The 922,746-nt window shown below is 44.2% G+C and carries 931 protein-coding genes, 8 tRNA genes, 1 other RNA gene, 34 pseudogenes and 1 riboswitch (2 of these 975 cut by a window edge); of the genes and pseudogenes, 495 read left to right on the top strand and 479 right to left on the bottom strand.

Annotated features, from left to right (window positions below):
• From pilW to bamB, 8 genes are all read left to right on the top strand, one after another.
• Positions 1 to 49, top strand: partial view of a type IV pilus biogenesis/stability protein PilW gene (gene pilW / locus LP107_RS10235; RefSeq protein WP_115369455.1) — the 3' end only. Its footprint begins 779 nt before the window's first position; 49 of the gene's 828 nt are visible here — the last part of the coding sequence; the start codon falls outside the window, past its left edge; its stop codon occupies positions 47 to 49.
• Complete coding sequence (locus LP107_RS10230; protein ID WP_115369456.1) at positions 46 to 855, top strand: helix-turn-helix domain-containing protein; 810 nt, start codon at positions 46 to 48, stop codon at positions 853 to 855. Before pilW ends, LP107_RS10230 begins: the two co-directional genes overlap by 4 nt.
• A gap of 10 nt (positions 856 to 865) precedes the next feature.
• Entirely contained in the window at positions 866 to 1,984 is a 1,119-nt protein-coding gene (gene ispG, locus LP107_RS10225) for a flavodoxin-dependent (E)-4-hydroxy-3-methylbut-2-enyl-diphosphate synthase (RefSeq protein ID WP_078273324.1), read from the top strand.
• A gap of 135 nt (positions 1,985 to 2,119) precedes the next feature.
• Positions 2,120 to 2,791 (top strand): YceI family protein, encoded by a 672-nt coding sequence (locus tag LP107_RS10220; protein WP_078273323.1) that lies wholly within the window; start codon positions 2,120 to 2,122, stop codon positions 2,789 to 2,791.
• A 182-nt stretch (positions 2,792 to 2,973) separates the two neighbouring features.
• Positions 2,974 to 3,810 (top strand): substrate-binding periplasmic protein, encoded by an 837-nt coding sequence (locus LP107_RS10215; protein ID WP_078273322.1) that lies wholly within the window; start codon positions 2,974 to 2,976, stop codon positions 3,808 to 3,810.
• Positions 3,811 to 4,013: 203 nt separating this feature from the next.
• The gene (gene hisS, locus LP107_RS10210; RefSeq protein WP_078273321.1) at positions 4,014 to 5,291 is read left to right on the top strand and encodes a histidine--tRNA ligase; all 1,278 of its coding nucleotides are present in this window, start codon (positions 4,014 to 4,016) and stop codon (positions 5,289 to 5,291) included.
• An 86-nt stretch (positions 5,292 to 5,377) separates the two neighbouring features.
• The gene (locus tag LP107_RS10205) at positions 5,378 to 6,181 is read left to right on the top strand and encodes a YfgM family protein (protein WP_078273320.1); all 804 of its coding nucleotides are present in this window, start codon (positions 5,378 to 5,380) and stop codon (positions 6,179 to 6,181) included.
• Positions 6,182 to 6,463: 282 nt separating this feature from the next.
• Positions 6,464 to 7,642 carry an outer membrane protein assembly factor BamB gene (gene bamB / locus LP107_RS10200; protein ID WP_112741939.1) on the top strand — a complete coding sequence of 393 codons (1,179 nt, stop codon included), beginning with the start codon at positions 6,464 to 6,466 and terminating at the stop codon, positions 7,640 to 7,642.
• Positions 7,643 to 7,694: 52 nt separating this feature from the next.
• Here bamB and LP107_RS14610 read toward each other — a convergent pair.
• The 8 genes and pseudogenes from LP107_RS14610 to LP107_RS10165 form a co-directional block, all read right to left on the bottom strand.
• Positions 7,695 to 7,937, bottom strand: a pseudogene (locus tag LP107_RS14610) (IS1 family transposase); the annotation flags it as partial.
• Entirely contained in the window at positions 7,918 to 8,256 is a 339-nt protein-coding gene (locus LP107_RS14605; RefSeq protein WP_476737692.1) for an IS1/IS1595 family N-terminal zinc-binding domain-containing protein, read from the bottom strand. The pseudogene LP107_RS14610 and the gene LP107_RS14605, both read right to left, overlap by 20 nt.
• Before the next feature lie 134 nt (positions 8,257 to 8,390).
• Entirely contained in the window at positions 8,391 to 9,023 is a 633-nt protein-coding gene (locus LP107_RS10190) for a 3-oxoacid CoA-transferase subunit B (protein ID WP_112741940.1), read from the bottom strand.
• A gap of 9 nt (positions 9,024 to 9,032) precedes the next feature.
• A complete protein-coding gene (locus LP107_RS10185; RefSeq protein ID WP_112741941.1) occupies positions 9,033 to 9,734 on the bottom strand; it encodes a CoA transferase subunit A in 702 nt (233 codons plus the stop codon).
• 31 nt (positions 9,735 to 9,765) lie between these two features.
• Complete coding sequence (locus LP107_RS10180; protein ID WP_112741942.1) at positions 9,766 to 10,554, bottom strand: 3-hydroxybutyrate dehydrogenase; 789 nt, start codon at positions 10,552 to 10,554, stop codon at positions 9,766 to 9,768.
• 22 nt (positions 10,555 to 10,576) lie between these two features.
• Positions 10,577 to 11,959 carry a GntP family permease gene (locus LP107_RS10175; RefSeq protein WP_112741943.1) on the bottom strand — a complete coding sequence of 461 codons (1,383 nt, stop codon included), beginning with the start codon at positions 11,957 to 11,959 and terminating at the stop codon, positions 10,577 to 10,579.
• A gap of 104 nt (positions 11,960 to 12,063) precedes the next feature.
• Positions 12,064 to 13,238: pseudogene (locus LP107_RS10170) on the bottom strand (thiolase family protein).
• A gap of 28 nt (positions 13,239 to 13,266) precedes the next feature.
• A complete protein-coding gene (locus tag LP107_RS10165; protein ID WP_112741944.1) occupies positions 13,267 to 14,604 on the bottom strand; it encodes a short-chain fatty acid transporter in 1,338 nt (445 codons plus the stop codon).
• Positions 14,605 to 14,892: 288 nt separating this feature from the next.
• Here LP107_RS10165 and LP107_RS10160 point away from each other — a divergent pair, with 288 nt between their 5' ends.
• Complete coding sequence (locus LP107_RS10160) at positions 14,893 to 15,570, top strand: ISAs1 family transposase (protein ID WP_264676328.1); 678 nt, start codon at positions 14,893 to 14,895, stop codon at positions 15,568 to 15,570.
• Between the two features lies 1 nt (position 15,571).
• On the top strand, positions 15,572 to 15,769 hold the full coding sequence (locus LP107_RS10155; RefSeq protein WP_078274757.1) for a hypothetical protein: 198 nt from the start codon (positions 15,572 to 15,574) through the stop codon (positions 15,767 to 15,769).
• Between the two features lie 63 nt (positions 15,770 to 15,832).
• Here the strand turns inward: LP107_RS10155 and maiA are convergent.
• Positions 15,833 to 16,468: pseudogene (gene maiA, locus LP107_RS10150) on the bottom strand (maleylacetoacetate isomerase).
• On the bottom strand, positions 16,468 to 17,889 hold the full coding sequence (locus tag LP107_RS10145) for a Na+/H+ antiporter NhaC family protein (protein ID WP_112741946.1): 1,422 nt from the start codon (positions 17,887 to 17,889) through the stop codon (positions 16,468 to 16,470). Before LP107_RS10145 ends, maiA begins: the two are co-directional and overlap by 1 nt.
• Before the next feature lie 164 nt (positions 17,890 to 18,053).
• Between LP107_RS10145 and der the strand changes: the two genes are divergently transcribed.
• The 16 genes from der (at position 18,054) to LP107_RS14495 (ending at position 29,466) form a co-directional block, all read left to right on the top strand.
• Complete coding sequence (gene der, locus LP107_RS10140) at positions 18,054 to 19,472, top strand: ribosome biogenesis GTPase Der (protein ID WP_112741947.1); 1,419 nt, start codon at positions 18,054 to 18,056, stop codon at positions 19,470 to 19,472.
• Complete coding sequence (locus LP107_RS10135) at positions 19,472 to 19,774, top strand: BrnT family toxin (RefSeq protein WP_112741948.1); 303 nt, start codon at positions 19,472 to 19,474, stop codon at positions 19,772 to 19,774. Before der ends, LP107_RS10135 begins: the two co-directional genes overlap by 1 nt.
• Positions 19,764 to 20,009: a hypothetical protein gene (locus tag LP107_RS10130; protein WP_112741949.1), complete on the top strand. Its 246-nt coding sequence runs from the start codon at positions 19,764 to 19,766 to the stop codon at positions 20,007 to 20,009. The genes LP107_RS10135 and LP107_RS10130 overlap by 11 nt, the downstream gene beginning before the upstream one ends.
• 14 nt (positions 20,010 to 20,023) lie before the next feature.
• The gene (locus LP107_RS10125) at positions 20,024 to 20,785 is read left to right on the top strand and encodes a hypothetical protein (protein ID WP_112741950.1); all 762 of its coding nucleotides are present in this window, start codon (positions 20,024 to 20,026) and stop codon (positions 20,783 to 20,785) included.
• Positions 20,767 to 21,378 (top strand): aminotransferase class IV family protein, encoded by a 612-nt coding sequence (locus LP107_RS10120; protein ID WP_264717726.1) that lies wholly within the window; start codon positions 20,767 to 20,769, stop codon positions 21,376 to 21,378. Before LP107_RS10125 ends, LP107_RS10120 begins: the two co-directional genes overlap by 19 nt.
• A 723-nt stretch (positions 21,379 to 22,101) precedes the next feature.
• Complete coding sequence (locus tag LP107_RS10115; protein WP_078275247.1) at positions 22,102 to 23,316, top strand: RtcB family protein; 1,215 nt, start codon at positions 22,102 to 22,104, stop codon at positions 23,314 to 23,316.
• A 151-nt stretch (positions 23,317 to 23,467) separates the two neighbouring features.
• A complete protein-coding gene (locus LP107_RS10110; protein WP_051225941.1) occupies positions 23,468 to 23,683 on the top strand; it encodes a hypothetical protein in 216 nt (71 codons plus the stop codon).
• An 89-nt stretch (positions 23,684 to 23,772) separates the two neighbouring features.
• Positions 23,773 to 24,135, top strand: coding sequence for an HvfA family oxazolone/thioamide-modified RiPP metallophore (locus tag LP107_RS10105; protein WP_078275246.1), 363 nt, complete (start codon positions 23,773 to 23,775; stop codon positions 24,133 to 24,135).
• A gap of 92 nt (positions 24,136 to 24,227) precedes the next feature.
• A complete protein-coding gene (locus LP107_RS10100) occupies positions 24,228 to 25,544 on the top strand; it encodes an FAD-dependent oxidoreductase (protein WP_228157787.1) in 1,317 nt (438 codons plus the stop codon).
• 43 nt (positions 25,545 to 25,587) lie between these two features.
• Positions 25,588 to 25,977 carry a rhodanese-like domain-containing protein gene (locus LP107_RS10095; RefSeq protein WP_112741952.1) on the top strand — a complete coding sequence of 130 codons (390 nt, stop codon included), beginning with the start codon at positions 25,588 to 25,590 and terminating at the stop codon, positions 25,975 to 25,977.
• Between the two features lie 10 nt (positions 25,978 to 25,987).
• Positions 25,988 to 26,188 carry a YgaP family membrane protein gene (locus LP107_RS10090; protein WP_046700115.1) on the top strand — a complete coding sequence of 67 codons (201 nt, stop codon included), beginning with the start codon at positions 25,988 to 25,990 and terminating at the stop codon, positions 26,186 to 26,188.
• A 16-nt stretch (positions 26,189 to 26,204) separates the two neighbouring features.
• Positions 26,205 to 27,113, top strand: a complete 909-nt coding sequence (locus tag LP107_RS10085) for an HvfB family MNIO-type RiPP peptide maturase (RefSeq protein WP_046701167.1) — start codon at positions 26,205 to 26,207, stop codon at positions 27,111 to 27,113.
• 35 nt (positions 27,114 to 27,148) lie between these two features.
• Positions 27,149 to 27,940: an HvfC family RiPP maturation protein gene (locus LP107_RS10080; protein ID WP_046701166.1), complete on the top strand. Its 792-nt coding sequence runs from the start codon at positions 27,149 to 27,151 to the stop codon at positions 27,938 to 27,940.
• 17 nt (positions 27,941 to 27,957) lie between these two features.
• Positions 27,958 to 28,596, top strand: coding sequence for an HvfX family Cu-binding RiPP maturation protein (locus tag LP107_RS10075; RefSeq protein ID WP_078275244.1), 639 nt, complete (start codon positions 27,958 to 27,960; stop codon positions 28,594 to 28,596).
• An 83-nt stretch (positions 28,597 to 28,679) separates the two neighbouring features.
• A complete protein-coding gene (locus LP107_RS10070; protein ID WP_078275243.1) occupies positions 28,680 to 29,267 on the top strand; it encodes a sigma-70 family RNA polymerase sigma factor in 588 nt (195 codons plus the stop codon).
• A 10-nt stretch (positions 29,268 to 29,277) separates the two neighbouring features.
• The gene (locus LP107_RS14495) at positions 29,278 to 29,466 is read left to right on the top strand and encodes a zf-HC2 domain-containing protein (protein ID WP_078275242.1); all 189 of its coding nucleotides are present in this window, start codon (positions 29,278 to 29,280) and stop codon (positions 29,464 to 29,466) included.
• A 15-nt stretch (positions 29,467 to 29,481) separates the two neighbouring features.
• On the opposite strand, the gene LP107_RS10065 is transcribed toward LP107_RS14495, so the two are convergent.
• From LP107_RS10065 to LP107_RS10045, 5 genes are all read right to left on the bottom strand, one after another.
• On the bottom strand, positions 29,482 to 30,213 hold the full coding sequence (locus tag LP107_RS10065) for a ribonuclease HII (RefSeq protein WP_078275241.1): 732 nt from the start codon (positions 30,211 to 30,213) through the stop codon (positions 29,482 to 29,484).
• Between the two features lie 68 nt (positions 30,214 to 30,281).
• Positions 30,282 to 32,180, bottom strand: a complete 1,899-nt coding sequence (mnmC, locus tag LP107_RS10060) for a bifunctional tRNA (5-methylaminomethyl-2-thiouridine)(34)-methyltransferase MnmC2/FAD-dependent 5-carboxymethylaminomethyl-2-thiouridine(34) oxidoreductase MnmC1 (protein WP_078275240.1) — start codon at positions 32,178 to 32,180, stop codon at positions 30,282 to 30,284.
• A 16-nt stretch (positions 32,181 to 32,196) separates the two neighbouring features.
• Entirely contained in the window at positions 32,197 to 32,619 is a 423-nt protein-coding gene (locus LP107_RS10055) for an SH3 domain-containing protein (protein WP_078275239.1), read from the bottom strand.
• Between the two features lie 8 nt (positions 32,620 to 32,627).
• Positions 32,628 to 32,933 (bottom strand): YciI family protein, encoded by a 306-nt coding sequence (locus LP107_RS10050; protein ID WP_078275238.1) that lies wholly within the window; start codon positions 32,931 to 32,933, stop codon positions 32,628 to 32,630.
• A 159-nt stretch (positions 32,934 to 33,092) separates the two neighbouring features.
• Entirely contained in the window at positions 33,093 to 33,719 is a 627-nt protein-coding gene (locus LP107_RS10045; RefSeq protein WP_078275237.1) for an inner membrane-spanning protein YciB, read from the bottom strand.
• Positions 33,720 to 33,907: 188 nt separating this feature from the next.
• Here LP107_RS10045 and truC point away from each other — a divergent pair, with 188 nt between their 5' ends.
• Complete coding sequence (gene truC, locus LP107_RS10040; protein WP_078275236.1) at positions 33,908 to 34,630, top strand: tRNA pseudouridine(65) synthase TruC; 723 nt, start codon at positions 33,908 to 33,910, stop codon at positions 34,628 to 34,630.
• Between the two features lie 381 nt (positions 34,631 to 35,011).
• On the opposite strand, the gene LP107_RS10035 is transcribed toward truC, so the two are convergent.
• Positions 35,012 to 36,091 carry a 3-deoxy-7-phosphoheptulonate synthase gene (locus LP107_RS10035; protein ID WP_029103111.1) on the bottom strand — a complete coding sequence of 360 codons (1,080 nt, stop codon included), beginning with the start codon at positions 36,089 to 36,091 and terminating at the stop codon, positions 35,012 to 35,014.
• Positions 36,092 to 36,297: 206 nt separating this feature from the next.
• On the opposite strand from LP107_RS10035, the gene LP107_RS10030 reads away from it, so the two are divergent.
• From LP107_RS10030 to LP107_RS10015, 4 genes are all read left to right on the top strand, one after another.
• Positions 36,298 to 36,540 (top strand): type II toxin-antitoxin system RelB/DinJ family antitoxin, encoded by a 243-nt coding sequence (locus LP107_RS10030; RefSeq protein ID WP_078275235.1) that lies wholly within the window; start codon positions 36,298 to 36,300, stop codon positions 36,538 to 36,540.
• Positions 36,540 to 36,875 (top strand): type II toxin-antitoxin system RelE family toxin, encoded by a 336-nt coding sequence (locus tag LP107_RS10025; RefSeq protein WP_078275234.1) that lies wholly within the window; start codon positions 36,540 to 36,542, stop codon positions 36,873 to 36,875. Before LP107_RS10030 ends, LP107_RS10025 begins: the two co-directional genes overlap by 1 nt.
• 61 nt (positions 36,876 to 36,936) lie before the next feature.
• Positions 36,937 to 37,932 (top strand): polyprenyl synthetase family protein, encoded by a 996-nt coding sequence (locus LP107_RS10020; protein ID WP_208624081.1) that lies wholly within the window; start codon positions 36,937 to 36,939, stop codon positions 37,930 to 37,932.
• A 71-nt stretch (positions 37,933 to 38,003) separates the two neighbouring features.
• Positions 38,004 to 38,192 (top strand): hypothetical protein, encoded by a 189-nt coding sequence (locus LP107_RS10015; protein WP_143821748.1) that lies wholly within the window; start codon positions 38,004 to 38,006, stop codon positions 38,190 to 38,192.
• A gap of 89 nt (positions 38,193 to 38,281) precedes the next feature.
• On the opposite strand, the gene LP107_RS10010 is transcribed toward LP107_RS10015, so the two are convergent.
• The 12 genes and pseudogenes from LP107_RS10010 to LP107_RS09960 all read right to left on the bottom strand — a co-directional run bounded on the left by LP107_RS10010 (position 38,282) and on the right by LP107_RS09960 (position 48,529).
• Complete coding sequence (locus LP107_RS10010) at positions 38,282 to 40,426, bottom strand: heavy metal translocating P-type ATPase (protein WP_264676147.1); 2,145 nt, start codon at positions 40,424 to 40,426, stop codon at positions 38,282 to 38,284.
• Positions 40,427 to 40,590: 164 nt separating this feature from the next.
• Positions 40,591 to 41,175, bottom strand: coding sequence for a hypothetical protein (locus tag LP107_RS10005; RefSeq protein WP_112741954.1), 585 nt, complete (start codon positions 41,173 to 41,175; stop codon positions 40,591 to 40,593).
• 159 nt (positions 41,176 to 41,334) lie between these two features.
• The gene (locus LP107_RS10000) at positions 41,335 to 41,535 is read right to left on the bottom strand and encodes a hypothetical protein (RefSeq protein ID WP_112741955.1); all 201 of its coding nucleotides are present in this window, start codon (positions 41,533 to 41,535) and stop codon (positions 41,335 to 41,337) included.
• Positions 41,513 to 41,701, bottom strand: a pseudogene (locus LP107_RS14490) (BrnT family toxin); the annotation flags it as partial. The pseudogene LP107_RS14490 and the gene LP107_RS10000, both read right to left, overlap by 23 nt.
• A gap of 103 nt (positions 41,702 to 41,804) precedes the next feature.
• The gene (gene ilvA, locus LP107_RS09995) at positions 41,805 to 43,349 is read right to left on the bottom strand and encodes a threonine ammonia-lyase, biosynthetic (protein WP_078274194.1); all 1,545 of its coding nucleotides are present in this window, start codon (positions 43,347 to 43,349) and stop codon (positions 41,805 to 41,807) included.
• A gap of 19 nt (positions 43,350 to 43,368) precedes the next feature.
• On the bottom strand, positions 43,369 to 44,619 hold the full coding sequence (locus tag LP107_RS09990; RefSeq protein ID WP_078274193.1) for a type II restriction-modification system endonuclease: 1,251 nt from the start codon (positions 44,617 to 44,619) through the stop codon (positions 43,369 to 43,371).
• 8 nt (positions 44,620 to 44,627) lie between these two features.
• Positions 44,628 to 45,383: a DNA methyltransferase gene (locus LP107_RS09985; protein ID WP_245952267.1), complete on the bottom strand. Its 756-nt coding sequence runs from the start codon at positions 45,381 to 45,383 to the stop codon at positions 44,628 to 44,630.
• Positions 45,384 to 45,414: 31 nt separating this feature from the next.
• The gene (locus LP107_RS09980; RefSeq protein WP_112741958.1) at positions 45,415 to 46,068 is read right to left on the bottom strand and encodes a hypothetical protein; all 654 of its coding nucleotides are present in this window, start codon (positions 46,066 to 46,068) and stop codon (positions 45,415 to 45,417) included.
• 26 nt (positions 46,069 to 46,094) lie between these two features.
• Positions 46,095 to 46,883 (bottom strand): DNA-methyltransferase, encoded by a 789-nt coding sequence (locus LP107_RS09975; RefSeq protein WP_112742798.1) that lies wholly within the window; start codon positions 46,881 to 46,883, stop codon positions 46,095 to 46,097.
• Positions 46,884 to 47,127: 244 nt separating this feature from the next.
• Complete coding sequence (locus LP107_RS09970; protein ID WP_112741959.1) at positions 47,128 to 47,427, bottom strand: hypothetical protein; 300 nt, start codon at positions 47,425 to 47,427, stop codon at positions 47,128 to 47,130.
• Between the two features lie 67 nt (positions 47,428 to 47,494).
• Positions 47,495 to 48,244, bottom strand: coding sequence for a YebC/PmpR family DNA-binding transcriptional regulator (locus LP107_RS09965; protein WP_112741960.1), 750 nt, complete (start codon positions 48,242 to 48,244; stop codon positions 47,495 to 47,497).
• Between the two features lie 72 nt (positions 48,245 to 48,316).
• The gene (locus tag LP107_RS09960; RefSeq protein ID WP_143821686.1) at positions 48,317 to 48,529 is read right to left on the bottom strand and encodes a hypothetical protein; all 213 of its coding nucleotides are present in this window, start codon (positions 48,527 to 48,529) and stop codon (positions 48,317 to 48,319) included.
• A gap of 119 nt (positions 48,530 to 48,648) precedes the next feature.
• Here LP107_RS09960 and LP107_RS09955 point away from each other — a divergent pair, with 119 nt between their 5' ends.
• Positions 48,649 to 49,479, top strand: coding sequence for an ion transporter (locus tag LP107_RS09955; RefSeq protein ID WP_078274189.1), 831 nt, complete (start codon positions 48,649 to 48,651; stop codon positions 49,477 to 49,479).
• A gap of 128 nt (positions 49,480 to 49,607) precedes the next feature.
• Here LP107_RS09955 and LP107_RS09950 read toward each other — a convergent pair whose 3' ends face one another.
• Positions 49,608 to 49,973, bottom strand: coding sequence for an META domain-containing protein (locus LP107_RS09950; RefSeq protein ID WP_264676148.1), 366 nt, complete (start codon positions 49,971 to 49,973; stop codon positions 49,608 to 49,610).
• A 312-nt stretch (positions 49,974 to 50,285) separates the two neighbouring features.
• On the opposite strand from LP107_RS09950, the gene LP107_RS09945 reads away from it, so the two are divergent.
• The 3 genes from LP107_RS09945 to LP107_RS09935 all read left to right on the top strand — a co-directional run bounded on the left by LP107_RS09945 (position 50,286) and on the right by LP107_RS09935 (position 53,997).
• On the top strand, positions 50,286 to 51,179 hold the full coding sequence (locus tag LP107_RS09945; RefSeq protein ID WP_264676149.1) for an EamA/RhaT family transporter: 894 nt from the start codon (positions 50,286 to 50,288) through the stop codon (positions 51,177 to 51,179).
• 189 nt (positions 51,180 to 51,368) lie between these two features.
• Positions 51,369 to 53,402 carry a UvrD-helicase domain-containing protein gene (locus tag LP107_RS09940; protein WP_078274186.1) on the top strand — a complete coding sequence of 678 codons (2,034 nt, stop codon included), beginning with the start codon at positions 51,369 to 51,371 and terminating at the stop codon, positions 53,400 to 53,402.
• Between the two features lie 40 nt (positions 53,403 to 53,442).
• Positions 53,443 to 53,997 (top strand): acyl-CoA thioesterase, encoded by a 555-nt coding sequence (locus LP107_RS09935; RefSeq protein ID WP_078274185.1) that lies wholly within the window; start codon positions 53,443 to 53,445, stop codon positions 53,995 to 53,997.
• Between the two features lie 245 nt (positions 53,998 to 54,242).
• Here LP107_RS09935 and LP107_RS09930 read toward each other — a convergent pair whose 3' ends face one another.
• The 9 genes from LP107_RS09930 to LP107_RS09890 all read right to left on the bottom strand — a co-directional run bounded on the left by LP107_RS09930 (position 54,243) and on the right by LP107_RS09890 (position 69,668).
• On the bottom strand, positions 54,243 to 56,096 hold the full coding sequence (locus LP107_RS09930) for a hypothetical protein (protein WP_264676150.1): 1,854 nt from the start codon (positions 56,094 to 56,096) through the stop codon (positions 54,243 to 54,245).
• 220 nt (positions 56,097 to 56,316) lie between these two features.
• The gene (locus LP107_RS09925) at positions 56,317 to 58,638 is read right to left on the bottom strand and encodes a hypothetical protein (protein WP_264676151.1); all 2,322 of its coding nucleotides are present in this window, start codon (positions 58,636 to 58,638) and stop codon (positions 56,317 to 56,319) included.
• Positions 58,639 to 59,136: 498 nt separating this feature from the next.
• A complete protein-coding gene (locus LP107_RS09920; RefSeq protein WP_112741964.1) occupies positions 59,137 to 66,171 on the bottom strand; it encodes a calcium-binding protein in 7,035 nt (2,344 codons plus the stop codon).
• A gap of 60 nt (positions 66,172 to 66,231) precedes the next feature.
• A complete protein-coding gene (locus LP107_RS09915) occupies positions 66,232 to 66,855 on the bottom strand; it encodes a hypothetical protein (protein WP_112741965.1) in 624 nt (207 codons plus the stop codon).
• Positions 66,845 to 67,396 (bottom strand): hypothetical protein, encoded by a 552-nt coding sequence (locus LP107_RS09910; RefSeq protein ID WP_162860361.1) that lies wholly within the window; start codon positions 67,394 to 67,396, stop codon positions 66,845 to 66,847. The genes LP107_RS09915 and LP107_RS09910 overlap by 11 nt, the downstream gene beginning before the upstream one ends.
• 91 nt (positions 67,397 to 67,487) lie before the next feature.
• Complete coding sequence (locus LP107_RS09905) at positions 67,488 to 68,345, bottom strand: hypothetical protein (protein WP_264676152.1); 858 nt, start codon at positions 68,343 to 68,345, stop codon at positions 67,488 to 67,490.
• A gap of 25 nt (positions 68,346 to 68,370) precedes the next feature.
• Positions 68,371 to 68,922 carry a hypothetical protein gene (locus tag LP107_RS09900; RefSeq protein WP_078274177.1) on the bottom strand — a complete coding sequence of 184 codons (552 nt, stop codon included), beginning with the start codon at positions 68,920 to 68,922 and terminating at the stop codon, positions 68,371 to 68,373.
• A 205-nt stretch (positions 68,923 to 69,127) separates the two neighbouring features.
• On the bottom strand, positions 69,128 to 69,382 hold the full coding sequence (locus tag LP107_RS09895) for a hypothetical protein (RefSeq protein ID WP_078274176.1): 255 nt from the start codon (positions 69,380 to 69,382) through the stop codon (positions 69,128 to 69,130).
• The gene (locus tag LP107_RS09890; protein ID WP_162860362.1) at positions 69,366 to 69,668 is read right to left on the bottom strand and encodes a hypothetical protein; all 303 of its coding nucleotides are present in this window, start codon (positions 69,666 to 69,668) and stop codon (positions 69,366 to 69,368) included. The genes LP107_RS09895 and LP107_RS09890 overlap by 17 nt, the downstream gene beginning before the upstream one ends.
• 157 nt (positions 69,669 to 69,825) lie before the next feature.
• On the opposite strand from LP107_RS09890, the gene LP107_RS09885 reads away from it, so the two are divergent.
• Positions 69,826 to 72,372, top strand: a complete 2,547-nt coding sequence (locus tag LP107_RS09885) for a heavy metal translocating P-type ATPase (RefSeq protein WP_112741968.1) — start codon at positions 69,826 to 69,828, stop codon at positions 72,370 to 72,372.
• An 87-nt stretch (positions 72,373 to 72,459) separates the two neighbouring features.
• Here LP107_RS09885 and LP107_RS09880 read toward each other — a convergent pair whose 3' ends face one another.
• From LP107_RS09880 to tusD, 4 genes are all read right to left on the bottom strand, one after another.
• A complete protein-coding gene (locus LP107_RS09880) occupies positions 72,460 to 72,600 on the bottom strand; it encodes an entericidin A/B family lipoprotein (RefSeq protein WP_112741969.1) in 141 nt (46 codons plus the stop codon).
• A 166-nt stretch (positions 72,601 to 72,766) separates the two neighbouring features.
• Positions 72,767 to 73,114, bottom strand: a complete 348-nt coding sequence (locus LP107_RS09875) for a TusE/DsrC/DsvC family sulfur relay protein (RefSeq protein ID WP_181879621.1) — start codon at positions 73,112 to 73,114, stop codon at positions 72,767 to 72,769.
• Positions 73,115 to 73,148: 34 nt separating this feature from the next.
• Entirely contained in the window at positions 73,149 to 73,469 is a 321-nt protein-coding gene (locus tag LP107_RS09870) for a hypothetical protein (protein WP_112741970.1), read from the bottom strand.
• A 2-nt stretch (positions 73,470 to 73,471) separates the two neighbouring features.
• Positions 73,472 to 73,855 (bottom strand): sulfurtransferase complex subunit TusD, encoded by a 384-nt coding sequence (gene tusD, locus LP107_RS09865; protein ID WP_078274201.1) that lies wholly within the window; start codon positions 73,853 to 73,855, stop codon positions 73,472 to 73,474.
• Between the two features lie 112 nt (positions 73,856 to 73,967).
• Here tusD and glnE point away from each other — a divergent pair, with 112 nt between their 5' ends.
• From glnE to LP107_RS09850, 3 genes are all read left to right on the top strand, one after another.
• Positions 73,968 to 76,961: a bifunctional [glutamate--ammonia ligase]-adenylyl-L-tyrosine phosphorylase/[glutamate--ammonia-ligase] adenylyltransferase gene (gene glnE, locus LP107_RS09860; protein WP_228157788.1), complete on the top strand. Its 2,994-nt coding sequence runs from the start codon at positions 73,968 to 73,970 to the stop codon at positions 76,959 to 76,961.
• Between the two features lie 453 nt (positions 76,962 to 77,414).
• Positions 77,415 to 78,680 (top strand): putative DNA modification/repair radical SAM protein, encoded by a 1,266-nt coding sequence (locus LP107_RS09855; RefSeq protein WP_078274172.1) that lies wholly within the window; start codon positions 77,415 to 77,417, stop codon positions 78,678 to 78,680.
• A 95-nt stretch (positions 78,681 to 78,775) separates the two neighbouring features.
• Positions 78,776 to 79,600 carry a TIGR03915 family putative DNA repair protein gene (locus LP107_RS09850; RefSeq protein WP_078274171.1) on the top strand — a complete coding sequence of 275 codons (825 nt, stop codon included), beginning with the start codon at positions 78,776 to 78,778 and terminating at the stop codon, positions 79,598 to 79,600.
• Positions 79,601 to 80,035: 435 nt separating this feature from the next.
• Here LP107_RS09850 and LP107_RS09845 read toward each other — a convergent pair whose 3' ends face one another.
• The 21 genes from LP107_RS09845 to LP107_RS09750 form a co-directional block, all read right to left on the bottom strand.
• Positions 80,036 to 80,575 (bottom strand): TIGR02594 family protein, encoded by a 540-nt coding sequence (locus LP107_RS09845; RefSeq protein ID WP_112742800.1) that lies wholly within the window; start codon positions 80,573 to 80,575, stop codon positions 80,036 to 80,038.
• A 53-nt stretch (positions 80,576 to 80,628) separates the two neighbouring features.
• Positions 80,629 to 81,012 carry a hypothetical protein gene (locus tag LP107_RS09840; RefSeq protein WP_112741971.1) on the bottom strand — a complete coding sequence of 128 codons (384 nt, stop codon included), beginning with the start codon at positions 81,010 to 81,012 and terminating at the stop codon, positions 80,629 to 80,631.
• Positions 81,013 to 81,037: 25 nt separating this feature from the next.
• Positions 81,038 to 81,832: a hypothetical protein gene (locus LP107_RS09835; RefSeq protein WP_112741972.1), complete on the bottom strand. Its 795-nt coding sequence runs from the start codon at positions 81,830 to 81,832 to the stop codon at positions 81,038 to 81,040.
• Positions 81,816 to 82,103, bottom strand: a complete 288-nt coding sequence (locus LP107_RS09830) for a hypothetical protein (protein ID WP_112741973.1) — start codon at positions 82,101 to 82,103, stop codon at positions 81,816 to 81,818. The genes LP107_RS09835 and LP107_RS09830 overlap by 17 nt, the downstream gene beginning before the upstream one ends.
• Before the next feature lie 43 nt (positions 82,104 to 82,146).
• Entirely contained in the window at positions 82,147 to 84,909 is a 2,763-nt protein-coding gene (locus LP107_RS09825; protein WP_264676153.1) for a tape measure protein, read from the bottom strand.
• Between the two features lie 107 nt (positions 84,910 to 85,016).
• Positions 85,017 to 85,394, bottom strand: a complete 378-nt coding sequence (locus LP107_RS09820; protein ID WP_112741984.1) for a hypothetical protein — start codon at positions 85,392 to 85,394, stop codon at positions 85,017 to 85,019.
• Positions 85,395 to 85,448: 54 nt separating this feature from the next.
• Entirely contained in the window at positions 85,449 to 85,751 is a 303-nt protein-coding gene (locus LP107_RS09815) for a DUF4035 domain-containing protein (RefSeq protein WP_264676154.1), read from the bottom strand.
• Positions 85,752 to 85,771: 20 nt separating this feature from the next.
• The gene (locus LP107_RS09810; protein WP_112741986.1) at positions 85,772 to 86,116 is read right to left on the bottom strand and encodes a phage tail assembly chaperone family protein, TAC; all 345 of its coding nucleotides are present in this window, start codon (positions 86,114 to 86,116) and stop codon (positions 85,772 to 85,774) included.
• 69 nt (positions 86,117 to 86,185) lie between these two features.
• Positions 86,186 to 86,617 (bottom strand): hypothetical protein, encoded by a 432-nt coding sequence (locus tag LP107_RS09805; protein WP_264676155.1) that lies wholly within the window; start codon positions 86,615 to 86,617, stop codon positions 86,186 to 86,188.
• Between the two features lie 29 nt (positions 86,618 to 86,646).
• On the bottom strand, positions 86,647 to 87,003 hold the full coding sequence (locus LP107_RS09800) for a hypothetical protein (RefSeq protein WP_264676156.1): 357 nt from the start codon (positions 87,001 to 87,003) through the stop codon (positions 86,647 to 86,649).
• Positions 87,003 to 87,470 carry an HK97-gp10 family putative phage morphogenesis protein gene (locus tag LP107_RS09795; RefSeq protein WP_264676157.1) on the bottom strand — a complete coding sequence of 156 codons (468 nt, stop codon included), beginning with the start codon at positions 87,468 to 87,470 and terminating at the stop codon, positions 87,003 to 87,005. Before LP107_RS09795 ends, LP107_RS09800 begins: the two co-directional genes overlap by 1 nt.
• The gene (locus LP107_RS09790; protein ID WP_264676158.1) at positions 87,460 to 87,798 is read right to left on the bottom strand and encodes a phage head closure protein; all 339 of its coding nucleotides are present in this window, start codon (positions 87,796 to 87,798) and stop codon (positions 87,460 to 87,462) included. The genes LP107_RS09795 and LP107_RS09790 overlap by 11 nt, the downstream gene beginning before the upstream one ends.
• A gap of 8 nt (positions 87,799 to 87,806) precedes the next feature.
• A complete protein-coding gene (locus LP107_RS09785; protein ID WP_112742174.1) occupies positions 87,807 to 88,094 on the bottom strand; it encodes a head-tail connector protein in 288 nt (95 codons plus the stop codon).
• Complete coding sequence (locus tag LP107_RS09780; RefSeq protein WP_264676159.1) at positions 88,094 to 89,410, bottom strand: phage portal protein; 1,317 nt, start codon at positions 89,408 to 89,410, stop codon at positions 88,094 to 88,096. The genes LP107_RS09785 and LP107_RS09780 overlap by 1 nt, the downstream gene beginning before the upstream one ends.
• Positions 89,410 to 89,799 carry a hypothetical protein gene (locus LP107_RS09775; RefSeq protein WP_264676160.1) on the bottom strand — a complete coding sequence of 130 codons (390 nt, stop codon included), beginning with the start codon at positions 89,797 to 89,799 and terminating at the stop codon, positions 89,410 to 89,412. The genes LP107_RS09780 and LP107_RS09775 overlap by 1 nt, the downstream gene beginning before the upstream one ends.
• A 97-nt stretch (positions 89,800 to 89,896) precedes the next feature.
• Positions 89,897 to 91,243, bottom strand: a complete 1,347-nt coding sequence (locus LP107_RS09770) for a phage major capsid protein (RefSeq protein WP_264676161.1) — start codon at positions 91,241 to 91,243, stop codon at positions 89,897 to 89,899.
• Entirely contained in the window at positions 91,240 to 91,857 is a 618-nt protein-coding gene (locus tag LP107_RS09765) for an HK97 family phage prohead protease (protein ID WP_112741997.1), read from the bottom strand. Before LP107_RS09765 ends, LP107_RS09770 begins: the two co-directional genes overlap by 4 nt.
• A gap of 68 nt (positions 91,858 to 91,925) precedes the next feature.
• A complete protein-coding gene (locus LP107_RS09760; RefSeq protein WP_112741998.1) occupies positions 91,926 to 92,129 on the bottom strand; it encodes a hypothetical protein in 204 nt (67 codons plus the stop codon).
• 102 nt (positions 92,130 to 92,231) lie between these two features.
• Positions 92,232 to 93,065 carry a DNA adenine methylase gene (locus tag LP107_RS09755; protein WP_112742000.1) on the bottom strand — a complete coding sequence of 278 codons (834 nt, stop codon included), beginning with the start codon at positions 93,063 to 93,065 and terminating at the stop codon, positions 92,232 to 92,234.
• Positions 92,968 to 93,225 (bottom strand): Com family DNA-binding transcriptional regulator, encoded by a 258-nt coding sequence (locus LP107_RS14485; RefSeq protein ID WP_112742001.1) that lies wholly within the window; start codon positions 93,223 to 93,225, stop codon positions 92,968 to 92,970. The genes LP107_RS09755 and LP107_RS14485 overlap by 98 nt, the downstream gene beginning before the upstream one ends.
• Before the next feature lie 175 nt (positions 93,226 to 93,400).
• Complete coding sequence (locus LP107_RS09750) at positions 93,401 to 94,054, bottom strand: terminase TerL endonuclease subunit (protein ID WP_228157793.1); 654 nt, start codon at positions 94,052 to 94,054, stop codon at positions 93,401 to 93,403.
• A 284-nt stretch (positions 94,055 to 94,338) separates the two neighbouring features.
• On the opposite strand from LP107_RS09750, the gene LP107_RS09745 reads away from it, so the two are divergent.
• From LP107_RS09745 to LP107_RS09735, 3 genes are all read left to right on the top strand, one after another.
• On the top strand, positions 94,339 to 95,160 hold the full coding sequence (locus LP107_RS09745) for a DUF2303 family protein (RefSeq protein ID WP_112742003.1): 822 nt from the start codon (positions 94,339 to 94,341) through the stop codon (positions 95,158 to 95,160).
• A 71-nt stretch (positions 95,161 to 95,231) separates the two neighbouring features.
• Positions 95,232 to 95,411, top strand: coding sequence for a hypothetical protein (locus LP107_RS09740; protein WP_112742004.1), 180 nt, complete (start codon positions 95,232 to 95,234; stop codon positions 95,409 to 95,411).
• A gap of 15 nt (positions 95,412 to 95,426) precedes the next feature.
• Positions 95,427 to 95,615 (top strand): hypothetical protein, encoded by a 189-nt coding sequence (locus LP107_RS09735; protein WP_112742005.1) that lies wholly within the window; start codon positions 95,427 to 95,429, stop codon positions 95,613 to 95,615.
• Positions 95,616 to 95,648: 33 nt separating this feature from the next.
• Here the strand turns inward: LP107_RS09735 and LP107_RS09730 are convergent, their stop codons facing one another.
• From LP107_RS09730 to LP107_RS09715, 4 genes are all read right to left on the bottom strand, one after another.
• A complete protein-coding gene (locus LP107_RS09730; RefSeq protein ID WP_112742006.1) occupies positions 95,649 to 96,767 on the bottom strand; it encodes a tyrosine-type recombinase/integrase in 1,119 nt (372 codons plus the stop codon).
• 190 nt (positions 96,768 to 96,957) lie between these two features.
• Positions 96,958 to 97,315, bottom strand: a transfer-messenger RNA (tmRNA) gene (gene ssrA, locus LP107_RS09725).
• 65 nt (positions 97,316 to 97,380) lie between these two features.
• A complete protein-coding gene (locus LP107_RS09720; RefSeq protein ID WP_078274127.1) occupies positions 97,381 to 98,199 on the bottom strand; it encodes a substrate-binding periplasmic protein in 819 nt (272 codons plus the stop codon).
• Between the two features lie 457 nt (positions 98,200 to 98,656).
• Positions 98,657 to 100,729 (bottom strand): OmpA family protein, encoded by a 2,073-nt coding sequence (locus LP107_RS09715; protein WP_264676162.1) that lies wholly within the window; start codon positions 100,727 to 100,729, stop codon positions 98,657 to 98,659.
• A 414-nt stretch (positions 100,730 to 101,143) separates the two neighbouring features.
• Between LP107_RS09715 and LP107_RS09710 the strand changes: the two genes are divergently transcribed.
• Entirely contained in the window at positions 101,144 to 101,605 is a 462-nt protein-coding gene (locus LP107_RS09710) for a hypothetical protein (protein WP_264682775.1), read from the top strand.
• A gap of 252 nt (positions 101,606 to 101,857) precedes the next feature.
• The gene (locus LP107_RS09705; protein WP_420029520.1) at positions 101,858 to 102,880 is read left to right on the top strand and encodes a tyrosine recombinase XerC; all 1,023 of its coding nucleotides are present in this window, start codon (positions 101,858 to 101,860) and stop codon (positions 102,878 to 102,880) included.
• Here LP107_RS09705 and LP107_RS09700 read toward each other — a convergent pair whose 3' ends face one another.
• A complete protein-coding gene (locus LP107_RS09700) occupies positions 102,881 to 103,747 on the bottom strand; it encodes a nitrilase-related carbon-nitrogen hydrolase (RefSeq protein ID WP_264676165.1) in 867 nt (288 codons plus the stop codon).
• Between the two features lie 308 nt (positions 103,748 to 104,055).
• On the opposite strand from LP107_RS09700, the gene rpoN reads away from it, so the two are divergent.
• Complete coding sequence (rpoN, locus tag LP107_RS09695; RefSeq protein WP_264682773.1) at positions 104,056 to 105,657, top strand: RNA polymerase factor sigma-54; 1,602 nt, start codon at positions 104,056 to 104,058, stop codon at positions 105,655 to 105,657.
• A 59-nt stretch (positions 105,658 to 105,716) separates the two neighbouring features.
• Here the strand turns inward: rpoN and LP107_RS09690 are convergent, their stop codons facing one another.
• On the bottom strand, positions 105,717 to 106,181 hold the full coding sequence (locus LP107_RS09690; protein WP_112742014.1) for a DUF4124 domain-containing protein: 465 nt from the start codon (positions 106,179 to 106,181) through the stop codon (positions 105,717 to 105,719).
• Between the two features lie 581 nt (positions 106,182 to 106,762).
• Between LP107_RS09690 and LP107_RS09685 the strand changes: the two genes are divergently transcribed.
• The 5 genes from LP107_RS09685 (at position 106,763) to ilvC (ending at position 111,013) form a co-directional block, all read left to right on the top strand.
• A complete protein-coding gene (locus LP107_RS09685) occupies positions 106,763 to 108,481 on the top strand; it encodes an acetolactate synthase 3 large subunit (protein ID WP_228157831.1) in 1,719 nt (572 codons plus the stop codon).
• The gene (ilvN, locus tag LP107_RS09680; RefSeq protein ID WP_078274121.1) at positions 108,481 to 108,993 is read left to right on the top strand and encodes an acetolactate synthase small subunit; all 513 of its coding nucleotides are present in this window, start codon (positions 108,481 to 108,483) and stop codon (positions 108,991 to 108,993) included. The genes LP107_RS09685 and ilvN overlap by 1 nt, the downstream gene beginning before the upstream one ends.
• On the top strand, positions 108,993 to 109,277 hold the full coding sequence (locus LP107_RS09675; RefSeq protein WP_078274120.1) for a putative quinol monooxygenase: 285 nt from the start codon (positions 108,993 to 108,995) through the stop codon (positions 109,275 to 109,277). Before ilvN ends, LP107_RS09675 begins: the two co-directional genes overlap by 1 nt.
• Positions 109,278 to 109,292: 15 nt before the next feature.
• Positions 109,293 to 109,550, top strand: a complete 258-nt coding sequence (locus LP107_RS09670) for a hypothetical protein (RefSeq protein WP_078274119.1) — start codon at positions 109,293 to 109,295, stop codon at positions 109,548 to 109,550.
• A 440-nt stretch (positions 109,551 to 109,990) separates the two neighbouring features.
• Positions 109,991 to 111,013 (top strand): ketol-acid reductoisomerase, encoded by a 1,023-nt coding sequence (gene ilvC / locus LP107_RS09665; RefSeq protein ID WP_112742015.1) that lies wholly within the window; start codon positions 109,991 to 109,993, stop codon positions 111,011 to 111,013.
• A 40-nt stretch (positions 111,014 to 111,053) separates the two neighbouring features.
• Here ilvC and LP107_RS09660 read toward each other — a convergent pair whose 3' ends face one another.
• On the bottom strand, positions 111,054 to 111,623 hold the full coding sequence (locus tag LP107_RS09660; protein ID WP_264676167.1) for a hypothetical protein: 570 nt from the start codon (positions 111,621 to 111,623) through the stop codon (positions 111,054 to 111,056).
• A 7-nt stretch (positions 111,624 to 111,630) separates the two neighbouring features.
• On the opposite strand from LP107_RS09660, the gene LP107_RS09655 reads away from it, so the two are divergent.
• From LP107_RS09655 to LP107_RS09625, 7 genes are all read left to right on the top strand, one after another.
• The gene (locus LP107_RS09655; RefSeq protein ID WP_264676168.1) at positions 111,631 to 111,765 is read left to right on the top strand and encodes a hypothetical protein; all 135 of its coding nucleotides are present in this window, start codon (positions 111,631 to 111,633) and stop codon (positions 111,763 to 111,765) included.
• A gap of 30 nt (positions 111,766 to 111,795) precedes the next feature.
• The gene (locus LP107_RS09650) at positions 111,796 to 112,236 is read left to right on the top strand and encodes a hypothetical protein (RefSeq protein WP_112742019.1); all 441 of its coding nucleotides are present in this window, start codon (positions 111,796 to 111,798) and stop codon (positions 112,234 to 112,236) included.
• 291 nt (positions 112,237 to 112,527) lie between these two features.
• A complete protein-coding gene (locus LP107_RS09645; RefSeq protein ID WP_078274114.1) occupies positions 112,528 to 112,740 on the top strand; it encodes a cold-shock protein in 213 nt (70 codons plus the stop codon).
• Positions 112,741 to 113,040: 300 nt separating this feature from the next.
• Entirely contained in the window at positions 113,041 to 113,790 is a 750-nt protein-coding gene (locus tag LP107_RS09640; RefSeq protein ID WP_112742023.1) for an electron transfer flavoprotein subunit beta/FixA family protein, read from the top strand.
• Between the two features lie 141 nt (positions 113,791 to 113,931).
• Positions 113,932 to 114,864 carry an electron transfer flavoprotein subunit alpha/FixB family protein gene (locus tag LP107_RS09635; protein WP_112742025.1) on the top strand — a complete coding sequence of 311 codons (933 nt, stop codon included), beginning with the start codon at positions 113,932 to 113,934 and terminating at the stop codon, positions 114,862 to 114,864.
• Positions 114,865 to 114,997: 133 nt separating this feature from the next.
• A complete protein-coding gene (locus LP107_RS09630) occupies positions 114,998 to 115,822 on the top strand; it encodes a threonine/serine exporter family protein (RefSeq protein ID WP_078274340.1) in 825 nt (274 codons plus the stop codon).
• Positions 115,822 to 116,283, top strand: a complete 462-nt coding sequence (locus LP107_RS09625; RefSeq protein WP_079324232.1) for a threonine/serine exporter family protein — start codon at positions 115,822 to 115,824, stop codon at positions 116,281 to 116,283. The genes LP107_RS09630 and LP107_RS09625 overlap by 1 nt, the downstream gene beginning before the upstream one ends.
• Here the strand turns inward: LP107_RS09625 and LP107_RS09620 are convergent, their stop codons facing one another.
• The gene (locus tag LP107_RS09620; RefSeq protein WP_112742028.1) at positions 116,284 to 117,036 is read right to left on the bottom strand and encodes a ParA family protein; all 753 of its coding nucleotides are present in this window, start codon (positions 117,034 to 117,036) and stop codon (positions 116,284 to 116,286) included. It lies immediately after the preceding gene.
• Positions 117,037 to 117,104: 68 nt separating this feature from the next.
• Positions 117,105 to 117,767, bottom strand: coding sequence for a 16S rRNA (guanine(527)-N(7))-methyltransferase RsmG (rsmG, locus tag LP107_RS09615; protein WP_410173934.1), 663 nt, complete (start codon positions 117,765 to 117,767; stop codon positions 117,105 to 117,107).
• Between the two features lie 82 nt (positions 117,768 to 117,849).
• Between rsmG and LP107_RS09610 the strand changes: the two genes are divergently transcribed.
• Complete coding sequence (locus LP107_RS09610; protein ID WP_264676169.1) at positions 117,850 to 120,228, top strand: Lon protease family protein; 2,379 nt, start codon at positions 117,850 to 117,852, stop codon at positions 120,226 to 120,228.
• 240 nt (positions 120,229 to 120,468) lie between these two features.
• On the opposite strand, the gene LP107_RS09605 is transcribed toward LP107_RS09610, so the two are convergent.
• The gene (locus tag LP107_RS09605; protein ID WP_112742032.1) at positions 120,469 to 121,062 is read right to left on the bottom strand and encodes a 4'-phosphopantetheinyl transferase family protein; all 594 of its coding nucleotides are present in this window, start codon (positions 121,060 to 121,062) and stop codon (positions 120,469 to 120,471) included.
• Positions 121,063 to 121,228: 166 nt separating this feature from the next.
• Between LP107_RS09605 and nth the strand changes: the two genes are divergently transcribed.
• From nth to LP107_RS09590, 3 genes are all read left to right on the top strand, one after another.
• Complete coding sequence (gene nth, locus LP107_RS09600; protein ID WP_078274346.1) at positions 121,229 to 121,876, top strand: endonuclease III; 648 nt, start codon at positions 121,229 to 121,231, stop codon at positions 121,874 to 121,876.
• The gene (locus LP107_RS09595) at positions 121,858 to 122,361 is read left to right on the top strand and encodes a hypothetical protein (RefSeq protein WP_078274334.1); all 504 of its coding nucleotides are present in this window, start codon (positions 121,858 to 121,860) and stop codon (positions 122,359 to 122,361) included. Before nth ends, LP107_RS09595 begins: the two co-directional genes overlap by 19 nt.
• A gap of 85 nt (positions 122,362 to 122,446) precedes the next feature.
• Positions 122,447 to 123,235, top strand: coding sequence for a Frag1/DRAM/Sfk1 family protein (locus tag LP107_RS09590; RefSeq protein ID WP_264676170.1), 789 nt, complete (start codon positions 122,447 to 122,449; stop codon positions 123,233 to 123,235).
• An 89-nt stretch (positions 123,236 to 123,324) separates the two neighbouring features.
• On the opposite strand, the gene LP107_RS09585 is transcribed toward LP107_RS09590, so the two are convergent.
• From LP107_RS09585 to LP107_RS09570, 4 genes are all read right to left on the bottom strand, one after another.
• Positions 123,325 to 124,992 (bottom strand): formate--tetrahydrofolate ligase, encoded by a 1,668-nt coding sequence (locus LP107_RS09585; protein ID WP_112742036.1) that lies wholly within the window; start codon positions 124,990 to 124,992, stop codon positions 123,325 to 123,327.
• 309 nt (positions 124,993 to 125,301) lie between these two features.
• The gene (locus LP107_RS09580; protein WP_078274328.1) at positions 125,302 to 125,745 is read right to left on the bottom strand and encodes an Mpo1 family 2-hydroxy fatty acid dioxygenase; all 444 of its coding nucleotides are present in this window, start codon (positions 125,743 to 125,745) and stop codon (positions 125,302 to 125,304) included.
• Between the two features lie 148 nt (positions 125,746 to 125,893).
• Entirely contained in the window at positions 125,894 to 126,655 is a 762-nt protein-coding gene (gene pnuC / locus LP107_RS09575) for a nicotinamide riboside transporter PnuC (protein WP_078274327.1), read from the bottom strand.
• Positions 126,656 to 126,841: 186 nt separating this feature from the next.
• Complete coding sequence (locus tag LP107_RS09570; RefSeq protein WP_078274326.1) at positions 126,842 to 128,071, bottom strand: BaiN/RdsA family NAD(P)/FAD-dependent oxidoreductase; 1,230 nt, start codon at positions 128,069 to 128,071, stop codon at positions 126,842 to 126,844.
• A gap of 166 nt (positions 128,072 to 128,237) precedes the next feature.
• On the opposite strand from LP107_RS09570, the gene pgsA reads away from it, so the two are divergent.
• From pgsA to LP107_RS09500, 13 genes are all read left to right on the top strand, one after another.
• Positions 128,238 to 128,885, top strand: a complete 648-nt coding sequence (gene pgsA, locus LP107_RS09565; RefSeq protein WP_078274325.1) for a CDP-diacylglycerol--glycerol-3-phosphate 3-phosphatidyltransferase — start codon at positions 128,238 to 128,240, stop codon at positions 128,883 to 128,885.
• Positions 128,886 to 129,147: 262 nt separating this feature from the next.
• A complete protein-coding gene (locus LP107_RS09560; RefSeq protein WP_078274324.1) occupies positions 129,148 to 131,376 on the top strand; it encodes a cytochrome c biogenesis protein CcdA in 2,229 nt (742 codons plus the stop codon).
• 522 nt (positions 131,377 to 131,898) lie between these two features.
• A complete protein-coding gene (locus LP107_RS09555) occupies positions 131,899 to 132,342 on the top strand; it encodes a DUF3465 domain-containing protein (protein ID WP_078274323.1) in 444 nt (147 codons plus the stop codon).
• A gap of 142 nt (positions 132,343 to 132,484) precedes the next feature.
• On the top strand, positions 132,485 to 133,753 hold the full coding sequence (locus LP107_RS09550; protein ID WP_264676171.1) for a phospholipase A: 1,269 nt from the start codon (positions 132,485 to 132,487) through the stop codon (positions 133,751 to 133,753).
• 3 nt (positions 133,754 to 133,756) lie between these two features.
• Complete coding sequence (locus LP107_RS09545; RefSeq protein WP_143821691.1) at positions 133,757 to 134,530, top strand: ComF family protein; 774 nt, start codon at positions 133,757 to 133,759, stop codon at positions 134,528 to 134,530.
• Between the two features lie 256 nt (positions 134,531 to 134,786).
• Complete coding sequence (locus LP107_RS09540; protein ID WP_078274320.1) at positions 134,787 to 135,254, top strand: pilus assembly FimT family protein; 468 nt, start codon at positions 134,787 to 134,789, stop codon at positions 135,252 to 135,254.
• Entirely contained in the window at positions 135,251 to 135,781 is a 531-nt protein-coding gene (locus LP107_RS09535) for a type IV pilus modification PilV family protein (RefSeq protein ID WP_078274318.1), read from the top strand. Before LP107_RS09540 ends, LP107_RS09535 begins: the two co-directional genes overlap by 4 nt.
• A complete protein-coding gene (locus tag LP107_RS09530) occupies positions 135,781 to 136,653 on the top strand; it encodes a prepilin-type N-terminal cleavage/methylation domain-containing protein (protein ID WP_158079659.1) in 873 nt (290 codons plus the stop codon). The genes LP107_RS09535 and LP107_RS09530 overlap by 1 nt, the downstream gene beginning before the upstream one ends.
• Positions 136,654 to 136,664: 11 nt before the next feature.
• On the top strand, positions 136,665 to 137,420 hold the full coding sequence (locus LP107_RS09525) for a pilus assembly protein PilX (protein WP_143821690.1): 756 nt from the start codon (positions 136,665 to 136,667) through the stop codon (positions 137,418 to 137,420).
• A gap of 31 nt (positions 137,421 to 137,451) precedes the next feature.
• On the top strand, positions 137,452 to 142,122 hold the full coding sequence (locus LP107_RS09520; protein ID WP_264676172.1) for a PilC/PilY family type IV pilus protein: 4,671 nt from the start codon (positions 137,452 to 137,454) through the stop codon (positions 142,120 to 142,122).
• A gap of 25 nt (positions 142,123 to 142,147) precedes the next feature.
• A complete protein-coding gene (locus tag LP107_RS14340) occupies positions 142,148 to 142,663 on the top strand; it encodes a type IV pilin protein (RefSeq protein ID WP_078274345.1) in 516 nt (171 codons plus the stop codon).
• A complete protein-coding gene (locus LP107_RS09505; protein WP_272506368.1) occupies positions 142,657 to 143,067 on the top strand; it encodes a type IV pilin protein in 411 nt (136 codons plus the stop codon). The genes LP107_RS14340 and LP107_RS09505 overlap by 7 nt, the downstream gene beginning before the upstream one ends.
• A gap of 174 nt (positions 143,068 to 143,241) precedes the next feature.
• Complete coding sequence (locus LP107_RS09500; protein WP_228157795.1) at positions 143,242 to 144,024, top strand: hypothetical protein; 783 nt, start codon at positions 143,242 to 143,244, stop codon at positions 144,022 to 144,024.
• Positions 144,025 to 144,137: 113 nt separating this feature from the next.
• On the opposite strand, the gene tfpB is transcribed toward LP107_RS09500, so the two are convergent.
• Both tfpB and LP107_RS09490 read right to left on the bottom strand, forming a co-directional pair.
• Complete coding sequence (tfpB, locus tag LP107_RS09495) at positions 144,138 to 145,904, bottom strand: type IV pilus assembly ATPase TfpB (RefSeq protein WP_078274314.1); 1,767 nt, start codon at positions 145,902 to 145,904, stop codon at positions 144,138 to 144,140.
• Between the two features lie 203 nt (positions 145,905 to 146,107).
• Positions 146,108 to 146,335: a hypothetical protein gene (locus LP107_RS09490; RefSeq protein ID WP_078274313.1), complete on the bottom strand. Its 228-nt coding sequence runs from the start codon at positions 146,333 to 146,335 to the stop codon at positions 146,108 to 146,110.
• Positions 146,336 to 146,613: 278 nt separating this feature from the next.
• Here LP107_RS09490 and alaS point away from each other — a divergent pair, with 278 nt between their 5' ends.
• The 8 genes and pseudogenes from alaS (at position 146,614) to rpmG (ending at position 152,873) form a co-directional block, all read left to right on the top strand.
• On the top strand, positions 146,614 to 149,277 hold the full coding sequence (alaS, locus tag LP107_RS09485) for an alanine--tRNA ligase (protein WP_264676173.1): 2,664 nt from the start codon (positions 146,614 to 146,616) through the stop codon (positions 149,275 to 149,277).
• 162 nt (positions 149,278 to 149,439) lie between these two features.
• On the top strand, positions 149,440 to 149,691 hold the full coding sequence (locus tag LP107_RS09480) for a hypothetical protein (protein ID WP_264676174.1): 252 nt from the start codon (positions 149,440 to 149,442) through the stop codon (positions 149,689 to 149,691).
• 219 nt (positions 149,692 to 149,910) lie between these two features.
• Positions 149,911 to 150,129 carry a hypothetical protein gene (locus LP107_RS09475; protein WP_115369570.1) on the top strand — a complete coding sequence of 73 codons (219 nt, stop codon included), beginning with the start codon at positions 149,911 to 149,913 and terminating at the stop codon, positions 150,127 to 150,129.
• Between the two features lie 35 nt (positions 150,130 to 150,164).
• The gene (locus LP107_RS09470) at positions 150,165 to 151,451 is read left to right on the top strand and encodes an aspartate kinase (RefSeq protein ID WP_115369571.1); all 1,287 of its coding nucleotides are present in this window, start codon (positions 150,165 to 150,167) and stop codon (positions 151,449 to 151,451) included.
• A gap of 155 nt (positions 151,452 to 151,606) precedes the next feature.
• Positions 151,607 to 151,774: pseudogene (gene csrA, locus LP107_RS09465) on the top strand (carbon storage regulator CsrA); the annotation flags it as partial.
• 91 nt (positions 151,775 to 151,865) lie between these two features.
• Positions 151,866 to 152,210 carry a HopJ type III effector protein gene (locus LP107_RS09460; protein WP_264676175.1) on the top strand — a complete coding sequence of 115 codons (345 nt, stop codon included), beginning with the start codon at positions 151,866 to 151,868 and terminating at the stop codon, positions 152,208 to 152,210.
• 250 nt (positions 152,211 to 152,460) lie between these two features.
• On the top strand, positions 152,461 to 152,697 hold the full coding sequence (rpmB, locus tag LP107_RS09455) for a 50S ribosomal protein L28 (RefSeq protein ID WP_029102716.1): 237 nt from the start codon (positions 152,461 to 152,463) through the stop codon (positions 152,695 to 152,697).
• A 20-nt stretch (positions 152,698 to 152,717) separates the two neighbouring features.
• Positions 152,718 to 152,873 carry a 50S ribosomal protein L33 gene (gene rpmG / locus LP107_RS09450; RefSeq protein ID WP_003659281.1) on the top strand — a complete coding sequence of 52 codons (156 nt, stop codon included), beginning with the start codon at positions 152,718 to 152,720 and terminating at the stop codon, positions 152,871 to 152,873.
• A 594-nt stretch (positions 152,874 to 153,467) separates the two neighbouring features.
• Here the strand turns inward: rpmG and LP107_RS09445 are convergent.
• Both LP107_RS09445 and LP107_RS09440 read right to left on the bottom strand, forming a co-directional pair.
• Positions 153,468 to 153,554: transfer RNA gene (locus LP107_RS09445), tRNA-Leu, on the bottom strand.
• A gap of 28 nt (positions 153,555 to 153,582) precedes the next feature.
• Positions 153,583 to 153,656: transfer RNA gene (locus tag LP107_RS09440), tRNA-Cys, on the bottom strand.
• A 408-nt stretch (positions 153,657 to 154,064) separates the two neighbouring features.
• Here LP107_RS09440 and LP107_RS09435 point away from each other — a divergent pair.
• The 3 genes from LP107_RS09435 to LP107_RS09425 all read left to right on the top strand — a co-directional run bounded on the left by LP107_RS09435 (position 154,065) and on the right by LP107_RS09425 (position 160,498).
• Positions 154,065 to 155,531, top strand: a complete 1,467-nt coding sequence (locus tag LP107_RS09435; protein WP_078274307.1) for an efflux RND transporter periplasmic adaptor subunit — start codon at positions 154,065 to 154,067, stop codon at positions 155,529 to 155,531.
• A 9-nt stretch (positions 155,532 to 155,540) separates the two neighbouring features.
• Entirely contained in the window at positions 155,541 to 158,687 is a 3,147-nt protein-coding gene (locus LP107_RS09430; RefSeq protein WP_264676176.1) for an efflux RND transporter permease subunit, read from the top strand.
• A gap of 89 nt (positions 158,688 to 158,776) precedes the next feature.
• Entirely contained in the window at positions 158,777 to 160,498 is a 1,722-nt protein-coding gene (locus LP107_RS09425) for an efflux transporter outer membrane subunit (RefSeq protein ID WP_264676177.1), read from the top strand.
• A gap of 191 nt (positions 160,499 to 160,689) precedes the next feature.
• Here the strand turns inward: LP107_RS09425 and LP107_RS09420 are convergent, their stop codons facing one another.
• Positions 160,690 to 161,658, bottom strand: coding sequence for a hypothetical protein (locus LP107_RS09420; RefSeq protein ID WP_112742052.1), 969 nt, complete (start codon positions 161,656 to 161,658; stop codon positions 160,690 to 160,692).
• Positions 161,659 to 161,830: 172 nt separating this feature from the next.
• Here LP107_RS09420 and LP107_RS09415 point away from each other — a divergent pair, with 172 nt between their 5' ends.
• Both LP107_RS09415 and lolD read left to right on the top strand, forming a co-directional pair.
• Positions 161,831 to 163,069, top strand: coding sequence for a lipoprotein-releasing ABC transporter permease subunit (locus LP107_RS09415; RefSeq protein ID WP_078274303.1), 1,239 nt, complete (start codon positions 161,831 to 161,833; stop codon positions 163,067 to 163,069).
• A 9-nt stretch (positions 163,070 to 163,078) separates the two neighbouring features.
• Positions 163,079 to 163,759, top strand: a complete 681-nt coding sequence (gene lolD, locus LP107_RS09410) for a lipoprotein-releasing ABC transporter ATP-binding protein LolD (protein WP_078274302.1) — start codon at positions 163,079 to 163,081, stop codon at positions 163,757 to 163,759.
• 83 nt (positions 163,760 to 163,842) lie between these two features.
• On the opposite strand, the gene LP107_RS09405 is transcribed toward lolD, so the two are convergent.
• The 3 genes from LP107_RS09405 to LP107_RS09395 all read right to left on the bottom strand — a co-directional run bounded on the left by LP107_RS09405 (position 163,843) and on the right by LP107_RS09395 (position 167,898).
• Positions 163,843 to 165,051 (bottom strand): alpha-hydroxy acid oxidase, encoded by a 1,209-nt coding sequence (locus LP107_RS09405; RefSeq protein ID WP_029102711.1) that lies wholly within the window; start codon positions 165,049 to 165,051, stop codon positions 163,843 to 163,845.
• 103 nt (positions 165,052 to 165,154) lie between these two features.
• Entirely contained in the window at positions 165,155 to 166,915 is a 1,761-nt protein-coding gene (locus LP107_RS09400; protein ID WP_078274301.1) for an L-lactate permease, read from the bottom strand.
• A gap of 572 nt (positions 166,916 to 167,487) precedes the next feature.
• Complete coding sequence (locus tag LP107_RS09395) at positions 167,488 to 167,898, bottom strand: thioredoxin domain-containing protein (RefSeq protein WP_078274300.1); 411 nt, start codon at positions 167,896 to 167,898, stop codon at positions 167,488 to 167,490.
• Between the two features lie 159 nt (positions 167,899 to 168,057).
• Between LP107_RS09395 and mtgA the strand changes: the two genes are divergently transcribed.
• Entirely contained in the window at positions 168,058 to 168,729 is a 672-nt protein-coding gene (mtgA, locus tag LP107_RS09390) for a monofunctional biosynthetic peptidoglycan transglycosylase (protein WP_264676329.1), read from the top strand.
• Between the two features lies 1 nt (position 168,730).
• Here mtgA and trmB read toward each other — a convergent pair whose 3' ends face one another.
• On the bottom strand, positions 168,731 to 169,573 hold the full coding sequence (gene trmB, locus LP107_RS09385; RefSeq protein WP_078274298.1) for a tRNA (guanosine(46)-N7)-methyltransferase TrmB: 843 nt from the start codon (positions 169,571 to 169,573) through the stop codon (positions 168,731 to 168,733).
• Between the two features lie 69 nt (positions 169,574 to 169,642).
• Here trmB and LP107_RS09380 point away from each other — a divergent pair, with 69 nt between their 5' ends.
• Positions 169,643 to 170,575: a DUF2628 domain-containing protein gene (locus LP107_RS09380; protein ID WP_264676178.1), complete on the top strand. Its 933-nt coding sequence runs from the start codon at positions 169,643 to 169,645 to the stop codon at positions 170,573 to 170,575.
• Between the two features lie 2 nt (positions 170,576 to 170,577).
• Here the strand turns inward: LP107_RS09380 and LP107_RS09375 are convergent, their stop codons facing one another.
• The 7 genes from LP107_RS09375 to glmM all read right to left on the bottom strand — a co-directional run bounded on the left by LP107_RS09375 (position 170,578) and on the right by glmM (position 174,629).
• On the bottom strand, positions 170,578 to 171,420 hold the full coding sequence (locus tag LP107_RS09375) for a metallophosphoesterase (protein WP_264676179.1): 843 nt from the start codon (positions 171,418 to 171,420) through the stop codon (positions 170,578 to 170,580).
• Complete coding sequence (gene pdxH, locus LP107_RS09370) at positions 171,417 to 172,070, bottom strand: pyridoxamine 5'-phosphate oxidase (RefSeq protein WP_112742058.1); 654 nt, start codon at positions 172,068 to 172,070, stop codon at positions 171,417 to 171,419. Before pdxH ends, LP107_RS09375 begins: the two co-directional genes overlap by 4 nt.
• Positions 172,071 to 172,089: 19 nt before the next feature.
• On the bottom strand, positions 172,090 to 172,476 hold the full coding sequence (locus tag LP107_RS09365; RefSeq protein WP_112742060.1) for a hypothetical protein: 387 nt from the start codon (positions 172,474 to 172,476) through the stop codon (positions 172,090 to 172,092).
• Between the two features lie 10 nt (positions 172,477 to 172,486).
• A complete protein-coding gene (locus LP107_RS09360) occupies positions 172,487 to 172,657 on the bottom strand; it encodes a hypothetical protein (protein WP_208624082.1) in 171 nt (56 codons plus the stop codon).
• Positions 172,658 to 172,676: 19 nt separating this feature from the next.
• Complete coding sequence (locus LP107_RS09355; RefSeq protein ID WP_208624083.1) at positions 172,677 to 172,859, bottom strand: hypothetical protein; 183 nt, start codon at positions 172,857 to 172,859, stop codon at positions 172,677 to 172,679.
• The gene (locus tag LP107_RS09350) at positions 172,856 to 173,104 is read right to left on the bottom strand and encodes a hypothetical protein (protein ID WP_078274292.1); all 249 of its coding nucleotides are present in this window, start codon (positions 173,102 to 173,104) and stop codon (positions 172,856 to 172,858) included. The genes LP107_RS09355 and LP107_RS09350 overlap by 4 nt, the downstream gene beginning before the upstream one ends.
• A 169-nt stretch (positions 173,105 to 173,273) precedes the next feature.
• Entirely contained in the window at positions 173,274 to 174,629 is a 1,356-nt protein-coding gene (glmM, locus tag LP107_RS09345; RefSeq protein ID WP_112742062.1) for a phosphoglucosamine mutase, read from the bottom strand.
• 197 nt (positions 174,630 to 174,826) lie between these two features.
• Here glmM and LP107_RS09340 point away from each other — a divergent pair, with 197 nt between their 5' ends.
• A complete protein-coding gene (locus tag LP107_RS09340) occupies positions 174,827 to 177,793 on the top strand; it encodes an insulinase family protein (RefSeq protein WP_112742064.1) in 2,967 nt (988 codons plus the stop codon).
• A 63-nt stretch (positions 177,794 to 177,856) separates the two neighbouring features.
• Here LP107_RS09340 and trpC read toward each other — a convergent pair whose 3' ends face one another.
• From trpC to LP107_RS09275, 13 genes are all read right to left on the bottom strand, one after another.
• Positions 177,857 to 178,675 carry an indole-3-glycerol phosphate synthase TrpC gene (gene trpC, locus LP107_RS09335; RefSeq protein WP_078274289.1) on the bottom strand — a complete coding sequence of 273 codons (819 nt, stop codon included), beginning with the start codon at positions 178,673 to 178,675 and terminating at the stop codon, positions 177,857 to 177,859.
• A gap of 75 nt (positions 178,676 to 178,750) precedes the next feature.
• Complete coding sequence (trpD, locus tag LP107_RS09330; protein ID WP_112742066.1) at positions 178,751 to 179,812, bottom strand: anthranilate phosphoribosyltransferase; 1,062 nt, start codon at positions 179,810 to 179,812, stop codon at positions 178,751 to 178,753.
• Between the two features lie 88 nt (positions 179,813 to 179,900).
• Positions 179,901 to 180,524, bottom strand: a complete 624-nt coding sequence (locus LP107_RS09325; RefSeq protein ID WP_078274287.1) for an anthranilate synthase component II — start codon at positions 180,522 to 180,524, stop codon at positions 179,901 to 179,903.
• Positions 180,525 to 180,800: 276 nt separating this feature from the next.
• Complete coding sequence (locus LP107_RS09320; RefSeq protein WP_162860363.1) at positions 180,801 to 180,977, bottom strand: hypothetical protein; 177 nt, start codon at positions 180,975 to 180,977, stop codon at positions 180,801 to 180,803.
• Positions 180,978 to 180,979: 2 nt separating this feature from the next.
• Positions 180,980 to 181,324 (bottom strand): DUF551 domain-containing protein, encoded by a 345-nt coding sequence (locus LP107_RS09315; RefSeq protein WP_112742067.1) that lies wholly within the window; start codon positions 181,322 to 181,324, stop codon positions 180,980 to 180,982.
• Positions 181,325 to 181,330: 6 nt separating this feature from the next.
• Positions 181,331 to 181,843, bottom strand: a complete 513-nt coding sequence (locus LP107_RS09310; RefSeq protein ID WP_264676180.1) for a DUF551 domain-containing protein — start codon at positions 181,841 to 181,843, stop codon at positions 181,331 to 181,333.
• Between the two features lie 160 nt (positions 181,844 to 182,003).
• Complete coding sequence (locus LP107_RS09305) at positions 182,004 to 182,321, bottom strand: hypothetical protein (protein ID WP_112742070.1); 318 nt, start codon at positions 182,319 to 182,321, stop codon at positions 182,004 to 182,006.
• A gap of 108 nt (positions 182,322 to 182,429) precedes the next feature.
• Positions 182,430 to 183,065, bottom strand: a complete 636-nt coding sequence (locus LP107_RS09300; RefSeq protein WP_112742071.1) for a YqaJ viral recombinase family protein — start codon at positions 183,063 to 183,065, stop codon at positions 182,430 to 182,432.
• Complete coding sequence (locus LP107_RS09295) at positions 183,062 to 183,817, bottom strand: ERF family protein (protein WP_264676181.1); 756 nt, start codon at positions 183,815 to 183,817, stop codon at positions 183,062 to 183,064. Before LP107_RS09295 ends, LP107_RS09300 begins: the two co-directional genes overlap by 4 nt.
• Positions 183,814 to 184,008, bottom strand: a complete 195-nt coding sequence (locus tag LP107_RS09290) for a hypothetical protein (protein ID WP_264676182.1) — start codon at positions 184,006 to 184,008, stop codon at positions 183,814 to 183,816. Before LP107_RS09290 ends, LP107_RS09295 begins: the two co-directional genes overlap by 4 nt.
• The gene (locus LP107_RS09285) at positions 184,005 to 184,268 is read right to left on the bottom strand and encodes a hypothetical protein (protein WP_264676183.1); all 264 of its coding nucleotides are present in this window, start codon (positions 184,266 to 184,268) and stop codon (positions 184,005 to 184,007) included. The genes LP107_RS09290 and LP107_RS09285 overlap by 4 nt, the downstream gene beginning before the upstream one ends.
• Before the next feature lie 82 nt (positions 184,269 to 184,350).
• The gene (locus LP107_RS09280) at positions 184,351 to 185,154 is read right to left on the bottom strand and encodes a KilA-N domain-containing protein (RefSeq protein ID WP_264676697.1); all 804 of its coding nucleotides are present in this window, start codon (positions 185,152 to 185,154) and stop codon (positions 184,351 to 184,353) included.
• Positions 185,155 to 185,448: 294 nt separating this feature from the next.
• Entirely contained in the window at positions 185,449 to 185,784 is a 336-nt protein-coding gene (locus LP107_RS09275) for a hypothetical protein (RefSeq protein WP_112742255.1), read from the bottom strand.
• 694 nt (positions 185,785 to 186,478) lie between these two features.
• Here LP107_RS09275 and LP107_RS09270 point away from each other — a divergent pair.
• Positions 186,479 to 186,679, top strand: a complete 201-nt coding sequence (locus tag LP107_RS09270) for a hypothetical protein (RefSeq protein WP_062498426.1) — start codon at positions 186,479 to 186,481, stop codon at positions 186,677 to 186,679.
• Between the two features lie 58 nt (positions 186,680 to 186,737).
• Here the strand turns inward: LP107_RS09270 and LP107_RS09265 are convergent, their stop codons facing one another.
• The 5 genes from LP107_RS09265 to LP107_RS09245 form a co-directional block, all read right to left on the bottom strand.
• On the bottom strand, positions 186,738 to 187,310 hold the full coding sequence (locus tag LP107_RS09265) for a hypothetical protein (protein ID WP_115004628.1): 573 nt from the start codon (positions 187,308 to 187,310) through the stop codon (positions 186,738 to 186,740).
• Positions 187,311 to 187,326: 16 nt separating this feature from the next.
• Entirely contained in the window at positions 187,327 to 188,208 is an 882-nt protein-coding gene (locus LP107_RS09260; RefSeq protein ID WP_264676185.1) for a hypothetical protein, read from the bottom strand.
• A 185-nt stretch (positions 188,209 to 188,393) separates the two neighbouring features.
• On the bottom strand, positions 188,394 to 188,744 hold the full coding sequence (locus tag LP107_RS09255) for a hypothetical protein (protein WP_264676186.1): 351 nt from the start codon (positions 188,742 to 188,744) through the stop codon (positions 188,394 to 188,396).
• Positions 188,741 to 189,001, bottom strand: a complete 261-nt coding sequence (locus LP107_RS09250) for a hypothetical protein (protein ID WP_078275377.1) — start codon at positions 188,999 to 189,001, stop codon at positions 188,741 to 188,743. The genes LP107_RS09255 and LP107_RS09250 overlap by 4 nt, the downstream gene beginning before the upstream one ends.
• 25 nt (positions 189,002 to 189,026) lie before the next feature.
• Complete coding sequence (locus LP107_RS09245; protein WP_264676187.1) at positions 189,027 to 189,758, bottom strand: XRE family transcriptional regulator; 732 nt, start codon at positions 189,756 to 189,758, stop codon at positions 189,027 to 189,029.
• A 150-nt stretch (positions 189,759 to 189,908) separates the two neighbouring features.
• Between LP107_RS09245 and LP107_RS09240 the strand changes: the two genes are divergently transcribed.
• The 32 genes from LP107_RS09240 (at position 189,909) to LP107_RS09085 (ending at position 208,194) form a co-directional block, all read left to right on the top strand.
• The gene (locus LP107_RS09240) at positions 189,909 to 190,139 is read left to right on the top strand and encodes an XRE family transcriptional regulator (protein ID WP_264676188.1); all 231 of its coding nucleotides are present in this window, start codon (positions 189,909 to 189,911) and stop codon (positions 190,137 to 190,139) included.
• 67 nt (positions 190,140 to 190,206) lie between these two features.
• The gene (locus LP107_RS09235) at positions 190,207 to 190,890 is read left to right on the top strand and encodes a Rha family transcriptional regulator (protein WP_264676189.1); all 684 of its coding nucleotides are present in this window, start codon (positions 190,207 to 190,209) and stop codon (positions 190,888 to 190,890) included.
• Complete coding sequence (locus tag LP107_RS09230; protein ID WP_264676778.1) at positions 190,887 to 191,777, top strand: replication protein; 891 nt, start codon at positions 190,887 to 190,889, stop codon at positions 191,775 to 191,777. The genes LP107_RS09235 and LP107_RS09230 overlap by 4 nt, the downstream gene beginning before the upstream one ends.
• Positions 191,770 to 192,378, top strand: coding sequence for a hypothetical protein (locus LP107_RS09225; RefSeq protein ID WP_264676191.1), 609 nt, complete (start codon positions 191,770 to 191,772; stop codon positions 192,376 to 192,378). The genes LP107_RS09230 and LP107_RS09225 overlap by 8 nt, the downstream gene beginning before the upstream one ends.
• Complete coding sequence (locus tag LP107_RS09220; protein ID WP_264682746.1) at positions 192,375 to 192,770, top strand: VRR-NUC domain-containing protein; 396 nt, start codon at positions 192,375 to 192,377, stop codon at positions 192,768 to 192,770. Before LP107_RS09225 ends, LP107_RS09220 begins: the two co-directional genes overlap by 4 nt.
• Positions 192,767 to 193,045, top strand: a complete 279-nt coding sequence (locus tag LP107_RS09215) for a DUF968 domain-containing protein (protein WP_264676282.1) — start codon at positions 192,767 to 192,769, stop codon at positions 193,043 to 193,045. The genes LP107_RS09220 and LP107_RS09215 overlap by 4 nt, the downstream gene beginning before the upstream one ends.
• A 21-nt stretch (positions 193,046 to 193,066) precedes the next feature.
• Positions 193,067 to 193,357 (top strand): hypothetical protein, encoded by a 291-nt coding sequence (locus tag LP107_RS09210; protein WP_112742084.1) that lies wholly within the window; start codon positions 193,067 to 193,069, stop codon positions 193,355 to 193,357.
• Complete coding sequence (locus LP107_RS09205) at positions 193,354 to 193,839, top strand: recombination protein NinB (protein ID WP_078273444.1); 486 nt, start codon at positions 193,354 to 193,356, stop codon at positions 193,837 to 193,839. Before LP107_RS09210 ends, LP107_RS09205 begins: the two co-directional genes overlap by 4 nt.
• Positions 193,840 to 193,975: 136 nt before the next feature.
• Entirely contained in the window at positions 193,976 to 194,131 is a 156-nt protein-coding gene (locus tag LP107_RS09200; RefSeq protein WP_162860366.1) for a hypothetical protein, read from the top strand.
• The gene (locus tag LP107_RS09195) at positions 194,128 to 194,412 is read left to right on the top strand and encodes a dATP/dGTP diphosphohydrolase domain-containing protein (RefSeq protein ID WP_078275323.1); all 285 of its coding nucleotides are present in this window, start codon (positions 194,128 to 194,130) and stop codon (positions 194,410 to 194,412) included. The genes LP107_RS09200 and LP107_RS09195 overlap by 4 nt, the downstream gene beginning before the upstream one ends.
• Positions 194,409 to 195,230, top strand: a complete 822-nt coding sequence (locus tag LP107_RS09190) for a hypothetical protein (RefSeq protein ID WP_264682771.1) — start codon at positions 194,409 to 194,411, stop codon at positions 195,228 to 195,230. Before LP107_RS09195 ends, LP107_RS09190 begins: the two co-directional genes overlap by 4 nt.
• Positions 195,227 to 195,595 (top strand): antiterminator Q family protein, encoded by a 369-nt coding sequence (locus LP107_RS09185; RefSeq protein WP_264676194.1) that lies wholly within the window; start codon positions 195,227 to 195,229, stop codon positions 195,593 to 195,595. Before LP107_RS09190 ends, LP107_RS09185 begins: the two co-directional genes overlap by 4 nt.
• Positions 195,596 to 195,797: 202 nt before the next feature.
• Positions 195,798 to 197,216, top strand: coding sequence for a DUF4055 domain-containing protein (locus LP107_RS09180; RefSeq protein WP_264676198.1), 1,419 nt, complete (start codon positions 195,798 to 195,800; stop codon positions 197,214 to 197,216).
• Positions 197,194 to 198,726, top strand: a complete 1,533-nt coding sequence (locus LP107_RS09175; protein ID WP_264676715.1) for a hypothetical protein — start codon at positions 197,194 to 197,196, stop codon at positions 198,724 to 198,726. The genes LP107_RS09180 and LP107_RS09175 overlap by 23 nt, the downstream gene beginning before the upstream one ends.
• Positions 198,710 to 198,988 (top strand): hypothetical protein, encoded by a 279-nt coding sequence (locus tag LP107_RS09170; protein ID WP_264676714.1) that lies wholly within the window; start codon positions 198,710 to 198,712, stop codon positions 198,986 to 198,988. The genes LP107_RS09175 and LP107_RS09170 overlap by 17 nt, the downstream gene beginning before the upstream one ends.
• Before the next feature lie 83 nt (positions 198,989 to 199,071).
• Positions 199,072 to 199,689, top strand: a complete 618-nt coding sequence (locus tag LP107_RS09165; protein WP_264676200.1) for a hypothetical protein — start codon at positions 199,072 to 199,074, stop codon at positions 199,687 to 199,689.
• Between the two features lie 2 nt (positions 199,690 to 199,691).
• Positions 199,692 to 200,708 (top strand): hypothetical protein, encoded by a 1,017-nt coding sequence (locus LP107_RS09160; protein WP_264676201.1) that lies wholly within the window; start codon positions 199,692 to 199,694, stop codon positions 200,706 to 200,708.
• A 10-nt stretch (positions 200,709 to 200,718) separates the two neighbouring features.
• Positions 200,719 to 200,922, top strand: a complete 204-nt coding sequence (locus tag LP107_RS09155; protein ID WP_264676202.1) for a hypothetical protein — start codon at positions 200,719 to 200,721, stop codon at positions 200,920 to 200,922.
• A gap of 54 nt (positions 200,923 to 200,976) precedes the next feature.
• Entirely contained in the window at positions 200,977 to 201,324 is a 348-nt protein-coding gene (locus tag LP107_RS09150) for a hypothetical protein (RefSeq protein WP_264676203.1), read from the top strand.
• A gap of 1 nt (position 201,325) precedes the next feature.
• Entirely contained in the window at positions 201,326 to 201,691 is a 366-nt protein-coding gene (locus tag LP107_RS09145; RefSeq protein WP_264676204.1) for a glutamate 5-kinase, read from the top strand.
• Positions 201,672 to 202,013: an HK97 gp10 family phage protein gene (locus LP107_RS09140; RefSeq protein ID WP_264676205.1), complete on the top strand. Its 342-nt coding sequence runs from the start codon at positions 201,672 to 201,674 to the stop codon at positions 202,011 to 202,013. The genes LP107_RS09145 and LP107_RS09140 overlap by 20 nt, the downstream gene beginning before the upstream one ends.
• Positions 202,010 to 202,399, top strand: coding sequence for a DUF4128 domain-containing protein (locus LP107_RS09135; protein ID WP_264676206.1), 390 nt, complete (start codon positions 202,010 to 202,012; stop codon positions 202,397 to 202,399). Before LP107_RS09140 ends, LP107_RS09135 begins: the two co-directional genes overlap by 4 nt.
• Positions 202,400 to 202,483: 84 nt before the next feature.
• Positions 202,484 to 203,011, top strand: a complete 528-nt coding sequence (locus LP107_RS09130; protein WP_264676207.1) for a Rha family transcriptional regulator — start codon at positions 202,484 to 202,486, stop codon at positions 203,009 to 203,011.
• A gap of 18 nt (positions 203,012 to 203,029) precedes the next feature.
• Positions 203,030 to 203,938, top strand: a complete 909-nt coding sequence (locus LP107_RS09125; protein WP_264682769.1) for a phage tail tube protein — start codon at positions 203,030 to 203,032, stop codon at positions 203,936 to 203,938.
• A gap of 8 nt (positions 203,939 to 203,946) precedes the next feature.
• Complete coding sequence (locus tag LP107_RS09120; RefSeq protein ID WP_264682767.1) at positions 203,947 to 204,429, top strand: hypothetical protein; 483 nt, start codon at positions 203,947 to 203,949, stop codon at positions 204,427 to 204,429.
• 80 nt (positions 204,430 to 204,509) lie between these two features.
• Positions 204,510 to 204,713, top strand: coding sequence for a hypothetical protein (locus LP107_RS09115; protein ID WP_264682765.1), 204 nt, complete (start codon positions 204,510 to 204,512; stop codon positions 204,711 to 204,713).
• 77 nt (positions 204,714 to 204,790) lie between these two features.
• Positions 204,791 to 205,312 carry a DUF4468 domain-containing protein gene (locus LP107_RS09110; RefSeq protein ID WP_264682763.1) on the top strand — a complete coding sequence of 174 codons (522 nt, stop codon included), beginning with the start codon at positions 204,791 to 204,793 and terminating at the stop codon, positions 205,310 to 205,312.
• 87 nt (positions 205,313 to 205,399) lie between these two features.
• Positions 205,400 to 205,540 carry a hypothetical protein gene (locus tag LP107_RS09105; RefSeq protein WP_264682761.1) on the top strand — a complete coding sequence of 47 codons (141 nt, stop codon included), beginning with the start codon at positions 205,400 to 205,402 and terminating at the stop codon, positions 205,538 to 205,540.
• Between the two features lie 113 nt (positions 205,541 to 205,653).
• Positions 205,654 to 205,785 (top strand): hypothetical protein, encoded by a 132-nt coding sequence (locus LP107_RS09100; protein WP_264682760.1) that lies wholly within the window; start codon positions 205,654 to 205,656, stop codon positions 205,783 to 205,785.
• Positions 205,786 to 206,141: 356 nt separating this feature from the next.
• On the top strand, positions 206,142 to 206,699 hold the full coding sequence (locus LP107_RS09095; protein ID WP_115004704.1) for a Panacea domain-containing protein: 558 nt from the start codon (positions 206,142 to 206,144) through the stop codon (positions 206,697 to 206,699).
• Positions 206,696 to 207,118, top strand: a complete 423-nt coding sequence (locus tag LP107_RS09090) for a hypothetical protein (protein WP_115369776.1) — start codon at positions 206,696 to 206,698, stop codon at positions 207,116 to 207,118. The genes LP107_RS09095 and LP107_RS09090 overlap by 4 nt, the downstream gene beginning before the upstream one ends.
• A gap of 371 nt (positions 207,119 to 207,489) precedes the next feature.
• A complete protein-coding gene (locus tag LP107_RS09085) occupies positions 207,490 to 208,194 on the top strand; it encodes a KilA-N domain-containing protein (RefSeq protein WP_264676211.1) in 705 nt (234 codons plus the stop codon).
• Positions 208,195 to 208,538: 344 nt separating this feature from the next.
• On the opposite strand, the gene LP107_RS09080 is transcribed toward LP107_RS09085, so the two are convergent.
• The gene (locus LP107_RS09080) at positions 208,539 to 208,739 is read right to left on the bottom strand and encodes a hypothetical protein (protein WP_062501372.1); all 201 of its coding nucleotides are present in this window, start codon (positions 208,737 to 208,739) and stop codon (positions 208,539 to 208,541) included.
• 378 nt (positions 208,740 to 209,117) lie between these two features.
• Here LP107_RS09080 and LP107_RS09075 point away from each other — a divergent pair, with 378 nt between their 5' ends.
• From LP107_RS09075 to LP107_RS09060, 4 genes are all read left to right on the top strand, one after another.
• Complete coding sequence (locus LP107_RS09075; RefSeq protein ID WP_264676212.1) at positions 209,118 to 212,864, top strand: tape measure protein; 3,747 nt, start codon at positions 209,118 to 209,120, stop codon at positions 212,862 to 212,864.
• A gap of 102 nt (positions 212,865 to 212,966) precedes the next feature.
• Positions 212,967 to 213,299: a phage tail protein gene (locus LP107_RS09070; protein ID WP_078275314.1), complete on the top strand. Its 333-nt coding sequence runs from the start codon at positions 212,967 to 212,969 to the stop codon at positions 213,297 to 213,299.
• A 35-nt stretch (positions 213,300 to 213,334) separates the two neighbouring features.
• A complete protein-coding gene (locus LP107_RS09065) occupies positions 213,335 to 213,724 on the top strand; it encodes a hypothetical protein (RefSeq protein ID WP_078275313.1) in 390 nt (129 codons plus the stop codon).
• Positions 213,721 to 214,404 (top strand): phage minor tail protein L, encoded by a 684-nt coding sequence (locus LP107_RS09060; protein ID WP_264676213.1) that lies wholly within the window; start codon positions 213,721 to 213,723, stop codon positions 214,402 to 214,404. The genes LP107_RS09065 and LP107_RS09060 overlap by 4 nt, the downstream gene beginning before the upstream one ends.
• A gap of 41 nt (positions 214,405 to 214,445) precedes the next feature.
• Here the strand turns inward: LP107_RS09060 and LP107_RS09055 are convergent, their stop codons facing one another.
• Complete coding sequence (locus tag LP107_RS09055) at positions 214,446 to 214,676, bottom strand: TA system antitoxin ParD family protein (RefSeq protein ID WP_078275311.1); 231 nt, start codon at positions 214,674 to 214,676, stop codon at positions 214,446 to 214,448.
• A 172-nt stretch (positions 214,677 to 214,848) separates the two neighbouring features.
• Between LP107_RS09055 and LP107_RS09050 the strand changes: the two genes are divergently transcribed.
• From LP107_RS09050 to LP107_RS09040, 3 genes are all read left to right on the top strand, one after another.
• Entirely contained in the window at positions 214,849 to 215,445 is a 597-nt protein-coding gene (locus tag LP107_RS09050) for an antA/AntB antirepressor family protein (RefSeq protein WP_264676214.1), read from the top strand.
• Positions 215,442 to 215,630, top strand: a complete 189-nt coding sequence (locus tag LP107_RS09045) for a hypothetical protein (protein ID WP_078275309.1) — start codon at positions 215,442 to 215,444, stop codon at positions 215,628 to 215,630. The genes LP107_RS09050 and LP107_RS09045 overlap by 4 nt, the downstream gene beginning before the upstream one ends.
• A 67-nt stretch (positions 215,631 to 215,697) precedes the next feature.
• Positions 215,698 to 216,474 carry a C40 family peptidase gene (locus LP107_RS09040; protein WP_078275308.1) on the top strand — a complete coding sequence of 259 codons (777 nt, stop codon included), beginning with the start codon at positions 215,698 to 215,700 and terminating at the stop codon, positions 216,472 to 216,474.
• Here the strand turns inward: LP107_RS09040 and LP107_RS09035 are convergent.
• Together LP107_RS09035 and LP107_RS09030 are read right to left on the bottom strand one after the other, a co-directional pair.
• Positions 216,446 to 216,751 (bottom strand): HigA family addiction module antitoxin, encoded by a 306-nt coding sequence (locus LP107_RS09035; RefSeq protein ID WP_078275307.1) that lies wholly within the window; start codon positions 216,749 to 216,751, stop codon positions 216,446 to 216,448. The genes LP107_RS09040 and LP107_RS09035 overlap by 29 nt on opposite strands.
• Before the next feature lie 14 nt (positions 216,752 to 216,765).
• Positions 216,766 to 217,044 carry a type II toxin-antitoxin system RelE/ParE family toxin gene (locus tag LP107_RS09030; RefSeq protein WP_078275306.1) on the bottom strand — a complete coding sequence of 93 codons (279 nt, stop codon included), beginning with the start codon at positions 217,042 to 217,044 and terminating at the stop codon, positions 216,766 to 216,768.
• Positions 217,045 to 217,129: 85 nt separating this feature from the next.
• Between LP107_RS09030 and LP107_RS09025 the strand changes: the two genes are divergently transcribed.
• The 5 genes from LP107_RS09025 to LP107_RS09005 all read left to right on the top strand — a co-directional run bounded on the left by LP107_RS09025 (position 217,130) and on the right by LP107_RS09005 (position 219,743).
• Positions 217,130 to 217,714, top strand: a complete 585-nt coding sequence (locus tag LP107_RS09025) for a tail assembly protein (RefSeq protein ID WP_264676215.1) — start codon at positions 217,130 to 217,132, stop codon at positions 217,712 to 217,714.
• A 24-nt stretch (positions 217,715 to 217,738) separates the two neighbouring features.
• Entirely contained in the window at positions 217,739 to 218,095 is a 357-nt protein-coding gene (locus LP107_RS09020; RefSeq protein WP_264682758.1) for a hypothetical protein, read from the top strand.
• On the top strand, positions 218,092 to 218,751 hold the full coding sequence (locus tag LP107_RS09015) for a hypothetical protein (protein ID WP_264682756.1): 660 nt from the start codon (positions 218,092 to 218,094) through the stop codon (positions 218,749 to 218,751). The genes LP107_RS09020 and LP107_RS09015 overlap by 4 nt, the downstream gene beginning before the upstream one ends.
• A gap of 108 nt (positions 218,752 to 218,859) precedes the next feature.
• Positions 218,860 to 219,177, top strand: a complete 318-nt coding sequence (locus LP107_RS09010; protein ID WP_078275302.1) for a phage holin family protein — start codon at positions 218,860 to 218,862, stop codon at positions 219,175 to 219,177.
• Positions 219,178 to 219,200: 23 nt separating this feature from the next.
• On the top strand, positions 219,201 to 219,743 hold the full coding sequence (locus tag LP107_RS09005) for a D-Ala-D-Ala carboxypeptidase family metallohydrolase (protein WP_244893697.1): 543 nt from the start codon (positions 219,201 to 219,203) through the stop codon (positions 219,741 to 219,743).
• Positions 219,744 to 219,796: 53 nt separating this feature from the next.
• Here LP107_RS09005 and LP107_RS09000 read toward each other — a convergent pair whose 3' ends face one another.
• From LP107_RS09000 to LP107_RS08985, 4 genes are all read right to left on the bottom strand, one after another.
• Positions 219,797 to 221,017 (bottom strand): tyrosine-type recombinase/integrase, encoded by a 1,221-nt coding sequence (locus LP107_RS09000; RefSeq protein ID WP_078275300.1) that lies wholly within the window; start codon positions 221,015 to 221,017, stop codon positions 219,797 to 219,799.
• Between the two features lie 219 nt (positions 221,018 to 221,236).
• Entirely contained in the window at positions 221,237 to 221,926 is a 690-nt protein-coding gene (gene rpiA / locus LP107_RS08995; protein WP_078275398.1) for a ribose-5-phosphate isomerase RpiA, read from the bottom strand.
• A 107-nt stretch (positions 221,927 to 222,033) separates the two neighbouring features.
• A complete protein-coding gene (locus LP107_RS08990; RefSeq protein ID WP_078275399.1) occupies positions 222,034 to 222,342 on the bottom strand; it encodes a type II toxin-antitoxin system RelE family toxin in 309 nt (102 codons plus the stop codon).
• Positions 222,317 to 222,580 carry a type II toxin-antitoxin system Phd/YefM family antitoxin gene (locus LP107_RS08985; protein ID WP_065255890.1) on the bottom strand — a complete coding sequence of 88 codons (264 nt, stop codon included), beginning with the start codon at positions 222,578 to 222,580 and terminating at the stop codon, positions 222,317 to 222,319. Before LP107_RS08985 ends, LP107_RS08990 begins: the two co-directional genes overlap by 26 nt.
• A gap of 578 nt (positions 222,581 to 223,158) precedes the next feature.
• Here LP107_RS08985 and LP107_RS08980 point away from each other — a divergent pair.
• From LP107_RS08980 to LP107_RS08965, 4 genes are all read left to right on the top strand, one after another.
• Positions 223,159 to 224,607 carry a M16 family metallopeptidase gene (locus LP107_RS08980; protein WP_112742108.1) on the top strand — a complete coding sequence of 483 codons (1,449 nt, stop codon included), beginning with the start codon at positions 223,159 to 223,161 and terminating at the stop codon, positions 224,605 to 224,607.
• Positions 224,608 to 224,965: 358 nt separating this feature from the next.
• Positions 224,966 to 226,435, top strand: a complete 1,470-nt coding sequence (locus tag LP107_RS08975) for a M16 family metallopeptidase (protein WP_264676219.1) — start codon at positions 224,966 to 224,968, stop codon at positions 226,433 to 226,435.
• Positions 226,436 to 226,726: 291 nt separating this feature from the next.
• Positions 226,727 to 227,428, top strand: coding sequence for an IS1 family transposase (locus tag LP107_RS08970; RefSeq protein WP_078275358.1), 702 nt, complete (start codon positions 226,727 to 226,729; stop codon positions 227,426 to 227,428).
• Positions 227,429 to 227,482: 54 nt separating this feature from the next.
• Positions 227,483 to 228,202, top strand: coding sequence for a 16S rRNA (uracil(1498)-N(3))-methyltransferase (locus LP107_RS08965; protein ID WP_078273730.1), 720 nt, complete (start codon positions 227,483 to 227,485; stop codon positions 228,200 to 228,202).
• Position 228,203: 1 nt separating this feature from the next.
• Here the strand turns inward: LP107_RS08965 and LP107_RS08960 are convergent, their stop codons facing one another.
• The 8 genes from LP107_RS08960 to LP107_RS08920 form a co-directional block, all read right to left on the bottom strand.
• Complete coding sequence (locus LP107_RS08960; RefSeq protein ID WP_078273731.1) at positions 228,204 to 228,551, bottom strand: RidA family protein; 348 nt, start codon at positions 228,549 to 228,551, stop codon at positions 228,204 to 228,206.
• 115 nt (positions 228,552 to 228,666) lie between these two features.
• On the bottom strand, positions 228,667 to 229,926 hold the full coding sequence (locus tag LP107_RS08955; protein WP_264676220.1) for a D-amino acid dehydrogenase: 1,260 nt from the start codon (positions 229,924 to 229,926) through the stop codon (positions 228,667 to 228,669).
• A 340-nt stretch (positions 229,927 to 230,266) separates the two neighbouring features.
• Positions 230,267 to 231,109 carry a CPBP family intramembrane glutamic endopeptidase gene (locus tag LP107_RS08950; protein ID WP_264676221.1) on the bottom strand — a complete coding sequence of 281 codons (843 nt, stop codon included), beginning with the start codon at positions 231,107 to 231,109 and terminating at the stop codon, positions 230,267 to 230,269.
• On the bottom strand, positions 231,110 to 231,997 hold the full coding sequence (locus tag LP107_RS08945; RefSeq protein WP_264676222.1) for an alpha/beta fold hydrolase: 888 nt from the start codon (positions 231,995 to 231,997) through the stop codon (positions 231,110 to 231,112).
• 112 nt (positions 231,998 to 232,109) lie between these two features.
• A tRNA-Leu gene (locus LP107_RS08940) sits at positions 232,110 to 232,194 on the bottom strand.
• Between the two features lie 63 nt (positions 232,195 to 232,257).
• Positions 232,258 to 234,804 carry a TonB-dependent receptor gene (locus LP107_RS14335; protein WP_078273735.1) on the bottom strand — a complete coding sequence of 849 codons (2,547 nt, stop codon included), beginning with the start codon at positions 234,802 to 234,804 and terminating at the stop codon, positions 232,258 to 232,260.
• A 125-nt stretch (positions 234,805 to 234,929) separates the two neighbouring features.
• Positions 234,930 to 235,442 carry a TonB-dependent receptor gene (locus LP107_RS08925; RefSeq protein WP_264676223.1) on the bottom strand — a complete coding sequence of 171 codons (513 nt, stop codon included), beginning with the start codon at positions 235,440 to 235,442 and terminating at the stop codon, positions 234,930 to 234,932.
• Between the two features lie 28 nt (positions 235,443 to 235,470).
• Entirely contained in the window at positions 235,471 to 236,328 is an 858-nt protein-coding gene (locus tag LP107_RS08920) for a TonB-dependent receptor plug domain-containing protein (protein ID WP_264676224.1), read from the bottom strand.
• Positions 236,329 to 236,653: 325 nt separating this feature from the next.
• Here LP107_RS08920 and LP107_RS08915 point away from each other — a divergent pair, with 325 nt between their 5' ends.
• The 3 genes from LP107_RS08915 to LP107_RS08905 all read left to right on the top strand — a co-directional run bounded on the left by LP107_RS08915 (position 236,654) and on the right by LP107_RS08905 (position 239,195).
• Entirely contained in the window at positions 236,654 to 237,316 is a 663-nt protein-coding gene (locus LP107_RS08915) for a hypothetical protein (RefSeq protein WP_228157798.1), read from the top strand.
• 312 nt (positions 237,317 to 237,628) lie between these two features.
• Positions 237,629 to 238,213: an oligoribonuclease gene (gene orn / locus LP107_RS08910; RefSeq protein ID WP_078273737.1), complete on the top strand. Its 585-nt coding sequence runs from the start codon at positions 237,629 to 237,631 to the stop codon at positions 238,211 to 238,213.
• Between the two features lie 55 nt (positions 238,214 to 238,268).
• Entirely contained in the window at positions 238,269 to 239,195 is a 927-nt protein-coding gene (locus LP107_RS08905; protein WP_078273738.1) for a matrixin family metalloprotease, read from the top strand.
• 467 nt (positions 239,196 to 239,662) lie between these two features.
• Here LP107_RS08905 and LP107_RS08900 read toward each other — a convergent pair whose 3' ends face one another.
• The 4 genes from LP107_RS08900 to hslO form a co-directional block, all read right to left on the bottom strand.
• Positions 239,663 to 239,929 (bottom strand): hypothetical protein, encoded by a 267-nt coding sequence (locus LP107_RS08900; RefSeq protein WP_078273739.1) that lies wholly within the window; start codon positions 239,927 to 239,929, stop codon positions 239,663 to 239,665.
• Between the two features lie 19 nt (positions 239,930 to 239,948).
• On the bottom strand, positions 239,949 to 240,311 hold the full coding sequence (locus LP107_RS08895) for a hypothetical protein (RefSeq protein WP_264676225.1): 363 nt from the start codon (positions 240,309 to 240,311) through the stop codon (positions 239,949 to 239,951).
• Entirely contained in the window at positions 240,308 to 240,544 is a 237-nt protein-coding gene (locus LP107_RS08890; RefSeq protein ID WP_264676226.1) for a hypothetical protein, read from the bottom strand. Before LP107_RS08890 ends, LP107_RS08895 begins: the two co-directional genes overlap by 4 nt.
• Before the next feature lie 97 nt (positions 240,545 to 240,641).
• Positions 240,642 to 241,544 (bottom strand): Hsp33 family molecular chaperone HslO, encoded by a 903-nt coding sequence (gene hslO / locus LP107_RS08885; protein WP_078273741.1) that lies wholly within the window; start codon positions 241,542 to 241,544, stop codon positions 240,642 to 240,644.
• A gap of 354 nt (positions 241,545 to 241,898) precedes the next feature.
• Between hslO and aat the strand changes: the two genes are divergently transcribed.
• Both aat and LP107_RS08875 read left to right on the top strand, forming a co-directional pair.
• Positions 241,899 to 242,636 (top strand): leucyl/phenylalanyl-tRNA--protein transferase, encoded by a 738-nt coding sequence (aat, locus tag LP107_RS08880; RefSeq protein WP_115369650.1) that lies wholly within the window; start codon positions 241,899 to 241,901, stop codon positions 242,634 to 242,636.
• Between the two features lie 146 nt (positions 242,637 to 242,782).
• The gene (locus LP107_RS08875) at positions 242,783 to 243,502 is read left to right on the top strand and encodes a rhomboid family intramembrane serine protease (protein ID WP_264676227.1); all 720 of its coding nucleotides are present in this window, start codon (positions 242,783 to 242,785) and stop codon (positions 243,500 to 243,502) included.
• Between the two features lie 191 nt (positions 243,503 to 243,693).
• Here the strand turns inward: LP107_RS08875 and LP107_RS08870 are convergent, their stop codons facing one another.
• Complete coding sequence (locus LP107_RS08870; protein WP_112742806.1) at positions 243,694 to 244,866, bottom strand: Mrp/NBP35 family ATP-binding protein; 1,173 nt, start codon at positions 244,864 to 244,866, stop codon at positions 243,694 to 243,696.
• Positions 244,867 to 244,922: 56 nt separating this feature from the next.
• Positions 244,923 to 246,170 (bottom strand): NnrS family protein, encoded by a 1,248-nt coding sequence (locus tag LP107_RS08865; RefSeq protein WP_112742118.1) that lies wholly within the window; start codon positions 246,168 to 246,170, stop codon positions 244,923 to 244,925.
• Between the two features lie 177 nt (positions 246,171 to 246,347).
• On the opposite strand from LP107_RS08865, the gene queA reads away from it, so the two are divergent.
• The 3 genes from queA (at position 246,348) to LP107_RS08850 (ending at position 249,129) form a co-directional block, all read left to right on the top strand.
• Positions 246,348 to 247,397, top strand: a complete 1,050-nt coding sequence (gene queA / locus LP107_RS08860; protein WP_264676228.1) for a tRNA preQ1(34) S-adenosylmethionine ribosyltransferase-isomerase QueA — start codon at positions 246,348 to 246,350, stop codon at positions 247,395 to 247,397.
• Positions 247,398 to 247,475: 78 nt separating this feature from the next.
• A complete protein-coding gene (locus LP107_RS08855) occupies positions 247,476 to 248,975 on the top strand; it encodes a DUF389 domain-containing protein (RefSeq protein WP_112742120.1) in 1,500 nt (499 codons plus the stop codon).
• 28 nt (positions 248,976 to 249,003) lie between these two features.
• The gene (locus LP107_RS08850) at positions 249,004 to 249,129 is read left to right on the top strand and encodes a hypothetical protein (RefSeq protein WP_264676709.1); all 126 of its coding nucleotides are present in this window, start codon (positions 249,004 to 249,006) and stop codon (positions 249,127 to 249,129) included.
• Positions 249,130 to 249,172: 43 nt separating this feature from the next.
• Here the strand turns inward: LP107_RS08850 and LP107_RS08845 are convergent, their stop codons facing one another.
• The 8 genes from LP107_RS08845 to LP107_RS08810 all read right to left on the bottom strand — a co-directional run bounded on the left by LP107_RS08845 (position 249,173) and on the right by LP107_RS08810 (position 254,590).
• The gene (locus LP107_RS08845) at positions 249,173 to 250,903 is read right to left on the bottom strand and encodes a flotillin domain-containing protein (RefSeq protein WP_078273474.1); all 1,731 of its coding nucleotides are present in this window, start codon (positions 250,901 to 250,903) and stop codon (positions 249,173 to 249,175) included.
• 9 nt (positions 250,904 to 250,912) lie between these two features.
• Entirely contained in the window at positions 250,913 to 251,200 is a 288-nt protein-coding gene (locus LP107_RS08840) for a BrnA antitoxin family protein (RefSeq protein ID WP_078273473.1), read from the bottom strand.
• Complete coding sequence (locus LP107_RS08835; RefSeq protein WP_029102268.1) at positions 251,187 to 251,465, bottom strand: BrnT family toxin; 279 nt, start codon at positions 251,463 to 251,465, stop codon at positions 251,187 to 251,189. Before LP107_RS08835 ends, LP107_RS08840 begins: the two co-directional genes overlap by 14 nt.
• Positions 251,466 to 251,559: 94 nt before the next feature.
• Positions 251,560 to 252,216, bottom strand: a complete 657-nt coding sequence (locus tag LP107_RS08830; RefSeq protein WP_078273472.1) for a YqiJ family protein — start codon at positions 252,214 to 252,216, stop codon at positions 251,560 to 251,562.
• 199 nt (positions 252,217 to 252,415) lie between these two features.
• On the bottom strand, positions 252,416 to 253,081 hold the full coding sequence (locus tag LP107_RS08825; protein ID WP_078273471.1) for a PspA/IM30 family protein: 666 nt from the start codon (positions 253,079 to 253,081) through the stop codon (positions 252,416 to 252,418).
• Positions 253,082 to 253,293: 212 nt separating this feature from the next.
• Positions 253,294 to 253,584, bottom strand: coding sequence for a hypothetical protein (locus LP107_RS08820; RefSeq protein ID WP_264676229.1), 291 nt, complete (start codon positions 253,582 to 253,584; stop codon positions 253,294 to 253,296).
• On the bottom strand, positions 253,577 to 254,092 hold the full coding sequence (locus tag LP107_RS08815) for a hypothetical protein (RefSeq protein ID WP_115369660.1): 516 nt from the start codon (positions 254,090 to 254,092) through the stop codon (positions 253,577 to 253,579). The genes LP107_RS08820 and LP107_RS08815 overlap by 8 nt, the downstream gene beginning before the upstream one ends.
• 147 nt (positions 254,093 to 254,239) lie before the next feature.
• On the bottom strand, positions 254,240 to 254,590 hold the full coding sequence (locus tag LP107_RS08810; protein ID WP_078273468.1) for a protein tyrosine phosphatase family protein: 351 nt from the start codon (positions 254,588 to 254,590) through the stop codon (positions 254,240 to 254,242).
• A 111-nt stretch (positions 254,591 to 254,701) separates the two neighbouring features.
• Here LP107_RS08810 and LP107_RS08805 point away from each other — a divergent pair, with 111 nt between their 5' ends.
• The 3 genes from LP107_RS08805 (at position 254,702) to tgt (ending at position 257,827) form a co-directional block, all read left to right on the top strand.
• Positions 254,702 to 255,478 carry a nucleotidyltransferase domain-containing protein gene (locus tag LP107_RS08805; protein ID WP_264676230.1) on the top strand — a complete coding sequence of 259 codons (777 nt, stop codon included), beginning with the start codon at positions 254,702 to 254,704 and terminating at the stop codon, positions 255,476 to 255,478.
• 109 nt (positions 255,479 to 255,587) lie between these two features.
• Entirely contained in the window at positions 255,588 to 256,637 is a 1,050-nt protein-coding gene (locus LP107_RS08800) for a DNA polymerase beta superfamily protein (RefSeq protein ID WP_112742121.1), read from the top strand.
• A gap of 56 nt (positions 256,638 to 256,693) precedes the next feature.
• A complete protein-coding gene (gene tgt / locus LP107_RS08795; protein ID WP_112742122.1) occupies positions 256,694 to 257,827 on the top strand; it encodes a tRNA guanosine(34) transglycosylase Tgt in 1,134 nt (377 codons plus the stop codon).
• A 234-nt stretch (positions 257,828 to 258,061) separates the two neighbouring features.
• Here the strand turns inward: tgt and dapF are convergent, their stop codons facing one another.
• Positions 258,062 to 258,961: a diaminopimelate epimerase gene (gene dapF / locus LP107_RS08790; RefSeq protein WP_112742123.1), complete on the bottom strand. Its 900-nt coding sequence runs from the start codon at positions 258,959 to 258,961 to the stop codon at positions 258,062 to 258,064.
• 194 nt (positions 258,962 to 259,155) lie between these two features.
• Between dapF and LP107_RS08785 the strand changes: the two genes are divergently transcribed.
• Positions 259,156 to 260,403: a ribonuclease D gene (locus tag LP107_RS08785; protein WP_112742124.1), complete on the top strand. Its 1,248-nt coding sequence runs from the start codon at positions 259,156 to 259,158 to the stop codon at positions 260,401 to 260,403.
• 32 nt (positions 260,404 to 260,435) lie between these two features.
• On the opposite strand, the gene LP107_RS08780 is transcribed toward LP107_RS08785, so the two are convergent.
• The 3 genes from LP107_RS08780 to nrdB form a co-directional block, all read right to left on the bottom strand.
• The gene (locus tag LP107_RS08780; RefSeq protein ID WP_162860370.1) at positions 260,436 to 261,254 is read right to left on the bottom strand and encodes a hypothetical protein; all 819 of its coding nucleotides are present in this window, start codon (positions 261,252 to 261,254) and stop codon (positions 260,436 to 260,438) included.
• A gap of 239 nt (positions 261,255 to 261,493) precedes the next feature.
• The gene (locus LP107_RS08775) at positions 261,494 to 261,856 is read right to left on the bottom strand and encodes a 2Fe-2S iron-sulfur cluster-binding protein (protein ID WP_112742126.1); all 363 of its coding nucleotides are present in this window, start codon (positions 261,854 to 261,856) and stop codon (positions 261,494 to 261,496) included.
• 17 nt (positions 261,857 to 261,873) lie between these two features.
• A complete protein-coding gene (nrdB, locus tag LP107_RS08770; protein ID WP_112742127.1) occupies positions 261,874 to 262,971 on the bottom strand; it encodes a class Ia ribonucleoside-diphosphate reductase subunit beta in 1,098 nt (365 codons plus the stop codon).
• A 509-nt stretch (positions 262,972 to 263,480) separates the two neighbouring features.
• Here nrdB and LP107_RS08765 point away from each other — a divergent pair.
• The 5 genes from LP107_RS08765 (at position 263,481) to dacB (ending at position 266,653) form a co-directional block, all read left to right on the top strand.
• Positions 263,481 to 263,711, top strand: a complete 231-nt coding sequence (locus LP107_RS08765; RefSeq protein ID WP_112742128.1) for a hypothetical protein — start codon at positions 263,481 to 263,483, stop codon at positions 263,709 to 263,711.
• Positions 263,712 to 263,814: 103 nt separating this feature from the next.
• Positions 263,815 to 264,117 carry a hypothetical protein gene (locus LP107_RS08760; RefSeq protein ID WP_112742129.1) on the top strand — a complete coding sequence of 101 codons (303 nt, stop codon included), beginning with the start codon at positions 263,815 to 263,817 and terminating at the stop codon, positions 264,115 to 264,117.
• 107 nt (positions 264,118 to 264,224) lie between these two features.
• The gene (gene dcd, locus LP107_RS08755) at positions 264,225 to 264,794 is read left to right on the top strand and encodes a dCTP deaminase (protein WP_078273456.1); all 570 of its coding nucleotides are present in this window, start codon (positions 264,225 to 264,227) and stop codon (positions 264,792 to 264,794) included.
• Between the two features lie 46 nt (positions 264,795 to 264,840).
• Complete coding sequence (locus LP107_RS08750; protein WP_029102255.1) at positions 264,841 to 265,128, top strand: polyhydroxyalkanoic acid system family protein; 288 nt, start codon at positions 264,841 to 264,843, stop codon at positions 265,126 to 265,128.
• Positions 265,129 to 265,141: 13 nt separating this feature from the next.
• Positions 265,142 to 266,653, top strand: coding sequence for a D-alanyl-D-alanine carboxypeptidase/D-alanyl-D-alanine endopeptidase (dacB, locus tag LP107_RS08745; protein WP_162860371.1), 1,512 nt, complete (start codon positions 265,142 to 265,144; stop codon positions 266,651 to 266,653).
• Between the two features lie 27 nt (positions 266,654 to 266,680).
• Here the strand turns inward: dacB and LP107_RS08740 are convergent, their stop codons facing one another.
• The 5 genes from LP107_RS08740 to LP107_RS08720 all read right to left on the bottom strand — a co-directional run bounded on the left by LP107_RS08740 (position 266,681) and on the right by LP107_RS08720 (position 269,253).
• Positions 266,681 to 267,136 carry a helix-turn-helix transcriptional regulator gene (locus LP107_RS08740; protein ID WP_078273454.1) on the bottom strand — a complete coding sequence of 152 codons (456 nt, stop codon included), beginning with the start codon at positions 267,134 to 267,136 and terminating at the stop codon, positions 266,681 to 266,683.
• Positions 267,117 to 267,359 carry a hypothetical protein gene (locus LP107_RS08735; protein ID WP_078273453.1) on the bottom strand — a complete coding sequence of 81 codons (243 nt, stop codon included), beginning with the start codon at positions 267,357 to 267,359 and terminating at the stop codon, positions 267,117 to 267,119. Before LP107_RS08735 ends, LP107_RS08740 begins: the two co-directional genes overlap by 20 nt.
• A gap of 114 nt (positions 267,360 to 267,473) precedes the next feature.
• Positions 267,474 to 268,331 carry a M15 family metallopeptidase gene (locus LP107_RS08730; protein WP_158079602.1) on the bottom strand — a complete coding sequence of 286 codons (858 nt, stop codon included), beginning with the start codon at positions 268,329 to 268,331 and terminating at the stop codon, positions 267,474 to 267,476.
• A gap of 149 nt (positions 268,332 to 268,480) precedes the next feature.
• Complete coding sequence (locus LP107_RS08725; RefSeq protein WP_158079601.1) at positions 268,481 to 268,846, bottom strand: SH3 domain-containing protein; 366 nt, start codon at positions 268,844 to 268,846, stop codon at positions 268,481 to 268,483.
• A gap of 134 nt (positions 268,847 to 268,980) precedes the next feature.
• Positions 268,981 to 269,253, bottom strand: a complete 273-nt coding sequence (locus LP107_RS08720) for a hypothetical protein (protein ID WP_062498883.1) — start codon at positions 269,251 to 269,253, stop codon at positions 268,981 to 268,983.
• A 506-nt stretch (positions 269,254 to 269,759) separates the two neighbouring features.
• Between LP107_RS08720 and lolA the strand changes: the two genes are divergently transcribed.
• Positions 269,760 to 270,383, top strand: a complete 624-nt coding sequence (gene lolA / locus LP107_RS08715) for an outer membrane lipoprotein periplasmic chaperone LolA (protein WP_078273450.1) — start codon at positions 269,760 to 269,762, stop codon at positions 270,381 to 270,383.
• A 113-nt stretch (positions 270,384 to 270,496) separates the two neighbouring features.
• Here the strand turns inward: lolA and LP107_RS08710 are convergent, their stop codons facing one another.
• The 7 genes from LP107_RS08710 to LP107_RS08680 form a co-directional block, all read right to left on the bottom strand.
• Complete coding sequence (locus tag LP107_RS08710) at positions 270,497 to 271,948, bottom strand: NAD-dependent succinate-semialdehyde dehydrogenase (RefSeq protein ID WP_078273449.1); 1,452 nt, start codon at positions 271,946 to 271,948, stop codon at positions 270,497 to 270,499.
• Positions 271,949 to 272,002: 54 nt separating this feature from the next.
• Positions 272,003 to 272,566: a uracil-DNA glycosylase family protein gene (locus LP107_RS08705; RefSeq protein WP_112742131.1), complete on the bottom strand. Its 564-nt coding sequence runs from the start codon at positions 272,564 to 272,566 to the stop codon at positions 272,003 to 272,005.
• Between the two features lie 6 nt (positions 272,567 to 272,572).
• Positions 272,573 to 273,004: a PIN domain-containing protein gene (locus tag LP107_RS08700; protein WP_112742132.1), complete on the bottom strand. Its 432-nt coding sequence runs from the start codon at positions 273,002 to 273,004 to the stop codon at positions 272,573 to 272,575.
• Positions 273,001 to 273,246, bottom strand: a complete 246-nt coding sequence (locus LP107_RS08695) for a hypothetical protein (RefSeq protein ID WP_112742133.1) — start codon at positions 273,244 to 273,246, stop codon at positions 273,001 to 273,003. The genes LP107_RS08700 and LP107_RS08695 overlap by 4 nt, the downstream gene beginning before the upstream one ends.
• Before the next feature lie 97 nt (positions 273,247 to 273,343).
• Positions 273,344 to 275,419, bottom strand: coding sequence for an excinuclease ABC subunit UvrB (uvrB, locus tag LP107_RS08690; RefSeq protein ID WP_112742134.1), 2,076 nt, complete (start codon positions 275,417 to 275,419; stop codon positions 273,344 to 273,346).
• Between the two features lie 76 nt (positions 275,420 to 275,495).
• Positions 275,496 to 276,011 (bottom strand): DUF2059 domain-containing protein, encoded by a 516-nt coding sequence (locus LP107_RS08685; protein WP_078273446.1) that lies wholly within the window; start codon positions 276,009 to 276,011, stop codon positions 275,496 to 275,498.
• A gap of 144 nt (positions 276,012 to 276,155) precedes the next feature.
• Positions 276,156 to 277,508: a lytic murein transglycosylase gene (locus LP107_RS08680; RefSeq protein ID WP_078273445.1), complete on the bottom strand. Its 1,353-nt coding sequence runs from the start codon at positions 277,506 to 277,508 to the stop codon at positions 276,156 to 276,158.
• Positions 277,509 to 277,701: 193 nt separating this feature from the next.
• Between LP107_RS08680 and LP107_RS08675 the strand changes: the two genes are divergently transcribed.
• Positions 277,702 to 278,401, top strand: a protein-coding gene (locus LP107_RS08675; RefSeq protein ID WP_228157684.1) for an IS1 family transposase whose coding sequence is annotated in 2 segments (ribosomal slippage) — positions 277,702 to 278,048 and positions 278,047 to 278,401 — 702 coding nt in all. Because the reading frame shifts where the segments join, the coding sequence is not laid out codon by codon here.
• Between the two features lie 84 nt (positions 278,402 to 278,485).
• A complete protein-coding gene (locus tag LP107_RS08670; RefSeq protein WP_208624034.1) occupies positions 278,486 to 279,247 on the top strand; it encodes an integrase core domain-containing protein in 762 nt (253 codons plus the stop codon).
• Positions 279,248 to 279,271: 24 nt separating this feature from the next.
• Here the strand turns inward: LP107_RS08670 and LP107_RS08665 are convergent, their stop codons facing one another.
• Both LP107_RS08665 and LP107_RS08660 read right to left on the bottom strand, forming a co-directional pair.
• Complete coding sequence (locus LP107_RS08665; protein ID WP_078273476.1) at positions 279,272 to 280,711, bottom strand: L-serine ammonia-lyase; 1,440 nt, start codon at positions 280,709 to 280,711, stop codon at positions 279,272 to 279,274.
• 225 nt (positions 280,712 to 280,936) lie between these two features.
• Positions 280,937 to 281,860, bottom strand: coding sequence for a WG repeat-containing protein (locus LP107_RS08660; RefSeq protein ID WP_078273478.1), 924 nt, complete (start codon positions 281,858 to 281,860; stop codon positions 280,937 to 280,939).
• Positions 281,861 to 282,038: 178 nt separating this feature from the next.
• Here LP107_RS08660 and leuC point away from each other — a divergent pair, with 178 nt between their 5' ends.
• From leuC to LP107_RS14480, 9 genes and pseudogenes are all read left to right on the top strand, one after another.
• Entirely contained in the window at positions 282,039 to 283,460 is a 1,422-nt protein-coding gene (gene leuC / locus LP107_RS08655) for a 3-isopropylmalate dehydratase large subunit (RefSeq protein WP_264676231.1), read from the top strand.
• A 65-nt stretch (positions 283,461 to 283,525) separates the two neighbouring features.
• A complete protein-coding gene (locus LP107_RS08650) occupies positions 283,526 to 283,960 on the top strand; it encodes a hypothetical protein (protein WP_264676232.1) in 435 nt (144 codons plus the stop codon).
• Between the two features lie 61 nt (positions 283,961 to 284,021).
• A complete protein-coding gene (locus LP107_RS08645; RefSeq protein ID WP_264676233.1) occupies positions 284,022 to 284,555 on the top strand; it encodes a YbhB/YbcL family Raf kinase inhibitor-like protein in 534 nt (177 codons plus the stop codon).
• Between the two features lie 19 nt (positions 284,556 to 284,574).
• Positions 284,575 to 284,880, top strand: a complete 306-nt coding sequence (locus LP107_RS08640; protein WP_078273483.1) for a hypothetical protein — start codon at positions 284,575 to 284,577, stop codon at positions 284,878 to 284,880.
• Complete coding sequence (locus LP107_RS08635) at positions 284,870 to 285,292, top strand: PIN domain-containing protein (RefSeq protein WP_264676234.1); 423 nt, start codon at positions 284,870 to 284,872, stop codon at positions 285,290 to 285,292. Before LP107_RS08640 ends, LP107_RS08635 begins: the two co-directional genes overlap by 11 nt.
• Before the next feature lie 14 nt (positions 285,293 to 285,306).
• On the top strand, positions 285,307 to 285,957 hold the full coding sequence (gene leuD, locus LP107_RS08630; protein WP_264676235.1) for a 3-isopropylmalate dehydratase small subunit: 651 nt from the start codon (positions 285,307 to 285,309) through the stop codon (positions 285,955 to 285,957).
• Between the two features lie 68 nt (positions 285,958 to 286,025).
• On the top strand, positions 286,026 to 287,096 hold the full coding sequence (gene leuB / locus LP107_RS08625; RefSeq protein ID WP_078273486.1) for a 3-isopropylmalate dehydrogenase: 1,071 nt from the start codon (positions 286,026 to 286,028) through the stop codon (positions 287,094 to 287,096).
• 371 nt (positions 287,097 to 287,467) lie between these two features.
• Positions 287,468 to 288,451 (top strand): RsiV family protein, encoded by a 984-nt coding sequence (locus LP107_RS08620; RefSeq protein WP_158079606.1) that lies wholly within the window; start codon positions 287,468 to 287,470, stop codon positions 288,449 to 288,451.
• 150 nt (positions 288,452 to 288,601) lie between these two features.
• A pseudogene (locus LP107_RS14480) lies at positions 288,602 to 289,173 on the top strand (YceI family protein).
• A 195-nt stretch (positions 289,174 to 289,368) separates the two neighbouring features.
• On the opposite strand, the gene sthA reads toward LP107_RS14480, so the two are convergent.
• Genes sthA through ppsR form a run of 3 tightly spaced genes read right to left on the bottom strand, consistent with a single transcriptional unit; the run spans position 289,369 to position 292,321 of the window.
• On the bottom strand, positions 289,369 to 290,994 hold the full coding sequence (gene sthA, locus LP107_RS08605; RefSeq protein WP_228157799.1) for a Si-specific NAD(P)(+) transhydrogenase: 1,626 nt from the start codon (positions 290,992 to 290,994) through the stop codon (positions 289,369 to 289,371).
• A gap of 25 nt (positions 290,995 to 291,019) precedes the next feature.
• Positions 291,020 to 291,388 (bottom strand): DUF4377 domain-containing protein, encoded by a 369-nt coding sequence (locus LP107_RS08600; RefSeq protein ID WP_112742138.1) that lies wholly within the window; start codon positions 291,386 to 291,388, stop codon positions 291,020 to 291,022.
• Between the two features lie 39 nt (positions 291,389 to 291,427).
• Complete coding sequence (ppsR, locus tag LP107_RS08595; RefSeq protein ID WP_112742139.1) at positions 291,428 to 292,321, bottom strand: posphoenolpyruvate synthetase regulatory kinase/phosphorylase PpsR; 894 nt, start codon at positions 292,319 to 292,321, stop codon at positions 291,428 to 291,430.
• A gap of 368 nt (positions 292,322 to 292,689) precedes the next feature.
• On the opposite strand from ppsR, the gene LP107_RS08590 reads away from it, so the two are divergent.
• The 26 genes and pseudogenes from LP107_RS08590 to glyS all read left to right on the top strand — a co-directional run bounded on the left by LP107_RS08590 (position 292,690) and on the right by glyS (position 313,713).
• Complete coding sequence (locus LP107_RS08590) at positions 292,690 to 294,195, top strand: MBOAT family O-acyltransferase (RefSeq protein WP_264676236.1); 1,506 nt, start codon at positions 292,690 to 292,692, stop codon at positions 294,193 to 294,195.
• Positions 294,196 to 294,218: 23 nt separating this feature from the next.
• Positions 294,219 to 295,421 carry an SGNH/GDSL hydrolase family protein gene (locus LP107_RS08585; protein ID WP_078273491.1) on the top strand — a complete coding sequence of 401 codons (1,203 nt, stop codon included), beginning with the start codon at positions 294,219 to 294,221 and terminating at the stop codon, positions 295,419 to 295,421.
• Positions 295,422 to 295,452: 31 nt separating this feature from the next.
• Positions 295,453 to 296,721 carry a GDSL-type esterase/lipase family protein gene (locus LP107_RS08580; protein WP_078273492.1) on the top strand — a complete coding sequence of 423 codons (1,269 nt, stop codon included), beginning with the start codon at positions 295,453 to 295,455 and terminating at the stop codon, positions 296,719 to 296,721.
• A gap of 129 nt (positions 296,722 to 296,850) precedes the next feature.
• Complete coding sequence (gene ppsA, locus LP107_RS08575) at positions 296,851 to 299,211, top strand: phosphoenolpyruvate synthase (protein WP_115369710.1); 2,361 nt, start codon at positions 296,851 to 296,853, stop codon at positions 299,209 to 299,211.
• 129 nt (positions 299,212 to 299,340) lie between these two features.
• Positions 299,341 to 299,426 (top strand) — tRNA-Leu (locus LP107_RS08570).
• 155 nt (positions 299,427 to 299,581) lie between these two features.
• On the top strand, positions 299,582 to 300,943 hold the full coding sequence (locus tag LP107_RS08565) for a tyrosine-type recombinase/integrase (protein WP_078273494.1): 1,362 nt from the start codon (positions 299,582 to 299,584) through the stop codon (positions 300,941 to 300,943).
• Positions 300,944 to 301,218: 275 nt separating this feature from the next.
• A pseudogene (locus LP107_RS08560) lies at positions 301,219 to 301,434 on the top strand (helix-turn-helix domain-containing protein); the annotation flags it as partial.
• 2 nt (positions 301,435 to 301,436) lie between these two features.
• Positions 301,437 to 301,661 carry a hypothetical protein gene (locus tag LP107_RS08555; RefSeq protein WP_078273496.1) on the top strand — a complete coding sequence of 75 codons (225 nt, stop codon included), beginning with the start codon at positions 301,437 to 301,439 and terminating at the stop codon, positions 301,659 to 301,661.
• Positions 301,654 to 301,911 (top strand): type II toxin-antitoxin system RelE/ParE family toxin, encoded by a 258-nt coding sequence (locus LP107_RS08550; RefSeq protein WP_078273497.1) that lies wholly within the window; start codon positions 301,654 to 301,656, stop codon positions 301,909 to 301,911. Before LP107_RS08555 ends, LP107_RS08550 begins: the two co-directional genes overlap by 8 nt.
• 13 nt (positions 301,912 to 301,924) lie before the next feature.
• The gene (locus LP107_RS08545) at positions 301,925 to 302,185 is read left to right on the top strand and encodes a hypothetical protein (protein WP_078273498.1); all 261 of its coding nucleotides are present in this window, start codon (positions 301,925 to 301,927) and stop codon (positions 302,183 to 302,185) included.
• 97 nt (positions 302,186 to 302,282) lie between these two features.
• The gene (locus tag LP107_RS08540) at positions 302,283 to 302,540 is read left to right on the top strand and encodes a type II toxin -antitoxin system TacA 1-like antitoxin (protein ID WP_078273499.1); all 258 of its coding nucleotides are present in this window, start codon (positions 302,283 to 302,285) and stop codon (positions 302,538 to 302,540) included.
• A complete protein-coding gene (locus LP107_RS08535) occupies positions 302,530 to 302,982 on the top strand; it encodes a hypothetical protein (RefSeq protein WP_078273500.1) in 453 nt (150 codons plus the stop codon). The genes LP107_RS08540 and LP107_RS08535 overlap by 11 nt, the downstream gene beginning before the upstream one ends.
• Positions 302,983 to 303,130: 148 nt before the next feature.
• On the top strand, positions 303,131 to 303,862 hold the full coding sequence (locus tag LP107_RS08530) for a hypothetical protein (protein WP_078273501.1): 732 nt from the start codon (positions 303,131 to 303,133) through the stop codon (positions 303,860 to 303,862).
• Between the two features lie 156 nt (positions 303,863 to 304,018).
• On the top strand, positions 304,019 to 304,222 hold the full coding sequence (locus LP107_RS08525) for a helix-turn-helix transcriptional regulator (RefSeq protein WP_078273503.1): 204 nt from the start codon (positions 304,019 to 304,021) through the stop codon (positions 304,220 to 304,222).
• Positions 304,219 to 304,467, top strand: a complete 249-nt coding sequence (locus LP107_RS08520) for a helix-turn-helix domain-containing protein (protein WP_115369716.1) — start codon at positions 304,219 to 304,221, stop codon at positions 304,465 to 304,467. The genes LP107_RS08525 and LP107_RS08520 overlap by 4 nt, the downstream gene beginning before the upstream one ends.
• A 299-nt stretch (positions 304,468 to 304,766) precedes the next feature.
• Positions 304,767 to 304,973 (top strand): hypothetical protein, encoded by a 207-nt coding sequence (locus LP107_RS08515; RefSeq protein ID WP_078273506.1) that lies wholly within the window; start codon positions 304,767 to 304,769, stop codon positions 304,971 to 304,973.
• Positions 304,970 to 305,194, top strand: coding sequence for a hypothetical protein (locus LP107_RS08510; RefSeq protein WP_078273507.1), 225 nt, complete (start codon positions 304,970 to 304,972; stop codon positions 305,192 to 305,194). Before LP107_RS08515 ends, LP107_RS08510 begins: the two co-directional genes overlap by 4 nt.
• Before the next feature lie 582 nt (positions 305,195 to 305,776).
• On the top strand, positions 305,777 to 305,974 hold the full coding sequence (locus tag LP107_RS08505; RefSeq protein ID WP_078273508.1) for a hypothetical protein: 198 nt from the start codon (positions 305,777 to 305,779) through the stop codon (positions 305,972 to 305,974).
• Positions 305,971 to 306,219, top strand: a complete 249-nt coding sequence (locus tag LP107_RS08500) for a hypothetical protein (RefSeq protein ID WP_264682754.1) — start codon at positions 305,971 to 305,973, stop codon at positions 306,217 to 306,219. Before LP107_RS08505 ends, LP107_RS08500 begins: the two co-directional genes overlap by 4 nt.
• A complete protein-coding gene (locus LP107_RS08495) occupies positions 306,216 to 308,471 on the top strand; it encodes a DUF927 domain-containing protein (RefSeq protein ID WP_264676020.1) in 2,256 nt (751 codons plus the stop codon). The genes LP107_RS08500 and LP107_RS08495 overlap by 4 nt, the downstream gene beginning before the upstream one ends.
• Positions 308,472 to 309,389: 918 nt before the next feature.
• Complete coding sequence (gene glyQ, locus LP107_RS08490; RefSeq protein ID WP_264676237.1) at positions 309,390 to 310,346, top strand: glycine--tRNA ligase subunit alpha; 957 nt, start codon at positions 309,390 to 309,392, stop codon at positions 310,344 to 310,346.
• 37 nt (positions 310,347 to 310,383) lie between these two features.
• Positions 310,384 to 310,836 carry a hypothetical protein gene (locus LP107_RS08485; RefSeq protein ID WP_078273511.1) on the top strand — a complete coding sequence of 151 codons (453 nt, stop codon included), beginning with the start codon at positions 310,384 to 310,386 and terminating at the stop codon, positions 310,834 to 310,836.
• Positions 310,837 to 310,861: 25 nt separating this feature from the next.
• Positions 310,862 to 311,047 (top strand): hypothetical protein, encoded by a 186-nt coding sequence (locus LP107_RS08480; protein ID WP_078273512.1) that lies wholly within the window; start codon positions 310,862 to 310,864, stop codon positions 311,045 to 311,047.
• On the top strand, positions 311,041 to 311,403 hold the full coding sequence (locus tag LP107_RS08475; protein WP_228157800.1) for a hypothetical protein: 363 nt from the start codon (positions 311,041 to 311,043) through the stop codon (positions 311,401 to 311,403). Before LP107_RS08480 ends, LP107_RS08475 begins: the two co-directional genes overlap by 7 nt.
• A complete protein-coding gene (locus tag LP107_RS08470; protein ID WP_228157801.1) occupies positions 311,384 to 311,590 on the top strand; it encodes a hypothetical protein in 207 nt (68 codons plus the stop codon). The genes LP107_RS08475 and LP107_RS08470 overlap by 20 nt, the downstream gene beginning before the upstream one ends.
• A 29-nt stretch (positions 311,591 to 311,619) precedes the next feature.
• Positions 311,620 to 313,713 (top strand): glycine--tRNA ligase subunit beta, encoded by a 2,094-nt coding sequence (gene glyS, locus LP107_RS08465; protein ID WP_264676238.1) that lies wholly within the window; start codon positions 311,620 to 311,622, stop codon positions 313,711 to 313,713.
• 115 nt (positions 313,714 to 313,828) lie between these two features.
• On the opposite strand, the gene glyA is transcribed toward glyS, so the two are convergent.
• Together glyA and LP107_RS08455 are read right to left on the bottom strand one after the other, a co-directional pair.
• The gene (gene glyA / locus LP107_RS08460) at positions 313,829 to 315,211 is read right to left on the bottom strand and encodes a serine hydroxymethyltransferase (RefSeq protein ID WP_078273514.1); all 1,383 of its coding nucleotides are present in this window, start codon (positions 315,209 to 315,211) and stop codon (positions 313,829 to 313,831) included.
• Positions 315,212 to 315,354: 143 nt separating this feature from the next.
• Positions 315,355 to 315,810: a chorismate--pyruvate lyase family protein gene (locus tag LP107_RS08455; RefSeq protein WP_078273515.1), complete on the bottom strand. Its 456-nt coding sequence runs from the start codon at positions 315,808 to 315,810 to the stop codon at positions 315,355 to 315,357.
• A gap of 421 nt (positions 315,811 to 316,231) precedes the next feature.
• Here LP107_RS08455 and LP107_RS08450 point away from each other — a divergent pair, with 421 nt between their 5' ends.
• Both LP107_RS08450 and LP107_RS08445 read left to right on the top strand, forming a co-directional pair.
• Positions 316,232 to 317,830, top strand: a complete 1,599-nt coding sequence (locus LP107_RS08450; RefSeq protein ID WP_078273516.1) for an isocitrate lyase — start codon at positions 316,232 to 316,234, stop codon at positions 317,828 to 317,830.
• Positions 317,831 to 318,026: 196 nt separating this feature from the next.
• The gene (locus LP107_RS08445; RefSeq protein ID WP_078273517.1) at positions 318,027 to 320,192 is read left to right on the top strand and encodes a malate synthase G; all 2,166 of its coding nucleotides are present in this window, start codon (positions 318,027 to 318,029) and stop codon (positions 320,190 to 320,192) included.
• A gap of 45 nt (positions 320,193 to 320,237) precedes the next feature.
• Here LP107_RS08445 and LP107_RS08440 read toward each other — a convergent pair whose 3' ends face one another.
• The 4 genes from LP107_RS08440 to ffh all read right to left on the bottom strand — a co-directional run bounded on the left by LP107_RS08440 (position 320,238) and on the right by ffh (position 323,058).
• Positions 320,238 to 320,609 (bottom strand): hypothetical protein, encoded by a 372-nt coding sequence (locus LP107_RS08440; RefSeq protein ID WP_078273518.1) that lies wholly within the window; start codon positions 320,607 to 320,609, stop codon positions 320,238 to 320,240.
• A gap of 9 nt (positions 320,610 to 320,618) precedes the next feature.
• Complete coding sequence (locus LP107_RS08435; protein ID WP_264676239.1) at positions 320,619 to 320,780, bottom strand: LysE family translocator; 162 nt, start codon at positions 320,778 to 320,780, stop codon at positions 320,619 to 320,621.
• Positions 320,753 to 321,208: a LysE family transporter gene (locus tag LP107_RS08430; protein ID WP_264676240.1), complete on the bottom strand. Its 456-nt coding sequence runs from the start codon at positions 321,206 to 321,208 to the stop codon at positions 320,753 to 320,755. The genes LP107_RS08435 and LP107_RS08430 overlap by 28 nt, the downstream gene beginning before the upstream one ends.
• A 296-nt stretch (positions 321,209 to 321,504) precedes the next feature.
• Positions 321,505 to 323,058, bottom strand: coding sequence for a signal recognition particle protein (gene ffh, locus LP107_RS08425; protein WP_029102218.1), 1,554 nt, complete (start codon positions 323,056 to 323,058; stop codon positions 321,505 to 321,507).
• A 110-nt stretch (positions 323,059 to 323,168) separates the two neighbouring features.
• On the opposite strand from ffh, the gene LP107_RS08420 reads away from it, so the two are divergent.
• From LP107_RS08420 to LP107_RS08405, 4 genes are all read left to right on the top strand, one after another.
• Entirely contained in the window at positions 323,169 to 323,963 is a 795-nt protein-coding gene (locus LP107_RS08420) for a cytochrome C assembly family protein (RefSeq protein ID WP_208624087.1), read from the top strand.
• A 187-nt stretch (positions 323,964 to 324,150) separates the two neighbouring features.
• Complete coding sequence (locus LP107_RS08415; protein ID WP_162860372.1) at positions 324,151 to 324,528, top strand: WG repeat-containing protein; 378 nt, start codon at positions 324,151 to 324,153, stop codon at positions 324,526 to 324,528.
• A gap of 15 nt (positions 324,529 to 324,543) precedes the next feature.
• On the top strand, positions 324,544 to 324,939 hold the full coding sequence (locus LP107_RS08410) for a WG repeat-containing protein (protein ID WP_112742148.1): 396 nt from the start codon (positions 324,544 to 324,546) through the stop codon (positions 324,937 to 324,939).
• Between the two features lie 8 nt (positions 324,940 to 324,947).
• Positions 324,948 to 325,967, top strand: a complete 1,020-nt coding sequence (locus LP107_RS08405; protein WP_078273521.1) for a WG repeat-containing protein — start codon at positions 324,948 to 324,950, stop codon at positions 325,965 to 325,967.
• A 31-nt stretch (positions 325,968 to 325,998) separates the two neighbouring features.
• Here the strand turns inward: LP107_RS08405 and dusA are convergent, their stop codons facing one another.
• On the bottom strand, positions 325,999 to 326,985 hold the full coding sequence (gene dusA, locus LP107_RS08400; protein ID WP_112742149.1) for a tRNA dihydrouridine(20/20a) synthase DusA: 987 nt from the start codon (positions 326,983 to 326,985) through the stop codon (positions 325,999 to 326,001).
• 138 nt (positions 326,986 to 327,123) lie between these two features.
• Between dusA and LP107_RS08395 the strand changes: the two genes are divergently transcribed.
• Positions 327,124 to 328,236: a site-specific integrase gene (locus LP107_RS08395; protein WP_112742150.1), complete on the top strand. Its 1,113-nt coding sequence runs from the start codon at positions 327,124 to 327,126 to the stop codon at positions 328,234 to 328,236.
• Here LP107_RS08395 and LP107_RS08390 read toward each other — a convergent pair.
• From LP107_RS08390 to LP107_RS08340, 11 genes are all read right to left on the bottom strand, one after another.
• Positions 328,205 to 328,483: a pyocin activator PrtN family protein gene (locus LP107_RS08390; RefSeq protein WP_079326145.1), complete on the bottom strand. Its 279-nt coding sequence runs from the start codon at positions 328,481 to 328,483 to the stop codon at positions 328,205 to 328,207. The two genes, LP107_RS08395 and LP107_RS08390, sit on opposite strands and share 32 nt — an antisense overlap.
• Positions 328,484 to 328,487: 4 nt before the next feature.
• The gene (locus tag LP107_RS08385; protein WP_112742151.1) at positions 328,488 to 328,847 is read right to left on the bottom strand and encodes a DUF551 domain-containing protein; all 360 of its coding nucleotides are present in this window, start codon (positions 328,845 to 328,847) and stop codon (positions 328,488 to 328,490) included.
• Between the two features lie 212 nt (positions 328,848 to 329,059).
• Positions 329,060 to 329,422 carry a single-stranded DNA-binding protein gene (locus LP107_RS08380; RefSeq protein ID WP_264676241.1) on the bottom strand — a complete coding sequence of 121 codons (363 nt, stop codon included), beginning with the start codon at positions 329,420 to 329,422 and terminating at the stop codon, positions 329,060 to 329,062.
• 50 nt (positions 329,423 to 329,472) lie between these two features.
• Entirely contained in the window at positions 329,473 to 330,303 is an 831-nt protein-coding gene (locus tag LP107_RS08375; RefSeq protein ID WP_112742153.1) for a DUF2303 family protein, read from the bottom strand.
• Positions 330,304 to 330,312: 9 nt separating this feature from the next.
• Entirely contained in the window at positions 330,313 to 330,645 is a 333-nt protein-coding gene (locus tag LP107_RS08370; RefSeq protein WP_112742154.1) for a hypothetical protein, read from the bottom strand.
• Positions 330,646 to 330,647: 2 nt separating this feature from the next.
• On the bottom strand, positions 330,648 to 330,896 hold the full coding sequence (locus tag LP107_RS08365) for a hypothetical protein (RefSeq protein ID WP_112742155.1): 249 nt from the start codon (positions 330,894 to 330,896) through the stop codon (positions 330,648 to 330,650).
• On the bottom strand, positions 330,896 to 331,192 hold the full coding sequence (locus tag LP107_RS08360; protein ID WP_112742156.1) for a hypothetical protein: 297 nt from the start codon (positions 331,190 to 331,192) through the stop codon (positions 330,896 to 330,898). The genes LP107_RS08365 and LP107_RS08360 overlap by 1 nt, the downstream gene beginning before the upstream one ends.
• Positions 331,183 to 331,536 carry a hypothetical protein gene (locus tag LP107_RS08355; protein WP_112742157.1) on the bottom strand — a complete coding sequence of 118 codons (354 nt, stop codon included), beginning with the start codon at positions 331,534 to 331,536 and terminating at the stop codon, positions 331,183 to 331,185. Before LP107_RS08355 ends, LP107_RS08360 begins: the two co-directional genes overlap by 10 nt.
• Positions 331,533 to 331,706 (bottom strand): hypothetical protein, encoded by a 174-nt coding sequence (locus tag LP107_RS08350; protein WP_162860374.1) that lies wholly within the window; start codon positions 331,704 to 331,706, stop codon positions 331,533 to 331,535. The genes LP107_RS08355 and LP107_RS08350 overlap by 4 nt, the downstream gene beginning before the upstream one ends.
• Positions 331,707 to 331,903: 197 nt before the next feature.
• A complete protein-coding gene (locus LP107_RS08345; RefSeq protein WP_112742158.1) occupies positions 331,904 to 332,746 on the bottom strand; it encodes an exonuclease domain-containing protein in 843 nt (280 codons plus the stop codon).
• Between the two features lie 9 nt (positions 332,747 to 332,755).
• A complete protein-coding gene (locus LP107_RS08340) occupies positions 332,756 to 333,421 on the bottom strand; it encodes a helix-turn-helix domain-containing protein (RefSeq protein ID WP_112742159.1) in 666 nt (221 codons plus the stop codon).
• A gap of 115 nt (positions 333,422 to 333,536) precedes the next feature.
• Between LP107_RS08340 and LP107_RS08335 the strand changes: the two genes are divergently transcribed.
• The 9 genes from LP107_RS08335 (at position 333,537) to LP107_RS08295 (ending at position 339,379) form a co-directional block, all read left to right on the top strand.
• On the top strand, positions 333,537 to 333,758 hold the full coding sequence (locus tag LP107_RS08335; RefSeq protein WP_112742160.1) for a transcriptional regulator: 222 nt from the start codon (positions 333,537 to 333,539) through the stop codon (positions 333,756 to 333,758).
• 68 nt (positions 333,759 to 333,826) lie between these two features.
• A complete protein-coding gene (locus tag LP107_RS08330) occupies positions 333,827 to 334,399 on the top strand; it encodes a primase-helicase zinc-binding domain-containing protein (RefSeq protein WP_264676242.1) in 573 nt (190 codons plus the stop codon).
• Positions 334,396 to 334,701, top strand: coding sequence for an HNH endonuclease (locus LP107_RS08325; RefSeq protein ID WP_112742162.1), 306 nt, complete (start codon positions 334,396 to 334,398; stop codon positions 334,699 to 334,701). The genes LP107_RS08330 and LP107_RS08325 overlap by 4 nt, the downstream gene beginning before the upstream one ends.
• Positions 334,702 to 334,835: 134 nt before the next feature.
• Positions 334,836 to 335,357 carry a hypothetical protein gene (locus LP107_RS08320; protein WP_112742163.1) on the top strand — a complete coding sequence of 174 codons (522 nt, stop codon included), beginning with the start codon at positions 334,836 to 334,838 and terminating at the stop codon, positions 335,355 to 335,357.
• Positions 335,358 to 335,713: 356 nt separating this feature from the next.
• Positions 335,714 to 336,181: a phage antirepressor N-terminal domain-containing protein gene (locus LP107_RS08315; RefSeq protein WP_112742164.1), complete on the top strand. Its 468-nt coding sequence runs from the start codon at positions 335,714 to 335,716 to the stop codon at positions 336,179 to 336,181.
• A 31-nt stretch (positions 336,182 to 336,212) separates the two neighbouring features.
• Entirely contained in the window at positions 336,213 to 337,019 is an 807-nt protein-coding gene (locus LP107_RS08310; RefSeq protein WP_112742165.1) for a phage antirepressor N-terminal domain-containing protein, read from the top strand.
• A 1-nt stretch (position 337,020) separates the two neighbouring features.
• Positions 337,021 to 337,263, top strand: coding sequence for a hypothetical protein (locus tag LP107_RS08305; protein ID WP_112742166.1), 243 nt, complete (start codon positions 337,021 to 337,023; stop codon positions 337,261 to 337,263).
• A gap of 54 nt (positions 337,264 to 337,317) precedes the next feature.
• Positions 337,318 to 337,695 (top strand): DUF3310 domain-containing protein, encoded by a 378-nt coding sequence (locus tag LP107_RS08300; RefSeq protein WP_112742167.1) that lies wholly within the window; start codon positions 337,318 to 337,320, stop codon positions 337,693 to 337,695.
• On the top strand, positions 337,634 to 339,379 hold the full coding sequence (locus LP107_RS08295) for a terminase large subunit (RefSeq protein ID WP_420832144.1): 1,746 nt from the start codon (positions 337,634 to 337,636) through the stop codon (positions 339,377 to 339,379). The genes LP107_RS08300 and LP107_RS08295 overlap by 62 nt, the downstream gene beginning before the upstream one ends.
• On the opposite strand, the gene LP107_RS08290 is transcribed toward LP107_RS08295, so the two are convergent.
• A complete protein-coding gene (locus LP107_RS08290; protein WP_112742169.1) occupies positions 339,376 to 339,576 on the bottom strand; it encodes a hypothetical protein in 201 nt (66 codons plus the stop codon). The two genes, LP107_RS08295 and LP107_RS08290, sit on opposite strands and share 4 nt — an antisense overlap.
• Positions 339,577 to 339,961: 385 nt before the next feature.
• Between LP107_RS08290 and LP107_RS08285 the strand changes: the two genes are divergently transcribed.
• From LP107_RS08285 to LP107_RS08255, 7 genes are all read left to right on the top strand, one after another.
• Positions 339,962 to 342,946 carry a tail length tape measure protein gene (locus tag LP107_RS08285; protein WP_264676243.1) on the top strand — a complete coding sequence of 995 codons (2,985 nt, stop codon included), beginning with the start codon at positions 339,962 to 339,964 and terminating at the stop codon, positions 342,944 to 342,946.
• Between the two features lie 2 nt (positions 342,947 to 342,948).
• Positions 342,949 to 343,284 (top strand): phage tail protein, encoded by a 336-nt coding sequence (locus LP107_RS08280; protein WP_112742180.1) that lies wholly within the window; start codon positions 342,949 to 342,951, stop codon positions 343,282 to 343,284.
• Between the two features lie 77 nt (positions 343,285 to 343,361).
• Positions 343,362 to 343,763 carry a hypothetical protein gene (locus LP107_RS08275; RefSeq protein WP_112742181.1) on the top strand — a complete coding sequence of 134 codons (402 nt, stop codon included), beginning with the start codon at positions 343,362 to 343,364 and terminating at the stop codon, positions 343,761 to 343,763.
• Between the two features lie 20 nt (positions 343,764 to 343,783).
• Positions 343,784 to 344,497, top strand: a complete 714-nt coding sequence (locus LP107_RS08270) for a phage minor tail protein L (protein ID WP_112742182.1) — start codon at positions 343,784 to 343,786, stop codon at positions 344,495 to 344,497.
• A gap of 58 nt (positions 344,498 to 344,555) precedes the next feature.
• Entirely contained in the window at positions 344,556 to 345,329 is a 774-nt protein-coding gene (locus LP107_RS08265; protein ID WP_112742183.1) for a tetratricopeptide repeat protein, read from the top strand.
• On the top strand, positions 345,329 to 345,715 hold the full coding sequence (locus LP107_RS08260) for a hypothetical protein (protein ID WP_112742184.1): 387 nt from the start codon (positions 345,329 to 345,331) through the stop codon (positions 345,713 to 345,715). Before LP107_RS08265 ends, LP107_RS08260 begins: the two co-directional genes overlap by 1 nt.
• Positions 345,716 to 345,770: 55 nt before the next feature.
• Positions 345,771 to 346,562: an NlpC/P60 family protein gene (locus LP107_RS08255; protein ID WP_112742185.1), complete on the top strand. Its 792-nt coding sequence runs from the start codon at positions 345,771 to 345,773 to the stop codon at positions 346,560 to 346,562.
• Here the strand turns inward: LP107_RS08255 and LP107_RS08250 are convergent.
• Positions 346,537 to 346,734: a hypothetical protein gene (locus LP107_RS08250; protein WP_046698401.1), complete on the bottom strand. Its 198-nt coding sequence runs from the start codon at positions 346,732 to 346,734 to the stop codon at positions 346,537 to 346,539. The genes LP107_RS08255 and LP107_RS08250 overlap by 26 nt on opposite strands.
• A 397-nt stretch (positions 346,735 to 347,131) precedes the next feature.
• Here LP107_RS08250 and LP107_RS08245 point away from each other — a divergent pair.
• From LP107_RS08245 to LP107_RS08220, 6 genes and pseudogenes are all read left to right on the top strand, one after another.
• Positions 347,132 to 347,272: pseudogene (locus LP107_RS08245) on the top strand (tail assembly protein); the annotation flags it as partial.
• A 26-nt stretch (positions 347,273 to 347,298) separates the two neighbouring features.
• Positions 347,299 to 348,858 (top strand): phage tail tip fiber protein, encoded by a 1,560-nt coding sequence (locus LP107_RS08240; protein WP_264676244.1) that lies wholly within the window; start codon positions 347,299 to 347,301, stop codon positions 348,856 to 348,858.
• On the top strand, positions 348,855 to 349,214 hold the full coding sequence (locus LP107_RS08235) for a hypothetical protein (RefSeq protein WP_115368637.1): 360 nt from the start codon (positions 348,855 to 348,857) through the stop codon (positions 349,212 to 349,214). The genes LP107_RS08240 and LP107_RS08235 overlap by 4 nt, the downstream gene beginning before the upstream one ends.
• Positions 349,211 to 350,305, top strand: coding sequence for a hypothetical protein (locus tag LP107_RS08230; RefSeq protein ID WP_264676217.1), 1,095 nt, complete (start codon positions 349,211 to 349,213; stop codon positions 350,303 to 350,305). Before LP107_RS08235 ends, LP107_RS08230 begins: the two co-directional genes overlap by 4 nt.
• 213 nt (positions 350,306 to 350,518) lie before the next feature.
• Positions 350,519 to 350,902 (top strand): hypothetical protein, encoded by a 384-nt coding sequence (locus LP107_RS08225; protein ID WP_264676245.1) that lies wholly within the window; start codon positions 350,519 to 350,521, stop codon positions 350,900 to 350,902.
• Between the two features lie 49 nt (positions 350,903 to 350,951).
• Positions 350,952 to 351,647, top strand: a complete 696-nt coding sequence (locus tag LP107_RS08220) for a M15 family metallopeptidase (RefSeq protein ID WP_112742188.1) — start codon at positions 350,952 to 350,954, stop codon at positions 351,645 to 351,647.
• 242 nt (positions 351,648 to 351,889) lie between these two features.
• Here the strand turns inward: LP107_RS08220 and LP107_RS08215 are convergent, their stop codons facing one another.
• Together LP107_RS08215 and LP107_RS08210 are read right to left on the bottom strand one after the other, a co-directional pair.
• On the bottom strand, positions 351,890 to 352,465 hold the full coding sequence (locus LP107_RS08215) for a GNAT family N-acetyltransferase (protein ID WP_078273522.1): 576 nt from the start codon (positions 352,463 to 352,465) through the stop codon (positions 351,890 to 351,892).
• Between the two features lie 61 nt (positions 352,466 to 352,526).
• The gene (locus LP107_RS08210) at positions 352,527 to 353,921 is read right to left on the bottom strand and encodes a DUF3482 domain-containing protein (protein ID WP_078273523.1); all 1,395 of its coding nucleotides are present in this window, start codon (positions 353,919 to 353,921) and stop codon (positions 352,527 to 352,529) included.
• 206 nt (positions 353,922 to 354,127) lie between these two features.
• On the opposite strand from LP107_RS08210, the gene LP107_RS08205 reads away from it, so the two are divergent.
• Complete coding sequence (locus LP107_RS08205; RefSeq protein WP_078273524.1) at positions 354,128 to 355,273, top strand: beta-ketoacyl-ACP synthase III; 1,146 nt, start codon at positions 354,128 to 354,130, stop codon at positions 355,271 to 355,273.
• A gap of 70 nt (positions 355,274 to 355,343) precedes the next feature.
• Here the strand turns inward: LP107_RS08205 and LP107_RS08200 are convergent, their stop codons facing one another.
• A complete protein-coding gene (locus tag LP107_RS08200) occupies positions 355,344 to 355,910 on the bottom strand; it encodes an AAA family ATPase (RefSeq protein WP_078273525.1) in 567 nt (188 codons plus the stop codon).
• 57 nt (positions 355,911 to 355,967) lie between these two features.
• Here LP107_RS08200 and trmA point away from each other — a divergent pair, with 57 nt between their 5' ends.
• Positions 355,968 to 357,101 (top strand): tRNA (uridine(54)-C5)-methyltransferase TrmA, encoded by a 1,134-nt coding sequence (gene trmA / locus LP107_RS08195; protein ID WP_112742810.1) that lies wholly within the window; start codon positions 355,968 to 355,970, stop codon positions 357,099 to 357,101.
• Positions 357,102 to 357,151: 50 nt separating this feature from the next.
• Here trmA and LP107_RS08190 read toward each other — a convergent pair whose 3' ends face one another.
• Complete coding sequence (locus LP107_RS08190) at positions 357,152 to 357,736, bottom strand: type ISP restriction/modification enzyme (protein WP_162860464.1); 585 nt, start codon at positions 357,734 to 357,736, stop codon at positions 357,152 to 357,154.
• A 101-nt stretch (positions 357,737 to 357,837) separates the two neighbouring features.
• Between LP107_RS08190 and LP107_RS08185 the strand changes: the two genes are divergently transcribed.
• The gene (locus LP107_RS08185; RefSeq protein WP_078275357.1) at positions 357,838 to 358,749 is read left to right on the top strand and encodes an IS982 family transposase; all 912 of its coding nucleotides are present in this window, start codon (positions 357,838 to 357,840) and stop codon (positions 358,747 to 358,749) included.
• On the opposite strand, the gene LP107_RS08180 is transcribed toward LP107_RS08185, so the two are convergent.
• Entirely contained in the window at positions 358,697 to 363,211 is a 4,515-nt protein-coding gene (locus LP107_RS08180; protein ID WP_264682752.1) for a type ISP restriction/modification enzyme, read from the bottom strand. The two genes, LP107_RS08185 and LP107_RS08180, sit on opposite strands and share 53 nt — an antisense overlap.
• 175 nt (positions 363,212 to 363,386) lie before the next feature.
• On the opposite strand from LP107_RS08180, the gene prfA reads away from it, so the two are divergent.
• The 11 genes from prfA (at position 363,387) to dnaX (ending at position 376,021) form a co-directional block, all read left to right on the top strand.
• Positions 363,387 to 364,466 (top strand): peptide chain release factor 1, encoded by a 1,080-nt coding sequence (gene prfA, locus LP107_RS08175; RefSeq protein WP_112742189.1) that lies wholly within the window; start codon positions 363,387 to 363,389, stop codon positions 364,464 to 364,466.
• Positions 364,466 to 364,825: a hypothetical protein gene (locus LP107_RS08170; RefSeq protein WP_147287360.1), complete on the top strand. Its 360-nt coding sequence runs from the start codon at positions 364,466 to 364,468 to the stop codon at positions 364,823 to 364,825. The genes prfA and LP107_RS08170 overlap by 1 nt, the downstream gene beginning before the upstream one ends.
• Positions 364,825 to 365,064: a DUF2798 domain-containing protein gene (locus tag LP107_RS08165; RefSeq protein ID WP_078273528.1), complete on the top strand. Its 240-nt coding sequence runs from the start codon at positions 364,825 to 364,827 to the stop codon at positions 365,062 to 365,064. Before LP107_RS08170 ends, LP107_RS08165 begins: the two co-directional genes overlap by 1 nt.
• Positions 365,065 to 365,117: 53 nt before the next feature.
• Positions 365,118 to 365,573: a hypothetical protein gene (locus LP107_RS08160; protein WP_112742191.1), complete on the top strand. Its 456-nt coding sequence runs from the start codon at positions 365,118 to 365,120 to the stop codon at positions 365,571 to 365,573.
• Positions 365,561 to 365,749, top strand: coding sequence for a hypothetical protein (locus tag LP107_RS08155; RefSeq protein ID WP_078273530.1), 189 nt, complete (start codon positions 365,561 to 365,563; stop codon positions 365,747 to 365,749). Before LP107_RS08160 ends, LP107_RS08155 begins: the two co-directional genes overlap by 13 nt.
• 39 nt (positions 365,750 to 365,788) lie before the next feature.
• On the top strand, positions 365,789 to 366,553 hold the full coding sequence (locus LP107_RS08150) for a phospholipase D family protein (RefSeq protein WP_078273531.1): 765 nt from the start codon (positions 365,789 to 365,791) through the stop codon (positions 366,551 to 366,553).
• Positions 366,554 to 366,625: 72 nt separating this feature from the next.
• Positions 366,626 to 368,143 carry a lysine--tRNA ligase gene (lysS, locus tag LP107_RS08145; RefSeq protein WP_078273532.1) on the top strand — a complete coding sequence of 506 codons (1,518 nt, stop codon included), beginning with the start codon at positions 366,626 to 366,628 and terminating at the stop codon, positions 368,141 to 368,143.
• 65 nt (positions 368,144 to 368,208) lie between these two features.
• Positions 368,209 to 368,379 carry a hypothetical protein gene (locus LP107_RS08140; RefSeq protein WP_158079609.1) on the top strand — a complete coding sequence of 57 codons (171 nt, stop codon included), beginning with the start codon at positions 368,209 to 368,211 and terminating at the stop codon, positions 368,377 to 368,379.
• Between the two features lie 19 nt (positions 368,380 to 368,398).
• The gene (locus LP107_RS08135; protein ID WP_264676247.1) at positions 368,399 to 369,886 is read left to right on the top strand and encodes a cation:proton antiporter; all 1,488 of its coding nucleotides are present in this window, start codon (positions 368,399 to 368,401) and stop codon (positions 369,884 to 369,886) included.
• 42 nt (positions 369,887 to 369,928) lie between these two features.
• Positions 369,929 to 373,492, top strand: a complete 3,564-nt coding sequence (gene putA, locus LP107_RS08130) for a bifunctional proline dehydrogenase/L-glutamate gamma-semialdehyde dehydrogenase PutA (RefSeq protein WP_264676248.1) — start codon at positions 369,929 to 369,931, stop codon at positions 373,490 to 373,492.
• 108 nt (positions 373,493 to 373,600) lie between these two features.
• On the top strand, positions 373,601 to 376,021 hold the full coding sequence (gene dnaX, locus LP107_RS08125; RefSeq protein ID WP_264682750.1) for a DNA polymerase III subunit gamma/tau: 2,421 nt from the start codon (positions 373,601 to 373,603) through the stop codon (positions 376,019 to 376,021).
• Between the two features lie 18 nt (positions 376,022 to 376,039).
• Here the strand turns inward: dnaX and can are convergent, their stop codons facing one another.
• Positions 376,040 to 376,663 carry a carbonate dehydratase gene (gene can, locus LP107_RS08120; protein WP_078273174.1) on the bottom strand — a complete coding sequence of 208 codons (624 nt, stop codon included), beginning with the start codon at positions 376,661 to 376,663 and terminating at the stop codon, positions 376,040 to 376,042.
• 196 nt (positions 376,664 to 376,859) lie between these two features.
• On the opposite strand from can, the gene LP107_RS08115 reads away from it, so the two are divergent.
• Positions 376,860 to 377,696, top strand: a complete 837-nt coding sequence (locus LP107_RS08115; RefSeq protein ID WP_115369790.1) for a Crp/Fnr family transcriptional regulator — start codon at positions 376,860 to 376,862, stop codon at positions 377,694 to 377,696.
• A gap of 1 nt (position 377,697) precedes the next feature.
• Here LP107_RS08115 and narL read toward each other — a convergent pair whose 3' ends face one another.
• The 3 genes from narL to LP107_RS08100 form a co-directional block, all read right to left on the bottom strand.
• The gene (gene narL, locus LP107_RS08110; RefSeq protein ID WP_115369791.1) at positions 377,698 to 378,357 is read right to left on the bottom strand and encodes a two-component system response regulator NarL; all 660 of its coding nucleotides are present in this window, start codon (positions 378,355 to 378,357) and stop codon (positions 377,698 to 377,700) included.
• A gap of 94 nt (positions 378,358 to 378,451) precedes the next feature.
• On the bottom strand, positions 378,452 to 379,546 hold the full coding sequence (locus tag LP107_RS08105) for an ATP-binding protein (protein WP_264676251.1): 1,095 nt from the start codon (positions 379,544 to 379,546) through the stop codon (positions 378,452 to 378,454).
• Positions 379,543 to 380,499: a type IV pili methyl-accepting chemotaxis transducer N-terminal domain-containing protein gene (locus tag LP107_RS08100; protein WP_147287361.1), complete on the bottom strand. Its 957-nt coding sequence runs from the start codon at positions 380,497 to 380,499 to the stop codon at positions 379,543 to 379,545. The genes LP107_RS08105 and LP107_RS08100 overlap by 4 nt, the downstream gene beginning before the upstream one ends.
• A gap of 315 nt (positions 380,500 to 380,814) precedes the next feature.
• Between LP107_RS08100 and LP107_RS08095 the strand changes: the two genes are divergently transcribed.
• Positions 380,815 to 382,077, top strand: a complete 1,263-nt coding sequence (locus tag LP107_RS08095; RefSeq protein WP_264676252.1) for an MFS transporter — start codon at positions 380,815 to 380,817, stop codon at positions 382,075 to 382,077.
• 164 nt (positions 382,078 to 382,241) lie between these two features.
• Positions 382,242 to 382,910 (top strand): glutathione S-transferase, encoded by a 669-nt coding sequence (locus LP107_RS08090; protein ID WP_078273169.1) that lies wholly within the window; start codon positions 382,242 to 382,244, stop codon positions 382,908 to 382,910.
• Positions 382,911 to 382,916: 6 nt separating this feature from the next.
• Here the strand turns inward: LP107_RS08090 and LP107_RS08085 are convergent, their stop codons facing one another.
• On the bottom strand, positions 382,917 to 383,897 hold the full coding sequence (locus LP107_RS08085) for an NAD(+) kinase (RefSeq protein WP_078273168.1): 981 nt from the start codon (positions 383,895 to 383,897) through the stop codon (positions 382,917 to 382,919).
• 240 nt (positions 383,898 to 384,137) lie between these two features.
• Between LP107_RS08085 and LP107_RS08080 the strand changes: the two genes are divergently transcribed.
• The 3 genes from LP107_RS08080 (at position 384,138) to LP107_RS08070 (ending at position 388,495) form a co-directional block, all read left to right on the top strand.
• On the top strand, positions 384,138 to 384,860 hold the full coding sequence (locus tag LP107_RS08080) for a Bax inhibitor-1/YccA family protein (protein WP_078273167.1): 723 nt from the start codon (positions 384,138 to 384,140) through the stop codon (positions 384,858 to 384,860).
• 262 nt (positions 384,861 to 385,122) lie between these two features.
• The gene (locus tag LP107_RS08075) at positions 385,123 to 386,868 is read left to right on the top strand and encodes a phospholipase D family protein (RefSeq protein WP_228157805.1); all 1,746 of its coding nucleotides are present in this window, start codon (positions 385,123 to 385,125) and stop codon (positions 386,866 to 386,868) included.
• Positions 386,869 to 387,106: 238 nt separating this feature from the next.
• Positions 387,107 to 388,495, top strand: a complete 1,389-nt coding sequence (locus tag LP107_RS08070) for an MFS transporter (RefSeq protein ID WP_078273165.1) — start codon at positions 387,107 to 387,109, stop codon at positions 388,493 to 388,495.
• A gap of 130 nt (positions 388,496 to 388,625) precedes the next feature.
• Here LP107_RS08070 and LP107_RS08065 read toward each other — a convergent pair.
• Positions 388,626 to 389,187, bottom strand: a pseudogene (locus LP107_RS08065) (IS1 family transposase).
• 83 nt (positions 389,188 to 389,270) lie between these two features.
• On the opposite strand from LP107_RS08065, the gene LP107_RS08060 reads away from it, so the two are divergent.
• From LP107_RS08060 to LP107_RS08050, 3 genes are read left to right on the top strand one after another with little or no spacing between them, the layout of a single operon-like run.
• The gene (locus tag LP107_RS08060; RefSeq protein WP_208624088.1) at positions 389,271 to 389,588 is read left to right on the top strand and encodes an LLM class flavin-dependent oxidoreductase; all 318 of its coding nucleotides are present in this window, start codon (positions 389,271 to 389,273) and stop codon (positions 389,586 to 389,588) included.
• Complete coding sequence (locus LP107_RS08055; protein ID WP_208624089.1) at positions 389,491 to 390,027, top strand: LLM class flavin-dependent oxidoreductase; 537 nt, start codon at positions 389,491 to 389,493, stop codon at positions 390,025 to 390,027. Before LP107_RS08060 ends, LP107_RS08055 begins: the two co-directional genes overlap by 98 nt.
• Positions 390,011 to 390,430 carry a hypothetical protein gene (locus LP107_RS08050; RefSeq protein ID WP_208624090.1) on the top strand — a complete coding sequence of 140 codons (420 nt, stop codon included), beginning with the start codon at positions 390,011 to 390,013 and terminating at the stop codon, positions 390,428 to 390,430. Before LP107_RS08055 ends, LP107_RS08050 begins: the two co-directional genes overlap by 17 nt.
• 18 nt (positions 390,431 to 390,448) lie before the next feature.
• Here the strand turns inward: LP107_RS08050 and LP107_RS08045 are convergent, their stop codons facing one another.
• Positions 390,449 to 391,075 (bottom strand): hypothetical protein, encoded by a 627-nt coding sequence (locus tag LP107_RS08045; RefSeq protein WP_078275434.1) that lies wholly within the window; start codon positions 391,073 to 391,075, stop codon positions 390,449 to 390,451.
• A gap of 214 nt (positions 391,076 to 391,289) precedes the next feature.
• A protein-coding gene (locus tag LP107_RS08040; protein ID WP_228157684.1) for an IS1 family transposase occupies positions 391,290 to 391,989 on the bottom strand; the annotation gives its coding sequence in 2 pieces (ribosomal slippage) (positions 391,290 to 391,644 and positions 391,643 to 391,989; 702 coding nt in all).
• Positions 391,990 to 392,030: 41 nt separating this feature from the next.
• Here LP107_RS08040 and LP107_RS08035 point away from each other — a divergent pair.
• On the top strand, positions 392,031 to 392,600 hold the full coding sequence (locus LP107_RS08035; protein WP_112742194.1) for an oxidoreductase: 570 nt from the start codon (positions 392,031 to 392,033) through the stop codon (positions 392,598 to 392,600).
• 27 nt (positions 392,601 to 392,627) lie between these two features.
• Here the strand turns inward: LP107_RS08035 and LP107_RS08030 are convergent, their stop codons facing one another.
• From LP107_RS08030 to tolQ, 10 genes are all read right to left on the bottom strand, one after another.
• Positions 392,628 to 393,230, bottom strand: a complete 603-nt coding sequence (locus tag LP107_RS08030) for a fumarylacetoacetate hydrolase family protein (protein WP_078273832.1) — start codon at positions 393,228 to 393,230, stop codon at positions 392,628 to 392,630.
• Between the two features lie 59 nt (positions 393,231 to 393,289).
• Positions 393,290 to 394,294: an alpha/beta fold hydrolase gene (locus tag LP107_RS08025; protein WP_078273833.1), complete on the bottom strand. Its 1,005-nt coding sequence runs from the start codon at positions 394,292 to 394,294 to the stop codon at positions 393,290 to 393,292.
• A gap of 6 nt (positions 394,295 to 394,300) precedes the next feature.
• On the bottom strand, positions 394,301 to 394,465 hold the full coding sequence (locus LP107_RS08020; RefSeq protein WP_029102102.1) for a rubredoxin: 165 nt from the start codon (positions 394,463 to 394,465) through the stop codon (positions 394,301 to 394,303).
• 99 nt (positions 394,466 to 394,564) lie between these two features.
• Positions 394,565 to 395,485 carry a transaldolase family protein gene (locus LP107_RS08015; protein ID WP_078273856.1) on the bottom strand — a complete coding sequence of 307 codons (921 nt, stop codon included), beginning with the start codon at positions 395,483 to 395,485 and terminating at the stop codon, positions 394,565 to 394,567.
• A 128-nt stretch (positions 395,486 to 395,613) separates the two neighbouring features.
• Complete coding sequence (locus LP107_RS08010; protein WP_078273834.1) at positions 395,614 to 395,967, bottom strand: hypothetical protein; 354 nt, start codon at positions 395,965 to 395,967, stop codon at positions 395,614 to 395,616.
• Between the two features lie 39 nt (positions 395,968 to 396,006).
• On the bottom strand, positions 396,007 to 396,129 hold the full coding sequence (locus tag LP107_RS08005) for a hypothetical protein (RefSeq protein WP_264676253.1): 123 nt from the start codon (positions 396,127 to 396,129) through the stop codon (positions 396,007 to 396,009).
• Positions 396,130 to 396,164: 35 nt separating this feature from the next.
• A complete protein-coding gene (locus LP107_RS08000) occupies positions 396,165 to 397,472 on the bottom strand; it encodes a PD40 domain-containing protein (protein WP_078273835.1) in 1,308 nt (435 codons plus the stop codon).
• Between the two features lie 254 nt (positions 397,473 to 397,726).
• Positions 397,727 to 398,680: a cell envelope integrity TolA family protein gene (locus tag LP107_RS07995; RefSeq protein ID WP_078273836.1), complete on the bottom strand. Its 954-nt coding sequence runs from the start codon at positions 398,678 to 398,680 to the stop codon at positions 397,727 to 397,729.
• A gap of 16 nt (positions 398,681 to 398,696) precedes the next feature.
• Positions 398,697 to 399,164, bottom strand: a complete 468-nt coding sequence (tolR, locus tag LP107_RS07990) for a protein TolR (protein WP_078273837.1) — start codon at positions 399,162 to 399,164, stop codon at positions 398,697 to 398,699.
• Between the two features lie 8 nt (positions 399,165 to 399,172).
• The gene (gene tolQ / locus LP107_RS07985; RefSeq protein WP_078273838.1) at positions 399,173 to 399,859 is read right to left on the bottom strand and encodes a protein TolQ; all 687 of its coding nucleotides are present in this window, start codon (positions 399,857 to 399,859) and stop codon (positions 399,173 to 399,175) included.
• A 179-nt stretch (positions 399,860 to 400,038) separates the two neighbouring features.
• Here tolQ and hrpA point away from each other — a divergent pair, with 179 nt between their 5' ends.
• Positions 400,039 to 404,247 carry an ATP-dependent RNA helicase HrpA gene (hrpA, locus tag LP107_RS07980; RefSeq protein ID WP_112742813.1) on the top strand — a complete coding sequence of 1,403 codons (4,209 nt, stop codon included), beginning with the start codon at positions 400,039 to 400,041 and terminating at the stop codon, positions 404,245 to 404,247.
• Positions 404,248 to 404,250: 3 nt separating this feature from the next.
• Entirely contained in the window at positions 404,251 to 404,892 is a 642-nt protein-coding gene (locus LP107_RS07975; protein ID WP_078273839.1) for a hypothetical protein, read from the top strand.
• 62 nt (positions 404,893 to 404,954) lie between these two features.
• Here the strand turns inward: LP107_RS07975 and hflX are convergent, their stop codons facing one another.
• The gene (hflX, locus tag LP107_RS07970; RefSeq protein WP_078273840.1) at positions 404,955 to 406,349 is read right to left on the bottom strand and encodes a ribosome rescue GTPase HflX; all 1,395 of its coding nucleotides are present in this window, start codon (positions 406,347 to 406,349) and stop codon (positions 404,955 to 404,957) included.
• 599 nt (positions 406,350 to 406,948) lie between these two features.
• On the opposite strand from hflX, the gene folP reads away from it, so the two are divergent.
• The 6 genes from folP to rpmA all read left to right on the top strand — a co-directional run bounded on the left by folP (position 406,949) and on the right by rpmA (position 411,293).
• Positions 406,949 to 407,866 (top strand): dihydropteroate synthase, encoded by a 918-nt coding sequence (gene folP, locus LP107_RS07965; protein ID WP_264676254.1) that lies wholly within the window; start codon positions 406,949 to 406,951, stop codon positions 407,864 to 407,866.
• A 52-nt stretch (positions 407,867 to 407,918) separates the two neighbouring features.
• Entirely contained in the window at positions 407,919 to 409,031 is a 1,113-nt protein-coding gene (locus LP107_RS07960) for an MlaD family protein (RefSeq protein WP_264676255.1), read from the top strand.
• 3 nt (positions 409,032 to 409,034) lie between these two features.
• On the top strand, positions 409,035 to 409,709 hold the full coding sequence (locus LP107_RS07955) for an OmpA/MotB family protein (RefSeq protein ID WP_264676256.1): 675 nt from the start codon (positions 409,035 to 409,037) through the stop codon (positions 409,707 to 409,709).
• The gene (locus LP107_RS07950) at positions 409,706 to 410,566 is read left to right on the top strand and encodes an HNH endonuclease (protein WP_115369809.1); all 861 of its coding nucleotides are present in this window, start codon (positions 409,706 to 409,708) and stop codon (positions 410,564 to 410,566) included. Before LP107_RS07955 ends, LP107_RS07950 begins: the two co-directional genes overlap by 4 nt.
• A 117-nt stretch (positions 410,567 to 410,683) precedes the next feature.
• Positions 410,684 to 410,995: a 50S ribosomal protein L21 gene (rplU, locus tag LP107_RS07945; protein WP_078273844.1), complete on the top strand. Its 312-nt coding sequence runs from the start codon at positions 410,684 to 410,686 to the stop codon at positions 410,993 to 410,995.
• Positions 410,996 to 411,035: 40 nt separating this feature from the next.
• Positions 411,036 to 411,293: a 50S ribosomal protein L27 gene (rpmA, locus tag LP107_RS07940; RefSeq protein ID WP_029102112.1), complete on the top strand. Its 258-nt coding sequence runs from the start codon at positions 411,036 to 411,038 to the stop codon at positions 411,291 to 411,293.
• 240 nt (positions 411,294 to 411,533) lie between these two features.
• Here the strand turns inward: rpmA and LP107_RS07935 are convergent, their stop codons facing one another.
• From LP107_RS07935 to LP107_RS07925, 3 genes are all read right to left on the bottom strand, one after another.
• The gene (locus LP107_RS07935) at positions 411,534 to 411,977 is read right to left on the bottom strand and encodes a CPBP family intramembrane glutamic endopeptidase (RefSeq protein ID WP_158079634.1); all 444 of its coding nucleotides are present in this window, start codon (positions 411,975 to 411,977) and stop codon (positions 411,534 to 411,536) included.
• A gap of 115 nt (positions 411,978 to 412,092) precedes the next feature.
• Entirely contained in the window at positions 412,093 to 412,290 is a 198-nt protein-coding gene (locus LP107_RS07930) for a hypothetical protein (RefSeq protein WP_078273847.1), read from the bottom strand.
• Positions 412,291 to 412,298: 8 nt separating this feature from the next.
• Positions 412,299 to 412,787, bottom strand: a complete 489-nt coding sequence (locus LP107_RS07925; protein ID WP_078273848.1) for a hypothetical protein — start codon at positions 412,785 to 412,787, stop codon at positions 412,299 to 412,301.
• Positions 412,788 to 412,972: 185 nt separating this feature from the next.
• Here LP107_RS07925 and cgtA point away from each other — a divergent pair, with 185 nt between their 5' ends.
• From cgtA to hemE, 3 genes are all read left to right on the top strand, one after another.
• Positions 412,973 to 414,187, top strand: coding sequence for an Obg family GTPase CgtA (gene cgtA / locus LP107_RS07920; RefSeq protein ID WP_078273849.1), 1,215 nt, complete (start codon positions 412,973 to 412,975; stop codon positions 414,185 to 414,187).
• A gap of 25 nt (positions 414,188 to 414,212) precedes the next feature.
• The gene (proB, locus tag LP107_RS07915) at positions 414,213 to 415,328 is read left to right on the top strand and encodes a glutamate 5-kinase (RefSeq protein WP_078273850.1); all 1,116 of its coding nucleotides are present in this window, start codon (positions 414,213 to 414,215) and stop codon (positions 415,326 to 415,328) included.
• 354 nt (positions 415,329 to 415,682) lie between these two features.
• Positions 415,683 to 416,789 (top strand): uroporphyrinogen decarboxylase, encoded by a 1,107-nt coding sequence (hemE, locus tag LP107_RS07910; RefSeq protein WP_078273851.1) that lies wholly within the window; start codon positions 415,683 to 415,685, stop codon positions 416,787 to 416,789.
• A 95-nt stretch (positions 416,790 to 416,884) separates the two neighbouring features.
• Here the strand turns inward: hemE and LP107_RS07905 are convergent, their stop codons facing one another.
• Positions 416,885 to 417,337, bottom strand: a complete 453-nt coding sequence (locus LP107_RS07905) for a hotdog domain-containing protein (RefSeq protein ID WP_078273852.1) — start codon at positions 417,335 to 417,337, stop codon at positions 416,885 to 416,887.
• Between the two features lie 155 nt (positions 417,338 to 417,492).
• Here LP107_RS07905 and LP107_RS07900 point away from each other — a divergent pair, with 155 nt between their 5' ends.
• From LP107_RS07900 to LP107_RS07890, 3 genes and pseudogenes are all read left to right on the top strand, one after another.
• Positions 417,493 to 417,915 (top strand): HIT family protein, encoded by a 423-nt coding sequence (locus LP107_RS07900; RefSeq protein ID WP_078273853.1) that lies wholly within the window; start codon positions 417,493 to 417,495, stop codon positions 417,913 to 417,915.
• A gap of 6 nt (positions 417,916 to 417,921) precedes the next feature.
• Positions 417,922 to 418,401, top strand: coding sequence for a pyrimidine dimer DNA glycosylase/endonuclease V (locus LP107_RS07895; RefSeq protein WP_112742196.1), 480 nt, complete (start codon positions 417,922 to 417,924; stop codon positions 418,399 to 418,401).
• Positions 418,402 to 418,499: 98 nt separating this feature from the next.
• Positions 418,500 to 418,760 (top strand): annotated as a pseudogene (locus LP107_RS07890) (transposase); the annotation flags it as partial.
• Positions 418,761 to 418,771: 11 nt separating this feature from the next.
• Here LP107_RS07890 and LP107_RS07885 read toward each other — a convergent pair.
• Positions 418,772 to 419,471 (bottom strand): IS1 family transposase gene (locus tag LP107_RS07885; RefSeq protein ID WP_228157684.1). Its coding sequence is split into 2 segments (ribosomal slippage): positions 418,772 to 419,126 and positions 419,125 to 419,471, totalling 702 coding nucleotides; the frame shifts between segments, so codons are not numbered across the junction.
• A 52-nt stretch (positions 419,472 to 419,523) separates the two neighbouring features.
• Between LP107_RS07885 and LP107_RS07880 the strand changes: the two are divergent.
• A pseudogene (locus tag LP107_RS07880) lies at positions 419,524 to 420,258 on the top strand (IS30 family transposase); the annotation flags it as partial.
• A 12-nt stretch (positions 420,259 to 420,270) separates the two neighbouring features.
• On the opposite strand, the gene LP107_RS07875 reads toward LP107_RS07880, so the two are convergent.
• Together LP107_RS07875 and LP107_RS07870 are read right to left on the bottom strand one after the other, a co-directional pair.
• Positions 420,271 to 420,861 (bottom strand): L,D-transpeptidase family protein, encoded by a 591-nt coding sequence (locus LP107_RS07875; protein ID WP_264682748.1) that lies wholly within the window; start codon positions 420,859 to 420,861, stop codon positions 420,271 to 420,273.
• 137 nt (positions 420,862 to 420,998) lie between these two features.
• Entirely contained in the window at positions 420,999 to 421,772 is a 774-nt protein-coding gene (locus LP107_RS07870; protein WP_078275255.1) for a ferredoxin--NADP reductase, read from the bottom strand.
• A 141-nt stretch (positions 421,773 to 421,913) separates the two neighbouring features.
• Here LP107_RS07870 and tsaA point away from each other — a divergent pair, with 141 nt between their 5' ends.
• Both tsaA and LP107_RS07860 read left to right on the top strand, forming a co-directional pair.
• Complete coding sequence (tsaA, locus tag LP107_RS07865; protein ID WP_078275256.1) at positions 421,914 to 422,618, top strand: tRNA (N6-threonylcarbamoyladenosine(37)-N6)-methyltransferase TrmO; 705 nt, start codon at positions 421,914 to 421,916, stop codon at positions 422,616 to 422,618.
• A gap of 58 nt (positions 422,619 to 422,676) precedes the next feature.
• On the top strand, positions 422,677 to 423,228 hold the full coding sequence (locus tag LP107_RS07860; protein ID WP_078275257.1) for a DUF2059 domain-containing protein: 552 nt from the start codon (positions 422,677 to 422,679) through the stop codon (positions 423,226 to 423,228).
• 43 nt (positions 423,229 to 423,271) lie between these two features.
• Here LP107_RS07860 and ruvA read toward each other — a convergent pair whose 3' ends face one another.
• Positions 423,272 to 423,898 (bottom strand): Holliday junction branch migration protein RuvA, encoded by a 627-nt coding sequence (gene ruvA, locus LP107_RS07855; protein WP_078275274.1) that lies wholly within the window; start codon positions 423,896 to 423,898, stop codon positions 423,272 to 423,274.
• A gap of 64 nt (positions 423,899 to 423,962) precedes the next feature.
• Positions 423,963 to 425,000 carry a class II fructose-bisphosphate aldolase gene (fba, locus tag LP107_RS07850; protein WP_078275258.1) on the bottom strand — a complete coding sequence of 346 codons (1,038 nt, stop codon included), beginning with the start codon at positions 424,998 to 425,000 and terminating at the stop codon, positions 423,963 to 423,965.
• 282 nt (positions 425,001 to 425,282) lie between these two features.
• Here fba and LP107_RS07845 point away from each other — a divergent pair, with 282 nt between their 5' ends.
• Entirely contained in the window at positions 425,283 to 426,170 is an 888-nt protein-coding gene (locus LP107_RS07845; RefSeq protein ID WP_078275259.1) for a substrate-binding periplasmic protein, read from the top strand.
• A 40-nt stretch (positions 426,171 to 426,210) separates the two neighbouring features.
• Here the strand turns inward: LP107_RS07845 and LP107_RS07840 are convergent, their stop codons facing one another.
• The 13 genes from LP107_RS07840 to LP107_RS07780 form a co-directional block, all read right to left on the bottom strand.
• Positions 426,211 to 426,402, bottom strand: coding sequence for a hypothetical protein (locus LP107_RS07840; protein WP_078275260.1), 192 nt, complete (start codon positions 426,400 to 426,402; stop codon positions 426,211 to 426,213).
• A gap of 23 nt (positions 426,403 to 426,425) precedes the next feature.
• A complete protein-coding gene (locus tag LP107_RS07835) occupies positions 426,426 to 427,592 on the bottom strand; it encodes a hypothetical protein (RefSeq protein ID WP_078275261.1) in 1,167 nt (388 codons plus the stop codon).
• Between the two features lie 199 nt (positions 427,593 to 427,791).
• Positions 427,792 to 428,133: an ISC system 2Fe-2S type ferredoxin gene (gene fdx / locus LP107_RS07830; protein ID WP_078275263.1), complete on the bottom strand. Its 342-nt coding sequence runs from the start codon at positions 428,131 to 428,133 to the stop codon at positions 427,792 to 427,794.
• Between the two features lie 55 nt (positions 428,134 to 428,188).
• Complete coding sequence (gene hscA, locus LP107_RS07825) at positions 428,189 to 430,060, bottom strand: Fe-S protein assembly chaperone HscA (protein ID WP_078275264.1); 1,872 nt, start codon at positions 430,058 to 430,060, stop codon at positions 428,189 to 428,191.
• Positions 430,061 to 430,196: 136 nt separating this feature from the next.
• Positions 430,197 to 430,739 carry a Fe-S protein assembly co-chaperone HscB gene (hscB, locus tag LP107_RS07820; protein ID WP_078275265.1) on the bottom strand — a complete coding sequence of 181 codons (543 nt, stop codon included), beginning with the start codon at positions 430,737 to 430,739 and terminating at the stop codon, positions 430,197 to 430,199.
• Positions 430,740 to 430,742: 3 nt separating this feature from the next.
• Entirely contained in the window at positions 430,743 to 431,063 is a 321-nt protein-coding gene (gene iscA / locus LP107_RS07815; RefSeq protein WP_078275266.1) for an iron-sulfur cluster assembly protein IscA, read from the bottom strand.
• Between the two features lie 163 nt (positions 431,064 to 431,226).
• Positions 431,227 to 431,613 (bottom strand): Fe-S cluster assembly scaffold IscU, encoded by a 387-nt coding sequence (iscU, locus tag LP107_RS07810; RefSeq protein ID WP_078275267.1) that lies wholly within the window; start codon positions 431,611 to 431,613, stop codon positions 431,227 to 431,229.
• Between the two features lie 45 nt (positions 431,614 to 431,658).
• A complete protein-coding gene (locus LP107_RS07805; protein WP_143821752.1) occupies positions 431,659 to 432,144 on the bottom strand; it encodes a hypothetical protein in 486 nt (161 codons plus the stop codon).
• 196 nt (positions 432,145 to 432,340) lie between these two features.
• Entirely contained in the window at positions 432,341 to 432,595 is a 255-nt protein-coding gene (locus LP107_RS07800) for a hypothetical protein (RefSeq protein WP_112742200.1), read from the bottom strand.
• 66 nt (positions 432,596 to 432,661) lie between these two features.
• Complete coding sequence (locus LP107_RS07795) at positions 432,662 to 433,417, bottom strand: transporter substrate-binding domain-containing protein (RefSeq protein WP_078275270.1); 756 nt, start codon at positions 433,415 to 433,417, stop codon at positions 432,662 to 432,664.
• 12 nt (positions 433,418 to 433,429) lie between these two features.
• Positions 433,430 to 434,653 (bottom strand): IscS subfamily cysteine desulfurase, encoded by a 1,224-nt coding sequence (locus tag LP107_RS07790; protein WP_078275271.1) that lies wholly within the window; start codon positions 434,651 to 434,653, stop codon positions 433,430 to 433,432.
• Positions 434,650 to 435,159: an Rrf2 family transcriptional regulator gene (locus LP107_RS07785; RefSeq protein WP_078275272.1), complete on the bottom strand. Its 510-nt coding sequence runs from the start codon at positions 435,157 to 435,159 to the stop codon at positions 434,650 to 434,652. The genes LP107_RS07790 and LP107_RS07785 overlap by 4 nt, the downstream gene beginning before the upstream one ends.
• Positions 435,160 to 435,625: 466 nt before the next feature.
• Positions 435,626 to 436,327, bottom strand: coding sequence for a hypothetical protein (locus LP107_RS07780; RefSeq protein WP_228157806.1), 702 nt, complete (start codon positions 436,325 to 436,327; stop codon positions 435,626 to 435,628).
• A 347-nt stretch (positions 436,328 to 436,674) separates the two neighbouring features.
• Between LP107_RS07780 and LP107_RS07775 the strand changes: the two genes are divergently transcribed.
• Positions 436,675 to 436,980 carry an HU family DNA-binding protein gene (locus LP107_RS07775; protein ID WP_029102137.1) on the top strand — a complete coding sequence of 102 codons (306 nt, stop codon included), beginning with the start codon at positions 436,675 to 436,677 and terminating at the stop codon, positions 436,978 to 436,980.
• A 289-nt stretch (positions 436,981 to 437,269) separates the two neighbouring features.
• On the opposite strand, the gene LP107_RS14370 is transcribed toward LP107_RS07775, so the two are convergent.
• A complete protein-coding gene (locus tag LP107_RS14370; protein ID WP_078275273.1) occupies positions 437,270 to 437,839 on the bottom strand; it encodes a septal ring lytic transglycosylase RlpA family protein in 570 nt (189 codons plus the stop codon).
• 338 nt (positions 437,840 to 438,177) lie between these two features.
• Between LP107_RS14370 and LP107_RS07765 the strand changes: the two are divergent.
• A pseudogene (locus LP107_RS07765) lies at positions 438,178 to 438,737 on the top strand (IS1 family transposase).
• 355 nt (positions 438,738 to 439,092) lie between these two features.
• Here the strand turns inward: LP107_RS07765 and LP107_RS07760 are convergent.
• From LP107_RS07760 to LP107_RS07715, 10 genes are all read right to left on the bottom strand, one after another.
• A complete protein-coding gene (locus LP107_RS07760; protein ID WP_078274205.1) occupies positions 439,093 to 439,800 on the bottom strand; it encodes a Smr/MutS family protein in 708 nt (235 codons plus the stop codon).
• Positions 439,801 to 439,847: 47 nt separating this feature from the next.
• The gene (locus LP107_RS07755; RefSeq protein ID WP_078274206.1) at positions 439,848 to 440,492 is read right to left on the bottom strand and encodes a DedA family protein; all 645 of its coding nucleotides are present in this window, start codon (positions 440,490 to 440,492) and stop codon (positions 439,848 to 439,850) included.
• Between the two features lie 425 nt (positions 440,493 to 440,917).
• Positions 440,918 to 441,760 (bottom strand): hypothetical protein, encoded by an 843-nt coding sequence (locus tag LP107_RS07750; protein ID WP_078274207.1) that lies wholly within the window; start codon positions 441,758 to 441,760, stop codon positions 440,918 to 440,920.
• Positions 441,761 to 442,046: 286 nt separating this feature from the next.
• Positions 442,047 to 442,793, bottom strand: coding sequence for a DMT family transporter (locus LP107_RS07745; RefSeq protein WP_264676257.1), 747 nt, complete (start codon positions 442,791 to 442,793; stop codon positions 442,047 to 442,049).
• 172 nt (positions 442,794 to 442,965) lie between these two features.
• Complete coding sequence (locus LP107_RS07740; RefSeq protein ID WP_264676258.1) at positions 442,966 to 444,351, bottom strand: TolC family protein; 1,386 nt, start codon at positions 444,349 to 444,351, stop codon at positions 442,966 to 442,968.
• Positions 444,352 to 444,354: 3 nt separating this feature from the next.
• Positions 444,355 to 446,295 (bottom strand): MacB family efflux pump subunit, encoded by a 1,941-nt coding sequence (locus LP107_RS07735; protein WP_078274211.1) that lies wholly within the window; start codon positions 446,293 to 446,295, stop codon positions 444,355 to 444,357.
• A 1-nt stretch (position 446,296) separates the two neighbouring features.
• Positions 446,297 to 447,454 (bottom strand): efflux RND transporter periplasmic adaptor subunit, encoded by a 1,158-nt coding sequence (locus LP107_RS07730; RefSeq protein ID WP_264676259.1) that lies wholly within the window; start codon positions 447,452 to 447,454, stop codon positions 446,297 to 446,299.
• A gap of 292 nt (positions 447,455 to 447,746) precedes the next feature.
• The gene (locus tag LP107_RS07725) at positions 447,747 to 448,262 is read right to left on the bottom strand and encodes an adenine phosphoribosyltransferase (RefSeq protein ID WP_078274212.1); all 516 of its coding nucleotides are present in this window, start codon (positions 448,260 to 448,262) and stop codon (positions 447,747 to 447,749) included.
• 264 nt (positions 448,263 to 448,526) lie between these two features.
• Positions 448,527 to 448,874, bottom strand: coding sequence for a PilZ domain-containing protein (locus LP107_RS07720; RefSeq protein ID WP_112742204.1), 348 nt, complete (start codon positions 448,872 to 448,874; stop codon positions 448,527 to 448,529).
• A 106-nt stretch (positions 448,875 to 448,980) separates the two neighbouring features.
• Positions 448,981 to 450,051 carry an outer membrane protein assembly factor BamD gene (locus LP107_RS07715; RefSeq protein WP_264676260.1) on the bottom strand — a complete coding sequence of 357 codons (1,071 nt, stop codon included), beginning with the start codon at positions 450,049 to 450,051 and terminating at the stop codon, positions 448,981 to 448,983.
• Between the two features lie 138 nt (positions 450,052 to 450,189).
• On the opposite strand from LP107_RS07715, the gene LP107_RS07710 reads away from it, so the two are divergent.
• From LP107_RS07710 to LP107_RS07685, 7 genes and pseudogenes are all read left to right on the top strand, one after another.
• Positions 450,190 to 451,239, top strand: a complete 1,050-nt coding sequence (locus tag LP107_RS07710; RefSeq protein WP_264676261.1) for an RluA family pseudouridine synthase — start codon at positions 450,190 to 450,192, stop codon at positions 451,237 to 451,239.
• Between the two features lie 118 nt (positions 451,240 to 451,357).
• Positions 451,358 to 452,155, top strand: coding sequence for a purine nucleoside phosphorylase YfiH/LACC1 family protein (locus LP107_RS07705; RefSeq protein WP_264676262.1), 798 nt, complete (start codon positions 451,358 to 451,360; stop codon positions 452,153 to 452,155).
• On the top strand, positions 452,152 to 452,364 hold the full coding sequence (locus LP107_RS07700; RefSeq protein ID WP_264676263.1) for a bestrophin family protein: 213 nt from the start codon (positions 452,152 to 452,154) through the stop codon (positions 452,362 to 452,364). The genes LP107_RS07705 and LP107_RS07700 overlap by 4 nt, the downstream gene beginning before the upstream one ends.
• Positions 452,354 to 452,872 carry a bestrophin family protein gene (locus LP107_RS07695; protein ID WP_264676264.1) on the top strand — a complete coding sequence of 173 codons (519 nt, stop codon included), beginning with the start codon at positions 452,354 to 452,356 and terminating at the stop codon, positions 452,870 to 452,872. The genes LP107_RS07700 and LP107_RS07695 overlap by 11 nt, the downstream gene beginning before the upstream one ends.
• A 96-nt stretch (positions 452,873 to 452,968) precedes the next feature.
• A pseudogene (locus LP107_RS14475) lies at positions 452,969 to 453,556 on the top strand (helicase HerA-like domain-containing protein).
• A complete protein-coding gene (locus tag LP107_RS14470) occupies positions 453,543 to 454,334 on the top strand; it encodes a helicase HerA-like domain-containing protein (protein ID WP_410173928.1) in 792 nt (263 codons plus the stop codon). The pseudogene LP107_RS14475 and the gene LP107_RS14470 overlap by 14 nt, the downstream one beginning before the upstream one ends.
• A gap of 177 nt (positions 454,335 to 454,511) precedes the next feature.
• Complete coding sequence (locus tag LP107_RS07685) at positions 454,512 to 454,799, top strand: YeaC family protein (RefSeq protein ID WP_078273310.1); 288 nt, start codon at positions 454,512 to 454,514, stop codon at positions 454,797 to 454,799.
• An 81-nt stretch (positions 454,800 to 454,880) separates the two neighbouring features.
• On the opposite strand, the gene LP107_RS07680 is transcribed toward LP107_RS07685, so the two are convergent.
• On the bottom strand, positions 454,881 to 455,045 hold the full coding sequence (locus LP107_RS07680; RefSeq protein ID WP_162860378.1) for a hypothetical protein: 165 nt from the start codon (positions 455,043 to 455,045) through the stop codon (positions 454,881 to 454,883).
• 44 nt (positions 455,046 to 455,089) lie between these two features.
• On the opposite strand from LP107_RS07680, the gene LP107_RS07675 reads away from it, so the two are divergent.
• The 4 genes from LP107_RS07675 to LP107_RS07660 all read left to right on the top strand — a co-directional run bounded on the left by LP107_RS07675 (position 455,090) and on the right by LP107_RS07660 (position 457,016).
• Entirely contained in the window at positions 455,090 to 455,332 is a 243-nt protein-coding gene (locus LP107_RS07675; RefSeq protein ID WP_228157840.1) for a type II toxin-antitoxin system Phd/YefM family antitoxin, read from the top strand.
• Complete coding sequence (locus tag LP107_RS07670) at positions 455,322 to 455,579, top strand: Txe/YoeB family addiction module toxin (RefSeq protein WP_112742208.1); 258 nt, start codon at positions 455,322 to 455,324, stop codon at positions 455,577 to 455,579. Before LP107_RS07675 ends, LP107_RS07670 begins: the two co-directional genes overlap by 11 nt.
• 58 nt (positions 455,580 to 455,637) lie before the next feature.
• Complete coding sequence (locus LP107_RS07665; protein ID WP_112742209.1) at positions 455,638 to 456,147, top strand: peptidylprolyl isomerase; 510 nt, start codon at positions 455,638 to 455,640, stop codon at positions 456,145 to 456,147.
• A gap of 65 nt (positions 456,148 to 456,212) precedes the next feature.
• Positions 456,213 to 457,016, top strand: a complete 804-nt coding sequence (locus LP107_RS07660) for a UDP-2,3-diacylglucosamine diphosphatase (protein WP_078273307.1) — start codon at positions 456,213 to 456,215, stop codon at positions 457,014 to 457,016.
• Positions 457,017 to 457,111: 95 nt separating this feature from the next.
• Here the strand turns inward: LP107_RS07660 and LP107_RS07655 are convergent, their stop codons facing one another.
• The 8 genes from LP107_RS07655 to radA form a co-directional block, all read right to left on the bottom strand.
• Positions 457,112 to 459,634: a lipase family alpha/beta hydrolase gene (locus LP107_RS07655; protein WP_112742210.1), complete on the bottom strand. Its 2,523-nt coding sequence runs from the start codon at positions 459,632 to 459,634 to the stop codon at positions 457,112 to 457,114.
• Between the two features lie 102 nt (positions 459,635 to 459,736).
• Positions 459,737 to 460,585, bottom strand: a complete 849-nt coding sequence (locus LP107_RS07650; RefSeq protein WP_078273305.1) for a tetratricopeptide repeat protein — start codon at positions 460,583 to 460,585, stop codon at positions 459,737 to 459,739.
• Positions 460,586 to 460,751: 166 nt separating this feature from the next.
• Positions 460,752 to 462,602: an ABC transporter ATP-binding protein gene (locus LP107_RS07645; RefSeq protein ID WP_078273304.1), complete on the bottom strand. Its 1,851-nt coding sequence runs from the start codon at positions 462,600 to 462,602 to the stop codon at positions 460,752 to 460,754.
• Between the two features lie 192 nt (positions 462,603 to 462,794).
• Positions 462,795 to 463,523 (bottom strand): ABC transporter ATP-binding protein, encoded by a 729-nt coding sequence (locus LP107_RS07640; protein WP_078273303.1) that lies wholly within the window; start codon positions 463,521 to 463,523, stop codon positions 462,795 to 462,797.
• Between the two features lie 31 nt (positions 463,524 to 463,554).
• Positions 463,555 to 464,031: a hypothetical protein gene (locus tag LP107_RS07635; protein WP_264676266.1), complete on the bottom strand. Its 477-nt coding sequence runs from the start codon at positions 464,029 to 464,031 to the stop codon at positions 463,555 to 463,557.
• Between the two features lie 89 nt (positions 464,032 to 464,120).
• Positions 464,121 to 465,158 (bottom strand): ABC transporter substrate-binding protein, encoded by a 1,038-nt coding sequence (locus LP107_RS07630; protein WP_078273301.1) that lies wholly within the window; start codon positions 465,156 to 465,158, stop codon positions 464,121 to 464,123.
• A 127-nt stretch (positions 465,159 to 465,285) separates the two neighbouring features.
• Positions 465,286 to 465,385, bottom strand: a riboswitch (TPP riboswitch).
• 196 nt (positions 465,386 to 465,581) lie between these two features.
• Complete coding sequence (locus LP107_RS07625; protein ID WP_078273300.1) at positions 465,582 to 466,349, bottom strand: ABC transporter permease; 768 nt, start codon at positions 466,347 to 466,349, stop codon at positions 465,582 to 465,584.
• Positions 466,350 to 466,384: 35 nt separating this feature from the next.
• Positions 466,385 to 467,791 carry a DNA repair protein RadA gene (gene radA, locus LP107_RS07620; protein ID WP_078273299.1) on the bottom strand — a complete coding sequence of 469 codons (1,407 nt, stop codon included), beginning with the start codon at positions 467,789 to 467,791 and terminating at the stop codon, positions 466,385 to 466,387.
• 637 nt (positions 467,792 to 468,428) lie between these two features.
• Here radA and sodA point away from each other — a divergent pair.
• Entirely contained in the window at positions 468,429 to 469,043 is a 615-nt protein-coding gene (gene sodA, locus LP107_RS07615; protein ID WP_029102762.1) for a superoxide dismutase [Mn], read from the top strand.
• Positions 469,044 to 469,389: 346 nt separating this feature from the next.
• Here sodA and LP107_RS07610 read toward each other — a convergent pair whose 3' ends face one another.
• From LP107_RS07610 to LP107_RS07590, 5 genes and pseudogenes are all read right to left on the bottom strand, one after another.
• A complete protein-coding gene (locus LP107_RS07610; RefSeq protein WP_162860379.1) occupies positions 469,390 to 469,866 on the bottom strand; it encodes a c-type cytochrome in 477 nt (158 codons plus the stop codon).
• Between the two features lie 190 nt (positions 469,867 to 470,056).
• Positions 470,057 to 470,698: pseudogene (gene hemF / locus LP107_RS07605) on the bottom strand (oxygen-dependent coproporphyrinogen oxidase); the annotation flags it as partial.
• A gap of 341 nt (positions 470,699 to 471,039) precedes the next feature.
• Positions 471,040 to 472,350: a S1C family serine protease gene (locus tag LP107_RS07600; RefSeq protein WP_078273296.1), complete on the bottom strand. Its 1,311-nt coding sequence runs from the start codon at positions 472,348 to 472,350 to the stop codon at positions 471,040 to 471,042.
• A 475-nt stretch (positions 472,351 to 472,825) separates the two neighbouring features.
• Complete coding sequence (locus tag LP107_RS07595; protein WP_078273295.1) at positions 472,826 to 473,998, bottom strand: aspartate aminotransferase family protein; 1,173 nt, start codon at positions 473,996 to 473,998, stop codon at positions 472,826 to 472,828.
• 92 nt (positions 473,999 to 474,090) lie between these two features.
• Positions 474,091 to 474,273 (bottom strand): DNA gyrase inhibitor YacG, encoded by a 183-nt coding sequence (locus tag LP107_RS07590; protein WP_078273294.1) that lies wholly within the window; start codon positions 474,271 to 474,273, stop codon positions 474,091 to 474,093.
• A gap of 540 nt (positions 474,274 to 474,813) precedes the next feature.
• Here LP107_RS07590 and LP107_RS07585 point away from each other — a divergent pair.
• Positions 474,814 to 476,316: a DUF3360 family protein gene (locus tag LP107_RS07585; protein WP_228157812.1), complete on the top strand. Its 1,503-nt coding sequence runs from the start codon at positions 474,814 to 474,816 to the stop codon at positions 476,314 to 476,316.
• Between the two features lie 463 nt (positions 476,317 to 476,779).
• On the opposite strand, the gene panF is transcribed toward LP107_RS07585, so the two are convergent.
• From panF to rpsT, 3 genes are all read right to left on the bottom strand, one after another.
• A complete protein-coding gene (gene panF, locus LP107_RS07580; protein ID WP_112742214.1) occupies positions 476,780 to 478,216 on the bottom strand; it encodes a sodium/pantothenate symporter in 1,437 nt (478 codons plus the stop codon).
• Entirely contained in the window at positions 478,213 to 478,545 is a 333-nt protein-coding gene (locus LP107_RS07575; RefSeq protein WP_112742215.1) for a YhdT family protein, read from the bottom strand. The genes panF and LP107_RS07575 overlap by 4 nt, the downstream gene beginning before the upstream one ends.
• A gap of 174 nt (positions 478,546 to 478,719) precedes the next feature.
• Complete coding sequence (rpsT, locus tag LP107_RS07570) at positions 478,720 to 478,986, bottom strand: 30S ribosomal protein S20 (protein WP_078273291.1); 267 nt, start codon at positions 478,984 to 478,986, stop codon at positions 478,720 to 478,722.
• A 324-nt stretch (positions 478,987 to 479,310) separates the two neighbouring features.
• Here rpsT and gyrA point away from each other — a divergent pair, with 324 nt between their 5' ends.
• From gyrA to LP107_RS07530, 8 genes are all read left to right on the top strand, one after another.
• A complete protein-coding gene (gene gyrA / locus LP107_RS07565; RefSeq protein WP_264676267.1) occupies positions 479,311 to 482,004 on the top strand; it encodes a DNA gyrase subunit A in 2,694 nt (897 codons plus the stop codon).
• Positions 482,005 to 482,157: 153 nt separating this feature from the next.
• Positions 482,158 to 482,346: a DUF3800 domain-containing protein gene (locus LP107_RS07560; protein WP_264676268.1), complete on the top strand. Its 189-nt coding sequence runs from the start codon at positions 482,158 to 482,160 to the stop codon at positions 482,344 to 482,346.
• A gap of 13 nt (positions 482,347 to 482,359) precedes the next feature.
• On the top strand, positions 482,360 to 482,812 hold the full coding sequence (locus LP107_RS07555; protein WP_264676269.1) for a DUF3800 domain-containing protein: 453 nt from the start codon (positions 482,360 to 482,362) through the stop codon (positions 482,810 to 482,812).
• 681 nt (positions 482,813 to 483,493) lie between these two features.
• Positions 483,494 to 484,471, top strand: coding sequence for a DUF1852 domain-containing protein (locus tag LP107_RS07550; RefSeq protein ID WP_115369854.1), 978 nt, complete (start codon positions 483,494 to 483,496; stop codon positions 484,469 to 484,471).
• 84 nt (positions 484,472 to 484,555) lie between these two features.
• Positions 484,556 to 485,590 (top strand): methionine synthase, encoded by a 1,035-nt coding sequence (locus LP107_RS07545; protein ID WP_115369855.1) that lies wholly within the window; start codon positions 484,556 to 484,558, stop codon positions 485,588 to 485,590.
• Positions 485,591 to 485,670: 80 nt separating this feature from the next.
• Positions 485,671 to 486,177, top strand: a complete 507-nt coding sequence (locus LP107_RS07540) for a flavin reductase (RefSeq protein ID WP_078273286.1) — start codon at positions 485,671 to 485,673, stop codon at positions 486,175 to 486,177.
• Between the two features lie 467 nt (positions 486,178 to 486,644).
• Positions 486,645 to 487,760: a peptidylprolyl isomerase gene (locus LP107_RS07535; RefSeq protein WP_078273284.1), complete on the top strand. Its 1,116-nt coding sequence runs from the start codon at positions 486,645 to 486,647 to the stop codon at positions 487,758 to 487,760.
• A gap of 9 nt (positions 487,761 to 487,769) precedes the next feature.
• Positions 487,770 to 489,056, top strand: coding sequence for a molybdopterin molybdotransferase MoeA (locus tag LP107_RS07530; protein WP_078273283.1), 1,287 nt, complete (start codon positions 487,770 to 487,772; stop codon positions 489,054 to 489,056).
• Positions 489,057 to 489,107: 51 nt separating this feature from the next.
• Here the strand turns inward: LP107_RS07530 and LP107_RS07525 are convergent, their stop codons facing one another.
• Positions 489,108 to 489,467, bottom strand: coding sequence for a hypothetical protein (locus LP107_RS07525; protein WP_078273282.1), 360 nt, complete (start codon positions 489,465 to 489,467; stop codon positions 489,108 to 489,110).
• Between the two features lie 465 nt (positions 489,468 to 489,932).
• Between LP107_RS07525 and moaA the strand changes: the two genes are divergently transcribed.
• From moaA to folD, 10 genes and pseudogenes are all read left to right on the top strand, one after another.
• The gene (gene moaA, locus LP107_RS07520) at positions 489,933 to 490,937 is read left to right on the top strand and encodes a GTP 3',8-cyclase MoaA (RefSeq protein WP_264676331.1); all 1,005 of its coding nucleotides are present in this window, start codon (positions 489,933 to 489,935) and stop codon (positions 490,935 to 490,937) included.
• Positions 490,938 to 491,255: 318 nt separating this feature from the next.
• Positions 491,256 to 491,378, top strand: a pseudogene (locus tag LP107_RS07515) (molybdenum cofactor biosynthesis protein); the annotation flags it as partial.
• Between the two features lie 15 nt (positions 491,379 to 491,393).
• The gene (mobA, locus tag LP107_RS07510; protein ID WP_078273317.1) at positions 491,394 to 492,074 is read left to right on the top strand and encodes a molybdenum cofactor guanylyltransferase; all 681 of its coding nucleotides are present in this window, start codon (positions 491,394 to 491,396) and stop codon (positions 492,072 to 492,074) included.
• Positions 492,071 to 492,544, top strand: coding sequence for a cyclic pyranopterin monophosphate synthase MoaC (gene moaC / locus LP107_RS07505; RefSeq protein ID WP_078273277.1), 474 nt, complete (start codon positions 492,071 to 492,073; stop codon positions 492,542 to 492,544). Before mobA ends, moaC begins: the two co-directional genes overlap by 4 nt.
• Positions 492,534 to 492,803 carry a MoaD/ThiS family protein gene (locus tag LP107_RS07500; RefSeq protein ID WP_078273276.1) on the top strand — a complete coding sequence of 90 codons (270 nt, stop codon included), beginning with the start codon at positions 492,534 to 492,536 and terminating at the stop codon, positions 492,801 to 492,803. Before moaC ends, LP107_RS07500 begins: the two co-directional genes overlap by 11 nt.
• 1 nt (position 492,804) lies before the next feature.
• Positions 492,805 to 493,293, top strand: coding sequence for a molybdenum cofactor biosynthesis protein MoaE (locus tag LP107_RS07495; protein WP_078273275.1), 489 nt, complete (start codon positions 492,805 to 492,807; stop codon positions 493,291 to 493,293).
• Between the two features lie 115 nt (positions 493,294 to 493,408).
• Positions 493,409 to 494,452: a ribonuclease Z gene (locus tag LP107_RS07490; protein ID WP_078273274.1), complete on the top strand. Its 1,044-nt coding sequence runs from the start codon at positions 493,409 to 493,411 to the stop codon at positions 494,450 to 494,452.
• Complete coding sequence (gene dusB, locus LP107_RS07485; protein ID WP_078273273.1) at positions 494,449 to 495,459, top strand: tRNA dihydrouridine synthase DusB; 1,011 nt, start codon at positions 494,449 to 494,451, stop codon at positions 495,457 to 495,459. Before LP107_RS07490 ends, dusB begins: the two co-directional genes overlap by 4 nt.
• A 93-nt stretch (positions 495,460 to 495,552) precedes the next feature.
• Positions 495,553 to 497,880: an ATP-dependent Clp protease ATP-binding subunit ClpA gene (gene clpA / locus LP107_RS07480; RefSeq protein WP_112742218.1), complete on the top strand. Its 2,328-nt coding sequence runs from the start codon at positions 495,553 to 495,555 to the stop codon at positions 497,878 to 497,880.
• Between the two features lie 53 nt (positions 497,881 to 497,933).
• Positions 497,934 to 498,785: a bifunctional methylenetetrahydrofolate dehydrogenase/methenyltetrahydrofolate cyclohydrolase FolD gene (folD, locus tag LP107_RS07475; RefSeq protein WP_112742219.1), complete on the top strand. Its 852-nt coding sequence runs from the start codon at positions 497,934 to 497,936 to the stop codon at positions 498,783 to 498,785.
• Between the two features lie 559 nt (positions 498,786 to 499,344).
• Here folD and LP107_RS07470 read toward each other — a convergent pair.
• The gene (locus LP107_RS07470) at positions 499,345 to 500,289 is read right to left on the bottom strand and encodes a LysR substrate-binding domain-containing protein (RefSeq protein WP_112742220.1); all 945 of its coding nucleotides are present in this window, start codon (positions 500,287 to 500,289) and stop codon (positions 499,345 to 499,347) included.
• Between the two features lie 136 nt (positions 500,290 to 500,425).
• On the bottom strand, positions 500,426 to 500,824 hold the full coding sequence (locus tag LP107_RS07465; protein ID WP_115369864.1) for a type II toxin-antitoxin system HicB family antitoxin: 399 nt from the start codon (positions 500,822 to 500,824) through the stop codon (positions 500,426 to 500,428).
• 297 nt (positions 500,825 to 501,121) lie between these two features.
• Between LP107_RS07465 and LP107_RS07460 the strand changes: the two genes are divergently transcribed.
• From LP107_RS07460 to LP107_RS07445, 4 genes are read left to right on the top strand one after another with little or no spacing between them, the layout of a single operon-like run.
• Positions 501,122 to 502,642 carry an AmpG family muropeptide MFS transporter gene (locus LP107_RS07460; RefSeq protein ID WP_181879595.1) on the top strand — a complete coding sequence of 507 codons (1,521 nt, stop codon included), beginning with the start codon at positions 501,122 to 501,124 and terminating at the stop codon, positions 502,640 to 502,642.
• 1 nt (position 502,643) lies between these two features.
• Complete coding sequence (prmC, locus tag LP107_RS07455; protein WP_112742222.1) at positions 502,644 to 503,480, top strand: peptide chain release factor N(5)-glutamine methyltransferase; 837 nt, start codon at positions 502,644 to 502,646, stop codon at positions 503,478 to 503,480.
• Positions 503,473 to 504,261: a HesA/MoeB/ThiF family protein gene (locus LP107_RS07450; RefSeq protein ID WP_078273267.1), complete on the top strand. Its 789-nt coding sequence runs from the start codon at positions 503,473 to 503,475 to the stop codon at positions 504,259 to 504,261. The genes prmC and LP107_RS07450 overlap by 8 nt, the downstream gene beginning before the upstream one ends.
• A 26-nt stretch (positions 504,262 to 504,287) precedes the next feature.
• On the top strand, positions 504,288 to 505,601 hold the full coding sequence (locus LP107_RS07445; protein ID WP_078273266.1) for an ABC1 kinase family protein: 1,314 nt from the start codon (positions 504,288 to 504,290) through the stop codon (positions 505,599 to 505,601).
• A 125-nt stretch (positions 505,602 to 505,726) separates the two neighbouring features.
• On the opposite strand, the gene LP107_RS07440 is transcribed toward LP107_RS07445, so the two are convergent.
• Positions 505,727 to 507,292 (bottom strand): carbon starvation CstA family protein, encoded by a 1,566-nt coding sequence (locus LP107_RS07440; RefSeq protein WP_078273265.1) that lies wholly within the window; start codon positions 507,290 to 507,292, stop codon positions 505,727 to 505,729.
• Between the two features lie 317 nt (positions 507,293 to 507,609).
• On the opposite strand from LP107_RS07440, the gene LP107_RS07435 reads away from it, so the two are divergent.
• The 4 genes from LP107_RS07435 to LP107_RS07420 all read left to right on the top strand — a co-directional run bounded on the left by LP107_RS07435 (position 507,610) and on the right by LP107_RS07420 (position 510,660).
• Positions 507,610 to 508,368, top strand: coding sequence for a coiled-coil domain-containing protein (locus LP107_RS07435; protein ID WP_112742224.1), 759 nt, complete (start codon positions 507,610 to 507,612; stop codon positions 508,366 to 508,368).
• Positions 508,369 to 508,389: 21 nt separating this feature from the next.
• Positions 508,390 to 508,704 carry an ATP-dependent Clp protease adaptor ClpS gene (locus LP107_RS07430; protein ID WP_029102797.1) on the top strand — a complete coding sequence of 105 codons (315 nt, stop codon included), beginning with the start codon at positions 508,390 to 508,392 and terminating at the stop codon, positions 508,702 to 508,704.
• A gap of 101 nt (positions 508,705 to 508,805) precedes the next feature.
• Entirely contained in the window at positions 508,806 to 509,471 is a 666-nt protein-coding gene (locus tag LP107_RS07425) for a class I SAM-dependent methyltransferase (RefSeq protein ID WP_112742225.1), read from the top strand.
• Positions 509,461 to 510,660, top strand: coding sequence for a TIGR03862 family flavoprotein (locus LP107_RS07420; protein WP_078273262.1), 1,200 nt, complete (start codon positions 509,461 to 509,463; stop codon positions 510,658 to 510,660). The genes LP107_RS07425 and LP107_RS07420 overlap by 11 nt, the downstream gene beginning before the upstream one ends.
• 26 nt (positions 510,661 to 510,686) lie before the next feature.
• On the opposite strand, the gene LP107_RS07415 is transcribed toward LP107_RS07420, so the two are convergent.
• The 7 genes from LP107_RS07415 to asd form a co-directional block, all read right to left on the bottom strand.
• Positions 510,687 to 511,340 carry a lipase family alpha/beta hydrolase gene (locus tag LP107_RS07415; protein ID WP_078273261.1) on the bottom strand — a complete coding sequence of 218 codons (654 nt, stop codon included), beginning with the start codon at positions 511,338 to 511,340 and terminating at the stop codon, positions 510,687 to 510,689.
• Positions 511,330 to 511,551, bottom strand: coding sequence for a translation initiation factor IF-1 (gene infA, locus LP107_RS07410; RefSeq protein WP_029102801.1), 222 nt, complete (start codon positions 511,549 to 511,551; stop codon positions 511,330 to 511,332). Before infA ends, LP107_RS07415 begins: the two co-directional genes overlap by 11 nt.
• Before the next feature lie 62 nt (positions 511,552 to 511,613).
• A complete protein-coding gene (gene truA / locus LP107_RS07405; RefSeq protein ID WP_410173929.1) occupies positions 511,614 to 512,420 on the bottom strand; it encodes a tRNA pseudouridine(38-40) synthase TruA in 807 nt (268 codons plus the stop codon).
• A gap of 6 nt (positions 512,421 to 512,426) precedes the next feature.
• Positions 512,427 to 513,398: an asparaginase domain-containing protein gene (locus LP107_RS07400; protein WP_264676271.1), complete on the bottom strand. Its 972-nt coding sequence runs from the start codon at positions 513,396 to 513,398 to the stop codon at positions 512,427 to 512,429.
• A 103-nt stretch (positions 513,399 to 513,501) separates the two neighbouring features.
• Positions 513,502 to 515,475: a FimV/HubP family polar landmark protein gene (locus tag LP107_RS07395; RefSeq protein ID WP_112742226.1), complete on the bottom strand. Its 1,974-nt coding sequence runs from the start codon at positions 515,473 to 515,475 to the stop codon at positions 513,502 to 513,504.
• A gap of 58 nt (positions 515,476 to 515,533) precedes the next feature.
• Positions 515,534 to 516,991 carry a type IV pilus assembly protein FimV gene (locus LP107_RS07390; protein ID WP_078273257.1) on the bottom strand — a complete coding sequence of 486 codons (1,458 nt, stop codon included), beginning with the start codon at positions 516,989 to 516,991 and terminating at the stop codon, positions 515,534 to 515,536.
• Positions 516,992 to 517,231: 240 nt separating this feature from the next.
• Positions 517,232 to 518,365, bottom strand: coding sequence for an aspartate-semialdehyde dehydrogenase (gene asd, locus LP107_RS07385; protein ID WP_264676272.1), 1,134 nt, complete (start codon positions 518,363 to 518,365; stop codon positions 517,232 to 517,234).
• A gap of 1,084 nt (positions 518,366 to 519,449) precedes the next feature.
• On the opposite strand from asd, the gene LP107_RS07380 reads away from it, so the two are divergent.
• The 6 genes from LP107_RS07380 to LP107_RS07355 all read left to right on the top strand — a co-directional run bounded on the left by LP107_RS07380 (position 519,450) and on the right by LP107_RS07355 (position 526,641).
• Entirely contained in the window at positions 519,450 to 520,640 is a 1,191-nt protein-coding gene (locus LP107_RS07380) for a mechanosensitive ion channel family protein (protein WP_078273315.1), read from the top strand.
• Positions 520,641 to 520,870: 230 nt separating this feature from the next.
• Positions 520,871 to 523,693 (top strand): bifunctional 23S rRNA (guanine(2069)-N(7))-methyltransferase RlmK/23S rRNA (guanine(2445)-N(2))-methyltransferase RlmL, encoded by a 2,823-nt coding sequence (gene rlmKL, locus LP107_RS07375; RefSeq protein WP_078273254.1) that lies wholly within the window; start codon positions 520,871 to 520,873, stop codon positions 523,691 to 523,693.
• A gap of 159 nt (positions 523,694 to 523,852) precedes the next feature.
• Positions 523,853 to 524,923 carry a tRNA 2-thiocytidine(32) synthetase TtcA gene (gene ttcA, locus LP107_RS07370; RefSeq protein WP_078273253.1) on the top strand — a complete coding sequence of 357 codons (1,071 nt, stop codon included), beginning with the start codon at positions 523,853 to 523,855 and terminating at the stop codon, positions 524,921 to 524,923.
• A gap of 117 nt (positions 524,924 to 525,040) precedes the next feature.
• Positions 525,041 to 525,283: a hypothetical protein gene (locus LP107_RS07365; protein ID WP_162860380.1), complete on the top strand. Its 243-nt coding sequence runs from the start codon at positions 525,041 to 525,043 to the stop codon at positions 525,281 to 525,283.
• 99 nt (positions 525,284 to 525,382) lie between these two features.
• Positions 525,383 to 525,913 (top strand): hypoxanthine phosphoribosyltransferase, encoded by a 531-nt coding sequence (gene hpt / locus LP107_RS07360; RefSeq protein WP_078273314.1) that lies wholly within the window; start codon positions 525,383 to 525,385, stop codon positions 525,911 to 525,913.
• A 92-nt stretch (positions 525,914 to 526,005) separates the two neighbouring features.
• Positions 526,006 to 526,641, top strand: a complete 636-nt coding sequence (locus tag LP107_RS07355; RefSeq protein WP_410173937.1) for a trimeric intracellular cation channel family protein — start codon at positions 526,006 to 526,008, stop codon at positions 526,639 to 526,641.
• A gap of 187 nt (positions 526,642 to 526,828) precedes the next feature.
• On the opposite strand, the gene purH is transcribed toward LP107_RS07355, so the two are convergent.
• From purH to dnaB, 8 genes are all read right to left on the bottom strand, one after another.
• On the bottom strand, positions 526,829 to 528,421 hold the full coding sequence (gene purH / locus LP107_RS07350) for a bifunctional phosphoribosylaminoimidazolecarboxamide formyltransferase/IMP cyclohydrolase (protein ID WP_078273251.1): 1,593 nt from the start codon (positions 528,419 to 528,421) through the stop codon (positions 526,829 to 526,831).
• 104 nt (positions 528,422 to 528,525) lie between these two features.
• Entirely contained in the window at positions 528,526 to 528,783 is a 258-nt protein-coding gene (gene fis / locus LP107_RS07345) for a DNA-binding transcriptional regulator Fis (protein ID WP_036387573.1), read from the bottom strand.
• Positions 528,784 to 529,257: 474 nt separating this feature from the next.
• Positions 529,258 to 530,358, bottom strand: coding sequence for a DUF3426 domain-containing protein (locus LP107_RS07340; RefSeq protein WP_115369873.1), 1,101 nt, complete (start codon positions 530,356 to 530,358; stop codon positions 529,258 to 529,260).
• Between the two features lie 127 nt (positions 530,359 to 530,485).
• Positions 530,486 to 531,412, bottom strand: coding sequence for a 50S ribosomal protein L11 methyltransferase (gene prmA / locus LP107_RS07335; protein ID WP_078273250.1), 927 nt, complete (start codon positions 531,410 to 531,412; stop codon positions 530,486 to 530,488).
• A gap of 72 nt (positions 531,413 to 531,484) precedes the next feature.
• Positions 531,485 to 532,333, bottom strand: coding sequence for a serine O-acetyltransferase (gene cysE / locus LP107_RS07330; RefSeq protein ID WP_078273249.1), 849 nt, complete (start codon positions 532,331 to 532,333; stop codon positions 531,485 to 531,487).
• Between the two features lie 543 nt (positions 532,334 to 532,876).
• On the bottom strand, positions 532,877 to 533,797 hold the full coding sequence (gene argF, locus LP107_RS07325; RefSeq protein WP_078273248.1) for an ornithine carbamoyltransferase: 921 nt from the start codon (positions 533,795 to 533,797) through the stop codon (positions 532,877 to 532,879).
• Positions 533,798 to 533,897: 100 nt separating this feature from the next.
• On the bottom strand, positions 533,898 to 535,001 hold the full coding sequence (gene alr, locus LP107_RS07320) for an alanine racemase (RefSeq protein WP_078273247.1): 1,104 nt from the start codon (positions 534,999 to 535,001) through the stop codon (positions 533,898 to 533,900).
• Positions 535,002 to 535,020: 19 nt separating this feature from the next.
• Complete coding sequence (gene dnaB, locus LP107_RS07315; RefSeq protein ID WP_078273246.1) at positions 535,021 to 536,436, bottom strand: replicative DNA helicase; 1,416 nt, start codon at positions 536,434 to 536,436, stop codon at positions 535,021 to 535,023.
• Positions 536,437 to 536,561: 125 nt separating this feature from the next.
• On the opposite strand from dnaB, the gene pdxA reads away from it, so the two are divergent.
• Positions 536,562 to 537,605: a 4-hydroxythreonine-4-phosphate dehydrogenase PdxA gene (gene pdxA, locus LP107_RS07310; RefSeq protein WP_078273245.1), complete on the top strand. Its 1,044-nt coding sequence runs from the start codon at positions 536,562 to 536,564 to the stop codon at positions 537,603 to 537,605.
• A gap of 46 nt (positions 537,606 to 537,651) precedes the next feature.
• On the opposite strand, the gene LP107_RS07305 is transcribed toward pdxA, so the two are convergent.
• Together LP107_RS07305 and LP107_RS07300 are read right to left on the bottom strand one after the other, a co-directional pair.
• Entirely contained in the window at positions 537,652 to 538,440 is a 789-nt protein-coding gene (locus LP107_RS07305) for a hypothetical protein (RefSeq protein WP_078273244.1), read from the bottom strand.
• Positions 538,364 to 538,531 carry a hypothetical protein gene (locus LP107_RS07300; protein ID WP_158079590.1) on the bottom strand — a complete coding sequence of 56 codons (168 nt, stop codon included), beginning with the start codon at positions 538,529 to 538,531 and terminating at the stop codon, positions 538,364 to 538,366. The genes LP107_RS07305 and LP107_RS07300 overlap by 77 nt, the downstream gene beginning before the upstream one ends.
• A gap of 703 nt (positions 538,532 to 539,234) precedes the next feature.
• Here LP107_RS07300 and LP107_RS07295 point away from each other — a divergent pair.
• Positions 539,235 to 540,518 (top strand): hypothetical protein, encoded by a 1,284-nt coding sequence (locus LP107_RS07295; RefSeq protein WP_162860382.1) that lies wholly within the window; start codon positions 539,235 to 539,237, stop codon positions 540,516 to 540,518.
• Between the two features lie 409 nt (positions 540,519 to 540,927).
• On the opposite strand, the gene LP107_RS07290 is transcribed toward LP107_RS07295, so the two are convergent.
• The 4 genes from LP107_RS07290 to LP107_RS07275 all read right to left on the bottom strand — a co-directional run bounded on the left by LP107_RS07290 (position 540,928) and on the right by LP107_RS07275 (position 543,661).
• Complete coding sequence (locus LP107_RS07290; RefSeq protein ID WP_143821639.1) at positions 540,928 to 541,221, bottom strand: hypothetical protein; 294 nt, start codon at positions 541,219 to 541,221, stop codon at positions 540,928 to 540,930.
• A 69-nt stretch (positions 541,222 to 541,290) separates the two neighbouring features.
• Complete coding sequence (locus LP107_RS07285) at positions 541,291 to 541,428, bottom strand: hypothetical protein (protein ID WP_158079589.1); 138 nt, start codon at positions 541,426 to 541,428, stop codon at positions 541,291 to 541,293.
• A gap of 180 nt (positions 541,429 to 541,608) precedes the next feature.
• Positions 541,609 to 541,977, bottom strand: coding sequence for a hypothetical protein (locus tag LP107_RS07280; RefSeq protein WP_112742231.1), 369 nt, complete (start codon positions 541,975 to 541,977; stop codon positions 541,609 to 541,611).
• A 355-nt stretch (positions 541,978 to 542,332) separates the two neighbouring features.
• A complete protein-coding gene (locus tag LP107_RS07275; RefSeq protein WP_078273240.1) occupies positions 542,333 to 543,661 on the bottom strand; it encodes an MFS transporter in 1,329 nt (442 codons plus the stop codon).
• Positions 543,662 to 543,735: 74 nt separating this feature from the next.
• Between LP107_RS07275 and LP107_RS07270 the strand changes: the two genes are divergently transcribed.
• Positions 543,736 to 546,693, top strand: coding sequence for an autotransporter assembly complex protein TamA (locus LP107_RS07270; RefSeq protein WP_228157816.1), 2,958 nt, complete (start codon positions 543,736 to 543,738; stop codon positions 546,691 to 546,693).
• A gap of 293 nt (positions 546,694 to 546,986) precedes the next feature.
• A complete protein-coding gene (locus tag LP107_RS07265) occupies positions 546,987 to 552,068 on the top strand; it encodes a translocation/assembly module TamB domain-containing protein (protein ID WP_078273239.1) in 5,082 nt (1,693 codons plus the stop codon).
• 142 nt (positions 552,069 to 552,210) lie between these two features.
• Here LP107_RS07265 and hemP read toward each other — a convergent pair whose 3' ends face one another.
• Positions 552,211 to 552,372 carry a hemin uptake protein HemP gene (gene hemP / locus LP107_RS07260; RefSeq protein ID WP_227514671.1) on the bottom strand — a complete coding sequence of 54 codons (162 nt, stop codon included), beginning with the start codon at positions 552,370 to 552,372 and terminating at the stop codon, positions 552,211 to 552,213.
• A 224-nt stretch (positions 552,373 to 552,596) separates the two neighbouring features.
• On the opposite strand from hemP, the gene LP107_RS07255 reads away from it, so the two are divergent.
• From LP107_RS07255 to LP107_RS07235, 5 genes are all read left to right on the top strand, one after another.
• Positions 552,597 to 553,040: an NUDIX domain-containing protein gene (locus LP107_RS07255; RefSeq protein WP_078273237.1), complete on the top strand. Its 444-nt coding sequence runs from the start codon at positions 552,597 to 552,599 to the stop codon at positions 553,038 to 553,040.
• A gap of 109 nt (positions 553,041 to 553,149) precedes the next feature.
• A complete protein-coding gene (locus LP107_RS07250; protein WP_078273236.1) occupies positions 553,150 to 554,484 on the top strand; it encodes a glyceraldehyde-3-phosphate dehydrogenase in 1,335 nt (444 codons plus the stop codon).
• Between the two features lie 133 nt (positions 554,485 to 554,617).
• Complete coding sequence (locus LP107_RS07245) at positions 554,618 to 554,914, top strand: SH3 domain-containing protein (protein WP_078273235.1); 297 nt, start codon at positions 554,618 to 554,620, stop codon at positions 554,912 to 554,914.
• Positions 554,915 to 555,144: 230 nt separating this feature from the next.
• Positions 555,145 to 555,220, top strand: a tRNA-Gly gene (locus LP107_RS07240).
• 139 nt (positions 555,221 to 555,359) lie between these two features.
• Positions 555,360 to 555,527 (top strand): IS630 transposase-related protein, encoded by a 168-nt coding sequence (locus LP107_RS07235; RefSeq protein WP_158079588.1) that lies wholly within the window; start codon positions 555,360 to 555,362, stop codon positions 555,525 to 555,527.
• Positions 555,528 to 555,536: 9 nt separating this feature from the next.
• Here LP107_RS07235 and LP107_RS07230 read toward each other — a convergent pair whose 3' ends face one another.
• A complete protein-coding gene (locus tag LP107_RS07230; protein ID WP_078273232.1) occupies positions 555,537 to 556,322 on the bottom strand; it encodes a Fic family protein in 786 nt (261 codons plus the stop codon).
• A 72-nt stretch (positions 556,323 to 556,394) separates the two neighbouring features.
• Positions 556,395 to 556,700, bottom strand: coding sequence for a hypothetical protein (locus LP107_RS07225; RefSeq protein ID WP_078273231.1), 306 nt, complete (start codon positions 556,698 to 556,700; stop codon positions 556,395 to 556,397).
• A gap of 646 nt (positions 556,701 to 557,346) precedes the next feature.
• Between LP107_RS07225 and LP107_RS14600 the strand changes: the two are divergent.
• Positions 557,347 to 557,693: pseudogene (locus LP107_RS14600) on the top strand (IS1/IS1595 family N-terminal zinc-binding domain-containing protein); the annotation flags it as partial.
• A 127-nt stretch (positions 557,694 to 557,820) separates the two neighbouring features.
• On the opposite strand, the gene aroC (LP107_RS07220) reads toward LP107_RS14600, so the two are convergent.
• The 4 genes from aroC (LP107_RS07220) to LP107_RS07205 are packed head-to-tail and all read right to left on the bottom strand — an operon-like array spanning position 557,821 to position 561,689.
• The gene (gene aroC, locus LP107_RS07220; RefSeq protein ID WP_264676275.1) at positions 557,821 to 558,909 is read right to left on the bottom strand and encodes a chorismate synthase; all 1,089 of its coding nucleotides are present in this window, start codon (positions 558,907 to 558,909) and stop codon (positions 557,821 to 557,823) included.
• A gap of 51 nt (positions 558,910 to 558,960) precedes the next feature.
• On the bottom strand, positions 558,961 to 560,106 hold the full coding sequence (locus LP107_RS07215) for a glycosyltransferase family 4 protein (RefSeq protein WP_112742235.1): 1,146 nt from the start codon (positions 560,104 to 560,106) through the stop codon (positions 558,961 to 558,963).
• Positions 560,107 to 560,114: 8 nt separating this feature from the next.
• Positions 560,115 to 560,903: a glycosyltransferase gene (locus tag LP107_RS07210; RefSeq protein WP_078274772.1), complete on the bottom strand. Its 789-nt coding sequence runs from the start codon at positions 560,901 to 560,903 to the stop codon at positions 560,115 to 560,117.
• 15 nt (positions 560,904 to 560,918) lie between these two features.
• Positions 560,919 to 561,689, bottom strand: coding sequence for a glycosyltransferase family 25 protein (locus LP107_RS07205; RefSeq protein ID WP_112742236.1), 771 nt, complete (start codon positions 561,687 to 561,689; stop codon positions 560,919 to 560,921).
• Between the two features lie 159 nt (positions 561,690 to 561,848).
• On the opposite strand from LP107_RS07205, the gene LP107_RS07200 reads away from it, so the two are divergent.
• Positions 561,849 to 562,835, top strand: a complete 987-nt coding sequence (locus LP107_RS07200; RefSeq protein WP_078274770.1) for a glycosyltransferase family 4 protein — start codon at positions 561,849 to 561,851, stop codon at positions 562,833 to 562,835.
• A gap of 42 nt (positions 562,836 to 562,877) precedes the next feature.
• Here the strand turns inward: LP107_RS07200 and LP107_RS07195 are convergent, their stop codons facing one another.
• The 5 genes from LP107_RS07195 to aspS are packed head-to-tail and all read right to left on the bottom strand — an operon-like array spanning position 562,878 to position 568,720.
• Positions 562,878 to 563,684: a glycosyltransferase family 25 protein gene (locus tag LP107_RS07195; protein WP_078274769.1), complete on the bottom strand. Its 807-nt coding sequence runs from the start codon at positions 563,682 to 563,684 to the stop codon at positions 562,878 to 562,880.
• On the bottom strand, positions 563,624 to 565,246 hold the full coding sequence (locus LP107_RS07190) for a glycosyltransferase family 2 protein (RefSeq protein WP_264676276.1): 1,623 nt from the start codon (positions 565,244 to 565,246) through the stop codon (positions 563,624 to 563,626). The genes LP107_RS07195 and LP107_RS07190 overlap by 61 nt, the downstream gene beginning before the upstream one ends.
• Positions 565,243 to 565,989 carry a glycosyltransferase gene (locus tag LP107_RS07185; RefSeq protein WP_078274768.1) on the bottom strand — a complete coding sequence of 249 codons (747 nt, stop codon included), beginning with the start codon at positions 565,987 to 565,989 and terminating at the stop codon, positions 565,243 to 565,245. The genes LP107_RS07190 and LP107_RS07185 overlap by 4 nt, the downstream gene beginning before the upstream one ends.
• Positions 565,986 to 566,903: a lysophospholipid acyltransferase family protein gene (locus tag LP107_RS07180; protein WP_112742237.1), complete on the bottom strand. Its 918-nt coding sequence runs from the start codon at positions 566,901 to 566,903 to the stop codon at positions 565,986 to 565,988. The genes LP107_RS07185 and LP107_RS07180 overlap by 4 nt, the downstream gene beginning before the upstream one ends.
• 17 nt (positions 566,904 to 566,920) lie before the next feature.
• The gene (gene aspS, locus LP107_RS07175) at positions 566,921 to 568,720 is read right to left on the bottom strand and encodes an aspartate--tRNA ligase (RefSeq protein WP_112742238.1); all 1,800 of its coding nucleotides are present in this window, start codon (positions 568,718 to 568,720) and stop codon (positions 566,921 to 566,923) included.
• A gap of 294 nt (positions 568,721 to 569,014) precedes the next feature.
• Between aspS and LP107_RS07170 the strand changes: the two genes are divergently transcribed.
• The 4 genes from LP107_RS07170 (at position 569,015) to tpx (ending at position 573,516) form a co-directional block, all read left to right on the top strand.
• Positions 569,015 to 570,877 carry a potassium/proton antiporter gene (locus tag LP107_RS07170; RefSeq protein ID WP_078274765.1) on the top strand — a complete coding sequence of 621 codons (1,863 nt, stop codon included), beginning with the start codon at positions 569,015 to 569,017 and terminating at the stop codon, positions 570,875 to 570,877.
• 61 nt (positions 570,878 to 570,938) lie between these two features.
• The gene (gene sohB / locus LP107_RS07165) at positions 570,939 to 571,922 is read left to right on the top strand and encodes a protease SohB (protein ID WP_078274764.1); all 984 of its coding nucleotides are present in this window, start codon (positions 570,939 to 570,941) and stop codon (positions 571,920 to 571,922) included.
• Between the two features lie 143 nt (positions 571,923 to 572,065).
• Complete coding sequence (locus tag LP107_RS07160; protein ID WP_078274763.1) at positions 572,066 to 572,932, top strand: SDR family oxidoreductase; 867 nt, start codon at positions 572,066 to 572,068, stop codon at positions 572,930 to 572,932.
• An 80-nt stretch (positions 572,933 to 573,012) separates the two neighbouring features.
• Positions 573,013 to 573,516, top strand: a complete 504-nt coding sequence (gene tpx / locus LP107_RS07155; RefSeq protein WP_078274762.1) for a thiol peroxidase — start codon at positions 573,013 to 573,015, stop codon at positions 573,514 to 573,516.
• A gap of 63 nt (positions 573,517 to 573,579) precedes the next feature.
• Here the strand turns inward: tpx and LP107_RS14465 are convergent.
• From LP107_RS14465 to LP107_RS07125, 6 genes and pseudogenes are all read right to left on the bottom strand, one after another.
• Positions 573,580 to 574,484 (bottom strand): IS630 family transposase gene (locus LP107_RS14465; protein WP_420832143.1). Its coding sequence is split into 2 segments (ribosomal slippage): positions 573,580 to 574,169 and positions 574,169 to 574,484, totalling 906 coding nucleotides; the frame shifts between segments, so codons are not numbered across the junction.
• A pseudogene (locus LP107_RS07145) lies at positions 574,441 to 575,337 on the bottom strand (type II toxin-antitoxin system HipA family toxin). The gene LP107_RS14465 and the pseudogene LP107_RS07145 overlap by 44 nt, the downstream one beginning before the upstream one ends.
• A 613-nt stretch (positions 575,338 to 575,950) precedes the next feature.
• Positions 575,951 to 576,742, bottom strand: coding sequence for a M23 family metallopeptidase (locus LP107_RS07140; protein ID WP_162860384.1), 792 nt, complete (start codon positions 576,740 to 576,742; stop codon positions 575,951 to 575,953).
• A 25-nt stretch (positions 576,743 to 576,767) separates the two neighbouring features.
• Entirely contained in the window at positions 576,768 to 577,634 is an 867-nt protein-coding gene (locus tag LP107_RS07135) for a symmetrical bis(5'-nucleosyl)-tetraphosphatase (RefSeq protein ID WP_112742243.1), read from the bottom strand.
• A 41-nt stretch (positions 577,635 to 577,675) separates the two neighbouring features.
• Positions 577,676 to 578,527, bottom strand: a complete 852-nt coding sequence (gene rsmA / locus LP107_RS07130) for a 16S rRNA (adenine(1518)-N(6)/adenine(1519)-N(6))-dimethyltransferase RsmA (RefSeq protein ID WP_112742244.1) — start codon at positions 578,525 to 578,527, stop codon at positions 577,676 to 577,678.
• 172 nt (positions 578,528 to 578,699) lie between these two features.
• Positions 578,700 to 579,116, bottom strand: a complete 417-nt coding sequence (locus tag LP107_RS07125; protein ID WP_112742245.1) for a DUF4377 domain-containing protein — start codon at positions 579,114 to 579,116, stop codon at positions 578,700 to 578,702.
• A 445-nt stretch (positions 579,117 to 579,561) separates the two neighbouring features.
• On the opposite strand from LP107_RS07125, the gene LP107_RS07120 reads away from it, so the two are divergent.
• Positions 579,562 to 580,473 (top strand): IS982 family transposase, encoded by a 912-nt coding sequence (locus LP107_RS07120; RefSeq protein ID WP_078275357.1) that lies wholly within the window; start codon positions 579,562 to 579,564, stop codon positions 580,471 to 580,473.
• Positions 580,474 to 580,778: 305 nt separating this feature from the next.
• On the top strand, positions 580,779 to 581,261 hold the full coding sequence (locus tag LP107_RS07115) for a septal ring lytic transglycosylase RlpA family protein (protein ID WP_112742246.1): 483 nt from the start codon (positions 580,779 to 580,781) through the stop codon (positions 581,259 to 581,261).
• A 292-nt stretch (positions 581,262 to 581,553) separates the two neighbouring features.
• Here the strand turns inward: LP107_RS07115 and LP107_RS07110 are convergent, their stop codons facing one another.
• The 11 genes from LP107_RS07110 to LP107_RS07060 form a co-directional block, all read right to left on the bottom strand.
• Positions 581,554 to 581,742, bottom strand: coding sequence for a helix-turn-helix transcriptional regulator (locus LP107_RS07110; protein WP_112742247.1), 189 nt, complete (start codon positions 581,740 to 581,742; stop codon positions 581,554 to 581,556).
• Positions 581,739 to 581,921, bottom strand: coding sequence for a hypothetical protein (locus tag LP107_RS07105; protein WP_112742248.1), 183 nt, complete (start codon positions 581,919 to 581,921; stop codon positions 581,739 to 581,741). Before LP107_RS07105 ends, LP107_RS07110 begins: the two co-directional genes overlap by 4 nt.
• A gap of 2 nt (positions 581,922 to 581,923) precedes the next feature.
• Positions 581,924 to 582,268: a DUF551 domain-containing protein gene (locus LP107_RS07100; protein WP_112742067.1), complete on the bottom strand. Its 345-nt coding sequence runs from the start codon at positions 582,266 to 582,268 to the stop codon at positions 581,924 to 581,926.
• Between the two features lie 6 nt (positions 582,269 to 582,274).
• Positions 582,275 to 582,787: a DUF551 domain-containing protein gene (locus tag LP107_RS07095; RefSeq protein ID WP_264676180.1), complete on the bottom strand. Its 513-nt coding sequence runs from the start codon at positions 582,785 to 582,787 to the stop codon at positions 582,275 to 582,277.
• A gap of 160 nt (positions 582,788 to 582,947) precedes the next feature.
• Complete coding sequence (locus LP107_RS07090) at positions 582,948 to 583,265, bottom strand: hypothetical protein (RefSeq protein WP_112742070.1); 318 nt, start codon at positions 583,263 to 583,265, stop codon at positions 582,948 to 582,950.
• A 108-nt stretch (positions 583,266 to 583,373) separates the two neighbouring features.
• Entirely contained in the window at positions 583,374 to 584,009 is a 636-nt protein-coding gene (locus tag LP107_RS07085) for a YqaJ viral recombinase family protein (protein ID WP_112742071.1), read from the bottom strand.
• Entirely contained in the window at positions 584,006 to 584,761 is a 756-nt protein-coding gene (locus tag LP107_RS07080; protein ID WP_264676181.1) for an ERF family protein, read from the bottom strand. Before LP107_RS07080 ends, LP107_RS07085 begins: the two co-directional genes overlap by 4 nt.
• Positions 584,758 to 584,952, bottom strand: coding sequence for a hypothetical protein (locus LP107_RS07075; RefSeq protein WP_264676182.1), 195 nt, complete (start codon positions 584,950 to 584,952; stop codon positions 584,758 to 584,760). Before LP107_RS07075 ends, LP107_RS07080 begins: the two co-directional genes overlap by 4 nt.
• The gene (locus tag LP107_RS07070; RefSeq protein WP_264676183.1) at positions 584,949 to 585,212 is read right to left on the bottom strand and encodes a hypothetical protein; all 264 of its coding nucleotides are present in this window, start codon (positions 585,210 to 585,212) and stop codon (positions 584,949 to 584,951) included. The genes LP107_RS07075 and LP107_RS07070 overlap by 4 nt, the downstream gene beginning before the upstream one ends.
• Positions 585,213 to 585,294: 82 nt before the next feature.
• Entirely contained in the window at positions 585,295 to 586,098 is an 804-nt protein-coding gene (locus tag LP107_RS07065) for a KilA-N domain-containing protein (protein WP_264676697.1), read from the bottom strand.
• 294 nt (positions 586,099 to 586,392) lie between these two features.
• Positions 586,393 to 586,728, bottom strand: coding sequence for a hypothetical protein (locus tag LP107_RS07060; RefSeq protein WP_112742255.1), 336 nt, complete (start codon positions 586,726 to 586,728; stop codon positions 586,393 to 586,395).
• Between the two features lie 678 nt (positions 586,729 to 587,406).
• Between LP107_RS07060 and LP107_RS07055 the strand changes: the two genes are divergently transcribed.
• Positions 587,407 to 587,607, top strand: a complete 201-nt coding sequence (locus LP107_RS07055; protein WP_062498426.1) for a hypothetical protein — start codon at positions 587,407 to 587,409, stop codon at positions 587,605 to 587,607.
• Between the two features lie 44 nt (positions 587,608 to 587,651).
• On the opposite strand, the gene LP107_RS07050 is transcribed toward LP107_RS07055, so the two are convergent.
• The 5 genes from LP107_RS07050 to LP107_RS07030 all read right to left on the bottom strand — a co-directional run bounded on the left by LP107_RS07050 (position 587,652) and on the right by LP107_RS07030 (position 591,083).
• The gene (locus LP107_RS07050) at positions 587,652 to 588,425 is read right to left on the bottom strand and encodes a DUF1829 domain-containing protein (protein ID WP_112742256.1); all 774 of its coding nucleotides are present in this window, start codon (positions 588,423 to 588,425) and stop codon (positions 587,652 to 587,654) included.
• Between the two features lie 118 nt (positions 588,426 to 588,543).
• Positions 588,544 to 588,771 carry a hypothetical protein gene (locus LP107_RS07045; protein ID WP_112742257.1) on the bottom strand — a complete coding sequence of 76 codons (228 nt, stop codon included), beginning with the start codon at positions 588,769 to 588,771 and terminating at the stop codon, positions 588,544 to 588,546.
• Between the two features lie 18 nt (positions 588,772 to 588,789).
• The gene (locus LP107_RS07040) at positions 588,790 to 589,350 is read right to left on the bottom strand and encodes a hypothetical protein (RefSeq protein ID WP_264676278.1); all 561 of its coding nucleotides are present in this window, start codon (positions 589,348 to 589,350) and stop codon (positions 588,790 to 588,792) included.
• Positions 589,351 to 589,366: 16 nt separating this feature from the next.
• A complete protein-coding gene (locus tag LP107_RS07035) occupies positions 589,367 to 590,242 on the bottom strand; it encodes a hypothetical protein (protein ID WP_264676279.1) in 876 nt (291 codons plus the stop codon).
• Positions 590,243 to 590,414: 172 nt separating this feature from the next.
• Positions 590,415 to 591,083, bottom strand: coding sequence for a helix-turn-helix domain-containing protein (locus tag LP107_RS07030; protein WP_112742260.1), 669 nt, complete (start codon positions 591,081 to 591,083; stop codon positions 590,415 to 590,417).
• A gap of 154 nt (positions 591,084 to 591,237) precedes the next feature.
• On the opposite strand from LP107_RS07030, the gene LP107_RS07025 reads away from it, so the two are divergent.
• The 11 genes from LP107_RS07025 to LP107_RS06975 all read left to right on the top strand — a co-directional run bounded on the left by LP107_RS07025 (position 591,238) and on the right by LP107_RS06975 (position 596,108).
• Positions 591,238 to 591,513 (top strand): YdaS family helix-turn-helix protein, encoded by a 276-nt coding sequence (locus LP107_RS07025; protein ID WP_112742261.1) that lies wholly within the window; start codon positions 591,238 to 591,240, stop codon positions 591,511 to 591,513.
• Between the two features lie 67 nt (positions 591,514 to 591,580).
• Positions 591,581 to 592,264 carry a Rha family transcriptional regulator gene (locus LP107_RS07020; protein WP_264676189.1) on the top strand — a complete coding sequence of 228 codons (684 nt, stop codon included), beginning with the start codon at positions 591,581 to 591,583 and terminating at the stop codon, positions 592,262 to 592,264.
• The gene (locus LP107_RS07015; protein WP_264676778.1) at positions 592,261 to 593,151 is read left to right on the top strand and encodes a replication protein; all 891 of its coding nucleotides are present in this window, start codon (positions 592,261 to 592,263) and stop codon (positions 593,149 to 593,151) included. Before LP107_RS07020 ends, LP107_RS07015 begins: the two co-directional genes overlap by 4 nt.
• On the top strand, positions 593,144 to 593,752 hold the full coding sequence (locus LP107_RS07010) for a hypothetical protein (RefSeq protein WP_264676191.1): 609 nt from the start codon (positions 593,144 to 593,146) through the stop codon (positions 593,750 to 593,752). Before LP107_RS07015 ends, LP107_RS07010 begins: the two co-directional genes overlap by 8 nt.
• Positions 593,749 to 594,144 carry a VRR-NUC domain-containing protein gene (locus tag LP107_RS07005; RefSeq protein ID WP_264682746.1) on the top strand — a complete coding sequence of 132 codons (396 nt, stop codon included), beginning with the start codon at positions 593,749 to 593,751 and terminating at the stop codon, positions 594,142 to 594,144. The genes LP107_RS07010 and LP107_RS07005 overlap by 4 nt, the downstream gene beginning before the upstream one ends.
• A complete protein-coding gene (locus tag LP107_RS07000; RefSeq protein ID WP_264676282.1) occupies positions 594,141 to 594,419 on the top strand; it encodes a DUF968 domain-containing protein in 279 nt (92 codons plus the stop codon). The genes LP107_RS07005 and LP107_RS07000 overlap by 4 nt, the downstream gene beginning before the upstream one ends.
• Before the next feature lie 21 nt (positions 594,420 to 594,440).
• Positions 594,441 to 594,731 (top strand): hypothetical protein, encoded by a 291-nt coding sequence (locus LP107_RS06995; protein WP_112742084.1) that lies wholly within the window; start codon positions 594,441 to 594,443, stop codon positions 594,729 to 594,731.
• Positions 594,728 to 595,213, top strand: coding sequence for a recombination protein NinB (locus tag LP107_RS06990; protein ID WP_078273444.1), 486 nt, complete (start codon positions 594,728 to 594,730; stop codon positions 595,211 to 595,213). The genes LP107_RS06995 and LP107_RS06990 overlap by 4 nt, the downstream gene beginning before the upstream one ends.
• Before the next feature lie 136 nt (positions 595,214 to 595,349).
• Positions 595,350 to 595,505, top strand: a complete 156-nt coding sequence (locus LP107_RS06985; RefSeq protein WP_264676283.1) for a hypothetical protein — start codon at positions 595,350 to 595,352, stop codon at positions 595,503 to 595,505.
• The gene (locus LP107_RS06980; RefSeq protein ID WP_264676284.1) at positions 595,502 to 595,723 is read left to right on the top strand and encodes a DUF3310 domain-containing protein; all 222 of its coding nucleotides are present in this window, start codon (positions 595,502 to 595,504) and stop codon (positions 595,721 to 595,723) included. The genes LP107_RS06985 and LP107_RS06980 overlap by 4 nt, the downstream gene beginning before the upstream one ends.
• Positions 595,707 to 596,108 carry an antiterminator Q family protein gene (locus LP107_RS06975; protein WP_264676285.1) on the top strand — a complete coding sequence of 134 codons (402 nt, stop codon included), beginning with the start codon at positions 595,707 to 595,709 and terminating at the stop codon, positions 596,106 to 596,108. Before LP107_RS06980 ends, LP107_RS06975 begins: the two co-directional genes overlap by 17 nt.
• Positions 596,109 to 596,118: 10 nt before the next feature.
• Here the strand turns inward: LP107_RS06975 and LP107_RS06970 are convergent, their stop codons facing one another.
• Together LP107_RS06970 and LP107_RS06965 are read right to left on the bottom strand one after the other, a co-directional pair.
• A complete protein-coding gene (locus LP107_RS06970; protein WP_264676286.1) occupies positions 596,119 to 596,532 on the bottom strand; it encodes a type II toxin-antitoxin system HicB family antitoxin in 414 nt (137 codons plus the stop codon).
• Between the two features lie 61 nt (positions 596,533 to 596,593).
• Positions 596,594 to 596,776 (bottom strand): type II toxin-antitoxin system HicA family toxin, encoded by a 183-nt coding sequence (locus tag LP107_RS06965; RefSeq protein WP_264676287.1) that lies wholly within the window; start codon positions 596,774 to 596,776, stop codon positions 596,594 to 596,596.
• A 399-nt stretch (positions 596,777 to 597,175) separates the two neighbouring features.
• Here LP107_RS06965 and LP107_RS06960 point away from each other — a divergent pair, with 399 nt between their 5' ends.
• Entirely contained in the window at positions 597,176 to 597,880 is a 705-nt protein-coding gene (locus tag LP107_RS06960) for a BRO family protein (RefSeq protein WP_264676288.1), read from the top strand.
• A gap of 426 nt (positions 597,881 to 598,306) precedes the next feature.
• Here LP107_RS06960 and LP107_RS06955 read toward each other — a convergent pair whose 3' ends face one another.
• Together LP107_RS06955 and LP107_RS06950 are read right to left on the bottom strand one after the other, a co-directional pair.
• Positions 598,307 to 598,507, bottom strand: coding sequence for a helix-turn-helix domain-containing protein (locus LP107_RS06955; RefSeq protein ID WP_264676289.1), 201 nt, complete (start codon positions 598,505 to 598,507; stop codon positions 598,307 to 598,309).
• 36 nt (positions 598,508 to 598,543) lie between these two features.
• Positions 598,544 to 598,753 (bottom strand): hypothetical protein, encoded by a 210-nt coding sequence (locus LP107_RS06950; protein WP_264676290.1) that lies wholly within the window; start codon positions 598,751 to 598,753, stop codon positions 598,544 to 598,546.
• A gap of 113 nt (positions 598,754 to 598,866) precedes the next feature.
• On the opposite strand from LP107_RS06950, the gene LP107_RS06945 reads away from it, so the two are divergent.
• The 21 genes from LP107_RS06945 to LP107_RS06845 are packed head-to-tail and all read left to right on the top strand — an operon-like array spanning position 598,867 to position 613,485.
• Positions 598,867 to 599,406, top strand: coding sequence for a terminase small subunit (locus LP107_RS06945; protein WP_264676291.1), 540 nt, complete (start codon positions 598,867 to 598,869; stop codon positions 599,404 to 599,406).
• Positions 599,406 to 600,803 (top strand): phage terminase large subunit, encoded by a 1,398-nt coding sequence (terL, locus tag LP107_RS06940; protein ID WP_264682745.1) that lies wholly within the window; start codon positions 599,406 to 599,408, stop codon positions 600,801 to 600,803. Before LP107_RS06945 ends, terL begins: the two co-directional genes overlap by 1 nt.
• Positions 600,800 to 602,230, top strand: coding sequence for a phage portal protein family protein (locus tag LP107_RS06935; RefSeq protein WP_115369756.1), 1,431 nt, complete (start codon positions 600,800 to 600,802; stop codon positions 602,228 to 602,230). The genes terL and LP107_RS06935 overlap by 4 nt, the downstream gene beginning before the upstream one ends.
• Positions 602,217 to 602,966: a phage head morphogenesis protein gene (locus LP107_RS06930; RefSeq protein ID WP_264676293.1), complete on the top strand. Its 750-nt coding sequence runs from the start codon at positions 602,217 to 602,219 to the stop codon at positions 602,964 to 602,966. Before LP107_RS06935 ends, LP107_RS06930 begins: the two co-directional genes overlap by 14 nt.
• Positions 602,950 to 604,023, top strand: a complete 1,074-nt coding sequence (locus LP107_RS06925; RefSeq protein WP_264676294.1) for a S49 family peptidase — start codon at positions 602,950 to 602,952, stop codon at positions 604,021 to 604,023. Before LP107_RS06930 ends, LP107_RS06925 begins: the two co-directional genes overlap by 17 nt.
• An 8-nt stretch (positions 604,024 to 604,031) precedes the next feature.
• Complete coding sequence (locus LP107_RS06920) at positions 604,032 to 604,400, top strand: hypothetical protein (protein ID WP_264676295.1); 369 nt, start codon at positions 604,032 to 604,034, stop codon at positions 604,398 to 604,400.
• A gap of 10 nt (positions 604,401 to 604,410) precedes the next feature.
• Positions 604,411 to 605,481, top strand: coding sequence for a major capsid protein (locus LP107_RS06915; protein WP_264676296.1), 1,071 nt, complete (start codon positions 604,411 to 604,413; stop codon positions 605,479 to 605,481).
• On the top strand, positions 605,411 to 605,767 hold the full coding sequence (locus LP107_RS06910; RefSeq protein WP_264676693.1) for a hypothetical protein: 357 nt from the start codon (positions 605,411 to 605,413) through the stop codon (positions 605,765 to 605,767). Before LP107_RS06915 ends, LP107_RS06910 begins: the two co-directional genes overlap by 71 nt.
• A gap of 2 nt (positions 605,768 to 605,769) precedes the next feature.
• Entirely contained in the window at positions 605,770 to 606,204 is a 435-nt protein-coding gene (locus tag LP107_RS06905) for a DUF1320 domain-containing protein (RefSeq protein WP_264676298.1), read from the top strand.
• Positions 606,201 to 606,644 carry a phage virion morphogenesis family protein gene (locus LP107_RS06900; protein ID WP_264676299.1) on the top strand — a complete coding sequence of 148 codons (444 nt, stop codon included), beginning with the start codon at positions 606,201 to 606,203 and terminating at the stop codon, positions 606,642 to 606,644. The genes LP107_RS06905 and LP107_RS06900 overlap by 4 nt, the downstream gene beginning before the upstream one ends.
• Entirely contained in the window at positions 606,637 to 607,074 is a 438-nt protein-coding gene (locus LP107_RS06895; RefSeq protein ID WP_264676300.1) for a phage tail terminator protein, read from the top strand. Before LP107_RS06900 ends, LP107_RS06895 begins: the two co-directional genes overlap by 8 nt.
• A 25-nt stretch (positions 607,075 to 607,099) precedes the next feature.
• Positions 607,100 to 607,825 (top strand): phage tail tube protein, encoded by a 726-nt coding sequence (locus tag LP107_RS06890; protein WP_264676301.1) that lies wholly within the window; start codon positions 607,100 to 607,102, stop codon positions 607,823 to 607,825.
• A 51-nt stretch (positions 607,826 to 607,876) separates the two neighbouring features.
• Complete coding sequence (locus tag LP107_RS06885) at positions 607,877 to 608,242, top strand: hypothetical protein (RefSeq protein ID WP_264676302.1); 366 nt, start codon at positions 607,877 to 607,879, stop codon at positions 608,240 to 608,242.
• A complete protein-coding gene (locus LP107_RS06880; RefSeq protein ID WP_115369767.1) occupies positions 608,239 to 608,427 on the top strand; it encodes a hypothetical protein in 189 nt (62 codons plus the stop codon). The genes LP107_RS06885 and LP107_RS06880 overlap by 4 nt, the downstream gene beginning before the upstream one ends.
• Positions 608,414 to 608,821 carry a hypothetical protein gene (locus LP107_RS06875; protein ID WP_115369768.1) on the top strand — a complete coding sequence of 136 codons (408 nt, stop codon included), beginning with the start codon at positions 608,414 to 608,416 and terminating at the stop codon, positions 608,819 to 608,821. Before LP107_RS06880 ends, LP107_RS06875 begins: the two co-directional genes overlap by 14 nt.
• On the top strand, positions 608,821 to 610,743 hold the full coding sequence (locus LP107_RS06870; RefSeq protein ID WP_264676303.1) for a hypothetical protein: 1,923 nt from the start codon (positions 608,821 to 608,823) through the stop codon (positions 610,741 to 610,743). Before LP107_RS06875 ends, LP107_RS06870 begins: the two co-directional genes overlap by 1 nt.
• Positions 610,743 to 611,867 carry a hypothetical protein gene (locus LP107_RS06865; RefSeq protein WP_264676304.1) on the top strand — a complete coding sequence of 375 codons (1,125 nt, stop codon included), beginning with the start codon at positions 610,743 to 610,745 and terminating at the stop codon, positions 611,865 to 611,867. The genes LP107_RS06870 and LP107_RS06865 overlap by 1 nt, the downstream gene beginning before the upstream one ends.
• A complete protein-coding gene (locus LP107_RS06860) occupies positions 611,848 to 612,237 on the top strand; it encodes a hypothetical protein (RefSeq protein WP_264676305.1) in 390 nt (129 codons plus the stop codon). Before LP107_RS06865 ends, LP107_RS06860 begins: the two co-directional genes overlap by 20 nt.
• A 9-nt stretch (positions 612,238 to 612,246) precedes the next feature.
• On the top strand, positions 612,247 to 612,621 hold the full coding sequence (locus tag LP107_RS06855; protein WP_112742264.1) for a hypothetical protein: 375 nt from the start codon (positions 612,247 to 612,249) through the stop codon (positions 612,619 to 612,621).
• On the top strand, positions 612,614 to 612,919 hold the full coding sequence (locus LP107_RS06850) for a hypothetical protein (RefSeq protein WP_112742265.1): 306 nt from the start codon (positions 612,614 to 612,616) through the stop codon (positions 612,917 to 612,919). Before LP107_RS06855 ends, LP107_RS06850 begins: the two co-directional genes overlap by 8 nt.
• A gap of 23 nt (positions 612,920 to 612,942) precedes the next feature.
• On the top strand, positions 612,943 to 613,485 hold the full coding sequence (locus LP107_RS06845) for a D-Ala-D-Ala carboxypeptidase family metallohydrolase (protein ID WP_264676218.1): 543 nt from the start codon (positions 612,943 to 612,945) through the stop codon (positions 613,483 to 613,485).
• A 53-nt stretch (positions 613,486 to 613,538) separates the two neighbouring features.
• Here LP107_RS06845 and LP107_RS06840 read toward each other — a convergent pair whose 3' ends face one another.
• Complete coding sequence (locus LP107_RS06840; protein ID WP_264676306.1) at positions 613,539 to 614,729, bottom strand: tyrosine-type recombinase/integrase; 1,191 nt, start codon at positions 614,727 to 614,729, stop codon at positions 613,539 to 613,541.
• Between the two features lie 149 nt (positions 614,730 to 614,878).
• Positions 614,879 to 615,316 (bottom strand): HIT domain-containing protein, encoded by a 438-nt coding sequence (locus LP107_RS06835; RefSeq protein WP_264676307.1) that lies wholly within the window; start codon positions 615,314 to 615,316, stop codon positions 614,879 to 614,881.
• 231 nt (positions 615,317 to 615,547) lie between these two features.
• On the opposite strand from LP107_RS06835, the gene LP107_RS06830 reads away from it, so the two are divergent.
• The 7 genes from LP107_RS06830 to LP107_RS06800 all read left to right on the top strand — a co-directional run bounded on the left by LP107_RS06830 (position 615,548) and on the right by LP107_RS06800 (position 626,083).
• Entirely contained in the window at positions 615,548 to 616,837 is a 1,290-nt protein-coding gene (locus LP107_RS06830; RefSeq protein WP_264676308.1) for an adenylosuccinate synthase, read from the top strand.
• Between the two features lie 201 nt (positions 616,838 to 617,038).
• A complete protein-coding gene (locus LP107_RS06825; protein ID WP_264676309.1) occupies positions 617,039 to 618,694 on the top strand; it encodes an ABC transporter substrate-binding protein in 1,656 nt (551 codons plus the stop codon).
• Between the two features lie 62 nt (positions 618,695 to 618,756).
• Positions 618,757 to 620,424 carry an ABC transporter substrate-binding protein gene (locus LP107_RS06820; RefSeq protein WP_264676310.1) on the top strand — a complete coding sequence of 556 codons (1,668 nt, stop codon included), beginning with the start codon at positions 618,757 to 618,759 and terminating at the stop codon, positions 620,422 to 620,424.
• 55 nt (positions 620,425 to 620,479) lie between these two features.
• Complete coding sequence (locus tag LP107_RS06815; protein WP_264676311.1) at positions 620,480 to 622,114, top strand: peptide ABC transporter substrate-binding protein; 1,635 nt, start codon at positions 620,480 to 620,482, stop codon at positions 622,112 to 622,114.
• A 540-nt stretch (positions 622,115 to 622,654) separates the two neighbouring features.
• Positions 622,655 to 623,575 carry an oligopeptide ABC transporter permease OppB gene (oppB, locus tag LP107_RS06810; protein WP_078275003.1) on the top strand — a complete coding sequence of 307 codons (921 nt, stop codon included), beginning with the start codon at positions 622,655 to 622,657 and terminating at the stop codon, positions 623,573 to 623,575.
• An 11-nt stretch (positions 623,576 to 623,586) separates the two neighbouring features.
• Positions 623,587 to 624,483: an oligopeptide ABC transporter permease OppC gene (gene oppC, locus LP107_RS06805; protein ID WP_208624095.1), complete on the top strand. Its 897-nt coding sequence runs from the start codon at positions 623,587 to 623,589 to the stop codon at positions 624,481 to 624,483.
• Between the two features lies 1 nt (position 624,484).
• Positions 624,485 to 626,083 carry an ABC transporter ATP-binding protein gene (locus tag LP107_RS06800; RefSeq protein WP_264676312.1) on the top strand — a complete coding sequence of 533 codons (1,599 nt, stop codon included), beginning with the start codon at positions 624,485 to 624,487 and terminating at the stop codon, positions 626,081 to 626,083.
• Positions 626,084 to 626,152: 69 nt separating this feature from the next.
• Here LP107_RS06800 and LP107_RS06795 read toward each other — a convergent pair whose 3' ends face one another.
• Complete coding sequence (locus LP107_RS06795) at positions 626,153 to 627,379, bottom strand: NRAMP family divalent metal transporter (RefSeq protein ID WP_078275017.1); 1,227 nt, start codon at positions 627,377 to 627,379, stop codon at positions 626,153 to 626,155.
• 210 nt (positions 627,380 to 627,589) lie between these two features.
• Between LP107_RS06795 and xthA the strand changes: the two genes are divergently transcribed.
• From xthA to purF, 10 genes and pseudogenes are all read left to right on the top strand, one after another.
• Positions 627,590 to 628,405 carry an exodeoxyribonuclease III gene (gene xthA, locus LP107_RS06790; protein ID WP_078275000.1) on the top strand — a complete coding sequence of 272 codons (816 nt, stop codon included), beginning with the start codon at positions 627,590 to 627,592 and terminating at the stop codon, positions 628,403 to 628,405.
• Between the two features lie 304 nt (positions 628,406 to 628,709).
• Positions 628,710 to 629,336: an alpha/beta hydrolase gene (locus LP107_RS06785; RefSeq protein ID WP_245952324.1), complete on the top strand. Its 627-nt coding sequence runs from the start codon at positions 628,710 to 628,712 to the stop codon at positions 629,334 to 629,336.
• A gap of 3 nt (positions 629,337 to 629,339) precedes the next feature.
• Positions 629,340 to 629,894: a hypothetical protein gene (locus tag LP107_RS06780; RefSeq protein WP_078274999.1), complete on the top strand. Its 555-nt coding sequence runs from the start codon at positions 629,340 to 629,342 to the stop codon at positions 629,892 to 629,894.
• A complete protein-coding gene (gene zapE, locus LP107_RS06775) occupies positions 629,863 to 630,960 on the top strand; it encodes a cell division protein ZapE (RefSeq protein ID WP_264676313.1) in 1,098 nt (365 codons plus the stop codon). Before LP107_RS06780 ends, zapE begins: the two co-directional genes overlap by 32 nt.
• Positions 630,961 to 631,168: 208 nt before the next feature.
• Positions 631,169 to 631,741, top strand: coding sequence for a nitroreductase family protein (locus LP107_RS06770; RefSeq protein WP_078274997.1), 573 nt, complete (start codon positions 631,169 to 631,171; stop codon positions 631,739 to 631,741).
• 156 nt (positions 631,742 to 631,897) lie between these two features.
• Positions 631,898 to 633,223, top strand: a complete 1,326-nt coding sequence (locus LP107_RS06765; RefSeq protein WP_078274996.1) for an NAD(P)H-dependent glycerol-3-phosphate dehydrogenase — start codon at positions 631,898 to 631,900, stop codon at positions 633,221 to 633,223.
• A 312-nt stretch (positions 633,224 to 633,535) separates the two neighbouring features.
• Complete coding sequence (gene sixA, locus LP107_RS06760) at positions 633,536 to 634,033, top strand: phosphohistidine phosphatase SixA (protein ID WP_078274995.1); 498 nt, start codon at positions 633,536 to 633,538, stop codon at positions 634,031 to 634,033.
• 144 nt (positions 634,034 to 634,177) lie between these two features.
• A pseudogene (locus tag LP107_RS06755) lies at positions 634,178 to 635,191 on the top strand (quinone-dependent dihydroorotate dehydrogenase); the annotation flags it as partial.
• 101 nt (positions 635,192 to 635,292) lie between these two features.
• Complete coding sequence (locus LP107_RS06750; RefSeq protein ID WP_029102893.1) at positions 635,293 to 635,796, top strand: CvpA family protein; 504 nt, start codon at positions 635,293 to 635,295, stop codon at positions 635,794 to 635,796.
• Positions 635,797 to 635,895: 99 nt separating this feature from the next.
• Entirely contained in the window at positions 635,896 to 637,410 is a 1,515-nt protein-coding gene (purF, locus tag LP107_RS06745; protein WP_078274994.1) for an amidophosphoribosyltransferase, read from the top strand.
• 259 nt (positions 637,411 to 637,669) lie between these two features.
• Here purF and LP107_RS06740 read toward each other — a convergent pair whose 3' ends face one another.
• Both LP107_RS06740 and nrdA read right to left on the bottom strand, forming a co-directional pair.
• Complete coding sequence (locus LP107_RS06740; protein WP_078275447.1) at positions 637,670 to 638,272, bottom strand: hypothetical protein; 603 nt, start codon at positions 638,270 to 638,272, stop codon at positions 637,670 to 637,672.
• Positions 638,273 to 638,482: 210 nt separating this feature from the next.
• Complete coding sequence (gene nrdA / locus LP107_RS06735) at positions 638,483 to 640,759, bottom strand: class 1a ribonucleoside-diphosphate reductase subunit alpha (protein ID WP_264676315.1); 2,277 nt, start codon at positions 640,757 to 640,759, stop codon at positions 638,483 to 638,485.
• A 400-nt stretch (positions 640,760 to 641,159) separates the two neighbouring features.
• On the opposite strand from nrdA, the gene LP107_RS06730 reads away from it, so the two are divergent.
• Both LP107_RS06730 and LP107_RS06725 read left to right on the top strand, forming a co-directional pair.
• Complete coding sequence (locus LP107_RS06730) at positions 641,160 to 642,674, top strand: phosphatase PAP2 family protein (protein ID WP_264676316.1); 1,515 nt, start codon at positions 641,160 to 641,162, stop codon at positions 642,672 to 642,674.
• Entirely contained in the window at positions 642,671 to 643,384 is a 714-nt protein-coding gene (locus tag LP107_RS06725) for a phosphatidate cytidylyltransferase (RefSeq protein ID WP_264676317.1), read from the top strand. Before LP107_RS06730 ends, LP107_RS06725 begins: the two co-directional genes overlap by 4 nt.
• Here the strand turns inward: LP107_RS06725 and LP107_RS06720 are convergent.
• The 13 genes and pseudogenes from LP107_RS06720 to msrB all read right to left on the bottom strand — a co-directional run bounded on the left by LP107_RS06720 (position 643,355) and on the right by msrB (position 653,958).
• Positions 643,355 to 644,158 carry an SDR family NAD(P)-dependent oxidoreductase gene (locus LP107_RS06720; protein ID WP_078274778.1) on the bottom strand — a complete coding sequence of 268 codons (804 nt, stop codon included), beginning with the start codon at positions 644,156 to 644,158 and terminating at the stop codon, positions 643,355 to 643,357. The two genes, LP107_RS06725 and LP107_RS06720, sit on opposite strands and share 30 nt — an antisense overlap.
• 80 nt (positions 644,159 to 644,238) lie before the next feature.
• A complete protein-coding gene (locus LP107_RS06715; protein ID WP_078274779.1) occupies positions 644,239 to 645,033 on the bottom strand; it encodes a hypothetical protein in 795 nt (264 codons plus the stop codon).
• 16 nt (positions 645,034 to 645,049) lie between these two features.
• Positions 645,050 to 645,205 carry a hypothetical protein gene (locus LP107_RS06710; protein ID WP_158079686.1) on the bottom strand — a complete coding sequence of 52 codons (156 nt, stop codon included), beginning with the start codon at positions 645,203 to 645,205 and terminating at the stop codon, positions 645,050 to 645,052.
• Positions 645,206 to 645,288: 83 nt separating this feature from the next.
• Entirely contained in the window at positions 645,289 to 647,091 is a 1,803-nt protein-coding gene (locus LP107_RS06705; protein WP_078274780.1) for a bifunctional alpha/beta hydrolase/class I SAM-dependent methyltransferase, read from the bottom strand.
• Between the two features lie 35 nt (positions 647,092 to 647,126).
• A complete protein-coding gene (locus tag LP107_RS06700; RefSeq protein ID WP_264676318.1) occupies positions 647,127 to 647,738 on the bottom strand; it encodes a CDP-alcohol phosphatidyltransferase family protein in 612 nt (203 codons plus the stop codon).
• 252 nt (positions 647,739 to 647,990) lie between these two features.
• Entirely contained in the window at positions 647,991 to 648,620 is a 630-nt protein-coding gene (locus LP107_RS06695; RefSeq protein WP_078274782.1) for a DUF2057 domain-containing protein, read from the bottom strand.
• 69 nt (positions 648,621 to 648,689) lie between these two features.
• Positions 648,690 to 649,457 carry a DnaA ATPase domain-containing protein gene (locus tag LP107_RS06690; protein ID WP_078274783.1) on the bottom strand — a complete coding sequence of 256 codons (768 nt, stop codon included), beginning with the start codon at positions 649,455 to 649,457 and terminating at the stop codon, positions 648,690 to 648,692.
• Positions 649,458 to 649,564: 107 nt separating this feature from the next.
• A pseudogene (locus tag LP107_RS06685) lies at positions 649,565 to 651,059 on the bottom strand (SulP family inorganic anion transporter).
• Between the two features lie 139 nt (positions 651,060 to 651,198).
• The gene (locus LP107_RS06680; protein ID WP_264676319.1) at positions 651,199 to 652,296 is read right to left on the bottom strand and encodes an AI-2E family transporter; all 1,098 of its coding nucleotides are present in this window, start codon (positions 652,294 to 652,296) and stop codon (positions 651,199 to 651,201) included.
• A 209-nt stretch (positions 652,297 to 652,505) separates the two neighbouring features.
• Positions 652,506 to 652,582 (bottom strand) — tRNA-Asp (locus tag LP107_RS06675).
• Between the two features lie 37 nt (positions 652,583 to 652,619).
• Positions 652,620 to 652,695: transfer RNA gene (locus tag LP107_RS06670), tRNA-Val, on the bottom strand.
• A gap of 327 nt (positions 652,696 to 653,022) precedes the next feature.
• Entirely contained in the window at positions 653,023 to 653,502 is a 480-nt protein-coding gene (locus tag LP107_RS06665) for a glutathione peroxidase (RefSeq protein WP_078274784.1), read from the bottom strand.
• A gap of 33 nt (positions 653,503 to 653,535) precedes the next feature.
• A complete protein-coding gene (gene msrB / locus LP107_RS06660) occupies positions 653,536 to 653,958 on the bottom strand; it encodes a peptide-methionine (R)-S-oxide reductase MsrB (RefSeq protein WP_078274785.1) in 423 nt (140 codons plus the stop codon).
• Between the two features lie 138 nt (positions 653,959 to 654,096).
• Here msrB and LP107_RS06655 point away from each other — a divergent pair, with 138 nt between their 5' ends.
• Entirely contained in the window at positions 654,097 to 654,321 is a 225-nt protein-coding gene (locus tag LP107_RS06655; RefSeq protein WP_147287371.1) for a hypothetical protein, read from the top strand.
• 87 nt (positions 654,322 to 654,408) lie between these two features.
• Complete coding sequence (locus LP107_RS06645; protein ID WP_078274787.1) at positions 654,409 to 655,989, top strand: aminotransferase class I/II-fold pyridoxal phosphate-dependent enzyme; 1,581 nt, start codon at positions 654,409 to 654,411, stop codon at positions 655,987 to 655,989.
• 68 nt (positions 655,990 to 656,057) lie between these two features.
• Here the strand turns inward: LP107_RS06645 and LP107_RS06640 are convergent, their stop codons facing one another.
• Positions 656,058 to 657,329, bottom strand: coding sequence for an NRAMP family divalent metal transporter (locus LP107_RS06640; protein WP_245952322.1), 1,272 nt, complete (start codon positions 657,327 to 657,329; stop codon positions 656,058 to 656,060).
• Between the two features lie 348 nt (positions 657,330 to 657,677).
• On the opposite strand from LP107_RS06640, the gene accB reads away from it, so the two are divergent.
• The 7 genes from accB to LP107_RS06605 all read left to right on the top strand — a co-directional run bounded on the left by accB (position 657,678) and on the right by LP107_RS06605 (position 663,700).
• Positions 657,678 to 658,130, top strand: a complete 453-nt coding sequence (gene accB, locus LP107_RS06635; protein ID WP_078274789.1) for an acetyl-CoA carboxylase biotin carboxyl carrier protein — start codon at positions 657,678 to 657,680, stop codon at positions 658,128 to 658,130.
• 16 nt (positions 658,131 to 658,146) lie between these two features.
• Complete coding sequence (gene accC / locus LP107_RS06630) at positions 658,147 to 659,529, top strand: acetyl-CoA carboxylase biotin carboxylase subunit (RefSeq protein WP_264675858.1); 1,383 nt, start codon at positions 658,147 to 658,149, stop codon at positions 659,527 to 659,529.
• A gap of 17 nt (positions 659,530 to 659,546) precedes the next feature.
• Positions 659,547 to 660,239 carry a 5-oxoprolinase subunit PxpB gene (gene pxpB / locus LP107_RS06625; protein ID WP_078274791.1) on the top strand — a complete coding sequence of 231 codons (693 nt, stop codon included), beginning with the start codon at positions 659,547 to 659,549 and terminating at the stop codon, positions 660,237 to 660,239.
• 9 nt (positions 660,240 to 660,248) lie between these two features.
• A complete protein-coding gene (locus tag LP107_RS06620; protein WP_112742275.1) occupies positions 660,249 to 661,175 on the top strand; it encodes a 5-oxoprolinase subunit C family protein in 927 nt (308 codons plus the stop codon).
• 8 nt (positions 661,176 to 661,183) lie between these two features.
• Positions 661,184 to 661,945, top strand: a complete 762-nt coding sequence (gene pxpA / locus LP107_RS06615; RefSeq protein WP_112742276.1) for a 5-oxoprolinase subunit PxpA — start codon at positions 661,184 to 661,186, stop codon at positions 661,943 to 661,945.
• 165 nt (positions 661,946 to 662,110) lie between these two features.
• Positions 662,111 to 663,292 carry an NRAMP family divalent metal transporter gene (locus LP107_RS06610; protein WP_112742277.1) on the top strand — a complete coding sequence of 394 codons (1,182 nt, stop codon included), beginning with the start codon at positions 662,111 to 662,113 and terminating at the stop codon, positions 663,290 to 663,292.
• A 3-nt stretch (positions 663,293 to 663,295) separates the two neighbouring features.
• On the top strand, positions 663,296 to 663,700 hold the full coding sequence (locus LP107_RS06605; protein ID WP_112742278.1) for an acetyl-CoA carboxylase biotin carboxyl carrier protein: 405 nt from the start codon (positions 663,296 to 663,298) through the stop codon (positions 663,698 to 663,700).
• Between the two features lie 122 nt (positions 663,701 to 663,822).
• Here the strand turns inward: LP107_RS06605 and LP107_RS06600 are convergent, their stop codons facing one another.
• The gene (locus LP107_RS06600) at positions 663,823 to 664,203 is read right to left on the bottom strand and encodes a hypothetical protein (protein WP_078274795.1); all 381 of its coding nucleotides are present in this window, start codon (positions 664,201 to 664,203) and stop codon (positions 663,823 to 663,825) included.
• Positions 664,204 to 664,374: 171 nt separating this feature from the next.
• On the opposite strand from LP107_RS06600, the gene LP107_RS06595 reads away from it, so the two are divergent.
• Entirely contained in the window at positions 664,375 to 665,049 is a 675-nt protein-coding gene (locus tag LP107_RS06595) for a LexA family protein (RefSeq protein WP_264675859.1), read from the top strand.
• A 246-nt stretch (positions 665,050 to 665,295) separates the two neighbouring features.
• On the opposite strand, the gene hutI is transcribed toward LP107_RS06595, so the two are convergent.
• The 3 genes from hutI to hutH form a co-directional block, all read right to left on the bottom strand.
• Entirely contained in the window at positions 665,296 to 666,522 is a 1,227-nt protein-coding gene (gene hutI, locus LP107_RS06590; protein ID WP_112742287.1) for an imidazolonepropionase, read from the bottom strand.
• Positions 666,523 to 666,709: 187 nt separating this feature from the next.
• The gene (gene hutG, locus LP107_RS06585) at positions 666,710 to 667,717 is read right to left on the bottom strand and encodes a formimidoylglutamase (protein ID WP_112742288.1); all 1,008 of its coding nucleotides are present in this window, start codon (positions 667,715 to 667,717) and stop codon (positions 666,710 to 666,712) included.
• 357 nt (positions 667,718 to 668,074) lie between these two features.
• On the bottom strand, positions 668,075 to 669,634 hold the full coding sequence (hutH, locus tag LP107_RS06580) for a histidine ammonia-lyase (protein WP_078274876.1): 1,560 nt from the start codon (positions 669,632 to 669,634) through the stop codon (positions 668,075 to 668,077).
• A 183-nt stretch (positions 669,635 to 669,817) separates the two neighbouring features.
• Here hutH and LP107_RS06575 point away from each other — a divergent pair, with 183 nt between their 5' ends.
• From LP107_RS06575 to LP107_RS06550, 6 genes and pseudogenes are all read left to right on the top strand, one after another.
• Positions 669,818 to 670,915 carry an ATP-binding protein gene (locus LP107_RS06575; RefSeq protein WP_078274877.1) on the top strand — a complete coding sequence of 366 codons (1,098 nt, stop codon included), beginning with the start codon at positions 669,818 to 669,820 and terminating at the stop codon, positions 670,913 to 670,915.
• 76 nt (positions 670,916 to 670,991) lie between these two features.
• Entirely contained in the window at positions 670,992 to 672,137 is a 1,146-nt protein-coding gene (locus LP107_RS06570) for a DUF5682 family protein (RefSeq protein WP_112742289.1), read from the top strand.
• On the top strand, positions 672,092 to 673,531 hold the full coding sequence (locus LP107_RS06565; protein WP_338044535.1) for a DUF5682 family protein: 1,440 nt from the start codon (positions 672,092 to 672,094) through the stop codon (positions 673,529 to 673,531). The genes LP107_RS06570 and LP107_RS06565 overlap by 46 nt, the downstream gene beginning before the upstream one ends.
• An 86-nt stretch (positions 673,532 to 673,617) precedes the next feature.
• Positions 673,618 to 674,761, top strand: a pseudogene (locus tag LP107_RS06560) (VWA domain-containing protein).
• Between the two features lie 28 nt (positions 674,762 to 674,789).
• Complete coding sequence (locus tag LP107_RS06555; protein ID WP_078274880.1) at positions 674,790 to 676,895, top strand: SWIM zinc finger family protein; 2,106 nt, start codon at positions 674,790 to 674,792, stop codon at positions 676,893 to 676,895.
• Between the two features lie 147 nt (positions 676,896 to 677,042).
• The gene (locus LP107_RS06550) at positions 677,043 to 680,840 is read left to right on the top strand and encodes a DUF4132 domain-containing protein (RefSeq protein WP_264675860.1); all 3,798 of its coding nucleotides are present in this window, start codon (positions 677,043 to 677,045) and stop codon (positions 680,838 to 680,840) included.
• A 69-nt stretch (positions 680,841 to 680,909) separates the two neighbouring features.
• Here the strand turns inward: LP107_RS06550 and LP107_RS06545 are convergent, their stop codons facing one another.
• Positions 680,910 to 682,217 carry a YjiH family protein gene (locus LP107_RS06545; RefSeq protein ID WP_078274883.1) on the bottom strand — a complete coding sequence of 436 codons (1,308 nt, stop codon included), beginning with the start codon at positions 682,215 to 682,217 and terminating at the stop codon, positions 680,910 to 680,912.
• A 291-nt stretch (positions 682,218 to 682,508) separates the two neighbouring features.
• Positions 682,509 to 684,215: a urocanate hydratase gene (hutU, locus tag LP107_RS06540; RefSeq protein ID WP_112742293.1), complete on the bottom strand. Its 1,707-nt coding sequence runs from the start codon at positions 684,213 to 684,215 to the stop codon at positions 682,509 to 682,511.
• Positions 684,216 to 684,386: 171 nt separating this feature from the next.
• On the opposite strand from hutU, the gene LP107_RS06535 reads away from it, so the two are divergent.
• Complete coding sequence (locus tag LP107_RS06535; protein WP_112742294.1) at positions 684,387 to 685,091, top strand: GntR family transcriptional regulator; 705 nt, start codon at positions 684,387 to 684,389, stop codon at positions 685,089 to 685,091.
• 143 nt (positions 685,092 to 685,234) lie between these two features.
• Here the strand turns inward: LP107_RS06535 and LP107_RS06530 are convergent, their stop codons facing one another.
• The 4 genes from LP107_RS06530 to betB all read right to left on the bottom strand — a co-directional run bounded on the left by LP107_RS06530 (position 685,235) and on the right by betB (position 694,346).
• Positions 685,235 to 690,043 carry an NAD-glutamate dehydrogenase gene (locus tag LP107_RS06530; RefSeq protein ID WP_112742295.1) on the bottom strand — a complete coding sequence of 1,603 codons (4,809 nt, stop codon included), beginning with the start codon at positions 690,041 to 690,043 and terminating at the stop codon, positions 685,235 to 685,237.
• A 213-nt stretch (positions 690,044 to 690,256) separates the two neighbouring features.
• A protein-coding gene (locus tag LP107_RS06525) for an IS1 family transposase (protein WP_228157684.1) occupies positions 690,257 to 690,956 on the bottom strand; the annotation gives its coding sequence in 2 pieces (ribosomal slippage) (positions 690,257 to 690,611 and positions 690,610 to 690,956; 702 coding nt in all).
• A gap of 118 nt (positions 690,957 to 691,074) precedes the next feature.
• Positions 691,075 to 692,787: a choline dehydrogenase gene (gene betA / locus LP107_RS06520; RefSeq protein WP_112742296.1), complete on the bottom strand. Its 1,713-nt coding sequence runs from the start codon at positions 692,785 to 692,787 to the stop codon at positions 691,075 to 691,077.
• A 41-nt stretch (positions 692,788 to 692,828) separates the two neighbouring features.
• On the bottom strand, positions 692,829 to 694,346 hold the full coding sequence (gene betB / locus LP107_RS06515) for a betaine-aldehyde dehydrogenase (RefSeq protein ID WP_112742297.1): 1,518 nt from the start codon (positions 694,344 to 694,346) through the stop codon (positions 692,829 to 692,831).
• A gap of 320 nt (positions 694,347 to 694,666) precedes the next feature.
• Between betB and betT the strand changes: the two genes are divergently transcribed.
• Both betT and LP107_RS06505 read left to right on the top strand, forming a co-directional pair.
• A complete protein-coding gene (betT, locus tag LP107_RS06510; RefSeq protein ID WP_078275386.1) occupies positions 694,667 to 696,694 on the top strand; it encodes a choline BCCT transporter BetT in 2,028 nt (675 codons plus the stop codon).
• Between the two features lie 218 nt (positions 696,695 to 696,912).
• The gene (locus LP107_RS06505; protein WP_078275387.1) at positions 696,913 to 697,668 is read left to right on the top strand and encodes a MipA/OmpV family protein; all 756 of its coding nucleotides are present in this window, start codon (positions 696,913 to 696,915) and stop codon (positions 697,666 to 697,668) included.
• A 139-nt stretch (positions 697,669 to 697,807) separates the two neighbouring features.
• On the opposite strand, the gene bfr (LP107_RS06500) is transcribed toward LP107_RS06505, so the two are convergent.
• From bfr (LP107_RS06500) to LP107_RS06470, 7 genes are all read right to left on the bottom strand, one after another.
• A complete protein-coding gene (bfr, locus tag LP107_RS06500) occupies positions 697,808 to 698,281 on the bottom strand; it encodes a bacterioferritin (RefSeq protein ID WP_078275388.1) in 474 nt (157 codons plus the stop codon).
• An 88-nt stretch (positions 698,282 to 698,369) separates the two neighbouring features.
• Positions 698,370 to 698,864 (bottom strand): bacterioferritin, encoded by a 495-nt coding sequence (gene bfr / locus LP107_RS06495; protein ID WP_078275389.1) that lies wholly within the window; start codon positions 698,862 to 698,864, stop codon positions 698,370 to 698,372.
• Between the two features lie 417 nt (positions 698,865 to 699,281).
• Entirely contained in the window at positions 699,282 to 699,476 is a 195-nt protein-coding gene (locus LP107_RS06490) for a (2Fe-2S)-binding protein (protein ID WP_062501173.1), read from the bottom strand.
• A 311-nt stretch (positions 699,477 to 699,787) separates the two neighbouring features.
• Entirely contained in the window at positions 699,788 to 700,720 is a 933-nt protein-coding gene (locus tag LP107_RS06485; RefSeq protein WP_264675861.1) for a branched-chain amino acid transaminase, read from the bottom strand.
• Between the two features lie 116 nt (positions 700,721 to 700,836).
• Complete coding sequence (locus LP107_RS06480; RefSeq protein ID WP_112742298.1) at positions 700,837 to 702,084, bottom strand: serine hydrolase domain-containing protein; 1,248 nt, start codon at positions 702,082 to 702,084, stop codon at positions 700,837 to 700,839.
• 200 nt (positions 702,085 to 702,284) lie between these two features.
• Positions 702,285 to 703,160, bottom strand: coding sequence for a MaoC/PaaZ C-terminal domain-containing protein (locus LP107_RS06475; protein ID WP_112742299.1), 876 nt, complete (start codon positions 703,158 to 703,160; stop codon positions 702,285 to 702,287).
• A 122-nt stretch (positions 703,161 to 703,282) separates the two neighbouring features.
• Positions 703,283 to 704,641 carry a 3-oxoacyl-ACP reductase gene (locus LP107_RS06470; protein WP_112742300.1) on the bottom strand — a complete coding sequence of 453 codons (1,359 nt, stop codon included), beginning with the start codon at positions 704,639 to 704,641 and terminating at the stop codon, positions 703,283 to 703,285.
• Between the two features lie 335 nt (positions 704,642 to 704,976).
• Here LP107_RS06470 and LP107_RS06465 point away from each other — a divergent pair, with 335 nt between their 5' ends.
• The 4 genes from LP107_RS06465 to LP107_RS06450 all read left to right on the top strand — a co-directional run bounded on the left by LP107_RS06465 (position 704,977) and on the right by LP107_RS06450 (position 708,377).
• On the top strand, positions 704,977 to 706,260 hold the full coding sequence (locus LP107_RS06465) for an acetyl-CoA C-acetyltransferase (RefSeq protein WP_078275394.1): 1,284 nt from the start codon (positions 704,977 to 704,979) through the stop codon (positions 706,258 to 706,260).
• A 313-nt stretch (positions 706,261 to 706,573) separates the two neighbouring features.
• Positions 706,574 to 707,599: an ABC transporter substrate-binding protein gene (locus LP107_RS06460; RefSeq protein ID WP_112742301.1), complete on the top strand. Its 1,026-nt coding sequence runs from the start codon at positions 706,574 to 706,576 to the stop codon at positions 707,597 to 707,599.
• The gene (locus tag LP107_RS06455) at positions 707,580 to 707,903 is read left to right on the top strand and encodes a periplasmic substrate-binding domain-containing protein (RefSeq protein ID WP_112742302.1); all 324 of its coding nucleotides are present in this window, start codon (positions 707,580 to 707,582) and stop codon (positions 707,901 to 707,903) included. The genes LP107_RS06460 and LP107_RS06455 overlap by 20 nt, the downstream gene beginning before the upstream one ends.
• Positions 707,904 to 707,996: 93 nt before the next feature.
• Positions 707,997 to 708,377, top strand: a complete 381-nt coding sequence (locus tag LP107_RS06450) for an ABC transporter permease family protein (RefSeq protein ID WP_208624033.1) — start codon at positions 707,997 to 707,999, stop codon at positions 708,375 to 708,377.
• On the opposite strand, the gene LP107_RS06445 is transcribed toward LP107_RS06450, so the two are convergent.
• From LP107_RS06445 to argJ, 3 genes are all read right to left on the bottom strand, one after another.
• Positions 708,352 to 709,113, bottom strand: a complete 762-nt coding sequence (locus tag LP107_RS06445; protein ID WP_208624034.1) for an integrase core domain-containing protein — start codon at positions 709,111 to 709,113, stop codon at positions 708,352 to 708,354. The two genes, LP107_RS06450 and LP107_RS06445, sit on opposite strands and share 26 nt — an antisense overlap.
• A gap of 84 nt (positions 709,114 to 709,197) precedes the next feature.
• Positions 709,198 to 709,897 (bottom strand): IS1 family transposase gene (locus LP107_RS06440; RefSeq protein ID WP_228157684.1). Its coding sequence is split into 2 segments (ribosomal slippage): positions 709,198 to 709,552 and positions 709,551 to 709,897, totalling 702 coding nucleotides; the frame shifts between segments, so codons are not numbered across the junction.
• 104 nt (positions 709,898 to 710,001) lie between these two features.
• Entirely contained in the window at positions 710,002 to 711,216 is a 1,215-nt protein-coding gene (gene argJ, locus LP107_RS06435; protein ID WP_078274218.1) for a bifunctional glutamate N-acetyltransferase/amino-acid acetyltransferase ArgJ, read from the bottom strand.
• A gap of 408 nt (positions 711,217 to 711,624) precedes the next feature.
• Here argJ and LP107_RS06430 point away from each other — a divergent pair, with 408 nt between their 5' ends.
• Entirely contained in the window at positions 711,625 to 711,990 is a 366-nt protein-coding gene (locus LP107_RS06430; protein ID WP_264675862.1) for a hypothetical protein, read from the top strand.
• A 135-nt stretch (positions 711,991 to 712,125) separates the two neighbouring features.
• Here the strand turns inward: LP107_RS06430 and recD are convergent, their stop codons facing one another.
• The 3 genes from recD to LP107_RS06415 all read right to left on the bottom strand — a co-directional run bounded on the left by recD (position 712,126) and on the right by LP107_RS06415 (position 722,522).
• Positions 712,126 to 714,240, bottom strand: a complete 2,115-nt coding sequence (recD, locus tag LP107_RS06425) for an exodeoxyribonuclease V subunit alpha (RefSeq protein ID WP_112742304.1) — start codon at positions 714,238 to 714,240, stop codon at positions 712,126 to 712,128.
• Positions 714,241 to 714,359: 119 nt separating this feature from the next.
• Positions 714,360 to 718,241, bottom strand: a complete 3,882-nt coding sequence (locus tag LP107_RS06420) for a UvrD-helicase domain-containing protein (protein WP_264675863.1) — start codon at positions 718,239 to 718,241, stop codon at positions 714,360 to 714,362.
• A 12-nt stretch (positions 718,242 to 718,253) separates the two neighbouring features.
• Complete coding sequence (locus LP107_RS06415) at positions 718,254 to 722,522, bottom strand: exodeoxyribonuclease V subunit gamma (RefSeq protein WP_264675864.1); 4,269 nt, start codon at positions 722,520 to 722,522, stop codon at positions 718,254 to 718,256.
• 413 nt (positions 722,523 to 722,935) lie between these two features.
• On the opposite strand from LP107_RS06415, the gene LP107_RS06410 reads away from it, so the two are divergent.
• From LP107_RS06410 to LP107_RS06385, 6 genes are all read left to right on the top strand, one after another.
• Positions 722,936 to 723,100: a hypothetical protein gene (locus LP107_RS06410; RefSeq protein ID WP_158079654.1), complete on the top strand. Its 165-nt coding sequence runs from the start codon at positions 722,936 to 722,938 to the stop codon at positions 723,098 to 723,100.
• Between the two features lie 286 nt (positions 723,101 to 723,386).
• On the top strand, positions 723,387 to 727,181 hold the full coding sequence (dnaE, locus tag LP107_RS06405) for a DNA polymerase III subunit alpha (protein ID WP_078274223.1): 3,795 nt from the start codon (positions 723,387 to 723,389) through the stop codon (positions 727,179 to 727,181).
• Positions 727,182 to 727,203: 22 nt separating this feature from the next.
• Positions 727,204 to 728,004 (top strand): RNA methyltransferase, encoded by an 801-nt coding sequence (locus LP107_RS06400; protein ID WP_078274224.1) that lies wholly within the window; start codon positions 727,204 to 727,206, stop codon positions 728,002 to 728,004.
• A gap of 118 nt (positions 728,005 to 728,122) precedes the next feature.
• Positions 728,123 to 728,872: a molybdate ABC transporter substrate-binding protein gene (modA, locus tag LP107_RS06395; RefSeq protein ID WP_078274225.1), complete on the top strand. Its 750-nt coding sequence runs from the start codon at positions 728,123 to 728,125 to the stop codon at positions 728,870 to 728,872.
• 98 nt (positions 728,873 to 728,970) lie between these two features.
• Positions 728,971 to 729,657 carry a molybdate ABC transporter permease subunit gene (modB, locus tag LP107_RS06390; protein ID WP_078274231.1) on the top strand — a complete coding sequence of 229 codons (687 nt, stop codon included), beginning with the start codon at positions 728,971 to 728,973 and terminating at the stop codon, positions 729,655 to 729,657.
• 2 nt (positions 729,658 to 729,659) lie between these two features.
• Entirely contained in the window at positions 729,660 to 730,307 is a 648-nt protein-coding gene (locus LP107_RS06385) for an ATP-binding cassette domain-containing protein (RefSeq protein ID WP_078274226.1), read from the top strand.
• Between the two features lie 334 nt (positions 730,308 to 730,641).
• Here LP107_RS06385 and LP107_RS06380 read toward each other — a convergent pair whose 3' ends face one another.
• From LP107_RS06380 to xseB, 3 genes are all read right to left on the bottom strand, one after another.
• Entirely contained in the window at positions 730,642 to 731,343 is a 702-nt protein-coding gene (locus tag LP107_RS06380) for an IS1 family transposase (protein ID WP_078275358.1), read from the bottom strand.
• 314 nt (positions 731,344 to 731,657) lie between these two features.
• Positions 731,658 to 732,335 (bottom strand): TerD family protein, encoded by a 678-nt coding sequence (locus LP107_RS06375; protein WP_078274227.1) that lies wholly within the window; start codon positions 732,333 to 732,335, stop codon positions 731,658 to 731,660.
• Between the two features lie 16 nt (positions 732,336 to 732,351).
• Complete coding sequence (gene xseB, locus LP107_RS06370) at positions 732,352 to 732,579, bottom strand: exodeoxyribonuclease VII small subunit (protein ID WP_078274228.1); 228 nt, start codon at positions 732,577 to 732,579, stop codon at positions 732,352 to 732,354.
• Between the two features lie 414 nt (positions 732,580 to 732,993).
• Between xseB and LP107_RS06365 the strand changes: the two genes are divergently transcribed.
• From LP107_RS06365 to LP107_RS06355, 3 genes and pseudogenes are all read left to right on the top strand, one after another.
• Positions 732,994 to 734,448: an SLC13 family permease gene (locus tag LP107_RS06365; protein ID WP_078274229.1), complete on the top strand. Its 1,455-nt coding sequence runs from the start codon at positions 732,994 to 732,996 to the stop codon at positions 734,446 to 734,448.
• Positions 734,449 to 734,627: 179 nt separating this feature from the next.
• A complete protein-coding gene (locus LP107_RS06360) occupies positions 734,628 to 736,466 on the top strand; it encodes a phosphoenolpyruvate carboxykinase (GTP) (RefSeq protein WP_078274230.1) in 1,839 nt (612 codons plus the stop codon).
• A 137-nt stretch (positions 736,467 to 736,603) separates the two neighbouring features.
• Positions 736,604 to 737,431: pseudogene (locus LP107_RS06355) on the top strand (IS630 family transposase); the annotation flags it as partial.
• Between the two features lie 276 nt (positions 737,432 to 737,707).
• Here the strand turns inward: LP107_RS06355 and LP107_RS06350 are convergent.
• From LP107_RS06350 to prmB, 8 genes and pseudogenes are all read right to left on the bottom strand, one after another.
• A pseudogene (locus LP107_RS06350) lies at positions 737,708 to 737,827 on the bottom strand (Cys-tRNA(Pro) deacylase); the annotation flags it as partial.
• Complete coding sequence (locus LP107_RS06345) at positions 737,824 to 737,955, bottom strand: hypothetical protein (RefSeq protein WP_264675865.1); 132 nt, start codon at positions 737,953 to 737,955, stop codon at positions 737,824 to 737,826. The gene LP107_RS06345 and the pseudogene LP107_RS06350, both read right to left, overlap by 4 nt.
• Positions 737,956 to 738,249, bottom strand: coding sequence for a SadB/YajI family lipoprotein (locus LP107_RS06340; protein ID WP_112742313.1), 294 nt, complete (start codon positions 738,247 to 738,249; stop codon positions 737,956 to 737,958).
• A gap of 1 nt (position 738,250) precedes the next feature.
• Positions 738,251 to 738,809: pseudogene (locus LP107_RS06335) on the bottom strand (chorismate synthase); the annotation flags it as partial.
• A 13-nt stretch (positions 738,810 to 738,822) separates the two neighbouring features.
• Positions 738,823 to 739,522 (bottom strand): IS1 family transposase gene (locus LP107_RS06330; protein WP_228157684.1). Its coding sequence is split into 2 segments (ribosomal slippage): positions 738,823 to 739,177 and positions 739,176 to 739,522, totalling 702 coding nucleotides; the frame shifts between segments, so codons are not numbered across the junction.
• Positions 739,523 to 739,590: 68 nt separating this feature from the next.
• Positions 739,591 to 740,103: pseudogene (gene aroC, locus LP107_RS06325) on the bottom strand (chorismate synthase); the annotation flags it as partial.
• A gap of 9 nt (positions 740,104 to 740,112) precedes the next feature.
• On the bottom strand, positions 740,113 to 740,520 hold the full coding sequence (locus LP107_RS06320; RefSeq protein ID WP_112742314.1) for an SRA domain-containing endonuclease: 408 nt from the start codon (positions 740,518 to 740,520) through the stop codon (positions 740,113 to 740,115).
• Positions 740,520 to 741,653 (bottom strand): 50S ribosomal protein L3 N(5)-glutamine methyltransferase, encoded by a 1,134-nt coding sequence (prmB, locus tag LP107_RS06315; RefSeq protein WP_112742315.1) that lies wholly within the window; start codon positions 741,651 to 741,653, stop codon positions 740,520 to 740,522. Before prmB ends, LP107_RS06320 begins: the two co-directional genes overlap by 1 nt.
• Before the next feature lie 255 nt (positions 741,654 to 741,908).
• On the opposite strand from prmB, the gene LP107_RS06310 reads away from it, so the two are divergent.
• Both LP107_RS06310 and LP107_RS06305 read left to right on the top strand, forming a co-directional pair.
• Positions 741,909 to 743,066, top strand: a complete 1,158-nt coding sequence (locus tag LP107_RS06310; RefSeq protein WP_112742316.1) for a cupin domain-containing protein — start codon at positions 741,909 to 741,911, stop codon at positions 743,064 to 743,066.
• A gap of 132 nt (positions 743,067 to 743,198) precedes the next feature.
• Positions 743,199 to 744,569 (top strand): ABC1 kinase family protein, encoded by a 1,371-nt coding sequence (locus LP107_RS06305; RefSeq protein WP_264675866.1) that lies wholly within the window; start codon positions 743,199 to 743,201, stop codon positions 744,567 to 744,569.
• Between the two features lie 15 nt (positions 744,570 to 744,584).
• Here the strand turns inward: LP107_RS06305 and LP107_RS06300 are convergent, their stop codons facing one another.
• The 3 genes from LP107_RS06300 to ypfJ form a co-directional block, all read right to left on the bottom strand.
• Positions 744,585 to 745,472, bottom strand: a complete 888-nt coding sequence (locus LP107_RS06300; protein WP_228157686.1) for a LysR family transcriptional regulator — start codon at positions 745,470 to 745,472, stop codon at positions 744,585 to 744,587.
• A gap of 946 nt (positions 745,473 to 746,418) precedes the next feature.
• Positions 746,419 to 747,330, bottom strand: a complete 912-nt coding sequence (locus tag LP107_RS06295; protein ID WP_078275141.1) for a LysO family transporter — start codon at positions 747,328 to 747,330, stop codon at positions 746,419 to 746,421.
• 190 nt (positions 747,331 to 747,520) lie between these two features.
• Positions 747,521 to 748,423, bottom strand: coding sequence for a KPN_02809 family neutral zinc metallopeptidase (gene ypfJ, locus LP107_RS06290; protein WP_078275115.1), 903 nt, complete (start codon positions 748,421 to 748,423; stop codon positions 747,521 to 747,523).
• Between the two features lie 124 nt (positions 748,424 to 748,547).
• Between ypfJ and LP107_RS06285 the strand changes: the two genes are divergently transcribed.
• On the top strand, positions 748,548 to 749,225 hold the full coding sequence (locus tag LP107_RS06285; protein ID WP_112742317.1) for an alpha/beta hydrolase: 678 nt from the start codon (positions 748,548 to 748,550) through the stop codon (positions 749,223 to 749,225).
• Between the two features lie 45 nt (positions 749,226 to 749,270).
• On the opposite strand, the gene LP107_RS06280 is transcribed toward LP107_RS06285, so the two are convergent.
• The 11 genes and pseudogenes from LP107_RS06280 to aceE all read right to left on the bottom strand — a co-directional run bounded on the left by LP107_RS06280 (position 749,271) and on the right by aceE (position 760,090).
• A complete protein-coding gene (locus tag LP107_RS06280) occupies positions 749,271 to 749,807 on the bottom strand; it encodes a hypothetical protein (RefSeq protein ID WP_112742318.1) in 537 nt (178 codons plus the stop codon).
• Positions 749,808 to 749,928: 121 nt separating this feature from the next.
• Positions 749,929 to 751,338, bottom strand: a complete 1,410-nt coding sequence (glnA, locus tag LP107_RS06275) for a type I glutamate--ammonia ligase (RefSeq protein WP_112742319.1) — start codon at positions 751,336 to 751,338, stop codon at positions 749,929 to 749,931.
• A gap of 163 nt (positions 751,339 to 751,501) precedes the next feature.
• Complete coding sequence (locus LP107_RS06270; protein WP_029102195.1) at positions 751,502 to 751,807, bottom strand: hypothetical protein; 306 nt, start codon at positions 751,805 to 751,807, stop codon at positions 751,502 to 751,504.
• Between the two features lie 11 nt (positions 751,808 to 751,818).
• Positions 751,819 to 752,334 (bottom strand): hypothetical protein, encoded by a 516-nt coding sequence (locus LP107_RS06265; RefSeq protein ID WP_112742320.1) that lies wholly within the window; start codon positions 752,332 to 752,334, stop codon positions 751,819 to 751,821.
• Positions 752,335 to 752,484: 150 nt separating this feature from the next.
• A pseudogene (gene yghU, locus LP107_RS06260) lies at positions 752,485 to 753,285 on the bottom strand (glutathione-dependent disulfide-bond oxidoreductase).
• 14 nt (positions 753,286 to 753,299) lie between these two features.
• Positions 753,300 to 753,821 (bottom strand): hypothetical protein, encoded by a 522-nt coding sequence (locus tag LP107_RS06255; RefSeq protein WP_078275120.1) that lies wholly within the window; start codon positions 753,819 to 753,821, stop codon positions 753,300 to 753,302.
• 42 nt (positions 753,822 to 753,863) lie between these two features.
• On the bottom strand, positions 753,864 to 754,337 hold the full coding sequence (locus LP107_RS06250) for a hypothetical protein (protein WP_078275121.1): 474 nt from the start codon (positions 754,335 to 754,337) through the stop codon (positions 753,864 to 753,866).
• 9 nt (positions 754,338 to 754,346) lie between these two features.
• The gene (locus LP107_RS06245; protein WP_112742321.1) at positions 754,347 to 754,892 is read right to left on the bottom strand and encodes a hypothetical protein; all 546 of its coding nucleotides are present in this window, start codon (positions 754,890 to 754,892) and stop codon (positions 754,347 to 754,349) included.
• Positions 754,885 to 755,514, bottom strand: coding sequence for a GDSL-type esterase/lipase family protein (locus tag LP107_RS06240; protein ID WP_078275123.1), 630 nt, complete (start codon positions 755,512 to 755,514; stop codon positions 754,885 to 754,887). The genes LP107_RS06245 and LP107_RS06240 overlap by 8 nt, the downstream gene beginning before the upstream one ends.
• An 83-nt stretch (positions 755,515 to 755,597) precedes the next feature.
• On the bottom strand, positions 755,598 to 757,247 hold the full coding sequence (locus LP107_RS06235; RefSeq protein ID WP_264675867.1) for a dihydrolipoyllysine-residue acetyltransferase: 1,650 nt from the start codon (positions 757,245 to 757,247) through the stop codon (positions 755,598 to 755,600).
• 11 nt (positions 757,248 to 757,258) lie between these two features.
• Positions 757,259 to 760,090 carry a pyruvate dehydrogenase (acetyl-transferring), homodimeric type gene (gene aceE / locus LP107_RS06230; RefSeq protein ID WP_112742323.1) on the bottom strand — a complete coding sequence of 944 codons (2,832 nt, stop codon included), beginning with the start codon at positions 760,088 to 760,090 and terminating at the stop codon, positions 757,259 to 757,261.
• 342 nt (positions 760,091 to 760,432) lie between these two features.
• Here aceE and LP107_RS06225 point away from each other — a divergent pair, with 342 nt between their 5' ends.
• Positions 760,433 to 761,134 (top strand): IS1 family transposase, encoded by a 702-nt coding sequence (locus LP107_RS06225; protein WP_078275358.1) that lies wholly within the window; start codon positions 760,433 to 760,435, stop codon positions 761,132 to 761,134.
• A gap of 280 nt (positions 761,135 to 761,414) precedes the next feature.
• Here LP107_RS06225 and LP107_RS06220 read toward each other — a convergent pair whose 3' ends face one another.
• The 6 genes from LP107_RS06220 to LP107_RS06195 form a co-directional block, all read right to left on the bottom strand.
• Complete coding sequence (locus LP107_RS06220) at positions 761,415 to 761,945, bottom strand: hypothetical protein (RefSeq protein WP_112742324.1); 531 nt, start codon at positions 761,943 to 761,945, stop codon at positions 761,415 to 761,417.
• A gap of 288 nt (positions 761,946 to 762,233) precedes the next feature.
• Positions 762,234 to 762,764, bottom strand: coding sequence for a tRNA (cytidine(34)-2'-O)-methyltransferase (locus tag LP107_RS06215; protein ID WP_112742325.1), 531 nt, complete (start codon positions 762,762 to 762,764; stop codon positions 762,234 to 762,236).
• Between the two features lie 21 nt (positions 762,765 to 762,785).
• Positions 762,786 to 763,994 carry a radical SAM family heme chaperone HemW gene (gene hemW / locus LP107_RS06210; RefSeq protein WP_264682830.1) on the bottom strand — a complete coding sequence of 403 codons (1,209 nt, stop codon included), beginning with the start codon at positions 763,992 to 763,994 and terminating at the stop codon, positions 762,786 to 762,788.
• A 93-nt stretch (positions 763,995 to 764,087) separates the two neighbouring features.
• Positions 764,088 to 765,263: a DEAD/DEAH box helicase gene (locus tag LP107_RS06205; protein ID WP_112742327.1), complete on the bottom strand. Its 1,176-nt coding sequence runs from the start codon at positions 765,261 to 765,263 to the stop codon at positions 764,088 to 764,090.
• 141 nt (positions 765,264 to 765,404) lie between these two features.
• Positions 765,405 to 765,812 (bottom strand): hypothetical protein, encoded by a 408-nt coding sequence (locus tag LP107_RS06200; RefSeq protein WP_112742328.1) that lies wholly within the window; start codon positions 765,810 to 765,812, stop codon positions 765,405 to 765,407.
• 161 nt (positions 765,813 to 765,973) lie between these two features.
• On the bottom strand, positions 765,974 to 766,186 hold the full coding sequence (locus LP107_RS06195; RefSeq protein WP_029102179.1) for a cold shock domain-containing protein: 213 nt from the start codon (positions 766,184 to 766,186) through the stop codon (positions 765,974 to 765,976).
• Between the two features lie 226 nt (positions 766,187 to 766,412).
• Between LP107_RS06195 and aroQ the strand changes: the two genes are divergently transcribed.
• The 4 genes from aroQ to nudC all read left to right on the top strand — a co-directional run bounded on the left by aroQ (position 766,413) and on the right by nudC (position 771,160).
• Entirely contained in the window at positions 766,413 to 766,907 is a 495-nt protein-coding gene (gene aroQ / locus LP107_RS06190) for a type II 3-dehydroquinate dehydratase (RefSeq protein ID WP_078275131.1), read from the top strand.
• Positions 766,904 to 768,502: a DNA polymerase III subunit epsilon gene (dnaQ, locus tag LP107_RS06185; RefSeq protein ID WP_264682828.1), complete on the top strand. Its 1,599-nt coding sequence runs from the start codon at positions 766,904 to 766,906 to the stop codon at positions 768,500 to 768,502. The genes aroQ and dnaQ overlap by 4 nt, the downstream gene beginning before the upstream one ends.
• 109 nt (positions 768,503 to 768,611) lie before the next feature.
• Entirely contained in the window at positions 768,612 to 770,297 is a 1,686-nt protein-coding gene (locus LP107_RS06180; RefSeq protein WP_112742329.1) for a hypothetical protein, read from the top strand.
• Complete coding sequence (gene nudC / locus LP107_RS06175) at positions 770,294 to 771,160, top strand: NAD(+) diphosphatase (protein ID WP_112742330.1); 867 nt, start codon at positions 770,294 to 770,296, stop codon at positions 771,158 to 771,160. The genes LP107_RS06180 and nudC overlap by 4 nt, the downstream gene beginning before the upstream one ends.
• Positions 771,161 to 771,350: 190 nt before the next feature.
• Here nudC and leuA read toward each other — a convergent pair whose 3' ends face one another.
• Positions 771,351 to 773,081 carry a 2-isopropylmalate synthase gene (gene leuA / locus LP107_RS06170; RefSeq protein WP_112742331.1) on the bottom strand — a complete coding sequence of 577 codons (1,731 nt, stop codon included), beginning with the start codon at positions 773,079 to 773,081 and terminating at the stop codon, positions 771,351 to 771,353.
• Between the two features lie 244 nt (positions 773,082 to 773,325).
• On the opposite strand from leuA, the gene LP107_RS06165 reads away from it, so the two are divergent.
• Positions 773,326 to 773,790: an Lrp/AsnC family transcriptional regulator gene (locus LP107_RS06165; protein ID WP_078275135.1), complete on the top strand. Its 465-nt coding sequence runs from the start codon at positions 773,326 to 773,328 to the stop codon at positions 773,788 to 773,790.
• A 6-nt stretch (positions 773,791 to 773,796) separates the two neighbouring features.
• Here the strand turns inward: LP107_RS06165 and LP107_RS06160 are convergent, their stop codons facing one another.
• Both LP107_RS06160 and LP107_RS06155 read right to left on the bottom strand, forming a co-directional pair.
• Positions 773,797 to 774,183, bottom strand: coding sequence for a helix-turn-helix domain-containing protein (locus tag LP107_RS06160; RefSeq protein ID WP_029102174.1), 387 nt, complete (start codon positions 774,181 to 774,183; stop codon positions 773,797 to 773,799).
• Between the two features lie 447 nt (positions 774,184 to 774,630).
• A complete protein-coding gene (locus LP107_RS06155; RefSeq protein ID WP_264675869.1) occupies positions 774,631 to 775,308 on the bottom strand; it encodes an XRE family transcriptional regulator in 678 nt (225 codons plus the stop codon).
• Between the two features lie 231 nt (positions 775,309 to 775,539).
• On the opposite strand from LP107_RS06155, the gene LP107_RS06150 reads away from it, so the two are divergent.
• The 13 genes from LP107_RS06150 to LP107_RS06090 all read left to right on the top strand — a co-directional run bounded on the left by LP107_RS06150 (position 775,540) and on the right by LP107_RS06090 (position 785,171).
• Complete coding sequence (locus LP107_RS06150; RefSeq protein ID WP_264675870.1) at positions 775,540 to 775,782, top strand: helix-turn-helix domain-containing protein; 243 nt, start codon at positions 775,540 to 775,542, stop codon at positions 775,780 to 775,782.
• Between the two features lie 27 nt (positions 775,783 to 775,809).
• Positions 775,810 to 777,804, top strand: coding sequence for a DNA-binding protein (locus LP107_RS06145; RefSeq protein ID WP_264675871.1), 1,995 nt, complete (start codon positions 775,810 to 775,812; stop codon positions 777,802 to 777,804).
• A 27-nt stretch (positions 777,805 to 777,831) separates the two neighbouring features.
• Positions 777,832 to 778,179, top strand: coding sequence for a hypothetical protein (locus LP107_RS06140; RefSeq protein ID WP_264675872.1), 348 nt, complete (start codon positions 777,832 to 777,834; stop codon positions 778,177 to 778,179).
• On the top strand, positions 778,176 to 779,051 hold the full coding sequence (locus LP107_RS06135; protein WP_264675873.1) for an AAA family ATPase: 876 nt from the start codon (positions 778,176 to 778,178) through the stop codon (positions 779,049 to 779,051). Before LP107_RS06140 ends, LP107_RS06135 begins: the two co-directional genes overlap by 4 nt.
• 11 nt (positions 779,052 to 779,062) lie before the next feature.
• Positions 779,063 to 779,446 (top strand): gp16 family protein, encoded by a 384-nt coding sequence (locus LP107_RS06130; protein WP_264675874.1) that lies wholly within the window; start codon positions 779,063 to 779,065, stop codon positions 779,444 to 779,446.
• Positions 779,447 to 779,493: 47 nt separating this feature from the next.
• Positions 779,494 to 779,616 (top strand): hypothetical protein, encoded by a 123-nt coding sequence (locus tag LP107_RS06125; RefSeq protein ID WP_264675875.1) that lies wholly within the window; start codon positions 779,494 to 779,496, stop codon positions 779,614 to 779,616.
• Between the two features lie 79 nt (positions 779,617 to 779,695).
• The gene (locus LP107_RS06120; protein ID WP_264675876.1) at positions 779,696 to 780,928 is read left to right on the top strand and encodes a hypothetical protein; all 1,233 of its coding nucleotides are present in this window, start codon (positions 779,696 to 779,698) and stop codon (positions 780,926 to 780,928) included.
• A 53-nt stretch (positions 780,929 to 780,981) separates the two neighbouring features.
• Positions 780,982 to 781,788 (top strand): hypothetical protein, encoded by an 807-nt coding sequence (locus LP107_RS06115; protein ID WP_112741850.1) that lies wholly within the window; start codon positions 780,982 to 780,984, stop codon positions 781,786 to 781,788.
• A complete protein-coding gene (locus LP107_RS06110) occupies positions 781,789 to 782,133 on the top strand; it encodes a hypothetical protein (RefSeq protein WP_078274937.1) in 345 nt (114 codons plus the stop codon).
• The gene (locus LP107_RS06105; RefSeq protein WP_078274936.1) at positions 782,121 to 783,950 is read left to right on the top strand and encodes a hypothetical protein; all 1,830 of its coding nucleotides are present in this window, start codon (positions 782,121 to 782,123) and stop codon (positions 783,948 to 783,950) included. The genes LP107_RS06110 and LP107_RS06105 overlap by 13 nt, the downstream gene beginning before the upstream one ends.
• Positions 783,951 to 784,008: 58 nt before the next feature.
• A complete protein-coding gene (locus LP107_RS06100; protein ID WP_078274935.1) occupies positions 784,009 to 784,233 on the top strand; it encodes a DUF2190 family protein in 225 nt (74 codons plus the stop codon).
• A gap of 72 nt (positions 784,234 to 784,305) precedes the next feature.
• Entirely contained in the window at positions 784,306 to 784,527 is a 222-nt protein-coding gene (locus LP107_RS06095; protein ID WP_264682826.1) for a hypothetical protein, read from the top strand.
• Between the two features lie 5 nt (positions 784,528 to 784,532).
• Positions 784,533 to 785,171, top strand: a complete 639-nt coding sequence (locus LP107_RS06090; protein ID WP_078275137.1) for a hypothetical protein — start codon at positions 784,533 to 784,535, stop codon at positions 785,169 to 785,171.
• A gap of 253 nt (positions 785,172 to 785,424) precedes the next feature.
• Here LP107_RS06090 and LP107_RS06085 read toward each other — a convergent pair whose 3' ends face one another.
• Both LP107_RS06085 and LP107_RS06080 read right to left on the bottom strand, forming a co-directional pair.
• Positions 785,425 to 786,036 carry a manganese efflux pump MntP gene (locus tag LP107_RS06085; protein ID WP_078275139.1) on the bottom strand — a complete coding sequence of 204 codons (612 nt, stop codon included), beginning with the start codon at positions 786,034 to 786,036 and terminating at the stop codon, positions 785,425 to 785,427.
• A 33-nt stretch (positions 786,037 to 786,069) separates the two neighbouring features.
• The gene (locus LP107_RS06080; RefSeq protein ID WP_143821739.1) at positions 786,070 to 786,258 is read right to left on the bottom strand and encodes a hypothetical protein; all 189 of its coding nucleotides are present in this window, start codon (positions 786,256 to 786,258) and stop codon (positions 786,070 to 786,072) included.
• Between the two features lie 60 nt (positions 786,259 to 786,318).
• On the opposite strand from LP107_RS06080, the gene LP107_RS14595 reads away from it, so the two are divergent.
• The 3 genes and pseudogenes from LP107_RS14595 to LP107_RS06070 all read left to right on the top strand — a co-directional run bounded on the left by LP107_RS14595 (position 786,319) and on the right by LP107_RS06070 (position 787,423).
• On the top strand, positions 786,319 to 786,657 hold the full coding sequence (locus tag LP107_RS14595) for a transposase-like zinc-binding domain-containing protein (protein WP_476737693.1): 339 nt from the start codon (positions 786,319 to 786,321) through the stop codon (positions 786,655 to 786,657).
• Positions 786,638 to 786,880 (top strand): annotated as a pseudogene (locus LP107_RS14590) (IS1 family transposase); the annotation flags it as partial. The gene LP107_RS14595 and the pseudogene LP107_RS14590, both read left to right, overlap by 20 nt.
• 294 nt (positions 786,881 to 787,174) lie before the next feature.
• Positions 787,175 to 787,423, top strand: a complete 249-nt coding sequence (locus tag LP107_RS06070) for a hypothetical protein (RefSeq protein ID WP_264675878.1) — start codon at positions 787,175 to 787,177, stop codon at positions 787,421 to 787,423.
• A 96-nt stretch (positions 787,424 to 787,519) separates the two neighbouring features.
• On the opposite strand, the gene LP107_RS06065 is transcribed toward LP107_RS06070, so the two are convergent.
• From LP107_RS06065 to LP107_RS06025, 9 genes and pseudogenes are all read right to left on the bottom strand, one after another.
• Positions 787,520 to 787,972 (bottom strand): hypothetical protein, encoded by a 453-nt coding sequence (locus LP107_RS06065; RefSeq protein WP_078273747.1) that lies wholly within the window; start codon positions 787,970 to 787,972, stop codon positions 787,520 to 787,522.
• Between the two features lies 1 nt (position 787,973).
• Positions 787,974 to 791,501 (bottom strand): transcription-repair coupling factor, encoded by a 3,528-nt coding sequence (gene mfd / locus LP107_RS06060; RefSeq protein ID WP_078273748.1) that lies wholly within the window; start codon positions 791,499 to 791,501, stop codon positions 787,974 to 787,976.
• Positions 791,502 to 791,564: 63 nt separating this feature from the next.
• Positions 791,565 to 793,388 (bottom strand): SurA N-terminal domain-containing protein, encoded by a 1,824-nt coding sequence (locus LP107_RS06055; protein WP_228157687.1) that lies wholly within the window; start codon positions 793,386 to 793,388, stop codon positions 791,565 to 791,567.
• A gap of 110 nt (positions 793,389 to 793,498) precedes the next feature.
• Positions 793,499 to 793,846 (bottom strand): annotated as a pseudogene (locus LP107_RS06050) (DUF1345 domain-containing protein).
• Positions 793,734 to 794,225, bottom strand: a complete 492-nt coding sequence (locus tag LP107_RS06045) for a DUF1345 domain-containing protein (protein ID WP_158079625.1) — start codon at positions 794,223 to 794,225, stop codon at positions 793,734 to 793,736. Before LP107_RS06045 ends, LP107_RS06050 begins: the two are co-directional and overlap by 113 nt.
• Positions 794,226 to 794,302: 77 nt before the next feature.
• Entirely contained in the window at positions 794,303 to 794,932 is a 630-nt protein-coding gene (locus LP107_RS06040; protein WP_029102168.1) for a MarC family protein, read from the bottom strand.
• 146 nt (positions 794,933 to 795,078) lie between these two features.
• The gene (locus tag LP107_RS06035) at positions 795,079 to 795,768 is read right to left on the bottom strand and encodes a YidX family protein (protein ID WP_264675879.1); all 690 of its coding nucleotides are present in this window, start codon (positions 795,766 to 795,768) and stop codon (positions 795,079 to 795,081) included.
• Positions 795,769 to 795,919: 151 nt separating this feature from the next.
• Positions 795,920 to 797,128 (bottom strand): glycosyltransferase, encoded by a 1,209-nt coding sequence (locus LP107_RS06030; protein ID WP_112742335.1) that lies wholly within the window; start codon positions 797,126 to 797,128, stop codon positions 795,920 to 795,922.
• Entirely contained in the window at positions 797,125 to 797,622 is a 498-nt protein-coding gene (locus LP107_RS06025) for a peroxiredoxin (RefSeq protein ID WP_410173919.1), read from the bottom strand. The genes LP107_RS06030 and LP107_RS06025 overlap by 4 nt, the downstream gene beginning before the upstream one ends.
• 200 nt (positions 797,623 to 797,822) lie before the next feature.
• On the opposite strand from LP107_RS06025, the gene LP107_RS06020 reads away from it, so the two are divergent.
• Together LP107_RS06020 and LP107_RS06015 are read left to right on the top strand one after the other, a co-directional pair.
• On the top strand, positions 797,823 to 799,136 hold the full coding sequence (locus LP107_RS06020; RefSeq protein ID WP_078273755.1) for an NCS2 family permease: 1,314 nt from the start codon (positions 797,823 to 797,825) through the stop codon (positions 799,134 to 799,136).
• A 152-nt stretch (positions 799,137 to 799,288) separates the two neighbouring features.
• A complete protein-coding gene (locus LP107_RS06015; protein WP_264675880.1) occupies positions 799,289 to 799,846 on the top strand; it encodes a hypothetical protein in 558 nt (185 codons plus the stop codon).
• A 144-nt stretch (positions 799,847 to 799,990) separates the two neighbouring features.
• Here LP107_RS06015 and LP107_RS06010 read toward each other — a convergent pair whose 3' ends face one another.
• The 3 genes from LP107_RS06010 to queC form a co-directional block, all read right to left on the bottom strand.
• Complete coding sequence (locus LP107_RS06010) at positions 799,991 to 800,578, bottom strand: TetR/AcrR family transcriptional regulator (protein WP_078273757.1); 588 nt, start codon at positions 800,576 to 800,578, stop codon at positions 799,991 to 799,993.
• A 40-nt stretch (positions 800,579 to 800,618) separates the two neighbouring features.
• The gene (locus LP107_RS06005) at positions 800,619 to 800,960 is read right to left on the bottom strand and encodes a DMT family transporter (RefSeq protein WP_420832148.1); all 342 of its coding nucleotides are present in this window, start codon (positions 800,958 to 800,960) and stop codon (positions 800,619 to 800,621) included.
• 221 nt (positions 800,961 to 801,181) lie between these two features.
• Entirely contained in the window at positions 801,182 to 801,931 is a 750-nt protein-coding gene (gene queC, locus LP107_RS06000; protein ID WP_078273759.1) for a 7-cyano-7-deazaguanine synthase QueC, read from the bottom strand.
• A gap of 228 nt (positions 801,932 to 802,159) precedes the next feature.
• Here queC and LP107_RS05995 point away from each other — a divergent pair, with 228 nt between their 5' ends.
• Entirely contained in the window at positions 802,160 to 803,467 is a 1,308-nt protein-coding gene (locus tag LP107_RS05995) for an NCS2 family permease (protein ID WP_078273760.1), read from the top strand.
• A gap of 429 nt (positions 803,468 to 803,896) precedes the next feature.
• Here LP107_RS05995 and lptB read toward each other — a convergent pair whose 3' ends face one another.
• From lptB to LP107_RS05915, 16 genes are all read right to left on the bottom strand, one after another.
• On the bottom strand, positions 803,897 to 804,622 hold the full coding sequence (gene lptB / locus LP107_RS05990; RefSeq protein WP_078273761.1) for an LPS export ABC transporter ATP-binding protein: 726 nt from the start codon (positions 804,620 to 804,622) through the stop codon (positions 803,897 to 803,899).
• A complete protein-coding gene (lptA, locus tag LP107_RS05985) occupies positions 804,619 to 805,098 on the bottom strand; it encodes a lipopolysaccharide transport periplasmic protein LptA (RefSeq protein ID WP_410173938.1) in 480 nt (159 codons plus the stop codon). The genes lptB and lptA overlap by 4 nt, the downstream gene beginning before the upstream one ends.
• A 72-nt stretch (positions 805,099 to 805,170) precedes the next feature.
• Positions 805,171 to 805,746 (bottom strand): LPS export ABC transporter periplasmic protein LptC, encoded by a 576-nt coding sequence (lptC, locus tag LP107_RS05980; protein ID WP_078273763.1) that lies wholly within the window; start codon positions 805,744 to 805,746, stop codon positions 805,171 to 805,173.
• A gap of 47 nt (positions 805,747 to 805,793) precedes the next feature.
• The gene (locus LP107_RS05975) at positions 805,794 to 806,315 is read right to left on the bottom strand and encodes a KdsC family phosphatase (RefSeq protein WP_078273764.1); all 522 of its coding nucleotides are present in this window, start codon (positions 806,313 to 806,315) and stop codon (positions 805,794 to 805,796) included.
• Between the two features lie 26 nt (positions 806,316 to 806,341).
• Positions 806,342 to 807,331, bottom strand: coding sequence for a KpsF/GutQ family sugar-phosphate isomerase (locus LP107_RS05970; protein WP_078273765.1), 990 nt, complete (start codon positions 807,329 to 807,331; stop codon positions 806,342 to 806,344).
• Between the two features lie 161 nt (positions 807,332 to 807,492).
• Positions 807,493 to 808,098 (bottom strand): RNA chaperone Hfq, encoded by a 606-nt coding sequence (gene hfq / locus LP107_RS05965; protein ID WP_078273766.1) that lies wholly within the window; start codon positions 808,096 to 808,098, stop codon positions 807,493 to 807,495.
• Positions 808,099 to 808,163: 65 nt separating this feature from the next.
• Positions 808,164 to 809,306 (bottom strand): tRNA (adenosine(37)-N6)-dimethylallyltransferase MiaA, encoded by a 1,143-nt coding sequence (miaA, locus tag LP107_RS05960; protein ID WP_112742337.1) that lies wholly within the window; start codon positions 809,304 to 809,306, stop codon positions 808,164 to 808,166.
• Positions 809,307 to 809,364: 58 nt separating this feature from the next.
• The gene (locus tag LP107_RS05955; protein WP_112742338.1) at positions 809,365 to 810,147 is read right to left on the bottom strand and encodes a hypothetical protein; all 783 of its coding nucleotides are present in this window, start codon (positions 810,145 to 810,147) and stop codon (positions 809,365 to 809,367) included.
• On the bottom strand, positions 810,147 to 810,581 hold the full coding sequence (gene tsaE / locus LP107_RS05950; protein ID WP_112742339.1) for a tRNA (adenosine(37)-N6)-threonylcarbamoyltransferase complex ATPase subunit type 1 TsaE: 435 nt from the start codon (positions 810,579 to 810,581) through the stop codon (positions 810,147 to 810,149). Before tsaE ends, LP107_RS05955 begins: the two co-directional genes overlap by 1 nt.
• Complete coding sequence (locus LP107_RS05945; protein WP_112742340.1) at positions 810,578 to 811,090, bottom strand: GNAT family N-acetyltransferase; 513 nt, start codon at positions 811,088 to 811,090, stop codon at positions 810,578 to 810,580. The genes tsaE and LP107_RS05945 overlap by 4 nt, the downstream gene beginning before the upstream one ends.
• Complete coding sequence (locus tag LP107_RS05940) at positions 811,071 to 811,325, bottom strand: type II toxin-antitoxin system TacA family antitoxin (RefSeq protein WP_029102153.1); 255 nt, start codon at positions 811,323 to 811,325, stop codon at positions 811,071 to 811,073. Before LP107_RS05940 ends, LP107_RS05945 begins: the two co-directional genes overlap by 20 nt.
• Positions 811,326 to 811,334: 9 nt before the next feature.
• Positions 811,335 to 811,931: a 6-pyruvoyl trahydropterin synthase family protein gene (locus tag LP107_RS05935; protein WP_078273770.1), complete on the bottom strand. Its 597-nt coding sequence runs from the start codon at positions 811,929 to 811,931 to the stop codon at positions 811,335 to 811,337.
• A gap of 136 nt (positions 811,932 to 812,067) precedes the next feature.
• Complete coding sequence (locus tag LP107_RS05930) at positions 812,068 to 812,469, bottom strand: ExbD/TolR family protein (protein WP_112742341.1); 402 nt, start codon at positions 812,467 to 812,469, stop codon at positions 812,068 to 812,070.
• Between the two features lie 9 nt (positions 812,470 to 812,478).
• Positions 812,479 to 813,033, bottom strand: a complete 555-nt coding sequence (locus LP107_RS05925; RefSeq protein ID WP_078273772.1) for a MotA/TolQ/ExbB proton channel family protein — start codon at positions 813,031 to 813,033, stop codon at positions 812,479 to 812,481.
• Positions 813,034 to 813,073: 40 nt separating this feature from the next.
• Positions 813,074 to 814,069 carry an energy transducer TonB gene (locus LP107_RS05920; protein WP_264675881.1) on the bottom strand — a complete coding sequence of 332 codons (996 nt, stop codon included), beginning with the start codon at positions 814,067 to 814,069 and terminating at the stop codon, positions 813,074 to 813,076.
• A 177-nt stretch (positions 814,070 to 814,246) separates the two neighbouring features.
• Positions 814,247 to 815,443, bottom strand: a complete 1,197-nt coding sequence (locus tag LP107_RS05915; protein ID WP_143821662.1) for an AI-2E family transporter — start codon at positions 815,441 to 815,443, stop codon at positions 814,247 to 814,249.
• A gap of 186 nt (positions 815,444 to 815,629) precedes the next feature.
• Here LP107_RS05915 and ilvD point away from each other — a divergent pair, with 186 nt between their 5' ends.
• Positions 815,630 to 817,528: a dihydroxy-acid dehydratase gene (gene ilvD, locus LP107_RS05910; protein WP_264675882.1), complete on the top strand. Its 1,899-nt coding sequence runs from the start codon at positions 815,630 to 815,632 to the stop codon at positions 817,526 to 817,528.
• A gap of 32 nt (positions 817,529 to 817,560) precedes the next feature.
• Here ilvD and LP107_RS05905 read toward each other — a convergent pair whose 3' ends face one another.
• Entirely contained in the window at positions 817,561 to 818,004 is a 444-nt protein-coding gene (locus tag LP107_RS05905) for a helix-turn-helix domain-containing protein (RefSeq protein ID WP_112742345.1), read from the bottom strand.
• 159 nt (positions 818,005 to 818,163) lie between these two features.
• On the opposite strand from LP107_RS05905, the gene LP107_RS05900 reads away from it, so the two are divergent.
• The 6 genes from LP107_RS05900 (at position 818,164) to LP107_RS05875 (ending at position 821,172) form a co-directional block, all read left to right on the top strand.
• Complete coding sequence (locus LP107_RS05900; protein WP_112742346.1) at positions 818,164 to 818,877, top strand: hypothetical protein; 714 nt, start codon at positions 818,164 to 818,166, stop codon at positions 818,875 to 818,877.
• Between the two features lie 56 nt (positions 818,878 to 818,933).
• Positions 818,934 to 819,404 (top strand): hypothetical protein, encoded by a 471-nt coding sequence (locus tag LP107_RS05895; protein ID WP_112742347.1) that lies wholly within the window; start codon positions 818,934 to 818,936, stop codon positions 819,402 to 819,404.
• A 1-nt stretch (position 819,405) separates the two neighbouring features.
• A complete protein-coding gene (locus LP107_RS05890) occupies positions 819,406 to 819,942 on the top strand; it encodes a hypothetical protein (protein ID WP_112742348.1) in 537 nt (178 codons plus the stop codon).
• A gap of 87 nt (positions 819,943 to 820,029) precedes the next feature.
• Positions 820,030 to 820,260 (top strand): hypothetical protein, encoded by a 231-nt coding sequence (locus LP107_RS05885; protein WP_112742349.1) that lies wholly within the window; start codon positions 820,030 to 820,032, stop codon positions 820,258 to 820,260.
• A 50-nt stretch (positions 820,261 to 820,310) separates the two neighbouring features.
• On the top strand, positions 820,311 to 820,610 hold the full coding sequence (locus LP107_RS05880) for a Uma2 family endonuclease (protein WP_245952342.1): 300 nt from the start codon (positions 820,311 to 820,313) through the stop codon (positions 820,608 to 820,610).
• Between the two features lie 10 nt (positions 820,611 to 820,620).
• A complete protein-coding gene (locus tag LP107_RS05875) occupies positions 820,621 to 821,172 on the top strand; it encodes a hypothetical protein (RefSeq protein ID WP_112742351.1) in 552 nt (183 codons plus the stop codon).
• A 34-nt stretch (positions 821,173 to 821,206) separates the two neighbouring features.
• Here LP107_RS05875 and gloB read toward each other — a convergent pair whose 3' ends face one another.
• The 5 genes from gloB to LP107_RS05850 all read right to left on the bottom strand — a co-directional run bounded on the left by gloB (position 821,207) and on the right by LP107_RS05850 (position 827,567).
• Complete coding sequence (gene gloB, locus LP107_RS05870) at positions 821,207 to 821,992, bottom strand: hydroxyacylglutathione hydrolase (protein WP_112742352.1); 786 nt, start codon at positions 821,990 to 821,992, stop codon at positions 821,207 to 821,209.
• 216 nt (positions 821,993 to 822,208) lie between these two features.
• On the bottom strand, positions 822,209 to 823,291 hold the full coding sequence (gene serC / locus LP107_RS05865; RefSeq protein WP_112742353.1) for a 3-phosphoserine/phosphohydroxythreonine transaminase: 1,083 nt from the start codon (positions 823,289 to 823,291) through the stop codon (positions 822,209 to 822,211).
• A gap of 123 nt (positions 823,292 to 823,414) precedes the next feature.
• The gene (locus LP107_RS05860; RefSeq protein ID WP_078273780.1) at positions 823,415 to 824,290 is read right to left on the bottom strand and encodes a hypothetical protein; all 876 of its coding nucleotides are present in this window, start codon (positions 824,288 to 824,290) and stop codon (positions 823,415 to 823,417) included.
• Between the two features lie 275 nt (positions 824,291 to 824,565).
• Positions 824,566 to 826,962 (bottom strand): M48 family metalloprotease, encoded by a 2,397-nt coding sequence (locus tag LP107_RS05855; protein WP_078273781.1) that lies wholly within the window; start codon positions 826,960 to 826,962, stop codon positions 824,566 to 824,568.
• 14 nt (positions 826,963 to 826,976) lie between these two features.
• On the bottom strand, positions 826,977 to 827,567 hold the full coding sequence (locus LP107_RS05850) for a LemA family protein (RefSeq protein ID WP_078273782.1): 591 nt from the start codon (positions 827,565 to 827,567) through the stop codon (positions 826,977 to 826,979).
• A gap of 422 nt (positions 827,568 to 827,989) precedes the next feature.
• Between LP107_RS05850 and rodA the strand changes: the two genes are divergently transcribed.
• A complete protein-coding gene (gene rodA / locus LP107_RS05845) occupies positions 827,990 to 829,132 on the top strand; it encodes a rod shape-determining protein RodA (RefSeq protein WP_078273783.1) in 1,143 nt (380 codons plus the stop codon).
• A 173-nt stretch (positions 829,133 to 829,305) separates the two neighbouring features.
• Here rodA and LP107_RS05840 read toward each other — a convergent pair.
• Positions 829,306 to 829,855, bottom strand: a pseudogene (locus LP107_RS05840) (IS1 family transposase).
• 208 nt (positions 829,856 to 830,063) lie between these two features.
• Between LP107_RS05840 and LP107_RS05835 the strand changes: the two are divergent.
• From LP107_RS05835 to LP107_RS05815, 5 genes are all read left to right on the top strand, one after another.
• The gene (locus tag LP107_RS05835) at positions 830,064 to 831,068 is read left to right on the top strand and encodes a hypothetical protein (RefSeq protein ID WP_078273784.1); all 1,005 of its coding nucleotides are present in this window, start codon (positions 830,064 to 830,066) and stop codon (positions 831,066 to 831,068) included.
• A 109-nt stretch (positions 831,069 to 831,177) separates the two neighbouring features.
• Positions 831,178 to 832,308, top strand: a complete 1,131-nt coding sequence (locus LP107_RS05830) for a L,D-transpeptidase family protein (protein ID WP_158079626.1) — start codon at positions 831,178 to 831,180, stop codon at positions 832,306 to 832,308.
• Positions 832,309 to 832,393: 85 nt separating this feature from the next.
• Entirely contained in the window at positions 832,394 to 833,791 is a 1,398-nt protein-coding gene (gene purB, locus LP107_RS05825) for an adenylosuccinate lyase (RefSeq protein ID WP_078273786.1), read from the top strand.
• A 61-nt stretch (positions 833,792 to 833,852) separates the two neighbouring features.
• Positions 833,853 to 834,791, top strand: a complete 939-nt coding sequence (locus LP107_RS05820; RefSeq protein ID WP_112742358.1) for a P-loop NTPase fold protein — start codon at positions 833,853 to 833,855, stop codon at positions 834,789 to 834,791.
• 166 nt (positions 834,792 to 834,957) lie between these two features.
• Positions 834,958 to 835,572, top strand: coding sequence for a hypothetical protein (locus tag LP107_RS05815; protein WP_078273787.1), 615 nt, complete (start codon positions 834,958 to 834,960; stop codon positions 835,570 to 835,572).
• 55 nt (positions 835,573 to 835,627) lie between these two features.
• Here the strand turns inward: LP107_RS05815 and purN are convergent, their stop codons facing one another.
• From purN to purM, 5 genes are all read right to left on the bottom strand, one after another.
• Positions 835,628 to 836,269 (bottom strand): phosphoribosylglycinamide formyltransferase, encoded by a 642-nt coding sequence (gene purN / locus LP107_RS05810; RefSeq protein ID WP_078273788.1) that lies wholly within the window; start codon positions 836,267 to 836,269, stop codon positions 835,628 to 835,630.
• Between the two features lie 95 nt (positions 836,270 to 836,364).
• A complete protein-coding gene (locus tag LP107_RS05805) occupies positions 836,365 to 836,658 on the bottom strand; it encodes a type II toxin-antitoxin system VapC family toxin (protein ID WP_112742359.1) in 294 nt (97 codons plus the stop codon).
• The gene (locus LP107_RS05800; protein ID WP_078273790.1) at positions 836,658 to 836,900 is read right to left on the bottom strand and encodes a hypothetical protein; all 243 of its coding nucleotides are present in this window, start codon (positions 836,898 to 836,900) and stop codon (positions 836,658 to 836,660) included. The genes LP107_RS05805 and LP107_RS05800 overlap by 1 nt, the downstream gene beginning before the upstream one ends.
• Positions 836,901 to 836,935: 35 nt before the next feature.
• Positions 836,936 to 837,133 (bottom strand): hypothetical protein, encoded by a 198-nt coding sequence (locus LP107_RS05795; protein ID WP_078273791.1) that lies wholly within the window; start codon positions 837,131 to 837,133, stop codon positions 836,936 to 836,938.
• Positions 837,134 to 837,209: 76 nt separating this feature from the next.
• Entirely contained in the window at positions 837,210 to 838,253 is a 1,044-nt protein-coding gene (purM, locus tag LP107_RS05790) for a phosphoribosylformylglycinamidine cyclo-ligase (protein ID WP_078273792.1), read from the bottom strand.
• A 151-nt stretch (positions 838,254 to 838,404) separates the two neighbouring features.
• Between purM and LP107_RS05785 the strand changes: the two genes are divergently transcribed.
• Positions 838,405 to 838,481 (top strand) — tRNA-Ile (locus tag LP107_RS05785).
• Positions 838,482 to 838,778: 297 nt separating this feature from the next.
• Here LP107_RS05785 and clpB read toward each other — a convergent pair.
• Positions 838,779 to 841,352, bottom strand: coding sequence for an ATP-dependent chaperone ClpB (clpB, locus tag LP107_RS05780; protein ID WP_264675884.1), 2,574 nt, complete (start codon positions 841,350 to 841,352; stop codon positions 838,779 to 838,781).
• Between the two features lie 270 nt (positions 841,353 to 841,622).
• On the opposite strand from clpB, the gene LP107_RS05775 reads away from it, so the two are divergent.
• From LP107_RS05775 to purU, 13 genes and pseudogenes are all read left to right on the top strand, one after another.
• On the top strand, positions 841,623 to 842,177 hold the full coding sequence (locus LP107_RS05775; protein ID WP_112742361.1) for a carboxymuconolactone decarboxylase family protein: 555 nt from the start codon (positions 841,623 to 841,625) through the stop codon (positions 842,175 to 842,177).
• 411 nt (positions 842,178 to 842,588) lie between these two features.
• Complete coding sequence (locus LP107_RS05770) at positions 842,589 to 842,951, top strand: roadblock/LC7 domain-containing protein (RefSeq protein ID WP_029103970.1); 363 nt, start codon at positions 842,589 to 842,591, stop codon at positions 842,949 to 842,951.
• A 46-nt stretch (positions 842,952 to 842,997) separates the two neighbouring features.
• Positions 842,998 to 843,486 (top strand): PAS domain-containing protein, encoded by a 489-nt coding sequence (locus LP107_RS05765; protein ID WP_228144924.1) that lies wholly within the window; start codon positions 842,998 to 843,000, stop codon positions 843,484 to 843,486.
• Positions 843,486 to 844,232 carry a phosphate/phosphite/phosphonate ABC transporter substrate-binding protein gene (locus LP107_RS05760; protein ID WP_115370064.1) on the top strand — a complete coding sequence of 249 codons (747 nt, stop codon included), beginning with the start codon at positions 843,486 to 843,488 and terminating at the stop codon, positions 844,230 to 844,232. The genes LP107_RS05765 and LP107_RS05760 overlap by 1 nt, the downstream gene beginning before the upstream one ends.
• 66 nt (positions 844,233 to 844,298) lie before the next feature.
• Positions 844,299 to 844,898 carry a hypothetical protein gene (locus LP107_RS05755; RefSeq protein WP_115370065.1) on the top strand — a complete coding sequence of 200 codons (600 nt, stop codon included), beginning with the start codon at positions 844,299 to 844,301 and terminating at the stop codon, positions 844,896 to 844,898.
• A 95-nt stretch (positions 844,899 to 844,993) separates the two neighbouring features.
• A complete protein-coding gene (locus LP107_RS05750; RefSeq protein WP_112742363.1) occupies positions 844,994 to 846,277 on the top strand; it encodes a hypothetical protein in 1,284 nt (427 codons plus the stop codon).
• Between the two features lie 31 nt (positions 846,278 to 846,308).
• Positions 846,309 to 846,857, top strand: a complete 549-nt coding sequence (locus LP107_RS05745) for a GTP-binding protein (RefSeq protein WP_078275352.1) — start codon at positions 846,309 to 846,311, stop codon at positions 846,855 to 846,857.
• 22 nt (positions 846,858 to 846,879) lie between these two features.
• Positions 846,880 to 847,506, top strand: a complete 627-nt coding sequence (locus LP107_RS05740; RefSeq protein WP_112742364.1) for a hypothetical protein — start codon at positions 846,880 to 846,882, stop codon at positions 847,504 to 847,506.
• 187 nt (positions 847,507 to 847,693) lie between these two features.
• Positions 847,694 to 848,663 (top strand): annotated as a pseudogene (locus LP107_RS05735) (ABC transporter substrate-binding protein).
• Positions 848,664 to 848,954: 291 nt separating this feature from the next.
• Positions 848,955 to 849,884 (top strand): ABC transporter permease, encoded by a 930-nt coding sequence (locus LP107_RS05730; RefSeq protein ID WP_078275354.1) that lies wholly within the window; start codon positions 848,955 to 848,957, stop codon positions 849,882 to 849,884.
• Complete coding sequence (locus LP107_RS05725) at positions 849,881 to 850,675, top strand: ABC transporter ATP-binding protein (protein ID WP_115370067.1); 795 nt, start codon at positions 849,881 to 849,883, stop codon at positions 850,673 to 850,675. The genes LP107_RS05730 and LP107_RS05725 overlap by 4 nt, the downstream gene beginning before the upstream one ends.
• 71 nt (positions 850,676 to 850,746) lie before the next feature.
• A pseudogene (locus LP107_RS05720) lies at positions 850,747 to 851,574 on the top strand (IS630 family transposase); the annotation flags it as partial.
• 241 nt (positions 851,575 to 851,815) lie between these two features.
• Complete coding sequence (gene purU, locus LP107_RS05715; protein WP_078274599.1) at positions 851,816 to 852,673, top strand: formyltetrahydrofolate deformylase; 858 nt, start codon at positions 851,816 to 851,818, stop codon at positions 852,671 to 852,673.
• 73 nt (positions 852,674 to 852,746) lie between these two features.
• Here the strand turns inward: purU and ndk are convergent, their stop codons facing one another.
• Complete coding sequence (gene ndk / locus LP107_RS05710; protein ID WP_078274598.1) at positions 852,747 to 853,178, bottom strand: nucleoside-diphosphate kinase; 432 nt, start codon at positions 853,176 to 853,178, stop codon at positions 852,747 to 852,749.
• 181 nt (positions 853,179 to 853,359) lie between these two features.
• Positions 853,360 to 855,552 carry a carboxy terminal-processing peptidase gene (locus LP107_RS05705; RefSeq protein ID WP_078274607.1) on the bottom strand — a complete coding sequence of 731 codons (2,193 nt, stop codon included), beginning with the start codon at positions 855,550 to 855,552 and terminating at the stop codon, positions 853,360 to 853,362.
• Between the two features lie 155 nt (positions 855,553 to 855,707).
• On the opposite strand from LP107_RS05705, the gene nagZ reads away from it, so the two are divergent.
• On the top strand, positions 855,708 to 856,772 hold the full coding sequence (gene nagZ / locus LP107_RS05700) for a beta-N-acetylhexosaminidase (RefSeq protein WP_078274597.1): 1,065 nt from the start codon (positions 855,708 to 855,710) through the stop codon (positions 856,770 to 856,772).
• A gap of 242 nt (positions 856,773 to 857,014) precedes the next feature.
• Here the strand turns inward: nagZ and pyrF are convergent, their stop codons facing one another.
• The 8 genes from pyrF to LP107_RS05660 all read right to left on the bottom strand — a co-directional run bounded on the left by pyrF (position 857,015) and on the right by LP107_RS05660 (position 863,958).
• A complete protein-coding gene (pyrF, locus tag LP107_RS05695; protein ID WP_078274596.1) occupies positions 857,015 to 857,725 on the bottom strand; it encodes an orotidine-5'-phosphate decarboxylase in 711 nt (236 codons plus the stop codon).
• A gap of 24 nt (positions 857,726 to 857,749) precedes the next feature.
• The gene (locus LP107_RS05690) at positions 857,750 to 858,148 is read right to left on the bottom strand and encodes a lipopolysaccharide assembly protein LapA domain-containing protein (RefSeq protein WP_078274595.1); all 399 of its coding nucleotides are present in this window, start codon (positions 858,146 to 858,148) and stop codon (positions 857,750 to 857,752) included.
• An 8-nt stretch (positions 858,149 to 858,156) separates the two neighbouring features.
• Positions 858,157 to 858,495, bottom strand: a complete 339-nt coding sequence (locus LP107_RS05685) for an integration host factor subunit beta (RefSeq protein WP_078274594.1) — start codon at positions 858,493 to 858,495, stop codon at positions 858,157 to 858,159.
• Positions 858,496 to 858,679: 184 nt separating this feature from the next.
• Entirely contained in the window at positions 858,680 to 860,353 is a 1,674-nt protein-coding gene (gene rpsA / locus LP107_RS05680) for a 30S ribosomal protein S1 (RefSeq protein WP_112742371.1), read from the bottom strand.
• Between the two features lie 157 nt (positions 860,354 to 860,510).
• Positions 860,511 to 861,215 (bottom strand): (d)CMP kinase, encoded by a 705-nt coding sequence (gene cmk, locus LP107_RS05675; RefSeq protein WP_078274592.1) that lies wholly within the window; start codon positions 861,213 to 861,215, stop codon positions 860,511 to 860,513.
• A gap of 357 nt (positions 861,216 to 861,572) precedes the next feature.
• Entirely contained in the window at positions 861,573 to 862,160 is a 588-nt protein-coding gene (gene tadA, locus LP107_RS05670) for a tRNA adenosine(34) deaminase TadA (RefSeq protein WP_420832147.1), read from the bottom strand.
• Positions 862,142 to 862,858, bottom strand: coding sequence for a uracil-DNA glycosylase (ung, locus tag LP107_RS05665; RefSeq protein ID WP_078274591.1), 717 nt, complete (start codon positions 862,856 to 862,858; stop codon positions 862,142 to 862,144). Before ung ends, tadA begins: the two co-directional genes overlap by 19 nt.
• 140 nt (positions 862,859 to 862,998) lie before the next feature.
• Entirely contained in the window at positions 862,999 to 863,958 is a 960-nt protein-coding gene (locus LP107_RS05660) for an RDD family protein (RefSeq protein WP_078274590.1), read from the bottom strand.
• A 169-nt stretch (positions 863,959 to 864,127) separates the two neighbouring features.
• On the opposite strand from LP107_RS05660, the gene corA reads away from it, so the two are divergent.
• Positions 864,128 to 865,348 (top strand): magnesium/cobalt transporter CorA, encoded by a 1,221-nt coding sequence (corA, locus tag LP107_RS05655; RefSeq protein WP_078274589.1) that lies wholly within the window; start codon positions 864,128 to 864,130, stop codon positions 865,346 to 865,348.
• A gap of 144 nt (positions 865,349 to 865,492) precedes the next feature.
• Positions 865,493 to 867,667 carry a DNA primase gene (gene dnaG, locus LP107_RS05650; RefSeq protein ID WP_264675885.1) on the top strand — a complete coding sequence of 725 codons (2,175 nt, stop codon included), beginning with the start codon at positions 865,493 to 865,495 and terminating at the stop codon, positions 867,665 to 867,667.
• On the opposite strand, the gene LP107_RS05645 is transcribed toward dnaG, so the two are convergent.
• The 11 genes from LP107_RS05645 to ispF all read right to left on the bottom strand — a co-directional run bounded on the left by LP107_RS05645 (position 867,664) and on the right by ispF (position 875,990).
• The gene (locus LP107_RS05645) at positions 867,664 to 868,617 is read right to left on the bottom strand and encodes an AEC family transporter (protein ID WP_264676335.1); all 954 of its coding nucleotides are present in this window, start codon (positions 868,615 to 868,617) and stop codon (positions 867,664 to 867,666) included. The two genes, dnaG and LP107_RS05645, sit on opposite strands and share 4 nt — an antisense overlap.
• 91 nt (positions 868,618 to 868,708) lie before the next feature.
• Positions 868,709 to 869,212 carry a hypothetical protein gene (locus LP107_RS05640; protein WP_078274587.1) on the bottom strand — a complete coding sequence of 168 codons (504 nt, stop codon included), beginning with the start codon at positions 869,210 to 869,212 and terminating at the stop codon, positions 868,709 to 868,711.
• Between the two features lie 40 nt (positions 869,213 to 869,252).
• The gene (locus LP107_RS05635; RefSeq protein ID WP_158079672.1) at positions 869,253 to 869,777 is read right to left on the bottom strand and encodes a TIGR02452 family protein; all 525 of its coding nucleotides are present in this window, start codon (positions 869,775 to 869,777) and stop codon (positions 869,253 to 869,255) included.
• Positions 869,778 to 870,183: 406 nt separating this feature from the next.
• Positions 870,184 to 870,573, bottom strand: coding sequence for a hypothetical protein (locus LP107_RS05625; RefSeq protein ID WP_143821698.1), 390 nt, complete (start codon positions 870,571 to 870,573; stop codon positions 870,184 to 870,186).
• A gap of 83 nt (positions 870,574 to 870,656) precedes the next feature.
• Positions 870,657 to 872,552, bottom strand: coding sequence for a tRNA uridine-5-carboxymethylaminomethyl(34) synthesis enzyme MnmG (gene mnmG, locus LP107_RS05620; RefSeq protein WP_078274603.1), 1,896 nt, complete (start codon positions 872,550 to 872,552; stop codon positions 870,657 to 870,659).
• A gap of 213 nt (positions 872,553 to 872,765) precedes the next feature.
• Positions 872,766 to 873,698 (bottom strand): WG repeat-containing protein, encoded by a 933-nt coding sequence (locus LP107_RS05615; RefSeq protein WP_264675886.1) that lies wholly within the window; start codon positions 873,696 to 873,698, stop codon positions 872,766 to 872,768.
• Between the two features lie 40 nt (positions 873,699 to 873,738).
• Positions 873,739 to 874,089: a hypothetical protein gene (locus tag LP107_RS05610; protein WP_078274583.1), complete on the bottom strand. Its 351-nt coding sequence runs from the start codon at positions 874,087 to 874,089 to the stop codon at positions 873,739 to 873,741.
• On the bottom strand, positions 874,086 to 874,433 hold the full coding sequence (locus LP107_RS05605; RefSeq protein WP_078274582.1) for a hypothetical protein: 348 nt from the start codon (positions 874,431 to 874,433) through the stop codon (positions 874,086 to 874,088). Before LP107_RS05605 ends, LP107_RS05610 begins: the two co-directional genes overlap by 4 nt.
• Before the next feature lie 74 nt (positions 874,434 to 874,507).
• Positions 874,508 to 874,843, bottom strand: coding sequence for a Grx4 family monothiol glutaredoxin (gene grxD, locus LP107_RS05600; protein WP_036362211.1), 336 nt, complete (start codon positions 874,841 to 874,843; stop codon positions 874,508 to 874,510).
• Positions 874,844 to 874,896: 53 nt separating this feature from the next.
• Positions 874,897 to 875,463 (bottom strand): cysteine hydrolase family protein, encoded by a 567-nt coding sequence (locus LP107_RS05595; protein WP_112742376.1) that lies wholly within the window; start codon positions 875,461 to 875,463, stop codon positions 874,897 to 874,899.
• 47 nt (positions 875,464 to 875,510) lie between these two features.
• Positions 875,511 to 875,990, bottom strand: a complete 480-nt coding sequence (gene ispF, locus LP107_RS05590; RefSeq protein ID WP_112742825.1) for a 2-C-methyl-D-erythritol 2,4-cyclodiphosphate synthase — start codon at positions 875,988 to 875,990, stop codon at positions 875,511 to 875,513.
• A gap of 120 nt (positions 875,991 to 876,110) precedes the next feature.
• On the opposite strand from ispF, the gene mnmA reads away from it, so the two are divergent.
• Together mnmA and LP107_RS05580 are read left to right on the top strand one after the other, a co-directional pair.
• Entirely contained in the window at positions 876,111 to 877,253 is a 1,143-nt protein-coding gene (mnmA, locus tag LP107_RS05585) for a tRNA 2-thiouridine(34) synthase MnmA (RefSeq protein WP_112742377.1), read from the top strand.
• A gap of 11 nt (positions 877,254 to 877,264) precedes the next feature.
• Entirely contained in the window at positions 877,265 to 877,648 is a 384-nt protein-coding gene (locus LP107_RS05580; RefSeq protein WP_115005207.1) for a DUF805 domain-containing protein, read from the top strand.
• A 188-nt stretch (positions 877,649 to 877,836) separates the two neighbouring features.
• On the opposite strand, the gene ubiA is transcribed toward LP107_RS05580, so the two are convergent.
• The gene (gene ubiA / locus LP107_RS05575; protein WP_112742379.1) at positions 877,837 to 878,736 is read right to left on the bottom strand and encodes a 4-hydroxybenzoate octaprenyltransferase; all 900 of its coding nucleotides are present in this window, start codon (positions 878,734 to 878,736) and stop codon (positions 877,837 to 877,839) included.
• Positions 878,737 to 878,922: 186 nt separating this feature from the next.
• On the opposite strand from ubiA, the gene lysA reads away from it, so the two are divergent.
• The 5 genes from lysA to LP107_RS05550 all read left to right on the top strand — a co-directional run bounded on the left by lysA (position 878,923) and on the right by LP107_RS05550 (position 886,034).
• Positions 878,923 to 880,239 carry a diaminopimelate decarboxylase gene (gene lysA, locus LP107_RS05570; RefSeq protein WP_112742826.1) on the top strand — a complete coding sequence of 439 codons (1,317 nt, stop codon included), beginning with the start codon at positions 878,923 to 878,925 and terminating at the stop codon, positions 880,237 to 880,239.
• A 205-nt stretch (positions 880,240 to 880,444) separates the two neighbouring features.
• Entirely contained in the window at positions 880,445 to 881,149 is a 705-nt protein-coding gene (locus LP107_RS05565; protein ID WP_112742380.1) for an FFLEELY motif protein, read from the top strand.
• Positions 881,150 to 881,232: 83 nt separating this feature from the next.
• Positions 881,233 to 882,114, top strand: a complete 882-nt coding sequence (gene ubiE / locus LP107_RS05560; RefSeq protein ID WP_112742381.1) for a bifunctional demethylmenaquinone methyltransferase/2-methoxy-6-polyprenyl-1,4-benzoquinol methylase UbiE — start codon at positions 881,233 to 881,235, stop codon at positions 882,112 to 882,114.
• A 206-nt stretch (positions 882,115 to 882,320) separates the two neighbouring features.
• A complete protein-coding gene (locus tag LP107_RS05555) occupies positions 882,321 to 883,952 on the top strand; it encodes an ABC1 kinase family protein (RefSeq protein WP_112742827.1) in 1,632 nt (543 codons plus the stop codon).
• 327 nt (positions 883,953 to 884,279) lie between these two features.
• A complete protein-coding gene (locus LP107_RS05550) occupies positions 884,280 to 886,034 on the top strand; it encodes a glutamine--tRNA ligase/YqeY domain fusion protein (protein WP_078274573.1) in 1,755 nt (584 codons plus the stop codon).
• Positions 886,035 to 886,113: 79 nt separating this feature from the next.
• Here the strand turns inward: LP107_RS05550 and LP107_RS05545 are convergent, their stop codons facing one another.
• The 14 genes and pseudogenes from LP107_RS05545 to LP107_RS05480 all read right to left on the bottom strand — a co-directional run bounded on the left by LP107_RS05545 (position 886,114) and on the right by LP107_RS05480 (position 902,348).
• Entirely contained in the window at positions 886,114 to 886,497 is a 384-nt protein-coding gene (locus LP107_RS05545) for a hemerythrin domain-containing protein (protein ID WP_208624036.1), read from the bottom strand.
• 138 nt (positions 886,498 to 886,635) lie between these two features.
• Entirely contained in the window at positions 886,636 to 888,972 is a 2,337-nt protein-coding gene (locus LP107_RS05540; protein ID WP_112742382.1) for a TonB-dependent receptor, read from the bottom strand.
• 34 nt (positions 888,973 to 889,006) lie between these two features.
• The gene (locus tag LP107_RS05535; RefSeq protein ID WP_112742383.1) at positions 889,007 to 890,257 is read right to left on the bottom strand and encodes an MFS transporter; all 1,251 of its coding nucleotides are present in this window, start codon (positions 890,255 to 890,257) and stop codon (positions 889,007 to 889,009) included.
• On the bottom strand, positions 890,257 to 890,655 hold the full coding sequence (locus LP107_RS05530; RefSeq protein ID WP_112742384.1) for a hypothetical protein: 399 nt from the start codon (positions 890,653 to 890,655) through the stop codon (positions 890,257 to 890,259). Before LP107_RS05530 ends, LP107_RS05535 begins: the two co-directional genes overlap by 1 nt.
• Positions 890,656 to 890,659: 4 nt before the next feature.
• On the bottom strand, positions 890,660 to 891,262 hold the full coding sequence (locus LP107_RS05525; RefSeq protein ID WP_112742829.1) for a GNAT family N-acetyltransferase: 603 nt from the start codon (positions 891,260 to 891,262) through the stop codon (positions 890,660 to 890,662).
• A gap of 183 nt (positions 891,263 to 891,445) precedes the next feature.
• The gene (locus tag LP107_RS05520; protein WP_078274569.1) at positions 891,446 to 893,242 is read right to left on the bottom strand and encodes an IucA/IucC family protein; all 1,797 of its coding nucleotides are present in this window, start codon (positions 893,240 to 893,242) and stop codon (positions 891,446 to 891,448) included.
• A 13-nt stretch (positions 893,243 to 893,255) separates the two neighbouring features.
• Complete coding sequence (locus tag LP107_RS05515; RefSeq protein WP_078274568.1) at positions 893,256 to 894,536, bottom strand: lysine N(6)-hydroxylase/L-ornithine N(5)-oxygenase family protein; 1,281 nt, start codon at positions 894,534 to 894,536, stop codon at positions 893,256 to 893,258.
• On the bottom strand, positions 894,529 to 896,328 hold the full coding sequence (locus LP107_RS05510; RefSeq protein ID WP_078274567.1) for an IucA/IucC family protein: 1,800 nt from the start codon (positions 896,326 to 896,328) through the stop codon (positions 894,529 to 894,531). Before LP107_RS05510 ends, LP107_RS05515 begins: the two co-directional genes overlap by 8 nt.
• Positions 896,329 to 896,595: 267 nt before the next feature.
• On the bottom strand, positions 896,596 to 897,321 hold the full coding sequence (gene narI / locus LP107_RS05505) for a respiratory nitrate reductase subunit gamma (RefSeq protein WP_078274566.1): 726 nt from the start codon (positions 897,319 to 897,321) through the stop codon (positions 896,596 to 896,598).
• Positions 897,318 to 898,115, bottom strand: coding sequence for a nitrate reductase molybdenum cofactor assembly chaperone (narJ, locus tag LP107_RS05500; protein ID WP_112742385.1), 798 nt, complete (start codon positions 898,113 to 898,115; stop codon positions 897,318 to 897,320). Before narJ ends, narI begins: the two co-directional genes overlap by 4 nt.
• Positions 898,116 to 898,126: 11 nt before the next feature.
• A pseudogene (gene narH / locus LP107_RS05495) lies at positions 898,127 to 899,287 on the bottom strand (nitrate reductase subunit beta); the annotation flags it as partial.
• Positions 899,217 to 900,431, bottom strand: a complete 1,215-nt coding sequence (locus LP107_RS05490) for a NarK family nitrate/nitrite MFS transporter (protein ID WP_112742386.1) — start codon at positions 900,429 to 900,431, stop codon at positions 899,217 to 899,219. The gene LP107_RS05490 and the pseudogene narH, both read right to left, overlap by 71 nt.
• A gap of 356 nt (positions 900,432 to 900,787) precedes the next feature.
• Positions 900,788 to 902,086 (bottom strand): transglycosylase SLT domain-containing protein, encoded by a 1,299-nt coding sequence (locus tag LP107_RS05485; RefSeq protein ID WP_112742387.1) that lies wholly within the window; start codon positions 902,084 to 902,086, stop codon positions 900,788 to 900,790.
• Between the two features lie 40 nt (positions 902,087 to 902,126).
• Entirely contained in the window at positions 902,127 to 902,348 is a 222-nt protein-coding gene (locus LP107_RS05480) for a hypothetical protein (protein ID WP_147287379.1), read from the bottom strand.
• A 606-nt stretch (positions 902,349 to 902,954) separates the two neighbouring features.
• Here LP107_RS05480 and LP107_RS05475 point away from each other — a divergent pair.
• The 5 genes from LP107_RS05475 (at position 902,955) to LP107_RS05455 (ending at position 910,921) form a co-directional block, all read left to right on the top strand.
• Positions 902,955 to 904,727 (top strand): acyl-CoA dehydrogenase C-terminal domain-containing protein, encoded by a 1,773-nt coding sequence (locus LP107_RS05475; protein ID WP_112742389.1) that lies wholly within the window; start codon positions 902,955 to 902,957, stop codon positions 904,725 to 904,727.
• A 214-nt stretch (positions 904,728 to 904,941) separates the two neighbouring features.
• Positions 904,942 to 907,248 (top strand): site-specific recombinase, encoded by a 2,307-nt coding sequence (locus tag LP107_RS05470; protein WP_112742390.1) that lies wholly within the window; start codon positions 904,942 to 904,944, stop codon positions 907,246 to 907,248.
• A 5-nt stretch (positions 907,249 to 907,253) separates the two neighbouring features.
• A complete protein-coding gene (locus LP107_RS05465) occupies positions 907,254 to 909,143 on the top strand; it encodes an AAA family ATPase (protein ID WP_112742391.1) in 1,890 nt (629 codons plus the stop codon).
• On the top strand, positions 909,140 to 910,174 hold the full coding sequence (locus LP107_RS05460; protein WP_112742392.1) for a type I glyceraldehyde-3-phosphate dehydrogenase: 1,035 nt from the start codon (positions 909,140 to 909,142) through the stop codon (positions 910,172 to 910,174). The genes LP107_RS05465 and LP107_RS05460 overlap by 4 nt, the downstream gene beginning before the upstream one ends.
• A gap of 102 nt (positions 910,175 to 910,276) precedes the next feature.
• Positions 910,277 to 910,921: a hypothetical protein gene (locus LP107_RS05455; RefSeq protein ID WP_112742393.1), complete on the top strand. Its 645-nt coding sequence runs from the start codon at positions 910,277 to 910,279 to the stop codon at positions 910,919 to 910,921.
• 322 nt (positions 910,922 to 911,243) lie between these two features.
• Here the strand turns inward: LP107_RS05455 and recR are convergent, their stop codons facing one another.
• Together recR and LP107_RS05445 are read right to left on the bottom strand one after the other, a co-directional pair.
• Positions 911,244 to 911,837, bottom strand: coding sequence for a recombination mediator RecR (recR, locus tag LP107_RS05450; protein WP_078274553.1), 594 nt, complete (start codon positions 911,835 to 911,837; stop codon positions 911,244 to 911,246).
• A complete protein-coding gene (locus LP107_RS05445) occupies positions 911,837 to 912,169 on the bottom strand; it encodes a YbaB/EbfC family nucleoid-associated protein (protein WP_078274552.1) in 333 nt (110 codons plus the stop codon). Before LP107_RS05445 ends, recR begins: the two co-directional genes overlap by 1 nt.
• A gap of 393 nt (positions 912,170 to 912,562) precedes the next feature.
• On the opposite strand from LP107_RS05445, the gene LP107_RS05440 reads away from it, so the two are divergent.
• Both LP107_RS05440 and rpoD read left to right on the top strand, forming a co-directional pair.
• A complete protein-coding gene (locus LP107_RS05440) occupies positions 912,563 to 913,849 on the top strand; it encodes an FAD-dependent monooxygenase (protein WP_078274551.1) in 1,287 nt (428 codons plus the stop codon).
• 179 nt (positions 913,850 to 914,028) lie between these two features.
• Entirely contained in the window at positions 914,029 to 915,888 is a 1,860-nt protein-coding gene (gene rpoD / locus LP107_RS05435) for an RNA polymerase sigma factor RpoD (protein ID WP_112742394.1), read from the top strand.
• A gap of 517 nt (positions 915,889 to 916,405) precedes the next feature.
• On the opposite strand, the pseudogene LP107_RS05430 reads toward rpoD, so the two are convergent.
• A pseudogene (locus tag LP107_RS05430) lies at positions 916,406 to 916,510 on the bottom strand (YnfA family protein); the annotation flags it as partial.
• A 199-nt stretch (positions 916,511 to 916,709) separates the two neighbouring features.
• On the opposite strand from LP107_RS05430, the gene LP107_RS14460 reads away from it, so the two are divergent.
• From LP107_RS14460 to LP107_RS05415, 5 genes and pseudogenes are all read left to right on the top strand, one after another.
• The gene (locus LP107_RS14460) at positions 916,710 to 916,964 is read left to right on the top strand and encodes an IS1/IS1595 family N-terminal zinc-binding domain-containing protein (protein WP_112742396.1); all 255 of its coding nucleotides are present in this window, start codon (positions 916,710 to 916,712) and stop codon (positions 916,962 to 916,964) included.
• Between the two features lie 250 nt (positions 916,965 to 917,214).
• The gene (locus tag LP107_RS14455) at positions 917,215 to 917,409 is read left to right on the top strand and encodes a hypothetical protein (protein WP_078274600.1); all 195 of its coding nucleotides are present in this window, start codon (positions 917,215 to 917,217) and stop codon (positions 917,407 to 917,409) included.
• 68 nt (positions 917,410 to 917,477) lie between these two features.
• Positions 917,478 to 917,693 (top strand): annotated as a pseudogene (locus LP107_RS05425) (transposase); the annotation flags it as partial.
• 144 nt (positions 917,694 to 917,837) lie between these two features.
• A complete protein-coding gene (locus LP107_RS05420; protein ID WP_079324444.1) occupies positions 917,838 to 918,659 on the top strand; it encodes a class I SAM-dependent methyltransferase in 822 nt (273 codons plus the stop codon).
• A 220-nt stretch (positions 918,660 to 918,879) separates the two neighbouring features.
• Positions 918,880 to 919,047, top strand: coding sequence for a hypothetical protein (locus LP107_RS05415; RefSeq protein ID WP_158079668.1), 168 nt, complete (start codon positions 918,880 to 918,882; stop codon positions 919,045 to 919,047).
• Positions 919,048 to 919,254: 207 nt separating this feature from the next.
• Here the strand turns inward: LP107_RS05415 and LP107_RS05410 are convergent.
• Both LP107_RS05410 and LP107_RS05405 read right to left on the bottom strand, forming a co-directional pair.
• A pseudogene (locus tag LP107_RS05410) lies at positions 919,255 to 919,724 on the bottom strand (IS630 family transposase).
• A gap of 80 nt (positions 919,725 to 919,804) precedes the next feature.
• Complete coding sequence (locus tag LP107_RS05405) at positions 919,805 to 920,113, bottom strand: IS630 transposase-related protein (RefSeq protein WP_112742399.1); 309 nt, start codon at positions 920,111 to 920,113, stop codon at positions 919,805 to 919,807.
• 130 nt (positions 920,114 to 920,243) lie between these two features.
• Between LP107_RS05405 and LP107_RS05400 the strand changes: the two genes are divergently transcribed.
• From LP107_RS05400 to LP107_RS05390, 3 genes are all read left to right on the top strand, one after another.
• Positions 920,244 to 920,573 (top strand): YbeD family protein, encoded by a 330-nt coding sequence (locus LP107_RS05400; protein WP_115370104.1) that lies wholly within the window; start codon positions 920,244 to 920,246, stop codon positions 920,571 to 920,573.
• A 116-nt stretch (positions 920,574 to 920,689) separates the two neighbouring features.
• Positions 920,690 to 922,054, top strand: coding sequence for an exonuclease SbcCD subunit D C-terminal domain-containing protein (locus LP107_RS05395; RefSeq protein WP_115370105.1), 1,365 nt, complete (start codon positions 920,690 to 920,692; stop codon positions 922,052 to 922,054).
• A gap of 112 nt (positions 922,055 to 922,166) precedes the next feature.
• Positions 922,167 to 922,746, top strand: the 5' end (the start) of a protein-coding gene (locus LP107_RS05390; protein WP_264682822.1) for an AAA family ATPase. The gene runs 3,521 nt beyond the window's last position; only the first 580 of its 4,101 coding nucleotides appear in the window; its start codon is at positions 922,167 to 922,169; the stop codon falls past the right edge of the window.

The following is a 922,746-nucleotide window of genomic DNA, read 5'->3' as shown; positions in this document are numbered from 1 at the left end:
AAAAAAACTAAAACAATGGCTAAATAACTCAACGGGAGCATTAAAGTGAGTCAAACCAACGACAAACCAACATCAAACACAGGTTTTGGCGGTAAATTAAGAAGTGCCAGAACATCTCGGGGTTACTCACTAGATGTAGTGGCAGGCGAGCTGAACATTCTAAAACGCCATGTGCAGGCGATAGAAGAAGAAAACTTTGATGCCCTGCCCCAATTTGCATTTGCTCGGGGTTTTGTGGTAAACTATGCTAAGTTTTTGGAACTTGATTCCGATGAGTTTGCCCGAGAGTTTGAAAGCATCTATCCTGAGAGCAAACGCACCAAGCGTGTTGAGGACATCAAAGCACCACTGGCACCCATGGGTACCATTGAGCGTGGGCGTGGGGGCATGCGGTTTAACCCATGGCTCATTGCAGGGGTGATTGCTTTGGTGATTTTTGGGTTTGTGCTATTAAAAATCATATCTAGTGCAGTGGGCAAATCAGATGAGACCAGTCCAACGACCCAAACACAAGTGCTAAGCCCGAGCGAACAAGCCCAAGGAGCGGCAGTCGGGGCATCGGGTTCGGCATTAAACCTAGGTACAAATGATGGCGAGCCTACTACCCAAGCTGTGGCAGGACAAGGCGTGATTGATATTTGGTCAAAGGGTGATGTGAATATCAAAATCACCGACAAAAATGATAACGTACTCATGCAGGGCTTGCAGTCTCGTGGCGGTTATCAGTTAAAGGGCGAAACACCCTTTACCGTTGAGATTGACAATCCTGCTCAGGTGGATTTAAACTTCAACCAACGCCCCATTCGCCTGGGCGAGCATACCCAAAACGGCAAAGCCACCCTAACCCTACAATAAGCGGGTCATCATGAGCCATCACAGCCCCATCAAACGCCGTCCCACTCGCCAAATCATGGTTGGCAATGTCGCCATCGGTGGCAACGCTCCCATCAGCGTACAGAGCATGACCAACACCAACACTTGCGATGTTGATGCCACAGTCGTCCAGATACAACGCTGTGTGGACGCAGGGGCGGACTTGATGCGAGTATCCACGCCCACGATGGAGTCCGTGGAGGCATTTGCCCAAATCAAAAAACAGGTAAACATTCCGCTCATCGCTGACATTCATTTTGATTACAAAATCGCCCTAGCGGTGGCGGACGCAGGGGCGGACTGCTTGCGTATCAACCCTGGTAATATCGGCAATGACCAAAAGGTGCGTGAAGTGGTGGCTTGTGCTCGCCACCATAACGTGCCTATTCGCATCGGTGTCAATGCAGGTTCGCTTGAAAAAGATTTACAAAAAAAATATGGCGAACCGACAGGGCAAGCCATGTTAGAGTCGGCATTACGTCATATTGATATTTTAGAAAAACTAAACTTTCAAGACTACAAAATCTCAGTCAAGGCGTCTAACGTTTTTTTAACCCTAGATGCTTATCGGCTTATCTCGGCAGAGGTGGATTGCCCGTTGCATTTGGGCGTTACCGAGGCTGGTGTGTATCGTACAGGCACGGTCAAATCCGCCATTGCACTAGGTGGGCTTTTGCTTGACGGCATTGGCGACACCATGCGAATATCCTTGGCAAGTCCGCCTGAGGAGGAGATTAAAATCGGTTTTGATATTTTAAAATCGCTAAACATTCGCTCCAATGGCGTAAACTTTATCGCTTGTCCGTCCTGTAGCCGTCAAGAATTTGACGTGATTAAGGTCATGAACGAGTTAGAATCTCGCCTAGAAGACATCAGAGAACCGCTTGATTTGTCCGTCATCGGCTGTAAGGTCAATGGACCGGGGGAGGCCAAAGAGGCGACCATTGGCGTGGTGGGGGCAAGCCCCAATTCGCTCGTGTATAAAATGGGACAAAAAAGCCATTTGATTGATACCAAAAATCTGGTGGATGAAATAGAACAAATGGTACGTGAAAAAGCCAAAGAGTTGGCGGACAAGCGAGCCAATGAGATTATTAGAGTGGCTCAATAAAATTGTCATTTGGTATTTTAACGCATGCTTGCATTTTGCATTTGTTAATGATGGGTATTCTCCGATACATAAATGCTCTTGCCGACTTTAATAGATTATTTTTTTTAATTTTATGTTTTTATATGAGGTAATGTGATGAAACATACTTTTGTTTTGGGTCTTCTTATCCTATCATTTGGTATGTATGGTTGTGCCAAAGAAGAAAATTTTGCTGAACAGCCTGCTGTGGAGAGTAACCCCCCGCATGGTGTCCAAATGGCAGAAAAGTCAAATGAACTATCCTCTTGGATTTTAGATGAGGCAGACATTAGGTTTTATAGCACAAAGACTGATAAGAATGACAATGATATTGTTGAGGAGGGTGTTTTTAATACCTATTTTGGCTATTTGGATAAGCAAGGTAACCTAAAAATGGAGATAGAGCTTGACAGTGTTGAAACTGACATCTCTATCAGAAACCAAAGAATTAAAGAATGGCTTTTTGAGACAGAGAGATTTCCAAAAGTGGAGATTCAATCTCAAATAGATTATGACTGGATAAATACTCTTGGTGTTCATAAAGAAGTAAGTAAAGTGCAACCACTGACCATTTCTTTTCATGGTAAGACAATACAAACCGAGGCGTCTCTTAAAATCATAAAGTTGGATAATAATACAATAAATGTGATGACACAGGAGCCTATTCACTTAAATCTGCTAGAACTTGAAATGATGCAAGGCTTAAATAGCTTAACAGAGGTAATGAATTTAAAGAGCATTGGTTATTTGGTGCCAGTCAAATTTCAAGGCATATTTAAGAAACCTTAAATGATATTTATCAAATCATACATAAAATGACTTTGCATTTAATTGGCTATATTGATATAAAATCTTACGCCTTAATAGCACCCAAGATAATAACGCAAATCAATCATAAAGATGATTTGTAAATGCTTATCTCGTATTTGTGTTTGTGTATTTAATGGCTTTTACTTCTTGGAATTTATTTTATGAAAAAAAATATTTTATCATTCATGACAGTTTTATCATGTTCTTTATTAATGTTTGCTTGCTCAAATTCTGACAATTCATTAAAGAATGATGAAAATAAACAATCAGGTATTAATAGTAATGTTAGTACCACTCAAAAATCATCTTTTGATGTTAAAGTTGGTCTTATGTCGTCTTCAACTGGCAATGCGCCAGTTATTTTTATTGACGAAAAGGGAGATATTCAGGGTTTTGAGTACGATATTTTAAAAGAAATAGATAAACGTTCTGATTATAATTTTCAATATGAATATCAGCCAAGAGATGACCTTTTCAATCGCATGAATAATAAAGAGATAGATATTATCGCAGGTATTGAGATTAGTGAGCAACGAATTCAAAAATATAATATGACCAACTCTTATTTGGATGTTTATCCGATAACTTTGCTAAGTAAAAATCCAAAAATAAAGAAATTGGAGGATATTGGGAAAAATTCAACAGCTGTTAAAGAAGATTCAATGCAAACCACATTTGCAATTGTCAAAGATTATGAAAATAATTATGACGATGCTAACATAGACTATACAGTCAGTGATTGGATTTCTGTACAGACTCTTTTAAGAGATGATGCTCAGATTGCAATTGGCAATTCTGTTGTCATACCTTATTTTTATTCAAAATATTCAACAAAAAAAGACCCTTTGTATTTTTCCATTGATTATGACTATCCGCAAGAATCTTATGGATTTTTGATAAACAAAGAAAATGTGGACATGATGAATGACATAAATAAGCACATTTTAGATATGAAAAGTGATGGCACTTATCAAAAGATATTTAAAAAGTGGTTTTAGTTTTTAACTAATAACAAAAATGATGTTAATCTAAATTGAGCTACTCTCTGCAAAATGAAAAAGTGCTACGCTTTCTATTCATGGCGAGCTTGTAAAACCATAGAAGAAACCGAATTTTTGATAAGCTTAGGGTGTATGGTTTGTGTAGTAAAATTTAATTTTGCTAGCTGTATCTTTTTGATAAAACTGACTTAGGAAAAAACATGAGTGAACTTACCGCCATTCGTGGCTTTAATGACATTTTGCCAACCGACACCGCCAAATGGCGAGCGGTGGAGAGTGTTTTGACCCAAGTGCTAGACGGTTATGGGTTTAGCCAAATCCGCCTGCCTATGGTGGAGGAGACCGACCTGTTCGCCCGTGGCGTGGGCGAGGCGACCGATATTGTCGAAAAAGAGATGTTTGGCGTGGTGCATGGCAACCAAAATACAGGCAAAGACGAGAATGAAAAGTCATTTACGCTCCGCCCAGAGGGGACAGCAGGGTGCGTGCGTGCGGTGGTGCAGCATAATCTGACACGTGGCGACACGCCAAAACTGTGGTACATGGGGGCGATGTTCCGCTACGAGCGTCCGCAAAAGGGACGTTATCGCCAGTTTACTCAGCTTGGGGTGGAAAGCATTGGCTCGCCCCTGCCTGACGCTGATGCCGAGCTGATTGCGATGACGGCGATGATGTGGAAACGCCTTGGGATTTTTGACCATGTAACGCTGCAACTCAACACGCTGGGTGAGGCTCATGAGCGTATCGCTTATAAGACGGCATTGGTGGAGTATCTGACCGCTCATTTTGACGGGCTAGATGACGACAGCCAACGCCGTGTCAGCACCAATCCCTTGCGAGTGCTTGACAGTAAGGACGAGCAGACTCAGGCGATTTTGCTTGGGGCTCCGAAGTTGTCCGACTTTTTGGGCGATGAGAGTCGTTTGCATTTTGAGCAGGTGCAAAACTACCTGCACACGCTTGGCATTGATTTTGAGATTAACGAAAAGCTCGTGCGTGGGCTTGACTACTATAACAAAACCGTCTTTGAATGGGTAACGGACAAATTAGGCTCACAGGCGACTGTGTGCGGTGGTGGGCGTTATGACGGGCTTCTTGGCATTGTCAAGGGCAAGCCTGAGCAGAGCGAGCCTGCGGTGGGCTTTGCCATGGGGCTTGAACGCTTGATGTTACTCATGGAAACTGTCAATCCGATTGCCGATACTGCCGACTGTGATGTGTTTGTCGTGGCAAGCGAGAGTGTGTATATGAATGCCGTGCTATACGCCAATGAGCTACGCACATACCGCCCAAATATGCGTGTCAAAATGGCGTCCGCCACCAGCCTAAAATCACAAATGAAAAAGGCGGACAAGTCGGGGGCAAAATTTACCGTGATTATTGGTGATGATGAAGTTGCCAATCAAACCGTGTCTGTCAAAAATATGGCGACAGGGGAGCAGACAAGTCGTGCGATGACGGATTTTGATTTTGAGTAAGATTGTTGGTGTTATAAAAGTTTAACGGTTTTTAAATCATTGATAAAACCAAATTTAACATTAGAAGTATTTTTAAGAGTTAGCAGATGAGCGATGAATTAGTAGTGAATGACAAACAAGCCATGTCTGCCCTAAAACAGCACGGCAATAAAATCGTGTGGGCGGTGATTTTGGTATTGGCAGGGTATTTTGGCTGGGATTTTTATCAAAAAAACTACGCCAAAGTGGATACGGTGGCAGCTGATAGCTATACGCTAATTACCGAGAAAAATGATGCGTTTGTCCATCAAGCCGATAAAGAAGCATTAGGCAGGGATCAACAGGCTTTGTTTGCTGATATTGATAAATTGGTGGCGAACCACGGCAAGACCGCTTATGCATGGCAGGCTCTCATGATAAAAGCACGCCATCAGTCGGATAATGGTCAGCACACTGAGGCGGCGACAACCCTAAAACAGGCAAGTCAGATAAACTTGGATGATGAGGGGCTGAATGCAATCACTCAGCTAAGACTGGGGCAGTCGCTATTGGCGGCGGGTAATGCTGATGAGGCTTTGACGGTGGTCAATGGTGAGTTTCCTAAGGCGTTCGAGAGTTCAAAGCAAGAACTACTGGGCGACATTTATGTCTTAAAAAATGACAATGAGAATGCCAAGCAAGCCTATCAGCTGGCGTGGGATGGACTGACTGAGCGTGGCGAGAGTCGCTCACTGCTTAGCCTAAAAATGCAAGCACTGGGCATGACCCCAACGCCCATCACGCCCAAACATCAAGTAGTGGCAACGCCAGTCCAAGATGATGCGGACGTGACAAGTGCCAATGCCCAAACAGTGGGTGCAAATGATATACTGTCAAATGAGAATGAGACAGTACAGGGTGGCGGCGAGTGATGACACAAAGTGGCAATACAAACACACCATTTATCAACTCATCCTAAACAGAACTTTGCTAAAATTAATACGTTTTAACTGATACACCCAAGAGACTTTAAAATTACTGCAAACACAATGATGTTTGGATGTAGGGGCGTGCTGTGCACGCCTTGTGCGGTAATGTTATCAAAGGGTGTGCTCAGCACACCCCTACAAACCCGTGGTAAATATCAAGTTGTTTGGGTGTATATCAACCACAATCAAATCTAAACCAAATACAGAAATCAAATAAGGATTCGTATGAAACACATCACCAAACCTTTGGCTGTGGCAAGTGTGGCGGTATTGGCACTGATTGCCACAGGTTGCGACCGTTTTGGTCGCAGTAAAACCCCTGAGAGCAAACCTGCCAAACTGGTCAAGATTGATAATGAAGTAGCGGTTTTAAATAAAGTTGCCAGTTTTTCATTGCCCCAAGCAGGCGGGCGTTTTAAAGGTGCCAATGTCAATAAAAAAGACGTGGCAGACTTGCAAGTGGCTTTTGTGGATGGTGCACTCATCGCTGCCAGTCGCACGGGCGTGGTCAGTGCCTTTGCTGGCAATGCTCAGGCATGGTCGGTAAATGTTGGCGATGTCATCAGTAGTGGCGTGGCAACCAATGGTAGGCTTGTGGTAGTTGGCACTCGCTCGGGCAAGGTAGTGGCATTAGATGGAGCGACAGGAAGTGTGGTGTGGGAGCGAGGCTTGCCCAGCTCATCACTTGCTCCTGCTCTCATCGGCAGTGGTCGCGTGATGGTCTCTGCCAACGACGGCATGATTTATGCCTTAAATGCCAGTGATGGCAGTCAAGTGTGGCAGTTTAGCACCCAAAACCCTGCCGTCAGCGTGCGTGGTGCGGCAACACCCATCAGTCTAGATGCTAACACGGCATTATTTGGCACGGCAGATGGACGTATTCATGCCATCAACCCACAGGCAGGCACACCGCTGTGGACACGTCGGGTAGGGCGTGCGGTCGGTGGCAGTCAAGTCTACCGCATGAGCGATGTCGATGGCACGCCATTGGTGGCAGGTCAATATCTGTATGTGCCAAGTTATAGCGGACAGCTGACTGGGTTTGACATGAGTGCAGGACGTACCCTATTTGTTAGCGAGCTTGCCAGTACCAAATCTCCTGCCCTACTGGGTAGTCAGCTCATTGGTACAAGCATCCATGGCGATGTGGTTGCCTTTAATGCGATGACAGGCGATGTTTTGTGGGAGAATAATGAACTCAAATACCGCCGTCTGACCAATCCTGTCGTCATTGGCAGTCATGTGGCGGTGGGCGATTTGGACGGTGTGGTGCATGTTTTTGATAACACAGGCAGAATCATTAGTCGTACAAATACCAAAGGACAGCTAACCAGTTTGCAAGTGATAGAAAACCGCTTATATACCCAAAGCAGTGAAGGCGTGGTTGCGGTGTGGCAGTTTTAATGGTGTAAAAAATAACAAATATAAAAATGCCGGCCCTGGCCCAAAAAGTATGCTACACCCACCCATGGTTGATATAATGAAACACCAAGTCAAATGCTTTAAGATGATTGGTTAGGTTTTTAGAGAAACAACACGTTTTTCTAAATGCTCGCCTAACAAAGGCTCTAAGCCTTGTGTTGTTGCCTTCAATACCAACGGTAAAGCGTTTGCCCACTTGTTTGATAGAGTGCTTAAAAGCAACAAGAAAGCTGTCCCAATCATCACAAGCAATTTTGTTAAAACTCATACCTAAACTCATCTATCTTTAAGGTATTGTAATGCTTTTGTCTTGGTTTGATTTGGTGATTACTGTTTGCAAGCACGCTAAATACTTTACCCTTACTGACTTGTTCAAGTATCACAATGTCAGCAATACGACAACCACAAGCTGACATTAAGCGTATTTTGCCATCTATGTGAGATTGATAACCTTTGTCAGTAAGCTGTAAATGATGAACAAACTGTCTATGACAATCTTTGCAAAAATAGCTCTGTTTGCCATAGCTTTCTATGCCATTTTTCTTTATACTAACCGACAGGCAACTTGTGCAAGTAATGGTAATTTGTGTCTTCATAACCGTAAATTACCAACTTTTGTGCAAGTTGTCTTTTTAGTTTTTGTTATAGCATACTTTTTGGATTGCTACCAAAATGCCAACCAAAAGGGATGAGAATATCACCCCTTTATTTGTTATTTGCCTGTTTGTTGTTAGGCTTGATGTACCGTAACAGGCGTCACCCTTTGCACATCTTCAAATGTCACGCCGTCCGCCAGCTCTGCCAGCACCAGCCCCTTATCGGTAACGTCATACACCCCAAGTTCGGTGATGATACGATTGACCACGCCTTTGCCCGTCAAGGGCAGTTGGCACTCGTATAGAATCTTTGGCTCACCATGTTTATTGACCTGCTCCATAAGCACAATAACACGCTGGACACCTGCGACCAAATCCATCGCTCCGCCCATGCCCTTGACCATTTTGTTTGGTATCATCCAATTTGCCAAATCGCCCTTTTCGGACACTTCCATCGCTCCCAAAATGGCAAGATTGACCTTACCACCCCGTATCATGCCAAAGGATTGCGATGAGCTAAAAAAGCTCGCTCCCTTTTGGGTAGTTACCGTTTGCTTGCCTGCGTTTATCAGGTCAGCATCAATCTGGCTCTCGGTGGGGAACGCCCCAATGCCCAAAAGTCCATTTTCTGATTGAAGCATGACCGTCATGCCATCTGGAATGTAGTTGGCAACCAATGTTGGCAAACCAATGCCCAAATTCACATAATAACCGTCTTGTAATTCCAAACTGGCACGCTGTGCCATTTGCTCTCTTGTCCAAGCCATGAGTTCCCCCTATGATTGTTGTCTAATGGTGCGTTGTTCAATGCGTTTTTCGGGCGTGGCATTGACCACGATACGATGTACATAAATGCCTGACAGATGAATCTCGTCAGGGTCAATCTCGCCTATCTCCACAAGCTCTTCGACTTCCACGACCGTGATTTTACCTGCGGTGGCGACATCGGGATTGAAGTTGCGGGCAGTTTTTCTAAAAATGAGATTGCCCATTTTGTCCGCTTTATATGCTTTGACAAGCGACACATCAGCGACAAGTGAGCGTTCCATGATGTACTCATTGCCATCAAATTCACGAACTTCTTTACCTTCGGCAACCTGTGTCCCCACGCCTGTTTTGGTAAAAAATGCAGGAATGCCCGCACCGCCTGCCCGAAGTTTTTCGGCAAGCGTGCCTTGCGGGGTAAGCTCCACTTCAAGCTCGCCTGATAAAAATTGACGTTCAAATTCCTTGTTTTCGCCCACATAGGACGCTATCATTTTTTTGATTTGGCGACTTTTTAGAAGTAGCCCAAGCCCAAAATCATCCACGCCTGCGTTATTACTGATACAGGTTAGGTTTTTTACGCCTGTGTCTCTCAGGGCAGCGATCAGGGCTTCGGGGATGCCGCACAGCCCAAAGCCACCCACGGCAATGGTTTGACCATCTTTTACAATATCAGCCAGAGCGGCTTGGGCGTTGTCATATACTTTTGTCATGATGACTCCTAAGGTTAAGAGTATAGTTGATTTATTTCATTGACCAGCCATGACTGGCAATAAAGGACTGTCCTGTAAATACATTGGTTGGAAAACTTGCCAAAAATAATGCCAGAGCTGCCACATCATCAGTGGTAGTAAATTCACCATCCACAGTAGAGCCTAACATGATATTTTTTACCACCTCTTCTTCACTAATGCCTTTTTCACGAGCCTGTTCAGGGATTTGTTTTTCTACCAATGGTGTTTTGACAAAACCAGGACAGATAACATGAGAGCGGACATTATGTTTTGCTCCTTCTTTGGCAAGCGTGCGGCATAATCCCAAAAGTCCATGTTTGGCGGTAACGTAAGGGGATTTTAACGCTGATGCTTCGTGAGAATGCACCGAACCCATATAAATGACAGTGCCAGAGTTTTTTGCATACATATGTTTTAGGGCGGCTTTTGTGGTCAAAAAAGCACCATCCAAATGTATGGCAAGCATTTTTTTCCAATCATTATAAGCAAGTTTATCAATGGGATTGATGATTTGAATGCCTGCATTGGATATTAAAGTATCCAAAGCCCCATATTCTGCCACAAAATCATCAATGGTTTGATTTACCTGATTTTCTTGTGTGACATCCAGCAATATGGCTTTTGCTTGACCACCTAAGGTTTTTATTTCATCGCAAACACCATGGGCGTGGTCTAAGTTTATGTCAGCCACACCAATCGTTGCCCCTGCTTTTGCAAATTCAAGTGCAATTTGCCTTCCAATACCACCACCTGCTCCTGTAATAAAAGCGGTTTTGTGTTTTAGGTTATGATTTATCATTCATACTCCTTTGTGTCATGATTTAAAAAGAACCAAAGAATGTGCCCAGCATAATAACACATATGGTTGCTAGAATTGGAATAGCTATGGTAACAACAGCAAGATTTACATAAGATTGCTTGTGTGTTAGGTGACAAATGGCAAACAATGTAATGACCGCACCAGAATGTGGTAGGGTATCTAGACCGCCTGCCGCCATGACAGCAACTCTATGTAGCAACTCTGGATCTATGTTATGCTCAATGGCAAGTCTCAGGTAATCTTCGCCGAGCGTTTGTAGGGCGATGCTTAGCCCACCTGATGATGAGCCTGTAATGCCTGCCAAAACACTCATGGCAACCGCTTCAGAAACCAAAGGGTTGTTTGGTGAAATGTTAAGAATGTTATCCCGAATGATGGCAAATCCCGCCATCGTGGCAATGACTGCTCCATAACCGACTTCTGATGCGGTATTAAAAATAGGTAACATGGAGCCATAGACGCCTTTATTAACTGATTCTTGTAGCTTCTTGAAGTGTCTTAAATTTAATAAAATAAGTACAGAGCATGATGTTAATAGAGCGATGATGATGGACCATAAGCCAAGATTGGCTTTGATTTCAAGTTCGGGGAATTTGGTAGTAATCGCCCCGAAATCCATGTTGGGAAACACGCCATAAGTCAGTAAAGCATTGATGGTAATCACTAAAATGAGTGGAATTGCCGCCAACACAAATGACATGTTGGAACTTAAAAGTTTGGTGTCATCATCTATATGGTTGCCATAGCCTTCTCCTGTTTTTTTGGCTAAGTTGGCACGGCTTTGCAACCACCAAGTTCCCAATACAAACATGATACAAGCACCAATTAATCCCAAAATAGGTGCGGCAAAGGCATTTGTCTGATAATACGGAATAGGGATGGCATTTTGAATAGCAGGCGTGCCAGGTAAAGCGGTCATGGTAAAGGTAAACGAACCAAGAGCAATACTGGCAGGTATTAAGCGTTTAGGTATGTCTGCTTGCCTAAATAGAGCTTTTGAAATGGGATAAATAGAGAAAGCAACCACAAAAAGTGACACACCGCCATAGGTTAAGATGCCACAAACCAAAACTACCACCAAAATTGCCCTGCTAGCACCTAATTTTTCGGTAATAGTATTGGCAATAGTCGTAGCTGCACCAGAATCCGCCATGAGCTGTCCAAATAACGCTCCTAATAGAAATACGGGGAAAAATTTTAATAAATATCCGCCTAGCGCCTTCATGAATGTTTCAGTGTAGGCAGGCAAAAGCAAAGTGCCATCCCCGGATAGAATAACCGCCAATGCTGCCATGATTGGAGCTAATATTAATACAGACCAACCTCGATAAGCAAAGTACATTAAAAGCACAAGAGAGATAATAATAGCCAGAATACTCATGATAAATCATTCCATGAAGGTGATGTTTTTGTGAGTTTCATAAACATCATAAAACATTGATTAAAAACCCACTAAATTAACCCTGTACAGTCCTTGAAAATCAAAAATCAAGGCAACTCAATCGCCATAGCCACCGCCTCACCGCCACCAATACACAAACTGGCAACGCCTTTTTTACCGCCCACTCGTTTTAGGGCGTGAATGAGCGTTACCAAAATCCTTGCCCCCGATGACCCCAAAGGATGTCCTAAGGCACACGCACCACCATGAATATTAACCTTATCAGCATCCAATTCAAAAGCATCAATGGCAGATAAGGTTACCATGGCAAAGGCTTCGTTAATCTCCCATACGTCCACATCTTTTGCCGTCCACCCTGCTTTATCAAGCACTGTTTGCACCGCACCGACAGGAGTAATGGTAAATTCGCTTGGGTGTTGGGCATGGCTTGCGTGGGCGACTATCCGAGCCAGTACAGGCAAATTATTGGCTTTGGCGAACTCATCGCTTGTCACCAGTACGGCAGATGCTCCGTCCGAGATAGAGCTTGCGTTGGCGGGGTGATTGTGCCTTCTTTGGCAAAGGCAGGTTTTAGGGTTGGGATTTTGTCAATGTTGGCATTGGCAGGCTGTTCGTCCGTATCCACCACGACATCGCCCTTGCGAGTGCTGACGGTGATAGGGCAAATTTCGTCTTTAAAATAACCGTTGTCAATGGCGCTCATGGCTTTTTTTAGCGATGAAATGGCAAAATCGTCCATTTGGGTGCGAGTATAGCCCTTTTTGTCCGCCATTTCTTGAGCATATACGCCCATGAGCTTGCCTGATTCGGCATCTTGTAAACCGTCAAAAAACATCAAATCACGAATCTCGCCATGCCCCATGTGAAAGCCCCCACGAGCCTTAGGTAGGACATACGGCGCATTGGTCATGGAATCCATACCTCCTGCGATGACGGCAGATTTGTCGCCTGCCTTGATGGCGTTGCACGCGGTCATGACAGACATGAGTCCCGAGCCACAGACTTTGTTTATCATAGTCGCCCCGACACTGTCAGGCATGTTGGCAAGTCGCATGGCTTGACGAGCAGGGGCTTGACCCACGCCTGCTGACAGTACGCACCCCATGATAACCTCATCTATCTTATCATCGGATACTCCTGCTTTATCCAACACCGAACGAATGGCAACCGCCCCAAGCTGTGGCGATGATAGACTGGCAAATGCCCCTTGGAACGCCCCCATGGGTGTGCGAGAGGCTGAGATGATGACCGGATTTGACATAAAAACTCCTTATTTGTTTGTCAAAAAATTAAACTAGAAAATAAAACCCACCTGCTATAATCAATCCTGATGCGATAAGTACCATAAGACAATAGCCCATAATCGCCCTCGCGTCAAGCCCTGCAATACCCAACAATGGCAACGCCCAAAACGGCTGTATCATGTTCGTCCATGCATCACCCCAAGCAATCGCCATGGCGGTAACCTCAGGCTTAACCCCAAGGGCAAGACCTGCTGGCATCATGATAGGACCTTGTACCGCAAACTGACCACCCCCTGACGGCACAAAAACATTGACAATACCTGCGCTTAAAAATGCCAATATGGGAAAAGTGTCGCTTGACGCATGATTTAAAAAGAAATTGGTAACTTGCGTGCCAATGGATATGCCGTCCGAATTCGCCCCTGTAACCACGCCCATGATTCCCCCATAAAAAGGAAACAACAGCACAATGCCTGTAATACCGCTAATACCGTCATTGACGGCACGATAATAGCGTTCTAGCGTACCATGAGCAAGTAGCCCAATGAATAAAAACAATCCAATGACGATATTTAAGCCAAAATTCATGCTTTTGCTAAATTCTACGGCAAAATACCCCATTGCTAACATCATCAATAGCATCATCATCAGACGGCTATCGTCTAGTTTTTGGGCGGGCGTGTCATTTGGCGGTAAAATTAACGGCTTATCTTTTATCAGTTCTGGATTGACAAGCGTTGGATTTTTTGGGTGCATGAGTGCATTTAATATCGGCACAATGAACAAAATCAGCCCTGCAATGATGAAATTATAAGATGAAAAAATGGTTGCAGAAATCGGCACGACATCACTCAATGTACCACCAGATAATTTGGCAAGTGTCTCGCCCCCTGTGCTTAATGTGAGTGGCACAGAACCTGATAACCCACCATGCCACACCAAAAAGCCCGAATAAGCAGAAGCCACAAGCAGCGGATAATCCACGCCTCGCACTCGTTTGGCAAGGGCTTTGGCAAATACTGCCCCAATCACCAGTCCAAAACCCCAATTTAACAAACAACCAATCATCGCTACAAGCGTCACAACCACAATCGCTGTTATAGGTCGATGAACTTTACTTGCCAGCTTATCCAATAGCTTTTGAAAAATAGGGGCGTTGGCAAAGGCATAGCCCGTTACCAAAATCAGTGCCATTTGCATGGCAAAGCTATGAAGCGACCACAAGCCATTGCCCCAATGATGAGCCAACGCCAAAGGGGATTGACCCGTCAAAACAATCCCTGCAATAAAGGCAATGAATGTCAAGACCACAGAAAAGACAAAGGGGGATGGTAGGTGGCGATTGACCAGTTGTACGCTAAGGTTAGTAAGAGTGGCAAACATAAACATTCCTTGTTAAACGCCTGTTATTTTTTATATCTTAAATCATTTTTTATTGTCATGCAAGTGGTTTTATTTAACAGAGCAATCGCACTACAACCATCGACAAACCCACAATAAATCATTAAAATGTGAGCAAAAAGGACATTCTTTATGCTCACAAACCCCATTGACTATTTATCATAGGTTCATGACCCAAGGCGTCAAAACAAAAACCTGCTACACCCACTTAAAAACATTCTAACCATTGCTTTAACCGCAGTTATCTGTGGTTATCATGACTAGGTAGACATAGAAGACTTTGGCAGTGAAAACAAAACATGGTTTGCCACATTTTTTGACTTAACTCATGGCATACCCTCACATGACACCTTTGGCAATGTCTTTAAACGCCTTAACAAAGATGAACTTAGTCGATACTTTAGTGAGTGGATAAATCAAACCCAAGCCAATCATCCACACATCGCCATTGATGGTAAATTCATCCAAGGTGGCTACAAAAATGACAACGCATTACAGCTTGTTACCGCCTTTGCCAGTCAAACCAAACTCATTCTTGCTCAAGTTGACATTGCTGATAAAAACAACGAAATTAGCACATTACCCCAACTGTTAAAACTCATTGACATCAGCGGTAGTATAGTGACAGCCGATGCCATTTACTGTCAAAAAGACATCAGCAAACAAATCATTAAAGCAAAAGCCAAGTACATCTTTGCCTTAAAGCAAAACCACAAAACTTTGTATGAAGACATCGTACTGTGGTTAAACAGCAAGCTTAATAATAACAACATGACCAGCATACAGACTGTCGAAAAAGACCACGGTCGTATTGAGACAAGATGTTATGCGACATCAACACAACTTGATTGGTTATCAGGTAAAGATGATTGGACTAACCTTCATGCAGTGGTCATGGTAGAATCCATTCGTGATGTTAAAGATAAGGTGACCACTGAACGCCGTTAGGGTGTTAGATGTTATCTTTAGTGAAGATGACCAAAAAAGTCTTGAACGTAATGAAAAAACAAATAAAGCATTACCGACTCGTACCGCATTAAACTTAATTCGAGTCAATGGGGATGCTAAACTCTCTGTGAAACGCAGTAAAATGAGAGCTTCACAGAATAAGTCTTATCTTGAACAGTTGTTGTTTGGTAAGGGGTAGTGCGATTGTTCTGATTTATTTAAGAGTTTTAGTATTGGCAATATGCTAAAAAGTCCGTATTCTCTAAACATCGCAATCCATCTGCTCGCTCGGATGTGCCTTAACAAAGGCAGGCAAAGTATTGCAATACTCATGAATGGCGGTAATGGTTGGATAGGCGGACAAATCCATCCCAAAGCGTTTGGCATTGTACACCTGCGGTATTAGCACACAGTCGGCAAGCGTGGGCGTATCGCCAAAACAGCAGTTGCCTGCCGTCTTTTGGAGCAGTTTTTCAAGCGGAGCAAAGTTTTCATGTATCCAATGGGCATACCACGCCTGCTTGTCATCATCGCCAATATTTAGGCGTTGTTGTAGGTATTTTAGCATCTTTAAATTATTAAGCGGGTGCGTGTCGCACGCTATCATCTGGTACACCGCCCACACACTTGCACGGTCAAGGGGGTCTTGGGGTAGTAGGGGTGTGGCAGGATAGGCATTTTCTAAATAATCCAAAATCGCAAGCGACTGTGTGATGATGCGACCGCCCACGTGAAGAACAGGGATGAGCCCTTGGGGGTTTTTGGCAAGATACTCTGCCATGCCCTACTCCCTTTTGACCAGGTGAATTGGCATACTGTCAAACGCCAAGTCTTTTAGGTGCAAGGCAATCTGCACCCGATAGCTTGCCGATGAGCGAAAATAGGTATAAAGTTTCATCATGTCTCCTGTGTCGGTTCAACCCTTGTAATCGTGATTCCTGTAAACCCAAAAAAGAGCGTCAAAAATAAACAACCATAACAAAACACTGCATACGGCACATAGTCCAGCACAGGCATGCCAAATACCCCTGTCAAAAACACCCCATACACACCCCACGGTACCAGAGGATTGATGACTGTGCCTGAATCTTCTATCGTGCGAGCCAAGTTTTTGGGGTGCAAGCCTAAGCGTTTGAACTCAGGGGCAAAGGTATTGCCCGATAACAATAGGCTCAAATACTGCTCACCCACCAAAAAATTGACCCCAAATGCCGTCAAAGACGCTGTCAATACCGCACGACTGGCACGAGTCAAAAGATGACGAATGGCGGACAACAAAGCAGGCAACACCCCCAAAGCGTGCAAGAGTCCGCCCAAGCTCAATGCCAAAATCACAAGAAGCTGGCTAAAAAACATACTTTCCAAACCGCCCCTTGACACCAATCGCCCTACATCTCCAAGCTCCAAGCCTTCGGCAGATTTATACCCTGTAAAAAACCACCCGCCAAGCTCAGCAAGACTTGGCGAGCTATGGATATAAGTGATGATAAGCGACACGGCAATGGTTGCCGATATGGCATAAATGGCGTTCACTCGCATGACAGCAAGGGCAATCAGCACGACAAAGGGGATAAGGGCATAGCCATGCACCAAACCACTTGCCACAAGACTATCCTGCAACACCGCCACGTCCGCCAAGTCCGCACCGCCATCGCCTGATAACACAAAAAACACCACCGCCGAGATAAGCCACGCAGGAATGGTGGTGTACATCATGTTTTTGATGTGGTCAAATAGGTCAATGCCTACGATACTGGCGGCAATGCTTGTTGTGTCGGACAAAGGCGACATCTTATCGCCAAACAACGCCCCCGAGACCACCGCCCCTGCGACGATGGCAGGATTGGCGTTAAAGGCTTCGGTCATGCCCAAAAACGCCACGCCCACAGTCGCACAAGTGGTAAATCCACTACCTAATGCCACGCCAATCACACTTGCCAAGATAAAGGCGGACAAATAAAACATCTGGGGCGACAAGACATTAAAGCCATAATAAATCAAAGTTGGAATCGCCCCACTCATCATAAGAGCGGACACCAATAGCCCAATGAACGAGAACAGATAAATCGCCCCCATGCCTGTGGATACGCCCTTTATCATACGCTCTTGCATATCATCAAAGGCGATACGCCGACTAAACCCAAACATAAGCAGACCCAATATCACCAAAAGCAAGGACAAATGTGGCACAAAGCCCCATGCTATCATCGTAACGCCCAAAATGATAATGGCACTGATGGCAATCACTATCGCTTGGGCGTGGCTTAGGGTCAAAAGAGTATCGTCATGATGTGAATGATGAATGTGTTTGTCGGTCATTTTTGCTCCTTTAATGTCTCTAAATGGCTTATTATACCTTATTGATCGCCATTCGTATATGTAGTGATGTTCTTTGTTTGGCGTAAGCAAAATCAATAAATACCATACCCTCTCAATTTTATGTTAAAATAGTAAGTTTTATAAAATAACAATCCGAGAACACCATGTCCCTAAAACCTGTAGTCGCCCTGATAGGTCGCCCCAATGTCGGCAAATCCACGCTGTTTAACCAATTCACCAAATCCCGCCAAGCCCTAGTCGCTGACCTAGCAGGGCTGACCCGAGACCGCCAATATGGCGATGTGTTTTTTGAAAATAAATCCTTTATCGTCATTGACACCGGCGGTATTGGCGAGGCTGATGACGGCAAGGGCAACATTGATGACTATATGGCAACACAGTCGTACACCGCCATTCATGAGGCGGACATGGTCGTGTTTGTCGTGGACGCACGGGCAGGACTAACCCCAAGCGATGAGGAGATTGCCAAGTTTTTGCACACGCTGGGTAAGCCTGTCTTTTTGGTAACTAACAAAACAGACGGCGTACACGAAGCGTCCATTGCTGAGTTTTTTGGTTTGGGTTTTGGCGAGCCAATTCCGACAAGTGCCAGCCACGGCAAGGGCGTAACGAGTCTGCTTGAAATCATCACTGCCGATATGCCCGAGATAGTCGCCGAAAATCCCGAGACAGACGGCTTGAAACTGGCGATTATCGGCAGACCCAATGTCGGTAAATCCACGCTGGTCAATCGCTTGCTTGGCGAGGAGCGTGTTGTGGTGTTTGATATGCCAGGTACGACAAGAGACAGCATTTATATTCCCTTTGATCGAGAAGGTCGCCAATACACACTCATTGATACCGCAGGCGTGAGACGGCGTGGGCGGATTGATGAAAAAGTAGAAAAATTTAGTGTTATCAAGACCTTACAAGCTATCAAAGATGCCAATGTGGTTGTGCTGGTGATTGACGCACACGAAGGTATCGTTGATCAAGATTTGCATATGTTAGGCTATGCTCTGGACGCAGGTCGGGCGATTGTGATTGCCATTAACAAATGGGACAATCTCACCCAAGACCAAAAAGACATTGTCAAAATTGAAATGGACAGACGTTTTCACTTTATTCCGTGGGTCAAGATTCATCTGATTTCCGCCTTATATGGCAATGGCGTGGGCAATCTGTATCCGTCTATCCATAAGGCGTACGATGCGTCCATGTTTAAGGTGTCCACGTCTCGTCTTACGCAGATTTTGCAGGATGCGGTGGAGGCTCATCAACCGCCAATGGTGGGCGGTCGCCGTATCAAACTTCGCTATGCTCATTTAGGTGGGCATAATCCGCCTGTCATCGTCATTCACGGCAACCAAACGAGCAGTTTGCCAAAAAGTTATCAGCGTTATCTTGAAAATGTGTATCGGGACGTGTTTAAATTAGAAGGCACGCCCCTGCACGTAGAATTTAAACAAAACGCCAACCCATACGAAGGCAAAAAAAATCCCGTCATCAAAAATAAAGCCAAAGTCATGCGTGAGCGTAAACGTATTGCTGAGTTTAAGAAACGGGATAAGAAGAGAAAGTAATGCCAATATTATTTAAGCATGGGATTTATTTTTATTGGAATGACAATAAATTTAAATTGGTGTATGATAATACAGAAGTGAGTTTTGATGAAGTGGTTTCGGTATTTGATGACCCTTATCAATTAACCAATATTGATAGTCGCTTTGATTATGATGAATTGCGTATGCGTACTGTTGGTATGTCAAATCAAGGCAGACTATTGGTAGTGGCATGGGTACAAACATCTGATGATGAAATTACAATCATCACAGTATTTAAACCTGTCAACACACAACTTAGGGAGTACCAAAATGCAAGATAAACCCATAAAAGAAATTGAAGTGGCGGATTTTGTTGTAACTGCCAAAGATAATGTTATGCCAGCGATATTAGAGCGGTATCATGCCAATAAATCCCAAGAGCAATCAAAAGTATTAAAAGACACTCAAATTAAAGAATTATTTGATGATGATGTCATTGATATATTGGCAAACCTGCCCAAAAATACCAAAGACAGACAAATCATCAATGGGTTAATTCGGGCGGTTTACGCTTAATTTAATAAAATCTTATGTTCAAAAATATCCGCATTCTTATCCTACTGTGCATTTTGCTTATTGTCGCTATCAATAGCTTTCGTGATAAAAATCACGATTGGCAAAAGCCTGTTTATGTCGCCATTTATCCCATTAACGTGGATAATTCGCCAGAAGTTGCCAAATATATCGCAAGTCTATCTGATAGCGATTTTAAAGAAATAGAGACTTATCTCAATGCTGAGAGTAAAAAATACGGTCAAAACGCCAGTTTTTATTATCGGCTAGGGCAAGAAGTCAAAGCCATGCCCCCTGTGGTGCCAAGAAATGGCGGAATTACGGACGCGATTATTTGGAGTTTAAAATTTCGCTATTATGCCTACAAAAACGCCCATGACGTTGGCGTGCCGACCAATTTGCGGTTGTTTTTGCAGTATCATAGCCCTGACAAAAAAATCATCACTGAAACTTCTACCGCCCTACAAAATGGACGTATTGGCGTGGTCAATTTGTTTGGCATGGACAAAAAAACCGCCAATAACAACGTGGTCATCGCCCACGAAAGCCTGCACGCTTTTGGGGCGAGCGACAAATACGACCTATCAAACGGCTCTCCCATATATCCGCACGGCTATGCCAAACCTGCCCAAAACCCACGCTATCCACAGACCCAAGCCGAGCTTATGGCGGTGCATATCCCCACATCGCCGACTAAATTTGACATGGCACGAGACCTAAAACAAACGGTTGTGGGCGAGATGACGGCAGTTGAAATTAAATGGAAAAAACCGGATTAGTCATGCTTTTTGAGACGCTTGCCATAAATAACGGACATATTTTAAATCTGGATTATCATAATAGACGATTTAAACGGGGGCAGTTATTTTTACATTGTCAAAGCATGATTGATGATATTGCCGATATAATTTGTGTGCCTGATGAATTTAACAATAAATTTATCCGTTGTCGTGTTACTTATGATAAATATAGCATAAAAGTAGAATATTTTGATTACACCCCAAAATCCATTCAATCTTTTAAAATAGTAGAATGCGATAGTATAGATTATGCTTATAAATATGATAATAGAAATTTATTAAATCAGTTATTATACCAAAAGGGCGATTGTGATGAAATTATAATTATAAAAAACGGCTTGGTTACGGATTGTTCTATTGGAAATTTATTATTTTTAAAAGACAATCACTGGTACACACCTGATACACCATTATTACAAGGCACTCAGCGAGCGTATTTATTGGAAGCTCAAAAAGTTCATTTGGCAAATATTGATAAAAATGACATTTGGCAATACGAAAAAGTGATGATGATAAATGCCCTAAATGCGTTTGATGAGAATCGGGCGATTTTAACAAGATATATCGTTTAAAAAGTCCCATACGTCATTCAAAAGAAAATTCATTGTCAATAACAAAAAAATTTAAAAATCCCTTGACTTTTTATTTTTATCGCTTATCATATACACATTCACGCACCAAATATGCTTGGTGTATTTCATTCACCCAAACAGCAATAGGAGTAAAACAATGTCTGTATCTTACAATCTTTTTAATTCAAAAAAGACCAGCCGTTTTGACTGTTTGGGCAAATCATTTTTGATATAAGTCTTATATCAAGCCAAACACATAAAGACGGTGGCAAGCCTTAATCTACAAGGCTTTCACCGTTTTTTATTGTCTAAAATTTGTCCAAAAAATCGCTAAGATTTGTCTTAAGTCTTAAAAATTGATAAACTGCTTTATCAGTTTTGACGGTTTTCCTTTCCCAAAATATTGTCTTTTATTTGTCATTTTTATATTTAAAAATGATTGGGGAAGTATTGTCTTTTTAATTTGTGTTTATTTAATTAGCTAAAAATTGAATGATTTTTGGTTGGGCATTTTTATATCAAAAATTTGGTATTTTTAAATACACCTAATGAAATTAATATTTATCACAGGCTTTGTAGGGGCGTGTTGCACACACCCTTGATGATATAACGATTTTATTGGACGTGCTCAGCACGTCCCTACACCTACATATCATAAATTTGTGCTAATGTTAATGCTCCTTTATCTAAATCCCCAAACCAACCCAAAAGAGAAATAATTTTATGAGTATCGGACTTATTTTAAATGAAAATGGCAACAATGGCGTGCCTGTCAAAATCTTTACCAAAGACGTGGAGCAAAAGGCGTTAAATCAGCTCTACGCAATGAGCCAGCTACAATTTATCCATAGCCATATCGCCGTCATGCCTGACGTTCATGCAGGCAAGGGGGCGACTGTGGGGAGCGTGATTCCGACCAAATCGGCAATCATTCCGTCTGCGGTGGGCGTGGATATTGGCTGTGGCATGAACGCCCTACGCCTGTCTATCAAGGCGGAGCAGTTGCCCGACAACCTAAAACCTGCCCGCCTTGCCATTGAAAAACACGTCCCTGTCGGCTTTGAAAAGCACAAGCAAATCATGGCAAAAATGAGTACGCTTGACCCGCTTGCCATTCGTCTCAAAAAAATTACCGATAAGCACAAGGGCTTATTGAAAATGATGAGTAACTTTGACAAAACGTGGGCAAAACAGCTTGGCACGTTGGGCGGTGGCAATCACTTTATTGAGCTGTGCGTGGACGAGAATGATGACGTGTGGATTATGCTTCACTCTGGTTCTCGTGGGATTGGCTCGTGCATTGGCGAGCATTTTATCAGTCTTGCCAAAAAGATGAATGAGACGTGTTTTGGTTATATTCCTGACCGTGAGCTGTCGTATTTGGCACAGGGTACGCCGTTTTTTGACGATTATATTGAGGCGGTGGGCTGGGCTCAGGACTATGCGACCGAAAACCGCAAGGAGATGATGAGACTCATTATCAAAGCCTTACAAAGCAAAGACGCACAATTTCCCCGCTTTACCATAACCAAAGAGGCGATAAACTGTCATCACAACTATGTCAGCCGTGAGACGCATTTTGGCAGTTCGGTCTATGTAACTCGCAAGGGGGCGATTAGTGCCTATGAGGGCGAGCTTGGCATTATCCCCGGCTCTATGGGGGCAAAATCCTATATCGTGCGTGGGCGTGGCAATAGCGAGAGTTTTTGTTCGTGTTCGCACGGGGCAGGGCGAAAAATGAGCAGGGGGCGTGCGGTGCGTGAGTTTGGCTTGGCGGATTTGGTTGCTCAGACGGACGGTATCGAATGTCGTAAAGATAAGGGCGTGCTGGACGAGATTCCACAGGCGTATAAAGATATTGATGAGGTCATGGCAAACCAAACCGATTTGGTGGAGGTGGTGCACACCTTAAAACAGGTGATGTGTATTAAAGGGTGATGAATGATTTTTTATTTGTCATTTTGGAAAATAAGTGCAGGGGCAAATTACATTTGCCCTGTGTTAAATTTGGATTTTGGGGCGAATAAATTACCCTTATACGTCCAAATTCTAAAATATATTTTGATTTAGTCCAACATAGGAAAATAATATGAAAAACCAAAAAGAGCTTATCAAACTTGGCGAAAAATTGGCAAATCACCCAATTTACCCAAGTGCGATTAAAGTACGCAACCAAACCGCCTTAAACCCTTTATTAAAAAAGGGTGGTGTTCATGATAAAGACAACCCCAAAACACGCCATAAAAAAGAGCGTGCCAAAATACGTTTGCACCTAAAACATAAGGGGTATGACAACAATTTTTAAAAATTTTTCAAATTTTTTGTAAGATATTTGCCCCACATCCGTCTAAGGTGTATCATAAAATGGTTTATGATGTTTAATTGGAGTTTATCATGTCAAATCTTAACCGTAAAATCACAGGTCTTGCCGTAGCAACCCTACTTGCCACAGGACTTACTGCTTGTAAAGAAGAAAAGGTAGAAGCACAGCCTATGGAGCAAGGCTACCAAAATGCCGAGCCTGCCCAGCCTGCTACTGCCGAGCCTAACACCGCTACCGCTACCAAAACTGCCGAAGGCAAATGCGGTGAGGGTAAATGTGGCGAAGCAGGGTGCAGTGCCACCATGACCGATAAATCAGCCAATGCAGGTTGTGGGGCGAACACCACTACTGCTACCGCCGACAAATCAGCAACTGCCAGTTGTGGGGCAAGCACCGACAAAAACGCTAATGCCAGTTGTGGCGGTAACAAATAAATAGCGGTTTAGGCTTGCATGACAAGGTTTTGGGAATTTTTCATAACCTTGTCATACCCTAATGATTTTGGTAAATAAATTGGAGAAAAAAGATGATACAAACCAAAAACTTAATCATCGGCTTTGGTAAAGCAGGCAAAACGCTGGCAGGGCTGTTTGACAAACACGGCGAGCGTACCATTTTGGTTGAGCAATCGGACAAAATGTATGGCGGAACGTGTATTAACGTGGGCTGTATTCCGTCAAAAAAACTGATTCATGAAGCCAAAACAGACAGTTTTGCCGTTGCCATGCAGGACAAGGACAAACTCATCTCTGCCTTGCGTGAAGCTAATTTTAACAAAATCAATGATTTACCAAATGTAACCGTCATCACTGCACAAGCGAGCTTTGTTGATGACAACACTGTTGCCCTATCTACAGGCGAGACGGTGCGTGCCGAGCGGATTTTTATCAACACAGGCACGACCCCCATTATGCCACCGATTGCAGGCGTGGACGGCGAGCGTGTTTATGACAGCACGGGGCTTTTAAACTTAGGCGACAGCCAAGCGACCGCCCCCAAGCGACTGGTTATCGTGGGTGCAGGCTTTATCGCCCTTGAATTTGCCTTTATGTATCACGCTTTTGGCAGTCAAGTGAGCATTGTTGAAAAATTTGACAGCTTTTTGCCAAACGTTGATGATGACGTGCGTGCGATTGTGCTTGACCTATTAAATGAGCGTGGCATTACGGTGCATTTAGGGCAAGATGTCCAAGAATTTAAACACCTAACAGAGCATACCCAAGTCATCACCGATAAGATGACCCTTGACGCTGATGCTGTGCTTGTCGCCATTGGCAGACGACCTAACACAGATGGTCTAAACCTACAAAACACAAGCGTACAGCTAAGCGAGCGTGGCTATGTGGTGTGCGATGACAAACTAAAAGCCACCGACCACATTTGGGCGATGGGCGATGTCGCAGGTTCACCGCAGTTTACCTACATCTCGCTTGATGATTATCGCATTGTGGCGGATGATTTGTTTGGGAACGGCACACGCCACAGAGCCGACCGCCACACCTTCCCAACGAGTGTTTTTATCACACCGCCTTTATCACAAATTGGACTGAGCGAAAAACAAGCCAAAGACAGTGGCAAAAATTACCAAGTGGCAACCTTGCCCGCCCAAGCCATTGTCAAAGCCAAAATCACAGGCAATACCAGAGGCTTATTAAAAGCGATTGTGGATAAAGACAATAACGAGATTTTGGGCGTTACGTTGTTTTGTGAAAATAGCCATGAGATTATCAATTTATTTAAATTGGCAATGGATAATGGCGTTAAAGCGGATTATTTTAAAGAGCAAATTTTTACGCACCCAACCATTAGCGAATCATTAAATGATTTATTTGCCGAATTTTAATTGTTTTAAATAAATTTAATTGGTGTAATTTAGAAGGTGTCTTATGAAAAAACTCACTCTTGCCATTGCAATTAGCATTTTGGGATTAACTGCGTGTAACAGTTTTGCCAATACCTCATCAAAACAAAACAATGCCAAATCTCAAACCCAAACTCAATCACAAATCAAACCAAAACCAAAAGGCGTTTGGATTGATGTGCGTAGCCCAGAAGAATATAAAGCGGGGCATTTGTCAAATAGCGTCAATATCCCTGTTGGCGATATTGCATCAAAGATTTCTGCCATTGAGCCCAATAAAAACAATCCTATTAATCTGTATTGCCGAAGTGGTAGACGTGCCGAAGTTGCTCGCACAGAACTCTTAAAATTGGGCTATACCAATGTTACCAATCACGGCGGTTATGAAGACCTAAAACAACAAGGCTATCGTTAAGAGGTGTTTTATGAAAATCAATGTTGGTAAACCTGATAAAATCGTACGAATTGTTTTGGGTGTTGTTATTATTGGCTTGGGTACTTATTTTGGCTCGTGGTGGGGAATTCTTGGGCTTGTACTGTTATTAACAGGTTTTATGAATTTTTGCCCCATTTATCATATTTTGGGCATCAGCACTTGCAAATGCCATGTTGATAACAAACCCTAATAATTAGGAAAATGACATGATAAATAAAAGACCATTACACGGGGCAGGGCTTGGCTTTCGCCGTGAGTTATTGCCACAAATGTCTCTTGATGATGCCAATGCCATTCATCAATTAGGCCAGATTGATTTTTTTGAAGTGTCGCCTGAAAATTGGATAAACTCCCACGGAATTATGGGCGGACGTTTTGAAAATATCTTGCGTGCTTATAGCGAGCGGTTTTCTTTTATTTGTCATGGACTTTCTTTGTCTATTGGCAGTTCAAAAGAATTGGACGTGGCTCATGTCAATAATATTAAGCATTTTATGAAGTCGCATAACATCAATTTATTTACCGAGCATTTGTCTTGGTGTAGTGATGACAAAGGGCATTTGTATGATTTATTGCCTATTCCTTGCACCGAAGAAGCGGTATTTTGGGTTGCCGAGCGTATTGAAAAAGTACAAGATATTTTAGGCTCTCAAATCGGCATTGAAAACGCCTCATATTATTATCTACCGCCCCAAAGTGAAATGTCCGACAGTGAATTTATTTCTGCGGTGGTAAAAGAAGCTGATTGTTTATTTCATTTAGATGTGAATAATATTTTCGTCAATAGCCAAAACTTTGGTTTTGACCCACACCAATATTTGCGTGAATTGCCGCTCGAGCGGACGTGTTATTTGCACGTTGCTGGGCATTATGTGGATGATGACGGCTTGATTGTGGATACGCATGGCGATAGTGTGGTGGAGCGTGTTTGGGCGTTATTAAATGACGCTTATGGTTTGATATTTGCCAAAACAAGTAAAACGGCAGATAATATTCCGACTTGTTTGGAGCGTGATTTTAATTTCCCAGAACTTAGCGAGCTTACCTGTGAAGTTAAATTCATTCGGGAAATTCAAGAACGTCATAAAAATAATTCTACATTTAAATTGGCCTAATTATTTTAATGATAATTTAATAAAATGGCATAACAATGATGATTGATAAAGCACCCAAGTTACGCATCTTTCAGCGTGAATTTGGCGATTATATCCGCAAACAAAAACACGATAACACCGATACCGTGCCTGCTCGTGTGGGGCAATTATATCAAAATCTGATTTATAATAATGTCTCTGGCTTTGTCAATCAATGCTTTCCCATTACTCGCAGTATTATTGAGACGCATTTTGGCATATTGGTTTGGCAAAATCTGATTAAAGATTTTTTAAAACATGGCGATATGGCAAGTCCGTATTTTAGTGAAATTACCGAGCAATTTGTCGGCTATTTGACCGATGATGTTTTGACAAAATTTGATTTACCCATTTATTTGTCAGAGTTTGCTCATTATGAATGGGTGGAATTGTTTGTAGATAATCTACCGAACAATAATCCCAAGCCTATTTTAATGTATCAAAATGAGTCTATTTTTATCAATCATACCGCCCAGATTTTATATTATGAATGGGCGGTGCAGGATATTAGCGTGGCATTTTCCCCCAGTCAAAAAAACCCGACTTTTTTGGTGGTGTATCGTAAAGTGGTGGACGGTACATTCAAAACGGCATTTATGACCATAAGTCAGCTTAGCTTTATCATACTAACCTTTATGCAAGAAAAACAAAATGAAGAGGTATGTTATCAAAATACAAATGAGTTATTGGCAGAGCTACAACACACCTTTGAATTAAATGATGAGATTTTTGATAATATCAAAACTTCGTTTGATGATTTGGTCAATACAATGATTGATAATCAAATTTTTTATAACCAATCTTTTTAATAAAAATAAGGTAAGTTATGATAAAAGAATACAACGCTTATTACAATAAATTTGTTGTAAATTTAAATAAATTGGACTTTTTGCCATTATTCGCCATTCGTCTTTATCTTGCCCCTGTGTTTATTATGGCAGGGCTAACCAAATACCGTTCGTTTGATGATACGGCACAGTGGTTTGGTAATGCCGATTGGGGGCTTGGTTTGCCATTTGCGTCCTTTTGGGTGGCTATGGTGATTGTTGCTGAATTGATTGGTGGTGTGGCGTTATTACTCGGCGTGGCGACTCGTTTTTTTGGCGTGTTATTGGCAATCACAATGGCGGTTGCGATGATTCTTGTGCATTTAAAAAACGGCTGGCACGCCATTACCCCAACCGACCCTGCGACCAATATCGCCCAATTATTTGGTGGATTGGGACAGGTAAGTTTGGATAATTCCATACAAGCGAGCGAGCGATTAAATAAAGCCCGTGAAATCTTACAAACGCATGGCAATTATGATTGGCTGACCGAAACGGGTAATTTTGTGGTTTTAAATAATGGCATAGAATTTGGCATGACTTATTTTATCATGTTGCTTGTGCTAATTATTTATGGGGCAGGGCGTTATATAAGCATGGACTTTTGGATAAACAAAAGTCTGCCAACTTTGAAATAGTACTGTGTCAAACTCGCTCACAGTACTATTTGTACAGCTTCGCTCGTTTTCCTTGTCTTATTTCAAGTTTTTTTGACTTAAAAATGCACCAAATACAATTACGCCAATTTGATAAAAAAAGCATGGACGAGATATATCAGTCCATGTTTGCTTTTGCGTATAACCAATTAAATCACGAACAGCACGCCGAAGATGTGGTGCAAGATGCCCTCTTAAATGCTTTAAAATACGCCGATAGTTTTCAAGGAAAGTCCGCCTTTAAAACATGGGTATTTGCCATTTTAAAAAATAAAATTGCCGACTTTATCCGCCAAAACAAACATTGTGAAGTTATGAGCGACATGAGTGAAAATAGCGATGAAGAATTTTTGGCAATGCTGTTTGATGATATTGGGCATTGGCAAAACGGTTCATCGCCAAATGCCTTTGATAATCGCTGGGCAAGTCCGCATGAAACAGCTGAAAATGATGAATTTTGGCAAGTATTGGAACTGTGTTTGGAGAATCTGCCCAAAGAGCAGGCACAAGTTTTTTTGATGAAAGAATATATAGAATTGGGTAGTGATGAGATTTGTCAAAACTTAAATATCACTCGCCAAAATTTATATGTGTTATTGCACAGAGCCAGATTAAGATTGCAAATGTGTTTGTCGGTAAAATGGTTTGTTTAGGGGGAATACAATGAAACGATTAAAGAATTGCCAAAAAATGACTGAACTTATGAGTCTATCACAAGAAGAACCATTGACTTTATCTCAAAAAATGACGGTAAAGTTTCATCTTTTGATGTGTCCTGCCTGTCGTAGGTTTGATGATAATAATCGGGTGTTAAAAAAGATGATAAAACAGCATAAGAATTTAAAGGGATGATTTGTTTTAAAGCGATTAAAAAAGCTGATTTGCCAATATCGTCCGCATGGGATTAAAACTTTTGCGATGCTCGGGCAATATCCCATGCTCATAAATGGCGGTGGTATGGGCTTTACTGGCATAGCCTTTGTGCTTGTCTAGTCCATAATCAGGATAAATCTTGGCATAGTCGCTTATGACAGTATCACGATGAACCTTGGCAAGGATACTGGCACAAGCGATAGACGTGTGAAGGCTGTCGCCCTTGATGAGCGTGTGAATGCACGGCTGAAAGTCGCTAAAGTCATCGGATAGGGTGGGCGCAGCGTTGCCGTCTATCACGATGATAAGATTGTCATTTTTGCTGATGTTATTTAATGCAATCAAATTTTCAATGGCAAGTCTCATGCCCAAAAGAGTCGCTTGATAAATGTCAATCGTATCAATCACATAAGCAGGAATGTCAATAATGACATAGCTTTGGCAGGCTTGCTTAATTGGGTCAAAGACCAAATTCCGCTTTTTTTCGGACAATTTTTTGCTGTCGTTGATAAGAGCAAGGGGCGTATTTGTCAGGTCAATTTGCCCAAATTCGCCCGTCAAATCATTATCCAAAATCACCGCCCCAACCGTCATTTGCCCAAACAGTGAACCCCGCCCCACTTCATCAATGCCGATGACAAAAGTGCGTGATGTGGGTTCGTGATTTTTGTGGGCGACAACGGTGCAAGCGTGGTCGTGCGTGTTTTGGGTGTGGGCTTTTATCATGGTATTTTTAAAATTATAAAAACCGTTCGTGCTGAGCTTGTCGAAGCATGGCGGTTTTTTGCGTAAATTTATCTATTTTGGTCAATCGGTGTTTGCAGGCGTGGACGGTTTGGGTTTAATTTATCCAATAAAATATGAGAGACGGGCAACGGCTCATCAAAAATCAACCCTGCCAAAATCTCACCACAAATCGGAGCAAAACTAAACCCCTTTGATCCCATGCCATAGACGGTGTATAGTCCATGATTGCCCATTTTACCGCCAACTTGACCGCCTATTTCTCCGACTAGCGGATGATAATCAGGCGTTTGGGCTCGTATGCTTGCCCGTCCGTGTAAGTCCTTGATATTGATGTTTAACTCATCGACAAGGCGTGATAAGCTCTGGCGAAGTTTATCCAAATTAAACTCATGCTCGTCATCACGCACCGATGTATCGGTATCATTACGCACAAAACTTGCTCCCATTAAAAAGGTGGGCGTGCCGTCTTTATCAAAAGTGGCACAATAGCCGTCATATTTTATTGGGGTGGCGATTTTGGCTTTTAACTCATCAGACATATGACGAATATCAAGCCATGAGACTTGCCCACGGATTTTTCTGGGATTGAATAACTCATTGTTTAGTAAATAACTTTCAAACCCTGCACAAATGACCACGATGTCGGCAGATAGTTCTCTATCGTTATTTTTTACCGTCCATGTGTCATTATCTTTTGTGATGTGTTTGGCATGAAACTGTTTAAATTGGATTAAAGGATTGGCTAAAATAAAATCTGCCAATTTGTGCGTATCAATCAGACCTGCTTTTGGCGTGTGGGTATTGATGAGTTGCTTATTAAAATCGGCATTGTCTGAATTAAGATTTTCATTAAAAATGCCAATCAGTTCATCAGGATAGCTGTTTGCCAAATGAGCCAATTTTTCATGTGATTTTTGCGTGGGTAATAAAAAATCTATCGCCCCTGTTTGGGAGAATATCTCATCATTTGATGATTGATTAAACGCTTTGTAAATCCGCTCGGCATATAAAAAGCTGACGGTGGGCAGATGATTGGGAGCGTCTGATAATTGGGTGAGCTTAGGGGCGAATAGGGCTTTGGGGTTGCCTGAAGCTCCTGATAGTGGGGCGGTTTTGTCAATCAAAGTAACTTCTACGCCACGATGTGTCAACGCATGGGCGGTAAAGAGTCCTGATACGCCAGCTCCGATGATGATGGCGGTTTTTGGGGTAGATTTTGGCGTGGGCTTGCCGTCAAAAGTGGCGGTTATCATCTCACGCTTACGTCCAAAGCCCTTGATTTTTTGTACAGTCATGCCGATAGCGGTTAAGGCTCGTCTGACCGCCCCACTACTGGTAAAGGTGGCAAGGGTGGCGTTAGGTCTAGATAGGCGTTTGATTTGGTTAAAAATCTCGTCTGACCACAACTCGCTGTTTTTGGCAGGGGCAAAACCGTCTAAGAACCAAGCATCCGCAAGTCCATCGCTCATTTTGCAGAAACCATCCAACGCATCGCCTAGCCATAAATCTAGTGTGATATTGCCAACATGCAAGCGATGACACCCCGTTAAGGCAAGCGGATAATTATCCAGTAAATCCTTGATAAATGGGGCGGTTTGTTCATCCTGCCATGCCGATAGGGCGGTGGTTAGGTCGGCATGAGAGAGCGGATATTTTTCGGTACTGACAAAATACAGACGGGCGGACGGCGGGGCGGTTTGTTGCCAAAGTAGGCAGGTTGCCAAAAAGTTTAGCCCTGTGCCAAAGCCTGTCTCCATGATGACAAAATGCTCATGTTCGCCCAAATTGGCAAAGCGGTGGGGCAAATCATTGCCTTGCAAAAAGACATAATTGGTCTCATCAAATCCGCCCGCTTTTGAAAAATAAATGTCGTCAAACTGCTCGGATGTGGGCGTGATGTTACCCAAACTGTCGGTTTGCCATGTGATGTCTGCGGTCTGTATCATGGTCTGTCAGGTCGGTTTATTTGCGTTTCATGATGAGTGACGCTAGGATAAAGCCAAGGATGAACGACACCAAGGTGCTGATAACGCCATATAGAAACAACTGTCCACTACGTTCATTAACCAACACATTGACCTGCGTGGTCAGCTCGTCAATCCGCCCTTGTAGTTCGCTGTTTTTGGCGAGTAGCTCGGTATTGGCACGCGACAGCTCATTATCGTCGGGACTGTTTAGCTCGGCAATGGTGGGAGCGTTGGGGTCGTGCGGGCTGGCAGGCGGTGGCGGAACGGGGGTTTGGCTCTCTGCGTTCTCACTCTCGCTGGCATTGCGATTGGTGCTGGCGGTGGGCGTGCCAGATGTCGCATTGGAGGCGGTTTGAGCAAGACTAACCACAGGCAGTAAGGCGGTGGCAAGCAAGGCGGTAATGATGGCAACTCTCATGGTAACTCTCAGGCGTCACTGTCGGCAGGCAAGGCTTGGATAAAGGGGCGAATGTCCACATGGCTATACACACCGCCATGCAAATACGGCTCGTCATTTGCCCATGCTCGGGCTTGCTCGATGTCATCAAAATGGGCGATGATAAGGCTACCGCTCATGGCAGGTTCGCCGTGATTGATGGGTGTGGGACCTGCGATGACAAGGCGGTTTTGGGCGTGTAGGGCGGTCAGTCGCTCGATGTGAGCAGGGCGAATCTCGGCACGTTTGGCGGTGCTGTCAGCAACATCATGACCGATAATGGCAAATAGTGGCATGGGGGTTTTCCTAATTTTGGATTAATGTGTTGTTTGATTTGGTTGTTTGGTACGAATAGGGTTTGCAAGATATTTTTATCAATTTTATTTTGATAAATTAAAATAAAATCTATGGATATCTATGAATCATAGGTAAAGCCATATTTTAGCACTTTTAAATTATTTTTTAACTGCTGTTTCATCTATCTTAATGTGTTTACGCAGGACAATAAACATACCGACCATAAAGCTTATCATGACGATAATATCGCCAAAGGCGGTAAACTCGCCCCAGTACTCGCCCCCCATAAAGACAAAGGCAAAAAAGGCGTGCAGACTTGCCATCAGTACAAAAAATCCTGCCCATGCTAGATTAAGTTTTTTCCATGCTGATGATGATAAGTCAAAAATGGGAGCGAACAGTTTTTGAATGGCGGATTCTTTGTCGCTCAAAAAAAATGGCGATAAAAACAAGGCAAGAGCAAAGCCTAGATTAATCAGCACCGCTTTTAGGCGAATATAAAAATCATCACGCAAGGCAAGGGTCAGCCCACCAAATACCACGGTCATCAGTAGCACAAAAATCTGCTGTTTTTGTAGACGAAATTTTTGACTGACAAACAAAAAACCATATATGACAAGCGTGGCAAGGGTCAGCCCTGCGGTCGCCACGATGATGTGGTTGTTGCTCTCGCCCCCTGTTAGCCCAATGGCGGTCAGTAGGGGGTGGGCAGGATTGTCCTTGTCTGTGGTTTTATACAGATAAAAAAAGACAATGATGGGAATGTAGTCAAGTAGGGCTTTCATGGGCGTGATGTGTCTAAAAGGTGCTATTTTACACGCTTTTGGGGGTAAAAGTAAAATAAATTGGGGTTTGGTGGGTGATTTTGCAAGATGAATAAATTGCAAGATAAACTGGCGTTATTTGTTGTAGCAAGGTAAAATACTGCTCTAGTCGCTCTATCAGGCAAGCTAAATAAATCGGAAACGGCAAAATGTTACAAATTTTATATCAAGATGATGACGTGGTGGCGGTAAACAAACCTGCTGGTATGCTTGTTCATCGCTCATGGCTTGACAAGCATGAGATAGTGTTTGTGATGACGGTTTTGCGTGATATGCTTGGGCAACACGTTTTCCCTGTTCATCGGCTAGACCGCCCGACATCAGGGGTGCTATTATTTGCTAAGTCGTCAGACGTGGCACGGACATTATCTTTACAATTTGAAAAGCACACGGTAGAAAAGTCGTATCTGGCGGTGGTGCGTGGGTATTTGCTCGACAGCGGGCGGATTGATTATCCCTTAAAGGTCAAACTTGACAAAATCGCTGATAAATTTGCCAATGCCGACAAAGAGCCACAGTCCGCCATAACCGATTATGAGAATTTGGCAACGTGCGAAATGCCCTTTGTCTCGGTGTATAGATACGCCACATCTCGGTATAGCCTTATGAAACTTATCCCAGTTACAGGGCGAAAACACCAATTAAGACGGCACATGATGCACCTATTTCACCCCATTGTCGGCGATACCACTCATGGCGACACCGCCCAAAATCGTGCGGTGGCAGAGTTTACGGGCGTATCAAGACTACTTTTGCACGCTCATACGTTGGCATTTGATGACATGAGTGGCAAGCGTATCACGGTGGTCGCCCCGCTTGATGATGGATTTGGCAAGGTAGTGCGTGATTTTGGGTGGGGTAATGTATTTTAATAATGTTGTATTTGACAAAACCACCCAATTGAACCGACCTCCAAATCTTAGACATAAGATAAAAGGCTAGGTTGTTGTAAGTGGTTGTATCAACCCCGATTGGACTAAGATTCTGTAGTTCACAGGACTTAGCCCTTTTGGTTTGCTCTTTATTCTACAGCCAACAAAATTGAATTCTACCACGCAAGCCGTTCACCCTGAGTTACGCCTGCGGGTCGTTTTCCATTATGGTTCGACTTAGCTCACCACGAACGAAAAACCTTAGCACTTTTTCATTTTGCAGAGTCTACTTTTTTAGGCTAATGTCTTTATAGGGTATAGAAACAATAAAGGCGAATCGCTCCGCCTTTATTTATGGATTTAAGGTTTTTACCGCCAGTTTTAACGATTTGGCAAATGCTCTTTGACATCTTTGGCAAATTGACGTAACACATCAACCGTGCTATCCCAATCCAAGCAACCGTCCGTAACTGATTTGCCGTATTCTAATTGGCTTAGGTCGGCAGGGATATTTTGACGACCGCCTTTTAGGTGGCTTTCAATCATGAGACCCATGATAGATTTGTTGCCTTTTTGGATTTGCCCTGCGATGTTTTGGATAACCATGGGCTGTAAGTAGGGGTCTTTGCCAGAGTTGGCATGGCTTGCGTCTACCATGATTTTGCCGTTGGTTTTGCCACGGGCAAGCTCGTTTTCGGCGGCTGCGATGGCGGTTTCGTCATAGTTGGGCTGGTCGTTACCACCACGCAAGACAACGTGGGCGTATTTATTGCCTTTGGATTTGATGATAGACACTTGTCCGTCCGATGATAGACCCAAAAAGCTATGCCCTGAGCTGACCGCTTGCATGGCGTTTACTGCCACAGTCATGGAGCCGTCCGTACCGTTTTTAAAACCGACAGGGCAAGACAAACCGCTTGACATCTCACGGTGGGTTTGTGATTCGGTGGTTCTAGCTCCGATTGCCGACCAGCTAATCAAATCTTGCATGTATTGGGGGGTGTTAGGATCAAGGGCTTCGGTGGCACAGGGTAAGCCTTTTTCGTTAAGCTCCAAAAGTAGCTTACGAGCCATGCCAAGTCCTTTTTCGATGTCAAAACTATCGTCCATGTTCGGGTCATTGATAAGTCCTTTCCAGCCTGTGGTGGTGCGTGGCTTTTCAAAGTATACACGCATGACGATAAATAGCTCGTCTTTTAGCTCGTCCGCCAACACTTTTAATTTGTCCGCATACTCATGGGCGGCATTGACATCATGGATAGAGCAAGGGCCAACCACGACTAGGATACGCTTGTCTATGCCATCCAAAATGTCTTCGATGACCTTGCGACCGTGTAGCACGGTGCTAAATGCTTGGCTAGATAGGGGATAGGTGCGTTTTAGTTCGGCGGGGGTGATTAGGGGTGTGATTTTTTCAATATTCACATCATCGATTTCTGTATGGTGGGTTAAAAAAGACATAATACCTGCCTGTATTTATTGGGTTTGGTCAAAGGGGTATTATGCACAGTTTTGCACCGTTTGACAAGATGAAAAGTGAGAAAAAGGGCAAAAATTTTAAAAATAGTTTATGTATTTTTATAAATTGATAATTTATGGTTATTCTTGAAAGATAAAAAAGTTGTGTTATAATTATATTGACAAATTTATAGACAAATAGGTATATTATGGCAAATATCGTGGCTCGTGTGGACGATGACCTAAAAGCCCAATCATTTTTGGTACTGCAAGAACTTGGCGTGACACCGTCTGAGCTTATCCGCCAAACCTTGCAATATGTGGCTTATCACAAAAAATTACCCTTTAAGACGGTGGTTTTGACCGATGAAGACAGTGAGCTTTTAGCCCTTGCCAAAGAACGCCTTGATAATCCTGCCCCACGCATCAAAGTCAGTTTGGACGAGCTTTAATGTGCGAATTAATGTATGAATTAGAATTTGACGAGCGAGCCTTAAAAGAATGGCAAAAACTGGGCGACACCATAAAAACGCAGTTTAAAAAGAGACTGGCTAAGGTGCTAAAAAATCCGCACATCATCGCCAATCGCCTAAGCGGTGGACAAAATTTATACAAAATCAACTTCCGCTCGGCAGGTTATCGCCTTGTGTATCAAGTTGAAGATGATAAAGTGGTGGTGTTTGTCATCGTGATGGGTAAGCGTGAGAAAAATGCCGTCTATGACACCGCCGAAGAATGGCTTGCTGAACGTCAATCGGACAATCAAGACACACAATCTGTCAAATAACCCTTTTGCCCAACGCCACCAAATGTGCTATCATAGCTCCATTTTAGTTTTGAGAATGACAATGACCACGCCCACTTATTCTGAGATTTTATCCGTTGTTGCCGATGATTTTGCCGTCATGGACAAGCAGGTTTTTGGCTCGCTAAATTCCAAAGTTCAGCTCATCATGAAAGTGTCCGACCATGTCATCAACGCAGGCGGTAAGCGTATGCGACCTTTGATGACCTTGCTTATCTCACGCATGATAAAGGATGAGCAGTACAAGTTAAGCCTAGAACTTGGGGCGATTACTGAGATGCTCCACACCGCCACGCTCGTGCATGATGACGTGATTGATGAGTCTGGTATGAGACGGGGGCGACCGACCGCCAACGCCACTTGGAACAACGCTACGGCTGTGCTGGTGGGCGACTATCTCATCGCACGCTCGTTCAACCTTTTGACAGGGTTTGGCGACATGACCTTATTAAAGCTGTTCTCGGACGGAACGTGCGACATTGCCGAAGGCGAAGTCTTGCAACTGCAACACCAACACAACATCGAGACGACCGAAAGTGACTACCTACAAATCATTGACGGCAAGACTTCACGGCTTTTTATGATGGCGTGCGTGGGGGCGGCTTTGCTTCATGGTAAGCATGATGACAAGGAGTTACTTGCCAATTTGTCCGATTTTGGGCAACATTTTGGCAATGCCTTTCAGATGATTGATGATGTGCTAGACTTTATGGGTGACAGTCAAACGATGGGCAAAAATCTGGGCGACGACCTAGCCGAAGGCAAGCCGACTTTGCCGATTATCAAAACCTTAGAAATCCTAAAACAAGCCAATAGTGATGACTATGACAAGCTAAGAATTGCCGTACAAACAGGCAAAACGGACAATGCCGAGACGCTCATCGGTTTGGTGAAATCATCAGGGGCGTTGGAATACTGTAAAAATCGAGCGTTGGACGAAACCCGCCTTGCTCAAATGGCTCTCATGAAACTGCCTGATAACAAATACCGCCATGCGTTATATCAATTGACCCAATTGGCGAGTGCCAGATTGGTATGATTTTTAAAAACTACCGTTATCTAATGAACCAACTCCCAAAGCTTGCCACTCTAACCTTTGGAGTGCTTTCTATGGCAAAATACACAACCGACTTTAAACTGTCTGTGATTGAGTATTATCTTAATCACCACAGTTACACTCTACAAAATGAAAAAGTACCACGGTTTTTCGTTCGTGGTGAGCTATGCCTGCTCATGACGGAAACCGACCCGCAGGCAAGCTTGTGGCGAACGGAAAACCTAGTTCAGCATACTTTTTAGACCACTACCTAATTTTTTAATCAATTTATTTTAAAAATAAATTTAATCACAATTTGGTGCGTGGTACGCACCTTACCAATATCTTGATTTTAATTGATTTTATCTTTTAAGTCCACCCCCTTTAACCTAAGCGCATTTGCAAGTACCGACAGCGAACTTAACGCCATGGCGATACTGGCTATCATCGGATTTAGCACACCAATCATCGCAAGCGGTATGCCGATGACGTTATAAATAAAGGCAAAAAATAGGTTTTGTTTGATGTTGGTTAGGGTCAATTTGGCGATTTTGTGGGCGTGATAAACACTCATCGCCCCGCCCGTCTCCGACTGTATGAGCCGAACGCTTGCCGAGCCTGTCGCCACGTCTGTGGCACCCCCCACCGCCATGCCGATGTCGGCTGTGGTCATTGCTAGGGCGTCATTGATGCCGTCCCCTATCATGGCGGTTTTGTGGGTTTTTTGTAATTCTTTAATTTTTAAGGATTTATCCTGTGGCGATAGCTCGCCATAGCCGTCTATACCAAGCTCACCTGCTACGCTGTCCACCACGCTTTGACGGTCGCCACTTAGGATAACAGGCGTGATACCGTCCGCTTTTAGCTTGTCTATGAGCGTGTGGGCGTCCGCTTTTAGAGTGTCGGCTAGGGCAAAAATCCCTGCCAGCTTGTCATCAATTGCCACAAACACAAGACTGGCTGTGGGATTGTCTTGGATAAAGGCGTGTTCTTTCTCGCCCAAATCAGCATGAACAAAACCGTTCGTCCCCACCTTTACCACGCCCACGCCAGCGATGTCGCCTTGCATGCCTTGCCCTGCTTGGCTTAGGATATTTTGGGCGGTAAATGTCGGGGCGTGATTGTCATGAGCATAAGCGGTTATCGCACGGGCTAGGGGGTGCGTGCTGTGACTCTCAATGCTTGCACTCACGCCAAGCAATGTGGGCGTATCGGTCAGGCTCAGGCTGTCCACCACCACAAGATGACCGTTTGTCAGCGTTCCTGTCTTGTCAAAGGCTATCGCCCCAATCTGCCCTGCCGTCTCCAACGCCACTGCGTCCAAAAACTGCACGCCATGCCGACTTGCCACCCCCATGCCTGCCATAATCGCTGTGGGCGTGGCAAGCCCCAACGCACACGGGCAAGCAATGACCAGCACGGCAACCGCTCGCATGAGTGCGGTGTCAAACTGCCCGAGTATATACCAATTTACCAAAAACGTCAGCACAGAAAGCCCCACCACCACCGGCACAAACACGCCTGCCACACGGTCGGCAAGCCGTGCAATCGGAGCTTTTGTCCCCTGTGCGTGCGACAGTGCGTCCGTCATCTGCCCAAGGGCGGTCTGTGAGCCTGTCGCGTGGGCTTGATAGGCAAAACTGCCGTCCACCACCACGCTCCCTGCCAGTACGTCATCGCCATAAGTTTTTGATAAATAGGCACTTTCGCCCGTTAGATGAGCTTGGGTAATATCCCCTTGACCGTCCGTGATGACCCCGTCCACGGCGATTTTGTCGCCATGATTGGCTTGCAAAATATCGCCCACCTTGACGTCCGCCAACGCCACGTCCGCCCACGCATTATCACGCTTGACCTTGACCGTCTGCGGTAGTAGCTCCATGAGTTTGGATAAGGCATTAAGACTGCCTGTTTTGGTGCGGTGTTCTAGATATTTACCAAGGCTCACAAAAGTCAAAATCATCACGCTTGCTTCAAAATACACATGACCGCCTGTGAGATAAGCATAAGTAGAATACGCCCAAATCATACTCGTCCCCAACGCCACCAGCACGTCCATGCCAAGAAGTCCGCCCCTTATCCCTGCCCACGCTCCTTTATAAAAAGGTGTGGCAAGGGCAAACTGAGCAATGCTTGCTAGCACAAACTGCACCCAATTTGGGGGCATGAGTGCGTGCGAGCCTGTCATCATGCCTGCCATACCCACCCAAAACGGCAAGGACAGCACGCCAAGGGCAATCAAGCGATATGGCGGTGCGTCACTATGGGGCGTGGTTTGGGATTGGTCTTGGACAAACTCCCCTGTAAAGCCTGTCTTTTTTATCCATGTCAAAATCTCATCACAAGATGCGCTCTCTGTTGTGCTAAGGGTCAGCGTTTCTGTAGCAAAGTTCACATCAGCACGCTCTACGCACTCTTTTTTATTTAAGACTTTTTCTAGGCGAGTGGCACAGGCTTGGCAGGTCATGCCGTGTATTTTGAAGGTGTGGGTGGACATAGTTTGACTCTTTTGATGGATGACAGGGCTTGCCTAATCCCTACTATCTATGGACAAAGGATTGTTTGTCAATAGCTCATAGGCATGACTGCTTAAATGAGAATTGGGTTTGTTGATGGTTTAATAATTAAAATGACCATATTCTTATGATTTAAAAAATATTTTTATAATGGATTCTTGTTGGTATTTTGTACAATTTTTTCCTTTAAAGTATCAACCCAAGCCTGTGTTTCCGAGGTTTTTGCAGGAAATGGATTAAATTCCCTTTGATAATTACTGGCATCTGCCCAGCTGATAAACCTTACTTTATTTCCCAATGTGGTAGGATTTTTAAAGGTTAATTCTACCACATTATTTTTGATAGAAAATAAATAGCGATAAGTAACAGATTGGATATTATCATAATCTATTGTTTCACTTATCTTACCATTTCTAATAAATAACCCATTTTCTACTTCTTTGACTTCATCGGCAAGAATTAAAATATTTGCTTTCATATAATTAAAAGTCATCATATGAAAAGCAGTCATTACAATCACAAAAATGAAAAATATGATTGATGAATTTCTTGTCATTGATAGAGCGGTTAAGGTAAAAATACTAATAAAAACCACCCCAATCACATACATTATTTTATATTGTATTTTATAAAAATAAACCGTATCACTGGCAATGCTTTTTGGAATTAAAGTCATATTTTCCCACAATTCAAAAATTAGGATAATCGTAAGGTGCGTAATATGCACCATTTACGCACCTTTATTTATTCTATATTTTTACTTCAAAAACACCCCATAGCCCACATTTTTGTTTCAATTTTTGCAATTAATCTTGGTAAATTATTTGCTTAAAATTAATAATTAAGCAAACAATCCCCTTGGTACTGCATTCATTCTTGCCATTTCTTTTTAATTATTGGCATTGGCTTTGATAAGTTGCCAAACATCGGGTTCTATCATTGGTGGATTTTCATTGGGGATTTCTTGGGTTTTTGGGCGGTTTTTTAATGCTAATTGAATATGGGGTGGTAATTCATCGGTTCTAACAGCATTTTCAAAACTGACTTTGCCCATTTTTTCATAAAGTTCAGTGGAAGTTTCGTTTTTCATAGCGTTTCCTTTGATGAGGTTCACATAATCTTGATGAAATTAAGCGAAAATTGTCATTTCTAATTGTCCAATTCAAAATTAACAGTCTGGCTTTATTGCTCATACCCATGGTAAAATAACGCTCTTCGTCATAATCACCAAAATCAGGTTCGTGCAAAGCATAAGGGTCGTCTAATACTTAAATTGGCTTCATCAAAATCAATATCGTGTTTTTGGATATTGATTTTTTCTTTATTAGGGTCAAATTCCAAATCCATTCTAACATATCCCTACTTCAAAAACACCCCATAGCCCACATTTTCACTTAAATCTTCACAATCATAACCAATCTCAGTCAATGCGTCCACAATTTGCCGTGATGAATGGGCAGTTGCCTGCAAGCCGACCAATACTCGCCCTTCGGCTGCTCCGTGATTGCGGTAGTGAAACAGGGTAACATTAAAATCTTGCCCCAATTTTTCCAAAAAATTTAATAGGGCGTTGGGGCGTTCTGGGAACATCACACGGAACAATTTTTCATCGTTTAGCCGACCGTGTCCGCCAATCAAATAGCGAATGTGCGTTTTGGCAACTTCATCATCGGTCAAGTCAAAGGCGGTGTAGCCCCCCTTGTCCAGATTGTCCATAATCGTGGTGCGCTCAAACTGACCGTCCTTTAAGCCAATGCCGACAAACACTTGGGCAACGCTTGGGTTTGTGCTGTCTAGGCGGTAGTTAAATTCGGTGATGTTGCGACCTTGCAATCGGCGACAAAAGTCCAAAAACGCTCCCGTTTTTTCGGGCAACTGCACCGCAAAAATCGCTTCTTTGTTTTCGCCAATCTCGGTGCGTTCGGCAATGTACCGTAGGCGGTCAAAGTTCATATTTGCCCCCGAGACAATCGCCACGCAGTTTTTGCCTGTTAGGTTGTGCTGTTTGACATATTTTTTAAGTCCTGCCAGTGCCAACGCCCCAGACGGCTCAACGATGTGGCGGTTTTCTTCAAAAATGTCTTTGACGGACGCACAAATCTCGTCATTATTGCAAGTGATGACTGCGTCAATGACCTTGCCTTGCCCGTTGGATTTGGTGAGATTCGCCACTTCAAAGGGGATTTGACCGATTTGGGCGACCGCCACGCCATCGGCAAACAGGCTAACTTGTGGTAAGCGAGTTCGCTCGCCATCGGCTAGGGCGACTTTTAGGCAAGCAGAGCCTTCGGATTCCACCGCAATGACCTTGATGTGTGGGGCAATCTCGCCCAAAAAGGATGCAATCCCCGCCACCAAACCACCGCCACCGACAGGCACAAACACATATTCCATCTCTCGCCAGTCCTGCGACAGCTCAAGGGCGACCGTGCCTTGCCCTGCAATGACTGCTTTGTCATCATAGGGGGCGATGTAGGTCATACCGTCCGTTGTTGCCTTTTCCATGGCATAGCGGTTGGCTTCGTCAAAACTGTCACCATGCAAATGCACCGTACCACCAAAGGCTTTGACCGCTTGCACTTTGATGTCGGGTGTGGTTTTGGGCATTACAATTAAGTTATTGATTTTTAAGCGATTTGCCGAATACGCTACCCCTTGTGCGTGGTTGCCAGCCGAGGCACAGATGATGCCTTTTGCTTTTTGCTCTGCCGAAAGTTGGCTGATTTTGTTGTACGCCCCACGCACTTTAAAGCTAAATACAGGTTGCAGGTCTTCTCGTTTTAGGCGAATGTCGTTGCCAAAACGGGCAGAGAGTTTGCTTGCCTTATCAAGCGGTGTGCGAATAGCGACATCATAAACGGTTGCGGTAATAATGGCACGGACATAGTCGGGTAGGGTGGTCATTGGGTTTCCTTAAAAATAATTATGATGTTTTGGCGTTGATAAAGTTTTGATTGTATTCATAAATTTTTGGTACTTTATTCTTGTCAAATAAAGCAGTATCGTCATTGTTAATTGACAGTTTATCGCCTTGTGTGTCCAAAAAATAAATCTGATTATAATCATTGTCATCAAATGTAAAGATATAATATTTTGAACCGCTTTGACTTTTAATGGCGTGTGTTTTGCCATCAATGTACAATAAATTAAGCCAGTTATCTAAATAACGATATTCATCCACGCTTTCTGCTTCCAATAAAGGAATGATGTGGTCTAATTCATAGCCTTTTATTTTATTGACTTTGTGGTGTTTAAAATAATCATTTTTGGCTTGTTGTGAGCGTTTCATTTTTGATTTACTGTATTTTGACAAATCTACATCAGAAGTTATTAAAATAAGTTTTCTACTGTCTTTTTCCATAATAAAAAATGGAATATTTTCAAACAAAGTCCATATTTGTTGATTTTCATTTGCCCAATTATGATAATCTCGCTTATCTTTTTTATCGCCGTTAAAATTGTCTGGAATAAGCTCTGATTTTAAAGTGTCAATCACCGCATTTTTTTGTACTCGTGATAATAATCGGTATTCTTTTATCAAACTTTCGCATTGCTCTGTGGAAATGCTAAAATTAAAATTACAATTCATTGCTGAAACAAACAGCATAAACTCATCAAAGCTGATTTCTTTTAAATCACTATTGGTTAGCAAACTTAAAACATCTTCCACAAAGCCTGTTAATAGTTTATTTAACGACTTAGAAAAAATTAAATTTTTACTTAATATATCTAATTTTGGGTCTATTAACTTTACTCCCATATCGGACAAAGCAACATATTTTGTTACGCCCCTTTTGAATGGGTCAGTTAATACTTTTTTGTCGTTATATCGGTTGATTAGTCCCATTCTTGCAAAATCCACAAAAAGATTTTTACGCATTGCATCTTGCGTGCCAATATTGGTTAAACTTTTGGCTTCATTGCAAAATTCGGCATAAGATTGCTCTTCTGGGATATTCTGCGGTCTTTTGCTGATGTCAGTTGTTCTGATTTGCATTAAAGATTGGTTGGGGGCGTGTTTATTTAACAATGTCAAAATATCTATTAATTTTGGCAAATCATAGCGGTTATGCTGACTTAAATGAATGCCACGATAATTTTCAGATTGCAATCTTTCATCAATGAATTTTAATGATGAATTACCAAGATTGATGTTGCTGACATAATTTTTCATAGTTTTCCTTAATTGATTTCAAGTTGATTTAACACAAAATTGGCTTGATTAACATATTCAGCATTCATATCGCACCCAATAAAATTACGACCCAGTTTTTTGGCAACGATTGCTGTTGTGCCACTTCCCATAAAACAATCTAATACCAAATCGTTGGGGTTGGAACTTGCTCTAATAATGCGTTCTATTAAATCGCGTGGTTTTGGAGTAATATGGGTCAATTTGACGGTTTTGCCATTGACTTTTTCTTTGTGGCGTTGGCTAGAAAAATGCCAAACTTCACCACATAACCTGCCATTAGGATTGGGAAACCAGCGTTTACCATTTTTTAAAATGCCTTTTTCACTGGCGTGCTTTATTCTGTCGGTGCTTTCATAAGGCACTCGCACTTCGTCATAATTAAAAGTGTGATTTTTGGATTTTGAAAAAAATAAAATGGTTTCTTGTCCTGTGGAAAAACGCCTTTTGGCACTACCCATTCCATCTCTTTTATCCCAAGTAATCCAATTTTGAAAAATCATACCTTTACTTACCAAGTATTGACAAATAAAAGCACAATTAAATGGTGTATTAAAAATATAAAGCGAGCCGTCTTTATCCAGTTTATCTAAAACTTTATCAATCCAACGATAAGTAAATGCCAAAAATTTATTATGGCTATCAAAACTATCCCAATCCGCCTTACTAAGATTGTAAGGCGGGTCAATGACGGCTAATTGAACGCTTTTATTTTCCACTTGGTCTAAAAAATCAAAGCAGTTCATTTGATGTATTTTATTTATTTCTAGCATATTTTCAACCATTTTGGTAAATAATATCTATTAGTGTACCTATTTGGTTTAAATCTCTTACGGAAATTGCATAACAATTGTTTCTGTTTTCCATATATTCTAATTGATTTTCATCAGTCCAACCAGCCACATAAATACTTAAAGAATTATTGTTATCTATTAAAAATCCTTGTACATATTGTGTGGCAATATTTCTATTGAATTGCCTTGCATCCACGAGTAAATTATAATTTTGTACTTGATTTTGATTTGTAAATAGTCTTGTTCCATACATTTTGACATCAATCAAGTATGGAGTGTTTGCTCTGTCAATAAGATAGTCATAGCCATCATCAACCCTGCCAATTGTCAATCCGTAACTAAAATTCATTTGCCGCATTCTATTGCTTATTTCGGTATCATTATGGTAGCCTTGCTCTCTCAATCTTTGTCTTAGAGTTTCTGACATTGTTTCAAATAGGCATATCTCAAATAAGATACCAGTTAATAGGTTGCTTTGAGATTGAATTTTTATGTCATGCAATTCCGATATTCTTTGATGAATGGGATTGTTTTGGTTATTGTAATTATAACCACCTCTTCTAAACTCATACAATTCACGAATGGTTGCTAGTTTATCAGCAGTAATAATATGTTCTTTTGTTACTGGGATTAACATCAATAAACTCCAATATTGAAAACCAATTAAACACTTTCTAATTTTTTACAAATAACTTCGCTATATTGCTCCATTAACTCATAACCAATATAACGCCTGCCCAATTCTTTGGCGACTTTTAAAGTTGTACCACTGCCTGCAAATGGGTCTAAAACAATGTCATCATAAAAAGAATAAAGTTTAATCAGTCGTCTTGGGATTTCTTCTGGCATAATCGCTGAATGCACGCCAAATGCCAAATCATTTTTACTGGGAATAGGAATATCCCAAATTTGTTTGGTATATTCCACCCATTCTTGCTTACTTAATTTACTTTTTTCTTTAATTTCATCAGATACTTTATCTGGTTTACCGTCTTTTACATATATCGTAATAAATTCTGTGGTATTTTGAGCATAAAAATTTCTTGGATAAGGATAAGAACCAAACATTAATTTTTTTGATGAATTGGTTCTATTCCAAAGATAAGTATCCATTAAAAAAAGTTTGGTGTTTTTTAAAATGGTTTGTTGAATGTCGCTATTTAAATCAAAAATATGTCTGGTATAATGGGTATTCATCTCTTTTTTTAACATTGGCATTAAAGGAGTATTGATAACCAATTTGCCGTTCGGTTTTAAAACTCGTTCACATTCTTGCCAAACTTTTAACATTTCAGACAGATAATATTCATAGCTATCAATATCGCCAATTTGCTGACTGTGTTTATTGCTATGGCTATTTAGCTGATAACCATCTTTGGCATAGTCCTTAATATTAAAATAAGGTGGCGAAGTAATAATAAGATGTACGCTATTATTGGGTACTTCTTGCATATTACGGCTGTCTTTAAAAAATATGGTGTTCATTGCACTATAACTTTAATGGTATATTTATCAAATATTTAAAAATAAGGCTCTGGTTCAAAAAGTATGCTACAAGGAAAACCGTTCGTGGTGAGCTTGGGAAACCTAACGGTTTTCCTACCCGCAGGCAGGCTCAGGGTGAACGGAAAATCTAGTTCAGCATACTTTTTAGACCACTACCAAAAATAAATTGTTTGCAGTTTAAGTTTTAATCCTATTCATCACGCAATTTCTTTTGGATTTCCAAACCACTACGAGTTAATTGGGATTTTGGGACTTGGTTAAGAAGTTCAATTAAGGGCATATCTACTTTATCTTTCGTTAAACCTTTAATATCAAGACGAGCAAATAACAAATTTTCAAATTCTTTATCAGAAATATTAGGGTCAATGGTGTCCATAAATTTTTTATCATCGTCAGATAAAAATAATCTTTCAATGGCATTATTGGCACGAATAAATTGACGGCAAAAATCTTTATCTTCTAATTGGTTTACTTGATTTGTGATTTTCATAAAACCCCTTTAAAAACAAAAATTGGATATGACACTTCTGCCATATCCAAACATCACGATAGGCAAATTAAGCGTCAAGCTGTGCCATCACGTCATCGCTAAAATTCACATTAGTATACACTTCTTGCACATCGTCCAAATCTTCTAGCATGTCAATCATTTTTAGCACACGTTGAGCATCATCAATATTATCAATGTCCGCAGTCGTGGAAGGCGACATTGTAACCTCAGCATTGTCCGCTTTTAGACCTGCACCCGCGAGTGCGTCCACCACCGCCCCAAAGTCGTTGGGTTCGGTAATCACAAGCAAGCTCTCGCCATCATTTTCAATGTCAGTTGCCCCTGCTTCTAGGGCAATCTCCATGACTTTATCTTCAAGAGATACGTCATTAAAAATAATCTCGCCACGCTTAGAGAACAAATACGCCACCGAGCCTGATGTGCCTAGGTTGCCACCGTGCTTGCTAAACGCATGGCGAACCTCGCCCACGGTGCGATTGACATTGTCGGTCATGGTCTCAACGATGACCGCCACACCGCCCACGCCATAGCCTTCATAGGTGATTTCTTGGACGTTGTCGCCTTCTCCACCTCCTTGACCACGCTCAATGGCACGCTTAATCACGTCTTTGGTCATATTGGCGGCGTTGGCTTTTTCTAGCACGGCACGCAGGCGTGGGTTGTTGGCAGGGTCTGGGTCGCCACCTTTACTGGCGGAGACGATTTCACGAATGATTTTGGTAAAGATTTTGCCTTTTGCAGCATCTTGTTTGGCTTTACGATGTTTGATGTTCGCCCATTTACTATGACCTGCCATAGAATGCACCTTTTAAATGAAAATAATAAAATAGGTTATTATACAAGGTTTGGGCGGATTTGCCAATATTTGCTAGGGGCAATGTGTGCGATGATGCGTTTCTTGATATTCAGGCGAACTCATGTCAGGATAGCCTTGTGGTGTGCGTGGGGCTGGGATATGGCGTTGGCAATTTGGGTTGTAAGTCGGGTAGGTTTGGGGTGTTTGACGCTTACTTTCAGAAAAATCTGTCATGTTCATGCAAGCGGTCAGGACAAGGGGTAGTATTAAGATGATGATTCTCATGATAAATCAAATGTAAAAAGCCTAAAACGTATCAATCATAACAAGAATTTTGTAAAAATACTATCCCAAGCCCCAACTTTATTATAAAATACACCCATCTTTCTCTCATTCTATCTTGCATGAAAGCCCCTGTTTACAAAAAAAGCCTGCCCTTAAAAGAGAAAATCCACATTGTCATCGAAGGCACTGACACGCCTGCGGGACGATTTTTTGATGTGGTGCTACTCATCGGTATCGCTCTTAGCGTGGTCGTGGTCATGCTTGACAGTGTGCTGTATTTGCGTTTGCAATACGGACGGTTGTTTTTTTATGCAGAGTGGTTTTTTACCATTTTATTTACCATAGAATATTTGTTACGCCTGTACTCCGCCCCCAATCGCAAGCGTTATGCGTTTAGCTTTTTTGGCGTGATTGACTTGCTTGCGTTATTGCCAAGCTATCTTAGTTATTTTTTTGTGGGAACGCAGTATTTGCTTGTGGTGCGGATTTTGCGGATTTTGCGGATTTTTAGGGTATTTAAGCTCAAATCCTACATGCAACAAGCAGGGTTTTTGGCGGCTGCCTTTCGCACCAGTCAGCACAAAATCATCGTCTTTTTCCTATCATTATTACTGCTTGTGACCATTTTTGGCTCGGTCATGTACGTGGTCGAAGGCCCTGAAAATGGCTACACCAGCATCCCCAAATCCATCTATTGGGCGGTTGTGACTTTGACGACCGTGGGTTATGGCGACATTTCCCCCAAAACTCCGATAGGGCAAGCGATTGCAAGCATGGTGATGATTATGGGTTACTCCATCATTGCCGTACCGACAGGGATTTTTACCGCTGAGCTGTCACGCACCATGCGACCACAGCTACACCCCATTACCTGCCCAAAATGCGGTAAATTCGGGCATGCATCCAATGCTAAGTTTTGCGATAGATGTGGACATGATTTGCATTTGTGATTTATCTGTTTTATGCTCTCTAAATCATCAAAATGCAGAATGCCAAGTCTTATCAAACTTATATTAACTATGACCCAAATATTCGCTTTGCTTTAAATAAATATCACATCTAACGAATTTGAAATTTGTCATAAGCCAGACTTTGTCGCAACTGTGTTGATAAATAGCCAATATTGATGATTGTGGGTTATTTTTAAAATCTTTTGCATGTCTTTTTGATAAATTTCATAATCACCATTTAAAATAACAGTATGGATAATGTTGTCATCTAAATCTTTAGGTAGTGGTGAGCAAGCCATTTTAGTTGTTGGTAGGCTACCTTGAATTTTTATGCCCGTCTTGGTGAGTACAAATTCACCATTCATGCTGTTGCAATTATTGGGCATGTATATCCAATGATTGTCTAATTCTACACTTTTTTCAAAAATCAATATAAAATCATCTTTTTTAACAATCGGCAAATTTATGTTGTTAAAATTGGTATCACTTACCACAATCAATCGCCACTGATTGGATATGTTTTCATAAGTTAACGCTAATTTTTGCCAATCACTAGATTTTAGGGGGCTTAATAATTCATCATTGGTTGGTAATGCTGGCGGTGGTTTGTTGTTATCTTTGTTGCCATTGGTGTTTTTGTTAAGTTTGATGCTTTATTATCACACATCATACTGATGATTTCAAATGGAGAATTGGATGAAAGGGCGGACATCTTGGTTAATTTGGTAAACACCCCTTCATGCCACTTGACAAACGCCCAATCATGGTTATAATATCACACCAATTTGTAACAAAATATTTTATCCATGATTTTTTTACTCTCTGCCATTTGTGCCAGTGTGTTGGTGTCTATTTTTTTAAAAGTGGCACGCCGTCAAGATATTGATATTGCCCAAGCCATTTTGGTGAATTATATCACCGCCATTATTTTATGTATTTTTTTATTAAAGCCTAGTTTAAATGTCAGCGAAATTATGGCAAATGGGGCATTTATCGTCATCGCCTTGGGCGTGCTGTTGCCGAGCGTATTTATCATCATGGCAAAGGCGGTGCAACTCGTTGGCATTGCCAAATCGGACGTGGCACAGCGTTTGGCGTTATTTTTGCCGATATTGGCGTCATTTACCATTTTTGGCGAAAGTTTAACACTTGCCAAAGGTGTGGGCATTATTTTGGCGTTTTCATCACTCATTGCCCTAACTTATAAACCCAATCCAAAAACCAATTTAAAAAACAGCCTAAAAACCAATCATGCCAAAACAGATAATTCATTAAATATCAAAAACACCGCTTTAATATTAGGCGGAGTATGGGCAGGCTATGGCGTGATTGATATTTTATTTAAACAAATGGCAAAATTGGGTAATGCCTTTGCCAATACCTTACTTGTGAGCTTTATATTGGCATTTGTCTTGTTATTTATTTATCTAATAATCAATAAAACCAAATGGCAAGGTAAAAGTTTGATTAGTGGGATTTTGCTGGGGGCATTAAACTTTTTTAATATTTTATTTTATATCAAAGCTCATCAAGCCTACAAAGATGATCCAACCTTGGTATTTGCTGGCATGAATATCGGCGTGATATGTTTGGGGGCGGTTGTGGGGTTATTTATTTTTAAAGAAAAAATATCCAAAATCAACGGCATGGGGATTGTCTTGGGCGTGTGTGCGGTGTGGTGTTTGTTTTATTTGACTTGATTTGAAATAATTTTAAATAATAAAAATCATCAGGTGCGTGTTACGCACCTTTCTATGTAATATGGATAAATTTTAACCAAAAATATGGCATAACAATACTTTATATTGCCGATAAATTTACTACAAACTTTTGCCCAATTTGCCAAAATCCATTATAATAGCCAACCATTTGCCCGAAGAATTTAGATTATGAGCCAATTAAACCCCCGCCAACAAGAAGCCCTAGCCCATGTTTCAGGCCCTTTGCTCGTTCTGGCAGGAGCGGGGTCAGGCAAGACGTCTGTGATTACCCAAAAAATCGCTCATCTTATCCAAAACTGCAACACGCCTGCCGAGCGTATCACGGCAATGACCTTTACCAATAAGGCGGCAAGGGAGATGAAAGAGCGTGTCAAAAAACTCTTGCCAAGCGAGAAAACTCGTGGGCTGACGGTGTCCACGTTTCACCAGTTTGGTTTGCAGTTTTTGCGGTATGAACTCATTAACACGTCCCTAAAAGGCAATTTTAGTATCATGGACGCAGACGACAGCAAACGCCTACTTGCCGAGCTGATGGTGCGTGATAACCTATCAGGGGCGGAGCGTGCGGACATGGTGGGTAAGGCGATTAAGATGATTAGCGACTGGAAAAATGACCTAGTCGCCCCCGAAGATGCCGAGCGGACACTGACCGACCCCGAAGATGTGATTTTTGCTCATCTGTATGGGCTGTATGAGCGGAATTTGCGAGCATATAATGCGGTGGATTTTGATGATTTGATTGTCCTACCTGCTCGCATTTTAAAAGACAATGAGCGAGTGCGTGAAAAATGGCAAAACCGCATTCGCTACCTGCTCGTGGACGAGTACCAAGACACCAATACCGCTCAGTATGAGCTTATCAAGCTACTGGTAGGCATTCGGGCAAGGTTCACGGTGGTGGGCGATGATGACCAATCTATCTATGCGTGGCGTGGGGCAAAGCCTGAGAACATGGCGTTGTTAAAGCAGGATTTCCCCGCTCTGCATGTTGTCAAGCTAGAACAAAACTACCGCTCTACCAATCGCATATTGGCGTCTGCCAATGCCGTGATTACCAATAATGAGCATATTTTTGAAAAATCGCTGTGGTCAGATAAAGGGCATGGCGAGCTGATTCGGGTGCTAAGCTCGCCCGACGATGGGGTAGAAGCGGAGCGTGTGGCAAAAGAGATAGTGACGCACCGCCTAAGACATAACAACTCATGGGAGCAGTATGCCGTGCTATATCGCTCCAACTTTCAGGCTCGGGTGCTAGAAGCTGAACTGCGTTCACTACAAGTGCCGTATAAGCTCTCGGGCGGTACGTCATTTTTTGCTCGCACGGAGATTAAGGACGTCATGAGTTATTTGCGGATTATCCTAAATCCTGATGATGACGCGGCATTTTTGCGGATCATCAACACGCCCAAACGTGGCATGGGTTCGGCAACCTTAGAAAAGCTCGGACTGTTCGCCCAAGAACACAGCCTATCGCTACTGTCTGCCTGTTCTCATGCAGGGCTAAAATCGGCAGTGGGGGCAAAGGCAGGGGCGACGCTTGCCAGTTTTGGAGAGTTTATTGAGCATTATACCCGTGAGCTTTATGATAATCCCGACCCCATGCCACTGGTGCGTCAGATGATTATGGAGACAGGGTATATTGACTACATCAAAGAAGACAGCAAAACGCCCCAACAAGAAAAAAACCGCCTTGACAACATCGAATCTTTGTACTCGTCCATTCATGCACTCATAGACCGTGCCGAAGATGATGATGAAAAAAGCATTGAAGCGGTGATTCGTAAGCTTGTGCTACTAGACATGCTAGAACAACAGCAAGAAGAGGAAAATACCAACAAAGTTAATCTCATGACCCTGCACGCCGCTAAGGGGCTTGAATTTGATTTTGTGTATATCATTGGGGTCGAAGAAGACATCTTGCCACACCGTAACTCTATCGTCTCGGAGACGGTCGAAGAAGAGCGCCGTCTCATGTATGTGGGTATCACACGAGCAAGGCATGAGCTGACCTTGATGTATGCCCAAAAACGCAGGGCGGGCAAAGAGTATCGCCAGACCACGCCGTCACGCTTTTTGGATGAGTTGCCAAGCGACCACATTGATTATCCTGCCAAACGCCAAAAATCTGCCGACCCGAACAAGGTCGCCACAGACTATTTGGCGAACATTCAGGCAATGCTTGCCGCCAAACGTAAAGGCTAATCGTTTATCACTAATCCATTTATAAAAATCTGAGTATATTATGTATCCATTTTTACGCCTAACCCAAAACATCATCAGCAGTGCAACCGCTTATCACAAAAGCAAAAAGTCAGGCACGGTGGCAGGTCTGACTGACACGACCGAGTATCGCTTTACCGCCAATGTGAATGACATTGATAACTTCTTTGAGATGAACAATGGGCGGATTTTGACGTTGTTTGACCTAGGGCGAAACGACTTTGCCATTCGTACAGGTCTGGGCAAAAAACTCGTACAAAAGCGGTGGGGTTTGGTGGTGGCAGGCAGTACCATTCAGTATCGCAAACGTGTGCGACTCTTTGATAAAGTGCTGATGAAAACTCGGGTATGTGCCATTGATGATAAGTGGTTTTATATGGAGCAGACGATGTGGGTGGGTGGCAAATGCACTTGTCATGCACTGCTTCGTACGGCGGTAACCAACTTTATGACGGGCAAACCCATACCGACCGCACAGGTGCTGTCGTCGCTTGGCTATGACGGGGTGAGCCTACCGCCTGATGAATGGGTGCAGGCGTGGATAGAGACGGACAAACAGCGACCGTTTCCGCATTAAATATCAGCAAACCTTTTAAAAGGTTTTATACAACATATACACCCAAGAAACTTTAAAATTACTACAAATACAATGATGTGTGGACGTAGGGGCGTGCTGAGCACGCCTTGTATAGTGATATCATCAAAGGGTGTGCTCAGCACACTCCTACAAACCCGTGGTAAATATCAAGTTGGTTGGGTGTAATACACAAAAGGGGATAGAGTATATCCCCTTTTTTATATAGGTTAAAATCGACAACACACTCATTTATTGCTGGGTTTGCCGTTATTATCCATGTCTTCATCAAGATAATCTTCATCAAAGTAATCTTCATAAAGCTCATCGCTGTAATCGCCATAATCATCGCCATCATAGCTATCATCGCCATAGCCATAATCATTACTGGCACCGCCTAAGGCATAACGAGAATAATGCTCCATAAACGGTGGCTTCTCGCCTGTCTCCTTGAATCTGGCTCGTAGGGCGTCTTGGTAGGTAAAGAGATTGACGCTGTTGTCGGCATTGGGCGTTTGACTGGCAGATGGCAGGCGAGCGAACTCATTTACGTGTTTGGCGTTTTGAAAGATTTGGGTAAAGACATCCACAAACAGCGGTTCACTGTCCGTCACGCCTGCCTTGTCCATGTATCTGGCTCCGACCGTGTCATCGGTAAGATAGTGACGCTGATGTACCCAAGCGATTTTGCCATGTGAGACACCATAATGCGTGGCGGGGGCATATTTAGAAATAGGGCGGTCTTCTTGGGGTGTGCTATCGGCGCTATGTAGCTCGCCATAGTAGCTCTCGATTTGCCGTTGCAGATACAAAAATAGCCCACGCATGAGTAGCTCGCTATTGACCACAAAGTCATCACGGCTGTCATCAGCGGTGTCCGTCCCTGCTTCTATCTCTGTCTGGGCGGTATCGCTGTCGGCATTTATCACATGAATCACGCTCTCACCGTCAATAATCTCACGCTCATAAAAATCGGGCATCTGCTGAGTGAGTGTTGGATATTTGGCGGTCATCTCTTGGTAGAGTGTGTCGGCAAAGACATAGTTGCTGTACGCTTTGGCAGACTCTTTGACGTTATTTTTGATGATGGTGGGCGTGTTTTGGATAAGGGTTAGTTTATCGGCAGGCAGGTTATTGGCGATAAACGGCAACTGGCTAAGCTCATCTGCCCTTGCCATGACAAAGCCGTCTTGGGGCAGTGCCATAAAGCTCTCTTTTTTGGCGTTTAGGTAGGCTTTGATTAAATCACGGGTAAAGCTCTCGGGCAGACTGCCGTCATTGATGGGGATGTACAGCCATTTGCCTTGCCAGCTGTCGCCCAGTTTGGCGTCAAGCAGTTCGCTGTTTAGTAGAGCAAAGTTATCCGCCCACAGATAAATGCCCCCTGCTTTTAGGTCGATGTATAGGGGCTGATTGATGGACATGTGCAGGTTTTTGGCGGTGTAGTCTAGCATGGGCAAGGCGGTAAACTTGCCTTGTAGGGGTTGATAACTGCCGACCACACGCACGCTAGATGGGGTGATGAGATACTCGTGCAGTAGCTCGGCTTTTTTGGCGTCTAGGGGCGTGGCAGGACGGGCGGATGGCTCATTGGTCTGACCATCTAGGTGAGTGCTGATGGCGTGGATGAATGCCTGTTCTTGCTCATCGGGGGTCAGCTGTCCGCTTTGTTCATAAAAATTTTCAAAGTCAAAAGGCTGATAGGCGGACGCTTGTTCTTGTTCATCACGGCATGCCAAAAAGTCGTCTTTGATTTTGGTGCGATGGGCTTGGTATTTGTCATCGCTGATGGGCAGGTTGTCCGTCTTAGCAGTTTGAAGTAGACGGACATAAGCATGGTCATGCACCGCTTCGCAGTCGTCAGCTGGCGTGCTGTCGGTGACGTCTTTTAGGGCGTGACGGCGGATGTCGTTAGAGACATAGGCATTTGTCTCGTAGCTAAATGATGAGCGAAGTTGTGATTTGACTGCTTTGGCTAGGACTTCTTTGGCGTGATGGTCGGTATTAGCGGTGGCGGACTGTGGGGCTTGCGTGGTGGCACAGGCGGTCATCAGACAGCTGACAACAGCCAAACTTAGTGTGCGATAAGGTAGTGTTTTCATGGTTTTCCTTAATGAGTATATTAATCGGGATAAGTCCCAATCTTGGTTGATGATAAGGTATTGATTTGTAAAGTTAAAATGGCAAAGATAAATTTTCAGTATGGCAATACCATTTTCTGGCAATTTTACCGATTTTATCGATTTATTCATTTTACCAATCAAGTTAATTTAATGTAATTTAATCAAATCAAGCCAAGAAAGGGGCAAACCTTGTAAATGGTTATCTTGCTTCTTCTGCCGCCATTGCTGCCGCCGTTGCCACTTCGGTTGCTGCACAGGCTGTATCGCATTCGTAGTCATCTGATGGGCTAAGCTCATAATCATAACCATAGCGTGCCATGAATGCTTCATATTGCTGTTCGTTTTCTTTTTTGGCTTGCTTGATGAGTGCCACGCCGTCCACGGCGGTCGTTTTGGCAAAGGTGTCTTTAAATTGGCGTGCCAAAGCGTGTTTGTCAAACAGCTCCTTGTCATAGCGGACTTGGTTTAGGCTTTGGGTGGTCATGCCACTGATGTGCTCGTCCAGACTGCTTAGGGTTTGGGTGGCGATGATGTTGCCTTGGCGGTCAAGATAGACATGGCTGGTCGTGTTCAAGGCAAAAGGCAGTATGCCTTCAACCGCCCCGAACAGTCCGCCCGCGTCATCCGTGCGATAACTGCTGTTTAGCATGGTAAAGTTGTCAATGATGGATTTGATGGTGTTTGGCGTGCTGATGGGGTTGCCGTCAGCGTCGGTGTGGTCGCTGACTTTATCGGCATAATGCTCGGGGTGCTTGTTCACATAAGCATGCAAATCACGCCCGATGTGTTTGGCGATGATGGCGTAGGCTTTACCCATTTCTTTGGCACCAAACTCAACCTTGATGGCACGACTTGCTCCAACTTCTTTGGCAAAAGCGTCTTGACTGATGTCCATGGGCGTAAACTTCTCGCCATTTAGTCCGTCCATGCCTGCGATGATACCATCAGAGATTGCCGTATAAATTATGTCAGTGGGTATCTGTTTTTGTAATTCATCAGGCAGAGCAAAGGACATCAGACCGTCTGGCACGTCTTTGGGCAGGGGAGCGTGCTTGGGACTGATGAGTGCGACCAGTGGCAAGACGGCTGAGACATCGGCGGTCAGCTCGCCTTTGGCGTGGTCGGCACGCACAGGCAGTTGCATGGAATAAGTGGCGGTGGGACTGTCATAGTCAATCGACCACAAATGCTGACTGCGTTTGGCACTCGGTTCATGGTGGGAGAGACCTTGGATGCTTAGGTGCTGATACTGATATAGGTTTTGGGCGGTGACCTGTTCGGGGGTTCGGTTCATTTTAAATATCCCCCCAAGCAAGGACGACAGCCCATAATCACGGCTTTGTACGTCTGTTTTGCTCTGCTCACGCTCTTGTTCTTTCATCTCACGATAGGCACGAAGTGAGCCGAACACGCCTGAGTAGGGGTCATGGCTTTCATAATAGTCATCATCCATGGCAGACTCTGCTAACGACTCATGGCACGATATATATTCTTCATGAACTGCATTAAACTCATCGGCATGCTTGATGTGGTCTTTGCCTGACTGAACCAAAGCTTGATTTTGAGCGGTGGCATGAGTGGCACACTCTTTTGCACTTGCTTGTTGTTGCAACTCTTGCTGGGTTGTTTGGTTGGAGATGTGATGATAAGGATGAAGTAACTGTGTTCCGCCAGTAACAGCATGAGTGCAAGAATTTACAGAAGTTATTAATGAAAATAACTCATCGCCATGATTTGTAATATCATCGGTTGTCTTGATGTGCTTGGCGGTATTTATGGCACTCTGTTTAAAGGTGGTGGCACAGGCTTGTAGTTGGTGGATGTCTTGTTTTTGGTAGCCTTGGGCGGTGGCAAGCAAGGCATTGGCGTTGGTTTGAAAAGAGCGTTCAAAGTCATTGATGTGCTTTTTAAAGGCTTGTTGGTCAAAACGTCCATTATTTTTGACAAAATCACCCATGTTTATGTAGGCAGACGTAAATACATGGCTTTCTAGCCCATGTGCCAACATGTTAATCTCATCTGACACCGTTTGATACTCTTCGCTCATGCCGACCGCACGAGTTACGGTATCAGGGGTGAGTCCATTTTGTTCATCATCATAGTGTAGATAAGGCAAGTCGCCAAGCTCGCCATCCTCCCCCAAATAGTCGCTGATGGTCATATAAGGCTCGCTTGCGTCATCATCAGTCTTGTGAGTCTTATCCTTATAATCCATGACCTTGATAAAGGTGGTAAAGGCACTGTCCGAGTCTTTGTCAATCTCGCTGACTGCTAGGGGCTGGACGGCATAATGATAAGTGGACACCGCATAACGCTCGGCATTCATGTGCCGGCGTAGTGCTGTGACTAGGTCGTGCTGTGCCAGTTTGGATGGTGACAGGCTTTTGTCGATGTGCGTGATGTTATGGGCAGGCGTGGGTGTGGTGCTGTGTGTAGACTGGCAGGCACAGAGTAGCACACCTGCCATGGCTAGGCTTAGTGCTTTGGGGGATGGCTTAGGCATTTGGGGTATTTTGGGCATGATGTGTCCTTGGGTGGGTTATTGATACTTTTAATCTGGATAGGGCGTGCCTAACCTTTATAACACAATTTAAAATATAGAAATGTTTTAGAAATAAAACAATGTTTTTGCATGAAAAATGGCTATCCGACCACTTAATTTTTAAAATTAAGTTAAAATCTTAAGATTTATCAGATTAAGTGGTCGGATGTTTTTCATAATAAAAGCTTGTTTGATAGAACGACTATCAAACTTCACTTTTTCCTTGAAAAACGTGCGATTTTCCTCATTTTTCATTGCAAATATAAAAGTTCAACACGCCTTAAGCAGATTAGATTATACACAAATTTTATCATTTTTAAATTGGTTTTTGCTTTTTCCATGTTTTTTTTCATAAAAAATTCATGGATTTGGGTTGGGTGCATTAACCAACTGCAAAACACCACCCCAAACAACCCACATAAAACGCCCCCAAACCTAAATTTGAGGGCGTAAGATAAAACACAAGTAAAGTCAAACTTAAATAATTGTCGTGCCACTCTCTGTGGTGAGAGTCTTAAACTCCTCCATTAGTGCCAAAGACACATCAAGTGCTTTGTTAAAGCCGTCAATGTCTGTATGGGTGGCGGTTTTACTTGACTTGAACAGACCAAGTAGCTCTGTGGCACTAATGCTACCGCCGTCAGCAAAGCTGATATTGATGTCAGCATTATCGCCTCCTGCAAAGAAGTCTTTGATGGTCAGCTCATCAGTGCTTCCAGATACTTTTAGAATAAGGTTATTATTCATCTTGGTAAGACCCCTGCCAACTTGGTTAAAGCTTATGCCATCAAAGTAGATGTTGTCATAGCCACCGCCTGTATTAACGATGGTGTCTTTGCCAAAACCTTTGGTAAAGTAGTATAGGTCATTGCCACTGCCACCGATAAGTCTGTCATTGCCACCGATGAGAATGTCATGTCCTGCTTTGCCATCTAAGGTGTCTGCCCCTGCTAAGCCCTGTAATTGGTCATTGCCATCGGCACCAGTTAGTTTGTCAGCTTTATTGGTGCCAATAAAGCTGTTTTGTGGGCTGACCGTTGGCGTGGTGGGTGTTGTGGTGTCGTTTGTTGTTGGGGCAGGTGTATCGGCTGGCACTTCTTTGCCAAAAAGCTCATAGATTCTCTTGTAATCAATCTGACCGCCTGTCTCAAACTTGATGGTCTCGATAATGCTGTTGGCACTGCCAAAGAAGTCTTTTAGCGTTACTTGATTGGTGGTGCTACCATTGACTCGCAGTATCAAATCATTGCCTGACATCAAAAGAGTGGAACCTACCTGATTAAAGGTAATGCCATTGCCAAACACCAACGTGTCATTACCACCTTTATCAATGATGGTGTCAACGCCTTTTGTGTAGACAAACGTATTATCGGCGGTTGTGCCTCTTAAGGTGTCATTGCCTTGGGTGTCTTTGATGGTATCACCGATGGCAACAGGGGCTGATGGAGATGTCTCTGTGGGCTTATCCACTGTGGCACCAGCAATGCTAAGGTTGATATACGCCCCTGCACTGTGATTAAAGCTGTATTCACCCCATAAGATGAATTGAAGGTTGCCTGCTGTCCCTTTGGGTGGTGTGCCTGTCAAGGTGAGCGTGCTGGGGTCAAAGGAGAGCCAATCAGGTAGTGGCTCGTACCGTCCATCAGCTCCCGTGCTGGCAAGTGTGAGACGATAAGACAGTTCGCTGTCATAAGCATCCGCATCTTTAATGGTGTCTTTATCAAAGGTGATGGATAGGGCTTTGCCAATCTCACCTTTGATGGGTCTTGGATGTTTATTTACCCAAGGGGCGTGGTTATTGGTTTGGGCAAATATTTTTGCCTCAAATTCGCTTTGAGATAGCGTGGTGGTATTACCGCCTTTTGTAAAGGTGATTTCATCCATGCGATTGTCAAAGCCGTCTACCTGTTCTGCAAAGTAATCTATGAGCGTGATTTGGTCGTTTGTGCCCTTAAAGCGAATTTGGAGCATGTCATGATTGCTTGCTGTGTTGGTTACACGCACAAACATCGCCTCTGACAAATCATAGCCATGAATCACCAAGGCGTCTTTGCTCTCTAAGCTGTCAGTGCTTAGAATGGTGTCACGCCCACCGCCTTTTTGATAGATGATGGTGTCATTACCTGATAGGGCATTAACAAAGTTGTCTTTGTTGTTTAAGGTGATGATGTTATCTAGGTCATGACCAAAGGCTTTTGTTGCCTCGCCTTTTAAGATGAGATTCTCTACATCATTAAACAGTAGGTTGTAAGAGCCTGTTTTTACAGCATTGCCAAACTCGTCAAAGCCATAGAATGGACGGTCAATATGTTGCTCTACGGTGTCTATACCGCCATCGAACTGCTCTACAACGTTGTCAAACTCATTATCAACGACATAGTAGTCGTCGCCAAGACCGCCATCCATGAGATCGGCACCCATGCCACCGTCAATCACATTATCTGTCTCATTGCCGATGATGTGATTGTCAAGTTCGTTGCCCGTGGCATGAGTGGCATTTGAGCCTGCTTCTAGAATTATACGCTCCACATTTTTGACAAGCGTATAATCAACTTGGCTAATGATGGTGTCATAACCTTCGTCAGGCAGTTCTATGATGACGTCTAGGGCGTTGTCTACATGATAGGTATCATTGCCCAAACCCCCAATCATGGTATCAGCACCCAAACCTCCATCTAGAGTGTCGTCGCCATGGCCGCCATCTAAGCGGTTGAATTTCTCGTTGCCGATGAGAATGTTGTCTAGGTCATTACCGATAGCAACGATGGCATCTCCAACCAAGGTTAGATTTTCAACATGTTCTGATAATGTGTAGTCGCTACTTGCAATGACACTATCGTAACCTTCGCCAGTTTCCTCTATGATAATATCTAGGGTGTTATCTACATAATAAGTGTCATCACCTAGACCGCCAATCATGGTATCTATTCCTTCTCTTCCATCTAGGATGTTGTTAAAGGTGTTTCCAGTTAAGATGTTGTTTAGATTATTTCCTGTTGCAGTGATGGCCTGTTGATTATTGGTTAGAGTGAGATTTTCTACGTTTTGAGTTAAAGTGTAGTCAATTTCACTGATGACAATGTCCTCACCCTCTTTGGCATTCTCAATAACTTCATCTCCTGATTCATTGACATGGTAGGTATCATTGCCAGCACCACCAAGTAGGCGGTCTGCACCCAAGCCCCCATCTAACACATCATTGCCATCCTCACCATAGAGTATGTCGTCACCACCCTCACCATAGAGCGTATCGTTACCATCTCTACCATGCATAATATCAGCACTATCAAAACCGTGACGTACATCATCCGATTGTGTTCCGATGACCGCAAGTTGCTTAAAGATGGAGCTTTCCCATATTGTCCCATCAGCAAATAGAATGCTTGAGATAGGGTTGTGATTGATGTTGTCATCAAACTGATGTAAGATTTGAATGCTGTTTTCTGAGCCTAATTGTTTAATCATTAGGTGTGCGTTATCACGATATAGATAAACATCAGATGGACTCACACCTTCCAAACGGATTTGGTTAGTACCAGCATTGTCAGATATGATGTCTTGACCCCACTGACCTTCAAACACATAGGTGTCATCACCAGCACCACCATTAAGGGTGTCATTACCAGCACCACCAATTAGAGTGTCATTACCAGTGTTGCCAATTAAGGTATCATTACCAATACCACCCAACATGACATCATCATCACTAAAACCATGAATGATGTTATCATCATCTGTACCAATTACAGCTTTTTGTTTGATGGCATTAGCATCCCAAACGACATCTTTATCAAAGATGATGGATTGTATGCTTCTTACGTCAGTGATATTCTCGTTATCAGCAAATTGATGGTTGATGGTAATTTTATTGTCGGTGCCAAGCTGTTTAATAACTAAGGCATTGCCATCTTTAAATAGGTGTAAATTATCAGGACTCACACCTTCCAAACGGATTTGGTTAGTACCAGCATTGTCAGATATGATGTCTTGACCCCACTGACCTTCAAACACATAGGTGTCATCACCAGCACCACCATTAAGGGTGTCATTACCAGCACCACCAATTAGAGTGTCATTACCACCTTTTCCATATAGATTGTCGTTACCATCTTGACCGTAAATGACATCATCTTCATTGTCATAACCCCAAATGTTGTCATTATGAGATGTACCTTGAGCAATAAGACTCTTGATGTCATCTGCTGTCCAAATGGTGCCATCAGTGAATTTTACTTGGTTGATGCGGTTTGTGGTCAAGCCATTGTCACCAAAGAAGCGTTCTACAGTAATTTGGTCTTGTTCTGAATAGCTGATGACAAGGTTGTTGTAGTCTCTTTTAATAAGCACCTTATCAGCATGAATGTCTTGCGTGAACTCAATGATGTCATGCTTGTTTTGATAATGACTATAAATGGTGTCTTTGCCATCTCCGAGGCTAAACACATAGGTGTTATTACCTTCACCACCTTCTAATCGGTCATTACCAGCACCACCAATCAAAGTATCGTTGCCAGCATTGCCAATCAGTCTGTCATTACCATCCAAGCCTGTCAGGATGTCATCACCAGCATAGCCTTGAATGACATCATCGCCTTGTGTGGCTTGTAGCACTTTGTCTTTGATGTCATCAACATGCCAAATAGTACCATCTGCAAACTTGATTTGGTCAATGCGATAGTTGGTTACTCCATTAGAGTCAAAGAAGTTTTGTACAGTAACTTGGTCTTGTTCTGAATAGCTGATGACAAGGTTGTTGCCAATTCGTTTTAGAGTTACTTGTTCGGGATTGATGTTCTCACCAAAGACAATGCTGTCAATCTTATTAGTGTTGTTGTCACGGCTGTTAATAGTATCTTTACCATCACCCAGTTCAAACAAATAGGTGTCATTGCCAGCACCACCCTCCAACTGATCATTACCAGTGCCACCAATCAAGGTGTCATTGCCAGCATTGCCAATCAGTCTGTCAGACCCTTCCTTACCATCCAATCTGGAGCCTTCACTATAAGCATATAGGTTGTCATCATCTGCTGTCCCTTGCATGACAATAGCTTTTATTTGGTCAACTGTAAGATAATTGCCATCCGCTCCAATAATTTGCTGTACGTTAAAGTCACCGAGTGCATCTCTTTCAAAGAAGTTTGTTACTTTAATGCTATTGGTGGTTCCTTTTTGATTGATAATCAAATGGTTGTCTGTACGTTTGATATCCAAATGGCTGAGCAAGATACCATCAGTGAATTTAATCACATCTTTATCCTGACCGTTTGGGTTGAAATTAATGATTTCGTCTTTACCGAAATTTTTACCCAGCACATAAACATCTGAGCCAATGCCACCCTCTAGCTTGTCGTTACCAATGCCTGAATATATGATATCATCTCCATCGCCACCATAAGCATGATTGTTGCCACTTAGTAGATGAATAATGTCATCTCCTGCCCCTGCATTGATGCGGTTATTGCCGTCTCCTGCATAAATAATGTCATTGCCACCACGACCCTCAATGATATCATCTCCTGCTCTTGCATGGATGATATCGTCACTACCAAAACCGATGATGGTATCGTTATTATCTGTACCTTTTAAAAGCTCTTTTTTAATGTCGCTTAGGGTAATGACTCCGTCTTTGAGTATGATTTGGTCAATGTGCTTAGTTAATTCATCCCCAGCAAACATATCACGAACGGTAATTGTGCCTGATTCACCTGCGACTCGGATAACAAGACTCTCACCTTGACGTTCATAGTTGATATCGGCAAGATTTGCAAATGTGATGTTAATAACATCCAGTCTGCCATGACTGGTATCATGATTGTCAATCACTGAATTACCAAAACCTTGTTTGTAAATATAGGTGTCAGAACCTGTTCCACCTATTAGAAGGCTGTCTGCACTTCCTGCTATTAATGTGTCATTACCTTCATGACCCTCTAGTATATCTTTATCCAGCATGCCGACAGCAGTTAACAGGTCATTGCTGTCGCTTCCGTATTGAGTGGCAAGCTTAGCAGTTGTTGCATTATCCAATAAGGCAAGGTAGTCCTCAATAACGCCCTTGTCTTTAGCATCTTGGGCAAACTTAGCCAATATGACACGACCTTCGCCCCATCCAGTGATGCCACCATAGACCAAAAGTTCTGCCAAGTCCACAAAGGCGTTTTTTGGGTCATCTTGGTATTTGGCGTTGATGAATGCTTCTAATTCATTGTAATCAAAAGAAAGACCGTTATCACCAAAGGTAAGAGCAACTTTTTCAAGGTAAGGCGAAAGTCTTGTTTGTGTCAAAAGAGCGTGATAAATACTCTTTTCTAGATTATGGTGGCTGGTATTAATAGATTTTAAGATTTCTTCGGCACGTTTATTGTTGGTGATATAAATTTTTTCAGTTTTTGTTCCTGTAAAACTATCCAAAATATCAATTTTGTGTCGGATTTCATTAAGCTTTTTCTGTGACACTGGGTCAATCACGAAATTGGCAATAGCACTGGCTTGTGATGGTGTCAGACCAACGCCTGAATTTTTAGTGCGTGTTAATGATGATGAAAACATGATGTCACTGATTTCATCTTTGGTGCTCGGGTCAGTCTCTGCCCATGCATTGATGAGAGCAGGTAGTAGAGCAAGCTGTGCAGTCTTGGTGGTTGCTGATTGATATTGGGTTAAGAGATTGGTTAGGTTTTCGGATAGTGCACTGGCTTGTCGTAGGTCTCTTAATCTGCCCATGCCTTTTAGATTTGGGAGTTCTTTTTGAGCATCAGACAGCTCCAAGCTGTCCGTATAACGGCTGTAAATACTGTTATGCTCAAATTGTAAATCCGCCATCATGTGTTTGGCACCATCTTTGGTATAAGTACCTTGCTGGGCGACTGTTACGCCTTTGCCCAGTGCTTTATTAACATCACGATATGTCAAAGACAGATTGTCAATACCCAGCTTGTCAAGCTCTGTCATTTCATCTTGGGTGCTGATGCCATCGCCATTTTTATCCTGCCATACTTTTAGACGGCTAAAAATCTCGTCATCAGCATTAATGACACCATCGCCATTGTCATCAAATTCAGCAAGTGCCTCATAGCCGTGACGGGCGGTCGATCCATTAGATAGCAGTGTACTATCCCCGAAGAGCTCACGACCGCTATTAATCACGCCATCGCCATTTCTATCCAACACCAAAAGACCATCAGCACCCGATACCCAACTTGTTGCGGTGGCAATACCATCGCCATTATGGTCAAATAACGCCCCTTTATAACCATCCGTGCCAATAACATCAATCAGACCATTACCATTTAAGTCCAAGGTTAATGGGTCATAGACGTAGTATTCGCCTGTGCGGGGGATGTCTAGCCAGTCTTTGACGATGTCAGGGAGCCAATCTGTAGGATTTTCAAGCCAGTCGGCTATTTTATCCCATACTTCTTTGGTAAACTCCCATGCTTTTTTAGCAATATCCCCAATTTCATCAGACAGTTTATCACCATCTTTTGAAAGGCTGATACCAAACTCCATGATTGGTGTTAGCAGTTTTTCAAGTAATTTGGTTGGGCTGTGGTTTTCGCTATTGGTGATTTAATCTTTGATTTTATCTACTAATTCTCCTAGTTTTTCTCTGTTTTCTAGCATTTTTTCGACAGCATCTCCGACTTGGTTATCAAAGAAATCTTGAATGGGCTTACCTAAGGCGATGTCGTTTAGTTTATCCTTGATGTCATTATTAAATAAATCTGTTTCTTTATCCACTGCCAAACTTGCTCCTGCAAAAGCTACCGAACCCACTGTAAGTGCAGCAACAGTTGCTCCAGCTGGATTAGCTATCAGGGCAATACCTGCCGCAACCGCCAATGCATTACCTGCAAAGCTAAGGGCATCTTTTAGGTTAATTTCACCGCTTTTGGTATAGCTGTCTTTCATGGTTTGATAGTCTTGATAAGCTAATGCAACACCAGCGATGGCACCTAGCCCCACTATTCCTTTTGCCCACTTACCTTCTGGGCTTTTTTCAATAATAGTATGTGCGGTACCAGCAATACCAGCCGCTATTGCTACCGTAGCAGCACCCACACCAACCCCATCACCGCCTTCCGCTTTATCAAGCAGTGTTTTGATGTTAATGCCATTGCCAGCAACACCGCCAGCACCACCAGCGGTTTTAATGGCTTGCTCGACGGCTTCTGTGATTAGTTTAGTTGTCATATTCTTGCTCCTTCTTTTTTAGCTCTTTTTTAAAATCTCTTATCTCAGACCATATCAACAAAATTGAGATAAACAAAGTAAATATCAAAAAAAACCGATTAGCAGATACTATTTTATCTTTTGTTGAGGCATAACTATCAACAGCCGTCATCTCACCATTAGGTTTGTTGATATGAATGGTTGCCATTTGGGGGATTTCATTGGTAATACCAAGTACTGAGGGTTGGTAATAATAACCAATGGTAAGTGTTTGGCTTAGATGGTCATCTGTTAAGAAACAATTGCTAAACATGTCTTTTTTGGGAATAACTATGTTGCCACAAGCAATCATCAGTTTTTCTTTGGTTTGGGGATTGACAATACTCATGTGTTTAATGTCTCTATTTTTGCCATCTTTAGCAACAGTAACCAGCCTAACCTTACCTGTTACATAATGCAAGTCTTTTTCAGGTGGTAGTCCACGACCATGCCAAACACAGTAGGGTATAACCCATATAGCACAGCATATTAAAGATAAGAATACAAAATCACCAGTTTTCATGTTATCAGCCAAAAGAATTCACGAAATTATACATCCATTCACTAACCAACACAACACTTTTTCTCCATTTGTCATTGTCTTTCTATAGCAATCAAGCCACCCATCTTTTTTCTTCATTGATTGCAGGTATGTTGAGATTGTCATGAATAAATAACGCCCCTTTATAACCATCCGTGCCAATCACGTCAATGATGCCATTACCATTTAAGTCCAAGGTTAATGGGTCATAGACGTAGTATTCGCCTGAGCGGGGGATGTCTAGCCAGTCCTCAAGCAAATCCGTCAAAGTGTCTGATAAGTCATCTCTGATGTCTTTTGCCCAGTGCCAACCTGCTTTTGCCAATTCGCTACCTGCAAATGCTCCAACGGCGGCGGCTGCTCCAATAGCAATAGCAGGTAAAACCGCAACTGAACCAGCAACTGTTGCCAATCCTATTAACAGAATAGTGCCAGCTCCGGCACCAAGCACTGAACCTAGTAAGCCACTAGCCGCCTCACCCACACCTTCCCAATCGCCTGTTTCACTTGCATTATTTACTGCTACAGCCAATTCTGTTACACTAACAGCAGCTCCTGCACCTGCTGCCACTTTTGAATTCATGGCTGCTTGGGTTGCTTTGTGGGCATTTTCTCCAACTTTTTTATACAGCTCTGAACCCATGCCCTCCATTGCACTTCCCAAACGCTTATTAATCGCAGCAATATCTTTAGCTACTCTTTGAGCTTGGGGCGTGTTAGATTTTTCAAGAATACTGCTTGCTGCCTTAAAGTAATCTAGGGAGTTTTTGTATACTTTCTCCCCATATTCCTTGAAAAAATCCCCCCTGCTTGCATAGCGAGTGGCATCTGCATCTTTCCAATCACTAACAAAATTAGTGGTAATCAGTACTACGTTACTAATATCATTTTTTAGCCTATCAACCGAATAATCTTCTTGATTATTTGACATAAAATTTACTCCTATAATTTGCGAATCATTGCTTCTTTGCGTTCAAAAAAGCAACAAATAGTAGATGGAATGTATAAACAATATACATAGGATAAAAACCTGTTACTCCAATAGATAAAAATAAGATTCTTATTTCATGAATTCTAATGGAATGATTGTACACAAAAAAACAGCCGACAACCATGACCGTTGATACAATCCAAGTCATAAAAACAAAAAAACCACTTCTTTTTATGTTATTATTCATTACATCAATAAAATTATCACCATGACGATATTTTATAAAAAATTTATAATACAAAACATAGTAAAATAATATTAAATAATATAAACATAAAAATAAGACATGGTAAAACACCAAAAAACTCATGATTGATGTTTTTGCTCTCAATCTATCAATAGAAATCATCTTAAAAAATGATGGTGTATATCTTTCCAGTAGTTTATAGTTGATTAATTCAATAAAATTAAAAGGATTAACCAACACAACCAAATAAGAAAATACCATCATTGCAGGTACCAACAAAAGAACCAATGTTCTATGATTGGCGATGTAATCAAATATCTTTTCACCCATTTTGTAAAACTCCTAAGTCCGCAGGATGGATGGAGCTATAACAATAGCAACACCCAACATTTTAAGACTTAATACACCATCTTATTATCAAGACCAGCTCAAACTTGCCACCACCCACCCATCATAACCAACCAATTATACACCCATTTACTCATATACACAACATTTGTTTTCTTACTCATAAAACAGATTATTTTTATAATAATCAAGCTACCCATCTTTCTTCTTCATTGATTGCAGGTATGTTGAGATTATCATGAATAAATAATGCCCCTTTATAACCATCCGTGCCAATCACGTCAATGACGCCATTACCATTTAAGTCCAAGGTTAATGGGTCATAGACGTAGTATTCGCCTGTGCGTGGCAAATCTAGCCAATCTTTAACGATGTCGGGGAGCCAATCTGTGGGAATGTTGGGAAAATCAAATTTAGCAAAGAAATCACCAACCTGTTTCACGCCATTTGTCAAAGGTGTCTTGTACTGCTTCTTTAAACTTATCAAAGGCATCAGCAGGCTCATCGGATATTTCTTTGAGTGTGTCTGAGACTTCTTTGGTAAGGTCTTTGGCGATTTGTTGGGCTTTTTGGGCAACTTCTTTAACGGCTTCCTCAGCAGTTTTTACGCCATCTTTAACAGCTTGTTCGGCGTTTTTGTAGGCGTCTGCAATTTTTTGTTCGGCAGTTTTGTAGGTATCAGCCACTTTTTGTATGGCATCGTTTGCTTGCTTTGCACCATTTGCCATTGCCTCATTACAAAATGAAAAAGTGCTACGGTCTTTGTGGTAAAATTCAATTTTGTTAGCTGATGTCAAATTTAAAAAGCAATGAGCTTGCCACACCCCGCCCCACCCATTCTACCCAAGCCATGTTATAATACCACTTTTGCACGCATGACACGCCATGACCGACACCCCCCAAGACCCCATTGACACCAGCCTAGTGTTGCCCCCTGACGGGCATTGTTTTCATTGTGGCGAGAAGTTGCCCAGTGAGCCATTTTTTACCGTGATTTTTGATAAGCCACGCCCCATGTGCTGTTTGGGTTGTCAGCTTGCCTCCGAGAGTATTGTAGAGCTTGGGCTTTCGCAATATTATCTTGACCGCCGTGAGATAAGTCCGACCGCACCACTGCCGCTTGCCAATTTTGATGCTTATAATCATGACGATGTCAAAGCCCAATTCGTCTATCGTGAAGACGGGGGTAGCACAGCAGAGCTGTCGGTGGCGAATTTGCGTTGTACGGCATGTACATGGCTCATTGAGACACGCCTGCGTGGTCTGGACGGGGTTCGAGCGTGTCAGGTCAATCTCACCCAACAGCGTATGCGTGTAAACTGGGATGAGAGCCGTTGCAGTATTGGCGATATTTTGGGGGCGGTGCATTCGGTCGGCTATGACGCTCGTCCGTATCGACAGGACACGCATGAAGCGATGATGAAACGCCAAAACAAGCAAATGCTTATCCGTCTGGGCGTGGCGGCGGTCGGGGCGATGCAGGCGATGATGTTTTCTATCGGGCTGTATTTTGGCGATTATTCGGGCATGGCGGACGAACACCGTCATTTTTTAAGGGCGGTGGCGTTGTTTGTTACCATGCCTGTCATTTTTTATGCAGGCGTGCCGTTTTTTCGCTCCGCTTATAACGCCATAAAGGCTCGGCAGGTCAATATGGACGTGCCTGTCTCTATCGCCCTTATCGTAACCTTTGGGGCAAGCCTATATGCCACGCTGACCCAATCAGGCGAGACGTATTTTGACTCGGTATCCATGTTTATTTTCTTTTTGCTTGCCGGTCGCTACATTGAGCAAAACGCACGGTTAAAAGCGTCCAACATGGCAAGCGATTTGGTCGTGATTGAGCCTGTGCTTATCAAACGACTTGGGCATTCGGACGAACTCATTGCAGAATTTGCCAATGGTTCGTTGGATAACGAACTCATCAAAGACTGGCGAAATGCTCATGCCAGTCATGACGTGGCGGATGATGATAAAGTGCTTGCCCAAGCCCTAACGGTCGGCGATGTCATTTGGGTAGAGGCAGGGCAACAAATCGCCTGTGATGGCGTGCTGTTGTCGGAGTCTGCCACGGTGTCGCAGAGTCTTTTGACAGGCGAGAGTGATTTGATTGTTAAAAAGCAAGGCGACACATTGGCAGGTGGTTCACAAAATGACGCACAGCCTTTTGTCATGCTTGTAACCGCCCAAACGGACGACAGTCAAATGGCACTCATCGACCGCCTGATGAACCGTGCGATGAGCGAAAAACCACAAATCGCCCAAGATACCGACCGCATGGCGCGGTGGTTTGTCGCTCGGGTGCTCGTGCTGTCGGTACTGATTTTTGTGATATGGCTGTTTGTGGATAAAACCCAAGCCCTATGGGCAACAGTGGCGGTACTGGTGGCAACCTGTCCGTGTGCGTTGAGCCTTGCCACGCCCATTGCTCTGACCATGGCGACCAACCGACTGGCAGGTTTGGGCTTTTTGGCGACTCGGGGGCATACCATTCAAAGCCTGTCGGAAGTCAGCCATGTGGCATTTGACAAAACAGGCACGCTCACGGTCGGGCAAGCCAACCTACTGCATGTGGATTATACCACCCATGACAAAACGCATTGGCTAAAAGTCGGGGCAAGCCTAGAAGTCGGCTCAAAGCACCCTGTGGCACGGGCTATCCTGACGTCCGCTCACGGTTTGCATTTGCCAAAAGTACAAAACGCCACGCACCACACGGCAGGGGGCGTGGAAGGCTGTGTGGACGGGGTGTGGTATCGTATCGGGCATGACGGATTTGTGTTAAATGGCGGTGGCGGTCATGTGATAGTCGAACGGCTCGATACCTTTGGGGCTAATATGTCGGTGGCGTTGTCGGTTAAGGCAGGCGAGAGTTGGGGCATGGTGGCACGTTTTTATTTTAATGACGTGGTACGCACGGACGCTAGACAGACGATAGATAACCTTAAAAAACAAGGCATTATCCCGCTTATGCTAACAGGCGACCCAAGCGACAACGCCTTGACAGTAGCCCAAACGCTCGGCATAGAGTATGCTTATCATGGTCTATCGCCAACTGATAAAGTCAATCATATCAAAGAGCTACAAAAAGACGGACATACCGTGCTGATGGTGGGAGACGGCATCAATGACGCCCCTGTACTCGGCGCATCCAACGTATCAGTGGCGATGGCAGGAGCGAGCGATTTGGCTCAGGTGTCGGCAGATGGCGTGCTACTTGGTGGTAAACTATCCGTCATTAATAACGCCATCAATCTGTCGGTCAAAACTCGCCACATCATCCGCCAAAATCTGCGGTGGGCGTTGGTGTATAACACGCTTATCCTAGTGCCAGCAGGTATGGGCTATGTACCGCCTTGGCTTGCCGCCATTGGCATGAGTTTGTCTAGCCTTTTTGTCGTGGCAAATGCCATGCGGATAAAGCGAAGTTGAACCGAAGTTAAATAAGTTAAGCTAAACCAAACCAACAAAAACAAGCCCAACCTTGGTGTAGATTGGGCTTGTTTGATGGGGTGTCAATTAGATTTTGTTTTGAACCTTTTGGGCACCGTCAGTCACGGCTTCACCAGTTCTTGATACGTCTTTACCAAAACCCTTGATGGTGTTACAACCAGTTAGTACAAACATGCCAGCTAGGGCAACAACAAGTAGCTTTTTCATAAGATAACTCCTAGTTAAAAAATGGGTGAGAAAAACTCTCGAAACTTATCTTATCCAAATATTCATCATTTTACTGTAATAAAATGTAATCAAATCTTGTAAAAAGTGGTTTGTTTTTAAATTTTAGATTGTCTAAATAAAGAACATGCACATTTTAATCAATCATCTACAAACAATTCGGCGGTTTGGGCAGTCCTGCCAAGCGATTGACATGGCGTGCGACCAATCCTGTGTTAAAGAGCTGTTGGAGTTTGGCGTTGTCAATCTCATCATCGGGCAGGGCGATGGATAGATGTTTGATGAGTGGGCGAGTGGCAGGGCTGTGATGATATTTGTCAAAAAATGCCCGAACCTGTGCCAGTATGCGATAATGTACGTCCGTTAGCTGTACATTCAAGGTATCGGCAAGGTGTTGGGCGATGACAGGTGTCCAAAGCGTGTGATCGGTCAAATGCCCATCAGCGTCCAAGGTTAGCTCATTAGGCAGGGGAGTTGTGGTGTCGGTCATGGTCATGGGGCGGGTTTGGGGCTGGTAGGATTGGTTAAGATTAAAATTCAAGTACGCTGTCAAATAACGCACGTTTATCATAGAACACGCACCGCTCATCAGCTAGGGCGTGCCGAATGTCATCATCAAATCGTGCCATCTGCTCATCAGTAAAGCCGTGCCATGCCTTTTCTATGTCGTACAAATCAAGCGACTGTATCATGCCATAGATACGACTGTCAGGGTCGCCAAGCAGTAGGTGGGTGGGCGTGTCAAGAAATAGCGTGATATCATGGTCAAAGGTCGCCAGTACAAAGGCAAGGGCGAGTGCTTCATAAGCGATGAGTTCGTTGTCGCTAGCAAGTTTGATTAGGATATTCATGGTTAAAACTGCACCAGTTGGGTGTCATCATCGATGTGTAGTGCCAGCTCGGAGAGTCCGACCAAGCGAAAAGGGGGCAGAATGTTCTCACCGTCCAAGCCATGACGACTGGCGTTATCGGCGTCGCTAATGCCCCGTGCCAAAGCGGTGCTGACACAGACGGGCAAATCAAGATGATACCGCTCGGCAAGGGCGACCCACAGGCGAGCGACATCAGGCACGTCTGCACTTTGCCACGCTAGGCGATTGGCGGTGTATGCTCCGTCACTGTAGAAAAACACTGAGACACGCTCGCCACTGTCTAGTAGCGTGGTGGCGGTCGTTAGGGCTTCTTTGCCTTGGCGGTCGTGGGGGCTTTTGGTGATGAGTAGTAGGGTGTGTGCCATGATGATGATGGGTTGTTTTTTGGATATTATAGCGTAAATTTTTAAATTTGGTGTAAAATAAGCAAAAATCATCAATTAATCAATCCCAAATCAACAAATCGAGCGAGTTGCCATGTCTGATTTTTGCCCCAGTGATAGCGAGCTTGCCACGCTTGCCCTTGCCAGCCCTTTTGCCTTTGGCATTTATCAAAAACAGCCGTCACAGGTCGGTGCGTTTTTGGGTCGATTTGGTTTGACGCATTCCCTTGACCGTGCGGTGTTTGATGGACTAATCAGAGAGTTTGTGATGATTTGTGCAGGCATAAGCGGTGCAGAAGATGACATAAAAGAGAATAATGTAAAAGGAGATGATGCAAAAGATGGTATAAATAAGGATGATAAAAAAGGGAATGATAAAAAAGACGATATGAGATATGCCGATGTGCAATATGATGAGATTGATGAATCGGCAGTCATGCAAGCGATGCGAGAACTTAGAGCCATGCTAATGGTCAAATGGATATGGCAAGATGCGTTAGGGGTCATCAGCTTAGAGAGACTCACCACGGAGCTGTCGGACTTTGCCGATGCGTGCGTGTGCTTTGCCAAGGACTATGCATGGCACAAGACAGCAGAGCGGTACGGTACACCCATGACCAGTAGCGTGCAGTTGGCACAGACAGGCATGGGAGGCGTGGGCAAAAAAAGCCCCAAAATCATGCCTGATGAATTTGCCGTCATCGCCATGGGCAAGCTCGGGGCAAGAGAGCTGAATTTATCAAGCGACATTGACCTGATTTTTGTACATCTAGGGGCGGGCGATACTGACATCAGCGAGCAGGGCAAAAAGAGCGTGGAGAATCAGAAGTTCATGACCACGCTCGGGCGAATGCTCATCCGCTTGCTTAACGACCACAGCGAGCATGGCTTTGTGTTTCGGGTGGACATGCGACTGCGTCCGTGGGGCGATGGCAGTCCGCTCATCATGAGCTTGTCAGCGTTAGAGAAGTATTTTAATCAGCATGGACGGACGTGGGAGCGGTTTGCGTGGTTAAAGGCGAGAGTGGTCAATCCCGTGTCCACGCCCTTTGCTGATGAGCTGTCGGCAGTGATGAAAAATTTCGTGTATCGTTATTATATCGATTATACCGCCTTTTCGGCACTGCGTGAGATGAAAACGCTCATCATGGCACAGCAAGCCCAACGCCAAGACACCGATAATGTCAAACTGGGCGTGGGCGGTATTCGGGATATTGAGTTCATCGCACAGGCATTCTTGCTCATCTATGGCGGTCATCATTTGGCACTGGGCGAGCGGTCGGCTTGTCTGGATGTGCTGTCTATGTTGGGTGAGCTTGATTATCTAGATGATGATGAATGCACCAAGCTTGTGGATGCTTATCGCTTTTTACGGCGATTAGAACATGCCATCCAAGCCCGTCATGATGAGCAGACCCAGAGACTGCCGATGGGCGATGAGCTGGTGGCGATTGCACAGGTGCTAGGCTTTGAGAGTGTGGTGGATTTTCAAGCGGTGCTTGCCCGTCATCGGCAAAATGTCTTTGCCCCCTTTAACCGCATGGTCACCGACCGCCAAAGCCCCACGCATTCACTGGGCGAAACGGCAGAGATGGAGCAGGTGTTGCAGGGACTGCTCAGTGCTGATGGCTTGCATTTGTTAGATGAGTTTTGGCAGTCCAAGCTGGTCACCAGTTTAGAGCCTGATGCCAAGGCACGCCTTGATGGGGCGTATCCGATTTTGCTACATGCACTCTGTCATCATGCCAAGAGTGATGGGGCGGAGCGTGCTGATGATGCGGTGCCACGCCTTATCACGCTGTTGGAGTCCATCTGTCGTCGCTCGATATATCTGGTGATGATAGCAGAGAACCCGAATGCGACCATGGGGCTCATTCCCATGCTCTCAGCAAGTCCGTGGATAGCACGAGAGCTTGCCTTGCACCCCATGCTCCTTGATGACTTTTTGCAACAGCGTTATTTGCATTTGCCCGACAAAGCAGAGCTAACCAACATCCTAAGGCAACAGCTACTTCGGGTACTGCCCTTTGATAATGAGCAGTATCTGACTGCCATTCGCACCTTTAAAAAGTCACAGGTGCTGGCCGTGGCAACCGCTGACATTCTAGGCTTACGCCACATCATGAAAGTCTCGGACAGCCTGACCTTTATCGCCGAAGTTGTGCTGTCATCGGCACTTAGCAGGGCTTATGATGAGCTGGTCGCCAAACACGGTCATCCCGTGCGTGCCAATGCTATGCCCACCGATGAGACGGCATGCGGTTTTGCGGTCATTGGTTATGGCAAATTGGGCGGGATTGAGATGTCTTATGCGTCAGATTTGGACGTGGTGTTTTTGCATGACATTGACGAAAAAGCCGATACCGTGGGCGACAATGTCAAGGTGATTAGTGGCATGAAGTTCGCCTCTCGCCTTGTCCAAAAGGTCATCACTTATCTGACCACGCAGACCCGTGATGGGCGTGTCTATGAGCTGGACATGCGTCTTCGACCATCGGGCAACGCAGGCGTGATGGTCGTGTCGGTGCAGGGCTTTGATGGCTATCAGCGTGATAAGGCGTGGGCGTGGGAACATCAGGCACTGGTACGGGCTAGGGGCATTGCAGGCGACAAGGCGGTGCTGAATGCCTTTGATGCCACTCGCCATCAGGTGCTGACCGCTTACCGAGAGTCCGAGCAGGTATGCCAAGACGTGCTGTCCATGCGTCAAAAGATGAAAGAACATCTTGGCACCAAATCATCAAATCAGCCCAACAACCACGGACTGGTTCAGCCTTTTCACATTAAGCAGGACTTTGGTGGGTTGATTGACATTGAGTTTTTGGCTCAGTTTATGGTGCTTGCCCACGCCCATGCTCACCCGAGCCTTGCCATCTGGTCGGACAACGTGCGTATCTTTGAAGAAGTGGCAAAGACAGGACTGTGGTCTGATGACTGGTGCGACAGGCTCACGCAGGCGTATTTGGCACTGAGAAAAACCACGCACGAGCTGGCACTGTCCGAAAAACAGGTCGTGGTCGATGATGATAACTGGCAAGCGATTCGGGCATTTGTGTGTGGCGTGTGGGGCGAAGTGATTGGCGAATAAAAAACTTGACAAAACAAAACCTTCGCCGATAATCTTTTGAAAATTGAAAATTGAAAATTGAAAATTGAAAATTGAAAATTGAAAATTGAAAATTGAAAATTGAAAATTGAAAATTGAAAATTGAAAATTGAAAATTGAAAATTGAAAATTGAAAATTGAAAATTGAAAATTGAAAATTGAAAATTGAAAATTGAAAATTGAAAATTGAAAATTGAAAATTGAAAATTGAAAATTGAAAATTGAAAATTGAAAATTGAAAATTGAAAATTGAAAATTGAAAATTGAAAATTGAAAATTGAAAATTGAAAATTGAAAATTGAAAATTGAAAATCCCTTGAAATTGATTTATCACACCCCCATTTAATTTAAAATTTTAATAAAATCATAAAGTTATACTCCGATACCAGAACAGTTTATCAAGTTTTATTTTATCAAGGATTATCATCATACGCCATGACCATCAATTTTGATCGTATCCAAGGCAAGCTCAACATCCTAGCTGACGCCGCCAAATATGACGTCTCTTGCTCATCATCAGGCTCAAACCGCAAAAACCAAGGGGGTTCTCTTGGCAATTCGTCCACATCGGGCATTTGCCACAGTTTTACCGAAGATGGGCGGTGCGTGAGCCTACTCAAAATCCTATTTACCAACCACTGCATTTATGATTGTAGTTACTGCACGTCAAGACGTAGCCATGACACGCCCCGAGCCGCCTTTACGGTCGAAGAAGTGGTGGATTTGACCATGCAATTTTATCGGCGAAACTACATCGAAGGGCTGTTTTTGAGCTCAGGCATATTCAAAAGTGCCGACTATACAATGGAGCGACTCGTTGAAGTGGCACGGCGACTGCGTGAAGAAGAACGCTTTGGCGGTTATATCCATCTAAAAACCATACCAGGGGCATCGCCTGAGCTTTTACGCCAAGCAGGTCTGTATGCTGACCGCCTAAGTGCCAATATCGAGATTCCGACCATCTCAGGGCTAAAACTGCTCGCCCCCGAAAAAACCCACGACCAACTAAAAGCCCCCATGCAAACGGTCAAAGATGAGATTGTGGTATTCAAAGACAGCAAAAAGCACCACAAAAAAGTCCCTAAATTTGTCCCCGCAGGACAGACCAGCCAAATGATAGTGGGAGCAACGGGCGAGACGGATTTGCAAGTGGTGAGTCTTGCCAGTCATTTTTATCAAAAATACGACCTAAGGCGGGTGTATTATTCAGGCTATGTGCCTGTTTTGGCGGACAAAAATCTGCCTGCTCTCTCCACGCCTGTGCCGATGGTGCGTGAAAACCGCCTGTATCAAGCCGATTGGCTCATGCGGTTTTATGGTTTTTTAGCTCATGAGATTGTCACCCCTGACGAGCCTTTTTTGGACTTAGAGTGCGACCCCAAATTGGCGTGGGCGATACGCCACCGTGAGTTTTTCCCCGTGCATATCCAAACCGCTCCCTATGAGATGATACTTCGCATACCCGGTATTGGGGTTAAGACCGCCAAAAAAATCATCAAAGCAAGACAGTTTCGCACGCTGACTTTGGAGCATATCCAAAAGATGGGGGCGGCGGTCAATCGTGCCAAGTATTTTATGGCGTTGTCGGGCAAAAATGAACATTTGGCACATTTGACCAAGGATAATTTTAGGCAATATCTTATCGGACAAACCCAAACCAAATTCAAAGACGAGCGAACAGGACAGCTTGCTTTGTTTTAAGGTTTTATTAATACGCCCCAAGATGTTTTTTGTGATATTGGCGTGCATAATGTTACCCACTGTAATATGCTTATTTTGATGAATTGGAAAATAATTTGGATTTATTAACCATTGATGATAACATTACCCTAACCCATGACAGTGGTTTTGATGGCTGGCTGACGGCGGTATTTGTCTGTTATAAGCAAAAGTGCACAGATAGGGCGACATTGGTGTGCCGTCATGAGTACATACCAAAGTTTTTTGACACGGTCGTGGATGTAACAACCAACCCCGCCAAAGCCGAACGGGTGCTGACCAAGCTGACCCAAACGCTTGGTAAAGATGGTATAAGACAGCTCATGTGGGCGTACTTATCCGAGCTTGACTATATCCCAAACGTGCTTTTTGGTGTGGTCAAATACGCCCTAGCCAATCCCACAAAAAATATTCTAAAAGACCACGCCCATCCCGATGTTATGGCTCTAAACCAAACGGTCAAATCAGTGGGGCGAGAGCGACACCGTATGAAAGCCTTTGTCCGCTTTGAGCATACCACAGACGGGGTGTATTTTGCCAAAATCAACCCTGATTTTAATGTTTTGCCACTCATCACCAATCACTTTAAGGCACGCTATCAAGACCAAGATTTTGCCATTTATGACATCAAGCGGGGCTATGGCATTTTGTCAAGGCAGGGCGATACAGATGTGCAGATGATTGTTGGGATTGATGATGATGTATTGACAGACAGTCGCTCGGTATGGAGTGATGATGAGGCTCGTTATCAGCGATTTTGGCAGGGATATTTTGCCAATGTAACCATCAAAGAGCGTATCAATCCCAAGCTACATAAGCAGTATCTGCCCGTTCGTTATTGGCGATATTTGTCTGAAAAGCAGGTGCGTGGCGATGAAGAGTTTTTGAAGAAAAAACGTTGATATTTCCTTCTTTGTCAATGGGCATGATTATTAGAATATGATTTGAAAAGCTGTTACACCCAACCAACTTAATATTTACCACGGGTTTGTAGGGGTGTGCTGAGCACACCCTTTTGATGACATTACTGTGCCTACATCCACAAATCATTGTGTTTGTAGTAATTTTAAAATTTATTGGGTATATATTTTGGATTCTTATCTTATGGAGTGTTTGATTTTCACTCACAAAAAAGGCTTAACTCAAAATATGAGCTAAGCCTTTGATTTTTGTAAATGGTGGAGATGGCGACCACCTATTATTTTACATAAATCATTGATTTTTATAGATATTTTTAAAAATCATCTGATTTTGTGTGGGTTCTGTGTGTGGTTGCCATCAACCACTAAACTATATGTCTGCTATTATAGCAAGTAAAACGGAGATTGACAAATATTTCAAGCCTCATTCTTACTTACTCTACCATCACTGGCAAGCACAGGCAACGCAAAACGACTGGTATTGGGCAGGCTTTGCGTACCGCACCAACGATAGCCCAGTACACGGGTAGTGGAGAACGGCTTGATGTTGATCTCGTCGGACTGGTTTCCGCCCAATACCATCAAGTTGCCCGTCTTGTCTCTACCCACGACAAAGCCCACATGACCGCTCGCTCCTTTCGGGTTGCCACGCCAAAAAACGACGATACAGCCATAGGCGGGATTATTGAGCTTAGTCCCCGCTTTTAGCCAAGATCGAGCCATAGGGAACGACTTCGGGATATGATGGCTTAGCCCCGTTTCAGCAAGCACCCCACCAACAAAACCACCACACCAAGCGGTCTCATCGTTCTTGAAAGCCGATGTTAATGGTTGGCTAGTGGCTTCAAAAGCCGACCGCCATAAGGACAAAATGACGGGGTTGTGTTTAAGCCCCTTGATCTCTTTTGTACCCACGAGTTTACGCCCGTGAGCGATCCATTTTAGTTCGTTTTGCATGGTTTGCTCCAAATAAAAAGCCCCATTCGGGGCGGTAAAAAAAAATAACAAGATTATTTAATCAATGCTTTAACAATGTTTTTAATCTCGGTTACAATCTCCGACAATGTCTTATCAGAAGTGGTTAATTGCCACGAGCGATAAACCGTTCCAAAAACAAGCATACCAAATGCTGAAAAAATCAAATAAAACAACGCTTGTGCATAATAATTGAGATGTTCAAAATCAAAATAATCAATAGTAAACTCCCCTGCAAACAAACCTAAACCGATTGCACAAGTGATTTTGATGATGATTTTTAAGTTTAGGGTCAAATTGGCATTGTCGTCTTTGTCAAGGTTAATATCGCCACTCAACACAAGACTGATTAAACCGCCAACAATCAAGGCAAATAATTTGGTTAAAAAAGGAAGGACTTTTGTTAAAATTTCAGGCATTTTCTTTGCTCCAAGTGAAATAAATCTAATAACTACACAGTAAAAAACGCCCATACATAGCGTCCTCGAAGTAAGAAATAATTCTAGCAATATGAGGATTATCATTTGTGTGGTTAGGATAAACTCTTGTTAGTACAGCCAACATTTCCCCGTGTCCGTGCGTTTTTGTCGCCATCCACAATAGGGGAGAATGGTCTTTTTCCAAAATAAATCTGATGGGCGGATAGTAATAGTCAAACAACGCACGCAAAGGGGTGAAACTTTGGCAAATTACAAAAGACCGATAATCATCGGCACTGGTAAAAATGTTTTGTGGAAAGTTGATGGTTGGTAGGTCTGAGTCATAGATAACTTCCCCTTTGTTATTGAATATCTCCAAACCCACTCCCGATTGTCGAATGGGAGGGTTTATGTCAAAAAACAAAGCCTTAAAGGATTCTTTTTTCATTACTTCAAGCATAAATGATATGTGGTTCATGCTCTTGGCGTAGGTATATTGTGGGTAGTGCTTGATGAATGTTGTTCGATGTACACATAAGAATACTCTAGCAAACCTTTGACCATTTTTTCTATATGAAATCTGTGCATACCCCACACCATATTTGAAACTAATTCCAACCAAAGGATACTTAATATACTCTGGGATGGGAATATCGATGACTACACCCCCATCAGTATCTGATCCTAGATAGAATCCCGTATGGAAAAACGCATCATAATTCGCCTTGTCGGGTGGCGATATGGCGTGCTCGTGTACCAATCCGACATTCACTGCATTTTCATCAATCAACACGCCAAAATCACTAACGATTTGAAACATTAAACTCTCCCACCAAAAAAGATTCAGTGAATTTTTCCAGTTGCATCATCATCGCTTCTGGGTGGTCGGTAATCAGCAATTCATTTGGATATTTGTCCAAATCCACAAAAGCCGATGCAAAAATGAAAAATCTTCTATTCCCATCATTTTCCTGTCTGAATTTCCCCAGTTCTTTCTCGCCATATAAAACTTTTGTGATACGCAGAACTGATTTATCCATACCAAGCAACTTTCGCCCATTGGCATCATAAACTTCTAAACCTACTGGCATAATTTCACTCCAATAAAAAGCCGCCCTTGATGGACGGCAGTTGTTACCCATTGAGCTGGGATTTGAGTGTTTCAAGCCGTTTTTCTTCGTCCGTTTTTAAAGACTGGGCAAGGCTGTGATATTCTTTGGTAACGAGAATTTTCTTTTGTTCTTGTTCTAAGGCATTCGCCGCCATTTCTATCACTTTGTATTGCTCAGTGTGTCCATCTTTTAGCAAATGATTGTACTGCCCCAGCGTTTCAGTACGCTGTTGTTCAATGGCGAAAAGCTCTCGTGCCATACCTTCTTCCACGCCAAGTAAGGCAAGCTCATTTCTGCTGTCTCTGGTTTGCTTTTGTAATTCACGAGCCTTGGTAACAGCTTCTAGGGTGGCGAGCGTGCTTAAAATCTGCTTTTTCTGTTCTTCACCAGCAAGGTGCAGAGCGTTGGCGGTGTCTTGCAAATCGTACGCCATTTCTAGGTATTTACTGCCGTCAGCATTGGACAGGTGCATTTGACGCATGGCATCTGTATATGTGCCGTGTAGCTCGAAGTTGGCTTTGGCGGTGTCCATTTCACGAGCTAATTTGCGTAAGTCGGCTTTCATTGCTTCGCTGGCAATGTGGAATTTGCCACTCGTGGAAGTGATTTCAAATTCAATCTTGCTAAGCTCGGAGACGAAAGGCGTACTCATATCCCATTCGGCACGCTCCCATTCGGCAAGTTGTGATTTGAAATTGTCTTCCAACTCTTTTAGGGCTTTGCTGGCTTCATCGGCGGATTTGCCCACAAGTTTATTCGCATCGGCGGCGTTTTTCGCTCCTTTGCCTGCCTGACTTCCAGCACTGCCGACATCTGCCATCGCACCAGCCAAGCCAAGATTTGCACCGCTCGCACGGTTTGCTGATTGTTGGACTTGCTCGTAGGCATTTACCACTTTGTATTCTAAGTGGTGAGCGTTATTTTGGGCGACGGCTGCTGTAAAACCACCAAAGCCAAAATTAGTCGCTCCATACTCCATACGACCGATGGACACCTGAGCGAGCCGTGCGACTTGCCCACCACCAAACATTCCAGAAATGGCGTTCATGCCATCAATGATGACATTGATTTTGTTGATTTGGTTGTTAATGATGTTTTCAAAGACCATTGCCACAAAGTTGCCAACGCCTTTAAAAACATTAACAATCGCTGTACCTAGCGAGCTGATGTTTTTCCATGCGTACTGTGCAAAAGTAACAATAGTCGCCCCTGCTAAATCAAACACACGGGCGGTAATTTGTAGCACACCGACAAAGCCCTTATGAGTACCTGCAAAAAACCCACCAAAGGCGGTCTGGGCGAAACTAGTGGCATTGGCTGAACCCCCCATTAAGCCGCTAAAATAATTACTGGTGGCTGTCCAAGCTGTTCCCAGTCCATCTACCACACTACCAACGAAATCCACCGCTAGGATACCTGCCACGCTAAACGCCTCGCCTAGTGATTTGACCGCTCCGCTTAGTCCTTCGGTGCGGGCAATGACCGCCCCAATAACGGCAGTCAAGGCAATGATGGGGTGGGCGGTAATCACTCGTCCAAGTGCCATAAATGCACCGCCTAGCCCTGTAACTGCACGAGTGGCGAGAATGCCCACGCCCATTGCGGTGCGTTTGGCAGTAGCAACCCCTGCAATGGCGAGCGTGTGCATTCGTGCTGCTGCGGTAGCGGTATTAAAACTGGTCGCCAAACCCACCAATGAACGAGCGTAATTGGCAGTTGTGGCAATGGCGGTGGTGGTTAGATTGATGTAGTGCGTTTTTGTCATTCGCAGTAACATCATGCGAGTGGATAGCACATTGTAGGCATTGATTTGTCCTTGCACGCTAAATGCGTTGGCAATGCTGGCTCTGGTGCTTGCCAAAGTTGCCGAAGTCAGCCCTGTAAATGAAGCAACCAACGCAGAATTTCTAGCGACATTGGTAAGCCATACCGCCCCAACAATCGCCCCTGCACTGACCAGTGTGCGGAAATTTTCTGCCACCCACAATGCCACATTTGCCAAATTTTGCGATAAAAGGCTGTTTTGGTTCATAATATCGTCCACCAAAAAATCATATTGGCTTTTGATATTTTGTATCCCTTGTGCAAAGGTGGTCGGCATTTTGTTAATGGTCTCTTGTAGCTTATCGTAGCCACCAAGCACCGCATTCATCATCACTCGACTGGTAATTTTACCTTCTGCTGCCATCGAGCGAAGTTCGCCACGAGACACTTTAAGGCTATCGGTCAAAAGGTCAATGATGACAGGGGCTTGGGCGGATACTGAGTTAAACTCTTGCCCACGCAACGCCCCCATACTCATCGCCTGACCAAGCTGAACCAGTGCCGCTTCTTGGGCTTGGGCTGAGCCACCGCCCACGCTCATCGCCATGGTGATGTTGCGAGTAAAATCAAGCACTTGGCGTTGGCTTGCCCCAAGTGAGTCTAACGCACGCTTACTGGACGCATACAGGTCAGTAACGCCGTCAATAGTTGTCCAGTAATCGGTACTAATTTTGCGTAAGTCCTGCAAAACGGCATTATATTCCTCCGTAGTTTGGGTGTTGATTCGTACCTTACTTGCCAAATCCTGCATACGGTCAGCCGTCTGCATGATGTGTGAAATGCTCACCGCACTTCCCAAGCCAGCAAAAGCCATACCAAGATGACCGCCCACGAGCTTGCCATAGTCAGCAACGCTTTTAAGATCCTTTTTGGTTTGGTCGGTTGCTCTCTTCATCTCACGCACATAATTGGCGGTGTTGGCGTGGAGCAAGATGTCTAAGCGTGATAAAACTTTTGCCATAATGATTTCTTATAAAATTTCCAACAAAAAACGCTGAGCGGCAAGCCGTCAGCGTTTAAATAGGATTTTTGATTTTGTAAAATTATGCCTTAGAATGGTCTAATTTGTCAATATTGAATGTGAGTAACTTTATTATTGGTTAAATGCAGCAGTTTATCCCATTTGCCATAAATCCAAATCTCTTGTGTGCCAAACTGGTTGATAATGGTGCTAATTTCGCTGGGTTCGCCCCAGTTGCTGTTATGTCTAACATCAAAAGCAGTCATGCCGATACGCACATTTGGTTTGTCTGATAAATCTTGGTTTGGGTAATATTTTCCAACAGTTTCTTGATAAGTATCAAGATTGGGCTTGGCTAATGAAATGGGCGAATGATTAGCCATCAAACGATTGATGGCATCATCAAGCTCATCATTGGTTGATGGCTGGTTGGCATGAGCGACAGAAAAAGACATCAACGACAATAAAACCAAAACAGGTCGCATAAAAAAGCCTTTGGATATAATACAACTGTATCATACCCAAAAACCTATCTTTTTTCAACCTATGGTAGAAAACATCGCCAGCGTTCGTTCTACTTGGGCTTGTAGCTCCGCCTTTCTCTGCTCTAACTCATAGGCTTCTCGCTCATCGTCCGTCATCGGATTAGGGTCAATGATGATATAATCGGACGGCTTGCCCCCTGCCATCGCACAGGCGATGATGGCAGACTGTATGTCGCCACGATAACCGCCTATCGGGTCTAGGCGGTCATAGGCTTGCCACTCAGCAAACTCACGGGCGGTCATCGTGCGTTCTAGCTCGCCAACCGTCTTACCCAGATGTCCTGCGAGTTTGAACAAAAATCGCCGACGTTTGTCGGCTATGAGTTTTTTTCTTGGGTCTCGCTTTTTTCATCAAGCCCATTTAATTTATTGATTTCTTTGATGACCGAATACACGCCCTTAAAATTAAGCTGGCTGATTTTATCCAAATCATCAATACCAAATAAGCGTTCGCCTTTTTCATCACATACCCCAAACACAAAAGACAACGCCATATTATGACCCTCGTCTTTTTTAATGTGCGTGGCGATTTGTTCTTGGTCTTGGACGGTAAGCTGACGAATATACAAATCTCCATTAAACTCTGGAATGTTAATTTTCTTTGGCTCGTCAATAACCGCCAAACCTGCCAATAATGCACTTGCTAATTTTGCTTTACTCATAAGAATTTACCTTTTTTGATTAAAATAAAAAAGCCATTTATTTAAAATGGCTTTTTGGGTTGAATTAAATTAACCAGAAATTTTGGTTACATCGCCTGTAATGGTAATTGTACCAGTTTTGCGAAGTTTCTTTTTCTGGTCGCTGTTATCGGTGGTTAGTTTTGAGACAATGCCCTTGAATTGACGGGACTCGCCTGTGGCAACCACATATTTAAGCTGAAAAAACAGCTCTTTGCCCCCTTCAAACGAAGTTTGAATAAGCTGGTGTACCGTGTCTTTGGGGTCTAACACATACTCAAATTCCAGCTCGGATTCTTCTTTGAAGTCCACAGGGGCTTTGACGGTACGCTTATCATCGGTGGCGGTTACTTCATCCAATGTCTTTTCTTCGGACGGGTGGTCGCATTTTTGCAAATGCTCTACTTTTTGATAATCTGTACCCGTTGCCGAAATGTGGAGCGTATAAAAACTGTCCACAAGGTTTTCTACTACTTTTGCCATAAAAGTCTCCTAATTGGCGGTTAAAAAAATTAAACTTCTATTGTCTGCCAAAAGCCATATTCAACAATTCCCCTAAATAATCCGCTACTATCATCACGCACATATTGCACTCCGTGATAAATGGACGGTTTAATTTTATTTAATTTATTGATAACTTCATGAGATAGCTTTAAACAATCATCATAATATTTATGGTAAACATCTATTTGCACATTCGACCATTCATGTCCTGTAATGCCGTCCAAATCATTATCAGGTTCGGTGCTGATGATTTGATAAACGATATAAGGTGGATTATTGGGAATATTCTCTGGAATAAATAAGGGATAACACTTATCATCAACCAAATTGGCTAAATGGGTATAAATAATTTGACTGGCATTCATTAAATTTTATCCAATTCATCTTTTAAGGTTTTTGCAAAAATATCCACCGCTTTTTGCACATTTTTATCAAAGGCAGGGCGTAAAAAAGGCACGGCAGGCATTTGACTTGTGCCATATTCCACAAAAGGCCAGTAGTTCGGATATTCCTTTTGTTTTGTGCCTCTGCCCACATAAATACCCATTGCCACGCCGTGTCCGCCAAGTTCACCCATTTCTCGTTTGGGGACTTTGCGTTTTCTTATGGCGGAACGCAAAAGCCCACGCTGAACAATAACCCTGCGTCCGCTTTTGGTTATCATTGTGTGTGGTTCTGGGGCAACGGACGCATAAAATTTAGCGTCTTTTCGCATTGGGTTTAGGGCTTGATTTAGGGCTTTGGATAGGGCTTTGTCTTTCATCTTGTCATCAAGTGTGGTAATAACTTCGTCCAGTCTATCTAAGCCTTGAATTTCAATCTTACCTATCATTACTGACCGCCTTTAACGCTAGTGTCAAGTATTCTTTGCCCGTGCCATTATCCGCCAATGGCTCGCCAACGATTTCATACATTCGCCCTGCGTATTGCACTCGCATTGTGCCGTCAATGTCATCACGATAACGGATTTTTGCCCGTGCTGTGATTTGAGTATCTTGGGCTTGACCTGCAATAATATCTTTGACCGATAGTGGGATAAATTGCCCCCAAAGGGTCAAGGCGTGTTCCCATTGGCTGACCTTTCCTGCCCCTGTCAAAGATGAACGGCTGGCAGTTTGGCGGTAAATTTTTAGGCGGTGGCGAAGTGGTGTGGCGTTCATTATTCCTCCTAGAAAGTCGGTGTGCGATAAGGGCTTAAAATTTGCCGTACAGGGGCGGGTAAAAAGTTGCCAAATTCTGCCCCGTTTTCAGCATTTCTATTGTCATCAAGATAACCAACCATTAACAGGGTAGCAGTTTTTAGGCTGGGTAACATCTTGTCCGTGATTTCGTCTGTGATATAATTTTTGACCGCATCTTCGGCACTTTGTAGATAAATTACCAAAACTGTATCATTACTATCATCGTCATACCGCAAATGATGTTTGACTTCGTCAAGGGTGGCAAAATCTGTCATTATTTACCCCCTTTATCGCCCAAAACTGCCCGAATACGTAAACGGGGCTTGACCGCCTTTGCTGGTGTTGGTTCGGCTTTGGGTTTGGCATTGAATGGGTCTTCGCTGTTATCTCGTTTTGCCAACGCTGATAGGCTGTAATTTTGCTGCTGCATAAGCGGGGATTCGCCCCCAACCACAGGCGGCAAGCCAAGCACCGCACGGGCTTCATTCGGGCTAAAAATACCGCTCATCGTGCCTTCTTTTAAGTACATGATTTGACTGGTGCTATCCATTCGGATAAGTGGGGACAAATCCGCCTCACATTCCACACCCTTTTCCAAGTCCAAATGTTCATCAAGCAGGTTTTCAATCGCCTCGATGTAATGCTGTAAGCAATCTGAGTAGTAGATTTCGTTCAAATCCGAGACTTTTTGACCCGCCTTTGCCTCGCCCATACCGACCTTAAAGGCTGGCACATGAAACACCGAACACACGGTCTCGGCGGTCATTTTAAGCTGTTCAATGGATTGGCTGTCACTGGCACTCATCGCAATCGGTTCATACCTTGCCCCACTTCCCAAAACGGCAATCCCCCCGCGATTAACCCCTGCATAGTTTTGTTGCCATTCAGCTTTGACCTTGTCGGCTTTTTCTTGGCTAATGTCGCTTGGGGTGGACAAAACACCGCTTGGACGAGAATTGTTACTAAACAAAGTTTTGGCATTGTTTTGGATTGAAAGCCCAAGCCCCACACTCATCGCACACGCCGTCAAAGGCGATAAGCCAACAAGGGGGTGATAAAAGCAGTTGTAACGGTCATGGATAATCTCGCTCGCTGGCACGGTAACATCGCTCGGCAAGCCCAAAAGTTTATCCGTGCTGACTTGATAAAACACATCGCCACTGTCCGCCACCAAAACCTTGACACGGTCAGGATTTAGTACATACAATTGCCATACATCGCCAAAAATATCTCGTTGTTTTAAAATGTAGGCATTACCACGCAGTAGCTTGCTACTTACCCAATTTTCTACAAACTGTTGCCAAGTTTGGTGCTTGTTGGGCTTTTTTAATAGGGCTTGGGTGCGTGATTTGGCTGGCAACAGCACGCCATTTTTCACCGATTTGGTTTGTATGCGTAATTTGCCAATGTCGGTGCTAATCAAACTCACGCACGCAAAAACAGCGTGAAAATTGGTTAAATCGGTGCGTTTAAGCTCATCTCCCTTTTGCCACGCCCCTGTGTAGGGTTCATTGATAATGGGTAGCCAGCCGTTACCCCCATTAGAAACGGGGGTCAGCGATTTTTTGCGGAATAAATCAAAAAAGCCCATTAGTTATTTTCCATGTCGGTTTTCTTGGTCTTGGTCTTTTTGGGTTTGGTGGTTTCGGCAAAGTCAGCAGGTTCAGCAGGGGCATTTTCTGCGAGGTCTTGTGCCTGTTCGCTCACTTCGTCAGCTTTGGGCGGTTCTTGGTCGTCTGCCGTAGGTTCGGTGGTTTCGGTTTCGGACGGCTTTTGGTCGGTGGCAGGTGGTTCATTTTCGGTGCTTTGGTTATCATCTAACTGCCCAAATAAGTCGTCAGCATTGCCATTGTCGCTGTCATTTTCGTCATAAACTTCGGCAAAACCAAGTTGGATAAGGATTTTGGCTTGGGCGGTGGCAATGTCTTTAACATCGCCTGTGGTGGCATTCGGGGCAGGTTTTAGGTATTTGATTTTCATTAACTTACTCCTGTTTTTGTGTTTTGATACTTGGCACAATACCAAAACACAAAAACAGCCCTGCGATAGGACTGTTTTTTGCCTGTGTATCACTTGCTTAGTCTTCGTACTTGATGGTGGCGGCTGCCATTGGACGGCGTTTTGCCCAAGTAATAAAGCGTTCGGCACGAATGGCTTCTTTGTTTTCTTGAAACAAGTGTACAAGCGTTTTATTTGGCATTGTGATGGTGGCTTCGGTGCTATACGACACTTCAACCTGTCCTTCGTCTGCTAGATAAAATTCGCTTGGTTTGACAAGCTCCACAATGTTGCTGGCACTTTCCGACTCAATGACAGGCAAGCCGTTTAGCGTTTTTTCGCCTGTCGGTGCTTGCAGTCCCGTAAAGACAGGAGCACCAAGCGGATTTGTCAGCTCCGCCCATTCGGACGCTCGGGTTTCGCTCATAATGTAGTGAGCCCCTGTCAAAGACAAATTCGCCTTGATAAATTCTTGGCGTTGTTTGGCAAGGTCGGCTTTAATCTGTGCTTCTTCGTTGCCTGTTGAATTGATAATGGTCGCTCCGTGCAATGAGCCAGCAGGACGGGTAGCACTTTGGGCTTGGTCGTCAATAAAGGTCAAGTCAAGTAGCAAGCGATTGGACTCAATCAAATCGTCCAAGATACGGCGGTCGCCATTAAATTTATTGAAACGGCTAAGTTCGTCCGTCAAAACGGCAATGCCAGCAACTTTATGGCGTTTTAATTCCACGCTGTTAAAAGTGGCATTGGTAACGGGTTTTGGCTCGCCTTCGCCCACCCACGCCGATGTTGCCCCTGTTGCCATACCTGCAATGGTAGAGTTAAAGTCGCCCGCTCGCATATATTTGGCGAGCTTGTCAATGATGGTTTGAGCTCTCAAAAGCTCAATAAATTCACTTGTTAGTGGACTGGTCGGTACAAGTACGCTTGAATTGCTGGTATCCATGACGGTTACCGATTTTTCCAGCTCGGCAATGACAACAGGGTGCATTCCTGCAGATTTGGCGATTTCCACAGCACTCACAAAGTCGCCTTTGCTCGCCAGTTTGCTAGATAGGGCTTTGGCACGAGCCATTTGTGCAAAGCCAATGCCCTGCGGTAAATTGGATTCTACTTTCACGCTTTTGGTCTGCTCTGGGGTTTGGGGGATTGGCTCGCCTTCGGCACTTGCTTTGGCTTGTTCTGGGTTTTCGCCACCAATTTCGGTAGGATTTGGGGCGGTTTCTACTGATTTAATCAGCTTTTGTAAGCGTTCGGCATTCTTTTCTAAGCGAGCGATTTCGCCTTCTAGTGCCGTGATGGTGGCTTCGTCATCATCGCTTGGCGTGTGTCCATTTGTGATTGATTTTGTCATAATCTCGCCAATTTGGGCGTGTTTTGCCTTAATTGTGGCTAAGATTTGAGCCAGTTGTGCTTTGTAATTCATACAAGTTTCACTCCGTTTATGGGTAAAATTAAAGCAACACCGCCGTTTGGCGAGTTGCTTTTTTGGGTTTGGGTTGGGGTGGGTGGTGGCTGGATTGGGTTGGTCGGTGGGTTTGGCGTGGGTTGCAAGGGTAGACTAAATGCGTCTTTGATTTGCTTAACGCTGGTAATGACACTATCAGCATTGGCAGGAATGGTAACGATTGACAGCTCCCACCACTCCCATTCTTTAATATGCAAGCCCCAAGAATTTTCAATATAGCTGTATTCTTTGATTTTAAAACCAACAGACAAGCCCTTGATTAGTCCAGATTTAATGGATTGCCACGCTTCGTCTATGCGTTCTTTTAGTTTGCCTTCTTCATCAATTTTGGCGATTTTGGCAGTAATTAAAATGCCACCTGCAGTAACTTCCGCTTGGATAACTTCGCCAATGGGCTGACTGTGATTATGGTGCGATAATAGGGGGATTGGTAAAGTAAATTTTGCCCCCAACGGCTCTAAAATGTCATCATCTCTATCGGTGCTTGGCGTGGTGGCAATACCTGTGATAAGGCGTTCATCGTCATTTTCTGAGATGGATTTGATTTGTAGGGTGGAGTAGGCTTTGGTCATGTGATTTTCCAATGATTGATAAGAAAAAACCCCACCGATTGGCAGGGTCTTTTTTTTGTGCTTATGGCTTAATACAAACCTTGATTTAAGAATTTAATTAAATTTGCCAGCTCGTTTTCGACATGGGCGATGACAATCTTGTCTGCAATACTCGGCTCTTGCATATTGATTTTTTCGACAAACTTATCTTTGATAAGGTTGCAATATAATTCAATGTTGGTTTTGTCGCCAAATGCTTTCTCGTTTAGCTGTTGATTGATGGCTGTGGTCATGTTGTAACTCCATGATTTTAAAGGGTTTATTAACTTGATGACCACAGTATCGCTCGTTACGCCGACAATAGCAAGTCTTAATTGCTAAGATTTTTAGTTTTTTTAAAACTTAAAAATCATGTTATCTTCATACTCTGCATTGTAATTAACATGGCTGTTTAGGCTCACTTTTTCAAAGTCGCCAATGCGTTGCCACATTACAGGCTCGCAATCTTTAAGATAATCCATATAATCCAAAAGCTCGCTCCTTGTACTGCTAAAAAATAGATATGGCGGACGCACTAGTTTCATCAACCGCAAAAACTTTGTCATACCAAAATACCCCGTCATCGCATACGCTTTTTGCTCGGTGCAAATGTAAGGTGGGTCAAGTAATAGCAAAGTGTTTGGTGTATTGGCGAATTTTGGTATCAGCGTATCAAAACTTTCGTGCGTAACAATCAATCCGTCCAAGTAGCCGTCCGCATTGTCGTAGTCGCTGGTGCGGACGGTGTTGTACATTTGGTGGGTGGCAAGCTCACTGATGTGATTGATTTGCTTGCCACTAAATAACAACCAAGTGCTGACACTTCTAGCGTCCACATAACCATCAAAGTCGTCAATCGCCTGCAAAATTTGCTCTTTTAGCTCGTCTGATATGCGTTTTTGGCGTGGCACATCTTTTGTCATCTCAAACAAAATGCCACGCAGACGGTTAATGTCATCAATGTGGGTCAGCCGTTCGGTATAGCCGTCAAAATCGTTATAAATGACGGTGGCTTTTGGCTTGTAGGCTTTGGCATTGTTGGCAAGCAGTCCACTACCGCCAAACACATCAATAATCGTCCAATTTTCGCCGTCATTGGGGATTTTGTCCAAAATCTTGCGAAATTCCTTTAAAAACATTCGTTTTTGACCCACGAATGGCAGGGGTGCTTTTTGATGTGCTTTGGTCATCAAGATTACCTGTGTTGGAGTCTCTTGGGACTTCTGATAAGGCGTTCTCGACGCTCAAAACATTAAACGCTTTACAGCGTGGACATTTGATTTCTAAATCATTAAAGTTTCCAATCTTGGCTAGTAACCGCCCGCAGGAGCGACAATTTACTTGTTTCATGGCTCAACCTATCGCAATTTTGTTAAAAATGTGATACCCTTGCCACGCTATGTACATAGTAGCAGGGTTTCGCTTGCGACAAGCTCGGTTTGTCGTGGGGGTGGCGGACTGTTCCAGCAGTCCGTCATCGCCCTGTTTTTCATCTGCCCACTCTATGAGTGGGTTTGTTTTTTTGCTAAAAATAAACCCCAATATCATCGGCTGATTTTGGGGGTTGTGGATTTTGGCTCATCAAGGCAACGGCGTTGAGCATGGCGATCACAGGATCAATCTTGCCGTTACCGCTCTCGGACTTACTCATTGCCACGCCTGAGCCTGACAGTTTAACTCTTGCATTGCCTACGCACCACGCCATGAGCGGCTGATTTGCGTGCGTCAGATCGCCACTGGCGATTTTGCGTTCGCATACTTTTTGGTAGCCGCCCAATTTCCAGCCTTGTGATACGCCTGTGATGTGCGTGTCTTTGGGAATACCAATGGATTCTAGGGCGATGACAATATCGTCCGCCCCAGCAGGGTCAAGCCCAATGCGGTCAAGTTTGCCACTGTCATAGATTTTTTTGGCAATATCGGCAAACTCAGCAACATCATCGCCGACATTCTCCACGATGACAAGGTCGCCATTGGCTTCAAAGTCTCGGTAGCGGGGTTCGTCTTGCTTTCGTCGTTCAAGGGCGATGGGGTGACACCACGCCTTGACCCATACCCACCATTGCTTAACCTCGTGGCGGATATTGTTGTCATCTGTGTAAATGTACTTTGGCGTAGGTAATCGCCCCACCACTGCACAGCCAAGCAAGTCATCAAGACCACCGCCATCGCCGCCCATTGTAATCACTTCCGATTTTTCAATGAGTTCATCAAGCGTAAATGTCCGTCCTGCCTTTTCCCAAAATTCTGCTCCTGCCCAGCGATTCGCACGGAGCGAAATGCCGATGGGGATATTTAGGTGTTTGGCAAGGGCGGTTTGTAGGGTGTTTTTATCGTGGGATTCTTTAGCTTTTCTTAGAATGTCGCTAAGTTCATCAATGCCAACGCTCGCCCCAAGATTGGGGTTGGTAATATACCAATTTTCAGGCTGGATATACTCGCCAGACTCCTAAGGAGTATTTTATGACCAATTTTAGCGATTTTAACTGCGATGCTGCCGTAGCTGCCCACCTTGCCAAGCCAGGCTATGAAATAGTAGAAGGAGCATTATTAACCAATGCCAACACCCGTGTTTTAGACCTTGATAAATTTGAAACAGGACGAAACCGCAGACGGGGCGAATTTAACACAAGTGCTGTGAGCTCTTTTGCTAAATTTATCAATGATAAAGCCGAGCTGAACAATACTGCTGTCTTTTTGGACAAAGACAACATGAAAGCGGTGGCGATTTTAAACTTTGAAGAAGACGACTTTGCACAAGGGCATTTGGACTATCGTGCGATTATGACCGCCAAACCCACTACTGTCTTTGAAAAGCTGACCGCAATGCACAAGCAGGGGCGGATTAACCAAAAAGTCTTTGCGGAATTTTTGGAAGATTGGGCGTTTATCTTTAAGGCAATCAACAGCGATGGTGAAGAGATTGCCATTAGCTCGGCAATTGGGGCAGTGCGCCAAATGCGACTGGACGCAAATGTGGTCAGCGACAGCTCTGTGGGCAATTTTAAAGAGTCTCGCTCACGCTTAGCCAGCATTGAAGCTAAATCAACGCACGGGGCGTTACCTGCATTTTTTGAAGTTACTGACCCTTGTTTTAACGAGCTGACCGCCACGACCATCAAACTTCGGCTTGCCGTCAGTAGCAATGGCGATGACCCTGTCTTTAGCCTGTCTATTATGGGACTTGAAGCCTTAATTGACAATAAATCTGTGGAATTGGCGGATTTGATTGGCAAAGAATTGGGCGATACCGTTGAATTGTATATGGGTCAGTTTGGTGGTTGATTAGATAAAAATCACCGTCTTAATATAATGTTGGGGCGGTGATTTAAATATTTTTTTTTAGAGAATAGTAAATGAGTAAGAAAACTTTACTTGATGATCTTAAAAAAGAACATGATGAAGCGGAAGATTTATTTCAAGAGCTTGTTAAAAATGGCGAGAGAGAAACAGTAAGGCGAATTGCTCTCACTATGGTAAACACATACAAACATTGCATCCGCTTGGTTAATCAACACTTAAATTCTAATGGTTGAAATTGGAGAATAACAATGATGAACTCAATCACATGGCTCACCCAAAAAGATATGGCAAAACGACTGGGCGTGTGCGTCAATACTTTTAAGACCTACTACCGCCCCAAATACCCACCCAGCGCCCAGCGTGGCAATAAGGTATATTGGACACTTGAAAACGCTCAGCGTATCGAGCAAGAAATTAACGGCACGACTGTATCATAACCATCTAATCCAAGGGGTAAAACGCCCCTATTTTTATGCCTGCCAATCCGCTACAATATCCGCCCACCAGCTCATGAGTGCTACACGCTCATCCCAGTATTCAGCACGGTTATAGACATGGCGGACATCTTTTTTGGTGTGAGCAAGCTGACGCTCAATCACATCAGCACGCCACAGACCGCTGTCATTTGCTACCGTAGAAAATAACGAACGAAAGCCATGCGTAGTCATGCGACCACCAAAGCCCGCTCGTTTGATGACTGCCAGTACGCTTTCAATCGGCATGGGTTTGGCGGGGTTGCTGTGGTGCTTAAAAACAAAACCATCATCAATGCGTGAGCCGTGCAACCCCCTTAAAATCTTTAACGGCTGACTGGCAAGTGGGACGGCGTGTTCAAGGCGTGTTTTCATGCGATAAGCAGGGATAATCCATACACCTTTATCTAAGTCAAATTCGTCCCATGTCGCCTTGCATAGCTCGCTGGGTCGCACTGCCAGATAATTTGCCAGCGATAAAGCGACAGGAGCAAGTCCGATGGTGGGTGTTTTCTTGATGGTCTGCCAAAAATGGCTCATTTCATCGGCGGATAATGTCGCCATATTCTGCACGGTGTGGGTGGGTATGATGTTATCCACCAGCGTACAAGGGTTGTTTTGGGCGTATTCGTGGGCGATGGCGTAGTTAAATACTTGCGACAACAGGCGTAATGAGCGTTTGGCGGTCTCGTAAGTGCCTTGTGCGACCATTTGGCTCACTGCCTTGGATACCATCGCACGGCTGACATCTGCCACTGCCATGTCTTTAAAATCGTTGGTGATGTAGGTCAGACGATAAATGACGGTGTATTTGTATTTCTCGCTTGTCCATTGTTTACTGTACAGCTCTATCCATTCATGAATGAGTTCGCTGACCGTGATGGGCGTTAGTCCTGCATTGTTTTTGATTTTATTGGCAAGCTCTCGGGCTTGTTTTAGGCTGACGGCTGGGTATTCACCAAGTTTTTTGCGTTTTCGCTTGCCAAGGGCGGTGTATTCTAGTACCCAAGACTTACGACCTGTCGGCATGACATCAATGGATAAGCCTTCGCCTGCTGAAAGTGAGTAGCGTTTTTCGGTGGGTTTTAGCCCTTTGATTTTGTTATCGGTGAGCATTGGTGTGTGTATCTCGTGTGTGGCTGTGTGTCGCCGTGTGTGTAAAATAGTTTGATGTTCGTTGATTTACTATGATACACGATGACTTTATGAGATACAACAAGACAATAAAAAAGCCTTGATTTACAAGGCTTTTTTGATGGTTTATGACACTTAAAAATACTTGATGATTTTTAGTGATTTTTATAAATGGTGGAGATGGCGGGAGTTGAACCCGCGTCCGCCAGCACTACGCCCATGACTCTACACGCTTAGAGTCTGTCTTTGGCTTTAATCCGCACCGACCCGACAGTCAGGGTGGATTGGACGATTTGCTAAAATTTCGCCCAGCACATCGCAACGCTGTACTAGACCATCCTTTGTACGTTCGCATCGGGGTGAGCAACCAGACCAAAGGCAATCTGTGCCGACCCAAGTAGCCCTTAGGCTGCTAGTGCGTAAGTTTCGTCGTTTGCGACTATTTTAAATGTATGTTGATTTACAAGAGGCATACGCTCTTGACGTGCATCATTAGGTTTCGTTACCAGCGTCGAAGCCAGAACATCCCCAATATTTTAATTTGAACATTATAACAAGAATCAACCAATACATCAAGCACCTGAACACATCTTGATTAATTTGGCTTATTGCCATTGTTTTCAAACCATTTTGTTTCAAGTTGTGCCAGCTCGCCTGATGTTTTCATCTCTGCGACACCTTGGTTGAACATTTCGATGACTTGAGTTTTGCCTTTAGGTGCTATTGCTACAGCGTACGACCCTTTGTTGCTAGCATCACCATATTCTAAGATATTGGTTTTATATTCAGGATAGCTTTTGGCAAGATGTTGAATGATTTGTTTGTCACTAATGATGGCATCCACTTTGCCATTAATCAGGTCCTGAAAGCTCAAAAAAATCTTTTCTTTGGTCATCACTTGTTCAATCCCGTTTTCCTTGGCGATGTCCATAAAAATCGCCCCATCTTGCATGCCCAAACGCATGGGTTTTAGGTCTGATATTGAGTTGATGGTGGTGCCATCCAAAGATAAAATCCCTGCAGGCATGTATACATAAGGATTGCTAAGCAGATATTTACCTTCACGTTCGGTAGAGTAAGAAATGGATGAAATGGCAAGGTCACTCGTCCCTTGCTCGACGGATTTAAACATCTCTTGCCAAGGCAGAACATTAAACTTGACAGCATAACCATTTTTTTGGGCGATATGAGTAATAAGTTCTACATCAAAACCGATGGGATTGCCCTTTTCATCAATATAAGCAAAAGGCGACATGCCACTATTGACTGCCACCTTGATGGTTTTGGTGTTGGTGTTGTCGGTATTGACAATATTTTGTGTGGCAGGCTCTTTGTCGCCACAAGCCGATAAAAGTCCAGTCATGCAAATTGCACCAATCATGACGCCCTGACCTAAAAATGAAGTGTATCTCATAACCGCTCCTAACGCTTTTTATGTTTATTTAAAATTTCTTAATAATATTGGGTAGATTTATTAATAATAATCATACTCAATATTGATAATATTGTATAAAATAACATTGATTTTTGCAATGGTTAATATTGGAAAAATTCATTAATAATATTAGGGATTTTATTTATAAGTATCTGAAATAATTATTTTTTTACATTTTTTAAAAAAACTATTAATCTTAATTTTTATGAAATTTGATAAATAAAAAACCATGTTATCTTCAATGAATTTATATCAAGCATCAGGGCATGCCTTCTTTATGTATTTTTTGTATAAATAACCATTTGGATTCATAAATTTTAAAATGCAGATTGCACCAAAAAGGGCAGACCTGCCCTAACCATGCAGATACCTGTAAAAAACCCGTGATTCACTCACGGGTTTGCTGTTTTAAAAATGGATTAAAATCACGTTTGGCTTAACGTATTTCTCTTTCTACACCTCGCCCTTGCTCAGAGCTAATCGTGGCATTACTAAGCTCAATAAAATCATCAGGTAAGGCAGGTGTACTTGCTGACGGGGCAGGGGGCGGGGTGGTGCCAATATAACCTGATGGGGCAGGGGCAGGATACACTTCGGGCAGGGGTTGTACATTTTGTACAGGTTGGGGTAGGTAGTTGCCATCAGGCATGCCTTGTACGGGCATGTTTTGCATGGGTACATTTTGCACAGGCATGGGCATTTGTTGTACGGGGGCAGGCATGGGCATGCTTTGGGCGGACATGGCGGTGTTTGGTGCTGGCACAAGCTGGGTCATGTCCACGTTGAGTGCGGTCATGGTCGCTTCATCAAACACCAAAAACTCTGTTCGTCGATTTTTAAAGCGACCCAGTTCGGTCACGTTGTCCGATATTGGAAAGCTGTCGCCCACGCCTTTAGGGGTCAGCTGGATGTCACTCACACCCTGCTCTACCAAAAAGGCTTTGACCGCTTCGGCTTGGCTTTGCGATAGGCTAAGATTTGCCATGCGGTCAGTGCTATCTCCGCCACTGGTGTGGGTTGCGATGATGAGCTTGATGCTCGGATTGGCTTTGATTTTCTCTGCCAGTAGCGACAGCACGCCATGGGTGTTGGCAGGCAACTCGCTTGTGCCATTAAAGTCAATCACCGCAAGGCTTGCCGAACGTGACAAGTCATAGCTGTTGGGTGGATTATCCAGAGCATTTAGGGCGGTCGTGGCACGTTCAAGGCTCTGATTGATGACATTGGCTTTATCCAATGCAGGGGCGGGCGAGACGGTAAACTGTGGGGCGAGTAGGGCGATGTCATTGACGATTCTGGGTAGGATGTCCGTCTTTGGCGTATTGACATAGATGTGGTCGCCGATAATCTCAATGCTGGTAAACGGCTCAGACTTGACCATCGCCATGATGCTCTCCAAGCGTTCTAGTCCTGTCAGCGATGTGCCAAAATTATCGTCGATGTCCATGATACAGCCGATTTGCCCGAAGTTCTTTTGTAGCACCCCGAGCAGTTGTTCTTGGAGTTGGCTGTTGCCCACTTCGGCTTGACAGGCGTATAGCGTGCCGTTCTCTCCTGATGTTAGGGACAGACGGGGTGGATTTAGCGATATGACAGTCGGTGTGGCGACATTGGGGTCGTGGACGGGGGCGGTCTCTGATGAGTTCGATTTGTCTTTTAGTAAATACCATGCTCCGCCCCCGACGGCCAAGGCGATAAGCCCTGCCCCAAGTCCCATTAATAAAGGGTTGGGGCGTGCCACCTTAGGTTTTATGGACGGTTTAATGAGTTGATGACCACCGAGATGATTATCGTCATTGATGTCATCTTGGACGGTTGTGTCGGTATTGATATCATCATTTATATTATTATCAATACTGTCATTAATACCGTCATTTATGCCATCTTGATAAATGCCATTGGTATTAATATTTTCCCCTTGTTTTTCATTGTCAAAGGGTGTGTTGGTATTATCATTAATATCGGCAGTTTTGGTGACGCTAATAATTGGTGAGTCATCCGTGGTGATGGGAGTATTATCAATATCATCTGCTTGATTGGGCTGATTATCAGAATTGATAAATACCGAATCAGCAGTTGGCGTTTGTCCATTTAATTGTTCAATCTTTTGAGCCAGCGAGCTTTGGATAAACTGGGGCGACCACGCAGGCAAATGCGTGCGACTTGATTCAAAATTCTGTGCCAAAAAAGCAATCAGCGCCTGACCCCCTGCCAAATTCGCCACTTCCACCATCATCGGCGGAGTAATGGCTTTTAGGAGTGTCATTGTGGACTGCTCATCCATGTGAAAACTGCGTGCCAAACGCCTTGCCAAAGGCTCTGCCTGCATGCCCCACAAGGCGGTTAGGCTGTGATTTTTGGCATTGGTGCTGTCAAAGCCATCATTAAGCTCAATCAAGCGTGCCGTGCTTAGGGCATAATACTGCTTTAACAAATCCGCACTCGTATCTTCGTTTGAGATGCCCATGGAGCTTGATACCAACCCATGCAAATACTGTACGATGTCCATCGCTCACCTTATCAATTGTTTTTATGCTAACCTTTTATTATACCGCAAATTGTTGCAAAAATCTGTGCCATTATCGTCATCGCCTTGCCTTTTGTCTTGTTTTTGTGCTGTTTTATCATCTGATGTGATAAGAGCTTGACATGGTGTTGGGCGGTGCGATAATCAATTGAAAAATTGAAAAATTGAAAAATTGAAAAATTGAAAAATTGAAAAATTGAAAAATTGAAAAATTGAAAAATTGAAAAATTGAAAAATTGAAAAATTGAAAAATTGAAAAATTGAAAAATTGAAAAATTGAAAAATTGAAAAATTGAAAAATTGAAAAATTGAAAAATTGAAAAATTGAAAAATTGAAAAATTGAAAAATTGAAAAATTGAAAAATTGAAAAATTGAAAAATTGAAAAATTGAAAAATTGAAAAATTGGGAAAATTGGGAAAATTGGGAAAATTGGGAAAATTGGGAAAATTGGGAAAATTGGGAAAATTGGGAAAATTGGGAAAATTGGGAAAATTGGGAAAATTGGGAAAATTGGGAAAATTGGGAAAATTGGGAAAATTGGGAAAATTGGGAAAATTGGGAAAATTGGGAAAATTGGGAAAATTGGGAAAATTGGGAAAATTGGGAAAATTGGGAAAATTGGGAAAATTGGGAAAATTGGGAAAATTGGGAAAATTGGGAAAATTGGGAAAATTGGGAAAATTGGGAAAATTGGGAAAATTGGGAAAATTGGGAAAATTGGGAAAATTGGGAAAATTGGGAAAATTGGGAAAATTGGGAAAATTGGGAAAATTGGGAAAATTGGGAAAATTGGGAAAATTGGGAAAATTGGGAAAATTGGGAAAATTGGGAAAATTGGGAAAATTATTTAACATAATCCAAAATAATTTGGTTGTCATGACAAATCGTGATAAGATAGTTGTTCCTAAATTTCCTAGTCTGATTTTACCAATTTACCAAATCCACCCAAATAATTTGCCCGATATTTATCCAATGCTTATCTAGCATTTATCCAATAATAGCCATAGCCATGAGACTGTCCGCCATTTTAAACGAAACCCGCTCCGCCCAATCATCCAGTGGCGTTCATCCGCCAAGCCTAGCTAGGCAAGCAGAGCAGGCTCATGACATGCCCATTAGCCATGATACAGACCCAAGACAAACCACAGCTCAGACTCTGCTATCAGCGATAGAGCGTTGGCTGTCGTCACTGACAGGGCAGAATTATTCGCCCCACACGCTGTCGGCGTATCGGGCGAGCATGCACCGCTTTGGCGAGTTTTTGGGGCGTTATGGCGTGGACTGGCAGGACTGTCGCCCCAAGGATTTGGAGTGGTATGTCGTGACACGGTTGGAGCAGGATAGGGTGCAGACGGCGAGTGTCAAACGGGACATTTCTGCCATCAAGCGGTTTTATCAGTTTGCCATCAACGAGCAGGAGCGGACAACAGACGACAAAGCGAGTATCTGTAACCCGACCATCGGTTATCGCCTAAAATCCGCTCCCAAGCCCTTGCCTGTGGTGTTGGATGTGGATTTGATGACACAGCTTTTGGAGCAAGCCCCACCCGATGACCCCGAGCAGGCGGATTTGTGGGTGCGAGATAAGGCGATGTTTGAGCTGATGTACAGTAGCGGACTGCGTTTGGCGGAGCTGGCATCGCTTGATGTGGCGGATGTGGATTTGACCGCCAAATCGGTTAGGGTGCTGGGCAAAGGCAAAAAAATGCGTGTCGTTCCTGTTGGTACCAAGGCGATACAAGCCATCAATGCCTACCTGCCTTATCGCACATCATGGCAAGCCAAAAAAGTCGCCAAAACTGCCAAGCCTGATGACATCACGCCTGCCAGTACCGTCAAGGCGTTGTTCATCAGTGAGCGACATGGCAAAAGACTAAGCGAGCGTGCGATACAGCTTCGTCTGTCGCTGTGTGCCACTCGGGCAGGTATCGCCCAGAGTTTGCATCCACATTTGCTTCGCCACAGTTTTGCGTCGCACCTGTTGTCATCTAGTGGTGATTTGCGTGCGGTGCAGGAGCTGTTGGGGCATAGCAACCTTAGCACCACGCAGATTTATACCCATGTGGACTTTGGGTCATTGACCAAGGTTTACGACAAAACGCACCCTAGGGCGACCGCCAAAAAGCCTTAATTATAATTCCACCCGAAATTCAAATATCGGCATATTTTTACGAATATCATCTTGCTCATCTTTATCAAAATCAGCATAAATGATTATAAAGTCGCCACCGTCTGTCGTGTCTGTACCACTCACGATTTGCCCATTGGCATTGACTATCATGCCATGCCCCCATGTTTGACGGGTTTGGGGCTTGTCCTTGTGGGTAAAATGGTGCGTGCCACCTTGTGCTGAGCCGATGATGAGGCATTGACTGTCCAAGGCACGAGCGGTCAGTAAGGATTGCCAATGGGTTTTGCCTGTGGTATGGGTAAAGGCAGACGGCACAGTGATGATGTCCGCCCCCATATCTCTAATTTTTTGATAAAGCGTGGGAAATCGCACATCAAAACACACCGTTAGCCCTATGCCCACCGCCACACCGCCTAGTATGCAGTGAGCCACCACGGGCGTATCGCCTGCTTCAAAGGTGCGACCTTCATCATAACTGCCCACGCCGTCCGCCACCGACGCCCGAAACAGATGGATTTTGTCATAGCGGGTGATGAGCGTGCCTGTATTGTCAAACAGTAGGCTAGATTGGCGAAATTTGCCGTCTAATTTACCATCTATGGGCGTGCCATCAGGGTGAGTAGGGTAGGGGAGTGTGCCTGCTAAGATATGAATGTCGGTATCACGGGCAAGACGTGCATAAAAAGCCACCATTTCATCAAAACGGCTGGCAAGCTCTTTTTGCGACCCCATGACGCAGGCATTTTCGGGCAAAACCGCCAAATCCGCCCCGCTGTCTTTGGCGACAGAGACAGCCTGTTTGATAATGGCTAGATTGTTATCAATGTTATCTTGGGAATTTAGCTGAATGTTGGCAATTTTTGGCATGGTTGTCCTTACTGGCAAATAACTTTGAATTTATTATAAAGCCATTTATCAAGCTAGGCAACTTTTGGACAAATTTGGGGTAACTTGATGGTTGGTGTAATGTTTATGATGGATGGGGTTGTGATGGGATTTTAGGCAGGAAAATGAGTTATAAAATAACAATAATGGGCGTTATTGGGGTGTTATGTCGTAAAATTTACGCCTTTTAGCAAAATCTATGCAAAAATTATGCCAAAATGTTGTAAAATTTAAAAGTTGGTAGATATTTTAAATTGGTAGATGTTAATAAGTAGGACAGTAGTACACCCATGGGCCTCTCATTTGGCTTGGGCGTTGGCTTAAACCAATCCCAAAAACTCACCCCACAAATGCAACAGGCGATTCGTCTGCTGGCTTTGTCGCACCTTGAATTAGAGCAAGAAGTGCAGATGAAGCTGGACAGCAACCCTTTGCTTGAACAGGTTGATGAGAGTTTTGAGGTAGAGTTTGACCGTGATGAGCTAAGTTTGGATGACTGGACGGATAATAATTGGCAAAAAAATGACAGTCAAGACTCAGATGGTTTTGATGAGCCCTTTGAAAGTGACAGTTATGACAAACTGACTGAATCGGGGCTGGATGACGGGGCGATGGACAGCGACTGGGATAATGTCTATACCCCTGATTTTGAGTATGATGGCGACTTTGGTGCATCGGGCAGGCATGATGATGAGCATGAGTTTTTAGGGGCGACTCATACTAGCATTCAAGAACACGTACGTTTTCAGATGAATTTTAGTCCCATGAACGCCAAAGAGTCGCTGATTTTGGATTATTTGCTGGATGCCATGGATGAGATGGGTTATATCCGTTTGGGCGTGGATGAGCTGTATCAGAATTTGGCGACCCTTGCCAGCTTTTATCAGTGGGAAGAGGTGGTTAGCCCGCCTGAGATTGTTTCGGTATTACAACGCATTCAGGCGTGTTCGCCAACGGGCGTGGGGGCGAGAAACTTGCCTGAGTGCCTAAGATTGCAACTTGACGAGCTGACCAAAGATGACCCTGATTTGCCTTTTGCCGATGAAGCTTATATGGTGCTTGGGGCAACCACTCATTTGGAGACGAACAACATCAAGGCACTCATGCAGGATACCGACCTAAGTTCTGCCGAGATAAAAGGGGCGATGGCGATTATCCGCAGTCTTAATCCCGAGCCTGCTTCTGAGTTTTATAAAAATGAAAGTAGTATTGACCAAAGTATTGATATTCCTGATATTTTAGTCATCGCCTTAGAAGAGACCAAAGGCAGATATGCCAAAAAATCTTTGGTTAATGTCGCCGATACCGACGCATGGCGAGTGGTACTAAACCAAGACATTATCCCCAATTTACAAATCAATCAAGAATACGCCAGTCTCATCAAAAAAGGTGATGATGGCGATGATAATGTTTATCTTAAAGATAAACTAAATGATGCTCGTCTGTTCATTCGCAGTATCGATGAACGCAACCAAAACTTACTTAAAGTGGCAAGTTGTATCGTTCGCCGTCAGCAGGGGTTTTTGGAGCGGGGCGTGGAAGCGATGATTCCTTTGACCCTAAAAAATGTCGCCGATGAGATTGGACTGCATGAGTCCACCGTCTCACGACTGACCACTAATAAGACCATGTTTACCCCACAGGGTTTATACCCCTTAAAATACTTTTTCTCATCTAGTGTGGATAGTGAAGATGGCGAGATGTCATCAATCGCCATCCCTGCCCAAATTCAAAGCATGATTCAAAATGAAGACCCCAAAAAACCTCTGTCAGATGCTTATATTACTGGCGTGTTAGAAGGGCAGGGCGTGAGTATTTCACGGCGAACCGTGACTAAGTACCGTGAAGCGATGGGGATTTTGCCATCAACATTGCGTAAGCAAAAAATTTAAGTAAAAAATAAACCCTACAACTTGATGGTGGTAGGGTTTGGTATAGGGTGACTGAAAAGTTAGACGCCTTGACAGTATTGGTCAATCATCTGTTGATGGCGTTGACGACGTGAACTAATCTCTTGGTCGTTAAGATAGACTTTTTCGCCATTGGCGTTGGTTTCAAAGATACGCCCACCAATGGTTAGGTTGGCAAAGTTAGTACGCAGTGATTGACAGCGATTGGCAAGCTCTTGGTTTTGTAGAGCTTTATTTTGCTGTTCTAAGTCGGCAATACGCTGAGCTTCTGACGTTGGAGCAGGGGCAGGCGTGGCAGGCTGTTGTGCCAGTTGTCCTGCGTCAGCGGTGCGTCCATCGCTACGCATCTCTAATATTTGAAAGTTTTGGGTGTCTTTGGGTTGCATTTGGCTATAGCGTACTTCGCCATGTTTACCCACGCTTTTGTAAACCGTGGTGGTGTTGGCGTTGGCGGTAATACCAAAAGTGGCAATGCTAAGTAGGGCAGTTAAAGTATGAATTTTCATGAAAAGTCCTTAATGTTGGATGATGTCAAACACATCTCCACAGTCGGCAAAAAATAATGCTAATATTGCAACAAAACCACGATAAAATCAAGACCGATTAGGCAAATAAATGCGGTATTTGTCGCTTTTTGGCAAAATTTGGCGTGATTTGAAAAAATTAACAATAATCTTTAAAAAAGTATTGGCAAAAGCGAAATTTTAGGGTAAGATAGCAAAATCTTAGTTTTAATAACTAAATTTGTCAAAAGTTTTTTTAACTTATAAAAATTAGTTATATAAGTCAGCGTTTTTTATATCAAAAAAGACGTTTGTTAAGCCCAAGCGAATAAATTACCGTTTATTCATACCGACTTAACATTGCCCAAGACTTACCGGTCTGCAAGACGATATTTTCATCTTTTTGTCAGTCCTTGTACCACGTCTTTGGTAAGTTGTTTTGTTTCACCCCATTTGGGAAAAGGATTGATATGACAGAGCAAACCACCCAAGTCCCCAACATGACGGGGCATACTCAGACGGCAGACGTTGCCAAACATTTCCATGAAAATCAAGCCAAACTTGCCCGTGGCGAAACCGTTGCCATGAGCGGGGCAGAACTGCTTGTGCAAGCCTTAGTTGATGAAGGTGTGACCCATATCTTTGGCTATCCTGGCGGGGCGGTGCTACATATCTATGATGCCCTATTTAAGCAAGACAAAATTGAGCATATCCTAGTTCGCCACGAGCAAGCGGCAGGACACATGGCTGACGCTTATAGCCGTGTTACAGGACGTACAGGTGTGGTGCTAGCCACGTCAGGGCCGGGCGTTACCAACACCGTAACCGCCATTGCCACAGCGTTCATGGACTCCATTCCTATGGTGGTATTGGCAGGGCAAGTGCCAAGCACGCTGATTGGCGATGATGCCTTTCAAGAATGCGACATGATTGGCGTGTCTCGCCCTGTGGTCAAGCACAGCTTTGTTGTGCGTAACCCTGCCGAGATTCCCACGATTATCAAAAAAGCCTTTTTTATCGCAAGCTCAGGCAGACCTGGCCCTGTGGTGGTGGACATTCCAAAGGACATGACGAACCCTGCCGATAAATTTGACTATTTTATGCCAAGCGAGATTCACATTCGCTCTTATCAGCCAACATCAAAAGGACATGGCGGTCAAATCAAAAAAGCCCTAGACGTGTTACTGTCTGCCAAACGCCCTGTACTCTACTCTGGCGGTGGCGTGGTGCAAGGTAATGCCAGCGATGAGCTTCGTGAACTTGCCAATTTGTTAAATTTGCCCGTTACCAACACGCTCATGGGACTAGGGGCATATCCTGCCACGAGCGAGCAATTTGTCGGTATGCTTGGCATGCACGGCACTTATGAAGCCAATATGACCATGCACCATGCGGACGTTATTTTGGCGGTGGGAGCAAGGTTTGATGACCGTGTTACCAACAACGTCAAAAAATTCTGCCCAAACGCTACCATTATCCACATTGACATTGACCCAACGTCTATCTCAAAAACCATTAACGCTCATATCCCTATTGTGGGCGATGTCAAGCCTGTCTTGACCGAAATGGTAAGCATTGTCAAATCTAGCGACAAACGCCTAGACGAGCACGCCCTTGCCGACTGGTGGACGCAAATAGGCGAATGGCGTAAGCGTCATGGTCTGCGTTATGGCGATGACACGGACGCCGATGTTCATGCGATCATGCCCCAACGTGTTGTTGAAACGCTGTGTAAATTGACAGACGGTAAAGCAATGATTACCTCCGATGTCGGTCAGCACCAAATGTTCGCAGCCCTTTATTATAAATATGACAAGCCACGCCAATGGCTAAACTCTGGCGGACTTGGCACCATGGGTGTGGGCTTGCCTTATGCCATGGCAGCAAAACTTGCCTATCCCGAAAAAACGGTCGTCTGTATCACAGGCGAAGGCTCCATTCAGATGAATATCCAAGAGCTATCAACGTGCTTGCAGTATAATTTGCCTGTTAAGATTTTAAATTTAAACAACGCCCAACTTGGTATGGTAAAACAATGGCAAGATATGCTGTACGAAGGTCGCCATGCTCAAAGTTATATGAAATCGTTGCCTGATTTTGTCAAACTTGCCGAAAGCTATGGGCATAAAGGCGTAAAAATTACGAGTCCTGCTACTATGGAGGAGGAGCTAAAAGAAGCCCTAGAAATGGACGGTTTGGTATTTATTGATGTGTATGTGGACAGAAGTGAGCACGTCTATCCCATGCAAGTGGCAGGGCAGTCCATGCGTGATATGTGGTTATCAAAAGGGGAGCGTACCTAATGGCACAGTTACAAAAACACTTGATTTCGGTACTTATGGAAAACGAAGCAGGCTCGCTGTCTCGTGTGGTGGGGCTGTTTAGTCAGCGTGGCTACAACATTGATACGCTAAACGTTGCCGCTACCGAAGACCCGACATTATCACGGCTTACCCTGACCACGATTACGACCGCCGATAAGATTGAGCAGATTACCAAACAACTTCATAAACTCATTGAAGTGGTCAAAGTCCAAAATCTGTCCGAAGTCTCTGGCGGTAGTCAGATTGAGCGTGAGCTGATGCTTATCAAGGTGCGAGCGACAGGAGCATACCGTGAAGAAGTGCACCGCACGGCAGACATATTCCGAGCCCAAATCGTGGATGTATCGGCAAACCTTTACACCATTCTTATCACAGGGGACGCAGGCAAGTTAGATGGCTTTATTGAAGTCATCGGACGAGATAAAATCCTAGAAGTGGTACGCTCTGGCGTGATTGGTATTGCAAGGGGCGAGCGGACGCTTTCTTTGTGATGGCAAAAGTTGTCTTAAAAGGTCATATCATCATTCCTAAAACCAATCGGCAAGTTATTTTAGATGAACTTAAAAAGCACATTGACTTAACATGCCAAGAAAGTGGTTGTTTGATATTTCAAATCACACAAGACAACAGCGATGCCGATAAGTTTTGGGTTTATGAAGAATTTGTGAACAAAGAAGCCTTCGACTTTCATCAAGCTCGTGTGCGTTTGTCGGATTGGGGGCGTGTTTCTTGTGGTGTACAGAGATATTATGAGCCTTTGATTGTTGTTGATTGATTTTGCGAGAAAAATATGATCGTAGAATTGGCAAGCCTACCACTTGCGGTGCAGACTTATATTCAAAATGAGCAGAAAGTACAGCTTGTTGTGCAAGGCGAACAGGTGTATTTAACGCTCTTACATCAATTTGCATCAAAGTTAAAAACCTCAGGTTTGCTTGCTCATTTGAACATTCATACCGATGATGATTTTTGGTTTGAGCCAATGAGTGAAGAAGAATTGGCTTGGTGGAATGGCGATAAAACCGATAAATATGGCATTAGTTTATGAGATATTTGTTGGATACGCACACGCGGTTTGGTGGTGGACACAGCAAGATAGTTTGTCAAAAACTGCTTTGCAAACCATTATTAGTCCATACAATCACATTTTTGTTAGTCCTATTAACCTTTGGGAGGTGAGCATTAAATACCATAAAGGTAAATGGGATGAAGCAAAATTGGTAATTCGTGATTTTGAAAAATTGGTGTAGGTAAATAAGTTTGAAGTAATGCCTATTAAATTACAACACGCACGCCTAGCAGGATAATTTCAAGAAAGCCATGCCGACTCTTTTGATAGAATGCTTGTTGCTCAAGCAATGAGTGAAAATTTAACTTTAATTAGCAAAGACAGTAAATTAACTGAGTTTAATGTGAATTTGCTTTGGTAAATAATTCAACCCCCGCCCCCTGATATTTATCTATGGGCATTATTTTAAGGAAACTCGTATGAGCTTAAATGTGTATTATGACAAAGATTGTGATTTGTCTATCATTCAAGGCAAAAAAGTTGCCATCATCGGCTATGGCTCACAAGGTCATGCTCATGCCTTGAACCTAAAAGACTCAGGCGTTGATGTGACTGTAGGCCTGCGTGCTGGCTCTGCTTCTTGGAAAAAAGCCGAGAACGCTGGTCTAAAAGTTGCCGAAACCGCCGATGCGGTCGCTGGTGCGGACGTTGTCATGATTTTGACCCCTGATGAATTTCAGCGTCAGCTTTATAAAGAGACCATTGAGCCAAATATCAAACAAGGTGCAACCCTTGCTTTTGCTCACGGTTTTGCCATTCATTACAACCAAGTTGAGCCCCGTGCCGACCTTGATGTGATTATGGTTGCCCCAAAAGCCCCTGGTCATACCGTACGTTCTGAGTTTGTTAAAGGCGGTGGTATCCCTGACCTTATCGCCATCTGGCGTGATGTGTCAGGTTCTGCTAAGCAACTTGCTTTGTCTTATGCTTGTGGTGTGGGCGGTGGTCGCTCTGGCATCATCGAGACGACCTTTAAAGACGAAACCGAAACCGACCTATTTGGCGAACAAGCCGTTCTTTGCGGTGGTGCGGTTGAGCTTGTCAAAATGGGCTTTGAGACCCTGGTAGAAGCAGGTTACGCCCCTGAAATGGCGTATTTTGAGTGCTTGCACGAATTGAAGTTGATTGTAGATTTGATGTACGAAGGCGGTATTGCCGACATGAACTACTCAATTTCTAACAACGCTGAGTTTGGCGAGTATGTGACAGGCGTAGAAGTCATCAACGAGCAGTCCCGCGCGGCCATGCGTAACGCGCTAAAACGCATCCAATCAGGCGAATACGCTAAGATGTTTATCAGCGAGGGTCAGCTAAACTATCCGTCTATGACTGCCCGTCGCCGTAACACTGCCGAGCATGAAATTGAAAAAACTGGGGCGAAACTTCGTGCGATGATGCCTTGGATTGGCGGTAACAAAATCATTGATAAAGAGAAAAACTGATTTTCTTTTCATGGTCAATCAAAACAGCCGTCCGATTCGCTCAGAGTTGGGCGGTTGTTTTTTGCCCGCCACAATCCAAAGAGTGGTTTTGGCGGGCAAAACAATCATCATGAGTCATTATCATTTCTTTATCATGAATGCGATAGCGAATGGTAATCGTTTGATTATCATGATGAATGAGCGTGGCTTGTTGAATGGATATGGTTCTTTCATCAAATTGCAGTTTGTCTAATCCTGTGGTTTTTTCAATGATATGATAAAAGATTGGGCGGGAGATGATTTTTTCAAAGATGACGTATTGCCTTTGATAAATATAAACTCTGGGCATGGATAAGGGTTGATGCTGGGTCATTTCCAAACGATAATCATCATTGATAGATAGTCTTTGATAATCACCAAATGTCCCAATAAAATTTAAAAAAGCAAAAAATACAATGCCCATGGGCAATAAACTTAATACCACTAAAACACCCAATGCCGATAAATAGATTTTGGTCAATTTATGTTGCCAATGATAAATCAAGATAAATACCGTATGAATGAGCCAAATCCATGCGATGATTTTTTCTGTCCAATAACCTGCGAATTGATAACCATAGCAATTGAGCAAAAAAGAAATGACAAATAATAAACTGATGATAAAATACAATAATAAAGACAGTTTCATCGGAGTTGTGTGTGGTGGTTTGGTCTATCATACCAAAGATTTGATAAAATTCACACCTTGCCACCACGCCCCAATCAAGGTATAATTGCCCATTTATCTGATTTGTAGCCCACGCATGATAACGCATAACTTTCTACATTTTTTAAACAGCCTTTCTGATTTGTCCATTTTATATGTGTTGGCAAGTTTGGTGATTGCGGTGTTGACGTGGGTGGAATCGGCTTGGGTAACAAAAAACAAAGGCAAACTTCCCCAAAGTACCGCCTTTGCTATAATCAGCATTTTGACATCGTCATGGTTCATCATCTCGGGCGTGGCGTTGTATTTTTTGGAATTTCAGGGCTTACTCATTTGTGTGCCTGTGGTTTATGGTGTGTATTCGCTCACGAGCTGGTTTGTTGGTATGCGTCTTATGGGCGATGATTTGCCAGACGACCCCAAAGACATCGTCTTGTCCACCAAATACCTAACTTATACGCAGTCGTTTGCCCTTGTCTTTGCTGTGCTTTGCGTGAGTATGCTTGCCTTGCCCTACACTGATTTGTCTTTTTTGTAAAATTACAAAAATAAATCCCCTTTTTGATAAAAACTTTGTTATACTAGCTGTACGGTATTTATGTACCATAGATTGTGTTTTGTTCGCCTTGTGCGAAAAAACGACTTTGATAACTTGCGGACGAGTGCTGGTATCAGGGCGTATGTTAGATTTATTACTGAACCATTAAGGCAGCTTATCGGTTTGATATAGAGTTTAAGCGTCGTATCTTTAACTTATTTTGCGGTTTTGGCAACATAAATATTTTCACGGCATTTTGCCATTATTTCCCCATTTTCAAGGAAAATTCTCATGTCAAACAAAGTTACTGGTACTGTTAAATGGTTCAATGAAGCCAAAGGTTTTGGTTTTATCGCCCAAGATACAGGTGGTCAAGACGTATTCGCCCATTACAGTGCCATTACTGGTTCTGGTTTTAAAACCTTAGCCGAAGGTCAAAAAGTGGCGTTCATTCTAGGCGAAGGCAAAAAAGGCCCACAAGCCGAAGAGATTGAAAAAATCTAATTGCCAATATCATTGGCTAAGCACTCAAAGTAATTTGGGTGCTTTTTGTTTTTGTTATTTGGCAATGTATTTTGGAAAAGCGTGTAGCAAATTGCAATTTGCCCTTGTGACCCTTGTGGTACATGATTTTAAAAGAATGCCATTTTCTATTATCCAAACACCCCAAAAAGAAAAATGACTGCTCATTCACGTTAAGTATTTGACCAAAATTTGTAAATTTTAGACAATCTAGCATGGCATAAAGCTGATAAATGTGATATATTTTTATTAAATTTTTAAAACTCAAAAAACGGAGTAACCATGAAAGTATTAGTTGCTGTCAAGCGTGTTGTTGACCACAACGTCAAAGTGCGTGTTAAAGCAGATGAGTCTGGCGTAGACTTGACCAACGCCAAGATGAGCGTAAACCCATTTTGTGAAATCGCCATTGAAGAAGCGGTTCGCTTAAAGGAGGCGGGCGTGGCAAGCGAGATTATCGCTGTATCTATCGGCACCAGCCAATCGCAAGAGCAGTTGCGTTCGGCATTAGCATTAGGTGCTGACCGTGGGGTATTGGTTGAGACAGACGCCAAACCATATCCGCTACAAGTCGCCAAAATCCTAAAAGGCGTGGCAGAAGCCGAGGGGGCGGAGCTTATCCTACTCGGCAAGCAAGCCATTGATGACGACAACAACCAAACAGGGCAAATGCTGGCGGCACTTATGGGTGTCGGTCAGGGTACTTTTGCGTCCGAAGTGGTGGTAGAAGGTGGTGCGGTCAAAGTAACTCGTGAGATTGACGGTGGTTTGCAAACCGTGAATTTGCCACTGCCTGCGGTCGTTACCACAGACTTACGTCTTAACGAACCACGTTTTCCAAAACTGCCTAACATCATGGCTGCCAAGAAAAAGCCACTAGATACCAAAACTCCTGCGGATTTTGGCGTGGACATGACATCTAAACTGACCACATTAAAAGTCAAAGCCTCTGCCGAACGCAGTGCAGGTGTGAAAGTAGGTAGCGTTGATGAGCTGATTGATAAGCTTAAAAACGAAGCAAAAGTAATTTAATGCCTTCCCCATAAGTCCTATTACTTCGTCAAACTCGCCGTGTACTATATTGTACAACTTCGCTCGTTTTTTTCGTACTAGAACTTATGGCTTTGGCATTACCTTTATAAAAGTTACACAAAATTATTTAAGGATACAACCATGACCGTATTAGTTTATGCTGAACACGACAACCAAGAATTAAAATCGGCGACCCTTGCCACAATTACCGCCGCCAGTCAAATTGACAGCGACATTCACGTATTAGTTGCAGGTTCAAACGCCCAAGCCGTTGCCGACAGTGTCGCCCAAGTGGCAGGCGTGAATAAAGTGCTACTTGCTGATAATCCTGCTTTTGCCAATGCCCTTGCCGAAAACATCGCTCCACTGGTGGTGGAGCTGGCTGGTGCATATAGCCACATCATCGCTCCTGCGACCACGACAGGCAAGAACTTTTTGCCCCGTGTGGCGGCTCTGCTTGATGTGAGCATGGTATCAGACATCACGGCAGTGATTGATGCCAAGACTTTTGAGCGTCCTATCTATGCAGGTAACGCCACAGCAACCGTACAATCAGCAGAAGATAAAATCGTGCTAAGTGTGCGTGGTACGGCGTTTGATTCGGCACCTGCCACAGGCGGTAGCGCGTCTGTTGAGAGCGTGAGCGTGGGTGGCGATAGTGGCAAATCAAGCTTTGTTGGCGAAGAGCTTGCCAAATCTGACCGCCCAGAGCTAACGTCTGCCAATATCGTGGTATCAGGCGGACGTGCGTTGGCAAGTGGTGGGAACTTCACCAAATACATCGAGCCACTGGCGGACAAACTCGGTGCTGCCATGGGTGCTAGCCGTGCGGCGGTGGATGCAGGCTTTGTACCCAATGATTTGCAAGTGGGTCAAACGGGCAAAATCGTGGCTCCAAACTTGTATATCGCTGTGGGTATCTCGGGGGCGATTCAGCACCTAGCAGGTATGAAAGACTCTAAGACCATTGTGGCGATTAACACCGACCCAGAAGCTCCGATTGCGAGCGTGGCGGATTACTTCTTAGAAGCGGATTATCAAGTGGCAGTGCCTGAGCTGACTTCTAAATTATAATTGGCAGGGCTTGCCAAAAACGCATTTGATGACATCAAGTGCGTTTTTTATTAGGCAAGTCCATACTATATTTTTCGCCCATTTTAGATTACAATAACCGCCTTATTCTTAGCCATTTGCCGTTATCCCTGCCATGTCTGATGTGACACCCAAAAAACTGCCCTATCTGTCGCACGAAGAGCAACAGCGAATCACTCGCCTGTGCGTTCGCTGTGCGTTGTTGCTCATGCAGTATGGGGCGGAGTCGGTGGTTGTGGTGGATTTGACCAAACGCTTGGGCGTGGCGTTGGGGGTTGGGGGCGTGGAATGCGGACTGTCTTTTAATGCCATTACGCTCACTACGTTGTATAACGGTCATTGTATCACAACTGTACGCAATACCGTTCATCAGGGGATTAACGTGAGTATCTTGGTGCAGATTCAGCAAATTGTCCTAGATGTCGAACGCCAAAGACAAGCAGGCGGACGAGACGAGCACGCCGTTACCCACACCGAAAAGCGACTGGATAACATTGACCGCACCACATATCCCAACACGCTCATGGCGTTTTTTGTGGGCATGTCCTGTGCTTGTTTTGCTTATCTTAACGGCGGTGGTTTGGCTATCTCGCTGATAACGCTCGTGGCGGGTTTTTGTGCCATACGCACTCGCATGTATCTGTCCGCTCATCATTTTAACCCTTTTGTGGTGGTCATCATCACTGCTTTTGTGGCGACTTTACTTGGGGCGGTGGCGTACTTTTTAGAGCTTGGGGTCAATGCCGATGTGGCGGTGGCGTCTAGCGTGCTGTTACTGGTGCCGAGCTTTCCTATCATTAACGCCTTATCGGACATTTTAAAGGGGTATATCAATATGGGGGTAGGGCGGTGGATGTTTGCGACCATGCTGACGTTGTCGGCGTGCGTGGGGATTGTCATTGCCTTGATTTTGTTACGCATACCGCATTGGGGGCTGTGATGACTGTGCTAACGCTACTGACAAATGTGGGGCTGTCTTGCGTGATTACGCTGGGGTGGTGCTTGATGTTTACGCTACCTAGACGTTATGTCGGGCTATGTCTTATCATGACGGCATTGGGTTATATCACCAAAACAGGGCTGTTGGCGGTGGGGAGTCATCTGGCGGTGGCGACATTTTTTGGGGCGATGTTGCCGAGCTTTTTGGGGGTGTATTTTGCTCAGCGACATGGACTACCGCCAAAGGCACTCATCGTGCCGAGCGTGATTTTTCTCATGCCGGGTATCGTGGCGTATAAGGCAATGGTGAGTATGGTGCAGATAGGGTATTTTGGGTTTAGTATGGAGCTGTTTGTGCTGATGATGACGTACTTTTTTGAAGCGATTTTTGTTATCTCGGCATTGGTGTTAGGGCTGTCGATTCCAGGGATTTTGTTTTATCGTAGAAAGCCGATTGTGTAGTTAAGGCTGTTCCAACACTTCATTCATGAGCTGATGATAAGCAATAGCCCCCTTGGACGATTTTTCGTACTCAAAAATAGATTTGCCAAAACTTGGGGCTTCTGCCAATCGGATACTTCTTGGAATGACCGTTTTGTACAATTTTTCGCCAAAATAATTTTCAAGCTCCGCCGACACGTCTTGGGCAAGTGTACTTCGCCCGTCATACATCGTCCGCACCACGCCACGAATGTGCAGTTTGGGGTTGATTTGGGTCAGCTTTTCAATCGTATCTATCAAATCAGCAATGCCTTCTAGGGCAAAATACTCGCACTGCATGGGGATAATCACGCCGTCTGTGGCGACAAGGGCGTTCACGGTCAGCATACTCAGGCTTGGAGCGCAGTCCATGATGACATAGTCATAGTCTAGCTTGGTGTTTTTTAGGGCATTTTTTAATAAAAGCGGTGCATCCGCCACGTCCGCAAGCGACACGTCAATCCCTGCCAAATCACGGTTTGCCCCCACCACATCAAGGTGCTGACTTGCCACAATGGTTTTGACCAGTGGCACATCGTCAAGCAACACGTCCGCCACCGTATAATCGAGCTCATTTTTGTCAAGCCCCAGACTGGTTGTGGCATTGCCTTGTGCGTCAAGGTCAATGAGTAGCACACGCTTTTTGCCGATAAGTGCCAACGCACTTGCCAGATTAACCGCCGTTGTGGTTTTGGCGACACCGCCTTTTTGGTTGGCGATTGCGATAATTTCCATAAAATACCTTTACCATCAATTTGTTAAATTAGGGTAAATTACCCATACATTTTAATTTTAAAATAACTTTAACGCTTTAAATACACCACACACCGCTCATCGCTCATTTGTGGTACAAAAATGGATTTGACTTCAATTTGCCAATCTTTCAAATTTACCACATCCTCGCTTGTTGGTGTTTTGCCTTTCATGGCATATAACACGCCGTCCGTCTTTAAATAGGGCTTGGCAAGATTGACAAAATCATCAAGGCTGGCAAATGCCCGAGACGTAATGAGATCAAACGCCCCGTCAAAATCCTCAATGCGACTTGCCACAGGATTGACGTTACCAAGCCCCAACTCGCCCACCATTTGACGGATAAATCGCACCTTTTTGCCATTGCTGTCAAGGGCGGTAACGTGCCAATCGGGACGCATGATAGCGATAATCACAGACGGCAAACCTGCCCCTGTGCCAATATCTAGCACGCTTATGCCTGATTTATCAGCAAGCGGCAAATCCGCCACGATTGCCAAACAGTCCAAAATATGCTTAATAAACGCCTCTTTTGGGGCGGTAATGGCGGTGAGATTATACGCCTTTGTCCAAAGCAAAAGATTATCCAAATAGCCAAGCAGTTGTTTTATTTGCACTTCACTAAATGTTAAATTTAGCTTATCGGAGACACGCTCTAATTCACGAGCAAATTCGTCGGCATGGGCGGATATTTTATGATAAGTCATTGTTATAAAGTCAAGTTAATTTCAAATCCCCTATTTTATCACGTTTTAATCTGTTAAAATATCCCTTTTTCATATTTTAATAACAACAATGACCGACCAATTCACCCCCTACCGCCTGCCCCACACCGCCCTAAAACGCTACACCGACACCCACGCCCTACCGCCCGACAGCACGCACGCAAGCCCTGCACTGCACGACTTTGGGCAACGCCGAGCCGTCAATGCCATACAGACCGCCCTTGACATCAAGGCAAACGGCTACCACGTCTTTGCCGTGGGTGAAAACGGGCTTGGTAAACGCACACTCATCACACGTCTGCTTGCCGAGCGTGCCAAACACGAGCCGACCCCGCCCGACTTGGTCTATGTGCATAATTTTGACGCACCCCGCCACCCCGTTGCACTTACCCTGCCGAGTGGTCAAGGGGCGATTTTTGCCAAGGACATGCACAAACTTTGGCATGACCTGTATAAAAAAATCATCGCCAAATTTAATAGCATCAGCTACCAAAACAGCATTACCACCATTAAGCAATCCGCCCAAAAACAAGAAAGAAATTTGCTTGATGAAATAAACGCCACCGCCAAAAGTCATAATTTGACCTTATTGCACTCTGCCGACCAAAAAGCAGTATTTACCCCCATTGATGATAAAAAACCCATTAACAATACCACCCTTGATAAACTACAAAAAAAACTCACCAAAATAAATATAGAATTGGACAATTTAGATGATGAAGTGAACCAAAAAATAGACGAACTTCACGAAACACTTTTAATCAAAATCATCACGCCATTATTTAATCCCATTTTAAAAAAATATGATAATAAACATGATAAAAAAATCAGCCAATACTTAACCGACTATCAAAAAGATATTATAGAAAATATCCTATTTATCGTAGAGCATGATGAAGACTTTATGGTAAAAACGGCAAATATCCCTAATCGCTATTATGTCAATGTGGCGGTAAGCCACACGCCAAATAGCGGTTCGCCCATTGTCTTTGAAGATATGCCAACCCACCCCAATCTGTTGGGACATATTGAATACATCACTCAGCTTGGCACGATTTTAACGGACGCAAGCATGATACGGGCAGGGGCATTGCACAAAGCCAATGGCGGATATTTATTATTAGAAGCGTCATCGCTATTAGAGCACCCCTATGCGTGGCAAGGGTTAAAGCGAGCCTTACAATCAAAATCGCTAAGCATATCAAGCCTAGAACAAATGCTAACCCTAACAGGCTCAGTATCTTTATCGCCTGACAGCACGCCATTATCGGTAAAAGTGATATTATTGGGCGAGCCTGATTTATATTATGAATTATTAGAATTTGAACCTGAATTTAATAACCTATTTAAAATCCGAGCTGATTTTAATGACGCCTTACCACGCAATCACGACAGCGAATTATTTATCATTGGCAAAATTGCCAACATGATAAAAAAGCAAGCATTGCCCACATTTGACAATACCGCCTTTGGGGCGATATTGGACGAATTGTCCGTCTATGCCGATGATAAAGACAAATTGGATTTGCACAGCGATAGATTATTACAACTTGTGGTAGAATCGGCACGACAGTTTTATTTAAATAATTCTCATGAAAATGATAATAAAAACAATGATAAAAATATTGCCAAAACTGTTAACAAAACCCACGTCCAAAATGCCTTAGATGAGATTAAAGAACGTAAAGGCTATTTAAAAGAATTATATTGGCAAGAGATTCAAAACGGACAACAGCTTATCAATACCACAGGAAAAGTGGTCGGACAAATCAACGCCTTGACCGTGATTGTCTATGCCGACAGCGAATTTGGCTTACCTGCTCGCTTGACCGCACTCATCGCTCCTAAGTTTGGCACGGGCGAAATCCTAGACATAGAGCGAGACGTGGAGCTTGGTGGAAGTCTGCACGCCAAGGGAATGCTCATCATGACGAGCTTTTTACGCTCATTATTTAGCCAATTTGCCGAGCTTAATTTCTCAGCAAGCCTTGCCTTTGAGCAAAGTTACGCCCACATTGACGGCGACAGTGCCACGCTTGCCGAATGTGCCGTGCTGCTATCCGCCCTTGCAAATGTGCCGATAAATCAATCACTTGCAATCACAGGCTCCATGAATCAGCTTGGGGACGCTCAGGCGATTGGCGGTGTGAACGAAAAAATCATTGGCTTTTTTGACGCTTGTGCTGAGCGTGGGCTTAACGGTGAGCAAGGCGTGATTATCCCAAAAACCAACATCGGACAGCTCATGCTCCCTGATAATATCGTGGAGGCGGTAGAGCGTGGCGAGTTTCATATTTATGCGGTGAGTAGCATTTATGAAGCGTTGTTTATTTTGACCGATATGCCGATTCATGATAAAAATAAAAAAGGCGATTATAAAAAGGATACACTATTTGGCAAAATCGTAAGACGGCTTATACAATGGGAAGATGATGAAAAAGAGAAATGAAAAACTGGCATATGATTAAAGGCGTGTGCTAAGTCGTATGGTAGGGTGCGTACCACGCACCTTTTAAATAGAAAATCTTATTGGTAAGTAATACGCATCTTGCTGTAATTATAAAATAAAAATATATTCTAAAATTTGAACGTGTAGGGGTAAATTATATTCGCCCAAAACCCATAATCCACCATAGGGGAAAAATGATTTACCCCACAACACCTATTTTAAAACCCAAAAAACAAAAACCTACACCCCAACAACCCCCACCACCCCAAAATCAAATGGATATGCCACCGTTATCACGCATTCGCCGATGCAGATATTTTTAAAATAAAATTTCCCAATCTTATCATGACACACATATCCGCTATTGTCTGTCATAAATACCGCCTTTAATTCATGAAGTGGCAGCCGAATTCCCGAGCCATATGCTTTTAATACCGACTCTTTAATCGTCCAATAAGCAAACCATAATTTATCATCTTGACTATTTTGCCAAGCGTGACATTCATCATCATGAAAATAACGTTTGGCAAGGGCGTTTTTATTTAACTTGCGATTGGCATTTTCAATATCCACACCGATATTTTGAATGGTTAAACTATATATTAGAGCATAATCAGTTTGGCAATGCGATTGATTAAAATGCAGATTAGGGATATTTGCAATAAATGGTTTGCCATTATCATATTTATCATAAATGGGTATGGGTAAATGATTGTTTTGGCAAAAGTGCATTAAATGAGCATGGCGATGATTGGCGATGATTTGTTTTTTATCAAGCGGTGTTAAATCATTTGATACGATATCTGATAATGGCGTATGGTATAAATAAATCATAAGCAAGATATAAAAATGATATTGAGATTTTTAAAATAACGAGCGGTGCAGTTGTGGTATAATAATCATCAATTCTGATTTTGTCTAGCCCCTTGCCATGACCGCCAAAACCACAAAAACGAAACTCACCACCGTCAAAACTGCCGACACGCCAGCCTCTCGCCCGATGAATGCCGACAAACGTGAACGGTTTTTTGCCAAGCTGTCTGAGCATATCAAAGAGCCTGTAACTGAGCTCAACTACTCGTCCGATTTTGAGCTACTCATCGCCGTCATGCTCTCCGCCCAAGCCACCGACAAAAGCGTGAACATCGCCACCGCTCGCTTATTTGCTGTAGCGAACACGCCAAAGGCGATTTTGGATTTGGGACTGGACGGCTTAAAGAGTTATATCAACTCAATCGGACTGTACAACTCCAAGGCGACCAACGTCATCAAGACTTGCCAAGACCTGCTAGACAAGCACGGCGGACAAGTGCCACGCACCCGAGACGAGCTAGAAGCGTTGGCAGGTGTAGGTAGAAAGACCGCCAATGTCGTGCTAAATACCGCCTTTGGCGAGCCTGTCATGGCGGTAGATACGCACATTTTTCGGGTGGGCAATCGCACGGGACTTGCCACAGGCAAAACGGTGCTGGCGGTAGAGGAGGCTCTTATGACACGCATTCCTGCCAAATATCTGGTGGACGCTCATCATTATCTGATTTTGCATGGGCGTTATACTTGCATGGCTCGCTCGCCAAAATGTGGCTCGTGCGTGGTGTTTGATGAATGTATGTTTAAGGATAAGGACAAATGGGCGGATTTGGCGTAATAATTTCTAAAAAGTCAGTTAGCGTATTGGGAATATTAGCAATATGCCTATTTTCATCAGTATGTTTTGCAGGCGGAGATAATTATTCTGTTAAAATTAATCAAATCCAAACGCTTACCAAGCACAAACACATCATTTATCTTGAAAAATTATCCCCCGAACCAAGCTATCAAAATACATTTAGCGATTGTAAAGATATAAAAATTACGGTTGATTATAAATTTAAAGAAAGTAAAATCCGCCAATTTTTATTATACATTCAAGTATTATTTGGTGCTAGTTCTGAATTTCATCAAGGCGTTGAACAATTAAATGAAAATATCATCAAATTAAATCATCAGCTAACCCAAAACCCAAATGTCATTTATGAAACGGATGATGTAGAAGCCTTTCATCCTGATAAAAATAATAAATGTCATTTTTATAGCAAAACCTTAGAAGTATATGATGATAAAGAAGTGTATATTCAATTTTTTGTAAGATAAAGTGATGATAATTTACCAATCAGTAAAAATGAAAAATTGGTTTAAATAATCATTTATCATTAATTTAAATTTCATATGGATAAAAATGTTTGGATTATGGTTAAGTGTTAATTTTATTTTTCCCTTACTGGCGGTTTATTGGCTGGTCAGTCCGATATTTTTATTGCCCAAAAAACAGCTTAGCCGTATCAATGTCTTATCCATCATTATGATTATGGCTTTGTTGGATTTGGTGTGGCTTGTTATCATAGTAACAACCAAAGACGGGGTGCAAAATGCCGATTTCATCATGTTTGTGATCGGGACTGTTTTATGGATGTGTTTGGGGGCAAGGCTGTTTTATCAACATGGACAGCGTTCGGTAGCGGTCGCAAAAAGCAAACCATCAGAGCAAATAATAACAAAAACGACAGTCAATGATAAAATCACGGCATCCATGCATGATATTGATGAAAGCCAAAACAGTTATGTTGATAAAGACGAAAAATTAATTAACGACAAGCAAATCAATCATACTGATAAAGACGAAAAATTAATTAACGACAAGCAAATCAATCATACTGATAAAAACGAAAAGTTAATTAATAGTAAGCCAATCAATCATGATGATAAGAGCGGTGATGATAACAGTAATAATGATAAGATGAGCGACAATAACCATCAAAATGACATATCGGACAATGCACCATTAATACTCCAAGAATTGACATCGCAAGAATTAATGCCACAAGAAGCGTCCCAACAAAGCCTTGATAATTACAAACAGACCAACCAAAGCGATGATGATTGGCAAGCATATAAACAAAAAATGGAGCAAGCGTGGGCGGACACAAGAGTGAAGCTCACCCAAAAATCAGAACAGCATAAGAAATAAAAAGCTAAAAAACAACTGCCGATTTGGCATATCGGCTATGGCAGGTTTTTCCATAGCCGATATTAATCATCAAATTGATTCTTGGTTGTCTAAAACAACCCCACAATCTCCCCATCAACCACATCAATGTTCATGGACGCAGGGGCTTTGGGTAGTCCGGGCATTTTCATGATGTCGCCGCAGAGTGCGACCAAAAACCCAGCCCCGTGCGAGATGGTGATTTCACGCACGCTGATGGTGAAATCCGTGGGTCTGCCTAGGGCTTTGGGGTCATCAGAGAGTGAGTATTGGGTTTTTGCCATGCAGATAGGCAGGTGTGATAAGCCCATTTTGTCAATGGCTTTGATGTCGGATAGGGCTTTGGCAGTGAGCGACACACCGTCCGCTCCATAGATGGTTGTGGCGATGGCGGTGATTTTATCGCTGACACTGACGTTATCATTGTAGGTTAGGGCGAAGTGGTTGGGAGCGTGCGTGGCGTCGATGACTTTTTGGGCAAGGTCAAGACCGCCTTGTCCGCCTTTTGCCCAGACATCGCACAGCGACACCGCCACGCCCCTGTCATGGCAGGCTTGTTCTATCAGGGCAAGTTCGGCATCGCTATCACTAACAAAGCGGTTGATGGCGACCACGACAGGCAGTCCAAAGGCGGATTTCATGTTGTCGATGTGTTTTAGTAGGTTGGGTAGTCCTTGGGACAGAGCGGTGAGATTTTCGCCAGTCAAGTCATCTTTGGCGATGCCACCATTGTATTTTAAGGCACGCACGGTTGCCACGACCACGACTGCATCGGGGTGAAGCCCTGCCAGTCGGCATTTGATGTTGCAAAACTTCTCCGCTCCCAAATCCGCCCCAAAGCCTGCTTCGGTGACCACATAGTCGCCCAGTGCCAGCCCGAGCCGTGTCGCCACGACCGAGTTACAGCCGTGGGCGATGTTGGCAAAAGGTCCACCATGGATGAGCGTGGGCGTGCCTGCCATGGTTTGAACTAGATTGGGGGCAAAAGCGGTTTTGAGCAAGGCGGTCATCGCTCCTTGGGCCTGCAAATCTTTGGCGAATACAGGCGTACCATCAAAACGGTAAGCGACCATCATGTTGCCCAGTCGCTCTTTTAGGTCGTCCAAATCTCGTGCTAGGCAAAACACCGCCATAATCTCAGACGCCACGGTAATGTCAAAGCTATCAGGGCGAATCACGCCATCACTGGGTTTGCCCATGCCACCCACGATGTGACGAAGAAAGCGGTCGTTCATGTCCAAGGCACGTCGCCACAGCACTTTTTTGGGGTTGATGCCCAGCTCATTGCCGTGATGAATGTGGTTGTCAATCAAGGCGGACAGTAGGTTATTGGCACTGGTGATGGCGTGAAAATCGCCCGTAAAATGCAGGTTGATGTCTTCCATGGGGACGACCTGTGCCTGACCGCCCCCTGTTGCTCCGCCTTTGATGCCGAACACAGGACCAAGCGATGGCTCACGCAGGGCAAGCACGGCACGCTCACCGAGTGCGGTTAATGCGTCGCCCAGACCGATGGCGAGCGTGGTTTTGCCTTCGCCAGCAGGCGTGGGGTTGATGGCGGTCACTAAGATGAGCTTGCCTTGGCGGTCAGTGGTCGGGGTGTGGCGGATTTTGGCTTTGTATTTGCCGTAGTGTTCGATGTCGTCGTCGGACAGTCCGAGTTTGCGTACGATGTCACTGATGGGGGCGATGGTCGCTAGGGCGTTACTGGCGATTTGGGCGTCGGTCGGTTGAGTCATGATAAGTCCTTAACATCATGTCAATGTGATTAAATGGAATGTGATTAAACAGGCTGTAAAAGGCGAGACAGCCGTCATTAATGATAAAATAAAGTGGCTCTGGTTCAAAAAGTATGCTACAAAGAAAACCGTTCGTGGCGAGCTTGGGAAACCTAACGGTTTTCCTGCCCGCAGGCAGGCTCAGAGCGAACGGAAAACTAGTTTGGCATACTTTTTAGACTACTACCAATAAAGTTAATAATGTCATAACAGAGCATGATGATGACATTATAATCATTTTATCAGCAAAAAGCCATGACAAAATTGGGGTTATGATTGTCGGGCAGGGGTTTTGCCAAACAGTGCAAAAGCCACCCACAAAGGTCCAATCAGCAAAAATTGCAAATCTTCAAAAAATGACGGCTTTGCCCCTTCAACCTTATGCCCGACAAATTGCCCAATCCAAGCCACCACAAACACCCCAACCCAAAACCAAATACCAACAGGGGTAAACACAGCAACACTAAGACACAGCTCATAAAAGGCAAGCATGGCAATAAAGGACGACAAAGACAATCGCACATAAAACCACAGCACGCCTATCGTAACGACTGCAAGTAGATATGTTGAGATATGATAAAGTAGGGCGACTATGGTCAAAAAGATAATCGGCACGCAAATGTAATGAATGCGTTTGTTCGTGGGATTTTGATGGCTGACGGCATATTCGGACAGCCAAAGTGATAAGGGTTTTTGCGATTTAAATGGATGCATAAAATGTCCTTATTTTAGGCTTGGTAAAATAACGGGTTAATTTATTGCTAATAATTTAACCCATGATAAAAAAATGTCAATAATTTATCAATATTAAAATGATGAACATTTAAAATTTAAGATTTTTAAATTACTGCTAAATGGTTTGTCAATTATTTATTTTGGCTTTATTTATCTTTTCACTGCGATACCAGCCATATAACCCAACAATGGCATTGACTTGATAAACCATCGTCTGAATGGCAAAAATATAATTAGCCGTCATGATATTAACAATAAGCCAAACCATATTAACAATAATCCACAAATACCAATTAAAAGAATATCGCATTATCATCGTGGCTTGGGCGGTAACGGACAAAATAAATGCCAAAATATTAATGGTATAAAAGCTAATCCCCATAAAGGTAGAACCGTCATCTTGATAAATGGCGTAATTATGAGCAGTAAGCCAATCATTGATAATTGGAAATAAATAAACGCCAATGCCGATAAATAAAACGGTAATTATCCACACATATTTATTTGCCGATTGTGGAAGCATATTGCCGTCTGCGTCCGTGTTCTTTTTCCAATAAATCACGCCCCAAACGTGCGTAAAAAAGTTAAATAGTGGGGCAAGCATGAGCCCAATCGCCCCACGACTGCCCTGCACGACCACTTCCCCTGCCGTGGCAAGCATACCAAAGCCGTTGCCCATCACGTTTTTGCGAAAGGACAAACCCACCACGCACAAAAGCCCGATGTAGGAGACAATAAGATAAAACCAGTCAAGCCCTGTGTGTTCGGTGGTTTGCCAAAAGCCGACAAATAGGGCGATGACCCCAACCACAAACCAAGCGATTATCCATTGTTTTGACCAATCTTTATCGCCAAATCCTGTGATGTTATCCAAAAATTTAAATTGCATGGGTGTCCTTATTACAAGTTATTTCAAAAAATTAGAAGTGATTTTAATATCATCTTAACCTAAAATGATGGTTTATTGATTATTAGGTAATTTTTTGGGTATGGGGTTAAATGGTAATTCGCTCTTAATAAATCGGTTAATAAGGTTAAAAATGGGGCTGATTTAAAAAATTCCAATAAAACATGCTCACACCGCCATCGCACACGCAAAGCCACTTGCCCATGCCCAGTGAAAGTTATAACCGCCAAGCTGACCTGTAACATCCAGTACTTCGCCGATAAAGTATAGACCATCGCACAGCTTACTCTCAAAGGTCTTGCTAGATACATCACGGGTGTCCACCCCGCCAAGGGTTACTTCTGCCACTCGGTAGCCTTCGGTGCCTGATGGCTTGATTTGCCAGTCGTTTAGGGCGTTGCCGAGCGTGATGAGTTCTTTGTCCTTGATGTTGGCAAGCTCGCTGTCTTTGTGCTGTTGCCAAAAGTGACTCTCTAACGCCAATAGCAATTTTTTGGCAAAATAGGGCTGTAAGGCGGTGCGAATGTGCTGTTTGGGGTGCGTGTGTTTGTGCTTGATTAACAGCTCGCCTGCACTCATGTGTGGCAGTAGGTTGATGTGAATGTACTCGCCGATTTGCCAATAGTTGGATAGTTGAAGCATGGCAGGGCCTGACAGTCCCCGATGGGTAAACAGTAGCGGTAGGGCAAATTGGGCTTTGTCATTAAAAGCGATGACGTCCATGCTGATACCGCTTAGCTCTTTTGCCATGGCTCCGATGTGGTCGGTAAAGGTAAACGGCACAAGACCTGCCGATGTTGGCAGTATCTGATGTCCAAACTGCTCGGCAATCTGATAGCCAAAACCGCTCGCCCCGAGTGTGGGAATGGACAGACCGCCTGTGGCGATGATGAGTGAGTGGGCAGATAGAGTGTGCTCACGGTTGTCTTTGTGCGTGGTTAGGGTGAATGTGTCACTCTTGTTGATGGTGCTGATTTTGGTGTTTAGCCAGATGGTTACGCCATGATGGTCGCATTCGGTCAGGATCATATTTAAGATGTCTTTGGATGAGTCATCGCAGAACAGTTGCCCGTGCGACTTTTCATGAAAACCAATGCCATGCTTATAGACATAATTCATGAAATGATGGGGCGTGAACTTTGCCAGTGCCGACCGTACAAAATGCGGATTGTGGCTGATAAAATGCTCAGGACGTACGTCCATATTGACGAAGTTACACCGTCCGCCCCCTGACATGAGAATTTTTTTACCAGCTTTGTTGGCGTGGTCAAGCACTAGCACGCTTTTGCCACGTTCGGCAAGATGAAAGGCACAAAACAGCCCAGAAGCCCCTGCACCGATGATGATGGCGTCAAAGTGGGTTATGGACTTGGGCGATGATGGGGTCGGATGAGTCATGATGGTGTGATGATTTTATGATGAGTGTAGAGAATAAAAGATAAAAATAAAGTGGGCATAAAAATTGCTTTATTTTACCCAAAATCTGTGTAAAAATCTTAAATTTTTACACAAAAACACCCCATTTTAGGGTATCATACGCCCATATTTTTATGTTCAGCCCGCCATGTCTAACGATAAGCCCAATAAGACTAGCATTTTTACCCTGCCCAATAACTTGACAATTGCTCGCATTGTCATGATACCGCTGTTTGTGGCGATTGCGTACATGCCCCCTGCACTTGGCATTGGCGTGCCTGCCATTCCCGATAATGCCATTGCTCGCCTTGGCATGCTAGAATACAGCGATAACATGCTTCGTCATTTTTTGCTGACGTTTGTTTTTATATTGGCGGCACTGACCGATTGGCTTGATGGTTATTTGGCACGCAAACTCAACCAAAGCTCGGCATTTGGGCGTTTTTTAGACCCTGTGGCGGACAAATTGATGGTGGCGGCGGCACTTATTATCTTGGTGCAGTGGCATCCGAACATCGTGATGGCGATTAGTGCCATTGTGATTATCTCTCGTGAGATTGCCGTGTCAGCACTGCGTGAGTGGATGGCAGAGCTTGGCAATCGCACATCGGTGGCGGTCTCATATGTAGGCAAATTAAAAACCACATTTCAGATGGTTGCCATTACCGTACTACTACTCAACTGGCAGATTTTGGAGACGCTGGGCTATACCTTGATGATTATTGCGGTGATATTGACCCTGTGGTCGATGACGATTTATCTAAAAGCGGCGTGGCCTTATTTAAAACAAAATTAATTTAAATCATTTAAAATAAAATTAACAAAAATCCACAATCACGTGTGATTTGTGTATAATCGTTAAAAAACGGCTTATGATATAATAAGCCGTTTTTTTCTGTGGCTTATGCCATTTTATCATAGCTGAACAATATACTTCACTCTCAACTTAAAATGGTAACTTACTGATTATCTGATGGTTATTTTTCGGGTTGTGGGGGGAATTGCAATTTGCCCTTGATAAATCAATCACTGATATAAAGTTGAGAATAGGATACAATATGTCAAAATTCACTCATTCACTAACTTCCTTATCCCGCCTGTCTGCCTTATCGCTTGCTTTGGCGTTGCCCATGTCTGCGATGGCACTGTCTGCCGATACCGCCAAAAGCGATGGCACGCTATCAGGGCTGTTTGCTCATCAGTCCAAATTCAAATTCCTACCCGTTCACCAAGCCTTTAACGTCTCTGCCAGTCAGCAGGGCGACACGCTTGCGGTGACATTTGGGGTAACGCCCGAGCATTATGTTTATAAAGACAAAATCAAACTGACCCTGCCCGATGGCGTGAGCATGGGCGCGTGGTCGTTTAACAAACCACACACGATGATAGATGATCCTGAATTTGGGCGAGTGGCGGTATTTGAAGAAGACGTGGTGGCAACTGTCAAACTGACCGCCACTGCCGATGTGACCGCCCCGATAAGTGTTCGTTGGCAGGGCTGTGCCAAGGCAGGGCTGTGTTATCCGCCTGAGACACTAAAAACGACCATTAGCCTAACAGGCAATGCCAAAAAAAAACCAGACACACCAAGCAGTCAAGCCACGGTCACAAATAAAGCCAATCAATCGGGCAAAGGCACACCCAAAGATGGCGTGGGGCTTGGCTTGGATAATCAGTCAAATAATGGCTTAACTGGCAATTTAAATAATAATGTAACTAACGGCTTAAATAACTCAAATAACAATACAAATAACAATTTAGACAAAACCAGCCCGACCACAGAGCCTACCCAGTTGTCACAGGCAGGCATGAGCCAAGATGGGACAGGTGTGCCCGTCACTCAAAACACCGCTCCCGACCAAACACTGTCAGTCCCAACATCGCCACTGGTCACGCCTGTATTTGGCGATGAGCGGGGGAATACCCCAACTGGCGAATCAAATGATGAGATGGGTGGCGGACTGGGTAATGAGTCATCTGCTGACATGGCAAGCTCCCCAAATGCCCAAACAAGCACGGCGGCCGCAGACACCAGTCATCAGGCAGTAAGCAGCCAAAGCGACCCGTTTGGCATTAACAAAAATCCTGCCCTAGCGGTGCTACTGCTCTTTTTGGCGGGACTGTTGCTGTCCTTTACGCCATGCGTCTATCCGATGATACCGATTGTCGCCAATATCGTTGCTCATAACAAGTCCCATACTGCCTTAAAGGGATTTGCCTTGTCGGGCAGTTATGGACTGGGTGTGGCGACGGCTTATGGCGTGTTGGGCGGTCTGATTGCGTGGTTTGGGCAGGCGGTGGGCGTGCTTGGACTGCTACAAAACCCTTATGTACTGGGGGTATTTGCCATTATTTTTGCCTTGCTTGCCTTGTATATGTTTGACATCATTAAGATCACTTTGCCATCGGGCGTGCGAGACATGTTGCACAGAAAATCCCAATCTGCCGATGATAAGCTGGGCAGTGTGGGTGGTAGTTTTGTTGCTGGGGCGTTATCGGCACTGGTGGTGTCGCCTTGTGTGTCCGCCCCCATGGCAGGGGCTTTGACGGCAGTCTCGGCAAGTGGTAGCGTGCCTTTTGGGTTCATCGCCCTGTTTTCGTTGGGGCTTGGCTTGTCCATACCGCTCATGTTCATCGGTCTGGCACAGGGCAAGTTTATGCCCAAAGCAGGCGAGTGGATGAACCGTGTCAAGGAATTTTGTGGGCTGTTATTGCTCGCGGTGTCGCTATCTCTATTAGAGCGACTACTGTTCTCGCCTGTCATGCTCATCATTTGGGCGGTGTGGTTTGCGATGACGGCAGTGTGGCTGTTTAGAATGAAAAATCTAGCGTCGCACGCATTTGCCTTGGTGGGGGCGTTGTGGGCGGTGTGCCTTGTGGTGGGGGCGAGCATGGGGGCGAATGACCCATGGCGACCGCTCGCCAAACTGGGGGTGACCGCGACTGTTGCCGAGTCCAAGGCAGACATCAAAATCAGCAGTCTAAGCGAGCTTGACTCCATCCTTACCCGTCATGAAAAAGTGCTGGTGGACGTGACTGCCGACTGGTGTGTCGAATGCCGTATCATGGAACGTACGTTGTTTACCAATCGCCCTGTGGCACTGTCAGACTATCAAGTGGTCAAGCTAGACATTACTGAGACCAATGATGACAGCCGAGCGGTACTGGCACGTTATGGGCTGTTTGGGCCTCCGGCACTGCTTATTTATAAACAAGGGCAGCTGCAAACCATGCTACTTGGCGAGACCAAACGGGCGGATTTTGAGATGGCGTTGGTGCAGTTTTGATGATTTTGAAATTTTTTTAAAATTATTTTAGGGCGTGCCTGCCTTTTATATTTGCCATGAAAAACCAGATTTAGTCATTTTCATGCAAAAACGATTAGTTTATTTCTAAAATATTTCTATATTGTAAATATTGTTATAAAAGGTAGGCACGCCCTAAAAATTAGTGCCGTCATTTAAATGCAGGTATAAAATTTACAAAGCCAACAACAAACAACTGACAAAAACTGTAAGTCATTGACAAAAAATGTCAGCTTGGTAAAAATTGGTAATCTTAGGTAAGGTAGAGTTGTGAACCCGAGCGTTTACAACTTTATTTTGCAAGCGTGTTTGGCTTTTGTTAAAATATGCAGTTTTAAGCCATGTTCTGATGACTTGCTTTGGGCAAAATGGGTAAACAGACAGATAAAATGAAACAGGCTAGACAAACCAAGACAGTACTGGGTGCATGTACACACTGGGCAAGACCATTTGTACTGGGGGCGACATTAGGAGTGATGTGTTTGGTATTGACCGCTTGCCTTGATGATAACCCAGGCAAGCAAGCAAGCTCACCAAACATCGCAGGCTCAGACTTTGGTGGATGCCCAAACCGCCCAAAACACACAGCCCAAGCAGTCAAATCCAAGCTGTCAAAATCAGCTCATCGCCACAAGCTTTACCGAGCGACGCTCTGATGTCCAAGTGGCAGGGTGTGGCACGGTCAAGGCAACCCTGCCCGATGACAACAAAGGCTCACGTCACCAAAAATTCATCGTCTCATTAGACGGGGTGGACATGACGGTGCTTATCGCCCATAACATTGACCTAGCCCCGTATGTGACAGGGCTAAAAAAGGGCGACAGTGTGTCATTTTATGGCGAGTATGAATACACCGACAAAGGTGGGGTGGTGCATTGGACGCACCATGACCCTGCGGGCAGACACCAAGGGGGCTGGATTATGTTTGATGGGCAAAAATATGAATAGCGGTCTTTGTATTTGATGTTTTTAAATTCAACCGTTGGTCTTAATTTGATTTATCGTTTAGTATATCTATCATTTAACAAAACATGACAAGCATGAATGCATAATGATTTAAGCTTGTCATTTACCTAGTGTGAGATATTTTATGAAGTTTATCCCAAAGCGATTGAGCCTTGCTGTGACGCTCTCGTCATTGTCGCTAGGCGTGATGAGTGGGCAGGCATGGGCAGAAGAGATTGCCCTGCCCATGCCCGAAGTGAGTGCGGTGCAGACGAATGAGCTTGACATTACCGACCCTGTGCAGGGTGAGCGACTGTTTTTTGACTGTGCATCCGTGGTCAATGATGGTGAGCGTTTGGCGTGTTTTGACAGCATTGCCCTAGGCAAAGTGCCAAGCGTACTCCAAGACAAACGCCCTCTTGATTTGGGACAGACCTTTAAACGCACCATTAAGGGCGACCCACAGGTGGTGCTTGCTGAGACTGCCGGTGATTTGCCGACTGCTGACATCGCCCTAACAGAGAATGGGGCAGATGATGAGATAAACCCCGACATCAGTGCCAGTGGCTTTGGCAAGGTGGATGGTAGTAGATACACGCCACTGAGTTTGGCTTATGACTTGGACAAAAACAGCGGTGGGCTATGGAAAGCTCGTCCCCATAACCCCATGTATGTCCTACCAGTATTTGTCAATACCAAGCCCAACCGTTCGGTCAGTACCCCAACCCAAGAAGCAGTGGATTATACCGGTAATGATATCCGTAGTACCGAGTTAAAATTGCAACTCTCATTCAAATCCAAAGTTGTCGAAGATTTGTTTGGTACGAACGCAGACATGTGGTTTGGCTATACTCAGCAGTCGCATTGGCAGGTCTATAACGAAGATAACTCACGTCCGTTTAGGGCTCATGACTATCAGCCAGAGCTGTTTATCACTCAACCTGTGGTGGCAGACTTGCCCTTTGATGGCAAGCTACGCATGCTTGGGGCGGGTGTGGTACACCACTCAAATGGTGAAGGTGATTCCCTGTCACGCTCATGGAACCGTGCCTATGTCATGGCAGGGGCGGAGTGGGGTAACTTTACGGTCATGCCACGCCTGTGGGCGAGAGTTGCTAAGACCAGTGACAGTAGCCGTCCTGATGATAACCCTGATATTGTAGACTATTATGGTCATGGCGATGTGCGTTTTATTTATCAGTTTGATAAGGGCAATAATATCTCAGGCACACTGCGTTATAACCCTAAGACCAGCAAAGGAGCGGTTCAGCTTGACTATGTTCGCCCCATTGGTCGTGGCGTGAGTGGTTATGTTCAGCTGTTTCATGGCTATGGTCAGTCCATCATTGATTATAATCATGAGTCCACGACCGTGGGCGTGGGCGTGATGTTAAATGACTGGATGGGATTATAACCTTTGCTCGCTCGCCTGCCCCCGTATGCCCTTGCCATGCTCTCATCATACGTGCATGAGTGCTGTCAGTTATGTGGGCAGACGATAGAGGTTAAGCCTAAGTTGGATATAGGGGGTATGGCTGACCATCCCCCTTTTTGTCATATTCCTGTTTACCACGCACCCTTTTACCATGCTCCACTGCTTTGTATGTATTGTCATGCCCAGTGGGCAGGTAGATTGCCGATATTTGCCATGCGTGATGATGGGCGAGAGATTGCTTTGTATGCGAGTGCTTATTATGATGTGCCGTTAAAGCAGGTCATGACCGCTTTCAAGGATAAAGGCGATGTGTCATCACTCATGGTGCTGTATCATCTAATGAGATACGTCAGGCGACCCCAAGGTGTAAATGCTGATAACGCCGTGCTTATTCCAGCTCCGACCACAAGCTCTCGTTTGGTAGAACGAGGCTTTTATCCTGTGCTGATTTTGACCAGATATTTATCCTTTTTGTGGCAGATACCGATGTGGCAAGGTGTCGCTCGCTTGGATAATGTCATTCATCAGCGTGGTCTTAGCCGTAGCGACCGCCTGCATAACGTCAAGCATGATTTTTATCTGACCGACCCTTTGCCTGTCCGTCATGCGATACTGGTAGATGATGTTGTGACCACAGGCTCGACACTGCTTGCCATGGCAAATGCCATTTGGGCAGAACACCCCACTGCCAAAATTCATGGCGTTTGTGCATTGCATGGGCGAGAGGGGATTCATCTGCCGATTTTGGATGGGTAAAGACCCCCAAGCCTATTTAGTTGCTTAATTCATAGATTGACAAGGATAAGCGGTGTTGGTTTTGGTGCTGATTTTTGCTACAATAGATAAATAAATTGTCAATTTTTGTCAATAAAGTGACAATTTTTAACCATATTTTAGGTATATTCCTCCCAAGAAATAACGATGTTTAAGGAATGATTCTTGCGACATTATCATTAATTTTCACTACTATTTAATTGGGATGGTTTGTATCCCAACCTGTCGGGGATGACTCGTGTTTCATTCAAATTTACATTCATATCGCCATCAGTCGGGATTTACCTTGATTGAGGCGTTGGTGGTAATATCTATTATCGCTATCATTTCAATGATGGCATATCCTAGTATCAGTTCACAACTGGCTCGAACGCAAATGACCAGAGCAGCAGGCGATATTGAGTCTGCATTAAAAAATGCCCGAGCCAGTGCACTAATCCAGAAGAGAAATGTCAGTTTCATTATTGATGCCCAGGGGCATAATATCCAAATAACTGGTTCTGAGCCGATGAATATGACATATTCTAATAAGGTAGTAGTTACTCCCTCTTCAAATACTATTGTCTTCACCCCCCAAAAAACAGTACAAGGTGCTGGTACTTTTGGTATTTGTTACCAAGATTTTACAAGCAATCAAATTATAATAACAGTAGATAATCGCTCAAACATTACAGTCAACAGAAATGGCGGAGATTGTTCATCATGACATATAAATCTTTGAAAAATCAACAGGGTATCGGTATTGTCGAGGTAATGGTCGCATTAATGTTGCTTGCCATCGCTGTCTTGGGGTTTAGTGCCATGCAATTGGCAGCGGTAAAATCTACTGATGAGAGTCTGATGCGTACTCGTGCGTTGGCTGTTATGCGTGGTGCAGCAGAAAACATGAGGGGTTATGGAGAGGATGGTATCGGTGCTTTTACAACGGCACTAAATGGTAATGCTAGGAATACTGATGGTTGTATGCAATCTGGAGATAGTTTAAACTACTGTACAGTAGCACAGCTTGCTGCCAAGGATGCTGCAACTTTAAATGTCTTTGCAACCAGTCAAGGTATGACATTAAGATTAGTCAATTGCCCAGGCACGGCAGGTGGTCAGGTGCGTCGATGCATGATTGCTGCTTGGGGTAAGACGAAAGCGACACTTGGTAGTGGAAGGAATGATTGTGCGAATGAGGCAACAGGCATTCAAAACTCGGGTGCATCATGTTTTGTCATGGAGGCTTACTAATGAATTCAAGACAACAAGGTTTTACCCTCATTGAACTGATGATTTCATTGGTGTTGGGTCTCATTATTTCTGCTGCTGTTATGCAGGTTTACATCATGAGCGTAAGAACAAACACCATTCAAGCTAGTAGCAGTAATTTGCAAAATACCAGCGTGTTCGGCTTTCAGAGCTTAGAGCATAACATTCGTCTTGCCAACTTAGGTAATGATACTACCTCTATTAAGTCTGATACAGGTTTCGGCGGAATTGTCTTGACTAGGAATAACCTTCCTATTGAAGGTGATTTTTTAACACGCTCAGGCGGCGGTGTGACTAACACTAATGTTAGAAGTGACCAGCTGACCATTTCTTATCGCAATATCTCTGGTAGAACAATGAGTGATTGTGAGGGTAATGACGTTCCAGACGGCACCTTGGTTGTAGAGCGTTATTTCATGTCAGGGACAGTGCCAAACCTTCATCTGCACTGTGATTCAGGTCATTTTACAGGAAATAATCTAGGTGGTCTAGCTAACGGCACGGCAAGGCTCGGTGCAGGTGATGTAGAATTCATTAGCAATGTAGATCAATTTAGAATATTATTGGGCATGCAAACTGAGGGGAATAACCCACAGATTACCTTTTTGTCTCCACAAGCTTATGTTAATTTGGGTGCTGGCAGCCAAGATCCGATAGTGGCGGTCAGGCTGGGAATTGTTAGTCGCGGCGGCACAGCTATTTTAGGTGAAGAAGGAGCGACTCAATTTCAAATATTTGGTGAGACAAATACCTTGATAGGTAATGCCGCAAATAATGCACAGGTTCGGGGTGTCTACGAGTCAAATGTACTGCTTAGAAATGCTCGTGTCGTACATACCACAGGTAGAGATTAAAGAGAATAATTATGTCTAGCTTTTCCCAAATGAATATCGCCAATCGTCACCAACAAGGCGTTGCTTTGGTGGTTGTTTTGGTTTTTCTAATCATGATTTTAAGTATCGGCGTGATTGCTTTACGAAAAAGTAGTACAGACTTAAAAGTCGCTACCGCCGACCAAATGGACAATGTGCTACTCCAATCGTCTGAAAGTGCTAATCAAAAGCTAGAAGCCATTGTTAATGGTAGCGATCAAGATGTGTTGTATAAAAGAGTGGTGCTAAGCCCCTTAGGGTCTTTGGGTTATTTTATTAATGATTCGAATAATATGGGCGATGAATTTGTTTATTGTTTCAATCCTAGGACCAATGATTATTTGCGTAATACTGCTACTATTTTTCGTGGGACAGGTATGCTAGAAAATAATGGTGGTATTTGCGGTCAGGGTGACACTTTTGAATATACCAGTGCCAGACAGTCGGTGGTTACGCAGGTTAATCTGACCCAGCCTAGAAAATCAGAAGAAAATAACGAGAATGCTTTTGGTTTTGAGCACATCCCTTATGGTCAGAGTGCTACATTGGGAGAGGCAACCGTCTACGACTTTGAGGTGCATACCACTTCTCTAATCCCTGCTTACGGCACACCTGGGAATTGTTTGACTAGACGCACTACCGAGACTAATGACACATTGATGGACTGCATGGCTGACACAGGTACGCCACATAAGACCATTTACCAGCAAGTGACTGTAGCTCAAACCAGTACCCTAGCAAATCGTTAATGCTCATCATAACAGCAAACAGGTGATTATCATGAAAAAATTTAAAAAAAATACACTTAGTACACAGCTTACCCGTGTTAGTATTGCCACAATCATGGCAATGACCACCATGTCAGCTCACGCATCAACCAAGCAGATTGGAGACCTTGAAATCTATCAGCCTGCTAAGTCAGCCAATACAAACCTGATGATGATGCTGGACACCTCAGGCTCGATGGGTATTAGCTCCCTTGTCCTACCAAAGACGAACAAGTATGGTAGCCCTGGTGATGTTGATAAACCTTTGTGCGGTAGAACGACAGGGGCTTTTAAACAGTGGATTTATAACGCTAAAGATATGCGGGCAAGTAGTGAAACTTATAATAGAACTGCTTTTAAAAAGAGCGTAACAGTCGAAGGAGAGACGATTAACTACTATCTGCGAGGCTGTGGTACAGCAACCATTGATGCCTCTGGCAAGCTTATTGAGAGTGAGTCAGGTAAGTTTGACCGACTGTCGCGTCTCAAAGAATCCTTGATTCAGCTCATTGCCAGCGGTACCATTGACGAGACCGTCTCTATTGGTTTGGGTAACTTCTCCTCCAAGACCCCCATTAAGATTGGTGATTCACAAAACACTTTGGTGGACGGTCACTCAGGCACGATCTTGGTTCCTGTTAAACCTTTGACCAAAGAACATCGTTTGGATCTAATTCGTACACTTGCTGCTTTCAAATCGGTTGATGTTGAAACCAACGAAGATGGGACGGCGAACCCAAATCTAGCAGGTAACTCAACCAACTATCCTGATATCTTTAAGGCAGCAAGTGGTACGCCGACCGCTCATGCTTACGCTGAGGCAGGTGCTTATATGCTAGGGACTGGTACTGGCAGGGATAGTAACATCGAAAAGGCAAAAACTTTAAATATCTTGTATGATGGTTCTGTGGTCATGCAGCGTACAGGTGGCACTGAACAGGTCTATTATATTTGCGTCGAGCTGGGTACTGCCGATGCAGCAAGGCAATTCGGTGCGACCGTTAGGCAGTGTGCAAATGGTTGGAACCCTAATGAAATTCGTAAGGATACTGGGCAGCCTTTTGGTTTATGGTATGATGGTTCAACAATAGGACCCAACATTCCTGTTTATAAACCTAACAGCAATGGCGGTTGGACGCCGGTTAGTCGTCAAGAGCTAATTAGAACTGTCGGTCGTATGAGCAATGCATGGGAGACGCATTCAAAACTTCCTGTGGGCTGGCGTTATGCTGGTTGGATGAAAGTAGACAATGAGCCGATGGACATCGAGCCGATTAACACCAAAGGCTGGGACAACCCAGGTGGGGCAACTGCTTATGTATCCTACCGTGCCAGTCCATTTATCGTAACATCTACTACTGAGGGTGCTGAGACTTGTGATGCAGGCTATGCTTATCGTAGTACTGCTTGGGATAATGGTGGTAACTACAAATGTAAGAGTAATGCATTGGGGGAGGGAGTAAAAGGAACAAATAGAAACCTGACCTGTCCAAGTTGGTATATTGATTGCCAGCCAGTGCAATCAAGAACGATACTTGTCCGAAATAATTGGGGTACTTACAGCTATCAGAATGAATATTATCGGATGGGCTATCACTTAAAAGAAGCGAAAAAATCAACAGCCATGAATGAATACCGAAATAATATTGGCGGTATGAGATATGCTGGTATTAAACATGACCTAAATGGTGACGGTGTTAACGAGTTAAATGTTACTGTGCCATTTAAAAATGACGATAATTATCAAGAGCCTGATAATACCGTGGGTGAATGTAGCAGTAACGGTATCTATTTCCTAACTGACGGTGCCCCTAACTCCACAACAGATGATATGGCAGAACAAATCATCAATCGCACCTTGGGCAATAAAACCATCTCTTCAAAACCTGTGGGGCTAACATCTCCGGCGTTAACCTCTGGTCTGTTTCCAGGTGAGACAGGGGGCTGGGAATATATTGGTGAGTATGCAAAACGTCTAAGAGAGCCAACACAAAACCCATCTGGCGTAAAAATCAGAACGGCGGTAGCGGGGTTTGGTGCATCTTTTGCCGGTCTGTCAAGTTCGAAAAATGAAAATGGGCAGACCATCTATAACTGTGACTCAGATACGGCCACCGCAGATGCTAAGAATGCGTGTCGTTGGGGTAATATTGGTAGCGGTTATGGCGAAGGTGGTTTTTTCTATACTCAGTCAGCTGATGATATTGCTAAGAGTATCAAGGTATTTTTAAACACACTAAATACAAGTCTGCCTACCGCACCAGCTGGTACGATTACCATTCCTGATGACCCATATCAAGCATCCAGTCAACAGGCTATTGCTTTCTTGCCTATGTTGCAGCCAGATGTGAGTTCCGCCAGTAGTATTTGGCAGGGTAACTTAAAGAAATATGAAATCGGTACAGTAACCAAAGGGGTGAGTGATGTCGCTAATGAAGGCACATTCTTTGGTAAAAACAAAGCTCATCTTTACCAAGCAGATGGTGTGAGCCTAAGCAAAGTAGCCCAAGATTTTTGGAGTGATAAAGATTATCCAGATGCCAACGATGCGGTAACATCAGGTGGGGTTTATGCAAATCTAAAATTGCCTAATAGGTCAGCACTTGATGGTGTTCGCACCGTTTTTGTGGAAGATGGTGATACTCTTAAAAAATTCGGTGTTAATGCCAGTGGGAAGCTAACCTTAAATGACAATGAGTTGAGTGCAGACAATACTTTTGCGGATACTAAGCTGTATACACCTGCTAATGTTCAGCATTTATTGAGATTCTTAGGATTTGTCAATGTTACTGTACCTGATAATTTAGCAAATACAGTGGTAACAGCTGATAATATAGCTGACTCTAAAATCATGGGCGGTGTTGTGCATTCCTCGCCTAGCTTTGTCTCTTATTCGGCAAAGGTAAATGCAGATGGAGAAGTGACAGATGAGCGTGATGAGTATGTTCTCTTTGGTTCGATGGATGGTGCATTGCACATGGTGGATTCTGATAATTTTTCAGAGTCAGGTTCTGGCGGCAAAGAGCAATTTGCCATCATTACCAAGCAGATGTTGTTAGAACAGCCAGAGGCGCTCTCTGCATCTGTAAGTGGAGAGAGTGAGGGTGTTGGTAAGCCGAAGTTTGGTGTGGATGCTCCGTGGCTAGTAACAGCAACTTATACTTATCAAGACGGTAAGTTGGTGGCTCAAAGCACTGAACCTACCGCCCCTCAAGGCAAGTCATACAATACTCTATCAGGTGTTAATGCTTTTGGTGGCTTCCGCTTGGGAGCAAAAGGTCTGTATGGACTTGATTTAACAGACAAAAATGAACCAATATTAAGATTTGCTTTTCTTCCGACATCGGAGGGTGCAGATAGATTGGGTTATATCTGGAATAAACCAACTTTGGCACGTATTAAGACTGGCGCTAATGATATGGGTACCGACGTACTGGTGTTTGGTGGTGGCTATGACATGTGCTATGAAGATGAGAATTTCCAAGTAGGCGAAGGTACAGGCTCAGATGCTTGTAAGGTAAAACCTTATGCAGATGGTAGTGCAATTTATATTATTAATGCCAAGACAGGTGCTTTGATATGGAAAGCCTCATCAGAGACGATTCGTGATATGAAACACAGTATTGTTGGTGAGATTGCTGTTCTGGACCGTAATAATGACGGCTTTATGGATCACTTATACGCTGCTGACCTAGGCGGTCAAATATTCCGTGCTGATTTTACCAACGCATCATCAACACGTGATTCGTTTGCTGCGCGTGGTGTGGTTCGAGTATTCCATGAACCAGGCGAGGGTGTGTATACCAGACGTTTTTATGAAAAGCCACAGGTTAATATCTATACAGAGACTAAGCGTTTCGCTACGGTATCAGTTATCTCGGGCGATAGAAGTAGTCCTTTATCAAAACTAAGAGGTAATACCACAACGGCTGATAGACTGTATACACTTTTTGATACCGATATTACAAAAACCAATCGAGAATTTAATGCTCTAACTAGTAGCACCTATCAGGTGAAAGATATTACACCTGCCAACCTTGAAGCTTTGGGAGATGTGAATGGTGGTCAAAAAGATACTCACTTACAAAAGATTAAGGCTTTCATAACCAACTCCAATCCAACTGAAGCGGTGAAAAAGGGTTGGTATTATCCATTAAATCGTTTTGATGGTTATACCAATGTTAGATATGGTAAGGGTGTCGGTAAATTAGAAGTAGTTAGTGGCTTGCTGAATAACAAAAGAAGCAGTTTCTTGTACACGACTGTTTATAATCCAGACATGAGTTATACTAAGACCGATAGTTGTTCAGCCCAAATTAAAGGTGGTTCAGAGCGTCAGTTCTACTGCATGCCTTGGGGTATTTGTGAAAACACATCAACTGGACTTGCTGGCTATCAAAGAGCAGGTATAGGTATTCAAGAGCTTGCCAGAGGTCCTGCAAGTAAAGCAAATTCAAGCAAGGTGTTGTTATCGAGCATGTTGGGTGCTTACCATGCCGAAAATAATTACAATAAAGCATCAAGCTCTATTGTTACAGCACAGTCGGGTGTGCCAAATCCTAATGGTGTTACTGGTTGGACGAATCCGATTGCTATACCTGATCTCATTAGTGGCGGACAAAGCGAAAGCACTGCTTATACTTTAACACCCAAGCAATGGTATGACGTGTCTGCCACAAAATAATGTTATTGACTATCGGAGAATATTTATGAATAAACAGCAAGGCTTCACTCTCATAGAGTTAGTCATTACGATAGTTATCTTGGGGATACTGGCAGCGATTGCCATCCCCAGTTATAGGCAATTTTTGATAAAGAATTCAGAGTCGCAAGCCCAAGCTCGTATGGCAACCATTCAGATGGATTTAGACAAATGGCGTGCTAGCACTTTAACCTTTTCAGGTTTTAGAATTAGACAGGTTGCGGATAATGGTGGAGAAACTTTTACGGACGCAACTACCATTAGTGTGCCAACCAATAACCCTAAATACACCATCGAGCTAACTAATGGGCAGGGAGGAGCATTATCTTCTGCGGCTAGAGATATAAATACCGTTAGAGCTGGGACATCTTGGGTGATGGTTGCAAGACCGACCCAAGACAATCAGCAGGCCAAAGTGATTTTGATGAATAGTCAAGGGCAGAGATGTATGAGTGAGGATCGGAACTTTTGCCCAGATAACAGTATTAATGATTGTAGTTGCGAAGGGGAGATTTCGTGGTAATAGAAAATAAGTCAAAGGGTTTTACTCTTGTTGAATTAATGTTAGCGGTGGCGGTGATTGGGATTTTAGCAGCTATTGCCTACCCTAGTTATCAAAACTACATCATTAAGACTAAACGTGCCAATATGATGGCTGATATGCAGAATATGGCAGGTCAAATTGAGTCTAAGAAGATGATGTTGGGTGGTTATGCAAATATACCTACTGCCCCTATTATTAGCTCCGCAAATCCGGAGAGCAGTGAGTTGTATAATGTGGTAATTGCCCCTTTGACGGATCAATGGGTGATTACAGCAACGCCTAATGCTTCTGGACAAATGAAGAACGATGGTAACTTGCAATTGCACGCAGATGGTAGAAAATGCCGTGCGGGAAGATGCGGGACAGGTGATGAATGGCGATAATAAAACATTTGTAAATCAAAATCTTATCATGGCTGTTTGGTTACATATCAAAACATGAAAGTCATCAAAATATCACAAATTTCTTTGATTTGACTATTGATTTTATGGTTTTTTGATATTAAAATTAAACCATATAAATTAATGTTTAGTTTATATATTACTTTTGGAGAAAAGATGATGAAAACTTTAAAGTTAGTAGCCCTAACTAGTGCGGTATTATTTTCTGGTACTGCCATGGCAAATGTCGTAACCAATGCAGGTCATACCATTGTAGATAGTGGTAAGACTGTCTTTACCACATTAGCCAAGCCAGGTGCTATCAATGCTGAGATTGGTACATTAGGTTATGGTGCAAGCATCGCATGGTCTGCCAACGAATCAACCGAAGTGGTTGCTGGTTGGAATGGCGGTAGCTTCGATGTAGATACCGACATCGGTGGTAGTGATTCTATCATCAACTGGAAAAAAGTGCTAGGTAATGAATGGGATGACTATCAAGGCAACCTAAAACTTGATGGCGATTACAGCAACCCTTATGTTGGTGTTAATCTACGTCCTTGGAAAAACCGCTTTACTGTAGGTACTGGCGTTATTTTTCAAGACAATAAGCTTGATGCAACCCTAACTTCCCAAGAAGGGAGAGCAACCATCAAGATTAATGATAAAAAATACAAAGTTGATGGCAATATCAATGTTAAGGCAGAGTCTGGCAATACCTTGGCTCCTTACTTGACTTTGGGTGTTAAGCCAAATATCAACAGTAACAGCCGTGTCGGTTTCTTTGGTGAAGTGGGTGCTGCTTATACTGGCAAATGGAAAACAGAAGTTAATCTAGATAATGCTGTTGTTCCAAGCCAAAATGAAGCAGAATTTCAAGCTGACCTAGAAAAAACCATCAGAGATAATAATCCCACTTGGTATCCTATTGTTAAAGTTGGTGCAACTTATCGTTTCTAATTTAAGCATCTAACTTAATAACCCCAAAGTTTAAAACTTTGGGGTTTGTTTTAGTTTTGGGTCTGAAAGTTTTTTAGACTGGATTATTGGGAGATGTTTTTGGTCGAGCTTTGCTAATTCAACGGAACAACCCGAAGCACTTCTTCAAGCGTGGTAACGCCCTCTGCCACACGTTTTGCTCCTTCTATGCGTAACGGTAACACCCCTTCACTATACGCCTGTTTTTTTAGGTCGTCAAGGCTTGCATCTTTGGCAACCAATTTTTTAAGCTCATTGGACAACGGCAAAATCTCATACAGCCCGATTCTCCCTTTATAGCCTGTGTTTCGGCACTCATCACAGCCCACAGGCATGTAGATTTTGGACGGAACAGGAGCGTTCCACGGAGTGACAAGCCCGCGCCATTCGTCCGCTAGGGGCGAGTTTTCGCTCACGTCTTGGGCGGATTTGCAGTGAGGGCAAAGCGTTCTGACAAGCCTTTGAGCCATAATGCCCAAAATGGTTGCCGATGTCAAAAACGGCTGAACGCCCAAATCATGTAGCCGTGTCAAAGAGCTTGGAGCGTCATTGGTGTGCAAGGTGGATAACACCAAATGCCCCGTCAGACTTGCCTGCACCGCCATGTCTGCCGTCTCGCCGTCTCGGATTTCGCCCACCATGATGATGTCAGGGTCTTGTCGCATGAGCGAGCGAATGCCGTCTGCAAAGTGCAAATCAATCGCTGAGTTAATCTGCATCTGATTAAAAGACGGCTCAATCATCTCAATGGGGTCTTCAATAGTACAGACATTCACTTTTTCGGTGGCAAGTTGTTTGAGTGTGCTATAAAGCGTCGTGGTTTTGCCTGAACCTGTGGGACCTGTTACCAGAATAATGCCGTTGGGGTGGGCGGTGAGAGCGTGCCACGTTTCTAGTTGTTTGCCCGTCAAGCCAAGCTGGGCAAAGGTGCGTACCAGCACTTCGGGGTCAAACACACGCATCACGAGCTTTTCGCCAAATGCGGTGGGCAAGGTGGACAGACGAAGTTCGGTTTCTAGCCCTTTTGGCGTGCGTGTCTTTAAACGTCCATCTTGGGGCTTTCGTTTCTCAGCAACGTTTAATCGTCCCAAAATCTTGATACGAGCGGTAACAGCCGTCAAAATCGCAGCAGGCATCTCATAGACGGTATGCAGTACCCCGTCAATTCTAAATCGCACCTTGCCTGTCTCACGGCGTGGCTCCAAGTGAATGTCGGAAGCTCGCTGTTCAAAGGCGTATTGCAAAAGCCAATCTACGACTTTGACGATGTGTTGGTCATTGGCATCAGGATTGCTGTTATCGCCAAGTTGAAGCAGGGCTTCTACATTGGTAATGTCCGCACTTGCCTTTTTTTGGGCGATGTCCGCCCCTTGTATGGCACGGGTGACCTGATAGAACTCGGCACGGTAGCGATTGAGCTGTTCAGGTGACAGATAAACGACCTTGATGGTTTTGGGGCGGACGATGTGGCTGATGTTGGCATGCCAATCATGATAAAAAGGTTGGTCAGTGCCGATGATGACTTCTGTATCGGTCACGGCAATGGGCAGAATGTACTGATTTTTGGCGTACTCAAAGGACATGATACCCGTCACACCCGGCACATCCACTTTTAGGGGGTCAATTCGCACCACGTCCACGCCAGCTTTGCCCGCCAACCATAGATTGAGCTTATCTACAGTTAGGGGCTGATGGTCTAATAAGCTCGTGAGATTAAAACGGGCGATGTTTTGGACGGGGTGTAGGGCAGGGTCGTTGCGACTGGTGATGACAAGATTGTATGATTTTTGGTCAATGCGACCTTCTTTTAATAACTCATCCAAACACCAACGCAAATCGACGATTAGGGACAACTCAGTCATGACAGCTCTATTTGTGATAAATAAATACTATTGTAACATGAATTGATGGGTGTATTTCAATTTTGTTTGGTCGTACGTTTGGTCGTACGCTGTGTAAAAATGCCATGATGGGGCGTGCTATCATGGCATATCTGTGTTTCGGCTGTGGCTTGGCTCTCTGGCTGGTATTGTGATGTTGGGCTAGATAAGCTGTGCCAAAAGCGTTACTGCGTTTTTTGCTGATTGGGGGTGGGACTGGCAGAGTTTGTCATGGCAGAAATGCGTTTGGTGACGACAAGGGCGATGGGAATGCTTACCACAAGCCCTGCGACCACGACTCCAAGCACCGTTTGCATATTGGTCATGTCATTGACAAACACCATAATCATCAAGACGCCAATGAGTACAGTAGAAGCAATCGAAAAAATGGCACTAAATAGTGGAATGTTCATGGTAAATCCCCTAGCATTTTTGTGGATAAAATCTATATGCTATTTATACACCTTTTTTACATGAATGTTAAGCATTTTTATCAAAAATTCCATAATTTTTATAAGGATTTTATATTAATTCCAAAAAGTTATTAATTTAGTCAGTCTTTCAACTAAATTTTGTGAAAAATTGGTTAAAATCACTGTTAATTATGGCGGTTTGTGATAAAATTAACTGTTTATTTATCAAATTCGCCCCATGATTTTTAAAAATCACAGGCAAGCTACGAGATACGACCATGACAACCGCTCACTTAACCAAAACCATGCAACTGACCGAAGTACGTCAAGCCTTTATTGATTTTTTTAAAAGCAAAAACCACACGCCTGTGGCATCATCAAGTCTCATTCCACACAACGACCCCACGCTATTATTTACCAACGCTGGCATGAACCAATTTAAAGGTACCTTTTTGGGTCTAGAAAAACGGGACTATCAGCGTGCCGTGTCATCACAAAAATGCGTGCGTGCAGGGGGCAAACACAACGACCTTGATAATGTCGGCTACACCGCCCGTCATCACACCTTTTTTGAAATGCTCGGTAATTTTAGCTTTGGCGATTATTTTAAAAAGGACGCCATTGCCTTTGCGTGGGAATTTTTGACTGATGACAACTGGCTTGCCTTACCCAAAGACCGCCTTTATGTAACCGTCTATCACACCGATGATGAAGCCTTTGACATTTGGCATAAGGACATCGGGCTTGCCCCTGAGCGGATTATTCGTATTGGCGATAAAGGTGGGCTTTATCAGTCGGATAACTTTTGGGCGATGGGCGATACAGGACCTTGCGGGCCTTGCTCCGAGATTTTTTATGATTATGGCAAGCATATGGAAGGCGGACTGCCCGGTACGCCTGACGAAGATGGTGACCGCTATGTGGAGATTTGGAACTGCGTATTTATGCAGTTTAACCGCCAAAAAGACGGCACGCTAGAACCCCTACCCAAGCCGTCTGTGGATACAGGCATGGGCTTAGAGCGTATCAGCTCGATCATGCAGGGTAAATGTGGCAACTATGAGACGGATTTGTTTGTTAATCTCATGAATGCGACCGCCCAAGTGATTGGCGTGGAGAGCACCTATGAGTCGTCTTTTAAGGTCATTGCCGACCATATCCGTGCCGTGTCGTTTCTCATCGCTGACGGTGTCCGCCCAAGTAACGAAGGGCGTGGCTATGTCCTACGCCGTATCATTCGCCGTGCGGTACGTCATGGCAATAAACTGGGAGCGGACGGGGCGTTCTTTTATAAACTTGTCCCTGCTCTTATCAAGGAAATGGGCGAAGCCTATCCGCAATTGATTGAAAAACAAGACGAAATCGGAGCGGTGATTTTAAAAGAAGAAGAACAATTTGCCAAAACATTGGCACAGGGCTTACGTCTGTTATCGGGCGAATTAGAAAGTCTAAACACAGGCGATACCTTGACAGGGGAGACGGTGTTTAAGCTATATGATACCTATGGTTTCCCAACCGACCTAACTGCCGACATCGCTCGTGAGCGTGGCGTGGGCATTGACGAAGACGGCTTTAATGTGGCTATGGAAGCCCAACGTACCCGTGCCAGAGAAGCGGGCAAATTTGACGTGGACTACACAAGTGCCATTAAAGTAGAAACTCCAACCGAATTTGTCGGTTATGACCTGCTAGACAACCAAAGCCAAATCATAGGCGTGTACCAAGACGGCAAGGCGGTAGAGTGTTTGGGCGAAGGCGATGAAGGTGTGATTGTGCTGTCTGCCACGCCATTTTATGCCGAAGGTGGCGGTCAAGTGGGCGAGACAGGTGAGATTAGCACGTCCACAGGGGTGTTTTTTGTCGAAGACACCAAAAAATCTGGCACGGCAATTATCCATTATGGCACGGTAAAAATGGGCGAGATCACCCTAAATCAGTCCGCCAACGCCCAAGTGATTGCCGACGTGCGTAAAGCTTCTGCCAAAAACCACTCCGCCACGCACCTGCTCCACGCAAGCCTACGTGCGGTGCTAGGCACAGGCGTTGCCCAAAAAGGCTCGCTGGTATCGGCAGACGTGCTGCGTTTTGACTTCTCTTATGATAAACCAATCAGTCATGATGAGCTTACCACCATTGAGCGCATGGTAAACGAGCAAATCCAAAAAAATACCCCTGTGCAGATTGAGTACCTACCCATTGATGAAGCCATTGGCAAAGGGGCAATGGCTCTGTTTGGCGAAAAATATGGCGAAACCGTGCGTGTTCTTACCATGGGGACAAATGCCGATAACTCTACGTTCTCCATTGAGCTGTGCGGTGGTATCCACGTGGCTCAAACAGGCGATATCGGTCTGTTTAAAATCGTCTCTGAGAGTGGTATCGCCTCGGGCGTTCGTCGTATTGAAGCCTTGACAGGCATGGGAGCGGTGCGTTATGTGCAGACGGGTGAAATGATTTTGGGTAATTTGGCAACGAATTTTAAGGCAAAACGTGGTGAGATTGAAACTCGTGTCGGTAGCCTTGCCGAGCGTAACCGTGAGCTTGAAAAACAGCTAGAACGCACCGAGCAAAAACTGGCAAGCCTACAAGCAGTATCGCTACTACAAAAAGCGGTCAAAGTGGGCGAGACAAATCTACTCATCGCCAAAGTGGTAGGCGTGGACGGCAAAGCCATTCGTGGGCTGATGGATACCCTAAAATCTCGCCTTGACGGGGTGATTGTACTGGTGGGCGAGAGTGATGATTTGGCACTGTCGGCAAGCGTGGCGAAGGGCTTGACTGATAAGGTTAAGGCGGGCGACATTATCCGTCATTTGGCGGGTGAATTGGGTGGTAAAGGTGGCGGTAAACCTGACTATGCCCAAGGTGGAGCAAGTAAGGTTGATGGGCTTGATAAGGTGCTTTCGGAGTTGCAAGGCGAGTTGGCGAGTAAATTGGCGTAAGTAATTTGGGAATGTGTAGGGGTGAATTACAATTCTCCCGTACAATTTTGTACTACAATCCCAATTTGTAAGGTGCGTAATACGCACCGAGTTTATGCTGATTGCACAAATTGGTGCGTGGTACGCACCTTACGCCAAAAACTTTTTAATTAGAAAATTGCAATGGTTATTAAAATCGTACGCTATACCACTTGTTTGATATTTTTTTTGTTAATGCTTGGTAGCATTGATGAAAGTACTGTTTGGACATCAATCAGTTTTTTGACTGGCATAGCAATGACGATTGATGAAAAAACCATTTGCCAAAAATTTAAAGTTAAAAATTATTGGATTTTTTATGCAGTGTGGATTTTTGTGGCGGTGATGACAATGGTAGTGGCGTTTTATTTTGAATTACAGGGGCATAATTTGTAATGGCATATTATCAAGAATATAAATACGATTTTCAAACAAAGAAAATTGGTGCAATTCTTATTATGGTGAGTATTTCTTTATGGATTGGCAATATTAATTTATATGCAAGCTCATCAACTTTTATGAATAATTCTGCAATCTTTTTTGCTATTATACCGGTATTATTTACAATTCTTGGAATATATGCTTTAATTTTTTTTAAAACCAACATCTATCACATTGACAGATGATAAAATTTCCCTTTATGAGAAGCCTTTTTCTAAAACTGAAACAATCATTTATTATCAAGAAATTACCAAATTAAAAGAGAAACAAATTAACAAAAATCAATGTTTGTTGATTTTTGTTAATCACAAAAAATACACGCTCATTCGTGAATTTTTTGAAAGTATTGATGAATTTAATGAAGTGGTAGAATTTATTCGCACAAAAGTTTAATTTTCCAAAGCCATTCTGATTTACAAGGAAAAATTATGGCACTAATCGTCCAAAAATACGGTGGTACTTCCATGGGGAATACCACCCGTATCAAAAATGTCGCCCAGCGTGTCAAACGCTGGCACGACCACGGTCATCAAGTGGTGGTGGTGGTTTCGGCAATGAGCGGCGAGACCAACCGACTCATCGGTTTGGCTCGTGAAATTTCAAACGACCCAGACCCTCGTGAATACGACCAAATGGTCGCCACAGGCGAGCAGGTATCTATTGCCCTACTTGCCATGGCACTAAAAGATTTGGGCGTGGACGCCAAATCCATGACAGGTCGTCAAGTCGCCATTAAGACCGACACCACGCACACCAAAGCACGCATTGAGCATATTGACGCTGACAACCTAAAACAAGAACTCGCTGACGGTAAAGTGTTGATTGTGGCAGGCTTTCAGGGCGTGAACGAACACAACGACTTGACCACGCTTGGACGAGGTGGCTCGGACACCACAGGTGTTGCCATCGCTGCGGCGTTAAAGGCGGACGAATGCCAAATTTACACTGATGTGGACGGCGTGTACACCACCGACCCCCGAGTGACTTCTAAGGCGAAAAAACTTGACAAAATCACTTTTGAAGAAATGCTAGAAATGGCAAGTCTTGGCTCAAAAGTGCTGCAAATCCGCTCGGTAGAATTTGCAGGCAAATATAAAGTACCTGTACGGGTACTGTCTAGCTTTGATGAAGGCGATGACGGGGCTTTTGATGATGAATTTAAACAAACTGTTGGTACACTGATTACCGCTGATGAAGGAGATACTATGGAAAAAGCGTTAATTTCGGGCATTGCCTTTAACCGTGATGAAGCCAAAATCGTTGTGCTGGGTGTGCCAGACCGCCCTGGTATTGCCTCTGCCATTTTAAGTCCGATTGGCAAAGCCAACATCGAAGTGGACATGATTATCCAAAATATGTCCGAAAATGGCGTAACCGATTTTAGCTTTACCGTACCTCGTGGCGACTTTGACAAAGCCATGAAAATCCTGAACGAACAAGTCAAAGACGACATCGGAGCCATCGAAGTAGTAGGAGCGAGCGATGTGGTTAAAGTCTCTATCGTGGGCGTGGGTATGCGTTCGCACGCAGGCGTGGCAAGCAAAATGTTTGAAACATTAGCGTCCCAAAACATCAACCTACAAATGATTTCAACCTCCGAAATCAAAGTCTCTGTACTTATCAAAGAAGAGCATTTGGAAAAAGCGGTCAAATCACTACACACCGCCTTTGGGCTTGACCGTGAAGACGGTGAGAGTAAGGTTGCAGGGCTGTAATTAGCAATTATGTAACAATTTGGTTTATTAATCATAATCATTACGTAAAAATTGCCAAAAAAAAGCTGACAAGTTACCCAAGAAGTTTTATAATAACAACTTGGGTAATTTTTATTTTTTGCTTTTTAGCATTGTTTTTATAGCAAGGAGCTATTATGTTAATCCTAACTCGCCGTGTTGGTGAAACCCTAATGATTGGTGATGAAGTCAGCGTTACTGTGCTGGGTGTCAAAGGCAACCAAGTCCGCCTTGGTGTTAATGCCCCTAAAGACATCGCTGTTCATCGTGAAGAGATTTATCAGCGTATCCAACACGAACGCTCTATGCAAATGCACATGAGCCACCTAGAACAAGGCAACTTTGCCCCACCATCATTTGATGACGACGATTATTTTAATCGCTAATGGATGTATGATGAATCACACTGACATTTCACGGCTATTAAATGGTATTGAGCAGGGCAGTTTGACGTTCAAAGACGTGCTTGCCTTTATTGATGCCAATTATACTTATACGCCTGTCGCCTTTCATAATGGCGAAGCGGTCAATCCTGCTGGCACGAACGAAGGCTCTGCCAAGGTGTTTAGCCTTGCCAAACTGCACGGTCTAAATCAGCTTGACACCCTAAAACTATTTGCCGAGCATTATCAGGCGGTGCTAGACACGCCAGAGGGCACCGACCACGCCAATATTCGTAACTTTTTGCATTATGGCTGGCAAGGGTTTGGTATGCCTGTGAGTGCTTTGACCGCTCGTTAATTTTGTAAATTTGATAAAATAAGCCCGATTTTAAAATTTTACTTGAAATATGAGTGAAATTGGTGTAAAATTTGGGCTTTGATTTTTCTGTCACTTTCTATTTATTGTCGCCTTTAACAATAAAGATGAAATGACATCACTAACAAGTTTGAATAATCCGCTTAGTCCATACCTAATTTGTGGCGATTGTTTAAACGGCACAACCGATACCGCTCAATATCCGTGCCACATCGTAATATAGGAGTTCATCATGTCTCGTGTATGCCAAGTTACTGGAAAACGCCCACTAGTGGGTAATAACGTATCTCACGCTAACAACAAAACCCGTCGTCGTTTTTTGCCAAACCTACACAACCATCGTTTTTGGGTAGAATCTGAAAACCGTTTTGTGCGTCTTCGTGTATCTTCAAAAGGTATGCGTATCATTGACAAGCACGGCATTGACAAAGTGCTTGCCGATTTGCGTGCCCAAGGTCAAAAGATTTAATTTAGCAAAAGGATAATACCATGAGAGATAAAATCAAACTCGTTTCTACGGCTGGCACTGGTTATTTTTATACCACCACCAAAAACAAACGCACCATGCCTGGCAAAATGGAAATCAAAAAATTTGACCCAAAAATTCGCCAGCACGTTCTATTTAAAGAAGCAAAAATCAAATAATTTTGCCCTTTAATTTAGAAAATCGCTTAAAACCAAATTCGGTATTCGGATTTGGTTTTTTGTTTGCTGATAAAATAGCATTATTCCAAGATTTTGCCCCTAGCAAACTTGATATATGCCACGGATTTGTAGGAATGTGCTGAGCACGCCCTTTGATGACATTACTGCACCTACATCCAAATATCATTGTGTTTATAGGGCGTTCCTAACCTTTATAACACAATTTAAAATATAGAAATGTTTTAGAAATAAAACAATGTTTTTCCTTGAAAAACGGGCGATTTTCCTCATTTTTCATTGCAAATATAAAAGGCAGGCACGCCCTAGTAATTTTAAAGTTTATTGGGTGTATATTTTAAAATTAAGCTCTGGTTCAAAAAGTATGCTACAAAGAAAACCGTTCGTGGCGAGCTTGGGAAACCTAACGGTTTTCCTACCCGCAGGCAGGCTTAGGGCGAACGGAAAACCTAGTTCAGCATACTTTTTAGACTACTACCTAAAATTAAAAGAGTATAGATGGAGTGGGGCGGATATCATATGATTTATTTAGACAAATAAAAAATCCTTAGAAAATATTTAAGGATTTTAAATGGATGGTGCCCGGGGCCGGACTTGAACCGGCACGCTCAAAAGAGCGAGGGATTTTAAATCCCTTGTGTCTACCAATTTCACCACCCGGGCTGATTACTAAAATAAAAGTAATCAAAAATGGAGGCTGAGGTCGGAATCGAACCGGCGTACACGGAGTTGCAGTCCGCTGCATGACCACTCTGCCACCCAGCCTTGTCTTGGCCAGTCAATGACCTAAGTGGTCGCTATAATATCATGTTTTGGTAAAATTGCAAGTATTTTTTAAAAAATTTTAAAAATTTTCGTCAAAAGTTCGTAAAAAACGGTCGTATTGTTCACAACTAGCCCGAAAAATCAAGTGCTTTTTTTGGTGTTGATGTCAATAAAACTCATAATTTTTAGGATAAATTAGAGTATAATAGTCAGGTTTAGCTGTTTTTGAAAAAACAGGCATTTTTATCCAAAATGCAATGGCTTTAGCGTTTTACTTTTGTTGGTTAATTTTCATTATAATATCATAAATATGAATTTTGAAAATCTATAAAAGCGTGTAATCAAAAAAGTAAAACCCTAAAACTCTTTTTATGATTACTTTAAAATATTTATAGTAAGCAGGTATTTATGAAATTTAATTTAAAAGTATTAACATTCTCTGTGCTTGTGGCGACCATCGCCCTAGTGGGCTGTGGTAAAAACGACCAAGGGGCAGGCGGTGCAGGAGCGGGGGCAGGTGCTGCTCAGCAAATGCCCCCAGCGACCGTAGAAGTGCAGACGGTGTCGCTACGTTCAATACCCGTGGTTAAATCTTTCTCAGGGCGTGTGACAGCGGTTGAGACATCCGAGGTGCGTCCACAGGTGACGGGTATTATTGAGTCTGTTGCTTTCCATGAGGGTAGTTATGTCAAGGCAGGGCAAGAGCTGTACCGCCTAAACCGTGATAATTATATCAGTGCTGCTAACAGTAGTATCGCTGCCATTCAGACAGCGGAGGCGAGCTTGATTAGTGCCAGAGCCAGTCTTGCCGCCCAAGAGGCGACCCTTGCCCAAGCTCGGGCAGATTTGGCGCGTGTTGAGAGCTTGGTGGGTATCGATGCGGTATCAAAACAGCTGTATGACCAGCATAAGACCGCCGTGAGAACCGCACAGGCAAATGTCGAGGCTGCCAAAGCAACGGTCAATCAAGCCAATGCGTCAATCAACAGCGCCAAGGCAAACCGTGATGCCAGTCAGCTTGACATGAGCCGTACCATCATTCGAGCTCCGATTAGCGGTAAGATTGGTATTTCGGCGGTCACGGCAGGGGCATTGGTCTCCGCCAGTCAAGTCACACCACTGGCGACCATCTCACGCACTGACATGGTGTATGTGGACATCAGTCAGTCATCATCAGAGCTACTAAGACTGCGTCAGCAGATGGCAAGCGGTCAAGCCAGTGAGGGCTCAACAGAGGTACAAATCGTTCTAGAAGATGGCGAGACCTACCCGCTCATTGGACGTTTGGCACTCTCAGATGCCAGCGTGGATGAGGCGACAGGAGCGGTCAAGCTAAGAGCGGTGTTCCCGAACCCTGACGGACTGCTTATCCCAGGGATGTATGTCAATGCCAACCTGGCCCAGTCAGTGGTGCATAACGCCATGCTACTGCCCCAAACTGCCATCATTCGCACACCCAAAGGCGAAACTCAGGTCTATGTGGTCAATCAAAACAAACAAATTGAAGTGCGTAATGTCAAGACCGCAGGCACGTTCCAAGGTCAATGGGTAGTAACCGATGGTCTGACCAATGGTGATAATGTCGTTGTGGTTGGCGGTGCTAAGGTTAAGCCTGAGCAGGCGGTTGAGACACGACCCTACTCACCAAACGGTCAAAATCCCCAAGGAGTAGGTCAAGCCCCCGCCCAAGGACCTGTACAGAACCCTAACCAAGCCCCAAGCCAAGCTCCACAACAAAGCAAAACCAGTCAGCAAGGACGGCAAGAGCAACAGGCACCAACAGCTCCTACTCAAAACCGAGCACCGACAGATGATAGTGCTGAACAAGCAGAAGCCCAAGCGATGGCAGATGCTGCTGATGAAGTGGCACAATAGGGGTAAGTGATGTCAAAGTATTTTATTGAACGACCCATTTTTGCGTGGGTCATTGCTATTTTGATTATGCTTGTGGGTATTATTGCGGTACGCAGTTTGCCCATTGAGCAGTACCCGCAGATTGCCCCGCCAACGGTGTCAGTCAATGCCGTCTATCCAGGTGCTGATGCCGAAACAGTGGAAAACACCGTAACGCAGGTCATTGAACAGCAGATGAAAGGGCTTGATGGACTCATGTATATGTCATCAAGTTCATCAGCCAATGGTTCGGCGTCTATTACGCTTACCTTTGAAAATGGGGTCAATCCAGACACCGCACAGGTGCAGGTGCAAAACAAACTGCAAGCAGCGACCAGCTCTCTGCCTGCTGATGTACAACGTCAAGGCGTGTCGGTAAACAAGTCGAGCAGTAGTTTCTTGATGGTGGCGTCCTTTGTGTCAGAAGATGGCAGTATGACCCAGTCGGACATCGCCGACTACATTAACTCAAATGTGGTAGACAGTCTCAGCCGTGTCAATGGTGTGGGTTCGCTAAACGTGTTTGGCTCGCCTTATGCCATGAGGATTTGGCTAGACCCTACCAAATTATCATCTTATTCACTCATGCCATCTGACATCTCAGCAGCGATACAGTCGCAAAACGTGCAGGTGTCAGCAGGTCAGCTTGCCAATTTGCCAACCGATCTTGATCGCCAAGTGATTAATGCTACTGTAAGTGTGCAGAGCTTTTTACAAACACCTGAAGAATTTGGTAACATTTTGGTCAAAACTGACACGTCAGGGGCGAAAGTTTATCTAAGAGACGTGGCGGATATTGAGCTGGGTTCAGAGAGTTATGCAGTAAAAACCCTCTATAATGGACAAGAAGCTGCGGGTATGGGTATCATGCTCGCTTCTGGTGCCAATGCCTTAGAAGTGCGTGAAGCGGTACAACAAAGGCTTGATGAGTTATCACAAGGCTTTCCTAAGGGTTTAAAAATTGTCGTACCTTATGACATCACACCGTTTGTAAAATTATCCATCAAGCAAGTGGTGATGACGCTATTAGAGGCGATTGTGTTGGTATTCTTAGTCATGTTCTTATTCTTGCAGAACTGGCGTGCGACCATCATCCCTACACTTGCCGTGCCTGTGGTTATCCTAGGAACATTTGCGGTACTGCTGTTTTTTGGTTTTACCATTAATATCTTGACCATGTTTGCGATGGTGCTTGCCATCGGTCTGCTTGTTGATGACGCCATTGTTGTTGTGGAGAACGTCGAGCGTATCTTAGAAGAAGACCCGAATATCTCGGTCAAAGATGCAACCATTCAGTCAATGGGTGAGATTAGTAAGGTGGTTATTGGGATTGCCTTGATTTTGTCAGTGGTATTTGTACCGATGATTTTCTTTGGTGGTTCGTCTGGGGTGATTTATCGTCAGTTTGCTGCAACTCTTATCACCAGCATGTCGCTGTCGGCAGTGATTGCACTGGTGTTCACCCCTGCTTTATGTGTGACCATCCTAAAACGCCAAGCTCATAAAGACATCCATACTCAAAAAGGCTTTTTTGGTTGGTTTAACCGCTTTTTCTTTAAAGCCAGTCGCAGTTATGAGAACTTTGTTGGTAAAACCTTTAATGCCAAATGGCTCTTTGCCATCGCCTATGCAGGTGTGATTGCGGTATTGGCACTGATTTTTGTGCGTTTGCCAAGCTCATTTGTACCAGAAGAAGACCAAGGTATGCTGATGACATTGGTGCAGCTGCCAGCAGGTTCGACGCTTGACCAAACTGCTGCGGTCATGGAAAAGGTGGGTGGCTACTTTCGCGAACAAGAGGCGGATAACGTAGAGTCGGTCTTTACCATCTCAGGGTTTAGCTTTGGGGCAAGTGGTCAAAATGCGGGTTTAGCATTTGTTAAATTAAAAGATTGGAGCGGTCGTACCTCGGATGAGAGTGTAGCACAGGCGATTGCAGGACGTGCCATGGCACTTAATGTCATGATTCCAGAGGCGACACTTGTGTATCCAATTGCCCCGCCTGCGATTCAAGGTTTTGGTAATGCCAGTGGCTTTGATTTACAACTCCAAGACATCGGCGGTGTGGGTCATGCTAAGCTGTTGGAAGCTCGTAATATGCTACTTGGTATGTCTGCTCAAAACCCAACTGTGGCAGGTGTCCGCCCTAATGGTCAAGAAGATGCTCCTAAGCTCAAAGTTAACATCAACCAAGAGCAAGCAGCTGCCTATAACCTAAATATGGCAACCGTCAATGCCACGCTTGCCCAAGCCTTTGGTGGTAGCTATGTTAATGACTTTATTGACCGTGGTCGCATCAAAAAGGTCTACATGCAAGGTAATCCTAACAGCCGTGCCACGCCTGAAGACATCAGCAAATGGCATGTGCGTAATGCCGCGGGGCAGATGATTAGCTTTGGGGCATTCTCAGACAGCGAATGGCAATTTGGTAGCCCTGGCTTAAACCGCTATAATGGTCTGTCATCACTAAATGTCCAAGGTGCCGCCGCCCCTGGTAAGAGTACGGGTGACGCCATGCTTGCCATGGAAGAGATGATTGCACAACTGCCTGAGGGTATTGGTTATGAGTGGACGGGTCTGTCACTAGAAGAGCGTAAATCAGGCGGTCAAGCATTGCCACTTTATATCATCTCTATGCTGGTGGTATTCCTATGTTTGGCGGCGTTGTATGAGAGCTGGTCGATTCCATTCTCGGTCATGTTGGTGATTCCACTGGGAGTTGTCGGTGCGGTCATCTTTACCATGCTGCGTGGCTTTGCCAATGACGTGTACTTACAGGTGGGTCTATTGACGGTCATTGGTCTGTCCGCCAAAAACGCCATTTTGATTATTGAATTTGCCAAAGAAATTCAAGAGTCGGGCAAATCCTTAAAAGAGTCGGTCATGACAGCAGCTCGTATGCGACTGCGTCCGATTATCATGACATCGCTTGCTTTTGGTATTGGTGTGGTACCACTGATGATTGCCACAGGGGCAGGCTCTGGCAGTCAAAACGCTGTTGGTACGAGTGTGGTCGGTGGCGTTATCACGGCGACTTTCTTGGGCGTGTTCTTTATTCCGATGTTCTATGTGTGGGTGCGTTCGATTTTCCCATACAAATACAAAAAGACAGCGAATGCGGACGTTCATAACGCTTAAGCGTGGCAACCAATAGGAAGACATTGCCAAATTAGCCTGCATTGTGTATCATGACATGATTTGGGCTAATTTGGTTAAAGAGAGATATTATGAAAAATAACATAAAAACATCACGTGTGTTCATGCTAAGCACGCTTGCCTTGTTCATGACTGCGTGTAGTACCATTCCCCAAAAATCACAAAGTGTACTGGCTCAGCCAAAAGTGCCTGTAGAGTTGCCTTATAAAGTGCTTGATGTTAACACAACCATCAGCACGCCTGAGGCACCAAGTTTGGCAGGCATGCGTTGGCAAGATTTTTATGCCGACCCCAAATTAAAGGCCTTGATTGAAATGGGTCTGACTCACAATAAAGACTTACAATCAGCCATCTTGGCGGTGCAAAGTGCCAGGGCTCAGTATCAGATCACCAATGCCAATGCCTACCCCAATATTGGCGTATCGGGCGGGGCAATTCGTGGGGCGGATGCTCGTGATAGAAATCCTAGCACCAATTATAATGTTGGACTTGCCCTGTCAAGTTATGAGCTTGATTTGTGGGGTCGGGTTGCTAGTGCCAAAGAAGCAGCACTACATGACTATTTGGCACAAAATTCCGCCAAAGACGCCGCTCAAATTTCTATCATCTCAGCAATCGCCCAAGGCTATGTCAATCTTAGCTATGCCATGGCACAACGTCAGCTTGCCCTAGAAACGTTAAAAACCCGTGAACATTCACTGTTCATTAACAATAAGCGTTTTGAGGCGGGCATTGATGCCAAATCAACCAGTCTACAAGCCGAAGCGTCGCTAGAATCTGCCAAATTGGCAGTCTATCAGGCGGATGCCAATATCTTAAAAACAAAAAATGCCTTGCAGTTATTATTGGGAACCCCGATACCTGTGGAGCTATTGCCTGATTTAGGCGTAAATAACATCACCACGCAAAGTCTATTTAGTGCGGGTCTGCCCAGTGAGCTGTTATACTATCGTCCTGACATCGTCCAAGCTGAACATCGCCTAAAAGCAGCAGGAGCGAACATCAATGTGGCTCGTGCTGCCTATTTTCCCAGCATTAGACTGTCAAGCAACATCGGCTATGGCTCCACTGATTTGGGGGATTTATTCAAATCAGGGGCGTTTAGTTGGTCAGTGGGTCCATCTATTAGCTTGCCAATTTTTGATGCAGGATACAGACGTGCTAATTATGAAGTCGCACAAATCGGTCAAAAGCAAGCCTTGGTGAATTATGAAAAAACCATTCAAACGGCATTTAAAGAAGTCTCTGATGTGCTTGCTACCCGTGCCACCATGGAACATCAGCTAAATTCACAGTATCGCCTACAAAAAAATTATCAAGAAACCTATAACATTGCCCATGCACGTTTTCGCTCGGGGCTTGATAATTATCTTAATGTGCTAGATGCTGAGCGTTCGCTTTTTGCCAATCAGCAAAGCATTTTGAATTTGGAATTACAAAAAATTCTAAGTCAGATTGAGCTTTATCAAGTATTAGGTGGGGGAGCGACACTCTCGGCTGAGCAGATTACAAACTTTAATAAACAGCGTGAAGCTATGCAGACAGCAAGTCTTGCTACCGCTGAGCAGTTGGCAAATGCCCAAATTAAAGGCGCTAATACTGCCACCAGCCCAGAGCTTGTACAGCCTGAGCCTAATAATATCAGTGTGGTGGAACCATCCAATGTGGGTGGGGTGGCGACAGAGCCTACGACCAACGACGCACAGGCGACCAGTATGCCTGCCACCAACCCATCGGGATCAGCCATCATCAAACCTGCTGATGATAGTGAGCCTGTGCAAGTAACCCCTTGATTTTGTCATCAAAAAAGTCCGCAATCTGTGTTGGGTTGCGGACTTTTTTCATAAAGTTAAGTGATGAGCAAAAGGTGTTGTTTAAACATGGCTTTTAAAATTGTGGCTTGACATAGATAGTTATTGACATAATACGTGAAAATTATGGTCAAGATGATGGGTAGGGCTTGGCAAATACGCCATCAATATCGCTAGATGTGAGATTGCCTTTGTTGGTTCTCGGCATAGATTGCCACTTGTAGCCAGATGTTTGCTTGAATGTAGTCTTGCACTTGAATCTGACGGTTTTGCTCATTGCTGACGGCAGCGATACGCACCACAAAGGCCTCGGCATTGGGTTCACGTAAAATTGCCACATCAAAGAGCGTGATGGGTATGCCAAAAAATTCAGTACAGCTTATGCCCAGCACCTGACCTTGGCACCATGCTTCATCTTCTTGCCCGAAGGTGTCGCCAAACAGATAAATACAGCTCTCCCCAAAGTTAATCTCCACCGGAGTAAGAAGTGTGTTTTCATCGCCGTCTTTGGGTGTCCATGTTTTTATTTGCTCATCAATGTCATCAGGCACTATGCCACCATTATCCGCCACGATGTCATTAAAGGCACGATGATAGCGAATGGCTTTGGGGTTTTTGACCAGTAGCGTCTCATCTTTGTTACTTGGTTCAATGTTGTACGCCCATGCACTAAAATTAGCAAAGTAATTTTTTGGGGTTTTGTACTCGTGGCGGTTGATGGCGTAGAGCTGGTCAAAGGCGTAGATGGTCGTGCCATCGGTGGTTCGAAGGCGTAAAATGGCGTCAGCGGTACGCTCACAGCGAACCACTCGCTCAATCTGACAGTTCACGCCATAAGGACTATGCACCGCAGGGTAGGCGTTGATAAAAGCGGTGGGCTTGCCATTATCCATGGTAAGAATTTGCTTGATGTGACAAGGGGTGTCTTGTCCGAGTAAAAGGGTTTTATGATCAGTACGCCCCACGGTCAAACCAGTAGGCAGAGTGGCGGTCTCCAACATGGCTTGGAGCCAATCTGGCACGTCATCGGCAATGTTATTAGTTAAAATCGCCCAATGATCGCCATGTCCTGCATTTTTGTCGCAAGGCAAGTCTATCTTTTGGGGTGGTACTTCATGCTTGTAGTCGTAGCGAATGCTCATGGGAGTTCCGTATGAATAAATACCCCATCTTTATAAGGGAGAATTTTAAAAAATCAAGTCATCTTATCCTACTGATTTGGATAAAATTTATCATCATGAACGACAAAATCCCCAAAAGCATGCCAAAATGGTGTAAACTATGGCGTCAAATTTCAAAAGGCAATCCCCATTTATGTTTCGTCCCCTTGCTTTATTTATCGGGCTAAGATACACCCGAGCTGAACGTAAAAATGGCTTTATCTCCTTCATCTCACTCATCTCAATGATTGGGCTAACCCTTGGTGTGGCGGTGCTTATTACTGTTTTGTCGGTGATGAATGGCTTTGATAGGGAGTTAAAAACCCGCATTTTGGGCATGGTGTCACAGGCAAATGTCAGCTCTTATGAGATTATGCCTGATTGGCAAACACTTGCCAAAAAGATTGAAGAGAATGACAAAAATGTCGTGGCAACTGCTCCATTTATCGGATTGCAAGGCATGCTGACCGCTCACGGACAGGTGGCGGGTATTATGGTAACAGGCATTGAGCCTGAGTATGAAACCAAAGTGTCCATCATTGGCGAACATATGGTGCAAGGCGACATCCATGTATTAAGGGCGGGGGAGTTTGGTATTGTCTTGGGTGAGAGCATGGTGCAATCTATGGGGCTGATGATAGGCGATAAGGTAACCTTGGTAATGCCCGAAGCATCGGTATCGGTGGCGGGCGTTGTTCCTAGATTTAAGCGTTTTACCCTTGTAGGGACATTTAGCATCAGCCCTGAGATTGACAGCACTATGGCGTATGTTGCCATGCGTGATGCAGGCGTGCTACTGCGTCTGCCCGAGGGGGCTCAGGGCATTCGCCTAAAAATGAATGATATTTTTAAAGCCCCCCAAGCGGCACTAAAAGCACAGAACATCGCTCCTGAGCGTTTGATTGCTAATGACTGGACAAGCACGCACGGCAATCTGTTCTCCGCCATTCAAATGGAAAAAGCCATGGTGGGACTACTGCTTTTTTTAATCATTGTGGTGGCGGCTTTTAATATCGTGTCTAGCCTTGTAATGCTTGTGACGGATAAAAAATCTGACATTGCCATTTTAAAGACCTTTGGGGCAAGTCCTAAGCTTATCATGCAAGTCTTTATGGTGCAAGGCATGATTATTGGCGTGATTGGTACGATAGCAGGGACGATATTGGGCATAACTTTTGCTTTGACGGTGAGTGATATTTTAGGTTTTATTAATAATTTTTTTGGACTACATTTGTTTGATGCGTATTTTGTCAATTATTTGCCATCACAAGTAAAGCTAAGCGATGTACTGCTTATCACATCCGCGTCATTTTTATTGTCATTTGTCATGACCATTTATCCTGCTTTGCGTGCGTCAAAAATTCAGCCCGCCCAAACCTTGCGTTATGAATAAGGAAATTAGATGAGTATTATTTTAGAGGCAAAAAATATTAGCAAAATCTATGACGAAGGCAAAATTCAAACATCTGTACTGACAGGGCTTGATTTAACCGTTCATCAAGGCGAACGTGTTGCCATCGTTGGTAGTAGCGGTTCGGGCAAAAGTACGCTGTTGCACTTATTGGGAGGGCTTGATACACCAACTGAGGGCGAAGTATGGCTCAAAGGCGTGTGCCTAAATCATTTAAATGAGACGGCACGTGGACAGATGCGTAATGAGCATTTGGGTTTTATTTATCAATTTCATCATCTACTGGCGGAGTTTAGCGCCACCGAAAATGTTGCCATGCCCCTGCTCATGCGTGTTGATGTCAGTATTAACGAAGCAAAAGATAGGGCAAATGAACTACTAGACCGTGTCGGTCTGTCGCATCGCACCCACCACCGCCCAAGCGAGTTGTCAGGCGGTGAGCGTCAGCGTGTGGCGATTGCCCGTGCGTTGGTAACACGCCCGAGTTTGGTGTTGGCTGATGAGCCAACGGGCAACCTAGATGATGATAATGCTTTGGCGGTGTTTGAGCTACTCTCAGAGCTACAAGACACGCTTGGCATGGCACTACTCATGGTCACGCATGACAGGACATTGGCGGCACGAGCTGATAGGGTACTACACATGAAAAGTGGGACGTGGGCGCAGTTTTGATGGATGATTCAATGAACTGTATGAGCTTGCCATAGGTAAATGCATCAGTAAAAAACCACGCCCTAAGACATGGTTTTGTATTTTTACCAACGAATTGGCGTAACATGGGGGTTACTGGCTTTGAGATTCTCGTAAGTGCCTTTGACAAAGATGTCTTCATTAACGGTGCTGATGTTGGTATGACCGCAGAACGCCATCGTGATGTCGCACTCTTTGTAGATAATCTCTAAGGCACGGCGAACGCCATCTTCGCCATACGCCCCCAGGCCATATAGGAATGAGCGACCTATCATCGTGCCTTTTGCGCCTAGTGCGATGGCTTTTAGCACGTCTTGACCTGAGCGGATACCACTGTCTAGCCAGATTTCGCATTTTGAGTTTTCTGCTTGTACCGCTTGCACACAGTCGGCAAGGCTAGCGATAGAGCTTGGGGCTCCGTCTAGCTGACGACCGCCGTGGTTGGAGATGACCATGGCGTCCGCCCCTGATTTGGCAGCCAAAATGGCGTCTTCGGGCTCCATGATGCCTTTGATAATGAGTGGTCCGCCCCATAACTCTTTGATACGAGCGACATCGTCCCAATTAAGGCTCGGGTCAAACTGCTCTGCCGTCCAAGATGATAGGCTAGACAAATCGCCCACCCCTTCGGCATGACCGACAATGTTGCGAAAGGTATGGCGTTTGGTGCCAAGCATATTAAAGCACCATTCAGGTTTGGTCATCAGATTGATGATGTTGGTTAGGGTAGGCTTAGGGGGTGCAGACAGACCATTTTTGATGTCTTTGTGGCGTTGTCCTAGCACCTGTAAATCAGCTGTTAGGATAAGGGCAGAGCATTTGGCTTCTTTGGCACGGCGAATCAGATTTTCCATGAATTTTTTATCACGCATGACATACAGCTGAAACCAAAATGGCTTGGTGGTGTTCTCTGCGACATCTTCAATAGAACAAATACTCATCGTCGAGAGCGAAAAGGGAATGCCAAATTTCTCAGCAGCACGAGCCGCGTGAATCTCACCGTCTGCCCACATCATGCCTGTAAAGCCTGTCGGGGCGATTGCCACTGGCATATGCACGTCTTGCCCTATCATCTGTGTGGCAAGCGAACGACCTTCCATGTCAACGAGTACACGTTGGCGTAGCTTGATGCGGTCAAAGTCGGTTTCGTTATTGCGATAAGTGGTCTGTGTCCACGAGCCTGAGTCCACATAGTCATAGAACATGCGGGGTACTTTACGCTCGGCAATACGGCGTAGGTCTTCGATTTCGGTGATTTTACTTAAATCTGCCATAAAACAGCCTTAGTTTTTAAAGTTTTGAAAATGGGGTGTATTTTACAATAATTTATAAAAAATGACAAAAGGGATTATAAAACCCCTTTTGTTAAAATCATACTTAAGTTCGCTCACTCTTTTTGCTGATAACAGTCATGATGGCAAAGAAGGCAATCGCCCACAATGCTGCTGCAATCCACCATACAGGGTTAAAGATGAACGCCATGCCCACCAGACCTGCTTGTATTACATAATAACTCATGGCGATGAGTGTCTTACGAATAACCAAGCCTTCACGGTTCACCAGTCCGACCACCGCACAGGCAGCGACAACGTTATGCACGCTAATCATGTTACCAGCGGCACCGCCCACGGCTTGCAGGGCGACGACTTTGGCGGCGTCATTAGCACCTAGGTCAATCTGAGTGGCAGTGCTCCACTGAAAATGGCTAAACATCATGTTAGAGACGGTGTTTGACCCTGCAATGAACGCCCCCAATGCCCCAATCCAAGGCGACACGAGTGGCCACATATTTGCAAATACATCAGCAGCACCTGCCGCCAGTACTTTTGGCATGGCAAGAATCGGCTCGGCAACATCAGCAGGCGTGCCAGAGTTGATGAATACCTGCACCATCGGAATTGAGAACAGTAGGGCAGGGGCGGCGGCTATCATGGTTTTGCCAGAGGCTGACCAACTTTTTTTGACGGTGTCGCCTTTCATGCCAAACAAAAAGATGCAAATGATGGAGACAAGCAGCAGCACGGTCGCAGGCGAGTACAGTAGCTGTGTTTTGTTGGTGATACTGGTGTCTAGGATATTGCTAAATGTGATAACCGCATTACTGCTTAGCCAATCTTTTAATGGCTTGATGGTACGAGTGGCGATTAGAATACCGATGACCAGCAGATAAGGCGAGAATGCTTTAACCACAGAGAATTTGGCTTTTTCATTCACATCAATGTTGGTGGCGGCTAAGGTGCCCCTCCATTCTTCTTCCCATTTATCACGGCTTTCAAAGTCAAAGGTGTTTTTGGGGGTCAAAAAGCCCATTTTGGCAGCTGGCACGACAATAGCAAGACCGACCACGGCTCCGACCAAAGAAGGTAGTTCGGGTCCGACAAATTTGGCGGTCAAATAGTAAGGGATGACAAAGCACAGACCGGCAAAAATGGCAAAAGGAGCGGCTTCAAAACCTTGGCGAAACGAGCGTTTTACCCCAAAGAATTTGGTCAAGAAACAGCACAAAATCAGCGGAATCAAAAAACCCACCACTGAATGCACAAAGGCAACGTTTGCCCCGATTTGGATGATGTAATCATTAAAGGCAATGCCCTGCTGACTAATGGCAGCGGTTACATCTTCTTTATTTTCAAGCCCCGAGTTCACGCCGATAAGAATGGGCGTACCTACTGCTCCATAGGAGACAGGAGCGGACTGAATGATAAGAATTGCCATGACACACGCCATTGCAGGAAAGCCGAGTGCCAGCAGTAGGGGAGCTCCCACTGCTGATGGCGTACCCCAACCTGTGGAGCCTTCAATGAGTGAGCCAAACAGCCATGCCACAATAATCATCTGTACACGACGGTCAGGCGAGATACCCATAAAGCCTTGGCGGATGGCGACAATGGCTCCGCTCTCTTTTAGGGTATTAAGCAGTAGCACCGCAGCAAAGACGATGAATAGGACGTTGGCGGCGGTTAATACGCCATGAATGGTTGCAGCGGCAACTTGATTGCCAGCGGTTTGCCATACAAATAATGACAGCAAAGCTGTTGCAAAATACGCCACAGGCATGGCAATTTTGGCGGGTAGTCGCATGACGACCAATAAGGTAAAAACAATTAAAATTGGTAATAATGCCAAAAAGGTCAGCATATACACTCCTTTGTCCAACAAAGACTGTATGCCCATTTGTGTTATGATTTCAATTTTAAAAATCCATTAAAATTGTTGGGTCATACAAAATAACAATCGTTTGTGATGATTGATACATCACAAAGCCCTATTTTTGGTAAAATTTAGCAAATACCACAATATAAAAATGGTTATTAGCAATAAATCTCATTAGCTAAATAATGAGCCAAAGTGGTATTTTACTCAAAAATTTATTAAAAATAAATAGGGCGTACCTACCCTTGATAACATTTTTATAAAATAAGATGAGAATTTGACAATTTTAACCAATTTTTGCATGAAAAATGGCTAAATCTTGTGGCTCGAAGTCAAAAACTTGTCTGATAGAATACTCACAGCCTCAAGTTTTTCCTTGAAAAACGGGCGATTCCCCTGCTTTTTTAAACAAGCATTTTTCATTGCAAATACCAAAGATGGGTACGCCCTAACAGATTTTAACCAATCATCACATTTTTATTGTTTTTTTTCGATAAATTTTAAAAATTGATAAAAATATTTTATAAAAATCGGTGTGATGTATGATTTTGGCGTGCTTATCCGTGATGATTATTTGATAAAAGATGAACAATATCCATAATCCCAAACGGATAGCATAGTAGGCGGGTGGGGGTGATAAGAATGGGAATGAGCGTGCCCAGATGGTCTATCAGCTCTTCGCTGTCGGCAAGGTCAAGCACATGAATGGCAGGCATGCGTGGATGTATAGCTCGGGCTTGGGTCAGTAGGGCGTGGCTGGTGTGGCACAGATGACAGCCATCCGTGCCTAAAAGATACCAATCTGTGGTAGGATTGGATGTGTGGATGATTTGCTGGCTGTCTAAGCCTGTAAATGTCGCCAATAGTAGGGCATGAAACGTGCGGTATTCGTTATGAGCCAGGCAAGTTAGGGCGAAGCGGTCGTTTGTTAATTTTTGTAAGTATTTGATAAAATTAATATTATTCATAAAAATAAATGCCCCATAGCAAAAAATCGTGTAAAATAGGGCGTTTATTATAGCAAATACACCCCAAGTTTATTTTATTTTATGTTTAAAAAAACCACAAATACGCCGTCTCAGCCCAGTCCCGACTCACAAACACCCCCCAAACCCAAAAGACGGCGACTGGTGGCATGGCTGTGGCGATGGGTGATAGCTCCACTCTTGGTGTTAGTAATCAGCTTTCACCTGCTCATCGCCGCCATGCTTGGCGTGTGGAAAGTCGCCCCTGTCGGTAACTCCATGTTTATGGTTGCTCATCGCCTATCAGGGGGCGAGGTTGTGCAGGTATGGGTAGATTATGATGATATCGCCAAAGCGGTCAAACAGGCGGTGGTGGCGAGCGAAGATGCCAAATTTGCCACGCATAATGGCTTTGACATGGAAGGCATTGAGCGCGCCATTAAAGCAAACGAAGCAGGCGGGGCGGTGTCAATGGGCGGCTCGACCATCAGCCAACAGCTTGCCAAAAATCTGTTTTTGACATCGCACCGCTCCTATATCCGTAAGGGCGAAGAGGCGATTATCACGGTGATGATGGAGCAGAAGTGGGACAAACAGCGGATTTTAGAGGTGTATCTGAACGTGGCGGAATTTGGCGAGGGCATTTATGGCATTGAGGCGGCGGCACGGCATTATTATGGCAAATCTGCCAAAAACCTAAGCCGTGAGCAGTCGGCATTGCTCATCAGCATGCTCCCCAATCCCAAATATTACCAAAAAAATCTCAATAACCGCCGCCTACAAAACAAAAAGCGGATTATCATGAAGCGTATGCCCAGTGCGGTATTGCCTTAAGTTACACCTTTTGATATAGCAAATCCCAAGACGCACGTCCATAATCCGCCCCACGTTTTTCGAATTTGGTGGCAGGGCGAAAATCAGGACGTGGCGAAAAGTTGCCTTTGCCTGCCATATTTTCAAACTCGCTCATGTTATCTAGCACTTCAAGCATCCACAAGGCATAATGCTCCCAATCGGTCGCACTGTGAAAAATCCCGCCCGTTTTTAGTTTGTCTGCCACCAAGGTCATGCGGTCGGTCGTTACAAAACGGCGTTTGTAATGTCGCTTTTTTTGCCACGGGTCGGGAAAATAAAGCTGTACCGTGTCCAAATGCTCACTAGGTAAATTGTTTAATAAGGCAATCGCATCGCCATTTAGCACCTTTAAATTAGTCAGTTCCAATTCATGAGATAGATAAGCAGTACGCCCAATGCCTGGTTCGTGGACTTCTATGCCGACAAAGTTACGAGCTGGCTCGGCTTGTGCCATTTCTACCAAGCTGTCGCCCATGCCAAAGCCGATTTCTAAGGTCAAAGGGGCGTTCTCGCCATTTGGTGTATCCTTAAAAAACACCCGCAAATCGGTGATGTTAGATACATCGCCCAATCTGCCCAAATCCTTACCATGATTGATGATGTACGGAGCAAAGGCAGGGTCGGTCAGGGCGGTCTCAGCATACTGGCTCAGGTGCGTTCGCCGTCTCATAAAGGTGGCGATGGCGTGGCTGTATTCGGTGGGCGTGCGAGCTAGGTTTTGGATTTCTTGGCTGATGGTATCCCGAGAGATGTCAGGGCTTTGGCGGTCGCCCCCAACAGGGGCAAGGGGGGCTTTTGGGGTGGATTGGTCTGGGTTAGTCATGGTATATTACCTAAAAAAGGCGTAAAATAGTGCCTATTATAAAGCATTCATGGGTTAAGTACAAAATTTATGTTTCGTTTGCCATTTTTAGAAGACACGACTCCGCCTCCATTTTATTTGCCCCACTTATCCGACAAAGAGCGGATTCAGCTTGACAAGTGGTTTATTGGCACACGCTCGCAAAGCTATTATTTAAAGCGGTTTGGGCAATTTGATAAGGCAGGCAAACTGCATGCTCGCTGGAACTGGTCGGCGTTTCTCACCACGTTTGGCTGGCTGTTATACCGCAAGCGTTATCTAGACTGCGTGGTGTATTGTGTGGCAGGGTGGTCGTTTATTAAGCTCAACATCGTCATCATTTTGGCGGTGTGTGAATTTTTATTTGTGGGTAAACTGCCTGATAACTATCAGATGTACACACGGCTCATGATAGCTGGGGCGGTGTGGCTGTTTTGGTCGGGCATGGTGGCACGCTGGGCGGACGCGTATTATTATCGCATGGCACGGCGTGAGATTGCCGATGCCGTGGAGCTATACCCTACTGACAAGAACGCTCAAAAGGCATATCTGGCAGAGCATGGCGGGGTCAGTGTGGTGGGGCTTGGCGTGGCGTTTGCCATGTTTGGGACGTTGCTTGCGATTATTGTATTGCAATTTGTGCCGATTATCGCCATGCAAAAAGAGCAGGCAGTGATTTTTGAGAGTTATCGCAGTACCAATGCCATTGCCAAGCGAGTGGAGCTCATCTATGAGCAAACAGGTAACTGCCCTGTGGGTCTGCCCGTTACTACCGACAACCAAAGGGTGAGCGTGGAAGTGGTGGCAAGCCTGCCCTATGCCAAGACCGATTGTGCGGTGGTGGCAACGGTATCAGGGGCAAGTTATCCGGTGCGGTATTTAAACGGTCGGCATTTGGCAATTTATCATCAAATAGATGATAATTCGTGGCGGTGTCAGACATCGCTAAATAAAAAACAAACACCAAAACGTTGTGTGGGGTAGCTTCACTCCAAACTCACAAACACTAATTCAGGACGGTTAAACAGACGTGGCACTCTCGTGCTTTCTCGTGCCAAGCCACGGCTCACGATAAATTTGGTGTTATTGTCATTGGCAAATTCATAAAGTCCGCCTGCATATTTGGGGAATAGCCCTTGATTGGGAGCGTACACGCCATTGATAACGAATGGCACTCGCCATTGTCCGCCATGAGCATGACCTGCCATGATGATATCAAAAGGATAATTAAGATACGTGTCAATATGCTCGGGGCGGTGGGTTAATAAAATATGGACGTGATTTTTAGTATCATTATTTAAATTATCCGTTACTGTTTTTAAATCCTTATCAAACGCTCCGCCGTCTGGGTCAGATATGCCATGAATGACGACATTGGTGTTTGGCACGGATATACTTTTGCCATGAATGATTGATACACCATGAGTGTGAATTTTACCCATAACTTTATTATAATCCGGCTGACTTAGCCAATTTTCATGATTGCCGTCCACATAATAGGTTGGGGCAATATTGGGTAATTGGCTTAATAATTCATCAGCATTATCAAAAGGCATTTTATCATCATAAATATCCCCGCCCAATAATATCACGTCAGGCTGTTTTTGTTTTAAACCATCTATCAGCCATTTTTGATTATCGCCATAATAACAAGCGTGCAAATCGGTAATTAGGGCGATATTTAATGCCTTATCACTTTGATAGCCGATATTATCAAATTTATAATCCACTACTTTTAATAAATTGCTATAAATAATAATGGCAACTATCATCAATAAAGCGATGAGTATTCTTATCATCGCTTTTTTATATTTGTTAAAAAATATCATGGCAATATCCGCTCTCTCTCCCAACCCTTATCGCCTTTGCGATAGACAATGCGGTCGTGCATACGGTTGGCTCGCCCTTGCCAGAATTCTATTTTATCGACCAATAAGCAATATCCGCCCCAAAATTCGGGCTTGGGGATATGCTCGCCAAACTGCTCGGATAATTTGGCAAAATCGCTCTCCATGACTTCACGGCTCTCTACCACGCCACTTTGGGGGCGACTGACCCACGCCGCCAGCTGGCTGTCTTTTGGGCGGGAATGGTAGTAGGCTTCTGATTTTTCAGTGGATAATTTTACCACACGCCCAGACGCTCGCACTTGACGTTCTAGCATATGCCAAAAAAACAAGGCTTCGGCAAACGGGTTGTCTGCCAAATCCTGCCCCTTGTCGCTGTCATAATTGGTATAAAAAATCATTTCCATGTCATCGCCCACAGGCACAATCTCACGCATGAGTAGCGTTCGCACCGATGGACGCCTATCCGCCCCACAAGTGGCAAGCGAAAAGGCATAGGCTTCGCCGATTTGTTCAGCTAGGGCTTCGCTCATCCATTTTTGGAGCAATGGATAAGGGGTGTCGCCAATGTTTTTTTCAATGAGTTCGTCTTTTTCGTAGGACAGACGGCTGGCACTAAAATCAATTCCCATAGAAGTTACCTTTTTTGATTTAATGGTTTGTTTTATAAGTTTTGCAAAATTCTATCGCTTTAGGATATTCGGTAATTTGTGTTGGATTAACTTGATGTAAATGCCAATTGGGGCTATGTTGCTCTATCAAATCGTATTCAGCCCCAGATAAAGTTGCAGGACAAACAGCCTTTGCTTGTTCAGTTGTCTTATTTACTGTTTTTATATTAAATAAGATACTCTCAAGACCTAAGGAATTATCATCATAAAACATGCACATTCTGCCATACAAAATTGCATCAGACATCGCAAAAATCGCTTTCGTGCATTCATTATCAATAAAATGTTCTGTTTTTTGATTGGCACTATCAACATTGGCATTTGCTGATACCGCCAATAAAATTCCTATTATGACAAAAATTTTCATTTAACAACCTTTATTGCAACTGTTTTAATTTATCTTGACTTGGTAATTCAAAAGGCGGATGCGTACTAATATCCACCAGTACAATTTCATCATCAAAGCGTTGATAATGCAGAATACATTCGCTCGTCATATCGCCATCATCGCCCACATATTCAGGAATGCCTATATGATAATGCCACAAACAATGTTTTTGGGCATAATCAAAATTGGCTCGCTCTTTTTTTGGTGTGGGGATTGGTTGGGGCGGAGGATTGATTACGACCTTGCAGACCACGCAAGCCGTGTTGTTGAATTTGTTGGATAAATAGAGCGATTTTTATGCGGTCTGCGTGTGAAAGTAGGGCAAGTTGTTCGTCAAAGGCAAGACTTGTTTTCACTTTCATCTTGCACCGCCCAGCCAATCTGCCAGCTGTTCTACGCTGTCAAAATGGGGTATAGGGGTAGAACCGCTTTTGATTGATTTATCTAATTTCTCAATATCAAAATGATGTTGATAAAACCAATCATAATAAGCGTCTTCATCATCTTTGGTAAAAGTAGATATAAGCAATTCATCAACCGTCATACCTGCTTGCTCGGCTTTGGCAGTAATTAGCTCTATGGTGGTTGGGGGTAGGTCTAATATCATGGGTTTTTCTCTTTTAAATATTAAAATGATATTTTTATTAAGGGTATTTTTAAATATAGATTTTAAAATTGGATATGTAGGGGCAATTTATTCGCCCAAATGTTAAATTTACCATAAGGTAAATTCAATTCACCGCACACACCCATTTTAAATTATCTATGATTTAAAATCACCCCAACACCGCCTTTACCTTATCCGCCAATGACGTTGCCAATGTTTGTGCCGTATCGCCATCTTGGGCTTCAACCATGACCCGAATCACAGGCTCGGTGCCTGATTTACGGATTAGTAGTCGCCCTGTACTGCCAAGCTCGCTCTCGGCTTGGGCGAAGGTGGATTTTAGCTCGTCATTGTCATAAGGGTCGCTCATTTTGGCTAGGCGGACGTTGATGAGCGTTTGGGGATATGGGGTGTAATCCTTTGTTAAATCGGAGAGTTTACCGCCTTTTTTGACCAAAACCGCCAGCACCTGCAAGCCTGCTACAATGGCATCGCCCGTGCGGGACTTGTCAAGACATAAAATGTGTCCAGACGATTCTCCACCAATGGCGTAACCATATTTTTCAAGCTCTTGCATGACGTAGCGGTCGCCCACTTTGGCACGCACAAAGTTAATACCTTGATTTTTAAGTAAGTTTTCAAGTGCCATGTTACTCATCAGCGTACCAACCACGCCAGCAGGCTTTTCGTCTGCCCCATTGGCAAGAATGTACAAAATGCTGTCGCCGTCCAAAATTTGTCCGTTTTCATCCACCATCACAATGCGGTCGCCATCGCCATCTAGGGCAATGCCCAAATCGGCATTGTGTTCTAGCACTAGGCGTTGCAAGGCTTCGGGGTGGGTTGAACCGCAGTTGTCGTTTATGTTGGTGCCGTTTGGCGTGTTGGCGTGGGCGATGACACTTGCCCCAAGTTCACGCAAAACCCGTGGGGCAACGCTGTACCCTGCTCCGTTGGCACAGTCCACCACAATGGTTAGCCCACGCAGGTCGTATTGGTAGGGGAATGAGCCTTTGCAGTACTCAATATAACGCCCCTTAGCGTCATCAATGCGGTAGCTTTTGCCAAGCTCGGTGGGGTAGTGTTCAAGGCGTGAAAGCGTGTCGCCATGTATCATCTCGTCCAATTTGGCGTTGATGGCGGATTGGGTTTCGTCTGAGATTTTTTTGCCTTCGCCTGAAAAAAACTTTACGCCATTGTCGCCATAAGGGTTGTGGCTTGCCGAAATCACCACGCCCATGTCGGCATGAAAACTTCTTGCTAAATGGGCAATGGCTGGGGTTGGCAAAGGCCCGAGTAGGTGTACGTCCACGCCTGCCGAGTTAAATCCTGCTTGCAAGGCGGATTCAATGACATAGCCCGACAGACGGGTGTCTTTACCGATAACCACGCTGGGTCGTCTGCCTGTGATGTTTTGGGCGGTCAAAACCTGCCCTGCGGCATAGCCCAATCTTAATAGAAAATCAGGGGTAATGGGAAATTGTCCAAATGCCCCACGAATGCCGTCTGTGCCAAAGTAGCTCATGATGATTGCCTTTTAAAATTAAAATGATAAGAAAAAATAATCCTAAGTATACCGCCAAATTATTCTCTAATTCAATACTTTTTCAGTAGTATAAAAGTTAATCATAAAAACAAGAATTTTTATCAAAATTTACAAAAGCCTTGTTTAAATTGCAAATTTTTGCCACAATATAGCATTTTTTCATCACGGAACCATTCATGACAAATCTTAACCCACACCCTGCCTTTACCCTAAAATCTAAGCACCACATAGAAGCCCTTGATATCACGGTGCTACTTTGCGAGCATACTGCCACAGGGGCAACTCATTATCATCTGGCATGTGATAATGACGAAAACGCCTTGATGATTGGCTTTGCCACCCAGCCCATGACTTCTCGGGGCGAAGCTCATATTCTAGAACACGTTGTCTTGTGCGGTTCACAAAAATACCCTGTACGAGACCCGTTTTTTAGCATGATTAAGCGGTCATTGCAGACCTTTATGAACGCCATGACGGCAAGTGATTGGACGGTGTACCCCTTTGCCAGTCAAAACAAAAACGATTATTTTAACCTATTATCCGTCTATCTTGATGCGGTGTTTTTCCCCAACATTCACGAGTTAGATTTTGCCCAAGAAGGCATTCGTTTGGAGCTTGACAAGCAGGGGCGACCTGAATATCACGGCATTGTCTTTAATGAGATGAAAGGGGCGATGAGTGGCGAGATTGACCAGCTTTACTATGCTTTGGCACCACACCTGTATCCGACCACGACTTATCATTATAACTCAGGGGGCGACCCAAAAGAGATTGTGAAGCTGACCCATGCTGATTTGGTCAATTTTCACAAGACTCATTATCACCCATCTAACGCCATTATCATGAGTTTTGGCGACATTGACGTGGCGGACATTCAAGCACGCCTGCACGATGATGCCCTAGTGCGTTTTGATGATGCTGAAAAGCCGTCTCGTGGCAAACAGTTCGTCTCCATGACCGAGACTCGCCTAAATGAGCCTGTGCAAGTCTATGACACTTATACCGCTGACGTGAGTGGCGAGAAAATGACCCATAACGTGTTGGCGTGGCTACTACCAAGCATTACCGACCCCAAACAGCGTCTGGCACTTCGCCTCATGGAGGGCGTGCTGATAGAACACGCAGGCTCGCCCCTAAGAGCGTATCTTGACAGCTCGCCACTTGGCACGTCCGCAAGTCCGCTACTGGGCTTGGACGACAGTCATTATGAAATGGCGTTTTATGCAGGCGTGCGTGGTTCGGAGCGTGAGCTTGCCGATGACGTGGAAAACGGCATTTTGGAGCTACTTCGTTCTGTGGCAGAAAACCCCATTGATAATGAGACCATACAGACCATTTTGCATCAGATAGAGCTAGACCAACGCCATATCGGGGGCGACAGTATGCCTTATGGCTTGACACTCATGCTTGAAGGGTTTGGTACGGCACTGCATGGCGGTAATCCTGTGGACATGTGGGAGATTGATGAACATTTGTCGTGGCTATCGGAGCAGGTCAAAGAGCCAAATTGGGTGCAAAATCTCATCAAAACGCACCTGATTGACAATCCGCACCGAGTTCGCCTAACTCTATCGCCTGACAAGGACAAAGCCCAACGCCTGATAGACGATGAAAAGGCAAGTTTGGATAAGCTAAATACCACGTTAAGCGATGAGGATAAAGCACTCATTCGCCAAAAGTCTGCCGAGCTTGCCACACGCCAAGCGATGATAGATGACGTGGATATTTTGCCAAAAGTGGGGCTAGATGACATTCCCAAAGCGATAAAATTCGCCCACGCCAACAAACAGCCGATAACCATTGGGCAAGACGAACGTACACTTTATGAGTATCATGCAGGGACAAATGGACTGTATTATTATCAAGTAGTGCTTGATTTAAATGATAATTTAGGCATTTTAAATAATCCGCTGCTGCCCCTATATCTAGAGCTGTTGTCCGAGCTAGGTACGGATAGGTATGACGCACGCACGTTCCAAGCGGTGCAAGCGTCCGTTTCATCAGGCGTTACTGCTCGCATTTCACAGCGTACCGACCGCCATGATAAGGAGGCGATGACAAGCTATCTAGTAGTGGCGACCCGTGCCTTAGCTCGTAAGCCTGAGGCGGTGGAGCTGGTAAGCGACGTGCTAAACAACACCATTTTCACCGAAACTGACCGCATGAGCGAGCTGTTACAGCAAAAACAAGCGTCTTGGCAATCACGCCTATCAGCAAGCGGACACAGCTACGCCATTCAGACCGCCAGTCGGAGCATGAGCAAATTATCATCGTTAGAATACCGTTATTCGGGCTTACCTGCCCTGTCGGCACTAAAATCATTTTTAAAACAAAGTGAAACCGACCAAGCGGTTTGGCAAACGCTATCAGTACGCCTAGCCCAAATCCATGAGCAAGTACAAAACCTGCCCAAAGACGTGATTTTGGTGTGTGAGTCGGACAAGGCGGACGAGTTAAAGGCGGTGATAAAAGACGTGCTAAACACACCGCATAAGCCTGTCAAATCGTCTGTCGTAGTACATGATACGCTACTAGCGTTTGATGAGCTTTCTAACAGCGATGACAATAAAGACATCGCATGGCTTATCGCCACCAATGTCTATCATAATGCCACAGCCTACCCTGCGACCACATCGGGGCATGAGGACACACCTGCCTTGACAGTGCTGGCTCCGTTTTTAAGAAATGGCTATCTGCATTCGGCAATCCGCGAAAAAGGCGGAGCGTATGGCGGTGGGGCGAGTTTTGATGCCAATTCGGCAAGTTTTCGCTTTTATAGCTACCGAGACCCGCACTGCGTGGCGACTTTTCTTCATTTTGAAAAGAGCATTGACTGGCTACTTGATAACGACCATGACGCTGATAAGTTGGAGGAGGCGATTTTGGGGATTATCGGCGGTATGGACAAACCTGCGTCCCCAGCAGGCGAGGCGGTCAAGGCGTGTTTTAGCGAACTACACGGACGCACCAAAGAAATGCAAGAAGCCATACGAGCCAAGCTGTTGGCGGTTACGATAGACGACCTAAAACGAGTGGCACACACGTATCTAAAAGACAAGCCTCATGTTAAGGCGAGCCTTGCTCCGCTTGAAAAAGAGAGTCAAATGGCAGAACTTGGGTTTGATTGTCATAAGATTGGTTAAGATTGTTTTAAGTCAAGCAAAAACCCCATGCCGTGTGGTGTGGGGTTTTGGTTTGTGTGGTATTTATATGCTTTTTAATAAATTTTGTAACGCAAGCCCTGCATTGTCCGTTTTCATAAATTGCTCACCGATAAGGAAATGATGAATGTCATGCGACTGCATCAGGTGTACATCGTCCGCCCCATGAATGCCACTTTCGCTGACAATAAGTGCGTCATCACCCACATTTTCACGCAAGGTCTTAGCAAGGCGAATGGACGTGTTCAAATCCACATCAAAGGTATTCAGATTGCGGTTATTGATGCCATAAATGTTGTGGGTGGATTTGGGCAATTTCAATGCACGAGCTAGCTCATTTTCATCATGAATCTCAATCAGCACGTCCATGCCAAGCTCTATCGCCACCTTGTGCAAATGTGTCACGGTCTCATCATCAAGGCATGCCATGATAAGCAAAATACAATCCGCCCCAAGCGTTCGGCTTTCATAAATGTGGTACTCGTCCACCATAAAATCTTTACGCAAGGCAGGCAAATTACAAGCGTTTTTGGCTTGGATAAGATAGTCATCATGCCCAAAAAAATACTCACGGTCGGTTAAAACAGACAAACAAGTTGCCCCTGCCGACTCGTAGCCTTGGGCGGTGGCAATGGGGTCAAAATTTTGGCAAATCACGCCTTTGGACGGGCTTGCCTTTTTTATCTCGCTAATCACGCCGATTTTGCCTTGCTCCACCGCTCGCAGGGCATTGGCAAAACCACGCACAGTAGGGGCGGATTTGGCTTTTTGTTTTAATTCATCAAGGCTGATTTGGGTGCGAGCTTGGGCGATTTCTTGGTGTTTGGTGGCAACAATTTTTTGTAAAATGGTGGGGGTTGACATGTTTTTCCTTTTAAAATTTTTTAAATTTGAAAATATAATTTGGGTGAATTGTAATTTGCCCCTACATATCCTATTTTAGGCGTTAAACGTCTGGGTAAATGCCACAAATTCCTGCATTTTTTGCCATGCCTTACCACTTGCTAGGGCCTCTTTGGCAAGGGCGACACCGTCTTTAAAGTTGTCTGACACCCCTGACAGATACAGGCTTGCCCCTGCATTTAGAGCGATAATATCACACGCCTTTTGGGTGCGTGAGTCGGTTCGCCCTTGTAGGGCAGATTTGATAAGGTCAAAACTTTCATCAGACGAGCCAACCGACAAGCCGTCAAGCGACTGCATGGCAATGCCGACATCGGTGGGGGTAATTTTAAAGGTAGTTACCTTACCGTCCTTGTATTCCGATACCGTTGTGGGTGTGGCAAGGCTTATCTCGTCCAAGCCGTCATCAGAATGCACGACCCACACATGGCGACTGCCAAGTTTGCCCATGACGTGAGCGAGCTTTTCGCACAATGCCACATCATACACCCCAAGCAAGGTGTTTGGGGTAGACGCAGGGTTGGTCAAAGGCCCTAGAATATTAAAAATTGTCCGCACCTTCAACGCTCCACGCACCGCCTTGGCATGACGCATGGCGGGGTGATGATTGGGGGCGAACATAAAGCACACCCCTGTATTTTTAGCACAGTCGGCAACTTGGCTTGGGTCAAGGGCGAGATTCACGCCTGCACTTGTGAGCAAATCGGACGCACCCGAACGGCTTGACACGCCTGTGCTACCGTGCTTGGCGACCACACCGCCACAGACCGCCACCACAAAGGCGGATGCTGTGGATACGTTGAACAAATTCGCCCCATCTCCGCCCGTTCCCACGATATCCACCGCATTATCCACGTCCAAAGTAACGGCATTGGCAAACGACCGCATAACACGAGCAGAAATGGCAACCTCGTCCACCGTCTCGCCCTTGATACGCCAAGCCGTGATAATGGCGGACAGTAGCACATCGGGGCATTTGCCTGTCATGATAAGGGTCATGAGCGTGGCGGTGTCGTCATCGCTTAGGTTTTCGCCATTGATTAGGGTGTTTAGGGTGTGTACCAAAAAGGCGTGAATGTCGTGGTCATTTTTTAACATGGATTTCCTTTTAAATTTTTTTAAACGAATAATTTTACCGAATTTGGGCGAATAAATTGCCCTTACAATACTGTTTTTAAATAAAAAATCACGCCACCGTTGGCAAAGTTTCATCATCTAGCACAGCAAGCCCACAGCGTTTTAAAAAGTTGTTAAAAAGCTGATAACCATGCTCGCTTAAAATAGACTCTGGGTGAAACTGCACGCCTTCAATGTCTAGCTCTTTATGACGAACACCCATAATCTCGCCCATAGAGCTGTCTGCATTTTGTGTCCAAGCGGTGATTTCTAGGCACTCAGGCAACGTGGCTTTGTCAATGACCAGCGAATGATACCGTACCACTGACACAGGTTTTGGCAAGCCATGAAATACGCCCATATCCTTATGATACACGTCTGATAATCGTCCGTGCATGACCTCGCCTGCTCGCACGACATTGCCCCCAAAGGCTTGCCCAATGGCTTGATGACCCAAGCACACGCCCAAAATGGGAATTTGCCCACCAAAATGCGTCAAAATCGGCACCGTAACCCCCGCCTCGGTCGGCGTGCAAGGGCCGGGCCCTAGGATAATGGCTTGAGGGGCAAGAGCGGTTATCTCATCAATGGTAATCTCGTTGTTGCGTTTTACCACAATGTCCTGCTTTAACTCGCCAAAATACTGAACAATGTTGTAAGTAAAACTGCAATAGTTATCTATCATTAAGAGCATTTTTAAAATATCCTGTTGATTTTATTAAATATTTTATCTTATTGTAGAAAACTACACTCAATATTACACTCAAAAACAAAAAGCACACCCTGTTTGAGTGTGCTTTTTGTTATTTTTGCTCAATGAATGTTTTGACATTGTTTTCTAACCAGTAAGGGTAAGGGTCATGCCCATCTTCTTTTGGTATTTTACCACTCTTTCGCCATCTGTCAAATGTTGAGCGTGTTTTTCCCAACAATTTGCAAAATTCGGTAATTCTAACTCGTCTTTGTATGGTCATTCAATTCTCCCTAAAAATTTCTTCAAAATCTCATAAAGCCCGTGATACGGCATGAAATTCACCCTATGCCAAAACGCACAAAATACATAATAATGCTTAACACAGGGGCTGATATAGTGGGGCAGGTCGCACACATTAATCGCATAGCCCTTTATTCTTGGATAGACATACATGACTACTCCTTTGGTGGTTCGGGCTTTGGTTGCCAATGGGTTACAGTTTCGGGGTTTGAACCACCGTCAAAATAAATGTAATAGTCATTATCTGAACAATCAAACATGACAGTATCAGTCCAAACTTCTTTGCCGTCTGTGATTAAGATTTCTTGCCCATCATCAAATCCACCGTCTTTAATATCAATCCAACCACCACTACTAATTAAGATATTATTGTCATCAATAATATCTTGAATACAAGCACCATTATCATTTAATAGTGTACCTAATGAGATATTGTTTTTGTTGCAAATAAAAAACAACAATTCATTGGTTGCTTTTAGATTTTGAATTATTTTGTTCATTTTTTATTACTCCTTTGGTGGCTTAGGTAGGGGTTGCCAGTGGGTTACTCGAGTGTCGTGTGGCATAAGCTCGCTAAACTCCCAGCTATCGCCAAGATATTCCGCAGTTAATACATACCGCAGGGGTCTCTGATACACCAATACTACCGTTTCCAACGGGGGTAATCGGTCATCAACACTAATCCAACCGTTATTAGTAACACCATCGTTTTCCCACCCTGCACACACCGCTTTTTGACTGCGAAAAAGCGAGCTTGCTTCGGCAATCACGGCTTTTTGTTCATCATCGGATAGTTTGGACATGTCATAAGTGATTGAGAAATATTTAGGTTGTCCATAATCCACCCCCAAGACTGCCAAAGCTGTTGCAATTACCCCGACGGGAATTTCTTTAATGACAATATTGCCAATCGCTTCACGATATACGGTACACTCTTTTGGGCAATTCTTGATAATCTCTTTGGCTTTTTCAGTTCCACCAAGATTTTCAATTAGTTTTTGTGCGGTTTCAATGTTCATTTTTTACCCCTTTTTGATTTTGTTCGCTTATTATTTCGTGGATTGTGTCGCATTTTGTTGCCGTTTGGGATTTTAAAATTTCTTTTTTCAAAATCATTAACGAAAAACGATAAAAAGACAACTGCCGAGTATGGATTATTTAATTTAGCCATTTTATTTTTTACTCCTTTAAACCGATTGCAAAGTGTTCAAGATAATCAAGCATGGAAACAACATCGCTATTTTGTGTTCTAATTCGACACTCTCTTATCTCAGCCAATAAAACATCAAAATCGCTTATTGAATTGTTGTGTTGTTCAACAATTTGCAAAGCTGTCTTGATAGTATTGACCGAATATTTTTTCGGGCAGGGAATGCTGTTGCGATATTTTCCAAAATCAAAAAAAATAAACGCATTTGATGGCTCATTTTCAGCAATGTTTTTTGCTTCGTTTAGTCCGATTTTATCAATCAACGCTTTGGCGGTATTTAGGTTCATCTTTTACCCTCAAAAACTGGAAAAAACCCTAGTCTTTGACTATTTGCCAAGTAAATATTTTGTTCGCCCCTAAGTTGCCGACAAGGATTACACGATTAACGCTAGCCATTATTTAGCTCCTAACATCTTATTCATTTTTTGCTCTATCATCTGATAGAACTTACCGATTTTTTCATCAAAAAGGGCGTGCATTTGGCGGTCGGGAAAATAGGTTTTGATAAAAAACGGCATACCATCAGCATAACTGATATAATCCCACCATTCACGCCCTGTTACCCACAAATTAAACTGCACCTGTGCCAAATGCTCTTTGCCAATATCATCAGTATCAAGCAGTTTGGCTTGTAGGTGTGGTTCTCGGGTTTTGATTTCTAAACCTGCATTTTCGCCCACCAGTCTGTCAGGACTTGCCCCAACAGGATAGCCGTATTTGTCGGCAAAATTAAGCACTATCCCCACTTCGGAAATCTCGGACGGTGTGGCATAGCCCATTTTGACATAATAGTCGCTGACAATCGGCTCTAAGAAATGACCCCGTTCGGTGTATTCATTGCCGTCAAATTTACCGCTTTGTCGCCCTGTAAACCGCTCGGCAATCAGATGATAGGCGTGGGTAATCAGCCCATCGCCTAAGCCGTCTTTTTTGCCGTTGACAAGCAGTAAGTGGGCGTTGCTGGCGGTCATAATGCCTAGACGAGCGTTTAACCACTCGTCTGTGCCTTGCTGACAATTAATGATTTTCATAAACAACCCCTTGGAACGATTGCTTCTTGCAGCTTTTGCAGTTCAATGAGCGTGTTTTGGTATTGATTGAGTGGGATGTTACCCATCTTAGCACTCCCAAACGCATTGATGAGCTGACCGTCAAAGTAGATTTTGCTGTCATCGCTTAGGCGGTCATAGAGTTTTTGCAAATGCTCTCTTTGGGCTTTGGTAATCTTGTTGTCTTGACTGGTTGCCATGCCATCATCATCATCTTGTGTTGCAATATTAAGCAACGCACAAAGGGCATAACGCTTGCCATAGCTGACAGCTGACCCCATTGCCTGTGCATAATTTGCACTTTTGTTGCCACTAAAATCAAAAGGCACAAGTAGGGAGGTGCGTGTGCTATGCCCCATGCGATGAGTAAGCACCGCCACCACTTCAACAAAACAGTTGTTTTTATTGTCATTTAAAACTGTTTGGGTTTCAAATGACGTGGCAAATCCAAACTCTTGCAAAATTGGGCGAGTGTTGGCGATGATGTCCTCCAAAGTGGCGTATTTGCTGGACTGTCCTTTTTTGTTTTTGGCGATGACGGGTAATTTTGACTGCATGACCGAAAAATCTTGGTTAAATGCAATCACGGATTGATGATTTGCTACACGCTCTTGTAATTCCATGAGTTTTTCAAGTTTTGCGACATCAAAGTCGGGATTACTTGCCATAGCCACAATTTGGCTTGCCATATCCATAGATTGTGTTTCGGTGTTGGTTGTAACGATTTGGTTCATTTCTCATCTCCACTTTTCATCATCTCAATCATGACCTTGTCGGCATGGCTGATATAGGTTTCGGCTTGGGCTTGTGCCACACGGCTGTTATCATCTGCCGTATGCTCTGCCCATCCAAAGATACACTGATAAGTAATAACCACAAGGGCGATATATGCTATCGCCCCGCCCATCAAATCAGATATTTTCATACATACTCCTCTGCCAAAATTTGCTCATATCCTGCCACTTCATGTTCTAGCAGTGGCAAATAACATTTTTTGCTAAACGCTTTTTTAACCAAATCTTGATTTTCTGCCAAACCCAAATCTAGGCTGATTTCACTAAACCGATTAAAACACAGCTTAGCGGTGTGAATAACCGTGTATTCGTCATACTCGGTTACGTCCGCTTCGACGTGCACGGCATTACATTCTTGCCCCTTGGGGGCGAGTTCTGCGATAAGTCTCATGGCTTACTCCTTATGCGTAAATTTTGGGTGCAAAAAGCCCACTCATGCCAAAATAGGCACAAGCAAGCGTTTTGGGTTGGTATTAAGAGATTAGACCGATTTTCTTTTTCATTGCCATTTGACGGTCAATGAATGCTTGGGCTTTATCTAGCACAGGAACTTTGGTAGGTAGGTATTGCTCACCAAAGGCATCATAGAGTAAGCCTGTACCAGTGTTTAGCTGATTGATTTGCACTCGTGCTTGACGGATTAGGCGTTCGGCTTGATTGATGGTGTCGTTAAGCTGTCTGATTTCACCACTGATACGCTCATGTTCAAGCAAGCCTACCATTTGCCAAAAGGCGTTTTGGTCGTTGTTGTGGGTGCTTAGTAGCAAGCTATGCACATAGGCAACCGCCTTTGGCAAATCATCAAGGGCAATCTCGTCAATGCTGTTTACGCCCATATACTGATGAACTAGGCGATAGGCTTCATCGTGCATTAAGCCAAACTTAGCCGTTAGGGCGGTTACGGCTTGGCGTAGGGGTGTGCGGTCGTGGGCGGTGGATTTGGGTAGACACGGTATCGCCCCTGTATTAAGTGCGTCAAAGGCACGAATGACTATTAACGAAAACTTAGGGCTAATCCACATTGCATAGGCATAGACCAACTCACGGCAGACAAATGTGCCTTGTTTTGCACCGTCTGCACGATTGCCTTTGATGGTGTGGTAAGCGACCTTATTTTCAAGTTCAATTTCGCTGATAAGGTCTTGTGTTTGTTGATTACGCAAGAATAAAGCAGGGGTATGACGATTTTCATTACCGCTTGCCTTGTGTAAATCATTGAGAGAGAAAAAGCCGTTTTTGTCTTGGCTGATAGAATGGGTATTGATGATTAAGTTCATTATGAACTCCTAGAAGTTTAGTTAGTGAATGTTACCCAATAGGGTAACGGGTCTCAACTACCGCTTCTAGACGGCTAGGCATATTCACCACAAGGGCTATTGTATTTTGCCTTATCAACCCGTCATAAGACGAATTTTGTTTTGCCTGTGAGTGATATACAGATTTGTATATCACTTTTTGGTAAATTTTAGGTACAAAAAAATCACGATGACGGTGTGAATTTTCCGCTAGAAGTTAAGTAGTAAGCACATCATACCCCATTCCTCCCACCTTGTCAAACATTTTTTAACATTTTACGGACTGTAATAATACCGCTCTGTTTTCTTGCCCCATTTAAAATTGTCATCAAAACATGCTTGATAACCATCGTAAAACTCATCACAATCAAGGCACCCTCTGATAATCTCCGCCATCTCAACTGGCATGGGGTAGTACTCCCCGTCATCGTCTATGCCCTGTATGTCGGTAATGATGGGATGGTACTGGTCCCAAAAAAACTCACGGGTGTAATCATCATCACACATCCGCTCGCATTCATGCTCCAAGCTTAGCTCCGCCCAAATGCACTCATCTAATATATCTAGCACGACAACTGCATGGCTTGGGCTGATTTTGTCAATGTTTAGCATAGTATGCTCCTAAAAGTTAATCCGTGATTGGCAACTGTTCAGTAATGCTTACAAGTTGCCAATGGCTGATTAACTGTTTCCAAAATGGAACAGGTTCACTCCGTTATCTGCCACGGTGGTGTGGGCTTTGTTTGTCCGATTTTAGATTTGGTTCGTCTAAGTTCGACTAAACTCCGTGTGGCTCCCTCACGGTAGGGCTTCTGGGGTGTTAAATAGTTATTCAAGCGGTCGTTCCGTCTTGATGGGTGTATTATATCGTTTTGGTATAATTAAGTAAACTCATTTAGTATAAATTATACCAAAAAATGTATATTTTATGATAAAAGGTATTATTTAAAAGATAGTCGGTAAAAGACGGGCATAAAAAACCGCCCAACAGGCGGAAATTTTTTAAAAATGCTTGATATTATATACTGTATAGGATATAATATAAATATCAAGGCAAGGGAGCAAGCCTTGCCTTGTAGGTTAAATCGCTGACCTGTTAAGCAAAACCAGCGACTACCCTGTAAGGAGAAACGATATGAGAGTTCTGGTAAAACTTTTAATCGTTGCGGTCTTTATCTTGTATAGCTTACCCGCTTACTAAGATAAATGCCTAAGTCATTAGCCAAAAGCCGATGATATGGCAGAGCGGATAGGAAACACCGCTCACCCCTTACATTAACTATCATATTAGCATAAGGAATACCTAATGTCAAACTACCAAAACACCGAATACACCAAACGCGCCAAAGCCAACTATAACGCCAAAGCCCTGCGTTCTACCACAGTACAGTTTATGCCAAAAGACCAAGAAGCCCTAGATGCCCTTGACAAGCTTACCGAGCGATATGGTTCGGTCGCTAAGGCGGTCAAGGCAAGCCTTTTGGCTCATAGCAAGGAATGTGAATAGGGCAATAAAAAAAGCCCCCGATTGGGGGCTTGGGTATGATGAGATATTGTGGGGTAATTTAATTATTCGCCAACGATTTGTAGCCCAAATAACTAATGCCAACCAAGGTAAGCAACAGGATTTGGGTAAGCAAAAAGAAAACCAAAAAGTAACAGATTGCCAATACTATTATCGTTGGCATTGCATTTAAAAAAACAGCAAAATAAAAACGAATGCCAATGAGTGTAAGCGTTAAGAATAAGCTAACAGTAGCAAGATATGCAAACAGCATACTTAAAAATAGTCGCCTTGTCAAGGGTTGTTGGTAAGTTTCTGGTCGGTTTGGTTCACGCTTGATAAGGTAGGGTGGATTGCTATCCTTGTTAATTATCTCATCAATGGCTATCTTGTTGATGGCACTTACTGCCGCCAAAGAAGCAATATAAAATCCTGGCAAAACCGCCAAAAAAGCAAAAATATCACCAAATCTGTCGTGTATAAATAAATTAATGTCCTTGTTGTGTAGGTAAATAGACAATACAATAGATGCTAGTCCGACCAAAATTGGCATGGTATAAAGTACAATTCTTTGACTATTGTTTGGGTATTTGATTTTTAAGAAGTCAAATACTGACAGGGCTTGACTTAGCATCTGACCTCCTTTTTGGTTAAAAATTTTCTATCATTTTAGCATAAAATTGAGCAATTGGGGTAGGAGTTTTGTTGCCGATACCGCTATGGGTGGCTTCATCTCTGTCCTTCCAATTTAAAAAACATTTGTGAGAAAATCCGTCTATGACACCGTTTAGAATTTCGTGCTTCACCTCCGACTGTGTCTGTGGGTCTTTGATAAGTAATGATATGCTTGGGTTGCTCGCATTGCTCTTTTGCTTAGCAACCTTATTTGCCCAACCGATAAGTGTCTTTTTGGTGTTTCTTATAAAGCTTTCGGGGTTGGCTCTAATGGTAATCTCTGTATTTTGTTGGGTGAGATGGTTGTCTTTATCAAATTTGCTGTTGGCGATTGTTCGTTCCGTAATGACTAGCCCGCGCAACCCGCCATTATTCACAATAGATAAGACAGTGTCGTTGGTGGCAAAATTTATCTCAACGCAAGGCTTGCACAATACATCTTTTTCGGTAACAGGGTCGGTAGCTGTCCAAATGTTGTCATTGGCAACCAGTTCCAATAATTTAATGATGAGTTTTTGCAATCTTTCTTTACCAAAACCTGAAATATTTTGAACACATATCTTGCCGTGTTTTGGACTAATCACAATGTGTAGTAATGTGCGTTGCCCGTAGTTTTCATTGGGAATTGGTTGAGCCAACACATTATCTTGATTGTCTGTAAGTAATCTTGGATCTACTTCTTTATCGTTAAAGCTGAATAAGAGTTTGAGCTTGTCTTTGTTCTTATCAAAATCAGCATTTACCCACTTTATCCATTTTTTTCGGTGGCTGTAACTGATAACTTCAATGCCGTGTTCACCAAATGTATCGTTTTTTTGTATATAGTAATTGTGCAACCATGCACAAAAATCAGTCAAGTTAATATCGCCAAAAAATTGCTGACCTTGCTCTGATTTGCGTTTACGCTCTCTTGATATTTTAAGCTTAAAATAATCAAATCTAATATTTATTGCCATAATTACACCTTCTTTATTGATATTTAACCTATTTGCTGTATTGTTGTCCTATTCATCAAAATTACTGACTTGAAATTCTCTTGAATTTATACACTAGGCAACACAAAAGGCGGGTGGGCGGATAGTCCAACCAAGACAATCCTGTCATCAAATCTTTGGTAGTGCAGGACATATTCGCTCGTCATATCGCCATCATCGCCCACATACTCGGGTATGCCAATATGATAATGCCATAGGCAATGTTTTTGGACATAAGCAAAATCCGCTCTTTGCTGTTTGGTGCGTAGACTTTTGGGGATGGACGGCTTGTTACGCCCTATTAGCCCACGCAAGCCATACTGACGAACATAAGACGCAAAGGCTAAAATGATTTGCCTTGTCTCATCGTCAAATGTCGGCATACAAGCCTTGAAATTGTCAGAAAATTCTACAATCATACGCTCGCCAACCATTTATCAAAACTTGACAAATCTTTCAATGCCCAATCGGGTATAGGAGTAGAACCACTTTTGATTGATTTGTCCAATTTTTCAACATCAAAATGATGTTCATAAAACCAGTCATAATAGGCTTGCTCATTAGGGTCAAAACGACTTTGTAGGGTGGCTAAGGCAAGCTCTTCAGCTGTTATGCCCTGTGCTTGGGCGGTGGCAATAATCATCTGTTCAATGTGTGGGGGAATGTCTAATATCATCTTTTGTCTCCATCAAAATTTAGGGTTAATATTTCACCCATTTTCCCACCACTTTGCCCACAAGCTCCCATTCGCTTTTTGGGGTCATGCGTTGCTCGTGCCAGTCAGGGTTTAGGGGTTTTAGGTACATATCTGCCGATGTCTCGCCCATGATAAGCTGTTTAAAGGTGGCTTCATGATTGCCATTTTCACGCACCACCACCAAATCGCCATTTTTCAAATCCCACACGCCAAAGTTCGGCTCAACAAATATCACTTCATCAGGTTTAAATTCGGGCATCATAGACACGCCACGCACTCGCAGACAAAAGCCACCTGCTGACAGATTGGCAGGTCTGGGCAGATACTCGGTATCTTCATCTACCCATTCCACCACATCAGACGAACTCCACGACCCTGCCGCCACCCAGCTGATGATAGGCACAGGATTATCCACGGACAAAAAGTCGCTTGGCTCAACTTCACTTTTACGGTTTTCTATGGCTTTGATTCTTTGGCGAAGTTCATCGATGGTAGGCTTGGCGGTCATCTCGCCTTGCTCCCAATCTTGGTCAAGCCAATTCTCTGATAAGTTAAATGCACTTTCAATTCTACTGGCCACTTTTCTGCCAATGTTCTTTGTTGGATTTTCGCCGATATAGTTAGCCAACTGGCTATATGCCACGCCAGTTTTTTCGGCAAATTCGGTACGACTTAGACCATGTTTCTCTATTAAAACCTTGGTGTTTTCTCTTCGTATTTGGGCAATATCTTTCATGTATAGCCACCTTGTTAGAATATATCTTTTGGATATATTCTAACACAAAAAGGTAAAAGGTAAATATCCAAAAAGGTATAATTTTTAATTTACATTGTTATACTTTTATAGTATAATCCAAACAAATTTGTGTCAAAAAGGTATAATTTCATGGCTTTGTATGAACATTGGCGAGCGATGACGAAGGCAGAGCGAGAAACTTTCGCAGAAAAATGCGGATATTCTTACGATTATTTCAATATCCACCTTATCCACAAGAGAAGGGTGCCAAAACTAGAAAACATCAGAGCGATTGCAGAAGCCAGTAATGGCGAGCTGTCCTTTTCCGAATTATGCGATTTTTTTATTAACCCCAAAACAAAAACCCCTAGCGACAACTAGGGGCGGTGTCCATCGTTCGGATTAACTTCGGACGGTGTTATTTTCTACAAACAACGGAGTCTATTATATGACAAATTTACCCCAAATTCAAGGCAATTTTCAAACGATGTCAAGTCGTGAGATTGCCACATTGTGCGAAAAAGAACATCGCCATGTATTGCGTGATATTGATACTTTAAATGAAACCTACGAAAAAATGGGGTTGCCCAAAGTTGGGCAAGGGTATTACACCACGCCCAACACAGGCAATCAGCAATATCGTGAATACTTATTGACCAAAGAGCAGTGCATTGACCTAATTACAGGCTATCGTGCTGATGTGCGTATTCGTATTAATCGTCGTTGGCAAGAGTTGGAAAAAGCAACAAGCCTTGTTTTGCCCGATTTTTCAAATCCTGCTGAAGCAGCTCGTGCATGGGCTGCTGAATTTGAAAAGCGAGAACAAGCCGAAAAAGCCAAAATCGCCCTAGAACAACAAGCCAAACTAGATGCCCCCAAAGTTGCTCATTATGACCTTGTGGCTGACCGTAAGAACCTAGTCAATGCTTCACAGGTTGGGGCAAAGGTCGGACTGTCGGCGGTCAAAAAGCTGTTAAAAAAACAAGGCGTGATTAGCATTGATGATTATATTGCCTTAAATCCTGCAAATATGAGTTTGCGTGAAGTGATTGATATCTTACGCAAAAATACAAATTGGACTTTTGGCAAGACATTAAAAGCAGGTTTTAAAATCATGGGAGAGAAAAAATGAGCAAATTCATCGCAAACAGTTTTCAGCTGCCAAACGCATTCGTTGATGAGATGCTTTGCAAGCTTAGCGGTAATGCGTGCAAAATATATTTGCTCATCGTCCGCAAAACCCGCGGTTGGCACAAAGAAGCCGACCGCATCAGTTATTCACAAATCCAAAAATATACTGGAATAAATCATCGTGCAACAGTCAGCAAAGCAATCGATGAATTGCTAGAAATTGGGTTAATTTCTGTTCAAAAAGGCAATGAAAAATCAATGAGCGAATACCGCTTAAATGATGATTTTTGTGGTTCAAAAAATGAACAAGAAGCTGGTTCAAAAAATGAACCAGTCAAAAAATGCACTAGTTCAAAAAATGAACCAACTGGTTCAAAAAATGAACAAGAAGCTGGTTCAAAAAATGAACATACAGAAATACATTATATTAAAAACACTAAAGAGAAATACAGAGAGTATGACACGCACACGCACGAAAATCTTGAAAATTCGCAAACAGCAAAACCGAACAAATCGACTGGCAAATCTCCATCAGCCAAAAAATTCATCACGGCAGATGAGCTAGTCAGCCTAGGAGTTGATGAGCAAGTGGCAAACGATTACCTAGCCACCAGAAAAACCAAGCTCACCCAAACAGCCCTTAGCGGAATCGCCAAGCAAGCAACCCTTGCAGGGGTATCACTAGCCAAAGCGATTGAGTTCGCTTGTGAAATGGGTTGGCAGTCATTCAAGGCGGATTGGTATCAGAACGCACAAACCAAGTTTGGCAATCCACAGCCAACAAACCGCATGGACGAATTACGCCATATGGCAAATACCAACCCAACCAATGTTTTTGTCGATGACCTGCCACCAAACTTTGACGCACTAGGAGTAAATTATGAGTAATCTTGTCAAAATCAACAATGTGGAGCATTTAACCGCCATGATTAAAGCGATTGTGCCGCGTTCATTTGAAAAAACCTTTGGCGGTCTTAGCACAAACGAAGTGGTTGCAGGATTTGCGTTTTGTGTGGCAGGATTTAGTCAAACTGAGCTTAACACAGGGCTTGCCAAAATCAATCAAATGGGCTATTGCCCTGACCCTGCCTTGTTCGCCAAATGGTGCAAGGGCATTGATGGCTTTGATAACACCGACGTCATCGCCGACAGTTACGTCGCCAAAAACGGGGCGTTATCAAACATCCTGGCATGGCGTGGCGATAGCACACAGCCGATTAGCACGGCAGAAAAACAAGCTTATGACAAGACCATGCACCTGTTTTCACAGGCGGACTACAACGGCAACATGACCATCACCGCCCACAGTGCCTTCAAAGACCATTACGAGATGATTGTGCATGAACTGGTGGTAAACAAGGTCAAATGCGAGCGGTACATCGCCCCCATTGCCATCACCCACGCCCCAAGCGAGCCGTCCAAGCAATTAGCCAGTGATGAGTTTGTGCACAGCCTGTTTGGATTAAACAAAATGGATGTGTTGGCATGAGCGAAGACAGTGAACAAATCGCCGTCATCAGTTGGGCAAGATGGCAAAAATGGGCAGATGGCAAAATTGCCGATTATCTGCACCACAGCCCCAACGGTGGCAAACGCCACATTACCACCGCCACACGCTTTAAGGCGATGGGAACAAAGGCGGGGTTTCCTGATTTGTTTTTGTTTATCCCGCACGGGGGCTATCACGGCTTATTTATTGAGCTTAAAGCCCCAAAGGGTAAAACCAAAGACGGCAAACATAAGCAGGCGGGCAAGGTATCAAAACACCAACAAACGATGATTGACCGCCTAAATGCACAGGGCTATAAGGCAGTGGTGGCGTATGGGGCAACTGGGGCAATTGATGAGATTAAGGCGTATTTGGGGATTAATGAAGTATGAACCGACTTAACCGCATAAAATCCCTGCCCTGTGTCCAATGCCACGCCCCACCACCAAGCGACCCTTGCCACGCTAATTGGGGCGAGTTTGGCAAGGGAATGGGGACTAAGTCCGATGATGAGTACACTATTCCATTGTGCCGAAAATGCCATCAAGAGTTGGACACTTATCAAGGACGAAACCGTGAACGGGCTAAGGCGTGGTTTTTGAGAAAACTTGAGTTTGTTAATTCTGTGTTAAATGAGCAGGATAACCCAACTGAGAATTTATTTTAATTTATTTTAAAGGTGTTTGTTATGATGATTATTTTTTGGATTATTTGTTATTTAATTAAAACCTACTTGATTTATTTGGTTTATCAAGATATGAGTGGATTATTTTCTTTGCCGATTTTGAATTATATTGAAATATTATTAATCTTAAACTTTGGGTTAATGATTAAATGTATCTTAGGTAATTCTAGCTATGCGGATTTTAGTGTCTATAAAAAATTTACAATAGCAGAAAAAGTAACTTTGGGTTTTTCAAATGTGCTTATTATCTTAATGCTTGCTTCACTTCATATTCTATATCAAATTTTCTTATGAAAAATCAATCCTACCGCCTTATCAATGCCGATGTTGCCGAGAACTGCTTTAAAGCGATTCATCAAGCCGTAGCGGACAACCTAAACACACCGCATAATGTCGTGGTAACGATTGGCATTGATGACGATAAGGCAAGAAGCAACGCCCAGAACCGACTTTATTGGAGCTGGCTTCACGAACTAGAAAGCCAAAATGGGCAAGATGATGAATGGTGGCATATGTTTTTTAAACGCTTGTTTTTGGCTCGTATTTACGCACGAGATGATGGTGAATTTGCCGAGATGGCGGATAGTATCAAGCGGTGTAAGGGCGTAATTAACGACACGCTTTATGAAAATATCGCAATGAGTGTGATTAAAAATATCAGCACAACAAAGGCAAATACCAAACAATTTGCCGAGTATTTAACAAAAATTGAATTATGGGCGGTGGCAAATGGCTTTAAGGTTACGACACCACAGGAATTGGAGTGGGTGAGATGATTTGTTTATTGTTTTTGGTTATTGGTTTCTTTGTTGGCTATCAATATGCCCATTTTTATATTGCCAACGAATGCGAAAAGTTGGGTGGTTTCTTTGTTGGCAATAAAATTTATGAATGCAAAAGGGTAATTAAAAAATGACTTACTACACAAACGACAACGGCGATGTTGCCAAAGTGATTGATTATGACCGAAAATCAGATACGGTAACGGTGGTTATTAATGACAAGGCGGCAGTTATGGCGTGGGACGAGTTTATTAGCGAATTTAAGAGAATTGGAGTTGAGAGATGAGCGGACAAAAACACGACAGCCAAAAGCCAAGATTTAGCCTACTACCGTCCACCCCTTTGTGGCAGGTGGTGGAAGTCTTAGAATTTGGGGCGAACAAGTATGGGATGGATAACTGGAAAACCGTGCCAAACGCCCGTGAGCGGTATTTTAACGCCTGTCATAGGCATTTGAATGCGTGGTGGAGCGGTGAGATGGTAGATGGCGAAAGCGGATTACCACACCTTGCCCATGCTGTTTGTTGTTTAATGTTTTTGATGTGGTTTGATGGGAGTGAGAAATGAATAGCGATGAATACTATAACTGGCTACAAAAATTTGAAAAACGCACGACGAGCGATGACACATTCACACCACCTGCGGTTTATGATGTCGTGTTAGAGTATGTCAACGAACACATTTTACATTTGGACGATTTGACGGTAGAACGCCCTTTTTATCCCGATGGCGATTATCAAGCACATGCCCAAAACTATGATGATAACACGGTGGTGATTGACAATCCGCCTTTTTCTATTTTGGCAAAAATCATTGATTTTTATTTGGCGAATAATGTCAAATTCTTTTTGTTCGCCCCTGCTTTGACGGTGTTTAACTCAATGCGAAACCGTGATTGTACTGCTATTATTGCTCCTGCTGACATTACTTATGATAATGGGGCGGTGGTAGATACTTGTTTTGCTACTAATCTGTGTGGAGATGTGCGAGCAATGACCGCCCCAGTATTATACAACGCCCTAAAAGCATTAGAGCAACAAAAGCCAACATTGCCAAAATACCAATATTCGCCCAATGTGCTGATGGTAAATAATTTAAATAAATTATGTAAGGCAGGGATTGAATTTAGCGTGTCGGCTAATGAGAGTGTATTTATTCGCAAGCTTGATAGCCAAAAAGAGCATAAAAAAGAATTGTTCGGTGGCGGACTACTCATCAGCGATAACAAAGCCAAAGAACTGCAAACAAAAGAACTGCAAGTTAAAGAGCTACAATTTAAAGATAATCAGATTGTTTGGCAATTGTCGGACAGAGAGCTTGCATTGGTTGATGGGTTGGCGATGATGGCTTGTGAGCAGGTGGAAAACAAATGGGGGGATTTATGAATGAATTTCACGAGTGGGGGAAGTGGTCAAGGCACAATCCCGATAGGCAGGGTTATCCTAGACCTTGGCTTGAAATGATTATGCGTGATAACGTGCCTAGCCCGTCCGCTAGGTATAGTATCACAGACGATAGGGCGATGGCGATTGATAAAGCGGTATGTGCTTTGGCAAGGTATAGCGTGTTGCAATATCAAGTGTTTTGTATGCGTTATCTGCTTGATATTCCAGAGTACAAAATTGCTGAAATGGCAGACCCTAGAATTGTGGCAAATCGCAGAAATAGGGTGAAGCAGGAATTGGATAAAGCAGGGGGATTTATTTACGGTTTTTTAGAAAATAATCCTTGCTTTGCTAGCAAGGATTAGGTAGAATATACCCACAATGGAAAAGTGTGTAAAGCTTTTCTATTTAATGATACACCCCTTGCCACTGATTACACGCAAGGGGTTTTGTTTTAGCCCTTGCTTTTGCAGGGGCTTTTTTGTGAGGGGCGGACGCATTTCGTTATTTTGCGGTGTATCAAAGCAAGCCGACATTTGCGACTGATTTTAAAGTGAGTTTGTATTAATGAACCCTGACTATATTTTACCTGAACTTCTGCCGCACTTTACCAAATGGCAATTGGTGGCGGACTGTTATGCAGGCGAGACAGCAGTAAAAGCAAAAGGCGAGCTGTATCTGCCCAATCCTAGCCCTGCAAGTGAACCGCCTGATGTCAAAGCTAAACGCTACAAAGACTACCAGACACGGGCGGTATTTTACAACGCCACACGAAAGACCGCCAAAGCCTTGAGCGGTCTTGCCTTTGCAAAATATCCTTTGCTTGATTTGCCCAAAGATTTAGAAATTTTAAAAAATGATGTGGATGGGGCAGGTACGGATTTAACGCAGCACGCCAGACGAGCTTTGACCATGCTTTTAATCAAAGGGCGTGGTGGGCTTTTGGCGGATTTTCCGATTTCAAACGGTGGCACAAAAGACAAAACCAAGCATTTACGCCCCGTGGTTAAATTATATGAGCCAGAACAGATTATTAATTGGCGTACAGCAACCATTGACGGACAAAAGAGGCTCACGCTTTTGGTCATTAAAGAAAGCTATGTCAAGTCTGATGATGGCTTTCGTGCGGAATATGGCGAGCAATTATTGGTTCTGCGGTTGGCTGATGGTGTGGCTACCAGTCAAATTTTACGCAAAGACGGTGTGGGCTTTGTGCCATTTACCGAGCAGGCACCGATTTATGATTTTACCCAAAAGCCTTTTGATGTTATTCCATTTAGCTTTATCGGTGCGGATGATAATGATGAGAGTATTGACGATGCCCCTTTGTATGATTTGGCGATGCTAAACCTTGCTCATTACCGTGACAGTGCCGACTACCAAGAAAGTAACTTTATTGCAGGTCAGCCCACCTTGTTTATTACAGGGGTTACCAATGAGTGGTATCGTGATGTACTACAGCCCAATGGCGGTGTGCATTTGGGGTCAAGGGTGGGGCAGATTCTAGGCGTAGGGGCAACCGCTCAATTATTACAAGCCGATGCCAACAACGCCAATTTTGAAGCGATGAGGCATAAAGAAGAACAAATGGTGGCAATTGGTGCAAGATTGGTTGGCAACACAAGCAATAAAACCGCAACAGAAGCAGGGGCGGAGATTGCTGAGCAAACATCATTACTGGCAACCATTTGCAATAACTTATCGGATGCTTATAGCCGTTGTTTTGGCTATCTGGGGCGTTTTGTGGGGGCTGATGGGGTGCCTACCGTCAGTTTTAATACCAACTTTGCCACCAATAAGATGACAGCCCAAGAACGAGCCCAGCTGATTGCTGAATGGCAAGGAGGTGCGATAAGCTTTGGTGAAATGCGTGCAAAACTGGTAGAGGATGAAATCGCTACCATTGAAGATGCTGGTGAAGCAAAAGCATTGATTGAAGGTGAATTACAAGGGTACGGCATAAATGAAGAGACTCATCAACCTTGAACGCCTAAAACAATCCTTGGTCAATGATTTTGGCAAAACCTTAAAGTCGGTAGATGAATATCTGCAAAAAGCGGTATTCAACCGTGAGGTAAAAAGCCTAAACGCTCGTGAAATCAAGCAATTAACCACCAATGCCGATAAAGAATTACAAGGCTTGTTTGGTGCTTATAGGGACGGATTAAAGTCAAACTGGCGTACGCTTTTTTCTCATCGCTACAAGGTACATAGTGATGAGGCTTACAAGGCAACCAGACAACGGTTAAACAGCCCAAAAAGCCTAATGGCGTACGCCGATAAAGTTTTTGATAAGCCGCTACATCTAACTACCAATGTAGGCATCAGCCTAGATGATTTAACCAAATCATTTGGCAAAAATGAAAGCGAGCGGATTATCCGTGCCATACGCCTAGCCCACAGCGAGGGTTTAACCAATGATAAGCTTGTACAGCTGATTCGTGGTAGCCGTGCTAATCGTTATCAAGATGGCATTTTGCGTACGACAACAAGAAATGCCCACGCCATCGCACGCACAGGCACGGCGATTGTGGCAAGTGAAGCCAAGCAAGCCTTCATCCGTGACAATCTTGACATCATCAAGGGTATTCGGGTAAATGCGACTTTGGATAGCCGAACCAGTCCCATTTGTCGCCATTTAGACCACACTTTTATGCCGATTGCCAAGGCGAAATATCCGCCTTACCACTTTAACTGTCGGTCAAGTTTTGAAATCATCTATGACGGCTATGAAAGCCCCAAAAATAGAGCGTCTGAGTTTGGCGTAACCGAAAATGTCAGCTATTATGAGTGGTTAAAAAAGCAAACACCTGATTATCAAGATGAAGTGCTTGGCAAAGCAAGGGGCAAGCTGTTTCGTGATGGTGGCATGAGTGCAGAAAAGTTTAAATCCTTGCAACTGGATAAAAACTTTACGCCTTTGACCTTAGAGCAGATGAGGCAGATTGAGCCTTTGGGGTTTAACCAGTCAAAGCCAAGTTATCAGACAATCAATATCGGTCACTTAAAGCCACGAGCTAGCGAAGTTAAACGCCTGCAAATTGAGCCGATCAAGCTTGGGGAGAAACCAAAACAGCCAAGACCAGCCGAGGCTGAATTGGCTGACCTGCTGCAGCAGTATTTTGGCATTTATTTGGTGCGCTATGATGACCGATACCACAAACAAAGCCCAACAGGTAATCCGCCAGACTTTGCTAAAAAAGATGACGAATTGCCAGTCAAAGAGTGGCAGACACTAGATATTATGTATGCTATTGGCGATGATGTAGATATTAAAGCTTACTTACATAGTATTACCAAATCAGATAAAGCGTGGGATAGGCAAAAAGAAAACATCATCAATCATATTGAAAAGTCAGATATTGTGCCATTAGATTTACGCAAATTTGACAAACAAAGGTTGGAAAAAATCATCGGTTTTGTGTTATCATTAGATAAAAAACAACAAAACAAAATCCTTATAATTAAAGGAGATGATGATGATTATGATAAGTAAGGGCAATAGTTTTGGCGGAAAGAGTTTTGCCAATCAAGTTTTAACCGAAATCCGCCCAAATCTTATTAAGCGATTTGGCAAAGATAGTGAAATCATGCAAGACTTTGATAATGAAGAAAAGTTTTTTGGTTTTATTGCTTTGCAAGATTTGTCCAAAGATGATTTTAATTTTGTTGCCGAGCAAATTATCAATGCCAACCTTGACGAAAAACCCAAAATTGCATTGATTGAAAAAATCAAATTCGATCCGCGTTTTTCTTAATTTTTTTTTAAACACGCACAAGCACCCATCGGGTGCTTTTTTATTATCCGCAATTTGTAATTGCAAACAAAAGGTAGTAACCCATGACAGACGAAAACAAACAAGAAACCCAAATCACAGCCGAGCAGTTTCAAGCGGCACAAGCTGAAATTGAACGCCTACGCAAACACAACGAAACATTGCTGGCAGAAAAGAAAAGCGAGACCGAAAAACGCAAAGCCGAGCAAGCCGAAAAAGACAAACAGGCGGAAGAATTGGCACGCAAAAAAGGCGATTTTGAAACCCTAGAAAAAAGCTATCAAGATAAAATTGCAAATCTTGAAAAACAGATGAGTGATATGACAGCCGAGCGTAACAATGATTTGATTAAATCACAATCATTGAAAATTGCCAGTCAGTTATCCACCAATGCCCATAATCAAGAAATCTTGCAAATGCTCATTGAAAAACGCTTAACGGTGGATAGCGGAGCAGTTAAAGTAACAGATGGCAATGGTAACTTGACCATCTCTACATTGGACGATTTAGTAAAAGAGTTCAAAGATGGGGGTAAGTTTGACAGTTTGATTGACGGCACCAAAGCCAGTGGCACAGGGGCAACAGGTCAAAGTCAAAAACAAGCCCAAGATTATAGCGAAGCCGAGCGAGTCGCTTTGGCACAGTCTAACCCAACTTTATTTAATCAATTATTCATGGAGTAACCATGCCCAAATTAAGAGAGATTTTTAATAAAAATGTGGTGTTGTCTTATCAAGTTAAAGACAACCTGCAGCGTTCAAAGTTTTATCAGTCAGGAGCCTTTGTGTCAGACAGTCGCCTAAGACCACTTTTGACAAGCGGTTCAAAAACCTTTGAAGTGCCATTCATCCACCCCATTGATGGCAACCTAGAAGCCAACTATGGCAACACCATCATGACCGACATTGCCATGCCAAGAAGCATTGAAGCAAGTAAGTCAAAAGGTCGTGTGGCGTTCTTGAATGAAGGCTTTATTGAGAGCCGACTGGAGAACTATCTAACAGGCAAATCGCCTTTGAGTGAGATTGCTAAGATGTTAGACGGATTTTGGCTGACCCAAATGGAAAACCGAGCCATTGCTACCGTGTTTGGTTTGATGAACTATGACCATACCAACGGCAAGAAGCTTACCCATGACATTTCAAAGACCACCGCTGATGACACCAGTGGCTTTGATGTGAATGCGTTTATCGACGCTGAAGGCACGTTTGATGAGGCGTATCAAGGACATGGCATCATGATTGTCCACCCGCTCATTGCCACCAAAATGCGTAAGCAACGCCTTGTGGAGAAAGTCACCACTGCTGATGATTTAAAGCCTGTTGAGACTTATAACGGTCGCACCATCGTTCAATCCACCAAAGGTACGGTTATTGGCACAGGCAAAAATGCCAAATATGTGTCGTACTTGCTGGGTCGTGGTGCGTTCGCCGCTGACATGGTGGCAGGTCAAGATGATTTGGAGCTTGAACGCACGGCGAACACAGGTAATGGTGCAGGTCATACCACACTTTGGACACGCCGTCATGCGTTAATCCACCCACAGGGGTTTAGCTTTATTGCCGAAGACAGCGCGCTAACAGGCGGTACAAAGAATGAAGCCTTATCAGCAAGCTGGACAGACCTACAAACAGGCACAAACTGGCGACTGGACGCAACACCAGAGCAAACGCCAATCCGCTTTTTAATCACCAATCTATAAGGAGTGAATGATGGGACTACCTAAAGACAAAGTAAAACCTGCTTTTAACTACACTTACCCGTCTGAAAGAGACTACTTTGACGACTCAAAAAGTACGGTAGGAGCGATGAAAGCGACCGATACCGCTAAGAGCGGGGGCGATTATGGCATTAAAAATCCAGAAAAAACAGAAGCCTTGACTGGCACGACATCAGAAACTGGCAAAGTGGAATAATCGCAAAACCCCCATAAGAACTTTATCTTATGGGGGTTTTATCATGGGGTATTTATGACGCAAGACGAACTAAATTTGCCTGATGCCAATGAAGACACGCTACTTGCGGTCAATGCTTGGCTATCACGCCATCAAATACAAAAACCCTACCATGACAATGTCAAACAAGCAGGGCGACTGATTGCTAAAGCTTACATGGCAGGCGAGCTATACCAAGCACGCACCGAAGGCGTGGTTGTGTCTAAATCATCGAAAGCGGGCGATGTATCGGTGTCTAAGACATACGCAAGCGGTCAAGATGGGCAAGCCATGGGGCAATATGAAATGATGGCTTTGGATTTAATCAAGCCGTTCATCATCACGTTTGGCGGTATGGCAAGCCTGCCTGTGATAAGGGGATAATATGGGGCTAAACAGTGAGATTACCGCCGACATCGCCAATGCTCTTAACACCGATTTGGCGGACGCTGTTACCGATTTTACCGCCACACGCCAAAGCAATGATGATTGGGTCATCAATGACAATGGCACACCAACCGAAGCCTACACAGGGCGTGGGGTGTTTGGCTCATATAGTGCCTATGAGACGGACGGGCAAGTCATTGGTATTCATGATGTTAAGCTAATCTGTCTGCAATCCGAAGTTACAGGCACGCCCATGATTGATGATGTCATCAATGATATGCGTGTGCTTAGTATTGCCAAAGACCCTGCCGATGTTAGCTACACAATCCAATTAAGGGGGCTAAATGTGGGCAACACCGCCTAGTCTATTTGCCGATGAAGTGGGCGATGAGCTAGATAGGACGTATCGCAAATTTGCCATCAATGTATATAACAATTTGCAAGCCCTAAGCCCTATTAAAACAGGGCGTTATAAACGGTCTCATCATATCAGCATTGGCAGTCCTAGCTATGCCGAGACAGGTGGTGGCATTGGCTTGGTGCTTGGATTGCCACGGCATACTTACCCCCTTGTGTATTTTCAAAACAACCTGCCGTATGGCTTACGGCTTGAACAGGGGCATTCACAGCAAGCCCCCACAGGGGTGTACTTGAACGCCTTCAATAGTGCGGTGGCAAGCCTATGAATAGCTTAGAAATTGAACAAATCATCTTAACCCATATCGCAACATGGCAACATTTTGACCCAAAACGCCTAGCACGGGATAACCGTAATATCGCACCACCCAAAGACGGTGTATGGGGGCGTGTGTCAATTTTGGGCGGTATTAATGCCATTACAAGCCTATCTGATGAGCCGTGTATCTTGCAGGTGGGTACACTTGTCGTACAGCTATTTTGTGTGGAAAATCAAGGCACGGTTAAGATTAAGACGTGGGCGGACAGCCTTGCTAAGCATCTAAAAGCCAAACAGCTAGGACGGCTTGAACTATTAGCCCCTAGCATCATCAGTGTGCCGTCAATCGATGGCATTTATCAAATCAATGTGAGTGTGCCGTATCGGTACTACTAAATTTTTTAAAGGCATTCCCCATAGATTATCTTGCCAATCTGTGGGGATTTTTTATGTGGCAAGGAAAAGTTATTCGGAGTGAATATGAGTGACAAGCTTGTAATGGTTGATGATGGTCAGCCAAAAACAACAACCCTGCAAATCGCACAGGGTTTAGGCGTTAAGCATGAAAACGTAATTAAATTGGTGCGTTCCTATATGCCTGATTTTATGGCATTTGGTAACGTCAATTTTAAAGAAACCAATGAAGTGGCGAATTCTGGATTTAAAATCCGAAATTCAAATGCAGGGCGTTATACGGTGTATGCTGAACTAAACGAACAGCAAGCCACGTTTTTAATGACCCTTATGCGAAACAGCCCCAAAGTGATCGCCTTTAAAAAAGCATTGGTTCAAGCATTTTTCTACGCTCGCTCATTGCTACAAAGTGAGACGATGGAGCTAATGCAACAATACACCTTGCTTAGCGACTTAAAAGAGCGTGAACAGGCATTTGCCAGTTTGTGCGGTAAAGGTCTATCCGATTGGAAAAAGAGACGAGACGACCTAAACACCGCCATTTTGTCCGTCCAAGAACAAATGCAACCCCAATTACCTTTTAACAGCCCATAGGGCTTAGGAGTAGAAATTATGTCTCGTGGTTCACGAATTGTGGTGGCGTACGCCCCCCAAAAAACCGAAGAAATTCCAGATACAGGGTGGAAAATCCTACCCTACATATCAAATGGTTTAACCGCCAGCTTTGAGAATACCGAAAGTGAAACCATTACCGATAGCCGTATTGCACAGGCAGGATTGGTAACGGGCGGTCAGTTGCAAGGCGATATTGAAGTGGAATTTGCCAAAGACGCTTATGATGACTGGCTGTCAGCGGTGGCGTTTAGTGAGTGGCAGGGCAATGTTTTGACATTCGCAGGTAGCACCGCCAAAACCTTTGCTGTGGAAGTTGGTTACAAAGACGTGGGAATTTATCACTATTATGGTGGTGTGCGTGTCAATACCCTAAAACTTGCCTTGTCTGACACAGGCTATGCCACTTGTGCCTTTGGTGTGATGGGTACGGATTACAAAAACCAAAACGACACGCCGTATAGTCAATCTCCTACCACGGCTGACAACCTGCAACGGGTTACATCGCTGTCGGTGGAAGACATTAAGATTGACGGCATTACCACAAAAGGCGTGGCGTGCGTTACTGAATTTAGCTTTGAAGTGGATAACAACATCCAAGCCCAAAAATGTTTGGGTAATGGCATTTTTGCAGGGTCATTGCTTGAAATGATGGCGAAGATGTCGGGTGCCATGACGTTAGCTTATGGCAAAAAAGCCCAAGAGATTGTCAATAAGCAAATGACGGGTGCCACTGTTGCCATTGAGCTGACCTTAAAATTCCCCGATGAGTCAAAGTATGTACTTGCGATTCCAAAAGCACAAGTAGCAGGCGATACTCCGAACGGTAGTATGAATGACCTAATCAAGCAAAATGTGAATTATACCGTGGTGGAAGAAGCACCAACCATTACCAAAATCCCAACATAGGAGTGATTATGGCGTATATCATTAAAAAACAAGATTTGGCAGACAATAAAGATTTTACAAGCACGTTTACCCATGATGAGACGGGCATTACGGTAACTTTTTATTCCGCCATTAAACCTGCTTTTTTGCGAACCCATGCCCTTATCATGGCAAAAAGAGAGCAAGAACAGGACACGCCATTGACTGCCGAAGTCATCGCCAACATTAGCAATGATGAGTTAAACATCAATGAAGCCATGGGTTATGCCATTGGCGAACATCTTATTGCCGACTGGGATGTGATGATGGATGATGACGGCAGTCAAGAAAAGCTACCCATTACAGGGGAAAACTTTGTTAAACTGTTATCCAACTTGCCAAACGGCTTTGAGTTTTCTATTTGGTGCTTGGAATGTAGCGAAAAGACAGCCCAAAGTGCCAAACAAAAGGCAACTGATTTGGCAAAAAAGCCGTCCAAAGGTGGCGATGGGAGCAAGACTGCCAAGACCTAAGCGATTTTGATAGGCAGGTTTATGCCTATCTAAACCTGCCAATACCCGATGAACCGTCTACGGATTACATGGTCAATGCCATGATTGAAACATTTTGGCTTGCCAATCGTGGACGGTCTTATTTGTCAAGCATGACAGTTATCCCATTGCCCCTAACGGTAGGGCAGATTAGTGACGTGTTGGCGGTCTATCCATTACCCCTACATCGTGAGTGGATAGATAGGGCGGTATTCGCCATTGATGATGAATATCTGAAAATGGCACAAGATAGCAATAGGCAGTAAATTGTAACCGCCTATTGCTATCTTGTTACTGTTTGGTGTAAGATATATGCTCCCTTTCTTTAAATTGGAGCATTAAGATGCAAAAACTACTTTTGGCAGGTGCTATTGGCTTATCTCTTGTTGGTTGTGCGACCACAGGCACAACGGTGCCGTCTGAACCAATGAAAGATTATCAACGCATTGTAGAAATCCCAAATATTAAGCAAGATGTCATTTATGAAAATTCTCGTCAATGGGTGGCAAAGAGTTTTAAATCAGCAAACTCTGTCATTCAGTATCAGGATAAGACGGCAGGAAGCATTATCGGTAAAGGCAATGTAGACTTTTCGTGTGCCAATTTCTTGAAATGCTACGGGCGTACACAACCAGTGCTTGAATTTACATTTCAAATTGATGCAAAAGATGACAAAGCTAGGGTATCATTTTCTGATATAAACATTCATCATCCTGCTGGCTATGTAAGTGGTACAATGGCACAAGCCATAACCTATCCTGCTACCACTGAACAAGAAAAGACACAGGTAAAAACCATTCTGGATAATGCCATTAATAGCTTATCTACGGACATTAAAAAAACAAGTGTTAATAGCCAATGGTAACAACCTCTTGTAATTGAGATTGTTATAAAAAAGAGACCGTTCTTAAATAAGGGCGGTTTTTTTTATTCATTAAATCTAGGAGTCATCATGGCATATATTGCTTGTGGCGTGTTTTGGTCGGTGCTTGTTATCTGCACCACAATCTTACATTTGCATGATAAAACCACTTGGTTTTTGTGGGTGTTGATTATTTTCTGGGCATGTTTTGGCTTTCCAAAGAATGACTAACCCTAAAAAGCAAAAACCCCCAACTGTGGCGGTTTGGGGTTTTTATTTTCAATCTTGGCAACTGAATGGAGTTATTATAACAAATGCTTAACTTTATTGCAAAGGTTACTGAAATGACAACAAAATCTTTAAAAGAAAACGGCTTAATCGAAACCTGCCTTGCCTTGATGGGCTTGCTTGTGTTCGTGATGGCTGTCGTTTTTATGTGGAAATTGCCAGAGATTATTTTGGCGATTAAGGCTTGATGGCAATAAATGCTGACTTAAAAAACAAAACCCCAAACTTTGCAGAGTTTGGGGTTTTTTTAATTTAACCCCTAGTTGAGGTAGGAGTAAATCATAAGTGAACTTTGATGATTTTATCAAATTTTTGGGCTTTTGTCTAAGGATTTTTAACGATATGAAAACAACAAGATTTTGGGCGTTGTGGGCTATCCCTTTTTTGGTGGCTCTTGGGTATTTTATTTCTGTGATTAAATGGTGGTAGGGCTTGACATGGGGCGTGGGTTACACTTTTTTATCGCTTGGATGATAACAAAGGTTGTCATTTGTTATTAGTGGGGTTATAATAAAATGCCATTTTGCTTGTAGCAGATAGAAGAATGTTAATTATTCACAACAGAGAAAAGCTCATCAATACTATTATCTACTTTGCAACCAATGTAGAAAAGTGCGGTAAAATTAAGTTGTTCAAACTTTTGTACTTTTTGGACTTTGAGCATTGTAAGCATACTGGGCGTTCGGTTACGGGGCTTGATTATTATGCATGGAAAATGGGTCCTGTGCCTACCAAGCTATATGATGAGATACAAAGTCCCGAACCCGATATGGCAACTGCCTTGCGTTTTGGGGAGATGGCGGTGTATGGCGGTCGTAGTACGATGATGACCATACACACCAAACAAGGGTTTGATGATAAGCATTTTTCACGCCGTGAACTTGCTTTAATGAAACAGCTTGCCGAACAATACAAAGACAGTTTGGCAGAGGAGATGATAGAAGCTACGCATTTAGAAAACTCCCCTTGGTATAAGGTGTATGAAATTGATGGTGATAAGCAAGGCAGAATCCCTTATGAACTTGCCCTAAGACAAGGCGAGCTTGATACAATGTTATCGCATATCGCCGAACGTAAAGCCTTGATTGGGGCATTATCGTGAAAATTGGCTCGGTATTTTTTGATAAGCAATTTGCTTTTCACGATGGGCAGACGGGCGAAAAGTTGTTTTTGGTATTGGGTTTTGGCGATGGGGTGTATGTGGTTGCAAAAACCACTTCAAAACAGCACGGACGTGGTACGGTATTTGGTTGTCAAGATGACCGTTTTTATAATTTTTATCTGCCTCAAAATTCGTGTTATTTTAAGGTCTGTACTTGGGTATGTCTTGATGAGCTTTATGAGTTGAAAGCTAGTGAAGTCTTACAAAAACATTTTGCTGGCATTATCAACCCTATCTGCACGCTAGATGATGTGCTGACACGACAAATCCAGAACTGTGCCTTAAATGGTCTTGATATTACCAATTTTCAAGCCGAAGTGATGGAGCGAAGTTTGTTATCTACTCAAAATCCACCCTAACGGTGGATTTTTTATTGACATGGGGCGTGGGTTGGGGTAATATATGCCCTAAGGTTTCAAAGCCTAATACATAGCGTTACCCACAAGCGACATCTGTGGTTTTATTTTGCCTAAAAGTTAATCCGAACGATTTTTAGCAAAATCCTAACATAATTTAAGGTGTGCAAATCCTCACATCAAATTAAGCACCGCAAATCTGCGGAGCATAAAAAATTAAGGCTCTCAGATTTGAGAAGTATATAAAATTATGTTAGGGGGGCGGTGAAATAAGCTGACTTGTCAGACGAATAAACCCAGCCGACTATGTACGGTCTTTGAACCCCCTAGCACCCTATTTGGGTAAATTTCAAAGTTAATACATAGGAGTTCTTATGAACTTAATCATCTCAAACCAAGCCATTAGCCAACACAACGGCTTATTTTCCCTAAATGATTTACACAAAGTCTCTGGCGGTGCTAAAAAGCATGAGCCATATCAATTTATGCGTAATCAAGAAACCAAAGAGCTGATTGCCGAGATTGAAAGCGAAAAACAGATTGCCTATGAGACTGTTATTGGTAAAGGTAAAAATCAAGGTACATTTGTCTGCCGTGAACTGGTCTATCGCTATGCTATGTGGATAAGTGCCAAATTTAGCCTGATGGTCATCCGTGCGTTTGACATGATGACAGGCGGGGCGAACATTAACGCCTTTGCAACCAAAGACGAAAGAAAGCCACTGGTGCAAGCGGTAAATATGCTCGTTGCCGAGACAGGGGCGATTTATAGCAATGTGTGGAAAATGATACACCAACGCTTTGATGTGGGCTGTGTCGATGAGCTGACAGGTGAGCAGGTACATCAAGCGGTGGAGTATGTGCATACACTCATGTTGCAGGCAGGAAACAAGGTGAACGCCCCCTTTGTCCAAAACATCATCGCTGACACCGCTCATCAAAACCGCATGGCACAAGATGAACTGGGACAGATGATGGCACACTTTGGCAAAGCCTTAGACCATATCGCCGAACTCCAAAACCGTCTAAAACGTCAAGAAGTGCTGATAGACGGTGCAAAAAGACAGTTGGTTGCTTGATATTTATTGAAAAAAGCACTCTGCAAGAAATTGTGGGGTGTTTTTTATGATCGTCCGAAAGGGCGGTTTTTTTAGTAAGCAAAAACCCAGTAACGGCAAATTACTGGGTTTTTTATTTTCAATTTTCGACATTGAACAGGATTTATTATATATGTTTAATAACCATAAGTCAAATTCACAATTACAGATAGGTGGCAAAATGACTTCAAAAAGTGCAGACAAAGTAGGCTTGATACAAGCGGTGGCGTTATGCGGATTTTCGTTAGCTAGTATCATACTGGCGGTAAGTGCTTTGATTTTGGCGTTAAAATAGACTGGGATAAACCGCTCTAAGGGGCGGTTTTTTATTGAGACTTATCGGCATACTCACGAATGGCAGTCATGAGCAGCTCGTTTTGGTTCATGCCTAGCCTTTTGGCGGTGGCAACAATAAACTCAATGTCTGATTCGTGTAGTTTAAAGGCTTTGAGCTTAATGCCCCGTTTGGCGTCGCTGTCAGCTTGGATTTGGGTGCGTGATTTGGGGGTGTTGGTAAGTTTTGGCATTTGACAAATCCTTAAAATGTGTTATCATAAAAAGTGTAAGGGGTGGGCAGGTTTCCTTATCTGCCCCGCCATATCATTAACTTTTGGCTAATGACTTAGGCGTTTATCTTAATATGCTGGTAAGCCATATAAGATAAAGACCGCAATGATTACAAGTTGTGTGAGAACTTTCATCATTTACTCCTTACATTCGGTGGGGAACTGCATTTACCAGGTAGCAGATTCACAACCTACAAGGCAAGGCTCCTACCCCTTGCCTTGATATATATATTATAGGTTAAACCTATCAAAAAAGCAAGTATTTTTTAAAATATTTGCTTTTTTATTGCCTGTTTATTTTGTAACCGTCCGAAAGGGCGGTTTTTTATTGGGGGTAATATGGAACAGACATCACGGTTAAGTATTGTTATTGATACGGGCAATGCTCAAAGAGACTTGCAGAATTTACGTCGTGCTTTGGCGGATTTGGAGCGTTCTGGCTCAAGTACAGAGCAAAGCTTGGGTGATGTGGGCAATAGTGCCAATCATTTGACAGGGGCAACAAATGCCACAACAAGCGGACTTAATCGCATGGGTGGGGCAAGTGCCACGGCAAGTCGTGGTCTTGCTAATGTCAGTCGCTCAGCAAGCGGTGCAAGCGGTCAAGTGCAAACCCTTGGTAGTCGTTTAAGGGAGGTACAAAACCGCCTGTCATCTTTACATGGTCTTATTGCAGGGGGCATGTTTGTGGGTGCTAGTCTCTCTATCGCTAAGACTGTCGACCACATGCAGGAGCTAAACAGTCAAGTTAAGCTAGTAACGGCAAGCCATGAAGAGTATGTGGCGGTCAATGAACGCTTGCACCAAATGGCGAACAAGAATCTAACGGACATCTCAGCAACCACAGGGCTTTATACGAACTCCGCTCGGGCTTTAAGCAATCTAGGTAAATCCCAAGAAGAAGTCCTAAAATTCACAAATGCCGTAAGTTTGGCAATGGGTGTAGGTGGTAAGTCAGCGACCGAACAGGCGTCTGCTATTTTGCAGTTGGGTCAAGCCATGCAATCAGGCGTGTTACAGGGCGATGAATTTCGCTCATTGGCGGAAAACGCCCCCATTCTCCTTGATTTGGTGGCGGAAAAATTGGGTAAAACCCGTGCAGAAGTGCGTGAACTTGCATCTGAGGGTGCTATCACATCAGAAGTGATTTATAACGCTTTGGCGGACGCTACACCCAAATTACAAGCCATGTTTGACAAAATGCCTGTAACCATGAGTCAGTCTTTTGGCGTGCTACGCAACAATTACAAAAAGTTTGTGGGCGATTTTGTCAATGACACCACGGGCTTATCTGGCGTGGTGGCAAAGTCATTATTGGGCATAGCTAATAATTTTGAAACGCTTGCCAAAGGCTCAATCGCTGTGACAGGTGTGGCATTGGTATCACTTGCCAGTCGTGTTACTTTAACCACAACAGCGTTTAGTGCGTTGGGTAAGGTCGTTATGGCACATCCTGTGGTTGCGATGACGGCAGGCGTGGTAGCGTTGGCAAGTGCTTTTTATGGTCTTGATGATGTGCTTAATACCACGGGCATTATTTTTAGTGATTTGTTCGGCGTGGTTAACATGGGCTTGCAGGGCTTGTCAGATTTGGCAGAAGCGGTGGCGTTTAACATATCAAACAGTTTTAATGAAAGCACCGAACAGACTAGCCAAGGATTTGCCTTATTTTTCGCCAACACCCAAAGTGGGTTTGCAGGGCTTATCCAAGGGGTTATGCGTATATTAGCGTCCGCCATATCCACGATAGGCGGATTTTTTAAATGGGTAACTAATGGTGTTTATCAGGCAGGTAGAGCCTTTGGCAATCTAGTTATTGCCGTGGGTAATGCCATTAAAGCCACCGCCAATAGTGTATCGCAAGCCGTCATTAGCATGATAAATGGTGCGATTGACCAAGCTAACGGCATGATACAGGGGTTAAATAACGCATTGGCTTTGACTCCTTTTAACATTCGCATGAACATCATCCCCAAAATTGCAGGCATGGGATTTAACTTTAAGCAAAGTGACTATCTGTCACTAAGTGGCGATTCTTTGTCTGCCAATATTGGCAGTGTCATGGATAATATCATGCCCTATGCAGACAGCTATGGGACAAACCTTAGTAATCGTGTCCAAGACAAGAAAGCGACAACTGACCTAACCAAAGCCATGGGAGCTAATACCCAAGCTACCAATGCCAATACCAAGGAGCAGAAAGGCGGTAAAGATGGCAAAGGTGGTGGGAGCAAGGATGATAAGTACACCTACACCGCCAAAGACATTGAAGCCTTAAAACGTGTTCAAGGTTTGATTTATGGTAGCGACCTAAAAAAATACGCTGAACAAAAAGGCGTGCCTGTACATATGCTTGCAGGTCTGATGATGCAGGAGTCTCGTGGTCAGCAATACGCAAAAAGCCCAACAGGGGCGATAGGGTATTTCCAAACCACAAGCGGTTATCGCAAAGATATGGGCATGAGCCGTGAAGACAGCTACGACTTGATTAAATCGGGTACAAAAGCCATTGATTTTCTAGTCCAATCCTATAGAGAATTTGGCGATTGGGAAAGTGCGATACGTTCGTATAATGCAGGTCGTGGTGGTACAAGACAGTTTAATCGCACAGGTCGAGTCACAGGTAGTGAAGCACGAAACAAAGAGGTGCGTGAATATGTGCCAAAAATTAATAAATGGTCAGCATGGTTCAACTCAGGCAATGGGGGCTTGGGGAAAAACCAAGACATCGCCAAACAAAATCAAGCGTTTTTAGAGAACGAACAAAAAAATCTTGAAAAGCTTGCCAAAATGCGAGAGCAGATAGAAGTCCGCTTTATGGACAGATATACCAAGCAACAGTATGAGTTTAAAAAACAGCTTGAGGAGATTGATAAAGCGGAGTTTGATGAGAACACGGCAACAGGGTGGAAGCAACTTATTAAATATAGATTTGATGAGACACAAGCTTACCATAAAAAATCTACCGACTTGGAATTAAATGGCTATCGCCTAAATGCACTTGAAAAGTTAAAGATTGAAAAGGAGCTGGCACAACACAAAACCAACCTAAGCACCGAGCTATCCCGTGAAGAAAAAGCCATACATTATCAAGCAATAGAGGATAAATATGCCTTTGATGTTGAGCAGTATCAACTGGCACAACAAAAAAAGGTGGATGAGTTTGAGAAAGCGTTTAAGCAGACTCGAAACTCGGGCTATATGGCAGAATACAATGATGTCATGTATCAGAAATATTTATCGCCTCATCAATACAATAAATGGCAGTTGGATAGAACCCATGAGTCCAACAAATCTGATGAAGAAGGGCGTTATAATGACGTCTTAAAATCCATTAATGAAAAGGACGAGACGGGTAATTTTGCCATTACCGATTTTAACGAGCGTAGCAGACTATTGCAAGAAGCTAAAATCATACATGAAGAACAGATGTATGCAATTACCGCTTTGTATAGCGAAAAAACCCGACAGCTTGAAGCTGATAATCTTAGCATGACTTTGCAGGGCTATGGCTCAACATTTGGGGCGTTGTCGGGTCTTGTCAAAGACTATGCAGGCGAGCAGTCATCGGCATACCGTGCCATGTTTGCCGTATCAAAGTCTTTTGCTTTGGCACAGGTTGGTGTAAAAATGGGTGAGGCGATTGGGCAAGCGTGGGCAGACCCGTCAGCGGTAACCACATGGCAAAAAGTGGCGAATGTGGCAAAGGTTACCATAGAGCAGGGTCATTTGATTAACATGATAAATGCCATTAACCCCAAAGGCTTTGCCACGGGTGGTTATACGGGCAACATGGGTGTAAACCAAATCGCAGGCGTGGTGCATGGTCAAGAGTACGTTTTAAATGCCAAAGCCACAAGACGGATTGGTGTTAACAATCTTGAACGGCTTAACAATGGTGGTGGCATTGGTGGCAATGTGAATAATATCAACGTCCATGTAACCGTGAACTCTGACGGTAGCAACGTCCAAGCCGATACCCAAATGGGCAAGCAGATGGGTGAAGCCATGGCAAAAATCGCTCGGCAAGTCATGATACAAGAGACCAAACAAAACGGACATCTTGACAGGCTATACCGCAGATAAACAAAAACCCAACTGGTGCAAACAGTTGGGTTTTTTATTACCCCTTTAAACGATACTTAAAAGGATAACTTGTGGTAAATTTTAACATAGAATTGGCAAAAAATGAAAACCTTTACATGGGACATATCCACAGACAGTAGCGAAACTACCGCCTTAAATACCACCATAACCGCTTTTAATGATGGCTATGAGCAGGCGGTAAGTTTTGGTATAAACAATAGCCGTAAATCATGGCAATGTAGCAAAACAGACAAAAAAGCGGTGATTGATGAGATTTACCGCTTTTTGATTGACACAAAAGGCGTGGAAGCCTTTAATTTTACGCCAGTAGCCGATGAACCAAGTATCAAAGTCCGCTTAGATGGGGAAATATCCCGCCAAAAGCAAGGTGGCGATGTTTGGCAAATCAGTTTTGGCTTAAGGCAAGTTTTTTAACCGCCCCACATGGGGCTTTTTTAATGGAGAAAATCATGAGCAACACCCAAAAACTAACCATGCTATCACGCTTGGAAGCTCAAACCTTGCAGTCCTTTATCGCACAAGTGGACGCATGGCAATACACCCACGGCGAAAAAGCAGGCACGGTAGAGATTATCTACTACCCCGAAGATGAAGGCTTTGATGTGTTTAACGCTGAGATAAACCACGGACTTTTAAAACGCAATCGTGCCAGTCTGTTTCGCACTGAGATTTTGGCATGGGGAGCGGGTCAATTAAAACAGCTACAAGGCTGGGACAACTCAAAAACCATCAATGCCTTTGCCGTGTCCTACAAAGACGGTAAATTTGGCGTGGCGGTGGACGTGGCGGATAAGACTGCCGAGCCTGCCAAAACAGACGAATCAAGCGAGACATTATGAGCTTTAACAGTCGTGTAGAGCAGTCAGTCGTACAGGGTTTTATCACCTTGTACGAATTGGACGCTCGTAAATTTGGGGGCGATGTTTACCGCTTTCACGGACACAACCATGACCAAAATGGGGGCGTGATTACATGGCAAGGCAATGAATACCAAGCCATCGCCATAACCGCTGACGGGCTAGAAGTCCGCTCAGACGGCAAGGCAAGCACGCCCACGCTTACCGTTCATAACGACATTGGCGGTGTGCCACAAGCCTTGCGGTATTTATGCCTGCGATATGGCGATTTTGCAGGGGTAAAGCTAAAAGTTATCCACACCCTTGCTGAGTTTTTGGACAGTAGCGATGATGAGCATTACAAAGTACAGCATTGGTACATCGAGCAAAAGACAAGCGAGACGAATGCCACCACTACCTTTGAGCTGTCCAACCCCGTGGACTTTGAGGGCTTAAAAATCCCCGTAAGGCAAATCACGAGCTACTGCCATGAGGCGGTGTGCGGTCGCTATCGGGGCGAGGCGTGCGGATATACAGGCACGGCACGGTTTACCATAGACGGTAAGCCCACCGATGACCCTGAGCAGGACAGGTGCGGTGGACGGCTGTCCGACTGCATGCTCCGCTTTGGCAAAAATGCCGAACTACCCTTTGCAGGCTATCCTGCGTCTAACCTAACCTAGGGGGATATATGTTAATGCTATTGGGATTGGGGATAAACCGCTTAATCAAGCGGTTTTTTTAATGATTGGATTTCTTTCATAATGTCCGTCAATGCGTCTGTAATATCTATGTATTGAGTTGGGGGTTTTTGCTGGCGGTTTTCTAAGCCAACTTGCAACAAATGAACCGCCTGTGCATTCACAGAGCGTCCGTCATCTTTGGCGGATTTTTCTATTTGCTCCTTTAATTCTTGGGGAATGCGTAAGTTAAATTGGGGGTCGGAACGAGCCATACAAGCACCTTTTGAAAAAATTTACAAATATTTTAACAAAAATACTTGACTTAATCAATAGTACAGTGCTATTATTAGCACCGTACTAATACGGTACGCAATAAAAAGCCCCTTGCAGACCGTCAAATCAAACAAGGGGCTAGAATACTAACCACTGATAAGGAAATATCCTATGAGTAATGTAACACAAAAGCCCCTTGAAAATCAAGGGCAGTTTGTAACCGTCTTTAATGGCGAAATCAACCAAACCACAGAAATGCTATGCAATGCCCGTGAATTGCATAAATTTTTGGGCGTGGGTCGTGATTTTAATACTTGGATTAAAGAGCGTATTAAAGAATACGGCTTTGTAAAAAATCAGGACTTTGTTTTGGTTGCTCAAAATAGGGGGGCAAAACACAAAACGACTGCTCCCCAAAATGGGGGAGCAAAAACTGGGCGTGGCGGTCATAACAAGGTTGATTACCACATCACCCTTGATATGGCAAAAGAGCTTGCTATGGTTGAGAAAAATGCCAAAGGGCGTGAAATCCGCCGTTATTTTATCCAAATGGAAAAACAGGCACTACAATCCACCCAATCCTTGACGGCTCAAATTACTGAGACTTGCATTACTTTACAACATTTTGATGAAAATCTATCAAAAGCAGGTTGGTATCTGGCAACACACGGCAAACAGACTAAGCCACAACTCAAAGCAAAACTTACTGAACTTTTGCAAAAAGCCCAGCCCTATCTCCCCTTCGTTGAGTTTGGAGGTGCAAAATGAGCTACGACCACATGAGTAAACACGACATTGCCTCTCTTGCCCGTGAAAATCTGCATTGGGTCAGTACGCTCATCACCCTTGCCAAGAAAAATGGGGCGTATAGCGAGACTTTGCTTGATATTGCCGAGTATTTGTCAGACACGCATTATAGCGACTTTGACGAGATGGCAAACGAGATGAAATAACCCTCAACCACACAAAACCGCTCTCCTATTGTAAATTTGGGGGCGGTTTTTTTATTGGGCAAGCAAAATGCGATTAACCAAAATTTTAAAAGATGACATCCACGCCCACGCCAAATCCGCCTATCCTGCCGAGTGCTGTGGGCTTATCATCGGGGGCGAGTACTACCCCTGCGATAACATCGCCCATGACCCTACCCAAACCTTTGAGATAGACCCTGTGCAGTATGTGGCACTATCGTACAAAGGCGAGATACAGGCGATTGTTCATAGCCACCCCAACGGCAATGCCGAACCGTCCGAAGTGGACAGGGTGCAAATGGGCTTGCACGGGGTGGATTGGGTGATTTGCGGTTATGGCATTCACGCTGACGGGGCGGAATATTGCGACATCAAACGCCACAAACCCACCACCTACACCGCCCCACTGCTCGGGCGTGAATATCATCACGGGGTGCAGGATTGTTATAGCCTCGTGCGTGATTATTATAAGCGTGAGCTGGGCATTGAGCTACCAGACTTCCCACGCATTGATGATTGGTGGGAAGATAAAAGCCATGAACCACTTTATCAAAACAACTTTAAAAAAGCAGGCTTTGACGTGGTGCAAGACTTACAAAAGCATGACGTTATCCTATGCCGTGTGGGTCGCACGCATCACATTAACCACGCTCTAATTTATTTGGGCGATGGCAAGCTAAACAGCGAGACCACACCGCCTGTGGTAGGCAACAGCCTAGTACTGCACCACCCACACGGCAGGTTATCCGTGCGTGAAGTATATGGTGAGAGCTGGGGTAAACGCACGGCGTTGGTGGTTAGGCATGGGCAACTTCATGAGGGCTGATAAAATCCAAACTGTCGCCAAGCGTAGTTTCGGCAAGGCGAAGCTCATAGGTGGTTTGTAAGTTTAGCCAAAATTGTGCCGTACCGCCAAAATAACGAGCCAAACGCAAAGCGGTATCAGCCGTAACGCCACGCCGCTGCCGCACGATGTCGTTAATGCGTGCAGGGGTTACGCCCAATGCATTTGCTAAGGCGGTGGCGGACATACCCATTGGGATTAGATATTCTTCACGCAATACCTCACCTGCGTGAACAGGTCTCATGCCATTTTTGAACATTATTAAGCCCCTATTTAGTGATAATCAACAATCTCAACATCATACACGCCATCATCGCCCCACACAAAGCAAATGCGAAATTGGTCGTTAATGCGAATACTATACTGACCTTCTCTATCGCCTGTCAGCTTTTCAAGGCGGTTGGCAGGTGGAATGCGTAGGTCGGCAAGTGCCACGGCATTATCAAGCATGGTAAGTTTGCGAGTGGCAACGGATAAAAAGTTGGCAAATACACGGCTTGACCCTGTTTCAAACAGGCTTTGGGCATCTTTGCACTTAAAACTTTGAATCATGGTTGGTTGTCCGATTGTTGCAATGATTATATTATATATCGGTATTCGATATAAGGCAAGTATTATTTAAAAAAAGGTAAAAATAATGAAAACCATTGAACTACACGGCATTTTAGCCAAAAAATTTGGCAGATATTTTACGCTTGATGTGCAAAGTGCCAAAGAAGCCTGCCACGCCCTAGCGTGCCAAATCCCTGATTTTAGGGCGTTTATGCAGGATAGCGAAAAGCTTGGACTTAGATTTGCCGTCTTTTTGGGTAAAAAACGCACCCAAAAAACCAACATCGGCGAGCATGAGCTTGGCGATACGACCACCGCCAATCATATCCATATCGTGCCACGGGTCATCGGAGCAGGTGGCAAGGTAATGGGCTGGCTACAGGTCGTGGCAGGGGTCGCCTTGATTGCAACAGGCTTTGGTGCAGGTATTGGTGCAGGGGTAATCAGTTGGAGCATGGTTGGGGCAGGTGCTGGACTGCTCTTAGGTGGTGTAACAAGCCTACTTATGCCCACGCCCAAATTGGGCGAGATGAACGAAGACGGCAATCGCCCCAATAACGGCTTTGGCGGTGCGGTAACAACCGTGGCACAAGGCAATCCTGTGCCGATACTGTATGGCGAGCGAGACGTGGGCGGATTTATCGCCAGTGCGGGTATTTATGCCGAATAATGACAAATAAGTAAGGGTAGAACAATGATACACGGTGCAAAAAAGAAACAACCACAGCCCCACCGCCCCCACATCGCCAAAGATGACCTAGTGTCGGTGGAGCGTTATCAGGGGCTATATGGACTGTGCGAAGGGGAGATTTTTGGGCTTGCCGATGGCGGCAGGTCAATCCGCTTAGACGGCACGCCAATCATCAATGCGAGCGGACAGGCTAATTTTACCGACGTGTCGTGGGAGTTTCGCACGGGTACGAATGACCAAAGCTACATCAAGGGCTTTGCGTCTGTCGAAAACGAGACGGCGGTGGGTGTGAGCTTGCCAAGTTTCAGATTTATATTTTTGATGTGGTGGCGACAGAAAAAGAAACTACCGTGGGCATGAATTTGTATGACCGTGAGGGCAATGTTACTTTTAGCAGTCGAAGCCAGCCGATGAGCGTACATACTAAGTATGTCTATGACAGTATACCTGACTCTTACGCATATGTCACAAAACGCGAAGCGTCATTAACTGAATACGGCTATTTCTCAAGAAGCAAATGGGAGGATTATTATTATCTTTCAAAAGGAAACCATAAGTCTGAGATGTGGAACAGATTGAATTCAGGTACAAGAATTAGAGACCTTGTACCTTCAACGATAAACTCCAAGTCTGCGGGTCTGCCCTCTGCAAAAGTTAGATATCTAAGATATTACCCAGCCACTGCAGCTGAATTAGCAGGCTATATTATTAGCATCAATAACGGAGGTTTGCCAAATCCTGTAGAGGGTGATCTGTTTCCAACTTTGGGTGGTCATTACACGCACATGGCTAATAAGCATGTGCTAACTCACACGCCGATATTGACAGCTATCGGCTGTTCAGACAAGCCAGCTGTGCTATTTAGTGTGCCCTTTGATGACATCAAAAGAGATGGCACGGTCAGACACGGTGGTACTTTGCCTGACTCTAGAAGAGTAATATTTACTGGACGCACATCTTTTGATTTTGTTGATATACAAAATTTGCCTTTTCCATTCACAAGGAGACCATCATGACACAACACCACTCCCATAACCACCACCGCCCATCACTGATGGGCTTTTTTATTGAGTAGAGACAAACCTATTTTATGGGGCTAATGCCCCTTTTTTATTGGAGAGACTATGAACGAAAATCAATGGTTACAATTTTTAGTAACCTTACCCTACGTGTTGTTTTTGGCGTTGGGCGGCGGGCTTGCCAATTTTATCATGAAGCTAAATCAAGCGACCGAGCCACAGCCTGTTAAGACATTATTTATAAGGTTTTTGGGTGAGATGTTTTTGGCGGGGTTTGCAGGATTGACAACATTTCTGCTGTGCCGTGAGTGGGGGCTGTCGCTTAACTACACCGCCGTCATGGTTGCCATGGCAGGAAATTTGGGCGGCAAAGCCATCAGTCAGATGTCCAAACTTTATGATAACTTAACCAAACGCCCCTAAGGGGCTTTTTTATGGAGTGAATTATGACAATCAAAGAAATACAAACCGCCATTGGCACAACACCCGATGGCATTTGGGGCAATCAATCCATCCATGCCCTAAGAGTGGCGTTATCAAAGGGTGTGGTTATCCCCATCACAGCCAACATCACGCTAAACGAGCTGTTGGCAAGTCAAACCGCCACACGATATAACATTGATAACATGCCAAACGCACAGGTTCTGGCAAATTTGATTGAAAGTGCGGTTAATCTATGGCAACCTGCAAGAGACATCTTAGGACACCCCATATTTATCACCAGTGGTTATCGTTGCCCTACCTTAAATCGCAGGATTGGTGGGGCGAAAAACTCGGCGCACCTGCACGGCTATGCCATTGATTTTAGTTGTCCTGCCTTTGGCAATACAAGGGCGGTGGTAAAACATTTGGCAGATGAGTTCAAGAAGCGTGGTATAAAATTTGACCAGTGTATTCTTGAATACCCTCAAAGCCCGAACAGTTGGGTGCATCTGGGCTATAAACGCTCAGATGGCGTACAGCGTGGGCAAGTGTTTAGAATTGGGTAAAGGAGGGGGCATGTCATGCACCTCTCACGAAAATAGCTGTTTCTGACAGCCTTTTATCTAAGATTATCTAAATAATCTGCCCAATCTTGCAGCATTTTGGTTCGTTCGGGCAAATACAGGGCGTGGTTATAAATGCCACTTACTGTATTGTCAACATGAGCCATTTGCAAGTTAATGTGCGTGGTATCATATCCTAACCCATGCAAATATGTTGAGCCTGTGGAGCGTAGGTCATGCCCTGATATGTTTTTTAGTCCCATATAGTCTAAGGCACAATTAACCGTCATCGCCCCAATGGGTTTTGTAAAGTCTTTGGGCGATACAAATACAAACTCACCAAGTCCTGTCATGGGGTGCATATCTTTTAACAATTTTATCATCTGGTTGGATAATGGCACAATATGGGGGCGGTCAGTTTTCATGTTGCGTTCGCCTTTTTTGCGTCTTGAAATCTCAGCAAGTGGCACGCTCCATAGCTTGCGTTCAAAATCTATATGTTCCCAACGCATAAACCTTGCCTCTTTGGTTCGGCACATAGTGTAGAGCATTGTCCATATTACGCCTTTGGTTGATGGCATACCGCCATAATTTTGCAGTTTTTGTAGCAGTAGTTTTAGCTCATCAAGGGTCAAATCACGGGCATGGTCAATGGGCGGACGCTCAATCTCACCTTTTGCCCCAATCGTGGGGTCATGCAAGCCACGCACCGACCGCATGGCATGGCGAAATATCAGCCCTGATTGCTGACGGCAAAGCTCGGCGGTTACTTCGCCCGTGCCATGCTTTTTAATATTAGCCCTGACCAGTTTTAGTACTCTATTCATCATCTGTATGATGTCTATGGTGTCAATGTCTTTAATGGCTTTGTTGCCAATCTCAGGCAGGATATAGGTATCTAGGTTATGGCGGATTTGTCGAACATAGCCACTTGACCGCTTGTCTTTGATTTTATCCAAAAAGGCATTGGCGTGATACGCAAATAAATCGGCTCGCTCATCTTTGGCGATTTGCTTTTCTTGGCGTTCTTTGGCAATTGGGTTAATGCCTTGTTTTAGGGCCGCTCTGGCGTTTAGGTGCTTTTCTCGTGCCTGCGATAGACTTATCATCGGGTATTCGCCAAGCAACATCATGGTTGCCTTGCCGTCAAAACTGAAACGGTAATACCAATATTTTTTGCCATTGGGGCGGACTTCAATGCATAGACCTTGCTTGTCTGTTTTGCGATAAAGTTTGTCGGTAGGTTTTAGATTTTTAACTTGTGTGTCGGTTAGCATAAAAAAATTGAGTGTAATGGGCTTTACACTCAATATTATACTCAATTTTTTATGGGTTGCAATGGGTAAAAATGGGTTAAGATGATAAAAGAATAATAATGAAATGCTTTATTTTATTAAATTATGGCTTTAACCATCTTTCATCATCTTTGCCCATTGTTTATCATATATTAGTTATCCATGATTAAGAGCATGTCAAATCCTTATTTTTTATTTGCCTTATCTTGTCGTCTTGTCAAATTTTACCGTACTTACGCCGTCATCGCCTGCTTTTAGCATGATGTGAGCCGACTGACTGGCAAAGATACCATTACACACCACGCCCACGATGTTGTTTAGGGTACTCTCTAGCTCGGCAGGGTCTGTGATGTCCAAATCATAAGTATCCAAAATCACATTACCATAATCAGTGACAAAGTCTTCCCGATAGACAGGCTCGCCCCCGAGTTTGACCAGTTCACGAGCCACATAGGAACGGGCTTGGGGCAGTACTTCCACCGCCACAGGGAATTTGCCCAGTTTGGTGACTGTTTTGGAGTCGTCCACCATACACACAAAGCGTTTGGATGCTACCGCCACGATTTTCTCACGGGTCAAGGCACCGCCACCGCCTTTTATCATGTTGCCATGAGCGTCTATCTCGTCCGCCCCGTCAATGTACAAATCAAGCTCGCCCACCGCATTTAAATCAAAAATTTCAATGCCTAAGGCTCTTAATTTATCTTCGGTCACTTGTGAGCTTGCCACCGCCCCTTTTAGGCGAACCTGTGGCAACAGCTCAATCAAGCAGTTTACCGTACTGCCTGTCCCCACACCCAAAATCATGCCGTCTTCGATGTAGGCAAGGGCGGATTTGGCAACGGCTTGTTTTTGGGCAAGTTTGGGGTCGGTGTGGGCTGTGTTAGACATGATGATTCTCATAAAAATTTGGGGTTATTTTACGCTAAATTTAGCAAAAAATAAATCATAAAAAATCAGCTCTACCATACTAAATAGAGCCAAAGCCTATAAGTGCGTCAAATATTATCATACACCGTATCACGCCGTCCCACCGTAATCACAAGCACCACCAATTTATCATCCCTAACTTCATAAACCAAACGATAACCCACCTTACGAAGTTTGATTTTGTATAAATTCTTAGCATTCGCCCCGTGTAGTTTATTCTTGGGAATGTGTGGATTTAACAGCACTTCTTCTAGCTTTTTTAAAAATTGCTCGGCAATCGTGGCGTTTAATGTTTCAAATTCTTTTAACGCAGTTTCATTAAATTCTAATTCATAAACACGATTTTCATCATTATTGGAATTTGGCTCGTAAGTCATCAATCGTTACCTTTACCGTTTTTTGGTTTTGCCGTTCGTTTGCCAATTTGATGAGTTCTTGGTCGTCTAATGCGTCCAACATTTTTTCGTATAAAGACGCAGGCACGCAATAAAAAGCAGGGGTATTGCGATTTAAAATCGCCACAGGTTCGCCATTGGCGTGGGCGAGTGTGTCCATGGGGCTTTTCTTTAAATCGCTGATACTGGCAACATAACGGCTATGGATTTGGTTTAGCATATAAACTACCTTTTCGGTAAGAGCGGATTAGTGATAGATTGGAGTATTGAGACGTGGTGTTAAGAATATTAAACCAACATGTGAGCGAATATCTAGAATTTTCTTTAAAATATTTTTAAAGATATTTTGTATGCAGTTTTTATCGGAGATATTTTTAGAATAAAATAAGCAAAAAATACTCAGAAATATTTGAAATAAACTTAGATTTTTTAAATGTTCTATATTGGTACTTATCGTTTGTTCAATGACTGAATTTATTATATATTCTATATATTCTAATTTTATCATCATGTCATGTACGTCATTATGTTCATTCATGGGAAAATCAAATACTTTTAAAAGTGCTTTTTATAATACTTTTAAAAGTGCTTTTTGTCAATCTTTTTCCCAAAATTGCTACCCATCCCAACTTATGCTAAACTATAACCTTTTGCAATTAGGAATTGTCATGAAAAAATTTACGCTCATCATCGCCCTATGCCTGCCCCTAACGCTTGTGGCGTGCAGTGCCAATAACGGTCAGGGTGTACGTCCTACTGCCAGCGTGTTGATTGGAAAATGACATTTTGGAACAAATCATGAAAAAAAATTTTTATCATTTTATTTTATCATTGGGATTGATGACGTTACTGACAGCTTGTCAGAGCAAAGTAACGCTCTACTATTATCCAGTACCGCCAGAACAAACTCAACCTACAAGCGAACTTCGCCTCCTACAAAACATCCACGAATACACTCTAGACAACGGCTTGCAAGTCGTCATCAAAGAAGACAAACGAGCCCCTGTGGTCATGACCCAGATTTGGTATGGCGTGGGGGCGAATGATGAGCCTGTGGGCAAGGGCGGATTGTCGCACTTTTTAGAGCATTTAATGTTCAAGGACACGCCCAAGGTATCCAGCGATGAATTTAGCCGTCTTATCAGTCATTATGGTGGCAGCAATAACGCCTACACCAGTTCGGACGTTACCGTTTATCATGAGATTTTGCCCGCCAATCGCTACGCCCTAGCGTTGGAGCTAGAAGCCAACCGCATGAAAAACGTCCTATTTAAACCCGAACAGATACAGAGCGAACGCCAAGTTGTTCAAGAAGAACGCCGTTCTCGTACGGACGACAACCCCATGGCAAAAGCGTGGGAGAGGTTTTTACCATTCGTCTATGGCGACACGCCACGGGGTCGCCCCATTATCGGGAGCATGGCGGACATTGAGAGCTTGACCATGGATGACCTAAAACACTGGTACGCCACATGGTACGTCCCCAACAACGCCACGCTTGTTATCGTGGGCGACGTGGACAAGGACGATGCCCTAACCCATATCAAAAAATATTTTGGCGACATTCCCAAAGGCGACCCCGTACCCGCCCGAGACCCTGCCCAATTCATCCATGCTGATGACCTAAACGCAGGCAAAGGCGGTGTGAGCGAACGCCATGTCGTCATTAAAGAAGCCGTCCAAGTTCCCACGCTGATTTTGGCATGGCAAGCCCCGACTTTATCTAGCCTAAAACTCACCAACCGCCACACCGCCGACAATGAGCGAGAGCTGTTGGCATTGGGGCTGTTTGATGACGTGCTAAGTGGCGGAGCGTCTGGGCGATTTGCCAAAAATTTGGTCAAAAAAGAACTCGTTACGTCTGTACATAGTAGTTACGACAGTACAGGCTATGGGGACGGCTTTTTTATGGTCATGGCAACGCCAAAAGCAGGGGTGAGCCTTGATGAAACCAAACACCTTGTCTTAGATGAGATAAAACGCACCATGACCGACCCCATTGACCAAAAAGAGCTTGACCGTTCTATGGTTGCCACAAAAACCGCCTTGGTGTTTGCGTCCGAAGGTGTATCAGGGCAGGCAAGTTTATTGGGAATGCTAAAAAATGAAAATATCCCTTTTGGCAAAATCCAAGAAGAATTGGCAATCCTGCCCACCATTAGCACCGATGAAATTAAAAATGCAGGCAAAAAATACCTAAGCGATGAGCGTATGTATAGTGCCTATATTTTGCCAAAAGATGAATAATAGATTATTTTTGGGGTTTGAAAAGTTGATAAAAATTATGGGCAAAATTTAAATAAAAAATTAAATTTTACCAAAATCATTTTATTTAAAAGATAAATTGATACACTCTACAAAATGAAAAAGTACCACGGTTTCCGTTCGTGGTGAGCTAAGTCGAACCATGACGGAAACTGACCTGAAGGCAAGCTTGTGGCGAACGGTTTCCGTAGCAAAATTCAATTTTGTTAGCTGTATTAAATTTGGATATTTAAAAAATGAACAAGACATTTTTCCAAAATTAACCATGACAATCAATTTAAATAAAAATGATTTATATAAAATCAACAATTAAAACCCCAATCCAATATCAGGAAATCTCATGAAAAAACTTACCCCAATTGCCTTAACCTTATTGCTTATCAGCCACACCACATGGGCGGACGGTCATCATCATGCCCCTGTCGCCCCAAGCGATAAGCCCTTGCCCATGCTTGACAGTCTAAAAGATGACAAGCCACTGGACTTAAAAATCCCACACATGGAGCGGTTTGACGTGGACGGCGTGCCTGTGATTTTTACGCCCATTGACGAGCTACCGATTTTGGACATTAGCTTGACCTTTAAGGGCGGTTCTGCCAAGGACGACACCATACGAGCGGACGGCTACGGCATTGCTGGCATGACCGCCACTATGATGACCCAAGGCACAACCCACCTAGACGAGAACACATTTGCCGAAAAAGCCGAACTGCTGGGCGTGGTATTTGGGGCGACTGCCTACCGAGACACGTTTGTTTATGCGTTTAGAAGTTTGTCGGACGACAAAGAGCTGTATCCTGCCCTTGATTTGTTTGCCGACATGATACAAAACCCCCGTTTTGATGAAACTATCCTAAAACGCAACCAAGCCCAAGCGGACATCGGTTTTGAGCGTGCCAAACAAAACCCAAGCCATCTGGCAAGTGTTGAATTTTTAAAAACCCTATACGGCACACACCCCTACGCCATCCCCACAGGCGGAACACAACAGAGCGTGGCGAGCATTAGCCGAGATGACCTAATCGCCTATAAAAACAAATACTTAACCAAAGGCAACGCCCACATCGCCATCACAGGCGACATCAGTACCGATGACGCACGCACCATCGCCAAACGCCTGATAAATGCCTTGCCCCAAGGCGAGAGAGCCACCGACTTGCCCACGCCCATCGCCCCCAAGCCACAGCACGTCCATATCCCCTATGATAGCACCCAAACGCACGTCTATATCGGACACATGGGCGAAAAAAAGACCAAAGATCCTGTGGAGCTACAAAACCGCACCAGTTTTAGCCTTGCCAACAGCGTACTGGCAGGGGGCGATTTTAATGCGTATCTCATGAAAGAAATCCGAGACAAGCACGGCTACACCTATGGTATTACGGGCGGTATGACGACATTTGATGAGCGGGGTTATTATCGTATCAGTTTTTCTACTCAGACCGACAAAGCCAAAGAAGCAATCATCAAAACCTTACAAGTCATTGAAAACACAAGAAAAAATGGCATAAAAGACAGCGAATTTAACCTAGAACGCACCAGTCGCAAATACGCCTATCCCATGAGCCTTGCCACCAACTCAGCCATTCATAGCACGGCAAGCCATTTGGGTTATGATAATTTGCCCGACAGTCATATCACTGATTATCTGGTGCGACTAGACAAGGCGACATTGGATGCGGTCAATCAATCGCTAAATACCTATATCCGCCCTGATGAATTTATCATCGTTACCATTGGTAAAGAAAAACCTGATTTATCAAGTTTGTTTAAACAAGATAATAAAAAAGGGTCGAAAAAGGTTGATTAAAATATTGTTTAAAAAGAAATGATTTATTTTTGGATAAATGCGTAGAGGAAAATTTAAATTTTTCAATGTAATATATCAATTTGGATAAATTAAATTTACCCCCATGTACCTAAATCGTAAATTAACCATACCTATTTTTTTAAATAAAATAAAGATAAAATTGGCAAATAAAAATCAATAGAATGCTAAAATCATTTTATATTTACCAATTTATTTTTGGCAGTGGTTCAAAAAGTATGCTGTAACAAAAACTAAAAAGACAACTTAACCAAACAGTGGTAATTTACGGTTATGAAGACGACAATTACCATTACTTGCCCAAGTTGCCTATGTCATAGTATAAAGAAAAATGGCGTAAAAAGCTATGGCAAACAAAATTATTTTTGTAAAAATTGCCACAGACAGTTTGTCCAACAGTCAGAACTAAGCTACAAGGGCTGTTATTCGCACATAGACAACAAAATACGCTTAATGCTTGCTCGTGGGTGTAGCATTGCAGATATTGTGGTAATTGAACAAGTGAGCAAAGCAAAGGTGCTAAGTGTACTCACAAACAGCAACCACAAAATCAAACCCAAACAACAACATTACGACACCTTAGAAGTGGATGAGTTTTGGACTTATGTTGGTAACAAGAAAAACAAAGTTTGGCTCATCTATGCTTATGACAAAGGCACAGGTGAGATTGTTGCTTTTGTGTGGGGCAAACGAAACCTTGCTACTGCCAAAAAACTCAAAATACAACTTACCCAACTAGGCATTACTTTCAACAAAATTGCTTGTGATGATTGGGATAGCTTTTTAACTGCCTTTAAGCACTCTTTAAAACAAGTTGGTAAACGCTTTACTGTGGGTATTGAAGGCAATAACACCAGACTGAGAACCTTCGTCAGGCGAGCATTTAGGAGAACTTGCTGTTTTTCTAAAAAGCTAGAAAACCATTTCAAAGCATTTGAGTTGGTGTTTCATTATATTAACTATGGTTGGGTTTAGCATACTTTTTAGACCAGAGCCTTATTTTTAATAAATCATTTAAAAGGCGATTTCATGCGTTTTTTTGTAGATATGCCCCTAGCCGTACATGATACGATAACCCTGCCTGATGACGTGTATCATCATTGGACGAAAGTTTTGCGGGCAAATATTGGCGATACTGCCACGCTCTTTAACGGGCAAGGGGGCGAATATACCGTCACGCTCACTCGCATTGACAAAAAGTCTGCCCATGTGCGTATAGATGACTTTAACCCTGCCAATCGCACCCTGCCTTATCGTGTTACCCTAATCCAAGCGATGAGTAAGGGCGAGCGTATGGATTATACCATCCAAAAGGCGTGCGAGTTGGGCGTGTCCGCCATACAGCTCATCACCACCGAACGCTCCGAGCGACTCAGGTATGAACGTGATAACAAAAAACTCATTCATTGGCAAAAAATCGCCGTCTCTGCCTGTGAGCAATGTGGGCTAAATATTATCCCTGCCATTTTACCCCCTGTTACGCTGTCGAGCTATCTAGCAAGTTGTACCGATGAGCTAAAAATTGTCATGAGCCTATCAGACGACACGCACCGCTATATTCCAAAAGCCCCCTTGCCGTCCACGATTGGCATACTGGTCGGTTCAGAAGGCGGGCTGTCTGATGATGAGATAGATGCGTGCCATAAGCATGGCTTTTTGTCGTGGACGATAGGCGAGCGGATACTTCGCACCGAGACGGCAGGGGTGGTAGCGTTGGCAGGCTTGCAGGTGGTGGGGCAAGTGGGCTAAACTAAACCGCTGCCGTTACCACAATCTCAATAAGCCAGTTTGGATTAACCAAATTTGCCTGAACCGTGGCACGAGTGGGCGGAACATTGCCTGCTATCCAAGCGGTGTATTCGGCATTAAATTGTTCAAAGTCGTTTAAATCTTTGATAAAGACTTGGGCGGTCAATAGCTTGGATTTGTCTGTGCCTGCTTTGGCGAGTGCTTTGTCAATATTGGCAAGCACTTCACGAGTTTGCCCGACAATGTCAAGGCTATCATCGTCAGGCACTTGCCCTGCCAGATATACCACGCCGTTATAAATGGCGATTTCGGTAATGGTTTCGTTGCTGTCAATTTTTTGAATGTTCATAATATTTCCTTAAAATAAAAAGATGGATAAAGAAGTTAAATTTGATACACTTTACAAGGGCGAATAAATCAACCTTGCCGCTTAAGGCTATTTGGTGCGGCAAATTTGTTTATTTTTATTTTTGATAACGGCTTATATTTAAGCCCTCCAATGAAATCTCAGTTTGTTTGCCTGTAATAATATCACAAAGCAGTTTGCCAGAACCACACGCCATCGTCCAGCCCAGCGTGCCGTGTCCTGTGTTGATAAATAGATTATCAAACTTGGTTGCTGTTGCTCCGATAATCGGCGTGCCGTCTGGGGTCATTGGACGCAGACCCGTCCAAAACTGTGCTTTTGGCAAATCACCACCATCAAACAGGCTTTTTGTGACCATCTCTAAGGTCTCACGGCGAGCAGGATTTAATGACAAATTAAAGCCCGACAGCTCCGCCATACCGCCCACACGAATGCGATTATCAAAGCGAGTAATGGCGATTTTGTAAGTCTCATCGAGCACGGTAGAAACAGGGGCTTTTGTTTCGTCCACGATTGGCACGGTCAAAGAATAACCTTTGACAGGATAAACAGGCAAATCAAGTCCCAAATCCTTTGCCATCACCCGAGAATAACTGCCGAGTGCCAACACAAAACCGTCTGCCGTCAAGGTTTCGCCCCCTGCAACCACGCCTGTCACTTTTTGATTTTCAGAGATAATTTTGTCAATGATGGTGTTAAATTTAAATTCTACGCCCAAAGTTTTGCAATGTTCGGCAAGGCGTTTGGTAAATAAATGACAGTCGCCCGTTTCATCATTGGGTAATCTTAGACCGCCCAAAAGCGGAGCGGTAGCATAAGCAAGTGCAGGTTCAGCCTTGATAAGCCCATCTGCGTCCAGTATCTCATAAGGCACACCACATTCTTCTAACACTTTGGTATCAAGGTGCATGGCTTGGATTTGGGCGGGTTTACGAAACAGCTGTACCGTGCCACCTGTACGATGTTCATAGCCAATGCCAATCTCATCACGTAAGGCACGGATGCAATCACGGCTGTACTCTGACACTCGCATCATGCGTTCTTTGTTGATTTCATACCGCTCGGCATTGCAGTTGGCAAGCATTTGTTTCATCCATGCCAGTTGAAAGCCTGTGCCATCAGGCGTGATGGCAAGGGGAGCGTGCTTTTGCATGAGCCATCTGACCGCCTTTTGGGGGATTTTGGGGGCAGCCCAAGGGGTTGAGTAACCAGGGGAGATTTGTCCGGCATTGGCAAAACTTGTCTCCATCGCCACATCCGATTGGCGGTCTATGACGGTAACTTTTGCCCCTGCTTTGGCAAGATAATAGGCGGTGGTCGTGCCAATCACGCCCCCACCCAAGATAATGATGTCCATAAAATACCTTGATGATGACTTGTAAGTAAATTAGGGTGTGCCTGCCTTTGGTATTTGCAATGAAAAATGCCTGTTTAAAAAAGCAGGGGAATCGCACGTTTTTCAAGGGAAAAAACTTGAGGCTGTGAGTTTTCTATCAGGCAAATTTTTGACTTCAAGCCACAAGATTTAGCCATTTTTCATGCAAAAATTGATTAAAATTGTCAAATTTTCATCGTATTTTATAAAAATGCTATCAATGGTAGGCATGCCCTAGTATGTTTCCCAGTTAAAGTCTGTAATTAGGGTGTGCTTATAAATAGTATAACAAGCTCTGATGACAAAGAAAAGGGCTTTTAAGTCAGCTTGCCAAATACACCGCCATCGCCATGCCATTATTGACCATGTGCATGAGTATTGCCATGATGAGTCCGTATTTGACACGGATATAGCAAAATAGCAACGCCATGGCAAAGATGACCATCATGCCAAGCAGGTCGTATTGTAGATGAACGAGTGTAAAGAGCAGACTGCTTATGAGACTTGCCATGAGTGTGGACTTAGCGATGGTAAAACCGACCAGACGGATGGGGATTTGCTCGGCACGATGACGATGAAGCAGTCCGCCAAATATCAACCCCCGAAACACCAGCTCTTCGTAGATGGGGGCGACCACCACGATGGCGAATATGAGCAGGGGCAGGGACTCATCTGTGATAAGCCCATCCAAAAAATCCATGGGCGAGCTGTCCAAGGCGGTCAAGATAATCTCACTTACCGCCATAAATGCTATCATGCCTATTAGACTGACGACAAAACCCCGAACGCTTATCGCCTTTATCCCAAAAAACTCCCCCCAGTGATGAGCTGATGGGGGCTGATGGGGTGTGCCGTGGCGTGCCGTTTTGCTTTTAAATAGCACCAAACCTACGGCAAACAGCGTAAAGGCTAGGGCAGTGATGAAAACTGAGATGGCGACCACCACGCCGTTATTGGAGCCGAGCATGATGAGCGTGGCGACATTCAGACTGCCTGCCTGCTCATAATAAGCCAGTGAGCCGATATACACGCCAATGATTTGTAAGGCAAACATGCCAAACAGGCAAAATAAGCACAGCCCCACCACGCCCACTGCCGAAAAAGAAATGGCAGGGCGTGGAGATGGCTTGCTCATCTGTGGGGCGGTTAAGTCATGATGGAGCATTTAGTGAGCCTTGATTTGTTGGGCGATGGTGTCTAGCACGAGATGGGCGGTGCTGTCGGGTGTCTCCAAAGGGAACATGTGCGAGCCGCCCACATAGATGACTGGCACGCCCCAACGGTCGTGGATGGCGTGGTATGAACCCATGTGGGTGAAGTGGCTGTCCTTGCCAGCGATGAGCGTGGTGGGGCGGTAGATGGTCAGTGACTTCGCCCAGTATAGGGATGGAATGGTGCGAAAGATGGCAAGCTCGACCGCCTTGGGGATGGCGAGCGTGAATTTGTCGTCTTTGGCGGTCAGTCCATGCTGGATGTAGCCGTCAAAGGTGCGTGCGTCAAAGGCTCTAAACAGTCCCTTTTGGCGTAGACTGTCATGGGCAATCTGCCTGCTGTCAAAGGTGTCTTTGCGGTATTTGGATTTGCTGGCAGGCGAGATTTTATCGACAAAATAGTGATGAAATCTGGGCAAGGGGCGTAGGGCGTTGTCCATGACTTTAGATAACTGATAAGCTAGGCTCATCTTGCCCATAAGTAGGGATGGGTCAAGGGCGATGACTTGGCTGATGTGCGTGGGGTCTTTATCACACGCCTGCATGGTCGTCACCGCCCCCACAGAATGCCCCACGGCAACCAGCTGTGGCACGCCGTGTTTGTCGCACGCCTCACGGATGCTGTCTAGCACTTGCTCGGTCAGTCCCTGCCAGTGGTTGTCAAGTGGATAATCAGGGTGCGTGCCAAAGAGCTCAATATACTCAATACTAAACACCTGTTCCCAATGCTCAAACAGCGGTGCATAGACCTGACTGGGAAAACCATTGGCATGGACAAAATGCAGTACAGGCTTGCCTGTCAAGGTAGATGTGGGCAGGGTATCAAAAGGCGTGGTCGTCATGGGTTGTCCTATCAAGTGTCATGGGATTGGGTCATTATTGTGTTTATGAGAACAAATGTCAAGAAATTTACACACAAAAAAACCCAACCGCTTTCACGATTGAGTTAAAACATGGTGGGGACGGAGAGACTCGAACTCTCACGGGTCGCCCCGCTGGAACCTAAATCCAGTGCGTCTACCAATTTCGCCACGTCCCCGAATGTGTGGGGTATTATACACGATTTTTGGCAGGGGTCAAGTGGTTTTTGCAAATAAATGCGTCAGAATTTAAAATTTATCCCCAAACTAAAATTCCTGCCCATTTGCGGAATATAAGGCAAATGCGTTTCGTGGGCATAGACTTTTTGGTCTAACAAATTATTAGCATTAAAGAAAATTGAGTAATCCAAACCGCCTTTATAATTTTGATAATTCACGCCCATATTTAATAAATGATGACCTTTGGTTGGGGCTTCAAATTTGGAAACTTTATTTTGGTCAAAAGTGCGAACATATTCCATACTGCCCGACCATTTATCATCAAAATCGGCTTTGACTTTTGCCCCCAGTCGCATTGGCGGTAGGCGTGGCGTGGTGCGGTCTTCTTGGTCGGTGTAGGTTTTGATTGCAGGTTTGCCCCACGATGCTGGTGTATAATCAGAGACAATCGGTGGCATATCGTGCAATTTGCCTTTGACATAATCGCCAAAAACAGACGCATAATAAGTGTCATTCAACTGATAACCAATGCTCGCTTCCGCCCCATAAAATTTGGCAGGGCTTTGGTCATAACGGTTAATGCGTAATTTTTTAAGATGATTAACCCTTGCCGTGCCGAGATATTCGTTAATCGTGGACAAATAAATATAATTGTCAAAATCATACAAATACCCCGTCACTTTATAATCCAATTTATCGCCAACAAACTTTAAACCCAGTTCATAATTATTGGATTTTTCTTTGGTCAAATGCCGATTGCCAATTTCAAAAGAATTGGTGGCAAGGTGCATTCCGTGCGTATAAAGCTCTTGGCTGTTGGGCAAGCGTTCTTGGTGCGATGCGTTAAAGGAAAGCGTATAATTTGGCAAAAACTTCCAATGTACGCCAAGTGCATAAGAATGGGCGGTGTTTTTATGCGGTTTGGTGGCGTTGATGGCATAATCGGTCGCTTCTTTTAATTTGTCCGCATCCAATCTTAGACGGCTACGGTCTTGCATTATTTGTACAATGTGGTCGGTATCATAATCCATTGCCACTTTTTGTTTTTCTAGGCGAGTACCAAGTTCTAACTCCACATTGCCGACATTGTATTGCCCCATTGCAAATAGGGCGGTATTTTTTAGTACATTTTGGGTCAAAAGCTGGCGTTTTCGCCATTCAGTTTGGGGCGACAAGGCACTGTTGTCCTGCTCTGTATATTGTACACCCCACAAGGCTTTGGCATTTTTAAATGGCGTATGGGTCAGCTCCACACGAGCCACTTTGCCCTTGTTCATAAATGAAGTATTAACGACATCACCTTCTTTTTCATCGTGTTTATAATCCACATAACCAACATTGGCACGCACTTTGTCCACAAATGGCACAGGATTGTCCCATTCACTACGCAAATCATAACGGCGAGTGGTCAAATCCACAAAGGGCGTGCCGTGTTTGTCGTGCTTTTTGTGTACGCCGTGCGAGTGGTTAAAATTCTCGTGGGCGTGGTCGGCACAGTCGGGGCGTGGGTTGATATAATTGACATCGGATTCGTCAATCAGCTGGGGATAAGTCGCCAAATACGGTCTGTCCCACAAACTGTCAAAAATAGAAATCACCCCACAGCCTTCATAAATGGCGTTGTGAGCAGGCAAGCCGTATTTGTCTTTTCTTTCGCTGATTGCCACGCCCACATAGCCTTTGTTGCCAATCCACGACAGCCCAGCACTGCCCGATTTTGAGTCCGCCCAGCTTTCGGGCAAATAATCAAAATGATAATGCTGAATGGTGGACAAATCTTGTTCTAATATCGCCTTTTGAGCCAAATAACCTGCTTCATCGCTGATAAAGTAGGTCTTATCTCGCCAAGATAGGGGTGTGCCGTTTTTGATTGCTTGCCATTCTTTTTCTAGGGCGGCTAGGCGTTCTGGGGCTTTGACATAGCGGTCAATTTGATTTTCATTATCAAAAGTGGTGTATTGATAATTGGGCGTGCGATAATTGCCTGCCGATTTGTGCAAGCCCTCCAAATGCACGGCAACATTTTGCCCAAGCCCAAAAGTAATCGCCCCTGTGCCAAGTTTTTCATTATTACCCGTATTAAAGCGAATGCCTGCTTCACCCGTAATCGGCTTGTTGGGCAGTTTGGTGGGGATTTTGTTGTCCACAATATTGACCGCCCCTGCCGAATTGCCTGATTTATATAATAAAGTGCTGACCCCACGCACCACCTCAGCTTGACGTGCAAGCACCGTATCCACCATCACCGCATGGTCTGGCGAAAGATGTGCCATATCAATGACATCGGCATTGTTTTGCAAAATGGTAATGCGTTTACCTTCTTGCCCACGAATAATCGGTGCAGAAGCACCCCCACCAAATTGATTGGAATGAATGCCAAGCTCGCCGTCCAAAGCATCGCCCAAAGTTACTGCACGCTGTTTTAGCACTTCACTTTTTATAACCGTGTCGCCGACTTTGCGCGTACCTCCCAAAGCAAGGCTTTCTAAGGGTTGGTGCTTAATATTAATGATTTCATGCTCAAGTTGAACTGTTGGCACATCATCGGCGAGGGCATGATGGCTTAAAATCAGTAAAATAGCCAACGGCAAACGCTTATAAGCAGTCATAAGAAAATCTCCATCAATCAAAAATAAATATTATAACATAACATTAAGTATAGTTACAATACAACAAAATAATTGACAAATAAACAAAACCCGCCATCAGGGCAGGCTTTGTTACTGGGCATTAACTAGAACTCATAGGTTAGCGATAACGCGTAGTTACGACCGGGGGCAGTATAGCGGTTAAAGCCATGACCTTCACTGTCCACCAAACTATTGACACTGGTTGTGGCAAACTGACGTAAGGTTTCCCATGGAATGTATTTTTCATTGGTGATGTTATAAATGCCTGCATTTAAAATCCAGTTTTTATCCTTGCCAAATTTCTTCGACCCATAAACATCAAACAGTAGAGTGGATTTACTACGATTGACCACGTCATAGATCTTGACCTCTTCTGTGTAGCCGTCCGCCACCCTATCAATTTTATAGTAATCGCCCACAGCGCTGTCATAATCATAAAAACCACCATAACTACAAAAACCTGCATAGAAAGTGCTATTACAATAAACTTTGTCTTCTTTGTATTTAAGTCTGGTGTCTAAATATTTGGCATCGGAGGATTTTTTGGCTTGAGTATAACGTACCTTGCCATGAATCTCCCAGTCATTATTTGGGCTATAATAATTAAGACCAAGCATGAACATACCTGGAACCGCCGCTAGGGTATTAACCTCTTTTACACCACACCCGATGATTATCATTGATATGATAATAAAATTTTGCAAGGACGCTATCTTGCTCATAGGCTAATGCATCAGGATGAACCAGACTGGTTGTGCCGTTAGGCATCTCATCAAGGCTAAACTCGTAAATTGGATTGAGTTTATTTTTATCATGGCGCTTCATGTCATGATTTTTCAGCTCATGACCCTCACGATGAGCATAATTTAACAAAAACTCCGCTTTATCATACACGCCTGCCAAGCCCACCGCGGTCAACAGCTCTTCGTTTTTGGTGGTGTAACCCACTTTGGCATAACCGCCCAAATTGCCATTTTTGACCATACTAACAGGCTCTTTGGTCATATAAGATACCGAACCACCAACTGCACCTGACCCTGAAAGTAGACTATCAGAGCCTGTAGCGATACGCACATTACCCATCATCTCTAAGTCTGGGTTAAATCGTCCTTCGTATTGATAGCCGTAAGGAGAGAATATTTCATTCACCTCCACTTCAGGTAGTGCCACGCCATCAATGTTCATCGCCACACGGTTGCCATCCACACCACGAATGGCAAAGCCTTTATTGCCATAACGACCCACTTCTGCCACATCTACTTCGGTGTTATAACGAACAAGATCTTGGCTGTTTTGTGCCATTTGTTCGTTGAGTTCACGGCGAGTTACAATGGTTTCGCCCACTTCCTCTTGGGGTGTGCGACTAATAGTAATCGTCTCATGTCCAAGATGAACTTTAGGTTCTAGGCTGTCATCAGCATGAGCCTGTATGGTGTGGCACATCATGGTGGTGGTGATGAGTAGGGCGAGCAATGATTTTTTGGGGAGGTTGTATTGATGCATAGAGCCATGCCTATAAAAATAAAACAAATGTACTGTGGTTATTATCAAGCTGTAAGAATACATACAAAATGACAACAAACAAGGTACTTTACCTTAAAAAATTATCTTTGTAAATAATAACAGTTATTATCTTTATATTTATTTGTAAAAATCTAGCAAATGCTTTTATTTGATGTTTGGGTGTTTATCGTTTAAAAAATAAGCGTATGATGATGGATAAAAGGGAAGTACAGCTTGGCAGTTTACTTGAAATTTGCCGACATAATCGCCATAATATAAAGATGGTTTTTAATGATATAAAAGTACGCTAAGAGTAGGCAATCTTATGGCAAAGCAATCCGACAAGCAGGCAGAGCAGGGCGTGATGACAGATGATGTGTCTGTCTCTACCCAAACGCACCCGCAAGACAAACCCAAACGCACCCGCAAGAAAAAAGACCCAGCAGATGTCGCCCTTGATGTACAAGTAGGCGATGTGTCAGCGGTGAGCGACACCGCAGGTCAGCCAAAAAGCACAAAAGCAAGAGCTAAGGCAAACCAAAACAAACCAAAACAAACCAGAACCAGTCAAGCCAAAAACACCGAAGATGCTGACAATCAAGCCAAAAGCCAAACCGACAATCAAACTGCCAAGCCAAAACGCACCCGCAAAAAAGCAGTCAAGGCAGACATCAGCGAAGAAACTCATGCACAGCAGGGCGATGAGTTAGCCACAGATGAGCGGGGCAGACCACGTTTTGGTGCCAAAGAAGCCATTTTGGAATTTGTTGAAGTGGAGAGTGGCTCGCTCGTCCTGCGAGAAGTGGGGACGGATGAAGCGTTGGTGAGTATTGCCTTTGCTGATAAGGTCAAGGACATGGTTGGAGCGGAGCATATCCAAAGTATCGGTCAGCACATGATTTCGGCGGCGATAGCCACGGTCATGGAACGCCAAATGCGACAATACCATGCCCATGTCTATGACGAAGCTCCCAAGCGATTTAGTTGATTGGCTGGTTAGGGCGTGCCTGCCCTTTATAACACTATTTACAACATAGAAATATTTTACAAATAAATCAATCGTTTTTGCATGAAAAATGGCTAAATCTTGTTTTTCATCGTCAAAAACTTGCTTGATAGAATAACTATCAACCTGCGTTTTTTCCTTGAAAAACGTGCGATTTCCCCTATTTTTCATTGCAAATACAAAAGGCAGGCACGCCCTAAAAGTGGGGCGGTTGTCCCATTTTGTTTTTATTCCTTGCTTTTTCTTTATAATATCAGATTGTCCAAGAGATAATTTACCCAAATTAGGAACATCATGTCCAAGATTCATATCACGCACCCCAAACCCACCCAAAAACCCAAAAAAGCACTCATTTGGATTGACTTAGAAATGACAGGGCTTGACACCCAAAAAGATGAGATTATTGAGATTGCGACCATTGTTACCGATGATAATCTTAACATTCTTGCCGAAGGTCCTGTGTTTGCCATCAAAGTCCCCGATACGGTGCTAAACGGCATGGACGAATGGTGTACTCGTCAGCACCGAGAGTCGGGTCTTACCGACCGTGTCCGCCGTAGTGCGGTAACATTGGCAGATGCCGAGCAGGCGACCATTGAATTTTTGTCAAAGTGGGTGGATAAAGGGGTGTCACCCATGTGTGGTAATTCCATTTGTCAAGACAGACGCTTTTTGGCAAGACAAATGCCCACGCTTGAAGCGTTTTTTCATTATCGTAACTTAGATGTGTCTAGTGTCAAAGAGTTGTGCTATCGCTGGCGACCTGATGTCGCTCGTGGCTATCAAAAGGGCGGTACGCATCTGGCGTTAGATGATATTAGAGATTCTATTCGTGAGTTACGCCATTATCGTGAGCATTTTTTTAAATTGCTAGATTGATTTTTAAATTGCTAGATTAATTTGACGTTAGTCATTCTCTGATTTGAATAAATAAATGACGTTATTAAAAATCATTCGGCTGATGATATTGGCAGGCGTGGTGTTGGTGCTTGGGTTTTTCTCCTATCAGACCCACACCGAGCCACAGGTTCGCTACAACAGCTTGATTCATCGGCTGACTTATCCGACCGATTTGCGAGTGCGATATCGTATTGGCGATGTGGATGAGCGTTTTGGGCTAAGCCGTGATGAAGTCAAACGCCTTGCCCATGAAGCGGTGATGATATGGCATGACGGCACAGGTCGGCAGTGGTTCGTCTATGATGACAGTGCAAAAGTAAGTATCAATCTCATCTATGATGAGCGACAAATGGAAACTACAGCACGCCAACAAATCAAGCAAGAGCTTGACACGCTGCAACAAAATCACAAGCGAGATTCGGACAATCTGGCACGCCAAAGACAGGCGTTGCATGATGAGTTTTACCATTTGCAAACCGAGCTGACCGCTTGGCAAGAGCAATATAACCAAATCATTCATCTTATTAATCACACCCGTGACCCAAACGAACGCCAACGCTTGCTAGGCATAGAAAAGCAGTTGCGAGCCAATCAGCAAGCCCTAAATGCCAAAATTGACGCTTATCAGCTCTCCCAAGACGCCTTTAACCAAGCGGTAGATGGCATTAATCATAAGGCGGGGCATATCAATCACGCCATTGACCATGCCAATGCTCGCCTAACGCCTCGAGAGTTTCATAAGGGGCAGTTTGACGGGCATAAGATTGATATTTATGAATTTGAAAATATCGATGATTTGCGGTTGGTGCTGGCTCATGAGCTGGGTCATGCCCTTAGTATCGGGCATAATGATGACCCGACCGCGCTGATGTATCCTTATGCCAATGAGCAGGATTTGCATAATTTTGAGCTAAAACAGGCGGACATTGATTTGTTAAATGAGCGGACGTTGTATCGGTAGTTTATTGTTAATTAAAAAAACTTTTGTTTAATATAATTCACTTTTGGCAAATTCACCTCATGACTGCCATGATACGCTTGCATGGTGTGTATTATGATTTGCTCGCTTGCTACTTATGCCAAATAGATTGCTTACATAACCAATCGTGCTTTTGTGCTTTTTATAATAAAGACCGTCATCACTAAATTCCACATAATACAACACGATTTTGTACCATGTTTGGGTGCGTTGTTTTATCTCGGCATGATAAATTCTATCAAAACCGATGACCGTTTTTTCACGGTCGGTATAATGCTTGATAAAAGCGATATGCTCTTAATCATCGTCTCATGATGTCGCCACATAAGAATATGAGCGTACAACAAAAACAAGGCAAATCTGGCAAATATAGTCTGCCAACTTTGAAATAATACTGTGTCAAACTCGCTCTTAGTAATACTTGTACAACTTCGCTCGTTTTCCTTGTCTTATTTCAAATTTGTTTGACTATAATAAAAAATCACCGTAACGGGCAGGGCGTTTAAAAATGACTGATTGCCCATAAAAATATTGAGCCACACATTGCCAAGGCTGATTGCCAGTACACCAAATATCAACAACGTTGGCAAATGCTGTAATAGCACCATGCTGTCATCAAACTCATGGCAAATCGGGTAATTCCTAGGGTGCTTTGGGTAAAACTCATACATGACCGAAAAGCCGTCTTTGGCGATGTCGGCGGTTTTACCGTCCATGTGGGTGGGGTTGGTATGGTCAGATTAGGCGGTCTATACTAGGTAGTTCAAAAGGTGGGTAAGCGGACATATCCACGATGACAATCTCATCATCAAAACGCTGATAATGCAAAATGTATTCACTGGCCATGTCGCCAAATTCGCCTGCATAATCAGGTATACCGATATGATAATGCCACAGGCGATAGGCTTGGGCATATTTGACTTTTTGTAGCCAATTTGGGTCATCAGTGGGGACATTGTCTGATGATTTGTTGCGTCCTTGCAAGTTGTTAAGTCCAAACTGTTTGACGTGTTCTACGAACAAACCGATTTTAATTTGGTCGGCTTTTGGATAATTTTTTAGCCATAATTTAAATTGTGGGGTAAAAATAACTTTCATGAATTTACCCATGCCAAAAATTCATCCATATCATCAAAATCAGGCACATCAATACGTCCGCTTTTAATAGATTGGTCTATGCGTGCCAAATCAAAATTAAAATCGCCATTGGCATAACTTGGATTGACCGCTTGCTCTAAGGTTTTGACAGCAAAGGCGTGTGATGATATGCCTTGTTGTTTGGCACGGTACTCTACCATCATTTGTAATTCTTGGGGGATTTCTACAATCATGACATCTCCATGATAATAATATATCGCCGATTATACCAATATTTTTCACCAATAAAAACCCACTGTATGACAGTGGGCGTTGGTGGGGTGGGACGTATCACGCAAATAACTGCTTAATATCATCTTTATCAAAACGGTATTCCCTGCCACAAAACCCACAATCGAGCGTGAGTGTACCGCCATGAGCATCCACGACTTCTAAGGCTTCATCATGCCCTAGTTGCAAAATCGCCCCTTCGCTTTTTTCGGGCGAGCAAGTACAAGCAAAGCCAAGCGGGGTGGGTTCGGGCAGTACTACGTCTTCTTCGTGATACAGGCGATATAGGATTTCATCGGCAGGCAATTCGGTCAGCTCGTCCGCCTTGATGGTGCCAGTGAGTACGCTTAGTCTGTCCCATAGGTCAGGGTCGTTCTCTTTGTCAGCGTCTGTTTGGGGCAACAGTTGCACGAGCAGTCCGCCTGCTGTGGTCTCATCGGTGGCAAGTTTGATGATGGTGGGGATTTGGGCGGATTGTTTTTGGTAGTGGGCTAGGCACTCGCCTAAATTGTTGCTCACACGCTCGACAATGCCTTGATAACTCTCGCCAAAGTTAGGGTGAATGCTGATAAATAGCACGCCTGTTTTGATGACGGCAAAAGCGTCATCACTGGTGCAAAGTGATTGCCAAAACGCCTGTTTGTCATCGCTGTTGTCAAAACTTGCCAACGCACGCACCGCCCCCAGCTCTTGTCCTGATGAGTGGTCGCACTCTGCCATGGCAAAACGCAGGGGCGAGCTGTCGTCTGATGATTGCAGTTGAATGGATAATTTGCCGTCAATTTTGAGCGTGCCGATGAGCAGGCTTGCCGACACCAACATCTCACCCAATAAGGCTTTGATGGCAGGGGGATAATCTTTTTGGCTAATCACGGTGGTAAAACTGTCGGACAGTCGCACCACATCGCCACGCACGGGCGAATGCTCAATAAAAAAGCGTTGGCGATAATCTTTATTTAACATAATGTTTTCTGTTTTGTTGAATTAAAAATAACACTTGCCATTAATGGGGGTGTGTTTTAAAATTTAAAGCGGTCTGAATGATGGGTTGCTGGTGGGGGCAGATTTTTGTTTTATAAAATTGATTTAAAATATTATCAATAGTAGGAATGCTCCAAGATGTTTTTTTAAAATGATAAATGAGAAAATAAATTTACCCAAACTCACTGATTAATCATAAAATTGTTCAGTTGAAAGATATATTGTAAAATTTGCCCCTACAAAACCACCCATGGGTATATTGAATTAACAATACCAATCATAATTTATCACACCTTATTTTTTACTTTTTAAATTTTTAAATTAACCTTTTTATTTATGATAAACATTCACCAAATCCACGCCTTAGCCGATGATTGCCCTTATGATCTTAGACAAGGGGTGCAAACCTTATCTGATGACCAAGAATGTTTGGGCGTGGGGGCGGATTTGTCGGTGGCAACGCTGTTGCATGCCTACCGCTCTGGGGTGTTTCCGTGGTTTCATGATAAACCAATAGCGTGGTGGTCGCCCAATCCCAGATGTGTGCTAACGCCCAGCGACTTTATCCCTAAAAAATCGCTCATTCGCAAGGCTCGCCAGTCCACATGGACGCTGACGACCAATCACGCCTTTGCCGATGTGATACAGGCGTGTAGTGAGCCACGAGCCTATGCCGATGAGACGTGGATAGGGCATGAGATGATACAGGCGTACACTGCACTGCACGAGCTTGGTGTGGCGGTGAGCGTGGAGATATGGCAAGGTGAGCCACAAGCTAGTGCGTTGATAGGCGGGCTGTATGGGCTAAATATCGGGGCGATGTTCTGTGGTGAGAGCATGTTTCATCGGGCAACGGACAGCTCAAAGGTGGCATTTTGGGGGCTCATGCAGTTATGCCAACGGCAGGGCGTGGCACTCGTGGATTGCCAACTGGAAAATTCGCACTTGATGAGTTTGGGGGCGAGCCTGATGGGTAGAGATGAGTTTTTGGGTCGGGCGGACACACTCATGCAAAAGGACGTGGCAGGACTGGGCGGACGGCGATTTGTCATGGCGGTGCGTGAGCTGTGTTGATGGGTTGGTGTTTTTGTATTGCTATCTTTGTGTCCTGCTGTTTTATCAATTTTATACCACAAAATTTATTTGATAAATTTATTTTAATATGACAAAAATCATTCCGTCAATTAACTTTCACTTTCACTTTTTAGCATTTTATCACCATGACTTTAATACAACTCTCTAAAATCGCCCCGACAACCTTACTGCTTATCATCAGCTTTGTGGCGGTGATGGGCGTACAAGTCATGAATGGGATAAACATTGACGAGCAGACAGGGCAGGAGCTGATTCGCTATGGAGCGAACTTTTTGCCATTGACACTCATTGGTGAGCCGTGGCGACTGGTGACGGCAGGGTTTTTGCATATTGGGGTGATTCATCTGCTATTTAACAGTTTTGCCATGTATTATTTTGGCATGGTCAGCGAGCAGATATTGGGATGGTGGCGGTTTTTGGTGGTGTTTTTGCTGTCGGTGGTGGCGGGCAATCTGTTAAACCTATACATGACCCTAAGACGGATAGAAGAAGAGGGCGTGCAAGGGGTGGGGTTGTCGGCAGGGGCGTCGGGCGGTATCATGGGGCTGGGCATGTTGCTTTTGACTTTATCAATGTTCGGCTCGGCAAAGAAGTGGCGACTAAATACCAAGAGCTTGGCACTCATCATGGGCATTAACTTTGTCATGACCTTTGCCATACCCGGTATCGATGTGGCAGGGCATCTTGGGGGCATGATGATGGGGGTGGTGTTGGGGCTGTGCCATGCGATGAGTCAAAAGTTAGGTCGCGCCAGTCAGGGCGTGTTTGCCCTGTGTGCGGTGGTCAGTGTCATTGTCATGACGGGGGCGTGGCAGATGATGAATGGTGTGGTAATGGTGTGGTAATGGGGTGGTAAAAATGCCAAAATCATGCACTATTTATAAATAGACTTCCTGCAAAATTAGTTTTCCGTTCGCTCTGAGCCTGCCTGCGGGTGGCGGAAAACCGTAAAATGGGTAGGTATAACTCACCATGAACGGTTTTCTTTAATTTGGGGTTTTTCAGGAAATTTAATGCACTTTACATTTTATACCATTTAAAAAATCCGCCCGCTTGCCCCTTTGTCAAATTTGCCTATTTGCCCATCAATATTTTTGGCGATATTTTCATAATACACCGCAAAATCATCACCTGCCATGACAGACGGCTCGCCCTTATCCATTTGCGTGCGAATATCGGTGGCAAGTGGCAGTTGCCCCAAAAGTGGCACTTGGTATCTCTCTGCCAGCTTTGCCCCACCGTCCGCCCCAAAAATGGCGTCCACATGACCGCAGTTGGTGCAAGTGTGCAGAGCCATATTCTCAACCACGCCAATGACGGGAATATCAGTTTTAAAAAACATTTCCATGCCTTTTTGGGCGTCTAGCAGGGCGATGTGTTGGGGTGTGGTAACGATGACCGCCCCTGTTACGGGGATACGCTGGGCGAGCGTGAGCTGAATGTCGCCTGTGCCGGGGGGCATATCGATGATGAGATAGTCAAGGTGGGGCCAGTTGGTTTGACTGTACAGTTGCATTAACGCTCCTGTCGCCTTGACCCCACGCCACGCCACAGGGGTGTTATCGCTCTCAATCAAATTGCCAATGGAGAGCATGGCAATGCCGTGTGCATCTATCGGCACGAATTGGTCGTTTTCAACGGCAGGCTTGACCCCTGCCACGCCCAGCATATCAGGTACGGACGGGCCATAGATGTCCGCATCTAGGATGCCGACTTTTTTACCGAGTTTTTGTAGGGCAAGGGCGATATTGACCGTGGTGGTGGATTTGCCGACACCGCCTTTACCGCTGGCGACCACGATGATGTGGCGAATGCGGGGGTGGGGGACGATGTCCGCCTGCTTGGGGGCGGATTTGGTGGGGGTGTCGTCTGTGGCGTGGTTTGGGATTTGATTTGACGACTGGGGCGTGTGGGTTTGCACGGCACTGGCGGTTGTGGTGGGGGCGACTTTGTCGGATAAGACGACATTTAAATTCACTTCTGCCACGCCAATGAGATGTAATCTGGCACGCAGGTCGTGATACACACGTTCAAGCTCGGCTTGGTTGGCGTCCTTATGCACTCTTAGGGCGATGTCTAGCGTGTCATCATGCAAGGATTTATCATCAATAAAAGTCGGCAGGGCTTGACCGTACAGGCGAAAATCCTGCAACACCTTGTCAATGTCGCTCATATTAATGTGGATTTTCTTTTTAAAAGGGTTAAACATAATCGTCTCATTGCTCATATTTTCATTATTTTATCATGTTTTAAAATCCTTGCCTATCAGCCAAACAGTCCATCAGTGCGTGGTTTTGCCAAAATTCCCACATACGACACGCAAAACAGCCCAAAGGACAACACCCACGCCACTTGCGAGATGAGTACCCACGTCATATAATCACCGCCAAACATCGGCATGACCACACGGCATAGGGCAGAGGTTGTCATCAGGATAAACATCGCACTCACGGTTTTTGGGGGCTGATGAATGTTTCGCCCCGTATGTCCAAGCGATACCCGAGCCATCATGGCAACGGTCATGAGTCCCACGCCAAACAGGGCAAGCCCATGCAAGCCGAGCGAATGCACGTTCACGCTCGTATCAACAAAAGGCAACACCACAAAGAACAGCAAACTTGCGGTCATGCCCCCAAAGGCGATGATAAGCGACCACAGTAGGGGCTTTTGCCAAATGGCAGGGTGATGCCAGTTTTTAAGACGGCAAATGTTGGCAATCACGCAAACCAGAGCAAAGGCACTGGCGAGCATGGGCGATTTGACAAATAAATCAAACACGATAAAACCAAAAAATCCGACTAGGTTCATTCTGTCTAATAATGCTGAATTTTTTTGTTCTATATTTAAGCCATTGGGTTTGCCGTTGTTATCCACGCTAATGCCCTTGACGATAAAAAACGGCAACACCCGTCTGGCAATGGTAAATACCACGCCGATGACGAGATATAACGCCCCATACAGGGCGATTTGTTGTGTGGTGGTGCTGTCCAAAAACACCCCTGTATAAAAGGCGATGTTGGCAAGCATGAGCAGGGTAAGTTTGGCAACGATACCGATTTGGCGTTTTTGGCGAGCGACCCACACCGCCTTGATGACCGAGTAGGCGGTCATGCCCCAAAAGAGCAAGTCAAACACAAATGCCACACTAAGCATGGCAACGCTTGGCGTGGCGTGTAATCCAAGCCAGAGCAGGCGAGCGACCGCCCACGCCCCAAATATCACCCCCAAATGCCAACCGTAGGGCATGGGTTGGCTTGTCCAAGTCTTGACGGCGGTCAATAAAAATCCAGCGATGACCGCCAACGCATAACCAAAAATCATCTCATGGGCGTGCCAATAAAAGGGGTTAAACGTGCCTTTAAACGGGGCAAAACCCTGCAAAATCGCAAGCCACAGCAACATGGCAAGTATGGCAAAGACCGCCGACCCCACAAAAAATATGCGAAAACCTAAGTTTAAAATGGGGTGGGGCGATGTAGGACGTGGGGCGGTGTTTTGGATATTCATCAGCATGGTAAAACATTCATTAAAAATAATGGTTATATGATACGCCTTTTTTGAGCACTTTGCAATTTAGCCAAAAGGCTTAGTTTAGGAATGAGAAATACCAGTTTGCAAACATGAGAAATACAAGCAAATCGCTGGGCTTTTTGATAAAATAAGTCATTTTTATTGTAACACAGCCACATCATGAACACACCCCTACTCACCGCCGATTTTGACTACCATTTGCCTGATGAACTCATCGCTCGTTATCCGCTTGCCGTACGGTCTGGCTCTCGCTTGCTACACGTGCAAGGCGACACGCTTGCCGACCTAAATTTTAGCGATTTGCCTGATTTGTTAAACAAAGGCGATTTACTTGTTTTGAACGACACCAAAGTCATGAAAGCCCGTCTATTTGGGGTCAAGGACACAGGCGGAGCGGTGGAAGTGTTGATAGAACGCATTACCGACCACGACAATCACATCGCCTATTGTCATGTACGCTCTAGCCGTGCGTTAAAGGTGGGGCAAACGGTGAGTCTGGCAGATGAGAGCATGACGGCAACGATGTGCGGACGGGCGGAAAATTTGTTTGTCTTGCAATTTGATGCACCGATTTTGGCGGATTTGGAGCGTTATGGACAAATGCCGATTCCGCCTTATTTTGAACGCACGGCAGACGATACGGACGACACCCGTTATCAGACGGTGTTTCATGACCCTGCCAAGCAGGCAAGCGTTGCCGCTCCCACCGCCAGTTTGCATTTTGATGATGAAACTTTGCAAAAGCTTGCCAATAGAGGGGTAGAGATTGCCTTTGTAACCTTGCACGTGGGGGCAGGTACGTTCGCCCCTGTCAAGGCGGACGATTTGACTGACCACATCATGCACGCTGAATACGCCCACCTGCCACAGGCGACTGCTGACAAAATCAATGCCACCAAGGCACAAGGCGGACAAGTCATCGCCGTGGGGACGACCGTAACTCGCACGCTTGAAACTGCCCATTTGCACCGTGTGGACGGACAGCTTGCCGAGTTTAGTGGCGATACGCAGATTTTTATTTATCCGCCTTATGAATTTGGCGTGGTGGATAGGCTGATTACCAATTTTCATTTGCCAAAATCCACCCTGCTCATGCTCGTATCTGCCTTTGCAGGGACGGATAATATCAAAAACGCTTATGCTCATGCCATTGATAAGAAATACCGCTTTTTTAGTTATGGCGATGCGATGATTTTGGATAAAGGTTAATTTTGACATTTTAAAAATTTTCCAATGTGGGGGCGAATTGCAATTTGCTCTATTTCTCATTCATAAATAAGGTTTTTTATGAGCGACAATAAAGACACCCAAAGCGATGACGTTGAATTTAGTCAAGACGAACTTGAAGAACTTAAAAAACAAGGCATTGACGACGATGAGCTTGATGAGCTTGTCAAAACAGTCAATGATGAATTGTCCGACAATGCTAATGCCAAAGATTATGACAAAGAAAAAGAAACCGATAAATCAGAAGATAAAAAAATTGATATAAAAAATGATGAAGACAAAATTACAAACGCTGATAAAATCAAAACTAATTTAAAATCAAATGATGAAATTGAAACTGCTGTTTCAAATAATAAAACAAATAAAAAAGAAACTCACAAAACAGATGATTTAAAAAATAGCGAATTAAAAAACAATAGTTCAAAAACCGAAAAAGAATTAGACAAAATCGAACAACAGCAAGCCGATATTGTTCGTACGCTTATCGCCAAAAAGCATGGCGAAAAAACCATCAATCACAAAAACGTGCGAATCAGCATAGAAGCAGGGGCATTACCGACCAAAATGTTCTTTATTATGAATGGCTTATCGGCGGTAATTGCAGGCTATGGACTGCTTGCCAACTCGCCTGCGGTGGTCATCGGGGCGATGCTTGTGGCGATGATGCTCTCGCCCATTACCAGTATGGCGTTGGCGGTGATTGATGCACGGCTATCCTTGCTCAAAACTTCGCTCCAAACCTTAATCGGTGGGATTTTGCTGATTTTTGCCATTGGCATGGTGCTGGGCTTTTTGTACCCTGACCATGTGATGACGGGCGAGATTTTGGCACGCACATCGCCCACGACCATGGATTTGGTGGTGGCATTGGCAGGCGGTACAGCAGGGGCATATGCCATGGTCTCGCCCAACCTATCGGTGGCGGTGGTTGGCGTGGCGGTGGCGACAGCCCTTGTTCCGCCTTTGACGGCAAGCGGGATTTTGCTGTCGGCAGGGCATTTTTCGTTGGCAATGGGGGCGTTGTTGCTTGCCATTACCAACATGCTTGCCATTCAATTTACCAATGCGTTGGTATTGTGGCTGTTTGGTTTTCGCAGAACGCTCAATGATGATGACGTGGGCAAATTGGGGCAACTTGGGCAATTTTTAAAAAGAAATTTTGCCGTGTTAATGGCGTTGGTGGTGATTGGTGGGTATTTGTCATTTAATTTTAGCCATACTTTAAATGAACAAAATTTTGAACGCCAAAGCAATGCTTTAATTGAAAAAAGTATAGAGCACCAAGCCAATTATTTGGTATCATCAAGCATTAACAAAGAACAAAAAGTGCATGTCTTGCGAGCGGTCATTCAAGGTACCGAGCCACCAAGCCAAGCTCAAGTTTATGAATTAGAAAAAGCCATTCAAAAAATCGCTGATGATACCTTTAAAAATCGCACGATTAAATTACAAATTCGCTTTGTTCCTGAAACGGTTATTGAATCCACGCCAAGTAGTGAAAGTGAATTAAAACTAAGCCCCGATGATATTAGAAATTTGCAACGAATGACAAATCAATGATATCCTTATTAACCAAAGGAGAAATATCATGTCAAATAGAGATAATTTTATCAAACGTGAATTAAAACGTATGATTCAGTATTATATCAAGCCACGCATTCGTAGTTATTTATGGAAAATTGCAAGGCGTATTATTGATAAAATTGTGCGTTAAATGAAAAACCCACACTTACCATTGTGGGTTTTGCCATTTTAAGTTAGTCTTTATTCACGCCTTTATCGAGTCCGTTTGTCAGCCCGTTAATATCCGCCCCATTTAGCCCAATCTCTTTTAGTAGATTGTCCACAAGCGGGGCTTGGCTACGATACCGCAGGGCAGAATTGACCATTTGGTCGGCAAGGCTGGCATTTGCTGTGGTATCAACCGTCTCGCCACTTACCCCAAAACCGCCCAAACCACCCACTTGCAAAATCTTAATGTCATCAATGTTCTCCATGGGTTTGACACTTTCACGGATAATCTCGGGCAAGTGTTTGAGCAGGGCAAGGCGAATTTGCATTTCAATCTGCTCACTTGACAGCACGTTAGACGCTTCATTGACCGCTTTTGTTCCGTCAGCATCCACCTGATATTGACGCTCTTTGGCTTCGGCAAGCAGAATTTGAGCCTCCGCCTCCCCTTTGGCTTGCAGGCGTAATTTCTCCGCTTCGGCTTCGGCACTGATACGCACCGCTTCGGCTTGGTCTAGGGACGCTTGTTTTTGAGCTTCGGCGGCAACCGTAATGGCAATCGCATCTTTTTGGGCAAGCTCGGTCGCTGAGATAAGCTCCACCGCCTTGGCTCGCTCGGCTCGCTCGGTCTCACGCACGGTAATCACGCTTTCTTCTTCTTTGACTGCTGCTGCTCGTGCCTTGTCGGCTTGGGCTTTGGCTTCACTCTCGGCACGGGATTTTTCGGCAACGGCAATGGCACGGTCTTGCTCGGCAAGCTCAATCGCCTTTTTACGTTCTACTTCGGCTTGCTCAATGCGTTGCTCTTTTTGGATTTTTTCGTTTTCAATGTCTCGCTCGGCTAGGATTTTTTTCAAATCCACTTCACGCTTGGCGGCAATTTGGGCTTCTTCGGCTTCACGCTGTTTGCTCGCCTCTTGACTGGCAGTCTCAGCCGTTTGCTCGGCACGGCGAACGGCAATCTCACGCTCTTGCTCGGCTTTACGAATCTCAATCTCACGCTCTTGTTCTAGCTTGGCGTATTCTTCTTCACGCAAGATTTGTAGGCGAGTACGTTCAGCTTCTAAGTTTTTGGTTTTAATCGCCAAATCGGTGTCTTGCTCAATGTCGTTTCGCTTTTTACGGCGAATCTCAATGGTCTCGGTCAGGCGTGTCAAACCCTCCGCATCAAAGGCGTTTTGGGGGTTAAAATACTCAAATCCCGTCTGGTCAAGCCCTGTCAAGGACACTGTTTCAAGCTCCAAGCCGTTTTTAAATAAATCTTCTGACACGACCTGCTGAACTTTTTGCACAAAATCCACCCGCTTTTCGTGTAGCTCTTCCATTGCCATTTCAGCGGCAACGGCACGCAGACTATCCACAAATTTACCCTCTACCAAGTCCTTTAAATCCTGTGGCGACATGGTTTTCATACCCAGCGTCTGGGCAGCTGTGGCAATGGATTCGGCGGTTGGTTTGACACGTACATAAAACTCGGCGGTTACGTCCACACGCATGCGGTCTTTGGTGATGAGAGCCTGCTCGGACGCACGGCGTACTTCAAGGCGTAGCGTGTTCATATTGACAGGAATCACCTCGTGCAAGACAGGCAGGACAATCGCACCGCCGTTTACAATCACTTTTTCGCCGCCAAAACCCGTTCGCACAAAGGACACTTCCTTGCTGGCACGGCGATATAGGCGAGTCAAAATCAAGCCAAGCACAAATAGGGCGGTTAAAATAACCCCTGCGGTAATAAGAATTGAGATTAGGTTCATAGGGGTTCCTTATGTGGTTAATTCTTTCAACATTAACTGTCTTAATAATTGATTAGCACGAGTTTGATAACCCTTGCCGTCTTTTTTAAGCCACGCCACAATGTCGCTGTCAAGCCTTAATGTGATTTGTTGCTTAATGGGCTTGTACAAACGCAAATTGGCAATTTGAACGTCAGTTAATGGCGGAATATCATCGTAGTTAATGCTATCATCGCTCATTGATTGCAGTTGTGCCAATTCATCTTTATCAATGGGTGTGTGTTTGATATCGTCTAAGGTTTTTCTAACAATAGCCATAGCGTTCTATTTCTCCTCTGCTAAGTTTGCGTGCTGAGATAATGCGAATGATTTCTGTACCGTCTGTATCAGTATGGGTGTGTACAACGAGTAAAATCACCACGCCATCTACACTACCCACACCAAGCCACCGCACTTCATCAGAACTTGTGTCTTCTGTAACAATCAAAAATGGGTCAAGAAAAATACGGCTTGCACTCTCAAAGCTGACACCGTGCTTTTGCTTGTTTGTCCGATTTTTGTTGTCGTCCCATTCAAAAATCATTGATTTTACTCCTATTTTTGTAATTACAAAATTATAATAATAAAATTATAATGACAAAATTGTAATTACATTCTAACAAGCCACACAACAACTGTCAATCCACCAAAACTCCATTCATATTTTTAATTGCCACAAAATACATTTCTTTTTGTAAGACCAGTAACACCGTTTCGCCCTGTATTAAATCTTCGTCATCGGCATAAGCCATTATATAATGCGTTTGCCCGTGCGTGTCTTTAACTTTGATTTGGGCGGGGGTGTCTTTTGTTGCCTTGCCTATGACAACCGTGCCAATTCGCCCCACAAGCTCGCTTTGATTAATGGCGGTAGTTTCATCTTTGGGTAGTATTTTATATAAGCCTTTGGCAAAAACTCTTAATGTGGGCAATGACAACACCCAAACCACAATAATTGCAATCAGGCTTGGTAAATAAAACCCTGCCAGATTAAACAATATGCCCTGAATAAAAAATCCTAATAACCCAAAAATCGCCAAAAATAACACAAGGAGCATTAACACGGGCACTTTGCCCACATATAGCCAGCTTAAAAACCGCACGGCAATACCAGCGTCCGCCACATCTACACCGACTTCGGCGTGGGCATTTAATTCATCGGGTAATAAGCCATCCACCCAATCATTTGCCCCACCAATCATCAATGCCACAATTTCCAGGATAAATAACAAAAACATCAGCGTAATTGCCACACCGAATATAAAGTTTTGGGGTGCAAAAATTAAATCAAGCATGATTATCCTTATAAAATTTATTGGCAATTTTTAATGGAATGATTAAATAAAAAATAGTTAAATAAAAACAGGTTTGGATTTAAATAAACATTGATTTTAAAATTTAGGTGTAGGAAAGAATTATATTCGCCCAATGATTAAATTTACCATAAGGCAATATAAATTTACCCCAACAAATATTCATTTAAAAAAACAAACCCTATTTCATTTTTAATTGTGCGAGCCGTTCAGCAATGCGGTTATTTCTGGTAAGCTCTTCAAGCTCTTTTAGACTTTGGGCGTTGCCATTGCCATTTGTATTATGTGCCATGCCTGTTTGACGGCTCATGGTGCGGTCAAAAGCATTGGATGCTTTGTCGGCTCGTTGGGCGATTTTATCAAGACTGCTTGCACCAACCGTCTGCCCATTTGCACCGCTTGTCGCTACGGTCTGCTGATATTGCTCAATGGCTAGGCTTATCTCACGGCGTTTGGCTTGCAGGGCAATAATAAATCCTTCCAATTCTTTTTCTTTATCATTGCATTCGGCAATGGTGTTTTCAAGCACAGGAATGCGTGCCTCAATGTCCATTTGCTCGGCAATACCTACCTGTGCTAAATCGTCTCGCCCCACATTGACCGCCGTCATGATACTGTCGTTTAGGCTCTCATGGCGGGTGTTTTCGTCATTTAATTTTTTGCTGGCTAGGTGCTTTTGGGCAACAACTTTGCCAAGCTCGCCACGCACTTCATCAATGGCTTTGTCAAGCTCACGCAAGTTTTCGTTAAAGGCAAGCATGGGGGCTAGGTCTTCGGCTTTGTCTAGCATGGCATGAAATCCGCCACTGACTAGGCGACCGACACGGTAGGATAGGGTTTCGCTCATAACTACTCCTTTTAATTTGAGAATTAAATAAATTTTAAATAATAATCACAATATTACTCCAAATATTTTGGCTTAATCATGTTATCATCTTTATCATAACAAAATTGCCAAATCATGTCGCCAATATCGTCATCATATTCAAATAAATCATAACATATAAATTGACCTTGATTATCATACCAAGTAAATTTGTGTTTTTTATCCGCAATAAGCTACTCTTGTTTTGTGCTTAATAAAAGTTCAAATTTACCATTGATAAGTTTATAATCACGATAACCAAAATAATCTTGCTCGGAATAATATTCACGATACGCCACCAATGTTTGTGAATTATCATAAACACAGTCGCAAATTTTATTGCCCGATGTATCATATTCGCATAATTCATCTTGCAAAACAATGCCATTTAAATCAGTAATCACACTTCTAATAATTTTCTCATTAAAATTTCTATAAATGGTTATAAAATGTGTATCAAGGTCAAATTTTTCAGTTTTAATCATTTTTTGGTTTGTTTTGATAAATCAAATTTGCCAACTGTAACGTATTATCCAGCTCGTCCAGCACGCTGTCATCATAGCCCGCCCCTTTGCCCGTAATGGCAAGCTGTAACACGCTGTCCATCAGGCGAACCACTCGCCACATCGCCTGTTTTTCAAAATTGATAAGGGCGGATTTGTCGCACGTTTTGGGGTAATCCGCCATCATGGTTGCCACCAAATCAGGCAAAATCTCAAAAATTCTCGCCACAATGTGCGAATGTACACCTAGCTCCTTTTCAAGTGCCAAAATCTCATGGCGAGCGGTGCAAAGCTGTTGTTCGGCAAGCGATAGACTGGTTTCATAATCTTGCCCTTGGGTATGCAAGGTGCGTGCTTGGCTTAGTAGTTCACGGATTTTGTCGGATGGTGTATTCGCCCCTTGTATCTGTAAACTGGCAATAAAATCAGCGTCTTCTTGGCTAATGCGGACACTTATCGGCACTCGGCTATTACTTGGCGTATTTGGCATGCAGACACCTGTATTATTTTGTATTCATTTGCATGCGAATATAATCTATCGTGGACGGTTTGTCAAGTGGTTTTGAGAAAAATTGTTATCTGGTAGATTTTTGGCGATAAAAAAGCAACCCAAACAGTTGCTTTTTATAAACATCAATCACTCTTCATCAAGTAAGTCTTTTTCTCGTGCCACCGTCAAAAGGTTATTTGAGCGGTTGCCTGTACGGCAAAAGATATGCAATGGGCGTTCGGTTTCATTAAAAAAATCAGCAAAGGCTTGGACGTGGTTCATGTCCATCATACCACCTGCAAAGGCGATTTGTTTATAGGCGATGCCGTGAGCTTGGCATGCCTGTTCAATCTCGGCAGAGGTTGGCTGTCCTTTTTCCTCAAAGTCTGGGCGGTTGTTTATCACGGTTTTTACGCCCATGCGAGCAAGCTCTGCCACGTCAGCAGGGGTAATTTGACCTGATAAGGTAATGCGAAATTCGGGGGCGATGTCGCTCATAACTTTTCCTATTAATAAAAATAAAAGGCATATTACCTGTTTTTGACATATTTGGCAAATGGATTTTTGGGATAATTTTGTTAATGATACCTATTTTTTTTGGGGTAAAACATGACCTGCACCGACCACCACAACCAAATCACTCACACCCTACACGCCACTTGCCACGTCCACGCCATTAAGCCGTTACACGCCATAGAGAGCGGTAGTCGGGCGTGGGGTTTTGCCAGTTTTGATAGTGATTTTGATGTACGGCTCATTTATCATCATACGCCTGATTGGTATTTGCAGATTTATGATGACAAAGACACTTTTGAATTTATCAATCATGAGTTATTTGATGTGCCATTTGATATTGGCGGTTGGGATATTAAAAAGACTTTGATACATATTCATAAATCCAATGCCGTGATTTTTGAATGGTTAAATTCGCCCATTATTTATCACAGCGATGATGAATTTATCAAAGATATTAAACATATCCAATCAGACTTTTTTAATCCCCAAGCAGTTTATCATCATTATCAAGGCATGGCAAAAAAGGCAAATGGCGAGCTAGACATATCACGCCCCATAAAACTTAAAAAATGGTGCTATCTGATTCGTGCGTTACTTGCAAGCCTATGGATAAAAGAACATCAAACCATGCCCCCTGTATGCATGAATGAAATGTTTGGCTTATTAAATCCTGATGATATTGATGAATTAAATCATATTATCCATTTAAAACAATCGCATGATGAAAAATATTTGTATCAACTGCCCCTATCCATGAAAATATTCACCCAACATCTTTGGCAAATAACCCAGAATTTAAATTTTGATAAAAAACAAAAAGGCGATGCTGGTGTATTAAATGAGTTGTTTAGAAAAATTGTTTTTAAATAAATTTATCAAGTCTACATTTAAAAAATTGACAGATTGAAATACATTTGTAGAGGGAAAATTGCAATTTGCCCTCTATATTAAAAATCACATAAAACCAACGAGAATCCCCATGATAACCATTGATTACCTAAAAGCCAATAATCTGATTTTATTAGAATGTATCTCAGGCAGTCGTGCCTACGGATTAGACACACCGTCATCGGATATTGACATTAAAGGCGTGTTTTATCTGCCCAAGCCTTATTATTATGGTTTGCACGATGATTATGTACCACAGGTGAGCAACCAAACCAATGACGCGGTCTATTATGAGCTAGAACGGTTTGTGGATTTATTATTACAAAATAATCCTAACATCATGGAACTGCTTGCCACGCCAAGCGATAAGATATTATACAAACACCTCATTATGGATAAACTTAATCCTGATTGGTTTATTTCAAAATTATGCCAAAAAACCTTTGCAGGATTTGCCCTTAGCCAAATTAAAAAATCTCGTGGCTTAAATAAAAAAATTGTCAATCCGATGAGTGAAAATAAAAAGAGCCTATTGGAATTTTGTGTGGTATTTGACAATCAAAAAAGCGTGGATTTGATAGATTGGCTAAATAAAAATAATCTTACCCAATCGCAAATCGGCTTATCCAAAATGCTCCACGCCAGCCATATGTATGCGATGTTTGTTGGCGATTATCGGGGGATTATTTATGATGATAGCCAAGATGTATTATTAAGCTCTATCCCCAAAGACATATCGCCGATTGCTTATTTGTCATTTAATCAAATGGGATATAGCAAATATTGCCAAGATTATAAAGAGTATTGGGAATGGGTAGAAAAACGCAATCATGAACGTTATGAATCCACCGCCAATCACGGCAAAGGCTATGACGCCAAAAATATCATGCACACCTTTCGGCTGTTATATACCGCCTTAGATATTGCCAAATTAGGCAAAGTGATTGTCAAGCGTGATAATCGTGATGAGCTTTTGGCAATTAAATCAGGGCAATTTGATTATGATGACTTATTACAAAAGGCAGATGAGTTAATAAAAGACGTGGAATTAGCATTTGACCAAAGCGATTTACCAGAAATTCCTGAGCATTATTTGGCAATAAAAACCTTAATTGAAATACGAGAGCAATTATATGGCTAATTTGCTAAAATTGGCAAATATTGCTATAATACGCCACTTTTTTATTTGATGATGATATGAAATTCACGCTATATAAAACCGACACAAAAACCCGAGCCCGTCGTGGCACGGTACACCTAGCTCATGGCGATGTCGCCACGCCTGCCTTTATGCCTGTGGGGACGTATGGAACGGTCAAGAGCATGCTCCCACGAGACATTCACGCCATTGGGGCGGACATTATTTTGGGTAACACCTTTCATCTGTGGCTACGTCCGACGACAAGCGTGATTGACGAGTTTGGCGGATTGCATGAGTTTATCGGTTGGGATAAGCCGATTTTGACCGATTCGGGCGGTTTTCAGGTGTTTAGTCTTGGGGCAATGCGAAAAATCACCGAAGAAGGCGTGCATTTTCGTTCGCCTGTAGACGGCTCAAAGGTGTTTTTGTCGCCTGAGATTTCCATGCAAATCCAACACTCCCTAAACTCCGACATCGTCATGCAGTTTGACGAATGTACGCCTTATCCTACCACGCACACCGACGCCCAAAAGTCGCTTGAATTATCACTCCGTTGGGGGCAACGTTGTCTTGACGAACATCACAAACTGGGCAACAAAAACGCTCTGTTCGGTATCGTGCAAGGCAGTATGTACGAAGATTTGCGGATGCAGTCCTTGACCGCTTTGACCGACATGCACTTTGACGGCTATGCCATTGGCGGACTGTCGGTGGGTGAGCCAAAGGATGAGATGATAAAAGTATTAAATTATCTGCCAAACCGTATGCCGTCTGATAAGCCACGCTATCTGATGGGCGTGGGGACACCGTCCGACATCGTGGAGGCGGTAAGACGGGGCGTGGATATGTTTGACTGTGTCATGCCGACCCGTAACGCCCGTAATGGACATCTGTTTACCAGAACGGGGGCGGTTAAGATAAAAAATGCCGTTCATCGCCATGACAAAAACCCATTAGATAGCGAGTGCGACTGCTACACCTGCCAGAATTTTAGCCGTGCCTATTTGCACCATTTGCACAAATGTGGCGAAATGCTCTCAGCCCAGCTAAACACCATTCATAATTTACGCTATTATCAAAATCTTATGAAAGGCATTCGTGAAAGCCTAGAAAATGAGACGTTTGATGAATTTGTGGCGACATTTTATGCCAAGCAGGGCTTGGATGTGCCTGAGCTTGGTTTGGTGTAAACCGCCTATAAAATGGGGTTTTGCCTTATTTTTAAACCTATACAAGTAATTGATTTACCAAGCGTAAATTGCTATTTGTCCCCACAACCCAAAAAATAATTATCGAACAATCAATAAATTATCATTTAAGTTGAGATTGGGGTAAGATATGATATACCAATGATGGGTGTGAGCTTAAACCCAGCTTAACAAAGCCCTTGCAATAGCAAGGGCTTAATTTGGCAAATAACTGATTTAAGCGTCATAATCCTCGGTCGGTGTTAGATTAATCCCTGCCTGTGCTGCCAGTCCATCAGGGCTAAACACCCCTTCATAGACAAAGGATGTTAGGCCTGTCATCATTACCGAGTAGCCCTCTTGATAACGCACGGCAAGGCTACCGCCATAGAGCTGAACTCGCACATCAACGCCTTCATCAATCCAACCTTCACGCACGCCCACAGCGACCGCTGCACACGCACCTGTGCCACACGCCTGCGTCTCGCCCACACCACGCTCATAGACACGCAAGCGGACATGACGTTGATTAACAATTTGGACAAAACCGACATTCACCCGCTCGGGGAATGCGTCATGACTCTCAATGAGCTTGCCCAGACGTGTCACATCAGCAGTCAGCACATCATCCACCAAAATGACCGCATGGGGATTGCCCATGCTGGCAAGGTAGAGCTGAACAGGCTCGCCATCGACATTTAGGCGGTAGGAATTACCCACTTTGGTGATGGCTTGGGGAGCAAAAGGAATCTCAGCAGGCTCAAATTTGGGCTTACCCATGTCCACCTGAACCCAACCATAACGGTCGGTGGTCAGCGTGATGACTCCGCTTGCCGTCTCCACACGCAAACGCTGTTTAAAGGAGAGTTTACGAGCCTGTACAAAGGACGCAAAACATCTTGCCCCATTGCCACACTGTGCCACTTCCTGTCCATCGGCATTAAAAATACGATATTTAAAATCCACATCAGGGCGAGACGGTGGCTCAACGATAAGCAGTTGGTCAAAGCCCACGCCTAGATGGCGGTCGGCAAGCAGTCGCACCAGCTCGCTTGTCAGATTCATCCGCTGTGTCACTAGGTCAATCACCATAAAGTCATTGCCCAAACCATGCATTTTGGTAAATTCGATTAACATTGTCGTTTTCCTTTTGTTTTGGCTAAGTTATAAGGTCACACCGTCTATCTTAACATGATACGCCCAAATTGTTAATATTAAAACCAAAAATAAACGCCATAAAATCAGCCAACCCAGCAAACCACCCATCAAATTACACACATTCCCCCAATTTTGGTGTAAAATTAGGGGAATTTTTGACACACAGACTTACAATGACTGATTTAAAAAACCCTGCCAATTTTAGCTTTCCCCACGCTCATCTTAGCGATGATGAACAGCATGCCCTGCTTGATTTGCCAACCCAATGGGTGCGGACAGATGATGAGCTGTATGAGCTCATTGATGAAATTGATAGCATTGATACCGTAGCGTTAGATACTGAGTTTATCAAGCGTGATACTTATTATCCGATATTGGCATTGGTGCAGGTCAATACCGGCAAAGGGATATACCTTGTGGACGCCCCACGGCTTGATTTGACCGAGTTTTGGCAAGCTCTGTGCGAAGTGCCGAGCATGGTATGGTATGCGTGCGGAGAAGATTTGGGGATATTTTATTTGCTTGCCAATAATCCGCCCTTAACCAATGTCTTTGATGTACAAATTGGCGTGGCGTACCTGACTGGCAAATTGCAAGTGGGTTATAGCCAAGCGGTCAGTGAGATTCTGGGCGTGGCACTAGATAAAGGCGAGAGTCAGTCCAACTGGCTTGCCAGACCGCTCACGCCCGAGCAAGAACTGTACGCGGTCAATGACGTGCGTTATCTGCTCGCCCTACATCAGGCGGTTGTGCAGGCACTTAGTGATAAGCAGGTGCTGGACTATGTCAATGAAGACAGCACGCTCTACGCCAAAGAGCCCTACGACACTCAGCACCTAAGCGATGATAAGCTCTATCTTGACCATGTCGCCCCGACCTATACCAGACAGCAACTGGCAGTACTGCGGGGCTTGACCATGTGGCGAGAGTCACTGGCTCGGGCAGTGAATGAGCCACGCAGTTTTATCATTGGTAAACAGTCGCTACGTGAGATTATTGAGAGCCTGCCGACCAACATGAAAGATTTGGCACACACCACCCTAAACCGCTCCGCCCTACGCCGTTATGGTGCTGAGATAATCCGTGTCATCAAAGAAGCCAAAGCCCTGCCCCAAGCCGACATGCCTGTCAAAATCCCCGTTTATACCAGCAAAGCCAAGCCTTTTCGCCATGCCCTAGACGAAGCCACCGACGCCCAAGCTCGCCTGCTAAACATTCCTAGCAATCTGCTACTAAAAGGGCGTTGGATTAATGAGCTTATGTATCACGTCTATCAAGGTCTGCCCATCGATGACACGCACGCCTTATCGGGGGGCTTGCAAGGCTATCGGCAGGCGTGGGTTATTGGCACAGTACTGCCCCTACTTTATGAGCATGAACAGTCCATTCGTGACGGGTTTGATTGTGGTGCTAAGATGTAGTATGGTTAAGGGGGTAAATGAAAACGGCAAAATTACAACCGCTTTTGCACCGCTTTGGCTTGTGTGAGTGTCATGTCCACCACCGTCATAAACTCAGGCAGATTCATGCCACGACTGGTCATGCTAACATAACGGTCGCCCGCCACGAACTCGCCATGATAATAGACATCACTCTTTTTATCGATAAGTTGCTCAAACCTTAGGGGCGTGCCGTTCATGTCTTCACGGTACAGTTTTTTGATGAGTGTTAAGGGCTTGTCGGGATGAATGTGGGTTTCGGTGATTTCAAGGCGTGCTTTGGTGCTAGGGTGTTCAAATAGGCGGTACACCCCATCAAAACCCGTCTCGCCAAGCACCCCTTCATACGCTCGCCCTGTCAGCACAAAGCCTAACGGCAAAGCATCTTTGATTTTTACCATTTCAAAGGCAAGGGGCTGTTTTCGCCCAAAGCAATAAGACATTTTGGCATGTGTGGCGGATTTGAACTTATGGGTTAATACACCACCCGATGTACTGCCTGTGTGTTCTAAGTTCTTGATTTGGCGTGCGATGTCTTGTTTTTGGGCGACATCAAGCGTGGCATCAGCCAAGGCGACATAACTCACCGCTTGCGTTGTCTCTGTATGAGTTTGGCTGTCAGAGCTGTCCACACTTGCCGTGGCAGGGGCGACAACCATGCTTGCCACGTCTGCTGACGATTCGGTATTAACAGAGTCTTTGGCGGACTTTTGGTTTCGAGATAGATTTCCCGACAGACTGCCCCATAAAACAATACCGCCCACCGTCAGACTAAGGGCAATGACACCGATGAGCAAGGTTTTTTTATTGATGGGAAAACGGGTTAGGGTCATAGGGCGTTTTGAACCTTTATAACACAATTTACATTTTAGGGTGTTTATAGAAAGAAAATAATGTTTTTGCATGAAAAATGGCTAAATCTTGTGGCTTGAAGTCAAAAATTTGCCTGATAGAAAACTCACAGCCTGCATTTTTCCTTGAAAAACGAGCGATTCCCCTGCTTTTTTAAACAGGCATTTTTCATTGCAAATACAAAAGGTAGGTACGCCTTAAGCAAAAGCACATAATCACATCACCCGTCTATTTTATAAAAAATCTGACGGCTGATGATAGATGTTTTTTGTAAATGCCAAGCCCCATCTGTACGCTGATGTTGCCATGATTTGTTTGGTTTGTCCGTATCATAGCTGACCACCATCGTCCCTGTCGGCATACAACAGCACGCCAGCACTTCATCATCATTTAGGTGTGCCAGTGGGGTTTGTTTGGCTTTGGGGGCGTCTGTTGCTCCTTTGACACGCATTTTGCACGCCCCACAAAAGCCCTGACGACACATATAACGCACGTCTTTATGTTCGGTGCGTAACATACCATCAAGCAAGCTCTCGCCTTCATGCAGATAAAACCGCATTTCGTCTGTAAAAATCCACGGCATGATTGATACTTTTGTGATTAGAGTTCAAAATCGTCCAAATCCACCCCGTCCAAATCACTGTCAATCTGACCGACCAGATAAGTGGTGATTTCGGTTTCTTGGGGGGCGACTTGCACGTTGTCCGATGATAGCCACGCATTTATCCAAGGAATGGGGTTGGATTTGGTGTCAAAAATGGCAGGCAGACCAATCGCCAACATGCGGGTGTTGGTGATATACTCAACATACTGGCACAGGATATCACGGTTTAGTCCGATGATGGAGCCGTCTTTGAATAGATAGCTTGCCCAGTCTTTTTCTTGTTCGGCGGCGACACGGAAAATCTCAATCGCTTCATCTTGGCATTCTTTGGCAATCTCGACCATCTCGGGGTCATCTTGACCGTGTCGCATGAGATTGATGATATGCTGTGTGCCGTTTAGGTGTAAGGCTTCATCACGGGCAATCATCTTGATGATTTTGGCGTTACCTTCCATAACCTTATTTTCGGCAAAGGCAAATGAGCAAGCAAACGACACATAAAAACGAATGGCTTCTAGGACATTGACCGCTACGATACATAGGTACAGCTTCTTTTTAAGCTCACGCAAATCACCTTTGCCTGTCAGGTTATACAGCTGACTGGCTTTATACAAATCATCATAATACACGGCGATGTCTTTGGCACGGGCAAGGATATGCTCGTTATCCATAATGTCATCAAAAATCACGCTCGGATCATTGACGATGTTGCGAATGATATGCGTATAACTACGGCTATGAATGGTCTCACTAAATGACCACGTCTCAATCCATGTCTCAAGCTCTGGCAAAGACACAATGGGCAATAGCACCGCATTAGGGCTACGTCCTTGAATGCTATCAAGCAAGGTTTGGTATTTTAGGTTAGACAAAAAAATGTGCTGAGCAGGGGCGGATAATTCACCAAAATCAATCCTATCACGGCTGACATCTATCTCTTCGGGTCGCCAAAAAAACGACAACTGTTTTTCAATGAGTTGTTCAAACACAGGATGACGCTGTTGGTCATAGCGAGAGACGTTCACCGCTTGCCCAAAAAACATGGGTTCTTTTAGGGGGTCGTTTTTGGTTTGGGGAAAGATAGAATACTGCATGATACTCTCTGATGATTGATTTTTATAAATAAAGGGAAAGCTGGGTCTTGTTATCTAAATATGGTGTTATTTTAAAATAAAATCACTATATCATGTGTTTGATGGCGTGCCATTTTAGCATAATTTTTGTGTCTTAGCAGGACTTTTTTGGCAAAATGGGGAAAATTTTGGATAAGGAATTGATTTTTGTGAGATTTTAGCCAAAATAATGGTGGGATTGGTAAAGCCTGAAAAACCAATCTATTTTTCATGCAAAAGTGGTTGATTTATTTGTAAAATATTTCTAAATTGCAAATGGTGTTATAAAGGTCGGGAGAATGCCATGGGCAAACAACTGTTTAAAAAATACCCACAATCAAAACTCAAAAATTGTGTTACGATGGCGATACATATAAATCATTCATTTTAAATCAATTTGTGTTTACACGGGGAGATTCCCATGATTTATGCAGTATCGGTGGTGTGGTATGCACTGATTTTTGCCCTTGGCATGGCGTTCATCAAAAAAAATGCCAGACCGTGCCGAGCGGTGGGTGGGCATTTTGGTGTTTATCGGTTTTTGTGCACAGATTTTGATTAATTATGTTGGGCTTGGGCATTTGGGGGTGCTTGAGTCGCTGGCTCATCTTGACCATGACCGCAGTGCCTTTAATTTGATGGTGCTGTGCCTTATCAGTATCTTTTGCTATTCGGCATTGTTTGTGATGCTCATCAAAGCTTATGATTATTATCAAGAATGATGATTTTGTCTTGACATGAGATTGATAATTGTTTTAAAATAAAAACCTTAATGTTTGTAGGGTTTTATTGCACCCATAAAAATGGATTGGTAGGAGTATTTCCATGATTTATTTAGTGTCGTTTATTGTCTATCTTATCATATTTGCCATTGGTGTTTATTTTATTGTCATTCATTCCACAAAGGCAACCGCCATCACGCACGGGGTTTGTGCGGTGGGTTTTGTCATACAGTTACTCATAAACTACCTGTTTTGGGGCAATGTGTCGGCATTTGGTTTTCTGTCAAACATCATCAATAACGAGCGAACTTTGACCAATTTGCTGATATTGTTCGTGACCAGCGTGGTGTGTTATGGTTTGCTTTTTGTGGTGTTTGCTAAGTTAAACGACTATTATCATGAATGATGGGCTAGGGGCGTGATAGAAAAGCCGTCATTTGGCGGTTTTTTCATGTGTTTAAAAAAGCCAAGAATTTTGCTATAATGCTCTATCCTGTATCATAAGAGAATAACATGTCAATTAAGTCAGACCGCTGGATTCGCCAAATGGCGACCGAACATGAGATGATTGCCCCGTTTGAGCCTGGTCAAGTCCGCCATAACAGCGATGGCGAGAAAATCGTAAGCTACGGCACGTCAAGCTATGGCTATGATGTCCGCTGTGCTAATGAGTTTAAGGTATTTACTAACGTGCATTCTGCCATCGTGGACCCTAAGAACTTTGATGAGAAAAGTTTTATTGATATTGTTGGCGATGAGTGTATCATTCCGCCCAACTCATTTGCCCTAGCTCGCACGGTGGAGTATTTTAAAATCCCCCGTGATGTGCTGACCATTTGTCTGGGCAAATCCACCTATGCTCGCTGTGGCATTATCGTCAATGTCACGCCCTTAGAACCTGAGTGGGAAGGGCATGTTACCTTAGAATTTAGTAACACCACCAACCTGCCTGCCCGTATCTATGCTGGCGAAGGCGTGGCTCAAATGCTGTTTTTCCAGTCTGATGAAGTCTGCGAAACTTCCTATAAAGATAGGGGCGGTAAATATCAAGGGCAAACGGGCGTCACCTTGCCAAAAACTTAACTTGTCATTTACCATTTAGTATTTATTATTTAAAAAAGAGAATATCATGTCTGATTTACGTATTGAAAAACGTCATAACTTTGACCTTGCCACTGCTCGCACCAAAGCCAAAGCATGGCTAGAAGAGGCAAAACAAGAGTTTGATTTTGAGGCGACCTACCAAGAAGGAGCGGACAGCGACACCGTAAACATCACTAAGGCAGGCGTGGACGGACGTGCGTTTTTGGACAGTGATAAGGTCATCTTTGAGGCGGATTTGAACTTTTTGGCAAAGCCGTTTAAGGGTGTGATTAGTAGTGGTATCCAAGAGGGGTTGGACAAGTATTTTGCTTAATCCACGCATGACCATGTCTTATTCACTTATCATCAGCACGCTAAGTCTTAGCGTGCTTTGTGCGTTACCTGCATTTGCCAATACACAGCCTGCTACTCCTGCCAACTTACAGACATCAACCAGCCTGCCATCTGCCATCAGTGATAAGCTTAGCAAAAGCGGATTATCAAGCGATGACATCAGTATTTGGGTGATGGCAAACGATGGGTCGGCACCGCTCATCAGTCATCTGGCGGATACAACACGCACCCCAGCGTCCACCCAAAAGCTCATTACGACTGCCATCGCTTTAGATATGATGGGGGCGGATTATCGTTGGCAGACACGGCTATACACCGATGGCGTGGTGGTTGGCGATACTTTATATGGGAATCTTATCATCAAAGGCAGTGGCGACCCATCACTGACTCATGACCGCCTTAGTGCCATGTTTTCACAGCTGACAGCTCGGGGCGTGCGTCACATTAAGGGCGACATCATTGTGGATAATACTGGCTTTGTCAATGTTGCCCAAGATGTTAATGCTTTTGACGGACAGGGACTGCGAGCCTATAACGCTCAGCCCAATGCCTTTTTGATAAATTTTGGTACGCTTGAAGTAAGTATGATACCATCGGGAAATTGGCAATTTGGGCAGTCGCCAGAGACAGTGCAGTTTAGTCCGACAGATGGTGCGGTTGCGGTACAGGTATTGCCAAAATTGGCAGATTTTCACGCACCAACCATGATACAGGGCGATATCCGGTCATGTCGCACCAAGCCAAAATTTGGCTTATCTGCCGATACTTTGACCATTACAGGGCAAGTGGGTGTGGGCTGTGGGCAGGCGAGTGAGTGGCTGACCTTTGCTGACAGCAAAGTGTTTATTACCAAAGCGGTCAAAGGTGCATGGCAAGCCCTTGATAAGGACTTTGTTGGGCAGGTTAGGTTGCGACAGCCTTATGATGGGGTGGGGCGAACGTTATCGCCTTTGCTGTCCTTTGCGTCCAAACCTTTATCTGAGCAGGTATATCAGATTAACCAATACTCCAATAACGTCATGACCGAGCAAGTGGCTCTGTCTTTGCCCCTGATGATGGGTCAAAAAACCAGTGATTTCCCCAAAAGTTTTGCCCTGATAAATACATGGTGGCAACAACATCTTACCACGCCTGCCCCCATCATGAGCCGAGCGTCAGGACTGTGCCGAGATTGTGTGGTTGCCCCTAGGGCGTTGGGCGAGCTTCTGGCATTTAGTCAGACCAAGCCGACATTTGAGACATTTAAAGCGTCTTTGCCGATTGTGGGGCGGACAGGCACGATGACAACCTTTGCCAAACGCCGTCCCCATAGCCCTGCGATAGAACGCGCTTTTATTAAGACTGGCAGACTAAACAACGTGGCAAGCATTGCAGGTTATGTCATGGGGCAATCAGGCAAGATGTATGTGGTGGTCGCCATCATTAATGCCGATGGAGCAGGTAATAACACCCACGCCCATGATGTGCTAGATGAAGTGATAGAGTGGACGGCAGGACAGCCTTGAAGTGCCATGTCTAAGCGTTACAATAGGCTAAAAAGCCCCTGCTACTTTTGCCACATCATAATCAGGTTGGCTAATTTTATTCTGTTGGTATAGCCAGTCTGCCACTTCATGCCAAGCGTATAGCACAGAGCCTGACAATACTCCTGCCACAGGTTTAGGAAAGTTACCCATGCCACGGGTACCATTGGCATAATGACTTAATGTCATGCGTGACACGCCAAGGCGTTTTGCCATTTCACTTAGGCTTGACACCCCTTTTTCTTGTAAAATCAAGTCATGAAACCCTGCTTTATGTAAATCATCAAAGGCACTGGCGATGGCTGTTTTGGCACTGTCGCTGGCTCGGTCAAACTCCAAATAAACAAGTTCATCCAAACGGCAGACTAGGGCGTCATCACAACCTGCTTCAAACAGTCTGTCTTCTAATGCGCTATCTTGGCTGTTTGCGTCCCTAATGATGATATTAAAGTGGTAGGTGTTCATTGTTTTCTCCTTGGCATTCATTGACTTTGCGGATGATTTGTTTGGCATGATTTTGTGGGTTTTTGGGTGTACTCCAAATGCTTATTTGGTGTTCGCCATGCCCGAAGTTGCATCGCAATCGACAATAAGCATGAGATGATTTGCCACTGGCGATGACATGCCAACCGTGTTCTAATGCATATGCAATGGCATCGCTGATTTCTTTATTGGGATGGTGTTTCATGATATTTGTCTTAATTGTATTATAAATAAAGTGTTGTCAAATGTAAACACTTGGGTAAAAATAAAAAATAAAGCAGTCCCAAAACTGCTTTATTTTTATACATTTAACAAACCATTAACAGCGACGATTGATACTATCGGCAAAGACATAAGAGAATTCTTTGTTTTTGCCTTCAAAACGCCAGTGCCACGACTCTTCAGAAACGCCACTGTATCTAGAATAGTCAGGAGTAAAGGTTTGGTAAAAACCGTACTCATGAGCATGCTGTTGTAACCAGCGATATCCTGCTGTTTTGGCAAAGCTGTGGTCAATCGGTGAGAAGTCCACCGCAAGCCCTGTATGATGTTCGGAGTAACCAGGGTGTGAGGATGTATGATAGATTTGCTTGGCACTTTGTCCTTGTTTTTTCTTATTGGCAACGATTTGGGCTTGACGGCTTGACGTGCGTAAGATAGAGCCAGGGGTTAGCGTAACCCCGTCAGCACGAGCCGCCTTAATCATCTCTTGTAAGGCAGGTTTGGCGGCACGATGAATCTTAAATTTCGGGTCACTGCCATAGCCACTAGGCACAAGGTCGCTAGGGTCGGCATCGGCATATCTAAAATGCTTGATACCCACTTTTAGGGCTTCGGGGGCGCATATCGAGCCTATGGCATTGGTATCATATTGGGGTGTTGGCGTGTTAAAATTGCCTTGCTCTACTTGATAGGCAGGACCTTGGTTCATCGCTTGTGGTGACTGGTGCTGATGATGGGTCGGTTGGTTTTGGTTGTACCCTGTATAAGACCGCCCACTTTGGTCGGCAATCGCGGTGGGGTTGGTGGGCTGGCTGATGACGTGGACGGTGTTTTTGCTTGGGCTTGCGATATACCCCGAGCCTGATTGGTTGTTTGTAAACATCGCAATCGCACCAACCGTGCCAACCCCCAAAAGCCCTGCACCAATCAATAAATCTCTTGTGCGTTTTTTCATAAAATTACCTAAATCAGTCATTATTAGATTACCATTACTAAGTGGATTGTTGTGGATTTTTTAAAAATACCTAGGTGAAGAAATTTATTAACTAAATTACAAAACGAGCAATGCAAAAAATGCATCGCTCGTCTTTTAAACATCATGGATTAACTGCAAATATAATCTGAGCGAGCCCAGCCGACACTGCGACCGAATTTAACTTTGTACCACACCCAGCCATTAGAGTTGCGTTCGCCAATAATACTAACATCACTGCCGTTAGGCATGCGGGCTAGAACTTTATAATTCTGACCAGGGCCTGAGCGGAGCAGTACATTACCATTGGTTTGGTGAGTGCAAGCATATCCGTATAAGCCACCGCCGTTATAGGCAGGACCTACTTTGGCAGAAACGTTGGTAGAAAAACCGATGGCACTGGTCGCAATCAAGGCGATAAATAATGATTTTAACTTCATCATCAATACTCCATAAGCAGATAAATATTGGGCGATACAGGTATTTTTAAAATACATTTGTATTCTATGAAATATTACCATGATTTCTTGTTTAAAACAACAAAATTATTGTAACAAATAAGCAACAATTAATCGCCAAAAAACAACCGTTTATTCAACTGCTTATGATGGCTGATTAAAGCTGATTAAAGTTATTGGTCAACTTTTTTGCAGACATTTTCCAAGGCTTTTTCTATTAACTGCTCGCTGACGCCTTGTTCTTTGAGTTCGTTAATAAAGGCAACATCATCACTAAGAGAGTATTCGGAATTATCACGGTCAAGCCCTTGACGGATATAAAAGCGAATGAGTGGTTGAATACACTCAAAGCCATGCTCGCCCTTGACTTTTTCCAAATGTTCCACAATCTCGCCCGTCAAACGCAGATGAATGGGGCGTAAGGTGTGGTTGTGATTAAGATACATAAAACACCGTCTTTTTAAAATGATTAAAATGGGGGCTTATGTTACCAGTATTTGGGTGAAATTTCAATGAATATTCCTGATTGGCATTCATTTAACATTATTTAAAATCATGTAAAAGTGAGTGATTGCCTGCATTTGATTTGACCGATGGTTTTGGTAACATGGCAAAAGTTTTGATAAAAATGATAAAAACAAGCCAATATTGATAAAATTACGGCATGATTATCAATGTTTGACACGCCCTAGCCACATAAATGCAACATTACCCCCAAATTTTTGCAAAACTAGGCTAGATTGCAACATAAAAACATGGCACAATGACTCCACTTTCTAAGAGTGCCTTAAATTGCATTGATGACTTTTTAAGAGCTTTTAATGGCTGTTTAATGACTGATTAATGATTTTTTAGGATAATCAATTTTAATTAGTTTTTGAATCAGTTTTTAAAAAGTCATAAAAAGTGGCACAAGGCATTAAAACCAACCATTTTATGATTTGGAGTTATTATGAATACAAAAATCGCCCTAAGCACATTGGTATTGACGTTACTTCCCATGACGGCGTTGACCGCTCATGCCAATGACACGGCAGTGACCAATTTAAATCACCTGCTTAAAAACACCAAATCAATGACTGCCAATTTCTCACAAACGACCAAAGCGAGTGGTAAAAGCCAAAGTTTTAGCGGTAGCATGGCACTAGAGCGTGGCAACAAATTCCGCTGGGATACCAAATCACCATCAGAACAGCTCATCGTGGCAAATGGCAGTACCATGTGGGTATACGATAAGGACTTGCAACAAGTTACCAAGCAGTCGGTAAATAACCAAGTTGGGGATGCACCTGCCTTGTTATTGTCAGGCGACCCCAATCAAATCACACGCAATTTTACCGTCAGTCAGCCAAGCAAAGGCAAAAACTACTATGTCCTAAAACCCAAATCAAGCTCGGCTAATTTTAGAGATTTGTCCATCAGTTTTAATGGCGGTAAGCCTGTGATGATGGTGCTAAATGACAGTATCGGACAGACCACGTCGATTCGTTTTAGTAACATTAATATTAATAAAAGCATTCCTGCCAGTCAGTTTAGCTTTACCCCGCCTAAGGGGGTGGACGTGATTAACCAGTAAGGTTAAAATACCAAACCGCCATCGTAATGCAATGGCGGTTTTTGTAAAAATATCAGATAAAGCAAAATCCCCAAAAATCAATATTTTTAGGGATTTGGTTGTATGATATTTAATCAGCTCACGTCCATGCACCAGTATTTTGTGGTGAGATATTCATCCAAGCCATATTTTGAGCCTTCACGCCCAAACCCTGACTGCTTAACCCCGCCAAACGGAGCGACTTCGGTAGAGAGCAACCCTGTATTTTGGGCGACCATGCCGTATTCTAAGGCTTCACTTACTCGCCATGCTCGTGCGTGGCTTCGGGTGTAAAAATAGGATGCCAAACCATAGGGGGTGTTATTGGCGTGGCGAATGACTTCGGTTTCATCATCAAACACAAAAACCGGAGCAATCGGAGCAAAAATCTCTTCGTGAGCGATGTCCATATCGTCCGTGATGTCCGTGATGACCGTTGGTAAAAAACAGCGTGCGTGTGTGGGATGGGACTTGCCCCCTGTGATGAGTGTCGCTCCTTTATCTAGGGCATCTTGGAGTAGTTTTTGGGTTTTTTGCACGGCGGTGTCATTGATAAGACAGCCGATGTCCGTGTCATCTGACAGTCCGTCGCCAACATGTAAGTCACCAACTTCTTTGGTAAATTTGGCGATGAACTCATCTTTTATCGTTTGGTGAACATAGATGCGGTTGGCACACACGCACGTTTGCCCTGCGTTGCGATATTTGGACGCTATCGCCCCCTTGACCGCCTTATCGATGTCGGCATCGTCAAACACGATAAAAGGAGCGTTACCGCCAAGCTCCAAGGAGAGCTTTTTGACCGTGCTGGCACATTGCTCCATGAGCAGTTTACCGACCCGAGTAGAGCCTGTAAAGGAGAGTTTTTTGATACGCTCATCGGACGTGAGTACACCCCCGATAACGTCCGCTTGCCCTGTCACGATTTGCAAAACACCCTTAGGAATGCCTGCTTGAATGGCAAGCTCGCCCAAGGCAAGGGCGGAAAAGGGCGTTTGGCTATCTGGCTTGACAATCATCACGCACCCTGAAGCTAGGGCGGGGGCGACTTTACGGGTAATCATTGCTAACGGAAAGTTCCACGGCGTAATACTGGCACACACGCCCACAGGCTGTTTTAGCACCACATAGCGTAGGTTGGCGTTCGGGCTGGGTATCACGTCCCCATATGCTCGTTTGGCTTCATCGGCAAAAAAGCGGATAAAACTGTTGGCATAGCCAATCTCCCCACGAGACTCTTTTAAGGGCTTGCCCTGCTCTGTGGTCATGATGATGGCTAGGTCTTCACGATGTTCATCAATCAAATCCGCCCAACGGTGCAAAATAACCGCTCGTTCATTGGCGGTTAGGCTCGCCCATGATGTTTGGGCGTCATCGGCAAAACCGATGGCTTCTGCCACCTCATCGGCGGACAAATCAGGAATGGTGCCGATTTTTTTATCATTAAAGGGGTTAAACACGTCTATGGTGTTGGCGGATTTGGCGGATTGCCATGTGTTATTGATGAGTGCGTGTTCGTGGAATAGCGTAGGGTTGGATAATTTCATAAAAACTCCTATTGGTTGGTGGTTATGCTGTGTATGGTGGTTATACAATCATATTTATAAATCTAATTTCTCAAACACCGCCCTATAAAACTGTGCCTTTTTATCAAGGGCTAATGGATACGCCCGTGATGATGACGGCAGACGGTGTAGAGTAACAATTTTATTGTTAAATGTTAAATTTACCGATTGCCCAACTTTGGGTATTTTAATATCAAAATCGGACAATAAAATCTCACTCGCCTTTTCGCCTGTGGTGATGATATGATTGCACTCGGGTAAGGTAGCTAACAAGCCTTTGATGTCGGATTTTTGGATAATGGTTAAAAATTTATCGGATGCATTGTTGTTTTCACGAATGACGATTTTGGCGGTGTCATAAATGGCAATGCCTTGTTTGTTTAAAAAGTCTTTTAAAAGCGTCTCTTTAAATCGTTTACCGTCAATAAAATAATCTTCATCATCAAAAAACACCAAGCCCATAATCCGCCACATGTCATTATTTAAATTGGGATAATAAAAATTCATCGCCCAGCGATTAGGCGGTGGCGGAAAACTGCCAAGCATCAGCACTTTGGCATTGGGTGGGGCAAATGGGGCTAGGGGGTGGAATTCTTGCATAATATTCTATAATAAAACAAACCCTTCCGCCCGACTTGCTTTTTTATCAAAAGTATAAACAGGTAAATTATCCAAACTGCGACTTTTGCACGCTATCAACAAATCAGATAAATCAAAAGTATTATTTTGGGCGTATAGTAAGGTTTGTTGTAGATGATTGGCTTGTTCAAAAGTTAAAAAAGGAAAATTTAATAAAGTTAATAGCGAATGGATAATTTCATTTCTAGGAATTTTATAACTAAATGCCAATACCCAATTTACTTCCAAAACTACCAATAAAGAGATAAAATCTTGTTCATTATCCGTATGTAATTTTTGAAATAATGCCACTACTTTTTGATATTGCACGGTATCATCTTTGGTCAAATAACGCACCAAAATATTGGTATCATCTTTGGTCAAATAACGCACCAAAATATTGGTATCAAGGCTAATCATAACTCCGCCTTATTCATTTGTGAAAAATGGTGGTTTATACCGTCATTCATCTCATCAATGGTTAGCGGTTGTTTGACATAAGGGGCAAGCAGTCCGCCTGTATTTTCAATCATGGCAAGAACGTCATCTTCTTTGGTGGTTTTTTGATTGTTTTTAAAACTTACCAAGCGATGAGAATGGGCTAAGTCATCAATCAACCACTTAGGAAACACCACACTACCGTCCGCATTGAGTGGCAACATGTATAGACAAACTGCTGTCGGTGGGGCTATTGATGATGATTTGGGTCATGGCATGCTCCTTAGGTTGTCCGTTAAGTGTACCACAAAAAGGCGTATTTTACAGTTTGTTAAACTCATCTTTTAACGCCAGCATGGTATCACGTACTCTCATCGCTTCTTCAAATTTTAGCTCGCCTGAGAGTTTTTTCATTTGCTTTTCTAGGCGGTTAATCTCTTTTATCATCAGCTCAGGACGGCGTAAGATTTCCACGTCAATATCATTTAGGGCAAATGGTACGTCAATTTTTGGGGCGTCCACGCTCTCAATCTCGCCCGTGTCAATCTTGTCGGTAATGGCACGGCTTGCCGATTTTGGTGTAATGCCATGCTCGGCATTAAAGGCGATTTGTTTGGCTCGTCTGCGTTCGGTCTCATCTATCGCCTTTTGCATGGACGGGGTAATGCTGTCAGCGTATAGGATAGCCTTGCCATTGACATGGCGTGCCGCTCGCCCAATGGTCTGAATGAGCGACCGCTCCGAACGTAAAAAGCCCTCTTTGTCCGCATCAAAAATCGCCACAAGCGACACCTCGGGCATATCCAAGCCCTCACGAAGTAGGTTAATGCCCACCAGTACATCATGCACCCCTGTTCTGAGTTCGTGAATGATTTTCATGCGTTCTACCGTGTCAATGTCGCTGTGCAGATATGCCACACGCACGCCATATTCTTTTAAATAACTGGTCAAATCCTCTGCCATGCGTTTGGTGAGCGTGGTAATCAGCACTCGCTCGTTTAAGGGCTTACGCAGGTTTATCTCGCCCAGCACGTCATCGACTTGGGTGAGTACGGGGCGTATTTCTAGTATGGGGTCGATGAGTCCTGTGGGGCGAACGACTTGCTCGACCACTTGCTCGCTATGCTCCAACTCATAGGGGGCAGGGGTTGCTGATACAAAGATACGAGTTGGCACAACCGCCTCCCACTCCTCAAACATCATGGGGCGGTTATCCATGGCGGACGGTAAGCGAAAGCCATAATTAACCAAGTTTTCTTTGCGACTTCTATCGCCCTTATACATCGCTCCGATTTGGGGGATGGTAACGTGGCTTTCATCCAAAAACACCAACGCATCAGACGGCAGGTAGTCAAACAGCGTGGGTGGTGCCTCGCCTGCCTGTCGTCCTGACAGATGACGAGAGTAGTTCTCAATGCCGTTACAGTAGCCTAACTGCTGTATCATCTCTAAGTCGTACTGGGTGCGTTCTTTGACACGTTGGGCTTCTAGTAGCTTATCATGTGAGCGAAAATAGTCTAACCGCTCGGCAAGCTCTTCTTTAATCGTCCCCATTGCCACTTCTAATTTTTCTCGGGGGGTAACATAGTGCGACTTGGGATAGATGGTAATGCGTGGCACGGATTTGATGTTTTTGCCGGTCAAAGGGTCAAACCATGTGATTTTTTCAACTTCATCATCAAACATGCTAATCCGCACCGCCAACTGTTCACTCTCAGCAGGGTAGATGTCCAAGGTCTCACCATGCAAGCGATAGGTACCACGCCCAAAGTCCAGCTCGTTGCGTTCGTATTGTAACTCAACCAAGCGTTTGATGAGAGCGGTTCTGTCCACGACATCGCCCACGACCACGTGCAGGAGCATTTTTAGGTAGCTCTCAGGGTCGCCCAAGCCATAGATGGCGGACACGCTCGCCACAATGATGGTATCACGGCGTTCAAGCAAGGCACGAGTAGCGGACAGTCGCATTTGGTCGATGTGGTCGTTGATGGCGGAGTCCTTTTCGATAAAAGTATCGCTTGCCACGACATACGCTTCAGGCTGATAATAGTCATAATAACTGACAAAGTACTCCACCGCATTATGGGGGAAAAATTCCTTAAATTCGCCATAAAGCTGTGCTGCCAGTGTCTTGTTATGAGCCATGATGATGGCAGGTCGCCCTAAGCTCTCAATGACCTTTGCCATGGTGTAAGTCTTGCCCGAACCTGTCACACCGAGCAAAAGTTGGTCTTTTTTGCCTGCCTTGACCCCGTCCACTAGGGACTGTATGGCGGTCGGTTGGTCGCCACTGGGGGCAAAGGGCGTAACCATTTTAAAGACTTTATCGTCATCGCCTAGCTGTTTGGTAAGCTGACTTTCGGTGATTTTGGCACGAGTGGTTTTGGGCTTTGGCATGGTGTTGTTTTTATAAAAGAAATCCTTATCATAATGGGGGCTATGATAAGGATTTGCAAGTGATGGCAGACACGCCCTATTTATTCAAAATCTTTTTAACATCATCCTGCATTTTTTTAAGATGTTTGTTTTCGTAAGTTTCTAAGGTTTTTTTGTTGTTCTCGCCTGCACTTTTCATATAGGACTCAAAGACGGCATCTTGTTTTTTTAAGGCGCTTTGCCCGTCTTTACTGCCATAAAAAGCAATCATGGCGTCCACTTCGGCTTGGCTAAACGATTTGGCGGCGTTAAGGTAGGATTTTTTAAGTCCGTCTTTGGTCGCTTTGGTGTCTAGGCTTTTAATAAGCCCTTCGGCATAGTCGTCAAAGGCTTTTAGGGCTTTTTTGCGTTGATCGTCGGTGAGTGTGTTGTCCTGTGCCATGCCCTGAGCGATTGCCATGCGTTCCATTTCAAGGGGGGCAACGACCGCTTGGTAAAATGTGGATTCGTAAGGCATGATTTTGGCAAGTTCTTCTAGTGATTGATTGCTCGGTGTGGCAAAGGCACTGGCACAAAATAGGGTGCTAAGCAGTAGTAGGGATTTGATTTTCATAACAGCTCCAAAGGTTAAAAGTGCTATAATCTAACAGATTTTTATCAAGATGAAAAGTTTTAAATTGTTATCATTTGCAACGATAACTTAACCGCATGATGAATGATTTAAATAAAAGTCGGTACATCACGCACCGACTTTATGTTACCAGACCAAGCCACGCACCGAGTTTTGGGTGATAAAGCCATCAGGAATGCGTCCATTATCCGCTTGCCAACGAGCAAAGGCACGAGAGGTGTTCGCCCCTGCCACGCCGTCTGTTTTGCCGGCAGAGTAGCCTTTGGCGTTTAGGGTTTCTTGTAAGCGAATGACTTCTGAGCGAGACAGGGGCTGTTCGTGGCGTGGCCAGTTGCCACTAATGCCAGCACCGCCAGCGATACGTTTTGCAAGGGTTGCCACGGCTAGGGCGTAGCTAGATGAGTTGTTATAGACTTTGATAACATCAAAGTTGGGCGTGAGTAGTAGGGCGGGGCCATTCACGCCAGCAGGGAGCCACAGCTCGGCTTGGGCATGACCGCCAAAGTACTCGCCATTGGCAGAGACCACGCCTAAGGATTTCCATGATTCTAGGGATTGTTTTTGTCCTAAGAGTTGGTAGTTAAAGCCAGTCGGCAGGCGAACTTCATAAAAAGCGTCCACGCCTGACACCCAACCGCTCGCCCCTAGATAATGGGCGGTGGAGGTGAGAGCGTCCGAGATTGTCCATGGGTTTTTTTGTCCATCGCCGTTACCGTCCACGCCGTATTTTATCCAAGTGGAGGGGATGAATTGGGTATGACCCATGCCCCCCGCCCATGACCCACGCAGTCGTGAGCGACTGACATCGCCATGCTCTATCATCTGTAACATGGCAAGCAGTTCGCCTTCGGCAAACTCACGACGGCGACCATCAAAGGCAAGACTAGATAGGGCATCAACTAAGTCGGTTGAGCCTGTTGCTGCCCCATATGAGGACTCAATACCCCAAATGGCGACCATCACTTCTTTGGGGACACCATACTGGCTTTCGGCTCGTGAGAGTAGGGAGGGGTATTCACGCAGTTTGGCTCTGCCATCAGAGACACGCCCTGAGGTAACGGCGGACTCGACGTATGACCACGGCATTTTGGCAAATTCGGCTTGGCGACCGTCTAGGCTGATGACCTGTGAGTTAAGACTGGCACTGCCTAGCAGTCCATGCACCGCATGAGAGGCATGACCGCTGGCGATGGTGCGAGTGATGAAATCGCTTTTCCAGTCGCCAAAACTGCCATAGTAGCGATTTTCTACCGATGGGGCAGGCGTGGGCGTGGAGGTGGTTACTGGGGCTGTGGGTGTTTGGGGTTTGACAATGACCACCCGAGATGGGGTAGGTGTGGTCGTTGGTGTCTCAACCACGATGGGTCGCTGTGGTGTTTGAGGAGCTGAAGCACAGGATAGCAGAGTGATAATGGCAACAGCCACAGCGGACAGGCGAAAAGCAGGGTGGTCTAGCAGGGCTTTTACAGGATGAGTCATGAGTATTTATTGGTAAAAATTTGTTGTCATTGTACACAGTTATGAGAGTTTTGGCAATGATATTTACATATTTGGCAAAGCAAGATGGATAAAGCAAAAGACGGAATAAAACATCTATATCCGTCTTTTGGTATTGTCAAAAACAAATACATAAGTTAAAATAACTCAATACTTTACCATAGAGTAAAAACCAATGAACGAAACATTTGATAGTTGTCCTAAATGTAAGCACAAACACTTTGTCAAAGCAGGTTTTAACAATGGCAGACAACGCTATAAGTGCAAAGGTTGCAATCATTACTTTTCAGTACATAAACCAACGCATCATAAAAGCGAAGCAACCAAGCAAATGGCAATCAATATGTATCTAGAAGGTTTGGGCTTTCGTTCAATTGGTCGCATATTAGGTATTAGTTATGGCACAGTCTATCAATGGGTTAAAAAACTTGGCGAACAACATCAAATCAAACAAGATAGCAATCAAGCGATAGATATCGTTGAGCTTGATGAGATTCATAGCTACACCAAGCATAAAAAACGCTTGCTGGACCCCGCTTGCCATTGACAGAACAACAAAACAAATCTTAGGTTTTGTTTGTGGCAGACGAGACACCAACACCTTTAAACAGCTTTACAATCAATTGAACATCCATAACATTCAACTGTTTTGTAGTGACTACTGGAAATCTTACCTTGAAGTCATTCCAAAATCAAAACATATGACAAGCAAAGCTCAAACTTTTACCATAGAGGGCTATAATAGTCCCATTAGGCATTTCACAGCAAGATTTAGAAGAAAATCAAAATGTTATTCTAAATCCGAGAAAATGATAGAAAACACTTTGAACTTACTGTTTGCTAAGTGGAATGGAACTTTGAATTATGTATTTTAGTTTAACAATGCCCACAAAAACACAAGACTGCTTCCCCACCATAGGAAAGCCATTTGAACTGCTTACCATAAGAACAAGCAATCAGTGACTTCACTGGCACTCGAGTACAAAGTATCAAGACCTACCATTTACAAGGTCTTAAAACTTGCTCGCATTAAACTCCTTAAGCCTCAAACCAGTACCAATAATCGCTTTAAACAAGCCAAGTATGGCATTAAACGCTTGGCTAAGGTTGAAAAATCCATTCAAGACAAACTCAAAAGGCAAGCCAAGCGATACAACAAGTCCTATTTTGGTGAGATGGTTCATGTAGATGCCAAACGCTTACCTTTACTTAAAGGACAAAGTACAAACAGTCCTAGAGAATATCTGTTTGTTGCCGTAGATGACTATTCTTGTGAACTGTATGCTGCCATACTGCCTGACAAAACAGCCTTTGGTGCAGCACAGTTTCTGGTAGAGCAAGTGATAGAACCTTGTCCTTACCAAATTGATGTTATTTACTCTGACAATGGCACTGAATTTAAAGGCACAACACAGCATGAATTTGTCAAAGTATGTTATGATAACCACATCAACCAAAAATTTACCAAAGTAGGCAGACCACAAACCAATGGCAAAGCTGAACAGGAGATACGAACATTAATAGAGCTTTGGCATCATCAACATGAGTTTGTCAGCAGTGAACATAGAAAGCAAGAATTAACCAGATTTCTTAATTTCTATAACACTGTTAGACCACATTCATCTTTAACCAAAAAAGATGAGATTACAGGAAAAACTTTGACTTTTACGCCTTATGAATGGTTAGAGTTTTATTTTAAACAAAGTGTAAATAACGGGTGAGGTTTTTACAGATTATTGGTGTCATCAACACTGGCTAAATCCCACGCCCACATGACCGACCACTGCCACAGGAATGCGGTTATCGGCATGAATGGCAAGCCCGCCACGAGCGGTTTCTTTGTATTTGTCCATCATGTCAAGTCCGGTCTCTTTCATGGTCAAAATGGCTTTGTCTAGTGAGACGTGGTGCGAGCCATCGCCACGCAGGGCAAGGCGAGCGGCGTTAATCGCCTTGACGGACGCCATCGCATTGCGTTCAATACAAGGCACTTGCACCAGTCCTGCAATGGGGTCACAGGTCAGGCCTAAGTTATGTTCTAGTCCAATCTCAGCAGCGTTTAGACATTGGGCGACCGTACCGCCCATGACGTGAGCCAGTCCTGCTGCTGCCATCGCACAGGCAGAGCCAACTTCGCCTTGACAGCCAACTTCCGCCCCTGAAATGGACGCATTTTGTTTGATTAATGCCCCAATCGCCCCCGCCACGAGCAAAAACTCACGCACGCCTTGATAGCTAAATGACGGAATAAAGCCTTGATAGTAGTGTAGTACCGCAGGGATAATACCCGCCGCTCCGTTAGTGGGAGCGGTAACGACCCGCCCGCCCGAGGCGTTTTGTTCATTGACCGCCAGAGCATACAGGTTCACCCAGTCCATTGCAAGCAGTCCGCCATCGGCTTTGCTGTATTCTTTGCTAAGCTGGTCATATAAGGCTTTGGCACGGCGTTTGACGTTAAGACCGCCGGGCAGGATACCGTCTTTTTGGTAGCCGGCATTGACACACGCCCGCATGGTCGCCCAGATGTCATTAAGATAATCTTTAACTTCTTCTTCGTCTCGGACAGCAGTTTCGTTATGAAGCATAAGCTCGCTGATACTAAACCCATGCGTGTGGCACAGCCGTTCGATGTCTGCTCCTAGCTCAAAGGGATAAGGGTAGGGCGATTTTTTGGGGGTATCTAGTTGCTCTTGTGCGGTTTGGGCTTTAAATTCGTCATTATCCACAACAAATCCGCCCCCGATAGAAAAGTAAGTCTCGCTGATACGAGTGCCATCGCCTAAGGTGGCGATGAGTGTCATGCCGTTGGGGTGTTGGGGCAGGGTAACATCGCTATACCACAAGATGTCGGTCGTTTCATCAAAATCAATAACATGACGACCGCCCAAGTTCATCTTTTGGTGCGTGTGTATGTCTGATAAATACTCGTCCGTGCGTTCGGTGTCTATCGTGCGTGGGGCGTGTCCGAGTAGCCCAAGCAAGGTGGCGGTATCGGTGGCGTGTCCTTTGCCTGTGGCGGACAGTGAACCGTACAGCTCTATGGTAATGCCTGTAATCGGACTAAAATCGCCATGCAATCGCTCATCTAACAGTGCCAAAAACCGCCCACTGGCAACCATCGGGCCGACCGTGTGCGAGCTTGAAGGGCCAACACCGATTTTAAACATATCAAAAATACTAATCATAAAAGTCCTTATAAATTTATTTTACCGTGCATAAAAATGGGTTGTTAAATGGGATAGTCTGACGGGCAGAGTGTGCAAACAATCCTATTTTAAAAAAATGCACAGATAGCCACATCAGATGGGTTGGTATTTTAGCATGATTGATGGGGTTTTGGTACAAAAGTATCTGCCCAAATGTGGGCTTGGTCGGATTTAAAATAATGGCGTATTTTAAAATCAAAAACCCTAACAAGCTACATTGACCCCTTGCGAATTGATACATAGTTTGTCGCCATTATTTAGATTGCCAATCCATGCCTTGCCGTTTTTAAACATCAACGGTTCGGGCAGTTCGGGATTTTTGGGGCTGTCCAAGATAAACCCGTCTTTATGAAAACGAAAATCGATGAGCAGTTGCCCGCTTTTATCAATAAAGCCCCAATTATCGCCCATGCGTACCCCTGCCAGATTCTCACTATAAGCTCGGACATCATCAAAGGCGTAGATAATCATCGGTACGCCCTTATCATCGACAAAGCCCCATTTGCCGTCTTGTTGTCTTGGCGTGAGTGTTAGGTGTGTGCTAGGGTTTGGCAGACTGCTTTGGGCAGGTGTCAGCTCTGGGGTGGGCGATGGGTCGGGGGCTTGCTGTGTGCGATTGCCGTTTTTGTCGATGGTGTAGGTGTTACCGCCAGCGGTAACGGTGGCAAGACCTTGGGAGAAGTCGCTGATGTGGCTGATGGCTCGCTCGGGACGGACGATGACCTTGCCCCGAGTGTCTAGCACGCCAAAGCCACGGTTTTGTTTGACGATGATACGTTCGCCCTGCACGCCCCTTGCCCATTGGTTGCCATTCATGCGGTCGTAGTTAAAGGCGATGATGGTTTTGCCTTTGTCATTGATATAGCCGACTTTACCGTTTTTTAGGGCGGGGAGTAGCCCACTTCTAAACTCCGAGCCCAGCACCGCGTCATAAGCGAATAAATCGGCTGTTGTGTTGCCTTTTTTGTTCAAAAGTGCCACGGGTGAGCCATTGTCTTTGACCGCCAAAAACACGCCCGAACGTGCGGTACAGTTGACGTTTTTATAATGGCTTTTGGGCAGGGCACAGGCATAAGCTGGGGGTGTGAGCGAGCCGAGCAATAAGGCAGTGACTAGGTATTTTTTCATAAAAACAATGCGTTGGAATTTGGGCTATTTTATCATAAGTGGCAAGATTATCATGCCAAAAAAATTTTTCCAAAAAGTTAAATAAACCATAAAAATTATAAATTATTGTTATTTTTAAAGTGTGTTATAATCTTTTAAAATTTACCATACCCAGACCATTTTAATTTGGAGAATAACAATGGCAGGCAAAACCCTTTACGACAAACTTTGGGACGACCATTTGGTCAAACAGCGTGATGATGGCTCGTCTTTGATTTATATTGACCGTCAATTATTGCACGAAGTAACCAGCCCCCAAGCCTTTGAAGGATTGACTTTGGCGGGACGTACCCCTTGGCGACTCTCGGCAAATATTGCCACGCCCGACCACAATGTCCCCACTTCCACCAAAGAACGCTCGCAGGGCATTTCGGGCATTGAAGATGATACTTCTCGCATTCAAGTCAAAACGCTTGATGATAATTGCAATGCCTTTGATATTGTACAATTTGGCATCAATGACGAACGCCAAGGCATCGTTCATGTGGTTGGGCCTGAGCAGGGGCTGACCTTACCTGGTATGACGGTGGTGTGTGGTGATAGTCATACCGCCACGCACGGGGCTTTGGGCTGTTTGGCTCACGGTATTGGTACAAGTGAAGTAGAGCACGTGCTTGCCACACAATGCCTTGTCCAAAAGAAAATGAAAAATATGCTTGTACGGGTGGACGGCAAACTTGGCAAAGGCGTAACGCCCAAAGATGTGATTTTGGCGATTATTGGCAAAATCGGCACGGCAGGCGGGACGGGCTATGCCATTGAGTTTGGTGGACAAGTATTTCGTGATATGTCCATTGAAGGGCGTATGACTGTGTGTAATATGGCGATTGAAGGCGGTGCTCGTGTTGGCTTAGTGGCTGTTGATGAAAAAACGATTGAATACGTTAAAGGTCGCCCTTATGCCCCAACTGGTGAGAATTGGGATAAGGCAGTTGCTTATTGGCAAACTTTAACATCAGATGATGATGCTCATTTTGATGTGGTGGTGGTGTTAAATGGCGATGAGATTGAACCACAAATTTCGTGGGGAACTTCGCCTGAAATGGTCGTTCCTGTGTCCGCCAATGTGCCAACGCTTGATATGGCAAAAGACGATGTGCAAAAAAATGACTGGACGCGTGCCTATCAGTATATGGGCCTCTCGGCAGGGCAGTCTTTGAGCGAGATTACGCTTGACCGTGTGTTCATCGGCTCGTGTACCAATTCTCGCATTGAAGATTTGCGAGAAGTCGCCAAAATCGTAGAAGGCAAAAAAGTGGCGAGCACCATTAAACAAGCAATGGTTGTCGCAGGTTCTGGACAGGTCAAAAAACAAGCGGAAAGCGAAGGTTTGGACAAGATTTTCTTGGACGCAGGTTTTGAATGGCGTGAACCAGGCTGTTCTATGTGCCTTGCGATGAATGCCGATAAACTACAATCAGGTGAGCATTGTGCCAGCACTTCTAACCGTAACTTTGAAGGTCGTCAAGGCAATGGCGGACGGACGCATTTGGTTAGCCCTGCAATGGCGGCGGCGGCAGCGATTCACGGGCATTTTGTGGATGTGCGGTCGGTGGCGTAAGGCGTGAAAAATAAGGCAATCTGTGGTATGATTGTCTTATTTTTAAAATGGAGGGATTTTTTTAAATGACTGAAGGTGAGAGTAAAGACCTTTTTGGGTTATTTGTTTTTGGTTTGGTTGCATTAATGCTGATTGGTTATTTGTACATTAAAGAACAAAATGAACAAGAAGCAAGAGAGATTTATATTTCTGCGAAGCAAACCTATATAAATATTGAGCAAGATGAGTTGTATAAAAAATCCTATTTAGATGTTGAAGATGGTAGCGACTGTTCACAAGATTGTTCTGGGCATGAGGCTGGATTTGAATGGGCTAAAGAAAATCACCCAAAAGATGTTTCGGATTGTCATAGCCATAGCCAATCATTTTTGGAGGGTTGCGAGGCATTTTTGGCTGAACTTGATAGTATTTGGAATAACCCAGAGGATAGGTATGATTTTCAAGATAAAGTAAATTCATATATTGATAATGATTTTAGAAATAGGGGGCGTTACGAGTAAATTTAAATTTAATCATTCTTAGTGAAATTTAGCTTTAAAACCAATCAAAAAGGAAAATTGTATGAATGACCTAGCTCAAAACCCTTATTTAGAAGTCCGCCAACCTGCTCAGCCACAAGGCGAAATGGTGCTAAAATGTGCCGATATTGCAGAGGGTAGCACCTTATCTAATGACTATGTGGCAAATATTTGGGGATTTACAGGCAATAATATCAGCCCAGAATTACAATGGGCGAACGCACCTGCTGACACCAAAAGCTTTGTTTTAACCATGTATGACCCAGACGCACCAACGGGCTGTGGTTTTTGGCATTGGAATGCGTTTAATATTCCTGCTGATTGGAATAAATTACCTAAAAATGGTTCAAATAATTTTGGCAATGGCATTTTGGAATTAAAAAATGATGCAGGATTGGACGGCTTTATTGGGGCATTTCCCCCACAAGGCGATAAACCACACCGTTATATTTTTACCCTTTATGCGTTAAATGAAACGCTTGATTTGCCAAATACCATAAGCCCTGCGGTATTGGGCTTTAATTTAAATGGCAAAGCATTGGCAACGGCAAGTTTGACGGCTTATTATAGTTGGTAAATTAAATAGGAGTTATACAATGCCAATGTCATTATTTGAACAACATTATCAAACATTACAGCATTTGGATAATGGGGTTAAAATCCAAATCATTGAGCAATTGCAAAAAGATGTTTATCAAAAATCTGTTGATGAATTATTATTTTTGCAATCCAATTCTGAATTGGGGCAATTATTAGTTACACAGGATAAAACCGATGAGAACTGGATAGAAAATATTTTTGCCATAGCGGATAAAGCCTTTAAGGAAAGCGAATTAAATGGCGTTGTATTATCCAACTCTGACGACCGTGGTTGGACAAGAGACGAAATTTATGAGCGTTAATGTTTTTATTGATACAAATATTTGGGTTTATACGATTGATAAGCGTTGTATTGATAAAAGCAAGCAGGCTCGCCAATTTGTTTTGGGTTTGCAAAAAGACAGTCAAATCAATATTATGATGTCCACACAGGTTTTGCAAGAGTTCTTTTCGGTAACAACCAAAAAACTTAAACAAGACAAGGTGGCAATGGAAAAAATCGTACACGAAATGGCACAAATGCCACTTATTCATACCGATTTTTCTTTAATTGCAGAGGCAATTAAAATTAGTATTGCACATCATTTAACTTTATGGGACGCTTTAATGGTTTGTGCATCAAAAAGAATGAATTGTTCAATATTATATTCCGAAGATTTGCATAATGGGCATATCATTGATGGCGTAAAAATAATCAACCCCTTTAAACTTTAAAAAGGCAAAAAACTATGAAACAATACACCACCGAAATCGGCATTGTTGCCCCCTTAGACCGTGCCAATGTGGACACCGATTTGATTATCCCCAAGCAGTTTTTAAAGTCCATCAAACGCACAGGTTTTGGCGATAATTTGTTTGATGAACTGCGTTATTTGGACGAAGGCTTTTTAGGGCAAGATATCAATGCACGCCCCAAAAATCCTGATTTTGTGCTAAATCAAGACCGCTACCAAGGGGCAACCATTTTGCTTGCTCGCACCAATTTTGGTTGCGGTTCTAGCCGTGAACACGCACCGTGGGCGTTGAATGAATTTGGCTTTCGCACGATTATCGCCCCAAGTTTTGCTGATATTTTTTATAACAACTGCTTTAAAAACGGTATGCTTCCTGTGATTTTGTCTGAAAGCGAAGTTGATGAACTGTTTAAAGAATGTTTTGATAATATCGGCTATCAATTAACGGTAGATTTGGAAAATCAAAAAGTCATCTCGCCAAGTGGTAAAGAATATCATTTTGAAGTAGACGCATTTCGTAAACATTGTTTATTAAATGGTTTAGATGATATTGGCTTGACTTTGCAAAATGCCAATGACATTCGTGCTTTTGAAGAAAAAGCTAAAAATGAGCGTCCTTGGGTGTTTAAGGAATTGACGGCTTGATTATTTTTTGATTAAGTGTTTAATCGGGTTTTTAATTAACTTTAATAAATTTTTAAAAGGAATGTCAAATGACAAAACACATCGCAATCCTAAACGGCGACGGCATTGGTCCTGAAATTGTATCCCAAGCCGTTAAAGTGTTGGATAAATTGATTAAAAACGGCTTAAACGCCACTTACGAATACGCCAAATTGGGCGGAGAAGCCTATGACGCTTATGGCTCGCCTTATCCGAGCGAGACCCAACAAATCGTGCGTAAAGCCGATGCGGTGCTATTAGGGGCGGTGGGTTCGCCACAATACGACAATTTGGAGAGAGCATTACGCCCAGAGCGAGGGCTTTTGGCAATTCGTAAAGATTTGAATTTATTTGCCAATCTGCGACCTGCTATTCTTTATAACGAACTTGCCAATGCGTCCACCTTAAAGACCGATGTTGTGGCAGGGCTTGATATTTTGATTGTCCGAGAGCTGACAGGCGATATTTATTTTGGCGAGCCACGCGGAATTATTACCAATGACAAAGGCGAGCGTGAAGGTTTTAATACAATGCGATATAGTGAGAGTGAAATTCGCCGTATTGCCAAAGTGTCCTTTGAATCCGCCCAAAAGCGAAATAAAAAACTGTGTAGCGTGGATAAAGCCAATGTATTAGAAACAACCGAATTATGGAAACAAATTTTTAATGAAGTTGCCAAAGAGTATCCAGATGTGGAATTGTCGCATATGTATGTGGATAATGCGGCTATGCAACTGGTCAAAAACCCCAAGCAGTTTGATGTGATTGCCACAGGCAATATTTTTGGCGATATTTTATCCGACCAAGCGTCTATGCTAACAGGCTCTATTGGTATGCTTCCATCGGCAAGCCTTGATGAAAATGGCAAAGGGCTTTATGAGCCAAGCCACGGCTCTGCCCCTGACATTGCAGGGCAAAATAAGGCAAACCCTTTGGCGACCATTTTATCATTGGCAATGCTTTTGCGGTATAGTCTCAATGACGAAACCCGTGCCAAACAGGTAGAACAGGCGGTACAAAAAGTGCTAGAACAAGGTTATCGCACGGCGGACATCTATGAAGACGGCACGACTTTGGTTGGCTGTGCGGACATGGGTGATAAAGTGGTGCAGGCGTTGTAAGGTTGTCAATCTAACAAAAAGCCCGTGATTGTGGGCTTTTTTATTTGCCAAGTGATTGATTTTGCTTTACAATGTTAGGGCGTGTTGAACATTGATAACATTTTATTTAAACTTGGTAGGGGTTTAAGGCCTTGATTGATTTTTGCATGAAAAATGGCTATCCGACCACTTAATTTAAAAAATTAAGTAAAAATCTTAAAAATTTAGCCGTTTAAGTGGTCGGATTGTTTTTCATCGTCAAAAACTTGTCTGATAGAATAACTATCAACCTCAAGTTTTTTCCTTGAAAAACGTGCGATTTTTCCCATTTTTCATTGCAAATACCAATTTTCAACACACTCTATCGGTTTTAATTTAAAAAGGGTGAGATGATGAAAAAAATATTGGTGCTGGCTTTGGCGGTGTTGATGACTGCTTGTGGTCAAGATGAAACAGTCAAAAACAATCAAGTAGAATATCTAGATGCTCAAAAAAACCAAGTCATGCCTGCCAATGAGCCAATGACAGCAACCGAGACACTAAAAGCGATTGATAGTAGTCTTGCCAAAGTAAGCGGTCAAGATGGTAAAAAGGTCAGCTTTGCGATACAAAAATTAGACTATACCCTGCCAAAGGATGTGACAAATAACTGCGTGTCTGAATTGCCTGAGAATTGGGATGAAAACACCATCCAATGCCCGAGCGTTGATATAACGATGGCAAAAATCGAACCACGCTGGATAAATGACATCATGCGTCGTGAGATGACGGGCGATGACAATCCTGAGCTTGTCAAATTCCGTCGTGATTTGGATGATTTTGTCCGTTCACAAATCCAAGATGAGATATCTTTGGGCTATTCGTGGAGCATTACCCCTGAATATCTGGGCATGCACAACCAAGTGGCACAGTTTGCAGTAATGCATGATACTTATTTGGGTGGGGCTCACGGCATGGCGGTGATGAACTATTATTTGTTTGACATGGATTTGCAAAGCCAAATCACCCTAGCTGACATCCAAGTGTTTGACTCAGAGCGTAGGACAGAGCTGTTTGACTTGATGGGCGATGCATACCAAAGCTATCTAAAAGGGCATGAGATGAGCAAAGAAGAGATAGCGGGGCATATGGAGACTTATCCACTTGATGTGAGTGAAGATTTCTATTTTGGTAAAGATGGGTTGGTGTTCTCGTACGCACCTTATCATTTGGGTCCTTATGCCATGGGAACTGTGGAGCTTGTCATTGCTTATGACAAATTGCAAGGCATTATCCGAGAGGAATACCTGCCTAAGCAGACAGCCAAAACAGCGAACCAAGAGACAGTAAGCCAAGAGTCGGCAAGCAAAGAGACAGCAGGTCAAAAGACGGAGTAGGCAAGCCAAACGGATAAACCTTGATGTATCATTAACCAAACATTGACAATGCGTTTCTTAATCGTGCTTGTTTTTCCTAATCAGTCTTGTTAGAATTTATCGCATTGGTGTTGTGCCAATAACATTATTCGTCAAACCCAAGGAGTTGTTATGAAAAAGCTAGCCCTACTGTCTCTTGTCGCCCTAGCAGGCATGGCAAATGCCGCCACTTATGAGATTGACCCATTTCACACCAATGCCCGTTTTGCTATTGATCATTTTAAAACCAGCACCAACGTGGGCGGTGTGTATGGTCTGACAGGTGAGATGGAGTTTGATAAAGCCAAACGCACGGGTAAGATTGACATTGAGTTGCCATTGGCAAATCTACAATCAAGCTCTAAGGAGTTTACCGAACATCTGCTGAGTGCTGATTGTTTGATGCTGAAAAATACTCCACCATGCGTTTTGAATCTACCAAGTTCAACTACACAGGCAAGGGCAAAGCACGCAAACTAAGCTCAGTAGATGGCAAACTTACCCTACTTGGTCAAACGCACCCTGTTCGTCTGCATGCCAATAAGTTTAACTGCTATGACAGTCCGATGGCAAAAACTGAAGTTTGTGGCGGTGATTTTAGCACGACCATTGACCGCACTAAATGGGGCATGGATTATTTAGTGAATGTCGGCATGGCAAAAAATGTCCGCATTGACATTCAAGTGGAAGCCGCTAAAAAATAATTTGTTTTAACTAATTTTTAACCAAAATCAAAAATCACCCCAAATTGTGTTGGGGTGATTTTTTGTGGTTTTATAAAAATAAAAATAAAAAGCGAATAAGATGGGCGGTATTTAAAGTTATCACAATTTAACCATGTGGACGTAGGGAGGACGTGCTGAGCACGTTCTTTGATGTGCCTTATGGGTTGTAATGCTTTAAAAAATACGGTTCATGCCATTTAACGCTGCCACACGATAGGCTTCTGCCATGGTGGGGTAGTTAAAGGTGGTGTTGATGAAGTATTCTAGCGTGTGACCACATTTCATCACCGCTTGTCCGATGTGGATAATCTCGGAGGCGTGGTTGCCGTAGCAGTGAATACCTAGGATTTGCAAAGTTTCACGGTGGAATAAGATTTTTAGTACGCCTGAACGTTCACCGATGATTTGGGAGCGAGCCAGATGTTTGAAAAAGGCTTGTCCGACTTCATAAGGGATTTGGTCACGAGTTAAGTCTTCTTCGGTCGCCCCAATGCTTGAAATCTCAGGAATGGTATAGATGCCAGTAGGCACGCTATTGACAAACTCGGCGTGTTTGTCACCCACCATAAAGCCGGCGGCATTTCGCCCTTGGTCATAGGCAGCGGACGCCAAAGACGGCCAGCCGATGACATCGCCCACGGCATAGATATGCTCAGCTTTGGTGCGGTAGGTTTGGTCAACTTCAAGCTGTCCACGACTGTTGGCAGATAAGCCAACCGCTTCTAGGTTAAGCCCGTCGGTGTTGCCCGAACGTCCGTTGCACCAAAGGATGGCGTCGGATTTGATTTTTTTACCGCTTTTTAGGTGCAAGACCACGCAGTCATCAAAAGTTTCTAGGCGTTCAATCTCTTCGTTGCTACGAATACGCACGCCAAACTGACGAAAGTCGTGCGATAGGGCGTCTGAGATTTCATCATCAAGGTAGCTTAGCAGCTGTTCTTTGTTATTAATCAAATCAACGACATAGCCTAAGCCTGTAAAGATGGACGCATACTCACAGCCAATCACGCCCGCTCCGTAGATGATGATTTTACGAGCGACATAGTCCATTTGCAAAATCTTGTCCGAATCAAAGACACGGGGGTGGTCAAAGTCAAGCAAGTCAGGACGGTAGGGGCGTGAACCCACGGCAATGACTGCCTTTTCAAAGGTAACTGTCTTGGCACCTTCGCCATGAACCTGTTCAACTTCTAGGGTGTTTTTGTCAATAAAACGCCCCCAACCTTGGATAATTTCAACACGGTTACGCTCATAAAATAGCTTGTGGGTATTGACTTGACTGGCAATCACTCGCCGTGCTTTGCTTAGCACCTTATTTAGGGGAACCTGAAAGTTGTCGGTAAATGAGCTAAAAATGGGGTCACGTCTCATGCTGATGATGTTAAACACCGATTGGCGAAGCGCCTTACTGGGAATGGTGCCGACATGAGCACAGTTACCGCCTACTTGGTCACGGGGGTCGATGACTGCCACTTTGAGTCCTGATTTGGCAAGCTTCATCGCTGCTGCTTCACCAGCAGGCCCTGCTCCTAGCACCACAGCGTCATATTCAAAGCCGTGACGGGCTTTGCGTTTTTGGGGAGCGATGGCAATACGCTGACCGTCAAGAGGGCTAATTAGCGGGTGACTGAGGTCATGCTCTTCATGAGCTGGCGTGTTTGTGCTGTCAGGGGTTTTGATTTCTGCTTCGGGTAGGGCGGAATGTTTGGCTTGTTCTTTGATGGCGTGTTCTGCCTTGGTCTCATTTTTGGCAGGGTTTGGGGATTTACCTGCCTTCTCGGTGGGGTTGGTTTTGGTCATGATATTACCTTTTTGTTTATTTTAATTAACGAATATTTTGCGTTAAAATCTCATCTAACTGCCACAGTCCTGTGGGTTTACCAGTATTTTGGTCTATCTCTTGACGCACCTTGATGGTGTAGGCGGTGCCAACAGTTGGCGTAAAGCCAATGATGTCATTATAGCCAATACCGAACAGCTTATCATCATCTGCCCCGACGGGCTTGACCAGTAGGCATTGCATGGGCGTGGCAGAATGGCAAGCACTGCGATAAGGCATGACTTCTAGTGTTTCGCTGGCATTTAGGGCGACATTAGGGATATAACGTGGCTCAGGTACGGGCGGACGACTTTGGCACGCACTCAAAGAGATGATGAGTATTAGGGGTAAGAGCAACAAAGAGTGATGTTTCATATTTTTCTCAGGGTTTATCAGTTTTAAATATTTTAAAAATCAGCCAATCCGCCGTGCCAAACCTGTAATTTGTAAAATCCGTGTGGCAATCTCTTCAACGCTCATTTCTGATACATTAAGGTTGGGGATTTTTTGGGCGGTGTAGATGGCTTGGATGGCACGCTGTTCTTCTTGGCACTGGGCAAGGGAGGCATAGCGAGAGCCTGCTTTTCGCTCTTGACGGATACGCACCAATCGTTCGGTGTCAATGGTCAGACCAAACAGTTTGTGGCGATAGGGCTGTAACACTTTGGGTAGATTGCTACTATCTAGGTCATCTTCAGTCAAAGGATAGTTGGCGGTACGAATGCCAAACTGCAAGGCAAGATATAGGCTTGTGGGGGTCTTGCCTGAGCGTGATAAGCCAACTAGGATGATGTCTGCCCCATCATAGTGATTGGTTCTTGCCCCGTCGTCATTATCCAAGGCAAAATGCACCGCGTCAATCCTTGCCTTATAGTCTTCGCTGTCCACTTGTCCGTGTGCCATGCCTGCATGGGAGTCAGGGGCCTCGCCTATTTCATTGGCAATGCGGGTAATTAACCCTTCATAGATGTCAAGGTTGGTGGCGTCCGCCCCATTGATGATATTGCGAATCTCATCGCTAACGATGGTGTCAAAAACTAAGGGTTTAAGTCCTGATAAACGATGAGCTTCGTTGATGCGTTTGACCGCTTCATGAGCCAACTCGGGAGTGTCCACATAGGGGATGATTTTGACGTCAAATTTGACATTGCCAAACTGGCTAAGCAGTGATCGTCCAAGTGTCTCGGCAGTGATGGCAGTGCCGTCGGAGATAAAAAAAGCACTGCGAAGTATCTCGGGGGCTTTAAACTGCTTGGTTTGATTCGCCTGCTCGTCTTGTTGGCTGGGTGTGGGGGTGTGAACGTACATGGCTATCCTTTATGTCCTGTGCCATACATGGGTAAACTTAAATGAGAGTATAGCACAAAAACAGGGGGTTTTGTAGAGAAAATTATCAACTGCGGTATGATGAGCAAAGAACGTGGCAAGCAAATAACTATTAATAAAACAGCATAAAAGTGCAAGAAATCCCATTGCGAATTTTTGGTAATTTTGTTAAAATAAGTTTATTTTTGTAAATATAAAAAGTGTAGATGTATAAAAGACGGTATCAACCATAATAACAATTACATCTTTTGGTAAGATGTATTCATGATTTCTCAGATGGTTTATGACCAAGGATTGTAATGTTTTCATTTTTATCGGTAGAATTTGCTTTATTGTTCATAGCATTTTTTATGCTTTATTGGGCATTTAAAAAAAGACCAGACATTCAAAATATGCTGTTGCTCATTATCAGCCATGCCATTATTTATTTGATGGCGGGCATGATGGCAGTTGGCATACTGTTTGTTTTTAGCATTGTCATTTATGCCATTGCTCGGCAAATCATCATCAGTCATCACAAAAAAACGTGGATGACGATGGGTATTATCATCACTTTGATAAATTTATCTGTATTTAAATATTATGAATTTTTCCGTGCTAATATTAGTCGTGCTTTAGAGATGTGGCAATTAGATAATACGGGACTTATGGCAAATATTATTTTTCCATTGGGTGTTTCTTATTATTCATTTCAAGCCATTAGTTATTTGGTAACGCTTTACCGACAAAGCGTGGTTTATGAAAAAAATGAACAAGCTAAACAAAGTGAGCAAGAAAAACAAGATGAAAATAATGAAAATCCTATTTCTTATTTATATTTTTGGCAAGCATTAACGCACTTTTCGTTTCTTGCCACAATTTCGGCAGGTCCGATTACCCGTGTTAATGACACTAAAGGTTTGATTGATATTATGGGTAAGCCTTGTGGGATGTATGACCAATTAAATGAGCCAGAGTCACGCCAATTATTATACCCAAAAATCGCCTTTGCCTTGATTGTGCTTGCCCTTGCCAAAAAATGGTGGTTGGCAGGATATTTGGCGGATAATTGGGTTAATCCCGTTTTTGCCAATCCTGCAGGATTCCACAGCTTGGAAGTATTGACTGCCATTTATGGTTATACCTTGCAATTATTTTTGGATTTTTCAGGATATAGTGAGATGATGGTGGCATTTGGGTTGTTGCTTGGTTTTCGCTTACCCATGAATTTTAATGCCCCATTATTGGCTCATAATATTAGAGATTTTTGGGACAGATGGCATATTAGTTTATCAACATGGATACGAGATTATATTTACATTCCCTTAGGCGGAAGTAGAAAAGGTTTTTGGTTTACCCAGCTTAATCTTATTATTGCGATGGTGTTATCAGGAATTTGGCATGGCTCAACCTTTAACTTTTTCTTTTGGGGGTTGTTACACGCCTTAGCCATTGCTTTATTAAATATTGGAGATTTGGCTTGCCAAAAAATAAGCGGTCATGCCAAAGGGCGTAATTTTTTGGCAAATACAGGCATCATTGGTAAAACGCTAGGCGTATTAATTACTGTGCATTTTGTGGTATTTGCTTTTGTGTTTTTTAGAGCGACAACATTAGATGAGGCATTATTGGTTTTTAATGCTTTATTTTTTAATCATATTAATGTAGCATCGACCAATAATCCGCTTTATCTATTGGCGATATTGGCATTTGCATGGCTGGTTTATCCATTATTTCATCGTCATCAAAAAAATTTCGGTCGGCTGATACTTAAAATGCCAAGTGTGATTTTTTATGTGTTGTGCTTTATGATATTTATGGCGGTGGTAATTTTGGCTCCGTCTGGCATTCCCGGTTTTATTTATGCAAATTTCTAAAAGATAAGATAAAAGGTATTATCATGAGCGAACACAAACAAGATGAGATTAGTCATATTGACAAGGCTGATATTGATGGTCAAAATGACATTAATCAAGAAGATAAAAATATTGATACAAAAATCATTGATAAAGAAAATACAGACGAAGAAATCATTTATCAAGAAGATAGTGATGATTGGGATAATGAAGTAATTAAACCAGATGATAATTTCAAACAATCCTTTATTAACACGCTCATGTTTTTGGTATTATCTACCGTCATGGGTATTTGGATAATGCAAAAATCAATCAATGCCTATTATCTACAAACTTATCATCAGCCTAGTCCATTAAATCTAATCAATCACTCTTTATGGCAAAAAGGGGGCAATATTGGCGATAGGTTATATACCTTGCATGATAATATTGCCAATAATATCGACAATATGAATAAAAGTATGATTGATGAGTTTAATGATAATTATGCCTATACCCCTGCTTATAAAGCCCAAATGGCAGAAAAAGCACGCCAAGAGCAATTACGCCAAGAGCAAGAAAGACAATTAAAAGCCCAAGCTCTAAAAGAAAATCAAGCCCAAAATGAATTAGAACAATCCTTAACGTTAAATAAAAGCCAAAAGGTATTTTTTGCTGGTGATTCGATGATGCAGGGCATTGCCCCACATATGCAAAAATATCTACAGGGCTTAGGCGTAGATTCGGTCAATCTTAGCAAACAAAGTACCGGCTTGGCATATCCTAAATTCTTTGATTGGAATAGCACCATTAAAAATACTTTGAGGTCAGATAGCAATATTAAAGTACTCATCATCATGCTTGGGGCAAATGACCCTTGGGATATGCCAGATAAACAGGGAAAATACCTAAAATTTAATAGCGAAGAATGGATAGCAGAATATCAGGCACGCATGAAAGATATATTGGATTTTGCCAAAGAAAGACAGGTGGGTGTGATTTGGGTAACGCCGCCAAATATGAAAAAAAATAAATTAAATGAACAAATGGTTCAGCTCAATGATGTGATGATGAATGAGCTGGCTCGTCATAATGTTAAAGTGATTGATGCACGCCCTATTATGGGTGGGTGCAATAATATTTACAATGATTATCTTGAAAAAGATGGCAAAAATATTAAAATGCGTAGCACTGATGGCGTTCATTTTTCTGGCGATGGTCAGCGGATTCTTGCCAAAGAAGTGCAATCTTATTTAATCATTGAGTGATGTTATCATTTGATAACTAAAAAGAGTATTCATGAATTTAACAAAATTTAGCTTTAAGCCTACCTTATTAATCATGGCGTGCGTGTCGGTATCGGCTCATGCCAATCTAGCCAACTTTGGTGAACCCAACACCAATGCCCTAGCACAGGCAATGGCAAATCACTCGGTGCATATCGTCCAACTGGGCGACAGCCACACCGCCGGCGATACCATGACGGACGCTCTAAGAAATCGCTTGCAGGGCGTGATGGGCGATGGTGGCATGGGCTGGGCGATGCCGATGTATTTTAGCGGTCAGCGTATGACACGGTTTAGCTATGATAATGTCGATTTTTCGCCAATTTCTAGCCGTACCAACCAAAGCGAGTACTATACGCTGGGCGGACTGATTGCCAGGCCCAAGGTCAATGGGGCAAGCCTCACTCTAAAACCCAAAAAAGGGGCAGAACCTGCTCAGCGTATTTGGGTGAGCATTCGTCAGCAACCGACAGACGGTAGATTTACAGGGGTGGACGCTTATGGTAAGCGGTTTGTGTTAGAGACGGCACGTAAGGATGGTACATGGCAGATGGTGAGCGTGGACGTGAATTTGCCGTTTACCATTTATAATGACAATGCCACAGGCTCGGCGATTGGCGGTTGGTGGGCGTTTAATCCTAGTGGGCGTGGGGCGGTGGTGTCGGCATTGGGTATCAATGGCTCTGAGCTGTCGCATTGGAATAGGTGGAATACGCAGGCGTGGCAAAGCGAGCTTGCCACCATTCGCCCCACGCTCATCGTACTCGCCTATGGCACCAATGAAGCCTATAATGGTGTGTCAGGCGAGAGCGTGCGTACGACTTTGACCGAAAAAATCCGCCAAATCCGTGCCGTCAGCCCACGTTCGGCGGTCATGGTGTTAGGCTCGCCAGAAGCTCTAAAAAGCACAGGCGGTAGCTGTGGCACACGCCCTGACACGCTCACAGACGTGCAGACTGCCCAACGGCAAGTCGCCCAAGCCGAACGTACGCTCTACTGGGACTGGCAAGGGGTGATGGGTGGCTCTTGCACCATGAAATCATGGATAAATCGCGGGCTTGCCAGTAAAGATGGCGTGCATTTTAGCCAGTCAGGCTACACTCGTCTAGGCAATGAGTTGGCAAATGAGTTATTGGCATTACAAACGCAAGCCCTCACGCAGTACCCCAATACCACGCATCCTAACACCGCTCCGACATACATCCCCAATGATGTGCCGAGTATCAACTCAGGGCAGGGCGGTCAAGGGCGGGGGTTTATCCGCATTGAACGAGCTAATTAGCCTTATTAAAAGGTTAAAATGAGTGTATTTAGATAATAAATACACTCATTTTTATAAAAAATAAAATTGAGTATTGGCAAATTTATCGTTATAATTTGACAAATTTCATAGATTAAAAAAGGTGTTCGTATGGCACAAGTTATCCCTTTTAACAAACTTGGTAAAGACGATGTTGAGATTGTCGGTGGCAAAAATGCGTCTTTGGGCGAGATGATTAGCAATCTTGCCAATGTTGGTGTGTCTGTGCCAAACGGCTTTGCCACGACCGCAGAGGCGTTTAACCGCTTTTTGAATGAAACGGGCTTACTTGACAAAATCAATGCCGAACTAAAAGGCTTGGACGTTGATGATGTCGAAAAACTTGCCGAAGTAGGGGCAAAAGTGCGTGCCTGGGTCATCGCCCAAGCATTGCCAAAAGACTTAGAAGACGAGATTCGCACGGCATTTGATACGCTTACAGGTGGTCAAGATGTGGCGGTGGCGGTGCGTTCGTCAGCGACTGCCGAGGATTTGCCTGATGCGTCTTTTGCAGGTCAGCAAGAGACATTCCTTAACATTCATGGCATTGACAACGTGCTGATTGCCATCAAAGAAGTGTTTGCAAGCCTTTATAACGACCGTGCGATTGCCTATCGTGTACACAAAGGCTTTGAACACGCAGGCGTGGCGTTGTCGGCAGGCGTTCAGCGTATGGTACGCTCGGAGACGGGTACGTCTGGCGTGATGTTTACGCTTGACACCGAAAGCGGATTTAATGACGTGGTATTTATCACGGCAAGCTATGGCTTGGGCGAAATGGTGGTGCAAGGGGCGGTAAACCCTGATGAGTTTTATTTATCCAAAAAATTATTGGCAGAAAATCGCCCTGCTGTGGTTCGCCGAAATCTTGGCTCAAAACACATCAAAATGGTCTATGGTGACGAAGGCACGACCAAACGCTCAACCAAAATCGTGGATGTAGAAAAAGCCGACCGTCAGCAGTTTGCCCTAAATACCGATGAGCTAACTCGCCTTGCCAAACAAGCCCTTATCATTGAAAAACACTACGGCTGTCCTATGGACATTGAGTGGGCAAAAGACGGCGATACTAATGAGCTTTTCATCGTACAAGCTCGCCCCGAAACCGTCAAATCTCGCCAAGACAAAACCAGCATGGAGCGTTATGTCATCAACTCAAAAGGGGCAAAAGTCCTATGCGAAGGGCGTTCTATCGGTCAGCGTGTCGGTGCAGGCAAAGTGCGTATCGTAACGAATTTGAACGAGATGAGCAAAGTTCAAGACGGCGATGTGCTCGTGTCTGATATGACCGACCCCGATTGGGAACCTGTGATGAAGCGTGCCAGTGCGATTATCACCAACCGTGGCGGACGTACTTGCCATGCGGCGATTATCGCTCGTGAGCTTGGCGTACCTGCCATTGTCGGCTGTGGCAACGCCACCGAGCTTTTGACAGACGGTCAAGCGGTAACGGTATCGTGTGCCGAAGGCGACACGGGCTTTATTTATGACGGCATTTTGGACTTTGAAGTGCAAAAAAATTCTGTCGCCAGTATGCCCAAGCTTGGCTTTAAAGTCATGATGAACGTGGGCAACCCTGACCGTGCCTTTGACTTTGCCCAAATCCCGAACGAAGGCGTAGGTTTGGCTCGCTTAGAATTTATCATCAACCGCATGATTGGTGTACACCCAAAAGCCCTGCTTAATGTGGATACCTTGCCCCAAGAAACCCAAGCCCAAGTGTTTGAGCGTATCGCAGGGTACAACTCGCCTGTGGAGTTTTATATCAATAAACTCATCGAAGGCATTTCAACGCTTGCCGTAGCATTTAAAGACAAGCCTGTCATCGTGCGTATGAGTGATTTTAAATCCAACGAATACGCCAACCTAATCGGCGGTAAGCTGTATGAACCACACGAAGAAAACCCCATGCTCGGTTTCCGTGGGGCGAGCCGTTATATTTCGGACAATTTCCGTGATTGCTTTGAGCTTGAATGCCGTGCGTTGAAGTACGTCCGTGATGACATGGGGCTAACCAACGTAAAAATCATGATTCCGTTTGTGCGTACCACAGGCGAAGCCCGCCAAGTCATTGAATTACTTGAAAAAAATGGGCTAAAACGTGGCGAGAATTCTCTTGAAGTCATCATGATGTGCGAATTGCCAACCAATGCCTTGCTTGCCGATGAATTCTTACAATATTTTGACGGTTTTTCAATCGGTTCAAACGACCTAACTCAGCTTACGCTAGGGCTTGACCGTGATAGTGGCATTGTGTCGCACTTGTTTGATGAGCGAGACCCTGCGGTCAAAAAACTGCTTGGCATGGCGATTGAAGCGTGTCGCAAACAAGGCAAATATGTCGGCATTTGCGGTCAAGGACCGTCCGATCACCCAGACCTTGCCAAATGGCTCATGGAGCAAGGCATCAGCTCAGTATCGCTAAACCCTGATACGGTGCTGGATACTTGGTTGTTTTTGGCGGATAAATAAAACCTATAAGACTGGGCTGTCCAATCAGTCCAGTTTTTAAAATATTTTTAAAATTTTTATAAAAACCCCTTGACGAAATTTTAAAATAAGCTATAATACGCACCCATAGCAAACAAGCTAACCGCTCATGCCAGTGTGGTGAAATTGGTAGACACGACGGATTCAAAATCCGTTGCCTAATAAGCGTGTCGGTTCGAGTCCGACCACTGGTACCATTCATGCTTTTCAAAGCATTTCAAAAAATCCAAAATAGCCCCGAAAGCCCCATAAAATAAAGGTTTTCGGGGTTTTTTGTTTCTTGTTGGTGTTGCAGGGTGTTTCATTTTGGTTCATAATACTTGTACCCTAAATTGTACCCTAAAAATTTACCATGATAGAAGTTAAAACCGACAAGCAAATAATCGCCCTAAAAGCAGACCAAAAAGAATATCATGCCAAAGTACACGGCAAACCACGCCTATCTATCCGAGTACGAGCCACCAAAAAGGGCGAAACCAAAGAATGGGTATATCGTTACACCAAGAACGGACACACCCACAAGGAATTTTTGGGTAATTATCCCACCGTCAGCATGGCAATGGCATTTGACAAATGGCAGGAGCTAAACGAGCTTATCTCAAAAGACATTGACCCCAAAACCCATTACGCCAAACAAGCCAAAGAAAAAGAACGTCAAGAAAAAAATAAATTCCGCCTTGTCTGTATGGCGTGGGCAAAAACACAGCCGTGGGGCAAAAAAGACACGATAAAAACACGCCAATACAACCTAAATCTATTCATCAAACGCTTTGGCGATACGCCCATGAATGAGATAAGCACCGCCGATTTGATAGAGCTATTACAGGACATAGAAACTACCCACCGCCAACGCAATGACCCCACCAAACCAAGTGATAAAGCCGTCAGGTGTAGGGGCATGATTGTGGATTTATTCGCATGGGCAACGGTTCATGAATATTGCACCACCAACCCAGCCGAGCCAATCGCTAACGCCAAAACAAGCCACATTTTAGAGACGGTTAGCTATGGCAACCGTCAAGCATTGGTTAAACCTAATGAGTTTGGCGAACTCATGCACGACATCAAGCACGATAACCGCATGGGGGCAAGTACTTATCATTGCCTTATGCTACTTGCCTACACAGGCGTAAGAATTGGCGATATTAGGGCGATGGCGTGGGCGGATTTGGATTTGGATAATGCCAAATGGGAGCTTACCCCAATCAAAGGCGAAAGCGACAACGGTTTTAAAATGGTTAAACAAATGACCGTGCCATTATCCAGGCAAGTCATCAAGATATTACAAGAACAGCACCGCCACACAGGACACCGCAAGCAGGTATTTTATTCCGACCAAAGCAAGCATGGCATAATATCCGAGAACACCACCAACCAAGCCTTACACAAGCTAGGGTACAAAAACAAGCACACATCACACGGCTTTCGGTCAAGTGCCAAAACCCTACTCATGCAGGAGCTTGATTATAACGACATGATAACCGAGATGGTGTTGGGTCATGTTGTCAAAGGGGGCGATAATCCCTACATGAGAGCCGATTTATACACCAAGCGGTGTGAGCTTATGCAGACGTGGGCGGACTACATAGACGATTTGGCAGACGGCAAGGACACCACGCATTATAAAGGCGTGTATCGCAACAAGCCTAACGAGATTTTGCAAGCCTTGATAAACATGATTGGCAAAGATGAGATTGTCAGGTTGCTACAATGAACCGCCCCAGTTTGGGGCTTTTTCTTGTCAAGATGGCAGGCGTGAAAAAATTGAGTTTTAAGTTTTTAAAAATTATGGTGTACTCGGTGTACCGCCCTTTATTTATAAGGGTTTAGCGTTAAAAATACGGTGTACTTATACTAAAAAATGGTGTACTTTATTAAAAAAACGGTGTACTTTGTGGTGTACCGTACACCATTTTTGGCAAAGTCTTGTAAATCAAGGGTTTTGGCTTTATTACTTATATGTTATAATTAGCCAATTATCGGAGCGACACCATGACAGCATTATCACAGCTTAGACACACCGCCAATTTATCACAAATGCAGTTAGCCCAAAAAATGGGCGTATCACAAGCCAACATCAGCAAGATAGAGAATGGGGGCGATATACAGCTATCCACGCTTGATAGATACATCACAGCTTTAGGCGGTAAATTGTCAATCCATGCCACCTTAGACGGCAAAACAATCACGATATTTAAGGATTAACCATGATTATTGACCTACCACCGACCACCGCCCACATTATTGAACGTATCGCCAATGTACAGGGCATTAGCGTTGAGCAGTTTTGTATCAATAGCGTTTATGAAAAAGCCCTAGAATTTGCCTATATGCCAAACAGCGAAACCAAACAAGCCATAGACGAGCTTATGGCAGGACAGGGCAAGAAATTTGATACACTTGATGAGCTTATGGCGGATTTAAATGCTTAAACTACAACGTTCAAACGCCTTTAAAAGAGACTTTAAAAAGCATGGCGAGCTTGATACCGCTTTGATAGAAGTGCTTTATTTGCTACTCAATAACGAAACCCTGCCACCAAAATACAAAGACCATGATTTAATCGGCAATTACAAGGGTTTTAGAGAATGCCACATCAAGCCTGATTTATTGCTTATTTATCAAAAAGATGATGAATATTTGTCATTGGCAAGGTTAGGCAGTCATAGCGAATTATTTTAAGGACAAAACCAAGATGATAGACATTTCCCCACACGTTGAGCAGATGATTATCACACGAGCCGAACAAAGGGGCGTAAGTGTTGATGAACTGCTATTACAAACCTTTGCCCAAGATGATGAACAAGCCTACTATGATTGGTTTTATGAACATCATTACGACATTGACAAGTTGGATAAGGCAATCAATAGCGGTGTTACCGAGCCGATACCACCCCACGCCTTAGAGAGTGTGGAGAGTTTGGAAAAATGGCTTAGTGGGGCAAAGACGGCATGAACGTGATTTTTTCCGCCAGTTTTCAAGTGCAATTCCCCACGCTAACCAACACCGATAAACAAGCGATTTAAAACCACCAAATAAAAAGGACAGCCTTATGTTAGACATTCCTCCACACATTGAACAAGTCATTATTGCCACCGCCAAAAGGCAAGGCGTAAGCGTTGGCGAATTATTGGCACAAAAATTTCCAAGCGATGATTTGGCAGAAATGCACGGCTTAAACAGCGATACCGCCAATTTCACTTTGAACGAGAAAGACAGTCAAGCCCTACAAGCCATTTTGGATAAACCTACACCGCCCACGCCTGCCCTAAAAGAGATTTTGGCATTGGGGGCAAGTTATGGATTTTGAAGTACTTGCCAAACACCATAACAAAGCGGATTTTGATTGTGGTAATGATGATATTAACCGCTATTTACAAACCATAGCGAGCCAACACACCAAAAAGAATATTAGTGTTACACACATTTTGGCAGATGGCGAAACCATCAAGGCATTTTACACCCTATCCAACAGCCAAATAACCGACCATCAGTTAAAAGGCTATCCCAAAGTTATCCCCGCTATTTTAATCGGTAGAATTGGCATTGATAAACGCTATCAAGGGCAAGGGCTATTCAAAGTAATTTTTGCCCACGCCTTTTTGGGCATTAAAAAGTTTGCTAGATTTAGCGGTATGGCATTTATCATCATTGACCCAAAAACCGACACATTAAACCAATATTATCAAAATATGGGCTTTATGCCATTTGACGGCAACCGCTTAATTTTCCCCATTGAGAAATTGCAATAATTTAACCCTTTTGCAAGGCTAGGAGTAGCTACCGAACGGCGGTTATTTTTCATACCTTAGACCGCCACGCCTGCTATTTTATTTGTTAAGGTATGACATTGAAAAGTTGAAAATTGTGTATTAAGTTGAGTTTTTATTGAGGTGTAAAATGGGATTGTTATCAGATGCCAAACAAAAGCGACAAGAAAAGTTTAATAATGAGTTTATTTCTTTGTTTGATAGTGTGATATATTTAGATGAGCCATTAGATGAAGCATTAGACTATATTATTGAGTGCATGCCTTATCAATCAAAGCTATATTTGACAAATGATGGTTGTCAAAGCGTTTATTGTGATGAGAAAAATAATTACTGTTCAGAATATGCAGAATGGCATTTTGGCATTGCTACCATGACTTATTCAAAAATTATTGATAGCTTGACCGAATGTATCAAGCAAAAACAAATAGAGCCAACCAATCCTATTTATAATCTAGGTTTTGGCAAAAAACGCTTTTTATCATACCTTGTTAGTGATGGCATAGAAGTAAAACAAAAAGACCTAGAAAACGCCCTAAGCCCTACCCCCATTTGTGATGAATACGTGGATATTGATTATTACACCCTACAAAGTATTATTGATGAACGAGACGAATTAAGGGGGCGTGTGGACGAGCTTAAAAAGCAAGGCACACCCAAAGTCATCAAGCCACAAGGCGATGATTTATTGATATTGGGGGCGGTCATAGAAACCTTAGCTAATGTCAAAGTAAATCCCTATACACAAGCAAAACTCATCATTGAGATTATGGCTAGACATAATGCAATTACTGGCTTATCCGAAAGCACACTAACCAAGAAATTTGCAGAAAGCAAAAAATATTTGCAACAAAAACAATGAAATTTATCTTATTATTTTTCATTTAAAATCAATCATCTATTTAAATAATCTTTTCATTGATTTTTCATTTATAAAAAATGAAATTGCTAATGAAAGGATTATTTTTTTGTCATTTTTTATCATGCGTTCCAATCCTTTTAAATCGGAGCGTATGTAATGCAAACCCTACCAAAAGGCGGACTATCTACCGCCAAAGACATCTTGCCCCTACTACCCTTTGGGCGGACAACCCTATGGCGTAAATGCAAACATGGCAAATTTCCCAAACCCCAAAGACTAAATGCCAGCGTTACTGTATGGCGAAACGATGAAGTAAACGAGTGGTTAGCTAATCCGACCACATGGGAGAATTTGGCATGAGCCAACGCCAGGACATCTACAACCACCTAATGACAGGGGCATCAATCACGCCCATCACCGCCCTTAATCTGTTTGGGTGCTTTTCCCTATCACAGCGACTAGGCGAGCTTAGACGGCATTTTGGTGTACCCATTTTGTCAAAGACGGTAGAGAATGCCGATGGCAAACGTTATGCGTGCTATTGGCTAGATAAAACCTATATCGCCAAAGTCAAGGCAGGCGAGATTAAAGGCTATGGCGTGTAAATCTTGCGTACCAGCTTGCGTACCGTGGAAACTTTTTTGGAAACTAATACTTTTCATTTTTGTATTCCATAAATTTATGAAAAACCTTGCTAACCAAGTTGCTAACCAAGCATTTCCTTGTTCACTTTGCTGTTCACCAGTACGCATACAAGTCCATGGAAAACCTTACTAACTTGTTTGCTAACCAAAGGGCTGTATTTTCAGATACGACCCTTTGCCACGTTTTCAAATCCAAGCAAGATTTTTTGGAAACTTGAAAAAACTTGACATTCATTTCCACAAAACAGAGCGTATAAACCATGATAAAAGCGTATTTAACCAAACTGTCCCACGACCTACATACCACAACCGAGCTACTAGGCAAAATCAGTCAAGCAAGCAGTAATCAAAGCGTATCGGACGTGCTAGACAACATCACAGACCGCCTAGACGTTCACGCCAGACAGCTTGATAAAATCATCAATCACATGAATGAGAAACAACCCCATGGGAGTAAATTTTTATGATTGATATTGATTATCTGCAAAAAGTTGTGAATGTCCTAAACGCACACGCCGACAAAAACGACTGCATGGCAACGCTATTTTTGCAAGCCCATGAACTAAAAGGCGATACCATGTACCAAGACCATGCCATAATTTGCCTTGAACACGCCAAACAGCTTAGAGAACATGGCGGGTATATTCAAGAAGTGATTGATGAACCGCATTTGTTGGTTAAGCAATAGACTTTTTCGGGAAATACTGTACAAGCGAAAAAATGGGGTTGCCCAAAGTTGGGCAAGGGTATTACTTTGAATGAGAAACAACCCCATGGCGAGCGATAAACGCCCATTTGAGAAACAAACCCCATGAAAGCCCCTTTTTAGCCGTCCAAGCCCCACCATAGGCAAAGACACCACCCACCGCCCTAAACCGCCACAGAACGCAACACAGGCGAAAACAGGGCAATAAAAAACCCCTTGCCAATCTTTGCAAGGGGAAATCCACCACAAGGATATTTTACTATGAATGAAATTCAATGTAAATCACAAGTTAATGAAATTATTTCACTTGATAAAACTGATAGTGTGGACGATAATAGCCATCGCAGCGTCGAAAACTGCTTTACACTCGCACACCACAAGCGAAATCTGTGGATTTTTTATGCCTATCAGAATTTAACCGCCTTTTTGTCAGCGGTTGCCTTTCTTTTGGGTTGGAAGGTGTGGAAATACCCAATACCACACGCCGTTAGTGTAGCGGTTTTCGAACTTCCAGCCCACCCTATTTTTAGGGTGTTATTCAAACCATCGAAAGGTAACTACACTATGACAAACTCAATCTTATCCCACTCCTTAGCCGTCCTAACAGACGAATACCACCGCTACAATGCCATGCACGAGCAAAACCCATACATGGGTTATGCAGACCGTGCCAATGCCATTAGCAACGCCATACACGCTTTAAAGCAAAGCACCCCAAAGCCAAAAACGGCTTTAAATCGCATTCTAGGGGGTGCAGAATGAACACCACCGACAACATCAAGATTACATCAAGTCAGAACACTGACACCACCCCACAAGGAGCGGTAAAGGTGCTTTATACCGTCCTATGCAAAGAGCCAAACGTTTACCAAGAGTTTAGCGACTTTGACACCGCCCACACGTTCGCCACACAGCTTGCACAGGACTACCCACAAGCCCACATTGAGAAAGCCAAAGTATCGTTATTTTTTGATGATTGTGATAATGACAATGGGGGGCAAGCATGAGCGAGATTAACACCATTGGCGAGCTTATCAAAACTTACACGCCTGCCACCACCGACCAGATTAACGCCATCTATCAGGGCATGGGGGAGCTATCCCCCAAATCCTTTGTGTGGATTGATGATGATATTAATGCCATCAAAACCGCCAATAATCTAGGTATGATTGTCAAAAACCCCAAAGGGCAAGCGGTCAATTTGGCAATTTTAAAGCCGTCCAAGCCCTATTTGCTAAACCACCGTGAAAAGGTAGGGGCAGGCGTGTTTGGCGATTTGGGGGCGGAGTGTGCTTACCTAGTAGATGATTTATTCACCGCCTTAGATTTGTCTTTTGCCCTAAAAGAGATGGGAGAGCGGTTTTGTGTACTGATGGCATTTGGCAATATTGACAAGGTTGCCAAAACCTTTTGCAAAACACACCGCCTAATCTTGCCCATAGGCAAACACCAAGCGGACGAGCTACAAAATAAAATAGGCAATTTGCCAAACGTGGAGATACACGCCTGCCTAGACCCCGTGGAGAACACCATAGAGCGGTTGAAGGGTAATGACACAGACACCCAAATCATCAAAGAGCTTGATTATCCCTATTTGGGCGGTCATTTTGTCATCAAAGATGGTAAGCTGTTTTATACCAAGTTAGATAGCAAAACCGACCACACCACCGAGACATTTTTATCAAATGCCTTGTACATTGACGGACAAACCCGAGACAAGACAAGCGGTAATTGGGGCAAGCTGTTACGCTTTACCGACCCAGACGGCACACAAAAGACATGGGCAATGCCAAATGATTTATTGATGGGTGATGGGCGAGAGTACCTAAGACCGCTTGCCAGCATGGGGCTTGTTATTGGCACAACCGCCAAAGCCAAAGCCCTATTAACCGCTTATATCCAATTTCATCCATGTACCGACAAACTTTTGTGTGTGGATAATGTAGGTTGGCACGGCACGGCATACGCCCTACCACACAAGATTTGGGGCGATGGCGTGGTATTACAAGCCGAGCAGATAGAGCATGGCTATCGTGAGCAGGGTACATTAGCCGAGTGGCAAGAACACATATCCAAGCCATGTATTAACCATAACCGCTTAGCCTTTGCCTTGTGTGTATCACTCACAGGGGCGGTGTTAGAGCCATTGGGGGCGGATAGCCTAGGTTTTCATTTTGTGGGTCCATCTAGCATGGGTAAATCCCTTGCCCTAAACATGGGGGCAAGCGTGTGGGGCGGACGTGAGTTTGTCCGCACATGGAAAGCCACAGGCAACGGCATGGAGAGCGTCGCAAGCATGCACAATGACGGCTTTTTAGCCCTTGATGAATTGGGCGAGTGCGAGCCTAAGCAAGTTGGGAGCGTGGTGTATATGCTAGGCAATGGCACAGGCAAAACACGCATGAACAAAGACACCACCACACGCCCCAGCAAAAAATGGCGGATTGCTTACCTATCCACAGGAGAGACCACCTTAGACGGCATTTTAAAGCAAGCAGGGCAAAGCATAAAGGCAGGTCAAGCGGTACGCCTAGCCCACATCAATGCCGAAGCAAAATACGGCATGTTTGACAGCCTAGCAGGGTTTAAAAGCGGTCATGAGTTAGCCGAGCGTTTGCGAGACAATGCCAAACGCTATCACGGCACGGCAGGGGTTGCATGGCTTGATTATCTTACCACCCACGACTATTTGGCACAGCTTAAAGCCTTTATTCATGATTTTACTAATTTGTATGATGGGCTAAGCAGTCAGGCAATGAGAGTGTGTAAACACTTTGCTATCGTTGCAGGCGTGGGCGAGCTTGCCACAGTCGCAGGGGTTACAGATTGGCAGGCAGGACAAGCCACACAAGCGGTCAAGGCGTGTTTTGATGATTGGTTAGCCATACATGGCAAGCATGGCGATTTGGAATTAACCGCCCTAGTGGAGCGTATCGTCCACACCATAGAGCGACACCAATATTCACGCATGGCAAGCCTAAGACACGAAGCCGAGAACCTAGAAAATAACTGGACGGACGGTAAACCCAATTTTCTAGGCTGTATTGATGAAAAAAACCGCCTTTATTTGTTCACAAGTGCAGGGTTTAGCGAAGTCAGCGAACCGCTACCGATTAGGCAAGCCTACCAAATGCTAAAAGCGGTCAATCTTACCACGGCAAGCCACCGACAACAATACCAAAAGAAAATCAATGGCAAAAAACGTTTATTTTATGCCATCAAAGATGAAATTTTGACGTTTTTAGACAATGAGCCATAGCAACATAATTTAACACAAAAAACCCATAATTAAATCATGGGTTTTTTTAATTTTTTCAAAACGGTGTACCGTACACCGTTTTTTTGATAAAGTACACCATTTTTAAAATCGTCAAAGCCTTGCCACATAAGGCCGGTACACCGAGTACACCAAGTACACCACAAAAAAATGCAGATACAGAAATTTATTTTTTTATGGGCAAAAAAACGGTAATTTTATGTAATTTTAGAAACATTTCATGATGGCAATTTTAGATTTAAAAACCAAAATCCACGCCTGCCGTTGGTGTACTTTTCTGACCAGTAAAGGGGGTATTTGAACATTATAAAAAAAAGACTTTTCGGAGCAGTACGAGAGCAAGAGTAATTCCGCATTTGAAATGCGAAACTGGTTTTTGCGAGCAGTACGATAATAGGTTGTTTTGTTATGTTGATAAAATGCGATTTTTTAAACATGATAAGTAAGATATGTTTACGCCATAAACATGACTATGCTATCATGTTTACGTTTTTGTATTTTTTAAACATGAGATAATCTTATGACATGCAGGTTGCATGAATGGTGAATTTTTACTAAGATATGGGGCAAATTGAGCGGTAAAATAATTTTAGTGAACAAGCGTGGACTTGAAAGCATTGTACCCTATTTTGTACCCTAAACGGCATTTTTGAAAATGACCCCTAATAAAATCAATAACTTAGGTTAGGTTTTCAATTCCGACCACTGGTACCAACTACAAGCCCTTGATTTTTCAAGGGTTCTTTGTTTTTAAAAGCAAAATCATATCCCCAACCCTTTAATCTGCTCTGTCATTCGCCATTTATCTGTAAAAATCTTAGCAACTTAAAATCATAACCATTTTTTATCTTGTCTATTTGTGTTAAAATAAGTCATTTACCAAATCCAAAAGTGATGACCATGGCACAAACATCAAAACAACCACTTACCTTTCAACAAATTATCCTAACCCTACAAAACTACTGGGCAGAGCGTGGCTGTGTGGTTTTGCAACCGTATGATGTGGAAATGGGGGCAGGGACTTTTCACACCGCCACTTTTTTGCGTGCTTTGACCCCTGAAAAATGGAACGCCGCCTATGTACAACCGTCTCGGCGACCCACCGATGGGCGATATGGCGACAACCCCAACCGCTTGCAACATTATTATCAATTTCAAGTCGTGCTAAAACCCAATCCTGCCAATATCCAAGAGCTGTATTTGGGCTCTTTGCAGGCGTTAGGTATTGATACACTAACTCATGACGTGCGTTTTGTGGAAGACAACTGGGAGTCGCCAACGCTTGGGGCGTGGGGCTTGGGCTGGGAGGTGTGGCTAAACGGCATGGAGGTTACCCAGTTTACCTATTTTCAGCAGGTGGGGGGCTTGGCGTGCTTTCCTGTCACAGGCGAGATTACTTATGGCTTGGAGCGTCTGGCGATGTACATTCAAGGCGTGGACAGCGTTTATGACCTTGTATGGACGGATGGCGAATTTGGGCGAGTAACTTATGGCGATGTGTTCCACCAAAACGAAGTTGAGCAGTCCACCTATAACTTTGAATATGCCGATGTGGAAAAGCTCTTTGAACTGTTTGATTTTTATGAGTTCGAGGCCGACCGTTTGGTTGGTGTCAATCTGCCATTGCCTGCCTATGAAATAGTGTTAAAGGCGTCTCACAGTTTTAATTTACTTGATGCGCGTGGGGCAATCAGTGTTACCGAACGCCAACGCTTTATCTTGCGAGTACGCACTTTGGCTCGTAAAGTGGCGGAGAGTTATACCATTGCTCGTGCCAAATTGGGTTTCCCTTTGGCGGATGAAGCTCATAAAAAAGAAGCGTTGGAGAAGTGGTTGCCCAAAGAGAATGATGAGTGATTTTTTTAAAATTTAATAAAAACAGGTTGATAAAATAATGAAAAAATTTGCAGTAAAAGCATTATGCGGTTTGAGTGTTCTGTTTGCTATGAATGCTCATTCGGCTTTGAATTATTGGCATATAAAAGAAAACAATTCTGATGAATATACTTACAATATTGTTACGCCTAGACCTAATTTCTTTGAGATAACCATCAAATGTTATCCAAATGGTTTAGACAAACCTGTTATTAGTTTCGGTTATAGAGATGAAGCTAGCAATACAGTTGTTGAAAAACCTTTGACAAATGATGTGGAATATACTTTTGTTGTTGATAATTTGACGGTTAAGCCACAAGCAAACGATGTATTCAAAATGATGTTTATTAATAAAATTGGTAATGCTCAAATGTTTGCTGTCGTTGATAAAGATGATGAGATTGTAGCATTCTTTACGCCATTTAATAAAGCACCGAATTTGACAAAAAATTGCACTATGATAAAAGAATAGTGCAATTTCTAAGATAGGATTAAAAATGAGTACCGCATCGTTTGACAAACAATTTATTGTGCGTGATGAAAAGGCGATTGAGCAATTTTTATATGATTTAGAAAATGCCAAACCGTCAAAACCAATCAGTCTTGAACCCACGCAAGATGAAATTGAGCAAAAAAATAAAGTATTGGCATTGCTACAAAAGCGAATGAGTAAGTTATGCTAACGATTATCGCATTGCAGGAATTGTATGACATACAAGGTCGCAACAAAGAACAAATACAACTTTTATTAAAGGAATTTGCTTGTCCAAAAAATCCCGATGTAGAGCGATTTTTGCACCAAAAAGCCTTACGATTTGAAGAAAGTCATAATGCCAGAACTTATTTGATTTTGTCAGAAATGGGCGAAATATTGGCGTATTTTTCATTATCGTTTAAGGAAGTGGATTTGCAAGTAGATAAAATAAGCAAATCTGAAATTAAGCAATTGGATGGCATTAATAAAAACGCCAATAAAATCCGAGTGTTTTTGATTGGACAAATTGGTAAAAATAGTTTAATTGCCGACAACCCCCATTAAACTGGCAGATATTTTTAATGAAATTGAGAAAATATTATTAAAAGCCAAACAGTTAATTGGCGGTCGTGCCGTTATTTTGGAATGCCAACCCATTGCCAAACTGCTTGATTTATATAGCCATCACGACTTTAAACAATTGGCGGTTGTGAATGATGATGAAATGCTAACCCTGTATCGGGTTTTATAATGTAAATTTTTAAATAAAAAGGTTAAACAATGAGTATCATCCTATTTGAACTTGGTTGTGAAGAACTGCCACCCAAATCCCTAAAAACCCTAGAAACCGCCCTAAAAACAAGCCTTGAAAAATCGCTTGTGGACGGTCAAATCGCCTTTGACGGCATTAAAAGCTACGCTGCTCCACGCCGTTTGGCGGTGCAGATTTTTAATGTTGCCAGCGTTACGCCCGACAAAGTAGAAACCAAAAAAGGCCCTGCGGTCAAATCCGCTTTTGATGAGACGGGCGAGCTAACCCGTGCAGGTCAAGGCTTTTTGCAAGGACTAAACGCCACAGGTTTAAATTTAACCAAAGCCGATTTAATTACCCTTTCTGACAAAAAAGGCGAATACATTGGCTATGAGCTGACTGTCAAAGGCGAAAGCGTGGACGAGCTACTGCCCCGCCTTATTCAAAAAGCCCTAGATGAGCTACCAATCGCCAAAAAAATGCGGTCAGGTGCTGACAAACACGAATTTGTCCGCCCTGTCAAATGGGTGGTGCTAATGCGTGATGATGCGGTTATTTCTGCGACCATTCAAGGACACCAAGCGGGAAGTCAAACCTGCGGACACCGTTTCCACGCTCCTGATTTTGTGGCAATTTCCAATGCCAACGACTACGAAAGCGTGCTTGAAAACGCCTATGTCATCGCCGATTTTGCCAAACGCCAAGCGAACATTGTCGCCCAAGTCCAAAAACTCTCTGATGAAATCGGTGCGACCGCCATTGTCCCTGATGAGTTGCTGGATGAAGTTACCGCCCTTGTGGATTATCCTGTTGCCCTGCGAGCCAGTTTTGAAGAGCGTTTCTTAGCCGTTCCCCAAGAAGCCCTTATCAGCACCATGCAAGCCGACCAAAAATATTTTTGTCTCACAGACGATAACGGCAAGCTAAAACCCAACTTTATCTTTATCAGTAACATTGACAGTAAAGATAAATCTGCGGTGATTTTGGGCAATGAAAAAGTGGTACGACCCCGTCTGGCGGACGCTGAATTTTTCTTTTTGCAAGACCAAAAACGTCCGCTTGCCGACTTTGCCGAAACCCTAAAAACACGAGTATTCCAAGACAAACTTGGTACGATTTGGGAAAAAGGCGAGCGTATTGCCAAACTGTCTGCCTTTATTAGCGAAAACTTGCGTCCGCACGGTTGGGACGTGCCGACCGATGACGTGGTGCGAGCAGGGATTTTGGCGAAGGCGGATTTGGCGACCACGTTGGTGGGCGAATTCCCCGAATTGCAAGGCATTGCAGGGACGTATTACGCCCACAAATCGGGCGAAAAAGCGGACGTGGCGAACGCCATTGCCGAGCAATACCTGCCCAAATTTAGTGGCGATGAATTGCCCAAAACCGACATTGGTGTGTGCTTGGCACTTGCCGACCGCTTGGATACCATCGTGGGGATTTTTGGCATTAATGAAGCACCGACAGGCTCTAAAGACCCATTTAGTCTAAGACGAGCCAGTATTGGCGTGCTAAGAATTTTGATTGATAAAAAGTTACCCTTAAACCTTGTAGCGCTGGTTGAACAAGCTCTAAAAGGCTATGGCAACCGCCTAGCCAATCTTGCCAAAACCTTTACCGATGTGATGGAGTTTATCAATGCACGCTATCGTGCCATGTACACCGAGCAGGGCGTGAATGTAGACACCATTCAAGCGGTGCAAGCGATAAATCCGCACATGCCCCTTGATTTTGATGAGCGTATCCGTGCGGTACAGGCGTTTCGTGCGTTGCCACAGGCACAGGTGCTGGCAGAGAACAACAAACGTGTTGCCAACATCCTTGCCAAAGCCGACAACGTGGACGAGAATGTAGATGAGAGCCTATTGACCGAGACGGCAGAAAAGGCGTTGTATCAGGCGATTTTGAGTGCCAAAGAGACGGTAAAACCCTTACAGGATAAAGCGGATTATCAAGGGGTATTGACCGCCTTGACCGCTTTGGCAAGCCCATTGACCGACTTTTTTGATAATGTCATGGTAAATTCCGATGACGAAAATCTCAAAAACAACCGCCTAGCCTTGCTTGGGCAGGTGCGTACGCTGTTTTTGAGCGTGGCGGATATTGGGGTATTGCAAGGTTAAACAAGTCTTGCCAAAACCAAAACCCTATCGCAATGATAGGGTTTTTTGATTAACTCTACAGACAACCAAAAAATCCGCCCCATGACATCATCAAGAGGCGGATTTGATGTAGGACTTATTTTTGATTGATTTTTGCCATCGCTTTTTCGTAGAACTCATTAAATTTGTCTTTGGCGGTGTGGACAAATTCGCTGTCGGCCTGCTCATCAATCATATCACTAATTTTGGAGAACAGCTCTTTGGTTTTGGATTTTTGATATACAGGCAGTCTTTGACATACTTCGCTAACTTTGGTACGCACTTCACCAATCACTTTTTCATTGCCTTTGGCATCCAAAATATCGCACACCCAGCCAGCCAGCTCCACGCACTCAGCTTCTTTAAAACCACGAGTGGTAACGGCAGGTGTACCAAGGCGGATACCGCTTGTTACAAAGGGTGATTTGGGGTCGTTTGGCACGGAGTTTTTGTTCACAGTGATGTGAGCGTCCCCAAGCCATTTGTCCGCTTCTTTGCCTGTAATGCCTTGCTTGATAAGGCTGATTAGCATAAGGTGGTTTTCGGTACCGCCAGACACCACGTCATAGCCACGAGCGATAATCGTGTCTGCCATGGCTTTGGCGTTTTTGACAACTTGTTGTTGATATTCTTTGTACTCATCGCTCATTGCTTCTTTAAAGCACACTGCTTTGGCGGCAATGGCGTGCATTAGAGGACCGCCTTGCGTACCAGGGAAGACGGCTGAGTTTAGTTTTTTCTCAATCTCTTCGTTGGCACGGGCAAGGATAAGACCCGAGCGAGGGCCACGCAAGGTTTTGTGAGTGGTGGTGGTCGTTACGTCCGCAATCTGTACGGGGTTCGGGTACACACCTGCCGCCACAAGCCCTGCAACGTGTGCCATATCTACCATAAGATACGCACCGACTTCATCGGCAATCTCACGAAACTTTTGCCAGTCTATGACCTGACTATATGCCGAAAAGCCAGCGATAATCATCTTAGGCTTATGCTCACGAGCCAGACGAGCCACTTCATCATAATCAATCAAGCCGTCATCGGTAATGCCATAATGCACGGCATTATACGTTTTGCCTGAGAACGACACGCTTGCCCCGTGTGTCAGATGTCCACCGTGAGCCAAGCTCATGCCAAGCACGGTGTCGCCTGCTTCTAGTAGGGCAAGATACACGGCAGCGTTGGCGTTAGACCCTGAGTGTGGCTGTACGTTGGCATAGTCCGCCCCAAACAGCTCTTTGGCACGGTCAATGGCAATCTGCTCAATCATGTCCACATGCTCACAACCGCCATAATAGCGTTTGTTAGGGTAGCCTTCGGCATATTTGTTGGTTAGGTTTGAGCCTTGTGCCATCATCACGGCAGGGGAGCAGTAGTTCTCACTGGCGATAAGCTCAATGTGGTCTTCTTGACGCTCGCCCTCGGCATCAATGGCGATGGCAATCTCGGGGTCAATGGCGTGTAGGGAGATGTCTTTGAACATAAAAAATCCTTAGATTGGAAAGATTAGAAATGAAATGGTATAAAAACATGCTAAGTGTATCATATTTTACCTAAAATGGCAGGGGTATTTTGGTATCAGAGATGATAAATAGACCAAAATCATACCAAGATATTAGTCGATTATCAATTTAAAAAATCTGTTAAAAACATCTCCTGCACTAACACTGCTCGCCCTTGCCAATCATAGACCGTATTTCGCCCCCAATGCTTATTATTAAAAAAGTAAGTGCGAGTATGGGGCAAGTTTTTGTTGTGCTTAAACATGACATAGCCAATTGGTGTGCGTTTTAAATGGCGTAGGCGTTTGGCATTACCGACTAGGCTTGTCAAGGGAAATACACTTTTGGCACGCACCCATGCTTTATCATCATTGCCATAAAGCTCCACTTCACGCACCCACGCAAGGGCAGAGCGGTGGATGGGCAGTCCTAAGAGTTTTTTGGTGGTAAAATCAATGACTTGATACGATTCACGCACCACATTGACATGCAAGGCTTGCCCTGCTCGCTGTTCTAATAAGGTGGTGAGCGAGCCGTGAGAATATAGATAAGGGGCTAAGGTGGTGGGTGGTGTGGTCATGATAAAATAGTGTGAAATTTGGCAAATTTTAGCATAAAATGACAATAGTGGGGGCGAGATGGGGTGGTTTTTGAGATGTTTTGTTACAATTTGGCAGATTTTTCAAAAAATTTTTATAAAAAATCAAACATTATCATCAAGATAATTTATACACCACATTTTGAGAAAATCACCTTACTTTTCAGAGGGTTATCACTTTGCTTGTCTTAATTATCATCAATTTTTATAATGAAAAATCCAACATCATTTTTTAAAAAAATAATGACAATTTAAGCAGGCTATTGGATAAATGCCAAACTTTTGGGTATGCTAGGCACATGAAAAACAAACGAGCAATACAGATGGTTTTGCATTGCTTTTTCATAAGTTGGCAGTTTTGTCATTCACGGTCCTAGACCCATGAACTTTAAGGAAAATTCTCATGACTTACCAATCCGCCCTAGAACACGTTCGCAAAGTTAAAGAAAAACTCGGAGGCACTTGGGACGCTATCCGCCCAGAAGATGCCGCTCGCATGATTGTCCAAAACCGCTTTAAAACTGGTCTTGACATTGCCAAATACACCGCTGCCATCATGCGTCGTGACATGGCAGAGTACGATGCTGACAATTCTAAATACACCCAGTCGCTAGGCTGTTGGCATGGATTTATCGCCCAACAAAAAATGATTGCCAACAAAAAATACTTCGGCACTACCAACAAACGCTACATCTACCTATCAGGCTGGATGGTTGCCGCCCTACGCTCTGAGTTTGGTCCACTGCCTGACCAATCCATGCACGAAAAAACTGCCGTGCCAAAGCTCATTGAAGAGATTTACACTTTCTTACGCCAAGCAGACGCCAAAGAGCTAAACGATTTGTTCCGTGCGTTGCAAAAAGCAGAACAAGCAGGCGATACTGCAAAAGTTAAAGAAATCGAAGCTCAAATTGACAATTTTGAAACCCACGTTGTGCCAATCATCGCTGACATTGATGCAGGTTTTGGTAACGAAGAAGCCACCTACCTACTGACCAAACAAATGATTGAAGCAGGGGCGTGCGCCATTCAAATTGAAAACCAAGTATCAGATGCCAAGCAGTGCGGACACCAAGCTGGTAAAGTTACCGTACCACACGAAGACTTTTTGGCGAAAATCAATGCCGTGCGTTATGCCTTCTTAGAGCTTGGCGTGGACGAGGGTGTGATTGTTGCCCGTACCGACTCAGAAGGTGCCGACCTTACCCAAAAAATCCCTGTAAGCCGTGAACCCGGTGATTTGGCGAGCAAATACATCAGCTACCTAGAAACCACCGAGATTGACATCGCGGACGCCAAAGAAGATGAAATCCTTATCAAGCGTAACGGTAAACTACACCGCCCAACTCGCTTGCCATCAGGTCTGTATCAGTTCCGTGAAGGCACACAGCACGACCGTGTTGTCCTTGACTGCGTAACTTCGCTCCAAAACGGTGCGGACATGATTTGGATTGAGACCCCAACCCCAGACGTGGCAGGCATTGCAAGTTTTGTTAATGACATCAAAAAACAAGTGCCAGATGCTAAATTGGTGTACAACAACTCTCCGTCATTTAACTGGACAATCAACTTCCGTCAGCAAGCCTACGACCGTTGGGTTGCCGAAGGTAAAGACGTATCAGGCTACGAGCGTGATAAGCTGATGGATGCTCAATATGACGACAGCGAGCTTGCTCGTGATGCGGACAAAAAAATCCGTACTTTCCAAGCGGACGCTGCCCGTGAAGCAGGTGTTTTCCACCACCTCATCACGCTACCGACTTACCACACCGCCGCTCTATCTACACACGAGTTGGCAAAAGGTTATTTTGGTGATGAAGGTATGCTTGCGTATGTGGCAGGCGTTCAGCGTAAAGAAATCCGTGGCGGTATCGCTTGCGTGAAACACCAAGCCATGGCAGGCTCGGACATTGGCGATGACCACAAAGAGATTTTCTCTGGCGAAAATGCGTTGAAAGCTGGCGATGCGAGCAAAAACACCATGAACCAATTTGGCGGTTAATTCTCGCTAAATCCTAAGCGTGAAAACGGTGTTTTACTGTCAAAGTAGAACACCGTTTTTGTTAAATGGAAGCTAACTGATATTGGTTTTCTGTTCGCCCTGAGCTTGTCGAAGGGTGAAAGAAAACCGTTATGGTTCGACACGCTCACCACGAACGGTTTTTATCAAATTTCATTTTTATTTTAAGGACAAAACAATGGCAACAACTCGCATTCAAAAAGGCTCTTTGGCGATTGACAAAATCTTATTTGATTTTATTGAAAATGAAGCCCTACCTGTGGCAAAGCTAGATAGCGACACTTATTGGAAAAACTTTGAGCAAGTGGTGCTTGACCTCACCCCAAAAAACAAAGCCCTACTTGCCAAACGCGATGAGTTTCAAGCTCAAATTGACGCTTGGCACAAAAACAACACTTATGAGCTGGGTGCGTACAAACAATTTTTAACCGACATTGGTTATCTTGAACCAGAAGTGGCGGACTTTTCTATCGCCACCGAAAATGTCGATGATGAAATCGCCACCATCGCAGGGGCTCAATTGGTTGTGCCTGTACGAAACGCCCGCTATGCCCTAAATGCTGGCAATGCTCGTTGGGGTTCGCTTTATGATGCCTTGTATGGCTTTGATGTCATCAGCGAGGCAGACGGTGCAGAAAAAGGCAAAGGCTATAACCCTGTACGGGGGGCGAAGGTCATTGCATTTGCCAAAAATTTCCTTGATGAAACTTTCCCATTGGTAGAAGGTTCGCACGCTGATGTAACAACTTATGCGATTGACAATGGTAGATTATCCGCCAAAATTGGCGATAAAACCACTACTTTGCAAAACGCTGAAAAACTGGCAGGCTTTAACGGCACAGCAGACAACCCAAGCGAAATTATCTTAAAAAACAATGGCCTACACGCCATCGTTCAGATTGACCGTGAGCATTTGATTGGCAAAGATGACAAAGCAGGCGTCAAAGATGTGATTTTAGAATCGGCGGTTACCACCATTCAAGACTTAGAAGACTCCGTGGCGGCGGTAGATGCCGAAGAAAAGGTAGAAGGCTATCGCAACTGGCTGGGTCTTATGAAAGGCGATTTGTCTGAGCAAGTGGAGAAAAATGGCAAAACCATTACCCGCACCCTAAACCCCGACCGCACCTTTACCGACCTAAATGGCAACAGCCAAACCCTACACGGGCGTTCGGTGCTACTTTTGCGTAATGTTGGACATTTGATGACCAACCCTGCGATTTTGGTGGGTGGCGAAGAGATTTTTGAGGGGATTATGGACGCTCTTATCACGCCAATGCTGACCGCCATTGACATTCGTGGCGAGAACACCTTGCGTAACTCTCGCACAGGCTCCATGTATATCGTTAAGCCAAAAATGCATGGCTCGGATGAAGTGGCGTTTGCCGTGGAGCTGTTCTCTCGTGCCGAAGAAGCTATTGGCTTACCCAGAAATAGCCTAAAAATGGGCATCATGGACGAAGAGCGTAGAACGTCCGCCAACCTTAAAAACTGTATCGCCCAAGTTCGTGAGCGGACGATTTTTATTAACACAGGCTTTATGGACAGAACAGGCGATGAGATTCACACCGCCATGCACGCAGGGGCGTTTGTGCGTAAGGGCGAGATTAAGGGACAGACGTGGTTTGGGGCGTATGAAGAGCGTAACGTCTCAATCGGTCTAAAAGCAGGACTGCGTGGCAAAGCCCAAATCGGTAAAGGCATGTGGCCTAAGCCTGATGAACTTGCCGAGATGTATCGCACCAAGATTGAACACCCCCAAGCAGGGGCAAACTGTGCATGGGTACCGTCTCCAAGCGGTGCAGTGATTCACGCCATTCATTATCACAAATGCAATGTCATGAACCGCCAAGAAGAGCTTGCACGCCTTGACACGCCTAGCCTTGATGACCTTTTGACCATTCCTCTTGCCACCGATACAAATTGGACAGCGGACGAAAAACGCCGTGAACTTGAAAACAACTGCCAAGGCATTTTGGGCTATGTCGTGCGTTGGGTAGATTTGGGCGTGGGCTGTTCCAAAGTGCCTGACATCAACAACGTGGGGCTGATGGAAGACCGTGCCACCTTGCGTATCTCATCTCAGCACGTCGCCAACTGGCTGGCTCACGGTATCGTAACTGCCGATGAAGTCTGGGACACCCTAAAACGCATGGCAAAAGTCGTGGACGAGCAAAACAAAGACGACCCTGCCTATCGTCCGATGTCGGCTGATTTTGACAATAACATTGCCTTTCACGCCGCCGCCGACCTTATCTTTAAGGGAGCGACCGAGCCGAGTGGTTATACCGAGCCGCTACTGCACAAAGCTCGTTTGAAGTTGAAAGGTTATCAGGGCGATTAATCGCTTGTGATAAAAACCCCAAGCTGTCATAGTTTGGGGTTTTTATTACCTAGATTTTTTAAAGATTGCATAAATACCAAATAACACGCAGTTGTAAATAAATGAGAATATTGCTCCTGTAATGGGTGCTAGTGCTCGACCTGTATCGTTAGAAACTCTCTGCATGGCTTGTTGTTGTTCCGGTGTAATTTCATCACCACTAAAAAAACCATCATCATCTAAATCAAAACTATTCAAATAAATGGTTTTTTGATAATGAAAAAATTCTGCCATAAAAACAATCAAAAGCCATACCAATATAATTGATAATATCCATGCTATCCATATAGGTATTTTTCGACGGTTTGCAATTTTAATGACAATAAATGAGGGTGATGTTATTAAAAAAATGGTTAAGAAGATAGAAAATATTATCATCAATATGCCTTACAACTTCGCCAGCCACAAATTCACGCCAAAGCCAATAAACAAACACCCCACCCCCACCATCGCCAAAGTCATGATAATGGGGCGAGAGCCAAAAGTATCCGCCAGTTTTTTGCCACTAAAAATCAGCAAGGTCAAATATAAAAAGCTGACAATTTGCAAAATGACCGCCAAAATAAAAAGGTCAAAAACGGCTTATCATAATCAGGGCGGACAAATTGCACAAAAAACGATAAGAAAAATAAAATCGCCTTGGGGTTGGTAAGACTAAGTGATGACAAGCGGTAAAAGTGATTGTGCCATTGGACTTTGGGCGGATTAAAACTTTTATTGGCAATGGCATGGCGATTTTTAAAGGTGTGATACGCCCCAATGATAAGCCGTACTAGATACGCTAGATAGCACCCACCGATGAGCTTGATGACATCAAACACCGCAGGATAGAGTTTTAATAACGCCCCTGCCCAAAAGACGGTCGCCAAAATCAGCAAACTATCGCCCACCAAAATCCCCGACATCGCCCCCATGCCCGCCCGCCTACCTTGACTTGCCGACATCGATAGGCAGTAAGACTGTTTGAATGATGACAATTACGTCAGCAAGGTAGAAGACTAAGTTCTGTGAAGTTGTGAATTAAAGAACAATTACACAAAACTTAGTCTTTAGTGGATACAGCTGGCTTTACCAACCTAACCTTTGATCTTGTGTCTAAGATTTGGATTGGTTCATTTTTTGGTTTTTTGTGTGTGTATTGGGGCGTGCTGAACATTGATAACATTTTATAAAAATAAGATAAAACTTATTGTTTTGTCAATTTTTGCATGAAAAATGGCTATCCGACCGCTTAATTATGCAAATACCAACATTCAACACGCCCCAGGCAAGACTAAAAACGCTTTTTAAACTTACCGCCCATCGCATTACTGGCATTTTGTAACTCGTTCATTTTTTGGCGAACTTGCTCTTCACTCATGCCCAGATTGATGGTGCTGGGGTCTACACCCATCTCATGAATGTCACTGGTCATTTTGGCAAATTCTTGTTGCTTGTTGCCACCAAACAAAGGACCGCCACCACCGCCAGACATGCCACGAGTCAGCCCTTGCACCGCTTTCATCATTTTCTCGATGCCATCGGGGCGACTAATCATTTTCATCATTTTTGCCATCTGCTTGTGTTGTTTTAGCAGGGCATTAACGTCTTGGATTTGTTTGCCCGAACCTGCGGCGATGCGACGTTTACGGCTAGGGGTGATTTTGTCGGGATTTTGGCGTTCAAAGGGTGTCATGGAGTGAATGAGTGCTTCCATTTCTTTGACTTTCTCTTCGGGTTTGGCTTGGGCGAGTGCGTCTTGGATGTTTGCCCCGCTCATGCCTGGCATTTTGTCCAAAAATCCTGCCATGCCCCCCATGTTTTTCATCTGTTGGAACTGGGTCAATAAGTCTTCTAAGTCAAACTCACCGCCTTTTTGGATTTTTTTCGCCATGCGTTCGGCTTTGTCACGGTCGATTTTGTTTTCAACTTCTTCAACCAATGACAACACGTCCCCCATGCCCAAAATACGCTGGGCGATACGCTCGGGGTGGAACAGCTCCAAGGCTTCTAGTTTTTCGCCACGACCCAAAAATTTAATGGGCTTGCCAGTAATCACACGCACGGACAAAGCGGCGCCGCCACGAGCGTCACCGTCTGTTTTGGTCAAAATCACGCCTGTTAGGGGCAGAGCGTCGTTAAAGGCTTTGGCGGTGTTGGCGGCGTCTTGACCAGTCATTGAGTCCACGACAAACAAGGTCTCGGTAGGATTGACGGCAGCGGTTAGCTCTTTGATTTCGGTCATCATCGCTTCATCAATGGCAAGGCGACCTGCGGTGTCGATGATGAGAATATCAGCAAACTGGATTTTGGCTTGTTCGATGGCACGATGAGCGATGTCAATCGGATTCTCGTTCACGCTCGATGGCACGAACATTGCCCCCACTTGCCCTGCGACAAATTCAAGCTGATTAATCGCGGCAGGGCGATACACGTCTGCTGACACGAGCATGACTTTTTTCTTTTGTTTGTCTTGTAGGAACTTGGCAAGTTTACCTGCGGTGGTGGTCTTACCTGCCCCTTGCAAGCCTGCCAGTAGATAGACCACAGGCGGTTTGCCTGTCATCTCTAAGCCTTGGTTTGCCGAACCCATCATCTCGGTCAGCTCGTCATAGACGATTTTGACAAAGGCTTGACCAGGGGCGAGTTCTTTTAGCACTTCTTGCCCGAGGGCTTGTTCTTTGACTTTGGCGACAAAATCACGAGCCACAGGCAGTGCCACGTCCGCTTCTAGGAGTGCCATACGCACTTCACGCAAGGTGTCTTTGATGTTGTCTTCGGTCAGGGTGCTTTGACCTGCCAGTTTATGAAGTGTGCCAGAGAGTCGTTCGGTTAAGGTGTCAAACATGATGAGTTCCAAAAAATTAATAGAAAAATTTGGGTTATTTTATGCTAAATTTAAAAATTATGCTATTATTATTGCATATTTTGTACCAATTTTATGATAAAGGGGTGGTTGTGTTCGTTTTATACCTGATTGGCGTGATGATTTATGCAGGAGTGGGGCTTCATCTGTATCACGCTTTGGTTAAAAATAAGCCAATTTTTAAGACCGCCACGTTATCCGCCCTAATCATCGCCATCATCTTGCATGGCGTGATACTCGCCCCACAAATCATCACGCTCTATGGGCTTAATTTTAACATTTTTAACGTCCTTAGTCTAACGGGGCTGTTTTGCCTTATCTTTTTTGTGCTGTTTAGTCTGTATCGCCCCATTTTGAGCCTAGGCGTGCTTGCCGTGCCGACCGCCATTATTGGCATGAGTTTTGGTGAGTTTGGACAAGCCCCGTATCAGCCGATTACTGACATGAACATGGGTCTACAAACGCACATCCTGCTGTCGTTTGGGGCGTACTGCGTGCTACTGATGGCGTGCGTGCAAGCGGTGATTTTGCGACTACAAATCCGTGAATTAAAGCACCAGACGATACACCGCTTTTGGGTTGCCAAACTGCCGTCTTTGCAGAGCATGGAGAGCCTGCTGTTTGACATGATACTCATGGGTTTTGTGATTTTAAGTGTCGCCATTGGGCTTGGGCTTGTGACCACTTATGACATCATGGCTCAGCATGTGGCACATAAGCTCGTGTTTAGTGTGCTGTCGTGGCTCGTGTTCGGGGTGTTCATTGCGGGGCATTACCGTTTTGGCTGGCGGGGTAAAAAAGCTTCCAATTTTGCCATTTATGGCTTTATCCTGCTTGCCATTGGGTTTGTGGGGTCAAAGGTGGTGTTGGAGCTGATTTTAAAATAAATTGGGTTATATGGGGGTAATTTATTCATCCAAAAACCAATCTTTTATCACAGGGCAAATTGCAATTTGTCCCTACAAGCCTATCTAAGGCATAATTTATCAACAACGCCAAACATTTAAATAAATATTACACCAAAAAAGGATGAATCATGATAAAAAATCACTCTGTATCATTATTGGTTTATGTATGGCAATGCCTGCCTATTCTCACTGTATTTATGAAAAGCCCTTGGATGAACCCATAACCGATTTTCGCTGTGTTGGCAATCTCATTGAACGCAATCACGATTATGAATATTATAGTGTCATAGATAAACAGGGCAATGTTTTATTTGCTAAGGTGGATTTATTATATGATGAGCATGATAGAGGGATTGACATGGTTATGAATGGTAAAACAGGATTGATTGATAAAGACGGTCGCATAAAACTGCCTTTTAAGTATGAACATATCGGCATCTTTGAAAAAGATGATAATCTTATCTTAGTCAAATCAAATGGTAAATTTGGCTATATCAATCAACAAGGCGAAACGGTCATTGATTTTATCTATGATGATGCTTAGGGGTTTGGAGAAGGTTTGGCTTGGGTTGTACAAAAAAGAGCGGATGATAAAGGTCTTGATGTTTATTTTATCGATGAAAAAGGCAGTAGGGTATTTGATGTGCCAAAAGATGTCTCATCAATGGGGGTGGTTTTTAATGAGGGGCTTTATATGGTTAAAAAGGATGGCAGGTTTGGCTATGTCAATAAAGAAGGAGAGCTTGCCATTGATTATCAGGATTATGATTATGTTGAGGGTTTTGAACATGGGCTAAATGTTGTCACTAAAAATGATAAAGAAGGTGTGATTGACCGCATGGGTAATATTGTCATTCCCATAAAATACGATAATATCGAATATGTGGATGAGCATTATTTTATATTAACCTTGGGTGATGATATTTTTATTGCAATTTTAATGGCGATATTTTAAAAAAGGAGATGAGACTATACCGCTCATCTGACCTTTATGATGATAACAACCACCCCATATACATCGCAACTTTGACAAATGAAGAAGGCTATCCAACGGCATTGGTTAATCACGAATTAAAAGAAATCGTCCCTTTTCATCGCTTTGATGACATATTTGTATTAAACGCTAATTATTTTGAAGTAAAAAATAAGTGTTTAAATCAAGATGAAGCCATGCTAATAGATGATGAGAGATATGGTATCATTGACAATCAAGGCAGGCTGATATTTGAGCCTGATTATCAAATTGATAAAACCTATCATGGTAAGGTTATGTCTGATTATTATATTTTAAAAAATAAACATCATGCAGGCGTGATTGATAAAAACATGAATGTGCTATTGCCTTTTGATTTTGATGATATTTATTCGCCTGACATGCCATTTTTTATTGTCAAAAAGGATGATAAAGTGGCATTGTATCAATATGACAAAGCCATGACGGGTTTTGATTATCAAAAGATTGAATTTATCACGCCAACGCTATGGGCGGTTCAAAAAGATGATAAGTGGGCGTTAATCAATGAACAAAATAAGCCTTTGACCAAATTCATATATGATGACATGGATGAGTTAAAATATGGCATGATACCTGTTTTAAGACAAGGAAAATGGGGCGTGCTTGATGAGCATTACCAAGAAATCATTGCTCCTGTGCATGACGGTTTATGGATTTTGGATAATGGGGCGATTGGCGTGAGCACATTAATCGATGGTTATCATAAGTATGGCTTGGTGGATAAAAAGGGCGTGGCATTGACCCAGATTGAGTTCGATGACTTGTCAAGTTTTGGGGCGACAACAATAAGAGTGGCAAAGCAAATCGGCGATAAGCAGTACTATGGACTGCTTGATACCACGGGTAAGGAGATTTTCCCTGTCAAATACGACTTCATCACGCAGTCAGATGGGGCGACCGAAGAGATGTATCTTAATGATGAGACCATTACCATAAATAAGGCAGGCAAGATATTGACAAATAGGTAATGGCTAGGTAACGGCTAGGCGATGTGTATCATCACAGCCCATTTTGGCTAAGTACGCTCTCGCCTGCTTGCTTGATGTCGTCCACGGTGAGATTTCGCTTACCGCTCAAATCTTGTCGCCATTTTCTTGCTCCCGTCAAGCCCTGAAATAGTCCCAGATAATGCCGTGTCAAGGTCGCCAAATTCGCCCCTTGCTCGGCTCGTTTTTCAAGATAAAGGTAGAGATTTTCTAGGATTTCACGGTGCGTTGGGATAGGCTCGCCCCACAGTTCATTGCACGCCCCCATGAGCATGGGATTATGATAAAACGCCCGTCCTATCATCACGCCGTCCACATGGGTTAGGTGGATTTTGATGTCATCAAAATTGTCCACACCGCCATTGATTTCTATAAACAGATGGGGAAATTCTGTTTTTAGGCGGTAAATATCATCGTAGCGTAGGGGCGGAATTTCTCGGTTTTCTTTGGGGGATAAGCCGTTGAGCCATGCGATACGAGCATGAGCGATAAAGTGCGTACAGCCAGCCTCCGCCACAGTCCCCACAAAATCACGCATAAACTCATAACTGTCAAACGTGTCAATGCCAATACGGTGCTTGATGGTAACGGGCTTATCCGTACTGTCTTTCATCGCACGCACCATGTCCGCCACCAGTTTTGGCTCTGCCATAAGGCATGCCCCGATTTTGTTGTGCTGAACACGGTCGGACGGACAACCCACGTTGATGTTAAATTCATCATAACCCATCTTGTCGGCAATCTGTACGCATTGTGCCATATCGTTGGGATTTGACCCACCAAGCTGTAATGCGACAGGGTGTTCGCTGTCATTATATCGCAAAATATACTCCGTATCTCCCTTTAAAATGGCACTCGTGCTTATCATTTCGGTGTACAAATGTATGTGTCGGTTAAACAGCCGTGCAAAATAGCGAAAATCGGCTGTCGTCCAATCTATCATCGGGGCAACGGATATTCTCTTAATATTTGATTTTAAAGCAGTTTGTAGGGAAAGCATTGAATTGTAAGCCTTTGAGCAGGTTAAGATTATGAATTATTTTTGATTATTTTAGCGTATTTTTGATTATTTTTGTAGTTTTTTGCGTAAAATTTGCGTAAAATATTGCGGAAAAAATCTCACCAAAGGTCATCAAAAATGGGCAGTATTCGCACCAAAAAATCAAAAGACGGCACGCCCCGCTATTATGCCGAAATCCGCATCAATAAGCAAGGTTTTCCGCCCTACCGAGAATCTGCCAATTTTGGCACAAAAAAAATCGCTCAGGCGTGGATAGCCAAGCGAGAACAAGAATTAAAAGACAATCCAAAACTTCTATTTGGGGCAAAAGGCATCAGCGATGATTTGACATTGGCACAGGCGATTGACCGCTATATTAGCGAGCTTGGGGTAGGCTTTGGACGCTCAAAAATGCACGCCCTAAGGCTTTTGCAAAAATTCCCCATTAGCAAGTTGCCTTTGACCGTCATTAGTCCGCTTGACATCACCGACCACGCCAACCTGCGTAAAACTGGCGTGCCAGAACTTGCCCTTGACCCCATCGCCCCTGCCACGCTTGGTTCGGAATTTACTTACCTGTTTGGCGTGCTAGACCACGCAGAAATTATGTGGGGCGTGGAGCTTGATATGAACGCCCTAAAACGAGCCTTAAAACAGCTTAAAAAGACCCGTAATGTCGCCCCGTCCAAAAAGCGAGACCGCCTACCCACGGCGGACGAGCTTATCAAATTAACCGCCCATTTTTACCACAAGTGGCAAGACGGCGGTATGGCAATGCACCTAATTATGTGGTTTGCCTTATTGTCGGGCAGACGACAAGCGGAAATCACACGCCTAGAATTGGCAGACGATTTGGGCGAAGTGTTTATCGTGCGAGATGTCAAAAATCCTAAAGGAAGTGCTGGCAATCATCAAAAATTTGCGGTATTGCCAGAAACACGGCAAATCATTGAGCTTTTAAAACAGCACACGGCGGACGAGACTTATTTGGTGGCAGAAAGCCATAAAATGATAAGCAAGCTGTTTACAGAAGCCTGTCATCTCTTAGCGATAGACGATTTACACTTTCACGATTTACGGCACGAAGCCTGTACAAGATTGGCAGAACAAGGAATGACAATCCCCCAAATCCAGTCAGTCAGCCTGCACAAAAGTTGGGGGAGTTTACAGAGGTATGTGTCAGTGCATAAAAGGGCAAACACGCCCCAGTTTGATGAAGTTATGCGTGAAGTTTTGAATGATCGCTCTTGACCGCATTCTTTGCTTTGTCAAGGGCGGTCGCCAAGTCTGACAAATGAACAAAATAAGGCGATTTTTGACTGTCGGCAAGGCGAAAGCAAGGAAAAGCAAAACCTTGCTCGCTGGCTAGGCGGTTAATTTGGCTTTGTTTAAGGTGCGGATAATAAATTTCGCAGACTTCACGCAATTCCACTACGAGTTTACCAAATTGTAAAAATAGATAGTCTTGGGTGGAGATTTTAGGGATAAGGGGTTTCATTTATTCACTCCTTTGGTGGTTGTGGTAGGGGTTGCCAGTGGGTTATATAATCAACCCTAACAGTCTCCTTTCTTGCAAAGTCAAAATACTCTCCATTCTTTTGCAAAGAAAGAATTTGATATGTATTCATGATTGATAATGTAAGCACAGATTCAAAATCTGGCGGTAATTCATCATCAACGCTTATCCAGCTGTTGTTTTCGCTCAACTTATCAGCCAATGAATGAATCTTGCCCAATTCAGCACGCAAGGATTTATTTTTTCTTGATAAATTATAAAAGGTTAGGGTTTTAATTATGTGTTGTTTGATAATGTCTAGGCTGTTCATATTTACCTCTCCAAAAAAAAGTGGCAAGGCGGTCATAGACCCTGCACAGCTTGGGAATTACACGCACTGCGACACCCGAGCCTCACGCTTGACCTTGCCAAATTGCTTAAAACGGCATATCATCATCTACCACTGCCTTCTGCTCTGGTGCTGTCTGGGCGGCTGTATAGGCGGGCATGGGCTGATGGACTGACCCCTGCATGTTCGCAGGTCTTGGACGGGTGGCAGTTGGCGTATTATCGCTTGATTCACGGTATTCTTGTCTTTGATGTCCCTGCTGACGACTGCCCAGGCATCTGCATGAAGTCCATAGTAACGGTCGTTGATGTCCGCTCTATGCCGTTTTTGTCGGTATAAGTGCTAAACCCCAGCTTGCCCTGCACCAGAACCTGAGAGCCTTTATGTAGGTAGCTCTCGACCGTGCTCGCCAGTCTATTCCATGCTGTTATAGGAACCCATGTGGTTTTTTCATGCTTGATACCACTCTCGTCCGTCCATTTATCCGAGACGGCGATACTAAATTTTGCCTTTTTTCTGCCTGTCGGTGTGACCGTTATCTCAGGGTCTTGCCCCAGTCGTCCGACAAAGGTACATTGATTAATGTCTGACATTGTCATCTCCTAAGATACAGCCACCGTAGTGACTGTATACTTGCCTTTATTTACGCACTAAACGTCCCAAAAAACAGAGAGTAGTCATCCCCCAAAGTCTCTTCCACCACTGCCAAAAAGTCGCCAGCAAGCTCATCTTTGAGTAACTCCAAGCCCACGATAGACAGTACAAACTCAGGCTTGCCATTGGCGGTGTTGATGGACAATCTAAGCCGTACGGTTTTTGGCTCGCTTAAGGTTTCATACAGCGTGTTTTTAATTTCAAAATACGCTGGCAGTAGCCCTGCTTGCGATTTGACTGCCACCGTTTCCAGCCGTGAGCGAGACTCCCTAAAATTACCGACTTGGCTCGTGCTTTCGGCAAGCTCATCAATTTTCATGTCTCGGACAATGCCAATCGCCTTTTTCATAGGGATTTCCACGCCATTTTCGTCAAAGGCGACCATCTCACCACCCCAGTCTTCTAAAAATACCGAAAATTCTTTTTGGCTGACACGCCCATGATGGTGCAAGTCCGTGATTTTTTCATACACTTTGGTGGGCTTGGCGGTCAGTGCCGCACAAAAATCACAATGCCCCATCGGATAATTGTCATCGCCAAAGTTTAGTACCGCCATCGCTTTCATTGCGGTTTTATCAATGAAAATCTCAGTATTTGCCGCCGTGCCATGCACTTCAACAAATTCACCGAATGAATCCAAATCATCGGTGCTAAATGTGCCACGCTTACGAGTCCGAGCGTCAAGAAATCTGTCAATATTACCAAGCTCAATGTTGCCGTTATAAGCAATGCCATTGTCGCCAAATTTTAAGACATCTGGGCGTGCTAGGTCAGCAACGACCGCAAGGTCAGATTCGTGTTTTTCAAAAATGTTTGACATGATAAGCTCCTATGCTTCGTGACCAAAAAGTTGATTTTCATAAAACAGACTCACCCTGCCGTCCGTGTGACAATACATGGACGTTTCACGGGCATAGTCTTCTTTGCGTGTGCCAAAGGTCTCAGGGGCGGTGTAGTCGAGCTTATGCTTGACTTGGATTTGACCCATACCTTTCTCGCCGATGGGACTGACATCAAAGGTCAGTTTGATTTGACCTTTTTTGCCCGTGGCGACCACTTGACTGCACACATCGCTGATGGCAACACCGATTTGTTCGGCAAAGGCACCAGCGGTCAAGTCTGTGATAAACTCACAGGTGTCGGTTGCTTTAAATTCACTCATCTTTATCCTCCGAGTGGTTGGTTACGTTGATTATTTTGATAAAATTTACCGTCTTTTTCCACCGCCACTGCACCTAGTACGGCTTTGGCGGTTTTGACAGACAGTCCGATGACCCGTTGCACGTTCGCTAGGGTCATGCCCTGTGGGTGTTGGCACAGCAGGTGCGATGTCTGATGGCATAATGTCCCAAACATCCAACGCTCGCTACGCTTTTTGTGCAGTATTGCTTCATTGGGGATATAGCTTTTCATCACACGCTCCTTTGGGTGTTGTAGGTTCTAGATACATAGCTCAGTGCATTGGCGATAAATAACCGCTCACTTGGTAACACTTGCTTATCGTTAATCTCACGCACATGGTTAGACAGCCACGATAGATGACAATACACCGCAAATAACGCTGACAAATCAATCTCACCTTGACTTGCCACGCTTTTTTCATACGTCAGCATATGCGTGATGGCATTGGCTTTATAGATTTTGGCATGGGCGGTAGTAAAGCTGATTTTGGCAAGCTCACGGCGGATTTTTGCGGGAGTCAAAACCATTTTTTATCTCCCAAGTGCTTGGCGAGATACGCTCTTGCCTTCGCCCCTTCGGTCTCGTAGATGGTTCGCACCGCCTCGTTCTTACCATCGTACACCAACATAAGTACGCCACCTGCAAAATCCACACTCCAACGCTTGTTGCCATTGTCGTCATAGCCATATTCTGCCGCTTCGATGACAAAACCAAATTCGCCTTCATCATTAACCACGACATCCAGCGGCAATAACGCTCGCTCTGCAATAACACACTCATCATCACTAAACCGATCAAGCTCACTCATACGCGTCAAGAGTGCATCAATGATGAGATTTGCCCCGTTACCGTGTCTCTTATCCTGTGTCATGGTCTGCCCCCACATCTCACGTTATAACCGTCTGCCTGCCATGACAGGCATTTTTGATGGTCGGCTTCGGCTTGCTTGTCCAGATTTGCCACGCATGAATGCAAAGTAAGGGCAAGCAGGATGATAGATAACAGCTGTAAGGCTAGGTCTGATTTATTGATTGAGTTCATAAATTCACTCCTACTCAAATTCGGTGTGAAAATAATACTACTTTAAGTAGCATAAATCAATCCTTTCAAACTACTAAAAGTAGAAATAATTCATAAAATACTGATTTTAATAGTATTATTTTTCCTATTTTTCATCGTAAAAATTTATTAAGGTAATAAAAAACCGCCCACATTGGGGCGGTCTAGGTGTTTAGGGGTTATTTTATCAGGTTAAAAAAATCTTCTTCACTTAAAAAGATGATGTCTTGACCTTTTTGGATAAGTGTTAAAGCCTTACTTTCTTTGGTACTCATGTCTTTGCCATTTAGCTTTTCGGGTTCTGCTAGCCCCTTGACTAGATAATTGGTCTTGCTGTTCACGCTAGGCGATACGTCAAACCCTTTGGCGTTAGCAAGGACAGTCGCTTCACTTCTTGGAATGGATAATACCCCTGTGAATACTAAGGTTTCTCCGTAGTATTCTCCGTCTGGGTTGCCTTTTAGTTTAGTGCGACTATTTTCATAGTTTAAGGTTAGCGTTTGATTAGCACGTTTAATAATGCCGTCCAAGTCAAAACGTGTTTCACGCATGGCACAAGCCAACACTTGCCCTGCTACTTTGGCATCACTTAGGGCATCATGATGATTATTTAGTTCAATGTTTAAATAATCGCTCATGCTCGCCAATCCATAGCCAGCCCATGCAAACTTATCCCATGTACGGCGGACAACCTTGGTAATGTCCAGCCATACACTAGGGATATTACCAATCGCTCTATCAAGAGCAGTGCGGTCAAAAGAGCCGTACGAGCAGACCACGCCTTGTGCGAAGTATTGACGAATGATTGGTTCAATCTCAGAGATGGTTGGTGCGTGCTGTACGTCCGCTTCGTCAATGCCATGTATGCTGACATTCATGATGTCAAAGTAGGTCTGCGGATTGACCAAACTGACATATTCATCAATCAATGTTTCACCGTCAAAGACAGCGATACCAATTTGGCAGATGGAGCTTAGATTGGCATTAGCTGTTTCCACGTCTATAACAACAAAATTTTTCATAGACAATCCTTAAATCAAAACTTCTTTTTTCTCAATGACCACGCCCTGAATGACAAAGTTTTTAAAACGACTATCAACAATGGCATAGTCTTTGTTTAAGGGGATAAGCTGGTAATAATCCCTGCCTGTCGCCTCATCAAAACAGCTACGCAGTTTTTTAAATGTAATAGAGTTGGACTCAAATTCTTCTCGGGCGATGACAAAATCCCCACCTTTGGCTTGGCGATTAGGGTCAATGAGTAGCAAGTCGCCCTGAAAAAATCTCGGTTCCATACTGTCTCCTTTAACCCGAATCCAGTACACATCATCAGGGTAATCATCATCATAAGCGGGCTCGGTACGGTCATATTCCAGCTCGCCTGTTTCATTAAAAATCCCTGCTTGCACCCATGTCAATACAGGTATTTCACGCACTTTTTTCGCCACACCGTCCACAAAACCATTGCTTTGAAAGCCTTCATTGCCAAAGCCCATATAAGCGATTGATACCCCAAAATAGTCCGCCAATTTCTGCATGCCTTTCTCTCTGGGCTTGGCGATACCGTCTTTGTAGCGTCTTACCATCTCATAGCTAATACCTGTGGCGTCTGCCACATCGTTCAAATCAACTTGTTTTTGCTTCATCAACTGCTCAACACGTTCGCCAAAGTCTTGATGTTTAACAGGTTCGCTCATGATTTACTACCCTTAGTAGAAAAATAAAACTATTTTACATGAAATTAACGCTTGATTCATCACTATTTTTAGTAGTATAATTCTGCTACTTTAAGTAGTTTTTAGGTATTTAAATATGGAAAAGACCCCGTTAGAGCGTGCCATCTCTATTTTGGGTAGTACGTCCGCCTTAGCTCGTGCGATTGGCATTACGCCATGGGCGGTCAGTAAATGGGATAAAAATGCCCCACCCAAAGACAGATGTTTGGACATTGAACAAGCCACCCAAGGGCAAATCACTGCCGAGCAGTTACGCCCAGATATTAACTGGGATTACATCAGAAAAAGTGGCAAATAAAAAAGCAAAAGCCCACTGGGTGCGACCAATGGACTTAGAAGTGCTTACAAGCAAGCGAGTTTTATTATATGACAACTGATACAAAAATACAAGGGGAAAACAAACGCCCACCCCTAAATTTCGACTACATCCAAGAGCAGGCGAACGGCTACTATGTCAGCCGTATCTTTCCTGCCGTGGGTATTCAATTACAAGGCAACGGCAAAAAACACCAGCCCTGCCCCCTATGCGGTGGCTCGGATCGTTTTCGCTGTGATGATAAGAACGGCACAGGCTCATGGATATGCAATCAATGCGGTGCTGGCACAGGCTACACACTCGTGCGTGACCACACAGGCAATGATGCCTACGAGACGCACGCACTCATCGCTGATATTCTTGGTATTGATGGTGGCAAGCCCATCACCGAAGCCGACAAAAAAGCGTGGGCAGCCGCCAAAGCCGAGCGAGAATCAGCTGAAAAACAAGCAAAAAAACAAGCTCAACTTGCTACTGCTAAGATAGCCCAAGAGAGATTTAGTAATGCCACCCCTGCGACCAATCACCCATACCTAGCCAAAAAAGGCGTACAGTCGCACGGTCTCCCTCGCCTTATGCCAGTTTGTTTATGGCATAAGGTTTTTTATTCGCACTCATCATGAAGTTATCAACCTTACAACCCCGACTAAAACCCACCACCGCCCAAACGCCAAAGAAGAACTGGGGTCAAGGTCGTGGCGGTCGTGCATGGCGGCGACTTCGTGATGAGATACTGGCACGAGATAGCTACACTTGCCAGTGCTGTGGTCGGGTTGGCGGTCGCCTTGAATTAGACCACATCGTCAATGTGGCACAAGGCGGCACGAATGATAAATCCAACTTACAAATCCTTTGCCACTCCTGCCACAAAACCAAAACCCAAAGCGAAAGTCGGGCGGGGGGAGTGCAACAATTTTTAAGCTGATTTCACGGACACCACGCCCCCACCCGTGTATAAAAAAAATTTGATTTGGGGGAAAATCTCCGTTTCTCCGCCGATAAACACAGAAACAAAAGTTACATAAAATTACATTAGAAAGAATACAGAAAGGTTAAAAAATGGCTATCACCGCAAAGCAGGAACGATACGCTCGTCTTGTGGCGAGTGGTATGGACTTACACACAGCCGCCCTTGAAGCTGGCTGTAAAAATCATGAAGCGGCTCGTAAATTTGTCGCAGATATGGCAAAGCGTGAGAATGTGCAAGCATTCATCCATCAGGTGCGGACGGTTGATGCTGGTCTAACCACGCCCACCGATAACACCACCGCCACGACCGACATCAGTTATCCAAATGCACCAGCCACACCGATTGAGAAGACTCAGGCACGACAAGCACCGACCACCAAACAATCGCCTTTGGAGTTTTTGACTTCGGTGTTTAATAACGCTGAAGGGCTGTACACGCCCAAAGAACGCATTAACGCCGCCATCGCCCTCTTGCCCTATACCGAGCAGAAACTGGCTCAGACAGGCAAAAAAGAAGATGCCATCGACACGGCTCGTGAGAAGTCCGAAAGCGGGCGGTTTTCGACCTTGTCCAATCAGCTAGAAATGCCGATAGGCAGGCTAACCAATTAAGCATAACGACACATACACCGCCAAATAGGCGGTTTTTTTATTGGAAAAATTTAACCAAAGCAAGCAAAAAACGCTTGCTTTTTTTGTAACCTAAGTTAGTATAATCTTACTACTAAAAACTCAAAGCGGTATCAAATCTCGCCCCGAAAGAGCGTTATTTTTATGCCTGTAATTTGTGAACTGTGGTCATATCACCACAGTTGAACAAAAACGCATAACCCCCTTCGTCTTATGACGGGTTGAGAGGCGTAATACAACACCCCTAAGGGAAATATGCCCGCCGTCTTTCTGCGGTAGTTGAGACCCGTTACCCTATCTGGGTAATGTTTACTAACTAATCAGAAAGAGGACATTTTATGTCAAACCAAGTCCAAGCCGTCAAATTCTATGACGACACCCTTATCACCCTAGAAAAAGATGGCGAGCATTATGTCGCTGTCCGTCCCATTGTGGAAAATATGGGATTGGATTGGACAACCCAAAAACAAAAGTTAGACCGCAACCCAAAATTTAACTGTGTTCATATGAACACAGTTGCCCAAGACGGCAAAAATCCACTTGACAAAGTGGGTTTTTTATTTTATAGTATTTATCAAGGTGTCAGAACCTTAATCAATAGCGGACATCCGCACCCGAAAGACTTGCGGTATTTTTACGCCTCTAATATTTGCGACTACAAATTTTCAATTATGTTAGGGGGGCGGAGAAATAAGGCGACTTGTCGCACGAATAATCCCAACCGACTATTGACGGTTTCTGAACCCCCTAGCACCCTATCATTGTCAAGGTATGGACATATGTCTACCCCTTTAATGATTGGGTAAATTTCAGAAAAATATCAATAGGAGACATTTTATGTCGCAAAAAATCGCTACCGTCAAATTCTATGACGATGTCTTGATTACCATTGAGCAAGACAACATACAATATGTTGCCATTCGCCCTATCGTAGAGAATATGGGCTTAGAATGGAGTACCCAAAAACAAAAGTTAGACCGCAACCCAAAATTTAACTGTGTTCATATGAACACAGTTGCCAAAGACGGCAAAATCCGTGAAGTGCTGTGTATGCCAATCAAAAAATTAAACGGCTGGCTATTTAGCATTAACCCCGAAAAAGTGCGTGCCGACATTCGCCATATCGTCGAGCAATATCAAGAAGAGTGCTTTACCGTCCTACACGACTACTGGCATAAAGGCGTGGCGGTGAACCCCCGCAGCAATAAAACCGACCGAACAGATTTACGCAATGCGGTCAGCACTTTGATCGGCAAAACCAATCTTGGCTTTGATGAGGCTTATAAGATGGTGTATCAATACATGGGCGTTGAGAGCATTGATGAGATCACAACGGTGGATTTGCCGCTTGCCACCGCCTATGTACACAGTCTGATCATCCAGTGCAATGAACCACGCTATCATTATGCTGATAACGATCGATTGGTGAGCAAGGTCGATGATGATGGCAGACTATGGACTCGTCCGCTGGCGGATAATGAACACATCGTACGAATGGACGAAATTCCACAGCTTCTGATGACGGCAACCGACATCACGCACGATGAATTGGTGGCGATTAACTATATATCATCGGCACGGCTGGCATCTATGCTAAAAAATCCGCCGTTTCTAACCACGCTTGATGACGCAAAGGAGATGTAAGATGAAAATCACCAAAAGAATCACCGCAGATGATGTTACCGAGATAATGAATAAAGCAGACAAATGCCGTGTACTGGCGGAGCTTTTAGAGATTAAAAATGCCGACAAGGACTGGGGTCTATCCCAAACCTTATCCATGATGAAAGAGCTGCTAGAACCTGTTGTTGCTGACTTAATAGAACTGTCCGAGCAAATGGACAATCAAGCAGTTGAAGCAAAACTTGCCCTACAAAAAGTCGCCTAATATCAACGCAAAGAACACCGTCAATTTGGCGGTGTTTTTTATTGGAAAAAAATTATGACCGATCAGCCAGACATGATTAACCACCCACCGCATTACATCAGTTGCCCGAGCGGGATTGAGTGTATTGAGATTGCCGAGCTGTTGCCGTTCTGTCTTGGTAATGCTTACAAATATTTGCACCGAGCGGGGTTAAAGGGTGATAGCTTAACCGACCTAAAAAAAGCCCTATGGTATGCTCGCCGTGCTTTTTTAAATGATGAAAAATTGACCGAAAAGGCGAAAATTAGAATCTTAGAAGTGGCAAGTCATCAAGATTTGCAGAAAAAAGAGCTTTTAACCCATTTTGTGCAAAAGCCCATTGGGGCTTTTTATGTGTACCTACAATCTCATGTCAGAAAATACACCACCGACTTGGACAACCGCCCTACCTGATTGGGAAAAAAGGATTGTCAAGGGCGAAAGCCTTATCCCTTGCCCACCGCTCTTTAAAGCACCGAGCGACATTGCCTTGCGGGTATTTAAAGAGCTGGCACTGGTTGATGTGCTGGACTGTCCGAAGATTGGCGAGATTACAAGGGATTGGGTGTTTGAGTTTGTCTCGGTCATCTTTGGGGCGTATGACCCAAGTGCTAAAAAGCGACTGATTAAAGAGTTCTTTTTGCTTATCAGTAAGAAAAACGGCAAATCCACGCTGTCGGCTGGCATTATGCTGACCGCTCTTATCCTGAACGAGCGTCAGTCGTGTGAGCTGGTGATTATCGCCCCCACCAAAGAAGTCGCCAATAACAGCTTTGACCCAATGAAAGATATGATCAGGGTGGATAAGGAATTATCCGCCATTTTTAATGTCTCAACGCACACTAAGACCATCACGCACCGCTCTACGCAGGCCACTCTAAAAGTCATCGCAGCAGAGTCCGACTCTTTGGCAGGTGTGAAAGCGACTTATGTGCTGATTGATGAGCTGTGGGTGTTTGGCAAACGCTCTGGGGCGTCGGCCATGCTCCAAGAAGCCAAAGAGGGTCTGGCAAGCCGTCCAGAGGGCTTTGTGATTTACCTGTCCACGATGTCGGACGAACCGCCAGCAGGCGTTTTCAAAGAAAAGTTAGACTACGCAAGAGGAGTGCGAGATGGACAAATCATAGACGCACGATTTTTGCCAGTACTGTACGAATTTCCAAAATCGTACATTGAATCTGGCGACTATATCAAGCCTGACAACTGGTACATCACCAACCCCAATCTTGGGGCATCGGTGGATAATGAATACCTAGCCGATACCCTAAACCGTGCCAAAGAATCGCACGATAAGAACAGCTTACAAACCGCCCTAGCCAAGCATCTAAATGTGGAAATCGGTATCAGTTTGCGAGCGAACCGCTGGGCTGGGGCTGAATTTTGGGAAAAGGCTAGCAAAACTTTCACGCTTGATGAACTCATCGAAAAAAGTGAAGTCATCACCATGGGCGGAGACGGTGGCGGTCTTGATGACTTGCTTGGCTGTGCGGTGGTTGGGCGATTGCCTACACCAAAATACATTTACACCGATGACGGCGGTATTCGCCACGAAGTCAAGCAATGGTGGGTGTGGGTCAAAGCGTGGTGTCATCCGATTGCGTTGGAGCGTAGAAAACAAGACGAGCCAAGATACCGAGACTTTGAAGCTGATGGCGACCTTGTCATCGTGGAAAATGTCGGCGATGATGTTGCTGAGTTTGCTGACATTGCCAAGAAAATCTATGACAGCGGTAAACTTGACAAGATTGGGCTTGACCCAGCAGGAGCGGACGACATTGTCATCGCCCTAGAATCCATCGGCATTCCCAAAGACACGCATATCACAGGCGTGTCGCAAGGCTGGAAACTCGGTGGCTATCAAAAAGTGTGCGAACGCAAAATCGCCAGTGGCGACCTAACGCACGCCAATCAAGCGATGATGGCGTGGTGCGTGGGCAATGCCCGAGTGAAATTGTCAGGATCAGGCGTGATGATGAGTAAGTCTGAGAGCGGTAACGGCAAGATTGACCCTGTCATCGCAATGCTTAACGCCGTCGCCCTTATGGGCCAAAACCCGCAACCGCCAAAGTCAGCTGATGATATTGGGGTGTATTTTTAGCCCAGCTGCTTTTCGTACGCCCGAATAGCATCCATAATCAGCTGATTTTGGGGGATATTTAGACGCTCTGACAGACTTTCTATCAAGGCAATGTCGTCAATGTGCAATTTTAAGCCCTTGGTCTTAAAGCCTCGTTTGGCATCAGAGTCGGCGGTACGCTGGGTTTGGCTTTTTGGGGTGTTTGTGATTTTTGGCATTTGACAATTTCCTGTTTTATGTTAAGATAAAGCTATGGAGATGAGCGGTAGTTTCCCAACCGCCCCACCTTAGTAGTTCCGAGCTACCTTAGGTGCTTGGTATTAGTAGGCTGGTGTGCTTAATAGTACCAAGATAACAACAATGATTAAACGAGCTAACATTGTTTTCTCCAGTTTGGTTAATACCAAGTGGCTTGATTGTTCCAGTAATCTTGCCACCACCTCCAAGACGGTAACGCCTTGTTGATGTATATTGTAAGCTAACCAACAAATAAAGTCAAGTATTTTATGCGGTTTCGTGTAAATATTTGGCTTTTTTTTATTTTCTCATCTATTCATTTTTAACCGCTTATCTGATATGGGCGGTTTTTTATTGGATAAAATTATGACAAAAGCCTATTCCACCCTAACCATCAAATCGGTAACAGACACCGATGATGAACGCCTTATCACAGGCATTGCCACCACGCCCAGTACCGACCGAGATGATGACATTTTAGAGCCAACAGGGGCAAAATTTGCCCTACCCATTCCTCTCCTATGGCAACACAACCATAACCAACCCATTGGCGAAGTGATACAGGCAACCATTACCGACAAAGGCATTGAGATTGTCGCCAAAATTGCCAAAATCGCTGAGGGTACGGCAATGGGGGCGGTGTGGCTTGCTAATATCGCCAAAAATTCTGCGTTGGTTACTTCATTTGTTGGCTTAACTTCGGCAACTTTGGCGAATACCAAAGCAAGTATTTCCAACGCATTTAGCGTGCAGGGTCAAATCAACGCTTACAATGTACTATCCACTCGCTTGATGTTACTAAGGCTTACCAAAGCCCATTATATTGACCTAACCAAGACCGCCATAGCGACCACGACCGCTTATGCTCGCTCATTGGTTGGTCTGGCGACCAGCTTTAACACCGCCACAGCGTCCGCACGGCTACACACACTCGCCCTAGCAGGGGTTACGACTGCCAAACGAGGTGCAATGGGCGTGGGTATTCTCGCCACTCGTGCGGTTACGGGTCTTGGCGGTGCGTTTATGTCGCTTGGGCGAGTGATTATGGCTCACCCCATCATCGCCTTAACCGCCGTCATTGGAACGGTCATTGCACGCACCGAAGGACTGGGCGGTGCGGTCAAGTCATTGGGCGATGCGTTTAGTGTTGCGGGTATCTTGGCAAGCGATTTTATTGGCGGTGTAGTAGATGGTCTGGGTATGGCTTGGACGGCAGCAGACAACTACTTTAACAGCTTTATGGGCGGCTCAGCTAACGCTACCAGTTTCGCCCAAACCGCCTTTGGTGGATTTTTTGCAGGTACGCAAAAGGGCTTTGTGGGCGTGGGTCAAATCATCGCTCGTACTTTTGATTTGGGCGGTGCTACGGTGGTTTGGTTTGTCAATAGTGCCAGTAAAAATATCAGAGCATTAGGCGTATCAGTTGTTAATGTTTTTAAAGGCATTGGTAATTTTGCGATTAGCGTTTTTGAAAAAATCGTACACGGCATTATTGATGAAATTAATTCTTTGTCAAAGGGGGCTAATTTTGTTTTGGGTGCATTTAGCGATAAATCCATTCCGATGATTGGTAAGGAAAGTTTTGCTCGTTACACATACGCCACGCCTGACTTTGGTAGTGCTGGAAATATTGCCAGTTATAATTCACATTATTTGGAAAATAAATGGGTTGACACACATCAACAAATGCAAGATAAAGCCAAACAAGCAAGTAGTGCTAATTTGGCTTTGGGAACTTCTTTAAATAATGTAGCAAGTGCCAGCGAAAAAGCAGGTAAGGGAGCGAAAAAGTTAGCAGATGCCAACAAGCAAGCTACCAAAGCTACCGATGATTTGACAAAAGCACTGCAAAAAGCCTATGAAGACCAAATGAGTGCATGGGGCAAGACTTTGTGGGATTTGAAAACGCCTTTTGTAACCGAACTTAGCCAGTTGGAATATGAGATTAAATATGGGAAGTTCCAAGGTCTTGGCGAAACCCTGCAAGATGAGCTTAGAAAATGGGCAAAAAAAGTGGATGTAGATTTGGCTGATTTTGAGATAAGAAAAATTCTTGAAGCCAATAAACGAGAAGTAGAGTTAATGTATTCACATGGCTCAAAATACTTAGAAATGCTTTATGACTTAAATGATGAATACAATAAGTTGTCACTTGCGAGTGAAACAGCAAAAAGAGAAATGTTGCAATCAGCAATATTCATTGACTTGAAAAACTGGGAGAAAGACACCCAAGACCAAATCAATGACATCGGCAGAGAATTAAAAGCCTTGTCCGTGCCTGACGGCATAGCAAGAGAATTTGTGATTATTGAGCAACAGCAAATCCAAACCCTTGAAAAATATAATTATCTTTTAAAAGATGGCTATACTGATTATTACAATGCAGTCAAAGAAGGCTTGGATATTTTGGCGACTGACCAAAAAAGACTCGTTATTACCAAGCAATACAACGACTTGGTGCAATCCTTAAAAACCGATGAACAAAAACGTCTTGACACGCTCAAAGAACAGCTCAATGTCTTAACCGCCCACAATCAAGTCATGGGGGCAAATCTTGACATTGAACGAGCCAAACAGCTTATCAGTCAAGGTGTGGGACTTGCCACACCTGCCAACCCTTACAAAGAGCTAAATGATAAGACGGCAAGCCAATACGCCAGTTTGGATGCAGGGTTACAGTCGCTATTGGATAACGAGCGTTTGACTGAACAGGAGCGTATCAATATCAAGCAATGGGGAGCGGACGAACGGTTAAAGATTGAGAAAGCCCATAGTCTTGCCATGAATGCGTTGGTGCTTGGCGATGGGGAGACGATGTTTAGCGGTCTTGCTAGCATTACCAAAGATGGATTGGGTGAGCAGTCTCGGCTGTATCGTGCCATGTTTGCCATGCAACAGGGCTTTGCGATTGGCACAGCATTGCTTAATATGCACAAAGCAATTTCTGATGCTTTTGCACAAGGCACTACGCTTGCTGAGAAATTTGCAGGCATTGCTACCGCCACTGCACAAGGGGCTAGAATTGTCAGTGCGATTAAGTCAGTCGTTATGCCTGTCGGTCAAGCCCATGACGGCATCATGAGCGTGCCAAAGTCGGGTACTTGGAATTTGGAAAAAGGCGAACGAGTGTTACCTAAGCACACCGCCCAAAATTTGGATAATACCTTGAACCGATTGCAAGGTCGGGGCGATGTCAAAATCATTGTCAATAATTATTCCAATGAAAAAGCCGAAGTGAGCCAACAATCAAATGGTGATTTTCTAGTAACGATTGGTAAGCAAATGCAACAAATTGCACGCTATGAGATTGCTGAATATGACCGCAAACGTAAACGTCAAGGTTGGAGTTAATTATGCACCTAAAAACCTTTAAATGGAAAATGAACATGGGAGCGTCTGCCGATGTTCGCCATAACGTTACTAAGACCCAATTTGGCGATGGCTATACCCAGCGAGTGAGTCATGGTATTAACAACAAAATCAAAGATTGGAGTGGCGAGAAAACGGGTGATTATGATACCGTCATCAAGCCAATCATGGATTTTTTAGATGAGCATGGGGGTGTTACCCCTTTTCTTTGGACTGACCCCCACGGCGAAACTAACAAATATGTTTGTCAGGATTACAAAGAAAGTCAGCGAAAAGGCAACTTTTGGCAGATTAGTTTGAAGTTTGAGCAAGTTTTTTAATTTTATCTCGACGAAATAAATTTCGTCGAGATAACCCACGCCCTTGATTATCAGGGGCTTTTTTAATGGAGAACGCTATGAGCGAACAAAACCTAACCACCCTAAACCGCACCGAAGTCCAAATCCTACAAGCCTTTATTTGGCAAATGGACGCTTGGCAAAGTCAATATGGCGAAAAAGCCGACACGGTAGAAATCGTGTATTTTCCCGAAGATAAAGGCTTTGATGTGTTTAACAACGAACCCAGTCACGGCATTATCAAACGCACCCGCACCACCGTGTTCCGTGCTGATATTATTGCTTGGGCGAATAATCAGCTCAAACAACTACAAGGCTTTGGCAATGAAAACACCGTAACCGCTTTTGTGGTGTCTTATAAAAATGGCGAATATGGCGTTTTGGTGGAAGTTGTCCCAATGGCAAGTTTGGCAGACGAAACCGAGCCAAAAGACGAATCAGCTAACGAAAACCAAGCGTAATCAAAACTTGTGGGGCAAATATGAGTTTAACCGCCGATTTTCAAAAATTATCCGTAGATGGACTAATTACCTTGTTTGAACTGGATGCAAGCCGTCTTGGAGCGGGCATTTTACGCTTTCACGGACACAATCACGACAAAAATGATGGTGTGATTACCTTCCGTGGCAGAGAGTACACCCCTCAAGCCCTAAATGTCACAGGGCTTGAAATGCGGTCAGACGGTAAGGCAAGCACCCCCACGCTGACCCTTGCCAATAACATCGCAGGGGTGCAAGGTGCGGTGTCGGCGTATTGCTTGCAGTTTAGCGATTTTGCAGGGGCGAAGCTTACCGTCATCACCACCCTTGCCAAATACCTAGATGCGGTTAATTTTGACGGTGGCAATCCAAATGCCAGCGATGAATGCAAAGAGCAAATTTGGTTTGTGGAACAAAAAACATCAGAAAACGCCCAGCAAGTTACCTTTGAATTATCCAACCCCATTGACCTTGAAGGCTTAAAAATCCCCGTCAGAGAGATTACCAATTATTGTCATTGGGCGGTAGTGGGTAAGTATCGCGGCGAAGAATGCGGTTATACAGGTGTAGCCATGTTTGATGAACACGACAACCCTACCGACAACCCCATCATGGACAAATGCGGTGGGCGTATGAAATCGTGCGTGTGCCGATTTGGAAAAAATAAGCCCTTGCCCTTTGGCGGTTGTCCTGCCAGCAGTTTGATTGGAGCATGAATTTGTCAAGTTTTAATAATATGTGTTATAATGAAACGCCCTTAGTGGAGATTTGCTCATGCAACCAAAACCTAAAACCCAAGAAGCCTATGAATTTTTACAAAACTATCAAGGACTAATCAACCCTGATAATTTGCAGTTTCATCGCTGGTTAAGTCAAGATGTTCCAAATCTTTTGAATGTAGACCCTAAAAGTGCTTATGTTTTAAAGTCATTTACTTACATCTTAATGGGTAATCCTACTCAGGGTTTGTACGCCATGCAAAATGCTAAACAACTAGGCGACAGACACGCCACGCAAAATATCATGAATATTTTACACAGCATGGGTAGATTTGATGAGAGCAATCAATTTGCCAAAGAAATATTGCAACAAAACCCCCATGATTTAGAAAGCGTGTCATTATTACTGTCTCACGCCCTACTGCATTTGGATATTAATAAAGTCCATGAAGCCATGCAATATTATCAAGGGGACAACCAACAAATCATGCACAAAAGCCAAATGTATATCCAAGAAATTAATAAAAGAATAGATATGATTAATGAATTAAGCATATCCAAAAAAACGGTTGTTGATATATTAAATCATATTTATGTGTTTTTGTCGGATAAATATGTGGGCGATAATTATTTGTCATTTGATTATGGTTATACAGAAATTGGGGGGTATTTAGAGATTAATGTTTGTTTAAATAATTTATCTGCCGATGATTCTGTGTCTCTACAAGACGGATTTTTAGATGAGCTGATTGACAGCGAGTTAGATTATCGTGATTATAAAGACATCTTAGTTAACTTTTCATCAGAATGTGGTACGGAGCGTGCCTAATGTCAGTAACAACGACCGACTTGCACGAAAGCATCAATCTGCTATTTGGCGATATTGATAGTACATCGTCAGAGGCACTTTGGCGAGCGTATATCAATCGCAGTTATTATGCGGTTTTTCATGAATTAAGATTGGCAATGGAGCAAGCAGACATTAGTACTAACCAGTACAAAACAGGCACACATGATAATTTATACATGATATTGGACGAAATGGCAGTCAGAGACAAGCCTATTAAAAAGCTGGCGTTGCAATTTAAAGATTTTTTAAAAAAGCGACACAAATCAGATTATAAATTGCATGAACACATTACTTGGACGGATGTTGTCATGGCTCAAAAATACGCACGAGAATTGCCAGAGCTTATCGCAAAATATATCAAATAACCAAACATAATACACCAACCGCCTCCAAAAGGCGGTTTTTTATTGGACAACATAAATGAAACTCACCAAACAATTAAAAGCCGACATCATCTCCCACGCCCTTGACTGCTATCCTGCTGAGTGCTGTGGCGTGATTGTGAATGATAATTACCTGCCTTGCACCAACACTGCCACAGGCAATGAGCAATTCATCCTTTGCCCCAAAGATTTTGCAAAAGCGGAAAGCATAGGCGAGATACAAGCCGTCGTCCATAGCCACCCTGACGGCGGTGTGTTGCCGTCTGATTTGGACAAGTTACAAATTGAACTGCATGGTGTGCCGTGGGTCATCGTGGCGGTATCCAAGCAAGATTATGGCGATGAGCCTGCCTTTGGCGTATATGAGCCATGTGGGTACAGACCGCCACTACTGGGGCGAAATTATATCCACGGCGTGCAGGACTGCTATGCCATCGTCCGTGATTTTTATCGCCGTGAATTTGGCGTGGACTTGCCCGACTTTGAGCGAACAGACGCTTGGTGGGAAATTGAGGGCCACGAACCCTTATACGAGAACAATTTTAAAACAGCAGGCTTTGTGGAAGTAGGTAAAGACAACCTGCAATATGGCGATGTGCTGCTTTGCCGTGTCGGACGGACGCACCATGTCAATCATGCCTTGATTTGGCTTGGCGATAAGGGTGTACTTAAAAGTGAGACTACTCCGCCTTGCGTGGGCAATACCCTAATCTTGCACCACCCCTACGGACGGCAAAGCGTGCGTGAGATTTATGGCAAAGGGTGGGCGGATAGGGTTGGGCTTGTCGTGCGTCATCATTCGCTCATAAAGTCTGCCCCCACGCTTTGACAGCTTGCATGATAATGGCAGAGCGTGAAAGTCCTGTTTTTTCAGATAAAACAGTCAGCTCGTCAATAAATTCGGTGGGAAACTTATAGCTTGCCACCTTTACGCCACGTTTGGCATCAGAGTCAGCTTGAATTTGAGCTTTGGTTTTTGGAGTTTTGACAATTTTAGGCATGATGCTTGACCTTTGTTTTAAAATATTTTATGATAATAGGTAAGGAGTGGCTAGGCGTTTCCACCTAACCTGCCTTGGCGACTGGTACTCGCTTTAGGCTTTTACTGTTAGTAAGCTGGATAGCTTAGCAACAGCAGAGCGATGATTACGAGGATTTCAAGGGTCGTTTTCATCGTTTTACTCCTTGTTATAATGGTAACGATGGCTACCATCTTACCAATCAAGCAACCCTTGCTTGATGTGTTATATTATAGTAAATACTACATTAAAAGTCAAGTAATTATTACAATTTTTTTATAAAATTGTTGTAATTATTTGGCTTTTTTGTTGTCCAAAATAACAGATTTTTAACCGCTCATGACTTATCATGGGCGTTTTTCATTGGAAAAACCAAGTCATGAAAACCATCATCTTACACGGCATCTTAGCCAAAAAATTCGGCAAATCTTTTAAATTGGCAGTGGGCAGTACAAAGGAAGCCATGCGTGCCTTGTGCGTGCAGCTCATCGGCTTTGAAGCGTTTATGATGAACGCCCATTTGATGGTAATTTTAGTAATTTGCGTGTGATTTGGTATGATGACGATAAAAACTTTGTTAAGGGGCAAATCATCGCAAGGGGTGGGGATTATGCGACTTTTAACAGCGAAAATGCCAGTTTTGTCAGAATTTCAAGTTACTGGACACGCACCGACAATAATGTGTGGCAGATGCAGGTGGCGGGCTTGGCAAGTGATGTCAATGCCAATCTTGAAACTCTACGCCAAACTTTGACCGATGCCGACATTGCCCTAAGTCAGCAAATCACCGCAATGGACACGGCTTACAAATCGGCTGATACCGACATCACAGCACGCCTTGCCCGAGAAGAAACCGCACGAGCAAATGGCGACAATGCCAATGCTCAAGCCCTGCGTACGCTAGAAAGCACCGTGAACGGCATTGGTGGACGGGTTGGTACAAGTGAGGGCAAAATCGCAAGCCTTGAACGCACCACAAGCGATTTGAATGGAGCGATTGCCACCGCTCAAAACGAGTTGAATGCAAGATTTGACAATTTGACGGTGGGTGGGCGGAATTTATTACTTAATACCCAAGCCCTAAACCCACTTTGGACACGCCCCACCAGTATTGAAAATGGTGTGGCAACCTTTGTAGCTACTGGCAGACTACTGGCAAGCACTCAACAATCTGATAATGTCCAAGCATTAGAAAACGGTAAGGTTACCATTAGCTTTACCGCTAAATCCAATCGAGACGGTAGATTGCATATTAGACTACGCCGTTTTAATACAAACAATCAATTAAGCGATATCGCCCAGTATATTGCCATTGATAGTCGTGAATTTAAGCGTTATAGCTTAACATTGGATTATAGTAAATGGACAAATCAAGAGCGTGTAAACTTTGAGATTGCAACCTATGAACGGGCAGGTTTTGTGTGCGAAGTTAAGTTACCTAAATTAGAAATTGGTACAATACCAACAGACTGGACACCCGCACCAGAAGATTTGCAAGCTGATATTGACGCAAAAGCAAGCTCGGCAAGCCTTGATGAGTTTAAACGCACACAGGCACAAAAAGACACCGCCACTGCCCAAAAACTGTCCACACTGCAAACCACCGTAAACGGTCAAACCACAAGCATCAGAAATGTTGAGCGGTCAGTCGATGGCGTGCGTGCGATTAAGGCGGTAACGGTGGACAATAACGGCGTCATCAGCGGTTATGGTTTGATGAGCGAGCTACAAAACGGTCGTGTGACCAGTCAGTTTGGCGTGAATGCTGATAGCTTTTTCGTCGGCAGTCCAAGAAACGGCAAAAAGCCATTTGCTACTTACACCCAACCTACGGTGATCAATGGCGTGCGTATTCCTGCTGGTACGTACATCAACACTGCTTTTATCGCCAACGCCAGCATCACCATGGCGAAGATTGCCGACAGCATACAATCTGATAACTATGTGGCAGGGCGGCAAGGCTGGCGACTGTTCAAGGACGGTCGTTTTGAGCTGAACAACACTTTTGGCGACGGTTCAAGTCTTGAACTAAACTCTAAAGGCTTAATCGTCTGGTATGACAAGGCAAGGGGTAAAAAAGCGGTAGAATTGGGGATTTTCACATGATAACAGGACTTAAAGTTTGGGACAGACAAGGTCGTGAGATAAGTAGCATTACTGGCAGATATTGTAAGTTTGTCGGTTCTGCTATTATCACCAAACCTGAAATAAAGAGAATCCATTACGATGTTCCTGAGGGTGCCACACGCATTGTGGTACCCGTGTATCTAGGCAGAGTGGATGAGATCAACCAACCCGAGCATGTTTCAGAAGAAAAAGGAGGAGAAGAGGATGCTTATTCTTATACTTATGAGTTGTGGCAAGCCAAGGTACGCATCTACAGAACAGGATTTTCTTACAACACAAGAGGTCAAGAAGGCAAGAAGCAGACGCCCATCAAAATTTACTGGGGGTACATATGAGCTTTCATACTTATAATAGGGCAGGTCAAAAACTGTTAGACAGTGATGAATTAGTTTTTAATTTTGTGATGTCAGGCAGATTGACACGACTGTTAGACAAGCCATTTGAGGCTAATAAAAGAGTATATTCGCACCGAGCCAAAAGGTTGATCATCAATTCAAGAGTAAGGACAACTGTAGCAGACATATACAGTCCTGAATATTGTATGTATTATATCGATGTACCAAGAGCTGTCAGCCCTCTATGTGCGATATATTACGATGACCTGGCAGAGAATTGTAATCCAGTAGTATATCTAAATACAGGCTATGTCGGCAGTACAGCAAGAATGATGTTCTACTCAAATGGCAGACTGTCAGATGCTGAGCTTGCCAAGTTTCAGATTTATATTTTTGATGTGGTGGCGACAGAAAAAGAAACTACCGTGGGCATGAATTTGTATGACCGTGAGGGCAATGTTACTTTTAGCAGTCGAAGCCAGCCGATGAGCGTACATACTAAGTATGTCTATGACAGTATACCTGACTCTTACGCATATGTCACAAAACGCGAAGCGTCATTAACTGAATACGGCTATTTCTCAAGAAGCAAATGGGAGGATTATTATTATCTTTCAAAAGGAAACCATAAGTCTGAGATGTGGAACAGATTGAATTCAGGTACAAGAATTAGAGACCTTGTACCTTCAACGATAAACTCCAAGTCTGCGGGTCTGCCCTCTGCAAAAGTTAGATATCTAAGATATTACCCAGCCACTGCAGCTGAATTAGCAGGCTATATTATTAGCATCAATAACGGAGGTTTGCCAAATCCTGTAGAGGGTGATCTGTTTCCAACTTTGGGTGGTCATTACACGCACATGGCTAATAAGCATGTGCTAACTCACACGCCGATATTGACAGCTATCGGCTGTTCAGACAAGCCAGCTGTGCTATTTAGTGTGCCCTTTGATGACATCAAAAGAGATGGCACGGTCAGACACGGTGGTACTTTGCCTGACTCTAGAAGAGTAATATTTACTGGACGCACATCTTTTGATTTTGTTGATATACAAAATTTGCCTTTTCCATTCACAAGGAGACCATCATGACACAACACCACTCCCATAACCACCACCGCCCATCACTGATGGGCTTTTTTATTGAGTAGAGACAAACCTATTTTATGGGGCTAATGCCCCTTTTTTATTGGAGAGACTATGAACGAAAATCAATGGTTACGATACGATAATACACCCCATATCATAGACGTTTCCCACCATTAGTATGTTAGCTCCGCAGGGAGCTTTTTATTGGAGTAAAAAATGCCCGAAACCTTAACAAAAGCCATACCTTTTTTAACCAAACTATTTGCGTTAATCGTGGGCGGTCTAATCAGTCTTATATTAAGTGGCGATATTAATCTTGATAGAGACGATAACGCCAGTCTAACCCTAAACTTAAAAATCATCATCAAAATCACTTGTGCAATCGGTTTAGGTTTGTTTGCAGGGGAGTTTACTATTGATTATTTTGATTTTGAGCATTTGAACTACTATGCACAAGCATTGTTTTATTTGATTTTTTCGGCATTCGGTATGCTTGTTTTTGGCACGGTCTATCGCTCTTGGCAATTAACCACTTCTGATAAAACATTGTCCCAGATTGTAACCGAAATTAAAAACATTGTTAAAGCATTGATTAAATAATCTTGTTATTTTTAACCGCCCCGAATGGGGCTTTTATTTGGAGTAAATTATGAGTAGTTATGTCAGTCAATTACAGACCCGCTTAAAAGAAGCAGGACTATATACAGGCAAAATTGACGGTATCGCAGGCAAATTAACCGTCAAAGCGGTAGAGCTTGCGATCAAACGGGGTGTTTGCACCAAAGATGAGCAAAAAGATGTATCGGTTATCCATGCCACCGACCCAACGGTGGACGGAAACGAACACTTGTTAAACTTGACGGACAATGCGGTGGATATTGCACCCAAAAACAAGCCAACTTATAGCCTAAGTGAGTTAAGTCTAAGCCGTCTCAAAGGCGTAAATCCCAACCTTGTCAAGGTGGTTAAGCGGGCGATTGAAGTCACAGGCGTAGATTTTAGAGTACAAGAAGGCTTACGCACCAAAGAACGCCAAGCTCTACTTGTCAAGCAAGGCAAAAGCAAAACAATGAACTCACGCCATCTCACAGGGGATGCTGTGGACCTGGTGGCGATTGTGGACGGTCAGGTATCGTGGGATTTTAACCATTATTACACGATTGCCCAAGCGATTGCCCAAGCAAGCACCGAGCTTGGCGTGTCGGTGCGTTGGGGTGGGGCGTGGACGGTCATCACAAACAAAAACGGCACACCGCAGGAGTGGGTCAAGGCGTACAAAGCCGAACGCAAAAAACTTGGCAAAAAAGAGTTTTTGGACGGCGTACATTTTGAAATCCCTGCTTAAATAAACCATAACCCCTGACTAGGTATTTCCCTAGTCAGGGGTTATTTTTTTGCGTAAAATTTGCGGAAATTTTTATTTAAAATAAATTAAGTTATTGATTGATTGGATATTTTATAAATAAAATATCCAATCTATCATCGGGGCAAGGCTAATGCGTTTATTATCTTTAAAATCAATCATTTGGTAAAATCTTGTGGTTGTATTGGGCAGATGGTTCACGGTTGTTTTATGCATTTATGGTTTTAGGGTATGGCTTTGAATAACCAATGTAACGCCAGATCATCTCGTTTGGGTTTGCCATTATTACCGTCATCAGGAAAGGGCATGCTCTCGCCCGTGAGCTGATAACCACGCCGTTCATAGTAGGCGAGCAGTTCGGGGCGGTGCGATAGGATGGACATGGCACAGCCGTCTAAGGCGTGGCGTGTGGCGTGTCGCCCTGCAAAGGTCTCGACCGCTGTCAGTAGGGTGTTGCCCACGCCTTTGCCTTGGAGTTCGGGCGAGACGGCAAAGGTGCCGATGTAGGCGACATTTTTGTCGTGCATGGTGGTAAACTGCATTCCGATACATGCCAAGATTTGCTTGCCACTATCAAGCTCTGGCTCAAACACGAAGACATACGACCCATCGGCGGTGATGGTCTTTTCTATCTCGGCTAAGGTGGTGCGAATACCGCTGATAAGCTGACTTTCGTTTGTCCAGCCTTCATCGTTGCGGTAACAGCGGTTTAGAAGCGTGACCAAAGCTTGAGCGTCGCTGATGTCGGCTTGGCGTAGGCGGATGTCATCGGTGCGGATAGTTGGGGCAGATGCGGTCATGATATGTCCTTGGTGTGTTGGTGTTATGGCAATGAGTGTCGCCGATAGGGCAGGCGTGGCGTTAGCGTGATTTTTCCATGTTGCCCAGATGGGTCAGCAGGATGTCGCTGAGCTTGTCCGATAGCTCGGAGCGGACGGCTTTTTTGTCATCATAACGCCCGTCCAGACTGCTATAATGTGGATAGGCACGAGCTTTTTTAAGCGGCGTGGGGAGCTTGCCTGCTTGCCACACCAGCGTGTCATGATGATGAGTGCTGATGATGTCAAGGCTAGCATGCCCTAGGTGGCGTAAGGTGTAATGCAGGTTTTGGCTTTGGATGGCGAGCAGGGCAAGCGTTTCATTGTTGATGGTCAGGGTCTTAACGCCCATCGCTTTGTCCTTAATGGTACCGCTGTTAGGTAGTAGTCCACCAAGCACGCCCCCGATGGCGGTGCCTAACCCCAGACTTGCCCCAAGGGTCGCCACGTCAATGCCTGCCCCAACTATCATGCCTGCCATGCTACCACTGGCGGTGCGAATGCCATAACGGGCAAGCAGTTCACTGTCAAAAATATCCTGCTCGGCACCCGTGACGGCAAATTCGCCATGCTCGGTCTGTACATGATAAAATTTATACAAATCCAACAGCTTTTGTTGCATGATGTCAAAGGCTTGACGGGTGGCGTGTTGCATGGTGGTGAGAGTGGGTGTGGGGTCGTCATCTCCCCCGATTTTTTTGTGAAAACTTGCCACATTAACGAGAAAATCAGCAATCACCAAACTGCCCATCTCCGCCATGTCTTGCCATAGTTCGGTGCGTTCGTGCTTTAAGATGGCAAAGGCAGGATGATGAGTGAGTGTGCCTAGGTTGTCCCATAACGTCATCTCGTTGGCAAAGTCAAAAGCGATGGTATCAAAGGACTGATAAGCATGCAACGCCCGCCGTGATAGGGTCTCACGCCAGTCATCGAAGTTTGCCCGCTCATCTTTGATGAAGTTAAATACAGGCAACACAGGCACGCCCGAGCTTGCCAAAATCGCCAGCTCGTCCTTGTATTTGGACAGCACAGGCTCACGCACGTCCACGACATAAATGGCGACATCGGCAGAGAGTAGGGCGTTAATGACTTTGGCTTCTTGACTATAATCATAGCTCAGTTTGGGGTCACTGCTTGCAACCGCCCTTAAAAAAGCTTGCAATCGCTCCACGCCATCGGCTCGCCCGTCGGTGTGTTCATGCAAAAAATCCATCACGCCCGAGCCGTCTTCTAAGCCGGGGGTGTCATACAGGACAACCAAGGGCTTGCCATCGTTGGCATAGAGCGTGACGGCTTCGACATGGCGGGTGGTGGCGGATGCATTTTTGACTTCGCCAAATTCACCATCTCGGAGCAAGGTTCGCATGAGTGATGTTTTGCCGACATTGGTGTGTCCGATGACGATGAGCTTGATGGGCGTGGCAGGTTGGTGTGACATAATGAACGGTCGTGATAAATTGGCTTTTATTATAAAATAAATGGCAAAAGAATGATAGTCAGATGATGACTGATGGCAATTTACTTTTAATAAAAGACTACAAATGTATGCTGTTTTTTATGAAAAAATGTGTTAAACTAGGCAAATAAATTTGTAACTAAATTTTTCAAACACAACATAATACATAAGGCAAAAGCGGAGTATCTATGACCATTTGCATCACCGCCACAGGGCTACACATTCCCAAAGACAAAATCACCAACGAAGAGTTGGTAGCGACATTTAACACTTATGTGGATAACTATAATGAAGCCCACGCCCAAGCCATTGAATCTGGCGAAAAGGTCGCTTTACAGCATTCTACCGTAGAATTTATCGAAAAAGCGTCAGGCATTAAGTCTCGCTATGTCATTGATAAAAAAGGTATTTTAGACCCGAACATCATGGCACCAATTTTCCCTGCTCGCAAACTTGGCGAAGAGCTGTCTATCATGGCAGAGATGGGGACGGACGCACTCAATCAAGCCTTAGCTAATGCTGGCTTAGAAGGCAAAGATTTGGACGGGATTATCTGTGCTTGCTCCAACTTTCAGCGTGTCTATCCCGCCATTGCCATTGAGATTCAGCATGCGGTGGGTATGGTGGGCGGATTTGCCTTTGATACCAACGTGGCGTGTAGTGCGGCGACTTTTGGTATCGCCCAAGCGGTCGGTATGATAAAAGGCGGTGTCGCCAAACGCATTGCCGTGGTCAATGTCGAGATTACGTCCGCTCATCTCAACTGGCGTAACCGTGATAGTCATTTCATCTTTGGCGATGTGGCGGCGGCGACCATCATCGAAGAGACCGATACGCCAAAAGGCTATGAAGTGCTAGATAGCAAGCTGTGGACAGAGTTTTCAACTAACATCAAAAACGAATTTGGCTTTATGGATAGAAGTGAATTTTTGCACGCCAAAACATCCATGTATCCTGACCTAGACGAGCCTGTTACCGATAAATTATTCTTACAAGAAGGGCGTAAAGTATTCCGTGAAGTCTGCCCCAAAGTGTCCGAGATTATCAGCACGCATTTGGCAGAAAATAACATCAGCACCGATAAAGTCAAAAAACTGTGGTTACACCAAGCTAACATTAACATGATTGATTTGATTTTGCGTACCGTCATGGGTAAAGATGCTGACAAATCACTTGCTCCGATTGTCATTGATGAGTTTGGCAATACCAGTTCAGCAAGTCCGATGATTGCGTTTCATCGTTGTCAAGATGGCATTGCCAGCGGTGATTTGGCGGTAATTTGCTCGTTTGGGGCAGGGTATTCGATTGGTTCGGTGATTGTTAAGAAGGTGTGATAAAAATCATTGATATAATAAAAAGAGCGGATGATTTTCGCTCTTTTTATTGTTATTAAAATTCATAAAATTAAAGATTTTTTAATAATTCCCCAACTTGTTTTATTCTATTTTCCAAATTTCCCGAAATGGCGTGATAAGTTAATTGGCGGTTTTCTAATTCTTTAATAATCGTTTGTCGCATTTGCTGTCGCCCATTGGGTAAATCTCTCATGCCATCATCTATCCATGTAATGCCAATCTCATCGGTTACTAAAATCAAATCATATTGGTTATTTAAATTATCCAAAATAATATCAGGCGTTTTATTAAAATAATGCTGACTATAAATATGTAGTAGTAATAATGACGTATCGATAAAACAATAGCGATGGGCAGTGGCAACCGCATGCTTCTCGCTGTCCATTTGTCCTTGTGAGATGGGCGTTAAATCATCAAAGGTGCAGACATGACCTGTTGGCTTTTGCTCTAGGTAGGTACGCAGGTATTCAGGCGTGTAAGTGGTGTTGTATTTGTCCGCTAGGGCTTGGGCGAGCGTGGATTTGCCAGTGCATTCGGCACCGATAAGCAGGATTTTTTTGACGGTCATTTTGAGCAGAATGATTTGATGGGTAAATAGGCTATTATAGCGTGCCATTTGCTTTTTGGCGAATATTTTTATAAAATGGCGGTTTTATTTGACATTAGCCATATTATGATACACACCGCCTTTACGCACGATGATTACCACGCCCAATTATCCGCCAAAATTGACCGCATTAGCACCCAATTCGCCCCGTTTAATCCGCCTGCCTTAGAAGTCTATGAATCACCGATAAGTCATTTTCGCCAGCGTGCCGAATTTAGAATTTGGCATACCGAGCGAGACGGGGCGGACGATATGTTTTATGCGATGTTTGAGCGAGACGGCAAATCAAAAAAGGTGATTGAGATTACCGATTTTGCCATTGCCAGTCGTGCTATTAACGAGCTGATGCCTGTTTTATTAAATGAATTAAAACAAAACAGCTTATTAAAAGATAAATTATTTCAAATTGATTTTTTAAATACCTTACATGGGCAAATGCTCGTTACGCTCATTTATCATAAAAAATTAGATGAAAACTGGCAAGCATTGGCAAATTCATTGGCGGATAAACTAAGTATAAAACTCATTGGGCGAAGTCGTGGGCAAAAATTGGTATTAGATGATGATTTTGTCATTGAAAAAATGAGCGTGGATATAAAAGGGCAGTCCCAAGATTTTTATTATCAACAAATAGAAGGTGGATTTAGTCAGCCTAATGCTCATGTGTGCCGTCATATGCTAAACTTTGCCTGTGATGTGGCGGATAATATTAGCCAACATAATAAAAAAGATTTGTTAGAACTATATTGTGGTAATGGTAATTTTACCTTGCCGTTATCTAAATATTTTAATCAAGTTCTGGCAACCGAAATGGCAAAATCATCGGTCAATTCTGCCAAATGGGCGATTGATTATAATAAAATCGCCAATATCGCCATTGCTCGCTTATCCGCCCAAGAATTTAGCCAAGCTCATAATGGCGAGCGTGAATTTAGAAGACTTGCCGAGAGTGATATTGATATTAAATCTTATGACTTTAATACCGTCTTTGTCGACCCGCCACGAGCAGGGATTGATGATGAAACCTTAAAGATTTTGGCAAATTTTGACAATATCATTTATGTTTCATGCAATCCTGATACTTTATTTGAAAACTTGAAATTTTTAAATCATACCCACGAAATAAAACGCTTTGCCTTATTTGACCAATTTCCCTATACGCACCATATAGAAAGTGGGGTGTGGCTTAGTAAAAAATAAAACTCAAAAAGTATAAAAGCGGATAAATATTTTATCCGCTTTTTATTGTATTACTCAATCACAAGACTGGGCAAATTATTCACGATATTCATACTCTCAATACTTACCGTTATGACACGAAGTAATAACTCTAAGGGATAATGAGCATTATTCATCGTCTCTATTGCCCAATCATTGGCATTATTGGTGATACCACTGGCTTTATCGGTTTTAATGGACTGGCGTTCCATTACCCATTCTACCCCTGATTTGCCATTGACGATATAATCATAGGCTTGTAATGGGATATTGCTTACAGTATAATTATCATTATAAATAATTACCGTTTTATCATCTTCATTTTTGCCTGTTTGTGGATTTTTACGCTTGGCAAATTTCATTTTGGTTACATAAAAATCATCGTCATCACCGCCAGTTATTTTGTCATTATCAATACCAATACCGCCTTGTAATTTCACATTATCATACATCATCACGCTTTCATAATTCAAATGCAAATTCGCCAATGCTCGCCCTGCTTTTTCAAATGCCAAAAAGTCATCTAGCGATTTGACTCGTGGAATGCGTGGCAACTGCTTGGATAAATTATCGGCATAGCGTTCACGGTAATCGGTGCTATGGAGTAATCCATAAATACCCCACTCTCAACTAACACACCACAACAAGCAGGGTGCTTGAAATAAAAACAACATAGCCCAATCCAATGTTTCACCACAAAACAGTCGAGGAGTAGGCTATGTCGTATGATGATTTTATCATTGTTGTCTATCTTTTGGTAGAGGCTTTGTATCAAAATATTGTAACCAAACCTCTAAGAAGCAAAGGCTTTTTGCCTGCCTTGTCTGACACAGAAATCATCACCATGGAGCTTGTGGGTGAAAGTTTAGGTTTTGACACTGACAAGGAGATTTGGGCTTACTTTAAAAACTGCTATCAACACTATTTCCCCAAATTAGGCTCATACCCAAACTTTGCCAAACACTGTGCCAACTTGGTTTGGGTTAAAGACAAAATGATGAAGGTACTTGGCTCTTTGTGTATTCTTGACAATCAAGACAGCCGTCCCACTAAGCCTTATTTGATTGACAGCTTTCCTTTGCCTGTCTGTGTCTATCAAAGAGCAAAAAGACACAAATCTTTTAAGGGGGTTGGGAGCTTTGGTTATTGTGCCAGTAAGAGCGAACACTACTTTGGGTTTAAAGCCCATTTACTCACAAACCAAGACGGTCAAGTGATTGCTTACACATTAACACCTGCCAATACAGATGACAGACAGGTAGTGTTTGAGTTGACACAGTCCTTGCAAGGAGGGCAAGCCAGTTTGGTCTTTGGGGATAAGGGTTATTTATCCAAAGCATTACAAGAGGAACTTGCTAAGTTGGGGGTTGATCTACAAACACCTCTTAGGGATAATATGAAAGAGGATAGAGGTCAAGGTTTTGTGTCTTATCTTAAACGAACAAGAAAAACCATTGAAACCGTCATCTCTCAATTATCACAAAGATTTAATGTTCAAACCACCAAGGCAAGAGACTTGTGGCATCTGTCCAACCGTTTTATTAGAAAACTCTTAGCTCACAGTCTTTGTGTACAAATCAACAAACAACTTGGCAATCCACCCTTAAGGTTTGAGATGATTTTAAGTTGAGAGTGGGGTCATAAATATAATAAAAGATGCATTCTTTACTAATTTCTGCACCATTATAAAATTCTTTAAAATGAGCTAAGGCTTCATCACTAATGGCGGATTTTTGGGTATAATCGCCATTGTTGTTGGGTTCGTAAATATGCAATGGGAAGCATTTTGTATCGCCAATTAAGTGATAATCTGGGATTGTATTTGTTATGATAGTAGAAAAATCTTTCTTGTTGGCTAACGATAAACATATTACTAAATTTTCGCACTCCGCTTTTGGATAAATTTTGTTATTTAAGGTTCTTTCAATCCAAAACTTATCAAAATAAACATTTTGGTAAAAAAATGGTCTATACAAGGCTTTTCTTAAAACACTTATATTAAATTTTGAATTTAAATGTCTTTGAATGAATTTTTTGGTGTTATCACTCCAACTAATTCTTTTTTCGTCTAAATTTAAAGTGTAATCACCGTTACTTGATACATGTTTTTCTAATTCTGAATTGTAAAAACTAATACACAACTTCATTTGATTTAATAGGTTTGTTTTTGAGCTATTATAAACCCATTTATCACGACTTGTTGCAATACCATTAGAATAATCTAAAAATATATTCAATTTACCGTTTTCATACATTGAAATATATTTATCAAAATCGGTATTGCGATGATTTATCCAGTCATTAAATTCATCTGGAATAATTGTTTTCCAGTGTTTAATCCCATCAATGGATTTAAATTCATTGATTATTGATAATTTTTCATCACGACTTAAATAATCGCCAATATCATAAAAATAAATATTACCATTTTTTGATGATTTTTTATTTTTTACCAAAACTGATATGGCGACAGGTTCTTTAATTGACCCTTTATCTTTATCATTATTACCAAATACATTATCTTTTTCTTTTCTTCTGAGTTCACCAGAAGTGTTGGCATTACCCCGTAAATGAAAAACATATAGACTGCTAAACTCATCGGATAGGCATTTTCTTAGTCCGCTATGTGCTTTACTATCAATAAATCCAGCACTTGTAACAAATCCAATAACACCATTATTTCCAATTCTATCACTTGCCCAACGAATTGCTCTAACATAACTATTATACAAAGACTTTTTTAGGGTAGTATTTGAATATTTTGCATAGCTATTCTCAATACGACTATCTAATACTGGATATTTCATATTTTCAATACTATCATTGGCACTTTTTTTACCAACAGAATAAGGTGGATTGCCCATAATCACAGTAATGTCCAATTCTTTTTGGCGTTTTTGGCGTTCGCTGTTGTCGCTTAATGTAATTAAGTCATTTTCATACATCGCAAAAGTATCTGCCAAACAAATGCCTGTAAAGGGTTTATAGTCATCAATAATGCCCAATTTATCAACCATTATACTATGATACACGCTTTCAATATTGATAGTAGCGATATAATAAGCCAATAATAGCATTTCATTGGCGTGGATTTGGCTGTATTTTATGGGTAGATTTTTGTTATCAATAATACCGCTTTGTAGCAGTCGTGTAATAAAAGTCCCTGTGCCTGTAAATGGGTCAATGATTTGTACGCCATCATCACTAAGACTTGCCTTAAACTCGGTTTTTAAAATATGTTCAATAGAATGAATAATAAAATCTACCACTTCTATCGGTGTATAGACAATACCCATTTTTTCGGACAATTTTGGAAAGGCTTTATTAAAGAAATTATCATACAATTCTTTGATAATCTTTTGGCGATGAGTAGGTTCTTTAATACCGCTGACACGAATGGCGATGGCGTGATAAAACTCATTTAATTCTTTGGTTTCTTTATCAGAAATGTTGGTTAATGCTAGGGCATTGATGACTTTATCCAATGCCACAGACATTGGATTTTTTTTGGTAAATTCTGGGTCATCAAATAATGCATCAAAAATTGGCTTGGTAATCAAATGTTGTGATAACATTTCAATCGCATCGTTATCGGTGGTTGCTGTATTTAAATCGTTGCGAAGCTGACCTGCAAATTGATTAAATGCTTGGATTTGAGCGGTATTTTCTTTATTTTCTAATATCGCTTTAATACGGTCTGTATGAGTATTTGCAATTTTGGCAATATTCTCTGCCCATTCTTGCCAATTTTTACGATTGCCACATTTTTTGACGATTTTGGCGATTAACGCTCGCTCAATATCGGTGATATTAAAATCCAATTCGCCTTGTACTGCTGGCTTATTCTCTTTTTGACCAATGGTGGATTTGCCACGAGTGGTTTTTTTATTGCTTGTGGATTTTTTGCTAATATTATTGGTAACATCAATAATTTCAATTTTATCTTTACTTGCTCCAAATTCTAATTTATTGAGTATGGCATCAAATCTATCATCGTGTGAACGCAAGGCATTTAGTACCTGCCAAACCACTTTGTAATTTTCGTTGTTGTCAAGGGCTTCGTGCGGTTCTACGCCAGCTGGAATAACGATTGGCAAAATCACATAACCCCGCTTTTTGTTGGGGGCTTTTCGCATTACTCGTCCTACCGATTGCACCACATCAATTTGTGAATTACGAGCGGACAAAAATAAAACAGCGTCCAATGCAGGCACATCAACGCCTTCGGATAGACAACGAACATTAGAAAGTATTCGGCAAGTATTATCTGGGGTATTTTCTTTTAGCCAGTTGATTTTATTTACCTTTTGGCTGGCGTTCATTGAGCCATCTATATGGTTGGCTTCACAGTTTAATTGCAATGATGGGTTTAATGTTATTTCATCTGTTTTATGTTTTTCTTTTAGTAGTTTGATTTCTTGGGCTTGATAAGCACTTACCACTTCATTAAACATACCACTAATGGTTTTTGAACTGACTTTATGTTTGCCTGTATATTTGTCAATCACTTGACAAAAGGCAACCGCTCGTTTCATTGGGTTATAATCATCGGCTAATTCTGTTTCTACACCATATTTTGATAAAGCTTTCCAACAGCCGATGATTTTGGCAACATCATCAACTTTATATTCGTTTTTATCATCATTTAATAATTTTTCTAATCGGCGGTTAATATGACTTTCGGATATGGCTAATACCAAAACTTTATAATCCACCAACAAATCTTGATTGACTGCACTGCTAAAACTGATGGTATGAAAAATTTTGCCATAATATTCTTCATTATCCATAGAATAAACAGCTTCTACGCCTTCAACATTTTTGGCTTTATCGCTATATATTCTTGGGGTGGCGGTCATATACAGGCGTTTTTGTGCTTTAATAAAATCATTATGATGAATTTTAACAAAATGGCTTTCGTCATTATTTTCAAAAGTTGCCCCTGTGGTGCGATGGGCTTCATCACAAATAATCAAATCAAATTCTTTTAAGCCTAATTGTTGGGCTTGATGAATAACTTCAATGGAATGATAGGTACTAAAAATAACCGTCATTACTGTATCATTGTCTTTGCGGTTGTTTAATTTTTCGGCTAATTTTTGGGCGTTGGTGGTGGCAGGGTATTGTAGTTCGTGTAATTGGGTTTGTAACACATCATCGCTTTTTTGTTTGCCAACATCGTTATCTGAACAGACGGCAAAGGCGTGAATGGGAATATTGCTTTGTTGTGTCCATTCGCTCAAAGATTGGGATAATAAGGATAGGCTTGGCACACAAAAAAGCACCAATTTGCCAGCCCCAGCCAGATTTTCGGCGATTTTTAGAGAAGTAAAAGTTTTGCCTGTGCCACACGCCATAATGAGCTTGCCACGATTGGCATTAAGAAAACCTTTGGTAACATCAGCTAGGGCTTGTTGTTGGTGGGGGCGTAGCGATTTTTTGGCGTGGAGAATGGGCGTGCGGTTGGGGGTGTATTTTGCCCAGTCAATGACGCTGTTTTCAAGGTCAGAACGGTTAATGATATTTACGGGAATGCTTTGGTTTTCAAGGGATTTTTCGGCATTGTCTGACCAATGGTCAGTGGTGGTAATAATCAGACGATAAGAAAAATCATTTTTGCCAGAAGCGGTAAAAAAGCTGTCAATGTCGGATTTGGCAATGCGATAATCAGCTGAATAATTTTTGCATTGAATGGCGGTTAATGTGCTGTCCTTGCCAATGGCGACAAGGTCTATGCCTGTATCAGTTTTGGGGAAATCGGGTTTGTGCTGGCTTACCCATTCGGTAAAGGGAAGTACGGTATCATAAAGGATTTTGTAATGATTTTCGGTGCTAAGATAATCAATGCACAAGCGTTCAAAATAAGTGCCTTTTTCACGCTGAGTGTGAGAAAGTGCTTGATATTGCTCTAAAATGTCCGATAATGTTTTGGTTGGTTGGTTGGTTGGTTGGTTGGTTGGTTGGTTGGTTGGTTGGTTGGTTGGTTGGTTGGTTGGTTGGTTGGTTGGTTGGTTGGTTGGTTGGTTGGTTGGTTGGTTGGTTGGTTGGTTGGTTGGTTGGTTGGTTGGTTGGTTGGTTGGTTGGTTGGTCATTTTGCAGTCCTACTGTATATATCAAGAAAATTTCTCCATTTTAACAGATTTTTAGTGATAAAAGAAAGGGGGGTTGCGATTGATAAAATTGCCAATAAATTGGTAAAACTTAATGCAAAAATTTTAAAAATATGGCAAAATAGCCTGTTTTATTTAAAAGAATTAAATCATCATCATGAAAGAATCCCTACGCCACCGCCTAGACCAAATGGCGGACAGATTTGAAGAAGTTACCGCCCTGTTGTCCGACCCTGACACCATTTCTGACAGCAAAAAATTCCGTGCTTTGTCGGTGGAACATAGCGATTTGTCCGAGCTTGTGGATGCTTGGGGGAAGTTTTGCCAAGCCGAAGAAGATTTGGCGACCGCAAACGAAATGCTTGCCGACCCTGACATGAAAGAGCTGGCACAAGATGAGATTGAAACGGCAAAATCCAAAATTGACGAACTGACCGAAACCCTAAATGTCGCAATGCTCCCCAAAGACCCCAACGACAAGGCAACGGCATTTTTGGAAATTCGGGCAGGAACGGGGGGCGATGAAGCGGCGATTTTTTCGGGCGATTTGTTTCGCATGTACCAAAAATACGCCCAGTCGCAGGGCTGGCAGGTGGAAGTATTGTCCGCCAATGAGGGCGAACACGGTGGTTATAAAGAAATCATCAGCCGTGTCTCGGGCGTGGGCGTGTATGGACGACTCAAATTTGAAAGCGGGGCTCATCGGGTGCAACGTGTGCCAGCCACCGAAAGCCAAGGGCGGGTGCATACGTCCGCTTGCACGGTGGCGATTATGCCTGAGATTGAGATTGACGACACGGTTGAGATTAACCCTGCCGACCTGCGGATTGACACTTATCGTTCAAGTGGGGCGGGCGGTCAGCACGTTAATACCACCGATTCTGCGGTGCGAATCACGCATATTCCCACAGGCGTGGTTGCCGAGTGCCAACAAGAACGCTCTCAGCACGCCAACAAAGACAAGGCGATGAAAATGCTGGTTGCCAAAATTCAACAAGCCAAAGTCCAAGCCCAAATTGACCAAACCAGCGATATGAGACGAATCCTTGTCGGCTCTGGCGACCGCTCCGAACGCATTCGTACCTATAATTTTCCACAAGGGCGAATGACCGACCATAGAATTAACTTGACCCTTTATAAATTAGATGCAATTATGGAAGGAGATTTAGGCGAATTATTGGATAGCTTATTAAGAGAGCATCAGGTAGATTTGATGGCGAGTATTGGTGGGGAATGATGAAAAAATGGGAAAGTACTTTTAATAACAATCATTTAAGACTAATGCGAGTACATATTGGTTTAATGATTTTTTATTTTATATTTTTTGGATTGGTTGCTTATTTTTTAAGTGTACTTCCTAATGAAAATTCAGAACCTGTTGGTTTTTTAAAAAATTTGATGTTAATAATGGTTGGATATAGCCCTTTGTTTGTTTTGCATTTATTGCTTGCTATTGGTGCAAAGAAAAAATTGGAACTGTCTCGCAAGATTTCAGAGATTGTTTTTGCGATTATGGTATTGGCATTTTCGATAGGCACAATACTGTCTTTATTATATTTTTTACCAAGAACAATTTGGAAAAGTAAAGAGAGTTAATGAAAATAAAAGGCTTTATTCCTGCCAAATTTACCCCATTTGTCTTTGCTTTTTATATGTCGGGTATTATGGCGTTTTTAATGTCGCTCGTGCTTGTGGCGTTTAATACAGGCTTTGGCGGTAATTATATGGTGCGAGTGTTTGGGGCGTATGTGATTTCTTTTCCCATTGTCTTTTGTTGTGTTACGGTGGTGCGTCCATTGGTGATGAAGCTTGTGGACTTGACAATTAAAAAATAGCATTTTTTTAATTGAAAATTTTTGTTAAATTAAGACAATGTTGGTAATAAAAAATGAGTAAATTTTTAATCACAATCACAAGTATTTTGGCATTAACCGCTTGCACGCCCAATACCATCAATGGGAAAAAAGTGGATAATACGCCAAACATTCAAAAACCCCAAGAAATAAATAAACCAAACCAAACTTTAACTGCCAAAGACAGCAAACACCCACAAGGCAAAACCGCAACCCCTAGCGAGATTGCCGAATGCCAAAGACAAGGTGGAACAATCAGCAAGCAAGGCTTAATGGCACACGATTTTTGTGTGGTGGAATTTGCCGATAAAGGCAAAGTGTGTACGGACGGTAGCGATTGTCAAGCAGGGCGGTGTGTTACTGATGGTAGCTCTTTTGATGATGAAGTTGGCACACCTGTAAAAGGCGTATGCCCTAGTAATAATGTGCCATTTGGTTGTTATGGGACGGTCAATAAGGGTGAATTTGGTGGATTTTTGTGTGTGGATTAAAAAATGAGCCAAACAAACGCAAGGGTGGATTTTTAGTTGGTGCAGATAATACTTCCGCTCCCAATGATTTTGATAGAATGTTTGAAGATGAAATTGCCGAAATGTTCTATGATGAAGATATTGAAACACTCAATAAAATATGGGCAGAATTAGCAAAAAATCAATCAAGCTCGTAAGGTGTGTATTGCTCACCGTTATAAAAAGAGGAATAATTTATGGCAAAATTTTTAAATACCAGTGGTACAACTTACCATTTGGAAGAATTGATTAAAAAGGCAACCGACAGACTTGTTTTAATCAGTCCTTATTTGCAATTTAATGAACGCATTAAGGAATTGCTAGAAGATAAAAACCGCCTTAAAATTGACATTCGCATTGTGTATGGCAAAAGTGAATTATCGCCACAAGAAATCAATTGGCTAAAAGATTTAACTTTTGTGCGTACCAGCTTTTGCAAAAATTTGCACGCCAAATGCTATTTAAATGAACACGAGTGTATTATTACCAGTCTAAATTTATATGAATTTAGCCAAGTCAATAATAATGAAATGGGCGTGCTTATCAATAAAAATGATGACGGTCAGTTATATGCCGATACTTATGATGAAGTACAGCGCATCATTAGAATTAGCGAAGAAGTGAGATTGTCAGCAGATACTGAAAAATCTACCACTTATCAAGAAAAACCAAAAACAGAAAGTCATTCCAAACCAAAAAATTACGATAAAATCACCACCGCCAAACTTGCTGAGAAATTTGGCATTGATAGCAATGAATTTACCAAACTACTTGCTGAAAATGGTTATATTGAATTAAAGGGTAAAAACACCTTTTTAACCGATAAAGGTCGTGAAGTCGGTGGAGAAGTTAAAAAAGGTCAATATGGATATGTTATTGTTTGGTCGGTGGATTTAGAAATTTTTTTTGATGATGAAAAAACAAGTTTTGCTGATAAGCTAAAAAGTTTATTTAAAATTTAATCGTACGGTGCATATTATGCATCATACTTCTTTTTAAACAATTTAATTTGAAAATTTATTAAGGTCTTAATTATGTCAAACCAACCCCAAACCCCAGAAAAAGAAATTTCTGAAAACGATTTAATCGCCCAAAGATTGGCAAAATTGCAAGCCTTGGAAAGTAAAGCCAAACAGAATGGCAAAACTGCTTATCCAAACACCTTTAAGCGTGAAGATTATGCCCAAGATTTGCAAGAAAAATTTGAAGGCGTGGATAAAGAAACCATTGAAAATGGCGAAAAAGTCTATGCATCTGTGGCAGGACGAGTCATGCTAAATCGTGGTTCGTTTATTGTTATTCAAGACATGACAGGGCGGATTCAGCTTTATGTGGATAGAAAAGGTTTACCTGCCGAGACCTTGGAGCTGATTAAATCCTTGGATTTGGGCGATATTGTAGCTGGCACAGGTTTTTTGGGTCGTTCTGGTAAAGGCGATTTATATGTTCATTTAGAGCAATTTGAATTATTGACCAAATCACTGCGTCCACTTCCTGATAAATTTCACGGTTTGACCGATACCGAAGTCAAATACCGCCAAAGATACCTTGATTTAATGGTAAACGAAGACACCCGCAAAACCTTTGAAATCCGTGCCAAAGTGGTCTCAGGTATTCGTACGTTTTTGGTGGGCGAGCGTTTTATGGAAGTAGAAACGCCAATGATGCACATTATCCCAGGGGGTGCGTCAGCAAAACCGTTTGTTACCCATCATAATGCCTTGGATATGGAGCTGTATTTGCGTATTGCCCCTGAGCTTTATTTAAAACGCTTGGTGGTTGGCGGTTTTGAGCGGGTATTTGAAATTAACCGTAATTTTAGAAATGAAGGCGTTTCTACTCGTCATAATCCTGAATTTACGATGATTGAATTTTATCAAGCTTATGCCGATTATAAGGATTTGATGAGCTTAACCGAGCGTATGCTTGAAAAATTAGCAAACGATATTTTGGGTACGACCGATGTGCCGTATGGCGATGAAGTATTTAGCTTTAAAGCCCCCTTTGCCAAAATTCCAATGAGTGAAGCGATTTTAAAATATAATCCAAATCTAACTTTGGAGAATATCAACGACCGTGAATTTTTGGCGGATTTTGTTAAAAATACGTTAAAAATCGAGGTCAAACCGTCTTTTGGTTTGGGTAAATTACAAACGATTGTCTTTGAAGAGACGGTAGAAACCAAACTTCGCCAGCCGACTTTTATTACCGAATATCCAGCCGAAACGTCGCCCCTTGCTCGCCGTAATGATGATAATACCCATATTACCGACCGTTTTGAATTCTTTATTGGTGGACGAGAGTTGGCAAATGGCTTTTCAGAATTAAATGACCCGATTGACCAAGCCGAACGCTTTAAACAGCAGGTTGCCGAAAAAGATGCAGGCGACGATGAAGCAATGCACTATGATGCTGATTTTATTGAAGCATTGGAATATGGTTTGCCGCCAACCGCAGGCGAAGGCATTGGTATTGACCGCCTTGTGATGTTATTTGCTAATGCACCAAGTATTCGTGATGTGATTTTATTCCCGCATATGCGACATAAATAATTTGGATTGTTAAAAATAACCCTATTTTTATAATAAGATAGGGTTATTTAAAAACAGGATAAACGATGGGACTTTTTGAAGGTTTCTGGCAACTGATTAAAGGCATATTTTCTATTTGTTTTGAGATATGGCTTTATGAGGGTAAAAGCAAATTTCATACTTGGTTTTGGCGTATTGTTTGGATTTTATTTTTTGCTTTGGTGATTTATATTATCTATGTTGGTATTTATGGTTGATTTTAAACAGGGTAATGTAATGGGAAGTTTTATTTTTTTAGAAATTTTTACCGTTGTTTGTTTGATTTCTATTATTACGACTTTATTTAATAAACGCATTTTGGGAATGCCCCAAGCCATTGGCGTGCCGATTGTCTCGGCGGTATTGGTCTTTATTTTGCAATGGTCAGCGACATTATTGGCAGGCAATCAATTTATTAATATCAACATTCACGCCATTGAAGAAGCTGTCCGCAAAATCAATTTTTATGATTTTTTAATTAATGGGGTGATTTGTTTTATCTTGACCGCCTCCGCCCTTAAATTTAAAATGGCGGATTTAAGAACTTATTGGAAACCCATTGGGATTTTGGCAAGTTTGGCATTACTGCTTTGTGCTTTTGTTTTTGGCGGTCTATTATTTGGCTATCAATTCATCACAGGTCATCATGTACCCTTAATTGTTTTATTGTTGTTGGGTTCGGCGCTCGGGGCAACCGACCCGATTGGCATTAAAGGTGTATTAAGCTCCATTAAAGCACCCAATCATTTGATGATTAAATTAGAAGGCGAATCCTTATTTAATGACGCCATGTGTATTGCGGTATTTATGACGATTTTAAAAGTCATTCAAGGGGGTGAATTTAATTTATTGCATGTTGCTGAGCATTTGGCCTTTGAAATCATCGTAGCGGTCATTATTGGTTTTGCTTTTGGTAAAATGGCGTTGTATTTATTAAAAGGCAAAAACGAAATGGAGTCTTTGATATTAACCACTGCCGTGTTAGCCTCAGGCTCTTATTTGGTGGCACTCTATGCTCATGCGTCCGCACCGATTGCTTGCGTGATTGGTGGTTTGATGGTGGGCGATAAATGGCAAGAGATTTTGGCTTATAAAGATGTAGAAGAAATTAACCATTTTTGGCACACCATTGAGGGTATTATTAATTCCTTTTTATTTACCTTAATTGGACTTGAGTTATTTATTTTGGATTTGAATGCTCATATCATCATTGGCGGTATTGTTGCTTTTGTGATTTTGCATTTGGCACGCTTTTTGGCAAATTATTTGGCATTTGCCTTTTTTCCCAGTGTGCGTAAAAATGCCTATAAAGGCAGTTTGGAGATTTTGTCATGGGGTGGGGTGCGTGGTGGCATTTCGCTTGCTCTGATTTTGGCGGTTGCCAACGTCCCACAATTAAAAGAATATACTAATGTTTTAATTGGTTATACCTTTATCGTGGTGCTTTTATCAGGCGTGGTGTGTGGTTTGGGATTGCCTGCGGTGATTAATGCCTTTTATTATAATCCCAATGAGCCAAGCGAAGGGTTTGCAGGCTGGTATCAACGCCTCATGCACAAAATAATGAATCGCTCGGACAGATTATATGTGTTAAATGAGGATAAATTTGGCAATCAAACCATTAGCCTATATGAGCCTACGCCAGAGGAATTGGAGGAATTGCCTAAGTTTGATGACACCAAACACGAAACGCAAGCGACACTCAATGACCCTAATCGTTTTTGATGTTAAAATGATGGGTCATTATAAGACAATTAAGGAGATTTTATGTTTCACTTTACCCATGTACAAGCCCCATTAAAAGATACCATTACCGCCGCTTATCGCTTGGATGAGACGGTGGCAGTACGAAATTTGGCAAGCATACTTGACTTTACCCAAACCCAAAGAGACAATATTCAGTCGCTTGCCCGTTCGCTCATCACTCAGGTGCGTGCCGACCGCTCCAAATCATCGGGCGTGGATGCTCTTATGCATGAGTTTTCGTTATCCAGCGAAGAAGGCATTGCTCTTATGTGCCTTGCCGAAGCCCTGCTACGCATTCCTGATAACGCCACCAGAGATAAGCTCATTCGTGATAAGCTCGCCGATGGGGATTGGCGACGTCATGTCGGTAATAGCCCATCCATGTTCGTTAATGCTGCTGCTTGGGGGCTGGTCTTGACGGGCAAGCTGACCACGGATGTGTCGGATGACTCGATGGGTTCATCTTTGACCCGTGTCTTACAAAAAGGTGGCGAGCCCTTTATTCGTGGTGGCGTGAACTATGCCATGAAGCTCCTTGGTAAGCAGTTTGTGACAGGGCAGACGATAGAAGAAGCCCTTACCAATGGTAAAGAGCGTGAACGTCTGGGCTATCGTTTTAGCTTTGACATGCTTGGTGAAGCTGCCATGACACAGGCGGATGCTGACCGTTATTTTAATGACTATGTCAGTGCCATTCATGCCATTGGCAAAGATGCTAAAGGGCGTGGGGTTTATGATGGTAATGGCATCTCAGTCAAGCTGTCTGCCATTCATCCCAGATATTTTCGCTCACAGCATAAGCGTGTGATGAGTGAGCTATTGCCTAGATTGAAGGCATTGTTTTTGCTTGCCAAAGAGTATGACATCGGGCTAAACATCGATGCCGAAGAAGCTCATCGCTTGGAGCTGTCGCTTGAACTCATGGAAGCCTTGGTGTCTGACCCTGATTTGGCAGGTTTTCGTGGCATTGGCTTTGTGGTGCAAGCCTACCAAAAACGCTGTCCTTTTGTCATTGATTATCTCATTGACTTAGCTCGTCGCCATAACCAAAAACTCATGATTCGCCTTGTCAAAGGAGCGTATTGGGACAGTGAGATTAAATGGGCTCAGGTGGATGGCATGGACGGCTATCCTGTCTATACTCGCAAAGTCCACACAGATGTGTCTTATTTGGCATGTGCCAAAAAACTACTGTCCGCCCAAGATGCCATATTCCCCCAATTTGCCACGCATAACGCCCAAACGCTGGCAACCATCTATGAGATGGGTAAGGAGCTTGATTTTGAATTTCAATGCTTACACGGCATGGGCGAGACCTTATATGACCAAGTGGTCGGCGACAAACTTGGCCGCCGTGTGCGAATCTATGCCCCTGTCGGCACACACAAGACCCTGCTCGCCTATCTGGTGCGTCGTCTTTTGGAAAATGGGGCGAACTCATCATTTGTCAATCGTATCGTGGATGAGAAAGTCAGTATTGATGAGTTGGTCATCTCGCCTTTAGATGAGATTGATGTCGGTAACATCACACCAAACCCACTCACACCAAACCCACGCCATATTTATGGCGAACGCAAAAATTCATGGGGCATGGATTTATCTAACGAGCATGTCCTATCCCAGCTCCAAGATGACATGACTATGGCAAGTGGCATTGATTTTAACGTTAGCTCCTTGACCCATCATAATGTCGTCCATATACCTGCCTTTGCCGTGCTAAATCCTGCCAATCACACCGATGTGGTCGGACAAGTAGCATTTATTAACCCAAATCAGGTGTCAGATGTGGTTGGAGTTGCCATCAATGCCCAACACTCATGGCAAAACGTCTCGCCAAAAGAGCGTGCTGACATGATACGAGCCTTTGCCGATTTGATGGAAGAGCCCAAACGCATGGCACTGCTTATGATGGTGGCGGTGCGTGAAGCAGGCAAAACCCTGCTAAATGCCATTGCTGAAGTGCGTGAAGCGGTGGATTTTTGCCGTTATTATGCCGATGAATGCGAACGGCTAAACCTAACCACGCCACTAGGCACGGTGGTGGCGATTAGCCCGTGGAATTTTCCCCTAGCGATTTTTGTTGGCGAAGTGGTCTCTGCCTTGTGTGCAGGCAATACGGTTGTTGCTAAACCTGCCGAACAGACGTCCATCATCGCTTACTTGGCGGTGTCATGGCTACATGAAGCAGGTATCCCAACTGATGTATTACAACTGGTGCTGGGTGCTGGGGATGTGGGTGGTGTTTTGACAGCGGACGAGCGTATTGATGGCGTGATTTTCACAGGTTCAACAGACGTCGCCAAACGCATTAATATGTTGCTTGCCAAACGCTCTGATAACCCCGTACTCATCGCTGAGACAGGGGGCATGAACGCCATGATTGTGGATTCTACCGCTCTGCCTGAGCAGGTGTGTGCCGATGTATTGGCATCTGCCTTTGACTCAGCAGGTCAGCGTTGCTCTGCCTTGCGTATCTTATGTATCCAAGAAGACATCGCCGAGCCTATGATTGAGATGATAAAAGGGGCGATGGATGAGCTTGTCGTGTCAGACCCACGCCTGCTTAGCACAGATGTCGGGCCTGTGATTGACAGCGAAGCCCAAGCGAATCTGCTAGACCATATCAATACCCTAAAACAAACCAGCGACTATCATGAAGTGCGTGTTACAGATGGCGAGCAAGGCACCTTTGTTGCTCCGATTTTATTTGAACTAAAAGACCTATCACAGCTTAAAAAGGAGGTTTTTGGACCTGTGCTACACGTTGTCCGTTATAAAGCCCATGAACTTGATGACGTGATAGACAGCATTAACAAAAAAGGCTATGCCCTAACACACGGCATTCACAGCCGTATCGATGGCACGATAGAGCATATCATAAATCGCATACAAGCAGGTAACGTCTACATCAACCGCAACATCGTCGGGGCGGTGGTGGGCGTCCAACCCTTTGGCGGTCATGGCTTATCGGGTACAGGACCCAAGGCAGGCGGGTGCTTTTATCTGCAACGCCTAAGCCGTCTGGACAGTTGGGACATACCGACCCTTGATAAGCCTGCCACGACTTATGATAACAATGTAGCTCGTGTCATGGACGTTGCTCGGTCGGTAGGTGTCAATCTAGACAGCACCATCAAGCACGCTTATCAAACGGCACTCAATCACGCCCAGACCACCCTACAAGGGCCAACGGGCGAGACCAACACCCTATCATGGCATGCCCCACGTTCGGTGGCTTTGACAAATGGCACGCCAGACAAGGCTCTGGCGGTGCTTGCTGTGCTTGCTCTAAACGGCACCAAGGCGCACGTTACCCCAAGCCATGAGCTTGCCCCTTACGCTGATAAGCTGACAGATGTGCTTGACGTCATGGGGCAACAAGGCGTGGATAAAAACACCATTATCGTGGCGTTGTCCGACCTACCGATTTCTGAAAAAGTGCGACTGTCAGAGCTGGATGGGGCGATTCGTCGTGTGATGGATGCCACAGATGGCTTTGACATGACACGTCTGTATCATGAAGTCAGCCAAAGTTATAACACCACAGCGGCAGGGGGTAACGCCAGTCTGATGGCAAGTGCCTAGTGCATATTTGGCTTGATATCAGTCATAGCCCACGCCAAAATCGGTATTCTAAACCAACAAAATGCGGTATAATGGCACAAATTTATACCGCTCATTTACCAATTTGTCATGTCCGAATACCAAGTCTTAGCACGCAAATACCGACCCAAAAATTTTAGCGAATTATTGGGGCAAACCCATGTCTCCCAAGCCCTATCGCACGCCATTGATACAGGGCGATTGCACCACGCTTATCTGTTTACAGGCACTCGTGGCGTGGGTAAAACGACCATTGCACGGATTTTGGCAAAGTGCCTCAACTGCGAAACAGGCATAACAAGCACGCCCTGCGGTGTGTGCGATACTTGCGTGAGCGTGGATAATGGGCGGTTTATTGACTTAATTGAGATTGATGCGGCAAGTCGCACCAAAGTAGAAGACACTCGGGATTTGCTAGAAAATGTCCCCTACGCTCCCACTCAAGGGCGGTACAAGGTGTATCTCATTGACGAAGTGCATATGCTCTCCACGCACTCGTTTAATGCCCTCTTAAAAACACTAGAAGAGCCGCCCCAGCACGTCAAATTTATCCTAGCGACCACCGACCCCCAAAAGCTCCCCATTACCATTGTCTCTCGCTGTTTGCAATTTGTGCTTCGTCCGATGTCGCAAGAATTGCTCCACGCCCATTTAGCCAAAATCCTGCATGCCGAGAACATCGCACACGATGACACCGCCCTGTGGCAGTTGGCTCAGTCCGCCAAAGGCTCGGTGCGTGATGCCTTATCCTTGACCGACCAAGCCATTGCGTTCGGTGGGGGACAAGTCGGGGCGGATACCGTCATGGAGATGCTTGGGCTTGTGGATAGTCTTGATGTGCTGGATTTGGTGCGTGATATTTATCACGATGACCGCTCGGGCGTGGCTCGTCATATTGCCCGAATGCGTGAACAGATGGTGGACGCTACCGCTTTGCTTGACCGCCTTGTGGACAGCTTTCATGCAATGGCACTGGTGCAGATTTTGCCTGACATGCCCCTTGATATGAACGATGAGCAAAAACAGGCGTTTTATCATCTTGCCCACACCTTGCCTGCCGATGTCATACAGCTTTATTATGAGATTAGTGTTAAGGCACGAGACAGCGTTCGCCTTGCCAGTACGCCCATGCAGGCGTTGGAAATGGGGATTTTGCGACTGCTTGCGTTTCGTCCGCTTGCTGGTGATGAAGTTATTTATCAAGAACCCAAAGCAATTTTAAATCAACAAATAGATAACTGCGTTAATCAAAGTTTAAATGATGAGAGTTTAAATGATGAGAGTTTAAATGATGAGAGTTTAAATGATGAGAGTTTAAATGATGAGAGTTTAAATGATGAGAGTTTAAATGATGAGAGTTTAAATGATGAGAGTTTAAATGATGAGAGTTTAAATGATGAGAGTTTAAATGATGAGAGTTTAAATGATGAGAGTTTAAATGATGAGAGTTTAAATGATGAGAGTTTAAATGATGAGAGTTTAAATGATGAGAGTTTAAATGATGAGAGTTTAAATGATGAGAGTTTGGCGATTTCACAAAATACAGAAATTATAGAAAATCATTATCAAGAAATTGGCAATCAAGAAATTGGCAATCAAGAAATTGGCAATCAAGAAATTGGCAATCAAGAAATTGGCAATCAAGAAATTGGCAATCAAGAAATTGGCAATCAAGAAATTGGCAATCAAGAAATTGGCAATCAAGAAATTGGCAATCAAGAAATTGGCAATCAAGAAATTGGCAATCAAGAAATTGGCAATCAAGAAATTGGCAATCAAGAAATTGGCAATCAAGAAATTGGCAATCAAGAAATTGGCAATCAAGAAATTGGCAATCAAGAAATTGGCAATCAAGAAATTGGCAATCAAGAAATTGGCAATCAAGAAATTGGCAATCAAGAAATTGGCAATCAAGAAATTGGCAATCAAGAAATTGGCAATCAAGAAATTGGCAATCAAGAAATTGGCAATCAAGAAATTGGCAAAGCGGTAAATAATTCTCAATCAATCAATGACATCAAGCCATCAGGACAGATAACCAAAGAGCAGTTAAATAATGAACTCATGCCACAGCAGGTAGCGTTGGCAGGCGAGTGGACACCAGAGAAATGGGATTATTGGGTGGCGGTGGCACGCCGTGAGCATAAGCTCGATGCCGATGAATTGGCGATGGTGAGTCATGCGATGATGGCGGGGCAGATAGATGGCGACTGTCAGCTGTATGTGCCTGAGCATAATAAGCAGATTTTTTCAAGTTTTAAGAGCTTTGCCAAAAAATTTGGTCAAGATTTTGCAAATGGTCGCTTGTGTGATGAGATGCCACTGCTGTCCCAAAGCGAATTTGCTCATCTTGCCACGCCTGTACAAAAACAAAAACAGCGAGATGAGCAGGTATTAGCCATCGCCAGCAATCAGTTGTTAAACAGCCCTGTCTTACAAAGCCTGTATCGAGGCAACTTTATCAATGATGACAATGCCATCACGTCGGTGCGACTGACGTTAAATGAGTAGAAGTGAGCAGGGCGGTTGCTACACTTCATACACAAAAGCGTCTTTTAGCTGACTAAAATCATTCACACTTACCTGTAGGTCATGAATCAAACCGTCTTTTAACCCATAAATCCAGCCGTGTACGGACAGCTTTTGCCCCCTGTGCCATGCGTTTTGGACGATGGTGGTGTGGCAGACGTTGGTTACTTGGCGTTTGACATTAAGCTTGCACAAAAGGTCGGTTTGCTCATCGATGTTTAGGTTGTCAAATTTATCCAAATATTGATAATGAATACCTTTTAATGAGCGTAACCAATTATCAATCAGTCCAAACTCTTGGTGCGACAGTGCCGCACGCACTCCGCCACAGCCATAATGACCGCAGACGATGATATGCTCAACCTTTAACATGTCCACGGCGTATTGTAGGGCGGACAGTAGATTCATGTCGGTGGCAACGACCATGTTTGCCACATTGCGATGGACAAACAGCTCCCCTGGCATGAGCCCGACCACTTCATTGGCAGGGACACGACTGTCAGAACAGCCAATCCAAAAATAATTCGGCGACTGCTGACGGGCAAGACTGGGAAAATAATCAGGGTCACGAGCGGAGAGACTCTCTGCCCAAAAACGGTTGGATTCTAATAAGTCGGATAACATGATGGCTCCAAATGCATTAAACTATACTATTAAAATAGCACATTTATCAAGCGTTACCATACCAATAACCGCCAAAGTCAGTAGGTAAAAACTAGCCAAAAGGGGTAGGTTGCGGTTTTGGTCTGTGCTTTTGGAGAATATGGCAGGCAGGCAGGGCAGGGTATGATAATGCCACTTATTTTGTATAGCTGACATCATGAAATCTGCCGAACACACCAAAAAAGCCTACCTTGATATCCTACAAACGCACCCTTTATTCGCTCTGCTGCCTCAATCTGAGACGGGGCAGGCGGTCAAAGATGAACTGCTTAGCCAAGTGGTGATTCATGAATACGCCAAGGGTGAGCTGATTTTCATTCAACATAGTGTGGTTGAAAATTTGTATTTTTTGCTAGATGGGCAGGTGATGTGTCATCGTGAACTGCCAAGCGGGCAGGCGTGCTTGATTGCCAGCTATCATGAGATGAGGCTGATTAACGAGAGCGTGCTGTGGGGTTTGGAGACAGATGATTATCCCAACTTTGGCACGGGCATTCATCGGGTTGGGCAGGTGGATGATGTGGATGGGAAAATCCCTAGCAAAGCCAATATCGCCACACGTCATTCCAAACTGCTCATCAAAGAGCGGGGTATTCATCAGCTGACCGCCACCGCCAAACAGCCGACCATTGTGGCGACGTTGCCAGTGCAGGCTTATTTTGAGAGCATTGCCAGCTTTGATTTGGGCAATCTCATCATGTGGTTTTGTGATACCATCAGCAAACGCATGTACTATCATCTCATCAGTAGCGACCTGCTTGCCTTTGTTCAAGCCAAATCCAAACTTAGCTACTATTTTCTTACTCATTATCCTGTGGGCGTACCGTTTGAGTTGCCGTTTAGCCAAAAACAGTTGGCAGGGCAGATTGGACTGCGTCCTGAGACACTCTCTCGCACCCTAAAAGAACTCATTAGTGCAGGACTTATCACTAAACGCAAGTCGCAATACTGCCTGATGGACGCCGAAGGGTTATTGGCACTCGTGAGCGAGTAGACTATTTATCCAAATGCCCGACCGCCCATACCGCCGCTTCGACACGAGTACGCAGACCGATTTTGGCTAGGATGTGCTTGACGTGGACTTTGACGGTGGATTCGGCAATGCCCAGTTTGTTGCCTATCATCTTATTACTCATGCCGTCTCGTATCATGTACAGCACTTGGAGTTCACGGTCGGTTAGGTCAAGATTGCTCTCAGGTTGGGCAGGTTTTCGCATGGCGGCTGCCAAAATAGGGGCAAGGGCAGGGCTGATGACAAGCTCGCCACGCAGGATACGGCGGATATTGCCAATAATCTCATCAGGCTCCATGTCTTTTAATAGATAGCCGTCCACGCCCAACGCTAGGGCATCTTGGACGTCTTTGATGTTGTCAGAGACGGTAAATAGTAGCACTTTGCCGTCAATTTGGCGTTCTCGGATGGCTTTTAGGGTTTCAAGTCCGTTCATCACGGGCATGTTGTGGTCTAGCACAATCAAATCCACGCTCTCATCTTGTAAAAAGCTCAACGCTTCAATGCCATGATTGGCTTCCCCTGCCACTTCAATATCCATCTCTAAGGATAATAAGTCCGCCACACCACGCCGTAACATGGGGTGGTCATCAACAATTAATAGGCGGGCAGGGCTGGTGGCGGTATAGATTTTTTGGCTCATGATAATATCTTTGGCTGGTTGGTTGGGTGAAATCGGTTAAGTTAAATAAATAATCGGTTTAATAAATGTGACAGAATACCCTATTATACCCCATTTATGACTCCGATGTTTTACCAAATTCATCATCGAGTTCATGGGTAAGCTCATAAGTGGCAGCACTGATTTGTTCGGCAGTCCATTCTTTGAGCTTAGGTTTGGGGCGTGGACTTTTTAGCTTTTTTAAGAAAAATTGGGGCAAAAAGCGAACGAACACTTCGGTGCCTGTGGGACGAGTTGGCTCGGTGCTAATCGTACCACCTAGACTCAACGCCCGCTCGCCCATGGTGCTAAGCCCGTAGTGTTCAGGTTTTTCTTTGTCACTTTGACGAATGCCAATGCCATCATCACTGATACGCAAGATGACTTCATAACTGATGCTGTCTTGGTAGAGCGTGATGTTAACGTTCTTGGCGTGGGCGTGCTTGTGGACGTTGGACAGGGCTTCTCGGGTGATTTGCAACAAATCCACCTGCTCGGACGCAGATAGGTTTAGGGTTAATACTTGGTTGTCAAAGTTGATGTTAAATCCGCCTTTGGCTTCAAACTCTTTGACCTTTATTTTTAAGGCGTCATTAAAATCGCCTCCATCCACTTTTAGGCGGAAGGTGTTTAATAAGTCCCGTAGCTGGACATAGGCGTGACTGGTGCCGTCATTTAGGTCGGTGCGGACTTTGTCTTGTTTTTGATGGATTTTTAGCAAAGTTTCTTTGTTTTGTAAGTTTGGCTCTTCGGCAAGCAGTTTTTTCTCTTGTTCGCCTAGGGTTTTTAGCATGGCGGACTGGATTTTTAGGTGCGACAACGTCTGGGCGATGGAGTCGTGCAATTCACGGGCAAAGGTGTTACGCTCTTCGGACAGCAGTAGCTCTTCGGCTTGCTTTTGGCGTTGGTTTGACATAAAGGTCAAGGCGATGAGCTGTGCCAGCATGCCAAGCAGGTCTTGCTCGGACAAGCCATTATCGTCACTGATGTTCAGTAGGGCAATGCGGTTTTTTGCCACGGGGCTGACAGGCTCACGCACCAGTAGCTCACCCCAGTTGGTATCAGTGCTTTTGATGGGGATGATACGGGTGTGCGTGTCGGTTTTTAGGTCGCAATACTCGCAATCGTCAGGCGTACAAAAGTCATGATGTTTACGCTCCGATAGGCTCATGATGACATTATTTTCAAAATTTTGCCCATGAATGCACAGCGACAGCTCCGTGTTGGGCAGTAGGCGGGCGAAATTTTGAATGAGTTCATGAAGCTCTTCGGTGTTGAGATGGTGCGTGGTGGCGATTTTCTCAGCAAAATGGTACAGGCTGTATAGAGCCTTGTTGCTTTGGGTGAGATGGTGTGTTTTGCGTTTGACTTCGGCTTCAAGCTCGGCTTGGTGGTTTTTGAAAAAAACGCGTCCGACAGCTCGTTTAGCTCTTGATAGCCTTTGATGTCCATCTTGCCCGCTTGCATGTCAAGCGATTTGCCTTGCCTAAAATGCCGAGCAGTGGCAGTTAGGTTTTTTAGGGGGGCTAAAGCATTGCGGTGTAGCTCCCACATGCCGACCAACATTACAAAGGTGATGAGTAGTAGCGAGATGATTTGGACGTGCTGTTGGTGTTCTTGGCGGTACTCGTTGCGTTTGCCGATAGCGTCCACCAGATGATTGACATCATCCAAAAACACCAAAGAATGCTGATAAAATGCCGTGCTGTCGCTTTGTTCTAAATTTGGTAGTAAGGTGTGTTCCCAATCATGGCGGATTTTGGTGAGAGCCTTATCAATGTCGCCATGTTTATTGCTGTTCTTGGCTTGGTATAGGCTTAGTTTGTCAAGACGGGCGGTCATGTCGTCTGCCAAGATGGGGTTTGGCGTGTGGGGTGAATTTGGGTTTGCCGACAGTGCCAACTCATGATTGATGCGGTAGGTTGCCATACGGATGGAACCTGCGTCATTGATCGCTTGGGCGTCCTTTTCGGCGGTATTGGCAAGATAAAAACTGTATGTGGAAGCGGTCAAAATCGTACAAAAAATAAACGCCACCGCCAAGCCTGCACGCCGTGTCATGGAATGCCCGACTGTGGTCGGACTTATCCAATGGGCAAATTGTTTTAATAAGGCAAGTGGCACGAGCTATACTCCCAAAAAGTTCATGACTAAAAATAATGAATGATTTTTAGTAAAATTGATCAGCTACTTTTTATAAGTAATTGAAAAAAGGTATTTTATAAGCGATAAACCCAGATTAAGCCATACTACCAAAGAAGTAGTTGGCTATCATATAAAAATTTTGCCAATAAAAACTTGATTATAATCAAGGATTTTTTAATAAAATTTCACTATGATAACAACAATATTGAAACATCTCTTTAACAAACTTGGCGATGGTAGGTAGGACAACTTTATCATTAGCCATGCCAATTATACCTTAATTAAGGGGGGATTATGGCAACCGAAAAATCAAAACAACTGCTGGTCTTGATATCATCAACCATCGCATTTACCGTCTGCTTTATGATTTGGATGATGTTTGCGGTGCTTGGCATTCCAATCCAAAACGCACTTGACTTATCCGAAACCCAATTTGGACTACTCGCCGCCACGCCTGTCTTGACAGGCTCGCTTGTTCGCTTACCGCTTGGTATGATGACGGACAAATATGGTGGTCGCATTGTGTTTTTTGCTCTGATGATAGCGTGTGTGGTGCCGATATTTTTGATGAGCTATGCCAATGCTTATTGGCAGTTTTTGGTACTGGGTCTGTTTGCAGGGCTGGCAGGCGGGTCGTTCTCGGTGGGGATTGCCTATGTTGCCAAATGGTTTGAAGCGGAGCGTCAAGGCTTTGCCATGGGTGTGTTTGGGGCAGGTAATGCAGGCTCGGCACTGACCAAGATGGTAGGCCCTGCGATTATTGTTTACGGTGGCTGGCAGTTTTTACCAAAGGTGTATGCAGGCATTATGCTCATTACTGCCATCGGCTTTTGGTTTATGTCGTTTGACAAAAAAGAACACCGCTCGGCAAGTAACGCCAGTTTCGCCAGTCAATTGGCGGTACTAAAAGACCCCAATGTGTGGCGTTATAGTCAGTATTATTCTATTGTCTTTGGCGGTTATGTCGCCCTTGCCTTGTGGATGACCAAATACTATGTCAATGAGTATGGATTTAGCCTACAAACGGCAGCGTTTTTGGCGGCGTGTTTTAGTCTACCAGGGGGCGTTTTGCGTGCGCTCGGTGGGTGGCTGTCGGACAGATACTCAGCCCATACCGTAACTTGGTGGGTGCTTTGGGCGTCATTTTTGTTCTTGTTTGTTTTGTCTTACCCACAAACAAGCCTTGTGGTGCAAACGGTGGACGGTGAGCGGGCATTTCATATCGGACTAAATTCTACTATCTTTACCATCTTGATTTTCTTATTGGGCATTGCCTTTGCCATCGGTAAAGCGTCCGTGTTCAAATACCTGTCGGACGAATACAAAGACAACATGGGGGCAGTCTCTGGCGTGGTTGGTCTGGCAGGGGGCTTGGGCGGATTTATCCTACCCATCATGTTTGGGGCGGCGGTGGATATAACAGGCGTACGCTCATCGGCATTTATGATTATGTTTGGCGTGGTGTGGGTGAGCCTTGTGTGGATTTATATCTCAGAAGTCAAACCAAAAATGGAAGAAGGTCATCAGGCGATGTTAAAGATGAAAAATAAATCATAAAACATCGGCTAATAACCAACCATAAAATCAGGCGGTCTTGTGATGGGTCGCCTGATTTTTGTTTGTGTTTTGGATGGGGGTTTGGTATGATGGCACCAAGTATCAATGAACTTGGCAAGATTGAAATTAAGGCGGTATCAATCATGCCCTAACAGGAAAACCCCATGCTCACTCTTCATCATCTTAACCAATCTCGCTCGTTTCGTATTTTGTGGCTATTGTGCGAACTAAACGCCTTATATGGCACGCCCTTTCGTGTCATCAAACACAACCGCACCAAAAGCCACCTTGCCCCAAAAGAGCTAACAGAAATTCACCCCATGGGTAAAGCCCCGATTTTGGTGGATGAAACCCGTGGGCGGACGCTTGCCGAGTCGGGCTTTATCATTGAATATTTATTGCGATATTATGACACGGACGGCAAATTATCGCCCGCTGATGAGGCGTGGGAGAACTATACGTTTTGGTTGCATTTTGCCGAAAGCTCGCTCATGCCTAACTTGGTCATGCGATTGGTATTTGCTAAAATCGTACAAAAGTCGCCATTTTTTATCCGTCCTATCATCAGGGGTGTACAAAAGGGCGTTGAGAAGTCTTTTATCTCGCCTAATGTAGATAAGGCATTAGCCTTGCTTAACGAGCATTTGGCAAGTCGGCATTATCTGTCAGGGGCAGGGCAGGGGGTGTTTGGTGCTGTGGATGTTCATCTGCATTTTGGCATTGCTCAGATGAAAAAATCGGGTGGGTTGTCTGATAAATGGATGCATGTCCATAACTGGCTAGCATACTGTGAATCTCGCCCCAGTTTTGAGATGGCACAAAGTTATGAGTAGTAAGCCCTACTCATCTTTTAATGAAAATTCTTCGGTATATAAGCTCCAATTAAGCTTGGTGCGACAGGCTTGATAAAAATCCACGTCCAAGGGGTGCAGTAGGATTAGGGATTTGTCGTGCTTGGTAATGAGTAGGGTTTGGTCGTTGTCTAGCGGTACGCTTGCTTCGCCGTCAGAGCTGACCATGGGCTGAGTGCGGTTGTCTTTGTGGATTTTGATGGTGATTTTACTGGTGCCTGCAACCACGATGGGGCGACTAGACAGCGTGTGCGGGTGCATGGGAGCCAGACAAATGGCATCTAGGCTTGGATGAATGATAGGGCCTCCTGCTGAGAGCGAATAGGCGGTAGAACCTGTTGGGGTTGCCACAATCAGCCCATCAGCATGCTGACGATAGACGTCAATGTCATCAATTTGCAGTTTAAAATCAATGGTATGCACCGATTTACCTGCGTGTAGCACCACGTCATTTAGGGCATAGCTTTCATGAAACACTTGCGTGTTGCCGTCATCATCTCGCCCGAGCACCTGCATTTTTAACAAAAAACGCTCATCGGTATGATACTCGCCAGCAAAGACTTCTGATAGCTCGGTCTCCAAACGCTCAGGGTTGATGTCCGCCAAGAACCCCAGTCGCCCACGATTGACCCCGAGTACTGGCACGCCCGTTCCCGCCAAGAGAGAACCTGCCTGCAAGATAGAGCCGTCGCCACCGACCACCATGACCAAATCACAATGCCCGCCCATGCGACCACGTGGCACGATTTTGATGGGGCTGTCATCTCTGTCAAAATCGATGTGTATGCCGTCAATGCTGGCGGTACTGGTGTCAATGGTGATTTCTAGCCCCCACCCTGACAGCAGGTTAATGAGTTCATTTAATGTGGCGGTAATGCTTTTTTTGCCAGCACGCCCCATGAGTCCAATGCGTTTAAAATGGCTCTTTTGGATATTAAAAGATGTCGGTGAAATGGCGGTCTCGGTCATGAAGGCTGATTGTCTTTAAAAAATAAAAAGTATATGATAACCAAACTCCGCCCAGACTACAAGTAAAAACCCATAAAGCTTGTAAATGATGCTACCATCCCCATTAATCAAAAAAATACCCATGTTGAGTTATCAAAACAGTAAAAATACTTGATTTTTAAAAGTAAATATAGTATAAAACACCAAATTGTTTTAATTCTCAATTTATCAATCTATTCTTAATTTTATATAAGGAAAATTATGGCAAACCCTATTGTTAGTCGTACCGAACTACTGGCAGGTGATGTACCGATGACGGTCAATGGTGTGGTCAAAAAGACCGCTCTGCTACTTGGCATTTCTGCTGTTTCGGGCTTTGGAATGTTTTTCTTTGCTTTGATGAGTGGCATGTCATCAGGGGTATTAATGGGCTTGGCAGTGGTTGCCATGCTGGTTACCATGGGTCTAGGTCTCGCCACTGCCTTTAAGCCACATCTGGCCAAAACACTTGCTGTGCCTTATGCTCTGCTAGAAGGCGTGTTTATCGGTGTTGCCTCTGCTTTTGCCTTTTATAAAGCCCCAAGCGTGCCACTGCTTGCCTTATCAGCAACTTTTGTTACTGGGGCGGTCATGCTGACCCTTTATACTACGGGCATCATTAAAGTGACCGAAAAATTCCGCTCATTGGTGGTATCTGCCTCTATCGCCATCATGATTGTTTATGCCATTCAGTGGATTATGTCGCTGGTGTTTGGTAGCTCGATCCCACATCTGTTCGGTGGCGGTATGATTGCCATTGGGTTTAGTGTTTTTACCACGCTCATCGCTTCTTTCTTTTTGTTAATTGATTTTAAAAACATCGAAGATGGTGCCATGTATGGCGTGAACAAAGAGTTTGAATGGGTCTATGGCATTGGCGTGTTAGCAACGCTGGTGTGGATGTACGTTGAATTCTTACGCTTGATTGGTTATTTGCAAGAATAATGCTCTGCCAAAACAACAAAAAACGCTCTGATGTCAGGGCGTTTTCTTATGGGCAGTTTTGATGAGAAATAATTAACACTTCCCCAATTATTTGTTATAATTTACTTCAATCTCAACTTAAAATTACAACTTATTGATTTTTTGATGATTATTTTCGGGTTGTGGGGGCGAATTGCAATTTGTCCTTGATAAATCAATTACTTATACAAAGTTGAGAATGGGGTATAATTTGCCAATTTTAATAAAGCATGGGTTTATAATAATGACTTCTCGTATGTTGATTATGGTGGGGCTAGGCACTGTTTTGCTAGGCTGTCAATCATTGCCATCCACACCGCACCTTCCTAAAAGCACCGAGCTGACCGAGCGGGTGCATTTGGCACATGAAGCGTTACTTGCCAAGCGCTTGAATAATCAAAGCAATCACAGTCAGGCTTATCTCAACCAGCGAGATGATGACCCAGATGCAGGTTTTTTGGGCAAAGAAATCAATCGGCAGACAGATGCTCCGTCTCAAGAAGAGTTGTCTTTGAGTACCATCATTGATGAGCAGACAGAATACCACCCCACGCTATCGGGATATTATCCCATCACCACAGGAGCGAATGCGTTTGCATCGCGCAGTATTTTATCTGACATGGCAACTCACACCATTGATGTACAGTACTATATCTGGCATGATGACGAAGCGGGATTTTTGATGCTAAAGGACTTGTGGCAAGCGGCAGAGCGAGGTGTGCTTGTTCGCTTGCTTTTGGATGATTTTAATGGCAATCCTAGGCTTGATGAACAGCTTGCCTTGTTTGCTAAGCACCCTAACATTGCTGTGCGTGTGGTAAACCCCTTTACCTATCGCTGTTATAAATTCATGAATTATCTGACATCGCCTGTGCGTATTAACGTGCGTATGCACAACAAAAGCATGACTTTTGATAATCACATCAGCATCATCGGTGGGCGTAATATCGGCAATGAGTACCTAAACAACCATCAAAACAACCACTTTGCTGATCTAGATGTTCTGCTTATCGGCGAAGTGGTGGGCGACATTACCAAAAGTTTTGATGAATACTGGCAATCGCCAACGGCTTATGATATTGAGACACTAGTATCAACAGACAAAAAGCGACCCCACCAGTCGGCGATGGCGGTATTTAGTAAGGATAACGACGATGGCTTAAATGCCACTAAAAATGAGCGAGCCTTGCGTACCTACCGCAGTGCCGTGGCGAGCAGTACCATTGGCAAGGATTTGCTCAATAAAAATGTACCATTTCGCTGGGTTGATATGAAATTTTTGGCGGATGATGTGGCAAAGCTCAACACTAAAGTCAAAAATGAAAATCCCAAAGACGGTCACCTGGTCAGTAAACTTCGCCATGAACTCGGTCGCCCCAAAGAACGCCTAAGCATCATCTCATCGTATTTTGTTCCCACCAAGGACGGTGTGCGTACACTGACCACCCTTGCCAAAGATGGTGTAGACGTGAGTATACTGACCAACTCATTTGATGCCACTGACGTGGGCGCGGTGCATTCAGGATATGGGCATTGGCGTCAGGAGTTGTTGTCAGCAGGCGTGAAGATTTATGAGTTAAAATCCACGGCTAAAAACACCAAAGAAGATGAAAATAAACTATGGCGTACCAAACGCATGACCACCACCAGTCTGCACGCCAAAGCCTTTGCTGTGGATAATCATAAAGTGTTTATCGGTTCGTATAATATTGACCCACGTTCGGCAAACATCAACACCGAGCTTGGTGTGATGATTTATGATGAAGAGCTGGCGTATCAGCTTCACAATGCTCTAAATAATGCTGGCGACCAAGAAAATTCGGTCATTTTAAACCAAGTTTATGAAGTGCGTTTGGTGAATGGGGAGCTTCAGTGGCGAACCTTAGAACAGGGGCAAGAAGTGATTTTTGATAAAGAGCCACACATGAACACCCCTGAGCGTATTGGTGTATCATTCATGAGTTGGCTGCCGATAGATTGGCTATTGTGATTGCTTATGTCTAGGGCGTGCCTGCCATTGATAACATGTTTGCAAAATACGATGAAAATTTGACAATTTTAAGCAATTCTTGCAGGAAAAACGTGCGATTTTTATCATTTTATTGCAAATACCAAAAACAGGCACGTCCTAGATGGCTGAATGTTAATTTTAACAAAATACATAAAAATTGTTGCTATTTTAAGCAGTTTTTAGTACATTATACAAAAATAGTACACAAATATTTACAATGCCACAAGCTACCTTATCCTCTCATCATATCCGCCTGATTGCCACGGTCGCTTCGGTGACCATGTTGGCATTTTTTGATTATGCCTTGGTGTTTTATCTCAAAGAGGTGATTGCTGACAATTTCTTTGGCGGGCGTGAAGTGATGTGGTTGTATTCGATGCAGGCGGTGGGACTGTTTTTAGGGGCATATATCGCCCACCCTATTGGCGGGTTTTTATTGGGACAATATGGTGATGCCAACGGCAGGCGAGCGGTCTTATTCTTGAGCTTACTGGGCTTGACTGTGTTTACTTTTATCATTGCAGTACTGCCAACCTATCATCATTTGGGGGTGCTTGCTCCGATTTTATTTATCGTTGCTCGCTTTGGGCAGGGGTTGGCTTACGGGGGTCAGATTCCGTCTGCCTTGGTGCTACTTACTGAACAGTTGCCCATGAGACGAGTGGGGCTTGGGTGCAGTTTTGTTGTGGTGGGTGTTTTGATCGGGGTGCTTTTGGTGAGTCTGCTGTCCAGTTTTTTGGCAAACATTCTAAGTTATGCAGACATGCTCAGCTATGGGTGGCGGATCCCTTTTGTCATTGGTGGTGTGCTGTCAGCATCATTGCTGTTGTCGCTACACACTTTAAAAGAAACCTCCATCGATGTGCAGACCAAAGACCGCCATGCTGAAGCTGGACATACGCTCAGTGCCATGAGTTTTGATGGATTAACTAAGACTCAAATCCAAGACTTAGCAGATGCTAATATTTTTCATGATGACAAACCCCAATCCATCCAAAAATCATCTTTAGTTCAAATCATCACCAAAAATCGCCCATCCAGTCTTATCCCTGCTGTACTAATATCATGGATTATGCTGAGTGTCTTTATTGTCATTGCCATAATAATGCCGATGCTACTTAACATTAGCTTTGCGGTGTCGGAGAGTATTTTGGTATTCGGATCGGGTCTTGCGGTCTTTTTTATGATGATTGGCTGTGCGTTTTATGGCTATTTGATGGATAGGGTGAATGTAGGTAAAGTGATGATTTTCGGCGGTATATTCTTTATCGTTAACACATCACTGTTTTTTGTCCAGTTGGGGTTTGGTAGTGATTTGATGCTACTGTGGTTTGCTCTGCTTGGTTTTTCAGGGGGTATGATTGCCACGCTGCCTGTGGTCTTGGTGCGACTGTTCCCCAGTAAAATCCGCCTAACCAGCATTGCCTTAACTTATAATGTCACTTATGCATTGGTGGCAGGTGGTGTGCCGTCACTGTTGGCATTTGCCACGTTTCATCTACCACTTGCCCCTGCTTTATATCTCTTATGGGTGGGACTTCTGACGATATTTTTAAGTTTTTATATCTATTATCTGCCCAGAAGCGAGCGAGACATCGCCAGATAATCATGTGGCAGTCATGTGACAGTCATGTAGCTTTATCCATCACAAACTCCACAAACACCCGCACAATCGCAGACGGATAACGCTTTGAAGCATAGAGCATAAACAAATCGGCCCTGGCCCAAAAAGTATGCTACACCCACCCATGGTTGATATAATGAAACACCAAGTCAAATGCTTTAAGATGATTGGTTAGGTTTTTAGAGAAACAACACGTTTTTCTAAATGCTCGCCTAACAAAGGCTCTAAGCCTTGTGTTGTTGCCTTCAATACCAACGGTAAAGCGTTTGCCCACTTGTTTGATAGAGTGCTTAAAAGCAACAAGAAAGCTGTCCCAATCATCACAAGCAATTTTGTTAAAACTCATACCTAAACTCATCTATCTTTAAGGTATTGTAATGCTTTTGTCTTGGTTTGATTTGGTGATTACTGTTTGCAAGCACGCTAAATACTTTACCCTTACTGACTTGTTCAAGTATCACAATGTCAGCAATACGACAACCACAAGCTGACATTAAGCGTATTTTGTCATTGATGTAAGATTGACAACCTTTGTCAGTAAGCTGTAAATGATGAACAAACTGTCTATGACAATCTTTGCAAAAATAGCTCTGTTTGCCATAGCTTTCTATGCCATTTTTCTTTATACTAACCGACAGGCAACTTGGGCAAGTAATGGTAATTTGTGTCTTCATAACCGTAAATTACCAACTTTTGTGCAAGTTGTCTTTTTAGTTTTTGTTATAGCATACTTTTTGGATTACTACCTGATTTTTATGTGGAAATAGCAAAAACGGCTGAACAAGCCAAAATTCACACGCTATTTATCGCCGACACGCCTGCAATGGTTGGGGCGGGCGTGATTGGTGATTTTGCCCAAAAATCGCCTATGTTTGTGTTAGAGCCGATGACCATTTTGTCAGCGGTTGCCACGCATACCCAAAAAATTGGCTTGGTGGCGACTTATTCTACGACCTACATACAATTTGCCCTACAATTTGGCTCGCCAATTAAAAACGCTGGACATCATCAGTGGTGGGCGTGTGGGCTGGAATGCCGTTACCACAGGCACAAAAGAAGTGGCTTACAATTTTAGCGACCAGCCCTTGCCTGACACCACCACTCGCTATGAAATGGCTTTTGAGATGATGGAAGCGGTGCAAACTTTGTGGGGGACTTTTGGCGAAAATGCCTACATCACCGACAAAACCTCAGGGCAATTTGCCGATATGAGCCAGATTAAACCAGCGGGTTACCAAGGCAAATATTACCAAGTCAAAGGGGCATTGCCAATCCCTGCCACACCACAAGGACAACCGCCCATTTTTCAGGCAGGACCAAGCGTTGAAGGCATCAAACTGGCAGGGCGTTTTGCCAGTGGCGTGTATGCCAATCCGTTTAGCATTGAAGAAGCGACAGCCTATCGCACTGCATTAAAACAAAGTGCCATCGCACACGGTCGCAATCCTGATGAAATCCATATGTTTACCATTGGCGACACATTTGCAAAATCAGGCGATGTCCCACCCCAATGACCCACGCTCTCCCCGTGCGGTGGAGCTGATTAAGCATGGAATGTCGCCCAAAGAAGTGCTTGCTGGTGGCGTGATTAACTATCACCCTGTGGTGGTGGGGACAGCTGTTGATGTGGCAGATTTTATGGAACAATGGTTTAAAGCTTGTGCGACAGACGGCTTTTCACTTGCCCCTAACAGCCAAATGGGCGTGCGTGAATTTGTGGAAAAAGTCGTGCCGATTTTGCAGGAACGGGGGGTTTATCATCTTGATTATGAAGGCGATACGCTAAGGGAGTATTTGGGGGGTAAGTCATCAGTATGGATTGAAGGGTTAAGGGAAAAAGAGAAAACACCGTTTAATTTAAAAATTAGGCGGTGTTTTTTATTGGAATTTTGGAAAATGGGTTTTCAGGCTGCCTGAAAATGGTATTTTTGAGATTTATCGTTTCTGAATGTATTCAAGTAGTTTTTCACCATCTGCAATTTGGGAAAGGGTTTGAGCAAATGGAAAAGAATAGCCTAATACGGATTTAACCTCTTTGGCTTTAATTGGCTTACCTAAACTCACAAAATCATCTAATTTTTGAAAATAGGTTTTATCATCTATACCATAATGGTGGGTTTTTTCCACATTGCCACAAGCCTGTCCAAAGGCAACAATGCCTTGCCCAGAAGCATATAAAAAAACATAATCTCCTTTTTTGATACGCCCAATTTTTTCTTTATAACCATCTTCAAATGCTGCTGCAACTTGATTATTTATCATAAAATGATGGTCGTCTATATCGTTGGCACTATTGGTGTTTAATAAAAAATATTTGGTTGCTGTGGAATTATCGGTTTTTTCGTGATGATTTTGGTCGTTGGCTCGCTGATTATCCCACGCTTTGATGATATATTCTGAAATTAAATCGTGAATAATATCTTGACGAGTGGTTTCCCAAGCATCTGCTAATTCTTGCAAAATCAAATCTTCTTTAATAGATAAACGCAAACTCAAAGTGGTTTTGTCTTGATTGCGTTGATTATAGGCTTGGGTGCGACTGTTGATAAAATCGTTTGACATTGGAATTGCTCCTGTGTTGATGAATAATATGCGTATTATACAAAAATAGAAAATAAAATAAACACAAAATTTATTCTTTTATAAAATAAAATTTATTCTTTTTTTAAATTATTGATATTTAAAAATTTTATTTTAAATAAGAAGTGAGTATTACAAATCATTTCAACCAGCCTGAAAAATCCATCATTCCAAAAATAAAAACGGCATTGTTAAACTAAAATACATAATTCAAAGTTCCATTCCACTTAGCAAACAGTAAGTTCAAAGTGTTTTCTATCATTTTCTCGGATTTAGAATAACATTTTGATTTTCTTCTAAATCTTGCTGTGAAATGCCTAATGGGACTATTATAGCCCTCTATGGTAAAAGTTTGAGCTTTGCTTGTCATATGTTTTGATTTTGGAATGACTTCAAGGTAAGATTTCCAGTAGTCACTACAAAACAGTTGAATGTTATGGATGTTCAATTGATTGTAAAGCTGTTTAAAGGTGTTGGTGTCTCGTCTGCCACAAACAAAACCTAAGATTTGTTTTGTTGTTCTGTCAATGGCAAGCGGGGTCCAGCAAGCGTTTTTTATGCTTGGTGTAGCTATGAATCTCATCAAGCTCAACGATATCTATCGCTTGATTGCTATCTTGTTTGATTTGATGTTGTTCGCCAAGTTTTTTAACCCATTGATAGACTGTGCCATAACTAATACCTAATATGCGACCAATTGAACGAAAGCCCAAACCTTCTAGATACATATTGATTGCCATTTGCTTGGTTGCTTCGCTTTTATGATGCGTTGGTTTATGTACTGAAAAGTAATGATTGCAACCTTTGCACTTATAGCGTTGTCTGCCATTGTTAAAACCTGCTTTGACAAAGTGTTTGTGCTTACATTTAGGACAACTATCAAATGTTTCGTTCATTGGTTTTTACTCTATGGTAAAGTATTGAGCTATTTTAACTTATGTATTTGTTTTTAACAATACCCGATTTTCAAAAGGGCGGATTTGATGAAAATGACAGCCTTGCTGTGGTCGCCAAATTATCAGAATTGGGCATTGATTTTATTAAAATTTCTGGCGGAAACTACGAAAGCCCTGTAATGCTGGCTGAAAAATCCAGCACACGCCAAAGAGAAGCCTTTTTCCTAGATTATGCCGAAAAGGGACGCAAAATCAGCCAAGTACCGCTCATTATCACAGGCGGGTTTAGAAGCGAGGTGGTGATGAATGACGTATTGTCAAGCGGGCATTTGGACATGGTGGGCGTGGCTCGTCCTTTTGCCCTTGTGCCTGATTTACCCAATCAAATCAAAAATGGCACTTATGAAACGGTGCAGACCAATCGCATAAAAACAGGCATTAAACCGCTTGATGACAAAATCGGCTCGGTGCTAGAAATGGACTGGCATATGAGCCAAATGACACTCATCGGACAAGGCAAATCGCCCAATCCTAAGCTATCGGCGTGGCGTGTGCTTGCCAAGATCATTTGGGAAAATGGCAAGGCGGGGCTTAGTACGGGGAGAAGTTAAGAAATAAGTTGGCTTTGGATTTTGGTGTTATTGGATGTTAAGATGATACCTATCATCATCAATCTTCACCACCAGTTTATCGCCACGTTCTATCTTGCCCACCCCTTTTGGTGAGCCTGTCATGATGATGTCGCCTGCTTGTATGCCGTAGAGATTATCCAAATAATCCACCAAATAGTCAAATGAATACATCATCTTTTCGGTGCTGTCGTCTTGACGAATCTCGCCATTGACGGCTAAGGATAAATGATAATGGCGTTCGCTAAATGGCTTAAATCCCCCAAGCCAACACGCTCCCTTAAAACCTTTGGCTTTAAGCCACGGCAAGCCCTTAGCTTTGCACACGTCTTGCACGTCTCTGGCAGTCAAGTCAAGCCCTACCGTGTAGGCGATGATTTGCTTGTTCTCGCCGATGAGTAGCACAAGCTCGGTCTCGTGATGGATATTCTCCGAAAAGTCGGGCAAGGTGAGCGTATCGCCTGTTGTGATACTGCTGTTGGGTTTTAAAAAAACCAACGGTTCGGCAGGGATTTCGTTGTTAAGCTCGTGGATATGCTCCACATAGCTACGCCCGACGCAGTAGATGGTGTTGATGGGGTGGGCTTGCTTGTTGATAAAGACAGTAGTCATGGCAAAATTCCAAAAATTGGGGCAAAAACTAGTAAAGCGTAGCCAATGGGCTTAGGAACTCAGGCTTGTGATGATAAATGCCCCATTATCAAACTTGCCAAATACGGCTGATAATACACCGGCAGGTCATGTGCCATGCCGTCTACCGCTACGAATCGGCTGTTTGGGATGATTTTGGCAATGTGTTTACCGTGGCTTTGGTGTAGTAACCCGTCTTTGTTGCCGTGAATGACGAGTGTGGGGGCGGTCACTTGACGAGTATACTGGAAAATCGAGCCTGTGGCAAGGATGGCGTTCATCTGCTGTGCCATGCCAAGCGGATGATGACAGCGATGATAGCGGATTGAGGCGATGTGGCGAGTGCCTTTGATGTCTAGATGACCGGGGGAGCCGACCGCTGTCATAAACCATACCGCATGACGGAGCATGTCCCGTTTGCTGTTGCTTTGGGCTTTTTTAAAAAAGGTAGAGAACTCTTTGGGTTTGGGTGGCACCAAAAAGGGGTGGTTGGTGCTACTAAACAGCAGGGCAAGCCTTTCGATATGATGGGGGTATTTGGCACAGACGATTTGGGCGATCATACCGCCCATGCTCGCCCCGACCAGATGTGTTTTGCCCAAATTCATCGCCCCAATCAGCCCTGCGACATCGTCCGCCATGTCGGGCAGGGTGTAGGCGACTTTTTCACGGGCGTTGGATAAGCCAATTTGGTTTTTGGCAATCATTTTTAGGATGTTGGTGTGTGGCAGTTTGGTTAGGTGCTTGATTTTGGTGGAGAGACCCGTATCACGGTTGTCAAATCTGATGACAAAAAACCCTGCGTCCATAAACTTTTTTAAAAAAGTATCCGACCAAAACAGCATTTGCGAGCCAAAGCCTGTGATGAACAGTAAAGGCGGATGGTCAGGGTTGCCCCCTGCTTCGACACACAGTGTAATACCACGTCCAACATCAACCATGCTTTGATAAAAATGGGGCGATAGGTCGGATGCTCGCCAGTCTTGGTTAAATCTATCCCAGCTTGGCGGTGGCGTGTGGGCGATGGGCGGTGGCAAATAGACCATGAATGATTAAATCTCAACCATCTCAAAGTCTTCTTTGCTCACGCCACAGTCGGGGCATGTCCAGTCGTTTGGGATGTCTTCCCAACGTGTGCCAGCAGGCAAACCCTCTTCGGGACAGCCTAAGGCTTCATCATAAATCCAACCGCAGACGATACATTGGTATTTTTTCATGGCAAAACTTCATTGATAAATGGGTATATAGTTTACACTCATACGCCCATTTTGTAAAGTCTTTTTTGATTGAAAAAATCAATCGTATTGTTTTTTCAATCATTTTTCAAGTAACTGCTTTTGTAAATCCGCCCGAGCCTTGACAAAGCCGTCAATGCCTTTTAAAAGCAGTTCATTGACAGGAGTGTGGTCTTGTAAGTTTTTAAAGCCTTGTTCGTCAAGGGGTGTAGGACGTTCTAGCACTGTTTGGCTTGGGTTTAATTGGCGGGCAACGTCCGTCTCCATGCTGGCAAGCTCATCAAGCAAGGCAGGCGAGATGGTGAGTAAGTCGCACCCTGCTAGGGCAAGGAGTTGGGCGGTGGAGCGAAAACTTGCCCCCATGATTTCGGTGGCATAGCCGTGCGATTTATAAAATTCATAAATATTTTTGACTGAGTTTACGCCCAAATCATCATTTATGTCAATGCTTTGGTGGTTTTCATGTGCCTTTTGCCAGTCGGTCAGTCGCCCCACAAACGGCGAGATGAGCTTAACCCCAGCGTCAGCACACGCACGAGCTTGGGTGTCGGTAAAGAGCAGGGTTAGGTTGCAGTGAATGCCTTGTTTTTCTAGGATTTCGGCGGATTTGATGCCTTGCCAAGTGGCGGCGATTTTGATGAGAATGCGACTGGTGTCTACGCCCAGTTTGTCATAGAGTTCGATGAATGCTAGGGCATTTTGCAGGGTCTTGTCGGTGTCAAATGAGTGGCGTGCGTCCACTTCGGTGGAGACCCGTCCGTCGATGTGCGAGAGTATCCGCTTGCCCAGTTCGGCAGTGAGACGGTCGATGGTGTCATCATCAGACAGTCCTAAGCCTTTGATTTGGCGGATAAGCTCGTCATGCTCGCCTGAGAGTAGGGCGGAGGTTACTAGGCTTGGGTTGGTGGTGGCGTCTCGTGGACGCAAGCGAGCGATGGCGGTTAGGTCACCTGTATCAGCAACGATGGTGGTGTGCTTAGCGAGAGCGGTTAGGGCGTTCATGGTCATGGGTATCCTTGATGATAAAAGTGCTTTAACATACCACAAATACGGACGTTTGGCAAAATATTTGTTGGGAAAAGTTGGAGCATGTCTGCTGCGGATAATACTTTGGCGGAATCTGATAAAGATTAAAACCAATCTTCCAACAAAAAGAACGGCTTTTCATAACGCTTGGCTTCTTTGGGGGTGCATGGCTTGGAGGCTAGGCGATTTTTGATGGCAGGATTTTTGGCAAAGCTAATGTCATCGCACATCGCTCTGCCATGATAGGGGTGGATGGGCAGGTGCTTTTGTCGTAGGTTGGGCGTGTATTCGGGGGTGTTGGGGTTAAGGTTTGAGTTTAGGGTGACGGGCAGGGGGCTATTCACCCACTGGATGTGTTGGCAGGCACTGAGCATGCCACAAAGTAGCACTAAGCCAAAACGCACGAGCAGATGAGTCGTGCGTTTTTTTAGGATGATTGATAAGGGCGTGTTGAACATTGATAACATTCTTATAAAATATGGTAAAATTTGACAATTTCAATCAATTTTTGCATGAAAAATGGCTAAATCTTGTTTTTCATCGTCAAAAACTTGTCTGATAGAATAACTATCAGCCTGCATTTTTTCCTTGAAAAACGTGCGATTTTTCTCATTTTTCATTGCAAATACCAATATTCAACACGCCCAAGTCCAAATCAGTTGATACCACCACGTGACCATGTTGGTTCACGCACCGTCCCTTGGGTGTCAATGGTAAAGGCTTGCCCTGTTTTTAGAGAGCGAATGGTCATCTGACCACGTCCGCCTTTGTGAGATGAATAAACGATGCGATTACCATTGGGTGAGAAACTTGCTGATTCATCAATGCCTGTCGTGTCAATCGTGCCAGCCCCTGTTACCACTAGGCTACGCCCTGAGACATAGGCGATTTTGCTACCATCTGGGCTGACTCGGGGGTTTGCCCCTGCACCGCCAATGGCTGATGCTTGCCCCGTGTTCATGTTGTAGCGGTAGAGGCGTGGCGTGCGTGAGCCATTGTCAGCGGTAAAGACAAAAGAGCGACCGTCTGGGGTGTACTGCGGTGAGTTTTCTGCCCCTTTCATGTTGGTTAGGCGTTTTAGATGACCTGAGGCGATGTGTAGCTCATAGATGGACGGGTCATTATTTTCATGACTGCCTGAGAAAAGAATACTGGTGCCGTCAGGCGAGAACGATGCCCCTAGGTTGTTACCCTTAAATGGGGTAATGACTTGACCGCCACCACTGCTACTGGCACTTTGCAGATGAATGACTGGCAAGCCGTTAGGTTTTTGTACAGAGTAGGCGATACGCTGACCGTCAGGCGACCATGTGGGACTAAAAATAGAGCCTTGCGTGCTAAATAGCACACGGACGTTTTGCCCGTCAGCGTCCATCACTTTTAGGGTGGAAGTTTTATTGCGTGGGTCGCCTGTCTCTTCGACATAAGCGATACGCCCTGTAAAGTCGCCTGGTTCGCCTGTGATGATTTCATAAATCTTATCGCTCACAACATGAGCGGTGTGGCGAAGTTTGCTTTGGTTGTTCTCGCTGTATTTGGTTTGTCTGCCTTGCATGACACGTCCTGTGGCGACTTCGATGACTTCAAAGACGATGGCGATTTTGCCCCCTGTGACGTTTTGGGTTTGTCCAACCACGACATAATTAAAACCAGCATTTTGCCAATGTGATAGGTTTTGGCTAATCTCGGCAGAGGAGTGGGCACGTTGGGGTAGGTTTTGACTGGTGGTTTTTAGTTCGGTGTGGCTTAGGTTGTTGATGACGGTGTTGCTGACCACACTGTCGCCAGCAAAGGGAATGAGAGCGACTTGGTAGGGGTTTTGCACACCATCGACGTCAATGTCAAAGTTAAGCTCGCTGTCATTGGTGTTGCCCAGTGAGCCATAACCCACGGCAAAAGCAGGGCTTGCCACGACTAGGGCGACAGCTAGGGTTAGGTGGGATAGGGGGGTTTTGATGTTCATGAGGTATCCTTAAAAATGTTTAAATATGATATTTGGGGATGCAGGGCGTGCTAAACTTTTGTATTTGCAATGAAAATCACGAAAAATCGCACGTTTTTCAAGGAAAAAACTTGAGGCTGTGAGTTTTCTATCAGACAAGTTTTCGCCTTCGAGCCACAAGATTTAGCCATTTTTCATGCAAAAACGATTAGTTTTTTCTAAAATATTTCTATATTGTAAATAGTGTTATAAAAGACAGGCACGCCCTATATATTCTAATTGATTTTAAAATTAAAATTCAAGTCACGATAATTCGTGCCAACAATGGGCGTGAGTGGACTGGCTCGACGCACGGTATCTTCTAGCTGTTCACGCAAATAATCATCACCGCCTGAGACTTGCACGCTCAGCACGTTACCACCGCCATCCACTTTGAGCTTGACTTGTAAAGTTTGGTTTTTGCCAGTGGCTCGCCAATGTGAGCGAATGTGGCGTTGCAAGGCAGAGATGACTTCGTTGCGGTTGCTACTTTGTCCGCTACTGCCACTGCTATTACCGCCACTGACCGCTCCGCCACGTCCTACGGTGGGGGTGGTGGGCGTATCTTTGATGGTGCTTTGTCCATCGTCCAAACTTCGGCTGTCGGTACGATTGGCACGCTCTTTTTCGGCAATGGCGTTATCACGGCGTTCTCGGGCTTCATCAAGCCCTTGGCTGTTCTCACGGGCGATGTCATCATTACTGCGTTCTCGAGCTTCTAGCTCTGCCACGGCACGAGCCCGTTCACGCTCTTCGTCCGCCATGGCTTGCCTTTGCATTTCTATCTCGGAGAGTATCTCTTCGTCTAGGCTTTTGGCGTACTCTGCCATTTGAGATTGGTAGGCACGTTCACGCCTGGCAAGGTCGTCATAATAGGCTTCTAGCTGAGCACTGCGACTGCTGTCAGGGGTGGTGGTGTTTTGGATGCTATCGGCTTGGGCTTGGGACCGGGCTTGATGCTCAGCAAAGGCGTCAGCAATGGCGGCTTCTGCCCCTGCTAGGTCGTCCCCTGTGACTAGGCTCGCTTCTAAGGAGATGGTTTCGGGTAGAGGTTTTTGTTGGGTGTAGGCAAACAGCACTCCTGCCACAATCAGCCCATGCACCACGACACTACCCACGAGCGAGAGCAAGGGTTTAGGCTCTTTGGTGCCGATGTTGTCTAAGTCTAGGCGTGCGGTTTGATGGTTCATGATGAGCTGTTATTTTTTATTTTTTGCTGGATTGCTTTTTAGTGCTACTTTGACCGCTTAACAGTCCGACTTTGGTAACACCTGCCCCTTGCACCAGTGCCATGACGTGCATGACCGCTTCATAGGCGTTATCTTTATCGGCATTAATCAGTACTTGGAGCTGGCTACCGCTCTCGCCCATGTTCGCCTGTGCCATGTCGGTAAGCAAGGCAGACAGCTCGCTCTCGCTGATGGCTTGATCAATGGCCCTCTCATGACTGACAAACAGCTCACCATCTTTGGTAAGAGAGACGATGACAGGGGTCAGCTCACTTTTGGTGATGTTACTGGTTTTCTCACTTGGCAAATTGACTTCTACCCCTGTCGTGAGCATGGGAGCGGTTACCATAAAGATGATGAGTAGCACGAGCATGACGTCAATGTAAGGGACGACATTCATCTCGCTATTTAGGGATTTTTTGGCACGTGTGTAGCTGTTTTTCATGATGTCGCCTAACTCCGACCAGTACGCTGTGCCATGGTGTACTCATGAGCAAATACACCCGTTAGCTCCTCACAAAACAGCGCCCGAGACTCGTACAACGCTCCTGCCTTGGCGCTAAAATGGTTAAAGGCAAGACTGGCAGGAATGGCGGCAAATAACCCCATGGCGGTGGCAATCAAGGCTTCGGCAATACCAGGGGCGACGGTAGCAAGACTCACGCTCTCAGCACTAGATAACCCAATAAAAGCGGTCATAATCCCCCACACTGTGCCAAACAGTCCGATATAAGGCGAGACTGATGCGATACTGGCTAAGGTTGCCAAGCCTTGCTCTAATACGGCTTGTTGTTTGCCAATGGCGACTTTAAATTTACGCTCAACACTGTCTAGCGTGTCGGCTTGCATTGCCCCTGATTTTTGGGCTTTTAAAAACTCGCCATAACCGACAAAAAACACCTGCTCTAAGCCGGTGCGTTCAAGCTCATTGGCAACTGAGCTGTACTGTTTGGCAAGGGTGTTGCCTGACCATAGCCACGCTTCAAAATCATTATCAAAGCGTTTAGCACTGCCAAGTTTGGCGGACAGGTGAAAAATCAACCCCCAACCAATTAATGATAGGAGCAGTAGCAATCCCATGACCAGTTGCACCAGCAAACTGGCTTCTAAAATCAAATCTAAAACGTTAAGTTCGCTCATCGTATAAAATTTTGCCAAAAATGGCTTATTATAGCTGGTTTTTTAAAAAACCACACCAAAAAGTGTGCCTAAGTTTACAAACGGTATGAAAATTATCCTTAATGCCAGTGGCACGGCTTGTAAATCCTTGCATAAGCCCCATTTATCTGATTTTTAGAATGATTAATCATAACACAACAATGCCAAATGCAACCCAAAATCCCAACACTCTTCTACTCGCCAAAGACCGCCACATCGCTCATCGCTTAGAGCGTGAGTTGCGTGGCAATTTTCCTGCCGACATCAAGGCCAAAAAACAAGCCCAGCTTGATAGTATCATTGAGCGTTCTAGTCAGGCGGTACAAGCTCGTATGGACAGCGTGCCGTCTGATTTAAAGGATAAGCTCAATGCCGATTTGCCCGTTACCGCCCGAGCCGATGAGATTATCCGTGCGATACAGAACAATCAAGTCATCATCGTGGCAGGCGAGACAGGCTCGGGTAAAACCACTCAGCTCCCCAAACTTGTCATGCTCGCAGGACGGGGCATCACAGGGCAAATCGGACACACTCAGCCCAGACGGCTTGCCGCTCGCAGTGTTGCCATGCGAATTGCAGACGAGCTTGGCGAGAGTTTGGGGCAGACGGTGAGTTTTAAGGTGCGATTTACCGAGCAGGGCAGTCGTGATAGCCTTATCAAACTCATGACGGACGGTATTTTGCTTGCCGAGCTGGGGTCGGACAAGTTTTTGACACGCTATGACACCATTATCATTGACGAAGCGCACGAGCGTAGCTTAAATATTGACTTTATTTTGGGTTATTTAAAACGCCTACTGCCAAAACGCCCTGATTTAAAGGTCATCATCACGTCAGCCACCCTAGACACCGCCCGTTTTGCCGAGTATTTTAAGGCGTCCGTAAAAGGCGATGTGCCGATTATCAACGTAGAAGGGCGAAGCTATCCTGTGGAGACCCGCTATCGCCCCTTGATAGATGAGATTGTCAAAAGCCATGACGATGACGCTTTTGATGACATGGAAGACAAGCTCCCCAGAGCCTTGACGTCTGCCGTTGCCGAGTGTTTTGATGACGCACGCACCGAAGGACACCCAAGCTCATCGGACATTTTGATTTTTGCCAGTACCGAAGCCGAGATTCGTGAGATACAGGACATTTTAACCGCTCACGCACCGCCCCACACCGAGATTTTGCCCTTGTTTGCCCGCCAAAGTTTTGCCGAACAACAGTGTATTTTTAAGCCCACAGGGGGTAGGCGGATTATCATTTCAACCAACGTTGCCGAGACCGCCTTGACCGTGCCAAACATCCGCTATGTCATTGATTTGGGTTTTGCACGGATTAGCCGTTATAATTACCGCTCACGCATTCAGCGTTTGCCCATTGAAGCCATTAGCCAAGCGGCGGCGAACCAGCGAGCGGGACGTTGTGGACGGATTGGGGACGGTGTGTGCATACGTTTGTACTCTAAAGAAGATTTTGACAGCCGTCCGCCTTTTACCGAGCCTGAGATTTTGCGTACCAATTTGGCAAGCGTGATTTTGCAAATGGAGCATTTGGGGCTGGGCGATGTGGCGGAGTTTGATTTTATCACACCGCCTGATTTACGCCTTGTCAATGACGGACGAAAACTCCTACACGAGCTTGGGGCGCTATCCGACACGCCAACCAAAACCGCCTTTAAAAAAGTCCTAAAAGGAAAAACGAGCAAACAAAAACACTCCGCTTTGACCGACATTGGCAAAAAAATGGCTCGTATGCCGATAGACCCATGCCTTGCCCGTATGCTCATCGCAGGGCATGAATTTGCCTGCCTTGACAAAATGCTCATCATCGTCTCCGCCCTTGCCGTGCAAGACGTGCGTGAACGCCCTGCCGATAAACAGTCGCAAGCTGACCAAAAGCACGCCCTGTTTCGCCGTGAAAATTCGGACTTTTTGTTTTATGTAGAATTGTTTAACGTACTGTTTAGCGCCCATGAAATGCACGGTGGCGATAAGCTGACTGGCAACGGACGCAAGAATTTTGCCAAAAAGCATTATTTGTCATTTCCACGCATCAAAGAATGGCAAAAAACGCATGAACAGCTTAGTCAAATGGTGGCGGATTTGGGTTATCAGATTGCCGATAATGACAATAAAATTGACGATAATAATACCAAAAAAGCTGATGATAAAAAAGATGCCCCAAAAGGTCGCATTGGCTTAAAAGGCGGTAAAAAAGCTAAGGTAGGAAACAGTGCGATTTTAGCCAGTTTAAAAGAACAAGGCAAAACCAAACTGCAATTTAGCGAAGATTATACCAGCATTCATCGGGCGTTATTGACGGCACTGCTATCTTTTGTTGCTCACAAAACCGACACGGTGGGCGAGTATCTCATGACCAAAAACCAAAAGGCACGTATTTTTCCTGCCAGCACCTTGCATAAAAAAGGAGCAGAATGGGTGCTCGCCTTTGAAGTGGTGGAAACTTCACAAGTGTATATGCGTACACTTTCCAAGATTGAACCTGAGTGGATTTTGTCGGCAGGCAAAAATCTTTTAAAATACCATTATTTTGAGCCACATTGGTCAAAAAAAGCCGGAAGAGTGCAAGCCTATGCTCAGATTAGCCTGTTTGGGCTGATTATTGTTCATAAACAATTGGTCAATTATGAAACCATTGACCTGACCGCAAGCCGTGAGATATTTATCCGTGATGCTTTGGTGGGGGACGTACAGGACAGCCAAGCGGACGAGCGATACCCTAAAGCCCTGCCGTTTTTGACCCACAACCGCCAAAAAATCAAAGACGTGGGCGACACCGAAGACAAGCTAAGACGGCGAGATTTACTCGTGGACGAAGAGCGACTTTATGAATTTTATGATGATAAAATTCCGCCCTACATTGCGTCCGCCAAAGCCTTTGAAGATTGGCTTGGCAAGGTAGGCGATGATGAGTTTTTAAAATTTAAAGACGAAGATGTCGTAAACAGTGTCGTCAATGTCGGACAAGAATTTCCCAAATTTTGGCAAGTGGGGGCAGTCAAATTCCCCTTGTCCTATGTCTTTGACCCAAGCTCGGACGATGACGGCGTAAGCGTCAAAGTGGGGGCAGGGGCATTGTCTCAGCTTGATGGTGTGGATTTATTGTGGGGTGTGGCAGGGTGGCGGTTTGAGCTTGTGTCAGGGCTATTAAAAACCTTGCCAAAAGACATTCGCCGAAAAATCGTCCCCATTCCTGACACCGCCCACGCCCTGATGGACAAACTTACGCAGGGCAATGGCGTGGGACTTTTAGACCAACTTTGTCATAATCTGCTTAGAATGGGCGTAAAAGTGGGGGCGGACGATTTTAAGATTCATGAGATTGATAAATATTTACAGCCCTTGATTTGCGTGCTTGATGACAAGGGGCGAGTGATTGAAAAAGGGCGAGATTTGGAAAAATTGCAAGCCAAGTACCGCACGCACGCCCAAGTACAGACCGTGTCCGAAGGCATTCACGACAGCTTCCCTGAGCATTTTGACTTTATCAAAACTCGTCATCATAAGGGCATGGTAACACAAGCCTTTTTTGCCCTAAGTCCTGATGAGACGGGCAAAGTAGCGGTGATGGAATTTGGCGACTTGACAGGGGCATTAGCCATGCATAAAAAAGGCGTGTTGTCGCTTGTCAGGCTGACACTCGGAGCAAAACAAAAACAGCTGACTTCTCAAATTGATAAAGTCTTTAAAATGGCGTTCGCTCCTTTGGGTGATTTGGAAAAATTAAAAAGCGTGCTGGTGGATGCGACTTTGCAAGCGACTTTTGAAAAATACGCCAAGCCCTTTGTTGATACGAGCGTGCGTAAAAAGGTGGCGGGCTTTGTGCGTGATGATAAGATGGGCGATTTGCTTGACAAAGTGCCCCTAAATGCAGGCGAGTTTGGGGCGGTTAGGGAGTTGATAAGCGGTCAGTTTTTGAGCGTGGGACAAGAGATGTTAAAGGTCTTAAAGGACATTTACACCACTTGGCAAACGGTGCGGGGACAGCTTTTGATGCTTGACCGTGATATTTTTGGCGAGAGCATTGATGACATTGAAGACCAGCTTGATGATTTGTGTTTGGGCGATTTTGTTTATCGTGTGCCTTATGAGGCTTGGCGACAGTATCCCCGTTATTTGGGGGCATTAAAGGTGCGTCTTGACCGTTTGCCGAACAATCTGGACAATGATTTGGACGGGGTGTATGCCCTTGATGAGCATATGGAAAGGCTGGCAAACCGCATTCACGACCCAAAAATCAGCGAGTATCGCTGGCTTGTGGAAGAATACCGCATACAACTGTTTTCCCAACCCATGAAAACGGCGGTGCCTGTCTCGGCAAAACGACTCGACAAGGTGTGGGCGAGTGTGATGACTAGGTAGGGTATGAAAAATTTGTTATTATTATCAGGCATGGACGGCACAGGGATTTTATTTCGTCCATTGCTTGATGAATTAAATCAATCAGATGTCAATTATCGCATTGCCATTTATGATTTTAATGCTTGTCATATTAAAGATAATAACAATCAAGCATTAGAATATCAAGCTGATAAAATTGTCAAGTTTATTCATGGTAATTTTGGATATGAGTCTTTTGTGGTGGTGTTTGAATCTTATTCATCGCTGTTTGTGCCTTATTTATTAAAATGCCAATTAGCTATTGAAAAGATTTATATTATCGGTGGGTTTTTGGCATGTCCGTCTGTATTGGCAAAATTTGGACTTTTCATCAATCCTGCATGGGCGAGATTATTGCCAAATCAATTATTGGGATTTCTATTATTTCGTCATTGGGCAAATGAGGAATTGATTGGCTTATTTCGTGAAGTGTTGGCAGTCATTAGTAGTCCTGCCATTTTACCCTTGTTTAAAAAGCGTCTATCCAATATCGCTCATGCCAAAATCCCAAGCCATTTACCAAAATCATCAGTCCCTTGCGTATATGTATCGGCAAGGTGTGATGATTTGGTTGATAAAAAGCAGGATTGGCATTTGGGACGATGTTTGAGAATATTGACTTTTTAGTCATTGATGGCACGCACTTTTTATTACAAACCAATCCCAAATTTTTGGCAGAGAGATTAAACTTAAAAATAAAACGGATTTAATTCGTCATTATTATCATCATTGGGTTTGATATTTACTTTTTCAAACTCCTCCAATACAGGCAAAAGACTGTTTGCCTCATGTGGTGGCAATACATCAAAGGCATTAAGATGATATTTGCCGAGTAGCTCTTTTAATTTGTCTTTGGCAAGGCGAACCGTCAGCATTTCATGTCCAGTTTCATCAAATTCACTATGAGTAATGACCCCAAGCTCATGCAAGGCGTTTTTTAATTGTCCTGCGTGATAGGGTAGGGTTAAGTAAAAATACGACAAGCTCCCCACCAAAAGTTCCTGCACCGCTTGGGTTAGTTCATTGATACCCAAATTTGCATGAGCCGACACATAAACACGGTGGGGTGTGGTAGCATCCTTATAATGAATGGTGGGCTTTTCTTTGGTTTTGTCGATTTTGTTATGGACAAGCAAGACAGGGGCGGTTGCACCAATTTCATGAAGGACGCTATTAACTGCGTCAATCTGCTCGTGCATGTTGGGACTGCTATTGTCAATAATATGCAATAACAAATCCGCCTCCAAAGTCTCTTCTAGCGTGGCGTGAAAGCTCTCCACAAGTTCGTGTGGCAGATTTTGCACAAAGCCGACCGTATCCGCCAGCACCACTTTGCCCACGCCTTGCCAGTCAATTTGACGCAAAGTGGGGTCAAGCGTGGCAAACAACTGGTCAGCACTGTAAATGTTCTCGCCCGTCAAGGCGTTGAACAGCGTGGATTTGCCCGCATTGGTGTAGCCGACCAGCGAGACGGTGGGCGTGGACGATTTGGTGCGTTTGGCTCGTCCGATTTGGCGAGTTTGCTTGACTTTGGCGAGCTTGGCTTTGAGCTGACCTACCCGCACTTGGAGTAGCCGTCTGTCGGTTTCAAGCTGGGTTTCGCCGGGGCCCCGTAGCCCAATACCGCCTTTTTGTTGTCCAAGATGGGCATAGCCACGCACCAGCCTTGACGATAAATGGGTCAGCTGTGCCAATTCCACTTGCAGTTTGCCTTCATAAGTCCTTGCTCGTTTGGCAAAAATGTCTAAAATCAGCCCCATACGGTCAATGACCTTGCATTGCAAGATTTTTTCCAAATTGCGTTCTTGACTGGGTGTAAGTGTATGATTAAAAAGAACTATTTCTGCCCCTGTTTCGGCAACTTTTTGGGCGATTTCGTCCGCCTTGCCCGTCCCTACAAAATATTTGGCAGAAGGTTTGTTCATTGTGCCTGTGATTTCGCCCAAAATTTCGGCATCGGCAGAAATGGCAAGTAGGCGAAATTCGTCCAAATCGTTTTGATTGTCGGCAAAATCCAAACTTTTAAAGGTGCAATGCACCAAAATCGCCTTTTCTGTGTCTTTGTGTTGTTCAAAATAGTGCAAAGTTTTTCCTTAACAAGGATTTTAAAATAAAGTATAATGGCATAATTAAAAATTTTTTTCAAGGTTTATTGTGCAATAAAAATTATTTTTTAAAGTTGATTAGATTGTGGTTTTTTAAATGAAAAAAATAATAAGTTATCAATTTTGCTATTTTTTTTAAAATTAAGTTTGGTAAGGTGCGTATCAAGAACTATTAAAAGTTAATAACTAAAAATGGTAATTTAATTATTTTATTTTTTAATTTGGATTTTAAGGCGTATCACACACGATTAAAAATCATCATTATAAGATTATATCTTAATGGTTTTTATATTAAAAAATAATCGATAAGTTAAATAAGGTGTTGTGTAATACGCACCTTATGATTATCAAAATAAACCAATTTTTAAATCATTGTTATTTTAAAAAAATACAATGATTTTAATAAAATTATCTGTTATAATAATTGCCATATTCAACTATAAGATATGTACCATACACCACTTTGGACTAATTCTTTTTAATGGTGCGTAATACGCACCTTACGCCAAAAATGAAATTTTTGTCATTTGGCATCACTTAAATCAGCAACAAACCGAACTTTATTTGGAAAATTTAAAATGACCGACTGTAACGAAACCCCAAACCCCTTATTCGCCCCTTTGCCCAATTTTGCCTTATCCGCCAATGGCAAAATTTTAAATTTATCCAAACCCAGAATAATGGGCATTTTAAATGTTACGCCCGATTCTTTTTCGGACGGTGGGCAATTTACCGCCACCCACACCGCCCTTGCCCGAGTGGACGAAATGCTACGGCAAGGGGCAGACATTATTGACATTGGAGCGGAATCCACTCGCCCCAATGCCACGCCTGTTACAGACGATTTGGAGCTGGCTCGCCTAACGCCCATTGTCCGTGAAATCAAAAAAACCTACCCCAATCTTTGGCTGTCCATTGACACGAGTAGCCCGGCCGTTATGGCACAAATGGCGGATTTGGGGGCGGACATTTGGAACGATGTGCGGGGCTTACAACGGGCAGGGGCGTGCGATATGGCAAGCCGTTTGGCATTGCCTGTTGTCTTAATGCACAGTCGGGGCGAGCCTCTCACAATGAACAAAATGGCGGTGTATGACGATGTGCTGGCCGAAGTGTTGGCGGAGCTTGGGGGCTTGGTGGATAAGGCGTTGCGAGCGGGCGTTCGGCGAGAAAATATCGTCCTTGATGTGGGTATGGGCTTTGCCAAAGAATATGGACATCATATTGATATTGTTAAGCATTTGGGCGAATTTGGCAAATTGGGTTATCCGATGTTGTTTGGCGTATCTCGTAAACGCTTTGTTGGCGAAATTTTGGCGGAGAGCGGTATTGAAACCCTAGCAAACAACAATCCTGCCGAGCGAGATACCGCCAGCACCGCCCTTGCTCTCTTTGCGTTGGCACAGGGGGCGGGCATTGTGCGGACGCATAATGTGGCGCAGGTGGCACAAAGCTTGGCGGTGTGGTATGCATTCGCGGATAGGGCGGAGGATTAGCAACCGATTTCTTTTAATTTCAATTTTCTTGTAGGAATGATAAGGTTTTTATATGCTTGATTTGTTTATGAATTTGCCTAATGAAACTAAGTTTTTCATTGCTTTTATTTTTGTATTTGCTCTTGTTTTTCATATTGCCTATAATAAAAATATTTCTGAAAAAGCCCCAACTTTTTTAACGACATTGGGAATATTTGCAACCTTTTTTGCGATTGCTAGGGGCTTATTGGAGTTTAATGCATTAAATATTACCAGTAGCGTTCCAGCTCTATTGGAAAGCATGAAAACTGCATTTTGGGCTTCGGTTTTCGGTGTTGGTAGTGCATTAACTTTTAAACTTAGGGATATTTTTTTTCCAAATTATGAAGAGTTTTCCGATAATGAAAAATTTTATCAAATTTTAATTGATGAATTAAGGGGTCTAAGAGAAGAAAACAAAGAACTCTTGGAGCAATCTATAAAATCTCAAAATGAAGCATTAAGCAAAATTGCTAAATCTTCATCAGAAGAACTAGTTAACGCTTTGCAAGATGTCATTAAGGATTTTAATGCAAAAATTAATGAGCAATTTGGCGAAAATTTCAAACAATTGAATCAAGCGGTTGAAAAATTATTGGTTTGGCAAAATCAATATACCGATTATATAGATGCTAGTACAAATTCATTAAATCAACTTATTGAAAATATTGAACAATTAACCAATAAACTAAATTCAGTTATTGAACAATCTAATGTTATTACCAATAATTTTAATAGCACATTAGAAAATTCAAAAAATTTTATAGATGTTTCTAAAAATTTAGAAACAACATTAGGTAATTTAAATGCTCAAAGACAAGCTATTCAAACACAATTAACCACATTATCTACATTGGTTATACAGGCTTCTGATGACCTACCAAAAATTAGTTCTCAAATACTCAGTATTGCAACAACAATGCAAAACTCTAGCGATGAATTTAATAGAAAGGTTGCTAGTTTGGCAGAAAGCACCGAGAAGCAAACAAACGCTCTCAATAAAGGCATAGAAGAAGCCTTAACTCAATCCTTGACGACGCTTGGTGGACAGCTTACTGCGATGACTGAAAAATTTGCTAATGATTATAATGCGTTATCTAATGCATTAGCAAGAATATCACAAATAACAAAACAAAGTGGCAGATAAGATATGGCAAAAAACTCTGAACAACATTGGATACCACTTGCTGACTTAATGACAGGCTTAATGATGGTGTTTATGTTAATTGCTGTCTTGTATATGTTAAAGGTAAGCAATGCGATTTCTGGCTATACAGCTTCAAAAGATGAATTGGGGCGTGATTTGTGTGCTGAATTTTCAAAAGATTTAGCTAAATGGGACGCTGAATGTGATAGCAAAAATTTATCCATTCGCTTTAAGTCGCCAGATGTTTTGTTTGATACAGGGAAAGATGTTTTAAAGCCACAATTTGCTATCATTTTAAACGACTTTTTCCCAAGATATATCAAAATACTTAGTCAAGATAAATATAAAGATAAGATTGAAGAGATTCGTATAGAAGGACATACTTCAAGTAAATGGAGTGTGGGAGTTAGTGGTGATGATGCTTATTTTTTAAATATGCAATTATCGCAAGCTCGCACTTTGAGTGTATTACGCTATGTGCTTGTTAATACCAATATCAATAACAAGGATTGGACAAAAAATATTTTGACTGCTAATGGATTGTCGTCATCTAAACTGATATTGAATAATGACGGCACAGAAAATCAACAAGCTTCACAGCGTGTTGAGTTTAAAGTAAGAACCAATGCTGATGAATATATGCAAGAGGTTTTAAATAATTTGGGGAATATAAAATGATAATTAAGTTACCAAATTTTTTTGAAAATAATAAACTAAATGCCCTAAAAGAAAAAATGGGAATTGACAGATATACCTATGGAAATTATAGGGATTGTCAAAATCAAGGTGTTAGGGAGTTATTGAATGGTAAAGGGCAGGATTTTGATGACATCAATGAAATTACGCCACTAAAAGACCATACTTTAACCTATAATAATGAGAGGGTTATATTGTATATTAGAGATGTTGCAAACTACGGACATTCTGATTTACCAAGATTTCATATTGCAAAATGTTCAACATTGCAGACAATGTTTGAAAATAACAGAAAAAGACGATATGTTCGCACTCAAAACGAAACAGGGATTTTTTACCTAAATATCATTGGTGGGAATAACGTTAGAGAAATTGAAGAAAAGTTAGATGTTTGTCAAAATTGTTTAAATATTTTGGATTGGGATGGGTTTTCTATGGGTTGGGATAGAGCAAAAAGAGATAAATATGTAAGAGATTTCACGATAGCAAGATTTTTTGAAAAATATCCGAAATCGCTTGTGGATAGTAGTGGATATTCAAGTATTAACTCGTCAGTTAATCAATATCCAAAAAATTGGAATGAAATTAGTCGTAATTACCGAGCATTTAAAAATTGGACTTGCGAAAAATGTGGTGTTAATTTGGTAAATTATACTAGTTTATTGGAAACACATCATATTAACGGACAAAAAAATGAGTGTCAATATTCTAATTTGATGGCTTTGTGTGCTGACTGTCATTCAAAAATGCCTATGCATAGTCATATGAGCAACAACCCAAGAGAGCGTGAAAAAATTGAACAGGTTAAAAGAATTAAGAAAGAGAAGGGAATTTTTTAAAACCCCTTGCACTCCCCAAAAAAATAGCGTATAATGAGGCGTTTTATCCTAGTCTCGTCCGTTTTCAAGCATTGGCAGGTCGCCAATCACGGCAGACAGGTTTCTTGGAGAGTACAAATGTACGCAGTTATCAAAAGTGGCGGTAAGCAACACCGTGTCAGCGTTGGCGAGACTTTGAAAGTTGAGCTTCTAAAAGCAGAAGTTGGTGCAACCTTGAATATTGAGGAAGTGCTGATGGTAGTAAATGGTGCTGATGTAAAAATCGGTCAGCCTGTGGTTGCTGGTGCCAGCGTGGTTGCAGAAGTAGTTTCTCACGGTCGTGGCAAAAAGGTGCGTATCGTTAAGCACCGTCGCCGTAAGCACTATCACAAAGAGCAAGGTCATCGTCAATGGTACACCGAGCTTAAAATCAACGCAATCAATGGTTAATTTATATACTTTATAAAAAGTATTCACAGGAGATATTCTCATGGCAACTAAAAAAGCTGGTGGTTCCACCAAAAACGGTCGCGATTCTAACCCAAAAATGCTCGGCGTAAAAGTATTTGGCGGTCAAGATGTCATCGCAGGTAACATTATCGTGCGTCAGCGTGGCACCGAATTTCACGCAGGTGAAGGCGTAGGCATGGGTCGTGACCACACGCTATTTGCCTTGACTGATGGCGTGGTAAAATTTGAAAAGAAAGGCGAGTTTGGTCGCCGTTATGTGTCTGTTGTTGGCGAATAATTGGCCAAAGGCTTGACACAAAATCCCACGAGTATACACTAGTGGGATTTTTGTTTCGGTGATTAAAATTTATTTAACATAATACTTTTTGATGTTTGCGTGGTGTTTTGGATAGGGGGGTATAAAGCCTGCGTAAGGTGCGTATCATGCACCATTAAATAGATTTCATTAAAAACGGTGTGTGGTACGCACCTTACGCCTAAGGTTGATTTTGCGGTACTTTTAAAATTTTTGACCGTATTATTTTGACATGATGACCAACGTTTCCAACACCAAGGCGAAATTGTGTAAAAAATGCAAAAATATGGCAAAGGCAAGTGTTCCCCCTGTGGTTCTGGCAGAAACAAAAATAAAACTGCTGATAAAATAGAACATTACAGCGGTTGGGTCAAAGTTGTAGTGTGCAAAAGCAAAAACAGCACTGCTAAGAATTAAAGCAATGCGTTCGCTTTGAAAGGCATCTAAGGTCGCCCGCCATAAAAATCCACGCATCAGAATTTCTTCATAAATAGGGGCAATAATCACGGTGCTGATTAAGGTTGCCCAAAGTCCATAAGTTAAAATATCTTCGCTTAACCTAATATGAATAGCTCGGGTGTGATTCGCCCATTGAAATGAATGTAAGCTAATAAAAATAATCGTCCATAATAATAAAAAATTCCAATTTGGTTTGTTAAATCCCAAATATGAAGACAAACCTTCATAAGAATAATGATAAAGACGATAATGGACAAGCCAAATCACAACAAAGGTAAGTAAACATAAACCGCTTTTAAATAAAATCAAAAACCATAATTTCTCATTGTAAGCCAAAAGGATAAATGACTTTAATAATTTCTTCATTAAAAAAATGAAAGATAAACGTTGAAAAAATGCCCAATGTGAGAGTTGCAATAGAAAAAATGAGAATTTCTATTTTTGAAAATAAGGGCTCTTCATATTCCCAGTTCTCATCAAAATTACCATCAAAATCATTGTCATGTGGTTCTAGGGGCATGGAGTTTCCTACTGATGAGTATGAGAAATAGGTGTGGTGGGGTATACATAGTAATGATTGCAATATTTCATATAACGCACAGGAATGCAAGCGGTAGTATAAAATTCATATAACGCTTCGTGTGAAGTGCTAAAGGAGTGGTCAAATTTAGCAGAACGTTTGATGAGTTCATTGATGAAAGAATCTGTGATGTTATTTGTGCGATTGTCAATTGCCATAAGGTGATTTTCTTCAATGTGTGTGTTATTAAACTTGATAACTGCTTGAAATTCTTTTGAGATAAGTGAGGGCATGGTGGTTAGCTCCATTTGATAGGGTCGCTCATCTTTATCCCAGAAATATGTGTGTGAAAAACAAACGTGCCTGTAGTGAATACGTTTGTTGCCTGTGTCATTAATGAGTGTTTGAGTCATGCTTTTAAAAAATAAGCTTTGGTGCAGGTCATAATAGCGAAAAATCGGCTGAAAATAAAATCTGGTTGCTAAAATTACTGCCATACAGCCAATACCAAGCCAATATTGTGTAAATTCATAAATATACGCCCAGTGTGATGAATGTATTATAATCGTTCGGATATAATTTTTTAACCAACAGATATTTTTTATAAACCGTGCTTTTATGATAAAGATTTTATAAAAAATGTGATATAATTACCAGTTAGATTAAAATATTTTGAGAAATTATGCGTTTTATTGATGAAGCTGTAATCAGCGTAAAGGCAGGCGATGGCGGTAACGGCATTGTTAGTTTTCGCCGTGAAAAATTTGTCCCCAAAGGCGGGCCTGATGGCGGTGATGGCGGTAAGGGTGGCGATGTTTATGTGATTGCTGATGACAACACCAACACACTCGTGGATTTTCGTTATACTCGTAAATTTGAAGCCAAAAGGGGTGAAAACGGTCGCTCCAAAAACTGCTCGGGCAAAGGGGCGGACGACATCTATCTAAAAGTGCCTGTAGGGACAACGATTATTGATACCGACCTTGATGTGGTGATTGGCGATTTGACCGAAGTGGGGCAAGTCGTGCTTGTTGCTAAAGGCGGAGACGGTGGGTTTGGTAATACCCGTTTTAAAACTTCTACCAACCAAGCCCCCCGTAAAGCAATCCCTGGTTTTGCTGGCGAAGCCAAAAATCTGAAGTTAGAGCTAAAAGTCGTGGCGGACGTGGGGCTAATTGGTTTGCCAAACGCAGGTAAATCCACCTTTATCCGTCAAGTGTCGTCCGCTCGCCCAAAAGTGGCGGATTATCCTTTTACCACCCTTGTGCCGAACCTAGGCGTGGTGGACGTGGGAACGCATCAGTCCTTTGTGATGGCGGATATCCCGGGCTTGATTGAAGGGGCGTCAGATGGGGCAGGGCTTGGCATTCGCTTTTTAAAGCACGTTGCCCGTACCAGACGGCTACTTCATATCGTGGACGTAAAACCCATTGATGAGTCAAATCCTGTGGAGAACGCACGCATTATTCTAAATGAGCTTGAAAAATTCTCTGCTGAATTGTCCAAATTGCCCCAAATTTTGGTATTAAACAAAATTGACCAATTAGAAGATGATGAGATTGATGAAGTTTGTAATAATATCGTCAAAGAGCTAGACTGGCAGGGCGAAGTGTTTCGCACGTCTACCATTAGCGGACAAGGTGTGGACGAGATTAAATATCATCTGATGAGTGAGATTGAGGCGGAGCAAGAGCGAGAGGCGGAGGACGCTGATTTTGCCAAAGAAAGAGCTGAACGATTTGCCAGACTTGAAGAAGAAGTTCGCCACAACACCGAAATCCAAAAAGAAGCCTACCGTGCCCGCCGTAAAGCCGAGCGTGAGGGCGTATCGGACGATGACGATGATGATTGGAATGATGACGACTATGATGTGGCAGTGGAATACGCTCCGTACTGATGATGGGCTGATATAAGGAAATAGCATGGATAATTTGCCAAAGCGTATCGTGGTAAAAATCGGCTCATCGCTACTGACCAACAACGGTCGTGGACTGGACCGTACCGCCATTTATGAATGGGCAAGACAAATCGCCACCTTGCACGCTCGTGGGATTGAAGTTGTGCTGGTGTCTAGTGGGGCGGTTGCCGAAGGCGTGGTTCGCATGAATCTGCCCGAACGCCCCAAAAAATTGACTGCCTTGCAAGCCTGTGCGTCCATTGGACAGATGGGGCTGATTGAGACATGGTGGCAAGCGTTAATCCAAAAAGGCGTGCAGTCATCACAGATTCTCTTGACTCATGACGACTTAGCTCACCGCTCCCGTTATCTTAACATTAGCCAGACCATGAGCCAGCTTTTGGCGTGGCGTGTCGTGCCTGTCATCAATGAAAATGATACGGTCAGCTATGGCGAGATAAAATTTGGCGATAATGACACGCTTGGGGCGATGAGTGCGACCATGATAGGGGCGGATTTGTACATTATCCTAACCGATCAAGACGGTGTATTTACCGACAATCCACGCACCAATCCCAACGCCAAGCTTATCACAAGCGAGCGAGCGATGGCGGATTATCTGTTTGATGTGGCAGGGGACGGTGGTAAATGGGGGTCTGGCGGTATGCTAACCAAAATCCGTGCGGGGCGATTGACCGCCATGGCAAACTGCCCGACCATCATCGCCAATGGTAAGGTGGAAAATGTCATCGTGCGACTGGTGGATGGCGAGGCTATCGGCACACGACTCACGACCGACCATGCCGACCGCCTGATTGCCAAAAAGCAATGGCTTGCCACGCACCTACGTATGGCGGGCACGCTCATCATCGATGATGGGGCAGTCAAGGCGATTACCGAACAGCACAAATCGCTACTGTCTGTGGGCGTGCTAGACGTGCAAGGTGATTTTGACATGGGCGATGTGGTGGAGATTGTTAACACCCAAAAAGTGCGGTTGGCGGTGGGTCAAGTTGGTTTTGATAGCAGTCAAGCCAAACAAATCACCCAAAAACACACCGATGAAGTCCTACAAATCCTAAACCTAAGCGACAACGACAAAGCCATTATGGTGCACCGTGATGACATGGCGGTTTTGTGATAGATATTTAAAATTTTGATATTGTTTAATAAAGATGCATTTTACAATTTGGGTGTGTAGGGGCGAATTGCAATTTGCCCAAAAATGAGCACGTTATTAAAGGGCAAGTGTCATTTGCCCCTACAAATTTACCCAAAGGTATAGTCAATTAACAATGAAAAAATTTTAAAAATTGATTTAACTAAAAGATAGTAGTCCAAAAAGTATGCTGAACTAGGTTTTCTGTTCGCCCTGAGCTATGCCTACGGGTAGGAAAACCGTTATGGTTCGACAAGCTCACCACGAACGGTTTTCTTTGTAGCATACTTTTTGAACCAGAGCCAACTAAAAATTAACTTAACCAGTGGAATGACAATGACCCAACAATTTGCCCCCCTAAAAAATGACCGCCTACTGCGTGCTTTGCGTTTTGAGCCTATTGATGTCACCCCTGTATGGATGATGAGGCAGGCAGGGCGTTATTTACCAGAATACAAAGAAACCCGTGCCAAAGCAGGTGATTTTTTAAGCCTGTGCAAGGACACCGACATGGCGACTGAAGTTACCTTGCAGCCGTTACGCCGTTTTGAGCTGGATGCGGCGATTTTGTTCAGTGATATTTTGACAATCCCTGATGCGTTTGGGCTTGGACTTTATTTTGAAGAAGGCGAAGGCCCTAAACTTAAATACACCGTACGCACACCGACCGACCTTGAACGTTTGCCAAAAATTGATGTAAACAGTCAGCTTGACTATGTGCTAAAAGCGGTAACCAATATCCGAAAAGAGCTAAACGGACAAGTGCCACTGTTTGGATTTAGTGGCAGTCCTTGGACTTTGGCGACCTATATGGTGGAAGGCGGTTCTAGCCGTGAGTTTCGCCATACCAAAGAGATGATGTACGCCCGACCACAGTTTTTGCACGCCTTACTTGCCAAAATCTCGGACGCTGTCGTGGATTATCTGGGCGCTCAGATACATGCAGGGGCTCAGATTGTGCAGATTTTTGACAGTTGGGGTGGGGCGTTGGGTCATCGTCAATTTGTGGAATTTAGCCATAATTATAATCGTGAAATCATCGCCCGCTTAAAAGCCAATCACCCCGATGTGCCTGTGGTCATGTTTACCAAAGGCGGTGGCTTATGGCTTGATGCTCAAGCGGACAGTCAAGCCGACTGCTTGGGGCTGGACTGGACAATGCCCCTAGACAAGGCAAGACATGAACTTAATGATGCTCAAAAGGCTTTGACGGTCAAGCACAAAAAGCTACAACGTCAAAAAGCCATTCAAGGTAACCTTGATCCTGCCACGCTTTACGGCTCGCCTGCCGACATCAAAAAGGCGGTACATGATATGCTATCAGATGCCTATGTGAATGACAAAACGGGCTATGTGGCAAATTTTGGGCATGGCATTACCCAGTGGGTCAAACCCGAACACGCTAAGGTATTTGTGGATAGTGTGCATGAGTTTAAACTGTAAGCTACTGTCAAAAGTAAAAAAAGGGAGAAAATACTTCCTGTTTTTTTGTGGTTAAGCCAAACTGTTTGCCATGATTTCGCCATTTTGACAAATTATCAGCGAAACGCCATAGGTAGACGACAGGGGCGAATGCCGTGTTCGCTGTTCATGACGCAAGCAAGGGTAATCACACCAATGGTGGCGACCTTTCCCTGATTAAAATCATCATCACTGCGGTAGATGCACTGAGTCATGATGAGACTGGCGGGCTTTTTGGCGACATCAGTAATGGCAACGACAAGGTTGTCATCAACCAAAAGTGGTAATTTATAGGTTAAATCAGCACGACTGACCACAAAATGCACCTTGCCTTGCTGTCCGTCTGTGCCATCTGCCGTCCCGTTCGTGTCAAAAAAATAACCATTAAAGCCGAGCGATGTCAGCCAATCCCGACGGCAGTTCTCAAAAAAAGTCAAATGATTGGCATGATAGACGATACCGCCTGCGTCTGTGTGGTTGATATAGACTTTGTGGTGGTTGCTAAAAATGGGTTTTGCTTGAGCAATCATGGGTTATTCCTTAAATTTTTAACCATTGTACATCTAAATGTAAAAAATATCATCTTTATGTGGAAAGTGTTTTTGTTAAAAATTGAAAAATCAGGGTGTTTTTAACATGGTTTGTGTTAGAATGTAAGTATTCATTTTGTAAAAAGGAGTAGCCCATGACTTACGACAACACCAACATTTTTGCCAAAATCCTGCGTGGCGAGATTCCTTGCCATAAGGTTTATGAAGATGACAAAACCCTTGCCTTTATGGACGTCATGCCACAGGCAACAGGTCATGTGCTGGTCATTCCAAAATGTGAAGCGGTGGAGCTGTCTGATTTGCCGTGCGAGTATGCCTGTGCAGTGTTCAAAACCGCCCAAAAAGTCATCACTGCCCAACGCACTGCCCTAGGTGTGGACGGCATTGTGCAGATGCAACTTAACCACGCGGGTGCAGGACAAAGCGTATTTCACTACCACATGCACCTAATCCCAACCCACGTCCACGAGCTGGGCAAGCACGAGAGTGTCATGGCAGACCAAGACGAGCTGGCGGAGCTGGCAAGTAAAATCCGTGAAGTCATTGACGGTAAGTAGGGCGTTTTGAACATTTTCTACCTTGACCCTGACCCGATACGCTGTGCCATTTTTCATGGTAATAAGCATGTGGTCAAGATGATATTAGAATACGCCCAGTTACTGTGTACCGCTCATCATCTAGGTGATAGCGTCCTTTGCGATGATGAGCGGGCGGTTCTGTATAAATGCACGCACCAAAACCACCCATGTGCGGTGTGGGTGCGTGGCTCAAAGTCGCATTATGACTGGCTTTATCAGCTGTTTGTCGCCCTGTGTGATGAATATACGCACCGCTATGGCAAGGTTCATCTGACCGACCAAAAGCTCCGCCACATTCTGATAAACTGCCCCATCTCTGCCGACACGCCATTTGTAGCACCGCCACAGGTCATGCCCGATGAGTATCAAGGCGATGATACAGTCACCGCTTATCGCGCCTATTATCGCTGTGGCAAGGCGGATATTTTGGCGTATACGGGTCGCCCAAGCCCTGATTGGTTATAGTTTTAATTTAACCCTTAAACATACAATCCAACCGCAACAAATGAAAAGATGTTCATCATTACTGATAATATTGTTACCACACAAATAAAAAAGTAATCATGAACACCTACAAACATCTTAGCATAAATGAACGAGAAAAGATAATGTTAATGCTTGCACAAGGCATAAAGCCCAGTAAAATCGCAAGCATGTTAGGACGTTCTTGCTCAACAATTTCAAGAGAAATATCAAGAAATTGTAAGTTAAACCAAGCGTATAGCGCTAACACGGCTCAGATAAACTATGATAAAAAACGTCAAGCATGCAAACTTAAGTTTAAATTAGATGACAAAGAGTTATATCAGTTGGTGCATGATAAGGCATTGTTAAACTAAAATACATAATTCAAAGTTCCATTCCACTTAGCAAACAGTAAGTTCAAAGTGTTTTCTATCATTTTCTCGGATTTAGAATAACATTTTGATTTTCTTCTAAATCTTGCTGTGAAATGCCTAATGGGACTATTATAGCCCTCTATGGTAAAAGTTTGAGCTTTGCTTGTCATATGTTTTGATTTTGGAATGACTTCAAGGTAAGATTTCCAGTAGTCACTACAAAACAGTTGAATGTTATGGATGTTCAATTGATTGTAAAGCTGTTTAAAGGTGTTGGTGTCTCGTCTGCCACAAACAAAACCTAAGATTTGTTTTGTTGTTCTGTCAATGGCAAGCGGGGTCCAGCAAGCGTTTTTTATGCTTGGTGTAGCTATGAATCTCATCAAGCTCAACGATATCTATCGCTTGATTGCTATCTTGTTTGATTTGATGTTGTTCGCCAAGTTTTTTAACCCATTGATAGACTGTGCCATAACTAATACCTAATATGCGACCAATTGAACGAAAGCCCAAACCTTCTAGATACATATTGATTGCCATTTGCTTGGTTGCTTCGCTTTTATGATGCGTTGGTTTATGTACTGAAAAGTAATGATTGCAACCTTTGCACTTATAGCGTTGTCTGCCATTGTTAAAACCTGCTTTGACAAAGTGTTTGTGCTTACATTTAGGACAACTATCAAATGTTTCGTTCATTGGTTTTTACTCTATGGTAAAGTATTGAGTTATTTTAACTTATGTATTTGTTTTTGACAATACCCATGATAAGTTTATGAGTCACAGGTGGTCTCCAGAGCAAATCAGCAATCGTCTTAGGCTTGAGAATACAAAACACCAAATAAGTGCCAATACAATTTATCGAGCCATTTATCATGGATGGTTTGATGAAGGTGGCAGATTGGCACGTCGTAAGCTACGCCATAAAGGTAAGACAAGACATGCTAAGACTCATGATGAAAAGCGTGGTAAAATTAAGATCAGTCATGAATTATCAGAACGTCCAAAGATGGCTGATTTAAGAGAGCGGACAGGTGACATAGAGGTGGATACTGTCTTAGGTATCTCTGGTGGTCATTGTCTACTCACCTTAGTAGATAGAAAAAGCCGTTATCTGTGGTGCAGAAGATTACCTGCCAAGAGGGCAGAACATGTACAAACTGCAATGATTGATTTATTAAAGGATGTAAAAGTCCATACAATTACCCCTGATAGAGGCAAAGAGTTTGCTTATCATGAAAAAATCAGTCAGCAGTTAAATGTAGAGTTTTACTTTCCCCCACCAAGACACCCTTGGGATAGGGGAAGCAATGAAAATACCAATGGACTGCTTAGAGAATATTTCCCTAAGCATCAAGATTTAAGCAAGTGGCATGAAAGCGATATTATCAGTAAAGTAAATGAACCCAATCATAGACCCAAAAAGTGTTTAAACTGGAAAACACCTTATGAGGTTTATTTTGATGAAGTGTTGCAGTTGGTTTGATAATTCAAGGCATTAAGGCAAAATCTCAATCACCGCATTTTCCACAACCGACACAAACAGCTCGTCTATTTCGAGGTCAGTTACGGCGATACAGCCGTGTGTCCAGTCTTTGAGCAGATGATTTGCCCCGATGATGTCGCCAAGCCCGTTTTTTATGCCGTGAATCTTTATCGCCCCGCCTGCCGATTTGCCGTGAGCTTTGGCGTAGGCGATGTCGGCTTCATTGGGATAAAAGATACCCAAATTTTTGTGATAACCGCTATTGGCATTACAGTCGTTTATGATATAGACCCCTTCGGGCGTTTTCATGTCGCCTTCAAATTCTTTGTGCCCTATCGGGTTTTTGCCAAGCGATATCGGATAAGTTTTTACCAAACTGCCTTGATGTAAAGCGTGCATTTCCCGTTTTGATTTGTAGACGATGAGTTTGTCAATCTGTGTGCCTGTCGGTAGCGGTGGTTGATTGACAAGTTCAAGCTGTTTGGGCGATAAGGTGCTGGCGTGTGCCGTGGGATTGGTAGGCAAGTTTTGATAAAAATTAACTCCAAAAGCGGATAAAATGACAATGGCAAATAAGGGTAGGGCAGTGTGTTTTTTCATCATAATTTTCATGTTTAAAATTTTATCATAGCATGGCAGTAGCTGATAAATTATGGAAAAATTGTAAAAAGTGGATTTTGTAAAAATATAAAAACAAAAAACGCACCATAATAATAGTGCGTTTTACTATCAATGGGTCATCAGCCCACAAACGCCCGCTCCACCACATAATCGGCAGGTACGCCCATGCGTGGCGAAACGGTCAAACCAAAACTGTCTAAAATGGCAGACATATCGGCATTCATCGCCATGCTACCGCAAATCATCGCACGGTCATCGTCTTTGTTCATGGGGGGCAGACCGATGTCTTCAAAGAGTTTGCCTGATTTGATAATGTCGGTAACACGCCCTTGGTTTTTAAACTCATCACGGGTTACGGTGGGATAGTAGATGAGTTTTTCACGCACCCATTCACCAAAAACCTCATCGTTTGGCAGTTTATTTTCAAAAAAGTCTTTATACGCCAAATCTTCGGTATGACGCACGCCATGCACCAGAATGATTTTTTCAAAGCGTTCGTACATCTCAGGCTCACGCACGAGAGACAAAAATGGAGCAAGTCCTGTGCCTGTGGCAAGCAGATACAAATGCTTGGCAGGCAGCAGGTCATCGAGTACGAGCGTGCCAGTGGGCTTTTTGGAGACGAGCAGGGTATCGCCCACTTTGATGTGTTGCAGGCGTGAAGTCAAAGGGCCGTCTTGAACTTTGATAGAGAAAAATTCAAGCTCTTCTGCCCAAGCGGGACTGGCGATAGAGTAAGCACGGACAAGGGGTTTGCCGTCCACTTCAATGCCAATCATGGCGAATTCGCCACTTCTAAAACGCAAGCTGTCGCTACGGGTGGTCTTAATGGTAAATAGACGGTCTGTCCAGTGGTGGACGTAGGTAACGGTTTCGTTGATGAATTTTGACATGGCATTATCCAATTATTAAGAATGATTATCAAATCTGATATAATAGCAAATTTTGTGTATAATAGCGATTTTTTATGCCAAATTTTACTTAAAAATTGGCATATCCATTTGTCATTTTAGCATAAACCGCCCAAAAATACCATGAACACACACGTTTTGCCGATTATCGGTCATCATTACTCACCCCTATCCCAAAAGTTTGGCATTCCACGCCAGCCCAACCTTGTCGCTATTAAAAGCCATATCTGCTTTATCGCCCCTTATGGCACGCCCGACGCCTTTGTCGGCATTGAGCAGTATAGCCATTTGTGGGTGTTGTGGCAATTTCATCACAACAAAGAACAAGCCAGTTTTCGTCCGCAGGTGCGTCCACCACGTTTGGGTGGTAATGACAAAATCGGGGTATTTGCCACACGCAGTATGTACCGCCCGTCTGGGGTGGGGTTGTCGGTGGTGGGGTTTGATAAGGTAGAAGTGGTTGATAGTCAAGTGATTTTACATATCATAGGGGCGGACATGGTGGACGGCACGCCGATACTAGACATCAAGCCGTATCTGCCCTATGTGGACGGTGTGAACGGGGCGATGGGATTTGACAAACCGACTGAGCGGAATGTTATCTTTAATGATAAGGCAAATGATGAATTTGAACAATTGATAAAGTTGGGCTTATTAACAGCTGATGACAAAGCACTCATTGGCGAGCTGATTGCCCAAGACCCACGCCCTGCCTATCGCCAATCTGAAATCGGGGTGGCGTGTGCCATGCGGTATGGGGCGGTGGACGTGGATTTTGTCATGAATGAGCAGGGGATTATGGCGGTGTGTGGGGTGCGGGTGGTTTAGGGCTTGAAAAATAAATGAGATTTATTTAAAATAAACTTTTTTAACTAAGGATAATCCCATGAAAACCGTGAAAAAATCACTCACCGCCATGCTACTTGGCATGTCCCTAGCCTTTGCCATGAATGCCACCGCCCAAGTGCCGTCCGATGAATCTTTGATAGAGTTTATGCAATTATCAGAGATGGATAAAGCTTTTGACCTTGGTATGCAAGGCAGTTTGGACGCACAGCGACAGCTTTTTGAAGCTCAAATCGCCCAAAAAGAAGGTGTAACCCCAGAGCAAGCCAAGCAAGTAGGCATGGTATTTGAAAAACATGTGAATCAAGTGATAGGTCAAGTAATAACACCGCAAAGTCGCCAACAAATCAACCAAATCTTTATTGATGTCGCCAAAAAATACTACACCCAAGAAGAGATTGATGCTTATAATGAATTTCTAAGCACGCCTATTGGCAAAAGCGTTGTTCAAAAAACCAACATAATGACACCTGAATATATGGACGAGCTACAAAAGTTGGTTGTGCAAATGCTGATTGACAACCCTAATCTCGATAATGAAAAAATGCAACAAGATATTGAAAAAGAGATAGAGCGGATTTTTGTAGAATGACTGATGAACACCGTTGTGATGACGGTGTTTTTTTGTGGATGACTTAAAACCCCGACAAAATCTTTAAACTTGCCTTTAATAGGTTTGATGTGGTCAGCTCATCATCGGACAGCGATTGTTTGGCGGTCTTAATGGCGGATTGGGCTTCTTTTTCTTTATAGCCTAGGCTCACCAACGCACTTTCGGTTTCAGCGATGACGTGCATGGGGTTGGCAGTGTGTGTTGGCTCATTTTGGGTGGTGGTTGGGGTAAATAAATCGTCCGATGTGCCGTCCAATTTACCTTTTAATTCAATAATAAGCCGTTGGGCGGTTTTTTTGCCAATGCCTGCCACACGAGTTAGAGCGGATTCATCGCCATATTCTACCGCTTGGTGTAACTCGTTTGGCGGTAAGGTTGAGAGTATGGCAAGTGCCATTTTTGCCCCCACGCCATTGATTTTGATGAGTTTTTTAAAAATTTCTCGCTCAGACTTGTCAGTAAAACCAAACAGCAGATGAGCATCTTCACGCACGACCAGTTGCGTATAAAGCGTAACGTTCATGCCGACAGACAATGTACAAAACTCACCAATGGGCATTTCTATCTCATAGCCGACCCCGCCTGATGTCATGACGCAAGCGACGGGAGCGGATAGATGGGCGACTTGCCCTGTAATCATACCAATCATGGTTTTTCCTTTAAAATACAAATAAGGGCGAATCTTGTCGCCCTTATTCACGACTTGCACCAATTTATTTGTAATATTCTACCATTTTTTCCAATGAGATTGGGCGGATTTTGCTGGCATGACCTGCCGAGCCAAAGGCTTCATAGCGTTGTACGCAGATGTCTTTCATGGCGTTCATGCTGGCTTGTAAATATTTTCTTGGGTCAAATTCAGCAGGGTGGTCGTTCATAAACTTACGAACTGCCCCTGTGCTGGCTAGGCGTAAGTCGGTGTCAATGTTGATTTTGCGAACACCGTGCTTGATGGCTTCGACAAGTTGTTCTACTGGCACGCCATAGGTTTCGCCAATGTTACCACCATTTTCGTTGATGATTTTTAGCCATTCTTGGGGAACGCTTGATGAACCATGCATGACAAGGTGAGTATTTGGCAGAGCTTCGTGGATTTCCTTAATGCGGTCAATCGCTAAAATGTCGCCAGTAGGCGGACGGGTGAATTTGTATGCCCCATGAGACGTACCCACTGCAATGGCAAGAGCGTCCACGTTGGTATCGGCGACAAATTGACGGGCTTCTTCGACCGATGTCAAAAGCTGGCTATGATCAAGTACGCCTTCTGCACCCACGCCATCTTCTTCGCCTGCCATGCCGGTCTCTAAGCTACCCAAACAGCCGATTTCGCCTTCGACCGACACACCGCACGCATGAGCCATTTTGACGACTTCACGGGTTACACGCACGTTGTAGTCATAATCGGCAGGGGTTTTGCCGTCTTCTTTTAATGAACCGTCCATCATGACCGAGCTAAATCCAAGCTGAATGGAGCGTTGGCAGACGGCAGGGCTTGTGCCGTGGTCTTGGTGCATGACAACAGGAATGTGCGGCCACTCTTCAATGGCAGACAAAATAAGGTGGCGTAAAAAGGGAGCTCCTGCGTATTTTCTGGCTCCTGCTGATGCTTGCACGATGACAGGCGAGTCGGTCTCGTCCGCTGCCATCATGATGGCACGCATTTGTTCTAGGTTGTTTACATTAAAGGCGGGCAGGCCGTAAGCGTGTTCGCCTGCGTGGTCAAGAAGTTGGCGTAAGGATACAAGTGCCATGATAGCTCCAAAATGATTAAATTTGTCAAATTATATCAAAAAAAAACGCGAAAATCATGGTATTTTGTATTAAATCACACAGTTATTGTGAACTTTCTAGGTATCAAAGACGAATCAAATAAAAAAGTTATCAATAATCATTATTTTTGAAACACAAATAATTTGCAACAAAATGTAATAAGCTTATGAAACCACTGTATTAAGATTAAATAACGTGTTATCATCATAAAAACTTAACAATTTGTTGGGTTAAATCAATCCCTTAGTTAGGAGAAGGAAGCTATGAAAAATTTCAATACCGAGGCAAAGTATGCCATTTTACCATTGATGTTGTCAGCGTTGATGGCATGTAGTGATAAAGCCCCTGAAACTGCCAGTGAGCCTAAGAGCGAGCCGGCACCTACCGCAACAGCACCAGCCACAGGTGAGCAAGTCAGTACCAGTGCCACCGTACCCAACGCCCAAAGCTATGTGGTTGGTATTGACGCCAACTATCCCCCTTATGATTTTAAGGATGAGAATGGTAACGCCCAAGGTTTTGATGTGGATATCATCAAAGCCATCGCTGAAAATCAAGGCTTTGGTGTGGACGTCGTTCCTCAGGATTGGAAAGTGCTTGTCAAAGGCTTGGATAATGCCCAAAGCCATATTGTGATGTCAGGTTTTTCAAGAAACGATGAGCGAGAAGCAAAATATTTACTTTCTAATACCTATGCATGGGGACAAGATGCGCTTGCTGTTTCTGCGGAAAACAACAGTATCAAAAACTTAAAAGATTTAAATGGCAAGAAAGTTGCAACATTGGCTGACAGCCCCTATATTCCGCAATTAGAAGAGGCGCTTGGTCAAGGCAATCCTAGTATTATTGGAAAGCCATCTGCATTCTTAGCTTTTAAAGAATTGGCGACAGGCAATGCTGAGGCGGTATTGGCAGATGAAGGTGTGCTACGTTACTATGCCAAGCAGTTCCCCAAGATTAACTTTAAAATCGTCGGTGAAGGCGAGGCTTTTGAGCACTACGAGATGGTTATCATCACACCAAAGTCTGAAAATGAGCTGATGGAAAAAATCAATACAGGGCTTGCCAACATTGTCGCTGATGGTACTTATGCCAAAATTTATGAAAAATGGTTTGGCGTAGCACCCCAAAAATTACCTACTACAAAATAGGGTAAATGCTTAAAAAGACTTGGTATCGCCAAGTCTTTTTTTATTCATAGGGTTTGTAAAAAAGAAAAAGGATGGGTGTTAATAAAACTACTGCCCAAATCCCAACCCAAGCTCCAACACCCACCACTGAGCCAAATATGCCTGATAGGATAACCAACGCCAAAAGCCATTGGAAATTTGTAAAGATAAAAGTTAGGAATTTGTCTTTAAAATTAGAGAGTTGGATTGCCATAAATTTTCCTTTGTTTTACAAATTTATACCCACATCAGTTTGGCAACTTTGGGGGCATGGGTAATCAGCTCTTCTTGACCGTTAGTGATTTTGATGATTGATTTGCCGTTGGAGATGATAATATCATCATCTGCAAGACAATACGCCATAATGCCTTTTTTAATGATTTGCGTCTCACCTGTGGGCAAGTATTTTATGAGCTCCCAACTTTTTGGAATAAATCCTGCAAACTTCTCGCCGTCCGCTTGATTTTTTAGCAAATTTTTATCCGCTTTGATAAGATTGCCTTCAATAAACAACTCTTCTTCGCTCTTGGGTTTGGTGCGAGCGGGGTTGGCACCTGATGTTTTTAAAGATTCACCTGAATAGCGTTTGGTAAAAAAGTCCAGCCAGCCTACAATGGCTTTGAGGATTTTAAAAGGTGCTGTAAGCAGGTCTTTGGCAGTACCCACAGGGTCTGTGCTATCATGCTCACGATAAGGGCGTCTGATGGCATAAAGGTTGCCTTGTGTGTCCATAATGGGTGCAAAATAGTCAAATTTATCGTCTGCCAGTACCGTCTCAAGCTCACCCGTGGCAAGGTCTAAGCGATTGACTTGGCGTGGGCTAAACACAATGCTATCTTGGGTGTACGCAAGTCCACAAGAATCATAATAAATCACCGTGCTGTTATTGGGGTCTACGCTTGGGTTTTTGTCTTGACATTCGCCTTCGGTAACAAACTGCGTGCGAACACTGTCAAGTGATAGTACACACAAATGTCGCTCGCCATAATGGCTGGCGTAAGGGGTATCGCTTGCTGAGACGATAACTCGCTTATTTTTTGAATCATAGCACAAATCAAACACTTGAAAATCACTCTTGCGTAAAATCAGTCCTTCGCTTGCTGTGTCGCTACTGATTGGTTTGGACTGAATCGCTGTGCCTTCTTGCAATCTGGCACTATAGACATAGGTGTTGTCGTCTATAAAAGCAATGGCAGTGGGGTAAATCCCGTCAAAATTATCCTGCTCTGCTTGTGCTGTACCCATAAACATCGCCCCAGCACCTTCAGTTTTCCATGCTCTTCTGTCTTTGATTTGTTTGATATTTTTGGTGTATTGATTGATGGCTTGGCAAGAAATGGTGGACTCTTTGCCGTTGTCAAATTTGAGTAGATTTTTGGTGCTGATATAATATAAAGTCGCCATAATAATGCCTGCTACATAAAAAAGTTTATTATACCAACTCTTGTATTTTTTGGAAATTTTTTGTGATAAATGCGTGATTTTGGGTGGGGTATGTCAAAATGATAGGTATGGATAAGTAAATTATGTTTAGAATTATACACAAAAGCACATAAAAAACCGCCTTTATCTGTATAAAAGCGGTTGTTATTTGTAAATTTAATCAATGATGCCCTTCCTTTGCATGATTTAAGGTATGTTTAGGGATATAGACGGTTAGGTTTTCGTCAGCGACCACACATTGGCACGATAGGCGAGAGTTGGGTTCTAGCCCCCACGCACGGTCAAGCAAGTCAGCTTCTATGTCGTCCATTTCTTCTAGGCTATCAAAACCTTCACGGACAACCACATGGCACGTGGTACACGCCTTTGAGCAGTCGCAAGCGTGTTCAATGTTAATGCCGTGTTCGTGCAAGCCTTCAAGTAGGTTTTCGCCTTTGTTTAGCTCAACGGTTGCCCCTTCTGGACAGATTTCGTGGTGGGGAAGTACGGTTACAGTTACCATAATAGTTTTACTTAATTATTTAAAATCAATAGGTTGTAATTAGTAGGCTCGGCAATTATTGCCAATCGCTTGCCTTAGTGCCAGCAAGTGCCTGTTTGACATTTTGGTTCATGATGACAGACGCAAAATTATCCGACAAAGGCTTTAATTCGCTCACCGCCTTATCCAGCATTGCTTTATCATCGACAGTTTGGGCGGTGTCAATGGCGGATTTTACGGTGGTCATTTTTTCGTTTAATTTGGTTTTGTCGTCATCGCTTAAAAGCTCGCCAAATTCACCCAATGCCGATTGCAATGCCAAAATCTCACGCTCGGCTTCTACTTTGGCTTCGATAAGCATACGTTTTTCTTTATCGGCTTTGGCATGGATAAAACCTGCTTTTAGAAGCTCTTCTTGTTGCTCTTCGGTCAGCCCATAACTTGGCACGACATCAATTTTACTGGCGACTTTGGTGGTTGTCTCCATTGCCGATACGGTAAGCTGACCGTTGGCATCAATGGCAAAGGTAACTTCCACACGGGCAAGCCCTGCTTTCATCGGTGGAATGCCCGTCAGCGTAAAATTCGCCAAAGTACGACAATCCGCCACGGTCTCACGCTCGCCTTGCACCACATGAATCACCATGCCCGTCTGAGCGTCCGTGTGCGTGGTAAAGGTCTGTCTGCGTGCCACAGGAATAGGGGTGTTGCGTGGAATGATGACTTCGGTCAGTCCGCCCATGGTTTCAAGCCCAAGCGATAGGGGCGTAACATCAAGCAGAAGCAGATTATCATCTTCTTTGTTGATGAGCTGATGAGCAAGCCTTGTCGCCCCAAGTGCCACGACTTCATCGGGATTGATAGAGCATAACGGTTCTTTATCAAAAAACGCCTGCACTGCATTTTGCACGATTGGCATACGAGTAGAACCTCCCACCAGCACCACATCAACCAGCTCATGCTTGTCAAGGCGAGCGTCCGCCAACACCTGCTCACAGAGCTGTAAGCTACGGCGAATCACAGGTTCACAGATTTGGGCGAGTGTGTCTTGGTTTAGTAGGGTGCTAAATGGCACACCGTTAATCTCAATATCTACCGACACCGCTTGACGCTGTGAGAGTTTTTGTTTGTAGCTTTTGGCAAGGTTGGCAAGGGTGCTTTTTTGGGCGTTGTCCACGTCTTTGGGGTCATGTCCTGCCGATTTGATAAAAAAGTTGGCAATCAAGCGGTCAATGTCATCTCCGCCCAAAGCCGAATTTCCGCCTGTGGCCAAGACTTCAAACACTCCGTCTTTTAGGGATAGCACCGACACATCAAACGTCCCCCCGCCTAGGTCATAAATCAGATAAGTGCCTGTTTTGGCGGATTTGTCAAGCCCATAGGCAATGGCAGCGGCGGTTGGCTCATTTAAAAGGCGTAAGACATTGAGTCCAATGCTCACCCCTGCGTCTTTGGTGGCTTGGCGTTGGGCTTCGTCAAAATAGGCAGGCACGGTAATCACCGCCCCTTGTATGCTGTCAGGCGGTAGGCTTGCCTTGGCGTGGTTGTAGAGCTTGGCTAGGATATGGGCAGACGTTTCAACGGGCGATTTGTCGCCTTGTGCAGTAACGAACGCTGGCATGGCGTTGTCGCCCCCAACCAGCTCGTAAGGGTGGCTAAATTTAATATCGGCAAGCGAACGCCCCATAAAGCGTTTGGCAGAAATAATGGTATTTTGGGGGTCATTATAAGTCAAGGCGTGCTTGCCCACAATGGGGGCGTCCGCCTTGTCGCCATAATAGACCACGCTCGGTAATAGGGGGCTGTCGCCAAAGGGCAACACGTCCGCCCGTCCTGAGCGTACCACGCCCACCAAAGAATGAGTCGTCCCTAAGTCTATGCCCAAGGCGTAGCGGTGCTCGTGGGGTTTGGCGGATTGGTTGGGTTCGCTGATTTGAAGTAGGGACATGGTATTATGTATTTTATGGTTTACAGGTTGGCTAAAATTTTAACATGGTTTTACCTATTTGGGATAAATTGGGTGTTAAAATTTTTGGCATTTTATGGGTTGTTTAAGTTTTTTGAATTTTTAAAATAATAAAAAATCACACATATAAATCATCATCTTGCCCGTCATCTTGGCTTGATGATTTGGACAGAGCGTCCGTCATGTCATCGTGCAATTTACCCAAAAAGCGTAATTTTTGGGCGATGATTTGGGCGGTTTGCCAGTCTTTTGCTTGATAAACGCTGTCAAAGTCGTCTGCCGTTTGGCTCATTAAGACATTGATATTGTTGGCAATTTGACTAATTGTATGTTTGTCATTGTCAAAAATGGCATCTTCTAACTCCATGCGATAGCTCATCATCTGCATCAAAAACGGCTCATCGGCAATGGTTTTGTCCGAATTAAGTGCCACGCCTGATAATTCAAGCAAATAGACTGCACGGCTGTCATCACGGTTTAGGGTGTCAAAAGCGTGGTTAATCAAAGTGGTATTTTGCTCGGCTTGGGCGATATTGTCGGCATTGTCGGGGTGGTGCTGTTTTTGCAGGTGTAAAAAGGTCGCTTTTAGGGCGGATTTGTCAATGATAAACGCCACAGGTAGCCCAAACAATTCAAAAAAATGATTGGTTAATAACGCCATAAGTTACACCGTAAAGGATTCGCCACAACCGCATTCGCCTGTTTGGTTGGGGTTGGTAAATTTAAAGCCAGAATTTAGCCCTTCGGTAACGTAATCCATTTGTAAGCCGTCCAGATAGACAAGGCTTTTTGGATCAACGAACACACCCACGCCGTCATTATCAAAACGCTCATCAGTGTCGTTTGGCTCGTCCACAAATTCAAGCACATAGGCAAGACCTGAACACCCCGCCGTTCGTACGCCCACACGAATGCCCACACCGCTTCCACGATTTGCCAAAAAGTCTTTGACGTGCGTTATCGCTCGGTCTGTTAGAGTAATCATAAGTCTTTCCTATTTTTACAATTTTTTACAAATTATTGATTTTTATAGGTAAATTTGCCTTATTTGACTTTAAATTTTATTTTAAAATTCGTAGGGGCGAATTATATCCGCCAGTACAAAATACCAATAAAAAGCCAATTTGGACTATTTAACAGAATTAAGATTAAGCAATTGCCGATTTGGCTTGATAATCTTCAATCGCCGCCTTAATCGCATCTTCTGCCAATACAGAGCAATGCACCTTGACAGGAGGCAATGCCAATTCTTTGGCAATGTCAAGATTTTTGATGGCACGGGCTTCGTCAATGGTTTTGCCTTTGAGCCATTCGGTAACGAGTGAGCTTGAGGCAATTGCTGAGCCACAGCCATAAGTTTTGAATTTGGCGTCTTCGATGATGCCATCATCACCGACTTGAATTTGCAAACGCATCACATCGCCACAGGCGGGGGCTCCCACCATACCTGTGCCAACATTTTTGGCGTTTTTGTCTAGGTTGCCCACATTGCGGGGGTTTTCATAATGGTCAATGACCTTGTCTGAGTATGCCATAATGGTCTCCGTTGCTAGCAATTATTTGCTTGGCTTTTAAAGTGGTTAATCTTGCATTTTCAACCAATCAGCTGTTGGGTTGATTTTACCATGCCAATTGATATAAGTGGGTTTTGTTAAATCATTTTGCTTGCTTTCAAGCACATCAAAGTAAAATTCATCAGATTGACCTGAGCAATAACGGTGCAATCTTTTAAAATTCATATCATCATTCTTAACTGTGTTTAAATCAACATGATAAGAATTTTGAAAAAAATCAACATCATCAGAATAACTGTCTTTTGAACCTACTTTACCATTTTTAATAATAAAGGTAGGCTGATTATCCAAAAAGTATTCATTGATTTCATGTCGTGAAACACCCATAAGCCCATCATTATATAGCAAAGTAATATTGGGATACTTAAAAGCATTTAAATCAAAACGGGCAATGGTCCTTTTGCTGTCTTGGTTTTTGGCAGCAAATAAATATCGGCTATTATTGGGAATGATGATTTCGTCATGGTGTTTATTATAATCAAACAATGCCATTTGGGTGGGTGTTTCTTGATTTGAAAAACCCAAATAGACCTGTTTTCTATAAAAGAATAAATCAGGCAATTTCAACCGTCTTTGGCGATCATTTAGGTCTTGCTGACATTCATCAAAAGATTTATCATTGGTAATATAAAATGGCTTATCATTGTCATGAAGTGTAATATTTATACCAGTTTTGTCCTTGTTAAATTCATTGACCATTTAACAAAATAATACTACCCATTGCACCAAGCGAATAACAATAAGCACCGTCAGAATACAAAAAATTGCTTCTAGAAGAACCTTCCATACCGTTTTCGCCAACAGTCCATAATGATAAATTTGGATTATTGGGTGCATAAATCGGTAAATTTGCTTGTGTTATGCCGATAGGTAGTTCATCTGCCAATGCAATATTGGCAAATAAACCCATAATTAAGACGACAATCGTTTTATGCATCATCATTTATTCATCGTAATTGTGTCGTTTATCAAAACCGCATTGATTAAAATTACACTTTATCCAATGGGGTTATTGCCGCCATTTTTGTTTGATTTTATTAAGTTCGCCTGTTTGTTTAAGTGTGGCAAGTCCGTCATTGATTTGTTGTATCAAGGCAGGATTTTTGGCAATACCAAAAACAAGCCGTGAATTTTTTGGGTCGTCTGAATTAGGTAATTCTTGCACCACAAAACGGTAATTTTGTAGCATAGGTTCGTGCTTGATATAATAACGCAGTGCCGTGCAATCACCCATGGCTAGATTTGCTTGATTATCACCAACCATTTTTAGGGCGGTTTGTTGGGTTGGGGCTTCTACAAATTGGCTAGGTTTGATACCTGCTTCTTGTAGATTATTGGTAATCTCGCCTTCAAACACTACCGCCATAGAACGACCTTGCCAGTTGTTTAGATAGGCTGGGTTGGTCGTTGCCATACAGTCAAGCGATTGCATATAGCTGTCGCTTGGGGTGGCTAGCTTGTCATCAACATCAACGACCGCCATGCCGTTTAGGGCAAGTTTGGCATTGTGCTTGGTCATGTCATCAAAGAGTGTTTCCCATGTGCTAGGCACAAAACGCACATCAAAGCCTTGATTCTTGGCAATGGTGGTCAAAATGTCGACTTCCAAACCGACAATGTTTCCGTTCTCGTCCTTATAAATATAAGGCATATAATCCAAATCAGACACCACATCATAGGTCAAAGTAGGGGCTTGGGTTGGGGCATGCGTGGCACACCCTGCCAAAATACCTGCCAACAATGCGGTCAATGCCAAACGTTTCATATCATCTTTCCATTAATGCTCTTGCCATTCAACCTTACTAAAATCCACCCCTTCTTTAAACATATCCCATAGGGGTGACAGCTCACGAAGTTTGTTTACCGCATCGGTGATTTGGGCAAGCACACGGTCAATGTCTTCATCGGTGGTATAGCGACCGATACTAAAACGAATGGACGAGTGAGCCAGTTCATCAGGGCGTCCGATTGCTCTTAGCACATAGGAGGGTTCTAAGGTTGCTGACGTACACGCCGAACCAGACGACACCGCCAAATCTTTTAGGCTCATCATTAGGCTCTCGCCTTCGATGAAGTTAAAGCTCACGTTTAGGATATTGGGAATGCCATGCTCAAAACTGCCGTTCAAATAAATCTCTTCAATGCCTTGCAAGCCATTCCACAGCTTATCACGCAGGCGAGTGATGTGGGCGTGGTCTTCATCAAAACGAGCAACCGACAAGGCAAACGCCTCGCCCATGCCAACAATCTGATGAGTAGCAAGCGTACCAGAACGCATACCACGTTCATGCCCACCGCCATGCTGTTCGGCTTTGATACGCACACGGGGCTTACGGCGAACATACAACGCACCAATCCCCTTAGGACCGTAGATTTTGTGTCCTGAAAAGCTCATCAAATCAACTTTTAGCTCTTCTAGGTTAATCTTGATTTTGCCAACGGCTTGGGCAGCGTCCACATGGAACAATACACCCTTAGCACGGGTAATCTCGCCAATCTTGGCAATGTCTGTTACCGTGCCAAGCTCGTTGTTTACCGCCATAAGGCTGACCAAAATCGTATCGGGGCGAATGGCTTCTTCTACCTGCTCGGGCGTGATAATCCCTGTGGCTTCTTGGGGGATAAGATAGGTAACTTCAAAGCCTTCTTCTTCTAATTGACGGCAGGTATCTAAGATTGCTTTGTGTTCAATCTTTGATGTGATGATGTGCTTGCCTTTTTGATGATAAAAATGAGCCACACCTTTTAGGGCTAAGTTGTCCGACTCGGTCGCCCCACTGGTAAACACAATCTCACGGGGATCGGCACCGACCGTCTCGGCAATCTGCAAACGGGCATTTTCTACCGCTTCTTCGGCTTGCCAACCAAAGCCGTGCGAGCGACTGGCAGGGTTACCAAAAATCCCGTCAAAGGTCATGTATTTGACCATTTTGTCGGCGACTTCTTGGGTGACTGGCGTGGTGGCGGCATAATCTAAATAAATAAGTGATGACTGGCTCATGCTGGATTGACCCCTAAGTTAATTGTATTGATTGAATTGGTTTTGTCGTTTTTCTCGCCAGAGATTTTTTGTTGTTGGCGGTCGGCGATGTACCCTGTGTGCTTGGATTCTAAAAGTTGGGCTAGGGTAACATTGCTCAGATAGGCTTCGATGTGGTTGGATAAATCATGCCACAGGTCGTGCGTTAGGCACATCTCGCCATCTCGGCAGTCACCCTTGCCACCGCACTGCATGGCGTTAATGGACTCATCGACGGCGGTGATGATGCTCATGATGTCAATCTCGTCTAAGGGTTTGGCAAGATGATAACCGCCAGACGCCCCACGAGTACTGCTGACCAAGCCTTTTTTGCGTAGCTTTGAGAAAAGTTGTTCAAGATAAGAGATGGAGATGGATTGACGCTTTGCAATGTCAGACAAGGACACCGCCCCTTGATGGCGAATTTCTTGTACCGCCAAATCAAGTAGGGCAGTTACTGCATAGCGTCCACGAGTTGTCAATCGCATAATATGGTTTCCAAATTGCCTAGCCTAACGTTGATGGCAACTAAGCTAGGCGTGGGTAGATAATATGTGACTATTATAATAATTCCTAGTAATCCAGTCAAGATTATTTTTTATCAAAGTAATTGATTTTTGCCATTGATAAAATTCATCATAAATTTATCTTTTGAATTACTTGTCAAATATAGGGCGTGCCTGCCTTTGGTATTTACAATGAAAGATCTATTTCAAGCGTTAAGTTTTCACTACATCTTTTTAAAATGTTGTCAATGGTAGGCATGCCCCAACCCCAATCAAGCCAAAACTAAAAAGTGACATTTATCATAGCATGGCAGATGTGGTTTGCAATCCGACTAAAGGAGTAGGAATTGATATTTGGCGTTAGGGCAAAAAATCAAGTCAATAAAATAAATAACCAGTAAAATAAATAAAAAGGCGGAAAGTTCGCCTTTTTATGCGTAAAAAATAATCAAACAAAGTTCATGATGATGGCAACCAATGCGATGATGCCCACGACAACAAGGGCGATAAGGGTGCTTTTTTGTTTGCCTTGTAGTTCGATGAGAGCAGTATTTAGCTTGTGATTATGCATGGTTAGCTCATCAATGCGAGCAGACTGCTCGGCGATTTTGGCTTTGTAGTTTTCTTGTTTTTCGGCTTTTTGTTCGGGGGTGGGGGCAGGTTTGCCCTTGACTTTGCCCAGTAGATTTTGAATGACACCGCCCACGCCCAACTGCACCAAAAACGCCTTAAAATCATGCACATCTTCATGACTGCCACGAATTTGTAGCGACTCAACACTGCCACTGCTATGCGTGGTAATGGCATTGATGAGCTGAAAACTGTAAGCGTTTACCGTCATGTCGGGCGTGGTCTTGTCATTGGGCAGGCGGTCATCAAGTAGCACCCCGCGATAGCCAAATGTAGCATAAAACTGCACGTGAGGCAGGTAGGTACGAATGCAGACCACCGTACCACGCTCGGCAAGTGGGTAGGCAAGCTGTCGCAGTTTGGGGTCAAAGCGGAGAATTAGAGTGATGGCTGATTCTAAAAACACCAATAGAACATTTAACAGTCCACGAGAGACACCGCCATTATCGCCATCATCGGTGCGATAGGTTGGTTGTGGATTACTGGGTTTGGTGTTGTGAGTCGGCTGTGGGTCGGTCATGCGTGATTATCTGATCAAAAAATAATGCTAATGATAAAATGATATCCAAAAAAAGTAAACCACCTTAATGTAACCAATGCGTGATTTTTTGGTAAAAAAGGATGAAAGTAAGCTTTTATCGTAAATATCACGCCTTTGATGGGGTATTTTTGTAAAAAAGATAAAAATATTTTGCCATACCCCTTGTAAAATGGGCAATACCCTTATACAATGCACTCAAAATAAGCCCAAGCATGCAGCATGTGTTGTAGGCTTAGATTTGCTTTTGCTGACTTTATTGCTATTGCAAGACTTAGCAAATGTAAATTCATTTCACATTCTTATCATCAACACCATGAGGACAAATCATGAATAAATCAGAATTAGTAGATGCTGTTGCCAGCGAAGCAGGTCTTACCAAAGAGCAAGCCACCAAAGCCATTAATGCTTTTACTTCTAGCGTACAAGGTGCCTTGGAGCGTGGTGATGACGTGGTATTGGTTGGTTTTGGTACTTTTAGCGTTAAAGAGCGTGCTGCTCGTACAGGTCGCAACCCTAAGACTGGTGAGCCACTACAAATCGCTGCCAGCAAAGTGCCTGGATTTAAAGCAGGTAAAGGTCTAAAAGACGCGGTAAATCCTACCGAAAAATCCGCTAAAAAAGGCAAAAAATAATTTTAACATCGTTAAAATGTTTAAAAAATAAACTAACCCCCAATTCTCATCCCGCAATCTAGCATTAATTGCTGAGTTAAGATGGGGGTTAGTTTATTATTAGACTTTGGTTGGATCTAGTTGGGCTAAGTTTCTGTGCTTAACGGAACTTGGTTCTTTTGGTATAGAGCGTACCTGTCTTTGGTGTTTGCAATGACAAGCAAAATTTAGTCATTTTTCATGCAAAAACACCATTTTATTCCTATGAAATTTCTAAATGTTAAAATGTGTTATAAAGTTTCAACACGCCCTAATCAATACGCTCAATGCTGACATTGCCCACGCCTTTTTGGGTTAGCCCAATGGCTTTGGCGGCACCATAAGACAAATCCAAGATACGGTTGGCTTGGGCAGGGCGGTCATTGACTTTAACGACGACAGATTTGCCGTTGTCCTTATTGGTGACTTTGATGTAGCAGTTCATCGGTAAGGAGCTGTGAGCGGCGGTCATGGCATTCATGTCAAAGGTTTCGCCACTGGCGGTGGGTTTGCCATGGAACTGGCGACCGTACCATGATGCCATGCCTGATTGTTTAAATTTGCTGACGGTATTAGAAGCAACGGCAGAGAGCTGTCCTAGCATGTCTGAGTCTTTTTGAGAGTCACTCTTAGCATCCTTGATTAAAGAGCTTGACAACGTCAATGAAGTGTTGTCACGAGTGGATTTGACAAGGCTTGATGCGTTATTGTGCTGACGGCTAAGCTCGCCCAATACTTTATCAATATTGGCACTTGTATTTGCCGCATTGACCGCTTGAACAGGAGCGACTGTTGCTAGGGTTGTTGCAAGTGCAATCGCACCAGTTTTTAGATATTTCATGTGAGAACCTATAAAGGAATTATTCATACTTACAAAAGCAATGATGGCATTCTGGTGGGTTAATGATTGGTGTTAAGTCAATTTAAGCAAGCCAATCGTTAGTTATCTTAATAACATGGGGGTTTTTCTTTATTTTGCAAGATTGTTTTATAAGTCACTTTACAAATTTGCAAAAGTTAAAATGAAATCCGTCCCATGATAATAAAATTAATTGTTGCAAGTTTTATGCCAAATAACCACAATGATGTTATTGTTTTTAAAAATAGGTAGTAATCCAAAAAGTATGCTATAACAAAAACTAAAAAGACAACTTGCACAAAAGTTGGTAATTTACGGTTATGAAGACACAAATTACCATTACTTGCACAAGTTGCCTGTCGGTTAGTATAAAGAAAAATGGCATAGAAAGCTATGGCAAACAGAGCTATTTTTGCAAAGATTGTCATAGACAGTTTGTTCATCATTTACAGCTTACTGACAAAGGTTGTCAATCTTACATCAATGACAAAATACGCTTAATGTCAGCTTGTGGTTGTCGTATTGCTGACATTGTGATACTTGAACAAGTCAGTAAGGGTAAAGTATTTAGCGTGCTTGCAAACAGTAATCACCAAATCAAACCAAGACAAAAGCATTACAATACCTTAAAGATAGATGAGTTTAGGTATGAGTTTTAACAAAATTGCTTGTGATGATTGGGACAGCTTTCTTGTTGCTTTTAAGCACTCTATCAAACAAGTGGGCAAACGCTTTACCGTTGGTATTGAAGGCAACAACACAAGGCTTAGAGCCTTTGTTAGGCGAGCATTTAGAAAAATGTTGTTTCTCTAAAAACCTAACCAATCATCTTAAAGCATTTGACTTGGTGTTTCATTATATCAACCATGGGTGGGTGTAGCATACTTTTTGGACTAGAGCCGATTTAAAGAGTTACACCCAACCAACTTGATATTTACCACGGGTTTGTAGGGGTATGCTGAGCACACCCTTTGATGATATTACTATACAAGGCGTGCTCAGCACGCCCCTACGTCCACACATCATTGTATTTGTAGTAATTTTAAAGTTTCTTGGGTGTAAGTTAAAATTCTTAAAATTTATACAATTAAGTGGTCGGATTGTTTTTCATAATAAACACTTGCTTGATAGAAAACTCACAACCTTTGTTTTTCCCTTGAAAAACGTGCGATTTCCCTGCTTTTTCTAATAGGCATTTTTCATTGTAAATACCAAAAGCAGGCACGTCCTAAAATTTAACCGAGTTTCTTTTTCTTAATCAGCACCAACACCGCTCCATTACCGCCATCATTGGCAGGGGCAGAGACAAACGCCATGACATCGCTGATTTGGCGTAACCAACCATTGACACAGGTTTTGATGATGGCATCTGTGCCTTTGCCGTGGACGATTTTGACCACGGTTTCGCCATGTTTGACCGCATTGGTGATGATGGTTTGGACGGCATCTCGGGCTTCATCAATGCTTGACCCGTGCAAATCTACCGCATCATACCAACGCAGTTTGCCTTGTCTTAGCTGTTCAAAGACTTTATTTTGCAAAGTGGGGTGTTTGTAGCTTAAAAATGCTTCGCCCGCCACGGGGTTTAGCAGGGCTTGCATGTCGGATAAACTGGCTTGGGTTAGCTCATCAGTCCCTTCGGCATTGGCACGGCGAAATAGGGCGGTGGGGTCTTTGGGGTCGGTTTTTTTGGCGTGATTGACCGACTTTTCATGTTTTAGGGGGCGGACACCGCTCATCGCTTGCATGAATAACACTTTATCATCGTCAATCAGCTCACTGCCAAAGCGTTTGACGTGCTGGGCGACTTCTTTTTTACCCATGACATTGGCGGTGGTGGGCTTGCCGTTGCTGTCGGTCTCGGACTTGGTGGATGATTTACCGCCCATTTCTTTGAGTTGGGTTTGGGCGTCTTTGGAGAGTAAGTCTTTAAATGTAGTCATGATGATACCTGTCGCTAATAGATGAGTGATTAAAAATAAATGAGTGATTAAGCCATGGGTTTGATTTTTTGCTTGATAAAGCTGATGACAATCGGCAACACACTAAATCCGATAATGCCAAAAATCACATAAGTAAAATTATCCTTGATGACAGGCTGGTTGCCAAAAAAATAGCCAAGCAGAACAAAGGATGTAATCCACAAAAATCCACCAATGACGTTATAACTGATAAACCGCTTATAATTCATAGTCCCTGCCCCTGCCACAAAGGGGGCAAAGGTGCGAGCAAAAGGCAAAAAGCGGGCGAAAATCACAGTTTTGCCACCGTGTTTTTCAAAAAATGCTTGGGTTTTAAATAGGTATTCTTTGTTAATAAAACGGTAGTTTTTTTCAAATACCTTTGGACCGATGTATTTGCCAATATGATAATTGAGTGTATCGCCAAGTACTGCTGCCACAAACAATAGGGCGATAAGCAAGGCAGGATTTAGCTCGCCTGTAAATGCCGCCAATGCCCCCACTGCGAACAGCAAACTGTCCCCCGGCAGAAAAGGCATGACCACCAAGCCTGTCTCCACAAAAATAATCAAAAACAAAATGCCATAAATCCACATTCCATAATCCGCCAAAAAGAAGGCTAAGTGTTCGTCAATGTGCAAAATAAAATCAAAAAGTTGTAAAATGATGTCCATGTAGCCAGACCATGAAAAGGGAATAAAAGCGGATAATTATAACATATTTTGGTGTAGCATTGGTATTTTGTGCTGAACAAATGTAAAAAGCTGGATTAAAATCATTATGACAACATAGAGCGTATAACAATTGTTTTGATGAGTTGTGTCAAATTTTAGGGTTGATGGGTGCATTTATACCAAAGGAGCTTTAAAAGTGATTTAAACAAATCATTACACTATATAGATAAAATTGTGATTTGCTCCTACAAAATCGTATTAATTTTTTGTTTAGTTGGTTTATGGAGATATGGCTTTTGAATTTGTGCGGTGTGGCTAAACCAAAATTCCCCAATCTAAACAATGTGTCATATCATTGATGGATGGGGGAATTTTGAGTTTTGTTGGTTTTAATGTCATTGAGATGACAATATCGCAAGTGGCACTTAAAATGAATATTGCAATTTAAAACCAACCTCGTTAGTTTGGTTTTTGGGCTCGCTATAGGTTGCTACACCTGAATCGCCGTTTTCATCAGTTTCAACACGTTCAAAAGTACTAGAAGTGGGGACACGCCAACCACGATAATAAGGAGTATAACTGATTTTGGTTTGATTAGAAAATTGTTTGCTGATGGGTAATTCTATTTCAAAGCCACGAGCATTGTGTTGTTTTAAGGCGACGGTGCCATCACTCAAATAAGAGTATTGGCGACCGTAAATGCCTTGATTGTAAGCGATTTTTGGTGTAAATTCAAATCCATGAGCAAGCCCCACTTTTGCACCCAAGCCTATTTGTGTGTAGGCGGTTTTGTTTTTTCTATTGTAATCCTCTGAATCTATGCGAGCACTTAAATCTTGTAAAACACGGTATCCCAAGCCAGACTCACCAATAATGCTGACATTGGGGCGAATCGATTTTTCATAAACATATAATGAACGAATATCATAAGAGCGACGAGGTGCACCTTTTTGATGAACTGAACCGTAGGGGGTGCCTTCAGGGTTTTCTGAACTGGGATTCTCTCCGCCTGTATAATCAACTTTACCTTTGGCGTATCTACCTTCTATTTTGATGGCATCTTTTTCATTAAAATGGTATTTGATAGAGCCGTTAAATGCGTTTAAGTTTCCTTGTTGTTGCATGAAACGTTCGCCGTTTTCATATTCTCGGTAGGTTTCCTGATAACGCTCAACACCCAAACTGAACTCGACTGGGTTTTTTGCGTGTGTCAAGGATGTGTATAATGCCCCACTTGCAATGAGGGCGATGGTTGTGATTTTTTGCATGGTTTACCTCACAATTGGATGAGTAAAAAAAGTTGTTGGGGCGTGTTTAACGAGGTTATTTGATGAATTTAAGATAAATTATTGATAATAAAATCATTTTTTTATTTTAGATGTCAAAAATAATAATGCATGCCCCGATGTGGTTGTGTTTTTGGAATGAATAAAACATAACCTTATTATTAGTGTGGAATATTATAGCATAATAAATCAATAAGTGTCAACATGTGAACGATTAAAATAAAATGTCAATATGGTAATCGTTTGCCAATGATGTGATTGATGTGTCCTACTTCTTGGCATTAATAATGCCACTTGCCACGATGATGACAATGCCTAGCAATGCCCATGTGTCAAGTCGTTCACCAAGCCACATCACCCCAAACATCATCGCAAACACCACGCCAAGATAGGACAGTGTCGCCACGACAAATTTTTGCCCAACTTGATAGGCATAAGTCATCAAAAGTTGCCCTGCTAGGGCGGTAACGCCAATGCCAACAATATAAGGCAGACTTGCTAGGCTCACAGGCGTAAAGCCAAAATACCACGCCAAAACGCCTGATGTCAGCGTGGATAATAATGAAAAATAAAACACAATCCGCCACGCAGGCTCGCCAAGTAAAGACAGCTCTCGCACTTGCAGATACGCATAACCGCTAATCGCCCCATTACCTAGTCCCACGAGCATGGCAAAGGTGTCGCCCCCACCGCTCGGTCTTAGCAAAATAAGCACGCCAACAAAGCCCAAGGTAAGCGATGGCCAATTTATGAGCGTGGGTTCTTGCTTTAAAATAATACTGGATAACAGCCCCAAAAACAGGGCAGATGTGTTTTGTAGGCTGCTTGCGGTGGCAAGGGGCAGGTGCAAAATGATATAAAAATTCATAAGCAAGGCAACCGAACCTGCCAGCGACCGCCAAAAATGCTCCTTTGGATAAGCCGTGCGAAAATCTCGCCCTTTAACCCATGAAAATCCACCAACCACAATCAGCGAAAACAGCACCCGCCAAAAGGTCAGCTCATAGGTGCGCATGGCAAATTTTTGCCCTGCAAATTTGATAAAAAATCAGCACAATGGCAAATGACAGGCATGAGAGCACCATATAAAATGAGCCAAAAACGAGCCTTGATTGGGATTAGTGGGATTAGACATGGTTTTTAGTTTTAAGTTGTGATTTAAAAGCGTTATAAAGGACAGGCATGTCCTAGCGTGATTCATTTGGCAATCCACCCACCGCTTGATATACCGCTATCCAATTAAGCACTTGATTGATGGTATTATTAGTTAGGGCGGTCTGGCTTTGGCGGTAGGTTTCTTGGTGTTCTACCCACTCTTTGGTGGAAATGAGTCCCAATTCATGGCGTTTTTGTTGATGAGTCAATTGCTCTTTTGCCAATTTTTGAGCGGTTAATAAAACATCGTGATTGTTTTTGCCATTTTGCCAAGCATTTAATTTTTGTTGTACGTCATTTAGGGCTTTATGAGTCGTGTCTTGATAGTTTAAGGTGGCGATATACTCATCAATCTGGACGATGTTGATGTTGTGCTGGTATTCTTTATAATTAAGTTGGGGGATATTTAACGAAACACCCCAATTTAAGACAGGCACTTTTAATAAGTCGAGTAAATTGGGCGATTGGGCGGTCGCCCCTGCACTAAACACAAGGGTGGGATATTGATTTTTTTGTAGTAGATTTGTTTGTTCGAGACTAATTGCCAATCGCCAAAGCAAGGCTTGCAAATCAGGGCGGTTTAATATTGCATTGGCATTGATGTGATAAAAATCATGGGGAATTTTTGGGATTTGGTGCTGATTTTTTAGGGTGGTAGGTAATTTATCCCTATCAACATGAGCCAATAATGAAAGGTTTGCCAAACTGTCATTTTTTTGATGCTCTAAAATTAGGGTGGTTTGTTTTAGATTGTTTAGGGTTTGTTCGATGGCAACCAAATCGGCTCTGGCAATTAGCCCTAAATCAACTTGCTTTTTTAGATATTGGTGTTGTTTTTGTTGAAAGGCTTGGGCTTTTTGTGCGTCCATAAGTTTTTGGTTAACGCCAATCAAGTTGATATATTCTCGCACGGCATTGGCACTTAGGCTCAAAAACAACGCTTGGCGGTCGGCTTGGACGGCATGGGTCTCCCATTCGGTTAGATTTTGTTGTAATTGCAATTTTCCCCACAAATCCACCTCCCAACTGGCACCCAGATTAACGTCAAAGCCTCGTGAATGCGTGGTTTCGCCCATTGATAGCGATTTTTGGGTTTGGCGGTTGGCGCCAGCTTGGCTATTTATCAAAAATCGCTCTTGAGATTTTTGTTGGTTAAGCAAGGATTTTTGTAGGGTTAATGTCGCCACCGACAATTCGTGATTGTGCTTGACGACCTTTTTCATATAATCATTTAACACCTCATCGCCAAACACCGTCCACCAATCGTGATGACAAATGGGGTCATCAATCGTCAAACAATAGGCGGTATTGTCCACCATGATGGGCGTGGGGGCGGTGGGTTTGGGTGGTGAGGTGCTTTGACAAGCGGTTAGGGTAATGATGCCTGTGATGATAATTAGCTGTTTGATATTATTCATTATTTATCCTTTGTTTAATGCTTCGATGGGATTTAGTTTTGCCCCTTTATGAGCAGGCATTAGCCCAAAAACAAGCCCAATCAGGCTAGCACAACCCACCGCAAGGGCGATGGAAGTTGCCGAGAAAATGACTTTAATGTCAAAGAGTTGTAACAATCCACCAAGCCCAAACGCCAAAAGCACCCCAAGCACACCGCCCAACGCACACACCACCATCGCCTCGATGAGAAACTGCCAAACGATGTCGCCATAAGTTGCCCCTACCGCCATACGCACGCCAATCTCGCCTGTGCGTTCGGTAACGGAGACAAGCATGATGTTCATCACGCCAATCCCACCAACCAGTAGCGAGATGACTGCAATCGCCCCGATGAGCAGGGTCAAGGATTGGGCGGTTTTTTCGACCGTTTTGGCAAGGCTGTCGCTGTTAAATAGGGTAAAGTCTTTTTTGCCGTGCCGTTGGGTTAAAAGCTGGCTGATGCTTTCGCTGGCAAGGGCGGACGACTCGTTTGGTTTTAGTAGTACCGTAATGCTGTTTAGGCGTGGCGACTCGCCTGCAAAGCGGGCTTGGTAGGTACGATAGGGAAGCCATACTTTGAGATTGCGGTCAAAATTGCCCTCAATGCCATTGTATTTAAATACGCCCACCACTTTGGTGGGTACACCATTTAAGATGAGAATTTGCCCTAAGGCGTTGTTTTGTTTGAAAAAAGCTTGTTTGGTTTTTTCGCTGATGATGACGTTTTGGCTAAAATTATCCAAATCACTTTGGCGAAACATACCCCCTGCGATAAACTGCACATTTTGCAAACGATGATGGTTTAGCCCCACGCCGTCCACCTGCACGCCTTTGCTGTGATTGCCAACTTGGGCGGTCATACTCATGCTCAAATCTGGCGAGGTACTGGCGACAGAGGGTAATGTTTCGAGTGCATACATGTCATCAAAGGTCAAATCATTGGGCGGTGTGGTGTCGTCCTCGTTGTCACCACCCATAAAGACGCTGATGGTTGATGAGCCCATGCTGTTGATTTGGTTTAAAATTTGCTGTTTTGAGCCGTTGCCAAGTGCCACGATGAGTACCACAGAGGCGATGCCAATGATGATGCCAAGCATGGTCAAAAGCGTTCTCATTTTGCTGGCAAGCATGGTCAAAACCGCCATGTGAAAAGCCTCTTTGATACGACCGATGGCTTGAAAATTTAGCGTACGATGAGTGTTTTGTTGAAAATCTTGGGTGGTGTTTGCAGTATTATTGCTGTTGTTGTCATCGCTGATGATTTGACCGTCTGCGATGGTGATGATACGGCTGGCACTTTGGGCGATTTTGGGGTCGTGGGTTACTAGGATAATCGTGTGTCCCTCACGATTTAACTCGGTCAAAATTGCCATGACATCACGGCTACTTTGGCTGTCCAACGCCCCTGTGGGTTCGTCCGCAAAGATGATTTGCCCGCCATTCATCAAGGCACGAGCGATAGATACTCGCTGTTGTTGTCCGCCTGAGAGCTGATTGGGATAATGGTCGAGGCGTTGTTCTAGCCCCAGTTTGGCAAGTAGGGCTTGGGCTTTTTGCTCACGAGTTTTTTGACTCACCCCTGCATAGATGGCAGGCATGGCGACATTGGCGGTGGCGTTGAGACTGCTAAGTAATTGATAACGCTGAAAAATAAAACCAAACTTATCTCGTCTTAGGCTTGCCAACTGCTCGCCGTTCATCTCTTGGGTGCAAAGACCGTCAATCCGATACTCGCCTGATGTCGGCGTATCTAGACACGCCATGATGTTCATGAGCGTGGATTTGCCAGAGCCTGATTGCCCCACGATGGCGACCATTTCTCCTCTATAAATATCAAGGTCAATACCTTTTAACACTTCTAGGGAGTCATCACCAAAAGCAAAGCTTTTTTTGATGTTTTTTAGTGATAAAATGGGTGTTGCCATGTCATAGCCCCATGCTGACACTTTCGACCGTGCCGTCTGAGGTGGCGACCACCACTTTTTCGCCCTGTGTTAGTCCTGATAGCACTTCGGTAGAGAGCTTGTCGTTGATGCCTGTTTTGATGGTGCGAGTCTCGATGGTGGGGGTGGAGCTGTGTTCATCATCAATGACTTGTACCTCAAAGGTGTCATCAGAGAGCTGTTTGCCAAGTGCGGTCATGGGAATGGTGAGTACTTGCTCTTTTTTGTCAATGGTGACAGTAACGTTTGCGGTCATGCCGATAAAGAGTTCATGGTCGGGGTTTGGGACACTGAGCAGTCCATAATAATACACCGCCCCTGATTGAGCAGTGGTATCAGTGGGGAATAATTCTAAATCTTGGAGCTTGGCCTCAAACTGTCGATTTGGTAAGCCCAAAATAGTAAAGTGGGCATTCATGCCTGTTTTTAGCTTGGGAATGTCCGCTTCGGAGAATTTGGCTTTGATTTGCACCGTATCAATCTGAGCCAGCCTGATGATGGTTGGCGATGACTGCATGGCGTTGATGTTTTGACCCTCTTTGGTAACGACCGCTACCACCACACCATCCATGGGGGCGGTAATGCGAGTATATGCCAGATTGGTTTTGGCGGTGGCGATTTTGAGTTTGGCTTGCTCAAGCTGAGCCATGCTTGCACTTAGCTCTTTTTGGGCGGTGGATAGGGCAGTTTTTGCTTTTGTGTAGTCTATTTTTGCTACCACGCCTGCTTGATAGCCTTGCTTTTGTTGGTTAAATTCATGCTCGATTTGAGCAAGCTGGATTTTTTTGATGTCGTGCTGAGCAAGCAAGGATTTGTAGCTTGCCTCATCATCTTTTAGGGCATTTTTTTGCTGAGTGGCATCGATATCGGCGATGGGTTCACCTTTTTTGACCCGTTGTCCTAGCTTAACGTGCAGTCTGTCCACACGCCCCGTTGCCTGAGCCCCCACGTCAATCAGCTCCTCAGCATAGACTTGACCGCCTGCGATGACAGTACTCTCGATGTTGGCAAACCCAGCGGTGTGCGTGAGGTATTGCTGTTTTGGCGGTTGTTTTTGATAAAAAAAGAAAGTAGCACACGCCACTCCAATCATCAAAATGATGATAAAAATCAAGGGTTTTTTGAATTTTTTGTTTGTCATAATGTATGATGTTAAATGAATAGCATTGCTATTATACAAAAAAATTCACCATAATAAAAGTATGGGATTGTTATGTTTTGACTGTGAGTAATGGCTTAAAGATAGGTTGAGCTGGGTTTGATTTTTCAAGCAAAAACAGGCGGTGTACTTTACAGGTTGGATGGTTGTAAAAGGTCGGGTATTTTTTACTGTATTTGGTCTAATAAAGCCAAAGAATACCCAACACAATCAGGAAGTTAGTGGGATTATCTAGTGTGTGCTCTGATTTGAGTATTTTGGTATTAGATTGCCGTCAGTCCACATCATTCATCACGGCGTAAGTATCCATGCCGATATCGCCGTGCAACTTTGGCAAATCAAGCAGTACCAATGCCCCAAGCACGTTATGCCCCGCTTGCTCGCACAGAAGTTTGCTTGCTTTTAACGTTCCGCCAGTGGCAAGCACGTCATCAACCAGTAGCACTTTGGATTTGGGGGCGTCTGCTTTGATTTCTAGGGTGTCGGTGCCGTATTCTAGGTCATAGCTTTGGCGATGGACAGGGGGTGGCAGTTTGCCAGCTTTGCGAATGAGCAGGAGCGGTTTGCCAGTACGTCCTGATAGCAGACTGCCGATGACAAAGCCCCGTGCTTCGGTGGTGGCAAAGCATTCTACTTCATCAATCATGCCATCGGGCAGGGCGTTTAAAAGCTCGTTAATGAGTTCATCAACATGCCATAATAGGGGCGTGATGTCATAAAAATCAATGTCTGCTTTGGGAAAATTGGGAACGGTGCGAATGATTTGCCAAAAAGGATGTGAGTGTTTCATAAGTTGTCTTTAAAAAGTTGCCTTTAAATTTAAAAATTAATACTTTAATCTCAACTTAAAGTTACAACTTATTGATTTTTCAATGATTGTTTTTCGGGTTGTAGGGGTGAATTGCAATTCGCCCTTGATAAATCAATCACTTATACAAGTTGAGAATAGGGTGATTAATACGTCTTAAAATTGCCATAAAAAAGCACGAATAAAATCCGTGCTTTCCATTATTATAACAAATAACCATGTAATTGGCAAATTTGTCCGCAACACTTACATGGTATAAGTGGGTTTGGTGGATTCTACTTCACCGGCAAGCAGTCGCTCGATTTCGTTTTTGAGTTTTAGGCTGTTAGGGTCGGTACCAAACTGCATGCCAAAACCAGCAGGCTTACTGGGCGTGCCTTTTTCATTAAGCCACACGATTTTGCCGTTAAGCGGATAGCGTTCGGTAGAGCTGGGTAGGGTAAATGCCACGAACACGTCTTCGCCAAGGCTGTGCTTTCTGGCACTCGGCACAAAAATACCACCATGAGTGACAAAAGAGAGATAACTGCTGTATAGGGTTTGGGTGTCAGCGATATTGCAGGTTAGAATACCGCCACGAACAGGCATTGCCATAGCTTTTCCTAAAAATCAAAAAATAAAACCAATTTTATCATCAACACCATGATTTGGCAAAACTGACCGCCAAAAGGTAGATTTTTGGGGGTCAAATGTGATGATGTTAGGGGGTTTGGTTGGTGTTACCTGCCTCGGCTTCATCGGTAGGCAGACCTAGACCGATACGGCGTGTGTTGCGTGTGTCGGCAGGTTTTGGTGTGGCGATGTCGGCACTTTCAGGGCTTGCTTGGGGTAGGGCAAGGGCTTGGGCGGAGGTGATGATTTGTGTGTGTGTCGCACCGTCATACTGACCGCCTTGATAGGTGGGGGTGTCTTTGGCACGTCCAAATCTACCAAAACTTATCGATGACAAGGCTTTTTTGGCAAAAGATTGGCTGTTGCCGATATTGACCTGCCTATTTGCCCCAAGGTATTGGGGGTAGTTGATTTGGAGTAGGGTTTTGTATTGGTTGGCGGTGTCGGTCAGTCCCAACTGCTCATTGCTGTGTGCTAAGATGGCGATGGCTTCTGGCACACCGTCCGATTGGGGGAAGTACTGAAACACCCACTTGGCACGGTTGGCGGCGGCGACATAAGCATCACGCTTGACATACCAACGAGCGGCGACCAGTTCATGCTCGGCAAAGTCGTTATAAATCGCTCTCATACGCTGGGCAGCATCAGGAGCGTAGGCACTGTTTGGGAAGTGCTTGATGAGATTGGAAAAATCCTGGAATGCCAAACGCAGGTAAGATACATCACGTTGGGACTGGTCAAGGTTAAATAAGCGGGAGGCTTTGGGAGCCCCGCCCATGTTGGTTACGCCTTGGACGTATAGAGCATAATCAACATGGCGACTGGTTGGATAGGAGCGGATAAATTCGGCAGTGCTTTTGGTTACCGATTCAAAGTCGTTGGCACGATATTGGGCATAAATCAAATCCAGCAACGCCTGCTCGGCATATTGCCCTGTCGGATAAAACGTGCGTAAGCTATTTAACGCACTCATGGCTTCGTTATAACGGTTTTTTTCAAGGGCGGCTTGGGCGGTTTTATAATAGCCTAGCTCGGACTGTTCGGCACTTTGTACAACTTCACTGTCTTTTTTGCCAATGCCTTTTAGGGTGGAGCAACCAGAAAGTAGCACGGCAGATGTCATGATGGCGGTTAGGGTAAGTTTGGCAGTTTTGTTCATTTTTTGTCCAAATTACAATAAAAATTTGAAATAGTTTACCACAAAATTTTAAGAATGAACAACACCAAAATAAAATCGACGATTTTTAACAAAAAATGCTAAAATGGCTTATTTTTTCCAAGTAATTTAAACATAATCATGAGAGAGCATGCTTTTAATCAGGCCGCCAATGACGATTTATCTGATTTGCCTAATTTATCCAGTTTAAATGATAATGATGATGAATTTGCCGAGACAGACTCGCCAAGTCCACTGATAAAAAGCCACACGGTTGGCGAATCCGACATCGGCACACGCCTAGACAAAATCGCCACCGACGTGTTTGATGGTTTTTCCCGAGTGCAGATACAGGGCTTTATTGATGATGAAAGTCTGCTTGTCAATGACACGCCCCAAAAAAGCAAATACCGTGTCAAGCTAGGCGATATTTTGACCCTATCCGCCACGCTTGACAATCACAGCGAAGATTTGCCCGAAAATATCCCCCTTGACGTGGTCTATGCTGATGATGACGTGATTGTGATAAATAAGCCTGTCGGTTTGGTTGTCCACCCTGGGGCGGGCAATCGCACAGGCACGCTGGTCAATGCCCTATTGTATCATTATCCTGATAACGCCCACCTGCCACGGGCAGGACTGGTTCACCGCATTGATAAGGATACATCAGGGCTACTTATTGTCGCACGCACCAAAACCGCCCAGCTTGATTTGACCGAGCAACTAAAAGACAAATCGGTTTATCGGGAGTATCAATGTATCGCCACAGGTGTGCCAAGCGACATTTTACGCCATGCCACGATAGATGTACCGATAGGGCGACATCGCATTCATCGCACCAAAATGACGGTAACGGACGGCGGTAAACCTGCCACCACGCACATCCTATCCGCCACGCCACTGAGTACGCATTATAGCTTGCTCCATGTTCGCTTGGAGACGGGGCGTACTCACCAAATCCGTGTACATCTGTACCATGTTGGTCATGCCTTGCTTGGCGATAAGGTTTATGGCGGATTGCCAAAATCGGGTCTTGCCCCCACCACTCGCCAAGCGGTGATAGATTTCCCCCGTCAAGCCCTGCACGCCCACAAGCTCGGTTTTATCCACCCGACCACAGGCAAGGCGTTGGTGTTTAGTCGTGATATGCCGTCTGATATGGTTAAGATGATTGGGATTTTGCAAGAATAGTTTTATAAAACAAAACGCCATTTTCAACGTTATATAATTGGTTGATTTATCAAGGGTAAATGGCAATTTGCCCCTACCAATTTATCCAAAATCAAATTTAAAAATTAACAGGATTATCATGTTTGATATATTACACCAAAACGACCATGTACTCATCATTCAAACCCACGCAGGCGAGTTTGACAAATGGGGCGATGATTTATACGGTTCATTTAACGTGGGGCTACACGTTGGTGATGACAGCGAGCAAGTTTTGGCAAACCGCATGACTTTACTGGATAAGTTAAATAAACTGACAAATGATAAAATAAGCCAAATCCACTGGCTAAACCAAATCCACAGCGACATTGTGGCACATGCTAGCTGTGCCATATTCCCCCAAGACGCAGACGCATTTATCACCGACAAGGCAGGCGTGGGACTGTCTATCATGACCGCCGACTGCGTGCCGATTGCTCTTTTTAATGATGATTGTGTGGATAATGAGAATAGCCAAATCGCCTGTATTCATGCAGGTTGGCAAGGGCTAACCAAAGGCATTATTAAAAATACTTATCAAAAGTTTACCAATAAAACCAACATCAAAGCCGTCATCGGGGCGTGTATCAGCCATGATAATTATGAAATTAACAAAACCCTAGCCCATGACATCATCAGCCAAGTGAGTGATAAAACCTTAGTGGCATTGACAGTTGATGAGTTATATCAACAGATTATCACGGATAAAGATGATGATAAATGTTTGGTTGATATTGTAAAATTAACCAAATTACAACTGTCCTATTTAAATATTACGGTCATAAACGATACCGTTCCGTGTAGTTATGCTAACCTCAAATACTATTCATACCGCCAGCAAACCCACGCCAAAAAGTCCGCCACAGGACGTATGGCGACTGTGATTGTTAAGTTATGATAGTCCGTGATAAACACAACAGCCTAAAACTGCTGTTCATGTGGCATGGCACGATACTGCCCAAAGTGCTACCGATGATCATCCTGCTTATGGCGGTGTCTATGATAGCGTGGGGCTTGTCGCATTATCAGCTCTACACCGTCAAAAACGTCCCTGCGGTCGGCTTTACGGTGTTTGGCGTGGTGCTGTCCATTTTTTTTGGGATTTAGGAATAATGCTTGCTATGACAGATGGTGGGAAGGGCGTAAGCTGTGGGGTGCTTTGATTGCCAATACCCGTCATCTGAGTCGGGACAGTCATTTTTTACATGATGATGACAGGCGAGCGATACTCGTGGATATGCTGATTTTTGTCAATTTATTTAGAGACCGCCTACGTCATCAAAAACTGCCCGTGGAGAGATTTGCCGATTATCTGGATATTGATGATAAAGATAAAGATGAGTTAAATATGCTCATTCGTCAGCACATCAACGCCCCACAGGTGGTGTTAGAGCGAATGCAACACCGTCTTATCCATGCTGTCAAATCAGGGCAAATCAGCGACATCATCTATACCAGTATCCAACGCCACATCATCGAAATGGGTAACATCCAAGCAGGGTGCGACCGTATCAGTAGTACGCCCTTGGCACTCATGGGCGTGGCGACGGATGATTTGCCACAGGCGATGGGCGATTTAACTTTTTGTGATACGGTCAGATGGGCATTTACTTAGGATAAAATTTGCTTTATTTTAAAAGATCAGTATAATGGCTGTTTGGATAACTCACTAAAATTCATTCATGCTTTTACACCTACCAAAAGGCACATTATGACCATATTTCCCATTGCTCGCACGATTGACACCGCCAGCCAAATGAATCTCTTAGGCAATATGGCAAACCGCCATGGACTCATCGCAGGAGCGACAGGCACGGGTAAGACCGTCACGCTTAGAACCATGGCAGAGGGTTTTAGCCGTGCAGGTGTGCCAGTTTTTTGGTGGATGTCAAAGGCGACTTATCAGGGCTTGGTCGTGCAGGCGTGGCAAGCGGTAAGATTGGCGAGCGTATGCAAGAATTTGGCATGACCGATGACCATCTAACAGGGTTTCCTGTGCGGTTTTGGGACATGTACGGCAAAGACGGCATTCCCGTGCATGTTACCATTAGTGAGATGGGGTCAATGCTACTGGCTCGCCTGTTAAACCTAAACGACACCCAAGAGGCTACTAAATCTTGTCTTTAAGGTGGCAGATGACAACGGATGGCATTTGATAGATTTAAAAGATCTAAAAGCCATGCTCACTCACGTCGCTGATAACGCCAAAACCTATCGCACGCAGTATGGCAACGTCTCGCCAGCGAGTGTCGGGGCGATACAGCGTCAGCTTTTACAGTTAGAGAGTGAAGGGGGGTAATGACTTTTTTGGCGAGCCTGAGCTGAACCTAGAAGACTGGGTGCAGACCGAGGGCGGTCGGGGCGTGATTAATATCCTAAATGCCCAAAAGCTCATGCTCTCGCCCCGTCTGTACAGTGCGTTTTTGTTGTGGTTTTTGGCAGAGATTTTTGAGAGGTTTCCCGAAGTGGGCGACCTTGATAAGCTCAAATTTGTCTTATTCTTTGATGAGGCTCATCTGATGTTTGACAACGCATCATCGGCTCTGACAGAGCAGGTGGAGCAGGTGGTCAGACTGATTCGCTCTAAGGAGGTGGGGGTGTATTTTGTGACCCAAAACCCGCTTGACCTGCCCGATGCGATATTAGGACAGCTTGGTAATCGTGTTCAGCACGCCCTAAGAGCCTTTACCCCACGAGACCAAAAAGCAGTCAAAGCAGCCACTGATACGTTTCGCACCAACCCAAATTTGCATGTCGCCAGTGCCATTACCGAGCTTGGTGTTGGCGAGGCTCTTGTCTCATTTTTGGATGAAAAGGGCATGCCAAACGTGGTCGAGCGTGCCTATATCCTACCGCCTGCGTCTGCCTTGTCGCCTTTGACAGCCGAAGAGTGCCGAGCCAGCTTTGAGTCCGATGTGCTGTATCGCTATTATAAAGATAGCGTGGACAATCATTCGGCATTTGAGGCTTTGGCACAGCTAGAAGCCCAACAGCTTGCCCAAAAAGCAGAGGCAGAACAAGACAAGGCAAAAAGCCAATCGTCCAATCATCAGACAAAAAAGAGCTGGGGGCGTTAGATGGTTTTATTGGTGGTCTGTCAGGCGGGCGTAAAAGTCGCAATCAAGGCATGGCGTATGATGTGGCGGACGCACTGGGCAGTCAGTTGAATAAGCAAGCGACCCGAGCAATCAGCCGTGGACTGATGGGTGTGATAAAAAACTTACTTAAATAATCCAAAATCAAAAAGGTCAAACATGAACAAACAAGACATCCTAAACAGCCTAACCCCCGAAATCGTCGCCAAATTCCGCACCGCCATTGAGATTGGCAAATGGGATAATGGCGTTCGCCTAACGGACGAACAACGCCAAACCTGTATGCAAGCGGTCATGGTGTGGGAGCATGAGTACCTGCCCGTAAAAGAACGCACAGGCTATATTGAAAAGCCTAAGGATGATAAGGGGGCAACGGTGGGTGAAGAGTGTGATGTCGAGCATGAACATCATTATCCCAATGCCGAGCGACCTGTGAAGTTTAAGTGAGGCGGGTTTAAACGAGTATCATCACGTTCTTTTGTATTTGGTTTAGGAGTGTTTTCATGACTGTTTTGAATCAACAATGTTTCATGGGTCAAATGCTTTTGGCTCATGCAGTATAAAAAATTGGGTAGTAGTCCAAAAAGTATGCTGAACTAGGTTTTCCGTTCGCCACAAGCTTGCCTGTGGGTCGGTTTCCGTCATGGGCGGGCATAGCTCACCACGAACGAAAAACCGTAGTGCTTTTTTCATTTTGTAGAGTGCAATAGTGTAATTAGGAGGCTATCATGTAAGTGATGAATTATAGCGAATTTCGCCAAAACCTAGCGTCCGCCCTTGATTATGTTCAAGACAGCCATGCCCCTGTGATTGTCAAACGTGGCAAACATTCTGCGGTGGTGATTAGTCTTGATGAATATAATGCTTTTAAAGAAACAGATTATCTATTGTCAAACCCTGCTAATGCCGAACACCTTATGCGTGGCGTGCAAGCGGTAAAAAATCGTCAACTTACCCAAAGGGATTTGATTGAGGATTAGATGGTTTGATGAGGTATGGGAGGATTATTTGTATTGGCAAAGCCAAGATAAGAAAACCATAAAACGTATTAATACCTTGATTAAGGATTGCAGACGAGACCCTTTTGACGGTATCGGCAAACCCGAACCATTAAAATATAACCTAACAGGCTACTGGTTAAGACGCATTGATGATGCCAACCGCTTGGTTTATTGTTGCGAAAGTGAAACACTCATCATTTCATGCCGTCATCATTATGAGGCTTAACAATTTATCAAATTTTTGCTATAATACTCGCCAGTTTTCACTTTTATAAGGAATCCTTATGGACATGCCTGTTGTACAGTTTGACACCACACACGGTGCGATTGTTATTGAACTTAACGCCGAAAAAGCCCCTGTTACGGTGGCAAACTTCCTTAATTATGTCGAAAGCGGTCATTATGACGGCACGATTTTTCATCGTGTGATTGACGGCTTTATGATTCAAGGCGGTGGTATGGATAGCGAGATGAACGAAAAACGCACCGGCACCCCTATCAAAAACGAAGCTAACAACGGTCTAACCAATGATGTTGGCACAATCGCCATGGCTCGTACATCAGACCCACATTCAGCAACGGCTCAATTTTTTATCAACGTCAAAAACAACGACTTTTTGAATTATTCAAGCCCAACGCCACAAGGCTGGGGCTATGCGGTGTTTGGTAAAGTAACAGACGGCATGGACGTGGTAAACCAAATCAAAGGCGTACCCACAGGGCGTTATGGCTATCACTCAGACGTACCGACCACACCGATTGTCATTAACTCTGCCAAAGTGATTTCTAAGTAATTAGCCGTTATTTTGGTTGTAAGGGCGAATCATTTTCGCCCTTTTTATTCATTTTAAGCCTTGCCATGCAACAATTTGACCACTTATTAACCACTCGCCCCCATGATATTAGTGCGGTATTTGTCAGTGACTTGCATTTATCAAGCGACACGCCTGCCCTAAATCAAGCGTTTTTGGCACTTATCAAAGATTTGTGCGTTTTGCCAAACTTGCAAAGCCTTTATATTTTGGGCGACTGGCTGGACGGTTGGATTGGCGATGATGATTATTTGACGTTGTCCGATGACAAAAAAGCACGGCATTTTTTAACGCCTATTTTAAATACCCTAAAAACTCTCTCCACAAAAACCACCATTTATGTCATGCACGGCAATAGAGATTTTGCCATTCGCCAAAGTCTGTGTGATACCTTTTATGGCACACTTATCAAAGAACCGCATTTTTTAACACTTTCAAATGGCACAACCATTCGCCTAGAACATGGCGACAGGCTATGTACCGATGATAAGGCGTATCAGCGTTATCGAAAAATTATCCAAAATCCTGTCATCTCTTGGCTTATTTTAAAACAACCGCTCGCCTACCGCCAACGCCTTGCCCAAAAAATCAAAGCCAAATCCCACAGCGACAAACACCAAAAACCTACCACCATCATGGACGTAAACTCCGATATGGTCGCCAAAACCATGAAAACGTGTGATATCCTGCTACACGGACACACGCACCGTCCTGCCGTACATACGTTGGGCGACAAAAAACGCATGGTACTTGGCGATTGGCGGTATATCGATAACAAAGTGCAAGCGGTGATTGGGGCGTTGGATAGTGATGGCGTAGGGCTTTGGGTGTTTGATTGGTTTGTAAAATAAACGCCATTTTTAACGTTATATCAGCAATTCATCAAGGACGAATGTGATTCGCCCCTGCGTCTCAAAAAACTCCCAATCATCAAAAAATTACCATATTAATTGAGATTGGCGTTCATCTCTTCTTTAACGATTTTTTCGTCAATGTCATCTGTTGTGGATTTCCCACTTTCTTTATCTTGCCCATCTTTCCTGTCTTGCCCATCTTTTTCGTCATTTGCCACATCTGTTGTCGTATGGTCGCCATGACGTGCTAAATGCTCGTGTAGGATTTTGCGTAATTGCAAAATGGTTTTGGGGTTTTCGTGAATGTTGTGTCCGCCTGTGACGACTGTTTCGCTGACCGCCCCGTCTAGGTGAGAGCTGTCATAGGGGACGATGCCGTCAGAGAGATTTTGCCCGACCAGATTGCCCTGCAAGCTCTCGGCACTACCAGCACGGTCGCCCATGATGGTGTGGTAGGCGACATTGTCATTAATGGTTAGCTCTTTGGTAAGTTTTATAAAGGCGGATTGGTCGGAGAGCTGGCTTGGTCCATTTTGTAGGTAGAGTGAGCCGATGGCACTGTTTTGGAGCTGGGTGCTGTCCACTTGTCCGCTGTTTATGATGGTGCCAGTCACAGTTTTGGTGATGTCTAGGGGTAGACGGACGACACGGCGGGCAAAGCGGGTAAACCAGCGGTCGGCATAGTCCGTGCCTGCAAAAGGGGCGGAGATAAACACTGCTGTATCAACTTGTGGCAGGGCATGCAGGGCAAAGCGGTTGTTAAAATTTTCTTGGTAAGTGTCTGCAAGTAGCTGTCTGATTAGGGTATTGTCATGGGGGTGGGTTTGGTTGTTGGTGATTTTATTTAGGTCGCCATTATCCATGCCGTCTATATGCGTGGCATCAACCAATTTGTCCAAATCATCCAATTTACCCAAATCATCCAATCGGGGTAACAAATCATCATCGGAGACAAGCATTCTTGCCATGATACCACCCATGCTATGCCCGATAATCACGCTATGCTGGCTGGCAAGGTGAGTGCCGTTGGGGTCGGTGAGTGCGTAGGCGGTGTCGATGACTTCACGGATTTGGTAGCGGTTTTCGAGCATGGGCAGGTTGGTGGCGTAGAACACTTGCCATACTTGGTAGTTATCACGCAGGACGGGGTCGGCAAAGAGATTGTTGGTGAGATTGACCCATGTGGCAGGGCTGGACGCCAAGCCATGTATCATGATGATGACTTTTTGATTGGGGTCGTAGGGCTTTAACATAAACAGTTGGGGCAGGGTGGCGGTGTTTTTGTTTAGCATGTTTAAAATGCCCACGCCTTGTAGTTGGTTCTCGGCAAGCCATAGGGCGTACCCTGCTGAGAAGTTTGCCGATAGGGGGTAATTTTTGCCCAAAATCTCAATGTCTTTGGTTTTATAAGGGTTAAAAAAATGCACGTCTAGCACGTTTGCTGACAGCACGTCAGACAAGTGCGTGCCTTGGGGCTTGACCACGCCTGTCAGGAGCATGTGTCCTGTGGGATGAATGCGACTGACGATGCTGTCAAGGTCTTGGCTAAGCAGAGGGTTATTTGCTTTGATGTTTTTGGTGGGGTTGTCGGTTGGGTTATCGGCAGGGTCAGCGGTAGTGCTGTCGATGGCGTGACTGATGCGTGGTTTGGTGGACTGGTTTTGACCAACCAGCTCTCGTAGGGTAATCATTCGGCGATCAGGCAACACACCCACATAAGGCACACCCAGACCTGCTCGGCTACTGGTGGTATTTAAGTCTGCCAAACGTGAGTCATAAGCTGAGACTAGGTCGGAGAGCAGGTGCTGATTTTGTGAGCTTACATCTAGATTTGCCATGTAGTCAGAGTCATGGGCAAGGTAGAGATTGACGGTGACGTCATCACTGTGGTAGCTGTTGGCAAGGATATGACCGTAGTCACTGGTGGGGGTGAGATGAAAGCCCTGCTGATGAGCGTTGGCAAAAGCCCCGTTTTGGGCTTGGTACAGCTCGCCAATCAAGGCGTTGCTCGCCACATGGTACAAGTCCTGAGCCTTGATGTCGTTCTCGGTGACTAGGGGCGATGTGGTCTTTTGTCCTGTCAAGCTGTCATAAAACAGATAGGCATAGCTGTGGTTAATGCTTGCCTTAATGGCGTCTCGCTTAGCAGATAGGCAGGCGTGACGCTCCTTTTGCTTATCGGCTTGCTCACTGGCGGATAGGGGAGCGTTGGCATAATAGGGGTCTAGCGGTGGACGGGTTGGGCTTTGACAAGCGTCCTGCTCGCCAAGGCTTAGGGCTTTGGTGTAGTATAACTCAGAGAGTAGGGCAAGGGTGGGTCTGGCGATGTGTTGGTGCTGGCGGTCATTGACGGCAACTTGCGGATTGCCAAAGGCAAGTACTTCTTTGACTTTGTCCAAACAGTCATCAAAGGCATTCATGCACTCATCTTGGGTCAGACCTGATGACAGTAAGATACTGCTTGCCGCAGCACTGATTTGTGGGCGAGTGGTGATGTTGGCACGATGTGTGTCGATGATTTTCGATTGGATTTGTTTGGGCTTGTGAAGCGTGCTACACCCTGTGATAACAAGAGTTAGGGTAAGGCTTAGGGTACTTAGCGTAAGTTTGGTCATACGGGGTCTTGTTGTGTATTGATATTTTCCCGATAATTTTACATAAAAAATCCACCAAAAGGAATATTTGATGGATTTATTTTTAAAAGTCTAAGCAAGTATTTATTGATTACTGGCTAATTGCAATGGCTTGACGTTGATGTTGTCGTTTTTGATGTTCCAAATATAATAACCGCCATTTTCAACGATACGAACCTGTTCGGCAATTTGAGCATTGGTCGGGTGCTGACTTTGCAAGGCTTTTAGGCGAGATAATGCCCCTGCGTGGTTGTCCGCCAGTAGCTCGGCTTGGGCGAGACTTTGTTCGGCTTCTAGATAGCCAAGACTGGCGGCTTTTTGTAGGTATTTTTGCCCTTCGATAAAGCCACCACCTTCACTAATCATCATGCCGTATAGGAAGTTGGCTTCGGGGTTATCAGGAGCCAAAGCGATGGCTTTTGCCATGTATTTATTGGCACGTTGGGTGTAGTCAGTGCCGATGTTTAGGTTGCGAGCCATGCCGTTGATTTTGGCGACACGCAAGATGACATCAAGGCTTGCGTCATTGGCATTGGCGTAAGGTTCTAGCCAGTCGGAGAGATATTTGATGTTCTCGCTGGTGATAAATTCAGTGGTGCGATTGGGGAAATTTGGTGGATAGTGGCGAGCGTTAGGGGCGACATCATCAATAAAATCATCAATCAAGCTCACATCAAGGCGAGTGCTACCGCTTTGGTTGGCATTGATGACAACGGTGGCAATGCGATTGACGTTAGAGATATTAGCACTGATGGATGGCACGCCTGCCACAGACTGACTAAGTAGGTTGGTAGCGTTGGCATGGGAGATGGGTGTAGTTAGCTCACCACGCATGGCAGGGGCGATGCCTACTGTGTTTAGCTGAGCCATGGCAGGTAGGGCGGTCAAGGCGATGGTGCTAAGTGCTACTTTGTAAAAGGGTAAGGTTTTCATGGGGTTCTCTTTTAAAAATCTTAAAATAAAGGTAAATTTTAAAAATTATAAGAAATTTACCTTAATCATCTATATGTATTGGACACTGTTTTGGTGGTAAATTGTTACAGGGTTGTCAGTTGTGTTACACTGTGTAGTCAAGTATGTTTGACTGGGGCAAGCACGCCTACATCTCACCCAAAAATCCGCCCGACTGTCTTGCCCATAGGTTAGCATAAATCCCGCCTTGGGCGATGAGTTCGTCATGGCTACCCATCTCAATAATCTCGCCTTTGTCCATCACCACAAGCTTATCAAGACTGGCGATGGTGGATAGGCGGTGAGCGATGGCGATGACTGTTTTGCCTTTCATCATCTCATCTAGGCTTTGGGTGATGGCGTGTTCCACTTCGCTGTCTAGGGCAGATGTCGCTTCATCAAGCAGTAAGATGGGGGCGTTTTTGAGCATGACCCGAGCGATGGCGATACGCTGACGCTGACCGCCTGAGAGTTTCACGCCACGTTCGCCCACTTCGGTGTCAAGCCCTGTATTGCCGTGCTTGTCTTCTAAGGTTTGGATAAAATCCCATGCGTGGGCAAGGCGTGCCGCTGCGATGATTTCGTCATCGGTCGCATCAGGTCTGCCATAGGCGATGTTCTCACGCACGGTGCGGTGCAGTAGAGCGGTGTCTTGGGTGACCATGCCGATATTTTGGCGGAGCGATGTCTGAGTGACGGCACTGATGTCCTGCCCATCAATGCTGATACTGCCCCCGTCCACGTCATAAAAACGCAGTAGTAGATTGACAAGGCTAGACTTGCCCGCCCCCGAGCGACCGACCAGACCGATTTTCTCGCCTGCTTGAATGGCTAGGTTGAACTTATCAAATAGGGCAGTTCTGTCTTCGCTACGCCCGTAGTTAAAGGTCATGTCCTTAAACGCAATCTCTCCCCGTGCCACCACAAGCTCACCAGCATCAGCCCTATCCGTGATGGCGTGGGGCGTGGTTAGTGTTCTCATGCCATCCTGCACCGTGCCGATATGCTCAAACAGGCTTGCCATCTCCCACATAATCCACTGAATCATGCCTTTTAGACGCAGGGCGATACCACTTGCCACCGCAATCGCCCCAACGCTTACTTCGCCCATCATCCACAGATACACACCGATGGCGGTACTGCCGACTATCATGATAAGCGAGAGCGTCTCGGTCGTCGTTCCTAAGATGGACACCCACCGCATTTGGGCATGGACGGTAGTCATGAACTCGCTCATGGCGGATTTGGCATAGGACAGCTCACGGTTGGAGTGGCTAAACAGCTTGACCGCACTGATGTTGGCATAAGCATCGGTCACACGTCCTGTCATCAAGGCACGAGCGTCGGCTTGATTACTGGCGGTCTCACGCAGGCGAGGCAGGAAAAATTTCATCATACACGCCACACAAATCAGCCACGCCACAAACGGCAAAAACAGCCAAATATCTAGCCCTAATAAAATCACACCACTGGTGACCAAATACGCCACGACAAACGACACCATCTCTGCCATTGTCATAATCGTATCACGCACCGATAGGGCGGTTTGCATGACTTTGGCAGAGACACGCCCTGAGAACTCATCATGATAAAACTGCATGGACTGTCCAAGCATGTGCTTATGAAACCACCACCGCAGTCGCATCGGCATGACCCCCTGCAATACTTGAAAGCGGATTAAGTTGTCGATAAATTCGCCAAAAATGGACAGCACACACAGCCCCAAAATCAGTGTAATGGTCGCCCCCTTTTCTTGCCATAGAGTCTCGGGGGTGTAGACGGTCAGCCAGTCCACGACATCGCCCGCCCATGCAAATAACAGCGAGCTAAATATGCCAAGCAATATTGATAAAACAATACGCACCCCAATCCAAAATCTCGCCCCTTCGGTACACGCCCACAAAAACCCAAAAAATCCACGCTGACTGGAGTCGGGAGTGGGCATCGGACTGTCGGGGTAGGGATTTAGGCGGTTTTCAAAGTAGCGAAATAAAGACATGGTTATTATTTATAAATTATGAAAGGAAAAGTAGCAAATTGGGCAAATTGCCAAAGGTGTAATGTGGGGTTTGTGGGGCTATTATTCAATATCAAAATTTTAAAAATACGTTTTTAAAAATGGAAAGTAAGAATAGAATTTAATTTGGTGTGGGCTCGGTGTTTATTGGGGTATTTAAATCCATGCAACCACTTAACCCTGTATCGCCCTAAGCACATCTTGTTTTAGATTTAAGTATTCTACACTTTGCAAAAAATCAGATGATTTATCAATGACAAAATGATGAGCAAGTGTGGCAGGAAACCCCTTTAATACATACAATTTATCTGCCAAATAAATCGCTTCATCAATGTCATGCGTGATAATAAGGCAAGTCAGTTCCTTGTCTTTTTGAAACGCCCCAAACCATTTATACATCTGATTTTTGGTTACAAAATCCAGTGCCGAAAATGGCTCATCTAAGAGCATAAGACTGTCATTACTTAGATAAGTGCGAAGCAGTGCCACTCGCTGACGTTGTCCGCCTGAGAGCTGGGCGGGGTATTTGTGGTATAGCTCATCAAGCCCAAAGGCAGGTAGTAGAGGCATGATTTTGTCATGAATGGCGGATTTTGGCAGGTGTTGTAAGGTCAAAGGCAGGGTAATGTTGTCATAGACACTTTTAAAGGGCAACAGCAAATCCTTTTGGAGCATATAGCCCACAAAGCCTGCCTGCCCCGTCCTATCCACGCCATCAATCCGCACCTGCCCATCGCTTGGGGTAATCAGCCCTGCAACAATATTAAACAAAGTCGTTTTGCCCACGCCACTTGCCCCGACAATCGCCACTACTTCGCCTGTGCCAACAGACAAAGACAAACCATTAAATAAGGGTTTGTTCTCAAAGGAATGGTGGAGATTGTTTAGGATAAGTTTGGACATTTTTTAAATTGAGATAAATTGGAGGCGAAAGTTAATTCTCTGATTGTTTGATATCCAACACATAATCATTAAACAACCAAATTGTATTATCACTTTCTATATAATTAACACACACTTGGGAATTGATAAGAATATTTGTACTAAAAGAGCGAAATTCTAGGGTTTGGGTATCTTTTTCAATCAGGGTATTGGGTGGGTTAAAAATAAGCCTATCAAAAAATTCAAAGTCATTTTTAATCAATATCCCACAAACTTGATGAATGTTATCTTTAAAAATAGGCTCCACCAAAGATTTGCCAAAAATAACCAAAAACAGCAACGCTAGATAAGAGATAATTGTTGTTTTACTTTGATGTTGTGGTGTGCTTTTATCAAAAAAGTATAGGATAAGATAAATCGTCATTAAAGGCAATGAAAAAATCAAATCAAACCCTGTTATTACAATGAGTGCAATCATTGCAACCATAAAAGCAAACAACTGTAACCAGTCTTTTTTGGATAATTTCATTTTAAAAGATTTTCTATTATTTTAAATAAAGGTGCGAATTTCACACCTTTATTTTATCATTGGACAAATTGTAATTATCCCAATTAAAATCAAGGCAACAGCGTTGTATTTAACCCTGCCCCTTTTTCAATGGGCTTATCGGTCAATTTTTTATCATTGATCCATTCAAAAAACTTATCCCAACGCACAGGGTCAATTTTACCCCAGTCGCCCTTGTCGTCCAGATATTGCTTGGACATAAATTCTTGGCTTGCCATCGCCAGCTCCTTATTGGTTTCAGGGGCGTGCTTGATAAGAATTTCGGCAGATTTGGCAGGGTTTTGGGCAGAATAGGTGTAGCCTTCTTTGATGGCGGTTAGGGCTTTTTTATAGCGTTCGGCATTTTCGCCCACCTTGTTACTGTTGGCAATCAGCACAGGCGAATAGTAGTCAAAGGCGGGGTTGTGGTCTTTTAAATAAAAAAAGTTGGTCGGCTCGCCTTTTAGCCCTGCGTGAATGCCGTCCCAACTATAATACGCCAAAATGTAGTCAAATTGGTTCATTTTTAGGGCGGTGGTGGCGTCCGTACTCTCCCCTGGGATTTTGTGCAATGGCTTGCCCACGATTTCGGCAACGGTCGCATCGTCCACAGGGTCTTCCCAAGTGGAATAGAGTTTGCCGTGCAGGTCTTTGGGCGTGCTTGCTCCCAAAGATTTGAGCGACAACAGCCCTGCGTTGTTGTGCTGAACGATGGTTGCCACCGCCACAATCGGCTCGCCTTTGTTTAGGCGTTTGACCATATTGGGCTGAAAATACACGCCCAAATCGGCACGATTGTTCGCCACCAGCGTGGACGCACTGTCTTCGGACGGCTGGACGATTTTGACATCAAAGCCTTGATTTTTAAAATAACCATTTTCAAGCGCCACATACAGCCCCGTGTGGTTGGTGTTTGGCACCCAGTCAAGGGCGATGATAAGCTCTTCTAATTGCTCACTTTTTTCGCCTGTTTGGGCGGTTTCGGTCTTGGTGTCTGTTTTGGTTTGGGCAGGTTTGTTGTCGCCACAGCCTGCAAGCAATAGGGAAACGCCCATTGCCAATCCAAATCCTACATTTTTTAACGCCACGCCATTCAAAGTTAAGTGCATTGTTTGCTCCATTTAGACAATAAAAAACCTTTAAGTGCCAAGCACCCAAAGGTCAAAAAACAACACAGCCAATCTTGGCGTTTAACAGACCAAAACAAGTCTTAACATAAAATGTCAAACAGAGCTTGATAATCATTGTCTAGTTTCCTACGCCAGTATTAACTGTATCAGGTTCACGGGTATCATCTCAGCTTTTATTTAAAAATAAAGCACCCCGACTAATGTTTTAATTATAAAATAAAATACAATGGTTGTCAAGTTTTGGGTTTTTAAGAAAATTTTTAGAATTAAAACGCTTTTTTAAATTAACATTTGCCGTAAGGTGTGTATTACGCACCAACAAAAAAAACCTTAATATAAAAACGGTGCGTGATACGCACCTTACGCTTAAAAATAAATTTAGCTAAAACATCAAAATCCCAATTATTTTTGATATTGATACGCCAAAACTTTTCTTTCCAAAAGTTTAACCAATCCAATCAAAATCAAAGTCAGAACACTAATCAAAAATATCACCGCAAACATATTGTCCAGCTCATACGATTTTCGCACACGGGTCATATAGACCCCAAGCCCATGATAACCGCCAAGCCATTCTGCCACCACTGCCGAGATAAGAGCATACGACAACGCCACTTTTAATCCTGTAAAAAAATACCCCATGGCGGACGGTATTTTTAGATGGCGGTAAGTTTGATAATGACTTGCTTTTAATGAACGAAAGAGATTTAATTGCTCTTTTTGTACCGAATTATAACCGTCCACAAGTGCAATCGTCATCGGAAAAAATACCGACAATACCACCAGCACCACTTTTGGCAATATGCCATAGCCAAGCCAAATCACAAGTAAAGGGGCAATGGCAATGGTAGGAATGGTTTGATTTAATAATAAAATCGGATAGACCATTTGACGAAAGTTTTTGGACAAATCCATTAAAATGGATAACACAAAACTTAATATCAGCCCAATGATTGTGCCTAAAAATGCCGTAATCAGCGTATATTTGGCATGACTCATAAGCAAATAAAAATCATCAATAAATGCCTTAATGATTTGCATGGGCGATGGCAATAAATAATCAGGCAATAACCCAAATCCAATGACCAATTGCCAAATAATTAGCAATAGGATAATTAGGCTGTATCGAATGCCATAGGCGGTAAGATTTTTTAAAAAAGATACTAGCATAGCTTTTATTTGGATTATTTAACTGCAAAAACCAATCACGCAAGCTCAAACGCCCGTATCAACGCATCATCTAGCCTATCCACGGCAATGATATTGATATTGGCAAAATTTTTATCGCCTACTTTGGGGGCGTTGGCTTTGGGGATAATGGCGTAGGTAAAGCCGTGTTTCATCGCTTCTTTTAGGCGTTCTTGACCGTTTGGCACAGGGCGAATCTCCCCCGATAGTCCCACTTCACCAAATACGCACAGCCGTGCAGGTAGCGGTTTTTCCTTAATGCTAGACGCACAGGCAATCAGCACCGCCAAATCCGAGCCTGTCTCCATGACCTTGACCCCGCCCACGACATTGACATACACGTCCTGACCGCTCGTGTAGATACCGCCATGACGGTGCATGACCGCAAGGAGCATGGATAGGCGTTGATAATCAAGCCCCAACGCCATACGTCTGGGCTGACCTTGCGAATCGTCCACCAACGCTTGCACTTCCACAAGCAGAGGACGTGTGCCTTCACGGCTGACCATGACCACCGACCCTGCAATGGGCTTGTCATATCGACTCAAAAAAATGGCGGACGGATTGGCAACTTCCTTTAAACCTGTATCGGTCATGCCAAAAATACCCAGTTCATTGACCGCCCCAAAACGGTTTTTGACCGCGCGAATCATTCTAAATCGGCTATCGGACTCGCCTTCAAAATACAGCACCGTATCCACCATGTGTTCTAGCACACGAGGCCCTGCCAACGCCCCTTCTTTGGTAACGTGTCCCACCAAAAACAGTGCCGTGCCTGTCTGCTTGGCATAGCGTGTCAAGACGGCGGCGGATTCACGGATTTGGGCGACGCCCCCTGGGGCGGACTGTATGGCTTCGGTAAAGAGCGTCTGAATGGAGTCAATGACGGCAATGGCAGGCTGTTCGGCGGTCAGAGCCATGCAAATGGTCTCAACGTTGGTCTCGGCAAGTACCCTTAGGCGGTCGGTCGGTAGCCCTAGTCGCACCGCACGCATGGCAACCTGCGACAGGCTCTCTTCGCCTGTGATATATAGAGCCGAGCCAGCCAGCGAGTCGCTACTTGCCATGTTAATGGCGGTCTGCAAAAGGATTGTGGATTTGCCGATACCCGGGTCGCCCCCAATCAGCACCACCGAGCCTGCCACAAGCCCACCGCCAAGCACACGGTCAAATTCGCCCAAGCCTGTGGGCATACGGGTTTCTAGCGAAAAGCCGACATTGGCAAGGGTCATGACCCCAGAGCTGTCGCCTGCATAGTTGGCGGTTTTCGGGGCGGATTTGGTGGTGGTTTTTTTGTGGTGGGGCATGGCGACGTTGGGGGCTTCGGTGAGGGTGTTCCATTCGCCACAGTCGGCACATTGCCCTGACCATTTGCCGTAATTGGCTCCGCAGGATTGGCAGACGTAAGAGGATTTTTTTGCCATGATGAGAGTGTGTTAGGGTTTGGGGTATTGTAGCATTTTTTATTTGGAGCGTGGCAAAAATTGTGCAAAAAGGCGGTTTTGTTTTTATAGGTTGGCTGGCGTTATAAAAGTGGGTTTAATAAATATTTTTGAATGAATTAAGATGCACTCTACAAAGTGCAAAATTACTACGGTTTTCTGTTCGTGGTGAGCTAAGCCTGCCCATGACGGAAACCGACCCGCAGGCAAGCTTGTGGCAAACGGCTTGTGTAGTAAAATTCAATTTTGTTAGCTGTATCATAAATCAATCATTTGATATAAAGTTGGGAAATAAGGTATGGTCTGATAGGTTTATTTTATCAAATCTCTTTCCAAAATAAGAATAAATCCTTATAAATACTAAGGTTAAATTTTTTAAAAATGCACAAAAATCTGGTTTGGATAGAAGGCTGTTTTTAAAATGCCATTTGCTTTTTTTTTGCTTTGTGGTGGGTAAGATAAGTATTGACTATCTATTAAATAATGATAATCATTTAATAGATTGGTTTTTTGTAAACTCATAAAATAGCACTTGAAATTTGCCAATTTTGCCTTTATATTGATGGGACAAATCAACGATTTGTACAAACATTAACCCTAATTTTATTAAGGAATTATCATGTCTTTTACCCTGCCTGAGCTAGGTTACAGCTATGACGCATTAGAGCCACATTTTGACAAAGAAACCATGGAAATCCACCATTCTCGCCATCATCAAGCGTATGTTAATAACGCCAACGCTGCCCTAGAAGGCACTGAATGGGCGGACAAATCAGCCGAAGAAGTCATTGCCAATCTATCTGCACTGCCTGCCGACAAGCAAACTGCCGTTCGCAACAACGCAGGCGGACACGCTAACCACAGTCTATTTTGGACAATCCTAAAAACTGGCACCACGCTTCAAGGCTCGCTAAAAGATGCCATCGTGCGTGATTTTGGTTCGGTAGAGGCGTTCCAAGAGCAATTTGAAAAAGCCGCCGCCACCCGCTTTGGTTCGGGCTGGGCATGGCTGGTTAAGCAAGGCGACAAACTTGCCGTTGTTTCAACTGCCAACCAAGACAGCCCACTGATGGGTAAAGACGTGGCAGGCTGTGAAGGTACGCCAATCATCGGTCTTGACGTGTGGGAGCATGCTTATTACCTAAAATACCAAAACAAACGCCCAGACTACATCAAGGCATTTTGGAATGTGGTAAACTGGGACAAAGCCCAAGAAAACTTTGATAAGGCATGATTTGCAAAACGATTATTTAAAATAATTATTGCTTTAAAAACAAAAACAAGCTCAAATTGGGCTTGTTTTTGTTTGTATAAAATATAGGTATTAATATTATTGATTAATAATGTCTTTGAGTGAAGTTGTGGGGGTGTGCTGTGCATGCCCTAAATATCAACGTATCACCAAGGGCGTGTGCAACACGCCCCTACAAGTCTCGTGGCAAAATAAACACTTGGGTGAAGCTCGCTCTCTTTTTTATATGTAAATATTAACAAAATTATCTTAATTGAACAATGATAAAGATAAATAAGGGCAAACACAGTTTACCCTTAAAATCATGCAAATGTTCAGTAATCAACAATCACTTTTTATAAACTTTATGGCAACTGCCACAGCCTTCTGCCATGGCTCCAAAAGCAGCATGGACATCATCAGCACTTTGAGCGGTGGTGGCGACTGCCACAAGGTTTTGGGCGGCAGCATTAAACTCGTCTTTTTTGGTTTGAAAGCCTGTCGCATCTGACCATACAGCGTCCTGAGAGTTGCCTTTGGCATTGGCATCATTAAAGTGCGTCCACATTTGGGCGGTACTACCACTGATGAACTCAGCTTGCTCTTTAAAGGTGGCAACGTCAAAATTGGTAGGATTTTCCATCATGCCTTTTAAAATGTCATTGGCACCACGCCAATCTTGCATTAGGTCTTGGCGAGCTTTGACATCGGTTGATGTTGCTGAGCCAGCACCAGCAGGGGCTTTGTCGCCACAAGCAGTCAGGACAAGGGCGGTTAGGGTGATGAGAGTGAAAGATTTTACCGATTGCATTTTTACGAATTTCACGGGGCTTCCTATCAAGGTGGCTTGGGTATTTGACAAAAAAGAATTGGCAAAAACCAATTCTTTTTTATTATTCATGAGTTTATACAAACTTTTGATATAAAATTGACCCAAATATATCACAAGCCTTTGATGATTTCAAACGCCATTGCATAAAAGCACACAAAGTTACATTTGATAACAAAGCGGGCGTTTATGATTTGTCCATCAAACCGAGCCAATCTCTGGGCTTTAAATAAAAGTCGGTCAGTTCAAACTCTGGCGTGCCTGCCACAGGTTCGTAGCGATATGCCTAGCTTGCCAAAGGGGGCATGGACACCAAAACGGACTCGGTGCGACCATTGGATTGCAAGCCAAACAGCGTGCCACGGTCATAGACAAGGTTGTACTCAACATACCGCCGACGGCGATACAGCTGAAAGGCACGTTCATCGGCGGTATAGGGTCTGTGTTTGTTGTTTTCAAAAATGGGAATGATGCCATCAATGTAGCCTTGCCCTACCGCCTGCATAAAGGCAAAGCATTTTTCAAAATCCCAACGCTGTGTGGCAGTATTTAGGTCGTCATAAAACAGTCCGCCCACGCCACGGCATTCGCCACGATGTTTTAGGTAAAAATAGTCATCGCACCACGCCTTAAAGGTTGGATAAATATCATCGCCAAAAGGTTGGCACAGCTTGTGAGCAATGGTGTGCCAATGCACGACATCATTCATCACAGGATAGAAGGGAGTTAAATCAAATCCGCCCCCAAACCACCAAATCGGCTCACCACCATCAGCAGGCGTGGCGACAAACAAGCGAACGTTGGCATGACTGGTCGGGACGCTAGGATTTTATCGTCATCGATGTGTTCGCTCATGATGTCCTCGTGGTTTGTAAATGATTGATAAATAGTAAGGCTTTATTTTGAAAATTCAACAAAAAACTAGGGCGTGCCTACCATTGATAACATTTTTATAAAACAAGATAAAATTTAACACTTTAATTCATTTTTGCATGAAAAATGGCTAAATCTTGTGGCTCGAAGTCAAAAACTTGAGGTTGATAGAATAACTATCAACCTCAACCTCAAGTTTTTCCTTGAAAAACGGGCGATTTTTCTCATTTTTCATGGCAAATACCAAGGGCAGGCACGCCCTAATACAAAGATTGGATTTACTTTGTTATTTTGCCATTAGCGTCCGTGCATGCGGTTTAACTGATTAAACAGCTCATTAAGATAAGCACGCTCTTCGGGGCTTAGAGAGCGACTGTCTTGCTCGTTGTTTTGGCGGTTGTTGCCACGACTGGGGCGTTCGCCGACGGTAATGGTAAGTTCATGCTCATCGTCGCCACGCTTGACCACGGCATCAAGTGTGCTGTCGGGGGCTTTGGCAGAAACGATACCGATGAGTGTGTTGGCGTTGTCAATGGTTTTGCCGTCTAGTGACAGCACCACATCGCCTGCCCGTAGACCTGCCTTGCCTGCTGGACCATCCGCCATGACACTGGCGATGACCACACCTTCGTGAGTGGTGAGATTGCTGGGGTTTTCCCTGACAGGGGCAATCTCCACGCCAAGCCAGCCACGGCTGACCCTGCCAGTGCTAATCAGTCCGTTCATGACCTGCTCAACAATGGTGGTGGGAATGGCAAAGCCAATCCCCATCGAACCGCCAGAGCGAGAGTAGATGACGGTGTTAATACCGACCAATGCCCCATTGGCGTCCACCAAAGCACCGCCTGAGTTACCAGGGTTGATGGCGGCGTCAGTCTGAATGAAGTCTTCAAAGGTGGTCAGACCCAGTCCAGAACGACCTGTGGCAGAGATGATACCTTGGGTGACGGTCTGACCCACGCCAAAGGGATTGCCAATGGCAAGAGCGACATCACCCACACGAATGGGTTCACGGCGAAACGCGAGTGGAACAAGGTTATCCATCTCAACCTTAATCACCGCCAAATCACTCTCCACGTCCGCCCCGACGATGGTCGCCCGTGCCTTACGCCCGTCATTTAAGGCGACGGTAATCTCATCGGCTTTTTCGATGACATGGGCGTTGGTGACGATATAGCCGTCTTTGGAGACAATCACGCCTGAACCTAGACTGCTCGCTCCCCTGTCAATCTCTTGCCCTTGCCCATAGTATTCAAAAAACTGCTCCAACACAGGATCGCCCATATAAGGGTTTTGCACCTTTTGGGTGGTGTAGATATTAACCACAGACAGACTGGCTTGGGTCACTGCGTCGTGATAAGAATCTACTGTGGGAGCGGTGTCGAGGTTGTTGTGGGCTTTGGGCGTGGCAAGGGTGGGTTGCCATGCCTGCTCGCTTGACTGCGTATTTGGGGCAATCTGCTCGGCTTTGGGGGTGCTTTGGGCGGTTATGGGCGTGGTGTTGTGCTTGGCGACCAATAGCACTAAAGCCGTGGCTAAGGCTAGGGCAATGAGCCACGGCAGGATGACCCAAATGCTTGCTCCTGTTTGACGGTGAGTGTTGTTCATGATTTTCCTAAAATTGTTTTGATAAAATAAAGTATGCTTCATTCCCAACTTAAAATAGCAACCCGTTGATTACCCATAGATATTTTTTGGGTTGTAGGACGAGTTGCAATTCGCCCTTGATAAATCAATCGCTTATAAGAAGTTGAGAATGAAATAAAGTATGGTAATTTTACCAAAATAAACTTCAACAAGTTTTGCAAAATCGGATGAATTTTAGGTATTTTTTTAACAATGGTTGCTAGAATATGGCAAATTTTACACCAAGTTTATCTTGGGGCGTACCTATCATTGATAACATTTTACAAAACAAGATGAAAATTTAACGTTTCAATCTATTTTTGCATGAAAAATGGCTAAATCTTGTGGCTCGAAGTCAAAAACTTGGCTTGATAGAATAACCATCAACCTCAAGTTTTTTCCTTGAAAAACGGGCGATTCCCCTGCTTTTTTAAACAGGCATTTTTCATGGCAGATACTAATATTCAACACGCCCCAAAGTCTTTTTTAACAAACTAATCAGCCTATCGGTCAAAATCACCGTATCATCATGACTGATATTTAAGGCAGGGAGCAGACGAATGACATTACCGCCTGTTACATTTAAAATCAGATGAAACTCATCACGAGCCATATCCACAATGTGCGTACAATCCACGTCATCAGGCAAGCCAAAACCTATCATCATGCCACGCCCACGCACGTCTATTTGTGGGAAATGCTCACGCATGCTTTGGCGGATAAAATCACTCTCACGCACCGCATTTGTCATGACTTTATCGGTCAGCTCATCATAGACGGCACAGACCACACGACAGCCAAAGGGCGTGCCACCAAAGGTAGAGCCGTGTGAACCTGCCCCAAATAAGTCTTTGGCTTTGCCTGACACCATACACGCCCCCACAGGAAAGCCGTTGCCCAGTCCTTTAGCGGTGGTTAGCACATCGGGTTTGACATTGCCATACTGATAAGCAAAATATTTGCCCGTGCGACCGTTGCCTGTTTGCACTTCGTCCAGCATAAATAGCCAGTCGTTAGCATCGCAGATGTTTTGTAGTTTTTCTAAATAATCATCGCTTGGGGTATGCAGACCGCCTTCGCCTTGAATCGGTTCTACAAATACCGCACAAATGTCCTTATCATCGGTCAAGGCTTCCACGGCAGAGATGTCATTAAACGGCACACGGATAAAGTCATCATCTAGGGTAAAAAAGCCTGAGCGAGCCTTAGGGTTGGCGGTGGCGGTTACGGTGAGCAAGGTGCGACCGTGAAAAGCGTGCTCCATGACGATGACTTTGGGGCGAGATTTGCCTTGGTTGTGGGCGTATAGGCGAGCCAATTTTAGGGCACATTCATTGGCTTCGGCTCCTGAATTGGCAAAAAACACCTTATCCATGCCTGCCTTTTGGCACAGTATTTCACCTGCTTTTTCTTGCCAGTCAATTTGGTATAAGTTGCTAGTGTGAATGAGTGTGTCGGATTGCTCTTTCATGGCGTGGCTGACAGCAGGGTGGCAATGCCCAAGCCCACACACGGCAATGCCTGTCAGAGCGTCCAGATACGCCGTGCCGTCTGCGGTATACAGATATGAACCTTGCCCACGCGCAAAAGAGATGGGCTGGCGGGCGTAGGTTGGCATAAGATATGACATAACAAATCCTTAAACTTTTCTAAATAATAAAATCAAAAATTGTCAAATTCATAGGGTGTAAAATTTGATAAAACTCTCAAAATTTAGGTAAATCACACTTCTGGCAGCTCATCACTAAATGGCGTATCATCGGTTGCCACACGATACGACTCATCTGCCCACGCCCCTAAATCAATGAGCTTACAGCGTTCACTGCAAAAGGGGCGGTTGGGGTTATCAGACCAACTGGTCGGTTTTTGACATTGGGGGCAGGGGTAAGTGGTGGGTGTGGTCATGTGATGGTTTTTGTGATTGTTTTGTAATGGGGATTTATTTTAACAAATTTTTATCATTTACACAAAATGAGTTTGTGTTGCTGGGGCGTACCTACCTTTGGTATTTGCAATAAAAAACAGGGAAAATCGCCTATTTTTCATGCAAAAATTGATTTAAAATGTAAATTTTTATAAAAATATTATCAATGATAGGCATGCCCTAGGTGTAATGGGTTTTAATGTCATTAAAAATTAGTAACTTAGCAAATATTTCATAATTTTTTACAAATAAAACATGACAGTCACAAAAAAGAAAGTTATAATCAGCACCGCACTCTTGCTAGTGCGATTGATTTATTAAATTATTGTTATAAAATAACCCAAAAAATATTTGTGTTATCTTGTAGAAATAATTAATGAATTGGTGGAATGGCAAGATTGCTGAGTGTTTTAAAAAGTGTTTTTTGGCATTGTTTGAGCGTGCAGATGAATGCAAGACTTGAACAAATGAAAAAACAAGGATTTTAAAACGCATTTTTCTCACAGTGATAGGAGATATTTGTGAGTGATGTTCAATCTGATTTAACCGAAGAGCAAATCCGAGAGTACGCAACCAAAAGCTATGAAGAGCTTCATAAGTCACCATCTGCCTTTGAGTCTCGTGACGCTTATCTAAGACACGAATTGCAAATCATGAAACCCAAAAGATGGGGTGTGAACTTGCCATTTCGTGATTATCGTTTTGAGTTTGAAGATACCATTCCTGCGATGGCGGGGATGATTGGTAAAATCGTCATGGTAGGAGCGATGGCAGCTGCCTTTGCTGCACCACTTGGTTTGGGCGAAGATTTTGTTTTGCAAAACGTCCGCTATGAGATGATTATCGCTTCAATTTTTGTACTTATTTTCTCGGCATTTTTCCTGCCAACATCCAACTTACCCGGCACACACGGACCCCTTATTCCGCTCATTCCTATTGTGGTGGCGGCAGGGGGGCACCCACTTGCTTTTGGTGTACTCATCGGGGTATTTGGACTGATTATGGCGGTCTTAAAAGGCGGTAGCCTTATGTCCAAACTCACCAGTAATGGGGTGGCAGGCGGGCTACTACTCTATCTGGGTTTTGTGGGGCTGATAGCTCAGGTCAAAAACATGATAGCGTGGGCGGATAAAATTGGTCTGCCACACATCGCCTTTATCATCATTTTGTCAACCATTGTCATGTATGCCTTGCTAGAACATTGGCAAAAACGTTGGCTTGCAGTGCCTATCGGCTGTGCGTTGGCAGGATTTTTGGCGTTTATCTTGGGAGCTCCCTTTGAGTTTAAGACCGAGCCGGGACTGCCGCCACTTAGTCCGACCTACTGGTGGGGTGAGGATACAGGTTGGACACTGGGTTTGCCCGACGCCAAAGCCTTTATCGTGGTGTTTCCTTTTGCGGTGTTGGCGGTTGCCATGTGGCCACCAGATTTCTTGGGACACAAAGTATTTCAGCAAATCAGCTATCCTAAGCACTCTGAACGCACGCACATGAATATTGATGACACGACCATTACGTGCTCTATCCGTCAAATGGTGGGCTCAGCACTGGGCGGGGCGAACTTCACATCATCATGGGGTACCTACATCGTGCCTGCGTCCATTGCTAAACGTCCGATTCCTGCTGGTGCTGTCTTGACTGCGGTATTTTGTATCGTCGCAGCCATTTGGGGTTATCCCATGGACTTGGCGGTATGGCAACCTGTGCTCTCCACAGCTCTTATCGTGGCGGTATTTGTACCCCTACTAGAAGCAGGCATGGAGATGACTCGTGCAGGTAAGACAACTCAGTCAGCTGCCATCGTGGTGTTCTCATCAGCACTCGTGAATCCCGTGTTTGGTTGGTCGCTAACCATGATGCTAGACAACTTAGGTCTTATCGGTGATAAAAAACGTAGTGTTGAGCTAGGTTTGATGGGACGTGTGATTATCCCTGTGGCAGGTTTTGTGATTCTGTGTATTGCCATGGGCTTGGTGGGCATGTTCCCCGGTGTGCCTGCATTGCTCCCACAGTTTAGAGTCTAATGGTTTTATAAAACAAAAATCGCTCAATGGATATTGGGTGATTTTTTTTGTTGGGGTGTGTTGGTTTTTGTGTTTTTCACAACAACAGAGTCACTGTGAAATAATGGTTTTGCAGCATTTTTCAATTTTTAAACTCAAAATATCAGGGTCTGAACATAAACATTTTATTTTGCAGTATGTCTAAGGGCATGTTGAACATTGATGATATTTTTATACAATAAGATGCAAATTTATACTTTATCAATTTTTACATGAAAAATGGCTATCCGACCACTTAACTGTGTAGATTTTAAGATTTTTACTTAATTTTCAAAATTAAGTGGGCCGGATTGTGGCTCAAAGCCAAAAACTTGTCTGATAGAAAACTCACAGCCTGCATTTTTTCCTTGAAAAACGTGCGATTCCCTGCTTTTTTAAACAGACATTTTTCATTGCAAATACAAAAGGCAGGTACATCCTAACATCATACCTTTTTTATCTCCCCCACCTTATTCCCCACCAAAAACGCAACAAGCCCAATCACCAACGCAGGCACAACAGCGTGCAAATCCCATAAGGCGATTTTAAAATAGGCAATGATGACATAGCTAGTCAGACCTGCCACCATAGACCATATCGCCCCTGTGGCATTGGCTTTTTTGTAATACAGCCCAAAGACCAGCACCCATAAGAAAGTCGCCTCTAACCCACCAAAGGATAATAAGTTTAGCCAAATGAGCATATCTGGCGGATTTAGCATGGCAACGACCGCCAAAATCACGGTAAAGCCAAGCGTGAGCGTGGTGGAGTAGCGTTTGATTTTGGCTTCGTTGTGGATAGCATTAGGTTTGATAGATAAGTATAAATCCTTAATCAGCGTGCTTGACGACTGTATCAGCATCGAGTCAATGGAAGACATAATTGCCGCCATAGGTGCCGCCAAAAATATCCCTGCCACAAAGGGCGGTAGCACCGTCATCATGAGCGTGGGAATGACCTTGTCAGGCACATCAAGCTCAGGCACGACCGCACGAGCCAAGACCCCTGCTAGGTGCATGCCCAAGACCAGCACCGTCATCACCACCGTTCCCACAAGTATCCCACGGTGTAGCGAGCGACTGTCCTTATACGCCATCGCCCGTACCGCCGTATGGGGCAAGCCAATGAGACCAAAACACACCAGTACCCAAAACGACAGCATAAATGTTGCCGACAGCTTATCATCAACGCCTGTGGGGGTCAGTAGGCGTGGGTCAATGACGTGCAGGGTGGTCACGGCGTTCTCCATACCCCCTGTGGCGACAAGCGTTGCCCCAAGTAGGAGCATGGTGCCGATGAGCATGACAAGCCCCTGCACGGTGTCGGTCAAGACCACCGCACGAAAGCCCCCAATAAAGGTATAAAGCCCAATCACAAGGGCAAACACGCCAATCGACCATTCATAAGGCAGACCCAGTGTTGTTTCAAGCAGACGACCTGCCCCAATAAACTGCACCACCATCATGCCAAAAAATGCCAGTAGGAGCGAGACACACGCAAGCCACACCACGACTTTATTTTGATAACGGGCAAATAGCAGGTCATTGATGGTAATACTACCTGTTTGGCGGGCGAGCATGGCAAACTTCTTACCAAGCGTGCCAAGCGTGAGCCATATCGCAGGGATTTGTATCATGGACAGTAGCACCCAGCCCAAGCCAAATTTGTACGCCGCCCCTGGCCCGCCGATGAACGAGCTTGCTGAGACGTAAGTCGCCACCGTGGTCATCGCAAGCACAAATCCACCCATGGAGCGAGAGCCGACATAGTATTCATTTAAAAATCCGCCTGCTTTGCGTTTTTGATAAGCGTGCCATGCCACCCCAAACACAAAAAACAGATATAAGACAAGGGGGGTTAAAATTTGGATATTTAAATTCATGCATTATCCCCTTGTTTGGTATTGTGATTTAAGTCGTTGCTTAATTCACTGTCCAAATCCACTTCCTGATAAACCGCCTTTAACACCACCATACTGATTAAAATAAAAATCAGGGGCAAAAAAATACAGCTTAACTCAAACCACAACGGCAAGCCCAAAAGTCCCGTCCCTGCTGGCATAAAATAGGCAAAAATCACCCAACCTGCCATATACAGGAGTGTCAGATACAAAGACCATTTGGCTTCACGGTTTAGCTGAAGAGTGAGTGGGGCAGGCTTTGGGAGTTGGCTTGGGGCGGGGTGGTTGGCTTGGGGCGGGGTGTCTGACATGGTGCGTCCTTACAAATTCTTATAAAACCCTTTAAATAAGGGCAGGATAAAAGCAAAATAAAGGCGAAAAAACGCACAAATTTTAACACAAAATCTACCACTTTAAAATAAAAAAGACCTTAATTAATATTAAGGTCTTTTTACGTCTGTTACCAAAACTGGCATGAGTGCCGATTAAGCTTTTAGCGCTTTGATGGCTTTGTTTAGACGGCTCTTATGACGAGCGGCTTTGTTTTTGTGAATGATGCCTTTGTCAGCCATGCGGTCAATCACAGGAACGGCTTTGGCGTAGGCTTCGGTTGCTAGGTCATAAGACTTAGATTCGATGGCAGATACCACACGTTTGATGTAGGTACGAACCATAGAACGTTGAGAGGCGTTTTGGGCACGGCGTTTGATGTTTTGGCGTGCACGTTTACGAGCTTGGGCTGAGTTTGCCATGATGATTTCCTTACAAAAAGTAAAATGGATATAAAGATAACTTAGTGTAGGCGATAATTCAGGCAGCCACCGAATTACCCAATAAAATAAAGGAGACACGTTGCCTAACACAATAAAGTCGATATATTAGCAAATTTTTGCGATTTATTCAAGTGTATTGTTAGGTTTTTAAAAATTCTAAAAAACCACCAAACCATAAAGTTTTAACATATTGATTTTTAATTATTTTTTTAAATAAAAAGCCCAGATTTTATGGCGTAAAATTCGCCATTTTTGCCATTTTGTGCTATAATGTTGCCTTTATGTGTGTTACTTGGAAAAATTATGACCGATAGCGTAACCCCCGTTGGGATTGTTGATGAATTAAAGCAGTCCTACCTTGACTATGCGATGAGCGTCATCGTCTCTCGTGCCTTACCTGATGTGCGAGATGGCTTAAAGCCTGTTCACCGCCGTGTGATGTACGCCATGCACGAGCTGTCCAACGATTATAACAAACCCTACAAAAAATCTGCCCGTGTCGTGGGCGATGTTATCGGTAAATATCACCCCCACGGCGACACTGCCGTGTATGATGCCATTGTGCGTCTTGCCCAGCCGTTTTCTATGCGGTATATGATGGTGGACGGACAGGGTAACTTCGGTTCGGTGGACGGCGACCCGCCTGCCGCCATGCGTTATACCGAAGTGCGTATGCAAAAACTCACGCACCAAATGCTTGCCGACCTTGACAAAGACACGGTGGACTGGGAGGACAACTATGACGGCTCCGAAAAAATGCCGTCTGTGCTACCTGCTCGTGTGCCAAACCTGCTTGTCAATGGAGCAACGGGCATTGCAGTCGGCATGGCGACCAACATGGCACCGCATAACCTAACCGAAGTGGTGAACGCTTGTCTTGCCTATGCCGATAACCCGCAGATTGATGGCGATGAGCTAGCTAGCCACATCAGCGGACCTGATTTCCCCACAGGCGGTATCATCTATGGGCGAAGCGGTATTTTTGACGCTTATCGCACAGGCAAAGGGCGACTGCACATTCGTGGGCGTTATGTCATTGAGAATATGGAAGGGGCAAGCAAAGACCGTGAACGCATTGTCTTTACTGAGATTCCTTATCAAGTCAATAAAGCCAAACTCATTGAGCAAATCGCCCAACTTGTCAATGACAAAAAATTAGACAGCATCACAGGCGTGCGTGATGAGTCCGACAAAGAGGGTATGCGAATTGCCATTGACCTAAGACGTGGCGAAAATGCCGAAGTTGTGGTGAATAATCTATTTTTGCAGACACCCTTAGAGTCCAGTTTTAGCATTAACATGGTTGCCCTTGACAACGGACAGCCACGTCTTATGACCTTGCATGACTTGATTGCCAGCTTTATCCGTCATCGCCAAGAAGTCGTTACACGCCGTACCATTTTTGAGCTGAATAAAGCCAAAGCTCGTGGACATCTACTTGAGGGCTTGACGATTGCCCTTACCAACATTGATGACATCATTGAGACCATCAAAAAGTCCGCCAACCGTGCCGAGGCTCGTGAGAACCTGCTTGAGCGTATCTGGCAGGCGGGCAATGTGGTTGCCATGCTAAAAAATGCAGGGGCAACGTCTATTCGCCCCGACATTATGGAGGGCGAGGATTTAAACACCCCGTTTGGGCTTATCAATGATGACAAAGAATACCGTCTATCGCCCGACCAAGTAAATGCCATTTTGGATATGCAGTTGCATCGCTTGACAGGTTTGGAGCAGGACAAATTGTCCAAAGAATACCAAGAGATTTTGGGCGAGATTGCACGCTTACAGATGATTTTGGCGGATTTTGATAAGCTCATGGGCGTGATTAAGGCGGAGCTTATCCAGATTCGTGATGATTTTGGCGATGAGCGTAAGACCAATATTGTGGACGCACGAGCCGATTTTAGCCGTGAAGATTTAATCCCAGAGCAGACGGTGGTCATGACCGTGTCGCATACAGGCTATGCCAAAACCCAAGCCGTGAGCGACTACCAAGCCCAAAAACGTGGCGGAAAAGGCAAATCAGCGACCGCCATGAAAGAAGATGACGTGATTGAGCATTTATTAGTTACCAGTACGCATGCCCATATTTTATGCTTTACCAACACAGGGCGAGTGTTTGGCTTGCGTGGCTTTGAAGTGCCGATTGCCTCTCGTGGCTCAAAGGGCAGACCGCTTGTCAATCTTATCAACATTGACCCAAGCGAGAGCGTAACCGCCATTTTGCCTGTGGAGAGCCTAGCCGATGAAGGTAAATTTGTGTTTTTTGCCACGGCAAGCGGTACGGTCAAGCGTGTGGCGTTGTCGCAATTTGCCAATTTGCGTGCCAACGGACTAAGAGCCATTGACCTTGTGGATGGCGATACCTTGATTGGCGTGGCGATTACGGACGGTGAGCAGGATATTATGCTGTTCTCCAACGAAGGCAAAGCCATTCGCTTTAAAGAATCCGCCATTCGTGCGATGGGACGTACTGCCAAGGGCGTGCGTGGTATCCGTGTCAATCTGCTCGCCAGTCTCGGCTTGGACGATGATGAGCCGACCGATGACGATACCGATGATAGTGATAATGACAGCGTGGTGTCGGTCAGTCGCGTGGTGTCGCTCGTGGTTGCCCCACAGGCAGGCGAGATTTTGACAGCGTGCGAAAACGGCTACGGCAAACGCACTCCGATTGACGACTATCCGACCAAAGGGCGTGGCGGTCAAGGCGTGATTGCCATTAAGACATCAGAGCGTAACGGCCAGCTTGTCAAAGCGGTGGCGGTAACAGGCGACGAAGACGTGATTTTAATCTCCGATAAAGGCACGCTTGTCCGCACACCTGTCGCCCAAATCGCAACCGCAGGACGTAACGCCCAAGGGGTCAAGCTCATTCGCATTAGCGAGAGCGAAACGCTGGTGGGGCTTGCCTGTGTGGAACATGAAGAGCCAAGCGATGATGACAGCGACAGCGAACATGGCGAGATGATAGAAACGAGCCAAGATGGCGAATGATAAAAAAGGCGGATTGATGTCCGCCTTTTTTGTTTGAGGGCATTAGTTTTTTGACTTAACCCACCATCTTATTTTTTTAGAAAAAAACAAGATGGTATTTTTGATATTTTGTTTTTATAATGACGACAAAATAGCAAACCATTAAGAGATGACATGAATTTTAGTGATTGTATTGTTTATGTGGATGAAAGTGGCGACCATAATTTGGATAACATCAATTCAAAATACCCTATTTTTGTTTTGGTATTTTGTATTTTTAATAAAAGATATTATAACAATCATACTGTTAAAGAGATTCAAAACCTAAAATTTAATTATTTTGGGCATGACATGTTTAAATGATATTAGTGAATTGATGAAAAATAATAAATTTGTTGTCATCGCTTGCGTTATTCGCAAAGATGAACTGCCCAAAGTCGATATTGCGGACAATCCTTATCATTTGGCAATGTCAATGGGGCTTGAACGCTTGAATGATTTTTTGGGTGAAAAAAGACAGCAAGATAACCAAACTTTTGTGGTATTTGAGCAACGTGGATTGAATGAAGATGAATTATTAAAAGCTGAATTTGAGCGTGTTTGCCAAGATAAATGCTATCCATTTCAACTGATTTTGGCATCAAAATATGCCAATTCATCGGGTATGCAACTGGCGGATTTAATCGCACGACCCATTGGTAACCATGTATTAAGACCTGCTCAGATTAACCGAGCCTTTGATATTATTAAACATAAATTTTATTGTAAGCATGGAGCAAGCAATACAGGGCATAATTATGAAGATTTGGGATTAAGAATTTATCCCTAAAACAAAAGCCCCAAATTTCTTTGGAGCTTTTGCCGACTAGGAATTACGCTTACGCTACCCTGTCTATGGTTATATCTTACCCTTATTTGTGCATAAAGTCAATGAAAATTACAAAAAGTGTGCATAAAATTGTAAAAATATTTACATAAAATTAAAACGTGCGTTGAATTAGTTCCATAGGGTGCGTCCCACGCACCTTTTGAATAAAAAAATCTTATTGGTGCGTATTACGCACCCTGCCACCAATAAGAAATTTAATACGGTTTTGTGGGAACAGACACAACACCCAAAAATCATACCTTATTACCAACCAAATTGCAATTTACCCCCACAAATCCACTCAAAAACAAACGCACAAAACCACAAAAATCCCCAACCTGAATTTTTTTCAACTTTTTTTAAAAATATATCAGTTTTTTTCATCAAGAAAATGTGGTTTAATAGGGCGTGTTGAATCTTTGTATTTGCGATGAACAATGAGAAAAATCGCACGTTTTTCAAGGAAGAAGTGAAGTTTGATAGTCACTCTATCAAACGAGCTTTTGACTTCGAGCCACAAGATTTAGCCATTTTTCATGCAAAAACATTGTTCATACCTAAAATTTTTTAAAATGTAAAATGTGTTATAAAGGTTCAGCACGCCCTACACCCATTCCAAAAACAACCCCGCAAGGTGAAAAAATGACCGCACAATTCCAATGCCGAGTGCATACCCAGCGTTTTGATGAAAACTATGAGCCTGCCAGTAGCACTCGTTTGACCACCAACTTTGCTAACCTAGCTCGTGGCGAAAACCGCAAACAAAACCTACAAAACGCCATTGCCATGATTAACAACCGTTTTAACGATTTGGCGACCTGGGACAACCCAACCAACGACCGCTATTCGGTGCTGATTGACATTGTGTCCATTGACATTGACGTGGCAGGTAAGGGCGAATTTTTCTCAGGATTGGAGTGGCTAAAAACGTCTGTCGTTGACCACAAAACAGGCAAAACCATTGATGGCATCATCGGCAACAGCTTTTCATCGTTTGTCCGTGATTATGATTTTAGCGTGCTACTTCGTGAATACAACAAGGACAAGCCTGAATTTAGTGTGCCAGAAGGCTATGGCGATTTGCATGGCAAATTGTTCAAATTCATGGTTGCGTCCGAAGAGTACAAAGCCCAATCCAAAAAACCGCCCGTATTGTGCCTAAGCGTTGCGACCACTCGCACCTACCACAGAACGACCAATACGCACCCGATTTTGGGCGTGGAATATGTGCAAAACGACTATTCATTGACCGATGAATATTTTGCCAAAATGGGCTTAAAAGTGCGTTACTTTATGCCACCAAAATCGGTTGCTCCGTATGCGTTTTATTTTGATGAAAATGCTGATTTGTTGAACGATTACACTAACTTAGAGCTCATCAGCACCATTGCGACCATGGAAGCGTTCCAGCGTATCTATCGCCCAGAGATTTATAGCGCCAACTCGGTTGCAGGACAGGTGTACAAGGGTAGTCTAACTTATGAAGACTATGCCGTGCCGAAAGTGGATTATGACCGTGTGGAGCGTAACGATTTGGCGGTAAAACAAGGCAAACTTGCCGAAGAGCAATTTATTAAGCCGTATAAAGAGATTTTGGACGCTTGGCTTGCCGAAAAATAAAAGATGAATTTCAATCAACCGATTTAATTGTCGGTTGATTTGAATTTTTTTGGTATAATGCAAATTTTAATTTAGGAAAATACAATGAGCAAACTTTTACTTCCCACTTCCACCGCAGGCAGTCTGCCAAAACCATCTTGGCTTGCCGAACCCGAAAAACTGTGGTCAGAATGGAAATTTGAAGGCGATGAGCTACGCCAAGCCAAGCAAGACGCCCTTTTGGTATCGCTTACCGAGCAGACCAGAGCGGGCATTGACATTGTCAGCGACGGTGAGCAGACTCGTCAGCACTTTGTAACCACGTTTATTGAGCATTTGGACGGTGTGGATTTTAACAAGCGTCAAACCGTCCGCATTCGTAACCGCTACGATGCTAGTGTGCCTAGCGTGGTAGGCGATGTGTCTCGCCCAAAATCGGTGTTTGTAGACGATGCCAAATTTTTGCGTCAGCATACCGACAAGCTCATCAAATGGGCTCTGCCGGGCCCGATGACGATGATTGATACCTTGTATGACGCTCATTATAAGAGCCGTGAGAAGCTCGCTTGGGAATTTGCCAAAATCCTAAATGAAGAAGCAAAAGAGCTAGAAGCGGCAGGCGTGGATATTATTCAGTTTGATGAGCCTGCGTTTAATGTGTTTTTTGATGAGCTAAACGATTGGGGCGTGGCAACTTTGGAGCGTGCCACCTCCGGGCTAAAATGCCAAACAGCGGTACATATCTGCTACGGCTATGGCATTAAGGCGAACACCGATTGGAAGCAAACGCTTGGCAACGAATGGCGACAATACGAAGAGAGTTTCCCAAAACTGCAACAATCCAAAATTGACATCATCTCACTAGAATGCCAAAATTCTCGTGTGCCAATGGATTTGATTGAGCTGATTCGTGGCAAAACGGTCATGGTCGGGGCGATTGACGTAGCGACCAATGAGATTGAAACACCTGAGCAAGTGGCGGATACTTTGCGTAAAGCCTTGCAATTTGTGGATGCGGATAAACTCTACCCAAGCACCAACTGCGGTATGGCTCCACTATCTCGTACGGTTGCTCGTGGTAAGTTGCACGCTCTTAGCGAAGGGGCGAAAATTATCCGTAACGAGTTGGCAGGTAAATAATCAGCCAAATCGAATGAATGTTGGGTTTTCTGTATGAAAATCCAACATTTATATTTATAAAATAATTTAAGAAAATAACAATGGTATCAGTAACAGATTTTAAAGACGCAATGGCAAAACTCACCACCGCTGTTCATGTGATAACGACAGACGGTGTGGCAGGGCAACATGGTTTTACGGCATCGGCAGTATGTAGCGTGACCGACACGCCCCCGACTTTGCTTGTGTGTATGAATACAAACATCGGATTTTATGACAATTTTGTCAAAAATGGCGTGCTTATGGTCAATACCTTGACCGCTGAGCAATCGCATCTATCTAATACGTTCGCATCACCGCTAAATTCTGATGAACGTTTTGAACACGGCACTTGGGAGAGACTTGCCACAGGCTCGCCAATGCTGTCTGATGCCTTGATTAGCTTTGATTGCAAGATTAGCGAGATTAAAGAAGTTGGCACGCATGGTGTGTTCATTTGTGAGATTATCGCCATTCGTCAAGGCGACAGTGATGGGGCGTTGACTTATTTTAACCGTAATTATCATAAAACCGATGACGGCACGGCATTATACAGCCAACAAAATTGAATTTTACTACAAAAAACTTTCGCCACAAGCTTGCCTGCGGGTCGTTTTCCGTCATGGGTAGGCATGGCTCACCACGAACGAAAACCGTAGTACTTTTTCATTTTGTATGGTGTAAAAGTTAGGGCATGCCTGCCTTTGGTATCTGTAATGAAAATGCCTTTTTAAAAAAGCAGGGGAATCGCACGTTTTTCAACGGAAAAACGCAGGCTGCAAGTTTTTTATCAAACAAGCTTTGGTCTTCGAGCCATAAGATTTGACTATTTTTCATGCAAAAATTGATTGACATTGTCAAATTTTCATCTTGTTTTATAAAAATGTTGTCAATGGTAGGCATATCCTAGTATTTAAAAGCAACAAGCGGGGTTCTATGGCGTGCCATGCTTGCCAACTACTTAACCGAAAGGAGTATTTTATCCTTGACAAATATCATGAATAATACACCAAAACCAATATCCCAAAGGTGTCTTATGACCGTCCAAGCCTATAACCCCAAAGCCCCGAATAACCCCGCCCCCACTTCAAACCCCCAAACCAGCCCTGAGCTATTGCAAATCAGCGAGCCAAGCCAAGCCCACGCCAAGCAGTCAGATGGTTCGTGCGGTTGTGGTGGCTCTCACAACCACAACCATAGCCATGCCCATCATCATAACCACAAGCCTGAATTTTTTGATGACGGCATTCGGGTCATGCCCACATCAGACGACCTAAAACGCTTATCATCGGACGCCGAACTCATACAGCGAGCCATCAGCGAAGAGAACGCCAATCACAGCAATCTTATCGCTTCATCTCGCCAAAGCGTGCCTACCATTACGGTTAATGGCGTGCTTATCAGCGAGCAAGCCATTGGCGAAGAAGTGCAGTATCACCCTGCCGACAGCCAAGACGAAGCGTTGTTTTTGTCCGCCCAAGCGTTGGTCATTCGTGAGTTATTACGCCAAGCGGTCATGGCGGATGATGAATTAAAAAACGAATGGCAAGTCGATGATGAGAACGCCATCTCAAAACTCATCGCCAAAAACGTCCGCCCTAATACGCCAACCGACAGCCTTTGTGAGCAGTATTACACCGCCAATCAGGGCGAGTTTACCGCACCGCCTGTCATGAAAGTTCGCCATATTCTCTTTGCTTGTCCGCCCGAAGAAAGCGAAGAACGCATTGAGCTAAAAAAACGTGCCTATGAGCTGATTGATACCATCAAAAATAGCCCCAATCCGTCAGGCGAATTTATTACCCAAGCCATGCAGCACTCTGCCTGTCCGTCCAAGACAGATGGGGGCGAGCTTGGTATTTTGCAAAAAGGGGCAACTGTACCTGAGTTTGAAAAGGCGGTCTTTGCCCTGCCCAAAGGACTTGCCCCAAGCCCCATTGAGAGCCGTTATGGGGTGCATATTGTGGATGTGATGGAGCGTATGAACGGTAAGGCGTTGAGCTTTGATGAAGCCCTACCCATGATTAGAAATAGACTGTCTCAGCAGGCATTTCATCATGCCCTGATTGATTATTTGTACATCCTAAAACAAAATGCCGACATCGTGGGCATTGATATTAGTGTCAATCAAGAGAACATTTATCGGGGCTAAGGAGGAATTATGATTAGTGTAGAAGACTTACAACACGCCATCAGCACCACGGCAAGCACGCACGCCAAGGCTCATCAGGATACGCTAGCTTTGCCCTTATTGTCCGCCATCGGTCATGTGCTGGCACAGGACATCACGGCAGGCTTTGACATTCCCCGCCAAAACTTGTCCGCCATGGATGGTTTTGCCTTGGGGGCAGAGTCGGATTTGGCAAGCGGTAGTCAGTTTGTCGTCATTGGCGAGTCGTGTGCAGGCAAGCCCTATCATGGGGCGATAGGTGTGGGGCAAGCGGTGCGAATTTTTACAGGGGCGGTCGTGCCAGATGGGTGCGACAATGTGGTCATGCAAGAAAACACCGATTGGGACGAAATAAAAAATAGCATCGACAAATCAACCACTTACACCATCACCCTTGCCAAAGACTCATACACAGGCAACAACATAAGACACCAAGGCGAAGAAGTCACCACGGGCGAGTGCGTGCTGACCGTGGGCAAACGCCTAAACCCTGCCGACATCAGTCTGCTTGCCAATCTTGGTGTGGCAGATGTGGTGGTGTATCGTCCGCTTGTGGTGGGGATTTTGGCGACAGGGGACGAGCTTGTAGCTGTGGGCGAGAGCCTGCCAAGCTTTGCCAATATCTACAACTCAAACACACCCACCCTAAAAGCACTTCTAAAAGACTTACCCATTATCATCAAAGACTACGGCATTATCCCTGATGACTTTTCCAAGACCTGCCACGCCATAGAGCAAGCGGTGCATGAATGCGATGTGGTGGTGTCAAGTGCAGGGGTGTCGGTGGGTGATTATGATTTTTTGACGCACGCCATTGACAAACTTGGCAAAATCACCCATTACAAAGTCGCCATGAAACCAGGCAAGCCTTTTGTCTTTGGCGAGCTTTATGACAATGCCGACAGCCCCAAAACGGTGCTGTATTTTGGGCTACCGGGTAATCCTTTGTCCTGCGTGGTGGGCTGTTTGCAGTTTATCATTCCTGCCTTGTGGCGACTGTCTGGGGTGCGTGCTGATGACTTGCCCAAGCGATTGACCCTAAGCGCAACTTTGAGCCACGACATCAAAAAAAGGGCAGGGCGTAAAGAGTTCATGCGTGGCATATACCATCAAGATGAGTTTGGCAAATTTGCGGTGCAAGCGGTGGGCGTGCAAGACTCGCACCGTATCAAGCAGTTATCGCTTGCCAATTGTCTTATCGTGGCAAACAAAGACAGTGAAGGCTATTTGGCAGGCGATGAGATAACGATAGAGCCGTTTGGGTGGGGATTTTATTGATAAGGTTTGTTTTTTTAAAAGAGTAAATTGATTTTACCCTTTTTTAAAATACTAGGCTGTCTTGTCAATAAATATACTCAATAAACGTGGATGTGGGGGTGTGCTGAGCACGCTTTGCACAGTAATGTCATCAAAGGGTGTACTCAGCACACCCCTACAAATCCGTGGTAATATCAAGTTGGTTGGGTGCACATAACCCAATAACCATATCATGGTCGCCACGACATAAATAATTGCAGATAACACAAGACCAAGCCATATGCCAGTATCATCATGGGGGCGGACATAACCGCCAATAAATGTACATATCGTACCAAAAATAATCGCCCCAATCAGCCAAAGAATAAAGAATAATATCAATATTATGGGGTTATTTCCTTGATTTAGTTTATCAGGTTTTTTAAATTTCAATAAAATGTTACCAATGGTAGGCACGCCCTAAATATTATTTTTATTATTTTTAAAAAAGATTCGATGAGCGACTCCAAAAACCCTTGAATAAAAGCACACAAAGTCACAGCCAAAATAATCAAAGGTATTGCCAATATAGGAAATAATAAATAAAGTGCAATCAATGCCCCAATGAATAAACTTAAGAGTGACATCATATCATTTAGCCTTTGATTTGGATTTTTAAATCATACAGCGATTTGGTTTGATGTTCAAGTAGTTTTATGAGTAAATGTTGTGGCTATACAAATAAAAACCCCATCACCCCACCCCTACCCCCAAAGTAGTATGCCCTTTGCCTTTTGGGCGATTGGGGCGGACGCACGGTTTTGCTACACTTAGCCCATACCCACAACCGAGGCAACGCCTTACGAAGCCATGAAAACGTCCGTCCCCACCTACCACGCCAAAGCCCCCTTTGCTGACATGGGCGGGCAAGGCTCACACACCCAGCTTACCCCCACCCCACTTGTGGACGGATTTAACAGACAGCTGACCTACCTACGCCTATCCGTTACTGACTTTTGTAACTTTCGCTGTGATTACTGCTTGCCGAACGGCTATCAAGGCAAACGAGCTAATGACGAGCTGACACTTGCCGAGATTGACACGCTTTTTGACAGCTTTGTCAGTCTTGGTACAAAAAAATTACGTCTGACAGGCGGAGAGCCGTCCGTTCGTCGTGATTTGGCGGACATCATCGCCCTTGCCAAACAGCATGGCATTGCCAAAATCGCCATCTCATCAAACGGCTACAAACTTGCCAAACACCTATCATCTTGGCAAAACGCTGGGCTGAATCAATTAAATCTTAGTATTGACAGTTTTGATAAAGACATATTCAAAAAAATCACAGGCTTTGACATATTGCCCACGCTATTAAATGATGTGGATGAATTATTACAAACGACCGACATTAAATTAAAAATGAACGGTATTTTAATGCACGATACCGCTTATGATAATTTATTATCCGCCCTTGATTTTGTCAAAGAGCGTCCTGTTACTTATCGCTTTATTGAATTTATGCAAACCAGTGATAATGCCGATTTGTTTTTTGCTCAAAATCAAACCGCCCAGTTTATCAAAGACTACCTTGTTACACATGGCTGGCAACCCAAGCCTAAAGCCCAAGACGATGGACCTGCCATTGAATATATCCACCCCGATTATGCAGGCAGTATTGGCATTATTGAGCCGTATGCCAAAAACTTTTGTGATAGTTGCAATCGCTTAAGAGTCAGCAGTCTTGGCAAAGTGCATTTGTGCTTATTTGATTCTCAAAATTATGACATTCGCCCTTATCTTGCAACACAAGATAAAAAAGGGCTAATGACAGCACTAGAAGGCTTAATGCCAATCAAACCTGAACACCATTATTTAGACAGTCATAGCGGTATTATGAATAATTTATCGCTGGTGGGCGGTTAGTTATATCTTATGATATGATATGGCTTTTAATGCATAAGGTGTTCAATCATGACCGCAGAGACAATCACACAAGCAGATGATTTGCCCAGACTTATCGGCACATTAACCGATGTACGAGCAGGCAAGGTAGAGCCGTTCGTGCGTGGCGTGAGTGCCATTAACAAAATAGCGATTGACGGTAGCATGACGGTAAATCTGCTGGGTCTGTCCGAGGATGAGCAGGCAGAACATAAATTTCACGGCGGACATCTAAAAGCCCTGCACCAAATGCCCATCACGACCTATGACGCCATCAATCAAGAATTTAATTTGAACGCACCCGGTTCGACAGGGGCGTGCCGTACGGGTTGGGAAGGCATTTTGTTGGAACAGCTTGATAACCGCACACGCCCATGTAACTTTGTGCCACATCTTATGCGTCAAAATCCCACGCACGGCTAAGCGATGGGCAAAGCCATGAGCGTGATTGGTCTATTGATTTTGACAGGGGGTAATTCTCGCCGCATGGGTTCGCCCAAGGCATTATTACCTTTGCCAAATCATCAGACATTGCTTGATTTTCACATCAATAATGCCAATATGTTAAATCTGGCGATATTGCTTGGCGATAATGATAAAGGATTTTTGGATAAGTGTTTTTCAAACAATACCAATTCAATCAATTCATCTGTTATTATCATTGATGACTATATCAAAAATGCAGGGGCGTTATCGTGTCTTTTATCGGCTTTTCATTATTGTCAAACTCATTTTGTTAATCAAGATAAAACAACGGACAATAATTTATCCGATAAATTTTTGATGGTAATTAGCTGTGATAATTTGATTGATGTTGGTGAGATTTTTAATTTATTAAAAAAGGCTAATTTAAAAAATCATCATGGGGTATATTTAAAAGACACTTCGGGCGATAAAGATTATCCGTTATTAGGCTGTTATTCGTTGTCTTTATATGATGAATTAAAAATATATTTGGATAAGGGCGAGCGGTCTGTGATGAAATTTTTAAAGGATAAAGCCATTTACCAAACACGCATGCCAACAGATTGGCGAAATCTTGCCAATTTTAATACGCCCGATGAATTTAAATTGGCATTGTCGTATTTTAAAAACAACTTACAAAAAGAGCAATCATGAATCTTACCCATTTAGACAAAGACGGCAACATCACCATGGTGGACGTGGGCGACAAAATCGCCACCGCACGCACCGCGAGTGCACATGGTAAGGTGGTGTTCGCCCCTGACGTGTACCGCCACATCAAAGACACAGAGGGCATGACCAAAAAGGGCAGTATCATTCAGACCGCCCACATCGCGGGGATTATGGCAGGCAAAAAAACGCATGAGCTGATACCCTTATGCCACGCCTTGCCCCTTGACACCATCAAGATGAGCTTTCGTTATGCTGATGATGAGTGCGCCATCGTGGTGGGGGCGACCGCCAAAGTTACCCACAAGACAGGTGTTGAAATGGAAGCCTTGACTGCCGTGTCGGTGGCGTGTCTTACCATCTATGACATGACCAAGGCAATCAGCCATGACATCATGATAACTGATATTCATCTTATCCAAAAAACAGGGGGAAAATCCGATTATGACAGATAACAATCAAACGCTTGATACGATAAGCCTTACCGTGCTGTACTTTGCCAGCCTTGCCGAGCAGGCAGGTAAGGATAGCGAGACTGTGCAGACTGATAGTGGTGATTTGGCGACGATTTATGCCAAATTGTCCGCCAAATACGGCTTTGATTTGCCCCAAGACAAAGTGGCGGTTGCCATCAATCATGAGTTTGGCAGTTGGGGTGATAAGGTCTCATCAGGCGATACGATTGCCTTTATTCCACCTGTGGCAGGGGGCTGATATGAAAACGGTTCATGATAATGCGTTAATCACAAGCCTGCCCAAGGATGAAGCCTATGAGCTTGCCCGAGTGGACGGTTTTGCTTTGTCGGATTACCCCATTGATGATAGATTGTTAAAATCGTATCTACTAAATGACACCGCAGGGGCGCTCGTCACGTTTGAAGGGTGGGTGCGTAACCATAATAATAAGCGAGCGGTAAGCCGTCTGACTTATTATGGCTATGAACAACTTGCCATCAATCATGGGGCGAAGCTCATCCGTGAAGCCAAAGTGAGCTTTGACATCACGCACGCTGTCGCCATTCATCGCATTGGCGAGCTTGGCATTGGCGATATGGCGGTGTGGATTGGGGTGTGTGCGTCTCATCGTACGCCTGCATTTGATGCCTGCGAGTGGTTACTGAACGCCATCAAAGCCGACATTCCTGTATGGAAGCAGGAATTTTATGATGACGACAGCAGTTTGTGGTTGTCTAATAATGGCTAGGGACGATGGATGGTGACACATCGGGACGGTAAAATCACCCTGATTTATTTTGATAAATCCCAACCCATTTTGATAAATATGGTACAATGTGCCACCATATTTATCAATTAACTCCATGTTCAAACTCACCTTTTTAGGCACATCAAGCGGTGTGCCAACTCGTGAACGCAACGTCTCTGCCCTTGCCCTAGAATGCGTTGCCAACGCCCACGCCAAACGCAATACTTGGCTACTCATCGACTGCGGAGAAGGCACTCAGCATCAGCTCATGAAAAGCCATCTGTCGCCCAATGACTTATCCGCCATACTCATCACGCACACGCACGGCGACCACTGCTATGGGCTGGGCGGACTTTTGGCGAGCCTTGGCATGAACAGACGCACTAAGCCTTTGACGCTCATCGCCCCAAAAGCGATTGTCAAACTGCTTGATACACTGACCATCGTGAGCGAGCTACAGTTTAATTATCCCATTGATTTTATTGCCATTGAGGATAATTTGGAGCGTGAATTGCCCCTTGATTTGGGCGACAATCATCGCATTTTTATACGCCTGCACACGCTATCGCACCGCATTGCATCGTTTGGCTTTGAGATTGTCCAGATCCTTGACAAAGACAAAATTTTGACGGGCAAATTAAAAACCGATAACATCGCTAATAAATATTGGCATGAGATTTTGAAAGCGGATACACCCCTAAGCCTTGATGACAACATCATCAATCCGCATGACTACAAAGTTCATGCCCAAAACACCACCAAAATCGTCATTGCAGGCGACAACGACACGCCAAGCCTACTGACCCAAGCCGTCAAAGACTGCCACGCTCTCGTCCACGAGGCGACTTATACCGATGATGTCATGCAAAAAATAGTCAGTAAACCTGCCGAGCAGGGCGGATTTGACCCTAAGCATTCTAGTGCCAAAATGGTTGCTCAATTCGCCCACGCCTGCCACGTTCCCATGCTGATATTGACCCATTTTAGTGCCAGATACGCCCCTTTTGATGATGAAACCGCCAAACAGCCCAACATGGGGCATATTCGTAAGGAAGTGGAGAGTTATTATGACGGCAAACTGGTGCTGGCAAAGGATTTTTTGCAAGTGGTGGTGGGTTTGGATGCTATAAATGAACCTAATAAAATCAAAAATTTATGAATAAACACATACTCTTAACCCCCCTAGCCATCGGCAATCAAACCATTGCCAATCGCCTGATTGTCGCCCCAATGGCAGGGGTAACCGATAACCCCTTTCGCCGTCTTGCTAAGTCCTTTGGGGCAGGTCATGCCGTCAGTGAGATGATTATTGCCGATACCGCCCTATACGCTCGCCAAAAGTCGCTGTACCGTGCCAACTTCTCGGGTGAGATTGCTCCCATATCCGCCCAAGTGGCGGGAGCAGAGCCTGATAAACTTGCCCAAGCGGTGCGATTTCAGGTGGAAAATGGGGCGTGTATCGTGGATATTAACATGGGCTGTCCTGCCAAAAAGGTGTGTCGTAAGCTGTCGGGGTCGGCACTTTTGCAAGACTTAGATTTGGTAAAAAGACTCCTTGACAGTGCGGTGGCGTCGGTTGCCGATTTGGGCGTGCCGATTACCCTAAAAACACGGCTTGGCTTTGCCAACGGGCAAGAAAATATCCTAACGGTTGCCAAAATTGCCGAAAACGCAGGCATATCCGCCCTTGCCATACACGGACGCACCCGAGAGGATTTTTATACAGGCAATGCCCGTTATGAGCTTATCAAGCAAGTCAAGGCAGACGCCAAAATCCCCATCATCGTAAACGGCGACATTGACAGCCCCCAAAAAGCCAAATGGGTACAAGAGTACACAGGGGCGGATGCGGTCATGATAGGGCGAGCAGGGCAGGGGCGACCATGGATTTTTCGGGACATTGCCCATTATCTTGCCACAGGTGAGCTTTTGCCATCGCCTAGCGTGAGTGAACTGCGTGAGATTGTACTGGCTCATTTGGACGAGCTGTATCAATTTTATGGCGAATACTCAGGCTGTCGCATTGCCCGAAAACACATCGCTTGGTACACAGGCGGACTTGCCAATTCCAACGCCTTTCGTGAGGCGATGTACCGTGAGGAGACAACAAGTGGGCAATATAAAGTTGTTGATGAGTTTTTAAAAGTCACACAGGCGAATAAATAATCCCATAATCCATCATTTTTTTGCAAAACAATCATGGTTTTTTGTGGCATTATCCCCATATTGTTATAAAAGCATTTATCAAGTAGGACTTTTATGTTTAATAAAACCTTTGAAAACACTCGCCAAGCGGTAGAAGATTTCGCCCGCAAAGAACAGCACGAATACATCACGGTTGAGCATTTGCTGCTGGGGCTTATCAGCGACCCCGAAGCACGAGAGATTTTGACGGCGTGTGGGGTGGATTTGGACTTTCTGGCAAATGAGTTAAAGCGGTATTTGCAAGTTTATATCCCACGCATTACAGGCGCGCACGCCACGCCCATGATGACCAAAGCCTATCAGCGAGTGTTACAACGGGCGATTTGGCATGTGCAGACCAGTGGGCAGGGGCGAGCGGTGTCAGGCATCGATGTATTGGTGGCGATATTTAAAGAGCGAGATTCACAGGCGGTGGCACTGCTTAAATCGCAGGGAATATCAGGCTTGTCAGTCATGCGGTATCTGTCGCATGGTATGAATGAGCCTAATGATGAGCAGGGCGAGAGCGAAGAAGATGACAGCCCCAAAGCCCAAAAGTCCGCCCCCAAAAAAGACCCGCTCAAAGAGTTTGCCCAAAATCTTAACGAGCGAGCCAAGCAGGGTTTGACCGACCCGCTCATCGGACGCATGGCAGAGATAGAACGCACCGCCCAAATCCTATGCCGTCGCCGTAAAAATAATCCCCTACTGGTGGGCGACCCTGGGGTGGGCAAGACCGCCATTGCCGAAGGGTTGGCATGGCTCATCACCAGTGGCAAAGCCCCCAAAGCCCTAGCCGATACCATCATTTATAGCCTTGACATCGGTTCATTGGTGGCAGGGACGAAGTTTCGTGGCGATTTTGAAAACCGTATCAAAGACTTATTAAAAGCCATTAAAAAACAGCCCAATGCCGTGCTATTTATCGATGAGATTCACACCATCATCGGGGCAGGTTCATCGATGAATAGCACCATGGACGTATCTAACCTTATCAAGCCTGCCTTAGCCAATGGCGAATTACGCTGTATCGGCTCAACGACCTTTGCCGAATACCGCCAAGTCTTTGAAAAAGACCATGCCCTATCCAGACGTTTTCAAAAAATCGACATCAAAGAACCAAGCATAGAAGACAGTATTGGTATCTTGCAAGGCTTAAAAGCCCAATACGAAGCCTTTCATCGGGTCAGCTATACCGATGACGCCATCAAATCGGCGGTGGAGCTGTCTGCCAAGCACATCCATGACCGCTTTTTGCCCGACAAAGCCATCGATGTCATCGATGAAGCAGGGGCGAGAATGCGACTGCAACATGGCGAGAAGTTGGACAATGTTAATCATGACACACAAACAGCCATCATCGGCACGGTGGACGTGGCACAAGTCGAAGAAATCGTCGCTAAAATCGCTCGCATACCACCCAAATCGGTGAGTCGTGATGACGTGGAAGTGTTGAAAAACTTAGAGCGAGATTTAAAACACGTCGTCTTTGGGCAAGATGAAGCGATTGGTAAATTAGCCGACAGTATCAAGCTGGCTCGGGCAGGACTAAAATCCACCGAAAAACCCATCGGGGCGTTTATGTTTGCAGGACCAACGGGAGTCGGCAAAACCGAAATCACCCGTCAGCTTGCCTTTGCCTTGGGCGTGGAGCTTATCCGTTTTGACATGAGTGAATACATGGAAGCTCATACCGCATCACGACTCATCGGGGCTCCCCCTGGCTATGTCGGCTATGACCAAGGCGGACTTTTGACCGAAAAAGTCCATCAACACCCCCACTGTGTGCTACTGCTTGATGAGATTGAAAAAGCCCATCATGACGTCTTTAACCTACTGCTACAAGTCATGGATCATGGCACGCTGACCGACAATAACGGCAGAAGCGTGTCCTTTAAACAAGTTGTTCTCATCATGACGACTAATATCGGGGCAGAGAGTATTAGCCGTACATCGATGGGCTTTACCGAGCAAGACCACAGCAGTGATAACTCTGAGGCAATGAAACGCACCTTCACCCCAGAGTTTCGCAATCGTTTGGATGCGGTGGTGCAGTTCGCTCCGTTATCTAGTGAGACCATCGGTTCGGTGGTGGATAAATTCATCATCGAGCTACAAAGCACCCTAGATGATAAAAACGTGGTACTAGAAGTCAGTGATGACGTGCGTACATATCTGGGCGAGAAGGGTTATGATAAACTCATGGGGGCAAGACCGATGGCACGACTGGTGACTGATGAGCTTAAAAAACCCCTTGCCGAAATGATACTCTTTGGTGAGCTGGCACAAGGTGGGGTGGTGCAAGTGTCGCTTGATGATGAAAAATTGGCAAATGATGATAAAAAGTCATCAAAATTACGCTTTGATGTGGTAAAATCAGCACAAACAGTAGAGATGGTGTAGGATTATCCTAAGCCATATCATTAGATGATTGCGTTAATATAAAAGGTGGATTTATGGCACAGATTTTAGATGGTAAAGCCCTTGCTGGTCAAATTGAAAAAGAACTTAGTGAGCGAGTGCAAACTCTGAAAGACAAAACAGGACGTACGCCCATTTTGGCGACTATCCTAGTCGGCGATGACCCAGCGTCAGCGACCTATGTCCGCATGAAAGGCAATGCCTGTAAGCGTGTGGGCATGGACTCTATCCGTGTGGAAATGCCAAGCGAGACGACCACTGATGAGCTACTTGCTAAAATCCGTGAATTAAACACCAACCCCGATGTGCATGGCATTTTATTGCAGCACCCTGTGCCTGCTCAGATTGATGAGCGTGCCTGTTTTGATGAGATTGCCCTATCCAAGGATGTGGATGGTGTGACTTGTCTGGGCTTTGGACGTATGGCGATGGGCGAGCGTGCTTATGGTTCTGCCACACCGCAAGGTATCATGCACCTGCTAAATCACCATAACGTACCACTGGCAGGCAAACACGCTGTGGTGGTGGGGCGTAGTGCGATTTTGGGTAAGCCGATGGCGATGATGCTCCTAAATGCCAACTGCACCGTAACCATTTGCCACTCTAAAACCGCCAATCTTGCCGACCATGTCCGCCAAGCGGACATCGTGGTGGGGGCGGTGGGCGTGCCAGAGCTTATCAAAAAAGATTGGATAAAACAAGGGGCGGTGGTCGTGGACGCAGGCTTTCACCCGACTAAGACAGGCGGTGTGGGCGATATTGAGCTTGACGGTATTGAAGAGATTGCCAGTTTCTACACGCCTGTACCAGGGGGTGTGGGACCGATGACCATTAACACCCTAATCCGCCAAAGTGTGGAGGCAGGCGAGTTAGAAGCAGGTTTGTAAATACTGCCCCATTCTCAATTTCGCTTCGGGCAAAAGATAAGATGAATGCGATAACACACCCAGTCAAAATGCACACAAACCCTCCTTGATTGGTAGTGTTCCCTTGTCTGTGTGTCGTCATGGTGGTGCAGGATGACTCAAGAACTTTAAATTTGTGGTAAGTTTGGTTTTTGTGCAAATCAACATGTGTATTAATTTGGCTTTAAAACTTATCTACTGATGGGTATACAAGGTCAAGAGATTGACTCTGTTTTAACACCTGCTAATATTGATGATGGATAAGAGACTTATGACATCTGTCCAACCGACTTACCATAAATCTATTTGCTTATGGTTTTTGCACAGAGATTGGGGATACCTGTCTTTTGTGATACAATTTACATTGTAGGGCGTGCCTGCCTTTTTGTATTTTCAATGAAAATCACGAAAAGTCGCACGTCTTTAAGGAGAAACGTAGGCTGATAGTCATTCTATCAAGCAAGTTTTTTGTTTGAAAAACGTACGATTTCCCTGTTTTTTAAACAGGCTTTGTATGGTGGATATCAAAGTCGGGTACGCCCTAACGTTTATCAAATTGAGCTTGACACAGCTTGATAAACTCACCGCCAAACTTGCGGATGTCGCTGTCATCACGCACCGCAATCCAACTGGTAAACCGCCCAAAGTGGCTCACAGGGATGGCAACAAGGTCAGGATAGTTGGTAGGTTCATACGCCATCTCAGCGATGATGCCTATACCTAGACCTGCCGATACATAGGTGCTAATCACGTCCGAGTCTAGGGCGGCAAGCACGATTTTGGGTTGTAACCCTGCCTGCTCAAACGTCCTATCAATGGCACTTCGCCCTGTAAAACCACCATGATAAGTAATGATGGGAAAACTTGCCAGCTCAGGCAAATCCACGCCATCCATCACGCCTGCTACTCCTGACAGCTCATGGTCTTTGGGGACGATGACCACGTGCGACCAGTCATAATAGCGATGACAGCGTAACACGGCGTTATTGAGTAGGCTCTCGGTGGCAATGCCGATGTCGGCTTGACCACGAATGACCATTTGGGCGATGGTCTCAGGGTCGGCTTGTTGTAGCACCAGATTGACCTTAGGGAATTTTTGCAAAAACTCCTTAACAATGGTGGGTAAGACATAGCGGGCTTGGGTGTGGGTGGTGGCAACGGTCAGCGTGCCTTCTTGGGCGTTATTAAAATCAAGGCTTAGATTTTCGATGGTGCGTATCTCGGCAAAAATCGCTTCGATGTGGGGCAGTAGCGATTTGCCGATGGGGGTAAGCCCTGTTAGGCGTTTGCCTTGACGGGTAAACACGTCCGCTTTGAGTTGATTTTCTAGGGCAGCGATTTGTTTGGATAGGCTGGACTGACTGGTGTGGAGCAGTTCGGCGGCTTGGGATAGGTTATAGCCATTGACGACGGTATGCCAGACGGTTTCTAGCTGTTTGAGCTGGATTTGTAAATGCTTTTGGTTGATGACCACATCTATCGCCATGATACGCCCCTTAATCTGAGTTATAAAGTGCTGTCATTATAAAAGTCACCACCAAAAAAGAAAATACCCAAAAAGAAAAAACAAATGCCGATTAGGAATATCGGCATTTTTACGGTGTTAAGACGATGATTGCTTGTTAAGCATTGGTAAGTTCATGCTCTATGGCTTTTAAAATAAAGGCTTCAATGTCGTGTTCATCATAGCCGATTTGTGCTTGGATTTGGGTGAGTAAGGCACGGGGCAGGTGCAGGTTAAAGGATTTTTGCTTGCTGTTAAAGAGCATGGAATTTAAGCTGATTATTGCCCATGTTTGCCCTGCAAATTTGGGGTTGGTTAGATGATTGGTGATGTTTTCAGGTTGGGGCAGGTCACTGCCATCATCTGCCAGTTTTTGTAAATACCCAATCAAGGTGGAACGTACTTTATCAATCGTATCGGCGATGCTGTCGCCAATTACGTGAATGTCTGGCAAATCAGGTACTTGGGCATAAAAAGTATCATCTTCTTGTCTAATGGCAACGCTAAAAAGTTTCATGATGGATTGATGTGCTAAAAGGGATTTTTATTTTGTCATAATTATAATAAATTGGCAATATGTTAAGACTGGCGGTAACTTTAAAAGGTTAGATGGTTGATTTGTTTACCAAACGTATCTTATGTGGATATTGCAATTTAGGTGGTATAGTTTCTATCGGTGAGCGTATTTGACTTGATGTGTGGGGTGGACATGTGAGCATGGACATGTCTGATTTTAAAAATATCACAATAACTTTTTGTAAAATAACCAAAAATAGTCTAAAATGGCAAATGATTTTTGCACTCATATAATACAATGATACGACAATTTGATTTTTCGGCATTTAAGACGGCTTATTTTAATCGTCAAGCTTTATCCATGCTATTTTTAGGCTTTGCCGCAGGCGTGCCTATTTTGCTGATTTTTTCTAGTTTGGGCTTGTGGCTAAGAGAGGTAGGCATTGACCGCAGTACGGTGACGATGTTTAGCTGGGCGGCGTTGGGCTATTCGTTTAAGTTTATTTGGTCGCCATTGGTGGACGCTTTGCCCTTGCCTGTGCTTGGTAAAATGCTCGGTCATCGCCGGTCATGGCTACTGTTATGTCAGGTGTTTATCATTACTGCCATTATTATGATGGCGATGACTGACCCCGCTCAGGTTGCCCCGTCCGTGATGGCGGTGGGGGCGGTGTTACTCGGCTTTTCGGCGGCGACCCAAGACATCGTGATAGATGCCTATCGTATCGAGTCCGCCCCTAGCGAGATGCAAACGGCACTCTCGGCAAGTTATGTGGCAGGTTATCGCATTGGCATGATTATCTCGGGGGCAGGGGCGTTGTATTTGGCGGAGCTATTTGGCTCCAAAGAAGGCATGTATCAGTATGTGGCATGGCAAAAAACCTATCTCATCATGGCGTGCGTCATGCTCATCGGTGTGGCGACCACGCTACTGATTCGTGAGCCTATCCGTCAGGTCAAACCTGTGGTGACCCAAACTGCAGACTACGCAAGACTGTGCGTGGTGTTCGTACTCTCGGTGGTGGCTTTTATCATAACGTATCGGATGATGGGTGGGGTATTGCCAGAGTCAGAGAGTGTGGGTATTGCCTTTTTGCTGGGCTGTGTGCAGTTCATCAGTAGTGCAGTTGCCATGGGGGTGGTCGGCTATGGCTTGGTGCAGGCAGGCGTGGTCAGACGAGAAGTGGCACAGGCGACATGGATTGCCCCTATTACCGATTTTTTTGCCCGTTATGGCAAAAAGGCGATGTTGCTACTGGCACTCATTGGCTTGTATCGTATCTCGGACATCGTGGCAGGGAACATCTCCAACCTATTTTATCAAGATTTGGGCTTTACCAAAATCCAAATCGCCAATGCGGTCAAAGTGGTGGGCGTGATTGCCAGTATTGGCGGTGGCTTTGTTGGGGGCTGGGTGGCTCAGCAGATGGGGGTCATGCGAGCGATGATGGTGGGGGCGATACTGGCGTGTGCCACGAACCTGTTATTTATCATCCTTGCCAATATACCAACCATTCTGGTCATGTATTTTGCGGTGATTACCGATAACCTAGCGGCAGGCTTGGCAAGTGCGGTATTCATCGCCTTTTTGTCGGCACTGACATCCATTCGCTTCACGGCGGTGCAGTATGCCCTGTTTTCATCACTCATGACCCTATCGCCAAAAATCTTGGGTGGTTATTCGGGGGCGATTGTGGATGCGACCGATTATCCCACGTTTTTTGCCATTACATTTGTGATTGGACTGCCGATTTTATATTTGATTCATTTGGCAGATAAACACATCTCGCTGGACGAGTCTGTACTTGACAAAGAATGACATGCACACCATCAATGCCCTAAAAGCCCAATTTCGTAAGCTATCGCACGCACACCTGCCTTATCATTGGTTTGAGTTGTTGCTGTTATTTGTGCTAAATAAAGATAAAGCCTTTTTAATCACCCACGATGATTATCTGCTGACCGCTGATGAATATGGTAGACTGGAAGGTGGCATGACAAAACTATGCTCGGGCGTGCCACTTGCATATGTCATCGGCAGGCAGGGCTTTTTTGGGCATGAGTTTGCGGTCAATGAACACACGCTTATCCCACGCCCTGATACGGAGATGTTGGTGGAGGCGGTGCTTGATGTGGTGGCGGATAAGGGTTTGGGGCAGGCTCGGATATTAGATTTGGGGACAGGCTCGGGGTGTATTGCCCTAAGCATAGCAAAGGCGTTGCCGTCTAGTACGGTGCTGGCGGTGGATTATTCTCATCATGCCTTAGACGTTGCTCGGCGAAATGCACAAGATTTGCAAGTGGCAAATTGCCAATTTATCCAATCCAATTGGTATGAAAATATCCCCATGCAGAGCTTTGATGTTATCGTTTCCAATCCGCCCTATATCGCACGCACCGATGAGCATTTGGCACAGTTGGGGGCGGAGCCTATCACGGCATTGGTGGCAGACAATCACGGCTTATCCGATATTGAAAAAATCATTAAGGGCAGTGCAGTGTATCTCATGCCTAGTGGCGTATTAGCCTTAGAACATGGCTACGACCAAGGGGCAGGCGTGCGGATGCTTTTTGCCAAGGCAGGCTTTAAAGACGTTCGCACCGTCAAAGACTATGGCGGTAATGATAGAATCACGATGGGGGTTTGTGATGAGTGATAATGATAAAAAAATGACTACCAGTGAGCTTAGCGATAATGAACTCATGCGGTATGCCCGTCAGATTCTGCTAAATGACTGGGACATGGATGCACAGCTGCGCCTAAAAAGTAGCCGTGTGCTGATTGTGGGTGTGGGTGGTCTGGGCTGTCCTGTCTTGCAGATTCTGGCACGGGCAGGCGTGGGGAGTATGCATTTGATTGACTTTGATGTGGTAAGCTGTAGTAATTTGCAACGCCAAACACTGTTTAGAGAGTCGGACGTCGGTCAGCCCAAAGTGGTAGTGGCAAGCCGTGCATTGGCGATGCATAATGAGTTTATTGACATCACTCATCAAGACGTGGAGCTAAATGCAGATAACATCACAGCGATAATTGGGCGTAGTGGTGCTGATTTGGTGATTGATTGCACGGATAATTTTACCAGTCGTTATTTGATTAACCAAACCTGCCGAACGCTCGGTTTGCCCCTGTTGTCCAACTCTGCCATTGGTGAAGTGGGGCAGATTGCGTTGTTTGATAAGCAGACGGGCTGTTATGAATGTTTGTTTGGACAGGACAAAGATGATAACAGCAGTATTACCCAAAACTGTGCCACATCAGGGGTGTTATCTAGCACCGTGAGTATCATCGGCTCGATGTCGGCACAGATTGCCCTAGATTATCTCGGACGGGGGCATAACCCCATCGCTCACGAGCTGTTATTATGGCAGGGCAGAACCATGACTTTACAAAAAATGCGATTTGCCACCAATAAATACTGCCCACTGTGCCACGCTTAGCCGTACCATTCTTAGATGATAAAACCATGAAAACATCACCATTACAATTTGCCAAAAAATCCCTAAATACAGGGGCAAACGTCCTAGGTCGCCTACATAAAAGTGCCAGCGTGGCAGGGCTATCCGCCTTGCGTGTTGCCAAGGGCGAGCAGATGGATGCTTATCTATTAAAAGATGCCTTTATGCAGATGGGCGTGACTTATATCAAACTTGGGCAGTTCATCGCCAGCACACCATCACTGTTTCCCCGTGAGTATGTGCTTGCCTTTGCTGACTGTTTGGATGCCACACCGCCTGTGCCATTTGCCAAAATGCAAGAAGTACTGACTGAGGAGCTGACCGATGATGGGCGTGGGCTTGATGATATTTTTGCGTTCATCGACCCTGTGCCACTGGCGTCAGCGAGTATCGCACAGGTGCATAAGGCAACCCTAAAAGACGGACGGCAGGTCGCCCTAAAAATCCAAAAGCCCGATGTTGGGGCGATTATGCAGACTGACCTAGGTGTACTACATGGAGCGTTTTGGGCGATGGAGCGACTCTTGCCGATGATGAAAACCGCCAATCTTGCCCCCATTATTGATGAGATTCGCACTCGCATGACTGCTGAGACGGATTTTTTGGCGGAGGCTCGCCACATTGATAAATTTCGTGAATTTTTAGACAAAACAGGCAGTCAGCACATCACCGCTCCCAAAGTTCATCATGACCTATCGACCAAGCGTGTGTTGGTCATGGATTTGTTGGTTGGTAAGTCGCTCGTTGATGAGAGTTTGCTTAGCGACATCGCCCAAAGCAATCGCACCACACCCCAAAAAGTGATGGCGGATGTGTTAGATACGTGGTTTTTGTCGCTGATGATGACGGGCGAGTTCCATGCGGATTTGCACGCAGGCAATCTCATGTATCTAACCGATGGGCGGATTGCCTTTTTGGATTTTGGGCTGATGGGGCGGATTAAGCCGAGCAGTTTGCAGGCGTGTTTTTCATTGGTGCAGTCTCTGCAGCTTAACGACTATCACGGCATGGCACAGGCGATGGTCGATATTGGCATGACCTACAGCCATGATAAAATCAAAGTAGGACAACTGGCAGACGATCTAAAAGCGATGATGGATAAGGTGCATGGCTCGCCCCAAGAGACGGATAATCTGAACCTGCTCATGCTAGAACTTGTGGAGATTGGCAAGCGTTATGGCGTGCATTTTCCTAGGGATTTTGCGTTATTAACCAAGCAGTTATTGTACTTTGATAGATTCATGGTGACACTTGCCCCTGAGATGGAGCTGTTTGAAGGCGAGCGGTTAAAGGTGGTGATAGAAGAAAGGGTATCAAATTAAAGCGTACCTATCTTTTGTAACACAAATTGCATTTTAAATTTTTTAAAAAACCACGCTCTAGGACGTGGTTTCTTTTGCATGTTATAATTGCATTTTCACACTTTTATCGCCGTGGAAGTAATTTTTTATTCCACCACCACCGCATCAGGGTCGCCTGCCACGCTTTCACGTTTGACAAACATAAAGAATGCCCCTGTGGTTAGTGCTGTCAGCCCAATGCCAATCCATACCGACAGCGTATAATCAAGCCCAAAGCCGATTTTGTTGTACGCCAAAAACGTATAACATGCCGCACTCATAAAGATGGCAGGCAATGTGCAAACCCAGTGGAGCTTACGATAACGATACAGATAGCCTGCCGCTGTCCACAGCATGACCACCGCCACAGTTTGGTTTGCCCAGCTAAAATATCGCCATAGGATTTGAAAGTCCACTTTTGAGACGATAAAGCCAATGACAAATAGCGGAATGGCAATCCACAAACGCTTGACGAGCGTGCGTTGCTCCATGGTTATAAATTCAGCAATGATAAGCCGTGCCGCCCGAAACGCTGTATCACCCGAGGTGATGGGCAGGATGACCACGCCAAGCACCGCAAAGATACCGCCAATGGTGTCAAGATAGGCAATTGAGCTGTCATAGACCACCTTGGAGGGTGAACCGTCAGCAATGGCACCTTGTAGGCTAGCCAAGTCAGGATAGAACGACATGCCGACCGCACACCAAATCAGTGCAATAATCCCTTCGGTAATCATCGCTCCATAAAAGATAAAGCGACCTTCGGACTCATTCTCGGCACAGCGAGCCATGAGCGGGGTCTGCGTGGCGTGAAAGCCCGACAACGCACCACAGGTAATGGTCAAAAACAAGAGAGGCCAAATGGGCAAGTCGCCTTTGGGTTGTAAATTCATAAAGAAGCTCTCAACCGTCAAACCACCTATACTATTAAAGAAATAATCACCCTGTCCGCCAAATTCATTTTTAAGCAGACCATAAGTCATGCCAAGCGACATGAATAGCAATAATCCGCCAAAAAATGGATAAACCCGACCGATGATTTTGTCAATGGGCAGTAATGTGGCGATGATGTAATAAATAAAAATCAGGGCTGTCCACAACACCACGATGGTGTCTTTATCCATACCAAACACGGTATTTTTGACGCTCTCGGTGGCAATAGTAACGCTCTCGGTAATCGCCCCTGTGGCGTTACTGCCAAAAGTATCCATGGTGATGGAGCTAAGTAGGGCGGCAGGACTTGCGACAAAGACCACGCCAACAAGCACAAGCAGGACAACAGCAAGCAAGTTAATAAAATGCTTAACAGGTTGCCCCAGATATTTGCCCGTCAGATACGGCATGCTTGCCCCGCCATTTCGCACTGAGAGCATGCCACACATGTAGTCGTGTACCGCCCCTGCAAAGATACAACCAAACACAATCCATAGCATTGCCACAGGACCATACAACGCTCCCAAGATGGGGCCAAAAATTGGGCCTGTGCCTGCGATGTTAAGCAGTTGGATGAGCCAAATGCGTTTTTTGGACATGGGGATGTAGTCCACGCCGTCTGTCATGGTGTAGGCAGGGGTGTTTTTGTTGGGATTGATGACAAAGATTTTTTCAATCATCTTGCCATACACAAAATAGCCTGCCACCAACACAGCGACACAAAAGAAAAACCACAACATAAACAATCTCCTAGATTGCTTTATCAGAATAGTTTGTTGCATAATAAATAAAGTTAATAAATAATGGTCTTTTAAAAAACTAACCAAAATTTACCATCGCTTACAATACCGCAAACCGATAAAAACGTCAATGCACATTTGTGGGTAGCTGATAACAATTTATGATTAATTTTATAAATAAATGATTTTTGTATTTTAAAGGGTAAATTGGTAAAGATTAGGGCGTAACGTTTGTTAATTTTTTGGTATAATAATGTATTTTTACGTGTAAATATACATGTCTCTTTATTGTTCACTTTGTGTGGTTTGATTTTGTCATGAATTCTTTAAATCGTAAGTTTCGCCAGCAAGGCATTTCTCATCAGTGTGGTTCGGCACAGCAGATTTTGGTGCTGTTTGTCATTGCTTTGGCGTTGGTGGCGATGGTCATGGCAGTTTTTGGCTATAAAATTGGACACAAGCAAGGACTAAGAAAGGGGGTGAGCTTGCAAACCGTTCAAGCCCAAGACGGCAGTGAAGACCCATTACAAGGCATGACGGTCAATGAAGCCAAGTTAAAACAACAGCTTGACTCAGCGGTTAAAGAGCGTGACATTAGCCTGTCAAACCTAGAAACATTGCGTGAACAAAATGAAGAGCTGACCACAAAAAACCTGCAACTGACTCAGGTCAATGAGCTGTTTAAGAAAAAACTTGCCAAAGATGGCGGTATTCCCCTTGAAATATTGGGCAGTGAGATTCTGGCGTTGCCTGATAACACCTATGAGTATCGTTTTGATGTGGCGATGATAGCGTCATCAGGCTCGACCATGAACATGGCACCCAAGATGACCCTGCTAAATGCCACCAGCATGGTGCAAATCCCCTTAAAACCTGCCATTTATGAGATTAAAGACGTGGAGCGGATTCGTGGGCGGTTTGTCATGCCCAAAGATTTTGTGCCTAAGCAAATCAAGCTAGAAATCAATGCAGGTGGTGAGCGTGTCGAACAGCTCTATAACTGGCAAGTGGGCGAAGTCGTTGCCCAAAGGGAAGATAAGGGCGTGAGTGAGCGTCCTGTCGGTGCAGGCGAATAACAGTAAAAGCAAAGGTGTGATATGAGCCAACATGAATCTGATATCGACAGCCAAAACGATGTGATAACTAAGCCAGAACAGGCAGAAGTACCATTGTTTCATGTGGTCATGCATAATGATAACTTTACCACGATGGACTTTGTGGTGTTTGTGCTCGTTGAAGTGTTTGCTCATGGCATGGATAAAGCTGTATCTTTAATGATGGACATTCATCAAACAGGGCAGGCGATTGTGGCGACCCTACCCAAAGAGATTGGTGAGATGAAAATCGCCATCGTGCAAGAGTATGCCGAAGAAGCTGAGTTTCCGCTGTTGGTTACTTTAAAGAGAGCATAACAGAATAAAATATATTCTTGTGTAAAATCAATATCTTATCTTTAAAACAGTATTGTATATAAAAACTGTCATTTTCCATTATTTTTAGACTCATCATTTTTATGCCATCCAATCCGTTATCTCATTATTTCCCCCGAATATTTCATTTAGCCAGTTTGCGTCCGCCTAGGGATTTTTATCCCATTGCTGATACACCCATTTGCCTTGAAATCGGAGCGGGCAAGGGCAAGCACGCCTTGTTATTTGCCCATCAAAACCCTGATAAACACCTATATGCCATAGAACGCACCGCCATAAAGTTTGGGGCGTTTGACAAACAGGCAGGTATAGCAAATCCGCCCAATCTGACCGCCATTCACGCTGACGCCATTGCGTGGACAGCTTTTGCGGTGTATCCCAAGCAGCTCCAAACCTGCTTTATCTTATACCCCAACCCCGAACCCAAAAACAAAAACCAGCGTTTTTTGAATATGCCATTCTTTGAGCTGTTACTGTCCAAGATGGCAGATGGTGGGCAGATTATTTTGGCAAGTAACATTAGCGACTATATCGACGAAGCTGAGCGACTGCTTACTGAGATGTGGCAACTGCCTTATGTCAAAAGGCAGATAGAGCCGATGTCGGCACGCACGCATTTTGAGATTAAATATTTGGCACGGGGCGAGCGTTGCCAAGAACTTATCATTACCAAGCCTGGCGGTTATCGCACCCGTTTTGATGAGACATTGCCCCTACATTTATCATGGTCGCCAAGCGATGAAGCCTAAGGTTGCCATCATTGGGGCAGGGGCGAGTGGTCTTATGGTCGCAGAGCATTTGTCCGCTTATGATGTGGACATTTGTGTCTATGAGCAAATGCCAAGTGCAGGCCGCAAAATCCTATGGGCAGGCAAGACAGGGCTAAATGTCAGCCATGCCGAGTCGATGACGGCTTTTGTGGGGCGTTACACCCCGTCCGACTGGCTGACACCTTTTTTGCAAGTCTGTGATAATGCGTGGGTCGTAGATTGGCTCGCTGGGCTGGGCATTGAGACCTATGTCGGGTCAAGTGGGCGGATTTTTCCTGTGCAGATGAAAGCATCGGCATTTCTCAGGGCATGGTTACGTCGCTTGATGGCAAGGGGCGTGCAGATTTTTTATCGTCATGAGTGCTTGGGTATGGATGGTAATGCCGTGCGATTTGCCCATAATGGGGCGGAGTTTGAGCAGACGTTTGATGTCATTGTGCTGGCGTGTGGTGGCGGTTCGTATCGGCGATTGGGGGCGACAGGTGCATGGCAGGCATGGCTGTCCGATGATGAGCTAACTCCGTTGTATGCCAGTAATGTCGGGGTGGTGCGGTCGTGGTCGCCTTACATGGATAAGTTTTTTGGTAAACCGTTAAAAAGGGTAGGTCTGTGGACAGATGGTGAGCCTGTCTCCCAAGGCGACATCATCATTACTCATTATGGCATGGAGAGCGGACTGATTTATAAATACAACAAAGCCATGCGTGCGTGTCATGATAGGATAAGGGTGTATTTGGATTTATTGCCTGACAAATCGCCAGATGACATCGCCAAGATATTTGCCAAAAATAAAAAGCAGTCTTTGAATAACATTTTACGAAAAATCGGCTTGGATGACGTGAAAATTGCCCTAATTCGTGAATGTACCCATAGGGCAGACTGGGCAAATCACGAACGCATGACAAGTTTTGTTAAATGCTTGCCGATGATGTTTGATGGTTTTCGCCCGATGGATGAAGCCATTAGTACAGGTGGCGGTGTCAAGCGGTCGGCATTAACTGATGAATTACAACTAAAATCTAATCCTGCTGTCTTTGTCTGTGGTGAGATGTTGGATTTTGATGCCCCGACGGGTGGTTATCTTTTGACGGCATGTTTTGCCACAGGGCAGGCGGTGGGACGTGGCGTGGCTCAGCTTTTAAAATTGCAACCGATAAAGGCAAGCTAAAAAGCCAAAAGCACACCCCAGATAGGCTAAGCCCGTCTAAATTTACCGTATTCCAAAAAATGTACCACTTGGTTGGCAACAGCAGAGCTGGTTAGCATGCCTGTATGAGTGACAGGTAAAATCAGGCTGTCGGTGGCAGATGGTAGTTCGGTCTCATGGACAAATACCGTGCCGTCATGGGCATGTCGGGTGCGGTAGTGGCGGTTGTGATAATTCAAAAACAGCAGACCCAAGCCTTGGGACTTATCCCCTGCAATCACACCAAATTCCACGTCATTAGGAACGCTCGGGCAAGTGCCGTCCAACGCTCCGATATAGGACTGTCCGACTAGGGGTGACAGCGTGCGTTTAACATAAGTGGCACAAACACTGCCTTGATGGGGCGTGCCAAGGGAGACACAGCGATGAACTTGCCATGCGGGATAGTCGTGTAAAAACTGCCGAATCACCAATCCGCCCAAGCTATGAGCCACGAGATTGATGGGTTTGTCGGGACCATGATGAGTGAGCAGGTAGTCATTTAGGCGTTTGGCGTGTGCCGAGACGTCTTGGCGTAGACTGTGATAGGTGGGTGTATGCACGATAAAACCCGCTCGCCGAATGTATCTGGCAAGCGGATAAACAATCAAACTGGTTTGGTGCAAACCATGCAAAACGAGCGTGGTAGGTTTATTTGCCACGATAAGTAATGCGACCTTTAGATAAATCGTAAGGGGTCATCTCAACCTTGACTTTATCGCCTGTCAGAATGCGGATATAGTGTTTACGCATCTTGCCTGAGATATGAGCGATGATTTCGTGTCCGTTGTCAAGGCGGACTTTAAATAGGGTGTTTGGTAGCGTGTCGATGACTTCGCCTTCAAACTCGATGATGTCGTCTTTTTTTGCCATAAGTCAGATAAGTTAAAAATGAAAGCAGTATTATAGTAGAAATTACATAAAATAGCAATGGATTACTCTAATAAACCAAGCCACAACGGGGTCAAAGGCTGTTTTGGCAGTAGTTGTTGGAATTTGTCAGGATAATAAGCATTGATAAAATACAGCCCGTCCGCATCTGCCGTGGGTGGTAGTAGTGAGCGGTCTTTGGCATCGATGAGTGCAGGCAAAGCGTCAATGTGGAGCCTGCCTGTGCCAATGGCAAACAGCATGCCCATGATATTACGCACCATATGGTGCAAAAAGCCGTCTGCTTGAATGTCTAACACAAGATACGCCCCATGTTTAAATAGGCGGATGTGATGAACGTCTCGGACGGGCTTGTTAGATTGGCACATGGATGAGCGAAAACTGCTAAAATCATGCGTGCCAAGCAGAAGTTGGCTGGCTTGCACCATAACATCGACATCAAGGGGTTCATAAAAATGAGTGACTTGATGGCGTAAGATGGCAGGGCGATAGGGTTGGTTTAGGGTGACATAACGATAACGGCGAGCGACGGCACCAAAGCGTGCGTGAAAGTCATCAGGCATGGGCATAACCCACGTTAAGGCGATGTCGTCGGGCAGTAGGGTGTTTACGCCACGAAGCCACTGGTGGGGCGTGCGATGAGCGGTGGTGGCAAAATGAGCCACCATATTACCTGCATGCACCCCTGCATCAGTGCGACCTGCGGCGATGACTTCCACAGGTTCGTTGGCGACTTTGGAGATGGCGTATTCAAGGCGGGCTTGAATGCTGTCCACTTCTTGCTGACGTTGCCAACCTTTATAATGCGTGCCAATGAACTCAATGCCAATGGCGTGGATTGTCATGCTCATCACCAATCACCAGTTATCAGAACATAAAGCGTTATTTATCGCCAGCCATAAAAGTCGCCCGTAGATGGCAGGAATGCTCAATTTACCCCCTGACCACACATGATGAGCATATTGCCAAGACCCTGTGGCATAAGTGGTGCTCACCCCATGAAAGGGACACATGGTGGTGCATACCACAGGGATGTTTTGCTTATGTAGTCGGTCAAGCTCGGCGATAATGGCATCACTTTTGGGTAAGTTGCCTGCCCCATAGGCGATAAGGATGACAGCGGTGGTGTTGTCATTGATGTTGGCTAGCTCTTGGGCGATGTGGTTTGTGTCATTGGGCAGTAAAAAAATGCTTTTGATGTTGGCGGTATTGGCGTGATGTTTGATGATGTCAAAAGACTCGGGGCGGATTGTGGGTAATGTCAGCCTTGGATGACTAACGTGTGTGCCATAAAAGGCATTGGGACTGAGACTGTCTATTTTTTGAGTGTTGTCCGCCCAAAAGGTTTGGTGGCAAAACTGTACAAACACACCTTGACGGGTTTGGCTGACATTGATGGCATCTGATAGATTGTGCCAAGCATCGCTGGTATCATCTATGTGATAAGTAGGATTATCTGCCACAAGTAGTGGATTCATGCTTCCTGTAATAACCAAGGATAAGTCGCGATTGGTAAAGGCGTGAAATAAAAAACTTGCCAAAAAACTTAGGGTGTCCGTACCTGTAATCAGTATAAATCGTCTGGTACCTTGCTGATGGGCGGTACCGATGAGTTCATAAAAATGGGCAAAGTCAGTCGGAGTTAAGGTGCTACTGTCTTTGATGCAGTCATTATCCAAAATGACTTGCCTGCTGCCTAATCGGCTGTTTAATAAATTTTGTAAAACAGGTAAAAACTCATGGGCGGGTAAGGGCGATAAAGGCGTGCCATGACTGCCAAAAGTACCGCCAGCATAAATGAGATGGATGTCGTCTGATTGATAGAGCATGATAAGCTAAGTGTAAAATGATTGGGCGAATCATAACATGGTTTTTACAAAAAAGCAAAAAGGCACATCGTAAGACATGCCTTATATGTTGGTGGCTACGACATTATACTAATTGGGTTAATAACTCACGTGCGTTTTGTTGCTGAGTGGTATTACCTGTTTGTATTACTTCATCAAGCAGACGTTTGGCACTGTCGTACTCGCCAAGGTCAAGATATTGTTTGGCAAGATTTAAAGTGATGCCGGTATTGTCCAGTTCATCAACAAAACCAAGCTCTGATGGAATGCCTGCTGTTTGCGTTGGTACGGCTGTGACGGGTGTAACAGAAGTAACTGGCTCAGAAACAGAAGCAGGAGTTGGCTCTGGCGTGATTGTGGCAGGTGTTTCGGTAAAATCAAAACCGTCAATATCAAGACTGTCATTTGGTATGTCAGTGACAGGCGTGGTGTCAAACGCCAAATCGGTAGTGTCAAATGCCAAGCCATCATCTTGTACAGATTCGCTCACTGCTGGCGTGGACTCTACCCCCAAATCCAAATCGCCAAACCCTAAATCATCATCGGCACTGCTAGTGGGGGTAACAGTTGGTGTAACCACAGGTGCTGATGTAGTCTCATTAAACCCTAAGTCAAAATCAGCAAATTCATCACTGGGGTCAATGGTTGGTGTCGGAGCTGGCTTGGTGGCAGGTTCGGCAGTAAGTTCAGTATCAAAATCACCAAAATCCAAATCAGCAGTTGAGGTAGTGTATACCGAAGGAGCTGATGGGGTTTCGGTGCTAAATGTCAAATCAAAGTCGCCAAACTTACTCAGTTCGGTTTCTGGCTTGATTTCTGCTTGTGGTATATTAACAGGCTTTGGTGTGGCGATTGATACATCAGTATCAAAGTCAAAGCCATCAAGAGCTAAGTCATCACTTGGCGCTGTATCAGGTGTAGCAGGAGTTGGGGTGGGTTCGGGAGTGGCTTCAAAATTAAAGTCTAGGTCACTGCCCAAGTCATTGCCCAGATCTCCTAAGGTATCTTCGATGGCAGGTTCATTAACTTTATTTGATGAAATCGTACCAAAATCTAAGTTATCTAAGTTGGGTTGTTCGCTGACAGCAGGGGTAGGCTCTGGCGTTTCAAATTCAAAATCAAAACCATCTAGTGCATCATTGGCTTGATTGTCTACCGCTGTTGGAGCGGGGGCAGGGTCAAGACTAAATTGTACATCTAAATCACTCTCTAAGCTGCCATCTAGGCTCATCAAATCATCTGATGTGGTGTCAAAGTCAAGCGTAGGCTCATTGCTAAGTGCAGGTGCTACCACCTCTTTTGCTGGTTCATCAAAGGAGAAATCATCAAAATCTAATGTCGGCTCAGCAGTAGGCTGTGGTGGCTGAACAGGAGTGTCAAAGTCTAAATCAAAGTCACTACCACTCAGCGTAGGCTCAGCAGTAGGTGCTGGTGTATTTAAGGTTTCTAAGTCAAAGTCAAGTGATGGGTCAGTGTTGGTAGTGACACTTGGTGTGGGCTTGGATGCTGGTGTTTCAAAGTCAAAATCTAAGCCATTATCAAAAGCATCAGATGTCTGATTTTGCGTAGGAACTGCCACAGCAGCAACCACGGCGGCTGTTTGAGCGGGAGTGGGCTGTGGTGCGGGTGTTTGTCCTGCGCCACTGTTTATCTCATCTTCTAATAGCGATTTGCAAAAATCAGCTTCACGAATGGTCTCGCCATCGGCAATCTCATGGATTTTTTGGTGTAGCTGGTTAAAGGCAGCAAATTGTTTGGTGACACCATAAGTTTGTAGCAGTTTTAGCATCGCACCGTTATGACGGGGATTGGTCATTAGCACCCGTTTTAACTCGGCAATCGCTTCATTGTAGTTCTGATTGCGGATATGAGCCTCAGCGGTGGCAAGATCATTGCCAGTTGCTGTCGGTGTGGGTGCTACTGGGGTTTGCTGAGTAGGGATATGAGCCTGTGGACTGGCAGGCAGTTCTGTTTTTTGAGCTTGTAGTTTTTTTAATACAAAAAACGCCACAATACTAATTACAACAACAGCACCAATGGCGATAATAATGGTTTCCATGATAACTCCGATTTATTAAGCTTGATATACAGGCTTAATGGGCAGTGCCCTTTGTTAATTATTTTTTCTCTTTGAGGCTTTTTAAGCGACTTTCAAGTTCAGCAAGTTTTTGATTTTGTAGTTGAACTTTTCTAGCAGCTGATGAGAGTTCTTCGTTTAGACTGTTAACACGTTTGGCATTACTGGCAGTTTGCTGACGTGTATTTTTCAAAGTACCTGCTAAATTACCGCCACCTGTCGCTGTGTTGGATGAATGTTTGTTGTTGGTGCCTGTAGCACTACCTTGTTGCGTGGGTGTTACCAAGGTCATCTGAGCCTTTGGCAGGGCTTTTTGAGCAGGCTTGGCGGTCACTTGACTGCCACGTCTTGGTGTCTCTTTTCTGGTTTGTCTTGCTGTGTTACTTCTACTTGTTGGTTGTCTTGCAGTAACAGCTCGCTCTTTGCTGGCACGTCTGGCTTCAATAGCTTCGGCAATCGCTTTTTGTGATGGTATGACTTGATAGTTGGGTAAGTTTAAGTTAGCATTTGTTTTGAGCTGGTTGATGTTGCCTTTATTGAAAGCATCGGGGTTGGTTTCATGAATCGCGGCCATTACTTCATTGACATTCATGTTATTTGCCTGTGCAATAACATTAGCAATGTTCCATAAACTATCGCCTTGTTGCACGACATAAATGGCTTGACTTGACTGTGACTCGGTAGGTGTTGTCACATGGTCTTGCTTTGGTTGCGACACCTGCTCTGGTGTGGTGTCTTGGGCAATGAATGGCTCGTCAAATGTTGGGCTGGTAGGTGTGGGCGGTACTTGCCCAGCAGGATATACACGACGAACGATTTCTTCGGTCAGGATGTCAACCTGTCTGTTAGTGCCTTCGGGGGTGATTTGAGATAATACCGTTTCTTCTTTAGAGATGATATTACCTTCGCTGATACCAACAGCGGTAAGAACAGGTTCAAGCACAGGTATGTCTTGGGTAATGACCTGCGTTGCTGGCTCGTCTAATGACATGGTGTCATCAGGTGTTTTGGTGGTGGGGCTAGTCTCGGGTAAGTTGGGTCGAGTCTCAGCGGTAACCACTTGTGTTACTTTGTCTTCGGGTAGGGTGAAAGCATTGGCGGCGGGCAAGGGCATAAGTAGCGTCTGCGGCTCAATGATTTGCTCGCCGTTGTTATTTAGGTTTAATACCACATCAGCAAAAGGCGTGCTAATGGGTTGATTAGAAGTTAGGGTAATTTGACCTGCATTGTTTGACGTGGGTGTAAAACTTGCTGAAATCTGAGCATCAGGACTGAGCCCCATTTGGCGGTATATGTCGTTACTGGCGACAGATGCGTGGAAGTTGGCAGCATCAATATTAGTAACATTTATCGTGGCAGATAAAGGCTCGTGTTGTGCCGATGTGATGTTGGCTTGACCTAGATTCATGGCGGAAGCATTTAGGCTTACCATACCAAACAACGAAGCAAGCACTGCTTGATAAATAAAAGTAGTGCGGTGAGTTTTATGCCAAGACATAGTTATCCTTTCAAAAGGTTGTCAATAATGAATAAAAATAGACTGTTCAATAAACAGTTTTATGGTGTATTTATAACAAAATATGGCAAAAAATGCTAGCTTATTTTGATAATTTGCAAATATATGGTATTAAAACGTGGGCAAGTAGTAAAATCTTTGCAAAAGTTTACAATATTTGCAAAGATTAAAATCACTTGACCGCCAACGAGCTGATTTGGTTTGGTCAAGTAGGCTCGTGTATCAAATTCTACCTTGAATGATGGCAAGCATACGGCGAAGTGGCTCGGCAGCTCCCCACAATAGCTGGTCGCCCACAGTAAAGGCGGTCAGATACTCGCCCCCCATGTTCATCTTACGCAGACGACCGACCGCCACACCCAATGTACCTGTTACCGCCACAGGGGTAAGGCGTGTCATGCTGTCGGGTTTGTTGTTGGGGACGACATCAAGCCACGGATTTTTGCTATCGATTAGGGCTTTTTCGATTTCGTGCAAAGGAATGTCTTTTTTGAGCTTGATGGTCAGGGCTTGGCTGTGGCAACGCATTGCCCCAATACGCACACAAATACCATCAATGCTGATGATGTCTTCTTCTTTGCCTAGGATTTTGTTGGTTTCGGCTTGACCTTTCCACTCTTCACGAGATTGACCGTTGTCAACTTGGCTGTCAATATAGGGAATTAGACTGCCTGCAAGCACCGCCCCAAAATGCTGTTTGGGGAAATCGTCCGAACGCTGAGTGGTGGATATGGTGCGGTCAATCTCCAAAATGGCAGAGGCAGGGTCGGCAAGTTTGTCCGTCACGCTATCACGCAGTACGCCCATGCCTAAGATAAGCTCACGCATGTTGTTCGCCCCTGCTCCTGAGGCGGCTTGATAAGTCATCGCTGACACCCACTCCACCCAATCACGGCGGAACAGTTCGCCAATTGCCATAAGCATAAGCGATACAGTACAGTTGCCCCCAATAAAGTCTTTTCTGCCGTCTTTTAGGGCAACATCAATGACATCACGATTGACAGGGTCTAGGATAATGATGGCATCGTCTTCCATGCGAAGTGAGCTTGCTGCATCAATCCAATAGCCCCTCCAGCCTGATTTTCTAAGGGCGGGGTGCGTGGACTTGGTATAATCGCCCCCTTGACAGGTAATGATGGCATCACATTTGGCAAGCTCATTGATGTTGCTTGCATCTTTTAAGGTGCTGGTCGGGATTTTGTTATCAAAGGTTGGGGCATTGCCACCTGCGTTACTGGTCGAAAAAAACACAGGATTGATGTGGTCAAAGTCGCCTTCTTCAAGCATACGGTTCATGAGTACCGAACCCACCATGCCACGCCAGCCCACCAAGCCAACAGTTAATTTATCTGTCATAATTAACACCTTAGATTTGTTAAAAAGTTGTAACCCATAACTATGCCTTTTTTGGACAAAAAAAGCAAGTGTTTTTGTCAAATTTCATAAATTTTCTAGTAAACATCAGCAAAACTGATAAAAACTGATAATTTTTCACACAAATGTCGGCAATCGCTTACAAAATTTTAAGTATTTTACCAATGGTCAGCGATGGGAAAAATTTTTATAATACACAAAAATTACAAAAATTAAATGGTAAAACCAAGATAAAACTAGGATGACAGGAATTAAATCGCCGTTAGGAATGGCAGGGAAAACTTATTGCAATCTTACCCATACCCAGTTTAGTGATAAGCTGGGTTTATTTTTATATTGTTGGGAGTTTGCTTGTCTTTGGGTGTGGGCAAGTAAGATAAGATTTAATCTTTTTTATGAAAAATACATTAGAGTTCTTGCGAAATTCAAAAACAATGGTCTTTAAAGCCTTATTTTATTGAGCTTGAAATTTTTAAAAACCCAATAAAATCTTAATTTCGCAAGTGGTCTATTAGATTTCTCTTTAGAAAAATTAAAGCCAAGTTCTTATAAATACCGCAATTGCATTTTTAGAAAAATATGTAGAAAGCCACTGCGAAAATGATCTTACAGAATTTTTAAATTTTTAAAGTCTAGAAAATATCAGGGCTTGAATGTATAAAGATTTTATTTTGCAGTATGTTTAAAAGTTAAGGTTTGCATAGAAGTCTATTAAAGTTCATGCAAAATCAAGGCTTGCCTTTCTTTTGCACTTGCAATAAAAAATGAGAAAAGTTGCACGTTTTTTTCAAGGAAAAAACGCAAGTGTGAGTTTTCTATGAAGTAAGTTTTTGACAAACAAAAGCAAACCGGCCACTTAATTTAAAAAATTAAGTTAAAAATCCTAAAAACCTAACCAATTATGCTCATCCAAGGGCTGTGGGGTCAATATTTGGCTAAAACCCTTTTTAACACCATAGGTTTTATGTTATAATTCACAAACCTTATTTATTCTACCACATCTTTGTTGATGTGGTTTATTTATCGGTTGTCATCGCCCATTTTATCATCGACCATTCATCAGCTCATGAATCTATCCCATTTTTTTGAAAAAATCCTAAATGATTTGTACCAAAGCGTGTATGTGTCGCTTGGCGGTTCGCTCGACGATGAGACCCTAAACTGGACAGAGCGGGGCATGGCTGTTGCCAGTATTAGCATTAAGATATTGATTTTATTGGTGATTATTGGCTTTTTTTATTGGCTGTTGGTCTATTTATTAAAGCATTGTCGCCGTCCGCTACACCTATCACAGCGCCATGTTTGGATTGCTCGGGCGGTACTGCGTTATACATGGTTTGTGGCGAGCTTGCTGGCGGTGATGACGCAGATTGGCACGCAGGCAGAGACCATTAAGGCAACGGCAAAAGCGGCGACTTGGGCGGGGTTTTATTATGTGCTGTGGGCGACCAGTGGGCAAATGGTTGCCAGAGTGTTACGTTACTATGAACTCAATGCGTCCATTGAACAACTGCTCAAAAACTTGATTTTGGTGCTAATTATCGTTTTTGCTTTGGCAAGCGTACTCGCCCAGTTTGGTTTTGATATTGTATCCTTGGTGGCAGGTCTGGGTATTGTGGGTTTGGCAGTGGGTTTTGCCGCCCAAAGCACGCTTGCCAACTTCATCGCGGGCATTACCATTTTGATAGAGCAGTCGTTTCAAGTGGGCGACTGGATTCGGCTTGGCGACAAAGAAGGACGAGTGGTTAAAATCTCCCTGCGAGCCACGCAAATCCTTGACCGTGATAACATCATTATCATCATTCCCAATTCGACCATGTCATCATCGGAAGTGATTAACCTAACGTCCAAAAAGATGATAAGATTTGATGTTAAAGCAAGAATTGGCTTGTATGATGATGTCGCCCACGCCAAAGAAATCATCATCAAAACATTAAGCAAAGATGAAGTGATTTTAAAACACCCAGCCCCTATGGCGACCGTCAGTGAAGTGGGCGAATATGCCATTTATTTTATTGTGCGTTTTTGGGTTGCTCCATTATCGGTTGCCCGTATTCCGATTATCAAAGAAAACATCAATGAGCGTATTAAACGAGCCTTAGACGAAGCAGGATTTGAAACCCCTTATCCTTATCAAGAGATATTATTTAACCGCTCAGATGATAAAGAAAAACACTTGGCAATGATTCATCAAGCATTGGATAAAAATATCAATGACAAAGAAGAAGATGTAGAGAGTGCCATAAAAAAGCAGTGACAATTAATTAAATAAACTGGTGTTATTTATACAATTATCTGTCATTTAAATTGATAATAACAAGCAATCATCTTGACAATCGCACTAACATCATTTTGCCTCGCCCATTTACCCTGCTAAATACCGCCCCAAAAACAACAATTGTCACTACCATACCCGTCCCAAATTATGCTATAATAATTAGTTTACCCAAACCCCTTACCAAAATTCTTATCAAATAAGCCCACACCATGCCAAAATTACCCTTCGCCAACTTTACCCCCACCGCCTTTGATGTTGTCATCACCTGTGCGGACGGTCTTGAAAATGCCTTATTGATAGAGCTTGACTTATTTGGGCTGGTCGGACAGATTGTGCGGACAGGGCGTGTGCGTGTGGGCGTGTCGCTTGCCGACTTTTACAAAATTTGCCTGTATAGCCGTGTGGCAAGCCGTGTACTACTCCCCATTGGCGAGTATTATTTTCGCCAAAAAACCCAAACCGTGAGCCAAGTGCGTGAAAGTGGCGGCAAAAAAACCACCCGCACGGTTGAGACCAAAGTCATTGACGAAGACGTTCCCACTACCTTGTATGAATTCGCCAGTCGCTATGATTGGACAAGCGTGTTTGGCGTAGAAAACACCTTTGCCATACGCCTATCCACCGACAAACGCCTGTCGGTAAACCAACAATTTGCCACCTTGCGTATCAAAGACGCCATCGCCGACTGCTTTAACAAAAAATTAGGCGAGCGACCAAACGTGGACAAATCCCCTGATTTTCACATTTACGCCCACGCCACAGGTGAGCTTGCCGAGCTGTATTTGGACTTGTCAGGCACAAGCCTGCACCGCCGTGGCTATCGTGTGGCGAACACGGACGCTCCTTTAAAGGAAAATTTGGCAAGTGCGTTGCTTTATGAATGCAACTGGCACAAGGGCGAGCATACCGCCATTATTGACCCTATGTGTGGCTCTGGCACGCTCATCACTGAAGCCCTACTCATGAAAACCGCCTACCCTGTGGGCATTGACAAAAAAGCAAGCGATTTTGGCTTTTATCATTGGCAATACCACGATGATGAGCTGTGGCAAACCCTTGCTGGTAAAGCCTTAGATGACTTTCATGCCAACCTTGCACACCTAGAACAATCCCTTATCAAAGGCGACTTTACCGCCCTTGCCCTAGACGCTGACGCCCATGCCGTGCGTGCCTGCCACAAGAATCTGATAGCGTCCGCCCTTGCCCCCATTGCCGAGTACGTCCGCCTAGAACAGCGACCGCTTGCCACCGCCAAAGCCGTGCTGAGCGAGCTTACCACCGCCTATCCACTTGTCATCACCAATCCCCCTTATGGCGAGCGACTGGGCGAGAGCGATTTTATCAAGCCCTTGTATCACGGCTTGGGGCTTATCGTGGCGGACGGCTTACGCCATGTGGGGCGTGCAGACATGGCGGTGCTGGCAAGCCACATTGAACACGCCGACACCCTGCCGATTGCCGAGCCAAACACCCTAAAATGCCATAACGGAGCATTGACCGTGTATTTTCGTTATGGGGCGGTAGAATTTGCCAAAACCGACCGTTTGGCATATGAATTGATTATCAATTTTAATAAAAAAGAAATTGATAATCCTGATAGCCAAGAATTTATCAACCGCTTACAAAAAAATATCATCAATCTAAAAAAACACGCCCAAAAAAACAATATCAGCAATATGCGAATTTATGACGCTGATTTGCCCAATTATAATGTAGCGATTGATATTTATGGCGATAAAATTCACGTCCAAGAATACGCCCCACCAAAACAAATTCCCACCGATGTCGCCAAAACCCGTTTTAATTTGGTATTATCCGCCATTCGGGATATTTTTAATGTCCACCGTGAAAGTATTTTTATAAAAACCCGTATGCGACAATCGGGCAATGACCAATATACCAAAAACACCAAAGACGATACTCAAAGATATAAAAAAATGTATGTCGCTCATGAAAATGGGGTATATTTGTATGTGAATTTTACAGATTATTTGGATACGGGGTTATTTATTGACCACCGCAATATTCGTGAAATGATAAAAAATGCCAGTCGTGGCAAAAATTTCTTAAATCTATTTGCCTATACTTGTACCGCCAGCGTGCATTCGGCAATGGGCGGAGCCAAATCGGTAACGAGCGTCGATTTATCCGCCAATTATTTAAATTGGGGCAAACAAAACTTTGCCCTAAATGGGCTTGATTTGACCGCCACGACCTTGGATGATGTGCCAAAATATCAATTCATCGCCACCGATGTCTTTGACTGGCTAAAAAATAACACCGAACAATTTGACGTGATATTTATTGACCCACCCACCTTTTCTAATTCTAAAAAGTTTAAGGGAACGTTTGATGTACAGCGAGACCATGTCGCCCTGATAAGCCGTGCCATGAACCGCCTTGTCCCAAATGGCGTGCTGTATTTTAGCAATAACTTTACCAAATTTGTGCTAGACGATGAAGTCAAGGCTCGTTATGACGTAACACCAATCACCGATAAAACCATTGGCGTAGATTTTAATCTAAAAAAACCCATCCATCAAAGTTTTAAAATCACGCACAAAAATCAAATGATGAAAGTGTATGAATTTGAAAGTGCGTTTGATGCCGTCAATGATGATTGGCAAGATGAAATAACGGTTTGTAATAAAAAATCTGATATAAAACATTCAAAAGACAGAGAAGTTAAAAAATCTTTTGATAAAAAGCCATTTAAAGATAAATCAGATAATCCACGATTTAAAAAAGATGATAGAAAAGATAGCTTTAAAAAAGACACTTTTAAAAATAATGACAAAAAGTCATTTGATAAAGACAAGTCTTTTAATAAAAAATTTGATAAATCTGATAAGTCATTTGATAAAAGACAAACAGGCAAAGACAGATTTTATGATAATGAACCTGTTAAGTCAGACAAGCCAAAAGTACGCTATGAAAAGATTGACGGAAAATTGGTTGCCATACCTATTGACAACACCCAAACCAATGAATCCGACAAACCCAAAAAATATACGGTAAAACCAAAATCGTGAGTTAATTTTATATGGGTTTTCCGTTCGCCCTGAGCTATGCCTGCGGGCAGGAAAACCGTTATGGGCAGGCATAGCTTACCACGAACGGTTTTTTAAATACGATATTTAAACCACAACCCAAAAATTTAAACGCAAAATCAAAAAATTTGAGAAATAGCCATGACCGATAGCCAAAATTTAACCGATGAAATCCTAAACGATGCAGAAAGCCATTCTGAAATCATTCACGCCTTATCTGCCGACAGCGAGCGAGAGACGGACACAGACGGCGATGATGAACATGACTTTGATGACGGCATCAAATCCGCCCGCTTCAAAAAACTACAAAAAAAACTGCGTAAAGAAGTGTCGTGGGCGATTCGTGATTTTAATATGATTGAAGATGGCGATGTTGTCATGGTGTGTATCTCAGGCGGTAAGGACAGCTTTACCTTGCTTGATATTTTACTGTTTTTAAAACGCATTGCCCCGATTAACTTTGATATCGTGGCGGTCAATCTTGACCAAAAACAGCCCAATTTCCCAGAGCACGTCCTGCCCGAATACCTGTCCAAACAAGGCATTCCGCATTATATCCTAGAAAAGGACACATATAGTATCGTAAAATCAGTCGTGCCAGAGGGCAAAACTTACTGCTCGGCTTGCTCACGCCTAAGACGTGGCTCGCTGTACGGCTTTGCCAAGCAGATTGGGGCGACCAAGATTGCTCTGGGGCATCATCGTGATGACATTTTGGCGACTTTCTTTTTGAATTTGTTTCATGGCGGAAGCCTAAAAGCCATGCCCCCTAAGCTGTTATCCGATGACAAGCAAAACGTACTTATCCGTCCGCTTGCCTATGTTGCCGAAAAGGATATTATCAAGTACGCAAATTACAAGCAGTTCCCCATTATCCCGTGTGGACTGTGTGGCTCACAAGAAAACTTACAAAGGGCGATGATAAATGATATGCTTCGTGAGTGGGACAACGCCCACCCAAAACGCCTAGCGAGTATGTTTAAAGCTTTGCAAAATGTCGCCCCAAGCCAGCTTGCCGACCGTGAGTTGTTTGATTTTGAAAGCCTAAAAACCGAGCGAACAGACGATGAGAGGCTGTTTGAAGGCGATAATATCCAAGTGGGCGTAAGCGAAAAACTTGCCGATATTGGTTTGCCGACCGCCCCACAAGTGCAGACCTTTAACCCTAAATTTAGCAACAAAATCCCAACGATAAATCCTGTTATTGATTGATTGTGAGCCGAGCATGATAATAAAAGCAATTTTTATCCTATTACTGCTGATATGTGTAGGTGTTCAAGGCGTGTTTATCTATCTGCTTGGCGGTTATGACCCACACGAGTTAAATAATTGCTTAAAATGTGGGAGAGTTTTGGCGTCGAGATTGTGCCTTATACAGCTTTTATGCTGTCAATCACCCAAGCAAAAGCCATTTGGCTAATCCCAAAGCTTAATTTAATCATTGGCATTATGGCAATCATTAAAAAAGAACGGCATATTGGGCTATTGGTGCTTGTGCTGTCTTTTTTAATCGCCTTAGCCTTTGTTTGGGCGATATATTCGCCAGCGATGATGACTTCCATAAGTGGGTGATATTTTATTTCACTTTTTAATATCAAGAGTGGTAGGGTGCATACGCACCAATATACCATCAAATTTAAATCAATTTTAACAAAACCAAAAGGTAGTTTTATGACCATACCAAATCTAAACGTCATGATTAGTAGCGAAGAAATCGCCCAAAAGGTAAGCGAGCTTGGCAAACAAATCACCGCCCATTATGCTGATAGCGATAAAGAGTTGATTTTAATCGGACTGCTTCGTGGTTCGGTGATTTTTATGGCGGATTTGTGCCGAGCGATTGACAAACCGCATGAGTTTGATTTTATGACCGCATCTAGCTACGCTAAAGGCACGGTATCTAGTGGCGATGTCAAGATTTTAAAAGATTTGGACGGCGACATTCGTGGTAAAGACGTGTTGATTGTTGAAGATATTATTGACTCTGGGCGTACGTTGTCCAAAGTTGTGGAGATTTTAAAAACCCGTGAGCCAAACTCCATTGAGCTTTGTACACTGGTCAGTAAGCCGTCTCGCCGTGAGATAGACATGGACGTAAAATTTTTAGGTTTTGAAGTGGAAGACCGTTTTATTGTGGGTTATGGTTTGGATTATGAACAAAAATACCGCCATTTGCCATTCATCGGCGAAATTGGCTTATAATGATAACTCATTGATTTATATAAACTATTTTAAAATTATAAATAAAAATCGGGTATCACACCCGATTTTTTGATGATAAAATGATTATGATGATAGAGTTAGCCCAACCAATTAATACGGCAAGTTTGATTTATGTGCTTGATTTTATTGGCGTTATTGCCTGTGCGGTGGCAGGCACCATGCTTGCCATTAGTAAGGGTTTTGATTTGTTTGGCTGTATTTTGGCATCTATGGTTAATGCCATTGGCGGTGGGACGATTCGTGATGTCATGCTTGATAGGCACCCGCTCTTTTGGACGATAGATTTGAATTATGTGTTCGCCATTACGATAACATCAATCCTGTGCCAGATGTTTTTTCGTCCAACGGCACGCATGAATGGCGTGTTAAAGCTGTTTGACGCCATTGGGCTGTCAGCATTTAGCGTGATTGGGCTGACGGTGGCGTTATCAATGGGGGCGACACCACTCATCGCTGTGATGATGGCGGTGATGACGAGTATCGCAGGCGGTATCATGCGAGACATGATTTGCCAAGAGTTGCCGATGGTACTGCAAAAGGAAATTTATATTACCGCCAGTATCTTGGGGTCGCTGACCTATCTGGGGCTGGGGCGACTAGGTGTGGTGGCGTGGCTGTGCGAGCTTGCCATGCTGATGGTGGTGTTTGGCGTGCGAATGCTGGCGGTGCGATACGATTGGCATTTGCCGAGCATTCGCATGGTGTAAGATACAACAAATTAACCCCAATTTGCACCAATGTTAAATCTTGGACTACTATCAAATCTTGAAAAATGCCTTTGTAGAGGCGTGCTTTCTACGCCCTTTGGTGGTGTATTTTGAGGTTTGATGATTATACAAGCAAAAAATAAACCCCAAGATAGGGGTTTATTGTTGGTTGGGATATGTCCTAATTTTAGTGTCTAAAATGTCTCATGCCTGTGAACACCATGGCAATGCCATGCTCATCGGCGGCTTTGATGACTTCTTCATCACGCATAGAGCCACCGGGCTGGATAATGCACTTAATGCCAGCGTTGGCGGCGTTATCAATGCCGTCTCTAAATGGGAAAAAGGCGTCCGATGCCATAACCGCCCCTTCAACAGGCAATCCTGCGTGTTCGGCTTTGATGACGGCAATGCGAGCAGAGTTCACACGGCTCATCTGCCCTGCACCGATACCGATGGTTTGGCGGTTTTTGGCATAGACGATGGCGTTGGATTTGACGTATTTGGCAACTTTCCATGCAAAAATCAAATCATCAAGCTCTTGCTCGGTGGGCTGTGCCTTGGTAACGACTTTTAGGTCGAATTTGTCAATCATACCCAAATCCTGCTCTTGAACAAGCAGACCGCCATTCACACGTTTATAATCAAGCTGTGGCGTGCGTTCGTTGATGTTTGGCAATTCGCCACAAGTCAGCACACGCACGTTTTTCTTGGCTGATGTAATGTCAAGTACACCGTCTGCCACACTTGGGGCGATGATGACTTCGACAAATTGACGGTCGATGATGGCTTTGGCGGTATCCACGTCTAGCTCACGGTTAAAGGCGATAATCCCACCAAATGCAGATTCAGGGTCGGTGGCGTAGGCTAAGTTATAAGCGTCTAAAATACCGTCAAGCGATACCGCCACACCGCAAGGGTTGGCGTGTTTGACAATTACGCAGGCAGGCTTGGCAAAGGATTTGACGCATTCTAAGGCCGCATCGGTGTCGGCAATGTTATTGTAGGATAACTCTTTGCCTTGCAACTGCTTGGCGGTGGCGATAGATGCTTCTGTTGTCCCACTTTCTACATAAAAACTGGCGGTTTGGTGGGGGTTTTCGCCATAACGGAGTTCTTGGGCTTTGTTAAGCTGAATGTTAAAGGTGCGTGGGAATTGGGTTTTGGCGGTGGCATCATCGCTTAATGTCTCGCCTTTGTCCAGTAGTCTTGCCCCCAAAAAGCTCGCTATCATGCCGTCATAACTGGCAGTATGTTCAAAGGCTTTGACCGCCAAATCAAAGCGAGCGCTGTCTGATAGCCTGCCATCTGCTTTTAGTTCGTTGATGACTGTGGTGTAGTCGGCAGGGCTTGTGATGATACCCACATATTTGTGGTTTTTGGCAGATGAGCGCACCATGGCAGGGCCGCCAATGTCAATATTTTCAATGGCATCGCTCATGGTAACATCATCTTTGGCAACTGTTTGGGCAAAGGGGTATAGGTTCACCGCCACGATATCAATGGCATCGATGCCATGCTCTGCCATGATGTCGGCATCTATCTCACGGCGACCCAAGATACCGCCATGAATCTTGGGGTGTAAGGTCTTAACTCGTCCGTCCATCATTTCGGCAAAGCCGGTGTGGGCGGAGACTTCTGTGGCATTAACACCGTTTTCGGTCAAAAGTTTAAAGGTACCGCCAGTGGATAGGATACCAAAGCCTAAGGCAGATAATTCTTGGGCGAATTCTACAATGCCTGTCTTGTCAGAGACGGAGAGTAGGGCGAATTTTTTCATAAAAATACCTTTTTGGGTTACAAGGGTGGATAAAACAGGATTAAAAGTGGGATTAAAACAAAACGAAAACCCGCCAAAAAATGACGGGTGCAAAAAATTAGAAATTATAATAAGCCATGCGTTTTTAGCTTAGTGCGGAGCGTGCCACGATTTAGCCCAAGCATTTGAGCGGCTTTGGATTGGTTGTTGCGTGTGTGCTTCATGACCGCCACCAATAAGGGTTTTTCAAATTCATGCAAAAAAATCTCATACATGCTCGTAGTATTCTCACCATTTAGGTGCATCAAGTAACTTTCCACTGCTTTTTTGACTTCGTCGTGTAGAGGGGTGGTTTCTTGAATGGGAGGCGTGGGGGTCATCATAAAAGCTCCTGTGTCTCACTTAACCTTGTTCTTACGAGTGGTAGGCTAGGGCGTGCCTACCCCTTATAACACTATTTACAATATAGAAATATTTTAGAAATAAAGGTACATTTTTGTATGAAAAATGGCTAAATTTGGTTTTTTTATCGTCAAAAACTTGCCTGATAGAATGGCCATCAGTCCGCATTTTTTCCTTGAAAAACGGGCGATTTCCCCTATTTTTCATTGCAAATAAAAAAGTTCAACACGCCCTAGTCAATACCTATCAATCACCTGTTGGTAGAAGGCGTATTTCCTAGAATTATTGTAAAACAATTGCCGTAATTTGGCAAGTCATGAGATGTTTGTAATGTTAAGCTGTATTATCCTGTTGTTAATTTGTGTTAATGAATAATTACAAAGCGGTTATTTATCCGTCAAAATGATGGGATGAATCTTTACCTAACAGAGCAAGTTAGCTTGGTGCTAGGTGACTTAGGGTTGTTGATAAAATGGCGTAACTGTTACCGAGCTTGCTTTGGGAGCAGGGTTCACTGAAAGCATGATCCGCTTGTGCTGATTGGCAAGTAAGGTGGTCTGAGATTCGCCAAGGTAGTCTTTGGTGTCCGCCACAAAGTCCCCCACGACCACACCACTACTGTCTTTAAACTGCACCAGTAAGTAAGGAAACAGTTGTTCGGAATTGGTTTTGTTGGTGATGTTAATGATGACATCTTTTTGATTTTCTAGGGATGATGTGATTTCCAAGCCATGTAAATCTGCCGATGGAATATTGCAGGGAATAACTCCGCAGATGGTATGAGCAAGGCTGGCAGTCTCAGGGTTTTTGGCAAGTTTATCTATATTAAATAGGGCGTATTGTGCCACCAATAGCCCAACGAGCAATAAACACCCAATGAGCCACAAAAACTGTGACCCTAAGGATCTTTTGGTAGCAAGTTGTTGAGCGGTGGGCTTGTTTGATTGGATTTCTTTGATGTTGGTTGGTTTTTTGGGTTTGGGTGTGGCGACAGGGATGATGGCATCCAAATCGACGTTGTTTATGGCAGAGCTGGTATTAGTGGTTTGGGTGATGTTGACAGGCTTGGTGTCTTTGAGTAAATCATCAGCCCAAGATTCTTCCCCTTCGTTATCCGCCATCTCATCCTTGGTGCTTTTGGCGACTGTCGGAGCAAAGCTGATGTTGTCTTTTAAAAAGCTGTCCAACTCATCATCAGAAAAGCTTACGCTCGCGACAGCTTTGGTTTTGTTCTCTTCAATGCCATCCATCTCGTCATGAATCATGCCTTCGGTGGGTGCGGGTTTGACACGCTTGGTACGTTTGGGGGTGGGTGGCTCCTGTGGGGTGGTTGGGGCAGAGCGTGCCACTGTTTGGGCTGTCTGAGCTTGGGGTTGTGGGGCGGGATTTGTCTGTCTTTGAGCTTGGACAGCAGGCGAGCTACCGACCAGATTGGCATTTAGAAAAAACACTTGTTGGCACTTACCGCATTTGGCACGAGCATTGGGGTCACCAAGTTTGGCGGCTGGCATGGGATAAGTCGTTTGGCAATGGGGGCACTTAGTTTGGTTGCTCATGTTTTTGTCAAATCCAGTAAAATAATAGGCAAAGATAGGAAATTGGCAAGTAACAACTTGCAAAAATCGTACAAACTATTTTTCTTTATCCTACTAAATTGTTACGCATTTGACAATTTTAATCCGCTCAGCTGTGCTTAATAGCGGATAAACGATACCAATGATGGTCTTCGCTGTTGTCATAATGATAAGGTGTATCAAGGTCAAAATAGGGCTGGTATGACGTCATGACATCATCGACTTGGTTCTCAATAAGTCCTGCCAAGACGATATTGCCTTTATCCTTTAATAAGGTGGCAAACAATGGGGCAAAGTGAATGAGTGGCTTGGCTAGGATGTTGGCGGTGATGGTGTCAGCAAGCGTGCCGTGCGTTTCTTGATAAGCCTTAAATTCATCGGGCAAAAATACCAACATCTTATCTTCGACGCCATTTAGTTTGGCGTTTTGGCGGGTAGCAAGCACCGCTTGGGGGTCAATATCCACCGCCAATACTTGCTTAGCCCCAAGCAGTAACGCTCCTACGCCCAAAATCCCCGAGCCACAGCCATAATCTATCACGACTTTATCGGTTAAATCCTGCGTGGTCAGCCAGTCAAGGCACAGCCGAGTGGTGGCGTGATAGCCCGTACCAAAGGCAAGACCGGGGTCTAGGATAAGGTTGGTAGCGTCTGGGTCGGGAGCGTCTAGCCATTCGGGGACTATCCACAGATTGCCAGCACATTGGATGGGCTTGTAATAGGTCATCCACTCACGTGTCCAGTCCTTATCATCTAGCACCGACAGCCACACACGGCTTGCCCCAACTTCGGCGGCGATGTCATGGGCAAGGCTCTCAAAGTTGGCGCCGTCAAATCGCCCATCGGTGTTGGTGTCAAAAATGGCGGTCAGCACCACCTCGCCCCATAATGGCTCTTCACCGGGCATGGGCTCAAACAGCGGTTCATCGCCTGCGTCTTCTAATAGAATGGAGACCGCTTCGGCTTCATAAAACAGTGCTTCGGCAAGTTCAACTTGCTCTTTGGTCAGTTGTAGGTGAATTTGTTGCCATGCCATGAGAGTTTCCTGTTTGTTGGTGTGCTAAATTAATTGGCGAATACTGGGTGGGGTAAATATTGGGTTTGATGGTTATTTGCTGTCATCATCGGTCAAGATTGCCAAATCGTCTTTGCAAAGGTTGTCAATATTAGATTTGCAAAAATCAGGGTCAAGACGACAGATGGCATTTTGCAATGCTTCAATGTGCTTATCTTGGGCTTGGATGTGAGCGAGTAGTTTGGCGATACTCGTTGCCACAGGGTCGGCACTGTTTGGGCTTAGCCCATAGGCGTTGAAACTGGCGTCATTGGTAGATTCTAGGCGGATACCCTTATCGGGGGTGCTAGGCTTGGGTGTGTCGCTTTTGATGTCATCGCTTGTTTCGGTGTTTTTGATGTTTTTGTCAACCATGCGGGCTGCCGAACCGACCATGGTCGCCCCTGCAGGGACGGGCTTGACAACCACGGCATTTGAACCGATTTTGGCGTTGTCGCCCACGCTAAAACCACCCAAGATTTTCGCCCCTGCTCCGACCACGACATTATCGCCAAGCGTGGGGTGGCGTTTTGTGCCTTTCTCCCATGACACCCCGCCAAGCGTGACACCATGATATAAAGTTGCGTCATCACCAATCTCTGCCGTCTCACCGATGACGACCCCCATGCCATGGTCAATGAACAGACGTTTGCCAATCTTGGCGGCAGGATGAATCTCAATACCTGTCGCCATGCGTGTCAAGTGTGACAAACCCCTTGCCAAAAATTTGTGGTCAGCCTGCCATAGGGTGTGAGACGCACGGTGCAAGGTGCGAGCATGAATGCCCGGATAAGTCAGGGCAATCTCAATCTTGGTGCGAGCGGCAGGGTCACGTTCTAGCACCGCACTCAAATCATCATCGATGGCACAGGCTAGGCTTTTTAGCTTGGAAAAGATACTCATGGCAGATAACGCATTTTAAAATGGCTTATTCTACCATCAAAAGCTCGCTGAGTATAGAGTTTGTTTGATTTTTAAGATGTTTAAGTTGGGAAATTTTTAAGGGAAATTTTTAAGGGAAATTTTTAAGGGAAATTTTTAAGGGAAATTTTTAAGGGAAATTTTTAAGGGAAATTTTTAAGGGAAATTTTTAAGGGAAATTTTTAAGGGAAATTTTTAAGGGAAATTTTTAAGGGAAATTTTTAAGGGAAATTTTTAAGGGAAATTTTTAAGGGAAATTTTTAAGGGAAATTTTTAAGGGAAATTTTTAAGGGAAATTTTTAAGGGAAATTTTTAAGGGAAATTTTTAAGGGAAATTTTTAAGGGAAATTTTTAAGGGAAATTTTATTTAACATAATCCAAGTTACTTATGTCCGATTTATTCATAATGGGTTTTAAAAAGGGCGTGGGGTAGGGATTATGTTCACAAAACTTTAAAATTACGACAAATTCAATGATGTGTGCAGGGGCGTGCTAGACACACCCCCTTGATGGCATACAATAGCATCAAGCCAATTTAATCTTATCTTTTAACAAAAACTCCATGAGTGCTTTTTGGGCGTGCAAACGATTCTCCGCTTCATCCCACACCACCGAACGGGGGTCATCTAGTAGGTCATGGCTTATCTCTTCGCCACGATGAGCAGGCAGGCAGTGCATAAATAGCACGTCTTTATCGGCGGTGTCTAGTAGCTTAGGCGTGATTTGAAAGCCTACAAAGTCGGCTTCACGTTTTTTCTGCTCAGCTTCTTGTCCCATGCTTGCCCACACGTCTGTAACGACAAGGTGTGAACCTTTAACCGCATCGGCAACGCTGTTTGTCAAGGTCAGGCGGTGGGCGTATCGGGCGACCAGTTCACTGTTTGGCTCGTAGCCCTTTGGCGTGGCGATATTTAGATGAAAATCAAACTGCTCGGACGCTAGGATATATGAGTTGCACATATTGTTGCCATCGCCGACCCACGTTACCGTCTTGCCTTTGATGTCGCCTTTGTGTTCAAAAAAGGTCTGCATGTCGGCAAGCAGTTGGCAAGGGTGATAATCATCGGTCAAGGCGTTGATGACTGGCACGGACGAGTGTTTGGCAAAGGTCTCTACACGCTCATGGGCGAATGTACGAATCATCACGATGTCGGTCATTGAGCTAATCACACGAGCCGAATCTTCTATCGGTTCGCCACGCCCAAGCTGGGTGTCGTTGGGCGACAAAAACAAAGCCTGACCGCCAAACTGTCCCATGCCTGTCTCAAAGGACACACGGGTGCGAGTGCTGGATTTTTCAAAAATCATGGCAAGCGTGCGACCGACAAAAGGGCGATAAATCTCGCCTTTGTGTTGCATTTGGCGAAGTTCACTGGCACGACTGATAACGGTGCGAAGTTCGTCTTTGGATAGGTCAAGTAAGGTTAAAAAATGGCGAACGCTCATGCCAACTCCTTGTTTTAATCATGAAAAAAATAAAGGCATGAGTATAACAAATCTTTTTATAAAAATGCAATGCCTTAACCGATTTTATTGGTAATTAAACTTATGCCACAACACCCCGATGTGGGCGGTTGGTGGTTTTACAAAACAGCTCATAACTAATGGTATTCGCCCAATGTGCCACGTTGTCGGCAGGTAAATCGTCGCCCCATAGCATGACCGTATCGCCCACACCCACAGGCAAGCCTGTGACGTCTATCATCGTCATGTCCATGGCGACACGTCCGACAATGGGGGCAAGATAAGTTTGAGCGTCTTTGGTAATGGATACCTTAGCATCAGTAACCACACGGGGGTAGCCGTCGCCATAGCCGACACTTAGCACGCCAATGCGAGTAGGTTTATCTGCTGTCCACAGTCCGCCATAGCCGACCTGCTCGCCTATAGGCAGCTCATGCGTGGCAAAGATTTGGGCGGTGAAATTCATCACAGGCGACAAACCTAAGTCATCGGCAGAGCTATCCGCCACAGGACTTGCCCCATACAAGGCAATGCCTGCACGCACCCAGTCATGATGAGCGTGGGGGAAGTTGATGATACCTGCCGAGTTACAGAGCGAGCCTTGTACATCGCCGTACAAAGATTTTAGGGTGGTTAGTACGTCATCAAACTGCTTGATTTGTTGGGCATTGGCAGGGTGGTCTTTGTCATCAGCACAGGCAAAATGACTGGCAAGAATCAGCCGATAGCCCTTATCATGTAAAAGTTTGGCACAAGTGAGTACGTCATCATGCCCAAGACCTAAGCGGTTCATGCCCGTGTTGTATTTGAGCCAAATGGTGCGTGTGGGGCTATCTATAGGCGGAACGTGCGATAACGCCCAGTCCAGTTGGGCTTGACAATGCACCACGCATTCAAAACCGTGTGTTTGGGCGACAAGCCACTCATCTTGACTAAACACGCCTTCGATGAGAATAATGCGTTTGGATAACTGCCCACAAATCTCATGCACCGTCAAGGCTTCATCAAAACTTGCCACACCAAAAGCGTCCGCTTGCATAAGAGCAGGCAGGCAGTGGGCGACCCCATGACCGTAAGCATTTGCCTTGACCATTACCATGATGGACGCATGGGGAGCGTGGCGTTTGATGATGTCTAGATTATGGGCTAGGGCGGTTTGGCTTATGGTGATGTGAGTGTGTCGCATGGATTGTCCTGTTTATTTGTCATTCTTCTTCATAATCATCGGGTCTGTCGCCAACGATGAGATTATCAAAGCGGGTGTACTCTCCCACAAACTTAAGGGGCAGTTTACCGATAGGGCCGTTACGCTGTTTGCCAATGATAATCTCGGCAAAGCCTTTGTTGTCCGCCTTGTCCTTATAATACACTTCATCACGATAGATGAACATAATCAAGTCAGCGTCCTGCTCAATCGCCCCTGACTCACGCAAATCCGCCATCATCGGGCGTTTGTCGGTACGTTGTTCTAGGCTACGGTTAAGCTGAGATAGGGCGATGACAGGGCAGTTCATCTCACGGGCTAGGGCTTTTAGGCTTCGGCTAATCTCGCCAATCTCTTGGACACGGTTGTTCTCCATGCCCGGTACTTTCATAAGCTGTAAATAATCCACGACAATCATGCCCAAGCCTTCGGGGTGGTTTTTGGCGATACGTCGGCAGGTAGAGCGGACTTCGGATGGCGGTAGGTTGTTACGGTCGTCGATGTACAGATGAGTGTTTTGAAAAAAGGTCATCGCCTGCGACAGACGCACCCACTCATCTTCGCTCATCTGTGCTGAGCGTAGGTTGCTTTGGTTAATGCTACTAAACCCCGACATCATCCGCATGAGAATGGATTCGGCAGGCATCTCCATGGAGAACATGACCACGGGTAGCTCTTGCACCAGTACTTCTTGGGCGAGATTCATGGCAAAGGTGGTCTTCCCCATGGACGGACGTGCCGCCAAAATAATGAGATCGCCCCGCTGTAAGCCTTGGGTTTTGTTATTTAGCTCTTCAAAGGGCGTACGCAGTCCGATGAGTCCGCCTTGACGGCTTTTAATCTCAACGAGCTGGTCGGTCACGCTTTGCAAGATGTCTTCAACTCGCCGAACCCCCTGTTTGCCCGTGCCACGAGAGTAGTCTTCATTGATACGAAAAATATCCGCTTCGACCACGTCCAAAATCTCGCTCACGGTCTGTTTTTTGGGGTGATACGCCAGATTGAGCATGGTATTGGCGGATTTGATGAGCTGACGATAGACCGAGAACTCACGCACCCGCTCGGCATAGGGGATTAGGTTAAAGAGCGTGGCAGGGCTTTGGTTGATTTGCATGAGATACTCTTCCCCGCCTGCCATGGCAAGTAGGTTTTGCTGACTCAAAAAGTCATGCACCATCAGCGTATCATAAGGCTGATTGACCCGTGATAAATGATTGATGGCATTAAAAATCTGCCGATGACGCTCGCCATAAAAATCTTCTGCCTTGACAATGCCGTCGATTTTCTCAAAAGAATCATCAATACTCATGAGCGACGCCAGTAACGCCCGCTCGATGTCCATGTTATGTGGCGGTTGTAGGGTCAGTAGGTCATCATTGGTGGTGTTGGCATCTTTTAGGGTGCTAGCTTCGGTCATGGCGATGATGTTTATTTTTTTAAAAAGTAGGCGGTAAATTTTACCACAAAGCCCAAAAATGTGCTTTTTAAAATGTTAATTAATCGGTAAAATAGACGACTCATTTATCCACAGATGACATCAATATGCAGACCACACCTCCCAAACCCCTACTCATCACCACAGGCGAACCTGCTGGCATTGGCATGGACATCGTCATTGATACGCTGACCCATCACGCCCACGCCTTGCCCACGCCCCTTATCATCTGTGCGGACAAACACGCCTTTGCCGAGCGAGTGGCACAGTTACAAAAGCAAGGCAAGGCACAGGCGGACATACTGGCGGACATGGCAGTGATAGATGACATCGGTGGGATTGACTCATCTGACCCACGCCCTATCTATCTACTCCATGTGCCTTGTTTTGCCTCTGTGGTCGCAGGTGTGCTAAATGTCGATAATGCCCACATGGTCAAGGCTCAGCTTGACATCGCCCACACACTTGCCACCACTCGCCAAGTCCGTGCCATCATCACCGCTCCCCTACAAAAATCAGTGATGATAGACGGCGGGGTGTGCCTAGACAATGGTGATAAATTTAGCGGTCATACCGAGTATTTTATGCACAAGGCAGGCGTGGACAAGGTTGTGATGATGCTTGCCAATGCCAAGATGAAAGTTGCCCTAGTAACCACGCATATCCCCCTAAAAGACGTACCCAGTGCCATCACACCCCAAGAGATTCGCCAAACGGTGCAAATCACTCACGATGAGATGGTGCATAAATTTGGCATAACCCGCCCCAAAATCCTAGTATGCGGACTAAACCCCCACGCAGGCGAAGACGGACATCTGGGCGATGAAGAGCTGATGGTTATCAACCCTGTTTTGCATGATTTTCGCAAAAACGGCATGGAGATCAGTCTTGCCATGCCTGCCGATACCTTGTTTACCGAGCGACATCTGGCGATGGCGGATGCGGTGATTGCCATGTATCATGACCAAGGGCTTGCCCCCCTAAAATCACACGGCTTTGGCGATACGGTCAATATCACGCTAGGCTTGCCCTATGTGCGAACGTCCGTAGACCACGGCACGGCATTGGATTTGGCAGGGACAGGGCAGGCAAGTAGCAGTAGTCTAAGGCGTGCCATTGACATGGCGGTGATGATGAGTGGGGACGTGTGATAGGGGTTGTTGGGAAACTTTTTACTCTACACTTTCAACATTGACATCACCCTACATCTTTAAACGTGATAATCCGCTTTTTCTTAGACGCAAGCTCATACACATAACTGAGTTTGTCCGCCAGCTTATCGTCATCTAGCAGAGTTTGATAAGCCGACAGGCGAGCGGTTTTTAGGCGTGGGCGTTCTAGACTGATGAGCGGTTCATAACGGTTTCGGTCGTCCTTGCGATACATTAGGCAAAACACTACTTTATCATCATCTTGATGAAAGGACTCTTTGATTTGGCAGGGGGTGTGCGTGATTTTACGCAGTTTGTTGGTGAGTTTGTGGCGAAGTTGGTCGGTGGTGGTCTGCCGTTCGGTGGTCGTTTGGCTTGGGAATTGCTGTTTGTACAGATGTATAAATAGCTCATCACACGCCACACTTATCATCGCAGGCGAGCGTTCTGAGATGACCGCCAGTAGGATACAGTAGAGCTGTTTGGCTTGGTGCTTGGTGATGTTGGGTAGTGATGTATCGCCACTTACAATCGTAAGCCACTCGGTGCGACTGATGAAGTCCAACAAAAACCCGCCATGCTCTACTACCTGTTCATAAAACGCCAAATACGCCCTATGCTCCATATCCATGCCCAGACGTTCACGCAACACACCAAAAAAGCGTTGCAGAAGTATCGCTTCGCCTTGATATGCCATGACTTGATACAAAGGCGGTAGGGTGGTGGTCTCGCCGAATTTATGGCGTTTTGGGCGGGTCTCACTGCCCCATGCCATGATGACGGTATTGACCCGTTCTATCAGTCGTTTTAGTCGGCGTTTGCTGTTGGTTTTCATAGATGTCCTTGATATGATGTGGGCGATGTGATAGGATAATACCATGCGGATGTAGTGTAAAGGTAGCACGCAGGTTTTCAGTGCCTGACATAGGATTTCCCTCCTTGGTGCGGGTTCGATTCCCGTCATCCGCTCCATTTATTGTTACATAGATCTGTTCTAAATTCAATAAAAACAGCCCCATTTTTAACTTTATATCAGTGATTAATTTATTGAAAAAATTTTTAATTTTGATAAAAATCAACACCGTATCACAGGGCGAATGTGACTCGCCCTTACAAATGCACCCAAAGGCATGGCTCATTAATAACACCAAATAATATTTATTCATCAACAAACCCACTTAAAAAATAACACCCCCATTTACAAAAAATCCCCAACACGCCCTTGACAACACACAAAACATTCGCTAATATACAACAAATTTTCACTTTTTATGGGGAAAATTGCATAAACCTGACTCACGCATGATGCCCTTTTGTCCGTTTTGGCAGTTAGTTTGTTACTAATGAGCTAAGACGGGGAGAGCAGACAAGCCGAAGCGGTGGATAGCATATTTCATGGGGTTAAGGGTGTTTGGGCGACTATGACGAAATTCGGACGTGGAACTCCGTCATACAAGCGTAGATTGAACAAACAAGACCGTAACACTTAATCCCATTAGCGCATCATCTTCATCTTGGCGACGATAAAGGCTCTGTCCTAGCAGGTGTCAGGCATAAAGCAATTCTCTTAACACTATGATTTTTAGACATACTGTGCTATCTTGAACCATTCATCGCTTGATGATTGTTGTGCCGTTATCTATGGTGGGGCTATCTGTCCATGCCAGTGAGTCGGTGCGTTATCCATTTAGTAAGCCAAACTCATCTGTGCAGTTTGGAGTGGTCAATCACGGCCGAAAAACAGGCATATCCGCTGACAGAACCACAGACGACACACACGCCATTATCGGTGTGGGCAAATCGCTCGCACACGGCTATGTCTATGGCACAGCGTCCTATGCCAACGAAAATCATCACAATACCGACCTATCCGCCTACGGTGCGTCAGTCGGTGGGGTGTATCTGTCCGAGCGTGCAAACATAGACGCAAACGTCATCGTTCATCGTGGCGATAATAAACACTTAGGCAGTAGCACCATTCATCAGACTCACACGTCAGAGACGACCGCAGGCAACATCAAAACCATCACCACAACGCACACAACCACAACAACCACACGCACCTTTGACGGTGATGTGCGTGGCTATGCGAACGTGGGAGCGACTTTTGATGTGGGGCAACATGGCGAAATTCGCACAGGGCTTCGTCATGAGTTCGGCATGGACAGCGACACACACGCCAACGTCCGCTATCAGCATTACTATGACAGCGACCGCTCTATGGCGTATGTATATGCCGACACTGACTCACGCTATGAGACAGGCATACAGCACAGTATCACAGGCATGCCTATCTCTGTGAATGCTCACCTGTTTCATCATCGTCAAGACGGCAAGAGCGATAACGGCGGTGGCATAGGGCTAACCTATCATTTCGGTGGTGGCTCATCACTGCGTGGCAAGCGTGGCACGGACTCATTGGCACGCATGAACGCCCATGTCCGTCAAGTCATCAGCACCGCCAGCCCCCACAGTGTCAAAGAGGTGGATAGACTCGGAACAGTAGTCGCCAACATAAAAACAGAGACATCTTCAAGCGAACAACAAGAAATCCTTGATACACTCACAGCATTCAAGCAACCAACTATTGTAGTAGAAAATGGAAACACGATTCGTGTAACCGATCACGGTATTATAGATATGGATGGAGTGGAAAATGTAGAATATGTGCTTACAACAGTGGGTGGAACACAAGTCAAGAGTAAAAACGGCGTATTCTCAGGACTGATTGATGGTGAATATACCATCACGACAACTGCCGAGGCAAAAAATGGAAATACAGGAGAATATACACCTGCCATCAATCCAAACGAAGCAAAAGCAACCATTAAAACAGCACCAGTAACGCCAATCATGACACCAGACGAGTTCAATAATATAATATCAAAACTGCCAACAAGCTTGCGAGACTGAAAAACATATAAACAAGTAACCATTGATTTAAAGCCTTATTTGTGAGATAATATAGAAATAACATGATATGAACTGCGACGACGATGATGAGTAGAACTTCCAGATAATCATAAAATCATAAACCTCCACGAAAAAACCTTCACCTTTATTCACCATCCTGCAACCTCCTCAAATAATGAACTAAAATTATTCCTACAAAGTAAAACCAATCCCACACTAAAAACTCAGCGCACCATATTACTACCATCATTAAATCCGTTTTGATTCTAAAAAAATAATATACCGAAAAGGTATATTATTTTTTTAGAAATTTTAAAACTTTAATATCTCATAGATCAATTCAAATATCATTAGTAGAATATTCAAAATTATTTTTTATATATATTTCATTGTCCTCTTCATAAGAATTTCATTTATAATAAATAGTTGGTCTTTTTTGGGCATTGTCACCATCAGAAAGTGAAATATTTGAAACCGCCTCACCATTAATCTCTTTAAAAGTTTTTATAAAATATTCATTAAAATTATTATAAAAATTTTCATTTATTTGAAAATTATATCGAATACTTCTTTGTATTTTTGTTCCGTTGCTTTGTTGAATCTTTCCATTTTTATTAAAGTAATATAAAATTGGATTTTTTCCAGCTTCTTTTATAACCATAGCATACACCTTTTCATCCTGACACATCTGACTTGCATCCATGACATTCGGCCAGAATATAGGATTTTTTGTGTCTGGACAGAATTTTTCATTTTTTTCTATTTTTTGCGGTCAGGCGATATTTCTTTCTTTTTCTATATGATTATTTGTTTTATTCTCGGCGATGAGCGTATTGAGATAGGCAATGTCTTTTTTGGTGTTTTCACGGACAATATCGTCTCTTCCTGCGTATGAGATTTTCGCTCCCATACAACGCTCGCCACCATTGCTGATAGTATTGGCTTTATCAGGATTTTTGATAGAAATCTGTGAACATTCTCACATATTGATGGTATTTCCAGATTTTTGAATTGTTACGGCGCTATCATGATGCTGCGATTGTAAAGCATAGATGCTATCTTCCGTTAAGGCAATGCTCGTTCCACGCACTCAGGCAATAATCTCTCCATGTCGCAATGACGGCCCATCAGGTGAGACAACACGCCCCCAGAGTAGCCCGCGGTCATAACTCGCTTCGGCAAGTGTGCGGATTCCGTCGTGATCTTTGATTCCAGAAAGTGAAATCTTGGTATCCGTTTCTAGACGAATGATAGAATCATCGGCAAATGCGATTTCCAGAGATTTGTCGGTCGTGCTGAGCATGACTTTGTCCGTTACGGTGAAGGTGTCATTTTTTTGAAGATTTTTCTTTTCTTTGGTTTTTATATTTTCAATAATTCCTGTTCCGTCGGTTACACGGACATTCACCAGAATATTAGAAAGTCTTGCACCGCAGATGATTTCTCCATTTTTGTTCACGCCTTTTGCGACTTGATTTTCGCCACAATTTTTCGGAAAATGAATGAAACTATTTTTTGTAAAAATTTTTCAAATTTTATTCGTATTGAGAACGCTATAATCCGTCATTGTTCCTTTATTGATTTTGTCATAACCGTCCGCTCCAAAAAGAGCGATGGGTAGACTTCTTGGAGCATTGCAAGCATGTGTTGATACGTGGTTCTTTTTATGCCAAAATACACTCTACAAAATGAAAAAGTACCACGGTTTTCGTAGCAAAATTCAATTTTGTTAGCTGTATATAAATTTGAGAAAGGATAAGCCGTATAAAAAGCCATGTTAATAAATAACATGGCTTTTTGTGTTTTTAAAATAATTAAATCATGCCGTCATCTTCTGCCATTGCCATGCTGTCTTTATAACAGGTTAATTTGATGTATAAAAATATCCCAAAAACAGCATTAATCACACCTGTGATTAAAAATAATTGAGGGATGGATAATGTTAATACCGTTAAAATGATAATAGAGAAAATGGCAGAGCCAACCATAAATATCGCATTAAAAATATTATTCGCCCCAACAATGCGTGAGCGATGGCTGATGGGAGCATAAGCCTGCATAAAAGCATATAATGGCACGATATAAATACCGCCTGACAACCCCAATAAAAACAAATCGGCAAATACCCGAGTTGTGCCATTCATATTTAACAGCTCGCTGATGGTATAAGTGCCATGGGCAGGGGCATTAATATGAATACTGCTTAGTGATAGATATAAATCCACGGCAAACACGCTAAGACCGATGATGCCGATGGGCAAAAGTTTTAGGCTGATTTGGTTTTTGGTGAGTGTTTTGCATAATAATGAGCCGATGGCAGTACCAACAGAAAATAAGGTTAATAATAAAATCACCACCGATTCATTACCATGCAAAATCACTTTGCTAAATTCAGGGGTTTGGGTTAAAAAAGTCGCCCCATAAAACCAAAACCAGCTATTACCCAAAATGATAAAAAACAATAACGGTAAACCATACAAATATTTGATGATATTAAAACTGGTGCGAAAAATATTATAATCTACGTTTAAATTCGGCTCGTGGGGTGGGACGACAGGGATAAAGCGAGATGCGATAAAACCCAAGATGGCGATGAGTAGGGTCATGCCCGATATCCATACCAGCGAGTTGTTGAGCTGAGTTAAGACCCCCGCCAACATCATGCCTGTCAGGATGGCAAGACTGGTGCCAGTTTGGAACAGCCCATTTGCCCCGACCAGCTCATCTTTGTGCATGACTTCGGGCAGGTAGGCATATTTGACAGGGCCAAAAAAGGTAGAATGCGTGCCCATTAAAAATAACGCCACAAACAGCAGAGGGTATAGCTCAAAGACAAATCCGACCGCCGCCAAAACCATGATGATGATTTCTAATAGTTTAAGTTTTTGGGTGAGTTGTGATTTTTCGTATTTATCGGCGATTTGCCCTGCCAATGCTGAAAACAAAAAGTAAGGCAAGATAAATAGTAAGGCGGCAAGGTTGTTAAGCAAGCTGACCGCAACGCCCATTTTGGCGGCGGCGGTGTAGGTAAGCACCAAGATGAGTGCCTGTTTGAACACGTTGTCATTAAATGCACCCAAAAACTGAGTGGCAAACATCGAGCTAAAACGACGGGTTCTAAATAGGAAGAATTGGGATGCCATGATGTTTTGTGTGTTGATAATGATAATTTAGTTGCTTATAATAGCAGATATTTTTAAAATTTTTAAAATTTATCATGAAAAAAGTTGTATCTGTACACAAAAAAACACGCCTGCTCTTGTGCTTGCATGCCCTGATGGGGGTTGGGGTATTGCCTGCGATAGCGAGCCAACTGTCAGCACCACTGCCCACGGTCAATCCTGATGCGTCCATGTCTGTGGGGGCGGGCGAGACCAATAACAGCGAGCCAAGCAAGACAGATAATGGCGTGATGGATGATGGCAAGCTGAGCGGTACAGAGATGTTGGCAGATGGTCTGCTTGATGATGTGTTTTTTGGGGACATGTCCGCCAGTCAAATGCTGACCACGGCAGAGATTGAGAAAAAATTACAAGATGCCAGTATGGACAACCGCTTTTATGAGACGGCAGATGTCAGTCATGCCGACACCCGCCATGAAGATGGTTTTGCTAAGATTGAAGATGGCGACATTGCCACGCTGGGTACGGATAAAACACCTATCGGGCTGGATGAGAGTGCCATTACCAAACTGCCCACTTATGAGAGTGTGACCGCAGGGCAGGATGAGACGGAGGGCGAGCTTGACCCGACCGCTTATTTGCCCGAGTACGAATATGAGGCGAACACACCGCCCCCACGCCCTGATGCCATCGTCGATGAGATTAAACCGCCAAATCTGGTCAAACGCCTGTACAGCCGCCTGTTCAATGACGGTGTAGAAGCGGTCACTCGCCTAAAAGTCAATGTCTATCACGGGGGCGAGCGTGTGGGCTGGGATACGGCGGTGGAGAGTTTGGATGACTTTGAAGCCCTGCAAGCCAAGATGATGGCAAGACGCATGAACAACGCCAAAGCAACCGATAATGCCGACAAAGTCGCCCGTAAAACTCTAAAATCTGAGCCATTTGCCAACATCGTGACCGCCTTAGAAGAGATTAGTGCTGAGAGTGTGGCGGACTTTGGGGCGTCGGTGGCACGCCTTAGGCAGACGGTTATCACTGCAGGTCAAGCGGTGGGCTATTATGATTTGAATTTTAGCATAGAGCGGGCAGGGGCAGGCGAGATAAATCTGGTCATGCATGATTTGGGCGAGCCTGTCGTCGTGGATAATGCGGTGCTAGACGTGCGTGGTTTGGGGGCGGATGACCCTGCCTATGTCCAAGCCCAAGACAACGCTCCGCTCAAACAGGGCGATGTCTTTCATCATGGCAACTATGAAGCCAATAAGGCGGTTATTGATGAAGTCAGTGGCGAGCATGGTTATTTTGATGGCAGATGGCTTAGTAATTCAGTGGATGTGATACTGCCTGACAATGTGGCGGATGTGAACCTAGTCTATGACACAGGCGAGCAATACCGCTTTGATGATGTGGTGTTCTTTACCGTGGATAAGGATACAGGTCAGCTGACGACCGACCCTGACAAACTGCCTGTCAAGCCCGAAGTGCTACGCAAGCTGGTCACCTTTGAGATGGGCGATGCCTATAATCGCACCGCCACACGCAATCTAAGCAATAACTTACTTGCCACGGGTTATTTTAATGCAGTCAATACCGAGATAGTCCCGCCCAGTCAGACCCCAGAGACGGGGATTAATTTTGAAAATACCACTGCCCGAGCCGAGACGGATGATGGCAGTCAGACGGTGGATTTGGGTGATGGTGTGACGGCGACCATTGACCCGATTGACTTTACCACAAGTGAGATTATCAGCGACAAACTGGCGTTGGTCAAACAAAAAGCCGAACGACTCTATAACGCCCCTGATGACCGTCTGCTTGTCACCGACAGCAGTAAGCAGTCACGCAGTATCCTAGGGCGTATCTCGGATGCAGTCAGTAGCGTGGCTAAGATGATACTGCCCGATGAATCCAGCGATGTTCTGCCAGAGCTACCCGAAGGCGTAGAGTCGCCTGTATTGGCAGGGCGAAAAGGTGGGCAGGATGTCTATGAAGACAAAAAAGTGCCACTATATATCTTTGTGATGTCAGACAAACCCCGAGATGCCCAAATCGGTGTGGGTTGGGGGTCAGATAATGGGGCAAGACTCATTACCAAGATTGAGCACAATCTCTTAAACCGAGATGGCATGCAAGCAGGGGCGGACGTGCGAGTCTCGCAAAACAAAAAGGGCGTGGAGATGTACATCACCCGTCCCATGAGTCATCCTTTAAACGATAAAGTCAAAGCTTCACTGGGTTATGATGAAGAGAAAATCGACCAAGGTGTGGGGCATTTTGACTTATCAAGTAAGACTTTGGAGACGGGGCTAAGCCGTAATATCATCAAGGAAAATGGCTGGAATCGCACCTATTCGCTACGATATCGCCTAGATGAGCTTGAAACCAACGCTCCAAGAGAGACGTGGCAGGATTTGCCGGTGCAGTTTGAAGGTGGCAAGCCCACCCAAGAAGCCCTACTGCTGGGCTATGCCATGAATAAGATGGTGGCGGACAATCTGGCAAATCCCATGCGGGGCTATCGTCAGTACTACTCGTTAGAGCTGGGCAAAGAAGGACTGCTCGCCGATACCGACATGGCGATACTGCGAGCAGGGCTTAGCGGTGTGTATAGCTTTGGTGATAACAGCTACGGCAAAGACCGTCAGCACCAACTCATCGGCAGTCTCAACCTAGGCTATCTGTGGGCGGATGATTTTAATGCCGTGCCGTACAAACTCCGCTTTTTTGCAGGGGGCGACCAAAGCATTCGTGGCTATAACTATGAAAGCCTGTCACCTTTGTCCGATAAAGGCTATCTGACGGGCGGTCAAGCCCTAGCCGTGGCAAGTGGCGAGTATAACTACGAAATCTTAGAAGGCTTGCGACTGGCCGTATTTGCCGATGTGGGTAATGCTTATGATAAGGACTTTAAAAATGACACCAAAGTCGGGGCAGGCGTGGGCGTGCGTTATGCGTCCCCTGTGGGGCAAGTGCGACTGGACGTGGCAACAGGCGTGGGCGAAAAAGACAAATCAGTGAAATTGCACTTTTTTATCGGGGCACCTTTCTAAGAGAATATAAATCATAAGCCCGTTCAAATTTGCATTTTAAATATTCGTGGGCATTGTGAGTGGATGATTTTTTTGGATGGATTTGTAAGGGAAAATTGCAATTTACCCTATATAAAGCTGTAAAGCATTGATTTTTAAGTGAGTAATTTTTTATCTTATGTTCAAATTTGGCATATATTCTTATTTGTCATGATGATTGATTTGCATTGATTTTACATTGAAAAATTGCTCAAATTATGGTTTAATGCACCATTTTTTATGATAATTTTATCGCTTAACGACCACTGTTTGCCATGACTGACCACAAACCCACCGACCCCCAAAATGCCACGCCTGATGATAAGGCAGGGACGGATTTGTCCCATCAGTCAGGCACAAACCCATCACACACACCGCCAAAACCCAAATGGCAGGTGTATCTCATTCGGCTGTTTGTCGCCATTATTATTGTGCTCGTGCTGATTTTTGCATTGCTGTTTTATGCCATTAGTACCGAGACCGGCACCAAATTTGTTTTAGAAAAAATCGCAACCGAGACCGGCACCAAGCTGTCCTACGGCAAAGGCAGTTTGCGTGGGGGCGTGTGGGTGAATGATGTCATCATTGCCCAAGGCGAAGACATGGAGATAAAGGTCAATCAAGCCTATGTCAAATTGGGCTGGCAAGCGGTCTTTGCCCGTCAAGTGCATTTGGCAGAAGCAAGCATTGATAAGCTTGACATCATCAATCACAAACCGCCCACAGGCGAGCCGTTTGATTATGCGACCATTGATTTGCCCGTTAGCCTACGCCTACAAAACACGACCGCAAGCACGGTCAGCTACACCCAAAAAAACAGCAAAGGCGGTTATAAAGACGCCATTTATCTGTATGACATCGCCTTGGTAGATGGCAAATGGGCAGGGACGGATGTGCATATCAAAGGCGGGAGCCTTGATTTTAACCATGACGTGAGCGTGAGTAATGTCAATGGCGAGATTCGTTTGACAGGCGACTATCCGCTCTCTGCCACGGCGGATGTTAAGGTGCCCGCTTTGGATAAAGCGTATTTTGACATACTACACGCCACCGCCAAAGGTACGCTCAAACGCACGCACGGCAAGGTCACCAGTAAATATAATAAACACGACATTCATGGCGAGTTCGTCGCCCAAGGACTAGATGATGGCTCGCCATTTAGTGCCAAACTGTACGTCAATCATGTCGTCCTGCCCTATGCCGAAGAGCAGAACATCACGATAAAAGATGGGATAATTACCGCTGATGGCGTGGTTGAACGCATTGAGTTACGCATGAATGCCGACTTAGCAGGCAGAGACATACCAGCCGGTCGGTATTATGGTCGGGGCGTGGTGCGTGATGGTGGTATGGACATCGAGGCATTAACGGCAGACACCCCAAGCGGACAGCTTCATGCCGATGGCAACATGGCGTGGTCAGATGAGTTCATGATGGATGTGACGGTGCGTGGCGATGGCGTGCGAGTGCGTGAGTTCATGCCTGTTGAATACACCGATTATCAGGCGTATCTGCCGACGGTGCTAGATGGGGCTTTGGATTTTCAATATTTTTATCTGGACAAGGCGACCAATGAGACTCGCTTGGCATTTGACCTAGCCCAAAAAGATGGCGAGCGAGTACAGGCAACGCTTGCCCAAAGCCAAGACAGCCCTAACGCTCCGTGGCGGGTTCATGCCGATTGGCAAAACTTGGTGCGGGCAGGCGTGCCAAACATCGATAACATCAATAGTCCACACGGTACGGCAAGTATTCGCCTAGAAGAGGGGCGAACCTACATCGAGGGCAAGGCGAACATCAAGGCGTTATCGGTTGCCCCTGTGGGGGATTATGACATTCGTGCCAATATCGAAAAGGGCGAGCGGATTCATCTAACCGATTTTCATTATCAAGGCGAGCTTGGGGACTTGACGGGGACGGGGCGGATTGACCTTGCCACGACCAGCACGCCGTTGGCTTGGCAGTTTGATTTGGCGACCGATGGCTTTATGCCGAATGCGTATTTTGACACCCCTGATAAGACCCCGTTTTCACTCATCAAAGGCACTATTCTAGCCACAGGGCGAATGCGTGAAGATAAGCAAAATACCAAGGTAAGGACAAATCGAGCAAGCTCGCCAAAAGAGCCAAATCATACAAGACAGTCGCATGAGATTAACATCATTCGCTCGGACTTGACAGCGACCCTTGCCGATGACAGTACCATGACTCTGTCAGGCGAGGGCAAGGCGTTGGTGCAAATAGTAGGTTCGGACGTTAGTCATTTTACCACTGACTTTAAAGGTAAATTCGGTCAGAGCCTACTGCCTAAGATTGGTACGGGCGATATTTTGCTTGGGGTTCATGGCGACCTAGATAAGATGAACATCAGTACCCTAAATTATCGCACGCCCAAAGGCAGGCTGTCAGGGTCGGGGGTGCTGACACTCGCCCAAGGCATTGGTTGGGACATCAAGGCTCGCCTTGATGAGATAGATACGTCTGCCGTGGTGGATAATACGAGCTTGCTTGCTGTCATCACAGGCGACATGAGTAGCATAGGCAGTTATCAAGATGGCAAACTGGGCAAACTCACTGCCAAATTTGACGGTCAAGTCGCCCATGATGACATCCCAGATGGTCAGCTTGCAGTGGATGTCAGCGGAGAGGATAACCGCTTTGTGGTACATCGCTTAGAGCATACAGGGGAGGCAGGCGAGTTGTCAGCGTCAGGGACGGTGGATGTCGGGCAGATGGCGTGGGACTTGACGGCAAAAATGAATGCCTTGAACATCGGTCGCTTTGTGCGTGACATGGACAGCGAGCTGACAGGGGGCTTTACCACGACAGGGCGATGGGGTAGGGACATTCAGCGTATCGCCATTGATGGCTTGGCTCTGACAGGTGTCATGCGAGGGCAGAATGTGACTGCCACAGGGTCGCTGTCGGGGGAGTTTGATTTGCCTGATGATTTGGGTGGATATATTGGCAGTCTAAAAACCAGTCCTGACAGTTTTGATTTGCAAAGTATTACCGATTTTCAGCGTCAGTTAAAACAAAACACCAAACAAACCCGCCAAATCATCCGTAAGTTAAACGCCGATAAAGTCCAAGTTCGCATGGGCGATAATGTCGCAAGCATGCATGGCAATGAGCAAAATCTCACCACAGCACTTAATCTTACCGACCTAAGTCAGCTCATCCCGAGTGCTCGGGGGGCGATAAAAGGCGGTGTGATTTTGGTGGATAATCGCACCGAGTTACCGACCATTTATGTGGATTTAAATGCCAATGACGTGCGTACGGCGGATGTCATTGTCCAAAAGGCGAGTGTGGTGGGTAAAATTGTCAATCTGGGCAATGCTCCTAGTCAGCTATTGGCTGAGGTCTCAGACATCATCGCCATGGGGCGAGTGGTGAATTCGGCACGATTTGATTTTAAAGGTACGCAGGATAAGCACGAGTTAGCACTGACAACCAAAAATGCTCAGGTGGAGGCACGTGCCAAAGTGGTGGGTGGTTTTAACAGACGAACCAAGACTTATCAAGGCGTACTGGGCGAGGGACGGATGGAGACCCGCTTTGGGCTGTTGTCACAAAGACAGCCGACCGAGTTTAAGATAGGGCTAGATAAGAGCTTACAAATCGCTCCGCACTGTTGGCAGACCAGTAAAACCCATGCAGGCGGTACAGGGTCTTTGTGCCTACAAGACACGCTGGTCTATACCCCCAATGAAATCAAAGCGGATTTGGTCGTCCAAGACCTTGATACGTCCGTACTCTCGCCTGCCATGCCCAGTGATATTTTTTGGCATTCTAAGTTAAATGGCAAAGCCAAAATCAGCCACAAAAAAGGCAATACCAGTCCCCAAATCAATGCCGTGCTATATTCGGATAATGGGCGACTGGGACTGTATGGCGATGATACAGGCTATGTGGAAATGCCCTATGAGCGTATCTCGGTCATCGCCCAAAGCACGCCCACGGGGCTAAAACTACGCGCCGATGTGGCAGGGACGATAGGCGAGGGCTATGCTGATGTGCTGATGAATCCATTCACCGATGATAAGCCCATCTCGGGAGCGGTGGTGATTAATGGCATTGATTTGGCAGTGGTGCGTCCATTTTTGCCGAGCCTAAAAGCCCTATCAGGCAACGTCACGCTCCAAGGTGGTGTGGGTGGTACGCTATCTCGCCCCTTGTTTTATGGTAATGCTGAGCTGACGGATGGGCATTTGGCGGTCATGGATGTGCCATTGGATTTGACAAACATCAACCTATCAGCCCAAGTGTCAGGCACGCAAGCGACATTGGCAGGTGATTTTGTCGGTGGGCAGGGGCAGGGTGTGCTGACGGGGCAGGTGGACTGGCAACAGGAACTCCAAGCCAAAGTAAACATCTCTGCCGATGATTTGACCATCAGCTCGCCCCCTATGGTTGTGGCACAGGTCAGTCCCGACCTTGAAGTGGTGGTTAGACCTTCATCTCGCTATGTGGACATCAAAGGCGTGGTGGTCATACCATCAGCAACCATTCGCCCGCCCGAAGCACAGGGTGATGTCGTGGTTCAGTCGCCTGATGTGTCGGTGCTTGACCGTCGTCTTTCGGGCAAAGTTGAGCAAATTTTGGCAGTGTCTGCCCCATGGAGTATCAATGCCGACATCGGATTGGATTTGGGTGATGATGTGACATTTCGTGGTTTTGGTGCTAGACTGCCACTGGCAGGGGCGTTGCACCTGACCCAAAGCGGACAGGGCAAGACCCAAGCTCGGGGCATGATACAGGTGTCTGAACGCACCAAGATTGACGGCATTGGACAAAATCTAGAGCTTAACTACGCCCAAGTCCGTTTTAATGGCGACATGCTAAATCCACGCTTATCCATTGAAGCTGAAAAAGAAATTGAAGGACAAACAGTAGGCGTGCGTATTAAAGGTACAGCAAATGCCCCAGACATTAGCGTGTTCAATAACGCAGGGCTATCCGAACAGCAAGCGATGAACGCCATCATTACAGGGCGACTGTCGCCATCGGCAGACAGCCAAATCTCTGAACAAGGATTTCGCTCACAGGTCACCAATAACCTAGCAGCGGCAGGGCTAAGTCTTGGCTTATCAGGCACACGTGGACTTACCAACCAAATCGGCAGTGCATTAGGCTTTGAGAGCTTGACGGTGGACGCATCGGGCAATTCAAGCGATACGCATGTTAATGTTACAGGCTACATCACGCCTGATTTATATATCCGCTATGGCGTGGGCGTGTTCAATGCTGAGACCGAGCTGTCCATGCGATATCAGCTGACTCGCCGTGTCTATGTGCAGGCGACATCTGCCACTGAGAACATGGTTGATGTAATTTATCGTTGGAGATTTTAGGTTGGGTGATGGCATTGTTAATTGATTTTAGGTGGTATTGTAGGGGTAAATTGCAATTCGCCCTATCCAAGACAAAAACCAAAAAGCATACCACAGATTAGGGGCGTGCTTTTTGGTTTGGAGTTTATGAAATTTTGATAAATTATTTGGTTAAAATCAAGCGGTTATTGCGTGTCAGACGCAAGCGATATTCTTCGCCCTGATGTTCAATCCGTACCTCCTTGGTGAGAGCGAACAGGTTTTGTGAATGTAGGGTGGGCAAGCGAGTGGATTCACGGTTGCTAAAATAACGAGCGATAGTCATGGTCATGACAAGTTTCCTTATGTTTGGACGGGTTGCGGATATTTTTCCGAGCCGTCTAGCTGATAATAACTATTGGCTTAAAATGATAATTTTATCTAAACACTAAATTTTTACAAACAATAAAAATTATCATTTGTAGATATGATACCAAACTTTCCTAAGATTGCAAATATAAATTGCAAAATTTGGTAAAATTGCTCATTTTTCTGATAAAAGGTATAAATATGACTACCAAATGCGAAACATCCCCAAAAATCACCTCTGTGGCGGTAGCAGTATTACGATACCATGATGAATTTTTATTGGCGACCCGTCATGCTCATCAACATCAAGGCGGTAAATTGGAATTTGTTGGCGGTAAGATTGAATCAAATGAAACACCCCAAACCACCATAATCCGTGAAGTGGGCGAGGAGCTGGGATTAGATATCTCTACCAATAGCATGTGTGAGTTTGGGCAGATTTGCCATGATTATGGCGATAAAATGGTGAGACTATATGTGTATGAAATTGCCCTAACCGATAGCCAGTATCTTGATTTTAAAGACAAAAAATTCGGCTTGGACAATCAGGCTTTATTATGGCTTGATAAAATGACTTTATTACAAAGTGATGAACGGTTTCCGCAAGCGAATCAGCAAATATTGGTATGGTTAGATAATAAATAATAAAATACCCCTATTTTTAAAATAAATAACCCTTGTCAAAACACCCAAATTCCTTTAAAATTTGGGTGTTTTGTTATATTATTCATTCCATTCATAAAAGGATGCCGCCATGAGCATTTATCAAGACCACCTAACCAAACGCCAAACCCAAGAAACCCAAGCAACTGAACTGCTTGTCGCCCTTGCCAAGCTGTCTACCCAAAACGTAAACATTCTGTTTTTTGGTGAGCGTGTGGCTTTGTCGGTATCGGACATTCTAGCCAAGCACGCCAAAGCAGGACTTGACGTGGCGGACACCCTTGCCCTTGCCAAAGAGATTACCGCTACCAACACCACCGCCGATTTGGGACAAGCGGTCAAAGCAGGTAAAAAAGCAAGCGACTTTGCCAATGGCACCGAAATCCCCGCCACGGACGTGGTGCTGTATGGCTTTGGGCGTATCGGACGTATTTTGGCACGTCTACTTATGAGTCGTCCTGCTTCTGACAAAGGCTTGCAATTAAAAGCCATTGTGGTACGCCCCGCAGGAGACGGCGACCTTGATAAGCGTGGTTCGCTATTGGAGCGTGATAGCGTGCATGGTTGGTTTGACGGTTCGGTGGAAATTGACAACGCCAATAGCGGTATCATCGTGAACGGTCGCTTTATCAAATTCATCTACGCCTCTGACCCCAGCGAGATTGACTACACCGCCCACGGCATTGACAACGCCATCGTGATTGACAATACTGGCAAATGGAAAGACGAAGCAGGCCTTGGCAAACATTTGGCAAGCAAAGGCGTCAAAAAAGTGCTACTTACCGCCCCTGCCAAAGGTGACATCAAAAACGTGGTCTATGGCGTAAACCATGACACCATCGGAGGCGACACCATCGTATCGGCAGCGTCTTGCACCACCAACGCCATCACACCAACGCTAAAAGTGCTACACGACACTTATGGCATCGTAAACGGACACATGGAAACCGTCCACGCCTTTACCAATGACCAAAACTTAGTGGACAACCACCACAAATCTGACCGCCGTGGTCGTGCCGCTCCCTTAAACATGGTGATGACGTCCACAGGGGCAGCGTCGGCAGTATCCAAAGCCATTCCAGAACTCAAAGGCAAACTCACAGGCAATGCCATTCGTGTGCCAACGCCCAATGTGTCTTTGGCGATTTTAAACCTAAACTTTGACAAAGCGGTTGGTTCTGCTGATGAGCTAAACGCCTTTATCAAAGCCAAGTCAGAAAGTATTGAGTGGCAAGAGCAAATCGACTACTCAGACAGCCCCGAAGCGGTATCTACTGATTTTGTTGGCTCTGAAAAAGTGGCGATTTTTGATGCCAAAGCGACTATCGCCACCGACAAGCGCGCAACACTGTATGTGTGGTATGACAACGAAATGGGATATAGCACACAGGTGGTTCGTGTGGCGGAAGTCATGGCAAGTAATTAATCGGTTGTTTTATTGTTAAATTGACTATTAATAACAGGGTATTTGTGTTATGCTGACAAATACCTTGTTTTGTTATACACTCGCAAGATTGATAAACGTCTTTTTGAGTATTGTTATTTTTTTGAGTATTGTTATGAAAATCAAATCTTTACTAGCCCCCACCCTAACTGCCATTGGGCTTAGTATGGTACTTTCCATGCCAGCCACTGCATCTGCCCAAACTTGCAAAGTTACCGACCCAACAGGCACCCCACTAAACGCCCGTGCCACGCCCAATGGTAAAGTTATCGGACAAGTCAAAAACGGCACCACCGTCTATGTCTCAGAGTATGATTATGATGACAAAGGACGTCCATGGGCATTGGTGTTTAACGCCAAAACCGACCGATACATCGGCTGGGTGTTTCGTGAGTTTATCAGTTGTTATTAATTGAAGTGCTTTTAAAAATTTGGCTCTGGTTCAAAAAGTATGCTACAAAGAAAACAGTTCATGGCGATCTTGGGAAACCTAACGGTTTTCCTACCCGCAGGCAGGCTCAGGGCGAACGGAAAACCTAGTTCAGCATACTTTTTAGACTACTACCAAAAATTTTTGCAAAAAATACTTGACTTGATGACAAAATCCTATATAATACCCACCCATACAGCAAACGCTGACACGCGGGAATAGCTCAGTTGGTAGAGCACAACCTTGCCAAGGTTGGGGTCGCGAGTTCGAATCTCGTTTCCCGCTCCAAATTTTAAAAAGTCCAAATCAAAAGGTTTGGGCTTTTTTGTTGGTTGAAATCAAGGGTTCGATGTTTTATAACCAACAAACCTTGAAACAACACCAATTATCCCCATATCTCCATCACCATTCACCAATCACTACTTATATGGCTTATTCACTAGAAATCAGACAAAAAGCCTTGGCTTATGATGACAAATGCAAGAACATTGACCTTGTTATAGAAGCTTTTGGTGTATCAAGACACACCGTGTTTCGTTGGAGACGACAACTTAAAGAAACAGGCAATTTGTCTTGTAAAAAACCAAAAACCTGATTGCTCCACTCATCTACAACAATACAATGACAAGTGCTTTGCAGGACTGTCAATGATGGCTTTAGAGATGGGCAAAATCACAGGGTCATCAGTCTGCCTATCTCGCCTTAATACATCATTCATCAAAAAACGATGAATGCGTCCATTGCCGTCTGCCAATGGGTGTATATAGACAAAACCAAAGGCAATGACTGCACTTCTGATTAAGGGAGATTGCCCTTTTGTACTTTCAAAAAATGTATTTAGACCCGCTAATTTTAATGGGACTTCCTCATAATTTGGAGCGATATAATGCACAATCTCTTTGGCGTGGCGATAATTGCTCTCGCCCACAAATACAGGCGACTGTCTTAGCCTAAAATGTTTAATACTAAGGCTTTTGCCAATAATTTCCTGTTGAAGTGCAGCCAGCCTCTCACCTGACAAAACAATTTCGCCTTGTCCGATTTGTTCTGCCATCACTCTGGCAAATCGCTCAATGCGACTTTCTTGACCGCCCTTTCCCTCAATGGTAAAGCTGGCACGACTTTCACGCAACGTAATCCATACCGAAGCACGCACCAACAAATCCTCGCCAAACTCCTGCCTAAGCTGTGCCAAATACTCCTTAATATCAAAGGCAATGGCGGATAATAGCATTGGTGTTTTGACCACCATCGGAGCAAAGTCCTTAGTACCTGCGATATTATTGTTCACTCGCCAGCGACTGTCTTTAATGGGGGTATTTGCCACCACCACTTTATCGCCATCTAAGACATCGACATAGCCACCGCCAATGTCAGACGGCGTATCCAAACGCTCATCTGTCAGCCATTCATATAAAAAAGCTGCTCTTCTGGCGTAGCGACCTGTTGGCTCGGTATTAACCTATTCTTGGATTAGTCTGCCATCTATTTTGTGAAATAATCTTGCCAAAAATTCCAGGCTGGGTATTTCATTTTTTAGATAAAAGGTAAGATGAGCTACCACATCATTGCCCAAGCGAGTGCGAGCAGGATAGATTTCTTGGGTATAATGCCCCTCTGTAAGCGTGCGACGGCTTTTGCCAATTTGACTTATCACATAAGGCTTTATCCATAAGGGTATACCAAAATGATAAGATAGCCACAGCATACCCAGCATATCTTGTGGGTCTGTGGCTTGGGTGATGATTTGTGGGTGTATTGAAGTCATTAATAATTACTCAGCTATCATTTTGACGATTTGTGGCAAATTTTAGCACAAAATGATTTTAAGTGATACAAAACGATAATATCTAGGGGTATTTTGTGCATTTTGATTATGCAAATTGCCCAACAACTTGAATTTTGTTAATACAGACGATATACTGTGTTAATCAAAAGTTAATACATTTAAGATAGGGTCAAAAATGAGCACACCAGACAAAAATAAAAGCTTTACCATCAAAATAAAAGCTTTACCATCAGAGTCAATGAGCATTTATTAAAAGCCTTTCAAGAGGCTGCCGCTGCCAACGACAGAACATCGGCATAGCTGATTCGTGATTTTATGAGAGAGTATGTCAAGAAAAATTGCCACAGTGAATTAAAGTTTTAGTAAAAACACCAAAGAGGTTTCTCTTTGGTGTCTACATTGGCGACATCTAGCAAATTAATATTCCACAAACTCATCAATTACCCAGCTTTTATCCTTGGGGTAGTAAACAATGCAGTTTTCGGTCAATTTATTATTTATCAGAGAAATGGGTTTATAGTCGCCATTGGCATTTTGTTTGGCACTCGTCCAAAAAGTATGCTATAACAAAAACTAAAAAGACAACTTGCACAAAAGTTGGTAATTTACGGTTATGAAGACATAAATTACCATTACTTGCCCAAGTTGCCTGTCGGTTAGTATAAAGAAAATGGCATAGAAAGCTATGGCAAACAGAGCTATTTTTGCAAAGATTGTCATAGACAGTTTGTTCATCATTTACAGCTTACTGACAAAGGTTATCAATCTCACATAGATGGCAAAATACGCTTAATGTCAGCTTGTGGTTGTCGTATTGCTGACATTGTGATACTTGAACAAGTCAGTAAGGGTAAAGTATTTAGCGTGCTTGCAAACAGTAATCACCAAATCAAACCAAGACAAAAGCATTACAATACCTTAAAGATAGATGAGTTTTGGACTTACGTGGGTAACAAGAAAAACAGGCTCTGGTTCAAAAAGTATGCTAATAAGAAAACCGTTCGTGGTGAGCTTGGGAAACCTAACGGTTTTCCTACCCGCAGGCAGTCTCAGGGCGAACGGAAAACCCAGTTCAGCATACTTTTTGGACTACTATCAATTACTCAATCGGCTTTAAAGGTTGTACCACATCGGCATTTTGCCCACGATGACGCAAATAATGGTCAAGTAGGACAATGGCAAGCATCGCCTCGGCAATCGGTGTGGCTCGCACGCCCACACAAGGGTCATGACGACCTTTGGTAATCACGCCTGTCGCCTCGCCGTCTAGGTTTATTGTCTTGCCTGCGGTGGTGATACTGGCGGTCGGTTTTAGGGCAATGGCGACACGAATGGTCTGCCCGCTACTAATCCCACCCAAAATCCCGCCTGCGTGATTGGCGCAAAAGCCCTCAGGGGTCAACTCGTCTCGGCTTTCATGTCCAAACTGCTCGGCAACGCCAAAGCCATCGCCAATCTCCACGCCTTTGACGGCATTGATAGACATCATCGCATGGGCAATATCGGCATCTAGGCGGTCAAAAATCGGCTCGCCTAAGCCCACAGGGACATTTTCAGCAAAAATCTCTAATTTCGCCCCACAGCTTGTGCCTTGTTCGCGCAAAGACGTAACCAATTTTTCAAAGCGTGGTATAGCGTCAATATCTCCGCAAAAAAACGGGTTTTGGTTTACAATATCCCAATCGAGCTTCTCAGCTTTTTCGGTGCCGATTTGGGTAACATGACCACGAATGATAACACCCAAGCGTTCTTTTAAATACTTCTTGGCAATCGATCCTGCTGCCACACGCATGGCAGTCTCACGAGCAGACGAACGCCCGCCACCACGATAATCCCGAAAGCCGTACTTCATCGTGTATGTGTAGTCAGCATGATTAGGGCGAAAAGTCGTGGCGATGTTGCCATAGTCTTTGGATTTTTGGTCGGTGTTGCGAATGAGTAGTCCAATCGGTGTGCCTGTGGTACGCCCCTCAAACACCCCAGAGACAATCTCCACCACGTCATCTTCTTTACGCTGAGTGGCGAATTTGGACGTGCCGGGTTTACGGCGGTCAAGTTCGGCTTGCAGATCCGCCTCGCACAGCGCCAAATTGGGCGGTACACCGTCCACAATCGCCATAAGTCCCGTCCCATGAGACTCGCCACAGGTGGTTACGGTGAAAAGTTGTCCTATTGTGTTGCCTGACATAGCTAATTCCTTAATTTTGTAGCATTGTTAGTTGATTTAAAAGGTCTTGATTTAAGAAATGTCACAATCAGTCTTGCAGACCTGTTGCAAAACATCCCTTAAGTCTTTTTGAAAATCTTCTATATTGTGATTTTCCTGAACATATTTGATTGCTTGTATTGATAGGTGCTGACGGTTTTGTTCGTCTGTCATAAGCTTTCTGATTGCATTAACATACAAATAAACTTTATCAAAACCATCACCTAACACATCACCGACATAAATACCAAATTTAATAGTTAAATCATCAGGATTGCGATTACTTACGATTAGTGTGCCATACGATAAAGCTTCTAAAAATGAAATGGGCAACGCTTCATGAATGGAGGTATTTACCAAAATTTTAGCGTCTTTTAAAAAGTTGGTTTTGTCATCACCTTCGACATGCCCTACAAAATGTAGATTTGAAATTTGTTGATACTTTGCAAAAATTTCTTTATTTTTATCTGATTCACGAAAAGTTTGACCAAGTACATAAAATTGATATTCTGGCAACTGCTTAGCAATTTCACAAAACAGCCAACCACGTTTCACTGATTCTAATCTGCCCAAAAAGATGATTTTGTTTTGTTTTTGGTGGTTTTTAATATCAAATTCTTTATTTATTTCTATGGGATTTGGCAGGTGGGTAATATCAGTATTTCTATCAAGAGAATATAAATCAATGGCTTTTTGATTTAAAAAATGAGCCTGAGATATGAAACGAACACGACCTTGTTTATACCAATTATGCACCAAATCATAGATGGTTTGATTGTAATAACAGGTCTCTGTAAAAAGTTTTACAGTATTTATCTCATCCCATTCATACACGGGGCGTGGGTCTTGAATCCATAACACTAATTTTTTATTTTTATTTGTTTCATTTTTAAGTACATAATCATCGGTAAGTTCTATGCTAAGATAAGCATCATAATTTTTTATGGCAAGCCATCTTTGTGCAAACCAAGCTCTTTTTGGCAATCTATAAACATTGATATTATCAACAATATGATGTTCTGCTTTGAAACGGTGCGAGTTACTTTTTCCCAGTAAAACATCAATTTCACAAAATTTTGAAAGGTGTTTTACAACAAGATGTCTAGCTAAAAAACCATAACCACCAAAGGCGGTGCCTGCCCCACCAAAATATTCATCAACAATTAGACCAATTTTCATGATTAATCCTAAATTTCTTCTCTAAGCATTTTTGATAATACTGATGTTTTTTCAATTTGATTTAAATTTATATTTTTAAGCATTTCATTGTATAAATGAACTGCTAAGGTTCTTTTTGTACAAATATCAGATAATGTTAAATCTTTTTCTAATAATAATCTAATACAGTGATAATGTACAGGATAAAATATATCAATTGGTTGTGCTAAATAACCTAAATTAAATTCTTTTACGTAATAAGTAATCGCTTCCGGACCAATGACACCCCACGGCATATGTGATATATGTTTTGCAATCCCAAACATCTTCTTTATTTTTAATCTTTTTTGTGCTTTGTTGGAATACCAAGGTGGTATAAAATTAGAATCATGGCTGATTTCAATCAGTTTATTAAGTAATAAGCTGTTTTTTGGTAAGGCTAAGACCGCACCATTGATTTTATTATCATCTTCATAACCAAATAAATAGCCATTATCTGGTATTGTAATGGGCTTTGTGCAATAAACATCACAATCTACATAAATACCATCTACTTTATTTAATAATTCATAACGAAATATATCTGAAAATAAGGCATAGCTACCCGTTTTCTTATGTTTTATGATTTTGTTTTTTGGAATAATCAAATTAGCGTCAGCAAGTTGTACGCCTTTTGGCAGGTCATTAATATCATTATAGGTGTGCAAATACACCTGATGCCCCTGTGCAACAAAAGATGATAGACAGCAATGGGATAATTGCCCTAAATTAGAGCCTATCCATAAGGCATGAATGGTTGGTAAAATAGTGTTTAGCATTATAATTGTATTTTCCTATCTAAAATCCACAGTCTCTCTTGCAATCTTAACAGCAATACGCTCAAATCTTTTATTGATTTTTTGAGATAGGGTTAATCTTGGTTTTGGCTTTGGTTGGTCATTCATACGAGAACGTCTCTCTTGTTCTAGTGTGCTTTTAATTTTTCCTGATTGCTGAGGTCGGTCGCTCTGTATTGATAAAGCAGGGGTCATTTGATAAATAGGTAGATTGTATTTAAATATCGCTATTTCAAACATAATATGGTCAATTGGCTCAGCATTGATTTTAAATTGTTCGGTAATAACATGCATGAGTTTGTCAATCATTGATTTGTGAATAATATAGCCAGCTGTCCCCCAATTAAACTCTTTTAAGGGTTTGATATGTCTACCATAAATCTCACTAATACTTTTTCCAAGTATTAGTTTATCCAAATAATGCTCAATTTTTATTAATTCACAATCACTGGGAATCCAATCACTATTCCTTAAAAACAAATGAGCATTTTTGCCCAAATACACATCATCTTCAAAAACTACAAGATAATCCAAATTATCATCTATTGCTTTTTGCCACAAACATAAATGACTAAAACAACAAGCCAATTCACCCTTGGTAAGATTGGCATCTTGGATATTGATGTCAAATTTATTTACTAATTCATCCACATCGTTGGGTGTAACTGCATCAAAAAATTCAAATATAATACCTTGTTTGCCGAATTCTTCTGCGATGTGCTGACGGCGTTCGGTGGCAGTGGTCAGGCTGATAACGTAGTTTTTCATAATGACATTTTATAGAAAATGTGATAATATTATCCAATAAATACTATTCTGTCAAGCTAAAAAGTGGTTTTGGTAGTATTGGGTGTTATTAATTGAATGATTTTTTTTACAAAAATTATGTAATATAATGCTATGATAAGTTTTAAAATTAGGTGATTTATGAAAATTTTACATGTATTATTAACACGTCTTGCCATTCCGCCAAAAGATTATGGTGGTACGGAGCGTGTGATTTGGGCTTTGGCGATGGCACAGCGTGAAATGGGGCATGAAGTGCGTTTTTTGACCAAAGCCAATCCCAACAATAACCCAGATGTACAACTGTATGATAAATCCAAGCCAATTCATGAGCAGATAGATGATTGGCCAGATGTGGTGCATTTTCATTGGCCGTATGATGGCGAGCTTCATAAGCCTTATATTTGTACTGAGCATAGCAATGCTGAGCTTGCCAAAGAGTATCCGATTAACAGTGTATTCTTATCGAGTAAGCATGCTGAAAATCATGGGGCGACTTGTTATGTGCATAATGGACTGTATTGGGCAGATTATAGCGAGCCAAATTTGACTACATCAAAAGACTATGTGCATTTTTTGGCAAAAGCAGCGTGGCGAGTTAAGAATCTACAAGGTACGGCAGAGATTGCCAAACGGGCGGGGAAGAGGCTAGAAGTGATTGGCGGTAAGCGTTACAATTTTTCTCGCAACCCATACTTTTACCTGTCATCACAGATTGGCTTTAATGGCATGGTCGGTGGTCGTGCCAAAGATGAGCTTATCAAAAACTCCAAGGGACTGATTTTCCCTGTACTGTGGCATGAACCATTTGGGCTTGCCATTATTGAGAGTATGTATTTGGGTTGTCCTGTGTTTGCATCGCCCTTTGGTTCACTGCCTGACATCATCAGTCATGATGGCTTGGGCGTTCTGTCGGACAGTTATGGTGAACTTGCTGATGCTCTAAAACAAGTGGATAGCTATGACCGCAGGGTCTGCCACGAACACGCCAAGACATATTTTGGGCATGAAGCCATGGGACGAGCTTATCAGGCGTGTTACGAAAAAGTCATCGCAGGTGAGACACTAAACCCAACACGTCCCAAATCTTTTGGCAATGTCAAGGCGTTATTGACGATGAGAGACTAGCTGTTATGATGATTAAAAGGGCAAAGAGTTTTTGCCCTTTTTTCATTTAAACTCAACCACTTGACCAAAAATCTTGAGTCTTGTTTTGTGAATGAAGCTGTTGAACTCTCGCATGATTTTTTGGGGTAGGGTGCGATGGGGTTTTTTAAAGTAATGGGTTTGTCGGTGCTCGTCAAGAGTACTTTTTAATGATAGGTTGCCTTGTTTATGGATAAACTCTTGAATACACAAGGCGGGTGTTAATTGCAAGACGTCTTTTTTGTTTAGAATTTGAGCAAATAAAATATCATCAATCGCACTGATTTGTGCTTGGTGTTGTGATTGGTATTTGATAAGCTCAAACAGTGCCACAATGCACCGCTTGGAGATGATATAACCGCCCGCTCCATAGTGGGCGGTGTTTAAGGTGTAAAGCTGTCTGTCCTGTACTGTCTTGGGGTCAGATAAATGCACGGAAGTGGCAAAGGTTTCTAATTTAATTACATCAAAGCCATTAGGCAACCAATCATCACAAATTAAAAAAGCTTGTGCATTATTGCCTAAATATATATCATCTTCAAAAATTGCAATCCAATCTAAATCATCATCAATCGCCTTTTGCCATAGACATAAATGGCTTAAAAAACATGCAATCTCGCCTGATGACAAATTCATTTTGCTGATGTCTATACCAAATTGTTTGGCAACGGTGTCAATGCATGGGGGTGTGATTGCATCAAAAAATTCAAATACAATGTTTTGTTTACTAAATTCTTCTGCGATGTGCTGACGGCGTTCGGTGGCAGTGGTCAGGCTGATGACGTGATTTTGCATGGTTGGTGATGATGCTTGTTTTGATTTAATTGCCATAATATCAAATACTTATTAAAGGTATAGCTTGACGAAGCTCCTGCGTGTAGCACGCCGTATGCACCGCCTAACATACCGCCACGAATAACATATTCTCTTGAAAATGAAAATAAAGCGTGCGATATGACACTACCAAACTTTGTTTTTTTGCCACGTGCGGATTTGTCTCTTGCCCAATCATCGCTGTAACGAATATTTTTTTGGACGAAGTGAGCGAAATCATCATTAGTCAGATGTAAAAGATAGCCAGATAAATTTTTAATGGTGGCATTTTTGGTATCTAGCGATTCGTGAACTTCTAAGTCATTGTATTGATAGTGTGAATTAGCATACAGTCGTGCTAAATTGTCAGCATACCAAAAACGTTTTAAAACTTCTACTCCACAGAATAGATTGACCCTAGGTAGAGCAAAAACCATGTGTGTTTGTGGTGGCTCATGCAGGATTTTAGTGATACTGTCTCTTAGGCTGTCATCAAGTCGCTCATCAGCGTCCAGCACTAGCACATAATCGCTCGTGGCATAGGATTGGGCAAGCTGGCGTTGTTTGCCGAAACCTTGCCAGTCGGTATTGACGTGCCATTTTGCCCCATATTGTTCGGCAATCTTGCGAGTATCATCGGTGCTACCGCTATCTAGGACAATAATTTCGTCTACCAAATCATGCACCGTATCAAGACACGCTTTTAGGTGTTTAGATTCGTTTTTGCAAATCATGACAAGCGACAACGTGCTTTTTTTGTTTGTTAAGTCAATAGAGGCTAGGCTTTTGGCAAATTCTACCGATTTTAAAAATGCTTGCTCGGCTTGATTGTGGGTCAAATCATACAAAATGGCGTATTTGTTAAAAGTGTATTGGGCAAATAAACACGAATAAATCAACCCATATTTGCCTTGCAAAAAACGTCCGTCCAAAAAGTATTGGCGGATAAATTGCCAAATGGGGTTACTGATGATTTTAAATAGGCTGGATTTTTTGCCTTTTTGGTGTTTTTCGTTCGCCCAAGTTTTGGCGTAGCTTAAACGTTTTTGTAGTAAAAACTCTAAGTCTGGGGCGGTGTGATGATGTAAAAATCCCGATAACACCTGGGTTTTGGCATTGGTAGTATCAAGCGATTCATGCACCAATAAATCATTAAAGCCAAATTGTTTGGGAAACAGTCGCCAATAAGCCTTCACGCTCCAATAAGGGTTGTCAATTTGCCTGCCCGCAATAAAATCAAGTCGTTTTAGCCCATATACCGTATCATTTGGTGGATTTTTGATGACTGTCAAAATACTCTGTTTTAACTCATCGGTAATCTCTTCGTCAGCATCAAGTGCTAATATCCACTCGCCTGTGGCATAAGATTGGGCGAACTGTCTTTGTTTGCCAAAGCCTTGCCAGTTGGTATTAACAAACCATTTTGCCCCATATTGCTCAGCAATTTGTCTGCTATTATCGGTGCTACCGCTGTCCAAAATGATAATCTCGTTTGCCAAGCCATCTAAGGCAGGTAAAGAGATTGCCAGATTGTGCGCTTCGTTTTTGATAATCATCACCACAGATAATGAATAACTCATCGCCAATACTCCACAATCCAAGGTGTTGGCAATACCTTGCGATACCATTTACAACTTCGCCCGACAATGGCATCAGGGGGATTGACCTCACCGTGAAAAATCACCATTTTGGCATTTTTGGGCAATATCGGAGCTTTAAAAAAGCTCATTGGAAAAGGCTGAACACACTGATATTTAAAGCTCACACACCAACTGGCGTCCCAATATTCCAAATGATGATGTTCACGCAGATAATTGGACAAAAACGCCTGTTCGTGGCGAACCTCCGAGCGGATTTTTTCAAAATTTTGTTCAAAATCGCTAAGCAGGTTCGGATAAGTATTTTGCCCCACTTTAAAGCGATAGACCGAACTATTACCGACCATTCGCCACGGTTTTTTCCAGTCTCTAATAATCATCACGCTATCATCAAACTGTGCCTGATGAGTAAAAAAGCAATCAATATTATCAACAATAACAATATCAATATCCAAAAAAAGTGCCGTACCTTTTAAATCATAAAGCTTTGGTTTAAAGGTGGTGAGTTTTTTCCAGCCTCGCTCTGGAATATTATCAGGTAAATTTAAGGCAGGAATGGGATAGCATTTGACATTGTCATCAATGCCTGTGCTATCGTCCGTCAAGCACACCATTTGAAAATCAAGGGTCAAATGGCGTTTTACCATATTATACAGGCGATTGACGTACTCGGCACCGTATTTGGTTCCCCATTTCATACAAATCACATAGCGGTTGTCGGTCATGGATTTTCCTTGTTTTTGTCTATTTTATAAGATTTTATTTGGGCGTGCAAATCATCAAAAGGCAACAGATAGGGATTTTCCCCAAAAGGCGTGGTCTTAAATCGCCGATAGCCCCACATATAATGAGCAAAATGCTTATTTATCATCATCTCCATACTATTATTTAGGGTGGTGGTGGCGATAATGTCGTTTTTGTCGTACAAATTGGGGTCGGTCAAATCATAACAAAATATCTCAAATCCATCCTTGCCCTTGATACACGCCAAACCAACCAACGCACAGCCTGTTTTTTGGGCAAGCTTGGTGGTGAGTGTGCCTGTCATGGTGGGAATGCCAAAAAACGGGACGATTTCTCCACCATTTTTGTCAGGGACATGGTCGGGCAAAATCACGGTAAATCCGCCTGATTTTAAGGTCTTAAAAATTGCCTTAACGCCTGTGCTATCGGTGGGGACAAGCGTGGCGGAAAGTCGTTCACGACCGCTTAGGATAAATCGGTCAAGGCTGGGATTGCCAGACGGCTTGTACATAATCGTCAAATCGCCAAAACCGCACAGCCATGCGTTCATCATCTCCCAAGTGCCGATGTGTGGCGCCACTAAAATCAGCCCCTTAGGATTGGCAAAACCACGCTCCAAAATCTCACGATTATGCACCGTTTTGATTTGGGCGATAGACCACTTTGGGGGCATTGCCCAGCTTTTGGCACTGTTTAGGGTGCTGGTAAGCTGATTTTGTAGTATGGTAAAAGCAAGCCTGTCTCGCTCGTCCTTATCCATAAAAGGGCGGACTAGCATGAGATTGGTGCAAATACTGCGATAAATACTGGCATTTGACCATTTGGCAAGATAAGACGCAAAACGAGCCAATGCCCCCAATAAGGACATTGGCACGAATTTGATAAGATTAAGCATAAATCACAAGTCTATGATTATTCAGCTTTTTCTTTTTCACGCACACGAATGCCAAGCTCACGCAGTTGCTTGTTATCCACGCCAGCAGGGGCTTCGGTAAGCGGACATTCTGCTGTTTTGGTCTTAGGAAAGGCAATGACATCACGAATGGAGCTTGCCCCTGTCATCAGCATTACCAAACGGTCAAGACCAAATGCTAAGCCACCGTGGGGCGGAGCACCGTATTTTAGGGCGTTGAGCAAGAATGAGAATTTCTCTTCGGCTTCGGCTTCACTAATGCCTAGTGCTTCAAAAACTGCCTTTTGCATGTCTAGGGTGTTGATGCGCAGTGAGCCACCGCCAATCTCTGTACCGTTTAGCACCATGTCATAAGCGATAGATAGGGCGGTCTCTGGGCTGTTTTTCATCTCTTCTACCGTGCCTTTTGGGCGGGTAAATGGGTGGTGAACTGATGTCCATTTGCCGTCATCGGTCTCTTCAAACATCGGAAAGTCCACAACCCACAAGGGAGCCCATTCTGATGTAAGTAGGTTTAAATCATGACCGATTTTAACACGCAAGGCTCCCATCGCATCATTGACGATTTTGGCTTTGTCAGCACCGAAGAAAATGATGTCGCCATTTTCGGCACCTGTACGGCGGATAAGCTCGACAAGCACGTCATCAGTCATATTTTTGATGATGGGCGATTGTAATCCGCTTTCTTTATCCACGCCGTTGTTAATGTTGGATACATCATTTACTTTGATGTACGCCAAACCTTTTGCCCCATAAATGCCGACAAATTTGGTGTAGTCATCAATCTGGCGACGCGTAATCTCACCGCCTTTTGGAATGCGTAGGGCAACCACACGCCCTTTGGGGTCTGTCGCAGGGGCGGAGAATACTTTAAATTCCACGTTTTGCATGATGTCCGCCACGTCCACAAGTTTTAATGGAATACGTAAATCAGGCTTGTCGGAGGCGTAATCACGGATGGCTTCGCTATACGGCATACGCTGGAATTTGTCAAATTTTACGCCCAACAGTTCGTCAAATAGCTTGACGGTCATGCCTTCCATTAAGTCCATGATGTCGTTGTCATCAAGGAACGATGTCTCAATGTCAATTTGGGTGAACTCTGGCTGACGGTCGGCACGCAAATCTTCATCACGAAAGCACTTGGCGATTTGATAATAACGGTCAATACCACCCACCATAAGAAGCTGTTTGAACAGCTGTGGCGACTGTGGCAGGGCATAAAACTCGCCATTAGACACACGGCTTGGCACAAGGTAATCCCTTGCCCCTTCTGGGGTGGCACGAGTTAGGATGGGCGTTTCAACGTCCAAAAAGCCATGCTTGTCTAGGTAGTTGCGGATTAGGCTTGTAACCTTTGAGCGAAAACGCAAGCGGTCAAGCATTTCAGGACGGCGAATGTCAAGAAAGCGGTATTTTAGGCGTAGCTCTTCTGAGACGTTGCTAAAATCATCGTTTAGTGGAAATGGTGGCGTTTCGCTGGTGGCAAGGGTTTCAATTTCTTTGGCAAGAAGTTCAATTTGACCGCTTTTCATGTTGGGGTTTTGGGTGCCTTCGTATCTTTTACGCACACGCCCTGTGATTTTTAGGATAAATTCAGAACGTGCGTTATCAGCGGTGGCAAAGGCTTCTGGCGTGTCGGGGTCGATGACGACTTGCAACAGTCCATCTCGGTCTCTCATGTCCAAGAAAATCACGCCCCCGTGGTCTCTTCGGCGGTGCACCCAGCCGACAACGGTAATGGTTTGGTCAATGTAGCTTTCGGTAACACTACCGCAATATTCTGTGCGAATTGCCATAAATTTGCCTTTTGAAAGTTGCTTTAAATTTTAAAAGTAAAATGGTTCAAACCTGCTATTATGCCTTTAAAATGCAATTTGGGCAAGTTTTTTTGTAAAAATTTGTCAAAGTGGCATAAGCGGGCAAGTAGCTCCTTTGTTTGGTTTTTGCGTTTGGTTTTTTGGAATTATTCTTGGAAAAAAATTGGCACGTTTGGGACGATTTTGTGTTACAATTAATCTTTTTGACTGATTTTTGATGATTGACTGCTGTCAAGTTTTGCCCACAAATTACCCAACCCAAAAAGGAGCGTGATGGACACCCTAAATATTTTGTACCTTGTCTCGGCGGTGCTGATTTTTGTAAGTATTATGACAAGCCAGTTATCGGCTCGTTTGGGCGTGCCTTTGTTGTTATTCTTTTTGGGCGTGGGTGTGTTGGCAGGCGAAGAAGGGATTTTGGGGATTGAGTTTGAGCAGTATGCCCTTGCCAATTTTATCGGACAAGCTGCCCTTGCGTGCATTTTGCTTGATGGGGGGCTTAGAACGTCCCTTAATTCGTTTCGGGTGGGGCTAAAACCCGCCGTTACCCTTGCTACTTGGGGCGTTGTGGCGACTGTTTTGACGCTTGGGGTTTTTATTGCCTATCTTTTGGGGGTGGACTGGCGACTTGGGCTGTTGATTGCCGCCATCGTGGGCAGTACCGATGCGGCAGCCGTTTTTAGCCTGCTTAGAAATGGTGGGGTTAAGCTCAACGACCGTGTGCAAGCAACGCTTGAACTTGAATCGGGGGCGAACGACCCCTTGGCAATTTTGCTTGTTACGGTCATGATTGCCCTAAACCTTGACCCCGAAAGCCAAACAATCTGGACGATTTTGTCGCTACTTGCCACCCAAATTGGCGTGGGGCTGGTCATGGGCGTGGTGTCGGGTTTTGTGCTGTCAAAACTGCTCCCCAAGGTGCATTTGGCGGACGGTATGTATGCCATTTTGATTATGTCAGCAGGCATGGCGGTGTTTGGGGCAACCAACCTGCTAGGCGGTTCGGGATTTTTGGCGGTATATTTGACAGGCGTGGCGATTGGTAATACCAAAGTGCGTGCCACCGAACACGTACTTCGGGTCATGGACAGTTTTGCGTGGCTATCGCAGGCGGTGCTGTTTGTGGTGCTGGGGCTACTGGTTACGCCATCTAGTCTTTTGCAAGTGTGGCATTATTCTTTGATTGTGTTTTTGTTTTTGTTGTTTGTCGCTCGCCCGTTTGCGGTCATGACAAGCCTTTTGCCTTTTGGATTTAATTGGCGTGAAATTGGCTTTATCTCGTGGGTGGGACTGCGTGGGGCAGTGCCGATTACCCTTGCTATTATCCCGATTATGATGGCAGTTCCCCAAGCCAATTTGGCATTTAACATCGCCTTTGGGCTTGTGATTTTGTCGCTACTTGCCCAAGGGGCGACCATTCCCTTTATGTCCCGAGCCTTTGGGGTGTGGGTGCCAACCGATAGCGAGCCAAAGGCGGAGCATGAGATTTGGGTGGGCGACCATGCCAATATTACGCTTTATGAATTTGAAGTGGGTAAGGGGGCGTTTGCCGTGGGGCGACACCCTGTCAATATCTCAAGCCGTTTTAATGCCAAGGATGTCAATTTGTTTGCGGTGGTACGAAATGAGCATTTGCTTGTTGTCAATGACGACACAGCATTGCGGGCGGGCGATGTGGTGTGGTATGCCATGAGTGGGGATAATGCCAACTCTGTGGCAAAGATTTTTAACAATTCTGCCACCCAATACCAAAAAACAAGCGAGTTTTATGGCGATTGGCTGCTGTCTCCCCACATCAAAATTGCCGATTTGCCGTTTTTTAGCGGTGGGCAATCCTTACTCAAAACCGACCGATCCAGCACGTCCAAATCCACCAAAAAAATGCCCTTTGATTTTTTTGAAGTATTTACCCCACCCAAATCAACGCTTGGCGGGATTGATGATGAGTTGATTGAGATATTTGATAAGCACAAAAATGAGACCATCGAAGAGTATATGCTAAGTCATTTCCATGCCGAACCTGTCAGTGGCGATAAGGTGCGACTCAATGACCACTGGAGTCTTATTGTGCGTGATGTGGACAATCGGGGCAGACTGCGTGGCGTGGGGCTAAAAAATACGGTCAAAAAGGAATAAGGGGCTTTTAAAACGCCAAACAAACCCCATTTTTTTAAAATTTATCAATAAAGGTAAAACCATGCTATTTCATTCATCAAAAAAACCCACCGAATTGTCCATTATTCATCTTAATAAGCTCCAAGACAAACGCCAAGGGCAACTAAAAGACGCTCTAAAAAACAGCCAAAAAGACGACAAAAAATGCGGTCTGTTTGGCAAATTGTGCAAAAAAGCCAAAGACAAAGCAAAAGACAAAAAAGACAAGACAGACGACAAAAGTAAGAGTAGTGATAAAAGTGTGTTTGTGCTAGATTTTGACGGCGACATTAAAGCATCTGCGGTGGCTCATCTGCGTGAAGAGATTAGCGTGATTATCAGCTCGGCAAAATCAGGCGATGAAGTGCTGGTACGCTTAGAGAGCGGTGGCGGACAGGTTAATGCTTATGGTTTGGCAAGCTCGCAATTGGCTCGCCTAAAAGAGGCGGGGCTTACGCTAACTGTCTGCGTGGATAAAATCTCGGCAAGTGGTGGCTATATGATGGCGTGCGTGGCGGACAAAATTATCGCCAGCGACTTTGCGGTCATCGGTTCGGTGGGTGTAGTAAGTCAGCTCCCCAATTTTCATGAACTGCTAAAAAAGCACAACATTGGCTATGAGATGTTCACGGCAGGCGAGTACAAGCGTACCGTTACCATGTTTGGTGAAAATGACGATGAAGACCGTGCCAAGCACCAAGCGGACATTGACCGCATTCATGAGTTGTTTAAAACCTTTGTCAAAACGCACCGCCCAAGCCTAGATGTGGAGAAGATTGCCACAGGCGAGATTTGGTTTGGGCAGGACGCTTTGGATTTGGGGCTGATTGATGAGATTGGCACGTCTGATGCCTATGTGCTAGAACTAATGAAAGAGCATGACGTCTTTGTATTGCATACCCGCACCAAGCCGACTTTGGCAGAAAAATTGGGACTGTCTGAGCAGGTGGGCGTAAAGATGGGTGAGATGGTCGGACACATGATGTCATCGGTGGGCGAACAGCTTGCCAAATATCAACGTCCTTAAAGAGTCTTGCAAGTGATTGAATGTACACATCATTTTACTTAAAATTTTGATAAAAATGGTGTAAAATAAGCCATTCAACTTTTTAAAAGCGGACAATGGTTGTTCGCTTTTTTATTGATTTTAACGTGTGATTTGGGTTATTTATGAAAAAACTAGAAGAAGCCTTTGCCAAAGCCGATAAATTCGGACGAGTGGTTGCCAATAAATTTAGTAAAATCAAAGATTTAAATGACATTCGTGGTATCGGTCAAGGCAAAACGGTGCTGATTACAGGGGCAAGCTCGGGGCTTGGGGCGATGATGGCAAAGAAATTTGCCTTTTTGGGGTATGATTTGGCGATTTGTGCCAGACGACTTGACCGCTTGGAGGCTCTAAAAACCGAGCTAGAAAAAGAATTTGGTATTAAAGTCTATGTGCGTACGCTGGATGTTACGGCATATGATGATGTGTTTGCCGTGTTTGAAGAGTTTGCCAAAGACGTGGAAAATGACGGCGGTACGCTTGACAAAATCATCGTGAACGCAGGCGTGGGCGACAGTCGCGTGATTGGGCATGGGCGATTTGCGATAAATCGTGCCACCGCCGAGACCAACTTCATCTCCGCCCTTGCTCAGTGTGAATCTGCCATGCAAATATTCCGCCGTCAAAATAGCGGTCATTTGGTTGTCATATCCAGTATGTCTGCGGTGCGTGGACTGCCAAGACATTTGACGACTTACGCTGCTGCCAAAGCAGGACTTGCGGCTCTTGCTGAGGGGATACGTGCTGATACGATTACTGAAAAATTGCCGATTACGGTGTCCACCATTTACCCTGGTTATGTGCGTACCGACCTAAATATCGGGGCAAAATATCTGCCCTTTGAAGTCGAAGAAGACGAAGGGGCGGACGTGATTGTCAAAGCCATTGAAGCCAAAGTAGATGAAGCCTATGTCCCTGCGTGGCCGTGGCTACCGATTGGGCTGGGCATGAAATATTTGCCATTGCGACTGATTACCAAATTTTTGTAATTAAAAGGTGTGGATGGTTTGCATTTTATCCCAAAGCACAGTAATATAGGTTATCCCTTTATCAATAAATAGGAGTGCGTATGAGCAGTCAAATTACCTTAGGTGGCAATGCCGTTGATGTGGCAGGTGAGTTTGCCAAAGTGGGCGAGACGGTCGCTGATTTTGTCTTAGTGGGCAATGATTTGGCGGACGTCAAATTGTCCGATTTTGCAGGCAAACGCAAGATTTTAAACATTTTTCCAAGCATTGACACAGGCATTTGTGCCACGTCTGTGCGTGTATTCAACCAAAAAGCAAGCGAGCTTGATAACACCGTAGTACTGTGCATTTCGGCAGATTTGCCCTTTGCTCAAGCCCGTTTTTGTGGGGCAGAAGGGCTTGACAATGTTAAAACTTTGTCCGCTTTTAGAAATGATGACATCGCCAAAACTCTTGGCGTTACCATGACATCAGGAGCATTGTCAGGGCTAACTGCTCGTGCGGTCATTGTGTTAGATGCTGATAACAAAGTATTGCATAGCGAGCTTGTGCCAGAGATTAAGAGTGAGCCCGATTATGATAAGGCGTTGGCATCTTTGGCTTGATTTATTTGGTTTGCTCAAAAAATAGTCCAAATATGGGCTATTTTTAATGTTTTAAAATTTTATTTACACCCACCAAACCCCAAAATAACACTTCAAACCTTCTTCGATTGTATCAAACTCTGACAAATGACTTCTAAGCCATCTCTTAATCGTTGCCCAAGTTTGCTCTATTGGATTTAGCTTGGGTGAGTAAGGTGGTAATGGTAAGATGATGTGTTTGTATGGCGTGTTATTGATAAGCGCTTGCAAGTGTTTCATTCTGTGAAATCTTGCATTGTCTAAGATGATGATACAAGGCTTGCCTGTTTGTTTGGTGTGATTGTTAAGACAAGGCAGTAGCATTTGTTCAAACCACGTTTCAAACAAAGCACTTGTCATTGTATTGTTGTAGATGAGTGGAGCAATCAGGTTTTTAGCTTTATCCCCTATTTGTCCTGCCACTAAGGAGACTCGTTGATAGCGTCTGCCACTGACTTTATCATAGGCTCTTTGACCTTTTAGACTTCTTGCATGAGTACGGTGTAGGTAAGTATCAATGCCTGTCTCATCTATATAGACAAGCTCATAACCGTGTTTGGACGTAGCTTGTAGTTGGGTTAATTTGTCTTGGTAGTTTTTGACTTTGTTTGGGTCTTGCTCTTTATAAGTTGTGGTCTTTTTTTAAGAGTAATGTTCATTGCTTTGAGTGCTTTATGGATTGCCATATCACTACACCCAAATACTTCACCAATTTCACGTAGGTATTTGTCAGGATTTGCTTCTACGTAAGCAAGAAGCTCTTTTCTGTCAAACTTTCTGGGTCTGTTGGTGGGTTTTTTACAAGACAAATTGCCTGTTTCTTTAAGTTGTCGTCTCCAACGAAACACGGTGTGTCTTGATACACCAAAAGCTTCTATAACAAGGTCAATGTTCTTGCATTTGTCATCATAAGCCAAGGCTTTTTGTCTGATTTCTAGTGAATAAGCCATTTGAAGTAGTGATTAGTGAATGGTGATGGAGATATGGGGATGATTGGTATTTTTTCAAGGTTTGTTGGTTATACGTCCGCTTTTTTGCCCAATGTTCAAAATGAGTCATATTGACTTGATACCAGTGCTTAGTACCATCAAGATTGAGTGAAAAGCTGGTTTCATTGGGTAAATACATTTTGGTGCTAACCAAATCATAGGCTGGTGATAGCACAGGATTTACGCCATCTTTATAAATCACGCTCCAATTTTTGAGATGAGCATCACCGTTGGCAATTAAGATATTTACCAAGATTCGTCTGGCGAGCTGATTGACATCAGACAAACCATGTTCGCTGAACTAATACAGGATTTTGGCAAGACTGGCATAATTACCACCGTTATATTTTTCATGGGGGTATTTGACAAGAATTTGGGCAGAATCTTCGCTGTGTATGCATCTAACGCTACCATCGGCTAGGGTTTGCCTGTCAAATCGTTGTATGGCATAAGCCAGTGGTGGATTATATATATCTACCATTTCATGATTGAACATGGTAGTATCTGCAATGCCAGTAAGCGATGAGATGGGTGTAAGCTTGATTGGCGGGATTTCTATTTTTGCAAGCTCTGCCAGTCGCATCATGCTGTATTCATTTTCGGGGACAAAAGGGTGTGATTGCGATGGTGTCTTAACAATCCAGTTGCCAAGCGTGGATTTTTGACCAACCAAGGGTAGTGTAAACCGCTCGCCTGTGTGAGTCATCATCTGACGCATGGAGAATTTGGTCTGCACGCCCGCCAAAGAAAAAGGGTGAGATAGACCGCTGTCGTTAATGGGTGTGTCGTCATGACTGCCTGACTGTGGGGTCATGCCCACATCATCTTTGGTCAATCCTAGATGATGAATGATAAAGTTAGGTACTTGTTGCATATTGATTGGAATGGTGGTGATGGCTCCTGGTAGGTCTTGCCCTAAATGCTTTAATAATAAAAATTCATTTTTTGTGTGGCGTCATGGTTGCACTCTGGGTGTGTATTTTCACTGCTTGATTGTAGCTGTAAAATATATTCCCGTTATTTACAGCACCCAAGGTCGAATACTGTAAATGAACATACATAAAAACACAAGACTACCCCCACCACAGGGCAGTCATTTGGACAGCTTATCATAAACACAAGCGATCTGTTACTTTGCTGGCACTTGAGTATAAAGTATCAATAACTGTCATATACAAGTTAAACTACTTAAACCGCAAGCTAGCACCAACAATTGCTTTAAATAAGCAAGATTTGGCATTAAACCTTTACTTCTTATGAGTGGTTGGAGTTTTATTTTAAATAAAGCGCAAATAACTCTTGAGTTTCTTGCAAGTATATTTTGATTGTGAACAGGTTCTTGGGGTTCTAAGTTTAAAGAAAACCGTTATGGACAGACAAATTGCCATGAACGGTTTTCTTTTGGTGGGGTTTTTAGCTGCATCCAATCATTTTAAAACCGTCACAGGGTCAATGTAGACGCCGTTTTTAGCAATACGAAATTCTAGTAAAGTTGCCCTATTTTGTTGCTGTTTCATCTTGGCAATAGGGTCGCCCACACCGATTTTTTGCCCTTTGCGAACGCTGACATCCTTGACATGCAGGTAGCTGCTAACAAAGCCGTCGGGGTGTGAGATAGTAATAATGCCACCTGTACTAGCATTGTCAGCATGTACCACCGTCCCTGAACGGGCGGCACGAATCGGATCATTGTTTTTGCCAATAAACCACATGCCTTCGGCCTTGGTGTTAATGCCGTTGATGTTGCTAATTTCACCAAAGTGACGCACAACTTTACTATCTTTGCTGACAGGGTATTCAAATTGCATGACGCCCACACTGCCGACCATGGGGTTTTTAACGGTAATCACCTTGGTTGTGTTTGTATTGGTATTTGAGTGCATGGGGCTTTGTGTGATACTGGTACTTGTGTCAGCTTGGGCGGGGTTTGATGTCCCCCATAGGGTTAGCCACTGCCCGACACGGATGGTGTGATTACTGTCTAGGCGATTGATGCGACTGACTTCACGCCAGTTAAGACCATAGCGAGCGGCGATTTTTGAGACGGTATCGCCACGTTGGACTTGGTAACGCTGTGGCACACCTTGCTTGGCATGGTTGCCACCAGCAGGCGTGGTGCGAGTGTTATTATTTGGCTGATAGGTGGGTTTGTTGGCACACGCTGACAGGATTAACGCTGTTAAAATGGCTACACCCATTCGAGTATGTGACAGTGTCACCTCTTTTATAGTGAAAAAAGACAGATTAGCCATGGTTGTTACTCCTATCGTCTATGCCATTTACGGTAATAAGGCGTTCATCAATAAGGCGATACGCCACCAGTTTGCCACCCCACACACAGCCCCCATCTAACGCACGAACGTGGTCGGTGGCAATTTTTGCTTCTAGTGCTGCCCAATGCCCGAACAAAATCTTGCGTTTGCGTACCACTTTCCAATCAAACCAAGGACGATAACCCAAAGGCATGGTATCGCCAAGGCTTTCTTTGAATGAAAATTCAAGCGTGCCATGTTTGTCACACAGTCGCATGCGTGTCAGATAGTTGACAATCAGTCGCAGGCGAGCATGACCTGTTAGCTTATCCGACCAAGGTTCGATGGCTTTGCTGTATAAATTAGGCAACAGCTTATCAAGCTCATCTAAATCACCGCCAAAGGCTTGTTCTAATTCTTTGGCATAACCTTTGGCATTTTTGACCTTCCAATGGGGCGGTATGCCTGCATGGGTCAATACCGTTTTGTCGTTGGGATATACCAAAAATGGCTGATGACGTAGCCAGTTTAACAGCTCATCACAGTCGGGAGCGGTAAAAATCGGTGCGGTGTTGTCTTTGGGCTTGATGGGTAAAACGCCCCGCCATGTGGCAATCAGCGTAATGTCATGGTTGCCAAGCACGGTGGTCAATGCCCCAATGTCGGACAAACGCTTGACTTGTCTTAGGGTGTCTAGGGAATTCTCCCCACGAGCCACGATGTCGCCACACAGCCAAATCTTGTCTTGGGTTTCATCAAAATCTAGGGCAACAAGCAGTCGATTAAAGGCATCAAAACAACCTTGTAAATCCCCAATGACGTATTCATGACGATAAACTTTGGGTGCTACTACATTCATTATATCAGTTAAATAATAAAAAGTTTGTTCAATTATAATAATTATTTGGGGTCAATTTTGGCTTTTTCAAAGGCGACATCGGACAGTCGCACAAAATCCGCCACGCTTAGTGTCTCAGGACGGGCTTGGGGATCGATGTCCGCTTTGGCAAAATCCTCATCGTCCAAAGTTGGTAACATACTCACGCTTTTAAAAATCGCTCGCAAGGTTTTGCGTCTGTGATTAAAAGTCTCACGCACGACATCGGCAAAGAGTTTTTCATCTTGAGCTTGCAAGGGTTTGACCTTAAAAGGCGTTAGACGAAACACCGCAGAGGTTACCTTTGGTGGTGGGTTAAACGCTCCATTTGGCACGGTCAAAAGATAATTAGCGGTGCAATGATACTGCATGATGACCGACAGTCGCCCATACGCCTTGGTATTTGGCTCGGCAGTGATACGCTCAACAACTTCTTTTTGAAGCATAAAGTGCATGTCAGTGATGACATCGCTAAATTCTAACAAGCGAAATAAAATGGGCGTGGAGATGTTATAAGGCAAATTTCCCACCACACGAAACGCCCCACGCCCCACCTGCTTGGCAAGCTCATGATAATCAATATGCATGGCGTTGTCATTAATGATGGTAAAATCAGGGTGGCTGTTCGCCCCAATATTGATTTTTAGACCATTTGCCAAATCACGGTCAAGCTCGATGACTGTCATGCCGTCCACCTCCGCCAGTAGTGGCTCGGTCAATGCCCCAAACCCCGGTCCGATTTCTAGTAGGTTATCGGTGCGAGATAAGCGAATACTATCAACGATTTGGCGGATAATGCCTGTATCGTGTAAAAAGTTCTGCCCAAAGCGTTTTCTGGGGGCGTGATTAAATTCTTTTGGCGTGCGAATGGTCATGGTGTGTTTGTCTTAAAATTTAGCCAATTATAACACCCTTTACCAAAAAATAAAAATTGGACGAACCGACCAGTCATTTTCATGATGGTAAGCTCGCCCAATGGGTAGATTATACTAACTTGAAAGGCTTTACAAGAACAAAGAGTCTTAAAATCTTTGCAGTCAGAAATAATTACTGTACAGGATTGATGATTTCAGGATTTACCGAGATGACTTTGTTTAGTTTCCATACAGGAACGACTTTGCCTGAGGCTTCATCGTCAACTGCTGTTTGGCTGATGTTTAGCACATAGCGGTTGCCTTCTTCAAAGCTAAATCCTTCGATGTTGCCACTTAGGACGTTATAGTTACGCTCGTGGGTACGGCGGTATTGTAGGCATTCGCTAGCAACGGCGTTACCTGCGGTGTCGGTGAGCTGGCAAGTGGCTTTGCGTGGGGCGATTTCGATGTCAAAGCTTGGGATGTTAACCACTTTAACGGCTTTCACTTCGCCTTCCACGGTCTTGACACGGGTGTCGTCTAGTTGGGTGCTGGCACAGCCTGTTAAGGTCAAGGCGATGATTGATGATAGGGCGATGATTTTTTTCATGGAGGTATCCTTAATTTAATTTGGTGTTGATGCTACACTTACAGCAGGGCAGTGATTGCCTGCAAATTTATTGTAGTCTTTTTTTATTGCCATATTCTTTGTGGACTGTAATAAAAAGTAATAAAACGTTGGTTTTGGCTTATTTTTAGCCATATTCATTACAAAACATACACGTATTTTACTTGTTTTAAATTATCTAAACATTTTCTCAAATTAAAATTGCCAAAAATAAAAGCGACATGATGGAGCGGTATCAATACACGTTTACAAAAAAATAGCAATCGCTTAACAAGCGATGGATGATGATTTGTTATAATAGGGCGTGTTAAATCTTTATAACACATACCCCACTCTCAACTAACACACCACAACAAGCAGGGTGCTTGAAATAAAAACAACATAGCCCAATCCAATGTTTCACCACAAAACAGTCTAGGAGTAAGCTATGTCGTATGATGATTTTATCATTGTTGTCTATCTTTTGGTAGAGGCTTTGTATCAAAATATTGTAACCAAACCTCTAAGAAGCAAAGGCTTTTTGCCTGCCTTGTCTGACACAGAAATCATCACCATGGAGCTTGTGGGTGAAAGTTTAGGTTTTGACACTGACAAGGAGATTTGGGCTTACTTTAAAAACTGCTATCAACACTATTTCCCCAAATTAGGCTCATACCCAAACTTTGCCAAACACTGTGCCAACTTGGTTTGGGTTAAAGACAAAATGATGAAGGTACTTGGCTCTTTGTGTATTCTTGACAATCAAGACAGCCGTCCCACTAAGCCTTATTTGATTGACAGCTTTCCTTTGCCTGTCTGTGTCTATCAAAGAGCAAAAAGACACAAATCTTTTAAGGGGGTTGGGAGCTTTGGTTATTGTGCCAGTAAGAGCGAACACTACTTTGGGTTTAAAGCCCATTTACTCACAAACCAAGACGGTCAAGTGATTGCTTACACATTAACACCTGCCAATACAGATGACAGACAGGTAGTGTTTGAGTTGACACAGTCCTTGCAAGGAGGGCAAGCCAGTTTGGTCTTTGGGGATAAGGGTTATTTATCCAAAGCATTACAAGAGGAACTTGCTAAGTTGGGGGTTGATCTACAAACACCTCTTAGGGATAATATGAAAGAGGATAGAGGTCAAGGTTTTGTGTCTTATCTTAAACGAACAAGAAAAACCATTGAAACCGTCATCTCTCAATTATCACAAAGATTTAATGTTCAAACCACCAAGGCAAGAGACTTGTGGCATCTGTCCAACCGTTTTATTAGAAAACTCTTAGCTCACAGTCTTTGTGTACAAATCAACAAACAACTTGGCAATCCACCCTTAAGGTTTGAGATGATTTTAAGTTGAGAGTGGGGTAAAATATAGAAATGTTTTAGAAATAAAACAATGTTTTTGCATGAAAAATGGCTAAATCTGGTTTTTCATAATAAAAGCTCGTTTGATAGAATGACCATCAAACTTCACTTTTTCCTTGAAAAACGGGTGATTTTTCTTGATTTTCATTGCAAATACAAAAGGCAAGCATACCCTAGCCATTCTTTTTGTTTGGCAGGTTTTCATATTTTTTAAAACCGTTATTCATTTCTCAACCATAGAGAACTAACATCAAAGATGGTTAAAACATCTTTTGTATTATTTTATAAAGAGACATTATGTGTTTACTTAACATCACCGCCCTAGTTCTAACTGCCTTGATTGGCGTGCAGGCTTCTGCCCATTCGACCACGGCGTCTTATTATGCCGATAAATTTAATGGTCGTAAAACTGCCAATGGCGAAGTATTTAGCAATAACGGCATGACTTGTGCGTCCAACCAATATAAGCTAGGCACTCATGTCAAAGTGGTCAATAGCAAAACAGGCAAATCCATTACTTGTAAAGTCAATGACCGTATTGGTAAGGTGGGGCGTATTGACCTGACTAAAAATGCCTTCAAACAGCTTGCTCCATTGTCAGCGGGTTTGGTAAAAGTGACCGTTACCCCAGTGGATAAAGATGAAAAAGCAACTAAGGCAGATGATACCGTCATCGCCAAAGACAGCCTTGCCAAAGAAAAATTGGCACAAGATGAGCAAAAGTCAAGCGAAAACAATCAAGATGGCACGCTAAATCTGGCATTTGAACAAAACAAGTGATTAAATCATTTGTAAAAACCACAAAATTCGTCATTTGGTGTCATGTGGTGTCATGACGGATTTTTTTATGTGTTGCTTGATGTGAATAAATTATCAATTTTCTTAAAATAAAATCAATGGATTAAACGCTAAACCACCATTTTCCAGTCAAAAGGTGTTTTGTGGCATAAGTCATTGTTTTATAATAACTTTATTTTGTAGAAAACTTGTACATACTACAATACATACTACAAAAGCAAAAACACCACGCCCCCATACTCGCCCACTATCATAAGACAAACTTCATCAGACTTCAAGTAGCACTGTCCGATTCGGTTTGTTTTTCAACCCATTTTTGCACTTCTGACAACCGCCAACGGGCGGAGCGGTCAAGATTGACCTGCTTGGGAAATTTGTTCTTTTTTATGTTGCGATAAATAAAGTCTTTTTTAAAGCCGATGATTTTCTCAACTTCTTTAATTGTGATTAGGCGTTCGTTCACTCAATTACTCCTTTTTCTACAAATTCTTTTAAAGCCCCATAAAGCCCGTGATACGGCATGAAATTCACCCTATGCCAAAACGCACAAAATACATAATAATGCTTAACACAGGGGCTGATATAGTGGGGCAGGTCGCACACATTAATCGCATAGCCCTTTATTCTTGGATAGACATACATGACTACTCCTTTGGTGGTTCGGGCTTTGGTTGCCAATGGGTTACAGTTTCGGGGTTTGAACCACCGTCAAAATAAATGTAATAGTCATTATCTGAACAATCAAACATGACAGTATCAGTCCAAACTTCTTTGCCGTCTGTGATTAAGATTTCTTGCCCATCATCAAATCCACCGTCTTTAATATCAATCCAACCACCACTACTAATTAAGATATTATTGTCATCAATAATATCTTGAATACAAGCACCATTATCATTTAATAGTGTACCTAATGAGATATTGTTTTTGTTGCAAATAAAAAACAACAATTCATTGGTTGCTTTTAGATTTTGAATTATTTTGTTCATTTTTTATTACTCCTTTGGTGGCTTAGGTAGGGGTTGCCAGTGGGTTACTCGAGTGTCGTGTGGCATAAGCTCGCTAAACTCCCAGCTATCGCCAAGATATTCCGCAGTTAATACATACCGCAGGGGTCTCTGATACACCAATACTACCGTTTCCAACGGGGGTAATCGGTCATCAACACTAATCCAACCGTTATTAGTAACACCATCGTTTTCCCACCCTGCACACACCGCTTTTTGACTGCGAAAAAGCGAGCTTGCTTCGGCAATCACGGCTTTTTGTTCATCATCGGATAGTTTGGACATGTCATAAGTGATTGAGAAATATTTAGGTTGTCCATAATCCACCCCCAAGACTGCCAAAGCTGTTGCAATTACCCCGACGGGAATTTCTTTAATGACAATATTGCCAATCGCTTCACGATATACGGTACACTCTTTTGGGCAATTCTTGATAATCTCTTTGGCTTTTTCAGTTCCACCAAGATTTTCAATTAGTTTTTGTGCGGTTTCAATGTTCATTTTTTACCCCTTTTTGATTTTGTTCGCTTATTATTTCGTGGATTGTGTCGCATTTTGTTGCCGTTTGGGATTTTAAAATTTCTTTTTTCAAAATCATTAACGAAAAACGATAAAAAGACAACTGCCGAGTATGGATTATTTAATTTAGCCATTTTATTTTTTACTCCTTTAAACCGATTGCAAAGTGTTCAAGATAATCAAGCATGGAAACAACATCGCTATTTTGTGTTCTAATTCGACACTCTCTTATCTCAGCCAATAAAACATCAAAATCGCTTATTGAATTGTTGTGTTGTTCAACAATTTGCAAAGCTGTCTTGATAGTATTGACCGAATATTTTTTCGGGCAGGGAATGCTGTTGCGATATTTTCCAAAATCAAAAAAAATAAACGCATTTGATGGCTCATTTTCAGCAATGTTTTTTGCTTCGTTTAGTCCGATTTTATCAATCAACGCTTTGGCGGTATTTAGGTTCATCTTTTACCCTCAAAAACTGGAAAAAACCCTAGTCTTTGACTATTTGCCAAGTAAATATTTTGTTCGCCCCTAAGTTGCCGACAAGGATTACACGATTAACGCTAGCCATTATTTAGCTCCTAACATCTTATTCATTTTTTGCTCTATCATCTGATAGAACTTACCGATTTTTTCATCAAAAAGGGCGTGCATTTGGCGGTCGGGAAAATAGGTTTTGATAAAAAACGGCATACCATCAGCATAACTGATATAATCCCACCATTCACGCCCTGTTACCCACAAATTAAACTGCACCTGTGCCAAATGCTCTTTGCCAATATCATCAGTATCAAGCAGTTTGGCTTGTAGGTGTGGTTCTCGGGTTTTGATTTCTAAACCTGCATTTTCGCCCACCAGTCTGTCAGGACTTGCCCCAACAGGATAGCCGTATTTGTCGGCAAAATTAAGCACTATCCCCACTTCGGAAATCTCGGACGGTGTGGCATAGCCCATTTTGACATAATAGTCGCTGACAATCGGCTCTAAGAAATGACCCCGTTCGGTGTATTCATTGCCGTCAAATTTACCGCTTTGTCGCCCTGTAAACCGCTCGGCAATCAGATGATAGGCGTGGGTAATCAGCCCATCGCCTAAGCCGTCTTTTTTGCCGTTGACAAGCAGTAAGTGGGCGTTGCTGGCGGTCATAATGCCTAGACGAGCGTTTAACCACTCGTCTGTGCCTTGCTGACAATTAATGATTTTCATAAACAACCCCTTGGAACGATTGCTTCTTGCAGCTTTTGCAGTTCAATGAGCGTGTTTTGGTATTGATTGAGTGGGATGTTACCCATCTTAGCACTCCCAAACGCATTGATGAGCTGACCGTCAAAGTAGATTTTGCTGTCATCGCTTAGGCGGTCATAGAGTTTTTGCAAATGCTCTCTTTGGGCTTTGGTAATCTTGTTGTCTTGACTGGTTGCCATGCCATCATCATCATCTTGTGTTGCAATATTAAGCAACGCACAAAGGGCATAACGCTTGCCATAGCTGACAGCTGACCCCATTGCCTGTGCATAATTTGCACTTTTGTTGCCACTAAAATCAAAAGGCACAAGTAGGGAGGTGCGTGTGCTATGCCCCATGCGATGAGTAAGCACCGCCACCACTTCAACAAAACAGTTGTTTTTATTGTCATTTAAAACTGTTTGGGTTTCAAATGACGTGGCAAATCCAAACTCTTGCAAAATTGGGCGAGTGTTGGCGATGATGTCCTCCAAAGTGGCGTATTTGCTGGACTGTCCTTTTTTGTTTTTGGCGATGACGGGTAATTTTGACTGCATGACCGAAAAATCTTGGTTAAATGCAATCACGGATTGATGATTTGCTACACGCTCTTGTAATTCCATGAGTTTTTCAAGTTTTGCGACATCAAAGTCGGGATTACTTGCCATAGCCACAATTTGGCTTGCCATATCCATAGATTGTGTTTCGGTGTTGGTTGTAACGATTTGGTTCATTTCTCATCTCCACTTTTCATCATCTCAATCATGACCTTGTCGGCATGGCTGATATAGGTTTCGGCTTGGGCTTGTGCCACACGGCTGTTATCATCTGCCGTATGCTCTGCCCATCCAAAGATACACTGATAAGTAATAACCACAAGGGCGATATATGCTATCGCCCCGCCCATCAAATCAGATATTTTCATACATACTCCTCTGCCAAAATTTGCTCATATCCTGCCACTTCATGTTCTAGCAGTGGCAAATAACATTTTTTGCTAAACGCTTTTTTAACCAAATCTTGATTTTCTGCCAAACCCAAATCTAGGCTGATTTCACTAAACCGATTAAAACACAGCTTAGCGGTGTGAATAACCGTGTATTCGTCATACTCGGTTACGTCCGCTTCGACGTGCACGGCATTACATTCTTGCCCCTTGGGGGCGAGTTCTGCGATAAGTCTCATGGCTTACTCCTTATGCGTAAATTTTGGGTGCAAAAAGCCCACTCATGCCAAAATAGGCACAAGCAAGCGTTTTGGGTTGGTATTAAGAGATTAGACCGATTTTCTTTTTCATTGCCATTTGACGGTCAATGAATGCTTGGGCTTTATCTAGCACAGGAACTTTGGTAGGTAGGTATTGCTCACCAAAGGCATCATAGAGTAAGCCTGTACCAGTGTTTAGCTGATTGATTTGCACTCGTGCTTGACGGATTAGGCGTTCGGCTTGATTGATGGTGTCGTTAAGCTGTCTGATTTCACCACTGATACGCTCATGTTCAAGCAAGCCTACCATTTGCCAAAAGGCGTTTTGGTCGTTGTTGTGGGTGCTTAGTAGCAAGCTATGCACATAGGCAACCGCCTTTGGCAAATCATCAAGGGCAATCTCGTCAATGCTGTTTACGCCCATATACTGATGAACTAGGCGATAGGCTTCATCGTGCATTAAGCCAAACTTAGCCGTTAGGGCGGTTACGGCTTGGCGTAGGGGTGTGCGGTCGTGGGCGGTGGATTTGGGTAGACACGGTATCGCCCCTGTATTAAGTGCGTCAAAGGCACGAATGACTATTAACGAAAACTTAGGGCTAATCCACATTGCATAGGCATAGACCAACTCACGGCAGACAAATGTGCCTTGTTTTGCACCGTCTGCACGATTGCCTTTGATGGTGTGGTAAGCGACCTTATTTTCAAGTTCAATTTCGCTGATAAGGTCTTGTGTTTGTTGATTACGCAAGAATAAAGCAGGGGTATGACGATTTTCATTACCGCTTGCCTTGTGTAAATCATTGAGAGAGAAAAAGCCGTTTTTGTCTTGGCTGATAGAATGGGTATTGATGATTAAGTTCATTATGAACTCCTAGAAGTTTAGTTAGTGAATGTTACCCAATAGGGTAACGGGTCTCAACTACCGCTTCTAGACGGCTAGGCATATTCACCACAAGGGCTATTGTATTTTGCCTTATCAACCCGTCATAAGACGAATTTTGTTTTGCCTGTGAGTGATATACAGATTTGTATATCACTTTTTGGTAAATTTTAGGTACAAAAAAATCACGATGACGGTGTGAATTTTCCGCTAGAAGTTAAGTAGTAAGCACATCATACCCCATTCCTCCCACCTTGTCAAACATTTTTTAACATTTTACGGACTGTAATAATACCGCTCTGTTTTCTTGCCCCATTTAAAATTGTCATCAAAACATGCTTGATAACCATCGTAAAACTCATCACAATCAAGGCACCCTCTGATAATCTCCGCCATCTCAACTGGCATGGGGTAGTACTCCCCGTCATCGTCTATGCCCTGTATGTCGGTAATGATGGGATGGTACTGGTCCCAAAAAAACTCACGGGTGTAATCATCATCACACATCCGCTCGCATTCATGCTCCAAGCTTAGCTCCGCCCAAATGCACTCATCTAATATATCTAGCACGACAACTGCATGGCTTGGGCTGATTTTGTCAATGTTTAGCATAGTATGCTCCTAAAAGTTAATCCGTGATTGGCAACTGTTCAGTAATGCTTACAAGTTGCCAATGGCTGATTAACTGTTTCCAAAATGGAACAGGTTCACTCCGTTATCTGCCACGGTGGTGTGGGCTTTGTTTGTCCGATTTTAGATTTGGTTCGTCTAAGTTCGACTAAACTCCGTGTGGCTCCCTCACGGTAGGGCTTCTGGGGTGTTAAATAGTTATTCAAGCGGTCGTTCCGTCTTGATGGGTGTATTATAGATAAAACTATAAATATAGTCAATAGAATTATCTATTATTTTATCATTATATCTATATTTTAAGACAAAAGGTATTATTTAAAAGATATGCGGTAAAAGATGGGCATAAAAAACCGCCCAACAGGCGGAAATTTTTTAAAAATGCTTGATATTATATACAAGATAGGATATAATAAACACATCAAGCAGGGAGCTTGATAAGGTGCCAGTAACTGGTACTGGCGTTAAAATAAGGAAAAGAACGATGAAGCCGTTAATTAAAGTCATCGTCCTTGTTATCTTACTACTAATCAGCAATGAAGCGTGGTAAATAGCAAGCCAATCAAACTACCGCAAATAGCTTGATTGGGTGTTAGGTAGGGGTCGCACCCTATCTAACACATTCCTTAACTAATATCATACCCCTTTTTTAGGAGAATGTCAATGTCAAACTACCAAAACACCGAATACACCAAACGAGCCAAAGCCAACTATAACGCCAAAGCCCTGCGTTCTACCACAGTACAGTTTATGCCAAAAGACCAAGAAGCCCTAGATGCCCTTGACAAGCTTACCGAGCGATATGGTTCGGTCGCTAAGGCGGTCAAGGCAAGCCTTTTGGCTCATAGCAAGGAATGTGAATAGGGCAATAAAAAAGCCCCCATGTTGGGGGCTTTGGCGTATGTCAATTAGTTAATAAGTTGGCTAATTGCTTTGTCTTTTTTTGACCAAAGTATGGGGTTGATGTTGTAGTTGCGTAAAGACTGCATGGTGCTATCAGAAATCTTGTGGTCTGTATCATTTAGGGCAACATACAATATCGTATCTGCTCCCCGTGCTTCTTTGGTGTCGGACCAACCAAAAAGAATGTGTTCAATGTTACTTTTGACGGGGTTATTAATGGTGTGGAGTAGGCGTTCTGGCGACTGAATGGATTTTGGAATAGCAAAATCAAAATTAAAGGTAAACCCTGATTTACCTGATAAATTGACATTGGGCAAATAGCGTATGTTGTGCTGTGTTAGCCACGCTTCCACATCTTCAAAAAAGAAACTGGCAACGCTAGCATTGGCAAGCGAAAACATATCGTTGATGGCAAGCATCGCTTGGATAAAGCTGTTTTTGCGGACGGCAAAATTATTTTTGTTGGCAAGGGTGGTAAGCTGACCGTCTTTAATTTGTACGCCAAAACCGTTTGCTACTTCGGTTAGTAGTTTTTTGCGTTTCGGGGTGTTGAACTCCACACCACTCATGGCAAGGTCATTTAGGATATAGCCGTCATCAGTAAAAAACAACCCTTGCTCATTGCGTAACACATAAAATTGCAAATAATCATTGTGGCGGTCCAAATAAGGTGCGGTAATCTCTACCGCCCCATTGTCCAGCTCTGAAAATACGGTTTGGTCTTTTAGCCATGCCAAATAGTTGTCAAAATGACTGTGAAGTTCAGTGATGAGTTTCATCGTAGATGCTTAATTGAATGTCCACAAAAGGGTTGCCTTGAATATTACAATATTGACAGAATTTATCTAAAAAATCAATGATATTTTTGCAACCATCAAATTCCTTTGGCAGTGATTTTCATGCAAAACTTTCCTTTAAAAACCGCTCAAAACTTGCCAAATCTTTTAGGGCGGTTTTTGGGACTTCAACGCTTGGCGAGTCAATCGCCTGTGTCATCTGCTCCATGTCAAAATACAGCTCATCGGTGTGGGCAAACTCATATAACAGCTCGTCCACACTCATGCCATAACGCTCGGCTTTGGCGATGATAAGCTCGGTGGTGGTGGGGGAGATGTCTAGTATCATGGGGTTCCTTTGTGACAATTAGTTGTTAGCAAGAGATTTGTAGCCCAAATAGCTAATACCAACCAGACTAAGCAACATGATTTGTGTAATTACAAAAAAGACAATAAAATATATGATGGCTACTACACATGTAGGAAGTAAGAATATACTCAAATAAAAACGGATGCCAACAAGTGAAATCACAAGCAACAATGTGATAGATGCAAGATAAGCAAACAGAAGGCTTAGAAACAACCGCCGTGTTAGGGGTTGGTTGTAAGTTTCTGTGCGGTCTGGCTCGCGTTTAACAAGATAAGGTGAATTTTCTGGGTCAATATAGTTGTCTATGGATTTTTTGGAAATTGTACCAATTGCCGCCAAAGATGCAATATAAAAGCCAGGTAAAATTGCCAGAAAAGTAAAGATATCCCCAAATCTTTCATGGGTAAAAATAATCACGTTTTGATGAGAAAGGTAAAAACCAAAAATAGCAAAAAGCACACCTACAAACATAGGGATAATGCACAAGGCAAATCTAGGATTGTGCTTTGGGTATTTGATTTTTAAGAAGTCAAATACTGACAGGGCTTGACTTAGCATCTGACCTCCTTTTTGGTTAAAAATTTTCTATCATTTTAGCATAAAATTGAGCAATTGGGGTAGGAGTTTTGTTGCCGATACCGCTATGGGTGGCTTCATCTCTGTCCTTCCAATTTAAAAAACATTTGTGAGAAAATCCATCTATCACGTTATTTAAGATTTCATGTTTAACCTCAGATTGTGTTTGCGGGTCTTTGATGAGTAACGATATCTGTGGGTTGTCTGCATTGCTCTTTTCTTTAGTAACCTTGTTTGCCCAATCAATAAGAGTCTTTTTGGTCTTTTTTACAAAGTTTTTGGGCTCGGCTCTAATTGTAATCTCGGTATTTTGCTGAGTAAGGTGATTGGCTTTATCAAATTGACTGTTGGCAGGTTTTCGTTCTGTGATGACCAGTCCACGCAAGCCACCATTCTTGACAATGGATAAGACGGTATCGGTGGTAGCAAAATTTATCTCAACGCAAGGTCTGCACAATACATCTTTTTCGGTAACAGGGTCGGTGGCTGTCCAAATATCGTTGTGAGCAACTAGCTCTAGCAGTTTAATGATAAGTTTTTGTAATTTTTCCTTGCCAAATCCTGTGATGTTTTGAACACATATTTTACCATGCTGGGGGCTAATCACGATGTGTAGCAATGTACGTTGTCCGTAACTCTCATCTGGTATAGGTTGAGCCAATACATTGTCTTGGCTGTCTGCGAGTAATCTGGGGTCTACTTCTTTATCATTGAAGCTAAATAAAAGCTTCATCTTATCTTTGTCTTTATCAAAATCAGCACCCACCCATTTTATCCATTTTTTATGATAATTGTAGCTAAAAATTTCAGTACCATGTTCACCAAGTGGGTTTTGAGTGCAATAATCATGTAGCCATGTGCAAAAATCGGACAAATTTATGTCGCCAAAATATTGTTGACCCTGCTTCGACTTGCGTTTACGCTCTTTTGATAGCTTAATATTGAAGTAATCAAATCTAATATTTATTGCCATATCATCTCTCTTGTTTGGTTGGTACCTAAATTACTGCTCTAAAAATCCTAATTTATTTGGCATTATGAAAAAATCACACCAATCCCCTGTTATGTTCCACAACCACGCCAATCACCTCAAAAGGCTTGGCACGGCTATCAATAATGGGGTAAAAGTCATTTAAAGCGATAAGCTGATAATAAGGCTTGCCGTCATCAAAGCACTCACGATATTTTTTAAAAGTAGCTTTGGCATCACCCTCAATCAAGGCAACGACATAGTTGCCTGTGGTGGCAATACGCTCTTTGTCAACAAGCACCAAATCACCCTGACGAAATTCAGGGGTCATACTATCGCCTTTGATTTTGAGCCAGTAGCTACCTTTGTGGTGGGCAGGTCGATACTCATCATAGCTATCATCACCAATATCAGTGAAATACCCTGCTTGCACCTCATTGATGACAGGCAACATCTTAACAGGATTGGCACGCTCCACGCCATTTACCTTACCCTGTATCTCATCCATTTTTAGCCGTAACTCATCAATGGTAGGCTTGGCGGTCATCTCGCCTTGTCCTGTGGCGAGCCAATGGGGGTTTACGCCTAAAAATTGGGCGATATCAGTCAAAAAACCGCTTCTTTGTACTTTTCCACTTTCAATGGCATTGTAGCTTGGTTGCTTCATACCGACTGCATTTGCAACTTCAGTTTGGCTTTTATCTTTTGCTAGTCTTGCCTGTTTTAGTCGCTCTGCCAGTGTCATAAAGCACCCCCATAAAAATTTGTTATATAAACATATTATATAGTTTTGACTATTAAAAGTCAAAATAATGCCAACTTAATTTTTATAGTTTTTTCTATTGACTTAAGCAAGTTTTATCTATAGAATATGATAATTTTTAAGAGATATTAGGATTATGAATAAAAATATCTATAAAGACTTGGTTGATTTTTTGGGCGGGCAAACAAAAACCGCTAAAACCCTAAAAATTAAGCAACCATCAGTTTTTGCTTGGATAAGTGGCAAAAGCAAAATGTCCGCCCATACCGCTACACTTGCCGAAAAACTCACTCAAGGCAAATTCCGTGCGGTGGATTTATGCCCACGCCTTGCCGAGATTGAAGCGATGGAAGTCCCATCAGAAAATCAACCCCTAAATCCCACCCAAACAAAAACCCCTAGCGACAACTAGGGGCGGTGTCCATCGTTCGGATTAACTTCGGACGGTGTTATTTTCTACAAACAACGGAGTCTATTATATGACAAATTTACCCCAAATTCAAGGCAATTTTCAAACGATGTCAAGTCGTGAGATTGCCACATTGTGCGAAAAAGAACATCGCCATGTATTGCGTGATATTGATACTTTAAATGAAACCTACGAAAAAATGGGGTTGCCCAAAGTTGGGCAAGGGTATTACACCACGCCCAACACAGGCAATCAGCAATATCGTGAATACTTATTGACCAAAGAGCAGTGCATTGACCTAATTACAGGCTATCGTGCTGATGTGCGTATTCGTATTAATCGTCGTTGGCAAGAGTTGGAAAAAGCAACAAGCCTTGTTTTGCCCGATTTTTCAAATCCTGCTGAAGCAGCTCGTGCATGGGCTGCTGAATTTGAAAAGCGAGAACAAGCCGAAAAAGCCAAAATCGCCCTAGAACAACAAGCCAAACTAGATGCCCCCAAAGTTGCTCATTATGACCTTGTGGCTGACCGTAAGAACCTAGTCAATGCTTCACAGGTTGGGGCAAAGGTCGGACTGTCGGCGGTCAAAAAGCTGTTAAAAAAACAAGGCGTGATTAGCATTGATGATTATATTGCCTTAAATCCTGCAAATATGAGTTTGCGTGAAGTGATTGATATCTTACGCAAAAATACAAATTGGACTTTTGGCAAGACATTAAAAGCAGGTTTTAAAATCATGGGAGAGAAAAAATGAGCAAATTCATCGCAAACAGTTTTCAGCTGCCAAACGCATTCGTTGATGAGATGCTTTGCAAGCTTAGCGGTAATGCGTGCAAAATATATTTGCTCATCGTCCGCAAAACCCGCGGTTGGCACAAAGAAGCCGACCGCATCAGTTATTCACAAATCCAAAAATATACTGGAATAAATCATCGTGCAACAGTCAGCAAAGCAATCGATGAATTGCTAGAAATTGGGTTAATTTCTGTTCAAAAAGGCAATGAAAAATCAATGAGCGAATACCGCTTAAATGATGATTTTTGTGGTTCAAAAAATGAACAAGAAGCTGGTTCAAAAAATGAACCAGTCAAAAAATGCACTAGTTCAAAAAATGAACCAACTGGTTCAAAAAATGAACAAGAAGCTGGTTCAAAAAATGAACATACAGAAATACATTATATTAAAAACACTAAAGAGAAATACAGAGAGTATGACACGCACACGCACGAAAATCTTGAAAATTCGCAAACAGCAAAACCGAACAAATCGACTGGCAAATCTCCATCAGCCAAAAAATTCATCACGGCAGATGAGCTAGTCAGCCTAGGAGTTGATGAGCAAGTGGCAAACGATTACCTAGCCACCAGAAAAACCAAGCTCACCCAAACAGCCCTTAGCGGAATCGCCAAGCAAGCAACCCTTGCAGGGGTATCACTAGCCAAAGCGATTGAGTTCGCTTGTGAAATGGGTTGGCAGTCATTCAAGGCGGATTGGTATCAGAACGCACAAACCAAGTTTGGCAATCCACAGCCAACAAACCGCATGGACGAATTACGCCATATGGCAAATACCAACCCAACCAATGTTTTTGTCGATGACCTGCCACCAAACTTTGACGCACTAGGAGTAAATTATGAGTAATCTTGTCAAAATCAACAATGTGGAGCATTTAACCGCCATGATTAAAGCGATTGTGCCGCGTTCATTTGAAAAAACCTTTGGCGGTCTTAGCACAAACGAAGTGGTTGCAGGATTTGCGTTTTGTGTGGCAGGATTTAGTCAAACTGAGCTTAACACAGGGCTTGCCAAAATCAATCAAATGGGCTATTGCCCTGACCCTGCCTTGTTCGCCAAATGGTGCAAGGGCATTGATGGCTTTGATAACACCGACGTCATCGCCGACAGTTACGTCGCCAAAAACGGGGCGTTATCAAACATCCTGGCATGGCGTGGCGATAGCACACAGCCGATTAGCACGGCAGAAAAACAAGCTTATGACAAGACCATGCACCTGTTTTCACAGGCGGACTACAACGGCAACATGACCATCACCGCCCACAGTGCCTTCAAAGACCATTACGAGATGATTGTGCATGAACTGGTGGTAAACAAGGTCAAATGCGAGCGGTACATCGCCCCCATTGCCATCACCCACGCCCCAAGCGAGCCGTCCAAGCAATTAGCCAGTGATGAGTTTGTGCACAGCCTGTTTGGATTAAACAAAATGGATGTGTTGGCATGAGCGAAGACAGTGAACAAATCGCCGTCATCAGTTGGGCAAGATGGCAAAAATGGGCAGATGGCAAAATTGCCGATTATCTGCACCACAGCCCCAACGGTGGCAAACGCCACATTACCACCGCCACACGCTTTAAGGCGATGGGAACAAAGGCGGGGTTTCCTGATTTGTTTTTGTTTATCCCGCACGGGGGCTATCACGGCTTATTTATTGAGCTTAAAGCCCCAAAGGGTAAAACCAAAGACGGCAAACATAAGCAGGCGGGCAAGGTATCAAAACACCAACAAACGATGATTGACCGCCTAAATGCACAGGGCTATAAGGCAGTGGTGGCGTATGGGGCAACTGGGGCAATTGATGAGATTAAGGCGTATTTGGGGATTAATGAAGTATGAACCGACTTAACCGCATAAAATCCCTGCCCTGTGTCCAATGCCACGCCCCACCACCAAGCGACCCTTGCCACGCTAATTGGGGCGAGTTTGGCAAGGGAATGGGGACTAAGTCCGATGATGAGTACACTATTCCATTGTGCCGAAAATGCCATCAAGAGTTGGACACTTATCAAGGACGAAACCGTGAACGGGCTAAGGCGTGGTTTTTGAGAAAACTTGAGTTTGTTAATTCTGTGTTAAATGAGCAGGATAACCCAACTGAGAATTTATTTTAATTTATTTTAAAGGTGTTTGTTATGATGATTATTTTTTGGATTATTTGTTATTTAATTAAAACCTACTTGATTTATTTGGTTTATCAAGATATGAGTGGATTATTTTCTTTGCCGATTTTGAATTATATTGAAATATTATTAATCTTAAACTTTGGGTTAATGATTAAATGTATCTTAGGTAATTCTAGCTATGCGGATTTTAGTGTCTATAAAAAATTTACAATAGCAGAAAAAGTAACTTTGGGTTTTTCAAATGTGCTTATTATCTTAATGCTTGCTTCACTTCATATTCTATATCAAATTTTCTTATGAAAAATCAATCCTACCGCCTTATCAATGCCGATGTTGCCGAGAACTGCTTTAAAGCGATTCATCAAGCCGTAGCGGACAACCTAAACACACCGCATAATGTCGTGGTAACGATTGGCATTGATGACGATAAGGCAAGAAGCAACGCCCAGAACCGACTTTATTGGAGCTGGCTTCACGAACTAGAAAGCCAAAATGGGCAAGATGATGAATGGTGGCATATGTTTTTTAAACGCTTGTTTTTGGCTCGTATTTACGCACGAGATGATGGTGAATTTGCCGAGATGGCGGATAGTATCAAGCGGTGTAAGGGCGTAATTAACGACACGCTTTATGAAAATATCGCAATGAGTGTGATTAAAAATATCAGCACAACAAAGGCAAATACCAAACAATTTGCCGAGTATTTAACAAAAATTGAATTATGGGCGGTGGCAAATGGCTTTAAGGTTACGACACCACAGGAATTGGAGTGGGTGAGATGATTTGTTTATTGTTTTTGGTTATTGGTTTCTTTGTTGGCTATCAATATGCCCATTTTTATATTGCCAACGAATGCGAAAAGTTGGGTGGTTTCTTTGTTGGCAATAAAATTTATGAATGCAAAAGGGTAATTAAAAAATGACTTACTACACAAACGACAACGGCGATGTTGCCAAAGTGATTGATTATGACCGAAAATCAGATACGGTAACGGTGGTTATTAATGACAAGGCGGCAGTTATGGCGTGGGACGATTTTATTAGCGAATTTAAGAGAATGGGGGTTGAAAAATGAATGACCCTGTAAACCACCCCAAACATTACACTTCTGACCCTAGCGGTATTGAGTGCATTGAGATTACCCGCCATCGCAATTTTAACATTGGCAACGCCATCAAATACTTGTGGCGAGCAGGACTTAAAGACGGCAACAGTGATATTCAAGATTTGCAAAAGGCGGTTTGGTATATACAAGATGAGATTGGGAGATTGCAAAATGCGAAATCTGATTAAAGAATGGGGTTTATGGTCAAGACACAATGGCTATGAAAAACACGATACGCCCCTACTTGCTTTTATGCGCGCCAATGGAGCGGTAAGTTTTGGCAGCTACAACGAGCCGAATATTAGCGATGATGAAGCATTGGCAGTGGATAAGGCAGTGTGTGAGCTTAGACGAGAGTTTTTGGTGCTGTATAACGTCTTGTTCATGTACCACGTTTGGGGGTGGTCTTATCGGCAAATATCAAGGCGGTATCTGACGCCCTTAGAATATCCGCACCAAGTGGATATGGCGGATAGTGATAGCCGAAAGCGGTTTGTCAGTACAAGGACGATTGGCAGGTTATTACAAGAAGCCGAAAGGCAGGTTTATCAAAACATAAAAAAACGGTCATAAGACCGCTTTTTTAAATGGCTAGGGATAGGCGTTTGCCTAGCACGCTAAACGCCTTTTCCAAAAATTCTAATTTGGTGGAGTGGCTCACGTCCCAAAGTCTATCAATTTGTTTTTGATTGACAGACAGACGGCGAGCCAGCTCCGCCTTAGTAACGCCTTGGGCTAGCATTTCGTGATATAAGGCAAGTTTGGTCTGTACCGCCACAGGCAAATAAATGGCGTGTTCGCCGTCAGACAGCTCACTGGGGGCGGGGATTGGCTTGCGTTCGTCCATATAGATGCTAAATGCCGTTTCTAAGCCGTCAAGGGCGGATTGGTAGGCGATTTCAAAGGTTTCACCCACGCCCACCGCTTCGGGAATATCACGAAACGCCACCAAAAAAGTATCATTGGTATCAGGGGTAAAAGTAGCAGGATAGTACATAATCATTTCCTTAAAATGGGGCTTTTTACACAGTTTGGGAAGATTGGGGTTGCCCCCAATCCTATAAATCCAAGTCTTTTAAAATTTTCTTTCTTAGTCCTTCCCCAATCTCTTTACTGCCGTGATAAGGGAAAGTGGTGGTTTTGCCATTTAGGGTAACTTTACGGTGCGAGCCTTTACCGCCTTGCTTGTTTACCGTTGCCCCTTGTGCCAATAGCCACCTTTGAAACTCTGAATACTTCATAAAAAGCCCTATGGTTGCTGTGTATGGGATTATTATAAGTCATTTATGTCTTATTGTCAAGACATTTTTGTCTTATTTTATTTAAAAAACCATTTGACAAAGGGTATGGCTTGGGGTATGATATGCCTAAGGTCTCAAAAGCCTTACACAACGGTAATCACCCCGTCAGCGTGATATTTTTATGTCCAAAAGTTAATCCGAAATTTTTTTTGGCATAGATTTGCATACCTTATTTGATAAGTTATGACCGACGGTGCGACGAATACAATACCGCAAGGGAATAAGTCCGCCTAATTGTGTATAGGTTTTGAGCCGTTGGTCTCCTAATTTAAGGGTAAGTCAATTTGACCCACCCTTTTAAATTAGGAAAATTTAACCCTATCAAAAAGGTAATACACAATGCAAACTTTAACTTTCCAAAATACCACCCTTATCCCCGCCAAAGTGGACAACCAAATTTGGCTTACTTCTGGCGAATTGGCAAAAGCTCTTGATTATGCCGATACGCAATCTGTTACCAAAATTTATGAACGCAATGCTGATGAATTTAATTCGTCTATGACCGCCATTGCCACAGTCAAAACAAATGGCGGTATGCAAAAAATGCGTATCTTTTCGCTGCGTGGTTGCCATTTAATCGCTATGTTTGCCCGCACCAAAATTGCCAAAGAGTTTCGCAAATGGGTACTAGACATTTTGGATAAAGAAGTGGGCGAGCCTGTACAAGTTGCCAAAATTACCGACAGTCAAGCCTACCAAATCCAAAAAGCCATTAAACAAAAATGCCTAAATAACAAAGTGCATTATCAGACCATTTACCATGCCTTATATGATGAATTTGGTGTCAAAAGGTATAAGGATATTTTGGCGGTTGAGTTTGACAAAGCATTGGCGTTTATTGAGAGTTTTGTTTTTACCCCCAATCTTGCCCTTGTTCATAATATCCTAGCTGACCAAGCTCATCAAAACAAAAAGGCAAAAGGCGAATTAAACGAGATTATCGGTGTGGTCAGACATCTGCTTGACCATATTGGCGAATTGCAACACCGCCTTGATGTTGGCGAGAGAAATATTAAGGCGTTGCAAACTCGTTTTATTATCTAGTTACAAAAAACTCATAAAAAACCCCTTGATTTTGGAAACAGTAAGGGGTAAAATTATGGCATAATTGAAATAAGCCATAGCCGAAAGGTTGTGGCTTTTTTTGTTGCAAATTTAATGAAATATGTTATAATAGGCTCTACGAGCCTACTTTCTAATTCCTTTGCCCTGCCGACTGGCGGGGCTTTTTTACGCCTGTTGATTGACCGCCAACAGAATGCACCACCGTGAGTAAAAATCCGATTGGGGCTATTGGTACGCCCGCCATTTTGACAAACGAACACCAAACCTAAGCCGTCTTTGTGCATTAAGTGGGTAAAGGGTTGGTAAGTAGCGGTTACCCCATTACCGACAGGGGCTTTTTTGTTGGGCAAGACGGAAAGTCCAAATGACTGCTATTGATTAGCGAGCCGTTACGCCCAACGCTTTTTATAATAATGATTGACACAGGCTGATTTTTTCATTGAGCAGTACTTTTAATTCATCATCTAGCCAATCGGGTATCGGTCTTTCTTCTTTGAGCCATTGGCGAACACGACGGCTATCAACATTTAATGCACGGGCAAGGTCTGATTGCCATTGTGTGCCATATAATGCCGTGCCGATGGCGGTGAGTTGGTCAGGGGTCATGTCAATTCCTTAAAAAGCCCCACTTGGGGGCTTTGGTTATTTGAGTAGGGCTAGAAGTGAAGCAACTAGGGCGATTAAGGCAATCACGATAGAAACGGCTGGATAATACTTGGTTTCTTTTTGGATTTTAAAAGTTTCGGCTCTTAGTTTCTCGGCTTCAACTCTCATTTTTTCAGCTTCTAGCTTAATGCGTTCAAGCTCTGCCATTTTGATTTCTCGGTTAAGGGTTTGGGTGTTTGGTCTCATATCAACTCCAAGTGATAAGCTGGCACGATTGCCTTGCTTGTTGATGTATATTGTACCTAAAATTAGGAACATTGTCAAGTATTATTTTTTATATTTTTAAAAGGAGCGTAAGCATGGCGAAACTTACGCCAAAACAACAACGGTTTGTTGATGAGTACTTAATAGACCTAAACGCCACACAAGCCTGTATTCGTGCAGGGTATAGCGAGAAAACCGCAAGAAGTATGGGGCAAAGAATGTTGACATTTGTTGACATTCAAAACGCAATCCAACAAGCAATGAGTGAACGCCAACAACGCACTAAAATCAATGCTGATTATGTGTTAAATCGTTTGGTGCAGATTGACCAATTGGACATTGCCGACATCTTGGACGAAACAGGCAATTTTAAGCCGATTTCCGAATGGTCAAAAGAATGGCGGTTAAATCTATCATCATTTGAGATTGTAGAAAACGCCACAGGCGGATTTGTTAAAAAAATCAAATTCCCCGACAAAGTCAAAAACCTAGAATTGCTTGGTAAGCATGTTCAAATTGGAGCATGGGCAAACAATCAATCAGTAGATGTAACAGCTGTCCAAATTAACCAAAATGAGACAATGGGTAAAGATGAATTTAGACAAATTGCCAAAGAAGTTTTGGGTAAAATCTGATGTTGTCCGAAAAAGAAAAAGAAGTGGCAAGGTCGTTGGCGTATGAAGACCTGTATTTTTTTAGCCGTTATATGTTTTATGTTCGCTATGGCTATGAGTGGGTGCAGTCTGACCACCACCAAATCATCTGTGATAAATTGACAGATATTTTTTACGGCAGAAGTCAAAATGTGATTATCAATATTCCGCCACGATACAGTAAAACAGAATTGGCGGTGGTAAATTTTATCGCATGGTCAATGGGGAGAATGCCTGATTGTGAATTTATTCATTCAAGCTATTCATCAACACTTGCAAGCAAAAATTCAAGCCAAATCCGTGATTTGATTTGTCATGAAGAATACCAAAAGATTTTTAACCCGCCCCTAAAAGATGACAGCCAAGCCAAAGACCATTGGAAAACACAGGCAGGTGGCACGATGTACGCCACAGGTGCAGGGGGTACAATCACAGGTTTTGGGGCAGGCAAGCTAAGAGACGGCTTTGGCGGGGCAATAATCATTGATGACCCCCATAAGGCAACGGAAGCACGCTCAGAGACCAAGCGTAACAATGTGATTAATTGGTTTACTGAAACCATAAAATCACGCAAAAACACCCAGCGAACCCCGATTATTGTCATCATGCAACGCTTGCATGAAAATGACTTATCGGGGTTTTTGTTGTCTGGTCGAGATGATGACGAGTGGGAACACTTATGTTTGCCCGCTATCAGTGATGACGGCAAGGCGTTGTGGGATTTTAAGCATGACATTGTTAAATTACGCCAAATGGAGCAAGCAAGCCCCTACATGTTCGCAGGGCAATACCAACAAAGACCCGCCCCACTTGAAGGTGGGTTTTTTAAACCGTCCAATATTGAGATTATCGATGCCCTACCGACCGTTAGGCGGTGGGTGCGTGGTTGGGACTTGGGGGCAACGGTGGGCGGAGACCCAACTTGTGGGGCGTTGCTAGGCATCATGGCGGACGGACGGCTTGTCATTGGCGATATGGCACATGGCGATGTGTCGGTTGATGAACGTGATGCCATGATTAAAAATACGGCAAGCCTTGATGGTAGGGGCGTGTTAATCAGTCTGCCACAAGACCCAGGGCAAGCAGGTAAAACCCAAGCGGTGCATTTTGGCAAGATGTTACAAGGCTATAAATTTAAAACTTCAATAGAAAGTGGCGATAAAGTGGTGCGTGCTGAACCGTTCGCCAGTCAAGTAAATACAGGTAATGTGGTTATGGTGCGTGGAGCGTGGAATATGGGATTGGTTGATGAAATGCGACTGTTTCCCAATGCTAGCCATGATGACCGCATTGACGCCCTAAGCCGAGCCTATGGCGAACTGATTTCACAGCCAGCAACGGTTAAATATGCCACCGCAGGAAAACGGACATTTAGATGAAACTTTTAGATTTTTTTAAGCCGAAAAAGCAAACGGCAAAACCAAAGCCCATGTCGCTAGGCAAAGATGAGTTTATCAGTCAAATTGACCGTTTTTTCGATGATGTGTTAATGGCTGATACGGATGAAATTTTGGCAAAAGTTGGCAAGACACGCCAATCATTATCCGCCCTACTCTATGATGACGAGATAGACGAGAAAATCACCAGACGGCTAGAAAACTTAAAGCAATCGCCTTTTACGTTATCGCCGTCTGAAGGCATGACCGCCCAATTTGTCTATGATGAGCTTAATCGCCATTTAGATGATTTGGTTAGTGCAATCATGAACGCAAAACTGTATGGGTATAGCGTAAGCGAGCTTGTATGGCATGATGACGGCAGGGTTAAATCCATAACCCAAAAGCCTATGGAATGGTTTGAGCCAAAAAAAGACGGACGGCTATTTTACCATGCCGATAATATAACGGCAGGCGTGGATATTTCCGCTAATCCGACTTACCGCCAAAAGGTGTTACTTGTTCGCCATGAGCCAACCTACAAAAACCCAAAGGGCAAGGCACTGCTTAGCCGTGTGTATTGGCTACATTACTACAAAGTAAACGGTTTTGCGTTTTGGGCGAAAAACCTTGAACGCTTTGGCTCGCCGTTGATGATTGGTAAGACCGCAGACACGGACGATTTAGCAACAACACGGCTATCGGGTGCCATGCTAGAAGCCCAAGATAATTCGGTGCTGGCAATCGGTATTGACGATGACATACAAGTCATCAATAGCAGTGGCAATAATGTGGCGTTTGAAGTGTTTGATAATGCCATCAATCGCCGTATTGCCAAATATCTCTTAGGGCAGACCCTAACCAGTGGCACTGATGTAGGCGGAACGTACGGACAGGGCAAGGTACACCAAGACCAACAAGAGATTATCTTTAATAGCGACAGAAAATTTGTCAAAAAATATATCCAACAGTTTATTGACGTGATTTGTGAGGTCAATGGGCATACACCGCCAGTATTTAATTGGATTGAACAAAAGTCGCTACAAACCGAGCGGGCAAGCCGTGATTTGACTTTGTCGCAAATTGGCGTGGCATTTACCGATGATTACTTTGCTGATATGTACGATATTGACAAAAAGTACATCAAAAGCACGCCAAACATCATTGCCAATAGCCCACAAGCCAAAGGCGGTGTGGCAAGACAGTTTACTGATGAACAAATGCGATTAGAAACACTGGCGGACGGCTTGACACACCAACCCCTGCCAACCGATGACGTGCTAAACATCATCAAAAATGCCAAAGACAAGGACGAGATGATAACCGCCCTTGCTAAATTGGTGGGCGATGATGACGAGCTTATCATGGCAAGCCTAGCGGTGGCGGACTTGTACGGTGTTATCGATGAGGCGGAAAATGAATCATTTTGATGTGATGTTCAAAGAAGCGTTGGCATTTGCCAAAAGCCGAAAAGTTGTGCCGTCTGATAAATACTACAATCAGATGACACAGCTACAACGGCAAACGTCCATATCAATCAAATCATTAGCCCAATTAGAGCAAATCCGCCATATCATTGACAGCGTGAACAAGGCGATAGAGCATGGCGAGACGTTCGCCGATTTTCGAAAGCGAGTGCAGGCGGGGGACATACATCTACCACGCCACAGGCTAAATAACATCTATCGCACCAACATTCAAGCTGCTTACAATCGTGGCAAATGGTATGAGCAACAACAGAACAAGAAAGACCGCCCTTATCTGATGTACTCTGCCATCAATGACAGCCGAACACGTCCCGAACACAGAGCAAGGCATGGGGTAATACGCCCCATTGATGACCCTTTTTGGCTTGACAACACACCGCCATGCGGTTTTCGTTGTCGTTGCACCACTAGGGCATTGACAGAGCAACAGGCAAAGGAGCGTGGCATAACGCCAGTCGATGAGCTACCGCCAAAGACTGATGATTTTGGCATTAGTCCCGCCCGCTATGGTGAGCAGTTTAATAATTTGGTGTATGACGCCATAGCACGTCTTGCCCTGGAAAATCCCAAAGCTGATTTGGTGGGCGTAGCAGGGCAGATTGAGCAGGTGGCGATGATGAGCTACCCCATAACCACGCTTGATGAACTTTTAGGGCAGATTGATGAAGAAACAGATTGAGCAAGAGCTAAACCGTGAGCCGTGTTCGTATCATGGCGATATTTTGGCATTTATCCAGAATATCAATGTGGGCGAGCAGACAACAGGCGGATTTGATATTAAAGACGGCATCGCCACCATCAAGGTGCGTGGGCTGTTATTGCCACAAACTGATAGAGATTACACCGAATTTGGCGTAACAGGCTATAACATTTTGGGTGATTACTTAAAACAAGCCAATGATAGCCCAAGCGTCCGTCAAATTGTCCTTGATATTGACAGTAATGGGGGATTTGTCAAAGGCTTATCTGATGTGATAGACGCGATACAGCGACTAGATAAGCCCATTACCAGCCACGCCACAGGAGCGATGAACTCGGCAGCATATTGGCTAGGGGTAAGCACCAAAGCAATCCATGCCGATAAGTCCGCCAAGATTGGCAGTATTGGGGCGTATATCACGCATTTGGATTTTAGCGAAAGTTACGCCAAAGAAGGTATTGGCGTACATGTGTTTAGAAGTGGTAAGTGGAAAGGTGCATTTGACAGCCGTCTGCCCTTGCAAGAACACGAAAAAGAGCGACTACAAGCCCAAGCGGACACAGTCGCTGATGAATTTATGAGCCATGTGGCAAAAATGCGTGGCTTATCAGTAGATGACATCAAGTCATGGGAAGGCGATAGTTTTAATGCAACTGTTGCCCTGGATAAACGTTTAATTGACAGCGTAGGAGATACGATGAACCTAGCCGAAGCCTTAGCCGAACTTGACAAAGTCAAGGCAGAAAGCAAAGCCAAAGATGACCTAATTGCCAAAGCACAGCAAACGGCAAAAGATAAAGACGATGAGCTAAAAGCCTATCAAGCCAAAGTGCGTGATGAACAAATCCAAGCACTAGGTAAGAGCTTTGATGACAATGAGCTTGCCGCCATCAAAGCGATGAGTGATGAAGCTTTTGCCTTGTTCGCCAAACATTCAAAAACCACACTGCCAAAAGCCTTAACCGATGAGCAATTCACCGCAGGCGTGGCAAGCTGTGGCGATGAACTAGACCAAGCAATCAACAACCTAAAATAGGGGGGATTATGATTAAGCAAGACATCAGTTACACCAGTGAGCCAAACCTTGTCATTGGGGATGGTGTACAGACCGACAGCGTGGTGCCAACCACAGGCACCAATTACAAACGTGGCGATTTATTGGTGGTGAGTGATAAAAACGTGGCGACGCACTCGGCAGACGGCACAGATTGGCACGTCATTTGTGCCGTGGACGTAACCGCCGAGCAGGTAGAAAAACACTTGACCGCCAAAAAAGAAATCCCTGTGTACACACAAGGGGAAATTAACGTAGAAGCGGTGCGTTTACAAGGTGTGTTACTTACCGAAGAACAACGCACCCAAGCCCGAGCTCGTGCTAACACGGCAACTGCCATTGAACTTCGCCAAATTTAAGGATTTTTTTATGACATTGAAAATTACTGTGAAAGGTCAAGAATTAACCCTACTTGACAACAATCAATTATCTATCGTACAAAACAAAACCAAACCGCTTGATAATTGGATTTTGGACACGTTTTTTCCCAATAAAGTTGGCTTTGACAACCAAAAGGCGGTGCCGATTGATGAGCTAGAAACCAGCCAACCGCTTGCCCCTTTTGTCTCGCCTGTGGTGCAGGGCAAGCCAATCCGTGAACAGGGCAATTTTGAGCGTAAGTATATCCAAGCCCCTTATGTCAAGCCTGCCAAGATGATTACCCCTGCCAACACCTATGATTTGGCGTTGTTCACAAGATTGAAAGATGCAACAATCATTAAAGGCGATATGTCCATGTCGGATAAATGGCGACTGGCACAGATTGGGGCGTTTAATGAGTTGCGTCAGTCCATTGTAAACCGTAAAGTTCTGATGGCGTGTGATATTTTGACTAAGGGTAAGACTATTGCGGTGGGCGATGACCACGCAGCCATGGAGATTGACTTTGGACGTCATAGCGACCTAAGTTTTACGCCTGTCGTCAAATGGCATGAGCCTGATGCGGACGTTGTGGGTGATATTGAGACCATGAATGCCCGCTTGATTGAGCATGGCGGTACAGGGGCAAGCGTGATTTTGACATCAAGCAAGCTGTACATGCACATGGTAAGAAATAAGGGCTTTACAGAGCGTTTTATTGAACCCAAAGGCTCGACCGCCCCAAATCCCTTTAATCTAGGGCTTGCCGTGCCAAATGCCAAATATCGTGGTGAGATTGATGGTATCGCCGTTTATACTTACGACGAAAAGCACAAACTGAACGGTAAGGCGGAGCGTTTCATCAGCGAAAAGGGTTTTTACATGATTGCTGATACCACAGGCTATCAAGCCCAATGCGAAATCCAGCACCTAAGTGCCAATGGACGAGCAGTGGAATTTTTTGATTACTCGGTGGTGCAAGAGGACCCAAGCGGTATCAAGATGATTTGTGAATCCTCGCCGCTTATCGTGCCGTCAAATGTTAATGGCGTGTGCGGTGGCGATGAATTTATTGACTAAGCCCAACCCACCCTTTGTGGGTGGTTTTCTTTTGGAGAAAAAAATCATGAAATATATTGCCAATCAATCTGTTGGGCGTTTCGCCACAGGCGATGAAGTGCTAGGTCTAACAGACGAGCGAGCCAAAGAACTTTTGGCAATCGGTGCGATTAAAGCGGTGCCGTCCGACCAAGAACCACAAAAAGGGAATGTTGAGCCATTGGGCGATGAACCGTCCGAAAATGACGAAAAAACCGTTGCAGAAGATAAACCAAAACGCCAACGCACAACCAAAACACAAGGTTAAAGATGTACGCAACTAAAGATGACATGATAACTCGCTTTGGCATACGCCAAATCAATGAGCTTGAAAGTATGCACCATGACGGCGAACTATCCACCGATAAAGCACTGATAGATGCAACCCATCAAATCAACAGTTATTTGTCGGTGCGTTACATCACGCCTGTGGTGGGTAGTGAGTTTTTGACCGTGATTGCCTGTAACATCGCCCGATATCGTCTGTATATGAACGACAGCGACGGAGAAGTGCAAAAACGCTATGATGAAGCCATAGCGTGGCTTAAAGACGTGGCAAATGGTAAGGCAAATGTTACCTATGCTACCCCACTAACCGCCCAAGAAATCCAAAAAACCACCGTCCGACCCGTTGCCCCTGTGGGAGCTAGTCATAAAGGCGGTGTGTTTGGGGATAATGTGTTTGCTAAGTTGCCAAGACCATGATTGACGAGAACCTAACCGCCTTTTTACAACATTTGCTATTTGATGAGCAAAAAAGCCACACCTTTTGGCGAAAAGTGGGCAGTCAAATGGTGTATCTTACCCAAGAGCGAATAGAGCAAGGCGTGGATTTGTACGGTCATGCCTTCGTGCCGTCCGTGCGAAGCGGTCAAACGCTAAGAGATACAGGGCAGTTGTTTTATAGCCTAAATTATCAGCTTGTGCCAGACGGTGTGGCGTGGGGAACCAAAGTCGCATACGCCCCTTATTTGCATTATGGGGCAACCATTAAGGCGAGAAATAACGGCTTTTTACGTTTTAAGACCGCTTATGGTTGGGTAAGTAAAAAAGAAGTCATCTTACCGCCAAGACCGTTTTTGGGCTTGGGCGAGCAGGAGAAAGAAAGCGTGGCAAAGATATTAACGGAGCTACTTCGTGGATAATTATTTTGGGGTGGGGCTTGCCTTAACCGACCTGTTAAAAACCCTACAACATCAAGGCGAACCGTTGTTTCGGCGTGTGGATTTTTTGCAAAGCTTAAATGACGTATCAGAACAACGGCAAATCACACCTGCCTGTTATGTGGTGTATCGTGGCGATACGGTGGGCGATACAGCAGGGCGTGGCGAGCGTGTCAAAGTCAGCCAGCGTTATAGCGTCATCATTGCCATATCGCACAGTGCCAGTCAAATCAACGCTTATGATAGCGTGCAAGTGGCAGGCGAGATTATCCCCTTTGTGTTAAGACAGTTGCAAGGCGTGAAAGTCGTGCCGTATGCTTCACCGCTTAAACGAGTGGGGAGCGATGTGGCAGGGTTTAGTAATGCGTTTAGTTATTATCCGTTTACTTTTAGTACGGATATTACCATTTAACCGCCCTTAGGGCTTTGGAGAGTATATGAACTATCAAGCAGAATATTATAGTGGTCAGGGCAAAGTGTTTGTTGCCCCTATCGTGGACGGTAAGACAGGGGCATTTCGCTTTGTGGGTAATGTACCTGCCCTGTCACTAGAAACGTCCGTTGAGAAAAACGAACACAAAGAGAGCCACACAGGGACAAGAGCGGTGGATAAAGTCATCATCAGCGAGCAAAACGTTGAAGCAAGCTTTACACTAGAAGATGTCAATATTGACAACCTAGCCCTAGCCTTTCATGGAGAAATTATTGATGTGGCAGGCGAGAGTATCACTGATGCAGTGTTGGGCGAGCTAACCAAAGGCGATAATTGGGTGCTTACCCATCAAAACGTCTCTGATGTGGTCATCAATGATAAAAACAGTCAGCCATTGGTGGTAGATGTGGACTATATCGTGGATAAAACCTTTGGTCGCATTACGTTCATCTCGGACAGCCAAACGCTAAAACAGCCATTCACGGTCAGTTACACCGCAGGCACAGCAAAGCAGGTTAAGTTTTTGAAAAAATCAAATCCTGAATACGCTTTACGCTTTGAAGGGCTTAACACTGCCGAAAACAACAAACCTGTACTGGTACAAATCCACAAAATGGCTATCGAACCTGCCAGCACCTTTGATTTAATTAATGATGAGCTAGGACAATTTGAAATCACAGGTAAAGCCTTGATGACCAATGAAGGCTTAGTAACGATTAGCAAGTTGTAAGCCAATCCCTTGCAGGTATTCGCTTGCAAGGGTGTTTTTTTGGATTAAAAAATGACAAAACTTAAGATCAGCGACAAAGAAATCACAATACGACCCATAAAAGTCAAGGATTTACCTGCCGTGTGTGTGGCGGTTGAGCCGTTTATTGATAGGTTTAATGACATCTCAAAAGGCGGTCAGGTAACCAACAGCGACTTGTTTCGTCTGTGTGCCATGCACAGTCCCGATGTGGTCAATCTGTGTGCGATATTGACAGATGCCGACAGGGAATGGCTAAAAGAGCAGGAACCCAAAGCCTTGTTTGAGCTTACCTGTGAAGTCATCAAGCTATCGCAAGGTTTTTTTTTAAATCAAATTCTAAGCCCGCTAAACAAGATAGGCAAAACACTCACGACATTAGCCCTTACCACGACATGATACAAACACTTGTGTCAAACGGTCATCACTATGGCGATGTCATGGAGATGGGCTATGGCGATTTTGTGGCGTTTTTAAAGGTGGTTGCCCGTCGCCAAAGCGAACATTATAAGATGATGGCGGTGGCGGTGCGTATGGCAGGGGCGGACAAAAAAGCATGGGGAAAATGGTTTGAAACTTACTAATTTAGCAGACAACAGGCATGTAGATTTGTCCGATGATTTGTATAGCGTGGACGAGCTTAACTGGTCAAAAGTGGTATCAACCCACAACCGCATGCTAGACGGCACGTTACTCATCGAGCAAGCCGTACGCAAGCATGGCAAGCCGTATGTGCTAACCGCTCGTGATGACATGGCATGGGTAACAAGGGCAGTTGCTAATCGGTTGCAGGCGTGGGCAAGCTTGCCTAACACCAAATTTAAATTATCCTACCATCAAGACGGTATGGATAAAGAGATGACCGTGATGTTCGACCATACCGATGACCCCATGCGTGCCACGCCAGTGAAAGGGCATAACAGCCCCAATTTGGACGATTATTTTAATATTGAGCTTAGATTTGTACAGGTAGAGTGATGATAACACAAGATAATTTGGTGCTGTTAAAGGCGGAAAATCAATCAGATTTTGATGATGGCGGTGGACTGCCAACCACACACACCGTTCCTAATCACACCAGTAACGCCCTATTTCCTGATGTATCTGATACCGACCGTATGATGGGGCGTGTGCGACTGCGTAAGATATTTTTGGGCGTACGGACGGCAAATGATGAGTTGGTGCAGTCAGCACGGCTTATTTTTACCAAAATCCCCCACAAAATGAGCGTTTTTGCGTTTAAAGCGTCCGCCTTTTCTGACAGACGAACCCACGCCAAAGACCGCATTGAGAGCTATTTGGCAAGGGGCAGTCGGTGGAGCGGTCATTTGTTAGAAAGTCACTTAAAGGGTCAGCGTGTGATACAGTTATCATTAGACCCTACCGACAGCGTACCAAGCGTGGGTAATTCTTTGGTGATTATCCAAAACGAGAACCAAGCTGATGAGCGTTATCAGTTTGTGCGTGTGAGCAAGGTTAGTACGGAAATCAGAAAATTCCCAATCAGTCGTGAAAAAACCGCCACAAGATTGATTGCTAGCTTGGAGATTACCGACAGTCTAAGACATGATTTTGATGGTTTGTCGGTGCTTGAATATCTAGATGGGGTCAGCGAAAAAAGAAAAGCATTGGTGCGTGATACCATCGTGGCGGACGCTGCCCAGTACTACTCGGCAAGTCATCTGGCACAGCCTATCACTGCCATGACCACCCAAACGGTTAATTTGGAGAGTATTTATGTACAGGTGGTGCCAAGTACGCAGGTAGAAACGCCATTGGTGCAGAACAACCCAAGCATGAACAGCGTGTTTTTTGTCAAAGGTAATGATGACACCGTCAGCCAAACCTTTGTGACATCGGCAACCAATCAGCTTGGGGCGGTCTATCCTACTTCCTTGACGGTAAATATGGGTGGGGCGGTCTATCATGATGACAATGGCGAAATTAAAAATGGCAATACCGCCATCGGGGCGATTGCCTATGAGACAGGGGTCATCACGTGGTACGCTGGAAATACAGGGCGTGGAGCGACTGTGAGTTTTATTCCTGCAGGCTATCAAACAGGGGCAAATGCCACCGAAGTGATAGCCGTGCCAAAGATAGGGGCAGGATATAACTATGTCTATACCCTAGCCAATACACCCTTGCCGTTATCGGTTAAAGTTTCTTATCAGTCAAATGGCGAAGTGTACACCTTAACCGACAATGGTGGTAAGCTTATAGGACAAGGGTCTGGTGTCATCAATGACAAAACGCTTGTCTTGACAACGTCCGCCATACCGGACAGCGAAAGCCTTATCATCATCAGCTATGGTACGGATAATGGGGCGATTGCTGTCGGTGGCATACAAAAGCCCCTATACGCTCATGTCAAGACCGACAAAATGCCATCTGCCGTTGAGATAGATGGTGTGAATTCTACCTTTGACATGACTGATGACGGCTTAAAAGTGTATTTTGATAAATTACCTGCCAAAGGCTCACAAATTACCCTAAAAGGGGCAAACAGTCATATCGCCACAGACGGCAATGGGGCAACGGTCAGTAGTAATAGTAGTGGCTTGACCATCAAGCTAAATAATCCGATTGTGCGTGGCACACTAAGCCTTGAAATCATGGGCTGTGTGTTTGGTGATGACGGCAAGGGCAATGTGGTGTTTAGAAGTGGCTATGAAAAGATTTTGGGCACGCAACAAGACAGCTCGGGGAATTTTCTGACAGGAAAAACCACGCAGGAAACGACTATCACTGAACGCACTACCAATACGGCAGGCGAGATAATGGGCGTGGTGGATTATGGCACTCAGACCATTAGCCTGACTAAGCCGTTAAAAGTTCAGATGGTTCAAACACAAAATTATAGCAAACAAGCAAACTATATCATGTTTAGTGGGGTATAATGAAACAAACAACCAATAACATCATCAATAAAGAAGTGCCATTGACCGCCACAGGGCTTATTATTCGTCATGCCAGTAGTGATTTTGGTAGCGATGATACCGCTCTTGTAGGTCAAGTACATGCCGATTTCGGGCTAAATGCACTAGATAACTCGGTGCGTGTCAGAGTGGGCGATAGGGTCATGCTTGGGGCTAATCTTAGCCATAACGGGGCAAATGCTGGCATAATGAAAGGGCAAAAAATTACCCTAGATGACTGGCAAGCAGGAGCAGGTGGTATGGCTGTCTTAGAGTCTGGCGTGGTCTATACCAAAGCCAATGCGGTAGATAGTCTTATCTTCCGTACTGCCGTGCGACCACTCCAAATCGGCTCGGTACAAATCATGGGCAAGTTTACAGATGGCGAGAGTTTTACGCTCTCAACCAACCAAGACGGACAAATCACAGGTAGCGATAAAGCACACGGCACGGTGGACTTTAAGCAGGGCGTAATTAACTTAGTCTTTTATAAAAAGGTGTTGGCAAGCGAGCATGCCGACAAATGGTGGTATGATGCCCAAAATGTCTATGACGGTTATATTAATGAGCCGTTTTATATCGACCCTGACAGCGTTACCATCAATGCGGTGGGATATAGCTATTTACCGCTTGATAGTAATATCATCGGGCTTGACCCTGTGCGACTGCCTACCGATGGGCGAGTGCCATTTATCCGCAAAGGGGACGGCTTGGTGATTACCGAGCTTAAAAGCAAAACCATTACCGAACCTACCGACCGTATCGAGCTTGGCGAAGTACGCTTATCTGATGTGCGTGTGTACAACGCTGATGGTGATGTCAAGGCGGCGGTGGATTTAGATAGGGGTATTATTAGCTTTGACAGTCCGCCCACATTCCCTGTGACGGTAGATTATCGCATTATGGACATGGGGCTGATTGTTGATAGCGACATCACAGGGCGTGTTACCTTGTCTACCAAAATAACCCACGACTATACCACGAATGCGGTGGCAAGCTCTATGCTACTGGCAGGAGATTTGCAAGCACGCACCGAGACGGTATTTAGCCAAAAGACGTGGAGCCAAGTGTTTGCCGATAGCTTAATTGGCAATAGAGCCAATTGAAAACTTTCTAAAACAGGCAGGTGTCGATGAACAAACCGCCATGCAAACCGCCAGACGGCTTATGAACGGTGTCACAAATGGTGATCCATATGAGAACATCCATAAAATGGCAGGTATGATGGGATTCAAAGGGTCTAGATATGCGGGTGCTAGCACTCGTTTGTTGCATATTGCCGAGCAGTTGCGTTATCGCAAAGCTGACACACAAGCAATTCAGGCGGCGGATGTCATCGAACCTCAAAAAACCGTCAATGTCAATATCAAACAAGGGGGGCAGACTATTAACACAAGCATTCCAGCAGGTCAAGAAAATACCATGATGGAATTTTTAAAGCAACTAGAAAACGGCAAAGCACTAAGCGGTCGTTAAGGGGATTATATGACAGAGTTACAGGGGCTATCAGCCCCTTTTTTATTGAGTTGGCTACCGTTTTGGGTGTTTTGTGCCTTTGGCGGTTTGGCGAGTGCATTTATCAAGATTGATAACACCGACCACCGCCTAAGACGCCCATTTATCGCCAAAACCTTGATTGGCACGATGTCAGGCATGGCGATGGTGCTATATCTTAACCAAAATGCCGAGCCACCGCTAAGCACACTACTACTTTGGGGTTTTATCACGTCCTTGCTTAGCACACCAATCATTACAGGGTTTTTGGTGTTTATATCCGACCAAAAACGCCAAAACGAGCTGTACAAATCGGCACAAGATAAGTTTATCCCTTGGTCAAAAAAGGAGCGAGACAATGAGTAATATGCTTATTATCAATGCCCTAATTTGTGTTGTAGGCTTTGGACTTGGTGCTTATACGTTTATCCGTCATTTGCAAGCGTTTAGCCATGCCAAAACACCCACCGTGGATTCGTGGCTTGTGGCGGTGGGTACGCTTGCATGGTCGGTGGCGTTGTATGCCAGTTTTGATGACAATAATATCACACACGCAGAGCTGTTTTGTCGTGTGTTGTTTTTGGTGTATTGGATTGGCGATATCTTAAAAGTGCAAAAGCATTGTATCAAGATACGCAGACGTTTTAGACGTAACCGCCCCTAAGGGGCTTTTTTATGGAGTGAATTATGACAATCAAAGACATACAAACCGCCATTGGCACAACACCCGATGGCATTTGGGGCAATCAATCCATCCATGCCCTAAGAGTGGCGTTATCAAAGGGTGTGGTTATCCCCATCACAGCCAACATCACGCTAAACGAGCTGTTGGCAAGTCAAACCGCCACACGATATAACATTGATAACATGCCAAACGCACAGGTTCTGGCAAATTTGATTGAAAGTGCGGTTAATCTATGGCAACCTGCAAGAGACATCTTAGGACACCCCATATTTATCACCAGTGGTTATCGTTGCCCTACCTTAAATCGCAGGATTGGTGGGGCGAAAAACTCGGCGCACCTGCACGGCTATGCCATTGATTTTAGTTGTCCTGCCTTTGGCAATACAAGGGCGGTGGTAAAACATTTGGCAGATGAGTTCAAGAAGCGTGGTATAAAATTTGACCAGTGTATTCTTGAATACCCTCAAAGCCCGAACAGTTGGGTGCATCTGGGCTATAAACGCTCAGATGGCGTACAGCGTGGGCAAGTGTTTAGAATTGGGTAAAGGAGGGGGCATGTCATGCACCTCTCACGAAAATAGCTGTTTCTGACAGTCTTTTATCTAAGATTATCTAAATAATCTGCCCAATCTTGCATCATCGCCTTTCTTTTTTCTAAAAATTTGGTGCGGTTGTAGGCGTTGCCGTTGGGGTCTTTGGTCTGATGTCCTAATTGCATTTCTATGATGTGGGGCGGATAGCCCAATTCTTCTTCTAGAATCGTGCGGGCGGTGGCACGAAGTCCGTGGTTTGTCTGTTTGCCTGCAAAACCATTATCCCTAAGCCACTCGGCAGGGCGTGGGCGTGTGATGTGGCGGTATTTGCCACGATTTGAATAAAAAACATAGTCGTGTCCGTGCCAGTCAAGCAAAAATTTAATTTTTTCAACTACTTGACTGGCAAGCGGAACTATTACCTGTGTTTCTGTACTGTTTTCTGTTTTTGGCGGAGTGTATCGCCATTCGTTTTTGTCAAAATCAATGTCTTTTTTGTGCATACTAGCAAGCTCAGTAGGGCGGACGAACAAATAGGGGGCAAGTTGCAAAAAGGTCTTGACAACAACACCGCAATTATCGGCATTATCCACCGCATTTAAAAATTCGCCCAAGTCTCTGGGGTCAATAATGGCAGGATTATGCCCTTTTTTATGTTTTTTGTGGGTACTTTTTAAGCCCCTTGCTACGTTGCTTGTAACCATACGCCTTGACAGGGCAAAATCTAGCACCTGGGCAATTTTGGTCTTAACACCACTTGCCATAAGTGAGCCGTGCGTGTCGTGGACGGCTTGGCAAATGTCCAAAATGTCAAAGGCGGTAATGTCGGCAATAGGTTTATCTTTGATGTGCTGGTACGCATATTGCAAATAACGTTTAGCCCCGTCCAAAGTGCTTGGCTTGTAGTTTTGCTGTGCAAGCCAGTCTTGACTGATTTTGTAGAAAGTATTATCGATGTTGGCTTTGCGCTCTGTTAATTGTCGCTTGACGTATTCTTGGGGGTCAATATTTTGGGCAAGTAGTGCCAAATACTCGTCCCTTTTGGCTCTTGCATCGGCAAGACTGACAACAGGATAAGCCCCAAATGATACAACTGTGCGTTTTTTGCTGATGGGTTTTTGATAATTAAAATGCCAAATCTTGGCGGTGGGTTTGATGAGTAGCGACAAGCCCCCACCGTCATATAAGCGGTAAGGTTTATCCGTGGGCTTGGCGTTGTCTATCTGTTTTGCAGTAAGTGGTTTGATGATTTTCATGGTCTTTGTAGTACGTTGGTTGGCGTACTACAAAGCATACTACAAAAAGAGAGCGATTTCAAGCGACAATGAGCGACAATGAGCGACAATAAAAATAAAAAAAGCCTTGTAAATCAAGGCTTCGGCTACAATGAGCGACAATGAGCTACTTATATTTCCATTTTCCAGTCAAAAGGCATTTCATGATGTCCACGCAGTGCCATCATCAGGGTCTGTTTCATGTGTTGCAAGACTTCGGGCGTGTAGGCGATGGCGGGGCAACCCCAAACAGGGTTGGGCCAGCGAGCGTCATTTTGATAGCGGACGACATGATGAAAGTGTAGTTGTGGCACTTGATTACCAAGGGCGGCGACGTTCATTTTGTCTGCCCCAAAGATTTTTGCCATTTGGCTAGATACCCAGCTTGATTCACGTAAAAATTGCACTTGGTCAGCGTCAGATAACTCATAGATTTCTTTGATGTTTGAGACACGTGGCACCAAAATCAGCCAAGGAAATTGACAATCATTCATCAAACGCACGGTACATAGGGGTAAGTCGCCAACCAAAAATGTGTCTTTGGCAAGGGTGGGATGTAATTGGAACATTGAGATAGCCTTTTTTTAATTATGAATTTTAACAGGATATTGTAACATGATTTTGGCAAAAATTTTAAGGGCTTTGGCAAAATTTTGCAAGTTTTTGCTAATTTGAATTGATTTGATAAATTTTAAAAATTTGTTCAATTTAAGCTAGTTTTCCCCCTTGGTTATGTGTTAAACTAGATAGGAAAAACGCCAAAATTTGGCATTGGTTTAACTTTAAAAAAGGTGAAAGACATGGGTAAAAATGTTGTCGTGCTTGGCAGTCAGTGGGGCGATGAAGGTAAAGGCAAAATCGTGGATTTATTGACCGAGAAAGCAACAGCGGTGGCACGCTATCAAGGCGGACACAATGCAGGGCATACGCTGGTGGTCGGTGGTGAAAAGACCGTTTTGCACCTTATCCCATCAGGGATTTTACGTGAAGGTGTAACGTGCTTTATCGGCAATGGCGTGGTGCTTGCCCCTGATGCTCTACTAAAAGAGATGAAAGGCTTGACCGACAAAGGCGTGCCTGTGCGTAAAAGACTGCGTATATCGCCTGCTTGTCCGCTTATCATGCCCTATCACACCGCCCTTGACCAAGCCCGTGAGTTAAAGCGTGGCAACAGTAAAATCGGCACGACAGGGCGTGGCATCGGCCCTGCTTATGAAGACAAAGTGGCTCGCCGTGGCTTGCGTGTGGCTGATTTGTTCCGCAGTGATTTGGCGGATAAATTGGCAACTATCCTAGAATACCACAACTTTGCTTTGACCCAGTACTACAAAGCAGAAGCGATTGATTATGATGCCACCCTTGCTCTATGTCAAGAGTGGGCAAGCGAGCTAAAAGACTTGGTTGTGGACGTCACAGACGAGCTAGAAACACGCCGTCAGGCAGGCGAGAACTTGATGTTTGAAGGGGCCCAAGGCACCTTGCTTGACATTGACCACGGGACTTATCCGTTTGTAACGAGCTCAAATACCACCGCAGGGGGCGTGGCAACAGGCACAGGGCTTGGGCCTTTGTATTTTGATTATGTGCTTGGTATTACTAAGGCTTATACCACCCGTGTAGGGTCAGGGCCTTTCCCAACCGAGCTGTTTGATGATGTGGGTGAGCATTTAGGAACGGTGGGGCATGAGTTTGGAGCGACCACAGGGCGTGCCAGACGTTGTGGCTGGTTTGATGCAGTGGCACTTAGACGAGCGGTTGTACTAAGCTCCATGAGCGGTATTTGCCTAACCAAGCTTGACGTGCTAGACGGCCTTAGCGAGATTAAAATCGCCACTGATTATACCTTGCCAGAAGGCGAGATTCAGGGTGCGTATGATGCTGAGTATTATGCCAAAGTAACGCCTGTGTATGAGACATTGCAAGGCTGGAGTGAGTCTACAATCGGTATCACGAAGTTTGACGATTTGCCAGAGAATGCCAAAGTCTATATCAAGCGTATCGAAGAGCTTGTGGGCTGTCCTGTGGACATCATCTCAACAGGGGCGGACAGAGCCGAGACGATTGTGCTAAGAGACCCGTTTGATGCGTGATGTTTTTTAACATAAAAACCACTTATTTTTACAATAAGTGGTTTTTTGTTGTCATTATTTTGCCATAATCTTTAAAAAATTCTTGACTTTGGGGGTGAAAAATGATTATATTTAGTTGTCATTTGAATAAGTGGTAATTACGCAAGTTCAAATAACGCAATGCTAACGATAAGTTACTGTTTTTCACATAAGGACATACTCATGAATGCAAAATTTGTACCATCAGCACTGCTTGTCTCTCTTAGTCTGGCTTTATTTGGTTGTGGTGGCGATAAAGAGTCAACCCAAACATCAGCAGGCAATACATCTGTTGCTACAGGCGAACTTGCCGATACACAAGAAGTGACCATCAATAACGGTGCAGAGCCTGAGTCGCTAGACCCCCATAAAGTATCAGGCGTACCAGAATCTAACGTCATTCGTCAGCTATTGGTTGGTTTGACGTCAACCGATGCAAATGGTAACACTGTGCCTGGCATGGCAGAATCATGGGAGAGTGCTGATAATAAGGTATGGACATTTAAAATTCGTGATGCCAAGTGGTCAAATGGCGACCCTGTGACGGCTCAGGATTTTGTGTATAGTTTTCAGCGCCTGGTAAATCCCGAGACAGCATCGCCTTATGCCACTTATTTGGCGGCGGTCAAGGTGGTGAATGCCCAAGACATCGTAGACGGTAAGGCAAAACCTGATACACTGGGTGTCAAAGCCATTGATGATAAGACGCTTGAGGTCATCTTATCCGAGCCTGCACCTTATTTGCCTGACACGCTCATTCATACTTCTGTCAAGCCTGTCAACCAAAAAGCAGTAGAGCAACATGGCGACAAATGGACAGCAGTGGGTAACTATGTGGCGAATGGTGCTTACAACCTAAAAGATTGGCAAGTTAATGAACGCATCGTGCTAGAGCGTAATGTCAGTTATTATGACGACGCCAAGACCACCATCAATACAGTCACGCTACTGGCCATCCCGTCGGAGGTTACCGACGTGACTCGCTACAAAGCGGGCGAGGTAGATGTTACGGCAGATGCCCTGCCATCAGAGCAGTTCAAACAGCTCCAATCAGAGTTGGGCGAGCAGGTCAAGGTTCAGCCGAAGCTATGTACTTATTATTATGAGTTCAACCACACCAAAGCTCCATTTGATGACGTGCGTGTGCGTAAAGCGTTATCATTGGCACTAGACCGTGACATCATTACTGACAATATCTTGGCACAAGGTCAGACCGTGGCATATCAATTCACGCCAAATTCTATCGCAGGCATGAAAGATTATGAGCCTGAATGGAAGGCGTGGGACAAAGCCAAGCGTATTGAAGAAGCCAAAAAGTTACTGGGTGAAGCAGGTTATAATGAGTCCAATCCATTAAAATTCGAACTGCTGTATAATACATCAGAGGCACACAAAAAACTGGCGGTGGCAGCAGCGTCGTTTTGGAAAGATTCTTTGGGCTTTGTTGAAGTTAGCCTAAATAACCAAGAATGGAAAACCTACCTTGAAACTCGACGCACTCAAAAACATCAAGTTTCTCGTGGTGGGTGGTGTGCTGACTACAACGAAGCGTCAACTTTCCTAAATACATTCATCTCAACCGATTCGAGCAACTATGGTAAATACAACAGCCCAGAGTTTGACCGTTTGATGAGTAGTACATTAGGGGCGGATGTTACCGCAGAACAGCGTGCCGAGCTGTATCGTCAAGCCGAAGCGGTGCTAGATAAAGACAGTGCGACCATCTTTGTGTATCACTATGTATCACCCCGTTTGGTAAAACCATACGTCCTAGGCTATGCAGACAACGACCCGCAAAGTACATGGCAGGTCAAAGATTGGAAAATCGCCAAACACTAACACATCACAACAGCACAAATCGCCCTAGGGTGGTTTGTGTTTTGTTTATTATAGGAGAAATTATGTCCCATTTCATGTCTCAACTGCCACGTTTTCGTCCTGCTGTGCTTAGCATGGCAGTCTTGTTTGGTTTGACAGCGTGTGGCGGTGATAAGCCAAGCTCGGCTCAAACCGATACTACCCAAACTGGCACCAATGCCCAAGCCACGGCTGAGCAAGCCATTACCATTAATAACGCCAGCGAGCCTGAGTCGCTTGACCCGCATGTCGCCAAAGGTGCACAAGAGGCGAACGTGATTCGTCAGTTTTCAGAAGGACTACTGACAACAGATAATGATGGTAATCTGGTGGCAGGCATGGCACAAAAGTGGGAGAGTGCTGACAATAAAGTATGGACATTTAGCTTGCGTGATGCCAAATGGTCAAATGGCGACCCTGTAACGGCTCATGATTTTGTATATAGTTTTCAACGTTTGGTTGACCCAAAAACAGGGTCATCGTATGCCAGTTATCTAGAAGATGCCAAAGTGGTCAATGCCAGTGAGATTATCTTGGGCAATAAGTCAACGGATGCATTGGGCGTACGAGCCATTGATGATAAGACCTTAGAGATTACTTTGTCAGAAGCGGTACCTTATTTGCCTGACATGATGATTCATACGTCTGTACAGCCTGTGCATAAGGCAACCGTGGAAGCTCATGGCGATAAATGGACAAATCCTAAAAATATCGTGGTCAATGGGGCATATAAGCCAACCGAATGGATAGTCAATGAAAAAATTGTCCTAGAGAAAAACCCATCTTATCATGACAGTGGCAATGTCAAGCTGGATAAGCTGACCATGCTACCCATTCCACAGGCAACCACAGACGTACAGCGTTATCAGGCGGGTGAGATTGACATTACCGCCAGTGAGTTGCCATCTGAGCAGTTTGCATCACTAAAACAAACCTTAGGCGATGAGGTCAAATCCGCCCCGACTTTATGTACTTATTTTTATGAATTAAATGTTGCCAATCCGCCTTTTGATAATATCAAGGTTCGCCGTGCTCTAAACTTAGCGACAGACAGAGAGTTGATTGCCAAGAAAGTCATGGGGCAAGGACAGGTACCTGCCTATCAATTTACCCCGCCTGCCATCAAAGGGGGATTAAAATACACCCCAGAATGGCAATCGTGGGACAGAGCCAAGCGTTTAGAGGAGGCTAAAAAGCTACTAGGTGAAGCAGGTTATAATGAATCTAACCCGTTGACCTTTAAGCTGTTGTATGACACCAACGAAAGCCACAAAAAAATCGCCGTGGCAATGGCAAGCCTGTGGAAAGAGTCCTTGGGTGTGAATGTAGAGCTTGTGAACGAAGAGTGGAAAAGCTACCTAGAAACCCGCCGTCTAGGCAAATACCAAATGGTGCGAGCCAGATGGTGTGGCGATTATAACGAATCATCAACGTTCCTAAACTTGATGAAATCAAATAGCACCAACAACTGGTCAGCCTATAAGAGTGCCGAATATGACGCCATCATGGCAAGTTCATTACAGGCAGGGCTTAGCGATGAAGAGCGAGTGAAAATCTATCATCAAGCCGAGAGTCTGCTGGACAAAGATGAGGTTCATATTGACATCTTTTATTATACCAATGCCCGTCTAGTCAAGCCTTATGTACAAGGGTATTCTAATAAAGACCCGCTTGACCAATGGCAAGCCAAATATTGGTCAGTGGTAAAATAGATCATTAACACCGCTGGAGCGGAATGCTTCAGCTTCATCATCATGGAGAACTAAGATGAAACTATCAACATTAAACCTAGCCATGCTTACCTTATGTGGAGCGGTTACTTTGACAGGGTGTGGGGGTGATAAGCCGTCCACCCAAGCAGGTAGTGCCAGCAGTATCAGTGCATCCAAGGACAGCATTACCATACCCAATGAAGCAGAACCTGAATCACTGGATTTGCATAAGGCATCAGACGCAGGTTCGTTTGCCATCATGCGTCAAATGTTCGTAGGACTGGTCAGTGCTGATGAAAAAGGAGCGACCATACCCGCATTGGCAACCCAGTGGAGTAGTGATGATGGCAAAGTGTGGACATTTAAACTGCGTGATGCCAAATGGTCAGATGATAAGCCAATCACCGCCCATGATTTTGTGTATAGTTTTCAGCGTCTGACCGACCCAAAAACGGCTTCGCCATATTCTAGTTATCTTGTTGATGCCAAAGTGGTTAATGCAGGTCAAATTGCCGAAGGCAAGGCAGATGTGGAAGCCTTGGGTGTGAGGGCCATTGATGATAAAACCCTTGAAATTACACTAACTGACCCTGTGCCTTATTTGCCTGACTTATTGGTGTTGCCTGTGGCATACGCTGTACCAAAGCAAGCCATTGACGCTCATGGTGACAAATGGCTTGACCCTGCCAACATCGTGGTTAGTGGTGCGTATAAATTGACCGATTGGGTGGTTAATAGTCACATCACTGTAGAGCGAAATCCTGCCTATTTTGGCGAAGTGACGGGTAATATCAATAAAGCCACGTTCCTGCCCATCACATCAGCCTCCACAGAAGTTAACCGCTATAAGGCAGGCGAGGTTGAGCTTGCCGCCATTCCATCGGAGCATTTGGCAAGCATCAAAAAGGAGTTGCCTAATGAGGTGCATTCTTCGCCAAAATTGTGTACTTTTTATTTAGAATATAATCATGCTAAAGCACCTTTTAATGACGTAAAAGCTCGTCAAGCGATTGCCATGGCGTTAGACCGTGAGACGATTGCTGAAAAAGTGTTAGGTCGTGGTGAGAAGGCAACTTATCAGTTTACCCCACCTGCCATTCACGGCATGGGCGAGGTCAGCCACGAGTGGATGAAACTTGACAAATCAGCACGAGTAGCACAAGCCAAAAAGCTCATCGAAGAGGCGGGTTATTCAGCGAGCAAGCCTTTAAAGTTTGAACTGCTATATAGCACGAGCGAAACAGGCAAGCGTATCGCCACAGCCACATCATCCATGCTCAATGAATCATTTGGCGGTAGTGTCAATGTATCCATCATCAACCAAGAATGGAAAACCATGTTAGATACTCGCCGTCAAGGTAAGTTTGATACAGCATTTGCAGGATGGTGTGCCGACTATAACGAGCCATCAACCTTCCTAAATATCTTACGCTCGGGCAACAGTAACAATTCAGGTCAATACAAAAATACAGAATTTGACCGCCTGTTGGATTCAACCCTAAATGCAGGCACTAGTGATGATGAGCGTATGAAAATTTACCACAATGCCGAAGCGATTTTGGATAGGGATATGGCGATGGTGCCGATTTATACTGCCATCTCGGTTCGTCTCAAAAAGCCTTATCTGGAAGCAGAGTCACTAAATGACCCGAGCGGTAACTGGCAAATCAAGGACTGGACGTTAAAATAATTGGCGTTAATCACAGCACCTTGCAGTTGTTTGTAAGGTGCTGTTGTTTTTAAAAATTACGCCCTATGATTGATGCAAATTTTTTGCAATGAGATTTTTTTAATAAAAGTTTTAAATACTGATGTTTTATCAAAAATAATTAATAGGTGTATATAATGGCTTATGTTACAATAAACCACCGATTCTTTAGGGCATGCTTGCCTTTTGTATTTGCAATGAAAATCACGAAAAATCACCCGTTTTTCAAGAAAAAAGTGAAGTTTGATAGTCATTCTATCAAACAAGCTTTTGACCTCGAGTCACAAGATTTAGCCATTTTTCATGCAAAAACACCATTTTATTTCTATGAAATTTCTAAATGTTAAAATGTGTTATAAAGGGCGGGCACGCCCTAGATAAAACTCATCAGTAGAGGGAATGTTAGATGATGACAAATGTAAAAAGTAATGACAAAAGGACATAATACGTCATCGTTACATTTGTTAAACTGGCAGGATTTCTACGTTGCCATGGACTTGCAACAACAATAAGAGAGTGCTTATGTTTAAACTCATTTTTAAGCGTGTGTTAGAAGCCATTCCAACCATGCTCTTTTTGATTACCATTTCATTTTTTATGATGCGACTTGCCCCTGGTAGTCCTTTTACGGGCGAGCGTAATCTACCCCCTGCGGTACTTGCCAACATCGAGGCGAAATATCATTTAAATGACCCGATATGGCTTCAGTTTTTAAATTATCTAAAACAGCTTGCTCAAGGGGATTTTGGCCCATCTTTTAAGTACAAGGATTACACCATCAATGAACTGCTTGCCCAAGCCTTGCCTGTCTCGGTGGAGATTGGCTTGTATGCATTCATCATTGCGGTGGTGTTGGGGATTGGTCTTGGGGTTATCGCCGCCCTAAAACAAAACAGCTGGCTTGATTATGTGTTAATGACATTGGCGATGACGGGCGTGGTCATGCCAAGCTTTGTCAAAGCACCGCTACTTGTGCTGATTTTTGCGGTCATTTTAAAATGGTTTCCAGCAGGGGGCTGGAATGGTGGGGCATTCATGAATTTGGTGCTACCTGTGACAGCATTGGCGATAGGCTATGTGGCGAGTATCGCTCGTATCACAAGGGGGTCGATGATTGAAGTGATGAACAGCCCTTATATCCGCACCGCCAAGGCAAAAGGCTTGCCCTTGTCGCACATTGTCTTTAAACATGCCTTGCGTCCTGCCATGTTGCCCATCATCTCGTATTTAGGACCTGCTTTTGTGGGGATTGTCACAGGCTCTATCGTGATTGAGACGATTTTTGGTCTGCCCGGTATCGGTCAGCTGTTTGTGAACGGTGCGTTAAACCGTGATTATAGCCTTGTGCTGAGTTTGACGATTTTGGTGGGGGTATTGACAATCCTATTTAATGCCATTGTTGATATTTTGTATGCCGTGATTGACCCGAAAATTAAATACTAAAAGGAATGTGTATGTCTATGAATGCAAGCGAAACAGTGCAAGCCGTAGAGCCTGTGGTAAAAGGACGAAGTCTGTGGCAAGATGCATGGCGACGTTTTCGCCGTAACAAAGCCGCCATGGCAAGTGGTGTGATATTGCTTCTTATCACGGTATTTGTGATTGTTGCCCCCATGCTCTCGCCATTTGGCTATGCTGACACAGATTGGAGTAACATGGGTATCGCCCCATCTATGGAAACCAAGCACTATTTTGGTACGGATACCTTAGGGCGAGACTTGCTCGTGCGGACAGCTGTCGGTGGACAAATCTCACTCATGGTGGGGGTTGCTGGTGCGTTGGTGGCGGTATTGGTGGGGACGGTCTATGGTGCTGTCTCTGGCTTTTTGGGTGGTAAAGTGGACATGGTCATGATGCGATTTTTAGAAATCCTAAGTGCCTTTCCTTTTATGTTTTTTGTGATTTTATTGGTAACCCTGTTTGGGCGTAATATCATTTTGATTTTTGTGGCAATCGGTTTGGTATCATGGCTTGACGTGGCTCGTATCGTGCGTGGTCAGACATTAAGCCTAAAAAACAAGGAATTTATTGAAGCCGCTCGAGTCACAGGCGTGAATAACTGGCAAATCGTGACCCGTCATATCGTCCCAAATGTGCTCGGCGTGGTCGTGATTTATGCATCTCTTATCGTGCCGGGTATGATTTTGTTTGAGTCATTTTTGAGCTTTTTGGGGCTGGGCGTGCAAGAGCCGAGAACCAGTTGGGGGGCACTGCTCCAAGAAGGGGCTCAGACCATGCAAGTCGCTCCTTGGCAACTGCTTGTACCATCTACCTTTTTGGTGGTTACACTGTTTTGTTTTAACTTTATCGGCGATGGCTTGCGTGATGCCCTAGACCCAAAGGATAGATGATATGACATTATTACAAGTAAAAAATCTGGACGTATTTTTAAAAACCGATGAAGAGCTTGTCCATGCGGTCAAAGATTCATCATTTACCGTAGAAAAAGGACAGACGCTTGCCATCGTAGGCGAGTCAGGTTCGGGCAAATCGGTCACGTCAATGGCGATTATGCAACTGTTGCCAAAAAACATCACCAGTTTTGGTAAAGACTCATCGGTACTCTTTGATGGTAAAGAGCTACTTAGCTTGTCTGAGCGTGAGATGCGTGCCATTCGTGGTGATAAGATTGCCATGATTTTCCAAGAGCCCATGACTTCCCTAAACCCATTTGTCCCTATTGGCAAACAAGTGGCAGAAGCGGTCAGCATTCACAACCCGAGCGTGAGCAAATCCGAAGCGACCAAGCTGGCACTTGATACCTTACAAAAGGTCAAAATCCCCAATGCCGACAAAAAAATGACGGCATATCCGCATGAGTTCTCAGGCGGTCAGCTCCAACGCATCATGATTGCGATGGCGATTATCAATAAGCCCGACCTACTCATCGCTGATGAGCCGACGACGGCACTTGATGTGACCACGCAGGCGGAGATTTTGGATTTGATGCTAGAGTTACAGCGTGATTTGGGCATGGCGATTATTTTAATCTCCCATGATTTGCGACTGGTTAAAAAGTACAGCGACCAAGTGTGTGTCATGCAACATGGTGTGATTATCGAGCGTGGCACAACCCAAGACGTCTTTAATAACCCACAGCACCCTTATACAGTGGAGCTTTTGACCCCCATTCCTAATAATCACAAACCCATCCTTGATGAATCCGCTCCCAGACTCATCACAGCGGACGATGTCAAGGTGGACTATGTCGTCGCACGCAACTTTTTTGGTAAGCCGACCAAGACTTTTAATGCGGTCAAAGGTATTACGCTTGACCTAAAAGTGGGCGAGACGCTTGGTATTGTGGGCGAGTCAGGTTCGGGCAAATCCACGCTGGGGCGTGCCATCATGCAGATTGTGGCGTCCACGGGCGACATTCGTTTTAATGGCGAAAAAATCATTGACACAAAGAGCGACAAACGCCAAGCCCTACGCCGTGACATGCAAATCGTCTTTCAGGACCCTTTTAACTCACTCTCGCCCCGCTTGACCGTGCGTGAGATTATCGAAGAAGGCTTGACCGTGCATTTTCCACAGATGACCAAAGAAGAGCGTCGGCAAAAGGTGGTGAAGATTTTAAAAGAAGTCAATCTATCGCCTACTATGATAAACCGCTATCCGCATGAGTTCTCAGGCGGTCAGCGTCAGCGTATCGCCATCGCCCGAGCGATTATCTTAGAGCCGAAATTTGTCCTGCTTGATGAGCCGACTTCTGCTCTTGACCGCTCTACTCAAATCATGGTGGTCGAGCTTTTAAACGACCTACAAAAGAAATATGGACTAAGCTATATCTTTATCAGTCATGATTTGTCGGTGGTTAAAGCACTCTCTGACCGTGTGATTGTGATGAGTGGGGGCGAAGTGGTGGAGATGGGTACAGCAAGACAGATTTTTGAAGAGCCAAAACATAAGTACACCCAGCTGTTGGTGCAAGCGTCTAATTTGTCTTAATTTATTTTGCCCCATCCAACAAAAAACCAGTCAAGCGACTGGTTTTTTTATCGTGGTTTGGTGCAAAGTTTATCCGATAACCCCAAAAAACTGTAACAAAAACAGCCCTGTAAACCCTGTCAAAAACACAATCCCACAGATGGCATACACGTTCATCAAAGGCGAGAGTTTCTTGCCACGGCTTTTGATGAGTGAGTAGTTCAAATAGGCAAAAATCGGTGCGGTAACAAAGGCAGAAATCATGGCAAATTTGAGCAAAGTTGCCATCTGCCCCATAAAGAACGTGATAAGCCCAAAACCTGTGATGGTGGTGACGGTCGTCCAAAACAGCGTGGTTTTGCCTGATGACTTGTGTCCGCTGATGAGCGTAAAGCATTCGGCGTTGGCACGACCATAGCCATCCACGCAAGTGATGATGGTGCCAAACATGCACAAAAAGGCGATGAACGTCACCAAACCCCTTGCCCATTCGCCGATGGTGTTGGTGTACATGTCAATGAGCTGCCCGATGTAGGCACCGCCTTGCATGGCAATCTCTTGTCCTGTGCCATACTGGACAAACACCCCCAATGCCAAGAAAAATAACGCCAAGATGGTAGAAGTAAGATAGCCAACATTAAAGTCAAGCAAGCCTTGCTTGTGCGTGGGGTGGTCGTCACGGATTTTTTTGGCAGTCCATATTGATGAGATGACAGAGAATTCTAATGGTGTTGGCATCCAGCCCATCAAAGCGATGATAAAGGCAAGCCCTGCCATGTTAAAGGGCGAGACCGCCACAAAGTCAGGAGCAGGCGGGGAGGCTTTTGCCCCTGCGACCATCACTGCCAAGACGGTCGTTACGGTCAAAAGAATGATGATCCATTTGGTAACATTATCAAGCACTCGAAAATGCCCAAAGATAAGGAGTGCCCAAGAAGTAACCATGACCAAGCCTGATAAAGCAATGGTAGATAGTTCAAAGGGGAGCATGTAGCTTAAAATCACCGCCGTCAGCAGTGCCACTGCCCCCGTGCTAATCATGCCTGATAAGATGGATAGGATAAAAAATACCCAAAGATAAAATTTGGATTTTTTGGCGTAGCCTGTGATGAGACTGTCGCCTGTCTCATAAGCATAGTCGGTGGCAAAGCGAAAAAAGGGGTATTTAAAAAAGTTTGCCAATAAGATGATGATGGCAAGTTGCCAACCATACAACGCCCCTGCTTGTGTTGATGCGACCAAATGCGACCCACCAATGGCAGCAGATGCAATCAAGATGCCCGGTCCAAAGGCTCTCCAGTTAATGCGATTAGCCATAATTGCCCCAATAATAAAAATAAAGTTTTTTGATATTAGCATACTATAGCTTATTGTTTTATAATTTTTTATGATTAATAATTTATATTATGCAGAAATTATTATGTATAAAGCAGGTATTTTGTAAAAATGTTACCAACGGTCGGCATGCCCTTTATATTTGTGGTTTTGCCCTTATAATATGCCATTATTTTTTAAGAGAATATCGCAATGACTACTTTTGTCAGTTTTAATATCAACGGACTGCGTGCCAGACCCCACCAACTTGTTGCCGTGCGTGATACGCTTGGGGCGGATATTATCGGTTTGCAAGAAACCAAAGTTCATGATGAAGCCTTTCCCTTAAAAGACGTGGAGAGCCTTGGCTATCATGTGGAATTTTTTGGGCAAAAGTCGCATTATGGCGTGGCGATTTTGTCCAAATTTGAGCCGATTTTTGTACAAAAGGGCTTTCCCTTTGCCGATGTGGACGCCCAAAGACGGCTGATTCATGCCAGATTTGATGTCAATGGGCGTAAGATTGATGTCATCAATGGCTATTTTCCCCAAGGCGAAAATCGAGACCATGAGACCAAATTCCCCATGAAACGTGCCTTTTATGCCGACCTAAACCGCTACATTGACGAGCTAAAAGGGCAGGGGCGTGAGCTTGTCATCATGGGCGATATGAACATCTCGCCCCATGACAATGATGTGGGTATTGGCGAGCCAAATGCCAAACGCTGGCTAAAAAATGGTACCTGTTCATTTTTGCCCGAAGAGCGTGAATGGTATGATGAGCTGATGAGTCGTGATTTATATGACACTTACCGTAAGTTTAAGCCTGACAGTGCAGACGAGTTTAGCTGGTTTGATTACCGCTCAAAAGGCTTTGATGACACGCCAAAACGGGGGCTTAGAATTGACCATATTCTGTGTACGGACAAACTTATCCAAGACTGCGTGGGTGCAGGGATTAGCTATGACATTCGTGGGCTAGAAAAACCGTCCGACCATGCACCGATTTGGGCAAGGTTTGAGGTGTGATAACACGAGTATTATTATATACTCAATAGACTTTAAAATTACCACAAACGCAATGATGTTTTGGTGTAGGGGCGTGCTGTGCACGCCTACAAAAAGGGCAGTATTCAAATATCAAAAATTTGTGGTAACTTTAACACAAAAACTTATGATTCCCTTTTATTTTAAAAATTTATTTAACATAATCTTAATTATTTATCCCTATTTTACAAAAAAATTCCAAAATTTCATCATAAAAACCCATCACAAAAACACCTGTATAAGTCTGATTTTATGCTATAATGGCTAATTTTATACTTTTAAAAACATGAAAAACTTAAAACCCACAACCCTAATCCTTGCCCCACACATGGGCGATAATGCAGTGCTTGAAGTGGATGCACATTGGGCAAACTCAGACACGCTTGCCGTCATTTTGCACCCCAATCCCAAAGCAGGCGGGACAATGAATAATAAGGTTGTTACGACCCTATACCGCTTTTGTAAAGAAAATGGCATGGATACCGTGCGGTTTAATTATCGGGGCGTGGGGCGTTCAAGCGGTGAGATTGAGTATGGCAATGGCGAGTATTTGGACAGCCTATGCGTACTTGATTGGGCGCTGCAACAGACGAATGCCAAGACACTCTGGCTGGCGGGATTTTCTTTTGGGGGATTTATTGCGTGCCGTGTGGCGGATAAGGTGTTGGCGGATTACGATGTCAATCTGCAAAAACTCACGCTCGTCGCCCCGTCCATTGAAAAAAACGACCCAACAGGGCTAACCTTGCCGACCGATACGCTCATGATTTATGGCGACCAAGATGAATTTGTCCGCCCAAGCAGTATGGCGGATTTTGCCGATAAGTTTGGCATACGCAGTAAAGTGATGACAGGGGCGAGCCACTTTTTTCATGGGCAACTTAGTGAGTTAAAAGAATTGATTGAAAAATAAACCATGTCAAAATCACAAGACCCAAATAAAGTCAGTCTCGGCGAAGTGTTTGCTTTAATAACAAGCAATAAAGCATTATGTTGGGTGGTGGTTTTGATTACTGCTTTGATAATTGCCGTGCTTTGTGGGATTGCTTATCACAATCAGCAAAAAACCATAAAGAAACACGAGTTATTAAAAGACAATGGCGTGTTGATATTAGCCACGTCCTACCGTGAATATTGTGGAAAGAATGCCACAAGATTTTATCGTTTTGATGTGAATGGTAAAAGGTACATCAAATCTGTTGGAATGTCTTGTGGTAAACCTTTGGGCGATACTGTCGAAGTGTATTATTTAAAAGACAAACCGCACATCAATTTATTTAAAACACAGTTACAACGTGGTGCACCAAGCCATTGGCATTCGGTATTTATGATAATTGTGTGTACGTGTTCGTTGTTATTTTTGACCGTTTATAAAATCATACATTCTTATTTGGTTGCCGAAAAACATTCACAAAATGAGCTTAAATTAAGGAAAAATAATGACCAATTTATCCCCCCAAAAACGCTATGATGAAGCCCTAGCCACAGGCAATTTTAGCCATGATGACGTGCAAGCAAAGGCGGTTGCTTATCTTGACAAATTGCACCATGAAATCATGGCAAGCCAAAACACCAATCAAGGCTTTTTTGCCAGTCTGTTCAAATCCAAACCCACGCCTCCCAAAGGCTTGTATATGTGGGGCGGTGTCGGACGTGGCAAGACGTGGCTTATGGATATGTTTTATGACAGCTTGCCGATAGAGCGAAAAATGCGACTGCATTTTCATCATTTTATGAAGCGGGTGCAGTCCGAGCTTGTCAAATTGCAAGGGCGAGTCAATCCCTTACAAAAAGTGGCGGATATTATCCATGCTGAGGCGGTTGTTATTTGTTTTGATGAATTTTTTGTCTCCAATGTGTCGGATGCCATGATTTTGGGCGATTTGTTTAGTATGCTCTTTGAGCGTGGCATTACGCTTGTGGCAACCTCCAACATTGAGCCGTCTGGACTTTATAAAAATGGCATTCACAGAGACCGCTTTTTGCCTGCCATCGAGCAGGTTGAAAAGCACACAACCGTGATGAATATTGACGCAGGCGTGGATTATCGGCTAAGATTGTTAAAGCAAGCCAAACTCTACTCATCGCCCCTAACGGACGACACCAAAGACTGGCTGTCCGAGCGGTTTGACACGCTGGCAGGTGGTCAAAAAGTGCTGATCGACCCCATTGTCATCGGTGGGCGCAAGATTGATATCATCAAGCGTACCGAGACCATGCTGTTGGCGAGTTTTAGGGATTTGTGTATGCAGCCCCGTTCGGCGTCTGATTTTATTGAGGTTGCCAGTGATTTTGATACGGTAATGGTGGATAATGTCCCTGCCTTGACGGATACGTTTATGGACCCAACCAGACGATTTATTTATTTGGTGGACGAATTTTATGACCGCCGTGTCAAATTGCTTGTGCGTGCCGAGCAGTCCATTTTGGAGTTGTATCAAGGCGAAAAACTCGCCTTTGAGATTGAGCGGACACGTTCACGCCTCTTAGAAATGCAGTCCGAAGAGTATCTGTCGGAAGAGCATCGGGTGGAATAGGGGGTTTATAGCAAATTAACCCCAATTTGTACCAATGCTAAATTTTGAAAAATGCCTTGTAGGGGCGTACTTGGCGTACTTTCCACACCCGATGATTGGGTGAATTACATTTGTCTTGTATAAAAAACCTTGATTTTTGGGCAAAATAAATTATTCCTATATATTCATATTCCAAACCGATTAAAAGTAAAATCAAACGAGAACAACCATGAACGACCTAATCTCCCTTATCCATGCTCGCCGTAGCATTGGCAAACTCTCCCTACCCATGCCAAGCCATGATGAGCTAAACACCGCCTTTTTGTGTGCGATGACTGCCCCTGACCATAAGGTGTTACGCCCCTATCGGTTTGGCGTGATGACAGGCAAAGCCCTTGATGAATTTGGGCAGGTATTGCTCCAAGCAGGGCTTGCCAAAGCCGAAGCAGACGGCGAGAGCCTAGATGACACCGCACGCACCAAACTCATCAATATGCCAAAACGGGCTCCGATGATTATCACGGTGGCAACCGACTACAAACAGCACCCAAAAGTGCCAGAGTTTGAGCAACTTCTGTGCGTGGGGGCGGTGGTGCAAAACCTGCTGTTGGCACTACAAAGCATGGGCTATCGCACGGTATGGCGGACAGGCGATTTGTGTAATGAGCCTGCCGTCAAAGCCCATTTTGGGGTTAGCGATGACAATACCGTGTGCGGATTTGTTTATGTTGGGTCAAGCGATATTGCCATGCCTGAGCGTGAAGCGGTGGATTTGTCGGAATTTGTTTATTTTTATCAATAAATTATCAATCTCAACGATTTTGATTGTTTTTGAATGGTAGGGGTAATTTATTCGCCCTTGATAAAACAATGATAAAAAAATTGAAAAGTTAAAAAATTTTTAATTGAATGTTTTAACAATTTGGATCTGTAAAAATCCATGTAAAAGGATGACTCCATGAAATTGCCAAAAGATAACCCCAAAGTCAAAAAAATTGTCGATGTGGCAAGCCAAAGCATCAATCAAGGCTTAGAAGAAGCCCGACATCTTTTAGAAAAATCCGAAGCCGAAGGCGGAATTTTGGCAAACCTTGCCCATCTTGCCAAAAAACGCAAAAAAGAGCCAGACCTCGACACACTTGGCATTCATGTGGATAAGGACATGGATACACCCCTGCGTATCGTGGTACTCGGTGGGGGTAGTTTTGGGACGGCAATGGCAAATTTGTCCGCCAAAAATGGTTGTGAGACAACCCTGTGGGTGCGTGATAAAAAGACGGTCAAAGCCCTACAAAAAACCCGTATTAACAAAAAATACCTACCCAATCATGTACTAGATAGCCGTTTGGCATTTAGTCATGATTTGGCGGAGTCGGTTAAAAGCAAAGACATCATCTTTGTGGCGGTGCCAAGCTCGGCGGTGCGTGAGACTTTGCAAAATATCCGCTCATACATCACACATCAAGCGGTGGTGTCTTTGACCAAGGGTATAGAAAAAGGCATGTTTGCCCTGATGAGCGACATCATCAAGGACGAGTTGCCACAGGTCAATTTTGGGGTGATGAGTGGCCCGAACCTTGCTCTTGAAATCATGAATAACATGCCGTCCGCCAGCGTGATTGCTAGCCCGTCCGAACCACTCAGAGTGGCGGTACAGACGGCACTGCACAGTGCATTTTTTCGGGTGTTTGCCTCCGATGATGTCAAGGGCGTGGAGCTTGGCGGAGCCTTAAAAAACATCTATGCGGTGGCAATGGGTATGGCAAATGCCTATGGCGTGGGCGAGAACACCAAAGCCATGCTACTGACCCGCGCGTTGGCAGAGATGAGCCGATTTGGCGTGGCGGTGGGGGCAAACCCCTTGACGTTCTTAGGCTTATCAGGTGTGGGCGATTTGTATGCCACTTGCAACTCCACCCTAAGTCGCAATTATCAAATCGGTAATATGCTTGGCAAGGGCATCACGCTGGATAACGCCATTAAAAAATTGGGGCAAACCGCCGAAGGGGTCAATACCATCGCTCAGGTGGAAGAGCAAGCCAAAAAACTGGGTATTTATATGCCAATCACTCATGCCTTATATGCGGTGCTATATGAAAACAAATCGGCTCTGAGTGTGGCGGTAAACCTGATGGAAACAGGGTTTCGAAGTGATGTGGAATTTGTCATGCCCCATGATGAGAGCAATGAAAAGCTGTCAAAAGAGTTTGATAAAGTATTAAAAGCAAGTAAAGAGAATAAGCCCAAAGATGATGAAGCTATTGATGATAAAGATGATAAATAGGGTGTGATTGTCAAATTCGCTGTGTTCTTGCAAATGTACCTTTGAAAATTTTAACTAAATATGTAGGCGTGCCTACCATTGATAACATTTTTATAAAATAAGATGAAAATTTGATAATTTAATCAATTTTTGCATGAAAAATGGCTAAATCTTGTGGCTCGAAGTCAAAAGCTTGTTTGATAGAACGACTATCAAACTTCACTTTTTCCTTGAAAAACAGGCGATTTTTCGTGATTTTCATTGCAAATACCAATATTCAACACACCCCAAGGGCAAATTGCAATTTGCCCTATATTAAAAGAAGGATTTACCATGAAACTTATCTTTATCCGACACGGACAAGCAGCCGCCTATTGTGCTGATGATGCTGGGCGTGATTTGACCGAATTTGGACAAGCTCAGGCGAACCAGACTGCCACGCACCTAACCGAACGATATAGCCTTGACATGATTATCGCCAGTCCCTTTAATCGTGCCGACCAAACCGCCAAAATCTTGCAAAATACCGCAACTGACAAAGGACAAAATCCCACGTTCATCACGTTAGACAGTATTACCCCCGATGATGACCCTGTGGTAGGCGTGGCGGACATTGAGCGGATTATTACATCGCACTATGGGCATGAGCATGATAAAGTGATAGCTGTGGTATGTCATATGCCGATAGTCGCTCGTATGGTGGCGTATCTGGACGCAGACGGCTTGCCCCCGCCGATGTTTGACTTGGCAGAATATCGAGTCATGACAGCCGACATCATCGCCCAAGGTCTGGCACGTCAAAGTGAGAGATTCTCGCCTGTGCAACCTTGATGGACTGATAACATAACCGCTACCTATTTGGGTGGCGGTTTTTGATGATAAAAGGCGGTCAAAAGTCAATCATGAGTGATATTTAATCTTTTAACAGAATGTGTTATAATGTCAAAAGATGTATTTATCCATTTTGAGAGACCTATGTCATATAGCTTACTTCGCCCTTATCTATTTTCCATGCAACCTGAAAAAGCCCACGAATGGACGCTTGAAAATTTAGAGCGATTGAATACAGCACGCCTGCTTGGGTTTGCTTATCCACGCCAGTCAATGCCGACCAACTGCATGGGCATTAGCCTGATGAACCCTGTGGGATTGGCGGCAGGGCTTGATAAGAATGGCGAGTATATTGACGCCTTGGCTGAGCTTGGCTTTGGTTTTTTGGAGATTGGTACAGTCACGCCACAACCACAGGCGGGTAGTCCACGTCCGAGAATGTTCCGTTTGCCGGACAGTGGGGCGATTATCAACCGCATGGGCTTTAATAACGATGGCGTGGATAAGATGATTGCCAATATTGAGCGTGCCAAATACAAAGGCGTGCTTGGTATTAACATCGGCAAAAATGCGACCACGCCTGTTGAGAGTGCCTTGGATGACTATGTGTACTGCTTGGAGCGGGTTTATCCGTACGCCAGTTATATCACCATTAACATTTCTAGTCCCAACACCGCCAATTTGCGAAACCTGCAAGGAGCGTCTGAGCTGGCTCATCTGTTAGATGGTATTAAAACTTGCCATACAAAACTGGCAAACGAGCATGGCTACTATGTGCCACTTGCCCTAAAAATCGCCCCTGATTTGAACGAGAGCCAAATAGATGACATCGCTAAAAATCTCACCAACTTTGACATTGATGGGCTGATTGCCACGAATACCACGTTATCACGGGTGGGTGTCGAAGACCAAGAGCATGCCCATGAAGATGGTGGGTTGTCAGGTAGACCGCTTAGTCATCAAAGCACGTTGGTACTGACGGCATTTGCTGAGCGACTGTCGGGCAAGGTGGATTTGATTGGGGTGGGCGGTATTGACACGGGTGATTTGGCGGTGCGTAAACTGAGTGCAGGAGCGACCGCCGTACAGTTGTACTCAGGACTGGTTTATAAAGGTCCTTCGCTCGTGCAGGACTGCGTGCAAAGCATTGCCAACTACAAAGAGCGTGCCTTGGTTGTGGTGGATAAATCTGATGATTTGGATAAAGACGTGAATGATAGCAACTTGGACAAAAATACTTCGGGCGAGCCGAATAAAGCATGAGTATTCTTGATATTGGTATCGCCTTTATGGTGCTTGTTGGACTGTGGCGTGGTTTTCAAGCAGGGGCGATTAAGACAGCGATGTCACTGGTGGCGTGGTTTGTCGCACTCATTGTGGCGTCAGCGCTTGCCAAAGAGTTCTCGCCTTTGTTTGCAGGTGTGGTTGATAACGAAGTCTTACAGATTTCGCTGGCGTTTTTGGTGATTGTGCTGATTATTGTGAGTATCACGCACGTTATCTCGTGGCTGGCATTAAAAACCTTAAAATTTTTAAAATTGGGCTTTTTGGATAACATTTTGGGTGGTATCTTGGGGGCAGGTAAGGGCGTGTTAAAAGTGCTGATTATCCTAAGTATCGCATCCCCCTTGCTTATTAAACTACCCCAATGGCAAGAATCCATTCTCGCCCAAAACTTACTGCCCCTTGCCCCTGTGGCACAGGCGTTATTGACCGAAGTGCTTGGTGAAGCATGGAATCAAGTAGAAAATCCGTATCAATAGGGCGGATTTTTTAATATAAAAAATTTGTTAAAAATCTGTATCAGCATTAAATCTTTTTAACCTAATTGGCGTGTTGCCAAACTTTTGGAGTGAACAACTATGTGTGGTGTGATTGGTGTGTGTGCCCATGAGCCTGTGGGTCAGATGTTATATGATGGCTTGACCATGTTACAACATCGAGGGCAGGATGCGGCAGGGATAGTAACCCTAAAAGATGACCGCCTGTATCTGCGTAAAGACAATGGCATGGTGCGAGATGTGTTTTTAAATAAGCACATGGTGCGTTTGGTGGGGAATTTTGGTATCGGGCATGTTCGCTATCCGACCGCAGGCACATCAAGCACGGCAGAAGCTCAGCCTTTGTACGTTAATTCTCCCTATGGCATTGCCTTGGCACACAACGGCAACCTAACCAATGCCGAAACCCTTGCCAAAGAAGTCTATGAGCATGACCGCCGTCATTTGAACACCGATTCGGACTCGGAAGTGCTACTTAACATTTTTGCCCATGAACTACAAAAATTCACCAAAACCAAACTCGCCCCCGATGATATTTTTACCGCCTTGCAAGCTGTCTATGACCGCTGTCAAGGGGCGTATGGCGTGGTGGCGATGATAGCAGGACATGGCATGCTCGCATTTAGAGACCCTAACGGCATTCGCCCGCTCATCTATGGTCGCCGTCTGACCTCCGCTGGCGTGGAGTACATGGTGGCGTCTGAGTCGGTGGCACTGACTGCACTGGGCTTTGAAGTGGTGCGAGACATCAACCCTGGTGAAGCGATTTTTATTGATTTAAATTATAACCTGTATACCAAACAATGCACCGACAAAATCAAGCACACGCCTTGTATCTTTGAATATGTATATTTTGCCCGTCCTGACAGTATCATTGATAATATCTCGGTGCATAAGGCTCGCATGCGGATGGGCGAAAAGCTTGCCCAAAAAATCATCGCAGAATGGGGTGATGAGCATGGCATTGACGTGGTCATTCCCATTCCTGATACATCTCGCAACTCGGCACTAGAATGTGCCACTCATCTGGGCGTGAAATACCGTGAAGGCTTTAACAAAAACCGCTATATCGGGCGTACCTTTATCATGCCTGGGCAGTCCATGCGTAAAAAGAGTGTCCGCCAAAAGCTAAATGCCATTCCTTTGGAATTTAAAAACAAAAACGTCCTATTGGTGGATGATTCTATCGTGCGTGGGACGACCTGTCATGAGATTATTCAGATGGCACGAGATGCTGGGGCGAAAAACGTCTTTTTTGCATCCGTTGCCCCGCCTGTGATTTTTCCCAATGTCTATGGCATTGACATGCCAGTGCGGAGTGAGTTGATTTCATCGGGGCGTACGGTTGATGAAGTGCGTGAGATTATCGGGGCTGACCGCTTGATTTTCCAAGATTTGGATGATTTGGTGGAAGCGGTTAATAACACCAAATACAGTCGTGTTGATGGCTTTGACTGCTCGGTGTTTGACGGCTGTTATGTGGCGGGGCAGATTACCGAAGAGTACCTACAAGAGCTACAAGCCAAACGCAATGACGGTGCCAAAAAACAGCAAGTGGCAAATAACCCTGTGGACATTACAGGGATCATGGAATAAACCAATGGTTTGTAAAAACAGGTCTTAACGGATAAGACCTGTTTTTATTTATAGATAAATCACTAGTCCTTTATAAAAAGCTAAAAATTAAGCCTGCTAATTAGGGTGTGCCTGCCATTGGGCTGATGGAGTTATTATTGGCAAATCACATTCGCTCTGTGATAAAGTATGACTTTTGGGTGAATGGCAATTTGTCCCATACGTCCAAATTTTAAAAATATATCTTTATTAAAAAATACCAGATGTTAATTTTCAATATCTATTTGGCTATTAAAAATTTGATACAACTCATCTTTCTTTTTTGGGTCTGTATTTTATCTAATAAATCTTTTGATTTTTGAATATACGCCACATTTCCAGCATTTATCTCAGCCAGATAGTACAACAAAATTTCTTTGGTATTGTCTTTTTTGTTATAGTTATTTTTCTTAATTTCTTCTTCTGCTTTTCTGGCAATATGAGAAAAGCAATTTGTTATCTCGTCATTGTCGTAATTATTGATTTTCATAAGTTGGCATTTATAAATAAGTAACCAATGATCGGGGTTTTTCCTAAGAACTTCATCAATAAAATCTATTGCTTTATGAACATCTGTTAATGTATATATTTGCAATAATGCTTTGTACTTTTCATTCTCATCATTCATGCGATTTACTTCTGGCACCAAGTCCAACAACAGCCTTTTCGTTTTTTCGTTGTCATCAATGACGCCATTTATTGCGATGTCATTTATTTTTTGCATGACATAACGGTCGTATTCGTCTGTATTAGTAGCATTAATTTTTGAAGTGACATAATGTCCAGTTTTATCATAACCGCAAGATAACAATGAAGTCATTAATATTGCTATAATAAATTTCATTATATTTTCTCCGTATTTATATAAAAAGCCTAACCACTCATAGGAGTAACAGACCGCTTATTTTTTTGGTGAGCATTCTTTTAGTTTTTATATAGGTTTATTTGCGGTATTTATCTTGGGTATTATAAATAATGGGAGTATATCTACATCTTTCATTTTTTATAAAAAGCCAAAAATCAAGCCTACCAATCGATAGGCTTGATTTTAAAATCACAACTTACACGCCCCGCCTGCACAGCCGTCATCTAACTCGCCTTGGCTGTCATCTGCTCCGTCTCGGGTGTTGTGATAATATAGGGTTTTTACGCCCAGTTTATAAGCGGTAAGCAGGTCTTGAATCATGATTTTCATGGGGACTTTTCCGCCTTCAAACTTGCTGGGGTCATAGTTGGTGTTGGCAGAGATGGACTGGTCGATGAATTTTTGCATAATGCCAACGAGTTTTAGGTAGCCGTTATTGTCAGGCATTTGCCATAACAGCTCGTATTTATTTGCCAAATTCTCAATGTCAGGCACAACTTGTTTTAAAATGCCATCCTTTGACTGTTTGACCGACACCAAGCCCCGTGGCGGTTCGATACCGTTGGTGGCGTTGGCAATTTGGCTAGATGTCTCAGATGGCATGAGAGCCGATAAGGTGGAGTTACGCAGACCGTGCTGTTTGATGTTGGCACGCAGGGCCTCCCAGTCTAGGTGTAGTGGCTCATTGCAGATGTTATCCAAATCCGCCTTGTAGGTATCAATCGGCAAAATACCTTGGCTGTATGTCGTCTCGCCAAAGGCAGGGCAAGCCCCTTTTTCTTGGGCAAGTTTGTTCGACGCTTCTAGCAGATAATACTGGAACGCTTCAAAAGTGCGGTGGGTCAGTCCAATCGCCCCCATGTCTGAGTAGCGTGTGCCGTTTTTGGCAAGATAATAGGCGTAGTTAATCACACCCACACCGAGTGTACGACGGTTCATGCTACCATTTTTGGCGGCGATGACAGGATAGTCTTGATAGTCAAGCAAAGCGTCCAACGCACGCACAATCAGCTCGGCAGGCTCCCTCATCTCTTCTAGCTTGTCAATCTTGCCTAGATTGATGGCGGACAACGTACATAGGGCAATCTCGCCATGCTCATCATTGATGTTATCAAGCGGTTTGGTGGGTAGGGCGATTTCCATGCATAGGTTAGATTGGCGAACAGGGGCAACAGACGGGTCAAAGGGGCTGTGCGTGTTGCAGTGATCAACGTTTTGGACATAGATACGCCCCGTACTGGCACGCTCTTGGAGCATGAGACTAAACAGCTCACGGGCAGGGATTTTGCGTTTGCGAACGCTCTCGTCATTTTCATATAGGGTGTAGAGACGTTCAAATTCGGCTTGGTCAGCAAAAAATGCGTCATAAAGCCCTGCCACATCAGACGGGGAGAATAGGGTGATGTCTTCGTTTTTGATGAGTCGGGTGTAGAGTGTTTTGTTAATCTGTACGCCATAATCCATGTGACGGACACGGTTGTCCTCGACGCCACGATTGTTTTTTAGGACAAGCAGACTTTCCACTTCTAAATGCCAGAGCGGATAAAACAAAGTCGCTGCCCCGCCGCGCACGCCACCTTGTGAGCAGGACTTAACCGCCGCTTGGAACATTTTAAAAAAGGGAATGCAGCCTGTGTGCTGAGCTTCACCGCCACGAATGGGCGAGCCTAACGCACGAATCGCCCCTGCATTCACGCCAATACCCGCACGCTGTGAGACGTAGCGGACGATGGCGGATGTGGTGGCGTTGATGCTGTCTAGGTTGTCGCCACATTCGATGAGTACGCATGAGCTAAACTGACGGGTGGGGGTACGCACGCCTGACATGATGGGGGTAGGCAGTGAGATGTAGAAGTTGGATGTAGCGTCATAAAAACGCTTGATGTAGTCCAGTCGTACCGCTTTATCATAGCTGGCAAATAGGCACATGCCAACCAAAATGTACAAAAACTGGGGGCTTTCATAGACTTTTTTGGTGACACGGTCTTGGACGAGATATTTGCCCATCATCTGTTCAACCGCTGCATAGGCAAGGTTCATGTCACGTTCGTGGTCGATGTAGGCGTTTAGTTCATCAAATTCGGCACGGTCATAATCTGCCAAAATGTGCTTGTCGTATTTGCCTATTTCGGTCAAGCGAGCGACATGGTCATACAGATGTGGCGGTTCATAGTCGCCATAGGCAATCTTGCGTAGATGAAAAATGGCAAGACGAGCCGCCAGATATTGATAATCGGGCGTTTCGGCTGAGATTAAGTCCGCCGCCGCCTTGATGATGGTCTCATGAATGTCACGGGTAGCAATGCCGTCATAAAACTGAATGTGTGATTTTAGTTCCACTTGCGACACGGAGACGTTGTCTAATCCTTTGGCTGCCCATGTGATGACCTTGTGAATCTTATCAAGGTTGATGGGTTCAAAGGTGCCGTCTCTTTTTTTGACTTTGATTTGGTCGATGTGTGTCATAAAATCACCCGTTTTTGTTGTAAATTGTAAAAAATTACCAAATCTCAATGACTTAGCGATTTTTCTATTTAAAAATTAACCACTAGATGTAGTAATGCATTTCTAAGGTAGCACAATATAGCCTAAAAATTTTTAAAATACTAGCTTGTATTTTGTGCCAATCTGTGATTTTGTCATTTTAACCAAACTTGAAAAACGTACAGAAAAGACAGGATAAGGCTTTGAGGCTTGTCAAGAGATCGATAAAATTTTTTAAGAAAATTTTGTAAAGAAATTGGGCAAATTTTCATCAATTTGTCGGACAGACGATTATCAAATTTTTGATAAATTTTATAAAAATTATAAAAAACCAACCAGTCGGATTTTTTAAAATAAGGTAAAAATAGGTGTATAAATGGGTATGGATTTGTTTTTACTTGGACTATTTTTACTTGACTTTGGGATGAATTTGGCATTTAATGCAGTTTATTTGTACACATTGGCAATCATGAATGATGACCTAAAACAGCGAACGATGGCACTTGTCAAGGCATTGGTGCTATTTGGGCTAGCATATCCCCTAACCAATGACTATACGCACGCTTTGATGTCGCACACGCCAACAGCGGTGGGGTCGGTGGCAAGTCGCTATGATGTCGTGCCATTTGTGGCGTGGGCGATAGTGCCTTATGGTTTATCCTTTGTGTTGTTTGTGCTGAGTTTTTATGTGGTGTCGTCTGCCATGCTGTCTCGGCTGTTGCACCGTTTGGTGCTTGGGACGTTGGTGGCGTGCCTGTGCTTTTATGTTTATCCTTTGGTGTTTGCCTATGATAGACCTGTCATGTCGGAGCAGTGGCGGTGGGCGTATGAGCTGTTGTCGCTCGTGGATAAGCCTTATAATCAACTGCCATCCTTGCACGCCTGCTATGCACTGCTGTTTGGGGTGAATTTATGGCATGTGGTGCAAGGGCGGTGGCGTGGTCTGTATCGTGCAGGGCTAAGTCTTATCTGTGTAGCGATAGCAGGAGCAACGCTTTTTACGTGGCAACATCACGTGGCGGACGTGGTCGCAGGGCTTGGGCTTGCGGTGGTGGTATTGGTGGCGGAGCGATGGCTTCATGCCTTACCACACATCACGGGGCGAGCGATGATGAAGTTTATCACGCTTGGGGTGCTGTGGTTTTTGGGGTGGGCGGTCGTGCCTGTCTTGGTGGGTTATCAAGGTACGGCGTGGGCAATGATGGCAAAAATTATGGGCATGTATGGCTGTTTGGGTCTGTTCTCGGTGGCGTGGCTCTATGCCAAGCCGTCATGGATAACCAGTCTATTAGCCAAACAGACGGATAAACATCATGTTGGTGCATTTCGTTCCAGTGCGTACGGATTGGGTTTACCCATTATCATCATTTATAAGCTCATGTGGCGACTGGCGTGGGCGTGTCATTTTGTGTGTCATGACATTGGCAGGCGAGCGATTCACACCCAAGCGTTTACCATTATGGCAATCGGTCATCTGTCTGATGATGTGCTAGATGAGTTAAGCCAATACGCTGGGCGATATCGGCAGATACTGTGGGTAGATGTCTGTGCGGAGATGGCATCTGATTTTGCCCATGCTAGGCTACTGGCGGATAAGAGAACAGTGACAAAGTGGCAGTATGTTAATCTTGGCGTGATGGATTTGCAGTATTTTGATGACACCATTATGAACAATGTCAAGGCGTTATATGATGATATCAAGCAAGCAGACGAGCCTAACACACTCATTATCTGCCAATGTGCGATGGGACAATCTAGGAGTGTGGCGGTGATGATATGCCTGCTTGCCTTGCAACAGAGTATTTGTCCACATCGGCTGTCCGTGCAGGATAAAGAGATGATGGATTCTGTGCTGTCGTCCTATGGCAAGCACCGTGCGCGGGGGTTATTGGCATGAGTGAATATTTATTATTACTCTTGATGGCGGTTGTCTTGCTTATCATGTTGTTTATCAAATGCTTGGGCAAATATCAGGAGGTTTATCAAACAGTGCGGTCATGGTTTTGGCTGTTGGCAGTGCTGTGGCTTGCCTTTATACTTGGGCGGTATGGCGTGGCGACATTGGGCATGCTGATGAGTGCTATTGCCCTGTGGGAGCTGTGGCGAGTGATTAAGGTGTGGACATGGCGTGATGGACTATTTGTGGGTTATATCGGACTGTTTGGGCTGGCGTGGGTGTGGCTTGCCTTGACCGTCAAGCCTTTATCCGTGCTGTTGTTTGTCCTATTTGCGGTGCAGGTTTGTGATGTGTGCCAATATCTCATGGGGCGAGCCTTTGGTCATCGCCTGTTTGCTAGCAAACTTGCCCCCAACCTTAGCCCCAATAAGACCATTGAAGGAGCGGTGTTTGGCGTGCTGTTGATGATGGTACTAAGCCTACCCGTGGGGCGAGTTTTGACTGATTTTGGCATGGGTCAGTTGGTACTATTGGCGGTGTCGCTTGGGGCGTGCGGTATTGTTGGCGATTTGTTAGAATCTAGTGTCAAACGCCGTCATCAGGTCAAGGACATGGGGGTGTGGCTTGCAGGGCATGGCGGACTTTTGGACAGAATGGATAGCCTGCTTGTGAGCGTGCCACTATTTGCGGTCTTGATGGTGGTACTGTAATTGCATGACTTTGGCAAGTAAGGGACGAGGCAGGGCGGTCAGGAGCTTGGCAATGGCTTTCATGGGTTTGGGAAAGACGTGTAGGGCGATGTCGTTATGTATGGCGTAAATGATTTGATGGACGGCTTCTTGTTCGCTGATTAAAAATGGCTTGTCGGCTCGTCCGCCATGCAACTGCCTTAATGTCGCTGTGTCAACATAGCCACAAGCGATGGCGATGACTTGTATGCCAAATGGAGCAAGTGCCATGCGATAGGCGAGCGTGTCTTGTATCATCGCACGCTTGCAGTGAGCGTATAGGCTTGCCCCTTGAAAGTCAAATAGCCCTGCCACAGATGAGATGGCGACCAAACTTGTGGGCGTGGCGAGCGTGATGTGATGAATGGTTTGTTTTTCTTGAACTTGTTTTTTGTGAATAAGACGCTCACTTGCCCAAGCAAACACCGCTTGAAAGGCTTGCAAATTTAGCATGAGCATATCATGGCTTTCATCGGCACTAAGGGCTTGTTTGCGTTCGGGATAATATTTACCAATGCTATAAATCAGCTGAGAAAAAGGCGTATCTAGCCGTTTCAAGAGTTCATCCCGCTGAGTACGACAGCGGACATCACAGCAGATGGCGGTGATGTTGTCAAGCTCTAAGATGGCTTGTACTTTGTGGGGATTGCTACCAATGACCGTAACCAGATTGCCTTGATGGGCGTGCCATTTGGCAAGGGCAAGACCGATACCGCTCGTATCGCCAAAGATGATGATGGTTTGGGGGGTGTTCATTTATTTATGCCTTTTGATTTAATATAAGTAATTGATTTATAGAGTAAAATTTTAACTTTCTCTTAAAATAATTGCCCAATTCACTCATCACAACACAGTCCTACATCATAGCCATAGGCAAACTGCTCAGCAGTGATTTGGACAAAAGTATCAAAATCATGATGATATGCCAAAATACGCCCTTGTCGAAGATTGGGTTTTTTGTCAAATAAAGGGCGGACACGGCGATAATCTTTGGTATCTAAATGGCGTATTTGGGGGTTATTTGCCATATAATCATGCACATCTTGCAGGCGAGCATTGGGCGAGAAGCCAAAGACGTGATGAATGGCAGGTTCGGCAAGCACACGGTCAAAGGGGGATTTTGGTTCAGCATACACCACATCGGCAAGCTGACAGGCAAGTTCAATGGGTGTCAAATCCATGACTCCGCCCATAAGACAGCGGTCATCATGACATAGGGGTGGTAAATAATACATGTCCGTGATGGACGCACGCACCATGACGGACAAGGGCAGATTGGTCGAATGATAATCGGCACAAATGAGCGGTGAGTAGCGTGCCATGATGTTGGTCGGGGTTAGCTCTTCAAGGGCTTGCCAAAGCAGGGGGTTTGACGTCCACAGTAGCCCTTGCCATTGATGATGGGCGTGAATACGATTCAGTTGACTGGCGAGAATCAGAACGTGTGTGGCGGACGGCTTGGAGGTGGGTTCATCAAAACGCCAACAGGGCGTGTGCGTTTCGCCGTCCACATGACCGATGGCGTGATGGGTGAGGTTGCCGATGAGTTTGTCCGTCAGATGAGTGTGGCGGATAGGACGGTTAAGTAGATGAGAGAGTTGATAACCACACCAACGTTTTAGGGCAGGCATGAGATACTGCCCATAACTATCTGTTCATCACAGCGATAAGCGACTGCCGACTTGTCTCTGACGAATCGGATAGGGCTTCTAATAACAGGGCGGTTGCCATTGCTCCGCCACAGTTACCAATCACCAAATCAGGTCGCCTGCCTGTATCGCACAACGCCTGATAAATCCCCAAATAATAACCAAAGCGTCACCCCCCGCCTGCCATGAGTAGGGCTCGGCGATAAGGGAGTTTTGTAAGGGGCGGTGTGTTTGTGGTCATGGTTGGGTAGGAAGTTTGACCGCCAAAGACACGCTAAAAATGCCAAACTCATCAATTCGCATATCAATCCTTTTAAAGCCTGCCTGTGCAACCAATTGGTCGATTTCGGCTTGTGAGCGACATCGCATGACCCAATCTGTGCCTTGATGGCTGTTTAGGGTTTTGCCGATGAATTCTTGTTCGGGGTGCCACGGCTGATTGGTGTATAGCAGATAACCGCCGTCTGATAATTCTCGGTGCATACCACTTAGAGCGGTTTGGATAAGGGTGTTATCCGAGAACAACTCAAACAGCCCTGAGACGATGGCGATGTCGTTATCAGATGAGTGATAGCTGTCAGCACAAAAAGCGTCTTGCTGGCTGATGGTCGCTCGTGGTGACAGACCTTGTTTGACAGCTTTATCCTTCATGACGCTGACATTGTGTGAATCATAATCTCGTAGCGTGGCGGTCAGTGCGGGATATTTATGCAGAAGTTCAAACGCATAATAACCATTACCACTGGCGACGTCCAACAGTTTGATGGGCTGTTTGTCAGGGTGTGCGTTAAGGTGTTTGTCAATGGCAATCTCTGCCAATTCTAACAGATGAGCTTTGCGAATGCGAATGCCACGCCAACCGATGTTATTTAAATAAAAATTATCAATGAGCTTGCCCACACCGAACTTACCACGTGGTTCATTTTGATAAACCTTATCTAGCGACACGCCCGAATCAAAGCCGTGTGTTACCCCCGCTGATACTCCGTCACTGACATGTCCAAAGCGTTCTATCATAAATTTAGTCATGGCAAAACTGGGGTTAAAGCCTTTTGCCATGAGTGTATCGACTTTGTCTTTACTAAAACTTTGGGCGTGTGTGGTTGGGTTGTGGGCAGATGTCAAGTCCACAGTTTGGGGCGGGCTGGCAAAAAGCTCATCGGTAAACGCCAAACAGTCGGCAAAGACGTCTTGTTTATTGACTTCATGAAAAATGGCGTGAAAACTTTTGGGATAATACGCCCAACGCTTAATGGGCGAACGAATGCGGTCATAAAAGGTGCGTATCGCTTCTTTGTCCACGACATAATCCTGACCTGCACACAGTATCATGGTTGGTATGGTAATGGCACCTGCGTCATCGAGCAGGCGTACTCCTGTTTGTAGGGAGTCGATGAGCAGGTCGCGAGAGATACTTGATGAGATGAGTTTGTCAGCGTGGTATTGGCTTTGGGCTTCTTTGTCGTGTGTGAGCACTTGGGCTTTGACATAGCTTGACACACGAGACATGACTCCGAGTTTTTTGGCGACTTTGAGTGCTGGCAGGGCAAAGGGGACATACAGACGAATGGCAAGGGCAGGCGTGCCGAGTATCATGCCACGAATGTTGGGGGCGTAGTCATGTACATAGGCACTGGCAATGACCGCTCCCAAACTACTGGCGATGAGTACAATCTGCTCATCATTGGCGTGCGTTTGGGCTTTAATGACTTTTAAAAATTCATCTAAATCACGCACCAATTGCCCAAAGCTCTCGGCATGGTCTCGCTCACCGCCTGAACGTCCGTTGCCCCGTGCGTCCCATGCAAAGACTTGATAGCCTTGTTTGACGAAGGCATGAGCTATGTCGGTCAGCCTTTGTGAATGTTCATGCCCACGATGGAGCATGACGATGATTTTTAGGTCATCACGGTCGCCATCATGGTCATAGACATGCTCTGACTTGTCGGTGAGCCAGTATCGATAGAACATGGCCGTGCCGTCGTAGCTATTAAACGTGCTGTGATATTCATGAATATTTGCTGTGCTGATGGGTTGCATGATAAATCCTTATTAACTTTGTCGGTCTTGCAAAACTACTGTTGATTTGTGGAGCGATGGCAGATGATGGCTTGCCCACGATTGATGATGGTTTTGATAAGTAACAACTGGGCGATGACAAGAATTAGGCGTTCATAGCTTAGCTCTTTATCCAGCCCCTTTATCAGTCCAAATATCCCCAGTGCCAAGGCACGGTCGCTTTTTCCCAAGGGTCCATGATTGGCACGCTCGCCCGTGAGCAGGGTTGCCATGATGGCGGTTAGCTCTGTTGCTAGCGATAGGGCGGTGATGAAGACAAGATGGGCAGGGTGATTGGTGTGTGGCAATAGCCCCAAAAAGAGTGCGGTGTCTGAGACCATATCGCCACTTTCATTGAGCCATGCCCCGAGCGTACTGGCTTGTCCGTGTTCTTTTGCCATCATGCCATCGATGGCATTCATTGCCATGCGGACAAACAGCCCTGTGGGTAGTAGATACCAGTAAGCCTTATGGTGTTTTGCGTGACGGGCAATCAGATGAGCCGTGATAAGGCTTAATATCACCGTCGATAGGGTGATTTGATTGGCGGTGAAGCCTTGTTTGATCAGCGTGTTACTGATGGGGCGAAGTTTGTTTTGAAACGCAGTTTTTAATTGATAAACAGACATGATATGGCTACATCATAATATAACAGTGTTTTGTATTTTAACAAACTTTTAGAGCGTTGTGGAAATTATTTTATTTAACATAATCTATTTTTTAAATTTTATTTTAAAAAGAAAACTACACGTCAAATGAATCATTATATTTTTAACCATGGAGAATTGTTTTTTGCTTAATTTCAAAATCATCTCCTTGGCGTATGCAGTTTATAGCCAACAAAAAAGCCGTCCAAAGACAGCTTTTTAAAAATGCTTAAATCATTTTTCAACCCATTGACGGATTTTTTCACGTTCTTCGGGGGTAGCGTTGAGCCACAGTTGCATAAAGCCGTCTAGGTTGTCCTTGGGGGCGACCATGGTTGGAGCGGTGGGCTGCGTGGGGGTTTGGTTAAGGGCGGCGATGGCTTTTTGGTTGGCTCGGGTAGCATCGTCACGACCGAACAGTCCGCCAATGCTGTCGCCCAGTGTTGATAAAATGCCCGTGCGACTCTCTACGGTCTGCTCAGAAGCCAATACTTTGCCATTTTGGCTGATGGCAAGGGTAGGGGCTTTGGCGTATTCTTTGGCGTCACGGTAGTTGCTTGGCTGATTTGGCATGACCAGCTGATAAGTTTGGTTGTCCGCTAGGTCGGCGGTGATGGTAACGTTACCTGATTTTAGGTAATCATGCTCGCCACGAGGCAAGTCAAATAAGCGGTCATAGCGAGCAGTAATGACATGGCGACCAGCGTCAAGGGTAAGCTCACGTTTGAGTGGTTGCAAGGCTCCGTGTTTAATCTCTTGCCCGTTGATGGCGGTTACTTTAATATGCTCATCCACGTTCAGGCGTACCTCAGCAAAAGCAGGGGTGGCAAGTGCGAGAGCGAGCAGTAGGCTTAATTTTTTCATGGTATTTCCTATTGGGTGGGGTTGCAGAAAGTGAGAAAATGCTAATTATTTAAAATCGGTAAAACAAAATCAGCCATCCATGTCATCGATGTAGTCGCCCAGCTCCAAAAGTAGAGTTTCTTTATCGATGATTTTTTTGGTGTCTTCTAAGGTTTTTTTGCTCACGGGCGTGCGTGCCAATCGTGTGAGCAGGGGCGAGATACTGTCTAGCACACTCATCATGTCTGTGGCATTATAAGGACCATCGCTGACCAGATATTCAAAAATAACAGGGGGCAGTCGCCAGTTTTTACGTCTTAGAATGGACTTTAACATTGCCTCACGGTCGGCAGGGTTATCGCCATCGGGCAGTTTAAAGGCAGGGGCAAGCGACAGCCGTGTGAGCAGGTCGAGCAAGTTAATGTCCAGCTCACGGGCAGGGTCGTTAGCTAGGAACACAAGCTGTTTTTGTTCACGTCTGACTTCATTAATCAGATGAAACAGCCCCTCTTGCCATTCATGACTGCGTGCTACTGCCTCGACATCATCTAGTATCACAAGGTCGAACAGCTGTAAGCCTTGTAGGGCGGACGCGTCATCGCCCTCGCTCTCTATCATCTTGTCAAGCGATAGACTGATGGCGGTTTTGCCTGTTTTGGTGTATTCGTTATAAATGGCGAGAGCGAGATGGGATTTGCCAGAGCCTTTTTTACCATAAATAAAGATTTCAGGCAACTCGCCTTGGCAGAGCTTTTGGGTGGCGATGATGACTGCTTGATATCCCACGGACGTAAAATCCGAAAGCCGAGATTCCTCTTGTACGTCAAGGTCTAGGGCGGACTGAAAAAGGTCGGTCATGTAAGCTTGGTATCCCAAAGTTTGCTAGAATCGCTCAGTGGTTTTCAACTGATTTAAAAATGTGCTATATATATCAAATTTTTGACGGTTTTGCAAGTCATATCGCCCTAATGCTCAAAAATAATATCCTTGCCATCATGTTTGTCATGTACGCCAAATTTACCCACCAAGGTTTTGCTCGCTTCATTTAGCCCAAAAACTTCTACCGATACGCCTTTTTTGCGGTATTTCATGACGATTTTGTCAAGGGCGGATACGGCTGTTACGTCCCAAAAATGAGCATAAGTCAAATCAATGCTCACCGCCTCAGCAGGCTTATCAAAATCAAACTGAGCGACAAATCGGTCAGCACTGGCAAAAATACCCGCCCCACCACGCCATAGGCAAGCGTGGTCTCATCTGGCGCGGGTAAGGATTGTACCGACATAAGGCGACCGATTTTGTTGGCAAAAAACAAAGACGCAAGTAGCACGCCTGCTCCCACCCCAAGGGCTAAGTTGTGGGTATATAGCACGATGGCGACCGTGGCAATCATAACGATATTAAAGCCCAAGGGGTGCGTTTTTAGCTCTTTGACCGACTGCCAATTAAACGTGCCGATGGACACCATAATCATCACTGCCACCAGTGCTGGCATGGGAATGACACTTAATACATCGCTCAAAAATACGACCATGATGAGTAAAATCACACCCGCCAACAACGTGGATAGCCGTGTGCGACCGCCTGATTTGACGTTGATAACCGATTGCCCAATCATCGCACAGCCTGCCATGCCCCCAAACAATCCTGCTACGATGTTGGCGACCCCTTGCCCTTTGCATTCTTGGTTTTTGTCGCTTGTGGTGTCGGTCATCTCGTCCACGATGGTTGCCGTCATCAAGGATTCGAGCAGACCCACCGCCGATAGGCTAAGTGCATAAGGCAAAATAATCCACAGCGTATGCAAATTCAAGGGAATGTCAGGCAACAAAAACATAGGCAACGTATCGGGCAACTCGCCCATGTCGCCCACCGTCCGCACATCAAGTCCCATCATCACGCTGATGACGGTTAAGGCGACAATGGTAACAAGGGGCGATGGCAGGATTTTGCCAAGTTTGGGAACATAAGGAGAAGCATAAATAATCCTAAGCCCGAGTGCAATCAAAGCATAAGTTGTCATGCCACGCCCCAAAATCTCAGGCAGTTGTGCCATAAAAATCAGTATCGCCAACGCATTGACAAAGCCCACGACCACCGCACGGGCGACAAATTTCATAAGATACCCGACTTTTAAAAAGCCAAAGATGATTTGTATCACGCCTGTCAGTAGCGTGGCGGCGAGCATATATTCTAGCCCATGATTTTTGACAAGACTTGCCAAGACAAGTGCCATCGCTCCTGTGGCTGCCGAAATCATGGCAGGACGACCACCAAAAAAGCTAATCACCACCGCAATGCAAAAGGACGCATACAGCCCCATTTTTGGGTCAACCCCTGCAATGATGGAAAAGGCAATTGCTCTGGAATGAGAGCAAGGGCAACCACAAGCCCTGACAGCACATCGCCACGGACGTTTGAGAACCATTGGTCTTTGGTAAAGTGGTTAAAAATATTCATCAGTTAAGTCAGTACAGTGTCAAAAATCGCCTATTATAGCGTATCTGCCACCCAAACCCAAATAACCGCCCAAAAAAATAATGGCAAAGACAAACCCTGCCATTATTTATTTTTTAAAAATCGATAGTGGTTTAAAAACTTACCACAACGTCAGCTGTTTTTGCCCTTTATACCAATCACTCTCCAGATAAGCACAGTACGCATGATGAAACAGAACATTTAAAATCGCTGAGACGGGCAGGGCGATGAGCATACCAACAAAACCAAACAATGACGCTCCTGCCAATACCGAGAAAATCACCCATAATGGCGACAATCCAATTTTATCGCCAAGCAGTAGGGGCTGTAATACATAGCCTTCCATCGCTTGACCGACCATAAACGCCCCAATGATAAGACCGATATAAATGGGGTCAAAACCAAATTGGAACAGCCCCACGACAATCGCTACAATAATTCCTACACCAAAACCCAAATACGGCACAAAACTTGCCACGCCTGCTCCGATACCGATGAGCAGTCCGAATTTTAGTCCGATGAGTTGTAGTTGTATGGCATAAATCGCCCCAAGCAGTAACATGACACTAAGCTGGCCCTTGATAAAGTTCATGAGCGTGGTATCGCAGTCTTTGGCGATTTCTAGGGCTTTTTTCTGATGCGGTTTAGGCATGGCATGCAGCCATGTATTTAGACGTTTTTGCCAGCCGATGAGAAAATAAAACGTCAATATCGGCACCATTACTGCCATGCCAACATTATTTGCCACCATCATGCCCGAGTTTAGCACCTGCTTGATGAGCGACTGAGCATCCGCCACCTGATAATTTTTCTGGGCGTACTCAATAAGTGCATTTGAGATGACATCAACTTCAAGGGGCATGGGACGTCCGCCCATGTGCTGACTTATCCATGTTCTTGCTGTGGTGTTATACCACTCTACAAGCAAGGGTAGCGACTCCCACGCCAAAGTAATTTGTTGCCACAATACGGGCACAAACCACACAACCAACGCCCCCGTCAGTAGAATGCTGGCAAAATACACCACCACAATGGCAAGCATGCGATTCATGTAGCGAGCCAATCGTGTTACCAAAGGGTTTAGCATGTATGCCAAAATAAACGCCGCCACAAAAGGCAAAATCACCGCACGCATGAGATATAGGGCATACAGAAAAACCACCCAAAACAGCACAATCAGTATTCGGCGAAAAAAGGGGTCAAGGGTACGATGTCGCATGATAAAATAGCACAAAAAAGTGGACAAATATCCGCCTATTTTATGCTATTTTTGCCAAAAGAGTAAGTTATTTATGATAAATTTTGTAAAAATAATAAAATGAGTTTTTTAAAATATTTTTAAAAATTTATAGGTAAATAATTGACAAATACAAAAAATCCCTAAGTCAGGGGAGACTTAGGGGATAAACTGGAAAAACCAGTTAAAAATGGCGCAGCGGACGGGACTCGAACCCGCGACCCCCGGCGTGACAGGCCGGTATTCTAACCAACTGAACTACCGCTGCTAAGGTCGCTAATCTTTTTTACCATAAAAGATTTAAATGGTGGGCGGTAACGGATTCGAACCGCTGACCCTCTGCTTGTAAGGCAGACGCTCTACCAACTGAGCTAACCGCCCGAACTTGACTTACTTAACTGTTTTAATAAACAATTTGGTCTTGGTTCAGAAAGTATGCTACAAGGAAAACCGTTCGTGGTGAGCTTGTCGAACCATAACGGTTTTCCTACCCTTGGACAGGCTCAGGGCGAATGGAAAACCTAGTTCAGCATACTTTTTAGACTACAACCAACAATTCAAACCATGTTTATTTGTTATGTATGTCGTTCGTTGTGGTGCGTATTATATAGATTTTTTGGTGGGTGTCAAATAGTTTTTGCAAAAAATTTTAAAATTTTTTTATAAGTATTTGATTTTTATTAAATTAAAATCTATAAAATTTGCTTGTTAAGCCAATGCCTTGATGATGTCATCTTCCAAACTCTCAGGCTTGGTGGTGGGGGCGTAGCGGTCTAGCACCTTGCCATGACGACCGACCAAAAATTTGGTGAAGTTCCACTTGATTGCATCAATCAAAATTCCGCCTTGCTCACGTTTTAAAAACTCAAAAATCGGGTGAGCGTTGTCGCCATTGACATCAACCTTGCTCATCATCAAAAAGTCCACGCCATAATTGACTTGGCAAAAATTAGCGATGCCATTTTCGTCATTAGGCTCTTGTCCGCCAAACTGATTGCAAGGAAAACCGATGACAACCAAGCCTTTGTCGTGGTATTTTGTGTGTAATTCTTGCAAGCCTGCAAGCTGTGGTGTAAATCCGCATTTGCTTGCGGTATTGACAATCAGTAGCACTTTACCGTTAAAATCGGCAAAATTAACGACATTGCCACGAATGTCGGTGGCGGTAAAGGTATAGATGGTTGTCATGATTTATCCTAAATTATTGATAATTATCAAAAATTATTCATTTTCAAGATGAATGGACGCCGAGTTAATGCAATATCTCATGCCTGTGGTCTCCCTTGGTCCATCTGGGAAAACGTGCCCCAAATGCCCGCCACAGTTGGTGCAAGTCACTTCAATGCGTCTCATGCCATGCGATAAATCCAGCGTTTCGGTCAGGGCGGTGTCGTTGATTGTCTTGTCAAAACTTGGCCAGCCACAGCCTGAGTGAAATTTGCTACTACTGTCAAACAGCCTGGCGTGACAGCCCTTGCAATGATACACGCCTGCCTCGAATACGTCCGTATAAATGCCCGTAAAAGGACGCTCTGTTCCCTTTTGGCGTAGGACGTAGTATTCATCGGGGCTTAGGCGGTTTTGCCAGTCGTGTTCGCTCATGTGGGCGATGTCGTTGGCGGTGAGTGCGTGAGATGATGACATGATTTTCTTCCAAAATACTTGCAAATAATGGTAAGTGTATCATAAAAAGACCGTAGAACAAATTGCTTTTTGTAACGGCAACAAGTATCATAAGAGCATGACTGATGATATTTGGGGTGAATAATGATATGGTCTTGCATGGTAAGTCTAATGGTGGCATTTGCAATCAGCGCCAGTATTTCTAAACAAAAAACAACCAAAGTAGAGATGTATTTGGTGCTGGCAATCACCCTAATCTCATTGTTTGTTTATGTGTTGGTTGCCAGTTTCTTTTGGGGATTTTCATGGTTGGTAGCGATACTGGCTGGGCTGTGTACGGCTTTATTGCTCACCAATCGCTACTATGAACTGTCTGGATTGTGAGGCTTAAACCACCCAATACGCCCCACCCAAAAATTTTCTTGCAAAATTAGCCAATTGGGCGTATGATAACTGCAACTTTTACTTGCAATGACCGCCATAACCACCAATACCCACTTACCAAATACGCCCACCACGCAGGGTGAACGCCTAAAACAGCTTAGAAAATCCTTAGGATTATCCGCCCAAGCCCTAGCCGATAAGCTAAACGCCCACGGTGCGTCCGTCAGTCGTGGAGCGATTGCCAATTGGGAATGCGACAAAAATGGTATCACAAGTAGCAAGCTCCCCATAGTCGCCCAAGTGCTAGGCACGACCGAAAATTATCTTTTGACAGGTAATGTGTCGACGAATCCAACCGTCAATAATGCCAGTCAAGAGATTGATTTACAAGATAATCTATCAAATTTACACAACCATTCTTATAAGGTAGCCCCCATGAAAGCCCTAAAAAAATCTGCCAAACTTTCTAACGTCTGCTATGACATTCGTGGCGAACTTTTGCAAACCGCCAACCGCATGGAAGCCGAAGGTCAGCGTATTATTAAGCTTAATATTGGCAATCCTGAACCGTTTGGACTGTTGCCCCCTGATGAGATTGTGCAAGACGTGGCGATGAACTTGCAAAATGCGTCTGGATACTCCGATTCTAAGGGGATTTTTTCGGCTCGTAAGGCGATTTTGCAATATTATCAAGCCAAAGGACTGCTGTCAGCGACCGATGTCAACGATGTGTATATCGGCAATGGCGTGTCGGAACTTATCGTCATGACCTTGCAATGTCTGCTTGATGACGGCGATGAAGTGCTTATTCCCATGCCTGACTATCCGCTGTGGACAGCGTCCGCCAACCTAGCAGGGGGCAGGGCGGTGCATTATCGCTGTGTGGAAGAAGACAACTGGCATCCTGATTTGGCGGATATTGAGAGTAAAATCACCGACAAAACCAAAGCCATTGTCATCATCAATCCCAACAACCCCACAGGGGCGTTGTATAGCAAGGAAATCTTAGAGCAGATTGCTGATTTGGCGGTAAAATACGGCTTGGTTATCATGGCGGACGAGATTTATGACCGTATTTTGTATGATAATGCTGTGCATACGCCCATGTGTACGATTACCGATAAGACGCTGGTTTTGACCTTTAATGGCTTGTCAAAATCGCACCGCATTGCAGGCTATCGCTCAGGCTGGATCATGTTGTCGGGCAAAAAAGACCATGCTGGCGACTTTATAGAAGGCTTGACCATGCTCGCCAGTATGCGACTGTGTGCCAACGTGCCTGCTCAGTACGCCATACAGACGGCAATGGGTGGTTATCAGTCCATGCAGGAGCTGACCGCACCGACAGGACGACTGTACAAACAGCGTGAGATGGCGTTCTCTCGCCTAAATGCTATTAAGGGTATTAGCTGCACCAAACCGCAAGGGGCGTTTTATTGCTTTGCTAAGATTGATAGAGAGGTTTATCCCATTGAAAATGATATGAATTTTATGATGGATTTGCTTATCCAAGAAAAGGTGCTGATGGTGCAAGGCACGGGCTTTAATTGGGATAAGCCCGACCATTTTAGGGTCGTATTTTTGCCCAATTTGATAGATTTGGAAGATGCGATGGATAGATTGGATAGATTTTTTGCCAATAAGCGTAAGGAGTTTGGCACGGAATAAGGTAGGGTATTTGCAAAAACAAAGGACGATTGATGTCGCCCTTTTTTTGATGTGTTTTTTTGCAAGTTTTAACCAATAATCCCAAAAAACTGCAATAAAAACAATCCTGCAAATCCCGCCAAAAAAGCAATGCCAAGCAGGGCATAAATATTCATTTTTGGGGTGAGTAGGTTTTCAGATTTTGCTAACGAGTAGTTAAGGTAGGCAAAAATCGGAGCGGAGACAAAGGAGCTAATCATCGCAAATTTAAGTAGGCTTGCCATTTGTCCTGCAAACACATTAATCAAGATAAATCCACCAATGACCATAGCGGTCGTCCAACGCATGACGTATTTTTCGGTAAGCTCGGTCGTACCTGTTTTGATGAGCGACAGACTCTCGGCATTGGTACGCCCATAGCCGTCTGCACTCGTGATGACCGTGCCAAACATGCACAAAAAAGCGATGAATGCCACGAGAATTTTTGACCAACTACCGATTGTTTCTGTATACATTTGTACAAGCTGACCGATGTAAGCACCGCCTTTGGTGGCAATCTCTTCGCCTGTGCCGTATTGCACAAACACGCCAAGCGTCAAGAAAAATAATGCCAAAATCGCCGATGTAAAATAGCCCACGTTAAAATCTACCACGCCTTGAAACTGGCTTGTGCGGTCGGTGCGGATTTTTTTGGCAGTCCACACAGATGTAATGACCGAAAATTCAAGTGGAGCAGGCATCCAACCCATAAGAGCGATGATAAAGCCCAAAGACGCCAAGTTCCAAGGCGACATCGACACAAAATCAGGAGCGACTTCTTTTGGCGACATACCTGCGATGATGACCGCCAAAATGGTGGCAACCGTCAATGCCAGAATAATCCACTTTGAGATATTGTCCAAAACCTTATAATGCCCTGCAATGAGTAGCCCCCATGAGACGGTCATTACAATGATGGACAGGATAAGTGGATTTAGCTCAAAAGGCAAAATAAAGCCCAAAATGGTCGCACAGAGCAGGGCGACTGCCCCTGTGGTAATCACGCCTGAGACGACAGATAAGCCAAAAAACGCCCAAAGGTAGGCTTTGGATTTTTTGGCGTAACCCGCCACGAGACTGTCGCCTGTTTTGTAGGCGTATTCTGTGCCAAAGCGGTAAAAAGGGTACTTAAAAAAGTTGGCAAGCACGATCATAATGGCAAGTTGCCAACCGTACAACGCCCCAGCTTGGGTGGATGATACAAGGTGCGAACCGCCAATGGCGGCAGATGCCATTAAAATGCCAGGCCCGAAGGCTTTCCAAGTGAGTTTTTGTGTTTGTGCATTGGTTTGTGGCGATATGCTTTGTTCGGCTGTTGTCATGTTTATTCTCAAATAAAAAATCTATAAATCAACAGAGATGAAAAATATGGGTAAATAAGATAACATGCTTTTTTTAAAATAAAAAGTGAAGGATTTTTAAGATAGGTTGAATAATAATGATGGCGTTTGAGAACTTTCTTCCAATAAAATTTTTCCCAATATGGTTGGATCAATGCAATAGAATGAAAAAATTTTGCACATCTATCACAAATCAAAAATTTCAAATAAACATCAAGTAAAATCAGATACTTGTATTCAAAACATATGTAGAATCTGTCAAAATGTCTAGACAAATTTGCAAAATTTTTTTATAATCGCAGTCCCACCCACACATTTTTAGGGATAATAATGAACATCGATTTTGACAACTTAGCTCGCCTTATCAAGCTGACCGAGACCGCTCAAATTCACTCGCTAGAAATTCAAGACGGCACTCAAACCATCAAACTGACCAAATACCCATCCGATACACCAGTTGCCCCCATTGGACAAACCGCTCCTGTGCCAACAGTTAGCACAGCCCCCACCAGAGCCACCCAAACCCCCAACAATCCAAGTGCTAAGCACACCATCACATCGCCCATGCTGGGGACGTTTTATCGCAAATCCGCCCCAGATAGCCCGAATTTTGTGGAAGCAGGCGACACCATCAAAGCAGGCGACACCTTGTGTATTGTAGAAGTGATGAAAATCATGCACGAGGTCAAGGCGGACAGCGATGGTGTGGTGGCTGAGATTTTGGTGGAAGAAGGCGACATGGTGGAATATGATGCACCATTATTTGTCATCAATAATAAATAGACAATAAGGACAGTCCATGAACCCAACCCCCTTTAAAAAAATTCTCATTGCCAACCGTGGTGAGATTGCCCTAAGAATTATCCGTGCTTGCCGTGAGCTTGGTATCAAATCGGTGCTTGTACATTCTACCGCCGACAAGGACAGCTTGCCCGCTCGTCTTGCCGATGAGACGGTGTGCATTGGCAGTCATCTGCCCAAAGACAGCTATCTCAATCAGCGTGCCATCGTATCGGCAGCCGAGCTGATGGAAGTGGACGCCATTCACCCTGGTTATGGATTTTTGAGTGAAAACGCCGATTTTGCCGAATTTGTTAGCGAGCAGGGGTTTGTATTTATTGGCCCTACCGCCCAAAATATCCGCATGATGGGCGACAAAGTTGCCGCCAAAAACACCATGATAGCATCAGGCGTACCGTGCGTGCCAGGCTCTGATGGGGCGTTGCCCGATGATAACAAACAAATCATCAAAATCGCCCAAGATGTGGGACTGCCTGTCATCATCAAAGCCACTGGCGGTGGCGGTGGTCGTGGTATGAGAGTTGTTGAGAGTATGGACGAGCTGTTGTCTGCGGTTGCCATGACCAAAAAAGAAGCAATGAGTGCCTTTGGCAATCCTGTGGTCTATATGGAGCGATACCTAAAAAACCCACGCCACATTGAAATTCAAGTCATCTCAGACACTCATGGCAATGCCATTCATCTGGGCGAGCGAGACTGCTCCATGCAACGCCGTCATCAAAAAGTCATCGAAGAAGCCCCTGCTCCCTTTATCAGCGATGATAAGCGTGCCAAAATCGGTCAAGCGTGTGTTAAGGCGTGCCTTGATATGGGCTATCGTGGGGTGGGAACGTTTGAATTTTTGTATGAAAATGGGGAATTTTTCTTTATTGAGATGAATACCCGCATTCAGGTAGAACATCCTGTTACCGAGCTTGTAACAGGCGTAAACCTTATCGCCGAACAAATCCGAGTGGCAGAAGGCTATCCCTTGCAATTTACCCAAGACGACATGCAGCTGACAGGACACGCCTTTGAATGCCGTATCAATGCCGAACATCCGTTCACACTCATGCCATCGGCAGGGACGGTAAGCTACTGCCATCTGCCTGCAGGCTATGGCACACGAGTGGATAGCCATCTTTATACGGGCTACAAAATCCCCGCCTATTATGACAGCTTGATTGGCAAGCTATGTATCCACGCACCGACAAGAGAGCTTGCCATCGCCAAGATGAAATCTGCCCTAACCGAGCTTGACATTCAAGGCGTACAGACCAACAAAGCCCTACATCAAGCAATGTTTGATGATGACAGCTTTATAAAAGGTGGTGTGAGCATTCATTACCTCACCCATTGGCTTGACAATTATCAAAACAATCAGCCCAATCACAAAAACTAGATAAATTTAGGCAACTTATGGACACAAACACCCAATGGATAAGCTCATCAGAAAGCACCTTTGTACTATTTTTGGGTGGGCAAATCAGCCTTGACAAACAAAAACTGTGCTGGGCATTGTCTCGCCATCTTGACACTTGCGCCGATTTGCCTGTAAGTGAGACGGTGGTCGGCATGAATGCCTTGACGATGTATTTGGATAAAGATGTACTTTATCAAAATCCAAGTAATCTTGCCATTTATCAAAAACTACTAAATGAAATTACCCATGACTTTGTTGGCTCATCGGGCAGTTTTGATGGCATAGATGGCAAGCACGTGGACATTCCTGTCATTTATGGCGGAGAATATGGGGTGGATTTGGCGGACAGTGCAAAAATGCTGGGCATGAGCATTGATGAGCTTGTGGCACGTCATACCGCACCGCTTTATACCGTGTATTTTATTGGCTTTCAGGCGGGTTTTCCCTATCTTGGGGGGCTGCCTGATGAGCTACACCTGCCACGCCACGCCAAACCTCGCACTAAAGTCCCACAAGGCTCGGTGGGTATTGGTGGGGCTCAGACGGGCATTTATCCTTTTGAATCGCCTGGGGGCTGGCAACTTTTGGGGCGGACGAACTTGCCACTTTTTGACAAAACACACAACTCCCCAACGCTACTGCAAGCTGGCGATACCTTGCGTTTTGTGGCAACGGACATTTTGGCATAAGGATAATTCATGTTAACAATCAATACATTATCCGCCCTTGCCAGCATTCAAGATTTAGGACGCATAGGCTATCTGGGGCTTGGCATTGGACGATGTGGGGCGATGGACGGCTTGTCCTTACAACTTGGCAATGCCTTACTTGGCAATGATACTCACTTGCCTGCCCTTGAAATCACGCTTGGCGGACTGACCGCTACATTTACCAAAGACACCACGTTTTGTCTGACGGGAGCAATTTTTGATGGCACACTTGATGACAGGCGTGTCATCGCAGGCTATCGTTATTTTGCCAAGCAGGGGCAAGTTTTGACCCTAAAACGCATGACAGATGGTATGCACGGCTATCTGTGTGTGCAAGGCGGATTTGATGTGGCACACGAGCTAGGCTCGGCAAGCACCGACATCAAGATACGCCTTGGCGGACTTGGTCGCTATGTGATGGCAGGCGATGGCTTGCCTTATCATACAGGGCGTGAGATGAAATCGATGGGCGTGGCAAATTTGTACCAATTTGGCAAATTGACCAACATTCACGTCATTAAAAGTAGCGAATATGACAAGATTGTCCAAGGGCGTGATGAATTTGGCGAACAAATATATACATTATCACCAAACAGCAACCGCATGGGCTATCGGCTAGATGGTACGCCATTAACCTTTGACAAAATCGAGATGAATTCGCACGGCGTGGACTTTGGCATGATACAAGTACCGCCCGATGGCAAGCCCATTGTCCTGATGGCAGATGCTCAGACCACAGGCGGTTATCCCAAGATTGGGGCGGTCATTGGGGCGGATTTGGGCAGATTGGCTCAGGTGCGGTTTGGTAATCAAATTCGCTTTATCTATGTGGACGCAGACACCGCCCTACAAAAGATGGCAACGTATCACACCCATCTACATCAAGTGGCAAGCATGGCAAAACGCTTTAGATAGGAGAGCATATGACAACGATTGATTTGAATGCGGACGTGGCAGAAGGATTTGAATTTGATGAAGCACTCATGCACATCATCAGCTCAGCAAACATCTGTGCAGGGCTACACGCAGGTGGGGCGGTGTGCATGGCACAAACGCTTGCCTTTGCCCGTGATAATGGCGTAAGCATTGGCATGCACCCAAGCTATGACGACCGTACCAACTTTGGGCGTACCAATCACAATCTATCTGCCGATGACGTGCGTTCTTTGTTGTTTTATCAGTTGGGGGCGACTGTGGCGGTCTGCCAAAATATGGGGCTTACCCCAAGCTACGTCAAGCCACATGGGGCATTGTACAACCAAGCCAGCACCGACCCCACCCTTGCCAAGACCATCGCCCAAGCGGTGTATGACTTTGACCCCAGCCTTGCACTCATGGGCTTGTCTGGCAGTCAGCTTATTCATGCAGGCAAACAGGCAGGCTTAAAGGTCATCTGTGAAGCCTTTGCCGATAGGCGTTATAATGCCGATGGTACGTTGGTTTCACGCACCGTGCCCAACGCTTTGATAGAAGACGACAACGAAGCCATCAATCAAGTGGTGCGTATGGTGCAAGACGGACAAGTGGTGGCGGTGGACGGTTTGGTCATCAATGTGCAAGTGGATAGCATTTGTTTGCATGGCGATGGCAAGCACGCCCTAGATTTTGCCCAAAAAATCAAACAAACCTTACTTGAAAAAGGCATTGGCATTGCACCCAAATACAACCCAAAACCTAGCATTTAATGCGTTTTGTAAGGGCAAATGTAACTCGCCCCTACAAAAGTATTTTTTAAAATGTAGCGTTGGTGTAAATTGAAGTTAATTTACCATAATTGCCCAATCATCAATAATTTACAATTTTAAGTTGAGATTGAAGCAAAACATCATTAATTGGTAATAAGGACATTTATGAAAAATTCTACCAAAAATTCTGCCATCTTAGGGGCGGCGTTCTTGATGGCAACATCGGCTGTTGGCCCAGGCTTTTTGATCCAAACCGCCACTTTTACCGAAAAACTAGGAGCAAGCTTTGGCTTTGTGATTTTGGTGTCCATCTTGATGGATATTGGCGTACAAATAAACGTCTGGCGAGTGATCGCCGTCTCAAAAATGAAAGCTCAAGAGATTGCCAACCTTGTCATGCCTAGCATGGGCTATGTCTTGGCAGGGCTTATCATCATGGGCGGACTTGCCTTTAATATTGGCAACATCGGCGGGGCAGGACTTGGCGTGCAGTCTATTTTTGGCATTGACCCCATCATTGGGGCGTTAGTGTCAGGTGTGATTGCCGTTGGGATTTTTTTAAGCAAAGAAGCTGGCTCATTGGTGGACAAATTCACCCAATTTATGGGCTTTGTGCTGATTGCTCTTATCATCTATGTGGTATTCAACACCAATCCGCCCTTTGGCGAAGCGGTCGCTCGCACTGTTGTTCCCGAAAAAATTGATGCGATGGCGATTGTTACCTTGGTTGGTGGTACGGTTGGGGGTTATATCACCTTTTCGGGGGCTCACAGATTGCTGGATGCTGGCATTACTGGCAAAGAAAATCTGTCTGTCGTCTCAAAAAGCTCCATTCAGGGCATTTTGGCAGCGTCCGTCATTCGGGTGTTCTTATTTTTGGCGTGCCTTGGCGTGGTTACCTCAGGCGTTGCCATGATGAAGGACAACCCTGCTCTTACGCCCTTTGTGCATGGGCTTGGCGACACAGGACGGATTATTTTTGGTATGGTGATTTGGGCAGCGTCCATCACATCGGTGATTGGCTGTGCTTATACATCGGTATCATTTTTGACCAATTTTCACGCAGGTATCGCCAAAAACAGCCGTTATTTTATCATCGGTTTTATTGCCATCTCAACGCTTATTTTTGCAACGATTGGCAGACCTGCCCAAGTGCTTGTGCTTGTGGGTACGCTAAACGGGCTTGTACTGCCGATTGCCCTTGTGGTTATTTTGCTTGCTGCCTATCGCAAAAACATCATTGGCGATTACAAGCACCCTGTCTGGATGGCAGGCTTTGGCTGGATTGTGGCGTTGGCAATGTCCATTCTTAGCGTGATGACAATTTATAAATATTTGGCAGGATAAATCATGAATTTTGAGATAATACAACGCCTTATCGCACTTGCCGAGACAAGCGAACTTGGGCAAATTGAAGTTACAGACGGCACAGAGCGTATCAAGGTAGTTAATACCACAAAGACTTCAATGCCAATAGCCCCAAAAACCATGAGCCTAGCCCCGCCTTTGGGCGATGATGCCAACAATGCCGATGAATCAGCCATCATAAAAGCGGCAAGTGTGGGCAAGTTCTGCCTTGATGGGATTGCCCTAACCACAGGCGATATCATCAAAGCTGGCGACACAGTGGGGGGCGTGCTTGCCCTTGGTGTACTCACCCCCATCATAGCCGATAAATCGGGAGTTTTGCATGACTACCTTGTCAAAGCTGGCGATAAAGTAGAATGGGGGCAGGCGGTGTTACGTTTAGCATGACTTCATTTGGTGATATTGATTGGCTGGGATGTTATTAAAAAGGCAATGAATACTCATCGCCTATACAAGCTTGAATTGTTAAAGTTTTAATTTAAAAAGAAATGACATTGAAAAGGGTAAATTTAAAACCCAGCTTTGACAAACATCAGTGCCACGCTGGATATTATCATGACAAACAAGGTTAGGCTAAACGCTTGATAAACCAAAGCCAATCCTTGTTTGACTTGGTAAAATTTGGGCGTTTTTATGCGAATGTTTTTAACACTGCTCTTATGGTAAAATACCACATTATTACCTGTGATGTCTTGTTTGATATGTAATAGCGACTGTCGAATGTCTTGATAAAGCATTTCTAATTGCTGACAAATGACAATAACGACTTGCAATAAATAGCAGATTAGTTGTATGATATAATTTCTTATGGGGCGTAAAGATTTTTTGCCCTGTGAATGTGCCACGTGCTGAGTGGCGTCATAATTAACCATGTCATAAGATGTACTCATCGCTAATCTCACTATCAAATACAAAAAAGGACGTCAGTTTAATGCTGTGGGACAAAACTGACGAATTATCTTGAAAGTATACAAAAATCGGCTAAAATTTTATTTGAATACTGTTACAAAAATCAAGATGATGATATAATAACACAAAATTTTTAAAAAACAAGCAATTTTATGAGCAAAAATGACCAAATCTTAAAAACTGTCCCAGGCCCCACGCCAAATAACAGTTTCAAAGACAAAGGGGCGAGCGAAAACTCTCATGGTGGTAAGCGAAAAGGGGCAGGGCGAAAGGCATCTGCCATCAAGACGGTCGTCAAACGGGTGCCGAGTATTTTGGTGCCGATGATAGATAAGATGACTGAGAACATGATGCAGACATTGGCAAATTCAGCGGTCATCAAAAGCCCTAATGTGCCACTTGATGCCATGATACCTGCCAATGATGACACAGATATGTCGGTGCTGATGAGTCTTGCCAAGGTGCCAGCAGGTTTGCCTGCTTATAACGACGGGCAAAGCGAAGAGATTAATCTTAATGACTATCTGGTCGGGCGTCAGAGTGATACGTTTGTGGTGCGATGTGGGGGCTATTCAATGTTGGATGCTGGCATTGATAAGGATGATTTGCTCATCATTGACCGCTCGGTAGAACCAAAGCATTTTGATATTGTGATGGCAGATTTGGGCAGTGAATTTACCATTAAACGCTTGCACAAGTTTAAAGATGGGCGACTGGAGCTACATTCAGAAAACGAAGCTGACCCACATCCCAATTTTAGTTTTAAAGATGGCGACCATATGATGGTTGTGGGCGTGGTCATGCACGTGATTAAGAGTTTGCGGTAAACACGCCTGCTTTTTTGAGTTAAACTCGTACATAATTAAAAATGTGCGAGTTTTGATATAGATAAAAAGCGTAAGATTTGATAAAAATAACAGCATGGAAATTTGAGTGAATCTATGCTATAATTAGTGATATTTTACTTCGCATAATAGTTATTATGTTAAATAGCAAACGCCCAACATGTAGGAATGATGATACATGTTGGGCGAAAGCTTGCTATTGTAACATAAAAGCGTTATGCGAAAAGCCTAGCCCATCTGCCTACCTGCCACCCAAAGCCCTTGTAGGCGGTTTTGTCCGATAAGATAAGACAAATCAGCAGGTCGGTCAATCTGCCACAACGCCACATCAGCATCCATCCCCACCGAAAGTTGCCCTTTGGTATCTTGTAGCCCTAAGGCTTTGGACGCATGGATGGTTGTCCCTGCCAAAGCTTCTTCGGGCGTTAAGCCAAACAGCGTACACGCCATGTTCATGGCAAGCAGTAAGCTTGTTGATGGTGATGTACCAGGGTTACAGTCGGTGGATACCGCCATTTTTACGCCATGTTGTCGCATGGCATCGATGGGAGGCAGTTTGGTTTCTTTTAGAACATAAAAGGCGGTCGGCAATAGCACGCCCACCGTACCATGCTTTGCCATCTTGACAATGCTGTCGGTGGACAGATATTCAATGTGGTCGGCAGACAAGCCATCAAACTCTGCTACAAGCCCCGCTCCGCCCATATCGCTCATCTGCTCGGCATGAAGCTTGACAGGCAATCCTAACGATCTGGCAACTTCAAAGAGCCTGCCCACTTGATGGGTGTCAAAAGCAATGGATTCACAAAACGCATCTACTGCGTCCACCAAATGCTCGCCATGCAACACTTTTAGCCACTCGCACGCCTGCTTAACATATTCGTCTGCCCTCCCCTGATATTCTGGCGGTAGAGCATGTAGGGCAAGGTAGGTTTTTTTGACGGTAACGCCAAAGTCATCGCCCAATTTTTTGGCAACTTTGAGCATTTTGCGTTCGTTATCTAAATCAAGCCCATAGCCCGACTTAATCTCAATCGTCCCCACGCCTTGACTTACAAGGCTTTCAAAACGTGGCAAACTAAGCTCGTACAATTCATCAAAATCCGCCTGTCTTGTGGCTTTCACGGTGGACAAGATCCCACCGCCCTGCTTGGCGATGTCTTTATAATCCACGCCATTTAGACGCATCTCAAATTCATTACTGCGATTACCGCCATAGACCACATGGGTGTGGCAGTCTATCAAAGCGGGGGTTAGCCAGCCTTGTTTGGCATCAATTATCTTGTCAGCAGTTGCCGTGCCAAGCTCGTCCATCGTGCCGACAAAGGCAATTTTGCCATCTTTGATGCCAACCGCACCGCCACGTATCGCCCCATAAGGGGTATCTTTGGTGTAGCCAAATGTCTCGCTCATGGTGGCGATGTTGGCGTTGGTGATTAAGGTGTCAAATTGCATGGTTTTTCCTTAAATATTAAATCAGCTTTAATCTCAACTTAAAATTACAAATGATTGATTATTGGGCAATTATTTTTTTGGTTGTAAGGGCTATTGATTCGCCCTTGATAAATCAATTACCCATATAAAGCTGAGAATAGAGTAGATTAATAGTCATCAATAAGTTTTAAGTTTAATATAATCCCAATCACAAACCATAAAGCAACGCCCACTCCACACACACCGCAAGCAGTCGTGCTGCGGTTTTTGCTCCACGGCTGTCAATGTCGTAAGTTGGGTTAAATTCGGCAAAATCCAGCACTTTGACTTTGCCTGTTTGAATGAGCTTTTCAAGCAAAAATTCCACCAAATCAAGCTCAATCCCCTTGGCATTTACCGCACTGACCGCAGGCATGACACCACTTGGCAGACAGTCCAGATCCACCGTAACATAAAGCACATCAACGCCCCGAGCAAAGCCATCAAGCCTTGCCCAAATCTCATCATAAGACAAGCGGTGGCAATCATCATCACCAACAACACCAACGCCCAAGGCACGGGCTTTGTCAAATAGACTTGCTGTGTTACCAAAACGGCTAATGCCTACACAAAAATAACAAAACTCATCACCCATCATATCAGCAATCTGCAAAAATGGCGTACCCGATGTGGCGTACTCGTCCGTTCGCAAATCAAAATGGGCATCAAAATTGATGATACCAATCTTGGGCAAATGCTCATTGCTTGCGTTTAGATGCTCATACAATCCCAAAAAACTGCCATAGGCAATCTCATGCCCACCGCCAAGCCCGACCGCTAGGGCGTTGTTTTGTAGGGCATGGGTGATGTGCGTGGCATAACTTCTTTGGGCGGATTCTAAACTACCCTTGACGATGATGTCATTGTCATGACACACCACATCGCCACAGTCGCCCACTAAGTCGGACAAAGTGGTATATTTGTCCTGCACGCCTGTTGTGATGGGCAATTTGGCAAAAAATTCTCTAATAATAGGCGGAGCGGACTTTGCCCCTACCCTACCCAAGTTTCGCCTTACCCCTTGATGGCAAGAAAAACCCACCAAGGCAATAGGCTGGCGGTCAAAGGCTTGTACGGCATTATGCCAATACACCGCTCTATCGCTCTCAAAAGAGTCGGTGCGTCCTGTATAATGGGCGGGGTCAAAGGGGATATAAGTGGCGTGAATGTCGGTCATGGTTTTTAGTTGGTTTAAAATGGATGGATAAAAATTAGGATATATCTAGCGAACTTGATATACTTGTTTAACTTCAAAATGCACCACCGTAGGGGCTAGCTCGGTACGCCCTGCCAGTCCCCAACTACAAAAGCATTTTTCAAAATGTAGATTGGTGCAAAATGAGGTTGATTTGCTATATTTACCACAGTAAGATTTGTAAGGCGTTCCTTCCACCTCTTGATGATATGTTGATGTTTATAGGACGTGCAGAATCCGCCCCTACACTGACACATCATTGAATTTGTGGTAATTTTAGAGTTCTAACAAAGATACATTTTAAAATTTGGACGTATAGGGTCAAACACACCCCAGCCATCACACATTGCTAAACCAATTTTGGCGTAGCTCGTCCCAGCCATCAAGCAACTCACCCGACAAGACAAGCCGTTTGGCGCTTTCAATATCAGGGGCAAAGTAGCGGTCTTTGTCATAATGAGCAATCTTGGCACGCACTTTGGCATGAACGTCCGTTAGCACCTTATCGCTCTTGTAGCCCAAATCTTCGCCATGAATGTCCACGCCTTGGGCAGCGACAAGCAGTTCAATACCCACCACGACAGCGGTGTTGTGTGCCATCTCAAACAATCTTCGCCCTGCATAGGTCGCCATTGAGACGTGGTCTTCTTGGTTGGCAGATGTTGGAATGCTGTCCACCGATGCAGGGTGCGCGTGCGATTTGTTTTCGCTAACCAAAGCGGCGGCGGTAACATGGGCAATCATAAAGCCAGAATTCACGCCTGCATTACGCACCAAAAACGCAGGCAGTCCTGACAAACTGCTGTCAATAAGTAGAGCAATACGGCGTTCACTCATTGAGCCAATCTCGCTGATGGCAAGTGCCAAGGTATCGGCGGCAAAGGCGACAGGCTCGGCATGAAAATTACCCCCCGAGATGGCAACAGGCTCATCATCGCCAAAGATAAGCGGATTATCAGTTACGGCATTGGCTTCTATGAGTAGCGTTTTGCCCGCTTGATTGATAAGATCAAGGCACGCCCCCATCACTTGGGGCTGACAGCGTAGGCAGTAGGGGTCTTGCACACGCAGCTCCGCCTCGCCACGGTTTTTACCCCTAAATCCGCTATGTTCAAGCAACGCCTTATAGGTCTTGCCAAGCTCAATCTGCCCATGATGTCCACGCACCTCATGAATGCGTGGGTCAAAGGGCGAATCATTGCCACGAGCCGCCTCCACCGACAACGCTCCTGTTACGGTCGCACTTGCCAAAAGGTCGCACGCCATAAAATAGCCACGAATGGCAAGGGCGGTGGACGTTTGGGTGCCGTTGATAAGTGCCAAACCCTCTTTGGCGGCAAGCGTGATGGGCGACAGTCCTGCCTTGGCAAGAGCGTCTTTGGCAGACATACGCTCGCCACGAACCAACACATCGCCCTCACCCAAAATCGCAAGTGTCATGTGCGACAACGGGGCAAGGTCGCCTGATGCTCCCACCGAGCCTTTGGCAGGAATGATGGGCGTGATGTCATGATTGATAAGATTGATAAGTGCATCCACCACTTCACGGCGAACACCTGACACCCCTTGCGATAGGCTGGATAATTTCATTGTGATGATCAAACGAACGACATTGGCAGGGAGCAAATCGCCTGTGCCAACCGAATGGCTTAAAATCAGATTTTTTTGTAAAAGTTCAAGCTCATCGTCGCTAATGCGTTCTTTGGCAAGCAAACCAAAGCCTGTGTTAATGCCGTACGCAGGCTTATCCCTTGCGATGATATCCTGCACCGCCTTGTGCGAGCGGTCAATCGCCTCATAGGCAGATGGGTCTAGCACCAAATTGACAGGTTCGTTATAAATTTGGCGTAATTGAGCAAAGGTTAATTTGCGTGGGGTTAGGGTTAGGATGGGTTTCATTTTTGGCAATCCTTCATGAGAATGTTTTAGAAAAAATTTGTATAGACAAATTTTGGGCTTAATTTAGCAAATTTTTGGGGGAAATTCAAGAAAATTTTTATAAAAAAATCCCAATCCTACCCCCATTTACAACCACCCCCAAAATCGTTACAATGGGTATCATTTGTTTTTAAGGACACCCCTATGCCACCCAAAGCCAAAACCCCCATTCTACGTCAAAGTGCCGAACAAAAATACGCTGACGAACTTGCCCGTTTAAAAGAAAATGACAAAGCCCCCAAACCAACAGGCTGGGAGCTGTCCGCCCACGCTGTCCGCAAATTCATCTTGGGCGACAAAGCCCTTGACATCAGCCAAAAATTCTATGGCGATGACGCCCTTGTGGACAGAAGTCTGGTTACCCTAATGGGCAAGCAAGGGCTAATGCTCGTTGGCGAACCAGGCACCGCCAAATCTATGCTTTCAGAGCTGTTTTCGGCAGGGATTAGTGGCAACTCCAACCACACCGTGCAAGGCAGTGCAGGCACGACCGAAGACCATATCAAATATGCATGGAACTACGCCCTACTGCTCGCACAAGGCCCGACCGAACAGGCACTCATCGCCTCGCCCATTTATCACGCAATGCAACACGGCAAAATCGCCCGTTTTGAAGAAATTACCCGTTGCCCTGCCGAAATTCAAGATGTGATGATTTCTTTATTATCCGAAAAGCGAATGATGATACCCGAAATGGGGCAAGATTATGCCCTAGAAGCCAAAGCAGGCTTTAATATTATTGCCACCGCCAATTTAAGAGACAAAGGCGTAAACGATATGTCGTCCGCCTTAAAAAGACGCTTTAATTTTGAAACGGTCAAAGCCATTAAAGATAAAAATTTTGAAATAGAACTTATCAATGTTCAATTAAAAAATGAATTAAAAGACTTATATAAAGAAGTCAAAATTCATCAAAGTGTCATTGATATTTTGGTAACGGTGTTTAATGAATTACGCACAGGACAAAGTCAAGACGGCAGTCATCTAAAAGTCCCCGATGCGGTAATGAGCAGTGCCGAAGCGGTCAATGTCGCCCACAATGCCTGTTTGCAAGCGATTTATTTGGACAATGGCGAATTAACCGCCCGTCATATTGGCGAACAAATCACAGGCGTGGTGTTTAAGGACAATAAAGACGATGCCAAAAAAATGAGCTATTATTTGGATACCGTGATTAAAGAACGGGGCAAAAAAGATAAAGACTGGCAAGCATTTTATCAAGGCAATAAAAATTTTGATTAAATACCATTTAATATAAAAACCCGTAGGGGCGAATTACAATTCGCCCTTTTACCATCAAACTTAAATACCGCCCATTATGAAAAATTATCCCCCACGCCTAAGCAATACTCTTAACTTACAACAACAATTAAACCAACACGGCATTTATTTTGCTCCCATTCGTCATCATAGCCCTGCGTGCAGTTTTGCCCTACTTGCTTATATTGAAAGTTTAAAGCCCACCCATATTTTGATTGAAGCCCCTTATACTTTTAATGGGTTAATTCCAGATTTATTATCAGCCGATACCAAGCCACCGATTGCCATTTTTAATCAAGCCACCCAAAAAAATAAAACAAAACCCCAAAAAAAAGAAACAACAGCAGAAGACGATGATAATATGACACAAGAACGCATTTATTCTGCCTTTTTTCCATTTTGTGAGTATTCGCCCGAATGGGTTGCCCTAAAAGAAAGCCAAAGAAAAAATATCCCTTGTGAATTTATTGATTTGGACTTTGCAAGCCAAAGTCAATTAGAAAATGAATTTATCAATGAACCACACGATACCGCCAATCAAGCCCCCAACCAAAAAAGCCTAATGCAAGAACGCTATTTGGTACACAGCACCTATATCAGCACCCTTGCCAAACGCCTGCATTTACGAGACCACGATGATTTGTGGGAGCATTTGTTTGAATTACAACCACCTGCCAAGTTAAATAACGCCACAGCGTTTTTTGATGATGTATTGGCGTGGTGTGCCTTAGCCCGTTTGGATTATGAAGAAGGAGTGTTATTAAAAGAAGGCTCATTGCACCGTGAATATTGTATGGTTCAAAAAATCACGCCTTTGATTGATAAAAATCACAAACTGTTAATTGTTACGGGCGGATTTCATAGCTTAGCTTTAATTGAAAACTTGCATAAGGTTATCAATCAAGAACCGATAAAACCTTATATCATAAAAAATACTTATGATGACAATGCGTGGCTTATTCGGTACAGTTTTGATAAATTAAATGCCTTAAATGGCTACGCATCGGGAATGCCGTCCCCTGCCTATTATGAATGGCGTTGGCAAACTTTATTAACCTTTAAAGAAACTTATCAAAAAAATAATCAAGACGACTTAGAATTTTTTAATCAAGAGTTTTATGCCTATGTTTTAACTTTATGTCATCAATTAAATGAAAAATCCGCCCTAGAAATAACGCCTTTTATCGCCCTAAAAATACCTTAGAAATTGCCACAGGTTTATCGGCACTTCGTGGACATTATACACCCAGTCGTTATGATTTAATAGACGGCATTACCACCGCTTTAACCAAAGGCGAATTGGATGACGGTCAGGCGTATTTATGGCAAGTGGTTTATGAGCATTTAAGTGGCAATAAATTAGGACAAGTCGCCAAAACTCAAAAAAGTCCCGCCTTAGTTGCCAACACTTATCAAAAGGCACAATATTTTCGCTTTAAATTAGATGATACTTTGCCAAAAACTCGCAAATTGGACACTTACAGAAAACCGTTGCACCGTCAAATTAGCCAATTTATGCACTTGCTTTATTTTTTGGAAGTGGGGTTTGGGCAATTTATGGCGGGGGCGGATTTTGTCAGTGGTACCAATTTGGATTTATTGTTCGAAGAATGGCGATATGCGTGGACACCAAGTGTAGAAGCCCGTTTGATTGAATTGTCTGAAACAGGCAATGATTTGGCGGTCATTGCCACCCAAAAACTCCTAAATGAAAAAGAGCAATTTTCAAAAACAGGCACGCCCTTATTGGCAAGCGATTGTGCCAAACTGTTTGCCAAAGCCTGTAAAATAGGTCTAAAATCACAAATGACGGCATTTAATCAAGAATTAAAAGCCTATTTGCACAGCGATTATAAATTAACTTCGCTGATTGATGCCACCGCCCAGCTTTTTTATTTGTGGCAAGGGCGAGCGTTAATAGACATAGACGGCGACTTATTAAAAGACAATATGATGATTGGCATTCGTCAAAGCATTTATTGTCTTAATACGCTTTATGACACCACACCAGAAAATACCGATGAACATTTGACCGCCTTAATTCGCTTAAATGAACTCATTAAAAACATTGCCATTTCTTTTAATTTGGGCGATGAGTTTTTAAACGCGTTTTATGATAATATTTCACACGATGAGCTGATTAAACTGGGGTTATATTCATTGGCAGGGGCATTGTATGCAATGGCTTATTTGGATAATAAAATTGGCAATGATGACTTACAAAATGCCATTATTACCGCTTTTGCCACAGGCACATTGCCGTCCGATTCAGTACTGTATTTGCAAGGCATTTTTAAAGTTGCTCCCGAATATTTTATTGGTTCGCCGATTGCCATTCACGCTTTGAATGAACTTATTAAACGCTGGGACGGTGAGTTATTTTTGAGTTTATTGCCCGATTTAAGATTTATATTTAGCACTTTAACGCCCCGCCAAAGCCAAGAAATTGCCAAACGCATTGCCCACTATACAGGGCTTAGTGATGACGATGAAGTGTTTTATACCGATTTGTCCATTAGCGAAAATGAAATGATGTATGGCGTGCAATTAAACGAAAAACTCATACAGTTATTAAACAATGATTGTTTGGGTCAATAAATTGGCTATATTTTTAATGGTGCATAATACACACCAATTATTAAAACCAAACCAATCAATTTTTATTTATTTTAGGAAAATTTAAAATGACCGACCAAAATAAAGATTTAGAAACCGCAAGACGCTGGCGATTGATTTTGGGGCGTTATGCCGATAAAGATCTGGATAATGCCACTTTGTCTGGCGATGAATTAAAATTGGAACGCTGTTTGGATTATTTGTATCAAAACGAATATAAAAAACGGGGCATTAAACAAAAAAATGGTGTTCGGGGCGGTGGCTTAGAAAGTTCGCAATTAACCGCAATTAACTGGTTAAATCAAAGTCGTAAATTATTTCCAAAATCCACTTTTGAAAGAATGCAACATCACGCCCTAGACCGTTATAAAATGACTGATATTTTAAAAAGTGCCGATAACATCAGAGCATTAGAACCCAATCCGCAAGCCGCCAAAGTCCTATTAACTTTGCGGGGCAATTTAAATAATGAAACCCGTGAAGCCATTAGAGAACTCATTAAAAAAGTGGTGGACGACATCATTCAAAAAATTCGCCCAAATTTTATCAATGCCTTATCGGGCAGAAAAAACCGTTTTGCCAATTCTGTCATCAAACAAGCCCAAAATTTTGATTGTAAAAAAAACCATTCGCCATAATCTTAAAAATTATCAACCCAATAGCGGACAGATGATTATAGAACGCCCATTTTTTAATAGCCGAGTACAAAAACATTTACAATGGGAGATTATTCTGTGTGTTGACCAAAGTGGTTCTATGTCCGATTCTATTATGTATGCGTCTGTTTGTGCCAGCATATTGGCAGGATTGCCCAGTTTAAATACGCATTTGGTGGTATTTGATACACAAGTAGTGGATTTGTCGCATATGGCAAATGACCCTGTGGAAGTACTATTAACCATTCAATTGGGTGGGGGAACTTTGATTGGGCAAGCCATTGATTATTGTGCCAAAAAAATTACCAATCCCAAAAGAAGTATTTTAATTTTGATTAGTGATTTTGAAGAAGGTGGTTCATTGTCCCATTTTTATAAAAGCGTCAGCCAATTAAATGAACAAGGCACAAAATTATTGGGGCTTGCGTCTTTGGACAGTAATGCTAATCCGTGTTATGACAGACAAATTGCAAATGAACTTGCCAATCGTGGAATGCACATTGGGGCAATAACCCCAGAGCATTTGGCGGATTGGCTGGCGGATATTATGAATTAAATTAAATTTGAATTATGGAAATAAACCAATGAGCATTTATTTAAATTACGATGACGATGCCTTAGCTACTTTTGCCAATATAGGCTTGGTTCGCCGTGCCAAAAAATCGCTTGATGAAGTTAAATTGATTGAAAACAGCAATGGCGATTTGATTTTTGAATTAGAAAGTTTTCATATTACTTTACCAAAAGACGGCATTGCGGGTGCCAAATGCACTTGCCCTGCCAATGAATGTTGCAAACATATTTTGGCAAGTGTGCTTTATTTAAAAGAAAATCATCAGACTTTATTTTCCAATAATGACAATCACCAAGCAAATAATCAAGACATTCAACAATCTGATGATACGGTTAATAATAACAACCAGCCTAGCATTATTGATGATTTATTAAACCAAGACCCAAAAGACTTACAAAAACAGCTTAAAAAATCTGACAGATTGCTTGCCTTTACCCATTATCAAGAGTTGATTGACAGTAATGAAGTCAGAATTGATGAAACGGACAATAAACTTAACTTTTATTTAAAAGATTTTGATAAAACCGTGTATTATTTTAAGGGTTTGTCCTTAAAAGGAATGTTATCAGAATTGCCTGATAAACAAAAATCCGCCATTCATTTGGCATTAATTGCTTATGTCTTTTATCAACATAATAAAGATTGGCAATGGACGGACGAAGTAGCCGTATTTGTCAGCGAACAAAATTGTTTAAGCGATGATGAATTGGTTTTTATTGATGAATCACAATCGTTGTGCGTGAATTTTTTAAAGCAAGGTTTATCACACCTTGCCAAAGAGTCGGTATTGTCTTTGCGTTTATTAAGCCTACAAGCCCGTACTTATCAAATGCCCAATTTGGCACAGCATATTCGTAGAATTTATGGCGCAATGACCGCTTTATTAAATGAAGACATTCATAGTAAAGAAGAAAATATTTTTAATGAGTTAGCGTTTTTATACCATTATTTGCAAAGTTTTATAAATGCTCATCATTCCCAAAATGGCGAACAATTAGAAAAACTGCGGGGTAAAGTTATCAATACGGGCGATGACATTATTATCAAAAAACTTATTCCCTTAGGGGCAGAATGGTGGGAAACAAGTACAGGGGCAAAGGGCATTAGTTTTTGTTTTTATAATGGTGATGACAAAGCCTTGATAAGCGTAACCAATGGGCGCGCCAATAGTCTTGACAGCACTTTTCATAAACAGTCCGCTTATCAAATGGGGGTATTTGGGGCAAGCGTGGATTATTTAAAAACGCACGCTATTGCCTTAACCAAAGGCAAATTAAAAAACAATGGCACACTTTCTCCCAGCGAATTAAGCCGTTATCAAGAATTGTTTGAATTAAAAACTTTAAATGCCGACACCTTTAAACAAGAAGTAACTGGCATTGACGATTGGCAAACATTAACTACGTTAATTTCCCCCACTTCACGGCTGTTTTTAACTTATCCCAATTATGTGTTATTATACCCAGCCAACATTCATTTGCCCGACCTTGATGAAATCAACCAACAATTTTTAGTTCGGCTTGATGATAATAATGACACAGGGCTTTTATTATCGCTAAAAGCATCCGCTGTTAACGAATCAAAATTAAAAAGTTTGGAGTATTTATTAAAACATCAAAACATTTTTGGCATTTTAGCCAAAGTAATTGTGAATGGTGATTGTATTTATTTTTCCCCGTGTTCTTTATTGTTGGAGCGACAAGCCAAAACACCTTATGTAGAAATTTTTAATTTGGATTATGATGATATTTATTACTATTATCGCAAAAAAGAATTGTCGGTATTTGTTTCGGAATTAGCAGGGCGAATTGCCAAACTTTTGGAACAAAAAAGAACGGCTAAAATCACCCAAAAACCCAAAGACACCATAGAATTGTTAATCGCTCGGACGCTGTCCATTTTGGCGTTTTATGCCAATACGGGCAGAGCCTTAGAAACAGAAGACCAACAAGAATTATTAAGTCTTGCTGGTGGTTTTTTAAATATTGGTTTGGCATTGGTGTGCGATGCCATTAAAACACTTTGCCAATCGCCGTCTGATAAAGATGCGTTATTAAAATTGCGTTATGTCTTGGATTTGGCACAAAGTTGTCGGTTAAAATTGCCGTTGGTATAAAATACATCAAAATTTTATTGATTGGTTTTTTATAAAAAAATCAATTAAAGTTTAATCAAAAACCCATTGTAAAATACCAAAATTTTTTATATGATATTCCAAGATTTATTGCACAATACGCTTAACTTTTTTAAAAGGAAATTGAATATGAGCACTTTAAAATCCCATTTGCCAGAAACTTGGCGAGATGCTACTTTTGAACTTTTGACCCAATACGCCACACCCTTACGCCATATGGACGAAAGTTATGTACAAAGCGTGCTAACTTATATCATCACAGGCGATAATCCTGAAATTGTGGCGACTTTGCACGCTCGCAATGACAATAAGGGCATTGAATTAACGGGCAATATGGGCGATTATCGCTGGGGTAGCTCAGATTGGGGCTTATCCAAAGAAGTCAAAAAAGACAAAAACCGTTGTGTTACCGCTCGGGGCAACCTTTATAATCATTTGTTTGAGCGACTAACGCCTGAGCAGATTGTCCGCTACGCCAAAACAATGGTCGCCATTACCTGCGAAAAGAACAACCCCCAATTTCACGACCCCGTGCCTGTTTGGTTTGCTTATTTGTTGTCGGACGCATTTAGACGAGTGAACAATCCTAATGAAATAGCGGTCAAAAAATCGTGGTCGCTTGCCAATTTGCTGACCTTATTGCAAAGCGAAGATGCGGACGAAAGCACAGGCATTCAGCAAATTTTGGGGGCGTTTTTTGAACGCAAAAATGATTCCAGTTGGTATGATGATGGAATGCTCCACATCTGTGAATTGCCTGATTTTAAAGACTTTTTGGCAACGCACCAAGCCCTTGCTTGCGACTTTTTACGCACGCTGTCAGCACGGGGACAAGTGGTGTTTTTGAATTATCTTAAAAAGCAGGATTTAAGCCACGCCGACAACGCCGTCTTTGTCTCGCCTGCCTTTACCGCCCTTGTGGTCGCCCTTGCCCTAAGCGACAAAAAGACGGTGCGAGAGCTTGCCACACCGCTACTTGGGGGGCTTGGCAATGAGCAAACCGTCAGCCATTTGAGCGAATTTTTATCAAACGGCACCAGCAAAGAACGCACCAACGCCTGTGATTATTTGGCACGGCTTGGCGAAACTGCCCGCCCGATTTTGCAAAATGCCCTTGCCCAAGAAAAATTAAAATCGGTACAAACCGCCATTACCAACGCCCTAGCCCGTCTTGATACCGCAGAGCAAGCAGGCGATACAGACATTGAGTTGCCCCCTATGGCAATGCCCGAAATCCAAACACTCTCCGACAGCATTCACAAGATTCTAAGCGAAAACTTTGATTTGGTTTACGAGCGTTATCAAAAAGATGCCGAAGAAGAGCAAGCCTGCAACGAAGCCCATAAAGGCGACAAAAATTATTATAAATCCACTTGGCGACAACACGGTTTTAAAAGTTTTGCCAAAATAAATAAAGAATCATTTATTAAAGATGCTTGCGATGCCCTAAAAGGCAATGGCAAAAACTCGCAATTTAATCGGGATTATTTAAAAGAAGTGGTTAATTTTAATAAAACCATTAGCAATTTGCCCGAATTTGGTTTGTACCACGCCCTATTATTAGACACACACCCCAGTCATCATTGGGTAAATTGGGACGATGTCTTTAATTTTTGTAAGCCCGAACATTGGCAAGATTTGGAATTACGCCAATTTGTTTATTATTTGGAGCAAGTGGGATTTGGTAGCGAAAAAGCCAATCGTTTAATTGCCGAGAATTATTTGGAAGACCGTTGGAGCATTTTGTCTGATTTTATTATGGACGATGATAAGATTTATCCATTTTTTGTGGAAAATCCTGAATTTTTGGAAGAAGCGTTTGGTTTATTGCCCAATAAATCAGACAATCGTTATTATGGCTTTACTGCCGAAAATGCGATTAATATTTTGGGCAAATTCCCTACTTTGCCAAAAATCTTTATTGCCCCTTTGCTGGAATTGGCACTTGGCAATCAAAAAACCTTACGCTTTCAAGCCCAAGAACTTTTGGCACGCCTGCCCAATGTGCACGAGCGAGCCATTGAAGCTTTGGCAGACGGCAAACAAGAGATTCGTATCACCGCAATCAAATGGCTTGCCCGTTTGAACGAAAAATCCGCCATTAAACCTTTGTATGATTTACTTAAAAAAGAGAAAAAAGAAGTCGTCATTGCCGAGATTTTGACCGCTTTGGAGAGTTTGGGCGAAGACATCAGCCCCTACCTTGACCCCAAAGCCTTGTTAAAAGATGCCCAAAAAGGCTTAAAAGGCAAGATTTCTAGCACACTTGCGTGGTTTGATTTTGACGGCTTGCCTGCCGTGTCGTGGCAAAATGGCAAGGCGGTGGACAAGGACATCGTCAAATGGTGGGTGGTTTTGGCAGAAAAAACCAAAGACCCCCGCCCCAATGCCTTGTTTGTGCGGTATTTGGAATTGCTTGATGAAAAAAGCCAAAAGGCGTTGTCCTTACATTTACTCCAAGCCTTTATTGCCGAGGACACAAGACACCCAAGCCTAGACGAAGCCAGCAAAATTGCCGAACGAGACGCACAGGGGCGATTAGACGATTATCAATATTGGTACAAACAAAGTCCAGAATGGCACCCAGAATATGCCAACATTACTTTGGAACAGGTGAAAGCGGAAATTATCCGTGAGCATATGTCCATTTATTTGGGCAGTGCGATTAAATCCAAAGGCTTGCTGGCATTGGCAACCAAAACACAAGGAGCGGTGGCGGTCAAGATTTTGCAAGACTTTATGAAAAATCACTACAACCGCCGAAGCCAAGTGGAAGCGATGTTAATGAGCTTTGCAACCAGCGATGACCCGCTGATTATTCAATTATTGCTTGGCATTTCAAGACGCTACAAAATGCAGACCATTCAAGAGCTTGCCAAATCGCTCGTTGGCGAGATTGCCGAACGCAACGGCTGGACGGCGGACGAGCTGGCTGACCGCACCATTCCGACTGCTGGCTTTGACGATGACGGGATTTTACGCATTGAGTATGGCAGTCGCCATTTGACCGCCTACATTGACGACAAAGACAAATTTGTCCTAAAAAATGAATACGGCAAAGTCATCAAATCCTTGCCAACGGCTCGGGCGGACGATGATAAGACGCTGATTAAGGACGCCAAAGCCCTATTTAGCAACGCCAAAAAAGAATACAAACAAGTCCTAGACTTACAAACCGCTCGCCTGTACGAAGCGATGTGTGCCGAGCGGTCGTGGGCAAGTTCTGATTGGCAAGAGTATCTGTACAAGCACCCACTAATGAAACGGCTGGTGGCTCGCCTTGTGTGGCTAGAACTGGACGGGACAGGAGCGGTGGTACAGGCGTTTCGCCCTGCCGATGACGGTTCGTTATTAAACCTCGATGACGATGAAATCACGCTTGGGGCGGGCAGTCGCATTAAGGTGGCTCACCGTGTCCTTTTGGACGATGAGACGGCAGAAGACTGGGTGGGGCATTTTAAGGATTATAAGGTAGAATTTTTGTTCAACCAAATGATCAACGCCCTACCCGACTTGACCGCCACGCCTGCCTACCCCGAGCAAGCCAGCGATGAAACCACGATTAACGCCTTTAAGGGCTATCTGACCGACACTTATAGCTTGCGGGGCATTGTTACCAAAATGGGCTATGTACGGGCAAGCATTGAAGACGGTGGGTCGTTTGACAGTTATTATAAGCCTTTTGACAGTTTGGGCGTGTCGGCGGTGATTGGGTTTAGTGGTAGCTACGTGCCAGAAGAGAACCTGCCTGCGGTGGTTTATGGCTTGTCCTTTGAAGACAAAACCGTGCGGTCGTGGAGCAAGCCTAATAAGCCGATTGCCGAGATTCCACCTGTGTTGCTTGCGGAGTGTTTTGCCGATTATCAGGCGTTGGCAGAAAAGACACAGGGCTTTGATAAGGAATGGGAAAAGAAAACGCCTTGGTAAGGTAGGAAAAATCAGACTGCGAGCGTGCGGTCTGATTTTTTTGGTTGTTTTGTGGCACCAAAACCAAAATTAAACCAACCAACCCATACTTATCGCCAAATACCCAAACCAAATTGCCAAAACAATGGACAATGCCACACGTATAAACCAAATCAGCACCATTTTGCCCACGCTTAATGGGATTTTGGTGGCAAGCACGCACGGAATCATCGCCGAGAAGAAAACAATGCCTGAGACTGACACCACCGCTGTCACATAACGGGTTAATAAATCGGCTTTGGCGAGCAATAAAGCAGGCAAGAACATCTCGGCAAGTCCTGATGACAAACCTTTGGCAACCGTCATTGGCTCAGACAGTCCGCCAATTAAGGCAAATGGGTACAACACAACACCTAAAACATCAAAAACAGGTGTGTGTTTTTCTAATAACAGCCCAATCAAACCAATGGCAATGATAGACGGCACAATCGCACTTGCCATATTAACGCCATCTATAAAATTATCCCACAACAGTTTGTATAAAGGCGGGGCATTTTTGGCGGTGTTAATGCCTGTATTTATAGCGACTTTTATTATGGGTGCATTTAGTTTATCATTATCAGGAATTGTTTTTTCATCACTAAATCGGCTAATGGGCGGAATGCGTGCCGTGATTGCCGTTACCAAAAATGTGATAAAAAGACACGACCAAAAATAAAAACCCCAAAACAGCATTAACTCCAATGTCTTGGCAATAATGACCATAAAGGCGGTAGAAACGGTAGAAAAGCCCGTGGCAATGATGACTGCTTCTTTGGCGGAATATGCCCCTTGCTGATACACCCTATCGGTAATCAAAAGCCCAACCGAATAACTCCCTACAAAAGATGCTACCGCATCAATGGCGGATTTGCCAGAAGTTTTAAAGAGTGGTTTCATCACAGGTTGCATTAACACGCCCACCGCTTCTAATAACCCAAAGCCCAATAAAAACGCCAGCATCACCGCCCCAATCGGCACAATCATTCCCACAGGTAGGGCAAGTTTTTCAAACAAAAAAGGGAGCATATCTTTTTGCATTAAAAAATCGGGAGCGGTTTTAGTAATAAATAATATAGACAAAATAAGCCCTAATATTTTCAAAATCGTTAAAATCCTATTGGTTAAATTGGCATTAAACGATTTATTAATAAAAGGCTTGGCCACGCCATAAATCATCAGTGCAAATAATAATACAATAGCCAAACCCTTTTGTTCTCGCACCAAATAACTTGCCATATGGTCAAAGGTAATGGTACTTATTCCTGCTATGTCTATCGGCACAAAAAACAAAAAGATACCAAGCAAACTAAATCCAATTAACTTGATAAGTGCCAGCGTATTTGATTGATTTTTCATACATTGTCCTTAATACTTAACATTCAATTTTAAAAACAAAATAAGTCATCAGCAAATGCCAATGACTTATTTTTAATTTTAATTGGGGCGTGTTGAAGTTTTATATTTGCAATTAAAAATGAGAAAAATCGCAGTATTTTCAAGGAAAAAGCTACAGGCAATATAATAATATTGGCAAGGCTTTTGACGCAGAAAATCAAGATTTAGCCATTTTTAATGCAAAAATATCGCTAAATTATTTCCAATTTGTAAATAATATTATAAAGGTTCAGCACGCCCCAGCATTAAAACTTATTTTATCATCGGCAAATTCAACCCAAATTCCTTAGCGGTTTTAATCGCCAGCTCATAACCTGCGTCTGCGTGTCGCATTACGCCACTTCCGCAGTCATTAACAAGCACATTAGCTAGGCGTTTGGCGGCTTCATCGGTGCCGTCCGCCACAATCACCATTCCAGAGTGCTGACTATAACCCATTCCCACGCCACCGCCGTGATGAAGCGATACCCAAGTTGCCCCGCCTGCGACATTAAGCATACCGTTTAGGAGTGCCCAGTCGGATACTGCGTCCGTGCCGTCTTTCATGGACTCGGTTTCACGGTTGGGGCTGGCAACAGAGCCTGTGTCTAAGTGGTCTCGTCCGATGACGATGGGGGCTTTTAGCTTACCACTTTTGACCATTTCGTTAAACGCCAAGCCCGCCAAATGTCTCTCGCCCAAGCCAAGCCAACAAATGCGTGCAGGCAAGCCTTGAAAATGAATGCGTTCTTGTGCCATATCTAGCCAGTTATGGACGTGCTTGTTGTCGGGGAATAATTCTTTAATTTTAGCGTCTGTTTTTTTGATGTCTTCTGAGTCGCCCGACAACGCCACCCAACGAAAAGGTCCTTTGCCTTGACAAAACAGTGGACGAATGTAAGCAGGGACAAAGCCTGGGAAATCAAAGGCGTTTTTGACCCCTTCATCATAGGCGACTTGGCGAATATTGTTGCCATAGTCAGTCGCAGGAATGCCCATTGCCACAAAGTCTAGGATTGCTTGCACGTGGACGGCACAAGATTTGGCGGCGGCGGATTTTAGTTCATTGTAGCGACTTGGGTCGTTTTGGGCGGATTTCCACTCATCGACCGTCCAGCCCATTGGCAAATAGCCGTTGATAAGGTCGTGGGCGGAAGTTTGGTCGGTTACTAGGTCGGGTTTGATTTCCCCATTTTTGGCTCGTTTGACCATTTCGGGCAAAATCTCAGCTGCGTTGCCAAGCAGGGCAATGGACACCGCTTCGCCTTTGCTTGTGTGTTCTTTAATCAGTTCATAAGCGTGGTCTAGGTCTTTTGCTTGCTTATCCACATAGCCTGTCCGCAGACGAAAATCAATACTAGACTGCTGACATTCAATGTTAAGGCTTACCGCCCCTGCAAAAGTCGCCGCCAAAGGCTGAGCCCCGCCCATTCCGCCAAGCCCTGCGGTCAAAATCCAACGCCCCTTCCAGTTGTCGGTAGATTTGTCCGTGCCGTTGCCATAGTGCTGAGCCCCTGCTTCAGCAAAGGTCTCATAAGTGCCTTGTACAATGCCCTGCGTGCCAATATAAATCCAGCTCCCTGCAGTCATTTGCCCATACATAAACAAATCTTTTTTGTCAAGCTCGTTAAAATGCTCCCAAGTTGCCCATTTTGGCACAAGGTTGGAGTTGGCAATCAAAACTCTTGGGGCGTTTTCGTGGGTATTAAACACGCCCACAGGCTTGCCTGACTGGATTAAAAGCGTTTGGTTGGTTTCAAGGGTTTTAAGGCTTTCTAGAATCTGGTCATAGCATTCCCAGTTTCTCGCCGCCCGTCCAATACCACCATACACCACAAGGCTTTGCGGATTTTCCGCCACATCGGGGTGTAGATTGTTTTGAATCATACGATACGGGGCTTCAGTCAGCCAGCTTTTGCAGGTCAAGGTTGTGCCTGTCGGAGCAAGGATTGTACGGGTTGGGTCGGTGCGAGTTGCCATAATGCGTTCCTTTTTAGCTGTGAATGATGGGGGAATTTGTATATACAAATTTTATGATAATTTAGCAAAAATTTTGGGGGAATGCAAGGGGTTTTTGAGTATTTTTACCAAAAATCATTATCTTTAATTTTGGCTTAAAATACGCTATACTATTGGTTTTTAGCCAAGACCATGCCAAAAACACCCGCCTACCAACGCATAAAATCCGCCATCTTAGCCAAAATCCACGCAGGACAATGGGCAGTCGGCTCTGCCATTCCCACCGAGATGGCATTGTCTCGTGAATTTGGCGTGGCTCGCATGACCGTCAATCGTGCCCTAAAAGAGCTGACCGATGAGCAGGTGCTAGAACGCCGTCAAGGCTCGGGGACGTTTGTCGCCCAGCAACAATTCAACCAAACCTTTATCACCGTTCGCAACATCGCCCACGACATAGAAAGCACAGGCAAACGCTATCACGCCAAAGTCGTAAGCCAGCTTGCCTTGCCTCATAGTGACTTACCGCCATCAGCTCGGGCGGTATTTCATGACACTCAGCGTCTGTACAAAGTGGAGATTGTGCATTTTGGCAATGATAAGCCTTTGCAATTTGAACGGCGTTTTGTGGATTTGGCGATTATTCCCGCCTTTGAATATCAAGATTTTAATAAAATCAACACAAGCGACTACCTTATCAGTCAAGCACCGCTTGTGCGTGGACACTATTTTATTGAAGCCAAACCTTGTCCGCCCGATGTGGCGACTTTTTTGGACTGTCAGCCAAACTCGCCTGCCCTGCGTTTGTCTCGCTACACATATTCAGGCAATAAGGTTGTTACCTTTGTGCAGATGTGGCACGATGGGGCGACTTTTCGTTTTGATGGGGAATTGGGCTAAGGCTGGGTTTGTCATAGATTTGTCGTATGGTGTGATACATGCTTTTTAAAAATAAGTTTTATAGACAAAACCCCAATCTAAGGCTAAATTGGGGTTTTTGATGGCTTAAAATTTTTAAAAATAGTTATAAATCCAAAGCTATTTTAAACCGCTTTTAAGCCATTAACTTCGCTCAGTAGCACCGACAGTTCCGCCAGTCCCACTTTGTCTGACAAGCCATCTATCTGCTCTAAGAGTACCGCCAGTCGCTCACGGTGCTTATCCTGCCATGCTGACAGACCACCCACCGCCAACACATCGGTGATGAGTGCCATGAGCGTGCGGTTAAACTCACCAGTGAGTGCATAAGACGCTTTTCTATCCCAGTAACTCTCGGCAGGCAACTCCGCCACCGCTGATGTTAGCTTATCCATGTGTAGCTGTGAGAACACGCCAAAATACGCTTGTGCCACATCGGTCACTGCCACGCCTTTTTGGTCGGCAAGTGCCACGACATCTAGGGCATGCACATAGATGGGCAAGCGGGCAAAGGCACGGGCATCATCATCGCTAAGTCCTTGGGCGGTCAAATCAGCGACATCTTTGGCGATATATGCTCCAAAATGCTCATCAATGACATCATAAGAGAACAAGTCCGCGACCAAGTTTTTAAAGGTCAGTGCCGTCTGTGCCACACTCTCGCCTGTCAGCTGACGGTTTAGGAACCATGTCATGCCTTGTTTTAGCACATCTTGGATGGTAAGTTCAAGCTCGATTTGGGTGTTGCCAGCGACGACATTGTCAAGGCTTGACAGTCTGTCCCACATCGCTTGTACATCAAAGACATCACGCACGATGGCATAGCTTCGGGTGATATCCGCGACGCTGTGACCTGTCTCATCACTCATGACGAACACATTTTCTATACCCAAGCGGTTCACCAGTCCATTAGTCAGATAAGTGCAGATAATCTCACGGTGCAGGCGATGGCGGGTCATCTCATCAAAGAACTGCTCGCCCAACGTATCTGGGAAGTACTTTTTAAGCTCATGCAAGAAGTAGGCATCTTCGGTCAGACCACTGCCAAGCAGTTCATCATACACCCACATTTTGCCATAAGACAACAGTACCGCCAGCTCAGGGTTGGTCAGCCCACGTCCATCTTTTGCCTTGCGTTTGGTTAGGGTGTCATCGCTTGGCAGGTATTCGATGGCACAGTCAAGGCGACCTGCCTTTTCCAAGAAATTCATAAAACGAATATGCTCGCCTGCACGCTCATATGCTTGATAAGCGGACAGCTCAATGGTCTGTGGCTGTAGGTAGTTTTGGCGTAGTACCAAATTTGCCACCGTATCGGTCATGCTCGCCAGTAAGTCATTACGCTGTTTGATGGCCATATCCCCACGCTCAGTAACTGAGCCTAATAGGATTTTGATGTTGACTTCATGGTCTGAGCAGTTCACACCGCCTGAATTGTCAATGGCATCGGTGTAGATACGTCCGCCATGTAGGGCATACTCAATACGTCCACGTTGAGTACAGCCTAGGTTACCACCCTCGCCCACAACTTTAGCACGCACTTCATGTCCGTCCACACGAATGGCATCGTTGGCACGGTCGCCCACATCGCTGTGGTCTTCGTCAGATGACTTGATGTAAGTGCCGATACCGCCATTCCAAATCAAGTCCACAGGGGCTTTTAGAAATTTGTTTAGTAGCTCATTGGGTGTAAGGCTGTCCTCAGCGATGTCAAAACACTCTTTCATCTGTGGGCTGATGGCGATGGCTTTGTCGGTGCGATTAAATACCCCACCGCCTTCGCTGATAAGCTCTGTCTTATAATCCGTCCATGCCGAACGTGGTAAATTAAACAGACGCTCACGCTCTGCAAAGCTTGCCTTGGCATCAGGATTTGGGTCAATAAAGATGTGCAAGTGGTTAAAGGCTGCCACAAGGCGGATATTTTTGGACAGTAGCATACCATTACCAAACACATCTCCGCTCATATCGCCAATGCCTACCACGGTGAATTCATCATGGGCTTGAATGTCTTTGCCCATCAAGCGAAAATGGCGTTTGACGCTCTCCCACGCCCCACGAGCGGTAATGCCCATGCCTTTGTGGTCGTAGCCTGCCGAGCCACCCGAGGCAAAGGCATCTTGTAGCCAAAAGTTGTATTCGGCAGACAAAGCGTTGGCGATGTCTGAGAAAGTCGCTGTGCCTTTATCGGCTGCCACCACCAAATAGGGGTCGTCCTCATCATGGCGGACAGTGTTGGCAGGCGAGACAACATTGCCATCAACCAAATTATCTGTCAAGTCCAATAAACCACGGATGTAGGTCTGATAGCACGCCACGCCTTCGGCTTGCCACATCTCACGGCTTGCCTGCTTGGATTTGTCTTTGCAGACAAAACCGCCTTTTGACCCCACAGGCACGATGACTGAGTTTTTGACCATTTGGGCTTTGACAAGTCCCAACACTTCGGTGCGGTAGTCTTCCATGCGGTCAGACCATCTAAGCCCGCCACGAGCCACCTTACCACCACGCAAATGCACCCCTTCAACCCTTGGCGAGTACACATAAATCTCAAACATGAGCTTGGGCTTTGGCAAATTGGGAATATCACTTGCTTTAAATTTAAAAGACAAGCGGTCTTTTCTTGCTCCATCTTTGTCCACTTGATAAAAATTGGTGCGGAGCATGGCGTTTAACAAATCCAAGAACCAACGCACAATGCGGTCTTCATCAAGACTGGTTACCAAGCTAAGCTCACTGTCAATCTGTACCAAAATCGGGGCGGTGTCCGTCTGCTCAGTGGGCGACATCTTGGCATGGAACAGCTTGACAAGCAAACTGGCAATGGCAGGATTGCCAACTAGCGTGCTGTGAATGTACTCAGTCGAAAATGGGGCTCGGGCTTGGACGATATAGCGAGACAAAGCACGCAATACCACCACATCATAGGTGTCAATGTCCGTGGTCAAAATCAGCTGATTTAGGCGGTCGGACTCAACACGCCCTTGCCAAATCTCATCTAAGGCATGCTCCACCTGCATTTTGACTGCGGTCAAATCCACCGTCAATCCTGCTTTTAAGGTGAGTTTATACTCTTGTAACCACAAATCATCGCTGACATCAGGGGTGTCTTGCCCACCAAAGTCATAAGTGGACGCTGAGATGACCGCCACCCCAAAATGCTCCAATATCGGCAAGACGTGCGACAACGTCAAAATCTCGCCCCTGCCGTAGAGTTTTAGGGTTAGGCTGTCCGCACGCTCGCCTGCCGACTGATACAAATGCCAAATCTTAGGTTTATCATCATCAAGTGACAGCAGTTTGGTGGTATCTGCCACCGCCGTATGCACATCAAACCGCTCACGATACGTCAAAGGAATGCTCGTCCCCAATGTCGCCAGTATCTCTCTGGCACGGCTCTCGCCTGTCTGGGCGGTTAGGGCTTTGGCGTACTCATCCGTCCAGTCGTGCATGAGTGCCGACAGTTCACGCTCCAACTTGACTAGGTCATAATCCTTGACTTTGCCTGTCTCGGTGCGTACATGGATATGCACACGGGCGTGATGAAGTTCGTTAAATTCGGTCGTAAAGCTCGATGACACACCGCCAAAGGCTTGGGTTAGGATGTCTTGGATTTTTTGACGTAAGCCACTGTTAAATTTAGACAATGGCACATAGACCAGACACGATACAAATCTTTGATAATGGTCGGTACGCACGAGCAGGCGTAGGCGGTTTTTGTCCTGTAAGCTGGCAATGCTCGCCACCATCGGATAGAGCTCATCGGTACTGGCTTGGAATAGGTCATCACGGGGCAAGGTATTGACGATGTGGGTAAGTTTAAGATAAGCATGGCTGTTTTTGGGCAGGCGTGACATGGCAAGGATTTTACCCGCTTTTTCGTTAAGTAGCGGAATGTTTGCCACGCTGGTCTGATACGCCCGTGATGTCAAAAGTCCAACAAAACGATATTCGCCAATCAGCTCGCCTTGGTCGTTGTATTTTTGAATGCCCAAAAAGTCCAGATAAGCAGGGCGATGGATGGGCGATAGACGTGCCGACTTAGACAGCAGTAATACACGTGGCTCGGCTATCAGGCGTTTTAGGTGCGTGGGCAGACCGTGAAAGCTCTTGGACAACTCATCGGTCTCTTTGCCTTGTAGCACGCCCAGTCCGCTACCACCCACCGAGTACAGCTCAGGCACACCATGGTCATTTTCAAAACGGTATTCACGATACCCCATAAAGATAAAGTTATCACGCCCCACCCATTCCAAAAAGCCCGTCACCGCTTCTTTGGTATAATGCTCTGTGGGAATGGGTAGGCTTTTTAGCTCTTCTTTAATCTTATCTAGCTTATCTGCCATCGCCCCAAAGTCGCCAACGATGACATCAATGGCGTGGATTTTCTTTAATAACATCTCTTTGATGTCCGCCAGCTTATCCTCGCTTTGGCGGTCAATCTCAATATGCACCAACGCAAAACAGCTGTCCGCCCGACCACTACTCTCATCAACCGCTTGAATGTCGCTGATGTGTCCGTCCGTGCGTTCTACCTCGATGATGTTATTATAAATGCGATGAACGCCAATGCCCCGACGCTCCAAGCTCATGAGTAGTGTGTCGGTCAAAAAGGGGCGGTCAATGGCGACCAAAGCAATGATGGTACGCTCACTGTTAAACAGGTGCGACTCACCCAAAGGGTTGATGACGCTGATGTTGGGGCTTTTGCTGTTATGCGTTTTTAGTAAGCTAAAATGGTGTAATGCCATGCCCGACAACATCTCATCGGAGAATCTGTCTGCTATCTCTATGGGCAAGTGCTGATAATAGATGGGGATAAACTTCGCCAATATCTCTTGATGGTTGGCATGGTTGTCATGATGATGGCTTGTGGCGTGACGGGCGATGTTGCTGACACGTTTTGGGCTGATGGTTAGATGGTTGCTTGTCATGTTTTTTCCTGTTGGTTTTTAACCGCAAATGTTTAAAATAAACGTGTATAAACTAAACCAAAGCTGACAAAATAGCAAATGGAAAATCTTTGTATTATTATTAGTTTTTATGATAAATATAAAATTTTTTAGATATATTTCTGATAAGTGTTTTGGCATTGGATTTAAAATGTACTGACATCTGTCTTTATAATTTATATCGGCATTGTTAAACTAAAATACATAATTCAAAGTTCCATTCCACTTAGCAAACAGTAAGTTCAAAGTGTTTTCTATCATTTTCTCGGATTTAGAATAACATTTTGATTTTCTTCTAAATCTTGCTGTGAAATGCCTAATGGGACTATTATAGCCCTCTATGGTAAAAGTTTGAGCTTTGCTTGTCATATGTTTTGATTTTGGAATGACTTCAAGGTAAGATTTCCAGTAGTCACTACAAAACAGTTGAATGTTATGGATGTTCAATTGATTGTAAAGCTGTTTAAAGGTGTTGGTGTCTCGTCTGCCACAAACAAAACCTAAGATTTGTTTTGTTGTTCTGTCAATGGCAAGCGGGGTCCAGCAAGCGTTTTTTATGCTTGGTGTAGCTATGAATCTCATCAAGCTCAACGATATCTATCGCTTGATTGCTATCTTGTTTGATTTGATGTTGTTCGCCAAGTTTTTTAACCCATTGATAGACTGTGCCATAACTAATACCTAATATGCGACCAATTGAACGAAAGCCCAAACCTTCTAGATACATATTGATTGCCATTTGCTTGGTTGCTTCGCTTTTATGATGCGTTGGTTTATGTACTGAAAAGTAATGATTGCAACCTTTGCACTTATAGCGTTGTCTGCCATTGTTAAAACCTGCTTTGACAAAGTGTTTGTGCTTACATTTAGGACAACTATCAAATGTTTCGTTCATTGGTTTTTACTCTATGGTAAAGTATTGAGTTATTTTAACTTATGTATTTGTTTTTGACAATACCTTTATATCTTGCAGTGAAAATAAAAGGGCGGATAAATCCGCCCTTTATAAACCCTTAAACCATCACACTCGGGTCAAACGCTCGCACAGGCTCTTGTCTTAGCACATTGGGGTCGGCTTTGTAGTAACCTGCCGTTGATTTTGGCAATCTTTGCCCACGCATGACATCGGCGATTTTTTCCGCCATCATAATAGTAGTGGCATTTAGGTTGCCTGTGATGATAAGGGGCATGATAGAAGCATCAACCACACGCAAACCCTCTAAGCCATGCACACGCCCTTGTCCGTCCACAACTGCCATATCGTCTATACCCATCTTACAGCTACAAGACGGATGATAAGCGGTCTCGGCATGATTACGCACAAATTCATCAAGCTCGGCATCGGTCTGGGCGTTACGGCTTGGGCTAATCTCACGCCCACGGTAGGCATCTAAAGCAGGTTGGTGCATAATCTCACGCGTGATACGAATGCCATCTCTAAACTCCTGCCAGTCTTGCTCGTGCGACATATAATTAAACAAGATGCTGGGGTGGTCGTGTGGATTTAGCGATTTTAGACGGATACGCCCACGAGACGGCGAACGCATGGAGCCAACGTGTGCTTGAAAACCATGCTCTTCTACGGCATTTGAGCCGTTGTAATTAATGGCAACTGGCAAAAAGTGATACTGGATATTTGGCCATTCAAATTCAGGACGGGTACGGATAAAGCCCCCTGCCTCAAACTGATTGCTTGCCCCAATGCCCGTTCCCAAAAACAGCCACTCGGCCCCAATGGCGGGTTGGTTATACCATTTTAGGGCAGGATACAGCGATACAGGTTTTTTGCATTCGTATTGTAGATACATCTCCAAATGGTCTTGTAAATTCTCGCCCACCCCTGGTAGGTCATGCACGACAGGGATTTTAAATTCATCAAGCAAATTTTTTGCCCCAACGCCCGAACGCTGTAAAATCTGTGGAGATGCAATCGCCCCTGCCGAAAGTATCACTTCTCGCTTGGCGTGGACGGTTGTGGGATTTGTGTCATTGCCTTGTAGATACTGTACGCCAATGGCACGCTTACCTGAAAATAGGATTTTGTCGGTTACGGCATGGGTTTTTATGGTAAGATTGGGGCGTGATTTTGCCATGTCTAGATAGCCCCGAGCCGTGCTAGAACGGCGTCCTTTTGGTGTAACCGTTCTGTCCATAGGTCCAAAACCTTCTTGCTGATAGCCGTTCAAATCATCGGTGCGTGGATAGCCTGCTTGCACGCCTGCTTCTACCATGGCATTAAACAGCACGCTACTACCAATTACCGTGCCACGCTGTGAAGTTGTTACGCTCACAGGACCTGTGCCACCGTGATAGTCGTTTTCGCCCACATCACGGGTCTCGCTCTTTTTATAATAGGGCAAACAGTCGGCATAGCTCCAATCTTCTAGCCCGTCCATTTTTGCCCAATTGTCCAAATCCATGGCATTACCACGAATATAGCACATACCATTGATGAGCGATGAACCGCCAAGCCCCTTACCACGTCCGCACTCCATACGGCGGTTATTCATATAAGGCTCAGGGTCGGTCAGATACGCCCAGTTGTAACGTTTGCCTTGCAAGGGGTATGCCAGTGCTGCAGGCATTTGCGTGCGAAAATCCAAGCGATAATCAGGACCACCTGCTTCCAAAAGTAGCACGCTCACATCGCTGTCTTCTGTCAGACGTGTGGCAAGCACATTACCTGCCGAACCTGCTCCGATGATGACATAGTCATATTCTGTCATAAGTTTTCCTTAATAAGTTAATAAGTTTGATAATATAGCAGTTATTTAAAAATAGACTCAAATTTACCCATTTCAATCTGAATGGATTTGACTTGGGTGTAGTGTTCTAGTGTCATTATGCCATTTTCACGTCCCACGCCTGATTGCTTATAGCCCCCCACAGGCATTTTGGCATCTGACTCGCCCCACGTATTGACCCAACAAATACCCGCTTGCAAGGCATGGGTAATGCGATGAGCTTTATTTAAATCAGACGTAACGACACCCCCTGCCAAGCCAAAAATCGTGTCATTGGCACGCTCTATCGCTTCATCTTCATCATCATAAGTCAAAATGCTCATGACAGGCCCAAAAATCTCATCGGTAACAATGCTCATCTCATCGGTACAATCAGTAAAGACAGTCGGTAGCACAAACGCCCCTTTGGACAGCGACTCGCCATGCTCGGCAAAATCATCCGCCACCGCACGCCGTCCACCAAACAGCACCGTTGCCCCTGCTTTTTTGCCCTGCTCCATATAATCAAGCACTCGCTCCATGTGGGCAAAGCTCACCAAAGGACCCATGTTGGTTATCTCATCAGTTGGGTCGCCCAAGCGAACCTTGGGCAGGCGTGCCAAAATGGCTTGTTCAAAGGCGTGTTTTTTGGCACTTGGTACAAAAACTCGTGTGCCATTGGTACACACTTGTCCTGTGCTATAAAAGTTTGCCATCATCGCCACGTCCGCCGCCAGATCAATGTCGGCATCATCACAAACAATCAAAGGCGACTTACCGCCAAGCTCCATGGTTACGTCTTTTAGTGATGATGCTCCTGCAAGGCTCATCACTTTTTTGCCTGTTGCCACCGAGCCTGTAAATGAGATTTTGGCAATGTCAGGGTGTTCGGTCAGATACGCCCCCACATCACCACCACCTTGCACGACATTAAACACCCCGTTAGGCGCGCCAGCTTGGGTATAAATCTCGGCAAGTTTTAGGGCAGTCAAAGGCGTAACTTCACTCGGCTTAAAAATCATGGCATTACCAGATGCCAAGGCAGGGGCGGATTTCCATAGGGCGATTTGAATGGGATAATTCCACGCCCCAATCCCTGCCACCACGCCAAGCGGTTCTCTTTGAGTATAAAAAAAGCTCCCTTCTTTGCCCGTGCGAAGTGGCACTTGCACTCCTTCAACGGCGGTGGCAAGCCCTGCATAATACTCCAAGACGTCCGCCCCTGTGACAATATCCACATAAGCGGTCTCGCTGATTGCCTTGCCTGTGTCCGCCGTCTCAAGGCGTGCCAGCTCGTCGTTTTGTTCACGCAAAATTGCCACCGCTTTTAGCAGTATCCGAGAACGCTCCACCGCTGTCATGCTTGCCCAGATTTTTTGTCCTTCTTTGGCGCTTTGTACCGCTTTATCCACGTCCGCTTTTGAAGCACTTTGCAGTTTGGCAAGCGTGTCTGCTGTAGCAGGATTGACCGTCTCAAAAAACTCCCCGCTACTGGCGGATGCATACTTTCCGCCGATGTATAGCGATGTTTGTTCTACGTTTGGTAGTGATGACAATGCCATAACAAGACTCCTATATTTTTAAAAATTTATCATCAAAACTTATAAATTTTATTCAAAGGTTGATGAAACCAAAAAGATAGGTTATGATAACAAAAAATCATCTATAACGCAAATAATTGATTTTTAATGACTTTATTGTTTAATTTGTGTAAAATGATTATATATTTCAAATTAATTTTTGTAAACGTTTTGTAATTTATTAGGTTTTTTGAAAACCATTTAGGGTGTGTTAAACCTTGATGATATTCTCATAAAATAAGATGAAAATTTAGCGCACCCTAGCAATTTTATATCATTAACGAACTTTGGAAGGTAACACTATGGGAGATACCAAACCCAAAGACGGTCGCCTAAACCGAACGGTGTTTATCTGTTCGGCGGTGATTATCGTCTTTTTTAGCTTATATACCATGCTGTTTAATGACAGTGCGTCCGCCATTTTGGACGGTGTGCTGGCGTGGGTAAGTACCACTTTTGGTTGGTATTACTTTTTTGCCGCATCGGTGTATATCATTTTTGTGCTGTTTATCGCCTGCTCTCGCTATGGCAACATCAAGCTAGGTCCCAAGCACTCCCAACCCAAGTACAGTCTTTTGACGTGGTCGTCCATGCTGTTTGCCGCAGGGATCGGCATTGACATCATGTTTTTTTCGGTGGCAGAGCCTATCATGCAGTACATGAATCCGCCTGTTGGGGACGGTCAGACCACACAGGCGGCTCGTGAAGCCTTGATGTGGACGATTTTTCACTACGGACTGACAGGCTGGTGCATGTATGCGTTGGTGGGCATTGCCCTTGGCTATTTTGCCTACCGCTACAATCTACCCCTAACCATTCGCTCGGCATTGTACCCCATGATTGGCAAAAAGATTGATGGACCTGCCGGTCATGCTGTGGACGTGGCGGCGATTTTGGGGACGATTTTTGGTATTGCCACCACTTGCGGTATCGGGGTTGTGCAATTAAACTACGGTCTGCACGTTATTTTTGATTTGCCTGAAAACTTACTTTGGCAAATCGGGCTTATCGCCCTAGCGGTCGCCATTACCATTGTGTCGGCAACCACAGGGGCATCCAAGGGCATCAAAATCCTATCGGAGCTTAACATTTATTTTGCCTTGGGGCTTATCCTGTTTGTGCTGTTTTTGGGCAATACCGAATTTTTGCTAAACGCCATTGTCATGAACGTGGGCGACTATCTTAGCCGTTTTCCAACTTTGACGCTAGACACCTTTGCCTACAACCAAACGCCCGAACAAAAACAATGGATTCAAGACTGGACGCTGTTCTTTTGGGCGTGGTGGATTGCGTGGTCGCCTTTTGTGGGACTGTTTTTGGCTCAAATCTCAAAGGGTCGTACCATTCGTGAATTTGTCATCGGCACCTTGTCCATTCCCTTTTTGTTTACGCTTGCTTGGCTGTCAGTCATGGGCAATAGTGCCTTAAATGAAGTCTTAGGAGGCAACCTTGCTTTTGCCGAAAAAATCATCGCACGCCCTGAGATTGGTTTTTATGAGCTGTTATCCACTTATCCGTGGTTCTCGGTAACGGCAATCATCGCCTTTGTCTCAGGACTTTTGTTTTATGTAACATCGGCAGATTCTGGGGCGATCGTGCTTAGTAATTTTAGCTTCAAAAGCCAAAAAAACACCGACACGCCCCCCATTTGGATACGCCTGTTTTGGGCGGTGGCAATCGGCATGCTGACCGCTGCCATGCTGATGACGGACGGCATCACCGCCCTACAAAAGGCGACTATTGTCATGGGCTTGCCATTTAGCTTTGTCATGTTTTTTGTCATGGTGGGGCTGTTTAAGTCGTTACGCCTTGAAGATTTTAGAGAAGAGATTACCAAAATCAATGCCGTGCCTGTGGCAGGGGGCGTGGACGTGAGCGACTGGCAAACTCGTCTGCACCGCATTACCGCCTATCCTGACGCCTCAGAAACAAAAGCGATGATGACAAATGTCTGCCTGCCTGCCCTAACTGACGTGGCGGACGCTCTACGCCAAAAGGGACTGTCGGTGCGTGTGGAATCGGTCGCCTTGGACGGTGAGCCAAGCCTTGTGCAACATATGCTGACGGTGGATTATAAGGATGAGTATAACTTCGTGTATGGCATCGTCCCCGTTAAATACCCTGTGCCAGAGCGTCCAACGGTTGATGATGGGCAAGAGTTTTATTATCGCTTGGAGACGTATTTGTTTGAAGGTTTGCAAGGCAATGATTTGTCAGGCTTTAACAGCGAGCAAGTCATCAATGATGTGCTTGACAAATACGAGCGTCATCGGGCGTTTTTGCATTTAAATCGTGAAACCCCCGGTAGCCGCCCTGTGTTTCCTAAGTGATTTATCCCAAAATAAAAGCGTGTCAAAAGGCACGCTTTTTTTATTAAATCTTTTTCCAAGCTAAAAATAAACCCTTATAAAAACTGGGGTTGAAGTTTTTAAAAATCTATAAAAATCAGGGCTTGGAAAGAAGTCTATTAAAAATCTCCCCAAACCATCATTCCCAAACCGCCATTTTTGCATTATAATAATCCTATTTTTATCCGTGAACATTCATCATGAAAAAATCCTTACTTAGCCTAACCCTACTTAGCCTTAGCTTATCTGCCACCGCTCAGGACACATCAGCCCTTGACGACTTGACCATTGGTGCCTTAGCCAGTTTTGGCTCGCACGCCTATGCCACCGATGACAAAGTGGGGGTGGTGCCACTCGTGCTATACGATAACGACTATTTTTATGCCGAAGGCTCGGAGTTCGGTTTTTATGCTCACAAAGACAGCGAAAACTGGTTTCGTGTCGGGGCAGGCTATGAGTCTCGAAACTTTGAGCCAGATGACGCAACCATAACCGCCCTAAAAGGCTTAAACAGCCGTAAATCCAGTGCCAATATCGTACTAAGTTATATGCGTATCACGCCTGTGGGCGGTTTTGAGATCAAGGCAGGCACGGACATGATGGACAGAAGTGGCGGTCAGACCGTCTCGTTGGCTCATCGCAGTCTGTTCAAATTCGCCGATAACAAACTCACCGTCTATCCCAAATTTGGCGTAAACTGGTACAGTGATGATTATAACCAATACTACTTTGGCGTATCTAAGCAAGAAAGCACCAAAACAGGCATAGACATCTACACCGCCAAATCCAGCTACTCGCCCTTTGTCTCGGTCTCTGGCAAATACCAATTTACCGACCACGTCGGTGCCTTTGCCAACACCAAAGCCGAATGGCTCTCATCAACTCAAAAAGACAGCCCGCTAACCGATGATAAGGTGGACATTGGGGCAAATGTGGGTTTGACTTATACCTTTTAATGGTTAAAATCATTTTTAACTTTATATTAAGTGACTCATTTATCAAGGGCGAATGTGATTCACCCCTACCACCCAAAATAATTAGCAAACAACAAAAAGGGCAAACCCACGCTCGCCCTTTTTATCGTTTATCTGCTTATCAATCATCGCTTGATTGTAATTGGATATAGTTTTGAATGCCGATGTCCGCAATCTTCTCTTGCTGGGTTTTTAGCCAGTCTTCGTACTCTTCATTGCCGTCTTTTAGCTTGATGAGTAGCTCACGAGAAACAAAATCACGCTTGGCGGTACACACGTCAATGGCTTCTACCAGCACGTCATGTTTACGTTTCTCCAAACGCAAATCACATGCCAAAATCTCTTCTACACTCTCGCCAATCATGAGCTTACCCAAATCTTGCAAATTTGGCAAACCTTCAAGTAGCAAAACTCGTTCAATCAGCTCATCTGACCATTTCATCTCACGAATGGACTGCTTAAAAAATGAGTCGTTTAGTTCTTCTACGCCCCAGTTTTTGACGATACGAGCGTGCAAAAAATACTGGTTAATGGCAATCAGGGACTGACCCAATACCAAATTTAACTGACGGATAACGTCTTTATCGCCTTTCATGTTATTACCTTTTTATCTTTAAATTTTAAACATTTAACTTTTTTAAAAAAGGGTGTATGCACAACACCCCTTTTGCTTTTTGCCCTACTTAGTGCGTGACACCCACCATGTTAGACTCTCCACTTTGGCTTTGTAGGTAGTTTTGTAGTCCCATAAGCTCAATCAAACGTAGTTGTTTTTCTAACCAGTGAGCGTGGTCTTGTTCGGTGTCTTCTAACTGACGCACGAGCATATCACGAGTTACATAATCACGCTCGGCTTCACAGATAGAAATACCTTCTTTTAGGTGTTCTTGCACGGCGCATTCTAGTTCCAAATCGCTTTTTAGCATGGCAGGCACATCGGCACCGATGTTAATCTTGCCCACTTGCATATTTGGTGTACCGCCCAGCATGATGATACGGTTGATAATTAGGCGTGCGTGTAGGGTCTCATCTTCCATTTCGTGATAAATGCGGTCGTGCAATTTACCCAGCTCCCATTCAGCGTACATTTGTGAATGGATAAAATACTGGTCTCTGGCACCCAACTCGCCCGCCAATAAGAAATTTAGATAATTAATGACTTTTTGAGATGATTTCATGATAAAAATCCTGTGTTAGATAAAGAAAAATCAGCCAACGCTGTATGGGACATATCATAGCACAAAGATAGGGATTGACAAGGGGGTATTTGTATGGCAAAGGAACTGCGAACGACTTACGCTGTGAGAATGGCTATTACAATAACAAAAATTTTCACCTAAGAAATCATCTTAGGTGAATTGGAGAAAATGGTTTTGGCAAATAGGCTAAGTTATTGATTATGTTGTTATTTTTATTATTGATGACAATTCCTTTTACCATTTTAATAATTTGCAAATAATAAGGCTTATTAGTTAATTTTATCAACTTGAAAATGACTATTGATTGATAATTTTAATTTAGCTAAGATTATGCAAAGACACTTATATTGAGAAAAATTACAGTAATAAATTTACCAAATATTTACAAACATTCTATCACACCGCCATAGCGTCCACCGCCACATATTTGGCATGATGTTCATCAACTAAATCCTGCACCATAGGCATACAACAGCCACAGCAAGTACCGACCAGTAGCTCACTTTGCAATGCTTCCACGCTATCAACGCCTTGTAGCATGGCGGTTTTGATTTGGGTGTCTTTGATGTCATGGCAAATACAAACATACATGGCGAAGTCCTTGGCGAATGCTGTTGTGGATTGGCTATTTTTTAAACGAAAATAAGAACGGTTATTCTTATTAACTCATGGGGTTATATTAGCAATAATTATTATTATTTGCAAGCAACAATTGATAATTTTTATAAAAAAAATTTAAAAATTTTGATGAATGCAGGGATTATTTGCTGATAATGCTTTTTAAAATATGAATTTGTCTAAAAATCAATGGCTTATTCCCAAAAATCTGCTTAACATTTTGATAAATAAAAATCCCCAAAACATCATATTTTGGGGATTGTTAAAAATTTAATCAAATTTGATTATTCATCAACAAAAGACAGCCAGTGCTTGTATTTGTCATTACGCCCTTGCACCACATCAAAATACAAGGTTTGTAGTTTTTCGGTCAGCTCGCCACGTCCGCCCTTGCCAATCACACGGTCATCATATTCACGTATTGGGGTAACTTCGGCGGCGGTGCCTGTCATAAAAATCTCATCGGCAAGGTAGAACTCATCACGAGTGATACGGCGTTCTACGACTTTGATGCCCAAATCATGAGCGAACTCAATAATCGTACGGCGAGTAATGCCGTCTAACGCTCCGCCTGCAAGGTCTGGGGTATATAGCTCGCCATTTTTCACCAAAAATAGGTTCTCGCCAGAGCCTTGACACACGTAGCCGAGCGGGTCCATAAGAATGGCTTCGTCATAGCCTGCACGGGTTGCTTCTTGGTTAGCTAGGATAGACACAGGATAGTTGGCGGCGGCTTTTGCCTTACACATGGTTACGTTGGGGTGATGATGTGTGTAGCTTGATGTCTTGGCACGGATACCGTTTTTGATGCCGTCTTCGCCCAGATACGCCCCCCAATGCCATGCAGCAACGGCTGAATGAATGGTGTTGTCTTTGGCGGCGATACCGAGCTTTTCTGAACCGACCCAGATGAGCGGACGAATATAAGCACTCGCCAAGCCATTTTCACGCACCACGTCTTTTTGGGCTTTGACCAGCTCATCATGGCTATAACGCACGTCTAGCTGAAAAATTTTGGCAGAATTAAGTAGGCGTTCGGTGTGTTCATGTAGACGGAAAATGGCGGTACGCCCGTCAGGGGTCTGATAGGCACGCACGCCTTCAAACACTGCCAAACCATAATGCAAGCTGTGCGTGAGTACATGGACTTTGGCATCAGGCTGGTTGACTAGTTCGCCATCTAGCCACATTTTGCCGTCTTGGGTTGCTAAACTCATAAGTTTTTCCTTGATAAAAAGAGCTTTTAATAAAATTATTTTATAAACTTAGAGCGTTCATAAAATAAAAGTAATCGCATGATTATAACACCGTTTGGGCGTTTTGCAATAGTTTTTTAAGGTGTGGTGCGAGCGATTGCCGTCTCTACCAGCACAAACTGGCGTACGTCATTTAGCATGATTGTGTCAAAATTATGAATAAAGGCAAACGACAACTGCCTATCAGGGTCGCAGAACGCCACCGAGCCGTTATAACCCATGTGTCCGTAGGCGTTTGGCGTGTGTTGCAAGCTAAATAAGCGATGAAAACCCGACCGCCACCGCATATTGGCAGGCATAACCGCATCAAAACCGTCCACACGCACCGCACGCATGTCGGCAAGCACCGCAGGCGTGATGAGCGTTTGCCCTTGCCATACGCCACCATTAGCGTGCATGGCGTAGATAGTGGCTAGGGCGTGGGCGGTAGAGACCCCATTGGCGGCAGGAATGACCGCTTGCAACACCTTATCATGATGGTATTCCACGCCATCACGTCCGTTTGGCATGAGTGCGTTTTTATAATTGACAAGGTTCATCTTGGCGGTGTCAAAATATAGCTTATTAATGCCAGATGTGCCAAGTGTCTCCACCTTATCCGCCCATAATGGCGTGATGTCAAGCCCTGCATATACCGCCAACATCTCTGGAGTGTCAGGTTTTAGGGTTGGTTTGCGTTTGGTTATGGGTGTGCCATCAAAATACCGCACAGGCTTGGCAACTTGTCCCAATTTATCAGCAGGCAGTCCATAATACAGCTCGCCCTGTATGCCTAAGGGCGTAGCAAGGTACTCATCTAGGGCGTGTTGCAAGGGCAGTCCTGTTACACGTTCCACTAATCCGCCCAAAATCCACCCTGAGACCAACGCACTATACGCACTGCCATAGCCCTGCTCGTCCTGTCCTTTGGGGGTGTTAGGCGACATTTGGGCAACTTTGGCGGTCATCATTTGCCAGTCGGTTAGCTCATCGGTGTCGTAGGTGAGTGTGGTGATTTTAAACAGCCCTGCGGTGTGAGTCAAGATGTGGCGTAGTGTGATATGCTCTTTACCCCCTACCCCAAACTCCGCCCAATATGAACCAATGGGCGTATCATAGTCCAACAGTCCTTTTGAGACCAACACCGCCACAAGGGTCGCTATCACGCCTTTGCCGATAGAGAAATTTACCGATAGCGTGTGGGCGTGCCAGTCTTGGTGTGGCAGGGCTTGCCCTATGGCGGTGTTTACCACCGTCTCGCCTTTGTGAGTGATGACAAGTGAACCACCGGCAGGCGAGTCGTCAAATTGTAATTTAGAAAGCAGTTTGGGAAAATCTTGCCACATGGTCTGTACCTAATGATAAAAATGGCTTATTGTATAAGAATTTGGGGGAAAATTCAAAGTGTGGGGCGTTTGTCATGACGTCAGATAGAGTGCGTATTATGCACCCGACCAAATTTTTAAAATTTGCAAATTTAAAAAATTTTAATCCCAAAAACCAAAAAACAGGGCAAATCATCATCTGCCCTGCTCTTTTTCACTCATCATAAAAACGTAATTTTGCCGAGTAAATGCGGTTTTTCCGTCCCTGCCGCATACAGGGCAAAGGCTCGCCCATCGCTCTCTTGGCGTGCCACAAAGTCAATCTTGGACGGCAAGAAAATGGGCGTTTTAAATGACACGTCCACTCGGTACGCCTTCGGCAAATCATAAAATTGAGCAATGCTCGCCGCCTTTGACCACATGCCATGAGCGATTGCCTTAGGAAAGCCAAACGCCCGAGCCGATAAGGGGTGCAAATGGATTAGGTTAAAATCGCCCGACACGAACGCATACCGCCGTCCGATGTCTTCTGGGATGTTAATCAGCTCCGCCCAACCATTCTCATCAGGCTCTAAGCGTGCCACGCTCTCAGACACAGATTTGACCGTGCGTTCATCGACGGGCTTTTTTTGGCGAGACAGATAAGTTGATGTCCCTTGCCATACTAGCTCATCATCGATATGCACTTCGGTGATAAAATCAAAGGTCTGCCCCTTGTCATGGGGGGTTAGGTTGTCAAGTCGCACACTCATCTTGACCGTTTCGGTATCAAAAATCGGACGATACTGCGTAACGCTGTTTTCTAAATGCACCAGCCCAAGCATGGCAAAAGGAAAATCAGGCTTTGCCATCATGTTCATCTGTAACGTCTGCGACAACACCGCAAAATACGTTGGCGGTACACGCCCATCATCAATAAACCCACAAATTCGCCGATAGTCTCGCAAATTGTTCTGGTCAATGGCGAGTTTGTCCACTGCATACACCGAATCAGGCAATGCCCCTGCTCGGTTGTCGCCATGCGGAATCAAACTTTTGATAACGTTGGCATAAGTGGTGTGCATTTTTGGCAATTCTTTAAAATTTTGTTCTGCCATATCATACCTTTAATATAAAATAATTTTTGGTAAATTTTAATGGATTTTTGGGGGAATGTAAATCAAAAATGTACAAGTGTACGGCTGATATGTTTCCCATCAAAATTTACCAATGAATAAAATCACGCCCCAAGCACGCTTTGACCGCACACACGCACCACGTTACCATTGAGTCCTGACGCTTTTGGCGACAGTAGCCACGAAATCGTCTCTGCCACGTCCACAGGCTCACCGCCTTGACTCATTGAGTTCATACGGCGACCGGCTTCACGAATGGCAAAGGGAATGGCACCGGTCATCTTAGTTTCAATAAATCCAGGGGCGACCGCATTGATACGGCGTGCCGAACCGTCTAGACTCTTGGCGGTCGCTTCTACCAGACCGATAACCCCCGCTTTACTCATGGCATAGTTAGTTTGCCCCAGATTGCCAGCAATGCCTGAGATACTAGACACACAGACGATACGAGCCGACTCGGACAAGCCATTATTGGCAAGTAGGTAGTTATTAATGGTGCTAATGGCTTTTAGGTTGATGTTTAGCACCAAATCCCATTTGTCGGCACTCATGTTGGCTAGGGTCTTATCACGAGTAACACCAGCGTTATGCACCACACCATCCAACACGCCACACGCCCTTAAAATCTGCTCGCCAGCGTCCGTTTGAGTGATGTCCAGTGGCAAGGCATAACCGCCCAGATTGCCAGCGACTTTTTGTAAATCTGCCAAAGACGCAGGCACGTCCAAGCAGTACAGCTGTGCCCCGTCTCGTGCCAACACTTTGGCAACTGACTCGCCAATGCCACGACTTGCCCCTGTAACTAGGATTTTTTTGCCTTTTAGGGGTTTGGTTTCGTCAAAATCGACCAACGACAGCTCATCGCCATTATCCTTGATATAGACCGCTTGCCCTGACACATATGCCGATTTTGCCGACATAAAAAAGCGTAAGGCGTGGTCTAGGTGTTTTTCGGCACCGATTTGGGTGTATAGGACATTGGCGGTAATGCCTTTTTTAAATTCTTTGGCGACTGATTTGACAAATCCCAACACCGCACGCTGTGCCAAAGCAAAATCAATGTCTATGCCTGTACAGCAAGACGGGCGAGCAATCAGCACAATCCGACCAGACGGTTTGATGCGACGGGCGATTTTATGGAAAAATTCATACACCACCTTTAAGCCGTCCGTGTCTTTGATGTTGGTAACATCAAAAATCGCCACTTTAAAACGCACGTTCTCGTCCGTTAGACGGTCATCGAGCTTATCATTAGTGGTAATCTTGGCGTCCAATGCGGTCAAAATATCATTCACACTACGGCTCACATCACTGTCGCCTGTCGCCCCAAATGCCACTTCGCCACGCACCACAGGCTGACCCACTTCAAAGCGGTCAAGTTTAATGGGTGTGGGCAAACCCAGATTTTTTGCAACAGTTCTGCCTAGACCTGATTGCACCAATTCACCATAACGGTCGCTCATAGGAGTATCCTTTTGTTTGTAAATACGATAAGCCCCATTCTAGCATAAAAATAAATGTTGGCACAAAATTTTCTCTATTATAAAAATAAGTTATAAATTTTAAATAAATAACAAAAAATTAGTTAAGAAAGCAAAAAACATTTTCCCTTTTAAGTCAAATGATGATAAGCTAGGATAAGCTAAAATGATAGATGCGATGTCATTTTTTGGGTTTTGATAAGATTGATTTTAGGATAATTTCGTGCAAATTTATTAGATTTTTATCTTAACTTATCTTAAAAATCATCTGTCAAAACCCTGTTACCTTTATCAATTCATTTCATTAAGGATAAGTCATGACCATCAAAAAAGTTGCCATTCTTGGCGGAAACCGCATTCCCTTTGCTCGCTCAAACGGTGCATACGCAGACGCCAGTAATATCGATATGCTCTCATCGGCGTTGGACGGTTTGATTGCTCGCTTTAATTTGGCGGACAAAGAGATTGGCGAAGTGGTTGCCGGCACGGTCTTAAAACACAGCCGTGATTTGAACCTAACCCGTGAAGCCCTGCTAAACACCGCCCTATCGCCCACAACCCCTGCCTATGACATCTCGCAGGCGTGTGGCACAGGTTTGCAAGCCACGTTTGCCGTCGCCAACAAAATCGCACTGGGCATCATCGACAGTGGTATCGCAGGCGGGACGGACACGACATCGGACGCACCGATTGCACTCGGGGACGGCATTCGTAAGCCCCTGCTTGCCATCAATAACGCCAAAACCGCCAAAGCTCGACTGACCGCCCTAACCCACATCAACCCCAAAGACCTACTGTCATTCCCTGCCAATGGTGAGCCACGCACTCGCCTATCCATGGGCGAACATCAAGCCATCACTACCCTAGAATGGAACATCAGCCGTGCCGACCAAGATGAGTTGGCATTTAACAGCCATCAAAATTTGGCTCGTGCGTATGACTCAGGATTTTTTGATGACTTGATGACTCCCTATAAAAGGCTAAACCGTGATAATAACTTGCGTGCAGACACCACGCTTGATAAACTTGCCACGCTAAAACCTGCCTTTGGTAAGCGTAACGCCAACCCAACCATGACCGCAGGTAACTCCACGCCACTGACCGACGGTGCGTCTTGTGTGCTACTTGCCAGTGATGACTGGGCAAGTGAGCACGGTTTTGAACCACTTGCCTACATCACTCACCAACAAACGGCGGCCGTGGACTTTGTGGGTAAAAATGGGCTGACCGAAGGACTGCTTATGGCACCTGCCTATGCCGTACCAAAAATGCTCGCTCGTGCTGGTCTGACCTTACAAGACTTTGATTTTTATGAGATTCATGAAGCCTTTGCCAGTCAAGTACTCTCCACTCTCGCCGCTTGGGAAGATGAAAACTTCTGCAAAAACCGCTTGGGATTAGATAAGCCATTAGGTAGCATTGACCGCAGTAAGCTCAATGTCAATGGGTCAAGCCTTGCCGCAGGACACCCCTTTGCTGCCACAGGTGGACGTATCTTAGCAACCGCCGCCAAACTGCTCGCCCAAAAAGGCTCAGGGCGTGCTTTGATTTCTATCTGTGCCGCTGGCGGTCAAGGCGTTACTTGTATTTTAGAACGCTAATCATACAAAAATTACCCTAAATCAAAAACCCCAATCTGTCATGGATTGGGGTTTTTGATTTGGCTTGGATTTAAATGGTATGCACTTCACTTTTTTACAATTTTCAACGGCTTATCAATTTTAAAATACATTTCTGCATTAAAGGGTGAATTGCAATTTTTCCCCTATATTCAAAATTTTTAACAAATCCAATTCCCTATTATTTAAAATAATTTACCCAATAAATAACAAATTTTTCAATTTTTTATGGCGAATAATATTGTGTTTGAATTTTAATTTTTCTTATTTTAAAAAGTTTATTAAAAAATAGATTATGTTAAATAAATTTGGTATAATTGGCAAAATGGAGAGAACAACCGACAACGGCAAAACATGGGTGTTTACGTTGCGTGACGATGTCAAATTCCATGACGGCACACCGATGACCGCCAAAGAAGTGGTAAACAGTCTAACGCTCGCCCTAAATAAGCCCACTGCCCTAGAAAGTGCTAATATCGAGCTTATCAAGGCAGTTGATGATAAAACGGTAGAATTCACTCTTGCCGAGCCTTTGACCACCCTACCGTCTTATTTGACACACGCCACCGCCATTATCCTAGCCCCTGCGTCTTTTGATGACAAAGGGCAAGCCACCAAAATCATCGGCACAGGGGCGTATCAGGCGGATAAGGTTGAGCCACCACAAAAGATTGAGCAGTCCGCTTATGCCGACTATTGGGGACAAAAAGCCCACATTAATCGCATTAACTACCTTGCCAACTCTCGCAGTGAGACCCGCACCCTGCTTGTCGAGAGTGGCGATGACCATTTGGTGTACACCCTAGACAGTGCCAGCCTAAAACGCCTACAAAACAACAGCGACCTACAAGTGACAACCCAAACGCTCGCTCGCACCATTGTCATTAAGATGAACATCGCCAATCCGCTCTTTGCCGATAAGACCACTCGTCAAGCCCTATCCGATGCCATAGACCGTGAAGCCATTGCTAAATCGGTGCTACGCATTGGCGATGCAGGAGCGTATGAGCTACTACCGCCCATGTTTGGCGATTGGCAGGCAGGCGTGGCAAAATCCGCCCCTGATTATCCTGCCATTAAAGCCAAACTGCTCGCCAATGGCTTTACCGAAGGGGCAAATGGCGTGCTACAAAAAGACGGTAAGCCCTTTACCATATCGCTCATCACTTTCTCCGACCGCCCAGAGTTACCGCTTATCGCCACCGCCTTACAAGACCAATGGCGTAAAATCGGTGTGGATTTACAAGTTAATATCACCAACTCATCAGAGATTCCCAAGGCTCCAAGACGGCTCACTGCAAATGGCTCTGTACGCTCGTAACTATGGCAACACCCCAGACCCATTGGCTTCACTACAATCCGACCTAAGCCCACAAGGCAGCGACTGGGGCGTGATGAATTACCAAAACTCTACGCTTACCCAAGCCTTGCATGACATCGCTACCACAGCCGATGATGTCAAGCGAGATGAACTCAAAAAACAAGTCGCCACCATTTTGGCAGATGAGCGTCCGCTTATCCCTGTCGTGTACTACCAACAAAGTGCATCCGCTCACAAGTCGCTACAAGGCTTGACCCTTGACCCCTTTGAGCGTAAATACAACCTAAATCAGCTTAAATGGTAATACTACGCCATGATAACCCAAAGAGCGACACGCCATCGCTCTTTTGACTCTCTTAATTTGCTTTACACCTAAGTTTATGGCAACCATATCATTATGCTAAAACTACTCACATCACGGCTTATCCAACTGCTCTTGGTCGTCTGGTCGGTCGGCACTTTGACCTTTGTTCTTATGCGAAGCCTACCCGGCGACATGGCGTATCGTATCGCTGCGTCTCGCTATGGCTACGACCAATTCACCGCAAGCTCTGCCGACCAAGTGCGAGCCGAACTGGGGCTTGATTTGCAGTGGTATGAGCAGTATATAGCATGGTTTGGCGACCTGCTCCGCTTGGATTTGGGAAACTCGCTCGTCAGTGGGACAAGCGTGTGGGACGAGATAGCCCACCAGTTTGGGCACACGCTGTCGCTGGCGTTTGTCGCTTTGATTATCTCACTTGTAAAAAACCTCACCCGTTATTTACACTTTGTTTAAAATAAAACTCTAACCATTCATAAGGCGTAAAAGTCAAAGTTTTTCCTGTAATCTCATCTTTTTTGGTTAAAGATGAATGTGGTCTAACAGTGTTATAGAAATTAAGAAATCTGGTTAATTCTTGCTTTCTATGTTCACTGCTGACAAACTCATGTTGATGATGCCAAAGCTCTATTAATGTTCGTATCTCCTGTTCAGCTTTGCCATTGGTTTGTGGTCTGCCTACTTTGGTAAATTTTTGGTTGATGTGGTTATCATAACATACTTTGACAAATTCATGCTGTGTTGTGCCTTTAAATTCAGTGCCATTGTCAGAGTAAATAACATCAATTTGGTAAGGACAAGGTTCTATCACTTGCTCTACCAGAAACTGTGCTGCACCAAAGGCTGTTTTGTCAGGCAGTATGGCAGCATACAGTTCACAAGAATAGTCATCTACGGCAACAAACAGATATTCTCTAGGACTGTTTGTACTTTGTCCTTTAAGTAAAGGTAAGCGTTTGGCATCTACATGAACCATCTCACCAAAATAGGACTTGTTGTATCGCTTGGCTTGCCTTTTGAGTTTGTCTTGAATGGATTTTTCAACCTTAGCCAAGCGTTTAATGCCATACTTGGCTTGTTTAAAGCGATTATTGGTACTGGTTTGAGGCTTAAGGAGTTTAATGCGAGCAAGTTTTAAGACCTTGTAAATGGTAGGTCTTGATACTTTGTACTCGAGTGCCAGTGAAGTCACTGATTGCTTGTTCTTATGGTAAGCAGTTCAAATGGCTTTCCTATGGTGGGGAAGCAGTCTTGTGTTTTTGTGGGCATTGTTAAACTAAAATACATAATTCAAAGTTCCATTCCACTTAGCAAACAGTAAGTTCAAAGTGTTTTCTATCATTTTCTCGGATTTAGAATAACATTTTGATTTTCTTCTAAATCTTGCTGTGAAATGCCTAATGGGACTATTATAGCCCTCTATGGTAAAAGTTTGAGCTTTGCTTGTCATATGTTTTGATTTTGGAATGACTTCAAGGTAAGATTTCCAGTAGTCACTACAAAACAGTTGAATGTTATGGATGTTCAATTGATTGTAAAGCTGTTTAAAGGTGTTGGTGTCTCGTCTGCCACAAACAAAACCTAAGATTTGTTTTGTTGTTCTGTCAATGGCAAGCGGGGTCCAGCAAGCGTTTTTTATGCTTGGTGTAGCTATGAATCTCATCAAGCTCAACGATATCTATCGCTTGATTGCTATCTTGTTTGATTTGATGTTGTTCGCCAAGTTTTTTAACCCATTGATAGACTGTGCCATAACTAATACCTAATATGCGACCAATTGAACGAAAGCCCAAACCTTCTAGATACATATTGATTGCCATTTGCTTGGTTGCTTCGCTTTTATGATGCGTTGGTTTATGTACTGAAAAGTAATGATTGCAACCTTTGCACTTATAGCGTTGTCTGCCATTGTTAAAACCTGCTTTGACAAAGTGTTTGTGCTTACATTTAGGACAACTATCAAATGTTTCGTTCATTGGTTTTTACTCTATGGTAAAGTATTGAGTTATTTTAACTTATGTATTTGTTTTTAATAATACCAGAAAAAGTAAGGCAAATGCAATGATTTGCCTTGTGTGAATTATGAACGATAATCAGCATTGATACTGACATACTCATGCGACAAATCACAAGTATAAACCGTATCGGTACAATCACCCTGCCCCAAATCAATGCTGACGGTTATCTCGGGGCGACTCATGACCACTTGCCCCTGCTCTTCGGTATAACCATCCGCCAGTCCGCCACGCTGACAAATGGCAATCTCGTCTAGCGACACGCTTACACGGCTTTGGTCAAATGGCACGCCTGCATAACCCACCGCCGCCAAAATCCGCCCCCAGTTCGGGTCGGACGCGAAAAATGCCGTCTTGACAAGAGGTGAGTGAGCCACCGCATAAGCGATTTTGGCACAGTCGTCCGTGGTCTTACCGCCTGTTACCTTGACCGTGATAAATTTAGTCGCCCCTTCACCATCTTGTACGATGAGCTGGGCGATTTTTAACATCACATCTTTAATGGCTTGGTAAATGGCTTGATAATGGGCATGGTTTTCGCTGTCTATCAAGCCCCCCACCTTGCCTGTGGCGATGAGTGTACAACAGTCATTGGTAGATGTATCGCCGTCAATGGTAATGCGGTTAAAGGATTGATTAGTCAAATCCACCAAGATTTTCTGTAACAGCTCTGGGCTGATATGAGCGTCTGTCGCCACAAACCCAAGCATGGTCGCCATGTTTGGGCGTATCATACCCGCCCCTTTGCTGATACCCGTTACCGTGTAAGTCATGCCGTCTATCGTGGTCTGCACGCTATGTCCTTTGGGGGTGGTGTCGGTCGTCATGATACTGTGGGCAGAGTTTAGCCAGTTATCGGCTGTCAAAACCGTCAACGCCTTATCCAGCCCTGCAATAATCCGCTCGCTCGGCAAAGTCTCGCCTATCACGCCCGTAGAATACGGTAGCACTTCGCACGCATTCACGCCTGTTTTGTCCGCCAACGCCTGACAAGTCGCCAATGCTCTATCTATGCCGTCCTGCCCTGTGCCTGCATTGGCGTTGCCTGTATTGATAAGTAGATAGCGTGGCGTGTGCGTTCGGATATGTTTACGCACCACTTGCACAGGGGCTGCCACAAAGTAGTTTTGCGTGGTAACGACCGCCACGCTCGCCCCGTCCTCTATCTCAAACACCGTCAAATCACGGCGGTTCGCATAGCGTACACCTGCTTCACAAATGCCGATTTTTACACCATCAATGGGCAATAATGGCACAAGACTGACATCACCGACTGGCATGGGTTTTTCCTTATTTAATTTAAAATAAAACCATTGTACCAAAAATTTGTGTATTTTTGTAAAAATTTATGGGATAAAATCATGCGGATGGTTTTGTTTTATTACGCCTAACAAATCAAATGTTCTCCACAGGCTTTGCAGGGCTATTTTGTACGCCCATAAAAATTGATATCGCCAAAGGACGTGCTCAGCACGTCCTTACACCCACATATTACTAGCCTTGTATTAATTTTAGGGGTTTATGACTGCATTTTTAAAAATAGATTATGTTAAATAAATATAAAGACAAAACATTACCATTGTGATAATAATGAGAAAATAAGTTTTGTTAAAATGGTTATGTCAATGACTTGTCATATATTACCACGTTGTTACGATATACTTTTATTTTACTACCAGGAATACCTTATGAACATCGCCACCCTATGCTCTGTCGGTGCCATCGCCCTAGTTGCCATGGGCTTGACCGCTTGCCAAAGCACGCCGACTAGCCCTGTCATCGCTCGGGCGGATAACACGTTTGAGACCACAGGACTGGGCAAGACCAAAGCCACCGCCCAAAACAACGCTCTAGCGTCCGCCAAAGCCCAATGCGGTTACAAAACCCCTGTCGTCATCAATGACATCACCACCTACAATGGCGTGATGGACGAACGCATGGGGCGAGTCATGGAACAAGGGGCAAAAGTGGTCGGCACGATACTCGGCACAGGCTCGCCTGAACTAAGCCGTGATGATGACTATGAATATTTTATTAAATTTCAATGTCAATAAAATATTCATCTTTTTTATAAAAACATTGGGGCAAATATTTATCCCAATGTTTTTATTTTTCAAATCAATCAATTTAAATTTAACAAATTTGACTCTAACTTAAATTTTATATTTAGCATTTTTAAAAAACCATTTTCAATTCGCCCCGCTTTTTATGTCATCATGCACCAATAGTCCTGTTTGGCGGATTGTCGGGGTATTAACCGCTTTTAATAATGCCTGCTCGGTGCTGTATATTGCCACTTTGGTTTTGGCACGGGTAATGGCGGTATAAATGAGTTCTTTGGATAATAAACGCTCGTTATCATCATTAAAGACCACAGCGACTTTTTCAAATTCTGACCCCTGTGATTTATGCACGGTCATCGCATAGCCGGTTGTGGCAATATCCCCGTCTAGCATATTAATCGGCAAGCCTTTAACCGAATCGCCAAAATACACCGATAATTCATGACCTCGTTTGCCACTTTGCAAACAAATGCCAATATCGCCATTAAACAATCCCAAATCATAACGATTTTTTAATATCATCACAGGACGACCATGATACCAAGGCGATTTTACCGTCGGCAGTTTTAGATATTCACGGTGCAATGATTCAATAAAGCCATTAATCAGCTCATCGCCACAACTGCCGATATGTGATGCGGTCAAAATGCGATATTGATTAAACCGTTTATTTAATTCTTGTAGCTGTGTTTGTTTTTCATCATCACCATATGTGGCAAACTGTTTTTTTAATGTTTTGGTTAAGGCAAAAAAGCCATCAGGCGTCATATATTCATCAGCGATGTTTTTATAAAACTGCTGTCGCAACAATGACGGCTGTGCTGTCAAAAAGGCAATGTCCATCCATGACAAATAGCTCTCTTGATGAATGAGTGCGATGAGCTTGTCAAAGGCGATGTTTTCTGGTTGATTGATAAGCTGTGCCAAACGTCCAATGCCCGAATCCTTAGAAAAACGGTTGGATACGACCAAATGCGTGCGTGTCGTCATCAAGCTCGGTATGCGACACAAATCCGCCAGCACCGCCCCTGCGTCCACTGCCGAGAGCTGATGGGCGTCGCCGAGCAGGATAATCCTAGCCCCACGCTTGACGGCACAGAGCAAATGGCGTGCCAGCTCGGTGCCAAGCATGGACGCTTCATCCACAACAATCAGCTCATACGGCAGTGGGTTTGATGCATGGTAGCGGGGCATACCACTCATGCCAATGCCAAGCAGTCGATGAATGGTCATCGGCTCAGGCAGAGTGATGTTGGTCTGACTGTCCGAGAGTGCGTTTTGAAGCGACTCCGCCATCCGCTGTGATGCCTTGCCCGTGGGGGCGACCAGTGCCAGACTCAGCTCTCCGTCCACATCCGACAGGGCATGGTGCAACGCCAATACAATCTGTGCGACCGTAAAAGTCTTGCCCGTTCCCGGTCCACCCGTGATGATACTAAACGGCTCGCTCGCCACCTGCCTGATGGCTTGCTGTTGCTCAGGGTTTAGCGATGGGTTGATGGGCAAATCTAGGGCGTGGATGGGACTGTGGCGAATCTCATGAATGGCGGACAACAGCTCACGCTCCGCTTGATAACTGCGACCGAGCCACAAATACAGCGTATCATCATCATGATAAAACACCACCGCCCTATCTGGCTTTTCATCATCGCCATGAGCAAAGAAAGGGTTGGCGTATAATCGCTTGATAAACTCATCAAAATCCCGACCCAGCGTGATACTTGTCACATAATAAAAACGCAACGCACAAATCATCAGCTCGCCAAGCTGTGTCACCACCTGCTCATCTGACTGATGGCTGTGGCTTTTGGTGATAATACTGTGCTGATAATACCGCTCTTTTAGGTCATGTTGGGTGTGATGAACATAATGAGCCAAAGCCGTTTTATCATTTAACAATTCATCAATACGCCCAAAAATAGCATTAAAATCGAGCTCATCGCCCACTTTATCGCTAATGAGCGACACGATAGGATGTAATACTGACAACTGCCACGGGCTTAATTTATCATGGGCGGTATTTTGGGTGTTATTAATATCATCATGCCTATTTAATAATAATACCGTATGCCCGTCATGCAATAACTGACTGATGACAAAATGAATCAAACAAAATATCGTCTCATCAGCCGTATTAAATACAAAGTCATCAATACGTCCTGTCTCATGATACCAGTTAGCATTATCCTGCATGCGTCTGATGAGATATTGGGCGATGTTGTTTTGATAAGGGGTATTCATGGATTTCCTTTTATCTTAGCGGTTTATTTTAAAATAAATAACGTTTTTTAATCGGTTTTAGTCAAATTGTCTGATTAAACCATTCAAAAACTTAAAATCATTTAATCAAATATAAAAACTTAACCAAATAATTTATTCAACGCATAAATAAGCGGTAATGGCACTTGCCAAGCAATATGCCCCAAAGTTGGGTCATGCTTATCCACGCCCCGCAAAAAGACAAATTCCACCGCTCCCAAATACTGCTCTTCACGCCCGACATAATCTTTTATGCGTAATTTTAATAAACGGTGCAATGCCACTTGATACACGCATGCTTGAAGCCAATAGCCTGCTTTGTTCATGGCGGATTCTAATGAGTCATGGCGATAATGCGACAGACTCTCGCCGATAAAGTTGGATTTATAATCCACAACATAAAACTTGCCTTGATGTTCATAAACCAAATCTATCTCGCCATTGAGATATTTATAATAAGCAGATGGGTTTTGCTCGGTGAGTATTATCTCTTTATCGCTGTGTGCTTTAAATATCTCATTTAGCTCATTAATATTAAATGACTCGGTCAATCTTAGGGTAAAAGACATTTCTTTGGCAAGGCGATTAGGAGCTAATGCACTCAAACTTATCTTTGATGATAAAAATGGTGTGTGGCTAATGTCATACAGCCATTCTACCAATGCTTGATGATGGTTTAATACAGCCTGATTAACCAATTCATTAGCTAATTCATCATTTGATTCATGCGGTATATCGCCATGACTGCTGTGATAAGCATGAGCAAAGTTTAATTGGCGAATCTCATCATCAATGCGACTGCTGATGTTATTTTTATCATTGGGGTCGATAAATTGTAATAAATTATGTAAAAACGTTCCTGCATTCACGCCTTTTTCAAATAATGAGCGAATGTCATTCTCAGGATAAGGGATAATATCATCCATGAGTGTCGCCATTTGTGGGATGATGGCTATCTCATCATCGATGGCATTATCATCATCAATCACTGATGGTTTATTAAACACACTCATCAATGCCGTGGCACTGGTCTTGGACGCCCCATAAAAATACGCCTTGGCAAATACCACCTGCCATGGCTGATAATGTATCGGGGTCAATACCACATCATCGTCTTGATAGTTATCGGTTATCAGCTGTTCTGATTTTGCCAAATCAATGACATCTACTTTATCTGTCAGTCGCTCGGGCAATATGATATCTTTCTGTTTACAATCGAACCATAAAAACAATGGTCGCTCATCTATTTGACCAGCATTATATAAATCCTGCCCGACCACAAAAGTCTGCTCTGACGCTCGGGTCAATGCCACATAACCCACTCGCAAACGCTCATCAAGTAATTCTTGGTTTTGTTTGATTTTATAATAATCGCTTATTATCTCATTATCAGCCACTTTATCTTTGATGGGGGAGATACGGCGGTTATATCGCTCATCACTATAAGCATAAAACATGTCTTTGTGGTTCTTACTTGTGGCAGGGTCATCTAAATTCATGACATAGACAATGGGAAATTCCAAACCCTTTGATTTGTGAATGGTCATGAGATTCACGCCCGACTCGCTTGGCAATATCATCTGCTGATAGTCTTCATTATCATCTTGCCTTGTCATTTTATCGGCAAGCCAATTCATGAGTTTTATCTCATTATTATCCTGATACGTGTATTCTCGCCCTATCAGCTCGGTCAGTTGCCACAAATCCGCCAAATATCGCTCGCCTGCCTTAGCAGATGTTTGCCACAGATTATCATCGGATAACGGATGGTTTAATAAAGCATAAGTCAAAGCACTGGCAATGCCATATTTTAAAAACCGCTGATGGCATTCTTTTAAATGAAAAACAACGGACTGGATGATTTGTTCATCATTTAATAAATCAGTAACTTCTCTTAACTCATAACCAAATAATTGGGTAATAAAAAGTCGACCTAAAATCTCTCGCTCTTGGCTTATCATGGCAGTGAGTAGGGCATATAAATCTTTTGCCGACTCTGTGGTAAAAACATTGATGTCATTGGGCGAAATCGATGGAATGCCCAATTTATCCAACTGTTTTTTTAGTTGTGCCAAATCTTTTTTGGTGCGTGCCAATACCGCAATGTCATCAGGTTTGATTTTTTTATCATCAAGGGTATGTCCGCCTTGCAATAAGCTATTAATATGATGGGCGATGTATTGGTATTTATCCAGCTTTTTATTGTCATCATCTTTTTTATAAGGCAAATGCAATAATGTTAATGGCTTATGTCCCAAATAATCAGGCAATGCTGGCTTATTTAAATATTGCCATGATAATAAACTTTGCTCTTTGTGAGCGGTGATGGACTGATAATAAATGCCGTCGCCCAGATAAGCAGGACTATGGGCGTTATCTTGATGGGCAAACCAGTGATTTAAACTGTCGATTAACTCGCTATTAGAACGGCGGTTGGTCGTGAGTGTCAGCTTGCTGTTTAATAAAGGCGGTAATATATCGGTCTGTCCATAATGTTTAATGCTGTTATAATTGGCAACATCCCCGCCCCGAAAACGATAAATCGCCTGCTTGGGGTCGCCAACTAATAATAAAAATCCCGTGCTAGATTTGCCTTTGTCTCGCCTTTCTTTAAAATAATCCAAATAAACAAGCTCTATTAAGCGTTTTTGCAGTCCATTAATATCTTGGGATTCATCAATGAGTGCCACAGGATAATGATGGCGAATGTGCCTTGCCAGCTCAGGGCCATGCTCTAAGGCTTCGATGAGTCGCACCATTTGAAAAGTAAAGGTGCTTTTGTGCTGACGTTCTAAGGTGCTTTTTAATAATACCCGCACGTCCTTAGCGATGGTTTGATATAGATGGGATTTATAATAATCAGCAATTTCCTTGATGGCAGTTACTGTTTCACGGATGATTAATAATTTATCCAACGGCAAAGCAAGAAAGGCTTGTTTGTTATTTTCAAAGCCTTTTTTAAAATTTGTTTCTTTTTTAATATCTTCTAACTTATCCAAAAAACTTTTATCTTCATCACTGATATGATTCACAAAATCTAAATGATGGACTTTTATCATTTCCATGATGTTTTTTAAACGCCCAAATTCTTTGATGGCTGTACCGACATTTTTAAATCCAAATGCCAGCATATAATCAAGCTCATAAAACGGCTCAAAGACCGATATAATCTCAAAGACAGACATCAACCGTTTATCCAACATCGCCAAATAGTCATCCACACTTGCCATGGTATCGATGGGAGTATCATAGAAATTAAGTGCCACGGTAACCGCTTGATGTGCCGAACCGACATCGCTAAACACCGCCTTATCAATGAGTGCATAAAGTGGCAACTGAGCCACTCGCACATGCTCACGACGTAGGGCGTCATGAATGAGAGCACAGGTTAGCTCATTGCTGCTCGTGCTAAGCTCGGTGTTCATCTGATGACCGATTTGGTCGGCAAATTCTTTGAGCCACTTTTGGGCAAGGCTGTCTAGCGTTCCCACAAACAGCTTATCCAACGTCGCAAGCAGGAGCGAACACCGCCGAATCGCCAACGTCAAGGCGTTGGGGTCGCTGTCTGTGATAAGCTGTTTTATCAAATGCTCATTAATCGGGTCATCATGGTCGGCAATGCCTGCCACGCCTGCCTGCTCTACTATCTGCCCCCATGTCTGATTGCTGTCTCTGGCGGTATCGCTGTCCGTGTCTTGGGCGTGATGAAACCAGTGGGCATGAGTCGCCTTTTGTCCATTTAGCCAAGAGACATAGCGATAAAAACTACTGATACGAGCCTGTATCCGCTCTTGCATTTCGCTGGCGGACGCTCGTGTGAAGGTCGTGGCAATAATACGCTCAGGGGTGTATTTTTTCTCTATCAATAGCCGTAAAATAATGCCGGTCAATGTCCATGTCTTGCCCGTGCCTGCGGACGCTTCTATCAAATAGCCTTTACTGAGCGTGCAAGCAATGGCAGGAATGTCGGTCAGATTTGTCATTTATTATCCTTATCACTTTTTTTCATTTAATTTGTCAATGGCAATTAGCGAGCCAAACATCAGCTGATACAGTGGCAACGCTAAGGGCAGATATGTCGTCAAGGCTTTGTAGGGGTCAGCCCCTTGTAATGCCAACTGCCATGTCTCATGGCGACTGTCGGTTTCGTAAATCCTATCATCATTATTGCTGGGTTTTCCTGTCCATTTTTCAAACAGCTTAGGCGTGATTTTTGCATCATCTGTCTGACTGTGGGCGATGTATACCAAGGCGTCTCGGTGCGTCATGACAATCAGCTCACGTTTGGCAAGCTGTGCAAATACGATTAGGTTTAGGATATGGGCTTTGGCGATGCGTGTGTCAATGCTCCCGATGGCAAATGTCCGCCCCGTCAGATGAGTGTCCCCACCTGCCTTGCGGTATTGCCACAGGCTAAATTTATCATCATCGCCCGTCATCTGCCATAACAGATGATGAACAAAAAAACGGAATAAATGCTCAGCTCGGGCAGAGTTTGGTAAGATGGTTCGCCAAGATGAGTCAGGTGTGCCAGATGAGTCATCGGTCGGCAGACTGACGGTGATGTCAATGTGGATGTCATCACAGATGAGCGGGACACTTTGCTCAGAAGTAGTGCTTAGCAGACCGCCCATCGCACCTAATGCCATGGCATAACGCTCATCCTGTCTGAGCGTATCTAGGGTGTTGCCAAACTCGACAAGGTCGTCTTTGAGCTCGGTAAAATACTCATCAGGCGTGGATAAGCGTAACTGCCCTGCTGGCAGTCGGTCGCCATAATACAGCGACTGCATGGCAAAGATGGCGTCATTATGGCGATGGTCGCTTGCCCTGCTCATGGCATCTAGCACCTGCCGAAATGACTCATCGCCCGTCTGCGTGTCAAACAGCCCAAACTGTGCCCCACGGATGAACAGCTCATTCATGTGATAATTGGCCAATGAGTCTAAGCTCAACGGCTCGTTTTGCTCATCAGGAGTGCGTTCTTTGTCAATCTTGACTTTGTCATGTAAGTAGGTTTTGCTTAGGTTTTTAAAACGACCGATAAGCTCGCCTGCCTGCATGTGTGTCGGCAAAGTCAGCTCATAATGCTCGCACATCGCCTTGATGTGGCAGGCAAGTGCCTTATCATCTGAACAAGCCAAAGACTGCCCAAGCCAGTCTGCCAGCTTTTGTACTGCCGTGCTATCCATAATGAGCGATGATGGCTGTGGTGTGGCAACTGGGCTGTCTAGGGTGTGGCGGATGTCCTGCCACAGCTGTGGCGGAGGCAGGGCTTGTTTTTGGCGGTGTTTTAGGGCGGTCAGTCTCGCCATTAGGTGTGCTTTGAGCTGTCCTGCCACGTCATCAGTAGAAGGCATCTGATGATCATCATGATAATACACCGCCTTGTCAAAGAATGTCGGGCTATGGTAAGTGATGAGATAATCTTCGACTAGGGCAGGCATGAGCTGATTGATGAGTGTGGTAATGTCATCATCCATGTCATCTGTCTCTATCCCTGCACCTGTTTGCCAATCATCCATGCCGTCAGCCCGCCACTGGGCTTCGGTTTTTAAAAATTCTATCAGCTCGCCGACAACAGACGCAGGCAACAGCTTGGTTTTGCCGTCACTGCTTAGCCCTTGATAAAAAATCACACACGCATCTTTGGTGCATAGCAAGGCATCCAAAAACGCCCCATTATTATCATCTTCGTTATAGCGGTCGCCCAGTCGTCGCACTCCGGCACGCATCAAATCGAGTCGCACCGCCCTGTCTTGGCGTGGAAAGGACGCCAAATTCATGTCCAGCATGACCGTCATGCCAAAAGGAATACTCCGCACCGCCCCAAAGCGAGCAAAGGTAATGACTTCTGATGGCTCGGCACTAATCGCCTGTGCCTTGACCGTCTCAGATAGGCTCTCCAACACGAACTTCATCGACAGGCGAATCTCATCAGTACTTGCTACACTGCCGACCTGCTCCTGTCCCACGGTCAGATGGCGATGATAATAGCGGTTCGCTCGCAGGCTACTCATCATGGCGTTTTTGGTATTAAAAATCGCCCGCATGGCAACGCTGTCATGCCAATGCCCAAAGTAGCGGTTGATGACATCATGCTCAATGTGGTTCAAAAGTCGCTCCACGCTGTCCACGGCGGTGAGCTGTTGGCGGTTGGCAGATAGCCCCGCATGGATGTCGGTCAAGGCATGAATCACAGGCTCGTCGCCCAGACTTACACCCATGAGCGGTAGGCTTGCTTCACCAAACGCCCCTGCACGCCACACAAAGGGATGTAAGGCACGGCTTGGGGTTTTGGTTGGAGTCAATAGCCCTAACACCAAACGGTCTAAGGCATGGCTAAACGTATAGCGATAATCGCTGTCATCAGCGTGCAACGTCGCCGATAAGTGCCTTTCATCAAAACCCCGTCTAAACCCTGCCTGCCTTAGTAGCTCCACACCCCGTCTCATCTCATCAAACGACAGCCCAAAGCTCTCATATAACGCAGGGGTCAGTAGCCATTCATAGACTTCATCGGCATAAAACCGACTGGTCGGTTCACCAAGCAGAGTGTAAAATCCCATGATAGCCCCCATCAGCTCATCGATGCTCTTATCGGGCGTACCTGTGATTTTGATGGGCAAGGTCAGCCCGTCCGCCCCCCGTCCGTCAGGGAACACCGAGCGAATGATGTCTTCGCTACTGATAATGTCAGGCAGTAGCACGACCACATCGGCAAGGCTTCGCTCTGGGTTGTCGTTAAGATATTTGGCTATCATGAGCCGAGACAGCTCCAATTGGCGTTTTAGGCTGTGGCAGGCGTGTATGGACAGACTGCCCATGTCCGCCCCGATGTCTAGCCCAAGTGGTGTCTTGGGGCGGACTTTTTGCATGAGCGTATCATCTGCCATATCATCATGGGCAAACAGCTCATCATCAAGCAAGGTGGCCACGACTTGTCCGCCTGCCTGCTCATGGACGTTCTTGTCATGGTTTAGCATGAGAATGTCTGCCTTTAAGCTTTGTAGCAGGTTTGGCAGTGTTCCACTCTTGGGCACGGACTCATCAAAATCATCCTGCCAACGCACTTGCCACATGGCATGACTGTCGCCCCCCGATAAGTCGGCAAGCATGGCAAAGGTGTCTCGGGACTCTTTGCCCAGTCGTGATAACAGCCCATGCCCGTAGTCTTTAAGATAGACCATATGCGGACGGATGATTTGCTGGGTTTTAAGCCATTGTCTGTCCACGATGTCCGCCCAAAACATCATCGATGGGTTAAAGTGGAGGAGCACCACATCCAGATACAAAGACAGCTGTTTTAAAAAATCAAGCTCCACTTTGGGGATTTGTTGTACGGTGAACAGGTACAGAGCTTTGGGCAAAGCCTGTATGGCACGCATGGACAATGATTCGCCCTTGGTATGGTCGGCATGATTGGTATTGTTAGCCGTGCCGTCTCGCTTGCCTGACAGCACCTGCCAAAAACGCTCTTCTAATGCCAAGCGATAACGATACGTCTCGCCAAAAAGCTGTTGCCACAGATAGCCAAGCAGTCGCTCCAAATCCAGATAATGTTCTACGAGCCACTCAGGCATGTAGCTGGCATTGGCTTTATCAGATTTGTCATCGGATTTATCATTATCATTGTCATCGCTCGGCTGTATCGCCCCAAAGGCTTTGTCCAGTCGTTCTTTCTCGCTCATCATCTGCTTGACGGTATCGTTAAGCGACACGCCATTTGCCCAGTCACGGAGCCACTCGGGGCGATGGGTCAGATACCGCACATATAGGCGTGATAACTCATCGCACGCCTGCCACAGCCGAGTCTCGGGCAGAGTGTCTGTATCGTCATCATACAAAGGTTTTGTCAAAAAATACAGTGGATGAGCCGTATCGTCAAGCAGTCGGTTATTTTTTTCAAACTCACTCATCACAAAGCCAAAAATTCGCCAACGCATGATGGACGCCGACAAAACCGCCACTTCTGGCACGGACATAGCGTCATGGGGGTATGCCTGTGCGTCTAGCTCCAACACCGTTTTCATCATGTCCCACTGGTATTTACCCCAAAACTGGGCGGTAAACAGCGTGCTGATGCCCACACGGCTCGCCACGGTCTTGGTCAGCCAGTCGCCCAACACCATAGACGGCACGATGACGGTGAACGGGGTAAAAATCAGATGAGCAAGGTCATCTTCTGCGTTATTTTTTTGATAAAAATCAATCAAATGACCCACAAGACGGTCGGTGTTATTGGACTGGATGATATGAAACATGGACAAATCGGCTCGGTATTGATGATAAGATGATGACTGGGATGACCCCGAAAAATTTCCTTAATTTTACCGTGATTTTGGTAAATTTTCCATGTTATAATAACCCCATTTAGCAATCATTGATAAGTTTATACCTAACAAACCTGATATTTACCACGGGTTTGTAGAGATTAGCCCCACACATCCTTTAATGTTGTCATCGTTATAGTCAAACAAATTTGAAATAAGACAAGGAAAACGAGCGAAGTTGTACAAGTAGTACTACGAGCGAGTTTGACACAGTATTATTTCAAATTTGGCAGACTATATAGGCGTGTTCAGCACGCCCCTACATCCAAACATCATTGCGTTTGTGTTAATTTTGAAGTTTTTTGGGTGTATTAAAACAAACCCCCAACCCATTGATTAATATGATGAAAAAATCCGACCTCAAACACGCCTACTCCAAATGCTATCCTTATCTTAAAAAAGCCGTGCTGGGTGTCTTGGCGGTGTTTGTGTTGCTGTTTGTGATGTCGCTAGGCGTGGGATTTTATCAAAACAGCCAAGAGATTAACCCCATACCTGTGGCGTTGTGATGTGTTGGTGTTTTAAATGAATGATATGTTAAGTTAAATTAAATGGATTTGTCGGGAAAAATGGCGGTTTGCTTTATGACAATTTTTTTAAAATCAATCAGTCATCTTTGTAAATATATTTTTCCTAGCAAATTTACCAAAATACCATGAATAAACACGACTCATTTTAAACATGAAAATTTTAAAAACTGTTTAAATTTTAAAAATCATCTATATAGTCAATAACCTTTTATTTTGCCAATTATTTTCCCAAACCCATTTTTAAAAATTAAAACAGAGCGAATTTATGTCATTTGTGCATTTGGGCGTGCGTACCGAATACGCCATTGTTGATTCTATCGTCAAAATCAAAGAGTTGGTCAAACGTGCCGTGGATGACGGACAGACCGCCTTGGGCATTGCCGATTTTAAAAACATCTTTGCCCTAGTCAAGTTTTATAAAGCCTGCATTGGTGCTGGTATCAAGCCCTTGCTTGGCACGGAAGTCATCACGGGCGATGATTTTAGTGCGACCGCCGAGCATGAGAGTTTTAGCGTCATACTCTACGCCATGAACAACGACGGCTACCAAAACATTCTACGTCTAGTCTCAGACAGCTACACCAACCGACCCATGGGTGAGAACGGCAAAGTGACGGTCAGCACGCCCATTGTGTTAAAGCAAGATTTGTTCGACCCTGCCAAAAACGCAGGGATTATCGCCATACTCACGCACCGCTCAGAGATAACGTCCGCCTTGCGTGGGGGGATGAATGCGATAAGCACATGGCAACAAGCCTTTGGCGACCGTCTGTATCTGGCGGTCAAACGCACCCACGTCCATGATGACGACCTAAACCGTGACATCATCATGGCAGGGGCGAGATTTGGCGTGCCTATCATCGCTCATAATGACGTGCGTTTTATGAATGCCAGTGTTCGCAGTCAAGGCAAAGAAGACACCGCCAGTACTGACTTTGACGCTCACGAAGCTCGTGTGTGTATCGCCAGTGGCTATGTACTGGCGGACACCACACGCCCCCGCATTTATAGTGAGTTGCAGTATTTTAAAACCCAAAGCGAGATGAGTGCTTTGTTTGCTGACATCCCCCAAGTCATCGAAAACACCGCCCTGCTCGCCTCTCGCTGTAACGTCACGCTCACCCTTGGCAAAAACTTTTTGCCCGCCTTTCCCATACCCGAAGGCATGACCGAAGAAGAGTTTTTCCGCAAAACATCCGAAGATGGGTTAAACAGACGATTAGACAAGCTCTATCCACCCGAGAGCCGAGATGAGAGCTGGGCGGATGTGCGAAAGCCTTATGATGAACGCCTTGAATTTGAAGTGGACATCATCTTAAAAATGGGCTTTCCGGGCTACTTTCTCATCGTGATGGACTTCATCCGCTGGGCAAAAGAAAATGGCGTGCCTGTAGGGCCGGGGCGTGGTTCGGGGGCAGGCTCACTGGTGGCGTATAGCCTAAACATCACCGACTTAGACCCCTTGCGGTATGATTTGCTCTTTGAGAGATTTCTAAACCCTGAACGTGTCAGCATGCCTGACTTTGATGTGGACTTTTGCATCGAAGGGCGAGACCGTGTCATCGCTTATGTTGCCGATACTTATGGGCGAATGGCGGTCTCACAAATCATCACCTTCGGTACGATGGCGGCAAGGGCTGTGGTGCGAGACGTGGCACGGGTACAGGGCAAATCATACGGTCTTGCCGATAAAATCTCCAAACTCATCCCCAAAACCCCCGGTATCTCGCTTGAAGACGCGGTTAAAGAAGAGCCTTTATTAAAAGATTTGCTCACCAATGCCGATACCCAAGACCACGAACAGGCGGTTGAGATTTGGGAGATGGCACAGAAACTTGAAGGCATGACCCGTAACGTCGGTAAGCACGCAGGGGGCGTACTCATCGCCCCGAATCGTATCAGTGATTTTAGTGCCATTTATGCCGATGATGAAGGGCATTTTGTCAGTCAGTACGACAAAGACGACGTAGAAGCAGTCGGACTGGTGAAGTTTGACTTTTTGGGACTTAGAAACTTGACCGTCATCAAATCCGCCATTAACAACATCGATGAACGCCTTGCCAGAGAAGGCAAAGACCCCATTGACCTAGATGAGTTGCCCTTAGATGACACGGCGGTGTATGAGCATGTCCTACAAAATGGCAACACCACGGCGGTGTTCCAGCTTGAAAGCTCGGGCATGAAAAAATACCTAAAACAGTTAAAACCATCCAACATCGAAGACGTCATCGCCATGTGTGCCTTGTACCGCCCCGGTCCTTTGGAGACGGGGATGGTGTCGGACTTTATCGACCGCAAGCACGGCATACAAGAAGTCGCCTACCCTGACCCCCAATATCAGCACGACTGGCTAAAACCTGCCTTAGAGTCGACTTATGGGGTCATCGTCTATCAAGAGCAGGTCATGCAAATCGCCCAGACCCTAGCAGGCTACACCCTAGGCGGAGCGGACATGCTAAGGCGTGCCATGGGCAAGAAAAAGCCCGAAGAGATGGCAGCTCAGCGGTCGATATTTGAAGAAGGGGCTATCGGGCTTGGCGTGGATGGCAAGCTTGCCATTAAGATTTTTGAGCTTGTAGAGAAATTTGCAGGCTATGGCTTTAACAAATCGCACTCGGCAGCCTATGGCGTGCTTGCCTACCAAACCGCTTATCTAAAACATTACTACCCTGCTGAGTTCATGGCGGCGGTACTGACATCGGAGATGGATGACACCGATACCGTGGTCTTTTTAATCAGCGACTGCAAGGATAACTTTGACCTAGAAGTGCTGCCACCATCGGTCAATCACAGCCAATTTCACTTCGTCGCTCGTGACCCTAAAACCATCATCTATGGGCTAGGAGCAGTCAAAGGCGTGGGCGAAGACGCGGTTGCCAGTATCGTCAAGGCAAGAAGCGAAGGGGCTTTTAAGGATTTATACGATTTTTGTAACCGTGTGGACACCAAAAAAGTCGGCAAACGTGCCTTAGAAGCTCTCATCAATGCCGGCTGTTTTGATGACCTAGCAGGCGTGCTACGTCCCGAACTGCTTGACATTCATGGCAAAAACTTATCCTACCAAATCCGTGGCGGACTTTGGGAGCAACTGCCCCAAGCCATGGAAGTGGCTCACCAAAACCGACTAAACAGCGAAGCAGGTACATTTGACTTATTTGCCGAAGTGGACGAAGGTCTGTCTGTCGCTCCGCCCTTGCCTGACATCATCTGGGGCGACCAAACTCGCCTGCGTGGCGAGAAAGACACGTTGGGACTGTATCTGACAGGTCATCCCATGGACGCTTATCGTGATGAGTTGCCCTGTTATACCAACGTCAAAAACCTAAGCGAAGTATCTGAGACAGGCTATGGCAAATTTGCCTTGGTCGCAGGACTGGTGATAGACGTGGCAAACTTTGGCAACCGTGTCGCCATCACCTTAGATGACGGCAGTTGTCGCTTGGAGCTTAGCTGTTATATGGACAAATACCAACGTATCTCACCCCTGCTTGAAAGCAACATTAGCTTAAATACCGTCCTAAGCCAAAAATACGCCCATCTTGCCAAAGAAGACAAAAACTTCAACCCCAAACGCCTAAACATGCAGACATTGGCAAAGATTGACAAAAAAGACTGGGAACAGCTAAACAACCTAAACGGCGTGATTCTCATCGCTCGCATTAGTGTCAGCGAAAATGACGGACGGTTGTTCGCTCGCCTGCAAGGGGGTAAGAACATCATCGAGTCTCGCATAAAATCGTTGGACGGCTTGCACGTCAAACTACACAGCCACGACACCGAGCGACTGTCGGTACTGACCAGTCTGCTAAAAGAGAACGTCCCGCCTAACCCTGATGAGATTGCTGGATTCATCAAATCCCAGACAACGACCGAAGACGGGGGAGCCATCATTGACGCAAATGGCAACACCCCCGACGGCTGTCTGCCTGTGTCGCTGTATCTGTACGATGAATGCAGTATTTGTAAAGTGCTGACGAATGACCGCTTTCGCCTGTATCCATCTGATAACAACCTAAACCGCCTAAGACATGCCTTTGGGTCGGATTTGATGGTGAAATAAGCCCTGATTTAGTTGAATTGACATGCCAAACACCTCCCTAAACCGCATTCACACCATCATGGTTAATACAACCCTGCCTGCCAATATCGGCTCAGCAGCTCGTGCCATGCACACCATGGGACTGTCCCATTTGACCGTGGTCGCCCCCCGCCTGCCGATTGATGAGACCAGTCACGCCAATGCCGCCGGTGGCACGTCCGTCCTAGACAACGCCATCATCGCTGACACCATCGAGACCGCCCTATCGCCACATGCCTTGATTGTCATGGCATCGGCACGCACTCGCCATCTGCCCAAGCCTGTCATCACACCAAACAAGTGTGCGGTGCTATGCCATGATTTTTTGGCTAAAAACCCCAATGCAACCATCGCCTTGGTCTTTGGGCGTGAAGACAGGGGGCTGACCAATGACGAGCTGGCACTGGCGGATTATCATGTACAAATCCCTGCCAACCCTGCCTATCCTGTGCTTAATGTGGCAAGTGCCGTGCAAGTCATCACAAGCACACTTTATGCTTATTTTGATGAGCAAAACAGCGACAAAACCAAAGATGACACCCATTATAATCAGCACAATCTCAAACACCATCTTGACATCCATCATCGCACCGAATGGGATGAGCCTGCCATCACCCACGCCCAAAAGATGGGGCTTGATGACGCCATCACAAGCCTGCTCATCAAGCTCAATCTCGCCCGAGATGATGAGCTAAAAGACCTACCCAAACGCTTATCACGCCTATCTTCTCGCCTGCAACTTGACCAAAAAGAATACGCCCTACTGCGAGCGTTATTGGCAAAGATTGATAAAAAGATTGGCTAAATATTAAACAGATTACCACTTTTGGATAATGGGTTAGGATGTGATTTTGTTATACAATCATGTCATCTTGCTTTTTCTTAACTTATGTCAATTTTTAATGGTTGTTTTGGTGTCCTTTATGAAATCTTTGACCCTGCCCCTATTGTCCACACTCATGCTAAACTTACCTGTCGCCCATGCTGACGTGACCGTCTATGCAGCAGCCAGCCTGACCGATGTCATGGGCGAGCTTAACAAAATGTATGAGAAAAAATACCGTACCAAAGTAAAGACTTCTTATGCATCATCAGGCACGCTCGCCAAGCAGATAGAACAAGGTGGCAAGGCGGACGTATTTATCTCAGCAGACGTAGCATGGATGACTTATCTTAATAGAAAAAATCTCATCAGCCCTGCCAACACCACGCATTTGCTGGGCAATCGCTTGGTAATAATCAGCCCTGTCAAAAACCCCATCAAAGTCACGATGAGCCAAAATTTTAATATTAGTGGTAGTTTTACAGGCAAACTCTGCACAGGCAATACCACCAGCGTCCCCGTCGGCAAATACACCAAAGAAGCACTCACGCACATGACGTGGTGGCAGAGTATCAGACCAAGACTGGTCGAGACCGAAGACGTGCGAGTCGCCTTAAATTTCGTCGCCCGTGGCGAGTGTCCACTTGGTATCGTGTATGCCACTGATGCCATCAGTACCCAAGCGGTAAAAACCGTGGCGACTTTTCCCACTAACAGTCACACGCCCATCATTTACCCTGCAGGGCTTGTCCATCCTAATAACAACAATGCCAAGCGATTTTATCAGTTTTTACAATCCAACGACGCCAAAGCAGTTTTTAAAAAGCATGGATTTACCCCGTTAAAATAAATCATAATTGAACACCACTTACAAATGGGCATTAGCCAGATTGCCTATTTTACTTTATAATGTCGCCATCATTGCCATCATTGCCATCATCATTTGCCATGCTATTATCACTTAGCCCCGACGAGCTTGAAGTCATCAGCTTATCGGTTAAAATCGCCCTATCCTGCCTGCTCATCAATCTCATCCCTGCCATCATGATGGGTTATTTTTTGGCACGCTCACAGTTTTGGGGCAAATCGCTTGTTGAGACCTTGGTATATCTCCCCCTTGTCCTACCGCCTGTCGTCCCTGGTTATGTACTGCTTGTTCTATTTGGTAATCAAGGTGTGATTGGCAAGCATTTGAGCAGTTTGGGGCTAGAATTTGCCTTTAACTGGAAAGGGGCGGTGCTTGCCAGTGCGGTGATGGGTTTTCCTTTGATGGTGCAGTCGTCACGCCTTGCCTTTGAGATGGTTGATACACGCCTAGAATGGGTCGCCAAAAGTCTGGGGGCTAGCAGGATTGGTACGTTTTTTAAAGTGACCCTGCCTTTATCGGCAAGCGGTATCGTCGTTGGGGCGATTTTGGGATTTTGTCGCAGTTTGGGCGAGTTTGGGGCGACCATCACGTTCGTGGGCAACGTCGCAGGCGAGACACGCACCCTACCCCTTGCCATGTATAGCTTACTACAACAGGCTGATGGCGATGTTGCCATCATGCGACTGATGGCGTTCTCGGTCGGCGTGGCATTTGTAGCGTTGTTTTTCTCGCAGTGGTATCATCGTCAGCAAAAACAAAAGGTGTAGCAATGAATACGCATGACAAATCCACCTTTGATTGTGATGTCACTGTAAAACTAGGCAAAATCACCCTATCGCCAAATTTTTGTTTTAATGACAACATCGTCGGACTGTTTGGGGCGAGCGGTACGGGCAAGACCAGCATCCTACATGCCTTTGCAGGGATTATCACGCCCACATCAGGACACATCAGAGTCAATGGCCTGACATGGTTCGACAAACAAGCCAACATCAATTTACCCATACAAGACCGACTGGTCGGTTTGGTATTCCAAGATGGGCAACTGCTCCCCCACAAGAGCGTGATGGATAACCTGCTGTTCGGCTATCAACACCGTGATAAGTCCGCCCGTCGTTTCCATCCTGATGACATCATCAGTCTATTAAAACTGGGGCATCTAACCAAACGTCTGCCCGCCAAACTCTCAGGCGGGGAAAAACAGCGAGTGGCACTCGGGCGAGCGTTGCTATACTCTCCCAACCTACTACTCATGGACGAACCGCTGTCCGCCCTAGATAGCGAACACAAACAAGAAATTTTGCCATTTTTTCAAGACATCAAAGCGATGAACATTCCCATACTTTACATCAGTCATGACATACAAGAGATTGAATTTTTGACATCGAGTGTGTATCGGGTGAGTAGGGCGTGTTGAACTTTGGTATCTTCAATGAAAAATACCTGTTTAAAAAAGCAGGGGAATCGCACGTTTTTCAAGGAAAAAACTTAAGGTTGTGAGTTTTCTATCAGACAAGTTTTTATTATGAAAAACAATCCGACCACTTAACTGGATAAATTTTAAGATTTTAACTTAACTTTTTGATAGTAGTCCAAAAAAGTATGCTGAACTAGGTTTTCCGTTCGCCCTGAGCCTGCCTGCGGGTAGGAAAAACGTTAGGTTTCCCAAGCTCGCCACGAACGGTTTTCTTTGTAGCATACTTTTTGAACCAGAGCCAACTTTTTAAATTGGCTCTGGTCTAAAAAGTATGCTAAACCCAACCATAGTTAATATAATGAAACACCAACTCAAATGCTTTGAAATGGTTTTCTAGCTTTTTAGAAAAACAGCAAGTTCTCCTAAATGCTCGCCTGACGAAGGTTCTCAGTCTGGTGTTATTGCCTTCAATACCCACAGTAAAGCGTTTACCAACTTGTTTTAAAGAGTGCTTAAAGGCAGTTAAAAAGCTATCCCAATCATCACAAGCAATTTTGTTGAAAGTAATGCCTAGTTGGGTAAGTTGTATTTTGAGTTTTTTGGCAGTAGCAAGGTTTCGTTTGCCCCACACAAAAGCAACAATCTCACCTGTGCCTTTGTCATAAGCATAGATGAGCCAAACTTTGTTTTTCTTGTTACCAACATAAGTCCAAAACTCATCCACTTCTAAGGTGTCGTAATGTTGTTGTTTGGGTTTGATTTTGTGGTTGCTGTTTGTGAGTACACTTAGCACCTTTGCTTTGCTCACTTGTTCAATTACCACAATATCTGCAATGCTACACCCACGAGCAAGCATTAAGCGTATTTTGTTGTCTATGTGCGAATAACAGCCCTTGTAGCTTAGTTCTGACTGTTGGACAAACTGTCTGTGGCAATTTTTACAAAAATAATTTTGTTTGCCATAGCTTTTTACGCCATTTTTCTTTATACTATGACATAGGCAACTTGGGCAAGTAATGGTAATTGTCGTCTTCATAACCGTAAATTACCACTGTTTGGTTAAGTTGTCTTTTTAGTTTTTGTTACAGCATACTTTTTGAACCACTGCCTTTAAATTTAAGTGGTCAGATAGCTATTTTTCATGCAAAAATTGATAAAAGCTTTAAATTTTATCGTATTTTATAAAAATGTTATCAATGGTAGGCACACCCTAGTAATGGACGTATGTGTTTAAATTGTTCTCGCATGATGTTACTTGGATGGGCTTTTGTCCTGTTGAATGATTTGGTTGGTGGCGGTTTGGTTTATTGTAGCATCTTTTGATTGTGATTGGGTTCTTGCAAAAGTCCGTTAAAAGCCACCTGCCAATCTATCCAACTCATCGTTTAGCTTGGCAGGGTCAAATGAGTTACCAAGACCTTTTTGTGGGGCAGATATCCTAAAATCATCACCATCACGCTCCATCACCCACGCCACAACGGCATGCTCGCCTGCGGTGATTGTTGCCAGCTCACAGGCATGAATGATGCTGTCGTCATCACTGATTTTTGTAATGCCTTTTTTGGCATGACAAAGCGGATGTTTATGATAACTTGACATGACAAACACGAGCTTTTGTGCCATCTTGGGCAACTCGCTTAGTTTGACGTGAATCAACTCTTGGGGCATGAGCGTTTCTTCAAAATTATTTGCTCCCACCAGTGACCCAACGTGACGCACACTCTCATCAAGTCCCCGCACCTTGGCATACCAAATCTTATCTAGCACTTGATGTGAGCCATCTAGCACCACACAGGACAGATCTATGTCCATGTCAAGCGTGGGCGAGCGAAATGGAGTTAGCCCCTTTAATAAGGGTATTTTTCTGACAAAGGCAAGCAGCCCTGTTTTTTCAAATCGGCAGGCTTCATAATTGACGGACACCGTCAAAGTCTGTCCATACACACCAAGCTCAGTCAGAGTCTTAGATTCAAAAAAGGTTTTTAAGGACAAATTGCCCATATCTTTGTGTTGGTTAAAATCAGTCATAAATTTGGTCAATGGGTTAGTTTTTTAAGGCAGTCTCATCAAAGGCATGTTTTAATGCCAGTTCTACAGCATTAATGCGTTCTTGACAGACTTTATAAGCATCAATGGATTGCTCTACCACGCTCACTAGGTTGTCAATGTCTAACACCTGACTTTGTTCTAATGAGTCAGCATTATGCTTTAAAATTTCGTAGGCTTCTTTAAAAGTTGTCAAAGATGCGGTATCACTGCTCTTCTGGGACATATTACTCTCAGTTAATTTTAAATAAAAGTCCCATTTTACCTAATCATTTCTTATCAAGCAAGTGGATTTTATCAAGCTCTCTGCCTTTATTGTAAGTATTTTTGTTGCAAAATACATTTGTCAAGCAGGTCAAGTAGGCAAGTTGGGTGCACTGTTTTTTAAAAACAAATCAACAAACTATTTTTAAATAGTTACAATTCTGTTATTATACAATAGAATTTGTATGTATGTGTGAGTCACATCATCGGTCACTACTGCCAATGTCAGCTCGGTCGCTTGCTTTGAATAAATCAAAGCATTTTATATAGACACACCGAGTTGATTTTGGTATTTTTATGCATGATATTCATTGCTTGATATTTTCAATGATTGAGTTTTCAAATAATGATATTGTATTTATGAAAAAGGAAAATCATGACTGACCCAAACAAACCAAGCTCCCATGAACACGTTCCAGAGCTGACCTTAGATACTGATTTTACAGCTGGCGACAATCAAGAAACGCCATCGGGTGTCATTACCAAAGACGCCATCAAAGGCATGATTATTTTTGCCGTCACTGCCATCGTCTCCATCATATTATATCACGTCATGCCGTTTGGCACTGACGTCAATAAAGGCTTAGCGATACTTGTCTTTATCGGCACTTTATGGCTGACCGAAGCCATCCACGTCACCGCCACCGCCATCTTAGTGCCGATTCTTGCGGTGTTGATTGGTGTGCCTGAATTTGACACTAAAAAAGCTTTGGCAAGTTTTGCCGACCCCATCATCTTTGTGTTCTTTGGCGGTTTTGCCCTTGCAGCCACGTTGCACGTACAAAAACTTGACCGAAAAATCGCTTTTGGCTTGGTCAAACTGGCAGGGGGCAAGCTAGGTTTGGCGGTGTTCTACATCTTTTTTGCCACCGCCATGTTATCGATGTGGATTAGTAATACCGCCACCGCCGCCATGATGTTGCCATTGGCATTGGGACTGTTGGGGCAGATTGACAAAGAAAAAGACCGCTCTACCTTTTTATTTGTCCTGCTGGGGATTGCTTACTGTGCCAGCATCGGCGGTCTAGGGACAATGATCGGCTCCCCACCCAACGGAATTGCCGCCAAAGCACTGGATTTAAGCTTTATTGAATGGATGAAATTTGGTGTACCCATGATGCTTGTCATGCTCCCTGCCTTGCTCGGGGCGATGTATATCTTTTTAAAACCCAATCTCAAACAAACCGTGGTCATGACCGATGAAGTCATTCCGTGGACGGTATCACGCATTTTGACTGTTATCATATTTGTGGTCACTGCCATTTCATGGATTTTTGGCAAACAGCTTGGCGAGATGTTCGCCTTTAAATCCCCCGACACCGTCATCGCTCTATCAGCAGCAGTTGCGGTGCTTACCTGTGGTTTGGTTAGCTGGAAACAAGTGTCTGATAACACCGACTGGGGCGTACTCATGCTCTTTGGTGGCGGTATTGCCCTATCCAATATCATGAAAGAATCGGGTGCCTCTGCCTTGCTTGGCGAACAAATCGCTGGTGCCTTGTCTGTTGCCCCGATATTTGTGGTTATCTTGGTCATCACAGCATTCATCATTTTCTTGACCGAGTTTACCTCAAACACCGCCTCTGCTGCACTGCTTGTGCCACTATTTGCTCCGATTGGTGTGCAGCTTGGACTGCCACCCGAAGCCTTAATCATGGTCATAGGTATCGGTGCCTCTTGTGCCTTTATGCTACCTGTTGCCACCCCACCCAATGCCATCGTCATGGGGACAGGCTATATCAAACAAAAAGAGATGATGAACGTTGGCCTTATCCTAAACTTGGTATCGATCGCCATCGTCACAATATGGGCATTCTTCTTCCTAAGATAATCCCATATTAACTCGTAAAATGAACATGTCGTGATGACATGTTCATTTTTTTTAGAAATAAATTCATTTTTTAAAAAAATAAAACTTACAATTTATGGCAAAATATGGTTTAATGCTGAAATTTTTTAATTCTGCTGATAAATAGCTCTATCACAGATCCATTTTTAAGCGAGATTCCCATGACCGCAATCGCCCTAAACACCCCTAATTTTGTCCGCCATCAAGCCATCATTGATTGGGTTGCCGACATCGCCAAACTCACCAAACCTGCTCGTATTGAGTGGTGCGACGGCTCACAAGAAGAATACGACCGCCTTATCAATCTGATGATTGACAATGGTACCATGGTCAAGCTAAACCAAGAAAAACACCCTGATTCTTATTTGGCTTTTTCTGACCCGTCTGATGTGGCTCGTGTCGAAAACCGCACATTTATTTGTAGCGAAAAACAGATTGATGCAGGGGCAACCAACAACTGGAAAGACCCAAATGAGATGCGTGCCATCTTGAATGATAAATTTGACGGCTGTATGGCAGGTCGCACCATGTACGTTGTGCCATTTAGCATGGGACCACTCGGTAGCCATATCGCCCACATTGGCGTAGAGCTGACCGACAGTCCTTATGTGGTCGTAAGTATGCGTAAAATGGCTCGCATGGGCAAGGCAGTCTATGACGTGCTAGGCACGGACGGCGAATTTGTTCCATGCGTACACTCTGTTGGCAAGCCTTTGGCAGATGACGGAAAAGACGTGGCATGGCCTTGCAACGATGACAAATACATCGTTCACTACCCAAAAACCCGTGAAATCTGGTCATTTGGTTCAGGCTATGGCGGTAACGCCCTACTTGGCAAAAAATGCCTAGCCCTACGCATTGCCTCCGTCATGGGTCGTGAGCAGGGCTGGCTTGCCGAACATATGCTCATCCTAGGCGTAACGAACCCCGAAGGCAAAAAACACTATGTGGCAGCCGCTTTCCCATCAGCCTGTGGCAAAACCAACTTTGCCATGCTTATCCCACCAGCAGGCTATGAAGGCTGGAAAGTAGAAACCGTGGGCGATGACATCGCTTGGATTAAACCATCAAAAGACGGTAAACTGTACGCCATCAACCCCGAAGCAGGTTTCTTTGGCGTTGCCCCTGGTACCAACACCAAAACCAACTCCAACTGCATGGCGTCCTTGTCTCGTGATGTCATCTACACCAACGTTGCCATGACCGAAGACGGCGAAGTATGGTGGGAAGGCAAAACCAAAGAAGTGCCTGACAATCTCATCAACTGGAAAGGCAAAAAGCATGACGGTAGTGAGAAAGCTTCACACCCCAATGCCCGCTTTACCGTATCGGCAAGCCAATGTCCATCAATTGACCCCAACTGGGAAAATCCCGAAGGCGTGCCAATCTCTGCCTTTATTTTTGGCGGTCGCCGTGCCGACACCGTGCCACTTATCTCCGAATCCCCCGATTGGATTGATGGCGTGTACAAAGCTGCCACCATGGGCAGCGAAACCACCGCTGCTGCGGTCGGTCAGCAGGGCGTTGTCCGCCGTGACCCCTTTGCCATGCTCCCATTTGCAGGCTACAACATGGCAGACTACTTCACCAACTGGCTAGACATGGGCGAAAAGCTAGAAAAACTCACCAAAGAGCATGGCACCCAACTGCCAAAAATCTTTAAAGTAAACTGGTTCCGCCGTGATGATAATGGCGACTTTGTATGGCCAGGTTTTGGGCAAAATATGCGTGTGCTAGAATGGATTATCAACCGCTGTGAAGGCAATGCCAATGCTCATGCCACACCGATTGGGCTTGTACCGACTTACGAAGACCTAAACTGGACTCATTCCGACTTTACCAAAGACAACTTCAACACCGTAACCTATCAAGACAAAGATGAATGGCTAAAAGAGCTTGATAGCCACAAAGAGCTGTTTGATAAATTGGGCGAGCGTATGCCAAAAGCACTCATCGACCATCAAGCTAAACTACGTCAAGCAGTAGAAAGCGGTATGTAATTTGACCAAACAAAAGAACGCTCCAACTGGGGCGTTCTTTTGTTTGGTTATAGCTTGCATTGTGTTATAACCAACAAACCTTAAAACAACACCAATTATCCCCATATCTCCATCACCATTCACCAATCACTACTTATATGGCTTATTCACTAGAAATCAGACAAAAAGCCTTGGCTTATGATGACAAATGCAAGAACATTGACCTTGTTATAGAAGCTTTTGGTGTATCAAGACACACCGTGTTTCGTTGGAGACGACAACTTAAAGAAACAGGCAATTTGTCTTGTAAAAAACCCACCAACAGACCCAGAAAATTTGACAGAAAAGAGCTTCTTGCTTACGTAGAAGCAAATCCTGACAAATACCTACGTGAAATTGGTGAAGTATTTGGGTGTGGTGATATGGCAATCCATAAAGCACTCAAAGCAATGAACATTACTCTTAAAAAAAAGACCACAACTTATAAAGAGCAAGACCCAAACAAAGTCAAAGACTTCCAAGACAAATTAACACAACTACAAGCTACGTCCAAACAAGGTTACGAGCTTGTCTATATAGATGAGACAGGCATTGATACTTACTTGCACCGTACTCATGCAAGAAGCCTAAAAGGTCAAAGAGCCTATGATAAAGTCAGTGGCAGACGCTATCAACGAGTCTCCTTAGTGGCAGGACAAATAGGGGGCAAAGCCAAAAACCTGATTGCTCCACTCATCTACAACAATACAATGACAAGTGCTTTGTTTGAAACGTGGTTTGAACAAATGCTACTGCCTTGTCTTAACAATCACACCAAACAAACAGGCAAGCCTTGTATCATCATCTTAGACAATGCAAGATTTCACAGAATGAAACACTTGCAAGCGCTTATCAATAACATACCATACAAACACATCATCTTACCATTACCACCTTACTCACCCAAGCTAAACCCAATAGAGCAAACTTGGGCAACGATTAAGAGATGACTTAGAAGTCATTTGTCAGAGTTTGATACAATCGAAGAAGGTTTGAAGTGTTATTTTGGGGTTTGGTGGGTGTACCTTGGCGAAGTGTCAAACCACAACTGATAGAAGTAATGCAAATTGCCAGAGATGCTTGGAAGAGGACATTAGATAATTTACCAATGGCACAAATGCGCAAAGAGATACTAATCAAGCATTGGGCAATGCTTGATGATGATTTTAGAATGGTTTGATAAAAGTCATGGTGCTGATGGGACTGTTGGCTTGATTTACAGGCGATAAACCTAACTTTTCGGACGCTTCCAACCCAAAATTGGTGTTATTTGGGTCATGGTCGTATTCATGAATACTGTGAGCGATTTTTTGCTTTTTTAATAGACGAATGGCAGGGATCATGGCTCTTGTTTTGGCTTGCTAGGTTCTGTTTGAGTGCTATCTGCATTGGTGGGTGCTGGCGAAGCAGTGGGGGCGGTGCATTTTGCGATTGCCCCTGTCACCACGCCTGTCAAAGCATTGGTATCCACTTACCCGTCTTTGATAAAACTTTGCGATTTTTCAGCCGTTAAGTTGCCTTTTAACTCATCGGACACGCACCCACAGATGTTCGCCTTTTGTTCGGCGGTAAACACCAAGTCCGCCACGCTGTTTTCTTGGGCGTTGAGCTGATTTTGGCATTCGATTTTGACGGTACTTATAACAAGCTTTGTGCCAATCTCGCCAAGTTGGTCAAGGTTTAAGTTTTTGGCAGTTTGTTGGATATTGGGGTCATCACAAGCCGCCAAAAATAGGGCTAGGCATAAAATGGATAATTTTTTCATATTACTCAATCGGCTTTAAAGGTTGTACCACATCGGCATTTTGCCCACGATGACGCAAATAATGGTCAAGTAGGACAATGGCAAGCATCGCCTCGGCAATCGGTGTGGCTCGCACGCCCACACAAGGGTCATGACGACCTTTGGTAATCACGCCTGTCGCCTCGCCGTCTAGGTTTATTGTCTTGCCTGCGGTGGTGATACTGGCGGTCGGTTTTAGGGCAATGGCGACACGAATGGTCTGCCCGCTACTAATCCCACCCAAAATCCCGCCTGCGTGATTGGCGCAAAAGCCCTCAGGGGTCAACTCGTCTCGGCTTTCATGTCCAAACTGCTCGGCAACGCCAAAGCCATCGCCAATCTCCACGCCTTTGACGGCATTGATAGACATCATCGCATGGGCAATATCGGCATCTAGGCGGTCAAAAATCGGCATTTTCAGCAAAAATCTCTAATTTCGCCCCACAGCTTGTGCCTTGTTCACGCAAAGACGTAACCAATTTTTCAAAGCGTGGTATAGCGTCAATATCTCCGCAAAAAAACGGGTTTTGGTTTACAATATTCGGCATTGTTAAACTAAAATACATAATTCAAAGTTCCATTCCACTTAGCAAACAGTAAGTTCAAAGTGTTTTCTATCATTTTCTCGGATTTAGAATAACATTTTGATTTTCTTCTAAATCTTGCTGTGAAATGCCTAATGGGACTATTATAGCCCTCTATGGTAAAAGTTTGAGCTTTGCTTGTCATATGTTTTGATTTTGGAATGACTTCAAGGTAAGATTTCCAGTAGTCACTACAAAACAGTTGAATGTTATGGATGTTCAATTGATTGTAAAGCTGTTTAAAGGTGTTGGTGTCTCGTCTGCCACAAACAAAACCTAAGATTTGTTTTGTTGTTCTGTCAATGGCAAGCGGGGTCCAGCAAGCGTTTTTTATGCTTGGTGTAGCTATGAATCTCATCAAGCTCAACGATATCTATCGCTTGATTGCTATCTTGTTTGATTTGATGTTGTTCGCCAAGTTTTTTAACCCATTGATAGACTGTGCCATAACTAATACCTAATATGCGACCAATTGAACGAAAGCCCAAACCTTCTAGATACATATTGATTGCCATTTGCTTGGTTGCTTCGCTTTTATGATGCGTTGGTTTATGTACTGAAAAGTAATGATTGCAACCTTTGCACTTATAGCGTTGTCTGCCATTGTTAAAACCTGCTTTGACAAAGTGTTTGTGCTTACATTTAGGACAACTATCAAATGTTTCGTTCATTGGTTTTTACTCTATGGTAAAGTATTGAGTTATTTTAACTTATGTATTTGTTTTTGACAATACCCAATATCCCAATCGAGCTTCTCAGCTTTTTCGGTGCCGATTTGGGTAACATGACCACGAATGATAACACCCAAGCGTTCTTTTAAGTATTTTTTGGCAATCGCCCCTGCTGCCACACGCATGGCAGTCTCACGAGCAGATGAACGCCCACCGCCACGATAATCCCGAAAGCCGTACTTCATCGTGTATGTGTAGTCAGCATGATTAGGGCGAAAAGTCGTGGCGATGTTGCCATAGTCTTTGGATTTTTGGTCGGTGTTGCGAATGAGTAGTCCAATCGGTGTGCCTGTGGTACGCCCCTCAAACACCCCAGAGACAATCTCCACCACGTCATCTTCTTTACGCTGAGTGGCGAATTTGGACGTGCCGGGTTTACGGCGGTCAAGTTCGGCTTGCAGATCCGCCTCGCACAGCGCCAAATTGGGCGGTACACCGTCCACAATCGCCATAAGTCCCGTCCCATGAGACTCGCCACAGGTGGTTATGGTGAAAAGTTGTCCTATTGTGTTGCCTGCCATATTACCCCCTTATGATTTAAAGCAAAGTGGAAAAATTACCACCTGCCTTTCTTTATTGCTTTCATCACGCTGTTTTTCACAAAAAGGTTTACCTGCCAAAACAACCTCACCTTCATACTCATAAACATTTGGCATTGGGTTGTTAAACAAAAGCACTGCAACACCATTGGTTTTTGATTTTGCCAATGTTTTATTTTGACTAAAATTCACATCTTGGTCGCCCTTTAGCCCCATGCCTGTATAAAGCAGCTTATCATCTTGCCATCTGTCTTGATAAACACTGTCTTTTTTATGAACCAAAATCAACACATTGTTTTTTCGACTGCGGCGCATACCACTAGAATTTGATACGCCGAATTTTTCCATCAATTGAGCGTTAGTAAATACCGTACCGATTTTTAGATTGGTTAAATCCATTATCTCCCCTTCACCCTATCCACCTGTCTTTTAAATTCATCACGATACTCCAAAAGCTCCTCGCAGGTAATGGCAAAAATCCCGCTTCCGCCTTTTTGGAAAGTGAGCCAGTCAAACTGAATCTCAGGATAAGATTGGCGTAACGCCCATTCGCTATCGCCTACTTCGCACACCAACAGCCCGTCTTTGGTCAGATAGTCAGGGGCGTGGTACAAGATTTGATGTACCAAATCCAACCCATCCTGCCCTGCCGCTAAGGCATGTTCTGGCTCATGCAAGAACTCCGGTGGCAACTCTGCCATGACCGCAGCATCCACATAAGGTGGATTGGTTACAATCAGTTCGTACTGATTCTCGGCAGGGATTTTGGCAAATAAATCACTTTCAACCAGATTCACTTGATGAGATAATTCATGATGCTCGACGTTCGTCCATGCCACTTCTAGGGCATCTTTATCAATGTCCGCCCCGTCGACGTTGGAATCGGGGAATGCTACCGCCAAGGCAATGGCGATACAACCTGATCCTGTGCAAAGGTCTAAAATACGCTCAGGCGGAGCCAGTTGCAACTCTTGCAAGCCGTGGGCAAAAAATTTGGTTTTTTTGGCATTATCCACATCAAAATATGGATAGAAGTTTTGATTAATAAGCTCGGCAATGGGCGAGCGTGGAATAAGCACACGCTCGTCCACATAAAACGGCAAATTACAAAAATACGCTAAGTTAATGAGATACGACAAAGGCTTACGCTGAATAATCCGCTCAGCGAGCAAATCAAGTACCGCCTGTTTTTCACTGTCGGTCAAACGACAATCCAAAATCTCAGGATTCGCCCCCCAATCTAGGTTTAACGTATGCAGGACAATGGCAGAGCTTTCGGCAAATTCATCGGTCGTCCCCTGTGCCACCACCACGTCATATTCACGCAGTTTGCTCACACAAAAACGGATAAAATCCCGAATGGTACGCAAATTTCGTCCTGCTTCATCAAGCTGAATATGCAACTCGTCAATTTGGGCAGGGCTTAATTTGCCATTGTCTAGCTCGTCTAAGTGTTCTAAGTTGTCTGAGCTGTCAAATTCTTGCTCGGCATCATCGCTAAACTGGTCATCTAAATGGGTGTCTGACATGATATTCTCTTAATCGCATAAAATTGCCATTATAAAGAAAAATCGCCCATTTTTAAACCGCTTTTTAAATCAGTCATTAAATTTGTGGTAAAAAATGGTTTTTTGGGGGAAACATTGATAAAATAGAAAATTTAAACCTTGTGTTAATTTGTTAGGAGCGAATCACATTCGCCCTAATGATTTTGGATAATTTCAAACATACCAATGATTAACAACATCACATTTTAAAGATAACAGATTTATCAAAAAGAGACATCCATGACCGACAAGCCCCCCTTTTGCCTGCCTGCCGACATCACGCCCGAGATTTTTTTGGCAGAATATTGGCAAAAAAAGCCTCTACTTATCAAAAACGGCTTGCCTGCCCTTGTGGGTATGTTTGAGCCGACAGACGTGCTTGATTTGGCGATAGAAGACGGCGTATCAGCACGGCTTATCGCCCAAAAAGACGACAACCCAAAGGAGTGGACGCTCAAAAATTCGCCTTTGACCGAGCAAGATTTGCAAAACACCCCACGCCTATGGACAGTGCTGGTGCAAAACCTAGAACAGTGGTCGCCCGAGCTTGGCGAGCTGTGGCAAGCCTTTGATTTTATCCCAAAATGGCAACAAGACGACATCATGGTATCGGTCGCTGGGGCGGGTGGTTCGGTAGGCGAGCATTATGATGAATATGACGTGTTTTTGGCACAAGGGTATGGCTCTCGCCGTTGGACGCTTGGCAAAATGTGCAGTAGCGACACGCCATTTATTGAAGGTCAGCCCATTCGCCTGCTTGACGACATGGGGCAGATTATTTTTGATGAAATCCTAGAAGCAGGGGACGTGCTGTATGTACCGCCACGCCTTAGCCATTATGGGGTCGCCCAAGACGACTGTTTGACGTTTAGCTTTGGGTTTCGCCGTCCCAACATGGTGCAAATCCTAGACGAAGTGGCAGATGTTGCCACAGGCGAACACGCCCTATTCTCTCCGCTTATCCTGCCCCAAGCCTTACAAAACAACGCTTATGAGCTGACAGACGAGAGTATTTCTACCATAAAAAATGAGCTTATCAATTTACTAAATTCTGACAAAGGCAACGCCATTTTAACCCAAGCGTTGAGTGAATTGGTTAGCAAACGCCAATATGATTTGATTGCCTTTGATGACGAACTTGCCCCTGATGAACTGGCTGAACGCTTACAAAATGGCGAATGCTTGATGATAAATCCTGCCTGCCGATTTGTCCGACAAAATGACGATTGGTACATCAATGGCGAATGCGTGTGTTTTAATGATGAAGAGCTGGCACTCATTAACCGCTTTACCAATCGTGACGTGATTACGTTTGATGACTTATCTTGTGATTTGGATAACGACTTATTGGCAAGTTGTGCAAATTGGCTCAATGATAATTGGCTGATTTTGATTTAATTCATTTAAATGCCAAGCAACAAACTTGGCATTTTCTACCGCCAACACCCAACCACACCTACCCCCAAAAGAGCATAGCCAAAACCCCCGTTTTCTGCTATAATCGCCAATTTTAAATGATTTGATAGCTCAATGACCGACAAAAAGCCCCTAGATACCGTAAAAACGTCCACCCTTTCTCGCCAGTTAAGCATTGCCAAAACTTCCCTAAACATCGGCAAAAACTGGGCGAAAAGTGGCGTTACGGGGCTTTTTTTATCCAAAGAACAGCGGGAACTCCAAAAACACACGCTCATGCAAGAGCAGGCGGATTATTTGGTGGCAGAGCTTGGCAAATTAAAGGGGTCAGTTGTCAAAGTCGGGCAAATGCTGGCGTTATATGGCGAGCATATGCTCCCTCGTGAAGTTGTCAATGCCCTGCACACCCTAGACGCTCAGACCGCCCCACTGGCGTGGCACATCATCTATCAGACGGTACAGGCGGAGCTGGGTGAGCGGATTGATGATTTTGAGATTGAGCGGACACCCATTGGCACGGCAAGCCTTGCCCAAGTCCACAAAGCCACGCACAAATATTCAGGACGAGAAGTTGTCCTAAAAGTCCAATACCCCAATGTCGCCCAAGCCATTGATTCGGATTTGTCGTTATTTAAACATTTATTAAAGGTTACCAACGCCGTCCCCCAAACCAAAGCCCTAGATGACTGGTTTGGCGAGATTAGGCAGTTATTACATCGGGAAGTGGATTATGTCATGGAAGCAAACACCACCAAGCGATTTGCCGATTATCTCAAAGGCGATGAGCGGTATATCGTACCGACCATTTATGATAATTATTCCACGCCCCGCCTGATTTGCATGAGCTATGAAGCAGGCATTCATTTAAATGACCCTGCCCTACAATCATTAAATCAAACACGCCGTAATCACTTAGGGCAATCTGCCATTGACATTGTCATACGAGAGATTTTTGAATGGGGCGAGATGCAAACCGACCCCAATTTTGGCAATTATTTGGTCAGACTTGATGATGTTACCGAACAAGACAAATTGATACTCCTCGATTTTGGGGCGATTAAACAATTTGATGACAAATTATTAACCATTGCCAAAAATCTACTCATCGCAGGTCATTATCAAGACAAAACGATGATGAAAAATGCGATGACTGGCTATGATTTTTTTGATAAATTAACGGGCAAACCCCAAGATAATGTGGCGGACGTGCTAATGATGGCGTGCGAGCCATTTGCCGACAGCGATACCGCAGACAGCGAATATCTCGATGATGACAAATACATCTGGGCAAAAAGCGACCTATATCAGCGTGTCATGACCACCGCCAAATCAGGCATGCAGTCGCTAGAATTTAGCCTACCACCCAAAGAGCTGATGTTCATCAGTCGCAAATTTATCGGGGCATACGCTCTGCTCTCGGCATTGGACAGCCGTACGGATGCTGATAGATTGGTAAAACGCCACATCGCAAAAAACGCTCAATGATGAGCGTTTTATTTTTTATTCAAGATTAGCAAAATACTTTACCAAAATATCCAAACAGCGTTGCACTTTGATGGGCTGAAATTCTTTATCGGGCAGTCTTGCCACCAATGCCAAGGGCGGTAGTTCATGCCCTGCCAGCACGTTTTTAAGCTCGTCACTTTGGATGAATGGCTTAGCGTCCAAAACATTAACCTTGATGATGCCTTGGTGCGACATGGCAAGTTTTAGGGCGATTTTAGAGCTGTTAGTACTAAGGCGACTTTTTATGGCGACCGTCTCACCTGTAGCGAAGGTTATCGTGCGATTGCCGTCTAACAAAATAAAATCCTGCTCAGCCAAATCATCAATGCTGTGGATGGGTGCATGCCTATCCAGATAGTCGCCCGATGCCAATAATAACTGTGGCACATAAGTCAGTAACACATCATTTTTATCATGTTCACTTACTTCTTTGGCATCGACGAAACCCACGCAGATGTCCACACGGTCATGAGTCATGTCAAGCTCTTCCCCGCGCACCATAAAGTGTAGCGACAAAGATTCATTTTGCACCAACCAATCCGCCAAAGCAGGCATAAGATATTGGCAAGCCACCTGTGGTGTGGTCGCAATGGTTAGGTTGCCCATGACGTTATCACGCAAACGGCTTGCCTGATGCCAACCCATCTCGGCTGCCATTACCATTTTTAAGGCTGACTGGTAAAATAACTCGCCCACTTCGGTAAGACTAACTCTGCGTGTCGAGCGTTGCAATAACACCGCCCCAAGCTCGTTTTCCAATGAGCGAATCTGTTGGCTAACTGCACTTGTGGTAATATTTAGTTCTTTAGCGGCACCACTAAATGAACCATGCCTAACGACTGCCACAAAAACCGCCATCGCTCGCAAATTATCCAACAACATCTTAGCCCCCTATCTACCGATTCATGCAGATTATTACCTGTATTAATTATTTGTCTGACAAACCTGTAAAACAAGAGCGAAACTAAATGTTCAATCAGACCCTTTAGCAGCCTTTGCAAACACCTGTTAATATTCGACTAATTACTTTTTAATAGGCAAATAATTAGCTGGCAAGCTGGCAAGCTGGCAAGTATTATAACAAATAATTTTTATAAGTCAAATATTTATCTAAAATAATACCCCATTCTCAACTTTGTATAAGTAATTGATTTATCAAGGGCAAATTGCAATTCGCCCCCCACAACCCGAAAATAATCATCAAAAAATCAATAAGTTGTAATTTTAAGTTGAGATTGAAGTAAAATAATATTATTTTTTAAAAAAATTTTTATTAATCATATTTATAAAAAACCAACAAAAAAAACAATAAATAATCATAAAAATTTTAAAAATAATTTATAAAAATAACAATAATATTTGTAGAATATAAATTCAAGTCATTGAAAATAAGAGAATTATTTTATTTTTCGAATAAAAGTTATTTTAAAATAGTATTTTTTTTGATAAAAAATATTTCTAGATTAATTTTTGAAAATGACATATAATAGCGAAATTAATTTTTGTCATTTTTATAAAAATTATCATATAAAAACAAATAAAAATAATTATTATTTTATATTATAATTAGATAATTATTCTATTAATTTTATATCAGGGCGTATTGAACCTTTATAACACAATTTAAAATATAGAAATGTTTTAGAAATAAAACAATGTTTTTGCACGAAAAATGGCTAAATCTTGTTTTTCATAATAAAAGCTCGTTTGATAGAATGACTACCAAACCTCACTTTTTCCTTGAAAAATATGCGATTTTTCTCATTTTTCATTGCAAATACAAAAGTTCAATACGCCCTAATAATTTTTTAATAAACCTTAAAAACATCTAAGAAAAACTGGCAAAAAACACCATTAAAACAGGTGAGATAAGATTGGTAATAAAACCAAAGCTGATGACTAGCGGAATGATAGAAGCCCCACCCGCCTGCGTGAGTGTTGGCAGAGTAAAGTCAAGGCTGGTCACACCCCCAAGCCCTATCGCTGCCGATGATGAATGTCGCATGACCCATGGGATAAAGATGAGTGCCAGCACTTCTCGCCCTAGGTCGTTTAGCAGTGCCACACTGCCCCACACCGCCCCATAAGCGTCCGTCATTATCGTGCCTGAGAGCGAGTACCAACCAAAACTCGATGACAACGCCAAGCCCTGAGCGACTGACACGTCATCAAAAAGCAGGGCAAAAAGGACACCTGAGAGCAGTGTTACCCCCACAAAGATCGAGCTGATTTGCAAGCCCCGCTTATTTAGCAGTGCTTGTTTGAGACTGACACCTGAACCTTTGAGTGAAATACCCACCAAAAACAACAGTAGCATGAGTAGCACCGTCGTGGTCTTCTCTGGCGGGTGCCACGTGGCAGGTAAAAACTTAGCAATAATAAAGCCCATCGCCAGACACAGGATTTGGGTCAGACTGCCGTGAATGCTGACATTAGGCTTGGCAGTCGGGCTTTGCTGTGAGCGATACTGACAAGGCGATATACGGTCAAAAACCACCAAAGCCATCAACCCTGAGCCGATGGTTAGCACCATAAGTACCGACAGATACAGGGCGATATTGGCAAGTTTATGCTGTAAATCATCAACCAGTCCTAGCTCCATGCCAATCACCATCAAGATGATGAACACCAGATAATTAAGCCCACGCTCCGCCAAATGCGTGCTTTTTTTGCTGTTTGGCAGGGCAAAACCAACAAACATCGGGGTTAGGATAAGCAGAAGTGTGATGATACCTTGCATGGCGTGACGGCTGGTGAATGATTTTTGAAACATCAGAGAGTGAGCGTAAGATTATAGCATTTTTTGACAAATAGACAAGATTTTGATTAAAATTTATTCAAAATGAATGATTTACGTCCAACCGAAGTCCAAACCATTTAATCAAAAAGGACAGCCAAAACCGTCCTTGTGTATTTTACAAGTCAAGCACTTAGAGCTGATTGGTGCCAAAGGTATCGCAGGCTTGGATGTCGCCCGTCTCAAACCCCCGATAGAACCAACGCTGACGCTGAGCACTCGTGCCATGAGTAAAACTGTCAGGCACCACGTGTCCGTGCGATTTGTGTTGTAGATAGTCATCACCAATCTTTTCGGCAGCGTCTAAGGCTTCTTCGATGTCACCCTGTTGTAAAAAGCCAGTGCGTTCGTGGTTTTTCTTTGCCCACATGCCTGCAAAGCAGTCAGCTTGCAACTCTTGGCGGACGGACAGCTCATTTGCCTGTCGCTCATTGCCTTGCATTTGGGCTTTTCGCACTTCTTGGGATATTCCAAGCAGGGTCTGAACGTGATGTCCCACTTCATGAGCGATGACATAGGCTTGGGCAAAGTCGCCCACTTGGTCTTGGCGAGACAGCTCGGTGCTGCCATGACGCTCACTGCCAATACCCATGTGCCGTCTCATGTCCACAAAAAACTGCGTGTCCAGATACACTTTTTGGTCGGCAGGGCAATAAAAAGGACCGCTGGCAGATGTCGCCGCCCCACACGCTGACTTGACCGAACCTGTAAACATAACCAATTTTGGTGGCTGATAAGTACCACCGAGTTTTGTAAAAATGGGTGTCCACACGTCTTCGGTATCGGCAAGCACAGTCGCCACGAACTCACGGCTTTCGGCTTGGTCGGCAGTCTCATTGGCAGGGGCGGATTGTTGGTGGTTCGCCTGTCCTATCTGCTGAGTGACCCCTAGCGTGGTCTCGGGACTAACTCCAAATACTTTCCACAGGACAAGGGCAAGGATGATACTGCCAATACTTAGCCCACCTGCCTTCATACCACCACCGCCACGGCGGTCTTCGATATTATTACTCTGTCTGCGACCACGCCACTGCATAGCTCACCTATTATCGTAAAAAATTAGCCTATTATAAGGCAAAATTGCAAAAAATCTGTAAGAATTTTTAAAAATTATGTATAATTAGCGTGTATTGAACATTGAGCCTTGCTTAGGAGCTGACATGGTCTCACCACTTCCTTTTGAAACAGTCATTCATAACCCCAAAGACAAACCCATCGAACACGCCGTGATATGGCTTCATGGCTTAGGGGCGAACGGTCATGATTTCGTGCCTGTCGTACCTGAGCTTGGACTCTCCGATGAGCTTAGTGTGCGATTCATTTTTCCGCACGCCCCATCCATCCCTGTGACCGTTAATGGCGGTTATGTCATGCCTGCATGGTATGACATCTTGGAGATGAGCCTAGACAGAAAGGTGGACACCGCCCAAATCAAGGCATCTAGCGAACGTATTAATGACTTGATTGATGAACAAGTGCGTCTCGGCATACCCAGCCAGAACATCATCATCGCAGGGTTTTCCCAAGGTGGTGCCGTTGCTTATCACAACGCCCTGACCAACAGCCGACCATTGGCAGGACTACTTGCCTTATCCACTTATCTTGCCACCGAGCAGGAGATTGGCGAGCTTGGCACTAATGCATCCCTACCTGTTAAAATCGACCATGGCGATTACGATGATGTCGTGCCGTCGGTGCTTGGGGTCAAGGCAAATGAAAAACTCACCACTTTGGGTCTGTCGCCTGAATTTAAACGCTACGGCATGGCTCATCAAGTATGCATGGAGCAGATTAAAGACATTGGCAAATGGATGAATAAGGTGTTTGATAAAAGCTAAATAACAAAACCCTGTTTATACAGGGCTTTTATTTATAAACAGGGCTTATTTATTTGGTTTATTTGGTTTATTTGGCAAATCCCTAAGCTCCCATGTCGGCGTGGATTCATAGACCTTTGGTGGGGCTTGAACTTTGGGGTTTAGACCCACCGCAATCTTATGCCAAATTGACGAATTATCATACGCTTCTCGCTCGGCAATGGCGGCTTTCTTTTTGCGTTGGATTTGGTTGTTTTGAATGACGTAGACCGTGCGAGTATCGCTCGCCACCGTTTGGGCATTTTTATCCATCACGATGGCTTCTAGCGTGTACTCGCCTGCTACCAAATCAATGGTTGGCACGCTGGCGGTTAGCCCATCACCCACCACTTTGCCATTTAATAGCACCGCTGTGGTATAGCCCATCTCCAATGTTGGCGACACAGTAGCCTGCACATCAATGCTCTGGACAGGGCGATGATAGGCACGGTCTTCGGCAGGCTCGGTGATTTGGATGTGATAAGCAAAGCTCAATGTCGGCAGGATAGATAATGCCACGCACATCGCTGATTTGAAAAAGGTTGATTTTGAAAAATGAGTCATCTAAAGTTCCAATGTTACAAAATAATCTTATTGTACCCAAAAATCACCAAAAATGCACGCAAAACAAAACGGCATAAAACCAAATTCATGCCGTCTGTCTTTTTAGGGCGTACCCTAACGATTAGCAACGATAATACATATCAAATTCTAAGGGGTGTACCGCTTCATTAATACGCTGTACTTCTTTCATTTTTAGAGCAATATAGTCGTTAATCATCTCTTTGGTAAAGACCCCACCTTTTAACAAAAAGTCATGGTCATCACGCAGGGCATTTAGTGCCACTTCTAGATTTTCTGCCACCGTTGGGATAAGCATTTCTTCTTCTGGGGGCAAATCATACAGGTTCTTATCGGACGCTTCACCAGGGTCAATTTTATTTTCAATGCCGTCAAGCCCTGCCATAAGTAGTGCCGAAAACGCCAAATAAGGGTTGGCAGAAGGGTCAGGGAAACGCACTTCCACACGCACCGCCTTGGGGCTATTGACATGAGGGATGCGAATCGATGCCGAGCGGTTGGACGCCGAGTACGCCAGCTTAATCGGTGCCTCAAAGTGCGGTACAAGGCGTTTGTAGCTATTGGTGCTAGGATTGGTAATGGCGTTTAAGGCACGAGCGTGCTTGATGATCCCACCAATAAAGTACAAAGCAGTCTTAGACAGTCCTGCGTACTCATCGCCAGAAAACATGTTTACACCATCTTTTGAGATGGACATATTCACATGCATGCCCGAGCCATTGTCTCCAACTAAGGGTTTGGGCATGAAAGTGGCGGTTTTGCCAAATTGACTGGCGACATTTTGTACGATGTATTTAAACTGCTGTACTTCGTCCGCTTTTTTAACGAGCGTATTAAAAGAAATACCGATTTCTAGCTGACTGCTCGCCACTTCGTGATGATGTACTTCAATACGACCTTCGCCCATGACTTCATCAATGCGGTCGCACATCACCGCACGCATGTCATGATAATGGTCAATGGGCGGTACGACGGCATACGCCCCTTTGACGGCAGGACGCTGACCGCTATTGCCCCACGCATAGTCTTTGTTGGTACTCCACGCCGCCGCTTCAGAAATGACGGTGTGTCTGGCTCCTGACATATCAATGTCCCATTTGACTTCATCAAAGACAAAAAATTCAGGTTCAGGGCCTATCAAGGCTTTATCGCCCAGACCTGTCGATTTTAGGTACACTTCGGCACGCTTGGCGATAGAACGTGGGTCTTTGGCATAGCCTTGCATGGTGTCAGGTTCGATGATGTCGCACACCACCACCACCGTTGGTACTTCAAAAAATGGGGCAAGATAGGCAGTATCAACGTCCGGCAACAATATCATGTCCGAGCTTTCCACGCCTTTCCACCCTGCCACGCTTGACGCGTCAAACATCTTACCGTCTTCTAGGGTGTCTTCGTCCACGCTGTATGCAGGAAAGGTTAGGTGCATTTCTTTGCCGTGTGTGTCGGTAAAACGAAAATCCACCCATTTCGCCCCTGATGATTCAATCAAGTCAAGTAACTTATTCGTCATGCTCGCTCCAAATTTGTAACTTAGTTAATCGGTTAAACTGCTATAATTTACCACCGCTTTGGCTTTTATGCAAATGGTATTTTATGATAAATGTGCGTTTATTCATGAAAAATTATCAGCACCACTTTTAGCCTAAGAAAACGAATATACTCCAAAACCAACATTAATCTGGTAAATTCATCTGCGACTGGTCGGGATTTAACCCAAAATAAAACACAAACGTCGCCACCATGCTATTTGCCAAAATAAATGCCAAATCCAAGCTCTCATGCCCCATCACAAACCTCCCAAGCAGTGCCGATACCGCAAGCATGACCACAAAACACGCCAATAATAGCTGTATCATGGTCGGGTGTGTGAGTGTGTAGTTTGTGCCTGCTTTGCGTTTGGGATTTAGGATTTTTAAATTTATCATAAATCCGATGACATATACCGCACTACCTAATATTAAATAACCAAGAAAACCCATCTTTATTTACCTTATCCGCCCAAACGTTTGCAGTGAGCCGTTTTTTGTTTTATCTCGCCATAATTAATCGCCCCCAGCTCATAACTAAAACTATCTCTATCAATTACCGTTACCGCTTGTATTATTGGGCTATTTTCTCTAAACATTTCTATAAATAAAGCCTGCATTTCTGACTCCTTCTCATATTCTCGTTGTTTTGATATGGCATTATAAATCATCACATGATTAATATTCCCCACATTTACCGTCAAATGCTTACCATCAAAATCCCAATTATCTTGCGTACTCATAAAGACGGATTGAATATCTACCCCTTGATAAATCTGCCGAGTTTCGCCATAACCTACCGAACGCCCATCGGCAAAGAAATGGTGCATATTTTGACTTTTGGTAACATTGCCGTCCACTTGCTCTATCAATAAATCACATTGCCAAACCCCAACCAAATCATCTTTATTAAAATCGGTATTGGCATAAGTCATGGTCGCCATGAGACTTATGATACTGGCGATGAATAATTTTGGCATGGCTGATATTTATTCCTATGTTTTTAATATTAAAATGACTAATATAAATTAAGCGATAATTTTTAATTTGATATAGGGCAAATTAATTCACCCTATATCAAAAACAATTAACCAATAATTAATCAATCTTTTAAATTGATATTGGATTTATCATGCCATTGGCAATAATTCCAACTTCTCGCCCTGCTCTACCGCCTTGCGATTTTTTATGGTATTCGCCCAGCGTATGACGTTTTGGTATTCGTGTACACTCAAAAATTCAGACGCGTTATATTTGGCATAGTCATTCTCGCCAATGTACAAATTGCCTAGCACCAACGCCCCATACCACGGATAAATCGCCATGTCAGCAATGCTGTACTCGCCCGCCATATAGTCATGCTCCGCCAGATGTTTGTCTAGCACATCAAGCTGGCGTTTGGTTTCCATCGCATAGCGGTTAATGGCGTACTCAATCGGCGTGGGAGCGTACGCATAAAAATGCCCAAAACCACCACCAACAAAGGGAGCTGAACCCATTTGCCACATGAGCCACGACAGCATTTGGGCGTGGTCGGTCGGATTTTTTGGTAAAAATTTGTCATACTTTTGGGCAAGATAAAGCAGTATCGCCCCACTTTCAAACACCGATATGGGCGTGTCGGTGCTATAATCCACGAGTGCAGGGATTTTTGAATTGGGGTTAATCTCCACAAAGCCTGTGCCAAACTGCTCGCCATTCATGATGTTGATTTTAAAGGCATCATAGTCGAGTAGCCCCAACGCCTTTAACTATTCTAAGATGATATTAACCTTAATGCCGTTGGGCGTGTTTAGGCTGTATAACTGATAAGGCTTATCGCCTTTTGGCAAGGTTTGTTCGTGCCTTGCCCCTGCACTAGGTCGGTTGATGCCACCAAATTTTCCGCCCATGTCATTAGGCGTCCAAACTTTTGGGGGTGTGTAGCTCATAACTTTACTCCAAATTAAATTTTACGTTTGCAATGGTTATTTTCAATATCAACTGGAAAATCCTCATCAATACCTTCAAAAGCACTAATATAAGTGTCTTTGTCGATAAAACGAATGCGAACCATCATTTCATCTGCCATCTCTTTTTCAAAATTTGCCCGCTCTATGATGGATTTTGCAATCAAAATTGAATCCTTGCTGTGCTTGGGAAAATCGTCTGTACTGTTGTAATTTGGCATATCCACCGCATAAGATTGGACAATATTATCATAATATCTTATTTTATCGCCCATTACTTGCCATTTTGACAATGCTTTTATGGTGTCAATCTGATAAAAATCATCATCTTTACCCCACTTATAAATTATTGATTTTTCGGACAATATACCATTATCACGATATTCAATATCGCTGGTATAGTGAAAATATTCATCTTCTACGCCCTTACATTCCCATTTACCCACCAAACTCTGTTCAAGATTTGCCATTACTAATGTTGGTAAAAACAAAACACACGCAAGAAAATTTTTAAGCATTATTATCTCCAATTAATATACAATCAATCATTAAAACCAAACTTATTTTAAGCGTTGGCAATGCCCTTCAAAACCATCTTCAAAATAATAACGGTGTTTATCTTTGCCATCAAATTCAAGATAATGCCAATTATTTTCTTCAAAACTCTCCATCATTAATGCCCTACCTTCTGCATTTACTTTATCGTCAAATTTATAAAAGCCACCATCAGGTAAAATAAAATAATATTGATAATAATTGATGTCTGGATTACTCATCAATAGCTTATTATCTTTGAGTTGCCATTGATAATTCATGATACCAAATTCCAATTCAGGCAAATTATTTACTTTTTCTTTGATTTCCATAAACTCCGTTGCCGTACCATCGGCATGATAACGCATGAGTGTTTTTAACAAATAGTATTCACTATCTGCCACGCAACGCCAATCACCTACCACATCAGGGGCAGATATATTGCTATTTGCTAAGGCTGTCATGGGTAATATCATCGCCCATAAAAGAGATTTTTGCATGATTATTCCTTATAAAATAAAACCAAATAAACCTTGTTTATGACACGTGGTAAATATCTGACTGTCCACATCATTCATGATAAAAGATTTTTTATTGATAAAATGAATATCAAACGTTCTTTTGTTAATGTCATTATTTATCATGTCCTGCACCATTGGCAAGGATTTTTGTAGGGCGATATTTGCCTGCTCCAAATCATCTTTATTGGCATTTGGCATTCTGACGGCATAATTATGAAATTGATGATTGCCATAATGCAGGGTCTCTTGTGCCAATGTCCATGACGATTTGGCAGTGGCGGATTCGATTTGATAGGCATAATCATTAGGCTGTCCATAATAAATGCGAATATGCTCGTGCATGGTGTGGTTTTTAAAAAACTGCAACTGACTTTCTTGTTTAATGAGCGGATTGGCGTGTTTGATATGGCATTGCCATTTGCCAATCAGGGCTTTATCGCTATCAGCATGGGGACTATATGACGGATTGGCAAGACCAATTATCGGCAGTATCATGCACAGACTTAGACTGGCACTCATCATGCGTTTAGACATAGCCAATTTCCTTTAAAAACTGATATAACTCATCGGCAAATTTGGCGTACCCTACCCCATTGGCGTGGATTTGGTCGGATTTTAGTTTGTCGTCCGATAGGATATTTGACCATGCTTTTTCAAGTAATGGTACGTTCATCTCGCTCGCTACGTCTTTATACACAGGGTTATCGCTTGCCTTGCCAAACAGGGCACTGGCGGATAAATGTGGCTCGGCAATCAGCACCACAGGGATATTTTTGTCTTGCAATGCCTTGATAATGCTTACCAAATTAGCACGGGTTTCGCTGGCATTTACTCGTCTTAGCACGTCATTGCCGCCAATCCCCAGTAGCACCAATTTGGGATTTTCGCCAATCACGCTGTCCATGCGGTTAAGTACGTCTTTGGTCGTATCGCCATTAACGCCCATATTGATGATGTTCCAGCCTGTTTTTTGAGCAAGGACAACAGGATAGCTTTGGGATTTGTCCGCCCCATAGCCAAAGGTTAGACTATCGCCCAATGCCACAACCTTTGCCCCGCTTGACATGGCGGTATATTTGGGCGTGTCGCTACACCCAATGGCGAAGGCAATGGGCAGGACGATGAGTGATTTTAATAGGCTACGGCGGTTTGGCATGGTTTTTTCTGGTTAAATTTTTAAAATTATAACAAAAAAGACGGAAAAATTTCCGCCTTTTTGTGGGTTTTATTTTACTAAAATTACAGTAAAATTTTGCGTGGGTCAGCAAGCAATTTGGCGATATAGCGAGTAAACACCGCCGCATCTGCTCCGTTAATCGTACGATGGTCGTATGACAACGATAGCGGTAGCATAAGACGTGGTTCAAACTCTTTGCCATTCCAACGTGGCTGATAGGTAGATTCAGAAATCCCCAAAATTGCCACTTGTGGGTGATTAACCAGCGGTGTGAAATAAGTACCGCCCATGTTGCCTTGGCTTGAAATGGTGAATGACGCACCTTGCAAGTCTTTGGCGGACAGCTTCTTATCACGGGCTTTTTTGGCAAGCTCGCCAATCTCAATGGCAAGCTGGCGAATGCCTTTGGCTTGGGCATCACGAATCACAGGCACAATCAAACCGTCATCGGTCGCCACCGCAATACCCATGTTCACCGATTTACGGATAATCATTTGGGTGTTGTCATCCGACACGTGGCTGTTGAATTTGGGGTGCTGAGTCAAAGCGTAAGCAACCGCCTTAACGATAAACGCTAAAATGGTAAGGCTCACGCCTTGTGCCTTAAACTCGGCTTTTAGCTCGTTACGCATGGCTTCGGTGTCGGTAATGTCCGCCAAGTCAAACTGCGTAACTTGTGGCAAAAGCGTGTTTAGGTTGAGCTGCGGAATAGAGACTTTTTGTAGGCGCGTTAGTTCAACCGTCTCAATCTCACCCCAGATTTCTTTATTGCTCATGTCAGGCAGTGGTGGCAGACTAATCGCCGAACCGCTTGCCACGCTGGCAGTGGGCTTGGTGGTGGCACTGCTGATGACCGACTTGACATAGCCAAACAAGTCTTCTTTTAGGATACGACCGTGTGGAGCTGTTCCCTTCACAAGGCTAATATCCACGCCCAATTCACGAGCCAACTTACGCACGGCAGGTCCTGCGTGAGCGTCTTTGGCACGAGCGCTCACTTCTGCTTCTGGCAGTTTGGCACCGCTTGCAGGGACGGACGCAGGAGCTTCTACCTTTGGTGCTTCTACCTTAGGCGTATCAGTTTTGACTTCTGCTTTGGTTTCGCTTAGAGCGGACGCTTGGGCAGGGGCAGAACCACCTTTAATGGCAATAAAGGCTTGACCGTTGGTTACGGTATCGCCAGCATGTACCAAAATCGCCTCTACCACGCCGTCAAGTGGGGCTGGCACTTCCACAGATGCTTTGTCAGACTCAACAAGTAGCAAGGATTGACCCTCGGTAACGCTATCGCCAACCTTAACAAGCACTTCGGCAACTTCAGCACTATCCACGCCCAAATCAGGTAGGCTGTGCGTTTGGCTTGCACCGCCCGAAACCGCACTTGGGGCTGGTTCGGATTTTGACTCTTCAGCTTTTGGAGCTTGCGGCTCTTCTTTTGGTTCTTGTGGGACTTCTTGAGTTTCTGCTTTTGAAGTAGAGTTAGATTGACCTGCTTCTACCTCAAAAAGGGCTGTACCCTCAGAGATACTGTCGCCAACTTTTACCAAAATGGCGGTTACGGTACCGCCCACAGGGGACGGCACTTCTACGGACGCTTTGTCAGATTCTGCCAAAATTAGGCTGTCATTTTCGGAAATAACATCGCCAACTTTTACCAAAATTTCTGCCACTTCGGCACTGTCTACACCCAAATCGGGGGCTTTAATTTGCATGATTTGTCTCCTTATTTGGGTTCGGTAATATTGCTGTCGTTAAGCAGTTTGGCATCTGCCTTATCTTCGCTACGCCCTTCGGTGCTGATGGCACTGTCTGGCTCATCTTTTAGCTCAGGCACAGCTTTTGGTGTTGGGCGCGCAGGAGCTGGGGCATCTGGGTAGTAGTCATGGTGTGGTTGCGGCTGCCATGCAGGAAGTTGGTCAGCATCAATACCAAAGCCAGAAATGGCATCTTTAACCAAACGCACGTCAATCTCGCCCTCGTCCGCCAACTTTTTCAAGGTGGCGACCACGATATGAGCTGCATCCACATTAAAGAAGCTACGCAAGTTGGCACGAGTGTCCGAACGTCCAAAACCGTCTGTGCCTAGCGTGGTATAAGGGCGTGTGTCAGGTAGCCAGCCACGAATCTGCTCAGGATAGTTACGCATATAGTCGGTAGCAGCAACCACGATACCTTTGTGTGGGGCAAGCTGTGTGGTGACCCAAGGTAGTTTTGGTTCGTCCGTTGGGTGCAAGCGGTTGTAATCGTCGCACGCCATGCCGTCACGAGTCAGCTCATTAAAGCTCGTTACACTCCATACGTTGGCTTTGATGTTAAACTCTTCTGCCAAGATACGAGCTGCTTTTTGCACTTCTCTTAGAATCACGCCTGAGCCAAGTAGCTGCACTTGGGTTGAGCCGTTGTCTTCTAGTAGGTACATACCACGTTTGATACCTTCTTCAATGGCTTGTCTGTTGTCACCAATGGCAGGTTGGTCGTAGTTTTCATTCATGAGTGTGATATAGTAGTACACACGTTCACCATTGCCATACATACGTTTTAGACCGTCATGCATGATAACAGCAAGCTCATAGCCAAAGCATGGGTCATAGCTGACACAGTTTGGTACGGTGCCAAATAGAATGTGGCTGTGACCATCTTGGTGTTGTAGGCCCTCGCCGTTTAGCGTGGTACGTCCTGCGGTTGCCCCAAACAAGAAGCCTTGGGCTTGCATATCGCCTGCCGCCCATGCAAGGTCGCCAATACGCTGGAAGCCAAACATCGAGTAGTAGATGTACATCGGAATCATCGGCAGAGCATTGGTTGAGTAGCTTGTGGCAAGGCTAATCCACGAACTCATCGCCCCTGCTTCGTTAATGCCCTCTTCTAGCATATGCCCGTCTTTGGCTTCTTTGTAGCCCATGAGTGCTTCGGCATCTTCGGCAACATAGTTTTGACCGACTGATGAATAAATGCCAAGTTGACGGAACATGCCCTCCAATCCAAAGGTACGAGCTTCATCAGGAACGATAGGCACAACGTATTTGTTTAGCCCTTTGTCTTTTAATAGTGCCGAAAGCAAACGCACAAATACCATCGTGGTGGACTGCTCTTTTCCTTTACTGCCTTGTAACACACCGTCAAACACAGACAATTCGGGGATTTCTAGTGGGATATGACCGCTACGGCGAGCAGGCAAGTGTCCGCCCAAAGATTCACGGCGACCCATGAGGTATTTGTATTCAGGACTGTCTTCGCTTGGGCGGTAAAATGGCAAGTTTTGCAATTCATCATCGCTGATTGGTAGGTCAAATCTGTCACGGAAGTATTTTAGACCACTCTCGTCTAGTTTTTTTAATTGGTGAGCTTTGTTTACCGCTTGGATTTGCTTGGATAGACCATAGCCCTTGACAGTTTTGACAAGGATAACGGTTGGCTGACCTTTGGTTTTCATGGCTTCGGCATAAGCAGCATACACCTTTTTGGGGTCGTGTCCGCCACGGTTTAGACGCATGATTTCATCATCAGACAAGGCAGACGCCATGTCGGCAAGCTCTGGGTATTTACCAAAGAATTCTTTGCGTACAAACGCACCGTCACGAGCGGTATAAAGCTGATATTCGCCGTCCACCACTTCTTCCATGCGTTGCTTTAACGCACCTGATGTGTCTTTGGCAAGTAGGCTGTCCCAATGGTCACCCCAAATGACTTTAATCACACGCCAGCCTGCCCCACGGAATACCGATTCTAACTCTTGAATGATTTTGCCATTGCCACGCACAGGACCATCAAGACGTTGCAGATTACAGTTGATGACCCAAATTAGGTTATCAAGCTTTTCACGACCTGCCATGCTAATCGCACCCAAGCTCTCTGGCTCGTCTGTTTCGCCATCGCCTAAGAACGCCCAAACTTTGCGGTCTTCGTCTTTAATCAAGCTACGGTTGGTTAGGTACTTTTGAGTACGGGCTTGATAAATACTCATCAAAGGCCCAAGACCCATCGATACAGTCGGGAACTGCCAGTAGTCAGGCATGAGATAAGGGTGCGGATAGCTTGATAGACCTTTGCCGTCCACTTCACGGCGGAAGTTTTTGAGTTGTTCTTCTGACAGACGACCTTCCATAAAGGAGCGAGCGTACATACCAGGGGCACCATGACCTTGATAATAAATCATGTCGCCACCGTGGTTCTCGCTTGGAGCTCGCCAAAAGTGGTTAAAGCCAGTCTCATACAGGGTTGCCGATGACGCAAATGTCGCCAAATGCCCACCCAAATCATCGTCATTTAGGTTGGCACGCATGACCATCGCTAGGGCGTTATAACGCATGATTGAGCGGATTTTACGCTCTAAGTGCAAATCCCCTGGATAAGCAGGCTCGTCTTCGACGGCAATGGTATTGACATAAGCAGTGTCTAGGCGGTTAAAAGGCAAGCCTTCTTGTACTGCTTTGTTATATAGGGCTTTTAATAAGAATTGAGCCCGCTCTTTGTCGGCGTTTTTGATGACCGACTCAAATGCATCAAGCCACTCTTGGGTTTCTACATGGTCGGAATCGTTGTAATAGGTCGTCATAAAATTTTCCTACTGTTGTGAATGCTAAGATGAACTTAGCGATGAATGTCAAGCACAGATAGCTTGACAGAAAACTATGTCACTTTTGTGAAAAGCTGTGAAAAGTTACTTTTTATAAAAGCTAATTTTAGTCATATATTATAAAAGACTTTGCCTAAAATTTGTTATGTTTTTTGGTAAATGTTTATCATTGAACTATTTTTTAAATAAATAAGGCGTGCTGAACATTGATAACATTTTTATGAAATAAGATGAAAATTTTAATGCTTGGCAGTGGTTCAAAAAGTATGCTGTAACAAAAACTAAAAAGACAACTTAACCAAACAGTGGTAATTTACGGTTATGAAGACGACAATTACCATTACTTGCCCAAGTTGCCTATGTCATAGTATAAAGAAAAATGGCGTAAAAAGCTATGGCAAACAAAATTATTTTTGTAAAAATTGCCACAGACAGTTTGTCCAACAGTCAGAACTAAGCTACAAGGGCTGTTATTCGCACATAGACAACAAAATACGCTTAATGCTTGCTCGTGGGTGTAGCATTGCAGATATTGTGGTAATTGAACAAGTGAGCAAAGCAAAGGTGCTAAGTGTACTCACAAACAGCAACCACAAAATCAAACCCAAACAACAACATTACGACACCTTAGAAGTGGATGAGTTTTGGACTTATGTTGGTAACAAGAAAAACAAAGTTTGGCTCATCTATGCTTATGACAAAGGCACAGGTGAGATTGTTGCTTTTGTGTGGGGCAAACGAAACCTTGCTACTGCCAAAAAACTCAAAATACAACTTACCCAACTAGGCATTACTTTCAACAAAATTGCTTGTGATGATTGGGATAGCTTTTTAACTGCCTTTAAGCACTCTTTAAAACAAGTTGGTAAACGCTTTACTGTGGGTATTGAAGGCAATAACACCAGACTGAGAACCTTCGTCAGGCGAGCATTTAGGAGAACTTGCTGTTTTTCTAAAAAGCTAGAAAACCATTTCAAAGCATTTGAGTTGGTGTTTCATTATATTAACTATGGTTGGGTTTAGCATACTTTTTAGACCAGAGCCTAATGCTTTAGTCCATTTTTGCATGAAAAATGGCTAAATCTTGTGGCTCGAAGTCAAAAACTTGCTTGATAGAATGACTATCAATCTCAAGTTTTTTCCTTGAAAAACGTGCGATTTTTCTCATTTTTCATTGCAAATACCAACATTCAACACGCCCTAGTGAAAATAAATTTTGGGTGAAATCATAACAGACATCTCACCCCAAGCCCACTAGCCAAACACGTATCGCCTACCACCAAAGGATGACCAACAGAACAAGTCACTGATAAAACGCTTGTACTGTTTTCTCGCCATCTTTGACAATGTCCACAGGCGTATCATCGCACGGCACTTGATAAATGGTGTTCGCCCCTTTAAAAATATAGACCACATAAGGACTATCAAGCAGTGGATTGATGTTTTGACTGGCGTCCTTGATCTTTGCCAATACCATCATCTCATCAGGGCGTGCCAGTACACGCTCGACATCAGATTTATCAAGCGATAAGGCATTCACGCCAAAATAATCCCACGCCTCATCCACGCTTATCTCATCCAAAGGTTCGGGGTTATCCCACAGCGTTTTTGCCCCGTCAGGCTCTTTCATTTGCATGAAAAAACCGCCTGCCTGCTCACTCACTTTTATCTGAGCAGGGCTATTTTTCTCAACGCTATAACAGCCGACAAATGCCCCTGCCTGCCCATCTGCTTTGGCAGTCGGGGCGTTATCGGTTGGGGCGGTTTGGTTGCAGGCGGTTAAGCCAAGGGCAAAGAAAATGGATAGGATACAAGAATAAGATTTGATAGACATGGTGTGATTAATAAAGGTTAAGTTAAATTGATTCGTGTTAGTTTTTGATTTTAGATGATTTTATTAATTTTAAAAGCAAATCATCAAGTACTGACATCATTTAAAAAAATGATAAGTTTATTAAGGGGTAAATTTTAAAAAACAAAATTGCAATCAACAATATTTTTAGACAATCCCCATCGGAATACATTACAATTTGTTTATGTTAAAATCTTATTATTTTTGGCAAATGCGACTGTTACCGATATTTGTAAATTTTAAAAATTATTCAAATAACAAACCAAACCATCACTCAGGACGGCTAGACAGACGATGATAGCCCACGCTCTCACCAACATCACCGACAAAACCAAGCTGTCGCCACACTTCATACAGACAAATCGCCACGCTGTTAGACAGGTTAAGACTGCGAGAATCAGGGAGCATGGGCAATCTTAGCCAGTTATCCGCCTCAATGTCATCACGCACAAAAGACGGCAAACCGTCTGTCTCTGAGCCGAACACCAGTGCCACCGAGCTGTTACCAACTTTAAAATCATAGTTATAAAACGGACGGCTAAACTTGGTCGTCATCGCCACGACCGTATCCACACCCACGCTTGCCAAATAAGCACGGCACGTCTGCCAGTCATCATGTACTTGCATGTTGGCATATTCATGATAGTCAAGACCCGCCCGTCTTAGCTTTTTATCATCAAGCTCAAAGGCCAAGGGCTTGATAAGGTGCAATTTTGCCCCTGTATTGGCACACAGACGAATGGCATTGCCGGTATTGTTGGGGATTTTGGGGGTGTAGAGAACGATATGAATTTGTTTCATGGCTGTATTTCGTTGTTATTTTTATAAAAAAGCCCGAACCAAATGATTGACGTATTTAAAGCCCATCTTGGTCGGGGCGATGATGTCAGGGTGAAACACCATCAGCCCTTGATGTTGCAGGGGTAAAAGCTCATTATCAATCGTGCTAATAAGTAGCCCCGTCCGCTCTTCAAAGGTGCGAGTCGTCGTGCCATCTGCCAAACGCAGGGCATTCATCATAAATTCAAAGGGCAGGCTTTCATCCGCTACCCGTTCAAAGCCTACCATCTTTGGGGCGTTATCATAATTTAGATAGTCTTTGGGCAGGCGAGATTTGGCATAACGATAAATGCCATCTGGATAATCATCATGTCCATGCAGTGTTACTTTGCCATGCCCACCTGCCCCAATGGCAAGATAGTCGCCAAACTGCCAATAATTGACATTATGACGACACGGCTCATCATCACGCCCGACCCATGCCGACACTTCATAATTGGCAAAACCTGCTTGCAAAAGTCGCTCTCGCCCTGCATTCTCTATGCGTTCTAGCTCATCATCACAGGGCAGGTCGGGCGGACTGCGATAAAAGGCGGTGTTCGGCTCAATGGTTAGCTGATACCATGAGATGTGCGTTGCCCCTGCCGATAATGCCATGTCAATGTCACGCACGGCAAGTGTGGCGGTCTGATTGGGCAAGCCATGCATTAGGTCGGCATTGATACGGGTAAAGCCTGCTTGTTTGGCGTTTTTGACGGCATTGACCGCTTCATCATGGCGATGTATTCGCCCCAATGTCGTCAACACCTCATCATCAAAGGACTGCACACCCACCGATAAGCGGTTGATACCCAGTGCCAAATAGTCGGCAAAAGGGGCGTGTTCTAGCGTGCTGGGGTTAGCTTCTAAGGTAATCTCAATATCATCGGCAAAAGGAAGCATCTCACGCAACCCCAAAAGAAGCACCCGATACTGCTCTATCGGCAACAGCGACGGTGTTCCCCCACCGATAAAGATACTCTGTATCGCACGCCCCCCTGTTAAGGCAACCTGCGAGCGAGCGTCAGCCAAAAGTGCCTTGACATAGTCGGCAAAGGGAGCAGACTCGGGCAAGGCGTGCGAGTTAAAATCACAATACGGGCATTTTTTGACACACCACGGAATGTGAATGTACAAAGACAATGGGATATTGGCAGGGTCAAGGATTAGGCTATGTTCGTTCATGGGTTTTTGTGGCGTGACACATGCCATGCCTTTTGTTGTTTTTATGATTGGTTGTTATGATTTTTGTGTTAAGTTGCCATACTATTTGGTATTGTATTTAGCCATCATATCAGCTCACGCCTAGTCTTGCACCAAATCATCAAATTGCAACAAACCAAACTTCATCCCCAAATGCTTCTCTAAGGCAGGCAGGTTAAAGGCGTCATCTTCGCCCACCAAGCTAACAGACACGCCCGATTGTCCTGCTCGCCCTGTGCGTCCGATACGATGAACATAATCATCAGGCAAATCAGGCAATGTGTAGTTAATGACATGGGTCACGTCATCCACATGTATGCCACGCCCTGCCACGTCGGTCGCCACCAGTACGTTTACTTCGCCATCTTTAAAGCGTTTTAGGTAACGCTCTCGCTTGGCTTGGGCAACATCTCCTGAGAGCATGGTCACGTCCACATGCTTGCGTAGGTTGTCATACAGGCGTTTAACTTGGTCTTTGCGATTGGCAAAGACAATGGCTTTTTTGACATCATCACTGCCAAGCAACTGCTTTAATGCCGTCAGTTTTTGGCGGTCGGTCAATAGATAAAAACGCTGTTCAATGTTCTTATTGGTACGACTCTCGGGGGCGATTTCCACAACAGTCGGCTGATACAGCCAGCGATACGCCAAATTCATGACGTCGGTGTTAAACGTTGCTGAGAACAGTAAACTTTGGCGGTGCGTATTGGCAGGCATTTTGTTGATGAGTCGCTTGACATCAGGAATAAACCCCATGTCCAGCATGCGGTCGGCTTCATCTAACACCAACACTTCCACACGGTCAAGAAACAGCACGCCCTTTTGCACCCAGTCAATAATCCGCCCCGGTGTGCCAATCAAAATATCCATCGGGCGACGGTTTATCTCATTTGCTTGCTTGTCATAATCCGCCCCACCAGTCATGCACAAAGCATACAACCCACTGTATTTGACGAGCTCTCGGCAGTCGCTATAAATCTGCTGTGCCAGCTCTCGGGTCGGTGCTAGGATTAACGATCGTGGCTCACCCAAATAACGTGTCTCATCATCACCAAACGGGCGAGAAAGCAGACTTTGGATGATGGTAATTAAAAACGTGGCGGTCTTGCCCGTGCCTGTCTGTGCCTGCCCAATGGCGTCTTGTCCTGCTAGGGTATGGGGCAAGATTTGGGCTTGAACGGGCGTGAGAGTCTCAAAACCCAAAGCCGATACTGCCTTTTGGATGGGTTCTGCTAGGGGTAAGTCACGAAACGTGCTAAATTGCTCGGTCAAGGGCATGTCCTTTTAAGCTAAATGAGCGAATATTGTTTGGTGTTTTTACCAAATGTTTGTCAAGTTTTTATCAATGATATTTTTAAAAATGATAAAAATCAAAAGTGATTGGCAACATTTATGTTTTTATCTTTTGATATTTTTAAATCATCCATCCAAATCATTGAAACAGGCATTAAGTGAGCCTTCCACGGCTTGCTGAACAAACCGCTCTTTGTCAGCTTTGTCATCATAAACAGGCATTTTATAAATGATGTTCAAGCCGTTTTGCCATGTCTCGTCGATGAATGACACCATGTCTTTTTTGGAAAAACCTTTTTCCACTCTTTTTAGGGCTTTATCAAGGTTTTTCTTGGCTTTGTCTTTGCTGACGCCATTTTGATGGTCGATGGCGATGTCATAAACGCCTTTACTGGCAAGCATGCAAATCCCTGCTACCTCTTCGATTCTGGCTGATTCATCCGCTGATAAGGTCACTGCCGAATGAGCCGTACCGCCAACACCAAGCAACGCTAGGATACCAAGTGTATGGATAAGTTTGTTTGGCTTTTGCATAATCACGCCTTTATAAAAGAATCAATTTTATATTTTATCATAACTTATCATAACAGGCAAAACCCAATTTAAAAGCCTAATTTTAAAAGCTAATATTAAAGCCCAGTTTTAAAACCTTATAAAAAACCCACCCCAAGGGCAGGTTTTGCGTGATTTAAACATCACATTAATTTGGTGACTTCTTCGGCTTGCAATCCTTTATCGCCTTCGGTCACGACAAATTCCACCATTTCACCTTCTCTTAGTGAGCGATAGCCGTCACCAACAATAGAACGAAAATGCACAAACACATCTTCGCCAGTGGCACGCTGGATAAAGCCAAAACCTTTGGCATTGTTAAACCATTTGACCTGACCTTGTTCACGAGCAGACATAACACTTCCTTAAAAATACCACATTGTAACACTTACAATGATACAAATAACCAAATAAGCCTACGCACTACGCAGTTATCGTAAACTCGTGCCTAAATATAGCACACTTTTAAAGGGCTGTAAACGCATGTAACCAAACATTAACAAAAAATTTACACCCCACTACCTTTAAAAATTTGTTAAAATAATCAGTATTTAGCATAAACACACATAGACATCAGCACTCATGAATCAAACCACCCCCCTAAACCGTAAATTATTAGTGCTAAACGGTGCCAATCTGCACTTATTGGGCAAGCGTGAACCGCACATTTATGGCACGACCACCTTACAAGACATCATTCACCGCCTATCCACCACCGCTCATCAGCACGGTATCCAACTTGACCATTTTCAGTCCAATCACGAAGGCAACATCGTGGACATCATTGGTAGCCAAGGCGTATTGGCGGACGACCACGACAAATTTGATGGGGTCATCATCAATCCAGCCGCCTTTACCCACACGTCCGTTGCCATTCGTGATGCTTTGCTTGCCAGTGGCAAACCCTTTATTGAAGTGCATTTATCCAATGTCCACGCTCGTGAACCGTTTCGCAGTCATTCATATTTTTCGGATAAGGCGGTGGGCGTGATTTGTGGGCTTGGCGACATGGGTTATGACATGGCATTGGCATGGTTTTTAAAAAATTTATATAAAACAAACGGCGTACACTCATGACCATCATCGCTTATACTGACGGGGCGTGCAAAGGCAACGGCAAGGCAGGGGCATCCGCTGGCGGATTTGGCACGCACATCATCTATCCCACAGGCGACGTGCTAAACATTTGGGGCGGTGAGAGCGACACCACCAATAATCGCATGGAACTCATGGGGGCAATCACCGCCCTAGAACGCACGCCTGCCGATACGCCAATACAGATTTGGACGGACTCGGGCTATGTCAAAAACGGCATTACCCAGTGGATTGACAGCTGGAAAGCCAAAGGCTGGAAAAAAGCGGACGGCAAAGCAGTACTCAACCAAGACCTATGGATACGTCTAGATAACGCCTGCCAACGTCGCACCATTGATTGGCAGTGGATAAAAGGACATGCAGGACATGTCGGTAATGAGATGGCGGATAAACTTGCCAATGATGGCGTTACTGGCAGTGGCGAGTTGTTTATCAGTCACGCCCCGACAAATAACCCTGCAAACGACAAGACAGACAGCAAAACCAATACTGAGCCAAACACCATATCAAAAGAGACAGACGAGATAACCACAATGAACGAGACCACCAACCACGCCCTTGATGGTAATAATTTTCATAGCACTGATTTTCATGACAATGCCGTTTATGAGAGCGACTTGGGCGATGACATGAGTTATTATGCCAACATGGCAAACATGGTCGCAGATGATGAATTCGGCCCCACCAACCCAATGGCAGATGTGGGAGCGGATGTTAATGACAGCGAACCAATCAGCCAAACCCAAAATAAAATCCCCAGCAAAAAATCCAAGAAAAAAACACCGCCTGCCCCCATGCAAGTGGTTCGCCACAACCACCAAAACCCTGACTATGACGGACGCACCGATGAGATCCGTGAGCCGTTTTGGGCGGTACTGCCCGACCCCATTCATCGTGGGGCGTCAGAACGTCAGCTGATTATGGATACGGAGACGACAGGCATTGACCCTGCCACGGGCGACCGCATCGTTGAGATTGGCATTGTTGAGATGGTCAAACGTAAGCCAACTGGGGTTCAGTTACATGTGTACCTAAATCCTGACAGGGAGATGGATGATGAAGTCATTGGCGTTCACGGCATTCACAATGAATTTTTGGTAGACAAGCCCCGATTTGCCGATGTCGCCCCTTATGTCTATGAGTTTATGAAAGGGGCGGAAATCATCGCTCATAACGCCCAGTTTGATATGAAATTTTTATCGCATGAGTTTGACAAAGTGGGCATGACCGACTTTGCCGATGTCGTGGAAGTCATCGACTCACTCATGCTTGCCCGCAAAATGTACGCAGGGCAAAAGAACAATTTGGACGCCCTTGCCAAACGCCTAGATGTCGGTCAAGACATTGACCGTTCCTACCACGGAGCATTAAAGGACTCGCAGATTTTACTTGAAGTCTATCTTGCCATGACCAGCGGACAGATTGCCATGAGCATGGAAGAAGAAGAAGGGGTGAGCCAAGATAACAACAGGGGTGAGATTAGTTTTAGTGATTTAAGTGCCTTATCCGCCCAATTGATTCGCTCAAAAGATGACTTCTCTGCCGATGGGGCATGGCGCAAGAGCGTACTCAAATAACAATTTATCCGATATTTGCCCTATTTAGCATAATTTTACTTGCCAAGTTTCGCCAAACATGGTTAAATGTAGCGATTATTAATGCGTGCTGTAAAACAACAGGATTATCATGACTCAATCAGCCAAAACCGCCACCAATTTTGACTTATCATCACTTCATATTTTGCGTAATGAAATCGGCTCTGTGCTAAAAGACGCCGAAGTGCATTTGCGTGAGTTTTATGATGACCCTGACCAAGCCCCCCTGCTGTTAGACTCAGCAAATAACCTATCACAGTTATCTGCCATTTTTGAATTGATTGCCTTTAACGGAGCAGGACTGCTTGCCGAAAATCTATCAGCAAGTTATACCCTGTTGCATGGTAATGCCGATGGCGATGAATATGAAAATGAGATTCTGATGACAGACATCTCAGAAGCCATCATGCTACTAGACCGTTATGTTGAATTTGTCTTATTAAAAGAAACGCCCGAACCTGCCTTGCTACTACCCATCATCAATAAACTGGGCGGACATTTGGGACATGCTGTCATCGAATCCACCACCCTAAACCAAAACATTAACAGCGTCATCATCGCCGACCCCCAAGCAAACTACGCTTCTCTTAGCACGCTTGGACTCAATGTCAGAGCCTTAACCCAAGCCTATCGTGCAGGCCTATCTGTCATCCTTGAAAATAAAGACGGCGTCATCTCTGATGATGAACGCCAAAAATTAGATGGTATGACCAAAGCCTGTGCTTTGATTGCCCAGCATTCTGATACTCTATTTTGGCAATCGGCAAAAACCATTACCCAAAACATCGCCAACGACCTGCCGCTAAGCCACGCCAAAAAGCGTATCTTGGTTTATCTAGAACAGCAATTTTCTGACTATTTGCCGATTGAGGACCGTCGTTTTGCCGAGATGGTCAGCTTTGCTTGCAACAAAAACAAAGAATTTGCCACCCTTGCCAATCAAAAGTACGCTCTAAACCGAGTAAGCGACACCAAGTTTAGCGAAATGCAACGTTTCTTATTCGGGCCCAACCGTGAAATCACCGACACACTCAACGACTTGATTCAAGAGCAAATAGAAGCCATCAAACAAAAAGTAGATAAATTCGTGCGTACCTCTAACGGCATGGGTGAGATTGGCGATATGGTCAGCATTGATGACATCAAAACCGAGCTTAATAGCTTATCCCAGACCATGACCTTGTTAGAGCTTGCCGACGCTAGCCAAGCATTAACAGCAGCCTCAGCACAAGTGAGCGGATGGCAAAATCCCACCCTAGAAGACTTGGATACTTTTTTAGATAAGTTATTGGTCGCTGAAAATTCTGCCATCTTCCTTGCTAAGAGCCACACCCCTGGGGCGGTTAAATTACCCCTGCACAACCGTGAAATCTCACTACATCAGCTCGATACTTCTTATGAGACTTTGGTTAAAGAAGCACGTAGCAACCTAACTGCAGCAACTTTGGCATTAACTGACTATATCACAGATAGTAACCGTGACATCATGAATCTGCAAAACACACCTGAGATGATTCGCCAAGTGGCAGGAGCGGCAGCGTTCCTACGCCTATCTGTCGCCTCAGCTCAGCTATACCTGCTGGCTCGTCGCTTAGAAAACGGACTGCTTGATAAAGTTAAAACTTCCCCCGACAGCGAGCTGATTCGCATCAGTAACGCTTGGGCAGATGTCTTGGTGGCGGCAGACTTTGAATTTGAAAACTTTGAAGAAAACCGTCCTACCAATGAACAAAGCATTCTCATCAGCCAAAATAGCTTAAATCAGCTCGTGGCATGAAGCATCAAAGCATCAACACAGTAGACACACAGTCATCGGCTACCCATGCAATATGGGTCGTTGATGGCGATCGTGTTTTTTGTCGTGATGGCAAGCCTTATGCATTTTATCATACTGAGATAAGCATAGATGGCTTAGATAGCTTGGATGATGGTTTGGATGACACACTAGGCGTGGTTGAACTACTACATTTTGGAGATGATGGCAGACGGGTATTTGCCATTGATTATCAAAAGATGACTAAGCCACATTCTCTCGATGGCGAATTTATCGCTTATCGCCATGCCGTTGCCGTAACCGACGGTCACACCGCCCATGAAATCTCGGCAGGCATTCAGCTGTTATTATGGCAAAAGGGCAATCAATTCTGTGGCTATTGTGGTACCAAAACAGTAAGTCGCCACAAAGAAAATGCCATGGCATGTCCTACCTGCCATCAGCATTTTTATCCTAAGATACAGCCTTGTGTCATCATCGCCATCACTCGTCCCTGCCCTGTGACGGGTCAGCCTCAAATCCTGTTGGCACAACATCATCGCCATCAGGCAACAGGCATGTATGGACTTATCGCTGGATTTATGGAAGTGGGCGAGAGTGCCGAGATGACCATTCATCGTGAAGTACTAGAAGAGACCGGCATTTGCGTGGATAACATTCAATACATCAAAAGCCAAGCCTGGCCATATCCAACCAATCTCATGCTTGGCTTTTGTGTCACCTATAAGTCGGGAAATATCGTCATCGATGAAAATGAGCTGTCCCATGCTCAGTTCTTTGGTAAAGATGACCTGCCACTAATTCCCAAGCAAGGGACAATTGCTTACGATCTGATCAATCAAGCATTAGGGCTAAATGAATGCTAGTGCATGCCTATCATTGATGACATCTTAACACTATTGATTTACCTTACCTTTAGATGTATTTATAATAAAAAATTGCAATTTACCCTTATGAGCTATTGTGCTTGAATAAGTCACAATTCATTCTCACGCCCCATATTGAAAAAAACAAAGAGCGAATATTCTCGCCCTTTTTATCATTAGATTACAACAATTACCACGCCTGCGACAATGCCGACAGCACGCCTTTTAACATCGACGATACGGTACTGCTACACACGCCAATGCCCGAATACACTTTGCCGTCAATATTTAACTGAACGTATGATGCCGCCGCTGAGTTGGTTTGGTTGTCGTCAAACTCGTCATCAAGCAGGCTCTCGGTCGCCTTGGCGTTAATGGCGTGTTCGGAGTAATTGGTAACGTGGATATCCTTACCTGTCGCCTTAACAAGACCGCCAATGAATGCCGACAATGCCCCATTGCCCTGCCCGATGATTTCTAGTACATCGGTTGGCGTGGCGATTTGCCCGTTAAATGACACATCTCCGCCCTTGTTGTTAATCTGATAATCGCTTAATTTAAAGGTCTCTTGGGTCAAATAAGTCTTGGTAAAGATGTCAAGGAGCTCATCTGTTTTTAGCTCACGAGCCAAACTCTCGGCTTGGTTCTGCACCACTTTAGCAAAATCAATCTGCGTCCAACGTGGCAAATCAAAGCCATAATGACGCTGTAAGATATACGCCGCCCCGCCCTTACCCGACTGGCTATTGATACGCACCACGTCTTGATAACTGCGTCCGATATGCACAGGGTCAATCGGTAAGTATGCCACGTCCCAATGCTGTTCGGTTTCGGGGTGTTTTTCGTTATAGTCAAGCGACTTTTTAATGGCATCTTGGTGCGAACCGCTAAATGCCGTGAACACAAGCTCACCGACATAGGCATGGCGTGGGTGTACAGGCAGATTGGTGCAATCGGTAGCCACTTGTACAATCTCACTCACCTGCGACAAATCAAGCTCAGGGTCCACCCCTTGTGTGTACAGGTTCATCGCCATGGTCAAAATATCCATGTTGCCCGTACGCTCGCCATTACCCAGTAGCGTGCCTTCCACACGGTCAGCCCCTGCCATCACGCCAAGCTCACTTGCCGCCACGCCACAGCCACGGTCGTTGTGCGTATGTAGGCTCACAATCACGTCTTTACGGCTTGGCAAATGACGACAAAAATACTCAATCTGGTCGGCATATAGATTGGGCGTGGACGCTTCTACCGTTGCAGGTAGGTTCAAAATCACTTTTTGACCGTCTTGGGGTCGCCACACATCGCATACCGCTTGGCACACTTCTACGGCAAAATCGGTCTCGGTCTGGCTAAAACTCTCAGGGCTGTACTGAAAAATCCACTCGGTCTCAGGATAACGTTTGGCAATGTCTCTTAGCAAAGTCGCCCCATTGACCGCAATCGCCTTAATACCGTCCTTGTCAAGCTGATATACCTTATCACGTTGCACTCTTGACGTGCTGTTATAAACGTGAACAATGGCACGTTTTGCCCCTTTTAGGCTCTCAAAGGTACGCTCAATCAAATGCTCACGAGCCTGTACAAGCACCTGCAAAGTAACATCATCAGGCACATGACCGCCTTCAATAAGTAAGCGTGTAAAATCAAATTCCACTTGGGCGGCAGACGGAAAACCAATCTCAATCTCTTTAAAACCAACCGCCACCAAAAGTTTAAAAAACTTTAACTTTTGTTCAATGGTCATCGGGTCAATCAAGGCTTGGTTGCCATCTCGCAAATCCACGCTCGCCCAGATGGGGGCTTTTTCTATGCGTTTGTCGCACCAAGTGCGGTCGAGCAGGTTTGGGGCGAATTCAAAAGGGCGGTATTTGGTAAAATCAAAAGCAGGATTTTTTGGGGTGATTTTGGGTGTTGGCATGGCTAGGCTCGCTATATTTTTTAAATTAAAACCGTTCGTGGTGAGCTTGTCGAACCACAAGGGTTTTCCCGCCCTTCGATAAACTCAGAGCAAACGGAAAACTTAATAAATCATTGTATTATCATACCAAAATTTTGCACTAATTTTTACCAATTTTACAAAAATTTTTGGCATATTTTAGCCATATTTACCAAAAAATAATGAATTTATGGTAAAATCCGCCAAATTTTGATAATTTCTCAACATGAACGCCATTAGCCTAGACCCCATTGACCACAAAATCCTAAAACTACTCACGGACAACGCTCGCCTTGCTGTTGCCGACATCTGTGAGCAGGTCAATCTGTCCGCCACGCCTGTCATTCGCCGAATTAAACGGCTTGAAGACATGGGTGTTATCACAGGCTATCACGCTCATACGTCCGCACGCTCACTGGGTAACACATTGTCCGTCTTTGTGGCAGTCAGCATGGATAAGCACACCGCCGAACGCTTTGGCGAATTTGAAAATCACATCAAAACCTTTGATGAAGTGGTGTCATGCAGCCTTGTTACAGGGCGGTCGGAAGATTATCTCTTAAAGGTCGTGGTGCGTGATATGAGCCATTATGAAGAGTTTTTACTCCATAGACTAAGCAAAATTGACGGGGTCAGTCAGCTTCATACCAGTTTTGAGTTACGGGAAGTGTTTAGTCGGGGGGCGGTATAAATTTGATTACTCACCTTTTAAAGTCTTAATAAAATCGTTTAGCATTTGTATTTGACGTTCCTTTTCACTTAATAATAAATCTTTTTGCTCAATAATAGCATTAAGTTTTTCTATTTCAGCAACCAAAGATATAGGATTATTATTGTAATAATTTGCTTTATTGTTATCACTATTTTCATTCATCATGACAAAAATACCTTTATCTGATAACAACTCAGCAATATCAATGTTAAATATTTGAGCGATTTGTTCTAATTTATCCAATTTAAGTTTTGTTTCTCCACGCTCAATCTTAGCATAACCATTAGCAGACATATGTAGTTGCTCCGCCATTTTTTCTTGCGACCAATCTAAATTTTCACGCAATTCACGAATTTTTTCATGAGTTTTCATGGTATTACCTACAAAATGGAGTATTATCACAACAAACTGGTTAGACACCTAACCGATTTGTGTGTGGTTTTGGGAATTAAATTTGACTAGAATTATTGTACCATAAAAATTTTGGAAATGATATGGCAGATATATTAATTTCAAATAGTTATGGGGGACTGATTAAACCTGCATAGACCAGACCAGAGAGCAGACCAAGCCCGAGCCATTGATACATCTAAGCTGTGGGCGGTTGGGCGGTCAAGAATATGCAGAAAACAAAATGATTAAAATTGATGGAAAGTGATAGAAAAATGATGAAAAAACCTGCATAAATGATAAAATTTTGATGGGCGTTTAAATAGTGTTTAAACGCCCATCATCCAGCCTAAAAATCAAGCGACCCTACCAAGTAGCGGTCGCTTTTTTATGCGTGGTGGCGGGTGTGGGTAGTGCCTGATGCTGGGGCTAGTGAGGTAAGTCGTAGCTGATATGAACAACCTGCCCATAGATTTCAATGTCGGAGCTGTCTAGGTCGGCTTTTGATAGGTCTATGGGGTCGTAAATGGTGTTGTCGCTGATAAGGCGAAGCCCTGTTGGTAACCATTGCGTGCGTTTGACATACAACTGCTCGCCGATGCGTATCACATAGATACGACCGTCTTTGGCTGTATCTTTTGATTTGTCAATTAAGACAGTGGCATTTTCTGGAATTGTGGGGAACATACTGTCGCCGTCTGTGTTAATGGCGACAAGCTGGCTTGCTGTAAGGCTTGTGCGGTTAATCCACTCTTTGCGAAAAGCCAAAAAGTCATCTGTGCCAATCACGCCATCGCTAAACTTACCGCCCCCTGCACTGGCAATAACTCCCCTAAAATAAGGCACATAATGGTACTCATCATCGCTGGTGCTGGTGGGTTCTGGCGGGAGCGTGTCGCCGTCTGTACCGAAAATTAGGTATTGGGGGCTGACCTTATAAAGGCGAGCGAGTTTTTCTAGGGTTTCCAAAGAGACTTCGGTCGCTCCAACTTCCCATTGACGAAGGGTGGTTGTGCCAATTCCTACCTTTTCACACACAGTTGCACGCCCTAAGCCAGACTGTTCTCTGACTTGTTGTAAACGGGTCCCGATTTTTTGCCTGTTCATAGACTACTCTCTTTTTACAGTTTGCATTTTCTTACTGTAAAAAACCATATTTTCAAAAAATCTTTTTACAGTAAATTATATTGTTATTTAAATCAATAACATAGCACAATATTTGGTGGATTTTAATTAAAATTTACTGTAAAAAAACTTTTTACACTTTACAAGTGGTTTTTTTACAGTTATAATGTCCGTATTCAGTAAGCATTTTCAATTATTGAAAGGAGTAAGTGAATGCGTACATTACTAAGCCAAGAAAAAAGCTCAATAGGTGAGCTTAAAGATTGGCATCAAGCGGACATTATCGCTGGACTTAAAAAAGTCGGCACCAATATGTCAGCACTCTCAAAACAGCACGGTCTGTCTCGTGGCTGTCTAAGAAATGCCTTGTATCGCCCCTATCCTAAGGCTGAGCGGATTATCGCAGGAGCAATTGGCGTTGCCCCTGCGGACATCTGGCCCAGTCGTTATGCGTAAACCATTTGACCAAAAAAGGTGAAAAATATGGAAAAATGGTATTCTGCACTAGAATTGGCAAACTTGAATCTGTCTATTATACCAAATACGAAAGCTGGTGTCATCTATCGTGCGAAAAAAGATAACTGGGTACACCGAAAACGGTTAGCCAAAGGCGGTGGGCTTGAATATGCCTTTGACGGTTTGCCTAAAAAGGTGCAAGCAGAAATCAAAGCTCGCCAAACGGCAGAGCTGATGAAAGCGTCTAAATCTAAGGCGGTGGCGGTGGTCAAGCGTGAGCGAGAGTTTGGCGAGCTTGATGATAAAGACCGTGAACGTGTGGACAATCGCCTACTGATGTGCTTGCTCGTGGAGCAGTATATAGAAGAGCTTGGCACGCAAGATAAGGCTCTGGACTGGGTCAGCAAGATGTCCAAACAAAATGCCTTGCCTATCCAAAATGGGCTTGACTATAACGAGGTGTGCCAAAACGCCAAAGCCAGTCGTGTGGGTGGCGTGGGTGTGGGTAAGCGACAACTGCATGGTTGGCTACTTGAACACAAAAAGGCAAGCACACCAACGCAAAGACTGCATCATCTTGCCCCTGCCAAACAGGGTCGCCCTGTGATGAGCGTGCTTAGTATTGGTTGGATTTTGGATTTTTTGGCGGTGTATCGCAACCCCAACGGCTTGTCGGTGTCGGTCGCCTACCGTATCTTTGCCGTGCAATACGCCCAAAAGGTGGGGCATGAGAATGTGCCTAGCCTTGCACAGGTAAGAAACGCACTTAGTAAAGTGCCACTTGCTGAGCGAGAGCGTGGACGGCTGACAGGGTCGGAGTACAAAAAGATTTTGCCTTATGTTAAGAGAGACTGGAACGCTGACTGGTTTATGAACAACGATGTGTGGGTGGGCGATGGCCATAGCCTTAAACTCAAAGTCAAGCACCCAGACGGCAAAACGGTCATCACACCTGAGCTTACCGTCATTATGGACGCTCCGTCTCGTTTTATCGTGGGTTGGTCTTTGTCATTTAGTGAAAGTGGCTTTGCAGTGCTGGACGCTCTACGCATGGGCTGGCAAGAATATGGGTTTAATAAAATCTATTTTAGCGATAATGGCTCTGGACAGTTTAATGAAATGCTTGATAATGAAGTAACAGGTATTTTGCCCAGAATGGGGGTTACGCACAAAACAGGTATTCCTGGTAATCCGCAAGGGCGTGGCATTATTGAGCGGTTTATGAAAGATGTGCCGAAAATGATTGCCCAAAGTTTTGCCAGTTATACAGGCAAAAGTGGCGACAAAAGCACCCAGCACCTACGCCAAAGGGCGATTATGAGCCATAACCGTGCAGTCATCAGGGGCAAATCCGATGATGAGATGACCGCCCTGCAAGTACAAGGGGGCAAGCTCACCCCTACATGGCAGGAGCTGTATGACACGGTGGCAACGGCAATCATCTGGTACAACAATGAGCATACGCACAGAAGTATCGGTATGACCCCCGCCCAGAAACGAGCCGAACTGCAACAACGGCACCAAAACGAAGTCGCCTATCCTAGCGAATGGGAGATGGTGGAGATGTTTAAGGTGGGCGAAAAACGTACGGTGAAGCGGTGTGTGATTGAGTATCTTGATGGCGAGTATTTTTGTGGCGATTTGGTGAACTGCCACAACCAAGAAGTACTGATTTATGCTGACCAACACGATTTGAGCTACCTTGTGGTGCGAGACTTTGATGGTAAATATCTAGGCACAGCCAAACTAAACGGCAACCAAGTGGACGCATTTCCCAAAGACATGGTCGAAAACGCACGCCAAAAAAGCGACAAGGCTCGCATCAAGAATAAGCAAATGCAGATTGACCAAATCAAGCATGAAGCCAATCAAAAAGTCATTGAAGGCATTGCTTATGAAATTGGGTCAAGTTTTGATTTTGATGCCTTGACCGCTCAAAGTGTGCCAGACGATGACGGACTGGTGCTGTATGAAGATTTTTGGGCGGACGATGATGAACCGCTTAAAAAACAAGCAATTTAAATTTAACCAACCTTTAAGGGGTATTTTATGAAGTGCAAAGAATTGAAAAAGTTGTCCAAAAAAGCGTTGATTAAGCGTTTGAAAACGGTACAAAGCGAAAATTGGACGCTCCTTGGGCAAATTGTCCGAAAAGATGAGGAGATTGGCGAGTTGTCGGCTTATAACCTTGTCATTGATGAAATGTTTAGCCAAACCGTCCAACAAAATTTGGCAAAAATTGACCTGCTGGAAGCAAAACTTGCTCAATATCAAGCTCAATTTGGCGAACTTAACGAACCATCTGATGATAATACCAAAACCCCACAAGAACGGGGACAAGTTGAAAGACAAAGTCAAATCCCACAAGACCAACCTGCCAACAAGGAGCAAAAATGAGCATTGAACTGTTAAAAGCCTACCAAAAAGAATACGGCTTATCGCAAGCCAAAGTCGCAAGCCAGCTTGGGGTGTCGCCCACTACCATTAGCCAATATTTGCAAGGCAAATACGAAGGTGATACAGAGACCCTAGAAAAGAAAATTAAAGAGCTGACGGAGCGAGTGGCAGACAGCCAAACTGATATTAAAGACGGCTTTGTCAGAACTTTGGGGGCAAACTTGGTGCTGGACACTTGCAAAAAGGCTCATACCTATCACAGCATTCGCCTTGTGATTGGCGAAGCGGGGCTTGGCAAAAGCCGTGCCATTGCTGAGTATGCCAAGTTGGTTGAAAATGTGGTGCTAATCCGTGTTAATCCAACTTTTAGTGTAAAAGTGTTGTTAAATGAGCTGTGCCAAAAGCTCGGACTGACCGCCAGCAGAAACAACAACGACAATTTTAACGCCCTTGTGGGCAAATTGGCTGGCTCATCTCGCCTTATCATCGTGGACGAAGCCGAACAGCTGAATTACAAATGCCTAGAAATCATCAGAAACTTGCACGATTTGACAGGGGTGGGCGTGATTTTGGCAGGTATGCCCCGCCTAAAAGCCAACCTACAAGGCAAATCGCTTGAATTTCGCCAACTGTACAGCCGTGTGGAGTGGGTGTGTGATTTGGGCAATGTGCTTGGCGATGACGACATTGGCAAACTGGCAAGCTCATCTTTGGGTACGGATAAATTTAACAAGCTCCTTATCAACCACGCCAAAGGCAACGCCCGCCGTCTGTCCAAACTGATTAAGGGGGCGGAGCAGATTGCCAGCCAAAGTGGTGTATTGATTGATGAAGTGGTGATTGAAAAAGCGTCTAAGGTGTTGATTGGGTAAGGAGCAAAAAGATGAGCAAAAACACCCCAAAAATCAAAGATGATAAGAAGTCTCTTATCGCCAAAATCCATATCGCCAAAAAAGAGCTTGCCCTTGATGATGCGACTTACCGTGATGTGCTAGAACGGGTAACAGGCAAGACAAGCTGTAAAGGGATGAATCTAAATGAGCTAAAAGCGGTGGTTATGGACTTAAAACGACTTGGTTTTACCCCCAAGCAGACCGCCAAAACGCAAACAGACCATGGCAGACGTCCAACCACGACAGCGGACAAACAGCCCATGTTAGACAAGATAGAGGCGATACTTACCGACCGTGGACTGCATTGGCACTATGCTCATGGCATGGCTAAAAAAATGTTTGGCAAAAGAGCTGGTGACATGGTTAACCACTGAGCAGATGTACAAAGTCTTACAAGCTCTCTCGGTCTATCAAAAACGCCATGCCAATAGCCAAACGGCAGACAAATAAAAAACCCAAGTTGGCAGACTTGGGCGGACAGGGCAGACGAACCCTTGCCAATATTGTAGCAGAAAATTTAGCAAATACAAGACAGCAGGGGTAACTGATGAAAGGGAAGCATTGATTATAGTACAGGCGAGCTGATACTCTCTGACCCCATTGGGGCAGTGTCGGTGCAATCTTTGACCACGAGCGTCAGTGCAGGTCGTACCGACTCCATCAGTTTTATCACGCCGTCCGCCCCCATTCGTCCCTCATCGCTGACCATCTCGGCAACCACCCTAGATGGCAAAAAAATCTCTGCCACCGCCAATGCCAAAGGCGAGTTTGACAGTGAGTACATCTTAGGATTGGTGGACGTGGAGTATGGTTTGGCAAGTGTCAAATTTGGCAAATGGGTAAACGCTGACGGCCACGAGAGTGAGAGCTGGTATAACGCTGATGCGGTCGTGGACGGACAAATCTTTAAGCCTGCTCATGTGTTTAGCTCGTCCATTACATACAGTACCGTGGCTTACTCTTATCTGCCTGTCGATAGCACCACCATACGCATTGACACCGTCAGGCTGCCCCAAGACGGACGTGTACCTATCTTCCGCCGTGGCGATACTATCCTTATCACCAACAGCCTAAAACAAACACTCGGCTCGGCTCACAAGGCAGGTCAAACGATACAACTTGACCGCACCGACTTAGACCGCCTGTGTATTACCGACAGTACAGGCAAGGCGGTCAATGCCGAGCTGTGGGATTATGATTTGGAGGCGGGCAGTATCACATGGACAAGTCCGCTCGATTTGTCCGATTATGCTCTGCCCTTATTTGCCACTTGCACGTGGGAGGAGCGAAACCGCATACACAGCGTAGACATTGACGGTACGCTGACCCTGATATTTCCGACCAAACGGGATTATCCGTTGGAGGACACTTATGTGGCAAGCGTACTCATCGGCGGTAATTTGCAAGTGCGAGCTTCCGTGCCATTTACCCAAAGAAACTGGACGAATGTGTGGCAAGACACCCGCATTGGCGACGAGCCATTAAACCGCTTAAATGTCAAAGATTATCCCATTGTCTTGACCGATGATGGGGCGATAGACGAGAAATGGCTGATTAAGTTTACCAGTAGCTCACAGTTTGAGCTGTACGGGCAAACACTCGGCTTTGTGCTAAAAACCGACACCTTACAAGACTTAGCCCCAATCAATCCGTCCACCAAAAAGCCCTACTTTACCATACCCAAACAAGCCTTTGGGGCTGACACGCCGTGGAGCGTGCAAGAAGTGGTACGGTTTAACACGTGGGGGACACTGCTACCTGTGTGGGTCATCTGTGCCGTCCAGCCGTCAGCGGACAACCCTAAGGGGTCAGACGGCTATACGCAGGTGTTGTTTGGCGATACGACCGAGATTTAAAGCGGTTTTAAGTGTATTTTAATGTTAATTAATCAAGCTTTAAAGGATAATTTATGAGCTATTTAAATCCCATCACCCTAACCCCCAAACTCTACCAATCCACCGACCTACAAGCCCCACAGCTCACAGGGGCGATGGGCGATTATAAAAGCGTGTGGAAAGCCTGTCTGGTAACAGGCTACGGTAATAAGGCAGGGGCAGGATTTATGCTTGACAACGAAACCGACCATTCGTGTGATTTTATCAGTCCGAACATCATGATGGACAAGTTTGGTGTGGAGGAGGATAATTCGGCATATAAGCCTTATTATTATAATGGCACAAATAAGGTATCGCAATGGCCTAGCAACACACAAAAATCACACGCCAGAAATCCAAGCTGGACAATGTTAGTCTGCGAACTCGGTGTGTATTTTGTCATTACCACAAATGGCATGAGCCAAGTGGGGTATTTGGGTCTCATTAAATCAGCGATTAATGATAATAATATTAACTTTGTACGGCTAAATATTGGGAACTTATCAAGTTCTAGTTACAACAGCTTTTTAGGCAGTCTTAAAATTGGCAACTATACCAACGCCCGTATCTTATCTAATGGCTATGACTTAGTAAAATCGCTCAAAAAAGACTTCTTGGTTAGCCTAGTCTCTGATGTCTTTTGGCGACAAGATGGGGCATTGCTCGGCTCTCAGCCCGCCTTACTGATACAAAACAGTCTGACTTTGCCAACGGATATTCAGATCACCGAATATCAAGGCAGACCTGTGTTGTATATATATGTGGTCAATGGTACAAATAGTTATTACCAAGCCAATTATAGCTTTGGGGTGATGATTTACTTAGACTACTGGGAGTACTAAATGCAAGTACACAGCAAAGCAGATGTGGCTCTTGCCCTACCTAATGTGGGCTACATCGCAGGGGATAATGACGGTATTGTAACAGTGGGCGGTGTCCCTGCCCGCCGTGAAATGGTGGTGTTTAATATGGATTTGTCGGTGCATTCACGCTTTTACAGTCTTGACAACGGGCATTATCTGATTAACAATCTTGACCCAAATCAGCAGTATCTCATCATGGCACGAGACCTGCCCCCATCCGATGGGGTGGAGCGTTACGAACCTGCCACTTGGGATTATGTAACCCCCATGAGCGACAAAACCCAAGCCGAGCAAATGGAACTGTGGCAGTCATGGCAGACCTGACCCGTGATAAATTGCCCTTGCCACTGACACGGCGGATAAGCGACAGACCACCGTCCGACCGCTTACCGCTTACCCTAAATCGTAAGTTAAGCACGCTGGATGTGGTCTTGCCAACACCGATTGACCCAACACCTAAGCCCACTGACCCAACCCCAAAAAGACAAAACCCTGTCATGGCAGAGTTTGATAGCCTAATATCTGACCCACAGGGCGTGAATATGGGCAGACAAGTGAGTATAGCAAGTGATGAGGTGGCACGGGCGTATAGTGTGGTGTATGGTGATACGCTAACAATGGCTTATGGGCGTGATATGTCTACTCGTCATTTTGCCCCTGTTGCTAGTGGGGCAGATAGTGCTATGGGTACGCCTTATCTGATTGGCAGTGTCTATCAGCACACATGGCAAGCTCTCATGGCACTTCACCACGCTCATCACATCAGCGTGAGCGATGGTGTGGGACTGTTTAGTTGTAATCTTGTCAAATATGGGGCTAAGGGCTATTTGCAGGGCGGTACGCAGGGCAATTTATCAGACGTGGCAGGACTATTTGGCGATAACACCCACCAAGCAGGCAGTACGCTGATTGCTCGCCCTAGCACACACACGATAACCCACAGCACTCCTGTGCCATGTCGTTATTATCCTGTGCCAGAGCCTGAGCCTGACAAGCCCGTCTCGTATTGTCGTATCAGACCACCATCTGACCGCCTGCCACTGGCTTTAAGACGCAAACGAGGCGAGCACCCTGCGGGTGCCTTGCCCCTACCGCTTATTTGTTGGCATGACTTACCACCGACTGCCACCCCCAATTTAGGAGCTTATATCGTGCATAATACCATCACTGCAACCATCGGTGGGGTCAATGTCAATCCCTTGTCATTTAGCATTAAGACCGACATGGACAGCTTTTGTTGGCAAGGACAAATTGAAATCCCCACCAAAGACTTTGATAAAATCAAAGACAAGCTAGGCAGCCGTGGTAATGAGCCGATGATTAGCGTGGTCATTAACAACCACCGCTTTGTCATCATTGCTGAGGAGCTTAGCAAAAACCGCTCATTTGTCAATCACAGCTACACGTTATCAGGACGAAGTGTTACCGCTCGCCTGTCAGCAGACTATGCGACAAATAAACAAGGCGGGTTAAATCAAGCCCTCTACGCCAGTCAGCTTATCATGAGTGCGATGGTAAATACAGGCATGACGGCAGAATATCAAGCCCCTGATTGGCTGATTAAAAAAGGGGTATATAGTACCGACAAAACCCCGATGGGGGTAATACATGATGTGGCAGAGGCGTGTGGGGCGTTTGTGTATTCGCATCCGCACGAGCCAAGCCTTGTCATTAAACCTCGCTACAAAGTGCCTGCGTGGAAGCTTGCCACGGCTGAACCTGCTTTAATCCTTGCTCTTGACCCTGTAAAAAGCATCAGTGAGCAACAAAGAGTAAGTCCTCTTTATGATAATGTGTGGCTGACCAGTACAAGCCGTCTTGATAACGTCTATCGCAGACAGTCGGCACGCATGACAGAGGCACCCACACAGTCTGACGAGCTATTGACCGACCAAATCGCCACCATTGCCAAAGGCGTGCAAATACTGTCAGAATCAGGCACGCACATGGACATGACGGTAACGACACGTTGGGCGGATAAATACGGCTTGCCCCTTGCGGTGGTGGGCGATGTTTGGCAAATCAACGATGACGGCGGTTATAAGGCAGTGGTGGTCAGTGTTGAGGTGCAGGTCAAGGTGGAAAATGGCGTGCCGACCATTTGGCAGGTGGTAGGGCTTGATAGGTATATGGGAAATTAATAGCCGATTATATTATACATTAATGCTCTAAAAAGTCAATAATTCAAAGGCAAAAAAAATGAATTTATATCAAACATTTAGCAAGCTCTTTGCCACACCCAAAGGCGTGGCACAAATCACAGGTCAAAAGGGGCAAGGCGTGGTGGTCGGGCAGACACTCGGTGGGGTGTTTGTCGTGCTAAACGGACAGGCAGAGGTGGGCGATATGGTCTATTATGACCGACAGACTCATGAAATCACAGGGCAAGCTCCGCAGGGGGAGCGAGGGGAGTTTGGGGTGTAAGTTTGTTAGATTAATATCTGCATACTGTGATAAAAATATCTGCATAATTGAGTTTTCTTTATGCAGATATTTTTGCGATTTTATGCAGATATTTTTGCGATTTTACATAGTGCAGTAGAAAAACGGCGAACAGCAAGAAAAAACATCTCTGTTGCGGTTATTGTACTTATTTTATCGTTAATTCTTATATCAATAGGAAAAATATTTGCATTAGCTGGCTTTTTTGGTGTATTTTACACCATTTATAAAGGCTTTTTTAAAGGCATATTATGCCTTTGGATTTATAAGGAGTAATATCCATGTTTAAACTCAATATAAAAACAACCACCCTTTCAATGATTTTTGCCGTAAGTAGCATAATGTTGTTCGGCTGTGAACAGAAATCAACATACACTCCAGACCATCTTGCACCAAAATTTCAAGGATTAACACCACATCCATTTATACCAAGTGGTTGGCATTGCACCCAAAAACTCATAGAAAATGGTGAAGTTGTTGGCGAAATCGTTGGATTTTATAACTTTTATGCAGACACAGAGTCTGCAAACAACAGTACAAACAGTATAAACTACACGTCAATATCCAAGGCAAATAATGAAGGCATTGCATTCATTTATAAAAGCACAGGTAATTTATCTTACGACCATCAAGAACTTTCAATCAATGGAAACCAAAAAGACTTTCTACTCACAGAGAAAACATTAGAAACTCTTGATGAATTACCTGATGATACAAAAGAATTAGTTTTACAACTATTCTCATCAGGTGATTTAAATAGCGAACCAATTATATTACAAGTTACAAATAAAGATACAGGGTATTTTAGTGCAGAAAACAATGATATTAAACTAACCTGCCAAACAGATGAGAATATTGGTATTTTCTTTAAAGACACTATTGATGAAAATCATCGCTTGGTGGCAGAATTAGAACAATAACCAATACCCAAAAACTGCAACATTAAAACGAAAAGGTAAAATTTATGAACAAGATATTTTGGTTCTCTTTGTCATTTTTACTAATATCAAATACTAGCTATGCAGGTGCCGACATAAGCAGGCTTCCAGCATGGCTACAGTATCCACTTTTGGCATTAAGTGGATTATTTTGGATCTTTGGACTATATCTACTCGTTAGCGAAGTAGTTAAAAAACAGAAAAATAAAAAGCAATCAGATGATTAATGGGTAACTCAACCATGCTCCGCCAAGTGTATCCCCAAAATAAACACGCCAATGCCAATTAGCACCACCCCGCCCACGCCCATGGCATAATTCCCAAAGCTCGCCCCCAAGCGGTTGCCAAGATACAGTCCACCTGTCGCCATAATGGTCGTGGCAAACCCTATCAGTACGCACGCCAAAACGATGTTCACGTCCAAGAACGCCAGCGACACGCCCACCACCACCGAATCAATGCTTGTAGCAATGGCGGTGATGAACATTAGGGCGATGTTTGAAATACTTGTCTGTTCTTGCTTATCCTGTTGCTCGGCTTGTTGTTCATTGGTTTGCTTATCTGCTTGTTCATCATAACACACCGCTCCACAGATAAACCGTACGCCCAACGCCCCAAGCAATCCAAAGGCAACCCAATGATCAAAGGTTTGCACCCAACTCTCAGTAGCCTTACCCAAGCAATAACCGATAAACGGAGCCAACCCTTCCACCACCCCAAAGAACAGCCCGCCCTGCACTGCCTGCCATAGGCGTGGGCGTTGCTCGCTTGCCCCTTTTGCCACTGCCACCGCAAAGGCATCCATTGCCATGCCAAAGGACAGGGTGGTAAGTGTGAATATGTTCATAATTTATCCAATCTTAGCATATCAAAGCCAGTCCTACTCATAATCCACCATATCAAAAAACGAATATCGCCCATAACCACCTACATCAGCCACCGAATGCGATAAATAGCGAGTATGTTGGTGAGTGGCTAACAAATGGACATACCAATTGATTGTCGTGGATATATCTTTGGCTTTTTGTTTATAATCTGATGACAACATGGGAAATAGGTAGTAATCCAAAAAGTATGCTATAACAAAAACTAAAAAGACAACTTGCACAAAAGTTGGTAATTTACGGTTATGAAGACACAAATTACCATTACTTGCACAAGTTGCCTGTCGGTTAGTATAAAGAAAAATGGCATAGAAAGCTATGGCAAACAGAGCTATTTTTGCAAAGATTGTCATAGACAGTTTGTTCATCATTTACAGCTTACTGACAAAGGTTGTCAATCTTACATCAATGACAAAATACGCTTAATGTCAGCTTGTGGTTGTCGTATTGCTGACATTGTGATACTTGAACAAGTCAGTAAGGGTAAAGTATTTAGCGTGCTTGCAAACAGTAATCACCAAATCAAACCAAGACAAAAGCATTACAATACCTTAAAGATAGATGAGTTTAGGTATGAGTTTTAACAAAATTGCTTGTGATGATTGGGACAGCTTTCTTGTTGCTTTTAAGCACTCTATCAAACAAGTGGGCAAACGCTTTACCGTTGGTATTGAAGGCAACAACACAAGGCTTAGAGCCTTTGTTAGGCGAGCATTTAGAAAAACGTGTTGTTTCTCTAAAAACCTAACCAATCATCTTAAAGCATTTGACTTGGTGTTTCATTATATCAACCATGGGTGGGTGTAGCATACTTTTTGGGCTAGAGCCGGGAAATAAACTATCCACTCTGATATTTATGGTTACTGTATGCACATCATCAGCATAAACAAATACATCAATATCCACATAACAACAATGTCTATGATATCTACTTCTTGCTTGAAAAACCTGCTCCCAAGCGATATATAACATCTCTTTTGAGCGTGTATTATGTTGATAAATATAAATACCGTCATTATCTAACGCTATTTTGATGCATATTTTCCCAATGATAATATAAACTTTAAAAATATCTTAAAAAAAATCAGCCTCATTAAAATCATGATACTGGCAAAAAATAAATTAGGAGCGATATTTGCCAAAGACACGCCTTTTTTTGATAAGGCACTCATCGGAAATGTCGTACCCAGAAAAAAGCAAATGAACGCAACCACTGCACACAACATGGGAAAGGCAATCGGCTCAACCAATCGCCATTCTTTATGGTCAAGATACCTATTATTTGTCGCCTGTTTGGATTGCTCTATAACTGGCAAAAAAAATGCTTTGTTATTGCTTAGTTCGTCATAATATTCATATAATACATCATCGGATAAGTCTTTAATGATTGACGGATATTTTTCTTGTCTTATAATATTAATCTCATCAGATATTTGGCATAAACAATCAAATAATGCTACCCCTTGATAAATTAACTGCCTTTGTATAAATCAATAGCTTTTTATTCTCGCTCTCATTCTTGGCATTTTTAATATTAAAATGATTACCTTGCAAATCCTGTTTGGCAAAGGCAACCTTGATGTCAGACCAATGAATAAAAACAGGTTTGGTATTTATCTCATAATGATAAATGGTTATGCCATCATCTTCGATATTTAGGTAAGGATTTTTGATTAAAAAATCAAACAAGCCAAAACAATAATCAATATGCTTAATCAATAAATACAATATCCATAAAGCAATCGGCACCAAAAAGATAGTATTTGCAATGATATCTGGATCAAACCTAACGATACCAACATAGGCTATCCACAATATCCCAATTACAAACACCCATGCCACAACAAGCCAAAAGATAGATGCAAGTAGTCGCGATAGACTTTCTTTGATGATTAACATCTCATTCAACCAAATGACCTCCCAAATATTTTAACAGCTCAAACACCGCATTGGTTCGCCCCACCACGTCTTTTTCGTCTTTAAAGGTGTATTTTATACCCGTCGCCCCGTTCATGCGATAGCCGTCATTAGACTGAATGAGCTTGATAATCGCCAAACCGTCCACAGGCGTGTCCGCCTTAAACTCCATACTAAGTCCGTAGGCGGTTACGTCAATTTTGCTAATGCCAAGCGGTATGCTTTGCACTCGCATTTTGTGTACCAAAAACAAATTGGCAAGGGCGGTTGGCATCGCCCCAAAACGGTCTATCATCTCGGCACGCATCTCATTTAGCTCGTCCACCGTCTCGGCATTGGCGATACGCTTATAGCACAAAAGCCTCTCATGCACGTCCGCCAAATAATCGCTCGGTATCAAGGCGGACGCATGAATGTTGATATCACTCACCAAGTCAAGCGGTGTGGCAAGGCTTGGCGTATTACCCGATTTTATCGCCTTTGTGGCACGTTCTAGCATATCCATATACAGCCCAAAACCAATGGTCTGCATATTGCCCGACTGCTCCTTGCCCAAAATCTCGCCCGCCCCACGAATCTCCAAATCTTCGCTCGCCAGCATAAACCCTGCCCCAAGCGTATTGGCTCGGCTAATGGCATCAAGGCGTTTTTTGGCATCAGCCGTCAGCCCCTTAATGGACGGCACAAACAAATAACAATACGCCTGATGATGAGACCGCCCCACTCGACCACGCAGTTGGTGCAACTGGGCAAGTCCAAACTTATCGGCTCGGTTGATGATAATCGTATTGGCATTTGGCACGTCAATGCCTGTCTCAATAATGGTACTGGCAACAAGCACGTTCGTTTTTTTGTGATAAAAATCACTCATGACATCGTGGAGTTCTTTTTCCGCCATTTGCCCATGAGCCACGCCCACACGCACCTCAGGGATAAGCTCGGACAAGTTCTCCGCCGCCGTGTCAATGCTCGCCACATCATTGTGCAAATAGTACACCTGCCCCCCACGCAAAATCTCACGCAAAATCGCATCTTTGGTTGTCTGCTCGTTTTTTTCAGCGACAAAAGTTTTAATGGCAAGCCTTCTGGCTGGCGGTGTGGCAATGATAGAAATGTCCTGCATACCAGACAAAGCCATGTTCAGCGTGCGTGGAATGGGCGTAGCGGTCATCGTGAGCGTATCCACGTCCGCTTGTATGGCTTTGATTTTTTCTTTATGGCGTACGCCAAAACGATGCTCTTCGTCAATTATCATCAAGCCTAGATTTTTAAATTTAACATCATCTTGCAAAATTCGGTGCGTACCGATGACAATATCCACCTTACCGTCTGCCAGATCAGCAAGCACTTTATCTTGGGCTTTTTTACCGACAAAACGAGACAGGCTTTCAATCTTAATCGCCCAATCGGCAAATCTGTCCTTAAAACTGTCCTCGTGTTGCCCCGCCAGTAGCGTAGTTGGCACAAGCACCGCCACTTGATAACCTGCCTGCACCGCAATGAATGCCGACCGCATGGCGACCTCCGTCTTGCCAAAACCCACATCACCACAGATAAGCCTATCCATGGGCTTAGTCTGTTTCATGTCAAACATCACCGCTTCAATGGCACTTTGCTGGTCAGGCGTTTCGTCATAGGCAAACCCACTGGCAAACAGCTCATAACTTGCCATGTCAATGTCAAAACTAATGCCCTGCTTGGCGTTACGGCGAGCCTGCACATTCAACAGCTCCGCCGCCACGTCATAAATGTCAGTCAAGGTCTTTTGGCGTGCCTTGTCCCACTTGCCCGAGCCAAGTTTTGACAACTGCACCGCCTCGCTATCGGTACCGCTATACCGCCCAATTAAAGCAAGATTGGTAATCGGCACATAGACGTTGGCATCATCGGCATATTTGATATGGATAAATTCCTGCTCGCCCTCACCCACGTCAAGCACGACAAGCCCCTGATACCGCCCAATGCCATAAGACAAATGCACGACAAGCGACCCCTCGGTCATCTCGCTTACCGACTTTATCAAAAAGGCTTGCGATAAGGCATTTTGGCGTTTGCGTTTGGTGGTGGCGACCACTCGCCCAAAAATTTGGGTTTCGCTAATGACACAAAAGCCTTGATTTTTCTTATTTTTTAGCCATAATCCACGCTCTATCGGGGCAACAGTTAAGGCAATTTTGTGGGTAAATTTATCCAAATTTGCCAAAAACTCACCAAAATCCGCCACCGTGTCGCTGTCAAGTTTGCCTTTTAATAATTCTAAAATAATCTCACGGCGACCTGCACTTTCGCACACCAATAAAATAGGCTCATCGCACGCCCTCACAAAGTCCAAAAACTCGCCCAAGGGTTCGTCTTTTTGATGATTGATTGGCAAATTGGGGACGGTGTGGGCGGTAAATTGGCGAAATAAGGAAAGTGAATTTTCTTTATTGCCAAATACTGCCCTTGGATACACTTTTAAGGCTTGAAAAAATTCATTGCTTGGCAAATACAAATAATCAGGGGGCAGGATTGGCACGTCCTTATCAAACGCCCGAGAATGATAGCGTGCGTTTACCTGCTCCCAAAAGTCGTGATGATGAGCGGACAAATTGTCATCACAGACAACCAGTGTATTTTTGGGCAAATAATGAAACAGCGTGCCTGTCGTCTGCCATTCATGCAAATCAAAAAATAGCGGTGCGTAATACTCCACCCCAGACGGCTGTATGCCATTCATGACATCATTATAAAATTCCACCTTGCGAGCGGACGCATTGGGGAATAGGCTGGCAAAATTTTGGCGGAACGTCTCTTTGTCGTCTAAGTCAAATTCACGGGCAGGCAGTAGGCGAAAACTTGCCACTTTGGGCGAAGTTGGGACGGTTTTGTCGTCAAATACGCCGTCCTTTTTGAGCTTATCAAGCTCTTCGTCGGTAACAGTTCGCTGAGTATCAGGATTAAAAAATTTAATCGTTTCTATCTCATCGTCAAATAATTCCAAACGAAACGGCAAGGCTTGCCCCACCGCAAAAATATCCACAATACTCCCACGCACGGCAAATTCGCCCGCCATATAGACGTTATCCACCGCCTTGTAGCCCGCCTTGGCAAGGCGTTCACGCTCATGCTCTATATCAAAGGTATCGCCCACATTCAAATCAAAAAACCGCCCCAAAAGATAGCTTGGCGGTGTGATTTTTTGCATGAGTGTCTGCACGCTCACCAGTAGCACGCCACTTGTTGGCATATGCGTCAAAAGGTCAATCCGCTCGGAAATAATGTCTTGGTGTACCGACAGATTGTCATAAACAAGCGTCTCATAATCGGCAAACACATGGGCGGATATGCCAAAAAAGTGCAGTTCATCGGCAAGGCGTTGCAACTCGCTTTGGGATTGGCAAATGACTAAGGTTAAATCCGTGCTGTCTTTGGCAAGGGTAGCAAGCCACAGGGCAAAACTTGTGTCCGCTTGGGTGGTAAAGTGGGTGTGAAAGTTAGGCTTATGAGTGGGGGTATTGATATTTATCATTAACATGACTCGTCTAATGAAAAACCCATATTTGGCATATGGGTTTTTGGTATTATGTTTGTCTTAGTGTCCAGACATGGCTTGTTCGTTGATTTGCACTTCTTTGGTATCACGCAAGTAGTGTAAATAATCTTGGAGTTGGTCTTGACCGACATTATCACGGATGATTTGTGAGGCTGACAGACGTTCTGCATCCGAGATTTGGGCGGTTGCCGTGCTTTGGGCTTTATCGCCCACCATGACACTCGCCCCTGCGTCCGTCTCTACTACCCAAGCACTCATGCCGTCTTTGTTATGTACAAACAGACTGGCACGCTCGGCAGGCAGTAGCTCTGGGCTTTGGCGAGTAACCACGCCCAGACGCTGGGCAGACTTGGTAAGGGTCGCTGGGTCTTCTTTGGCACGAGCATTGGCTGTGTCTAGGGCAAGTTTGATGGCTTTTTGTTTGGTTAGAGTCACCTTGATTTGCTCACTCGCTTCTGCCAATGTCAGCTCTCTGGCATCTTGGTAGTTGGTCGGCTGTACCCACACCGTTTTGTCAGCGAGGGTGATGTTGGGACTGACCGACTGGTCGCTGATGGCAAAGTCGTCAAAGGCTGCCGACACCACCACAGGAGCGGACAGCTCGCTGGTGTTATTGTCCTTGGTATAGCCTTTAATGCTACGGGCGGTCAGTCCCGTCTCTTGGGCGATGTCACTAATGCCCATACTGTCGGTCGCCATGGTGTTGATTTTGGTAATCATCTCATTCATGGCATTGGCACGTTTACGCTCGGTCGCTCGTTTGGTTAGCTCGTCACGCATGCTATCAAGGCTTGGGGCATCGCCCATTTTGGTGACTTTAAAGATGTGATAACCAAACCCTGTCTGCACAGGCTCGCTCACACCCCCTGCTGTCAGCCCACTGATGGCATTCTCTACAGCACTGCTACTGTCGCCAAAAAAGGCAGGGTTATAGCTTCCGATGTCGCCACCGCTCTCGCCTGTGGGGTCATCCGAATGTGCTTTAGCAAGTGCTTCAAAAGACTCGCCTGCGTCCAGTTTTGCTTTGATGTCTTTGGCACGATGCTCGGCATTATCTCCCGTCAAGAGAATATGCGACAACTGTCTGCCGTCGCCCTGACCTTGTAGGCTGGCTTGATATTCTGCACGAATCTCATCTTCGCTCACAGCATCCATTTTAATGTCAGCATCGCTTAGAGTGACATAAGCCAAATCCACGCTTGGCGACTGAATCATGTCTTTTTTATTGGCGTTATAATAAGCCTCAATCTCAGCAGGGCTAACCGTCACTTTATCGGCAAAATCCTGCCAGTTGTAACGCACCACCCACGCTTCACGACTTTGGGTTTGCAGGTCTATCAAGCGACTGATTTGGCTGTCAGGATAAACAGCTGTTCCCAAAATACTGCTCGTGAGCTGTCGTAGCGACAACTGCGTGCGAAACATGGTAAAGAGCATGTCCTTGGTCATGCCACGGCTCTGTAAATACTGAGCAAACACATCATTAGAGAATTTGCCGTTAGCATCATGGAAAGTCGGGTCAGCTTGCAGTAGACGAGTAATGGCATCATCAGAGACCGTCATACCAAAAAACTGAGCTTGGTTTTCTAACAACGCCCTGTCAATCATGCTGTCTAGCACTTCATCATTTAGGGCTTTATCATTAATCAGACTGCCGTCCACTTGTTCAAGCAGGCGAGCCCGATAGTTATTGACTTCTGACTGAAAGGTTGTGGTATCAATGGCAGTATCGCCCACTTTGACGATTTGGTTGGGGGCAATCTGCCCACCACCGCTAAATGACTGCACACCCAAAAATGCCATAGGAATAAGGGTGATGACAAGCACCGCCTTACCCGCCCAACTCTGCATAAAATTACGCATTTTTTCCATAATACATCACTTTTTAAAATCATAAAAAAACTCTTTATGATACAACATTTTGGCAAAATTCTCTACCAATTTTCACACCCATTTCATCACATTAAATCATTTTATGGCGAAACCAGCGACCCCATCATTTCCATCACAAGCGACAACACTGCCGTATTAAAGAAAAAGGACAATACACTATGAAACGTCCCCACACGACGGAGTTTTTTACTGGTAAATGAGACATCAGGCACGCCCCCTGTCGCCCCAATACCCAACGCAAAATACAAAAAATCTCAATAATCAGGGTTGTTTTCATAAGGAAAATCAAGCGGATATTTATCGTCATGAGTGGCATCATAATAACCATGGGCATAATACAAGGCAAATAAAGTATGGATAAACAACCATGAGACAATGAGCGTACCAAAAGTGATGCAAAGATGTAAGGTGGAAGAGCCAACCTTCATACTGAGCACTGATACGCATCTCATTAATAATGGCAATCATACTAATAAAAGACGTGATTAGTATCAAAATAAGCATGATGCGTTTGCGTTCATACTGCTCATGAACTCGTTTTTTGATGTCTTCGGAGTTCGTTGTAATGAACATTCTAAGTGCCAGTAGCAAATACGCCACCAAAAAGCTGTCCCACGCCAACAAATACACCGTCTCCATGTTAATGCTTGGCACAAACCGCTTTAAAAAACGCACATCAGACAAAGAAAAATACACACAAATAGCGACAATGATTGAGATAACAAGGTTGATGTTATCCCGAAAAAAGTCATAGATTTTATAAAGCAAGGTGCCTTTTTTGGGAGTTTTGATGTTAAATATTGGCATGGGTGTGTTCAAACAAGCAAAAAGCCAAAAATTATAACACAAGCCTTGTTTTGTCATGTTTGCTTTTTGTAGCGTGCTTAGCTCATCAGCTGTGGAAATAAGGTTCTAAGTCCATTAATCAAAATCTCAATCGCCACCGCCGCAAGTAGCATGCCCATAATACGACTTAGGATGTTAAGCCCTGTATCACCCAAAAAGCGACTGATTTTACCTGCCGCCATGAGTGATGCATAACAAAACACACTAATGCACAGCCCCGCCGCCAAAATCATGCCTACTTCAAACACGCCTTTGACTTGGCTGGAATAAATGATGACCGTTGAGATACCGCCTGGCCCTATCATCATCGGGATGGCAAGGGGTACAACCGCTGACGCTGTCAAGGATGAGCTAACTTCCACTTCTTCTTCGTTAGGCTTGACAGGGTTGCCACCGCCATTCATCATGTTAATGGCAATCAAGAATACCAAAATCCCACCTGCTACCTGAAACGACCCCACCGAAATGCCCAGTACTTTTAGCAGGCTTTCACCTAAAATGGTAAAAAAGACAATGCCAATAAACACCGTCACACAGGCGATTTGGGCGACTTTTTGGCGGTCTTTGGCAGGATAACCTTTGGTTAGGTTTAAAAAAAGCCCCAAGGCACTAAACGGATTTATGAGCACCACAAAGGCAAGAATGATTTTGATGAGTTCGGTATCCACAAGATATCCTTGATGTCATTGTCATGGCAAAAGGCGTATTTTATCATGACTTCTATGTTTTTCCTATGGCAATCATCACAGAGCAATTATCCACAAAAATAGGACGCACCCAAATACGTCCTATTTATCAACCATAAACTTTAATATCAGTCAAAAATTTGCCCGATGATTTGCAGTGGCAAGGTGACTACATCAAAAGCGGCGGCGAAAGGAAACAGCACCAGTTTTTCAACAGAACTGCTTTGCCCTTCACGGTAAGCCGTGGTTTGCTCGTTGGTGTAGATGGTGACAGGGTAGGCTTTACTCAGTGCTTTTAGGCTGGACTGATTGCTCACGGCAGGATAGGTATGACCTTTTAGGGGAATATCAAAGCAGTAGCTTTGAGCCCCAAGATTCGATTCGCTGTGATTGGTGCATTCTTTGACACCATTTTGCAAAAAGAAGTTTAGCTCTTCGTTGGTCACTTCGGCTTTTAACTTGGTGTATCTAAAGGCAAGTTCACCGGTAAAACTGCCGTCATTATTGGCAGAATAAAAGTCCAAGCCTTTGGTAAGGCTGATATGGCGTGGATCAAGGCGAGTGATGAGATTGTTGAAGCGAGTCCCGCCTTCAACCAACACATAACTGTTACGCTGACCGACAATCACGACCGCATCCGATGGGATGTTGGGTAGCTTTAATGATGGCTTACCAAATGCCACAACGACGTCATTGGTTAGTACCCTCTTTTGGGTGGTGGTATAAGTACCGCCTGAGTCCTTTTCTAACAATGCACTGGTTGCACAGCCTGACAGCAGGGTTGCTGATAGGACAGATGTTAGGGCGATTTTAACCAAGCTTGCTTAGTTTTTTCATAAAACAGCCTTATATAACCAATAAAAAGGTAGATTATTTTTATAAAACCAAATAATCTACAAAACCGATTATAAATAATTTTAAAACGCCTGTAAACGCTCCGTGCAAAAATAACTTGTAAGACCATGATTTTTAAGCACTTTCGGCTTTGACACAGACCAGATTATCATGTCTATCTTTATCAACCAAATGACAGTCTGGCACAAGCGACTGATACACCGCCAAAGTCTCAGCAGTCATCTGCTCGATGGTGTATTCGTGCGTCATTGGGGGGCGAGTTTTGTTTTGTAGGTGGAATTTGACGTTTTTGCACAGAGCAAGGGCAGTTTCTTCTTTGACCAGTCCTTGGGGGTAAGTGGCTTGTAGGATGTCGGAAAATGCCCCCCTTGCCCAACCGATGACAGGCGTGCCAAGATGTATCGCTTGAATAGCGGTAATGCCAATACTCTCGGGGCGTTCGGCAAGGGCAAGCACCACATTGGCAGATGACAGCCATTCTTTCATGTCAGGGGGTCGCCGTCCGATGAACGTCACACGGCTATTTAGTCCCAAAGCGTGCAGACGTTGGACAAACTCTTCGTGGGCGACGTCTTGGTCGGTGGCGTTTGCCAAATCATCTTCCATGATGATGGCGTGGATGTTTGGGAATTTTTCTTGTAAGTTGCCCAAAATATCCACAAGCCAGTCTTGACCGTATTCATGTCCGACAGGTGTGGGAAATACGAGCCATTTTTTGTGTTCAAGTTCGGGATATTCGGCAAACACGCCATGAAGCCAATGCACGGATGCATGATGGCGATAGGGGTATTTTCGAGTGTCCACGCCACGGCGGACGCAGACGATTTTAAAGGGGAATTCTTGGATGTTGTATTCTTCTTTTTTGATGGCGAGTTTTTCTTTGAGATATTTGTCAATACTGCGAGACGCACTGATGATGACGTCAGAGAAAAACAGGGCTTTGCCGTAGTTGTTAAATGGATAAAAGCCATAGATGGTCGCCACGATTTTGGGTTTTTTGTCGTTAGGTAGCGGACGGATTGCCCAATGTAGCACCCATGCAGGCGTGCGAGAATGGACGTGGACGATGTCAGGTTCGTGTTCGCTGATGAGTCGTCTAAGTTTTAGGACGTGTACCAATGACAGCCACGATTTTTTTGCCATGGGAATGCGATAATACTCAGTGTCATCACGAAGCAGGCGAAGTACAAGCTCATCATCGGTGGTGGCAGAGCCGATGACTACGGATTCATGCCCTGCTTTGGATAGGGCATGCGTGATGGCAAAAATACCCCGTTCGGATTCATCGTGCTTTAACGATGATGATAAGTGCATGACTTTCATAGATTTTTTAAAAAGTCCAGTAGAGCGTTGGCGTGTTCTTTGGCTTTGACGTTGCGAAAACTTGCGACCATCTTCCCTGTTTTGTCAAACACGAACGTCGAACGCACCACGCCTAGGTGGGTTTTGCCGTACATCATTTTTTCTTTGATGACATCAAAATGCTGGCACAGCACCTCATCAGGGTCGCTGATAAGCCCAATACCCAGCTCTTTTTTGCTGATGAAATTCTGATGCGAGCGTACGCTATCACGAGACACACCAAGCACCACATAGCCAAGTTTGGCAAACTCATCAGACAAGACGGTAAAGTCGCTCGCCTGCACGCTACATCCTTGGGTGTTGTCTTTGGGATAAAAATACAAAATCAAGCCTTTGCCATAGGTGCCAATATACTCTGCCAAATCAATGTCTTCATTGATAAAGTCATCATCATGCTGACGCACCAGATGAACATGAAAGTTGGGTAGGCGGATATTTTCTTGGGAATTTTTCATGATGGTATTTTGCAATTTAAGAATTTAAGTAGGGTAAGAGATAATAAGATAATCCGCCTATTTTACCCAAAAATCGCCTAAATTACCAATCATAAAACAAGGCATATGTCATAAAAAAATTTTCGTTAATATTTGTAAAAATTGTAATTATACGGTAAAATTATCCGCTATTTTTTGAGCAATTTAAGATAAGGCGATTTATGTCTTTGCTTTCTTTTTTTAACATCAATGAACGTGGCTCAACGGTACGCCAAGAAGTCATCGCAGGCTTGACCACGTTTTTGGCGATGGTGTATTCAGTGATTGTCGTGCCGGGGATGCTCGCTGATGCTGGCTTTCCTGCCGAGTCGGTCTTTATCGCCACGTGTTTGGTGGCAGGGTTTGGTTCTATTTTGATTGGCGTATTTGCCAATGTGCCAATGGCAATCGGCTGTGCCATTAGCTTGACGGCATTTACCGCATTTAGCTTGGTGCTGGGTCAAGGCATTAGCATTCCTGTCGCCTTAGGGGCGATTTTTTTAATGGGGTTGCTGTTTACGCTGATATCGGTCACAGGCATTCGGGCGTGGATTTTAAAGAACCTACCCAGTTCTATCGCTCATGGCGCGGGGATTGGCATTGGCTTATTTTTGCTACTCATCGCTGCCAATGGCGTGGGGCTTGTCATCAAAAATGATGCAGGACTGCCTGTCAAGATGGGCGAGTTTACCTCCTTTGGGGTCATCATGTCGCTCATCGGTCTGGCGGCGATTGTCGGTCTTGAAAAACGTCAGGTCAAGGGCGGTATCCTATGGGTGATTATCGCCATTACCATCATCGGGCTGATTTTTGACCCGAATGTCAAATTTGGCGGTTCTATTTTTAAACTACCAAGTTTTGGCGATGAGTCGCTGTTTGGGGCGATGGATATCATGGGGGCATTAAATGCGGCGGTGTTGCCTGCGGTGTTTGCCCTTGTCATGACGGCGGTGTTTGATGCCACAGGGACGATTCGTGCGGTGGCGGGGCAGGCGGGTCTCATTGACAAAGACGGGCAAATCGTGGGTGGCGGTAAGGCTCTCACGGCAGACTCGGTGTCATCACTCATGTCGGGTGTGTTCGGTACCGCCCCTGCGGCGGTATACATCGAGTCGGCGGCAGGTACGGCAGTCGGTGGTAAAACGGGGCTGACAGCAGTGGTCGTGGGCGGTCTGTTCTTGCTCATGCTGTTCTTTCAGCCATTGGCATTTTTGGTGCCAAACTATGCCACCGCCCCTGCACTCATGTATGTGGGACTACTCATGCTAAGTAACGTCTCAAAACTGAATTTTGATGACTTTGTGGAGGCGATGAGCGGACTTATTTGTGCGGTGTTTATTGTTTTGACTGCGAACATTGTTACAGGTATCATGTTAGGCTTTGGCTCGCTCGTGCTGGGTCGTGTCATCTCTGGTGAGTTTAAAAAGCTTAACATCGGTACGGTCATCATTGCCATTGTCTTGGTGGCGTTCTATGCGTTGGGTTATGCCATTTAGATTTGGGTGCGGTCACAACAAAAACCATTTGCCATGCGGTGAATGGTTTTTTGTTGGTGTTATTAATAGTATTAATGGTTTGATGGATTTACAAGCTTTATTTGCTATGCTACAATCAGAATCGTTTTTAAATATTAACTGGGAGTAAATTTATGTCTGATTTGACCGACATCAAAGAAGTATTACAGCAGTGTGCAAGTGTGCCGATATCGTTACTAGATGGCATTGGTTATGATGGCGAATGTGATTTGGTGGCGGATGTGCTGTTTCCTGTGCTGGGTTGGGACAGCGATAATAACTATCAAACCCCTGCCGATGGGCAATTTATGGAATACATGGAGTGGAAAGAGCCTTATTTGGATTTTGACAAATTCGCTTTGATAAAACAGCGTGGCATTGCCATTGAAGATGAGTTTTTGGAGCATTATGCCCAAATATGTGGCGATGACGATGATGAAGATGATTTTGATGGTACTGACATTAACATGATGTTTGATGCCATGATACAAAAACAGATGGCACGATTTGAAGCCATGCGTGAGCTGTTTTTTAACTATTTTAATGAACAATTAGCAGGGCATGGGCTAAAATTGGTGGAGCTTGGCTCGCATGAAAATGCCTTTTTTCTACTGGTTCATGATAATGATGATGAGATCAAAAAGCTCACTGATGTATTTGCCAATTATGATGTGGCGGTATCGTTGGGTTGATGGGTTTGTCTGATTTTGGCTTTATGGCTAACGAGCTTGATATTTGTCACGAGCTTGTGAGGGCGTGTTCATCACGCCCTTTTTTAATGGTTTTATTCTTACCGTTCGCATATCATTGAGCTTGTCATGATTTTAAAGATTTGGCTAAACATCATCTGCCAATGCCAGCAGATACGTTCGCATGGCAGGCAGTTCGTCATGGGGAATGTTATTGAGCCACGCCCCGTCCACAGCACAGCGTATGATGGACAGACGTGGGTCGCTGTCGGTGCTTGCGTGGGTTTTGATTTTTTGGGCAAACCAATTTATCCACAACTCATTCATCTGGCTGTCAGCGGTCATCGCTCGGATAAGTCCCGCCCAGTCGCTTTGTAGTCCAATCTCTTGGTTGTCAAACATTACCCGCACATAGGCTTTGGTAAACACTCCCATCTCGGTGGGGTGTGCGTTCATGTCGGCTAATATGGCGGTATTGATTTGGGCGATGAACAGCTCTGCCACGCTGGTGATGAGTTCGTCTTTGGATTTGAAATGATGAAACAGTCCGCCTTTGCTCGTGCCTGCCATGTCCGCCACTTTTTGCATGGACAGATTGCCAATGCCGACATCTAGCATGAGATTTTTGGCACAGACTAGGATGGTGTGGCGTAACAGCTCGGGGTTGTTTTTGCGTTTGTTGGTTTTGTCATCAGGTGCAGGCGTGGGAGTGTTGGTGTTAAATAAGTCGTTCATGAGAATCTCTTGGGGTTAAAATAAAAAATAATTTTGAAAGCTAATGAGCGGTGGCGGATGAAAAGACATTCATAATCACCACACCCGCTACAATAAAAGCCATGCCGATGATGGCAGGCGTGTCTAAGGGCTGTTTTAGGATAAATATGCCAATCAAGGCGGTCAAGACAATGCCCACGCCCGACCAAATGGCATAGGTCATGCCAAGGGGAATGGCCCTGACGACATGAGACAGCAAATAAAAAGCGATGGCAAAACAGGTCAGCGTGATACAGATGGGGATGAGTTTGCTAAATCCGTCTGATTTTGCCAAAAAAGTCAAGCCTGTCACTTCGCTGATGATGGCAAGGGCGAGCAGGGCGTAAGCGATAGAGAGTTGCATGATGATTTAAATGTTAAACATGATAAATAAAACCGACTGGTCGGTCTTTTATATTTTACAAGAAGCCATGACCAAATGCAAGTTTTTTAATTTATCCTTGCTTCATTCTCAACTTAAAATGGTAACTTATCGATTGTCTATGATTAGTTTGGATATACAAGGGGCGAATTTCAATTTGCCCCTTGATAAATCAAGCACTTATAAAAAATTGAGAATGGGGTTTATCCTTGCGTTGGTTTATTTTGATAACGGGTGGGGTCAGGAACACCTGCCTGCACAAAGCCTTGATGACGTAGCACGCAGCTGTCGCACTCGCCACAGGCTCGCCCGTCACTATCGGCACGGTAGCATGACACGGTTTGGGCATAATCCACACCCAGTGATAGCCCAAGCGTTAGGGTCTCGGCCTTGGATAAGTGCTGCAAGGGAGCGATGATGGATAGGCGTCTGCCTGCTCGCCCTGCCACGGTGGCAAGATTTGCCATGGTCTCAAAGGCACGAATGTAATCGTCTCGGCAGTCAGGATAGCCCGAGAAATCAACCGAACTTACCCCGATGATGATGGCACAGGCTTCGGTCACTTCTGCCACGGCTAGGGCATAGGATAGAAAAATGGTGTTACGAGCAGGGACGTAGGTGACAGGCACAGCATCACTGTCCGCTTGATAATCAGGCACATCAATGCTGGTGTCGGTCAATGCCGAACCGCCAAGCTGAGCGATATCAATGTCAATGATACGGTGTGACACGCCAAGTGTTTGGGCGATGGCGGATGAAAACGCAAGCTCGCTTGAATGCCGCTGCCCGTAGCGAAAACTGATGGCGGTAATCTCTTTAAAAACCGCTTTCGCCCAATACAGACAAGTGGTGGAGTCAAGCCCCCCTGAGAGCAAAACGACCGCTTTTTGGCGGGCAAAATCATCAGAATGGGGAATGTTAAGGTTATTGTTATCGGGGCAAAATGTCGTCATGAACTACAAACCATGCAAAGAATCAAGCAGTCAATTTTAGCATAAAATTCAAAAAATCGTTCAATTTTAATAGGGTGTATTAAGCCTTTACAAACCCATTTACATTTTAGAAAGTTTAAGAAATAAAATGATTGTGTTTACCCAAACAATTTGCTACAATTTGCCAGAAAAACAAACCTTTTGTTTTTCATTGGTCTTTTTACATCTCGCTTATCTTTTGGCTCACCAATGAAAACCCTCCTAGACAATTTCTTTAAATTATCCGCACACCATACCACCGCCAAAACCGAACTCATCGCTGGCATTACCACATTTTTTACCATGGTCTATATCGTCTTTGTCAATCCGTCCATTTTGGGCGTGACAGGCATGGACACACAGGTCGTCTTTGTCACCACTTGCCTTATCACCGCCTTCGGCACGATAGCGATGGGACTGTTTAGCAACTTACCCATCGCCCTTGCTCCTGCCATGGGGCTTAATGCCTTTTTTGCATTTGTGGTCGTCTCCAAGATGGGCTATTCGTGGCAGACGGGCATGGGGGCGATTTTTTGGGGGTCGGTGGGGCTGTTTTTGATGACGATTTTTCAGATTCGTTATTGGCTCATGGCAAGCATTCCTTTGGGACTGCGCGTGGGTATCAGTGCAGGCATTGGGCTATTTATCGCCTTGATTGGTTTTAAGAACATGGGGCTGGTCGTGCCTAATGAAGCCACGCTTGTGACAGTGGGCAACCTACATTCGCCCACGCTACTGATGGGCGTGCTTGGCTTTTTTATCATTGTTGTCATGGCAGCCAAAGGTCGTCACTCTGGGGTATTGGTCTCTATCGTGGTGGTTACCGCTCTTGCTCTGATGTTTGATGACAACGTCAAATTCTCAGGAGAAATTCTCTCACTACCCCCTGCTCTCACGCCCGTGGTCGGACAGGTGGACATCATGGGAGCATTGGATGTGGCGTTGTTTGGGGTTATTTTCTCATTTATGCTCGTGAACCTGTTTGATTCATCAGGCACGCTCATTGCGGTGGCGGACAAGGCAGGTTTTGCCGACAAAGACGGTAAATTCCCCAAAATGAAACAAGCCCTGCTCGTGGACAGCACCAGTGCCATGGCAGGGTCATTCATGGGAACATCCGCCATTAGTACCTACATCGAAAGTGGTTCGGGCGTGTCGGTCGGCGGTCGCACGGGACTGACTGCCGTGGTCGTGGGCGTGCTGTTTTTACTTACCATTTTCTTCTCGCCACTTGCCAGTATCGTGCCTGCTTATGCCACGGCAGGTTCGCTCGTGTTTGTGGGGATTTTGATGGCGAGCAGTCTCATCAAAGTGGAATGGGATGATTTGACCGAAGCCACGCCTGCCTTTATTACCACTGCCATGATGCCGTTTACTTACTCCATCACCGAAGGCATTGCTTTTGGCTTTATCAGCTACTGCGTGATGAAGCTTGCCACAGGTCGCTACAAAGAAATCAACGCTCCTGTTGCGGTAGTTGCCCTATTGTTTATTATTAAATTTGCGTGGGTGGGTTAGGTGCGTGTATTCTTTTATAAAAAACCATCAATAGAATGCTTTCCAAACCCAGATTTTTGTGGATTTTTAAAAACTTCAACCCTCGGGCGTGCCTGCCTTTGGTATTCGCAATGAAAATCACGAAAAATCGCCCGTTTTTTAAGGGAAATCGCAGGCTGCGAGTCTTTTATCAGACAAGTTTTTGACACAGAAAAACAATCCGACCACTTAATTTAAAGAAATTAAGGTAAAAATTTAAAGAAACTAAGGTAAAAACTTGAAAATTTACACGATTAAGTGGTCGGATAGCCATTTTTCATGCAAAAATTGATTGAAATTTTCAAGTTTTCATCTTATTTTATAAGAATGTTCTCAATGTTAGGCACGCCCTAGTATTCACAAGGATTTATACTTAGTTTGAAAAGAGATTTAATGGTAAGCATGCCCAGCCTACACCATAAAATCTCTGCCCAAATATACTCTTTGCACCAACTCATTTTGTAAAATATCACTGGGCGAGCCTTGGGCGATGATGTTGCCTTCGGAGACGATATAAGCCTTCTCGCAGATGGATAAGGTCTCACGCACATTATGGTCAGTAATCAGCACGCCAATGCCCCGCTGTTTTAGGGCGGTGATGACCTCCTTGATGTCACCCACCGAAATGGGGTCAACCCCTGCAAACGGTTCATCTAATAAGATAAACTTAGGGTTGCTTGCCAATGCTCGGGCTATCTCACAGCGACGACGTTCGCCCCCTGACACACTCATGCCCAGAGAATGCCGTACGTGCCCCAAATGAAACTCGCCAATAAGCTTTTCAAGTTCGGCAAGTTGGGCGGATTTATCCAAATCCTGACGGGTCTGCAATATCGCTAAAATATTCTGCTCAATGGTCAGCTTACGAAAAATAGATGCTTCTTGGGGTAGATAGCCAATACCTGCCTTGGCACGCTCATGCATGGCTTTTTTGGACAAATCAGTATTGCCCAACATGACTTGCCCTTTATCCATCGGCACAAGCCCGATAACCATATAAAAACTGGTGGTCTTACCCGCTCCATTAGGCCCTAAGATACCCACCACTTGCCCTTCGTTTATCTCAAAAGAGACATCTTTGACCACCCAACGCTGTCCATAGCGTTTGCCCAAATGGTGCATGGCAAGCGTGGTCATGGGCGAACACCTGTTTGACTGTTGGACTCGCTTGGCGGAAACACCAACTCCACACGGCGACCACCGCCAGCATTGGCTTCCACATCGCCCAGTTTTAGACTATAACGAATGGTATTGCCCGAAAAACTCGCCCCTGCTTGGGTCAGCTTGGCATTACCTGTGAGCGTGATGATACCTGTCACGGCATTATAGTCAATCTTATTTGCCTGCCCCTTGGCAAGACCCTTTTCTTGAGTGACAACTTGTTGCATGGTTGCAGGGCGACCTGTTGCTAGGGCAGTTTTAATACTGCGTTTGTCATCTAGGTTTAGCGTGATGTTATCGGCGGTGATTTTGAGCGTACCTTGCTCGATGATGACATTGCCCGAATAACTAGTTACGCCTGTACGCTCGCTGTATGTCGCTTTGTCAGCAAGCAGACGAATAGGCTGACTGGCGTCCGATGGCAGAGCATGGGCGGATAACGCCATACTCATCCCTGCCACAAAAAGTAGGATTTGGGCTGATAATAAGTGTGATGTTCTCATAAGATATCCATGATAGATGAATTAAAATAAGGGCTTGTCTTCACGCTTGGGCGGGGCAAATTCCATTTGAATGCGATAAAATTCATACTCACCTGTCTGTAAATCCCCTGTAAAACCCTGTGCCATAAAGCTGTCTTCCCCTTGGGTGACGCTGATGGGTTCACTGCTTGCCACTTGACGCTGTTTGGTATTGCCTGTTAGTAGATTGCCTTTGATGATCATATCAGGCTTGGTGTCATCGCCTTGTCGCACCAACACAAAGCCTTCTTTTAATAACAAATCGCCCGTGGTCTGCCCCAAACTGGCAAGGCTGGCTTCTAAATGATAAGTTTCGCTGTTTGGTGGTGTCCAGTCCATTTTGGCATTTTTCATCTCATCCACGCCTGCACTGTTTTTTGCCAAACTGTCCGCCGTTAGCGTGTATTCAATCTCGCCCGTCTCAGGACTGGTCTGAACCGCCTTAATCTCGGTCACTTCATAAGAGACGGCAGGGGCAGACGGCACGGCAGGTTCGATATTGACGTCTTCTTTGTAAAAAAACCATGCCCCGACCATGAATGCCATAACACCAAGCACGCTGAGAATTTTTAGATTCATGAGTGATTATCTCTGTTTTTGAGCTTGATTATTGCCAACTTAGACATTTAGATATATTGAGCGATAAAGGCATCATAAGCTCCTTTTGCCTTTAACAACTGCTCGCACACTTCACGCACCGCGCCATGACCGCCTGATTTGATAGTTACGATGTCCGCCACCGCTTGTGTTTCGGCACAGCCATTTGGCACAGACACGCCCACGCCTGATTCACGCACGGCTTTTAGGTCAGGCAAATCATCACCCATGTACATGCATTCACTCACAGACAGTCCAAGCTCATCGACAAGGGCAGATAAAGCGGTAAATTTGTCATCTCGCCCCTGCACCACATGGTCAATGCCCAACTCATCGGCGCGACGTGCCACCATGGGCGAGCTTCTACCTGTGATGATGGCAAGGATAATGCCCTGCTCTTTTAATGCCTTTAATCCCACACCATCTTGGACATAAAAGGCTTTGGTCTCTATCCCATTGGCATCATAGATGATTTGCCCGTCTGACAAAATCCCATCCACGTCCATGGCAAAAAGTTTGACCGCTTGCAATCGTTTGGTTAAGTCGCTCATGCTTTTCCTTTTGTTGTTTTACAAATTTAGCTTACGCCTGCTTTTAGCAAGTCATGAATGCTAATCACGCCTGCAAGCCTACCGTTGTCCAGTACCAATAACTGACTAATGGCATGCTCATTCATCAGCGTTAGGGCATCAGACGCTCGCATCTCGCCCGTGGTATGCTTAGGGTGCTTGGTCATGAGCGTATTCATGGGGGCCGATAGCGACACGTTATCCGCCAGTTTACGCCGTAAATCGCCATCGGTAAAAATACCCACCACATCATCACACTCATCAACCACCACCGCCAAGCCCAGTCGCCCCCCTGTCATCACAAGCAAGGCTTTATCAAGACTGGTATCGGCTCGCACCATGGGCAGGTTCTCGGTGTGCATGACATCCTTGACACGGGTCAACAGTTTACGCCCCAATGCCCCTGCTGGGTGCGACAAGGCAAAATCATTACTGGTAAAACCCCGAGCATGCAACAGTGCCACCGCCAACGCATCGCCCAGTGCCAGTGTGGCGGTCGTGCTTGATGTCGGTGCCAGTCCGAGCGGACAGGCTTCTTCAAAATTACCAAGGGTCAAAGCGATATTGGCAGATTTAGGTAAAAACCCACGACGGTCACGGCTAATACTAATCAGGGGAATACCCAACTGTTTGACGACAGGGATAAGCATTTTAATCTCATCGGACTGCCCTGAGTTAGAAATGGCAATCAGTACATCGCCCTGTACCAGCATACCCAAATCGCCATGCCCTGCCTCCCCTGGGTGCATAAAAAATGCAGGCGTGCCTGTACTTGCCAATGTCGCCGCTATCTTACGCCCGATATGTCCACTCTTGCCCATGCCTGTCACCACGACACGCCCCCGACACGCCAAAATCGCCTGACACGCCCGCACAAAACGCTCATCAAGCTCATCTTTAAGCAGTGTCAATGCCTCTTGTTCGGTGTTAATGGCGGTCAAGCCCACGCTGATAAAGTCAGTATCAAGATCGGCTGTGTTTGGGGTTTGGTCGTTCATGAGTGGCGGATGGTTTGTAAAATAAAATGGGTATGATACCATATTTGGCGATGTTTTATGGTAAATTTTTATCAAACTGCGATAGCTTTTATCATAAAAGCTTTTACCACAAAAAAGCCCACATCATGTGAGCTTTTTATGGTTAGTTACCACGAGCGACATCATTCATCATCATTGGTTTTGTCAAACCCTTGGCGGTCAAAGGTGCTGTTGTCAAAGGCTTTATTATCAAATCCCTTGCCGTCAAAACCACGTTCATTTTTCTCAAAGCCTTTGCCATCAAAGCCACGCTCTTCAAAACCCGAACGTTCAAAGCCTTGATTAAAGCCCATGCTTCCTTGTGGATAGCCACCACGTTCAAAGCCTTGATTGCCACCAAAACCTTGGTTTGGCGGAGTGCGAGTAAAGCCACCCACAGGACGGGTTGTGCCTGCCCCACCGCCAAAGCCTTGACGGTCAAAGCCTGCATTAGGATAGCTTGTACCTTGATAGTTACTGCCACTCATCACGCCCACCGATGACGGATAGCCCGTACCTGTGCTAGGGGTTGCACCATCTGTGCGTGGGTTGCGAGTGGGGACAACGGTAGAAATGGCATGCTTATAGACCATTTGGCTGACGGTATTTTTAAGCAATACAACATACTGGTCAAATGATTCAATCTGACCTTGTAGCTTGATACCATTGACCAAAAAAATAGACACAGGAATGCGGTCTTTACGCAGAGCGTTTAGGAAGGGGTCTTGTAGGCTTTGCCCTTTTGACATTGTTGTTCTCCAAAATTAACACAAGAAAAAAGCAACCAACGGTGCTTGGAAAAATACGTTAAAAATTACGCCAAAAGCTCATTTTGTGCGTCTTTCATGCTTGCAAATGAAAAAATCCGTTGCTGTGATTGGGGGTCGCTTGTTATGCTAGCCTTTGTTTTATTCATTTCATTGGCGTTTATAAATTGGGGTAAACTGGTCAGTTGTCTTTGCCATGTTGATTGGCGTTTTGCCAGTTGCCTTGTTGCATATAATGCCTTATTTTTTATGTCTTGGCAAGCCATATCATGCATATTTTGCCCTTTTGTTACAAAATTCTTGCCATTTTCGGCAGTCATTTTGTTGTTTTTTTGTAAATTTATAGCAAATGCTTGCCAAATGGGGGAGATTTGCATAATCTCATGGTCGGTTATCGCCAAAAATTCCAATACCTGCCGATAGCCCACGCACCGCATGGACGGCATATCAGGCGTTAGGTCGGGGTATTTTTGCAAAAGATGAATCACTTCATCAACCAGTCCCTGCTCCCACATGATGTCAAGGCGTTTGGCGATACGCTCGTGTAGCCATGCACGTTCAGGCTCTACCGATAGGGTCAGCCAATGCTGGCGTGGATTATGACAAGGGGCGACTTTGGGCGTATCTTGCCAGACGCTCATGGGTGTGCCTGTCTGCATATGCACTTCCACCGCCCTTGTGATACGCTGGGTGTCGGATATTTTTAGACGCTGACAAATCTTGGGGTCATGCGTTTGCAGATAGGCGTACAGCTCGCCAATGCCTTTATCAGACAGCCATGCCATGACCTTTTGGCGAATGGCAGGGTCGGTGTCAGGCACGGCAGACAAGCCATCAAGTAACGTCATATAATACATCATCGTACCGCCCACAAGTAGCGGAATCTTGCCCCGTGCGTGAATGTCGCCAATGAGTCGCTCCACGTCCGCCACAAAAGTTGCCACGTTATAAGTCTCGGTCGGCTTGATGACATTAACGAGATGATGTGGAAAACGGACAAGCTCATCATCGGTCGGTTTTGCCGTGCCGATGTTCATGTCCTCATAAATCAGGGCACTATCCACCGAAATCAGCTCAAACCGCCCTGTATCAAATAATTTAAACGCCAAGTCGGTTTTACCGCTGGCGGTGGGGGCGATAAGCGATAGGACGGTGTTATCGGGTAGGGATTTATAGTATAAATCAGTCATTCAATAATTATCCGATGATATATTTATTGGAAAAATTAGTATAAGATATGGTTTAGTTTTATAAAATACTGCTAAAACTATGAATTAACAATAATACCATAAATCCAAATTTAATAAAGCAATAACCCGCCTTTATCCATGCTTTATATTTTATCAATGATATTAATTTGATAAAAATAAAAAGCACCGCCAAACTTATCAAACCTATAATAATATGTCGTTTGATTTTATAATAATTCTTGTCGCTATCGGATCTAGTAGGGTTGGTAAGAATTTTTTGATATAAAGGACTTTCTTGGTCTATTACTCGCCCTGATACAAAATGATAATGATAAACTTCAATATCTTTAAATTCTGGATATGCTGATCGCTTACCAAATAAGATAGGCATAGGCTCTCTACCATTATTTAACTTTTTGGCTTTTAATAATACCAAATTATCCATAAGAATATCTTTTGACTTATCATACTCATCACCAATTTTATAACAAGGAATATTGCCGTCATCAATATGAAAAGATTGGTAAATTTTAATATAAGCCGAATGTTTAAAATCCGCTCGCCATTTATCATTGGTTTGCCATAAGGTAATTTTACAAGTATTAGTATCTTTTTGGTGAGCAGAAAATATCATTTGAGTATTTGGATTGATATCGGTATTTTGCCAAATAAGCTGATTACGATATTCATCATCAAAAATAAGCTGATTGATAAACAAACTGCCAATCAATAGTCCCACGCTCAACATTACGGCATATACTGCCATGATGATACCGTGTAGCCATAAAGGCAATGGCTTTTTTGTCTGATTAGCCTTTTGCAAATAGGGCGTGACATTCATTACGCAAAATCCAAATCCATTCCAACAATCTCTACCACCCGACTTTCATCAGCTTGTCTTGTAATGTTTATCGTTATATCAGGCTTTGGCAAAATGCTCTCGGCACGGCTTGCCCATTCAATGATGACCAGTGAATTTGGCTCATCAAAATATTCAAAAAACCCAATAAAATCCAGCTCTTCTGGGTCATTTAGCCGATATAGGTCGGCATGGTATACAGGCTTACCATTGATATTATAAGGCTCAACTAGGGTATAAGTTGGGCTTTTTACCGCCCCTGTATGCCCCAATGCACGCAAAAGATAACGGGTAAAAGTCGTCTTGCCCGCCCCCAAATCGCCTGATAGCCACAGACTGCCTGTGGGATTGGTTTTGGCAAGGGCGTTGGCAAGGTGCTGGGTGTCGGTTTCGTTTTTTAGGATTAAAGTTTTCATTCTTCACGTTCAATTTTAGAAACAGGAAAAGCCATTCTCAATGGTGTATTTTGCAATTCAAAAAATCCATAACTTTGATAAAATGATTTTGCCTGTTCATCTTTGGCATCAACAATCACAAAAGCCACACCAATCAACTCAGCTGTTCTTTTTGCTCGCCGTAGGGCGTGTGCCAACAAATCAATACCGATTCCCATGCCTTGATAATTTTTATCAACCGCCAAACGCCCAATCAATATGCAAGGTATGGCAGTATGTGGTGATTGATTTTTTAATTCATCAGGACTGTCCGATTTTTGTATTTTATCCGCTGATAAGGTGTAAAATCCAATGACACAACCATTTTCATGACTAACATAAATAACCGCTTCCTGTCTTTTTGCAATTTGACTGGCAAGTTGTTTAATAAAACGATTTAATATGTCATTACCACAGTCAAATAAAAACCTATCGTGATTTTTATTTAACGGTTCAAATACCAATGAATGCTTACGATTTATCAAGTTCATAACCCCGAGCAATTAACGCTTTCATTTTTTCATTTGGCTCTGGGGGATTATTTAAAAAATCCATCATATTATTCCACTCTTCATCAGTCAAATAAATACCTTTGTCTTTATCAACTATTTTTAAAGCGGTTTGATAGGCTTGCTCAGTAATAAAATCACTCAATGGCATACCAACAATTTGACTTGCTTTTTCAATAATCACTTGCTCACTAGGAGTAATGTCTAACACTATCATAGTTTATCCTTAAAAATTCACTTGTCTTAACGGCTGTGGATTGACAAATTTCTCGCCACGTTTTAGCTTATCAAACAGCTCGCTATCGCCCCACTCGGCTTTGACTTGTTCGCTAAATTCAAACATATCCAGCGACAATTTGCCCATACGGTCGTTTTCTATGTCTTCACGAAAACATTGGGCGTACCCTGTGGCGGTCTCGTGGACGATGACCGAATAGACAGACACGTCTGTCTCGCCATTTTGGGTCGTGGTGTTCTGCATGACTTTATCCGCCCAATAAAAAATCACACGACTAAACTGCTCGGCAGATGGCGACACAGGCAGACTTATCCAACGAGCTGAAAAATCCTTGCACGCACGGATATAATCGCCATCGTCCTTATCCCAAAAGGTAATGGCATGGTCAAAACTGTCAATCAAGTCCTTAATGTGCGACTTTAATAGCCCAAAATCATAGACCATTTGCCCGTTGTCAAGGGCGTGGGCTTCTAGGATAAGTTCCACCTGATAGCTATGCCCATGAATAGAGCGACTGCAACGGTCGGACGTGCAGTTGCGGACGATGTGGGCATTTTCAAATTTAAAGAGTTTACGGATACGCATTTTTGAATGTTGTGTGGTTAATTTTTTGTATTATATCATGAAATTTTGTTTTTGGACGGATACGCATTTTTAGCCCAAATAAATAAAGCCCCACACAATGTAGGGCTTTATTTGATGATGATTTATTTTTAACAGCTCATTCATTGACAAAAGCAATCTTGGTCAGCCCTGACCCGCTTGCTGTTGCCAGCACTTGCGCGACTGTGTCATATTTGCCTTCTTTGTCGGCACGCAGATGAACCTGTGGGTCTTTGCCTTTTGCCACCTCTTCGCCAAAACGAGCATTAAGCTCATCTAGGCTCAAAGCCGTTTTATCCCAATAAATTTGACCGTCCGCATCAATGCTAATCTGTATCACTTCTGGCGGTACGTCATTGACTTGTGCCGATGTTTTTGGCAAATCAAGCGGTACGGTCGGGTTTAGCACCGTTGCTGTTACCAAAAAGATAATCATAAGCACCAGCATGATGTCAATTAGGGGGATAAGGTTAATCTCATTCATGCCCCCATTGTCGTTGTCGCTCAGTTCAAACGCCATGATAACCCCCTAGCGTGCCACACGGGCAAGCAGTGCGTGAGCGGTATCATTGGCGTGATGAATGGCACGCTTATTGATACGTGTGATGATGTTAAAAAACACCACCGCAGGAATCGCCACCGCCAGACCCAGACCCGTCATAATCAAGGCTTCGCCCACCGGCCCTGCCACTTGGGCAAGTCCTGCCTGCCCGCTCTGACCGATAGAATGCAAGGCATGAAAAATCCCCCACACCGTCCCAAACAATCCAATAAACGGAGCAATGGCGGCGGTCGTGCCGAGTACCGATAAACCCTTTTCAAGCTCAAAACGGTAGCGAGCGATGTTCTGTAACAGACTCTGCTCAGTGATGATTTTGCGTTGATTAAAATCAAGCCCACCAAAATCTTTGCTGACGTTATCAATCTCGGCAGTGAGTTCATTGCTAATCACGCCTGCCATTTGGCGAGAGCTAAGCAGGCGAGTGATACCCACAAACCATGAAACCAATGACAAAGCAATCAAGATAAAAAATAATGTTTTACTGACAGCGTCAGTATATTGCCAATAATGCGCAAAATCCATAATCATTCCTTATAAAGAATCGGTTAAGTGAATGTTGTATTTAAAATTGTACTGTCGTAGAGAATGTCGCTGTTCCCGACATCGGCTGACCGCTTGATGATTTAAAGGGGTGCAATCTGGCTCGGCGAAGGGCTTGGGAGATTTGTCTATCCAAGCCTTTATCGCCTGTATTCACGCCAGAGACACTGGTAATCTTACCATTAGCATCAATGGTGAGCGTGGCAACAAAATTTGCCGAACCGCTTAATTTTTCGGACGTCAATCCATTCCAGTTAGGTTTGCTTTTCCAACTGGCATTGGAGATGGATAAATTTTGACCTTTTAGCTCACCACCGCCAGCACCACCGCTTTTTGTCGTGTCTTTATTGCCAGTTTTATTGTCGGTTTTGGTGTCTTTACCATCACCACCCCTGCCTTGACCTTGTTCGGCACGGGTCTTGGCATCAGCTTCTGCTTTTTGGCGTGCCAATTTTGCCTGTCTGTCTCGTTCGGCTTGTTGGCGTGCTAACTCGGCTTGTCTGTCTCGTTCGGCTTGACGCTCTCTTTCTTGTTGCTCACGTTCACGCTGTTCTCGCTCTCTTTGCTGTTGCAGTTCAAAGGCTTTTTGAGCTCGCTCCTGAGCGATGATGTCCACCTGTGGTTCTGTGACCTTGGGTGGCTCTTTGGGTTCGAGTTTAACAGGTTCTTGTTTAAGCTCAGGTTTTGGTGGTTTAGGTTTTGGTAACTCTTTTTGGGGTTCAAGTCTAGGCTCAGGCTTGGGAACTTTTGGTGGTGGCGGTGGACTTGCCTTGGGTGAGGCAGGTGCCGCCACAGACTGTGCAGGGATGGGCATTGGCTTAGGTTCGGGCTTGGCTAGTTCAGGCGACTCTTCGTTGTTAAGCTTAATCATCTGAATTTCAAGCGGCGGCGTGATTTTAGGTGGCTCAATATGAAGTATTTGCATGGTTGCCAAACCCACGCCTGCCACGCCATGCAAAATAATCGCCACAGCCGCCGCCAACACCTTGTATTTATTAGAATGCTCAAAGGTCATCATCACAAACCCACAAAAGAAAAACACTGTTTTTGGATTTAAACAGCATTCATCATAACAAAAAGTTATACAAAACGGATAAAAAGTAAGAAACGATAACAATTATCAACTGGTATATTATCTCAAATTTTGTACAAAATTGCAAGGGGTTAAGAATGATTATTTTTAAAATTTTCACATTTAAAACTTCTTGTCTGTATTATTTACATCTTGCTTTAGGGATAACACCACCACTTTCGACTGGCTTTTTGCCTTATAAGCGTCATAATCGGCATAGGGGTCGGTTTTCATGTCGTTTTCGTTTTGGTCAAGCACTTTGATTGAATAGTCTTGTAAGACAAACTTCACATACACCACCTGCACCCACACAATCGCCACTACCATAAGCGGTGTCGCCATGGCAATGCCAAGCACGCCTGTGAGCGTTCCCATGATGATTTGCGAGAGCAGTAGAGCCACAGGGGGCAGGTCGATGAGTCGTTGTTGCACCATTGGGGCGACCACATAGCTTTCTAACTGCTGAACCATGACAATCATAACAAGTGTCCACAGTAGCAAATCAGGTGAGACAATCAGCACAAGGAGCAGAATCGGCACCGCCGACAGCCACGGACCAATCACAGGCACAAAATCCAGCACAAAGGCAATCACGCCCATTGCCAACGCAAACGGAATGCCCATCAGCCACAAAGCTGCCCCTGTCGCCACACCCACAAACGCCATGACCACAAACTGTCCGATGAGCCATTGCTCTATCGCCCCATAACTGCGTTTTAGCAGGTATTCACCCTTGTCTCGATACGGCTTTGGCACAAGGGCAATGGCGCTTTTAGTGTACACGCTTGGCGATAATGCCAAAAACAGCCCTACCACCAAAATCACAAAAAACGTCCCCACACCGCTTAGCATACCCCCAAAAAATGCAGGCAGACCACCGACAATACTGTCTTGAAATTTTTCAAAAAACGCCTTAGGGTCTTGTTGGAATTCTACCGCCCATGCATTTTGGGTCAGCCATTCATAGATGGCAGGATAGCTTTTAAGGTAGTCTTTGATGGCATCAAAGGACTTGGGGGCAAGCTGTTTCATGTCGGCAAACTGAGCGACAAGCTCCGAGCCAAACATCGCCAAAAACCCTGCCACCACCGACAGCACCGCCACCGTTACCGCACCGACTTGCACGCCGTGGGGCAGTTTGGCAAAGTAGTCGCCCACTTTGGGAATTTGGCAGGTGAGCTGTGCCAAACTTAGCAAAAACACCGCCACCAAAATGGACGCAAATACCATAAGCCACACTTGAATGAGATAATAAAAACTCATCAAAAACAGGACAAGGGCGACAAAAAAGACAATGGCGGATTTATAAGATGTGGTCATGGCAAATTTAAAATAATGGATCTGGTTTGGCTAAAATGTAGCCTAAAATCGGCAGTTTGGCAAGCGGTTATTTTTATAATTAAAAGTTTTTAAATTTATAAAAATTATAAATAAAATTTTTCAAATATTATCCTTTAAAAAGTGCTAAAATAACCCTTTTAGCCAACCGCCAATTTAGGAAAAAATATGCCACAATACCGCTCAAAAACTTCCACACAAGGCCGCAACATGGCAGGGGCGAGAGCCTTATGGCGTGCCACAGGCATGACGGACGATGATTTTAATAAGCCTATCATTGCCATCGCCAACTCGTTTACCCAGTTTGTGCCGGGACACGTTCACCTAAAAGACTTAGGACAGCTTGTCGCTCGTGAGATTGAAAAAGCAGGGGGCGTTGCCAAAGAGTTTAACACCATTGCCGTAGATGACGGTATTGCCATGGGGCATGGCGGTATGTTGTACAGCTTGCCAAGCCGTGATTTGATTGCCGATAGCGTGGAATATATGGTAAACGCCCACTGTGCGGACGCTTTGGTGTGTATCTCCAACTGTGATAAAATCACCCCTGGCATGCTTATGGCTGCCTTACGCCTAAATATCCCTGTGGTCTTTGTCTCAGGTGGCCCTATGGAAGCTGGTAAAGTGCTGGCAAGCGAAGTGCATGACGGACACATGACCCATGAGACCATAACCAATGAGAGTGGTAAAAAGGTGCGTAAACTTGACCTAGTGGACGCCATGATTGACGCTGCCGATGACCTAATCAGCGATGAAGACGTGGCAAACGTGGAGCGTTCTGCTTGCCCAACTTGTGGCTCATGCTCTGGTATGTTTACCGCCAACTCCATGAACTGCTTAACCGAAGCACTAGGCTTGTCGCTACCTGCCAACGGCTCGCTACTTGCCACGCACGCCAAGCGTAAAGAGCTTTTCTTGGAAGCAGGTCGGCTGATTGTAGAGCTTGCCAAACGTTATTATGAACAAGATGATTATAGTGTTTTGCCAAGAAGTATCGCTACCAAAGACGCATTTTTGAACGCCATGAGCCTTGACATTGCCATGGGCGGTAGCACCAACACGATTTTGCACCTTTTGGCGGCGGCATTTGAGGCAGGCGTGGACTTTAAAATGGCGGACATTGACCGCCTGTCTCGTGCCGTGCCGTGCCTATCCAAAGTCGCCCCCGCCACGCAAAAATACCACATGGAAGACGTGCACCGTGCAGGGGGTGTGATGGGGATTTTGGCGGAGCTTGATAGAGCAGGGCTAATCCGCACGGGCGTGCCAACCGTGCATAGCCCAACCCTAGCGGACGCCCTTGCCAAATGGGACGTGATGAACCCCGACAACCAAACCGCCCGAGAGCTGTACATTGCCGCCCCTGCAGGCGTACGCACCACGCAGGCATTTAGCCAAAACAAAGTCTGGGGCAACCTTGATTTGAACCGTGAATCAGGCTGTATCCGCTCCAAAGAATTTGCGTACAGTCAAGACGGTGGGCTTGCCGTGTTGTTTGGCAACATTGCCGAACGAGGCTGTGTCGTCAAAACCGCAGGCGTGGACGAGAGCATTTTAAAATTTACAGGGCGAGCAAGGGTTTTTGAAAGTCAAGACAGTGCGGTGGAGGCGATTTTGGCGGACAAAATTGTCGCAGGCGACATCGTCATTATCCGCTATGAAGGCCCCAAAGGCGGGCCGGGTATGCAAGAAATGCTCTATCCCACGTCTTATCTAAAATCAAAAGGCTTGGGCAAGGCGTGTGCGTTGCTTACGGACGGACGATTTAGCGGTGGTACATCGGGGCTGTCTATCGGACACGCAAGCCCAGAGGCGGCAGAAGGCGGTGCGATTGGGTTGGTGGAAGAATTTGACACCATTGTCATTGACATTCCAAACCGCTTCATTCATCTTGATGTTACGGACGATGAGCTTGCTAAACGCCGTACCGCCATGAATGAGCGTGGCAAACAAGCGTGGAAACCTGTAAACCGTGAACGCTATGTCTCCCAAGCCCTGAGAGCCTATGCCGCCATGGCGACAAGTGCCGATACAGGGGCGGTGAGAGATGTGAGTCAAGTGGAATAAAGGTTGTAAATTTAACAAAAGCCAATCTTGAATTAAGATTGGCTTTTGTTATTTTGATTTTCAAGAAACTGTATCATCTTATCCAGTCTTTGAATGTGTTGTTTTTTTTCGGCAATTCTTTGGTCTTTTTCAGCAAGTAAGATATCTTTTTGTTCAATAATGGCTTTTAATCTTTCTATTTCTTTGACAAGTGTACTATCATTTGAACTGTATAGATGAATATTATTGCTATTGCTATTATCTCCAATGGTGGTGTCATTATCACAGACGATAACCAATTCCTTGTCTGGCAATAACTTGGTAATATCAACATTAAAAACTTGGGCGATTTGCTCTAATCTGTCCAAATATAATTTTGTTTCACCCCGTTCAATTTTGGCATAGCCATTTGCTGTTAAATTAAGTTTTTCTGCCATTTGTTCTTGCGACCAGTCTAAATTTTCACGCCGTTCACGAATTTTTTCGGTTGTTTTCATCATTTTACCTACAAATTGGAGTGTAATGCACACAAATCGGTTAGCTTTTAACCGATTTGTGTGTTGTTCTAAAAACAAAATAAGCTATAATTGTCGTTATTATAGCACACGGCAATAAATTTTGGTAAAAAATATGAGCTAAAAATTAGGTAGTTTTAAATGCATCAAAAATCATCCCTTATCACCTTTTTTGCCTTACTGCTGTCAGCCTGTGATGATGAGTATAAAAAAGGTTACTCTGATGGCAAGTCAGACGGCTACAAAGAGGGCAAAGAGGTTGGCTATAAAGAAGGTCATCAAGTTGGCTATGAGGAGGGAAAAGCTGACGGCTATAAAGAAGGTCATCAGGTTGGCTACACAGAAGGACACGATGATGGCTACTGGGAAGGCACGCAGTTTTTAGTTCAAGATAACGCATTGCCAACAGCAGGGTTGGGAATTTTAATTGTTTTATGTTTGATTATGGTTGTAGTGTGGTATAAGGTATTCTTTCTCTTTTTTAAAGAAAAACTGGCAAAAAGAAAAATAGTGAAACAAATAAAACAACTTGAAAAGTCCAAGCTATTTGAGACTCAAATAGCAATAGAGTTGCAGAAAAAACAAATCCAAGAAGAGATTGCAAATTTTGTTGGCATTACAAAATCAGAAGAATTTATCAGAAGAATTTTTTTAGATAGTTTGGCTGAGACGGATGAAATTGATAGTTATAAAGATTTTTATGTCAACATTATTACCAAGATTGCAGACTCAAACGAACTGTCTAATGAGTTTAAATTAAAATTATATTCTAAGGTTTTAGAGATTGCCAAACGGCAAAGTTTTCAAAAAGATGATGAAAATAATGAAAGTTCCAATCAAGAGAGCGGTTTGTGAATGGTTTGGTTATTTTCTTTTAATACACACTAATTTTCTAACTTAGGAGATTTAATATGAGCAATACTGTTGATGGTGAAGGCACTGTTGTAAATTTAGAGCACAATCCAATTGCAATGCCTTATTCAACAAATCGGGGTACAATCGAGGTATTGACTGGCAAAGATAAAGTGGTTGATGACATTGGCAGACAAGGTCAAGTAAGGGCACTTGTTATAGAAGGCAATAAAACGCTTGCGAAGCTTGCAATGGATGCAAATAATGAAATTGCCAAACATCAAACCAAGACCGCATCTGATACTGAAACTTTCACTAGAAAGGAGGAACGCAGAGCAAAGGAAAAGCTTGAAGATGATGACGATGAACTTTGGGATGATTATGCTAAACGAAGAGACAAAATACTGAATAATACAAAGTTGGAACCAGAGGTCAAAGAAAGGAGGCTAAAAAGATTAAAGGCAAGCTATACGGATTTATCAGACACATTTCAAGAGCGTTTTGAAAACAATGTAATGAAATCAAGATAGTATGAAAAATATTATTATATTTGTTTTAATTGCCACTCTTGCAATAACTGGGTATCTGTTTGGATACCCAGCTTATCAGCTTAAGCAAACAGAAAATAGTGTAAGAAATACTCTAAAAAACATCAATATTAATCATATTATTAATGCCAATAAAGATAATAGTGATTTTACTGATGATTTTATCAATTTTTTTAAAGACAATTTAATACGTATTGAGAGTAAGAACCTGTATCCAAGCTTGCAACTAAATATCATTTTAAATGATACTGAATTGTTAAATAAAATCAAGCCGTTACATGAAGTATTGCCCTTTATTGTCAAAAATACCAAAGAATTACAAAAAGAGTATTTGTGTCAAAAAATGATTGATGCCTTTAAAAACGAACCAAATACCACAAAACAAGCCCTTATTAATGTCCTGCATAAAGACAACGTACAATTTGAAATTACACTTGTTAAAGCGGACGGTTTAGTTATTAACCAATACAGCCAAAAAGCAACTGACTGCTTAGGTTTGTGGGCAACCAGTTCTATTTAGAGCAAGCTATTATCTGTGTGAGTATCGGCTAAATTGTGATAGAATAAAGGGGTAAGTAGTCGCTCCTTTATTTTTTTGGAGAATAAAATGCCAAGATTTGACAACGAAAATGAATTGTTAGAAAAATTGCGTGATGATAGTAAAAATCAAAAAATTTTAAGTGAATTTGTCAATGGTAAATTGGAAAAAGCTTGTTATGAAATTGTCAATGGTATGGTAATTTTAACGCCTTATTATGGTTTGTATTTTGCTTTATTGGTTTCAAATTTGTTAATTTTTCGTCCAAGTGTCGCAAATGATGAAAAATTACTTTTTTAATAAATTTTGATGTAAAAATTAACGATAATAATTATTATAGCCCAAAAGCAATGGTATTTGATAAAACCGATGTAAAAGGTGATGATATTTTTGCAACAAAACCTGTTATTATGTTTGAAATTTTAACCCATAAAAACAAACATTTATTAAATGCCAAATTTGAACATTATCAAAAAATTGATACTTTACAAGAATATGTGTTGGTTGATTTAAACAACCCACAAATTTTGGTTTATCGTAAAGACAATCATTGGCAAAAAGAGCTTTTATCTTTTGATGATAAACTGTATTTAAAAAGCGTGGATTATACGGTAAAAGTGGCGGATATTTATGAAAATATTGAATTTTGATTGTTAAAAAATGCAAAAAATCACTCACTTTTTATCACGCCTATTTAAATCCTTTGCCAAACTTTGCCTATTTTTTATCTTGGCAGGGGCTATTTCTTACGGTATTGGCGAATTACAAAAAGAGCATTACGCCCCCACCGATACACCAAATGCCAAATTTCGGATAAATGGACAACGCTTACAAGACATTAAAGACAACCCCACAAAATTACAAACCGAGCCGACACCGATAGAAAACTGTATGGACAGTTGCCTAAAAATTTTAGAAAATGGCAATTATTTGTATATCAACGAAGGGGCATTGCAAACCACTTATTCAGAATATCAAATTGATGGCGATATTGTTATTCCTGTGTCATTTGAACGGCAGAATTTTGGACATTTTGTCATTGCAATGTTTTTGGCATTTTTAATGCTATCATTTTTAAAATACCTACACGCCATTTATAAAATCAGAAAAGATAAAAATTCTTTAATCGCTTATCATAAAAAATTAGGCAAAGAATTGCTTATTTTTATGGGAATTGTTGGGATTGGGTGGGGGTTGATATTAACAAGATAAAAATCACGCCACCCAAGCCCAGCCATTTTTAATATCAAAACCCATTCTTTAACTCACGAAGTGCGGTAAATATGGATAATTCATCATCACTGGTTAAGGGATAATGCTTTTTGATATTTGCCACCATGTCTTTATCATCGGTTTGCAAAAACACATTAATCGATTTTTCGACTTTTAAGGTGGTGGGTAGAGATGGTATTTGATTTGCCAGTTTATCTTTTACTTGATGTTGATGATGAATGATTTTCTCTTTATATTTATCCGCACAAACCGACAGGGCAAATGTCAAATTGGACAGCGTGTATTCGTGTGTGGGATAAAATAAAGTCTCCTCAGGCAAACCCCCAAACCGCTCCATGCTATCAAACAACTCCCCAATCGTCCCCGTAAACACCCGTCCACAACCGCCACTAAATAGCGTATCGCCACAAAACACATGGGTTATATTAGCCATATCACACAGATAGGACAAATGCGTGTCGGTATGCCCTGCCGTTTTCCATACTTTAAACGTCAAGCCGAGCAGTTCAAATTCACTACCTTCATCGCACGCCACATCAGGGGTCATGCCAATGGCGTTAAGGTGCGACTTATGGGCGTAAATCTTGGCGTTGGGATAAGCGGATTTGGCACTTGCCACACCGCCAATATGGTCATCGTGATGATGCGTGATTAAAATGGCAGATAGGGTAAGATTGTGCTCATGTAGATAATCAAGCACAGGCTTATCATCGCCAATATCCACAGCAACGGCGTTATTGTCCTTCACGAGAAGCCAAACATAATTGTCATTTAAAATGGGAATGGGGGTAATGTGCATGAGTTTTTCCAAAATATAAAAAACCGACTGGTCGGTTGTAAAAATAAGGACGAACCAAATCCGCCCTTATGTTAACCTAATAAACCTGATATTTGCCATAGGTTTTGTAGGGGCGTGTTGCACACGACCTTTGATAGAGCTAGGCGTGCTCAGCACAGCCCTACGTCCATATATCATGAATTTGTGATTTGGGGTTGGTCTATGGATTGGTACAAATCAAGCGTACGTTTTTTCAAAATCTTTCATAAAGTCCGCCAACGCCTGTACCTGCTCATAGGTTACGGCATTATAAATGCTCGCTCGCATACCGCCAACCACACGATGACCTTTTAGGTTTAACAGCCCTGCATTTTTAGACTTTTCCAAAAAGACTTTATCAAGCTCGCTGTCGGCAAGCGTAAACGGCACATTCATGATAGAGCGGTGGCGTGGATTGACGGCATTATCATAAAAGCTAGAATTATCAATGACTTGATATAGTAGTTCGGCTTTGGCTTGGTTGGTCTTGGCAATGCCTTCCACTCCGCCATTTGCCAATAGCCATTCAAATACCAATCCCGACAAATACCATGCAAACGTGGACGGGGTGTTGAGCATACTGTCGCTATCTGCTTGATTTTTATAATTTAAAATACTAGGACACCACGCACCTGCCCGCTCCATTAGGTCTTTACGGACGATGATAAGGGTCAAGCCAGCAGGCCCAATATTTTTTTGAGCCCCTGCGTAAATCAGCCCAAAATCATTCACGTTAATCGGCTCGGATAAGATACAAGACGACATATCCGCCACAATGGGGGCGTTTACTTTGGGTGTATCAAAAATCTGCACGCCGTGAATGGTCTCGTTGGGGCAATAATGAAAATAAGACGCACCGTCTGTTAGCTCCCAAGTCTCAGGCGTGGGTACGTCTTTACCATCCCCTTGTGCGACTAGGTTAATCTTGCCTAAGCCTAGCGTTTCATAGCGTTTGGCTTCTTTATAGGCTTTTTGGGACCATGTGCCAGTATTTAGATAATCCGCCGTGCCGCCGTTTAGCAGGTTAAAGGGAATGGCGGAAAACTGCAATGACGCACCGCCTTGCAAAAACAGCACGGCATAGTCGTCCGAGATGCCCATGAGCGTGCGTAAATCCTGCTCGGCTTTGGTAGCAATCTCAATATAATCGGCACTGCGGTGACTAATCTCCATGACGGAGGTGCCCTTGCCACGCCAGTCTAACAGCTCAGCTTGGGCTTTTTGTAGGACTTCGGTAGGCATGGTGGCAGGGCCAGCACAAAAATTGGCAAGACGGTTCATAGTTATCCTTTAAAGGTGGGGAATGATAGGGTGTATTGAACTTTGGTAAATACTCAAAATGCCCTAGCATTGTAGCAAATTTTTGGCAAAATTTTAACAGTCATCGGCATATTTAACCATAACTTAACCCACCACCGTTTGCCAAAACTGCTTTTTTAGGGCAGGACTCGTCATCATTTGGCGGATACTCGGCAGGGTTTGGGTGGTCTGAGCAATGACACCTGCGGGCGTATCTGTCAAAAATGCCACTTGCACAGCTTGATGATGACCAGATGACACACAAAGCCCAATGACAAAGCCGTCAAAGGTATATTGGGCGGGGTTTAGCCCTATATCCGAGCGAAATTCATTTTTGACCAATGGATAACCAATCTCACGATAAAAGGCGGTAATGGGCCGATGATTAGCTTGATTGCTTAGGGCATTTTTGAGCGACTGCCACAGCGACTGCTCATCACGGCTCATCAGTAGCATATCCACAATCAGCACCCACTGCCCGAACCGCACGCCTTGCAGGGCAAAGCGAATGTCAAGATGGGCAGGCGGAGCAAAGGGTTGGGCTTGGGCAAGGTTGGTTATGGGGTTTGGTTGGACTGGAGACTGGGCTTGCTCGCCTGTTACAATGCTTCCCAATACTCTTTGTGATTCGGGCGTGGCTGGTGTTAACTCGGCAGATGGCGGATTATCAGCTGATAAACTGGCAGGATCAAGCAACGCTCTGACATCCACAGCAGATGAGATTTGCGATTTATCGGGTGTTGGTGTGGTATTTGGTGCAGTAATTGGCTTGGCATGTTGCTTGGCGGGCAACTCATCAGGTAACAAATGAGTCAAGCGTGGATTGGGTTGCAGGCGGTCATACGCGGGCGGTAGGGTTATAATCCCTGCCCTATTCTGCCCTGTTGTCTCGTGTTTTTTTGCCCACAAAGATATGCCCGCCAATGCTAAGATATGGCGACTTTGGGCAATCTTTGGCGGACAGTCGGACAGGGTGTTCATGTTATATGAGGCGTTTTATCAATATTATTTTACAAATAACTTAATAGACTTCTTTCCAAACCCCGATTTTTATAGATTTTTACAAACTTCAAACCCAGTGTTTATAAGGGTTTATTTTTAGTTTGGAAAGAGATTTAATATACATCACAGACTTGCAAGGGCTGGTTCTGCATGCTCTTTTGATGACTTTGTTGATAAGGCGTGCTCAGCAACCCCTACACCCAAATATCATTGTGTTTGTAGTAATTTTAAAGTTTTGTGGCTATTATTGAAAATCAATACAAAACAAATTCATCATCAGGACACCAATATTGATGTAAGGTTAGTAATATTTCATAATCACGCTCACAAAATATCCCATCGCCCAATAAAGCGGTATGTAGTGTATCAATATATCGCTTAGCCGTCAATGTATTTTTCTGCTGATATTTTAACAGCCATAACGCCATATCCATCACACTAAATGCACTCATGACTTGCATTAATTTTTTCATGTCTGTCTCATCAATCACAATCTCATGATTGATAAGCCGAATCAACCGTTGTATGCTTGCACGGCATTTTATGTCATCGCCATCATCATAATGAGCCATAACCATATATATCATTACTGTTATCATTATCCAATCATTCATGTCCATGTCATATTTATGATACATGAATGTCAGTTTTTGTAACAATGGCTTATCAGCAATATCCATATCATCGGCAAATATCGCCAATAAACGATATAAATGCATGCTCTGCCATAATAGACTCAAATCATCATGATGATTGTCTTGATGATGTAACCCATTGATAAAATCCAACAGATGATGAACGTCATTTTTTAATAAAGCCCGTTTATCATCATGTTCCAAATCCTTGATAATACGCTGATAAATCAGCATTAATAAACCATTATCAATGCGTCTATCCATCTCTGCCACAGTTTTTAATAAAGACTTATCTATTTTTATGGTATCACTATTATCTGATTTTATATAAAAAATATTTGCTAAATTAAGCGAGTCGCATAAATAAAATCCATCATTATCATGGCAAAAGACAATCGCATAAAACAGCGAAAATAATTTACTCATGGGGCGATGTAGGTCATCATTACGTAAATAACGAGCGATGATAAGGGGCAATGTCATGCTTTTGACATGAGTCATATTAACATGATGAATATTTTTTAATTCATAATCGGCTCTGGCTTGTTTGGGGTACATCATCTCACCTTGGGCTTGCCATGATTTATCCACAACCAGCCTGCCATTAACCACTTTATCTTGTGATATTTCAATGTCATTTTTATAAATGGCGATATCAATCACTTTTTGATTATCACCAGAATTCACAAATAAATGAGCATCTTTATCTTTACCCATATCTTTATTATCACATAATACAAACTCCACGGTTTTATAATCACTCACGCCTGATTTTTTATGCCAATCAATAAACATCATCTTATCATGGGTTTGTTGTAATACATCCACATCCAAGTCATCAATCACCATCTTGGCAAAGTCATCATAATAATGTTCATCCAACGCCAGTATTCGCTCATGATTGCTCGGGTGCGTGCTACCCGTATGCCCCATTCGCTCCCGCCAGTTGATAGACATCTGGGTATCTTGGGGATTTAGAAAGAAAAAATAACTCAAATGCGTGGTATAGCGTTTTTGAGCATGTGCCAAATACGGCGTTCGTTGCAGGGTTTGTAATAATTTTGCCACGCCATCGCTACGGGTTAATTGCACCGATGTTGCATCCGCCAAAAACTCACGCTGACGATTAAAATGCTGTTTTATCCATTCGCTACTTGCCATGCCTAAAAAGCCCAATAAGCGAATTACCAAAGAAATAAACTCTATGGACAATCGCCCCGTACCCATCACAATCACATATTCTTGGCGTTCACCTTTATCATCTTGGTATTGATAGCGTTTGGCTTTGGGTTTTTGTCGCCATTTGGACAGCCATTCTAAGCCATCGGCAACATCATAAAGCCATGACAGACCTGACATTAAGACATACATTTGCACATTTAATTTGGCATCGCCATGTAAAATATGCCCATATTCATGCCCAATAAGCCCATAAAGACTTTCATTATCTAATTCTAACGCCCCTTTACTGACAACGAGCATCATATTTGCTTGATTAACCCCTGCCACAAAGGCATTCACCCCCGTCTCATCCATGACGTATAATTTAGGCAAAGTAATGTTTGAGGCAATCGCTAACTGCTCGGCAAATTCATAATACCGCCGATATTTTGGTTTAAAGTCTTTGATGTCTTTGGCATAAATCACCTGCTGTCTTTTTTTCTTTTTATTATCTTCATCATCATTAAAATGATTAATAGGCAAATCCACGCCTGACATATTAATAAATAAGCGTGTGACATCAATGTCTTTTAACAAAAAGTCATTATCATGGCTGATTTTGTTATAATGATACAAAACACTCATGATAAAATAACTGGGCACAAGAATCAGCACCCAAAACCATGCAAAACCACCCAAATCACCAAAAATAACATACCATATTATCATAAAAAATAATAAGGCAAGCAATACATGAACCATCATCGCCATGACAAATAACGCATATAACACCATGCTGTTTCTTTTGTAATGGCGTTGTAATTCAAAAAAGTTTTGATAAATTCGCTGTGGCATACATCACCAATACATCAAAGACTGACCGTTGGTGCAACATCAATGGCGGATTTATCAGCAAACTCTAATTGTGCTATTGGCATAAACCCAAACCAATTTGCCACTAAATTATTGGGAAAACTCTCACGTTGGTTATTATAAAACATCACGCTGTCATTATAAAACTGACGGGCAAATCCAATGCGATTTTCGGTATTTTTAATCTCATCAGAGAGCTCTTTTAGGGCAGAATCGGCTTTTAATTCAGGGTAATTTTCTACCACGGCATAAAAACTGCCCAACGCCCGAGACAGGTTGCTCTCAGCATTTGCCAGTTTGGCAAGCCCATCCGTGCCTGACAGCCCTGCACCTTTAAGAGCATCCAATCCACTTTTGGCGATGTTTCTGGCTTCGGTCACTTGGGTTAGTACCTGCTCTTCGTGGGTCATGTAGCGTTTGGCGACATTGACGAGATTGGGTATTAAGTCGTGGCGACGTTTGAGCTGAACATCAATCTGTGCCAGTCCGTTTACCACTTGGTTTCTTAGACGAACCAGTGCGTTATACACCGCTATCAAAAAGCCGATGATAACTGCCAATATGATGAGTGTTACGATGATGGCCATAATTTTTCCTTATTTTTACGAAATTTTGCCCTAACACAAAATTTTACTGTTAAAAGTCATCAAGATGAATTAAAATAGGACGTGTTGAATATTGGTATTTGCAATGAAAAATGAGAAAAATCGCACGTTTTTCAAGGAAAAACGCAGGCTGATAGTCATTTTATCAGACAAGTTTTTGACTTCGAGCCACAAGATTTAGCCATTTTTCATGCAAAAATTGATTGGAGTCATTAAATTTTATCACATTGTATAAAATGTTATCAATGTTCAACACGCCCTAATATGTTTTGATAAAAATATCAGTCGCCGATACATCAGGTAACTTACACGACCATCTTATAATTTATCATGAAATCCGCCAACTATCAGCAATTTTTTGATAAATTTTATCAAAAGTTCATCCAACCGCACCACGACTTGCCATGAGAGAAGAACAGTACCGATTTTCACGCCAAAGCCATCACTTCGTTGGGCGAGATTTAGAGCCGAGCGTGTGGCAACGCATTCACATCGACCCGTGGCTGACCCTGATTTTGTTCAGTATCTGCTTTGTGGGCTTGACGGTGCTATACAGTGCGTCCACGCAAAACACCGCCATGGTCATCCGACAAATGGTGAGCTATGGCATTGCCTTTGTGGTCATGGCAGTCATGGCACAGATTCCCCCGACTTTTTATCGCACACTAAGCCCTATTTTTTATGTATTGGGGCTGATTTTGTTGGTACTCGTTGAGATTATTGGCGAAGTTCGCATGGGGGCGAGGCGTTGGATTGGCATCCCTGGCTTTGGTAGCGTTCAGCCGTCTGAGTTCATGAAACTTGGCATGCCGATGATGTGTGCGTGGTATCTATCCAGAAAGGAGCTACCACCAAGCATTCCCACGGTCTTTACCACGCTTGCCATCATCGCTGTGCCTGTGATACTCATCGCCAAAGAACCTGATTTGGGGACGTCTATTTTGGTGGCAGCCAGTGGTATGTTTGTGCTGTTTTTGTCGGGGTTGCCTTGGTGGATGATTGGTGGGGCAATTGCGGTATTCATTCCTTTTGTGTGGGGCTTGTGGAATTTTTACATGCACGACTACCAAAAAACCCGTGTCATGACCCTAGTTGACCCCGAAGCGGACGCCTTGGGAGCAGGTTGGAACATCATCCAATCAAAAACCGCCATCGGTTCGGGTGGCTTGACAGGCAAAGGCTATCTAGAAGGCACGCAGTCGCACTTACACTTTTTGCCCGAAGGTCATACCGACTTTGCCATCGCGGCGTTTAGTGAAGAATTTGGTTTGGCAGGCGTGGGTCTGTTGCTGTTCTTTTATCTGTGCTTACTGGCTCGTTCTTTTTATATTGCCGTTGTCAATCCTGACACTTATTGTCGTCTGCTCGCTGGGGCATTGACCATGTCATTTTTTGTCTATATTTTTGTGAATATGGGCATGGTCAGTGGCATACTGCCCGTGGTTGGCGTGCCTTTGCCATTTATCAGTTATGGCGGTACGGCAGTGATTACTCTGATGGCAGGCTTTGGACTGCTAACCTGCGTGCATACTCATACCAAGCAGTAGGACACAATACCTTCTGTCGCTATTTTAAAACCGTATGTCATAAAATGATGTACGGTTTTGTTATAAATCATGTTAAGATAAGAACATGACAGATTTATGACAAAAAATCATAAATAATGGTTGGGAAAGCCCTTTATTTTGTCAAATTTTTTGTCTCTAGTCCAAAAAGTATGCTACACCCACCCATGGTTGATATAATGAAACACCAAGTCAAATGCTTTAAGATGATTGGTTAGGTTTTTAGAGAAACAACACGTTTTTCTAAATGCTCGCCTAACAAAGGCTCTAAGCCTTGTGTTGTTGCCTTCAATACCAACGGTAAAGCGTTTGCCCACTTGTTTGATAGAGTGCTTAAAAGCAACAAGAAAGCTGTCCCAATCATCACAAGCAATTTTGTTAAAACTCATACCTAAACTCATCTATCTTTAAGGTATTGTAATGCTTTTGTCTTGGTTTGATTTGGTGATTACTGTTTGCAAGCACGCTAAATACTTTACCCTTACTGACTTGTTCAAGTATCACAATGTCAGCAATACGACAACCACAAGCTGACATTAAGCGTATTTTGTCATTGATGTAAGATTGACAACCTTTGTCAGTAAGCTGTAAATGATGAACAAACTGTCTATGACAATCTTTGCAAAAATAGCTCTGTTTGCCATAGCTTTCTATGCCATTTTTCTTTATACTAACCGACAGGCAACTTGGGCAAGTAATGGTAATTTATGTCTTCATAACCGTAAATTACCAACTTTTGTGCAAGTTGTCTTTTTAGTTTTTGTTATAGCATACTTTTTGGATTACTACCTTTAAATTAAGTGGTCGGATAGCCATTTTTCATGCAAAAATTGATTAAAATGTTATCAATGTTTTACACGTCCTAGTAATAATATGATATGATTTGGATAAATTTTGACAACTTGGTGTTTTTATGTTGCCCATCATCTCTCGCCCGACTTTGTGTTTACTGACCTGTCTTGCCCTGCCTGCCTTTGCTCATGCCAATGACACCATAACATCAGACACGGACAGCCCCAACCTAGAACCTGAGAACAACACATGGCTTGATGACACCCGAGACGACACCAAAGGTTGGCTCAATCGCACCGCACGACACATGGACAGCTGGTTTGGCGAGACCGACCCTGATGAACCTGCTCGTGCGTCCATCCGTTTAATGCTTGACACGCATCATAATGAATATGATGTCACGACCGTCAAGCCCCGTATTCGTGGACGTATCAAACTGCCAACACTTGAAAACCGCCTAAGCGTAATGATTGGTGATGACGATTTGGACTTAGAACAAGGGGGCGGTATCTATAATGATGGACGTGCCGTAACTTATGGCGACAGCACCTTTGACCGCCGTCAAAGTCGTGAAGACAACACATCGCTCGCTCTGCGTTGGTCAAAATTCCAAGACGACATCGGCATAGAGACGGATGCCGACATTGGTCTGCGGTCTAGTGATTTATATCTTAAACTGCGAGGTGAGAAAAAATGGGAGCTTGACCACCGCATTAACGCCCGCTTTGAACAGATGTATCGCTACGGCACCAAGAGCGAGCATTATGCCCTATCCACGCTTGAATTTAGCCAGCCCCAGTCCAAGCACCGCACGCTCGTCAATCGCACGCACCTATCCTATGCCCACAAAGACACCGAGGAGACCGCATGGAGTAACAGCTTGTACCAACAGCACTACCTAGACGGCAAGCACGGCACACGAGCGTTTAGCTATGGCATTTATACAGGGGGCGATGTCGCAGACAAGAAGTTTGAACTCGACATTTATGGTCCTTATGTCAGCTATCGCCAACCTGTATGGCGAAAATGGCTGTTTGTGCAGACGGACATCAGTTATTATAATGACAAAAACCAAGACCGAGACCATCATTTGGGCGTATTTAACCGCTTAGAAATGGTGTTTTAGGCGGATTGGCGATACAAAATTTACAACAATCCTACTTGTCCGCCCTTGTCATTTGTGCCATTTTCACGCATAATAAGCGGTGTTTTTTGTTTATAAAATGAGATTTGCCATGTTTTATTTTAAAAAATCCTGTTCTAAAAAACTCACCACATTGGCACTGTCCACACTTGCCATCTGTGGTACGACCGCCTTTGCCCAACTTGATGTTAAAACCACCCAATCGGGGACAAAAAACACCTTTGACCCTACGCTGCTGACCACCGATGACAGCGACACCGCCAGTCAGATTGACACCAAAAAAACCAGTAGCGACACCGCCACCATCAAAAGCCTTGAAAAGTCAGGCAAACGCTACACCAAAGTGGATTTGTCCGAATATGCCAAGACCGTAAACGAGTCCACATGGTCGCCCAACATGAAAGTCAATAGTGCCATGACGGTCAAGATTCAAGCACTGCTAGACCAACACCATGCGTCTGTCGGGGCGATTGACGGCGGTTGGGGCAATAACAGCAAAAACGCCCTTGCCAACTTCCAACGCATGAAAAACCTGCCCGCCACTGGCAAGATGAACCAAGAAACATGGGACGCTCTAAGCGTGGGGGCGGATGACGTACTGGTCAGCTACACCATCACCAAAGATGACATCACCAAGCTTGGCAAATTACCAAGCAGTGTCGAAGCCCGCTCAAAACTTAGCGACCTAGGCTATGAGAGCATTCAAGAAAAACTTGCCGAACGCTTTCACATGCGTATCGACTATCTCACCAAAATCAACCCCAACAAAAAATTCGTGGCAGGCGAGAGCATTACCGTGGTCAATACCAAAGATGCTTTTGAAGGCGGTTTTGACAAAATCATCGCCAACACCGCAACCAACACCGTCACCGCCTACCAAGGCGACACGCTCATGGCAAGCTACCCTGCCACCATCGGCAACAGCAAAAAACCTGCCGAAAAAGGCGTTTATAACCTAAACAGCAAAGTTAAAATGCCCCACTATCGTGCCACCGTCACCAAAGGCGACAGCAAACAAACCTTTATTCTACCCCCCGGTGCTAACAGCCCCGTTGGCGTGGCATGGATGAGCCTAGACAGGGCAGGTTATGGCATTCATGGCGTGAGTAACCCTGAGATTATCGGACAGCCCGCCCCGATTGGCTCTATCGGTCTGTCCAACTGGGACGTGTTAGAGCTGTATGCCAACATCCAAGAAGGCGTGACTGTTGAGATTAAGTAATACCCGTATTTGCCCACAAGTGATTTGTGGGCTTTTGTTGTCAAATCCAAATCCATTTAAACCCGTTTATCGTAAGGAAAATCCCATGTCCGAGCTGTCTTTTTCTGCCCTGAGTGCCCTATCGCCCCTTGACGGTCGCTATGCGTCCAAATGCAACACCTTGCGTCCTTATTTGTCCGAGTTTGGACTCATTCACGCCCGTGTAACCGTTGAGATTCGCTGGCTACAAGCCTTGGCAAACCACCCCGAAATCAGCGAAATCACGCCATTTAGCCAATCCACCAACGACAAGCTAAATGGCATTGTTGCCAATTTTAGCGAACAAAACGCTCTACGAATCAAAGAGATAGAACGCACCACCAACCACGATGTCAAAGCGGTAGAGTATTTTTTAAAAGAGCAAATCGCCGATATTGATGAGCTTGCCAGTGCTGGCGAGTTTATCCATTTTGCCTGTACGTCCGAGGATATTAACAACCTATCGCACGCTCTGATGTTAAAATCAGGTCGTGATGTGCTAGCCCAGTCTATGCAAACCATCATTGATGAGATTACCAAACTTGCTGACAACTATGCCGACACGCCCATGCTCTCTCGCACGCACGGACAGACCGCAAGTCCCACCACGCTTGGCAAGGAAATGGCAAATGTCGCCTACCGTCTGCACCGCCAATTAAAGCAGTTCAAAAATGTAGAACTGCTTGGTAAAATCAACGGAGCGGTCGGCAACTACAACGCCCACCTGTCCGCTTATCCCGACATTGACTGGGCAAAGCATTCCCAGGGTTTTGTGGAAAGTCTGGATTTGACCTTTAACCCTTATACCACGCAGATTGAACCGCACGATTATATGGCGGAATTGTTTGATGCGTTACGCCGTTTTAACACGATTTTGATTGATTTTAACCGTGATGTATGGGGCTATATCTCGCTTGGCTACTTTAAGCAAAAACTAAAAGACGGCGAAGTGGGTAGCTCCACCATGCCCCACAAGGTAAACCCCATTGATTTTGAAAATTCCGAAGGCAACCTTGGCTTGGCAAATGCGGTACTATCTCATCTTGGCGAAAAATTGCCAATCTCACGCTGGCAACGTGATTTGACCGACTCAACGGTTTTAAGAAACATGGGCGTGGGTTTTGCCCAAAGTCTCATCGCCTTTGAAGCGTGCCTAAAAGGCATTGGTAAATTAGAAATCAATACCGACCGCCTAGCCGAAGATTTGGACAACGCCCAAGAAGTACTTGCCGAACCTATCCAAACCGTGATGAGACGCTACAACGTAGAAAAACCTTACGAAAAATTAAAGGCTCTGACTCGTGGGCAAGCGATGACCCGTGAGATGATGGTAGGTTTTGTCAATGGCGATGAGCTGTCCGCCGTTCCGTCCGATGAACGTACACGCCTAGCCGAGCTGACCCCTGCCACCTATATCGGTAATGCTGATAAACAGGCGAAGGCGTTGAGGGATTATTTGAAATAATTTGGTTTTTGGTAAATAGGTGTGGTATGATTTTATCACACCTATTTTTATTGGAAAAGTTATGGCAAACACACAAAGCATTAACGAAAGATTATTAAAAGTCCTAAATAGCGATAAAAACCAAGGCTATGTTATTGGCTTGACTGGCGAATGGGGTATTGGCAAAACACATTTTTGGAAAAATTTTTATAAAGAAAAACGTAGCGAACTGGGCTGTCAAAAATATGCTTATATTTCCTTGTTTGGTATAGATAGTTTGGATAGTTTAAAATATGAAATCGCCATTCAAACACAAGCAACCAGTACAGACAAGAAAGACAGTAAAAAGAATTTAAAAATTAAATCGCTCTTTACCTTTATTACCAATAATGTAAAAATACCTGACATACAAAGCAATGGTTTTGCCTTGTCCATTGGTCAAAATATCATTACAGGTGCATTATTTAGCTTGGTAAAAGATACGATTATTTGCATTGATGATTTGGAAAGAAAATCTGATAACCTTGATATAAAAGACATCATGGGGTTGATTAGTCATCTTAAAACCGAGAAAAACTGTAAAGTGGTTGTGATTTTACACCAAGATAAAACAGATAACCAATTTCAAGAATATAAAGAAAAGGTATTTGATGAAATTGTACATTTGACAGAAAATTTTTCTATTATTAAAACTATTATTGATGACGATGAAATGATTGATATTTATAAAGAATTTTATGAAAAATTAGCGGTTAAAAACATACGCTTTTATGAAAGAGTCAAACGAGATTATCGAGAAATTATAGAATCGGTTGATGATTTAAGCTTGTCAAGCAAAGACAGCATATTGAGAAACCTACTTATTGTCAGACTTGCTGACTTAATAAAACCCGAGATACCTTGTGAGAATAAGGATAATAATTTTGTATTTGATTTGAAATATCTGTTAAATTTTGAACCTTATAATATTTCTGACAATTCTGTGGTAGATATAATAAATTCACTAGAATATTTTTTTTAAGGGTTTTATTGATTTTAGTTGTCTAAGTAATTGGGTTGAAGTGATAACAGAAAATATTTTTAATTACAATATTGATGATAAATTTATAAAAGAACTGATTGCACAAGATGAAATTTCAGAATAAAAAATACAAACCATCAAACACCATGAATCACTAGTATCAAAATTGCATAATCTTGATATAGATGCTAATTTTACCCAAGATTTTTATGATTCATCAGTTAAAGTAATTAAATACGAAGATTTTAACAATCTAAGTTTTTATTATAAAGTGATAGAGCTACATAATGAAACATTAGCAAAATCTTTTAAAGAACAAGTAGAAGACTACATTATAAAAACCATCGAGAATAGCAAAAGAAAAATAGATTTTGATGACTTCTACCCTTTTGGGGTAGAGAATTATGACATCTTTAAAGATTTTGTCAAAGAGCAAATTAAAAACCATGCCTTAAAAATAGATTTTAAAGATTTCTTTTTAAACCCTGACAATCAACGCAATAATGATGATGTCAAGAAAGCTGTAAATGAGACAACAAAAGATGATTTGCGTGATGTAATATGGTCAGATTTAGGAGATTATTTTCGGTCAAGAAGGCGTTTGTTAGAATCCATTGTACAACACAGTCTTTTTTCAAAACAAAAAAGCGAAGAAGTTCGCCAATGGATATTGGAATTGCTAGATGAGAACATCAAAGAAAATCCCGATAATGAAATCGCTGTTACATTACTGTTGCAGGACACCGAGAATTTAACTAAATTTACATGGCAGATTAGATAGTTCCAAAATGGCGGTCAAACGGTCGCCTTTTAATTCATCATCCATTTTCATTGGTCTAATTTCCCCAGAACCGATACACATCGCCCACATTCTCCACATCTATCACGCCATGGGCGATAAAATCTATCGTGCGTGGTAGAAGCATGTGTTCTAGGGCATGAACCCTGTTTTGCAGTATGGCAGGCGTGTCATCGGCGTGGATATCTAGCACCGCTTGGCTAAGGATTTGCCCTGCATCAAGCTCTGCTGTTACCAAATGCACGCTGCAGCCGTGATATCGCTCACCTGACTTTAATACTCGCTCGTGCGTGTCTAGCCCCTTATAGGCAGGGAGTAAGGACGGGTGCAGGTTTATCATGGGGGCGTTTAGCTCGTCTTTAACCCCATTGATAAATAATGGGGTTAGGATTTTCATAAAGCCTGCCAATACCACCAAATCCACGCCCAACGGCTTTAATACATGAAGGGCAAGACGTTCAAATTCGGCTCTTTTATAGGTTTTGCCTTGTTCGTTTTTGTCGATGACAAAGGTAGCGATATTGGCGTTTTTGGCACGGGTTAGGGCATAGGCATCCGCTTTGTTGCTGACGACAGCGACAATGTCAATGGGCAGTTTGCCTGATTGCATTTGGTCAATCAAAACTTGTAGGTTTGAGCCATTGCCAGAGACTAGGACGGCGATTTTTAATGTTTTCATATTAGCTAATACATTCAATGGGATATTTTATAATTTCACTATCTACCGTTAATACCGTTAAATGCTCGCACATGGTTTGGCTGATAATCATACGGTCAAAGGGGTATATGATGAAATTCAAGGGTTTGTAGGTTTAAAATATGGTTTTCGGTAATGGGCAAAATATGATATAGGTTATTTTTAATGACATCATCAATAATTACATTTAACCGCTGATTTAATGGTAATTTACCAAGTTGGTTTTTAATTTGCATCTCACAAATGGTTGCCATGCTAAGATAAATGGTGTGCGTATCATCACTTAAAATCTCGGCACATCTTTTGGGCAATTTATCGGCTTCACACGTTACCCAGATAAAAATATGGATATCTAATAAATATTTTGCCATTATACATCTTTCCCAAGCCAAAATTCATCACCCAAATCATCATCAAAATCATCACTCATTGTCATGGCTTTCGGAAAACGGTTAAAGCGTTTATGTGTTAAAATCTGTTCATCTTTTTTGTCATTTGTATTTGCTTTTGGGGCGACATTTTTTAAACTTTGGATAATCTCTTCAATCGCCCAAAGTCTTTCATTATAACTGGCTGTATGGGTGATTTCATAGACTGCTTGCTCAATGGTCATTTGAATTTCCTTGATTGATAAACTCAACCTGATTTTTAATTGTTACTCTTTAAAAACCCCAAACGCTTTTTAGCAATTTCTTGACGGCTCAATGGCATTTCTTGCTTATCTATTTTAACGATTTTATTTTGTAAAAATTCTAACAAAAAAGAATAGTCATCTGCTTTTAGATTTTCCAAAGCAGGTAATATCGCTTGCACTTTTGGCGATAATGCTGTGTTAGACATTTGCATAAATTATCCTTTTTAAATTGGGTTTATCTTTAAGCAATAAACCCAATTTACCAATTGTTTAAAAGCCATTCAGCTTTTAAACATAAACCACCGCTTTATCAGCACGCTCTACAATCTGTCCGATTTGCCAAGCGGTTTCGCCTTGTGCAGTCAGAAATGCCAACGTTTCGTCTTTTTTATCGGCAGGGACGACAATCACAAAGCCCACGCCACAGTTAAAGGTACGCACCATCTCACTTTGGGCGATGTTACCTGCCTGTTGTAGCCAGTCAAAGACGGCAGGAAATTCCCAAGTGGCAAGGTCAATCTCGGCAGATAGACTCTCGGGCAACACTCGGGGCAAGTTTTCGGTCAGACCGCCACCTGTAATATGTGCCATGGCATGAATGTTCTTGTTGCCAAGCTGTTTTTGTAGGGCGTTTACCGATTTGACATAAATGCGAGTGGGCTTCATGAATGCGTCCGCTAAGCTCTCGCTATTGCCTAGCGTATGAGCATTGACGTCCACGCCCGACACGTCAATCACTTTTCGCACAAGCGAGTAGCCATTAGAATGCACGCCAGAGCTTGCCAAGGCAATCAGCACATCGCCTTTTTGGACGTTTGCCCCTGTGATGACCTCAGATTCTTCTACCACGCCCACACAAAAGCCTGCCAAGTCATAATCTTCGTCTTGATACATACCAGGCATTTCGGCAGTTTCGCCACCGATTAAGGCACAATTTGACAGCTGACAACCATCCCCAATCCCCTTGATGACTGTCTCGGCAACGTCCACATCAAGTTTGCCTGTGGCGTAATAATCTAAGAAAAATAACGGCTCAGCACCGCACACCAAAAGGTCGTTTACACACATTGCTACCAAGTCTTGACCGATGGTTTCGTGGCGGTTTAGGTCTAGGGCGAGCTTTAATTTGGTACCAACGCCGTCCGTGCCAGAGACCAAAAGGGGCGATTTGTAGCCTTGTGGGATACGGCACAACGCCCCAAACCCGCCAAGTCCGCCTACAACTTCGGGGCGGGTCGTGGCACGGGCGACAGATTTGATACGTTGAACAAGGGCTTCGCCTGCTTCAATATCAACGCCTGCGTCTTTGTAGCTAAGAGAATGAGAAGTCATGAGAGTTCCTATTGGGTTAAATAAATTGTCCTATTATAACAAAAATCAGAGCGGATGATAACTTTTCGGGCGATATTTGTGATTTTTATAAAAATGCAAAAAAACACTTTACTAAACGCACTTTATCAAGTATAATTATCTTTGTTTTTTCGGGCCTATAGCTCAGTTGGTTAGAGCAGAGGACTCATAATCCTTTGGTCGCAGGTTCAAGTCCTGCTGGGCCTACCATATTAAAATAAGTAAAATCAAGGTTTTAAGAGATTAAAACCCTGATTTTTTTGTGTTTAAGAATAACCAATTAATATTTAAAACCAAACACCCCAAAAGTTAGTATTTGACTTTTGGGGCATTGTTCATTAGATTGGTTTAACTACTTGATAAATTGGCTTTGGTTCAAAAAGTATGCTACAAAGAAAACCGTTCGTGGTGAGCTTGTCGAACCATAACGGTTTTCCTACCCGTAGGCATAGCTCAGGGCGAACGGAAAACCTAGTTCAGCATACTTTTTGGACGACTATCGATAAATTAACTAAATCTTAGTTTATCAAACGTCAATACCCCATTTTCTACCCCCACCGAAATGGTATCGCCTGCGACAAACTCGCCTGCTAGGAGTTTTTGGGCAAGGGGATTTTCAATCTCTTGGACAATGGCACGTTTGAGCGGTCTTGCCCCAAACACAGGGTCGTACCCCGCCGACACCAGCTCATTCATCGCTTCATCTGATAAGACAAGACCAAGCTCACGCTCTTTTAGTCTGGCTCTTAGGCGGTCAAGCTGAATGCTGGCAATGCCTGCCATTTGCGACTGCCCAAGCGGATGAAAGACCACAATCTCATCAATACGGTTGATAAACTCGGGGCGAAAATGAGCGTTCACCGACTCCATGACCGCCGATTTTATCTTTTCGTACTCGTCCCCTGCCATGTCAAAGATTTTATGACTGCCAAGGTTTGAGGTCATGATAATCACGGTGCTTTTAAAGTCCACCACACGCCCCTGAGAGTCGGTCAAACGCCCGTCATCTAAGACTTGTAGTAGGATATTAAACACATCAGGGTGAGCCTTTTCCACTTCGTCAAATAGCACCACACTATACGGCTTACGGCGAACCGCTTCGGTCAAAACACCCCCTTCTTCATAGCCAACATAGCCGGGAGGAGCTCCCACCAGACGGCTTACGCTGTGCTTTTCCATAAACTCGCTCATGTCAATTCGCACCATGGCCGTCTCGTCATCAAACAAGAAATTGGCAAGCGATTTGGTAAGCTCAGTTTTACCCACGCCTGTCGGGCCTAAAAATAGGAACGAGCCACTTGGGCGGTTGGGGTCGGACAGCCCTGCACGGCTACGGCGGACGGCATTGGCAACCGATTTGACCGCTTCGTCTTGACCGACCACACGCTCATGCAAAATCGTCTCCATGCCAAGCATCTTATCACGCTCGCCTTGCATCATCTTGGCAACAGGAATGCCTGTGGCGTGCGACACCACTTCGGCAATCTCATTGTCCGTTACCTTATTTCTTAGGAGCTTTGGCGTGCCTGTGTCATCATGCTGTTCATCGGCAAGCTGTTTTTGCAAATTAGGAATAATCTCATATTGCAAACGCCCTGCCTGCTCCCAGTTGCTCTCACGTTGGGCTTTTTCTAGGGCAATGCGTGCCTTATCAAGCTCAATTTGGGCGTGCTTGGTGCCTTCTACTAGGGCTTTTTCGGCTTTCCAAATCTCTTCTAAGTCATTGTATTCTTTGGTTAATTCATCAATTTGGGTTTGCAACTGCTTAACCTGTGCAAGGCTTCCTGCATCATCTTCTTTTTTGACAGTTTCTAACTGCATTTTTAATTGAATGATGCGTCTGTCAAGTTTGTCAAGGCTTTCAGGCTTGCTGTCGAGCTCCATTTTTATGCGAGACGCTGCTTCATCAATCAAATCAATCGCCTTATCAGGGAGCTTACGGTCAGTGATGTAACGGTGCGACATTTTGGCGGCGGCGATAATGGCACTGTCAAGGATTTTGACCCCGTGATGTAGCTCATACCGCTCTTTTAGCCCACGCAAAATGGCAATGGTGTCCTCTACGCTTGGCTCGTCCACCAGCACCTTTTGAAAACGTCTCTCCAAGGCAGGGTCTTTTTCAATGTATTGGCGGTATTCATCAAGGGTTGTCGCCCCCACACAGCGTAACTCGCCACGGGCTAGGGCAGGTTTTAGCATATTGCCTGCGTCCATTGCCCCACTGGTCTTGCCTGCCCCCACCATGGTGTGTAGCTCGTCAATAAATAGGATAATGTTGCCGTCTTGTTTGGCAAGGTCATTTAGCACGCCTTTTAGACGCTCTTCAAACTCGCCATGATATTTCGCCCCTGCGATGAGTGAGCCCATGTCAAGCGATAGCACTTCTTTATTTTTTAGGCTTTCAGGTACTTCGCCATTGACGATACGGCTTGCCAAGCCCTCCACAATGGCGGTTTTACCCACCCCTGGTTCGCCTATCAAAACGGGGTTGTTTTTGGTGCGTCTTGACAAAACTTGCACGGTACGGCGAATCTCATCGTCTCGCCCGATAACAGGGTCAAGTTTGCCGTCACGGGCTCGGTCGGTCAGATTGACGGTGTACTTTTCTAGGGCGTGTCTGGTGTCTTCGGCATTTTGAGTGTTCACGGTATCTCCCCCACGGATATGGTTAATGATAGCTTGTAATTTTTGAGTATCCACGCCCGCATCTGCCAAGACTTTTTTGGTATCGCCTGTCTGACTTAGGGCGAACAGCACCCATTCGCTTGGCACAAAGCTGTCGCCTGCCTTGGTGGCGAATTTATCGGCAAGGTTTAGCACCTGTGCCAAATCAGGGGCGAGACTGGCTTGACCTGTGGGCGTGGATAAGGTCGCCAAATCGTCTAGTTTTTTGGCGGTGTCATGGTTTAGCCTGTTGATGTCCGCCCCTGCTTGGCTTAGCATGGCGACATTGCTTTCATCTTGGAGCATGACGGACAAGACGTGCATGGCAAAAATCGCTGTATTATCACGCCCCACCGCTAGGGATTGGGCGGATTGCAGAGTTTTTTGCACTTTTTGGGTGAGTTTATCAAAGTTCATGTTTTACCTTTCGTCGTTTATTTTTTGCATTTGGGAAAAGTTTTTCCCGCTTGTCAAATATATGCTTGACAAATGCAAAATTTTCAATAACAAAAAATTGGCTAAACCATAAAATCTTTATAAACCATTGATTTTCATAAAAATTTATAAATTTTTAAAAATCCCTTGTAATTTTTACACCCATTCCCATATAGGTTTTGTTACTTTAACTCAACTCAAAACATGAATTGCTTCTGCTAAAGTTAAGAAGCAATGAATTAGGAGAACTACATGACTCGTCTAGCCCTACATACCGTTGATACCGCCCCCGAAAAAGCCAAAGAGCGTGTTGAAGCGGTACAAAAAGCCAATGGCTTTATCCCAAATCTTATCGGCGTACTTGCCAACTCACCGCAAGCCCTTGAAATGTATCAAGAAGTGAGTAAACTAAACAGCAAAAACTCGCTGACTGCCGAAGAGGTTGAAGTCATTCAAATCACCGCTGCTGTTCATAACGGCTGTGATTTTTGTGTGGCAGGACACACCAAGATCGCTGAAGCTCGCCTAAAAATGTCGCCCGCGGTCGTAGAGGCCCTGCGTACTCGCACGGGCATTGACGAAAACGCCAAATACCAAGCCCTAGCCCAGTTCACCATGCAACTTATCGACAAGCGTGGTCAAGTCTCTGACGAAGAGCTAGAAGCGTTTAAATCAGCCGGCTACAATGATCAAAACGTCCTAGATGTCATCATGGGCGTGGCACTGTCTACCCTGTGCAACTACGCCAACACCGTTGCCAAGACTGACATCAACCCAGAGCTGGCTGCCTTTGGTCCAAACCGTTAATGCTTGACCATTTTAAACAATGATTAAAATCTTGTTAAACATATATTTAAAATATAAATATTATCACAAAATAGATAAATAATCATTGTCAAACACTCATACAACCCTTATAATAATAAGGGTTTTATTTTCATTCGCCATTTATCGACAAGTTTTTTATTATAGTCAAACAAACTTGAAATAAGACAAGGAAAACGAGCGAAGTTGTACAAGTAGTACTACGAGCGAGTTTGACGCAGTATTATTTCAAAGTTGGCAGACTATAAAACAAATCTTTTAGCAACAACCGTTTTTATGCTTGTATTTATGAATGGCGATTGTATAATAATATTGATTGATGTCAATCTTTTGGACAACGGCTAATACCTTGACATTAATTCATTCACAACCACTCGTTTCAAGGAATACACCATGCGTACAGACATGTTCCAACAAATTCTAGACGACCTAAACAGCTCATCTGCGGATGTCGAAGCCTCTGCCCTTATCTCAACAGACGGCTTGATGATTGCCTCCGCCCTACCCTCTGGCATTGACGAAGACCGTGTGGGTGCGATGAGTGCCGCCCTACTGTCACTAGGCGACCGTGCAGGCACTGAGCTGGCTCGTGGTAAAATCGACCGCCTACTCGTACAAGGCGAGAAAGGCTATGTCATCATGACCTCAGCAGGCGGAGAAGCAGTACTGACCATTCTTGCCAAACCAAATGCCAAACTAGGCTTGATTTTCCTAGACATCAAACGCGCCTCAGAAGCCTTGGCAAAACTCATCTAAATCCTTTGCCTTATTTTATTAACAAGTTAAATTAAGGAGACTTGTTTTGAGTATTCAATTAGAAGACATGGCAAAACCTGCCGGCGATGCCACCGAACACACCCTAACTTTCTTTGATGGCACGACACGCACCGTTTATGACACTGGCGTAGAACGCCCGTTTCCTGACGGCAGACTCATCGTCTCTCGCACCGACTTAGATGGCGTACTTACTCACGTAAACGATGCCTTTGTTGAGATTAGTGGCTATACCGAAGACGAGCTTATCGGCAAGCCCCAGCACATCCTACGCCACCCCGACATGCCAAAAGCCGCCTATGCCGACCTATGGGCGACCGTCAAAGCGGGCAACAAATGGCACGGCTATGTCAAAAACCTATGCAAAGACGGCTCGCACTACTGGGTGTATGCCACTGTTGTGCCAAACGTGCGTCGTGGCGAGACCGTTGGTTATACGTCTGTACGCCGTAAGCCTAGCCGTAGTAAGATTGAAGCGGCAACTGCCCAATACGTTACCATGAAAGGAGCAGAATAATGGCTCATAATTTTCTGATTGCCCCTGATTTCTCGCCAGAGCGTTTTGCTGGTTGGCACATGTTTAACACCTTGCTACAAAAACGCTCGGGTCAAGCGTTGCACCTTATCACGCCCGCCTCACACGCTGAGCAAGAAAATAGCGTAGCAAAAGACGATGTTAAAATCATCTACGCCAACCCTTTTGATGCTGCCAAACTCATTCGTGAAGATGGCTACCGTGCTGTTGCTCGCCCTGTTGGTAAGTCTGACGAAATGGCAATCATCTCATCAGCAGGTGGCAATATCAAGACCTTGGATGATTTAAAAGCAGGTGCCAAAATCGCCATGGCAGACAACCGTGATGTCAAACTCATCGGTCTGCGTCTGCTTGAAGCGGTGGATTTGACCGAAGATGATGTTGAATTTGTCATCACTGAGACTTATCAAGCCGCCGCCAAACAAGTGGTCAAAGGCGAAGCAGATGCGGCATTTTTTATCGCTGAGATTTATCATTCACTGTCCAAGCTGACCAAATCACAACTTAATGTACTCATCGAGAGTAACATCGCCACCATCTCGCACGTTATTTTGGTCAAAGACGGCTTTGCCGAGGCGGACGATGTCGCCAAAGTGATTTTGTCGCTAAAAGATGATGCCGATGGTCAAGCGGTGCTAAGCGAGCTTGGCATGCCTGATGGTTTTGAACCCATGGATGAAGAATATGCCGAGTTCATGATTGACCTTATGGAAACTTTGCTTGACTAGTAGGGTTGCAGGTGGGTTTGGCTGTGCCAAGCCCATTTGTTTTTATTTACCATCACAGATAAGCTTATGAACAGAACCAAACATGCCGATGCTTATCACCGCTTTCGTCATTATTCTCGGGCGGTACTAAGCAGTCCCTCGGTGGCAGAATATCACAAAGAGCGGATTAATACCGCCAAAAAATTAGACGAAAGCGAACCCTTGCAAGGTGCGTTATCAGACTATTTTTTTGACTGTTGGTATGACGTCCCCATGATTCGCCCCGAGTTCATCCAAGAGTTTGAATCTCGCCTTAGCACCCAAGCATGGCAAATCATCAATGACTGCATGTCACGGCAATATTATCTACAAAAAAACAATCTCTTAGCGACACGTTGGAGTGTGATTACCACACCCACCCTTGATGTGCCTAGCCATAAACTGCGTGCCAGCAGTGATGATGCCGCTCATCTTGCCCAAAGTCTGTTAGAGTCTATTTTAACCGCTCACAAAGCCCAAAATTTTGATGAGGTCACTCGCTTAGAAGATGAGTTTTTTGACCACTGTCTTGCCTGTCATGACCTAGTGGCGTTTATGAAAGCATGGTTCAAGCTTGGCAAACATGACTGGGATTTTGACATGCGGTGGGTCGCTTGCCGTACCGAGCTTGAACGACTAACGCAGTGATTTTTATTTTAAGATTTTTTAAATTTTCATTTTTAGACTATTGTTTTATTTTTGTTTTTACCTATGACCGCTAGGGTCTGGTTGTTGGAGACAATATGGCATTAAAAATATTATTGGCAGGTTTTTCAGGCCCGAGTGCTGGGGCATTGACCTTGTTATTACAACGCAACTATCCCGATGTGGAGTATTTGGTATTAGAACGCTGTTTTAGTGATGATTTACGCCTAACCCTGCCCACGCTTGGTAGAAGTGCTGATGATGTCTTTGCTGCCATCGTCAATCTTGATGGTGTGGGCATGTCACTTTTTAACGACCAACACATCAAAAACTTGGTGGATTTTTTGGATTTTCGGGCGTCTTTATTGTTGACACGCAGTAATATCAGACAGTGGCAAAATGCTGACTTTCTGCCCCATGCCACCAGTTTCTTTTTAAGCACGCCTTATACCAAACAAGACATGGAAGCGGTACTCTCCCAGCTTGTCAGTACCGCCACTCGCCTACAAGAAAACCCCGCCGATGCCGCCAAAAACCGCGCCTTAATCCGCACCAAAGCCGTGGGACATCTGGACGACAACGACAACGCCCCAAGCAGCACCACTCAAAGTCGCAGTGAAGATGGCAAGTTCGTCCAAAGCGTGATTAGCACCTATTTTAGTGGTGTTTGCCCCAATAATATCATGTATAAACTCATTGAAATTTTCTCCCAAGAGCATCCCTTTAAAGTGGCGGTCGGCAACCAAACGGTCTATGTCTATCCCAAAAAATCCATCGCCTTGGTACAAAGCCTTGAACGCCTGCTTGACTATTTTTCGGTAGCAGGTAACTGTCAAGTTTTAAAAACCAACATTACCAATACCGCCCTAAGCGACAGCGAGTTTGACAGAGTGCTACAGAATATCAAAAGCCAAGGTTATCGCCGTTATTCATTAAACAGCTTTTTATGGCAAATCTATTCGGTCATCTTGCCTGCTCGCATCAACGTGCCCAGAAACACCCTAAAACTAAAAATCCGCTACATGCCCAACTTCTCAGGCATGAAAGAAGTACCTGAATACGTGCATGCGGTCGTGTCATCATGTTTGGTCGTTCCCAAAAACCTTGACCAACTAGACATGGTATTTGGCGAGTTAACCCAAAAAAACCCATCCATTCTGCATCGCATATTCTTGCTATCCATTCTGTCAGGGTCAGCAGACATTGATGTGCTAAAACGCTCGTTCTATGCCGCAAACCCCTTAGATAAAATCCTAAGTGAAGAAGAGATACAGCTCGTTAGCGAGCCTGAACCTGTGCCTGAGCTTACCCCCAACAAAGGTGTTGCCCAAGCCGCTAAAACCGGATTTTTTAAACGACTGCTTAGCAAACTGTCATTTTAATCACAACACCAATCATGAGACGGAGAGCATAATGAGCATTATTGAGGAAGCCCGTGAACAAACATACAAACTCATCATCGCAGGTCCTGTGGGGGCGGGCAAGACAGCCGCCATTCAGGTGCTGTCCGACAAAGGTGTGGTAACCACCGATGAAGTAGCATCCGATGATGTCAAACTCATGAAAAAAACCACCACAGTCGCCATGGACTATGGGGTCATGATACTAGACAGTGGCGAGCAAGTGCGACTGTACGGCACCCCTGGTCAGCGACGTTTTGACTTCATGTGGGAGATTCTAAGCGAAAATGCTTTGGGGCTTATCCTATTGCTAAACGCCGAAGAGAAAGATCCTGTGGGCGACTTAGATTATTATCTGGATGCTTTCTCACCGCTTATCAAAGGCAGTGCCTTGGTAGTCGGTGTGACCCATGCTGAGAACATGCCTTGGGATTTGCATGACGCACTCTCAGAGCGACTGGTCGAGCGTGGTGTCGCCGCTAACGTGATGGTGGTCGATGCTCGTGACCGTGAAGAGATGCGTCGCATGGTGCGTTCACTCATCTACATGATTTCATCTTAACTTTTATATTCGGTAACCCGTCATGCCAAACGAACGTCAAAATCCTTATCTCGCTCCTACGCCATCTGGTGTCATGCATGCCTTTGCTGATGCCAGTCCCAACGAAAAACAGCAATCCCTGCAAGCACTCGTCTCACAAAGCCACTCCATTCCTACCGAAGAGTGGTTGGACAAATACTCGCACGAATGGCTTGACGAGTTTAATGAAAAAGGCTGGGTACAACGTCTATCGCAAGATTTGCCCGCCCCTAATATGCCACTGGATAAATTTTTGCCTTATGTCGTGGCAAGTCTATCAGGCACACGCAAAGCCGCCATCGGCTCTAACGAAGGCTTTTGCCTAGCTCGCATTGGCTATACCGCTGATGAAGCCGACAGACTGGCAGTGGCAGGGGCGGACTTTTTTGACTTTTTTGTACGGCAACGTGAGCGTGGGCTTGCCATCGCCGAACAAGCCGTGTCGCTCTTTGATGATGTCGCCCTGCTTATGCCTACCACCAGTTTTATGTTTTTATGGATTGATGGTACAGGCTATGTACTTATCCTAGATGGCGAACCTTTGACCAACAACCGAGCTTTGGTTGAGCTGGTTTGGGCGATTAAGACATCAGGGTTGCGGTTTAGTAAGGGTGATGATAAGGTTAATTAACACCAAAGTGGGTTTGTGACGATAAACCTACTTTTATTTTACCAACTATTTTTTAAAAATTTTTATATTTTCATTCCAAAAACTATTGTCATCGCTCTGTAACTACTCTATAATAAAAGTCATCATATTGTTACACAAGGAGTTCGTCATGACGACCATCAGTGCCAAATTTCCCAAACTCATTGGCATGAGCATGCTTTGCTCGCTACTGTTTGCCTGTGGCGGTGATAAACCTGCCAGCCAAAGCGAGACCGCCCAAGCCTCCACGACTGCCGAGAACAAATCGATTGCCATTACTGCCATCGTCGAACACCCTGCATTGGATGCTGTTCGTCAAGGCACGCTTGAAGCCCTAGCCAGCGAAGGCTTTAAAGAAGGCGAGAACCTAACGGTCAATTTCCAATCCGCCCAAGGCAACCCTGCCACCGCAGGACAAATCGCCAAACAGTTCGTGGCGGACAACCCTGACGCCATCATCGCCATCGCCACCCCATCCGCCCAAGCGGTCGTAAATGCCACCACGAGCATTCCTGTGGTATTCTCTGCCGTGACCGAACCTGTGGAAGCCAAACTGGTACCCAAACTAGATGGCTCTGGCACCAACGTAACAGGGGCATCGGACGTACTACCGCTTGGACCGCAGATTGACCTTATCAAAGAGCTGATTCCTAGCGTCAAAAACATCGGGTTCGTGTATAGCCCAGGAGAGGTGAACTCCACCGTGACTTTGCGTAACCTAAAAGCCATCGCCGAACCCCAAGGCATTACCATCGTTGAAGCCCCCGCCCAAAAATCATCAGACATCGCCATGAGCGCCCAAAGTCTGGTTGGCAAAGTGGACGTGATTTATACATCAACCGACAACAACGTCATCAACACCTATGAAGCCCTTGGCAAAGTCGCCAAAGAAGGCAAAATCCCCCTTGTCTCATCTGACCCTAGCGTGGTCGAGCGTGGCTCTTGGCGTGAATTATCATAATCTAGGACTGGAAACAGGTAAAATCACCGCCCGCATCCTAAAAGGCGAAAAAGCAGACGACATCGCCGTGTACAGTGCCAGCGAGCTTGACTTGATGGTCAGCAAGAAAAATGCCAGCGAGCAGGGTTTGAGCGTGCCACAATCCATTTTGGATAAAGCCAAAACAGTGGTAGAATAATGCCTTTTAGATAGGGCGTGCCTGCCTTTTGTATTTGCAATGAAAAATGAGAAAAATCGCACGTTTTTCAAGGAAAAAGTGAAGTTTGATAGTTATTCTATCAAACGAGCTTTTGACTTCGAGCCACAAGATTTAATCATTTTTCATGCAAAAACATTATTTTTATTTTTTATTTCTATAAAATTTCTAAATGGTAAATTGTGTTATAAAGGTTCAGCACGCCCTAGTTATTTATAAATACAAAATGCACGCCAAATCGTGGGCGTGTGTTTTGTTTTGATTGGAGCAGATATGTCATTGATTGCCTTTTTAGGGGCGTTAGAGAGCGGACTGATATATGCCATCATGGCACTTGGGGTGCTCATATCGTTTCGCATTTTGGATTTTCCTGATTTGACCGCCGATGGTAGTTTTCCTTTGGGTGGTGCGGTGGCGGCAGTATCTATCATCGCAGGCTTTAACCCTTGGGTGGCTTGTCTTTTTGGCATGATGGCAGGCATGATGGCAGGAGTTGTTACCGCATGGCTTAACGTCAAGATTGGCATATTACACCTACTGGCAGGTATTTTGGTCATGACCGCTCTGTATTCGGTAAACTTACGCATCATGAACGCCCCCAACCTATCACTACTTGGTGAGCCGACCGTTTTTACCCCATTTATCAGTGGCGATAATGGCATGTGGGTGCGTGTACTGGTCGCAGGGGCGGTTGTGGTTGTGGTCAAACTACTGCTTGACTGGTTTTTTAGCACCGAGACAGGGCTTGCCATGCGTGCCACAGGCTCCAACCTAAAAATGGCACAAGCCCAAGGCATTAACACTTCCTTTACCATCATGCTCGGCATGGCGATTAGCAACGGCTTGATTGCTCTATCTGGGGCGTTATTTGTACAGACGCAAGGCGGGGCGAACATCTCGGTGGGTATCGGTACGATTGTGGTCGGTCTGGCGGCGGTCATCATCGGCGAGACCGTGCTAAGTGCCAAAAAAATCTTTCTTATCACGCTCTCGGTGGTCATCGGTGCCGTGCTGTACAAGCTGTTTATCCAAATCGCCCTATCTAGTCAAACCCTACGCAGTATCGGCTTTGGACCGCAGGACTTGAACCTAGTAACCGCCCTGCTCGTGGCGATTGCTCTGATTTTACCCAAATTTCGCTCAAAAGCCCTAAGTGCGTTTGGCATGGGCAAAAAGTCTGCCAAAACAGGGGGTGTCTCATGATGATAGCAACCGACTTACGCCTGACCTTTAATGCTGGCACACCCATCGAAAACCCCGCCTTGCGTGGACTGTCTTTACACATCAACGATGGCGAGTTTGTGACTGTCATCGGCACCAACGGGGCAGGCAAATCCACTTTTCTAAACACAGTAAGCGGTGCCTTACGCCCCAACACTGGCTCGATTGTGATAAATGGCACGGACGTTACCAAAAAGCCTACGCACAAACGCAGTCACTGGGTCGCCCGTGTGTTCCAAGACCCGATGGCAGGCACTTGTGAAGCCTTAACCATCGAAGAGAACATGGCTCTCGCCTTTAAACGTGGGGGTGTGCGTGGCTTACTCCCTGCCCTAAACAGCAAAAATCGTGAGCTGTTTCGTGACAAACTTGCCATCTTGAACCTAGGGCTAGAAAACCGCCTAACCGACCGCATGGGACTGCTCTCAGGCGGACAACGCCAAGCGGTCAGCCTACTGATGGCAAGCCTACAACCATCAAAAATCCTACTCCTAGACGAACACACCGCCGCCCTTGACCCCAAAACCGCCAGTTTCGTCCTAGAACTCACCGACAAAATCGTGAATGAAGGTCGGCTAACCACACTCATGGTCACGCACTCAATGGCTCAGGCATTAGCCCACGGCACACGCACCGTCATGCTTCATCAAGGGCAAGTGGTGCTTGATGTCTCAGGCGATGAACGCCGCGGTATGAATGTTCAAGACCTGCTAGATATGTTTGAAAAAACTCGTGGCGAGAAAGTGGCGGATGACAGTTTGATATTAGGCTAAGGGTTTTTGTTATATAACCAACAAACCTTAAAACAACACCAATCATCACCATCCACCGAATCACTACTTATATGGCTTATTCACTAGAAATCAGACAAAAATCCTTGGCTTATGATGACAAATGCAAGAACATTGACCTTGTTATAGAAGCTTTTGGTGTATCAAGACACACCGTGTTTCGTTGGAGACGACAACTTAAAGAAACAGGCAATTTGTCTTGTAAAAAACCCACCAACAGACCCAGAAAATTTGACAGAAAAGAGCTTCTTGCTTACGTAGAAGCAAATCCTGACAAATACCTACGTGAAATTGGTGAAGTATTTGGGTGTGGTGATATGGCAATCCATAAAGCACTCAAAGCAATGAACATTACTCTTAAAAAAAAGACCACAACTTATAAAGAGCAAGACCCAAACAAAGTCAAAGACTTCCAAGACAAATTAACACAACTACAAGCTACGTCCAAACAAGGTTACGAGCTTGTCTATATAGATGAGACAGGCATTGATACTTACTTGCACCGTACTCATGCAAGAAGCCTAAAAGGTCAAAGAGCCTATGATAAAGTCAGTGGCAGACGCTATCAACGAGTCTCCTTAGTGGCAGGACAAATAGGGGGCAAAGCCAAAAACCTGATTGCTCCACTCATCTACAACAATACAATGACAAGTGCTTTGTTTGAAACGTGGTTTGAACAAATGCTACTGCCTTGTCTTAACAATCACACCAAACAAACAGGCAAGCCTTGTATCATCATCTTAGACAATGCAAGATTTCACAGAATGAAACACTTGCAAGCGCTTATCAATAACATACCATACAAACACATCATCTTACCATTACCACCTTACTCACCCAAGCTAAACCCAATAGAGCAAACTTGGGCAACGATTAAGAGATGACTTAGAAGTCATTTGTCAGAGTTTGATACAATCGAAGAAGGTTTGAAGTGTTATTTTGGGGTTTGGTGGGTGTAACAAAGGATTTAAAGGTTAAACGGCTTTTAAATCCTTTTTTATTTTTAGAAAAATCAACACACCCATTTTAAAAGCCAAAACAACATCTTTTGTCAAAAAATTCCCCCATTGGACTCAGATAGTGGTAAAATTAGCATTTTTTTAATGAAAACAGAGTAAGACCATGAATCAAAACATTGCACGACTTTTGGTAACTTGTGCCGACCAAGCAGGCATTGTCCAAGCGGTATCAGGCTTCTTATATCATCACGGGGCAAACATCATCTCGCTTGACCAACACACGACCGAAGCCTATGGCGGTAGATACTTCATGCGAGTAGAATTTCATGTAGAAGATTTGGCAGACAAAAAACAAACTCTGCTTGATACCTTTGCCAAAAATGTCGCTGACAAATACCAAATGAGCTGGCGATTGTCTTGCAATTTTGATGTCAAAAAAGTGGGGATTTTGGTGTCCAAAGAAGACCATGCCTTGTTAGAATTACTGTGGCGTTATAGTCGTGGGGCATTGCCTTGTCAGATTACCAAAGTCGTCTCCAACCACGAAGATTTGCGTGCTGATGTTGAGAGCTTTGGCATTCCTTTTGTGCATATTCCCGTCGGTAAAGACAACAAAGACGAAGCCTACGATAAAATCGATGAAGTCATGCAGGGCAATGATTTACTGGTACTGGCTCGTTATATGCAGATTCTTACGCCAAGTTTTGTTGATAAGTGGGAGAGCAAAGTCATTAACATTCATCACTCATTTTTGCCTGCCTTTGTGGGAGCCAATCCCTACAAACAAGCCTTTGATAAAGGGGTCAAACTCATCGGGGCAACCGCTCACTATGTCACAAGCGAGCTTGATGAAGGCCCTATCATCGAGCAAGGCGTGGAGCGTGTCAGTCATGCTTTTGATGTGGCAGAGCTACGAGAGCTTGGGCGAGACATTGAACGTGAAGTGCTGGCTCGTGCGGTCAGGTGGCATTTAGAAGACCGTATTATCTTAGATGGTAATAAAACCGTGGTCTTTGACTGATTTTTGTTTCATCAAAAAACCGAACCATTTATCATGGCTCGGTTTTTGCCTGCTTAGCATTTTTGGGCAAAGATTAACGAGTGCGTGGGCAAACTTCGTTATCAGCAAAGAAATAAGCAATCTCACGCTCAGCAGATGTGGTGCTGTCAGAACCGTGAGCGGCGTTCTCATCAATACTGGTAGCAAAGTCAGCACGGATGGTGCCAGCTGCTGCTTCTTTTGGGTTGGTCGCACCTAGGATGTCACGGTGAGCAAGTACCGCATTTTCGCCTTCTAGTACAGACACAACAACAGGACCTGAGGTCATGAATGCCACTAGGTCAGGAAAAAAACCACGCTCTTTATGCTCAGCATAAAAACCTTCGGCTTCTTCTTTTGATAGATGTTTCATCTTGGTGGCAATGATTTTTAGACCATTTTTTTCAAAGCGAGAGAAAATCTCACCGATGTGGTTGGCACCCACTGCGTCTGGTTTTACGATAGAAAGTGTGCGTTCAATAGCCATGATATTTCCTTAAAATAAATGGATGAATAATTTCATAATTTTGCCGTTTTGTCGGTCAAAATCTTTTTTATTATAACCAAGTTTTGATAAAAATCCTAGGGGATAACGATAAATTTTAGCAAAAAATAAAGCATGACAAACCCGCCATGCTTTATTTTTCTTTACCCACTTTTACTTTATACTATTCCACCACTGTCTTTTTGTCTTTGGCTTCAAACATTAAGGTCGCCGCTTCAATGACAAACGCTTCACTCTCGGGCAGTTGGGGGCGTTCGTTTTCTTTCATCAAACTACGCTCTTCGGCTAGGGCATCCATACTCGCCTGATACATTGACCAGTCGGTAAATGGAGTCTCGCCTGTGGCTTGACGACGGGCGTTTTCGGCAGCCAAGGTTTTTTGCTCAATAAGGTCACGCTTGGCACGGCGTTTGTCAATGTCCACATCGGCAGGCTTTTTGTCATCATCCATGGCACGAATGTCATTGAGTGCTGTCAAATATTTAAACTGTGGATTGCTCTCTTGGCGTGCCTTTGATGATGCAATGAGCGATACCATCAAATCCTTGGCGTATTTGCCATGTGCCATGAATGGCGTGGTTTTGATGGTATCCCACTCCAAGGGGTTTTTATACTCACGCTCACCAAACTCAACCCCTTCATAGATGTTCACCAGTGGCACATCAGGCACCACGCCCTTGTTTTGGGTGCTACCACCTGTGATACGATAAAATTTACGCTGTGTGAGCGTCATTGACCCAAGTGCCAAATCATCACGCTGTACCTGTGCCGAGCCTTTGCCCGTGGTTGTACTGCCCACCACCAGTCCACGCCCATAGTCTTGAATCGCCGCTGAGAAAATCTCTGACGCAGATGCCGAGCCTAGATTGATAAGCACCACCATCTCGCCTGCATAGAGCTGTTTGCCACCGTCTTTATCGGCAAATACCTGCACGTTGCCTTTATTGTCACGGATTTGCACCAAAGGACCTTCTTTGATAAATAGCCCCAGCATTTTGGCAACTTCATCTAACGAACCACCAGGGTTATTGCGTAAATCCACCACCATGCCATCAATGTTTTGCTCATTTAACGCCTTGATGGCTTTTTCGGTGTCAAGGCTGACAGAACGGTACTCATCCGCCTCTGCCCCACTACGACGTGCGGCAAAGTTAAGGTAAAAACTGGGTATTTCTAACACGCCCACACGCTTGATGCCACCATCATAAGGCACTTCAATCACACGGTGATGCACGCCTGAATCTTCTTGTTTGATGACGTCACGCACGATGGTGACCGTACGAGCCGAACTGTCGGGCGTGTTGGGTTGTTTGACACGAATGGTAACAGACGTACCTTTTGCTCCCCGAATGAGTGCCACTATCTCACGGGTGCTAAATCCGACCGTATCCACCATACTCTCGCCATCTTGGGCAACCCCCAAAATCAGGTCATTGGCTTGGATTTGCCCTGTTTTTTGGGCAGGACCACCGTCCACTAGGCTCACAATACGGATATAATCAGGGTTCTTGCGGTCAGGGCGAATGGATACGCCAATGCCTTCTAATTGCAAATTTGACTGGATTTGCATTTCATTGGCCTGGACAGGAGCAAAATAGTTGCTGTGTGGGTCGTAAGTCAAGGTCGCCGCATTTAAAATCGTTTCCATGATTTCATCATTTTTTAGGCGGGCAAGCTGTTCTTGCTGACGATTTAGGCGGTTTAACAAAATCTCGGTGGGCGTACGCTCATCGCCACGCACCAAATCCTGTCCCCGAGCCAGCTCAGGATTATCCAAAAATGCCTTATCCTTTGCCTTGTCATCTTCTTGACCAAGAGTCAGTCCGATGAGTGCATAGGTGGTCTGCGTTTGCCAAAACTCTCGCTGCTCATCAACGCTCTTAAAACGTGGGGCTTCTTCACGGTCTAGTACGATGGTTTTATCGGTGTTTAGATTGACATCGGTTTTTAAAAACTCTTTGGCAAAATCATAATACTCATTGGAGCGTGTGCGATAACGCTCAAACACTTCAATCCCTGCCGACAAGTCGCCACGTTTTAGGCGTTCGGCGAAATTATCGGCATATTTGGCATTTAACTCATCGATGTCCGACTGTAAAAAAAGCGTGCGTGATGGGTCAAGCTGGTCATAGTACATGGTCAAGATTTTTGCCCCCATTTCCTGGTTTAGGGGCTGGTCTAGATAATGGGCTTTGTCCAATAATAACGACACTTGACGGGCGGTGACTTTTTGTTCGGCAGTCGGCTCAAAACCGACTTTATCCTGTGCCATCGCCACGCCCACATAACTTTGGGCAAACAAACCGCCTGCGATGACTGTTGCTACCCCTGATAAAAAAAGTTGTTTTTTTGACATCATAGTACTTCCAAACTCGGTTGTCACAACTGACAAATTAAAAGTGACTTATCATAACATATCTTTCTTTCATCCGCCTAAATTTATGATGAATTTTAGTAAAATTTGTACAATTTATGGCATAATAAGCCTTTTAAATTCTTATGGGATAATTTATGGCAACTGGTATTATCATGGCGGACGTGGACGGCTTGACACTCACCGATGACGATAAGACGTTTTTGGCAAATGATGCCTTGGGTGGGGTGATTTTATTTAAACGCAATGTACAAGACCCCGCCCAAGTGCGAGCCTTGACCGACAGCATGCGAGCGGTCAATCCACGCCTTATCATCAGTGCCGACCAAGAAGGCGGACGGGTGGCACGATTTAGAGACGGTTTTACACCCTTACCTGCCATGGGGCGATTGGGGAAGATCTATGATGATAACCCCGAGCTTGCTCTATCGCTTGCTTATGATACAGGGTATCTCATGGCGTGTGAAGTGTTGGCGGTGGGTGTGGACATTAGCTTTGCCCCTGTACTAGACATCAATGGGTGTAGCCTTGTCATTGGCGACCGTGCCTTTCATGCCGACCCGCAAGTCGTTACCGCCTTATCATCACGCTTTATAGATGGCATGAATGATGCAGGCATGAAAGCCACGGGCAAACACTTCCCTGGTCATGGCTCTATCGCCCCTGACTCGCACGTATCCGATGCGGTGGATAACCGCTCGCTTGATGAGATTTGGGGGTGTGATTTAATCAGTTTTAAAAATAACTTAGCCAAACTGTCCGCCCTTATGCCTGCCCATGTCATTTTTAGTCAAATTGATGACAAACCAGCAGGTTTTTCAAAAGTGTGGTTACAGGAGATTTTACGGGATAAAATGGGTTATGATGGCGTGCTGTTCTCGGACGATTTATCCATGAAAGCCGCCCATGTAGCAGGGGACGTCACCGCTCGGGTCAAATCCGCCATAGACGCAGGGTGCGACATGGCACTCGTTTGCAATAGCCGTGATGATGCTGTCCTTGCGGTAGAATTTGCCAAAGGTATGCCTGATGTGCCAAACCGTTTTGGCAAGATGAAAAGCGTGATACCTACTTGGCAAGGCGACTTAACTACGACTTGTCAAGCATTCGCCCATTATAATACCGCAAGAGATAATGTGCTTGGGGAATTTTTTAATGATGTTGGCAGACAAGATGAGAGAGACCCGACGAAATACATCTAACACAAACTGCTGTTATTACAGCATCTAAGGTAAAATATATAGGTTTAACCATCAAAGAGAGCATTGAAAATAGTTTGTTTTAATTGGGGCGTGCTTACCATTGATAACATTCTTATAAAATAAGATGAAACTTGAAAATTTCAATCAATTTTTGCATGAAAGATGGGCGATTTTTCTCATTTTTCATTGCAAATGCCAAAGGCAGGCACGTGCCAACAACGCTAAAATATTGATAAACAGCCCTAAATCGTCTGTAAAATCTTAGCCAATTTCTGTCTTGGCTCATCAGCTTGGGTAATAGAACGCCCAATCACCAAATAATCCGAACCATTATCCAAGGCTTCTTTGGGCGTACAAATGCGTTTTTGGTCGTCCTTATCATCATCGGGCAGACGAATACCAGGGGTAATGAGTTTAAACGCCTGCCTAAATTTAGATTTTAAAAGCGACGCTTCTTTGGCAGAGCAGACCACCCCATCAAGCCCCGCACGATGAGTCAGACCCGCCAGTCGCATGACATGCTCATCTAGCGTGCCTTGCACCCCCAGCTCACCGAGTACATCTTGTGTCATTGATGTTAGTACCGTCACTGCGATGAGCAGGGTATCATAACCACCGTCATTTAGGCGTGCCTTACACAGTGCCATCGCATCGGAGCCGATGGATGCATGCACATTCACCATCCACACACCCATGTCAGCCGCCGCCAAGACCGCCTGAGCTGTGGTATTGGGAATGTCATGGAATTTTAAATCCAAAAAAACTTGAAATCCACGCTTATGAAACGCATCCACCACCTCTCTGCCACAGGCAGTAAACAGCTCTTTACCCACCTTTAAACGACATAGACTCGGATCTAAGCTGTCCGCAAGTGCCAAAGCTGATGGTAAATCATGCTTGTCCACCGCAACGATGATGGGAGATGTGATTGGGGAGCGTGTATTTATTTGCATGGTTCTTTGTCTTAAAAGTAATGATTATAAAGGACGAGTATCAGACAGGGAGCGAGTGTCAGATTCTATGGTCGTGATGGTCTGCTCAGGGACGGTAACTTTGGTTTCATCCGCCAAGATATGCGACTGGCGAGAATGCTCAATCACAACATTAGCTTCATCCAATTTGGTTTGCAAATCTGCCTTTTCTTTACGCAAACGGCGGATTTCCAATTTGTTTTGTAACACCCTAAATAGTAGCACCGACAACAAGATACCAATGAAGACACCCAAAGCAATGGTTAGGACAAGCAATAACCCCAAATTCGTGGTTGGCACCTGTGAGAACAGCAGATTAACCGCAATCTCGCTGTTATTGGCAAGTACCAAGGCAATGGCATAGCCAAAAAACAGCACCAATAAAATAATGATAAATAAAGACATAAGATACCTTATCTGTTATGAATATCTACAAGCTCACGCAACGCCTTACCTGGCTTAAAGTGTGGCACGGCTTTGGCTTCGACATCCACATACTCGCCCGTTCTGGGGTTGCGAGCTCTGCGGGCATCACGATGATGCAAACAAAAACTGCCAAAGCCACGAACTTCTACTCGCTCGTCTTTGGCAATGCTGTACGTCATCATGTCCAAAATCTCACGCACTGCCTCATCAACTGCCATCTCTTCTAAATTATCACATTTAGATGCCACGTTTGTAATCAAATCTGACTTTTTCGTCACATCTTCGCTGTTATGGCTAAACTTGTTCTCTTGCTTGATTTCTTGCATTTTTTCACCTTTTGAACCACACCTTACTCAAATTCACAACAAAATTACCAATGAGCAAGGTTCAAGTTAAAGTGTCATCATACCGCAATTTTGCCAAAAATAAAATCAATTTTTTGTTAATTTTCAGATATTTAATCCAAAAAAAGACCTTGAATCACTTCAAGGTCTTCTGATAAATAAGCGATTAGCCTTTTAGTTGGTCGGCAAAGATGTCGCCCAAAGTTTTTGGCTGATTTTCAGTGGCTGCATTTGACAGCTCTTTTAGTGCTTGACGCTCATCGGCTTCGTCTTTAGCTTTAATAGACAAAGTAATGCTTCGAGCTTTGCGGTCGGCACGAACAATTTTAGCTTCTACTTCGTCGCCCACGCTTAGCACTTTTGATGCGTCTTCGGTACGCTCACGAGCGACGTCGGCAGCGGCCAGGTAGCCTTCTACGTCATCCGCTAGGGTAATAACTGCACCTTTAGCATCTACTTCTTTAACTGTACCTTTAACGATGGCACCACGCTCATTGGCAGATAGGTACTCGTTAAATGTGTCAGAGTTAAGCTGTTTGATACCTAGGCTGATACGGTTACCTTCGGCATCCACTTGTAGCACTTGGGCTTCTACGGTGTCGCCTTTGGTGTAGCTACGGATCGCTTCTTCGCCAGACTCATTCCAAGAAATGTCAGACAAGTGAACCAAACCATCAATACCACCTTCTAGACCAATGAAAAGACCAAAGTCAGTGATTGATTTGATGGTGCCAGTGATTTTGTCGCCTTTTGAGTATTTCTTATCAAACTCTTCCCATGGGTTTGGCATGGTTTGCTTAATACCTAGGCTGATGCGACGACGCTCACCATCGATTTCAAGAACCATCACATTCACTTCATCGCCCACTTGGACAACTTTTGATGGGTGAATGTTTTTGTTGGTGTGGTCCATTTCAGAAACGTGTACCAAACCTTCAATACCTTCGGCAATCTCAGCAAAACAGCCATAATCAGTTAAGTTAGTTACACGAGCTTTGGTGATGGTGCCAACTGGGTAAGTTTGTTCAACTTCGCCCCATGGGTCAGACCCAAGCTGTTTTAGACCTAGGCTAACACGGTTACGCTCACGGTCGAACTTCAATACTTTAACTTTAAGCTCTTGACCCACTTCTACTGCTTCTGATGGGTGCTTGATACGCTTCCACGCCATGTCGGTGATGTGTAGCAGACCGTCGATACCACCTAGGTCAACAAACGCACCGTAATCAGTTAAGTTCTTAACGATACCTTGAACTTCCATGCCTTCTTCTAGTTTGGCAAGCAGTTCATCACGCTCAGCACTATTTTCAGCTTCCATAACGGCACGGCGAGATACCACGATGTTGTTACGAACTTTGTCAATCTTGATGACTTTAAATTCTAGCTCTTTGCCTTCTAGGTGAGTGGTCTCACGGATAGGACGTACATCCACCAATGAACCTGGTAGGAACGCACGCACAGAACCAATCTCAACAGTAAAGCCACCTTTAACCTTAGATGAGATAAGACCAGTAACAATTTCGTCATTCTCATGAAGTTGTTCAAGTGCACGCCAGCTTTCTTCACGTTTTGCTTTTTCACGAGAAAGCACTGTTTGACCCATGCCGTTATCAACTTTTTCGATAACCACATCCACAGTGTCACCAACAGCAACTTCAAGCTCGCCCGCTTCGTTTAAAAACTCGCCACGCTCGATGATGCCTTCTGATTTTAGACCTGTGTCCACGGTAATCCAGTCGTTGTCAATCGCAACCACTTGACCTTGGATAACTGCACCAATTTCAACTTTTACTTCGTTTGCATTGCTTTGTTCAAACAGTTCAGCAAATGATACCATTATGTATACCTTAAAAATAGCCGTAGCCTGTCCAGTCAGTACGGTTCAGATGATTGCCAGTCGTTTGCGATACTGGTTTTGGCAAATGATAGGCAAATAAAAAATAAAACGGTAATATTATAGCAAAGTTTTTGGGTAAATGCACATCTTTTTTGATGATTTATAATTTGCCCTGTGCAAACGTCAAAATCTCATCAAACACCGCATCTGCCGATTTTTCCGAGCTGTCAATGACGAGGGCATCCACAGCAGGGCGACTTGGGGCAACGGCACGGTTTTCATCTCGCTCATCTCGCTCGATGATGTCGGATAAAATCGCATCATAATCCGCCACTTTGCCTGCCATTTGTAGTTGTAGCACTCGTCTGTCGGCACGAGCCTTGGCACTTGCGGTCAAAAATACCTTGACAGGAGCATCGGGGAAAATCACCGTCCCCATGTCTCGCCCGTCCGCCACAAGTCCTGCTCTGTCTTTTGCCATGTTTTTTTGTAGGTCAAACAAAGCTGTTCGCACGCTTGGCAACACAGCGACACGGGACGCATATCCGCCCACGATTTCGTTGCGAATGTCGTCCGTTAGGGGGGTGTTATCCACTAGGATTTCCACCGTTTTTGTGGCGGTATTGGGGCGAAAAGATAGGTGTAAAGACTGGATTAATTTGGCAACTTTTTGCTCGTCAATTTCTATGCTATTAAGCAAACCGTTTTTAAATGCCATTAGTCCAACAATGCGATACAACGCACCGCTATCTAATAGCTCAAAACCAAAATGCTCAGCAAGGCGATATGCTACCGTGCCCTTACCTGCCCCTGAAGGGCCGTCAATGGTGATGATTTTTGGGGTAATGGATTTTGGGGTTGTCATGGGGTTCTCGTTTTATAAAATAAATTGGAATTGGGTGCTAATTGCGTTTTATCATAGAGCGAATGTAATTCGCCCCTATAAAAACATAATTATAATAAATTTTTTGTTAAATAAACTTCCTGCAAAACCCTAAATTAAAGAAAACCGTTCGTGGTGAGCTTGGGAAACCTAACGGTTTTCCGCCACCCTTCGACAGGCTCAGGGCGAACGGAAAACCAGTTTTGCAGGAAGTCCAATAATAGTTTTTTAAAATATCATAATAAATTTATGATTAAAAATCACATCTTTGGCGAATAAATTATTTATAAAATTTTATGTTTTTCATAAATTAAAATTTCATAAAAATAGAATTAAAAATCAATGCTCGCCATTTAACCGATTTTCAATTTTCGCCTTTTTCTTATCGGCTCGTCTTTGTTTAAAAAATTGGCTCAACATTATTGAACTTTCATTTGCCAACAGTCCGCCTTGAATATTGATGACATGATTATAAAACGACTCTTTGGCGAGGGTTAATTGGCTTGTCACCGCCCCTGCCTTTGGTTCATACGCCCCAAACACCACACGGCTGACACGGGCATGAATGAGCGAACCAAAACACATGGTACACGGCTCTAACGTAACATACAGCGTACTACCCATCGGCAAGCGGTAATTTTGCACCCGCTCACACGCTTGACGCAAGGCGACAATCTCGGCATGGTGCGTGGGGTCGTGCGTGCTAATCGGGCAATTAAAGCCTTCGCCCAAAATCTGTCCGTCATGCACCACCACCGCCCCCACAGGTATCTCGCCACGCTCCGCCCCACGTCTGGCAAGGGTTAGGGCGTGGTTCATCATGGCGACATCGGTAGGCAACCAAAATGTTAAGGAACTAAAATTTGGCAAATCACACGCCATTTTAGGCACAATTTCACGATACGCCATTACTGTGGTAACGCCCAATCAATCGCCCCTTTGCCATGTCTTATGAGATAATCATTGGTCTGCGAAAACGGACGAGAACCAAAAAATCCGCCACGGTTCGCCGATAAAGGGGATGGATGATTGGCGGTTAAAATCAAATGGCGAGACGTGTCAATAAACCGCCCTTTTTTCTTGGCATAACTGCCCCACAGAATAAAAACCGTGCGGTCGGTTTGGCGGTTAATAACGTCTATCACAGTGTCCGTAAATTCTTCCCAGCCTTTGCCTTGGTGCGAGCCTGCTTGTCCATTTTCTACCGTCAATGTGGCGTTAAGCAGTAGCACGCCTTGATTTGCCCAATGGGTCAAATCGCCATGAGCCGAGACAGGAATGCCCAAATCAGTCGCCAGTTCCTTTAAAATATTGGCAAGACTTGGCGGTTTGGGAATGATTTTTGGCACGCTAAACGACAGCCCCATGGCTTGCCCTGCCCCATGATAAGGGTCTTGCCCGAGTATCACAACCTTGACCGCTGATAAGGGCGTGGTATTTAGAGCATTAAAAATTTGTGATTTTGGCGGATAAATCGTTTTGGTGTCATATTCATTTTGCAAAAAAGCGCGCAAATTATCCATAACAGGCGATAATAATATATTCGCTAAAGCAAATTTCCAATCATCAGGTAATTGTACTTTGTTTAAGGCGGTTAATTGGTCTTGGGTAAGATTGGTATTCATATTTTTATGTTGATAAATTAAAAATGGGTATTGATAATTTATTTTTTGAAAATAAAATTTAAAAACCTGTATTGGTTTGATTAAATTTTTAATTAAGGGCGAATGTGATTCGACCTTACACTTTAATAAAATATCAAGAATTATTTTTTGGTTTTATCCAATTGTGAAGGTTTGGCTTTTACCGTTAATGTCTTAGTCATTTTATCATGCCAGCCTTGTTTTTTATCATTGCCTTTTGCCATAATATAATTCGCCCCAAGCATTATCATTGCAGGTAGTCCTGAAATGATACTCGCCCCAATTGCATACACCACAATCAAAAACAAAGTCCGCATAAACACAAGCGTGCCAAAACTGGGTAATTTGCCTGTTTTTTCGTCCACGACACGAATACCCATGACCAGTTTGCCAAACGATTGCCCACGCATGATGATGAGCAGTAGCTGAATACCAAGCAACGCCAAAAACATAAGATTACTTATCATGACCGTAGTCTTTGACACTTTATCCACCAAACTTTGGCTATACGCTTGCAAAGCTTGATAATCTTGGGCGTGGCGTGCTATCTCATTGACATCCACCACCTGCATGAACGCCATGATGAGTGGCAACAGTGCCAAGATATACAGTGCCACATTAATGGCAAATGCCGAAAAGCGAGCCAAAATACTGGCATACTCTATCGTACCATCATCTTTTGGCACGCTTGCCATCCGCTCTTTGGTCGGACGGGTATTTGACTCAGTTCGTTTTGGTTCGTTATTCTGACTGGCGTTGGGGTCTTGTATGGGTTTACGCCCATAGAGTTCGGCAACCGATACCCGCTTTTGCTCAGGCTTGTCTTTGACAAAATCGACATTATCACCAAAGCCCCGCTGTTCGGGCTTGGCAGTGGGGGGTTTTGGGCTGGGCGGTGTTTGCACAGACGGCTGATAAGTATAGACCCCACCTGTCATCTGCCCGACCGTCTGCCACTCGCTCATGCCTGTGTGCCACATGAGGTCAGTTAGGGCAACTTCGCCCGATAGGAGCATGCGGTTTAGTTCATCTAAGCTGTAAGGCCCTGCTTGGACGTTGTTTCGTGCTAGGTAGATTTTCATGTTGTCATATCAAGGTTAAAATTTGGCTTATTTTACCACTTTTAGCCCCCCATTAGCCACAAAAAACCATGAAATTTTGTTTATACCGATCAACAAATTTTTGCCACAATAAAGCAAATCTTGCTATAATATCGCATTTGCTTATTCATTTTGATTTTTAGGGGACGGCATGCCACACACCACGCCCACAACAAAAACACCCACCACACCCCTACAAGAAGAGCTGTTTGAGCCTGCCGATTTGCCCAGCGAGCCTGATGACGACCTAAATCTCCACGACGAAGAAGACAGCTACATCTATGGCGACGCTGACGCCACCGATGAAGACACCATCGAGACCATGACGGTCTATGACCCCGATGCCGACCGTTTTGAAGACCTAGAAGAGAACTCGGGCGATAACGAAACTGTCGTCTGCTACGCCTACTCTCGTAAGACGGGTGAGCCTGTTGCTACACTCGCCATCGATGAAGTCAGTCGCCAACTGACTAACAACAGCCAATTCATCTGGCTTGGGCTACACGACCCCAGTTTTGAGACAGTCAAGGAAGTCCAAGACGCCTTTGATTTACACGAACTTGCCCTAGAAGACGCCTTTGCCGACCACCAACGCCCCAAAGTCGAAAGCTATGGCAACGACACCATTTTCGTGGTCGTGCGTACCGCCAAGCTCGAAGACAACTACATCCGCTATGGCACGACCGCCATTTTTATGGGCAAAAACTTCATCATCAGCGTACGGCGTGGGGCGTCCAACTCCTACACCCCCGTGCGTGAGCATTGCCACAGACGACCCGAGAAACTTCGCCTAGGCCCGATTTTTGTTCTGCACGCCATTTTGGACTTTATTGTCGATAACTACCTGCCGATTACCGACCGTTTGGGCAACTATTTGCGTGAGCAAGAGCGTAACATTTTCTCGTATGAGTTTAGCAAATCTACCCTAAAAAGCCTGTACGAGCTAAAATCACAACTGGTACACATGCGTGCGGTGATTCTGCCCGTCCAAGACGTGTGTAACTTTTTTATCAATCACAAAAAAAACGAGCTGGTCTCCGCCTTTCCTGCCGCTGCCAAGCCCTACTTTCGTGACGTGAACGACCACCTGCTCCGCTCCATTGATGCGGTGAACGGTCTTAACGAGATGCTCTCAGTCGCCATGGACACCTACATGGCAATGGTCACCATGGGACAGAACGACGTGGTACGAAAACTCGCCGCTTGGGCAGGTATCGCCGCCGTGCCGACTGCCGTGGCGGGGGTGTACGGCATGAACTTTGATTTCATGCCCGAACTTCATTGGAAATACGGCTATTTTATGGTCATCGGCACGGTCTTGGCAGTCTGCCTATATCTCTATCATAAATTTAGAAAGGCAGGTTGGTTATAATAATGATAATTATTTACCGCTTTGAAAATTGAAATTGGAAAATTGAAATTGGAAAATTGAAATTGGAAAATTGAAATTGGAAAATTGAAATTGGAAAATTGAAATTGAAATTGGAAAATTCCCATCCCTTTATTTGATACACGCATGAGAATCCCTGACACCACGCTCGAACGACTAAACTCATCTGCCGATTTGGTCGCCATCATCAAAAAACACACCACCCTAAAACCTGCGGGGCGTGAGTTTAAGGGGTGCTGTCCGTTTCATGGCGAAAAAAACCCGTCATTTTATGTCAATCCCCAAACCAACCTGTACTACTGTTTCGGCTGTGGCGTTAAAGGCAATCCCATCACCTTTTTGCGTGAATTTGAACGCATGACTTTCAAAGAAGCGGTCGATTATCTGTCCGAACAAACAGGCATAGAACTGCCCAAAGACGACAAATTCGCCCAAAAAATCCGCTACGCCAAAAACAAAACCCCAAACCCCAGCAGCCAAACACCCACAAAGACAAATCAAGGCAATACAGACAGCACAAACACCCACACAACCAACCAATCCACTCATCATGATAATACCACTCCGTCAGCCAATGATGATTATCCTGATTTTTCTGATAATTTTAATGAAAGTTATGGCAATGATTTTGATGCCGACTTTAACACCGACTTTGACAGCAGTTTTAATGGCGGTTATAACGACAGCTACAACAATCTCCCTTATCAAGCGGATAACACTTTTAATAGCACCAATCCACCATATCAACCCCCCCAAAATGGCGAAGGGGATTTGTACACCCTGCTGTCCGCCATCGCCCAGTTTTATCAAAACATGCTCCATCAAAACCCCACGGCAAAGGCATATTTTGTCTCACGGGGGCTAAGCGATGAGACGATAGCCACATTTGGCTTGGGCTATGCCCCGAGCGGTTGGCAACATTTGGAGCAGGCTTTTCCCCACGACATCGAAGGCTTGCGTATTCTAGGACTGGTCAGAACATCGCAAAAGGGGCGGAATTTTGACCTGCTACGAGACCGCGTGATTTTCCCCATCAAGGACAGACAGGGACGAGTGGTTGGCTTTGCAGGGCGGTCGCTGGGCGATGAGATGCCCAAATACATCAACTCATCGGAGTCGCCCGTATTTAGCAAACAGCACATCCTATATGGGCTGTACGAAGCCCGCCAAGCTAAAGCAGCAAACTATCTCATGGTGGAAGGCTACATGGACGTCATCGCCTTGCACCAAGCAGGAATTTATGGGGCAGTCGCTCCAATGGGAACGGCAGCCAATGACAAGCAAATTGCAGGGCTATTAAAATATAACGACACCCTAACACTGTGCTTTGATGGCGACACCGCAGGACAGCGAGCGGCGTGGCGAACCCTAGAAGTTGCCATGCCGGTACTGCCCGATGGTAAGACCTTAAAATTTCTCACCCTGCCTGATGGACATGACCCCGACACCTACATCAAGGCTCATGGGGCAGATGCCATGCGTGCCCAAATCACGCACGCTCAGAGCATGGCGGATTATATCCATGGCGTGCTCCAAAACCGTTATGATTTATCCTTGCCCGAAAATAAAGCCCGAGCGGTCGCTGAATTAAAAGAGCTGACCGCCAAACTGCCCAAAGGGTCAAGTTTTCGCTGGTGGCTCAATAACGACTTTTGGGCAAGACTCAGTGGTAAAAACCACAAACAAACCGCTCGGGACACCGCCAACTACCACCAAGAGACGGACAGTAGCACTCAGCTGTATCTGTGCCTACTCTACGCCCCCCACATCATCAAAGACAACCCCCTAACCACCCTACTGACCAACTCTGGCGTGGCGGATGCCCACAAGCCGTATCTGACTCACTTAGAACACCAAGGGCTGTCCGTGCCTGCCCTACCCAACTGGCAAGACATTGATACTGATTTGGCAGAGTTGGTTGGTGCCATTGACATGATTTTGGGCATGGCGGACACAGGGGTTATCGCTCAGTTTGACCTACATGACAAATCCGCACCCGCCATCGACGGCAAGGCTCATCTTATCATGGCAAGCCTGCCCAATGTGGAGCTACAACACCATCTTAGCAGGCTGTGGCGTGAGTTTTTCTATCTGAACCAACACCATTATTTGGAACAAATGGCACTGTTATTTAACGAACTTCTATGCCAACGTCTCCAAGACGTATTAAAAAAACAAGGCGAAAACGTCAAAAACATCGTGCTATCCGAGATTTATAAACGTCGCTTACAAGCACTCATCACATGGGACAGTCAGCACACCAAGGCAGACGTGGCAACACTGATAGAAAAAGGCTTCTAAACCCACCCTAGTACCCGAAGCCACGCTATGCCCACCGCCATGCCTATCATGCTCACCACCGTGGTAAATGCCAAAATGTTCGCCGCCAAGACATCATTGCCACCCATCGCCTTTGCCATAACATAGCTTGCAGCGGCGGCAGGGCTTGCCACCATGACAAACAGCACGCCAAACTGTACAGGCGGTAGGGCAAACGCCACGCCCACACCCACTGCAAGCAGTGGAGCGACAATAATCCACCCAATACTCGCCTGCATGGAGACACCCGACAGCCCCAACATAGACTTAATGTCCAGCGTCGCGCCTGCACATATCAAGGCAAGTGGCAAGGCAATGTTTGACAGTAGCTGACCTGTTTTGGCAATCGGTGTAGGCGGTAAAGGCAAGCCTACCCCCTTATAAATAAAGGCAGACACCAAGGCGATGATGAGCGGATTTTGAAAAATCTTGATGATAATATCCCGACTTTGGGCGGATAACCCCTTACTCTGGCTCGTGCGTGATAGCGTAATGACCGACAAGATATTATACAAAATCGTCAAAATCCCTATGTACACCGCCCCCACACTCGTCCCCACCGCCCCATAAGCGTTGGTTGCCACCGACAGCGAGATAATCGCCATGTTCGAGCGAAACACCCCTTGCACAAAAACGCCTTTATCACGCACGTCCTTAATGAGCATTTTGGCGTACAGTTCCGCCCCAAAAAACAGCACAAAAGTCGTTACAAACCCTGCCATGATGAGTGGCAACTGCTCGGCATAATTCACTTCACTTTTTATCACGCTAAAAAACAGTAAGCACGGCAAACCAAAATTAAAGACGATTTTGGATGCCGTATCAATAAAATTACTGTTAATCTTGCCTGATTTTCTCATATAAAAACCCAGCCCCATCAAGGCTAGGTTTGGAAAGACAATCATAAAAGCAAAACTGATGGCTTGGAGGATTTCTTGGGAGTTCATGGTAAATTCTGGTTATGATAAAATGACTTATCATAACCAAAAATTACTCAAAAATAAAGTAAAAATCTGCTCGTTATTAAAATGATGAAATTTTATAGGCATTTACCGCACTATCTTTTCCAATGTAGAAAATATAGCCATATTTCAAAATAATGGTTTCGCCATTTTGACCTTTTAATCCATGATGATAAAATCCTTTATCAACACTACAAGCGTCTTTTTCACTTTGCCAAGTCAAATCGCCACAGGTTTTAATTTCTACCCAAGTTTTGCCTTGTTTTTGTTGGGTTGTTACCTGACCTGTTAAAGCTGTACCACCACACGCCATATTAAAATAAGCATTATTATATTTTGGTACAGGGGCATCGTCTTTATCCAATAATTTTGGAAAAAATTGCAAGGTTTGTTTGGTATTTTCAAAATACAAATCTTCCAAACGAACTTCATTATACACATCAGCACAACCATCAAAATCCGCCAATATTGCTTGTTTTTGTGCGGTCATTGGTTTGGTTGTGTTTTGTGTTGGATTAACACAGCCAACCATTAAAATTGCCATTAAAAACGCATATTTTTTCATAATAATTTCCTTATTTTAACACTAATTTTATGGTATGGTTTTATGACTGTTTAAATTCACTCTCAAAAGCTGTCAAAACCTTTAAAGTTTTGCTACTGTCATGAATGGCAAAGACAATTTCATCAAAGAAATTTTTAAACTTTTCTTGTTTTAAGCAATCGTTAAATATTTTTGCCACTTGCACAGGGTCGTTTTTAAATACGCCACAACCCCACGCTCCTAATACCACAATTTTATGCCCTTGATGTTTTGCCACGCTTAATACATAATTGGCACGGCGAATTAAAGTTTCTTCAATGCTCTTTGTATCATTGGGACATCTTTGTAAATGTACGCCTGCATTGGGAGCGGGGGCGGTGATTACTGAACAAGTAAAAATATCGTCCAATAGTGTTTCTTTATTCACCCGAAAAAATGGCACGGCAGGCGAATAAATAATATGGTCGGTATAAAGCATTGATTTGTGCTTGCGGTTGATTTCATAATAATCAGGCTGGGTTAATTGGCACAAATACAGCCCAGACGAACGGCACAAATCTTCTTCTTGGGCTTTTGCCCCACTCAAAAAAACCACCGCCTGCATTTTTGGCGGACGCAAAATTTAATAAGCAAACATTGTCTTTTTGTTCTTTGACAATCAAACGATAAATTGCTTGCTTGCTGGCTACTTTCGTGCGTTACGCTTAACTTTAAATTACCATTACCAATTTGATTGTCATTGGCAAATAATTGCGCCAAGTCATCTGGGCGATATAATAAAGTATTGCTTTGGGCAAATGTTTGTTTATCCAAAAAATCAATTTCGCCTTTATCAGTTGGTAATTTGCCTGTTTGGCTGATTTGTAGGGCTTGCTGGGCGATTTGTTTGGTGTTCATTTTATTTTTCCTTATTTGAATGTAAGGTGCGTATTATGCACTATTAAAAGTGGCTAACATTTTTAAATGGTGCGTGATACACACCTGACGAATTTTTAAGAATTTTTTAATCTCTCCAATATCACTTTTGGATTGGTTTCATCTTGCCAAAAAATCAAATCACAAACTGAAAGATTGGGATAGCGTTTATGCAATGCGTCCATATTCCTATCCACAATCGCTACATTGCAGACAACGTCCAAGATTTCTTGAATGAGATTTAAGCATTCATCATCGGTTAATGTTTGCCAATTTTCAATATTAGGCGTTAATAAAATTTGGCACAAATCTTCCAATGAAATGCCTTTATAATAATTTTCAACCAAATACCAATCCACTTTCTTTTTGGCAAGGGATTGAATTTGGAATTTATATTGTTCGTCCAAAAAGTCCGTGCGTTCAAATGCTTGAATAAGCTGTGATAATTTTTCAAAATCGTTTGCCATAAGATTTTTTAAAGTATTAGGCATATAATATCACACACCATTTAAAATAAACTCTAAATGGTGCGTATTCTTATCAAAAATCCTTACTCCGCCACTTTCTCCATTCTCTTCATCTTCTTAACCGTCATCGCAAGTAAACTCACCGCCGCAGGGGTAACACCGCTGATACGGCTTGCTTGCCCTAGTGTTGCAGGGCGGACTTGGGTGAGTTTTTGCACGACTTCGTTGGATAAGCCTGACACGCCTGCATAATCAAAATCAAGCGGTAGAGCCGTGTTTTCAAGGCGTTTCATCTGCTCAATCTCATCATTTTGGCGGTCAATATAGCCTTGATATTTGACACTTATCTCAATCTGCTCGCCCACGTCATCGCCCACCGTACTGTCTGACACTTTGGCAATGTCGGCAAACGTGATATTTGGGCGTTTTAAAAGGTCAAGCAGGCTGTTTTCTTTGGTCAAAATCTCGCCTGTATTTTCCATAAAGGCTTTACCAATGGCGTTATTTGGCGTTGCCCAGATGTCTTTTAGGCGGGCGGTTTCGCTGGCGATGGACTCCATTTTTTGATTAAATTTCGCCCAGCGTTCATCGTCCACAAGCCCAAGCTCTCGCCCAATGGCAGTCAAGCGTTCATCCGCATTGTCTTCACGCAGTAAGAGGCGATGTTCGGCACGACTTGTAAACATACGGTACGGCTCTTTGGTGCCGTGAGTTATCAAATCGTCCACCAACACGCCAAGATACGCCTCGTGCCGTTGTGGTGTCCACGATGCCTTGCCAAGTGCCATGCGTCCTGCATTTAGCCCTGCCAGTAGCCCCTGCGCCGCCGCCTCTTCGTAGCCTGTCGTGCCGTTGATTTGCCCTGCAAAATACAAGCCGTCAATGGATTTGGTTTCTAGTGTGGGTTTTAGATTTTGTGGGTCAAAATAATCATATTCAATGGCGTAACCGGGGCGTGTGATGTGAGCATTTTCAAGCCCTTTCATGCTATGGATAAACTCAATTTGCACATCAAACGGCAGGCTCGTTGAGATGCCATTGGGGTATAGCTCATGCGTGGAGAAGCCCTCAGGCTCAATAAAAATCTGATGACTGTCTTTTTCGGCAAAGCGATGAATCTTATCCTCAATGCTTGGGCAATAACGGGGTCCCACCCCTTCAATCTTACCGCTAAACATGGGCGAGCGGTCAAGGTTGGCACGGATAATATCATGCGTGCGTTCGTTGGTGTGTGTGATGTAGCAGGGGATTTGGCGGGGGTGCATAGACACATCGCCCATATAGCTCATCACAGGGAGCGGTGTGTCGCCGTGTTGCACAGTCATCACGGAAAAATCCACCGTACGAGCGTCAATACGAGCAGGTGTGCCTGTTTTGAGTCGTCCAACGGGGAGCTTTAATTCACGCAAACGGTCAGCCAAGCGAATGGACGGCATATCGCCTGCCCGTCCGCCTGACTGGTGCTGTAAGCCAATGTGAATCACCCCACCCAAAAAAGTCCCCGAAGTCAGCACAATCGCACGGGTATTTAGGCGAATGCCTGTGGCTGTAACCACCGCCACCGCACGTCCATTCTCTACGATGATGTCATCCACAGGTTGCTGAAAAATCGTCAAATTTGGCTGATTTTCAAGCGTATGACGGATACTTGCCTTGTATAAAATACGGTCGGCTTGGGCTCGGGTCGCTCGCACGGCCGCCCCTTTTCGGCTGTTTAGCACCCGAAACTGAATGCCTGCCTTGTCGGTTGCGAGTGCCATTGCCCCGCCCAGTGCATCCACTTCACGCACCAGATGCGATTTACCGATACCACCAATGGCAGGATTACAGCTCATCTGCCCTAGCGTCTCAATGTTGTGCGTGATAAGTAGGGTATCTGCCCCCATGCGAGCGGACGCAAGAGCGGCCTCTGTGCCTGCGTGTCCGCCACCGATGACGATGACATCATAAGATTTGGGGTGGGTATAGAGTGTTGTCATAGTTGTTAATCTGTCTAAAAATTTAGGAAAAATTGGGGTATTATAGCAGATTTGGGGTGTATTTTGGGAAAATTGGGGAAAAATTTGAGTTTTGGTAAGGTGCGTATGACGCACCATTTGAGCAATTGAACCTAAAACAGTGCGTGGTACGCACCTTGCAGTTTTGGGCAAAAAAATAACCGCTTTATAATCAAAATAAAGCGGTTGGGCAAATCAAGGCAAACGATTGCCTTGTTTATCAATAGAAAAAGTTTCGCCGTTTAATTCAACTTCGGCGACATCATTATAAAAAGAAAAGGGTTGGTCGTATTGTATTGGAATAACAATTTTTCCTGTTTTGTCAATCATCCCCCATTTGCCATCTATTTCTACACCTGCCAAACCATCATTAAATCCAACATAAAGGCTGTCATAATTGGCAGGAATAACAATGTTTCCACTTTTATCAATAAATCCCCATTTTCCATCTATTTCCATACCTGCCAAATCTTCACTAAAATTATTAAGATAATCATATTTTATCTCAATAACCACTTTGCCTGATTTGTCAATAAACCCCCACTTGTCGTCTTGCTCAACTTTTGCCAAACCATCAACAAAAACATCAACTTCATCATAAATAAATGGAATAACCACACGATTGGATTTGTCAATAAATCCCCATTTGCCATCATTTCTCCTAACGCCTGCCAAACCTTCTGTAAAATCCAAAGCCCAATCGTACATAAAAGGGATAATGGTTTTTCCTGATTTGTCAATAAACCCCCACTTATCGTCTTGTTGAATGCCTGCCAATTGCTCATTAAAATTATAAAGATAATCATATTGCAATGGAATGATAACCTTGCCTGTTATGTCAATAAAGCCCCATTTTTCATCTTTTTGAACACCTGCCAAGCCATCTTTAAAACCCCACGCTCGGTCATATTGCAATGGAATAACCAATTTTCCAGCTTTATTAACAAAGCCGTGTTTTGCATTTGAGCCTTGTTCGTCAAACAGCCAAACTTGGGTAAGCCCTTCTTCTGATAAACAATCCACAAAATGATATTCAACTTCGGTCTGTGGTTTTTCACACCCCCACGCCTGCCCTGCCGACAGCACGCCCATCAAAATCATCATCCAGTTTTTGTTAAAGTATTTCATCTGTCGTCCTAAATTATCATCACACAAAGACAAAAAGATCTTAAAAATTAAGGTCTTTTTGGGCATCATTGGCAAGCAAAGTGTCAAGATTGGCACGAGCCTCATCGGGCATTTTGTCAAGTAACGCCTGCTTCATCAGCTCATCATTACTTGCCATTACCAAACGCACCAAAGGCAACACTTCAAAAGGCAAATCATCGACCTTTTGGGCGAAATTTGCCAAATAATACGCCCCGTCCACGTCATTATCCACCATGACCCTATCATAAACAGCACGAAAAGCCGATTCGCTCGCCCCATTATTGGCAATCAAAAGATGAATGGCTTGCAAGGCAGTATTAGGATTTTGGCAAAGGCTGATAATTTGCTCAGAAATGCTTGGCATGCTCATAAAAATACACCGCTCTCTTGTTGGATTTGCCCCAACATCTCTCGATCAACCAGTGTGGGTAATGAGTCATTAAGCTCACCACCGAGGTCGCCCACCAGCTCCATTAACGGCTTTATATCTACAGGTCGCTCCGACTCTGGCATAGCCTGCATGATTCTCACCAAATAATAAGCCGACTGTATATCCATGTCCGCACAGATTCGCTTATGGATGGCACAGATGGCATCTTTGTCAATATTTTCATATTTTATCCAATATGCCAATGCACTCAATGCCGTGTCAGGCTCTTGGCATAACTCTACAATTTCTTGGCTGTTTTTATGAATGAAACCTTCGTCTAACATTGCATCACCTTGCTACTTATCTTATTTGTGGTTATCAATAAAAATCGGTTATTTCAAATAACCGATTATCTCCATCATACTTCTGGGCTATGCTCTTCAATCAGTGGCTTTAATTCGCCTGATTGGTACATTTGTAGGATGATGTCGCTACCGCCGATGAGCTCGCCATTTACCCACAGTTGTGGGAAAGTCGGCCAGTTGGCGATCAGTGGCAAGGTGCTACGGATTTCAGGATTTTCTAGGATATTAACAAAGGCAAATGGTCTACCGATTTGGGTCAAAACTTCCACGGCACGGGCTGAAAATCCGCATTGGGGAAATTGTGGCGTGCCTTTCATATATAGTAGGACAGCATGGTCTTTGATTTGGTTTTCAATCAAGGTTTTGATTTGGGGATTGATGTCGGTCATGGGATTGCTCCGATTTGGAAAATTTGAGTTATTATGGGGGCAAATGGGGATTTTTACAAGAATTTTTTGCGTAAAAGCTCATCACTTGTCAGCACGGTCGCAAATTCGCCATGCAAATTGGCAAGGCTGATTTCATGCACAAGCTGGCTGTCAAACCGCTCGCCTGTCGCCCCCATTCTATCAAAAGTCGCTGCAGCGTCCGATACCACAAAAGTGGTGAAGCCTAGATTGCCTGCCATGCGTGCGGTCGTGGATACACAGTGATTGGTCGTAAGCCCTGCAAGAACAAGGGTGGTGATGTTCGCTTTGGTCAGTTGCTCATGTAAATCTGTGCCAATAAAACCGCTATTGACATGCTTTGTAATGACGGTCTCATGAGCTTGCGGTTTGGTCAGCTCAATCCAGTCAAAGCCTTGGTGTGTAGGGTGTAGGCGTGATTGGGGCGTGGTTGATGAATGACGAATGTGAAAAATCGGCAAACCCTGCTCTCGCCAATGGCTCAATAACTCAAAACAAACCTGCTCACAGTTTGGGTTGTTGCGATTGCCACCCCAATAGACTTCATCATAAAAACCTTGTTGTAAGTCAATGAGTAATAAGGCGGTGTTTTTGGCAATCATTTGATTTTCCTGTATTTATTGGCAACTAAATTTACAATTATATCAAGCTAAGATTTTTTAATCAATAACACCACCGCACTCGCCCAAATGCCCTCGCCACGCCCTATCCAGCCCATTTTTTCATTGGTGGTTGCCTTGATACTCACGCAGTCCACGCCTACATCAAGCACGCCCGCAATGGTCTCCCGCATGGCGGTGTTATGCGGGGCGATTTTTGGGCTCTCGCAAATGACGGTCATGTCAGCATTGCCTAGTGTGTAGCCGTGCGACTTGATAAGTTCATAGACGTGCTTTAACAAAATCTTGCTATCCGCCCCCTTGAACGCAGGGTCAGTGTCGGGAAAATGCTGTCCAATGTCGCCAAGTGCCAATGCCCCCAAAAGTGCGTCTGCCAAAGCGTGAAGTAGCACATCGCCGTCCGAATGAGCCTTAATGCCGTGCGTGTGAGGAATACGCACACCGCCAAGCGTTACAAAATCGCCTGTGGTAAAAGCATGAACATCTATGCCTTGACCGATTTTTATCATGATTGAGCCTTTTTTGGTTTGTCTTAGTTTATCTTGGTTTAGAGCAGACAAGGCTTGTAAAATAATTAGCAAGCCTTATATAATGGCAAGTTTACCACAATTTTATAACAAGAGACAATCATGACCCCTTACCGCCTATCCGATGTCGCCCAATTTCACGGCAAAAATCCCAATCAAATCAAAGTCATCGTTGGTATGTCTGGCGGTGTGGACAGCTCGGTGTCGGCTGTTTTGTTAAAAGAAGCGGGCTTTTGTGTGGAAGGCTTGTTCATGAAAAATTGGGAAGAAGATGACGGCACCGAATACTGCACCGCCATGACCGACCTAGCTGACGCTCAGGCGGTGGCGGACAAAATCGGCATACCGCTCCACACCGCCAACTTTTCAGCAGAGTATTGGGATAATGTCTTTGAGCATTTTTTGGAAGAATACAAAGCAGGTCGCACGCCCAATCCTGACATTTTGTGCAACAAAGAAGTCAAATTCAAAGCCTTTTTGGATTATGCCTTGACGCTGGGGGCGGACTACATCGCCACAGGGCATTATACTCGCCGAAGTTTTGAAGTGGACGGCAAGGCGTGCCTACTGCGTGGACTAGACACCAACAAAGACCAAAGCTATTTTTTGCATGCGGTGGGGGGCGACAAAATCGCCAAAACGCTGTTTCCTGTGGGCGAGCTTGAAAAAAGCGAAGTACGAGCGATTGCTGAGCGGTATGAGCTTGCCACCGCCAAGAAAAAAGACAGTACGGGCATTTGCTTTATTGGCGAGCGAAAGTTTAAAGACTTTTTACAAACCTACCTACCCGCCAAACAAGGCGACATCTACACCGATGACGGTGTCAAGCTAGGTAAACATGACGGCTTGATGTATTATACCATTGGGCAACGTGGGGGCATTGGCATTGGTGGGGTGGCAAATCGCCCCGATGCGCCGTGGTTTGTCTTGCATAAAGATTTGGTAAATAACCGCTTGATTGTCGGACAAGGACACGAACACCCTTATCTCATGTCCACCACCTTGACTGCTTATAAACTTGATTGGGTCGTCAATGCACCTGCCAACGGCACAAAACTCACCGCCAAAACCCGCTACCGCCAGCCTGACCAAGAATGTACCGTTTATCTTGAAAATGACACCATACGGGTAGTTTTTGACAATCCCCAACGAGCGGTAACGGCAGGACAATCGGTGGTCTTTTATGACGGTGATGTGTGTTTGGGTGGGGGTGTGATTGATTGGTGTGATGCGAAGGTGGGCTAAGGAAAAATAAAATGACATCACTTCCACAAAAAATGACGCTTGGCTTAAAATCTGCTTTATTTGATAATTTTTACAATTATGAAGACAGGGCAAGCCGATTGGAATTTTTTAGTTTTTTTATTTTTTATTGGCTATTTTTAATTGTTCTTGCTTTTATTTTAGAAAGCTTAAAATTAGATGTTGTGTTAAACAATGTCATATTGCTTGCCGTATTTACACTTTTAACCTTAGCCAAATTATCGGTCAGCAGTCGCAGATTGCACGACAGTAACTTATCTAGTTATTGGTTTATCTTAAATTTTATTCCCATCATTGGTTCATTGATATTTTTGGGGTTAATGTTTAGAAAGGGAAGTAAAGGCGAAAATCGGTTTGGTGCTATGCCATCTTTTTAATGATTGATAATTTATAGGTTGTTATATTTATCTTGTATTTAATTTTATTATTTTTGGATAGGGATTTTTTGCCATTTTGTGAGCAGTTGGGATTAAAATCGGCTTTTTAACTTTAAAGCCCCAATCTATCCCGAACGCTTTTTGAAAACCGCTTAATAACACAATCTAAATCAACTATCCCGATCAAACTACACCGCAACCCATACACAAATCAGCGTCCACAAAAACACCCATCGCCCTACCCACGCATTATGGCGAAACGCCTTAAAGCAAGCAAGTCGCTCCCTATCCTTAATCAGCCCATACTGATACACCACCATCGCCACCACAGGCAATACGCCCACCAGTGCCCAAAGCCCCATGCTTTCATAAAAATAATGCCACCAAATCAGCTCCATCAAACCCACAAAGCACGCCTGCAGTGCCATGATGATTGCTACGTCATATTTACCAAACAAAATGGCGGTGGATTTGACCCCAATTTTAACATCATCGTCCTTGTCGCACATGGCGTACATCGTATCATACGCCACCGTCCAGCACATATAGGCAACAAAGACAAGCCAGCCCCATTTATCCACCGTGCCAATGCTCGCCACATATGCCATTGGCACCGCCCAGCCAAACGCCATTGCCAAAACAACCTGTGGCAAATGCGTGTAACGCTTCATAAACGGATAAATAAAGGCAAGAAATACCGCCACCAGCGACCAATAAAACACCTGTATCGGCAAAAAAAACAGCAAACACGCCGACAATCCCGACAATCCCACAAAGGTAAAAACAGCCGTCTTGGCGGACAGTCGCCCATCTGCCAGTGGGCGGTTTTTGGTGCGTTTGACTTGCCCGTCCACCTTACGGTCAGCAAAGTCATTGATGGCACAGCCTGACGCTCGCATCAGCACCGCCCCAAGCGTAAAAATGACGATGTGAGCCATGCTCGGCAGTCGCCCCACGCCTACATTTGCCAAAAACAATGCCCACAAGGTCGGGTATAGCAAAAGCTCCGTCCCCACAGGTTTGTCAAAACGGGTCAGTTGTAGCCATGCGATGAGTTTGTCTTTAAAGGTGTAAGTGGTTGCGGTCATGATGTTAAATGGTTAATTTTTGGGGTATTTTATCATAAAGCCTTTTTTATATAACAATGAAAAATGGTTTATATTTCAAAAATCGTTATATATTCTGCCCAAACCCCAATTATTTTTAAAATAAAAAATGACAAACCAAAATTTTTTGTTAAAATAAGCTCCAAATACTTTTTTCGCGGAAAAACCATGGCAGACAGCACCGAACACCCAGCACTCACGATAGACCCACGCACGCACGTGGCGGATTTGCCTTTTATCCACTACCAAGACGACACACTATTTATTGACAACGTTAGCACCAAAACCCTAGCCCAGACCTATGGCACACCGCTTTATGTGTACAGCAAAAACGCCCTACTTGCCAATTACCGTGCCTATGTGGAGAGTTTCGTCCCCTTGTCAGACGTAAAAATTTGCTATGCCGTCAAATCCAACTCAAACCTTGCCATCCTTGCCACACTTGCCCATGCAGGGGCAGGCTTTGACATCGTGTCATCAGGCGAGCTTGCCCGCGTATTAAAAGCAGGCGGGCAGGCGGACAAAGTCGTCTATTCAGGCGTGGGCAAAACCAAAAGCGACATCGCCACCACCCTAAATGCAGGGATTGGGTGCTTTAATGTCGAAGCGGTGAGTGAGATTGAACTCATCAGCCAAGTGGCAAGCGAGCTTGGCAAGACCGCCCCCATTGCCCTGCGTATCAACCCTGATGTAGATGCCAAAACTCACCCTTATATCTCCACAGGCTTAAAAGATAACAAATTTGGTATCAGCCATGATAACGCCCTAGACGCTTATCGTTTTGCTAGCTCCCTGCCAAACCTTGACATCATCGGCATAGACTGCCATATCGGCTCACAGCTGACCGACACCCAGCCTTTTGTAGACGCTTTGGATAAAGTCATTGAGCTCATTGACGAGCTGTTCGCACAGGGCATTAGCTTACGTCATGTGGATTTGGGTGGGGGCTTGGGCGTGCGTTATACCGATGAGACCCCTGCCAGCGTGAGCGAATACGCCAACGCCCTACTGCCCAAACTTTTGACATTACAAGAAAAATACGGCTTAGGGCTACATCTAGAACCAGGGCGAAACATCTCTGCCAATGCAGGGGTACTACTCACAAATGTGGACGTACTAAAACCCACCGAACACAAAAACTTTGCCATTGTGGATGCATCCATGTGCGAACTCATGCGACCTGCCCTATATGGCTCGGTTATGGCGGTTATCCCTGCTGATTTGACCGCCACGACCGCCCCCCAAGTGTGGGACATAGTCGGCTCGGTGTGTGAGTCGAGCGACTTTTTGGCAAAAAATCGTACGCTTGCCCTAAACGTGGGCGACACTCTTGCCATCACAGGGGCAGGAGCGTATGGCTTTGTCATGGCAAGCAACTACAACACCCGCCCCAGACCTGCCGAGATTATGTGTGATGACGGCTCTCATCGGGTTGTGCGTGAGCGTGAGAGCTTAGACGATTTGTGGCGTGGCGAGAGCGTTTAATAAAAACCGACCAGTTGGTATGTTTTATAGTAACACAACCGTTTAAATCGCCATGATTTTAAATAAAATGGGAGTGCAGGGATTGGCTCTGCACACCTTGTGAAAAACAATACCATCAAGCTCACAAACACAACCTTTTAACCCAACTTTTAACTCAGTCTTAACCCATTTAACCCCACTTTAACCCACCAACAAAATTAACACCATGTCCCAAATCCAGACCCTAGTCGATATGCTAAAAGCCTATCAAGCCCTACCCCATCACACCAACCCTGCCCTAAAACAGGCACTTGGCGATGTGCAAGCATGGCAAAAGGCTCGCATCAAACGCACCAATCACGCCCTATTTGCCGATGACAAAACCGCCCCACTTGCCAATTATCTCATTGAGCGGATTTATGGTGATGATGATTTTGACGTGCTTGCCGACCAGCTTCTGACCGCAGGGACGAACGCCCTAAACGGCTCGGGCAAACTTGAAAAGCTCATCCCTACCAACGCCTTAGGGGCAGGCGTGCTTGGCGTGCAGTCGGCAGTTCATGCCATCCGTCTTGATTTGGCATTGGCAACGTCCTTACTGGCTGACTTTGGCGAGCGTTACGCCAATCGGGGCATTGATGACACACTCATGCATGACGTGTATCGGCACGTCAATGCCAAAGACGAACGCATCGCCCAAATCCACACCATCAAAGACGTGTGCGAGCAGTCTTATAAATATTTTAATTCTTTTATCCTACAAAACGCCTTTAAACTTGCCAAAGGCATGGCATACGACAACGGTTATCAGCCCCTATATGACTTCATCGGGGACGGCTTGGTTGCCATGAAACCCCTAAAACGCATTGATGATTTTACCGTGCCGTTTGTGGCAAATGAGCTTGTCGTTATTCACGAAATTCATGAATGAATTTTTAATTTTCCCAAAACACGCCCATTCTTGCCCAAATTAGCGTATAATAAGAGCGTGTTTTTAAATTTGGAAAAATAGCCATGACCGACAACGACTTTACCAATCCTAACATCCTACCCACAGGCAAGCCCCAAGGACAATCCGCCATGCAAACCCCTGCCAATGGTGAAACCGCCCACGCCAACACCCAAACTGACAACCGCTATTCTGAAAACATTGGCGAAACCACCCATTTTGGTTACCAAACCGTCAATGCTCGTGAAAAAGAAGCCAAAGTCGGACAAGTATTTACATCGGTTGCCACTAAATACGACATCATGAACGATTTGATGAGCTTTGGCATTCACAGGCTTTGGAAGCGTTTTGCCATTAAGATGAGTGGCGTGCGTGCAGGGCAAAGTGTCCTTGACATCGCAGGCGGTACGGGCGATTTGGCAAAAGTATTTAGTAAAGAAGTCGGTCGCTCGGGTCGTGTGGTCTTGTCCGACATCAACGAAGCCATGCTAGAAGTGGGTCGCACACGCCTTATCAATGCGGGGTGCAACAACGTGGATTTTGTGCTTGCCAATGCCGAAACCTTAGAACCCTTTGCCGATAATTCGTTTGACTTAGTTACCATCAGCTTTGGACTGCGTAACGTTACCGACAAACAAAAAGCCCTAGAAGCCATGTGGCGTGTGCTAAAACCTGGTGGGCGACTGCTTGTGCTAGAGTTTAGCAAACCTGTGTTTGAGCCGTTGTCAAAAGCGTATGATCTGTACTCTTTTACCGCCCTACCGCTCATGGGGAAGATTGTTGCCAATGACAGCGAAAGCTATCAGTATCTGGCAGAGAGTATCCGCATGCACCCAGACCAAGCCACGCTAAAAGCCATGATGGAACAAGCAGGGTTTGTCAATTGTGATTATCACAATCTCACAGGCGGTATCGTGGCAGTACATCGTGGCTTTAAGGCTCGTTGATTTTTTATATCATTTAACTTCAAATATACTCGGGCGTGGAAAGCACGCCCCTACAAAAGCATTTTAAAATTGTGGGCGAATGTCATTTACCCCTACAATCCATTTAAAATTAAAGGTTTTAAATGCCTGCCCCGAAAGGTAGATTTTACCCATTTGCCTTTTTTCTTTTTAAAACTCCTTTTATCAAACCCATTTTTACCAAAACCATGCTCATCTCTTATAAAAACCGCCTGTTTGACCTATATCGCATTTGTGCCAAATACCGCCTTGACACGCATTTTGCGGACGTACCAGAGCTTGCCCCTTTGGTACGGCTCATCAAAATGCACCCTGCCAGTATCGGCAAATCGCACAACCCATTGGGGGTCAAGCTCGCCCTAGAAGAGATGGGAACACTGTTTTTAAAGCTCGGGCAACTGCTCTCCACTCGCTCTGACCTACTGCCCCCTGACATCATCGCCCAATTATCGCTACTACAAGATAAAGTCGCCCCCTTTGACGTTGAGATTTTAAAACGTGAAATAGAACACCCCAAAACAGGGCTAGGCAAGCCAATCGGTGAGATGTTTGGCCGATTTGATGAAAAGCCACTCGCCGCCGCCAGTATCGCCCAAGTGCATACCGCTTGCTTGCCTGACGGTCGAGAAGTGGTCGTTAAGGTCGTCCGTCCTGACATTCGCCCTGTCATCATCAAGGATTTTGAACTGCTTCGGGAGCTGGCAGGCTACCTATCAGCTCGTATGGAGTCGGCTCGGGCGGTGCATATCGTGAGTATCGTGGAAGACTACCGCCAAATCATGCTAAATGAGCTGGATTTGACCTTGGAGTCCGCCAACGCCACTCGCATGAGAGCTAACTTCACAAACTCGCCACTCATCTATGTGCCCGAAGTCTATATGGCAAACAAGTCGGTCATGGTCTCGGAGCGGATTTTTGGTGTGCCGATTAGCCAGACGGATAAATTTGATGCCTTGGGCTATGACCGTGCCGTCCTTGCCAAAAATGGCTTGACGATATTTTTTACCCAAGTGTTTCGGGATAACTTTTTTCATGCTGACATGCACCCTGGTAACATCTTTGTGGAGACCCTGCCAGACGGTCAAGCGGTGGCAAATCCACGCTATTTGGGGCTAGATTGTGCGATTATGGGGCAACTTGCTCCCGATGACCAACTTGTTGTCGCTCGTATGCTCCTATCGGTCATGAATGGCAATTACACCACACTGGTGGACATCATCAGTCATGCAGGTTGGATACCGCCATCTGCTGACAAGCACGCACTCATCGCCGACATGGCTCGCACGGTCAGCCCCATGGTGTCTAAGCCCATGAGTGAGCTTGATTTTGCAGGGATATTGTTTGAGATTTTAAACATCGCTCGCCGTCATCAGATGAGCATACCGCCACAGCTTATGCTACTTCTAAAAACGCTCGTCCACGTGGAAGGGCTTGGGCGTGAACTATATCCTGACCTTGATATTTGGTCGCTTGCCAAGCCGATTTTGACCGATTGGGTAAAATCACAGCTTGACCCCACACGTCTATTGAATGATTTTTATGACAAATTGCCCGAACATCTACTGTCCGCCACTGACCTGCCCAAACTTACTACCCAAAGCATCCAATCACTTGCCATGCTTGGCGGACGACAGGACAAACAGCTAAGAGAAATCCAAGCCCTACGAGCCGATTTTTTAAACCAAAAACGCCATGACTGGATAGCGTTGGGCGGATTTTTTGCCTTTATCGCCATTGGGTTGACCGTGCCGATTTGGTGGGTGGGCGTGGTGTTTCATGTATTGGCATTGGGGTTTGCGGTGTGGCGGGTGTTGGCGTGATTGGACTCATCTGATCTTAAACAAACAGTCCAACCACAACCAGTGAAAAGATGTTTGGCATTACTTACAAAGATGTTGCAGTTGGTTTGACAATTCAAGCTTGAAAAACGTGCAATTCCCCTGCTTTTTTAAACAGGCATTTTTCATTGCAAATACCAAAGGTAGGCACGCCCTAATTATAAGCACTAAATTTGCTTTATTTTTAATCAATTTTATGTAAAATTTTGTAGTACGAGCGGTCTGTTGCAAACATCAAAGTTTAACACGCCCTATAAAAATTATGCTAAAATAACAGAATTTACCCTTTAATAAATGATGGAAAAACCCATGACCGACCTACCCGAAAAAAACGACTTTATCCGCCAAATTATTCGTGATGACCTAGCAAGCGGTAAGCACGACAGTATTTTGACCCGTTTTCCGCCCGAGCCAAACGGCTATTTGCACATCGGGCACGTCAAGTCCATTTGCCTAAATTTTGGCGTGGCACAAGAGTTCGGTGGAGCGTGCAACCTACGCTTTGACGACACCAACCCCACCGCCGAAAAGCAGGATTATGTGGACAGCATTAAGGCGGACGTGGAGTGGCTTGGTTTTGACTGGGCAGGAGACATACGTTATGCGTCGCACTATTTTGACAAATTACACGAATGGGCGGTACAGCTTATCAAACAAGGCGATGCCTATGTAGACTTTCAAACGCCTGATGAGATTCGTGAACACCGTGGCGGTTTTGGTAAGCCATCTGTGGAATCGCCACAGCGTAACGCTACTGTTGATGAAAATTTGGCTCGTTTTGACGACATGAAAAACGGCAAATACAAAGAAGGCGAGGCGGTACTGCGTGCCAAGATTGACATGAATCACGCCAACATGAACATGAGAGACCCTGTGATTTATCGTGTCATGCACGCAAGCCACCACCAAACGGGCGATACATGGTGCATTTATCCGATGTACGACTACGCCCACCCCTTGTCGGACGCTTATGAGGGTATCACGCACTCGATTTGTACGCTTGAATTTGAAGACCACCGTCCTTTTTATGATTGGGTTGTTGAAAAAGTGGGCTTTGAGGTGCCACCCCGCCAATACGAATTTAGCCGTCTCAACATTGACCACACGCTAACATCCAAGCGTAAACTCAAACGCCTTGTGGACATGGGCGTGGTATCGGGCTGGGACGACCCACGCATGCCAACCATTGCAGGCATGAGAAGACGTGGCTACCCTGCCGAAGGCTTGCGGGATTTTTGTGAACGCATTGGCGTATCCAAGGCAGACGGTGTGGTAGATTTTCGCCAGTTGGAATTTAGCATTAGAAACGTGCTAGAAAATACCGCCAGTCGTGGTATGGCAGTGCTAAACCCCTTAAAAGTTACCATTAGCAACTTTGATGAAGCGGTTGCTGATTTTGAACATCTAAAAAAAGACACGGTCAAGGCTCGCCTAGATAATGGCGTATTGTGGCTTACTCAGCCCAAACACCCACAGGCGGACAATGGCGAGCGTGAGATTCCTTTTACCAAAACCATTTATATTGATAAATCTGACTTTGAAATCACGCCCCCAGACGGATACAAACGCCTATCGCCAGAGAATCCTGAGATTCGTCTGCGTAACAGCTATGTGCTAAAAGTAGAAGAGCATATCATGGACGCTAATGGCGATGTGGTGGAGCTTGTCGCCACCATTGACCCACAAACGCTGGGCAATAACCCTGAGGGGCGTAAAGTTAAGGGCGTGATTCATTGGGTGTCGGCAAGTCATGGCGTGCCTGCCACCGTGCGGCTGTATGAGCATTTATTATTTGAAGATGATGAAATCTCAGACGAGCATATTGCCACTATTAAAACACAAAACCCAGATGCCGATGATGATACGCTATGGGTACTAACCCACGTCAATCCAAATTCGGTAAAGGTTGTCAATGCCATTGTAGAGCCGTCATTGGCACAGGCAACAGGCGATGACAAATCCCAATTTGAGCGTGAAAGCTACTTTGTGGCGGACAGCGTGGAGCATAGCACCGATAAGCCTGTATTTAATCAGATTGTGGGGTTAAAAGATGGGTTTAAATAACTTTTAGCAATTTTAAAATTAAACGAAAGCCAAACGTGGTGTTTGGCTTTTTAATTCCATTGCCCAACTTTTAACTCGTTCACTTTACATTCTCATCAATCGCCTCATAAATGGCAAAAAGCTCAACATCATTTAGCACCGTCTCAGCAATGGGAAAAAGCTCTCGCTCTTCAAAGCGGATATGGTCATACAGAGCATTTGCAAGCTCCTTGACATCGTCCACGCTTGGGTCGGTGTTGGCAAGTAGGCTTTCAATGTATTCATGCTCATCAAGCATTTGTTTTGCCAATTTAACCGCCCTGTTATCGGATAATTTTGTCAAAATAACATCAGCAAGGCGTGTCCGCTCAATCTCAAAATGCGTGAGAATGGTAGTGGTCAGACACTCTACTAAGGCTTGATGGTGGATAAGTTTGTCATCATCGGTGACGGACTTGGCTTTGTTGGCGATGACTAAGCCCAAATGGTGCTGGCGAGATAGGAGCTGTAAGGCGGGGTGTCGTTTCGTGGGAGTTTCTATTTATCAATTAAATTTTATTATAAAATAAAAAAACCACAAACACTAGGGCGATGTTTATGGTATTGTGGCACATAATGCTAATTAATAATTTAAGGTATAACTTATCCCGTAACTTCTCCCCTGTGCAGACAAGCTGGATAATTCACCATAAGTTGCTTTGGCAGCTTGACTAAATACGCTCTTATAATCGGCATCCATCAAATTATAAACCCCAAAATTTAGCTGACCCTTGGGCAGTTTGATCTCACCCAATAAATCCGCCACAACATAGCCTGAAATTCTAGTCTCTGGGGTTTTGCGGACGTTTTGATTGGTTGTAGCAATCAAGCTGTCTTGATAGGCATTGTCTGTACCTCCAATAGCAAGCAATTGTAAGCGTAATTTATGTTCACTTGGTGTGGTGTATTGAGCAAAAGTGGTGGCTTTGGTAGGACTGATACGAAACGCCCCAAGCTCTCTGTACTGACCACCTGCATCTTTGTATTGACCTCGTGTATAGGCAATGCTACCACCGACAGCCCAGTTATCATTAATCTTGTGATTTAATTCAAACTCCGCCCCATAAATACGCTCATCAGTATCAGCAACCACCACGCTATAATCTTTTAAAAACTGGGTTACTTTATCTGATGTATTATAAAAACCTGTCAACTTGGCACGGCTACCCCCAAATACTCCTACCCACCCTGCATCATAACTATTGACCGTGATTGGCTCGACATTATCAGAATTAACCACAAAACCTGCCCCAACATCTCGTAGCACCCTTTGCAGGTCAGGCAAACTATATCCCTGCCCAAAATTGGCAAAAATACTGTGATTTGGCGTTAATTGATAATTTGCCCCAAGATTAAACAAAGTTTTGTGATGCTTTACTTTGCCAGAATTGACAACCCCTGCTTGATACGGCACTTTGTTTTGGATTAATAAATCAGCCAATAGCGACTCACTGGGTGGCACAAAATCGTCTGTTTTGCTGTCTATACGTTGATGTCGCACGCCTGCTGATATTTTTAAATCATCTGTTAAAGCAATATTGGCATTAGCAAAAACACCATAGGTTTTTAAGGTGGTGTCAGGCCCATAAGTGTAACGGTTGCCAGCATCTTTAAACTCTAAGCCGTTGCTTTGCATAAAGGTGGTTAAATCATAACCTGTTGCCCCTTGGCGGTCTTTTTCTTGCTCATAGTCAATTCCATAACTAAGTAGCACAGGCTTTTGAGTAAGGTCAAATTTACGTTGCAAAGCCAATCTTGCTCCTAGTACCTCTGCCTTAGATTCAGATTGTAACACCCCATACGCGCGAGCTTGTAGGGCCTTAGTATAAGCATCCAAAGTGGCGGGTGGCAAATTCATGCTTTGTAAAATAGGCAGGGCTTTGGCGGTCGAAAACGGGGCAACAAAGGGGTAAAATCGCCCTTCTTCTTTACGATAATAAGCATTGGTATTGATGGTGTTACCCCACAAATCATCATGATGATAGTTGATATTAAAGGTGCTTTTGGTGGTTTTTGGCTGTTCTGATAATGATAAGCCTTTGATGGCATTTAATGAAGGCTTTTCTCCAAACAACACCGCAAGGCGATTACCATAATCAGGTGCATAATCGGTATCTTGTTTGTCGTTATAATGTGTCAATGCTAAATTGATGTTTTGTTTATCACCGATTTGCCAATCAACATTTGCATTAATACTTAGACTTTTGCTGTCTTGTTTATCGGTTTGGGCAGGCTCAGGAGCAATGCGTTTACCGTTAGCATCAAATGCCCCTCCTGTGGTACGATAGTCGACATCAAGTCGTGCAAGGACATTGCCATTTTCGCTGACACCTGCGATACTCTGACCTACCTGATAACCGATACCTTCACTGGATAATTTACTACCATGTACACCGATGCGGGTTTCAAATTGCTCCTCTTCCAAATCCGACTTAGTAACGATATTAATCAAACCGCCTGTTGCCCCAGACCCATAAATACTGGTTGCTCCTGATAAAACTTCAATTCTAGCCACTTGACTGGGGTTGATACTATTAAGCTGTCGAGAGATGTCTCGCGAACCTGTCAAAGGCACGCCATTTAACAAAAATTGCACTTGACGACCGTGCATGGTTTGCCCAAAGTTACTGGTGGTGCCACTACTTACCCCCAAACTTGGAATGAGCTGTGCCATTACATCGGCAAGCTGTCGAGAGCCTGTTGCTTGCTCTTGAATTTGCTCTTCATAAATAACTTTGGTGGTATGGGGCATTTGCGTGATACGATTGGCAAGTGCCATACCGCTCTTATCAATGGTAATAACCACAGGCTCTAATTCAACCGTTGGTAATGACTCATTGGGTTGAGCGTACAACTGCTGAGTTACTGCCACACTTAGTAAAGGCAAAGATAACCATTGAGAATAGTGGGAATGACGCATAAATTACTCCTTATGCTTATGGAAAAGTAAAATTTTAACAGTCTGTTACGGAAAATTTTTTTATCAATGTCGGCAAAATAAGCATTGACACCCCAGAACCAATCGCAAGCCATAAAAATAGCTTGTCATAGCCAAACTGATGTACTAAAAATCCACTCATCGCCCCGCCGATAAAATACACAAGCAACTCCACGCACACAAACAAAGTAAAGTCCGTGCCAGCTTGGTCGGGATTGGCAGCATTCATAAACAGAGCATATAAGGCAGTCATTGTTAAATAGCGAACAGATAAAATTAGCAAAACACTAATTGCCATCAAGCTCATAAACCCTGTTTTTAATAAACCTACCGCAGGTAAAAAATCACCCAATAAAGGATATAGCAATCCTAGACACAACAAAGCATAAACTGCCGTTCTTAGCCATCCGAATAATATAAGACAACGTACAATGTCGATATATTTGATTAATACCCCTGCCAAAAGTGCTGAACCAATCCCAACAATCGCTCCAAATACCGAAAACAAAAGCCCAATCTGAGACAGTGAAAAACCAAAATCCACAAGCATTGGATTTAGCATTGCCATCATCGGAGCTTCCACAAAGCGAAACACCACAATCAAAGCTAGTAACCATTTGGTTTGCGGGCGTTTGATAAGCCTAATAAGACTTGCTCTGGAAAGATTGGTAGCATGTTTGGGATTGTCTTGATCTTTTAAGAACGATAGTGAACACGAAATAAGCAAAACAGTTGTTGCCAAACTGATTGTCGCCATTTGCCAATCAAATCTCTGATATAGCCACAGTGTGCCAGCACCGCCTACCATACTACCAAACGCCACTCCAAAACTTTGCATGGCACTTGCCAGCCCAAAGGATGACTTATCAAATTGTTCCACTGTATAGCCATCAATAGCGATATCTTGGGTGGCACTTGCCAAAGACACCAAAAAACTTATGCTCAGAAATAATACAATCTCAGAAAACTGTAAAAAGCCAAGCCCAAACAGCCCGACTACCACGATAATTTGAGTAAAAAATAACCAAGTTTTGCGTTTGCCAATTTTGGCACAATAATAATTGTCCACATAACTTGCCCACAGAAATTTAAACGCCCACGGCAAATATAAAAGTGAAAGCATGCCAATCACCCTAATATCAACGCCTTGATGTCTTAAAATGGCAGGCAATGCCACATTAAAAAAATACAAAGGCAAGGCATGGGCAACATATAACAGTGCCACCATCGTCAAAAGATGGCGATTTTTTTGTTGTGAGACAATCATCAGACCGCCCCTATTTTAGTGTTTATCCATGCTTTGGCTTCAGTCAGTGATAACACCACCGCATAAGGCACTCGCCATGCTTTATGAAAAGCAGGACTGTCTAAGGCTTGTCTTTGAGTCTCATCATCAACAATTCTAACTAATCCCTTGCAATATTTAAAGAACGATTCTTTGTGCGTCTTGTACCAAACCGCCTCAGTCTGGCGGTAGTTATCAGGGAGTGTCAACCCTGTCCGACTATGGTAAATCAAGGCAAAACTCTGCTCACTGGCTAACAAATCACTCATAGCAATCAACCAATCATCAAATGCATCTTGACTAATCTCGCCTGAAAAATCGAGTAAAAATACAGGTAAGGAGCTATTTGGGTTCTGAATAGCATTTAGAAAAATAGGCATAACATCACTCTTTAATGCTGGCATTTAAATAATGGGCAAACTTACAATAAAACCCTTCTTTGTCACAAAAATATAACATTGCAGTTTTTTCAGGCATTACAATTTGATATTGGGGCATATAGTTTAATTCTTGAGCGACTACCTCATAGGGTTTTACACTTGCATCAGGTTCACCCACAATTTTTTTAGCAGGTGAATGTTCAAAAATAAAAAAGCTTAGTAGACGCATGATGGCACGCAAGTACCCTTTGCCAACAGCCTGTACCTCTGCTAGTAACAAATGCCAACCCAAATCATTTTTGTCAGCCGTATAATAACCTGATAGTCTATCCCTTGCCCCTTCATAAACTTCGGCGTAACCAACCCATTCGCCATTAATACTAACCAAATACAAACGCTGGTGATCATCAGCCAACATTTTTTCAAAATAAACAGACAGCTCAGACAATGATTTATTGAGTTGCCATTGAGGGATAACATGGGGCATATTCATCCAACGATGTAACAATTCAATATGTTCAGGGTAGCGTATTTGCACCAACCCAAATTCAACCCCATTTTCTCTGTAAATGTAGTTGTTTGGCAGCCCCTGAGATAAAGTTGGCAATCGATTGATTTTACTGCATTGATCTTGATTAAAAGAATCGGTATAGATTTCTAGCATTTCTATTCTCTCATTAGGGTGTGTTGAATATTGGTATTTGCAATGAAAAATGAGAAAAATCGCACGTTTTTCATGCAAAAACCAATAAAAGCGTTAAAATTTTCATCGTTTTTACAAATAATGTTATCAATGTTCAACACACCTTAGAAACTGTGGTGATATTGGATTGCAAATTGGTTCGCAAACCACGGGTTCTGGACGGTTGGCGTTATCTTGATAACCTCTTGTAAAAAAGCGAACACGATTTAGACACACCTTTTCAAATTTTGGTCTTTTTAAATCAAATAAAGCAATCCTCTCATTTAGCTCTGGATGTTGATGGTGAAATTCATCAACAATCTTTGATAACTCATTCCAAAATTCAAATTCAGATATATTATAATATTGATGTAATACATCAAAAATATAGCGATAATGCACAACAAAAAGCCCAGTGAAAATAAAATGACTCAAATCTTTTGGGGAGTGTTTTAATAAAATACCCACCTCTTTTGGTTTAGGCTCTTGTTCAAAAAAAGTGTCATCAACTAAATTAATATCATCCACAAAATCCTTTAAAACCATTTTTATCGGTATGCCATTCTCATGTATCAATAGACTATTTTCTCCATGTGGCGAAAATACAATTCCATAACGATACAACCAATACAATAATGGTGTTACACAAACTTTAAAGAATTTTTTTAGCCACTCAACAACCGTAAGACCCGACCGATGGATTAAATGTGGCAACAAAAAATCATCATGTCTATCTTTATGAATAAGTGCAGCTTGAGAGATCACTTTTTGATTATCAGTGATGTAATTTTCAACACTATCTCGCCACAAACAACCCAGTAATTCCGTAAATTGATAAGGTGGAGAGCTTAATTTATCAAAGGCGGGCTGTTTTACAGTAACTGTTGCTAACTCTCCCAATAGAACAACACCGGTTTCTTGCAATTGTTGGTCGTTTTTAAGTATTCTCAACAGCCATTCACTGATTTGCGGAGCAAAAAAATTACGCTTGTTTGGCAAGCCACGATATACTGCTGTATTTAAAATACTAAGTGGTAGTTTAATGTGATATGCTGTTTTATCAGTCATATCTGAAAAAGTTCGAATAGACTGTAAAGGTAAATACTCATGCTTAGACATTTCTAAAAACAGTAATTTTTGTTCAGAGATTTCAAGTGCATAATTTAAGCTAATCCAATTTGACCATTGCCAAGGATGTATTGGTAAAAATAAATATTCTTGACTGTCCAATCCTTTATTCATCAAAATGTTTTTAAAAGATTTATACTGACCTTCCCCCAACGTCTTTTTATAAATGCAATCACAAGTCAGCCCTTGAATTAATGAGAGTACCGCAAGACTTTTGTGAACAGCAAACCAAGGAAGTTTTCTTGCAATAGCAACCTCTGGAACATACTGTTTATAATCTTCATAGCCAAAACCGAGGCGACCTTTCCCCATAACAATCCAAGGATGTCCACGTAAAGCCGAGTCAACAACTGACCCACTAAGATTTGATAACGCTTCACTTGTTAAGCTATGCTTTGTGTATAAATGAGCCTCCGCCAACCAAGTATGATTAATTTCCTTTACCATATAAGCTTTTGTGCCATTATCCATATTCAGACTTTCACACAACTCAACAAAAAAATCAGTTAGATTATAAAAAGAATCACCTGTTTTTTTGTCATTAATAGAGTAGACGATAAAGCCACCAAATTTCTTTGGTTTGATAATTACTTCCAAATTAATTTTATCAAAAACAAATAACATTCTTTGCTTGTTTTCTGGCAAATATTCCACTTTTGTTGGTCTAATAATTTCTTCGTAAAGCAGCTCAGATATAGCAATCTTCATCAAAGACTGGCCAGCGCTTTTTAATTGCGACAACTCTATATTTAAATGATAAGCATTGGATGTATTCATTGCAAAACCTCATCTATGAAAAATTTGATAAAATATTGTTTCTACTTAGCTTATAAAACTCTTTATCCAAAATCCGATTGATTATGGTTGCTGAGCGATGAGCGCTCAATCCTAAATCTGGCGTCCCAACTCCATGAGTACAAAGTCCCATATTCTGCACAAAAATCCTCCCCATACCATTAGGGTGTTGGTAATTTACCTCATAATTTCGATCAATATCATAACTACCACAAGGTTGTTTTTTGATACAAGGATCTAATTCTGACATAAAATCCAGTGACGCTTGCTGATATCCAGTAGCCAAAATAACATAATCAGCACTTATTTTTGACGAAGTATTTGTATAATTATGTACAAAATCACAACAAATCTTGCCTTGATTCTGACAAGTTTGTATTAGTTTTAAATTTGAATTTAATTTTATTGATTTTTCATTATTCAAAATTATTTTTTGATAAAGCATGCTGTAAATATTTTTTAGTAAGTTTGAATTAATTCCTTTATATAAAAAATCTTGTTTTTTCAATAAATTTTTTCTTGCTTCTTCTGATAGGCTGTAAAAAAAATCCATATAGTCTGGGCTAAAATGCTCTAAAGCTAATGGCGTATACTCCATGGGAAAAAATCCCTCATCATCAGTAACCCAATGAATATTATTAAAATCATTTTGAATTAATTTATAAAAAATCTCGCCAGCTGATTGTCCAGAACCAACCAAGATAATATCGGATTTTTTCTTCTTTAAAAATTCATCAAAATTTTTCATAAAATCCGATGAATGGAAGCACTGATTTTCTAAATTTTTCACAATATTTTTTGTACAATCGGGAATATTTGGAGAAGTTCCTATGCCAATAACTAAATTTTTACACTCATAATTTTTAATTTTCCCATTACATTCAACAATAACATTAAATCCTTTATTAATAGGAAGAATCTGTTTTACTAAACAGCCAAAATTTAAATTTTCTAATTGACTGCATACCCATTGGCAATAGCTATTATACTCAATTCTTGGTAGGAAAAAAGACTCTTTAAAGTAAAATTGAAACAACCTTTGTTTTTCTTGCAAGTAATTAAGAAAACTGTACTTGTTTGTTGGGTCTACCATTGTTACCAAATCAGCTAAAAACGGAACTTGTAGTGTGGTATCAGGCATTAACATTCCTTGATGCCATATGAATTTTTCTTTTTTATCGAAAAATACTGTTTTTAAATGACAATCTTTATGGTTTAGCAAACTTGCCAAGCTTAAGTTAAATGGCCCTATACCAATACCTATGATATCAAACATGGTTTACCTCTTTGTGCTTTATAGGATTCTTTATCTTTACATAAATAGATTGGGTCTCTACTGGTGCAACCAGTTCATCCAAATCGTGTAAGCGAGTCAACAAATTTCCTTTGTAGGGTAATTGATTACTAAACAACAGAGTATTTAGTAGCTTACTATTTGGATACTTTTTCAACAGATTCTCAATATACTCCCGTAGTATATTGAGAAGATTTTCTTCTGTTGAAAATCCAGTTTTTGCAATACTGCTAATTAGCGAAAAAACCGTATTTCCAATAAAATAATATATAAATCGACTATTAGCAAAATCAATAGAAACAACACACTTTGCTCTAGCAATAAGATCTGTATACTCATCTATCAATTCATCTGCATAATCAGTAACATATCCAAAGCTTTGATTATCTCTTACCCAAAATTTATAAGGGAAATTATCTCTTATTTCTATGAGACAATTCTGTTGATGAGCCTCAAAAACCATACCATAATTATGATACATATCAATCATGGGAATTAGTGAAATTTTCAAAAATTCTTCAAACCATTTTTGACTAATTTCTCTTAAACAGACACCAAATTCTTTTTGACTACCTCTAATATTTTTGATAATGTGATATAGGCGATTTTTCTTTTGGAATGGATGATCTTGACATAACGTTGCCAAATTTGTAATGTTACCTTCTTCATTAAAAGGATTATTTCTAATAATGCAAATGGTTTCATTTATAATTTTTCCATCTACAATTACCCCATTCCAAGCAGGATCATTAACAACATCAAACATTGGGTATGAATTTTTTATATTTTCTCCAAACTGACTGTGCCAAATTTTATTAGCCAACAAACCTCTACGACCTTCTTTCGGTAAATTTATGCGTACTGAATTTGTGATTGCAACAGATAAAGATAATTTAAACATCCACTCCCTATTTAAGTTTACAACCGTACGAACTGATGTGGTGGCATAATAATCATCTCCCATTTGACCTAAATCTATTAATTTTTCTTCTGTTAATAATTTTTTATAAATATCTTTTTGTTGTAAATATTTCGCCTGCCAAGGATGTAGTATAATCAACCTAAAGTTATTATAACCTTCTGATTCATATTCTTTTTGAATTTTAATTTCATTTAAAATATCACTTTTTATCCTTTCTAATATCAGACCACTCTCTGACTCTTCAACGTAAATACTTGATTCAACCAACCAATAATGCAACTTAAAGCAACCATTAGTTTCTGGTGAAAAATTTTTCCATTGCACATTATCAAAACCAATTCTGTTTTTCGGAGTAGGATGCATGGTATGCCCACAGAATAGAGCTTGCTCCGTATCAACAAAATTAAGTTTTTTTCTTTTAAATATGCTGTCAATTTTTTGTTGTCGACTATCAAGAATTATCTGCAATTTTTCTGAACTATCCATCCATCTTGACAACACACTGTTGATGTTTATACTTTCTTTATCTGAATGCCAATATAGCATATCTTGTAACAATAAATTTGCCAGCATTAAAGAGTTAGTCTCTACAAAACCATCAGCTTGTTCAATATATATTTTATCAAAAATTTGATGATGTCCTAGCACACTGACAAATAGCAATGGAACAACTATGCGGACTTTTAAGGGTTCTAAAAACAAAGACAGGGCAGAGTGCCCCTCACAACATCCTCGACAAATGTCGCTTTGCTCGCTTGATTGTAAAATTTTAAAGCGACTGGTTTCAATACAGTAGGCGTTTATAAGATTTTGTATTGATAATCGCTCAATATCTCTTTGTTTGTTAGACATAAAACAAAGCTCCTCGTACTATAATTGATAATTATAATAATAATTATTATTATTGTCAATATATTTTATCAAATTTCATGTTAATTTCACCGTTAAGTCTCTCCAAATTCGGTCTAAACACTCTATATTAGACTTATGAATATCGCACAGTTTTAGAATTAATTTTTTAAATTATTATAAAAATCAATAAATTATAAAATAAAAAAACCACAAATACTAGGGCGATGTTTGTGGCAAAACCGAAAAAATGGTTTTTTAAACAAGTGCTTACTGCGATGTCTTTTGACGGACAATCTGATAACGTCTGCCCAAATACCAAATCGGTGCTGAGATGATGTGAATCAGACGAGTAAACGGCACAAGCAGAATAAGCGTGGTTCCTAAGAACATGTGTAGCTTATAAATCAGCCCTGCATCCACCACACGAGCGGCAGCACTCATCGGACGCAATATCGCCAAATCCTGTGCCCAGCCTGCCAATGACAGCATTAACGCACCGTCTTTATGGTCAGGATAGTGCCAAATGGTCGCAAGACCCATCAACAATTGCACCAAAATGATGACAAGTAGCATCTTATCGCTAAACGTGGATGTATGGCTCACACGTGGGTCGGTAAAACGTCGCCACATAAGAATCAGTAGTCCCACAAGGCACATCACGCCTGCAATACCACCGACAATGACTGCCACAAGCTGTTTGTCCGCCGCCGAGATAAAGCGTTCATAGACAAAGTGCGGGGTTAGCATACCAAAGAAATGCCCAAGCAGTACCACAATGATACCGATGTGAAATAGGTTACTGCCAAGTCTCATGCCTTTATCGTTTAGCATTTGGCTTGACCCTGCACGCCATGTATACTGCGATAGGTCAAATCTTGCCCAGCAGCCCAAAATACATACTGTCAAGGCGATGTAAGGGTAAATGCCGTACAAAAATATATGTATCCAGTTTTCGGGGGTTACTGCTGTGATTGCTGTTGCTTTTGCTATCATGACGACACTCCTTCGTTAACAGTTTTATTGGTTTTAAAATCCACCCAATGCACAGGGATTTCGCTCTCGTTTTGGGCTTGTCTTGCCAAGGTCTCGGCAATGCGAATGTCGGTTTGGCTTGACGGACAGCGTTCTTCTTGCTTTGCTGCCAAAAAGTCCACGGCTTCTTCTTCCCATTCTTTGTCAATGGCATCAAAAGTCGTATCATCCACCTTGTCTTTGCCCATCTTGGCAAGCTCTTCATCAATGACGGTCAAAGGCTTGCCTGCAATTTGCAATAACGCCTTAAACAGCCCAGCATAGCTACTGCCCTTGTCCACCAGTCTCGCCCCCAGTAGAGCGATGATGTGGCTAACATCGGCAATGTCCATGCGAATCTCAACATCATCTGCAAAGCTTGCCTTATAAGACAAAAATTCTAAATACATGGGCAAATAGTCGGGCAACTCTTTGACATCAATGGCAAAGCCCGCCTCTTCGTACTGTCCCATCAAATCCACCATCGCTTGCCCACGGTCTCGGCTCTCGCCATGCACGTGTTCAAACAGCCAAAGCGACAACGAACGCCCACGCTCAAACAGACTGTCATACACCGACTGAGCTTCAATCGAGCCTTTGCTTGATAACTCGTCAACAAAGGCGTTAATCTCTTGGCGAACCTCGGGGCTGATGAACTTTGATGTTGCTACGATGTCTTTACACGCATCTAGTGTATCATCGGCAAACAGCTCATCAGACGGATAATCCATCAGCAGGCTTATCACTTTTAATAATTTAAAATCAAGATGATTCATACTAGCCCCCATCAGTTATCCCACGTCTGCACGGTCTCAATCATCTCACGGCGATTGGACTTACGCTGACCGAACATACTGACGTCATTACCGCCTGTACAGCCATTACCAAAGCTAAAGCCACAGCCGTTTTTGTCGGCAAAGGCATCAGACAACGCTTCTTCACGGTGAGCGGTCGGAATGACAAAGCGGTCTTCGTAGTTGGCGATTGCCAAATAGCGGTACATCTCTTCAACTTGGTGTTTGGTCAAGCCCACGTCATCAAGCACCGCTTGGCTTTCAACCTTATCGACAAGTTGCATACGCTTATAAGAACGCATGGCAAGCAGGCGTTTTAGGGCAAGTTTGACAGGTGCTTCATCGCCAGCGGTCAGCATATTGGCAAGGTATTTGACAGGGATACGTAGGCTGTCCACATCAGGGATAAGTCCGTCCATGCCTACTTTGCCCGCTTCGGCGGCATTTTGGATTGGCGATAGCGGTGGCACATACCATACCATTGGCAAGGTGCGATATTCTGGGTGTAAAGGCAGGGCAAGTTGCCAGTCCATCGCCAGTTTATAGACAGGCGATTTTTGGGCGGACTCAATCACACTCATCGGCACGCCGTCTTTTAGAGCTTGCTCAATGACGGCAGGGTCATTGGGGTCTAAGAACACATCAAGCTGGGCTTTGTACAAATCTTTTTCGTTCGGGGTGCTGGCGGCTTCTTTGATTTTGTCGGCATCATACAAAAGCACGCCAAGATAGCGAATACGCCCCACACACGTCTCAGAACAGATGGTTGGCTGACCTGACTCAATGCGTGGATAGCAGAAAATACATTTTTCGGATTTGCCTGATTTCCAGTTATAATAAATCTTCTTATAAGGACAGCCCGAGATACACATACGCCAGCCACGGCATTTGTCTTGGTCGATAAGCACAATGCCATCTTCTTCACGCTTATAAATCGCTCCCGATGGACACGACGCCACACACGTTGCGTTTAAGCAATGCTCGCACAAGCGTGGTAAGTACATCATAAAGGTGTTTTCGTACTCACCATAAATGTCGGCTTGGACTTGGTCAAAGTTCTTATCGGCACGGCGTTTGGCAAATTCAGAGCCTAGGATTTCTTCCCAGTTTGGTCCCCATTCGATTTTTTGGATACGCTTGGACATTGACAAGGTCGGGCGAGTTTTTGCGTTCGTGTAGGGTGCGAAAGATGACAGGAATCATACGAAACGTTGAGCCATTGCCGATACCTGTGGTAATAAACAGCACCATAAAGCACGCAAAATACCCTGCAAAACTACCGCCTGTGCCATTTTTTGGCAAAAAGACAATCACGCCAATGGTCGCTGCCGCCATAACAATGAAGTTAAAAAACGTAACCCTAGCTCCGCCCATCTTGTCAGCGAGCCAACCCCCAACAGGACGAAACATCGCCCCAACCAAAGGTCCAAGAAAAGCGACTCTTAGCGGATCAACATCAGCAAAAGACTGCTTGATAAGCATGGGGAACGCCGCCGAAAAGCCGATGAACGAGCCAAACGTGCCAAGATATAGGATACACATGACCCAGTTGTGATAGCGTTTGAAAATGATGGACTGGTCTTTAAAAGACGCTTTGGCGGACGATAAGTCATTCATAAAAAACCACGCCAGTATCGCCATAAGTGCAATAAACGGCACCCACACAAAGGCGGCGTTGTGTAGATATAGGCTCTTGCCGTTGTCGAGCGTAACGCCTGTGCCGATGATTGACAAGCCGATGACCGCAGGCACGACAAACTGCACGGTAGATACGCCTAGATTGCCAAGCCCTGCATTTAGCCCCAAAGCCGTGCCTTGCTTGGATTTGGGATAAAAAAACGAGATGTTGGACATGCTAGACGAAAAGTTGCCCCCACCCAATCCACAAAGCAGGGCGATGATGACAAAGACGCTAAATGGCGTATTGGGGTTTTGTAGAGCAAAGCCCATCCACAGCATGGGAATCAGCAGACTTGCCGTGGATAGAGCCGTCCACCGCCGACCGCCAAACACAGGCACCATAAACGAATAAAAAATCCGCAAAGTCGCCCCTGATAAGGCAGGTAAGGCAGTAAGCCAAAACAGCTGGTCTTTGGTAAAATTAAAGCCAGCGTCAGGCATACGCACGACCACCACCGACCAAATCACCCACACCGCAAAGCCTAGCAGTAGAGCAGGAATAGAAATCCATAGGTTGCGACTGGCGGTCTGTTTACCGCCATTTTCCCAAAACTCATCATCTTCGGGTCGCCAGTCGTGAATCACGCCCCCGCCTTTTAGTTCATTTTTTGCACTCATGTTGCCCCCTTAGGGAAATTTTAAGATTTGGGGTTATTTTAAGGGGAATTGGGCAACTTTTCGCTTATCCTAATGATGAATAAGGTAGGGGGCGGATGCTACTTTAGGGGTAGGTTGGGACATGGGCATAAAAATGACAGCCACTTGGGCTGTCTAGGGCGTATGCTGATCGTGTTAGACACACTCAAAACACCTTTTATCAGGCTTTTTAGCCCTATTTTCAACTTATACAAGCAATTGATTTATCAAAGGCAGATTGCAATTCACTCCTGCAATCTAAAAAAATAATTTTCTAATAATTAGGGCGTAAATGGTAGGGACGCCCTAATATCACCAAATGGCATCTTTACCATCAATCAAACTTGCATGGTTTTGATACTTTCAAGATACGCACGAATGTTTGATACATAGTGCATGCACTGTACATATCGCCCATTTTTACTGGCATTGCGAGCCAGATAACCATAAACCTCTGCCCAACTATTACCATCTCGCCCTTTGGCGTTTAGCTCACTCTGAATGCGTTTGACGGCATTAGGTCCCATGTTATAAGACGCCAGTACAAACCACAAACGCTCCGAATCTGGTACATCTGTATAGAGCTTTTCTAGCACTTCCAGGTATTTGGCACCGCCTTGGATACTTTGGACAGCATCGGTACGGTTTTTTACGCCCATTGCTTTGGCGGTGTCTTGGGTTAGCATCATGAGCCCCTCAACACCTGTGCGTGAGATGGCATTAGGGTCAAGGTGCGATTCTTGATAGCTGATGACCGCCAGAACTTGCCAGTCGTGGTTATGAGCTTTTGCCCCACGTTTAAAGGCATTTTCATACAACGGTAAACGCTGTTTTAACGCTCTTTTAAAATGCTTATCACTGTACTCATTTGCCAACAACGTTTGATCATAAAAACGTGCCGTAGAGCCTGTGATTGCCAGCTCATCAGGACTGCATAAAAAATTTTTGGCATGCTGTACCAGGCTGTTATCCTTGGTATGAAACATGAGCGACGTACTGGCATTAAGACCATACCCTGAGACTTTTTTTGCTGTGTCATCATTACACGCCAATGGCACGCTCGCCATGCCTTCGTGACTCTCGCCAAGCAGTCCATCGACATCGCCTGCTTTAAAGGCGTTTAGAGCTTCTTGCTCGGTGTCATAGACTTTAAGATTTAGACTAACGCCAAGTCTATCGGCATAGCGGTCGGCAATGTCATGACCAAAACCATGCTGAATGTCGCCATGGTTGAACACCGTGCTGTCACCCTTGGTCGTGGCGATGACAATCTCACCCTTTTGTTTTACACCATCTAATGCAGACATGGCAGATGATGGCGTAGAATCCATGCTTGGCGTCAAAAAACCCTTGACGGGCAAAGAAAGCAGTGACACCGTGCCAAGACACAGCACCCATTTGGCAAGCGTTGCCACGGGTTTGTTTGGGGTATTTAGTCGTTGGGCAAATTTACCAAAAAGACTTTTTTTGGTTTGTTCGTTAAGCTCCGATAAGCATAGGGCAGATTTTTGAATGATAAATGGCTTAAATGTTGTCGCTTTAAAATTTGGATTGGTGTTATTATTGTCTAATATTGCTGGGTTATTGGCATAAAATGAATAATAAAATCGGTGATTATTGGTGCGAATGATTTGCATAATATTCTCCTATCTTACCGTAAACACCGCACGATTTACATCATAAATAACACAATGCAATAATATGTGGTGCGATTGCTGTGTTAGATATCCATGTCATCCATGATGGGTCTTCAAGCACTTCTAAGCCATTACGCTTAGGGTTACTTGACATCAATGGATAAGACAGATAAATCATGATGATATCGCCATCAAGCCTGTGGCTTGGATTTACCCATAATGACAAGTTTAGCCAATCATCATAGGGGACATCATCACGCAACAACCAAACGGTTTAACTAAAATTTGGCAGTTTCTTCGCAGTGGCTCAACCATCAATAATGCCAATATGATGATAATGACATATATGCCATGATTAAGCAAAAAGTAAATTAAGGTTAGAATAAAAAACTTAGTTTTAATATAGGCGATTTGGCTAAATGGTCAATCATTACATTGTAAACTGACGATAGACGGTATTAATTTATAGATAAATAGCATAAAGTAGCAAATATTCACAAAAACCATCATTATTGTAAAATCGTTTCTTGATAATTTTTTAAAAATGAAAATTGCAATACTAATGTATAAACTAATAAGTCATTTTTAAAATTTCAATAAAAATCAATGCTTTTCATCAGATTATATCATAAAACAGTCAAAAAATTCATGTTTTGCTTTTTAGAATTTTAATTAAAAATTATAAAACAATTGTTCATATTCATTAAATGATAATGATTTTTGATTATTGTTATGTTTTTCAAGTGTTTATCAGCATCTTTATAAATGACTCATCAGTTTAAATCAGCCCTTGCCAAATGACCATTTTTTGGTTAAATTTTATCATAATTTTTCACTTTCTATGTTTAACGGACACAAGGACATCGCCATGACCCTATCTTATACCGCCCCCATTGATGAAATGCGTTTTGTGTTAAACGACATTTTTGACGCCCCGACCTTTTGGCAAAACACGCCTGCCCTATCCCATGTCGATAGCGACACGGTAGACATGATTTTGGACGAAATGGCAAAATTCGCCACATCCACGCTTTTGCCCCTAAACCAATTGGGCGATGAAGAAGGGGCAATTTATCTTGGAAACGGACAAGTCGCCACGCCACAGGGCTTTAAGGACGCATTTAGAGCCTATGCTGATGCCGGCTGGATAGGGCTTGGGGGCGACCCTGAGTATGGCGGACAAGGCATGCCAAAAATGGTGAGTATGCTTACCGAAGAGATGCTGTTTGCCACCAACCAATCATTCGCCCTATATCCCAACCTCACCGTAGGGGCGACATTGTGCCTACTGGCGAGCGGTAGCGATGAACAAAAGGCTCTATATTTGCCCAAGCTATACAGTGGCAAGTGGTCAGGGACGATGTGCTTGACCGAACCGCACGCAGGGACGGATTTGGGGATTATCAAGACAAAAGCTGTCCCCAACGCTGACGGCTCGTATGCCATCACAGGCACTAAGATTTTTATCACCGCAGGCGAGCATGACCTGACAGATAACATCGTTCATCTGGTACTTGCCAAAACGCCCAACGCCCCAAAAGGCTCAAAAGGCATATCACTATTTATTGTGCCAAAATTTTTGGTCAATGCAGACGGCAGTTTGGGCGAGCGTAATGGCGTATCGGCAGGCTCCATTGAGCATAAAATGGGCATCAAAGCGTCTGCCACTTGCGTGATGAACTTTGACAACGCCACAGGCTATATGGTAGGGGCGGAGAATACAGGCTTGGCAAGTATGTTTGTCATGATGAACTATGAGCGAGTTACCATGGGGCTACAAGGGCTTGGGGCGAGCGTGCTTGCCTACCAAAACGCCTGTGCTTATGCCCACGACCGCTTACAAGGGCGAGCCGATGGTGGTGTCAAAAATACCGATAAACCTGCCGACCCCATCATTCATCATGCGGACGTCCGCCGTATGCTTTTAAATGCCAAGACAAACAGCGTGGCTTCTCGCACCTTTGCCATGTATGTCGCTCGTGAACTTGACACCGCCAAATTCTCAGACGATGATAATGCCAAAAAAACCGCTTCCGCCAAGGTTGCCCTACTGACCCCGATTGCTAAGGCGTTTTTGACCGACATGGCATTTGGTGCCACCATTGACTGCCAGCAGGTGTTTGGCGGGCATGGCTATATCCGTGAATGGGGCATGGAACAAATCGTGCGTGATACCCGTATCAGCCAGATTTATGAAGGCACGAACGGCATTCAAGCCCTTGACCTGCTCGGGCGAAAAGTCGTCAAGGACAACGGACGGGCGATGAGTGCGTTTATTGATGAAATCAAAGCGTCCGCTAATGCCCTGCCCGATGGCCTATTAAAGGATGAGACCCTAAGGGCGTGCGATACGGTGGCGGATTTGACCGCCGAGCTTATCAAGGTTGCAACTGCCGACCCCAACGCCATTAACGGCTCGGCGGTGGATTATCTACACACGGTGGGCTATCTGTGCTATGCCTATATGTATGTGCTGACCGTCAAGGCGTGTGCGGATAAGGATGGGGATTTTTATGCTGATAAAGTCCGTCTGGCTGACTATTTTACCGCTCGTATCCTGCCACGCCTGCACGCCCATGCGGTCATGGCAAAAAATAGGGCGGATAGCATCATGGCGTTTGATGAAGGGTTTTTTGGGTAAATTTATGCGATAAATTTGCACCATATAAAAATCGGGCGAATGTCCCGATTTTTATTTTGTCATTATTTTTCAAATAACTCTCTTTAAATAGGTAAAACAACCTATTTTGCCATTTTATCAAACCACAAAAAATATTCCGCCATTTTAAATTATCCCCAAAAACTGTGCTAAAATAGTACATTTATCAGTTATCTTGTATTTTTAAGGACAACCTTTGCTAGATCACAGCTCTGACTTACGCCATATTTTACAATACATCAGCCTACTCCAAGAGTTGCCCGAGCCTTCGTCTTTGAAACGTTTCATTGATGCACTAAGAGTGACGGGCGATGACGAAGAAGCGGTCAATGCCAAAATCCGTGAACTCATTGATATTTTAAAAGAAAATCCTGAATACGGTGCAGGACTGGCAGCGTTTATCCTGCGTCTAACAGACAACTATCAGCGTATCACGCTCTATGCAGATACGGGCATCATCTCTGATGACAGCTTTTCACACAGCATTAACCGCTTGATAGGACATCGTTTTTTGCCCCTACTGCCCAAAGAAGACTCCGTGGTAGAGCTTGCTCACTATCTGTTTGACGGGGCGACCGATGAGAAATGGCTGTCACTCATCACGCCTGAGCATTGGGATGAGCTGGTGGAGCTTATCAAGGTTGATGAGCAGAACCTAGAGCTGGTCGCCAGTGCCAAAAATAGCATCCTAAATGCTTTGGTCATCTTATCTTATCGCATCAGTGGCATCGGACTGCACACTGAGATGATGGATACCTATCCACAGGTTTTAAACTACACCGCCGCCTTTGTCGCCCAAAACCAAGAGACCGTCCTGTTTGTCAATCAGTATCGCCAGTCCCATAACTTGGACGCCATGACTGACACCATGCCTGATGTGGACATTGACCCTGCTCCTTTGCTTGTCATGCTAGAGCAGTGCCAAGACATTGTTGATAACATTCGAAAACGGGTGTACAAAACGGGCATTTCCATTCGTATGACTAATATGCTTGTGCGACTTGAGCAGAGCATTCACCGCATGCATATCTTGCTTGAACTCGTCTCTGACAAAAACAAAAACCGCGACAAAGCCATCGTGGAGCTAACCCAAGAGATTGTCCGCACCGCCAAAACCCGATACAGCTTTGGCTATCTCATCAAAAATAACACCCGCCTGCTGTCTCGTAAAATCACCGAAAACTCAGGTCAAGTGGGCGAGCATTACATCAGTACCGACAAGCTTGGCTACAAAAAAATGTACAAAAAGGCGGCCATTGGTGGTTTTCTCATCGCTTTTATGGCAACCTTAAAAATCCTAGGCTCATCGCTCGTGCTTGCCCCCATTGGCAAAGCGTTCATGAACAGCATGATTTATGGACTTGGCTTTGTTGGCATTCACATCGCAGGGGGGACAGTCGCCACCAAACAGCCCGCCATGACCGCCGCCGCCATCGCCTCCACCATCTCAGAAGGATCTAGTAAGAAAAAACAGCTAACCAAACTTGCTGAGTTGGTCGTGGACATCATGCGAACGCAGTTTATCGCCATCATGGGTAACATCTCCATCGCCATGCCCATCGCCCTACTCATCGCCTTTGGCTGGGTGCAGTTCTATGGTGAGCCGATGATTAGCACCGAAAAGGCCGCCTACCTGCTCCACGAGCTTGACCCCTTGCGTTCACTCTCCTTGCCACACGCTGCCATCGCTGGGGTGTTTTTGTTCCTATCAGGACTTATCTCAGGGTATTATGATAACCTTGCCGCCTTTAATAAAATCGGCGAACGGGTCAAACGTCACCACCTGCTTGCTCGTCTCATGCCCCAAAGCTGGCAAAACCGCCTTGGCAGTTTTGTAGAAGCCAATCTTGGGGCGATTATGGGGAACTTTATCTTTGGCTGTTTTTTGGGCAGTACCGCCACCATCGGCTACATGCTCGGACTGCCACTTGACATTCGCCACATCGCCTTTGCCTCCGCCAACCTTGTGCATGGGCTGTTTTTCTTATCCCCTGATGATTTGACATGGCAACTTGCCCTGTATGCTTTTGTTGGAGTATTGCTCATCGGCATGGTGAACCTGATTGTTAGTTTTTCACTGTCACTCATGATTGCCCTACGTTCCAAAGAAGTGCATTTTAGCCAGTGGAAAGATTTGGGCGAGCTGATGTTCAAGCACTTAATCACACACCCAAGGGACTTTTTCATTCCTAGAAATGAAAGCGTTAAATACGCACGTATTGACAGCGAAGGGCGGATTATCTATGATGACAATGTCAAAGAAACTGCCATTCCTAGCGGTTCGGTCGTCCGTCGTCTAGGCAATAAAAAAACCGACCCCCTAAAAGACATCCAAAATGCAGTCAATGTCGCCAAAACCGACCTAAGCCAAGGCACGCTTGATAAAGTCAAAGTAGAGACCAAACACAGTGAAGCAGGCGAGATGGGGCTTGACATGAATAGCGAGACCAATGCCAAAAACCCACTACCCAAACCCGACAAACCGCCACAGCTACCAAAGTAAATACCATGAAACAAAGTATTGCACTTGATATTTTAAAAACAGGACAAAACGTCTTTTTGACAGGGCAGGCAGGAGCAGGCAAAACTTATGTCCTAAACCAGTACATTCACTATCTGCGAGTGCGTGGCATCTCAGCTGCTATTACCGCCAGTACAGGCATTGCCGCCACGCACATGAACGGCATGACGATACACGCATGGTCTGGCATGGGCATTAAGGACAGCTTTACCGATGAAGATTTTAAACGTCTAAGATATCGCCAAGCCGTGACCGACCGCCTAAGAGACGCTAAGGTACTCATCATCGATGAGATTTCCATGCTCCATGCCAAGCAAGTGGACTTGTTGGACGAGATTTTACGTACCATTCGTGAAAATGACACCCCTTTTGGTGGGGTGCAGGTGATTTTCTCGGGCGATTTTTTTCAGTTACCCCCTGTTGGCAACAAAGGCGAAAGCAACAAAGAAAAGTTTGCCTTTATGGCGAAGGCATGGAAAAGTGCCAATTTCCAAATCTGCTACCTATCAGAACAGCACCGTCAAGCAGGGCATGATGAGCGTGAACGGTTTGGCATGAGCCTAAACGACGTCTTGAACCAAATCCGACATCAGGACGTGGATGCTCTCGCCCAAGACATCTTGCTTGGCACTCGCCATAACGACATCAGCGATAATTGTACACGTCTGTACACTCATAATGGCAACGTGGACAGCATCAACCAAGAACAGCTTGCTCTGCTAGATGGAGACGCTCACACCTTTGACTGCACCACCTATGGCGATAAAGCCTTGATAGAAATGCTCGCTAAAAACGTCAAAGCCGCCCCATCTTTGACCCTAAAAGTCGGGGCTCGGGTCATGTTTATCAAAAACAACCAAAACCTTAGTGTCTCTAATGGCACGATGGGCGAAGTGGTTGATTTTGTCGCCCTACCACAGGCAAACATTGATGGTAGTAACGAGTCCGCCAACACCATCAAATACCCCATGGTACGACTCAATAGTGGTCGCATGGTCTATGCCGAGCCTGATGAATGGACGATAGAAGATAACCAAGGCGAGATATTAGCCAGTTACAGCCAAATCCCCCTTGCCTTAGCATGGGCAATCACCATTCACAAAAGTCAAGGCATGACCCTAGATGCTGCCGAGATTGATTTATCTCGCACCTTTGAGATGGGGCAAGGCTATGTTGCTCTCTCTCGCCTGCGGTCGCTGGACGGCTTAAAACTCCTTGGCATGAACAAAAACAGTCTGCTGTTAGATGAATGGGTGTTTCACGTCAATAACCGTCTATTAGAGATTGCCGACGAACAAGCCGAAAAGTTCTACGCCTTAGATGATGACACCCTAAGCGAGATTCACAAACAGTTCATCATCGCCTGTGATGGCATTACTGATGATACCATCATCGCTCGCCAAGAAAAACTTTTACAAAAAGTCAAAGATGAACAAGCCCGCAAACAGCACATCAACGCCAACCAAACCCAAGGCAAATCACTTGCCCAAGTCGGCAAAACCCTAGATGAGACCCTAGCACTCATCAAAGAAGGTCTTAGTCTTGATGAGATAGCACAGAAACGTGAGCTTGCCAAATCTACCATCATCAGCCACATCACCGAGCTCATCGAACGTGATGGCAAAGACGACTACCTGCGTTTTGCCCCCAGTGATGATGAACTACACGCCATCAAAGCCATCTATGATAAGCTCGACGCCCAAGGCGAATTTGAAGGCGGTGTCAAGCTTAAACCCATCGTGGAGATGAGTGGTAAAGGCAATGGCTATTACAACATCGCAAGGCTGGCGTTGGCATTTTTGGACATCTCCAAAGCCGACACAACAGACACGGCAGATGACAGCAAAACAGCTAACACCAACAAGGATAAGCCATGACCCTTCGCCTTGCCATCAACGGTTTTGGACGTATTGGGCGAATGCTACTGCGTGCGTATCTGTCCGACATCACAAGATTTGACCGCCTTGACATCATCGCCATCAATGACATCGCAGACGCCCACACGCTCCTGCATTTATTAAAATTTGACAGCACGCACGGCAGATTGGGTGTGGATGCACATCTACAAGATAACCATTTGATTTTACAAAAAAACAGGCAAACCCTGTGCCGGATTTTACTACTTAACCAAAAAAGCCCCACCGACATCGCATGGGGCGAGCTTGACATTGACGTGGTGTTAGAATGCACGGGGCGTTTTCGCTCCTATGATGATGCAAGCCTGCACCGCTTATCAGGGGCAAAACAAGTCATCATCGGCTCTGCCCCCTTTGATACGGTGGATGCCAGCGTGGTCATGGGGGTTAATGATGAGATACTGCAGCATACCAATTTACCGATTATCTCAGGCGTGTCCTGCACCACCCAAGCCCTAGTCCCCCTACTGCACACCTTGCAAGTCTATGGCATAGACAGCGTGATGATGACCGAGATTCATGCCGTAACCGCCGACCAAACGGTGCTAGACCAAGCCCATCGAGACCTAAGGCGAGCTAGAGCGTCAGGGCAAAACATCATTCCCACCACGTCAAGTAGCATTAATGCCAGTGTGCGGGTGTTACCATTTTTACAAGGCAAATTAAGCGGGCATTCTATCCGAGTGCCAACGGTCAATGTCGCCTGCATTGACATCACGATCATCTTTGAAAAAGACCCCACCCTTGACGACATCAGAAAACTCTTAAAACACACAAGCCAAAACCGTCTGCGTGGGATTATGGATTATACCAATGAACCGCTTGTTTCATCTGACTTTATCGGCGATACCCATTCGCTCATCATAGACGGCTCTCAGCTTATGCAAGCGGGTTGCCAATTTAAAATCCTAGCATGGTATGATAATGAAGTTGGCTACGCCAATCGCTTGCTTGATATGTGTGTGGCGTTAAGCAAAGCAAAACAATCCTAGTACCCATATCTAAAAACAATCTAAAAAACAAAGAGTTACATAACATCCATGCAACCATGCCAATAGTGTGTTATATTATGCATTTTTACCAATCGTATTAACATGACTGACCGTTTTATTTTACAAGAAGTATTGACCGATGATGTGCCGTTTCGGGTACATAATGTCAAGATAGACAAATTCATCTACGAGCAGGATTTGCCACTCATGCTGTTGGCTCATTATGACCGCCTAAGCGATGAGCTAAAGATTCAAAAGCCTTTGACCGACTTTTTTGGGCAGATGAACGACAAAGTAACCACGGCACAGGCGTGTGCGATTTTTGGGGTCAGTCCCGACAGCCTACGCCCTGCCACCCACATCAAAATCACAGGCACGAGTGTCATCGTGTGGGATGAGTTTCCCCTTGCCCTGCATTTGCAATTTACCAACACCGCCAAAGACAGCCAGACCACCGATGAGCCTGACCTCACCCAAGCAGTCGCTGACGAGATTGGTAACATCCTACTGTCAGGCAACGTCAATGTCCTGCACAAAAACACCGCCAAGGAGCTGGTGAGCGTTGATTTGTCTGATGATGAATTTGTCATTACGCCCAGCGATAACTATACTCGCCTGCCCAACAGTCACGCTCTTGCCACCACCCAAATCCTAAACCACATCAGACACACCACCCCCCAAGCCATGGCATATCTAAGCCATGCTCTACGTGATAAAATCATGGAGCATGCACAAGAGCGGTTTTAGGGTTTTGGGTGTTTTATCTATCGCATATAAGGCGTGCTCAGCACGCCCCTACATCCAAACATTATTGCGTTTGTAGTAATTTTCAAATTTTTTGGGTATATTTTTTATTTCAAGTAACCCACGCATTAAAAAAACGGTTGGGCAATCCCAACCGTTTTGTTTGCAATATAGTAAAAAATCAGCTCTGGTTCAAAAAGTATGCTACAAAGAAAACAGTTCGTGGCGATCTTGGGAAACCTAACGGTTTTCCTACCCGCAGGCAGGCTCAGGGCGAACGGAAAACCTAGTTCAGCATACTTTTTGGACTACTATCAAAAATCAACTATAAAAACGCCCGATTCTGTAAGGCTTGGTGCAAGGTTAGGCTATCGACATAACCCAACTCCCCGCCCATGGGAATGCCTTGGGCTAAGCGAGTGATATTATCCACGCAGGCTTTTAGGGCGTCATGGATAAAAAAGGCGGTGGTCTGACCTTCGACCGTCGCCCCCGTGGCAAGAATCAGCTCGCTAATGGCAGACTTTTTGACCAACGCCACCAACTCATCCATGTGCAAATCATCCGCCCCGATACCGTCCAAGGGCGACAGATGACCGCCCAGCACAAAATACCGCCCACGATACGCTCCACTTTGCTCAATCGCCACCACATCGGATGCACGCTCCACCACGCACAGCTGACTGTCATCACGGCGGACATCGGCACAGATGGGACAGATGTCATCATCGCTAAATGAATGGCAGATTTGACATTCTTTAATCTCATTCATGGCAATCTCCAAGGCATAGGCAAGCGCCAAGCCTTGGGGACGTTTTTTGGACAATAGTTCTATCGCCATGCGTTGGGCGGACTTTTGCCCGACAGATGGTAGGATTTGTAAGGCTTTGACCAGTTGGTCAAATTTGGGGGTGAGCATTAACCGAACAATCCTTGCATGCCCTTGGGCAGACCCATGCCTGTGGTCGCCCCCGCCATGATTTCCTCTGATAGCTCATCTGCTTGACGTACCGCATCATTAATGGCGGCCGCCACCAAATCTTCAATCATGTCAGGCTCATCATCCATCAAACTTGGGTCGATAGATAGGCGTTTGACCACATGGCGACCTGTCATGGTCACTTTTACCAGTCCGTTGCCTGCTTCGCCTTGAACTTCTTTTTGGGCAAGGGTTTTTTTGGCGGATTCGACGTTTTGCTCAACCTGCTTTTGCATGGCTTGGGCTTGTTGCATGAGTGCTTGAATGTTCATCATAAACTCCAAAGGATAATAAATTTTGGGTAATATGGTTAGCCATTATAACAAAATTTTAACTTAATGGGAAATTGTTATCATGGAGCGTGTTGAACATTGATAACATTTTTGTAGAATATGGTATAATTTAACGCTTTAATCCATTTTTGCATGAAAATGGCTATCCGACCACTTGATCGTGTAAATTGTCAAGATTTTACCTTAATTTCTTTAAATTAAGTGGTCGGATTTTTTTCATCGTCAGACGTTCGTTTGATAGAATGACCATCAAACTTCACTTTTTCCTTGAAAAACGGGCGACTCCCCTGCTTTTTTAAACAGGCATTTTCATTACAAATACCAACATTCAACACGCCCTAATACACCATCCATTTATCCAGCGAGACAGTCATGACAGCCCCACACCCCGATACCCCACCCGAGCATAACCACGTCATCGTCATCGGTGGCGGTCATGTCGGACTGTCCTTTGCCCTGCTTTTGGCTCATCAAGGCATTTATAGCACGCTGTTGGAGACGGTCAAATACCCGACCATCGCCCCCGACCAAGACCATGAACGCCAATCCTATCTGGACAGTCGCAACACCGCTTTGTCTAGGCGTAGCGTGCAGATTTATCATGAGATTGGGCTGTGGGATGAATTGGACAGCCATGCCTGCCGTATTGACAAGGTGTTAATTAGCGAGCTTGGTAGCTTTGGGCGGGCGACACTTGATAAACAGGCGGAGAACGTTGAGAGCTTTGGTTTTGTCATGGAAAACGCATGGCTAGGACGGGTACTGCTCCAAGCGGTCAAGGCAAGCCCCTATATCCGCCTGCATGATAACACCCAAGTGACCGCCATCGACCAAGATGACGACATGGCTCATGTTACTGCCATCAGCCAAGATGACAAAACAGACAACGGTACTATTCAGCTATCCGCCCCACTGGTTGTGGCGTGCGATGGTCAGCACTCGCCTGCTCGCTACATGCTCGGCATAGGAGCGGACAGTCATGATTATAGGCAAGTGGGTATCGTTGGTGTGGTTGAGACAGACACGCCACACAAGCATGTCGCCATTGAAAAATTCAGCCCTGCCGGACCGTTGGCGGTGCTACCCCTACCCGACAGTGCAGATGGCAAATATCGCCGTTCGGTCGTCTTTATCTGCCCAAAAGGCGATGAACACGCCTACTTGCATGATGACGCTCACTTTTTGGCGACATTGCAACAAGTCTTTGGCACAGATGCAGGGCAGTTTGTACAAGCAGGCAGGCGTGGGGCATACCCTTTGACCAAAGTATTAGCTCATCGGCAGGTCGTCGGTCGCTGTGTACTCATGGGCAATGCCGCTCACACACTACACCCTGTGGCAGGTCAAGGCTTTAATCTATGCCTAAGAGACGCCTACGCTCTTGCCAAACTTTTGGGCGAGAACTTACAAAACGCCAAAAGCGGTAAATTTGGCATGACCACCCCCGACTTTGGCAGCCAGACCCGCCTGCTAGGTTATGAGCAATCCCGCCAAACCGACCAAAAGCGAGTGATTAAATTCTGCGATACCGTTGTTGGCAGTTTTACCAGCACCAACCCTGTCATGAAAGTCGCTCGCAATGTCGGACTGATTGCCTTTGACAAAATCCCCTTTGTCAAACCGATGGTTGCTACCTATGCGATGGGGTTAAAATCTTGATGGTTTGACGTGCCTGCTTTTATAAAACGATGCATTTTAAGTCGAGATTAGAGCATGATTTTTAAAATTTATCACACGCCTTTTATACCCCCTTTAAAAAATCAAGCCCAACCCCCATTTAGCACTCAACTGTGTTATAATTGACCGTTTCAATCACTTTTAGGCATGAGCGAGAACCCATGAGCGAACATTCTACTTCCCAATTAGCCGCCCTTATTCAGCTTGGCAAAGAGCAAGGCTATCTGACCTATGCCGAGATTAACGACCAACTGCCCGAATCCGTCACCGAAAGCGACCAAGTAGAAGACATCATCGCCATGCTGACAGACGTGGGTATTGCCATTTATGAAGTCGCCCCTGATGAAGACGACATCATTTTGGCAAACTCGGGCAGTGATGACGACATGGCAGCCGATGAAGCGGCGGCGGTATTAGCCAGCGTTGAGACCGAACCGGGGCGTACCACCGACCCTGTGCGGATGTACATGCGTGAGATGGGGACAGTGGACTTGCTCTCTCGAGATGGCGAGATTAGCATTGCTAAACGCATCGAAGAAGGCACTCGAGAAGTACAGTACATCATGGCGTACTGGCCTGGCACGGTCAAGTTTGTGCTTGATGAATACGCACAAGTACAAACGGGCGAGAAAAAAATCTCCGATGTGGTCACAGGCTTTTTATCCCTAGATGACAGCGATTTTGAAATCCAAGAGAGCGACACAGAGATTAACCTAAAAATCAGTGAAGCCGATGATGACAGCGACACCGAAGACGAAGACGATGATGACAACGGCATGAGCATGGACGCTGACAGCGATGACAGCAGTCTTGACCCCGAAGAAGTCAAAGCCCGCTTTGATGAAATTCAAAGCCTGTTTGACAATGCCAAAAAAATGCTTGAAAAACATGGGCGTAACAGCGAAAAAGCCAAAGCCGCCTATGATGAGCTTGCCACTCGCTTTATGCTCTTAAAACTCAACAACCGCCTATCTGACCAAATCATGGCACTCATGCGTGAAGTCTATGAAGACGTGCGTACCACCGAACGCCAAATCATGCGTTTGGTTATCCGTAAAGGCAAAATGCCCCTTGATGAGTTCAAAAAAACCTTCCCCAGTAACGAGACCAACATTGACTGGCTGGCTCACCGTATTGATGGCAAACCTGCCTTTGCTGGCACCTTAGAAGCGGTGATGCCTGATGTTGTTGCCTTGCAAAAGAAAATCTTGGCACACGAAGAAAACCTACAAATAAACATCAAAGACATGAAAGCCGTGGCTCGCCAAATGGCAATCGGGGAAGCCAAAGCCCGTCGTGCCAAAAAAGACATGGTCGAAGCCAACTTACGTCTGGTTATCTCCATCGCCAAAAAATACACCAACCGTGGCTTACAGTTCCTTGACCTTATCCAAGAAGGTAACATCGGTCTTATGAAAGCGGTAGACAAATTTGAATACCGCCGTGGTTATAAATTCTCAACCTATGCCACATGGTGGATTCGTCAAGCCATCACTCGCTCCATCGCTGACCAAGCACGCACTATTCGTATCCCTGTACACATGATTGAGACGATTAACAAAATCAACCGTGTCAGCCGTCAGCTACTCCAAGAAATGGGGCGTGAACCCACCCCCGAAGAGCTGGGCGAACGCTTAGATATGGACGAAGCCAAAGTGCGTAAAGTCCTAAAAATCGCCAAAGAGCCGATTTCCATGGAAACCCCCATCGGTGATGATGAAGACAGCCACCTAGGCGACTTCATCGAAGACAGCACCATTTCAAGTCCTGTTGAGAGTGCCACTGCCGAAGGCTTGCGTGAAGCCACCCGAGAAGTGCTGGACAACCTAACCGAACGTGAAGCCAAAGTGTTAAAAATGCGGTTTGGCATTGACATGGCGTCCGACCACACCTTAGAAGAAGTGGGCAAGCAGTTCGATGTTACTCGTGAGCGTATCCGTCAGATAGAAGCCAAAGCCCTACGCAAACTTCGCCACCCATCTCGCTCTGAGCATTTGCGTTCGTTCTTGGAAAGTGATTGATTTTTCGGTATTGTTAATCAACCATACCTTTGGGCGGATTTGTAGGAACAAATTACATTTGCCCTGTGGTAAAGTGTTGATTTTTGGGCGAATTGCAATTCGCCCAAAAATCAATGGTAATTTTATATAATTTTTACATCCCTTTTGGCGTGTCTTAATTTCCCCAAACTCATCTTGGCCGAACAATGATAATCAACACCCTAAGTGGCACCATAAATCCGCCTGCCATACCCCATGCTGTCAAAGAGATTTTTAGCCATGCCAATGCTGCGGCAACATACGCACCACCATACATGACATAAATCTTGCGATGCATCAGGGTGCAAGATCAAAAGATGTACAAAGGCAAGCGGACTCATAGCGGTCAGTGCCCAAAGTCAATGTTTTTTACTCATTAAACTTCCTGCAAAACTAGTTTTCCGTTCGCCCTGAGCTATGCCTGCGGGTGGCGGAAAACCGTTATGGTTCGACAAGCTCAAGGCGAACGGTTTTCTTTAATTTAGGGTTTTGCAGGAAGTCTATTTAAAATCAAATAAGGAAAATAACACCCCAAAATCTCACAAAGCGCCGTCATGACAAATAACAGCAAGGTTTTGGCGAGAGCATGAATAGAAAAATCCATAAAGTAGACCTCTTGCGAAATTACGATTTTATTGAACTTGTCAAAATTCCAAATCTAATAAAATCAAGGTTTGCAAGCCAAAATTTTTGAATTTCGCAAGAACTCTAGTATCTTTGGGTAAAAATTATTCGGCATTGTTAAACAACAATACCCAAGCTAAAATACCCACTCAGTCTATCATAAGCAAAGCAAACACCCAATGAGCCAAATATTCACCCATTGCCCTAAGTGTCAATCACCCTCTTTTGTTAAAGCAGGTTTTAATAATGGTAAGCAACGCTATAAGTGCAAAGACTGTTGTTATTATTTCTCTGCACACAAACATGCCTCACATAAGAGCAATGACATTAAAAAAATGGGAATAGATATGTATCTTGAAGGCTTAGGCTTTCGCTCCATTGGTAGAGTGCTAAATATTAGTATGGTACAGTCTATCAATGGGTTAAGCAATTAGGTGAACAACATGAAATCACCTCCGATAATACCAAGCTTATTGACATTGTCGAACTTGATGAGATTCACAGTTACACTAAGTTTAAAAAACTACCGTTAGACGTGGATTGCCATTGACGGAAGACACCAAACAACTCTTAGGCTTTGTTTGTGGTAAGCGAGACAGTAAAACCTTTGAAAGACTGTACAACAACCTAAACCCAAACAACATAAAACTGTTTTGCTCTGATTACTGAAAGTCTTATCAAGAAATCATACCCATACACAAACACCTAACCAGTAAAGCTCAAACGTTTACCATAGAGGGCTATAACAGTCTGATTAGGCATTTTACCGCAAGGTTTAAACGTAAAACCAAATGCTATTCTAAATGCCAAAAGATGATAGAAAATACACTGAGCTTACTGTTTGCTAAGTGGAATGGTAGTTTGAGGTGTGTATTTTGATTTAACAATGCCCTCTATTTAATGAATGTTAGGGTATTGTAGCATATTTGGGGTTTGTGGGGTGTATCCACTTTCCACCACCAAGACAGCCCTGGCAAAGAGGAAGCAATGAAAACACCAATGGGTTATTAACAGAATATTTCCCCAAAGGGTCTGATATTAACCAGTGGGACAATCAATACATACAAACAAAGGTCGCCAAACTCAATCTGCGACCTAGAAAATGTTTAAATTGGCGAACACCTTATGAGGTCTATTATCAAAAGGTGTTGCAGTTAGTTTGATGATTCAAGGGTAAAAAATGGGGCTGACATAGATTAGCAACTATGCTATACTACAAATATGGATCATTCATTGCTCATTTTGTTTAGTATATGAATCCTAATACGACCAAGATTTTAATACAGACGCAACATAAGGAAAAAACAATGAACCAACAAAGTACTTTAACGCTTGCAGGCATTCCTGAAACGATGCTGATTACATTGTGGGCAAAAGCGATTGAAAGCCAGCACAAAAACCCCATCATCAAAGACGAAAAAGCCTTAGAGCTTATTCAACAAATTGATTATGATTTTAACAAATTTAAACGGTCAGCATTTTCACAAGTTGGTATTGCCACACGAGCAAAACTAATTGATGATGAGACACTTGCCTTTATTAACAAACATTCGCAGGCAATTATTATTCAAATTGGTGCAGGTCTGGATACCAGATTTTATCGGCTTGGTTGTCCAAGCCATATTGTTTGGTATGATATTGATGTGTCAATGGCTATGGCTTATAGAAGCAAACTAATCGCACCCCAAGACAATGTGCATATGCTTGATTTTTCAATGCTTGATAAAGAATGGGTGGCGTATATTCAAAATAAAGATTTGCCAATTTTGGTGATTGTTGAGGGCGTGCTGATGTATTTTGATGAAAGTAAGGTGCGTCAATTTTTTGATTTGTTATGTGATAATTTTAATCATCTTGAAGTTGTTTTTGATATGTTGTATTATAAAGGTGTCGGTAATGTCAAAAAAACCGATGCCGTCTCAAAAACAAAAGACCAACCTGAATATCTTTGGTCAATGTTAAATAGTCGGGATATTGAACACTGGCATCACAAAATTCATTTTGTCAAAGAATACCATATGAGCGATTATTATGGTAATCGCTGTCCCTTTCCTTTTAATTTATTATATAAATTGCCTTATTTTTATAAAAACTTTAATCAAAGAGTTGTCAAATTGGAGCTATATTAACTATACCCAAACAACCTAAAAAGGCTACAAATTTGTTTTTGGGCGTAAGGTGCGTAACACCTACCATTTCAAAGCCTAAGTCCAAAACGGTGCGTTATACGCACCTACAAGACCGTAGGTTGGGTTGAGTTTATGAAACCCAACAAAATTAAGGCTTAGGTTTAAATGTTGGGTGGAACGGCGGTTCAGTCCAACCTACAATCTTATTTTTGGAGTATATATGAAAAAAGTTTGGTCAGCATCCATTGATTTGGGGCGTATGAAAGTTTATCCAATAGGGTCAAGCTATGATGGTTTATTTGATTATCGTGCTTATCGGCTCAATGAAATTAAGATTGCTCAAAATCCCCATCATCCTGATAGCCAGATTTTAAAGTATCTTTTTTAGCTTATGGTAAAAAAGTTTTAAATCAACAATGTGGCGAAATTTTTAAACAATTCAATTTGGGGCAAAACGATTTAACCCCAGTGCATATTTACGATATACATACAGGCAAATTGTGGAAAGAGGAAACTTTTTATGTCTTGAATTTACAACCCAACCGCAACACCAAATAAAATAAAGAAGTGTTCATCAATTTAATGTATTATTAAGTTACACCCCCCAAACCACAAAATCACCACACACCCCCATGTTCCAAAACAGTTCATCCAAATCATCAGTCATCCAGCCTTGTCTTAAAGACTTAGCTTGACTCCATTGATACTCAATGGGGTTTAAGTCAGGAGAGTAAGGAGGCAAGAACAATAAACGATGTCCATGCCTGTTTAGTAGCTTTTGGATTCTTTTGTTTTTATGAAAAGGGGCATTGTCCATGACAATCACGCATTTTCGCTTTAATTTTACAATTAAGGTGTGTTTTAACCAATCATAAACCGTTTGGGTGTTAGTGTGGTGTTTATGATAAGGCAAGCAAACAATTGATTGTGACATAAAACACCAATGACATTAACCCTTAATCTGCTGTTTTGGTAGTTATGATACAAGATGCTAGGCTGACCAATAGGAGCATAACCATAAGGACGATAAGTGCGTGCTTCAAACCCTGATTCATCCTTGTAGATGATGGGATAGTCTTGCTCTTGATAGGCGGTAAGTTTAGCTAAATACTCTAACTGCTTATTGATGTCTGACTTTGGGTGTATTATTTTGTTTTTTTATGAGTAATGCCCAATCTTTTTAAAGCTTTGTAAATGCCCATGTCAGTACAACCAAATCGTCTTGCTCGCTCATACAGATAATCATAGGGATAATCTTCTACATCTTTGAGTAATGCCTCATCATCTATCTTTCTAGGCTTTACTTCTTTGGTGGGTTTAATCTGTATGTTTTGTTGCCAGTTTTGTAAGGTACGAGTAGAGACATTAAGTAAAGAAGCTACCTTGCGATAAGACATGCCTTTGTCATTGATGAGTGCCAAAGCTTTTTTACGAAAGTCTAAGGAGTAGGTCATGGTATTTAAAGCTCTATTTAATGAATGTTAGGGTATTGTAGCATATTTGGGGTTTGTGGGGTGTATTTTTACGCTTGAAAAAGCGACCGCCACCCCCATTTATTCCTAAATTCATCTATTTATTATTATCATGACCACCAAACTTACGAGTCTAAATATCGCCCCCACCGTAAACGCCAAACGCACCGAAATCCAAAACCCCCAGCTGTGGCAGTTCCCCATGGACTACCCCATGAGTATCATCGGACACGAAGGCGAGCATGACAGCCTACGCCATGAAGTCACGCTTATTTTGGCAGAGATTTTCCCTGATTTTGACACCGCCAGCATGGTCGTCCGCCCATCCAAGACAGGACGATTTCACGCCCTGCGGGTCAATCTACACCTAACATCTGCCGATGAAGTCAATCGCCTATACACCGCTCTTGACAAAGCCAAAACAGTCAAAACCGCTGTCTGACGATTTACATACATTTACCAAAGACCGCCCGCAAGAGTTGGTCTTTTTTATAAACTTTAAAACATCACAGCCCATTTATCTCATTTGCTTTTGTCTTACTCATCGAAATAACCACCATGCACACCACACCCCCCAAGTCCCCAACCGCCCTACGCATTTTACACACATCCGACTGGCACATCGGCAAATGCCTGTTTAACCACACTCGATATGATGAATTTGAAGCCTTTTTAAACTGGTTACACACCGCCATCAGTACCCATGACGTGGACGCACTCATCGTGGCAGGCGACATCTTTGACACCGCCACCCCCAGTAACAAAGCCCAAGAGCTGTATTATAACTTTTTGGGCAAAGTCGCCAAAAGCCCCTGCCAGCACGTCATCATCACCGCAGGCAACCACGACAGTCCCACCTTTTTGGACGCCCCCAAAGCCATTTTAAAAACACTGAACGTCCAAGTCGTCGGACAAGCCACCGCCGACATCCATGATGAAATACTGTTATTAAAAGACAAACCACAAGATGACTTAAAAAATAATTTAAAAGACAAATCACAAGACAACCCAAAAGACAACTCAAAAATCAATTCAGACATCGTGCGTGCCATCGTTCTTGCCGTGCCTTATCTGCGTGACAAAGATGTCAGGACAGGCGGTAGTTTTGAGCTGACAGGACAGCGAGACAGCGAGACCGCCCAAGGCATTGCCAAGCATTATCAAAGCCTTGCCGAACACGCCATCGCCCTAAGAGATAAACACCAAGCCAGCCCAAACCAGCCCCCCATTCCCATCATCGCCACCGGTCATCTGTTTAGTGCAGGGGCGAGCGTGTCATCGGATGATGACGGCATGCGAAAAGAGACCTTTGTCGGCACACTCGGGCAACTGCCTGCCAGTATTTTTGCCAATGACATCAACTATGTCGCCCTAGGACACATCCATGCCCCGCAAAAGGTTGCAGGACAAGATCGCATTCGCTATTGTGGCTCGCCGATTGCCATGGGCTTTGGTGAGATTGGTAAGGACAAAGAGGTCTTGATTGTTGATTTTGACCCCGTCACAGCGAACACGCCCCACATTCATGCCCTGACCGTACCCGTCTTTACCAAGCTAGTGAGACTACAAGGCGACACCGACAGCATTAAGCACGCCTTACGCCCCCTAATCGCCGAAAACCAAACCATCTATGCCGAGATTATCTATGATGGGCAGGCGTTAGAGCCAAATTTTGCCAAAGACATCAAAGCCTTTTTGACAGACACCAAAGTCCTACCCCTAAACATCCAAAACAACACCCAACGCAGGCACGTCCTACAAAGCACCCATCATGACGAGAACCTAAAACAGCTCACAACCATGGACGTGTTTGAGCGACTTTTAGACAGGAGAGCGGTGAGCAATGATGAAAAAGATGAGCTAAAAGTCGCCTATCAGCACATCATCCAAGCCATTCATGAGCAGGACGTGCAGGCGGACTGACGGTGTATGGCTTGGCTTTTATCTTACTTATTTTTATCCGACTGATTTTTTACTCAATTTATTTTAAAGTCATTTTACCAATTTATTTTGCCATTTATTTATCCAAAATATCATGAAAATACTTTCTTTATCATTTAGCAATCTTAACTCTTTAAAAGGCAACTGGCACATTGATTTTACCGATGACGCCTTTGTCAATGACGGGCTGTTTGCCATCACAGGACAGACAGGGGCAGGCAAGACGACGATACTAGACGCCATCTGCCTTGCCATCTATGGACAGACGCCAAGGATTAGCACCATCAGCAACACCCAAAACGAACTCATGAGCGTGGACAGAGGCGACTGCCACAGCGAAGTGGTGCTACTCATGAATGAGAGTACAGGCGATAAGCTCTATCGGTTCGGCTTTGAACAGCGACGGGCAAACAAAAAGCCCGACGGCAAGTTACAACCCATCAAACGCCAAATCAGCCTACTGACCGACCCATCCGATGACGGCACCATCATCGAGACCAAGCCGAGCGTGTGCGATAAAAAAGCCATAGAAATCATGCACATGAACTTTGAGCAGTTTACCCGTTCGGTCATGCTTGCCCAAGGCAATTTTTCCGCCTTTTTAAAAGCCGAAGCCAATGAAAAGGGCGAAATCCTACAACAAATCACTGGCACGCACATCTACGCCAAAATCA

Origin of the sequence: Moraxella bovis, assembly GCF_025985205.1 — a bacterium.
GTDB lineage: Bacteria > Pseudomonadota > Gammaproteobacteria > Pseudomonadales > Moraxellaceae > Moraxella > Moraxella bovis.
The sequence above is the reverse complement of the archived record's forward strand: the minus strand, read 5'-3'. Positions and strand labels throughout refer to the sequence as shown.

Excerpts from the sequence above, each read along its gene's own strand:
- ispG (WP_078273324.1), top strand. The coding sequence starts at position 866 with ATGAGCCATCACAGCCCCATCAAACGCCGTCCCACTCGCCAAATCATG.
- LP107_RS10220 (WP_078273323.1), top strand. The coding sequence starts at position 2,120 with ATGAAACATACTTTTGTTTTGGGTCTTCTTATCCTATCATTTGGTATG.
- LP107_RS10215 (WP_078273322.1), top strand. The coding sequence starts at position 2,974 with ATGAAAAAAAATATTTTATCATTCATGACAGTTTTATCATGTTCTTTA.
- hisS (WP_078273321.1), top strand. The coding sequence starts at position 4,014 with ATGAGTGAACTTACCGCCATTCGTGGCTTTAATGACATTTTGCCAACC.
- LP107_RS10205 (WP_078273320.1), top strand. The coding sequence starts at position 5,378 with ATGAGCGATGAATTAGTAGTGAATGACAAACAAGCCATGTCTGCCCTA.
- bamB (WP_112741939.1), top strand. The coding sequence starts at position 6,464 with ATGAAACACATCACCAAACCTTTGGCTGTGGCAAGTGTGGCGGTATTG.
- LP107_RS14605 (WP_476737692.1), bottom strand. The coding sequence starts at position 8,256 with ATGAAGACACAAATTACCATTACTTGCACAAGTTGCCTGTCGGTTAGT.
- LP107_RS10190 (WP_112741940.1), bottom strand. The coding sequence starts at position 9,023 with ATGGCTTGGACAAGAGAGCAAATGGCACAGCGTGCCAGTTTGGAATTA.
- LP107_RS10185 (WP_112741941.1), bottom strand. The coding sequence starts at position 9,734 with ATGACAAAAGTATATGACAACGCCCAAGCCGCTCTGGCTGATATTGTA.
- LP107_RS10180 (WP_112741942.1), bottom strand. The coding sequence starts at position 10,554 with ATGATAAATCATAACCTAAAACACAAAACCGCTTTTATTACAGGAGCA.
- LP107_RS10165 (WP_112741944.1), bottom strand. The coding sequence starts at position 14,604 with ATGTTTGCCACTCTTACTAACCTTAGCGTACAACTGGTCAATCGCCAC.
- LP107_RS10145 (WP_112741946.1), bottom strand. The coding sequence starts at position 17,889 with ATGACCGACAAACACATTCATCATTCACATCATGACGATACTCTTTTG.
- der (WP_112741947.1), top strand. The coding sequence starts at position 18,054 with ATGTCCCTAAAACCTGTAGTCGCCCTGATAGGTCGCCCCAATGTCGGC.
- LP107_RS10135 (WP_112741948.1), top strand. The coding sequence starts at position 19,472 with ATGCCAATATTATTTAAGCATGGGATTTATTTTTATTGGAATGACAAT.
- LP107_RS10130 (WP_112741949.1), top strand. The coding sequence starts at position 19,764 with ATGCAAGATAAACCCATAAAAGAAATTGAAGTGGCGGATTTTGTTGTA.
- LP107_RS10125 (WP_112741950.1), top strand. The coding sequence starts at position 20,024 with ATGTTCAAAAATATCCGCATTCTTATCCTACTGTGCATTTTGCTTATT.
- LP107_RS10120 (WP_264717726.1), top strand. The coding sequence starts at position 20,767 with ATGGAAAAAACCGGATTAGTCATGCTTTTTGAGACGCTTGCCATAAAT.
- LP107_RS10115 (WP_078275247.1), top strand. The coding sequence starts at position 22,102 with ATGAGTATCGGACTTATTTTAAATGAAAATGGCAACAATGGCGTGCCT.
- LP107_RS10110 (WP_051225941.1), top strand. The coding sequence starts at position 23,468 with ATGAAAAACCAAAAAGAGCTTATCAAACTTGGCGAAAAATTGGCAAAT.
- LP107_RS10105 (WP_078275246.1), top strand. The coding sequence starts at position 23,773 with ATGTCAAATCTTAACCGTAAAATCACAGGTCTTGCCGTAGCAACCCTA.
- LP107_RS10100 (WP_228157787.1), top strand. The coding sequence starts at position 24,228 with ATGATACAAACCAAAAACTTAATCATCGGCTTTGGTAAAGCAGGCAAA.
- LP107_RS10095 (WP_112741952.1), top strand. The coding sequence starts at position 25,588 with ATGAAAAAACTCACTCTTGCCATTGCAATTAGCATTTTGGGATTAACT.
- LP107_RS10090 (WP_046700115.1), top strand. The coding sequence starts at position 25,988 with ATGAAAATCAATGTTGGTAAACCTGATAAAATCGTACGAATTGTTTTG.
- LP107_RS10085 (WP_046701167.1), top strand. The coding sequence starts at position 26,205 with ATGATAAATAAAAGACCATTACACGGGGCAGGGCTTGGCTTTCGCCGT.
- LP107_RS10080 (WP_046701166.1), top strand. The coding sequence starts at position 27,149 with ATGATGATTGATAAAGCACCCAAGTTACGCATCTTTCAGCGTGAATTT.
- LP107_RS10075 (WP_078275244.1), top strand. The coding sequence starts at position 27,958 with ATGATAAAAGAATACAACGCTTATTACAATAAATTTGTTGTAAATTTA.
- LP107_RS10070 (WP_078275243.1), top strand. The coding sequence starts at position 28,680 with ATGCACCAAATACAATTACGCCAATTTGATAAAAAAAGCATGGACGAG.
- LP107_RS14495 (WP_078275242.1), top strand. The coding sequence starts at position 29,278 with ATGAAACGATTAAAGAATTGCCAAAAAATGACTGAACTTATGAGTCTA.
- LP107_RS10065 (WP_078275241.1), bottom strand. The coding sequence starts at position 30,213 with ATGATAAAAGCCCACACCCAAAACACGCACGACCACGCTTGCACCGTT.
- mnmC (WP_078275240.1), bottom strand. The coding sequence starts at position 32,180 with ATGATACAGACCGCAGACATCACATGGCAAACCGACAGTTTGGGTAAC.
- LP107_RS10055 (WP_078275239.1), bottom strand. The coding sequence starts at position 32,619 with ATGAGAGTTGCCATCATTACCGCCTTGCTTGCCACCGCCTTACTGCCT.
- LP107_RS10050 (WP_078275238.1), bottom strand. The coding sequence starts at position 32,933 with ATGCCACTATTTGCCATTATCGGTCATGATGTTGCTGACAGCACCGCC.
- LP107_RS10045 (WP_078275237.1), bottom strand. The coding sequence starts at position 33,719 with ATGAAAGCCCTACTTGACTACATTCCCATCATTGTCTTTTTTTATCTG.
- truC (WP_078275236.1), top strand. The coding sequence starts at position 33,908 with ATGTTACAAATTTTATATCAAGATGATGACGTGGTGGCGGTAAACAAA.
- LP107_RS10035 (WP_029103111.1), bottom strand. The coding sequence starts at position 36,091 with ATGTCTTTTTTAACCCACCATACAGAAATCGATGATGTGAATATTGAA.
- LP107_RS10030 (WP_078275235.1), top strand. The coding sequence starts at position 36,298 with ATGGCAAATATCGTGGCTCGTGTGGACGATGACCTAAAAGCCCAATCA.
- LP107_RS10025 (WP_078275234.1), top strand. The coding sequence starts at position 36,540 with ATGTGCGAATTAATGTATGAATTAGAATTTGACGAGCGAGCCTTAAAA.
- LP107_RS10020 (WP_208624081.1), top strand. The coding sequence starts at position 36,937 with ATGACCACGCCCACTTATTCTGAGATTTTATCCGTTGTTGCCGATGAT.
- LP107_RS10015 (WP_143821748.1), top strand. The coding sequence starts at position 38,004 with ATGGCAAAATACACAACCGACTTTAAACTGTCTGTGATTGAGTATTAT.
- LP107_RS10010 (WP_264676147.1), bottom strand. The coding sequence starts at position 40,426 with ATGTCCACCCACACCTTCAAAATACACGGCATGACCTGCCAAGCCTGT.
- LP107_RS10005 (WP_112741954.1), bottom strand. The coding sequence starts at position 41,175 with ATGGTGCATATTACGCACCTTACGATTATCCTAATTTTTGAATTGTGG.
- LP107_RS10000 (WP_112741955.1), bottom strand. The coding sequence starts at position 41,535 with ATGAAAAACGAAACTTCCACTGAACTTTATGAAAAAATGGGCAAAGTC.
- ilvA (WP_078274194.1), bottom strand. The coding sequence starts at position 43,349 with ATGACCACCCTACCCGACTATGTCCGTGCCATTATTACCGCAACCGTT.
- LP107_RS09990 (WP_078274193.1), bottom strand. The coding sequence starts at position 44,619 with ATGAAAAATTATGTCAGCAACATCAATCTTGGTAATTCATCATTAAAA.
- LP107_RS09985 (WP_245952267.1), bottom strand. The coding sequence starts at position 45,383 with ATGAACTGCTTTGATTTTTTAGACCAAGTGGAAAATAAAAGCGTTCAA.
- LP107_RS09980 (WP_112741958.1), bottom strand. The coding sequence starts at position 46,068 with ATGTTAATCCCAGTAACAAAAGAACATATTATTACTGCTGATAAACTA.
- LP107_RS09975 (WP_112742798.1), bottom strand. The coding sequence starts at position 46,883 with ATGCAAGAAGTACCCAATAATAGCGTACATCTTATTATTACTTCGCCA.
- LP107_RS09970 (WP_112741959.1), bottom strand. The coding sequence starts at position 47,427 with ATGAAAATCACAAATCAAGTAAACCAATTAGAAGATAAAGATTTTTGC.
- LP107_RS09965 (WP_112741960.1), bottom strand. The coding sequence starts at position 48,244 with ATGGCAGGTCATAGTAAATGGGCGAACATCAAACATCGTAAAGCCAAA.
- LP107_RS09960 (WP_143821686.1), bottom strand. The coding sequence starts at position 48,529 with ATGAGAATCATCATCTTAATACTACCCCTTGTCCTGACCGCTTGCATG.
- LP107_RS09955 (WP_078274189.1), top strand. The coding sequence starts at position 48,649 with ATGAAAGCCCCTGTTTACAAAAAAAGCCTGCCCTTAAAAGAGAAAATC.
- LP107_RS09945 (WP_264676149.1), top strand. The coding sequence starts at position 50,286 with ATGATTTTTTTACTCTCTGCCATTTGTGCCAGTGTGTTGGTGTCTATT.
- LP107_RS09940 (WP_078274186.1), top strand. The coding sequence starts at position 51,369 with ATGAGCCAATTAAACCCCCGCCAACAAGAAGCCCTAGCCCATGTTTCA.
- LP107_RS09935 (WP_078274185.1), top strand. The coding sequence starts at position 53,443 with ATGTATCCATTTTTACGCCTAACCCAAAACATCATCAGCAGTGCAACC.
- LP107_RS09930 (WP_264676150.1), bottom strand. The coding sequence starts at position 56,096 with ATGAAAACACTACCTTATCGCACACTAAGTTTGGCTGTTGTCAGCTGT.
- LP107_RS09925 (WP_264676151.1), bottom strand. The coding sequence starts at position 58,638 with ATGCCCAAAATACCCCAAATGCCTAAGCCATCCCCCAAAGCACTAAGC.
- LP107_RS09920 (WP_112741964.1), bottom strand. The coding sequence starts at position 66,171 with ATGGAGTTTGGTATCAGCCTTTCAAAAGATGGTGATAAACTGTCTGAT.
- LP107_RS09915 (WP_112741965.1), bottom strand. The coding sequence starts at position 66,855 with ATGACAACTAAACTAATCACAGAAGCCGTCGAGCAAGCCATTAAAACC.
- LP107_RS09910 (WP_162860361.1), bottom strand. The coding sequence starts at position 67,396 with ATGAAAACTGGTGATTTTGTATTCTTATCTTTAATATGCTGTGCTATA.
- LP107_RS09905 (WP_264676152.1), bottom strand. The coding sequence starts at position 68,345 with ATGTCAAATAATCAAGAAGATTATTCGGTTGATAGGCTAAAAAATGAT.
- LP107_RS09900 (WP_078274177.1), bottom strand. The coding sequence starts at position 68,922 with ATGGGTGAAAAGATATTTGATTACATCGCCAATCATAGAACATTGGTT.
- LP107_RS09890 (WP_162860362.1), bottom strand. The coding sequence starts at position 69,668 with ATGGCAAATGGTGCAAAGCAAGCAAACGATGCCATACAAAAAGTGGCT.
- LP107_RS09885 (WP_112741968.1), top strand. The coding sequence starts at position 69,826 with ATGACCGACACCCCCCAAGACCCCATTGACACCAGCCTAGTGTTGCCC.
- LP107_RS09880 (WP_112741969.1), bottom strand. The coding sequence starts at position 72,600 with ATGAAAAAGCTACTTGTTGTTGCCCTAGCTGGCATGTTTGTACTAACT.
- LP107_RS09875 (WP_181879621.1), bottom strand. The coding sequence starts at position 73,114 with ATGACCATGACCGACACCACAACTCCCCTGCCTAATGAGCTAACCTTG.
- LP107_RS09870 (WP_112741970.1), bottom strand. The coding sequence starts at position 73,469 with ATGAATATCCTAATCAAACTTGCTAGCGACAACGAACTCATCGCTTAT.
- tusD (WP_078274201.1), bottom strand. The coding sequence starts at position 73,855 with ATGGCACACACCCTACTACTCATCACCAAAAGCCCCCACGACCGCCAA.
- glnE (WP_228157788.1), top strand. The coding sequence starts at position 73,968 with ATGTCTGATTTTTGCCCCAGTGATAGCGAGCTTGCCACGCTTGCCCTT.
- LP107_RS09855 (WP_078274172.1), top strand. The coding sequence starts at position 77,415 with ATGACCATCAATTTTGATCGTATCCAAGGCAAGCTCAACATCCTAGCT.
- LP107_RS09845 (WP_112742800.1), bottom strand. The coding sequence starts at position 80,575 with ATGCAAAACGAACTAAAATGGATCGCTCACGGGCGTAAACTCGTGGGT.
- LP107_RS09840 (WP_112741971.1), bottom strand. The coding sequence starts at position 81,012 with ATGCCTGAAATTTTAACAAAAGTCCTTCCTTTTTTAACCAAATTATTT.
- LP107_RS09835 (WP_112741972.1), bottom strand. The coding sequence starts at position 81,832 with ATGTTTCAAATCGTTAGTGATTTTGGCGTGTTGATTGATGAAAATGCA.
- LP107_RS09830 (WP_112741973.1), bottom strand. The coding sequence starts at position 82,103 with ATGCCAGTAGGTTTAGAAGTTTATGATGCCAATGGGCGAAAGTTGCTT.
- LP107_RS09825 (WP_264676153.1), bottom strand. The coding sequence starts at position 84,909 with ATGGCAAAAGTTTTATCACGCTTAGACATCTTGCTCCACGCCAACACC.
- LP107_RS09820 (WP_112741984.1), bottom strand. The coding sequence starts at position 85,394 with ATGCGACCTGTTTTGGTTTTATTGTCGTTGATGTCTTTTTCTGTCGCT.
- LP107_RS09810 (WP_112741986.1), bottom strand. The coding sequence starts at position 86,116 with ATGAGTAAAGCAAAATTAGCAAGTGCATTATTGGCAGGTTTGGCGGTT.
- LP107_RS09805 (WP_264676155.1), bottom strand. The coding sequence starts at position 86,617 with ATGGCAAAAGTAGTAGAAAACCTTGTGGACAGTTTTTATACGCTCCAC.
- LP107_RS09800 (WP_264676156.1), bottom strand. The coding sequence starts at position 87,003 with ATGAATGCCAGTCAAATTATTTATACCCATTTAGCCAATTTGGTTGAT.
- LP107_RS09795 (WP_264676157.1), bottom strand. The coding sequence starts at position 87,470 with ATGATAGGTAAGATTGAAATTCAAGGCTTAGATAGACTGGACGAAGTT.
- LP107_RS09790 (WP_264676158.1), bottom strand. The coding sequence starts at position 87,798 with ATGAACGCCACACCACTTCGCCACCGCCTAAAAATTTACCGCCAAACT.
- LP107_RS09785 (WP_112742174.1), bottom strand. The coding sequence starts at position 88,094 with ATGACAGATTTTGCCACCCTTGACGAAGTCAAACATCATTTGCGGTAT.
- LP107_RS09780 (WP_264676159.1), bottom strand. The coding sequence starts at position 89,410 with ATGGGCTTTTTTGATTTATTCCGCAAAAAATCGCTGACCCCCGTTTCT.
- LP107_RS09775 (WP_264676160.1), bottom strand. The coding sequence starts at position 89,799 with ATGAAAATCAAATACCTAAAACCTGCCCCGAATGCCACCACAGGCGAT.
- LP107_RS09770 (WP_264676161.1), bottom strand. The coding sequence starts at position 91,243 with ATGAATTACAAAGCACAACTGGCTCAAATCTTAGCCACAATTAAGGCA.
- LP107_RS09765 (WP_112741997.1), bottom strand. The coding sequence starts at position 91,857 with ATGACCAAAGCCTACTCCACCCTACAAATCAAATCCATCTCAGAAAAT.
- LP107_RS09760 (WP_112741998.1), bottom strand. The coding sequence starts at position 92,129 with ATGACCACAGCCATCAATCAACAGCTAAACGAGAAAGCATTTGGCGAC.
- LP107_RS09755 (WP_112742000.1), bottom strand. The coding sequence starts at position 93,065 with ATGACCAAAGCACATCAAAAAGCACCCCTGCCATTCGTGGGTCAAAAA.
- LP107_RS14485 (WP_112742001.1), bottom strand. The coding sequence starts at position 93,225 with ATGAAACAAGTAAATTGTCGCTCCTGCGGGCGGTTACTAGCCAAGATT.
- LP107_RS09750 (WP_228157793.1), bottom strand. The coding sequence starts at position 94,054 with ATGGGCGGCGATGGCGGTGGTCTTGATGACTTGCTTGGCTGTGCAGTG.
- LP107_RS09745 (WP_112742003.1), top strand. The coding sequence starts at position 94,339 with ATGACCAATTTTAGCGATTTTAACTGCGATGCTGCCGTAGCTGCCCAC.
- LP107_RS09740 (WP_112742004.1), top strand. The coding sequence starts at position 95,232 with ATGAGTAAGAAAACTTTACTTGATGATCTTAAAAAAGAACATGATGAA.
- LP107_RS09735 (WP_112742005.1), top strand. The coding sequence starts at position 95,427 with ATGATGAACTCAATCACATGGCTCACCCAAAAAGATATGGCAAAACGA.
- LP107_RS09730 (WP_112742006.1), bottom strand. The coding sequence starts at position 96,767 with ATGCTCACCGATAACAAAATCAAAGGGCTAAAACCCACCGAAAAACGC.
- LP107_RS09720 (WP_078274127.1), bottom strand. The coding sequence starts at position 98,199 with ATGAGATACACTTCATTTTTAGGTCAGGGCGTCATGATTGGTGCAATT.
- LP107_RS09715 (WP_264676162.1), bottom strand. The coding sequence starts at position 100,729 with ATGGACATCGTACAGTATTTGCATGGGTTGGTATCAAGCTCCATGGGC.
- LP107_RS09705 (WP_420029520.1), top strand. The coding sequence starts at position 101,858 with ATGCCCATTAGCCATGATACAGACCCAAGACAAACCACAGCTCAGACT.
- LP107_RS09700 (WP_264676165.1), bottom strand. The coding sequence starts at position 103,747 with ATGCCAAAAATTGCCAACATTCAGCTAAATTCCCAAGATAACATTGAT.
- rpoN (WP_264682773.1), top strand. The coding sequence starts at position 104,056 with ATGGGCCTCTCATTTGGCTTGGGCGTTGGCTTAAACCAATCCCAAAAA.
- LP107_RS09690 (WP_112742014.1), bottom strand. The coding sequence starts at position 106,181 with ATGAAAATTCATACTTTAACTGCCCTACTTAGCATTGCCACTTTTGGT.
- LP107_RS09685 (WP_228157831.1), top strand. The coding sequence starts at position 106,763 with ATGAGCGGGGCAGAACTGCTTGTGCAAGCCTTAGTTGATGAAGGTGTG.
- ilvN (WP_078274121.1), top strand. The coding sequence starts at position 108,481 with ATGGCACAGTTACAAAAACACTTGATTTCGGTACTTATGGAAAACGAA.
- LP107_RS09675 (WP_078274120.1), top strand. The coding sequence starts at position 108,993 with ATGGCAAAAGTTGTCTTAAAAGGTCATATCATCATTCCTAAAACCAAT.
- LP107_RS09670 (WP_078274119.1), top strand. The coding sequence starts at position 109,293 with ATGATCGTAGAATTGGCAAGCCTACCACTTGCGGTGCAGACTTATATT.
- ilvC (WP_112742015.1), top strand. The coding sequence starts at position 109,991 with ATGAGCTTAAATGTGTATTATGACAAAGATTGTGATTTGTCTATCATT.
- LP107_RS09655 (WP_264676168.1), top strand. The coding sequence starts at position 111,631 with ATGACAAATAATAAACTGATGATAAAATACAATAATAAAGACAGTTTC.
- LP107_RS09650 (WP_112742019.1), top strand. The coding sequence starts at position 111,796 with ATGATAACGCATAACTTTCTACATTTTTTAAACAGCCTTTCTGATTTG.
- LP107_RS09645 (WP_078274114.1), top strand. The coding sequence starts at position 112,528 with ATGTCAAACAAAGTTACTGGTACTGTTAAATGGTTCAATGAAGCCAAA.
- LP107_RS09640 (WP_112742023.1), top strand. The coding sequence starts at position 113,041 with ATGAAAGTATTAGTTGCTGTCAAGCGTGTTGTTGACCACAACGTCAAA.
- LP107_RS09635 (WP_112742025.1), top strand. The coding sequence starts at position 113,932 with ATGACCGTATTAGTTTATGCTGAACACGACAACCAAGAATTAAAATCG.
- LP107_RS09630 (WP_078274340.1), top strand. The coding sequence starts at position 114,998 with ATGTCTGATGTGACACCCAAAAAACTGCCCTATCTGTCGCACGAAGAG.
- LP107_RS09625 (WP_079324232.1), top strand. The coding sequence starts at position 115,822 with ATGACTGTGCTAACGCTACTGACAAATGTGGGGCTGTCTTGCGTGATT.
- LP107_RS09620 (WP_112742028.1), bottom strand. The coding sequence starts at position 117,036 with ATGGAAATTATCGCAATCGCCAACCAAAAAGGCGGTGTCGCCAAAACC.
- LP107_RS09610 (WP_264676169.1), top strand. The coding sequence starts at position 117,850 with ATGACCGACCAATTCACCCCCTACCGCCTGCCCCACACCGCCCTAAAA.
- LP107_RS09605 (WP_112742032.1), bottom strand. The coding sequence starts at position 121,062 with ATGATTTATTTATACCATACGCCATTATCAGATATCGTATCAAATGAT.
- nth (WP_078274346.1), top strand. The coding sequence starts at position 121,229 with ATGAATGCCGACAAACGTGAACGGTTTTTTGCCAAGCTGTCTGAGCAT.
- LP107_RS09595 (WP_078274334.1), top strand. The coding sequence starts at position 121,858 with ATGGGCGGATTTGGCGTAATAATTTCTAAAAAGTCAGTTAGCGTATTG.
- LP107_RS09590 (WP_264676170.1), top strand. The coding sequence starts at position 122,447 with ATGTTTGGATTATGGTTAAGTGTTAATTTTATTTTTCCCTTACTGGCG.
- LP107_RS09585 (WP_112742036.1), bottom strand. The coding sequence starts at position 124,992 with ATGACTCAACCGACCGACGCCCAAATCGCCAGTAACGCCCTAGCGACC.
- LP107_RS09580 (WP_078274328.1), bottom strand. The coding sequence starts at position 125,745 with ATGCATCCATTTAAATCGCAAAAACCCTTATCACTTTGGCTGTCCGAA.
- pnuC (WP_078274327.1), bottom strand. The coding sequence starts at position 126,655 with ATGCAATTTAAATTTTTGGATAACATCACAGGATTTGGCGATAAAGAT.
- LP107_RS09570 (WP_078274326.1), bottom strand. The coding sequence starts at position 128,071 with ATGACTCATCCGACCCCATCATCGCCCAAGTCCATAACCCACTTTGAC.
- pgsA (WP_078274325.1), top strand. The coding sequence starts at position 128,238 with ATGTCTAACGATAAGCCCAATAAGACTAGCATTTTTACCCTGCCCAAT.
- LP107_RS09560 (WP_078274324.1), top strand. The coding sequence starts at position 129,148 with ATGTCAAAATTCACTCATTCACTAACTTCCTTATCCCGCCTGTCTGCC.
- LP107_RS09555 (WP_078274323.1), top strand. The coding sequence starts at position 131,899 with ATGATAACCCAGGCAAGCAAGCAAGCTCACCAAACATCGCAGGCTCAG.
- LP107_RS09550 (WP_264676171.1), top strand. The coding sequence starts at position 132,485 with ATGAAGTTTATCCCAAAGCGATTGAGCCTTGCTGTGACGCTCTCGTCA.
- LP107_RS09535 (WP_078274318.1), top strand. The coding sequence starts at position 135,251 with ATGACATATAAATCTTTGAAAAATCAACAGGGTATCGGTATTGTCGAG.
- LP107_RS09530 (WP_158079659.1), top strand. The coding sequence starts at position 135,781 with ATGAATTCAAGACAACAAGGTTTTACCCTCATTGAACTGATGATTTCA.
- LP107_RS09525 (WP_143821690.1), top strand. The coding sequence starts at position 136,665 with ATGTCTAGCTTTTCCCAAATGAATATCGCCAATCGTCACCAACAAGGC.
- LP107_RS09520 (WP_264676172.1), top strand. The coding sequence starts at position 137,452 with ATGAAAAAATTTAAAAAAAATACACTTAGTACACAGCTTACCCGTGTT.
- LP107_RS14340 (WP_078274345.1), top strand. The coding sequence starts at position 142,148 with ATGAATAAACAGCAAGGCTTCACTCTCATAGAGTTAGTCATTACGATA.
- LP107_RS09500 (WP_228157795.1), top strand. The coding sequence starts at position 143,242 with ATGATGAAAACTTTAAAGTTAGTAGCCCTAACTAGTGCGGTATTATTT.
- tfpB (WP_078274314.1), bottom strand. The coding sequence starts at position 145,904 with ATGACTGAGTTGTCCCTAATCGTCGATTTGCGTTGGTGTTTGGATGAG.
- LP107_RS09490 (WP_078274313.1), bottom strand. The coding sequence starts at position 146,335 with ATGAACATTCCACTATTTAGTGCCATTTTTTCGATTGCTTCTACTGTA.
- alaS (WP_264676173.1), top strand. The coding sequence starts at position 146,614 with ATGACAACCGCTCACTTAACCAAAACCATGCAACTGACCGAAGTACGT.
- LP107_RS09480 (WP_264676174.1), top strand. The coding sequence starts at position 149,440 with ATGGTTATTAAAATCGTACGCTATACCACTTGTTTGATATTTTTTTTG.
- LP107_RS09470 (WP_115369571.1), top strand. The coding sequence starts at position 150,165 with ATGGCACTAATCGTCCAAAAATACGGTGGTACTTCCATGGGGAATACC.
- LP107_RS09460 (WP_264676175.1), top strand. The coding sequence starts at position 151,866 with ATGAATCACACTGACATTTCACGGCTATTAAATGGTATTGAGCAGGGC.
- rpmB (WP_029102716.1), top strand. The coding sequence starts at position 152,461 with ATGTCTCGTGTATGCCAAGTTACTGGAAAACGCCCACTAGTGGGTAAT.
- rpmG (WP_003659281.1), top strand. The coding sequence starts at position 152,718 with ATGAGAGATAAAATCAAACTCGTTTCTACGGCTGGCACTGGTTATTTT.
- LP107_RS09435 (WP_078274307.1), top strand. The coding sequence starts at position 154,065 with ATGAAATTTAATTTAAAAGTATTAACATTCTCTGTGCTTGTGGCGACC.
- LP107_RS09430 (WP_264676176.1), top strand. The coding sequence starts at position 155,541 with ATGTCAAAGTATTTTATTGAACGACCCATTTTTGCGTGGGTCATTGCT.
- LP107_RS09425 (WP_264676177.1), top strand. The coding sequence starts at position 158,777 with ATGAAAAATAACATAAAAACATCACGTGTGTTCATGCTAAGCACGCTT.
- LP107_RS09420 (WP_112742052.1), bottom strand. The coding sequence starts at position 161,658 with ATGAGCATTCGCTACGACTACAAGCATGAAGTACCACCCCAAAAGATA.
- LP107_RS09415 (WP_078274303.1), top strand. The coding sequence starts at position 161,831 with ATGTTTCGTCCCCTTGCTTTATTTATCGGGCTAAGATACACCCGAGCT.
- lolD (WP_078274302.1), top strand. The coding sequence starts at position 163,079 with ATGAGTATTATTTTAGAGGCAAAAAATATTAGCAAAATCTATGACGAA.
- LP107_RS09405 (WP_029102711.1), bottom strand. The coding sequence starts at position 165,051 with ATGGCAGATTTAAGTAAAATCACCGAAATCGAAGACCTACGCCGTATT.
- LP107_RS09400 (WP_078274301.1), bottom strand. The coding sequence starts at position 166,915 with ATGCTGACCTTTTTGGCATTATTACCAATTTTAATTGTTTTTACCTTA.
- LP107_RS09395 (WP_078274300.1), bottom strand. The coding sequence starts at position 167,898 with ATGAATAATATTAATTTTATCAAATACTTACAAAAATTAACAAACGAC.
- trmB (WP_078274298.1), bottom strand. The coding sequence starts at position 169,573 with ATGACTAACCCAGACCAATCCACCCCAAAAGCCCCCCTTGCCCCTGTT.
- LP107_RS09380 (WP_264676178.1), top strand. The coding sequence starts at position 169,643 with ATGTTTCGTTTGCCATTTTTAGAAGACACGACTCCGCCTCCATTTTAT.
- LP107_RS09375 (WP_264676179.1), bottom strand. The coding sequence starts at position 171,420 with ATGATATTTTTTAACAAATATAAAAAAGCGATGATAAGAATACTCATC.
- pdxH (WP_112742058.1), bottom strand. The coding sequence starts at position 172,070 with ATGGGAATTGATTTTAGTGCCAGCCGTCTGTCCTACGAAAAAGACGAA.
- LP107_RS09365 (WP_112742060.1), bottom strand. The coding sequence starts at position 172,476 with ATGAAAATTTTTGTCATAATAGGAATTTTATTGGCGGTATCAGCAAAT.
- LP107_RS09355 (WP_208624083.1), bottom strand. The coding sequence starts at position 172,859 with ATGAAAGTGAAAACAAGTCTTGCCTTTGACGAACAACTTGCCCTACTT.
- LP107_RS09350 (WP_078274292.1), bottom strand. The coding sequence starts at position 173,104 with ATGATATTAGACCTACCCCCAACCACCATAGAGCTAATTACTGCCAAA.
- glmM (WP_112742062.1), bottom strand. The coding sequence starts at position 174,629 with ATGAGCTACTTTGGCACAGACGGCATTCGTGGGGCATTTGGACAATTT.
- LP107_RS09340 (WP_112742064.1), top strand. The coding sequence starts at position 174,827 with ATGACAAATCTTAACCCACACCCTGCCTTTACCCTAAAATCTAAGCAC.
- trpC (WP_078274289.1), bottom strand. The coding sequence starts at position 178,675 with ATGTCAACCCCCACCATTTTACAAAAAATTGTTGCCACCAAACACCAA.
- trpD (WP_112742066.1), bottom strand. The coding sequence starts at position 179,812 with ATGTTAAAAAATGACCACGACATTCACGCCTTTTTGGTACACACCCTA.
- LP107_RS09325 (WP_078274287.1), bottom strand. The coding sequence starts at position 180,524 with ATGCTCTTAATGATAGATAACTATTGCAGTTTTACTTACAACATTGTT.
- LP107_RS09320 (WP_162860363.1), bottom strand. The coding sequence starts at position 180,977 with ATGTATGTCTATCCAAGAATAAAGGGCTATGCGATTAATGTGTGCGAC.
- LP107_RS09315 (WP_112742067.1), bottom strand. The coding sequence starts at position 181,324 with ATGAACAAAATAATTCAAAATCTAAAAGCAACCAATGAATTGTTGTTT.
- LP107_RS09310 (WP_264676180.1), bottom strand. The coding sequence starts at position 181,843 with ATGAACATTGAAACCGCACAAAAACTAATTGAAAATCTTGGTGGAACT.
- LP107_RS09305 (WP_112742070.1), bottom strand. The coding sequence starts at position 182,321 with ATGAACCTAAATACCGCCAAAGCGTTGATTGATAAAATCGGACTAAAC.
- LP107_RS09300 (WP_112742071.1), bottom strand. The coding sequence starts at position 183,065 with ATGAAAATCATTAATTGTCAGCAAGGCACAGACGAGTGGTTAAACGCT.
- LP107_RS09295 (WP_264676181.1), bottom strand. The coding sequence starts at position 183,817 with ATGAACCAAATCGTTACAACCAACACCGAAACACAATCTATGGATATG.
- LP107_RS09290 (WP_264676182.1), bottom strand. The coding sequence starts at position 184,008 with ATGAAAATATCTGATTTGATGGGCGGGGCGATAGCATATATCGCCCTT.
- LP107_RS09285 (WP_264676183.1), bottom strand. The coding sequence starts at position 184,268 with ATGAGACTTATCGCAGAACTCGCCCCCAAGGGGCAAGAATGTAATGCC.
- LP107_RS09280 (WP_264676697.1), bottom strand. The coding sequence starts at position 185,154 with ATGAACTTAATCATCAATACCCATTCTATCAGCCAAGACAAAAACGGC.
- LP107_RS09275 (WP_112742255.1), bottom strand. The coding sequence starts at position 185,784 with ATGCTAAACATTGACAAAATCAGCCCAAGCCATGCAGTTGTCGTGCTA.
- LP107_RS09270 (WP_062498426.1), top strand. The coding sequence starts at position 186,479 with ATGTCAAACTACCAAAACACCGAATACACCAAACGCGCCAAAGCCAAC.
- LP107_RS09265 (WP_115004628.1), bottom strand. The coding sequence starts at position 187,310 with ATGCTAAGTCAAGCCCTGTCAGTATTTGACTTCTTAAAAATCAAATAC.
- LP107_RS09255 (WP_264676186.1), bottom strand. The coding sequence starts at position 188,744 with ATGATTGTAGAATTTTCTGACAATTTCAAGGCTTGTATGCCGACATTT.
- LP107_RS09250 (WP_078275377.1), bottom strand. The coding sequence starts at position 189,001 with ATGATATTAGACATTCCCCCACACATTGAACAGATGATTATTGCCACC.
- LP107_RS09245 (WP_264676187.1), bottom strand. The coding sequence starts at position 189,758 with ATGAAAGATATTGCCCAAATACGAAGAGAAAACACCAAGGTTTTAATA.
- LP107_RS09240 (WP_264676188.1), top strand. The coding sequence starts at position 189,909 with ATGGCTTTGTATGAACATTGGCGAGCGATGACGAAGGCAGAGCGAGAA.
- LP107_RS09235 (WP_264676189.1), top strand. The coding sequence starts at position 190,207 with ATGACAAATTTACCCCAAATTCAAGGCAATTTTCAAACGATGTCAAGT.
- LP107_RS09230 (WP_264676778.1), top strand. The coding sequence starts at position 190,887 with ATGAGCAAATTCATCGCAAACAGTTTTCAGCTGCCAAACGCATTCGTT.
- LP107_RS09225 (WP_264676191.1), top strand. The coding sequence starts at position 191,770 with ATGAGTAATCTTGTCAAAATCAACAATGTGGAGCATTTAACCGCCATG.
- LP107_RS09220 (WP_264682746.1), top strand. The coding sequence starts at position 192,375 with ATGAGCGAAGACAGTGAACAAATCGCCGTCATCAGTTGGGCAAGATGG.
- LP107_RS09215 (WP_264676282.1), top strand. The coding sequence starts at position 192,767 with ATGAACCGACTTAACCGCATAAAATCCCTGCCCTGTGTCCAATGCCAC.
- LP107_RS09210 (WP_112742084.1), top strand. The coding sequence starts at position 193,067 with ATGATGATTATTTTTTGGATTATTTGTTATTTAATTAAAACCTACTTG.
- LP107_RS09205 (WP_078273444.1), top strand. The coding sequence starts at position 193,354 with ATGAAAAATCAATCCTACCGCCTTATCAATGCCGATGTTGCCGAGAAC.
- LP107_RS09200 (WP_162860366.1), top strand. The coding sequence starts at position 193,976 with ATGACTTACTACACAAACGACAACGGCGATGTTGCCAAAGTGATTGAT.
- LP107_RS09195 (WP_078275323.1), top strand. The coding sequence starts at position 194,128 with ATGAGCGGACAAAAACACGACAGCCAAAAGCCAAGATTTAGCCTACTA.
- LP107_RS09190 (WP_264682771.1), top strand. The coding sequence starts at position 194,409 with ATGAATAGCGATGAATACTATAACTGGCTACAAAAATTTGAAAAACGC.
- LP107_RS09185 (WP_264676194.1), top strand. The coding sequence starts at position 195,227 with ATGAATGAATTTCACGAGTGGGGGAAGTGGTCAAGGCACAATCCCGAT.
- LP107_RS09180 (WP_264676198.1), top strand. The coding sequence starts at position 195,798 with ATGAACCCTGACTATATTTTACCTGAACTTCTGCCGCACTTTACCAAA.
- LP107_RS09175 (WP_264676715.1), top strand. The coding sequence starts at position 197,194 with ATGAAGAGACTCATCAACCTTGAACGCCTAAAACAATCCTTGGTCAAT.
- LP107_RS09170 (WP_264676714.1), top strand. The coding sequence starts at position 198,710 with ATGATTATGATAAGTAAGGGCAATAGTTTTGGCGGAAAGAGTTTTGCC.
- LP107_RS09165 (WP_264676200.1), top strand. The coding sequence starts at position 199,072 with ATGACAGACGAAAACAAACAAGAAACCCAAATCACAGCCGAGCAGTTT.
- LP107_RS09160 (WP_264676201.1), top strand. The coding sequence starts at position 199,692 with ATGCCCAAATTAAGAGAGATTTTTAATAAAAATGTGGTGTTGTCTTAT.
- LP107_RS09155 (WP_264676202.1), top strand. The coding sequence starts at position 200,719 with ATGGGACTACCTAAAGACAAAGTAAAACCTGCTTTTAACTACACTTAC.
- LP107_RS09150 (WP_264676203.1), top strand. The coding sequence starts at position 200,977 with ATGACGCAAGACGAACTAAATTTGCCTGATGCCAATGAAGACACGCTA.
- LP107_RS09145 (WP_264676204.1), top strand. The coding sequence starts at position 201,326 with ATGGGGCTAAACAGTGAGATTACCGCCGACATCGCCAATGCTCTTAAC.
- LP107_RS09140 (WP_264676205.1), top strand. The coding sequence starts at position 201,672 with ATGTGGGCAACACCGCCTAGTCTATTTGCCGATGAAGTGGGCGATGAG.
- LP107_RS09135 (WP_264676206.1), top strand. The coding sequence starts at position 202,010 with ATGAATAGCTTAGAAATTGAACAAATCATCTTAACCCATATCGCAACA.
- LP107_RS09130 (WP_264676207.1), top strand. The coding sequence starts at position 202,484 with ATGAGTGACAAGCTTGTAATGGTTGATGATGGTCAGCCAAAAACAACA.
- LP107_RS09125 (WP_264682769.1), top strand. The coding sequence starts at position 203,030 with ATGTCTCGTGGTTCACGAATTGTGGTGGCGTACGCCCCCCAAAAAACC.
- LP107_RS09120 (WP_264682767.1), top strand. The coding sequence starts at position 203,947 with ATGGCGTATATCATTAAAAAACAAGATTTGGCAGACAATAAAGATTTT.
- LP107_RS09115 (WP_264682765.1), top strand. The coding sequence starts at position 204,510 with ATGATTGAAACATTTTGGCTTGCCAATCGTGGACGGTCTTATTTGTCA.
- LP107_RS09110 (WP_264682763.1), top strand. The coding sequence starts at position 204,791 with ATGCAAAAACTACTTTTGGCAGGTGCTATTGGCTTATCTCTTGTTGGT.
- LP107_RS09105 (WP_264682761.1), top strand. The coding sequence starts at position 205,400 with ATGGCATATATTGCTTGTGGCGTGTTTTGGTCGGTGCTTGTTATCTGC.
- LP107_RS09100 (WP_264682760.1), top strand. The coding sequence starts at position 205,654 with ATGACAACAAAATCTTTAAAAGAAAACGGCTTAATCGAAACCTGCCTT.
- LP107_RS09095 (WP_115004704.1), top strand. The coding sequence starts at position 206,142 with ATGTTAATTATTCACAACAGAGAAAAGCTCATCAATACTATTATCTAC.
- LP107_RS09085 (WP_264676211.1), top strand. The coding sequence starts at position 207,490 with ATGAACTTAATCATCTCAAACCAAGCCATTAGCCAACACAACGGCTTA.
- LP107_RS09080 (WP_062501372.1), bottom strand. The coding sequence starts at position 208,739 with ATGCCAAAACTTACCAACACCCCCAAATCACGCACCCAAATCCAAGCT.
- LP107_RS09075 (WP_264676212.1), top strand. The coding sequence starts at position 209,118 with ATGGAACAGACATCACGGTTAAGTATTGTTATTGATACGGGCAATGCT.
- LP107_RS09070 (WP_078275314.1), top strand. The coding sequence starts at position 212,967 with ATGAAAACCTTTACATGGGACATATCCACAGACAGTAGCGAAACTACC.
- LP107_RS09065 (WP_078275313.1), top strand. The coding sequence starts at position 213,335 with ATGAGCAACACCCAAAAACTAACCATGCTATCACGCTTGGAAGCTCAA.
- LP107_RS09060 (WP_264676213.1), top strand. The coding sequence starts at position 213,721 with ATGAGCTTTAACAGTCGTGTAGAGCAGTCAGTCGTACAGGGTTTTATC.
- LP107_RS09055 (WP_078275311.1), bottom strand. The coding sequence starts at position 214,676 with ATGGCTCGTTCCGACCCCCAATTTAACTTACGCATTCCCCAAGAATTA.
- LP107_RS09050 (WP_264676214.1), top strand. The coding sequence starts at position 214,849 with ATGAGTAATGTAACACAAAAGCCCCTTGAAAATCAAGGGCAGTTTGTA.
- LP107_RS09045 (WP_078275309.1), top strand. The coding sequence starts at position 215,442 with ATGAGCTACGACCACATGAGTAAACACGACATTGCCTCTCTTGCCCGT.
- LP107_RS09040 (WP_078275308.1), top strand. The coding sequence starts at position 215,698 with ATGCGATTAACCAAAATTTTAAAAGATGACATCCACGCCCACGCCAAA.
- LP107_RS09035 (WP_078275307.1), bottom strand. The coding sequence starts at position 216,751 with ATGTTCAAAAATGGCATGAGACCTGTTCACGCAGGTGAGGTATTGCGT.
- LP107_RS09030 (WP_078275306.1), bottom strand. The coding sequence starts at position 217,044 with ATGATTCAAAGTTTTAAGTGCAAAGATGCCCAAAGCCTGTTTGAAACA.
- LP107_RS09025 (WP_264676215.1), top strand. The coding sequence starts at position 217,130 with ATGAAAACCATTGAACTACACGGCATTTTAGCCAAAAAATTTGGCAGA.
- LP107_RS09020 (WP_264682758.1), top strand. The coding sequence starts at position 217,739 with ATGATACACGGTGCAAAAAAGAAACAACCACAGCCCCACCGCCCCCAC.
- LP107_RS09015 (WP_264682756.1), top strand. The coding sequence starts at position 218,092 with ATGAATTTGTATGACCGTGAGGGCAATGTTACTTTTAGCAGTCGAAGC.
- LP107_RS09010 (WP_078275302.1), top strand. The coding sequence starts at position 218,860 with ATGAACGAAAATCAATGGTTACAATTTTTAGTAACCTTACCCTACGTG.
- LP107_RS09005 (WP_244893697.1), top strand. The coding sequence starts at position 219,201 with ATGACAATCAAAGAAATACAAACCGCCATTGGCACAACACCCGATGGC.
- LP107_RS09000 (WP_078275300.1), bottom strand. The coding sequence starts at position 221,017 with ATGCTAACCGACACACAAGTTAAAAATCTAAAACCTACCGACAAACTT.
- rpiA (WP_078275398.1), bottom strand. The coding sequence starts at position 221,926 with ATGTCTAACACAGCCCACACCGACCCCAAACTTGCCCAAAAACAAGCC.
- LP107_RS08990 (WP_078275399.1), bottom strand. The coding sequence starts at position 222,342 with ATGACTTACGAGCCAAATTCCAATAATGATGAAAATCGTGTTTATGAA.
- LP107_RS08985 (WP_065255890.1), bottom strand. The coding sequence starts at position 222,580 with ATGCTAAACCAAATCCATAGCCGTTATGTTGCCAGTATCAGCGATTTA.
- LP107_RS08980 (WP_112742108.1), top strand. The coding sequence starts at position 223,159 with ATGAAAAAAAATTTTTATCATTTTATTTTATCATTGGGATTGATGACG.
- LP107_RS08975 (WP_264676219.1), top strand. The coding sequence starts at position 224,966 with ATGAAAAAACTTACCCCAATTGCCTTAACCTTATTGCTTATCAGCCAC.
- LP107_RS08970 (WP_078275358.1), top strand. The coding sequence starts at position 226,727 with ATGAAGACGACAATTACCATTACTTGCCCAAGTTGCCTATGTCATAGT.
- LP107_RS08965 (WP_078273730.1), top strand. The coding sequence starts at position 227,483 with ATGCGTTTTTTTGTAGATATGCCCCTAGCCGTACATGATACGATAACC.
- LP107_RS08960 (WP_078273731.1), bottom strand. The coding sequence starts at position 228,551 with ATGAACATTCAAAAAATTGACAGCAACGAAACCATTACCGAAATCGCC.
- LP107_RS08955 (WP_264676220.1), bottom strand. The coding sequence starts at position 229,926 with ATGGACATCATTATCTTGGGTGGGGGCGTGATTGGCACGACCACCGCC.
- LP107_RS08950 (WP_264676221.1), bottom strand. The coding sequence starts at position 231,109 with ATGCTCCATCATGACTTAACCGCCCCACAGATGAGCAAGCCATCTCCA.
- LP107_RS08945 (WP_264676222.1), bottom strand. The coding sequence starts at position 231,997 with ATGACGACCACGCCTTTTGATACCCTGCCCACATCTACCTTGACAGGC.
- LP107_RS14335 (WP_078273735.1), bottom strand. The coding sequence starts at position 234,804 with ATGACTGCTTATAAGCGTTTGCCGTTGGCTATTTTACTGATTTTAAGC.
- LP107_RS08925 (WP_264676223.1), bottom strand. The coding sequence starts at position 235,442 with ATGCTTGGTCTTAATTATTATAGCCCAAATAATGACTGGGAGATTCAT.
- LP107_RS08920 (WP_264676224.1), bottom strand. The coding sequence starts at position 236,328 with ATGCATCAATACAACCTCCCCAAAAAATCATTGCTCGCCCTACTCATC.
- LP107_RS08915 (WP_228157798.1), top strand. The coding sequence starts at position 236,654 with ATGGCAAAGCAATCCGACAAGCAGGCAGAGCAGGGCGTGATGACAGAT.
- orn (WP_078273737.1), top strand. The coding sequence starts at position 237,629 with ATGTCCAAGATTCATATCACGCACCCCAAACCCACCCAAAAACCCAAA.
- LP107_RS08905 (WP_078273738.1), top strand. The coding sequence starts at position 238,269 with ATGACGTTATTAAAAATCATTCGGCTGATGATATTGGCAGGCGTGGTG.
- LP107_RS08900 (WP_078273739.1), bottom strand. The coding sequence starts at position 239,929 with ATGGACGGTAAAACCGCCGACATCGCCAAAGACGGCTTTTCGGTCATG.
- LP107_RS08895 (WP_264676225.1), bottom strand. The coding sequence starts at position 240,311 with ATGAAAGTTATTTTTACCCCACAATTTAAATTATGGCTAAAAAATTAT.
- LP107_RS08890 (WP_264676226.1), bottom strand. The coding sequence starts at position 240,544 with ATGATTGTAGAAATCCCCCAAGAATTACAAATGATGGTAGAGTACCGT.
- hslO (WP_078273741.1), bottom strand. The coding sequence starts at position 241,544 with ATGTTAAATAAAGATTATCGCCAACGCTTTTTTATTGAGCATTCGCCC.
- aat (WP_115369650.1), top strand. The coding sequence starts at position 241,899 with ATGATAAACATTCACCAAATCCACGCCTTAGCCGATGATTGCCCTTAT.
- LP107_RS08875 (WP_264676227.1), top strand. The coding sequence starts at position 242,783 with ATGACTTTAATACAACTCTCTAAAATCGCCCCGACAACCTTACTGCTT.
- LP107_RS08870 (WP_112742806.1), bottom strand. The coding sequence starts at position 244,866 with ATGTTTAACCCTTTTAAAAAGAAAATCCACATTAATATGAGCGACATT.
- LP107_RS08865 (WP_112742118.1), bottom strand. The coding sequence starts at position 246,170 with ATGCTGATGAATATCCAAAACACCGCCCCACGTCCTACATCGCCCCAC.
- queA (WP_264676228.1), top strand. The coding sequence starts at position 246,348 with ATGAACACACCCCTACTCACCGCCGATTTTGACTACCATTTGCCTGAT.
- LP107_RS08855 (WP_112742120.1), top strand. The coding sequence starts at position 247,476 with ATGAGCGACAATAAAGACACCCAAAGCGATGACGTTGAATTTAGTCAA.
- LP107_RS08850 (WP_264676709.1), top strand. The coding sequence starts at position 249,004 with ATGTCAAATAGAGATAATTTTATCAAACGTGAATTAAAACGTATGATT.
- LP107_RS08845 (WP_078273474.1), bottom strand. The coding sequence starts at position 250,903 with ATGAACCTAATCTCAATTCTTATTACCGCAGGGGTTATTTTAACCGCC.
- LP107_RS08840 (WP_078273473.1), bottom strand. The coding sequence starts at position 251,200 with ATGGCTATTGTTAGAAAAACCTTAGACGATATCAAACACACACCCATT.
- LP107_RS08835 (WP_029102268.1), bottom strand. The coding sequence starts at position 251,465 with ATGATTTTTGAATGGGACGACAACAAAAATCGGACAAACAAGCAAAAG.
- LP107_RS08830 (WP_078273472.1), bottom strand. The coding sequence starts at position 252,216 with ATGCTTGATTTAATTTTTGCACCCCAAAACTTTATATTCGGTGTGGCA.
- LP107_RS08825 (WP_078273471.1), bottom strand. The coding sequence starts at position 253,081 with ATGAGCGAAACCCTATCCTACCGTGTCGGTCGCCTAGTCAGTGGCGGA.
- LP107_RS08820 (WP_264676229.1), bottom strand. The coding sequence starts at position 253,584 with ATGATTAAAACTGAAAAATTTGACCTTGATACACATTTTATAACCATT.
- LP107_RS08815 (WP_115369660.1), bottom strand. The coding sequence starts at position 254,092 with ATGCCAAATACGCCAAGTAATAGCCGAGTGCCGATAAGTGTCCGCATT.
- LP107_RS08810 (WP_078273468.1), bottom strand. The coding sequence starts at position 254,590 with ATGAGCGACATCGCCCCCGAATTTCGCATTACCTTATCAGGTCAAATT.
- LP107_RS08805 (WP_264676230.1), top strand. The coding sequence starts at position 254,702 with ATGACCTGCACCGACCACCACAACCAAATCACTCACACCCTACACGCC.
- LP107_RS08800 (WP_112742121.1), top strand. The coding sequence starts at position 255,588 with ATGATAACCATTGATTACCTAAAAGCCAATAATCTGATTTTATTAGAA.
- tgt (WP_112742122.1), top strand. The coding sequence starts at position 256,694 with ATGAAATTCACGCTATATAAAACCGACACAAAAACCCGAGCCCGTCGT.
- dapF (WP_112742123.1), bottom strand. The coding sequence starts at position 258,961 with ATGTTAATCGAATTTACCAAAATGCATGGTTTGGGCAATGACTTTATG.
- LP107_RS08785 (WP_112742124.1), top strand. The coding sequence starts at position 259,156 with ATGACTGATTTAAAAAACCCTGCCAATTTTAGCTTTCCCCACGCTCAT.
- LP107_RS08780 (WP_162860370.1), bottom strand. The coding sequence starts at position 261,254 with ATGACCCTAACCCGTTTTCCCATCAATAAAAAAACCTTGCTCATCGGT.
- LP107_RS08775 (WP_112742126.1), bottom strand. The coding sequence starts at position 261,856 with ATGCCGTGGATTTTTACAGACGAAATGCGGTTTTATCTGCATGAAGGC.
- nrdB (WP_112742127.1), bottom strand. The coding sequence starts at position 262,971 with ATGCAGTATTCTATCTTTCCCCAAACCAAAAACGACCCCCTAAAAGAA.
- LP107_RS08765 (WP_112742128.1), top strand. The coding sequence starts at position 263,481 with ATGCCAGACCGTGCCGAGCGGTGGGTGGGCATTTTGGTGTTTATCGGT.
- LP107_RS08760 (WP_112742129.1), top strand. The coding sequence starts at position 263,815 with ATGATTTATTTAGTGTCGTTTATTGTCTATCTTATCATATTTGCCATT.
- dcd (WP_078273456.1), top strand. The coding sequence starts at position 264,225 with ATGTCAATTAAGTCAGACCGCTGGATTCGCCAAATGGCGACCGAACAT.
- LP107_RS08750 (WP_029102255.1), top strand. The coding sequence starts at position 264,841 with ATGTCTGATTTACGTATTGAAAAACGTCATAACTTTGACCTTGCCACT.
- dacB (WP_162860371.1), top strand. The coding sequence starts at position 265,142 with ATGTCTTATTCACTTATCATCAGCACGCTAAGTCTTAGCGTGCTTTGT.
- LP107_RS08740 (WP_078273454.1), bottom strand. The coding sequence starts at position 267,136 with ATGAACACCTACCACTTTAATATCATCATTAGGGACGCAAACAGCCAA.
- LP107_RS08735 (WP_078273453.1), bottom strand. The coding sequence starts at position 267,359 with ATGAAACACCATCCCAATAAAGAAATCAGCGATGCCATTGCATATGCA.
- LP107_RS08730 (WP_158079602.1), bottom strand. The coding sequence starts at position 268,331 with ATGAAAAAACGCACAAGAGATTTATTGATTGGTGCAGGGCTTTTGGGG.
- LP107_RS08725 (WP_158079601.1), bottom strand. The coding sequence starts at position 268,846 with ATGTATTTTAAAAATACCTGTATCGCCCAATATTTATCTGCTTATGGA.
- LP107_RS08720 (WP_062498883.1), bottom strand. The coding sequence starts at position 269,253 with ATGTATCTTAATCACAACCACACCTTACGCCCCATTCATCTGCGTTTG.
- lolA (WP_078273450.1), top strand. The coding sequence starts at position 269,760 with ATGAATACAAAAATCGCCCTAAGCACATTGGTATTGACGTTACTTCCC.
- LP107_RS08710 (WP_078273449.1), bottom strand. The coding sequence starts at position 271,948 with ATGAAATTATCCAACCCTACGCTATTCCACGAACACGCACTCATCAAT.
- LP107_RS08705 (WP_112742131.1), bottom strand. The coding sequence starts at position 272,566 with ATGCAAGAATTCCACCCCCTAGCCCCATTTGCCCCACCCAATGCCAAA.
- LP107_RS08700 (WP_112742132.1), bottom strand. The coding sequence starts at position 273,004 with ATGATTAGCCTTGATACCAATATTTTGGTGCGTTATTTGACCAAAGAT.
- LP107_RS08695 (WP_112742133.1), bottom strand. The coding sequence starts at position 273,246 with ATGTTGCCACTCAATGCGGACGGTAGTGTGGTGTTTCCTAAGTGGTTG.
- uvrB (WP_112742134.1), bottom strand. The coding sequence starts at position 275,419 with ATGCCAAAGCCCAAAACCACTCGTGCCAAAATCACCGAAAGTCAGCTT.
- LP107_RS08685 (WP_078273446.1), bottom strand. The coding sequence starts at position 276,011 with ATGAAAATCAAATCCCTACTACTGCTTAGCACCCTATTTTGTGCCAGT.
- LP107_RS08680 (WP_078273445.1), bottom strand. The coding sequence starts at position 277,508 with ATGACTCATCCTGTAAAAGCCCTGCTAGACCACCCTGCTTTTCGCCTG.
- LP107_RS08665 (WP_078273476.1), bottom strand. The coding sequence starts at position 280,711 with ATGATTAGTATTTTTGATATGTTTAAAATCGGTGTTGGCCCTTCAAGC.
- LP107_RS08660 (WP_078273478.1), bottom strand. The coding sequence starts at position 281,860 with ATGAAAAAATACCTAGTCACTGCCTTATTGCTCGGCTCGCTCACACCC.
- leuC (WP_264676231.1), top strand. The coding sequence starts at position 282,039 with ATGGCAGGCAAAACCCTTTACGACAAACTTTGGGACGACCATTTGGTC.
- LP107_RS08650 (WP_264676232.1), top strand. The coding sequence starts at position 283,526 with ATGACTGAAGGTGAGAGTAAAGACCTTTTTGGGTTATTTGTTTTTGGT.
- LP107_RS08645 (WP_264676233.1), top strand. The coding sequence starts at position 284,022 with ATGAATGACCTAGCTCAAAACCCTTATTTAGAAGTCCGCCAACCTGCT.
- LP107_RS08640 (WP_078273483.1), top strand. The coding sequence starts at position 284,575 with ATGCCAATGTCATTATTTGAACAACATTATCAAACATTACAGCATTTG.
- LP107_RS08635 (WP_264676234.1), top strand. The coding sequence starts at position 284,870 with ATGAGCGTTAATGTTTTTATTGATACAAATATTTGGGTTTATACGATT.
- leuD (WP_264676235.1), top strand. The coding sequence starts at position 285,307 with ATGAAACAATACACCACCGAAATCGGCATTGTTGCCCCCTTAGACCGT.
- leuB (WP_078273486.1), top strand. The coding sequence starts at position 286,026 with ATGACAAAACACATCGCAATCCTAAACGGCGACGGCATTGGTCCTGAA.
- LP107_RS08620 (WP_158079606.1), top strand. The coding sequence starts at position 287,468 with ATGAAAAAAATATTGGTGCTGGCTTTGGCGGTGTTGATGACTGCTTGT.
- sthA (WP_228157799.1), bottom strand. The coding sequence starts at position 290,994 with ATGACCAAAACCAACCCCACCGAGAAGGCAGGTAAATCCCCAAACCCT.
- LP107_RS08600 (WP_112742138.1), bottom strand. The coding sequence starts at position 291,388 with ATGAAACATCACTCTTTGTTGCTCTTACCCCTAATACTCATCATCTCT.
- ppsR (WP_112742139.1), bottom strand. The coding sequence starts at position 292,321 with ATGTACGTTCACACCCCCACACCCAGCCAACAAGACGAGCAGGCGAAT.
- LP107_RS08590 (WP_264676236.1), top strand. The coding sequence starts at position 292,690 with ATGCTTTATTGGGCATTTAAAAAAAGACCAGACATTCAAAATATGCTG.
- LP107_RS08585 (WP_078273491.1), top strand. The coding sequence starts at position 294,219 with ATGAGCGAACACAAACAAGATGAGATTAGTCATATTGACAAGGCTGAT.
- LP107_RS08580 (WP_078273492.1), top strand. The coding sequence starts at position 295,453 with ATGAATTTAACAAAATTTAGCTTTAAGCCTACCTTATTAATCATGGCG.
- ppsA (WP_115369710.1), top strand. The coding sequence starts at position 296,851 with ATGGCACAAGTTATCCCTTTTAACAAACTTGGTAAAGACGATGTTGAG.
- LP107_RS08565 (WP_078273494.1), top strand. The coding sequence starts at position 299,582 with ATGATAGAAGTTAAAACCGACAAGCAAATAATCGCCCTAAAAGCAGAC.
- LP107_RS08555 (WP_078273496.1), top strand. The coding sequence starts at position 301,437 with ATGATTATTGACCTACCACCGACCACCGCCCACATTATTGAACGTATC.
- LP107_RS08550 (WP_078273497.1), top strand. The coding sequence starts at position 301,654 with ATGCTTAAACTACAACGTTCAAACGCCTTTAAAAGAGACTTTAAAAAG.
- LP107_RS08545 (WP_078273498.1), top strand. The coding sequence starts at position 301,925 with ATGATAGACATTTCCCCACACGTTGAGCAGATGATTATCACACGAGCC.
- LP107_RS08540 (WP_078273499.1), top strand. The coding sequence starts at position 302,283 with ATGTTAGACATTCCTCCACACATTGAACAAGTCATTATTGCCACCGCC.
- LP107_RS08535 (WP_078273500.1), top strand. The coding sequence starts at position 302,530 with ATGGATTTTGAAGTACTTGCCAAACACCATAACAAAGCGGATTTTGAT.
- LP107_RS08530 (WP_078273501.1), top strand. The coding sequence starts at position 303,131 with ATGGGATTGTTATCAGATGCCAAACAAAAGCGACAAGAAAAGTTTAAT.
- LP107_RS08525 (WP_078273503.1), top strand. The coding sequence starts at position 304,019 with ATGCAAACCCTACCAAAAGGCGGACTATCTACCGCCAAAGACATCTTG.
- LP107_RS08520 (WP_115369716.1), top strand. The coding sequence starts at position 304,219 with ATGAGCCAACGCCAGGACATCTACAACCACCTAATGACAGGGGCATCA.
- LP107_RS08515 (WP_078273506.1), top strand. The coding sequence starts at position 304,767 with ATGATAAAAGCGTATTTAACCAAACTGTCCCACGACCTACATACCACA.
- LP107_RS08510 (WP_078273507.1), top strand. The coding sequence starts at position 304,970 with ATGATTGATATTGATTATCTGCAAAAAGTTGTGAATGTCCTAAACGCA.
- LP107_RS08505 (WP_078273508.1), top strand. The coding sequence starts at position 305,777 with ATGACAAACTCAATCTTATCCCACTCCTTAGCCGTCCTAACAGACGAA.
- LP107_RS08500 (WP_264682754.1), top strand. The coding sequence starts at position 305,971 with ATGAACACCACCGACAACATCAAGATTACATCAAGTCAGAACACTGAC.
- LP107_RS08495 (WP_264676020.1), top strand. The coding sequence starts at position 306,216 with ATGAGCGAGATTAACACCATTGGCGAGCTTATCAAAACTTACACGCCT.
- glyQ (WP_264676237.1), top strand. The coding sequence starts at position 309,390 with ATGGCACAAACATCAAAACAACCACTTACCTTTCAACAAATTATCCTA.
- LP107_RS08485 (WP_078273511.1), top strand. The coding sequence starts at position 310,384 with ATGAAAAAATTTGCAGTAAAAGCATTATGCGGTTTGAGTGTTCTGTTT.
- LP107_RS08480 (WP_078273512.1), top strand. The coding sequence starts at position 310,862 with ATGAGTACCGCATCGTTTGACAAACAATTTATTGTGCGTGATGAAAAG.
- LP107_RS08475 (WP_228157800.1), top strand. The coding sequence starts at position 311,041 with ATGCTAACGATTATCGCATTGCAGGAATTGTATGACATACAAGGTCGC.
- glyS (WP_264676238.1), top strand. The coding sequence starts at position 311,620 with ATGAGTATCATCCTATTTGAACTTGGTTGTGAAGAACTGCCACCCAAA.
- glyA (WP_078273514.1), bottom strand. The coding sequence starts at position 315,211 with ATGTTCAAAGACATCTCCCTACACGCCATTGACCCCGAGATTGCCATC.
- LP107_RS08455 (WP_078273515.1), bottom strand. The coding sequence starts at position 315,810 with ATGACCACACCACCCACCACCTTAGCCCCTTATCTATATTCTCACGGC.
- LP107_RS08450 (WP_078273516.1), top strand. The coding sequence starts at position 316,232 with ATGACTTACCAATCCGCCCTAGAACACGTTCGCAAAGTTAAAGAAAAA.
- LP107_RS08445 (WP_078273517.1), top strand. The coding sequence starts at position 318,027 with ATGGCAACAACTCGCATTCAAAAAGGCTCTTTGGCGATTGACAAAATC.
- LP107_RS08440 (WP_078273518.1), bottom strand. The coding sequence starts at position 320,609 with ATGATAATATTTTCTATCTTCTTAACCATTTTTTTAATAACATCACCC.
- ffh (WP_029102218.1), bottom strand. The coding sequence starts at position 323,058 with ATGTTTGACACCTTAACCGAACGACTCTCTGGCACACTTCATAAACTG.
- LP107_RS08415 (WP_162860372.1), top strand. The coding sequence starts at position 324,151 with ATGGCAATGCCTGCCTATTCTCACTGTATTTATGAAAAGCCCTTGGAT.
- LP107_RS08405 (WP_078273521.1), top strand. The coding sequence starts at position 324,948 with ATGAGACTATACCGCTCATCTGACCTTTATGATGATAACAACCACCCC.
- dusA (WP_112742149.1), bottom strand. The coding sequence starts at position 326,985 with ATGCTTTCCCTACAAACTGCTTTAAAATCAAATATTAAGAGAATATCC.
- LP107_RS08395 (WP_112742150.1), top strand. The coding sequence starts at position 327,124 with ATGGGCAGTATTCGCACCAAAAAATCAAAAGACGGCACGCCCCGCTAT.
- LP107_RS08390 (WP_079326145.1), bottom strand. The coding sequence starts at position 328,483 with ATGAAACCCCTTATCCCTAAAATCTCCACCCAAGACTATCTATTTTTA.
- LP107_RS08385 (WP_112742151.1), bottom strand. The coding sequence starts at position 328,847 with ATGACCGCCTTGCCACTTTTTTTTGGAGAGGTAAATATGAACAGCCTA.
- LP107_RS08380 (WP_264676241.1), bottom strand. The coding sequence starts at position 329,422 with ATGTCAGACATTAATCAATGTACCTTTGTCGGACGACTGGGGCAAGAC.
- LP107_RS08375 (WP_112742153.1), bottom strand. The coding sequence starts at position 330,303 with ATGTCAAACATTTTTGAAAAACACGAATCTGACCTTGCGGTCGTTGCT.
- LP107_RS08370 (WP_112742154.1), bottom strand. The coding sequence starts at position 330,645 with ATGAGTGAATTTAAAGCAACCGACACCTGTGAGTTTATCACAGACTTG.
- LP107_RS08365 (WP_112742155.1), bottom strand. The coding sequence starts at position 330,896 with ATGAAAAGCTATATCCCCAATGAAGCAATACTGCACAAAAAGCGTAGC.
- LP107_RS08360 (WP_112742156.1), bottom strand. The coding sequence starts at position 331,192 with ATGGTTTTGACTCCCGCAAAAATCCGCCGTGAGCTTGCCAAAATCAGC.
- LP107_RS08355 (WP_112742157.1), bottom strand. The coding sequence starts at position 331,536 with ATGACACAGGATAAGAGACACGGTAACGGGGCAAATCTCATCATTGAT.
- LP107_RS08350 (WP_162860374.1), bottom strand. The coding sequence starts at position 331,706 with ATGAACTCAATCAATAAATCAGACCTAGCCTTACAGCTGTTATCTATC.
- LP107_RS08345 (WP_112742158.1), bottom strand. The coding sequence starts at position 332,746 with ATGAAAAATTTTGTTGTTATAGACGTGGAAACAGCTAATGCCAATCTA.
- LP107_RS08340 (WP_112742159.1), bottom strand. The coding sequence starts at position 333,421 with ATGAGCGAACCTGTTAAACATCAAGACTTTGGCGAACGTGTTGAGCAG.
- LP107_RS08335 (WP_112742160.1), top strand. The coding sequence starts at position 333,537 with ATGGAAAAGACCCCGTTAGAGCGTGCCATCTCTATTTTGGGTAGTACG.
- LP107_RS08330 (WP_264676242.1), top strand. The coding sequence starts at position 333,827 with ATGACAACTGATACAAAAATACAAGGGGAAAACAAACGCCCACCCCTA.
- LP107_RS08325 (WP_112742162.1), top strand. The coding sequence starts at position 334,396 with ATGAAGTTATCAACCTTACAACCCCGACTAAAACCCACCACCGCCCAA.
- LP107_RS08320 (WP_112742163.1), top strand. The coding sequence starts at position 334,836 with ATGGCTATCACCGCAAAGCAGGAACGATACGCTCGTCTTGTGGCGAGT.
- LP107_RS08315 (WP_112742164.1), top strand. The coding sequence starts at position 335,714 with ATGTCAAACCAAGTCCAAGCCGTCAAATTCTATGACGACACCCTTATC.
- LP107_RS08310 (WP_112742165.1), top strand. The coding sequence starts at position 336,213 with ATGTCGCAAAAAATCGCTACCGTCAAATTCTATGACGATGTCTTGATT.
- LP107_RS08305 (WP_112742166.1), top strand. The coding sequence starts at position 337,021 with ATGAAAATCACCAAAAGAATCACCGCAGATGATGTTACCGAGATAATG.
- LP107_RS08300 (WP_112742167.1), top strand. The coding sequence starts at position 337,318 with ATGACCGATCAGCCAGACATGATTAACCACCCACCGCATTACATCAGT.
- LP107_RS08295 (WP_420832144.1), top strand. The coding sequence starts at position 337,634 with ATGTGTACCTACAATCTCATGTCAGAAAATACACCACCGACTTGGACA.
- LP107_RS08290 (WP_112742169.1), bottom strand. The coding sequence starts at position 339,576 with ATGCCAAAAATCACAAACACCCCAAAAAGCCAAACCCAGCGTACCGCC.
- LP107_RS08285 (WP_264676243.1), top strand. The coding sequence starts at position 339,962 with ATGACAAAAGCCTATTCCACCCTAACCATCAAATCGGTAACAGACACC.
- LP107_RS08280 (WP_112742180.1), top strand. The coding sequence starts at position 342,949 with ATGCACCTAAAAACCTTTAAATGGAAAATGAACATGGGAGCGTCTGCC.
- LP107_RS08275 (WP_112742181.1), top strand. The coding sequence starts at position 343,362 with ATGAGCGAACAAAACCTAACCACCCTAAACCGCACCGAAGTCCAAATC.
- LP107_RS08270 (WP_112742182.1), top strand. The coding sequence starts at position 343,784 with ATGAGTTTAACCGCCGATTTTCAAAAATTATCCGTAGATGGACTAATT.
- LP107_RS08265 (WP_112742183.1), top strand. The coding sequence starts at position 344,556 with ATGCAACCAAAACCTAAAACCCAAGAAGCCTATGAATTTTTACAAAAC.
- LP107_RS08260 (WP_112742184.1), top strand. The coding sequence starts at position 345,329 with ATGTCAGTAACAACGACCGACTTGCACGAAAGCATCAATCTGCTATTT.
- LP107_RS08255 (WP_112742185.1), top strand. The coding sequence starts at position 345,771 with ATGAAACTCACCAAACAATTAAAAGCCGACATCATCTCCCACGCCCTT.
- LP107_RS08250 (WP_046698401.1), bottom strand. The coding sequence starts at position 346,734 with ATGCCTAAAATTGTCAAAACTCCAAAAACCAAAGCTCAAATTCAAGCT.
- LP107_RS08235 (WP_115368637.1), top strand. The coding sequence starts at position 348,855 with ATGATAACAGGACTTAAAGTTTGGGACAGACAAGGTCGTGAGATAAGT.
- LP107_RS08230 (WP_264676217.1), top strand. The coding sequence starts at position 349,211 with ATGAGCTTTCATACTTATAATAGGGCAGGTCAAAAACTGTTAGACAGT.
- LP107_RS08225 (WP_264676245.1), top strand. The coding sequence starts at position 350,519 with ATGCCCGAAACCTTAACAAAAGCCATACCTTTTTTAACCAAACTATTT.
- LP107_RS08220 (WP_112742188.1), top strand. The coding sequence starts at position 350,952 with ATGAGTAGTTATGTCAGTCAATTACAGACCCGCTTAAAAGAAGCAGGA.
- LP107_RS08215 (WP_078273522.1), bottom strand. The coding sequence starts at position 352,465 with ATGACCGCATCTGCCCCAACTATCCGCACCGATGACATCCGCCTACGC.
- LP107_RS08210 (WP_078273523.1), bottom strand. The coding sequence starts at position 353,921 with ATGTCACACCAACCTGCCACGCCCATCAAGCTCATCGTCATCGGACAC.
- LP107_RS08205 (WP_078273524.1), top strand. The coding sequence starts at position 354,128 with ATGACCATTTGCATCACCGCCACAGGGCTACACATTCCCAAAGACAAA.
- LP107_RS08200 (WP_078273525.1), bottom strand. The coding sequence starts at position 355,910 with ATGGCACGCTATAATAGCCTATTTACCCATCAAATCATTCTGCTCAAA.
- trmA (WP_112742810.1), top strand. The coding sequence starts at position 355,968 with ATGATACACACCGCCTTTACGCACGATGATTACCACGCCCAATTATCC.
- LP107_RS08185 (WP_078275357.1), top strand. The coding sequence starts at position 357,838 with ATGTCGTATGATGATTTTATCATTGTTGTCTATCTTTTGGTAGAGGCT.
- LP107_RS08180 (WP_264682752.1), bottom strand. The coding sequence starts at position 363,211 with ATGACCAACCAACCAACCAACCAACCAACCAACCAACCAACCAACCAA.
- prfA (WP_112742189.1), top strand. The coding sequence starts at position 363,387 with ATGAAAGAATCCCTACGCCACCGCCTAGACCAAATGGCGGACAGATTT.
- LP107_RS08170 (WP_147287360.1), top strand. The coding sequence starts at position 364,466 with ATGAAAAAATGGGAAAGTACTTTTAATAACAATCATTTAAGACTAATG.
- LP107_RS08165 (WP_078273528.1), top strand. The coding sequence starts at position 364,825 with ATGAAAATAAAAGGCTTTATTCCTGCCAAATTTACCCCATTTGTCTTT.
- LP107_RS08160 (WP_112742191.1), top strand. The coding sequence starts at position 365,118 with ATGAGTAAATTTTTAATCACAATCACAAGTATTTTGGCATTAACCGCT.
- LP107_RS08150 (WP_078273531.1), top strand. The coding sequence starts at position 365,789 with ATGGCAAAATTTTTAAATACCAGTGGTACAACTTACCATTTGGAAGAA.
- lysS (WP_078273532.1), top strand. The coding sequence starts at position 366,626 with ATGTCAAACCAACCCCAAACCCCAGAAAAAGAAATTTCTGAAAACGAT.
- LP107_RS08140 (WP_158079609.1), top strand. The coding sequence starts at position 368,209 with ATGGGACTTTTTGAAGGTTTCTGGCAACTGATTAAAGGCATATTTTCT.
- LP107_RS08135 (WP_264676247.1), top strand. The coding sequence starts at position 368,399 with ATGGGAAGTTTTATTTTTTTAGAAATTTTTACCGTTGTTTGTTTGATT.
- putA (WP_264676248.1), top strand. The coding sequence starts at position 369,929 with ATGTTTCACTTTACCCATGTACAAGCCCCATTAAAAGATACCATTACC.
- dnaX (WP_264682750.1), top strand. The coding sequence starts at position 373,601 with ATGTCCGAATACCAAGTCTTAGCACGCAAATACCGACCCAAAAATTTT.
- can (WP_078273174.1), bottom strand. The coding sequence starts at position 376,663 with ATGTTATCCGACTTATTAGAATCCAACCGTTTTTGGGCAGAGAGTCTC.
- LP107_RS08115 (WP_115369790.1), top strand. The coding sequence starts at position 376,860 with ATGAAATCTGCCGAACACACCAAAAAAGCCTACCTTGATATCCTACAA.
- narL (WP_115369791.1), bottom strand. The coding sequence starts at position 378,357 with ATGAGCCAAAAAATCTATACCGCCACCAGCCCTGCCCGCCTATTAATT.
- LP107_RS08105 (WP_264676251.1), bottom strand. The coding sequence starts at position 379,546 with ATGAGCCTATCGGAGCGTAAACATCATGACTTTTGTACGCCTGACGAT.
- LP107_RS08095 (WP_264676252.1), top strand. The coding sequence starts at position 380,815 with ATGGCAACCGAAAAATCAAAACAACTGCTGGTCTTGATATCATCAACC.
- LP107_RS08090 (WP_078273169.1), top strand. The coding sequence starts at position 382,242 with ATGCTCACTCTTCATCATCTTAACCAATCTCGCTCGTTTCGTATTTTG.
- LP107_RS08085 (WP_078273168.1), bottom strand. The coding sequence starts at position 383,897 with ATGACCGAGACCGCCATTTCACCGACATCTTTTAATATCCAAAAGAGC.
- LP107_RS08080 (WP_078273167.1), top strand. The coding sequence starts at position 384,138 with ATGGCAAACCCTATTGTTAGTCGTACCGAACTACTGGCAGGTGATGTA.
- LP107_RS08075 (WP_228157805.1), top strand. The coding sequence starts at position 385,123 with ATGACTTCTCGTATGTTGATTATGGTGGGGCTAGGCACTGTTTTGCTA.
- LP107_RS08070 (WP_078273165.1), top strand. The coding sequence starts at position 387,107 with ATGCCACAAGCTACCTTATCCTCTCATCATATCCGCCTGATTGCCACG.
- LP107_RS08050 (WP_208624090.1), top strand. The coding sequence starts at position 390,011 with ATGTCCCACCCCAATGACCCACGCTCTCCCCGTGCGGTGGAGCTGATT.
- LP107_RS08045 (WP_078275434.1), bottom strand. The coding sequence starts at position 391,075 with ATGTCAAACGATTTTATCAACAGTCGCACCCAAGCCTATAATCAACGC.
- LP107_RS08035 (WP_112742194.1), top strand. The coding sequence starts at position 392,031 with ATGTATTTGTTTTTAACAATACCCGATTTTCAAAAGGGCGGATTTGAT.
- LP107_RS08030 (WP_078273832.1), bottom strand. The coding sequence starts at position 393,230 with ATGACTACTGTCTTTATCAACAAGCAAGCCCACCCCATCAACACCATC.
- LP107_RS08025 (WP_078273833.1), bottom strand. The coding sequence starts at position 394,294 with ATGGTCTATTTGCCACCGCCCATCGCCCACACGCCACCGCCAAGCTGG.
- LP107_RS08020 (WP_029102102.1), bottom strand. The coding sequence starts at position 394,465 with ATGAAAAAATACCAATGTATCGTCTGCGGTTGGATTTATGATGAAGCC.
- LP107_RS08015 (WP_078273856.1), bottom strand. The coding sequence starts at position 395,485 with ATGAACGCCCTAACCGCTCTCGCTAAGCACACCACCATCGTTGCTGAT.
- LP107_RS08010 (WP_078273834.1), bottom strand. The coding sequence starts at position 395,967 with ATGTTCAACACGCCCTTATCAATCATCCTAAAAAAACGCACGACTCAT.
- LP107_RS08005 (WP_264676253.1), bottom strand. The coding sequence starts at position 396,129 with ATGAAAAATGAGAAAAATCGCACGTTTTTCAAGGAAAAAATGCAGGCT.
- LP107_RS08000 (WP_078273835.1), bottom strand. The coding sequence starts at position 397,472 with ATGAACATCAAAACCCCCCTATCCCACCTAACCCTAGCTGTCGCCCTA.
- LP107_RS07995 (WP_078273836.1), bottom strand. The coding sequence starts at position 398,680 with ATGAACCATCAAACCGCACGCCTAGACTTAGACAACATCGGCACCAAA.
- tolR (WP_078273837.1), bottom strand. The coding sequence starts at position 399,164 with ATGAAAAACAGCTACACACGTGCCAAAAAATCCCTAAATAGCGAGATG.
- tolQ (WP_078273838.1), bottom strand. The coding sequence starts at position 399,859 with ATGAGCGAACTTAACGTTTTAGATTTGATTTTAGAAGCCAGTTTGCTG.
- hrpA (WP_112742813.1), top strand. The coding sequence starts at position 400,039 with ATGCCAAATGCAACCCAAAATCCCAACACTCTTCTACTCGCCAAAGAC.
- LP107_RS07975 (WP_078273839.1), top strand. The coding sequence starts at position 404,251 with ATGAAAAATTTGTTATTATTATCAGGCATGGACGGCACAGGGATTTTA.
- folP (WP_264676254.1), top strand. The coding sequence starts at position 406,949 with ATGACCGACTGTAACGAAACCCCAAACCCCTTATTCGCCCCTTTGCCC.
- LP107_RS07960 (WP_264676255.1), top strand. The coding sequence starts at position 407,919 with ATGCTTGATTTGTTTATGAATTTGCCTAATGAAACTAAGTTTTTCATT.
- LP107_RS07955 (WP_264676256.1), top strand. The coding sequence starts at position 409,035 with ATGGCAAAAAACTCTGAACAACATTGGATACCACTTGCTGACTTAATG.
- LP107_RS07950 (WP_115369809.1), top strand. The coding sequence starts at position 409,706 with ATGATAATTAAGTTACCAAATTTTTTTGAAAATAATAAACTAAATGCC.
- rplU (WP_078273844.1), top strand. The coding sequence starts at position 410,684 with ATGTACGCAGTTATCAAAAGTGGCGGTAAGCAACACCGTGTCAGCGTT.
- rpmA (WP_029102112.1), top strand. The coding sequence starts at position 411,036 with ATGGCAACTAAAAAAGCTGGTGGTTCCACCAAAAACGGTCGCGATTCT.
- LP107_RS07930 (WP_078273847.1), bottom strand. The coding sequence starts at position 412,290 with ATGCCCCTAGAACCACATGACAATGATTTTGATGGTAATTTTGATGAG.
- LP107_RS07925 (WP_078273848.1), bottom strand. The coding sequence starts at position 412,787 with ATGGCAGTAATTTTAGCAACCAGATTTTATTTTCAGCCGATTTTTCGC.
- cgtA (WP_078273849.1), top strand. The coding sequence starts at position 412,973 with ATGCGTTTTATTGATGAAGCTGTAATCAGCGTAAAGGCAGGCGATGGC.
- proB (WP_078273850.1), top strand. The coding sequence starts at position 414,213 with ATGGATAATTTGCCAAAGCGTATCGTGGTAAAAATCGGCTCATCGCTA.
- hemE (WP_078273851.1), top strand. The coding sequence starts at position 415,683 with ATGACCCAACAATTTGCCCCCCTAAAAAATGACCGCCTACTGCGTGCT.
- LP107_RS07905 (WP_078273852.1), bottom strand. The coding sequence starts at position 417,337 with ATGATTGCTCAAGCAAAACCCATTTTTAGCAACCACCACAAAGTCTAT.
- LP107_RS07900 (WP_078273853.1), top strand. The coding sequence starts at position 417,493 with ATGACTTACGACAACACCAACATTTTTGCCAAAATCCTGCGTGGCGAG.
- LP107_RS07875 (WP_264682748.1), bottom strand. The coding sequence starts at position 420,861 with ATGATGAAAAAACACACTGCCCTACCCTTATTTGCCATTGTCATTTTA.
- LP107_RS07870 (WP_078275255.1), bottom strand. The coding sequence starts at position 421,772 with ATGTCAAAATTCATCAACGAAACCGTTACCTACGTCCACCACTGGACA.
- tsaA (WP_078275256.1), top strand. The coding sequence starts at position 421,914 with ATGAACACACACGTTTTGCCGATTATCGGTCATCATTACTCACCCCTA.
- LP107_RS07860 (WP_078275257.1), top strand. The coding sequence starts at position 422,677 with ATGAAAACCGTGAAAAAATCACTCACCGCCATGCTACTTGGCATGTCC.
- ruvA (WP_078275274.1), bottom strand. The coding sequence starts at position 423,898 with ATGATTGGTATGATTACAGGGCAAGTCGCCCATCTATCCGCTCCCGTC.
- fba (WP_078275258.1), bottom strand. The coding sequence starts at position 425,000 with ATGGCACTTGTATCCTTACGCCAACTTCTTGACCACGCAGGCGAACAC.
- LP107_RS07845 (WP_078275259.1), top strand. The coding sequence starts at position 425,283 with ATGAAAAATTTCAATACCGAGGCAAAGTATGCCATTTTACCATTGATG.
- LP107_RS07840 (WP_078275260.1), bottom strand. The coding sequence starts at position 426,402 with ATGGCAATCCAACTCTCTAATTTTAAAGACAAATTCCTAACTTTTATC.
- LP107_RS07835 (WP_078275261.1), bottom strand. The coding sequence starts at position 427,592 with ATGGCGACTTTATATTATATCAGCACCAAAAATCTACTCAAATTTGAC.
- fdx (WP_078275263.1), bottom strand. The coding sequence starts at position 428,133 with ATGGTAACTGTAACCGTACTTCCCCACCACGAAATCTGTCCAGAAGGG.
- hscA (WP_078275264.1), bottom strand. The coding sequence starts at position 430,060 with ATGTCCCTACTTCAAATCAGCGAACCCAACCAATCCGCCAAACCCCAC.
- hscB (WP_078275265.1), bottom strand. The coding sequence starts at position 430,739 with ATGGCGTTATTAACCAATCATTTTTTTGAATTGTTTGGGCTACCTGTG.
- iscA (WP_078275266.1), bottom strand. The coding sequence starts at position 431,063 with ATGATTACTCTAACAGACCGAGCGATAACGCACGTCAAAGACTTTTTG.
- iscU (WP_078275267.1), bottom strand. The coding sequence starts at position 431,613 with ATGGCATACTCAGACAAGGTCATTGACCATTATGAAAACCCCCGCAAT.
- LP107_RS07805 (WP_143821752.1), bottom strand. The coding sequence starts at position 432,144 with ATGGCATTGTTTGATTATAATAAACACCATGACGAAATCATCATTCCC.
- LP107_RS07800 (WP_112742200.1), bottom strand. The coding sequence starts at position 432,595 with ATGATGATGCATAAAACGATTGTCGTCTTAATTATGGGTTTATTTGCC.
- LP107_RS07795 (WP_078275270.1), bottom strand. The coding sequence starts at position 433,417 with ATGAAACGTTTGGCATTGACCGCATTGTTGGCAGGTATTTTGGCAGGG.
- LP107_RS07790 (WP_078275271.1), bottom strand. The coding sequence starts at position 434,653 with ATGAGCCAGTCATCACTTATTTATTTAGATTATGCCGCCACCACGCCA.
- LP107_RS07785 (WP_078275272.1), bottom strand. The coding sequence starts at position 435,159 with ATGCGATTGACAACTCGTGGACGCTATGCAGTAACTGCCCTACTTGAT.
- LP107_RS07780 (WP_228157806.1), bottom strand. The coding sequence starts at position 436,327 with ATGACCGACCCACAGCCGACTCACAACACCAAACCCAGTAATCCACAA.
- LP107_RS07775 (WP_029102137.1), top strand. The coding sequence starts at position 436,675 with ATGAATAAATCAGAATTAGTAGATGCTGTTGCCAGCGAAGCAGGTCTT.
- LP107_RS14370 (WP_078275273.1), bottom strand. The coding sequence starts at position 437,839 with ATGAAATATCTAAAAACTGGTGCGATTGCACTTGCAACAACCCTAGCA.
- LP107_RS07760 (WP_078274205.1), bottom strand. The coding sequence starts at position 439,800 with ATGACTACATTTAAAGACTTACTCTCCAAAGACGCCCAAACCCAACTC.
- LP107_RS07755 (WP_078274206.1), bottom strand. The coding sequence starts at position 440,492 with ATGGACATCATTTTACAACTTTTTGATTTTATTTTGCACATTGACGAA.
- LP107_RS07750 (WP_078274207.1), bottom strand. The coding sequence starts at position 441,760 with ATGCAAAAAATCACAACCATCGCCCTCATTGCAAGTGGGGCATTATAC.
- LP107_RS07745 (WP_264676257.1), bottom strand. The coding sequence starts at position 442,793 with ATGCGCACCTATGAGCTGACCTTTTGGCGGGTGCTGTTTTCGCTGATT.
- LP107_RS07740 (WP_264676258.1), bottom strand. The coding sequence starts at position 444,351 with ATGAATAATATCAAACAGCTAATTATCATCACAGGCATCATTACCCTA.
- LP107_RS07735 (WP_078274211.1), bottom strand. The coding sequence starts at position 446,295 with ATGGCAACACCCATTTTATCACTAAAAAACATCAAAAAAAGCTTTGCT.
- LP107_RS07730 (WP_264676259.1), bottom strand. The coding sequence starts at position 447,454 with ATGACAAACAAAAAATTCAAAAAACCCTTGATTTTTATCATCATTTTG.
- LP107_RS07725 (WP_078274212.1), bottom strand. The coding sequence starts at position 448,262 with ATGAAACACTCACATCCTTTTTGGCAAATCATTCGCACCGTTCCCAAT.
- LP107_RS07720 (WP_112742204.1), bottom strand. The coding sequence starts at position 448,874 with ATGGCAATGCCTGTTCGTGGCGGTATTCTAACCTGCAATATCGCTGAC.
- LP107_RS07715 (WP_264676260.1), bottom strand. The coding sequence starts at position 450,051 with ATGAACAAAACTGCCAAACTTACCCTAACCGCCATCATGACATCTGCC.
- LP107_RS07710 (WP_264676261.1), top strand. The coding sequence starts at position 450,190 with ATGAGAGAGCATGCTTTTAATCAGGCCGCCAATGACGATTTATCTGAT.
- LP107_RS07705 (WP_264676262.1), top strand. The coding sequence starts at position 451,358 with ATGTTTGATATATTACACCAAAACGACCATGTACTCATCATTCAAACC.
- LP107_RS07700 (WP_264676263.1), top strand. The coding sequence starts at position 452,152 with ATGATAGTCCGTGATAAACACAACAGCCTAAAACTGCTGTTCATGTGG.
- LP107_RS07685 (WP_078273310.1), top strand. The coding sequence starts at position 454,512 with ATGAACAAACAAGACATCCTAAACAGCCTAACCCCCGAAATCGTCGCC.
- LP107_RS07680 (WP_162860378.1), bottom strand. The coding sequence starts at position 455,045 with ATGAAAAAAGCACTACGGTTTTTCGTTCGTGGTGAGCTATGCCCGCCC.
- LP107_RS07675 (WP_228157840.1), top strand. The coding sequence starts at position 455,090 with ATGAATTATAGCGAATTTCGCCAAAACCTAGCGTCCGCCCTTGATTAT.
- LP107_RS07665 (WP_112742209.1), top strand. The coding sequence starts at position 455,638 with ATGGACATGCCTGTTGTACAGTTTGACACCACACACGGTGCGATTGTT.
- LP107_RS07660 (WP_078273307.1), top strand. The coding sequence starts at position 456,213 with ATGCAACAATTTGACCACTTATTAACCACTCGCCCCCATGATATTAGT.
- LP107_RS07655 (WP_112742210.1), bottom strand. The coding sequence starts at position 459,634 with ATGACCAAACTTACGCTAAGTACCCTAAGCCTTACCCTAACTCTTGTT.
- LP107_RS07650 (WP_078273305.1), bottom strand. The coding sequence starts at position 460,585 with ATGAAAACCTTACCCTTTTACAAAGTAGCACTTAGCACCATCGCCTTG.
- LP107_RS07645 (WP_078273304.1), bottom strand. The coding sequence starts at position 462,602 with ATGTCTTTATTTCGCTACTTTGAAAACCGCCTAAATCCCTACCCCGAC.
- LP107_RS07640 (WP_078273303.1), bottom strand. The coding sequence starts at position 463,523 with ATGTCCAAACTTATCCTAAACAATCTCCACCATTCCTTTGAGAACAAA.
- LP107_RS07635 (WP_264676266.1), bottom strand. The coding sequence starts at position 464,031 with ATGAAATTATCCAAAAAAGACTGGTTACAGTTGTTTGCTTTTATGGTT.
- LP107_RS07630 (WP_078273301.1), bottom strand. The coding sequence starts at position 465,158 with ATGCACTTAACTTTGAATGGCGTGGCGTTAAAAAATGTAGGATTTGGA.
- LP107_RS07625 (WP_078273300.1), bottom strand. The coding sequence starts at position 466,349 with ATGCTAGTATCTTTTTTAAAAAATCTTACCGCCTATGGCATTCGATAC.
- radA (WP_078273299.1), bottom strand. The coding sequence starts at position 467,791 with ATGGCAAAAAAATCCTCTTACGTCTGCCAATCCTGCGGAGCCAATTAC.
- sodA (WP_029102762.1), top strand. The coding sequence starts at position 468,429 with ATGTCTTTTACCCTGCCTGAGCTAGGTTACAGCTATGACGCATTAGAG.
- LP107_RS07600 (WP_078273296.1), bottom strand. The coding sequence starts at position 472,350 with ATGAACAACACTCACCGTCAAACAGGAGCAAGCATTTGGGTCATCCTG.
- LP107_RS07595 (WP_078273295.1), bottom strand. The coding sequence starts at position 473,998 with ATGTCATATCTTATGCCAACCTACGCCCGCCAGCCCATCTCTTTTGCG.
- LP107_RS07590 (WP_078273294.1), bottom strand. The coding sequence starts at position 474,273 with ATGACCACACCCACCACTTACCCCTGCCCCCAATGTCAAAAACCGACC.
- panF (WP_112742214.1), bottom strand. The coding sequence starts at position 478,216 with ATGAATTTAAATATCCAAATTTTAACCCCCCTTGTCTTATATCTGTTT.
- LP107_RS07575 (WP_112742215.1), bottom strand. The coding sequence starts at position 478,545 with ATGTCAGACACCCCGCCCCAAGCCAACCACCCCGCCCCAAGCCAACTC.
- rpsT (WP_078273291.1), bottom strand. The coding sequence starts at position 478,986 with ATGGCAAACTCAGCCCAAGCTCGTAAACGTGCACGCCAAAACATCAAA.
- gyrA (WP_264676267.1), top strand. The coding sequence starts at position 479,311 with ATGACCGATAGCGTAACCCCCGTTGGGATTGTTGATGAATTAAAGCAG.
- LP107_RS07560 (WP_264676268.1), top strand. The coding sequence starts at position 482,158 with ATGAATTTTAGTGATTGTATTGTTTATGTGGATGAAAGTGGCGACCAT.
- LP107_RS07555 (WP_264676269.1), top strand. The coding sequence starts at position 482,360 with ATGAAAAATAATAAATTTGTTGTCATCGCTTGCGTTATTCGCAAAGAT.
- LP107_RS07550 (WP_115369854.1), top strand. The coding sequence starts at position 483,494 with ATGACCGCACAATTCCAATGCCGAGTGCATACCCAGCGTTTTGATGAA.
- LP107_RS07545 (WP_115369855.1), top strand. The coding sequence starts at position 484,556 with ATGAGCAAACTTTTACTTCCCACTTCCACCGCAGGCAGTCTGCCAAAA.
- LP107_RS07540 (WP_078273286.1), top strand. The coding sequence starts at position 485,671 with ATGGTATCAGTAACAGATTTTAAAGACGCAATGGCAAAACTCACCACC.
- LP107_RS07535 (WP_078273284.1), top strand. The coding sequence starts at position 486,645 with ATGACCGTCCAAGCCTATAACCCCAAAGCCCCGAATAACCCCGCCCCC.
- LP107_RS07530 (WP_078273283.1), top strand. The coding sequence starts at position 487,770 with ATGATTAGTGTAGAAGACTTACAACACGCCATCAGCACCACGGCAAGC.
- moaA (WP_264676331.1), top strand. The coding sequence starts at position 489,933 with ATGGGCGGGCAAGGCTCACACACCCAGCTTACCCCCACCCCACTTGTG.
- mobA (WP_078273317.1), top strand. The coding sequence starts at position 491,394 with ATGAGCGTGATTGGTCTATTGATTTTGACAGGGGGTAATTCTCGCCGC.
- moaC (WP_078273277.1), top strand. The coding sequence starts at position 492,071 with ATGAATCTTACCCATTTAGACAAAGACGGCAACATCACCATGGTGGAC.
- LP107_RS07500 (WP_078273276.1), top strand. The coding sequence starts at position 492,534 with ATGACAGATAACAATCAAACGCTTGATACGATAAGCCTTACCGTGCTG.
- LP107_RS07495 (WP_078273275.1), top strand. The coding sequence starts at position 492,805 with ATGAAAACGGTTCATGATAATGCGTTAATCACAAGCCTGCCCAAGGAT.
- LP107_RS07490 (WP_078273274.1), top strand. The coding sequence starts at position 493,409 with ATGTTCAAACTCACCTTTTTAGGCACATCAAGCGGTGTGCCAACTCGT.
- dusB (WP_078273273.1), top strand. The coding sequence starts at position 494,449 with ATGAATAAACACATACTCTTAACCCCCCTAGCCATCGGCAATCAAACC.
- clpA (WP_112742218.1), top strand. The coding sequence starts at position 495,553 with ATGTTTAATAAAACCTTTGAAAACACTCGCCAAGCGGTAGAAGATTTC.
- folD (WP_112742219.1), top strand. The coding sequence starts at position 497,934 with ATGGCACAGATTTTAGATGGTAAAGCCCTTGCTGGTCAAATTGAAAAA.
- LP107_RS07470 (WP_112742220.1), bottom strand. The coding sequence starts at position 500,289 with ATGGCGATAGATGTGGTCATCAACCAAAAGCATTTACAAATCCAGCTC.
- LP107_RS07465 (WP_115369864.1), bottom strand. The coding sequence starts at position 500,824 with ATGAAACTTTTTAGCGTTGCCATTAGACAAGAAGATGATACTTTTTAT.
- LP107_RS07460 (WP_181879595.1), top strand. The coding sequence starts at position 501,122 with ATGATACGACAATTTGATTTTTCGGCATTTAAGACGGCTTATTTTAAT.
- prmC (WP_112742222.1), top strand. The coding sequence starts at position 502,644 with ATGCACACCATCAATGCCCTAAAAGCCCAATTTCGTAAGCTATCGCAC.
- LP107_RS07450 (WP_078273267.1), top strand. The coding sequence starts at position 503,473 with ATGAGTGATAATGATAAAAAAATGACTACCAGTGAGCTTAGCGATAAT.
- LP107_RS07445 (WP_078273266.1), top strand. The coding sequence starts at position 504,288 with ATGAAAACATCACCATTACAATTTGCCAAAAAATCCCTAAATACAGGG.
- LP107_RS07440 (WP_078273265.1), bottom strand. The coding sequence starts at position 507,292 with ATGTTGTGGTTTTTCTTTTGTGTCGCTGTGTTGGTGGCAGGCTATTTT.
- LP107_RS07435 (WP_112742224.1), top strand. The coding sequence starts at position 507,610 with ATGAATTCTTTAAATCGTAAGTTTCGCCAGCAAGGCATTTCTCATCAG.
- LP107_RS07430 (WP_029102797.1), top strand. The coding sequence starts at position 508,390 with ATGAGCCAACATGAATCTGATATCGACAGCCAAAACGATGTGATAACT.
- LP107_RS07425 (WP_112742225.1), top strand. The coding sequence starts at position 508,806 with ATGCCATCCAATCCGTTATCTCATTATTTCCCCCGAATATTTCATTTA.
- LP107_RS07420 (WP_078273262.1), top strand. The coding sequence starts at position 509,461 with ATGAAGCCTAAGGTTGCCATCATTGGGGCAGGGGCGAGTGGTCTTATG.
- infA (WP_029102801.1), bottom strand. The coding sequence starts at position 511,551 with ATGGCAAAAAAAGACGACATCATCGAGTTTGAAGGCGAAGTCATCGAC.
- truA (WP_410173929.1), bottom strand. The coding sequence starts at position 512,420 with ATGAGCATGACAATCCACGCCATTGGCATTGAGTTCATTGGCACGCAT.
- LP107_RS07400 (WP_264676271.1), bottom strand. The coding sequence starts at position 513,398 with ATGCTCTATCAATCAGACGACATCCATCTCATTTATGCTGGCGGTACT.
- LP107_RS07395 (WP_112742226.1), bottom strand. The coding sequence starts at position 515,475 with ATGGAAACCATTATTATCGCCATTGGTGCTGTTGTTGTAATTAGTATT.
- LP107_RS07390 (WP_078273257.1), bottom strand. The coding sequence starts at position 516,991 with ATGTCTTGGCATAAAACTCACCGCACTACTTTTATTTATCAAGCAGTG.
- asd (WP_264676272.1), bottom strand. The coding sequence starts at position 518,365 with ATGACAGATAAATTAACTGTTGGCTTGGTGGGCTGGCGTGGCATGGTG.
- LP107_RS07380 (WP_078273315.1), top strand. The coding sequence starts at position 519,450 with ATGAATCTATCCCATTTTTTTGAAAAAATCCTAAATGATTTGTACCAA.
- rlmKL (WP_078273254.1), top strand. The coding sequence starts at position 520,871 with ATGCCAAAATTACCCTTCGCCAACTTTACCCCCACCGCCTTTGATGTT.
- ttcA (WP_078273253.1), top strand. The coding sequence starts at position 523,853 with ATGACCGATAGCCAAAATTTAACCGATGAAATCCTAAACGATGCAGAA.
- hpt (WP_078273314.1), top strand. The coding sequence starts at position 525,383 with ATGACCATACCAAATCTAAACGTCATGATTAGTAGCGAAGAAATCGCC.
- purH (WP_078273251.1), bottom strand. The coding sequence starts at position 528,421 with ATGAAAAAATTCGCCCTACTCTCCGTCTCTGACAAGACAGGCATTGTA.
- fis (WP_036387573.1), bottom strand. The coding sequence starts at position 528,783 with ATGATGACCCCCACGCCTCCCATTCAAGAAACCACCCCTCTACACGAC.
- LP107_RS07340 (WP_115369873.1), bottom strand. The coding sequence starts at position 530,358 with ATGAGCAACCAAACTAAGTGCCCCCATTGCCAAACGACTTATCCCATG.
- prmA (WP_078273250.1), bottom strand. The coding sequence starts at position 531,412 with ATGGCATGGCAACAAATTCACCTACAACTGACCAAAGAGCAAGTTGAA.
- cysE (WP_078273249.1), bottom strand. The coding sequence starts at position 532,333 with ATGAGTATCTTTTCCAAGCTAAAAAGCCTAGCCTGTGCCATCGATGAT.
- argF (WP_078273248.1), bottom strand. The coding sequence starts at position 533,797 with ATGAGCGTTCGCCATTTTTTAACCTTACTTGACCTATCCAAAGACGAA.
- alr (WP_078273247.1), bottom strand. The coding sequence starts at position 535,001 with ATGCGACACACTCACATCACCATAAGCCAAACCGCCCTAGCCCATAAT.
- dnaB (WP_078273246.1), bottom strand. The coding sequence starts at position 536,436 with ATGACCGAAGCTAGCACCCTAAAAGATGCCAACACCACCAATGATGAC.
- pdxA (WP_078273245.1), top strand. The coding sequence starts at position 536,562 with ATGCAGACCACACCTCCCAAACCCCTACTCATCACCACAGGCGAACCT.
- LP107_RS07305 (WP_078273244.1), bottom strand. The coding sequence starts at position 538,440 with ATGAAAACCAACAGCAAACGCCGACTAAAACGACTGATAGAACGGGTC.
- LP107_RS07300 (WP_158079590.1), bottom strand. The coding sequence starts at position 538,531 with ATGTCAGGCACTGAAAACCTGCGTGCTACCTTTACACTACATCCGCAT.
- LP107_RS07290 (WP_143821639.1), bottom strand. The coding sequence starts at position 541,221 with ATGGATGCAAGTCAGATGTGTCAGGATGAAAAGGTGTATGCTATGGTT.
- LP107_RS07285 (WP_158079589.1), bottom strand. The coding sequence starts at position 541,428 with ATGGGAGCGAAAATCTCATACGCAGGAAGAGACGATATTGTCCGTGAA.
- LP107_RS07275 (WP_078273240.1), bottom strand. The coding sequence starts at position 543,661 with ATGGCATCCCAATTCTTCCTATTTAGAACCCGTCGTTTTAGCTCGATG.
- LP107_RS07270 (WP_228157816.1), top strand. The coding sequence starts at position 543,736 with ATGAAAAAAGTTGTATCTGTACACAAAAAAACACGCCTGCTCTTGTGC.
- LP107_RS07265 (WP_078273239.1), top strand. The coding sequence starts at position 546,987 with ATGACTGACCACAAACCCACCGACCCCCAAAATGCCACGCCTGATGAT.
- hemP (WP_227514671.1), bottom strand. The coding sequence starts at position 552,372 with ATGACTATCGCTCGTTATTTTAGCAACCGTGAATCCACTCGCTTGCCC.
- LP107_RS07255 (WP_078273237.1), top strand. The coding sequence starts at position 552,597 with ATGACTACCAAATGCGAAACATCCCCAAAAATCACCTCTGTGGCGGTA.
- LP107_RS07250 (WP_078273236.1), top strand. The coding sequence starts at position 553,150 with ATGAGCATTTATCAAGACCACCTAACCAAACGCCAAACCCAAGAAACC.
- LP107_RS07245 (WP_078273235.1), top strand. The coding sequence starts at position 554,618 with ATGAAAATCAAATCTTTACTAGCCCCCACCCTAACTGCCATTGGGCTT.
- LP107_RS07235 (WP_158079588.1), top strand. The coding sequence starts at position 555,360 with ATGGCTTATTCACTAGAAATCAGACAAAAAGCCTTGGCTTATGATGAC.
- LP107_RS07225 (WP_078273231.1), bottom strand. The coding sequence starts at position 556,700 with ATGACTTCAATACACCCACAAATCATCACCCAAGCCACAGACCCACAA.
- aroC (WP_264676275.1), bottom strand. The coding sequence starts at position 558,909 with ATGTCAGGCAACACAATAGGACAACTTTTCACCGTAACCACCTGTGGC.
- LP107_RS07215 (WP_112742235.1), bottom strand. The coding sequence starts at position 560,106 with ATGAAAATTGGTCTAATTGTTGATGAATATTTTGGTGGGGCAGGCACC.
- LP107_RS07210 (WP_078274772.1), bottom strand. The coding sequence starts at position 560,903 with ATGCTAAACACTATTTTACCAACCATTCATGCCTTATGGATAGGCTCT.
- LP107_RS07205 (WP_112742236.1), bottom strand. The coding sequence starts at position 561,689 with ATGAAAAACTACGTTATCAGCCTGACCACTGCCACCGAACGCCGTCAG.
- LP107_RS07200 (WP_078274770.1), top strand. The coding sequence starts at position 561,849 with ATGAAAATTTTACATGTATTATTAACACGTCTTGCCATTCCGCCAAAA.
- LP107_RS07195 (WP_078274769.1), bottom strand. The coding sequence starts at position 563,684 with ATGGCAATTAAATCAAAACAAGCATCATCACCAACCATGCAAAATCAC.
- LP107_RS07190 (WP_264676276.1), bottom strand. The coding sequence starts at position 565,246 with ATGAGTTATTCATTATCTGTGGTGATGATTATCAAAAACGAAGCGCAC.
- LP107_RS07185 (WP_078274768.1), bottom strand. The coding sequence starts at position 565,989 with ATGACCGACAACCGCTATGTGATTTGTATGAAATGGGGAACCAAATAC.
- LP107_RS07180 (WP_112742237.1), bottom strand. The coding sequence starts at position 566,903 with ATGCTTAATCTTATCAAATTCGTGCCAATGTCCTTATTGGGGGCATTG.
- aspS (WP_112742238.1), bottom strand. The coding sequence starts at position 568,720 with ATGGCAATTCGCACAGAATATTGCGGTAGTGTTACCGAAAGCTACATT.
- LP107_RS07170 (WP_078274765.1), top strand. The coding sequence starts at position 569,015 with ATGGACACCCTAAATATTTTGTACCTTGTCTCGGCGGTGCTGATTTTT.
- sohB (WP_078274764.1), top strand. The coding sequence starts at position 570,939 with ATGCTATTTCATTCATCAAAAAAACCCACCGAATTGTCCATTATTCAT.
- LP107_RS07160 (WP_078274763.1), top strand. The coding sequence starts at position 572,066 with ATGAAAAAACTAGAAGAAGCCTTTGCCAAAGCCGATAAATTCGGACGA.
- tpx (WP_078274762.1), top strand. The coding sequence starts at position 573,013 with ATGAGCAGTCAAATTACCTTAGGTGGCAATGCCGTTGATGTGGCAGGT.
- LP107_RS07135 (WP_112742243.1), bottom strand. The coding sequence starts at position 577,634 with ATGAATGTAGTAGCACCCAAAGTTTATCGTCATGAATACGTCATTGGG.
- rsmA (WP_112742244.1), bottom strand. The coding sequence starts at position 578,527 with ATGACCATTCGCACGCCAAAAGAATTTAATCACGCCCCCAGAAAACGC.
- LP107_RS07125 (WP_112742245.1), bottom strand. The coding sequence starts at position 579,116 with ATGAAAAAAATCATCGCCCTATCATCAATCATCGCCTTGACCTTAACA.
- LP107_RS07120 (WP_078275357.1), top strand. The coding sequence starts at position 579,562 with ATGTCGTATGATGATTTTATCATTGTTGTCTATCTTTTGGTAGAGGCT.
- LP107_RS07115 (WP_112742246.1), top strand. The coding sequence starts at position 580,779 with ATGTGTTTACTTAACATCACCGCCCTAGTTCTAACTGCCTTGATTGGC.
- LP107_RS07105 (WP_112742248.1), bottom strand. The coding sequence starts at position 581,921 with ATGTATGTCTATCCAAGAATAAAGGGCTATGCGATTAATGTGTGCGAC.
- LP107_RS07100 (WP_112742067.1), bottom strand. The coding sequence starts at position 582,268 with ATGAACAAAATAATTCAAAATCTAAAAGCAACCAATGAATTGTTGTTT.
- LP107_RS07095 (WP_264676180.1), bottom strand. The coding sequence starts at position 582,787 with ATGAACATTGAAACCGCACAAAAACTAATTGAAAATCTTGGTGGAACT.
- LP107_RS07090 (WP_112742070.1), bottom strand. The coding sequence starts at position 583,265 with ATGAACCTAAATACCGCCAAAGCGTTGATTGATAAAATCGGACTAAAC.
- LP107_RS07085 (WP_112742071.1), bottom strand. The coding sequence starts at position 584,009 with ATGAAAATCATTAATTGTCAGCAAGGCACAGACGAGTGGTTAAACGCT.
- LP107_RS07080 (WP_264676181.1), bottom strand. The coding sequence starts at position 584,761 with ATGAACCAAATCGTTACAACCAACACCGAAACACAATCTATGGATATG.
- LP107_RS07075 (WP_264676182.1), bottom strand. The coding sequence starts at position 584,952 with ATGAAAATATCTGATTTGATGGGCGGGGCGATAGCATATATCGCCCTT.
- LP107_RS07070 (WP_264676183.1), bottom strand. The coding sequence starts at position 585,212 with ATGAGACTTATCGCAGAACTCGCCCCCAAGGGGCAAGAATGTAATGCC.
- LP107_RS07065 (WP_264676697.1), bottom strand. The coding sequence starts at position 586,098 with ATGAACTTAATCATCAATACCCATTCTATCAGCCAAGACAAAAACGGC.
- LP107_RS07060 (WP_112742255.1), bottom strand. The coding sequence starts at position 586,728 with ATGCTAAACATTGACAAAATCAGCCCAAGCCATGCAGTTGTCGTGCTA.
- LP107_RS07055 (WP_062498426.1), top strand. The coding sequence starts at position 587,407 with ATGTCAAACTACCAAAACACCGAATACACCAAACGAGCCAAAGCCAAC.
- LP107_RS07050 (WP_112742256.1), bottom strand. The coding sequence starts at position 588,425 with ATGAAACTCATCACTGAACTTCACAGTCATTTTGACAACTATTTGGCA.
- LP107_RS07045 (WP_112742257.1), bottom strand. The coding sequence starts at position 588,771 with ATGATACTAGACATCTCCCCCACCACCACCGAGCTTATCATCGCCAAA.
- LP107_RS07040 (WP_264676278.1), bottom strand. The coding sequence starts at position 589,350 with ATGCTAAGTCAAGCCCTGTCAGTATTTGACTTCTTAAAAATCAAATAC.
- LP107_RS07030 (WP_112742260.1), bottom strand. The coding sequence starts at position 591,083 with ATGACACTGGCAGAGCGACTAAAACAGGCAAGACTAGCAAAAGATAAA.
- LP107_RS07025 (WP_112742261.1), top strand. The coding sequence starts at position 591,238 with ATGAATAAAAATATCTATAAAGACTTGGTTGATTTTTTGGGCGGGCAA.
- LP107_RS07020 (WP_264676189.1), top strand. The coding sequence starts at position 591,581 with ATGACAAATTTACCCCAAATTCAAGGCAATTTTCAAACGATGTCAAGT.
- LP107_RS07015 (WP_264676778.1), top strand. The coding sequence starts at position 592,261 with ATGAGCAAATTCATCGCAAACAGTTTTCAGCTGCCAAACGCATTCGTT.
- LP107_RS07010 (WP_264676191.1), top strand. The coding sequence starts at position 593,144 with ATGAGTAATCTTGTCAAAATCAACAATGTGGAGCATTTAACCGCCATG.
- LP107_RS07005 (WP_264682746.1), top strand. The coding sequence starts at position 593,749 with ATGAGCGAAGACAGTGAACAAATCGCCGTCATCAGTTGGGCAAGATGG.
- LP107_RS07000 (WP_264676282.1), top strand. The coding sequence starts at position 594,141 with ATGAACCGACTTAACCGCATAAAATCCCTGCCCTGTGTCCAATGCCAC.
- LP107_RS06995 (WP_112742084.1), top strand. The coding sequence starts at position 594,441 with ATGATGATTATTTTTTGGATTATTTGTTATTTAATTAAAACCTACTTG.
- LP107_RS06990 (WP_078273444.1), top strand. The coding sequence starts at position 594,728 with ATGAAAAATCAATCCTACCGCCTTATCAATGCCGATGTTGCCGAGAAC.
- LP107_RS06985 (WP_264676283.1), top strand. The coding sequence starts at position 595,350 with ATGACTTACTACACAAACGACAACGGCGATGTTGCCAAAGTGATTGAT.
- LP107_RS06980 (WP_264676284.1), top strand. The coding sequence starts at position 595,502 with ATGAATGACCCTGTAAACCACCCCAAACATTACACTTCTGACCCTAGC.
- LP107_RS06975 (WP_264676285.1), top strand. The coding sequence starts at position 595,707 with ATGCGAAATCTGATTAAAGAATGGGGTTTATGGTCAAGACACAATGGC.
- LP107_RS06970 (WP_264676286.1), bottom strand. The coding sequence starts at position 596,532 with ATGTACTATCCTGCTACTTTTACCCCTGATACCAATGATACTTTTTTG.
- LP107_RS06965 (WP_264676287.1), bottom strand. The coding sequence starts at position 596,776 with ATGAAGTATTCAGAGTTTCAAAGGTGGCTATTGGCACAAGGGGCAACG.
- LP107_RS06960 (WP_264676288.1), top strand. The coding sequence starts at position 597,176 with ATGCAAACTTTAACTTTCCAAAATACCACCCTTATCCCCGCCAAAGTG.
- LP107_RS06955 (WP_264676289.1), bottom strand. The coding sequence starts at position 598,507 with ATGACCCCTGACCAACTCACCGCCATCGGCACGGCATTATATGGCACA.
- LP107_RS06950 (WP_264676290.1), bottom strand. The coding sequence starts at position 598,753 with ATGAGACCAAACACCCAAACCCTTAACCGAGAAATCAAAATGGCAGAG.
- LP107_RS06945 (WP_264676291.1), top strand. The coding sequence starts at position 598,867 with ATGGCGAAACTTACGCCAAAACAACAACGGTTTGTTGATGAGTACTTA.
- terL (WP_264682745.1), top strand. The coding sequence starts at position 599,406 with ATGTTGTCCGAAAAAGAAAAAGAAGTGGCAAGGTCGTTGGCGTATGAA.
- LP107_RS06935 (WP_115369756.1), top strand. The coding sequence starts at position 600,800 with ATGAAACTTTTAGATTTTTTTAAGCCGAAAAAGCAAACGGCAAAACCA.
- LP107_RS06930 (WP_264676293.1), top strand. The coding sequence starts at position 602,217 with ATGAATCATTTTGATGTGATGTTCAAAGAAGCGTTGGCATTTGCCAAA.
- LP107_RS06925 (WP_264676294.1), top strand. The coding sequence starts at position 602,950 with ATGAAGAAACAGATTGAGCAAGAGCTAAACCGTGAGCCGTGTTCGTAT.
- LP107_RS06920 (WP_264676295.1), top strand. The coding sequence starts at position 604,032 with ATGATTAAGCAAGACATCAGTTACACCAGTGAGCCAAACCTTGTCATT.
- LP107_RS06915 (WP_264676296.1), top strand. The coding sequence starts at position 604,411 with ATGACATTGAAAATTACTGTGAAAGGTCAAGAATTAACCCTACTTGAC.
- LP107_RS06905 (WP_264676298.1), top strand. The coding sequence starts at position 605,770 with ATGTACGCAACTAAAGATGACATGATAACTCGCTTTGGCATACGCCAA.
- LP107_RS06900 (WP_264676299.1), top strand. The coding sequence starts at position 606,201 with ATGATTGACGAGAACCTAACCGCCTTTTTACAACATTTGCTATTTGAT.
- LP107_RS06890 (WP_264676301.1), top strand. The coding sequence starts at position 607,100 with ATGAACTATCAAGCAGAATATTATAGTGGTCAGGGCAAAGTGTTTGTT.
- LP107_RS06885 (WP_264676302.1), top strand. The coding sequence starts at position 607,877 with ATGACAAAACTTAAGATCAGCGACAAAGAAATCACAATACGACCCATA.
- LP107_RS06880 (WP_115369767.1), top strand. The coding sequence starts at position 608,239 with ATGATACAAACACTTGTGTCAAACGGTCATCACTATGGCGATGTCATG.
- LP107_RS06870 (WP_264676303.1), top strand. The coding sequence starts at position 608,821 with ATGATAACACAAGATAATTTGGTGCTGTTAAAGGCGGAAAATCAATCA.
- LP107_RS06865 (WP_264676304.1), top strand. The coding sequence starts at position 610,743 with ATGAAACAAACAACCAATAACATCATCAATAAAGAAGTGCCATTGACC.
- LP107_RS06855 (WP_112742264.1), top strand. The coding sequence starts at position 612,247 with ATGACAGAGTTACAGGGGCTATCAGCCCCTTTTTTATTGAGTTGGCTA.
- LP107_RS06850 (WP_112742265.1), top strand. The coding sequence starts at position 612,614 with ATGAGTAATATGCTTATTATCAATGCCCTAATTTGTGTTGTAGGCTTT.
- LP107_RS06845 (WP_264676218.1), top strand. The coding sequence starts at position 612,943 with ATGACAATCAAAGACATACAAACCGCCATTGGCACAACACCCGATGGC.
- LP107_RS06840 (WP_264676306.1), bottom strand. The coding sequence starts at position 614,729 with ATGAAAATCATCAAACCACTTACTGCAAAACAGATAGACAACGCCAAG.
- LP107_RS06835 (WP_264676307.1), bottom strand. The coding sequence starts at position 615,316 with ATGTTCCAATTACATCCCACCCTTGCCAAAGACACATTTTTGGTTGGC.
- LP107_RS06830 (WP_264676308.1), top strand. The coding sequence starts at position 615,548 with ATGGGTAAAAATGTTGTCGTGCTTGGCAGTCAGTGGGGCGATGAAGGT.
- LP107_RS06825 (WP_264676309.1), top strand. The coding sequence starts at position 617,039 with ATGAATGCAAAATTTGTACCATCAGCACTGCTTGTCTCTCTTAGTCTG.
- LP107_RS06820 (WP_264676310.1), top strand. The coding sequence starts at position 618,757 with ATGTCCCATTTCATGTCTCAACTGCCACGTTTTCGTCCTGCTGTGCTT.
- LP107_RS06815 (WP_264676311.1), top strand. The coding sequence starts at position 620,480 with ATGAAACTATCAACATTAAACCTAGCCATGCTTACCTTATGTGGAGCG.
- oppB (WP_078275003.1), top strand. The coding sequence starts at position 622,655 with ATGTTTAAACTCATTTTTAAGCGTGTGTTAGAAGCCATTCCAACCATG.
- oppC (WP_208624095.1), top strand. The coding sequence starts at position 623,587 with ATGTCTATGAATGCAAGCGAAACAGTGCAAGCCGTAGAGCCTGTGGTA.
- LP107_RS06800 (WP_264676312.1), top strand. The coding sequence starts at position 624,485 with ATGACATTATTACAAGTAAAAAATCTGGACGTATTTTTAAAAACCGAT.
- LP107_RS06795 (WP_078275017.1), bottom strand. The coding sequence starts at position 627,379 with ATGGCTAATCGCATTAACTGGAGAGCCTTTGGACCGGGCATCTTGATT.
- xthA (WP_078275000.1), top strand. The coding sequence starts at position 627,590 with ATGACTACTTTTGTCAGTTTTAATATCAACGGACTGCGTGCCAGACCC.
- LP107_RS06785 (WP_245952324.1), top strand. The coding sequence starts at position 628,710 with ATGAAAAACTTAAAACCCACAACCCTAATCCTTGCCCCACACATGGGC.
- LP107_RS06780 (WP_078274999.1), top strand. The coding sequence starts at position 629,340 with ATGTCAAAATCACAAGACCCAAATAAAGTCAGTCTCGGCGAAGTGTTT.
- zapE (WP_264676313.1), top strand. The coding sequence starts at position 629,863 with ATGACCAATTTATCCCCCCAAAAACGCTATGATGAAGCCCTAGCCACA.
- LP107_RS06770 (WP_078274997.1), top strand. The coding sequence starts at position 631,169 with ATGAACGACCTAATCTCCCTTATCCATGCTCGCCGTAGCATTGGCAAA.
- LP107_RS06765 (WP_078274996.1), top strand. The coding sequence starts at position 631,898 with ATGAAATTGCCAAAAGATAACCCCAAAGTCAAAAAAATTGTCGATGTG.
- sixA (WP_078274995.1), top strand. The coding sequence starts at position 633,536 with ATGAAACTTATCTTTATCCGACACGGACAAGCAGCCGCCTATTGTGCT.
- LP107_RS06750 (WP_029102893.1), top strand. The coding sequence starts at position 635,293 with ATGAGTATTCTTGATATTGGTATCGCCTTTATGGTGCTTGTTGGACTG.
- purF (WP_078274994.1), top strand. The coding sequence starts at position 635,896 with ATGTGTGGTGTGATTGGTGTGTGTGCCCATGAGCCTGTGGGTCAGATG.
- LP107_RS06740 (WP_078275447.1), bottom strand. The coding sequence starts at position 638,272 with ATGAAATTTATTATAGCAATATTAATGACTTCATTGTTATCTTGCGGT.
- nrdA (WP_264676315.1), bottom strand. The coding sequence starts at position 640,759 with ATGACACACATCGACCAAATCAAAGTCAAAAAAAGAGACGGCACCTTT.
- LP107_RS06730 (WP_264676316.1), top strand. The coding sequence starts at position 641,160 with ATGGATTTGTTTTTACTTGGACTATTTTTACTTGACTTTGGGATGAAT.
- LP107_RS06725 (WP_264676317.1), top strand. The coding sequence starts at position 642,671 with ATGAGTGAATATTTATTATTACTCTTGATGGCGGTTGTCTTGCTTATC.
- LP107_RS06720 (WP_078274778.1), bottom strand. The coding sequence starts at position 644,158 with ATGAACACCCCCCAAACCATCATCATCTTTGGCGATACGAGCGGTATC.
- LP107_RS06715 (WP_078274779.1), bottom strand. The coding sequence starts at position 645,033 with ATGCCTGCCCTAAAACGTTGGTGTGGTTATCAACTCTCTCATCTACTT.
- LP107_RS06705 (WP_078274780.1), bottom strand. The coding sequence starts at position 647,091 with ATGCAACCCATCAGCACAGCAAATATTCATGAATATCACAGCACGTTT.
- LP107_RS06700 (WP_264676318.1), bottom strand. The coding sequence starts at position 647,738 with ATGTCTGTTTATCAATTAAAAACTGCGTTTCAAAACAAACTTCGCCCC.
- LP107_RS06695 (WP_078274782.1), bottom strand. The coding sequence starts at position 648,620 with ATGAAAAAATTAAGCCTACTGCTCGCTCTCGCACTTGCCACCCCTGCT.
- LP107_RS06690 (WP_078274783.1), bottom strand. The coding sequence starts at position 649,457 with ATGACCGACCTTTTTCAGTCCGCCCTAGACCTTGACGTACAAGAGGAA.
- LP107_RS06680 (WP_264676319.1), bottom strand. The coding sequence starts at position 652,296 with ATGCGACATCGTACCCTTGACCCCTTTTTTCGCCGAATACTGATTGTG.
- LP107_RS06665 (WP_078274784.1), bottom strand. The coding sequence starts at position 653,502 with ATGACAACCATCTATACCTTTACCGCCACCGACATTCGTGGCAATGTC.
- msrB (WP_078274785.1), bottom strand. The coding sequence starts at position 653,958 with ATGTCATCATCTCACGCACTCACCGCCAACGACATCGCCCACATGAGC.
- LP107_RS06655 (WP_147287371.1), top strand. The coding sequence starts at position 654,097 with ATGGTAAGTCTAATGGTGGCATTTGCAATCAGCGCCAGTATTTCTAAA.
- LP107_RS06645 (WP_078274787.1), top strand. The coding sequence starts at position 654,409 with ATGACCGCCATAACCACCAATACCCACTTACCAAATACGCCCACCACG.
- LP107_RS06640 (WP_245952322.1), bottom strand. The coding sequence starts at position 657,329 with ATGACAACAGCCGAACAAAGCATATCGCCACAAACCAATGCACAAACA.
- accB (WP_078274789.1), top strand. The coding sequence starts at position 657,678 with ATGAACATCGATTTTGACAACTTAGCTCGCCTTATCAAGCTGACCGAG.
- accC (WP_264675858.1), top strand. The coding sequence starts at position 658,147 with ATGAACCCAACCCCCTTTAAAAAAATTCTCATTGCCAACCGTGGTGAG.
- pxpB (WP_078274791.1), top strand. The coding sequence starts at position 659,547 with ATGGACACAAACACCCAATGGATAAGCTCATCAGAAAGCACCTTTGTA.
- LP107_RS06620 (WP_112742275.1), top strand. The coding sequence starts at position 660,249 with ATGTTAACAATCAATACATTATCCGCCCTTGCCAGCATTCAAGATTTA.
- pxpA (WP_112742276.1), top strand. The coding sequence starts at position 661,184 with ATGACAACGATTGATTTGAATGCGGACGTGGCAGAAGGATTTGAATTT.
- LP107_RS06610 (WP_112742277.1), top strand. The coding sequence starts at position 662,111 with ATGAAAAATTCTACCAAAAATTCTGCCATCTTAGGGGCGGCGTTCTTG.
- LP107_RS06605 (WP_112742278.1), top strand. The coding sequence starts at position 663,296 with ATGAATTTTGAGATAATACAACGCCTTATCGCACTTGCCGAGACAAGC.
- LP107_RS06600 (WP_078274795.1), bottom strand. The coding sequence starts at position 664,203 with ATGAGTACATCTTATGACATGGTTAATTATGACGCCACTCAGCACGTG.
- LP107_RS06595 (WP_264675859.1), top strand. The coding sequence starts at position 664,375 with ATGAGCAAAAATGACCAAATCTTAAAAACTGTCCCAGGCCCCACGCCA.
- hutI (WP_112742287.1), bottom strand. The coding sequence starts at position 666,522 with ATGCAATTTGACACCTTAATCACCAACGCCAACATCGCCACCATGAGC.
- hutG (WP_112742288.1), bottom strand. The coding sequence starts at position 667,717 with ATGACCGACATTCACGCCACTTATATCCCCTTTGACCCCGCCCATTAT.
- hutH (WP_078274876.1), bottom strand. The coding sequence starts at position 669,634 with ATGAAACCCATCCTAACCCTAACCCCACGCAAATTAACCTTTGCTCAA.
- LP107_RS06575 (WP_078274877.1), top strand. The coding sequence starts at position 669,818 with ATGCCACCCAAAGCCAAAACCCCCATTCTACGTCAAAGTGCCGAACAA.
- LP107_RS06570 (WP_112742289.1), top strand. The coding sequence starts at position 670,992 with ATGAAAAATTATCCCCCACGCCTAAGCAATACTCTTAACTTACAACAA.
- LP107_RS06555 (WP_078274880.1), top strand. The coding sequence starts at position 674,790 with ATGAGCATTTATTTAAATTACGATGACGATGCCTTAGCTACTTTTGCC.
- LP107_RS06550 (WP_264675860.1), top strand. The coding sequence starts at position 677,043 with ATGAGCACTTTAAAATCCCATTTGCCAGAAACTTGGCGAGATGCTACT.
- LP107_RS06545 (WP_078274883.1), bottom strand. The coding sequence starts at position 682,217 with ATGAAAAATCAATCAAATACGCTGGCACTTATCAAGTTAATTGGATTT.
- hutU (WP_112742293.1), bottom strand. The coding sequence starts at position 684,215 with ATGGCAACTCGCACCGACCCAACCCGTACAATCCTTGCTCCGACAGGC.
- LP107_RS06535 (WP_112742294.1), top strand. The coding sequence starts at position 684,387 with ATGCCAAAAACACCCGCCTACCAACGCATAAAATCCGCCATCTTAGCC.
- LP107_RS06530 (WP_112742295.1), bottom strand. The coding sequence starts at position 690,043 with ATGACAAGCAACCATCTAACCATCAGCCCAAAACGTGTCAGCAACATC.
- betA (WP_112742296.1), bottom strand. The coding sequence starts at position 692,787 with ATGACAGAATATGACTATGTCATCATCGGAGCAGGTTCGGCAGGTAAT.
- betB (WP_112742297.1), bottom strand. The coding sequence starts at position 694,346 with ATGGCATTGTCATCACTACCAAACGTAGAACAAACATCGCTATACATC.
- betT (WP_078275386.1), top strand. The coding sequence starts at position 694,667 with ATGGGAGATACCAAACCCAAAGACGGTCGCCTAAACCGAACGGTGTTT.
- LP107_RS06505 (WP_078275387.1), top strand. The coding sequence starts at position 696,913 with ATGAAAAAATCCTTACTTAGCCTAACCCTACTTAGCCTTAGCTTATCT.
- bfr (WP_078275388.1), bottom strand. The coding sequence starts at position 698,281 with ATGAAAGGCGATAAAGACGTTATCCGTCAGTTAAATTTGGTATTGGGT.
- bfr (WP_078275389.1), bottom strand. The coding sequence starts at position 698,864 with ATGAAATCATCTCAAAAAGTCATTAATTATCTAAATTTCTTATTGGCG.
- LP107_RS06490 (WP_062501173.1), bottom strand. The coding sequence starts at position 699,476 with ATGTATGTTTGTATTTGCCATGACATCAAAGACACCCAAATCAAAACC.
- LP107_RS06485 (WP_264675861.1), bottom strand. The coding sequence starts at position 700,720 with ATGAGTTTAGCAACCCAAGACGGCAAAATGTGGCTAGATGGCGAACTA.
- LP107_RS06480 (WP_112742298.1), bottom strand. The coding sequence starts at position 702,084 with ATGTGGCAAGATTTTCCCAAACTGCTTTCTAAATTACAATTTGACGAC.
- LP107_RS06475 (WP_112742299.1), bottom strand. The coding sequence starts at position 703,160 with ATGGCAGAACAAAATTTTAAAGAATTGCCAAAAATGCACACCACTTAT.
- LP107_RS06470 (WP_112742300.1), bottom strand. The coding sequence starts at position 704,641 with ATGAGCGACCGTTATGGTGAATTGGTGCAATCAGGTCTAGGCAGAACT.
- LP107_RS06465 (WP_078275394.1), top strand. The coding sequence starts at position 704,977 with ATGACCATCAAAAAAGTTGCCATTCTTGGCGGAAACCGCATTCCCTTT.
- LP107_RS06460 (WP_112742301.1), top strand. The coding sequence starts at position 706,574 with ATGTTAAATAAATTTGGTATAATTGGCAAAATGGAGAGAACAACCGAC.
- LP107_RS06455 (WP_112742302.1), top strand. The coding sequence starts at position 707,580 with ATGGCTCTGTACGCTCGTAACTATGGCAACACCCCAGACCCATTGGCT.
- LP107_RS06450 (WP_208624033.1), top strand. The coding sequence starts at position 707,997 with ATGCTAAAACTACTCACATCACGGCTTATCCAACTGCTCTTGGTCGTC.
- argJ (WP_078274218.1), bottom strand. The coding sequence starts at position 711,216 with ATGCCAGTCGGTGATGTCAGTCTTGTGCCATTATTGCCCATTGATGGT.
- LP107_RS06430 (WP_264675862.1), top strand. The coding sequence starts at position 711,625 with ATGAACATCGCCACCCTATGCTCTGTCGGTGCCATCGCCCTAGTTGCC.
- recD (WP_112742304.1), bottom strand. The coding sequence starts at position 714,240 with ATGAATACCCCTTATCAAAACAACATCGCCCAATATCTCATCAGACGC.
- LP107_RS06420 (WP_264675863.1), bottom strand. The coding sequence starts at position 718,241 with ATGACAAATCTGACCGACATTCCTGCCATTGCTTGCACGCTCAGTAAA.
- LP107_RS06415 (WP_264675864.1), bottom strand. The coding sequence starts at position 722,522 with ATGTTTCATATCATCCAGTCCAATAACACCGACCGTCTTGTGGGTCAT.
- LP107_RS06410 (WP_158079654.1), top strand. The coding sequence starts at position 722,936 with ATGAAAAAATCCGACCTCAAACACGCCTACTCCAAATGCTATCCTTAT.
- dnaE (WP_078274223.1), top strand. The coding sequence starts at position 723,387 with ATGTCATTTGTGCATTTGGGCGTGCGTACCGAATACGCCATTGTTGAT.
- LP107_RS06400 (WP_078274224.1), top strand. The coding sequence starts at position 727,204 with ATGCCAAACACCTCCCTAAACCGCATTCACACCATCATGGTTAATACA.
- modA (WP_078274225.1), top strand. The coding sequence starts at position 728,123 with ATGAAATCTTTGACCCTGCCCCTATTGTCCACACTCATGCTAAACTTA.
- modB (WP_078274231.1), top strand. The coding sequence starts at position 728,971 with ATGCTATTATCACTTAGCCCCGACGAGCTTGAAGTCATCAGCTTATCG.
- LP107_RS06385 (WP_078274226.1), top strand. The coding sequence starts at position 729,660 with ATGAATACGCATGACAAATCCACCTTTGATTGTGATGTCACTGTAAAA.
- LP107_RS06380 (WP_078275358.1), bottom strand. The coding sequence starts at position 731,343 with ATGAAGACGACAATTACCATTACTTGCCCAAGTTGCCTATGTCATAGT.
- LP107_RS06375 (WP_078274227.1), bottom strand. The coding sequence starts at position 732,335 with ATGACTGATTTTAACCAACACAAAGATATGGGCAATTTGTCCTTAAAA.
- xseB (WP_078274228.1), bottom strand. The coding sequence starts at position 732,579 with ATGTCCCAGAAGAGCAGTGATACCGCATCTTTGACAACTTTTAAAGAA.
- LP107_RS06365 (WP_078274229.1), top strand. The coding sequence starts at position 732,994 with ATGACTGACCCAAACAAACCAAGCTCCCATGAACACGTTCCAGAGCTG.
- LP107_RS06360 (WP_078274230.1), top strand. The coding sequence starts at position 734,628 with ATGACCGCAATCGCCCTAAACACCCCTAATTTTGTCCGCCATCAAGCC.
- LP107_RS06340 (WP_112742313.1), bottom strand. The coding sequence starts at position 738,249 with ATGAAAAAATTATCCATTTTATGCCTAGCCCTATTTTTGGCGGCTTGT.
- LP107_RS06320 (WP_112742314.1), bottom strand. The coding sequence starts at position 740,520 with ATGGATTTAACCAATCTAAAAATCGGTACGGTATTTACTAACGCTCAA.
- LP107_RS06310 (WP_112742316.1), top strand. The coding sequence starts at position 741,909 with ATGACCGACAAGCCCCCCTTTTGCCTGCCTGCCGACATCACGCCCGAG.
- LP107_RS06305 (WP_264675866.1), top strand. The coding sequence starts at position 743,199 with ATGACCGACAAAAAGCCCCTAGATACCGTAAAAACGTCCACCCTTTCT.
- LP107_RS06300 (WP_228157686.1), bottom strand. The coding sequence starts at position 745,472 with ATGTTGTTGGATAATTTGCGAGCGATGGCGGTTTTTGTGGCAGTCGTT.
- LP107_RS06295 (WP_078275141.1), bottom strand. The coding sequence starts at position 747,330 with ATGCAAGGTATCATCACACTTCTGCTTATCCTAACCCCGATGTTTGTT.
- ypfJ (WP_078275115.1), bottom strand. The coding sequence starts at position 748,423 with ATGCAGTGGCGTGGTCGCAGACAGAGTAATAATATCGAAGACCGCCGT.
- LP107_RS06285 (WP_112742317.1), top strand. The coding sequence starts at position 748,548 with ATGGTCTCACCACTTCCTTTTGAAACAGTCATTCATAACCCCAAAGAC.
- LP107_RS06280 (WP_112742318.1), bottom strand. The coding sequence starts at position 749,807 with ATGACTCATTTTTCAAAATCAACCTTTTTCAAATCAGCGATGTGCGTG.
- glnA (WP_112742319.1), bottom strand. The coding sequence starts at position 751,338 with ATGACGAATAAGTTACTTGACTTGATTGAATCATCAGGGGCGAAATGG.
- LP107_RS06270 (WP_029102195.1), bottom strand. The coding sequence starts at position 751,807 with ATGGGTTTTCTTGGTTATTTAATATTAGGTAGTGCGGTATATGTCATC.
- LP107_RS06265 (WP_112742320.1), bottom strand. The coding sequence starts at position 752,334 with ATGCCAAAATTATTCATCGCCAGTATCATAAGTCTCATGGCGACCATG.
- LP107_RS06255 (WP_078275120.1), bottom strand. The coding sequence starts at position 753,821 with ATGCTTAAAAATTTTCTTGCGTGTGTTTTGTTTTTACCAACATTAGTA.
- LP107_RS06250 (WP_078275121.1), bottom strand. The coding sequence starts at position 754,337 with ATGCAAAAATCTCTTTTATGGGCGATGATATTACCCATGACAGCCTTA.
- LP107_RS06245 (WP_112742321.1), bottom strand. The coding sequence starts at position 754,892 with ATGTCTAAACGCATGATGAGTGCCAGTCTAAGTCTGTGCATGATACTG.
- LP107_RS06240 (WP_078275123.1), bottom strand. The coding sequence starts at position 755,514 with ATGCCAAACCGCCGTAGCCTATTAAAATCACTCATCGTCCTGCCCATT.
- LP107_RS06235 (WP_264675867.1), bottom strand. The coding sequence starts at position 757,247 with ATGCAAATTAAAGCCCCCGATTTGGGTGTAGACAGTGCCGAAGTGGCA.
- aceE (WP_112742323.1), bottom strand. The coding sequence starts at position 760,090 with ATGACGACCTATTACAACGATTCCGACCATGTAGAAACCCAAGAGTGG.
- LP107_RS06225 (WP_078275358.1), top strand. The coding sequence starts at position 760,433 with ATGAAGACGACAATTACCATTACTTGCCCAAGTTGCCTATGTCATAGT.
- LP107_RS06220 (WP_112742324.1), bottom strand. The coding sequence starts at position 761,945 with ATGTCTATCAAATCTTATTCTTGTATCCTATCCATTTTCTTTGCCCTT.
- LP107_RS06215 (WP_112742325.1), bottom strand. The coding sequence starts at position 762,764 with ATGAAACAAATTCATATCGTTCTCTACACCCCCAAAATCCCCAACAAT.
- hemW (WP_264682830.1), bottom strand. The coding sequence starts at position 763,994 with ATGGCATGTGTCACGCCACAAAAACCCATGAACGAACATAGCCTAATC.
- LP107_RS06205 (WP_112742327.1), bottom strand. The coding sequence starts at position 765,263 with ATGCCCTTGACCGAGCAATTTAGCACGTTTCGTGACTTACCCCTAGCA.
- LP107_RS06200 (WP_112742328.1), bottom strand. The coding sequence starts at position 765,812 with ATGCAAAAGCCAAACAAACTTATCCATACACTTGGTATCCTAGCGTTG.
- LP107_RS06195 (WP_029102179.1), bottom strand. The coding sequence starts at position 766,186 with ATGTCTGCTCGTGAACAAGGTCAGGTCAAATGGTTTAACAATGCCAAA.
- aroQ (WP_078275131.1), top strand. The coding sequence starts at position 766,413 with ATGAATCAAACCACCCCCCTAAACCGTAAATTATTAGTGCTAAACGGT.
- dnaQ (WP_264682828.1), top strand. The coding sequence starts at position 766,904 with ATGACCATCATCGCTTATACTGACGGGGCGTGCAAAGGCAACGGCAAG.
- LP107_RS06180 (WP_112742329.1), top strand. The coding sequence starts at position 768,612 with ATGACTCAATCAGCCAAAACCGCCACCAATTTTGACTTATCATCACTT.
- nudC (WP_112742330.1), top strand. The coding sequence starts at position 770,294 with ATGAAGCATCAAAGCATCAACACAGTAGACACACAGTCATCGGCTACC.
- leuA (WP_112742331.1), bottom strand. The coding sequence starts at position 773,081 with ATGCCAACACCCAAAATCACCCCAAAAAATCCTGCTTTTGATTTTACC.
- LP107_RS06165 (WP_078275135.1), top strand. The coding sequence starts at position 773,326 with ATGAACGCCATTAGCCTAGACCCCATTGACCACAAAATCCTAAAACTA.
- LP107_RS06160 (WP_029102174.1), bottom strand. The coding sequence starts at position 774,183 with ATGAAAACTCATGAAAAAATTCGTGAATTGCGTGAAAATTTAGATTGG.
- LP107_RS06155 (WP_264675869.1), bottom strand. The coding sequence starts at position 775,308 with ATGAACAGGCAAAAAATCGGGACCCGTTTACAACAAGTCAGAGAACAG.
- LP107_RS06150 (WP_264675870.1), top strand. The coding sequence starts at position 775,540 with ATGCGTACATTACTAAGCCAAGAAAAAAGCTCAATAGGTGAGCTTAAA.
- LP107_RS06145 (WP_264675871.1), top strand. The coding sequence starts at position 775,810 with ATGGAAAAATGGTATTCTGCACTAGAATTGGCAAACTTGAATCTGTCT.
- LP107_RS06140 (WP_264675872.1), top strand. The coding sequence starts at position 777,832 with ATGAAGTGCAAAGAATTGAAAAAGTTGTCCAAAAAAGCGTTGATTAAG.
- LP107_RS06135 (WP_264675873.1), top strand. The coding sequence starts at position 778,176 with ATGAGCATTGAACTGTTAAAAGCCTACCAAAAAGAATACGGCTTATCG.
- LP107_RS06130 (WP_264675874.1), top strand. The coding sequence starts at position 779,063 with ATGAGCAAAAACACCCCAAAAATCAAAGATGATAAGAAGTCTCTTATC.
- LP107_RS06125 (WP_264675875.1), top strand. The coding sequence starts at position 779,494 with ATGCCAATAGCCAAACGGCAGACAAATAAAAAACCCAAGTTGGCAGAC.
- LP107_RS06115 (WP_112741850.1), top strand. The coding sequence starts at position 780,982 with ATGAGCTATTTAAATCCCATCACCCTAACCCCCAAACTCTACCAATCC.
- LP107_RS06110 (WP_078274937.1), top strand. The coding sequence starts at position 781,789 with ATGCAAGTACACAGCAAAGCAGATGTGGCTCTTGCCCTACCTAATGTG.
- LP107_RS06105 (WP_078274936.1), top strand. The coding sequence starts at position 782,121 with ATGGCAGACCTGACCCGTGATAAATTGCCCTTGCCACTGACACGGCGG.
- LP107_RS06100 (WP_078274935.1), top strand. The coding sequence starts at position 784,009 with ATGAATTTATATCAAACATTTAGCAAGCTCTTTGCCACACCCAAAGGC.
- LP107_RS06090 (WP_078275137.1), top strand. The coding sequence starts at position 784,533 with ATGTTTAAACTCAATATAAAAACAACCACCCTTTCAATGATTTTTGCC.
- LP107_RS06085 (WP_078275139.1), bottom strand. The coding sequence starts at position 786,036 with ATGAACATATTCACACTTACCACCCTGTCCTTTGGCATGGCAATGGAT.
- LP107_RS14595 (WP_476737693.1), top strand. The coding sequence starts at position 786,319 with ATGAAGACACAAATTACCATTACTTGCACAAGTTGCCTGTCGGTTAGT.
- LP107_RS06070 (WP_264675878.1), top strand. The coding sequence starts at position 787,175 with ATGATACTGGCAAAAAATAAATTAGGAGCGATATTTGCCAAAGACACG.
- LP107_RS06065 (WP_078273747.1), bottom strand. The coding sequence starts at position 787,972 with ATGTTAATCATCAAAGAAAGTCTATCGCGACTACTTGCATCTATCTTT.
- mfd (WP_078273748.1), bottom strand. The coding sequence starts at position 791,501 with ATGATAAATATCAATACCCCCACTCATAAGCCTAACTTTCACACCCAC.
- LP107_RS06055 (WP_228157687.1), bottom strand. The coding sequence starts at position 793,388 with ATGCGTAATTTTATGCAGAGTTGGGCGGGTAAGGCGGTGCTTGTCATC.
- LP107_RS06045 (WP_158079625.1), bottom strand. The coding sequence starts at position 794,225 with ATGCCAATATTTAACATCAAAACTCCCAAAAAAGGCACCTTGCTTTAT.
- LP107_RS06030 (WP_112742335.1), bottom strand. The coding sequence starts at position 797,128 with ATGAAAGTCATGCACTTATCATCATCGTTAAAGCACGATGAATCCGAA.
- LP107_RS06025 (WP_410173919.1), bottom strand. The coding sequence starts at position 797,622 with ATGAAAAATTCCCAAGAAAATATCCGCCTACCCAACTTTCATGTTCAT.
- LP107_RS06020 (WP_078273755.1), top strand. The coding sequence starts at position 797,823 with ATGTCTTTGCTTTCTTTTTTTAACATCAATGAACGTGGCTCAACGGTA.
- LP107_RS06015 (WP_264675880.1), top strand. The coding sequence starts at position 799,289 with ATGTCTGATTTGACCGACATCAAAGAAGTATTACAGCAGTGTGCAAGT.
- LP107_RS06010 (WP_078273757.1), bottom strand. The coding sequence starts at position 800,578 with ATGAACGACTTATTTAACACCAACACTCCCACGCCTGCACCTGATGAC.
- LP107_RS06005 (WP_420832148.1), bottom strand. The coding sequence starts at position 800,960 with ATGCAACTCTCTATCGCTTACGCCCTGCTCGCCCTTGCCATCATCAGC.
- queC (WP_078273759.1), bottom strand. The coding sequence starts at position 801,931 with ATGACGACATTTTGCCCCGATAACAATAACCTTAACATTCCCCATTCT.
- LP107_RS05995 (WP_078273760.1), top strand. The coding sequence starts at position 802,160 with ATGAAAACCCTCCTAGACAATTTCTTTAAATTATCCGCACACCATACC.
- lptB (WP_078273761.1), bottom strand. The coding sequence starts at position 804,622 with ATGACCACGCTTGCCATGCACCATTTGGGCAAACGCTATGGACAGCGT.
- lptA (WP_410173938.1), bottom strand. The coding sequence starts at position 805,098 with ATGAGTATGGCGTTATCCGCCCATGCTCTGCCATCGGACGCCAGTCAG.
- lptC (WP_078273763.1), bottom strand. The coding sequence starts at position 805,746 with ATGAATCTAAAAATTCTCAGCGTGCTTGGTGTTATGGCATTCATGGTC.
- LP107_RS05975 (WP_078273764.1), bottom strand. The coding sequence starts at position 806,315 with ATGAGCGACTTAACCAAACGATTGCAAGCGGTCAAACTTTTTGCCATG.
- LP107_RS05970 (WP_078273765.1), bottom strand. The coding sequence starts at position 807,331 with ATGAACGACCAAACCCCAAACACAGCCGATCTTGATACTGACTTTATC.
- hfq (WP_078273766.1), bottom strand. The coding sequence starts at position 808,098 with ATGTCAAAAGGGCAAAGCCTACAAGACCCCTTCCTAAACGCTCTGCGT.
- miaA (WP_112742337.1), bottom strand. The coding sequence starts at position 809,306 with ATGACTGATTTATACTATAAATCCCTACCCGATAACACCGTCCTATCG.
- LP107_RS05955 (WP_112742338.1), bottom strand. The coding sequence starts at position 810,147 with ATGAATGTCACGCCCTATTTGCAAAAGGCTAATCAGACAAAAAAGCCA.
- tsaE (WP_112742339.1), bottom strand. The coding sequence starts at position 810,581 with ATGAAAACTTTAATCCTAAAAAACGAAACCGACACCCAGCACCTTGCC.
- LP107_RS05945 (WP_112742340.1), bottom strand. The coding sequence starts at position 811,090 with ATGAACTTGATAAATCGTAAGCATTCATTGGTATTTGAACCGTTAAAT.
- LP107_RS05940 (WP_029102153.1), bottom strand. The coding sequence starts at position 811,325 with ATGATAGTGTTAGACATTACTCCTAGTGAGCAAGTGATTATTGAAAAA.
- LP107_RS05935 (WP_078273770.1), bottom strand. The coding sequence starts at position 811,931 with ATGCGTATCCGTAAACTCTTTAAATTTGAAAATGCCCACATCGTCCGC.
- LP107_RS05930 (WP_112742341.1), bottom strand. The coding sequence starts at position 812,469 with ATGGCGTTTGAACTGAGCGACAACGACAATGGGGGCATGAATGAGATT.
- LP107_RS05925 (WP_078273772.1), bottom strand. The coding sequence starts at position 813,033 with ATGGATTTTGCGCATTATTGGCAATATACTGACGCTGTCAGTAAAACA.
- LP107_RS05920 (WP_264675881.1), bottom strand. The coding sequence starts at position 814,069 with ATGATGACCTTTGAGCATTCTAATAAATACAAGGTGTTGGCGGCGGCT.
- LP107_RS05915 (WP_143821662.1), bottom strand. The coding sequence starts at position 815,443 with ATGACCACATCTTATAAATCCGCCATTGTCTTTTTTGTCGCCCTTGTC.
- ilvD (WP_264675882.1), top strand. The coding sequence starts at position 815,630 with ATGCCACAATACCGCTCAAAAACTTCCACACAAGGCCGCAACATGGCA.
- LP107_RS05905 (WP_112742345.1), bottom strand. The coding sequence starts at position 818,004 with ATGAAAACAACCGAAAAAATTCGTGAACGGCGTGAAAATTTAGACTGG.
- LP107_RS05900 (WP_112742346.1), top strand. The coding sequence starts at position 818,164 with ATGCATCAAAAATCATCCCTTATCACCTTTTTTGCCTTACTGCTGTCA.
- LP107_RS05895 (WP_112742347.1), top strand. The coding sequence starts at position 818,934 with ATGAGCAATACTGTTGATGGTGAAGGCACTGTTGTAAATTTAGAGCAC.
- LP107_RS05890 (WP_112742348.1), top strand. The coding sequence starts at position 819,406 with ATGAAAAATATTATTATATTTGTTTTAATTGCCACTCTTGCAATAACT.
- LP107_RS05885 (WP_112742349.1), top strand. The coding sequence starts at position 820,030 with ATGCCAAGATTTGACAACGAAAATGAATTGTTAGAAAAATTGCGTGAT.
- LP107_RS05880 (WP_245952342.1), top strand. The coding sequence starts at position 820,311 with ATGGTATTTGATAAAACCGATGTAAAAGGTGATGATATTTTTGCAACA.
- LP107_RS05875 (WP_112742351.1), top strand. The coding sequence starts at position 820,621 with ATGCAAAAAATCACTCACTTTTTATCACGCCTATTTAAATCCTTTGCC.
- gloB (WP_112742352.1), bottom strand. The coding sequence starts at position 821,992 with ATGCACATTACCCCCATTCCCATTTTAAATGACAATTATGTTTGGCTT.
- serC (WP_112742353.1), bottom strand. The coding sequence starts at position 823,291 with ATGAACCGTCTTGCCAATTTTTGTGCTGGCCCTGCCACCATGCCTACC.
- LP107_RS05860 (WP_078273780.1), bottom strand. The coding sequence starts at position 824,290 with ATGAACACCCTGTCCGACTGTCCGCCAAAGATTGCCCAAAGTCGCCAT.
- LP107_RS05855 (WP_078273781.1), bottom strand. The coding sequence starts at position 826,962 with ATGCCACAGCGAATTTATCAAAACTTTTTTGAATTACAACGCCATTAC.
- LP107_RS05850 (WP_078273782.1), bottom strand. The coding sequence starts at position 827,567 with ATGGCCATCATCGTAACACTCATCATATTGGCAGTTATCATCGGCTTT.
- rodA (WP_078273783.1), top strand. The coding sequence starts at position 827,990 with ATGAGAGAAGAACAGTACCGATTTTCACGCCAAAGCCATCACTTCGTT.
- LP107_RS05835 (WP_078273784.1), top strand. The coding sequence starts at position 830,064 with ATGTTGCCCATCATCTCTCGCCCGACTTTGTGTTTACTGACCTGTCTT.
- LP107_RS05830 (WP_158079626.1), top strand. The coding sequence starts at position 831,178 with ATGTTTTATTTTAAAAAATCCTGTTCTAAAAAACTCACCACATTGGCA.
- purB (WP_078273786.1), top strand. The coding sequence starts at position 832,394 with ATGTCCGAGCTGTCTTTTTCTGCCCTGAGTGCCCTATCGCCCCTTGAC.
- LP107_RS05820 (WP_112742358.1), top strand. The coding sequence starts at position 833,853 with ATGGCAAACACACAAAGCATTAACGAAAGATTATTAAAAGTCCTAAAT.
- purN (WP_078273788.1), bottom strand. The coding sequence starts at position 836,269 with ATGAAAACATTAAAAATCGCCGTCCTAGTCTCTGGCAATGGCTCAAAC.
- LP107_RS05805 (WP_112742359.1), bottom strand. The coding sequence starts at position 836,658 with ATGGCAAAATATTTATTAGATATCCATATTTTTATCTGGGTAACGTGT.
- LP107_RS05800 (WP_078273790.1), bottom strand. The coding sequence starts at position 836,900 with ATGACCATTGAGCAAGCAGTCTATGAAATCACCCATACAGCCAGTTAT.
- LP107_RS05795 (WP_078273791.1), bottom strand. The coding sequence starts at position 837,133 with ATGCAAATGTCTAACACAGCATTATCGCCAAAAGTGCAAGCGATATTA.
- purM (WP_078273792.1), bottom strand. The coding sequence starts at position 838,253 with ATGACTTCTCATTCTCTTAGCTACAAAGACGCAGGCGTTGATATTGAA.
- clpB (WP_264675884.1), bottom strand. The coding sequence starts at position 841,352 with ATGAACTTTGATAAACTCACCCAAAAAGTGCAAAAAACTCTGCAATCC.
- LP107_RS05775 (WP_112742361.1), top strand. The coding sequence starts at position 841,623 with ATGACTCGTCTAGCCCTACATACCGTTGATACCGCCCCCGAAAAAGCC.
- LP107_RS05770 (WP_029103970.1), top strand. The coding sequence starts at position 842,589 with ATGCGTACAGACATGTTCCAACAAATTCTAGACGACCTAAACAGCTCA.
- LP107_RS05760 (WP_115370064.1), top strand. The coding sequence starts at position 843,486 with ATGGCTCATAATTTTCTGATTGCCCCTGATTTCTCGCCAGAGCGTTTT.
- LP107_RS05755 (WP_115370065.1), top strand. The coding sequence starts at position 844,299 with ATGAACAGAACCAAACATGCCGATGCTTATCACCGCTTTCGTCATTAT.
- LP107_RS05750 (WP_112742363.1), top strand. The coding sequence starts at position 844,994 with ATGGCATTAAAAATATTATTGGCAGGTTTTTCAGGCCCGAGTGCTGGG.
- LP107_RS05745 (WP_078275352.1), top strand. The coding sequence starts at position 846,309 with ATGAGCATTATTGAGGAAGCCCGTGAACAAACATACAAACTCATCATC.
- LP107_RS05740 (WP_112742364.1), top strand. The coding sequence starts at position 846,880 with ATGCCAAACGAACGTCAAAATCCTTATCTCGCTCCTACGCCATCTGGT.
- LP107_RS05730 (WP_078275354.1), top strand. The coding sequence starts at position 848,955 with ATGTCATTGATTGCCTTTTTAGGGGCGTTAGAGAGCGGACTGATATAT.
- LP107_RS05725 (WP_115370067.1), top strand. The coding sequence starts at position 849,881 with ATGATGATAGCAACCGACTTACGCCTGACCTTTAATGCTGGCACACCC.
- purU (WP_078274599.1), top strand. The coding sequence starts at position 851,816 with ATGAATCAAAACATTGCACGACTTTTGGTAACTTGTGCCGACCAAGCA.
- ndk (WP_078274598.1), bottom strand. The coding sequence starts at position 853,178 with ATGGCTATTGAACGCACACTTTCTATCGTAAAACCAGACGCAGTGGGT.
- LP107_RS05705 (WP_078274607.1), bottom strand. The coding sequence starts at position 855,552 with ATGTCAAAAAAACAACTTTTTTTATCAGGGGTAGCAACAGTCATCGCA.
- nagZ (WP_078274597.1), top strand. The coding sequence starts at position 855,708 with ATGGCAACTGGTATTATCATGGCGGACGTGGACGGCTTGACACTCACC.
- pyrF (WP_078274596.1), bottom strand. The coding sequence starts at position 857,725 with ATGCAAATAAATACACGCTCCCCAATCACATCTCCCATCATCGTTGCG.
- LP107_RS05690 (WP_078274595.1), bottom strand. The coding sequence starts at position 858,148 with ATGTCTTTATTTATCATTATTTTATTGGTGCTGTTTTTTGGCTATGCC.
- LP107_RS05685 (WP_078274594.1), bottom strand. The coding sequence starts at position 858,495 with ATGCAAGAAATCAAGCAAGAGAACAAGTTTAGCCATAACAGCGAAGAT.
- cmk (WP_078274592.1), bottom strand. The coding sequence starts at position 861,215 with ATGACAACCCCAAAATCCATTACCCCAAAAATCATCACCATTGACGGC.
- ung (WP_078274591.1), bottom strand. The coding sequence starts at position 862,858 with ATGAATACCAATCTTACCCAAGACCAATTAACCGCCTTAAACAAAGTA.
- LP107_RS05660 (WP_078274590.1), bottom strand. The coding sequence starts at position 863,958 with ATGAAAATCTACCTAGCACGAAACAACGTCCAAGCAGGGCCTTACAGC.
- corA (WP_078274589.1), top strand. The coding sequence starts at position 864,128 with ATGCCACACACCACGCCCACAACAAAAACACCCACCACACCCCTACAA.
- dnaG (WP_264675885.1), top strand. The coding sequence starts at position 865,493 with ATGAGAATCCCTGACACCACGCTCGAACGACTAAACTCATCTGCCGAT.
- LP107_RS05640 (WP_078274587.1), bottom strand. The coding sequence starts at position 869,212 with ATGAAAAAATATGCGTTTTTAATGGCAATTTTAATGGTTGGCTGTGTT.
- LP107_RS05625 (WP_143821698.1), bottom strand. The coding sequence starts at position 870,573 with ATGGCAAACGATTTTGAAAAATTATCACAGCTTATTCAAGCATTTGAA.
- mnmG (WP_078274603.1), bottom strand. The coding sequence starts at position 872,552 with ATGACAACACTCTATACCCACCCCAAATCTTATGATGTCATCGTCATC.
- LP107_RS05615 (WP_264675886.1), bottom strand. The coding sequence starts at position 873,698 with ATGAAATACTTTAACAAAAACTGGATGATGATTTTGATGGGCGTGCTG.
- LP107_RS05610 (WP_078274583.1), bottom strand. The coding sequence starts at position 874,089 with ATGAGCATGCCAAGCATTTCTGAGCAAATTATCAGCCTTTGCCAAAAT.
- LP107_RS05605 (WP_078274582.1), bottom strand. The coding sequence starts at position 874,433 with ATGTTAGACGAAGGTTTCATTCATAAAAACAGCCAAGAAATTGTAGAG.
- grxD (WP_036362211.1), bottom strand. The coding sequence starts at position 874,843 with ATGACCGACATCAATCCCCAAATCAAAACCTTGATTGAAAACCAAATC.
- LP107_RS05595 (WP_112742376.1), bottom strand. The coding sequence starts at position 875,463 with ATGATTGCCAAAAACACCGCCTTATTACTCATTGACTTACAACAAGGT.
- ispF (WP_112742825.1), bottom strand. The coding sequence starts at position 875,990 with ATGATAAAAATCGGTCAAGGCATAGATGTTCATGCTTTTACCACAGGC.
- mnmA (WP_112742377.1), top strand. The coding sequence starts at position 876,111 with ATGACCCCTTACCGCCTATCCGATGTCGCCCAATTTCACGGCAAAAAT.
- LP107_RS05580 (WP_115005207.1), top strand. The coding sequence starts at position 877,265 with ATGACATCACTTCCACAAAAAATGACGCTTGGCTTAAAATCTGCTTTA.
- ubiA (WP_112742379.1), bottom strand. The coding sequence starts at position 878,736 with ATGACCGCAACCACTTACACCTTTAAAGACAAACTCATCGCATGGCTA.
- lysA (WP_112742826.1), top strand. The coding sequence starts at position 878,923 with ATGGCAGACAGCACCGAACACCCAGCACTCACGATAGACCCACGCACG.
- LP107_RS05565 (WP_112742380.1), top strand. The coding sequence starts at position 880,445 with ATGTCCCAAATCCAGACCCTAGTCGATATGCTAAAAGCCTATCAAGCC.
- ubiE (WP_112742381.1), top strand. The coding sequence starts at position 881,233 with ATGACCGACAACGACTTTACCAATCCTAACATCCTACCCACAGGCAAG.
- LP107_RS05555 (WP_112742827.1), top strand. The coding sequence starts at position 882,321 with ATGCTCATCTCTTATAAAAACCGCCTGTTTGACCTATATCGCATTTGT.
- LP107_RS05550 (WP_078274573.1), top strand. The coding sequence starts at position 884,280 with ATGACCGACCTACCCGAAAAAAACGACTTTATCCGCCAAATTATTCGT.
- LP107_RS05540 (WP_112742382.1), bottom strand. The coding sequence starts at position 888,972 with ATGCGTCATTCCCACTATTCTCAATGGTTATCTTTGCCTTTACTAAGT.
- LP107_RS05535 (WP_112742383.1), bottom strand. The coding sequence starts at position 890,257 with ATGATTGTCTCACAACAAAAAAATCGCCATCTTTTGACGATGGTGGCA.
- LP107_RS05530 (WP_112742384.1), bottom strand. The coding sequence starts at position 890,655 with ATGCCTATTTTTCTAAATGCTATTCAGAACCCAAATAGCTCCTTACCT.
- LP107_RS05520 (WP_078274569.1), bottom strand. The coding sequence starts at position 893,242 with ATGAATACATCCAATGCTTATCATTTAAATATAGAGTTGTCGCAATTA.
- LP107_RS05515 (WP_078274568.1), bottom strand. The coding sequence starts at position 894,536 with ATGTTTGATATCATAGGTATTGGTATAGGGCCATTTAACTTAAGCTTG.
- LP107_RS05510 (WP_078274567.1), bottom strand. The coding sequence starts at position 896,328 with ATGTCTAACAAACAAAGAGATATTGAGCGATTATCAATACAAAATCTT.
- narI (WP_078274566.1), bottom strand. The coding sequence starts at position 897,321 with ATGATAGCAAAAGCAACAGCAATCACAGCAGTAACCCCCGAAAACTGG.
- narJ (WP_112742385.1), bottom strand. The coding sequence starts at position 898,115 with ATGAATCATCTTGATTTTAAATTATTAAAAGTGATAAGCCTGCTGATG.
- LP107_RS05490 (WP_112742386.1), bottom strand. The coding sequence starts at position 900,431 with ATGAGTGCAAAAAATGAACTAAAAGGCGGGGGCGTGATTCACGACTGG.
- LP107_RS05485 (WP_112742387.1), bottom strand. The coding sequence starts at position 902,086 with ATGCAAATCATTCGCACCAATAATCACCGATTTTATTATTCATTTTAT.
- LP107_RS05475 (WP_112742389.1), top strand. The coding sequence starts at position 902,955 with ATGACCCTATCTTATACCGCCCCCATTGATGAAATGCGTTTTGTGTTA.
- LP107_RS05465 (WP_112742391.1), top strand. The coding sequence starts at position 907,254 with ATGAAACAAAGTATTGCACTTGATATTTTAAAAACAGGACAAAACGTC.
- LP107_RS05460 (WP_112742392.1), top strand. The coding sequence starts at position 909,140 with ATGACCCTTCGCCTTGCCATCAACGGTTTTGGACGTATTGGGCGAATG.
- LP107_RS05455 (WP_112742393.1), top strand. The coding sequence starts at position 910,277 with ATGACTGACCGTTTTATTTTACAAGAAGTATTGACCGATGATGTGCCG.
- recR (WP_078274553.1), bottom strand. The coding sequence starts at position 911,837 with ATGCTCACCCCCAAATTTGACCAACTGGTCAAAGCCTTACAAATCCTA.
- LP107_RS05445 (WP_078274552.1), bottom strand. The coding sequence starts at position 912,169 with ATGAACATTCAAGCACTCATGCAACAAGCCCAAGCCATGCAAAAGCAG.
- LP107_RS05440 (WP_078274551.1), top strand. The coding sequence starts at position 912,563 with ATGACAGCCCCACACCCCGATACCCCACCCGAGCATAACCACGTCATC.
- rpoD (WP_112742394.1), top strand. The coding sequence starts at position 914,029 with ATGAGCGAACATTCTACTTCCCAATTAGCCGCCCTTATTCAGCTTGGC.
- LP107_RS14460 (WP_112742396.1), top strand. The coding sequence starts at position 916,710 with ATGAGCCAAATATTCACCCATTGCCCTAAGTGTCAATCACCCTCTTTT.
- LP107_RS05420 (WP_079324444.1), top strand. The coding sequence starts at position 917,838 with ATGAACCAACAAAGTACTTTAACGCTTGCAGGCATTCCTGAAACGATG.
- LP107_RS05415 (WP_158079668.1), top strand. The coding sequence starts at position 918,880 with ATGAAAAAAGTTTGGTCAGCATCCATTGATTTGGGGCGTATGAAAGTT.
- LP107_RS05405 (WP_112742399.1), bottom strand. The coding sequence starts at position 920,113 with ATGACCTACTCCTTAGACTTTCGTAAAAAAGCTTTGGCACTCATCAAT.
- LP107_RS05400 (WP_115370104.1), top strand. The coding sequence starts at position 920,244 with ATGACCACCAAACTTACGAGTCTAAATATCGCCCCCACCGTAAACGCC.
- LP107_RS05395 (WP_115370105.1), top strand. The coding sequence starts at position 920,690 with ATGCACACCACACCCCCCAAGTCCCCAACCGCCCTACGCATTTTACAC.